The following is a 922,746-nucleotide window of genomic DNA, read 5'->3' as shown; positions in this document are numbered from 1 at the left end:
TACCGGCGTCCGTACCGAGAAACATCGTTGCGCCCAGCGTATCCATATGCATCGCCCAGGCTGTTTTGAAGTTGAGCACCAGATCCCCTTCAAATCGGATGATGGCAACGCCGAAATCTTCCACATCAAATGCACTGGCTTCTTTATGATATTTCGGATTCGTACCAAAATAATTGGAAGTGTAAGCCGATACGGTCAGCGGCTTAGGGTAGCCTAGCGCATTCAGCGCCAGATCAAGCGAGTAGCAGCCGATATCCGCCATGGCGCCTGCACCGGCAATTTCCTGGCGAACGAACGTGCCGCCCGGCATGCCGCGGCGGCGTCCGCCCCCGGTTTCCACGTAGTATACTTTTCCAAGCTCACCGTTCTGGATCAGCTGCTGGATGATGCCCATGTTCGGGTCATAGCGCGGCTGAAAACCGACGTTCAGCATTTTGCCTGTCTCTTTAGAGACCTGCACCATCTCGATCGCCTCGTCCAGCGTGACAGACATCGGCTTCTCCAGCATGACATGCTTGCCGGCAGACAGCGCATCCTTCGTTGTCGTGTAGTGAGCGACGTTCGGCGTACAGATGCTGACCCCATCCAGATCCAGTTCCAGCAGCTTGCGATGATCGTCAAAGCCTACCGTTCCTTCTAGGCCCCAGCGCTCAATGAACTGTTCCGCCCGGCCCGGCATAATATCAGCGACCCCTACAATTTCAACATCTTCAATCTTTTTGTAGTGCTTGACATGCTCTCCGGCAATACCGCCGCTTCCAATAATTCCAATACGAATTGTCTTGCCCATCTCTATGGTTTCCTCCTATGCTCTGGCATTCATTTTTCGGTAGGTGGACGGTGTGAATCCATACCGCTTGCGGAAGACCGTATGCAAATAGCTTCCACTTGAAAAGCCTTCATGCAGCGCAATCTTGTCAATCGGCCAGTTCGTCTCCACAAGTCGGCGGCATACGGCTTCAAGGCGCACATTCTCCAGCACTTCGCTGAAGGAATGGCCCCCGGCCTGTTCCTTAAATATTCGCTGCAGCTGTCTGGAGCTGATATGCAGCTTCTCTGCAACATCCTCAAGCACGACCTCGCCCGAAGAATTGGCATGGATATATTCCAACGCCAATTGATACCGGTATGCCTTCATATCCCGGGAAGGCAGCTCAGCCTCCATCGGCTCCGATGCATAGGCGCGCACAGCACGGAGCAGTATTTGAATGATGCAGTGCTTGATCGTGGTGTACAGACCAGCGAATTTATGCTGGGAGGCCTGATAGGCCTCAAGGAAATAGGGCATCGCCCGATGCGTATCCATCGTCGGCTTCAGCGGAAGCGAACCCAGCTGTTCCATGCAATCCTTCGCTTCGGATGCCTCCCACGGATCAACAAGCGGCAGCCCCTTCGCCTGATCCGTCTCCTGCTCGGCCAGATTAATAATGTCAACATGCAGACATAATTCTTCCATCGGTTCCTTCAGGTCCGCCTCCTGATAGTGCAAGACATTCGGACCGGTCAGGTAGAACATGCCTTCCCGCAGGGCATAGGGCTCATCCTCGATAATTACCGTGCCTTTGCCCCGGGGGATGAAATGAAATTCAAATTCGGCATGCTTATGAAACGATACGATCTTCCCTGGAGGAAAGGTCGTCAGATGAAACCGGAGGACACGGATTTCATATTGGCCCCAATGCACCCGCAAATCCAAACGCTCCAGCGCATCCTGACGCTCCTGCATTACCTCATAAGGAAAATTGTTCATGCAGTAACCATCCTTATCTAAATGAAAAGCTGTTAACCCTTTAGTTCATCCAGGCGGACATTCCGATGTCCGCTCGCGGAAAGGTTGGCGGCCTCCATCAGCTTGGTCAGCTCGACGGCATGCGCGATATTCTCTTCCGCTACTGTATTTTCTTGAATATGAGCGATCCATTGCTCAAATGCGCTCAGACGGTTGTCCGGAACCGGCAGCTCTACCCAGCTGCTGCTGTACTCCTCTTTCTCCGATGTGCGAATCAACAGCTTGCTGTCCGGCGTACCGTACAGGATAGTTCCCTTCGTACCATGAATCTCAATAGCGAACGGAGAGAAGTTGTTCACGAATCCCGCTTCGACAATACCTACCGCGCCGGATGCCGTAGTGAGCGTAGCAACCGCGTTGTCCTCTACTTCCTTACCGGTCACGTAACCGAAAGAAGCGTTCACCTCAACAGGGGACTCACCCAGGAACAGACGGGTCAGATACATCGGATGACAACCGAGATCGATCAGCGCGCCCCCGCCGCATTCCGCCAGTCCGAAGAAATGCTCCGGCAGCCATCCGGCTGTAGCGCCGTTGTGAGACAAGCGAGAGCGGACAAGCGTCACCTTGCCAAGCAGTCCTTCCTTCAGAATATCCTGAATGGCCAGTGTATAACCGTCGTTCAGTCTCGGCAGGGAAACCGTCAGCTTCACCTGGTTTTTCTGTACGGCTTCTATAATTTCATTAACCTCAGCCAGCGTCGGAGCGATCACTTTCTCTGTGAAAATATGTTTGCCTGCATTCGCAGCCTTCACCATCACTTCACGGTGCATCGATGTCGGCGCATCCACGATCACCCCGTCGATATCTTCACGGGCCAGCATTTCGTCTAGCGATTCAAAGAAAGGAACGCCCTGCTTATCCGCAGCTTCCTTGCCGCGCGCCGGGTTCTCATCCCATACCGCCACGATTTGCGCATCCGGATGTGCCTCCGCCTGCTTCGTATAATCCCATGCATGAACATGCCAATAACTAATCTTTCCGATTCTAATCATTACAGTCACCTCAGTATTCAATATTAAGACATCTTGCCCTTAATCTATCACACGAATAACTGATTTTACAGTATAACATTGCGACAGATTTATTAGATATGGCGACAATAGGATTCAGAACAAGCTAGAAAGCCTTATAGAATCAGGCATGTTACTTGGGCTTGCACAGGATAAACCAAGCCGGAAAACGGGCAAGTCCAGCCTCCGTTCCCCGGCCCTAGATTTCAGATTATGGCCTGATATGCAGGACAGACGAAATGGTAGATCCAGACTCTAAATGCCCAGCCGATTGCGAAGAGAAGCGATATGCGCGATATGATGATTGCCATGCCAGGCGTACGTGCCGGTTGTATAATCCAGCGTGACAGCTTGCTCTGTCTCCGGGTGATAGAAGGTTCGTTTGAAATCGTCGTCGGACATCGAGTGAAGCATCGTCACCCATCGCTGATGAATCCCTTCCATTAGCGCCAGGGACGTGCCGATCTCCCCGGTCCTGGAATCCGGAAGTTCAGCCCACTTCTGCTCCAGATACGGCTTAATGACCGGCTGATCCTCCGTCAGCGCCAATTTAAAACGAATGTACGCATTCATATGGCTGTCTGCCATATGATGGACAACCTGACGAACGGTCCAGCCGCCTTCCCGGTACGGGGTATCCAGCAGCTCCGGGCTCAAACCGGCGACAGTTGCCGCAAGCTTGGCCGGCGTATCCTCAATTTCGCGAATCCATATTTGCCTTTGGGATGCCGTAATCTCGCCATTCACCCGAAATGTACCAATCGGATATCTTACATCCATTGTGGACAGCTCCTTTGCACCTCTTGTTATCCATGATCTGGTGTACACGCTGTACTCTTATTCTATTATATCGCTCGCCCTTTTTGAACCATGTATCCGGTGCTATCCGCCCGCAGCCTCGGATTTTTTCTTGCGCTTCTGCTTTCGCAGCCGATTGTGCAGAAACAAGGCGACGAGCAAGAAAGCGATGGCGATAAAGAACGCCTTCAGATAAAATTCAATCAGATTCAATATGTACTGCCACTGCTCCCCGAAAATGTAACCGAGACCGAAAAAAAATGCGACCCATGACAGGACGCCCGCATATCCGTATAGCATAACCGTGCGGTATGGCACTCGGATGATCCCGATAAAGTAACCGATAAACTGCCTCACACCCGGGATAAAAAAACTGATAAGCAGCAGCTTGTTGCCGTACTTATCGTAGTAAAGCTGCGTCTTCTGGATAAGGGACGGCTTCAGGAACAGCCATTTGCCATAGCGCTCAATGAGCGGCATGCCCAGCTTATACCCTAACAAATAAGTGACCGTCAGCCCGGCGACTGCCCCGAACACGGCGCTGAGAAACGCGGGTGCAGGACCCATAATCCCTTTATAAGCCAAGAAACCGGTATAGGTTAACGTGCTGTTTCCCGGCGGGATAGGAAGTGCAATAAAATCTAGCGGGAGCCCGATCAAGAGCACCAGATAACCGTACTGCTCGAACAGACCTTCCACCACTTCGAACAAATTCATTCCGGATAAACCCCTTCTATTCAAGACCAGCTGTCTCTGTTAATGGTTCATATATTGGCTGGAATAAGCCTCCCTGTTTAACGCTTCATAGCTCGGCGCAACGGCTCCCGTCCATTGTGCGGACCGCCGGAAACTATGCTGGATCGCCAGCAACCGTCTCAATACGGACAGTGCGGATTCCTTATGTGTAAAGACTGCCGCTTTCCTCTCCATATCACCCAGCGCCCTCGGATTCATAATCAATCGGAGCAACTGCTGCTGCAGCTCTCCTTCCATCGCCTGCCGCGCTACGCCAATGCCGACCAAGTAATCGGCATTGTCCTGCTCCTGACCGGGCAGCGGCTTGAACAGCAGCATCGGGCGCTCCATCGTCAGCGCCTCCGACACGGTCAATCCGCCCGCCTTCGTCACGATCAGATCGGCTACGGCCATCAGCTCGTGCATGCGATCCACATAGCCCATAATCCGGGTCTGCGGATGCTCCCCAAGCTCCTCCTGGAGCAAATGATACAGCTTCACATTGCGCCCGCATATGATGATGAACCGGATATCAGGCGAATAGGCGCCTGAATTGATCAGCTCGGTAACCTCTTTATCGATCATGCCCTCGCCCCCGCCCATGATCAGAACGACCCGATGGCGGGAAGTCAGCCCATATTGACGGCGAAGCGCGTGCCGATTAACAGGCTGGCTGAATACGGGATGGACCGGTATGCCGGTCACCGATATTTTGGAAGGCGGGATGCCTTTGTTCAGCAGTGCCTTCTGCACCACCTCAGAGCCGACCATATAGTGATCGGTATGCGAATGAATCCAGTAGCTATGATCCGTATGATCCGTAATGACCGTCGCGGTCGGCACCGAGGTCAGCCCCATCGCTTTCAGCATCGCAACGGCCGCGGCGGCCGGCGGGAAAGTGCTTACGATCACCGCAGGCTTCACCTCTTCGAGCAAGTCGCTGATTTTGTGCAAATTAAAGGAAGAGAGGCGTCTCAGCAGCTGTATCAGTCCGCTGTCATCACGCGTCTTTTGAAACAAATAACCGTACACGGAAGGGAAGTGCTTCATCCATTGGACAAAAAAGTATTGGCCTGCCGTATGCAGCTTCGGGTGCGTCAGTTCCATATAATCGACGACTTTAACGCTGAGATGAGGGTAATTTCTTTTGGCTGACTCCACAATGGCCTTCGATGCCTGGTTATGTCCCTCTCCCAGACTTCCGGTCAATATTAAAATATCGTGCTCATTCATGGATTTCATAAATAACTCCTTATCCAACGTTATAATATTTCTTGAATTGCACCGAACCAAAATTCCACAAGCCGTCCTGAATGGCGCTTATCCCGGCACAATTTATTCGCCTGCCGAAACATCCGCACCTACGGCCGTTTCCTGCACACCCTTAGCTTCAGCTCCCGTACGTTTCTGTCTGTGCTTCTTCACCAGCCGCACCGCGAACCATATGCCCCCGATCAATACACCAAGCCCCAGCATAATGAAGGTCAGGACGTGATCGACCATATTCTCTGCTGCTCTTCCATATACGTAGAATAAACCGCCGACCGCATAAAACTTTGCCGCACGGCCGAGCGCCGCATAGGCAATCAGCTTCCACAGCGGGTATTTCAGACAGCCGGACAAAATGGTGAAAATTTTAAACGGGATCGGCGTAAACGCACCGACCAGGATCGCGGCCTCGCCATGCTTTGTAAACAGTGCGGTCGCAGAATCATGCCATTTCTTCTTCATCATCTTGCTCAGTACAAGCGTCCCCGACGCTCTGCCGATTCCATAGCCGATGGGCGTTCCGATAATACAGCCGATAAATCCGATGGTCGCCAGCCATATCGCCCGTTCCGGTGACAATGTGCTTAATGAAATCTGGGAGAACAAGGCCGGAATCGGGAAAATGATCGCATCGATCATCGCATGAATAAACAGTCCAATATCCCCTAAATTACGTAGAAAATCCATCGGTTGGCAACCCCTCTTTGGCAGTTCCTTCTGTCCTCTATTTGACCCATCCCCCACTGTTCCTCTCTTTTGTCCGTCATCACTAATGCAAGGATACCATGACATCAAGAGCATGGCTTCCGACTTCGGACGATAATCATCCTGGACTTAGGTCTAGCTGTCAACCCGCCTCATATGCATAAACGAGCAATAGAGCAATTAAGTTTGAAATTGGTTCTAACCAAAATACAGCTCGGTCTCATTCGCAGGACCAAGCTGTACATGCCTCATCATATAAAATTGAGAATAGCGCCAACCTCGCTTACCGATTTCACGATATGGTCAGCCTGGGACAAGTCCTGGTTGCCGGAATTCGGGTTGACGAACCCGATGCACGTCATCCCGGCAGCCTTCGCGGCAGCCACACCGTGACGTGCATCCTCCAGCACCATGCAGTGCTGAGGCTCTACCCCGAGCAGCTCCGCCGCCTTCAGATATACATCCGGCGCTGGCTTGCCCTTCTCCACCTCTTCTCCGCTGACAACGGCATCAAAATGATCCTGAAGGCCAAACTTGCGCAGCACAGCCTCAATAAATACCGGCGGTGACGATGACGCAATCGCGGCGGGAATTCCGTTTGCCTTCAGCGCATCCAGCAGCTCGCGAATCCCCTCGATCGGCTCCATCTCCTTGGAGGTAAGAATGCTAATTTTGTTTGATAATTGATATTCAATAATTTCCGATACCGATTGCGTCAACCGGTATTCATCCTTAATGGAAGCCCACATCTCGGGATTGGTCATGCCCACGTATTGCTCCAGCTTTTCGCGGGTAATGCTGGTCCCAAAATCATTCATCACCTGGATGTCCACCTCAAAATGCAGCGGTTCGCTGTCAATAATGACCCCGTCCATATCAAAAATAAAAGCTTTCAGCATAGTTAATCTCTCCCTCTCTCCTATGTCTCTACGCCCTGGAAGGGCTTGTATTGCCTTGCGAATGCGTCGCTCCCGCCAGAATCGGAACAAGCTCTTCCAGCCGCTGAATCTCATACGTTGGCTGAACGTCGGAATGATTCGGCTTGCGCCCGGGATTATACCAGCAAGTGTCGATACCGTACCGGCTGCCTCCCGCGATATCCGATGTCAAGGAGTCTCCTACGATCAACACCTCTTGCCGATCCGGAAACCCCAGCTTGTCAAAAGCAAAATCAAATATGGCCGGGTGCGGCTTCTGAGAACCCGCGTCTTCGGAGACGACAATGCATTCAAACGCATCGCACAGTTCGGATCTTCCGATACGGCTCAGCTGCACCTCCTTGATCCCGTTCGTAATGATTGCCATTCGCTGTCCGCCCGCTTGCAGCTGGCTGCACAATTCAGCCGCCCCGTCTATCAGAAAGGCGCCTTCGCCTAAATACTTGATATAGGCCTGGCTAAACGCTTCTGCATCGATAGCTTCCGACAACCGGTGCTCGGCCACCAGCCGCTCGAACCGCGCTGTTCGCAGCTGCTGCTGCGTGATGCTCCCCTGCTCGAATGCCTTCCACAGCTCCTGATTGATCCGTCTGTAGCTGTCTACAAGCAGCGGCGTGCATTCCAGCTTCATCTCCTGAAAAGCCGAAGTCAGCGCATGAGCCTCTGCTTTAGTATAATCAAACAATGTTTCGTCTGCGTCAAATAAAACTACGTTGTAACGCAAAGCTCCGCTCCCCCCTGCCAATTCGCTTCCCTAATCAGCTTACTATATTCCATGATATGAAAAAAGCCATTGCATTAGCCCAGGTAATGCAATAGCTTGTAGAAAGTCCGGAATTATCCGATACGTAGCAGTTCTTCAATATCGGCAAATTGCTCCTGATCCAACCGCTGCTTGTGAAGCCCGCGATCGTCTGAATATAAGCGATAGGCTCCGGCGTGCGGGGCGCTTCGGATCACCTTGAACTCGGTGCCGCGAACAACCAGAGCACAGTGATTATCCAGCCCGATGCCGATGGACGGTTCTCCTCCGCTCAGCATCCACTGATCAAACCGGCTGCGATATTCCTCTTCATTATAGTGAGGACAGAATGCGGCAGGGATAAGGCCAAGCCCTTGAAGGCACTGCCGCCCCTGCTGTTCTTGCGCATCTTCAAGGTTCATTTCAGAATCGTACGCTTCGCTAAACCAGCAGATCGCCCCAGCACTAAGGCCTGACAGCACAACCCCCGCTTCATACGCCTCTTTCAAAGCCTGGTCCACGCCATGTTCACGCCAGACGCTGAGCATCATCTTGGTGACGCCGCCCCCGACATAGACCAGGTCGGATGACATGATCTTGCTTTGCATCTCCGCAGGCGTTGTTGCGCCGTCCAGCAAGTACAAAATATCGGTCTGACAACCAAGCTGCTCACCGTACACCCGCTGAAATGCTTCAATATATCCCTGCGCTTCATAGCTGGCCGTCGGAATGAAGAGCGCCTTCGGCTCCTTTTTGCCCGCTGACTGGACAATATATTGGTCTATCGCCAATGTTTCAGACTTGTTCAGCTCTCCTCCGCCAATCGCAATCATTGTGCCCATCTTGATTGTCCTCACTTTCATAATGCAATATGTAATGTTCACCCGGGGACACGCCGAATCGATCCGAAACCGAACGCCCCCCCATAGCCATAGTATGTAGCCAGTCCCATCAACTGACAAGATAAAATCTGTTATACTGAGTTCGGCAACATCTAAAATCACGAACAGGCGGGGGATATTCATGAAATTGGAGCGTCTGATCTCCATCATCTACAAGCTGCTCAACCACGATGTTCTGTCTGCCTCCAAGCTGGCCGAGGAGTTCCAGGTTTCCCAGCGGACCATCTATCGCGATATCGATGCGATCTGTGCTGCGGGATTCCCGGTGGTGTCGTATCAGGGAACGAACGGCGGCTACGGCATGATCGACGGATATAAAATGGACCGGACCTTGCTCGGCTCCTACGATGTCAACACCCTGATCACTGTGCTCCAAGGCCTCTCCACCGTGTTCGAAGACGAACGGGTGAATGGAACGATTGAGCGGCTGCAGACGATCGGTCCGGAGCACCGGACAATGAATCTGTCCGTCGATTTCGAGAATCTCCAGACCGACCCGGAGGCACTCCGCCAATTGCGCGAGGCCATTACGGAGCGTCATGTCGTCCGGTTTGATTATATTAATGCGAACAATGAGCGCCTAACCCGTCACATCGAACCGCTCAGGCTCCACTTCAAACACCGGAACTGGTACGTTTACGGTTATTGCCGAGTGCGGCAGGATTACCGCGAATTTCGTCTATCCCGCATGCTGAACTTCACACGCACCCAGGACATATTCGAGCCACATCCCGAGATGCTGAATGAGGCTGCTGAGGCTGCTGTCTCTGAACAGCAACAACAAGATCAATGGAAAGAGGTTGTGCTCCAGGTCAAGCCGGATGCACTGGCAGAAGTGATGGATCAGTTTCGCCAAGGAGACAAGCAATTTCATCCCGATGGCAGCATGACCATCCGGATTCCGGTGCATGAGCCTCTGAAAGCACGCTGGCTGCGCAGCATTCTGCTCAGCTTCGGCAGCGGAGTCGAAGTGCTGGAGCCCACCGAGCTGCGCGGCGTCCTGAGAGAGGCGCTGCACAATACACTCAAACTTTATGAAGAAGTATGACGGTCCGTTGTCATACTTCTTTTTATATGATGGCATAGCAACGACCCATTTGATGGACAAAGAAAAGGAGACGATCACGATGATTAATCCATCCGCAGAAATGTTCGAGTATCACAGCTGGGCTAACCGCACCATTCTAGGCAGAATCCATGAGCTTCCCTCCACTGTGCTGCACCAAGAGGTGAACAGCTCATTCCCGACCATCGCCCACGTGCTTAGCCATATCTACGCGGTAGACACGATGTGGTATATGGTGTTAACAGGGACGGAGATGCCCGAGGCGCTGCAAGCCTGCATTCCTCTGAACAGTCAGGTTCTCGATTCTGTAGAGGAATATGGAATTGCTTATGATGCATTGACCGCCCAGTACCGGGAGTGGCTGCAAAGCGAGCCTGAATGGGAGCAGACGCTATTGCTAAACAATCCGTTCGCGGCCCCTCGGCATACCCACCTCTCGGAAATTATGCTGCATGTGGTCAATCACGGGACATATCACCGGGGCAATGTCTCTACCATGCTGCGGCAGCTCGGCCATGCTTCCATCCAGAACGATTATTCGCTATTCTGGTATCAGGAGAATACGCAAACCCTTCAACCATGATGAATGCTCATCCCCTCTTAACGGTAACAACGAGGGAAGCGCTGCGAGCATGGCTGCAGCAACATTGCAGAACGGAAACTTGCTGCTGGGTCCTGGTCAGCATGAAGCCAACACCGGATACGATCTTATACTTGGATGCGGTTGAGGAAGCGTTATGCTATGGATGGATCGATGGAACCAAGAAGAAAATCTCTGAAACAGCGCTGGCCCAAAGGCTGTCCCCGCGCAGCAAAAACAGCTCATGGACCGAGCTGAATAAAGAGCGGGTGCGGCGGCTGGAAAAGCTGGGACTGATGACAGACGCGGGCAGAGACGTTCTGCCTGATATGCGCCCCGAGGCTTTCACCATCGACGAGGATATCCAGCGAAGGCTGAAAGAGGACATGCAGGTGTATACAAACTTTATGGCATTTCCGGATCTGTACAAGCGAGTTCGAATCGATACGATTCAGAGTTATAAACACCAGCCGGAGCTATTCGAGCGCAGACTGGACAAGTTCATCACCAACACAAGAGACAACCGCATGTACGGACAGTGGCATGACGATGGACGACTGCTCGGGGATGAGGTTACATTGTCCACGCCGTAGTTGCTACCCTCTTCCAGCAAATCGCCCTTCATCCAAAGGCAAAACCAGGCCTCCTGCATCGCCCTAACTTCGCGCATGCCGGAGGCCGCTCCCGTTATCGGTGTATCACAATTATCCGCACAGTTGTCGGATGTATCACTACGATCCAGACCGTTCATCCATCCCCGTCCATCTCCTCATCCCGGGTGGATTACACCATCTTGTTACATCTGCCCTGCTTCAAGCTCAATGCCCTTCAGATCCCCAGTTTTCCTCCACTCCATATAAATACGTTCATTAAAGTCTCTCTGTTCTGCATGATCTTCCGCTCTTCGCTCGATCTCCTGAAAGCCCAGCTTTCGGTACAGCCGGATGGCCGTTTCGTTGCGGTCGGTGACTTCCAGCACATAGCGCCTGTAAGGAAGCTCTTCCATAACATAATGCATCAGGGACGTGGACACCCCTCTGCAGCGAGCCCGCTCTAATGTAGCCACACACTCAATATAACCGGTATCATCATCATAAGGCAGAGGGGAATTAAATTCGCCGCTCATCACGTTGTAAGCAAGCTCCCCTGTATTTATGCCAAAAGCCTCCTGCAAAGGCTGAAGCTCCACCGGCATCGCCCTCAACTTATTGCTCGAGCATCCCGCCATTCCCACAATCACGCCTGACTCCTCGGCCAGATAGAGCGCTTCCGGGGAGAATAAACGCTTAAAGGCCGATTTCAAGATTGAACGATCCCGGGTAAAGTACGACAATTCGTTGTAGTAACCGTCCACAAATACCTCGGCCACCTCATCCCGCACATCCCGTTCCGCGTCAGCCATGCGGATGATTCGCAGTCCTTTCATACGCTTCACATTCCTTCCTAAAGACATTCATCGCTGTTCACGCATTCGATGGTTTGCGGCGGAGTAACGTTCCTGCTCCGCTGATGCCTATCGCTTCCTCTCCATCGGCATGCTAGCTTCTCCTCCCCATCATAACGCGGATGATGGCAGTGCAAACACCTTCCGGGGATCCAGTTCGTGCTCCGCCCTGAGACTGAATTGCTGCCGTCTCGTCCGACGTCCGGGCGTTGTGACGCCGAGAATCGGTCCACCACAATATAAGATCAACGCCCCGCTCTCTCCTGCTCAAGGCAGAAAGGATCGGGGCGTTGATCGCCACATCACGTGTCAAGCAACATGATCGGTACGTATAACTGTTTTTCACACAACCGTCTGTCATAGCTTCCGCCCCATCTCGAATTTGAGCAGAATGGAGTCACACCGTTTCACTTTCACAGCTTCCATCCTCCATGGTTCATGCCGCCTACAATAGGTTTCGCTTACGGCTCAAACCCCTTCTGGCTCACCCATAATTGCGATGCCGGAAAAACCTCGCTAAACCGCTTATAGACACGCTCATATGCGGAGGGGTGATACCAGTCTTCCAGGCCAAGCTTGTCATACAGCGGCTTGATCGGCAGCTTCTGCGTACGCTTGCCGCCACTGCCGTCACCCATATAATAATCGTCAATGCACACCCGGTTGACCAAGGGGCGCAGCAGCTCCGGGAAAGCTTCCGAACTCGGCAGCACGGGGGCAATGGCTGCCTGGGTAGGCACCCCCGCTTCCTTCAACAGCTCCAGCGTCTTGATCCGTGCCTGAATCGGCGGCGCCGAAGGCGTGAAATGCTTGCGGATGTCATCGCGATCCGTCTCCACCGTCATGCTCACCCTGACGCGATCCTTCAGCGCCTTCAGCAGCTCAATGTCGCGCCGAACGAGCGGGCTTCGCGTCTGTACGAGCAGAAAGTCAGGCGGTTCCTCGACCATGACCTCCAGCAACCCGCGCGTCACACACGCCGTCGCCTCGATCGGCTGATACGGATCCGTGCTGGAAGACATGAAAATCGTGACCGGCCCTTTCGCCTTGGCTCGTTTCAATTCCTTGCGAAGCAGCGGTGCTGCTTCAAGCTTCACGTCCACCCACTGGCCCCATTCCTGCGCACGAAACAGCGAGACCGGCATTTGCCTGACATAGCAGTAGGAGCAGGCATAACTGCAGCCCGTGTAAGGATTCAAGGTGTGGCTGTAGCCGTTCAGAAATCCGGTGCCTTTATTCAGCAATGTCTTCGGCGTCTTGTATGCTGTTTCCAATTCCATGAGCCCCTCCTCCTTCCTCAGCTGTGCTGCCTATGTTCTGCTCGCGCCTGTCCATACGACACCACTGCACTGCGCATTATCCCAGCGCGGTGTTTCCCCGCATGGGTAGCGGCTGATCGACCACAGATCAGCGCGTCTCAAGCGCCAGCAGGCGCCCCTTCATCTCCAGCCCGCCGCGATACCCGGTCAGCGCGCCGTTCTTGCCGATGACCCGGTGGCAAGGAATCCGGATCAGCAGCGGGTTAGCCCCGATGGCTGCTGCCACGGCCCTTACGGCACTCGGCCTGCCGATATCATTCGCAATCTCGATATAAGTTAGCGTCCGGCCGTAAGGAATGTCGTTCAGCGCATGCCACACCTCCGTCTGAAACGGCGTGCCCTTGCAGTCCACAGCCGCCTCAAACCGAAGCCGGTTCCCTTGAAAGTATTCGATCAATTCCATCGTGTACGGTTCCAGCTTCGAATCATTTTGCTGTAATGTCCGCCCCGGGAAGCGAGCCGCCAACCATGCCCTCATTTCCTCATAGGGGCTGTCCTGGGATCCAATATAACAGAGGCCCTTGCCTGTCGCTGCGAGGTAAATCCTCCAGTCGTCATGGACCAGCCGGGTCCAGAATACATCATCATCGTTAGCAGGCATTCCAAACGCCCCCTTTTCAAGTTCCGGAATTGTCATGTAATTTGCGATAGCTGGACGGGGTCAGCCCCGTCTTCTTCTTAAACAGGGTGATGAAATAGGCCGAATTTTCAAGACCCACCTCACGTCCGATTTCCGCCACCGTTTTGCCGGAGTCTGCCAGCAGCTGCCTCGCCCTATCCATGCGGACATCCTGTATATATTCCAGCGGGGTCCGCCCTTGAATCCGTTTGAACGTCCGGTGCAAATGATACGGGCTTCCATGGCTGACAGTCGCCAGCACATCCAGGGTCAACGCCTCGTGACAATGGCGGTGAATATAATCGGTGATCCGCTGAATCCATTCCTGGTCCGGGGAATGCACATCGGCCGGCTTGCAGCGCTTGCATGGTCGGAAGTTCCCATCGATCGCTTCCGTACAAGTCGCAAAGATTCGCACATGCTCTCTTTTGGGCGGTCTGGACTTGCAGGATGGTCTGCAAAATATGCCGGTCGACTGAACCGCATAAAAAAATTGCCCGTCATAGTCCGAGTCGCATCGGATGATCGCGTTCCACTGCTCCTCTGCCGGTCTTGATCCGGTCGCCATATCGCTCACCTCCGGTACCATTATACCCGCAAGCAAGGGCTGCCGCACGGGTTTCGAAATAGAAGCGCAAGATCGCAAAATGCAATAATGGCCGAAGTTGTGATACAACCAATATAGCGGATAGTATCATAACCAGGAAAGGAGCCATCTCCCATGAAACATATGCTATCCTTTCAAATCGATGTGCCCGAGCCATTTCGCTTCTCGGAAAATTTGAACTACCTCTCCAGATCGCCCAATGAATGCCTGTACCAGATCCGGAGCGATCGAATCTATCGCGCCCTTCCTGTTCAAGGGAGCGCTGTCGTGATGGACGTCGGAGCGGATGCCGACGGGCAGGCCATCGCCGTCCGACTGCTCGGGGATCCCGATTCCCCTGTCGATCAGTTGCAGTTGCAGGCCCAGGCGGAGGCTTACGTTTGGGAATGGTTCGACCTGGATACCGACCTGGCCCCGTTTTATGAACAGGCGGAAGCTGACCCGCTGCTGGGGAAAGCCATCAAGGCGTTCTACGGATTGCGCCTGATCGGGATTCCGGATTTGTTTGAGGCGATCTCCTGGGGCATCATTGGCCAGCAAATTCATCTGGGTTATGCTTATACCCTCAAGAGACGTTTGGTGGAAGCCTACGGGCACAGTGTGGAGCATGAGGGTAACACCTATTGGCTGTTTCCGAAAGCCGAGGATATCGCCCACTTGGAGGTCCAGGATCTGCAGCCGCTTAGAATGACCGTCAAAAAATGTGAATATCTGATCCACACCGCCCGGTTGATCGCTGACGGAAGCTTAACCAAACTACAGCTTATGAATGCCGGCAGCCTGAAGCTGGCGGAGAAAAGGCTTGTCAGCATCCGGGGCATCGGACCCTGGACCGCCCATTATGTGCTGATGCGCTGCCTGCGAATGCCGGATGCGTTCCCGATTGACGATGTCGGTCTTCACAATGCGATCCGGCACCTTCAGGGGATGGACCGGAAACCGACCAAGGCAGAGATAATGGAGCTGTCCTCCCGATGGTCGGGCTGGGAAGCTTACGCCACCTTCTATCTGTGGCGCTTTCTGTATTAACACTTGTCACAGACAGCAAACAGGGAAATCCCTCGCCCCGGCGCACATCATGCGGCCAGGCAAGGGATTTCCCTGTTCGTTTTCTCTATTAAGTCAGGCCGGTCCCGGCCCGCCCAAACTACTCGATAAAGTACAATTTGCCGTCCACCTCAAGCGAGATGGCCGACTGGGCCAGGTCATCCTTGAGCTGCTTGGCATAGTCGACAACCTGGTCGATAGCCGCCTTGTCAAGCTTGTCCGTAAATGCATACACAATCGTTACGTTCTCCTTGATGAGCGTGCCTTTATCGTCCACCCATGCGCCTTCACCCGGAATCGCCGTAGCTCCGCCGAACCAGCTGGACAGCTGGGTCAAGGTCTGATCGACAAACTTCTGATGCGCTTCCTCTGTAATCGGAATATCTCCTTTTACGGTGGAAGGCACATACACCTTGACGACATGACTCAGATGGAACTGGTCCTTCAGCGCACTTTGCGTAATCGCCGCTGCAGACGAATCCCCCTCTGCACTATAGGACTGCTGTACCGGTAGAACCAGCAATGTCAGCAGTACACCGCAGGCCAGCGCAAGCGCCCATATTCTCTTTTTCATCCCCGATTTCTCCCTTATGTATGAATTTTCTCACTCATTATATAATGGAGCATTGCGAGCAGCAATGAAAACCTTGGAAATCGAGGGAGGGCAGCCTCGAATAAGAAAGCCGGCTCTCCAGAATACTCGCGGCGGAGCATCGGCGGCTCTTCTTACCGGCTACGCTTGCAATTGACCGATCCAGGTCAAGCTTTCCACCGCCTGATGATCCACACTGCCGTTCAGAATCGCCTGCACATCATTCAGCGTATCGTGAAGCGCGACACGCACCCCTTTTATCCCCGTGTATGGCTCAGCAATTACAAATGGCTGTGTAAGATAGGCTTCCAGCCGTTCTCCACGCGCATAAGCCGTAAGCTCTGCCGCCGGGATGCCCTGAACGCCCCGGACATTGACAAGGGAGCGCAGCTCGCGGTAACGCCGCAGCAGCTTCTGTGCACGCTGTTGAACGATATGATGCAGCTGATCCAGATGGCTGCCCTCCAGAACAGAGGAGGTGGAATGAAGCGGATGGACCGCCGGAAATTTATGCCTTGCTGCCAAATCGGCATCGAATACCCACAGCGTTTCAAGCGGCCCGTACGGCATGTCGTCGTCGACAACAGCTCCCTTCAGGTCGACCAGAAACGTGGTCACATTGTGAATGCCCTCCTGCTGCAGCCGCTCCTGAAGCTCATAGATTTCGCCTGTCAGCACATGCTCGCGATCGGCCGCGAACATAATCTCAGCCCCTGTTCCCATCTCCATGATCAGATTGTAGGTGTCATCGATCGAATGGGTAACATGCTGAACGTCATCCAGCATATCCTCCAGCTCCGGATACTCCCCATTGGGCTTTAACAGAATGGTGGCGTACCCGTCCTGCTTAAACCGGTGAAACAGCTCGCCGAGCAGCACCAGCTGTCCCATTCCGGGGCGGGCGACCAGACCCACAGTACCGCCTTTTGCCAAAGGGGCAAATAGATCCAGTGGTTTGATGCCCGTTTCAATCATCTCCACGCTTTCCCCGCGCAGAATCAGTTCATCCAGGCTGCATTTTGCCAGAGATGCCAATGCGGCAATGGTGCGGACTTCCGCCCGGCCAACGGGAATTTTCCCTGTGCATAAGTTGGAGACTGTGGCCGGCCGTAATCCGACAGATTTGGCTGCACTGGTCAGGTTTGGAACCCTTTGTCGTAACAGTGACACATTCAGCTTCAGATTGTCCAAGTGCTTACACCCTTTTTTAGTATAGATTCATGGTTCTTCCTAAAGGCTGGTTAGGAAAGAGTCTGCGGTGCGGACAAACAGATCCGCATCCGGTTCAAAAAGATTATGATCATGCTCCTCAAACGCCACGATTCTTGCCTGAGGCAGAACTCGCTTATATTGTTCCACTGCTTCTAATGATAACCCGGGATGTGGTTTTACGCCACGGATTATCAGGACTGGGCAAGTCAACCGAGTTAGGTCGTTCCACATGTCTGCCTTAGTCGATTCCCGTTGCAGTGCCTGTAAAGCTGATGTCTTCATACGATCAGACAGCTTCTTCCCTCTCCAAGGAGGCAGCGAGGCGAAGAAATCCACCCATCCCGCTGGCAGCTCGGTATGAACCGCGGGATAGTCTCCGATGATCAGGCCTTGAATGCGCTCCGGATTCTGAACCGCGTAGCCTAACTGATAGGACACGCCCCGGGAGTATCCCATGAGCACAAATTGCTCAAGTTCAAGATGACGAATCGCCGCATCAATGTCGCTAATATGATCCGCGAGCGTATATCCCGAAGCGGGCGAATCACTTTGGCCCCGGCCGCGAAGCGTGACCACAACGATATGCCGGGGGGACAGCTTCTCCATCATGGTGATATAGTCCTCGCCCGACTCGGACAATCCCGGGATGATGACCAGCGAGGCTTGTTTGTTCTTAAGATCCCGATGCACCTCCGTAACGTGAATATGCACCCCTTGGTTATTGACCATAGTCTCGTGTAACTGCATACCTTAGGCCTCCTTAGAACTGTTTTTTATTTTAATGAAGTATGATTTTAATAGCGTGATCTCCGTGATTTCATCCATCTGAAGCCATCCCCTTACACATTCACCTGAGCGCCCCAAAAGGTAAAAGGGCGTGTACGCCCTTAAGGGTATTGACGATCTGGGTTACCCGCAGATCCACCGTCAAGGTGGCGTAGGCATACGCCTCTGTTCTTGAAATAGAGTAAAGCTCGGTCATGAGATCTAGCATGCCGTTTAATGCCATCCACATGGCTTCCTCCAGGTCCTCATGAAACCCCAGCGTAAGCCAGCCGGCATTCGTCTTGGCTCTAGGCATCGTTATCGGCATGTCGTCTCGGACATGAAAGGTTAGACACACCTTCTCCATCGGGCATTCGAGGGCGGGACCGCTAACTTCGCCGTCCCCCTGAGCCGCATGTCCATCCCCGGTGGAGAACAGCCCGCCATCCACCGGAATCGGCAGATACAGCGTGCTGCCAGCCGTCAGCTCTTTGCAATCGAGATTTCCTCCATAGGGGCGCGGTACGAAAGTCGTATGCTGACCCCTTTCTTTCGGCGGCATGCCCATGATCCCCATGAATGGCTTCAGGCCGACGCTGTACTTGAAATTTCCGAACTGGCTCCTGCCCGTCATTGTCTGGGCATCCAACTCAAAGTCCAGCGTCACTTCTTTGGCACGGGTCATGCCCAGCTTCTCGTTCCAATCGCTCGGAAACCCTCCGGCAGAGGTCCATCCCCACGATCCGGGAACGATTTCATTAATCTGAATCTCCAATGTACGTCCGGGTTTAGCCTCCTGAATATGGACAGGCCCCAATAACGCATGCCCGAACTGCTTCTCCTGCCGCTCCGGCTTGCGCTCCGTAAACTTCGTTCTCGGCGCGTCTGGGGCGACCCGTTTCTCCAGCCCCCAAGCTGCATCTAAGGTTTGATACACGACAGTATCCCCGGACTGAATATATAGGGCCGGCTCCAGCTCCCTGCTGAAAAATCCATGAAGCGTATGAATATCCGGTTGCAGCATATGAACCTGTGACATTCCGGCTTTCTCCCTTCACAGCTAGATTCAGCGTGGTTATTCGATGATTCGAATCCACACTGTTACTTTATAGAGTATTTATAATTACTCTTAAAGTCAATTATAATTTTCTCTTAAACGTAATTATAATTACTATATAATTATTTTGTTACTTATTCCCCTTTGCACCAAAGGAGGTCGTTGCAGCACAAAAAAACCGTCCGCAAGCGCAGCTTCACTGCGTGGGACGGTTCATTACCCATGCTCCCTTATGTTCTCCGGATCCCTGGATTACAGGCTTGAGCGGTCTGCCGCCCAGGATGCTGCTCCATGCCCGGGAAGCGACACTGTCAATCCATCTGATCGGCCCGGAGTCTGTTCACAGCAACGCAATTGCTTAGAATACGCTTCGTACCAAGCCGCCGTCGATGCGCAGCGCCGAGCCGTTAATCGCCGAGGATTTAGGACTGCTGAGATACGTAACAAAATCCGCAATTTCCTCCGGCCGAATCAATCGCTGAATAATGGAAGTCGGCCGATTCTCCTTCATAAACCGCTGCTCGGCTTCTTCGATCGAAAGATCCTCATCCGGATACAGCGTATCCAGCATCTTCTCAACACCTTCCGTAAGCGTGGATCCGGGCATGACAGTATTCACGGTTACGCGGGTTCCTGTCGTCAGTTCGGCCAAGCTCCGGGAAAGAGACAGCTGCATCGTCTTGGTTGCGCTGTAATGCGCCATCTCCTGGGAAGGCATGATCGCGGCCTCACTGGCTATAAAGATGACCCGCCCTTCATTACGATGGATCATATTTTGCAGATAGTGCCTGGACAGCCGGACCCCGCTCATAATGTTGGTTTCAAAAAACTTGAACCATTCCGAATCCGGAATATCAAAAAACGCAGCAGGTTCAAAAATCCCCAGATTATTGATCAGAATATCAACGACCGGGGCGGCTTCCCTTACCTGATGACAGCCCTCCTCCGTACCGAGATCCGCCACAACATAACGAATCTCGGCATCCGGATGCACAGCGTGAATGTCATGAATGGTTTGTTTTACCTTGTCCTCATGTCTTCCATTAACAATGACGGACGCTCCCTCGGCTGCAAGCGACATCGCAACCGCTTTGCCAATGCCGGAAGTCGAGCCTGTTACCAATGCGACTTTTCCCTTCAAGTCCAAATTCATATCAAGATCTCTCCTTTCTTTTAATATAGGGGCCCCTCCCGATTTCCTTCATTACCGCCCGAGACCAGAAGAGCCACACGACGACACTTGCGTAAAGGGCAGGTGATCAAAAATCAAAGTTATCCGGGTCCGGACCGACCCGGCGGTCCTGGTTCAGACTGTCGATGCGCCGCATTTCGTCAGCGGTCAGCTCGAAGTCGAAGACTGCGCTATTCTCGATGATGCGATGTTCTCGAATCGATTTCGGAATGGTCACAACGCCGTTTTGCAGATCCCAGCGCAAAATAATTTGGGCTACCGATTTGTTGTATTTCGCCGCGAGTTCCTGAAGTTCCTCCTGTTCCAGCAAATGCCCCTGCATCAGTGGTGACCAGGCTTCCAGCTGGATTCCGTGCGCCCTGCAGAACGCATGCAGCTCCTTCTGCGTCAGTCTGGGGTGATATTCCACCTGATTGACCATCGGCTTGATGGTTGAATCTTTCATCAGTTCCTCCAGATGATGGATATGAAAATTGCTGACTCCGATCGCTCTCACCCTGCCCTGCTTATACAGCGTTTCCAGCGCGCGCCAGGCCTCCTTATATTTCCCTTCAACCGGCCAATGTATAAGGTACAGATCCAAATAACCGAGCCCGAGCTTGTCCAGGCTTTGTTCATATGCAGCCAGCGTCGCTTCATACCCGAGGTCGGAATTCCACACTTTCGAGGTGACGAATAGCTTATTCCGTTCAAGTCCCGCAGCTTCCAGTCCTTCCCGGATTCCCTGTCCTACCCCCTGTTCATTCCCATAAATCGCTGCCGTATCGATACTGCGATACCCGTTCATGATCGCCGTTCGCACGGCACCAACCACTTCGGAACCCTCCTCTACTTTAAAAACGCCAAGTCCCAGCCAGGGCATCCGAACGCCATTGGATAACGTTGTTGTATCTTTCAAGCCTTGTATATTCATTACTTAATCCCTCCATATGTGTATGGGCACGCGATGTACAGCATGCCGCCTTCTGTTAGATCCTGCTGCCTCTTGAGCTTCCACTTCAAACTTCAGCAGGCCGCGTCGCCTTTCCGGACGCGTCAAGCTGCCCGTTTATATACAGCTGTATAATGATGGGGTATGGTTTCAATCAGCATGCAAATGTTATTATGGTACCAACGGTGCGAAGTGTGAAGAACGTACTTTTTTGTAACATAGTTACCTTGAAGTATCGTAGATACTTTTTAGTGCCTATAAAGAATGGAGGAAACCGCATGCAGACGAGAAAATACAACATCGGCGTCGAAGCCGCCCTGGACGTGATCGGTGGCAAATGGAAGTGCGTCATTCTATGTTATTTGACACGCGGCCGGAAACGGACCAGTGAACTGAAGCGGCTGATGCCGCAGATCACCCAGAAAATGCTGACACAGCAGCTGCGGGAACTGGAGCAGGATGGGGTCATCAACCGCATCATTCATAACCAGGTTCCTCCCAAAGTGGAGTATGAGCTTAGTGAATACGGATGGAGTCTTCAGGGAATTCTGGACGCCTTGTGCGCTTGGGGAGAGAATCATATCGACAGAGTTTATGGTGACAAACTCACCATGTTGGAGGATAATGTTTTCACCGAGGAATTAAAGTCCCAGGACAACGGGAAGATCGCGGAGTAGAGAGGTCAACACATAGCTGCCTCCGGTAAGATTTGATATATGAAACAGGTGAAAATTAGTGACCACAACAAATCATAACCATTCTGGAGGGCGGCTGTTCACCTCCGTCGTTGGCACATGGATCAAGTGGCTGGTGCTGGGAAGCTTTGCCGGGCTGTTGACCGGGAGCGCATCGGCGCTGTTTCTGTACAGCCTCGAATATGTGACCGAGCTGCGCCTCGGCAGCCCCTGGCTGCTGTTTCTGCTGCCACTCGGCGGAGCGGCCGTCAGCTACATGTACAACAAATATGGTCTGAACAGTGCCAAGGGCAACAATCTGATCATTGAACAGATTCACGGGGGGCAAGAATCCATTCCGCTGCGCATGGCTCCGCTGGTGCTAGTCGGGACGCTGGTCACGCACCTCTTCGGCGGTTCGGCCGGCCGGGAAGGCACTGCGGTACAGATGGGCGGCAGCTTGACCGAATGGCTCGGCAAGCGATTCCGCGTGAGCAAGCTTGACCGTAAAATACTGCTGATCTGCGGCATCAGCGGCGGCTTCGGCTCCATATTCGGAACCCCGCTTGCCGGTACCCTGTTCGGCCTGGAGGTGCTGGCGATCGGGATGATCTCCCACCAGGCGCTGCTGCCAGCCTTTATATCCAGCCTGATCGGACATTTCACGGCGGAATCGCTCTGGGGCGTAATCCATGTCCACTACCCGATGGGCAGCGTTCCCGCATTCGAACCGCTTGTCTTCCTGAAGGTGCTGCTTGTCTCCATGCTGTTCGGTCTGGCCAGCAGAATGTTCAGCGAGCTGACACATGCCTTGAAGAAGGGATTCAGCTACCTATTCAGCAATCCGATGCTGCGAAGCGCAGCAGGCGGCGTGATCATCATCGGACTTGTCTATCTGGTCGGAACCCGCGATTATCTCGGGCTGGGGCTCCCCCTGATTGAAAGGGCGTTTTCCGGCGAAGCCACTCCCCTTGATTCGCTCGGCAAAATGCTGTTCACATCCCTGACGCTCGGGGCAGGCTTCCAAGGCGGTGAGGTGACCCCGCTGTTTGCCATCGGGGCTACGCTTGGCAGCTCCCTCTCAAGCTGGATTGGCTTGGCCGCCCCATTTCTGGCCGCGCTTGGCTTCATTGCGGTATTCAGCGGAGCAACGAACACACCGATCGCCTGCTTTATTATGGGCGTTGAACTGTTCGGCGCTGACGGCGCCGTCTACATGTTCATGGCCTGCATCATCAGCTACCTGTGCTCCGGCCACTCGGGAATATACACTTCCCAGCGCATCGGGGTGTCGAAGCACCCGTGGATCAGCCTTCCCGAGGGCATGACACTGGGCGGGATAAAGGCCGAACGGAACCGGACCCGGGTCCAAGACAACGCTGACCAGGACCACCATAACGAACCGTCATAACATTTCTTGATCGACAGAAAGGACGAATCCCGCTCGGCCTGAGCTTTAGGATTCGTCCTTTCTCTATCTTTCGATTCTGTTGTTGGGACAAGCTCCCCGGATTACACCGTGGACTTGCGAAGCATGAAGAGTGAGCCGATCGCCATCAGCAGCGCCCCTGGCAGACACCATAGCGACAGCTCAAACGCAGTCTTGCCGATAAACCACTCGAACACCGGCATCCACCCGTCAAAGGCTGTGACAATCACGCCGGCTGCCGACAGCAGGATGAAAATCCCTGCCAGGAATATAAAGGTTTTCAGCCCCCGGTAGCGGAGATAGAAGCTGCCTATCAGCATTCCCAGCATCGCGAACGTAATCAGCAGAATGGCAAACACGGTAAATTGAGCCAGGATCGATCCATCATTCAAGTAAGGCAGATGGAAGAAATGCATGCGTTCCCCCCAGCCATTGGTCCAGTTCTCAAGCGAAGACAGAAGCAGCAGCAGAATAGCGGTAAATATGCTGATCCCGATTATAAGGATCACCGTGCCGGTATAAAAGTCGGTTCGTCGAATGCTGAAGCCTAACGAAAATGGAAACAGTTGCACAACCCCTATAAGTGCACCGACAAACATGTAAATAAACATCGTGGCGAGCCCGCCAGTATAGAACTTCTCCCCATTGACTATGAAACCGATCAACAGATTGACGATAAAACTGAACATCATAATTGCCCACGGCAGGTAGAACCAGCCTAATTTCTGTTTCATGTGAATATGAATGACTCTGTTTACCTGGTTCATCCCCGGTTCACCGCCTTTTCAACTCTGGTTAAACTGACAATGAGATCTTGAAGGGACACAGCCGAAGTCTTCAGGCCCGCTTGCTCGGCCTCCTGCTGAATGGCGCCCCCTGTCTCTCCCATCACCGTCGCCGAGATCATGGAAGCGAACGGCTCACGTCGAATGACCTTTTTGCCCTGAACAAAAGCCTCCACCTTGTCCGCAGGACCGACCACCGTGCAGGCGCATCCACGCAGCTCCTCACTCTCTGCATCAAGAATGACTCTCCCCTGGTCGATCACAATGACGTGCTCCAGCAGGCGGCTAACCTCGTCAATCAGATGCGTGGACAATACCACCGTGCGCGGATAACGAGTGTAATCTTCAATCAGATGATCATAGAACATTTCTCTTGCAACGGCATCCAGGCCAAGATACGGCTCGTCAAAAATCGTAAGCGGCGCCCGGCTGGCAAGCCCGACCACAATTCCGACCGAGGATAGCATCCCTCGGGACAGTTTCTTCACAATCCGCTTCCGTGGCAGGCGAAATTCCTCCATCAGCTCGTTGGCATACGCTGCATCCCAGTTCGGGAATATCGTGGATGCCACATCCAGTACATCCTTGACTGTAAAGTAATCCGGATACCGCTGCCCTTCTTTAATAAAACAGATGTTCCGCAGGACCGCCTCGTTCTCGTACGGGCTCTGCCCAAACACCTTCACTTCCCCGCTCGTCGGGAATAACTGTGCAGTAATCATGTGCATGATCGTTGTTTTCCCCACGCCGTTTCGGCCAAGGAACCCATATATTCTATTCTCTTCCATCCGGAAGCTCACATCATTCACTGCTGTGACATCCGTATAAGACTTGCACAACTGCCGAACCTCGACCACCGCTTGACTCATTGTCCGCTTCCCCCTCTGCGAATCATGTCTGTTAATTGTTCAGTCGTAATTCCAAGTTTCGCCGCTTCCTTCACCGTCGTGACCACATAGTGCTCGTAAAACTCCTGCTTCCGCTTCTCAATCAGCTTCTCGCGCGCACCCGTCGCTACAAACATGCCAATCCCCCTTTTCTTATACAAAATCCCCTGATCTACCAACAGATTTACCCCCTTGGCGGCAGTAGCCGGATTGATCTGATAAAAGGCCGCAAACTGGTTCGTGGACGGAACCTGCGTTTCCTCAGGCAGTCGCTCTTCTATGATGTCATCCTCGATTTTGTCGGCAATTTGCATAAAAATAGGGCGGCTGTCATCAATCTGGAATGCCATCTTCTCACCCTTTCGTCGTTCGAGTTACCCATTACCACATTGGTTAGTTACTCATGTAATTAACCATACAAGACATGAAGTTAAAAGTCAACCTGATTTTTGCCTAAACTAACCATTTCGGAAAGCCGATATAAAAGGAATGTGCAGAGGCTATAGTTTACAATGAAAGGAAATGAACACCAGAGATGAGTAGAAGAATTACAGCGATCATGCTGTCAGCAGCATTGCTGCTGCTCGCTTGGACCACACCGGCGACAGCAAGTCAGACGCCCAAAATGATGGCGTATGTTAACCAGAACAGCCAATCGTTTATTCCTGTAGGACTGTTGAAGGAGATTGAAGGGGTTAAAGCTAATTATCAGGCTGCGGAGAAAAAGATCGAGGTTACGAGAGAGGGAACCAAACTGACCTTCTTTCTTGGACAAAAAAACGCGTTAATCAATGGCAGCAAAACACAAATTCCGGCAGCTCCTTTCATCGAAGGCAGCTCCGCCTATGTGCCGCTGCAGCCGATCAGCCGTTATCTTGGCATGCAGCTGTCCTGGGACAGAAGCAGCTCTTCCCTTGCCATTACAAGCCAGGGAGAAACCAAAGTGCTGCCTGTACTGTCCGGCTCATTCATTAACGCCGGTGCCAAGCCCGTTGTTCACAGCAAAAAAACGTTCCGGGTCGGCTCCAGATCGTTCAATACCCAGGTCGTTACCGTTTCCCTGCTGCATCCCAAAATCAAACTGGACGTTGCCTTAGCCCATAACAAGGTGGGCGCCGTTGAAGATCTTCGCAGCATCGCCAAACGCAGCGGTGCGCTGGCGGCCATCAACGGCACTTACTTTGATGCTTATACAACCGGCGCCTTCAAAGCGCCGTACGGCTATATCGCAAGCGGCGGCAGCATTCTGAAGACAGCCCCGGGAGATAACCGGAGCATCTTCATCTATGACCGCAACAACCTCGCGACCATTGTGCCTGGACTGACATTCAAGGACCGCTTTGAGGAAGGTCGGATTGAGGGCGCCATTCAAGCCGGTCCGCGGCTTCTGACTGACGGAAAGATCTCTCTTGATGTGCGCAACGAAGGCTTCAAGGATCCGAAAATTCTTAGCGGCGGCGGCGCGCGCAGTGCCATCGGCATCACGAAAGACCACAAGCTTATTCTGCTTACCACCAGCGGCGCGACCATTCCGCAGCTGGCTGAAATCATGAAGCAAGCCGGAGCTTACCAGGCGATGAATCTCGATGGCGGCGCCTCCAGCGGCCTGTACTACAACGGCTCATATTTGACCACGCCAGGCCGGCAGATCAGCAACGCCATTTTGATTCAATCGAAGTGATGAGTTCCCTATCCCCTTGAGATGGCCGGATGTCCGGCGATTCTTCAAGGGGATTTTTTACGTGCCAATCATATAAAATCCCGCTATCGCCTGCCTTGTTGTTCCAAGGCGGGACGAATAACGGGATCTGAATAGGCGGCAGCCGATCAGGTCAGATCAGGACCGGCTCCCTGGCTGGACTCGAGCTCTGCCATCGTTGTCTCGATAATAACCCGAAGCGCTGCGAGCATCGTGTCATGCGACAGTGTCGGCAGTGACGGTTTGTCTACGGCCATCTCCGTTGAAGCCGGGAAGTGGACGAAGCCGCCAATTACCGGCAAGGCATGGGACTGAATATGATACAGCAGCGAATACATCGTATTATTGCAAATATAGGTGCCGGCGGTGTTGGAGACAGAAGCCGGTATGCCCTGCTCCTTCAACTGATTGACCATCGCCCGAACGGGCAGGGACGAGAACAGGCCATCAGGCCCCCCCGGCACGATGGGCTCGTCCTGCGGCTTGGCGCCTTTGTTGTCCGTTAGGGATGCTTCTTGCGGTATATCCTTCACATTTACAGCAATTCGCTCAGGCGTTACAGCCGTTCTCCCTCCTGCCACCCCGGTTGCGATCACTGCATCCGGCTGCACCCGCTCCATCTCCCGGATCAGCAGCTCTGCGCACTCATCATAATGAACGGGAAGCAGCACCGTATGAATCTCCGCACCCGGGATCGTCTCGTTCATTATGTCCCGAATGAGCCTTTCCGTCGGATTGATGGAACTTCCTCCAAAAGGTTCAAAACCTGAAATCAGCAGCTTTTTCATCGTTGTTCATTCTCCTCATTCCCTGATAATCGTTTCTTTCATCATAGCAGATGCTCTGCTAGTTTGACCAAATCATGTGGACATGCCATGCGCCGTCCATCGGTTTAATCCAGCTCGAAAGTATAATATTATGTCATATTTGGCAAAATAAAACGTAGCTTGTGATTCAAAGGAGGTGTCCAGATGAGCACAGAAAACAACAACCAGCCGACGAAAGCGGAAGTTCAAACGACCCAATTAAACAAAATGCCGATTCCCGGAGAGAATGAAACCCATATTTCCGAGGAAGAGGTTGCCGAAGCATTCCAGCAGCAATCGACGGAGAACCGCACTTCCGGCAATCAACAATCCTAAAGCAAACTTCAACGAATCATACGTCTCACAGATGGCAGCTTCAGGGCTGAGCACTGTGAGACGTTTATATTATTCGGCGAGCCGCTAGGACCGGCTGCGGTAACGCCCCGTCCGCAATTCCTCAATATAATTGTCCAGGAACGGCATCCCGGACGAGACGGCATCCTGCACCGCCCGCTCAATATCATACGGCACCCGGACCCATTGCATGCTGAGTGCAGCGGAGGTTCTGCTGTCGTAACGGCCTTCCAGAATGACGTAGGAAGCCTGCGGCATGTCCAGCGGATTCCCCACACTGCCGGTATTAAACAGCGTCTTGCCGTCCAGATGCTGGAGATAGGCATTGTGAACATCCCCATAACCGGCAACATCCGCTTCACGGTCTGACAAACAGCAAGCCGAGCCTTCGAATAACGACAGCCGCTTCTCCAGCTCATCCCACGGCTGCACCCGCTCATAGACGCTTCTCGGCGAGGCATGGAACAGGCGAACCCATTTTCCGCTCATATAAAATTCAATGCAAAAAGGCAGCTTGGCCAGCGTATCCAGCCGCTTCTGGCCCAGCTTGCGCTGATGCCACCGAAGCGCCTCCTCCTCTGTCTTACGCACGATAAAATCATCCCAGTTCCCTCTCACTATCCGTTCGCAGTTCGCTTGGATCATATCGACCGCGATATCCCCATCCGGCCCTTTCCCGATCAGATCGCCCAGGCAATAAATCACATCCACGCCTCGGCTGCGAATATCGTCCAGCACGGCCGAAAGCGCCGGAATATTGCCGTGTATGTCAGAGATGATGGCTATTCTATCCATTGATGCTCCGCCTCCCATCAACAATGCGTTTCCATTTTACACTACGCCAACGTTGCCAAAATAACAAGCGGCCACGCAGTAGCCGTGACATTCGCGCTGTATCATTTATGGCTTTTTATCAACCCGATCCGTTGCGAAAGCGCCGATATCTCCTCGCAGGCATAAGAAAACCTAGCGGGAAACCCACCGCTAGGTCCTATGATGTGCGTCATCATCCATTTGTGCTCTGAACGAGGACTGGTATTGGCTGCAGTCACTGTTAGGCAGGGAGCCGCTTCCGGACTCCCCCACATGATGACCGAGACTTAATGCGTCGTCCGCTCGGAAATTTCACTCAAGGCATCGCCGGCTTCGTTTACAAAAATGTTCACTCTGGCCAGGTCGCCGATGGCAGCCATGCCCACCAGTTCACCATTCTCAACGATGGGAATACGGCGAATTTGGTGCTCAGCCATCATCCGGGACAATTCGTGAACATCCGTATCCGGCGTGCTCGTAATGACATCGGTTGTCATAAAGCTGCTGCATGTTTCTGCATTGACGTCTTTTCCGTCAGCGACACAGTTAATGACAATATCCCTGTCTGTAATCATGCCTACCACTCGTTTGCCTTCACACACCGGCACCGAACCACAGTTCACATCCCGCATAATTTGGGCTGCCGATACAATCGAATCCTCCGGCCGGCATACTCTCACGTTGTCCGTCATAATCTCGCGTGCTGTTGTCATGTTATCCTCCCGATACGATTACAGATTTTATTCGATCATTCTGTCATATTTTGTCCTGCCTGCCGGATATTATTCCAGGCCGCAAGCGTACGGGCTCCCTATCGAATGCCTGTATAATTTTTACTCACATGAAAGACATCCATGAATAATATTAATTAGTACCTGAGCCAAAAAGGATGGGAGGCTGATGAAACGTGAGGAAATACCGGATGATCGGCTTGTGGTTATGTGCAGTCATTCTGGTGCTTGCCGGCTGCACCGGAAGCTCGTCCAACGAAAAAACGAAAACGCTTACACTGTGGTACTGGAATCGAAGCCTCGATGACGGGCTGCTCAAGGCGGTAGAACAGCAGTTTCCAGGCATTCGGATCGATGCCCAGAAAATCGGCGGCGATTTCAAATCGAAGCTGAAAACAACGTTGGCTGCCGGCTCCGGAGGCCCGGATATCGTTGCATTTAACGATTGGGTTACCGAGCTGTTCGCCAGCTCCGACCGCTTCTACGATCTGTATGAGCTTGGGGCCGCCGAGATTGAAGATGATTTTCTCGATTGGAAGTGGCAGCTGGGCGTCACGCCCGAAGGCACCATGATCGCTTTGCCGATCGATACCGGGCCAACCGCTTTGTATTACCGGGCCGATCTGTTCGAGCAGGCCGGTCTGCCGTCTGACCCGGAAGAAGTGCACCGTATGCTGTCCACCTGGGAAGATTATTTTGAGGCTGGCGTGCAGCTGCAGCAGCATTTCGGCGGCTCGGTCAAACTGACCGACAACATCAGCAACATTTACAACCAGATTAACGCCCAATCCGAGACGATTTATTTTGACCGGGATGAAGAGTTTATCGGAGAGAGCTCTGCCTCCTCCATGCGCTCCGCATGGGACCTGGCCGTGAAGGCCTCGGAGCTGGGGCTGCTGGCCAACGCCAACACCTCCTCCTCCGAGTGGAACGCTGCGATCAACAATGGCCGCATCGCTTCGTTTGTCGGCGCGGTCTGGATGAAGGAGATTCTCCAGCAAGCCGCACCGGACACGACCGGCAACTGGAAGGTGGCCAGAGCGCCGGGCGGAGACGGCAACAATGGCGGCTCGTTCCTGGCAATTATGAAGTCGAGCGAGTATCCGCAGGAAGCCTTTGAGGTCATCAAGTGGATTCAAAGCCCGGACAATCAGATCCAGACCTTCAACAATATCAACCTGTTTCCGTCGGCCAAAGCCGCGCTGGAAGCCGAGTCCATGCATGTGGAAGAACCCTTTTTTGGAGGCCAGGCGACCGGCGAAATATTTACCGAATCAGCTCGCAATGTGAAGCCAGCCTACTTTGGAGCCAAGTATGCGAACATTAACGGCATTGTGACCCGGGAGCTATCCATGGTCGCCCTGCAAGGCAAGAACAGCGAGAAAGCCTGGGAGGATGCGCTTAACCGGGTAAAGAAAGAGCTTCTCCGCTAAGCCGAGTCAAGGCATGGAATATGCATTTGAGGCTTCAATGCAAGTATGGTATCAACCTTGAATCCCCTGGAGGTGACTGCCCATGAATCGACCTGTCGAGCCATCCCCGATGCCGCCGCATCAAGCGGAGGCCACGAATTCACGGAACAATCGGCGGCTGATGAGTACCATCTGGAAGCATCGCAAGGAATATTTGGCCATCTCGCCATTCTATATTTTGTTTGCGATATTCGGCCTGTTCCCGATTGGATTCTCCATGTTTCTTTCTTTTCAAAAATGGGACGGCATTTCGGAAATGTCCTTCAACGGGCTGAAGAACTATCAGTTTATGCTTACCGATCCGGAATTTTGGCGCGCCGTCTCCAATACGCTGCTGATCTGGATCTATTCCACGATTCCGATGCTGTTTTTTGCCTTGATCATCGCATTCCTGCTGCATGCCTCGTTCATGCGGTTTCGGACGTTCTTCCGGATCGGATACTTCCTGCCGAACGTGACCTCGCTCGTTGCGGTTGCGATCGTGTTCGGAACGGTATTCTCCAATAACTATGGACTGCTCAATTACGTGCTGTCTCTGGTCGGACTCGAGTCAGTGGAATGGCTGAACAAAACGTGGGGCATCCAGCTGGCAATTTCGGTCATGATCATCTGGCGATGGGTCGGCTATAACGCCATCATCTATCTGGCGGGCTTGCAGAGCATTCCGTCCGTCCTGTACGAAGCGGCCAAAATCGATGGCGCCTCGGGCCTGCAGGCGTTCTTCCGAATCACCATTCCTTGTCTGCGGCCGATCATACTGTTCACCGTCATTACATCGACGATCGGCGGCATGCAGATTTTCACGGAACCGCAGGTGCTGGTTGGCAATGACGGCGGTGTGAGCGGCGGCGGTCTTACGATCGTGCTGTATTTGTACCGCGAAGCGTTTGTGAACAACTATTTCGGTTACGGCGCTGCCGTTGGCTGGGGGATGTTCATTCTGATTGCCCTTTTCTCCATCCTGAACTGGAGAATGGTGCAGGGGAATTCGTCCAACCATTGATTTTACGGAGGTGAAGCTTATGTTCACTCGAAAATCGTTTGTGCTCTACCTCGGGCTTACGATCGGACTGCTGCTGTCCATATTCCCCTTCTACTGGCTTGTGGTGATGGCTACGCGGACGACCTCGGATATTTACAGCTATCCGCCCAAGCTGTGGTTCGGACCGCATCTGTTTGACAACATATCGCGCGTGATGGCCAGCATCGATTTTTTTGGAGCCTTCCTGAACACGTTGTTTGTTGCATCCGCTTGCACCATTCTTGTGCTGTTCTTTGATTCTCTGGCCGGGTTTACGTTTGCCAAATTTGATTTCCCAGGAAGAAAATGGCTGTTCATCGTCCTGCTTGCGACCATGATGGCTCCGGCCCAGCTCTCTCTCGTTCCGTCCTTTGTTATTATGGCGACATTCGGATGGGTGGGGACCTTTAAAGCGCTCATCATCCCCGGAATGGTAAACGCTTTCGGCATATTCTGGATCCGGCAGTACGCCCAGGAGTCCATTCCTTCGGAGCTGCTGGATGCCGGCAAAATCGACGGCTGCGGGTTCTTCCGTCTGTATTGGAACGTAGCGCTGCCGATTCTTCGTCCCGCCTTGTCGTTCCTGGCCGCCTTCACCTTCATCGGCGTCTGGAACGACTATCTGTGGCCGCTCATTATTCTCAATGACGAGAGCAAATTTACGCTTCAGGTAGCGCTGGCTTCCTTGAACGGCATCTATACGACCGATTATGCGATGGTGATTGCCGGAACGCTGCTGGCGGTAATCCCCCTCATTGTCCTCTTCCTGTTCGTCAGCAAGCAGTTTATCTCCGACATTGCGGCTGGCGCGATCAAGAGCTGAATCCAATCCCGTCTTCAGAAGCTGCCCGGACATCCGGGCAGCTCTGTTATATCCATGCGCACTAGCCCCCTCCTCCCGCTAAAATTCAACATCAACCGGACCATTGTGGTACTCTCTCATTTTTTTCATGTAACATACGAAACTCAACTAGTTATAAAGCCTGGTACATCTGTCCGAATCTCTCACCAAACTCTTCACAAACACGAATATCTTGTTTTCTTCGCCAAAGGTCATTAGAACGAACAAGACATTATAAAGGTAATATTTCTAAAAATTTCTAAAAAAATAGCTTGTGCATCTCATTTGATGAATTTATACTATACCATAAATTTACTGTTAGATAACATTTTTCATATTATATGTAATTTAATATAACATTTTGTAAATCTATCAACCGGATTCACTCATCCATGTCTGTTTATGTAAACATCCTTCATGGCTCCGTTATCCTATACCTTCTGCCGATTCTGCAATGACGAAGCCTGCTGATTTCCTCAGAATGCATCAACCAAACAGTCTTACGGTCTGAATGTCTCTCTCCTCTGTACGGCTATAATCCCTGTGCTATAAGCTCCAAGACCCGCATCCATCAATAAATTCACGATCCTGTAAAGGGGGTGATGATCAAATCTATCAAGTCTAGGGCGTGTTGTACCCGCGAATCGCGGCCGCTTCCTGTTTTCGTTGTTGGATAGGGAATTTTCGATGATTACTACTCAAAAAACCGGGTAAAAGGAGTGGGATACTAGTGTTTAAAGTTGGTAGATTTCGTAAGCCCCTAACGATGGGCCTGTCGCTTCTCCTTGCATTTACGATGGTACATCCGGTTTCTGCTGAAAATCCCGCATCGCAGAAGATCGACATGAAATCCGGCCTGGCCGAGATTTCGACCGCCAAAGTGAACGCCAAACTGAACCAGCAGTTTAAGGACAATGAATATGTCACATATCTTGTAAAAATGAAGGAACAGGTGGACACCACTCGCGTCTCCAAACAAGCGATCGAGAAAGCAGCCGTGGAGAAAATGACGCCGGCCGCCGCCAAGCTGTCGGTCAGAACCTCCGTTGTAAGCTCGCTTAGGGAGACCGCCTCCCGAACCCAGTACGCCCTGGAACAGTATCTTGAACAAGAAATTGACCGCGGCAAGGTCAAAGAATATAAAAGCTTCTTCATCGTCAATGCGCTTGCGGTTACCAGCACCAAAGAGGTGATGGAGAATCTGGCCCTGCAGCCTGAGGTGGAGAAAATCCTGCCGAATGAAGAACGCTTCCTTCAGGAAACGGTGATTGACAAATCCGTTCAGGCGCCGGACCACAAGCAGAATAGCGCTAAGGATGATCCGAAAGCCAGCAAGGACGCAGAGGCCGCTGCCCAGGCACCTGCTGCTGGCAGACCGGCGAACGGCAGCGGCGCCCAGACGGCCGTTGAACCGAAGGAGCCTGCAGCGGAATCCGCACTCAATAACAGCAATGTGGAATGGAATATCGATTATATTAACGCCCCTGCAGTGTGGGAGCGCGGGATTGACGGAACAGGCATCGTGGTGGCCAATCTGGACACCGGCGTGGACCACAATCATCCGGCTTTGGCCCGGAAATGGCGTGGACGGGATGCCTCCGGCAACATAGTCAATCCGGAGCTGAGCTGGTATGACCCGCACAGCCGCGCTTCACTCCCTGCCGATACCGATGGTCACGGGACGCACACGATGGGAACGATGGTCGGCTCTGAAGCGAACGGTGACAATATCATCGGGGTTGCTCCTGGAGCAACGTGGATTGCAGTCCGGATCTTCAATCCTTCGACGACCGATGTCATCATTCTGGACGGTGCCCAGTGGCTGCTCGCTCCTGTCGATGCTCAGGGCAATCTGCATCCGGAGCTTGCGCCAGATGTGGTGAACAACTCCTGGGGCGGCGGACCCGGGCTTGATGAATGGTTCCGGCCGATGGTGCAAGCGTGGCGAGACGCCCAGATATTCCCGGAATTCTCTGCGGGCAACACCACGCTGACGAACCCGGGCGGACCCGGATCGGTAGCCAATCCGGCCAACTATCCGGAAAGCTTTGCTACCGGTGCAACAGACATTAACGGCAATCTCGCTTCCTTCTCCCTTCGCGGCCCGTCTCCTTATGGCGAGATTAAGCCGGAGGTATCCGCGCCGGGCGTCAACATTCGCTCCGCAGTTCCTGGCGGCGGCTATGAGGGCGGCTGGAACGGGACCTCGATGGCCGGTCCGCATACGACTGCGCTGGCAGCGTTGCTGCTCCAGGCCAACCACTCGCTTACCGTGGATCAGCTGGAACAGATTATGACCGAAACGGCCACCCCGCGCACGGACAGCCAGTATCCGACATCCCCGAATAACGGTTACGGACACGGCATCATCAATGCACTGGATGCGGTCGGCTCTGTTCTCGAAGGGATCGGAACCGTATCCGGCAGAGTGGTGACGGCTGGCGACGATTTGGAGGAGCCTGTGCTGGAGCATACGCCGGTCAACTCCGCCTTCACCGGGATCGATGTCCCATTGACCGCTTACGTCTCAGACAATGTCGGCGTGGTCTCGGTTGAAGCCTTTGCCAAGACAACCGGAACGGATAACTATTTGTACCTGCCGATGCAGCGCATCGCCGGGGATAGCAAGGCCGGCACTTATACGACCGTCATTCCTGCTTTTCTGGTCGAGCCGCAAGGGCTGGAGTACTATATTCGAGTGAACGACTACGGCAACAACGGCTATGAAAGCAAGGTGTACAAGGTTGCCGTATCGAATGGCGTGAAGCCTGGCTACATCCAGGATTTTGAGGAAAGCGACCTCGGCTTCACCACCGGGGGAACAGGCAATACCTGGGCCTGGGGGGCACCAACAAGCGGTCCGGGCAGCGCGTACTCCGGGGACAAGCTGTTTGCGACCAATCTGGCAGGAAGCTATCAGGCGAATGCCAACGCCTTTTTGCTGGCTCCCCCGATTGATCTGACGGACAGTCCTGAAGGCGCGATCCTCTCCTTCAGGCACTGGTACGATTTCGAGAACAATTATGATTTCGGCAAGGTGTATATCGCTTCCGAGGATAGCGACTTCGTCTTTGAAGAAGCGTTCAGCTTTACCGGAAGCGATAGAAACTGGCGCCTGCAATATTTGGACCTGACCTCCTATGGCGGTCAGCGCGTGTTCGTCCAGTTCGTTCAGACGAGCGACGGCTCCGTGCAAAGAGACGGCTGGTATATCGATGACTTCTCCGTCCAGCCTCTGGATGATGTTGCACCGGGCGCACCCGCCAACCTCACCGCCGAGACGGACATCGTCGGCAATGTGATCCTGTCCTGGACCGCGCCCGAAGATGAGGATTTGAGCTCCTTCACCGTGTACCGCTCAACCACATCCGGCGCAGATTATGAGGCGATCGGCTCCGCATCGGCCACCTCCTATACGGATACAACAACCGCATCCGGCTCCACTTATTACTATGCGGTTGCAGCGGTCGATTTCAGCGGCAATGAGAGCGCCAAGTCCAATGAAGTATCGGTGTCCGTGAACGTCCCGGAAGATATCTTCATCGATACCTTTGACGGAGACAGCGACAACGGCTGGACTCACTCCGGAACGAATGATGAGTGGGAACGCGGCGTTCCGACCTCCGGACCAGGCCAGGCGGCCTCGCCTCCGAATGTATGGGCCACGGATCTGGACAGCAATTACGAGAACGGATCCAACTATTCGCTGGTTTCGCCTGTGATTGACCTGACAGAGGTATCTCAAGCTGCGTTGACCTTTAATCACTGGTATGAAATCGAAGGCGGTTATGATTTCGGTTATGTGGAAGCCTCCAAGGATGGCGGCAACACCTGGACGGAGCTGGGCCGCTTCTCCCACAACACGAACGGCAGACAGTGGGCCCCGGTATTCTACAATCTGGAGCCGCTGATCGGCCATGAGGCGCAATTCCGCTTCAGACTGACGTCCGACAACAGTGTGGTTCGACCAGGCTGGTACATCGACGATTTCCGGATCTTGGCGGTTGAGCCGGAGACAGCAACCAAGAACGACGTTCTGGAACTGTCCCGGGACAAAGAAAAGCCGGTCTACGATAACTCCTGGTATAAAGTGACCAGCACCGACAAATACGAGTTCAACCAGGCACAATCGTCTGCGCCGCAGCCCGCTGTGAAAACCGGCGAGATCGTGCCGCAAAGCCTGCCGGCCTATGCCACGGTCACCGTGATCGAAACAGGACGCTCGGTGAAAACCGACCCGGCTACCGGACGATACAGCTTCACACATGTTGCAGGTGACTACACATTAAAAGCGGAGGCGTACGGCTATTATCCGCAGACGCAATCGATCACGATTGCGGATGGCAGAGATGTCAGAGCCAACTTTAATCTGGAGGCGATCCCGCAGGGTCGAATCCAGGGTGTTGTCATCGACGAGCGCACCGGAGAACCGGTTGCCGATGCTGCCGTTCTTCTGGTGGAAGATCCGGCGGTAAGCCCGGCTCGCACCGATGAGAGCGGCAGCTTCACCCTCGAAGCGCTGGAGGGAAGCTACACGCTGTCCGTCAAGGCAGCCGATTACTACAGCACAACGGTAGAGGTTACCGTTCCGGGTAATGGCGTTGCCGAAGTTGCAATTGAACTAAAGCCGTTTATCGGATTCCCTGGAGAGATTGCATATGATGATGGAACCGCTGAAAATGCAAGAGCCTTTAACGCCGCTAATAATGCTTGGGCTGTCCGTATGACGCCAGAGTCAGATGTGGCGCAAGTTACCGGCGCCTCCTTCCGCTTCTGGAATACGGAATGGCCGACGCCGGGCGGAACGGCATTCCAATACGCGGTATATGACGCTTCCGGAGCTGGTGGTGCCCCGGGACGCCTGCTCGCTGGACCATTTGACGGCACCGCCCTTCGCAATGATCAATGGACAGTAGTGGAATTCCCTGAGCCTGTAACGGCAGAAGGCGATTTCTATATCGTGTATATCCAAACGGCTGCCAATCCGAACGCACCGGGCCTGGCAACGGACGAGAATGGCCCGAATGCCGGGCGCAGCTGGCAGCGGGTAAGCGGTGCGTGGTCCGCCTCCCCTGCAGAAGAGGGCAATTACATGATCCGCGCCATCGTGCGCTATCCGGTGAATGCACCTGTCATCACATCGCCTGAAGCGAACGCCTATACGAATCAGTCTGTCATTGCCGTGACAGGAACTTCTCCAGCCACCGGAGCGGAGATTCAGATCTACAATGATGATGAGCCCGCAGGTTCGACAACGGTGGACGAGAACGGGCAGTTCACCCTGGATGTTGAGCTGCACCCGGGAGCCAATACCCTGACAGCCGAAATTGTTGTCAACGGAAGAGCTACCGACCGCTCGCTCCCTGTAGTTGTAACACTCGACCAAACGCCGCCGGAGCTCAGCATTCTCTCTCCGGAGAATGGAAGCCAGATTAACGCCGAAGTTGTACGCATCATCGGCAGCGCACTGGATGATTTCCTGGACACGCTGTTCATCAACGGTCAGCCTGTGCAGCTTGACGAGAGCGGCGCCTTTAACCATCGCTTGCTGGTCGATGAAGGCGAGAATATCATTACCGTTACAGCAACCGACCTTGCCCGGAATGAAACGACGGTCACTCGCTCCGTCTATGTCAACACTTCGCTGCCGGAAATCCTCAACGTTTCGCCGGCTGAGGATGTTCACATCGCAGGCGGAGAGACGTTAACGGTGTCCTTCGACAGCGTGCCTGGGCTTGCGGCATCCTTCAGCATCCAGCTGCCGTTTGAGCTAAGCAGCCAGTCGCGCGGGGAAATACCGCTTCAAGAGGTGGCCCCGGGGCATTATGAAGGAACTTATACAACGCCAGCCTCGCTCGTGCTTGAAGGCGGCGTGATCGTCATCCGCGTGCAGGATGGCTACGGCAATGTTGCCGAGACGCAAGCGCCGGGACGTCTGTATGTAGCGGCCGGCAACAGCGGTGAGGAACCGGAGCCTGAACCCGAGCCTCCAATCCCTCCGGCAAATCTGGAGCCTGTTGCTTTGATCAACGCTCCTAGCACAGCGCGGAGAAACCAGAACATCAATTTTGACGCCCGCTCCTCCTATGATCAGGACGGCCGCATCGTCAGCTATCACTGGAACTTTGGCGATGGAAGCACCGCTGCCAAAGCCCAAGTCAAGCATAAATACAAATCTGCGGGAACCTACACCGTTCGCTTGACCGTGACTGATGACAAGGGAGCGCAAAGCTCGGCCGTTCACACCGTAATCGTCCGCAACTGATTGTAAGGTAACGGCGGGACCGGGCTGGCATATAGAGCAGCCAAATTCATAGCAAATTAGGCCCGGTCCACTGAATGACGCAGTGAGCATGCTCCAACCAAACCTAACACAAAGGCAGACTGCTGCGATCCCAATAAGGATCAGCGGCAATCTGCCTTTTTATCTGCCGTCCGCCGCCCATGAGGTTCGTGTGGCGCATGTTGAACGCTCTCGCAGCAGCTTACATGCCATGAGCACGGCTCCGTATGCGGCATTCTTCATCGGCAGGATTAAACGCGTGCTCGGATACGTTTCCTTCAGCTTATTGGCGAGCGCCTCCTGAACGAAGGGAGACTGTTGCAGCACACTGCCAGCCACGGCAATGGGACTATCTTGCAGCCCCAGCTTCTCGATCACGGGTACAAGCAGCTCGTGCAGACTGTCCGCACATCGCTTTGCAATCCGCAGAGCCTGTTCATCTCCCTGCTCACATGCTGTTGTCATAATTGGCGCTAAGGCAGCAATGTTCTTCTTGGTCGTTTCCTTGCTATATACGAATCCGATAATTTCCTGCACCGTGTGCAGCCCAAGCTGCTTGTAGACCATCGCCGGAATCACAGTATCGCTCAGCCTGCCATCCTCCGCCTGAACAAGCACCGACAGCAGTTGTCGGCCAATGCTGTAGCCGCTGCCCTCATCATCGATCAGATGCCCGAAGCCGCCGCTTCGATGCTTCTCTCCCTTCGCATTGACCCCAAAGCAGATGGAGCCCGTTCCCGCGATCAAAATAATCCCCTGCATCGCATTGTGCGCGCCGTACAGGGCGGTTTCCTGATCCCCTGTTATCCGGAGCGCACCCTCATAGCCTTGCCTGCGCACGCTGTGCTCGAGCTTTATGCTGACTTGCGGATTGCTGATGCCTGCTGCCCCGATCACGATTTGCTGAATCGGGCCGGACGAACCACAGCATGCCTTGATGCGGTCAAACATCTCCTGAAAGGAAGCGGCAATCGTCTCGGCATCGCCGCCATTGTAATTAATCGCGCCGACATGGAACTGCTCGATCAGCTCGCCCTGATCAGAGGCGATTGCTACCGCTGTTTTCGTGCCGCCACCATCTATACCAATGACATAGGCCATCTTAGATCCCCCTTCACTTGCGCTGTACAGCCCTTACATATAAATGTGGTATTGCTTTTTCAGTTCAGCGAACCGCCTGCTATCCTCAGCAAACTGCTCCAGCAGCTGTGATGCGGAAGCTTGCGTCTCTCGATATAAACGGTCACCGCACAGCAGATCGATAAACGGACGAGAACCCTCCTTAATCGGCGGTAGGAACGAAAACGGCTCATACATATCCCGAATGGCAAACATTAGCGTGACACCGATCTCAAGCGGCCTAATAAGCTGATCTTCTGTGACATACAGCTGGACGCCGCCGCATAACTCACCTGCATGCTTCGAGACGGTCGGCTTAAAATGCACGGGACGGAAGCGAACACCTGGCAGCTGCTTCGCGTTCATCACATCGGCCAGCTGCTGTGCTTCGATGTAAGGCGCGCCGATCATTTCAAACGGAAAGGTCGTGCCCCTTCCTTCTGAGCAGTTCGTTCCCTCGAACAAGCATGTGCCCGCATAGAGCAGCGCCGTTTCATAGCGCGGCATGCCCAGCGATGGATGCACCCAGGTCAAACCTGTCTGCGGAAAACGCATGTCGCGCGTCCATCCCGTCAGCGGCACCACATGAAGCTCGGCCTTCCAGCCCTGCTGATCATTCGCCATCATCGCCACCTCGCCCGCCGTCAATCCATAGCGGACCGCCAGCTCATAATTGCCGACGAATGACTTGAAGCCCGGCTTCAATATATTCCCCTCCACCGTTACGCCGTCCAGCGGGTTCACCCGATCAAGCACGATGAATGGTATCCCTGCCTTCGCACAATCCTCAAGCGCATACAGCATCGTATAGATAAATGTATAATAGCGCACCCCAACATCCTGAATGTCGTATACGAGCACGTCGATCTCTTCCAGCATCTGTGGCGTGAGACGCTTGGAGTCCTTGCGATACAGGCTGTGAACCTTCACCCCCGTATAAGGATCAATATACGTATCCACCAGCGCGCCTGCATCCAAATCGCCTCGAACGCCATGCTCCGGCGAGAACATCGCCGCCAAGTGAAAATGCTCATGCACGATGGATATCGTCGATCTGAAATCTGCCGTAAGGCCCGTAGGCGTTGTAATCAAACCCACTCGTTTGCCCTCCAGCAGGTGACGATAGTTCAGTAGCGAATCGACGCCGTTACGTACCATTTCATGCTGCCTCCTAATCTTTATAGCATCCGGTCCCTTGCTGCTTCCTCATGCGGTAAAGAAACGACGGTATGCTGACAAGCCAAGAAACACGCCGCTTTATCTTTTCGTACACCGCCCAGCGTCCAGCTCTCAGCGCGCGGTGAAAAAGCCTCGCCTTTATAATAAACTCGATTGTCTAATTTTCATCGTTTCAGCTGGAACCATAAAGGCTTCCGCATATGTTTGTCTTGCCTCACAGCCGCGCACAACCGCTAACGCCTTATAATAATCCAAATACCTGAATGATTTGCTGCCCGTGACGAACCAATGCTTACTAAGCGCCTCGATCCATAGATCAAACGCCGCCTGGTCGAAATCAACGTAGACGTACGGGACATAGTCCACGGCATCCTCCCAGTTCTCGGAGTAATACAGTCTGGCCGCGAAATGATGGGGCAGCTCGCGCTCAATCGTGGGCATGCTGGCATAGAAACGGGCATCATTGACAATAAGATGCGTAAGCGCATGATCCTTGTGCATGCTGTTTTTCCAGTGCGTAATGATCACGTTCGGCTTGACGCGGCGGATCACATCGCATACCTCCATCCGGACCTGCTCGGTATCGGGAAGCTCGCCATCCGGATAATCGAACACGACCGCCTCTCCGCCCAGCATCTCGGCAAATACATTTGCCTCTTGAATCTTCTGCTCGCGGTATTGCCTCATATCCTGCCCGGCCGGCACGCCGCGCTCTCCGGCTGTTAACGCCAGCGTGACGATGCGATCGCCCTTCAGACTATGACTTGCCAGCACGCCGCCCGAGGCAAGCTCTACATCGCCGACATGAGCACCAACGGCTAGGATCGTTTGCTGTTCACGCATGCTAATCGCTCCTTTCGCAATATGGAAAACTGCTTCTCGATCGTAAACCCGGCACGCTCATAAATGCGGATCGCCGGATTATTGCTGCCTGTAAACAGCGTGGAATACTCGCAACCTGCTGCCTGGAACGCCTCTACCATGCGGAAAAAGAGTACGCTGCCCAGCCCATGTCCTTCATGCTCTGGATGCACGCCGATCCCGCTAAAATAAGCGCGGCCGTTCGTCTGCCTTATGATCGGTCCGGCGAAGCCGACACATTGATGGTCCAACGCAGCGACAAGCAATGGAACTCCCGCCGCCGCGGCCTCTATAATCTCATGCTGCCACTGCGGATTGCCCAGTGCTGCAAGCAAGCCGTTAAGATCTTGATGCACGGCGGAATCAAAGCGCACTACCGTATATCCCTTCTCCGCAGCACGCTGCTCCTTCGCAATAATATCGCCGGGTACGTTAAACTGCCCCAGCTTCAAGTACATGCCGCACTGTGTCGCGCGGTCCACGTAACCACGCTGAACCAGGCACCGATACAACGGCAGATCCTTGCTTATGCCCGGCGCGTTGTTATGCTCATGCCGAGGCTCTGAAGGCATATGCCACCCCAGCTTGACCGGATTGAAGAAGAGCACCTCAGCCTGTATTTTGCCAAGCTGGACGAATCTCTGCTCCAGCCGCCCCACCAGCTGATCCACGAGCTGCGGGCCGCTGCCTTCCTTCACCCACACACAGGTGATGTACCCGGCAGCCTCGCCTAGCGGCAAATCATCCCCCGTGCAGCCTGCTGCAAACCCCACAAGCTCATCATCCTCATAAGCAACAAGCACACAGGCCGGATCGTAGTATGGCTGCTTGATAAATGTCCTGGTGAACGATTCATTTGTCAATCGCTGGTAGTGATGCTTGACCGCCTCCTGATTCCAGAGCGCTACAACTTCCGGTAAATCATCTGCTCTATAGGGTCTTATCATCGGGAATCCCTCCAGTACGGAGTGTTTTCAAAAGCCACTCGCGGTCTGTACATGACTTCTGCCTCTTATACGATCTGATCCAACCTACGATCCCATCAACGTGCAGGCCAGCTCAGCTTGCCCATCACAACCGGGCGGCTTGCTCCGGTTACGTTCGGAATGTTGTTAGGCAGCTGCTGCAGCGTGTAATAGCCCAGCAAGCCAAAGGCAATCGCTTCCTTGGCATCGCTGTTGCCGCCAATCTCCTCCTGTGTCAGTACGTCTATGCCGAGCGGCAAGAACAGCTGCTTCAAGTAACCTAGAAGCGTCGCATTATAGCTGCCGCCACCGGCGACAATCAGCTGCTGGGCCGGATGCCGCGGAGCAACATATCGGCTATAGCTGTCATAGATCGACCATGCCGCTTCGTAGGTAACCGTCGCGACAACATCCTCTGCACGCCACTGTTTCTCTCGCATCATGGTTAGAATTTGCTCCGTGTACTGCATGCCGAACCGTTCTCGCCCGGTTGACTTAGGAAGCGGCATCGCATAATAATCATCCTGCTGCATCCAGGAGAGCAATTCATCCATCACTTGCCCACGAGCGGCAATTTGACCGCCGATATCCATCGTAAGGGGTGCATACAGCTGTGCAATCAGCGCATCGATAATCATATTGCCAGGGCCGGTATCGAAGGCATACACCTCCTCCGCGGAAGCGCCTGCCGGCAGCACGGTGACATTGCCGATGCCGCCAATATTTTGCAGCAGCCTGGTATGCTTGTCACTGCGATACAGCAAGTAGTCGGTAAACGGCACGAGCGGCGCGCCTTGCCCGCCAACGGCCATATCTGCGGCACGGAAATCCGATACGCAAGGTATGCCTGTTCGATTGGCAATAACAGCACCTTCGCCAATTTGTACCGTATAACGGACCGTATGACCGTCAATCGCATGATCCCATGGCGCATGGTAGATCGTTTGTCCATGGGAGCCGATGACACTAATTTGCTCGGGCTTCAAGCCACTCTTGGCAATAACGGAATATGTGGCATTGGCATACAGCTCACCTAGCCACATATTCATCATTCCGACCTTATCCATCGTTGCCTTTGCCGGATCAAAAAGCTCGAATATTCGGTTTCTGGTCTGTTCCGGATAGGGCGTGTTTTCAAAGGCCAGCAGCTGAACGTCAAGCTCTTGCTCCCTTGCAGCATGGATCTTGATTACAGCGGCATCTATTCCGTCCACGGATGTTCCCGACATTAAGCCGACAGCGTATGCATTTGCTCTGGTTATCATCCCTTCACCGCTCCTACGGTTACCCCCTCAAGGAAGTAGCGCTGCAAGCTGAAGAACAGAATAAACATCGGCACCGCCGAGATGGTCGCACCTGCCATCATAGGGGCAAAGTATGTCGTATTGGCAAAGCGGAAGCTTTTCAAACCGACCTGAATCGTCTGCATATCCATCGTGTTCGTGACGAGGAAGGGCCAGAAGAAATCATTCCAAGCCGCCATGAACGTCAGAATCGCCAGCACGGCCATCACCGTTTTGGATAGGGGCATAATTATGTGCCAGAAAATTTTAGGCTGAGAGCAGCCCTCGATTTTAGCAGCCTCCAGAATTTCACCGGGAATCGAAGACATGAACTGCTTCACCAGGAAGATGTTGTATACGGTCACGATGCTGGGCATAATCAAGGCTTCATACGTATTTTGCAGCTCAAAAATATTCACGATCAAAATATACAGCGGCACCTGCGTTACTTGGCCCGGAATCATCATCGACCCCAGCAGGATCGCAAACAAAATGTTTTTGCCCTTGAATTTCATTTTCGCAAAGGTGTACCCTGCCAGTGTGGCAAAAAACACGTTCGAGACGGTAATGCATGCGGCTACGATGAATGAGTTCAGCAGCCAATCCCAGGTATGCGGACTGAATTGGAAGAAGAATTTATAAGACTCGAACGAAATCTTGTTCGGTATGATCGAATAGCTCATGGCCCCAGCTTCCACCGGATCTCCGAATGAGGAAATGAGCATAAAGTAGATCGGAAAAATGGTCGCCAGCGCAAACAGAATCAGGAACACAATAATCAGGCCATTGCGAGCGAACAAAGCCCATCTGCTTTTAAAATTGTTGTTATACAAAGCCATTTGTTTCGCCCCTTTTCCTAGTATTCGATATCTTTACCCATAAATTTGAACTGAGCGAAGGATATCACGGCAATGATTGCGGCCAGTACCAGCGATTGTGCTGCTGCCTTTCCAAATTCAAAATATGTGAACGCATTGTTAAAGATTAACAATCCTACCATTGTCGTTGCATGGTCTGGTCCGCCGCCTGTCATAAGGTAAGCGTTCTGGAATACCTGGAAGGAGCCGATTAGGCCTGTAACGAGTAGGAAGAGCGTTGTGGGCTTAAGGAAAGGAACGACGATATACCATAGCTTCTGCAGAAATGTCGCACCGTCAATTTCAGCAGCTTCATAGTAGCTGTTATCGATCCCGAGCAATGCAGCCAAATAAATAATGATCGCTGTACCATGGCTGGATAACCATGACATTAACACGAGGGAGAACATGGCCGTTGCACTGGAGCCAAGCCAGTTCTGATTGCTCATGCCGAAAAATGCCACGATTTGATTGGCAATGCCTGATTTGAGCGGGTCGAAAATCCATAGCCATACGACCGCAAGCGCGACGCCTGAAGCTACAGCCGGCAAGTAATAAACCGCCTTGAAGATCGTCTGTGTCCTTTTTTTGAAAGGAATGATTAAGATTGCAATTAAGAACGAAATGAATATGTTGGCAGGCACCGTTAACAGGGTGTACACCACCGTATTTTTAACGGCCTTCCAAAACAATGTGTCTGTAAAAGATTCCTTGAAGTTCTCCAACCCTACATAAGTGGACCCCAAAGGCCTGTATTCCTGCAAGCTGATCACAAATGCATTGATTACCGGATAGGCGGTGAATAAACTGAACGCAATCAGAGCTACCGCGATGAATACATATCCCCAACCTGTATCACTTTCAAGTTTTAATCTTCTTTTTCTGGTCAACATTTGATTCACTGGGCCGCACCTCTCTTCCTGGAACAGTACATACGCTAGACGAAAGCCAGAATGAAAGCTGTACGTTCAAGATACGTACAGCTTTCATCTGCTTCCCCTATCGGTTAGTCAACGACAACGCCGTCTTCACCGAAGGATTTCACCGCAGCTGCTTTAACGGCGTCATACATCTCTTGAGGTGTAATTTCATCTGCGAGCAATGCCTGAAGCTTCGGTACGATGACCTCGGTTTCAATTTTGATGGCTTCCGCAGCGAGTTCTGTAGGAATATCCGTGCGAGCCGCCACGGCTTTGTCCATCATCGCCTGGTCTGCTTTCAGGTTATCCTCGTTACGAGGGTATTCTTCAAGCACTTCCGCATTGCGAGCGGACTCTGTAATAGGAGATAAGAACAGTTCATTGCTGTAGTTCGCCGCGATCGAACCGGAAGACAAGTAGTGCATCGCTAACGCAATATTGTGGATATGCTGCTCTGTCGGCTCTTTTTTGCCACGAAGGGCGATGTAACCATCCACCACCGTTGTCGGCACATAATCCGCACCGTTGAAGGTTGGGACAGGCAAGGCGATATATTCAGCTTCGATGGAATCGGCTACGGCAGAGCCATCGTTTGCTTGAATTTTCTCATTGTTCAGACGAGCCGAGTTCTCGAAGCTTGCTAGACCTTTACCTGTAATCATCGTTTGACCTGTCAGGAACATGTTCCAGCGCTTGCCGGCATCAATCGAGCTCAGCTCTTTCGGCATCGAACCGTCATCGATCATTTCACGAATCGCTTCAAGCAGACCGAGGAAGTTTTTGCTGGTGTATGTGAATTTCAAGTTTTCATCAAAGTACTCTGGCAATCCGGCCGATTTCGCCATAATGCTCAGATAGTCCTTCGAGGTGACGCCAGCGGTTGCGAATACGAAGCCGTAACGGGTGGTTTCGCCACTTGCATCCTTGACGACGCCGGCTTTGATCGCTTCACGGAATTCTTCGTAAGTCCATCCGTTCTGCTGTACAGATCTCCAGTCGATTCCCGCTTCCTCAAGGAACTGCCGGTTCCCGCCGATCGAATGGATGGCCATGTAAGCCGGCAAGCCGTACTGCCCATCCCCCAACTGGAAGTATTGCAATGGAATTGGATCATAGTCTGCAATTACCTCGTCGGTAAGGACATCGCTCAGGTCTACAAGAACATCAAGCGCTGCATACTTGGAAATGGCTGTAGAGCCTACCCATGCGATATCCGGCGGAGATCCGGCATTAACCTGAGTATCCAGCTTTTGCGTCATATCCTCCCAGCTCGCAGGTTCAATTTTCAATGTCAAATGCGGATACAGCTCGTTGAATTCTTTTTCCATATCTGAAAATCTTGCTTGGTAATTCGCGGACACTGGCGGCAGCAATGCTGTGATTGTATCTTTTTCCAGCTCGCCACCGCCGTTGCCGCTAGATCCGCCTGTGTTCGCGGATGAATCAGAATTTGTGGAACCCGGACTGTTATTGTTGCTGCCTCCGCAAGCTGCCAATAATGACACAAGCATCATGACGGTTAACAACAGCGTGAACCTGCGCAATCCTTTTTTCATAGATACATGCCTCCCCATTAATAATTGCATCCAACCTGGTCTTCCTCACTTCACCTAACTCGACATCTGAGCATGAATGGCATGCTTTAAGCGGCCATCATGCTGAGTTAGCGCTTGTTCTGCCTCGCTGGCTTCCAGTCCTGTCTTCACCATCATAATGGCGAGTTTGCAGTTCATCGATGCCTTCTCAAGCGCAGCAGAAGCGGTAGCAGCATCTACGCCGGTTGCTCTCATAATGATGCGAACAGAGCGGTCCACAAGCTTGAGGTTGCTTGCCTTCAGGTCTACCATTAAGTTGTTGTAGGTTTTCCCCAGCTTCACCATCGTGCAGGTGGTGAGCATATTGAGCACAAGCTTCTGGGCAGTTCCTGCCTTCAAACGAGTGGAGCCGCTAATGACCTCTGGACCCACAACCGGTGTAATGGCCACATCAGCAATCGGTTCGATCTTGGAGCCCTTGTTATTGCATACCGCAATCGTCGTTACCCCTAACTCCTTCGCTCTCGTTAATGCGCCGATGACAAAGCGCGCACTGCCGCTAGCCGATATGCCGATGACCACATCTTTGTTTGTTACACCAATGCTGTCAATTAGCGACATGCCTTCTTCCAAATTATCCTCGCAACCTTCAACCGCATTTCGCAATGCCGTGTCCCCGCCCGCGATATACCCCTGTACCAAGGAAGGGTCCGTGCCAAACGTTGGCGGACATTCAGAAGCATCCAATACGCCTAATCGTCCAGATGTACCTGCTCCTATATAAAACATCTTCCCACCATGAGATAACCTTTGGTGTAGAATATCTACCGCCTTTGCAATTTGCGGAATTTCTTGTGCGACAGCTGCCGGCACCAGCGCATCCTGTTGATTCATAAGCTGCACCATCTGTTCGGTGGTACACTCATCGATCGACAAGGTATCCGGGTTAATGGCCTCCGTTGTCAATCCCGCAAGGTAGTCATTCATGGTCTCCCTCCTCGTTGTTATTCCTAACATTCTCTTTACTTTATATGTTAGTTTTTTTAACAATTCCTATATTTCTATCTTAATTTACCGCTTACACACCGTCAATACTTTTTGAAATAAAAATTCAAATAAAAATAAAATTCCGATGTTTTATTTCATTACACACAAAAAAAGACATCAATCCGCAAATGCGATTAACGTCTTCTTTCCCATAATACAGATTAATGTCGGTGCTTTTTCAATAAAATATTGTGCGTTTTCTTCAAATGGACCTTAACATGTTCATATTCCGCACTGGCTACACCCGCAAACAGGATGTCGATGATCGTCAGCATGGCAATGCGCGAACCCATTGCGCCGCTGCGAATCGTCAGCTCGGGAGTAGAGATGCTTAGCACAATATCGGCTTTTTCCGCGAGCTCACTTCGGGTGTACTTGGTGATGGCAATGCACTTCGTTTTGTTTCGTTGCGCAATATCCAGCGCGTCCAGAATTTCGACGGTTTCACCTGAGTTGGATACGAAGATAGCAACGTCCTGCTCCTCCAGCAGGGTGGCTGCCGTCAGCTGGCTATGGCCGTCTGTATAGGAATGACATATTTTGTTAATCCTCGAAAACTTCTGCTCGCCATCCATGCACACTAACCCTGAAGCGCCAATGCCAAAAAAAGCGATGCGCTTGCTGGAGCGAAGCGCTTCCACCGCTTTCGCGATCTGCTCACGATCAATGACGCTGAGCGTATCCTCGATGGACTTGCAATTGTTCAAGGAAATATTCGAGATGATCGTCGAAAGATTATCGCCAGGCTGGATGTCGGTATACTGCGCCTTCTGATCCTCATCGCGAGAGCCGAGTGACGCGGATATGCTCACAATAAAATGACGATAGCCGCTATAGCCCATCGTTTTGCAGAAGCGAAGCACGGAGGCATCGCTCGTTTTGCTCGCTTGTGCGAGCGCCTTGATGGAAAGATGAGGAATCTCCTCGGTGTTCTCCAAAATATAATCTGCCACCATGCGTTCAACCGGGGTCAGACTATCCTTCATGTCACGAATTTTAATTAACACATTGTTATTAATACTCATCATCTACCTACTCACGATTGTATTCTATCCATCTCCATCATAAGCAAGACTACAGCATCACTCGCTGAATGATATCGTTCATCTGGCAACGCCCGTGTGCGATTCACAGTTCGACTAATTTTGACTATTTCGAGGATATCATTCGCTCACGCAAAAAGTCAACAAGGTGCATCGCCCTCATCGTCTGCTGTGGCTGATGCTTCTCAATGCCAAGCTTCATCTGCAACAGGCAGCCTGGATTGCTTGTCAGCATATAGCTGGCCTGCGTGTTGTTGGCATGCTCCATCTTATGCGCAAGGATGGCTCCGGCCATCTCAGGCTGCACGACATTGTATATCCCTGCGGAGCCGCAGCAGCGATCCGCATCCACCATCTCGATGTACTCGGTATTGGCAACCTTCTTCATCAGCACACGCGGCGCATGAGCGCCTTTCATCACATTGCGTAAATGACAGGAATCCTGATAGGTGATCTTCACTTCTTCCTGCCCGGCCGTCTGCTCAGCAAATCGCAACGGGTTCCCCCTTGTTACGAGAAGCGTGCTCACATCGATGACGCGTTCTGCAAACCACTTTGCATCCTCACGATAATGATCATCCTGCATCAGCAAATGATCGTACTCCACCAGCAGCGCGCCACAGCCGCCCGCATTGGATACAATGTAATCGATATCGAGCTTCTTGAACACCTCAATATTGGTCTTGGCCAGCGCTCGTGCATCGTTGATCTCGCCGCTGTGCGCATGCAGCGCCCCGCAGCATACCTGCGCATCCGGAATATACACATCGAAGCCAGCCGCCGAAAGCAGCTCCACCGTGTTCACGTTCGTGCCTGCAAACATCACATCCATAATACAGCCGCGGAACATGGCAGCCGTGCCCACCTTCTCGCCTTGGGCCGGGTAGAAGGTGCCAAGCCGCTCAACAACGCCCTTGCTGCTTGCTGGCGGCATAATGCTCTCCATCTCAGCCAGATGCTTGGGAAACAGCCTCATCATGCCGCTGGCTCGCGCCATTTTCTTCAAGCCGGACTTTTGGTAGAGGGCAAGCGTGCCGCCCAGCAGCTTCAAGCTGCCGCGCTTAGGGAATACCTTTTTGAACAACGTATTGCGCAGTATCTTGACCGGTGCGGTATAATGCGCATGCTCCGCTATCGCTTCCTTCGTCTGTTCAATCAGCTGACCATACTTCACATCAGCCGGACAGGCCGGCTCACAGGCGCGGCAGCCCAGACAGAGGTTCATCTGATCCTTGAACTGCTGATCCGGCACCATCAGTCCGTCTACAGCCGCCTTCATCATGGCAATTCGCCCGCGCGGCGAGGCCGGCTCCATCCCGGTTTCATGAAAGGTAGGGCATGCCGGCAGGCAAAAGCCGCAGCGCATACAGTTCGTCAGCTGATCGTAATCCAGCTTCTCCAGTAAGGTCCGCGCGAGCGGATTGCTGTGCTCAATAGCCGGCTTGCCGAATTTGCCTGTCGGACTAGCCATGATGAATCACCAGCCTCTTTCTCGTTTCCTTGGCAAACATTTTGCCCGGATTCAAAATATGATGCGGATCAAACGCCGCCTTAATCCCCTTCATAACCTCGATTCCCGCTTCGCCAACCTTCCATTCCAGGTATGGCGCTTTCACACTCCCGACACCATGCTCACCTGTAATCGTTCCGCCCAGAGCAATCGCCGCTTCGAAGATTTCGGCAAAGGCCTCTTCCACGCGGTGCACTTCTTCCGAGTCCCTGGCATCGGTCGTTGCGGTCGGATGCAGGTTCCCGTCACCAGCATGACCGAAGGTGGCGATATTGACGTTGTATTTTATCGCGATAGCATTCGTTCTGAGAATCATCTCGGCAATTTTCGAGCGCGGTACCGTCGCATCCTCCAGGATCGTAGTCGGACGCAAGCGCGCCAGTGCTGTAAATGCGCTGCGGCGTGCCGTCAATAGCTTCTCTGCTTCCTCGCGCGTTTGTGCGATCTCCAAGCGATCAGCCTGCTCTTCGCGGCAAATGGTGTAGATGGCCTCGATATCCCGTTCGACCATTTCCGGCTCGCCATCCTGCTCGATAATCAAAATGGCAGCCATATCGAGCGGCAGGCCGATTTTGGCGAAGTCATCAACTACGCGGATTGTCGGATTGTCCAGTATTTCCAGCGTGGCAGGAATGATGTGCTGCTGAATAATTTTAGATACCGTACGGGCGGCACCATAAATGTCCTTATACATCGCAACCATCGTTTTTTTCGTTTTGGGCGGCGGAATGAGCTTCAGAATCGCTTCGGTAATGACAGCCAGCGTTCCTTCGGAGCCTACCAGCAGCTTCGTCAGATCATAGCCAGCCACATCCTTTGCCAGCTTGCCGCCGGTATGAATCACCGCGCCGCTCGGGAGCACGGCTGTTAGGCCTAACACGTAATCCTTCGTGGTTCCATATTTCAACCCGCGCAAGCCGCCCGAGCATTCCGCGATGTTGCCGCCAATCGTTGAAATCTTCATGCTGCTCGGATCCGGCGGATAGAACAAGCCGAGCTCCTCGATATGCTTGCTGAAATGGCCGGTAATTACTCCCGGCTGCACCGTCGCGGTCAAGTTCTCCATATCCACCTCAATAATTTGGTTCATGCGATGCATAACCATGACGATTCCGCCCTGGAGCGGGGTTGTGCCCCCGCACAGATTGGATCCCGAGCCTCTCGTTACAATCGGAATCCGGTTCGCGCTGGCGATCTTCATAATTTCGCTCACCTGCGCTGTCGTTTCGGGATAGATCACCCCGTCCGGCAGCGCCTGCAGCATAGGTGTTCCATCATAAGAATGCGTGATCAGCGCCTCCGGATCCGTTCTGAAGTACTTATCGCCCACGATGGCTTTAAGCTGTTTGCTCATCGATTCCGTGATCATAAATAGCCTCCTTAAGATTAAGTGAGCAGGTCATCTGATGACTTTATGGTTGATTATAGCGGAACAGCCATGTACAGTATAGGCATATGCTACAAATTTTTGGAGGCCGTATGCAATCCATTAAAGTTGAGACCGAAAAAGGACATGAAATTGTAAAGCGAATGATCCTCTCCCAAATCGAAGATGGAACACTGCAGCCGGGGCAGCGCCTGCCATCGGTTGTTGATCTTGCAGCTGCATATGGCGTTGGACGTTCCACGATCCGCGAAGCGCTTAGTGCGCTGAAGGCGACAGGATGGATCGACGTCAAGCATGGGGGAGGCACCTTTGTGAGCAAGTTGCTTCCGACCGTTCATAGCGATGCCAAGGATCCTTTTGCCGATGCGGATGATTTGAAGGAACTACTGGAGGTGCGCATTTATCTGGAAAGCGGTGCGGCGGCCAGCGCGGCGAAGCGCCGAACCGAGCAGGATCTTGCTGCCTTGAAGCAAATTGTTACCGTTATGGAGCTGGCGCTGGAGCAGGATGACACCGCACGGAGCGAGAAAGCGGATATCGACTTCCATCTCGCTATCGCAAGCGCGTCACACAACCAGCTGCTGAACGAGCTGATGCAATCGCTGACGAGCAAGCTGACGGAAACGATCGGCAAATCGAGACAGCTGTGGTTTTTCGAGGATAAGTCCTCTGCCAGTCAACTGCTGAAGGAGCATCAATCCATCTACGAAGCGATTGCAACCCAGGACGCTGAGCGTGCAGGCCAGCTCATATCGGCTCATCTGCACAAGGTCGATATGGTTCTGAAACGAGGCGGGCGCTACGATGGCACGGGCCGGGCTGAATGAGGCATCGCTGTGCGCATGAAGCCGACTCGCGATCCCCTTAATCTCCTGAACCGCGCGTGGTCAGATCATGAAGCGATGCCTCCACTGCCCCTCTCCTCGCTTTATGTTAGAATAGAAGGATAGTTTGAAGATGGAGGCTGTACATATGAACAATTTCGAACAGATGCTGGAAAAATACGCGGAGCTCGTCATCAAGGTTGGGGTTAACATTCAGCCCGGCCAGGTGCTAATCGTGCAAGCTCCCTTGGAAACCGTGGAATTCACGCGGCTGGTTGTAGCCAAAGCCTATGACGCAGGGGCCAAATACGTTCAGGTGGAATGGGACGATGAGCGCATCACTCGCCTCCGGTACGAGAAAGCGCCGGATGATTCCTTCGGATACTACCCGAAATGGCAGGCAGACATGATGGAGCAGCTGGCCGAAGGCGGCGGTGCCGTTCTGCATATCAAGGTGCCGGATCCGGAGCTGTTCCGCGGCATCGATTCCTGGAAAGTATCAACCGCTGTGAAAGCCGCGGCGGTGGCGCGCGAGAAATACCAGTCTTATGTCCGCAACAACCAGGTCAGCTGGTCCCTCATCAAGGCCCCAACCCGTGCCTGGGCGGACAAAGTGTTTGCGGATCTGCCGGAAGAATCGCGCATTCAGGCCATGTGGGATGCTGTCTTCCTGATGAACCGCGTCGGCAGTGACGATCCGGTCGCCGCCTGGCGTGAGCATATCGCAGAGCTGAAGACAAGACAGCAATTTATGAACACCAAGCGCTATAAAAGCCTGCATTACCGTGCGCCGGGCACCGACCTGCGCGTGGAGCTGCCCGAAGGCCATCTGTGGCTTGGCGGAGGCGACGAGAATGAGGCCGGCGTTTATTTTGTAGCCAACATGCCGACCGAGGAAATCTACACGATGCCGCTGCGCACCGGGGTGAACGGCACGGTCACCAGCACGATGCCGCTCAACTTGAACGGACGTCTCGTGGAAGGCTTGCGCTTCACTTTCAAGGACGGTAAAGTGACCGACTATGATGCGGTATCCGGCAGAGAGCATCTGACTTCCCTGCTCGAAACGGACGAAGGAGCCGCCTATTTAGGCGAGGTCGCACTGGTGCCGCATGATTCACCGATTTCCCGTCTGAACCGTATCTTCTATAATACTGGCATCGATGAGAATGCTTCCTGCCACTTTGCGCTCGGCAGCTCCTACCCGGTCAACATCGAGGGCGGAACGAAGCTGAGCAAGGATGAGCTGTTAGCCAAGGGCGCCAACGTCAGCCTGACGCATGTCGATTTCATGATCGGCTCCGCAGAGCTGGACATCGACGGCGAGCTGGCCGACGGCACGGTCGAGCCTGTATTTCGCCAGGGCCGCTGGGTCTGAGGTTTAACATAACGAAGAGCTGTGTGTGAGCTCGAGGCTCTACCGGACCTGGAGGCTATCGACCCTAGTGATCAACAGCAAAAAAAAAGACAGCCGCGGCTGTCTTTTTTTTATTCACCGATAAGCGGCGGCAGCCCTCTTCTTCATGAATGAAAACTGCCCGCCTTCTGAATCCGATCAACAATGTGCTCTGCGGTCTTCTCCCCGTTCGCAATGCAATCCGGAATGCCTACCCCATAGTAGGAGCAGCCAGCCAGAATGACATTGGGATACCGTTCTGCCACCTTATGCTCCAGCGCTTCCACCACCTGCCGATGCTTCAGGTGATAATTCGGCATATTGTTATGCCATTTCGTGACCTCGGCCGCAATCGGCTCGGCCGTAATCCCGATGCTGCGCCTTACGTCCTCCATCGCAATCTCTTTCAATTCTTCGTCCGAGCGCCCGATCAAGTCCTCATAATGCGGGTTCGAGCTTTTGTAAAACAGTCTCAGCAGCAGGTGCCGCTGACCGGACGTGTGCGCCCATTTCCGGCTTGTCCAGGTACAGGCGTCACATCGTACGTCCGAATCCTTGCCCGCTATAAATCCTGTGCCATCATAGGCTAATTGTCGATCTTCAATATCATAGCCCATATAGACGCTGATGAGCGACTTCGTGGCGAGCTGATCAAAATCGCTTAATTCCGGGTCTGTGAGCAGCTGCTTTGCCGCCTCAGCCGGCGTGCTGAGCACCACATAATCGGCTTCCAGTCGTTCACCGCTGCTAAGCGTAATCTCGTACCGCTCGCCAGCTCGGGTCAGCTTCTCGGCAGCGACGCCTTTGCGAATGTCTGTGTCGGACAAGTGCGCCTCCATCGTATCCAGCAGGACCGACATTCCGTTATGAAAGGAGATGAATTTTTTGGAGCCATTGCCCAAAAACTTCTGTTTGTTCTCCGCAAGCCCGCCCATGATGCTGCCATACGTATTTTTATAATCCAGCAGGTATGGAAATGTCGAGGCAATGGTCAGCTCATGAAGCTCCCCCGAATACACGCCGGACACAACCGGAGCAATCTGGCGCTCCACAAGCTCCTTGCCGAGAAACGCCTCCAGAAACTGCCCCAGGGAATCCCGCTCGGTAAAACGGTCGTTCGGGGTGTAGTAATCCTTGAGCGCCTCCACCTTGCCCTCGGCTGACACCAGCTCGCTCTCGGCTAGTGCTTGCAGACTTAGCGGAATGCCAAACACGCTCTCCTCCGGAATCTTCTTCAACCCGTCCCGGGTGTAGATATACGATGTTCCCGTCGCATTGTAGGCAACCTGATCCGTCAGTCCCAGTTCCTCCAGCAGCGGAGCCACATTGGACTTCCGGGCAACGATGGAATCGGCTCCCGTCTCCATAATGAATTCGCTGTCGCGCAGAGTTCGTATTTTGCCTCCGAGCGTATCGCCTGCTTCGATAAGAATGAGCCGCGTGTCCGGATGGGACGGCTTCAACGCTTTATGCAGATAATATAATGTAGAGAGGCCGGTAATGCCTCCGCCAATAATAACGATTGTCTTCACGCCATATACACCTCGATATGTAGGTTCGATCTTCCATCATACACGATACTTGTATTGTTCCCATCTTATAAGTATACCATAGGGCGCGTCTTCCCCAAGCCCGCCATTCCTTCAATTATGTGAACGCTGCCGCTGCATCGCCCTAGTCCGCATCATCGCCCAGCTGATATTCCCCAGCTGCCAGGTGGCCTGACGAATGCCTCTTTCCCGCCGTGAATAAAGAAAAGCTCTGCGAACAGGTTCGCAGAGCTTATACAGTGGGAAGCGTTGTATCCTTCGCTTGCCAACTACGCTATCGATGGTTGTCTCACGAAATAAGTCCGGCTGTCCCTTCCTTATTTCTCTCTTGATGGTCCATGGGTATCAGCATCCTTTCGGTTCCACTAACGCCAAAACGTCATTGATCCGTATTGGAGATGATGGTTTCGCTTCCCACTTGTCATATATATACCCTCACCGGTTATGATGAAACACCCTCATGCAAGATACAATCCCGCTTTAATCCCGTCCGAGCACTTCAAGCAGCGCTGGCGGGAGACTGAACTTCTGGTTGTTAATCGTAATGCTCCGCAGCTCTTCCAGCACATCTTCAGTCTCCGCATCTTTGATCGCCTGAACCTCATGGTTCAACCGCTCCATCTGCCGGTCCAGCGCATTCGCGGAATCTGCCGCCAGCTTCAGCTCTTTCAGCAGACGCTCGGGCACATCTTTATTGTATTTGTAGAAAATTTTATGCTCCAGACTTGCCCAGAAATCCATCGCAATGGTGCGGATCTGAACTTCCACACAAACCTTCTCCAGCCGATCGGAGAAAAATACCGGCACCTCCACCAGCAAATGCAGACTCTGGTACCCGTTTGGCTTCGGATTTTGAATATAATCCTTCACGTTCAGCACCGTCAAATCACTCTGGTTCTGCAGCATGTCACTGATTTTATAAATATCGGATATGAAGGAGCACGTGATGCGCATCCCTGCAATATCCTTAATGTTCTCTTCAATCGAGGTCAGGGAGATGTTGCCCCCTTTGCGGATCAGCTTCTTCATAATGCTTTCCGGCGATTTGAGCCGGGTCTTCGTATGTTCGATCGGACTGTAATCATGAAGCGCTTGAAACTCTTCCTTCAAAATTTCAACCTTCGTCTCGATTTCATCCAATGCGAATTTATATTTCATCATAAATCGCGTGATTTCATTTCGGATCATTTTGATTTGCTCGAGCTGCTGATTGGTCATCGCAAAACTTCCTTTCGATTATCGGGCTAAAATGCGATTCTAAATAAGTCCCTTCCTAATTGTAGTTGATTCCAATGGCCCATCGCAACTTTACCCAGGACGCCCGGCCCCTGGCCACAACAAAAAGCCCGCACCCTACGAATTATAGGCACAGGCTTATATGTCTGCCTTCAGTCATGCGATACATGCTTCATATCGAAGCCTTCTGCATTCGGCAACAGGCGGCAGCACTAAATATCGGAACGATCTGATCCTTCTACATACGGCTGTAGCGGCTGCGCAGCTCTGCAATCCTGGCGTGGATGCGAATCGGAATCTCTTGCCGAAGCGCATCCCATGTTGTGAAGCTGGCAGGGTCCAGTTCATAGGCCTTGAACTCATATGTCGGCGTGAAAGCACAGGACTGGAGATACGCTCGTACCCAGCCATCGATTTCATCATTCGTGGAGAAGTCCTCCGCAAACATGTCGTTGACGAGCAGCCCATCGTTGCCCGCCAGCGTGGTGCAAGCCGCGTCCGCCTGCGGCAGCAGCTCGAACAGCTCCGGAATCGGGGAGAAGGCATGTTTTCCAGGCTGTGAATACAGCTTGACCTGAGTCTCGCCGATCAGATTGCTTCGGTCTTTGCGCAGCCCCTTCAGCACGGCTCCGTGATTGCTCACCTCACAATCCAGCACGCTTCCGTCCTGGCCTACATAGACCCATACATGCTCCAGTTCATACAGATGCCCGATCTCATAGTCCCACCATATGGCATACTCCACGATGTAACCAATATCCGGCTCCCGGAAATCGAACGAGCGACGGAAGGACGGCGAAGGTCCCGGCTCGTACAGCACCGTGATGGCCACCTTGTCCGGATAAAACGGCTCCTTCAGATCAAACATGAGCAGCGGCGCGTATTTCTGCGCGATCGCCGGCACATCCTCAAGCTTCATATTCCCTACCCCATCCCTATTATCATTGATAGATGATATCCGTCCTATGCTTCCATCTTCCAGCTGCCAGCTGCCCGCACCGCGCAGGCCGCCGCATAATGAAACAGCCAGCGCCCGGAGCTTTCGCTCTACGGGACGCTGACTCGCAAGATGCTGCCATCGATTTAGCAGAAACGATCCGGAAACTAAGAAACCTTTTGCCCCGGCAGCTTGCTCTCGATCTGGTCTATGATATCGAGCAATCCCATCGGTTCATGAATGATGTAATCCGGCACCTCGGCCTCATCGGCAGGCGTCTTCGGATAACGAGGGGACCAGTCAATGAACACACTCGCGATGCCAAGCTGCTTCGCCCCCCGAACATCCCGGCTTAAATTGTTGCCCACCATCACGATGCGGCCATAGTCTTCCGGGCCAAGATCCATCGCGCCTACCGCCGCCTTGAACATGCGCGGGCTCGGTTTCTCGGCTTTAATCGTCTCGGAATAGATCAGCGCTTCGAACAGATCATATAGATCATGCTGCTGCAGCAAATTTTTAAACGACTGCGCTCTGCCGTCGGCAACAAGCGCCAGCCGATAACCTCGCTGTACCAGCGTCTTCACCATCGTATCCGCCCCGGGGATCAGTTCTCCGCGGATGACCACGCCTTCTTCATCAAAAACTTCCGTCCCCTGATCAATAAGCGTATCACCGCAATCCAAAAAAACAATCAATTCTCTCTCGCTTGTCTCCACTGGCATAAGTCCGTCCACCTTTCTGTCGATACATCATTCATTAAACCCTGTCTATGTTCGGGGAACGTTAGCTGCGCGTTAAACCTGCATGAAGATTTCCTGCACTGCCTATTCGAGCAGCGCAGCTATCGCCTTGAGTTCCCCGAGCGCCTGCCTCTCCATCTCCAACACCCGGTTTATCCTCTGCATAGCCTCAAGCGACACTTCTTCTCCATTCGGCTGACCGCCATCCGGGAAAGGAAACATCGCGTGCAGCGCATTCCACTCGACAAGCATATCGCTGTAGAGCATTCGAGCGTTTCCGAAGCGTGTAGTCAGCTCTTGATGCTGCACATCCTCCTCCGGCCATGCCGCCATAAGCTCGGCAAAAAATTCCGCCGCATAATAGCGAGCATCCCGGATAACCGCGATATTGAATGCATGGCCATTCGGCTCCACCTTACGTGCCATCAGCGATTCCGCCCAAGCCTGATAGGCATCCAGGCCTCGCACAGCCGTCGAAATCACGCTTTCCCTCCCTTCATAGAGCTCGATAGCCGTTTCTAGCGCCCGCTGAAGCTGCTGCCGCAGTGTCAGATCAGCGGAGCCTTCAATCGCCAGCACAAAAATCTCCTCCAGCACACTGCGGCCCAGATGATCGTAAGGCAGCGTATCCACCCTGCCGCACGCTTCAGCATATAACACCCTGTCTTCATCATCATAACCGAAAATGACACCGAATTCAGGAAAAAATAGGTCCCAGGCCAGCACGGGATATCCGCGATTTAACGAACTGTGAATCAGGTCCAGCGCTTGGGGCAGCGTCTGATGAATGCTGCGCTTGCTCATGGCAGACTGATCCTTCAAATCTGCAGGCATTAAATTGGTGTTCGGTCCGATCTGCTCAGACATCCCCTCCACGTACCTGGCTTGGATTCCGAGGTTGTGCAAGCCTCGCGGCAGCCCGTCGGTGAACTTATAGGCCGTCGGCCCGGCGATATGGACTTCCCCCGGAATGATATTTATCCGGAATGCATGTCCTGTAAGCCCCATCACCATCGGTAGGGATAATTTACGGTCAGTAAACTGCAGCAATTTGTAAGTTGCATCGGCAGCCGATGTCCATGTTCTCGTTTCCCGCAATGCCCCTTCATAAGGCAAAATCTTTTTAGCCATCATCCCCAAATCCCTTCTCGTTTTAATATAGGTGTCAACCGTCACGCGAAGGTTTTCCTGGACTACCTTTTTCCGCGATCTTGAAAGGATTTGATACACGTTGGATGAAGACAGATTGAACAGCCTTGCGATCTCCGCAGGGGAGAGCTGGTCGAAGAAATGCGACTCGAAGATGGCCCGCTCCCGAGGCTTCAAGCATTGGATAATATCGGTTAGCACGCGCAGCGTTTCATGCTTGATCAAGCGCTCCTCCGGCACATTTTCATGCTGAACCGCTTCATGGGCCGACCGGTTAAGCCTCCGAAGAATACCGTCTATATCCCCCGGGTCCGGAAGCGTCCCCTCTGCATGAAGGGCTCCGACTTCGGTGAACGTCTTCTCCTGTTGAAACGGCTTTGCCTTAAGCCGGGTGTAGGCCTGATTGCGAACAATGCGATGCACCCAGGGCAGAAATCGCGCGGGATCGACCAGCTTGCCCAGATGCATGAACGCCCGAATCAACGCATCCTGCACGATGTCCTCTGCCAAATAAGCCTCGCGGGTGATCGATCTGGCATAGCCGTACACCTCGGCGCGGTGGCGGCGCACAAGCTCGCCGAACGCCGCCCTTTCTCCGCGCTGTGCATGCTGAACCAGCTCATCGTCTTCCATCTCTTCCCAGCGCTCTGGGCCGTATACCATCTCTTCCAAATGTCCAAACCCTCTTTCATTTGATTGACTGTTTATAGGACTTCAGAAACGTCTGCTTTCTGACAAAAAAACGTAAAACTTATGCGACGATATTCGAAATTCATGCTTGACATGATCGCGCCTCAGAGGCGAAGAGGAAGTGAGAGGGACTGGAGAAGCAATGCGTTCACCTTTGTCCCCGGATCTCAACCGATGAAGAGTGAGTCACAAGAAATTTGGGGGCAACCGCGATCGGGAATCCCCTTATTCCCCGCGACGGCACACTTCACTAGAAGGCATGCACGGAGGTTATATTGAGTCAAATATTTCACATTTTTTTGGGGGTGATGGGTTGGACACAGCCGTTCATTAATGCGACAATATAGATTGTATGACTACATCTTAACTAGCAAGTAAAGCGCGTCCGCGTAACTGGAAAGGAACGAAAGCATGGCTCAATTATTTTACAAGTACGGAACCATGAACAGCGGCAAATCGATTGAAATTTTGAAAGTTGCCCACAACTATGAAGAGCAGAATAAACCTGTGCTGCTGTTCACTTCGGCCCTGGATGACCGGGATGCGGTCGGCTATATCTCCTCCCGCATCGGTTTTCGCAGAGAAGCAATCCCCATTTCGAATGACACGGACATTTTCTCGATCGTTAACAATCATACACCGAAAGTGTACTGCGTGCTCGTGGATGAATGCCAGTTCCTGGAGAAGGACAGCATCCTTCAACTGGTTCGGATCGTCGACGAGCTGGACATTCCGGTCATGGGTTTTGGACTGAAGAATGATTTTCGCAACGAGCTGTTTGAAGGCAGCCGCTGGATGCTCATTTATGCGGATAAAATCGAGGAAATGAAGACGATCTGCTGGTTCTGTGAGCGCAAGGCAACCATGAATCTCCGGGTGCTGGACGGTAAACCTGTCTATACCGGTGAACAAATTCTTATTGGCGGCAACGACACCTACTACCCGGTCTGCCGCAAATGCCATACCAATCCTCCTTTATAGGCAGCAGACATCATCGACACAAAAACGAAGTGCCACCCTATTCCTTCGGAAAGGAGCTGAGCAGCATATGCCCATTGTCAGGCCGCTTGTAACAGACCTGGACTTTCAAGAGGTGATGGATCGCAAGATCCCGATCCGGATTTTCCGGGACAACCATCTCATCGAAGCAGGAAGCCTGGTCATCCGGTTTACGGATGAAACGATCATTACCCAATCGGGAGTCAGCTCCCTTGGCTACTACAGCCGCGAGGAGTGCGAATTTTTTGAAATTCGAAAATGACCGCTGAACCCAAAACAAGGGCGCCTCACCATGAATGGCAGGGCACCCTTGTCTTTGCGTGTTAATGAATGCTTGATTTCTCCATACTCCCTCCCAGAACGTCCGCCACATTCTGAATGGATATAAAGGCATTTTTATCAATTTCCTGCACAACCGTCTTCAGCTTCGCCACCTCAAGCCGCGTCACCACACAATAAATGATCTGTGTCTCTTCCTGCGAATAACCTCCCTTGCCATACATCAAGGTGGTGCTTCGGCCCAGACGCTCCATGATGGCATTTGAGATTTCCTCGTATTCGCTGGATATAATCGTTACCGATTTGGACTCTTCCAAACCTTCAACCACAATATCCATCACTTTCGCAGCTATGTAATAAGCAAAAATTGAGTACATCGCCGAATCCGCGCCAAACACAAAACCGGCCGTAACAAAAATGAAGATGTTGATGAACATGATGATTTGGCCAACCGGCAACCGCAGTTTCTTGGACAGCAGAATCGCCACGATTTCCGAACCGTCAAGCGCGCCTCCATACCGGATCACAAGCCCCACACCTAACCCGAGCACAAGACCGCCGAACAGCACCGCAAGAATCTTTTCATGCGTAAACGGCTCGACATGATGCAAAAAGGCAGTTGTTACCGACAGAACCGCAATGCCATACAGCGTGGAGATGGCAAACGTTTTGCCAATCTGCTTGTACCCGATAAACAGAAACGGCAAGTTGAGCAGAAACAGGAACAGACCGAGTTTCCACGCCGTCACTTCCGAAAGAACAATGGATATGCCTGTGATGCCGCCGTCAATGATCGCGTTGGGCACGAGGAAAATTTCCAGCGCCACGGCCATCAGCACGGCTCCGATCGTAATAAAGATAAACCGTTTTAAAATTTCGCCCCAAGACATTTTTTTATGTTGTTTGACCATGCACCGAACTCCTTCTGTATCGTGTCATATAAGTATTGCTTGTCAAAGAAACATTTTATTAAACGCAAGCTGGACGTGTCAATCTTTTCATATAAAGACTGGACTATGGTCCAGTAAACTCGGCAGGGATTGAGCGGGGGCGAAGAAGCTTGGACCTATTATAAGGATCTACCATTCCAGGCATGCTATTCATATGTACGCAATCGGATGATACAGGTATTCTGACCTTTACAGCGAGGAAGGCTCCGGCTTGTACTCGATATTGGAAGAAAATATGCTATAATATGGATCAGAATAACAGACGATGTATGATGCGCCTGGAGAGACGGACAGTTACATAACCTGATTCATTGTAGAGGCTGCTCACGTGTATTGGAAGCGGCTGTTATTGTGGTGTTTGTTAGCTGGACTCGATCCTCCCCGATATATGCAGATCGTCGTATTATTAGGCTACAGGGAGAGGATCTTGATCATCATGGAATGGTTGCATAATGTATGGACCCATCTTAAAGATATCGACATGAAGCAGGTAGAAACCTGGCTTCAGCAATATTCCAGCCTCGGGCCGCTGCCCGGCATACTGCTGCCGTTCATCGAAGCGTTTCTGCCTTTCTTGCCGCTCATCGTGCTGGTCATGGGCAATTCCGCCGCCTACGGCCTCTGGTGGGGCTTCCTGCTATCCTGGATTGGCGTGTCCGCTGGCTCGATCGTTGTGTTCTGGATCGTACGCAAGCTCGGAGGCACGCTCGGACTGCTCATACAGAAGCGCATGCCGGGATCACAGCGGTTCTTTCACTGGATTGAAGAGAAAGGATTTACCCCTATCTTCATCCTGTACTGCTTTCCGTTCACGCCCTCTGCCCTCATCAACATTGCAGCAGGCATCAGCACCGTATCGGCAAGCACATTTACGATCGCCGTGCTGGCGGGCAAATCGGTGATGATCTTCATGGTGGCTTTCATCGGACACGACTGGCGCGCTTTTGTTGAACAGCCGTGGCGTCTCCTGATCGCGGCTGCCGTGCTGTGGCTGCTCTGGTATATCGGCAAAAGGTTTGAGAACCGGTATCATGATGAGGGATCTCGTGCGTGACATTTATAATCCCCTTGGCTTCCGGCAAAGTATGCCGCTGCCCTTATGATCGCTAGCATGGATGATTAGGTTGAGACCTTATAAAAAGGCTCCGCCCTTCCCTTAAAGGGATAAGCGCGGAGCCTTTCTGTTAGCCTTCCGTTTACTGTTAGCCTTCCGTTTACTGTTAGCCTTCCGCTTTCTCTTGAGCCTGTTTACGTTCACGCTCCTGCTTCAAGGCAGGTTTCAGATCATCGGCAACACTCTTCTCCCACAGGGAGACGCCCGAGCGATAGGCTGCCCGGCCGTTCAGATGTCCTGCCACCGGGGCGGTAATGAATACAAACACAATCCCGAGCAGCAGCTTCGCACTGACGTGATCCAGATAGAAGGTAAAGTACAGGAACGCTCCTGCCAGAATGAGCAGGACGCCAAGTGTAGCACTTTTGGTAGCGGCGTGCGATCGCAGATACACATCCGGCAGGCGAATGAGGCCAAATGCGCTCAACGCCCCAAGCACCGAGCCAAGCAGTACAATCAAGCCGATCAGAAATTCACCGATTTGGCTCATCGCGTTCAATGACATCACCCCTCTCTATATATCTGGCCAGCGCCGTAGTACCGATAAAGGTTAGAATCCCGATCAGCAAGATGATATCGAAATAGACCTGCGTCCGGAACAGCATGCACAGCACCGCGATCATCGACAGCAGCAAAATGCCGATCGTATCCAGCGCAATAATCCGGTCGTTCATCGACGGCCCCTTGATCAATCGGTACAGACAGCCGAGAATGGCAAGCGAGAGCACGACAAGCGATGTAATCAGAAATCCATCCATCATGACCGGGTCACCTCCTTGATCGCCCGCTCGAATGAGCCGCGAATTTGTTCTGCCAGCTCATCCTTGTCATTGATGTCCATCGCATGAATATAGAGCATATTCCCTTCGCGGGACACCTCCATCGTCAAGGTGCCCGGCGTAAGGCAGATCAGACAGGATAGAACGGTAATCTCCCAGTCTGTTTTCAGCTCTGTTCTGTAAGCGAAGATGCCCGGCCGAATGTTCAACTTCGGACGCATAATCTGTCCCAGCACTGTAAAACTCGATTTCACAAGCTCCTTCAAAAACAGCAGCAGTAGAAGAATTACAGACCACAGCTTGCGCAGATAGAAGGAATTCGGCCAGAAACGGCTCAACAATCCGATCATCAGAATCCCGACCAGATAGCCGATCACAAACTGCTGAAAAGACCAGTGATTCTTCAAGAACATCCATACCAGCGCGATGATGATATTTAATACAATTTGATGGCCCATATCCTCTACTCCTTTAATACGGCTTCAATGTATAATGATGGATCCGAGAGCACCGCACCGGCCTGAGTAGCCAAGGAATACACCCACTCCGAGCCAACTCCGACCGCAACCACCACCACAGTCAGCCCAATCGCCGCAACGTAGGCCGAACGGTGAATCGGTGCCGGTTCAGCTTGGTCCATCTCTTTGCTCTCACCCCAAAACGCGGCCATAAACACCTTGATCAGGGAATACAGCACCATCAGACTCGAGGCAAGCGCCAAAGCCGTCAGCCAGTAATGCCCTTCGTCCAGGCCGCCGCGAACCAGCAGCACTTTGCCGAGGAAGCCGCTCAGCGGCGGAATGCCGACAAGCGCCAAGGCAACGATAAAGAACATCCAGCCTACCGCCGGATAACGACGCATCAATCCGCCCATGCCGCCAAGCTTGTCGGTTCCTGCCCCGGCAATCAGCATGCCGCCGAGAACGAATAGAAGCGCTTTGGCCAGCATGTCGTGGATCAGATAGAATACCGCGCCGTCCAAGGAATCCCGTGTCGCAACGGAGATCCCGAAGGCGATAAAGCCTACGCTGATAATGATATTGTAGTTGAAGATCCGCAAAATATCTTTATAGGCTACAACACCGAAGGCTCCGAGAATCATCGTAGCCGCCGACATCCAGCCGATAATTTCATGGATGCCGCCCGTATCATGATAGAAAATGAGCGTAAACGTTCTAAGAATGGCATACAGCCCCACCTTGGTCAGCAGAGCACCGAACAGAGCGGAAACTGCGATTGGCGGCGCGCTGTAGGATCCCGGCAGCCAATAGAACAGGAACAATCCCGCCTTCAGTGCGAATACAATCAGGAACAGAATGCCGATCACCGACAGTACGCCGACCTGCTCCACCTCTGCGATGCGCTGGGACAGATGCGCCATATTCAGCGTGCCGACCGTGCCGTACAAATACGCTACACCCGCTACAAACAGCGTAGACGAAATGATGTTGATCAGCATGTACTTCAGCGTTTCTCTAAGCTGACGCTTCGTACCGCCGAGCACAATCAAGGCATAGGAAGCGATCAGCATCACTTCAAAGCAGACGAACAGGTTGAACAAATCTCCCGTCAGGAAGGAGCCGATTACGCCTGCCAGAAGAAACTGATAAAAAGTATAAAAATAATGCTTCTCTCGGTCTTCTCCAATCGTCCGGAACGAATAGAGCAAACAGCCTGCGGCTACAACCATCGTTGTGAGCACAAGCAAAGCCGCGAGCATATCGGCCACGAATACGATGCCATGCGGCGGAAGCCATCCGCCCATGTACAGCGTCTGAATACCTTCGGCATGGACCTGATATACCATAAATCCGGCAACCGCGATATTCACCAGCACGCTGATAACACTGATCCAGCGCTGGGCGGATATGTTGCGGGTCAAGAAAATAAGCACAATCGCTGTAAACAGCGGAATAATTAGCGGGAGCACCAATACATTATTCATCTTCCCGCCCCCTCAGCTCTTCCATATCGTCGGTGCCCAGGCGCTGATAAGCCTTGTACGCCAAAACAAAGAAAAAGGATGTTACACCAAAGCTGATTACGATCGAGGTCAAAATCAGCGCTTGCGGGAGCGGATCCGCATAGGCAGCCGCTTTCTCCCCGAGCAGCGGAGCTGCTCCGGTCTTCAGTCTGGACATCGTGAGCAGCAGCAGATGAACGCCGTGGGTTAACAAGGATGTGCCCAGAATGATCCGCAGCAGGCTCTTGGACAGAATCTGATACAAGCCCACGGCGAACAGAACGCCGATTGCAAGTGCCATATATAGTTCCACGGTTAGTTGTCCCTCCCAATCGAGTTGATAATCGTCATCGTGACGCCGACGACAGCCAGGTACACCCCGAGATCAAACAGAACGGCGGTGGCCAGCTCGGTCTCCCCAAGCAGCGGCAAGTCAAAATAATCAAAGGCATGGCTGAGAAACGGCGCGCCGAACAGGAAGGATCCGACCCCGGTCAGCAGAGCAATCATAAGACCGATGGCAGTCATTCTGCGGAACGACACAGGAATGATGTTTTTGGTCATATCCATGCCGTAAGCCATAGAGAGCAGCACCAATGCAGCTGTTGTCATCAAGCCGCCAATGAAGCCGCCGCCCGGCTCGTTGTGACCCGCCATGAACAGATACCAGGAGAACGCCAGTACGATAAAGATGACGACTCTGGAAATGGTGCGCAAAATGACATCATTGCTGTTTGGCAAATGAAGGTCGCTTGCAGCCTCCCTTTTTCCCAGAACGCCTTCGCCCGAATCCACCTTGATCAGGGCAAAGATGCCCAGGGCGGCGATGCCAAGCACCATGACTTCGAGCATCGTATCAAATCCCCGGAAGTCTACCAAGATGACGTTAACGATATTTTTCCCGCCCGCGAGGGTATAGCTTTCCTTCACAAAGAACTCGGAAATCGATTCAAACGCCCGGTCGCTGCTGGCTGCAAGTGCGATTAATGTGACTACGGCACCCGCGCCAGCAGAGATCAACAGATTTTTCCATTTCAAACTCATGGCGACCTTCTCCCGCTTCAGCTTCGGAAGATGATAGAAGCACAGCAGGAACAGCATCACCGATACGGTCTCGACAATCATCTGGGTGAGTGCCAGATCCGGTGCGCGGAAGAGGACAAAGAACAGCACAACCATGTACCCTATCGCACCTGTCAATATAATCGCCATCAGACGCGTGCGAACGAATGGCAGCACAATGGCCGGCACGACCAGGCCAATGACCGCTGCAGCTTCGTAGATGGACATCGGCGCAAATTCTGATATGTCAAAACGAATATGGTCCGTAAGCAGCAAGCTTCCACCCAGCACCGCGATGAAAAATACAAAGATATAGAGCACATAATGACGGAGCGAGCCTGTCATATAGCTCTTCGTTACCGATCTGCCGCCGCCTTCAAGCGAGCGAAGTCCCCAGTCATACAGATGATTCAGGGACAGCTTGCGGGTCAGCGCCGTGTTCAGCACCGCCAGCTTGCCATGGAGGAAATACAGCAGCGTACCGACAATAATAATGGCGATCGTCATGAATATCTCCGGCGTCCAGCCATGCCAGAATTCAATTTTCACATTGAAGCCACCCGGCTGGAGCAGCGACGGATGGATCGATGCCATGGCAGGCTCGATCAGCGAATAGCTGAGCAGGTTCGGGAACAGGCCGAACACAATCGCCAGGGAAGCCAGAATGACCGGAGGAATCAGCATGCCGATCGGGGCTTCGTGCGGCTGCTTCTCCAGCTTGTCGGACTGCAGGCGTCCAGTGAACGTTCTGAACACAAGAATCATGCTGTATACAAACGTGAACACACTGGCAATCCACGCCACAATAGGAATCAGCACTCCCCAGGTCTCTACATTCCAGAATTCCATGCTTGCGGCATGAAGAACTGCCGTGAAGAACATTTCCTTACTCAGGAAGCCGTTAAACGGCGGAAGCCCCGCCATCGAGAACGCCCCGATGACAGCCACCGTGAACGTGATTGGCATCAAGGTCATGAGGCCTCCGAGTCTTCGAATGTCCCGGGTTCCCGTCTCGTGATCGACAATGCCGACCACCATAAAGAGCGCGCCCTTGAATATCGCATGGTTCATCAAGTGGAACACCGCAGCTGTCGTTGCCTTAGTGTAAATGAGCGTATCTACGCTTCCCGAGAAATAAGCCGCGGCTGAACCGAGTCCGAGCAAGCTCATAATCAGTCCAAGCTGGCTGATCGTCGAGAATGCGAGCAGCGCTTTAAGATCGGTCTGCTTGATGGCACGGACCGAAGCGTAGATCAGCGTGACAAGTCCCGTTGCCGACACGAGCCAGAACCACAGGCTGTGTCCGGCAAACACCGGGCTAAGACGCGCAACAAGATAAATTCCCGCTTTAACCATCGTGGCGGAGTGCAGGTATGCACTGACCGGCGTCGGCGCCTCCATCGCATCCGGAAGCCAGATGTGAAACGGGAACTGAGCTGATTTTGTAAAGGCACCCAGCAGCACAAGAATCATCGCCGGAATGAAGAGCGCATGATCTGTGATCGTATGTAGATTAGAAATAATCTCCCGAACGCTGAATGTGCCTGCCATCACGTATAGCAGGATAAATCCTGCAAGCATGGCCAATCCGCCAAATACCGTGATCAGCATAGATTTCAGTGCGCCATAACGCGATCTGTCCCGGTGGTTCCAGAAAGCGATAAGCAGGAAGGATGATATGCTCGTCATCTCCCAGAAGCCATACAGCACCATGAGGTTATCCGACAGCACAACACCGAGCATGGCGCCCATAAACAGCAGCAGGTAGATGTAAAATCGGTGAACAGCTTCTTTGTTTTTATCCATATAAAAAATGGAGTACAGTACGACAAGCGAGCCTATCCCTGAGATAAGCAATGTGAATATGAGGCTTAACCCGTCCAGATAGACGGTAAAGTTAATGCCGAGCGAAGGGATCCACTCCAGCACCTCATGAACCGGATTCCCGGCCTGAATCGAAGGGATAAGACCAAGAAAATACACAAACAATAGAACCGGAACCGGAAGAATGAGCCAACCGGTGTGGATGCGCCTTGTGATCTTATAAATCAACAGTACCACCAAGGCTGCGATGAAAGGTGCCATAACGGCAAAATGCAGCGTTGACAATCTCTACTCCTCCTATAATCCGTTTTTTTCTCCTACACTAGTATTCCCCGATTTTTTGGCAAAAGACCCCCCAGAACGCAAAAAAAGCCCGCGTGTTGGCAGGCTCCTCCAGGTCAAACAAATATGCTGTTTATGTCACACTGAAAATCAGTATATCTTTAGTTTTACATTTTGTCAAAGGGATGCGGACGAATGAAAATGGCCCGTTCAGGAAATCACTTGAGGAAAAGGAGTGGTTTAATATGCGATCCAGAAAAATCGTCGTATCCGTACTTATCTTTGTGCTGATCCTGGCCTTCGGCGCCTGGGCAGAGTCGAGATTACAGGGGCGTTACAGCCAGCCCACCGTCATACCGGAGGGTGAATTCAATGTGCAAAATTATGAGACGGGGTACGACCCGCTATTCTCTCCGGAGTTCAGGCCGAGGGAGTATATAAAACTGATTCGTCCGCGCCAGGAGGAGCCGGCGAGACAGCCTTAATCGGGCTGGGAAAGCCGACAAGGCAGCAAACCAGAGACTTCCTCCTTATCCATCGATATGAAAATTCGGCTGACTCGATTTCTTCCGCCCTCTGCGTCTGAATAACATCACAATCAGCGCGATAACAAACAGCACCGCCAGAATGCCGAAGGCAAAATACCCGCACTGGCTAATGAATGTGCTAATATGAGCGACGACCTGATCCCCGAGAAACCGGCCGATCGAGAAATAAAGGGTCGTCCATATCAGGGAAGCAGCGTAGGAGAACAGCGCAAACCGGATATACTTCATCCCCTTCATCCCTACCGCGTAAGGGGTGACATTCCGCAGAATGGGCAGAAACGCGCTGATGCATATCGCATAGTTTCCGTATTGGCGCGTGAGCCGTTCCGAGAGCCTCAGAAAACGTCCAATCGCTTGGCGGTCCGCGTACCGTTCAAGCAGCCTGCCAGCCGTATATCTGCTTAACGTGTATCCAACGGTGGCGCCGGAGCATACTCCCAGATAGATCATGAAAAAGGATGGTGCTGTCGCCAGCAGTCCTGAAGCGGCCAGAGCTCCTCCTGTCATGGCCACCACCTCGTTCGGGACCGGAAGCCCGACAACTCCGAGGCATAGTACAAGAAATAATGCGTAGTGTCCAAATTGCTCGATAAACATCAACAATGTATCCAAGCAGGTGGCCTCCTAATCATAGCGGCTTCATATATTGTTCTAGAATATATGAAGCGTTCTCACCTAACAACAGACCATAGTTTTGGATGATAACCAGACCTTAGACCAGGGAACCGGCAGCTTGAGCAGTTTTTATAAATTTCTGAACGCTTGGATGAATGGATCCGGATCCTCCTTAACCGTGTATGCATATACGCCCTGCTGGGTGTGCAAATACAAGAATCCCTCCGTGCCTCCGCCCATCTTGCGGTAGGACAAGTCAAACACCTGCGCAATCGGGAACTCCCTGTAGGCGGTGACAACCCGGTCTTTGTACAAGTACATGGTTCGCTCCTGTTCCACGGTCCGCTGCTCAATCGCAGTCACTTCTCTTCGAATTTTGTAATACGTCTGGACGGCAATCCAGGACATCGCGCTCCCTCCAGGTGAATATTTGGGTATGTATCAAGCCTTGTCCTTCTTGCTGCGGGAACGGCTGATCCGGTCCAGTAGCTCGAGCGCCCCAATGAACAACACAAACAAAATGAATAACGCAGCAGCCTTCCACGGCTCGATGAGCCCGACTGCAGATGTTGTGATCCCTGCAGCCCCTACAATAATGATACCTAGAACAGACAGCTTCCAACCTGTAAACATCATAAATTCTCCTTGCTTGACGAGAGATAGCCAAATGGTTAACCCCTATTATACTATTACCCTGCGCCGATTTCGAATGTAACGGACATGAAAAAAAGCACTTGCCTCGTCTTCGAGGGCAAGTGCTTTGGGGTCTTATGCAAGCATAGATCAAGGCATCGTCGACGGTGCCGTCCGCGTTTGCGGCCCGATCTTCTTCAGTGGAATACGATGCATTTCCGCCCAGCGGGAGAGCTCGCCAACGCCTTCACTGTCCTTGTCCTTGAACTTGAAGCGGCAATGCATCGGGGTGACTTGCTTGCCTCTAAGGCTCAGCTCAAACGTCGCCTTGCCGCATCCTGAAATGCGAATTTCCTGAACTTGCTCAGCCGATACCGACGTTCCGTTAACAACAATTGTGTCCGCATTCGGATCGATCTCGATTTCCCGTTTGATCAGTCGCGCGTAGCTTTCAATGACCAGCCCTGCCGCAATGATCACATTGATCCCCATCTGGATATAGAACAGAACCGGATAAGCAAATGCCGTCCAGGCCGCAACCTGAAACATGGCGATGCTGACCAGCAAAGAGACAAGCAGCACATCCTTGATGCGGGTGGAATATTGAATGGCGTATTTCAATATCATCAACTCCCATTAGCCTGTAAGGGTTTTCAGGCCCTTTTCTCTTATTATATCACCATTGTACATAATTTTGACACATTTATTTCACAGTTCTGTCGAAATTATAATTTGATTTCCAGGAGACGATATGCTTGTCGGCAAAAAGAAAAAAGCCTCTCCGGGAAGAAGGCGCCGCGCTGCGGCGATATCCCGGAAAGGCTCTGTATCGGATCCATATTCGATTCTACATGAGGAGATTATCTTCTCGGGAACCCTGGCAGGTACTGCTTCGGCACATCGATTTCCTTGCGAAGCTGTGCAGCCGCCTCCAGCGTCCAGTACGGATTGCGGAGCATGCCTCTGCCGACCGCAACAAGATCGGCATCGCGGTTACCGATGACGGCGTTCGCCAGTCCCGCCTCATCCAGTCGCCCGACCGCGATGACCGGCACCTGCAGTCCTTCCTTGATCTGTCTGGCCAGAGGAACCTGGTAAGCGACATGAGTGCCCGGTTTGCCCTCCGCTGCAATCGGGCCTTCGCCTCCAGCGCTCACATGGAACATGTCGACGCCCGCTTGCTGATATTCTTTGGCCAGCGCCAGACTTTCCTTGATGCCGTAGCCGCCTACAACGTATTCCTGTGCAGAAATGCGCATAATAAGCGGCATGTCCGCAGGCATTTCTTCCTTCGCTGCCTTGATGATCTGCTTGCCGAACAGCGCAAGGTCTTGACCATATTCATCCGTGCGCTGGTTCGTGAGCGGCGAATGGAACTGGTGAATCAGGTAACCGTGGGCCCCGTGCAGTTCAATGGCGTCAAAACCCGCCTGAACAGCGCGCCGAACCGAGCGGCGGAATTTCTCAACCATTTCGCGTACCTCTTCGGTTGTGAGCGCTCTTGGCGTCTTGGAGTTCTCGTCAAAAGCAATGGCCGACGGCGCAACCGGCGTGCTGGCATCTTCCGCTTTCCGACCCGCATGCGCGATCTGGATCGCCGCTTTGGCACCGTGCGCATGAATGGAATCCACAATGCGGGCAAGCGCAGGAACCTGCTCATCAGACCACAGGCCCAGATCATAGTCGGTAATCCGGCCGTCCGGCTCTACGTCCGTCATTTCTATAATGATAAGCCCGGCTCCGCCAATGGCGCGGCTGGTGTAGTGAACATAATGCCAGTCGTTGGCGATGCCGTCCTTGTTCGTGACGGAATACTGACACATCGGTGGCATAACGACCCGGTTTTTCAGCTCCAGGCCTTTGATTGTATAGGGAGTAAACAGGTTCTCCATGGTCACATCTCCTTATTCTATATCCAAATTAGATGCATGTGCATGCATTTAAAATACCAGACCTGTTGGTTGACGTCAAGTCAAGAAAAGATCGGACAGCAGGCGTAAATCGTTCGGACAAGCGCTCTAGAGCACTTGCCGGTTGTTGTCTATGGCTGATTGTTGTTCAATCGGCTCATGACCGCCTGCAGTCCATGCATGATTTTGTCATTGCCCAGCAGTTCCCGCTCTAACACAAGGTTGACCGCTGCCGACGCTTTACTCAGCTTATCTTCTCCGATCGGGGTCAGCGAGGTGTACACGCCCCGGCGGTCATCATCGCATATTTTTCGCTCCAGTGCGCCGCAGCCCTTCTCTTCGAAGCGGCTGACCAGCCTCGACATGGCGCTCTGGCTTAATCCTACCATGCTCTGCAGCTGCTGCAGACGCAGCTTCTTCTCCGGGGCTTCGGACAGGAACAGAAGCACATAAAACTCATTCAGCGACATGTCAAACTCTCGCTGAAGCATCGTTTCCAGCTCATGATTAATTATCGTGTGAACATACGTTAAAGACAGCCAATCGGTAAGTATTCCCGGTCCCTGATGTGCTGACATCCTTGCATTCACCTGCTCTTCTGTAGTGATCAACCGCCTCGGCGTGAAGCCGGATTGCACCGTGTTGATTACTTATCATATCAAGCAGCTGTTCAAGTCGTCAAACAGGATGCCCAAGGAATGGCATGGCTGCATCCCCGTGAAGTACGCTGGCCGGTCATCAGCTTATCGGCTTTAGCTCCGGCTTCCCGTCAAGCAAGCCGAGCATTTGAAGCCCGTGCTGAATGCCATCCTCATCCACGGCCCGGGTAACATAACGTGCCGCCTTCTTCACAATATCCGGCGCATTGCCCATCGCCACCCCATGACCAACATAGCCAAGCATTTCTACATCGTTTAAATAATCGCCGAAAGCGACCACATCTTCAGCCTGGACACCAAGGGCCGTAATCAACCGTTTGATCCCCTCTGCCTTGGACCCGCCAGAAGGCAGCGCATCCGTTCCGACATCCCCCCAGCGCACAAAATCAATCTGATCCTGAAATTGCCGGATATACATTTCTTCCTCTTCCTCAGTACAGAACAGAACGACTTGATATATCGGCTCATTCAAATAGTATTCCGGATCATACGCCGGTATCGTCATCTTCAGCTCCCCCCATGTAGAGTCAATGTGAACATGCTGCGGAACGCTCATTCGCATCTGCTCGCTTCCGGCATAGATCAGCGGATGGTCATGGGAAGCGGCAAGCTCTGTGAGCTTCTGCAGCTGGTCGAGTGAAATCGGATTTTGATACACCGGTTTGCCCTTATACACAACGTATTGGCCATTCAAGCTGACATACGTATCGATATTCAGCTCCCTTCGCACATCTTCAAATCCGCTCGGAGCCCGCCCTGTCGCAATCGCCACATCATGCCCCGCCTCCTGCAGCCGCCGGATCGAATCCCGGGTGCTTGGCGGGATCTGTTTATCATGATCAAGCAAGGTTCCGTCAATATCGAAAAATATCATTCTTTTTGTCAATTCTCTCGCCTCCCAGCTAAGTGTGCCCAACGTTATTGTAAATGATGAAAAGCATTCCAGAGCAAGTGCTATTCCATGAATTCAGATCCGTGCAGGCTCTCCTTCTGTTCATCCGAAGAACAGACGTCAAAGAATATTTCCCGCAAGCCCATCTCATAATAACCCTCAGATTCATTAAAGAAGAGAGGTATTGCTGATGACTACGATGGAAACGAACCAGCCTCTTGCCGTATATGCGATTATTAACGGTGAGAAGGTGGAATCAGAACAGCAGTTCCCGCGCGAAAATCCGGCGAATCCTAACGAAATTGTATGCTATGCGCCTGTCACGACACGCGAGCAGGCTGCCCAAGCCATCGATGCCGCTTATGAAGCGTTCAAAACCTGGAAATGGACATCTGTGGACGATCGCATCACGCGGATGCGCCGAGCGATTGCCAAATTGAAGGAAGCAACTCCCGAGCTGGCCCGGCTGCTGTCGCTCGAGCATGGGAAACCGCTGTACGATTCCGAGGGTGAATTTGCCATCTCGATCATGTGGATGGAATTCGCCTGTGACAATGTCAAGGAAGCAACGCAAGAGGAATACAAGGAGCATGAAAAAGGCAAAACGATCATCACCCATGACCCGATCGGCGTCGTTTCTGCCATTTCTCCCTGGAACTATCCGATCTCTTTATCCACGATCAAGATCGCTCCAGCACTGCTGGCAGGCAACACGCTCGTGCTGAAGCCTAGCCCGTTCGCTCCGCTGGCCGTCACCAAGGTGGTCGAGATAATTGCCCATGAATTTCCGCCGGGGGTCATTAACATTGTCCACGGCGAAGCCGATGTCGGCGTGGAGCTGACGTCCAACCCGAAGGTGGCCAAAATCGCCTTTACCGGCGGCACCAATACCGCCAAGCATATTATGAAGGCTGCTTCAGAGACAATCAAAAAGATGACGCTGGAGCTGGGCGGAAACGATGCCGCCATCATTCTCCCCGGCTTCGATGTCAACAACAAGAAAGATATGCGACGGATTGTCATCTCCAACTTTTTGACAGCCGGGCAGATCTGCATGATTGCCAAACGGATGTATGTACACCGCTCGATCTATGATGATTTTGTTAAAAAATATGTTGAAGCTGCCAATCAATGGATACGGGTCGGCGGACCGTTCAATCCGAATACAACCGTCGGCCCCGTCAACAACAAAAACCAGAAGGAATATGTACAAAAACTGGTTGATGACGCAAGGAATAAAGGCGCAGAAGTTATTAAGCTCGGCGAAATTATCGATCCGGAGCTGTTCGAGCAAGGCTACTTCCTGCAGCCGACACTCGTGCTCGGATGCGATTACCGCGATCCCATCGTGGTCGAGGAGCAATTCGGCCCGACGGTGCCGTTGTTAGTTTATGATGATATCGAGCAAGTGATTGAACTGCATAATGAAAGCATCTACGGCCTTACAAGTTCCGTGTGGGGACCGGAGGAAGAAGCGATCAAGGTTGCCCGCCGCATTGAAGCAGGCACCACGATGATCAACACTGCTGCCGTTCAGGGCCTGGATGTGCGCTTCCCGTTCGGCGGTGTCAAGCAGTCCGGCGTTGGCCGCGAATACGGGATTGACGGCATTATCTCCTACACGGAGACCCATGTGATCAATTTGCCGAACGAGCTTGATCTGCCGTACATTCCGGAGTAAAGTCCAGTCAACCTGGGGGCAGGGTAACGGCTCCATTCATTACTCTTGCGCGTTTAATACGAATGGTAAAAAACAATTAAGCTTGTTTATTCACTGGGTTCCGTAAGCCGTCTGTGGTTAAATAGACTTATCCGGCCGGATAAGTTGATTCGAAAGGAGGCTGAATGCATTGATTCAGAATAACGAGGTGGTTTCCGCGTAAGCGGACGCCGCATCAAGGGGAGCCCGGTTAGGGCTCCCCTTTTGAATAACTCATTGTTCTCAGGGCGTCCAGCGTCAAGTGCGGTCAAGTGCGACTTCTCGGTGCTATAATAGACTTGCAGCCTGATAGGGTAGCTGTATGCGATGAACGGACATGGAGCCGATTTTTATAAACCGAATCACTAAGGAACCCCCGGTCTGGTAAAAAACAATTAATATTGTTTTCTCTCTTGCTTTTCCATATCATTCTATGGCTTAATATACATGTCGGGCCGACGAAATGAGCGGAAAGGAGGCTGAACGAATTGATTCAGATCCACGAGGTGGTATTCGCGTAAGCGAATACCCGTTACCAGGGAGCCCCTCGGGGCTCCCTATATATTTTTGACTGTGAACTCGAATATGACGAAGAATGCAATGAAACCCATTTAAATTTCACGAAAGGAGGAGGGAAAGCATGATCAATGCAATTGTTTTGAAACCTAACGATAACTTGCAGTTGGATACAGAAAGAGGAGGGTATCGATGGGCCAATACAAAAACGGAAGAGAAGTGCTTCCCCCCGAGCTGCTGCAGCAAATTCAACAGTATATAGACGGAGAACTTCTCTACATACCGAAACAAAGCGAGCAAAGAGCCGGCTGGGGTGAACTAAGCGGTTCCAAAGAACGCATTAAACGACGCAATTTGGAGATGTACCGCGCCTACTGTAAAGGACGGACAATCGAAGAATTGGAACGGACCTACTACCTGTCAGGGGAAAGCGTCCGCAAAATTATTAGTAAACTTAAACTTACCCGTGTGGGGAGCTAAGGCGGTGAGAGCCTGCGGCTCTACCTGCGGATTTATAAATAGGACTGTTCCCACAAGGGGCCAGTCCCTTTCAATTTTTATCCGGATTTATCCCCGTTCATCCTCGCTCAAATCCCACCGATGCCGATATTTCTCCAGCCGCGGATGCACATACTGCGGCTCCGACAACAGAATCAATCGCAGCTTCACGATCCAATCCTCGAACGAGCTGAACGACGCAAAGGCGTTGGCCATTTCCCCAGTCAACAGCACAAAATACGGCCCGTTGTACTTATCAACAAGATGGCGAAGCGCTGTATCCATCGGCGTATATTTTCTCCGTTTGGATTCAAAGGACTCCAGCACGATGCTTTGACCTTCCTTGTCCATCATCCATTCTTCCAATTCCCGCTCCCGCTTGTAAAAAGGTCTCACTTTGCCCTTGAACATCCGTTTGGCCGTCTCTTCATGCAGCGGATACAGAACCAGTCTGGAGAACGATCTTCTATGCATCAGCTTCACAGCATCCTCAAGCAGAGGTAGCTCCACAGGCTCAAACAGATCATAATAGATTAAAGTCCCCTTGCTGCCGGTTGCTGGCGGCTCATAACCATAAGGCACATATTCCAAATTGCGCGGCACTGTCTCCCCTCCTTCCTGCTGTCGTATTGTAACTTTAACCTTCCCGGCATACGTTGAAAATAAGCATCGCTCTCCCGTATGTATTCCAGGCCTAGACTTCGGCTTCTATGATAAGGGTTGTCCCTGGCACCGCCAGGGACAACTTGCTCATGCCATCAGCTAATAATCGTAATCGTAGGCGCCGAAATTGTAGGCTGGGCTGTGATCGTTGAAGAAGTGCCTGCGAAACTTCCAATCTCGATCAGAACAGGAACGCCGACTGGCACATCAATCGCATCCAGCACTAAATCGGTGGTAGATAGTGTGAAGAGTGAAGCTTGCTGCAGCATTCCATTAATATACACATTGACATAGTCTGTCGCCGCCAAAGCCGGAAATTCCGTAATGAGCGCCCCGGAATCATCAATGAAGCTCCCTGCCGGCATGGTCGTGGCATCAGCACCGATCATTTCCGCCGCTACAGCGGCAAAAAATCGCGTAACCGCAGGTGTTACTGTCGTTGTGATTTCACCCCCGGTAGCAACCGGCTCGCTGGCAATCGCCGTAATCACGGGTTTGATAACAGGCATGCGGTTTCCCCCTTCCCTATCCAGAAATATGCGTGTTCACGATCAGCAGCTTAGGATGCTGCTATCTTATTAAATGTTCGATCACCGACTTTGGATTCAGACAACAAACTAGATTCTATCATTCATTGCAAGTTTTTCGGCAATATTCCATCGGCCTATGTGGACGTCTATTCCGATAGCGGGGTCCGCGCATATGTTACCGTAAAGACAGACAGGAGGAGGTGATTTATCTGGGCCAATGCGTTAGCAAGACCGCAGCAAGATCCCTGCGCCGCTGCAAGATCAAGAAGCGTGGGCAGCGAAGCAGACGGCGCCTCTGTTCCCGAAGACGGCCCCGGCAAGGCCGTTCCCGCACAGAATGGAGAACTCTCGGATCTGCCGGGCCTCCGGGAGCCGCAGGCATGCCAGGCCTATCCGGTCCTCCCGGTCAGCCCGGTGCTCCCGGCAATCAGGGAGATGCCGGCTGGCCGGGACCACCAGGACAGCCAGGCGGACCGGGTTCTCCCGGAGCGCTGGGTCCTCCAGGACTGCCAGGCCCTCAGGGACCGCCAGGACCGCCAGGACCCCCAGGTCCGCAAGGGCCTCAGGGAATACCAGGCTCCGCCCTCATCCCTCAGATCGTTGTTTTGCCCATGCTGGAGCGGTACTTCTATACCACCGCAGCGCCGGTTCCGCTGGACCCGCCGCTCGTGATCAATGCCGATCAATTCACGGACAATAGCGGAGCGCCGGTCACCAGTATTATGGACGTGACTCCCAGCGGGTACTCGCGGTTATACATCAACGGAATCGTTCAGGAGGCGGCCATCTATTCTGTTACAAGCACCGCACTCACCATCTCCTCCCCAGGCGACCTCCTGCAAGCCGGCACCCCAGTGCTGCTGGAGGTGCTCCGGTTTGATGCAGCAGTTCTGCCATGATCGGCCCGGCTTCTATAAACAAAAACAGCAAGGGAGAACCAGATGCCGCATCCGCTTCTCCCTTGCTTCAGCCCATGTTCTACCGCGCTCAAAAATAAGGTGCATGCTTAATGATCACAGCACCGGTGGAGGCAAGCTTGCTCTGGCACCCAAGCCGGTAGCCTTCATCAATCTCCTCCGGATCAAGCCTGCGCTCCTCCGCCAGGTTCGGTTCAGATAAATGCTCGGCTCCCTCGATGACTAGACAACGGCAGCGCGCACAAGTTCCCCGCTTGCAGAAAGAATTCCAATCCACTTCATTCCTCTCTGCCAATTCCAGAATCGTCAGGCCGGTGACCGGTACAACCTTGCGCTGAACATTGCGGCCCCGCAGTTCGACGACCGCCTCGCCTACCGGCTGCGCCGTTTCCCCAGCCTCCTTAGACTCAGGTTCGCTTGTCTTCCCTGCTTCATCCCCTTTGATCCATTTCCTCCACCACTTGATCAATGCGCTCCCTCCCTGCTGTTCTTCCCAATGGTTGCTCTCCGCTTCCACTTCCTGCTTCTTATTATAACCTGTCCTCTTGATTATGAAATCTGCCAACAGGAAAGGACCGGCTAACATATCTTCGCCGGTCCTTCTATGTCACAATTCATATGTAGACGAATTAGCTTGCCACACCCACCAGCTTCGCATAACTTTCCTGATCCAGCACGCGCCGAGCCGTTACGTAGCGGGTCTGATAATAGGATTCGGTCAGTTTGCTGATTCTGACCCCTTTGCTGCTGGAAGCATGTACAAATTGTCCATCTCCGATATAAACGCCTGCATGGGAGATCCCCTTACCGCTTGTGTTGAAAAAGACAAGGTCTCCTACACGCAAATCATCTTTATCGACATGCTCGCCGACTTTGGCTTGGCCTTCAGATGTACGAGGCAAATTCAGATCGAAATTTCTAAATATGTATAATACGAATCCGGAGCAATCAAACCCTTGAGGAGTTGATCCACCCCACTTATAAGGAGTACCCACCAGCTGTTTGACCTCGCGTTGAAAGCTTGGCTGTTCATTCGCAAATGCGGTCATGGCACCAGAAGAAAAAATAATCGCAGACCCTAATAAAGAAATAACCAACTTCTTCAAAAGATACATACTCCCTTCGATGCCTACGGAGTTAGCTAAGGGTTCGGTAGAAGGCTCCCTATATTCCCTTCAATGCAAAGCATGGGAATAATTCACCCGGAATGGTTCCCCCGTTTTCTACAGACGAAATTCGGCAAAAATTCATTAACGTTTTGTAACCTTCTCTAATATAGTATACAAGCCCGCATAATGTCAATAATATCCTTGGAATTGTCCGACAATTGTTTTATCGTGTCGATTCCACTATAAACGAAGCCCATCGGCCGCCTAATACAAGGTTAAAAAACATGACAATTGTGTTACTCTATGAAACTTTCTTGTTGTTTACAAAAATTCAACTGACTTTTAACTAACCTTTTAATTTCGCCTTTCAAAGGGCCTTTAACCGGGCTAACCAATGAATCAACTTAACCCTGCTAACGATCCTTGCACAGCGCAGCGCCCCGTCCTGAATACCCATAATTCAGATTATTTGCAATGGAACAAAGGCCATTCGATACCTTCGAATGGCCTTGTTGCCGTCCTTCTTCCGGCTGCAGCGAAGTCAGATCTTCACTTCGCTGACTCGCGCAGCGGCTGCAGCGCGGCTGCAACCCGTCGCAGCTCTTCAGGGTGAATCGGCGCGAGCGCCGATTGCCCGTAACGAACCGATGTCCCGAAATGCACTTCGGATACGCCCGTCTGCTCAACAAAATCCCGGATCATCGCCCGGCTCAAGCCGCTGCCCGCCAAGATCCGGATATGGCTGTCCTGCGCCGCTTCGACCAGCTGGCGAATTCTCGGAACGGCATCACACGCTTTCGGCTTGCCGCCCGATGTCAGAATGCGCGTAACCGGAGCATACTGTTTCAGCACCTCCAGCCCCGACATCTGATCCTTCAGCTCATCGAACGCCCGATGAAAAGTAACCTGCAAGCTTCCGCTTGCAGCAAGCATCTGCTCCAGTGCGCGTTCGTCAATCATCCCGTCCTCCGTCAGCGCGCCAAGCACGATTCCGGCAGCACCTGTGCTGCGAATCGCCTTGATCTCCGCGACCATCGTCGCGATGTCCCACGCATCGTAGATGAAAGAACGGCTGTGTGGACGAACCATCACATGAACCGGAATCTGAACCGCACGAACAACCTCTTGAACCATACCGATCCCAGGAGTCAGCCCTCCTTCGGTAAAGGCGGTGATCAGCTCCAGCCGGTCTGCGCCACTATGTTCGGCGGTGATCGCGTCCTGGACACAGGTTGCAATGACTTCCAGCAGCATGCCCTTCCTCACCTCCTATCCGAAGCAGGATTCACTGGGGACGGAAACTGCTTCTGTACATAATCCGCCAGCAGCCGGGCACCATATCCGGTCGCCCCGGCCGCCGCGTGAGGATACTCCCGCTTGTACTGAACGGTTCCAGCCATATCGATATGAACCCACTGCATGTCTTCATCCACGAAATGACGGATGAACAGCGCCGCTGAAATCGCTCCGGCCAGCGGCGAGGCACCGACATTGCGCAGGTCAGCATAATCGCTCCGCAGGTCGGACACATATTCCTCCACGAGCGGCATCGGCCACAGCCGTTCCCCGTTGCGCTCCCCGATCTCAACCAGATCACGCGTGATCTCTTCATCGCCCCATATGCCGGCAAGCTCAAGTCCAAGCGCCGTGCCGATATTGCCTGTAAGCGTTGCAATGTCGATCACTTTGCGAACGCCCATTGCGGCGGCATGAAGCAGCGCATCAGCCAGGATGAGCCGCCCCTCTCCGTCCGTATTCGCCACCTGGACGGTCAGGCCGTTCGGATATCGGATGACCGAAGACGGGAGCATCGCATCCGGCCCTGGCAGATTGTCTGCCACGGCAATGAGGGCGACGGCGTTCACCCGGGCGCGGCTGGATATCAATATATCCATCGCCCCGATTACTGCCGCCGCACCCCCCATGTCCATGCGGGCATCACTGATGTCTCGCCCTGTCTTGACGTTCATGCCGCCCATGTCGAACGTAATCCCTTTGCCGACAAGGGCGATCGGCAGCTCGTCCGGATCGGGTGCATGACGGTATGTAATTTCGATTAAAGCCGGCTCATGCCTGCTGCCTGCCCCGACGGCCAGCAGGCCGTTCATCTGACGCTCTGCCAGTTCCTGGCCACGGTATACCTGGATTTGCACCGGCTGCTCCTTCCAGCGCCCGCATACCAACTCGACAAACGCTTCCGGGTTCAGCAACTCAGGCGAATCATTGACGAGATCGCGCGCGAGCCGGGTCCCCTCCGACCGAACGGCCGCCCTGTGAAGGATGTCTTGAATCTGCTCCCTTGTCAGTTCCGGCCAGTCCTGCAGCCGCAAGTTCAAGGTTGCTTCCGGCTGATACGCCTCCCGTCCGCGATGCTTCGTGAATCGATACAATCCATAGAGCCAGCCTTCCGCCCATGCCTGCAGCTCCTCTTCCGGGGACAAGCCTTTGCCTTCATGTGCCGATCCGCAGCTGGATCGGATCAACTCCGCGCCGGAACGCTGCTCCTTCATCATCGCTCTGACACAGGCAGCGCCTGTCCGGCGCACCTGTTCCCGTGTCGCACGGCTGGCTTCCCCCATGCCGACGGCCAGCCAGTCCTGCTCCCCCGGGTTACGGGCATAAATCCAGGTCAGGGTATGGGGGCGCTTGTTCAGTTCACTGAAGGGAAAAAGATGCGAATCCCCCTCGTATAATGCATAAATTGCTGTGTCCACCGTCTTTCCGGCATCGATCGTAATCCGCATTGCGTGAGCGTCCTCCTTCTCGGTGATCATTTCGCATTCCATTCATAAACAGGCCGGCGATAGCCGACAAGTGTGCCCCCATCATTATAGATCTCGTTAGGCACAACCTCGTACAGCCGGTCGATCGTCGCTTGGTTGGCATACCCGAGCCGCTCCAGAATGGAGCCGATGATACAAGGCCACACCTGCTCTGATCCATCAGACACCTTGAGCGAAATCCCGATGCGCTCACGGCGAAGACCGATGCCGTATACCCCCTTTGCGCCGCCTTTGGCCGTCAAATTCGGATCCTTAAGCAAAGCCGAGCATACGAAGCGGGTATCCGCAATCATATCTGGATACTCGTTCATCAGCCTGGCCATTTTTGCTGCCGCTGCCGCTGTCTCCGCATCCTCAATCCGGTCAGGACAAGCCAGCTTCATATAAGCATACGCAATTTTGTCGAGCGGAATCGCGAAGATCGGCAGCCCGCAGCCATCCACCCCGAGCGATATGGACGACTCGGGAACCTCGGCTATGGCCGCCAGGGTTGCCACAATTTCCTTCTGCAGCGGATGATCCGGCATGTAGTAGGTCTCTTCATCCCATCCCATGTGCTTGCACAATGCGATCAGTCCGCTGTGCTTGCCCGAGCAATTATGGAAGATGCGCCGTTTCGACTCGTGAGCCCGAAGCCGCTCGGCCCGCGCCGCCTCATTAAGCGGATATGCAGGGCCGCAGTACAGATTCTCTTCCACGATCCCCGTCTTGCGCAGAATCGACTCCAACGCTTCAATATGGAAGGTTTCACCTCGGTGGGAAGCGGCAAACAAGGCGGTCTCCTTGCCAGACAACCCGTACAATTCATCCACCCGTCTCTTCAGCACCGGGATGGCTTGAAACGGCTTCGCCGCCGATCTCAGAAATGTCTGGTGATGCGGATCGCCCGCAGCGTACAGCACCTTTCCATTCTCATCAACCACGCTGATCGCGCCATAGTGCACATTTTCCAGCGCCTCACCGCGATACTCCTCTACTAATGGAACAAATCCCATGTCGCATTCCTCCTGCTACCTGTGCTTAATTTAATTGAAAATAGACATTCTGGGCGACCAATCCCGAGCCAATCAGCACGCCATGCCGAGCAAGGTCGGAGCGCGAGATGGAAAAGGTGCCGCGAAGGGGCTCCCAGATATATTTTGTACGGCAAAGATCAACCAAAGCCTCATAAATTTCCGGATATGGATCAATCATCTCTCCGCTAACGATCACCCGATCCGGATTATACATGCTGACCACATTGTTCACCGTCATCGCCATATAAACCAGTGCCTGTTCCAGCAAAAAAGAAGCCCAGCGCTTCCCGCTCTGCCACTGCTCAAACAGCTCTCCAAATGTGTCGATCGGCTCCATCTTTCGCGCTTCCGACAGCAGCGAAGGTATGGTGATGAACGTCTGCAGGCAGCCTACATTGCCACAATCACACATCATCCCCTGCGGATTCATCATCATATGCGCGATCTCTCCCGCGCTGTTCGTGGCACCGCGATAAATTTCCCCTCGGCGAATCAAGGCCGAGCCTACGCCATGGCCAAATCCGAGCAGCACGGTCCGGCTCGATCCTTGCGCCGCGCCTCTCAGCTGCTCCGCCAGCCCCTTCAGCTTCAGCTCATTATCCACGACAACCGGAAGACCGGTTGTCTCGGTGATCATCCCGGCAAGCCCGACCTCTCTCCAGCCAAGCTGCACTGACAACCGCACCGTGCCGTCCTCCACATTGACGATGCCTGGAACCCCGATTCCGAGGCCAACGAGACGGCAGCGGTCCAAGCCGCTCGCCTCCACAAGCTCCGTCAGCTTCCCGCCGATGCGGCGGGCCGTCGTTTCGGCAGCTTCTCCCGGTTCTCTGGCAAAGCTGGTGCTTGTCATGACATTGCCCTGGACATCGACGATGCCCAGCATGCCGAATTCGCGATCAATCTGGACCCCTACCGACAGCACGGAATGTTCGCGTAGCCGGATGAGCGTGGACTTTCTTCCCCGTCCGGCCGACGCCTGCTCCTCCATATCCACCACATAGCCTTCATCGGAAAATTCCGCAATAATTCGGCTTACCGTGGTCGGGCTCATTCCTGTCTGCTTGGCGATTGCTGCTCTGGAGATCGGCTGATGCTGCTTGATGATTTGGAAAACCGTTGACCTGTTTTGCCGCTTCATATCGTCTTGATCAAGCTTCTTCATCATGACATCCCCTAATTCATTTCGTCCATAGAGCCTTACATCATCTGCACTCCCATCAAGCCATAGAAACGATCACTACTTTGGAAAAAAACATGTCGCTTTCTCTCTATTTATTCTCCAATGACATTAATACTAAGCCCCCTCCAAAAGAGTGTCAATATAGATGACACTTCACTGCAGCCTATTTTTTCAATCTGTCAAATGAAGCGCTTTAATGAAGCCCGGTTGTTTTTAAAACTGTCATTGATCGACAGATCAACTCGGAATGATGCTTTATAATTTAACATATACCTATCATCATCAATTTGAATTATTTTCACCATGTTATAAAAAGCACACACCCACCCCAGTATGGAACGCCCCCTCAAAAAAATAAAAGAATCCTCCATCATCAGACGAAGGATTCTTTCACTCATGGACATCTGTCCTCATCGTGTCTCTTTGCTCTCATTATCCTGTATCTCCGCTTTGCGGCTAACGATCGCTACTTGCTGCTGTAATAATGAACCGCCTTGTCGAAATAATGTTTCTGGTCTTCCGGCAACTCTTCATAGTAGAAAATCGCCGCAACGGGACAAGCGGCTTCACAGGCTCCACAAGATATGCAAATATCCGTATCGATATAGAACTGGTCGTCTCCTTCCTCGATACAGTCCACCGGACATACATCCACACATTCTCCTGCCTTTTCATCAATGCAGGCCGCACCGATCACATACATCTGATCACCCCTCCCTCATTCTCTCCGCTATAATTGAATGTCCAGCGGTGGTTAAACAGGTATTCCTCCAGCTTCCTCTGTCCCTGAAGCAGTTTTTATACTACAATATATAAATAGGCGCTAGATTATGACAGCTTGTCTCATCAATTCATGCAAAGTGGCAGATGGCACAGGATATTGCCTTCCCTCTACAAACAAACTTACGAACCAGTTCTTATATACGTCTATATGGATCTGTTCAGCCAGATTGAAGGTGGTGATTACATGGAACGGGAAGCAGGTTACAGCACAAGAGAATATATTATGCAAATGTTGAAGGTTGACGGCGAGCTCAGCACCAAGGATATTACAGAACGGCTGGGCATAACAGGCATGGCGGTGCGCCGGCATCTCGAGAGCCTGAAGAACGAAGGCTATATCGAAGCCCGGATCGTCAAGCAGCCGATGGGCAGACCCGTCTCCCTATACAGCCTGACACAAGCAGCGGAGGACTTCTTCCCCCGGAACTATCACGCGCTCGCCCTCGATCTTCTGACTGAACTGGAGCAGGAAGCCGGCGACGAGATGATCTCGCTGCTGTTCGATAAACGAAAGGATTCACTCCGCAAAAAATATGCCGATTCCGTCAGCAGCGAAGAGCTGGAGGAACGGGTATCCGCTCTGGCCCAAATCCAGAACGATAACGGTTATATGGTCGAGTACAAGAAATTGAGCGATGAAGAATATGTCATCGAGGAGCTCAATTGTCCGATCTCCCAAGTGGCCAACCGGTACCAGCATGCGTGCCGGTGCGAGCTGGAGCTGTTCCAGAGCCTGCTTGGCGCCGATGTTGACCGAACCGAGTGTCTGGCCAAAGGCGACAATAAATGCACATACCTCATACGCCAAAAATCCAACCAGCATGCATAACTTCAGTTATGCCACGAATAAGCCCTGCCTATACGATAGGCAGGGCTTTTCGGTATACGCCTTTTGGGCAAGGGATGGCATGCAGCCGAGCGCCGGGCGGCTCCGGACACCCCCTCCACCTTCGTTAAGGCAGAAGCAGCAATCGGTCATCCGCTTCCCCCGGCACGCCTCGACCGTCTGTATTGTTCGTTAGGACATATACACGCCCGTCCTGAACCTTCACATCCCGCAGACGGCCTTCCTGATCGAGAACGACCTCAAGCTCGCCGCCCTCCGGATCGAAGCGGTACAGCGTCTGCCCCCGCAAGCTGGCTACCAGCAAGCCTTGCTCGTCAAAAGCAGCGCCAGAGGGGGCAATCGCCGTCTCCCCGGTATGATACAGAGGCGGAATCGTTCCCTCCATCGCTTCATCACCGATCACATCCGGCCAGCCATAGTTCGCGCCAGGCATGATCTGGTTAATTTCATCATGGCCGCCAGGATTGCCGGACGGGCCATGCTCGGTGCTGAACAGTTCGCCCTCCGCATTCCAGGCTAGCCCCTGCGGGTTCCGGTGGCCTAAAGAATATACGTAAGAATCCGGCAGCGGATTATCGGCCGGGATTTCCCCGGATAATGACATGCGCAGTATTTTTCCGGCCAGATTCGCTTCATCCTGGGACAATGCGCCGTCACCGGCATCCCCTGTTGCGATGTACAGATGATTATCCGGCCCAAGCGCCATTCTTCCGCCATTGTGGATCTGCGACCCAGGAATGCGTTCAATCAATGCATCCACTTCAGCCCACTGCTCCTCCTGCTGCTCAAGCAGAATCACCCGATTCAGAATCGCGCCGTCCTGCTCATACGTGTGATAGGCGTAAGCCTGCTTCGTGTCGCCATAATCGGGTGACAGCACGAGCCCGAGAAATCCGCCTTCCCCGACCTCGGTTACAGGCAGAGCCGTCTGCACAGGCAGCCGCTTCATATTCCCGTCGTGCAGCTCCACGATATGGCCTCCCCGCTCGCTGATATAGACCGTCTCCTCATGGAAATCCATCGCCCAGGGCGTCCGCAGATTCTGTGCCAGCACGGTGTACTCCCCCGACGGCTCAGGCTGCGCCGGAGCAAGCTGCTCGGGTACCGGCTGCTCCCCGGATTCCCGCTGACCTGGCGCAGGTGAAGGACCCTCCGTACCGCAGGCGGAGATGATCAGCGCTGCAGACAGCAGGAGTCCTCCTATCATGCGGAATCGACTTGGCATTACAATGCACTCCTTTCTAATGAAAAGGTTTCTCGGATGATGACATTTCAGCCCCGCTATGGAAGCTTTGTAGTGAGTGTATCACAGCCTCCTCGTCTGTGAACACGTCCACCTCATTGCCTTTCACAAGGCTCGTCTCATGGCCTCTTCCGATAATGATGACTCTGTCGTGGTCCCCGGCCAGCTCAACCGCCCGGCGGATCGCCTCTTTACGATCTGGAATGACCTGCCAATTCTGATACGCCTGCTCGTTCAGCCCGCTCATCATCTCGGCCAAAATTCGCTCGGGATCTTCATTGTAGGCATTGTCCGAAGTGAAGATTACATAATCGGAATATGCACAGGCTATTCGGGCCATGACCGGCCGTTTCCGGCGGTCCCTCTCCCCCCGGCAACCAAGAACGCAGATCAGCTTCCCTTGGGTAATCTGCCGCGCCGACTGCAGTACGGCCTTCAGGCCGTCGGGATTATGGGCATAGTCGACCACCACCCCGAAGCTTTTGCCTGTATCCACCTCCTGAAATCGTCCCGGAACACCGGGAAATCGCTCCAGAGCCGAGTGAACCGCATCCAGCGAAACGCCGTCAGCCAGGCAGGCAGCAGCAGCGGCCATCGCATTATAGACGTTATGCTCGCCCGGAACCGGGAGCATCACCGGCCGGCTCCCCCAGGGCGTCACCAGCTTGAAGGCCATGCCTGCCGGGGTAGAGCGGATCGCTTCCGCCATGATATCAGCGCTGTTCCAAATGCCGTAAGTAATGGGCTGTGCAGAGGTGCGCTTCGCATAATAGCGGGAGGCTTCATCATCTGCATTCAGCACCGCCTTTTTCATCAGGTCGCGTTCGCTGTTTCCAAGCTGGGAGAAGAGCAGCTCTTTGGCGTTGCGGTAATTGTCCATCGTGTGGTGAAAATCGAGGTGATCATGCGACAGATTCGTAAACACGACCGTCTGGAAGTCGCAGCCTCTTACCCGCCCCATATCAAGACCGTGGGAGGAAACCTCCAGCACGACGCACTCGCCGCCCTTCTCGGCAACGGAGTGCATATAGCGCTGGAGCTGGATCACATCCGGTGTCGTGTTGACGGTCTTCTCCATTTCATCACCAAACCTCATATACAGCGTGCCGACCATCCCTGTACGAACGCCAGACTCATTCAGGATATGTTCAACCATATGCGCCGTTGTTGTCTTGCCGTTCGTCCCCGTAATGCCGATCAGACGCAGTTTGCCAGACGGATTGCCGTAAAAGGCATTGGCCAAAATAGGCAGCACCCGCCGCGTATCCGGCACGAGGATGACCGTAACTCCCGGATGAACAGCTATCGGCCGCTGGGCCACGATGGCTGCCGCTCCGTTATGTATAGCGTTCTCGGCATAATCATGCCCGTCCACCTGATACCCGGGGATGCAGATGAAGAGCCCGCCAGGGCGAATATTGCGGGAATCCGTATCCAGATTCGTAATTTCCCGTGATACCGGTCCGTATACCGTTTTCAGAAGCAGCCGATCCGTCAATAGCTTCAGATTCATTGTGGGCCCCTCTCTCCTGCTGTAATTAAACAATCATTAGGGATATAGGTTGTAGCGTTTACGAGTCGGTTCCGTTTTAAACAAACTTTACTAAAACCCTAACCGGAAGCACCGTCCTTGAAACAACCCTCAAACTATAGGGTGACTGGAATATCAATCCATGTTAATCTAAAAAAAGTAAACGCTTGCATGTTTTGCGCGAAAGAAGACGAAGGATCAGAAGCTTGACCGTTCATATTAACGTATGGGAGAGGATGGACAATGATACCTTTCAGCGAGGATTTGCTGCAGGACAAAAGCATTCTGATCACCGGCGGGGCTACCGGGCTCGGCCGGGCGATGGGGGAACGATTTGCCCAGCTTGGCGCAAGACTGGCCATATGCGGCCGGCGCAAGGAGGTGCTGGCCGAAACTGCAGATGCGCTGCGGGCGCAAGGCTGCGAGGTGTTCTACGATATATGCGACGTCCGTGACCCCGCGCAAATCAGCGAGCTCGTTGAAGCTGCAGAGCAGCATTACGGCGGGATCGATGTGCTGGTCAACAATGCAGCCGGCAATTTCATCAGCCCGACGGAGCGCCTGTCCCCGCGCGCAGTAGATGCTGTGCTGAACATCGTGCTGCACGGCACCTTCTATGCGACGCTGGAGGTTGGGAAACGATGGATCGAGCAAGGGCGCGGCGGGACGATGCTGAACATCGTGACCACCTATGCCTCCACCGGTTCCGCTTATGTCGTGCCTTCCGCTGCAGCCAAGGCTGGAGTGGTGGCATTGACCCGTTCGCTGGCCGTCGAATGGGCCCGCTATGGCATTCGCCAGGTCGCCATTGCTCCCGGCTCTTTCCCGACGGAAGGGGCAGCCTCCCGCCTGACACCGACAGCTGAGCTGGTGGAGAGCATGGTGAAGCATATCCCGCTCGGGCGCTTTGGTAATCAGGAGGAGCTCGCCAATCTGGCCGCCTATCTCATCTCCGATTATGCCGCGTATATCAATGGTGAAGTGATCACGATCGATGGCGGGGAATGGCTCCAGGGAGCCGGGCAATTCAACGAGCTGTCCGAGCTTTCCTCTGAGCAGTGGGACCGGCTAGCGGAAGGGCGAAAGCCTAAATCGAAGCCTTGATGAAGTATACCTGCTGAAAGCGTAAGAAGGCCCGAAGGGGAATCCCCTTCGGGCTGTCAATGCTCTATCGTATCCACCAGTATGGCATATACAATGCCCGGTCCATGAACGCCGATGGTAAGATCATTCTCGATATCGGCAGAGCGGCTCGGGCCGGAGATGAAATGTACGCCGGCGGGCAGCTGCTCCCGCCCCGCTTTATCCAGCCGGACCAGCACCTCTCCCAGGCGCGTTCGCAGACGCTCGACCGGAATGACAGCCATCAGCACAGCCGGGAGCAGGCTGACGGCTCTGCCCTTATGCTCCGACGACATCACCACCAAGGAGCCCGTGTAAGCCACCGCATGGTCGGCGATTACAATCCCGATATCCGCCCTGGCAGCGATGGCTCGCCAATTCATCTCTTCATGCGCATTCCAAACATGAATCTCCGAATCAGGCAGAAGCCGTTCCAGGCCCAGCTGCTCCAGCGCCGGTTCATGCTGCCTAAGCAGCGTCTTGGCGCTCATTTCCGCACACTTGTCGGCCATAAATCTTGCTGCCTGCTCCATATTGACAAGATGAACGACATGGCCTCCTGCCATCTCGAAATTGGCGGTGAACTGGCGGATGCGCTCCTCCCCGGACCATTCGAAGCGCCTCCATTCCTCCGGTGCGCCCCGGTACGGATGCTCCGGCCGCTGACGAATCCGCTCCCTGCCCAGCCGGTCAGCGATGCCGTTCATGAATTTCTCCTGCTTCCGGCGCGATGCGGCTTCCAGCTCTGCCAGCTGATCCGCCCATTGCGCCGCAGCTGCAATAGGGTTCCCGCCCGGTTTAGCCGTCATACTCATCCCCTCCGTTCCTGCGCTGCCTGATCAAGGCTTGCAGCTTCGCTTCCGTCTCAGGCGCCATTTCCTTCACATCGCGGCGAAGCTCCGCCTCCACCGTTCCCCACCGGTCACGGAAGCTTTGCTTCGGCAGTGCCGGCGTCACCCGGTATTTGTTCCAGCCCTTTAACGGGCCGATTCTGGTACGAATCTCTCCATTTCGGACCACCAGCCGCTGCCCAAGCTTCAGGGCCGACACCGCACTGCGGTACCTGCCGCTGCTGCCCATCACAGCCGCAAATCCTTTCATCCCGGCCGTCTCCAGCTTGTCGCCTCTGCCTGCCTCATTCTTTCTTCGCCGCAGGTAGACCAGCATATCATGCAGGGGGATCTTGACCGGACAGGCTTCATAGCAGGCCCCGCAAAGGCTGGAGGCATTCGCAATGTCATCCCATTCGGCTACGTTGCCCTTCAAGGCCGGGGTCAGCACGGCTCCGATCGGGCCGCTGTAGGTTCCGCCATAAGCGTGGCCGCCGATATGGCGGTACACAGGGCATGCGTTCAGGCATGCGCCGCAGCGTATGCAGTTCAGCAGCTCCTGGAATTCGGGATCGCCAAGCTGCAGCGAACGGCCGTTGTCGATAATGATGATATGCTGTTCGTCCGGCCCGTCTGCATCTTCGCTCCGGCGCGGTCCGGTAATTCCGGACATGTAGACGGTCAGCTTCTGGCCTGTTGCCGACCGGGGCAGAAGCGTTGCCATCACCTCCAGATCCGCCCAGGATGGAATCAGCCGCTCCATCCCCATCAGCGTAATCTGCGTCTTCGGGACGGTCGTAACCATTCGCGCGTTCCCTTCGTTCTCGAACAGCACCATCGATCCCGTCTCCGCAATGCCAAAGTTGCAGCCGGTCATGCCGATATCCGCCTCCAGAAACTTCTCGCGCAGCTTCATCCGGACGAATCCGGCCAGAATCGCGGTATCGGGCGGCAGCGTCTCCCCTGCCTTCTTGGATAGCAGCTCGGCAATCTGAAACCGGTTCTTGTGAATCGCCGGAATAATGATATGCGAAGGCGTCTCCTTCGCAAGCTGAATAATATATTCACCAAGATCCGTCTCCACGGCCTCCACCCCAATGGCTTCAAGCGCCTGATTGAGATGAAGCTCCTCGGACACCATCGACTTGGATTTGACGACCGAAGAGGCAGCCTTATGCTTGGCAATGGTCAGCGCGATGTCTACCGCCTCCGCCGCTGTCTCGGCAAAATGCACAAACGCCCCGTTCGCTCTTGCATTCTCGGCAAACGCGTTCAAATAATAATCCAGATGTGCGATCGTATGCAGCCGGATTTGCCGCCCGCGCTCCCGCCAGTCATCCCAGTTGCCATGCTCCGCCGTTGCCGCCTGTTTGCCGTTTCGAAGCCGCTCGGTCGTGAAGCGGACCGCACTGCGCAGAAACTCGTTGTTCAGCGCCAGCCCGGCTCGCTCCTTGACCGTTTGAGCTCCTGCATCCGCTCTGCTCATGTATGGCTCACCCCCTCATACAGCAGCTCTGCCAGGTGCATGACCCGCACCTGTTCCCCTCTGTGGCGCAGATTGCCGGCGATGTTCATCAGGCATGCCATGTCGAGCCCCACGAGCACCTCCGCCTCCGTCTCCAGCACATGATCGCTTTTTTCCGTCACCATGGCTCCGGATATATCGGCCATTTTGATAGCAAATGTCCCGCCGAAGCCGCAGCAATCTTCCGCATACGGCAGCGGCACCAGCTCAAGCCCCCTCACACTGCCGAGAAGCGCCATCGGCTCTTCCTTTACACCGAGCAGGCGGCTGCCGTGGCAGGAAGGGTGATACGTCACTTTATGAGGAAATTGAGCGCCGAGATCCGTGACGCCCAGCACCTGGACCATAAACTGTGTGAATTCATAGGTTTTATGATGAAGCGCTTTCGCTTTGGCCCAATAGACGGGGTCCTCACGAAACAAGCCGGGATACTGGTGGATCATATGTGTACATGACCCGGACGGAGCGATCACAAAATCACTGTCCTCGAAGGCGTCCAGGATCGTGCGAGCGCTCTGGCGGGACTCTTCCCAATAGCCGCTGTTGTAGGCCGGCTGCCCGCAGCAGGTTTGGACCTCCGGAAACTCCAGCTTCACACCGTGCCTGGCCAGCAATCTGGCCATCGCTTCCGCCACCTGCGGAAACAAAACATCGCTTAGACAAGTGACGAACAGGGATATTTTCACTGCAGATCCCCCCGTTTCAGAATTGGAATGTTGGTATTCATCTTGAACTTGGAATAGATCTTGGAAGAGATAATGAAAGCCCCCGGATCAATGCCGGGGGATCGCTAGTTATACGGACTGAACGATAATGCCGAGCTCTCGGTATGAATCGGCCTCCGCTTCAGCCAGTCTCCGGTCTGTAATGATTCGGTGCACCTGCGACAGATCTGCGACCTGGGTGAACGCCTGCAGCCCGAATTTGCTGGCATCGGCCAGCACAATCACCTCGTCAGCCATGCCGATCATCCGCTGCTTGATTCTGGCCTGAAGTTCATTGGATTCGCTAAGTCCGCGCTCGATATGCACGCCCTTGGACGAGATAAACGCCTTGTCTACGTAATAAGCATCCAGCGAGCGCTCGGCCAGCGGCCCTACAAAGGACATGGAGCGACCAGCAAGAATGCCGCCGGTGGAAATGACCTGTATCTTCTCCTTCGGACCAAGCTCCGCTGCCACCTTGATCGAATTCGTCAGCACCGTTAATGGCACATCGGGAATGATCCGGGCCATATACCAGGCCGTGGAGCTTGCATCCAGCAATATGCGCTCACTCGGCTGAATCAGCTTCACAGCCTCCTCCGCAATTCGCCGCTTCTCCTCAGCGTTCATAATCTCGCGTTCCGCATACGGGATTTCCGGCTGGGACCGCTGAGCCGCCGGCTGATCCTTCACGCTGACCGCCCCGCCGTGGGAGCGGCGAAGCCTTCCGGCCTCCTCCAGCCGATCGAGATCGCGGCGAATCGTCTCCTCGGTCACGCCGCAGATGTGGCTTAGCTCCGAGACGCGAATGCTTCCTCTCTCGTTGACTAACTGCACTATTTTTTCATATCGTTCCGCAACCAGCATGATACCGCCTCATCCTTCTTACTTTATATATAGGTTGTCGATTTCGTGATTTGGCAAAATCGTCCGAATGCGTTCTCCCATGCTTCCCTGTCGGCAGGCTCGTATATGGTGACAGGAAAAGAATCGCGTATAAGCGCCCTCGCTTCCCATATGTCCGACAGCTCGCCGCTTGCGATCCACTGAACCGCCATATTGCCGATCGCGCTGCCCTCAGCCGGACCGGCCCATACCGGCTTGCCGATTGCACTCGCCGTCCACTGACACAGCGTCTCGTTATGAATGCCGCCGCCTACCATGTGCAGACCGCTGAAGCGCTGATTCGACAGCTCCTCGGTACATTCCAGCACATGCCGATACTGCAGCGCAAGGCTTTCCATAATGCAGCGCACGATCGCGCCAGGGCTTTGCGGCACCTGCTGCCCGGTCCGGCGGGCATAAGCTGCAATGCGCTGCGGCATATCGCCGGCAGGCAGAAACAGCGGATCATCCGGGTTGATGAAACAGGAGAACGCCGGTTCCGCTTCCGACATCATAACCAATTCCGGATACGAATACAATAATCCCTGACGCTGCCACGTCCGCTGGCATTCCTGCAAAATCCACAGCCCCATAATGTTCTTGAGCAGCCTGTACGTGCCGTATGCCCCGCCTTCGTTCGTAAAATTCAGCTCGCGTGCACGATCATGAATGACCGGCTGCGCCACCTCCGTACCCATCAGCGACCAGGTTCCGCAGCTCAGATAAGCAAAGGACCGCTCCAGGGCCGGCACCGCCACAACAGCGGAAGCGGTATCATGTTCGGCAACGGTATATACCTTCATCTTCGGCAGGCCAAGCTCCCCAGTGATGGCAGCTCTTAATGCGCCCGTCTCCGTGCCTGGATGGACAACCTGCTCGAACAGGTGAGACGGGAGATGCAGGCTGTTGAGCAGCTCCGGGTCCCAGCGCTGCAGCGAAGGATTGAACAGCTGGGTCGTGGTTGCATTCGTAAACTCATTGGCCATCTCGCCAGTCAGCCAGTAACGCAGCAGATCAGGAATCATGAGCAGGCGGCTGGCCTCCTGCAACAGATAAGGTCTGGATTGGCGGATCGCCGCAAGCTGGTAAATCGTATTGAACGACAGAAATTGAATGCCCGTCTTGGCAAAAATCGCTTGCGCCGGCACAGTCTCAAACACCTTTTCCATCACACCGTCGGTATGCGAATCACGATAATGAAACGGATTGGCCATCAGCTCGCCCCGCTGGTCGAGCAGACCGAAATCGACAGCCCAAGAGTCGATCCCCAGGCTTTCCACCTGTATGCCCGAAGCTTTGGTCCGGAGCAGTCCCTGCTTCAGCTCATGGAATAAACGCAGGATGTCCCAGTGCAGCCTGCCGCCAATCTGCACCGGCTCGTTCGGAAATCGGTGAATCTCCTCCACCCGGATCGTTCGGTCTTTCAACTGGCCGATCAGCGCTCTACCGCTGCTGGCCCCGAGATCAAATGCAAGCACGCTCAAGTGCAGACAACCTCCTTCCATTTCATGAGTCGATCTTGGATCTCAAGTCACCTTATTGGCCAACATTCAGGCCGAAAGCCGAAGGCTCAGCTTCAAGATGTCCGCGCTGAACCAGCACCTGCTGCTCATAAGCCTTCACTTCCTCCAGCCACTGCTCCCTGACCGGCACGCCCATCTTCACACAGTAGTAATCCCATACCGCTCCGAACGGATAGGACTTGAATTCCTCCAGCAGCGCCAGGCGCGTTGTATAATCGCCCTTGCGCTCGGCCTGTCTGAGCGCCTCAGTCGGCTCCAGCATCGCCCGCAGCAGCGCCTTGATTGTGTTGCGCGTCCCGATGACCCAGGCGGCGACCCGATTGATGCTGCCATCAAAGAAATCAAGACCGATGAACGTTTTCTCCAGCAGCCCATTTCGCACCAGCTCCCGGCCGATCTCGATCAGCTCATCATCCATCGTCACAACATGGTCGCTATCCCAGCGCATCGGTCTGCTCACATGAAGAAGAATGCCTTCCGTGAACAGCGACAGGGCCGATAGCTTGCCTGCGATGCCTTCCGTCGGGTGAAAATGTCCGGCATCCAGACAGATCAGCTTGTTGTTCTGTATCCCGTAGCCCATGTAAAATTCATGGGAACCGACGACATACGCCTCCGATCCGATGCCAAACAGCTTGCTCTCGACCGCATCCAGATGGATTGCCGAATCGAGCGGTTCGGAGAATATGTCATCCAGCGCTTCCTTCAGCCGCTGTCTTGGCGCCAGCCGGTCTACCGGCACATCCTTGTAGCCGTCCGGAATCCAGATGTTGGTGACGCACGTCTGTCCCAGCTGTTCTCCAAAATAAGCGCCGATCTTGCGCGCTGCTTTGCAGTGGTCAATCCAGAAGCGGCGTATGTCGGGATCCGGGTGGCTGAGCGTGAAGCCGTCCTTGGACTTGTCATGGGAGAAGCAGGTCGGATTGAAATCAAGCCCGATCCCCTGCTGCTTCGCCCAGTCCACCCAGGTCTGAAAGTGCCTCGGCGCAAGCTCATCCAGATCAACCTTCTCCTCCGTGTCGGCATAGATCGCATGCAAATTCACTTTATGCTTGCCCGGAATGAGCGACAGCGCCTTCTCCAGGTCCTGACGTAGCTCCGCCGGCGTCCGTGCGGCGCCGGGGTATTCCCCGGTCACCGAAATGCCGCCGGACAGCTCCTGATCTTGAAACAGGAAGCCCCGCACATCGTCCCCTTGCCAGCAATGGATGGAGATTTTAATCTGTTCCAGCGCTTGCAGAGCCTGATCTACATCGATGTCATACTTGCCGTACAGCTCCTTGGCGGCTTCATAATTGCGTACAATATCCTCACGCATTCCCCTTTGCCTCCTTGCCATATAATGACATGTATTAAACTCGCGGCGAGGCCGAGTATTCCTGCTGCTGCCGCTGGCCCGCCTTTACCTTGTAAACGCGGCTGGAACCCCGCCGTCAATCGTCAGCAGGCAGCCCGTCGTTTTGGCAGACCTGGACGATGCAAAAAACGCAATCCCTTCAGCGATATCATGCGGATAAATGTTGACCTGAAGCGTTGTCCGCTTGCGGTAATATTCCTCCAGCTCATCCGGCTCAATGCCGTATGCGGCGGCTCTTTCATTGCGCCAGCCGGAATTCCAGATCGCCGATCCTTGAAGAATCGCATCAGGCAGCACCGTGTTCACCCGGATGCCGTATTCCCCGCCTTCGGCAGCGATGCAGCGGGCCAGATGGGCCTCCAGCGCCTTGGCCGAGCTGTACGCCGCTGCGTTCTTCCCTGCATACACGGAGTTTTTCGAGCCGACAAACACCATGCATCCGCCGATATCCTGCTGCTTCATCAGTTTGAACGCCTCTCTGGCCACCAGGAAATAGCCGGTGCCAAGCACGTTCATATTCAAATTCCATTCCTCAAGCGACGTTTCATCAAACGGACTGGAGGTCGCAAGCCCGGCATTGTTCACCACGATATCAATGCCGCCGTAGGCAAGAACGCTGTCGCGGTATGCCGCCTGCACCGCTTCCTCAGCGGTGACATCCATGGGAACGGCAAGCGCACGGTTCTCCCCGAACTGCTCGTTAATCTCCTCGGCGACCTTTCGGGCCCCTTCCGCGTTCAGATCAGCGAGCACGACATGGGCGCCCTCCGCCACCAGCCGGCGGGCGGTAGCGCTGCCAATCCCCCCTGCGCCGCCTGTAATGAAGGCAACCTGCCGCGAGAATTCCGCTTCGGCCGGAGCCAGCGTCAGCTTATACAGCTCAAGCGGCCAGTATTCCACATTGTAGGATTCGTTCTCGCTGAGCGAGACAAACTGCCCGAGTGCCGTCGCTCCCCGCATCACAGCAATTGCCCGATGATAGAGCGCCCCGCTGACTTTGGACATCGCCCAGCTCTTCCCGGTGTTGACCATCCCGATACCAGGAATAAGAATGACGCGCGGAGCGGCTTCAAACATGACGTCGCCTTCATGCCGGTTGCGCTGGAAGTAGGCTTCGTAGTTGCTTTTGTAATTCTGTATGCCTTCGATCAGCTTCTGGCGAAGTCCTGCCTTATCCTCCGGATCCGGTGTCCACTCAATGAAAAGCGGTGTCATCTTCGTATGTACCAGGTGATCCGGGCAAGCTGCGCCAACCTGGGATAGCTGTGCAGCGTCGCGGCCGCATACAAATTCCAGCACATCCGCCTCATCGTCAAATGACAGAATCATGCGTTTGCTGTCGCTAACCGCGCCGCGGATGATCGGCATGATCTCGGCTGCGAGCGACCTGCGGATCTCTGCCGGCAGCGCCTCGACCACCCGTCCGCCGAACGGCTCCTTGCCCTCGCTTCTGGCGGCGATAAAGCTTTCGGCTTCATTAATGATATCAATCGTCTTGGCATAACATGCTTCCGAGGTGTCCCCCCAGGTGACCAGCCCGTGCTTCTCCATGAGCACAAGCTCCGCCTTCGGATGGTTTCTGACGCCTTCCGCAATCATCTTCGATAGCGTAAACCCGGGGCGAACATAAGGGACCCAGACAAACCGGTCGCCGAAAATTTCCGCAGCCAGCTCCTGCCCGTTATGAGCACAGCAGAGGCTGATGATCGCATCGGGATGGGTGTGATCCACATGCGGGAACGGCAGAAAAGCATGCAGCAGCGTCTCGATCGATGCCCGCGGATGCTTCGCATCCACCATGCAGTGTCCCAAATAAGCAACCATCTCTTCATCTGTCATCGATTCGCGCTCCAGCAATGGCCGGATGTCCTCGAGCCGGAGCGCCGTGAAGTTGGCCGCCTTCATCGATGCCAGATCCGAGCCGCTGCCCTTCACATACATCACTTCAACCTCTCTGCCGCGAAAATCCTTGATCGTCGTTTTGCTGGACGTGTTGCCCCCGCCCCAGTTGCACACCCGCCGGTCGGCGCCGATCAGATTGGACCGGTAGACAAGTTGCTCAAGTGTTCCGCTGGCCAGTGCCGCCTTCGATTGTTTCCATAAATTCTGAACCATGTTTGTCTCTCCCTCCGCATCAAAACATCGTATTTGTTTTATTTGTTTGTATCTTATCACGCCCGTTTATTTTTGAATAGGTGTATTTTTAAAGAATTACAAAACTTAATAAGCAGTTGTTAGCGATTTCAAAACTTCCGTTTTTGTTTGTTTGAATAAACCTGGACTGGGATCGGGGTAGCTGCTCCGTCTCTGGAATGAGCTCAAATCCTTCTTTAGCGCCTTCGATATTCATTCCTCAGACCGTTCAGCCCTGCGCTTGCCGACGCTAAAGTGAAGTTATCAAATCAGGCGAAGGGTGAGAGGAAGAACATGCGATTCCATGTATTGAAGCAGGAACAATGGCTGATCTATACCGGACTGCTCGGCATGCTGCTGGCGGGAATATGTGCGGTGTGGGTCCTTGTTAACGGGGCGGCCGTCGCCCCTGACGGCGATGTGGGCAAAGCCTTCTCGTTCAATGCGGCTTTAGGCATTTTTTTGCTGTCCACAGCGATGATTATGCCGTATTCGGGAATGAGTTCACGAAAGAAAATGGTGTTCACATCCGTCTATATTATGCTGTCGCTCTTTAGCTATTTCGTGGAGACCGTACAGCATTTCCGGGGCGTAAATCCCCGCTTTCCGCAAGGCGGCGGCGTTTTTGACCTCACGATGGCGGCGGTTTTTGCTGTTGTAGCTATTCTGCTCATCCTGTTCTACCTCTGGGCTGCGGTTCAATACTTCAAGCGCAGCGTGTATGAAGCGAATCCCGAATTGGCCATCGCGATTCGGTATGCCATGGCTGCCATCACCTTGTCGTTTGCTGCGGGTATAGCGATTGTGATGAATCAAGGACGTGAAATCGGGACGGGCGGCAATATGATCTGGCTGCACGGAATTGGATTCCACGCGCTGCAGTTCATGCCTTTGGTCTCATGGCTATCCGTGAGAAAAGCGGCAGATGATCGACGGTTAAGACATCGTATGCTTCATCTGTCAGGCATCTCGTTCCTGCTTGGGCTGGCCGCAATGGGCTGGCAGACGCTGCTCGGATTGTCCATATTCGAGTGGGCCATTCTGCCATTAACCGCGGTTTTATGCTTCCTGGTGGCGCTTATTCCTGTTGCGCTTTTCATGCGGCGCACCTATACCTCGAATACAACCTATTCAGGCTGACGGACTTCTTGTGATTCCTTTCATGATGCTGGCAGATCTCTTTAGTCAATCAAAAAACAGGGCAGCCGGAGAACCCTCCGGATGCCCTGCTTGCTTCGCACCTTTGGCTTAGATGAACAGAAACGGAATAAGGAACAATAAGGCAATGGCTTCCCAGGCCAAGAAGTTGCCGCCACCCCAGTATGGCGAGTAACCTCCGTAACCATATCCATATCCCGGACCGAAGGCCGAGGTTGCTGCTTTGCTGCCTTTGGATGATTTGGATTTTTTAGAAGGGCCGCCCTGTTTGCCTTTGGCAGACAATACCGAGGCTGTCGGATTCACAAATTCGATCTCCAGGCCTTTGTCATGTACGCCGCGCAACGTGCCCACGACTTCTGTTCCGTCTTGGAGCACTGCGCATACATGTTTGCCGACATACCCTCTGCATGAATCTGCCGAAAGCGGAATTTGCTGCACGATGATTCCTCCTCCCCCAGAGTTTATGTATTATATTCCCCTAGAAGAGAAGGCGGCATAGCTATTTGACCAGCCGATGAAAAATCCGCAGTGCTTCCATTCGATAAAACCCGCTCCTTCCGGAAAGCCGGCTTTCAAACTGCTGTAGATTGGTTTTTTAAATTTGGGGCCAGCTGAGTGCATATTCGAGGTGCGTCTCGCCCCCGATGACAATCTCCTTCTGCTTCGTCACTTCCCCGCCCATCGCACGGTAAAATTGAATCGCCGGGTTGCCATCCAGCACCCAGACGAGCAGCGTCGAGAAACCTTTCGCCTTTAAAATATCAACCATGCGCTTGAACAGCTGTCTTCCCCAGCCTTGCCCCTGGATTTCCTCCAGTAAATAGACGGCATACAGCTCACCGTCCTCAGCCTGTTTGTTATCCCGCTCCATGCCGAAACTCATAAAACCATAGATCTTCCCATGCTCGTCCGCAATGACCAGCACATCCTCATCCTCACGCAGATTGGCCATCATGCGCCGCCAGCCCTCCACCCGCTTCTCCGCTGATAAGGACTGAAGATACTCGTCAGACACAATTCCTTTATAGGTCGTTCTCCAGCTCTCTACATGAACCACGGCGATGCCTTCGGCATCACGGATATCCGCTTGTCTGATCTCCATCCTCATCCCCGCCTAATCTATATTTCACAATAGTTTACCATATTAATGAAGGCTTAGCTTCGGCAAATCTGCTCATATCAAACGTCCGTGCTTGGCCTCCAGCAAAGCATGCCGCTCCCGGGGAATGAGCGAACTTCCGATCGCGCTTGCCCCTATGATTTTTGGGAAATCAACATAGTAAAAAATCCGCCCCGGAACTTCGGGGCGGATGGATGTGCTGCACATGCGTATTGCTATTCTTCGATAAGCTGTCCCAGAGGCAGTATCGGTATGTTCGTCGACATGCTGAATATAGACAGGGACCCCGCTCAGCGTTACATTGTGCATAATCGGGGATGCGGCGATTTCCTGGGCACGTTGCTTGTTCATCCTTGTCTCTACCTCCATCAGGTCTGATCAAGGTTAGTATGGTTATTACGACCCGGAATATACCGCTAAAGAGCTTCCTGCGAATCGATCAATTACGTTTCCTTTCGATTCAGCTCGGTCACCGGCCATGCAGTGCAGCAGCCGACAGCCTTCTGATCCCGGTTTATGAATCCAGCGTATACGCCGGCAAGTCCAGAGGCAACGGACGCGGGGCGTCGCTTGTGCTGCGCATCTGATAGAACTTGCCCTCGTCTGATGAATCGTGGAAGGCCCACATCGCTTCCAGTACGTGGTAGGCGAGCTCGCCGCTGGCACGGTGCGCACGTCCGCTTCGAATCGCATACGCCATGTCGGCCGGGCCGATTCCTCTTGTGTTCTCGCTATATCCTGGCAGCAGCGGCTCCTCGGTCCATTCCGACTCCCCGGTCAACCGGTATAACACCGGGCCGCCGAAGGTGTTCGGATCGGGAACGGACAATATGCCCTGCGTGCCGTAAATTTCGATCCGGGGAAGATCGCTGTCACCGAAAATATCGAAGCTCGTAATGATGGTGCCAATCGCACCTTCCTGGAATTGCAGCAGCCCGGCCACGTGAGTTGGAATGTCTACCGGCACCTTCTGCCCGTATTTCTTCTCGCTTGTGATGGTGCGTTCAGCAAGGGCAGCCCCTGTCATGCCGGCAACACTCCGGATGGGACCCAGCAGCTGAACAAGCGCGGTAAGATAGTATGGCCCCATATCAAACATCGGCCCCCCGCCAGCGGCATAATAGAATTCCGGATCCGGATGCCAATGCTCATGCCCGCGGCTCATCATGAAGGCGGTAGCGGCAACCGGCTTGCCGATCCGCCCTTCTCTGACCAGCTTCAATGCCGTCTGAATGCCTGCGCCGAGAAAGGTTTCCGGTGCGCATCCGACAAGCAGCCCTTTCGCCTTGGCCGTCTCCAGCACCTTAAGCCCTTCTTCCCGGGTGACAGCGAGCGGCTTCTCCACATACACATGCTTGCCCGCCTCAAGCGCAGCCAGATTAATCGCGGCATGCTGGGCTGGTATAGTCAGATTGATCACTAGCTCGATCTCCGGATCAGCCAGCAGTTCCTCCGTCGTATAGACGTTCGGAATTTGGTACTTGGCAGCCTGCTCTTCCGCACGGGCGCGGTCGATATCGGCGCATGCCCACAGCTCCAGAATGTCGAACTTATGGCAGTTCTCCATATAGATGCCGCTGATTTTACCGCAGCCGATGATGCCTACTTTTACTTTTTTCATCTTGGTTTCGTCTCCTTCTGCCGTCGATTACTGGCTGTCTCCCATTCCGGTATATCCTTCACCATGCGTGAACAGGGACACATCGCGGCCAGCGGCGAGCGCTTTGCCTTCGGCAGCCCACAGCAGCCCCCGGCGCATCAGCTCCTTCACCTGCGGCATATCCACGATATCAGCATGATGCCCGAGCGAGTTGTAATAGACTCGTCCGAAGCCCCAGCGCTTCGTCCAGACAACCGGCATATCCACCGATTTATTCAGCATATGCGGTCCGGGCGCTACCGGAAATCTTGTCGTCGCCAGCACCTCAACCGCCGGATCGACATGAAGATAATACTGCTCGGAAACGACGTTGAAATCCTCCATGCCATCCACCAGCGGACTAGAGCTTTGCTTGATTTCGACCTTGTATGTGACACCGTCATTGCCCGGATGCGCTACCCATTGCCCCCCGGTCATGAACTGCCAGTCCACATTGTTCCGGAAGGCATCGCACATGCCGCCATGGCAGCCGGCCAGTCCGGTTCCGCGCTGCACGGCGTTCGACACGTTGTTCACTTGATCCTGGCTGATCTCGCCCATCGTCCATACCGGTACAATCAGATCCAGTCCGAGCAGCTTCTCCCCGTCATTGAATGCATCCAGCGTATCCGATACCTCAACCTCAAATTGTTCCTCACGCAGCAGCGATGCAAAAATGTCCGCTACTTGCCGGGGCTCATGTCCGTCCCAGCCTCCCCATACGATCAGCGCTTTTTTCATTGGTCAGCTCTCCTTTGTTATTGTTCTCTCCAGCGTGTAGTCTCTCCTCATCCCGTTACATTTCGGACAGCGGAACCCACCGCCGCTCCTCAATCGATTTATCCACCGCTTCAAGCACCGCCTGGCACTTGACGCCGTCGCGGAAATTCGGCTCGGGCTGGCGCCCCTCGGCGACAGCATTCGCCAGTTCAAGCACCTCATGCGTGAACGTGTGCTCAAAGCCGATCGTATGGCCCGGCGGCCACCAGGCATCCATGTAATCATGGGCCGGGTCCGTAGCCAGAACGCGTCTGAAGCCCTGGACATCCTCATCATCGTTGGTAAAATACACCTGCAGCTCGTTCATGCGCTCAAAGTCGAACTTGATGCTGCCGAGACTGCCGTTAATTTCGAAGGAGTTCGTACAGCGGTGACCAGCCGCAAAGCGGGTCGCCTCGAAGCTTCCAAGCGCACCATTCTCGAAGCGGGCCAGAAACAAGGTGGCATCATCAACGGTAACCTGACCTTTCGGACCGTCAGCGCTGCCTGTGGCGCTCAGGCCCGTCATCTCGCTGGCCAGCGGCCGCTCCTTGATGAAGGTTTCGCTCATGCCGATCACCTCCGCGATATCGCCGACCAGATAATGGGCCATATCAATGATGTGAGCCCCCAGATCGCCGTGAGAGCCGGAGCCGGCAATATCCTTCTGAAGCCGCCATACGAGCGGGAACTGCGGGTCCAGAATCCAGTCCTGCAAAAACCAGCCGCGGAAATGATAGATCTTGCCGAGCCTGCCGCTCTCGATAAGCTTTTTGGCCAGTTTTACGGCCGGGGAAAATCTATAGTTAAAGCCAACCATATGCACGATGCCGGCTTCCTCAGCTGCCTGGAGCATTTCCCGGGCATCCGACAGCGTGAGTGCCAGCGGCTTCTCACAGAAGATATGCTTTCCAGCCTTGGCTGCAGCAATTGCGATTTCCTTATGCGCATCGCTTGGCGCGTTGATATCGATCAGGTCGATGTCATCACGAGCGATCAGCGCTTTCCAATCGGTAACGCTTTCATTCCAGCCCAACTGGGTGGCCGCTTCCTGCACCGCCGCTTCGTTACGGCCGCAGATGGCCACCATCTCCGGCTTCAGTGCATCCGGAAAAAACATAGGCACACTGCGGTAAGCGTTACTGTGCGCCTTGCCCATAAATTTATAGCCGATCATTCCAACTCGCAATTGTTTCATGAGAATATCCTCCTTTACATTGTACGATTCAGGGAAGAAGCACGGACAACCAGTTCGGTCGGCAGCTGCAAGTGCATCCGCTCCCGGCGATCTGCCGGACCGCCTTGCTCCTCAAGCAAACGAAGCACATGCGATGCCGCAAGCTCGCCAAGCTGATAGAATGGAACCCGCACGCTGGTCAGCGGAGGATCGGACATCTCCGCCGAATCGGAATCATCATAGCCGACCAGGGCTGGCATATGCTCCGGCTTGACGCCTCGGGCGCGCAATCCTTGCGACAGACCGATAGCCATCCGGTCATTCGCCGCGAACACCGCGTCGATTCCCGGGAGAAGCGGAGCGATAAACTCTGCCGCAGCGTGGCCGCTCTTCCGGCTGAAATTGCCTTCGAACAGCAGCGACTCATCCGGCGTAATGCCGGCTTCATCCAGCGCCCGTCGGTATCCGGCCAGTCGGTCACGGCTGTTGGAATATACGTCCGGTCCGTTCAGGAAGGCAATTCGGCGATATCCGGCCTGCAGCAGATGGCGAACGGCACGGTAGCCTCCTTCGGCATGATCGGCGTCCACCACGTGGAAGTTCTCGCCGTCAAAGCGCTGATTGATCAGACAGTACGGATGTCCCCCCTGATCCAGCTCGCGTATCGCTTCCCGCTCGCCCAGCTCGTCCTTCGCGCCGAGAATAATGCATGCATCCACCTTCCGGGACCGGAACAAGTTCATATAGTCCATCGTCCCGCCCGGCTCCCGAAACAGCATCAGGAGATCATACTTGTTCGCCTGGGCACGGCTTCCGATTCCGCTTAGAATTTCGGAGAAATAATAGGCGGAGAACAGTCTGGCCTTCGGAACGTACGGCATGACAACACCGAGATGGCCGCTTCGGCGCGTAGCAAAGCTCCGGGCGATGGCATTCGGCGTATAGCCAACCTGCCGCGCTGCAGCTAGCACCCGCTGCCTCGTCTCTTCCTTCATCGGGCCCACCCCGTTCAGTACACGTGAGACGGTAGCTTCCGATACGCCGGCGATCTGTGCAACTTCTTTACGGCTAGCAATAATTCATCATTCCTTCAGCAAATAATGTACGCGCGTACATTTTCTCATGCGCCCCTTGTTAAGTCAACTGCTTTTCCGAAAAAAACAGAGGTGTTTCCACAAAAAAATTTAGATTGCTAAAGTGCAAACAGATGTGGTAATCTGCTACAGATACTTACTAAACACGTTTAATAAGTCGTGTATATACCACCGGATAGGAGAACGAAACCGCGATGATCACCGAGCAGCAAACGAACCGCCCTGCGGGGCGCAAGCGGAACAGGACCTACAACCTGCATCTGGCTACGATTTTTCTGGGATTTATTATTTTTGGCATCTCCGAGAACATCAAGGGGCCGGCCATTCCACGCATCCAGCTCGATTTCAATCTGAATGAAATGCAGATCGGCACCTTGCTGTCGCTCAATGCGCTCGGATACCTGATCGCCTGCTCGTTCACGGCCATTTTGACGCGCAAGATCGGGATTAAATGGGTGAGCATGCTCGCTTTTGGCACGATGGCGATATCCGGGATATTTATTTTTTGGGCCCATAGTTATTCCTGGTTTTCAGCTTCCTATTTCCTGATGTATATCGGCAACGGGATGCTTGAAATCGGCCTCGCTATTCTGTCAGCACGCATCTTTGTCAGAAATACCGGCACGATGATGAATTTATCCCACTTCTTCTACGGCATCAGCTCTACGGTCGCCCCGATGATTGCAACGGGACTGATGACCGTTACGATAGCTGGTCATACACTGGACTGGCGAGGGATGTATTTTGCCATGCTGATGCTCTCGGTGCTTCCGATGATTCCGGCTGCCATGAGCAAGTTTCCAAGCGATGCCCCGGATGATGCAACAGGCCTGCAGCGAATTCCGCTGAAACAGCTGGTCAAGGACCGGGCGCTGTGGCTGATTGTCCTTATTCTGTCCTTTGGCGTCGTATCCGAGATGGCCGTTGGAGGCTGGCTCGTCAATTATCTTGAAAAATCCTACCGCTGGGAGCCTTCGGCCGCAGCCGGCATGCTGTCCGCGTTCTTCCTGTGCTTCTCCGCCGCGAGGCTGCTGCTCGGCCCGATCACAGACCGGATCGGCTTTACTCTGTCGATCATCATCTTGTCCGGTCTAACGGGGGTATGCACCTTTGCCGCCATCTTCGGAGGCGAAAGCTATGCCTTTCTGTTTGCGGCAGCAGGGATCGGGATTGCCCCGATCTATCCGACGGTGATGGCGCTGATTGCCAGACGCTATCCTAGAGAGAGCGACACCGCCATCACCTTCGTGGTGACGATGATGGGCATCGGCAGCGTCATCGGCAACTATCTGATCGGGGCGATTACGAATGGCTTTAAGCAGCTGTTCGGGCAGGATACCGAGCTGGGCCTGCTGCGGGGCCTTCAGGCCGGCTACGGCTTCATCGGACTGTGCGCGCTGCTTTGCTCTGTTTTTGGCATGGTGCTGTACCGTTATCTGAAAGCACGCAAACAGCTGATATGATTCATCACATAAAGACATAAGGAAAGCCTGCCCCCATTATCTGGGAGGCAGGCTTTCGATCTGCTAGACGGCGGCTGTCGCTGCAGCCCACCGGTCCTGACCGGGATACGGGCAACGCTTCTCAATCAGCTTCGCTGTAATCTGCACGATGCAGCCGCACAGGGTGCAGGTGGTCCCGCTTTGAAGCTTCGGGCACGAGGAGCAGGCGTTTAGACGCGCCTCGTATTGATCGTTCGGCACACAGCGCTCTTCGCTGAACATCGGGGAGGACAGCACACGCTGGATCTGTTCCTCCGTTACCTTGTACTCTTCCCTGCAGCCCTTGCAGCCGGATTCCTGCTGCCGCATGCTTCCCCCTCCTTTACCCGGCGCTCAACTCCAGCACCGTGACCGACATCGGGGCCAGCTTGGCGCGAAGCGTCTGATCTTCAACCTCGAAGTCGGTGAAGGCTGCCGGCTTGACGTTGTCTGCCGCCTCAAACGTATTGTGAGCATCCGGCGCTCCCGCTGTCAGCTGACGACCGCTCACTTTGGACAGCGATCCCTTCAAGCCTCGCAGAGCCACTGACACTTCCGCCTTCGACGCGTGGCTCAAGTTGCACAAGCTGACGTTGATTTTGCCGTCTACGGTTCTGGACGCCGACACCGATACATGCGGAATCGACTCTCCGTCCATCTCATAGGCACCGCCGCTGTAGTGTGTGTCAAGACGCTCGGCATCCTGGTGCACTTTATACATTTCAAACACATGATAGGTTGGGGTCAGCAGCATCTTCTCCCCTTCCGTCAAGATAACCGATTGAAGCACGTTCACAATCTGGGCGATATTGGCCATGACCACCCGGTCATTATGCTCGTGGAAGATGTTGAGCGTAAGTCCGGCCACCAGCGCATCGCGAATCGTATTTTGCTGATACAGAAATCCAGGGTTCGTTCCCGGCTCCACATTATACCAGGTGCCCCATTCATCCACGATCAACCCGACCCGCTTGTCCGGATCATACTGATCCATAATGGCGGAGTGTCTTGTGATCAGCTCGTCCATATACAGCGCCTTCTTGAGCGTCTGGAACCATTCCTGAACCGGGAATCCGGTCGCCGCCCCCTTATCCGACCATTCTCTAGGCACGGTATAGTAATGCAGACTGATCGCATCCATAAAGCGATGCGCCTCTCTCATGACCACTTCCATCCAGCGGTAATCGTCAACGTTCGGGCCGCAGGCAATTTTATAAATGGTATTATCGCCATAATTCCGCACGTAGGTCTGAAATTGTCTGTACAGATCCGCATAATACTCTGGCCGCATGTTGCCCCCGCAGCCCCAGTTCTCGTTGCCGACCCCGAAATATTTCAGCTTCCACGGCTGCTCCCGGCCGTTCTCCTTGCGCCAGTCCGCCATCGGAGACACCCCATCAAAGGTCATGTACTCCACCCATTCGGACATCTCCTGAACCGTACCGCTTCCCACGTTGCCGGATATGTAAGGCTCGCATTCCAGCAACTCGCACAGGCGAAGGAATTCATGCGTGCCGAAATGGTTGTTCTCCACCACGCCGCCCCAGTGGGTATTGATCATCGATTTGCGCTGCGACCTCGGTCCCACGCCATCCTTCCAGTGATACTCGTCGGCAAAACAGCCGCCCGGCCAGCGCAATACGGGGATATTTAAATTCTTAAGCGCTTCCACAACGTCGTTGCGGATCCCTTCGGTATTCGGAATCGGCGAATCCTCTCCGACCCAGATTCCTTCATAGATGCAGCGTCCCAAATGCTCCGAGAAATGGCCATAAATATTGCGGTTAATCTTCCCTCTCGTTACATCCGTATTAATCGTGATTTCATGACTCATCGCTTCTTCTCTCCTCACGTTTTCTTTTTTACACATTTAATTAAAACAATTCATCATTTACTTAAACAAATAATAACGCCGACATGATGCATTCGTCAACCGAAAATATTAAACGTTTTCAACCCGGCCACATGGATGACAACTCGGCAAATCGGGATCCATTTTATGTATTTTTCTCCAGGGATACGGTTATTTTAAAAGATGAACTTGGCATACTGGACAACCATGGGCTAATCCAAAGCCCATCATCAAGAAAGGTGGTTACACATATGAACAGAAACAATCTGAAACTGGCAGCGCTGCTGCCTTTGCTGTTAATCCTTGCCCTCGGATGCTGTCTTCCTGCATTTGCAGAAGCGCTGTCTGCGCAGAATCCGAAAGAGACAATGCCGTCAGTCCGGTCACAGCAGCCGGGGGGCCATCCGCATGCAGAAGGGAAGCATGGCAAATGGTTCCGGGCCTTGGCTGACTATGTGAAGCTGGAACCGCAGGTGCTGAAAGAAAAGCTGAAAACTTCTTCACTGGCTGAAATCGCCAAGCAACAGGGCATTCCCCGTGAGCAAATCAAGGAAAAAGTGATGGAAATCATGAAGGATCGCGCCGCTTCCCATCCATCCACATCCGGAAAAACGGTGGATTACTCCGCCGCAGCCGATCGGCTGCTTGATTCAAAAGGTGGATGGCATGCGCGGGCGTACCACTACGGCAAAGCGATGGCCGACAGCAACGAGCTTGCCAGGCTGTTAAAGATGACACCGGAGCAGCTGAGACAACAGCTTCAGGCAGGCAAAAGCCTTGCCGAGATTGCCAAAGCGCAGGGCGTGCCGGTACAGGACGTGATCGATTTCCAGGTCAAATCCATTACGCAGCGCCTGGACCAGAAGCTGAAAGACGGAAAGATCACCAAGGAAAAATATGACGAGCGTATCGCCAAGCTGAACCAGTTTGTGACCGAATTTGTACATGGCAAGCTGATGTACCCGAAGCAGCCCCCGGCCGGCCATCACAGCTGATGCCGGAGGCATGGCGCTACGGTTCGCGCTGAGGCGAAGGTGAAAACCACAGTGCCTGATTGCACCGCGGAATACGTACAAGCCGCGACCATTAGAAAAAGCTGCCCGCGAAATCCGGAGAACCTCCTCCCTGTCCTTCAGACAGTGGCCGGTCCCGGTCGCGGGCAGCTTTCTGTTATGCTGATCGTTATGGCGTGTCAGATTATTTTATGGAATGTACTGCTGGATCACTTTGACAACCACACCGTCCTTGACGGTGATGTGATACGGAAACCACTTCATATCTACAAGCTCATCGTTGGCGAACAGCTCCCCAAAGCGTGACAGGGCTACTTTCTCATTCCAGACGATTTGCACATCTTCCCACTGGCCTGTGCGATCATAAATTTGTAGCAGAATCTCCGCATGCTCATCCACTGGCAGTGTTATATGCTCCTCGGTATCGTTCACGATATAATAACCGTCCGGCGCTTCTGTCATCTCAGGATCCTGTACCCGCTCGCGGAACACCTTGTCCGCTTCCTCTCCTTCATACCAGGTGATCGGATCCACATCCAGGTACAGCTGACCATCCCGGATGTCGAGGGAGTGAATGTACACCGCCTGCTGGTTGGAAGCTTCCGGAACAGGCTCATAGCTATTGCTTGACGCCATTCCTGAGGTGGTTGTCATCATGAGCACAATGATAGTGAACAACACCATTCTCCATGCTGATTTTTTCATTTTCCCGTCGTCGCTCCTTCACGTTGGGATGTGATTGATAGATCTAATATGGGCAGGCTTTGCCTTCAGAAAAAATTACCCGGAGGCTGGCCGTCTCAAACGCGCCTTTTATAAGTATATGCATCCTTATTATAGGATCTGATTTCCGGAATAAAGGTTTCAGATTGTTATAATTTACATGACAATATTTCAATCTTCGTCCAGGAGCAGCCGTACTGGGGGCGGGGGATTGTATATTGAAACACAAAAAAGACCGGCCTCTGTGCAAGAGGCCGGTCAGCTCGCAAGCGATTAGCTTGTGAAAGCTTGCGTAAGTACAGGGACGATCTGGGATTTCCGGGAAACGACACCTTTCAGAAGCGCCTTGTTATCAGACAACGTGACATTGTAGGCCTTCTCAACCGCCTGTGACCCTTTTCCAAGCGCGAGCGCAACCGAATCATTGTTCAGGATGTCGGTTACTACAAACACAAACAGATCGAGATTTTTGTCAGCGATGATTGCGTGGATTGCATCTTCCAGCTCAGCTTGGCGGGACAGCACATCGTTGGTATCCACCGTGTTCACCTGGGCGATCTCCACTTTCGCTTCTCCCATCTGGAATTCTTTTGCATCCAGCGACAGCAGCTGGGCGATCGTTTTGTCGCTGACATCCGCACCGGCCTTGAGCATGCTCAGGCCATAGCTTTCCGCATCCACGCCTGCGATTTCGGCAAGCTCGCGCGCAGCGGCAACGTCTTCCTCCGTGCAGGTCGGGGATTTGAACAGCAGCGAGTCCGAGATAATGGCGGATAGCATAAGTCCGGCGATCTCCTTGCGAATGGCCACGCCTTTCTCCTTGTACAGCTTGTTCAGAATCGTCGCTGTGCAGCCGACAGGCTCGGCACGATAGTACAGCGGCTGGCTTGTTTCAAAATTGGCGATCCGGTGATGGTCAATAACCTCCACCACGCGCACTTTATCGATATCGCTAGCGCTTTGCTGGCGCTCGTTATGATCGACCAGGATGACTTCCTCCGCCTCATTCGCTACCGTTTCAACCAGACGCGGCGCTTCCACCTTGAAATAATCCAGTGCGTAACGCGTCTCTCCATTCACTTCGCCTAGACGTACAGGCTCGGCGGACAGACCCAGTTGATTTTTCAGATCCGCATAAGCAATCGCAGAACAAATCGTATCCGTATCCGGATTTTTGTGACCAAAGATCAGTGTTTTTGCCATGTATACTGCTCCTTTCATTCTATTCATATTCCTCTTCCACCTCGATAAAAGAGGCTCACCTATCTGATTATAGCGTTAAAATCTACTTATTCCAATTCCTTTACAGAGAATTTTTGTCCTTCTCTTCAACCAGCACAATTTCCGGCTCCGGAACAAAGCCGAATTCCTTATGGACAGCCTCGGTAATGAGATTAATCAGATAGATGACATCCGCGGCGGTCGCCTGATTGTAATTCAAAATCATGTTGCCATGATGCGGCGAGATGATCGCTCCCCCATGCTCCGTCCCTTTCAGGTTCAGCTTGTCAACCAGGAAGCCTGTCGCAACACCGTAATCATAATTGTTCTTAAACACCGAGCCGCATGATGGATAATCGAAGTGCTTCTTGCCTGTACGGTAGCGGATAATATCGAGCATCGTTTGCGGTGTCTGAATGCCCCGTCCGGCCAAAGAATGGATCTCTCCGAGGAAGAATGAAAAGAAGCTCGGCAACGAAGACGGGTGACTCCCCCGGGCCTTCCACTCTGCCAGCAGTACAGCGGCGGTTCTCACCTGTTCCTCGGAGCTGACGCAAAGCTTCAGATCCGCTCCGAGCACGATCCATGGATGCTGCTGAAAGATCGATTGCTTGTAAGCAAACCGGCAGTCCTCGGCAGAAATGGAACGCACCTGAAGCGAAGGGTCCTCGGTATCGATATAATAGACAACATCCACGATGTCGCAAATTTGCTGTGCATTGTATTTGGCATTCATATAAATGCCAGCTCCCAGGCATCCCGGCAGCAGGAATGTGAAATCCAGCATATCGGTTCCGCCAACGAGTCCGAGCAGCGATAACAGCGACATCGGCGTGCCCGCAGATACATACCACCGATCTTCGTTCGCCTTGATCTCCGCCATATTTTTCAAGGTGATAAACACCGTGTCCCTTCCCGGTTCGTCCGGAAAAAGAATGTTGGAGCCCATGCCAAAAATAAACCAGGGCATTCCGCGCCGCTTGCAGTCCTGCAGCAGCTCGGCCAGTTCCTCGCTCGTCTCGGGCATAGCCAGATAGTTGGCGTTACCGCCGATGCCATATGTTGAAAATTTCGCCAAAGGGACATTGCGCCTGCACAGTCGCTCTACAGCGGAATTATGTACATTCATATTGTCTGTCACTCCCTCTACCGCCCGCTTGTTGGGACAGTTTCTAATCCATTGCGGGATGCTACATCATTATGATGCAACTCCTTGACCGGTGTCAATCTGAGCCGTCACAAGCGACAGATTAAACAAAAATCCCTTGAAACGGCAGCGGGCTGCCCGTCTCAAGGGGTCTGCAGAACATCGTATGCTTAAAGCATCATATCGTACCGAATTATTCCAGAAAGTCCTTCAGCCGCTTGCTCCGGCTCGGATGACGCAGCTTGCGCAGTGCCTTGGCTTCAATCTGGCGAATCCGTTCCCGGGTAACGCCGAATACCTGACCGACTTCCTCCAGGGTACGGGTTCTTCCGTCCTCGAGCCCGAAGCGGAGGCGAAGCACATTCTCTTCACGCTCGGTGAGCGTATCCAGCACTTCCTCCAGCTGTTCCCGCAGCAGCTCGAACGCTGCCGCGTCTGCCGGAGCAAGCGCGTCCTGGTCCTCGATAAAATCGCCAAGATTCGAATCGCTCTCTTCCCCGACCGGGGTTTCCAGCGATACAGGCTCTTGGGATACCTTCTGTATCTCTCTGACCTTCTCCGGACTGATGTCCATCTCTTTAGCAATTTCCTCCGGCGTCGGTTCGCGCCCCAGCTCCTGCAGGAGCTGTCTTGACACTCTGACCAGCTTGTTGATCGTTTCGACCATGTGAACCGGAATCCGGATGGTTCTGGCCTGATCCGCAATAGAACGCGTGATTGCCTGACGAATCCACCAGGTTGCGTATGTGCTGAATTTGAACCCTTTGGAGTAGTCGAATTTCTCAACTGCCTTGATCAGACCCATGTTGCCTTCCTGGATCAAGTCAAGAAACTGCATGCCTCGGCCTGCATAGCGTCTGGCAATGCTGACGACGAGACGAAGATTGGCTTCCGCAAGCCGGCGTTTGGCGTCCTCGTCCCCCTGCTCTATTCGTTTCGATAATTCCACTTCCTCATCTGCCGAGAGAAGGGGAACACGACCGATTTCTTTCAGGTACATACGAACTGGATCGCTGATCTTGATGCCTGGCGGAAGCGATAGATCATCATGAACGGAAAAATCTTCTGCTGGAGAAGCTGCCGTTTTTTCCGCCTCTTCCATCTCACGTTCCAATGCAAAATCCGCACTCTGACGGTTTTCCATTCTATGCCCCCCTGTTGACATTCCCAATATTTTGTGCTAATCTAATATTAGATTATTATGACAAATGCCCAATAATTATTTACCCCTCATTCTATCATGTTTTCGATTTTTTTTCAACATTTTAGTATAATTAATGAACCATCATAACCCGATCTCTTCCTGAGATCGGGTTTTATCATGTTATAGGAAGCGCCAGGCCTGCCTGAGCCCGGACCTATTTAATGGCCTTGCGCACCGCTTCCGCCTCGCTGTTCAGCCTGTTGATATCCGGGATCGGCACTTCCTCGTGATCCAGATTGTACTTCTGCTTCAGCGCCAGAGTGGCTAGAACCCTGTCATCGAGCATCTGCTCGGATATGCGCCCCGATTCAACCGCCTGCTGCAGCGCCTTGATGACAGCCTCCTCCTGGGCATAATCATGCCCGACCATGACGATATTGCTTCCGGCTTCTATCGAGGCCACAGCCGCCTCGCCGATGTCCGCGGTGGCGGCAACAGCGCCCATCGTCAGATCGTCCGTGATGACAACGCCGGTAAAGCCAAGCTCCTCGCGCAGCAAACCGGTAATGACCGGCTTGGAGTAGGATGCAGGCGTATCCGGATCGATGCTTTCCATCAGCAGATGGGCCACCATGACCACATCGGCTCCTTGCTCGATCGCCTGCTGAAACGGCACCAGTTCGATCTGGTGCAGACGTTCGAGACTATGCTTTACAACAGGCAATCCGATGTGGGAATCAACCGCGGTATCGCCATGGCCGGGAAAATGTTTCACCACAGGCACGACGCCTTCGCGCTGGATGCCTTTCATCGATGCGATGCCGTGCTTGGCCACTCTATCCGGCGTCGTACCGAAGGAACGGTCGCCGATGACCGGATTGTCCGGATTGCTATCCACATCCAGCACCGGTGCATAGACCATGTTCAGCCCCAGCGAGGCCACCCTTGCCCCTATGAGCGAACCGACGGTTTCGGTAAGCTCGCGATCCCCCTTGCCGCCGACGTCGCGGCTTGACGGCAGTTTCACATACGACTCGGGGAAGCGGGTGACACGCCCGCCTTCCTCATCGATACTGAGCCACAGCGGAACCGGATTGTCGGCATTTTCCCTCTTCAACTCATTGATGAGCCCTACCGCCTGTTCCATGCTATCGATGTTATCCCTGAACAAGATAATGCCGCCGATATGATCGTCTCGGATCAGGCGGCGGGTGGTCTCATCCATCTTCGTCCCGTCGATGCCTACCATGACGAGCTGGCCGATCTTCTCATCAAGCTCAAGGCGGCTCAGTTCGGCTGCAGCCTGGAGCATAGCATCGGAGTCCGGGCCTGAACCGTTGTCTTCCCCTTCATCCTCAACAGGTGCCAAGTCATCGCTGCCGTTCCCCGCATCCTGCTCACCGGGCTCTTCCGGCGAAGGGGACTCCTGCCCTGACGTATCTCCGCCGGCCCCAGACTCAGACGCCTCGTGCGGGGCATCTGTCGCTCCCGTGCCTGAGCTAGCGCCCCCAGCGCAGCTGACGAGCGGCACCAGGAGGACAACAAGCAGCAGCCAGGACGCTATCGACCATTTCCTGAACATCTTGTCCCCGCCCCCTCTCGCACGCAAATTGAGATGCTAATGTGCTGCTTCTTACCTCGTATGATTGCGAATCCATGACATGGCGATCGTTCCTTCACCGGCATGAATGCCGACCACAGGAATAAAGGTCATAATCTCCGTCTGCAAGGATGGATGGGAACTGGTGATCTCCTGCTCCATCTGCTTGGCCTCTTCCTCATTGTTGGCATGCATAATACATACTTTGCGGATTTTCTTAATATCCTCCTTCAGCACGTCCATCATACGCTGGCGGGCTTTTTTGAACGTCCGAATCTTCTCTGCAACAACGATCTTCCCTTGATCGAAGCGAAGCAGCAGATGGATGCGCAGCAGCTGGCTGACCGCAAGCTGTGTGCCGGATACACGGCCGCTGCTGTGCAGCCGGTGCAGGCTCGCCGGAATCAGATAGAACCGCAAATTTTGCACCATGTTCTGGATCTTCTCCTTAATAACCCCTACCGTATCTCCCTGCTTGTACCATTCGATGCCGGATTCAATCATTTCACGCAGCGGGAATGCGCCTGCTTGGGAATCAATCCCGACGACATTCACTTCAGCGATCTCTGCTGCCTGCAAGGACGCATGGAGAGTACCGCTAAGCTCCGATGAACAATGGATGGCAATAACATCATCGTACTTGTCCTTCAATTGCTCGTACAGCTCGATAAATTCGCCGACTGGCGGCTGCGAGCTGCTGATTTTGCTTTCGTTCTTCATTTTTTCATAGAAGTCTTCTGCTGAAATGTCAATGCTCTCTCTGTACACTTCCTCCCCCACGATCAATCGTAACGGGACGATATACACGTGGTTATCCCTGGCAAAAAAAGGATCAATGGTGCAAGTGCTGTCGGTCACCCATGCAATGGATCTCATAATTGCTGCTCACGTCTCGCTTTCATTATTCATCTACGGCATCTGAAATGATACCGCTTTAAACAACAATGATAGACTACCCGGGCCAAGCATGCAAATGGAAAACATTAAGCCGCCTCGAAGCCTCGGGCTAAAGAGGGGCTGGTCGGGCGATGATAACTCGTCACGCCTCTTACCAGCAGTGTTGCATTTTTCCTTTCCCCTCCATACAGAAACTGTTAAAATATAAAGGTTGCTGCAAACAGGAGGCATTCATCATTATGAAACTATTACATCAGTCAGCGAAAGATTTGAAACAATGGCCCCGAAATATCAAGCTGTTTTTCCTGGCCAACGTGCTTTACCAGATCGGAACCGGCATGTTCAGCGTGCTCTACAATCTGTACATACAAAACCTGGGGTATGATGACTCCATGAACGGTACGGTCGTCAGTGTTCAGTCGCTGGCAACGGCCCTTATGTTTATTCCTATCGGATTCATGGGAGACCGGACAAGCCGCAAAAACATTCTGGTGCTCGGCGCACTGCTTAGCGGTGCCGGACTCATTGTCCGCTCATTTCTCGAAAGCGAATGGAGCTTGCTCGGACTTGCGATTTATACCGGACTGTTCTCTTCCTTCTTCCAGGTGCTTGCCATTCCGTTCCTGGCGGAAAACACAACCAAAGCGGACCGGATGCGCATCTTCAGCATTCACGCCTCGCTTGTGCTGGCATCTCAGGTGCTGGGCAGCATGGGCGGCGGATTTCTGGCCGACTTCCTGCAAGTGCTCGGATTAAACCGAATCGACAGTCTGAAAATCTCGCTCTTTATCGGCGGAACGGCCACCTTTCTGGCTTTTATTCCATTGTTGTTCACAACCGAGATGAAGAAGAGCGAACAGCGAAAATCCGAACCGCCTAAAGCTGCGGCAGACGCTGCCCCCAATCCGCAGCTACAGCTGCAGGATCGGCGCGGCGAGTTCAAAATCATCGGTCAATTCGCTGCCACCCAGCTGCTTATCGGGCTAGGCTCAGGCCTCGTCGTGCCTTACCTGAATCTATATTTTACGAACCGGTTCTCCGTCTCCTTGTCGGCTGTCGGCATCCTGATCTCACTCGGACAGGTAATGACCATTGTGTCCATGATGATCGGACCGACACTGGTGAACCGCATCGGAGCGATCAAAGCGGTCGTCTTCTTCCAGGTGCTGTCACTGCCATTCTTGCTGCTGACCGGCTTCACCAACATATTGTTAGTGGCGTCGCTCGGATTCCTGTTCCGGCAGGCCTTGATGAATGCAGCCAATCCGATTCAGGCGTCCATTCTGATCGACCGGGTGCCTGACCACCGCAGAGGCATTGCCAACTCCATCACCCAAACGGCGTTCATGCTCGGCTGGGCGACGATGGGGCCTGTTCAATCCTCGCTGGTGACAACGTACGGCAGTTATTGGGGCTATGCCATTACCTTCTGCATTACGGGCGTGCTGTATGTCGTATCATCCATCCTTTATTACCGGTTGTTTCGCGAGCGGAAGGACCCCTCCGTCTCCACGACCGCCGCACTCTAGCGGCGCTTCACGCGCGGCTTTCGTTACTGCTGGGGAGCATGTCTTCGAATGTAATAGCTCTCCAGCTTGCGGCTGAGCACCAGCGACACGATAATGAAGGCCAGCACGCCTACCAGCTTGAACGGCTGGGACAGCAGATCCGACACATTCGCTCCAATATAGGATACGCAGAACACCATAATCCCTTTCCCAAGCGTAACAGCCAGCAAGTAGGACATGATGTTCATCCGGGCCAGACCGGCAGCAATGTTGACGGCAACGAACGGCCCGACTGGCAATATGCCTAGCAGAAATACATAACTGAATCCGTTCTCCTGAATCCAGAGCCGGCCTCTTTGCACCTTCGGCTTCGCTGCCCAGCGCTCAATGAACGCCGAGGAGGACACCTTCCGGACGATGAGAAACGTCGTCAGACAGCCTGCAACCATCCCGATCCAGGAATATAGAAATCCCGGCCACATGCCATATACAGCAGCATTGACCCCGACGATGACAATCGTGGGCAGCGGCGGGATGAAGGACTTGAGAAAGGTAAGCAAAATGCCCGGCAGCGGGCCAAGGGAACGGAAATTTTCCAGCCATAGCTCCAGGTTGCTTTCTGTGAAATAAGACATGATATCCATATTACCCAACGATATATACAATGAATCCACCCATTTCTCTGGACAATTTCTTCTAGTATAAAGGAAAAAGATCCCCGGGTCCTACAAAAAAATCACGTTCGTATTAGGGTGCGCATTCAGTCACCAACAACAACAGCGCCCGAAGGGCTGCCACAAGCCGTGGCCGTTCTTCGGGCGCTGTTCCCTGGTTCCAGTGACTTCGTTATTGGTTTTCCTTACCTTTCACTTCGCAGGTTTCATCCGTGCATACTCCGCCATCCCCGTCCTCATTGACGATGACGAGCGGATTCGACTCCGCATAAGCCCGCTGAAGGGCATCTGTGAACACTTCCAGCGGCTGGGCGCCGGACACGGCATACCGGCCGCCGAGCACAAAGAAGGGCACGCCCCGTACGCCCAGCTTGGCCGCCGCCTCTTCGTCAGCACGAACCTCGGTGCTGAACGCCTCGCTATCCAGCACAGCGGCCGCTTCATCCCGGGACAAGCCGACTTCGGCGGCAAGATCGGCAAGGACCGCCCGGTCCTGCAGGTTTTGCCCTTCCGTAAAATAAGCCTTGAACAAGCGCTCCGTCATTTCCTTCATCACACCGTGCTGGGACGCATAATGCGCGAGCCGGTGCGCATCGAAGGAATTTGCCGGCACGGCTTGATCCATGCGGTATTCGAGACCGACGCTTGCTGCCTGCCGGGTCACATTCTCATTCGCTGCTTTCGCTTGTTCGATGGACATGCCGTACTTGCCGCTCAGCAGTTCATCCAGCGTCAAGCCCGGCTTATAATTGGCGTTCGGATCAAGCTCGAAGCTGCGATAAACGACCTGAACCTGATCCCGATGAGGAAATTGCTCCAGCGCCTGCTCAAAACGGCGCTTGCCAATATAACAAAACGGACACCCATAATCCGACCAAATCTCCACTTGCATCCCGAAGGCCCCCTCTTTTTTCACATAAAATTCAAAACGATCCGCTTACTAATTGTAACCTTCTATCCGTCCTACTGCAATGGCTTCCGGCTATCCTTCACATCTGGTCTGCTTCGAGCCGAAAGCAGGTGATGTAACCAGGGGCATCTGCCTGGTGACTGATGAAGCCAAATCATGACCACCCGTCCAACGGGTGGTTTGCTCTTGGGGTATAACCCCTTGTTGCCAAACTGCGCCTAAAGACGCTGGCCTGACACAAAACTGTTCAGGCTCATTGTTATTTGTCACTTTCACTTACCCGTTAAACGGGTTTACTTCTTTTTGCTACTGTTTCTGCTAAATGGATCTTCATACTCTTTCACACTCAATTTATCTATTGCTTGGTCATGTGCTTCTTGTTCACGGATATATTTTGCGACGGTTGCCTCATTCAATCCCACTGTACTGACGTAGTATCCCTCCGCCCAAAATTTTCGATTGCCATACTTATACTTCAAGTTGGCATGCTTCTCGAATATCATAAGTGAGCTTTTTCCCTTCAGATATCCCATGAACGATGATACTGATATCTTTGGGGGAATGGCTACCAGCATATGTACATGATCTGGCATCATGTGGCCTTCTATGATCTCTACTCCCTTGTATTTACACAATCGTTTGAAAATTTCGATTAAATCTTTTCTCACTTGATTATAGATCTCTTTCCGTCTATACTTCGGGGTGAACACAATGTGGTACTTGCACATCCACTTCGTGTGAGCTAGACTATAGCTCTTGTTTGCCATCTAAGACCATTCCTTTCATTTTATTGAGCCTGAACATCTCAATTTTATCGGAATGGTCTGGATGGTCAAACCCTCGATCCCTCCACCCGCATAGCGGGTGGTTTTTTGTTTCGCACGCTTCGCGAGCTCAACTGGCTAAAGCCATAAATAAAACAGACAGCCATAGGCTGCCTGTTATTTATATTTGCGCCAATCCATTTCGCTATGCTCGAGCAAATATTCGAAATCATTGTCACGGCGCTTCTGCTCGGCCTTCCGCTCCGCTTCCCGCTGCTGGCGCTCCTTCTCCAGACGCTCGGACTCGCTGGCCTTCAGCGCTTCGGTTGTCGCCTTCAGCTGCTCCAGCACCTGCGGATTCAGCATATCCTTTAGCGTTGCGGGCTTGTCGGATGGCTCCGGTCTCGGCGTATGCATATTACGCTTTTTCTTCGCCAATTCTGCTCACCTCGGTTTCCCCCTTATTATAGCATCTCCGGGCCGCTTTATCAGCCGCCTGACAGAAAGCCGTCAGACAAAGAATTAGCTGATGTAGACCATGATCAGCAGACCCGCGATGAAGGAGTACGTAGAAGGGCGCTCATACCCGTGGCCGTGGCTTTCCGGAATCAATTCCTTGTAGACGATAAACATCATCGCCCCTGCCGCAAACGCCAGACCGTAACCGATCATCCACTCGATATAACTGGCGGCGAAATAGCCTATAACGGCCGAGATCATCTCCATCAAACCGGTCAAAAATACGACAAGAAACGACTTCGCCTTGCTCACCCGGGAATTGATCAGGAACACGGCCAGCACCAGCCCCTCCGGCATGTTCTGCGCCCCGATCGAGATCGCCACCATCGGTCCCAGCCCCTCGTTCTGGCTGGCATAACTGAAGCCGGTGCTCAAGCCCTCGGGAATATTATGAATGCACAGCGCAATGATGACCAGCAGAGAAGAGGTATCAAACGAACTGATGCCTGCCCGGTTCTCTACATCGATATGAGGAATATTCCTTTCGATCAAATCCAGAACGAGGATGCCGACGAGCAGCCCGATCGTCAGCGGAATCATCCCCGATTCCTCCAGCGCCTGCGGCATCAGCCCGAATGTAGACGCAGACACCATGATGCCCGCTGTAAAAGCGATCAGAATGTCCTTCCATTTTTCCGACAACGTCTTGACGAACAGCAGCGGAACAGCGCCTAGCACCGTCGCCATCGCAGATATGAGACTTCCCAGCAATGCAGATTCCATACTTTATGTAGTCCCCTTTTCGCAAGTAATACCGAGCAACCCAACATCAATATCATACTCGGAAGCTAGCGCAGCGTAAATGACGGATATAAAAATACCGGCTTCATCAACCTCATCTGTGCAAGCCGATGGGCCCGCCTTCTCATTATATTGTCGTTCTTGACCGGATGATAACCGAAAAAGGCCGAAGATTCGGCTCAGTGTAGCGCCGTCTTCGACCTTTTCTACGTAAATGAATGAATAGCTTGGACTTCCTTGGCAAATCATTCTGCCATCAGGCATCCCTTGTAAGGGCGATCGATGGGACTTGAACCCACGAATGCCGGAGCCACAATCCGGTGCGTTAACCCCTTCGCCACGACCGCCATATGTTGAACGCATCAAGTGCGTCCAGAACAATAATGTAGCAGAAATCACCCCAAAAGGCAAATGGTAATTGTTCACATTCCAAAGTTCGATGCCGACCGGCATTTGCTCTCCCGACTGCAACGGTCTATACTGGTGGAGCATTCACCTCGCGCGGGCAGATGCCCGATTATGGCGAGGCTTGTTCAATCACTGGAGGAATCAACCCATGATTTATCAGATCGACTACATATCCGATCAGCTGCGGGTGAAGGGGTATCTCGGATTTCCACCCGACACCGCGATCGATACAATCAAAGCGATGCTTCAGCACATTCAGCGCATGGATCAGGTCTGTGTCATGAACACTTTGGCCTGTTCCCTTCATCACCGCCCCGCGAGCGGGGATCTTCATAAAGACACAGCTTCACTTCCAAACAGCGATGCAGGGGCCTGCCCTGTTCAGGCCTCTGACCTTGACACGCGTCATGACGCACCGCGCACGCTTGATCTCCAGTCAGCCGAAGGGCTGGCGTATGGACATCATGATCAGGCGGGAACGAACCATGGCGAGAACATCCCGGATACGGGGCAGCCTGGCGTAGCCGGCCTTATAGCTGACACTTCTTTAGCTGGCTCTCAGGTTGTCTCCTCCCCAGGCAAAGTCAAATTCCCGCTCATCATCTATTGCCGGGGCGGCATCGGAAGAGTCGGCGCAGTGAAGCTCAAGTGGATCGAAGAGTTTGCCGCCCAGGGCTATATCGTATTCGCGCCTGCCTATCGCGGCAACGAGGGAAGTCAAGGCCGGGATGAGTTCGGCGGCTCGGATACCCATGATGTATTGACCGCTATCCACTGGCTGTCACAGCTGCCCTGGATCGATTCGGCACGGATGCATATGCTCGGCTTTTCCCGAGGCGCAATTAATGCGGCACAGGCAGCTGTAAGGTGCAGCCATATCTCACGCCTGATCCTGTGGAGCGGCGTGTCCGATCTGACCCAAACCTATGAAGAACGGATCGATTTGCGGCGGATGATGAAGAGAGTGATCGGCGGCACGCCCAACAAAGTGCCGGATAAGTACAGACAGCGCTCTCCGCTCCATTTGGCGGAGCAGCTACGCTGCCCGGTTCTGCTTGTGCATGGCACCAGCGATGAGCTGGTGGCAATTGAGCATAGCCACCGGATGCTCCACAGGCTGAAGGAGCTGCGTTACCACGTGGACGCGCATTTTTACCTGGGGCTGCGGCATCACTTCCCTGCCCTGCAGCATGCGGCTGCCATTGAGCGGATGTTCGACTGGCTGAAAAGCCCTGTCCCATATCCGTAAATCATCAGGCTCGAGCCTGTAGTGATTTAGCCAAACATGAAAAAGCACCGGCTCGCCGGTGCTTTTCTGCTCTGTTCAGGGCTGAACGCGTACCTACAGCTTGAACCGATAATCCGTAAATTGCAGTGCATTCGAGATGGCTGGCCACACATCCGCTGTCTCTCCGCCCATGTACCAGTAAGCATACCCCGCTAGACCGCGGCTCGCGCCAATCGCATGCTTGAGCGACAAGGAACGCGCATCCTCGGTCCAAATGCGATGCGCATTCCCGCTGAGCGTATAGGAAGCCGTGTATTGCCCCATCACCTCATCCCAGGCCAGCTGAGCCCGGCGCTGGCGGATCCGGTTGCCCTGCTCCACCAGGCTGATGTCCTGGGAGGTCACCGCCGGCCCGAGCTGCCAGTCCCGCGTATACAGCGGGGCGGCGAGGATGCTTTTGCTGGCCGGCACCTGGGTGAGCAGCTTGTTCACCGCACCGGATAGCCAGGGCTGGGAAGAGACGGATCCGGCTTTCGGCGATCCAGACCAATGCTGATCATATCCCATCAGCACGATATAATCGGCATAATGGCCAAGCGCCGCGTAATCAAAGGCGGCCGTCCAATCCGTGTTCAAGTCGGGCGATACATCGACAGATAAGACCGCATTCGCTTTATGCATCTCTGTCGACAAAGAGGCAACAAACGCAGTAAGCCCCGCACGATCTTCGGGCCGCACATTTTCAAAATCCAGATTGATGCCGTCCAGATCGTACTTGTTCACATAACCGCGCAATGCGCTGATGAACGCCTTCTGTTTGTCGGCACTGCTCAGCAGCTGATGCGTGGATTCGGCATTGCCTCTGTTCCCGACCATCGCCCATACCTTCGTGCCGCTTGACCTCGACCATTGAAGCAGCCGGTCATCCGTATGGTCGGTCAATGCTCCGGATGGCTCAAGAAAGTACCAGCGCGGAACAAGCACATCCAGCTCAGCTCGCTTGGCGTAGGCGATGTACTGTGACGCTGTTCCGTTGTAGAGCCAGCCCATCCGAATTGTGGCATCACTCGCCTTCCTCCCCGCTTCCACCGCCGCCGACACATCGCCTGCCGTCAGTGCGCGGTCCAGCAGTGCCGCCGCCTCTTCCCTCGTCATCAGGTCAAGCGGTCGGAACTTCCCCCGGTCGCCTGTCAGCAGCCCGGCATCCGTTGAGCGGGCTATAGCAGAGCGGGCCCATGATGCGATCTGCCATGCATCGCCATAAACGCCTTCCAAATGGCCGGTGTAACCGTCTGTTTGCTTCAGCGCCCGCATCACCATCACGGCAGCCTCCTGACGGTTGATCATGCGATTCGGTTCAAAGAGATAACCATTGCCCTCTACGAGCGAAAGATTGACCCATGCATGAATGTAGCCATAGTACCAGGCTGATTCATCGACATCCCGAAAAGCTTGCAGATCATTATGTACCGGCTGGAGCTCCAGCATTCGCAGCAGCATGGCCGTAAATTCGGCCCGCGTGACCGGATCCTTCGGTAAAAAAGCCCCTTGTTCATCTCCGTTCACGATGCCTTTGCCCGCCAGGCGAACGACCGCTTCCTGGGCGAAGCTTCCGGATACGTCATGAAACGAAGGGGGACTCGGAGCTTTAGCATAAGCCAATGCATGATTACAACTTGCTGCAGCCATTAAGGACAGCAGCGTGAAAGACAACATCCATTTTTTCACCAGTTACGCCTCGATTCTATCTGTTCAGATATGTTCAACCATATCAGAAGTTGATAGAAGGAAGCATGCATCACTTTCTGGTAATTTTACCTGTCACAGCCGAGAATGACCATTCCGATGCCTCGAACCGTCAAGGTATCGCTCGTCTGATGTTCGATATGGGCAGCACCAAACACCGGCTCCCAGCTTCCCAGCGGTGGAAGGGCAAGTCTGGTCACCCCGGACCTGGTGTGATACAGCACATACAGGTGGCGGTAACGTTCCCCGTTGGCGTGATCTCGCAGCGTGTAGGCGACCGTGTGCGCCGGTCCCTCTTCAAACCGCAAATGCTTCCGGATCTGTTCCGCGCTTCGCATGCGAAAGGCCGGGTGGCGGCGCCGAAGCTCAATAAGCTCCCGAACCGCGCGCACGTCAGCCTGATGGGCAGCCGCCGCCTCCCAGTCGATCCGATTCACCTCGTCGCCTGCATTAAAGCTGTTGTCCACGCCGTGCTTGGTGCGGTAAAACTCCTGGCCGGCATGCAGAAACGGAATCCCCTGGCAGGTCAGAACGATAGCGGTAGCCAGCCTGTGCATGGCCCGCCGCTCCTCCTCCGGAGCATCCTTTGCCGACAGGCTCAGCTTGTCCCACATCGTATGATTGTCATGACACTCGGCATAATTGACACACTGATCAGGCTCGGCGGCAAAGGAGCGCAGCTGCTCCGAATACGTGATCGCCCCGGCAACCGCCTGTTTCACACGCGTCTCGAACCCGGTCCCTCCATTCACGAAGCCGGGCTTGGCCTCATCAAACACTTCCCCTTTCACCGCATCCCGAAGGTCCCCGTTAAAATGAGCCACTCTCGCCATCCGGGGTGCATGCGACTGATTCGCCCGCTCGTTGTCAGGCAGCTCGGTGTCCATGACCCAGCCTTCCCCCAGCATCAGAATCGATGGGTCGATCTGATCCAGCCTGCGCCGAAGCTCATTCATCGTATCCACATCGATCAGTCCCATGAGGTCAAAGCGGAAGCCGTCAATATGGTATTCACGTGCCCAGTGCAGAACCGAATCCACAATATACTTCCGCATCATCGGGCGCTCTGTCGCGCAGTCATTCCCGCACCCCGACCCGTTGGACATCGAGCCATCCGGCTTGTACCGCAAATAATAGCCGGGCACCAGCTTCGTAAAATGGATAACATAACCGTCGTACACATGGTTGTACACCACGTCCATAATGACCCTAAGACCGTGATCGTGCAGCGTCTGGATCAGCGTTTTCAACTCGCGAATCCGCACTTCCGGCTTATACGGATCGGTCGCATAGGAGCCTTCAGGCACATTGTAATTTTTCGGATCATATCCCCAGTTATACTGCGGCTCATGAAGCCGGGTCTCATCCACGCTTTCAGTCGCGTAATCAAACACCGGCATCAGCTGAACATGCGTCACGCCCAGCTGGGTCAGATGGTCCAGACCGGTTGCAATCTGTGCAGGCCCCTTCGTGCCAGGCTCGGTCAGACCGAGATAGCGTCCTTTCTGGCGCACGCCGCTGCCGGGATGAATGGTGTAATCCCGAATGTGAAGCTCATAGATGATGGCATCGACCGGATGGGCTAATGGCGGGCGCTCCGCCTTCCACCGCTTCGGATTTGTTGTCTGAAGATCCACAATCGCCGCCCGGTCTCCATTGACCCCCACCGCAGTCGCATATGGATCGCAAGCTTCATTCCACTGCTCCCCGACCTGAACCAGATAGGTGTAGTATCGTCCGGCCAGATCCTCGTCCACTTGCAGCACCCACGTCCCCTTCACATCGCGCCGCATAGGATGACGCTCCGGCGTCTCGGAATGCCAATCGCTGTACAGCAGCACATACGCCTTGCTCGCTGTCGGTGCCCACAAGCGGAAGCTGGAATGTGCGGGGGTATACGTCAGTCCCAGGTCAGCGCCATCATAGACATACAACTCGTCGAACTGCTGTGATAGAACAGATACTCCCTTGGTCACTTCCGGATCCCCGTAATCGATCCGGATATTCCTATCCTTCTGCACCGCCATTCGGATCACTCCTTATGTCTCTTGCTTGCTTTCAGCACGCGCTGCACCTCTTCATCCGACGGCGCTCTGCCGCCATACCTGGCCACTTCATATAATTCAATCAATTCAGGGGGCAGCTCCGATTCGGCCTCGCCGCCCGTTCCTTTCCAGTGGTCCAGATCACGTCCGGTTTCTCTCGGGGTTAACGCCGCATTCCAGTGATAGCCTTCCCTGATCTTGCGTGACAATATCCGCCGGTACGTCTGACGCACGGCCGCCGCGTTGTCTGCCGCCGGCTCATCCCTCTGGACGGCAAACCGCCGCCGCAGGCCTTGCAGCAGCTTACGTCCGGCAGGCTCATGCTCGATCTGCTCGATTTCGTCCTCATAGCCAAGCATCTCCTGACCTTCCCGGTGTGAGAAGCGGCGATTCATCCACGCCGAAAGCTTGCGCAGCAGCCGCGGAAGATGCTTGCCCAGCCGGTACAAGGCGAATACCAACGCCGCGATCAGCAGCGCGTATACCAGATAGATCACGATTTGCTCCAGCAACGCCAGCCACGGGGATGGCGAGGGTGTCTCATCGCCAAAAGGCAGCTCCGGCGTCGGCGGAATCACCTCAGGCTCGGGCGGAGGCACCTCGGAAGGCGTAGACTGAAACCATTGAGCGATCCAGGCAGCGAACTTGCGGATCATGTCCCCTACGAACTGCTGCAGTCGCGGAAGAACAACAACGGCCGCTGTAATAAGAAGCAGGATGACAATGAGCGCCCGGTTATGCCGAAGGACGCGGCGCTCCAGCACCGGCGCCCCCTTCCCCGGCAGGGTCTGCTCCAGCACCATTCTCTGATTGAGCACCAGCAGCGTAGCGATCAGCGCCAGCGCGCCGGTCCAGGCCAGCATCGTCCGCAGATCATGCACGGACTCCTGGAAGCTTAGCACGAAGCTTGAACCGCCATGCATCAGCAGACCGGCCAGATAATAGGGACCGGGAAACAATGCATCCCAGCCGTTATGAGCCATCCGGATTCCCCGGTAGCCGGCTGCAAACATCATCGGCCATGTGAACAGCAGCGCCGGACCGATCCCTGTCATGGCGATCGCCAGCACGGATGCCGTAATGCAAGCCCAGAGCCCGGCAGATGCCAGTCGACTGAGCTTCCACACTCGGGTTCCGGAATATCCCAGCACGTAACCTGCGAGAATGAGCGCAGGCCACCCCCAGAGGCGCTCGGCGGATAGCAAATAGTAAGCCGGAATATAGATAAGCGGAAACAACAACAGGATTTCAACCACGGCCTGAAGCAGTACAACAGGATATCCGATGCCTGAACGATTTATTTTCATGCGGATTCCTCCTGGTCCCCGTCAGCCTGCTGATCCAGTATATGAATCGTTACCGTATGGCCCCGGCTCACAAATCGGCTAAGCATCTCTTCCAGTCGCGGGCTGATATACGTGGACAGAATCAGAATGTCCCGCGCCTCTTCCAACCGTTCCAGCTCCGCTGCCAGATAGTCATGAAATGACATTCTGCGCGTTAATTCCAGCCTTGCCAGGGTGCTCAAAATCTGCTCCTGATGATTCTTCCCCCCGGTTACGGGTATCGAAACATGGGTTTCCGGCTCCTCTTCAAGCGTCCCGTTCGTGCCAAAACCCGCTTCCATCCCTTGTGACAGCAGATGTACGACGATCCCGGCGGTTAGCCGAATGCCATATTCAATCGGCTCCGGCTTCGTCGCATGCGTCCACATCTGCTCGTGATCCTCCACATTCAAATAGATTAGGACGCGGCCGTCCGCAGTCGTATCTCGCTGATGCACCTGCAGGCTGCCTGCCTTGGCACTGGCCTTCCAGTGAATATCCTTGAGCGGATCTCCCGAACGGTACGCCCGAACGCCAGACTGCAGGAACGGATCTTCCATAATCCAGCGGCGGACGACAAGATCGCCAATCCAGCTGCGTACAGGCAGCTCCATATTGTGCATATCAATCGGGTTCGGGTATACGGTAAGTTCACCTTCGAGCGCCTGACTCCGCACCATCGATGACAGTCCGAGCAGGTCGCCGGAGGTCATCGTGACCGTGCCGAGCTTGTACATCCCTCTGCGGACAGCGGTAATCTGGTGGCGGCGGACGATTTTGGTCCAGGGCATCAGGCTGAAGAAGCTTTTGTGATTTTGACTGTGCTGGCCTTCGCTAATATCGAGATTCAGCTGGCTTCCAAACAGCAGCCCGGTCCGGAACCGGGACTCCACTCGAAGCCATGGCACCGGAAGCGCCTTTCGATTCTCAATCGTTTCCATCAGCTCGATTTTGTCGCCTTCGTAACAGGAAGAAACCTGAAAGGAGCGGCTGTAACTCAGCTTGCGAAATGCCGTTTTCCGAAATATAAAGCTTTGGAATCCAATGACAAGCGCTGCGAGCAGCAGCATCCAATATGCATCCATCAGAATCCCTCCTAGGACGATACACCCTCTTCAGCCGGCACCGGAACCTCGCTCAGCATACGGCGAATGATCTCCTCCGCCTTCACACCGCCTCCGCGATTCATCCCGAGCCCTTTAAGCTGAAGACGGTGGGCCCATACAGGCTCCGCAAGCTCCTTAACATCATCAGGGACAACAAAGCTTCTGCCATGCAGCACAGCCTGTACCTGCGCCGCCTTCAGCATCGCCTGGCAACCCCTCGGGCTGACTCCGATCGCAACAGACGCCTCCTGGCGGCTGTATTCCGCCAAAGCGACGATATAAGACAGCATCTCATCGCTGACATGCACGCTGCTGACGATTTCCCTCGCCTTGATGATACTGTCAGAAGACGCCACCGCCTGAAGCTCCTCCAGCGGCTGCCTGTCCTTAAAGCGCTTTAAAATTTGAACGCTTTCCGCGGAAGAAGGATAGCCCATGCTCAGCTTGAACAAAAAGCGGTCCATCTGGGCTTCCGGCAGCGGAAACGTTCCCTGCTGCTCCAGCGGGTTCTGCGTTGCAATGACGAGGAACGGCTCGGCAAGACGATGAGTGACGCCATCGATGCTGATCTGCCGCTCCTCCATGCATTCCAGCAGGCTGGACTGCGTACGGGGCGTTGCCCGGTTGATCTCGTCGGCCAGCAAAATGTTGGTGAACAGCGGGCCGGCGCGGAATTCGAATTCCGATATTTTCTGATTATAAAAATAAATGCCGCTCAAATCCGACGGCAGCAGATCCGGTGTGAACTGCACCCGCGTAAACTGACAGTTCACCGATTTGGCGGCCGCTTTAGCCAGCAGCGTTTTCCCCGTGCCCGGCACATCCTCCAGCAGTACATGCCCTGCGGTGACCATTGCGATAAATAACTTGTCAATCATAGACTCTTTCCCTACGATGACCGTCGATACATTGCTTCGTATTTGTTCGGCTAGCTGACGAACATGATCCAGATTCTCGATCGTAATCCCTCCTCATCCTTTATCATCGGGTTACATCAAAATTCGTCACGCCTCCCCTTAATTCCTGTTTAAGCGCGCAAAAATCAACCGCTTGCAGCTCTGGCACACGAGCCCAGCGAGTAATCTATCGGGATTCCGGCCGGCGCGTGATATCGAAGAAATCGCCCGCAGCTCTCCTACGGGCTCTCCTCCCGAGAGGATGCGTGCAGCTCTTCACTCCCCTCGTCCTCCTGCTCTCTTCCGGTCGCGCGAATATCAACATAGTGCCGCATCTCCGGCGCCTGGCTGTAGAAGGGCTCAAGCATTGACAGCCATTCCGCATAATCGGGGTGGCCTCGAAAGCCGATCAGATGATCCTTGATGCCGGTCCAGCGTACAAAAAACAAATACTCGTCCCTGTTTTCCACACATTTATGCAGTTCATGATCTATGTATCCTTTTTTGGTGATCAGTTTGCCTGAAGCAGCCCGAAAGGCGCTCTCGAATTCACTGGCAAGACCCGGTTTAATATGCAATGTGGCGGTTTGCAGAATCATGATCCATCTCCCCCTGCTTCAGCAGCTGACAGCGCTCGGACTGTACGACTGCCGGTATTTGAATTGATTAGGTCATCCCAGTATATGCTGGTATAATACCTATGAATACCTCAGGTAAGGATGATGACTCAGACATGGCCTTCGGCATATCCAAACAGGAACTGCAGCAGTGGAAGGAGATTGTGGGCCGGGGCGGGATCGCTTTGTTGACTCACTATTGGTTTGATCCGCGCTTTCCGCAATACACCACCGTCACCAAAGTCGGCTGCTCGGATCTGAATCTGCTCACACGCTGGTGTAAAGAGAACGGGCTGGATCCGCGATACATTCACAACAGACAGCCCTACCCGCATTTTGACCTGATCGGTCCGAGACAGGCTGAGCTGCTGCAAAAGTATGCGAACGACCAGCATATCCCGCGCTTCGGACTGACAGAAGTATAATCGATCAACGACCGGACCTCATAAGCGCCCGATCCGCCCTTGAATAATGGCTGGGGCATCCAGCCATACAGCGACGTCCGGAGCGGAGCCGGTGGCCATTCTCGGGGACCGGCTCCATGATGGACGGGCACATCGCTCTCGTTACGCTCTAGCCTTTATGATTCATTTTGTTCAGCGCTTTATGAATCCAGATGGCAGCAATCGCTCCGTCGCCCATCGCTGCCGTCGACAGCTCTGAGTGTACCGCCAGATCCCCTGCGACCCACAGATTGTTCACACTGGTCTGTTTCGAGCGCGGATCCGCCTTCACATGACGGTTGTGCTCCAGCTCCGCCCCAAGCTTGGCCGCAAGATCCGAATGAATTGTATTCCCGCCAAAAGCGATGAACCCCCGCTCCGCAGATAGGACCTGCTGATCACTCAGCAGCAGGCCCGATATGATTCCATCTTCGCTGCACTGCACCTCAGCTATCGGCTTCTCGATATAGGGGATGCCAAGCTCGGACAGCTTTGTCATCGTTTCCGGCTCTGGCTGAACGCCCTCGTGATTCACGTACATGATGTCCTGTGTCCGCTCATGCAGCAACACCGCCATGGAAGCGCCCGGCTCCCCTGAGCCGATCACAACCGTTTTGCGATTCTGAATCTCATAGCCGTCACAGTCCGGGCACACATATACAGAACGTCCGAGGGTTGGCACTAGACCCGGCAGCTCCGGATAACGATCTGTGACCCCCGTTGCCATCAACAAGGTTTTGGCCTCATAACGGTTCCCGCTTGCGCCTCGAAGCCGGAATCCGCTCTCCATCTTCTCTGCATCCTCAATCGTATCTTGGACGAACTGAACGCCATAGGAGGCCGCATGATCTCGGCCAAGGCGCCGCAGCGTCTCTCCCGACACCCCGTCAGGCCAGCCCAAAATGTTATGATAGCCTTGGCATAGCGTCGATCTCCCCGTTCCTTTGTCGATCACCAGTACCCGATGCACTGAATAGCGGCCTAATTGAATGGCGGCCTGCAAACCGGCGATCCCGCCGCCGATGATGATGCAATCTTCCATGGCTGTTCCCTCCTGGCTTTGGTTTGTGCTGGCTTGCTGCTCCGGATACCGGCAGCGCCGCTGCCATTTTACGCATTCCGTATCTGCAATACCAGGCTGCTCTTATGCAAGTGTCCCATTTAATATTTAACCAATCGGCGGGAATTACTCGGTTATAAATCCCGAATTATGATCCATTCATGAAAGAATCGCCCGATATGACAGCACAAAAAAAAACGGCCCAGGAGATAACTCCTGAACCGTTTGGAAAGCAGCAACATCCCCCGCTTTCCTCATTCCATTCGTTACAGCAGCAGCTGACCGGCCACTGCCCCTGCCAATACGACCAGCCACGGCGGGCACTTCCAGAACACCAGCATCCCGAACAGCCCTGCCCCAATGACAAATTCAACCGGAGAATGAATCGAGGACGTCCAGATCGGGTGATACAGCGCAGCGAACAGAATGCCGACCACCGCCGCATTCATCCCTGTCAGCATCCCTTGAAGCTTGGCGTTCCGGCGCATGCCGTTCCAGAATGGCAGGGCGCCCACGATCAGCAGAAAACCGGGGAGGAAGATGGCAAGTGTCGCCACAATCCCGCCGGCAATGCCGTTGATCATCATGCCGAGATAGGCCGCAAAGGTGAAGAGCGGCCCAGGTACGGCCTGTGTCGCCCCGTATCCGGTCAGAAACTCCTCCCGGCTCAGCCAGCCGTTCGCCAGCGTTTCGCTTTCCAGCAGAGGCAGAACGACGTGTCCACCCCCGAATACGAGGGAGCCTGCCCGGTAGAAGCTGTCCACAATGGCAATCCATTCATTATTTGTCATGCCGCTTACAATCGGCAGTCCAACCAGCAACACAGCGAATAGCCCGAGGCAGAAGATGGCGGTCCTGCGGCTAATAATGGCAGGCAGGTCAGGTTTCCCCTCTTTCGCCTGCTCTTTTCTGAACAGCCACAGTCCGGCCAAACCTGCGGCCGCAATTGTAATCACTTGAGCAAGCGGACTTTGCCACAGCAGAACAATCGCCATGACGAGAAAGGCAATCCCCGCCCTGACAGGCCCTGTTGCAAGCTTGCCTGCCATGCCGAGCACAGCCTGGGCCACAACGGCCACAGCAACAATCTTCAAGCCTTGAATCCAGCCGGCTGCTCCCGGATCAAACGTATGCATCAGTCCTGCAAAAATCATCAGCACAACGACGGAAGGCAGCGTGAACCCTAGCCAGGCCGCAATGGCTCCCCACATCCCTGCTCTCGTCAGACCTACCCCAATGCCGACCTGACTGCTTGCCGGACCCGGAAGAAACTGAGATAAGGCCACCAGATCGGCATAACTCTCTTCGTCCATCCAGCGTTTTTTCTTGACATAAGTTTGGTGAAAATAACCCAAATGCGCAATCGGTCCACCGAAAGAAGTCAATCCGAGCTTGAGCGCGGTCCAGCCCGCCTCAAATACCGCTCTTCCTTTGCTGATTCGCTCCCCTTGTTCCATTCCTTGCCCGTTGTAATTCGACATCAGCGTAACGCTCCTTTTTCTCTTTTGACAATATACTAGTCCATGAAATCCTCCATTTAGCATATTATAAACAGAAACAACCCATCTACATATTTTTGTTAACGCTATGTAAAATAAATTAGTGCTTTTTATTAACAAACGCCCAGAAGGATGGATCACGCTCTTAACCTACAAAAGACTGCACCTTGCGTTAATCCGCGCGGGTGCAGTCTTCCTCGTAGTGTGGCTGTTAACCACCATTCATCCTTTCATCCTGTTCGGCGGGGATCCATATTAATTGTCGCTGACGTAGCCGGGCTTGGCAGCGCCCAGACCGACAACGAGAGACAAGCTCGTGACCGCCATCAGCATCATCAACGGCAGGCTCCATCCGGACGTCATATCATGCAGCAGTCCGATCAGCATCGGTCCGACAGCGGCTAACAGATAACCTATGGACTGTGCCATGCCTGACATCGCTGCAGCGCCCTGGGCAGTGCGGGTCCGCAGCGTGAAGAAGATCAGGGACAGGCTGAAGTTGGCGCCGCCTGCAATCCCGACCAGAATCACCCAGAACCAGGTAAGCGAAGTCCATCCGATCAGCAGGCCGCCATACCCGATAAACATCGACACAAGGGACACGGCGAGCAATGTCCGCTGATCCGGGTTTCGCCCGGCCAGAATCGGAATGATGAAGGAGAACGGAATGCTGACAAATTGCATGATCGACAGCATCCAGCCAGCAGTCACCGCCGGAATGCCCTGACTTTGCAAAATTTCCGGCAGCCACGATATGTTGACATAGAACGTAAATGACTGCATGCCCATGAACAGCGTAATACACCAGGCCGTCTTTGAACGAAAAAGCGCTTGCTTGCCGGGGGCATTAGCGACGCTCACCGCTTTGGTTGCTGGCCGATTTCGCCACTGCTGGAACCATAGAACGGCCGCACCAACCGATAGCAGCGACCATATCCCCAGCGAGCCTTGCCATCCGAATCCAAGCTGCACGGCAATCGGGATGCTGACTCCTGATGCCACTGCAGCCATCAGATTAATGGAGGCCGAATAAGCGCCTGTCATCAGGCCGATGCGATGCGGGAAAACCCGCTTCACCAGACTGGGGAGCAGCACATTGCCTGCAGCGATTGCGGAGCCGAGCAGCGCTGTGCCAAGCAGCAGCGTTATCGGGGATGCAATCGATCGCATCCCGATACCGAGTGTCAATACGACCAGGCTGAGGAGCAGTGTAGCCTCCAGGCCCAGCTTGCGCCCAATGGATGGAATGATCGGGGATAATAACGCAAAGGCCAGCAACGGGATGGTCGTCAGCATGCCGGCCATGGTATTGGATATGCCAACCCCTTCGCGGATCATGCCGATCAGCGGTCCGACCGACGTTATCGCGGCTCTTAAGTTAATCGCAACGAGAATCATTCCTGCAAACAACAATCCGGTGCTGACCGTATTCGATGATCTTGGGTTGGATTCTCTTGTTGAAGATGAAACCATTTTTGCAAACTCCTCACCAAAAAAATATGTAAAAATTAACTCATCAGATTTTAACATATGACATTAAAAAGGACTACCCCCGCTTTTCGAATCTCAGGAGAGCGTCAGGGAAGAGGGTACACCTATTGTACCCAAACGGGGGATGCCGAACCCTATAATAATCGATGGAATCAAAAAGGAGGCAAACCTCCGGGCTAAAGTAAAGCCCAAATGTTCGCCTCCTATAATGACTTCAGTAAGGATACGGCTCCATCTCGCATCGTGTCCAGCGTTATCCCAGCACCATACGATCATCGGAGAGCTTCTGACCGCTGATTTGTTCAAATTCACCCAGCAGCTGCTCCACCGTCAATGTCTGCTTCCGCTCCTCGTTCACATCCAGAATGATACGGCCTTTATCCATCATGATCAGACGGTTTCCTAGACGGATCGCCTGCTCCATGTTGTGGGTAACCATTAAAGTTGTCAGCTTCATATCACGGACAATTTCCTCCGTAATCCGGGTGATCAAATCCGCCCGGGCCGGATCAAGCGCCGCCGTATGTTCATCCAGCAGCAAAATTTGCGGCTTGGTGAACGTCGCCATCAGCAGGCTGAGCGCCTGCCGCTCTCCGCCTGACAGCATGCCAACCTTCGCCCGCAGACGATTTTCCAGCCCGATGCCAAGCCGCTCCAACTGCTCCCGGAAATGCTTCCGCTTCGCAGCGGTGACGCCGATGCTCAAGCCTCGGGATTGTCCCCGCCGGTAAGCCATTGCTAAATTTTCCTCAATCGTCATTTGCGGTGCTGTTCCAGCCATCGGGTCCTGGAAGACCCGGCCGATCCAGCGGCTGCGGCGAAACTCCGGCAGATGGCCCACCGGGCTGCCGTCAATCCGCACCTCGCCGGCATCCGGCTTCATAACGCCGGAAATGATGTTCATCAATGTCGATTTGCCCGCCCCGTTGCTGCCGATCACTGTAACAAAGTCACCTGGCTTCAGATGAAGGTTAATGTTCATGAGCGCAACCTTCTCATCGACCGTTCCGGGGTTAAACAGCTTGGACACCTGTTTCAGTTCCAGCATTATCGCGTCCCCCCTTCTGTCGTTTGCCCGTGCGTGGCGTTTGTCAGTTCGATCGTTCGTCTTCTCGCTTGTGAGCGCTGCTTAAACGCTCTCCGGATCGTAGGGACCACTAGGGCAATGATGACGATAACGGCAGTGATCAGCTTAAGGTCCGATGCTTCCAGCCATGGAATCTCATATGCTGCCGCAACAACGATCCGGTAAATGATCGAACCGCAAATAACGGCCAGCGTTGTCCGAAATACCGAGCCTGTTCCAAGAATCGCTTCCCCGATAATGACCGATGCCAGGCCGATTACGATCATCCCGATACCGGACCCAATGTCGGCAAAGCTGGATTGCTGGGCCACTACAGCCCCGGAGAGCGCCACCAGGCCATTGGAGATACAGAGTCCGAGAATCGTCGTATTGTCCGTGTTCGCCCCGAAGCTGCGAATCATCCGTTTGTTATCTCCTGTAGCCCGAAGAGACAGCCCAAGATCGGTCCGGAAGAAAGCATCCAGCAGCAGCTTGCCGATGATGACAATGATCAGCATGACATAGAGCGGGTCCATCGACCCGAAAATTTTGTCCTGCTGACTGAGTGAAATGTTCGGCTTGCCCATGATTCTCATATTGATGGAATACAGGGCAATCATCATGATGATCCCGGACAGGAGGCCGTTGATCTTCCCTTTCGTATGCAACAGGCCTGTACAGATCCCGGCAAGCGCCCCTCCGGCAAACGCACACAAGGTGGCCAGCCACGGATTGATCCCGCTAGTGATCATGACTGCGGCAATCGCGCCGCCTGTGGTAAAGCTCCCATCGACCGTCAAGTCAGGGAAATCCAAAATTCGAAATGTAATATATACTCCTAACGCCATTAAAGCGTATAACAGTCCCAATTCAATCGGACCATCCAGCCGGCTCAGAAAATCCAGCATGTATTGACCTCCTTCAGCATTAAGCAAGGCGCGGGCTGTTCACTCCGCGCCTTGGCGTTACTCGATGATGTTGTTTTCCGGATCTTTAACTTCCTCTTTCATGGCATCGGTCACTTCAATGCCATAATCAGCCGCAGCCCCAAGGTTCAGGATCAGATCCAGCTTATCCGGTACGGTAATTTCCATCTCGCCCGGATTTTTGCCATCCTTCAAAATTTCAACCGCCATCTGGCCTACTTGATAACCATGATCGTAGTATTTGAAGCCGACAGTCGCGAAGGCTCCCTTCTCCACCGTGTCACGGTCACTGGAGAAGAACGGGATCTGGTTGGCTTTGGCTGTTTCGATAATCGTATCCACACCACTGACAACATTGTTATCAAGGGTAATAAAGAACGCATCAACCTTGCCAACGAGCGATTCAGCGGCCTGCTTTACTTCCGACGTATTCGTGACCGCGGCTTTCACCATTTCAATCCCATGCTCGCTGAGCGCCTCTTCAGCCGTTCTTGCCATCACGACTGCATTCGGTTCGCCTTCGTTAATGATCAGACCCACGGTCTTCACATCCGGGAAATGGGTGCTCACAAAGCCCATCAGCTGCTTCGTAGCTTCAGGGTTCGTGTCCGAAGCTCCGGAAATATTGCCGCCAGGCTGCTTCAGGTCATTGACCAGCTTGGAATCAAGCGGATCGGTAACGGCTGCAAACAGAATCGGCTTCTCCTTCACGTTCTCGGCCACAGCTTGCGCGGAAGGCGTTGCAATCGCAATGACGAGATCCGCTTTCGTATTTCTGAGCTTCTGGCCGATGGACAAGTTGTTGCCCGGATCGCCTTGTGCATTGTTATAGTCAATGCTCAATGTGTTGTCTTCTTCGGAAATACCAGCTTCCTTCAGCGCCGCCAGAATCCCCTCTCTTGTCGCGTCTAGCGACGGATGCTCTACATACTGGGAAAAGGCAATGCTGTAGGATGTTGTCTCCGCCTGTTCACCGGAACCGGTGCCCGGCGTTTCGCTCGGCTCTGTATTATTGCTATTGTTGCCGCAGCCTGCCGCGACCAGCAGCAATGCGGACAAGGCCATGGACAGCCACATTTTTCTCTTCAAAAGAATAACCCCTCTCTCTACTTGATAAACCGTTCGTTTCGACTAAAAGCGACAACGCTTCCCCGCTTTTACCGGAAAAAGCATTAAAGTAAAAATAAATATTGTTCCAACTGAACAATTTGAACAACGGTCTATTATGAATATATTATATGCTGCTCCCCCGTTTCGTCAATCCGGATTTCCGGCAAATGATGACAAACTTTCTATACATTTAAATTGACTAAGTGGGCTCAATTCACTACAATTCTATAAGTATACCTAATTTTCAATCCAATGAGTAATTTCCAATATAGAATAGGTGGTAAAAACCATGGCTGAACAATCGTACCAAATTCTTCTGTACTATAAATTCGTGCACATCCCCGATCCGGAAGCGTTCAAGGATGAGCATCTTCAATACTGCAAGGAACTCGGGCTTAAAGGCCGTATTCTCGTCGCCTCCGAGGGCATTAACGGCACCGTGTCCGGCACCATCGAGCAGACCGAGCAGTATATGCGCGACATGAAAGCAAACCCGCTGTTTGCTGACATGGTATTTAAAGTCGATCCTTCGGAAGGCCACGCTTTCCGCAAAATGTTCGTCCGTCACCGTCAGGAGCTGGTCACATTCCGTGTCGAGGACGAGCTCGATCCGAACGAAATCAGCGGCAAGCGCTTGGCGCCGAAGGAGTTCTACGAATATTTGCAGCGCGATGACGTCATCGTGCTTGACGGCCGCAATGACTATGAGTATGATATCGGACACTTCCGCAATGCGATTCGTCCGGATGTACAGTCGTTCCGCGAGTTTCCGGAGTGGATTCGGGAAAACCTGAGCGAACACAAGGACAAAACGATCCTCACCTACTGCACGGGCGGCATTCGCTGCGAGAAGCTGACCGGCTTCATGATCAAGGAAGGCTTTCAGGACGTGGCCCAGCTTGACGGGGGCATCGTCACCTACGGCAAGGACCCTGAGGTGCAGGGACGCCTGTTCGACGGGAAATGCTATGTGTTCGACGAGCGGATCTCGGTTCCGATCAACCAGACTGACGAGGATGTCATTGTAGGCAAATGCCATCACTGTGGCAAACCGGAAGACCGCTACATCAACTGTGACAACGATGCCTGCCACCTTCAGCACATCTGCTGCGAGGAGTGCGAAGAGCTGCATCATGCCTGCTGCTCCAAGGAATGCGAGGAGATTGTGCTGGCAGGCCACAACGCCTCGTGATCGGCAGAAGCTAACCGGTAACGCCAATAATAGTATGCGAGATACGGACGATCGTTCCGTGTTCTCGCATTTTTTTACTTTATTGGCCATGTGCATAAGAAAAGAAGCCGCAAGCGTCATTAGCTTGACGCACACGGCCCCTCTTCCTCATCTATGACACATCCCTTCCGGAATGCTTACATACCGTAGACCGCCAGCTCTTCTTCAATCGCTGCCTTGATCTTCTCGATGCATTCTTCGGTCGATTTACCAAATACACGCTTCCCGTTGACGAGCGCGTAGGGACGCAGCTTGCACAGGCCGCACAGATTCATGCAATCCGCGCGCAGGACTGCGATTTCGGGATACAAGTCCTCCAAATGCTCCAGCTCCAAAGCACTCATCAAGTTGCTGTCGCAGATCTCGACCACGACAATGCCCATCCTGATCACCACAATCCTCTATATAAAAATATGAATTCATTATGGGGAACTTGCGGTGATTTGTCAAATCCGGAAGCCTCGCAGTCCGACTAATGGATCAGCGATTCAGCGCCATCCACATAGATTTCCGAGCCGGTTATATGATCGGAATCATCCGAAGCCAGGAACAGCACCAGTTTCGCGACTTGGGACGGCTGTCCCGGACCGTGGGCGAGCGGCTGATCGCCTTCGGGATACTCAATCGGAACCCGGATCTCCTTCACCTCCGGTTTGATCATCGTATTGGCGCTAATGTTCGTGCTGATGGCGCCCGGACAGATCGCGTTGACACGAATTTTGTAACGGGCGAGCTCCAGCGCAGCCATCTTCATGAAAGCAACCTGCCCCGCCTTGGTTGTGCTGTAGGCAGAGAAGCCAAAGTTGGTGAACACGCGGTTGCCGTTGATCGAGCTGGTGATGATGATGCTCCCGCCTCTTGATTTCAAGTGAGGAATCGCATGCTTGATAGTAAGAAAGGTGCCCCGCAGATTCGTGTTCATGGTGGCATCCCATTCTTCGTCCTCCATTGTCTCGATCGGCGCGATCACGCCGTTGATCCCTGCATTGGCAAACACAATATCGATGACGCCCCATTCTCTGGCAGCCAGTTGCAAGCATTCAGACACCGCGGCTCCATCGGAAATATCGCATTGACCCGTCAGCGCCTCGCCGCCCGCCTCCTCGATCAGGCTGCGGACCTTCTGAATGCCTTCGGTTTCCTTGTCGATCAGCAGCACCTTGGCTCCATGCTCTGCCATCAGAAGGGCTGCGGCACGACCGATCCCGGACCCGGCTCCTGTAATGACTGCGACTTTACCATTCAATCGTTTGTGCATCAAGTGCCACCCCCTTCTAAAGTTCGCTTGCTCTGTTTATAACATAACCCGTTCGCTTCCGCTCTGAATCGTGTTCCTGTTGCGATAAGCGAGGAAAAAGAAGCTGCTCTGCAAGTACAGCATGCAGAACAGCTCCTGATGAAGAACACATCATTCGGTTGGTTAAAATACGACCGGCTTCACACATACCGGCTTATCCCGGGTAACCGTATGCCCGCTCGGAGCAAGCAATCCGTCATCCGGATTAACAGTGAACAGCACCAGATTGTTGCCATCACGGTTCGCAGCCACCAGAAATTTGCCGCCAGGCATCAAACTGAAATGCCTTGGATGCCCTCCCCCGGTCGGCATATATTGCAGCGGAGTCAGCTTGCCTGTGTTCTGGTCAACCCGATACACAACGATGCTGTCATGTCCCCGATTGGAGCCATACAGCGTCTTCCCGTCCGTTGATATAGCAATCTCGGCACAGTAGCTCTCGCCTTTATAATCGGGCGGCAATGTGGATACCGTCTCCACCGTTTCCAGACTTCCCTGATCACGGTTGTATCGCAGCACCGTTACGGTAGAGTCAAGCTCATTGATGACATAAGCATAGACCCCGCGCGGATGAAAGGTCAAATGCCGTGGTCCGGCCCCCTGTGCCAGCTGGGTTTCTCCGTGGAAGCTCAGCTTCTTTGCATCGGCATCCACCGTATAAGCCATAATTTTGTCCAAACCGAGGTCCTGCACAAACAGGTACTGCTCATCCGGACTGTAAAAGGCGGAATGTGCCCGCGGCTGTTGTCCGTCCGCGACCTGCACAAGCTCCGCATGACGCTTCTCATCCAGAAGCGGCCCCGGAGTGCCGTCATCCTGGATGGCATGAAGCCCGATCAAGCCGCCATGATAACTCGATACAATTAGAAATTTGCTCTCTGCATCCCGCTGGATATGGCAGGTTGAACTGCCGACACTTTGTACCCGGCTGAGCTCCTGCAGCTTCCCAAGCTCCGGATCGACCGCAAACGTTACAATTTCAGCTGCCTTCTGACCCTGTACCGAAATTTCGCCAATGGCATACAATCGGCGCGCAGAAATATCCACATTCAGAAAAGTCGGATTTTTAATGCCCGATGCCTCGTCCAGCAGCTTTAATTCCCCGCGCTCCTGGTGGAACTGATACACCCCGATCCCCGGGCTGTCCTTCTCGGCATAGGATCCGGTAAACAATAAGGTTTGATGTGAATTTGAAATCGTCATTATGTATCTCCTTTCTCATCCATCCGTGCAATGAGATATGTTAAACCTTTAAATTCCATGTTAACGATAACCCCATCGAAAATCAAATGCTAAGCTGCCTTGCTCCCGTTTATTTTTCGTGGAACCGGGTATGTATACTCTACATCATCCTGAAGGAGGTATGTATCATGAAGCAACCAAGCAGTGATGAAGCCAGAAATCGTCAATATACGGATAATGATTCGCAGGAGCAGCGGGATAAGGTAAATAAGCATCAGGACGTGGAGCCCCAGGCGGAGAACTGGAATCCTCGCGACCTCGAGCCGCAGAAGACCAAGAGTAAAGAAAAGTCCCGCTAAGCTCCCGGCCGACCTCTCTGCTAACCCCTCCCCATTTTAGGGGAGATGCAAATACGCATAGGAGAAACAACCGGAGCTGGCTGGAGTGCAGCACAAAAAAGGCAGGTGCTATGGAAATCCATAGACCTGCCTTTGTTATGTTCGCACAAGTTCGATCCTTGCTTACCCTTCCAGCAGCAGCGATTCCGGATCTTCCAGAAGCTGTTTGACGGTGACAAGGAAGCTTACAGCCTCAGCACCATCTACAATCCGGTGGTCATAAGACAAGGCAATGTACATCATCGGACGGTTTTCCATCCGCTCCTCGTCAATGGCAACCGGACGCAGCTGGATTTTGTGCATCCCGAGAATACCGACCTGCGGGGTATTCAGAATTGGTGTCGAGAGCAGCGATCCGAACACGCCGCCGTTCGTAATCGTGAACGTGCCGCCTTGAAGCTCGGACAGCGACAGCGAGTTGTTGCGGGCTTTGCCTGCCAGATTCACGATCTCTTTCTCAATCTCTGCAAAGCCAAGGCGATCCGCATCACGCACGACCGGCACCACAAGACCTTCCTTCGCCGAGACGGCAATACCGATATCATAGAACTTCTTCACAATAATATCTTCGCCGTCGATTTCCGCGTTCAACAGCGGGAATTTCTTCAGCGCGCCCACTACCGCTTTAGTGAAGAAGGACATAAAGCCGAGGTTGACTTCAAACTTCTCTTTGAACGAATCCTTTCTCCGTTTGCGGAGATCCAGAATGGCGCTCATGTCAACTTCGTTAAAGGTAGTAAGCATCGCTGCCGTATGCTGGGCCTCGACCAGACGATTGGCAATCGTCTGACGGCGGCGCGACATTCTGACACGCTCAACAGGCTTGGTGAATTCGGCAGGAGCAGCAGGAGCTGGGGCTGCCGCAGCCGGGGAAGCCGGCTTCGATGCGCTGGCTGCACCCGCTTGATGGTTCTTCACGTCATCATGATAGATGCGACCGATCGGGTCGCGGCCCTGTACCTGTTCCAGATCAATCCCGCGCTCGCGTGCAAGCTTGCGTGCCGAAGGCGAAGCGGTTGTGCCTGAAGCATCTCCGCTGTCCACCGGTGCCGGCGCTGGTGGTTTCACAGCTTCCGCTGCCGGAGCAGCCTCTGACTTCGCCGGAGCTGGCTCCTCTGCCTTCGGAGCCGGAGCCGACTTCGTTACGCCTTCTTGCGCAGCGATTTGTCCAATCACTTCGCCAATGGTGACATTCTCACCTTCCTGACGAAGGATTTTCTCCACAACCCCTTCCGCTTCCGCGCTGATTTCCAGATTGACCTTATCCGTTTCTAACTCGAGCAGCACATCACCGACACTTACAGCATCTCCTTCTTTGACATGCCATTTAAATATCGTTCCTTCGGTGATGGACTCGCCCATAGCTGGTACAGTAATTTCGCTCACAGCCGCTACCTCCCCAATGAGATCTGTTGATTAATGGTTTTTCGATTAAGGGCAAAAGAAATGATCGTCTGTTGCTCGTATGCATGCACATCCTGATAGCCGCTCGCAGGACTGGAGCGCTCCGGACGTCCGTTATAGCGGACTTCGACTCCCTGAGGCGCAATTTCGCGAATTCTCGGCTCCATGAAGAACCATGAACCCATATTCTGAGGCTCTTCCTGAACCCACAGAATTTCCTTCAGATTCGGGAACTTCTGCAGCACGCGGGAAATCTCCTCTTTCGGGAACGGATACAGCTGCTCTACCCGCAGAATATGAAGCCAGGACTGATCTTCATCCTTCTGTTTATCCAGCGCATCCTCCAGATCGATTGCCACTTTCCCGGAGCACAGAATCAGACGCTCTACCTTTTTCGGATTATTGCCAAGTCCCGGCTGCTCCAACACCTTCTGGAAGCCGCCTTCACTGAAGGCATGGACCGGCGATGCCACCCGCGGGTTGCGGATCAAACTTTTCGGTGCCATCAGCACAAGCGGACGAGCGTCCTCTGTATTCGTGATGGCAGCCTGACGGCGAAGCAGGTGGAAATATTGAGCCGCGCTCGACAAATTCGCAACAACCCAGTTATCCTCGCCGCTCAGCTGCAGGAAACGCTCCAATCTCGCACTGGAGTGCTCCGGGCCATTACCTTCATAGCCGTGAGGGAGCAGCATGACCAGGCTCGATTTCTGTCTCCACTTCGAACGTCCCGCAGAGATGAACTGGTCAATGATAACCTGGGCGCAGTTGACGAAGTCGCCGTACTGGGCTTCCCAAATGACCAAGGTCTCCGGTGAGTACACATTGTAGCCATACTCGAATCCGAGAACCGCCTCTTCCGTCAGCGGGCTGTTGTGAATGGCAAACGATGCCTTCGCCTGCGGCAGACGGTGCAGCGGGCAGAAGGTGCTGCCGTTCACCGAATCATGAAGCACCAGATTCCGGTGCGCGAAGGTCGCGCGCTCCGCGTCCTGGCCCGTAATCCGGATCGGCTTGCCGTCGGACAGGATGGTGGCGAAAGCCAGCGTTTCCGCATGCCCCCAGTCCACCTTCTCGCCTTCATTCAGGGCGCCGCTGCGCCGTTCCAGAATCCGCTTCAGCTTCGGATACACCGTGAAGCCTTCCGGCCATTTCAGCAGCTCACGGTTGATTCCGCGCAAGCTTTCAGCCGAGATGTTCGTGGCTGGCTCCGGACGGCTCTTGCCGTCGCTGGCGTTCAGTTCGAGCAGAGCGGAATCCGAGAGCTCCTTCGACTTCACATTGTCGTATGCATCCTTCAGCACTTGAACAACCTGGTCCTTTAGCTGATCCACTTCTTCCTGGCTCAGCGCCTGCTCATTCACCAGTTTCTTCATATAAATGGTGCTGACCGTCGGATGAGTTTTCACTTTCTGATAGATCAGCGGCTGTGTCGTTTCCGGATCATCGGTTTCGTTGTGACCGTACTTGCGGTAGCCGACGAGATCGATCAGAATGCTCTTCTTGAATTTATTGCGATATTCACTTGCCAGTCGCGCAACGGCAATGCAAGCCTCCGGATCATCCGCATTCACATGAATGATCGGAATCTCGTACCCTTTAGCCAAGTCGCTGGCATAGTGGGTAGAACGGGAATCCTTGCCTTCCGTTGTAAATCCGATCCGGTTATTCACGATGATGTGAATTGCTCCCCCGGTCCGGTAGCCTGGCAGCTTGTTAAAGTTCAACGTCTCGGCAACAACGCCTTCGCCAGGGAAGGCCGAATCGCCGTGAATCTGGATGCTTGCCGCCTTGTTGACATCCTGCTTCGGATATCCCGGCTGGCTCCGATCCTCTTGCGCCGCCCGGGCGAAGCCTTCTACGACCGGATTAACATATTCCAGGTGGCTCGGGTTGTTCGCAAGCGTAATGCGGACATCATGCCCTTCGCCCTTCTTCAGGAAACGGTCTGCGCCAAGATGGTATTTCACATCGCCGGTCCAGCCATAGTTGATGCCCATCGAGCCTTCCGACGGCACCAGATGTTTATTCGGCGAATGCATGAATTCGGAGAAAATTTTGCGGTAGTCCTTGCCCAGCACGTGAGCCAGCACATTCAGACGTCCGCGGTGAGCCATGCCGATCAAGATCGAATCCACATCCACCTCGGCCAGTTCACGCACAATCTCATCCAGCAACGGAACAAGCGCTTCATTCCCCTCGACGGAGAAACGCTTGGCCCCTACGAAGGTCCGGTGCAAAAATTCTTCAAACTGCTCGGCTTCAAGCAGCTTCTTCAGCAGATCCCTGCGCTCTTCCGCAGACAGACTGACCGGGAACCGCCCGGACTCCACCTGATGGTTAAGCCAGTTTCTCTCTTCTTCATCATGGATATGACTGAATTCATATGCGATGGTGCCCGTATATAATTTCAGCAGCCGCTGAACAGCTTCCCAGCCGTTCTTCACATCCCCAGGCGCATTCTCCCACACAATCTCCGCGGGCAGAGCAGCCAAGTCTGCTTGGCTGAGCTGATAAGTTTCCGGTTGAAGCAATCGGGTGTCGGCTTCTTCGCCGATGCCGATCGGATCGATATCCGCGGCAAGATGGCCGTAGGTTCTAATATTCCATACCAGTTTTCCTGCATCCACACTCTTCTTCAGCAAGTTGCGGTCAAGAGGGGCTACTTGTCCCTGCGAATCCGCTTTCTTTTCATTGTTTTCCAAAAATGGAGGCGGTCCCCAGCTAGCAAACAGCTCGCGGTATCCAGGCTCCACTTCATCAGGGTTCTGTAAATATTTCTCGTATTGGTCTTGAATGTACCCCAAGTTCGGACCGTGATATTTCTGCCAGGGCCCTTCTGCCATTCTGTCAAGGGTCTTCATCGCTGACTCCCTCCGTCAGATTATTTTGATAGTACTTGGACGGAATTTCTTTATTAAAATTTAAACGTTTTCTTTACACTCCCATTATAATACACAACCGCATCAGACCGAAAATAACCTTTTTATATAATATTGATCTCGGAAACAGATGGATTTGCGACAAAATATTGACGATTTCGCCTTTCTTCAACATAACTTTTGTATGAGTTTCCATTTCATTCTATTTCCTGAGAAATACCGGGTAATTCAAACCAGTCCAATTGCCTGAGCGGCTCGGGACCGCTGTCCATGCCGAGCAGCTGCAGCAGCTGTTTCGCATTGTCGGAGGCATCGCCGCCGGAATTGTTGTTGAAAATCATCCAGCACTGCCGCACATGCTTAAGCAGCTTGAGCACGTGATCCCGCCACTCTCTAAGCTCTTCATCATTGTAGCGGTACAGGTACCGCACCTCGCGCCAGTTCTCCTGCCCGCCGGAATTCCACCCGTTCATATTGCGGCCGTGTAAACGAATCATCACCGCATCCTCACGGGTCGGCTCAAGGACAGTCGGCACGGAGCCGGCTCCTGCCTGCGGCTCGTCCACGATGCTGTGAATCCAGCCCTCGTCCTGCATGAATGCCAGCGTCTTCTCGCGCATCCCCGGCTCAAACCAGCTTTGATGCCGGAATTCAAGCGCCAGCGGAGCGTCGCCCATCCATTCCCGGGTCCGCTTCAATATTTCAACATGCTTGCGCTCGCATTGAAACCATGGCGGATACTGGAAAAGGACCGCTCGCAGCTTCCCCTTCTCCCTCAGCACCTCCACCGATTGCTTAAACGCATCAAACATCGCCTTTGTGTTCGGGTAATAACTTTTCCCCTTGCCCCGGTCATGTCCGGTCATCCCTTGAAAAGCCTTCACAATAAATCCGAAGCCTTCCGGCGTCTGATCACACCATTTGCCCATCTGCTCCGGAGAGGGAATAGCGTAGAACGAATTGTCCATCTCCACTACCGGAAAATGCCGCGCGTACATCCCCAGCCTATCACCGGCCTTCGCGCCTTCATCGTAAAGCTTGTCATGATCGCCCCAGCCGGACAACCCGATATGTACACGCTGCGCAAGTCCTTCACTCGACATAAGCACTCACTCCATCTGTTCCATAACGGCCAGCGTTTCTATAGAGACGCTACCTCATACTTACCCTGATGTCCCAACTTCAATCTATATCCTACCAGACTTTGAAGCCCAAATAAAACCGCGCCTCAACGGCGCGGTTATTCAGCGGCAATCCATCAATTATTTCGTTCATGGTGTCATAAATAGGACATGCCCCTGAATACAATGGGAACAAACAGTGATCGTACAAGCCTTCGCAGTCTTCGTAATAATAAATGATACGGCAGGTGGATAACGATGAGTTTATTTTTAAGCTACATGCTTCTTGGACTGTCCCTCTCGGCCCCAATCGGCCCGATTAATGCGGCTCAGCTCGACAAAGGAATCAAACGCGGCTTCTGGCATGCGTGGATGTTCGGTATCGGTGCGGTGACGGCGGACATCCTGTACATGGCCATGGTGTATCTCGGCGTTGTCCATTTTCTTGAGACACCGTTCATGCAGACGTTTCTGTGGCTCTTTGGCGCATTTGTACTCATCTATACAGGCATAGAGAGCATCCTGAACTCCAAGACCGTCTCCATCAGCGAGGCCAAGGGGGAAGAGTCGCTGTGGAAATCGGCTGTATCCGGCTTCCTCATGTCCATCTCTAATCCGATGACGATTCTGTTCTGGCTTGGCATTTATGGTTCTGTCCTGGTCAAAACCGCTGCCGACCACGGAACGGGCGATCTGATGCTCTACAGCCTGGCGGTCATTCTCGGCGTCATTGTTTGGGACTTCTTCATGGCAACGCTGTCCAGCACCTTCCGCAAGTTTCTGAGCGACGGCGCGCTTGCCCTGATCTCCATTCTGTCCGGACTATCCCTCGTCGGCTTCGGCATCTACTTTGGAATTCGGGCTGTGTTTGCCCTGTTTGGATAACCCGCTTCATGGCGCTCATCTGACCGGCTTCGGCCGCAGCCTGGAGTCATTGCCATGCTCCTTCTGGCGCTTCTCGGCTTTCCGCCAGATGTACTGCATGATGAGCACCACGATCAAGATGACTGCAGCAAATGCCAGACTGATCCAGAGCCCCGGCCGGCTGGTGTGATGGAAGGCGGTGCCTGCAACGGCCAGCACGATGAGCAGCATTCCTGTATAGCGTTTGATCTGACCCCAGACAGACAGCTTCAGTATTCTTCCGGCGGAGATCAGAATAAACAACCAGTTGTACAGCAGCATCAGTCCTGCGCCTGTCGTCAAAAACTCATAGATTTTCCCCGGCATAATGAGCGACAGAACAATCGATACGATCAGTCCTCCAGCGGTCAATCCAAGCGCGAACACCGGAGTTTTGCGTTTGAATTTCTTTTTGGCGAACAGCTTCGGCGCATCCTTGTCCTCGGACAGCGTCACGAGCATGGTCGTCACCGCATACAACGACGCTACCATGGTGGAGAAGCCGGCCACGATGAGCACCGCATTAAAGATATGAGGGATGAACGGAAGATCGTACGAGCTTAACGCGACCACAAACGGACTTTTCTCCGGTGAAAATTGACGCCATGACACCATCATCAGCGACAGTCCAAGCGAGATCACATACACAATCGAGAGCAGCAGTATCATGACCCGGCCCGATTTCGGCGCTTCCTTCGGATCTTTAAGCCGGATGGCCATCACCCCCATCACCTCGATGCCGCCAAAAGCATAGAAAGCAAAGATGAGGGAGGACCACAGGCCCAGCGCGCCCGTCGGAAACCATTCTCCTGCCGTCGCAGGCACCTTCGGCTGTGTGCCGCCGCTTAGCCAGCCCATCAGAGCCGCAGCGGCAATGACGAGGAACATCACAATCGCCGCCACCTTAATGACAGCAAGCACGTTCTCCAGCCGGTCGAAGCCCTTGTTCCCGATCCAAATGACCAACAATCCGAGGACGGCATAGCCGGCCGCAAATATCCACATCGGAACAGCAGGAAACCAGAAGCGCGAGAAGATCGCGAGCGCCGTCATCTGGCTGCCCATAATAAGCACTTCCGAGCACCAGTACATCCAGCCCGACGAGAAGCCTGCCCAGCGGCCGTAGGCTTTTTTGGCATAGGAACGAAACGATCCTTCACGCGGATCTTCGGCTGTCATGCGTGCCAGCACGTCAAAAACAATGAACGTAGCGATTGCCGCAAGCACAAACGAGATCAGAACGGCCGGTCCGCCCAGCCGAATCCCCAGGCTGGAGCCGAGAAAATAACCGGTTCCAATCGTCGAGGCGACCCCCAGCAGCGCCAGCTGCCACCAGGTCAGCGTATTTTCAGTTCGTTTACGATGTTTAGTATGTTCCACGTTCTGTCCTCCCTACCCGATTCACACACAGAGCGATTTTGTGCACAGTTGAATCTAGTATGAAGGGTTTGCTTCGACATTATGTACACAACGGCCAATTAATAAATGAACCCGCTGTCTTTCTCTTGTATGTATATATAAAAAGCAGGGCGGAGACTATCGTCTCCGGCCCTGCCGGTTCATGTGTTGCCCTACAGCATTTTTTTGATCTCGTCCTTGATCGACTCGGATTGCGGACCGAACACAACCTGGACTGCGCCTTTGCCTAGTCTCATGACCCCTGATGCGCCAAGCTGCTTCAGCGCTGCATCATTGACAACCTGATCGTCCTTGACAACGAGGCGAAGGCGGGTAATGCACGCATCCACAGATTCGATGTTGTCAGCGCCCCCGATGTGAGTCAAAATTTTGGCTGCCCTGCTGTCTGTCGAGGCGGTGGCGGTTGAACCAGCTTCCCCGGCATCGCTGTCCATCTCAAATTCATTCGGGTCGTCAGATCGGCCCGGTGTTTTCAGATTGAACATTTGGATAATGAACCGGAACAGGAAGTAGTATACGAGGAAGAAGACAAGACCGACCGGAATGAGAAGCCAGGCATTCGTCGAAAGCTTCATATTGACCAGATAGTCAATCAAGCCTGCCGAAAATGCGAAGCCGAGCTTCACATCCAAGGCGTACATAATGTAACCCGCTACCCCTGTCAAGATTGCATGCACCAGATATAGGATCGGCGCTACGAACATAAAAGTGAACTCCAGCGGTTCGGTGATGCCTGTCAGGAACGCGGCCAGCGCCGAACCCATAAAGATGGAGGCAACAATTTTCTTTTTCCCCGGTTTTGCGGTATGGACAAATGCCAAAGCTGCCCCTGGCAAGGCAAACATCATGATAGGGAAGAAGCCCGTCATGAACATGCCGGCCGATTTGTCTCCGGCGAAGAAGCGGTGCAAGTCACCGTGCACAACTTCACCGGCCGCATTCGTAAAGTCGCCGATTTGAAACCAGGCGATTGCATTGATAACATGATGCAGCCCGATCGGGATCAGCAGGCGGTTGGCAACGCCAAACACAAATGAGCCAATGCCGCCAAGGCCGACCACCCACATGCCGAATGAGCTGATCACTTCCTGGATCGGACTCCAGATCATGCCGATCAATACGGCCAGCACCATCGTGCTCGCCGCTGTAATGATCGGAACAAAACGTTTACCTGCGAAGAAGCCAAGCCAATCAGGAAGTTTGATATTATGGAATTTCTTGTACAGGTACGCTGACCATATCCCCGCTATAATACCGCCAAGAATCCCCATATTTAGACTGGTATCATCCGGAATCCAACCGAAAGCAGCCGGAGCTGCATCCATCACATTGATCAATACTTGATAAGCAATAAGAGCTGACAGCGCCGCTACGGCATCCCCTGCAAATCCTATCGCTACCCCAATTGCAAAAATAAGCGCCAAATTCCCAAATATCGCTCCTGCCCCTGCATTCAAGAAGGGAGCAAAATACGTGTTCAAGAATCCACCGACTGCTGCCCCGAGATGAAGGTCATTCTCATAATCGATGAGGCCAAAACCTTGCAAAATCCCGGCTGCCGGTAATGTCGCCACAGGAAGCATCAGCGATTTCCCCAGCCTTTGTAACTTGGCTAACATTCAAATCATCCTTTCTCTGATCTAAAATGGTTTATTGTAAAACCGTCTTCAAAATGACGCGTCTGCCTGCCGTCGCAGGCCTGCTGCTCAACTTCAAGCTGATCGTCAGCGGTTTATTACCTGATTACTGCCCGGCTAGTTGCGGACAAAATTCATAATTATTCCGGCGGTTACGATTATCATCCGGCAAGTGAGCAGGAACTATTCTGCCATGCGAGAAGTGATCCGGAAGAAAAATAGCAGCAAAAAAAGAGCCAAGAAAAGAAACCTGCGTCATCAGGTTCACTTTCCTTGGCTCATGCCCACAACTGGTAACACGCCAATGAATGATATAATGCTGTGTTCAAGCTTAATTCAGCATGTCAGTGCTGTCAATACTTATTATAGACTCCTAGTTTTTTACGGTCTTGCTCATACCAGCGCAGCCTATATAGCATATTCTATGCTTTAAGCTCCACATTCAGGACAACATCCTGACCGGCAGCAACATGTCCCGTCTGGCCTTCCACCTTGGAAGCCAGTTCATCCGCATTGGTGACGATGATCGGAGTAATGAGCGGATAGCCCGCATTTCGGATCGCCTCCATATCAAACTCGATCAGCACCTGACCAGCTTTCACCTGATCGCCTGTGTTGACATGGCTTGTATAGCCCTCGCCTTTCAGACCGACGGTGTTGATGCCGATGTGGAACAAATACTGCAGTCCCGTTTGTGCATCTTCGAGCATGACAGCATGCTTGGATTTGATTACATGCGCGACTGTCCCGTCAAAAGGAGCCACCAACCGGCCTTCGGCCGGCTCAATCGCAATGCCCTGTCCCATATGTCCTGCGGCAAAAGCCTCATCAGGCACCTCGGACAGCGGCACCGCCTTTCCTGTCAGCGGAGCTTTGATCTCGATAGGTGAAGCTGCTTTTTTCTTCTTCCATTTTCCAAACATGATGGTTTCCTCCCTTAATGTGGTTTCTTGGGGTCATCTTTAGAGGCTTTCCTTCCCTGAAACAAGCGATACAGATGCATCGCCAGAAAGCAGATCTCTGATTCCGGAACTTCCCGGTTCAAGTCTTGCTTCATATAAGTACCCAGACGCTTGGCCAGTGCATATTCCCTCTTAAATCTGCTGCGAATCTGATCGGCAAACGGATTGTCAACATCCATTGTCTGGTTCATGATCCGGTCCACCGAGAAACGCAAATGCGTCAGCAGCCGGACATAATCCATACTGCTCCGGTTGAACTCGATCTTCCGCTCCTGCTCAATCGTATCGACGAGGCGGCTGACAAGGTTTGAGGCTTTGACAAGCTGTCCGACCGGCACATGGCTGACAGCCGAATAGACATGGTAGGTCAAAAAACCGACTTCATCCTCCGGAACCTCGATGTGAAACGCTTCTTCGATCATTGCGGCCGCTCTGGCGGCAATGTCGTACTCCTTGGGGAAGCTGATTCGGGTTTCCTCAAGAAAAGGATTGATAATGTCCATGCCTTTGCGAATACGAAATACAGTAAACTGGATATGGCTTGGAAGGGCCAGATACACCTTGTTATTTAGCGTGCCCGGAAATTCCTGAGAAATGCTGTTAATGATGCTGTCCGCAACCTCCATGACCAGGGGGTCGAACTCCTCAAGCAGATCATGGAACTGATTCAATTGGTCCCGATCCTCCAGCTTGAAAAGCTTCTCTACGCGGGAGTCATCCAAAGACACCTCATCGCCGATTTTTGTTCCAAAGCCGATGCCCTTGCCAAGTATGACATACTCCGAAGCTTTCGCTCCGCCGTGCACCATCACCACATTATTGCCTATGATCCGTACTACTGTATATGTCTCGTCTCCGCGCATGTTCTTCCCCCTTTCCTGTATAGTATGCCTGGATGATGCCATAACCTTATGGACAAGGATCATTTCAGGGAATCCACAACAAAAAGCCAAGAATAAGACACCCGCTAACGGGAATCTCTTCTTGGCTCATGCCCTGTAAAGGTAACACGCCATATAAATAGATATTGCCATCATAAACAATTGCACGGATTTCGTCAATGTTCGATCTTTTTTCCCGTGCCCGTCCATTACATCTATCCGGACATGCACCTTCTTGCGATGCTTCCTATCGTCAACAACCCGGCCTGTAATATGGGCTCAAAGCGATTCTACCTGGAGCGGACCTGGAATAAGATAGAATAATCCCTCTTCATCTATTTTTGGCAAAGAAGGAGTCCTGGATAACGATGACAAGACATCGCTATGATCTACGAAGCCAGGCCAGCAGCCTTCGGGGCAGAGGCTATGCCCATCTCTCCTCGGGGCAGCTTCCGCATATGGAATCGATATGTGTGAGCGAGGTTCATCTGGAGCCCGGCGGTCATCTTCCACCCCATAGCCACCCGGATGCCGGGGAGCTATGCTACCTTTTATCCGGAGAAATAAGCTACGCGCTTGCCGATCCTTCCGCGCAGAACCCGCATATCTACCTGCTGCAGCCGGGTCAAGCCGCGTATGCGCCACCGGGATGGTACCACTGGCTGACACCGCTAACCCCGAGCACGAAACTCCTTCTGATCTACAATCAGGACAGGCCTCATCAACAAGAGCTGCTGCCGTGGCGTTCAGGTGAAATTTATCCGGTGATGGAACAGGCGGCGAATCAGACAACTCAGCTAAAATCCGGGCAGAACGCTGTCTCCCCATCCCCGCCGTGGCTGGCCAACCAACGAAAAACCACGATCAACCGTTAAACGCGTTGCATCGTGGTTTTTGTTCTGCAGCATCAAATCTATGTAGTTCACTCGATAAAGAACTTCTCTTCCGGGCGAATCTGCTTCTTCAAAATCTTCAGGTCCGCTTCAAGTCTGGCCACCGTCTCCTCCAGCTTGAGCGGGTCCAGGGTCGGCCGTTCAGGCTCAGGCTTGATGCCGGCCTTCAAATCCCGGATGATGATCTGCTGCTCCTGCCATTTATCCATCAAGTCGGAAATTGTGGCGTAAAAACGCTCGTAATCTTTTATCACATCGTCCAGAAAGGTATCGACCTCTTCCTGATCGTAGCCGCGAAGCTTGGTTGAAAATTCCTTCTCATGGATTGACAAAGCATCCAATTGAATACCCAGCTGCCGAAAAAGTTTCTTCTGCTTGTCTAATCGGCGTTTCATATGCTCATCCATTGCGATTTACCTCCATCCGTTGATGCAGCCAGTAACTTGCTACCTTTTTTATATCATATCCGGGTCTTAGAATAAAACCACCCCGGGGCTTTTTTAGAGAAAGTTCCAAAAACACCTCCCTGTCCTTCCGAAAGTCTGATTGCCGTCCCGTCCATGCGGGTAATGCAAAACATAGAACGACTCGAAAGGAGAGACTCACGATGAGTGCGTTGACACAACCGCAATTGAACGAACTTGAACAGCGTCTGCTTCAGGACAAAGCAAGGCTGGAACAGCTGATCGGGTCTCCGGAGCAATCCGGCGAGGATTCTCTTCGCGATTCGACCGGGGAACTGAGCGCAGCCGATAATCACCCTGCTGACCTGGCCACCGAGGAGTTCGAACGCAGTCGCGATCTCGCCATACATGACAAGCAGGCACAAGAGCTGGATCGGATTGATACCGCCCTCCAACGAATGGACGAAGGCAGCTACGGCACCTGTGCCGTGTGCGGCCGGGACATTCCCTATGAACGGCTGGAGGCGCTGCCGAGCACGATTCACTGCATCGAGCATGCATCCAGCCACAGCTCCGAGGACTCACGCCCTGTAGAAGAACAGGTCATGACGCCTCCACCTTCGGGCGCAGGGGTTAATCGTCAGCGGAATGCCGGCCAATTCGACGATGCTGGCGCATGGGAAGCCGTCCAGGATTACGGAACGTCCACCTCGCCTGCACTGTCGCCACAGCCGGGGACCGATGATTACAAGGATTAAGGTCGCCTCCGTCCCATATTGAAGCTTGTCCCTCTCTATACATGAATATGAAAGATTCGCAGAAAATAGAATGGAAAGCTGGCTCCCGGTCGGGGCCAGCTTTCTGCCTGCAATGACGCTATTTCCTTTTGTTCTGAACCATCGTGGTAAAGAACTCATATTCATGAACGTCTTCTTCATCGCGCTTCCTCTTGTATTTCTCAATCAGCTGATCCAGCTCCAGCACGAATTGCTTGTTCTCTTCCTCCGTCATGTAGAGCGTGCTCGTTATCATATTTCCAGCCGACGGTTCGGACTGCTCCATCTGCTTGAAGAAATGCTCCTTGTTCTGATTAAAAATCGTGGACAGCAGCTTGTTCGTCTCCGAGCGAATCAGTTCCTTGATCATCGGCTCTTCGCCATGGCCTTCCTTGGTGGCATGCTTAATCTGCACCATTCCGGCAAACGGCTCGTAATATTTCGCAATAATACCGTTAATCTCCTTGGTGGACACCATGGACACCATGCCGATCCGCTCCAGCTTCTTCATATGATAATGCACTTTGGCCGGCGCATCCCCGATCTCGTCGGCAATCTCCTTCACCGTAGCCGGACGGTTCATTTTGTGCATCAATTGCAAAATTTGGAGACGATATGGATCCGAATATATTTTAACTTCCTCCAGCGTTCTCAGCTCTTTCGTTTCCACATCGAACACCCCAGTTCCGGATTGAGAATAGTTACCGTCTCTTATTATAGGGTGTGGATGGGGAAATATCAAAGTGTCCCCATACTAGATTTCCCGAAAACTCTTCCGCCTGCCCAGAACGATCACCGGCAGCAACATGAACAGCCCCATGATCATATACAGCGTTTGCGGTGTCTGATATTGTGCGACCACCCCTGTAAGAAAGCCTCCCAGCGGGATGGCCAACGTGCTGAGCACGCCCAGCAACGAGCCGATGCGGCCGAGCATATGTCGGGGCGTGACCTCCATCAGGTAGGTGGAAATCGGAGTATTCAGGATGCTGACGGAAGCCCCGAGCAAGAACATGAACACCGCCGCGGTCTCCAGGCGATAGGCGGGCAGCATTACCGGAATGCTGAGCGCAGCATAGCATGCGCCAAGCAGGACACAGCCGGTAAAGATCAGCGTGCTCTTTTTATAACGTTTGCCGTATTGTCCGACCCCGAGACTGCCGGCAATCATGCCGAGCAGCAGCGCCGTCCCGAGCACGCTCATCCCCGCGCTGCCCGCTCCGAGCGACTCTCTTACATAGACGGGCTGAAGCACATTAAGCGGCGCCACACAGAAATTAATGACGACAGCCAGCGCCGTGGTGCCAAGGAGCAAGGAATGGGATTTCACAAAGGCAAGCGCCTCTTTAATATCCGCGATCATGGTCCTGCTCTTCTGCACCGCCCCGCCTGCCTTCTCCTCTTCATCAGCTGCCGGATCCTGGGCGTCCAGCCCCCTCAACGTCAGCACGGTCACCGCTGCAGCAGTGAAAGTGACGCTGACCACCAGAATTGTGCCCGATATTCCGATGAAAGCGATCAGCGCCCCGGCAGCCGATAAGCCAACAAGCTCCGCCGTTCGATTCAAGGAACTGAAGATTGAATTGCCGGCCAGCAGCTGCTCCTTCGGCAGCAGCCTAGGCACAACCGACATCTCGGCCGGCTTGGAGAAGCACTCCAGCGTGGAGATGATAAAGGTGATCGCAAATAAATGCCATACTTCAAGCCATCCCAAGGCATACAGCGCTGCGGTCACAGCCACCATCCCGCCCCGCCCGATATATACCGCAGCCAGCACCTTCCTTTTCGACCAACGATCGACGAGCGTTCCTGTAAACAGACTGAATAACAGATTAGGCACAAAATTGAAAGCAAACAAGGATCCCATCAGCAGCTCCGAACCAGTCAGAATGTAGACAAGCCAGCTGTAAGCAATCGAATCCACGGAATCCCCGAATCTCGTCATCGTCTGAGCGGCGACATACACCATGAACGAGCGAATCTTCATCAGCTCGCGCAGCCCTTGCTTCTGTTCCAATACGGCGGTCCTCTCCACTTTTCCATCTTCCTCTCGTTAAAATTATACAAACGTTCATATTTTTATAACGTTAAAATAATTTTAACGTTAATTTTATTTTAACGATGTGGAGGAAAATTGCAACAAAAAAAATAAACCGCCCTGATCAGGACGATTTACGTTGAAATGCGGTATGCCTTCTTATTCTGTGAGAACCTGCACGCGCGATGAGGAATGTGCCGCAGTCAGGCATGCTTCAAGCGCGCTCATATTGCGAATGGCATCCTCCGGACCGTAAGGAAGCGGGGCTCCATCGAACACCGCAGCAGCCAGCGCATCGGCCTGGAGTGCAAAGTGATTGTAGATGCCGACTTTCTCCTCCCGCGTTCCTTTCGGCGTATGAACCAGAATCTGGCTCATATGCTCCATCCGCTCCCAGCCAAAGGCTGACGGCAGTTCAATTCTTCCCTCTGTCCCGGCGATTTCCAGCGAGCAGCGAGCATAGGTCCACATGCCGCATTCAAATGTCAGGCCAAGACCGCCCTCGAACTCCATCATGCCATGCACCATCATATCGACACCGCCATGCTCCTCGGAGAACAGCGCATGGGCCGTCACAGCGAGCGGCTCGCGGCCATAGATCATCCGCGCAGCCGAGATCGGATAACAGCCCAGATCATAGATGGAACCGCCGCCCATCTCCTTGCTGTAGCGGACATTGCTTTTATCATCCGCATTGTTGCAGGTGAACGAGCCGTGTATGCCGCGCAGCTCCCCGATCTCCCCGCTCTCGATAATTTCGCGCACCCGCGCATGCTTCGGATGATAACGGTACATGAAGGCTTCCGCGAAGAGCACGCCGTTCTTCCGGGCTGCCTCGGCCATCTCGCGCACATCGGCTACGGTCAGCGCTGCCGGCTTTTCACACAGCACATGCTTTCCCGCTTCCGCGGCTTTGATGGTCCACGATTTATGAAGGTGATTCGGCAGCGGAATGTAGACTGCATCAATCTCAGGGTCCGCCAACAGTTCATCGTAGGAGCCGTAGGACTTGCCAATTTGATAACGATCCGCCAAATCCTTGGCCTTGGCCGCATCGCGGCTGGCCACCGCCCCCACCTCGCAGCGTTCAGACTTCAATATCCCGGGTATCATTGAATTTTTAGCAATCCGAGCCGTGCTCATAATCCCAAAGCGCAGTTTTTTCCCCATAGGGTCATTCCTCCTTTGGTTGCGATGGATGTTCAGGTCATCCGTAGTTGTCATTCACCGCTTTATGAAGAATGCCCAGACAGCGATCCAGATCCTGCTTCACCTGCTGTTTGTACAGCTTAGCCTTTTCCGCACCGTCCGCCGTAAAATGGTACAGCACGATTTCCTGGAAATCGACACGGGGGTCGTTTCCCTTCAGCTGCTTGGTCCGGTACAGCACTCCCTCCTGCACCAACTCATGCAGCGCACGATAGATTTCGCTCTGCGGCGGCGCATAGCCATGACTCTTGAACTGCTGCCTGAGCTCCTCCAGCATCTGATAGCCGTACCCGCGATGCTGTTCCACCATCGTGATCAGATACAGTTTAATAAACGCTCTTTGCGCAATCATAAATGCCATCCGTCCCGTCTCCTTTCCCGCAGCTTGTCCGTTTGTAACCATTATAAACCAACATTTCCCTTGGTGCATAACGGAAGCCCGCTTTTATAACGGCATGGGAGAAGGAAGCTGGAGCACGAAAAGTAGCTAAGTGGACGAAGGAGCAGGGGATACGGCATACCCGTCATTTTATTTCTGTGAATTTTTCATATAGTGAAATTACAGAATATTGATCAGCCAAGCCGCCTGCCCCTCGTCCCGATCAACATCATGCGCTTATCGCAGCGGAAGCAGGCTGCTTGCTCTCATCAATATGTAACCATTACCCTCATCTGCCAGCGGCAAAACACGCCTGTCCTCCCCGGGATTATGACTTGGGCCGGACGCGGCTCGTCGGCTGGGCCTTTAACGGATCATCCGGCCAGTAATGCTTCGGATATCTCCCTTTCAAATCTTTCTTCACTTCAAAATATCCATGAGCCCAAAAGCTTGCCAGATCCGAAGTCACCTGAACCGGCCGCTGGGCGGGCGACAGCAGGTGAATCGTCAGCGCCGCCTTCCCGCCTGCAATTCGCGGCGTCTCGCTTAATCCGAACATTTCCTGGAGCCGCACGGCGAGGGCCGGCCGCTGCGGATCGCTGTAATCGACCGGAATCTTCGAGCCGCTCGGCACCTGGATATGCGTCGGCGCCTCGGACTGAAGCAGGCGGCGCTGATCCCAGGTCAGCAGCTGCTCCAGCATCGCTGATGGCTTCAGCCGCTGCAAATCGCGCCGGGATTCCACCCGATCCAGGAAGGGAAGCAGCCAGTCCTCCATGCGGTCAAGCAGCGCTTCATCCGATACGTCCGGCCAATCGGGATTATGGGCATGCATGAAGGCCATTCTCTCCCGGTACTGAAGGTCAGCCTTACCCCATTGCAGCAGTCCCAGACCTTCGGATCGCATACCGTCCAGCACGGCTGCTGCGATCTCTTCCGCTGCCGGATTCGGGTCCGGCGTCTCCTTGAGCACAATCGCATCCAGCTTCCAGCTCTTTCTCGCCCTGACCGCCCCCGCGCCTGCGTCCCATCTGACCTCCTTATGAACAAGGATGGATTCCGGATGATGGCGTTCGATTATCGCCGCATCCAGTTCAGCCGCAAGCTGGATATGCCCGTCGGTTCCCTTGTCGTCAATAGCGGCTGCAACTAGGTATGAAGCGCGGCTCAGAGGCTGCAGCTCGGCCAGCCTGGCCCCCCTGCCGTTAGCCAGAAGGAAGGATCCATCCCCCCGGTTCTTGCCGATGCGGTCCGGATAGGCAAAGGATAACAGCAGGCCGCACAGCTCCGGCTCCACCCGTTCTCCTTCGTCAATCTGAAGCTGCCGGACCAGTCGTTTGACCTCCCGCATCATGGCCGGCAGCTGCTCCTCGTCCGCTTGCGAGAGCCGTCCGGCGCTCTCATAAGTCAGCAGCTGCGCAAGCCGCGTCCTCATGTCGCAGTCTCTGGCAGCCTCGCTTCCGCGCAGCAGATCCCGCTCCTGCAGGAGCACGGCGAGTCGGCAAGCGAGCGCGGCAGCTCCGAGCGCCTTCGCTTTCACAAGCATATGCCCCAGGCGCGGATGCAGGCCAAGGGTGGCCAGCTCCCGTCCGTGATCGGTAATCGCGCCGCGCTCATCCAGGGCTCCGAGTCGCCGGAGCAGACGCTGCCCCGACCCGAGCGCGGCGGCCGGAGGCGGGTCCAGCCATGCGAGCTGCTCCGGGTCGCGCGTTCCCCAGGCAGCCAGCTCCAGCGCCAGCGGAGCCAGATCTGACTGCCGGATTGCCGGCACCTCCATGTCCGGCAACCTGGCATGCTCCTCCGGGCTCCACAGCCGGTAGCATACCCCGGGCATCAGACGTCCGGCTCTGCCGCGGCGCTGATCGGCCGAGGCTTTGGACACCCGTCTGGTGACGAGCTGCGGCAGGCCAGTGCGCGGAGATACAAGCTCTGTCCGGACGTAACCGCTGTCCACCACCACACGCACGCCTTCAATCGTTAAACTGCTCTCCGCAATCGAGGTGGCGAGCACGATTCTGCGCCGGCCCTCCGCATCCGGCCGAATCGCCAGATCCTGCTCGCGAAACGGCAGCGCGCTGTACAGCGGCCGAATGACGACACCGGTGCCCGTGAGGCCGGCCGAAATCGCTGCCGCCGTCCTCCGGATCTCTCCTGCGCCGGGGAGAAACACCAGCATGTCCCCCTCCTGCTCGTGCAGCGCCTGGAGAACCGCTCGGGCAACCGAGTGAGGCAGATCTTTCCCGGCTGCGCTGAACTGCGGCCAGTAGACCGTTTCCACCGGGTAGCTTCGACCCTCGCTCCGAATGACGGGAGCCCCGCCCAGCAGACGGGCGACAGGCTCCGCATCAAGCGTGGCGGACATCACCAGCAGCTTGAGATCCTCCCGCAGCACAGCGCGGGATTCAAGCGCAAACGCAAGCCCCGTGTCAGCCGGAAGGCTTCGCTCGTGAAACTCGTCAAAGATGATCATCCCGACGTCCGGGAGCGAAGGATCACTTTGCAACATCCGGGTCAAAATGCCCTCGGTCACCACCTCGATTCTGGTAGACGGGCCGACAACGCTTTCCGAACGCACACGGTAGCCGACCGTCTCCCCGGTCTGCTCGCCCATGGCAGAAGCCATGAAACGGGCGGCCGTGCGCGCAGCAAGGCGCCTCGGCTCCAGCATGATGATCTTCTTATCTCCAAGCCATGGCTCTTTAAGCAGAGCCAGCGGAACTTGTGTCGTTTTGCCTGCGCCAGGCTCCGCAATGAGCACAGCGACCGACCCTTCGGATAAAGCGGCTTGTAGTCTGGGCAGCACTTGATGTATCGGTAACAAGGAATTATTCATATGAACCTCACGTCATCCTATCCTATTTTTCTGAAGTACTTTTTATTATAATAGAGAGTTGAACCGCAAACCAAGCTACAGGAAGTGAGAATCCGGCTAAGTGCCGCTCAAGCTTTCCTGCTCGCGTAAGGTTAACGATAGCATGAATCGTACTGAGGTCGGATAAGTCGGAAGGTGAAAATGATGATGCAGCACAACATGCCACGCGGGCGCTTCGCCCCGACCCCATCGGGGAAGATGCATATCGGCAATGCGTTGATCGCCTTGCTGAGCTGGCTGCAGATGAGAAGCGCGGACGGTCAATTCGTTCTGCGTATCGAGGATATTGATGTGAACCGCTCCAGAGAGGACCTGGCCGAAGCGCTGGTGAACGATCTGAAGTGGCTGGGCCTGGACTGGGATGAAGGCCCTGACCGGGGAGGTCCGTGCGGACCGTATCGCCAGTCTTTGCGGCAAGAGCTGTACGAGCACGAGCTTCAGAAGCTGCATGAACAAGGGCTGCTGTATCCGTGCTACTGCAGCCGTGCCGACATCGCTGCCGCGGCCAGCGCCCCGCACGGACTGGCTTCCGAGGGCAAGCGTTACCCCGGCACTTGCCGACGGCTTAGCCCCGAGGAAGCCCAGGCGAAGGCCGTGCGCAAGCAGCCCTCCTTGAGGATCATCACGCCTGAAGATCCTCTCTTGTTTCAAGACGGCATTGCCGGGGTGAATGAATGCCGCCTGTCCGATGGCGGCGATTTCGTTGTGAAGCGGGCGGACGGGATCATTTCCTACCAGCTCGCCGTCGTTGTGGACGATGCGCTGATGGGCATCACGCATGTATTAAGAGGGGCTGATCTGCTGGATTCGACGCCAAGGCAGCTCCTCCTGTACCAGAAGCTGGGCTATGACGCGCCAAGCTTCGCCCACGCGCCGCTGATCGTGGATGCGGAAGGCCGACGGCTGGCCAAGCGAAGCCGCGGGCTCAGCCTGTCATTTCTGCGGGCCCAGGGCATCCGCCCCCAACATGTGGTCGGATGGCTCGCCTGGTCGGCAGGCCTGCTTGACCGCCCGGAAGATGTTTCCCCGAGCGAACTAGTGGGCGGATTCGACCTCTCAAAGGTCCGCAGCGAGCCGATCCGGCTGACCGACGAAGCGTTCCGGCTCCTGTTCCCGCTACACCCTTGAACTGCAAAGCGCCAGCGACTCCCGGATATCCAGGGAAATCGCTGGCGCTTTGTCGGTGATCGAATACAAGCAGTTGATAACGCAAACAGTCTTACTCCTGCTCCGCCTTACCGCTGCCGGTCAGCTGATCTCTCACCTTGTCCTCATACTGGAAAAAGGCGCTGCTTCCGCTAAGCCCCCGCTCTTCCAGCAGCATCCGGAGCCGCAGCTCCTTCTCACTCAGCTTGCGCTTCAGCTCCGCCTGCTCTCCTTCATTGCGGCAAGCCGTGAGCAGGTCATGAAGGCGGACGCATTCCTTCCGCAAACTGACCTCTTCCGGCACATAACCGGCATTTTTCAGCATGCGGTATGACATGCGCAAATCTTCAGGGATATGAGCAAGATCATCGATCGGGAGTTTCTTTCCGGCATATGCCAGATTGTCCAGCTCCCCGCTGCGCACAGCCTCTTCGATCCGCTCCTCGGCCAATCGGGAAAAGATGCCCATTTTCTGCATCCTCCTTCGGTTTCACTTTACCTCTATCTTATCCGAAAGCCGGTCATAATCCAAGCAAGGGGGCCTGTTGGGCGCTTACAGCAGCGACTCGGCTCCGTCGATGAAGATTTGGGCGCCTGTAATATGACGCGATTCCTCCGAGGCGAGGAAAGCGACAAGATCGGCCACCTCCTCCGGTTTGCCCGGTCCATTCTTCAGCGGCTGGCTGCCTTCCGGGTACTCTACCGGAATGACGATCTCCTCCAGCTCCTCGCTCTTTTTCGTGCTCTGGTCAATGTTGGTGGAAATTGCGCCGGGACAGATGACATTCACCCGGATTTTGTACCGGGCCAGCTCCAGTGCGGCCATTTTGGCAAACGCGACCTGCCCGGCCTTGGTCGTGCTGTATGCGCCCATGCCAAAGCCCGAGAACGTGCGCGTGCCGTTGACCGAGCTGGTGACAATAATGCTGCCGGCTCCGCGCTGCTTCAGATGAGGGATGCAGTATTTCACGGTCAGAAATGTTCCGTTCAAGTTAACCTGAAGCGTCTTCTCCCAGTCCTTCAGCTCCATCTCCTCAATCGGAGCCAGCACGCCGTTAATGCCCGCATTGGCAAACACGATGTCTACGCCGCCGAAGATTTGAACCGTTTCCAGAACCGCCTTCTCAACACGGGCAGGATCGCTCGTATCGACATCAAACGCTCTGGCCGCCCCGTTCCGAATGGCATTGATCTCGGCTTCCGTCTCGTTCGTGCGATCATCCAACAAATCGAACAACGCCACATTCGCGCCCTCCGCAGCCAGTTTCAGCGCTGCTGCCTTGCCGATGCCCGATCCTGCACCGGTAATGATAGCCGTCTTCCCATGAAATCGTTCCTTTGCTTGGTTCATCCAGATCCACGCTCCTTTTCTAGTAACAGCTTAGGTTCACCTGTCACAAGATTACCCAATTGCAACAGATTTATAATCGCTTTCGCAAAAAATCCCATCACAAAAAAAGCCGAGCCTAACGAGACCTCGGCCATATCGTCCTCCGATATGTCAGTCTATCGTTCGCTCAGCTTCTTATCATCCTTATGCCATTCTCGCGGACTACCATACAATTTCCAGAAAGGAAGCGTCATCCTCAAGCCCGTCAGTGTGACGCGCATTAAACAGCACCTGCACCTGCTCGTCAGGGATCAGCTCCGTTAACGGATCAAGATCATTCAAGCCATCGCTGTACAGCTGCAGCCGATAGCCTGCTCCTTGATCGAGCCTGCATTCATACTCATGAGGCTTGCCGCCGATCGGACCTGTACGTGTGGACCAGCGCTCTGTCGTCCGGAATCGGTCGCCAAGCTCGGCGGTAACTTCCTGGTGATGCCGCCACAGGCGCACTCTGGAATCGCCCTGCCAGGCGAGCCACAGCCTGCCCTTGCGCTGGAAACGGCCAGGCAGCTCGATGCGGCCGCATATATACATCGACTCGCTGCCCATGCGCTGCTTCTCCCGCAGCACGTCACGGAGCAGCTCGGGGGTGCCGTCATCGACCTCCAGCCGATTGATCTCCCCCTCCGCTTCCGCCGTCAGCTCCTTCAGCCTTTTCTCCAGTGCGGCGCCGGAGGGCTGGTCGGCTGCTGTCAGCCAGGACATCAGACGCTGTCCCAGAAAGCGTGCAGCCACATCGCCGCGATAGCTCAGACCGACCCCGTCGCACAGCACAAAGCAGCAGGTCTGGTCATTCATACTGAATGCCATAAAGTCCTGCCCCTGCTCGGACAGCTTCACCGTCTCCGCAGCTCTGCCGTATGCGTATCGGCACGTAAAACGCCCCTCTACCCTTGTCAGCGGCTGCTCCCCGGTCTGCTTGCTCTCGTAACGATAACGGGTATCCGTAAAGGAATAGGATGACATCGCCTCTGCTCTTGCATTCGACCGTCTCATGAGGCTCACCTCACCGGTGTCGCTGCCGACATCTGGAACCCGATCGACACGAGCTCCTGGCAAGTGCCAGGAAGCATCATCAAGGCGCCCGGGCTCAATTGATAGTCGGCTTCCACCAGCATCTCCCTGTAGCTTTCCGGAAGCACCGAGGACATGTTCATCAGCTTCCGGGCGTGTTCATCCTTCAGATCGGTATCGGGCAGAATGCCCTTCCATCGCCGCGGCTCGGCAATCGGCTGATCCAGCAGATGGTCAGAGATGAATATATTCTCGACCAGCACATTGCCATCCGGCACGCTCATGCTCATAATTCGGCGTGCAATCGGCTCTGGATCATCGCCTGTTGCCACACCATCTGTCATATGGCAGACGAGCGGCGCAGGGCAATCCTGCATATTCGGAATTTCGGCCTGAAGAATCCGTTCGGCCTGCAGAAACGCCTTCGCCGAATCGGAGAAACGCTTCGGCGTCAAATCAGGCAGAGAGCCGATCGCTGCAATTTCGTCGATCCCTTTGATTCCGTTCAGCAAGTCATACACATCGTCGCTATAGGCCAGAATCGCAATCCGGTAGCGCGGTGTAAGGCGGTTGCCTTTGGTCGAACGGAACACCATCTGCCGGATGGCAAGGGACAAGGCATCGTAGACGATATCGATCCGTCTGCGATCCTCCATGAGCATGTTCATCGAAGCGCTGATGTCAATAAGGTATATGATAAGCGCTGGCGTGCGCTGCGATGCTTGAATGGTATAGTTCATCGTGAGTTACGTTCACCCCTGTTACAGACTTGGCATCCAGTGACTTTCGTCTTCTATAAACTTCACGGCATTGTTGTAGCGGCTTCTCATATTCGTCACCGTTCGGTAATAGGCCGCATCCGAATCATAGATTTTGACAAATTCACGGGCAAAATTTTTCGCGCGATCCTTGTTCCCTGCCTTCTGGGCGTTAAAAGCGGCTTTATATAGCGCGGTCAGCTCGGTAACGTTCTCCTCCCGCTGCTTCCTCAAGCGCTCGGCTGCTTCTTTCTCCTTGCGCGCAGCCTCTGCTCTGGCAGCCGCCTCCCGCTCCGCCTTGGCTCTGGCTTCCGCTTCGGTCTTTGCCGCCTGCGCGGCTGCGAGCTGGGCCTCTTGCTCCCGCTGCTTCTTCTTCTCTTCCTGCTGGGCCAGATACGCCTCGTACTTGGCTTGGCGGTCATACTTCTCCTGAAGCTCCTGCCGCTTCTTCTTCTCCTCCAGCTGAGCCAGATAGGCCTCATATCTGGCCTGACGCTCATACTTCTCCTGAAGCGCTGCCCGTTCCTCTTCCTTGCGGGCCAGCTCGGCCTCCTCCGCCTTCTTCGCCTCTTCAGCCAGCCGCGCTTCCTCGGCTTTCCGGGCTTCCTCAGCCTGCCGCGCCTCCTCTTCCTGCTTGCGCGCTTCCTCCTGCAATCTTGCTTCTTCTTGGAGACGAGCTTCCTCTTCAAGCCGGCGCTGCTCTTCCTGCTGCTGCTTGCTGACCGCTTTGTCGGCCAGGATCTGATTCACCGTAAAGGCTGAGCCAGTCAAAATGACGAGTGCTGCCGCCGAGGAAATCATAAACTTCCGGGAAGTTAGAAGCGCCTTAAATCCTTTCGCTTTATCCGACTCCGGCGGATAAAGCTGCTCCTCCAAACCGCGAATCGCCGCTGCCAGCTCAACCTCCAGCGGGCTCCCCTTCTTCACAAAATGATAGGCGGAACGGAATATTTCGAGCGCTCCTGACAGATCCCCCTCGTTCTCCAGATCGCGGGCCTGATGAAACAGACGCTCAATGACCTGTTCATTCACTTCCCGCGTCCCGGCCGGCAAATGAATTGCCGCCAGCACTTCGTCCGGAATGTCGGCCGCTTCCGCAGTTGAAGCTGCGGCTGATACAGGCGCAGGCGAGGCCGTCTCCTGGACCGGCTCCGGCTCCGGTTCGGGCTCCGCCGGCAAGAGTGCAGACAGCGTAATCAACCACTCGCCGAACGTAGGACAGCTTCGCACATCCTGACTGTCCCAGGTGCGTGTGAACAGCTCGGCAACCGCAGGGTCCCAGCGGTTCTCCAGCGACTTTTTCAGCAGAAAGTACCGCTCGCAAGCGGTCTGCATTTCATGCTGATCGAAGTAGCTCTCCCCCCATGCCTTGCTGACCACCGCCGGATCGCTCCAGCCTAGCATTTCGGCAATGATGACCGCGCCAGCGAAGCGGTCGGCGTACGCACTCCATAAACCGCTGTGCACGGTACGGTGAGCCGCATATCCCGGCGAGCCGGCAAGGAGCACATCCGGCCGGTCCATCTTCGGACTATACATCTGCTCAACGTCGACCAGTTCGACAGCCGATTGTTCCTCCGGTAACTTTACTTCCGAAAAAAACGGAAGCATGACGTTGGGAGCGGACAAATCGCAATGCGCGAGTCCCCGCTGCTCCATTTTCGAGCCGATCGCAGCAAGCGACTTGGCCAGCATCAGGCTCTCGGAGCGATTCAGCGAGCGCTGCTCGCTGATGACATCAAACCAGGTGACCCCATGAATCCACGGCATCACGACGGCATAGAGCAGATCCGGATATGCCGCTATCAAGTCTCCGTTTTTTTCGGGAGTAAGCACCTCTCGACTGCATACGGCCAGCCCCGGCACTTCGCTGTATGGGCTCATATGCTCCGATTGATACACCATCGCCGGAATCCGGAATTTAGGGAAGAACACCTTCAAGGCCCTCGCCTCAGAAATTTCACCATGTTCCGGAATCAGCTGGTACACGATACCTTGTCTTCCGGCCTGGGCATAAGCTAAGCCTGGAGCCGCCGGATGCTGTCCAACAATATACGTTGTTTCATTAATCGTAATCCGATCGCCCGGGTTGGGCTGAAAAGCCATGAACATCACCTCACGTAGCGCTTCATTCAATTTACATAGACGGCCCGCACCCACAATAACTTCTGGATGGCAAGAAAACCGGGCTGAAGAAGCAGACCCGGTTTTCTGTGTCTATGCAGCTATTATATAGTAAAAGGAACCATGATGACTGATTTTCCGAATTAACGGGATTCGTCTGCAGTGCGGAACTTTTGAGAGATTGCTCTCAGCTCAGTGCTGATGCTTTCCAGCGTTTGAACAAAAGAGTTCATCAGACGGCTGGCTTCTTGAAACTCCTGGAAGAAGCGCTGCTTCGTCATACCATCCCATTGACCTTCCATCCCGTTGATGGATTGAGTCAGGCTGGTGACGATCTGCTGGCTTTGATCACCACTTTGTTTAAATTGATTCGCTACCTGGTCGATTTGTTCGGGTGTAATTAAAATGCGTCCTGCCATGTATGTAACCTCCTTGATCAACTTTTCTGATTTTTGTGACACTTGAAATCTTAGCCTATGGGTCTTTGATTATCAAAATGTCATCGGACCTAATTTCCAATTACCCTGAACGTCCCGGTTTGAATCATTTTCCAGTCTTTATCCCTAAAAATGGCAGTCCGATCAGTTAGCAATACCTAGAGAAGGATCGGTAAACGTCCATCCCTGTCCTTCCAGAGCCGCCTGTTTCACCGTGCTGCCACTCTCCGAACTGCTTACGCCGACCACCGCGGCAACTGAGCTCGGATTTGAAATCACTGTTGAGTAGTTCCCATATTCGGGCAATATCGACGTGCGCCCTTCCAATTTGGAAGCGGCAAACAATGCAGCCGCGGACACCGCCCCTGCCGGGACATGCTCCAGAATCGTTCGATACTCGTGATCGGTTTCCTGGAACTGATCCGCTTTGCTCTGAAGATATTGGCTCATCTGCCCAAGCAGAGTCCCCAGATGCTCTCCAAGACGCTTGGCTGTCTGCCACTCATCCATCACTGCGGTGCTGTGAGAGCTCTCCCAGACTAACGAGGTTATCGCCTCGTTCAGCGCTCTCGTAATCGCCAGATATTCATCGCCACTTTGCTTAAGCTGGCGGCTTAACGTCCGGAGAGATTCCGGCTCAACAGAAATACGCATAGGTCCTCACCTTTCATACGGTCATACAGGCATCTTACTGTTTCAGCCACATGAGAAGCATATGACGAAACTGCTCTTTTGTAGCTGGCGCCGCGGTGAGCCAGTCCTGGTCCCCCTCCAGGCTCATACGCAGCAGCCAATTCATGGACTCATTCACAACAAATGCAGCATTTTGACTTTCCCAATTCAATCCGTTCCATATGGACAGCTGAAGCTCCCCTGAGGAAACCTTGTTTTTCAAACATTTTGCAAGCGCGATGGAACCTTCCTCATCATCGGTTAATCTGGCCAACCGATCGCTGATTTCGTCCGATGTCAATTCAGAGGCGGAGGTGTAGATGTCCCCGAATTCTTTTCGGCTGAGCAGCAAGGCGGGAATATCCCCCCAATTTTGATCGCTGAGCGCCAAATCCTCCACCAGTTGATCGCAGGTTTGCTCGATGGAACCGAGTTCACTCAACATGTAATATCGGTTTTTTTCGCCGCTTCTGCATACCTGAATGACACGTTCATCGGTCACATGCAAATATCCTTCAAATTCCCTATCCTGATTTTCGTATTTCAACCAGCATGCGCGGTCCGAAAGACCTGCAATCGCCACCCGGGAGAACACTTCAGGCGGGATAGACAATTCCCCGCTCTCTTTCAGGAGCAAATACTGCTTGCTGAGCAGCGACTCCTTCGTTCTTTCCCATTCCTCGGCAATTTCCTCGGCCAGATACCCGCTAAACGGGTCCTCCACGCCAAGCAACCGGTCCGAACCGATGATTCCGGCCAAGAAGAAAAATTCCTTCTCGCTCAGTGCAATCGTATCCTGTTTGGAAGCACGAATCGTCAACATTATGAGCCACCTCCTCTCAAACTACAACATGCCATATGTCGCGAATTTCTGAGACCCATTTCTGGGCGTTCCACTGGTCATCGAACGGAACGGCACTTTTTATCCGGAAATACTTACGTTTGACATAGTACCCTTGTCCCGGCGGAAGGATCTTTAGCCCTCCAGGACTATTCGTAGACTCTGAAAAAGGAATTCTAAAGAACGATAAATCGTTCGTATCCAATGTTCCAAATAAAAATCCGTTCTGAGCTGCTTTTACATCCGTTACCCAGTCCACCCCGAAGGTCGGGAAGTCTGCCGGCACGCCGGCAAGCACGACATGAACCCCGCGGTCCCGACCCTGACGCACAATCGCGGTCAGCTGATCCTTGACCGTAAAGTCGGCCAGCTGTTTGCTGAGCACATCGGCATCGTCGATAAACAGCACGATCGCCGGATCATCCCCGTCCTTCGTACGAGTTTGGATTTTGTGATACAGCTCCTCAATAATCGGACGCAGCTCCTCTTCATTTGTTGCATGGCCTTTAATATGCGGCAGGTCGCGCAGGCTGCTCAAGCCGCTGCTCCCATACCTCGTATCCACAGTATAAATCTCCAGGTTCTCCGGCGCTGTACAGTAGGAAAGAGATAAAATCCAACTAAGCAGGAACGTCGACTTTCCTCCCTCCATCGGGCTGGCAACGATGAAATGCGGGCCGTCCTGAAGATTGATTCGAAACGGCGATAAATCATCGGTGGTCAGGCCGACAGGCACCTCGTACCGGGCCAATCGGTCCGTTGCCGGCCCGCTGCCGATCCGCTCAAGCAGCGGGTGAAGCATAATCTTCTCCGGCAGCGATTCGATGCGCGGTGCGGCATCGCCCTGCCACGCTTGCTTGAGCCCCTGGATCGTTGCCCGCAATGCGCCGGAACGCGCGCCTTCATCCTGACCGGCTGCAGGCAGCGCAATCTGGAATTCCAGCGGCGGAACCTGTCCTTTCACCAGTCCTCTTCCCGGAGGAAGCTGGCTTGGCGCTCTGGACGGACGCCCGACAGCATAGTAGTAGTCCGCCGGGTCGGCAAGCTCAAAGGTTGCGGCGTTGGCAATGTTGCTGCGAACCTTCTCGAACATGTCGGATATCCGGTTCGCCGTTATAATGAACGTCATGCCCAGGCTGCCGCCTTCCCGGAGCAAATACTCGATCATCTCGTTCTCTTCCGGATAGCTGTTCCGGAAGTTCAAATAGCCGTCGATGATGACCACAATCTGCGGCACTTGCTCCCCTGTCGTCCGGCGGTAGGAGGCAATCGTCTTGACACCGGCCTCCGCGATCAGATCCTTGCGCTGATTGGCCGTCTTCGACAAATAGCGGAACAAGCGCTGAATCCGGTCATCCTCTTCCGCATTCATAACGCCGCCGATATGCGGCAATCCGCTGAAATCGCGCAGCATTCTCCCCATATCCACAATGTAGCCATGCCACTGGTCAGGGGTAAAACGTCTGGCGATCGACATCAGGATCGTCTGTACAAATGTCGTTTTGCCTAGTCCCGGCATTCCGTAGATAGCCCAGTGGCCCTGCTCCAGATTTAACACGAATGGCCGTTGGCACTGATTCGGCAAATCATCCAGCATTCCGACATAAGCTGCCAGCGCCTCGCCCTGGATTTCGGCAGCATCGCTGCCTGGCACCTCGTCAAGGTCCATATGCTCCGGCAGCGGAGGAAGCCAAGGCCCCTGCAGCTTCCGAATGCCTTCTTCCTTGGCCAGCTCGGCCAAATGGTCGATGAACACCTGAAGCTGCTTCGGAACTTCCTCTTGGGCGCTGCCTCTCGGATCGACGCTTAGCATCGGCTCCTTCTTGCCGTTAATGCGGACCTCCTTGACCACAATCGTTCCCTCTTGTTTGGTATCTTCAATATAAGGAGCACCGCTCCAGGCAAACTGGAGCTCCTCAAACACTTCGTCGCTGCCCACCTGAAAGTAACCTCTGCCCGGCTTGTTGATCCAGGCCGCATTCGGGATTTTCAGCATGTCCCGGCTGTCACCTTCGCTCTGTACGCGAAGACAAATTCGGAAACGCGAGTTGCTCCATATTTTGTCGTCCACGACGCCTGCCGGTTTCTGCGTGGCAAGAATCAGATGCACGCCGAGCGTACGTCCGATCGCGGCGATGCTGATCAGCTCGTCCATAAACTCAGGCTGATCCTTCTTCAACTGCGCAAACTCGTCAATGATGATGACAAGATGCGGAAGAGGCTCGCCATGCCGGCTCCGCAGCAGCTTGTAGTATTCATCGATATGCTGCAGGTTGCCGGCATCGTTCAATATTTTTTGGCGTCTGACAAGCTCGGCCTTCAGCGACACTTTGGCCCGCTCGATCAGATTGTTGTCCAGGTTGGTGATCGTGCCCACCACATGCGGCAGATTGATGAACGTATTGGACATCCCGCCGCCCTTGTAGTCGATCAGCATGAACGCCAGATCATGGGGATGAAACTCGGCGGCAAGCGAAGCGACGATCGACTGAATGACTTCACTTTTACCGGAGCCGGTTGTGCCCGCAATCAGCCCGTGGGGCCCATGACCCTGACGTTCGATTTTGTCATGAAGATTCAGGTTAATCTTCTTGCCCCCGGCTCTTACGCCCATCGGTACCGGCAATGTGTCCGGATAACGATTCTGTCTCCAGCGCCGCAGCACCTCAAGCTCGGGCACTTTCTGGACATCCATCATTTCAAACAGTGTCAGAACACTCGGGATATCCGAGGCGGACGATCGCTTCAGCCGAATCGGCGCCATATAGCGGGCCATCGCTTCCGACTGCTCACGGCTGATCGTATGCGGAACATAGCTCTGCAAGGAGACGGTTGCATCCGGCTTCTTCATGGTTGAAACCGCCCGTCCACGCTCTACGTCCACAATGAGCTGGCATTGCATCGGCAGGCTTTCCTTGCGGTCCGACAGTATAATCGTCACCGCATCGACCTTCTCCGCATCTTCCAGCAGCAGCGGCAACAGCGGCTCCTCCTCAATCAGGCGGGTGTCAGACAGCACAACGACGTACACCGGGGTTTCAATCGTCTTCTTGTTATACTCGGTCTGGTTGCTCTTGCGGCGTTGAAGCTGGGTAAACAGCTGGTCCGCCAGCTGATGCGCAACGCTTCTCCGGTCGGCCATGTAGCGCAGCGAACGATCATCATCCCATATATGCGGCAGCCAGCGCTGCCATTCCCACTCGGCCGCCTCTTTCTCCTCGTAGAAGGAAGCCAGCTTCACTTCATCCGGCGAATGTCTTACCGTAATTTGGGCCATCATGACCCGCAGCGCGCTGAGCACCTGCTCCCTCGCGCCTACAATGCCTATAACTTTGGACTGGAACAAAGGCAGACATATCGACGCGTTCTCAACGGTCTGAAATTCCGCCGCAAGCTCCTCTGCCGCAGCAATGAGCGGTTCCTTATCATACCCGTCAGCTCTTGGAGGCTTCACCTCGATATGAAAAGGGACCTCCCCTTGCCCTACGCACACCTCAAGAAAATCCGAATCCTCCGGCGAACGCTCCCACAGGCTGCTGTTCCGATTCTTCACGATCTGATAGCAAACCTCCGGATCGCCATGAATATCAAACAGCACCTGAACCTGTTCCTGCTGCCGCTCCTTCAGCTGTTCACGGTGAATGTCCAGCTGAGCACGGTATTTCTCACTCCGTTCCTCCAATTTCTTCTGATACGTCTTCTTGTTGCTCAAGTACACAAAAAACGGAAGCGTATAAGATGTCATCATCATAAAAACCATCATTAACTGAATCATCATCAGATTGCTGTTGCCCATTCTTCCGCTCATGTACATGTACACATACATCCCGACGGTAGCCGCGGTCATAACAATCGGTATAATAATCGAAATGATCGAGAATGACGGTTTGCTCGGCTCTGACGGAGGCCTTAAAATCTCTAGTTCTTCTTTACTCAAAGCCGGCTTAATGCGCGGCGAACGCTGATACAGCAAGTTCATATTCTCATTTCCCCCTAATCCAGAGCATCTGAAATATGCAGGCGATCGATTCAATGGAAATCAAAGGGTTATATACCCAAACTCAAGTTTCCTGAAACAGCGATCTTCTGCCGTAGATCGGCGCTTCCTCTTCCGTTGTGGAGAACGCCCGCTGTAACCGGATACAGGTGCCTTCCCTCAGTCCTGCTTCCGCGAGGCTCGCCCCCTCCTCGACCTTAAACCACAGACCTTCCGGAAATTTCCCTTCTAATATATATTGAATTCCTTCTTGAGATGCACTTTGATAGAGCCGCAATCCCAGCAATTCGATCAATTCTCCGACCTGGCAATGGTCAGGCACTTCAATATCAAACCAATCTCGTTCATTACGTCCGCTGATCACGGTGAGTATCATCGTGAGCTCGCCCTCCTGAAATCATCGTAATCATAGTTTATTCCATTACGAAAGTCCAAACATATGTCCAAAGTCTTAATTCGGCAATTTTTATGGGATTTTCCGGAAAATTTCGTCGTTTCTATCCCTACTAGCTCTTGTTCATTAAGGAAGAAACTTTCCCTCCATTTATCCTTTTCAAAAAGTTACATTATTGTAACTATATCATTCCAGATCTGACCCTGTCAATTTGTGTCATATTTCCTATGTACTATCACTCCATATGAAAGATATGATACTTGAGTCTCAATTGCAAGATTCAAGAGCAAGCCATCTTCCATCGAATCGAGCTGAATCCCGGTGCCTGCCTGCGTTCACAAATCTGTCAATCTTGCAAAATAGCTGCTGATTAATATTCTGAATTTAAGGTTATTTTAAGATTGGCCCTTTATAATGCAAATATCATGAAATAACTTTCGTGAGGTGATTATAATGAGAACGTTGATCATGTTTCAAAACAAGCCGGTCCCTGTCTATTTTACGACAGATAGCAAGCAACCGGTACAAAAGGTGTTAAAATTGTTGAGCAGCGCACTTGATCATAAAATTCACAATGGTAAAAAAGCGCTGAAAAAATGCCTCAACTCCCTGATCAGCATTGAAATCGAGGGCTCCGAGGCTATTCTCCACAGCAAAAGTGAAAATGATTCCCTTGCGCTATCCCTCTTCTAAAGAGGGATAGCCCTTTTTTTGGGCTCATACCCGAACCCGTGCTTCGCTTCAAGCAAAGTACCGCTACGGGAAATGAGCGGACCATTGATATAATCGTACCACTGTCATTTAACCTTTCCGGCTCCTCTCCTCCGCCTCCCATACTTTGGCAATCCGAATCTGCAGCAATTTGACGAGATTACTCCTTGTCGTTAACTCCCGGCATGTTTCCAGTTTCCTGACGATAAACCGATCGATCGACATGCTGCCCATCCTTTCATTGGGAATTGGAAAATGAACCCTGTTCACGAATGTTCTGTAAATTCTATTAACCTCGTATTGACGCGTTCAAACGCCGAAATGATGCGGCACGTCTCCATTCTGAATCGTTTTTATAACTAGTACATTGCATTATTCAGTACTGAATGATATATTTATTGTCAGCTACTGATTATTAATTACTACCAATGAGTTGAAAAGGGGCCATGACCCATGGATGTCAATATTCAATTTAAAAAAGGCGTTCTGGAGCTGTGCGTTCTCGTATTGATTCACCGCAAGGATCAATATGGTTACGAATTGGCCCAGTCCGTGTCCAGGCATATCGAGGTGGCCGAAGGCGCCCTGTACCCCCTTCTGCGCAGGCTGGTCAAGGAGGGCTACTGCACAACCTATTTACGCGAGTCCACGGAGGGGCCGCCACGCAAGTATTATCGGCTAACCGAAAGCGGGATCATTTACATGCAGGAGATGGTGAAGGAATGGTCGGCATTCGTACGCAATGTCACCAATTTGATAGAGGAAGGAAATTAATATGACAAAAAAACAGTTTATCTCCATTTTGGAATCAAGGCTTGCCATTCTACCCGCGGATGAACGGCGAGAGTTCATTCAGGATATGGAAGCCCATTTTGCCTTCGGGCTTCAGAACGGCCGTACGGAGAAGGAGATTGCCGAGGAGCTTGGGGACCCATTCGTAATCGCGCGCGAGGCGCTTGGAGATCTACACCCGCTTCAGGCACCGCCTGCCAACGAACGGAACACCGTGGCTAAAGCATTCATTGCAACCGGCCTGGCCTTGTTCGGGCTGATAGCCTATCCGCTCCTGGCCGCTCTGTGGATCACCGGCGGAGGCGTCGCTTTAAGCGCAGCCGCCGCTGTCATAAGCCCTGCCCTGGTCGTCGTGGATTATATACTTCAAGACAGCTTCTATCCCGCCAAGCTGTTTCTGAGCATCGCGCTCGTCGGATTCGGCCTATTTCTGTGGCAGGCATCGCGGCTCATCTTTTCCGCGCTGACCAAGCTTACCCGCGGCTATTCAAACTGGAATACGCGCGTGATGAAAGGGAGAACACACCAATGAACAAAAAGATGAAGATCCTGGCAGTCCTACTTATCGCTGTCGGTTTCGCGGGCATGGCAGTTAACAAGTTCAAGTTCGGCCCGGAATATATGAACTATACCCGCGAGTGGGAACTGAAGGAAGATCAGTTAGTATCACTCGATATTAAAAGCGGCATCAACATGAACATTTCCGTCCGTGCCGGTGAAAGCAGCAGCGGCTATATCCGGTTCGAAGGACTCATTCCTCCCGAGCTGGTTGAGGCGCTCGAAGGGTTGGAGCTTTCAGGCTCCGTATTGGAAATGGACATTATGTCTCCGATGAGACCACAAATTATGGCTGCCGATATCCGTACGCCCAAGGGCACAATTGACGTCGTGCTCCCGGACCAGAGCCGTCTTGAGGAATTTACGATCTCCTCTCATGCCAATAATATCAAATTAAATAACGCCGCATCCAAGCTCATTGACATCTCTGTCGGATCCGGCAATATTACACTGACCAACATAACAGCAGATCAGCTCCACATGGATCTATCCTCCGGCAACATTGTAGCTTCCGACATCGAGGCTCCCATCGATCTGCTGAGCCGCTCCGGAAATGTGAAGCTTGATCAAGTCAGCGGTCCGGTAAACATTGAATCGTATTCCGGCTCCATCAATCTGGTCATGCGCGACAACTTCCCCGTCAACATTCAGGGAAGATCAGGCAATATTTCGGTACAACCGGCTTCCACCTTCCGAGGGTTCTATGATCTAAAAACTGACTCCGGCAACGTAAAGGCACCTGATTCACCGAAGGAAACGACCGATACGATTACAGTGGAAACCTACTCCGGCAATATTACGATTGTACAATGATGCGGTTGACAAACGGGAGAAAGGATATATACTATACTTTGTAAAGTTAATCACAATACTTCTTAAGGAGAGTTACCTATTTATGTCTAACGTACTATTCATCAAAGCCAACAACCGCAGCATTGATCAATCGGTCAGTGTGAAAATGTATCATGAGTTTGTAGAAACTTACAAGCAGAACCATCCGCAAGACAGCATTACGGAGCTGGACCTGTTCGCGGAGAATCTTCCTTACTATGACAACAATGCAATTGTCGGCCTTTATAAAGCGGCTAACGGCATTGCGTTGACTGCGGAAGAGCAAGCGGCTGCAGACACTGTAAATAAATATCTGGACCAATTCCTGGCTGCCGATAAAGTCGTATTTGCTTTCCCGCTGTGGAACATGACTGTTCCTGCCGTCCTTCATACCTATGTGGATTACCTGAACCAAGCAGGCAGAACGTTCAAGTATACAGCTGAGGGCCCTGTCGGTCTCGTAACGGACAAAAAGGTCGTTCTCCTGAACGCCCGCGGCGGCGTATATTCCGAAGGCCCAATGGCTGCAGCGGAAATGGCTGTTAACTTCATCACCAACTCCCTTCGTTTCTGGGGCGTGCAAGACATCGAGACCATCGTCATCGAAGGTCACAACCAGCTTCCTGCTGAAGCAGAGAACATTGTCCAATCCGGTCTTGAGCTTGTAAGAAAAACAGCTGCAGGCTTCTAATATAAGCTCCCGGCTTGTGAATAAGCACAGACTCCGATGTAAACCCAAACCGCCTGACGGTCTTGACCGCAGGCGGTTTTCTCATTCGCTTAATGCACTTCTTCCCATTTCGTCCACATCTCGCGCGGGTTCCGCACATAAATGCCGTTCTCCCTGTACATATACTCATGCATAATAAATTCACGGCGGATCGTAGCATAATCCTCATGGAATTGCTTAATAAATTCATTGATTTCCTTCTCGCTGTATGGTTGCCCCGGAGACAACTGTTCCACCATAAATTCAAGCACCACCAGCTTCTTCTTATATTGGGCCGGAATCGAGCGAAGCCTGCCATCCTTGCCAAAGAAATTTTTCAGCACCGACGCCTTAAACGTCTCATTCGTGGCCACTGACATAGACGACTCACCTCCTTTGTTAAAAATAAACGACAGCGACGCATCAAACACTTCCTTTATATACTCGGGCTGGAGCGAAAAATAAACATGGTTCTTGTCCCTCCGCTCCCGGACAAGCCCCGCCTCCCTCAACTTGGAAGCGTGGAAGGTCACTGTCGGCTGCGACAGATGCAGGCGCTGCGCCAGCATCTGTCCGTTCATCTCCCCTCCGCTGAGCATCATCAATATCCGCATCCGGTTCGGATCTCCAAGCACTTTATGTACATTTACGATTTTATCCAGCTGCATCTCCTTGCTCCTTCTGCCCAGAATGACCAGAATGATATGGAAAGGATAACGGCACAATAAGGCAGGATGGAGAGGACACTCCGATCGCTCTGCCCCGGATTTCTTCATTCACCGTCTCTGGCGGTTGATATCCGGGGACAAGAGGCGTGCGCTCTGCTTCTCCCGTCTCCGCATCTCCTTCGTTTCTCACCTGTTATTAGGCCTATCATTTAATACCAATCTAATTATATAATCATCTAATTAGATATTAATCTAATTATTGAACCAAAGTCAACACCCCCTCCTACAAGACCTATGAAAAATCCGGCCTCATTCTGGATTTATGCCGTCAATTGCTGTAGGATGAATATGCTGATTGATCTCGCCTAAGCTATTTACATAAGGAGGTTCACCCATGTTAGATGTACTCATCATCGGCGCAGGACCGTGCGGGCTTGCGGCGGCCATCGAATGCGGCCGGCGCGGTCTTGACGTGGAGCTGATCGACAAGCATAATGTCGTTCATTCCATCTACCTGTATCCTACACATATGCAATTTTTCAGTACGGCAGAAATGCTCGAGATCGGAGATATTCCTTTTGCCATATCCAATGACAAACCGTATCGGCATGAAGCACTGGCCTATTACCGCCGGGTCGCGGCTCATTATAATCTCAGAATCTCGGCTTATGAAGAGGCGCTAGCGGTTGAGAAGCAGCCGGACGGCAGCTTCCAAGTGAAGACACGCAAACGCAGCGGGGAGGAATCCGTCCGCCAAGCGAAGCATGTCGTCATTGCCACCGGCTATTTTGATCATCCGAATTATATTGGCATTCCGGGCGAGGATTTGGACAAGGTTACGCATTATTTCCGCGAAGCGCATCCGTATGCAGGAATGAGAACAGCCATTGTCGGCGGCAGCAACTCCGCGGTAGACGCTGCCATGGAGCTGATTCGTGTCGGGGCAGACATTACGATGGTGTACCGCGGCAGCGCCGTATCAGACAACATCAAGCCGTGGGTGCGCCCGCTGTTTGAAAGCATGGTGCAAAAAGGGCGCATCCAGCTTCATTTGGAATCCCGGGTAACCCAGATCGAGCAGAACACCATTACGATCACCTCTGCCAGCGGAGAAACGAAGAAGATCGACAATGACTTCGTGCTGGCATTAACCGGCTTCCGCCCGGACCGGCAGCTGCTGACAGCCTCCGGGGTTGAACTGGACGACAGTATGGACAAGCCTCGCTTGAACCCTGAGACGATGGAAACCAATGTGGACGGACTGTACGTGGCCGGCGTGATCGCATCCGGCCGCAACGCCAACGAAGTGTTCATCGAGACCGGCCGCTTCCACGGCCGACTTATCGCCGAGGATATTATCGCCTCCAGGCGCTGATCGGAACTGCGGTCATTTCAATTCTCTCAGGCATGGATGAGCTTGAGGTAGAGACCACCTCATTCGAAAGGAGGATGATACAAATGGATGTTATCGCATTGGTCCTGCTCGGACTGGCCGCACTTGGCATCATCAGCAGCAACTCTCCGGTTGCCATCGCCATGATTGTGCTGCTGCTCGTCCGGGTAACCGGTCTTCACCAAGCCTTTCCCTGGCTGGAGCGGCATGGACTGAATATCGGAATCATCATCCTGACGATTGGGGTGATGGCTCCGCTGGCGAGCGGCAAGATGAGCCTGGCCACCATCGGGGAATCATTTCTGAACTGGAAGTCGCTGCTTGCGATTGCCGTCGGCATGCTCGTTGCCTATCTTGGCGGGCGCGGCGCCTCCCTCATGGGCAGCAACCCGACCGTCGTCGCCGGCCTTCTGGTCGGCACGGTGCTTGGCGTCGCCCTGCTGCGCGGCGTACCGGTCGGCCCGCTCATTGCGGCAGGGCTGCTGTCGCTGCTGATTGGCAAGTCGTAATCCGGCCACTTGCGCTTCCTGCGCACCCTATGGTCGGGTTATTGCAGCGAATAGAGCTGCAAAATTGCCCCGCACCGGTATAGAAAAGGCGGTTCCCGTGACACTGGGAACCGCCTTTTTTATATATCATGATGCTGTATTCGCCTGCCTACGCCTCCAAATGCTGCACATTGTACAGTCTCGCGTAGCTGCCTTCCCGGTCCATCAGTTGCTGATGTGTGCCCTGCTCGGTGATCTGGCCATTCTCCAGCACCACGATCTGGTCGGCATGGGTAATGGTGGACAGACGATGGGCTACGATCAGCGTGGTCCGGTTGCTGGACAGCGACTGCAGCGCCTGCTGAATCAAATGTTCAGATTCCAGATCAAGCGCAGATGTCGCTTCATCCAGCACCAGAATATCCGGATCCTTCAGGAACACCCGGGCAATCGCCAGCCGCTGCTTCTGCCCGCCGGACAGCTTGACCCCCCGCTCGCCCACCTCGGTGTCGTAGCCTTGCGGCAGCTGCATAATAAAGTCATGCGCATTCGCTGCTTTCGCAGCCGCGATGATCTCCTCCTCCGGGGCCTCCGGATTGCCGAACATAATATTTTCGCGTACGGAACCGCTGAACAGAAAATTGTCCTGCAGCACCATCCCGACCGAGCCGCGCAAACTTTCCAGCGTCAGCTCCTTGACGTCTTGCCCGTTAATTCTGACCGCCCCTTGCTGCACATCGTAGAACCTCGGGATCAGTCCGATCAAGGAGGACTTACCGCCGCCGCTCATGCCGACAAAGGCCACGGTCTGCCCCTGCTCAATGGTCAGGTTAATATCCTTCAGCACCCATCCATTCTCATCGTTATACCGGAACCATACCCGGTCGAACTGGATTTGTCCCGCCTTATCCAGGTTTCTCGCATTCGGTGCATCCGCAATATCATAGGGCTCGTCCAGCAGCTCCTGCACCCGCTCCAGCGACGCTGACGCCTGGGTCAGCACCGTGGACGAATTGATCAGCCGCCGCAGCGGAGCATACATCCGCTCCAGGTACCCGAAGAAGGCGACAAACGTCCCGAGCGTCAGGTCCCCCTGAATGACCCGGTAGCCCCCATAGCCAATGACCAGAATCGGGGCGATATCTGTCAATGTGTTAATGACGGAGAACGTAAGGGCATTCCATTTCGTCTGCGCCATCGCCTTGTTCAGGAAATTGCCGTTAATGCCTTCGAATTTGTTGCGATCATAACGCTCTAGTGTGAAGCTGCGAATCACGGAAATGCCTTGAATCCGCTCATGCAGATAAGCCTGGATGCCCGCCAGCGCCTGGGAGCGATCCTTCGTCAGCTTTTTGAGCCGCTTATACAGCAGATTGACAGCCAACGCATATAAAGGCAGCACCGCTATGGACACGAGCGTAAGCATCGGGTTCATGAAGAACATAATTATTAAAACAAACAGCAAAGTAAACATATCCAGCCAAATATTCATCATGCCGACTTCAACCAGATTTTTGGATTGCTCGACATCATTGATGAATCGGGATATCCCCTCGCCGACCTTGGTGTTCTGATAATACCGGAGCGACAGGCGCTGAAGATGGGCGTACAGCCGATTGCGCATATCGAACAGAATGCGGCTTGTTATAAACTGGGCAAAATACTGCCGTAAATATTCAACAGGACCGCGGACAATCACAAACAGCACCAGCGTCCCGGCGAGCACCATCATCAGATCATAAATCTTCTGCTGATTGGTCAGTTCCGGATTGATCAGGAGCGAATCCACCACATATTTCATAATCATCGGCAGCAATAGAGGAATCGAGAACTTGATCATGCCAATGATCAGCGTGAGGATAATCCACTTCATGTAAGGTTTGACGAATGGGTAGTACAATTTCCAGGACTTCAACGGTGAATAACAGCTCCTTTCTTAGTTGCAGCAAGCCCGCTGTTTCGAGAGCAAGTTGACATTTACGCGCTTCAATGATTTATTAGTTCTAAACTGATTTTTTCAGGATTGTTGCCGAATCCCTATTCAGGATTACGCAAAATTCGATCACGTATTAACGCCCCTGCAGGGAGGATCTTATTCATGACCAGAGTTTTTGTAACGGAAGCCGTTATGCTTGCCATCTATGGGCAACTCGTGGTTCCGCCCAAGCCCGTAGAATTTATTATTCCTTATACCACGATTATGGAGCTTTATGAATTGCAGCCGAGCCCCGAGCCGCTTATGACCAACACTGCCGATGATCAGCATGTCAGGGATAAAATCGGTGAGTTGATTCAATATTTTGAGGAGCCGCTGAACAAGAAGAAAATCGATCGCGCGCTTCAAGTGCCGTGGGCGAAGAGCCCCAGCATTCCGATAGGTGACAGAACGATCGTCACCGTTATCAATGCGATGGATACCGCCACGTACGGAGATATTTTTGATCCCGTGGAGACCGAACTGCTGCTTACAGCCGGACGGACGGAAGCGCCGATCATCACCGACCAGTACGAGCTGATCGAACGCATTATCGAGAACGCACTCCCGGTTCAGGTATACGACATTGATGATTTTGATTTTGCATTGGAGCTGCCATTTCCGGAGCAGGCGGAATAGCCTGTTCCTATTTACTTACCCATCCGCGTATGTATCAGAAAAAAAATTCCCCTTGCGGGGAATCGCATACGATCGGCCACAGGCCTGCTGCTATCGACTCATGACTGCCCTATGTGATCCAACAGGCGAACGGCAAGAGGATCGAGCTTCGGCAGCTCGTCAAAGCCGAAATACTTTAAGGATACTTCGCTATCTTTGCCCTGCGGCATATTGATGGCACTGCGTACTCCGTCGGCCCCGTACAACCCGATCACATAATACTCCTCATCCCCGCCGGGATGCTTTTTGACATATCGTGGTCCCGAGAAGAGATCAAGCAGGCGCAAACGATCGGCCACCAGGCCGCTCTCTTCCCACAGCTCTCTTGCAGCTGTATCCTCCAGCGCTTCCCCCGGCTTCAAATTGCCTGATGGAAGCCCCCATTCGCCGCTGCGCGGCCTCTTCAGAAGCAGCACCTCTCCGTTATCATTCAGCACCAGCACCGCCGCCTTGACCTGAATGCTCGATCTTCTGCCAATATAAGGCCTGATATCGCGTTGAAATACGCTCATCCAAGGAGCCTCCTTTCCCTAAGGCAGCGCTGCAGACTTACAACCGAGGTTAATTAACTGCGCCCTCTTTTTCATAAATATACGAAATATCATCCTGTGATTCCACATATTTCACGCTTAGCTTATAGCCTTCCAGATACCATAAATCGTGTTCTTCCATAAAAAAAAGCAGATCCTCGGCCTGTTCCGTCAATCCCGGCGACACCGGTTCTTCCACGGAAATACCGAGAGAAAATCCGGGATGCAGTCCTCCGCCAGAGCTGTATCTCGGGAAAAAGCGAATGGCCTTACCTCTCTCCAGCTCAAGCTCCTTCTTGTACCAGCGGGCAGCCTCATTGGTGACTTCGATTTGCATGCTCTATACACTCCCCTTTTCATGAGGTTCTCTAACGTATGTTTACCCTGAACTTGAAAACCATGTCTAAAACTTGTCATATGCAGGGTGTATTAGTATCATAACGCAAACCGGCTCAGGGATACAAACTTTTTCAGCCGTAATCCCCCCGCCTGTTTCGCAAAAATAATGAAGATTTTCTGAAATTTTGTTTGACACATTCCGCTACCCGATGATAGAATTCAATCCATACGAGCGCGATTTCAATTTATTGTAAAATGAAAGGAAGGGTGAGACTCATGTTCAATCAAGTACATTTTATGCTCCATGATATGGATGGACAATGCTTGCAATTGAATATTGATCGACTCCCTGCCGGTGCACATCTTACCGAGGATTGATGGATTCCGCTCATTGCTGGGTAACTCCATTGTGGTCCTTGACCCTTATGCACGCACAGTCGTATCCCCGTGCGTAAGATACGTTGAATGATAAGGAAGCATATCGTCCGTCTTTCGCGGATGATGTGCTTTTTTTAGTTTAACCCGGAGCTTAGACTGCACCTCCCACACGAAAGGAAGGGTTTCTAGTGTTTGCTGTACTTAAAAATTTAGGGTGGTTCTTTAAACAAGAGAAAAAACGTTACCTTGTCGGCCTGTTCCTGCTCATTATTTGCGGTGTGATCGAACTGCTCCCGCCGCTTCTGCTTGGCAACGCGATTGACGACATCGTCACCAGCACGATCACATGGGCTTCGCTGACACGCTACCTGCTGCTCATACTGGGCATCGTGGCTGTCGTCTACGCGGCCACCTATGTCTGGATGCACCGCCTGTTCGGCGGGGCCAACCTGGTGGAGCGGCTGCTGCGCACCCGGTACATGAATCATCTGCTCGGCATGCTGCCACCGTTCTTCGAGCGCAACCGGACGGGTGATCTGATGGCCAAAGCGACGAATGACCTGCGTTCTGTCGCGGCTACCGCCGGCTTTGGCATGCTCGTGCTGACAGACTCCTCCGTCTTTTTGTTCACCGTGCTGTTTGCGATGGGCTTTCTGGTCAGCTGGAAGCTGACGCTGGCAGCCATTCTGCCGATGCCCATCATCGCGATCGGGATGGTCATTTACGGGCGGGCCATTCACAAGCGCTATACGCTCGCCCAGGACGCTTTCGGTGTCATGAACGACCAGGTGCTTGAATCCGTGGCCGGCGTGCGCGTTGTCCGCGCATACGTCCAGGAGCGGGCGGACCAGAAGCGGTTCCAGGACATCACGGATGATGTATACCGCAAAAATCTGGCAGTAGCCAAAGTAGATGCCTTGTTCGAGCCAACGATCAATTTCTCCATCGGCCTCAGCTATGTGATCGGTCTGTCGTACGGGGTGTACCTCGTCTTCCAGAACGAGATTACGCTTGGCAATCTGGTTGCCTTCAACATGTACCTCGGGATGATGATCTGGCCAATGTTCGCCATCGGCGAACTGATTAACATTATGCAGCGCGGCGGCGCCTCCCTGGACCGCGTCAACGAGACGCTGAAAACACCGCCTGACGTCACAGACCCGGAACAGCCGGAAACTCCGGCAGTGCCGAACTCCATCGTATTCAGCAACGTCACGTTCCGATATCCGAGCTCTTCGGCAGATAACCTGAAGGACATCAGTTTCACGCTGAATAAAGGCCAGACACTCGGCGTCGTCGGACGCACAGGCAGCGGGAAGTCGACGCTGCTGAAGCAGCTGCTTCATGAATATCCGACCGGCTCGGGCGAAATTCGCTTTGACGGTGTGCCGATTGAACAGCTGACGCTTGATCATCTGTACAGCTGGATCGGCTATGTGCCGCAGGAGCAAATTCTGTTCTCGAAGACCGTTAGGGAAAACATCCAGTTCGGTAAAAAGGATGCCTCCGACGCGTTGATTATGGAAGCGATCGCCACTGCGGCATTTGACCAGGACTTGTCCACTCTGTCCGACGGGCTCGATACCCTTGTCGGCGAGAAGGGCGTAGCCCTCTCGGGCGGGCAGAAGCAGCGCGTCTCCCTCGCTCGCGCCTTCATCAGCGATCCGGAAATTCTGATTCTGGACGACGCCTTATCGGCGGTCGATGCCCGAACCGAGGCGCGCATTATTGACAACATCCGCACTAAACGTGCAGGCAAGACCACGCTGATCGCTACACACCGGCTGTCTGCCGTCCAGCATGCGGACTGGATTATCGTCCTTGAAGAAGGACGCATCGTCGAGCAGGGCAGACATGAGGAACTGCTGGCGATGAACGGCTGGTACCGTGAGCAATACGACCGCCAGCAGCTTGAGAACAAACTAACCTCTGAGGAGGTGTCCTAATTGACGCCCAATGAACCGACATTCAAACATCAATCCGGGATCGGAAAGCGGCTGTTCCGCTATGCGCTCACAGCCAAAGGAACGTTTATTGCCGCTCTGATCCTGCTGGCGATCGGGGTTGCTGCCGAGCTGGCCGGTCCGTTCATCGCCAAGACGATGATCGACGATCACATTCTGGGCATTGAGAAGCCTTATTATGAAACGACCCAGGCGGATGGCGCCGCAAGATATCAGGATCAATATTACAAGCGAGAAGACCGATTTGGCGAGAACGAAAGCCGGGGGCAGGAGGTGCGCATTCTCCAGGTCGGGCGAAGCTTCTACTTCATTCCCGAAGCGGTGGCGCGCAGCGATGGCGAGCGCTCCTTCCAGGACGGCATGCTGAGCCTGTCCTATAACGGGGAGCTGCATCAGTATCCGGCCGTCCAGCTGTCTCGCGAGGAGCTGTTTGAATTTTACAAGCCGGAGCTGCCAAGCATCTACAAGCTGGTAGGACTGTTCCTCGTCTGCCTGTTTATCTCGATGGTTACCGTATTCGGAAGAACCTACTGGCTGCAATCAGCGGCGAATCGGGTAATCCAGAAGCTCAGAACCGATGTATACGCGCATATTCAGCGCCTGCCGGTTCACTTTTTTGACAATTTGCCAGCAGGCAAGGTTGTATCCCGCGTTACTAACGATACCGAAGCGGTTAAAGATCTGTTCGTTGCGGTACTGTCCAATTTCAGCTCCGGTATTGTATACATTACCGGGATTTATATCGCGCTGTTCCTGCTGGATGTCAGATTGGGGCTTATCAGTCTGTTTGTCATCCCGATGCTGGTCATATGGACGATTCTGTACCGGAAATTCGCCACCCGATACAACACCGTCATCCGTTCGCGTTTAAGCGAGATTAATGCCATCATTAATGAATCGATCCAGGGCATGGAGATCATCCGCGTATTCCGCAGACAGAAGGCAACCCAGAAAGAATTCGAGGATCTGAACGCGGACTACCTTGCCCATCAGAACAAAATGCTGAACCTGAATTCCCTGACAACCCACAACCTGGTCAACATTCTTCGGAACGTCTCCCTGGTGGTTGTACTGTGGTATTTCGGGTCAGGATCGCTGAACGGGGCCGGGATTGTGTCCATCGGTGTGTTGTATGCATTCGTCGATTTGCTCGGCCGCATGTTCCAGCCGATTACCGGCATGGTCAATCAGCTTGCCGCACTGGATACGTCCATCGTCTCCGCAAAGCGGGTGTTTGAGCTGATGGATGAACCTGGCGAGCGGGTAAACGACGGTTCCATGCCGCGCTATAAAGGCGATGTGGAATTTAAGGATGTGTCGTTTGCCTATAAGAAAGATTATGTGCTGAAGAACATCGCCTTTGAAGCCAAGCAAGGCCAGACCGTCGCTCTTGTCGGTCACACCGGATCCGGCAAAAGCTCCATCATCAATTTATTGTTCCGCTTCTACGATCCGCAGCAAGGCACCATCACCATTGACGGTGTTCCCGTTACGGAAATACCGAAACAGCATCTGCGGAAGCATATGGGCATCGTGCTTCAGGACCCGTACCTGTTCACAGGCACCATCGCTTCGAACGTGAGCTTGGGCGATCCGGATATTCCCCGGGAGAGAATTGAGCAGGCGCTGCGGGATGTCGGTGCCGACCGGTTGCTCCTCCATCTTCCGCAGGGCTTCGATGAGCCTGTCATTGAGAAGGGCAGCACGCTGTCAGCCGGCGAGCGGCAGCTGATCTCCTTCGCCCGGGCGCTCGCCTTCAATCCGGCTATTCTCATTCTGGATGAAGCGACCGCCAATATCGACACGGAGACCGAGGCGCTGATCCAGGATGCGCTCGAGGTCGTAAAACGGGGCCGCACCACCTTCATTATCGCCCATCGCCTGTCTACCATTCGCAATGCGGATCAGATTCTGGTGCTGCATCGCGGAGAAATTGTAGAGCGCGGCACCCATGAGGAGTTGATGAAGATGGGCGGGCGGTACTACAAAATGGTTCAGCTTCAGCAGGGCGGCCCAGAGCCAGCCTCCACCGAGGCGCCCGAGGCTGTCGGCGCTTCAGCCGGCCAGCTTGCCGGAGGCCAGGCGTAAGCGCCGAAGCTGCGGTCTTCGTCAGCAGGCATAAGCTGAGGCCTGAAAGCCTGGACCATCGTTTGAAGCTCGAATACCGCGCTAGAGGCATGCGTCTTGAGGCCGAACCATCGTTTATAACCCAAGCGTCAAGCGAGATTCTGTAACATTTAGCACATGCAAAAAGGCTGCAGCGCCCTTGCGAACCGTAAAGTTCGCGGGCGATGCAGCCTTTTCTTACTGGCAGGATCGCTACAGCCGTCTCTTAAGCGGCTGAAGAAATCTGAATCCGATTATGGCAGCAGTTCCAGCTTGTCTGCAAGCTTGGTTGTAATGTTGGTGTACTTAGCCGGCACCAGCACTTCATCAGAACCTGCTGTAATGACCTGAGGGTACATTTTGTCAGGATCAGGCTCGACCACCGTGTAGTATACGACAGCCTCGTCTTCACCTACATAATCCACGGACGTAATCTTAATTGCATATCCCGGATTTGGCAGATCCTCTTTAGTCACGATAACCTTGTTCTCGTTCGCATCCACTTTGACAACTTCGGTCGTAACCGCTGGGTCGTCCTGCTCCGGCTTGTCAGGAATCGCGTTCTCCTGATGCATCTCTAAGAACTGAACCGCACGGTAAGCGAGCTCAGCCGCTTCCAGCCGTGTCAGCGTGTCTGTCGGACGGAAGTTCCCTTGCTCATCCAGCTCGGCAATTTTCGTTAACAGCAGAAACTGAACCGCACCAAGGCTGTCCTGCTTCATCAAATCCGCATCCGCCACGTTAATGTACATCTTGATGACCGGATACGGGCCGGTTACTTCAACCGCTTCATACAGCAATTGCGCGAACGCCTCGCGCGTGATCGCTTCGTTCCATTTCATGTTCTCGGATACGGACAGTCCATGCTCAGCAGCAATTTGAACGGCATCCGCATACCAGGCGTTCTCAGGCACATTCACACGAGCGTCGCCCGTACCAGCTATAGACTCCAGCTGAGCGGCATTCACAATCATTTGCACAGCCTGTGCTGTCGTGATTGTCTTGGACGGTGCGAATTTGTCGGCGCTTACGCCTTGAATAATTCCTTTCGCTTGAAGCTCCTTCACCATTTGCAGTGGCTGCTCCCCTTGGATATCCGTAAAAGCGGAAGCGGCACCCGCACCAAGAAGCGACGAAGTCACAAGAATGGAAGTTATCAGTTTTGTAGTTTTGTTCATTATTTCCACCTCCTATTCCTTCTGACGTGGAGGTATGGCAAAATGTTTCAGCAATGTCCTATTTTCTACTAAACGTTCTGTTCATTGTGCAAGCCGAGCTTCACATACATCTCACGAGAGTAGCCCTGCAGCTTCTGCTCCAGCGCTTGCGCCTGGTCCTTGAAGGCGGACAGCTCCCGGATCATTCTCGTTCGACCGGCAGGCGTGAAGGTTTCATGGATCCGTTCCTTAAAATAATCATGAACGATATAATTCCGCTGTTTCCACACTTCCTTCAGCTGCTGCGTCTCTTCCTCGGAGAACGGAAAGTAATGCTGGATCTCATGCACCAGCTGGCCTAAAGAACTGCTGAGCTTGCGCTGATACAACTGTGTAAAATCCTCCTCCGAAGGCACGCTCCCCTGGGAGAGCTTGATTAACATCAGCAGATTCGCAAGCTGCTGTTCCAGCGCTTGGGAGTAGTATACCGCCAACCCGAAATAGGCAAACAGTTCTCTGGAATGTTCGCTGTCCAGCAGTAAGGATTTTTTCATAACGTCCTCCTGTCTTGACTATTTACCATCTGCTATATCTATTATTCTTAATGGTATAGGAAGAAGGCCGGTTGTTCAACCGCCTTTTTGAGCCGGAACGGCCGCATCCCGGCGAAGGGCGCACCACACATATACGGCAAGAAGAACCAGGCTGTACAGCCAGGCATACAGGATCGCGAGGATCTGAACCGCCTGCCCGCGCACCGGCGCATTGACCATCATATCCATGACCAGCCACACCGGCGGCAATAGATAACGAACAAGGGATGCCGCTTCCGGCAGCTGGTTCCCGACACTCTGCCCGGCTAATGAAACAATCATCACCAGCAGCAGCAAACCTGCCGCTCTTCCCTGGTTCTCCATCCATCCCGATTGAAAATACATCGACAGCGATGCGCCCAGCATGGATAATACTGCATGTGCTGAATATCCGATCACCAGCTCGGACATCGTTATCGGCTTGTCAAACATATTGGCAGCGATCGGGTAGCCGACCGCGAACAGACTAAACATCATTACAATCAGGATAATGGCCAGATATTGACCTATGTAATAGCGCCCCGCGCTCCCGCTCTGAACAATGAGCAGCACAGCCTGTCTGCCCTGATCATGATTCAGGAAATTCATCCCGAGCCAGGCCGAGCCTATAAATAACAAAGCGGCCGTAACCGCATAGCTGTCCATAATCGGATTGGGCCGATAAGCATATATGAAGACCACCGAGATGAGCATAAAAGCCACCGGTGCAAAATAACGATAGGAACGCGTGTAATTCGCAATCATATAGCGGATCAGAGGCATCATCAAGCGAGCGCCCCCTTCCTTGCTGATTGGGCCGGCACTCCCGCGGCGCCTGAACGCTCATGCAGCCGCTGCACGCCGAGGATGGACCCGCCTGACTGCAAAATATGCAGCATTACGTCATCAGCAATACTGGCGCGAACAATGACCGCTCCAGTCTTGCCTTTCGTTTCCCAGCGGAGGAAGCCGCTGGCTTCCTCCAGCTCCGACAACAGATGTGCCGCCACATTCGCGAACTCCAGCCTCATCTCATCTTCTTCCCGGCTGATGCGAATCTCCGGCGGTCCTTCATGCACGATCCGTCCCCTGCTCAGCCGGGTCACCCGGTCAGCGACCGAAGAAATGAGCAGCGGCTCATGCACAGACATGACGATGGCCGTGCCCAGCCGCTTCGTCTCATTCAAGATGCCGACCATTTCAGCCTGGCTTGCCTCATCGAGTCCAGACAGCGGCTCATCAAGAAGGAGAAGATCCGGCTGGCGAAGCAGCGCCTGCATCAGATTTACCTTTTGCAGCATCCCCTTCGAGCTTCGCATCATACTGGTGTCTGGAAGCTGGAACACCGCCATCATCGCATCGATGCGTCTTGCCGCCTCCGATTTGGCAAGCCCTTGGATCGCCGCCACATGACGCAAATATTCCGTCGGACGGAAGCGGGTCGCCGGAAATCGCTCAGGGACGTAGCCGATCCGCAGCGGGTCTATATGTGCAATCCGCGATCCGCCGGATGGCCGGATAAGGCCGGCAAGGATGTGGAGCAGCGTGCTTTTCCCGGCTCCGTTTCCCCCGACAATCGCAGCGCACTCCCCCTGCTTCAGGCTCCATGTTATATTCGTCAAGGCAGCATATTGGCCGAAGCGTTTATCCACCTTGATGAGTTCGAGTACCTTCTCCAAAGCGACTCACCTACAATCCCATTCATTGGATACATCATCGTTCCATAGTCGTAATTATAGAGGTTCTCCGTGACGTTATCAACGTGTGCCAGCCTCACCCTAGGAACGCCATAACTTAAAACATGCCGTCACTCAAAAAAAGCCCGGATCCATTACGAAGCCGGACTTCCTCATATAGCAAACACTCAGGCTTAAAGATGGCTCAGCATTTCCCGGCAAGCCTCGGCGCATTGTCTGCAGGCTTCTGCGCATTGCTTGCAGTGGTCGTGGTCATGCTTGCCGCATTCCTCGGCACATGCCGTCGTAATCTTGATGCATAGCTCGACTATTTCTTTGACAAAAGGGCTGTTGCGTGACATTGCCTGGGCAGCATAAGCGCAAATATCTGCGCACTCCCGGTCGATCGCAATGCAGTCCAGCAGCTTGGCCAGCTCATATTCCTTCAGACACGAAACGTAGCACACATTGCAAGCGTTCATACATCGAATACAAGCTTCAATACATTGTTCGTACTTAGGCTCAGTCAACATCGATCAGATCCTCCTTGCTGTCTTGAAAACGCTATGTCAATCTATTAAACACGAACCGGTCGGCTGAACCAACCTGACGAGCAATACGGGGAAACGGGGCCTTAAGTGCACAGATTAGAGAACAGAGCAGATTAGATTAGATGTTTAACCGTGCTCCTCATTTTCAAGCGCTTGAAGCTGCTGCTCGAGCCCCAATTTATGGAAGTGCTCTCCGATAAACACAACCACATCGGGCAGTTCCCCCTGCGGCGTAATTTTCGTAAAGTCTGTTTCCCGATAAGCATACTGGAACAGAAAGCGGCTGTTCGTATCGCTGAACGTCAATATTCCTTTGGCCCGATACACATCCCGCGGCAGCTCGGATATGAATCGCTCAAACGCCTCGCTGTTGACCGGTCGGGAGAAATAATAGGTGTAGGACATGACATGATCGTGAGAGTCGTGATGGTGATGCTGGTGATCATGAGAGTCATGGTCATGATGGTGATGCTCATGGTCCTGTTGGTGATCATTATGAGGGTCATGACCGCCCTGGCCGTGATGATCAGCGTCTGAATTCCATTGGCTGCCGGCCGCAGTTGCGGTTCGGCTTCGTGCTGCGGAATGGGACGCAGCCGCGGGAGAGCCAGCTGACAGTACGGAAGATTGCGCAACGCCGCTGCCGCTGCCCTGGCCTGTAGCGTCCACCACATCGGCTGTCCGGCCAACGAGCAGCGCTTCAACATCCACCTCGCAATGCGATGCCGGCACAATCGGCGCATACGGATTCCAGCGCGTGAGCAGCTGACGGATCTCCGCCTGCTCATGGTCCTGAATGCGGTCGATTTTATTCAAAATGAGCAAGGTCGCTGCCCGAATCTGCTCCTGCATGAGACGGTAGGTTTTGCCCTTCTGCTCTCGGTGCAGCTCCAGCAGATGACCTGCATCCACCACGGTGATCAGCTGTTTCAGATCCACCTTCATATACAATGAAGCCTCGGCAATCGCATCCAGAATCTCCACCGGATTCGCGACCCCCGTAGCTTCAATGGCAATGACATCCGGCTGTTCCCGCTGGATCAGCAGCGCCAGCTCCGAAGACAGGTCAGAGCGGATGGAGCAGCAGATGCAGCCGCTGAGCATTTCGGCTGTGGGAACATCTTGCCCGGCGATATAACCGTCAATGTTCACCTCGCCGATCTCGTTCATCACGATGGCAGGCTTCAGTCCCTGCTGCTTCCAGTGACTGATGAAGCGGGTGAGCAGCGTTGTTTTTCCACTCCCAAGAAAACCTGATAAAATATAGATGGGCGTTACACGATGATCCATAAAGTACTCCTTTAACTACCGTTAGTGTATTATGCTAGCGAGTGTACTACAAATGAACGCAGGACTGCAACAGATGCCGCAATAACGAGACAGGAGATGTGATTTGATGATGAATTCAGTGGAAGAACATAGACAAGAAGCGCCTCAGACCGTAAACTGCATGATTGTGACCGTATCTGACACAAGAACAGAAGAGAATGACCGCAGCGGCCATCTGATGCGCGAGATGCTTGAAGAAGCGGGATATCGTGTAGTCAAAAAAATGATAGTGAAGGATGACTACGACACGATTCGGGAATTGATCCATGAAGCCGCCGGTGATCCCGAGGTCGAGGCCGTGCTGCTGACGGGTGGAACCGGGATATCCAGACGGGATACGACGTACGAGGCGGTTGCTTCCTTGCTCGATAAGGAGCTGCCCGGTTTCGGCGAAATTTTTCGCTACCTCAGCTTTGCAGAAGATATCGGGCCAGCCGCTATCTTAAGCCGGGCGATCGGCGGAACCGTCGGCAATACCGCCGTATTCTCGATGCCGGGCTCGACCGGCGCCGTCAAGCTGGCGCTCAGCCGCATCCTCGTGCCGGAGCTCCGTCACGTGAAGCGGGAGCTGGACAAGCAGGGCTAGGAAATCGTGGCGTCACGCAGCAGCTGCGTTTCCGAAAAACCCGCTTAGCTGAGACAATAATAAAACAGCGGCGCTAACGCGCCGCTGTTTTGGTTCATTATGGGCTTGACCGCCGTGGTGACTCTGCCAGTATCGTTTCGGCGATGCTTTTTACCTGCTCGGTATACTGATCCGTTTTATCTCCGGTCGAGGTGTATACGATCGCAGCATCCCGGTCGCTGATGACCAGATTGTGCATTCCGGCGTTTTGATGATCTCCTTCGCCGCCGTACAGCTCCTCGATTCCACGTTCACGAGACGCTTCATCCTGGTACACATGCACGGTGATCAACTGGCTGGAATCGTTATTGATGCGGTATTGGTACGTCATATTTCCCACTTCATCTTCCACATAGTTCTCGTTGGTCAAGCGCATGTTCTGTTCACGGAAGGCCATCTGCAAGTCTTCCAGAAAACGGCCATTGAGGCCGCGTCCGGTCATTTGGGACTCGCGGGTCCCCTCTTCATACGCCTGCATATTGTATTTTCGCGCCTCTTCTTTGGCTACCTGCTTAGTACAGCCGATCATTGCGGAAGCCATGACCACGCTGATCAGAACGATCAGCATACGCCGATAGATCATCATAAGTCCCCCTTCCTGTACACGTGCTCCTTGTCTTAGGATGGCTGCGGAGGAAGAACATTATGCGAATGCCTTCTATTTTTCGACAACAATGACACTGCGGCCGATGGCCTTGCCTTGAAGAATATTATGCAGCAGCTCGGGCAGCTGATCAAGGTTGTACTCGGCGATCCCGTGAGCAAGCACCTGCTCCGGCTTCCATTCATTGGCGAGCCGTGACCAGATCGCTGTGCGCCGCTCCATCGGGCAATATACCGAATCGATGCCAAACAGCGATGCTCCCCTCAGGATGAACGGATAGACCGAGGACTCGAACGAGCGCCCTCCCGTCATCCCCGACACGGCGACAGCGCCGCCGTATTTCACATGTTTAAGGATTTCCCCGAGCTGAGCGCCTCCTACCGGGTCTACGGCCGCAGCCCATCTCTGATCGGACAGCGCGCCTTTCCCGCTTCCGGCCGCCTCGTCTCTGCTCACCACTTCGCTGGCCCCGACGGATCGCAGCCAATCTGCCACGTCCGGCTTGCCAGTCGCAGCTGTGACATGATAGCCGAGGCGACTTAATATGGAGACGGCAAAAGAGCCCACACCACCGGTAGCGCCCGTGACCAGCACCGGGCCCTGATCCGGACGGAGACCGCTGCGAAGCAGCGCGTCCACGGATAGCGCCGCTGTGAAGCCGGCTGTTCCGATCGCCATCGCTTCCCGGACGAGCAAGCCGCTCGGCAGCGGCACCAACCAGTCGCCCCGGACTCTGGCATATTCGCTGTATCCGCCATCATGGGATACCCCGACCTCATATCCGGTGCACAATACCTTATCTCCCGGCTGAAAGTCGGGATGGGATGAAGTCATCACCGTCCCGGCCAGATCAATCCCCGGAATAAACGGGTATTTGCGAACGATTTTTCCTTCCCGTATACTGGCAAGACCATCTTTATAATTGACGCCGCTATAGGAGACCTTGACTGTCACATCCCCTTCCGGCAGCTGATCCAGCGTCCATGGCTCGATCCCGCCCCGGACACCGCCGTCCTTCTCCTCTCGCAGCACAAATGCCTGAAATGGTGTATCCGCGCGCATGACAACCACCCTTTCCCTTATTGTTTAACCTGCATCTCGGACATTTAAGCAGACGGGGGCTGCTGCCCTGCTGTCTGTCGAAGCCGCTGCAGGGGGCGCACAATTTGGCGCTTCCTGCGCTTTCCCGAGAAATAATTTCCTATTGGTTATTTCCGTATCTGCTGCCTACTACAGTACCATCTGTTCAGCTTGGATGTCAGTGACCGATGATACGCCTTGCCTAGCCCAGCATTGCCCAGCCCTGCCCTTCATTCGTCTGCAAGATGCCGGTCAATCACTCCAGGAGACCCGCTGCTTGTGCCAAACCGCCTGTCGGTTGATGTAAACCAAACGCCCCGGCGCAGCATGAGAACATCTGCACAGGAGCGTTAGGTATCGCTGCCTTAGATATGATGATGTTTAATCTTCACTATGTTCCATCAGTTCAGCCATCATTCGCTGCTTGACCTCCCATACCTCTTCGCTCAAGTTCACCCGGTAAATCTCCGGGTTCAGCTTGCGCAAATATTCCGGCCAGAATTGATCCAGCTGGGTGTCATGGTAGGCCCGAATCTCCTCCAGCTGCGGAAGCTCATACACAAGCTCTCCCTGAATAAAGATCGGCGTCAGCATCGGAACAGCTTCAAAGTTCTTCACATTCTTGCGCATGTATGGATGCAGCGGGTTAAACAGCTTGAGCTTGCCGTTCTCCGGCGGCATCTCTTCATGCGGGAAGCAGATATAATCGGCGATGGCTTTCCCGCTGCCATTGGAGATGATGCGATACACCTCTTTTTTTCCCGGTGTCGATACTTTCTCCGGATTGGCCGATATTTTGATGGTCGGTACCATCTTGCCGTCCACCTCGCGCTCCACCAGCTTGTAAACCCCGCCCAGCGCCGGCTGGTCCGCTGCCGTAATCAGCTGGGTGCCCACGCCCCAGGTGTCGATCTTGGCGCCCTGCGCCTTCAGATCAAGAATCGTTCCCTCATCAAGATCGTTGGAGGCGACAATGCGGACATAATCAAGACCGGCGTCATCAAGCATTCTGCGCGCCTGAATCGAGAGATAAGCCAGATCGCCGCTGTCAAGACGGATCGCATTCATCCGCTTGCCCTGCGCCTCCAGCTTTTTCGCGGTGTTGATAGCATTCGGTATTCCGCTCTTCAGCGTATCAAACGTATCCACCAGCAGCGTGACCTGATCCGGCATCACCTGGGCAAAGATATCAAATGCTTCCTGCTCGCTTCGGAACGTCTGCACCCAGGAATGGGCGTGTGTCCCTTTCGTCGGAATCCCGAACTTCTCTCCGGCCAGCATGTTGGATGTCGCGTGAAAACCGGCGATGTAAGCGGCTCTGGCTCCCCATACGGCCGCGTCTGCCTCCTGGGCACGGCGGGTCCCGAACTCCAGCAGCGTGTCATCCCCGGCCACCTGACGAATTCTGGACGCCTTCGTTGCGATCAGCGTCTGGAAGTTCATAAAGTTCAGAATGGCGGTTTCGACCAGCTGCGTTTCGAAGATCGTTCCTTCCACCCGAATGAGCGGCTCGTTCGGAAATACAAGCGCGCCCTCCTTCATGGCGTGGATGCTGCCCTTGAAGCGAAAGCGTCGCAGCTCCTCCAGAAATTCCGGCTTGTACTGCTCCTCCTGCTTCGCTAAATAGGCGATATCATCATCCGAGAAGGAGAGGGACTGAATGTAATTCACGATTCTCTCCAGTCCGGCGAATACGGCATAGCCGTTGCCAAACGGAAGCTTTCGGAAATAGGCTTCAAACACCGCCTTCGTGTTATGAGAGCCGTTAATCCAATGAGCGTACATCATGTTAATCTGATATTTATCCGTATGCAGGGCCAATCCCGCTGTCATCATCACGATCATCCTCCAGTTGCCCGGTCCATATATGTCTCTCCGGGAGGTTCGTACAAGTTGAACATCAATGAACGGTTTAAAGTCAACCGGGTATAAGGGCTTCCGATCGCTCTGGCGTTCTCTTGTCTAGTTCTTCGTTCAACTTATACAGCTGTCAATTTAAACGCTGCGAACGACGCTGGCGCCAAGGCTGCCGCTGAAATGACCCAAGGCCCACTTGTGGCCCTCCGGGTTAAAGCTTGCGACCGCATCCTCATACACGGTAATATGATACCCTCGATTGTACGCATCCACCGCAGTGTGAAGCACACAAATGTCGGTGCAGACGCCGATCAGATGAACCTCGGTAATACCGCGCTCCCGCAGCTTCTGATCCAGATCGGTTCCGCAAAAAGCACTGTAGCGTGTTTTGTCCATCCAATAGATCTGCTCTTTGCGCGCCTCGTACACATCCTTCAAAGCGCCGTACAGGTCGCGGCCACTGGTTCCCCGGATATTATGCGGAGGAAACAGTTTCGTCTCCGGATGATAGGAATCATCGCGCTCATGAAGATCCACCGCCATCACCACATAATCCCCTTGATCACAGAACGATTCTGTCAGCCTGGCGATCGTAGGCTCAATCTCGATTGCCGGCTTGCCGACCGGAAGATTCCCGTCCACGAAATCATTCGTGAAATCAATCACGATTAAAGCTTTCATCCATCAACACTCCTTTGTCATCGATTGGAATGCAACTTGTTCCTTACACTTAACGACATGCTGACTTGGAGTCCGGCTGCAGCTGAAACTTTACGTATAAATGGACAGCAGCGGCGAATGGTCCGTGAACCGGTACAGCTGCGCCGGCCGCTGGGAATACTGATTCGAGCTGAGCGGATTGCCTTCCTCGTCCCGAACCTCCTCCAGAATTCCTTTTCTGCTGCGGGTGGAGGTGATCTTGCGGATAAAGTTCGGCTCATTAAATTCAGGCACAACCGTTTGAATGACCTGATACAGCTCGCTTAATGTAAAATGCTCCGGCAGAAATTGTCTGGCAATGGTCGTCTGCAGCATCTGCAGCTGAATTTTCCGATAAGCATCCATAATGATCTTGCGGTGGTCAAACGCCAGCTCCAGTTCTTCCAGCGCCTCTTCCATCGTGAACAGGCCGACTTCCTCAGCATCATCCGCCGCCTGTCGATGCTCCAGCATCCATTCCTCCACCAGGGCAAAAAAAGCATGGCTGATGATCCAGCCCCGAGGATCGCGCCCCGGCGCGCTGTATACCCCCAAATATTCGAGATGACCGCCATCCACGCCGGTCTCCTCCTTCAGCTCACGCTTGGCCGCATCGTAGATGGACTCACTCTCGCGGCAAAATCCGCCCGGCAGTGCCCACATGCCTGCAAATGGCCAGGAGCGGCGCCGAATGAGCATGACCTTCAGCTCCCGAATCGGCAGCGTCTTGGTCACCGTCTTCCGTTCCCGCTTCGTGAGCGTAAACATGACTATATCAGCAGGAACCCCGTCCGGTGTTCGATATTTCTTACCGCTGCTCTTCGGCTTCTGTTCATGATCCGTCATTTCCATCACCATAACTATTATTTTGATAATTTCATTATGACATATTTGTTTGCATTGTCAAGATATATTGACTATATTTTAACAGGATTATGCAGAAGTTCACCTTTAACTTGCCCTGCTGCTCTCTGTTTTACCGCATCATTTATGTAGGAAGGCATATAAAGCGAAAAAAGGCGCGGAACCAGTCCGCACCTTCTCCTTACCCGCAGCTGCTCGGCGGCATGTCTTTCCCGGTTTCCACATTGACCTTCTCCGAAACGGTGTCATGGATGACCGAAACGACAAGTTGTAGCAAATAGTTGATGTCGCTTTGGGTTTGCTGGAATTCCACCACAAGTGGAATGCTGTCGATCTCGTCCTGCAGCTCTTCGATTTCCCGTTCAATCTTCGCCACCATCTCCTGGTTCTTGAAGGTTTCGAAAGCGACGATTTCTTTCTGCTTTTTCTTAATCTGCTTAATCAAATCCTGCACGCGCTCATGATTGCGGATTTTTTCCTCCGCCTGCTTGAACATTTTGACTTCTTCACTGGATGAAATCAGCTCGGCCAGCTCTTCCGCCTTGGCCATAATATCGTCGCGAATAATCAATTCTCTTGTATTGTAGCTTGTCATTCCGTACGCGTTCACACGACCATGCTCTTGTGCCACATTCATCGCTCCAATTCTATCCTCAATTCGGTTATTGTTATTCCTGAATCCGTTGGATTGCTACGTTATACCGCATCCGGCGTACTGACCGGCTCCGGTACCATTTCCCCTTTAATATACCATGTTTTTGGATCGGTAATTTGTACATGGACAAAGCTTCCGATCAGATCCGCCGTCCCTTCAAAATGAACCAGCTTGTTCGTGCGGGTGCGGCCGGACAGCATCGATTCGTTGTTCTTGCTGACGCCTTCAACAAGCACTTCCACCGTCTGGCCCATCAGTCGGTCATTGCTCTTGCGGCTGAACTCGTTAATCGCTGCGTTAAGACGCTGCAGACGCTCGCTCTTGACCTCCATCGGAACATTGTCCTCCATCACGGCGGCCGGTGTCCCTTCACGAGGCGAATAGATGAACGTAAAGGCGGAGTCGTATCCGACCTCCCGCACCAGCGAGAGCGTCTCTTCAAACTGCTCATCCGTCTCTCCCGGGAAGCCAACGATGATGTCGGTGGTAAGCACCACGTCCGGAATTGCCGCCTTGATCTTGCGGACCAGCTCCAGATACGATTCGCGGGTGTACTTGCGGCTCATTTTCTTCAAGATTTGCGAGCTGCCGGACTGCACCGGCAGGTGAATATGCTCCACCAGATTGCCGCCTTTGGCAAGCACCTCAATCAGATGGTCATCAAAATCCCGCGGATGAGAGGTTGTAAACCGCACGCGCGGAATATCGATCTTATGAATCTCATCCATCAGATCGGCAAATGTATAGTTGATATCGGTAAAATCTTTTCCGTAAGCATTGACATTCTGACCCAGCAGCGTAATTTCCTTATAGCCCTGACGCGCCAGTTCACGCACTTCGGCGATAACATCCTCCGGTCGGCGGCTCCGCTCCTTGCCCCGCGTATAAGGGACGATGCAGTACGTGCAGAACTTGTCGCAGCCATACATGATGTTCACCCAGCCGCGAAGCCCTTCCCGCTTCTTCGGCAGGTTCTCCACGATGTCGCCTTCCTTGGACCATACCTCAACCACCATCTCCTTGCTGAACAGCGCCTCCTGGATGAGATGAGGCAGACGGTGAATGTTGTGTGTGCCAAAGATCAGATCAACGAAGCCGTGCTTTTGCAGAATACGTTTCACCACCGCTTCCTCCTGCGACATGCAGCCGCAGACGCCCAGCAGCAGATCCGGCTTCTCGGTCTTCAGATGCTTGAGATGCCCCAGCTCGCCAAACACTTTGTCCTCGGCATTCTCTCGAATGGCACAGGTGTTCAGCAGAATGATGTCCGCCTCTTTGCGGTCCTCCGTAGGCTGATAGCCCATCTGCTCGAGCAGACCCTTGATCGTCTCGGAGTCATGCTCATTCATCTGGCACCCGTACGTATACACCAGATAGTGCTTGCCCGAGCCGATGCCCTTCAGCTCACTAGGAACCGCGGTATCGTACAGCACCTCGACGCTCTGTTTGCCACGCTGCTTCTCTTGTCTATGGTTAGGCTCCGATAGAATATTGATTTCCCTGCCGTTAATGCGGATTCGCTTTCCGTTCTCGTCCTCGGAGAGAATCTTCGCACTGGAAAAATCAAAATACTTGGAGTAGTCCTTCGTTTCTTTGGACATGCAACAGGTCACTCCTTATGCTCCGTTAAATCTCTTGTAATCCGATTGTACAATTTTGTTATGAAAAACGGCCAGATAGGCACTGTTTTTAATTATATCATGATCTTGAGGGCTAAGCTACCATACCGGGGCGATGATTTGCCCGGCATACAGCAAAAAGAGCCGTCGGATCAAATGGCATAATCCCGGCTCTTCAAGCGAGGCGGCCCTGGACGACATATACAGCCGTTTTCGTCAGCTCCAAGGTGCACCTTATTCGATTCTCAGTATGTGTTAGTCCACGATTTCCGCAGTGTCCCCGGTTCTTGCGCCGGCTGCATTCGCTTCGTCGGTATCGATATGCATATCGAGGGCGAAGCTGTCGGATACACGAGCAATGACGTTCTCGAACACAACGCCGCGCTCACCGCCCAAACGGACTTTCAGCAGATCTTTATCTTTAATGCCCCATTTCTCGGCATCGGATGTATGGAAATGAATATGACGGGCAGCGATGATGACCCCTTGGTCAATCGTAACTTCGCCAGCCGGCCCTTTAATCGTAATACCTGGCGTTCCCTCAATGTTGCCGGATTCGCGTACAGGTGCCTTCACACCAAGCGCGAAGGAATCCGTAAGGGAGATCTCCAGCTGGGTTGCAGGACGTGCAGGTCCCAAAATTCTCACTTTATCAAATTGCCCCTTCGTGCCGATTACCGCCACCGTTTCGTTAGCAGCGAATTGTCCAGGCTGGGACAATGGCTTGAATTCCGTCAATTGATATCCTGGTCCGAACAATGTCTCAATATGTTCTTGTGTCAAATGGATATGGCGGGCAGATACACCCACCGGTACAGTTTTGCTCACCTGACTCACTCCTTGTTTTTCTCTATATGCTGTACATGCCACCACCTATTATACTCTCTATTACCCAAAAATAAAAAGGCAGACCGATGACATCGTTCTGCCTTTTGCCCGATTTCGTGACTATTTATTGAAAATGAAGCGGCTAACACCGAATTCCGGTGCTCGCTGCGCGCGTCATGATTTTTCACTATTCATCGCCGGCAGGTTCGCTTCCAGAAACCGAAGGGCATTGCCGGACATCCAGCCCTCGACTTGGGACGCCGAATAATGCTTCAGCAGCAGCTCTGCCAGATCCGGATAAGCGCCGGGATGCTCCAGCCCCCTGACCCACTCGTCAATCCCGTCAAAATCGGAGCCGAACATCAGGTGCGCTTCGCCGCCCAGCTCGCAAATCTTCTCAATATGAGGCAGCACATCCTCCATCTTTACCAGGCCTGTACCGTTCTTGATGAACCAGGGGACAAACGTAACGCCAACAAGCCCGTTTAGCGCGATCACCGCCCGAATCTGATCATCGGCCAGGTTCCGGGGATGGGGACATACCGAATCGGCATTGGAATGGGAAGCGATGATGGGCGCATGCGTCAGCTCGGTCAACTCCCAGAACGATGCCCGTGACAGATGGGATACATCCAGCAGCATGCCGATTTCGTTGCACCGCTTCACCAGTTCACGACCGCGCCTGGTAAGCCCGCCATTTCGCTTCTCCATCGCCCCGTCCGCCGCCCAGTTAGCATAATTCCAGGTGACGCCGAGAAAGCGAACGCCAAGCTTGTATAATACGTCGACATAAAACAACTGCCCTTCCAGTCCATCGGCCCCCTCCAGAGACAGCAGCCCCCATTGCTTCCCTCCCTGCCGGATGTTATACACCTGCTCTTTCCACTGCAGCCACTCCAGATGTCCGGCACGATAGATCCGATCGCGGAATACCTCAATCTGGGCAAGGATTCGCTCCATCGAAGGCTTTCCGTACTGCTCGGACAAGAACACGGCAAACACCTGAAGGTCGAGGGAGCCTTCCTCCATTCGCTTTAACGTGACGTCCATATCCGGAGCATCAACAAACGAAGCCTGCGGATTTTGCCACATTTTGCTGAGTGCATCACAATGAAAATCGACCACCCGCATCCCAAAGGTCCCCCTTCATCAAGGAATATATCGATTCACAGCAAAAAGCCTGTTTACATCCAGGTGCAGCCCCCGCAGGTAAACAGGCCAAACGTCACTTCCAACATTATCTAGGTTCTACGATCAATTTAATCGCCGTCCGGTCCTCGCCATCAATCACAATATCCGTAAAAGCAGGAATACAGATCAAGTCCACCCCGCTCGGTGCTACAAATCCCCGGGCAATTGCTACCGCTTTAATAGCCTGGTTCAGTGCTCCCGCCCCAATCGCTTGCAGCTCCGCTCCGCCGCGTTCACGTAGAACCCCAGCCAGCGCTCCTGCCACTGAATTCGGATTGGATTTGGCTGAAACTTTTAATACTTCCATGGTAAGTACCTCCCCTGGGAATGTTGAGTGATCGTTTGCTTCTGCTTAGTAGATGTTATTCGTGAGAGGAGAAAAAATTCCTTCTTTTTGTTGGTGTCCTACATTATTAACCGTTTATAGCGCCCTTCAATCCATCCTCCATTCGTCCTCGTAAAGGCGAATTTTTTCAATTTTGCGAGCTTTGCCTGTCGCTTCATCAATATCTGCATAGACGGCATGAAAATGCCATTTCCCCTCATCCACCTGGAACCGGGCCGGAAGCTGGGTTTTGAACTTGTACAGCACCGCTTCGCGCTGCATGCCAAGCACACCTTCCTTCGAGCCTACCATGCCCGTGTCGGTCAGATAGGCCGTTCCGCCCGGGAGAATCGTGTCGTCATTGCTCTGAACATGGGTATGCGTGCCGACCACCATCGACACCCGTCCGTCGAGATGCCAGCCCATGGCGATTTTCTCCGATGTCGCCTCAGCATGGAAATCAACCAGAATGGACTTCGTTTCCGCTCGCAGCTCATCCACGATGTCATCTGCCGCACGGAATGGACAATCGATCGCCGGCAGAAACGTTCTTCCTTGCAGATTCACAATCGCCAGCTGCTTGCCGTTGCCCTTAACGATTGTATATCCTCTTCCCGGTGTTCCCGGCGGGAAATTGGCCGGCCGAACCATTCTCGGCTCATCGTCGATGAATTCGAATATGTCCCGGTTGTCCCATGTATGGTTGCCCATCGTAATTCCGTGAACGCCCAGATTAAAAAACTCATTGGCAATGGCAGACGTAATGCCCCGTCCAGATGCCGCATTCTCCCCGTTGGCAATGATGATATGCGGATTATATTTGCTTTTCAGTTCCGGCAGACAGGCCTTCAATGCCTTGCGCCCCGTGCTGCCGACGATATCTCCGATGAATAAAACGTTGATGTCAATCACGCTCCTTAGAATACGCTGTGTGTTCCTTCTGCGTCTTAATGAAAAAAGTGGCCGGGTTGCGGCCACTTTCGGACTTTAAGCTTATTTCGCATAATCGACTGCCCGGGTTTCCCGAATGACAGTGACTTTGATATGACCTGGGTAGTCAAGCTCATTCTCAATGGTCTTCGTAATATCACGAGCCAATCGGAAAGCTTCCGCATCATCGATTTTATCAGGCTGTACCATTACGCGAACCTCACGTCCGGCTTGAATGGCATAGGATTTCTCCACGCCTTCGAACGATTCCGAGATCGCCTCCAGTTTCTCCAGACGTTTGATATACGTCTCAAGCGTCTCTCTTCTGGCACCCGGTCTTGCTGCCGACAGTGCATCAGCCGCTCCAACGAGCATGGCAATAACCGAAGTTGCTTCACAATCACCGTGGTGAGAAGCAATACTGTTGATAACCACCGGATGTTCCTTGTACTTCTTCGCCAGCTCCACGCCGATTTCAACGTGCGAACCTTCCACTTCATGATCCAGCGCTTTACCGATGTCATGCAACAGCCCGGCACGTTTCGCCAATACAATGTCTTCCCCGAGCTCTCCTGCCATCAGACCGGCAAGATAAGCGACTTCCATCGAGTGCTTCAGCACATTTTGACCATAGCTTGTACGGAATTTCAAACGGCCCAGGATCTTGATAAGATCCGGATGCAGTCCGTGCACGCCAACCTCGAAGGTGGCCTGTTCTCCATACTCGCGAATGCGTTCGTCCACTTCCTTGCGGGATTTCTCCACCATTTCTTCAATACGCGCCGGGTGAATCCGACCATCAGCCACCAATTTCTCCAAGGCTGTACGGGCAATTTCGCGGCGGATTGGATCGAAACCGGACAGAATCACCGCTTCCGGTGTATCATCGATGATAAGATCAATCCCGGTCAAGGTTTCCAGAGCACGGATATTGCGGCCTTCACGACCGATAATGCGCCCTTTCATTTCTTCATTCGGCAGTGTAACTACCGACACCGTAGTCTCTGCTACGTGATCGGCAGCGCAACGCTGAATGGCAAGCGTAATGATCTCGCGCGATTTCTTGTCGGCTTCTTCCTTCGCTTGCTGCTCGATCTCTTTGATCATCTGAGCCGTCTCGTGGCGAACTTCCTGCTCAACATTGCTTAAAATAATGCTGCGTGCATCTTCCATGGTGAGGTTGGAAATACGCTCCAGCTCGGTCACCTGTTTTTTGTAGATCAAATCAATCTGCTGCTGGGTTTCTTCAATTCGTTTCTCTTTGTTCGCCACTTGTTCTTCTTTACGTTCCAAAGATTCTATTTTTTTATCCAGCGATTCTTCCTTTTGCAACAATCTGCGTTCCTGCCGTTGAATTTCATTCCGGCGCTCGCGAGTGTCTTTTTCAGCCTCGGCCCGAATTCTAAAGACTTCGTCTTTCGCTTCGAGGACCGTTTCTTTCTTCAGCGCTTCAGCTTCCTTCTTTGCATTCTCAACGATCTGCAAAGCGGCTTCCTCCGCACTGGAAATTTTAGCTTCTGCAAGGGATTTGCGAATAAAATAACCGAACCCAAAGAATATAGCGGCTACAACGAGAACGACTATGATCCAGATCCATGTCTCAATCATCTGATCACCTCCTCGTTGGTTCCTCCAAGGCATTCCTTGGGAATGTGCAATTGTCAGGTTACTCATTCATTCATACATAAAATTCCGGCAGATGAAACTGCCTCCCCACACGTGTTTGTCCACACGTAAAGCCCGCCTCTACAGCGGCTCACATTTCGTTATGATGAATTGGCGAATCAAGAATCTTTCACAAAACAGTCGCTTTTTTGGAAGGAAAAAGGCTACTATTTCATGTTACAGATTCATGTTTATTTTAGTATTGATGAAAAGATATTGTCAAGGGAAAGCGCTGGGGGAAACAGCAGCCATCCACCAACGCTTCCAATTCTGGCAGCGGAAGACGAGTTCAATTACACGAAATCGTCTTCCAAGGCATCCTCATCCACTTCCTCAAACTCTTCGTCAATCAGCCGTTTCAGCACCTGGCGCACCTGTTCTCCGCCGAATCCTCTGCGCATGAGGAACGCCCCTGTCTTGCGCTTTCTGTCGAGCGACTCCCCCTTCGTCTGCTGCCACTTCTTGCGGCCTATGACCAGCGCGCTCTCCAGCTCTTCCTCCGGGCTGACCTCGCCGAGCGCCTCCGCAATCATGCCGGACTCAATCCCTTTCTGTCTCAGCTCCTGCTTCACCCACAGCCGGCCTTTCTTGTGGCTGGTCATGCGCTGCTGAGCCCACATCCTGGCGTATAGGCCATCATCGACCAGCTTTTCCCGCTCCAATCGCTCCAGCGTGTGGTCGATGCTTCCCTGCTCCCAGCCTTTCTGCTGCAGCCGCTGCGCAATTTCCTTCGACGTTCTCGGCTTCCGCTCCAGATACCGCAGCGCCTCTACATAGGCGCGATGCCTTTCATCCGCGGCCACAATTTCCTCCAGCGCATCCTTCCGGAAGACAGCCCCCTTGATCATCCGGTATTTAATCATGACATCCTCATGAACGGATAACGTATAGGGGCCAAATGAGATGAGGTAGCGATAGCGCTGCTTCTTCATCAGCTCGACCGCAGTGATAACCAGATCTTCATCTTCCGGAAAAGCGGCCAGTCCCTCAGCCTCGGCCTCCGTCTGCTCCTGCTCTCTATAGCTGTCGTTCTTCATCAAGCTCTCCTTCCTCGTCCTGAATAAAGAAGACCGCCCGGTGCGTGCACACTGGGCGGTCCCGCTTATGTGGTGAAGACGTTAGACTTTAGGCATTGTCCACTTCAAATAACGCTTGCTCCTCTTGCTCCTCTTGCTTCTTCTCGCTCTCGGAAACCTCTGGAACAATGGTTGTCAGATTGCTTGCTTCCCGAATCTTCTGCTCAATCACTTCGGCAATTTGCGGGTTCTCTTTCAGGAACTGCTTCGCATTTTCGCGGCCTTGTCCCAGACGATCGCCTGCATAGGAGTACCAGGCACCGCTCTTATCCACGATATCCAACTCTGTGCCGATATCGATAAGGCTGCCTTCTCTGGAAATTCCTTCACCGTACATAATGTCCAGCTCAGCCTGCTTGAAAGGCGGAGCTACCTTATTCTTCACAACCTTGATGCGCGTGCGGTTACCCACAACGTCGTTGCCCATCTTAATGCTTTCCACACGGCGCACGTCGAGACGAACGGTGGAATAGAACTTCAACGCACGGCCGCCAGGAGTCGTTTCCGGGTTGCCGAACATCACGCCGACCTTCTCGCGAAGCTGGTTGATGAAGATCGCGATCGTTTTCGATTTGTTAATCGCACCGGACAATTTACGCAACGCTTGCGACATCAGACGCGCCTGCAAGCCGACATGAGAATCCCCCATGTCCCCTTCAATTTCCGCCTTCGGCACGAGAGCGGCAACCGAGTCGATCACGATGATATCCACCGCGCCGCTGCGCACGAGCGCCTCAGCGATTTCGAGCGCCTGCTCCCCTGTGTCAGGCTGGGACAGCAAGAGCTCGTCAATGTTGACGCCCAGCTTGCTGGCATACGACGGATCAAGGGCATGCTCGGCGTCAATAAACGCAGCTTGTCCACCGGTCTTCTGTACCTCGGCAATCGCATGCAGCGCTACCGTCGTTTTACCGGAAGATTCCGGTCCATATACTTCAATAATCCGGCCTCTAGGCAAACCGCCGGTTCCTAATGCTATATCCAATGCCAGCGAGCCGCTTGGCACAATCTCCACTTGCATGTGGGTGGATTCACCCAGCTTCATGATCGAACCTTTTCCGAACTGTTTCTCTATCTGACGAAGCGCCATCTCCAGCGCAGCACGACGATCTGACAATTCTTCCACAACCCTTCACTCTTGATATTATTATCATACCTTGTTTTGACACGTTTGCCAAGCTTTTTTTCGAACATACATTCGTCTTTTTTTCGCGCGATCGCCTCCTGATGCGCTGCTGCCGCTCTCGTCCGCAATGACAAAAAACCGCGGCAACATCGTTTGATATGCCACGGTTCTTCCGTACTTCTACTATACTTGGTTCCGCTTGGGAATTCAAGCAGCCTTGCCAGCGCGAAGCGCGAGGATTGCGAATCCGCAAGCCGCCGCGCCAGGCCCTGATCCATACATTTACATCCAACGCTTGAGGATATCTGCAAAAGCGGCAGCCGGATCAGCTCTCGCCGCGAGCAGCCATCAGTCGCCGCCACAGCCGGTAGAGCAGCGCTTTGGTCGCCCGGATTCGAATCGTCTCCCGGTTGCCCTGCAGATGAAGCTCATGCACCTCTGTCTCTTTGCCACGCTCGGCCAGCCCGATGTAGACGAGGCCCACCGGCTTGCGCTCGGCATAACCGGGACCGGCCACTCCGGTAACCGACAAGCCGAAATCGCTGTCCGTAATCATGCGCACATGCTCGGCCAGCACCTCGGCCACCTCCCGGCTGACCGCTCCGGGCGCTCCCTCGCCTTCCAGCAGCCCGTGCGGGACATGGACGAGCTTCTCTTTCATCTCGTTCGTATAACATACGACCCCGCCGCGAAACATCGTTGCACTGCCGGGTACGGAGGTGAGGCTTTCCATCACCAGCCCGCCCGTACAGCTCTCCGCCGCGCTCAGCGTCCAGCCCCGATCCGCCATCAGATCCACGATCACCTTCTCGATCGGCACATCTTCGCTCGCATACATAAACGCCGAGGCGCGCTCCCGAATCTTCGCTTCCAGCCCGTCAAGCTTGTCCATCGCCTCTGATTCGCTTGGCGCTTTGGTTGAGGTCCGTACCGTGACCTCGCCTTCCTTGGCGTATAATGCGATGGTCGGGTCCGTCTGGGCCGTGATCAGATCCTGAAGACGCTCGTCCAGGGAAGACTCGCCGATGCCGGCGAACTTCAGCATTTTCGAGTAGATCGGCTGCTCATGGGTAAGCACATGCTGCATCAGCCACGGCTTCGCCTGCTGTTCGAACATCGGCATCAGCTCTTTCGGCGGGCCCGGGAGCACTATATAATGCACATCGTCAGAGCTTACGGCGTTGCCAACGGCAAGTCCGGTCTCGTTGGGCAGCGGTGTGCCTCCTTCAATAGCGAGCGCCTGCCGCCGGTTGTTTTCCGTCATCGGAGTGCCCCGCTCCCTGAAGAAGCGCTCGATGGCGTCCATCGCCATCCGGTCGATGTGCAGTGTGCGTCCGAGGAATGCCGCCAGCGCATCCTTCGTCAGATCATCCTGGGTCGGGCCAAGCCCCCCGGACAGCAGAACGATATCCGCCCGGCTGCTCGACAGGCGCAGCGCATCCTGAATACGCTCCAGGTTATCCCCAACCACCGTCTGATAATATACGTCAATCCCCAGAGCGGCCAGCTCTCGGGAGAGATACTGCGCATTCGTATTCACAATTTGCCCCAGCAGGAGCTCTGTTCCCACCGCAATAATTTCCGCTTTCATAACGACCATCCTCCTGTGCAATCACCTATATGCATGTTATTCACCCCAAAGATGCCCGGATGAAAACCGGTTATCCTTCCCTCAATTCCCTTAGTCTGGGCCAATATGCAAAGCCAAATGCCAACCTGCAGCCATAGGAAAACCGGCAACCCTAACAGCCTTGGTGTCTCTTCTGCCATCTTCCTCGGGGGGAGCCTCTGCCTCTTCACCAACATGGCTCCCGGCACGTTGGTGCTAATACACCTCGACCATCGCACCTGGTTGGAAAAGGACCTCAGCTTCACTGGACAGTGAAATGAGGTCCTTTCCTTAGCAAGCCGGATGTGTCCCCGTCATCCTAGGCACGATATGAGCGCAGCCTTTCATTATGCTTCCTTGAGCAAATGCCGGTTTTTGACAAAGTATTCCACGCCTGAGTAGATCGTAATCAAGGCCGCGGCCCAGATCGCGATATCCCCGAACGGAATATGCAAAAAGACAAACGGAAAGTCATTGATCAGCAGCGCCACAATGGCTACAATCTGAATCGTCGTTTTAATTTTGCCCGACTGTCCGGCCGCCATGACGGCACCGTCGAGCAGTGCAATCTGGCGCAGTCCCGTCACCGCAAATTCGCGGCTGATAATAACGATCGCAATCCAGGCATCGCATTTGCCCATCGCGACAAGGGAGATCAGAACGGCCGCCACCAGCAACTTATCCGCAAGCGGATCCAGCAGTTTGCCGAGGTTCGTGACCATGTTGTTCTTGCGTGCCAAATAGCCGTCAATGCCATCCGTGCTGGCAGCCACAATGAAGATAAACGCTGCGATGAGCTGATTGAAGGGCAGCTCGTAGTTATACCACACCAGCGGAGCCGGGTAGAAGCCAAAGTCAACGAGCAAAAAAACCATCATCAGCGGAATGAGACATATTCTCGCAATCGTTATTCGGTTGGGTAAATTCATGAAGCAACCTCCCTCACCTGGGGTTGTCTCGAGAACTCAGCCAATCTGCCGACCACTCGGGCAAGCATAACCATCATGTTCATGTATCGAAGAGGCTGTAATAAGCGTTCGTCGCTTTCCGTCATATTCATCCCCCAATAAGCTATGTATAAGTAATTACTGATATATCGTTTTTTAGTATAATGCTTTGCCTGTTGCGATGTCAAAAAGCGCCGTTACCCTTGACACCGCGCCCGCAGGAGGGGGATTACCGGGCGCTGCTTATTTCAAATTGGTGAATTGCAGATCCAGCGGCAGATCCGCTTTGAGCAGCAACTGCATGACAGCCTGAAGATCATCCCGGCTTTTGCCTGTAACACGAATCTGATCGCCTTGAATCTGGCTTTTCACCTTCAGCTTCGAGTCGCGGATCAGAATGTTGATTTTCTTGGCATTCTCCTGATCAACGCCCTGCTTGAGCGACAGGCGCTGACGAACCGTCCCCATGGCCGCAGGCTCCACCTTGCCGTAATCTACATTTTTAAGCGATAGACCGCGCTTCACCATCTTCGTCTGCAAAATATCGATCACCGCATTCAGCTTATATTCATCGTCCGACGTAATGACCAGCACATCTTTCTCCAGGCTCAGGCTGCTCTTGCTGCCTTTAAAATCAAACCGGTTGCTGATCTCCCGTTCCGTCTGGGTAACCGCGTTGTTCAATTCCTGCATATCCATCTTGGATACAATATCAAATGAATGTTCCGAAGCCATACCATAACCCTTCCTTTCCTATCATTGTGTTCTTCTATTATAGGTAAAACCAAGGGTCAAGTCTAATTAACCTGTCACCTGACACATAATCTTCGCAAGCTTGACCACAGCCTAAAAAGACCCCGTTTCCAGCTGGCACGCCGAAAACGAGGTCCTGTCACAATTACGTCTGCTCCTTCGGCTCCTGCCGCAGTATTTTGCCGCGGAACATGCTCAGAATGCCAAGCACCACATGAGCCAGCCCGAAACCAAAAATACCATATCCCCATGCGTTCGGGATCAGATAATAGCCAAGAAGACTGACGATAATCCCTAAACTAACCACAATCCAGTTCACTGACATTTACATTCGCCCCACTTTACGGAAATGGATAACAGCACACACGATGCTATTTAATATTTCCCAAGCGGAAGCAAATTATTCGCCGTTCGTGTCCGTTTCTGTCGAAGCATCTGCCGCCTCCAGCACGATCCGTGAGGTCGTTTTTCCGTCCGTAACCTCATGCCCGCCTACCGTGATGGTGGTGGCTGCAGAATAACCCGATTTAATGTACATACCTTGGCCGTCCAGATCATAGCTTACCGAAGCGCCATTTTCGAGATTGTCAAAATAAAGCCGCTCCCCTTGGGAGTTGGTGCCGCGATATACTTCAACCCAGCTCTTGCCATCGCTCGAAGCGGAGATCTCGACCTTCACGCCGGCTCCCGCTACCTTGAAGAAGGTGCGGTTGCCCTCGGTCCGATCCTGCGTTACCGTAGCTTGACCGACAGGCTCCTCCGGCTCATCCACCGATTCAGTCTCGCCGCCAGCCGCATCCGTTCCCGGTTCTTCCCCGCCTGCGCCGCCGCCTTCCTGATCGCCAGGTGTTTCGCCATCCGGATTGTTCTCGCCTTGGTCTGCCGGTTCTTCCTGCGTCACCGGCGGATTCGTGGCCGGCGGCGGGTCCGTCTTCGGATTGTTCGCCCCTGATGCATACCAGTAAATAACCGCAATAATCAGAATCGGAAAGGTCCACATGAGGAGCGTCGGCAGCCAACTCATGCTCCGGGACGATTCGGATCTGCTGGCCCGCTTCTGAATGACCGGCTCCATCGTCGATTCCGGTTCATTCCGCGGCACATCCTGCTTGTGCCCCTCCAGCAGTTCATCCGGATTTATCCCAACCGCCTCGGCATAGGTTTTAATAAAGGCACGCACGTAAAAACTGCCGGGCAGCACTTTGTAATCTCCCGCCTCGATGGCTTCCAAATATCGCTTTCGTATCTTTGTTATTTCCTGCACGTCATCCAGGCTCATTCCCTTCTGCAGACGCGCCTCTCTTAGTTGCTGTCCCAGTTCGGACATGCCATCACCTCCTATGAAAAATCATGAATATCTCTTAATTACAAATCATCATTATAAGAACCGGTGAACGTATCATAAACGATTTCTTCATCCGGATTGTTTCGCAATTCAATTAAAATATCAAAGTCATCATAAGAATATTCAGACTCACGCACAAAAATATCAGGATGCTCAATAACTTTTGTGCTTTCCATCTGCATCAGATCCTGCAGCAATTGATAATGCTTTTCGTTCGAGCGGATCGTGCTGACAATGCCGTCCACGATAAAAATGTTGTTCGGGCTCATCTCCTCTTCGGACAGCTGGCTGCGAATCGTCTGGCGCAGCAGCGTCGAGGAAACAAACGTCCAGCGCTTCATCGCGCACACGCTGCCCGCAATGATCGACTCCGTTTTGCCGACACGCGGCATTCCGCGCAGTCCGATCACCTGATTGCCTTCCCTCTTGAACAATTCACCCAAAAAGTCAACAAGTAAACCGAGCTCATCACGCGTAAAACGGAACGTTTTACGATCATCCGAGTCCCGGTCGATATATCGTCCATGCCGCACAGCAAGAATGTCCACCAGTTTCGGCGGTCTCAAAGCCGTGACGGTTATATTCTCCACTTTATTTAACATTCTGCCCATGAGCACAATTTTTTCTTCATCATCGGTCTCAATCAGCATGCCTCTCGTTTGCCCTTCGACACCGTTAATGGTCAATATGTTGACCTCCAGCATCCCCAGCACCGAAGCGATGTCACCGAGCAGACCCGGGCGATTCTTATGTATTTTATATTCCATGTACCATTGGTTCGATTTCAACGACAGACACCTTCTTCGGACTTCTATTCCATCATCTTTCGACATAATCAGCTCCTAAACAACCGCTCAGAAAGTCGAAATATAAAATGGGTCACGTTAATGATATATAAAATAAAATTGAAAGGCAAGTACAAAGGGATAACATGAACTTAACGATCTTGTTACTTGACAAAAAACCCCCGAATCGGGGGCTTTTCAATGACTCGTTACGCGTTGTTTTTGGCGAGTTTCACCATCAGGCGGGCGATCACGTGACGCTCTTCATCGTTGCCGACATCCCACAGTTCCTTCAGCGCACGGTTGGAAGCGTTTTGCGGGTCGACCTTCTCGTCAAGGAAGTCGCCGATCTCATAAGCAAGCTGAGCGATCATATCCTCGCTCATCCCTGATTTTTCAGCCTGAACGACACGCTCGCCAAGAAACTTCTTCCAGGAATCAAAGTTCTTGATTACGGATGACATGGTTTAAATCCTCCTTTTGCATTGTGGCGATAAAGTCACAATACTAATATGTCCCCATGCCAGAGCCGTTATGAGTGGTGAAATGCACCACCCGCTCATTCCCTTCAGGTTACCCAGCCGCCGTTCGGGCTGATGATTTGTCCCGTAATATATCCGGATTCAGGCAGCGCCAGAAAATACACCAGCGACGAAATTTCATCCGGCTGTGCCAGTCTCCCTGCCGGAATCTCCTCCTGCAGCAGCCGGATATCCTCCGGCTCCAGATGGTCCAGCATCGATGTATCCACCGCGCCGGGCGCCACCGCGTTGACGGTCACGCCCGACGGAGCCAGCTCCTTGGCGAGCGCCTTCGTGAAGGCGTTCACCCCGCCCTTGCTCGTTGAATACAGCACTTCGCAGGAAGCGCCGGACATGCCCCATACGGACGAGACGTTGATAATTCGGCCAAAGCGCTGGGAAACCATTCGGCCCATAAAAGTCTGGGTACACATAAACAGCCCTTTCAGGTTGATGGACATCAGTGAATCCCATTCTTCCTCCGTCACGTCCGATAACAATCCGTAATGCGATACCCCGGCGTTATTCACCAGAATATCCGGCTCCATGCCGTGGGCCTCCAGCTTCTCCCTCATGCGCACAATCTGCTCCTTGTCACTCAGGTCCGCGGAGACCGTCATCACCTTCGCCCCATGTGCCATGCAGCGCCGAGCGACTTCGTTGGCCGCCTCATGGGAATTGCGGTAATGCAGGACAACATTCATGCGAACCGAGGCAAAGCGCTCGGCAATCGCTGCGCCGATCCCTCTGCTCGCTCCCGTCACCAGGACGGTCATTTCCCCGATCGGTTTCAGATCCTCTCCCATCATTTCACTCATGCGGGGCTCATTACGACAGAGACGGCCATCTGCTCCCAGTCCACATGTTCGGCCAGCCGCTGGTTGACATCCTCAAGCGTAATGGATTCATAGACCGGCAGCACCTTGAACAAGTCAGCGCCTCTGAATTGATAGCGGGTAAATTCATGGGCGATATTTTCCGGGGAATTGAGCATGCGCAAATATCCGCCCATCTTTTTCTTGCGGGCCCGCTCGAAGTCCGCCGCCTGGAAGCCGGCAGACTTCAGTCTGTCCACTTCCTCACGAATGCGCGAAAGCAGCAGATCCGGGTCCTTCGTATCTCCGCCTACCGCAGAAAAAGCATACTGCGGCGAGCTGTTATATTCATGGCCGAAGCTGTCGGAGATCAGATCCTCATCGTAGAGCTTCTGATACAGCTCGGTGCTGGAGCCAAACAGCAGATCAAGCATGAGCTTGGTCGTCAAATCCCGCTTCAGCTGCTCCTCGCCCGTCAACCCGACCTGCTTCTCCTTGAAGCCGAACAAGCATTTCGGCAAGGATACGGCAAGGCGGCTCTCCTTGCGTTTCTGGGCAACCTCCTGCGGCTCCGGTTCGAACAGCCGTTCAATGCTTCCCTGCTTCTCATAGGATTTACGCGCCTGGTTGCTGCGAACCCATTCCATCGTTTCCTCCGGATCCACCCCGCCGACAACAAACAGCAGCATGTTGCTCGGATGGTAGAAAGCGTTGTAGCAGGTGTACAGATCCTCCTTCGTGATCGTGCCGATCGACTCCACGGTGCCGGCGATATCGATGCGAACCGGATGTTCCTTATACAAGGCCTCTATCAGGCCGAAGTAGGCGCGCCAGTCCGGATTGTCCTGATACATGTTGATTTCCTGGCCGATGATGCCCTTTTCCTTCTCCACATTTTGATCGGTAAAATACGGGTTCTGGACAAAATCAATCAGCGTCTCCAGGTTGTCTTTAATGTTCTCCGTTGCGGAGAATAGATACACCGTCTGGTCAAAGCTCGTAAACGCATTGGCCGATGCGCCGCTCGAGGCAAACTTGGCAAAAATGTCGCCCTCCGGCTCCTCAAACATTTTATGCTCCAGAAAATGGGCAATGCCGTCAGGCACCCGCACCTCATTCTGGCCTTCTACGCGGAAGTGGTTGTCAACCGATCCGTACTTCGTGGCAAAGGTGGCATAGGTTTTCTGGAAGCCAGGCTTCGGCAGCACATATACATGCAGTCCGTTGTCCATCGCTTCATAATACAGCGTTTCCTGCAGATTGTCATAATGAATGCTTTGCACCGGCTATTCCTCCTTTTGGCCTTTCAAGAAGTAGATCGTATCCAGCGTAAACGCTTCGGCCGCCTTCTTCACATCATCCACGGATACCTCCGCGACCTGGGCCAGCATATCATCCGGCGAGCGCTCGCGTCCCGACAGCTGACGGTTGAAATCGTAAGCGATAATCTCAAATGCCGAATCCTGCATCTCCTTGATCACATTCCGGATCATCGCCTTCGTCTGCGACAGCTCCAGATCGGTGATCGCACCCGCTGCCATATCATCCAGCTGCTTGCGGATAATATCGACCGCCTGATCAAAATTTTGCACCTCGATCCCCGATTGGATCGTAGCAATCCCCTTGTGTCCGTCGTAACGGGAGGAAGCGTAATAAGCGAGGCTCGCCTTCTCGCGCACGTTCACGAACAGCTTGGAATGCGGATAACCGCCAAGGATGCCGTTATACATCAGGGCAGAAACGTAGTCATCATCGCCATACGTGATCGACCCGCGAAGACCCATGTTCAGCTTGCCCTGGTTAATGTCGAGCTGCTCGATCACGGTCTCGGCCTCGCCGGCTGCCTGCCGAATGACAGAAGGCGCGTACTCGACCTCAGCGGTCCGATTCAGCTTGAAATGCTGCTCAACAAGCGCCTTGACCTCCTCAAGCGATGTATCGCCCACTACGTACAGATCCAGAGAAGATTGCTGCAGCCAGGCCTGATACGCCTCATACAGTCCCTCCGGCGTAATTCCGTCCAGGTCTTTGCGCTCCCCGAGCGGGTGCAGGCGGTACGGCTCGTTTTTGCACATGACTTCAATACAGCGCTCTGCCGCATACCGGATTTTGTCATTGACGATGGATTCCAGCTTCTTGCGCACCGTATCCCGTTCCGTCATCACATAGGATTTCCGAAATGCGCCGTTCTCCAGCACCGGCTGCGTGAACGCTTCTCCCAGGAAGGAAAAGGACGAAGCCAATAAACTTTCCGGACTTTGTACAAAAGAATCATTGATCGTATCCATCCGGAAATGGACGATCTGGTAATCACCGCGTTTGTACACATCAAATCCGAAGCCCGCGCCATACAGCTGCTCCAGCCGTTCACGGAAAGCCCGCGTCTCCGGATAGGAGACGGTCCCTCTCCGCAATACAAACGGTGTGAGCGCCGTGGAGGTGACGGTATCTTCAGCCAGCGGCGTTCCGGCATACAATGAAATCGCAAATGTTTTAAAACGGCGCGTTGGCAGCACATGAATACGGATGCCTCCGGCGACGCCGTGTTCAAATTCCGCTTTTGTCAAGGTTCATAACTCCCTTAGCTCAAGGATTGGTTTTGCCATCAAATTCCCTCATTCGTTAACTTTCATTCTAACCTAAGCCAAAGTGAAGAAGCAACCGAAGACAAGCCTCGGTTGCTCCTGATACGGCTACATACAGAAGATGTGCTGGCCTATCGTTTTAACCTGAGGCCGTGACCAGATCCACTTGGACGTGGCTGTTCTTGGGTTGAAGTAATAGAGGCAGCCACCCGATGGGTCCCAGCCGTCGATCGCCTGCATAACCGCTTTGCGCGCCTGTTCGTTCGGCTCCAGCCAGATCTGTCCGTCCGCCACGGCCGTAAACGCTAGCGGCTGGAAGATCACGCCGTGAATCGTGTTCGGGAATTCCGGGGATCTAACCCGGTTCAGAATGACCGCAGCGACGGCAACCTGTCCTTCAAACGGCTCTCCGCGGGCTTCGCCGTATACGGCGTTAGCCATGATCTTCAGGTCATTCTCCGATAGCCCCATCGTATTGGCAGAGCCCAGATTGCTGTTGATGTTGTCAGCGGCCTGCTCGCCGCCTCCTCCGCCACCACCACCGCCGCCGCCTTCATGTTGCTTAGGCTCGGTCGGCTTCCAATCCTTCGTGGCATTGTACAGCCGCAGTTTCACCTTAGGACCGACAATCCCGTCAACTTTCATTCCGAACTCGGACTGAAACCATTTCACAGCTCCTTGTGTTTTGGAGCCGAACACGCTGTCGATCTTCCCATGATAGAAGCCCAAATATTTCAGACGCCCCTGCAGCTCGTAAACATCCTCACCGTAAGAACCGAATTGCAAAATGGCATCGCTGAAGCTCGGCAACGCTTCCTGGGCGGGATACTCGCTGTCTGCCATCTTGAACCTGCCCGGAATCACCAAAGTCGCCGACACTAAAATCGCGATGGCCATCAGAAGCCAAATTTTCGAGTTTTTCATGCTGCGCTCTACCTTTCTCTTGTGGTTTAACAGGATTGCTAAGGTTATTATGACAACACTGCCAGTTTCCTATGCACTCCATGCCTTCACCCCGTCGCATTCATGAATGCCAACAATTGACCTCCGATTTTATAGAATAAAAAAAGCCGCTCCACAAGGGAGCGGCAGCGCTTACAACAACCTTTCGCCCGCGGCCGAGAAAAAGTCCGTCCGCCTCTTCACAGGCTCCATGCAGCCATGACTGTCAGCCACATGGACCGCAACGTCGCATCCACCGTATAAACAGATACACCTATAACCAGGCCACTTCTATTCGAACTACCTGGCCTAGCTCTCGCTGCGTCCGATCTCGACACAGGCCATGACAAAGGCGCCGACACCGTGCAAATCATTCTCGCTGCGCGGCCGTTCTACATAGTGCTTATAATCTCCTACGCCTGTTCCTATACAAATCTCCGGCAGGACCAGGAGGCCTTTGTCATTGTTATAGACAGTCCGAAGCAGACCTTCAAAGCCTTGATTGGCCGCTTCCTTGAAGGAAGCATCGAGGCAGGACAGCCGCGCTCCCTTAGCCAGGGCATACACAAACAGGCTGGTGCAGGACGTTTCGAGCCAGTTGTCGGGCCGGTCGCCTTTGTCCAGCACCTGATACCACAGCCCGCTCTCAGGGTCCTGGTAACGCACCAGCGAACCGGCAAGATCGCGCAGCGCCTCCTCCAGCACACCGCGGCCTTCATGGCCAGCTGGAAGCATATCTAGAAACTCCACAAGCGACAGCGCATACCATCCAAGCGCCCTGCCCCAGAATTCCGGCGAGCGGCCGGTATCCGGATCGGCCCACGGCATCTTCTTGCTCTCATCCCAGGCATGATGGTACAGCCCCGTCTTCTCATCCCGGGTATGGGTCCGCATCAGCTTCTCCTGATACAGCACCTGCTCAAACAGCTCCGGTCGGTCATAACGCAGGCCATACTGCATCGTGTACACTCCGCCCATGTAGAGCCCATCCAGCCACATTTGGTACGGATATTTGTCCTTGTGCCAATAGCCTCCCTCGGTCGTCCGGTTCATCGTGGACAACAGATGCAGCAGCTTATCGGCAGCCTTTCGGTATCTGCTGTCCCCGAACGCCTCATCCAGCTCGAGCAGCAGGAGACCGGCCTGCACCGAGTCCAGCTCGCCCCGATCGAGCAGCAAATTGCCGTGCTCGTCCACGAGATGATTCACATAGCCTTTGATATAATCCAGATATTGGTTATCACCCGCAACCTTCCACAGCTGGAACATGCCGACGAGAAATACCCCCTGATGATAATGCCAGCGTCCAGCGGGCGGCAGCTCCTCCGGAGTGTACGTTTCCATAATGGCGCGGCAAGCTTCGGCGGCCGCCGTTAACGGCGATAATTGGACCTCTTTCTGCGCTTGATTGGACATCCCTTATCTCCCCTTTTCCATTGGTTCAGGATTTTCGCTTCTTCGCTTCTTCGTATGATGCAGGACCTTCATTGATGCATGGTGCCCGCTGCTGATGATTCAGTGATAGTACACATAACGAGGGTACACATAACCACAAACCAGTATTTACCTTCCTACATGAACGCTACAGAATGACACCATCCTTGAAGATCGATATTTCCCGGAACTCATGCTTCTCGTTATTCGTTCTGCGGCTTCCCGAGGCCAGGTCAATGATATAATCGAGCAGTTCCTCCTGCACCTGGTCCATCGAGCTCCCCTCCAGCAGCACGCCGGCATTAAAGTCGATCCAATGCGATTTCCGCGCGGCAAGCTGCGAATTGGTGGAGATTTTCACGGTCGGCACCGGACCGCCGAATGGGGTGCCTCTGCCTGTCGTAAACAGCACCAGATGCGCGCCAGCGGCAGACAGCGCGGTTACCGATACGAGGTCGTTCCCCGGCGCTTCGATCAGATTGAGACCGGTTTTCACGGATCTTTCCCCATATTTGAGCACGTCGGTGACGATGGCACGACCGCCTTTTTGTGTGCAGCCGAGCGATTTTTCCTCCAATGTTGTAATGCCGCCATCCTTGTTCCCCGGTGACGGATTCTCATACACTTCCTGCCCATGACGGATAAAATACTCCTTGAACCCGTTAATAAGCTGCGTAATATCCTCGAATACCTGACGGTCAGCCGCCCGCTCCATCAGAATTGTCTCCGCGCCGAACATTTCCGGCACCTCGGTTAACAGGGCGGTCCCGCCTTGCGCGGTGACGGCGTCAGCAATTCGCCCGGCAAGCGGGTTCGCTGTAATGCCTGACAGCCCATCCGAGCCGCCGCATTTAAGCCCGACCCTCAGCTTCGACAGCGGCACCTCAGTCCGTTTGAACTGCTCAGCATAGTCGACCAGTTCTTCAATAAGCTCCAGACCCGCTTCCAGCTCATCCTCGATCTCCTGCGTTCTGAGATACTTCACCCGTCCCGGAGGAACCGGGCCGATCAGCGCCTTCATCTCGTCAATCTGGTTGTTCTCACATCCGAGACCGATGATCAGCACGCCAGCCGCATTGCCATGCTTCGCCAAGGAAGCCAGCAGCTGCTGCGTATGCTGCAGATCATCCCCAAGCTGGGAGCAGCCATACGGATGCGGGAAGTGATACACCCCGTCAATGCCGCGGTCTTTAAACTGCTGATTGGCCATTCGCGCCAGCAGTTCACAGGTTTTGTTGATGCAGCCCACCGTATTTATAATCCAGATTTCGTTGCGGATGCCCGCCTCGCCATCTTCCCGAATATAGCCTTGAAAGGTCCGCCGCTCCCCAAGGGCCGGTTGCACGGTCTGCGAAGAGGAGGGACGGTATTCATAGTCCAGCTTGCCGGACAGGCCCGATTTCAAGTTGTGGGTATGAATCCAGCTGCCGGGTTCAATCGCCGCCGTTGCCACACCGATCGAATAGCCGAATTTGATGACATGGCTGCCCTTCTCGATCGGACGCAGCGCCAGCTTGTGCCCTTTCGGGATGTCTTCCCGCGCCTCAAAGGCATGCTCCTTGCCATCGATGACGCAGCGCGCATGCTCGCCCGCAGCCAGAGGCTTAAGCGCAATACCAACATCATCTTTCGGATGAAGCACGATCATATCGTTCATCGTTCCACCAGCTCCATTTCCTGAAGATAGCCGCACACCGCTTCATGCAGTCCGGTTATGGCGTTCAGATTCTCATCCCACAGCTTCTCCGACCCGAGCAGATCGCTGGCCAGGCCGGACAGCTCCAGCTCTCCGCTGCGATAACGAGCCCAGGCGCCCTCGAACAGGGCCAGTGCTTCCTCATCATCCTTCACAGGCACGCGCTGGCCGTCCAGCCGTTGACCGAGCCACTCACCATCCGTCCGGATGACGTCGTACAAGCGGATCAATGCGGCCAGCCCTTCCGCGATGGTCGGCGGGATCACGCCATGCAGCTGAACATAACCCTTCAGGCTGGGAAGCAGACGGACTTTGAACTTGGACATGCTGTTCATGGAAATGTCGGCCAGCTTATGGCGAATGAATGGATTCCGGAACCGTTCCCATACGGACTCGGCATAGCCGAGCGCTTCCTCTCTTGAAATCGGCACGGAAGGGACTAGCTCCTGCTCCATGGCGGCCTTCAGCTTCGGGCCCCATACCGGATGCTCCGTCACCTGCTTCACCTCGTCCACGCCGTGGATCCGTCCAATCGCGGCCATGAGTGTGTGGGTACCATTGAGCAGACGGACTTTACGCGTCTGAAACGGTGTCAGATCATCCACCCATTGCACATTCAGGCCAGCCTTATGAAAAGGCAGTCTTTCCCCCAGCGCCGGCTCCCCTTCAATCGCCCAGAAATGATAAGGCTCCGTCGCATTCAGCATCCGGTCCTCATATCCCCACCTGTCATAATAAGCCTCCGCCTGCTCCGGAAATCCGGTCACGATCCGATCCACCAAGCTGTTCAAGAACCGGTTGTGATTCCTCACCCAGCTCGAAAACGGCGCGGGCAGCTTCCAATCCTCGGCATGCTGAAGAACGATGCGCAGCAGCTCATCGCCATTGCGCTCCAGCAGCTCGCACGGCAGGATCAGCAAGCCCTTGGCGGGATCTCCCTTATAATGCTCATATCGCCGGTACAGCAGCAGCGCCAGCTTGCCCGGAAACGAAGCGATCGGTTCCTCCGGCTTCCAGGCAACCTGTTCATAGCGGATCCCCGCCTCCGTTGTATTGGATACAACGATCTCCAGGTCGGGACTTTCGGCAAGTCCGAGAAACTCCGCCCATGCTGAATAAGGATCGATCATCCGTGAGAAGACGGTGATTAGTCGCTCTTCCTCGATGCGCTTCCCGCCAAGCAGGCCTCGGGTCAGCAGCGTATAGATCCCGTCCTGGGATGCCAACTGTTCAAGCTTGGCCTTTCCGGAAGGCCTTGGCTGCGTAACGGCAATCCCTCCCCGAAACAGCCCTTTCCGATTGCACTCATCCACCATCCAGTCCACAAATCCCCGCAAAAAATTGCCTTCTCCGATCTGAAGCACCTTCACCGGGTATGTCTTCAGCTCATCATATTGGCGGGCAGCGTCCGTTCCTTCAAGCGCATGACGGCCAAGCTGACTTCTTCCTGCGTCTGTCTTCATCAGGACTCACCAGCCTCATCGGATGCTCCGAACCGGAAGTAGGCTTCTGCATTGTTGTAGCAGATCGCCTGGACCATCTCACCCAGCCACGCCGGATCATGCGGTGCCTCGCCGCGCTCCACCCAGTCGCCGAGCAGATTGCACACGATTCTGCGGAAATATTCATGGCGGGTGTAGGACAAGAAGCTGCGGGAATCGGTCAGCATGCCGACAAAACGGCTGAGCAGCCCCATATTCCCCAGCTTGCTCATCTGGTCGATCATGCCGTCCTTTGTGTCATTGAACCACCAGGCCGAACCGAACTGGATTTTGCCCGGGATGCCGTCACCCTGGAAGCTGCCAATGAGCGCGGCGAGAATGTCGTTGTCTCTTGGATTGAGAGAATACAGAATCGTCCGGGGCAGAGCCTGGTCCTGATCCAGACGGTCCAGCAGCCGAACAAGCGGCGTTGCGAGCGGCGCGTCACCGATGGAATCATATCCTGTATCCGGGCCGAGCGTCTGGAACATGCGGGTATTGTTATTCCGCTGTGCATTGATATGGTACTGCATCGCCCAGCCAAGCCGGGCATAGATTTTGCCTAGATGGAGCAGCGTGAATGTCTTGTACTTCACTTCTTCCTCCCGGCTAACCCCGGAACCTTGAAGCGCTTTCAGAAAAATAGCGCCCGCTTCTTCCTGCGTCGTCTCGGCATAAGGCACATAATCCAGCGCATGGTCGGATACCCGTCCGCCAACGGAGTGGAAAAATTGTGCCCGGCTCTCAAGGGCCTTCAGAAACGAATCATAGTCCGAAATCGTGATGCCGCTAGCTTCCGCCAATTTAGCCACCCAAGGCACAAACGTATCCCGGTTGATTTCGAGCCCCTTATCCGGACGGAATGACGGCAGCATCCGAAAGCCCGGCGCATCCTCCTTGGACAACTTGATATGGTACTCCAACGTGTCGGTTGGATCGTCTGTTGTACACACCACCTGCACATTGCTGGACTTGATCAGCCCTCGGGTCGTCATATCGGCTTCGGCCAATCGCGCGTTGGCCTGCTCCCAGATGTGCGGCGCTGTCTTTTCACTGATGATATCGTCAATGCCAAAAATGCGGCGAAGCTCCAGATGCGACCAATGGAACAGCGGATTGCCCAGCGTCATCGGTACCGTCTTGGCCCAGGCGAGAAAGCGGTCATAATCGCTTGCTCCACCGCCGCCCGTAATCAGCTCTTCCCTTACCCCGTTGGCCCGCATCGCGCGCCACTTATAATGATCACCGTCGATCCACGCTTCGGTTAGGTTGCGGAACCTGTGGTTCTCGTATATCAACTGCGGGCTTAAATGACAGTGATAGTCTATAATCGGCATCTTCTTAGCATGCTCATGGTACAGCGTCTGGGCCGTGCGGCTGTGTAACATAAAATCCTCATCCATAAATGGTTTCATCGGTTCACCACCCCTATAAAGTTACCTCCATCATATAGCATCATCAGTTGTAAAACTTCACTTTTTTTGCTCATATCAGCTGTAATTCAACATATCCTGCTTTCCTATAATTTGGTACACTAGAGTTGTTCAGGCACGTCTTCACGTAAGGAAAGGAGCAGCGCCGATGAAATCAGGAATGATGGGAAAGATGCCTCATATGGAAGCAAACGCAATGACATTTGGCGAAGAAGAAGGCGAGTTTTATTACGATCGCGTACACCGAATCGAACCTTTCGAACGAAACAACCATTATCACGGAACGTATGAAGTGTTTTATTTGGTGTCGGGAGAGCGGCATTATTTTATCAAGGAGAAATTGTATGCCATTCAAGCCGGGGATCTGGTATTCATCAACAAGTTTGATGTGCATAAAACATCGGGGCTCGGGGACCCGGAGCATGAGCGGATCGTCATCAACTTTTCCGACAACTTCGTCAGCGCCAGCCAGCCGCTTCAGCCGCCGGGCCTGCTCAGCCTGTTCAAGCTTGACCGCCCGCTGCTTCGCCTCAGTCCCGACGAGCAGCAGATCATGCGGTCGCTATTTCACAAGATGGAGCAGGAAATTGCAGAACAGGCACCGGCGTATGAGCACATGCTTCGCATTCTGCTGACAGAACTGCTGATCCGAGCAGGCCGCATGCTGGATTCGGCGCCAGCCCCGGCACCGGTTTCCAACAATCCGCTGCACCAGAAAATAACCGACATCGTCAAGCACATCCATACGTTTTATTCGTCCAAAATTACGCTCGACGCCTTGTCATCGACATTCTATATAAGTCCATACTATTTAAGCCGCATCTTTAAAGAAATTACCGGGTTCACGATCATCAACTACGTCAATCTGACCCGCATCCGGGTAGCCCAGCAGCTGCTGAATGATACGGACATGAAAATTGTGGACATTGCGGAAGCGGTGGGTTTTGAAAGCCTCACGCACTTTGACCGCACCTTCAAGAAAATGATGGGCATGACCGCCAGCAAGTACCGCAAAGGAAGCGGCGCCGGCTAAACTGAAAAGCCCCCGGCTGCCGCATCCCATCGATCTATCCATGGCAGCTCTGCCGAGGGAAACATGCATCGGGTCATACATATGAAAAAACCGCCCCTTGGGGAGGGACACGTCGGTGTCCACTCCCGCAAAGAGCGGTTACTTTCAAGATTCAGATCAACTGATTCGGTTTTGCTGGTATTGCTCCAGTGACATCAGCACCTCGCGCGGCTTGCTGCCTTCATACGGACCGATGATTCCTCGCGCCTCCATGGAATCGATCAGTCTGGCGGCACGGGTGTAACCCACCCGCATCCGCCGCTGAAGCAGCGATACCGAAGCCTGCTTGGCCTCAAGCACAATCGTCACCGCCTGATCATACAGCTCATCCAGCTCTTCATCTTCGGCCGATGCGCTGTCATCAATCTCCGGCACGATCGATTCATCGTACTCCGCCTGTCCTTGATCACGGACGAAGTTGACGATGTTCTCCACCTCATAATCGCTCATGAATGCCCCTTGCACGCGGATCGGCTTGGATGAGCCCATCGGCATGAACAGCATGTCCCCCCGGCCAAGCAGTTTCTCGGCCCCGGCCATATCCAGAATGGTCCGGGAATCGACCTGGGAAGATACGCCGAAGGCAATCCGGGAAGGTATGTTGGCTTTGATCACGCCAGTAATGACGTCAACCGACGGCCGCTGGGTTGCAATGATCAGGTGGATGCCCGCTGCCCGGGCCATTTGGGCCAGGCGGGTAATCGCGTCCTCCACATCGTTGGCCGCCACCATCATCAAATCAGCAAGCTCGTCCACGATCACTACGATGTAAGGCAGAACAGCTGCCGGATTATCCTTCATCAATGCATTATAGCCTTCAATGTTACGCGTCCCGGATTTGGAGAACAGTTCATAACGCTTCTCCATTTCAACGACGATCTTCTTTAGTGCCAATGAAGCCCGCTTCGGATCGGTCACCACCGGAGCCATCAGATGTGGAATCCCGTTATATACGTTGAGCTCGACCATCTTCGGGTCAACCATCAGAAATTTCACTTCGTCCGGCTTGGCCTTGTACAGAATGCTGGTAATAATGCCGTTGATGCACACCGATTTGCCCGAGCCGGTTGCCCCGGCGACAAGCAAGTGTGGCATTCGGGCTAGGTTGCCGACAATCGTCTGCCCCGAGATGTCCCGCCCGAAGGCAATCGACAGCTTCGATTCCGCTTCCTGGAACACCGGCGTCTCCATCACCTCTCGCATGGTTACAATGGACACCTCATGGTTCGGCACCTCAATTCCGATCGCCGATTTGCCCGGGATCGGCGCTTCCATCCGGATATCCTTAGCCGCGAGCGCGAGCGCAATATCATCGGTCAGATTGACGATGCGGCTCACCTTCACCCCGATATCCGGCTGAATTTCATAACGGGTAACGGACGGCCCGCGGACAACCTCCAGCACCTTGGCCCTTACGCCGAAGCTTTCCAGCGTCGCCTCCAGCTTGCGGGCTGTCTGCATATAGTCGCTCTGGTCGCCCGCCTTGCCGCCATTTTTAGGCTTGGATAACAGGCGGAACGGCGGCAGCTTGTATGGCTTCGGCGGCGGCACCGGCGCAGCTGCGGCTGCCTGGCCGCTCTCTTCCCCACTGCCGCCGGCAGCGGCTGCCTCCGCCTGCTGCCCGGCCTCATGATGACCGGCCTCATCATCTGCTGGCAGCTCTTCATAAGCCACCTCATCCACTCCGATGTCTCCCGGTATTTCCGCAGCCGGGCTCTCGGAGGAGAGGGGTGGCAGCTCCAGGTCATCGACTTCCTCTTCCTCGCCTTTCCCTTCCTGCTTCACATGCTCGAAGAAGTCGCGAATGATCGGTGAAGAAGGCGAAGCCGTGCCCATATCAGGAGTGGCCGTTTCCGGCTCAGTCTGGCTGAACACAACCGCATCCGCGGCTCCAGGCGCGCCGACCTCGCCTCCGGTCGTGTAAACCGGCGGCCCGCCCTCCAGCTCGTCCTCCTCGGGAGCATAAGCAGAAGCAGGCCGCTTCTCTTTGCTGAAGATGTGGAAGATCGGGAATGTCCCCTTTCGCTTCGGAAGCTTCAGCTGCTCCAGATCTTCGAGATCATCCGCTTCGTCATCGTCATAATCCTCCGGCAGCTTGATATTCTGTTTCGCAGATGTTTTCGCTGCTGCCTTGCTCCGCGTTTGATGCGCGTTCAGCTGCTTCTGGATTCGCTGTCCCGCCTTCGCCACCCGGACGCGGAACATCCGCATCAGATCGACGTAGGACAGATTTGTAATTAGCATAAAGCTGATAAACAGCATCACAATCATAATCAGTCTTGCCCCTATGCTGCCAAACAGCGTCAGCAGTAACGCAAATTGCAAAGCGCCGACATATCCGCCGCTGATGTCTTTACCCATAACAGGATGAGATCCGTCTGCCGGCTTGCCGCCAATAAGCTCACCCTGCAAATCACTATGTATCTGGCTCAGCACATTGGAACCGGTCAGCTGACCAATCGGAGCCAGCTTGGATTCAAGTCCCGATATGCTGCTCATCAACGTCAGCGACAGAACAAGAATAAGAACACCCGTCTTCCTGCTGTTCCAGCGGCGCGGCCATTTTCGATGAATCATCACCATCAATCCGTAGTAAATGGCAATCAGGGGGATGATGAAATAATACTTGCCGAGCAAGTAAGCCGACATCTTCGAGAGCGAACGCCCGACAGGAGCTTCTCCCGACAGCGCGATCACCGCCAAGGTCATCAGAACGATGCCATATATTTCATATTTCAGTACAGCTGCAAATATCGGCTTCTTTTTTCTCCTACGTTTTGCCAAAAGAGTCACCCCCGAATCCATATTATATCATATATTCGGTGGCGTACCTATGTTCTGTTTTCAGCCTTTCGAATCATTTTCCAATGTCGGAATATACCGAATCATGCGCCCCGGCGCATAATCCGGATTCAAGTAATGGTGAAGCTCGCAATCCAGCAGCCGCACGATTCGCGCCTGCTCCTCACCCAGCAGCTCGACCTCCATCAGCACGCCTCCCAGCCGGATTTCCTTCAGTGGCATCGGCTCGGCTGGAGGCGCAAATTGCCACAGCATCTCCTCAGGTACAATGCTATACCAGATCATTGGGTAATGCCTCCCGCCTGCGCCGATTTGCGTTCCGTAATCATGCTGTTCAGCCGGTTCAGCGCCTGCCCGATGCCGCCTACTTCATCCATCAATCCAAACTTAACCGCATCCGCTCCCGATACAGCCGTCCCGATATCCCGGTTTAATTCGCCGGTTTTGAACATCAAATCCTTGAACTGATCCTCCGTTATTTTCGAATGACTTGTGACAAAACGGACGACGCGCTCCTGCATCTTCTCCATATATTCGAACGTCTGCGGAACACCGATCACTAAGCCGCTCATCCGGATTGGGTGAATCGTCATCGTTGCGCTTTCCGCGATATACGAATAGTCAGCCGCTACCGCAATCGGCACGCCGATGCTATGGCCGCCGCCAATGACTACCGTCACCGTCGGCTTATTAAGAGAAGCAATCATCTCCGCAATGGCCAGGCCAGCCTCTACATCCCCGCCTACCGTATTAAGAATGATCAGCAATCCTTCAATCCGCGAATTTTGCTCGGCGGCCACCAGCTGAGGGATCATATGCTCATACTTGGTCGATTTGTTCTGAGGGGGAAGCACAATATGCCCTTCGATTTGACCGATAATCGTCATGCAAAATATGTTGGAATCCGCGCTGCCAGGCACCGCCGTCTGTCCCAGCTGCTGAATAGCTTCAGCCACGGTTGCCTTCTTCCCTTCCTCTGTTCCCACAGGCGGATTGCCTGGCGCTCCATTCATCCCGATGTTGCGATCTGTTTGCGTCCGCTCTTTGTCCATGTGCTGATCCCTACCTTGTCTTTATATAGTCAGGGCCGTTCATCACGGCTACGTCTTAGTATGGCAAATGGCCATACCGTTTTATGCCTGGGACAGCACGGGAACATGAATTCCTCCGCAAAATTCCATCACACAACAAATAAGCCTCCTCTCGCAGGAACCGTCCATATTACCTGCGAGAAGAGGCGACTGTGTGCCTAGTTATACAATTGTGCTCATTAGCTGCAGACGAATGAAGCTTAATGTCAATTAAACTTCCATGATGATCGGCAGGATCATCGGTCTGCGGCGAGTTTGTTCATACAGGAAGCGGCCCAAAGCGTCTTTCACGCTTGTCTTCAGAGACGCCCACTCGTTCACATTCTCGCTCATCAGCTTCTGAAGCGTGCTGGATACGATGCGGTTCGCCTCGTCCAGAAGCCCTTCGGATTCCCGTACGTATACAAAACCGCGGGAAATGATGTCAGGGCCGGATACGATCGCTCCGCTCTGCTTGCTTAACGTTACCACGACAACCAGAATGCCGTCCTGGGACAACAGCTTGCGATCGCGAAGCACGATATTGCCCACATCACCTACACCCAGTCCGTCAATAAGAACGTTACCGGCGGTAACCTTGCCTGCTTTTCTGGCTGATCCGTTCTGAATCTCGACAATTTCACCGATGTCGGTAATGAAGATATTGTCCGGATCCACTCCAACGGATTCCGCCAGCAGTGCGTGACGCCGCTGCATTCTGTATTCACCGTGAATCGGAATAAAGAACTGCGGTTTCATCAGGTTGAGCATCAGCTTCAGCTCTTCCTGGCTGCCGTGTCCGGATACGTGAACGCCGGAATTGGAGCCGCTGTAGATGACATCAGCACCAAGACGGAACAATTCGTCAATCGTCCGGCCCACATATTTCTCATTGCCCGGAACCGGAGTTGCCGCTATGATGACGGTGTCGCCTGGCAGTATATCCACCTTGCGATGCGTCGAGCGGGCCATGCGGGTCAGCGCCGACATCGGCTCGCCCTGACTGCCTGTGCAAAGCACGACCACCCGGTCAGCAGCCATCTTGTTCACTTCTTCCGGCTCGATAAGCATGCCGTCAGGGATGTGCAGATACCCCAGCTCTGCTGCGATCGAGACGACATTCACCATGCTTCGTCCAATGACGGTTACTTTGCGGCCCGACGACTCCGCTGCATTAATGACCTGCTGAATCCGATGAACGTTCGAAGCGAAGGTCGCGATAACGACACGCTGCTCGGCTTTGCGGAAAATGTCTTCCAGAACGATGCCCACACTTCGCTCCGAAGGTGTGAACCCGGGTTTTTCCGCGTTCGTGCTGTCGGACAGGAGTGCAAGCACGCCCTTGCTTCCGATTTCAGCCATACGCTGAAGGTCGGCATATTGATCATTCACCGGGGTATGGTCAAACTTGAAGTCCCCCGTATGAACGACATTGCCTTCCGGTGTTTCGATGCAGATTCCGACGGAATCCGGGATGCTGTGGTTCGTTCTGAAGAACGTAGCCTTCATCGTGCTGCCAAGCTCAACTTCGGAATCGGCATGAATCAGAATCCGCTTCGTCTCTCCCAGCAAATTGGCTTCTCTTAGCTTGTTCTCAACCAAGCCAAGCGTCAGCTTCGTCCCGTACACAGGTACATTCAAATGTTTCAATACGTAAGGCAGTCCGCCGATATGGTCTTCATGACCGTGGGTAAGCAAAATGCCTCTCACTTTGTCACGATTCTCCGTTAAATAGCTGATATCAGGAATAACAATATCAATGCCCAGCATATCCTCCTCAGGAAATTTCAATCCCGCGTCCACGACAACGATGTCGTTGGCATATTGGACAACATACATGTTCTTCCCGATCTCACCGACGCCGCCCAAGGCAAAAATCGATAGTTTATCGCTGCTAATTTTCTTTGACAAAAGTTCTAACCCTCCTAAAGTTTTTGGACGTCGTTCTAATCGTTATATTAAATTTCAAAAAAATACCGCACCCAGTCACTTGAACTCATTATACATGAAGAAAAAGTGAAAACACAAGTCAGCCGATCCCGTGTGCTTTAGGATGCCCTTGTACAGCTCTTTTAAATCATGACCACCCGTCCAACGGGTGGTTTGCTCTTGGGGTATAACCCCTTGTTGCCAAACTGCGCCTAAAGACGCTAGCCTGACAATAAAATTGTTCAGGCTCAGTGTAATTTGTCACTTTCACTTACCCGTTAAACGGGTTTACTTCTTTTTGCTACTGTTTCTGCTAAATGGATCTTCATACTCTTTCACACTCAATTTATCTATTGCTTGGTCATGTGCTTCTTGTTCACGGATATATTTTGCGACGGTTGCCTCATTCAATCCTACTGTACTGACGTAGTATCCCTCCGCCCAAAATTTTCGATTGCCATACTTATACTTCAAGTTGGCATGCTTCTCGAATATCATAAGTGAGCTTTTTCCCTTCAGATATCCCATGAACGATGATACTGATATCTTTGGGGGAATGGCTACCAGCATATGTACATGATCTGGCATCATGTGGCCTTCTATGATCTCTACTCCCTTGTATTTACACAATCGTTTGAAGATTTCGATTAAATCTTTTCTCACTTGATTATAGATCTCTTTCCGTCTATACTTCGGGGTGAACACAATGTGGTACTTGCACATCCACTTCGTGTGAGCTAGACTATAGCTCTTGTTTGCCATCTAAGACCATTCCTTTCATTTTATTGAGCCTGAACATCTCAATTTTATCGGAATGGTCTGGATGGTCAAACCCTCGATCCCTCCACCCGCATAGCGGGTGGTTTTTTGTTTCGCACGCTTCGCGAGCTCAACTGGCTAAAGCCATAAACGAAAAAGCCACCCGTCCAAACAGACGAGCGGCTTCCTATCTCCATATGCAATTACAGATTGGACAACAAGTGGTTAATAAAGGCTGCCTCGCGTTCAGTTGGCGCTACAAGCGGCAGGCGAACGTCTCCGACCTGGTACCCTCTTTGCACAAGCGCGTACTTAACGGCCGCCGGGTTCGGGAGCGGCTCCGGGCATTCGAACAGCCCTTTAAAGAGCGGGAATAGCTGCTGGTGAAGCCGAGCGGCTTCCTTTACCTGTCCATCGACATAAGCTTGAATCATCGCTTTCATCTGTGCGCCGGCCACGTGGCTGGCGACACTGACGATGCCATAAGCACCGACCGCAAGCGCCGGCAGCGCTGCTGAATCATCGCCGGAATAGACGATAAAGCCTTCCGGAGCCCCGGCAACAATCACCGTTACCTGATCGATCGAGGCACATTCCTTCGTGGCTACCACATTCGGAATCTGGGCCAGACGCAGCGTCGTTGCTGCGCTCAAGCTGATGCCTGTGCGTCCAGGCACATTGTACAGCATCACAGGCAGCGTGGTCGCAGCGGCGACCGCTTCAAAATGTCTGTACAGCCCTTCCTGATTCGGCTTGTTGTAATAAGGCGTTACGAGCAGAATGCCATCCACGCCGCACTGCTCCGCTTTTTTGGTTAGTTCAATGGAATGGACCGTGTTGTTGCTGCCCGTGCCGGCGATGATTTTGCTTCTTCCGGCAGCGTGTTTGACCGCAAAGCGGAACAGCTCCAGCTTCTCCTCTTCTGTCAGCGTCGGCGATTCGCCTGTCGTACCTGCAATGACCAGCGCATCCGACTTCTGGTCCTCAATCAGATGATCGATAAGCCTAGCCGTCTCGTCCCAATGAATGGAGCCATCCCCGCGAAAAGGCGTGACCATGGCCGTAATTAATCTTCCGAAATCCACCTTGATTCCCCCTTGAAAACGGTTGTTGCCGGTAAATCGATTCCCTACCGGTGAAGTTCAAATTTACTATGCAGTGCACGGAGGGCCTGAGCCATGTCCTCTTTCTTTACGAGTACCCAAATCGTTGTATTGGAATCTGCCGATTGGAGTATCGGAATGTCGTGCTCGCTAAGCGACTCCACGATTTTGGCCATGATGCCGGGAACCCCGTTGATGCCGCCGCCGATGACGGACACCTTGGCGCATCCGGACAGACTTTTTGGCTTCAGATTTTGCTTTTGGAGCACCTCGATCGCTTTTTCAGAATCGCTGTCAAACACGGTATAAAGTACCCCGGTAGGGGTAACATTAATAAAATCAACGCTGATGGAATGTTCAGCCATCGCTTTGAACACCTTCAGCTGGAGTCCTTCCGAAGGATCACCTTCCACCGAAATTTGCGTAATATTGCTTACATAAGCGATCCCAGTCACATACCGGTCCACGATGCCGGTCTGCACGTCCCTGAAGCCTTCGGGCTGGGTCACCAGCGTCCCTTCACTATCTGTGAATGTTGAGCGAACCCGGACCGGAATTTGGGACTGCATCGCAATTTCCACTGCCCGGGGATGGATGACCTTGGCTCCCTGATGGGCCATATTGCATATTTCCGTATAACTGACATAGCTTAATGGTTTGGCATCCTCCACGATTCGAGGATCCGCTGTGAGAATGCCATTGACATCGGTATAAATATCAACCATCTCGGCCCGCAGGGCGGCTCCGAGTGCCGTAGCGGACGTATCGCTTCCTCCGCGGCCGAGGGTGGTGAAATCCCCCGTTTCGGTCTGCCCCTGAAACCCGGTCACAATCACTACCTGATACCGCTCCAGTTCCTTGATGACTCTCTCGGGCCGCACGTCCACAATACGCGCATTGCCATGCTGACTGTCTGTTGTAAATCCGGCCTGCGCTCCGGTAAGCACCGTCGCCGTAATGCCTTCACTGTATAGCAGGCTGCACAGGGTAGATGCCGATATGATCTCCCCGCAGCATAGCAGCATATCCTTCTCACGCGAAGGAAGCGCGTTGCCGTTCTGCTCGATCCAGTTAAGCAGCGTATCTGTCGCGTAAGGCTCACCGCGGCGTCCCATGGCTGATACAACGACGACCAGCCTGTACGCATTGGCAAGTTCGCGCTGGATATGACCGATGACGCGCGATCTCGCTTGCGGTGTGGACAAGGAAGTGCCGCCGAATTTTTGTACTAAGATACGCATAAATATTCCTCCGTTTATAGGTGCCCAAAAGACGAAAAAAGGCGGGCCGACCGAATTGAAACGGCCGGCTGCTTGAGCCTGACCGTTTCATGTATCTATAATCTATAGTTTGCCGCTCTATGACGAAACCTCACCCTCATGAACGGAACACGCAGTTATCATTTTACCCCATTGTCGAACGATAGGGAATTATGCCGACTGAAATTTCTCAATCAAAAGCGGCTGAAGCTGTTTTCCTTCAAGCGCCGCGTAGCATGTTTCCGGTACAAGCTCCATTTTCGCCACGAGCGAATTCGGCTTTTTCACAGGATCATCCTGGCCGAACGGAACAAAATAAATGTTCTTCGTAACGAGCAGCTTCGCAATGTTCGCCGCATTCAATCCGAGCCCGTCATTGGTCGAAATGGCCAGCACCAGCGGTCTGCCGTTCCGCATCTGGGCCTTGGCCGCCATCAGCACCGGGCTGTCGGTCATCGCATTGGCCAGCTTGCTGGTCGTGTTGCCCGTGCATGGCGCGATTACCATCACATCCAGCAGCTTGGATGGGCCAAGCGGCTCGGCGTCGACAATTGTAGAAATAATATCATTCCCGGTTATATCTTTCAACTGTTTCTGCCAGCTGAGCGAAGTGCCGAACCTCGTGTCTGTTGTCATGATTGTGCTGGATACGATCGGAACCACATTCGCCCCGCCGTCCTTGAACCGCTGAATCTGCGGCATAACCTCTTCCAGCGTACAGTGCGAACCTGTCAGCGCATAACCTACCGTCTTGCCGTTCCAATCCATTACGCTTCCCCCCGAATCTTGATTTCTTCAGAAATCAGCTCCACCAGCGCGTTTGCCAGAATGATTCCAGCCGTCTTGGGAGCCACGATTCCGGGTAATCCGGGTGCCAGCATTGCTTTGATTCCCCGTTTCTCGGCATAGCGAAAATCGCAGCCGCCGGGTGCGGAGGCAAGGTCAATAATGACAGCCTCCCGAGGCATTTTCGAGATGATTTGTGCTGTGACTATCATAGTTGGAATCGTGTTAAAAAGCAAGTCAACATCGACCACTTCGCTCCCCAAATCCTTGATCATAAAAGGCTTCCAGCCCATCTCCTCGGCTCTGGCAAAGTGCTCTGATTTCCGTACTCCCATCTTGACTGTGGCACCCAGTCCCTGAAGGCTGCGCGCCATCGTAAATCCCGTCCGGCCCATACCGAGAACCATGCTGGTTGAACCATGAATCGTAAAATCCGTATTCTGGATGGCCATCATGAGGGCTCCTTCCGCCGTCGGAATCGAGTTGTAGATGGCAACATCATCACGTTCCAAAATTTCCACCAGCTTAATTCGGTATTTGTTGCACAATGTGCGCAAATAATGTTTGGCCATGCCCGTGTATACCACACCGTTTTTAGGCATAGCTGCAATATGTTCTTCCTGCAGTTTTAAAGGACCTTCCGAAAATAACGCGCTGACACGTCCTTCATCATCACATCCCACGACAGGCAGCACCAGGGCATCCGCTTCTGCCAGCAACTCCGGCGTCAGCGGCTCCCTCGTGACTCCCTGAAATGGCTCCTGCAGTTTCTCAAAACCGGCTATCTTGACGGAGGCATCCATATCCGCACATTTACGTATAACCTCGATCTGCCTGGCGTCTCCTCCTACAAAGACGGTCCGGATTCCAGTCAGCATGGAAGGCGTCGCTCCTTTCTTCAACCATCGTATAAACCATCTTATGCCGAAGCCTAAGAGGTGGTGAGGAAAGATGAGTGTGATATTGGTTGAATTTGGAAGCGTTCGATAACAGCTGCGCCAATATAAAAACGGCGCTCACGGTTGAAGCGACAACCGCGAGCGCCGTAAATTCATTATATAAACTCTAACCCATGAGTGCATTCGACACGCAGGCATACGTTTTATGACCTTATAACGATCCGCCTTATTTGCCGGTATGTCCGAATCCGCCCGCTCCGCGCACGGTATCGGACAGTTCATCCACCTCCACAAACTCGACGGCAGGCACCGTCTTGAACACCATCTGGGCAATCCGTTCGTTGCGTTCGATAGTGAATGGCTCCTGCCCCAGATTGATGAGCAGCACCTTGACTTCCCCGCGATAGTCCGCATCAATCGTTCCCGGCGCGTTCAAGCATGTAATGCCATGCTTGTATGCAAGCCCGCTTCGCGGACGGATCTGCGCCTCCAGCTCCCCCGGCATCGCGATGGCGAACCCGGTCGGGATCAGCTTGCGCTCTCCTGGCGCGAGCACAACCGGTTCCTCGACGGCGGCGTGCAGATCAAAGCCTGCCGCAAGCTCTGACATTTTGACAGGCAGCTTGATATCCTCGTTTCCGGGCAATCGGTTAATTTGAACGTAGTGCAACAAATTCATTCCTCCTAAGTGTGTTTAATGCCTTGTCTGTCGTTCCGACCATGGCCAGCGCATATGGCGTTCCGAACATCCGGTCAAGCACCGCATCAATGTCGTCCATGCTGACCTTTTCGATCCGCTCGATCACTTGATCAAGGCTGTAGTGACGGCCGAGCATCAGCTCATTTTTGCCCAGACGGTTCATGCGGCTCCCGGTGCTCTCCAGGCTCAGAATCAGGCTGCCCTTCAGCTGTTCCTTGCCTTTGCGCAGCTCCTCCTCCTGCATCCCGTTCGTTGCCAGATCAAACAGCATTTCCTTGGTCAGTTCGAGGACGTCCTTCGTCTGCTTCGGCGCCGTTCCGGCGTAAATGGTAAACATGCCGCTGTCCGCATGGGAACTGTGGTAAGAGTAGACCGAATAGGCCAGTCCGCGCTTCTCCCGAATTTCCTGGAACAGGCGCGAGCTCATGCCACCGCCGATGGCATTGTTGAGCAGCACCATGGCATACTGAAGATCATCTCCGATGGCCAGGCCCGGAAATGACATGCAAATATGATTTTGCTCGGTTTTTTTCTTCCGGAACTCGATTCCGTCCTGAAATACAGGAACTTCCAGCGGCCCGCTCGTCCCGCGGTTGGAGAACTGGCCAAAATGCCGCTCCAGCAGCTCCACTACGCTCTCATCAATATTGCCTGCCAGGGAGATGACGGTGTTGTCAATTGTATAATGGCTTGTCATGTAGGCTTTAAGCGCCTCAGAGTCCATCGCCTCCAGCCGATCCTTCGTGCCGAGAATTGGATAGGCCAGCGGATGGCCGCCGTAGACGGACAGCGACATCAGATCATGCACCAGATCATCCGGTGTATCCTCATACATCGCAATCTCTTCCAGGATGACGTTCTTCTCTTTGGCAAGCTCTTCCGAATCCAGCTTCGAATGAAAGAACATATCGGACAATACATCCACCGCAATCGGCAGATGCTCATCCAGCACTTTGGCGTAGTAGCAAGTATATTCCTTGGCCGTAAATGCGTTCACATTCCCGCCAATGGCGTCAAACTGCTCCGCAATGGCACGCGCGTCGAAGCGTTCGGTGCCTTTGAACATCATATGCTCTATAAAATGCGTAATCCCGTTGATCTCGGGGGTTTCATTCCTCGATCCGGTCTTGACCCAGATGCCGAATGAGACCGAGCGGCTTGTCGGGATTTGCTCCATAACAACTCTCAGGCCGTTAGACAGCTGTATTTTTTTCATGATAGGCCCCCCTAATTGTTCCGCCAAGGTTCACTTCCAATGGCTCGATTTACCTAATGCCATCCATACATTTTATCAAACTTGCCTCTGCCGCTCAACCGCTAGGGCATGATCCGCTCCGGGGACAGCGTCTGGCTGACCGTGCCGATGTGAAGCCCTTTGGCGCGGATGCCTTGAATCATGGCTTTAAGTGCTTTAGAGGACGACTCTGTCGGATGCATCAGAATGAGAAATCCCGGCTCGGCCTTGGTTGTGATTTTATGAACGACCGATTCCGGAGACGGCTTTTTCCAATCGACCGTATCCAGCGTCCACAGCACCGTTTTCAGTCCACGGGCGTGGGCAATTTCGACCGTCTGCTGGTTGAAATCGCCGGAAGGCGGAGCGAACCACTTGTTCTCTACACCAAGGCTGTCCTTTAGCAGCTGCTGCGTTTTGGCGATCTCGAGCTCGGCGCGAGCGCGGCTCAAGGAGCTCATATTCGGATGCGAGTAAGCATGATTCTCGACCTCATGACCGCGTTTGACGATTTCCGCTGCCAGCTCCGGGTTCTTTTTGAGCCAGCTGCCGTCCAGGAAAAAGGTCGTCTTTACGTTCTCCTCATCCAGCGTATTGAGCATCGGGACCAAATACTCATTGCCCCAGGCCACATTGATCATCAAGGAAACCATCGGCTTGTTCGGATTGCCGCGGTAGATCGGATGGACGCCCAGATCGTCTAGCTTCACTTTGGCAGGGATCTGGCGATATATGTAGGTAATCGGACTTCCGGGCTTATACTGCTGCACAGCCTGCTCATAGGTCGCCTCCACATCAACTTCAAGGCCGTTATAGCCGGGGATCGCCTTCCATACGCTGTCCACTCTAGCATCCTGCGGCTCTACCCTCACCTTGGCAGCCTCCGCTTCAATCGTATTTAACAGCTCCAGATGGACTTCGCTCTTCCGCTCTGGTTTGGCGGTGATCCCACTGGCTGGATAGGCGCTGATTCCCTGTACATAATCCCAGGCTCCGCTGAACACAGCAAGAGCCGATACCATTGCGGCACCAGACAGGAGCACCGTTATTTTTTTCCGATTCATGGGCTTGATCCCCTCTCTTTGAGAAGCTTTGTCCCATTTTATGAAAAAATCGGTCATTAAATACGTCCTTAAACGCAAAAAAAGAGCCAGAAATCAGTTCTGTCTCTTTTCTACGCTGGTACAAGCTTGATGCGGTTGATCCGAATTCAGCAGGCCTCAGCTTTTGCTCGCTTCGGCTGTCAGCACGGCTTTGCGCGACAGGTTGATGCGGCCTTGCTGATCGATCTCGGTTACTTTTACCGTCACAACATCGCCGATAGACACCACATCCTCCACTTTCGCCACCCGTTCGGTGGACAGCTGGGAAATGTGAATCAGCCCATCTTTATTCGGAAGAATTTCTACGAACGCGCCGAATTTCTCGATCCGTTTTACCGTTCCGGTATAGATTTCACCTACGGCAACTTCGCGGACGATACCTTCGATAATCGACAGCGCCTTCCGGTTCATCTCTTCGTTGGAAGAGGCGATGAATACGCGGCCATCCTGCTCAATGTCGATTTTTACGCCGGTTTCTTCAATAATTTTGTTGATGATTTTACCGCCAGCACCGATAACGTCACGGATTTTATCCGGGTTAATCTGCATGGTGATGATTTTAGGCGCATATTGGGAAAGCGTCTCTCTCGGCTTCTGGATCACTTCCATCATTTTGCCAAGGATGAACATGCGGCCTTCCTTCGCCTGCTCCAGCGCTTCCTCAAGAATCGCGCGGTCGATGCCGTCGATTTTGATATCCATCTGAATCGCCGTAACCCCATCCGGCGTACCTGCCACCTTGAAGTCCATGTCGCCCAGATGATCTTCCATGCCTTGAATGTCTGTCAGAATGGACACATGATCTCCGTCTTTGATGAGACCCATCGCTACCCCGGCAACCGGCGCTTTAATCGGAACGCCTGCGTCCATCATCGCCAGCGTGCTGGCACAGATGCTCGCCTGCGAAGTCGAACCGTTAGACTCCAGCACTTCGGATACGAGACGGATCGTGTAAGGGAAATCCACCTCGGAAGGAATCACCTTGGACAAGGCGCGCTCGCCCAATGCGCCATGACCGATTTCGCGTCGTCCCGGTGCACGAAGCGGACGAGCTTCGCCGACACTGAACGGCGGGAAGTTGTAATGGTGCATGAAGCGTTTCGTTTCTTCCAGATCGATGCCATCGAGGATCTGCACGTCGCCAAGCGCGCCAAGCGTACATATGCTGAGCGCCTGAGTTTGACCGCGCGTGAACAGCCCTGAACCGTGCGTACGCGGCAGCAGGCCGGTATCGCATTCGATCGGCCGGATTTCGGACAGACCGCGTCCGTCCGGACGAACTTTGTCATGGGTAATAAGACGGCGAACTTCTTCCTTCACAATATCGTGAAGAACCTCTTTCACGTCTTTCAGCAGCTCTGGTGTTTCGATATATTTCTCTTCAAAATGGGCATACGCCTCTTCGTTGATGGCATCAATCGCTTCCTGACGCGCATGCTTCTCGGCAATGCGGACTGCCTCAACCAGACGAGCGCCCGCAAATTCGCGCACCTCGCGATTCACCGTTTCGTCAACGGCATGAAGCTTGACTTCCATCTTCTCTTTGCCGGCAACAGCCACCAATTCCTCGATTTTCGCCACGATGTTCTTGATCTCGTCATGCCCGAACATAATCGCTTCCAGCATCACTTCTTCAGGAACCTCGTTCGCTTCAGCCTCAACCATCATGATGGCGTCCTTCGTACCCGCAACGACGAGATAAATGTCGCTTGCCTCCTGCTCCGCAATCGTCGGGTTCACAACAAAGTTTCCGTTCACCCGGCCCACGGCCACGCCGCCGATCGGTCCGTTAAACGGCACGTCCGAGATGCTCAGCGCCGCCGAAGTTCCGATCATCGCTGCAATTTCCGGTTCACAATCCTGATCGACACTCATGACCAGGTTCAGCACCTGCACATCGTTCCGGAAGCCTTCCGGGAACAATGGACGAATCGGACGGTCTGTCAGACGGCTGGCAAGAATCGCTTTCTCGCTCGGTCTTCCTTCACGTTTGATGAATCCGCCCGGAATTTTGCCGACAGCGTACAGTCTTTCCTCATAGTTAACAGTCAACGGGAAAAAATCCAGATCTTTGGGCTCGCTGGAAGCCGTCACCGTACACAGTACAGCCGTTTCGCCGTAGCGCACCATGACCGCCGCATTCGCCTGTTTGGCCAGACGTCCGGTTTCAAGAACCAGCGGTCTTCCACCGAGCTGCATTTCAACACGGGTTTCCATATAATCCCTCCTCGTGGGGACAGTATTTTTTGTTCCTTCAAGTGTTAAGTATTGCCTTTATTATGAATGTTCATAAAATAGGATTGTTCGTTGCAGCCGAAACGATAGCGATTCTGGTTCTCATATGTAAAATACAGCACACAAAACGTTTCATCAACCAGCAGATTCAGCCGACATAACAACTCCTATCAACAGGCAAAACCAAAAAATTTAGAAAAGAGCCCGGCTGCGCCGCTGTCGTTCCAGGAAGGACAGTGGACAACCAGGCTGCTTTTACGCACATCGTATGGATGATTAGCGACGCAATCCAAGCTTTTCGATCAAAGCGCTGTAACGGGTAACATCCTTGTTTTTCAAGTATGCAAGCAATTTACGGCGTTGACCGACCATTTTCAGCAATCCGCGGCGGGAGTGATGATCCTTCTTGTGAGTACGCAAGTGGTCAGTCAGGTTCGTAATATTTTCCGTTAGGATAGCGATTTGCACCTCTGGAGATCCTGTATCGGACTCGTGAGTTTTGTGCTCGTCAATCAGTTGTTGTTTACGTTCTTGAGTCAATGCCATCCTGTTCACCTCCTTCATCATAATCGCCATTGGCCGAGTATACCGACGGTGAGATCAAGCATCCAAGCCAAGGTTATAATTGCCGTGTTTTCCGGCAACCTCTACGAGTATAGCATACTTTGCCCAAAAAAGAAAATCAAAACGAAAGAAAAACATGCTTCATCCGCCGCACGAGGAAAACAATTATTCGGACTCGCTTAAAATTGTGCGGGCTTCCGCTGCATCGCGGTTAATCCACTCCACCAGCTCGTCCACCGATTCGAATTTATGCTCCTTGCGAATGTAGGACACCAGATCGACGGTCAGCATTTGGCCGTACAGATCTGCTTCATAATCGAACAGATGCACTTCAAAAACCGGCTTCGTTATCCCTTCGTGGAAAGTTGGCTTGACGCCGACATTCATCACGCCCGGAATGCGGCGGTTCTCGCCGGGAATCTGTGCAAATACGGCATATACGCCGAGCGCAGGCACGACATAGGACTCAGCCAGCTCCAGATTCGCCGTCGGAAAGCCGATCAGCCTGCCCCGCTTCTCCCCGTGAATAACACTGCCGCGGATGCGGTAATGGCGGCCGAGCCACCGGTTGGCATCCGACAGCTGTCCCGTCTTCAGCGCTGTTCGGATGGAGGAGCTCCCCACCTTCTCTCCGCTCATCAAAAACGGCGGAATCGTAATGACTTTCATCGCACCCTTGCCCAGCTCTGCCAGCATGTCGGCGTCACCCTGGCCCTTGTGACCGAAGCGGAAATCAAATCCGACCACGGCCGTTTTCAGTTCAAGCGGAAGCAGCACATCCGTAAAAAATGCTTCCGGACTTACCTTGGACAGCGCTTCGTTGAATTCAACCACATAGAGGATGTCGATGCCCATATCGGCCAGCAGTGCTTCCTTGTCCGGCTGGGGCGTCAGATAGCCCTCATAGCTCCCTTTGCGAATCACATCCTTCGGATGCGGGTAAAAGGTAATGAGCGCGGCCGGAACGCCTTCTTCCCGGGCCAGACGAACCGCTGTGGACAGCACGCTCGCATGTCCCAGATGCAGCCCGTCAAACTGGCCGATCGCCGCAATTTGCGGCTGACCGAGCTGCTGTTTCAATTCCGATGAAATCGGATAGGATAGGGAAACCACTTTCACGAATTTCTCACCACCAGTCCATATACTATATATCTCTAGGAAAACACTTTTACAGGCGCAATCGCCCCGGATTCTTCCTGCTTCTGAAAGATTCCCAAAAACTTGCCGCTGCCATCATACAAGCGAACAGGACGCTCATCCTGGACCGGGGGAGTAACCACTCTGGCGGACAGCCGCTGCCCTCGAAGCGCCGCTTCCGCCTTCTCCTCTCCGACACGATGAGCCGGGAGATGAGAAATCGCCTCATCCACCGGAATCAAATAAGCGTCCAGCGTGCCTTCGGACATCAACCGTTCGATGTCTTCAATCGACAGGCACTGCTCGGCCGTAACGCCAGCGGATCGGGTTCGCTCAAGCTGGACCATAACCGATGGAAGGCCAAGCGCCTTCCCGATATCCACGCAGAGCGTGCGGATATAGGTTCCTTTCGAGCAGAGCACCCGAAACGAGATATCGGTGCCGGCATCCCCAGCTTCAAAGCCGGTCATCTCGATTTCATGGATGAACACATTCCTGCTTTTGCGCTCAACCACTTTCCCTTCCCTTGCAAGCTCGTACAGCCGCTTCCCGTCTACCTTGACGGCCGAATACATCGGAGGCACCTGGGAAATCTCCCCGACAAAAGAACGCAGCGCTTCCTCCGCCTCTTCTCTTGTCACATGAACCTCATCTACCGATTCCAGCACATTTCCGGTAACATCCTCCGTATCCGTAGCATAACCAAGCCGCATGACCGCCTTGTATTCCTTGGGCAGCTCCTGCAAATATTCCAGCACCCGGGTGGCTCGCCCTAGACACAGCGGAAGCACGCCCGTTACCTGGGGGTCAAGGGTGCCGGCATGGCCGATCCGTTTCATCTTCACGATCCGGCGTACCTTGGCTACCACATCATGCGAGGTCCAGCCAGCCGGCTTGTTCACTGCCAGTATTCCTTCCAGCGTACTCATAAGGCGAGTCTCACCCGCTCAACAATCCGGGTTATGACTTCCTCCAGATTCCCTTCCATTCTGCAGCCTGCCGCGCGTACATGTCCGCCGCCGCCGAAGCTTTGAGCCAGTGCAGCCACGTCCACCTTGCCGGCGGAGCGCAGACTGACCTTAACGCCTCCGTTCTCCAGCTGCTTGAACAAAATGCCGACTTCCACCCCTTGAATGTTGCGTGGATAATTGACGATGCCTTCGAGATCTTCATTGATCGCGCCGCACAGCTTCATATGCTCCGGCGTCACATAGACCCAGGCGATCTTGCCATCCTCGCTCAGACTGAGTGTATTCAGCGCCTGCACAAGCACCTGCATCTGCGGCAGCGTCATCTCCTCCAGCAGCGATTCAGCTAGCTCCGGACCGTTCACACCATAAGACAGCAGTTCCGAAGCGATCCCCATCACCTTCGGGGAAGTATTCGAGTACCGGAAGCCCCCGGTATCCGTCAGCAATCCCGTATAGAGTGCAGTTGCAATATCGGCATCCCAGCGGATATCAAACAACTGTAACAGATCATACAAGATTTCCGCCGTAGCTGCTGCATCAGATCTCACAGCGTTGACGGCGCCGTATCGGTTATTGGTCGGATGATGGTCGATGTTGACGATCAGCGCATCCTCCGCAAACCATTCCTTGGTGCGCCCAACTCGGTCAAAATCCGCACAATCGACGCAAATGACAAATTTGAAGTTCCGCCCCGGCTGCTGCTCGGACAGATTGATCAGCTCGTCCGCATGCCACAGCCCGCTCATCCGCTTCGGAATCGGCCCTTCGTTCATCATTGCGAATTTTTTGCCCAGACATGAGAGAAGCCAGCCCACCGCTAGGGTGGAACTGACTGCGTCTCCATCGGGCTGAACATGCGACACTACCAAGTAATCATCATGCTCCAGCAGGAATGACTTCACCTGCTGCAGCTCCTGTTCATAGGTCTGCATTCGCCCTCTCCTTTATACAACAAACTACCTGATTACTTCTCTTCGTTCTCGCCGATCTCATTCAGCAGCTTTTCAATCCGGCTGCCGTACGCAATCGAATCATCGAACTTGAAAAGCAGTTCCGGAACATGGCGAAGGCGGATTCGCTTGCCCAGCTCCGAGCGCAGGAAACCGCTGGCTTTCTCCAGCCCTTTCAAGGAAGCGGCTTTCTGCTCGTCATCCCCGAGAACGCTCAAGTACACCTTCGCCTGGGACAGATCATTGGTTACATCCACGCCCGTCACCGTAATGAACCCGATTCTCGGATCCTTGATCTCCGTCTGGATCAGCTGGCTAAGCTCCTTCTTGATCTGTTCTCCTACGCGTCCTGTTCTTATTTTCGCCATTTAGATCACCTCTTTGATTAGCGCTCCACCGTTTCCATGATAAAGGCTTCAATGACGTCGCCTTCTTTGACGTCGCTATAGTTTTCCAAGGTAATCCCACATTCATAACCTTGAGCAACTTCTTTTGCATCATCTTTGAAACGCTTGAGGGAATCGATCTTGCCTTCGTGAACGACAATGCCGTCGCGAATTAGGCGGACTTCAGCATTTCTCGCAATCTTACCGGAAGTGACCATGCAGCCGGCAATCGTTCCGACCTTGCTCACTTTAAAGGTGTTCCGCACCTCGGCGTGGCCGATAACCGTTTCCTTGTACTCCGGATCCAGCATGCCCTTCATCGCCTGCTCGATTTCCTCGATTACCTTATAAATTACCCGGTGGAGACGAATGTCTACCTTCTCTTGCTCTGCCGTCTGTTTCGCCTGAACGTCAGGACGGACGTTAAAGCCGATCACAATCGCATTGGAAGCTGCGGCCAAAATAATATCGGATTCCGTAATGGCACCGACACCGCTGTGAATGATTTTCACGCGCACGCCTTCCACTTCGATTTTGTTCAGCGAGCCTTTGAGCGCCTCGACAGAACCTTGAACGTCCCCTTTGATGATGACATTCAAATCTTTAATCTCGCCATCTTTAATGTGCTTGAACAGATCGTCAAGCGTCACTCTTGTGTTGGTGTTCAGCTCGGATTGACGCTGTGTTACCGCCCGTTTCTCGGCAATGGAACGCGCTTTGCGCTCATCTTCAAACACCATGAATGGATCGCCGGCGCCCGGCACTTCGGTCAGACCCGTAATCTCTACCGGCGTCGAAGGTCCGGCTTCTTTCAGACGGCGGCCTTTATCGTTCACCATCGCACGAATCCGTCCGAAGCAGTTGCCCGCCACGAAGGCATCGCCGACTTTGAGCGTTCCGTGTTGAACGAGAATCCGCGCTACCGGACCGCGGCCTTTATCCAGCTCGGCCTCGATGACCGTACCGCGGGCGCGCTTATTCGGATTGGCTTTGTACTCGTTCACTTCGGCAACGAGCAGAATCATCTCCAGCAGATCTTCAAGGCCCATGCGCTGTTTCGCCGAGACATTGACAAAGATCGTGTCGCCGCCCCACTCTTCAGGCACAAGCTCATATTCGGTCAGTTCCTGTTTGACTTTATCCGGGTTGGCATCCGGTTTATCGATTTTGTTGACAGCTACGATGATCGGCAGTCCCGCTGCCTTCGCATGGTTGATCGCCTCAACCGTCTGCGGCATCACGCCGTCATCCGCAGCCACAACGATAATCGTAATATCCGTCACCTGCGCACCGCGCGCACGCATCGCCGTAAACGCTTCGTGGCCCGGGGTATCGAGGAAGGTGATCTTCTTGTTGTTGATCTCGACTTGGTAAGCCCCGATATGCTGCGTAATGCCTCCGGCTTCGCCCCCGGTAACATTGGTGGAGCGGATTGCGTCAAGCAGCGTCGTTTTACCATGGTCAACGTGTCCCATAATGGTGACGACTGGCGGACGCTCAAGCAGATCCTCTGGCGCATCGTTCTCCTCAACCGTCTCGAACCGATCTTCTTCCACCGGAATCTTCACTTCTACCTCAACCCCGAACTCTCCTGCAAGCAGCTGGATCGTCTCGATGTCGAGCTCCTGATTGATCGTGGCCATCACGCCGAGGAAAATCAGCTTCTTGATGACTTCGGAAGCGTCCTTATGAAGCAGCTTTGCCGTCTCACCGACGGTCATGTTGCCGCGGACGATAATTTTCTTCGGCGTGTTGTCGATTTTCTCGCGAGGCGGCTGGTTGTTCTGATTCCGCCCGCGGTTGTTTCTGCCGCCGCGGTTGTTGTTCCGGAAACCTCCCTGGCGGTTGTCATCAAAGCGCTTGCCGCCGCCCGAACGGTTCTGGTTGCCGCCGGTTTTGTTGCGGTTCTGATCGCCGCTTCGATTTGGAGTCCCGCTATTGTTTCCGCCGCCCTGTGGACGGGAACCGCTTGGCTGCCCATTGCTCTGCGGACGCGCTGTCGTTTGTACCGCTGCGCCTGGTCTTTGTCCGTTGTTCCGATTGTTGTTCTGCCCCTGTGGGGAGCCTGGCTGACTTTTTCTTCCGTTTTGGGTGCTGGAAGAGTTCTGGTTATTTTGATGATTTCTATTATTCATACCTACCTGCTTTTCCTGTTGTTTTTTTGGCTGCTGTCCTTGTCCTCGGCTCTGGGAGCGCTGGCTGCCATTGCCATCTCCACTGCGCACAGTGGTCGCTCCGCCCTGTCCGCCTCCGGTCGTTGCCTGGCTGCTCGCGACCGATGCCGACTTACGGCTGTCTCCGCGAGAAGCTTCTGCAGTATCGCGTTTGGCGGCTGCACTAGACTTGATGTCCTTAAAGAACTGCTCCACCTTGGATACCGTATCATTTTCCATAACACTCATGTGGTTATTGACCGGAATATCCAGACGCTTGAGAATCGTAATGATCTCTTTACTGCTCATATTCAATGATTTCGCGTATTCGTACACACGAAGTTTATTATCCTTGTTTTCCTGTTTACTCAATATACTCCACCTCCGACATTGTCTCCATACCTTTGGAGATCAGTTCTGCGAATCCTTGATCCGTAATGGCCAGCACAACCCTTTCGGGTTTTCCTACACTTGTGCCGAGACTGTCCCGGTCAAATCCGATTACCAGAGGGATGTTGTAAGAACCGCATTTGTCGCGGAACTTTTTTTTCGTAAGATCTGAGGCGTCACCCGCCAGAATAACCAATTTTGCTTCGGAAGACCGGATTGCTTTCAGCACAACCTCATCTCCGGTAACCACCTTGCCTGCGCGCATGGCCAGGCCCAGACGAGAAAGCGTTCTATTCATCATCGGCACGGTCCTTTGCCGCAAGAAATTCATCCTCAACCTTGATGAAGTCCTGGGCCAGCTGCTCGTAAATTTCCGGCTTAACATTATGCTTCAGGGCGCGGTCAAGCGCCTTGTTTTTATGTGCCAGCTTGAAGCAGGAAACGTTGCCGCACAGATACGCCCCTCGGCCCGATTTTTTGCCGGTCAGATCGATGAGTACCTCCTCCTCGGGGGTTCTTACGATCCGGATCAGCTCTTTCTTCGGTTTCATTTCCTGACAAGCCACGCATTTGCGCAGCGGTACTTTTCTTTGTTTCAACACGATAACCCCCCGTCACGCTATGATTTTAGTCGACGGAGACGGAATCCTGATGCATTTCTCCCGCTTGGGATCTCGGTCTGCCAAATTCCTGTTCCGCCTGGCTTTCGCTTTTAATATCGATTTTCCAGCCTGTCAGCTTCGCCGCAAGACGAGCGTTCTGGCCTTTGATTCCGATCGCAAGCGACAGCTGATAGTCCGGAACGATCACCCGCGCCATCTTCTCGTCCTCAAATACTTGAACCTCAAGCACTTTGGACGGGCTGAGCGCATTGGCTACATATTCCTCGACATTATCCGAATAGCGGACGATATCAATCTTCTCTCCGCGCAGCTCGTTGACAATCGTCTGTACGCGCATCCCCTTAGGTCCGACGCAGGAGCCAACCGGATCGACTTCCTCGTTCCGCGAATAGACCGCAATTTTGGAGCGGAAGCCCGCTTCGCGCGCAACCGAACGAATCTCCACCACGCCGTCGAAAATTTCGGGCACCTCAAGCTCGAACAGACGCTTAAGCAGTCCTGGATGTGTGCGGGACAGCATAATTTGAGGTCCCTTGGTCGTATTTTCAACCTTAGTAATATACGCCTTAATCCGGTCTCCGTGCTTGAACTTCTCGTTTGGCATCAGCTCAGTCAGCGGCAGCGCAGCCTCGATCTTGCCCAGATCGATATAAATGTTGCGCAAATCCTGGCGCTGCAGCGTCCCGGTTACGATATCGTCTTCCTTATCGATAAAGGCGCTGTAGATCAGTCCACGCTCAGCTTCCCGGATGCGCTGGGTTACGACCTGCTTCGCCGTCTGCGCAGCAATGCGCCCGAAGTCGCGCGGCGTAACCTCGATTTCCGCGACATCCTCCAGCTGAAAATGAGGATTGATTTCGCGGGCCGCATGCAGAGAAATTTCCGTGCGCGGATCCAGAACCTCTTCCACGATCAGCTTGCGGGCGAACACCTTGATTACCCCGGTGTTGCGGTTCATGTCAACCCGCACGTTTTGCGCGGTGTTAAAATTCCGCTTGTAGCTCGAGATCAGCGCTGCTTCTATCGCTTCAAACAGCACGTCCTTGCTTATGCCCTTCTCTCTCTCCAACTCGTTCATTGCCTCAATAAAATCCATACTCATTGAAAATCGGTTCCCCCTTTCAAAACTTCCGTTTAAAAAATGATGGCCAATCTGGCGCTGGCTACTTTAGCATATGGAATAGCGTGTTTTTTTCTGGCCGTCTGAACAACAAGCTCCTCATTCTCAAAGGACTCCAGCTTGCCTTCAAATTCCTTCAGCCCATCGATCGGCTCGTACAGCGTGACGAACACGTTCTTGCCGACCGCCTTCACAATGTCCTCCTTCTTCTTGAGCGGACGCTCTGCGCCTGGAGAAGAAACCTCAAGAAAATAAGCTGTCGGGATCGGATCGTTCTCATCCAGCTTCTGGCTCAAATATTCGCTGATCAAGCCGCAATCCTCAATATCGATACCGCCTTCTTTGTCCACAAACACACGCAGAAACCAGCTGCTGCCTTCTTTCACATATTCCACATCTACCAATTCAAAGCCGTGTTCGTCCAAGTATGGCTGCACCATTTCTTCCACAGTCGTTTTAATCTTCGGTGTGCTCAAAGAACATAACCTCCAACTTTCTTTTCCTATATACCAAAGAGTAAAGAGTGGGTCGCCCCACTCTTTACACAACGGTTTTATCTCCATGATTACCAAAAAAATTATAACATAGTCTGGTAATAGTGACAAGTATGACTCCTTGACTGTCAAGCCGCTCCGAAAAGCAGGAAGCGGCGGCTTACGCCTCGTTCATTAAAACAGCGACAGCTGGTTGCTTTCCGGCAATCCGCGGAAGCAGCCCATCTGCGATAAAAGCTCCACGGCGGTTTTACTCGCCTTCGCCTTTTGCTGGAAATCTTCAACGGACAGGAATTCCCCGTACTCGCGAGCGGCAGCGATGTTGCGGGCCGCGTTCTCCCCGATGCCTTGCAGCGCGGAGAATGGCGGGATGAGCGAGTCGCCGTCCACAATGAATTTGACTGCGTCGGACCGATACAGGTCGATGGACTTGAACGAGAAACCGCGTGCCGTCATCTCAAGGGCCATCTCCAGAATCGGCAGCATCCCCTTTTCCTTGGCGCTGGCCGAGAAGCCCATCTGCTCGATCTCCTCGATCCGGCGATATATCGCATCATAACCTTGGCAGCACAGCTCGATATCGAAGTCCTCAGCCCGAACCGAGAAGTAGGTCGCATAGTATTCAATCGGATGGTACAGCTTGAAATAGGCTGTCCGTACCGCCGAAATAACGTAGGCCGCGGCGTGCGCCTTCGGGAACATGTACTGGATCTTGAGACAGGAATCGATATACCACTGCGGAACTTTGCAGCGTTTCATCTCCTCGATCCATTCCGGGGTAAGCCCCTTGCCTTTACGCACGCTCTCGGTAATTTTAAACGCCAGGCTTGCGTCCATCCCGGCTTTATAAATCAGGAACAGCATGATGTCGTCGCGGCAACCGATCACGGTCTTGATGTTGCAGGTGCCGTTCTTGATCAGTTCCTGCGCATTGCCAAGCCATACGCCGGTTCCGTGAGACAGACCGGATATTTGCAGCAAGTCCGCAAAGCTGGACGGCTGCGATTCCACCAGCATCTGGCGCACGAACTTCGTGCCCATCTCCGGCACGCCGTAGGTGGCAACCGGGGAACGAATCTGCTCCGGCGTGACGCCGAGCGCCTCGGTCGAGTTGAACATGCTCATGACTTTCGGATCATTCATCGGGATCGTAGTCGGATCAACTCCGGTCAGGTCCTGCAGCATCCGCATCATCGTCGGATCATCGTGCCCCAGAATATCCAGCTTGAGCAAGTTCGCATCAAACGCGTGGTAATCAAAATGCGTGGTCTTCCATTCCGCATTCACATCATCGGCCGGATACTGCACAGGGGTAATATCCTCGACCTCGATGTAATCCGGCACGACGACAATACCGCCCGGATGCTGACCGGTGCTCCGCTTGACGCCGGTACAGCCGGCAGCCAGGCGGCTCAGCTCCGCCCCGCGCCAGCGCTTGTGATGATCTTCCTCATACTTTTTGGCAAAGCCGAACGCCGTCTTTTCCGCAACCGTACCGATCGTTCCCGCCCGGAACACGTTTTTCTCCCCGAACATTTCTTTCGTGAAATTGTGCGCGTGCGGCTGATATTCCCCGGAGAAGTTCAGATCGATATCCGGAACCTTGTCCCCCTTGAAGCCAAGGAACGTTTCGAACGGAATATCCTGGCCTTCCCCCTTCATCATCTGTCCGCAGTCCGGACACGACTTGTCGGGAAGGTCAAATCCGCTCGGCACACTGCCGTCAAGGAACCACTCGCTGTGCTTGCACTCCGGATTGAGGCATATGTAGTGCGCAGGCAGCGGGTTGACCTCGGAGATGCCGAGGAACGTTGCGACGACAGAGGAGCCAACAGACCCCCGTGACCCTACCAGATACCCGTCCCGGTTCGATTTTTTAACCAGACGCTCGGAGATCAGATAGTTGGCCGAGAAGCCGTATTTGATAATCGGCTCCAGCTCTTTTTCCAGCCGGGCGACCACCACTTCAGGCAGCGGCTCGCCATAGATGGATTTTGCCGTCTCATAACAGGTGTTGCGGATCTCTTCATCCGCTCCGTCAAGAATCGGCGTGAACAGTTTATCCGGGAACAGCTCCAGCTCCTCGAAGCGGTCGGCCAGTTCGCTCGTGTTCTTCACGACGACCTCGTAGCATTTGTCCTCGCCCAGAAATTCGAACTCGGCCAGCATTTCCTCTGTCGTGCGAAAGTGGGCATCCGGCTTGCGAATATCCTTAAGCGGGCTAAAGCCGGTTATCCCGTGAATCGTAATATCCCGGAACAGCTTGTCCCGCGGCTCCAGATAATGCACATTGCCTGTCGCGATGACCGGCTTGTCCAGCTTCTCGCCGATGCGGACAACTTTGTGAAGGGCCGTTTTGATTTCCTCCGGACTGCCGACAAGGCCTTTGTCTACCAGATGCATGTACATCGTCAGCGGCTGTATTTCAAGCACATCATAGAACTGGGCGACCTCTTCGGCCTCCTCCTCCGTCTTGTTGAGCACCGTTTCGAAGAACTCGCCTTTCTCGCAGCCGGACAGAATGAGCAGCCCCTCGCGCATCTCCTGCAGCCTCGATTTCGGAATGCAAGGCACGCGCCTGAAATATTCCGTATGGGACATGGACACCAGCTTGTACAAGTTCTTCTTGCCCGTCATATTCAAGGCGTAAATGCCGCAATGGAACGGACGTGCATTGGACAGATCTGTACCGACATAGTCGTTCAGCCGGTCCAGCATTTTGATCCCTTTCATCTTCTCGGCATCAGCCAGCAACCCGTTCAGAATGCCGGCCAAGGCAACGGTATCGTCAATCGCCCGGTGATGGCTTTCCAGTGCAACCTTGTATTTGTCTGCCAGCGTGTTCAACCGGTGGTTTTTCATGCCTGGATGCAGGAGGCGAGCCAGCTCCACCGTATCGAGATACGGGTTGTCGAGCGTCTCCATGCCCAGATTTTTCAGCGACGCCTGAATGAAGCCAACGTCGAACCGGGCATTGTGGGCAACAAGCACCGCATCGCCGACGAATGCTACAAACTCCTTCATCACATCTTCCAGCTCCGGTGCATCCTTCACCATCTCATCGTTAATGTTCGTGAGCTGCTGAATATGGTACGGAATTCGTTCATGCGGGTTGACAAAGGTCGCGTACCGGTCGATCTCCTTACCCTCCTGCATTTTGACAGCGGCGATCTCGATAATTTTGTTCGCTGTGATCGACAGACCCGTCGTCTCGATATCAAAAACAACAAACGTCGCGCTGCTCAGTTCCAGCGGCTTGGCATTCTCGACTATGTTGACCGCATCGTTAACCACGTTGGCCTCAAGACCATACATCATCTTGATGCCGTTCTTCTTCGCGTGTTTGGCCGCATCCGGGTAGGACTGCACGCCCCCGTGATCGCTGACGGCGATCGCTTTGTGCCCCCAGCTTGCAGCTGTTTTGATGTACCGGTCAATCGGGGTTACGGCATCCATCGTGCTCATCGTTGTATGGAGATGGAATTCCACCCGTTTCTCAGGGGCGTTGTCTTTGCGGGAAGGCGGAGCCTGAACTTCAACCAGATCGGAAGGGATCATCACCAGCTCAGGCACCTGCATAAAGCGGTCATACTCCACTCGTCCGCGCGCTTTGACCCATTTGCCATTCGCCAGCTGGCCAAGCACCTTCAGATCATCCTTCGTCTTGGCAAACATCTTCATCTGCAGCGAATCGGTGAAATCCGTCAAGTTAAACATAAACAGTGTGCTTCCGTTCCGGAGTTCCTTCTGATCCAGCCCGAATATCGTGCCTTGAATCGTAATTTTCTTCTCTTCATCCTGAATTTCCTGAATCGGTACAGGCTGCTCCTTGATCTCATAACCGACCTGCAGGCGGACCTCGCCCTCTTCCTGCTCTTCGGCCAAGCTCTCGGCCTCCAGGCTGCTCATGAGCGCCTCAATCACTTCCCGCTCTTCCTGGCGTTTGCGCTGCTCAAACTCTTCCATGGCAGCCACATCACTTACGCCAACCTGCATCTTCACCCTGAGATCCAGCTCGAAGTACTTGCCAAAAAAGCGTGTGATCGCCTGATCGATCTGCTTCTTGCGGGCAAGCTCAAGCGACATGCCATCCGACATCGTCAGCGTCAACAGCCCTTCATGGACCTCATATCGCGCTCTGGCCATCCAGCCGTTGACCGATGGGATCTCGCGGTGAACCCATTCAAGAAACAATCCCCAATATTCTTGAACGATGTCGGCCTCATGAACTTGGCCTCCATATTTGAACACAAAGCTGATCTTGGCAATGTGGTTCATCTTCTCCTGAATTCTCAGACAGAAGGTCCGGTAGACTTCACCCGGAACCAGCTTTTCCTTATGAATCGTGATCTTCCAATCCTTGCTGGCGCGGCTGATTTCCACCTTCTCAATCCAGCCGTCCAGGAAATAGGGTTCCACCAGACTGGCCGGGACTTCTCCCTGCTTCATCAGCAGTTCAAATCGCTTCCTTTTCTCTTCCTGTGTGCCCATGGCTTCCTCCCCCCGCATAACCTAAAACTTCAAACGAAAGATATGAATGAAAAAGGCTTCCGTCGGCAGCCGCCTATTACTCCTGTTGCCACAGAGCGTAAAGTCATACTGCCATCCGGAAGCCAGCTCCGAATGCTAGTCTTCTTAAAGATTCAATGATTGAACCCGTGTGATCGGGACGAACAAGATCAATGAATCCATACACTGATCCTTAGTACGCTCTTGCAAACAATACGGTATGCTTCGCTGCATCGCCGCACACGAGACATGTTGTTTTCTTCTCGCCTGGTTCAAACGGAATGTTTCGGCTCGTCGCACCGGTCTCCTGCTTGACCGTGTCCTCGCAAGCCTCGGAGCCGCACCAGCCAGCCAGCGTAAATCCGCGCTGCTCTTCCATGCTTGCCTTCATCTCATCCAGCGTATTTACGGAATAGAAGTGATCTTCCATGAACTGCTTCGCACGGTCGTACATCTCCTGATGCACCTGCTCAAGCATCGCCTGAACCTCTTCCACCAGGTTCGCCTGCTGAACGATCTTCTTCTCTCCGGTGATCCGGGATACCAGAACGCATACGCCGTTCTCCATATCGCGCGGACCAATCTCCAGACGAACCGGCACGCCCCGCATTTCATATTCATTGAACTTCCAGCCCGGACGAACGTCCGGATTGTCGTCAACACGCACCCGGATTCCGGCCGATTTCAGCTCACGGAACAGCTCGTCCGTACGCCCGACAACGGCATCACGCGTCTTCGGCGGGCCGATCGGAATCATGATCACCTGCGTTGGAGCGACCTTCGGCGGCAATACGAGCCCGCGATCATCCCCGTGAACCATAATCAGGGAGCCGATGAGGCGTGTGCTGACCCCCCATGAAGTGGTGTGTGCAAATTCGAGCGTGTTATCACGGCTTAAATACTGGATTTCAAAAGCCTCGGCGAAATTCGTGCCCATATAATGGGACGTTCCTGCCTGAACGGCTCGTCCATCCTTCATCATCGCTTCGATGGAATAGGTATCCACCGCACCCGCAAACTTCTCGGAAGGCGTCTTCTGCCCTTTAATGATCGGAATCGCCAGATAGTTCTCTACAAAGTCAGCGTAGATGTCCAGCATTTGCATCGTTTCCGCTCTCGCTTCTGTTTCGGTCTCGTGAGCGGTATGCCCTTCCTGCCATAGAAACTCGCTTGTGCGCAGGAATGGCAGCGTACGCTTCTCCCAGCGCACCACATTTGCCCACTGGTTAATGAGAACCGGGAGATCACGATAGGATTGGATCCATTTCGAATACATATGACCAATCATCGTTTCCGAGGTTGGGCGGATCGCCAGGCGCTCCTCCAGCTTCTCCCCTGCTGCCTCGGTTACCCACGGAAGCTCAGGATTAAAGCCCTCGACATGCTCTTTCTCTTTCTGGAAGAAGCTTTCCGGAATGAACAGCGGGAAATACGCGTTGCGATGACCGGTTTCCTTGAAACGGCGGTCAAGCTCCTGCTGGATATGCTCCCATATTTCGTAACCGTCCGGCTTGAATACCATGCAGCCCCGAACCGGAGAGTAGTCCATCAGATCGGCTTTCTTAATAACGTCGATATACCAGCGGGAGAAATCCTCCCCTTGCGGCGTTATCTCAGTCACAAATTGTTTGTTGTTGGCATCCTTCGACATATCAATCGTGTTCCTCCCATAAATAAAACGTCGATGCCCCGCAGCGCTCCCGCGACCATCGCGTTATCGGCATAAGTAAAATACAGCTGCAGGTAAAATGTACAGCAAAAGGCACGGCTCGTAAAGCGGCTGGCGCCTCCAAGCCGTACCGGTGTGTCCTTCTTACCCGTTAATCAGACGCAATATATCATTGTAGGTGACGGCTATCATTAACAGGAACAGCATCGCAAAACCTATGAAGTGGACCATCCCTTCACGGTTGGGATCAATCGGCTTGCCGCGCACGGCTTCCACGCCAAGAAATACAAGGCGGCTTCCGTCCAGAGCCGGAATTGGCAGCAGATTGAAAATGCCTAAGTACAAACTCAATATCGCAGCCCAATAGGTGAGCTGTTCAATCCCTTGTCTTGCAATTTGACCGGTAACCTCAAACGTCCGCACAGGACCGCCAAGATCATCCATGGAGAAGCGCTCGATCAACTGCCTGAATCCCTGGAAGATGATCCCGGTTGTATCCACCATCGCGGTACCGGCCCCCGTCACGGTCTCGATCGGACCCGCTTGCCGGGTCGGCAGCTCCGGTACAATGCCCACCTTGCCGCCTTCCTGTCCTTCCATCGCCCGAGGCGTCAAGGACAAGTCAAAGGTTTCCTCACCGCGCTGTATCGTCCAATCCATCGGCTTGTCCGTCGACGCCGAGATCAGCTCGATCATCTTCCGGTAATCAGCACCGATCGCTGTTCCATTAATGCTGACAATAATATCGCCAACCTGCAAGTTCGCTTCATCCGCCGGCGCGCCTTTCGTAATTTCGCCGATTTTGACATAAGTCGGATTGTCGACAGGAAGCCCTGCCATCTGAATATGAAGCGCGAACAGTATAAAGGCCAAAATAAAGTTCATCAATGGCCCGGCAAAAATAGCAAGTGCCCGCTGTCCGACCGTCTTGCTGTTAAACTGGCGGTCTCTCGGGGCGATCTGCGTTTCGATTCCCTTCGCAACCGTCATCGCCTGCGGGTGAATCTCGTACTGTTGAAATTCGCCATCCACATCCAGGCGAACGGACAGTCGATCCACCATATCAATAAACTGAACTTCCCCGCGGATCACATTCTTCCGGTTATCCAGCTGATCCAGGTAAATCTTCTTCACCTGATTCTCTTGATTGAGGCGGACCGCGATCGTCTGTCCGGCATGAATCTCTACCAGTTCCGGGTCTTCTCCAGCCATGCGGGCATAACCGCCAAACGGCAGCAGCCTTAGTGTAAACTGGGTTTCATTTCGCTTATATGAGAACAGCTTAGGGCCAAACCCGATCGCGAACTCCCGAACCAGAATCCCGGCACGCCGGGCAAAATAGTAGTGCCCCCATTCATGTACGGTCACAATGACAAAAAACATGAGCACTGTCAGAAAGACGATCCGCACCATTTCCAATTGATTACATCCCCCTTTTCCCGCTGAGAACGCAGTATGTCCTTATAGATTATCATTATTCTCCTATCGTCCACAAGAGAATCACAAGCTGACAGCTTTTTTCAAGGGAGATTGCAGGCCAGCTGAATTTCACAGCCTTGATGCCAGTTCACGGGCGGACTGATCAGCCTCTTCAATCGTCTCGAGCGCCGGGTTCGCAATCGTCTCATGACGATCCGTCACCTCTTGAATGATCTCTTCAATCTGAAGGAACGAAATTTCTTTCCGCAAAAAACGGGCAACCGCAACTTCGTTTGCCGCATTAAACACGGTTGGAGCCGTCCCCCCCATTTTACCACATTCATAAGCCAGTCTTAAACACGGAAACCGCTCCATGTCCATTTCACGGAAATTCAGCTTGCCTGCCTCCGCCAATGACAGCCGCGTCGCCGGAGATTCCCAGCGTTCCGGATAGGTCAGGGCGTACTGGATCGGCACGCGCATATCCGGGTTGCCCAGCTGTGCAATAATGCTCGAATCTCTGAATTCAACGAAGGAATGAATGATACTCTCAGGATGCAGAAGCACCGATATCCGGTCATACGGAATCCGGTACAGCCAATGCGCCTCCATCACCTCAAGCCCTTTGTTAACCATCGTCGCCGAGTCGATTGTAATCTTCGCGCCCATCGACCAGTTCGGGTGCTTCAGCGCATCCTCCACCGTCACATTCACCAGCTGTTCACGGGTATAGTCACGAAAGGAGCCGCCCGAGGCCGTCAATGTAATCCGTTCGATGTCCTCATGCCGCTCCCCGTTCAGGCACTGAAAGATCGCCGAATGCTCGCTGTCGATCGGCAGCAGCTTCACACCCTTCTCTTCAGCCAACGCTGTGACCAGATGACCTGCTGTCACTAACGTTTCCTTGTTGGCCAAGCCAATCGTTTTGCCTTCGCGAATAGCCGCCAGTGTTGACGGAAGCCCCATGCTCCCCATCACGGCTGTCACGACAAGCTCTGCCTCCGTACCCGCGGCAATCTCGACAAGCCCCTCCGAACCGTAATACAGCTGCGTACCAGACGGAAGCTCATGCTTGATGCGCTCGGCCAGATCCCTGGAAGCAACGGAGACTTTACTTGGCGCAAATTCGTGAACCTGCGCAAGCAAAAGCTCCGTATTGCCTCCCGCCGCCAACCCTTCAATTTGAAACCGTTCCCGGTGCTTCCTGACCACATCCAGCGTTTGCGTTCCAATGGAGCCGGTCGAACCGAGCACACTGATTTTTTTCATGCTTCTCTTTCCTTTCATCAGTAAGGCAGAAGATTAATGATATGTACAAACGGAAAAACGATGATCCAGCTGTCACAGCGATCCAGAATCCCGCCATGCCCGGGCAGAAGCTGGCCGGAATCCTTAACGTCGTACACTCGTTTGTAGGCGGACTGAACGAGATCCCCCAACTGGCCGATTACGGCACAAGAGAGGCCAATCAGCGCTGCTTGTCCCGCAGGAAGAAGCCCGCTGGAGAGAAAAGCGAATACCAGCGATGTAAATACCGCGATTATGACACCGCCAACAGCGCCTTCGATCGTTTTGTTCGGGCTGATCGCCGGCCACAGTTTATGCTTTCCGATCCATTTGCCAACGAAATATGCGCCTGCATCACTTGCCCAAATCGACACCAGAAGCAGAAACGTCCAGAACAAACCGTTGCCGTCCGGTGCGCTGCGGGATTCAGCGATATAAGAGAAGCCGATCCCGATATATACCGCACCGAGAAGAAGCAGCGATACCCGGCGAATATCAACACTGTTCTTAGTCGTTACCGTTACGAGCAGCAGCAAAAACAGCAGCAGCCAGATGACCTGCTCCCATGGAAGGGTAAAGGCGATACCGAAACCTTCCCATGGGAACACAAGTGCAGCCACCCCTGCATAACCCAGTGCAGCCGCTCCTCCAAATGGTGCCGTACCTGTCATTCGGGCAAACTCATAGAAGCCGACCAAAGCCATGGCCACAATGAGAAAGTGATACCATAACCCGCCTATGAAACATAATCCCAAAAAGACCGCTCCCGCAATGAATCCGGTAATCAATCGCTGTTTCAATATGCTCCATCCTCCATATTCTACGACAATCCGCCGTAACGACGTGTTCTGTGCTGATACTCCGCAACGGCCTCGATCAAGTGTTCCTTGGTAAATTCCGGCCAGTAGATATCCGTAAACCATAATTCACTGTAAGCCAGCTGCCAGAGCATAAAATTGCTGAGGCGGAGCTCACCGCTGGTACGGATGAGTAAATCCGGATCAGGTAGATCGCCTGAGAGAAGCCGTTCACCTACCATTTCCTCGGTAATATCCTCAGGCAGTAGGGTTCCCTCGCGGATGTCTTTTCCAAGCGCCCTGATGCTTTCCGTTATTTCCTTGCGGCTGCCATAATTAAGCGCAAAATTTAGGACAAGTCCGGTATTGCTTGCTGTTCGGGCAACCGCTTCTTCCATCGCATCCCGCGTATGCTGCGGCAGATCCTCAGGATGTCCCATCATCCTCACCTGGACATTCTTCTGAATCAGCTCTTCCAGCTCAATCGCCAGAAATTCCTGCGGAAGCTTCATCAGGAAATCAACCTCATCTTTGGGGCGTTTCCAGTTCTCCGTCGAAAAAGCGTACATCGTCAAAATTTTGATGCCTAAATCATCGGCTGCGATAGCCGCTCTTTTCACGGCCTTCATTCCGTTCTGATGTCCAACGATCCGCGGCATACCGCGCCGTTTCGCCCAGCGACCGTTGCCATCCATAATGATGGCGACATGGTGAGGGATATTGTCCGGAGAGATCCGGTGCGCCTGCTGACTGTCCTCCTGATTCAACCACGATCGAACCCGTTTGATCATTCCATTTCCTCCAGGCATCTTTCTGCAAAAAAAGAGACAAACCCCACCATAACCGGAGGGGCCGCAAGTCTCTTATACTTCCATAATCTCTTTTTCTTTAGCAACGAGGACTTTGTCGACTTCCGCGATAAACTTATCCGTCGTCTTCTGGATATCTTCCTGATGTCTCCGGGACTCGTCCTCGGAAATATCCGTTTTCTCCATTTTTTTGATGTCATCATTGGCATCGCGGCGAATGTTGCGGATGGCCACTTTCGCTTCCTCGCCGAATTTCTTTGTCATTTTGACAAGCTCGGTTCTGCGTTCCTCCGTCAGTGGCGGAATCGACAGACGAATCTGATTGCCGTCATTGGCCGGCGTCAGACCGATATCTGACTTCATGATCGCTTTCTCGATATCAGCCAAAGAGGATTTATCCCACGGCTGAATCATGAGTGTACGGCTGTCCGGAATGCTGATATTGGCAAGCTGATTAACCGGAGTCGGAGCCCCGTAGTAATCCACCTGGATTCGGTCGAGCAGCGCCGTGTTCGCTCGTCCGGCACGCAGGGTAGCCAGATCACGTTTTAAAGCTTGGATTGCTTTTTCCATACGTTCCTCAGCATTTTTCTTGACCGATTGAGGCATTAGTCTACACTCCCTTTAACAATCGTTCCTATTTTCTCACCCAGAACGACGCGTTTGATATTGCCTTGCTCCGTAATGGCGAATACGATCAGCGGAATGTTGTTGTCCATACATAACGATGAAGCTGTTGAGTCCATAACACCCAGGTTCTTGTTCAACACATCGAGGTAAGTAAGCTGCTCGTATTTCTCGGCAGTTTCATCCTTAAATGGATCCGCGGAGTACACTCCATCCACCTTGTTCTTCGCCATGAGAATAACTTCTGCTTCGATTTCCGCTGCGCGAAGTGCTGCGGTCGTATCGGTGGAGAAGTACGGGTTGCCCGTTCCTGCGGCAAAAATGACGACACGGCCCTTTTCCAGATGACGAATGGCTCTGCGGCGAATATACGGCTCGGCGATTTGCTGCATGGAAATGGAGGTCTGCACACGCGTAGGAACTCCGATCTGCTCCAGGGCATCCTGCAAAGCAAGGGAGTTCATCACTGTGGCAAGCATTCCCATGTAATCGGCGGTTGCCCGATCGATTCCGTTGGCACTGCCGGCGATGCCGCGCCAGATGTTTCCGCCGCCGCACACAATCGCAACCTCGACACCAAGCTCGACAACATCCCGAACTTGCTGCGCAATCGATCCGATTGTGTCAGCATCAATTCCGTAACCATTCTGTCCTGCCAGGGATTCCCCGCTGACCTTCAATATCACACGTTTAAATACAGGCTGTTCCAAATGATAACCCTCCACTTTAAGAGGCGCCGGTTTATTACAGCGCCCGTTTGAAAAACGACATGCAGACGCATTCGTGCTGCTAAAGGCATGTTTACTTATGTTCATTTTTAAAAAAGAAGGAACACCGGTGTGTTCCACTCTTTTTCAATAACGTATTAGCCAATCAGGCTTATTTATTCACTTGAGCCATAACTTCTTCTACGAAGTTGTCTTGTTTTTTCTCCAGGCCTTCACCCAGTTCATAGCGAACAAAGCGACGGATAGAGATGTTTTCTCCGATCGTGCTGATTTTTTCGTTCAGCAGTGTGTTGATCGTTTTGTCTGGATCTTTAACGAATGCTTGCTCAAGCAGGCAATGCTCTTCGTAGTACTTGTTGATGCGGCCTTCGACCATTTTTTCTACGATTTTTTCCGGTTTGCCTTCGTTTAGAGCTTGATTGCGCAAAATTTCCTTTTCTTTCTCAAGCTCTTCAGTAGGAACTTCTTCACGACGAACAAATTTAGGGTTCGCTGCAGCGATATGCATCGCGATATCACGTGCAAACTCTTTGAATTGATCCGTCTTGCCTACGAAGTCTGTTTCACAGTTGATTTCAACGAGAACGCCGATGCGTCCGCCGCCGTGAATATAGGATTCTACAACGCCCTCAGTTGCCACACGTCCCGCTTTGTTTGCAGCTGCAGCCAATCCTTTTTCACGAAGAAGCGCGATCGCTTTATCGATATCACCGTTTGTTTCGTCGAGCGCTTTTTTGCAATCCAGCATGCCCGCGCCTGTTCTTTCGCGGAGTTCTTTTACCGCACTAGCCGTTACTGCCATTAGAATTCCCTCCAAATAGTTAGATTAGAAAAGGTCTTGCTTTGCAGCCTTAAAAAAAGGGCGGCGAGAGGTTATCCACCTACCAACCACCCTTTTCATTTAATTCAAAGTTTATACATTTCACTTTGAGGATTAAGCTGTAGTTTCTTCACCTTGGTGAGCTTCCACAACGGCATCCGCCATTTTACCAGTCAACAATTTAACTGCGCGAATCGCATCATCGTTACCTGGAATTACATAGTCGATTTCGTCCGGATCACAGTTCGTGTCCACGATACCAACGATTGGGATACCCAGTTTGCGAGCTTCCGCTACAGCGATGCGCTCTTTACGAGGATCGATAACAAACAGGGCGCTTGGAAGACCCTTCATGTTCTTGATACCGCCCAGGAATTTCTCAAGACGATCTTTCTCCTTGCGAAGAAGGATAACTTCTTTCTTAGGCAGCACTTGGAACGTACCGTCTTCTTCCCATCTTTCCAGTTCTTTCAGACGGTTGATCCGCTTCTGGATCGTTTCGAAGTTGGTCAGCGTTCCGCCGAGCCAGCGCTGGTTGATGTAGAACATACCGCAACGCTCTGCTTCTTCCTTAACGGAATCTTGAGCTTGTTTTTTAGTACCGACAAACAGAATTGTTCCGTTCTCGGCAGCGATGCTCTTAACGAAGTTAAAAGCCTCTTCTACTTTTTTGACCGTTTTTTGCAGGTCAATGATGTAAATACCGTTTCTTTCAGTGAAGATATATTTATCCATTTTCGGGTTCCAGCGACGAGTCTGGTGACCGAAGTGAACGCCAGCTTCAAGAAGCTGTTTCATGGAAATAACTGCCATCTTCACACACCTCCTAAATTTGGTTTTTGTGTGTCCCTCCGCCAAGGTCATTTTTCGTCAAGACTCCCCATGAAGGAAGCACCCTTAACGAAATCACTCCAGCGTGTGTTTTAACACCGTCAATTACTATATCATACTCGGAGACAGCTTGCAATGTCTTTTGTAGCGAGGCCGCACATCGAAATAGGGACAATCAGCCGAATGCAACAGGAAAAACCATCCACGCCGGCTTACAGCCTAGTTGGACGGTTTTGTCAGTTCACTAATGATGGTGTCGAAATCTTCTCCTGCCTTGAAGGAGTAGGTTCCTGTCTGCACCCTCCTGTTGATGTTACGCGAGGAAGCTCTTGCAATAAACGCTTGCTTATCCTCAATAATTCCCGCCTGGAGCAAATCCTCTGCCACATCCGCAAGCATGCTGCCTCGAACCACCACCAGTTTGATCGGCTCTTCAGCAGGCGGCTTCGGCTCAGATGGCGGCGATACCTCACCGCCAGCCTGGGTCGAGGCGCTCTGCGCTTCATCTGGCTGTTCCGGATGCTGTGGTGCCTCCGGCTCTTCCGGAGCAGGCGGATTGACAGGAGCTTCAGCTTCGGCCTCTCCCTGACCCTCTTCCTCCGACGTGCCGAATGCAGCGTCCGCTTCTTCCCCGGCTCCTTCTTCGTCCTCGGAGCGCTCCACGACCTGCAAATTCATCGCTTCGGCAGCAGCGATCAGCTGTTCTCTCGTCAAATTGGCAGCCGCATCTTCCTGCGTCTGCTTTCCTTCCCCGATGATCATCAGCTGCAGCAGTATGGCGCCAAGAACAAGTCCGATGCCCAGACCCATCATAAATGTACGGTTTCTGATCATGCGGACTCCTCCTGTTTCGCCAGCTGGATAATCACTTGAACCTCTCCGCGCTGAAGTCCCAAGGATTTTGCAATGCTGTCAATCGACTTGCCCTGATCATATAAATCAAACAATTCCGCATACCTTTGTTTAATGGAAGGAACGGGAGGCGGGCTTGTCTCTTCTGCCAACACTTCGGGACCTTCGACTGCCTCCCGCTCTTCTTCTAAAGCCCTGTAGTTTGCTGCCGCAGCAGAAACCGCTGCTTCTGCGGTCTGGAGGCGCGCCTCCGACTCGGATAAACGCCTCTCCATATCGATCATGCTCGCCCGAAGCTCCTTGATCTGTTCCTGTTGACTCAGCAGTTTGACCTTATGATCTTCCTTCATCTGGCCGACCAGTTCGACAAGCTGCTCATTCTCATTCTGAATCTCCAGCATATACGTCTCGAGCGTGCTCTCCACTTCCTTCACGATGCCCTGCTCCGCTCCGGAGCCATCCTGCCGCTTGGGAAGTAACCAGGCATAGAGCAGCGCTGCGACACCAAGAAGCACAATATATATCCAAGGGTACAAAACAATTAACTCCTTTATGCCGATAAATTAGTTTATAGCGTGACGTCAAAATTTCTCCCTTTATAAGGATGCTCCGCCGGCTTCTCCTGCTGCTCGCTGGAATCAGAAGCGTGCCGCTCCTGCTGCTCGCTGGACTGCCGGTTTCCGTCATCTCTTATCGCCGCTTCAGCGGATTCTGACACTTCTGTACTGCGCTGAGACTGGATGCGACTGTTTTTGATCTGCTCTCCGGCAAGCAGGCTCTGGTCGTTGTAGGGACGCTGCTGCAATTCATTGTGCATTTTACCCGCTTCATGGGTACGCGGTACTGCAATTTGCATTTCAACTGATTTCAAGCTCACAGGGAATCACCTCGTATCCTTGGAATAAGTTGCATCAGCATATGCCTGAACACATGGCACGATTGCTTAACAGCATTATATCAAAGGTACCATTGTAATATCACCTTCATTATAATAAAACGAAACACGTTGCGTCGGATCCTTAATAAATCGGGTATAACGTCCGATAACAATTTTAGAGCCGCTGTAGATCGTCTTGATCACATTCACTCTGGCCTTGCTCGTATCCTCAAGCATCTTTTCAATCTCAAGCATCCGATCCTTGATGCTCTCCTGCTCGGTGAGCGCGCTTTTGCGAGTCGCATTCAGCTTGATGCGCATCGCAAGCTTGTCCGGCGGAAGCTGCCCGGTCGAGGCCATCTGATTCAATAAATAAAGCGCTTTATCCGTTTTGTCCATGTTTTCCGTGATCTGCTTAAGCTGGCTTCTCAGCTCGGTAAGCTCATTTCGAAGATCAGGCAGTACCCCAACCTCGATGACGGTAGCCGTAGACATGCTGTTCCCGATCGTGCGCGCAATGACTTTCTCGCCGGCCTGCAGGACACCGCCCACAACCAGCCCTTTCGTCCCGACACATTCGATGTTCTCGGCTGCGCGAATATTCGAGTGCATAATGCTCTGGGATACCAATACATTAGCGCCCGCGATCACGTTCCCATCCTGAATGAAAGAGCTCTTCACATCCCGCCCCGCTTTAACGAAGCCTTTATTGTAGCCGATGATTCCGCCCGAAATGTCGATGGAACCGTCCGCTTCAAGCTCAGCGCCCTCCACAAAACCCGTGACGCGTATATCGCCTGCTGCCTTGATCCGAAAACCGGTTAATACGTTCCCGCGAATGACGACCGTACCAACAAAGTCAATATTTCCGATGCTGTAATCTACGTCACCGTTAATTTCATACACAGGAAACACATTGATTTTGCCGTTGCTCGTTTTGGTCACCAACCCGTCCAGCCCTGCGTACATCGCGCTGTTCTCCCCGTTGACAACCACGTTCTTGCCCACTCGGAAATGCGCCTCTTTGCCAGGCTTGCACGGAATCTCCTCGCCGGTGACGGCCGTGCCGGGTGTTCCGCTGGTCGGCGGAATTCGGGTTGCCAGAAGCTGTCCTTTCTTGACGTTGTTCAAGCGGATCACATCTTTATAGTCCACCTTGCCGTCTTCGCTTTCGCGCGGTTTGAGATGTTCTCCCTCTCCCAGATCCACCCTGTAATCGATCCTGCCATGCTCGCCGTTCTCCGGCTCCTTCCCAATGGCTACAGCTACTTTGGTGTACTGAAATTGCTCCCCATCGGTGGCGATCAAGCGCAGCGCCTCAGGCTGAAGCCCATACCGAATCTGATGACTGGCCAAAAATTGCTCCAATGCCTGTACAGAGCAGGTGAAGCTCTCTTCCCAATTTTTGAACTGCACATAAGCAGTCAGCTTGTCATCAGAGACCGTAACGCTTAAATAATGATCCAAATCATGCCCTGCAGACATCCAGGAACCCCCTTCATCAATGACGCGTTCAATCGGCTTGCATGAGCAAATCCCGATCCTTCTCAAGCGCGCCACGAAGTCTTAAAATCGCCTTGGAATGCAGCTGTGAAATTCGTGATGGAGATAAAGACATCACTTCAGCAATTTCACTGAGTGATAGATCTTCATAATATAACAAAGAAACGACAGTCCGCTCTTTCGGCGTCAGCTTGCCGATTCCTTTGATGAGCGCTTCACGCAAATAAAACTCATGTACTTTATGGTCCGGATTCTTGGCCTTCTCATCGACCAGAAGCGACATGCGCGTCTCTGACTCTTCCTCTCTGATCGGATCTTCAAGGGAAGTCAGCGTCATGACAGCCACCTCCTGCAGCATATGGCGGAACTCCTTCTCCGACACTTCCAAGTACTCGCTCATCTCCGAATCGCTGACACTGCGCAAATACTTCTGCTCCAGCTGCTGGTATGCCGTCTCTATTTTTTTTGCTTTTTCGCGTACAGAACGCGGGACCCAGTCCCCTTGGCGAAGCGAATCCAGAATCGCGCCCCGCACTCGCCAGGAGGCATAGGTTTCAAATTGCAATCCCCGTTTATAATCGAACTTTTCGATGGCATCAATCAAACCCATAACGCCATTGCTGGCCAAATCCCCCTTGGAGACATTTTTCGGAAGGCTGACGGCCAAACGGCTGGAAACATAGTCGACAATGTGCAGATGATATTCGATTAGTTTCTTTTTCGCTTCCTGATCCCCATTTTCCTTCCATGCAGCCCATAAATCTGCATGACTCAGATTCGAAGCTTTACGTTCGTCCAATTGCCTTCACCCTCCTTATTTTTCCGTCAGGGAACGAACAGCCTTTGCCAACTCCTCCGGATCTTTGGTGGAAACCAACTTCGGAGGGTCCAGCGGCTTAAATCCTTCTTGCCCCTTTCCGGATTCGGGTTTGAGAAGATCCATCAGCTCTTTGTCCTCCTCCGGTGTAGAAACATCGTACAAGTTCCCCCGGGCCTCATTCGTATCCGTCCCAGGCGCCGCGCTGCGCTGGTGTGCACCGCCAGGGTCGGGGTTCATAATAAATGAGAATACCCATCTTAGAACAAATGCCGCCAGAAACCATATTACAAATGCAAGCAACGCGCGATTCAAACTAGTGATCCACAGATTGTTCCGAGCAGAAAACATAAATGTCAACATAATGCCGGCAATGCCTAGCCATAGGTTCAATCGAAATTTTTGCATCATGTCACAGTTCCTTTATTCCCATTTGTACACTCCGTATCATAAACTTCCCTGTTGTACAATCCAGTTCAACCGTTCTTCCGTAATTCCCCCCCGTATCCTCCGCTACGATTGGAATACCCAGCATGGCGAGTCCTTCACGGCATGATTCTACATTCCGAGGACCGATCCGCATGCTGTCTCCCGCGCCGGCAAACGCAAACATCTGCGCGCCTCCGGCCATCTTGGCGATCATTCGCTGGGGTGATGCCCCCAGCTCTCTCATCTTGTTCAGCAGTATCGGAAGCGCCGTATCTGCATACTTGGCCAGGTTCAACTGCCCCTCTTTGGCGATGGCCGAGCTGGGCAGCATTACATGTGCCAATCCCCCGATTTTGGTCACCGGGTCATACAAAGTCAGCCCGACGCATGAGCCGAGTCCCATTGTTCTTAGAACACCATCCGGACCTGCGACGTTCAGATCCGCCATCCCCACATGTACAATGGTTTTCTGATCACTCATTCTCCAAAGGCACTCCCAGAGCTTCAAAGATTTTCGTAAATGAATCTGGATCAGGGATCAGAAAGAATTGCCCTTCTACCTCGTTATGTCCTTCAAGAAACGTCGTATTGATTAAGAGGGCATCGTCTCCCATTTCACCAAACTGAATCAATCCGTAGCTCAGAATCGCCCCTGCCATATCCATGGCCAGTCCGGGCACCGTCGGGGTCATCACAAGATTGGTGAAGTCTGCAAGGGACGACAGGTATGACCCAGCCAAAATATTGCCGATTTCACACAGTGCAGACTGCTCCATCTCGGAGAACATCCCGCCTTCTTCAACTTCAATGCCTGCAAGACGCTGCAGCAGGTTTTTTCCCGCCTCTGGGCTCATAATAAAAAACAGATTGCCCGGTGCCTCTCCCTCCACTCTTAAAAAAACTGCCAGCACCAGTTGTTCGGCCCCGCCGACACATTCGGCAATTCTCTCGAACGGGAGAAGCTGAACCATCGGCACAGCCATATCGATCGGCTTGTTAAGGAGATGAGACAGAGCCGTCGCTGCGTGACCTGCGCCGATGTTTCCTACTTCCTTCAGGACGTCCATCTTGACGTCCTTTCCATGTTTAAAGAGCTCCATCGCTATTCTTCCAAGCCTTCAAGCTGAATGATTTCGCTCTTGTTCAGAACCTCGGAGAGGTTCAACATGACCAGAAGGCGCTCCTCTCCTACCTTCGCCACACCTTGAAGGTATTTCGCTTTAATGCCGCCGACCACCTCTGGCGGGGAATCGATCTGGTCGGAGTTAATATCGATAACGTCGCTGGCCGAATCAACGATAAAGCCTACCTGCATCTCATTTACAGCAACAATGATAATTCGGGTCTGATCGGTTTCTTCAATCTCAGGCAGTCCAAAACGACCGCGCAGGTCGATAACCGGAATGACAACACCCCGAAGATTGATTACACCTTTTACAAATGAATAGGTTTTCGGAACCCGTGTAATAGGCATCATCCGCTCGATCGTCTGAACCTTGTCCACCTCGATGCCATATTCCTCGCTGCCAAGTCTAAAGACAATTACCTTGATTTCTTCTCCCATGATTGAAAACCTCCCCTAAAAATGTTTGCCTGTTGGTCCGCCGCTAGCTGCCGGCAGCCGTATGTTTCGGGACTTTACAACGTCCTCATTTTATAAACGCGTTCGCGTCTATAATCAGAGCCACTTGTCCGTCGCCAAGGATGGTCGCGCCGGATACGCCTTGAATGGCCGGCAAGTATTTGCCGAGGTTTTTGATCACGATCTCGCTTTGGCCGATGAAATCGTCCACGGTCAGGGCGGCAAGGCGATCTCCCTTGCGAATGATCAGAATTTCCGTTTCTTCTTCTTGCTCCTCGTCGAAATCAGGAACTTCGAACACCTGGCTTAGTGAAATAATCGGTATGAGCGACTCGCGGAAGTGAATCATCCGGCTTCCGTGTACATTCTTGATCTGATTGCGCTTGATCGCGGAGGTTTCCACGATGGAAGACAGCGGGATTGCATATTTCTCCGAGCCCATCTTGATCAGCATGGCACCGATGATCGACAGCGTAAGCGGCAGCTGAACCGAGAAGTTCGTGCCTTTACCCGGCGTGGAGTAGATGGTGACATTGCCTCCGAGAGAGACGATCTTCGATTTAACAACATCCAGTCCTACGCCGCGGCCGGATACGTCCGATATTTTCTCTGCAGTACTGAAGCCTGGCGCGAACAGGAGCTGATGCACCTCTTCATCCGACATCGCATCGGCTTCGGCCTGAGTGACAATGCCTTTCTTAAGTGCATTGCCCAGTACCTTTTCCCGGATGATGCCTCTTCCGTCATCTTCGATTTCAATGAACACGTTATTGCCGCTGTGGAAGGCACGAAGCTGAACGGTTCCCGTTTCCGGCTTGCCAGCAGCGATCCGATCTGCCACCGGCTCAACCCCATGATCGGCAGAGTTCCGGAGCAGATGGACGAGCGGATCTCCAATCTCATCGATCACCGTGCGATCAAGCTCCGTATCAGCGCCCGTGATGACAAGATCGATCTTCTTGTCGAGCGTCTTGGCCAAATCACGCACCATTCTCGGGAAGCGGTTGAACACGGTGTCCACCGGCACCATCCGCAGCTTCAGTACGATGTTCTGCAGATCACTGCTGACCCGGCTCATATGTTCGACCGTATCGGTCAAGGCTTGATTGTTGGTCTCGCTGGCAAGCTGCTCGAGCCGGACGCGGTCGATCAGCAGCTCGCTGAACAGATTCATCAGCACATCCAGCCGTTCGATATCCACCCGGATCGTCCGGGACGGATTAGCAGCGGCGCCTCCGCTTCGGGCCGGCGCTTTGGCTGCAGATGCTGCCGTATCGCCGCTCTTGCCGGATGACGGGGCTGCGGCCGGTGCGCTTGGCGTACTGCTTGGGGCCGGTGCAGCAGTCGGCGCAGCTGTGGCAGCCGTTTCCGCAACAGAAGCGCTTGCCTGTGCCATCTGCTGCAACGATTCATGATCCAGCGCGGTTACCGTCACGCTCTCGATTTCGGACACACCCTGGATTTGTCCTTCGATATCCTGCGCGTCTTTTTGTGTTATGTAATATAAGGAGAAAATACGTTCAAAATCGCCTTGCTCGATCTCCTGAACCGCCGGATGGGACTTCACAACCTCGCCGGACCGCTCCAACAGCTCGAACACCATGTAGGCGCGAACGGCTTTCAGCTGACAGTCCTCTCGAAGCGTTACCTGTATGTAGAGGACCTTGTGTCCCTCCGAGATCGACTGATCCAGAACCGAGTATTGAAACTCATCCAGTTCAATGCCGGCATGAACGGCCGATCCGCCCGAAGCCCCTGCGGCAACTTCAGCTTGTGCAGAAGCCGCTGCCGGCCCTTCCCCGCGCACGATTGCCTGCAGGGAAGCGACGATGGAACTGACATCCGCCTTGCCTTCTCCTCCCTGCATAATATCCTGCACCATGGATTCAAGTGCGTCCAAGCTTTTGAAGAGTGTGTCGAAGATAAAATCCTGCATTTTCAGTTTCTCGTTGCGAACCAAATCCAGCACGTTTTCCATCTGGTGGGTCAGCGAGGCCAGGTCTTCAAAGCCCATCGTTGCTGCCATCCCTTTTAACGTGTGCGCCGACCGGAAAATAATTTGCACAATGCCCAGGTCGTCCGGATTGCTTTCCAATTGAAGCATGTTTTCATTTAATGATTGCAGATGATCATTTGACTCATCAATAAACATCGTCAAGTATTGATTCATGTCCATTGAGAGACACCTCCTCCGTAAGTTCACTTTCCGTTATTTACTGCTTGAACCAGCCTTGGTGCAATTTCATGCAGCGGAAGAATGTGAGTCACACATCCCAGCTCAACGGCCGAGCGCGGCATTCCGTATACGACACAGGTCTCCTCGCTCTCCGCAAAGGTTGAAGTAACCCCAGCGTCATACAGTTTTTTCATCATCTTCGCCCCGTCGCTCCCCATGCCGGTCATCAGGACCAGATGTCGCTTCAGGGAAGTTAACGGCATCAGCGATTCGAACATGACATCGACCGACGGACGGTGTCCGCTTCGCGGCGCATCATCCGTTGTCTTGATTCCCAGCTGACCGCTTGGCAGCTGTTCCACCAGGATGTGGCTTCCGCCCGGGGCGATATAGGCATGTCCTGCCTGAAGCGGCATGCCATACTCTGCCTCCACCACCTGCACGCTGCTGAATGAATTCAGGCGCTGGGCAAGCGATCTGGTGAATTTGGGCGGCATATGTTGAACGATGACAATCGGTGCAGGAAAGTCACCGGGAATTTTCTCCAGGAACGTCTTCAAGGCCCGAGGACCTCCTGTCGAGCAGCCGATGGCAACCAGGCTGGAGAAATCCGAAGCCGCTGCCGCAGCAGAAGCCGGCTTCTGCATGTCCGGGCGTCCGGCATCCGGAATGCCGCGCTGCTCTTGAACTGCAGGCTTGCTGCTCTCAAGAGTCCTTCTGACTTCAATCGGCTGGGATGCCGGAAGTTTTTGCACCCGCTTTTTGAACTCTTTCGGCTCCGGCAGCTTTTTCTCAGCCCTTTCAGGCTTCCCAGACCTTTCAGGCTTTGCCGCGCTGCTCGCTTTCGGCTTCGCCTGCTTCATACCGGATTGGCCTCCTGATGACAGATCAGAAGGCTTGGTCAATGGGAATGTCGTCTTAGCAGCAGGCGGTGCATGTTTAGCTTCCTTCGCGTCCGCACGGCCAGCCTCGGCCCGCAAACGCTCCTCTTCCTCCCACTGCGCTCTCCTTGCCTTCGCCTGCATGGCAACATGCAGCTGTTTCATCAGTTCCTGGCGAACCTGTTCAATATCCATCGCATTGGTGATCGAAGGCTTGCGTATAAAATCAAAAGCTCCGGATTCCAGAGCAAGAATCGTTTCCTTCATCCCCTGCTCGTTAATGCCGGATAACATAATGACCGGGCGCGGCCCTTCCTGCATCATGATCTTCAGCGCGTCCAGACCGTTCATCACCGGCATCTCGACGTCCAGCGTAATCACGTCGGGGTCCAATTCTTTCATTTGTTCAATAGCGTCTCGACCGTTAGTCGCTGTTCCGACCACCGTAAAGAGCTCATCCCGCTCGATAAGATCGGAAATAATCTTCCGCATAAATGCTGAATCATCTACAACAAGCACGCGAAAAGGGGTCATAAAGTCCTCCAGCTCCTGTCCTTCCAAATAAGAATCATTTTGAGCGCCTTAACCAACGGTGCATGAAACCTTTGATTCCCTTCGGAATCGCTGCCTCCTGTGGAGCGGGTGCGGCAATGTAGCGAAGAGCGATTCGCTGAATGTCGCGGGAAGCCTCACAACGGGGATGAGCGACGATAAATGGAACCTGTCGTTTGACCGATTGGACAACATGGGGATCATCCGTAACCTTGCCCAGCAGCTTAATATCCAGCTCCAGAAAGCGCTGTGCGGTTAGAATGATTTTATCAGAGGCTTCCTTCGCCTCGCCGTCATCTCCCGCACGATTAATGATCAGGCTGAACGGTACCGATGGTTCCGTCACATGCACAACCTTGATCAAGGCATAGGCATCGGTGATCGAGGTCGGCTCGGGCGTCGTCACTACGATGCATTGATCCGCAGAGGTGATAAATTTCATCGTCTCCTTGGACAGCCCTGCCCCGGTGTCAAAAATAATGTAGTCCATCCCGTCAGACACCGTCTCGATCTGAGTCATGAAATAGTGCAGCTCTTCCTCCGACAGCGAGAACATATTCGACATCCCCGATCCGCCGGCAATGAACGGCAGCTGCTGCGGTCCATATTGAATAATTTCCTCCATCCGCTTCTCCCTTTGGAGCAGATGATGAAGGTTGTAGGGAGAGGACACTCCCATCAGAACATCGATATTTGCCATGCCGATATCAGCGTCAAACACAAGAACTTTTTTTCCCAGAGCTTGAAGCGCAAGTGCAAAATTCAATGTGAAATTCGATTTGCCAACCCCGCCCTTGCCGCTGGTGACGGTAATGATCTTGGCCGTTCTTGCCGATGGATCCTGCAGCTCTTCTGTCCGCTGGGCGGAAACCAGCTGTCTCAGCGACTGAGCCTGATCCGTCATGACGCCATCTCTCCCAGCAGCAGCCTGCACAACAGTTCGCCATCCGGGATGATCAGATCGTCAGGCACGTTTTGACCATTGGTCATATAGGATAGGCTGAGATCGTACGAATCCAGCACGTTAAACAAAGATCCGTAGCTTCCGGTTTCATCCATTTTCGTGAAAATGACTTTGTCCAGCGCATACTTGGCGAAATGATCCGTGATCTCGATCATGTCCGAGCTTTTGGAGGTGAGACTGAGCACCAGATAGGTTTCGCTTTGAGCGGAGTGGGACAACAGGCTCTGGAGCTCGGACACCAGCAGCTCGTTGCGATAATTCCGGCCAGCGGTGTCCATCAGTATCAGATCGCAATCCTCCAGCCGCTGCATCGCCCGCTGCATTTCCCCCGGTGACTGCACAACCTCCATCGGCACATTCAGGATCGACGCGTAAGTACGCAGCTGTTCCACTGCGGATATCCGATACGTATCCGAGGTGATGAATCCTACCTTGCGATGAAACTTGAACAGCTGCTCGGCCGCAATTTTGGCAATCGTTGTCGTTTTCCCGACACCGGTAGGTCCCGCAATGTACACGATGCGCGTATCCTTCCGCACACCTCCCCCGAACCGGTCAGCGAGGAACGATGCCGCCTGCTGGCGTATAATGTCTTGCAGCTGCTGGTCGTCCAGATTTTTGCCGCTGGCATTCCAGGCATCGATCGCTGCATCCATCCATCTTTCCGCCAGCTTGGCGGATACCTCCTGCTTCAGCAGCTGATCGCGGATTCGCTGCATTGGCTCGGGCAGCTGTTGTGCCTCCAGGTTCTGCCGCGACAACTTGGCCATCCATTCTTTCATCTCACGCAGTTCCGCCAGCAAATTTTGTTCAGTGATGCTCAACTCGGAAGCTGCGCTCGGGCGCTTGTCATCCCTTGCTTCGGGAACCTTTCTCTCCTTGCCAATCCTAGAAGGCCCCGCTTCTTCAGCTACCCGCTGCCTCTCCTCCACAGAGGACGGATCCGGCTCCAGCTGGGCTGCCGCCGCTTGGTGGAGAGCCGACGCGAACCGTTCATACTCTTCATCACGCTTCGGAAGGCTCTCTTCCGGCGGCGCGGTGGCGATGGCTGCGCCTCCCTGCTGCTGTCCGGCATTTAAGCTGGCTGCCTTCTTATAAGCCTGGGGAACAGCCCCTCCAGCGACTGCGGACGCCGCCGGCCTCGGCTTGGAGGAGGAAACGGTTTTCTTCTTCTCCTCTTGTTCAGCCGCCGCAATGACCTCAATCTTTCGCCGGCTAAACATGCCGAGAAAACCGCCGACTTTGATATCCTTGGTGCTGAGAATTACCGCATCCGCCCCCAGATCGGTGCGGATATGCTGCATCGCTTCAGGCATCGTGTCCACGATATACCTTTTCACTCTCATAAGTTCACCACCCCGACGCTTTGAATTTCGACATTAGGCTCCAGTTCACTGTAGGACAAGACCGGGATATCCTGCATACCGCGCTCAATCACCTGCCGCAAATACATTCGGATCGCAGGAGATGCCAGGAGAATCGGCTGCTGTCCCATCTGTACAATTTTGTTCACCTGCTCGCCGAGCTTCTGGAAGATCGTCTGTGTCGATGACGGGTCCATGGCCAGATACGTTCCTTGATCGCTCTGCTGTACGCTCTCGGCAATCTTCTTCTCAAGCGCAGGCCCAACGGTAATGACCCGCATAACCTCGCCGTCCTGAGCATATTGCTGGGTGATCTGCCTTGACAAGGCCTGACGCACGTACTCGGTCAACACCTCCGGGTCTTTCGAATAGTGCCCGTAATCGGCCAGTGTCTCCAGAATCGTCACCATATCCCGGATCGATATTTTCTCGCGAAGCAGTTTAGCCAGCACCTTCTGAACATCGCCAATCGTCAGCACCGACGGGATCAGTTCGTCCACAAGCACCGGGTAGCTCTCCCTGATATTGTCGATAAGCGTCTTCGTTTCCTGCCGCCCGAGCAGCTCATGCGCATGCCGCTTGATCAGCTCGGTGAGATGGGTGGCAACGACAGACGGCGGATCTACAACCGTATAACCGGCCAAATCAGCCCGTTCCTTCATCGCTTCGTCAATCCATAGCGCCGGAAGGCCAAAGGCCGGCTCAGTCGTGTCGATGCCGGTCACGGAGTCATCATCATAACCGGGGCTCATCGCCAGATAATGATTCAGCAGCAGCTCGCCGCCGCCGACCGCATTGCCTTTGATTTTGATGACATATTCATTCGGCTTCAATTGGATGTTGTCGCGAATGCGTATGACCGGAACGACCAGGCCGAGTTCAAGTGCGCACTGCCTGCGGATCATGATGATCCGATCAAGCAAATCTCCACCCTGCTGGGCATCTGCCAGAGGAATGAGCCCGTAACCGAATTCGAACTCGATCGGGTCAACCTGCAGCAAATTGATGACACTTTCCGGACTGCGAACCTCCTCGATCTGCTGCTCTTCCTCCAACTGCTCCACCTCGACCTGCTTGCGTTCCAGTGAGTTCTGCATCGTTCGTGCCGCAATGAATAGAACGATGGCAATCGGCACTGTCGTCAACGGGCCAATCGGCGTGAACAGTCCCAGCAGCAGCACCGTGCCCCCAACGATGTAGAGCAGCTTAGGGTAAGATAAGAGCTGGCTGCTGAGATCCTCCGCCAGATTCCCGTCCGATGCCGCTCTTGTCACTATCAGACCCGCAGCAGTCGAGATCAGAAGGGCCGGAATCTGGCTGACCAGACCGTCCCCGATCGTCAGGATGGAATAGGTGCTCATCGCTTCAGCAAAGCTCATGCCGTGGATGGACATCCCGATAATAAAACCGCCGATCAGGTTGATCAGGAGGATGACAATCGAGGCGATCGCATCCCCTTTAACGAATTTGCTCGCACCGTCCATCGCCCCGTAGAAGTCGGCCTCGCGCTCGATTTTGCGCCGGCGCTCCCTCGCCTGCTGCTCGTTGATCAAACCTGCATTCAGGTCAGCGTCGATACTCATCTGTTTCCCTGGCATCGCATCGAGCGTAAATCTCGCTGCAACTTCAGCCACGCGCTCGGAGCCCTTCGTGATAACGATAAACTGCACGACAACCAGAATGAGGAAGACCACGAAACCGACGGCTATTTCTCCGTTGGCTATCCAGCTGCCGAAGGTAGCTACAACCTCGCCCGCTTTAGCCTCAGATAAAATCAGCTTGGTGGTCGAGATGTTAAGTGCCAGCCGGAACAGGGTTGTAATGAGCAGGAGCGATGGAAATATCGAGAAGTCCAGCGCTTCTTTTGTATTCATGGCTACCAGCAAAATGATCAGCGCCAGTGAGATGTTGATGATGAGCAGCACGTCCAGCAGCCATATCGGGATCGGGAGAATCATCATCATCACGATGCCAATGATACCCGCAAGGACAGATATATCTTTAATTTTCACTGCACTCGGCCTCCGGTCCCCTAGTTATTTCGCTTTACCTTTAAGTTTATATACATAGGCCAGCACTTCCGCTACGGCCTGGAACAGATCTCCGGGAATGGCTTCCCCAATTTCCGACCGCCCGTACAACGCTCGTGCCAGCGGCTTGTTTTCGATCGTCATGATGCCATGTTCCTTGGCAATTTCTTTAATTCGCAGAGCCATGTAGTCCTGGCCCTTGGCAATAATTTCTGGAGCTTCCATCGTGGCCCCATCGTATTTCAGAGCGACGGCAAAATGCGTCGGGTTCGTAATGACCACATCCGCATTCGGAACCTCTTGCATCATCCGCTGCAGAGCCATCCTCCGCTGGCGCTCCCTGATTTTGCTTTTAATTAACGGATCGCCTTCCATCTTCTTGTATTCATCTTTAATGTCTTGCTTGGACATTCGTATGTTTTTTTCGTAGTCATATCTCTGATACATATAATCCAGGAAAGCGAGCACGATCAGACCGACCGCAATTTTCAATCCCAGGTTTGTAGTTACACTAGCGGTAAAATGAAAAATTGTATCGGGGCTCATATTCGACAGCGCGGAGAGCTCCCCGCGAGCCGCCCATATCGTGCTGTACACCATGAAACCGATAATCGCGAGTTTGGTGATAGACTTCAGAAACTCCACCAGAGAACGCATGGAAAATATATTTTTAAAACCTTTGATCGGGTCCAGCTTGCTGAACTTCATTTTCAGCGGTTCGCCCGTCACGAGAACCCCGACCTGCAAATAGTTGACGAGCAGCGCAATAACAAAAACAGCTACAAAAATAGGAGCAAGAAGCAGCAAAATCTGAATCCCGTACTCCCCGAACATCGACATCACATTTTCAGGCGTTACGTTCATGGACAGCCGATTGATAAAAATGTCTGTAAAGAGCCGGACGGTCCGATCCTTCATGTATCCGCCAAAAACGAGCAAACAGAACATTCCGGCTAGCAGGACCGATGATCCGGACAGCTCCATACTTTTGGCTACCTGTCCTTTTTTCCGGGTATCCTGACGTTTTTTCGGCGTTGCTTTTTCGGTTTTCTCCCCGGCGAACAGCTGTAAATCCACCTGATATCTGTACTGGCTGGCCATCCGTTACACCTCCAACGTTAAGCCGTTTATGTCCGATCACCTAAGGTGTCAAGCAGATGCCTTAGCGACTCGAACAATTTACCGAAGAGAAAATCAAACAGGGCGGTTAATCCAGGCATCAGCAGCATAAGCAGAATTAATCCTACGATAATTTTCAACGCGATGCCGATCACAAACACGTTAAACTGCGGTGCCGTTTTGGCCAGAAAGCCAAGCCCGACGTCCGTCAGAAACAGCGCGGCCACCAGCGGTGCAGCCATCTGCAGCGCCAGGACGAAGGAGTATGCAAACGTGCGTATCAAAAATTCGGCCACACTGCCATCATGGATTTTGCTGAAAATCTCTCCTGTTACAGGGATCCAGTCATAGCTGTACATGATGGCGTCCAACAGATAGTGATGACCGTTCATGCTCAAGAAGACCAACAGCGCCAGCATGTACTTGAAATGGCCAATCAGCGGCGTAGACGCTCCTGTAAAAGGGTCGATCACATTCGCCATGCTGAAGCCGATCTGGATATCGATCAGCGCACCTGCGGTCTGAACTGCAGCCATCATCAGGTAAGTCGTAAATCCAAGCAGCAGCCCCACCAGCACTTCCTGCATAATGAGTATGACATATCCCATATCCTGCGGCACAACCGCGCCGATGCCAAAACTCAAATATACAATCAGCGAGATAATAGAGGACAAGCCGATCTTGTAGGAGGCCGGCACGCTAAGCGTAGAAAACACGGGCACAACTACAAAAAATGCAGTAATTCGACAAAAAATAAGCATAAATACAGGTACTACCTGCTGCAACCATTCCATGGACACTCAGCCTATCCGATATATTTGTGGAGATTGTCCAAAATGCCGTACGTAAAATCGACCATCGTAGTTAGGATCCAAGGACCGAACAGCAGCAGCGCCACAAGCACGACGATGATTTTCGGCACGAAGGCCAGCGTCTGTTCCTGAATCTGTGTTGTCGCTTGGAAAATACTGATCAACAGACCTGCTAACAGTGCCAGAACCAGCATCGGCGCACTTACTTGAAGAACGATATAAACAGCCTGACCTGCCAGACCGATAATAAATTCAGCACTCACGGCGAGTCCTCCTGTTCTGAAATACTTGCCGCTTGAATCTTTACGGGTTAAAACTCATCAGCATCGATTTGACGACAAGATACCATCCATCCACCAGTACAAAAAGCAAAATTTTAAACGGCAGTGATATCATGATCGGCGGCAGCATCATCATCCCCATCGCCATCAGAACGCTCGCTACGACGATGTCGATCACGAGGAACGGGATGAAGATCATGAAGCCCATCTGAAAGCCTGTCTTGAGCTCGCTGATTGCAAATGCCGGAATCAGCACATGCAGCGGCAGATCCTCGTACGTTTCCGGCTTCTCCGCCCCGGTATAGTTTATAAAGAGCAGCAGATCCTTCTCCCTCGTATGGGAGAACATGAATCTTTTGATCGGGTCCTGCGCCCTTTCCAATGCCTCGGTTTGCGTAATTTCCCCGCGCACATAGGGTTGAAGCGCCACTTCGTTCATCGAGGACAGCGTTGGCGCCATGACGAACAAGGTCAGAAACAGCGCCAGACCGATCAGCACCTGGTTAGGCGGCGTTTGCTGCGTTCCCAGTGAAGTCCGGACGAATCCAAGCACAATGACAATCCGGGTGAAGCTTGTCATCAATACAAGGATGGCCGGGGCAATGCTGAGTATCGTGATTAAGAGAATCAAGGATAACGCGCTTGTCCCCGGACTTTCCCCTTCATTGCCGATCTGAATGTCGATATTCGGAATCGGACTAGCCGAAGCCGCCTGAGTAAAGAGCAGGCCGATCAGCATAAAAACCGAGATAAGGTAAATGATCTTTTTATTCATGAATCCTTATGATCCTCCCGCAGCAATTCTTCGACCTTTTGCTTCCGGTTCGGGACGCTGCGCAGCTTGGACTCAAACACCTCATGAAACGAGGATGTCTGCTCCACATCATGATGCTCCTGCGGTTGCTCCTTGCGGAGCCTCGCCGCCAGTTTAGTAACAAATGGCGGCAGCACCCCTGCATGCAATCCGGAATCCTGCTCGAAGGCCGCCCGGATCCGCTCCACTTCATCGGGATCGGAGATCTTGTCCAGCAAGCTTACATCTTCTCCGACACCGACCAGATAGATGGTGCCGCTGATCTCAATCAGCTGGAGGGATTTGCCCGGGCCGAGTCCAACTGCACCGAGGGTACGAATGGAGCGGCCCTGCATCCAGCTCTGATTCTTCCGGTTCAGAAAGCGAATCAATATTACGATCAAAACGATGATGACGGCGAGCACAATAAAGACGTAAAACAACTGTAAATAATATTCGGCAGTGCTGCCTGTTCCTATTTCCTTCGAAGCTGCCATCATCTTAGCTACCCTTATACGCCAAGCGTTTTGTTGATAGCTTCAATGACGCGGTCCGATTGGAACGGTTTGACGATAAAGTCTTTAGCGCCCGCCTGGATTGCGTCGATAACCATCGCCTGCTGTCCCATCGCAGAACACATGATGACTTTTGCGTTCGGATCCGTCTTTTTAATTTCCTTCAATGCAGCGATACCGTCCATCTCAGGCATCGTTATATCCATCGTGATCAGATCGGGACGAAGCTCCTTGAATTTCTCGACAGCTTGCGCACCATCCTGAGCCTCACCTACTACTTCAAAGCCGTTTTTAACCAGAATGTCGCGAATCATCATTCGCATAAATGCAGCATCGTCCACAATCAGAATTCGGTTAGCCATTGATAATAATCCTCCCTAATATATAGTGCTATTGTAATTTTTGAATCCGGTCCCATTGGCTTACGATATCCGTGACCCGAACCCCAAAGTTTTCGTCAATGACCACGACTTCTCCCTTGGCGATCAACTTGTTGTTGACGAGTATGTCTACAGGCTCACCTGCAAGCTTGTCCAACTCAATGATAGAGCCTTGCGTCATTTCCAAGATATCCTTAATTTGCTTCTGGGTCCTTCCTAATTCTACGGTGACTTTAAGAGGAATGTCCATCAGTAAGTTAAGATTGTTTTCATCTACTTGCGCGTACGGTGGAGCTTGCAGATTAGAGAACTGCACCGGTTGCACATTTACATTCCGGTTAGGCATTCCGCCATATTGTTGGGGCTGATGGGGCATCCCATATGGCATGGAAGGCGGTACCTGTCCTCCTTGCATCGGCTGACTGTAATCTGGGCCTGGAGTCTGCATTGGCGCAGCTCCCGCTGGAGGCTGTTGGGTATTTGGTACTGCATGATGATCGACCGCAGGTTGGCTCTCCACAACCGGAGGCGCCTCTGTCGTCACAGCTGCTTCAACAGCAGACTCCTCTGCTCCGCCAATCAGCGTGCGAACCATGTCTTTTGCAAATTCCACCGGCAGCAGCTGCATGATGGTTGAGTCAATCAAATCACCGATAATCAATCGGAAAGAGATTTTGATCAGCGTTTCATCCGGAGGGAGATTGCTTACCCCCGTTCCGCTCTCTACATTCAAAATATCAATCCCGGGTGGCGAAATGTTGACAAAACGGTTGAAGATGGTGGACATGCTCGTTGCCGAGGAACCCATCATCTGGTTCATCGCTTCCTGCACAGCGCTGATATGTATTTCATTCAGCTCTTCATCCGCCGGATTGCCTTCTCCGCCCAGCATCAGATCCGCAATGACCTGGGCATCTCTCGATTTAATGACAAGGGAGTTGATGCCTTCAAAGCCGTCCACATAGGTTACGTGAACCGCAACGTGAGGCTTCGGGAACTCCGCTTCAAACTGGCTTCTGGTAATGATCGAAACTCTTGGCGTTGTAATATCAACCTTTTTGCCCAGCAGTGTCGATAGAGCCGTTGCCGCACTGCCAAAAGTGATATTCCCAATCTCGCCAAGCGCATCTTGCTCGAGAGGCGTTAGCACGTCGTCTACGGTTGCCGCCGAAGAAGGGGCCGGAGCCATTTCCGACTGCTTTAACAAGGCGTCGATTTCTTCCTGGGATAAATAATCTTTACTCGTCAAGTTCTTCAGCTCCTTCGATGACAATTTCATCGATTTGTACAGCAACCCGATCCTTCACCGTGCCGGGACTGCCAATAAACTTCAATCTGTCGCCGACCTTAATGGCTAGCCCATCGTGGACCGGCTTATTCAGGCTGATGACATCCCCGACCCCCAAGCCGAGGAATTCTGCAACCGTCAGCTGTGAAACACCCAGCTCTGCTACAACCGGCAGCTTCGCTTTGCTGACCCGCTGCTTCAGGGCGTCCACCTCTTCCGGAACCCGCGATTTTTTCTCGGAAACGAACCACTGGTGTGCCGAAAGCTTGGACATGATCGGTTCCAGAACAACGTGCGGGATACAGAGGTTAATCATCCCTGTCGTATCACCGATTTTTGTGCTGAGCGATATCAGTGCAATCGTTTCGTTGGGGGAGACGATTTGCATAAACTGCGGATTCGTCTCGAGTGCCTCCAGGCGCGGCGAAATATCAATCACCGTTTTCCAAGCTTCCTGGAGACTTTCAAATGCACGGCTGAAGATTTTTTCCATGATGATCGTTTCGATTTCGGTCATGGCGCCGATCGTGCTTGGCGCTGTCCCGGTCCCGCCCAGCATTCGGTCAAGCATCGCATAGGCGATGTTGGGATGGACCTCCATTACCATACGGCCTTTCAGCGGTTCTGCCTCAAAGATGTTAAGCACCGTCATTTTAGGTATGGAACGGATAAACTCATCATAAGGAAGCTGTTCAACCTGAACGACACTGATATGCACAAACGTGCGCAGCTGGGCTGAAAAATAAGTGGTCAGGTATCTTGCAAAGTTCTCGTGAATCCGGGTTAAGCTTCGAATATGATCCTTCGAGAAACGAACCGCTCTTTTAAAGTCATAGGAACGGATCTTCTTTTGCGTTTCTTCTTTCTTCAATTCCTCAGCGTCCATTTCTCCGGAAGAGAGCGCGGCCAGCAGGGCATCGATCTCATTCTGCGATAAAACATCAACCATCTACTCACCCCCTTACAGGTCACCCGACGAACAGGCCTATATTCCAGCTACGAGAACGTCAGCAATATCAATTTGGACGACTTTCCCTGTTGTAATGGATTCGTTCACCAGGTCCATCAGCTTGCTTGTAAACTGCTCACGGCCTTTGGAACCGTTGAGTGTATCCGGGTTCGTATCAGCCAGCGTTTTGATGATGATCGGTTTAATCTTAATGTCCTTGATTTTATCGAACTCTTCCTTCGCTTTTTTATCGCTAAGCTGGATGGAAAATGCGACGGAAATGATGTAATCAGGATCAGCCAGATTCGTTTTGATGCCGGTGATTTCCGATGTTACTTCAACAATCTCGTCAGCTGACATGTGCGGTTTGACTTTCACTGTCGCCGCCGTTTGGGCATCGTTCTTGCCGTTTGAGTTGGACAACACGAACACGGCAAGCACAATTAGCGTGATCGATAGCATAATTGTGATGATCCACGGAAACATCTTTTTCATGAAGGTTCCTCCATTTGCTGCACTTTAATAGTTGCTTGATGCACACCGACTTCGCGATGATACGCCTTGACCGCCTCGATGACTTCATCTGCGCTCTCGAGCACAATCATGCGCTTGCCGTTGATTAAAGTGATGTAAGTGTCAGGAGTCTCTTCAACCATTTCAATCAAGAGAGCATTAAGCCACATGGGTGAACCGTTAATCCTCGTTACCGATATCATGGACAGACCTCCTTTATTATGAGGGAGGGAATTCACCCCTCCCGTCATTCACCTTAACGCTTCAGATTGACCACTTCCTGCAGAACCTCATCGGAGGTCGTAATAATCCGGGAGTTGGACTGGAAGCCGCGCTGGGCCACAATCATTTCGGTAAATTCGCCTGTCAGGTCCACGTTGGACATTTCAAGCTGACCGGTGATGATGGCTCCGGTGCCGAGCTCTGGGTCATTGCCGGTTGAGATGTAATCCTCAAGTTCACCATCAGGCACAGCATTCAGCGTCACGCGATACAAATTGCCGCCGATTTTTTCCAAGCCTTCAGGATTGGGAACTACGGCAATGCCGATGGTCGCGCCTTCCTCAGTCGTTCCATCCTCCATTCTCTGAATGATGGTTCCATTCTGAGAAATGGTGAAAGCTGTGACTCCTTCTTCAAGAGCGATAGGCTCACCCTCTGCATCAAGCACCAAAAATCCATCGGAGGTTACAAGGTTGCGAGCCACATCAATATGGAAATCACCCGCACGGGTCAAGAACGGCACCTCTTGTTCTTCGCCCAGGGAAACCATGAAGAAGCCGTCCCCGTCAATACGCATATCCGTTGGATAGTTGGTCAGCATCGCACTTCCCGGCGTGTGCAGCGTATCAATCGAACCCAGTGACACGCCAAGTCCAACCTGCTTGGCATTAATCCCGCCGGTTGGGTCCTCCGTTCCTGGGGTAACCCCGGACAAGGTCTGGCTCATAATATCCTTGAACATGACCCTGCTGGCCTTGAATCCTACCGTGTTCACATTGGCAATATTGTTGCCGATCACGTCAAGCTTCGTCTGAAATCCTCTCATGCCGGATACACCGGAGTACATGGATCTTAGCATCGTTTATCCCCTTTCTTAATGGACCGCATCTGTCGATCAGCGGCCGCCTGGCTTCCTAGTCGGGCCAGCCAGTTTATGAAATGATAATTGCACTATCGATCTGGGTGAATACATTGTCAACCATTGCTTTGCCATTCATGGCGGTTACAACCGTGCGATTCGGCACGTTCACAATGAGCGCCATATCCTTCATCAGTATCAGGGATTCTTTACTTCCTTTTGCAGCCGCCTTCTCAATCGCGCTGTGAATTTGGACCAACTGATCCGCTTCCAGCTCGATGCCGCGCTGCTCAAGCCGCTTGGCGGCATGATTGCTGATCTTCAGCAAATTTTCATTCAGGAGCTTACGGAACTCACCGGACCCTGGTGTACTATGGGATGGTGAATGTGCCTGTGAGCGATCCCGATGAATCGCTGCCGGGTGAAGCGTGCCGGAATACAGCTGACCAATCGTCATTCGTTCACTCATGGTCCTGTTCCTCCGGCCGGTTCATCGCCGCTGCTCTCCCCGGCCCCATCTGCGCCTGTATCCGGCTCGCTAGCTCCGCTATCTGGTGCAGGTGGCGTCTGCGGCATCTCAGGCGTCTCTGGCACAGCCGCATTTTCAATCTTCACAATCTCGTTAAGCGGTACTTCGTTCACCCCGACTTTGGCATATGTGAGGCCGTCCCGGACGATAATGGACTCCACCAGACCGCTCTCCATCTGATATTGCGTACCGCCCTCCGGGAGAACCATCCAGCTGATCTGTTTGCCGATCAAGCTTGATGCCGCGCCAAGCGACTGGCTCAACTGGTTCAGCTGGGAGTTGATATTCATCAATTGCTCCAGTGAAGTAAATTGAGCCATCTGCGATATAAATTCCCGGTCCTGCATCGGCTGGAGCGGATCCTGATAACGAAGCTGAGCCACGAGAATTTTCAAAAACTCGTCCTTGCCGAGCTCGCCGCCAGGCACCGTCTTGTCCTTCGAATTCGAACGGGTATGGCCAGGCTCTACATTGCTAAAGCCAACATTACTGACATTTTCCGCCATGATTACTCACCTCCCCGCGATTAGGCTTCTGCTGTAAATGTGCCTCCATGCTCTTCCTCTTCAGCTTGAACGGATGCGAGCCAGTCGTTCCATTCCTCTGTCAGATCCGCAGCAATAACGGCATCATCATTCGGTCTGTCCTTCTCTTGGGATCGGTGCTGCTGCGACTGCTGCTGTCCGGAGCCGGACTGACGGCCATCCTGGTACAGATATGCGGTCGAAGAGGAGCTGCTTTGCGTCACCTCGATCTTCTCCACCTGCAGGCCCTGTGCCGCGAGCGCCGCTCTTAACTGAGCCATCTGCTGATCAATCAGCTCCCGCGCTTCGGCCGTTCGCGTCATGAATTGAGCGATCAACTGACCATTTTGCATCGTCAGCTTGATGTCAACCTGCCCCAAATGCTCCGGGTTCAAGGAAATTCTCGCTTCCGTTGCCCCGTGCATCTTGACGATCTCCAGCTTGTTGATAATGAAGTTGGTCATCTCATTGGCGAAATTCTCCACCGGCACTGGTGGTGCTGCTGGCTTAATCGCTACCTGCGTTCCAGAGCGAAGCGCCAGCTGTCCGGCCGTAACCGTTCCCTGTTCCAGCAAAGATTCGCCTTCCGGGAAGAGCGACTCAAACTTCAGAGCCTCGCCTTCCACACGAATGGTCGGCGCTGGGTTCGGATTCGATCCGGTTGCTGTGCCAGAATTCCCATTGGACATTCCAGCCTGCTCACTAACCTTTGCATGAGCCGTGTTCGTTGGTGCAGCTTGTCCGGCCTGATCGTTCAGCATGCGGCCAAACGCGGTGGACGTCTGATCTGTGTGCCGTATTTCACCCATCAAACCTTGGAATGCCTGAACGAGCTGTTTCATCGGTGCCTCAAGATGCTGTGCCTGTGAGCCGAGCAATTTCACCTTCTCGATCAGCTGGGCCACCGTATCCTGTACCGCAAATCGGACGGTGTCGCTATGCATCGCCAAAGGAGGCAACAAAGCCTCTCCATCGCCAGCCTCTGCCGTCTTCCCCGCTGCCGTCTGCTTGTCTCCTTGAATCAAAAGATTCGCTTGAGCCAGCCAAGCCTGCAGCTGCTGTAACAGCGACGGATCTTCTGCCAATGCTTCATCCAGCAGATCCAGATCATCCAGCAGTTGCGTGAGCAATTCTACTAGCCCGTCCACCGCCTCATCCGATTCGGCAGGCAGAACCGGCAGCGCCACTGCCGCTGCAGTTTCGCTTTCCGATGCCCCCTGGCCTGACAATTGGGATACCAGCACGGCTTCAAATGCAGTGCCTCCTGCTGTGCCCGCCTTGCTTGTGCTCCCGACCGTCGATGCAGAAGAGATCGAAGGAACTGCGCCTTGAATTAATGTCATCTTTCTCACCTCCTTTCCAAGCGATTACGCTTTTAGTTGGAGCCCATGAGTCGATTCAACACCCTTGCCGCAACTTCGGCATCCTTCTGGGACATCGCGTCAAGAATTCGGGAACGCGTAGCGTCATTGACAGAATTCAAAATCGTGATGGCCTTGCCAGGACTAATCTTGTAAATCTGCATCAGAAGATCTGCTGCATTCGCCGGCGTCATTCCTGCAAATGTCTGATTCAGCTGGCTCTGATCGAGGTTGGCTGATGTACTCTGCGTCGACTGCGACTCATTCCGGTCCAGCCGCGACTGAAGCGCTGCTATTGCCAAGTCTTCGGATGGCTTCGCGTCCTTCAGCATCATCGTGGCATCAGCGGCCACCTTCGGGTCCATACGCTGCAGTATCGCCGAGCGGTCGGCGCTCTTCATTTCACTGAGCATGAGCACCATTTCTTCCAGTGTCAGATTTTGCATAATCGGCGCTGCCTTGCTCGGGCTCATCCCCGCATACAGCTTGGCCAACTCGCGAATCTGCTTCGTATATTCATCGTCTTCTTCAACCGGCTCGACTGCAGTTGCCTGATTCTCCATTGTTTCGATCCGAGACTCTAGCTGCTGAACTTTGCTGGCTTCTGCTTCCTTTTCCTCAGCCAACTGAGCGATTTCCTCTTCCCGTTCTGCAAGCTGCTTCTTGAGCTCCGCGATGGTCGCCTCGGCGCTTTCCTCCTGCTCCTTGGCCTCCTTAAGCTTCTGCTCCTCCGGCGACAGCACCGGATCGGGAACCCAGTCTTTCACAATCGGAATTTTGTTTGCAAAATCAAGTACACCGTCCCGGACATCAGACCTGAAAAAAACGGCCAGCGCGCCTAACAGAACGATGGTGAAGATAGCCGGAATGAGGATTAACAGAATTCGCTCGAATCCTCCGCTTGACTCTTCTTTGTCTATTGGCATATCGTCGTTTCTAGCCACTCTTATCCCTCCTTCGCCTTAACCCGGCGGTATGGCGATGACCGTTAACGAGCCTTAATCGCAAAACGCACCGTTGCCATTTCATCCAGCTCGTTTTGTTCCCGAAGGAGACTTGCATGCCGGAACCTTTCCTTGGATTTTTCCCTGGCTTTGAGCCATACCTTTTCATCCATCATCTTCTCGGTTAGAAACTTCTGATTCTTCTCAACATTGACATGAGCCCGGCGAATGTCGTCACGCTTGCGATGAATGCACTGTTCCAAATACTCAGCGTACTGCTGGATATTCCTCACTTCAGCCACTGGCGCTCTTTTCGCTACGGCTTCTTCCTGGGCACGGTACATCTCGTCTCTAAGCTCATACAGCTCATGCAGGCTTTTCTCTTCCGCCTGAAGTTTCCCGATGGCACTGGAGAGCATCCATTCTGCCTGGTGTTTTTCATTCGTTTTCAGATCCACGATTTTCTGGAATGCGTAATGAAATTTCATTCGTCACAGTCATCTCCTTGAGAACTCGGAAATCAGTCGTTCCTGAACCTCACTCAATGTCGTCTTTTCATTTACCTTCTGTCTCGTGAAATCCCATATCCGTTGAATATGCTCGATGGATTCGTCGATGTCTGCGTTTGAACCTTGCTGATAGGCTCCGATATTGATCAGATCCTCGGAGTCCCGATAAACGGCGAGCAGTCTTTTCACATTGTCCGCTGCATCGATCTGCTCTTCCGGCGCGATGTCTTTCATGACACGGCTGATGCTGGACAGTACGTCAATGGCCGGAAAATGTCCCTTATTGGCAATTCCCCGGTTTAGCACAATGTGTCCATCAAGAATTCCCCGGACCGTATCCGCAATCGGTTCGTTCATATCATCGCCATCCACCAGAACCGTATAAAATGCGGTGATCGAGCCTGTCGGCCCGGTGCCCGCTCTCTCCAGCAGCTTGGGCAGACTGGCGAAAACGGAAGGGGTGTAACCCCGCATCGCCGGTGGTTCGCCAACTGCCAATCCAACCTCACGCTGAGCCATGGCGTAACGGGTGACCGAATCCATCATCAGCATGACGTTGAGTCCCCGATCGCGGAAGTACTCTGCTATCGTCGTCGCGATGAGCGCCCCCTTAATCCGAATCAGCGCCGGCTGGTCCGAGGTCGCCACTATGACGACCGAGCGCTTCAGGCCTTCCGGGCCCAAGTCGCGCTCAATGAAATCCAGCACCTCACGACCGCGCTCACCAATCAGGGCAATAACATTGACATCCGCTGACGTGTTTCTTGCAATCATGCCCATCAGCGTGCTTTTCCCGACACCGGAACCGGCGAAGATGCCGACACGCTGCCCCTTGCCGATCGTCAACAATCCGTCAATCGCCCGAACGCCAATGCTGATCGGCTCTTGGACGCGTGGCCGATTAAGCGGATTCTGCGGCGTGTTGTTGGTGTTATAGTGCGGCATCCGCGCCGGAATGATCGAGCCGTCAAGCGGCTGCCCCAAACCGTCAAGCACCTTGCCCAGCAGTTCAGACCCAACCTGTACGCTAAGCGGTTTCCCCGTACCGACCACATCGCATCCCGGTCCGATGGAATGAAGCTCGCCAAGCGGCATCAGCAGCACCTTGTTGTCCCTGAACCCGACAACCTCGGCCTTCAAGGGCTTGGACTGCTTGGTCGGATAGATGTAGCACACATCCCCGATGCTCGCGTCAGGCCCTTCGGACTCTACCATCAACCCGATCACCTGCGTCACTTTTCCGTTAATTCGAACCGGATCCAAATGCCGAAGCTGGTCAATATAACGCGTGCTGTCAAGCGTCCTCATCCTGATTTCTTCGCTCCTCATCCTCCAGAGCTATTCGAACCAGCTCTTTCTTGATCTCTTCCAGCTGAGTATCAATTCGCGCATCCACACTACCGAAGGAGGAGCGGATGACGCATCCTCGATCCTGAACCGTCGCGTCAGGCAGTATCTGCAGCTCTGCCTGTGAATCGATCACTAGCCCCAATTCTTCGCGGGCCGCGTATATAAATTCAAAATGCTCGGGTGCGACGCAAAGCGAGATCACGCCTTTTTCTCGTTTGCGGGACAAGTTCTTGCGTATTAGCTCCACCATCAATTCAGGCTCGACGGTCAATTGCCGTTCGATGACCTTCTCGGCAATCGCACAGCTCAGTTCCACAAGAAAGGGCTCCGCTTCCTGTATCAGTTCTTCCTTGGCCCGGTAAGCCTGCTGGAGCAGCTCCTGCGCTTCATGAGTAGCCTTATCCAGCAGCTCCCTCATTTCCTGCTCGGCTTTTGCCGCGCCTTCTTCATAGCCTTGCCGGTAACCTTCCGACTTCAAAGCTTCGGATAAATCGTTGTCCTGGAGTCTTCGTTCCTCCCACCAGGCGTCAATCTGCTCTTTCGCTTCAGCCAGCATCCGCTCCGCTTCCTCCGAAGCTTCCCTCAGCTGTCTTTCCGCGAATTCCTGGGAATCCTTGAGCATCTCATCCTTCATTCGTTCAGCCTCGGCCAGCGTTACCGCTACCGCGGGATCAACACCTTTCGGAACCTCTTCTTCAGACTGCTCCTCAACCGGCACATGATAATGCCGGGCAAGATCCAGTGCAGCCGGTTCGTTCATGGGCTTATAATGGGACGATTTGATCAAATTAGACAATGATGTCATCCCCTCCACCACGAGCAATAATGACTTCGCCCGCTTCTTCGAGTCTGCGGATCGTGCTTACAATCCGGCTCTGTGCTTCCTCAACATCACGCAGCCGAACCGGTCCCATGTATTCCATCTCTTCCCGGAAGGACTCGGCCATGCGTTTGGACATATTGCGGAATATAACGTCCCGCACCTCTTCGCTTGCCACCTTGAGCGCAAGCTGCAAGTCGGCATTCTCGACATCGCGGATAATTCGCTGTATGGAACGGTTGTCCACATTGACGATATCTTCAAATACAAACATCCGTTTCTTGATCTCTTCGGCAAGTTCCGGATCTTGGATCTCAAGCGAGTCGAGTATCGTGCGCTCGGTTCCGCGGTCTACACCGTTCAGAATCTGAACGATGGATTCGATTCCTCCCGCGCTTGTGTAATCCTGGGTGACTGTCGCGGACAGCTTCTGCTCAAGCACTCGCTCCACTTGGGCGATGACTTCCGGCGAAGTGCTGTCCATCACAGCGACCCGGCGTGCAACCTCAGCCTGTTTCTCCTGCGGCAGAGAGGAAAGAATGACAGATGCCTGCTCGAACTGAAGATAAGACAATACGAGCGCAATGGTCTGTGCATTTTCATTCTGAATAAAGTTCAGAATTTGTGCCGGATCCGCCTTGCGTGCAAAGTCAAACGGCCGAACTTGAAGCGTAGCGGTCAGTCTGTTAATAACTTCACGAGCCTTTTCTTGACCGAGCGCCTTCTCCAAAATTTCCTTCGCGTAATTAATGCCGCCCTGTGATATGTATTCCTGAGCCAGGCATATCTGGTGAAACTCCTGCAGGATGGTGTCTTTCTCATCGCTTTCCACTTTTCTCACATTCGCGATTTCAAGTGTCAGCTGTTCAATCTCTTCTTCTCTTAAATGTTTAAATATTTGGGCGGACACTTCAGGTCCGAGCGTAATTAACAATATTGCGGCTTTCTGACGACCGCTCAATTCCGTGCTGTTTCCCTTGGCCAACGCTACCACCTCTATTCCTCAGCAAGCCATGTGCGAAGTAAATTGACAAACTCATCCGGCTTCTTCTTGGCCAGTGTCTCAAGCTGCTTGCGAACCTGACTCTCGTTCGTGACACTTTCCAGATTGACCGATGGAAACTCCGTAGCAGGAGGAAGCGGAACATCATCTTCCAGCATTTCTTCCTGCTGTCTGCGTCTGCGAATGAAGAAGTATGCGCCTCCGGCAATGAGAGCCAGTGCAGCGATACCAATCCCCCACAGCAGCGGCTGGGACAGAAGAGTTTGCGGCGTATCCGGATTAGTATTAATTACCTGCGAAACAACCGAAACTTTTTGTGCCAATTGTGCGTCTGTATAGTTAGAGCCGGAATCTGAAAGTGAAGCTCTAACAATGTTGACCAGAATGTTCTCAATCGCCATTCTTGTCGTGTCATCCAAAATTTCTTGTCCCGAAGGTGGTTCAACCGAGACATTTATGGTTAAATCTTTAACAACATATGGACTGGCAATGATATCTCTCGTAATCCGGTTAACCTCGTAGTTCACAATTCTTGATTCTTCTTCTGAGGTTGTTTGTCCACTGGACGCATCGCCTGGATAGCCTGCGATTTCTTCTTCACCGACTCCAGCTACACCACCCGTTGGACTACCTGTTCCGGAATAGTTCTTCTGAATTTCCTGGACGCTGAGCTCGATGCCCCTCATCTCTTCTTCATCCACAGGGGTCACCAGGTTTTCTTTGCTCTGCACCTGATCGAAATTCAGTTTGGATGCAACCAGAACATTGACTTTGTTGGAGCCCATATACTTGGACAGAAATTGCTGTACGTTCTGCCTAACATCGTTCTCGAATTTCTTCTGAAGAGCGAAGTTCTCTTCAACTTTGCCCATGAGACCGCCTTGTCCGCCTTTGGCAGTGGCAAGCAGCTCCACCTCATCGTTGGTGATGGTGATATTCTCAATCGGCAGATTCGGAATCGCTGTTTTGACAAGGTTGTAATACCCGTCAATCGCTTCCTGATGCGGACGGAAGCCCGGTTTGAACTGAAGCACTACCGAAGCACTGGCCTTATCTTCATTGCCGGTGGAAGCAAACACGCTTTCCTTTGGCAGATTGAGAAGCACGGTAGCGTCTTGGATGCCCTGCATTTTTTCAAGCAGTCGCTCCACTTCGCCGTTCAGCGCGTTTACATATTTCACTTCAAATTCATTTTCAGTCATGCCGATTGCCGAGGAATTCTGTTCAAACGTTTCAAAGCCGATCGTCCCGTTCTGGACTAGGCCTTGAGACCCAACATCAACCATTACCCGGGCAGCCTGGGTGCTCGGCACTGAAATGCTTTGCCCATCGGGGCTCAATTGGTAGCCAATCCCCTGGGATTCGAGATAGCTGATAATGCCAGCGGCATCGCTTGAATTCAGGTCTCGGAACGCTACCTCATACTTGGTCTTGGAAAATTGGACCGTTAGAACTATCAGCGCGATGAGCAGAATCGCAATCGTTGCAATCAGCATTATTTTTTGTTTTTGGCTAAACTGGCTCCAATATTGGGTCGCTTTATCCCGATATTGGGAAATTCTCTCGTTCACATCGTCACCCCATCCGAAACTTTGCTAGAAACTTTTAGATTTGCGTACGCATGATCTCCTGATAGGCTTCTACCACCTTGTTTCGGACCTGTGTGGTAAGCTGTATGCTTAACAATGCTTGCTGGCCTGCTATCATCACCTGATCCACGTTAACTTCGCCGAGCATCAATTTGTCACTCATGACGTGGGCCGTTTTTTCCTGGGAAGCTACCGCATTCAGCGCTTCGCCCAAGTATGAGCTGAACTCTCGGATGGTCTCGGTCGGCGCCGCTTTCGCCGCAACGCTGTTCTGCAATTGAAGAGGCTGTACCTGCGCGGTACTGAACATTGTATTTTGAATCATGAAATTCTTCCCTCCAGCAATGGTTATGTATTTAGAGCAATTATTTATCTACCGATTTCCAGAGCCTTCATAATCATAGCTTTGGAGGCATTGATCGCTGTAACGTTCGCTTCATAGGAGCGAGAGGCTGAAATCATGTCCACCATCTCTTTGGTGATGTCCACATTAGGCATATAAACATAACCTTCGGCGTTAGCATCCGGATGGTTCGGATTATAGACCAGCTTCAGAGGAGATTGGTCCTCTTGAACCTTGCCTACCTTTACCCCTTGAAACGCCTGTCCGCCCGACATCTCCGCCCTTAGCATCTGCTCAAACGAAGCCTGCCCAGGCTCAAGAACAACCGTTTTCCGCCTATACGGAACCGCTTCTCCATTGACGATGCGGGCTCTTGTTGTCTCCGCATTCGCAATATTGGAAGAGATGACGTCCATCCGTAGACGCTGTGCCGTAAGCGCCGATGCGCTGATTGCGAAGCTGTTGCTGATGTTCATGTCATGTTATCTCCCTTCGATCGCTGTCCGCATGATTCGAATTTGCTCGTTAACAACCTGTACGTAGGAATTGTAGCGGAGCTGGTTTTCCGCGAGCAGTGACATTTCTCGATCCACATCGACATTGTTCTGATTGTTGTTCATGGAGCTTGTTTCGTCCGTTAGAACTACAGCATCAGGAATCCGATTGGAACGTCCGATTTCAAAATGTCTGGGATCTGTCCTTCTGCCGGAGAGGGATAATTGGGTCCCTCCCATTTCTTTCTTCAAAAGACTTTCGAATGTAACCGCAGATCTCTTGAAATGGGGAGTGTCCACATTCGCGATATTGTTCGACAGAACCGTGTTTCTGAGGTTCGCTGCGTCCAATCCGCTTTGAAGCCGTTGAAAGCTACTGTTATTCAATAGATTCACTAGCTCATTCCTCCTATTTGGATTGCTGAAAGGCACTGCGCACTTCCTAACTTAATCCTTTTTTCGACAATTAATCTAATCCGTACGCACTAACCTAGGTCTTAAGTAGAAAAAGACAACATGATGTCATATAAACTAAGTTTCTTAAAGATTGGGACTTTTTACAATAAGAAAAAAGCCCTATCTTTCGACGAAAAGAAGGGCTTTTTAATCATTTTTTATTGTTTTTTTCCTAAAAAATTGAAAAACGACACCTGATTCTGTAAATTTTTCTCGTATTTTCACACCACTGGGTCCTGTTTTTCTCCCTATCATTTCCAGAAAAACCACGAAAACCGTCCTGCCAGCTTCCAACTTGCGAAAGTCATTCGACAATATCCCGAGTTTGGGATCGACAGCCTTGTCGCATCCCGCTGTAGAATTGACGGGGTTATAAGATATACTGGCTCAGATCCCGATCCTGGGCAATGCCCGCCAGTTTCTCGCGCACATACTGCGGCGTGATCACAAGCCGATCCAGGGTCAGCTCAGGCGCTTCAAACGACAGATCCTCCAGCAGCTTTTCCAATATCGTATGGAGCCTCCGCGCCCCGATGTTCTCGGTATTCTGGTTGACCGAAGCAGCAATTTGCGCAATTTCCCTGATCGCATCAGGTGAGAACTCAACCTCCAAATTCTCGGTTCGAAGCAAATGAATGTACTGTTTGGTCAAAGCATTTTTCGGCTCGGTCAGAATGGATACAAAATCATCCAGGGACAAACTGTCCAGCTCTACGCGAATCGGAAAACGTCCCTGCAGCTCAGGAATCAGGTCCGACGGTTTTGCAATGTGGAAAGCACCCGCTGCGATAAACAAAATAAAGTCTGTTTTCACCGGCCCATACTTTGTCATCACCGTGGAGCCCTCTACGATAGGCAAAATATCGCGCTGGACCCCTTCCCGGGATACATCAGGTCCCGACTGCCGGCCTTGGCTCGCCACTTTGTCTATCTCATCTATGAAGATGATGCCGGACTGCTCCGCACGGCGAATCGACTCCTGGATGACATCGTCCATGTCGATCAGCTTGGCCGCTTCCTCCTGGGTCAGCACCTTTCTCGCTTCTTTAATGCTGAGCTTGCGTTTCTTGGTGCGCTTGGGCATCAGACTGCCGAGCATCTCCTGCATGTTCATCCCCATCTGATCATTGCCCTGACCGGCAAACATGTCAAACATGTTCGGAGAGGTGTCCTCCACGTCAATCTCGATGATGTCATCCTCCAGCTTCCCTGACAACAAATTAAACCTGACCTGTCTCCGCTGCTCCTTCAGGCTCACATCCTTGTCTTCAGGCTCCTCCTGCTCCGTCTGACCGGCATTTCCCCCGCCGAACAGCATCTCAAACGGGTTGCGCTGATTTTTCTGACTCGATCTCGATGGAACCAAGATTTGCACGATACGCTCATTAGCCATCTCTTCCGCCTTGTCGCGAACCTTCTCGGTACGCTCCAGCTTCACCATCCGAATCGCCGTTTCCACCAGGTCCCGAACCATCGATTCCACATCACGTCCGACATATCCGACCTCGGTAAATTTGGTGGCTTCTACTTTGACGAATGGAGCGTTCACCAGCTTGGCAAGCCTGCGGGCAATCTCTGTCTTGCCGACACCGGTCGGACCGATCATCAGAATATTTTTGGGCACGATTTCATCCCGCTCGCTGTCGCTCAGCAGGCTGCGCCGATATCGGTTGCGGAGCGCAACCGCCACCGATTTCTTGGCTTCCTTCTGTCCAACGATATACTTATCCAGTTCGGCAACAATTTGCCTAGGGGTCATCGCTTCATTCTTCATCGCTCTACCTCCGCCCTGTATAAACTTCGATCACAGCTCTTCCACAATGATATTACCATTGGTGTACACACACACTTCAGAGGCAATCTGGAGCGCCTCGCGGGCGATGTCCTTCGCCTCCAAATGCTGGGCATGGCGCTTCAATGCACGGCCGGCGGAGAGCGCAAAATTGCCGCCAGAGCCGATCGCCAGCACATCATCATCCGGCTCGATAATCTCCCCGTTCCCGGAAATGAGCAGCATCCCCGTTTTGTCCATCACGATCATGAGCGCTTCAAGCTTCCGCAAAATCCGGTCCTGTCTCCAGTCTTTGGCCAGCTCCACAGCCGCGCGCTGCAGATTGCCATGATGCTCCTCCAGCTTGGCTTCAAACTTCTCAAACAGCGTGATTGCATCCGCCACAGAACCGGCAAAACCGGCGACAACTTGTCCCCGGTAAAGACGGCGTACCTTTTTGGCGGTCTGCTTCATGATGACGTTCTGCCCGAAGGTTACCTGGCCGTCGCCGGCAATGGCTGCAGTGCCGTTATGCCGCACGGCGCAGATCGTAGTCGCATGAAAAGTCATATCCATGATGGCCGACCTCCCTAATGGTTATAAAATCTTATTCAGTCCATGGTCATTAATAAAGTAACGGATCTGGTCCAGCGCCCGGTTGGCCAAAGCTTCATTCTTCTCCTTCTTGTTGCGAATGCGCTTCTCAAGCTGAGGCAGCAGTCCGAAATTGGCATTCATCGGCTGGAAGTTGTCCGGATCGGCATGGGTAATATAATATGCCATACTGCCGATCGTTGATTCTTGCGGGAATACAATTCCTTCCTTGCCCTGCGCTGCCAGCGCTGCATTGATGCCTGCAATCAAGCCGGAAGCAGCCGATTCCACATATCCTTCCACACCGGTCATTTGCCCGGCGAGATATAGGTTCGGACGGTTTTTCACCTGATAGGTCTGTTCAAGCAGCTTCGGCGAATTGACAAACGTATTGCGGTGCATGACACCGTAGCGTACAATTTCCGCGTTCTCTAGGCCTGGGATCATCGAGATGATCCGCTTCTGCTCTCCCCATTTCAAATGGGTCTGGAATCCTACAAGGTTGTACAGCGTGCCCGCCGCATTGTCCTGACGAAGCTGGACAACGGCATAAGGCAGCTCTCCCGTATGCGGATTGACGAGGCCCACCGGCTTCATCGGACCAAACAGCGCCGTCTGTTTTCCCCGCTTCATCATCACTTCGATCGGCATGCAGCCTTCAAAATAGATCTCCTTCTCGAACTCCTTGAGCTCGGCCACCTCTGCGTTCACGACCGCCTCGTAGAAGGCGTTGAACTCCTCTTCGGTCATCGGGCAGTTCAAGTAGGCGGCTTCTCCCTTATCGTATCGGGAGGCCAGGTAAACCTTGCTCATATCAATCGAGTCTTTCTCGATAATCGGCGCAGCCGCATCGTAGAAGTAGAAATAATCCTGGCCCATCAGCTCGCGAATTTCGGCCGACAGTGCCGGCGATGTCAGCGGACCTGTAGCAATGACGACGATGCCTTCTTCAGGTATATGCTGGATTTCCTCGTTTACGACTTCAATTAACGGGTGATTATGCAGCGTGTGCGTAATCTCTCCGGAAAAGCCGTCCCGGTCTACCGCCAGCGCACCGCCGGCGGGTACCGAGTTGCGGTCTGCCGAGCCGATAACGAGTGAATTCAACATCCGCATCTCTTCCTTCAGAACGCCCACGGCATTCGTCAAACCGTTCGCGCGAAGGGAGTTGCTGCAGACAAGCTCAGCGAACTTGTCCGTATGATGCGCCGGCGTCTTGACCACCGGACGCATCTCATATAAGGTGACGGGGACCCCCCGGCTGGCAATTTGCCAAGCGGCCTCGCTCCCTGCAAGACCGGCTCCGATGACGGTCACCCTTTGTGCTTCAGTCAACTTCATTACCTCCTGTATGCCTTACAATTCTGCTGCTTCGTCCTGTTCTTCCATCATTTCAGAATAGTCACAGGCTGTACATTGAAGCTTGATGCCCTGCTTGCTCTTCTTCTCGATCATCTGTCCGCTGCAGTTCGGACAAGGCTTCGGAGACGGTTTATCCCAGGATACATAATCGCATTCCGGATAACGGTCGCATCCGTAGAAAATGCGCCCCTTTTTACTGCGGCGTTCCACCACATGCCCCTCCTTGCACTTCGGACAAGCAACGCCAATATTCTTGATGATCGGCTTCGTGTTGCGACAATCCGGGAAGCCCGAGCATGCCAGGAATTTTCCGAATCGTCCCAGCTTGTATACGAGCGGCTTGCCGCATTTCTCACATATTTCATCGGAAACCTCATCTTCGATTTCGATTTCCTTCATCTCTTCTTCCGCAACCTCAAGCCGCTTTTCGAAGGATTCATAGAATTCGGACAAAATTTTGACCCAATCCTCCGTTCCATCCTCCACATGGTCAAGGTCTTCTTCCATGTTCGCCGTAAATTCCACGTTCAGAATTTCCGGGAAAAACTGCTCCATCTGCTCGATCACAAGCTCGCCAAGTTCTGTCGGAACGAATTTCTTTTCTTCGATCGCGACATAACCCCGCTTCTGGATCGTCTCCAGCGTCGGCGCATACGTACTCGGACGTCCTATGCCAAGTTCCTCCAGCGTCCGGACAAGACGCGCTTCCGTATAGCGTGGAGGCGGCTGGGTAAAGTGCTGCTTCGGTTCAATGTTCTGTTTCTCCAGTTGATCGCCCTTGTGAAGCGCTGGCAAATATTTGTCTTCCTCGGTGGTGCCATCATCATTGCCCTCAACATACACCTTCATGAATCCAGGGAAACGAACCTTGGAGCCCGTTGCCCGGAAGACCGTGCGTCCGGCGGCGATGTCTACGGAAAGCGTATCCAGTACAGCCGATGACATCTGGCTGGCGACAAAGCGCTCCCAGATCAGTTTATACAGCCGAAGCTGATCACGGCTCATGTAAGGCTTGACGGATTCCGGATCACGCAGGACCGATGTCGGACGAATCGCTTCGTGCGCATCCTGGGCGTTTGCGCCTTTCTTCGAATATTGCCTTGGGCTTTCCGGCACGAAAGGATCTCCGTACTTGTTTTGAATGTAATCCTTGGCCTCGCCTTGCGCCGTTTCCGAGATCCGTGTGGAGTCCGTGCGCATGTAGGTAATCAGACCGACGGTTCCCTCTTTGCCGAGTTCCACACCTTCATACAGCTGCTGGGCAACCGACATCGTTTTCGCAGCTCTGAAGCCGAGCTTACGCGCTGCCTCCTGCTGCAAGGAGCTTGTCGTAAACGGTGGCGATGGATGACGCTGACGCTCGCGTTCCTTCACGTCGGTTACCTCGAAGGAGGCATCCTGAATCGCGGCCAGAATTTCGTTTACATCCTGCTCGCTCCCGAGTTCCTTCTTCGCGCCGTCGAGTTGAACAAACTTCGCTTCGAAAGAAGCGCCCTTCACCGCCAGCTTCGCGGTAATCGTCCAGTATTCCTCGGGAACAAACGCATTGATTTCATTCTCCCGATCCAGAATGATCTTGACGGCTACGGATTGCACGCGGCCGGCCGACAGCCCCTTCTTCACTTTCTTCCACAGCAGCGGGCTGATCTTGTAACCTACCAGACGGTCAAGAATTCGTCTCGCCTGCTGTGCGTTCACCAGGTCCATGTTGATTTTGCGCGGTGTTTTGAAAGCGTCCTTGACGGCTGTTTTCGTAATTTCGTTAAAGACGACACGAAGGCTCTGGGATTCATCCAGCTCCAGCGCATGCGCCAGATGCCACGCGATCGCCTCACCTTCACGATCGGGGTCAGCCGCGAGATACACTTTTTTCACTTTTTTGCTTGCATCCTTAAGTTCCTTTAAGACAGAACCTTTTCCGCGGATCGTAATGTATTTCGGGTTGAAGCCATTTTCTACCTCAACGCCGATTTGGCTTTTCGGCAGATCGCGAACATGCCCCATTGAAGCTTTCACGATGTACTTGCTGCCGAGATATTTGCCAATGGTTTTCGCCTTGGCAGGCGACTCTACGATGACGAGAGAATCCGCCACAGGTTCATCCTCCTCTCCAACATCAAACTTCCCATTTAAATGATCTTATATATAGCACCGGGTAATTGGGTTATCTGCTTTTTTATGATTAAAGATAACAGAACTGAATGCAAATGTCCAAAATCCCATCGGGTTTGCTCCAGCAAATCGTCGAGCGAGCCCGGCCCTTGTTCGAGCCTATGGTATATTTCCAGTTCATCATTTGTCAACCCGGCGTTTTCTCCAGCAGCAAAATGATCCTCCTGCCGCTCCTTATTGTATGAATCCTTTATGCCTTTTGGCAACCAAATTTCATATTCTTCTATAATATCCGCACCGCATGTCACCATCTTGGCTCCCTGCTTGATCAAATCCAGCGTCCCCCTGCTCTTCGGAGATGTCACTTGTCCAGGAACCGAGAAAACATCCCTTCCCGCCTCCAGCGCCATATCCGCCGTAATGAGCGAGCCGCTGCGGGCATCGGCCTCGACCACCACCGTCCCGAGCGCAAGCGCTGCAATAATCCGGTTCCGACGCGGAAAGAAGCCCGGGCGCACCTTGGTTCCCGGCGGATATTCAGAGAGGATCAGCCCCTTGTCTGCAATATCCTCATAGAGCGAGCGATTCTCCGGCGGGTAAACGACATCGATCCCTCCTCCGAGCACAGCGATCGTCCGGCCGTCACGGGCCAGAACCGCATCGTGCACCACACTGTCGATGCCTCTTGCCATGCCGCTGACGACGGCAAATCCCGCCTCCGCCAGCTCCTCCGCCAGCACGGCCGCTACCTTCTTGCCATATGCCGTGGGCAGGCGGGTGCCTACCATGGCAATGCTTGGCATCTCCATAAGCTGGAGATCGCCAATTGCGTACAACACCCACGGTGGCTGGGAGGACGAATGCAGGCGCTGTGGATACAACGTATCGAGGGCTGTAATAATACGTATTTTTTGATCATTTGTCAAATTTGATGCGGAGCTGCATTGTTGTCGAGGCTCGTTCGTGTCATCGTCCGACATCCGGTTCGTCACCGATTCGACAGTAAGCATGAAGTTATGTTCGAGATGATGCGCCGTTTCGACACCCACACCGCAAGCCTCCCAATCCGTTGCTCTATAATGAAGCATTTCGCTGCGTATGCCACCGTTATGCATGATGCGCTCGATCGTTTTCCAGCCGATCCCTTCGCTTTCATGCAGTGCCGCCAATACGATATTGCTTATATCCATATAACGCTGCTCCCTTCGGTTCAGTTAATGACGATAGATTTATCCTTAAAAACACGAAAAGCAACCCTCTATCTCCCATCGGGAAATAAAAGGTTGCTTACCTTGAATCAAACTACTATGAAACTATGAATTTCAGTAGCGCTCCGTTAATTAGTGCGTTGTGCACTTCGCCAGAATGCCTTGTTCTTCCAGAACACTAACGAGTGTCGAGCCCATCTCGGAAGGGGTTGGCGCAACTTTGACACCACAAGCTTCAAGTACCGAAATCTTCTCCTTGGCTGTACCTTTACCGCCGGAAATAATGGCGCCGGCATGACCCATCCGCTTCCCTGGAGGCGCTGTAGCGCCACCGATAAAGCCGACAACAGGCTTAGTCATGTTGGCTTTGATCCACTCGGCAGCCTCTTCTTCGGCCGTACCGCCAATTTCACCAATCATAATAACCGCATAGGTGTCCGGGTCTTCATTGAACAGCTTCAGCACATCAATGAATTCGGTTCCCTTCACCGGGTCGCCGCCGATGCCAACCGCGGTGGATTGTCCGATGCCGCGAGCCGTCAGCTGGTGAACCGCCTCATACGTCAGCGTACCGCTGCGGGATACAACGCCGACATGGCCCGGAGTATGGATGTAGCCTGGCATAATGCCGATTTTGCACTGACCTGGCGTAATGACACCCGGACAGTTCGGACCGATCAGGCGTGTCTTCTTGCCTTCCATGTAACGCGCTACCTTCACCATATCAAGGACCGGAATCCCCTCGGTAATACAGATAACCAGCTCCATTTCAGCATCGACAGCTTCCATGATGGAATCTGCGGCAAATGCAGGCGGAACATAGATAACACTGGCCGTAGCACCGGTCTTCGCTTTGGCTTCTTCAACCGTATTAAACACCGGGAGGCTGACGTTTGTTCCATTCTCCAGCGTAATTTCGACTTGGGTTCCACCTTTGCCTGGAGATGTACCGCCCACCATTTGCGTGCCGTAATCCAGAGCGCCCTTGGCATGGAACAGAGCCGTTTTCCCTGTAATCCCTTGCGTTATTACTTTTGTATGTTTATCGATCAAAATACTCACGATTGATTCACATCCCCTATTGTAATTTCAGGACTTTGCAAAATTCCTCATTTGAATAATGAAAGCAACCGCACGGCAGGAGCGGAATTCTCCTTCATGTGCCATGCCTGTTCAGGAATGAATAATTACTGAACGAGGGAGACGATCTTCTGCGCTCCGTCGGCCATGGAATCGGCAGGTACGATGTTCAGTCCGGATTCCGCCAGAATCTGCTTGCCAAGTTCTACGTTTGTCCCTTCCAGACGCACGACAAGCGGACGGCTAAGCCCGATCTGCTTCGCGGCTTCCACAACACCGTTGGCGATCACATCACAGCGCATAATGCCGCCAAAGATGTTCACGAAGATGCCTTTTACCTGCGGGTCGGACAGAATGATCTTGAAGGCTTCCGTAACCTTCTCCGTCGTCGCACCGCCCCCTACATCAAGGAAGTTGGCCGGCTCGCCGCCGTAGTATTTGATGATGTCCATCGTTGCCATCGCAAGACCGGCACCATTCACCATACAGCCAATGTTGCCGTCAAGCGCTATGTAGCTCAGGTCAAATTTGGATGCCTCGATCTCCTTCTCGTCCTCTTCATCCAAATCACGCAGCTCCTGGATGTCCTTATGACGGAACAGCGCATTGGAGTCAAAGTTGAGCTTCGCATCCAGTGCCATCACATTGCCGTCACCTGTAACGACAAGCGGGTTAATCTCGGCAATCGAGCAGTCCTTCTCCACAAAGGCTTTATACAAAGCCATCATGAATTGGGCTGCCTTGCCTACCAGTTCGTTCGGAATATTAATGGAATATGCCAGTTTGCGAGCCTGGAACATTTGCAGTCCAACCGCTGGATCAACGACCTCTTTAAAAATCTTCTCCGGCGAAGCTGCTGCAACCTCTTCAATCTCCGTTCCGCCTTCTTCGGAGGCCATCATAACGACGCGTCCGGTTCCACGGTCCACCACAACGCCGACATAATATTCTTTGCGAATGTCGCAGCCTTCCTCAATAAGCAAGCGCTTAACTTCTTTGCCTTCCGGTCCGGTCTGGTGAGTGACCAGCACCTTGCCCAAAATCTCTTCGGCATAGGCACGAACCTCATCGAGGTTCTTCGCAACTTTCACGCCGCCGGCCTTACCGCGGCCACCTGCATGAATTTGCGCCTTCACAACCGTCACCGGGCTGCCCAAAGATTTGGCCGCTTCGACAGCTTCTTCAACCGTAAACGCAACCTTGCCGTTCGGAACGGCTACTCCGTATTGCTTCAGTACTTGTTTTCCTTGATATTCATGGATATTCATTCTGGAATCCTCCTATCAACATGACTGGAACAAGGCGGGTCGGCTGGGAAAGCTATCTATGTTAGCGGTTCCCATGACAACCTTTTATATAATGAACCCAAGTTATTGTAACATGTTTTTAAAACGCTTACCTTAAAAAAATGGCCTATGATCCACTCTATTTTGATATGGAATTGATCCCGTCAAGAGAATATTTGGAATATAATGGAATTCGGGAGATGAGTTTCTCTAACTATAATCGTAAAAAAATAGAGCGTCTACCACCCATCAACATGGGTCAACAGCCGCTCAGAAATATAAGGAAGTCCTGTCAGGTGCCCTCCTAATCATCGCTGCCAACGCAGCGCTGCCCGCTCATTCTCGCCGTCTATTCGATGACTCCGCCAGCCACGATTCGGTACGTCCCCGAGCCAAGCTCGAACACCGCGCAAGCTTCGTACTCTCGGGCGGAAAGCACGCCCTCAGCCTGCTCTGCTCGCTTGTTGTTGACCAAGACACCCGCCAGTTGCCCGTGCGGAATGCGAGCCTCTGCCGTCGTATTCGGAGGCAGTTCAAACTCATAGATGACGGAGCCGCTCTCGTCTATGCGCCATCCACTCCGAATCACTCCATACCCCGACTCATACGAGGCTCTGGCATAGGCCATACCAGAGTCCGGCCGTGGCCGGAACAGAATGCGTTTATATCCCGGCTGCGACTCGTCGAGGTCAAGCCCGGCCACGACCCGGTACAGCCAGTCGCCGATGGAGCCGTAAGCATAATGGTTAAAGGAGTTCATGTCCTTGCTCCAGAACGTCCCATCCGGCTTGATCCCGTCCCAATGCTCCCATATAGTTGTCGCCCCCTGGTGGATCGAGTACAGCCAGGATGGATAGTCCTCCTGCTGTACAAGCTTTACGGCCAATTCATGATACCCGTTCTCGGACAGCACATGGCACAGGTACGGGGTTCCTACAAAGCCGGTTGTCAGATGACCGTTCTGCTCCTGCACGTCATCCGCCAGCGTCCGTGCCAGTCGCTCGCGCACCGGCCCGTCGACGAGCCCGAACATCAGCGGCAGCACATGTGCCGTCTGGGTATGGGCAGCAAGCCTGCCGCTTCCCGTCACAAACTCCCGGTTGAATGCCGCCACAATGCTTTCATACAATTCGCCATACTTTCGAGCGTCCTCCTTATAGCCTAGCACCTGCGCCGTTCTCACAAACAACCCGGTCGAATAGGCATAGAAGCAGGTGGCGATCAAATCCTTCGGCGTAGCTCCTACATAACTGCCTTCCTTAGCATCAAGGCCGAGCCAGTCGCCAAAGTGAAATCCGGTATTCCATAAAAACTCGTTATCCCCTTGGGAGCGGATATACTCAATCCATGCCTTCATGCTGTCATATTGCTCTGCCAGCACACGCTTGTCGCCATAACAGACATACAGCGTCCATGGGCATATAACCGCTGCATCTCCCCAGGCCGAAGAGGAGTGTGACTTCTCATCCAGCACATCCGGAATGACAAACGGCACGCCGCCATCTTCACGTTGATCAGCCTTCAAATCGCGCAGCCACTTCGCAAAAAACGACGCGACTCCGTAGTTGAAAGCCGCGGTCCGAATGAACACCTGGGCATCCCCGGTCCAGCCAAGCCGCTCATCCCGCTGCGGGCAATCGGTAGGAACATCCACAAAATTGCCTCGCTGCCCCCATCGGATATTACGCTGGAGTTGGTTCAGCAACGGATGAGCGCATTCAAAGTCACCGGTTCTCTCCATATCGGTATGAATGACATGCCCGGTGATCCGCTCCAGTTCCAGCGGAGCCTCTGCCGGCCAGCCCTCCACCTTGACATAACGGAAGCCCTGAAATGTGAATCGCGGCTCATACGTTTCCCCGCCGCCCTTGCAGGTGTACCGCACCGTTTGTCTGGCAGACCGGAGATTCGCGGTGTAAAAATGGCCGTCTTGATCAAGCACCTCCCCGTGCTGGAGCGTAATCGAAGTGCCTGACGGCAGATCCAGCCGGAGATGAAGGCGGCCGACCATATTCTGGCCCATATCAATGACCGTTTCACCCGACGGGGTCCGCAGCAAGGCCACGGGCTTGATCCGCTCTGTCACGCGTGCAGGCTCATTCTCCTGCATCACAAGCACATCTCTCGAATCGGCCAACTCCCTGACCTCTGCCCATTCGGAATCATCATAGGCCGCAGTAGACCATCCGGTTTTCTCCAGGCGAGCATCATAGGTTTCGCCATGATAAAGCTCAGACATGAGAATCGCCCCTGTGGAAGCCCGCCAAGACCTGTCGCTGACCAATACATCTGTCGTCCCATCCTCGTAGTCCATATGCAGCTGCAGCAAAAGTGCCCGCGTATCGCCATATTTACCAGATTGACTGTCCCAGCCCAGAACCCCTTTGTACCATCCATTGGCCAGGAAAGCGCCGATGGCGTTGCGCTCGCCCTCCTGAATCTGATCGGTGACATCATAAGCCTGTACCTGCAGCCTGCTGTCATAACTGGTCCAGCCCGGGGCATACTGCTCGTCCCCGACACGCCGGCCGTTCAGCTCCAGCTCATACATCCCTCGCGAGGTGACGTATACGGTAGCCCGGCTAACCCCCTTCCGGACAGTGAAGGTAGTTCTCAGCTGGAACACTTCCTCTGCCAGCGGATCAATCGCCTTGTCATCCGGCGTGATCCAGCGTGCAGACCAGTCCGAAGGGTGCAATAACCCCATCTCAAAACAGGCCGACGGGCTCCAGTCCGACTCGCCTCCGCGTTGATCCCATACTTTGACTCGATAGTAGTACCGTTGCCGGGACTGTAACGCCTCTCCGCCGTATTCGACGAGCAAGGAATTGTCCGATGTTTGTTTTCCCGTATCCCATACCAGCCGCTGCTCATCAAACCCCTGCCCGCCGCTGGACACCTGAATCCGGTAAGCATGCTGCATCACATGCATGCGATCCGACGCCAGCTGCCAGCTGAATCTGGGCAGCTTTACTCCCAGTCCAATCGGATTGTGGCGATATTCGCAGCTCAGACGGGTCACTTCCAGTGCTTGCATACGTGTTCCTCCTTTTCATCGAGCATTTGCCGCCATGCGAGCAGCATCTCACCTCTATTGTAGGGGGCGCTGCTCTCTTGTTCAGGGGAGGCATGCGACATTTTTATAGGTCGATCTGGACATTTTACAACCGGTTTCGTAAGATGAAGCCAAACAAGGCAGTCTGAATAAGGGGCGGTAGACGTGAGCATGACACGGAGTACTTTTGTAATGCCAGGGGAGCATTTTTTTGAACCGGGAATTCCGATCTATGTAAACCGGGCTTGCGAAACGTTTGAGATGGCCGAGCATTCCCATGAATTTATTGAAATCACTTATGTGAGCGAAGGCTCCGGGGTCCATTACATTGCTGGTGATGCCGTTCCGGTGGAGCACGGGACACTGTTCTTCATTCCGATCGGGCGCAGCCATGTGTTTCGTCCGAGAACGATGCGCAAGGACCGGCCGCTGATCGTATACAACTGTCTGTTTCCAGCCCGGTATTTAGTGGAGCTGCGGGACGCCTTTCCCCATGCTTCAGAGTTATGCGAACCGTTTATCGAGCAGCGGGTGCACTGGTTCTCGATGCGGGATGATGCCGGAGAATACCATGCCCTATTCCGCGAGATGCATCGCGAGTTTTCCGCCAGACCGCCAGGATATTTGGGGGTGCTCGCTGCGCTGGTCGTTCGAATATTAGCCGGCTTGTACAGACATCAGCTTCAGCTCGGATCGCCTGAGCGGGACAGACCGCAGTGGTTGTCCATCGATGAAGCTGTCGCCTATATTGACCGCCATTATGCCAGCAGCCTCAGACTCGGTGATTTTGCCGCCAAGGCCAATCTCAGTGAACGGCAGTTCAGTCGCCTGTTCCGGAAGCAGACTGGAATGAGCTTCACCGAATATGTGCAGGGCATCCGAATGGATGCCGCCTGCCGCCAGCTTGCGGCCAGCCATCAAAGCGTGGCAGAAATAGCATCCGAGGTGGGATACAGCGACCTGAAATTTTTCCATCAACTGTTCAAGACAAAAATCGGGGTGACCCCAAGGCAATATCGCCAGCAGGCAAGATCGACCTCATAGGGCGATCACAACGATAAACCTCCCTTTAGTCATGTTTAAGGGAGGTTTATAACAGGTGTTATGCTGTTGTGTTAGCTGTTGCGTTACCCGTTGGGTTACAGTGCTACTCGCTATTATTGCAAGCATTACTCGTTTATTGTGGTTTGGTGACGGTCGCGGTTTTCGTCTGATTGTCCCACGCCACACGATCTCCGCTTGCTTCTGCCAATGCTCTTAAAGGAACATACACCGTATTATTAATGATGAGGCCATTCTGAATTTCCTTACCGTAGGCGATAACGTTAGCCTTGTCCATTTGAGGAGTCCCCCCTTTTCGTGTCAGGCCCAAGTGTCTGGCAATTCCGTTCACATGACCGTTTACCAGTGCGTTAATGACGTCGGGGTTCTTCAGCTTGTTCGCATCCGACGCTACATCAATAAACAGATTTTCCGTTAAAACGGCCGGCATTCTGCTCTCCCGCAGCATGTGCAGGTTCTGGGATTTCACACCCCGGTCTATAACGTTAAATGGCGCCAGTGCTTTCATAATCTCAGCATGCAGCGCATCGTGCAGGTTCACGGTAGTGGATGATACCGAGGTGTAACGAAACGACTCAAACCCTCCATTGCCGCCGCCGGCATTACAGTGAATGGATACAAGGATATCGGCACCGGACCGATTCGCTGCGTTCGTGCGCTCCGAGAGTTCCAGGAACACGTCCCTGTCCCGGGACATCAGCACCTGAACCCCGTCATACTCGGCCTCCAGCTTTCGCTTGATCGCTACCGAGAGCGCCAGCACCACATCTTTCTCCAGCAATCCGTTGCCGGTTGCGCCCGAATCCCTTCCACCATGTCCAGGATCTATCCACACTATCGGCATGCTCTTACCTCCTTGATCTCCTGATCTAACACCCATTGCGATTGTCTTAGCATGTACTTTATTCTATGGTTCCGTCTGCAAATGGTAACGGCGGGCTGTCCCCCAACTAGATGGGATGCAGGTTGGCAGCAATAATCGATTCGCATACGCTATGGGGAGTCGTGCATATGGGCATGGACGAGGCTTGGTTAGAGAGTTTTACTAATGGAGTTATTTATCCAATTAATGTAATTTAAAATATTATAATACATTTTCCAAAGGTAGTCAGGAGGGATTTTCTCTACTTTAGTCGTCCTGCTAGCTTCAAGCAGCCATGCATTATAGATTCACTCTCGATTTTCGCCAGCTTTGTACGCTTATTCCCTTTAGTCAGGTAGAACATTGAATCCGACTTTGAACCGTAAGCTTGTTTATTTCCTATACGTATCCCTCTTGACGTGAGCCGTTGTTGCATCCAGTCTAGCATCTACTCCTGCATCCACACTTTTGTTCCACTCCACGATTCATGAACCTTTCCCACCGCTCTTCGAATCCTGAACGAAAGGGATAATCATGCAAAGGCAGAGGAAAGGGATACCCAAGACTCGTTATTGACAGTAACTGATGAATAATTTTACAATTACTTATATATTAACGAAAATGAGGAAGCACCCTTTTTCGGATTGTCGGCCGGACTCAACATAGTAGAGCCACCAGAGCCGAATATCGAAAGAGAGGTGCTTTTTAATATGTACGGTAAGCTATACAGCGCTTGCCTTCACGGAATCGACGGAGTCACGATTCAGGTTGAAGTTGATCTGTCGAATGGTCTGCCTCAAACCTCCATCATCGGACTACCGGATTCCTCGATCCGGGAATCGGTCGAGCGGGTGCGGGCCGCGGTCAAAAATTGCGGTTTCACCTATCCGATGAAAAGGGTCACCATTAATCTGGCGCCAGCCGATCTGCGCAAGGAAGGATCGTCCTTTGATCTTGCCATTGCGTTAGGCATTTTGGTAACGAGTGAGCAAATTGATTTTTCACCTGAATCGCTCCTCATTCTCGGTGAATTGGCGCTGGACGGATCACTCCGTCCCATTAACGGGGTGCTGCCTATGGTGGAGAAGGCCAAACGGGACGGGTTAAAGGGCGTGCTGCTCCCTTACGAGAACGCCCCGGAGGCTGCGCTAATCGGCGGGATGAACGTATACGGGCTGCGTCATATTAAGGAGCTCACAGGCAGCCAGGCGGACGGGTTAATTGAACCGGACAGGCCTCAAAGTGAAACGCACTCGCCGGGGAGATCCGCGCCTTTCAGAGTCCATCTGTCCAAACTGCTTTATACCAAGTCCGATATTGAAAACCATGGATCCGTGAACACCCCGGATGATGTCGTTGAGGATTATAGCGACGTCATCGGACAACCGCATGTCAAGCGCGCGCTGACGATTGCCGCAGCAGGCATGCACAATATCATCCTCATCGGCCCTCCCGGTACCGGAAAAACGATGCTGATGAAGCGGCTTCCTACCATTCTGCCTCCGTTAAGTGAACAAGAGTCGTTAACGACAACGAAAATATACAGCGCAGCCGGAAAGCTTAAGCATACCGGAAGTTTGATGACCAGACGTCCTTTCAGATCCCCTCATCATACCATTTCATCCGGCGGGCTGATCGGGGGCGGCACCATTCCAAGGCCCGGCGAGGTCAGCCTCGCACACAAGGGCATACTTTTTCTCGATGAGCTTCCGGAGTTCTCCCGGCATGTGCTTGAGGTGCTGCGCCAGCCGCTGGAGGATCGTGAGGTTACGATCAGCAGGGCGAGAGCTGTTCTCACCTTCCCTGCACATTTCATGCTCGCTGCATCGATGAATCCTTGTCCGTGCGGATTCTGGGGAAACGATCATCCGCAGCAGCGATGCACCTGCAGCCCGCGACGGATCGGACAATATCGTGCTAAAATATCCGGCCCTCTGCTTGATCGCATCGATCTGCAGGTTGAGGTTCCGCGTCCGAAAGACCGTTATGACACCGCGCATCAGCTCTCATCCCGGGAAATGCGGGAGCAGGTTATGGCAGCACAGCTCCTTCAATCCACGCGATACCGACATCTGCCATTCAGCTGGAACAGCGAATTGTTTGGCAGTCATTTGCGTCGTTATGCTGCGCTCGACAGCGCCTCGGCCAGCCTGCTCCAGACCACGATCGATACGCTTGGGCTCAGCATGCGCGCCTATGATAAAATATTAAAGCTTGCCAGAACGATCGCGGATCTGGACCAAGCAGAGTGCATCGGCAGCCACCACGTCGCCGAGGCGATCCAATATCGGCAGCTGGACCAGCTGCCGGTGTATGTCTGAAGAAATCATCACAAGGAGCATGTCTATGAATATTCGACTTATGGAAGAACGTGAGCAGGATTCAATGATTGAACTATGGCTGAGAGGGTCGGAACAGGCCCACCATTTTATTCCGATGGAATACTGGTCATCAAAGCAGAGCGAGATGAAAAATGTGTATTTGCCGATGTCGGAATCCTATGTCCTGGAGATAGACGGACATATTCGAGGGTTCATTTCGATGGTCGGTTCGTATTTGGCCGCGCTGTTCATTGACCCTGAGTATCAGTCTCGCGGATATGGTCGGAAGCTGCTCGATCATATCAAAAGCCGACAGGAGCGGTTGGAGCTCAAGGTATACAAGGCAAATGAACAGGCCGTTCAGTTTTATTCCCGACACGGGTTTAAGGTGCAACAAGAAATGCTGGACCCGGACACCCGGCAGCCGGAGTATTTGATGGAGTGGACCAAAAGTAAGTAACGCATGAAACACAATAGAGCAGAGAAATGCTGATGCCTATTAATCATAGAAAAACGCATGCCGAGGAATAGAAATCCGTCTGTTGCGGCATGCGTTTTTTGATGTATGATCTATAATCCGTGAGCAGTGTAGTGTTCCCCGCTCATCCGTGTTGTTAAAAAGCGTTGACGATATGATCCATGGAGGCGGCTGTCATGTCATCCTGAAGAATGATCGAAATGACGTCAAACCGAACAGGCTTGTCGTAATAGCGTTTATAGTGAATGTACTGCTCCGCCGTGTTTCTGACCTGCATCATTTTTCTTGCATTGACGGATTCAGACGGCGTACCGTAGCTTGCGGTGGCGGTTCGGCTCCGCACTTCGATAAATACCAGCACGCCTTCCGTCTCTGCGATAATGTCCAGCTCGCCATAACGGCTGCGCCAGTTGCGCTCCAGAATGCGGTATCCTTTCCGGCGCAGCATCTCAGCTGCCGCCATCTCGGCCGCGTCTCCCTTCTGCTTGCGGTTATCCGCTTTGCCTGTTGAGGACATTATTTCATCATGCCCCCTCTTTCTGCCTGACGGTCAGCCTGATACACATAAGTTAGCACTTCGGCCACCAGCTGATAAAGCTCGGGAGGGATTTGCTGGTCTAGATCCAGCTTGGAGAGCACCTCCACCAAAGCCGCATCCTCCTGTACCGGCACGCCATGCTCCATCGCTTTCTGCAGGATCGTCTCCGCCAGTTCTCCCGAACCCTTTGCTACGACGACAGGAGCTTCATGGTCGCCAGGAGCGTACTTGAGGGCGACTGCTTTTTTGACCGCAGCATTGGCTTCAGTATCTGGCTGCTTCATATCCTCATATCCACCCCTTTGTATGATTGAGGCGTATACTCCGAGGCCGTGCCTCTTGAAGGAAGCTCGGACGCCATGTCTTGTGCCTCAGGCAGCGGTTCAACCTTCAGGCTGAGCAGCTGATAGCCGACAGACTCCACCCCTGTGGCAAGGTCTTCCCTCCGCTGTTCAAACAGCTCTGAAGCCCACACCTGATCATTTCGGATGTTCACACTGACAATCCGGTCGACAATCTGCACATCAATCAGCGTCAGACCGAGCGCTTTCATATCGAGGTCAAACAGCAGTCGGCAGTTCGTGCTGTCGAGTTCGCCTTTAGGTCCTCTTCGCGACTGAATGTGGATCGAAGCGGTCTGCTGACCGTCCGCACCATGAAGAGGAATAAACATCGTCACCTGGGCAAAAGGTGCGGTCCGGTCGGTATTAAGAAGCAGCTGCTGGCCTGTCAGATGCTGTACAAGCTGCTGGGCTGCCTCCTTAAGCGCAGGCGGCGTATCATTCCCCGACACCAGTTGAAGCAGCAGCCCTTTGATGGTGTCCTGCTGCGCGGCTACCGAACCGGCCTGCGGGGCGACGGCCCCGGGCAGGTTCGGTGTTCCTTGCGCAGCTCCAGCCTGGGCAGCTTGCGGCACAGCCGCCGCTGCCCCTGCGCCTGGCGCTGCGGAGCCGCCAGGCTGGCTTGGGGCTTGGCCAGCTGCCACTGCCGCAGGCTGGGCAGCCTGGCCCCCCGCGGCAGCTACGCTAGCCGCGGCCTGGCCAGCGGCGGCAGGCGCCGGCGCATTCGCGCCCCCGGCGCCCGCCGCTCCGGCCGCGCCTTGGGCGGAACCGCCCGCGGCCGGCCCGCCCCCGGGCAGCGCTTGCGCGTGCTGCCCGGGTTGCGCGGCGCTGCCTGCGGCTCGCGCCGCGTCCCCTGCGGGGCGGCTGGCAGCCGCCCCGCGCAGGGCCTGCTGCTCGTGCTCCGCACCGAGCAGCTTCAGCAGCCGCCCTACCCACGGCTCGTCAGAGCCGCGGACAGGCGGCTGCTGAGGCGAAGGGCCTGCGGCCCCTTCGCCCCCTGTGGCGCCTCTGCAGCTGGCGGCGCGCCCGCGGCCGCGGCCGCCGGCCCTGCGGGCAGCCCGGCGGCCTGGCCCTGGGCGGCAGCAGCCGAGCCTTGCGCCGGCTGCTGGCCGCTCCAGGGCTGCTGGGCCAGCTCGGTGCGCAGCTGGTGAAGCAAGCCTTGCAGCTTCACCAGCACCGCCTGCTGGCCCCCGCCCGCCGCCTGGGCAGCGCCGGCTTGGCCTGCGGCTGCGCCCTGCGGCTGCGGAGCCGCATCAGCGGCCGCCCCCGGGCCCGGAGCCGCCTGAGCGGTCCGGGATGCTCCGGCCGCCTCCCCAGGGCTGCCGGGACTGCTCTGCCCGGTCAGCGCAGCGATCAGCTGCTGCTCCAGAGATTGCAGCAGCTGATGGAGCGGCGGGCCGAATACGGCCTGATGCAGCCCCCGCACACTCTCCGGTGTGATAGGCAGCCCGCGATGAAACGCGATCGCTGCCGATTCCAGCCACTCTGCCGCCGGCACCTGCGGCGGCCTGGCTCCCATCATCCCTTGAAACTGGCTTATATTTTCTCGAGTCAAAGGAACGCCCGCAAGCTGCATCGCCCGAATCATTTCCCGGTTTTCCTTCGTATCCGGCAATCCTGCATACTCAAGCACCTCAGCCATCGAGGAAGGAGACAGCGGCAGTGCCTGCGATTGACTCAGCGGTTTCAGGACCGCGGTCGCACTTTCTCCGGGCGGCTGAACCTGAAGCAATGCCGTTTCCCCCGCCCGCAGCGGGGTTTCCAGCTTCGCCTTAACCTGTACGCCCTGAATCTGGACAACCGCCTCCTGACCGTTCTCCGTTACATTCATTACTACACCGCGGACGACTTGGCCGGGCTTCAATTCCAATGTCTTCGCATCCCCCGGCTTCTGCTCTCCCAACAGTCCTCGAATCAACGATCCGATGTTCACCTTATTTGTCCCCCTAATTGTTCCTTTCCCTTATATATCGGCAGCAGCCCGCCTTTTCGCGAGGGCGGGCTGCAACGAACCTTAGAAGAGCGACAATTGCTCGACTTCCATATTTTTCAAAAAACTTCGCCGATGAAGCGACGTGGGGCCATGCAAGCTCAGCTTCTCCCGATGCAGTTTGGTGGCATAGCCTTTATGTATTGCAATCCCGTAATCCGGAAACCGGGCTTCCCACACTTCTTCACATAACCGATCCCGGGTAACCTTGGCTACAATGGAGGCGGCAGCGATTGATTGACTGTTCGCATCCCCTTTAATGATCGCCCGCTGCGGCAGATCACAATCCACCTTCTCCGCATCAACCAGAAGAAAATCCGGTCTGGTCGACAGCTGCTCTAGCGCAAGCTTCATCGCAAGCCGGGCCGCCTGCTTGATATTGATTCTGTCAATCGTCTCCGCATCCACTTGGCCTACCCCAACTGCCAGCGCCTGATCCATGATCTGCTCGTACAAGGCATCCCGCTTCTTCGCGCTCAGTTTCTTGGAATCGTTGATTCCTTCTATCTCCAGCCCCTGCGGCAAAATAACCGCAGCGGCGACCACGTCGCCGAACAGACAGCCCCGTCCCACCTCGTCAATGCCAGCGATATGCACGTAACGCTCCCATAATTCCCGCTCATACATCAATAAATCCGTCATCGATTCTCTCCCTGTCCTTCGCTATGCCGGATTGATCATCTCACGAACTTATATCCTTCATGACAACAAACCGCACCAGATGATATGATTCTATAAAATAGAAAACCCCTCTTGTCCCGTAATGGATTGAACAAAGTAGCTTCAACTTACATGGAGTTTCATATAATATAGATTATCATATCTTATTCCCGATCGTCACGCTAAGATCATTAGGAGAGTCCCCGTCCGAATCACTGTATGGCTATGTAAATCTCAACTCCTCCACGGGAATCATATTTCTCATAATCGTAGGTATACGCTCTATTCAAGGTGCCTGAATCCTCACGTTCCCATATCTTTTTCCAGGTGTTTATAACCCCTTGTTCTTCTGATGGGTCCACGTTAAAGATTTCATATGCTGCGTTATCCGGTATTTCCAGTGCAGGTTCGCTGTTGCTATCTTCTATAGCAATGCTTAATGTATAGTCACCTTTATAGTCGCTCTCGTAATCGTGATAGACGCCATAGATGATCGTCTCTGGATCCGTCAGACGATTAGAAGCCTCCTTCCACAGCTCCGTAATCTTCGGTATCAAATCAGGATCATTGAAATTATTTGTTCGCACACGATTGATAATGGCCAGTTTCATATATTTCCTTCCCTCCAAAACCAAATGTATTCAAAAGACTTCACCGCAAGCTTGCGAATGTTTGTTCGCATATATTATATCAGGAATTTTAAAGTATATCAATTTGGGCTCAGGACCAAAATCTGTGCTTGACTAAATAAATGATGACTGAGATGAGTGTTTGTTGTCTCTCCATACACTTTTCACGGGTGATCCCTTTAGTTCAGGAAGCTACCTGATCAAACGGGATCATCATACAAAGCCTCCGGACAGCTAGTTCGTACTCCAGGCCATGATCGGTTGCAGGCTTGACTGTCAAGCACCGATGATTAGGCCCGAGCCTCGATTTTGAATCTATTCAACAACAAAAAAGACCGCCGAGTGAATTCTGCGGTCTTGTCAAACCAATCCTTAACCAATCCCATCTCTTACGTCATATCCTTGAAGCATACAATAAGAAGTTTAACTTATTCCATAAGCTGAAGATCAACCCCGGGCGTCAGTCTCCAGGATTGACGCGGCTGATCGGGCGATGGCTCTCCCAGCTGAAGCTTTATCCCGTCCTCGGATATCTCCAGCACCCTGTCGTTGTGTGCCGAGACAATGGTTACGGTCCCGTCTCCCCTGTCCTCCAGCCGCCAACGTTGATTGTCATAGCCAAGATAATCGTACAGCTGCAGCCGATCTTGTCCCGTATCCAGATCCAGCGCCTTGCCTTCCTTCGTCCGGATCGAATACATTCCTTTCCCGTCAGGAACAAGCACCCATCGCTGTCTGATAGAACCGTCCGGGTCTTGGATCGTCACCAGATCCCCGTTTCGTGATGACTCGGCATGAAGAGCTTTGTCTATGCCCGCGTTCACGAACTGGGTTTCCATCAGATTCGCATCCGAAATGTCACGAACATAAGCGTTTTGGAACAATGCCTGCCCCCCGAACACATGGAGCCCAAAGCTACCTTCGGCAAATGTACCGTCCATCAGATCCACGACCTTCTCTCCGTTAACATCAATCCTAAGATGCGGCCCACGAGCTTCAATTTTGATACGATATTCCGTTTCCGCATTGAGGAAGCGCGGCATTCGGGCCAATACCTGACGCTCCTCAAACCGGCCGTCCACTTTATAGAAGAGGCGAAAGGCGTTCATGTTCGGGTCCAGATTGAAGTAGTATCCGCTTCTCCCGTCAGGGCTGGCACGAAACAAAATCGATCCGGCGCCGCCCTGTCTCCCCAGCCTCATATCAGTCTCATAGATGAAGTCCCCCGCCTTTTCATCGGCCATATAGACGGTATCTGCCGTGTGACTGCCTCGTAGACCAAGCGGCGTAACCATCCACCTTGCAGACGAGCGGTCCGGCCTCCACCCGCTCAGATTCGTCTCAAACACGCCATCAGCCACGCTTATCGGCATGCTTGAAGATGCCTTCCCGCTTGGAGTGGCGGCTGTGATGAGCGCTTCCCCCGCTTCCTCGGCCCTCACTATTGCACGTCCGCCATTGACGGACATAATCTTGACGATGTCCGGACGGCTGGATGTCCAAACCATCGGCTTCTCTCCGCGGCCGGGACCGTGTACATAAACGGCTCCAAGCTCAGTCGTCTGCCCCTTTGACAGTTCCAGTTCCTTGTGGTCCATGATCATATAGGCTGAAGAAGCCCGGTCACACGCTCTCCATACGGAGGCTAGCTCATACACTTTTAAAGACACGATCTTGACACGGCCTTCCCGGACATAAAAGCTCATCCCTCGTTGGGACGGTTCTGGGAAAATCACGTTGGAAAATACGACCCTGCCGTCATTGCCAAAGGCTTCAACTGAACCCTCATCCACAAATATCCGCAGACGAACTCGGTTATTCTCTGGATAAAGCCTGGTTTCGTGAACCGTAGTGAATCGGTCTGAGAAATCCGTCACCCCGGAAGCGGATCGATCCATAAACATCTGTTGCGCGTCTGCGCTGTAGCCGACAACCGTTCTTCTGCCGCCCCCCTCACGCAGACCAAAGCCGAATTCCGATGCTCCGCCATTTGCCGGAAGCTCTATCTCAGCTTCAATTTCATATGCGCCGGATCCGAGTCCTTTCAAGATATTCTCACTGGACTCCGTAATCCCGCGATTTGCCGCTTCCAGCACGGGAATGCGCAGTGAGGCCAACTCGGCGATTGGCGCTTGATACATTCGAATCCCTTCATCCGTCAGACGCAGCGACACTTCCCGCGGGATCGACAGCTGTCCTGACCAGCCTGCAGTCGGAAAGCTGAAGGGATAATCCCAGTTGGTCATCCACGCCAGCATAATTCGGCGCCCGTCCGGCATGTCGGAAAAGGACATGGAGGCGTAAAACTCTTTGCCCCAGTCCGTCTTCAGCACATGTCCGGGCGGATGATCGTTGATGAATTTGCCGTCCGCGGTCAGTTCACCGATAAAATATTCCGCATCCGAGCCGTCTGTTTTCGGGTGGGCGCCCGTGCTGATCATCAGCACCCACTTGTGCTCCTCTGTACCTTCCACCGGCAGCTGGAACAGGTCCGGGCACTCCCATACGCCGCCGCGAATATAGTTGCCATAACCGAATTGATCGGTCAGCGTCCAATCCAGTAAATTTTCCGAAGTAAAAAAGCGAATGTGATCTCCCCCGGATACCACCATGACCCACCGTTTGTTCGCCTCATCCCTGACCACCTTCGGATCCCGGAAATCCCAGCCTCCCGGTTCTTCGTCGCTGCGCCCCGGGTTTTCGATGAGGACGGGACGCTCTGTGGAATACTCCCAGGTTCGGCCCCGGTCGAGACTATAAGCCAGACCGATTTTCTGGTTGCCGCCCGGAAGATCCAGGTTGTAGGAAGTATAGTACGCAATCAGTCCCTTGCCGCCGACATCGCCGAATAGGCCGGACGCATTCGTTGTATCGGCCACAGCCGATCCGGACCACACATGTCCGAGATCATTCCACGGCAGGGCGATCGGAAGCTGCTTCCAGTGCACCAGGTCACGGCTGACAGCGTGAGCCCACTGTCCCCCATCCTGATGAAAAAGATGGTACTCCCCTTCGAAATAAACCAGGCCGTTCGGATCGCTGGCAGAACCTCGAATCGGGCTGTAATGATACTGCGGCCTGTATTTTTCCGTATAGTAGTCCTCCATATCCACGGTGTACACGTCCTGGAAATAAGCAGTGCCGGCATATACTTTCAGTCCATGATATCCGCTTGTGAAAGTCCCGTCCTCCACATCTATGGCTGCCGGGGCATAGCCGTCCAGTAAGACTTGAATTCGCTGGCCCTCCGCCCTGACTTCAAGATGATGCTTGCTTGTTGGCAAGCTGGGATAGCTAGGCTCGGAGACAGCAAGAATCGAACCGTCGGATTTCCGCAGCTCTACGCGCACCCTGCCGTCCTCCTTCGTAAGCAGCACCTCATATCCCGCCTCGGCCCGTTCATTCATCCGAAATATTAAACCGGCTTTGGACATCTCCTCCAGTATTACATTCCCTTCATATATAACATTTGATGAATGGTTTTCATAAAGCTTCAGCGCAGGTTTACCGTCGCCGGAGGCTGATCCTTTAAGTCCTTTTAGATCGGGCTGCCAGCTTCCTTCAGCAACGAGTTCTACCTCTACATTCCCCAACAGGTCGCTGACTCTTATATTCTGAAACAGCGCTGACCCGTTCCCTGTGCGAAGACCGAGGCGGCCAGTCGCAAATGAGGCATCATGAACTTCAAGCACAGGCTCATAGGCCGTACCCCAATACACCTTAAGGTCAGCGCCCTCAGCCTTTACTTTCAGATGGTAAATCCCCCCTTCCTTGAACTCAACCCGCTTCTCGGACAGCACCTGATCGCTGCCGCTTCGGGAAGTCATCAATTGCAGCAAGCTATCCCTGGAAGATAACTGCAGGATATAGGAAAGCTCCGTCTCTTCAACAGATCGAAAGATCAGTGCGGCATCTGTGTGTCGGTCCTTGATCTGTACGTCCGCTTCATAAATAAAATCGCTGGACTCGGTGTCGGATAGCACTCGAACCTGCTGTCCAGGCTCGGCGGTGACCCGCAGTCCTTGCTCCGTTTCCTCCATCCTTCCCTGGCCCCGGAGCTGCCATCCGGATAAATTGGTATGGACTGGGCTTCCCATTTTAGATACCTCCTCCTTCTTTCCCTCCGCCGCCGCTTGAGGCACGTTCTGCTTGTCCCCTGTCAGATGATGAACGGGGAAACCGTTTAGCAATACGGAAATGCAAATCAAGGTATACACCAGCCCTAAACCTATTTTGACTCGGCCGTTTTTCAACCTTCTCACGCTCCAATCCGAGATATCATCGTAACCGCTTTCAAGTTTCGTTCCACAGTTCCGCTTTCGGGACTCCTGCCCTATATCCCGCACCGAACAGCCGAGCCGCTTAAGCGGCCGGCTATCGGCACTATCTCCTTCCCGGTTTACATTTCAGGGGAGCGCCTTCGACTTCTTCCAAGCTTCAAGGCCAAGCGCCAGCGCTCCGTACAACCCTGCTTCGGCTCCAAGAGCTGGAGGAACGATGTAGTTATCCATATCCTCAAGCAGCGCTTCAGCCTGGACATATCCGTTCAAGTAACGACAAACTTCCTTGCGGACCATGGGGAATAACTGGGATTGCTGCATCACGCCGCCCCCAAGAATGACTTTTTGGGGCGACAGCATCAGAATTGTTCCGCTTACCGCCTGGGCAATGTAGTGGGCCTCCATCGCCCAGGCCGGATGATCTGCGGGAAGCTCGCTTCCTTTCCTCTTCCATCTAGCTTCAATAGCCGGCCCGGACGCCATTCCCTCCAGGCATTCTTGGTGAAACGGGCATACACCTGAAAAATCGTCTTCCGGCAAACGCCGAATCGGCACATGACCTCCTTCAGGATGAACCATGCCGTGAATGAGCCGCCCTTCGGCATAAACACCTGCTCCGACCCCGGTTCCAACGGTATAGTATACACAGCTGTCCAAGCCTTTTGCCGCTCCCCAGGCCGCTTCCCCGAACGCCGCCGCGTTCACATCCGTATCCCAGCCGTAGGGAACTTCGTAATGGCTCCTCAGCGTATCGAGGAACGGATACTGGGCCCAGCCAGCCTTCGGAGTCGTTGTGATATATCCATACGTCGAACTGTCAGGTCTGAGATCGAGAGGGCCGAATGCCCCGATTCCGATGGCATCCACCTGGTGCGACTCAAAATAGGAGATGACCCGAAACATGGTTTGCTCAGGCAGTTCGGTGGGAAAATGGATGCGGTCCTCTATCACCCCATGCTCATTTCCGATTCCACACACGAATTTGGTGCCACCCGCTTCAATTGCTCCAATACGCATATCTCTGCCCCTTCCTTACCTGCAAGTCATACGGATAACTCATACACTTCCAGGGAATCGATAATCATCCGGTCATCTGCGGCAAATACCGTCAGCCCTGTCGAGGCCGGAGCCGGATAGATCAAATCGGTAAGGACCGCCTGTCCACCACCCGCAAACACCTCCACCGAGGCTTGATCGACGAATATCCGCAGTTCAAGTGTCCCCTCCTGCTCCGGGATCATCGCTGTGTGTCTGCCCGGGAAATCCGGATGAAAATCAGTAACGCCGGACTGTGTCCGATCAATAAAGACCTCTGACGCGCTCCCGTTATAACCGATCACCGTTTTTTCCTTGGATCCGACTCTGACATGGATATCGAGCGAATTCGCCGCATCCAGAACAACCCGAATTTCATAGTTTGAAAGCTGCAAATCCTCTAAGACCGCCGCCGCTGCCTTCGCCGTGATCCTGCTGTTATTGATCCGCGGCCTGCGGTAAGCAAGAAGCTCCCTCGCCGGTTGCTGGGTAAGCCATGTTTCATTATTTCTGAGCTGCAGCCCAATCTCCCTAGGTATCGTCATAGCCCCTCTCCAGCCAGCCGTAGGCGTCAAATTTGCATATTTCCAATTGCTCATCCATCCGATAAACAAGCGTCGGCCATCCTCAGCCGGTATATCGGACCAACTGACGCCGGCATAATTATCCCTGCCGCTGTCCAGCCAGCGGATGGTTTCCCTCGATACCCGATCCGGTTTAAATCGTTCACCATCAAAGTCCCCAGTGAAGTATTGTGTTCTCGATCCCTCAGCAAAAGCCGGGTCATCCCCGATGCTGACAAGCAGCACCCATTTCGTGCCGCTATCGTTGCCGTCAACCTGAAGCGGAAACAGGTCGGGGCATTCCCAGACGCCGTTATGAAAGCCAACGTCCTTGCCAAATTCGCTGGCAAATGTCCAGCTCTTCAAATCGGGAGAGCGATACAGACAAACGGTCTGACCGCAGGCAAGCACCATCACCCATAGCTGGGAGGGCTCGTGCCAGAACACCTTGGGGTCGCGGAAATCAACATATGACTCATGCCGCAGAACCGGATTGTGCTCATATTTCACCCAGGTTCTGCCGTTATCCCTGCTGTAAGCCAGGCTCTGGCATTGAACCGCTGGCTTATTGTCCGCCGCTTCGGCATGGTGGGTAAAGATCGCGACCAACCCCGGCTCCCCGTCAAAAAAGCCTGTTGTATTATTCCAGTCAACCACCGCACTTCCGGAAAAGATCATCCCGTGCTCGTCAGGTCCTAAGGCAATAGGAAGCTCCTCCCATACGACCAAATCCTTGCTTACGGCATGCCCCCAGTGCATTGGCCCCCAGGTTGTACCGTAGGGATGATGCTGAAAAAACAGATGATACTCCCCCTGAAAATAGACCATTCCGTTCGGATCGTTCATCCAGTTTTCTTTTGGCGAAAAGTGATAGGTACCCCGGTGGTGTTGTTTCTCAATCGTTGACATATATATGCTCCTTCATCCTTGTGATCATGGTGCACAACCTTGCGACTTCACTTCAACTTATTTTACGTTGCGGTCATATCCCGCCTGCTTGATCGACAACCACTCCTGCAGCCCCAATCGATCCAGCTCTTGCAAATAATCTCCCCATTGCTCTTCAACCTTTCCGTTCTGGTACCATTCTGTACGCATGCGCTCAAGGTAAGCAAACAGGTCGGTTTCAATTGCGGACAGCCGATCCAACTCTTCAATGGAGAAGAATACTTTCGGGTACGTATTCTCCGCCTTCATATGAGGCACCATGACGTCCTCCATCAGCTCAAGCCGCCAGGCCGCATCATCCGGCATGGTAGTATACTTGCCGTAATACTCATCCAGAATCGCCAGCGGTCCGGCAACGCTGGTTTTCTGTCTCAGCTCAACCGGCGCAGTGCCTTCCAAAGGCAGATGCCTCAGCATCCCCTTCTCCTCATCCAATTCGAATATATTCTGCTGTGTATCATCCCCGTAAGTCCCCCAGTTGTTTTGGACCGACTGCAGGGGTTCATAGAGGGCGTCCACCCATTTGGCGGTTTCCTCGGGGTGTTTATTGCTGCTCGTAATCACCATTCTTCCGCGATCCAGCCCGATGCCATTGGTCCTGGTTACATTAATCTCTCCGCTTGGGCCAGCTAGAGGCGGCATGAGCTCATAAGTATCGTTCATGCCGGTAATGTTCGCCTTATCCCAGGTAAAGTACAGCCCATAACGGTGGTCTTTGCCCTTGGCGAGATAGGTGTTCCAATCCTGCTGAGTAGCTTCGATATCAACAAGCCCTTCCTTATACAGTTCATGAATAAACTTCACCGCCTCCTTGTAGCCTTCGTCTGCCGCGGTGAACACGACCTTGCCGTCATTGGTAACCACCGTATGATCCCAGTTCTCGCCAAGGCCAAACGATGCAAACAGGAAGGTCAAATCCTCGCCGCCAGGCTTATTAATGAAGGAGAGCGGGATTTCATCCGCCTTCCCGTTCCCGTTCGGATCCTGCGTTTTAAAAGCGATCAACACTTCCTTAAGCTCATCCGTTGTAGTAGGCATGTCGAGCCCCAGCTTATCCAGCCACTCGACATTGATCCACGGAAAATTATCTACCGACTGAATCCGCCCTTTATCGGATCCAAGCTCTTCGATCCATGGGAAGGAGTAGATATGACCGTCCGGAGCGGTGATCATGCTTCTGTACTCCGGTGCTTGATCCAATACCTTTTTGAAGTTCGGCATATGAGAGTCAATTAAGTCCTCCAGCGGAATAATCACGCCGTCTTTGGCCAGCTTCAGCAGATCGTAATCGCCGTAACCGGCATCGAATATCGCATCGGGAAGATCGCCGCTGGCTACGGCTAAATTCCGTTTCTCAGCAAACACATCATTGGTGTAGTTTTTCCACTGGATATGAATGCCGGTTTTCTCCTCCAGACGCTTGAAGATCAGCTTGTCATTCGGATCGGCCGGAGCCAGCGGTGAGCTCTGGGTCAGAAAATTAAGCGTTAATTTACCGTCCTGTGAATCGGCAGGTTCGTCGCTGCCCCCGCATCCTGACAGAAGCAGCAAGGTTGCCAGCCCGGAGATGGCAAGGCTCTTTCCCAGCTTCTTTCTTTTCAATTTCTTCATGTTCATGACCTCCAAACTAATGTAATCATTGCTTGTATGCTTTGGCGTGTCCTATTTCAGGGATCCCACCATAACACCCTTTTCAAAGTACTTTTGGAAAAATGGATACATAACCAACAGCGGAAGACTCGATATTACAATTGCAGAATATTTAATCATTTCCGAGAGGCGCTTCAATTCGTTCATGGCCAGCTGATCATGAATCATCCCTGGCGCGGCCTGGTTCTGGATCAATATCGACCGGAGCACGAGCTGCAGCGGATGCAACTTGGAATCCTCCAGATAAATCATCGCATCAAAAAATGCGTTCCATTGCCCTACGAATGCATAAAGTGCCAGGACAAACACAATCGGTTTGGACAGCGGAAGGACGATCTGGAAGAAGATTTTCATATCCGATGCACCGTCAACATTGGCGGCTTCCTTCAGCTCGTTAGGCACGCCCTTGAAAAACGTCCTAGACAGGATGATATTCCACACGTTTACTGCTCCCGGAATAATGACAGCCCACACGGTGTTAAGCATTCCGAGTTCCCTGACCAGAAGGTAGGTAGGGATTAAACCGCCTCCAAAGAACATGGTGAATACAAACAGGGTCATAAAAATATGTCGCCCAGCCAGTCTGTTTTCAGAGAGGGCATAGCCCGCACAGATGGATATGGAAACGGTAACAAACGCAAAAGCGGTTGAGTACAGCACAGAATTCGCAAAACCGCGGAGCATTGCCGGATTGGATAATATTTTTTGATATCCTTCCAGACTCCAATCCGACACCCGAAACGAAAGCCCCTGATTCAACAAAACAGTGGGATCCATGAAAGAGGCAACAACAATGTAAACCAAAGGCACGACCACAACCAGAACAGCCAAGATCAGAAATATGGCATTTAGGGTCAGCAAAAACCGGTCGAAGCGTGAATGTTTGACCGCCATAAGATTTAACTCCTTCCTAGTAGAGACCTTCGCCCTCATTCAGTTTCTTTACGATAAAATTCACTGTAACCAGCAGAATCACGTTGATGATGGAATTGAACAGCCCTACAGCTGCGGAATAAGCATAGTCGCCTGATTGCAGCCCCACCTTGTAAACATAGGTTGCTATTATTTCCGAGGCTGGCAGATTCATCGACGTTTGCATTAGATACGCCTTCTCAAATCCGATGGACATGATCCCCCCTGCAGCCAGAATAAACACGATGGCCATGATGGGTTTGATGGTCGGGAGATCGATATTGCGAATGCGCTGAAGCAGATTGGCTCCGTCAAGGCTAGCCGCATTGTGCAGTTCCGGATCCACATTAGCCAAAGCTGCTACATAGATAATGGAAGCCCAACCGGCACTCTGCCATATGTCCGATAGGATATAAATAAATCTGAAATATTCCGGCTGCGACATAAACATCACCGGTTTTCCCGTCAACCAGATCACCAGCTGATTAATTGGGCCTGTCGGGGAAAGAAAAATGAACAGCATTCCGACAATGACAACAACCGAAATGAAGTTTGGGGCGTATAAAAACAGCTGGATGTTTTTTTTCACCGCCGCCTTGCGCAGCTGATTCAGCATAAGCGCCAGCAGGATCGGAACCGGGAAGCTGAATATCAGACCGAAAAAGCTGAGCTTCAGCGTATTCATGAATATCACATCAAAATTCGGGGAGGACAGAAACTTTTCAAAATGTTTCAGGCCTACCCATTCACTGCCCAGAATCCCTTTGATCGGGCTGAAATCTTTAAAGGCAATGATGGCCCCATACATAGGCACGTATTTAAAAATAATCGTCAATAGAAGCGCCGGAGCGAGCAAAACGTAAAGAAAATAATTTTTCTTAATAAACTCAATCCAGCGCCCTGTTGAGTTCCTTCGCCTCAGCACCGCATCCTGTTGACTAGGTTCCACCGTGTTTTCCAAAGCTTTACCTCCGTTCTCTTGCTGCAAGCTTACACAGAACTTACAGTAAGGGTTTTCATTTTGGTGTTTATCCCCTTGTTATATTTACCTTTACAATTTATCAGACAATGTAACTCCAGTCAATGCATTTTGTAAAAATAATATTGTGCATTTGTTATTTAAAATTGTTCATTTTAGTAAAACCAAGGTGGAATTCGCACTTGTATCGGCATAAAAATGCCTATTCAGCATAGTAACGTCTATAGAAAAATATGATTATGAAATCAAATGAGTGATTAAATTTGTGCATTTGTAAAATACATATTGCTATTTGATCCAATCTAGTATACATTTGACATAAGAGATTAACTTTCAGATAGAACATCGTATAAGATCGAACAAATATCTGTATCAGGATTTTGCATAGTCCTCTTATAAATACAGTAACGTTGGGGTGAAATCATATTCATGGCAAAGGAAAAAGTCACGATCCAGGATATTGCCGATGCGCTTGGCATTTCCAGAAATACAGCTTCTAAGGCGCTGAACGGAAGCGACAGCGTCCCGGACGAAACCCGGAACAAGGTGATCAAGAAGGCAATCGAACTTAAATATAAACAATTTGCTTATATGGAAACGGAGAATTTGCTTCCGAAAATCCCGGGAAACATCGCGCTGCTGACAGCCAATCTTCCAAATACCTCGCACTTTGGCTCCCGTCTGATCAGCGGTCTTGAGAAGAGAATCAGTGCTGAAGGCTATAATCTTTCCATCCATATCGTACGGGACATTGATCGCAGTTCGCTTCATCTGCCCAATAACTTCGAAACATCCAAGGTGGATGGGATTATATGTATTGAACTGTTTGATATGGCGTACAGTAAGCTGATTACTGACCTAGGGCTCCCGACTATCTTTATCGATTGCGCGGCCGATATGTTCTACCCTGGTCTGGAAGCTGATCTGCTTCTGATGGAGAACGAGCACAGCACCTTTACGCTGACCAAGCAATTAATCCTGAGCGGATATACCTCTCTCGGATTTATAGGTGACTATAATCACTGCAAAAGTTTTCACGAGCGGTGGATCGGCTTCAATAATGCGCTAACCGACAGCGGCATCCAACTTAACCTTGAACAATGCATCCTGAACCCGGATCGGGAATTTTTCTCCGAGTCTGATTGGATGGACAAACAACTGGAGGCGATGAACCATCTGCCTTCCGCCTTCGTGTGCGCCAATGATTTTATCGCCGTCAATGTCATGAAAGCTCTGAAGAATAAAGATATGGCGATTCCAGATGATATTGTGGTGGCAGGCTTTGACAATGCACCTGAGTCTCGCATTGTGGAACCTCATCTTACAACGGTTCATATCTTCAGCGATGAAATGGGAATCGCCGCAGCCAACATGCTGCTCTCCAGAATCAAGGAGCCTTCACAGCCTTATCAGGTCACGCATATTCAGACCAAACCCATCTTCAGAAGCTCGACAAAGCATTCTCAATAAAATGTGTAAGAGCAAAGATAACATAGGCTCAGAACAACAAATGGCGATGCAGGGGCAGTTCCCCTTGCATCGCCATTCTGTTCATCTCTTCTAATACGGAGCCTCGAGCGAGAAACGGCCCATTTTGCCGGCTCTTAGCTCTCTCAGGAAGATGCTTGACGCCTTCTCCAGATCGACCCGGCCGCCGCTCATCATACAACCGCGCTTGCGGCCGATGGCCTCCATCAGCGCCACGATTTCATCCGGATTGTCGAAATCCGTCGGCTGCTCCTTGAGTTCAAAGCGCTCGCTCATATCTTTCCAGTAATAACGTGAGAAATACTTGATTGCAAAAAAAGCAATGTCCTCCACATTCAAAATCTCTTCACGAATCGCTCCAGTCACCGCTAGGCGATACCCGACATTCTGGTCCTCAAACTTCGGCCACAAAATCCCCGGTGTATCGAGCAGCTCCATATCGCCGCCGGACACCTTAATCCATTGCTGGCCCTTGGTTACGCCGGGTCTGTCCCCTGTCGCAGCGATGCTGCGTCCAGCCAGACGGTTAATGAGCGTGGACTTGCCCACATTTGGAATACCGACAATGAGCACCCGAACCGGCCTCGGCTTCATCCCTTTCGCAATCTGCTTGTCAATCTTGTCCTTCAGCAGCAGGCGAACCTGGTTCGGAATTTCCTTGAGCCCAGTCCCCGTAGAAGCATCCACCGGAAAGGACGTATGCCCTTCTTCCTTGAAATAAGACAGCCATTGTCTTGTCACTTCAGGATCGGCCAGGTCGGCCTTGTTTAATATAATGAGGCGAGGCTTGCCCTGCAATATCTCATCGATCATCGGATTGCGGCTGGAGAGCGGAAGTCTGGCATCCGTTAATTCGATAACCGCATCGATCAGCTTCAGCTTCTCCTGAATTTGGCGGCGCGCTTTTGTCATATGTCCTGGAAACCATTGTATCGTCAACGTCGTCACCTCACTTTCAACTTGCCATGCTTGCTTGATTCATTAATGATTCACCAGCCCGATGTCCCGGATCGGCCAGAAGATGACATCCGCACGACCGATAATATCCCCATAAGGCACATATCCTATCATCCGGCTGTCCGTGCTGTTGGAGCGATTGTCCCCCATCACAAACAGATGCCCTTCAGGCACTACGCCCTCTGTCACAAACGAATTCGGAAAGTCGGTATTGTTATACAGCCTGTTCTCCGCATGTGCCTGATCGATCGCTTCCTGTATGTATGCCTCGTTCACAGGCTCGCCATTGACCAATACCTTGTCGCCTTCGACCTTGACGGTATCTCCTTCGACTGCAATCACCCGTTTAATGAAATCCCGTCCTTCCGCCGGCACATGGAATACAATAACCTCTCCACGTTCAGGCTTCCGTATGTCATACAAAACCTGGTTCACGATCAGCTTCTGCCCGGATATGAAGTTCGGTTCCATAGACGGTCCCTGGACGATAAATGGTTTAAAGAGCAACCAGCGTATGAGTACGACAAGTATCAGGGCAATGAGCAAAGCCTTCAGCCATTCCACAAGCTCATTCTTCTGCTTCTTGGCTGGCTGCTGCGATGTCGCTTCCTTCATTGCGTCCTGCTGTTGATCCTGCTGCATAATCCACCGTCCTCTCTACATTTATTGTGGGTCAAGGCTTTTTTGCATATACAAAAGGGGCTTGTAAAGATTCACAAGCCCCTTTTACCGCCTTGTTATTAACGACGAATTTCTTTAATTCTCGCTGCTTTACCGCGAAGTTCACGAAGATAATAAAGCTTCGCACGACGCACTTTACCACGGCGAGCCACTTCGATTTTATCGATTTTCGGCGAGTTGATCGGGAAAGTTCTTTCCACACCAACACCGTAAGAAATTTTACGAACTGTAAAAGTCTCACTGATTCCGCCACCGCGACGTTTAATGACAACACCTTCAAACAGCTGGATACGCTCGCGAGATCCCTCGATAACCTTAACGTACACTTTCAAAGTGTCGCCAGGACGAAAGCTCGGAATATCCTTGCGAAGCTGCTCTTGAGTAATCGCTTGAACGATATTCATCTATGACTCCCTCCTCTCACACAGGCGTTCTTGCCTCTTCCGGAAAACCCTCTGTTCTCCATCATTATCCGCAGCGGACCACCGTATTCACAACAAAAGATATACTATCATATTTATGGGCTTGAATCAAGTATTTTTACTTTACACGATTATATAACCATTTTCAAATTTCACCGAAAATCCCAGTGAAATTCCCGATCCGCACAATTAATAACCATTTCCGGTCCAGGCGACCAGAAATGGTTTCCTGAGAGCAACGCCATAGCTCTACTGGCCTTGTTCTTCTGACGGCTGCTCCTTCACACGATGCTGCGCATTGTAGTATTCCAAAATATCGTCGACAGTCCGAAACTGCACATCCGCGATGCTTCGTTCCTGAAGCTGTTCCGTTTCCGCTAGGTGCTCTTTCATAGCTGGATGCCTCCCTTAAGATGTAAGTCATGCTATATCCAGATACTTATTACCCGGCAAACACCGGTTTGCACCATAGCGGCCCTGATGTCGAACATGCAGCATGTGGTCGGCTGACCGCCGCCATGTTAGCAAAGCACACTTGCTGGGGGCTGCGCCGTGAATAACCAAGACATGCGGAGCCATCGTACTTGAGCGCTCCTAGCTGTCTTGGGAGGAGTGCGAGGCAGTCCTCAGCTTGTCCAGATAAGCCTTGTCCTGCTTGGTCAGCTCAAGCTTGTCCAGCAGATCTGGCCGGCGCTCCCACGTCCGTTTCAGCGCCTGCTCCCTCCGCCAGGTCTCGATATTGGCATGATGGCCGCTCAGCAAAATATCCGGCACCTTCCAGCCGCGAAATTCGGGCGGACGGGTATAGTGCGGATATTCCAGCAATCCGGTGCTGAACGAATCGGTGACGGCCGAAGTTTCATTGCCAAGCACCCCGGGCAGCAGCCGGACGATCGAATCAATGACAACCATGGCCGGCAGCTCGCCGCCTGTCAGCACATAATCGCCGATCGACAGCTCATCGGTCACCAGATGCTCCCGGATGCGCTCGTCATATCCCTCATAATGCCCGCAGACGAACACAAGATGCTCTTCCCGGGACAGCTCCTCCGCCTTCTGCTGCGTAAACGTCTCTCCTTGAGGGCACATCAGAATGATGCGCGGGCTGCGTCTCACGGCCGGCTCAGCGCCCGGATCGGCACCCGTTGCCCAGTCTGATCCCTGCTGCACTTGAGCTGCCGGATGATCGATCCCTGGCGCATGCTCAGGCTCCGCCTGAGAAGAAGCCTCAGCAGCCGCCCCTGATACCTCTTCCGGGGCGTGCCCTTCCTTCCGATCCGTCTGGCTCCCGCCGCCCGATCCGCCTTGCAGCAGGTCCTCGACCGCCGCAAAGATCGGATCCGGCTTCAGCACCATGCCGCCCCCGCCGCCATATGGCGTATCGTCCACCGTTCCATGCTTGTTTCCCGCATATTGCCGGAAGTTAACGGCGCTGAGCTGCACGATGCCTTTTTCCTGCGCCTTGCCCAAAATGCTCGAATGAAAAACGCCGTCAAACATTTCGGGAAAGAGTGTCAGCACATCGACCTTCATGATTATAACAACCCTTCCATAAGATGGACTCGCACGAGTTTGTTATGTTTGTCCACATCCAGAATAACGTCCGGAATAGCTGGTAGAAGGATTTCTTTTCCCTCCGCTGTTCTGACAACCCACACATCATTGGCACCCGGCGTCAAAATCTCGGAAATCGTTCCCAGCTCCTCTGCAGGCTCATCATCGGTGATCACCCGGCAACCGATAATTTCATGAAAGTAAAACTCGTCGTCCGGAAGCTCCTCCTGCATATCCGCCGTAATTTTCAGAAGCGTGCCTTTGTACTTCTCAACTTCATTAATGCCATGCAGCTCCTTGAACTTGATGATGTACATGTTTTTATGATAACGGGAAGTTTCCACCGTAACCTGGGTGGCACCGGCATTCCCGGTCTCGGGTACGATGTAGAGCGTGCTGTTCTTCGCAAAGCGCTGGTCAGCAAAATCCGTATACGGCATTACCTTCACTTCGCCGCGAATACCGTGTGTGTTTACGATTTTACCTACCGTATAAAGCTTTTCAGACATGATCTTCCTCCTGCTACCTGTTATGAAAACCCGCTTGTCAGACGGTGAGTCTCGATTTCTTCAGCATGTACGAAAAAGGGCTAGGACAAACATCCTAACCCCCTTTCGTATATTTTAAGAAATGATATCAACGGTGACCCGTTTATCCATCTTAACTGCCGCTGATGTGACCACGGTGCGCAGTGATTTGGCGATTCGACCCTGCTTGCCGATAACCTTTCCGACATCATCAGGATGCACGTAAAGCTCATATACAATCAGGTTCTCCTTCTCCACTGTCTTCACGGTCACATCTTCTGGATGATCCACCAAAGCCTTAGCAATAACGCGAACTAATTCTTCCATAGATAACCCTCGCGATCAGTTTTATTTCTGATGCTTAAGCTCATGAAACTTCTTCATCACGCCCGCTTTGCTAAGCAAGTTGCGAACCGTATCGGATGCTTGCGCACCATTTTGAAGCCATTTCAGCGCTTTTTCTTCATCAATCTTCACTTCAGCCGGTTGAGCAACCGGGTTATAATAACCGATTTCCTCGATAAAGCGGCCGTCACGCGGGGAACGGGAATCGGATACCACCACGCGGTAGAAAGGAGCCTTGTGAGCACCCATGCGTTTCAGACGAATACGTACTGCCATTTGAACATTCACCTCCTTCAAAAGATATCAAGCTATCTATACAAGCAATTAACGGAACGGGAATTTCATTCCTTTGCCAGTCAGACCCTTCAACTGCTTCAAGGCTTTGTTCTTGCCGCCTTTCGGGCCCATCATGTCCGAGAACTGCTTCATCACCCGCCGCATTTCATCAAATTGCTTGATGAGACGGTTGACCTCAGCCAGCGAAGTCCCGCTGCCTGCTGCAATCCGCTTGCGCCGGTTATGATTGATAATATCCGGATGCTGCTTCTCTTCGGTCGTCATGGAGTGCACGATCGCCTCAATCCGGCCCATCTGCTTCTCATCGACCTTCAAATCCTTGGCCTGCTTCATCTTGCCCATGCCAGGAATCATATCCATCAGCTGGTCCAGCGGTCCAAGCTTCTTCACCTGATCCATCTGCTCCAGGAAATCCTCGAACGTAAATTCCGCATTGCGCATCTTCCGTTCCATTTCCTTCGCTTTCTCGGCATCGATGTTCGACTGGGCTTTCTCGATCAGAGAGAGCATGTCGCCCATGCCAAGAATCCGCGAAGCCATCCGCTCCGGATGGAAAGGCTCCAGCGCGTCGATCTTCTCGCCGAGCGCGGCGAACTTGATCGGGCAGCCTGTTACAGCTTTAACCGAGAGTGCCGCACCGCCGCGGGTATCCCCGTCCAGCTTCGTCAGCACGACCCCGCTCAGCTCCAGCTGCTGGTTGAAGCTGTCTGCCACGTTGACGGCGTCCTGACCGGTCATCGCATCGACCACCAGCAGCACTTCGTCCGGGTTCACTTCGCTGTGAATCTGCTTCAGCTCTTCCATCAGCTCTTCGTCCACATGAAGGCGGCCGGCTGTATCGATAATGACATAGTCGTTGCCGTTGTCCTTGGCATGCTGCAAGCCTTGCTTCGCAATTTCGACAGGACTTGTCTTGTCCCCGAGCGCGAAGACCGGAACGTTAATCTGGTCGCCAAGCACCTGCAGCTGCTTGATCGCCGCCGGACGATAAATGTCCGCCGCAACCAGGAGCGGCCTGCTGTTCTGCTTCTGAAGCAGCTTGGCCAGCTTGCCGGATGTCGTTGTCTTACCGGCACCTTGCAGGCCCGCCATCATGATGACGGTTGGAGGCTTGTTGCTCTTGGCCAGCTTGGCCTGACTTCCGCCCATCAGCTCCGTCAGTTCCTTGTTCACGATGTCGATAATGACCATGCCCGGCGTAAAGCTGTCCATAACTTCCTTGCCGACGGCCTTCTCCTTCACCTTGGAGACAAAATCCTTAACGACCTTGAAGTTGACGTCGGCTTCCAGAAGCGCCAGACGCACCTCACGCATGGCGGTGGTTACGTCCTCTTCTGACACCTTGCCTTTACCGCGGAGCTTGCTGAACACATTCTGCAGTCTGCTGGTTAGTCCTTCAAACGCCATAACAGCCACCTCCGTTCAATCTTTAATCCCATATCTTTAATCGGTCGACCATATCGGTCATCAATTTCTTGTCGTGATCATTCAATTCGCTGTCTCTGACAAGCTCCATGAGCTTATCCAGCTCGCGGACGCGGGCATCATGCTTGCTCAGCAGCCCGAGCTTCTCCTCATAGGATTCCAGCACCTGCTCCGCCCGTTTAATATGTTCATATACGGCCTGACGACTGATCTCAAATTCGCTTGCGATCTCTCCCAATGAGAAATCATCATGAAAGTAATATTTCAAAAACGTCTGCTGTTTCTCTGTCAGCAGCTGCTCATAGAAATCGAACAGCAAATTGATCCGGTTCGTCTTCTCAAGCCGGTTCTCCTGACTCATATAGGGCACCCCCCTCGTCAAGGAAAAACACTTTACAGTTCACTTAACGAACCCTATCATACATAAAACAAAGAAGGATGTCAAGCCGTTTCCCTTGTCATCCTTCATGATCTTTAAGTCAAGCTGATTTCTCCTCTATGCCCCGTCAGACGCCAATCGGAAGCAGGTAGAACAATATCGCAAAAAAGTGGAGCACGGTTCCCGCGAGCACAAACAGATGCCAGATCGCATGGTGGTACGGAAAGCCCCGCCACACATAAAAGACAGTGCCGAGCGTATACAACAACCCGCCCTCGACGAGAAGCCGGATCCCTTGCGGATCGATCGCCGCCGTCAGCGGCTTCCATATAACGACGATCAGCCAGCCCATCGCGATGTAAAACACGGTGGACATGAACAAAAACTTTTTGACATAAAACGCTTTGAACACGCAGCCCAGCAGCGCGACACCCCAGACGATACCAAACAGGGTCCAGCCGAGCGGACCGCGTACAGCGACCAGCAAAAACGGCGTATACGTCCCCGCGATAAAGAGATAGATGGAGGAGTGGTCCAGAAACTCGAAAAAGTCCTTGGCCTTGCCCTCTCTCAAACTGTGAACGAGCGTGGAGTTGAAATATAACAACAGCATCGTTGTTCCGTATATCGTGAAGCTCACGACATGCCAGGCTGTCCCTTTAAGGCTCGAGAATACAATCAGCAGCACGAGCGCAGCGACGCTAAGGGCAGCCCCTATGCCATGGGTGATGGCATTGGCAATTTCCTCCTTGCGGGGATATATGTGAGTATTGGCCATATCATTTTCCTTTCACTAAGAAATTCTCTACTTCTTATTATAATCGCTGGGCCGATGCAATGCCAGCAAGCGGTCCGGCCCCTGAATGCCGTAAGTTCGGCTGACGTAACCCCGGCTCCACTTCGTCTCCCTGGAGTATGTCACTGGACCGGGGATGGCAGTACCGTATGTTATTCCCGGGAGATTGACCATTTTTCATAAAAAGGTGTATCCATCCAATTCTATAAAGCTAGCAGCGCATATACTGCCTCAGAACCACGAAAGGAGGCAATCTGCTTGGCTGTCATCATCTACCCGAAAACGATGAACTGGTCTTATATGAAACAAAGACCGCAGCAGCTCATGACTCAGCTAGGCTCCCTCGGGCATCAGGTCTACTTTGAGAATCTGGCCCCCATGGATCGGGAGTTTCAGGAAGTCGAACCGAATGTTTATCTGTTCACAGATACAAAGGCCTTTTTGCACCGCAAGCTCCCGGAGCTTCGTAAGCAGCACCCTGTCGTCGTCTGGACGACATGGTCGAAGCTCAGAACCCGCATTGCGACCGTGTTCAATCCGGATGTGACCATCTATGACTGCTGTGACGAGTTTCCGCAGTGGGCCAAATACGAGCATAAAATGGTCCAAGCTGCCGACCATGTCGTGTGCACCGCCGAGACCATTCATGCCCGGCTGTCTCTGGCCTATCCGGAGAAGCCAATTACGCTCATTCCGAACGGAGCGGACGACGCTTTTTTCCGCATTCCCGACGGCGAGCGTCCTGGTGATCTGCCACCCGGACCTGTCGTAGCTTATATAGGCGCATGGGCTTATTGGGTGGACCATGCGCTGTTTGCGAAGCTGGCTGCCCGCTTTCCCGGCGTCCAGTTCATATCGATCGGCGCCCCGTACGGGACAGCCGCCGATTATTCACAGCTGCCGAATGTATTTATTCTTGGCGAGAAGCCCCATCACGAGCTGAAGCGCTATCTGCCGCATATCGACGTTGCGCTTATTCCATTCCAGTACCATCCGATCACCCTTGCCACCAACCCGGTGAAAGCCTATGAATATCTTGCTGCCGGCGTCAGAGTGCTGTCGACGGCTCTGCCCGAATGCATTCTGATGGAACCCCATGTGACAACGGCAACGACCCATGAAGATTATATCGCTAAGCTCGCCGCCATGCTGAGCGAGCAGGATTCCGCGGAACGCAGGCAGGCGCGGATTGCCTATGCCCGCCAGCATCGCTGGGTTGAGCGCGGCATTGCCGCCGACCAGGTGATCCGCCAGGCGCTGGAAGCCAGGGGCAGCCGCTTCCCATGATGAACAGCTGCGGCAGGCTGATTAGCAGACCGGGCGGCTTCACGCCTCAGGATACGGCTGCTTACCGGCAACGGCTGCTCGAAGAAGCGCTGCACAGCCGCAGTGAATGGCTGCGCTGGGATAATGGCAGCGTACTCCTGGACCGCCATGCCGAAGTCCACTTTCCTGGGGAACTCCCCGGCCCGGCGGAAGCGGTCTGTATAACCCTGAATAAGACGCCGCTCTACTGGCGTAGGTGCTGGCTGATTGAGCGCCTTCGATTGTGGAACAGCCGGCTTCCTGCTGCAAGATTTCTGCCCTTTGATCTTATGCCTGCGGACAATCAGGCTATGCTGGAGCTGGGCGCTCCCCCACCGGCCGGAATGAACGAGGAGGGCGTGACATCGCGGCGGAGAGGCCACGACCACAGGAAGCACTCTGCCTTTCTGCCAGCAGGCGGACACCCGCAAGAGCTTGGCCATATCCTGCCTGTGCTGCAGGCAGCTTCCGCATTCAATGCCCAATCCATCGGGACGGCGGATAAGGCTGGACGCCCCCCTTCCGTCTCGGTGCTGATGAGCGTTCACAATATGCAAGATACCCTTGGCTGGAGCATCCGATCCGTTCTCGCCCAGACGATGCCCGACTGGGAGCTGCTAGTGGGGGACGATGGATCCACCGATGGCAGCAGTCTGGAGGCGATGTTCTATGACGACAGCCGCATCCGCTGCTTCTCCTATACGAGAAACCGCGGCAAGGCCACGGTCATGAGAGGTCTGCTCCAGGAGGCAAGGGGGCGCTATATAGTGGAGCTTGACGGAGATGACTGGCTGTCTCCTGAGGCGCTCCTCCAGCTGAAGACAGCGCTGGACGAGAATCATGCCGCCGGGATGGCCACCGCTTGCTGCGGGCTGTGGATGCGCAGCCGGTCGTTTGGCCCGCTATGGAAGGGCACGGTAGATTCATCCCGGTGGCTTCATCCGGATGGCAAGCTCCAATCCGCAGACAGCGGTGCGCCTCCGCTGGTGCCGCGCATGTACCGCAAAACAGCGCTGGAAGCGGTTGGGGGCTGGTATGCGCGCGAGGATCTTTTGGGCCGGATTTTTGAAGATATCGATCTGACCCATCGGCTGCTGCGCCAATCCCCCCTCGCTTGGACGCCCGGCGTTCTGTATCACCGTGTCCTTCACGGCAGGAGCATCAGCCAGCAGCATCGCGACCTCTTCCCTCTGTGGAGAAAGTTTCACTCGTAACCGGACATGAAGCTAGAAGCACCGCCTATAACGAATGACCCCAAGGAGGTGAGACGTTATGCACATTGCAGCCAGCGGATATTATGGCATGGGGAATTTCGGCGATGACCTGTTCCTGCATACGTTTCGGCAGCTTTTCCATGGGCATCATGTATACCCGTGGCAAGCCAAGCTGGACCCGGACCAAGCCGACGCGGTCATTATCGGTGGCGGCGATTTGATCACGCCGTATTCCTTTAACCGCTACTACTTCCCGTCCCCCCTGCAAGGACGGCCGACGTGGGTGTACGGCGTTGGCATCGTCGACGCTTATCCCGAGCATACCTGGCCCGAGCGTGAGGTGGCCGCTTACCGGGAATATATATCCAAGGCTAAACGAGCCGTCTTCCGGGATTCACAGTCAGCCGATATCGCCGCCAGGGCGAAGCTGCACCTCCAGCCGGAGGTAGCCCCCGATATTGTGTTCGGTTATCGCGAACCGCAAATTCCGGTAAGACGCTTCTCCCATCGGCCCACGATCGGCATGGTCGTGTTCTCGTATGATTCCTTTCCGATGGACAATATGACCCAGCTGCTCGCCCATCTATCAGCTCAAGGCTATCATGTGGTGCTCATCCCGGTTATCCACCACCCCGGCAATGCTTTTGCCGATTACAGCACCTGTCTTCAGCTTCAGCAAAATGTCAAAAAATATGCGCCTGCTGCCTCCATCGAGACACTCCCGAATCTTGCGGATACCGAGCTGACCTATTGTATGATCCAATCGGTAGATTACTTGATATCCTTCAAGCTCCACCCTTCCCTGGCCGCCCTTCGGGCAGGCGTTCCGGTACTGGCTCTAAGCACGATGGGAAAGGTGCGGAACCTGCTCGGTTCGCTTGAACTCGGCTCTTATTTCACCCCTTATGATCTCCCGCTGGAAGTGCTGATAGAGAAAGCCGAGCACTTTCTGAAAGCTGCCCCGGCCGATGTGGAGCGGGCGCTGCCGTTAATCCGGGCAGCAGAGAACCGCAGCCGGGAAGCGCTGCAGATGCTGAGAGAGCAGATGGAAGGCAGCTTTGGTTGATAATGACAGCGATTAGCCAGAAAGGAGTATGATTATGTGCTTTCTTTTTCATGGACGACTTCTGTCCCGCATCAAATCTCTATCAAGACAGGTGGAGCTGCTTAGCAGCCAGACCGGTGATTTGACGCAGCGGGTGGAGCAGCTTGAGAGCCAGCTGCGCACAGGACTGATTCTGAATCCGGAACTGACCCGTTTTTTTGAAGTCAGAACCGGCCAGCAAGTAAGGGTGAATACGACCTTTGTCACACTGGAAGGCATCGTGCTCGCAACGGCGGAGGACGGCGTTCAGCTTCGCGAATCGTCAGGCGATATCGTGCTGATTCCGTTTGCCAGCATCACGTCGGTCCAGTGACAGGGTTAAGCGGTGCGTAACCCAACGAATCCGAACGTAATCGTTTCATAAAAGGAGGCAAAATCAGTATGAGTTACACAGATTGGCTTCGGGGCTTTGTCGGTTCCGAAACAGAGGTAGCTGTATCCGGGGACGTGATCATCGGCACGCTGACCGAAGTAAACGACACCACGATCATCCTGAATGTGCCGCCGGTCATTTACGGCCCGCCTACGGACACAGCTGTCATCCCGCTGCAGGCCATTGAATTCGTACGGATCGTGTCCTCATAATATCGGGATCCTATCCTGTTTAAAGCAAAAGCGCAAGCCAGGGGCTGTCTATCGCCCGCTGCTTGCGCTTTTTGTATATCGTGTAATGGGGTTGAAGACCGGGGCTGCCTATGCCTCGGCATTCGTTTCTTCTTCCTTGATCAAGCCGGCAAACAAAGCATGAACGAACTGCTCCGAATCAAACGGCTGCAGATCCTCCTTCTTCTCTCCGAGCCCCACCAGCTTCACCGGGAGATCCAGCTCCTGACGAATCGCGATCACGATGCCGCCCTTGGCTGTACCGTCCAGCTTGGTCAGCACGAGTCCGGTGACTCCGCTCTTCTCCCCGAACAATTTGGCCTGGCTCAGCGCATTTTGCCCTGTCGTTGCATCCAGCACCATCAACACCTCATGCGGCGCACTCGGAATTTCACGCTGGATGACCCGGAAAATTTTGTTGAGCTCCTCCATCAGATTCGTTTTGTTCTGGAGGCGTCCAGCCGTATCGCACAGCAGCACATCGACCTGACGCTGCTTCGCCGCCTGCACCGCATCAAACATGACAGCCGCCGGATCGGAGCCAGGCTGCTGCTTGATCACTTCCACACCTACGCGCTCGCCCCAAACCTCAAGCTGTTCAATCGCGCCCGCGCGGAAGGTATCCCCTGCCGCCAGCAGCACTTTCTTGCCTTCCTGCTTGTAACGGTGAGCCAATTTCCCGATCGTTGTCGTTTTGCCGACACCGTTAACGCCGACGAACAGAATGACAGTAATGCCATCCGGATTGCTGCGCAGCTCGCTGCTGCTGTCATCCCGGAGCAGATCCATCAGCTTCTCGGACAGCACGGGCTGAAGATCAGCAGCGTCCTCGATCCGGCGCTTTCTCACTTCATCGCGCAGCTCGTCCATCAGATTCATCACGGTGTTGACGCCCACATCCGCCCCGATCAGAATTTCCTCCAGCTCCTCGTAGAACTCCTCATCAATCTTCTTGCGGCGAATTACGAGGTCGGACACCTTCTCGATGAAACCTTTGCGTGTCTTCTCCAGTCCGTCGCGGAACTGTTTTGTGACGGTTTCCGTTTTGCTAGAAATGCTTTCTTTTAACTTTTTGAAAAAGCTCATAGGCTCCCTCCATGTTCCTCTATATTTATATCACGCCGTCAGGCGATCTCTGCTTCTTCATTCTCCAGTTTAACCGATACGAGCTTGGATACGCCGCCTTCCTCCATCGTGACCCCATACAGGACATCGGCTTCTTCCATCGTGCCTTTGCGGTGGGTGACCACGATAAATTGTGTTTGCTCCGAGAATTCGCGTAAATACTGGGCGAAACGGACGACGTTCGCCTCGTCCAGCGCCGCCTCCACCTCATCGAGCACGCAGAACGGCACCGGCTTGACCTGCAGGATTGAGAACAGCAGCGCCATCGCCGTCAACGCCCGCTCACCGCCGGACAGCAGCTGCAGATTCTGCAGCTTCTTCCCTGGCGGCTGAGCAACGATATCGATGCCTGTCTCCAGCAGATGATCCGGATCATTCAGGATCAGATCCGCCCGTCCGCCGCCGAACAGCTTGCTGAACACCGTTCCGAATTCATGGCGGATCGCATCAAAGGTTCCTTTAAAGCGCTTGGACATTTCGTCATCCATTTCCTTGATCACCTGGTACAGCGTCGTTTTTGCCTCCACCAGGTCGGCCTTCTGCTCGCTCAGGAACTGATAGCGCTCGTTCACCCGCTGGTATTCCTCAATCGCCCCCAGATTGACTTCGCCCAGGGAGGAAATGGAACGCTTAAGGTCCCGCACCTCATTCTGCGCCGCCGGCACATCCTCCGGCACCGGATAGCGCTGTTTCGCCAGCTCATAGCTCAGCTCGTATTCCTCGCTCAGCTTTCTCAGGATGTTCTCAAGCTCAACATCAAGCCGGTTTACGCTAATTTCGGTTTGCCGGAGCTGGTCGTCCACCGCTCTCAGCTGGGTGCGCTGCTCCTTCGTCTCGCTCTCCGCCAGCTCCAGCTTGCGGCTGAGGGACGCCCGGGATGCCCGCTTGAATTCCAGCTGCTGCGCAGCCTCTTCCTTCCGCAGCTTGTAGGTGTTCAGCTCCTCAATCTGCTTGACGCTCTCCGCCTCGTTCTGCTCCAAATCAGCCTGAACGGAAGCGAGCAGCGTCCGATTCTGCTGCTGCTCCTTCTCATGATTGTTCACATCGGAGCGCAGCCGCTTCAGCTGGTCTTCCAGCGAGAACTTCTCCTGGTCCAGCTTGCCCTCGCGAACCTTCAGCTGGGTCAGCTGGCCCTGCAGCTCTTCCTTCGCCGATTCATTGGCTTTGCGGGCAAACTCGGCAGCCTGAATCGCCTGCTGGGTCGACTTCTCTTCCTCCTCCAGCTTCAGCAGCTGCTCCTCTGCTTTGACGCGGCTTTCCTGAATTTCCTTGGCCTCCAGCTCGAAGCTGCTCTTCTCGGCCCCGGCCAGTTCCGCCTGCTCTGTAACATGGCGCAGTTCATGCTCCAGCTGCTTGAGATCGCCAGCTGCCTGCTGCTCTTCCAGCCGCTTGTCATCCCCAGCCTTGCGAAGCTCGTCCAGCTTGTCCTGCGACGCGGTCATCTGCGAACGCACCTGCTCAATTCCTTTGCGAAGCTTATCCAGCTGCTTCTCGGTTTCTTGGATCTCCTGATCGAGCTGGTCCAGCTGGCGTTTACGCCCGAGCAGATTGTTGTTTTTCTTATGCTGGCTGCCCCCGGTCATGGAACCGCCTGCATTAACCACATCTCCCTCGAGCGTAACGACGCGGAAGCGGTAGGAGAAGCGCGCTGCAATCCGGTTCGCCTGCTCCAGCGTCTCGGCAATGACCACATTGCCGAGCAGGCTGCCTACAATGTTGCTATATTTCGGATCATACTGCACCAATTCCGAACCAAATCCGATGAATCCAGCTTCCCCTTCGGCAAGCGAACGGTCGGAAGCCGATACGGTCCGCGGCCGGATCACATCCAGCGGCAGGAACGTGGCACGGCCCAGCTGACGCTGCTTCAGGAAAGAGATCGCCTGGCGCGATACAGCCTCGTTATCCATAACGATATGCTGAACGGAAGCGCCAAGCGCGGTTTCCATCGCAAGCTCCAGCTTCTCGGGAACGCGAATCAGCTCCGCCACCGCGCCGTGGACACCATGGAGTACCGATTTGCGCGCGGCCTTGAGCACTTCCTTGACGCCCAGCATAAACCCGTCAAAGTCGTCCTGCAGCTCCTTCATCGTATCGCGGCGGGAAATCTGCGCCTCCCGCTTCTGCTCCCATTTGCGCAGCGTTCCCTGTGTCTCCTCCAGCAGCTTCTGCAAGGACTGATAACGCTCGCTCTCGGTAATGTAGGCGCCGCGAAGCTCCGCAATCTCCTTGCCGAAGCGCTCCACACGGCGAACAATATCCTCCTTGCGGCGCAGCAGTTCCTCCTTCTGGCTTTCCCATTTCCCGGATTCCTCCTGGGCCCGGTTCATCCGCCGCTCCAGCGCCTCCTGCTGCTGATCCGCATATCGTATTTCGTTGCGAGCTTGAGCCATCCGGTTCATCAGCTCAAGCAGATTGCCCTTCAGGCTCTCTTCCTGCTGCTGGCTGATGCCCCCGGTTACACCGACCAGCTTCGCTTCCTCGGCCGAGAGCTGATCTCTCACCTGGGCCAGCTCCTGCTGCAGCTCCTGCAGCTTGCTTTCCATCGCCGACAGCTCCTGCTGACGCTCGGTCAGGCGGGAATCGCCGGTGTTCAAGCTCTGCTCCAGCTGCTCTTTCGTGCGCTCCAGATTCCGGCGCCGCTCCTTCAGCACCTCGCCATAGCCCTCGCTCTTCTCGAAAAGCTCGCTGTACTGCAGCAGCTCGTTCTGAATCTGTTCAATCTCCGTCTCCAGCTGCCGCAGCGCTGAGCGGTCGCTCTCCAGCTTCGCGTCATGCGCCGACACGACGGTTGAGAGCGCCAGCTGTTCCTCTTTCAGCTTCTCCAGCTTCGCACTCTCTTCGCTCCAGGAGGAGTGAATCTGTTCGATCTGGTGCACATACAAGGAGATTTCCTTGTGCTTCAGCTGTTCCCGAAGCTCCTTGTAGCGAATCGCCTTCTCGGACTGATCCTTCAGCGGTCCGATCTGGTCCTCAAGCTCCGTGACCAGGTCATGAATCCGCAGCAGATTCTGCTCGGTCTCCTCCAGCTTGCGGACCGACTCCTTCTTGCGTGATTTATATTTAACTATGCCGGAGGCTTCCTCGAAGATGCCGCGGCGATCCTCCGAACGGGTGCTTAAAATCTCTTCAATCCGGCCTTGTCCAATGATGGAATATGCCTCTTTGCCTATCCCGGTGTCCATGAACAGCTCGGTAATGTCCTTCAGCCTGCAGGACTGCTTGTTAATAAAATATTCGCTGTCGCCGCTGCGATGGACGCGTCTTGTCACTGTCACTTCATTGAAATCAAGCGGCAGCGCATGATCCTCGTTGTCCAGCGTCAGCGACACCTCGCCGTAATTGACCGCCTTGCGGGCGTCACTGCCGGCGAAGATGATGTCCTCCATCTTGCCTCCGCGGAGGGACTTGGCGCTCTGCTCCCCCAGCACCCAGCGGATGCCGTCGGAGATATTGCTCTTGCCGCTGCCGTTCGGGCCAACCACGGCCGTGATTCCCCGAACAAACTCCATCTCGGTTTTGTCGGCAAACGATTTAAATCCCGCTAATTCGATCCGTTTCAAAAACATATTCCAGCACTCACCTCTTCCGATATTGTACCACAAGTAGAAGCGGCTTCACTTCCTAGTTCCTATATCGTTCATCTAACCCGAACCTATGAATTTAGCCATACGCTTCCTTCATATCCAGCTTCATCTGAACCGCCGGCCCAATATCGGTTTCATCTATTTTCTATTTATCGCCAGACAACGAAAAGAGCAAAAAACAGTCACTCTCAAGGTCCGGTAATCCGCCTGACTGCTCTTTGCTCTTTGTTTGTCCTTCACCATAGCGAAGCTTAGGCATCCGCACGTTTCAGCCGCTTCAGCGCTAACGCCGCTGCCTGCTGCTCGGCTTCTTTCTTGGACCTGCCGCTGCCGCGTCCAAGGCAATCGCTTCCCATGTAAACCTCCGAGACAAACTCCCGCTCATGTGCCGGTCCTCGCTCCTCGACAATACGATACTCCAGTGCGCCCATGCCGTGATGCTGCGTTAATTCCTGAAGCTCGGTCTTGTAATCGCTCATCTGCGGCCGACCGTTGACGGTCACCGAAGGAAAGACGTGTTCGCTCAGAAACTGACGAACCGCATCCAACCCCTGATCCAGATATAGCGCACCCACAAAGGATTCAAATACATCGGCCAGAAGGGCCGGGCGGGTTCTGCCGCCCGTCATCTCCTCGCCCTTGCCAAGAAGAACATATCGACCAAAGTCCAGACCGACGGCAAACTGAACCAGTGAAGGCTCGCATACGATAGCAGCTCTCAGCTTCGTTAATTCGCCCTCCGGCCGATCCGGATAAAGGTTGTACAAAAATTCGCTGACCGTCAGCTCAAGCACGGCGTCGCCAAGAAATTCGAGACGCTCGTTATCCTGATTCTGACTATAGCGATGTTCATTGACATACGATGCGTGGGTAAAGGCCTGCTTCAGCAGCATTGCATTGCGAAACCGGATTTGAAGTTTGTGCTGTAACTGCTTCAGATCTCCACTCAACACACTTTCCCCTTACTCAGCGTATTTTTTTAGAATAATCGTTGCATTGTGACCGCCAAAGCCAAATGAATTGGACATCGTAATGTTCAGCTCGGCTTTCCGCGGCTTGTTCGGAACATAATCCAGATCACATTCCGGATCCTGATTCTCCAGGTTGATCGTCGGTGCAATCATCTGATGCTTCAAGCTGAGTCCACAAATGACCGCTTCCACACCGCCGGCTGCGCCGAGCAAGTGCCCGGTCATCGACTTGGTCGAGCTGACCGCTACCTTGTAGGCATGATCCCCGAGCGCCGTCTTGATAGCACGGGTCTCGGAACGGTCACCGACCGGCGTTGACGTGCCGTGAGCGTTAATATAGTTCACTTCCTCCGGCGCGATGCCGGCATCGCGAATTGCCATCTTCATGCAGCGCGCTGCTCCGTCCGGATCAGGCTCTGTAATATGATAAGCATCTGCGCTCAGTCCATAGCCTGCAACCTCGGCGTAGATGGTCGCTCCCCGCTTCAATGCATGCTCCAGCGATTCTAGCACGAGCACGCCCGCTCCTTCACCCATGACGAACCCGTCGCGACCGGTGTCAAACGGCCGACTCGCTTTCTCCGGCTCATCGTTGCGGGTCGACATGGCCCGCATGGCGCAGAAGCCAGCCATACCCGTCGGACGGATGGTCGCCTCCGCTCCTCCGCAAATCATGACATCGGCATCTCCGCGCTGAATAAGGCGGAATGAATCCCCGATGGAATGCGTGCCTGTCGCACAAGCCGTCACTTGTGTCGTGTTCGGGCCTTTGGCTCCCAGGTTAATCGACATCTGGCCGGAAGCCATATTCGCAATCATCATCGGGATGAAGAAAGGGCTTACCCGTTTCGGGCCTTTCTCCAGCAAAATGTTATGCTGATCCTCCCAGGTTCCGAGTCCTCCGATCCCTGATCCGATCGATACGCCCACGCGCTCGGCATCGGCATTCTCACCGATCTTCAGCCCGCTGTCCTCCAGCGCCTTCACACCGGCAGCCACCGCCAGCTGGACGAACCGGTCCATCTTGCGTGCTTCCTTACGATCCATATATTCTTCAGGATTGAAATCCTTCATTTCTGCAGCGATCTGGGTCGTATATTCGCTGACATCAAACGATTCAATGCGCGATACGCCCGACTTGCCTTCCATCAAATGATTCCAAAAGGTATCCAGGTCCTGACCTAAGGAGGTCATGACCCCCATTCCTGTTATGACCACTCGTTGCTTCAAATCAAGCTCACCTCTATGTGGACTGTCTATGATCTGCGGCTGAATAGCCGCAGATAAAGACAGCAATAATCTATCATTTGCTGCAATTGGATATGCAGTTGAAATGTGGAGAAGTCCCGCCTTGCTAAAGAACGGGACTTACTGTTAAGACTTAGGTATGAGATTGTATGTAGTTTACAACTTCACCTACGGTCGTAATTTTCTCCGCATCTTCATCAGAGATCTCCATATCAAACTCATCTTCCAATTCCATTACCAATTCAACTACGTCGAGAGAATCAGCTCCAAGGTCATCTTTGAAAGATGCTTCTAGTGTTACGTCGGCTTCGTCAACACCCAGGCGGTCGACAACGATGCGTTTCACGCGTTCCAGTACATCGGACATCCGGCTCACCTCCTCTTGGTAATTATACGAGATATGATTTCAAAATGCCATAGAATGCATTTGAAATCGATTGTACAGCTTTCGCCATGTATAAGTCTTCCTAGATTACATATACATGCCGCCGTCTACATGAAGAACTTGCCCTGTCATGTAGGCTGCTCCGGAGGATGCAAGAAATGCGACTACCTTGGCCACTTCCTCAGGCTCGCCCAGGCGGGTGAGCGGGATGCCGCCAAGCAGTTGCTCTCTCATCTCCTCCGGGAGCTCGCGGGTCATATCGGTGTCGATAAAGCCCGGAGCTACGGCGTTCACCGTAATCCCCCGGGACGCCAGCTCTCTGGCAGCCGACTTCGTCAGGCCAATGACGCCGGCCTTGGCAGCGACATAGTTCGCCTGGCCGGGATTTCCGAGCGCCCCGACGACGGAGGAAATGTTGATGATACGGCCGTAACGCTGCTTCATCATCGGACGGGTTACCGCCTTGAGACAATTAAACACGCCCTTGAGATTCGTCTCGATCACCTGATCGAATTCCTCTTCCTTCATGCGCATGATTAAATTGTCCCGGGTAATCCCCGCATTATTCACCAGAATATCAATTCGACCAAAAGCGTCCAATACCTGCTTGATCAATTCATCCGCTTTCACAGTCTGGCCGACGTTCGCTTTCAGGGCGACGGCCTCGACGCCCTTGGCGCGGATCTCCTCAACCACCCGAGCTGCAGCCGCTTCGCTTCCGGCGTAATTCACCGCCACATTCGCTCCAAGATCGGCCAGCGCCAGCGCGATGCTCCGCCCGATGCCGCGTGAAGCTCCTGTCACGAGTGCAGTTTGTCCTTTCAACTCGTTCATGCTGCTCCTCCTCTCCGGCGTTTGTTATTTCATCCAGTCTGTCCATTTTTAAGCAAGTGATGCCAACTTGTCAATGCCCTCAAGACTATTTATTTGAATCGTGCTGACCGACTTGTCGATTTTCTTGATCAGTCCGCCAAGCACATTGCCTGGGCCAATCTCAACAAACGTGTCCACGCCCTGGCTGATCATCCACTCCACGCTGTCCTGCCACAGCACAGGGGAATACACCTGCTCGACCAGCAGATCGCGAATCGCACCTGCCTCGGTAACCGGACGTGCAGTCACGTTGGCCACAACCGGTACAGCCGCTTCTTGGAAGGAGGCTTCCTTCAGCTTATGTGCCAGCCGGTCCGCCGCTTCCTTCATAAGCGACGAATGGAACGGCCCGCTGACTTCAAGCGGGATCGCCCGCTTGCCGCCCGCTTCCTTCACTCGTTCCGAAGCCGCTGCCACCCCTTCGGCTGTCCCGGAAATGACGATTTGCCCCGGGCAGTTCATATTGGCAAGCTCCACCAGCTGTCCGGCATCCGATATGCTGCGGCACAGGCCCGCCAGCGCTTCCCGGTCTGCACCGAGAACCGCCGCCATCGCGCCGCGGCCGCCTGGAACGGCAGCTTCCATATATTCTCCTCTTGCTCTGACAATCGCTACAGCTTCCTCAAAAGTCAGCACACCTGCACAGACGAGAGCGCTGTATTCGCCCAGGCTGTGTCCGGCTACATAATCGGGGTTCAGCCCCTTGGCACGGAAAGCCTCCAGATAAGCGATGCTGGTCGTTAACAATGCAGGCTGGGTATTGGCGGTCTGCTTCAGATCCTGCTCCGGCCCCTCGAAAATGATCGAGCTGAGCGAGAAGCCAAGCTTCTCATCCGCCGTTTCAAAAATGTGACGGGAAGAGGGAACCGCATCAAATGCGTCCTTCCCCATTCCAACAGACTGCGCGCCCTGCCCCGGAAAAATAAAAGCTGTTTTCCCCAAGTGTACAGCCCCTCTCTTCACCATTATCGTTATGATTTACCAAACTAATACCGATGCGCCCCAAGTCAAGCCACCGCCGAAGCCGACCATCAGCACGGTGTCGCCTTCTTTAATGCGACCGGTCTCCTGGGCTTCCACAAGCGCAAGCGGAACCGACGCGGCCGAGGTGTTGGCGTATCTGTCCACATTGATGACCACCTTGTCCTCCGGCAGCTCCAGGCGCTCCATGGCGGAATTAATAATCCGAATATTTGCCTGATGCGGTATGAACAGGTCGATATCCTTTTTATCCACGCCTGCCTTCGACAGCACCTTCTCCGTCGCGGTGCCCATCACACGGACGGCAAACTTGAACACTTCGCGGCCATTCATGTAGATGTAATGCTTCTTGCTTTCCAGCGTCTCCACAGACGCCGGCAGCCTGGAGCCGCCCGCTTCGATATACAGATGGGCCCCGCCGGCGCCCTCAGCTCCAAGATCAAACGCTTTGAAGCCGCGTCCTTCTGGCACCTCGCCCACAATCACCGCTCCAGCACCGTCACCAAACAGCACGCAGGTGTTGCGGTCCGTATAATCGGTAATGCGGGACAAGCAATCCGCACCGATCACTAGCGCATTGTTATACATTCCCGTCTGCACAAAATTCGTTGCTGTCGCAAGGCCGTACACAAAGCCCGAGCATGCGGCCGAAAGATCAAAGGCCGCCGCCTTTTTCGCGCCCAGACGGTCCTGAATCAGACAGGCAGTGGAAGGGAAAGCCATATCCGGCGTGATCGTCGCTACGATAATCAGGTCCAGATCCTCCGCAGACATGCCGGCCGACTCCAGCGCATTCAGCGCTGCTTTGTAAGCCAGGTCGGAGGTCGCTTCATCCGGCGCGGCAATGTGCCGCTCGCGGATCCCCGTCCGGGATACGATCCATTCGTCGCTCGTATCTACAATCTTCTCCAGATCCTGATTGGTCAAAATTTTCTCAGGTACATATTTGCCGGTGCCGATAATGCCAACCGAACGCAATTTGTTCATTTCCTCACTCACTTCCCGCTGATTTCATTCGATATGCTCTCCACAAGCTTGCTTGACACTGCGATTCTCGCTTGCCGCACCGCGTTCTTGATGGCGCCGGCGTCCGAAGAGCCGTGACCCTTCACAACCAGGCCCGAGAGCCCAAGCAGCGGCGCGCCGCCATGCTCCTTATAATCAAGCGTGGACTTCAGGCTGCGAAGCTCGGGCATCATAAGCGCCGCAGCCAGCTTCGTTTTGAGCGACTGGGAGAACTGCTCCTTCAGCAGGGAGAACAGCGCTCCTGCCGTGCCCTCGATCGCCTTAAGCAAGATGTTGCCCGCAAACCCGTCGCATACGAGCACATCGCATACGCCGTCCATCACATCCCGCGCCTCCACATTTCCGACGAAATGAATCGGCAGCTGTTCAAGCAGCGGATACGCCTGCTTGGTCAGCTCATTGCCTTTGCCTGGCTCGGTTCCGACATTCAGCAGCCCTACCCGGGGCTTCGCGATGCCGTGCACCTTCTCCCGATACAGGCTTCCCATAAGCGCAAATTGCTGCAGATGCTCCGGCTTGGAATCCATGTTCGCACCCAGATCAAGCGCCAGCACGCCCTTGCCGTCAAGCGTTGGGATGATCGGAGCCAGCGCAGGCCGCTCGATCCCCTTCATCCGCCCGACAACGAGCAGCCCGGTCGTCATCAGCGCGCCCGTATTGCCAGCCGAAATCATGGCGCTGGCCTCTCCGTCACGAACCATCCTGCCGGCCACGACCATCGAGGAATCCTTCTTTCTGCGAACAGCCTTTACCGGCTCGTCCTCCGCCTCAATGACCTCGCTGGCATGGACTACGGACAGATTCGACGGACGATCCGTCAGCAAAGCCTCGATCTGCTGCTGGTCTCCTACAAGCACAATCTCGATATCCTGCCATTCCCGGGCAGCCGACAAAGCACCCTCCACATTGCTGCGGGGAGCGTTGTCACCGCCCATAGCGTCAATGACTATCTTCATTGCCGTCTTCCTCCTTCATTGATGTCAGTGCCTTCCGATCGATAAATGATGAAGTTCCCCTGGAACACCATTTCATCGGCGACATAAGTGAACACCTCGACCTTGGCCTTCCCCTTCAGTTCCGGACTGGAACGAACATAAGCCTTGGCAATGCACTTCTCTCCGAGATGAACCTGTCTCAAAAACCGGATATCCGCCGAGGAGGTCAGGGCGATTTCATCATTAATGACGGCAACAGCCAAGGAATTAGCCTGTGCAAAAACATAATGTCCGCGCGCGATCCGGGTTTTGCTGAACACATGCTCTTCACGAATCTCGAATATGGATATACCGCTCTTGTCCAATTGCAAATCGACGACATCTCCGATCACTTCCTCCAGCGACAGGGAGCGAACCTGATCGAAGGAATGTTCGGCCATCTGCTTCATCCGTTCACGAAGCTCGGGAATGCCAAGCTCCATCCGGTCAAGGCGGATCGTCTGTATGCTAACTTTAAGCTGGCGAGTCAACTCACGGTCTGTTACAAAGGGATTCTCGTCGATCAGCTGGAGCAGCCGCTGGTGACGGTCTTTTTTCGATAAACGGTCGATGACGAAACAACTCCTTCTAGCCGTAATATAATCGCCGTGCTTATGATTTATGTATGATTAGGCGCAAATATTAGAACCTGGTACTAAAATATAAGTATAAAGGATATCCCGTCAAAAAGAAAGTAGAGCTGCAAAAAAAATAGCACCTCACCAAAGATGAAGTACTACTTATAAAAATTATTGTTTGATAATCTCTCTTGCTTTATACGTTCCGCACACTTTGCATACGCGGTGAGCAAGCTTCAATTCTCCGCACTGCTCGCATTTCACCATTCCTGGCACCGCCAGTTTAAAGTGAGTACGACGTTTGTCACGACGTGTTTTGGACGTTCTGCGTTGAGGTACTGCCATGTTCCCACCTCCTTAATCAGGTCAACCCGCATTCACGGGGCTGTTACTCCATTATCATTTAAAAAAGTCCTTCAGCCCAGCCAGCCTCGGGTCGATCACTTCCGTATCGCAATTGCAGGAGCCTTCGTTCAGGTCTTTGCCACAGCTTGGACAAAGCCCCTTGCAGTCCTCGCTGCAAACCGGAGCTAGCGGTAGATGGAGAAGGAACGCTTCCTCTACATACGGGGTGAGATCCACACTCTCGCCTGTCACATATATAGTATCATCGTCATCAGCCTGAACAGCTTCAGGGTCCTCCACCGGCTGGAATACTTCATGAAAAGGGATGTCCAGATGTTCGCTGACCGGCTTCAAGCAACGGGAGCATTTCAGCTCCAGGCCGCCATGCAATCGTCCGCGAACCTCCACCGAGCCTGCGACGGATGGCTTCGCCATCAGCTCAACCTCAAGCGGCTGAACGGACGCGATATCCTTCCGGCCTTTGACGGCACGGCTTACATCCACGGTTTGATGGAACTGTAACGGGTGATCGCTGGTTGTCAATTTTCGAAATTGAATAAGCATATCCATCACTCCAAACAAACAAAAATTATTATACCGATTCCGTCAGACTTTTGTCAACACCGATCGGTGGTTGTCGCAACGTTATTTTTGCAGTAACCCCTGCAATTTATGATATATTTTTAGCAAGGAGTTGTCGTCTATGAAAACCGTTGGCATTGTTGTTGAATATAATCCGCTGCATAACGGGCATGTCCTGCATTATGAACGATCCAAAGCGCTTACCGGCGCGGACGCCGTTGTAGCCGTCATGAGCGGCCCGTTCCTGCAGCGGGGCGAGCCCGCCATCGCCAGCAAGCGGGCCCGAGCTGAAATGGCGCTCCGCATGGGAGCCGATCTCGTCATCGAGCTCCCCGTTGCCTATGCGGTGCAGCCTGCGGAATGGTTCGCCCACGGGGCCGTTGCTTTGCTTGCTGGCACCGGCGTCGTGGACAGCCTCTGCTTCGGCTCCGAAAGCGGCACGCTGGAGCAGCTGCTTCCGCTCGCCAGGCTGCTGGCCCGCGAGACGGAACAGCTGCAGGCCGAAATGGCGAACAGGCTGCAGCAGGGAGACAATTTCCCTGCCGCATATGCCGCGGCCGCGGCGGCTGTGTTCGCTCAAGGCGAACATGATGCCGAATCACTCAGGCAGATGCTCGCCAGGCCGAACAACTCGCTTGGGCTGCATTACCTGATCGCCTTGGAGCGTCTTAAGGCAAGCATCAAGCCCTACACCATCCCGAGGGAGAGTGCCCAGTATCACGATCAGGTACCCGGGTCAGCTTCCATCGCCAGCGCAACGGCGATCCGCAGGCTGATTCTGACCGAAGGCCTCCAGGCCGTTTCTCCTTATATACCCGAATATACCCTCGATATTCTCGAACGGGAGATGGAGAACGGACAAGCGCCTATGCACTGGGAGCGATTCCGTCAGCCGCTGCTGCAAACCTTGCTCACCCGCGGTCCGCAGCAGCTGGAGACGCTGCATGAAGTAACCGAGGGCCTGGAATTCCGCATTCGGCGCCAGCTGCCCCGTCTGGCCGAGCCGACCGTTGAGGCACTGCTGGACGCCCTGAAAACGAAGCGCTACACGCGCACCAAGCTTCAGCGCATGCTCGTCCATGTCATGCTGAATCATGGCAAAGCCCGGATGAGCCGTTCCGCTCTAGCCGAGGGCCCCGGCTATCTTCGCATCCTCGGCTTCTCTTCCACTGGCAGAGCGCTGCTGAAGCGAATGAAAAAGACGGCCTCACTTCCGGTTGTCATGAAGCCGTCCGCTTTCGAGCATCCTCAGCTTGATCTGGATCTGCGCGCCGCCGCCGTGTATGCGGCAGGCTGCCCGCAGCCCCTGCTGGAACAGCTGTACAGCGATTACCTGCTGCCGCCGGTTACGATTTAGGCGGCAGCCCCTCCAGGTAATCGACCGCCTCCTGCAGCCGGTCCACAGGGACCAGTTCCATCGTGGTGCCGATCCGGTCAGCTCGCTGCTTCGCCTCATCATAATTTTTGCTCGGGACGAGGAAGATATCCGCCCCGCGCCGGTCTGCAGCCACGACTTTATGCTTCACGCCTCCGATAGGTCCCACATTCCCGTCTTTGTCAATCGTGCCCGTGCCGGCCACGAGATAGCCCTTGGTCAAGTCACCTTGAGTCAGCTGGTTGTAAATCTCCAGCGTAAAGATCAGACCCGCTGACGGACCGCCGATATTCGTGTCGGCAAAGTGCACGATATACTCGGGGCTTTCCGGTTCCACCTTCTGCATCGTGGCGATCATCACCCCAAGACCCGGACGCTCCGCTCCCGTGTTGCTGTCCTGAATCGCCACAAGGGGAACCTCGCCGCTTACCTTTTTCCCCTTGCGCTCCAGTTCAACCTGAACCCGGTCGCCAACCTTCTTCCCCTTCAACAGCGCCATCAGCCGTTCATTATCGGTTGCCGGATCGCCGTCCACAGACAGCAGCTTATCACCCGGCCGAAAGAAATCCTTGTTCTCCGCATGATCCGGGATCGACAGCACAAACACATACTCAGGCTCGATCGTGTAATCGATGTCCGCCTCGCCGTATGCCGCCTCCATCGCGGCCGACTGGGATGAGTTCATATAGTATACCTGGGTCGCCGTATATTCTTCCCTGCTCTGGTCCCCCATTCGCTCCGCTTTCTGGACAACCTCGGCGTTAGGGTTGAATGCGGACATCATCAGCAGCCAAATATTCGCATAAGTCGCTGACACCGTGGTCATCATGAAGGTTCCCTCTTCTTCAGGATCGCCCTGCTCCACGCTGATCATGGGGCGAACCTCCTGCGCGCTTCCCGGCTGATAGATAAGATACGGCGTCGGCATATAAACGACAACATAGAGCATAATTCCGACCACCAGCAGGTATAAAACAACTTTTAAACCACTTGTTTTTACTGTCTTATTCATGATCCATTCTTCCCTTTCGCCTTAAATCGCTCCGGTTCCATCGAGGATGGTCTGATGATTGTCCCCTTCGCATAAAGTTGTACTAGCTATGTTTACGTGGAAAGGAGAACCCTTATGAATAAAGCCGACGCTGCCGCGCCCGCATCCAGAATGCGAAACACCGTATTGCTCGGAGCCGCTGCCTTCCTCCTGATCCTGGCCGTGGTCAGCGATCCGGAGTCCGCCTTCCAGGCTTCCATGCAAGGATTGAAGCTGTGGTGGAATATCGTATTCCCGGCCCTGCTGCCCTTTCTTGTCCTGGTCGAAATCCTGACCGCTTACGGCTGGGCTCATGGCATCGGCGTGCTGATGGAACCGGTGATGAAAAAAGTGTTCAAGCTCCCGGCTTCTGGCGGCTGGGCGCTGATCACCGGCATGACAGCCGGGTACCCTGCCGGGGCTCACACCGCCGCCAGAATGCATGCGCAAGGGGAGATCGGACTGAGGGAAGCCGGTCACCTCGCCTCATTGTCGCATTTCTGCAATCCGGTTACGATTGTTATCGTGATCGGCACCGGACTGCTGCACCAGCCGTCCGCAGGCTATGTGCTGCTGATCGTTCACTGGCTAGCCGGAGGGCTGGCCGCCTGGACGCTCGGCTTGTTCCGGCGTGAAGACGCCGGCCCGGCCCGGCCCGGCGATGATCAACGCAGCCGCCTTATGAGAGCCGCAGCCAAGGATAGCGCCCAACCTGCGAGGCCGCTGCTGAAGCGAGCCGCTGCCGCAGCAGTTGCGGCCCGGGAGCGCGATGGGCGCAGCTTCGGTCGGCTGCTCGGCGATTCGGTCACCGCATCCGTTCAGACACTGATGATGATCGGCGGCTATATTCTCATATTCGCCGTGCTTGCCCATGTTCTGGGCCGCTATCTGCTGCCTTATTTGCCGGACTATGCCGCTTCCGGCCTGCTTGAAATGCATCTTGGCGCCAACGATATCCGCTTATCGACGGGGGCATCCGGGACGCTTCAGCTTGCCCTGCTATCGGCCATCCTGGGCTGGAGCGGCATCAGTGCCCATCTGCAAAGCCTCTCCCTTCTAAAGGGATCAGGAGGGCTGTGGAAGCGTTTTGTCCTGCAGCGGCTTGTCCATTCCCTGTATGCCTTCATGCTCATGCTTGCCTTTGCCATTCCCGTCGGCAAATTCATCTCGCCGATCTGGCCCGCCTTCCGGACCGAGCCATACGATGCTGGGCCCGAGTTTGTATTCTCCTTGTGGAAGGATTGGCCCGGCCTGCTGCAGGCCCAAGCCGCCATGGTCGTCACCCTCGTCATTCTGTTCGGGGTGATCTCCCGCTTTATTTCCCGTCGCCGCTGAATTTGCGCCGCAGCGCGGCATCCACCTCAGGGCTGACAAGGTCGGTCGTGTCGCCGTTGAAATGCGCGATTTCCTTCACCAGGCTTGAGCTGAGGAACGAATACTTCGGATGGGTCATCATGAAGATCGTTTCCGCCTCCGGATTCAGCTTGTGATTGGTGGAAGCCAGCTGCAGCTCATACTCGAAGTCGGTTACCGTACGAATGCCCCGGACGATCACCTGGGCATTCTTCTGTCTTATGTAATTCGCAAGCAAATCGCGGAAGCTGTCGATTTCGACATTCGGAAGATGCTCGGTCGCCTGACGCAACAGCTCTGTGCGTTCCTCCACCGTAAACAGCGGATTTTTGCTCAAATTGTTAAGCACGGCCACAATCAACAGATCAAACTGCTTCGAGGCGCGAGTAATAATATCCATATGCCCCATCGTTACAGGGTCGAAGCTGCCGGGATACACGGCAACACGGTATGCTTTCTGCGGTTCTGCCATCTCTAGTTATCCTCCTCAACAGGGTCCGAATGTTCTTCCTGGTTCTCTTTGTATCGGTAAATGGACACTGCGGTATCTCCATACTCTGCTTTTCGAAGACAGCGAAATGTTTCGAAATCTCCGGGATACGTATGCGATGATTCATATTCCAGCACAACCAGCGCCTCATCTCGCAGCAGGCCTCGCGCCGCCATATCCAGCATCAGCTCGTCCCCGTTCTTCATCCGGTACGGCGGGTCCAGAAACACCAGATCAAAGCTGGCGCTGCGTTTGGCTAATGCTTTCAGCGCCCGTCCCGCATCATTGCGATATACTTCTGCGCTGTCCTCGAGCCGGCAGGCCTTCAGGTTCTCCTTCACCGTCTCGATGCTCTTTGACTCGGAATCAATAAAAACAGCACGATCCATCCCCCGGCTCAGCGCCTCGATTCCGAGCCCGCCCGTACCGGCGAACAGATCGAGCACGGTGCCACCCTCGAAGTAGGGGCCGATCATACTGAATATCGCTTCCTTCACTTTATCCGTCGTCGGACGGGTGCTCATGCCTGGAACGCTTTTGAGCGGCCGGCCTTTGGCACTACCCGATATTACTCTCACAACTGCACTCACCCGTTTCATCTTCTTTAGGCTGCATGTCAATTAAGACATGGGTCGTGATTATCGTATCACAATCCCACCTTATATGAAAAACGAAACCTGGTTCAACCCATTTTTTTATATGCTGGACGTATATTTCCTTGCCGGACGGGCATCCTTGAAGTATCGACATCAATGAATGTCGTAGACAACCGCGGAGAAGACTTACGTTTCCCCATAAGCTCTTCGTCCGGTTTCTCCTCTCCCATGATGGGCGTCCCGCGAGGGGCGCCCGGACAAAAGCCCTTGTAGACAGCAGTGTCTACGAGGGCTTTTGTTTTTATGGCAGTAAAAAAGACCCTGCCCTTCACAGGGCAAGGTCATCTACATGTCATTGGTCACATGCGTAATGGTATTTGTTATTTGTTATTCAAGAAAGAATGGATTAGATAAAGGCGCGAGTAATTATCACCAACAAGATAAACAATACCAGGATGCCACCAATGCCGTAACCAAAACCGCCGCCGTAACCATAACCTCCAGCTACTCCGCTCACATAAATCCCTCCTTTTCTGAACATACCACATACTATGTCGTTTCTGTCAGGAAGGACTAGGCCAATGCCTTTTCTTTCGCGATTTGATGAATTAGCCCCTTCATGCGCGACGGAGGAGAAAGGCGCTCGGCGGATCTGAAGCCGTTACGCCTCCTCTGGAGTATCCTCGTCATTCATCTCTATGCCGGCCGACTCGGTGCTTCGTCTGCGGCGATCAATCAAGCCTTCCTCGCCGTGTTCGCGATATTTCCTCATCCACACCTTCAAGCGTCCGATATCCGAAATTTGCAAGGCGGAAGCTACCTCTTTCTTGGTCATGCCCTCCAGACGCATGGCGACTGCCTTTTTCTTTGTTTCGAAGCTGTAATAATGAAAAATCTGCCCTTTTTTCGCCATGAATATCACCTCTTAGTAACTATATCGGCAACGATCAGCGGCTTTTCAAGACCTGATGCACGAGCCGTCTGCACAGCGGGCAATGGGGGAGATGTGACCCGAACCGGACAAACATTCTTTCGCTTTACGCCCAGAATATGGTATCCTATACTGTGGCTTTATAAGATCATTGATTTGAAAATGGGGGATAGCATTGGGGAAATTTATAGGCTTGGTTATATTATGGCAAATTTTAGGAAATCCCATTGCAGCGATCTTGGTGCTGCTTGTTATTTTGTATCTGCTTGACCGGCGCTTTATCGGCTTGTCACCGAGCATCACCCGTCCAATAAAGCGGCTGCGCAACATATCCAATCTCCGAAAGGTCATTGCGGCAAGCCCGAGCGACGTATCCTCAAGACATGAGCTTGCACGCCTCCTTCTCGAACGGAAGAAGTATGGTGAAGCGCTGCAGCTGCTTGAATCGATTAAGGACAGCAGCGAGGAATCAGCTGAATACTGGGACGATCTCGGAACGGCGCGTCTATTCACCGGCGATATCCCAAATGGCGAACAGGATATTCTGCGCGGGCTTAGCCTGAATTCACGCGTTAAATACGGACGGCCCTATCTGAGACTGGCCGAAGCATACCGCACACGAGATAAGGACAAGGCGCTCCACTATCTGGAACAGTTCCACGACATTCACTCTTCCTCCAGCGAAGCTTACTACCTGCTCGGTTCCATGTACCGGACGCTTGGAAGAGAGGATGACGCCAAAAAATCATTCAAGGAATCGCTGCAGATTTACCGGGCGCTTCCCAAATATAAAAGACGCCAGGAACGCAGATGGGCGTTAAAGAGCTACTTCCGCTCCATCGCTTAACGGCGGCCGCATCCGGCAGCAGCCGCCTCGCTTGCTCCAAGAGACTTTTACATTCACAAATCGAAGGGTGCCCGAAAGGTCCAGGACCTGAATCGGACACCCTTTTGTATAGAACATTTTTTGTATGAACATAGCAACATGTTAGCTTCTCTCCTAATCCCCGTCACTAACCGAAAGGCTTGTACCCGAGCCGGTCCAGCTGCAGGGCAATGACGCGATAACCGCTCCCGTTCGGATGAATGCCGTCGATGGACAGCAGCTCCCGCTCCCTGCCTGCAAACAGAGAATATACGTCAGCCACCCGGAAATAATCATGCTCCATCGCGAACAGAAACCGATTGAACCTGACCACATATTCGACAGCCTCAGACCAAGCGGGATAAGGGTTGTACAAGCCTATGACCCGCATATAATACGGCTTGCCTTCGGCAGACTTGAGCCGCTGAATTTTCCCGATGATCTCCGCGACGTGATGCTGGCAGCGATACAAGGCCGCATCCAGCACCTCCCTTGTCGGGCGGCCGCCGCTCGACTTGACCGCCCGGATCAGATCATTGCCGCCGATGGAGAGCGTAATGATCTGCGCCTGCTGCAGGTGATAGCGAAAAGCGGCAGCTTGCATGAGCCGCTCATTCAGCTCCTTCGCGGTCAATCCGTTGATGCCCAGGTTTTCATGTGCGACAAACCGCTTCAGCTTCACCTCGGCCATGCGGCGGTATAACGAAACAAAACCGCTGCCGGGCATTGCACCAAACCCAAAGGTTAGGGAATCACCGACAGCGGTATAATGGTACACCACAAACTTCACCCCCGTTCCACTCGGTAGTAACATCTTATGTAGATGCCCCCCGATCGGAAACCGAGCTTCGTCTATCCGCATATTGCCACAACAGGCAGTTATGATATGGAAGCGAAAAGTGTAGCCGAGATTAGCAGCGATTCATTCACTCCCCGGGCTCCTCGACATCATAGACGCATCGGAACCGTTCTACACCGGGATACGTTTCGCCAAGGCTGTATACTTCAAAACCGAGGCTGCGATAAAAACCGAGCGCCTCTTCATCTGTTTCAGCCACGACCTGCTCGGCCTGATGATGCAGCAGCAGCTCCAGGATCATGCCCCGGCCATAATCTTTGCCCCGATTCTCCGGAATCACCGCGATATGATGAATCGTCAGCACCTTCTCCTTCAGACTGCAGCCGATCACGCCTATGATCAGCCCTTCCTCTTCATATCCATACAGCTTGTTCTTCTCCGAGTTCCGGTAGAAGTCCACAGCCTGGTCGACCGCGTCCGGGTCGGATAAAACCGCATAGCCGAGCAGCTCGCGAATCTCAAGCTGGTTCACTCGGGAAGTTATATCTTTCAGCATTGTTCCAGTCTCCTATCTTTCAATTCCTGTTACAGCAGGTCCTGCGCACTGCGCCCCAGCTTGCGAAGCAAGTGGGCAGCCTGGGCCTTCTCCTCGTCGGTCAAGCCGCTGACCGCCCGGGCCATCCGTTCTTTATGTTCTGGGAATATGCGTTCAAACAGCTCCCGTCCCTCCGCCGTCAGCTCTGCATAAATTACACGGCGGTCCTCTTCGGACGAGCGGCGCACGAGCAGATTTTTCTTCTGCAGCTTGTCTACGACATATGTAATATTCCCGCTGGAGATCAGCACCTTCTCGCCGATCTTCTGCAGCGGCTGTGGTCCTTTATGATACAGCACATCCAGCACGCCAAACTCGGTGGAGTTCAGTCCATGACTGTTAATACTCCGATTGGAATGCGTCATGACGGCGTTAAAGGATCTGGCCAGAACGACCAGTAAGTATAAAGGCAAATCTTCATGCTCTCGAGTATCTGACATACTTCACCCTCCGAAAGATATCAATGTATTTAGGTTAATGAACGCAGGTTGAACTGTCAAATCCATTCTATAATGGCAATCTGTGCTCCTCGTCCATAATCGCTTCAGGAGGAGCGCGTCAGGGTTTGAATGGCGCCGTCGCCGCAGCCGATAACCGCCATGTCCGCCATGCTGATAAACAAGCCATGCTCCACGACGCCCGGAATGCGCTGCAGCTCATGCGCCAGCTCTTCCGGTGCATCGATTACACCGAAGCTGCAGTCGGCAATATAATTGCCGTTATCCGTTCTGTACAGGTCGCCTTGACCATCCAGGCGCAGCTTCACATCGGCGCCCAGAGCCTCCAGCGAGCGGACCGTCCATTCCTTGGCAAACGTCACCACTTCAACCGGAAGTGGAAATCCACCCAGCCGGGGCACCCGTTTAGACTCATCCGCGATAATGATGAGCCGTTTGCTGTTGTATGCGGTCATTTTCTCTCGCAGAAGGGCCCCGCCGCCCCCTTTGATCAACCGCAGCCGATCATCCAGTTCATCGGCACCGTCTATGGTGATATCAAGCTGCCGAGCCTGTTCAATCGGCACCAGCGGAATGCCAAGCTCACGCGCCAGCTGTTCCGACGCTTGCGACGTGGCGACCGCCTCGATCGACAGACCGGATCTTACTCTCTCGCCGATGGTGACAATGGCATAGTACGCGGTCGAGCCGGTGCCAAGACCGACCTTCATCCCGTTCTGTATGAATCCGGCGGCATGCTCTGCTGCGATTCGCTTCATATTCATACTGTCCATCATAAGCGGACATCTCCTTTATGTCGCCCGTGAACCGGGAGCTGCCGCTTACGCTGCAGCTCCCGGTTCACCGAATCGAATCATTATCATATCTGTGTATTAACTGGCCCGCTCTTCAGCATAACGCTGGAGCCACTCGACATACAATTGTTCATTCTCCGGGGAAAAACATACGAAATCAATGCGCTCCAGCCGGAGATCCGGTCGCTCCTCTTCAAGCCAGGTTGTGACCGCCTTCAAGGCGACGTCGCAGGCAGGGCCTTTCGGATAGCCATAGATCCCGGTGCTGATATTCGGAAAAGCAATGCTTCTTGCCTCGACCTCAACGGCCAGCTGCAAGCTGTTTCTATAGCAATCCGCCAAAGTTTCTTCCTCCCGGCGACCGCCGCCTTCCCAAATTGGGCCAACGGTATGGATGACATGCTTGGCCCGGAGCTTGCCAGCGCAAGTAATGACAGCATGACCCGGAGGGCATCCGCCTTTGCTCTTGCGGATCTCCATGCACTCTTCCATGATGGATGGGCCGCCAGCTTGATGAATAGCTCCATCCACCCCTTCTCCGCCCAAGAGACCTGAATTGGCTGCGTTGACAATAATGTCGCCCGCCCACGTCGTAATATCGCCGATAAAGACGGAGACCGATGTCCTTCCGATCCTAAACGTGTTCATTCGGAATTTCTCCTTTCGGTCTTTTATTGTTTATTACCCCGGAAGAAGCCTCCTTGACCCTATCGCTATAATATCGGCTTAGCCATGCATTTCTTTCCCGCGCGATGCAGCGGACAGCCGTTCAGTAATGCGCTGCTCCTCCTCGTCCCGCAGCGATCCGGGTTCTGTTCGGAAAGACAGGAAGCTCCCGTTCTTCAGCGAGGCCTCAAGATGGCGCTTAAAAACATCGGCGGCTTCGCTCAGCTTCAGCTCCGGCTCACCGCTATGTATTCGGCACAGGCAGACCTGCATGGAAGCGCCGCCCTCCCGGTATTCCATCACCGCCACTGGCGCCAAGTTCCGCGCGTCTTCTCCCGTGAATGACCGCGTCATATACACCGTATAGGACGCCGCCTGTACCGGCTCGCTTCTAAATTTCTTCTCGCCAATGAGCCTTGAATTCAGGTATACGATATACCCTGCTGTGCCCATCAATAATAGGAATGCGGCCAATGCTACATACAGCATCTGACGATCGCTCCTTCATCGTTGTATTTTTTTGAAACTGACATGGTGTCTGTTATATGAGCTGCATCGTATGCATTCCCTCACATGATGTATCTTGCCAGGGCGATGAGCACCAGATGCAGCGGGTAGAAGGAACGCCAGACCCAGCGGCTGACCTGCATTGACTCCAGTCGCTTCCAGAACTCCGGACCGTAGGCGATCACAACGGTGGGCAGCACACTCCACATCTGCATCTCCCAATTGTTCAGCAGCCAGAACAACAGGTTGAGCATAATATGACACGGCACGAGCCAGACTGATGAGGCATATCGGAAAATAAGAATCAACAGCAAGCCATATGCGCCATAGTCAAAAGGAAGATCATTCATCACCACACAGGCAGCAATAACGAGGATGACCGACAGGATCGCCGACTCCGACCGATCAAGCAAATACAAGATGACCGCCCCGACAAACAAGGTAACCACCACATTTAACCCATATGGATCAAGCGCCAGCTGGTACGGAATTTGCGAAATTACCGCGATCACCGCTAGGCGCATCATATAACGCGGTCTTGATGAAGTATGAAAGTGCCCCTGCACCAGTGCATAGACATAGATCGGAAAAGCGATGCGACCGATCACTCTCCACATCTCCTGATCCGGAAAAAACACAAGACCGATGTGATCAATCAGCATCGTAATCATCGCGATCCACTGCATACGCTTCCCTCCTCTCTTTATGTACTCCGCCCTTATTCCTGAAGGAAGGAATTTCGTCGCTATTCTCATTATCCGGCGCTTTTACATGATGTGCAAGTTTTAAGGCAAAAAGACATGGGGGCAACGCTTTAGCATGATGACAAGCAGTCGCACCGCTCGTTTCTCTCCCCCTCCTCTCGCAGACAACAAAAAAAGCCGAAGACAGCGAGCCCATGTCGGGGCTGTCTTCGACCATGACGCGGATATAAATGGACTGGAATCCCTCCTCCGAGTCTAGGAGAGCTGGGCAGAACTATCGTGCTGAAGGTCCGTCGCGCCTGTCTCGGTATGCCGGATCATCATCATGCAGATGAGCGCCAGCAGCATGCTGCCGGCCGCCGAGTAGAACAGGACGGAGTAGCCCGCGCTGTCAATCAGCCAGCCCAACAGCGGCGGAGAGGAAATTGCCGCCAGCGAGGAGACCAGGTAATACAGACCGGTTCGGGTTCCGATGCTTTCCTCCGAGCCTGTAGACACAACAAAAGGATAGGAGTTAATGTTGATGCAGGCCCAGAATATGCCTCCGATCGCCAAGGTTGCCCGCAGCACAATCAGGGACTCGACCATTGGCACAAGCGAGAAGACGATCAGAAGGCCGCAAATGCCGGTCAGAATCATCCGTTTTTTGCCCAGCTTGGCGCCAAGCCAGCCGCTTGGAATGGCAAACAGCACAAAGGCCAGCGAGAAGAAGGTCAAGGAGAATGAAGCCTCGGCTTCGGTCAGACCCATCTCGTTTTTGCCATACAATGTGAACAGGGTCTCTACACCCTGATAAGCTACAAACCAGAAAAAGATCGCGGCCAGCAGCAACACCGTGGTACGGTTCAGCTGGCTTCTGAACGAAGTGGCGGATGGAGACGGCTCTTCAACATAGGTGTGTGCGTCCCGCTTCTCCTGAATAAACTTCAACAGAATAAACAGGGAGATCAGGGTAACGGCCGCAGCGGCGATAAACGGCAGCGACTCATGGGTGTTGTACAGCATGGAGCCTGCAGCAAACGCCAGAATCGCCCCTACCCCGCCCATAAAATTAATGATGCCGTTCGCCCGCGTGCGGCGACGTTCCTCGGTAATGTCCGGCATCAGCGATATCGTTGGCGAGCGATACAAGCTCATGGACAGATTCATCATCACCATGAAAATCAGCAGGGTGGCCAAGCTGGTGTGAAACGGAAGAATAGCGGTAAACAGCGCGCCCAGCGGCATGCCGATCAACAGATACGGCATTCTTCTGCCGAGCCGCGTGCGCGTTCTGTCGCTCCGACGACCGATCCATGGCTGCAGGAACAAGGCAAAATAATTGTCAATCGTCATGAAAAATCCGATCCAGGCCACACTGGATATGTACTTTTCCAAAAAAAACGGAACGAATGCATTGTATAGCGCCCAAGTGATGCTAATGCTAAAAAAGCCAAATCCCAGCAGCCAGGTCTTCTTCACATGCTCACACTCCCTTGGCCTGCAGCAATCCCGCCAGGACATCCGGATGATCCGTGATAATGCCTGCAACACCGGCATCAATCAGCGCTTTCATCTCTTCCTCGCTGTTCACTGTGAACGGATGGTAGACGATGCCATGCGCCCGCGCCTCAGCCACCCATTCCGGACGAACAGCCAGACGATAGGCATGCAGCGCATCCGCCTTGACCGTTTGTGCATAGTCCCACGGATTATACAGCCCTTCCATATAGAGAATCCCGGTGCGAATCTCAGCGTCAATCTGCTTGCAGGCTGCCAGCGAGAAATGATTGAAGCTGGAGATGACCACTTGCCCGGACATCTTGAAGCGATGCACCGTCTCGATAACCTGCTGTTCGAGTCCGGCATATGGAATCACGCCATTCTTCAGCTCAATGTTCACCACAGTCCCTGTGCTGCTGGTCAGTTCGAGCAGCTCATCCAGCAAGGGCAGCTTCTCGCCGCGAAATGCCTCTCCGAACCATGAGCCTGCATCGAGTCCGGACAGTTCCGCATACGTATAATCCTTTACCAGTCCCTCGGCACCGGTCGTCCGCTTCAGCGTCTCGTCATGGATCAGGACGAGCTTTCCGTCCTTCGTCATTTGCACATCGGTTTCGATTCCCGTTGCTCCAAGCGCCAGCGCCTTCTCAAAAGCCGCCATTGTATTTTCCGGACAAGCGGCAGAAGCGCCGCGATGAGCGAAATTAATAATAGGTGTCATGAGCTTTTTCCTCCCGATCTTTAATATTCTTCTCTACTATATCTTCCATTTGTTAAGGCTATGTTATCGCTACGGAACCTATTCGACATTCCGCTGTTCTTTCGCCTCTATTTATGTGAGCGTTACCTTTACAGTGCAGCAGGCCGAAGGCAGCCCTCTGCATTCAGAGCCCGGACAAGCATAAATCGTCTCTTTGGAGGACACAGTAAATATATTCCGTTTCAAAACGCTCGCTTTGGGACAATAGAAAAAAGATAGCTAACTGTCTTCAGCTGCTTGCTGAAGACTTTTGCTCTTTACCGTCTTAAAACAGCTCAAGACACATAGAAGGGAATTATGGAGGGGTGTTCATGATCAAATTTGAGAACGTCAGCAAAACCTATCCGGATGGGTTCAATGCTGTCAAAGAGCTGAATTTTGAAATTCAGTCAGGGGAGTTTCTGGTTCTTATCGGCCCGAGCGGCTGCGGCAAAACGACCACAATGAAAATGATCAACCGGCTTGTTTCTCATACCGGCGGGACCATTACGATCCACGGTAAGGACATTCGCAAAACCGACCCGGTGGAGCTGCGCAGAAGCATCGGCTATGTCATTCAGCAGACCGGACTTTTCCCGCACTATACGCTGGAGCAAAATGTCGGGCTGGTGCCGGATCTGAAAGGCTGGGATAAGCAGAAACGAAAACGGCGGGTCTATGAGCTGCTCGATATGGTCGGGCTTGACCCGGACATCTATGCTTCCCGCTATCCGAAAGAGCTGTCTGGCGGCCAGCAGCAGCGCGTCGGTGTGGCCAGGGCGCTCGCGGCCGATCCGGAAATTATACTGATGGATGAGCCGTTTGGCGCGCTGGACCCGATCACGAGGGAGCAGCTTCAGGACGAGGTGCTCCGGCTGCAGCAGGAGATGAAGAAAACGATCGTGTTTGTCACGCATGATATGGATGAAGCGCTCAAGATGGGCGACCGGATCGGTGTGATGAAATCAGGCACGATGCTGCAGCTGGATTCGCCGGAGAAGCTGCTGCGCGAGCCTGGACACGGGTTCGTGGAAGAATTTATCGGGAAAAATCGGGTCTACCAGAACCCGACCTTCATTCCTGTAAAAGAAGTGATGCGCACCAACCCGGCAACCGTGGCCATCACCCGCTCGCCGCTGCGTGCGATCACCTTTATGCGCCAGCGAAAAACGGACACGCTGCTGGTCGTCGATGAACACGGCGTTCTGCAAGGACTGGTATCCGCCTATGATCTGCAGGCCAACATCGATACCGCTTCAACCGTCGAAGAAATCATGAAGCCTGTGCAGATTACGCTCCCTGACACCGCAACAGCCAAGGACGCGCTCATTTCGGTTACGGATGCGCCCTTCGGCATCATTCCGGTCGTGGACAGCCGCGGCAGGGTCGTTGGTGTCGTCACAAGAGGAACACTGATTTCCACCTTTGCAAGTCACTGGGCAGGAGGAGGCGAAGAAGCATGATGACATTATCGATCTGGGAACAATTCGGCAGACAGTTCAGCCTGCGCTGGGGAGAGCTGCTTGTGTCGATCGGAGAACATATCCAGCTGGTGCTGCTCTCCATGATCATTGCGATATTGATCGGTGTGCCAGCTGGCATATTGGTTACCCGTTTCTCCGCACTGCGGTCGTGGATCATCGGCGGGGCAAGCGTTCTTCAAACGATTCCCAGTCTGGCACTGCTCGGGTTCATGATTCCGATTCTCGGCATCGGGACAAAAACGGCGGTGGCCGCACTGTTCCTGTACTCCCTGCTGCCCATTATTCGCAATACGTACACCGGCATCAAGGATGTTGACCCTTCGGTCATCGAAGCGGCCAGAGGGATGGGACTAACCGGAAGACAGGTGCTGTTCCGGGTGCAGCTTCCGCTGGCCATGTCCGTGATCCTCGCCGGCATTCGCACGGCCACGGTAATCAACGTCGGTACGGCAACGCTGGCCGCCTTTATCGGCGCCGGGGGATTGGGTAATTTTATATTCCTTGGCATCACGCGCAACATCGATGCCTTGATCCTGCTCGGCGCGCTTCCGGCTGCTGTGCTGGCGCTGCTGCTTGACTATCTGCTGGGTCTGCTTGAACGGTGGACAACCCCGCGGGGACTGAAGGTATGAGGAGGCTGACTGTGATGGGAAAACGGAATTTCGCGCTGGCCTTCATGCTGGCGCTTCCCCTCCTGCTGAGCAGCTGCACGAATCCGCAAGCGCAGACGGGGAATACCGGGCCCGCCGACCTGGTGATCGGCTCCAAAAACTTTACCGAAAACATTATTCTGGCGCACATGATGGCCGATCTGATCGAGGACCGAACCGGACTAACGGTCAGACGGACCGTGAATCTGGGCGGCTCCAGCGTCACCTGGAAGGCGCTCCTGAACAACGACATCCAGCTCTATCCGGAGTATACCGGAACCATTGTGGCCAACTACTATCTCGAAGAGACAGGCACCGCCGAAGAAACGCTTGAGCGGACCAAAACGTTGCTGGCTCAGGACAATCTCGAATTTCTGGAGCCCCTTGGCTTCAACAACTCCTACGCGCTGGCTGTGACGCCGGAGACCGCCGAGCAATACAATCTGAGAACGTTCAGCGATCTGGCAAAGGTATCCGCTGAGCTTGAGCTCGGGGCGGAATTCGAGTTCACGGACCGGCCGGATACCTATCCCGGTCTAAGAGATCTGTACAATATGCACTTTAAGCGGGTCAAGGGCATGGACCAAGGCATTAAATATCGCCTCATTGCCCAGAACGATCTGGATGTGGCCAGCGCCTATACAACAGACGGCCAGATCAAAGTGATCAATCTGGTTATTCTGGAGGATGACAAAGGATTCTTCCCTCCTTATCATGCCGGCCCTGTCGTGCGCGACGATCTTCTGGCCAGGTACCCGGAAATCCGCGATGCGCTCAATGAGCTGGGCGGAAAGATCAGCGAGGAAGACATGCAGGAACTGAACGCCCGGGTGGATGAGGGCTATCGCGAGGATATCGTGGCCCGGGACTTCTTGATTGAAATCGGCCTCCTCCAGAAATGAGGAGGCTGTTTTTCTTGTGTGGGTGGACGTCTTGAGCGCAGCAGTTACACCTTGTGCTGCTGGCGGATGCGCTCGCGGTACTCTTTTGGCGTTACGCCCGTTTCATTTTTAAATACGCGGTTGAAGTGACGGATGTTGGAGAAGCCTGTAGACTCGGCAATGCTTGCGATCTTCTCGTCCGTGGAAGCCAGCCGTTTCTTGGCGTCCTCGATTCGCAGCTCTGTCATATGCTCGATAAAGGTCTTCCCGACCCGCTGCTTAAAAAGCGTGCTGAAATAGGCAGGGTTCAAATATACCCGGTCTGCAATCTCGGTCAACGTGACCGGCTCGCTGTAATGGCGCCTCATGTAGCGCAGCGCCAGCGAAATCGGATCGCTCTCCAGCTGCTTGCTCCCCGCAGCGATGACGGCCGCCAGATTGCCAAACAGCTGTCGGCACTGCTCCATTAGCTCTGTCCGAGAGCTGATCGAGCAAATCTCGATCAACAGGGCGCGAATATCCCGCCCGCCGAGCCAGGCCTTGGCGATGCCCAAATCCTCGGACAATTCGTAATAATGGATCAGCAGCTTGCAGATTTGCTGATGCACAAGCTCCGGAGTCGGGGCCTGCTCGCACAGCTCAAGCACAACCGAGTCAACCAGTTCGTGGATGCCATGCAGCCTGCCTTCATTGATCGCCTGCTCAAGCGCTTCCCAGGACCACTTCCGCCGCTCGGATCTAAGAAATTGCTGCTGCACCGCCTGCTCATACACAAGCACCTTGTCACCACCTACGACCAGCCGGTACAGAAGGGCGACCTGCGCCTCCCGAAACGTGGACAGCATCGATTCAAACCCTTTCACCGGGCGCCCGATCCCGATTGTCACCGTCAGGTTGGACAGTGACTTGATCTGCCGGCGCACGGATTCCGCCATGTCCAGCAAGCGTTTCTCCCCGCCCTCGCCATAGGGCAAGTTAATGAGGGCTGCCACCTCGGAGTCGGAGAACACAAAGCTGAACCCCTTCATCCGCAGATCGATCATTTCCTGTACAAACTGCTGAATATACAGCTGGAACAGGGACGGATCCGTCTTGCGATAACGATCATCATCCACGGAGTCCTTATCTAGCTTAATGACCATGCAATTGAAGAATGGCTCATTCAACTCGATCCCGATCTGGCTTAGCAGATCCAGATGAGCCTGCTGGACACTGCCTCGCATAATCCCCGCCACTAAATAGGCCGCCGCCTTCTGGCGCAGCTCCTGCCCTTCGAACGGCAGTTCCTGCTGCTGTTCACTCTGCCTCGATTGCCAGTCCCGCTTCAATCCGTCCAGCACCCGCAGCAGCTCCTCGCGCTCCACCGGCTTCATCAAATAATCGCGCGCCCCGCTGCGCATCGATTGCCGGGCGTAGGAGAAATCCTCATATCCGCTGATGACAACCACCTGCAGCTCAGGGAAACGCTCGCGTGCAATGTGCTGCAGCTGCAGCCCATCCATGCGCGGCATGCGAATGTCCGTCAACACCACGTCCGGACGATGTTTCTCCAGCAGCTCTAACGCTTCATAGCCGTCGCGGGCATCGGCCACGATGTCCCAATCCCCGCCGGAATCGGCGATCATCGCTCTGAGCCCCCTCCGAAAAATAGCTTCGTCATCCACAATCATGATCGTTGGCATTGGGCTGACCTTCCTTCCCTCAAATGAAATCTGGCAGATAGAATGGAATCGCTTGTGCAGCGGGGCGGCGTGCGGCGTACGGCTAGTTAGTGAACGATCACTCCGTATGTCGCTGTGCCGGCAATGTGATGATCACCTTCACTCCCTGGTACGGCATGCTCTCCAGCGTCAGGCCGTAAGCTTCCCCATAGTGCAGCACAATCCGGCGATGCACATTCAGCAATCCGTTGCCTGACTGTCCGCCCAGCTCCTTGGAATGCAGCATCCGTTCCCGGAGCGAATCAAGCTCCTCCTTAGTCAAACCAATGCCGTCGTCCTCAACGATAATGGTGAGCGTATTCGCATCGACCACGGCCCGAAGCTCGATACGCCCGCTGCCAATGCCCTTATCGATGCCGTGATTGATCGCGTTCTCCACAATCGGCTGAATCATCAGCGGGATGACCAGCAGATCCAGGGACTCGTCCGGCACTTGCTGCGTGTAGTGAATCCGCTCCTCGTAGCGGATTTTCTGAATGCTCATATAACCGCCGACATGAATCAGTTCATCGCGCAAGGTTACCCGCTCTTTGCGGTTGCTCAGACTGTAGCGGAGCAGCCGCCCCAAATTGTTGGACATCGTCACAATCTCGCGATTGCCCGCCACTTCAGCCAGCATGCTGATCGAGCCCAGCGTGTTGTAGAGGAAATGCGGATTAATCTGGCTCTGGAGGGCGGCAATTTGCGCATCCTTCTCCCGTATCTCCGTCTCATAGAGCAAATATCCAAGCTTGCTCAGCTTCGACACCATCATATTAAAGGCATGGCCGAGGCGGCCCACCTCATCCTCGGAATGCACGGGAAACTGGACGAGCAGCTCTCCCTGCTCCACCTTGCGCATGAGCCGGCTAAGCTTGCGCAGCGGCCGCGTGATGCGGTATGCAACGATAACTGAAACCGCTATCGCCAGCCCGATGCATACCAGCATCGCCAAAGCGATGGAATTGCGCACAATGAGGCTGTCCTTCATCAGCTCTTTGATGGGCACAGCACTAATCGTGGTCCATCCTGTCACCTCGGAGGTAACATAAGCGACAAGCCGCTTCTCACTTCCTTTCCCGCTGCCCTGAAGCACGCCTTGCCCGCTTAGTGCGCCGAGCTCCAGCACAGGCTGCGAGTCATCGCGCCGGATGACAGCCTGACCCTGGCCGTCCACGATATACATCATTTCGTGAGCGCTCGTCTCCGCCTGCTGCAGCAGCTTGCGCACACTGACAGGATCAATGTCAATGACGATGTACCCTAACGTGCGCCCGGTGTCAAAGCTGCGCAGCTCGCGGGCGATGGAAAATACCTGATAGGGCGTGCCGCTCGTAGAGACAACCTCATGCGTCGTTATGAAGGTAGGCTGACCGAAGCGGCTGCGCGCCTGCTTCAGCCAATCGGCGCTTTCGTCCAGCCTGTACGTGGTGATGTATTGGCTCTCGGGCAGGACCACATAGGAAGCGCCCTTCTCGCCGTACAGCGATACGCCCATAATATCCAGGCGGCCATTGATGAATATGGAGGAGACAAAGCGATTCAGACTTTCGATTTCCTCCAGCGACAACGGCTGTCCGGGCTCACGGGGAGATGAAATAAAGTCCATAATTTCCTTGTACGAATACGGGGTCAGCGTGAGCCGGTCAAGCTCGTTCATATAGGTGTCGATATTCAGCGAGACTTGCCTGAGTGTCTGCAATTGATAGCTCCCGACATTCTTCTCCATGGCATGCTGGAAGCTGGCGAAGGTGTAGACGCTGGAATCGGGAAATTCGCGCTCAGAAATTCACCTGGAATGCTGACAACACGCCGAATTTAGGCGTGCCGGTCCCGCCCAATACGCCGATACCGGTTCCATCGGGCGAGTCTCAGCGCGTTCGCTATGAAGCGGAGGAAGGCACATTCGGAGGTGCAGCCTATGCCTCCCCAGGTCCGGGCAGCTCCGGAGGCATGAAGGCCGGACATATCGATACCGCGGACAGTTTTGTCGAGTTTTCGGTATACGCAGCAGCGGCTGGTGATTACATCTTGTCCGCTCGCACGGCAAACGGAACGTCTGGCGGAGGCTGGTCCAATTTGAACATTACCATCAACGGCCGAACATCGCCGTTTCATGTCACGAACAAAGGATGGGATAACTGGGGATTGTCCACGATCCGCACCCATCTGAACGCAAGCTGGAATACAGTCCGCTTCACCAAAGGGAACGGCTATGCGGAAATCGACTTTTTTGATCTGACACCGGCGGAGCCTGCAGCATGGACCGGCTCCATCTACAAACTCATCAATCCAAACAGCGGCAAAGGGCTGGATGTCGCGGGAGGCGAGCGGGGCAACGGCACCAATGTGCAGATATGGGAGGATAATAACACCTCCGCCCAAGAATGGCGCGTGACCAGCCTTGGCGATGGCGCGTATACCCTGATCAATCCGAACAGCGGCCGGGCGCTGGATGTTGCCGGAACAGGCACGGCCGACGGCACCAATGTTCATATTTGGGATGACTTTGGCGGAAATCCGGCCCAGCGCTGGGCAATCATCCGCAGCAACAACGGCTACAAGCTCATCAACCCGAACAGCGGCAAGGCGCTTGACGTCGCCGGAGGCGGGACAGCAAACGGCACCAATGTGCAGATTTGGAGCGATTATGGCAATGCTGCGCAAACGTGGCAGCTGTACAGAAAATAACAATTCGTCATAGCATAAAAACAAGGGGATCACCCGTCACTGCAACATGACAGCGTGATCCCTATCTTATGTCGAAGTCAACGCAAAGCCGAGAGCCGCTTGTGGGTCAGTTCCTTTTTGCCCATGCCGCCCGGCTTTTTAAAATCCATCCGATACGTGCCTTCACCCGAGCCCCCCTTGGACTCCGGCTTAACCGCAAACAGACTCAACAGGCCGCCCAGCAGAGATACGCCCGCCAGCGTGCCGAACAACGCCCAGCGGTTGCCTCCCATCAGAAGGGACACGGCCGGCGGGCCGAGCGACACCCCGATGAAACGCATGCTGCTGTATAGCGACGTAATCGTGCCACGCTGCTCCTTCTCGATGCCTTCGGTAAGCAGCGTATCCATGCAGGGCAGCACCATCCCGATCCCGATGCTTCCGAAACTCATCAGGCCTAATACATATATGATTTGGCTCGTGAAGCCGACAGCGATCAATGAAACGGTTAACAAACTCATTCCGGCAAATCCGGTCCACTTCATGGCCGCCTTGTTTTTGCCCGTAAATTTGCCTGCAAGATACGAGGCAAGACATAAAAAAGCGAGGGGGATCGCAAGCACCAGACCTTTAATGACGCCGTGAAGATGATGCTTGCTTTCAAGCGTCTCTGACAAATAAAAAAGCAGACCAAACACGCCAAACATCGCGATGCCCCCGATCGCAAAAATGGCGTAAACCCATCTTCCCTTCTCCCGGAGCACTTTTTTTGTCGTTCTCAGAAATTCCCCAATCGACTGCTCGTTCTTCTCATTCTTAGGCACCTTGACCAGAAAGATCACAAGCACCAACGAAATGAGACTGATAATCGGAATAGCCACAAAAGGAAGAAACCAGATAAAACTCCCAAGCAGCGCGCCGAGAATCGGGCTTAGCACCTTCCCGAAGGTGTTGGAGGTCTCAATAATGCCGAGGCTCTTGGCCACTTTTTCCTCGTTGTCGAACATGTCGCCGACAAGCGGGATCACGATCGGGAAAGCGCCTGCCGCACCAATCCCTTGTAGAAACCTGCCCGCAAGGATGACCGTATAGGCTGTCCCGCCTTCCATCATCCATGCCGCAGCAGCTGACACCGCCCCGCCAGCCGCTGTAATAATCAAACTGGGAATGATGATCTTCTTGCGGCCAAACCGATCGGACAAGTAACCTGCGATCGGAATCAGCAGGATGGCAACGACAGCATAAACGGTGATGATCATGCTGACTCGAAAGGAGCCGATCCCAAGTGCCCTGGAGATTTGCGGCAAAACAGGTATAAGCATTGAATTGCCCAGGGTCATAATGAGAGGTATGGAAGCAAGGGCAACCAAGTCCCATTTCTTTTTTTCCATGAGAAGACCACCTTTATGCTTTCTGCATCCATATTGTAGGTTAAATGGCCTTTAATATGCATGCGTAAAGGTGGTCGTTTTTTCCCATATTAACGTTATGAGCCGAACTATACTTTAAAACCGGACATCAGCTGGCGAAGTCTGCCTGACATTTCGTTCAGTTCTTCTACCGACATCGAGATTTCCTCCATGGAGGCAAGCTGTTCTTCGGTTGCTGCGCTGACGCTTTGCGTGCCGCCTGCTGTCGTTTCCGTGACTTCCTGAATTCTGCGGATGGCTTGAACGAGTTCTTCCACGCCGTAATTCATTTCATCCGTTGCAGCCGTCACCCCGTAAATTTGTTCATTGAGCTGCACGATGGACTGCTCGATATCTTTGAACGCCCGCTCTGCTCCCTGGGCGACGCTCATGCCCTCGGTAACTTTGTGGGTTCCGTTCTCCATCACATTCGCCAGCTCATAAATGTCCTGCTGCAGCTCCTGTACAAATTGCTTGATTTCAATCGAGGAGTTGGAAGCCTGCTCAGCCAGCTTGCGTACTTCGGAAGCAACAACCGCAAAGCCCCGTCCGTGCTCGCCGGCACGCGCCGCCTCAATCGAGGCGTTCATGGCAAGCAGAGACGTCTGTTCGGCAATTTCAATGATGATCTGACCGATGGAGCTGATGTTTGTTGCCTTCTCACCGAGGGAGCGCACCGACTGCGCGGATTCATCCACACTGCTGCGAATGTCGTCCATCTGGTTCAAGGTTTGCAGGATAGCCTGCTCGCCGTCGGAAGCCAGCTGATTGGTCCTCGAAGCCAGGCTGGATACATCCTTGGCCGTTTCGGCGATATGCTTCATGCCTTCCGACATATCCGTCGCCGTTGTCGTTGTTTGCTCAGTATCGGCAAGCTGGTTCTCTACACCGGCCGCCAGTTCTTCCATAATGCCGGCCGTTTGCTGGGAAGCCTGCCGGATTTCGACCGTGCTCGATTTCAGTTGTGCCGCGGATTCGCCGACTTTTTCTGCCGTTTGCTGAACCTGCATGACAATATTTCTGAACCCTTCTACCAATTTATTATACGCATCCGCAATATCTCTAATCTCGTCCTTGGTTGTAATGTTCAATCTCGTTACCAAGTCGCCTCCGCCTTCAGCAATCTTCAACAATTGGTCCTTCATTGTATTCAGCGGCCGAATGGAACGAATCAGCAGGTAAGCCTGAACAATATAGTAGCCAACGGCAATCACCCCGAATAACAGCATCGCGCTTCGATTCCATGAGCTGCTGCTCATTGTTTGATTAATCCGCTCATTAAGCTCCTGATTCTTCTCTTCCGTAAAGTTCGCGATCAGGCTTGCAAATGCAGAGCGAATGCTTTGCTCCTGTTTATACGATTCCTCGTAAACCCGGAACGGAACCGCTTTGTAGAAGCCGGTGTCGTAACCAAGCTTATTCAATACGGTCATGACAGCCTGCTCATATTCTTCGAAACCGGACTCGATTTCGGACAGCATCTCCAAATCAGACTCTTCGCTCATAAGCTCTCTTGTGCTTGTCAGAAGACTGTTAATCTCACTTCGCTTGACGTTCAAATCTTCTGTATAAGCAAAATCCCCGGTCAACAAAAACCCGCGTTCATTATTAGCAATTCCTTCCAGATTCTTCTCAATCTGAGTCAGGTTATAAATAATCTGCTCGTCTACATCGATAATCTCATTAAAATTCTGTTCGGTTGAATAGGATGATACAAATGCGATGAAGACAATAACAGCCGTTGCAAGCGTTAATAAAGAAGACGAAATGACCATTTTTGTTCTTATTTTCATTCCAAAGCACCGACCTTCTCTTATTTGAAATAAAACCCCCTAGTATTTTTTCGGACGTTTGAATAGGAAAGTGAATAGATCGCTTTTGTGCGGAATCGCTTACATTTATATTTTTTTGTCCATTGGTCAAAATTTTTTCGTCAGCGGCGATTTCCCCATCAAAAAAGGCTGCAGAGATGACTCTCTTGGCAGCCTTTTTATGCAATTCATATTATGGATTCGGCAGAAACCGGCTCTTCTCTCCGATATGATACACATGCAGCACATGCATGGCCCGCGTACATGCGGTGTAAAACAGCTTTCGCTCGCTTTCCCGGCGATACACATCGGCAGAGCCGTTATAGATAATAACAGCATCAAACTCCACACCCTTGGCCAAATAAGCGGGAACGACAAGCGTCCCTTTCTCGAAAGAAGGCGTCGTTTTGGTGACGAGACGGGTCTGAAGCGTTGCCGACAGACGCTCATGGACCTGCCGGCTTTCTTCGGCCGTTTTGCAAATGACAGCCACATAATTGTAGCCCTGCTCATGCAGCTCGCGGAGATCGCGAATCACCGCCTCATCCAGCGACTTCTCGTCCGCCTGCTGGATGACCCGGGGCGCCTCGCCTGGCCGGTTAAATGGAACGATCCGCTCTCCGCCCGGTATCATTTGACGAGTAAACTCTACAATTTCATAGGTTGAGCGGTAGCTCCGCGTAAGCGATATGACCTCCGTATCCTCTGCCCCATACAGGCCCACGAGGTTCTCCAGGCTTCCAAGCGCCTCGCCATGGGCGTAGATCGCCTGATTCAGATCGCCAAGAACCGTCATTTTAGCCCTTGGGAACAACCGCTTCAGAAACTCAAGCTGAAATGCGGAGTAATCCTGCACCTCATCCACAATGACATGACGGATGGCGGTGTTGGTTCTGAAGCCTTGAAGCAGCTCCTTCAAATACAGAAACGGCGTTGCGTCCTCATACAGCAATCTTTTATCCCGCAAAGCCTGCAAGGTCAGGCTGCAAATCTCCTCCCAATGCGCTGGGATGCTGTCCGCATCTATGGCTGCCTGCCGAAACAGCGCCTGATCGGTGAACAGTCTCCGGTACATGCCGGTAACATTGACATACCGCAGCCGCTTGATCCAGCGGCGAACCGGTTTCAGCCGATCGCTGACGACCATCCGTGCAAGCACGTCTTTCTCGACATCATGATCGTTAAAGGTCGTGTCTTTTTTGTTCTGTTTCCGGCGCATCGTTTGGAACGCCCGTTGATAGTCCTCGATATCCAGCAGCTGCATCTGTTCTTCAACCCACGGCTCCTTTTTCTCTGCCTGGGCGAAATCCGCAAGCCGCTTCAGCAGCCATTCACGCATCAAGTCAATGCGACCGGCCAGCTTCACAGCACGATCATAGCTGTAGAAATGGGCCGCCATCTCATCAGCGCTGACCACCACCTTGCCCTGGAACACAATCGGCTTGAACATCATGCCTTCCTTCTCCAGCATCTCTTTGTAGCGTCTGATCGTATCCAGGAAGGCGACCGAAGATTTGTAAGTAATGCTCTCGATGCGCGCCCGGTATTCCGGAGTATCCTCGCTGTTCAGCAGTGATTCGGTCTGTGTGAACACATCCTCCAGTTCAAACTCCTTGCCGAGACGGTGCTCCAGATAGGCCTGAAATGTCGTCTGCTGCATGTTGTCTTCCCCAAGCTCCGGCAGAACGGAAGATACATAGCTGTTAAACAGCGGATTCGGGGAAAACAGCAGCATCTGGTCGGCCCGCAACGAGCCGCGGTATTTGTAGAGCAGGTAGGCCACGCGCTGCAGCGCGGCGGAAGTCTTGCCGCTGCCTGCCGCCCCCTGTACGATCAGCATACGGGTCTTGTCATTGCGGATCACCGCATTCTGTTCCTTCTGAATCGTGGCCACAATGCTCTTCATCCGATCATCCGCACTATGGCTGAGCACCTGCTGCAGCAGTTCGTCTCCAATGGTGACCCCGGTGTCGAACATCACCTGGATCTTGCCGTCATGAATGATGAACTGGCGCTTCAGCTCCATCTCCCCGCTGACTTCACCTGAAGGAGTTTCGTACTTGGCAGGACCGGGAGCCCCGTCATAGTACAGGCTGGATATGGGCGCACGCCAGTCATACACAAGGAAGCTCTCCATATCCTCATCCAAGAATGAACCGGTCCCCAAATAAATGGACTCTGTCTCAGACGATCCATGTTCTTTGAAATCAATTCTCCCGAAATAGGGGGACTCCACCAATTTTCTATATTTTTTGAGCAGCTTGCTGGATTGCAAATGCGCCCGTTCCCGGTCAGATAACACCTGCGACTGCTGCCTGAGGTTCGTGGAGGTTTCCCCCAGATCATCCGGGTTGCTGAAGTTCACCGTAACCTCATCCCAGAAATCCTTCCGCATATCGATAACATCGCCGCGTATTTGGCCCACATCGGCCTCCAGCTGCGCGATTTTATGTTTGATTTTACCTGTGACTTCGGTAACCCGCTGCTGTTCGTCTTTCCAATCTTGCTCACTGATCGCCATTTTTCCATCCCCCCATTTTACTGGTTGACAGCTCTGAACATCTCTGTTATAATAAAATTGATGTATTCTGTCTATTATATTTCTTTTGTTGAGAAACCAGTTTCCATTGTATCAGCCTATATTATATTTATCAATAGAGTATCCAGCCCCCCGGTATATAACCGGATTTTTTTATTTATACATCGTAACTAGCAAATCAGCAGCCGGCCCGAATACTTGGACCAGCTGCTGTTCTTATATGATCTTGAGCGCACCCTACCTTCCTAGCCAGGACAGATACGCATCATCTCCATCCTTCTCGCCCAGACGGTTGATTTGTTCCGCAACCCGGTTCAGACGATCGAGTTGATATCCGTAATCATACATAGCCGCTGCGACGACGGACAGGCGCAGTCCTCCGGATTCCGAGCCATGGACTTTCATGACCCGCTCCATAAACTCCTCGTTGCACGCGGACATACTATCCGCTTCATGCTCATTGGGCTTCAGCTTTCCTTCGAATTTCCACAAAATATGTTCATGGTATTTCATCAGCCGCTCCAGGTTCTGATCAAACTCGGCATCCACCTCTTCGGTGCGTTCTGCCTGGAAGTAGTGATTCTCCACGGCATCGAGCACCTCGTACCCTTTGCGCAGCGACTGCAGCAGCTGCTTGTAGACAACCAGCTGTCTGGCCTGGCTATATTTGGCCCGTTTCAGCTTCTTCTGCTCTTCCTCGAACAAATTATATTTGTCAGACAGCGATTTAATCGCGGCTTCAAGCGCCTTCTTTTCGGCACGATAGACGGAATCTTTCATCTCATGCGAAATGGCTGTGCGCAGAAGCAGCGACATTTTCTCAAAAACGCTGTGAATCCGCTCGAAATATTGCTCTTTAGGTTTGGGCGGGAACACAAGGATATTGATAAGAAAAGCAGATATGATACCGATAATCGTTAGTATGAAGCGGTTGAGCGCAAAATCCCACTGACCCGAAGCCTCCATTACGGAGATGACCGTCACCAGCGTCAGGCCGATCGTCTCTCCCATGTTCAGCTTCATACATATCATGATGACGACGATGCAGATCAGGCCGACAGCAATCGGCTGATTGGACAGAAAGTATCCGCCCAGCATCGCGAGAACGGCCCCCAGCGTGCTTGTCTGCAATTGATCTAGGAAGTATCTCCATGACCGATAAATGGATGGCTGCATGGCGAATATGGCCGCAATCGCCGCCACAACAGGCGACTCGAACTCAAACAGCATCGTCAAATATAGCGCCAGCGTAACCGCCAGGCCGGTTTTGAACATCCTTGCACCAAATGCCACGAAAGAAGCCTCCCTTCCTGCATTCTATTACCCGCCGCTGCATTACGTTATGCAACAGGCGCTGTGATCATGAGGCACTATGAAGTTCGCCCGAACCTTCGCTCATAAAAAGCTACACACAAGGTTAGCCAAAAGGCAGCGGCGAAATACCCTCCAACAATGTCGCTCGGATAGTGAACCCCCAAATAGATTCGGCTCAGCCCAATCGCGGCCATCATCACAATCGCCGCAGCAAGCAGAATCAATTTCCCCGCGCGGCCCGGCATATATCTCCACAGCAAGTAAGCAAGAACACCGTAAAAGGAAACGGAAGACATCGCATGCCCGCTCGGATAGCTGTAGCCGGCCGCTTCCGCCAAACGGTATATCTCCGGCCGCTCCCGTTGAAACTGCCATTTAAGCAGGGAATTCAATATCGGAGAACCGGCCACTACCGCAAGCATAAGCAGCAATTCCGTCCGAAACCGGAGCCGAATATAGAACATGAAGGCCAGGATCAGACAGATGATAAACATCGGAATCACCGATCCGATATAAGATAAAACCTGTGCTGCCTGCGTGATCCGGGGGTGCTCGCCTGCTTGCACGGCATCGATAAGCGGCGGATCCAGCCAATCTGTGCGATGCTGCGCGACAAGCAGGGACATTATGATAAATCCGGCAAGGCTAACCGCTCCTAATATCCAACGAATACGCGGCCATCGCTCTGTATGTATCATTCTTATAATCATTCAGACTCCTTCCAGCAACATTATCAGCATCATCTCCAACCGAAGATAGATATATTATCACATTTTGGCGGGAAGTCCCAAGTATATTCTGCTCAAATGAAGCGGGATTAGTCTGTTAAAGACGAGTTCTCGCCTTCCGATAAGTTATTTTACCGTATTTTTTCTTCAAAAAAAGCAGGGTTATCGGACTTAAATAGGGAACACATTACGTCGGGAATAGATCGCGTCAATCTGTCCATATTACACAGAAGGGAGGTACTTGGATGAGGACCATTGTCATCAGCGATATCCACGGGTGTTATGATGAATTTAACACCATGCTGGAGAAGGTCCGTTATCGCCCGGCTGAGGATCAATTGCTGCTGCTTGGCGATTATGTGGACCGGGGCATGAAAAGCAAGGATGTGGTCGACCAGGTCATCAAGCTGCATGAGCAGGCCGGGGCCGTCGTGCTGAAAGGCAATCATGATGATATGATGCTTAAGGCGCTGCTTGAAGAAAATGCGCGGTATCAGTATCACTGGCTGAGCAACGGCGGCAGCCAAACCTTGCTCAGCTATTGCAGCGAAGTCATTACAGGCGACATTATGGAGCCCGAAGTCTTTCAGGCGGCCAAAACATACATATTAGAGCATTACCGGCATCATCTCGATTTTCTCCAGTCCCTGCCCCTCTATCATGAGGGAGAGAAGCACATCTTTGTCCACGCTGGAACCAATCCGGCCTATGCGGACTGGAAGGAGCAACCCGGCGACGATTTCATGTGGATACGGGATGCGTTCTACAACCATCCGACCGGACTTGGCAAAACCGTTGTGTTCGGGCATACGCCGACGTTCCATTTGCATCACACCGGCGAAGTCTGGTTCAGCCCGCACGGGGACAAGATCGGCATCGACGGCGCCTGCGCTTATGGCCACCGTCTTCTCTGCCTGGAAATTGGGAACGATGATGAATATAAAACATACGCCGTACCGAATGCTGCAAATGAATGGCCGGAAGATTCCCCGCTGGAAATGGAATCGACCGAACCTTAGGGCTTAAGCGCCCATCGGGTTCGGCCGATGCGATGTTACCCAGACATATGTATCATGGAATCCTGTCAGATTCGTGCATGCCAGGTTATGGATGAGGCTCTGCCCGGACTGATCAATCAACCAGCGCCCAGATCGTTATGAAGCCGATCAGCGCAATCAGATAAATGACAACCAGCTTTACGATGTTGTTCTTGGTCTTCCGCTCATATTCCGGATTCGACTTTCTGTTTTCCTGGGACAGTCCGACAAGCATCGTAGCGATGCCGCCGATTAACGCCAAGGTAATGACCATTATGTACAAAAGCAATGCGCAATCCTCCTTATGAACAGGGACATGCCGGACAGCAGCACAGCGTTCTCCAGCAGCTCAATTACGTTTATTTCCATTATATGAGATGATTAGCGTCAAGTCCATGTCACTTTATTAACAATCATATCCGCATGTGCAGAAGCTTTGCTCCGCGGCAATTTTTATTTTTTATTAAGGTAAAAAGCGCGGCAATCTGGTACAGTTAAAAAGTGGAACAAGCCATAAATACATGCCTTTGAAGGGAGTCAACATTTACATGAAAGATCAAGATCTGCAATCAACGAATCCGGGTCCGCCGGAGGATGAGCAAGGAAAAACCAATGAGAATGAACGCGAGCTTCAACCTGAGCAGGTTGCTCCTTCTGATGATCATACAGAAATGACGGCATCAGAAGATCCGCATGCACCGGAGGAAGAGTCCGCGCTGGAAATACAACCTGAGGAGTACAACGCCAACGAAGACACAACCCAAGACGAGCAGTCATCGGACCCGGTCGGTGTCATGGTTGCCGACCAGCCAGCTGGCCAGACTGAGCAGGCTGCCAGCGGCGGGGGCGGCGGCAACAAGGGCTGGATGATCACTTCACTTGTGCTTGCTGCAGCGCTTATTGTCGTCCTGATCGTGCCGCCATTCGGTAAGAGCTCCAATAACGATGCGGTTGCGCGGGTCAACAATGTCGATATTACGAAAGACAGCCTGTATGAAGAGATGGTGAAGGCTGGCGGGCCGCAAACGCTGGACGGCCTGATTACAATGGAAGTGATCCGCCAGGCGATGGAGGAGCAATCCCTCACCGTGACGGAAGAAGATCTCAACAAAGAAATTGATGCCTTGAAGGCATCGTTCCCTTCCGAGGAAGATTTCAATACGGCGCTTGGACAAGCGGGCATGACCATCGATGATTTGAAGGAGCAGGCCACAACCCAGATTCAGCTGAAAAAGCTGCTTGGCGACAAGGTTCAGCCGACCGAGGAAGAAATTGAACAAACCTACGAGCAGAACAAGGACCGATACGCCACGCCGGAACAAGTCCGAGCTTCCCACATCCTGGTAGAGACGAAGGAAGAAGCTGAGGAAATCGAGAAGCAGCTGAAGGAAGGCGCCGATTTTGCCGAGATCGCTGCCGAGAAGAATGAGGACGCCACCAAGGATCGAGGCGGTGACCTGAACTTCTTTGGACGCGGAGAGATGGACCCGGCATTTGAAGAGGCTGCCTTCAAACTGGCGGTCGGCGAAATCAGCGGTCCGGTACAAAGCTCTTTCGGCTACCATATCATTAAAGTAACCGACAAGAAGGAAGCAACCAATCCGACGTTCGAGGAGAAGAAAGAAGAAATCCGCGAGGAGCTCATTAACCAGAAGGTTTACGAGAAGGCGAACGGCTTTGTCCAGGAACTGAAAAACCAAGCTACGATTACAAACACACTGGAGGACTAAGCAGCTCCGAACCTGTGTTTAGCATTGATTTTGTTGCCCTGTGCTTGATGCGCAGGGCAATTTATTTTAAGTTTACACAAAAATCCCTTTTCAACTCATTCCGGTTCATGTTAAAATGAAAGCGTTACCAATTAGTTGGACTTTGAAATAAGGGGGAAGCACAGAATGATGAAACACGCATCGCAAAGCCGAAACGTGTACGAGGACTTCGTTGTGGAGACGGACATTCTGTTCTTTAAAACCGGTTCACATGGTTTGGTCAGCTTTCACGGCAGAAACTACAATATTACAAAGAGAATGACTGCCGAACAACTTCGCGGCCTGCTCTCGGATAAAACCTTTTACCCTGTATACTCCAATTGCTATGTGAATGTGCGGAAGATCACCGCTTTGGAGCAAGGCGTTGCCTACTTTGGCGAGATGGCCCCATCGGCCAAGCGGCTTCGCATTCCTCGCTGGAAGCAGGAGGCGATCAAACGTCTGATGGGTTCGGTTGAGCAGTTCGCCACTTAACATGACATCAACTTATCGCTCCAAGACAAAAGAAAAGCAAACGCCCCGTTTAGCTCTCGTTAAGCGGGGCGTTTTGTCATTGGTCATTGATCATAGATGATTGGTTATTAGTGATTGGGTCATTATGATTGAAAGCACCAGCTCATATTCAAAAATGCCCGTTCATGGTAAGATCATCGGTAACAGAGTCAACCCGCACGAAAGGAGCGATCCCCATCGAATCGCTATTTGATCCGGACTACCCGCAGCGGTTTGCCGCCTTTGCGGCTGACCATTGGAGCGCGATTGCTGCACTATGCCTGTCGGCCCTTCTGCTATACTGGTTTCGCAACAGGCTGGCCGGCAGCGACCGTGCTCAAAGCATCGTCAAATGGACACTGCTGACCGCCTTGCTGCTTCCTGAAGCGGCGCTTCATATCTGGTATGGCGTCAAGGGCGTCTGGAATCCTGCTACTTCCCTGCCGCTGGAGTTGTGCAGCCTGACCCTGTTTTTGTCCGCGGCATTGCTGATCACAGGCGCTGATAAATTATATCCGCTTGTGTATTTTGCCGGTATCGGCGGGGCCATGCAGGCGATATTGACACCGAGCCTGGATTACCCGTTTCCGCATTTTCGCTTCTTTCACTTCTTCATTATCCACAGTGCGATCATCCTCACCGCGCTCTATATGACATGGGTGCGGAAATACAGGCCAACCTGGCGCTCCATCGGCTGGACGATGCTGTTCCTGAACGGTGCTGCGCTGGCAGTAGGACTGATCAACATGGCGCTCGGCTCCAATTATATGTTTCTTATGCGCAAGCCCGAGACGTCCTCTCTGCTGGACCTGCTGGGCCCGCATCCGTATTACATTCTCGCGGAGGAACTGATTGCACTGATGCTATTTGTGGTCATGTACGCGCTCTTCTTCGCGCTTCCTTCCCGAGTGGCCCGCTATCGGAAGCGCGCAGCTCCGAAAGCCGGCTCCTCCTCTTCCATCGATTAACGAATCAAAAAAACGCATCCGGCATCGGCAGGAGTGCCTGCAGACGGGATGCGTTTTTGGGTGGAACGGCTGCGGTCCATTTCCTTAGCAGAAATCAGCAGAAGGAATCAGCCGTTGTTTCTAACATATAATCGAGAGGTTTCCTCCCAGATCTCTCCCGGCTCCAGACCGAACAGTCCGATTTCGTCCGCCGGAAGCTTCACATTCGGCGCATTGACCAGGTTGATTTGCGGCTCTGGACAGAAGAACTTCCCGGCAGCGCCGTTGTTCCAGATCATCCATTGCTTGTAGGAAGCTCCTACATCATATACGAGCGTCTTGCCGATATTGGAATCGGTCAGCTCCATCCGGTTTCGGCCGTTCTGGGGAACTGCGGTATAGTGGTTATCCATCGACGTGAAGAACGGGCTGACCCCTTCTCCCTGCAGCTGCTTCTCTTCCGCAGTCAGCGGCTGATATTTGCCCGTCGGCAGCATCCGTCCATCCAGTTCCCAGCGCTCGCCGATCGTAAGTTTAACCTTGCAATCCGCCTCGGTGCTGCCCGGAGCAAACGGCGCATTGACCGCCGTATGGAACGCCAACAGACAAGGCATCGACTCACGGCCTTCATTGCGAATGAAGACGTGCTGGGACAATCCGTCCTCGCTCAAAGCGTAACGCAGACGGAAGGTGAACGTGTGCGGAAGCATGCGGTATACCGGATGATTCTCGTCAATCTTCACGGATACGGTTACATAGCTCTCGGAAGCGGTGCTGCCGAACTCTTCCACACGCCATGGAATCGTATGCAAGAAACCGTGCAGGTGGTTGCCTGTGGACTCCTCGTTGACCGGGAATTGATATGTTTTTCCGTTCCAAGGAAATTTGCCGTCCTCATAACGGTTTGGCGGAAACAGCACCGGGATGCCGTGCACGCCAGGGTTGGCCTTGAACTGCTCCATCTCCGATTCGGCTGGCTCGCGCAGAAAACGGTAACCGCTTTCGGTATCGCGAAATGCAATCAGATTGCCGCCGATTTCCGGCAGCACCACGGCTTCATATGGTCCAAACTGAAGCCATACTGCCTTCTCACCCTGATAGGTTCCTTCATATGCTTTATGACTCACGCTAGATCTCTCCTCTCAACTAAGAACGCTAATAGATTACCATAGAAAGCACGGTCATTCTATCCTTTTTGGCACACTTCGAGACAGTGGACCGCAGTTTATAACTGCGGCCTTGTCTGCGGCTGTGTTGCACGCTCGATCTCCTGCTCCAGCTCGGACGCATGCTGCTCTTTCTCCTGATCACTCCAGTTCAGTACGGACGCCATGTAATCAATGACCGGCTCCATCCATTTCTGAGTCCAGCTAATATCAAACAGCAGGGAACCGGTGCGCCGAATGAAAAAGTCGGTCGGCTTGCATGCCATTTCGTGCCGGATCGCATACACAAGCGGAACGAGCACAGCATCCGGAAGGGGGGTGGCTTTATGCGGCCCTTCGCCCATGCTCTGCTCCGCGAGCTCTTGGGCGAGCTCGTACAGGATAGGCGCATTGGAGCCGTAAGTCTGTACCCACTGTTCAGCCAGCTTGCGGTCAATTCCTTGAGCTGCCGCGATCTCGGTCTGTTCCCGGACATAGTCCGCGAACCCGGCTGAACCGCCGACGTGGCCGCCCGATATCGGCATATGCCTGGTCTGGCATTCGCCAAAGGCCGGGCCTCCCGCCTCCCGGATTTTGGCAGCCACCAGATTCACGACCGTATCGGCCATCTTGCGGTATCCGGTCAGCTTACCGCCGGCAATCGTAATCATCCCGCTCGGGGACTCCCAGATTTCATCCTTGCGTGAAATTTCCGACGGGCTCTTTCCTTCTTCCAGAATGAGCGGACGGACCCCGGCCCATCCGGATTCCACATCGGCAGCCGTCAGCTTCACTTCAGGGAACATATAGTGAATGGCTCGTAGAATATAGTCCCGATCCTCCTCATGGATGTGCGGGCTGGCAGGATCATCCTTATACACCGTGTCGGTTGTGCCAACATAGGTCTTGCCGCTCCGCGGAATGGCAAACACCATCCGACCATCCGGCGTGTCGAAATAAATCGCTTGTTTCAGCGGGAACTTCGACTGGTCGATGACAAGATGCACGCCCTTCGTCAGTTGAAGCTGCTTCCCCTTTCGCGATTGATCCATCTCCCGAATCTGATCAACCCAAGGCCCGGCCGCATTGACGACCTTCAGAGCGCTGACGTCGCGCGTCTGGCCGCTGATCATATCACGGACGGTAATTCCGGCAATTCGCCCGTTCGCATCGTAGTTCAGCCGCTCGGCCTTGGCATAATTCAGCAGCACCGCGCCTCGGGCCGCTGCCTCCTTCAGCACTTCCAGCGTCAACCGGGCGTCATCGGTCCGGTATTCTACATAATACCCAGCCCCGAGCAGACCGTCCGCTTTAAGCAGCGGCTCCCTGAGCAGCGTCTGCACCGGGGACAGCATCACCCGGCGCTCGCTCCGCTTGACACCCGCCAGGAAATCATAAACCATCAGCCCGATCGAAGTGCTGAATTTGCCGAAGGTGCCCCCCTTGTGAATCGGCAGCAGCATCCATTCCGGTATCGTCACGTGAGGGCCGTTCTCATATACAACCGCACGCTCTTTGCCAACCTCGGCGACCATCCCGACTTCAAGCTGTTTCAGATAGCGAAGCCCCCCATGCACCAGCTTCGTAGAACGGCTGCTGGTGCCAGCGGCATAATCCTGCATCTCAACCAGCAGCACTTTCATTCCGCGCGTGATCGCATCCAGCGCTATCCCGGCCCCTGTAATCCCGCCGCCAATAACGATAAGATCATAAGGATGTGCTCCCAGCCCTTCAAATATCGACTGTCGCTCCAAGCTTGAGAATGACCGTACTTCGTTCATATAAGAACTCCTCCCCAATCCAATCTCCGAAATCGATCTTAGATGCTGCTCTCTGCATTTCCCCTGTATCTGTTTCCTCAATTCCCGGCAAAACCCTGGCGAGCAGACATCATCAGCCGATCACTGGAACGCCATCGCTGCATGGACGGCCTTTTTCCACCCGCCATACAGCCGCTCCCTGACCTCATCCTCCATCGCCGGGTCAAAGCGCTGCTCCAGGCTCCACTTGCTGCATATTTCGTCCTGACTCTTCCAGAAGCCGACGGCCAGGCCTCCGAGGTAAGCAGCGCCCAGCGCTGTCGTCTCGATAATGACCGGGCGCTCCACCGGCACATTCAGAATATCGCTCTGAAATTCCATCAGAAATGAGTTCGATACCGCGCCGCCGTCGACCCGCAGCGTTTCAATCTTATAGCCGGTGTCCTCCTCCATGACAGCCAGCACATCCCGCGTCTGATACGCCAGAGACTCCAGCGTTGCGCGCACAAAATGCTCCTTCGTTGTCCCGCGGGTCAGCCCGAACACGGCCCCTCGGACCTCGCTGTTCCAATAAGGGCTGCCGAGGCCGACAAACGCCGGGACTACATACACGCCCTCTGTTGAGTCGACCCTGCGCGCATATTGCTCGCTGTCCTTGGATTCACGGAACATGCGCAGGCCATCACGCAGCCATTGAACGGCTGAGCCCGCTACAAAAACACTGCCTTCCAGCGCATACTCCACCTTGCCGTTAACGCCCCAGGCGATGGTAGTGATCAGTCCGTGCTCCGATTTCACCGGCCGCTCGCCGGTATGCATCAGCATGAAGCTGCCCGTGCCATAAGTGATCTTGACCATGCCTTCCTTGAAGCAGGTCTGGCCGAACAAAGCCGCCTGCTGATCGCCCGCCGCTCCGGCAATCGGAACCTCGCGTCCAAAGAAATGATACGCCGCCGTCAACGCGTAAATTTCCGACGAAGGCCGCACCTCCGGCAGCATGCAGGCTGGAATGTCCAGCAGCTCCAATAGCTCCTCATCCCATTTCAGCTCGTGAATGTTATACAGCATCGTGCGGGAGGCATTCGAATAATCGGTCACATGCGCTTTGCCACCGGACAGCTTCCAGATAAGCCAGGTGTCGATCGTCCCGAACAACAGCTCTCCGCGCTCTGCCCTTGCACGAACGCCCTCCACATGATCCAGAATCCACCTGATCTTCGTTCCCGAAAAATAGGGATCAATAAGCAGTCCCGTCTTCTCTCTGATCAGACTGTCATAGCCCGCCGAAGCCAGCTGCTCACAAATATCGGCTGTTTGCCGGGATTGCCACACAATGGCATGGTAGACTGGCTCTCCCGTTTCCTTATCCCAGACCACCGTAGTTTCCCGCTGGTTCGTAATTCCGATGCCGGCGATCTGGTCGGTCTTCACACCGGCCTCAGACAAGCAGGTGGCGATCACCGCAAGGATCGACCCCCAAATTTCATTCGCATTCTGCTCAACCCAGCCCGGCTGTGGAAAATATTGCGGAAACTCCTTCTGGGCGGCATGCACCATTTTCCCGTCACGGTCAAACAAAATGGCTCTGGAACTTGTCGTTCCCTGATCGAGCGCCATCATGTACTGCTCCATGTTTCGTCTCCCCTTTGCGGATGCATTTACCCAAAGATTACGATGCGGTGGAAACGTTGTCAAATCGGTCACAAACCGATGTTCGCATTCAGATCAGGATTCCATCAGTGAAAACCCGAACAAATCCTGCAGCAATACCGCTGCCGCGCCGATCAGCTTATCGTCCTCCCCAAGCGAGGTGAGCCCGAACACCAGATCCTCCCTCAGGATCGGCATCGCATGCTTGTTGATATATAGGCGCACCTTCTCAAGCAATGCCTCGTTGTCCCTGCCCATTTCGCCGCCAAGGACCAGCGCTTCCGGGTTAAACATATTGATCAAATTCACGATTGCCGCCCCCAGATGGTCCGCGACTTCTTCATTAATATCTAGCGCCAGCCGATCCCCCCTGCGCAGCGCCTCCTTATACACCTCAGGCACGATGCGGGTATAATCGCCTCCCGTCAATTCGTTAATCTGTGTCGTACGCCCGGAGGTCAGTGCGGTCAGGATCCGGGAATAGACTGCCATCCAGCTGATATAGCTGTCCAGACAGCCGACGTTGCCGCATTCGCACCGGACCCCGCCCCGGTTCACGCTGGTGTGGCCAAACTCCCCGGCACCGCCATGCTTGCCGTGCAGCAGCGTTTCGTTAATAAGAATGCCGGAACCGAGACCGTCACCGATAGAAATGTAGATCAGATTCGCATAAGCATACTTGCCAAATTGCCGCTCGGCCAGCACGACGGAGTTCATGTCATTCTCAAGCCACACCTTCATTCCATATCGCGACTCCAGCATACGCTTGAGTGGGACGCGGTTCATGCCGAGCTTCGTATTATAGAGCACAATACCTTCATCACTTTGCACAATGCCTGGAACCGTAACGGAAATGCCAATGCATGTGCTCTGAACACCGTCCTCGGTCAGAAAACGATCCAGGTGCTCAACCAAAAACTCGGCCACCACCTCCCCCTTGACGCCGGATATCGGGTATTCCGCCTTCGCAAGCACCCTGGCTTCCAAATTCATGCGCGCCAGTAGCATCCTGGAATTGGTAATAGCAACAGCGATCAAATGGTGATGATCCGGGTTGAATCGAAGCAGAATGGGCTTCCTCCCCCCGCTGGAGCTTCCCGGTCCTATCTCCGACACGTAGCCTTCCTTGATCAGTTCCTGTACGGCAGAAGCCACCGTGGAGGGACTGATCCCGTTCTGTTTGGCCAACGCAATGCGTGAGATGGGACCCTCTCTGCGAATATGGTTAAGCACCTTTGATCGGTTCAGTTCCTGAATGAGTCTATGATCGCCCTTTCTCATATTGGTCAAGCAAGTCCAACCTTTCTATTCCCTATGATACACAGCATATGTGTTCGGATATTAAAATCGATGTTAACAACACTATACCATGTTTTTCGACTTTTTCCATAACTCGAAATAAGAAGTTTAACAGAAACCTGTCTGTTAAGATCATATCGTTCAATCGAACCGTCCTCTCTATCGTTTCACTTGAAATATAGGCTCAAGAATTATATAATTTTCGCAAATGAGCGATATTGACTCGTTTTATCATGTTGTGATGATCGTTACTTTTATCGAACATTGGAATAACTATGTGTCTAGGGGTCCCATTAGGCAGTAAAAAGGAGTGGTTCAACCATGTTACACGTACTGGTGATCGGTGCTGGCACAATGGGCAGTGTCCATGCCGAAGCTTACAAGAACATGCCCGGCGTTAAACTCGTTGGTATCGCTGATCTCCAAGCGGATAAAGCAGCGCTGCTCGCCGCGCATTGCGAATGCAGAGCCTTCACGAGTTATGATCAGGCCCTTGGACAGCTTGGCAGCGAGCACATCGATGTCATTGACATCTGCTTGCCAACCCCGCTTCACAAGAGCTATGTCCTCCGAGCCGCCGATGATGGCAAGGATGTCATCTGTGAAAAGCCGCTCGCAGGCAGCCTGGCCGATGCCCGTCTGATGATCGACTACTGCAAGCAAAAAGGAGTGCGCCTTTTCGTCGGTCAGGTGCTGCGCTTCTTCCCGGAGTATCAACACGCCAAAGTGCTTTTGGACAGAGGAGCGATCGGCAGTCCTGCTGTCATTCGCGCCGCGCGCGGCGGCAGCTATCCGGTCGGCTGGAACGACTGGTACAGCGATACGTCAGCCAGCGGGGGCGTCATTGTGGATGCGTTGATCCATGACTTTGATTATTTGCGCTGGTGCTTTGGCGAGGTGGAGCGCGTATTTGCCAAAAGTCTACACGGCCGCGTTCAAGCACAGCTCGATTACGCGCTGGTTACGCTCCGCTTCCAGAGCGGCGTTATCGCCCATATCGAAGGAACCTGGGCGCATGAAGGATTCTTCATGCAATTGGAAATGGCGGGAACGAGCGGAGTGATCGACTATGACAGCTCCAAGGATACACCGCTGATCATGCGGGATCGGGGGCAGAGACCCGGATCGCGTGCGGGGGTTCCTGTTCCGGAAAGTCCGCTTGAGCCTAGCCCGTATGCCCGGGAGCTTGCGCATTTTGTGTCGTGTATTCAGGACGGAAGCGAGCCGCTTGTTACAGCGGAGGATGCCTGGGAAGCCCTTCGTATCTCACTTGCCGCGCTGGAGTCGGCCCGCACCGGTCGTCCGGTTACGCTGAACGACGCCGCCCGGTCGACATCAGGTTAATAAGGAGGATATTGTAATGAAAATCGGAATCATCAGCTTCGCCCATATGCATGCTGCCGGCTATGCCTCCGCCCTGATGCAGATCGAGGGCGTCGAACTCGTCGGTATTGCCGATCCGGTTGCGGAGCGCGGCCAGAAGTACGCCGCACAGTTTGGAACATCGTATTTTCAAAGCTATGAAGATTTGTTAGCACAAGGCTTGGACGGTGTCGTCGTTACTTCTGAGAACGCTTATCATAAAGAGCATGTGCTTGCTGCCGCGAAAGCGGGTGTTCACGTGCTGTGCGAAAAGCCGCTCTCGACCAACGTCAAGGATGCTCAGGCGATGATTGAGGCTTGCCGCGCGCATGGCGTGCTGCTTCAGACCGCCTTTCCGGTTCGATTCAACTCATCGGTTCGGCGAGCTAAACAGCTGGTGGATGAAGGCAAGCTGGGACGCATCTTGGCCATGAAAGGCACGAACCGCGGGCGGAATCCGGGCGGATGGTTTGTCGAACCTTCCCTTTCCGGGGGCGGTGCCGTTATCGACCATACGGTGCATGTCGCGGACATTATGCGCTGGATGACCGGCGCCGAGGTGAAGGAAGTGTATGCCGAGGTCGATCATTTGATTGCCGAGACCCCGATTGACGATTGTGGCATGCTGAGTTTGGAGTTTGACAACGGCGTGTTCGCCACCCTAGATTGCAGTTGGTCCCGCAACAAAACGTATCCCGTCTGGGGCGATGTTACCCTGGAGATTATCGGGTCTGCCGGAACGTTGACGCTCAACGCGATCAATCAGAAGCTGAACGTGTACCGGGATGAGCAGGGTTACTCCCATCACTTCTGGGGCGATGATATGGATTTGGCGCTGGTGCGTGATTTTGTCTCTTCGATTGCATCCGGGGCGTCCGAAGCCTCTGTCACCGGAGAGGATGGCCTGCAAGCGCTGGCTGTTGCCGTCGCCGCCTATCGCTCGGATGAGCGCAAAGATACCGTTTCGATGACGGACGTGCTGGCCTAACTTTCACTCTGAATCGATCCAGCCCACAGCCGGATTCACCAGAGGGCAGTGTATAACCGTGCGTAACAGATGGTTTCAGCAGGGATTCAATCACCAAAAAAGCGCCGTTTTCGGGCGCTTTTTTGGGTTGAGTCCCTATCGAAGGCTGCTTGTTCCCACTCGCTGCTACAGCAGCACTACAGCCCGATTGAAATATATTTCGTTTCCAAATATTCCTCGATGCCGTACCGGCCGCCCTCGCGGCCAAGACCGCTTTCCTTGAACCCGCCAAAAGGGGCCTGCGCCGTCGAAGGCAGCGCGTCATTAACGCCCACGATCCCGTAATCCAGCGACTCAGCCAACCGGACTGCCTCGCCCAAATGCTCGGTATACACATAGGCGGCCAGCCCATACGGGCTGTTATTGGCCCGCTCCACTGCCTCCTCGATCTTCCGGAAGCTGGAGATCGGTGCCAGCGGCCCGAAGGTTTCCTCGACCATGCATAGCATGTCATCAGTTGCATTCAGGATCACTGTCGGTTCCATATAATGTCCCTGCAGTTCGCCCAGCACACGGCCCCCTGCCAGAATGACGCCTCCTTTGTCTACGGCATCCCGGATGTGGGCCGCTACCTTCTCCACCGCATCCCGATTGATCAGGGGACCGATATCAACGCCCTCTTCCAGACCGCTGCCAACCTTCAGCGCGCGGACCAATTCCGCGACTTTGCCGGCGAATGCTTCGGCAATCTCCTCCTGCACATATACCCGGTTGGCACACACGCAGGTTTGGCCCGCATTGCGGAATTTCGAAGCGATCAGTCCGGCAGCAGCCTTATCCAGGTCTGCCTTGGCCGTTACGATGAACGGCGCGTGTCCGCCAAGCTCCAGCGATATTTTTTTGATATTGGCCGCCGCTCCCTCCATCAGCATTCTGCCCACTTCGGTTGAACCGGTAAATGACAGCTTTCTCACTCGGGAATCCTGCTGCCACACATCCACAATGTCCGCCGACGGCCCGGTTACGATATTGATGACACCTGCTGGAAAACCGGCCGCCTCCGCCAGCTCCACCAGCTTCAAAGCGGTGAACGGCGTCTCACCCGACGGCTTGATCACCACCGTACAGCCTGCAGCCAGCGCCGGGGCTACTTTGCGCGTAATCATCGATGCGGGAAAGTTCCATGGCGTAATGGCCGCAACAACCCCGACCGGCTGTTTGGTCACGATAATGCGCTTCCCGGAGGACGAGGCCGGAATCGTATCGCCATATACCCGTTTACCTTCCTCAGCATACCAGGATACAAAACTGTTCGCATACGCAATTTCCCCGGCTGCCTCCTTCAGAGGCTTGCCCTGCTCCAAAGTCATGATCCGGGCCAATGCCTCCGTATGCTCTTCAATCAGAGCATGCCAGCGCCATAGCAGCTTGCCGCGCTCATCTGCCGTTGTGCGTGACCAGGAAGCCAGCGCCCTGGCAGCGGCGTCAACCGCCTGCTGTGCCTCCTTGCGGCCGGCCTTGGCTGACGTGCCAAGCACCTCACCGGTCGCCGGATTATAGACATCCGTCCCCTCAGGGGTCCCGATCCACTCTCCATCTATATAAATGTCATTCCGAAACATTGCAAATCCCTCCCATTAAAAATAAGGCTGCCTTCCATCTCTATATTATCACTTAACCTTCTGCCCAATTGCAAAACGGACAACGCTCTATCCTAACCAGTCAGGATGGACTCAGACATCGCGCACCGCCTTAATCCTCATCTCTGATCATAAAAGAACCTCACCTCCCACGTCTGCGTGGAAGATGAGGTCCTTGGGGTAGTAGGTGATGAAAGGACAAGCTTGGATTATTCGATAGCCGCTTCTACTTCTTTCACCATTTCCGATACGGACAGCAAGCCGCCGCCGGAGAGGTACCAATAGTTAGGGTTCAAATAAACGATATGGCCTTCTTTATAAGCATTGGTTGTTTTGACAAGCTCGTTCTCTACCGTTTGCTGTGCGCTCGACTCGCCGCTTCCTGTTGTCACAACGGCACCGCGGTCAACAACAAACAAGTAGTCCGGATTTTGCTCTACAATGTACTCATTGGAAATGTCCTTGCCGTGCGTGCTTACTTCAATGCTGCTGTCAACGGCTTCAAAGCCGAATACATCGTGCAGAATACCGAAGCGGGAACCCGGGCCGTAAGCGCTGATTTTGCCTTCGTTCGCCAGAATGATCAATGCATTTTTGCCGGAAGCTGTCGCCTTTTCATTCAGAGCCTTAATGCTCTCCTCAATGTCGGCAAGCTTTTGCTCAACCTCGGCATCTTTATCGAAGATTTGCCCCAGCGTATGCATGTTTTCTTTAAAAGAATCCATGTAACGGCTTGTATCTACCCCCAGATAAATGGTTGGGCCGATTTTTTGCAGCTCGTCATAAGCTTCCTGCTGTCTTCCGGAAATGATAATCAAATCCGGTTTGATGCTGTTGATTTTCTCGAAATCCGGCTCCTTCAGGCTGCCGACATTCTCGTACTTGGCATCCTCGAATTTGGACAGATACGGAGGAATGTTCGCCTGCGGCACACCGGCTACTTCAACGCCGAGCTCATCCAGGGAATCCAGAATCCCGAAATCAAACACAACGACCTTGGCCGGATTCTTTGTCACTTTGGTTTCACCAAGCTGATGCGTAATCGTCAATTCCTCAGCTACAGGAGCTTCAGACTCGCCACCGCCGGCACCATTCGCTCCGCCTGCAGCGCTGGAAGCTCCTTGATCCTGACCGCATGCTGCGATTACGATAGTAAATACGGTTAGGGTTAATAGAATCAGCCATTTTTTCATATGTAACACTCCTCTAAATATTATATAATTTCTTCAATTTCTTACTATATATGGATTCTTAAGACGACAGTAAGCCTGCCCTGATAAGCCAAGGCCACAAGGGCCTTGTGCTACAGATCGTAAATGCTGAGCCTACTCATGAAACATCAGGCATAATACACGCATACACGGTTGTCATTGATTTCCTCAATCTTGATATCCATATCGTAGATGTCCCGCAGCACCTGACTTTGAATAATCGAGTCTGTCTTGCCCTCGTTCTCAATCCGTCCATCCTTCAACGCCACGATGTAATCGGAGTAAAAGGAAGCAAAGTTAATGTCATGGATGACAATCACAATGGTTTTGTTCAGATCCGCAACAAGCTTTCGAAGGATCTTCATAATCTGGACCGAATGTTTCATATCCAGGTTATTCAGAGGCTCATCGAGCAGGATGTAATCGGTATCCTGGGCAATCGTCATCGCGATATACGCGCGCTGCAGCTGCCCGCCGCTCAGCTGGTGAAGATACCGGTGCTGCATTTCCTCCAGCCCCATATAGCCGATCGCTTCATCCACGAACTTCTCATCCTCTGCATTCAGCCTGCCTTGGGAATACGGAAAACGCCCGAAGGATACAAGCTCTCTCACAGTCAGCCGCAGACTGATGTGATTGGACTGCTTGAGGATGGAAATTTTCTTTGCCATATCACCGCTCTTCCACTGGCTTACCTCTTTGCCATCAACCAGAATTTGTCCGGTGTCCTTGCCAGTCAATCTGCTGATCATGGACAGCAAGGTGCTTTTTCCGGCCCCGTTGGGACCGATGAACGAGGTAATTTGCCCTGTCGGGATCGTAATCGACACATTATCAACGACTTTTTTGCCGCCATAGACCTTCGATACATTCGTTACCTGGATCATGCTTTACTCTCCTTTAATAGCAGATAGATGAAATAAACACCGCCGATGAAATTGATGATGACACTTAGCGTCGTGGAGAAAGTGAATACCCGTTCTACCACGAGCTGCCCTCCGACAAGCGCGATCACGCTAATCAGAATGGAAGCGGTAATGAGATAGGAATGCCGGTAGGTCTTCATCCATTCATAGGCCACATTAACGACCAGAAGGCCCAGGAATGTAATCGGCCCTACCAGGGCGGTCGCTGCGGAGATCAATATTGCAACGACAATCAGCAGCCGCTTCACCGCATAATCATACGGAACCCCGAGATTGATCGCCTGCTCTCTTCCGAGTGAAATCACATTCAGATATTTGGCAAACCTTGCAAAGTACAGAAGTGCTGCAGCCATTACGATGCCGGCGATGAGCAGCAGCTCGGTCTTCACATTGTTGAAGCTGGCAAACATCTTGTCAGATACGAACTGGAACTCATTCGGATCGATGAGCACCTCCATGAAAGATGTCATACTGGAGAACAGCGTCCCGAAGATCATGCCGATCAAGAGCAGGAAGAATATCGATCTGCTGCCTTCCCTGCGGAACAACATTTTGTACAGTATCCCTGAGAAAATCACCATGAGACAGACATTTATCAGAAAGTTCGCATTCGCCCCCATCTGGTACAGGGTAAAGGAGCCAAATACGAAAATGACTGTGGTCTGAATGAGCATATACAGTGAATCCAGCCCCATAACGCTTGGCGTCAATATCCGATTGTTCGTTACGGTCTGGAACACCATCGTTGACAGCGCAATGGCTCCGCCGGTCATTACGATGGCCAGCACCTTCTTGACTCTTCGCGGAAACGCATAATCCCAGCTTCCATTAAGATCAATGAGCAGGAACAACGCGATCAGAACGGTGGACACCGCAGCCAGGAGAATGATTTTGCCTTTAAGATTCATGTGCCCTTCTCCTCATCAGCAAATAGATAAATATACCGCTTCCGAGCACGCCTACAGTCAGACTGATCGGAATTTCATAAGGATAGATAATAATCCGTCCCAGAATGTCGCAAAACAGCACAAACCCTGCTCCCAGCAGCGCGGTGTGCGAGAGGCTCTTCTTCAGGTGATCCCCCTGATACAGGCTGACGATATTCGGAATAATGAGCCCGAGAAACGGAATCATCCCTACCGTCAGGACGACGGATGCCGTTACCATCGCCACGATCACAAGGCCGGTGTTCACAACACTTCGGTAATGGAGGCCCAGGTTCGTTGCGAACTCTTCCCCCATTCCGGCGACCGTGAACTTGTTGGCAAACAGATAAGCCAGAACGACAAGCGGTATGCTGATGTACATCAGCTCGTAGTTTCCTCTGAGAATCATGGAGAAGTCTCCTTGAAGCCAAGCGGACATGTTCTGAATCAGATCATATTTATAAGCGAAGAATGTCGCAATCGAACTGACGATGTTGCCAAACATCAATCCGACCAGCGGGATAAAGACCGCGTCCTTGAACTTGATCCGATCCAGTATCTTCATAAATATGAACGTACCGGCAAGAGCGAATACGAAGGCAACGAGCATTTTGACAAGCGGACCCGAAGTCGAGAAGACGAGCATTGCAACCAGAATTCCCAGCCTGGCCGAATCCATCGTTCCGGCTGTCGTTGGCGATACGAATTTGTTGCGGCTGAGCTGCTGCATAATCAAACCACAGATGCTCATGCTTACACCGGCTAATAGCAGACTCACCAGCCTCGGTATTCGGCTCGCGACCATAATATGCTGCTGCTGCTCCGTCATACGGAACAGGTCAAGAGGGGTGATGTCCTTGACCCCGATGAACAAAGAGATCATGGACAGCACGATAACGATGGCGATCAAATATCGAATCTTCATGGCACTTTCCTTTTAATGCAGTGTATCAGCAGCACAAGCGATTTTGTATGCCGACCTAATTGATAGTGATTCTCATTTTCGCTATGTTTAGCATTATAGCATTCACTTAATTTGCCATCAAGTCTAAATGAGAATAAAAATCAATTAAAATTTGATTTTTGTCATTTTCGTGGATTTGGTTCACAAGACGTCTGAATGTTTAATTTTCTTCTTGACAGCGATGACGAATTTGTAATATTATCCTTACATAAATATTATTCCTTACCATTTGTAAGTAAGTAGGGAATAATGATTAACGAGGGATTTTTCCATTGGAATTCCCTCGTGCATATTCGCCTGATTACAGGGAAATCTTAAATCAGGTTTGTATCTGAGAAGCTTGGCCATTTTTGGTACAAAAACAACGATAGCAGGAGGTTTACCCATGTCCAAAGATTTTTCTACAGCCATTAAAGAGCGCCGTTCTTACTATGCCATCACGAAAGAATCTGTCATCTCTGACGAACGGATCCAAGAAATCGTGAATGAAGCCGTGAAATACACGCCGTCTTCCTTCAACTCCCAAAGCGCACGTGTCGTTGTCCTGCTTGGTGAACAGCATGATAAACTGTGGAATATTACAGAAGGAATTCTGAAAGAAGTGGTTGGCGATGGAGATGCTTTCAAATCCACTGCCGAGAAGATGGCTTCCTTCCGTGCAGGTTACGGTACGGTATTGTTCTTTGAAGACAATGATGTCGTTGCAGACCTGCAGAAAAACTTTGCACTGTATGCAGACAATTTCCCGGTATGGTCCAATCAATCCAACGGCATGCTGCAGTTAGTCGTTTGGACAGCCCTCGAGGCAGAAGGTCTTGGCGCTTCGCTCCAGCATTACAATCCACTGATCGACGACAAGGTCAAAGCCGAGTGGAGCATCCCGGACAGCTGGAAGCTGATCGCCCAGATGCCGTTTGGCAAACCGGCAGCCGAGCCTGGAGACAAAGAATTCGCTCCTATTGAAGATCGCGTAAAAGTATACAAATAAGGAATTCAGGAGTTGGTCATCAGCACGCGAGTGCCGTCAGGCCAGCTCTTTTATTAACAAAACTCTGCTTCCCCTCATCCATGAAATGATAAAGACCCGGCCTCACGGCCGGGTCTTTATCTCGTGTATCGCGCGTTACTAGGATGCCTTGCCCATGGTGGGATTAAACCCAAGCAACTGTGATGATAACAAGCAGGATGAAGAGGACCAGAACCACACCTGTAGAAGTTCCCCAGAAACCACCGTATGCTCCGCTCATGGCAATCCCTCCCGAAAAAATAAGGTTGCGTGATGTAATCACAATATTAATCTATTAGTGATGCAGCCTCTCGGGAACGGCGATTGTCCTTCTTGTCCTCAGCCTATTCTTCGTATCCGACAAGAAGAAACCCGCCATAGGCATTCAGCGTATCGGCGCACAGATCCATCAGCTGAGCGGGCTCATCCTGATGATAGATCGCCTCCATCGCTTGCTCCAGCCGCTGCGAGAAGTCAGGATCGAAAGCGCTCAGCAGGCGAAACAGCGTCTTGCCTTCTCCTGTCCACTGATTATGAACGCGCAGGACAAACTCACATAGCAGCGTTGTAATCTTTTGCACGGTGAACCATAGCTCCGCTCCCGGCCGCACACTTCTCAGATCAGCAATGTACTCTGTGAGCATGTAACGGTATGCGTCAATATCCGATGAAACCAGGGGCAACGGTCCGTAGCGAAGATCGCTCTGCGCCTCATGCAGAACCTCGTCGCCATCCGGTGTGCGGCGAATGACTTTGCCTTCGGCAATAATCCGCTGCAGGGTCGGGTTCCCCGCCATAATTCCATGGTCAAAATAAGTACGATATACGTCTATAGGCAGCAGAAACAGCTCTACTACCCAGCCGCAAGCTTCTATGGTTCTCCGCTGGAGCTCTTCCCCGTCACGCTTGACAACCGCAATATCCAAATCGGAAAATTCGTTGAACTCGCCGCGTCCTGCGCTCCCGCCCAGCACAGCAAGCAAACAGTCCGGATACGAATCCTCAATAATTCGCTCCGCAGCCAGCATCGGCTCCATCCTCATCGTTACCTTCCCCCAATGCCTATTCCGGACACCGGAACAGCCCAGTTTCCCTTCCCGATAAAAAGGGCTCAAAATATTAAATTCAGCTTAAACGAAAGACGTACCTCCATCATATGGTAAATAAAACGAATGTGTTGGTGCTGATTATAGGGAGAAGGGATGCTTACAAACATGAACTACATTAATATGCTGTCAAAACTCGGTATGGGCAGCGCCCACCCCGGCGGATTTGAAGCGACGCTGCGGCTGCTGAAGAACTATCCGATTGAGCCGGGCAGCCGGATTCTTGAGGTTGGCTGCGGAACCGGACGAACCGCCTGCTATTTGTCCGAGCAGGGACATCATGTGACAGCCATTGACCTGAATGAGCACATGCTGAACAAAGCGCGGACTCGTGCCACAACGATGCAGGTTGAGGTCGAGTTTCTGCAAGCGGATGTCTGTGCCCTTCCGTTTCCGAATGCGCAGTTTGACATCATTATTGCAGAATCCGTGACCGTCTTCACCGATACAAGCCGTTCTCTTCCGGAATATAGCCGGGTTCTGGCTCCCGGCGGCAAGCTGTACGACCGCGAGCTCATTCTGGACAAAAACATGCCGGAGGCAAAGCTCTCGGAACTGCAAAACTTCTTCGGCATTCCGCGGCTGATGAAGCGGGAGGAATGGAAACAGGCCTTTCTTGACAGCGGCTTTGGAAGCCAGGACATCCTTGAATATCATTACTTTACCGAGCAGCTGAAAGAGGATCAGACCCGCCACCTGGACGCACTGGAGCTGCGCGACGAAGGCGCTTTGCTTGACCTGTCACTGTGGGAAACCGTGTTTCAGCATGACCGGATGATTCTCGACAACAGCGATTACTTGGCATCCGCACTGTTCCTCGCTCAAAAAGCTGAACATGCAAGCTCATAGCCTCGACCACAGCTTCAATCCATATAACAAGGGCCCCCGTCGCCTTCGCACGAGTGGCCCTTGTCTTCGTCAATGTTTGATTTCATCATGATCTGTCCAGCCGTTCCGGAGCGGCTAAACCGGCTGTTTTCTTGCTACAAACGTAATCCACTTGCTTCGGAACAACACCTCGCGACCGGCCATCTCCACCCTTAAACCGCATCTACTCTCGATTGCGGTGCCCCATCACAACGTTTGCATACCTTGACAGCCGTACCGTCAGTTTTCGTGCGGGGATAGAGAAGCTTCGTGCGAGTGCTGCCGCAGATTGGACAAGTGCCGCGTGCTCGGCTTGGCAGATGCCATAGTGATTTTCCTCTTTTTTGTTTGGCCATCGATCATTCCCCCATTCATCGCTTTCAGAACTGTACTATGACAGTGCTTAAATATATGAATGGGCTGGTTAAAAGATGACGTCCGATTCGGCTGCGAGAGTGCTCCCCGCCATGCCATCATCAATAATCTCTAGTTTAGCATGCTCTTCCAGTGTTTGACGAACATTAGCGGTAGCAAGCTTAACTGTAACAACTCCTCCTGAATGTGACTCCCCGAACTCGCTCCCTACTCCCTCACCGGAAAAGCCATAACACTCATCAGAGCATTCTCCGCCTGCGTGGAATCGAGCCGGCTGTACTGCACATATACAGGCACAGAGCTCCGCACCTCCATCGCATAGGGGACACCGGGAGGAATCCGTTCGCTGCCCGCAATTAATGAGCTCGTTCGAATATGGCGTGTTCTTCGCGCAGGCACGATGGCCTGCATATTCATCAGCGGCTCGCGGTCTTCGAAATAAGCATGAATCGTCACCTCCGCGTCCTGATCCGAGGTGTTCAGCACACAGACCGATTCATGGCTGACCAGTTCCCCGCAGCTTGACGGCGGAATGTATCCGTCCGGAATGATCCATAGCGTTTCAGCTTTCGACATCTAACATCGCTCCCTGCTCGATTGGATTCCCACTTACTTCAGATACATATGCAGCTGCTCAAGCTGCTGTTGCTTCAAACCTTGTGCAACCAATTCGGCCAGCCGGATCGCGCCCCATTCCTGAAAATGGGTATCATCACGTACCCCGTCTGGAAACCGAATAAATTCCCCCGGCGCCCCCCACATAAAAATTGATTTGGTCCCTTCCGGTCCCAGCCTGGCAAACAGCTCCGCACTCATGGCTGCCAGGTCAACCAGCGGCACCTGCTCCTCTTCCGCCAGCTGCCGCACAGCGGCGATATAATCGCCATGCGTGTCAATCAGCGTACCCTCGCTGTCAAAATGCCGGCGATGCACAGGTGTAATGAGGACAGCCGTCGCCTTCCTCTCCCGACAAGCGTCGATGTAAACCTTCAAATGCTCTTTATACGTGGTGAACGGATCGGTATGCCGGGCCTCATCCAGCTTCTGATCGTTATGGCCGAACTGGATCAGCACATAGTCATTTGGCTTCAGCCGTTTCACAATCCGGTCCAGCACCCCCTCTGTAATAAAACTGCGGGAACTGCGGCCGGACAGAGCGAAGTTACGCACGACAAGATCAGGCTTGATATACAGGGGGAGCATCTGCCCCCACCCTGCGTATGGATACATCTCGGCTGGCTGATTCGTCACCGTCGAATCCCCCGCGATATAGATCGAGCTGGACGGAACGGACCTCACCTCCAGCGCAGCGATGCGCGGAGCCCGGCCGGAGAAGGTCAGAATGATGGTGCCATCCACAGCCTGCACAGCGAAGCTGTAACGCTCGAAATGCCCCGCCGGCGTATGCAGCCGGTGCAGCAGCAGCTGCCCTTCCTCGCCTCTTACACTTGTCTCCGTCTCGAATCTCGCATCACCAATCAGCAGATCAATTCTGTAATTGCCGTCCGGTACATCGATCCGAAACGATGCATTCACCGGAATCAGCGAGGTGCAGCGTAGCCCGGTCTCCTCATCTCGCGAAATATTCGTTACGCTCCCCGCGTTCGTGAAGCCATAACCTGCCGCCTCCTCATACCTGGTGTCTGCACTTACCGGAATATAGCCTTCCGCAGCTGCTTTCACCGCTCCAAAATCAAATTGCCACACCTGCACTACAGACTCCATGCGTATCCCTCCATAACGTCTAAGATCATTATGCCTGACCCCTCCTGTCCCATGAATGGCCTAAACCGATCACCTTGTTCAAAAAACCGACGAGATGATGTCAAGCACGGTCATGAGCGGCCAAGCTTCCTTTCGCGGCACCCGGCGTCTCATCAATAACAGAAAATCCGTTCATACCGCGCTATATTGACAGCGTTTTCAAGTGAGTACATAATGTGTAAACAACATCGCATTCACCTTGCCGTCGTCTCATATTCCACTGCCACAAGGAGAGGTTGCCGTGCATCGATGGATCGCTCTCTACAAAAATATGAAAATCAAAAACAAGCTGTCGCTGCTCATCACCTTCATTGTTGTCATGGCGTTTACGTTTGCGGTCATCGTCCAGCAATATGCTTTCTCCATCTATGATGAACAGCTCTACCTCAAATCATCGCAGGTGCTCCACCTGTCTTCCTCCGCCATCGAGGCGGAGCTTGAACGCATCGAGCAAGTATCCTTCACCATCATGACCGATACCCAAATCCAGAGTCTGCTGCGCTCGATTTCCGGCAGTGAATCGGATTATGACAGGCTCATCCACAGCCAGCGGCTCGTGGACCTCCTGCTCAATTACGCCGGTTCCGAGCCGATGCTTCATTCCGTCCAGCTGGTCGACAAGCAGGGTCACACGCATGATGCCGGCAATGTCATTCCGATCGATACCGCCAAAAAGCAGCATATCGTGCAGCTCGCCGGTGATGCTCAGGGCGCCCAGGCCTGGATCTACCCGGATGACCAGGATGCCGCCCTGGTGCTGGCCAGAGAGATTCGCTCCTACTCCGGCACCCTGTTCGATCTGAATTATCTTGGAACGCTCATTATCCGCATCAATATCGATAAAATTGTTAAAAAATCAGCCTCCGAAGACGGCGATCTGATTATGATTTCGGGCTCCGACGTTATTTTTCCTGCCGTTCCGCCACTTAACCCGGACGAAATTTTGCATTCGATAACATCCGATAACGGGTACTTCACGCAAGAGCTTGAAGGACAAGCCTTTTTTGTCGCTCACAGCCGATCCGGCAATACAGGCTGGACCTATATCAGCCTCACCCCGTTTAACAAAACGTTCAGCCAGGTCATCTTCATCAAGGAGCTGGTGATCATCGTATTTATCGTCATTTTTGCGGTGGCCATCCTGCTTGGCATCCGGTTCAGCCGCGGCCTTACCCGCCCGATTGAATATTTGATCGCACGGATGAAGCTCGCGGAGAAAGGCAATTTCGCACAGGCCGGTGTTCTTCCGCCCGATGCCGCTCCGGTCGGCATGGATGAGCTCGGACTGCTGCATCGCACCTTCCGCCTTATGATTGAGCGCATCAACGGGCTGATTACGGAAAACTACGCCAACCGGCTGCTGATCAAAGAGACGGAATTCAAGGCACTGCAGGCCCAGATCAACCCGCATTTTCTGTATAACACGCTGGAGTCGATCAACTGGATTGCCAAAATGAATAAACAAACCCAAATCTCCGATATGGTCCAGGCGCTCGCCTTCCTTCTGCGTCATTCCGTCAGCCTGAAACAGCCGATGATCACGCTCGGGGAGGAGCTTGAAATCGTGAAGCATTATATCATTATTCAGAAATTCCGCTTCGAGGAGCGGCTTGAATTTTCAATGAATGTGGACACGCGATACGACCGTCGCACAATTCCGAAGCTCACGATCCAGCCGCTGCTGGAAAACGCCATACATTATGCCCTTGAGCCTGCCATGACCCCATGCCATATCTCGATCCACGCAGACGAGGACGAAGGGGCATTTCGCATCATCGTGGAGGATACCGGTCCCGGCATCCCTGCAAATATGCTGGAGCAGCTTCGCACAGGCGAAGCTGCAGCAACCGGCAACGGCATCGGATTGCTGAACATTGATGAGCGCATCAAGCTGGCCTATGGCGAGGACTATGGACTGCAGATCGATCCAGTGTCCGGGCGGGGCGCCCGCATCATCATTATACTCCCTAAGGAAACGGAGGAATGACGATTGTACAAAGTGCTTCTGGTAGATGATGAACGCATCATTCTGGATGGCATCTCCCGCATGGTGGACTGGGCGGCTTACCAAACCGTACTGATCGGCACCGCTCAGAACGGACTAGCGGCATACGACATCATCGTCAGCGAATCCCCGGATATCGTCATTTGCGATATTCGGATGCCGGGACTGGACGGGCTGGAGCTCGTAGCCAAGGCGCATGCTACCCACCCCCACATTCAATTTGTCCTGCTGTCGGGATTCGGTGAATTTGAATATGCCAACCGGGCCATGCAGTATGGCGTCAAGCATTATCTGCTGAAACCGACCGACGAGTCCAAGATCGGAGAAGCGCTGCAGGGAGTCATTGGAGAGCTGTCCCAGCGCAGGCGGACAGAATCTTTCATCCTCGATATGAAACGAAGGCTCCATAAAGTGCTCCCGCATGTAAAAGAACAGGTCCTCAAAGAGTTCGTGACCAACAAAACCTACGGACGCCATGATCTGGAGGAATACCGCGGCCTGTTCCAATACGATTTCGACCATCCTGTCAGACTGCTTCTGTTCCAGCCGGAGGGGGAAGCCGACTTCGAGCATCAGTTCGCCGTCAAGAACATTGCCGAGGATCTTCTCGACAGACCGCTGCTCAGCACAACCATCGGGCAGCATATCCTTGTTCTGACCGAAGATGCGGCGGAAGAGCCCCTGCATGACCGCATCCAGGATATCCGCTGCACCTTCCGTCAATATTACAAGCTGGACCTGACGATCGCGATCAGTGATCCGGGCCCTATCACTAGAGCGAGGAAGCTGTACCGCGACACCCTCCAGTGTCTGAACTACCGCTTCTATCTGGACGAGAGCGGCATCATTACGGCGAGGGACACGCTCGATACCGATCGCTCTGCCAGCTCGTTCAGTTTGGATGAGGAACGCTTGTGCATGCCCGTCCGATCCGGCCATCTGCAGGAGGCGCAGCAAGCGCTGGCCGATTTCATCCAGGAGCTCAAGGAAGCCCAGCTTGGCATTGAGCTGACCAAGTCCTATGCCATCCAGCAATACGTAGCGCTCATTCGGCTTGCCGACCCTGCTGAGATGAGCCAGAAGTATAAACGGATTTCCGAGCTCGCCGAAGGGAACACGCTTCAGGCCATTCAAGCGGTCCTCGATGACACCGTCAAGGAGATTGCCGGACGCAACTATGACAGGAATTCGTTCAAATATAATGCCATCGTCCGCAAGGTGCTCGATATTATCGAGGACCAGCTCGGCAACTCGGATCTGTCGCTAAATGTTGTGGCCCGCGAAATGCTATATATGAATCCCGACTATCTCGGCAAGCTGTTCAAGAAGGAAACCGGTGAGAAATTTTCCAACTATGTGATGAAACGCCGCATGGAGCAGGCCACGGTGCTGATGAAAGAGAACCCGGACATTAAAATATTTGAAATGGCAGAGCGGCTCGGCTTTGGCGACAATCCCCAGTACTTCAGCCAGGTGTTCAAGAAACAGATCGGCTGCACCCCTTCCGAATATATGAAAAAAGAGGTTTGAAATAAGGAGGAAATCTCTGCTTTTTAAACAAACAGCACGGTTTTTTTCCTTACCCTTTCCTCTTCGGCATTTAATAATTGGTAATGTAAGCACTATCAAAAAACTGTCGGTAACGTTCTAACAAGGGGAGGAAATGGAATGAAAAAAGTGCTCACCTGGATTGTGATGTTTTCTCTGATCGGAAGCCTGATCGGCTGTGCGGGTGGAGGAGCCGCCGAGCAGCCGGAAGCAACCGGCACCGATGCGGCGCCTGCCGCCGGCGCAGGAGATGCCAACACCCCCGTCAAGCTTCGCATCGCCTGGTGGGGTGGCCAATCTCGGCATGATTACACGCTAAAGGTCATTGAAATGTACGAGAAGCAGAATCCTCATGTCACGATTGAGCCTGAATACGCCCCGTTTGACGACTACTGGAAGAAGCTTGCACCGCAAGCGGTGGCCGGAGGGCTGCCGGACATTATTCAGATGGATATCTCCTATCTGAACCAATATGCGGGCCGCAACCAGTTAGCCGATCTGAAGCCCTTCATGGACAGCGGATCGCTGAATGTGGACGACATCAGCGAGAACGCCCTGAGCGGCGGCGAGGTAGACGGCAAGCTGGTCGCCATGAACCTCGGGGTTAATGCTCTTCAAACCACGTTTGACGTAGAGACGATGAAAGCAAACGGGATCGACATGCCGCCGATGGACTGGACCTGGGACGACATGGACAAATTAGGAGCCCAGGCCAAGGAGAAAGGCTATCAGATCGGCGGGTTTGCTTACCGCCATGACGTCTTCTTCCCTTACTATCTGAGAACGATTGGACAAAAAATGTACAGCGAAGACGGAAAGACAATCGGTTATCCTGATGATCAGGCCTTCATTGATTATTTCACAAGATATCAGCGCTGGTATGACAGCGGCTATATCCTTTCGCTCGATAAGGAAGCGCAGAAAAAAGGCGTAGCCGAGGAGGATGAAATCGTGCTCGGCAACTCCATCTCGGGTACCGGCTGGTCGAACCAGTTCCTTGCTGTAGCGAATCTGGTGCCTGACCGTCCGCTTGAGCTCCACCCGATGCCGGGTCCCGGCATCAAGGAAGGGCTGTTCCTCAAGCCTTCCATGTACTTCTCGGTGACGGAGTCCTCCAAGAACAAGGAGGAGGCTGCTAAATTCATCAGCTTCTTCGTCAACGACATCGAGGCCAACAAGCTGATTATGGGCGAGCGCGGCGTGCCGGTATCCTCCAAGGTCAAGGAAGAGCTGCTTCCGCTCCTGTCCGAGAATGAGGCCAAAATATTCGAGTATGTCACCTGGGCTGAAGAGAACAGCAGTCCGGGAGATCCGCCAAATCCGATCGGCGCCGTGGAAATCGAGAAGCTGCTGCGCGATTTAAGCGAGCGGATTCTGTTCAAGAAGATCTCTATCGAGGATGCGGCTGCCGAATTCCGCAGCGAGGCGAATGCTATCCTGGCAAGATCGCAGCAATAGCCATATACGTTTATCGTTGCTGAACAACGGGGCATTTCCTTGAGCTTGTTCCCAAGCCGCCGGGAATGCCCTCTTTCTTCGGCATAAGTGAGTGAGAGGCTGTCATACTTGAAACTGAGGGGTTGAAGCTTATGAAGAAGCTCAGGGAGAACGAGCACATCACCGGGTACGTATTCTCCGCTCCGTTTATACTCGGCTTTTTGATTTTTACACTGTATCCCATTCTTTCGTCACTGTACTACTCCTTCACCAACTATAACCTGATGGAAGCGCCGCGATGGCTCGGCCTCGCCAACTATGAACGGATGTTCATGGAAGATGCGAAGATCGCCAAGTCATTTCAGGTGACTTTCACTTATGTCTTCGCCAGCGTTCCGCTCCGGCTCATCTTCGCCCTGTTCGTTGCGATGATTCTCAACGCCTCCACTCGGGCGGTGGGCCTCTATCGCTCCGCCTTCTATCTTCCGTCCCTGATCGGGGGAAGCGTGGCGGTGGCGATTATGTGGCAGCAGATTTTTGGAGACAAGGGTCTGGTCAACTCGTTCCTGTCGCTGATCGGCATCCCATCCTCCACCTCTTGGATCGGCAATCCGAGCACGGCACTGTGGACGCTGGTCGCCCTGTCGATATGGCAGTTCGGTTCCTCGATGATTATTTTTCTGGCCGGTCTGAAAAATATCCCCAGGGACTATTACGAGGCCGCCAGCGTGGACGGCGCCAATGCGGTTTCGCGGTTTTTCAAAATTACGATCCCGCTGCTGAGCCCGATCATTCTGTTTAACCTGACGCTGCAGACGATTTCGGCATTTCTGACCTTTACGCCAGCGTACATCATTTCCCGCGGGGAAGGCGGCCCGCTGGATCAGACCTTGCTGTACTCGCTGTATCTGTACCGCAAGGCGTTCTCGCACTTCGAGATGGGATATGCCTCCGCGATGGCATGGATCATGCTGCTGATTGTCGGGATTTTCACCGCACTGATCTTCAAATCCTCCACCGCCTGGGTTCATTACGAATCGAAAGGAGACTGACCGATGACCAAGTCCGGACGCTTCACGTACCACATATTGGTCGGATTGCTGGCCCTCGGCATGACCTATCCGATCCTGTGGCTGGTTGCCAGCTCCCTGAAGCCCAACAACGAAATTTTCGCCACGGCCTACAGCCTCATTCCAAGCCGGCTGGAGTTCGCAAACTATGTCACCGGTTGGCAGGGGTTTGCCGGCACGACGTTTGCTACCTTTTTCAAAAACTCGTTCATTATCGTGATCATCTCCACCATCGGTGCCGTGATCTCTTCCGCGCTCGTCGCTTACGGGCTGGCGAGAACCCGGTTCTTCGGCCAGAAATTCTGGTTCGCCTGCATGATGGTCACGATGATGCTGCCGCATGATGTCATTATCGTGCCGCAGTACGTCATGTTTGCCAAATTCGGCTGGCTGTCGACCTTTAAGCCGTTGATCGTTCCGCATTTCTTCGGAGCGCCGTTCTTTATCTTTCTCATGATGCAGTTTATCCGCACCATTCCGAGGGAGCTCGACGAAGCCGCCAAGATTGACGGGTGCAGCAAGTACGGCATCTTCTTCCGGATCGTCGTTCCGCTGATCGTACCGGCGCTGATCACCTGCTCGATCTTCTCCTTCTACTGGAGATGGGACGACTTCATCAATCCGCTGATCTATCTGAACAATCCGGAGAAATATCCGGTGTCGCTTGCGCTCAAGCTGTTCCTGGACGGCGAATCGCTGAACAACTGGGGCGGGATGTTTGCGATGGCGACGTTGTCGCTGCTGCCGGTTGTGATTGTGTTTTTTATCTTTCAAAAATATATCGTGGAAGGCATCAGCACCACCGGTTTGAAAGGATAATACTTGCTATGGCTACAATTCAGCTACAGTACACATGGAGTTCGTTATCATGAAAGGAGAATTTTCCATGCCCGCACTTGTATATGATGAAGATCGGATTCGTCAGACGATTCATCAGATTGTCGATCGGACGTTTCGGATGGATTTCAGTTGGGATTGGCCAGGGGGCGTCGCCTTCTACGGTGTCTGCCAAGCTTATGAGGCTACCGGCAATATGGAATATATGGAGAAGCTCAAAGCGTGGGTAGATGACAATATGGAGGACGGGCTGCCGAAGCTGTCGGTCAACGGCGTTTCTATTGGTCATTCGCTCTTGACGCTGTATGAGGTGTATGAGGATGCGCGCTATATCGAAACCGCGAAAGCGATGGCCGAATATTTAAAGCATGACGCCGTCCGTTTCGGAAACGGAATTTTCCAGCATACCGTCAATTCGGAGACATACAACTTCCCGGAGCAGGCATGGGTGGATACGATGTTCATGGCCGGCTATTTCCTGCTCCGCATCGGCTCGCTGCTGAACGAGGAGGATTATTTGGAGGACGGCCTGCGCCAATACCATGGACATGAAGACTGTCTCCAGGATGCGGTCACCGACCTGTACTATCACGGCTGGGACAATATAGCCGGCAATCACATGTCCGGCGTATTCTGGTGCCGCGGCAACGCCTGGGCGGCGGTCACGATGGCCCGGGCGCTGGAGCTGGTGCCGGTCACACATCCTTCCTTCATGATCATCGAAGGATCGCTCCGGGACCAGCTAAGCGCCCTTGTCAGACTGCAGCATGAATCCGGGCTGTGGCACACCATTGTCAACGATCCGGACTCCCCGCTGGAAACATCGGGCTCGGCCGGCATCGCCACCGCCCTGCTTACGAAAGGGCGCATCTACCATAAATATACGCAAAGATCCATCGACGGCATCCTCGCCCGCATTACCGAGGATGGTGCGGTTACCGGCGTGTCGGCCGGAACGGCTGTTATGAAGGATGCCGAAGGATATAAAGGCGTTCCCGACAAACGGATACAAGGCTGGGGCCAGGGGCTTGCCCTCGCCTTCCTGTCGGAAGTGCTCAAGGTAAAGCAGAATCCTTACTAAAACTATAATCAGAGTTCAGGCATCGGCAGCAAGCGTGTTGCCTTGCCGCACCGGTACGAAACATTCCTGATATGAAAAACAAGGGGCACCCTCTGCAAGTGCCCCTTGTCCCACGTTCTTTCGTTATATCTTCACTCTTCCTCTGTCTTCGTCTTCGGATGCGGTGTTCCGTCCAGGCCATAGACTTCGTCGTAAGCATCAAAAATCGCTCTGGCAACCGGCGCCGCACTCTGGGAGCCGAAGCCGCCCTCCGGGATCACCACAGCCACCGCAAGCTTCGGGTTCTCTCGCGGCGCATAGGCGATGAAGATGCCGTTATCCTTGATGATGCCCTTGCTTGTTTCCTGCTCGGAGGTGCCGGTTTTGCGGGCAAAGTCATACTGGAAGCCCTCGAAGCCGGCAAGTCCCTGCGTGTTCATGCCGCGCTTGATGACCGCCCAGTGCTCCTTGGAGAACTCCACCTCATTCAGCACTTCACGTTCAAACGCCTGGACCACATTCCCGTTCTGATCCGTAATTTTGCTGACCAGGTTCGGCTTGATCCGCTTGCCCTCATTCGCCAGCATCACCGTATACTGCGCCAGCTGAAGTGTGCTGTATCTGCCCTGCTGTCCGAAGGAAGCGTACACGAGCGAGGACAGATTGCTTCCGGTCGCGGCCGTCTTGTCATAGTTGATCACGCCATGATGCTCACCGGGAAGACCGCTTTCGGTCGATACCCCAAGTCCGAACTCCTTCATGTACTGATCCCAGACGCTGACACCCTTCTCGCCGCCATACTTGGCATACAGTTTCTTTCCGACCCAATCGATCATGAACGCGTTGGATGATTTCTCAATCGCTTCATGCGGCTTGATATATCCGAGTCTGTGCCCGCCGGAATTGCTGACATACGACTCGCTGCCTGCGCGGCCGAAATAAGCTCCCCCCTGATCCAAATAAGCATCATTCGGCCCGAAGAACCCTTCATTCAGCCCGATAAGTACGGAAAGCGGCTTGATCGTGGAGCCGAGCAGCAGAATTGAATCAAAGCCGCTGCCCGATCTGCCCGAGTTGTACGGCGAGATCGTTCCGTTGCCCATAGCGTTCACCGCAGACTCCGGAATCGGCCCGCCATTCACCCACACATTGGGATCGTAATCCTGTATGCTCCCCATCGCTACGACATTTCCCGTCTCGACCTCCATCGCCACAGCGTAGCCGTTCAGCGCATCACGATGGAGCTTGCCGGACACCGGATGGGTGTGAAGCCAGTCCAGACGGTCCTTAATCGCCTTCTCGGCCGCAAGCTGAATGTCCCGGTGGATGGTGGTGTGGATATCGTATCCTTTTTGAGGCGGCACCATCACCGGATTTCCGTCAATCATATTACGGGGATTAATCGGAATGCTGATATACCCGCTCTTTCCTCGCAGCTCCTTCTGGAACATGCGCTCCAGACCGTCGTAACCGACATATTCCTTCTCCGAATAGATCAGTCCCGGGTCGCTTTCCTCCTTGTTAGCTGCATCCTGGGCTTCATATTCCTTCAGAGACTTGGCGCCCTCAAACCGCTTCAAATATCCGATCGTCTGCACGGCAACCGTATCGGGATCATAATGCCTGTCGCTTTCCTCCACGATTTGAATGCCGGGAAATTGACCTCGATGCTCCAGGAAGAACGCAATCTCCTCATGCGACAGATTCGACTTCACCAGCCTCGGCTCATAGCCAAGCTGCTTTCGGTATTCGAGATCAAGCGCAGTGATCACATCGTCCAGCGTCATGACCGGTGCCTTCGGATCACCGTATTGTTGAAAAGCCTCCGCCATCTCCCCGGCGATGCGGAGTATTTCCGGGCGATTCTCCATCCCGCTCTCGGTATTATTGCTGTAATCCTTCATCAATGTCATATATAGCGAACTCGACGAGGTCGAGTAGGCCAGCGGGGTCCCGGATGCATCCCAGATGCTGCCGCGCATCGGCTGAAGCGGAAAGGTGCGGACCTGCCCCCCGCCTTCTTGGGCCGCAGTCTCCGGCCCGTGCACGAATTGCAGCACAGCCAGCCGGATAATAAAAAAGAGCAGGTTCACCCTCGTTTTGAATCTTCGGTCATCCTGCTGTTCTTGTTCACGGATAGATGGTTTAAATGCCTTCACAACACATCAAGTCCTTCTCCTATGGATTACATTAATCAAACCAGACCGGCAGCTCAGGGTTCTTCGCATATTCAAACAACCGGGCAATCTGCGCCTTCGTGTTACGTTCCTCCGACAAGGGCGGCAGTTCGTCCATCTTGAAAAATCCAACCTCCGACGTCTCTACGCCGGTCTTTGCACCGCCGCCAACGATGCTGCAATGAATAAACATTTTGTAAACATGATGCGGCGAAGGCGGATGTGCATGGAACTTCTTGTCCAGCACAGCGAGCAACCGGACAGCCTGAACTTCATATCCCGACTCCTCCCGGACCTCCTTCACAGCCACCTCAGCCGGAGACAGCCCGATATCCGCCCATCCTCCCGGCAGCGCCCAGGCACCGTCAGCCTTCTCCTTGACCAGCAATACGCTGTCCTCTTGAAAAATTACGCCCCGAATGTCCACCTTCGGCGTCGGATATCCGCGCTCATCTGCAAACAACTCCCGGATCTTATCGCTGCCCGCATCGGTATACTCCTGCATAATCGCTATGCTTAAATTCCGCAGCTGCTCAAACCGCTCCTCATCATATACATCCTTCGTATAGGCAAGTCCCGCCTGCGCAATCGCCTGCATTTCCTTCGCCCAATCCAGCCACTTTAATGACATGTTTCCACCTCCACCTTATATTCCATCATGCCAACAATAATAACATATATTGGATCAGGACAAGGTTACAGCTCATTAACCGGGTGCGAACGCACGGATAGCTGCCGCTAACCAGACGCGAACGCACGGATGACTGCCGCTACAGCTGCAGCAAATCCCGGATATCCTCTTCCGTCAATGTTGCCAGCCTATCCTCACCGGATTGAATCACCTCGTCAATGAGATGCTGCTTCCGCTGCTGCAGCTCCAGCATTTTGTCTTCGAGCGTGCCCCGGGCGACCATCCGTATGACCTGGACCACCTTCGTCTGTCCGATCCGGTGGGCCCGGTCCATCGCTTGCTGCTCCACGGCCGGATTCCACCACAGATCATATAGAATAACAGTATCGGCGCCGGTCAGATTCAGCCCGGTTCCCCCAGCCTTCAGCGAGATGAGGAAGATGTCGCCCTCCCCTTCATTAAAGCGGGTGCTCAGCTTCATTCGCTCTGCCGCTTCGGTTTCGCCATCCAGATAGAAATATGGATATCTCCTGTCGCCAAGCTCCTGTCCGATGAGCTTCAGCATTTGCGTAAACTGCGAAAATACGAGCACTCTGCGGCTGGCGCTGCGGCACTCCTCCAGCGTTTCCATCAGCTGCTCAAGCTTCGCCGAGCCGCCACGATATCCTTCCACGAACAAAGCCGGGTGGCAGCACAGCTGACGAAGCCGGGTCAGCCCGGCCAGAATTCGTATCCGGCTCTTGCCATAGCCGTCCGAATCCAGATGCTTCAATGTCTCCTGGCGCAGCCTGGCCAGATAAGCAGCATACAGCTTTTTCTGCTCCGGCATCAGTTCCGACGTCTGGGTCATTTCAATTTTGTCGGGAAGCTCTTTTAGCACATCGCTTTTAAGCCTGCGCAGCACAAACGGTCGCACACGTCTGGCCACTTCATCCGGCGAAAGCTCCTGAAACGCCTTCCTGCCGCCGAACAGCTCCGGAAACACCGCATCCATAATGGACCACAGCTCCTCCAGCCGATTCTCCATCGGCGTTCCGGTCAAGGCAAAGCGGTTACGGGCCTGGAGGGATTTGACGGCCTGGGCAGTTTGCGTCGTGTAATTTTTGAACGCCTGCGCTTCGTCCAGGATGAGGGTATGGAAGGAAAGTCCGGCATAGCGGGACAGATCCCTGCGCAGCAGCGGATACGAAGTAATCAGCACATCAGCCTTCATCGGCCCGCTCAAAGCGCTCCGCCGCTCCTTCAACGCGCCGTCGACCACAACCGCCCTCATATCCGGTGCGAACTTCTGAAACTCATGGAGCCAGTTATACAGCAGGGAAGACGGGGCTACGACTAACGCGGGCTGTCCGGATTCCCGAATGTCCGGCAACACCGATTGCAGATAGGCGATGCTCTGCAGCGTCTTGCCAAGCCCCATATCATCAGCCAGAATGCCGCCGAACCGATATGCAGCCAGCGTCTTCATCCATTGGAATCCGTATTGCTGATATTCGCGAAGCACACCCTCCAGCGCAGGCGGCAGCGCAAAGTCAAGATGGTCAGGATTCCGGATGTTCGCCAGCAGCTTGCGAAGCGATTTGCCAAGCTGTACGGACGAAGAACGATCCTGCATATCCATCAGCTGCATGCCGCGGACCGCAGGCAGCCGCAAGCGATCCCCCTGCACTTCAGCTCCCCATGCGCCAAGGCGGTTCATCGCATCGACCAATGCCTTGAATTCTCCGCCGGTCAGAGGCATGAAGGCGCCGCTTGGCATCCGGTAGTACCTCCGCTTCTCTTCCAGCGCCTTTATCACCTTGCGAATTTCCGATTCGGAGATGCCGTCCATTTCGAACCGCAGCTCCAGCCAGTCTGTTCGCTCATCCACATCAATACTCACCTTCGGCACAGCATGCTCCGGGAGGATCCGCTCCTTCACCGCCGAGGTGGCGTACACGACCAGCAGCCTTTCCAGCTGAGGCACAATTTCATACAGAAATTCAAACTCGCTGTCCTCGTCCTCCATGAAATATCCGCTCTCGGTCTGGGCGAAGCCCGCGCCCTCCATCAGCTCCAGAATCCGCTGCTCCCGCGCTCCGTCCCGAACAAGGATGGAGCCGGGATGCCGCTTCACTCGATGCCCATCCAGCGGATTAATGACGATGTGGCCGTATTGAAATTCAAGTCCGGCAAGGAGCTTGCCCCGGACTCTGTCCAGGTACAGTCTGGCAGACAGCTCCGTCTTGATCACCCGATCCGCAATCGCTTGTCCTACCTTCACCTGTCCGATTTTCATCAATCCCGGGATCACGTTCTCCATAAAAGGCTCGACCTGCTCAGGCGCAATAGATAGCCGGCTTCCCTCCGCAGATTCAAGCATTGCCTTCAGCGCAGACAACCGGCGGCAGGATTCCGTTTCTATCGAAATCAGCTTGCCCCCGGACAGAGCCATGCCGTAGCTGTCCATGACAATCAGCCTGTCCAGCCCTTCCGCCCTTAAGGCATATCGCTCATCCCCTTCCTCGTCGAGCGCAAATCGGACCGGCAATGCCTCACGGCTGAACTGAAGCGGCTCGGAGAGAAGCCCATTGTCTGTGAATGACGCAGCGGGCACTTCTGCAAGCAGCGGTTGTATAAGCGGCCATACCATCGGTGTGACAAGCAGCATTCGGTCAAGCCCGCTCGCTTTCTTGCGGGCCGCGGCCGAGCCGCGAATAACCTCCATCACCATGCTGTCATTGCGATGAATGCGGATCATTTCCTGAATCAGCTTGTCATCCTCCGCTTTGAAACTATGCTGTTCCGGATCATATGTAAAATGCCTTGTCACTTCATATGGCTCTCCCAGCTCCACACTGACCAGAAATTCGCGCAGCCGCTGCACCGTATAGAGCCGCTTCAATCCGACGCGCATCTCCAGCCCCAGCATCGCCCGCTGATCGTCCCCGTGAAATAGCCTGCACACAAACTCGACCTCAATCACCTTGCGCATGTCAAAGCGGGTCGCCGCCGCTATACGCGGCCTGGCAGACGGACTGAACAGCTCCAGCATGCTGTCAGCAGCCGGATCATGACCACCGCTCATGTCCATCCTCCGTTCATTGATTCTTTTCTTCGACTCATTCGCTGCACCCACATGCCCTCTGTCCTTCCTTATGTCGTATCCAGATCAGTATACCATCCCTCGAAGGCTTAACTGAAACCTGCACATGGGCTTGCCGCTCTATAGAATGCCAAGGCCGGGATTGCCGCCGCCATATCAAGTTCAACTCGATCCGCTTCAGGTCCCGCACCAGAACAGCCTAATTCGAAGTATCCTTCTTCGCCTTCCCGTGCTTGATCAGATTATCGTATTTCATGTTGTTTCCCTTCCACGAACTGGCGGAAATCAAGAAGCCATACAACAGAAATAACACAAAATAGATATAATATCTGTCCATAAAATGTTCCGGTGAAAACCGCTCCCGATCCCAAAACCAGGTGACGGCTGCCCACACCAGATAGATGAGAAGCCCCCGGAGCAGCCCTCTTGTCACAATATATCGTGCCTTGCCCTTGCTTCGTATTCGTGGCCATGTTTCCAGCCATTTCTCCTCGTTTCGCATCAGCATCGCGGTTTCCTCTTCTCTTCGTTATCCTATAAAAATTATACCTTCTGGTAAATTTTTGACAAGCAGCAGCACTCCTATATGTAATAGGGGGAGCGCCCTCGCCTAGCTGAAAACATCAGCCAGTGAAGCCGCCCCCCTCCCGCCTCGGTTCCACTAGGCGGTAAAAAAAACACCCAGTTCCCGCCGCTTTCCTGTCCCTTCCGTGACCGCCAGCTTTTCATATCGGTTAAAATGCGTTCCGTTCAGCAGCACCGATCTCTCCATGTCGGGCGCTCCGCCGGATTCCCAGAACAACAAGCCATGCACCGTTTGGTTGATTTGACGCAGGAAGGCTTCCCGGACATGGTCGATGTTCATGATGTGGTAGAACACGGTCAGCAGCAGCCCGATGTCATAGCTCTCCGGCAGATGGGCCGATTCAAACCGCTCCAGCCGCAGATCAAACGGGACCCGCTCCAGCTTATTGAGCGCTTGGGCCAGCTCATAATGTTCCGGCATCGGATCGATTCCGGTTACCATCGCGCCTTCCCTGCTGAAGTAACGGGCATAGTAGCCGATGTTGCAGCCGATATCAATCACCCTTTTTCCGGGCAAGGGCAGCGTTTGCAAGCAATCCAGTATTTTATCCAATCTTGTCGGATACTTAGAATCACGCTCGCTGCGCATGTTCATATAAGACGGATGCAGGATCGGCGTATAGATCAGGCTCCGATGATATCGTTTGAACACCTCGGCGACGGCCCCAAGCTCGCGTTCATTCATCCAGTCCGCATAATCTTCGCGGGTCATTCGGACCGGAATATGGCGAATGCCGTGGCAATACAGAAAGACGATCCGATGATGTCCGTCCGCAATGTTGAAATAACCGCGATCCCGGTTATATCTTACGAGCGCAGGGAATTGTTCGAATCGGGCCGGAGAGTCCTTCAGCATGGCCAGCATATGATCGTATACCGCTCGCCGCTCCTGAAGAAGCGCTGCATCCGTCAGCGGCGGCTGAAGCTGCCGGGTCGTATGAATCATGCGATACCATTCCAGATACAGTGCCGGGCTCTGCTCCTGACCCATGAAATAGCGGAACAGCTGAATATGCGGGGTCAAGCGGGCGATGGATCGGCTGGCATATCGCTTGTGGTAGTCATACCAGGCTTCCGTGAAATGGTCAATGACCGAGCGTCTCTCCTCCGGTATAAATTCAGTAAACAGCAGCTCCACAGGTACCCTCGTATGGATGTAAGCAGCGTTCATTGGGCTCAGCACCTCCCCATTTTTTCGGATCAACCGGTCTTCATGGATGCAGCAAACAGATACGTTGAGAAATCGCGCTGGATATAATCCTTGAAATGCTGCTTCGCAGCTACCGGATACTGATCCAGCTCCTCGCGCGTCCAGGTGCTGCGATGGGTCTCATACGCATTGCCATACGTTGTGCCCTGCGGCCAATTCGTACCGATCGGTACGTTCAGCATCACATAACGCGATTTTCCGATACACGCCTGCAGCAGGGGAACAGCCGCTTCCTTAGTAAAATGCTCCAGCACATCCCCGAGGATAATCATATCGAACTGTCCGGGCTGTACAGCGGTATGAATGAATGCAGCCGCCTCGGCAATATGAATCTGATTGTAAAAGTAAGCATGATAGGCGTCGATATTCTTCGGAAACACTTCAATCCCTTCAATCCTGGTCGTCCACTGTTCGCGGAATACACGCCCTTCCCATACGTCCAGAAACTCGCGGCACAGCACGCCCCAGCGGCCGAAGCCGACGCCGACGTCCAGCACCGATTTCGGTGCGGTTTGACGGAGCAGCTCCACGCAGAACGATATATTTTGCCAATTCGATGTTCCCATCCCTACCCCAGCCTTTCCCCACATATTCAGTCACATATGCTTCAAGTGATTAATAATTCTATAATCGGGAATAAAATAACCCTTCGGCAAATTCGCCTTCACTCGCTCCCATATCGCCTTGTCAACGAGCAGAAAGGGATGTGACGCCGGAGCCAGAAAAAGATCATTATACTGATCGCCGCTTACCAGCTCTGTACCCATACGATTCCCTCCCCATACAACGTTAGGCTTGCTTTCGCTTGAGCTCCCGGCGGTAGACCTGAAGCAAGCGTTTGATCATCGTCTCCAGATCCCGATGGACGAGCGCCCATTTCCTGGCCCGTTTCCCCAGCCGGTTCCGATACGTTTCATCTGCAAGCAGCAGCGCCAGTGACTCGGCAAGCTTGCCTGCATCCCCTGCCGGAAACAGCAGCCCGTTATCCTCATGCCTCACCGCTTCCTTCAGCCCCCCGGCATCGGAGGAGACAATCGGCAGCCCGGCCAGCTGCGCTTCCATGACGGAATAGGACAAGGTCTCCATCATGCTTGGCATAACAAATATGTCTGCCAGTGTCAGCAAACTCGGGACATCCTCCCTCGTCCCCCAGAAATGAACGGAGGACTGAATCCCCAGCTTGTGAACGAGCTGCTCATACTCCGGCCGCTTGTCTCCATCGCCAACGAGCCAGCATTCCCAATCCTGCCGCTGCTTGTGCAGTTGTCCGAGCGCTTCAATCAGCACATGAACCCCCTTTTCCGGACTGAGCCGCGACGTGCTGATCAGAACCTTGCGGTCTGTCGGCCGCTGCAGCCTATGCTCGGCGTTCAGCCTGTGCTCAAAAGCGGGAATATCCATCGCATACGGAATGAGACTGATGCCGTTGCCCGGGATATCAAACTGTTGGACCATCACGTCCCGCAGCCAGCGTGAGGCCAGCAGCACATGGTCACTGGCGTTGCCACCGATATATTCAATCGTTTTGTAATACTTCCATACGAGGGAATTCAGCGGGTCGGCATACTTCGGATCCGCCTGCAGCACATCCCGAATCGTGAGGGCAACCGATGCATGGATGCTTGTCACGAGCGGCGTCTGCGCCGGCTTGACGCGGCTTACGGCCGAAGCAGCCAGCACGTCCTGGGCATGTATGATGTCGTACTGCTCCAGTCCGAGATAGGATAAAGACAGCTCCAGCGTCAGACGCTCCACTTCCGCATCTCTGACCCAAGGATCGGAGGTGATCGGCGAAGCGCTCGCAGGGTTCAGCTTGTGCTGCAGCATCGGTCTGAAATGACTTTTGAGCACCTTCCGGTGTTCACCGCCCCCGTATACATAAAAGCCATCAATTCCGTCCCCGATCATGTCCACTTCGTGTCCGTCAGCCTCCAGCCCTTGCTTGACCTGCTGCATATATTTCCATACGCCACCGACATACGGGATTAAAAAAATGGTGACCAGCAACACCTTCAACGGGTTTCCCCCTTCCTCGTTAGCCGAAACTACGCGCCCTAGAACGTCAGGCAGACAACGTCGACCGGAAGTCAGCAATCGGCTCGCCAATCGGGCTGTTGGCAAACTCCTCGCCCGTGAGATAAATCAATTGCCCGACATCCCAACGAAAATATGAGAACAGCGACGGCACTTCCAGTTTTCTCAGCTTGCGCTGTTCACCATAATATATAAATCCGTCCGGCCCGGAATACAGCCTGCCGTCGATTGCAGAATGAGACAGAAAGAACGAATCATCAATGAGCTCTCCGCGTGGCAAAGAGGCAATAAGCGAATCCGGCAAATTGACAAGCTGATGGGCCTGGTAACATAGCCTGCGAAACATGCCGCTGGTCGCAATCGGAAACAGCCGCCCTCCCATCCACACATAAACCGCCGAATCACCGCCTCTCACCAGCAGGGTGGAGGGACTATGTCTGACATAATCCCCGCACCGCCTAATCATCTCTCCGTTGACCATTTCGTTCAGAAAGCCATCCTCGATCCTAATCATGTGCTTGAGGCTGAGCTTGTAATGATAGAGCGACTCCGGGTCGGCGATCGGGCGCTTGGTTCCCCGCTCTATTAAATAGACGGAAGAATCGCTTCCCCGAACCAGAATTCCGTCTGGCAATGCGGAGCTCATGTTGACCTTGGCCATAATCTCCCCGCCTTTCCAACTAACCTAGTCCCAGTATATTCGTTGCCTGCACAGGGGGACACGTCAGGTAACTATATCGATGGCCCCTTTGGAGAATCAACGCAGCTGCCTTTCCGGTCGGCATAGTAAAAAAGCCCTTCTCCGGTTCAACCGGAGAAGGGCTTCTAATGTCTATGATCCTATTTGACAGTCACCGTAATCGTCACTGTTTTGGTATCGAATTTTGCTTTAATTCTGGCTGTGCCTTTGCCAACAACTTCAATCTTTCCGTTCGTTACCTTCGCAACGCTTGCCTTGCTCGTCGTCCACTCCGCACTGCTCGTTACATTCGTCTGCAGACCGGTATCATAGAGCGCAGTCAGCGTAACGGTTTTAATATCACCTGGCTTCAAGCTCAGCTTCTTCTCGCTAGCGGTCAGCTTGCTCAGCTTCGGCACCACCTTGACATCCACCTTCAGCTCTTTGCCCTGATAGGAGCCCGTCAGCGTCGCTGTTCCTTCGCCCACAGCCCTGACAGACGATCTTGACACTGTTGCAACCGAAGTATCTGACGATACCCAGTTCATCTTCGTGGACAGGGTAACGGTGCTGCCATTGCTGTAATAGCCTGTTACCTTGATCGATTTGGATTTCTTGATGTTCAGCTCAATGTTCTGAGGCTCCACTACAAATTTGACGACTTCCTGCTCCACCGAGACAGGAATTTTCAACGACTCGTTCAGGTACTCCCCACGCAGGGTGGCCGATCCCTTCACCAGACCTTTGATCGTGTTGTCCTTAATGACTGCCTGGGAGCCGGACAAGGACCATTTCACCAGTGAGGTCACATCCTTCTCCTCGCCGTCTTCAAATACAGCGGTGACGCTTGGCAGCTCGGTTGTTTTGCCGATAACCAGCTGATAGGATTCAACTTCCGGCAGCAGAACGAGTACCTTTTCGCTTACCGTTACCCGTATATTCGCCACTTCCCGTGTTCCGATCTTCCCGGTAATAACGGCTTCCCCGGATTCGAGCCCTTTGATCTTGCCGTCCTCAGTCGAAACAATCGTATCGTCGCTGGAGGTCCATGTGACCGACTTGGTGAAATCCTGCTTCTCTTCGCTCAGCAAAGTGCCTGTTACTTTCGGATAAGACTGGGACTGGGACTTCAGCAGCTCAAGCTCTGTCTCCTCCGTTTCGAAGCTGGTCACGGTAGGAAGCACCGTAACCGTAAATTCGCGGCTGATGCCCATGTAGCTGACCTTGACCGTGGACGTTCCTGTGCCTCTAGCTGTCACGACACCGTTATTGACCGTAACCGCAAGCGGATTGGAAGACGTCCACTCGCCATTGACCTCGATCGATTGTGTCGCTGCGTTTCTCACTTTCGTCTTGATCGCAACCGACTCATTCATGAATAGAATCGGGTTCTTGATGAAGTCGGTCTGATCCAGAATAATCGCTTCGTACGGATTGCGAACATATACGTCAATTTGGGCATGGCTGCCCAAATGGCTTACGCTGATCGTTGCTTTTCCTAGAGCCACCGGCTTCAGTTTGTTGCCGTCCTCAATGACCGCAACCGAGCTGTTCGACGATACGAGCTTAACCTCATCCGTCACATCCGTTCCCAGCCCGCTGTCCGCTTCAGATTGCTTCGCATACACCTTCAGCTCCACCGGCGCATCGCCAACCAGAAGCTCCTGGTCATCTCCAGGGATGATCGCAAGCTTCTTGAACGGAGCAACAACCTTAACGGTAACAGAAGCGCTGAGCCCTTTGTACTCTGCTTTAATCGTTGCTGTACCCAGACCTTCCAGCGTCAGGCTTCCTTTGTCAACCTTGACAACGCTGCTGTCCGAGCTTGTCCATCTTGCTTCGCTGGTCACATCATTCGTGCCGTCCGCCAGCGCTTTGACAGACAAGCCTTCGGTTCCCAGCTTGTATTCCACTTTATCCGGCAGGTCCAGCTTCAGCTCGTCATACAGGTAGCTGACATTAACGTCAATGGTGCTGACAGCGCCCTTGTATCTTGCTGTAATCGTGGCCGTACCTTTGTTCAGCGGGGTCAACAAACCGCTTTCCACCCGGACGATGCTCGTATTGGACGACGTCCAGGTCGAGTCATTGGTCACATCCTTCTTGGTGGCGGAGCCTTCGATGTTGGCCAATACGCGCAACTGCTTTGTGTTCTCGTTTACTATGAGTTGAATCGTGCTTTCTTTCGTGTCAAATTCGATGGAAGTTACATCGCCGGCAGCGGCGAATACGCTGGTAGGGAATACCATCGCCAACATCATCACAACGATAAGGAACAACTTCGTTGTCTTTCTGTTTACGCTCATGTATTTCTCTCCTTTGTACTACGGTCTCAGTCGTTTTTTTTACAGTCTTGATGTTTATATCGGCACATGGCTGCCAATTCGTTAACGATCTCTCTAAATTGAGTACAAAGTAGGATAATATTTCTAGCACGCCAAGGTTGAACCATCCGTAGATTAAAGAATGCCTCAACAACTGCCATCTGAGTGGGCTGAAACCTAAGAAACCCGTTCACCGATAACGGGAACGAGTCTCGTGGATCATGCAATATTAAAGCTCCTATGCCTCCTGATCATAGAAGATCATATGGTCCTTCTCGGCACGATAATAGGCCATCCGATCGGCCAAGGTTCCTGTGTGGAACTCAAACCTGTGACCATCGGGATCAAGAAAATAGATGGACTTCCTGTCCTGTTCCGACCGGCTGCGCCCGGGCAGCACCTGAACGTTCAGCTTATTCAGCCGCTCGAGAACCGTCTCATATGAAGCCTCCTCCATTGTAAAGGCAATATGCGTGTAGCTTCCTGCCTCGCCGCTGCGGTCCACATCCTCCTCATTCAGGGCAATCCACAAGCCTTGCAGATCGAAATAAGCAAGCTTTCTTCCCTTCACGAGCAGCTTCGCCTCAAATACATCCCGATAAAAAGCAATCGACCGTTCGAGATTGGAGACGGAAAAACAGAGATGATTGATCGGATGGGGAATCAATACGGAACAGCCTCCTCTCACATACCGATTTCAAGCGCCTTGTCCCGATACTTCCTTCGGGTGCTGTCCAGCACGAGATCCGCTTCACGATCCCATACATCGCTGTGCTCGAACGTTCCTTCTTCAAAGAACAGCGGAAACCGCTCCCTGAACCAATCCTGCATAGGCAGCTTAAGCGCGTCCTGGATATCTACCCACAAAAGCTCGCCCTCGGGCGGGTCCTGCAGCAGTTCTCCCTCCCACGATGTGGCCAAATAATTAAACACCATGTAGCGCAGCCCGGTGCTCGGCTCGCACCATTCCTGCAGCCCCTTATAAATAATATCGTTCACCACCAGGCCGGTCTCTTCCCGCACCTCCCGGATCGCGCCGTTGACAATGCTTTCAGGAAACTCGACTTTGCCGCCAGGTGCAATATAGCCCGGGAACCCCTTGCTGTCGGGCCTGTTCATCAGCAGCACCTTCGAGCCGTTCTGCACCATGCACATCGTATAGATTTTATATGTAATATTCTGGCTCATGACAACCACTCCTTCCCAGCCTGCTGAAGATGCTTATATTATATAATGATCAGGCTTCGGCGGAATAGAGCCGGTTCCAGGCCAGTTATCGTCAAGCTGCCATAACGATGCCCATGCACGACACGGCAAAGCTCCCTTCAAGCGTGCCCCCATAGCCGGATTTGATGCGGTGCTGCGGCAGCAGCATCCCCACCGCCATGATCGACTCTCGCGGCTGTCCGCTCGTCTGAATCAGTCTTACTACCTCGTCCACGTCGCCTGCCAGATAGGCGGTTGCCAGCGCTTGTAATAGTTGGCCGTCCACCTCCTCAACCTCTGCCTCCGTCATGGCGGTCCACGCGCCGTCCTCTTCCAGCTCAGCTGCTTCAAGCGCCTTGCGCGCGCGGTGCAGTGCCGCTTTGACAGCCCCTTGCGTGGTGTCCAGAAGCGAGGCCGCCTCGGCGACTGAGAACTGCCATCCTTCCCTTAGTACAAATACCGCAAACTGCGCCCGGGACAAATGCTGCAGCAGCAATTGAAAGACAGCCTCGGTCTGAAGCTTTCTGTCCAGTTGTTCCGTCTGCATCTCATCTCCCTGGACCAGCCACTCGTTCACGATGCGCCGATACACGCGGTTTCTGCGAACCCGATCGATCCATGTATTTTTAGCCGTGCGCAGCAGAAGAGCCTCGGGATTGCTGTGCGTTCGCTTCTGAAATTTGTCCAGCACCTTGAGCCACGTATCCTGAACCAGATCCTCCGTGTCCCAAGGGCAGCCCGTCAAGGACAGGCAGTATCGGTGCAGCAGGGCGTGAAGCTCCTCCACACGCTGCTGCGAAAGCATGGGGATATGTGATTCCGGTTGAATGATCGTCATGTTGGCCAGCTCCTTTCTTCGCTTGATCCCGTCTTTCTTATATTTGATCCGCAGAACCTTTATTCCGGATAATTTGAAACAGCTATATGAAGTAAACGATTGTAGGTCCGGAACGGTTACGCCCTGCCATTGCCATTATTTCGGGACCTGCTTCGCGTATCCTTTCACGCTATCGCTTCGTTTACCCGGTGAAATCCAAAATAAGCACGCAGGAGGTATCGCGATGAATTACATTCCTTATGTCGTGGAGCAGACGCAGCGGGGGGAACGCTCCTATGATATTTATTCCCGATTGCTGAAGGATCGGATCGTGTTTGTCGGCACGCAGATTGACGACACGTCCGCAGGCAGCATCATTGCCCAGCTGCTGTTCCTGGCAGCCGAGGATCCTGACAAGGATATTCATATGTACATCAACAGTCCGGGAGGCTCCACCTCCGCCGGATTTGGCATCTACGATACGATGCAGATCATCAAGCCGCAAGTGAACACAATCTGCACCGGAATGGCCGCTTCCTTCGCCGCTGTACTGCTGCTGGCTGGCGCCAAGGGCAAGCGCATGGCGCTGCCCAACAGCGAGGTTATGATTCACCAGCCGCTGGGCGGGGTTCAGGGCCAGGCCAGTGACATCGCCATTACCGCCAAACGCATTCTCCGGACGCGGGAGAAGCTGGTGCAGATTACAGCCGAGCGGACCGGGCAGTCGCCGGAGCGCATTGAGAAGGACATGGACCGGGATTATTTCATGACCGCCGAGGAAGCGCTGGCGTATGGAATCATCGACGAGATTATTACGTCGATGTGAGCAGCTAACAAGCTAGGCAAGATCGATAAAGGAGCGTGGTTTACGATGCTGAAGGGGCTGGAGAAACAGGCGGTTACAATTTATTTTCTCGACGGAAGCTGTGTTCGCGGAGGAACGCTGGAAGAGGTGAACGAGGCCTATGTGAAATACAAGGACGAATTCGAAATGCTGTACGTCCCGATTTCATCCATCCGTGCCGTCGCCGCTGACAGGAAGGTGCGCGAGCAGCCGAAAATCGGCTTTTCCGCACAATAAGAGGGTTCGTCACAGCCGCAGTCGGCCATGATCCACTGGCTTGCCCTCCTGCTGCTATGAGCAGCACATAGGAGAGAACATGGCCGTTATACTGGAAGGACCGGGCAAGGATATCCTTGCCCGGTCCTTTTTCGATGATGACTTCCCCTTAACTCTCAGGCTCCCACAGCATCAATACCTGCTCCATCGATCCTGTAAATCCGATTTCTTGCAGGATATGAACCAATTCCTCCTGTGTGGCACGAATGTTGAAGGCGGTCCGTCTGCAGCGATCCTTCGGCTGGAGTATTGCATACAGCGCCGCTCGGATCACATCGCCGGCATCCCTTCGTCCAGGTGCGGCCTCACAGCGAAACAGCGTAATGCCTGCCAGTACTCCCTTATCATCGAAGGTTCGCTTGAACAGTCCGTAACCGACCTGTTCGTCCCCGTCATATACCTTCACACACTCCGCATCCTTCAGATTAGGAACATCCGACTGCCATACCACACCCGAGCTATAGTACGGAATCGCCAGCACTTCCGCCGCATGCCCCCGCACGACCGAGTAAGCGGACCGTCCGCTGCCACCATCGTCCAGGCGCAGCTGCTCGCATGTCATAATAAGCAAGCGATCCACGATGCTGTATCCGACACTTTCGTACAGACGAATGGCCGGCGCATTCGTGCTGATCGCCTCCAGATAAGCCCGTTTGACCTGCTCTTCCTTATACAGGGCCAAATTGTATTCCATCATCGTCTTGCCAAGGCCTTTGCCGCGATGATCAGGACCAATCGCCGTGCCCCCGTTGCGCGCAATCGTTATTCCTTCCAGCTCACGGAAGCTGTTCAGGATAATGCCGGCCGGTTGTCCATCGACATAACAAGCCAGAGAACGCTTTAGGCATAACTCATCATTCGTCACCCGGGCGAGGAAGCGCTCCAGCGGCATCGAGGCATTCACCATATACCCTTCGAAAGAAGCGTTCCACAAGTCTGAGACCACCGTCACCGGCAGCTCGCTTAATCGTTTATATAAGATATCCATCCATTATCCCTCATAATATAAAAATAGCAGGAAGAGCCCCGGGCTCATCACAAGCCTTCGTTCTCTTCCTGCTGTTACAGCATCTACTGTATCCGAGAACGGATTACAGCGCCTTATCGTCCACGCTGTCCAGCCAGCTCTCAATGCTACCGATCACCGAGGTTACACAGCCGTCCTCGAATGGTGAGATCAGCCCGGCTTCTTTCACCAGCTCGGTAAAGGACTTGCTTCCGCCTAGGCGGCACAGGTGCAAATAATCGGCCCAGGCCGCTTCACGGTCCTCATGCATTCTCTTCCAGAATTGGAAGGCACAGATTTGCGCCAGCGTGTAATCGATATAATAGAAAGGCGAATTAAAAATATGCCCTTGTCTATGCCAGAAACCGCCGTTATCCAAGTACGCATTGTCCTCATAATTGCGATGCGGCAAATACTTCTTCTCGATTTCACGCCAAGCCTGTTTGCGCTCCGCAGGCGTTGCATCCGGATTCTCATACACAAAGTGCTGGAACTCGTCTACCGTTACCCCGTACGGAATAAAGATGAGCGAGCTTGCCAAATGCTCAAAGCGGTATTTATCCACTTCATCCTGGAAGAAGTGCTCCATCCAAGGCCATGTGAAAAATTCCATGCTCATGGAGTGAATTTCAGCCGCCTCCATCGTCGGGAAGCTGTACTCCGGCACTGTCAGGCTTCGGCTCTCATACACCTGGAAGGCGTGACCGGCTTCATGCGTCAGCACATCGATGTCATGAGACGTGCCGTTAAAGTTGGAGAAAATAAACGGTGCTCCGTAATCGCTAATATACGTGCAGTAACCGCCGCTCATTTTGCCCTTCTTGGCGACGAGGTCCATCAGTCCGTTGTCCAGCATGAAGCTGAAGAATTCATGTGTCTCCGGGGACAGCTCCTCATACATCTTCTTGCCGTTGTTCACGATCCACTCCGGATCACCCTTCGGCGTGGCATTGCCGGACTTGAAGGCAAAATTCTCATCATAATAGAGCAGCTGATCCACGTCGATCCGGTTCTTCTGGCGCTCCTTCAGCTTGCTAGCCACTGGAACGATATAATCCAGCACCTGCTTGCGGAAATTAGCCACCATCTCGGCATTGTAATCTGTGCGCGCCATCCGGGCGTAAGCGAGCTCTACAAAATTGTTGAAGCCAAGCTTCTTGGCAATTTTCGTTCTGATCTTTACCAAGTCATCATAAATCCGGTCGAACTGCTCTTCATTCGCGGCCATGAAGCCGCTGGAAGCTTCCGCCGCCCGCTTCCGCATCGCGCGATCGGTTGACTGCTGGAACGGAACGAGCTGGGACAAGGTGCGCTCTTCCCCTTCGAACGGGATTTTCGCCGAAGCGATCAGCTTCGAGTATTCGGTTGTCAATTTGTTCTCTTGCTGTAAATCCTCAATCACCTCAGGACTGAATGTTTTCAAGGACAGTTCTGCAAGCTGGAACAGCTGACGGCCCCACTTGTCCTCAAGCTGTTCTCTGAATTTCGAATCCACCAGCGCCCGATAATACTCGGTTATGTATTCTTGCACCACAGGACCATTCTCATCATAAAAATCCTGCTCAGCCTTATACAATTCATCGTTGGTGTCAATCGAGTGGCGCACGTATGCGATTTGCTGCATCGTTTCAAACGTGCTGCGAAGTTTGTTAATTTCTGTCATTGCCTGATCCTGCTCATCATAGCTTCCAGCTGACGTGAAAGATTGAAGCAGCTCCTTGAACTTATGCTCGAATGCTTTGACATCCGGGCGCTCGTAGCGGTATTCATTAAATTTCATTGCGCATCTGTCCTTTCCATAATAAATCATGGTAAACCGTCAATTGTTCGACCTATGGTTAATTCGATATCCTATTGCATTTCTCCTGCCCCGATTGGGAAATTCCTTAAATTAAAACTAATTCCGATCCGTTCCCCAGCTAAGCTAGAAGAGAATTTACCCCTAATCCCCTTGATCGCCCTGATCCGGAATGGATAACCAGGCCCGTTCCTGCTGCCAGGCAACCTCAACCGGCGTTTCGAAAAATTCGCTTAAATTGTTGCTGGTGAGCATGTCCCGGGAACGGCCTTGACCGAATATGCTTCCGCGCCGAATAAGCAGCGAATGTGAAAATACCGGCAGTATCTCTTCAATGTGATGGGTGACAAACAGCAGTGTAGGCGCATCGGGTCTTGTTGCCAGCGCCGTAATGCTGGACAGCAGCGCTTCCCTCGACAGAAAGTCGAGCCCGTTGCAGGCTTCATCCAGAATCAGCAGCCGCGGTGACGCCATCAAGGCGCGGGCGATCAGCAGCTTCTGCTTCTCCCCCTGCGAGCAGGTCTCATACGTGCGTCCAAGCAGATGATGGCAATTGAATTCCTTCATCAGCTGCTCGGCCTTCTCGCGGTCGGACTCCTCCACTTTCTGGTATAGGCCGATCGAGGCGTGCTTGCCGCTAATCACAACATCCAGCGTAGATTCATTCGGGCGGATCCGCTCCTGAAGCGAGGAGCTGACCCATCCGATCGATTTGCGCAGCTCGCGCAAATCCACCGTCCCGAAGCGGTGACCCAGGACAGAGACCATGCCGCTCGTAGGCCAGATATACCCGTTAATCATATTCAGAATCGTCGTTTTCCCCGACCCGTTCAGGCCTAGAACCGCCCAGTGTTCTCCATTCCTGACCGTCCAGTTCACATCCGTCAGCACCGTCTTCTGCTCTCTTCGCCAAGTCACATTATGCAGTTCTATCGTTGTCTGCTCCATTGTCTGCTCCTTTCCTGCTCGACATTTCATTGTCGCACGAGACGACACAGCCAGTGCAGATTGCCGTTATCGCCAGACTCCCGTGTCGGTTGAGAAACCGTGCTCCATAGACACGATATCTCGTTGTATAATTCTCATTTTTGCGAAGCTTCCGATAGGATTAGAAGGTATTATATCAGATTTTACATAAAGTTTGGGGCTCATCTTAGAAATCAACGCTGACTTCACATCCAGCAAAGCATGCCGCTCCCTGGAAATCAGGGGGGCTTACGCCACGGCTCTCCCCTGATTTCTGCATTCAACCGTTACAGCGATGGAATCCGGAGGCAAAGACAAGCATATTCCTTCTCCAGCGTCCCTCTTGCCTCCCTCTGCCCCGTATGATGATAATGTAAGGACAGATGCTTGGGTTGTGCACGCCCTGACCCGCAAACCTGATTAACCTTGCACTCTGATTGCCCAGGAAATAAATCATTTCACTCCGCTTTCAGATTGTCGAACAACAGCTTGTAATATTCCTCAGAATTGGGTGTCACCTGATGCAGGCCGATCCTTCTTCGTTCCCGTATCAGCCCTTCTCCCTGAAGATCGGTCACCACACCGTCCACCCAGCATTCCTCCGTCTGTCCGAGCACAAGCTCCCGGAACTCGTCGCAACCAACCGTAAACAACCCTGTAATCTCTTCCTTCTGAAATGAATACTCATCGACTGGCCGGCTGCTCTCGTATAGAAAAACATGATTAAACTCCCTGTCGATCAGATCGCTGGAGATGATGCTTTCTTGAGGGACCATCCCGCAGTAGGTCAACTCATCAAAGGCAGCCACGATGCCTAGCTCTTCTGCAAGCTCGCGCACCCCCTCCTCCACCGTTTCCCCGGCCAGAAGATGACCTGCACAGGAGATGTCGAGCAAACCGGGATACGTGTCCTTGTCCGGATGGCGAAGCTGAAGCAGCAACCGGTCCTCTCCGCTGGAGCGATCGACGATCCAGCAGTGAAATGTATGATGCCACAGTCCCTTGGCATGAACATTCTCCCTGCTGTCCACACCGATATGAATATTAGACGCATTATATATATCAAATAGTTCCGTACTCGACATCCATTCCACCTCCTACCAAGACCTAGACACCGGAAACGGCGATATTGTCCAGCTCTTGAGCCAGTAGAAACGCCCCCTCGGTCTGATTGCTGAGCACGTGGGAGCGGATCCCTGTTCCGGCATATATGAACGAAATAAGACTGACTCCGGGATCGCAGCCCATAATGTAATGTCTGAAGATCTCATTGTCGCGGATGTCAATCCAAATCCCGTATCCGTAACTGTCATCGTCATCTGGCTCAACCTGTGGCGTGAGCATAAGCGCTGCGGTTTCCTCGGAAACTAGCTTGCCTTTCAGGAAATGCTGCCAGAACAGATCAAGATCGTACAGCGTTGTATATGCACCGCCATCCGGCTGCCCAATGAGGGGCACCGAGTAAATATTGGTTCTCCACTGGCCTCCCCCCTCGTCAATATATCCGAGGGCGGTCTGCTTCGGCAGCCGATCCATGCGGTAATAGCCGGTAGATTCCATGCCGCAAGCCTGAAAAATGTGCTTCTCGATGTAGGTTCGGAAGGATTCACCCGTCACGCGTTCAATCAGAAGTCCGAGCAGCACGTAGCCGGAGTTGGAATAGGAAAAACGCTCGCCGGGCTTGAATTTCATCGGCTGGTCTTGAAATAAAGCCAGCACATCCTCCGGTTCCCTAACATGATACATCGGTGTCGTCAGCCAAAGCTGCTCGAAATCATCCATCACCTCTTCATCAAAATAGTCTGCAACTCCCGAGGTATGGGTAAGCAAATGATGCACCGTCACATCGCCGAAACCTTCAATTTCTGGCAGCTCGAGCCATTCTTGCAACCTCGTGTTATAGGTGATATGCCCCCGTTCGACAAGCTGACATACAGCAACCGCTGTAAACAGCTTGCTGCCGGAAGCCATGGCAAACCGGGTATGGGGATGGTTCGGCATCTCTTCGCTGCGGTTGGCAAAACCATACGCTTGTTCATAACGCGTTTCTTCATTCTGCCGAATAAGGACCGCCCCTGAAAATTGCGCCGTTTGGATCGTCTGATTAAGTGTTGCCAGCAGAGTTGACATCGTCATCATCCTTTCAATATCCACATGGTTAGAACAAGCAGCAGCCTGATCTTCCCTGTGTTTTTCTCATTCTAGAGAGGTGTCCGGCACGGCATTTCTCATGCGTATCATGGAATAATGCAGCGTAGAGGCCAGCACCTGTTCCTTGAGCCGCATCAAGGACGGCATCACGCGCAGCTCAATATCGGCGCCGACAATGGCGCCGATCAGATCATCCATGGGCTCCACAGCAATCGGCGTCACCGGATGGGGAGAAACGTAGTATCCCGCATTGCTGTCCAGCAGCTCAAAGCCTTCCGGATGGAAAACATACCGGTACAGCTTCCCGTCCCGGATACGTGAGTCCCACCCCGCTTCGACTGCGATCATTCTCCGCACGCCAGACAAACCAAAAAACTTCTCCACATCCGATTCAGCCGTCTCCCTTCCTGCTTCTACGCAGATGCGAGGACAATCTCTCGGAACATAGTAGTGCGGAGCATGATGAGCATCGATTGCCCATACGACCGCCCGCTCATCATCCCGACCCGCAGGATGTCTCGGTGCGAATATATGAATCTCCGGATTCTCGCTGAAATGATACAGCACTGCGCTCCCTCCTAATCGTTCTAACGCGATATGCTTTCATGCTCTACGCTCTTATGTCCGCTTACATCCCGCCCCATAGGCACCAATCCCGCCCAGACCGAATATAGTGAAAGTAACGAGGGAGGGGCACAGCATGAAATTAAACACGGCTCAAACGCAGAGAGCCATCTTTCTGGCTGCTGTCTGCGGCCAAACTTATATGCAGTTCTCCAATCAAGACGGCCGCTTTGTTCTTCCAGCCAACTACACCCTCTTTGATACGATTGAAGCCCAGTCTCTCATCGGCATATGGGAGCGGTTCGGGTATATTATTCAGTCCGATCAAGAGATCATTATTGCCTTTCGAGGGACCAGCTCGGCCCCCAATTGGATTGCTGATGTGATCGCTTCCCAGCGCAAATTCAAGTATGTACAAGAAAATGTGCTCACACATGCCGGGTTTACCGGCATCTATAACTCTGCGCGCAAACAGATCAAGTCCGCTTTAAGGCGGCTGTCCAAGGATAAGGCGCTGTTCATTACTGGTCACAGTCTCGGCGCTGCACTAGCGGTGCTGTGCGCCGTGGATGTGGCAGCGAACACGGCTCGGGTGCCTGTGCTGTTTACTTATGGTTCCCCGCGTATCGGGGATCCCGCATTCGCCCAAGCCTTCAAACGCTATGTTCCGAACAGCTACCGAATTGCAAGCACATTTGATCCGGTAACGTACGCGCCGCCGAGCATCTATAAGCTGCCAAAACGCGACAAGGCCTACTACTACAGCCATGTTCCCACGCTCATTCCGTTGGATTTCCTGAAAGGATCGATATCAGGCAATCATGTCATCGGCAGCTATTATGCCGAGCTCGCCAAGCTCGACCCTCAATTCAGCGAGAAGCTGCGTGAAGCCAACCCTGGCCTATGCCCTGTAGAGTAAGAACCGCTTCGATTCAAAACCCAAGCAGCTCTTCCAGTCGTTCATCCGCAACGATATACATGATGGATAGGTCGTTGACCGTTTTGATTTGAACGAAATGATGGGCAAGCGAATCCTTTCGGGTGCCGGCGATATGGATTTTACCTGTGCTCACCGGATCTTTCGGAGTATAAATGAAACTTACTTCGTAATCAGCGTAACCGCCGGCATAACCATAGGTATACGCATATTCGCTCGTATCATCCTGAAAGTTCTTGATAAAAAACTGCCCTTCCGCTCCCTCGGCCTGAGCGTCGGCAAGCCATTGAGTGACCTCCTCCACATGCTCCGGCTCAATCTCATTCAATGAATAGGAGTATACGTGCTGCATCGCCGATTCAAGACTCACGGGCGGCTTCTTGGCCCCTTCAGCGGTGCATCCGGTCAGACATAAACCAAGGCATAGACCAACTGTCAGCCAGCGTGCTCTCATCCTCTTCCCCCCGCACAAATGGTTGATTATAAACTTTCGCCTATTATCTCATACAATGGTAGTCGAATACAGCTATGCGTCAGGTATAGAATGAATATAAAAAAGGTCTGCATTCACCGCTTCAGCGGTTGACTCCTAGGACAAGACGAGGCTCCTTGGTTTCTTGATTTCCTCGCTTCTCAGTCCCCCTTCCTCTTCCTTTCTGAAACGTTCATGATGGCAACCTCGGAGGTTGGGCTTCAGCCTAAACAAGACTCTTGCATGAGCAAGAGTCAGATTGTCGAGAAACCCTGCACTTTTTTCAAAGTACAGGGTTTCTCCCTTTTTAAGTGGTCACTTCAAGAGGGGAAATGGGGGGATTACCCCCTGTTTTCCAGGCGATCCAAGTGGATCGCCATCTTCTTCATATTCTGCACGGTTGCTGTCATCAGAGCTTGTTCCCTGACGTTTTGCAACCCGCGCAACCGGCAATAGCGAAACCCATGGAGCTCTTTGGCATCCGCGAAGCTTCGCTCAATCGTTTCTTTTCGTTTTCGGTATAAATACTTACCGGATCGACTGAGCCGGTTGTTTCGTACCCATTCCTTGCTGTCTTCCCAGACATGGCGCGTGACGACCTTGCGGTGATTCCGTGAACGGGTACATTGCTCCAGCATCGGGCAAGTCTTGCAGTGCTTCGGGTCGGAGGCATATTGCCGGTATCCTTCTCGATTCGTGGTGCGATACAACAATTCATGCTGGAGCGGACAAATATAACGGTTACGCTCGGCATCATAGGTAAACTTCCACTTCGGAAACAAGCCTTGGGTCGGATGAAATCTCCGGTGAGCAATCACGCCAAAGATCCCCCGTTCCTGCAATCCTTTGCAGATGGGGGTTGTTAAATAACCTGAATCCAGGGCAACGGCTTCAACTTCAAAACCAAATCGCTCTCGTTGGCGATCCAAACGCGACAAATACGGTACAGAATCATGAACGTTTCCCGGCGTGACGTGGACATCGGTAATCAGATTGTATTTTAGATCAACGGTCCGGTGATCTAAATAAAAGAATCCTTCCGGTTTGCCATCGCGAATCATATAACCGCTATCCGGGTCGGTTTTGCTCACCTTGATTTCTTTCTTCTCGACCACATCCTCTCTGGGTTTTAAAGCTTTTTTCCATGCGCCTTCCGGTCGGCTTCTACTGCGCCATTGAGTTCGTCCATGTAATCTCGTGTGTTTTGTAGAACCTGCTGTTTGGTGTACTGGTGTTTGTTCGCATTGGCCTTCACATGCGTGGAATCCGAAACCAGGACTCGTCCGCCGACCATGCGATGCTCGATTGCCTGCAGCACAATCTCATCGAAGATATCTTGAAAGATAGTAGTGTCTTTGAAACGAGTCCGTCGGTTCCAGCTAATGGTGGTATGGTCCGGAACTTTGTCTGTCAATCCCAAACCAAGAAACCAACGGTATGCCAGATTTGTCTGAATCTCGCGTTCCAGTTGACGTTCTGAACGGATGCCGTAAAAATAACCGAGGAAAATCATCTTAAATAACACGACAGGATCGATGGCTGGTCGCCCATTATCAGCACAGTAAAGCGGACGGACCTTTTCGTCGATGAAAGAGAAATCGATATACTTGTCCACTTTACGAAGCAGATGATCGTGGGGAACCAATTCTTCAATCGAAACAAACTCGTAAGCCTGCTGTTTTTCTCGGTTAGAACGCAACATATTTAACACCCTTCCGAACAGTTTATTTACTAAATATTATACAATATTAACGCGGTGTCGTGTTGAACTAAATACACAAAAAAATAGCTGTCGAGACTTTCTCGACAGCCTGACTCTTGCATGAGCAAGAGTCTGAATGCATTAAGGCATATGCCAGTTGATGCAACCTATGATGGAACGGAATCGATATCTATAGGCTATCCTTATTTAAAAAGTGCTGTTTCTCCCTAGGATCCCCTCAATTTCTTCATACCGCGCGAGCATTGCCTGAATAATCGGACGGTCGGGCGGATTGATCGCCTCCGGCAGCTGCTCCAGGCCAAAAAACTTCAGCTCCGACACTTCTTCCGTATCCGGCGCCGCAGTTCCTTCCACCTGAGCGGATACATAGACCGTCACAACATTATATACTTCATCACCATTCGGGTATTTGTAGTACAGCTCCGGGCCGGAAAATACATCAAACAGCTTCAGCGGCCCTGCCGTGAACCCCGTTTCTTCATAAAGTTCCCTTGCAGCGGCCTGTTCCAGCCGCTCTCCCGGCTCCATGGACCCGCCTGGAAGGCCCCATGCGCCATTGTCTGTCCGTTTGACTAACAGCATGGAATCGTCAGCCAATACCAGCACACATGCCCCGGTCATAATTAACGGCCGGGTTCCGACTTGTTTGCGAAGCTCCATTATATAACCCATAGAACATCCTTTCCTGTTCATGATGGCTAACGCTTAAAATCTCTTTGATGAACCTATTATATGCGGTACGAAGACTGCCGCTCTTCCACATGACCTGGTGAAACATAAAAGGTTAACCGAACAAACGGTTTGCTCGGTTAACCCTAATCGATGTAGATTTAGTCTTCTTCTGTAATCTGGATATTCACCTTGTCAATATTGGAGGCAGAGGACAGAGAAACGGAGAAGTTTCGCACATGCTCACCAACGACAAATCCACTCGAACCTTTCGTTTCTACCGCTTTGCCGTTTTTGTCATATCCGGTGACGACGATGCCAAGTGTTTTCCCTTTCTCATAGCCATTCTCCAGCACCGCTTCCACGACAAGCTTGCCATTATCAACACGGCTTGCTTCTGACAGCACCTGAACAGCATCCGCGAACCCCGTTGCTTTCACTTCGATGCGTGCAATCTGTGAAGCCGCGTTCAGGCTGACCTTGAAATTGCGGACATGCTCACCAACAACAAAGCCGCTCGTGCCTTTAGTTTCAATAGCTTTTCCATTCTTATCATAGGCTGTTACCACGATTCCGGTCGTAGCGCCCTTCTCATTGCCGTTCTCCACGACGCCGGTAACTTCAAGCTTGCCTTGATGAAGACGATCAGCATAAGAAATGAGTTCGACCTGTTGACGATGGCCTGTCAGCTCGACCTTGACAGAATCAATGACATCCACAGCATTCAGCGAAACATTGAAATTACGGACATGGCCTCCCACCACAAAACCGCTTGTGCCTTGGGTTTCAACCGCTTTCCCGTTCTTATCATAACCGGTGGCTACGATGCCGACGGTTTTCCCTGAGCTTGCCGTATTCTGAACCGAGGCGGTTACCTCGAGTTTCCCATTCTCGGCCTTATCACTCCAGGATACGAGTTTCACCGTATCGTCTGGCACCGCAGGGCTTGGTTGCGGCTGTGCCGGCGGTGTTATTGGTTGTGCTGGTTGTGCCGGTGTTGAAGGATTTCCCGTTTGAGATCCCTCCCCAATGACAACCTCTTTACGTTGGGCATTATAAGACACATCTACATCCAACAATTGGGAGACCGCTCTGACCGGAAGATATGTAGTTCCCTGATATGAAATAGGGAGAACGCTTTTACCATTGGCGTCCTTCAATTGAACGATTTGTCCATCCATTCTGATTTTCAGTTCCCCATTGAGATAAGCTTTTATTTCCTGCAATTGTGTGTTCGCCCATGCACTGATGCTCATGCCAAACATCATGAATGCGAAGCATAGAGCAGCCGTGATCCATTTCTTTTTCATTCCGTTACGCCTCCCCTTTCATTGCTTTACAGAATTTAACTGGCAACCTTTTCGATCCTATCATCGGGAAGAAAAATTTGTCAAACCCGCAGTTACAAGCGCTCAGCCCTTTCCAGCCTTGATCTTATCTCGATTCACCCAACAAATATAGGCTTAAATTCCTTCCCCATAATTTAAAATCGCGAAATTAGTCCCGGATCGTGCCAGCGACTATCGTCCGTTATGGGCACGCAGGCAAGTACAGATAAAAAAATTCACCCGGACACCCGGAGACTACAGAGGTTTAATTGCTGATATGTTGCGAAGGTCTGCTTCAACAAGAACCTACTCTAGTTGAAAATTTCCCCATACGATAAGTCTAATAGTACGACTTTAGTCGTGATTCAATACTTTCCGATTATATATAGGTCTATATGCACATTTTTTTAAAAAGAGTCCCTTCCAGCGTTAAGTGTTCCGGCAGCACAAATTCAAAAAGGAGGATGCCTAAACTAAAAAAGCTCGTACCACTAAGGTACGAGCTGACGTTGAAGAAGAAGATACTATGCTGCGCCAGGGATTCACACCGGGTTCGGTACGAATTCTCCGCCGCGGCACCGCTTCAAGTAATGAAGTGCATGCACTTGTCCCGTCATTTCCAGATCCCCTTTATACACAGGGTCATGCCATCCTTCAATATCGATTGTTCCCTGATAATTCGCCTGACGCAAAATCGTGATGATGTCGGTCCAGTTCGTGTCACCAAAACCTGGCGTACGGTGCCATACAAACGGCTTCGGCCCGTGGATGCCGTATTCCCTCACCACGTCCCAAGCAATCGTCGCATCCTTGCCATGAACGTGGAATACCTTATCTACCCACTTGCGCAGCTGCGGAATCGGGTCAATCAAGGACACCATCTGATGGCAGGGCTCCCACTGCAGCCCGATATGATCTGACGGAATCGCGTTGAACATCATCTCCCATGCCGTCGGGTTATGAGCGATGTTCCAGTCCCCTGTCGCCCATGTTCCGCCCATGTCGCAGTTCTCGAACGCAATTCGGACGCCCTTGTCCGCCGCTCTTTTGGACAGCTCGCCGAACACCTTCGCATATTGAGGAATAGAGGCGTCGATGGATTCCCCTGTCAGCCGCCCCGTAAATCCGGATACGATGTCAGTGCCGAACAGATGAGCATGATCGATCAGACGCTCCCAGCTTGCCAGAGTATCTGCGCTATCGCCTGCTCCCGTCAGCGGATTGCCAAAGATGCCGAGCGTCGACACGATGAAACCGTGTTCAGCCTGAAGCTCACGAACCCGCTTGGCCGTCTCCGCAAGATCGGTCTCGCCTGTCGTTTGCCAGAAGGTGAGACTGAACGATTCAAATCCGTGCGGCGCAATCTGGGGGATGACGCGGACGGCGTCCCCTCCGCCGACCAGCGTTCCGATACGCAATGAATTCGTCATATGTTTACCACTCCTATATTGACGTTTAATATGCCGAAGCAACCTCAGTATAGCCGGATTTCTCCGCTTTTTCTCATCCTATCTTGTGCATTACTAGCTTGATTTTGCGGGAGTTACCAGGCTTAACTACGCCAGCTAACCGGGAGCTTCGGCATATTGTTCGATCGACGCTTCGCCATGTGTGGCATGAAGCAACCTCGAAGAAGTGGCTCACTTAACGATCTATAACCGCCTTGTTGCCAAACGTATAGGAGCGTCCGGCCTCGCCCTCAAACGATAGGTGATCAAGACCGGGAGCTTCCAGTCGGAAAGGACCGGAAACTGTGCAATTCACAACCGCTTCCGTTACCTGTCCCCGCGCCCAGACGAAATCTAGCGTATAACCGCCGCGGGCCCGAAGCCCCTTGACGCTTCCATCCCTCCATCTATCAGGCAGTGCGGGCAGCAGCCGAATCACTCCATCGTGGCTTTGGATCAGCATCTCGGCAATTCCCGCCGTACCGCCGAAGTTGCCGTCGATTTGAAACGGCGGATGATCATCGAACAAGTTCGGCAGTGTGGAATGAGCCAGGAGCGCTCTGACGTTGTCGTAAGCTTTGGCCCCGTCCTGCAGGCGGGCCCAGAAGTTAATGATCCACGCCCGGCTCCAGCCGGTGTGTCCCCCGCCTTTAGCCAGCCGGCGTTCCAATGTCGTCTTGGCAGCCTCAGCCAGCTCCGGTGTGCGCTCCACACTAAAGCTTTCACCAGGATAAAGGGCAAACAGGTGGGAGATATGTCGGTGCCCCGGCTCCACCTCTTCATAATCTTCCATCCACTCCTGAATTTGGCCGTATTTTCCGACTTGCGGCTTGGGCAGCCGCTTCAGCGCGTCCCTGAGCTCCTCACGGAACGCCTCATCTCGCCCGATCATTTCCGCACTCTGCATACAGGCATTGAACAGCGCTTCAATGATCTGGAAATCCATCGTGGCCCCGACGCACAGTACCCCCGTCTCTCCGTTTGGCAGCTTATACCGGTTCTCCGGAGAAACGGAAGGGCAAGTGACGAGTCTCCCTTCATCATCCTCGATCAGATAATCGAGCAGGAACAGCGCTGCCTCCTTCATCGTTTCGTAAGACCGTGCCAGAAAATATCGGTCTTGACCGAACCGGTAATGCTCCCACAGATGCAGGCATAGCCAGGCGGCGCCCATCGGCCAGAAGGAGGCCGGAAGATACGTATCCTGCGGCGCCGTATCCGCCCATATATCCGTATTATGATGCGCCGTGAAGCCACGGCAGCCGTACATGACGCTGGCAGTGACGCGACCGGGCTCGCGCATTCTTTCGATTAGCTCAAACAACGGCTCGTGGCATTCGGCCAAATTGCAATTTTCCGCATGCCAATAATTCATCTGTGCGTTGATATTGATCGTGTATTTACTGTCCCACGGCGGAGTGAAGCTGTCGTTCCAGATGCCCTGAAGATTCGCGGGCAAAGAGCCTGGCCGGCTGGAGGCCATAAGCAGATAACGTCCGAAATGAAAATAGGTCGCGATCAGGCCGTGGTCTTCTTCGCCCTGTTGGAATCGCCGCAACCGTTCGTCGGTCGGGAGCGCGGCTTTGTCCGGATTCGCGGGCAGTCTCAGTTCGACCCGTCCGTACAACTCGCGGTAATCGGCGACATGACGGGCTAATAGCTCGGCATACGGAACCCGGCTTAGCTTATCCAGTCGCCGTTTGCCGTCAATCTCCGGATCGGGATGACGGAACGTCGTTCCGGCGGTGAGCAGCAATGTGACTGTGCTGGCTCCTTCCACCAGCAAATACTCTCCCAGCGTGCGGCAAACGCCGCCCTCCGGAACCGCCTTCAAGACGGCACTGAAGGAGCTGCCTCCTTCTCCGCCGCAGTGCCCACGCATGAGCAGTCCGCTTGTCCCCCATTTGTCTGTCTTCTCCAGGTATCGCCAGTTCTGGCGGTTGAACCGGGCTTTTAACGAGATTGCCTCCTGCTTGTCGGCGGTTATCCGAATGACAATCGCCTGATCCGGATAACTGGCAAACAGCTCGCGCGTATACCGGATCTCGCCGATGCGATAGCTGACCCGGGATACACCCTTCTCCAAATCAAGCTCACGCACGTAATCATTGACAGGCTGACTGTGCTGTCCGAAGGACAGCAGCAGATCGCCGAGCGGCATATAGTGTCGCTGCGCTTCCGGCTGCCCCGCCATCGACATCGCCGCCAGCTCCTCCGCTTCCCGCAGCCTTCCTTCCATAATCAGCTTGCGAATCTCAGGCAAATGAGGCAGCGCATCTTCGTTGTTGCGGTCACGCGGACCGCCGTACCATACCGAATCCTCATTAAGCTGCAGCTTCTCCTCAGCCGTGCCCCCGAAGATCATTGCGCCGAGACGTCCGTTTCCGATCGGCAGTGCCTCATTCCATTCGCTAGCCGGTTTGCCGTACCATAATCGAGACCCTTGCTCCATGTCAGTCCAACTAGTCATGCTTCTCCTCCAATCCGTTATTTATCGAACCCGCCTAGCTTCACCATCGCCTTGATCACCTTCGATTCCGGCAGAAGCCAGCTGTCGAAACGGTCGATCATATCCTCAAGTGCACAGCGGTGGGTAATGTAAGCGCCAATGTCCACGTAGCCGCCGTTTATAGCTGCAATTACCCGCTCGAAGTCCTCCCGCGTTGCGTTTCGGCTGCCCTGCACGGTCATTTCGCGCGCGTGAAATTCGGGATCGTTAAAGGTGATCGTGCTTTTGACCAACCCTACAAACGTCAAGGAACCGCCGTGGCCGACGAGCCCAAAGGCGCTTTCCATCGACGAAGCGTTGCCAGTGGCGTCGATCACGCATGCCGGAAAGCTGCCGCCCGTCAGCTCAGCCAGCTGTTCCCTCGGCTCCCGGAGCGCGTTTACCGTATGTTCAACCGCTGCCCAGGACCTGCAAAAGGCAAGCCGCTCGTCGTTCACGTCCATCGCAATCACCTTCGCGCCGGCGTAGCGGGCCATTGCCATTACACCCAGCCCGATCGGTCCGGCACCGATGACCAGCACCTGCTCCCCATCGCCCATCCCTGAACGACGGACGGCGTGTGCGCCGATGGCCAGCGGCTCCAGCATCGCCGCCTGATCGAGGGTAAGCCCCTCCGGCTTGATGAGATTGCGGATAGGCACGGCAATCCGCTCCCGCAATCCGCCGTCTACATGGACGCCAAGCACCTTCATGTTCTGGCAGCAATTCGTTTTTCCCTGGCGGCAAGGCCGGCAATGACCACAGTGGAGGTACGGAATCACGCTGACCAGATCTCCCGCCTGAAGCCCCTCCCGGTTGTCGCCGATCTGCTCAATCGTCCCGGAAAGCTCATGGCCAAGCACGCGCGGGTACGTAAAATAAGGCTGATTGCCCTGGTATGCATGCAGATCGGTCCCGCAAATACCGATGCGCCGAACCTTTATGATCGCCTCGTCCTCCCGCATGCACGGCTCCGGCAAATCCTCCCGAACGACGAACCGCCCCACATTCTCGCAGATGACCCCCTTCATCAGGATCGCTCCCCGCGCTGCAAGGTCAGTTCCCCGCCCCACTCGGGACGTCCGCTCGGCCAAGTTGCGCCATCGATTGGCTTCAGAATCTCCAGCACTTCTTGCAGCAGCTGTTCGTCCATCGCTTCTTCCGTCCACAACACGTTGCGCTGGATATTGTCCGGATTCGCCGTGCTGACAAGCGTCGTTGGAATTCGTTCATCGGCCGTCGAGAACTGGACCGCAAGCTTCGAGATATCCGCCCCCCGGCTCCGGGTATGTTCCGCGGCACGCCGGCAGGCGGCCTTGATGTCTTCCCCAGCGGGATGCCACTCCGGCACGTCCCGGTTGCTCAGCAGACCCATGGACAGCGGTGACGCATTGATCAGTCCGGTTCCGTTACGCTCAAGCAGCGGCAGCAGTTGCAGCAGCGAGGTATCGTTCAGGGAATAATGGCAATAGGATAAAACGACATCCGGAGCGCTATGGGACAGCACCGCCTCAAAGACATTGAGCGGCAAGCCGGATACGCCGAAGAAGCGAACTTTGCCCGATGACTTCAACTGCTCCAGCGCTGGAAGTCCTTCCTCCAGCACCTGAGCCGGCGAACCGAACTCAATGTCATGCAGCAGCAAAATGTCGAGATAATCGGTTCCCAGTCGCCGCATGCTCTCTTCCGCACTGCGGATCAGCCGCTCCTTCGAAAAATCAAACTCGTCCTGTCCGTAACGCCCCCCTTTTGTGCACAAAATATACCGGTCCCTCGGAATCGTCCCTAGCGCCTCGCCCAGCACCGTTTCCGCTTTCGTCAAGCCATAGTAGGGCGAAACGTCAATCAGATTGATGCCCATGTCGATGGCGGTATGAACCGTACGGATCCCTTCCTCCTTCCGAACGTCCCGGAAAACGCCGCCCAGTGAAGATGCTCCAAAGCTTAACACCGATACGTCCAGCCCCGTGTTCCCCAACTTTCTGTATTTCATCACCTGGTTCCTCCATTATTCATGTTCATTCAACTTATAAAATTTGGCGGCGTTCTCGCCGAAAACAGCTTCAATCGCTGCCGGTGGCAGCTGACGATCCCGAAGGGCATGCTGCAGCACATCAACGACATCGTCATAGGTGGCTGCCAGAAGACAGACAGGCCAATCGCTGCCGAACATCACCCTTTCGGGTCCGAACAGGTCAAGCGCTTCATGGACATATGCGGCAAAATCGTCCTTGCGCCAGCCCTGACGGTCGGCCTCCGTTACCATCCCCGACAGCTTGCAGAAGATGTTCGGATATTGGGCGATTTCCGCCATATGGCTTCTCCAAGGTTCCATGATCCCAGATGCGATCGGCGGCTTCGCCAAATGGTCGACAACGCCTCGAAGCCGAGGCACCCGCTCTAGCAATTGGGCCAGCTGTGGCAGTTGGTCAGCCAGTACCAGCAAATCGACCGGAACGTCCTGTTCCGCAAAGTATGAAAGCGCTTCTATCCAAGTGGGCGACAAAATGACGTTCGGGTCCGCCATATCCTGGATCATGACACGAAACCCGATAAATTTCGGATGCCTGTTAAACCGGCGGAACTGTTCCATAAACGCAGGGTTCTCCAGATCCAGCCAGCCGACCACGCCGGCGACGAAATCGGCCGTTTCGCTTAATTTCAGAATATATTCGGTCTCCTCGATCGTCGGCGCCGCTTGGACCAGAATCGTTTGGCCGATGCCATGCCTCTGCAAATGCGGCCTGAGGTCAGAGGGCAGATAGTCGCGGTAAAGCACCGGAATTTCAGGCGTAATCCAACCGTAATCGTTGCGTTCGATCTTCCAGAAATGCTGATGGGCGTCAATGCGCATCGAACACCACCTCCATTCCTCCTTGTTATAACATCTCACAGTAAGAATAACCATGACCAAATACCGCATAATGGAACCAAGAGCCCCCGCATGCTGAGCGAAGACTCCTGTCCCCATGAACCCAAGCTTATCCTGCTACAACCATTTACTTCGATATGGTTGATGAATCGTAGGCAGCCTGCATGATTTCAATATAACGCTGCATGTTGAGACCTTCCAGCCCTTTCACATAATCATCCCAATCCTTATCCAGACTTTTAGCGCCGGTGATGAACAGCAAAGCGTTCTGGTCAACATAGTCCTTGATGTTCGTCTGCATCATGCTGGCTTCGTCGGCTACCAGCGGGTCGACCCATAGCGCCCAGTGCGGGAAGATTTCCTGCGGCTCCTTGCCTTCCATCAATAGCGTTGCCTCGTAAAGACGGCGTTCGTAGCCGTCATCAGCGAAAATATCCGTGCCTTGGACTTCAGCATCACGATAATCCCGATGGTGGTTATATTGAGTCAGTGCGCCCCAATTGTCATTGCGAGGCTGCTCCCCGGATTCAAGCGGAATCGATTTATAGAGCGGCTCTACTTTTTCGTTCAGTGCGATTTCTCCATCCTGAGGCTTGCGCCAGCTTACGCCCTCTTCACCAAGATAGGAAAGCATCGCGCCTTCTTGCGTATAGAAATAGTCCAGCATTCGAATGGCGGCGATTTGCGTCTCTTGGCTAGCTTTATTCGTCAGGACGAAGGATGCGCCCGGATCAATCGGATAGTTGAATGTTGCATAATTGGCATGCGGTCCTTGCAGGGGCGGAAGCGGATTGTAATCCCTGCTGTACGGCGCGTCTTCTCCCGTAGTCATAAACAAGGCGGGATGCATGCCTGCCCCGGCACCCAGCAGCTGTGCGTCCGCGTTATCCCCGATTTTTTTATATGCGCCTGCATTTTGTGTAAAAGCCCCTGGGTCAATAAGCCCTCCATCATAGAGCGATTTGATGTAGGCCAGTGCTTCCCGCCACTCAGGTTTGTTGGCAGCGGTGTCCACCTGGCCATCCTTCATGATTAGGTATGTTCTGTCGTCGTTGTATATAAAGCCGTTCATGAGATACGGGATCACGTGAACTCCGAAATTCTCGACAGATCCGCTGAGCGGCACTTCATCCGCCTTGCCGTTGCCGTTCGGATCCTGCGTCTTGAAGGCCTCGAGAACCGCTTTGAATTCTTCCGGCGTCTTCGGCTGCTCAAGCCCGAGCTGATCCAGCCACTTCGTATTGATCCACATTTTATTCGGATAGGAGCAGTGGAAGCATTCGTTTAAGCCGGTCAATCCGTAAATGTTGCCGTCCGGCGCGGTGTTCATCGCCTTGTAATATTCGTTGTTCTCCAGCACTTCCTTAATGTGTGGAGCATGCTCGTCGATAAGGTCGTTCAGCGGAATGATTACCCCCTGCTGTCCGAACTTCAGCAAGTCCGTCTGCGAGAAGCGGTCTACCCATGGAATGAGCAAGTACAGATCCGGATAATCGCCGGACGCAAGCGAGATTTGCCGTTTTTCGGCCGCGCCGTCGAATGGAACGGTTGTCCAGTTGAATTTGATGTTAAACTGCTCTTCCATTTTTTTCGTAAACTTGTTGGTCCCTAGGTCCACATCCGATGCTTGATGGGCAAATACGTTAATTGTTACCTTCTGTCCGGCATCCGGCATGCCGCCTTCTTCGCTCCCTGCACGGTCATTTCCGCCGGAGCATCCGGCAAGCACGAAACTAAGCGTCAGAATGAGAACAAGCAGACGAGTTCCTGTTTTTCTCAAATCAATCTCCCCCTCATGAATGGATAATGAAATGTAACGGGCTCTGCCCTCGATTTAGCCCTTTACAGAGCCAATCAGCATGCCTTGCACGAAATAGCGCTGCACGAACGGATAGATCACCAGTACCGGAAGACTGGCCACCACAATGAGCGAGTATTTCATCAGCTCGGCCATTTGCTGCTGCCTCACCATCTCCCCGGCATCTATATTGCTTGTTCCGCTGCCCAGGATGAGAATGCTGCGGAGAATGAGCTGAAGCGGATAGAGCGATTGCGATTTCAAGTAGATCAAGGCGTCGAAATACGCATTCCACTGCCCCACCGCATACATGAGCGAAAGCACGGCGATGATCGGTTTGGCAAGGGGAAGAACGACGCTGAAAATGTAGCGGATGTCGCTGCACCCGTCGATATCCGCCGCCTCAGACAGCTCATCCGGGATCGAGGTCTGGAAGAAGGTTCTGGCGATAATGACCTGCCATACCCAAACAGCATTCGGGATGAGCAGTGCCCAGCGGGTATCGATCAGGCCCATTGATTTAACAACCAGATAGGTCGGAATCAAGCCGCCGGAGAACAGCATGGTAAAGGTGATGAAAATCATAAGCGGCGTGCGGCCGAAGAAGGACTTCTTCGACAGCGGGTAGGCGACCATAATCGTCAGGGATACGCTAATTAACGTACCGGCCACGGTATAAAACAATGAATTGGCATAACCGGTCAGCACCTGGCCGTTCCGGAACACCGCCTCATACCCTGCCAGCGTCATGTCGACCGGCCATAGCCACACCTTGCCCGCAGAGACGGCGCTTGGACTGCTCAGGGAAGAGCTTACGATGTAAATAAGCGGATACAAGACAGCGATTAATACCAAGGTCAGCATGATGTAGGTCACAGTCAGAAAGATGCGGTCCCCTAGCGACTCCTTGATCCTTGTGCGCTGCCGGCTTCCAGAGTGGGTTTGCCATGTTTTCATGTCACTCAACCCCTTTCACAAAATTTACCAGAGACTGGTATTGGAAGCCCGCCTGGCAATCGTGTTGACGACCAGGAGCAGAACCAGGTTGATTAAGGAATTGAACAGTCCGACCGCCGTGGCGAAACTATAGTTCGCGTTTAGCAATCCGATTTTGTACACATAGGTGGAGATGATTTCCGACGTGGACAAGTTCAGCGGATTTTGTAATAAGTACATTTTCTCGAAGCCGAGCGCCATGATGTTGCCTACGCTAAGAATCAGGATGATGACCGCTGCCGGCATAATGCCGGGGAGATCGACGTTCAGAATCTTCTGGAACCGATTGGCGCCGTCCACCTTCGCCGCTTCATATAATGACGGGTCAACCCCTGCCAGCGCAGCAAGATAAATGACGGCGGAATAGCCCATCGTTTGCCACACGTCGGACAGCACGTAAATCGTGCGGAACATGCCGGGCTCTCCAAGATAATTGATCGCTTCGAAGCCTAGCGCACCCGCGATCGTGTTCACGATCCCGAGTCGTGGGGACAGGAACAGCATGATGATGGACACCATGACGACCGTGGATATGAAATATGGCGCATAGGTGACCATCTGCACGGTTTTTTTATACCTTGCACTTTTCACCTCATTCAAAGCCAGCGCCAGCAGAATGGGGACCGGAAACCCGACGATCAACTGATAGAACGAAATGTACAGCGTGTTCTTGATCAGTGTCGCAAACGCCGGATTGCGAAAAAACATCTCGAAATACTGCGTGCCGACCCATGGGCTCCCCCAAATCCCTTTCACCACGTTATAGTTCTTGAAAGCAAGCACGGCGTTTGCCATCGGCAAGTACTTGAAGATGATGAAGTACAACACCGGCGGAATAATCAGCAGATACAGCTGCCAATGTCTTCTGAAGCTTCGGTAAGCGACTCTCCTGATTTCCGAGCGTTTGCTGCTCGGAGTTCCGGCTGTTTTGGACTTGGAAAATAGGGTACTCAGTTCCATCCCTCCCTCGATGTAATTGCTGCCGTTAAAGTGAGAACACTTTTTGACAGCGCTTTCTTGTGCGTAATCATAAAATTGCACGCTAGACTTCGTAAAGGCACACTTACTTCCACAGCGTACAATTCCGGATATGGATGCCCTCAAACCCTTGATTTCACTCGTTTTTTCACTTACCGAATTCTATAAAAAACATCCGCCAACACGTCGATCCGGTGGTCAGAGCAAGGACTGCCTCCTAGGCTGGCGTAACCGTCGTCTCCCTATTCGGCCATTTGCCGGAATGCGCTCGGAGACACGCCGCGAACCCGCTTGAAGGCTCTCCGAAATGAATGGGCGCTGTTATACCCCACTTGTGCAGCAATTTCGTCAATCGTCAAATGGTTCTGCTGCAGCAGTTCAACTGCCTTGCCGATCCTCACCAGTTCAACATAGTCCGAAGGATTCTTTCCCGTATGTTCCTTGAACAATTGGGAGATATACTTTTCGGGCTTACCGATATGCTCCGCGAGCCGGTAAAGCGTCAACTCCGCATCGGAATAGCGCTCATGGATGTAACGGATGATCTCGCCCACGGTCTCGGCAGACATGTCCTTTCTTTTCTTACGAATGTCTGTACAAATATCATGAACCAGCCTTCCGAACCTGTCCCTGAGTTGACTGACCCCATCTGTCGTTGAAACGGCTGTAATCTGGTGCTTGATATGATCGGTCAGCGACTCGTCATGGAATATCTTCTGTTCCGCCAGCTTCAAAAAGGTGCCCCTGAGCTCCATGACAAACTGCTGTGTCATTTCGTACGACAGCTCCCTTTCTTCAAAATTCCGGCTAAACAGCTGGTCAAGAAGGCGGCTTGCCTCCTCAAGTTCACCTGCCTTCAGCATGTTGAGCATCCGTTGTTCGGATTCAATCGGATAGTAGTACAGCTCCGTCGCTTTCATCATATCCTCGAACCGGATCATGCCGAACGCTCCGGTATGGATGGCGTATTCCAGCGCTTGCTGCGCTTCATTAAACGAGTCAGCCACGTCATTCCACGCATCGTACGGTGAACCGAGCCCGATCGTGATCGACAATCGATGTTGCCGATATACGGAGTCCATTAATTCAAGCAAAGCGGCTTCCATATGATCATTCATGTCGTCTATCGGCTCTTCGCCCAAAGGATGCACGAATGCGATCTGGTCTGAGCCCCAATCCGTAACCAGCACGTCGTGATCCAGCCGGCTAAAGGCCTGACGAACGATCAGCCGCGCCACGCTGAGTTCCTGGATGATTTCCTCACTGTCAGCGCTTCCATATCCGGACACTTTAAGAATACCTGCACGGCCGCGCTCGCCGCGGAGCGGGACACCCGTTTGGCCGGAAGCCGCCTCAAGCTCACGCATCGTATAGAAGTCGCCTGTCAACAGCCGTTTGATAAACGCGTCCCTAAGCAGCGGAAGCTGATCGTTCAGGGAGGACTCCAGCAATTTGTTGTTTGCAATCAGAGCTGCGATGTTGCCGGCCAGAAAATCATACTCGTTGTTGATCTTCTCCCGGGAGGCGTGGTTTTGTTCGCGAAACACGGACAGAAGTGAATGGATGGGAGCACTGTGCCGATAAGCAAGCAGCAGTCCGATCAGCAAGCCGATGACCAGCGCGGCCAGCGTAAACGTGATCGTCACCTGCTTGATTCTATCGGCCTTTGTCATCAGCGCCTGCTCGGGTATTCCAGCCATATAGGTCCACCCGTTCAGGTCAGACCGGATCGACATCAACAGCCGGCCATCTTCTGTGGGGCTGACTTCGCCATTCTCGCCTGCCGGGGCCCCTATATAGCGTCTGGCCTCACTTTCGTCGATTCCCCGTGATAAGATCAGGCTGCCTTCCCGGTCCGCAACCAGCGCCCAACCGCCGTATTGGTCTACGATATTTTGCAGCAGGCTGCCCATATGATCTTCATCGATCAGAACGCCGATCATCGCCTGCGGATTGTTGAAGCTGTTGAGTGGAATGGACTGGAGAAACGTAATGGCTGGCGTCTCGACAAACACCGAATCACGGATTTCCCTCCTATATTTCTTGAGCGGCATCAGCTCATTCAGATGCGGTTTCTTCAATACGGCCTCTTCCCACTCCTCGAATGTCCATCCTTCAAGCCGATTCTCAGCGTAATAATGCTCGGGCCGATAATAGACGGTGTTCGGCGTAATAATGGCATTGTAATTGCGGATGTAGATAAAGAAATTGGACAGGTAGTCGTTTGTACTGCTGTACATGGACAAGCTGCGCTGCATGCGCCCCAAGCCGTAAACGTTGTTGCTGTCGAGCGGCTTCGGATCAGCGATTAGCCGGTACAAATCCTGGTTGATCGCCAGCTGCTTCGTGAAGGCTTCCACCTCCACCAGATGGCGCTCGATGATTTCTTTTCCCAAATTCAAGGAACTTAAACTGTTTTCAATGGAGCTTGATTTCGCGACTTCAATCGAGGCCTTGTAGGATGCATAACCAGCGACTTGCGGGATCAGCAACACAATCAGGTAAGAAATCAGAAATCTTCGGAACACAGGGGAGAACTTGGACCATAAACGCTGCATATGTACCCTCCTCAAAAAAAGAAAGCGTTTGCAAATATAAGTAATTTGATGATACACTTCACTATTCGCAAGGGAAAGGTACAATCCCTGCCTCGGGGTACAATTCCTTACGGATGAGGAAACGAAGCGCCGAGCCGGACAGAATCTGAACAGTCCATTGCATCAAATATCATTTCAGCACGGTAGAGCCGGGATCGCCAACAGATATCATCGTCACAAGCGGCATGATTGAAAAGCGACAATAATAAAAAAAAGAGGGACGATGAAACAGCCCCTCTTCGTTTAAAACCCGAATGTCATTCACTTGGTTCACTTAGTCATTCACTTAGTCGCTTTACTTATAACTATCTTCATGCATCTTCTCTTTACTTCTGAAAATCTACGTAAACATTCTGACACCTCACAGCAGCCTCGAACAGGCTCGGATGCGGTTGTCCTTACGAGCACTTGCTGTATCCGCAATTGCTGCAGGTTTTGCAGCCCTCGATGTTGATCAAGGAGGCGCCGCCACAGGATGGGCACAGGTCAAGCGACATGGAACTGCCGGACGGATATCCGCCGCTGTAGCCTGCTCCGGACGATGCTGCTGCACCCCCAGCCAAGCTCTCTTCGCTGTCCGTCCCTGGAGCGCTCTCGGTGGTTGCTGCTACCGGAGCAGGGTCATGCCCGGTATCCGCTCCGGCTGCAACATGGGTCTCCAGCGCCTTCGCCACGGCGTCAGCGATCGATTCCACACGATTCGCACCAAAACCGATCGCGCCCGTACCGCCAATGCCCTTCAAGTGCTTGATGAGCAGCTCAACCTTGTTGCCATGTTCACCATAGCGGAGGAACAGCGAGCAGACGCGGCCCAAAGCTTCGGCCATCGCAAACACATCCGAGCCCGCCTTGCCCACATTCAGGAAGATTTCACCCGGTGTGCCGTTCAAATCGTTGATCGTAATATAAGCCATGCCAAACGGCGTATTCATCTTGTAAGTCGCCCCGCGCAGCACTTGCGGACGCTTCTGGTAGTTTCTGTCGAGACCGCTCTTGCCCGGAGCTTGATCTGAAGCTGACGACGAAGCGAGGAATGCGGTCTGCGCTGCCTCTGATCCCGCGGAGGCTTCGTCTGCTGATTCCGCCGCTGAACCCGGTTCCGGCGTGGCCGCTGCCGCAGGCTTCACCCCGCCGGCCTCTTCGCTGCCCTGACCTACGGCTCCTTGCTCCAGCGCTGTTTCCGGAGAAGCTGCCGTTATCGTTGCTGCGCCCTTGTCATCCTTCTTCTCTGTCTGAAGCACCTGAACATCCCGGCTGCCGTCGCGGTAGATCGTAACCCCTTTACAGCCGAGATCAAAGGCAAGCTCATACAGCCGCTTCGTATCTTCAATCGTAAAGTCAGCCGGACAGTTGGCCGTCTTCGAGATGGAACTGTCCACCCAGCGCTGGATAGCCGCCTGCGCCCGGATATGATCCTCCGCAGAAAGATCCATCGCCGTTACGAAATAGTCCGGCAGCTGCTCCCCAGGGTGGCTGTCCAGCCACTCCTGTGCGATCGGCACAAACTGCTCGTCAAAGCCAAGCCGGCTTTGGCGGTAATATTTGAAGGCAAAGTAAGGCTCGATGCCCGTTGACGTGCCCACCATCGTTCCTGTGCTGCCTGTCGGCGCCTGGGTAATGACGGTGACGTTGCGAATACCTTTTTCCCTGATAGCATCCGCAACCTCCGGGTACACCTCCGTCATATTCTTCATGAAGCCGCTCTGCAAGTACAGCTCGGCATCAAACGCCTTAAACGAACCTTTCTCTGCCGCAATATCGGCCGAGGACAGATATGCCTCTCTGGCAATAAAGCCATACAGCTTATCAAGAAACTCCAGCGATTCCGGACTGCCGTAACGGATCTTCAGCTTGATCATCAGCTCGGCCAATCCCATCGAGCCCAGTCCGACGCGGCGCTCTTTTTTCTGATTCTGTTCGTTTTCTTCAAAATGGTACGGTGTCCGGTCGATCACATTATCGAGGAAACGCACCGCATAACGGGTCGTCGTGGCCAGCTCATCCCAGGCCACATCATGCTTGTCTTCGTCATAGAACTTCGACAGGTTGATGGCCGACAGGTTGCAGACGCCCCAAGCCGGAAGCCCCTGTTCGCCGCATGGATTGGTACAAATAATCGGATTGAAATACCAGCTGTTGGACATCTGATTGTAATATTCCATGAATACAACGCCAGGCTCAGCGGACTTCCAGGCCGACTCAATGATCGTATGCCAGATGTCGCGTGCTTTCACCGTTTGATACGAAATGACGGGACGTCCGGCTTTTCTCCATTTGTCCAGGTCTCCGTCCCACACCTCATCGTAATCCGGAGAAGTCGTGTCCGGGAACACAAGCTCCCAGTCCAGATCCTCCTTGACCGCCTTCATGAAGTCATTGCTGACGCACACGGACAGGTTGGCGTTTGTCACCTGCCCCATCGTCTGTTTGACTGTAATAAAATCCAGAATATCCGGATGCCAGTCATTCATCATCAGCATCAATGCGCCCCTGCGGCTGCCGCCCTGTTCAATTAGCCCGGTTGTGTAGCTGAACAGTCCGCCCCAGGATACGGCGCCGCTGGATGAACCGTTAACCCCTTTTACAATGGCCCGCCGAGGGCGCAAGGACGACAGGTTAATGCCAACCCCGCCACCGCGTGCCATAATTTCCGTCATCTCGGTCAGCGTCTCCATAATGCCGCCGCGGCTATCCTTCGGTGACGGGATGACGTAGCAGTTAAACAGGGTCAGCTCATCGCTCGCACCCGCTCCGGCCGCAATCCGGCCGCCCGGCACAAGCTTCCAGTCATCCAGAACATGACGGAACTTCTGACGCCACTCCTCCTGAAGCTCCGGTGTGGCCTCCACCGATGCCATCGCCGATGCCAGCCGGTCCCACATCTCTTCCGGCGTCTTCTCAATCGTTAGTGTCAGTTTCTCGACATCCGATTCCACCAGCTCGCCCTTCCGCGTCTTGACGGTGACGGAGCGCCCCTCCCGCTTCACAATCTCTCCGACTTCCTTCGTCGGAAATTTCGGATCATCCTTTGTCAGCACCAGCACGACATCGCCGACTTTGGCATGGCTAGTATCCGCATCCTTCCACGCATATCGATCCAAAAAGATTTTCTCGCTAAGTCCTTCAAGCCGATTATTCTGTAAAGTACCCAAGAGCTACGACCTCCCATGACTACATTAGTATGATCTAAATCCGGTTATCCTGATTCGAATACAACTTACCCTAGTATGTATACGGCTAAACGTAAATCTGCGGCCGTACACACCATATATTGTAGGTATGAATCATTATACTACACTATATATGGTCAGGCTATGCCGAAGTTGTGAACTTTGGGCCCCTCCCTTCTGCCAAAAAGGCGCCACAGTTATGAACCCTTCTGTTTTCGTCCATACTAGGGGTACTGCTGTCTTGGAAACTTTCATCATGAGGAGGAGAATCCTATGAATAACCGCCCTGCCGAACCTGTCGGCAGCCATCCGGACAATCGCCTTCCGGTTCCCATACACCGTGACCGGTCGTGGCTGGAGGATCTGGAGAGCCGCCTCGACAAGGGAGGCCCCTGGGGCGACTGGCGTCTATCCAAGCTGGCCGTCGAGGGAGAGAAATCGCGTCTCGTTACAAGCTTTGAAGAGCTGCAATGCTTGAAACATATCGGCGATCTGTCTCCGCTCCCGCACCAGACGGATACTGCCAGACGCGTCCTGTTCGAAATGTCTGGAAGGGCGATTCTGGCCGATGAAGTAGGACTTGGGAAAACGATTGAAGCCGGTCTTATTTTAAAAGAATATATGGTCCGCGGGCTCGTATCCAAAGTGCTGATCCTCGTTCCCGCCTCCCTCGTGCTGCAATGGGTCCGTGAGCTGAACTCCAAATTCGGCATTCCGGCCGTGGCCCAGAAGAAAATGTACTCCTGGGAAAACGACATTGTGGTCGCTTCCATGGACACTGCCAAGCGCGATCCGCATTCGGAAATTTTGCTCAATCGGGAATACGACATGCTCATCATCGATGAGGCGCATAAACTGAAGAACAAAAAAACGTCCAACTATAAATTCATCGAAAAGCTGCGCAAAAAATATTGCCTGCTGCTCACGGCGACACCTGTACAAAACGATCTCAGCGAGCTGTTTAATCTCATCACTCTGCTCAAGCCCGGCCAGCTCGGCGGGCAGGGTCAGTTCGCCGCCAACTTCGTCGTCGACAAGCGCAAGCCGAAGAACCAGGATCAGCTCAAGGACGAGCTGTCCAAAGTGATGATCCGCAACCGCCGCGGGGAGAGCGACGTAGCGTTCACGAAACGCACTGTCCGCAACGTCGGACTTAATCTTTCCCCTGACGAACAGGCGCTGTATGACGGCGTCACCTCTTTTGTTAAAGATCAGTATCAGGCAGCTGGCGGCAATCTGAGCAGCATGCTGTCGCTTGTCACCTTGCAGCGGGAGGTGTGCAGCAGCAGGGATGCCGTGTTTGTCACGCTGGTGAACCTGTCGAAGAAGCTGCCCGAGGACTCACCGCTCCGCGATAAGATCTGGGAGCTTGTCTACCTGATCAAGAACATTAAAGCCAACACCAAAGCGGAAAAAACGATTGAGCTGATCCGCGAGATGAACGAAAAGGTGATCGTATTCACCGAGTACCGGGCCACTCAGGAATATCTGCTTAATTATTTCCGGGATCACGGACTGATATCCGTGCCTTATCGCGGCGGGATGAACCGGGGCAAAAAAGACTGGATGATGGACCTGTTCCGCGGACGCGCACAGGTGATGATTGCCACGGAAGCGGGCGGCGAAGGCATCAACCTGCAATTTTGCCACCATATGATCAATTTCGATCTGCCCTGGAATCCGATGCGCGTAGAGCAGCGGATCGGGCGGGTGCATCGTCTCGGCCAGACGAATGATGTCAAAATATTCAACCTTTCAACCTCTGGGACGATTGAGGAGCATATTCTGAACCTGCTCCACGAGAAGATCAACATGTTCGAGATGGTGATCGGCGGCCTGGATGTCATTCTGGAGCGGTATGAGAAGAAGGAATCGATTGAGAAAAGCCTCTACAAAATTATGCTGGAGTCCGGCAACGACGACGAGATCCGGCAGCGCCTTCACAGCCTCGGCGACTCGCTGGAGCACATCCGCAGAGATCTGGAGCAGCAAAACATATCGGAGCCATTACGAGAGGAGGAAGCCTAAAGATGACCATGACGCCGCAGGAGGTTCAGGAACACTTCATGACGTATCTGGAGGCCACCGAGTGCAGCGTGATCGAGAAATCGTCTGAGCATGTCACCGTCAAGCTGTCTCCCCAGGCCGACAAAATGCTGACCAATCGCCCGTATTACTGGGGCTTCGTGGAACGTACCGGCGCTCCGGCGGAGACGCTGTCCTTTACCTTTGTATTCGATCCGACCAAGTATGACGAAGCGCTGGCCAAGCAGCAGAAGAACAGCGCTTCGCCCGCCGGGCAAGGCCAGGACCCGGTGCTGTCACGGTACTATGGCACAGCGCCTCTCCTTCCTGTGCTTGGCCCGGGACGAATCCAGCGCGAGGATGTCACTTACGGAAGCAGCAGACTGGCGCAAATATGGAACGCGGCCCGCGAGGAAGGAAAGTGCGTCTATCTGTTCCAGCAGCCATCAGCCCCGGCGGCACAGAGAGGACGCTCGACCGCCTATGAGCAGTGGCTGGGCGTCTGCTTCAAGGTGGAATTCAGCTGTGACTTGAAGCGGGAGGAGCTGCATTTTCTCGGCATTTCTATGTCGAGCCGGGCGATTATTGAGCATTTTCCGGCCGTGCTTGAGGGCCGGGAGCTGCATCCCAGATTGCCGGAGCGTGTCCATGTCAAGCCAGCCGTCCTGACGCTGACGGAAGCTGCTGCGCTGCTTGAAGACTACCTGATTGAGAAATTAAGCAGGCTCGACTATGGATGGGCCGCTCAGGCGCGCGAGCGGCTTAAGCAGGAATTGGCCGTCATTGACGGTTATTATGAAGACCTGCTCAAGGAAGAAGATGAGGAGAAAAAAGCCTTGATTGCCGAGCAGTATGAGAACCGCAAATCGGAGATGCAGTGGCAGTACGAGCCTAAAGTGAGCTTATCCGCCATAACCAGCGGGCTGTTTCATCTGTGTTCGCCCGTGAGCGCCTCTTCCTGACCACGCTCTACAAATCAAGGCAAATTTAGAACCTCATATTGAGACGGTACCCCGACAGCTTGTAACAGCCTTTGCACAGCTTGTCCGATATACTGGGCGTATATAGAGGGGTTCATCATCTAACTCCATCCTAAGGTACGCAACATCCAATTGTTGACGACAAAAGGAGGCAACCGACTTCCATGATGCTGTCTCGAACGCTTAAATCCTATTTCGGGCGGATGCTGCTATGCGCTGTCACCCTCGCGCCCGCCTTGCTGGCATCCCCGATCGCAGGCGAGGTGTCGGCAGCGACAGGCACAGGCGCTGCCCAAGGGCACGCCGCAGGCGGCACCTCATCGACCGGGCAAGTCATTCCTGCGGATAACCCGGTATTTTCACTCTGGACTGCTCACCAAGCGACTGCCAATATCCGAACCCCTGATCGCCAGACTGTCGAGCCACGATCCGCTGACTTGCGATCCATTGACTTGCGATCCGCTGACCTTCGATCCGTTGACTTTCGATCCGTTGACCTCCGGATCGCTGACCTCCCGATCGCTGACAAGTCCGGACTCGATTTAGCTGCGGCAGTGCCGGACAGCCTTGTTGCCTTCGCTGAACAGACCGTTGACCATTTATCCGGCCATGCTCCATTCACAGCCTGGTCTGAAGCCGAGCTTGAATTTACCCCGCTCGGTCCGGGAACGCATGGCTGGTTGGTGACGCTATCCGAAGGCGGGCTTCCGCAAGGCTATCTAATTATTACCGCTGTGGAAGACGGCGGCTACAGTCTGACTGAATACGGAATCGGCTCTACGCTTCCGTTCAGTCAGGCACCGTTATATGAGCGTCTCGCAGCCGAAGGGCTGCTCAAAGGCAGCGCGGGATTGCCCGAAGGAAGCGTCATCGAACGAGGGTACAGCGGTGTCTTACCGGTGTGGGATATCAGGCTGCCGGACAAGAAGGTGCTTCATATCAGCGCTTTTACCGGGCAAGCGTTGCCGGTCGAACCCGATGATAGTCTAAGCAAAGGCCAAGCCGCTTCGACTTCGCACGAATCTGCCCTTCCCCCTGCCCAAGCAAAAGTAAAATTCAATCCACGGCAGGTCTGGCTCCCGGAGACACCTTCGCTGGCCAATCAGGCGAGCGATTCATACAGCAATTTGCTGTGGGTGACCACGCCCGGCCTGCAGGCCCGAAGCAGCAGTGAGCTTCGGAAGCTTCTCCAGGCCCACTCATCGCTAGTATTCTCAGCCGGCTCTCGGAACGCAGCCTATGAAGCTCCCTTCGCCTTGAACGGCTGGCAGCGATGGCATGATGCAGACAATGGAGCCGCTGTGATTTATACTGCAGTCACGCTGGAAGGAGCAGATACCATGCGCTTTCTTCCAGCCTCAAGCCTTGCCGGACATGGGGTGTTTCACGCGCTTCCACGGCATTGAGTAACGTTCGGAATTCGGAATGATCTTTATTTTCACCATAAAAGGGCGCTGACTTTGTACTGCAGTCAGCGCCCTTTTTTTAAAATCCACGACTCCCACAAGCTTACAGAACCGCCAATTTACATCTATGGCGAATCAGCCCCACGGTGGTATCAACCACATGCCGGATATCGCCACACACGGGGTATTATCGTTCAACGCCCCTCCCGATCATGAACATAACGAGTAATGGTTATCATCTCATCCTTGAGACTGTTTATGTTTTTTGCCACTTCGTCTGGTTTTGATGTCATCCTTCCATAAAGAGACCGAAAATGGTATCATTCCGAACCATTTTTTCGTCCAGGGTTCCTTTACCTTCCCTTTTTCCTGCCGGCGTACCTCCCGGGGCGTATCCATATAGGTGACAAAACGCTCCGTAATGTATTTAATCAACTCATCACCGCTGGCCATCGTCTTCAACTCCTTGTTGGTTTTTCCGCATCCCTAATATCAGTTTGCGCAGTTTCAAGCGCTTTTAGACGGACTTGACCCACTCGGCATGTTTTTCCCGAAAGTGTACATTCTAAGAGCGTAAGGCGGATCTTCGCCCATCGTGACAGATATTGAATCGAAGGAAGGAATCGATCTTGATTAAAGCCATCCTAACCATGCTTGCGTGGACCATTGCAGCAGTCCCGCTGCTGGATATTGCCTCGGTCGCTACCCAGCAGTTCCCATTAACCATACACCAGATATCTGACAGGCCATCAAGGCTAAAGTCAGCCCATTTGAAGCTGCGGCTGGCTGAAAATTCGAGAAGCTCTGCCTACACGCCTCCACGCATTCAGCCCGGGACAAGCAAGGATACCGTTTCTTCTCCCTATCCCGCCTCCGCATCGGAAGCAAACAAAAGGGAGGATGCGTATCCGCTCCATGGTCTGCATCCCTTTCCGTATGATGTCATTTTGATTGATGTAGGACATGGCGGAATTGACGGAGGAACATCGCATGGCGACATTTTGGAAAAAGACATCAACCTGGAAGTCTCCAGAAGGTTATTCATGCTGCTTCGCAAAGAAGGCTTCCACGCCGTACTGAATCGGGATGGAGATTACGCGCTCAGTGACGACAATCGCTGGCATCGCAGCAGGTCCAGGCATCAGCGCGATCTGGCTCAGCGTAAACAGCTCAGCAAGGAAATCCCGACAGAGGTCATTGTCAGCATTCACGTCAACTGGAGTAAAAATACGAGAAGCCGAGGCGGAATTGTGCTGCATCAGGCCGAAGGCAGAAGCTCACTGCTCGCTGAATCGATCCAGCGCGAGTTGAATCAGCTATACAGCCGAACCAACCGAGTGACGGTTGGCAAGCCCTTCTATCTGCTTAACACAACCGATGTCCCTGCTGTAATTGTAGAAACCGGATTTATGAGCAATCCGGAAGACCGGCTGATGTTGACCACCCGTAAAGGACAAGCAGCGATTGCCGAGGCAGTAGCGAACGGTATTATCAGTTATTTTGCTGCCCTGTGACAAAGGCAGGCCTGTTTACTGTATACGCATAATGCAGGAGCTACTAAGACAAAAAGAACCTCCCTCATGTCACAAGGACAGCCGAGAGAGGTTCTGTGTTTTGTCTTAGAAAATAGGGACGGTACCAGGTCTCCAGCTGGAACGTTCCATCGCCAATTCGCCGATGCCAACGAATTCCACCTGTCCTTTCATCTGCTCAACCGAAAGCTTCAGCGCTTCAGCTGTCCGTCCCCCAAACTTCCCCACATGGCCGATCGCAATGCAGGTGTCCTTCCTGATCGCATGTTCAGCAGCGGTTTTCAGCTGCTTCTGCACATGGGGCACCGTATGCACATCGTCAAGGAAAAGATCATTCGCGAGGGCAGGAACCCCTTTGGTTTGCGCCAGCTTCAAGGCAATGCTGTGGTAATTTGTCTTGCTGTCGATGAAGAACAAGCCTCGCTCCTTGCATACATCAAGAACAATCGACATGACCCGCTCGTCGCCGGTCACTTTAGAGCCCATGTGGTTGTTAATACCGATGGCGTGGGGGATCGAATCAATAGCAGCCTCCAGGCGCTGGCGAATTTCTTCATCCGTAAGCGAGGTCGTAATCGCTCCGGGCCCCAGCCAACTGGCTTGTCCCTGCTTTGGCTCCATCGGCATATGGATGATGACATCATGCCCTTGCTGATGAGCCTTCTCTGCATCCTCACGGCTGGTGGCCAGAAATGGCATTACCGCTACCGTAATTTTCACAGGCAGGTTCAGCATCTCGGCTGTCCCTTTTTGCCCATTGCCAAAATCGTCGATAATGATAGCCAGCTTGCGGTTCTTGCTTTGCGGCACCCCCGCATTTCGATCCTCGGCATCCGGATAGCGTTCCCCTGCTTTTACCGGTGGTGTTCTGCGCCCCCTAGACTCGGTGGTCGGCATACGCTGTGGGTCTTTGGCCACATGGAGGCCAGTTGACAGACCAATTACCGGTACTTCAGATCTGGCCGACAACCGACCAGCCCAGGCACCAGCTTCAGCCTCATCCAGGCAGCCCGCTGACAGCAGCGCAGCACAGAACATGAGCCCCGTCTTGACATAACGGCTCCGAATCATCGCTTGCAGCCCCTTTCCATTCTGAAAACTACCTTCCGTTCACCTATATTGTTTGAACTATGGGCATCATTTATGTAGGGGATGGATACAACCGAGCCGGGTTTCAGTTTGCAGTGCGGCTAATTTTAGCAGTGGTCATAACCGCCAGCTTCTTATTATGATTCCAGTCGACCTTAATATCGTATATCTGGCACACCTCCCGCAGCGGGACAAGCGAATCCTCCGGGCTTACGCCCTGAAGCAGCTTGGAAAATTGTACGGTTGTGCCGCTGATGCGAAGCTGTGCTCCATCTCCATTCACAAGCAGACGCTGGCTCGGATCCTGACCCTTTAATTTGGCCAGAACTATCTCTGGACGTTGATCAGACCGCCCGGCATTGATGCGGTATCCGTTTCGGTCCTCCCGCTCATTGATGCCCTCCTTCACCGTGAAGGAAGCCTCAATACCCACGGAATCGAGAATCTCTAGCAGCTTGTCGTTAAAGGCCCCGTATGGGAGCGCCATTACGCTCCGGTTGTTGCCCAGCTCTTCCTTAAGCCTTTGTTCAGCGTGGATAAGGTCGTCCACCATTCGTTTCTCGTACTCTTCGTCCGTCTCGATGCGTTTCTCATCTGCAAGGTATAAATTCCGGGTGGTTACCGGCTTCTGTGTACCCTTGGCGTCGATGCTCCCGTAACGGTGCATGTCATAGGTATGACTATAGAATCCGATCCGATGTTCCTGCATTTCTCTCATCTGCTCCCAGGTTAACTTCGGTCTGCCTTCACCGCTTGGTGAATCCACTGCCGATACGATGACAAAGTTCACGGCCGGATAATTATATTCCTTCAGAATGGGGAAAGCGTATTTGTAAAAGCTCTCATACCCATCGTCAAACGTAATCAAAACTGCATTGTCCGGCACCTCGCTTCCCTTGCCGATGTAATCTAAATATAAGTCCATACTGATTGGTACGAACCCTTCTTCCCGAAGCAGCTCCATCTGTCCCCTGAATTGATCCACGGACAGGATGTCTCCGCGATCCGGGTTCTCCATCAGGTCATGATACATCAACACGCCGACTTTGCCGGAATAGTGTACAATTGGCTCTGAAATCGAAGTGGCCTTTGCACTAAGATCGCTCCACTCCACCTCTTTGCCAAGCACGTCTTTAATGAAGGATCCTGGAACCATCAACTGCCCTTCGTGAATTTCGGCCAATGGTTCCTTGAATTCTTTGCCATCCAGGGACAGAGTCACTTCATCAGGAACCTTGTTGCCGCCGCATCCTGTAACCATGACAACCAAGGCGAGGAGAAGCACCACCCCTCTTAGTTGGACTTGAAGCCTGCCCAGGTTTGATTTTTGTGTTGTACATTGTGCTTTCATGTTTGTTTGCCTCCTTGTTTGCTTGCTGCTGCAAGTATAAGGAAGACATCTTAACGCTAACGTCTTTAAATGCTTAGCAAACACTTAAATGAAACTGAAAAAACGATGCTCTAGTCAGAAAGATTGATTTGAACAGGAACACACGAGCACTTAGAAAAAAACGCCCCCTGATCAGGGAGCGTTTCAGCATGATTCGATTATGATTTGTTTGGCAACGGCATAAATAGCATATTGACGGGAAGATTGCTGCCCGAAGCAGGCACAAACACAAATGTCACGCTTTCCTCGGCACTCCCTGTTCGGTACAGGACACCGGCCTCGCTTTGATTTCTTAAGATGCTGCCATCGGTCATTTGCACCACCTTGCCGTTAACGAGCAGCGCGCCCGCATAGTGGCCTCCCCGGGCATTAAGAGCTACTAACGTGTTTGGCGCAATTCGCAGTTTCATCGAATAAAACACGCCTGTATTTCCAATATTAGTCTCTTCCTCCCCTGTCACACCGTCGACGCCCTTCAGGAATGCATCCTGTTTGGAATCCCCCAGCACCAGACGCTGCGGTTCTAGCCCAAGCTGGCCGCTATCGACAACGACTTCCCGGTTCGCGCCTGGGAACGTCCCCCGCACATGCTTGCCGTCCCGAGGGAGCACGGGCAGTTCCTCCAGCGCTTCCAGCGGGTCGCGCGAAGGATCAGCCACGACCACGGAGAGTTTGACTTCCTGATCGGTATGCAGATCGGTATACATCGTTCGCACCATACCCGGTTTAAGCGGAATGCCGCTCATATCAGGCAGCAGAACAGCCGATTCCCCTGCCGGGATGGTAACAATCTCCGGTGCCTCCTTTTTGCTGAACGCCTCCAGGTAACGAGTGATCGCCGCCTTGCCGCTGGTGGACACATATTTCGCAGGTCCCCCGATTCCGGTCGCACCAAGCCGGATGGACAGCGGCGTGCTTCCCGGATTCGTAGCGATCAGATGAACAGACAGGTCCTTGCTCGCACGGCTCTGATTGTGAATATTGATTCGCACATCACCTGAAATCGTATCTTGATATGCAATCCCTTCCTCAGTCAGATGTTCGGGGCTGTTACTGCGAATGAATGTCTGCCCGTCTTGAGGCACGATTGTAAAAGGAAGGGTATTCATAAGCAATGCAGAAGAGGCGTCAAGGTCAAACTTTTGACCAATTGGGGTAAATAATCGATCAAACTCTTCCTTCGTATACAGCGATTCATCAAGCACCTTGATCACTTTGCGGACAGAGCTCTTGACTCCCTCACTGTTGACCACCTCCAGCATGATCTCATGCTCTCCGGGCTCAAAGAAGGCGGATTCGTTCCCCTCCCATGTTTCCTTCACGATTTTGGAGCCGGGGGCGTGACTCAGATTTTCGTATTTGACCGGCTCCCCGAGCCGATACTCCGCCTTATCCGTGGTAAAATCGGCGACAGGAGCAAAGCCCTCCGGATGCTCCTGGTTTCCCCAGGATAATGTGAGCTGTTTGTTTTCCCATGCCAGCCTGCTTTCCGTAAGTTTTGCCCATTCGCGAACGGGAACCATCATACTTCCGCGGTGTGTGATTGCGGGGAGTTCCATTGAGTAAGTCGCTCCACTCCCCTTAACGATGCGGCTGCCAGGCTTGAAAACATACTCCTCGCCGCCGCCCTTTATTCTAGCCTCTTTGGTCGTTGCATCATAAGCGAGGCTGAATCCTTGCAGTTTCGCCATCGTGCTGACCGGCACATAATTATAGCCGCCACGGTTAATCATCGGCTGAGCTGCACTTATTTCTGCGTCATTGAGTATATACACTGCTTTCGTTGATGAGAAAATCAGTTTATGTGCCCCTTCTTTCGGGACTGATTCATTCATCTGAAAGGTGTCTGCATGTTCCGCATGGATTATGTTTACTCCGGAAGTTGGAATAAGGACAGTCAGCGCTGATATGGCGCAAACCGCAACCGCTATTTGTTTTTTCAACACCGAAGCACGTTTATTCCTCATCTTTTCATCCCCTATTCAAGTCTTGTCCTGCCTTTTGAAAACGCGTTTCAAAAGTCGTGCTTTGTCGGTCGCTTCGGACCGAAATAACCCCTCCTTGCACCTCGACGATGCTCTTTGTAATGGCAAGTCCGAGTCCAGTTCCGCCTGTCTCCTTGGAACGCGAGCCCTCCACCCGATAGAACCGGTCGAAGATAAATGGCAAATCTCGCTCCGGTATGGGCTCTCCATAATTCGTGAAACGGACAACCGCCTGATCGCCTTCACTTCGGACTGCAATATCTATTTTTCCGCCTGACGCTCCGTACCGGATGGCATTGGACATTAAATTTTCATAAGCCCTGACGAGCTGGCCGCCATCAGCCACAATCGCTAGCCCCTCCTCGGCCTCCAATTCAACTTCAACCCCTGACTTTTCCATAGCCGGCACCGATTCCTCGATCAGTTGCTTTATAAAACGGGTCATGTCGATTTCCCGGATTTCCAGCGGAAGACCGTTGTTGATTCTTGTATATTCAAACAAATCATCAATCAGCTTCTTCAGATTTTGCGCCTTCTCATAGGCGATATTAATGAAATACCGAAGTTCCACTTCATCCTGATACCGATCCTCCTCAATAACCTCTAGAAACCCGAGAATTGATGTCAGCGGGGTACGCAGATCATGAGAGACACCGGTAATTAGATCGTTCTTGGTCTTCTCTGCGTTGCGTTCCTCCAGAATGGACTGGTGAAGCTGCCGGCTCATCTGGTTGATACTGTCAGCAACCTCGCCAAGTTGACTATCCTGGCGGACGGGAATTTCCGTATCAAAATTGCCCTTGGCAATTTCCCGCAGCCCATGCGTGATTTCCTCTAGATATTGCTTCAACTGCTCGGTCATATGGTTAATGCCCGAGGCTAGACGCCCCAGCTCATCCTGCGAATGCAGCTCGATCTTGTAATCGAAGTGTCCGTCAGTCACCTCGCGGACCCCCGCTTCAATGGATTCCAAATCGCGAATGAACCACCTTGTCCCTAAGTAATACATCACAAAGAAGAGGGGCACGCCAACGACATACATGACAGGCTTGGAACCGATGTTGTTGACGATCCAGGCTAGCGGAGAATTAATATATGGAATACTTAGGATCAGAATGCATAACGCATAGAGAACTATAACCAGAGCAACGGTAATGCCGATACTGGCTACCAGCATAATCAGCATTTTCATTCGAATGTTGTTAAACTGTATTCGTCTCAAGTTAGGACACCTCTGCCTTCGTTTACTCTATCTTGTATCCGATCCCCCACACGGTTTTGATAATCTCCGGCTGTTGCGGATTTTTCTCGAGCTTCTCCCGAAGCTTGCGGATATGTACCATGACCGTATTCTTGGATTCCATAAACGGCTCGTTCCATACCTCCGTGTAAATTTTATCCATACTGAGCACCAGACCTCGATTGACTGCCAGCATATGCAGCAATGCGAACTCCCTTGGTGTCAGTTTAATCTCCTCGCCAGCCAGCATTACCCGATGAGAGGCTACGTTGATCGACAACTCGTCGATCAGGATTTCATTCTCGTTTTGATCCCGGCTGCTGTTCAGATGCTTATATCGGCGAAGCTGAGATTTGATGCGTGCAATCAGCTCAAGCGGGCTGAAGGGCTTGGTCACATAATCGTCTGCCCCGATGCTGAGACCGGCGATCTTATCGATTTCCTGGCTTTTGGCTGACAGCATAATGATCGGTGTATTGTTCTCCTCCCTGATCTTCATACAGGCCTCGATACCGTCCATTTGGGGCATCATCACATCCAATATGATGAGATCCACCGGATGAGATTTCAGTATTTCAAGCGCCTCCAAACCATTGGAAGCCGTCAATAGCGTATACCCTTCGTTTTTTACGTAAATTTCCATCAATTTAATAATTTCTGTCTCATCGTCTACCATCAGTATTGTTACTCCAGACATGACTCCTCCTTGTACTCTACTGCTATATGTTATGGCGGAAGGCCTCTTAAGTCTGACCGTTGCTTCCTGGCTATGGTTATGATGTCCGGGAGCTGGATCTTATAACCTGTTCTCAACAACACGGTATACACCTGGTCTTCGAATTCAGGTTCTAAGACTGCGGCTCGCCGCTATGTCCTGTTGTTGTCCGGTACTCTTCGACTTTGGAACACGGCCAAAGATCACCCATGATCCCGGGAGCCAGCGTACCGTTATCTCCACCACTATCCATGAGCACATCAGCGCAACGGCAAAGCCCCCGGCATACCAAAGATGCATCATTAGTGAACTCCCTGTCTCAGGTGGAAACTGTCGATAAACCAGCAAAAAGAACGGGTGTATTAAATAAATCCCAAATGACACCGCACCTAAACGCATCAAGCCATCGGTAACCCTTGGTTTCGCCCCCCGATAAACGAGCGATGCCAACTGCAACAAAACGATTACTCCCAGATAAGTATGCAGATTCCACATCAGCTCATATAAGGTCGAATTATATGCGGTTCCATATAATCGGCTGTTGTAATAGACATACACATGACCAAGCCCTGCCGCAATCCATCCAAGCCACAGTATGATCCACAGGGCCGTCCGCAATGGCGTTGCATGGGTCCGGCAGATCGTAAGCCAAGCTTTTAATTTCGGGTAATAGATGCCAACAAAAGCGCCAAGCATGAAGTAGGCTATGTAGGACAATGCCCAGCTTCCTTTATTCGGCACTTGCCAATAATACTTGTTTAAAAGTATAAAGGTCCACTGGATTCCTAGTCCAATCGGAACTGCCCAGCGAGCGAGACGGGGCATCTTTTTGAGCAGCCACAGTATAAGCGGGAACAGCAGGTAAAATTGAATGCTGATGAACACAAAATAAAGATGGGTGTATGCTTTGCCTGTTAGCAGCTTCGTAAAGAAGCTCTCCATCGTTTCCCCGAGCGGCCTGCCCTGGTAATGCAAGTAATGTAGCAGTCCGAAGTAGAATACCGAAAACACCGTATACGGGACGATGATATATAACAGTCTCTTTTTATAGAAGCCGCTAATCCGCTTCAAAGTAATAGGCTCGCTGTAATAATTGTAGAACAAGACCAAACTGCTTAAGAAAATAAAGGTCGGCGTTCCGAATTTCATAAAAATATTCAGAAAGTTGTACGTCCAAAAATATTGGGAGCTTGTCATTGCAGATACCGCAAAGGACGTGGAGTGTACCGACAGGACGCCGATAATCGCACATGCGCGAACCAGCTGTAATTCTGGAAGTCTCTCTCTTCGAAGCCCTAATGCTTGTGAATTGTTCATAGTATTGCCCTCTCATCCTGTTTGAATCGCCTCGGTGGTCCGAAACGGATTTCAACAGTATAGCGGACAGTTCTTAACGCTAAGCTATTAAGTTCTTAACGCCAGACTATTAAGTTCTTAACAAAAGCTTAAGATTTGCTTTCGGGACAACTTAGATAACAAATATAAAAGGCACGGATCCGGGTTCATACCGGGAATCCATGCCTGGATGTTTAATAAGGCGACCTGCTATTTTCATTTAGTTAAAATTTGTGCAACCGTGCTCGGTTTCCTATTCACAGCGGCTTGGGATCGTGGGAGCTCGCAACCCCCATCACTTTCCAGAACGAGTCCTTCGGCTCATGCCTCTCATCAAACAGGAACGGCCAATTTCTGCGCCCTCTCACCGGGAAATCATGCAGCCAGGTATAGTCATCAGCCGCTCCCCAAAAGGTAACCGATCCGATTACATCCTGATATTCCTTAAACAGCCCAAAAAACTGCTCATAACGCGCTGCTTGAAGCTCCAGCATGTCCGCTGTCGGAGATGTCAAGTCGGTTCGGCGGTCCTCGAACTCAAACATCGATACATCCAGCTCCGTAATATGAAGCACAACGCCGAGACTCGCATAGGTTTCAATCGCTACACGGATTTCATCCAGCGCGGGGCTAACCAGGTTCCAGTGCGCCTGCATGCCAATGCCGTGGATTGGAACGTCCCGCTCCTTCAAGGACTTGACCAGGGAATAGATTTTATCCCGTTTGGCTGGAAACGACTCGTTATAATCATTGTAAAATAACAAAGCATCCGGATCGGCGTCATGCGCGTATTCAAACGCTTTTGCGATAAATTCCTCACCAGCAATATCAAGCCATTTGGAAGAGCGAAGGAGTTCATTACCACTGTCGGAGACTGCCTCATTCACGACATCCCAAGCATAAATACGACCCTTGTAGCGGCCGGCCACAGTATCAATATGTTCCTTCATCCGTGCCAGCAGAACTTCGCGGCCAATGACGTTTCCTGAACGATCCTGAAACACCCAATCCGGCGTCTGATTGTGCCATACTAGCGTATGGCCTCTGACGGCCATGTCGTTCGCTCTCGCGAAGTCCATGAGTCTGTCCGCCTCTGAAAAAGTGTATTCTCCCTCCTCGGGGTGAAGCCTTTCGAATTTCATTTCATTCTCCGCAGTGACACTGTTGAAATGCTGTACGAGCAGCTCTTTTTGGGCATCCAAGGTTAACGGATTCACGGCCGCCCCGATCAAAAAGCGATCCTGAAAAGTTTCGGCTAGACTCATTGCGGCAATCCCATGCTTCTTGTCCATCCTTCATCCCCCTCACGTTATCTCATATCCCCAACATAGCATAAGGATACGAGTCATTGAATGAGCATTGTAAACATGGCATATCAGAAATTATATATGTTAAAAAAACGGCCTCCGACTACTGACCCTCTTCCTCACCTCTATGCCTATGACCTCGTCTCTATGCCTTTGACCTCGCCTCTATGCCCTTGAGCTCCTCCTTCCTCTCCCCCTCCCCTTTAATCATTATCCCTTTCGTTCAGGGTGTAGGGAGTCTGAAACATAGAAACAAGCGAATGACCGTCAGTCATGATCGGCTTAACAGTTGAAAAAGAGAGTGCATTATGCGCACAAACAAGTGTTGATGAGTGAGAATCAGGAAACGTGAATCGAAATAATAAGACATTTTTTTCACGTTTTCGATTGAAAGAGGAACATACGTTTGCTATAATGAAATAAAAGGAACGAGTGTTCGTCATTTTCTTTAATCGGGAATTTATGCAAGTAAACTTTTATTCGGGGTGAGCGGATATGATGAGCCATACGGGGACGGAGCTTCAATCTTTCCATAACCGTTATCAGAGCGAGCAAGACTGCATGGAGGCGCTGATTGCCATGAAATGGCCAAGCGGTTTTATTTGCCCGCGCTGTAATCACACAGGGTGCAGCCGTCTGAGCTCCCGGCGTATTCCCTTGTTCGAGTGTGGACGATGCAAGCATCAGACATCGGCTTTGGTGGGCACCATTTTTGAAGGAACCCGGCTTCCCTTGCTCAAGTGGTTCATTGCCCTGGATTTGTTCCTGCTCCCGGACGGCATCTCGGCCACACGGCTGTGTCAAGTGATTGACGTCACTTACAAGACCGCGTGGTTAATGCTGCACAAAATTCGCCATGCTGCCCTGTATTTCGATGCCCGGGAGCTGCTCTACGGCGATGTGAAGGTAAACAGTGATCAATATGGACGCAATCCCTCCCGATGTACGGTTTCGCATCCACATGCCTCGGCAGTCGTTGCTGGCTGCACGGTCGATGAGGCCGGTGAACCGCAGCAAGTCATAATTCGCCTGGTACCGCAGAGCCGAGGAACCGATAAAAAGGCAGCGCGTCGCGATCTTACCGCGTTCATTGATGAGCATGTGGATCACCTGTCATCGGACGTCGGTCTGTTCCCTCAAGCGTTTCGATTGTATACGCCTTTGCGGAACGTCGTCAGAGAGGCTTGGAAGTCGCTAACAAGCACTTATGGTGCGCTGGAGCTGAAGCATCTCCAGGCCTATTTGAGTGAGTATACAGGACGCCGCTGGTTGCGCTTGTCCGAGACGGAGGAATCGATGGGTCAGAAGTTGCTGAAGATGTGTGTGACCGTGCCGCGGATTTCCTACAGGCAGTTGATCGCCCGCCAATGTAATCCCTCCCTTGCCGCTGTTGCATGATCAGTATGTTGGAAACCATATGAAATCACAGCATCTCTGAACATATTGTATTTGGATGGCCACAAGGGGCGCCTAGCCAGTCTGTTCTGTTTGTTTGCTGTCCTGATTAAACGGGATAACTGCGCAAGGGTTCTGGGAAAGCGAATTATCAATAAAAACTCACACGCGATCTCCATCCAGCGCTGTCTCGATCAAACCAAGGGCGTTTCCCGGATGCCACACAGGGAACCACCCGCGCAGGACCGCTCCTCCTTCCGGATGATTGGCCGCAATTAGGTCACCGCCATGTCGCCGGATAATTCGCTGCGAAATGGTGAGCCCGAGACCGCTTCCACCCGTCGCACGGCTTCGGGAAGTTTCCCCCCGGTAAAGAGGTTCAAATGCCCGCTCCAGGTCTTCTGTCGAGAATCCTGAACCGGCATCCCGAATCTCGAAAACCACGCGATCGTCATCCTGGCTACAGCGAACTTCAATTGCACCGCCTGACGGTGTATGTCTGACCGCATTGTCTAGCAGATTGTTCATGGCCCTCTCCAGCAGATGGGCATCGCCGCTAATCATGCACGGCCCAGCCAGTTGACTGTTGATCACCATCTGATTGTGCTCCGCCAACGGTCGTAGACTGTCTACCGCCCGCTCCATCACCAGCTTCACATCCACCTCTTCCATGCTTAGCTTGGCCTCCAGATAGTCCAGCTTTGTAAAAGTAAACAGATCCTCTACGAGCAGACCCAGCTGTTCGGACTTCTGTTTGCATACCGCCACATATTTCGATATTTGTTCAGGCGACCGGGCGATTCCCTGCTCTAGGCCGTCCAAATAACCACGCAAAGCAAACAGCGGCGTACGCAAATCGTGGGCAACGGCGCTGATGACAAATCGGCGCTCCTTCTCCAATTGTGCCTGCTTTTGAAAGGAGTTCTGCAGTCCCTTCACCATCACGGCAAATCCGTCACGCACTTCGGAAATCTCGGTAATCCCCGATCGAGGCAGTTCCACGTCCCAATCTCCTTCCGCGATCTGCCTTGCCGCCACACTCATCTTCTCCAGCGGCTTTAAGAGCAGCCTGCGCATCGCTGCCCCCATGACAAAGAATGCCAGAATCAGCCCGGCAAATATGGAAAGGATCAGCGACATGTTCGACGAAGGCAGATAGATGATAGCTTTCCCATGCAGCTCTCCATTCACAATAATCGAGAACCGCTCGGTTGACGATGAAGTGCCCCGGCGATCCGGATCGGAACGAAACAGTTCCTCTCCTGAAGCAGACAGAAGTACCGCATCCATTTCCACTGCCTGCAGCTTGTCCTTCAATTCCCGCTGCCACGCCGGGTCGATCCAGCTTTCCGTTCCCGCTTCAATCCTGCCGATCATTTCGTCCAGCTGCTGCTGGACCTTCTGCTCATGCGACCGGGATTCAGATAAGCGGAATGTCCGATTCTCCATATAGTGAGATGCCACAAAAAACGTCCATGGCAATATAAACATCAATAGTAAACAGATGATGGTAAACGTACGAATTCGCACAGTTTTCATATTATTCTCCCTCATCAAAACGATAGCCTACGCCCCATACATTGATCAGGTGCTTCGGCTGATTCGGGTCTTGTTCGATCTTCTCACGCAGCCGCCCCAGATGCACACGCACGGTGTGCCTGTCGCCGATGCCTTCCCAGAACTTCCCCAGCAGCTGCTCATATGTGAACACTTGCCTCGGATGCTCCGCGAACAACCGCAGCAATTCATACTCCTTAGGGGTCAGCACCACCTTCTCCCCGTCTACAAACACTTCCCTTGCCGACAAATTAAGCTTAATGCGTCCGTATTCAAGTGTCCGCTCCACTGGACGCTGCGGCGAAGCCGAACGCCTCAGTACCGCACGGATACGGGCGATGATTTCACCGGGAGAAGCTGTTTTAACAATATAATCATCCCCTCCGAGCGTCAGTCCACGAATTTTGTCAACGTCGTCACTGCGGGCGCTCAGGAACAGGATCGGCACCTCGCTCTCCGCCCGAATCCGGCGGCACAGCTCGTAGCCGCTCTGTCCCGGCATCATGACATCAAGCACGATGCAATGAACCGCGTGCTTCGTAAAGAGAGACCACGCCGCTTGCGCATCATACGCGGTCAACACATGAAATTGTTCAAACTCTAAAAAATCCCGCAGCAGTTCCACGATGCTGGCATCGTCATCCACCACAAGTATCGTTGTCTTTTCACTCACAAATATCCCACCTTTGGAACCAGTTTATCATTTATTTCATAGGAAGCTAACGCACACTCCTGATTTGTGATACATTGTTATTGTTTTGTGACTTTTTGGACGCCTTGTTTGAGATATTCGTTTGTTACGATTCTTCTATGAACATTCCTTTAACGGAAGACGAGAAGGAGGATCAACATCATAAAAATTCAAATTGTACTGTTTGACGGTTTTGATCTAATGGATGCCATAGCTCCTTATGAAGTCTTTTGCGCCGCTGCCATGATCGCAGGCGGTACGCTCCATGTAGAACTGGTTACTGCCGAGGGGCCCCGATCCGTTCCGAGCGGCATGGGCGGCTTAAAGATTGAAGCCAGCGGCAAGCTGAACCCACAGCAAGCTGGCATTATCCTTGTCCCCGGCGCGGCCGGGGAGGTGGAGGGCGATGGCCCCGATTCTATCCCAGCCATTCTCGGCAGAGCCGCGCAAACGGAGCTGGGCAGTTTGATGCGCCAGGTGTTTGAACGGCCAGCGGTTGGTCAGCAGATAGACGAGCGACAGGCGCTTGAACGACAGGCAATCGAGGAGCAGAAAGATGAGCGACAGGCGCTCCAGCAGGACATCATCGTCGCTACTGTATGTGGCGGGTCGCTGCTGCTTGCGATGAACGGCCTGCTGGAGGGAAGGCATGCGGTTACCCACCATATGGGTATGGAGGTGCTGGCCGCCGCTGGAGCGATCCCGGTTGCAGCACGCGTTGTGGATGATGGCAATCTCGTCTCCGGCGGCGGCGTTACTTCTGGGCTCGATGTAGCACTATATCTGGTGGAACGCGAGCTCGGACCCAAAATAGCGCATGCGGTTGAGCAGCTGTTCGAATTCGAACGAAGAGGTACTGTCTGGAGAAATACCGGAATGGATCCGGGACAAGCCGCACGGAAGGACGGCGGAGCACGATCCGAGATGGAGCATGCCAAGACGGGACACTCCGTTACGGATCATGCCAGGACGGATGACATCGAGACAGGGTATTCCGAGGCGGATCACCTAAAGGAAGATCATTCCGAGCTAGTTGGAAGCATGCCCTACCTGAAGGATACCGCCTTACCGGCCTCTGCCTTCGATGGAGACTGGGATATTGCCATCGCTACGCCAATCGGAAATATGCAGGTCATGCTGTCGATATCCTCTGTAGATGGACAGATTCAGGGTCAGGCAACTCAGGCAAACGAGACGGTGCCTTTCCTGAATCCTGTGCTAAAGGATGGCAAGCTGATCTGGTCGCTGCGCGTCACGAAGCCAATGCGATTGAACCTGAAATTTGAAGTGGCCGTCGAGACTGATCGCATGACCGGTGTTGCCAAAGCCGGCATGCTGCCTGCCTCGAAATTGACAGGCACGCGAAGATCCTGACCGTCCTGATCCGAACTGAAATTTGGGAGCGAGAGACGTTCATCGCTCTCCCATCTCTGGAGGTTTACGAATCCATGAATCGACGCAAAACTTTATTCCGGCTCCTCGCTGGGATCACCATCATTTTCATCTTCTACTCACTGGTCAAAAATTATGTCATTGATCCAAGTGCCGCCGGATTTATAGGCCATAAAACAGGACTACGGCGGACGCTCAACCTCCCGGTCTGGTTAAACGTGATGTACGTTCATGTTGCATTCGCATGTGTTGCTATGGCTTCCGGGCTGCTTAATTTCTCCAATCGTCTTTTGGAAAAAAGCCGCCGGTTCCATCGCATCAACGGCTACCTCTATATCGTGTCCGTACTCATCGTCGTACTAACCTCCGGATATATGGCTCCTTACGCTACAGGGGGCAGGGTCAGCAGCATCGGATTCAACTTACTGAATATGATCTGGCCGTTTATCACCATCATGGCGCTCGTGCAAATCAAAAAGAAGCGAATGATCCGGCACCGCAACTGGATGATCCGCAGCTACGCTTTTTGTTTCACCAATATGCTGATTCATCTCATTACCACGCTCTTGCATTACGGGATCGGTCTGGATTACCCGTTAAGCTACACCATTAGCGTATACAGCTCCATCGCGTTGCTGCTGATCATTCCTGAATTTGTGATCCGCACGATATTCCGTAACCCGCGAGAACACGCGATCCACAGCTGAATTATCCAAGCGCTGCACGCTTCGCCACGCACCTGCGGCGCGGAGCGGCCAGGGAACGCTGCACGCCTCGCCATGCACCTGCGGGGTGGAGCAGCCAGGGACCGCTGCACGCTTCGCCACACACCTGCGAGGTGGAGCAGCCAGGGACCGCTGCACGCTTCGCCACGCACCTGCGGGGCGGAGCGGGACCCCTTGGTCAAAACAAAACACCGGATCAGGCAAGGAGCTGCACTCCTGCTTGAACCGGTGTTTTCATGTGTGTCTGCTTACTCTTTGACACCGCCGACATTCAGACCGACAACAAAATACTTTTGCACAAATGGATAAACCAGAAGAATCGGCACGGATGCCACGACCGTTACGGCAGCGCGAATCGAAATCGGCGTTACCATGTTCACAGCAGCGTCCTGCGTCATCCCGGCTCCGGCAGCCACTGCCGGATTGCTGTTCGCGTTCATACTGGATGACAGCAGCTTCATCAGCTCATACTGCAAAGTGCTCAGCTCTTGGCGGGAGGAGGTATAGATGAATGCATCGAACCAGGAGTTCCAAGCTCCCACGGCCACGAAAAGCGCAATAGTTGCCAGCACCGGCTTACACAGCGGGAAGATGATCCGGACGAAGATTTTAAAATCCCCGGCTCCGTCAATTCTTGCCGATTCGACCAAGCTTTCCGAAATCGTTCCGATATACGTCCGGATAACGATCATATTGAATGCGCTGATCATCGACGGGATTACATATACCCAGAATGAATTCAGCAGGTGCAAGTCCTTCATCAGAAAATATCCAGGAATCAAACCGGCGTTAAAGTACATCGTCAGAATAAAGATCAATGTAATCGGCTTGCGGAACACATACTCCCGACGACTCAGCGTATATGCCAGCATCGTGGTCAAGACCAGATTCAGCAGCGTTGAAAGCACCGTTCGTGCCACGGAAACCCAGAACGCATCATATATCGTTCCCGAAGCAAATACCGCCTTGTAATTCTGCCAAGTAAATTCCCTCGGCCAGAGATAGATTCCGCCCCGGATCGTATCATTCCCCGCATTCAGGGAAACGACGATCGTGTTCAGGAACGGATATAATGTGACAATGACAAGACCTATCATGAACAAGGTATTGAACGTATTAAAAAGGATCGGCTCTACTCTTTTTTTTCTGACGGATTTAGGCGCTGCGGCAGCAGTTGCTGGCCCAGGGCTGGTTGGTTGATTTGCCATTATAGCAGCCTCTCTTCCCCTAGCCGTTTCGCGACTCCGTTTGCAATCAATAACAGCGTCACACTAACGACCGTTTTAAATATACCGGCAGCCGTTGCTAATGAGTAATTTCCTTGGGCAAGCCCGTACTTCAGCACGAAAATGTCAATCGTTTGCGACCAGTCGACAACAAGGCCGTTGCCCAGCAAGTATTGAACCTCGAATCCTGCTTCCAGAATGTGACCGACCTGCATGATCAACAGAATGATGATCGTTGGCTTAATGCCCGGCAAAGTGACATGGAACATTTTCCGATAGCGGCTTGCCCCGTCCATATCGGCAGCCTCATAAAGCGCCGGGTCGATGGATGCCATCGCAGCCAAATATATAATCGTATTCCAGCCGACTTCTTTCCAAACATGCGACGCCCCGACGATTCCCCAGAAGTATTTGCCTTCACTGAGCCATTGGATCGGCTCCTTGATGAGATGCAGCTTCATAAGGATATCATTGATGATTCCGTCCGAAGCCAAGCTCGTCGCCACAATCCCGGTTACGATGATCCAGGATAGAAAGTGCGGAAGATAGGAGATCGTCTGTACGGTTCTTTTCCAAACCACTTTCTTGATTTCATTCAGTAACAATGCAAGGATAATTGCAGTCGTAAAGCCGAGAATCATATTGATAACACTCATTGCGAGCGTATTGCGAAGCACTTGCAGGAAACTTTCATCCTTAAAAAGAAATTCAAAATGTTTAAATCCTACCCACGTCTGTTCACTAAAGTCTCTAGCCGGCTTGTAGTCCTGGAAAGCCATGGTCCATCCCCAAATAGGAACGTAGGCAAACAAGATGATGTAAGCCATCAGAGGCACCGACATATAGATCAACTGTCTCTGTTCTTTGAGTACGGCCCAGGTGATTTTCTTGTTTGTCTTAGGCTTCCGGACGGCAGAGTCTTTGACAAAGGTCTCTTCCATAAGTTTGTTCTCCCCAAAACCCCATATTTCGTAAACAAGGAAGGCATGAAGCCTTCCCGTTTCCGATTCATCTACCTTCCGTTGCCTTACTTAACAGACCAAGTGTCTCTTCTCCATTGCAGCACTTCATTAATCCGATCTTCATAAGCCTTGATGTTGAGCTTGCGGATTTCAGAGACGTACTCATCCCAGACGCTGTCGAATTCTTCAGGTTTAGCAAGAATGGCTTTCGGTAAGAACTTCGTGGACAACTCATTTTGCTTCGTATTCACGATTTTCGCTTCAGATCCGTCTACCAGGTCGACAGACCATGCCGGGTAAGCGATGTCGTTCTCGGGAGCCGGGCTGAAGAAGTCAACATAGCTGTTGAAACCGTATTGGGCAAGGAAGTTCTTGTCATACTCCCTCAAAGCGGCTACCATTTCTTCAGGCTGGGCAGCGGCATCTGTAGCGTTGCCGTCCGAGAATAAACCTTCCATTTTTGGTGCTTGACCGTGGAAAGAATCGGCTTTGTTCGCGAGCTTCCAGGTTGCATCGGTAAACTGATCGCGCTGCTCCTGCGTTTTCATGAAGCGGCCGTCCTTGACAATGTAATCTTCCCCTTCAATCCCCCAGGACAAGATTTTTTGCCAATCTTCTTGAATCAGCGTATCCAACAATTTGATAATTCGAATCGCCTGCTCTTCGGATGCGTTGACCGTGATCCCGAAACCGTTATTGAGGTTCAAAGCCGGACGATCTTTGTAATGATCCCGGATGCCTTCATCAAATACAAGCGGAAGACCGACATACGTTCTTTCATCTTTCTTCTGAGTAATCAGCGCGTCCTCTGCACTTTGGAAGTTCCAGTGCTGGTCAAACATGCCAAGAACTGCACCGCTGGAGATTTTCGCCATATACTGGTCAAAGTTCTGGGTGAACGCTTCTTTATCGATGATACCCAGGGCATTCATTTCGTTCAGCTTTTGATAATAACGTTTGGCATAGTCCTTGTCGGCAAAAATTTCCGCCTTGCCGTCTTTAACGACCACACCGCCATCGTTCGGATGACCAATCAAATGCTGAGGAGCATTGAACAGCCCCCAGTTCTTCCAGTCATAGTTCAGAATTTCAAAGCCGATCGTCGGCGTACCGTCGATGGTCGGATACTTTTCCTTGTATTGTTTAATCAAGTCAAAATATTGATCCAAGGTTTTAACCTCTGGATATCCCGCCTCTGCCAACACGTCCTTCTGAATCCAGAAAGCCGGGCCCGAATACCAAGACGAGGTAACGTCCGCATTCGTTACACCGTAGTTTGGAAGATTGTAAATATGACCGTCATTCGGGTCTTTCATCATGTTCCAGTACTTCTCATAATGCTTCTTCAAGTTTGGCGCATGTTCTTCAATCAAATCCTCGAGCGGGATAAAGGCACCGGCAGCTGTCAGCTTTTGATTCGCTGTCATCATGTCCGGATAATCGCCGCCTGCAATCATAACGCCGAGCTTCTGGTCAATATCGCCTGCCAGGAACTCGAATTTGAAGGATGCTCCTGTCTTTTCCCTGATTAATTTATAAATCTTGTTGTCAGGTGTTGGTTGCTGGTCGGGCTGACCGATGAAAACCGAAATTTCAAACGGCTCGACTCCATTCGCGACATTATCCCCGGCTGCCTGTCCGTTATTATCGTTCTTGGCAGCTCCCTGGTTGTTACCGCCGCTGCAAGCCGATAGTACGAGACCAAGCGAAAGCAGCAGCATCATGCTGAACCGGAGTACCGACTTATTCTTTCCCCCCATATAAAGCACCTCCGAAATGATATGGTTATTCCAGGGACTGAAAACCCTTTCAATAACTTATCCTTATTGTAAAAGCGCTGCCAAGCGCGAAACTATAACACAATTAAAGCATTACCCCTAAAAACTTTAGTTCCTGTTTTTGTATTCATTAGGGGACATTCCCAATCGTTTCTCGAATTGTTTCAGGAACTGGCTGTAATTCACATAGCCTACCTGTTCCGCGATTTCGCTGTTTTTATACTGGTTAAGCCGAAGCAGCCGGGTGGCCTCCTCAATCCGGAGGTTATGCACCCACTCGTTAAATCCGACACCATTCTTCTTCATGAGCAATTGCCCCAGATACACCGGGTGCAGGTAAAAGATCTCCGCCAGCTTCTTAATGGTCAAGCCTTCGCGGTAATGGGCCCGGATATATTGGTTGATGTCGTGAATGATTCCTTGGGAGACACGAATGTTCTCCTCAAGCAGCAGATCGATGCATTCAAATCCGAATGCACGCAGCTGATCGATCAAATCATCCATCATTACCGCCTGGCCCGGGATGCGGGACGGATTGTATTTCTCCAGAAGACGTTCAGCTGCGTCCGGCATCTCTTTAACCAGCTCACTGATCTGGAAAAACAAATGGGCCACAAAATGGATGACAATCTCGGGCGCAACCCATTCATCGCGGAAATGCCGCGCCGCAGCCCACACCGCTTCCTCGAAGCCGGATTTATCGAGCAGCTGAAGCGCGGTGATGATGCGGTCCGCCTGACTGACCTGGTCGTAGCGATAGTTGAAGGCTCGCAGCTGTACAGCGCTGCGCCGCTTGATTCCGGTATGCACGTATTCATAAAACTGAAGCTGCAGCAACTCCTTCGCCTCGCGGTAGCTGGCTTCAATCCCGCGCAGGGAAGGCGTGCCCCTTCCTAATCCGATGAATTCCCGCGAGCTGCCGGCCACACTCGCCAGTCGCTGAATGCGGCCTATGCCGTCCGGCCCGTCTTCATTCGGGGCATACCCGAACACAAGAGCCGATCCGGTGTTATCCAGATCAATCCAGTACGATGCCCTCGGATCATGGGGAGCGAACAGCAGACGCTCCTTGAGCTCCATTCGTCTCTGTGCATCCGCCTGGATCAGACACACATTCCATGCCTCACACAGCTCGGAGAGGCGATCAATGACTCTCTGCTTCTCCGCAGACGCATACTGGGGATAGAGCAGGCTCTCAATCGCGGTCACCGCTTCTTCATAGGAGGCGATGCGGTGGATGCGCTGACGTTCCTGTTCGCCCAGCAGTTCCTTGTAAATCCCTCTCAGCTCCTCCGACACACTTTCCTCATCAATCGGCTTGAGAAAGTAGTGGGAGACGCCAAAGCGTAACGCCTTCTGCGCGTATTGAAATTCGCTGTACCCGCTGACGATGGCAAACCGGACCGGCCAGCCCCCTCGTTGCCTCCACGCCTCGATCAGCTCTAGTCCGTCCATCAAGGGCATACGGACATCCGTAATGACGAGTTCGGGCCGCAGCTGCTCCATCAGCTTGAGACCTTCCACACCATTTTCGCAGCTACCGCATACTTCATACCCGAGCTTTGCCCAATCAATCCACAGCTGCATCCCTTCCAGTGCTCCGGGCTCATCGTCAATCAACAGCACTTTGAACACCGTGTTTCCCATTAGAGTTCCCCCTGATTCGAATCCGGATTGTCCAGCAGCTGAAGCGGAATGTCGAAGGAGACATGGGTTCCTTCATTCAGACTGCTTCGAATGTCAAAACGAACCTGATCGTTATAATACAGCTCAAGTCTGCGGTACACATTGCGAATGCCAACGCTGTTGCCATGCGCATTTTCACTGCGCATCGATATCAGCATCTCCCGCAGCTTCTCCGGCTCAATGCCTTTGCCGTTATCAGAGATGACGATGCGCAGCATGGCATCCGCCACCGAAGCTGTAACCCTGATCAGTCCCATCGACTTGACCGTTTGAATCCCGTGCTTGCAGGCGTTCTCCACCAGCGGCTGGATGCTCATCTTCGGAATTTTGTAGCCCAGCGCCTTCTCGTCGATGTCGAACTCGTACTCAAATTTGTCCCGGAAACGGAACTTCTCGATTTTCAAATACATTTCGATGAACATCATCTCTTCCTCAAGCGTGACCAGATCCTCCTTCCACTGCAGCAAACGGCGCAGCAGCTTGGACAGACTCTTAATGATATCCGTCACTTCCGTATATTGATGCTTCGTGCAGACCACCAGAATGGCATTCAGCGTGTTGAACAGAAAATGCGGATTCATCTGGCTTTGCAGAAAGTTCAGCTCTGCCCGCACCCGCTCCATCTCCAGGCTTTTCTTCTGGATCTCCAGTTTGTATACATTGTTGATGAGCGAGTTGATCCTCGTGGTCATCCGGTTGAAATTGCGGATCACCCCGCCGATCTCATCACGTCCCTCATCGATCTCGATCAGGTCGAACTTCTCATTGGTCACCTTGTGCATATGTCGGGACAATCGCTTCACCCGGTAGTGGTACGATCGGAGGAGCACATAGATAAAAATCGATGCAATCAGCGTCACCGCAATGGCCAGCAGACCGACATACAGCCGCATTTCGAACATCGCATTAGCCACCCTTGCTCCTTGCGGAATTCCGATCAGACGCCAGCCTTTGACGTATCGGGCGCTGCCAATCGACACGATCTCGGCCCCCTGCTGCAGATGGTCCTCTGTAAATTCAAATTTGGGATACCCTTCCGCTCCTGCCTTGCGGTAGCCTGCTACGGACATAATGATTTCATCCTGCTCGTTGATCAAATATAAATCCAAATAATTTCGCTCACGGGCAATGACTTCATAGATGATGCCAAGATCAATATCAATCCGCAGCACCTTGTTGTATCTGCTATAGGAATCATAATAGTCCATCTGCTCAATCACACTTAGGAACGGCACCGTCTGTGTTCGGTCGTTCGTCTGCGCTGCCTGGTATGAAGCGACCGTGACCGGATGCTCCGATGCTCTCCACAGCCGGTACCACTCGCTGTTCTTCACCTCGTCATCAATGACATAGTAGTTTCCGCCCGGCACAATGGTCGGATTGTCGGTAAAGATTCCGATTCTTAAAATTTGGCGATTCACCGGGATGTAGCTTGCTACCCGATTCCGAAGCTTCTCGTCAAACGTGTCGTAAAAATCGATCGGGCCAGTGTAGGTTCGGTCCAGCATCTCATATAGTGCCTTATCCGTGTTGAGCGCATGGCTGACGGCCACGCCGCCCTCGATAAAATCGTAAATATCCTTTCGAGCCCGCTCCATCGAAATATCCAGGTTCTGCTGCTCCCGCTCCATGATGAAACCGGACATCCGGTCCATCAGCAGAATATGAATCACCAGAATCGGCAGCAGTACCCCGACCAGGAAAACGAGCAAAAACTTGTACCTTAACGGAATATCATTAATCCATCCCCGCAGCCTGAATCTTCTGCGCATCTGTACACCGCCCCCGCTATGGCTCAATCCGCCGGTTTGCCCGTCCCGTCATGCTGCTTGTATACCGAGGGCAGCACGCCGGTAGCCTGTTTGAACTTGCTTATAAAATAATCGGTGTTGGAATATCCAACCTGACGGGCGACATCGGATATTTTCAACTGCGATCGCTTTAGCAGCCGCTTCGCTTCCTCCACCCGCTTGGTGTTAATGTAGTCGTTGAAAGGCATCCCGGTCTGCTTCTTGAACGCTTGCCCCAAATAAGCCGGGTTCATATGGAACCTGTCAGCCAGACCGCGCAGCTTCAGCTTCGAGCGAAACTGTTCATCCACATACTGAATCACCTGCCGTATCGTGTTCTGCTCATGCTCGTGCTGCAATCGGACGAACAGGTCGGCCGCTTCCGCACACAGCCGGAGCATATACGCCTTGAGAGCTGCATAGTCCTCCAGTTCCGCCAATGCTCCGCCTCCCTCCCGCATCTGCTGCATGAACAGATCCGCATCGCCGCCGGAGCGAACGATGTAACGGCACAGCTCCAGCTCCAGATTGGCAATGAACGCGATAACCGCCGGAATTCCCGACCTGCTCCGCGCAAGCGCTGCAAAGATCTCTTCCGCCGCAGCCTTCATACCATCCGATTGTCCTGCCGCGATCTGAGTCAACAGCTGCTTCACCCCGTATTTCGCTCCGCCTTCCGTTCCGTCGCTGACACTGCGGGCACAGTGCCAATATACCCCCGATTTCCCTTCACTTTGTTTGGCTGTGCAAATGTCCAGCGCCTGTCTGTACAGCTTTCGGATAGAACGCAAGCCGTGCGCCCGCTCGCTCACCGCCAGCACCACCTGCTGTTCAGGAGTGGAATACTCCTGGCATATCTGCTCCAGCAGCTCCTCCAGTTGCGATTTTGCCATGTCAGCCGCACTTACAACGATGCCAATCCGGTTTCTGCTATCCTGAAAAGTTCGCCCCGCAGACGACAGGCTCCTTTGTATGGCCGGCAGCAGGCTGTGCAAATGCGGACTGGCCTCCACCAACACACATCGCACCTCGGTGTCCTCCTGCCATTTAAGAAGTGCTGCCGCTTCCTTCTCCAGCCCTTCATCGCTCTCGCCCTGAACCAGCCGGTTCAGCATATGGTTGATCACAAGCGATTGCTGATGAGACCAGAGCTGTGCGGTGATGCGGTCCTCGGTTATTCGCTGGCTGATGCGGGCCAGCACAAGCTCAATCTCCTCTTCATCAATCGGCTTGAGCAAATAATCAGCCACCCGGTTTCGCATCGCGATCTTGGCATACTCAAAATCATCATACCCGCTCAAAATGATAAATTGGGGAGGCTTGGCAATCGTACGCCGGGCCTGCTCAATCATCTCCAATCCGCTGACAGCCGGCATGCGAATATCCGTCAGCACCAGATCCGGCCGCAGCTTGGTTATCATCATCATCGCACTGGAGCCGTCCATCGCCTCCGCGCATACCTCGAATCCGTGTCTTTGCCAGTTCACCATGGACCGCAGCCCTTCAAGCACCCACGGCTCATCATCCACCAGAAGCACCTGCAGCATTGCTGCACCCCTCCTTTTTAACATGCCTGAACTGATATACCAATGACCCTTTTCTCGTCCTCCATATTGCCTTCTCGTCACCAATGTAAGCGTAATCATAATATTATGCTAGCATATCGGATTACGCTAGTGTTATATAAAATCAATAAAAAAAGCCGATCCCTTCTTCAGGAATCGGCCCTACGAGTTACTTACGTATTCAAAATTTCACGAGCTCTGGCTCTGATATAAGCTAACTCAGCTTCGCTCAAATTGCAGTACTCACTGTTTTCTTCTGTGGTATTGGCATCCTGGACATACATCATGATTGCATCTTTCTCCATGATCGTATAGAACCAGATGTCCTGAGGCACATTATACACTTTGCCTGCTTCCATTCTGATCAGTTCGATATCGAATTGATTATCCTTACGATCTGCAACAATGAGGATCGCTTGGCCATGAACCAAGATGAATTGCTCATCAGTTTCACGGTGAACTTCCAAGCGGTACAGCCCGTTGATATCGTTGTCCGGTTTCCAGTTCTTAATGCATACCAGCCACTTCTCGTTTCTATAAACGCACTGAATCCCTTGTCCTTCATGTGCATAGATGTCCGCTTTCATTGGTGCCTCACTCCTTCTCCTAATGTTCTCCTAAGCGCTCCGCGAACCAGGCTCGCGCGTCCCTCATCGCTATTTCCGGCTCCAAAATATATCTTCGGTCCAGCAGTTCCAACCCCAGGTATCCCTTATAGTCGATTTCATTAAGCGCCTTCAACACTTCATCCATGTCTAACTTGCCTTCACCAGGCACAAGATGCCCTCCGGGATTGCCGTCAACAAAATGTACATGGCTTAAATCATCGCCCAGTTCCCTGATGAAATCGTGGATAGTATCCTTGCCCGTGGTCGCCATCACATCCGTATCCGCAAGCCCTTTCAAATTCGGGCTGCCAACCTCGCGTATCATCTTAGCAATGTGCGCTGCTCGGTTGAACACGTGCGTGGAATAGAAAGTGAATGCTTCCATAGGAAGAAGGACTCCCTCCTTCTCAGCGGTTTTGCAAATCTCGCTCAGAGATTCCTGACACCATTTCCAGGCTTCATTCTCGTCGGCATCCAAATAAGCGATTCCGGTTGTCACCAGGACTTTGTCACATTCCAGAAGTGCAGCAGCTTCAATATGTCTCTGGAAAAACGCCACGCTTCTTTTGCGGTATTCCGGATCCGGATGACTGATACTTACCGGATATACATGCTGTTCAGGCGTTAAACAGATGACCTTTAGCCCTCTCTCTTTGATTTTATGCTGAAGCGCCTTTACGTCTTGTGGTGTAAAATAGTCCAGATGAAAATGCGGCCCAGATGCCCATAATTCAATATTAAGAAATCCGAGCCGCGTGACGGAGTCCAAAAAGTAGTCCAGGGAGTATCGTTTGTAGTGATAATTCGCAGCTGCGACCTGTGATAACTGAATCATGCGGGAGCTCTCCTTTCCTCGCCTCTCATATTAAAGCGCTTCCAATCAAAGTAGCCACGGTCACGGATATGAGTGTATTAATCAGTCCAGGAATCATAAAGCTGTGATTGAGCACAAAGCGTCCAATTTTCGTCGTGCCCGCCGTGTCGAAGGAAATAGCAGCTAGACACTGGGATGCAACCGGCAGGAAGTAGTTGGCATTCACCGCCATCCAAGCCCCGATAATAATGTACGGAGGCAGGTCCAATGCGATCGCAATCGGCACCATAATTAACGTTGTGGCTCCTTGACTTGTCGTTAAAGCGGCCACGATAAACATGATCACGGCCAGCGTCCACGGGTGTCCGTGTACAATGGAGGTTACATGCTCCTGGATGAAATCGGTTTGTCCATTGATGAAGGTGCTGCTCATCCAAGCCAGTCCAAAGGCACATACCATCGCCAACGCCCCAGCCCTGAATATCGGTCCGTTCAGAATCGTTTCAATCACCGGACGTCCAAAGATAATAATTAATGTGGCGCATACCAGCATGATCATTTCGATCGTGTATGGCATCGATAAAATGACGGTTTCTTCGCCCTGCCCCCAGGATGGACGCAGCTCTGTAAACATGCCCATGATCACAATCAAAAGAACTCCCAGTAAGAATATTGCAACCGAAGACTTCGCTCCTTTGGAAGCTTTCTTACTCTCGGCTTGTTGCGTTTCCGGTTTTACGATTAATCCCTCCGCCAATCTCCGCAAATACTCAGGGTCATCCGCCAGTTCTTTCCCTTTTCGGATTGTGAGTATCGCACTGGTCAATACACCCAACAGCGTGGCGGGGATTGCAATCGCCAGAATCGTGCCGAGACCAACGCCAAGCGGAGCCATAAAACCGATCATCGCTGCGGTTGCTGCGGAAACCGGCGAGCATGTAATGGCCTGCTGGGAAGCAATGATGCTGTTTGAAATCGGCCGCTCCGGTCTGATTTTGTTATCAATGGCGAGCTCATTCATAATCGGCAGTAAACTGTAGACAACATGTCCCGTTCCCGACAAAAAAGTAAACAACCAGGATATGACAGGCGCTATAATGGTGATATTTTTAGGGGATTTCTTCAGCATTTTCTCCGCTATATGAACGAGGAATTGAAGGCCTCCGGAGGATTGCAGTGCGGAAGCCGCCAGCACCACCGCTAGAATGATCAGCATGACATCAATGGGAGGCGCAGATGGCTGGACATTAAAGATGAAGACAAACATCGCCACCCCAACTCCGCCAAGCAGCCCCATAAACACATCGCCTTTTCTAGCGCCGAAGTATATCAGGATCATAATAATGAGCAGTTGAAACCAAAACACGAGTATTCCACCTCCTATTGAATGCGCTTACACGCAGCCGATGCAACATTATATCATTGGGGTTCCATAGCCGAAGGCGCCATGAACCCGGCATATCTTCGCAGCAAATATGGAGCCCTTCTCCATGCTTGCTTTGATCTTGTCCAGCATCTCATCGTCCTGGCCGGAGAGAATCTGTCCGTCCCGTGAGGCTCTGATCATCTCTACAATAAATGCAGTTAAATAGGAATCCCCTGCTCCCATCGTATCCACCGTATCCGTCAGCACTGCCGGCTGGTAGATCCAGTGATCCTTATAAAGGGCGTAGGAGCCGTTTTCTCCAACCGTTCCAATCACCATTGTCGAGCCAAGCTGCTGTGCCTTCCTCATCTCCTGTTCCCGTTCCTTCTCGGACAAATGGCTGCAGGATAGAAATGAAATATCCACATAAGGGCATACTTGCTGCAAATAATCATCATTCCAGCGGACCGAAAAGTCATAGGAAATAGGGATTTGACACTTCCTTAGAATCGCCAGATCCTGCTCGATATAGCTGTTTAGACTGGTATGGATCACAGAAAATTGTCGAATATATTCCAGATCCTCTTCTGAGAAGTCCCATGCTCTCTCCTTGGCAATCCCGCCTTTGTTCGAGCCGAGAAACACGCGGTCTCCCTCTTCCAGCGTGACCCGCGCATATCCGTTCTCTCCTTCAAAGATCCGGCTTCGGGAATGTTCGATCTCCAATTCATCCAACACCTGCTGAATGTATTGAGCGACTCGATCGTTTCCGAATTTGCCCAAATACGCTGACTCCATCTCGTTCATTCGGGCATACGCGCTAAAATTCAGAGCATTTCCACCAGGGTACATCATTCCCTGGTGGACATATTTATCTACGACATTGTCGCCAATGCCGATAACCTTGTATTGTGTCATAAGATATCCCCTCTTTAATACTCAACCTTCCACATATATCTGCGTGTCGTAAGCGGGTGCTCTCTTTCAATGGCCAGTGCTTGGTTGTATACCGGATATACATTGTTGAACAAGGAATGGTTGAAATAATCGACCACAGAGCTATCAATGGTAGATAAACCCAGATCCTTCGCGTCCAATATTTCCACTCGCTTGGCATAGCGGTTCAGGAAACGAAGCGCCCGTTCATCCAGAGCTCTGGTGCTGCCTTCGGAAATTTGAAGGACAAACGGTATTTCGGCGTCCGTAATTTCAAACGGTCCGTGGAAAAATTCACCCGAATGAATGCTGGCCGAGTTAATCCACTGCATTTCCATGAAGATGCAAATGCTCTCCATATAAGCCGCTCCAAAGCCTGCACCGCTTCCCATCGTATAAATCACTTTATCATCCTTGTGATTTTTCGCGAACGTAAGCGCGCGTTTTTCAACATGCTTGCAAGCGTTTTTAACGATGTGGTCGATTTTGGCTACGCCATCCATGAATGTATCATAATGAGTGTATCCTTCAGTTTGATTCAGAATCTCGACCGCAGTCAACAGGGCTTTAATGGTTTTCTCTCCAGCGATATCCTTGCCCTCGCCAAAGGTATACTTAACGACATAATCCGCATGCTCTGCAATCGGGGAATCGGTGATCCAAGTTAGCGCAATAACTGGAACTCCCGCTTTTTTGCCAATCTCCGCTGCTTTAACCGTTTCGGGTGTATTCCCCTTGTGCGATGCGACAACGAGCACCGAATTCTCTCCGAAGGCTCTAGGCGTGTTATGCACAAACTCATTGCTGTTGTACAGCCCTACTTTAATCTCAGTTGCTTCGGTCTCAAGAAACGTCTTTGCAGGATAAAACGCGCCGTAAGAACCTCCACAAGCTGCGTAGTATACTTGTTTAATACCGCCCACATCTTTTTTATCCGATACAATTTTTTCGATAATTTCTTTTATTTCCATATTCTTCTCCTTTGTATGATACATATGTTGTATCCAACAAAATCACCGGTGATTTGTATTGGAATGTTTCGTACAAAGAATAACACAAAGTAATACATGAAGCAATAGCGTTTTTTTCTTTTTTTGATGGAGATGATCGCGAAAGCTCGATGCGACCGCAGTATGTGCTGTTCACATATTGTACATTTTGTTATAAAATAGAAACATCAAAATAAAACAATATAATACATGACATTGTTCGGAGGTAATACTGATGGTCGATCATTCTGAATCCGCCCCTTTATATAAACAGCTTCAAGATAAAATTTTGGAATCCATTCATTCGGGTGTCCTGAAGCCGGGAGACAAACTCCCGACGGAGCTCGAGTTAAGCGAGAGCAATAACGTAAGCCGCGTCACGGTCCGGGCTGCCTTGGATTCGCTGACTTCTGAAGGTTACCTGGTTCGTATTCCAGGGAAAGGTACATTCATTACGAAGGACAGAATCAAGAAAAATGTAGCGGAGACCATTGGTTTTAGCGATACCTGCAGACTGCAAAATAAGAAGCCTGGCGCTAAAGTGATTAAATCGGTCATTGAAGATGCAACGATAGCAGATCAAGAACATCTGGGGTTACAACCTGGGGATAAAATCATCAATATTGAAAGAATCCGATATGCGGACGATGTCCCGGTATCCGTCGAGTATACACGCCTGCCTTCGTCTTATTCCTTCTTGCTGCAGGAGGATTTGAATCACAAATCTCTGTACGAAATTCTAAGAGATAAATACAAAATTGCCTTTGGCATATCGCGAAAATATATCGTGATGGAATACGCTTCGTTTGATGTAGCGACTTACTTGAATATTGAAGAGGGTCACCCGCTCCTCTGCATACGAAGCACCGTCTCCAGTCCGGACGGCAAGAAAATTCATCGCTCGAAGCAATTGATATTAGGGGATCGGTTTGAGCTGATTGTATGAGGCCCTTAGGGTTATACCTTGGGACAAGCGGGCCCTTAAAGGATGGATTTGTTCTAAGGAGGAAATGACTGGGGCCTTCCATGATTTCCGTGTATGTTCCTTCGCGCTTTTTGTGTACTGCACAAAGGACTCTGCCAATATAATCGGTATGACTATAACTTCTCTAAATATCAAGGGAGGAAAATAAGGCCATGCCGATACGACCGCCAATGTTACAGCCCGGAGACACGATAGGAATCGTCACCCTGGGCAGTCCGCTTGATGCAAGCACGATTGATGCACGGATCGAAAATGTGAGGGCGATGGGGTTCAACGTGGTGCTCGGGCAATATGTATATGCGCAAAACGGGTTTCTTGCCGGTACCGATCAGCAGCGGGCCTCTGACCTGATGATGATGTTTCAGGACGAGCGGGTGAACATGATTCTGCCCACGCGAGGCGGAACAGGTGTAGCCGGCATTCTCCCGTATCTCGATTTTCAAGTGATCCGACAATCCCCGAAAATCGTGACCGGCTACAGTGATATTACGGTGCTGTTAAACGCGCTCCATCAATATGCCGATTTAGTCACATTCCACAGTCTCCTGCTGATTGATTTCAAGCCGGAAACGCCGGCTTACAATTTTGATCAGTTTTTTGCCGCGACTTCCCTCTACACCATGACGAGAATGATCGAGAACCCGCCGGGGATGCCGCTGATTAGCCGGGTGGCAGGCAATGTGACCGGTCCGCTGGTGGGCGGTAATCTGACCTCCTTTGTCGATACGCTCGGCACTCCTTATGAGATCGATACCCGCGGGAAAATCCTGGTGCTTGAAGACACTCATGAGCCGACCAATACGGTCTACAGATACTTGAATGATCTGAAGCTTGCCGGGAAGTTCGAGGACTGCATCGGCATTATGATGGGTGAATGCACGGGCTGCCTGGCCGCTTACGGCACTTCGTATGAAGATGTCATCAATGAGTTCCTCGTTCCTCTCGGCAAGCCGCTGATGACGAACCTGGCCACCGGACACGGCTTGTATAAAGCTGCATTGCCGATTGGGGCAACCGTTAATCTCGATACCATCAACAATACGATTACCATCGTCGAGCCTACCGTCAGTGCAACAACTTGAGGACAATTTGCCGCTGCGATATCACCGCCTGATTCCTGTAGCTAATCCATCCGCTTCGCAAATGCGCGATCCGCTATATAGAGAAGCAGCATATGATAGGCAGCCCCGATGCCAAACGTCACCGCTGCCAACCCCGACTCCCCGGAGGCTGCCTGCAGATAGCTCTCCGATGGCCAGTACGTCGGGAGGATGATGCCAACCGCCTGCCAGGGGCCCGGTACGAAGAAGACCAGGACAGGTCCAACAAACAGCAGTCCGCACAGCTTGGACAGCGCAAGTCCCTCCACCTTATTCGCAGCGAACGCGGCCAGAAACAAAGCGATGCAAGGTGCCTCAGCTGATGTCAACAGCAGAGGATACAGCATCTCAACACGCACATCGGCGATGCCGCCAAAGAACAAATACACCGCCGACATCAGACATGCGAGCCCACTCGGCAGGAGCAGCCGATAACGGTAATATCCTTTGCGCGTTAGCGGTGTTACTGCGAAATAAGCAATCAGATTCTCATCGCGTTCATCCAGCATCAACAGTCCGGTCATCACACCGGCCAGCAGCGGAATGACCGTCAGCAACAACATCGCGGCGAATTCGGCATGCGACATTAGATCGAAGGCATAGCGTCCTTCTACCCATACGGAAAGCGGTCGAAATAGATAGCGTACAAAAACAAACACAGCCAGCGGTCCAATTACACTGGCCAGCAGCATCGGATCTTTCAACATTTGCCGAATATCGTTTCTCAACAGCGCCCGGGCGTTCATCATGTTAGGTCCGCTCCTTTTCCAATCCGCGCCAATACCCGCCGTTCAAACGACCGGTATGCCCAGCCATACGCTGCGGCGACGCCCATCGATAATACAACCAGCGCATACAGATATTCCTCGATCATTACCTGTTCATGAGCCGCACCCAGCAGCACAAGTGAGCCTTGCGTAGGAAAAATCCGGTATAGCGAAGAAGATCCAATCTGGAACAGGCCGAGCAGCGGTACGGCCAGCGGCAGCGAGTACAGCTGTGACAGCCAGATAAACCCGTTCATGCTGCGCGCTCGCGCCACGATCCCAATGGACAACAGCGTAAACAATGCAGACGTCAGCAGCACGCCTAATGTGAATGGAACGGGAGCTGCTGGCAGGCCGATGGCACACACTTGAATCCCCCATGCTGAGACCGTCGAAATCGCTGCGATGGACAAAGCCTTGGCAAGCAAATATTCATGTAATCGCAGGGGCGTCACAAATAGGCTATCATGCACGCCTTGATCCTTCTCAAGCAGCACGATTCCGCCGGCAAGAATCAAGCCAATTGCCCCAGGATCGGAAAAAGCAGTGCTGTCCTCTCCTTATAATCGGGCGATACATAATAAAGCAGCAGCACATATAAAGCGCTCACCAGCACATACACGGCATAAAAACCATGCCGGAACTGAAAGCGGATATCGTAGATCAATGCGTTCATCGCTCTCATGTCAGGCTTCTCCCCGTTGTGTCCATAAAAATCTGCTCCAGCGTCGCTTCCTGAGAGTGCATCGTCTCCACCGGGTAGCGGTTGATCAGCTGCAAAAAGGCAGCGTTGCCCCCGATGCCATCAAGCTCGAATTCTTCAGCTGCGAGCTCCTCACCCTTGCGGTACTCGACGCGGACCGTCTTACTCCCTTGCCTGAGCATCAGCTGACGCGGGGAATCGATCAGCTTGATCTGTCCGTCCACGATAAAAGCCACCCGGTCGCAAAGCTCTTCGGCGGCCTGCATATGATGCGTGGTGATCAGCACCGTCGTCCCTTGTGCCTTCATCTCCAGAATCAAGTCCTTCATGAGCCTGGCATTCACAGGATCAAGTCCGCTCGTCGGCTCATCCAGAAACAGCACTTGCGGGCGATGCAGGATGGCCCGGCAAAAATTAAGCCGCATTTTCATGCCTTTCGACAGCTGGGACACTTTGAAGTTGGCGGCGTCCCCAAGTCCTACCCGTTCCAGAAGACGACCCGGATCCTCGGTGGGAACGGAATAGAGCGACCGGAACAGATTGAGATTCTCCATGACAGTGAACTTGGCATAGAAGTTAGGAAACTCAAACCCGACACCAATACGTTCATAATAATCAGGGCTTATGCGGCGAAGCTCCTGTCCTAACACCTGCACGCTTCCGGCATATCCTTTGAGAACACCGATCAGAATCTTCTGTGTTGTGCTTTTGCCGGAACCTGACGGACCGAGGAACCCGAATATTTCTCCACGACCGATGTGAAAATCAAGACCGTGGAGCGTCTTTCTCGCCGCCCCCGGATATGCGTACTCCAGCCCCTTCACTTCAATCATGGCTCAGCCCCTCTTCTTCCCGGCTCGCATACATCCCGTCCACAATTAATCGCACAAGCAGCTCCGTCGTCTCGTCGTAGATCATTTCTCCAATCTCCTGCTTGTGCAGGGACAGCAGCACCAGCGAACGGAACATGCTGACGATCAGCTCCGGCCTTTCTTTGCGTAAAATCCCGGCCGCCTGCCATTTACGGACGACATGCTGAAGCGCGTCCTGATCCTCCGCGAAGTTCTGTTCCAATTTCTCCGGCGGGAGTTTTCGAACAAGTCGCTGCAGCTCGCCCTGGAAATACATCGTCCGAATGAGGGCGTTCTCTGACATCAGTCTGAACGATTCGCTAATAAATCGCCGAATGCTCGCCTTCGTGACGTCCCCAGCCTCGGCCCATTCCAGCAGCTGCTCGCGAATCAGCGCCTCCTCCGCCAGCAGCAGCTCATAGAACAGCTCTTCCTTGGAAGCGAAAAACAGATAGAAAGCCCCTTGGGAGATGCCCGTCGCTTTGGTCAGATCCTCCACACTCGTTTTCCGGAGTCCTCGAGCCTCGAAGCTGCGTTTGCCCTCCTCCATCAACTTTTGCCGAATCCATTGCTTCTCCTGCTCATTAAATTTTCTGGGCATACCCGACCTCTTCTCAAAAAAATGATTATGTGAATAAATTTATTATATATTCACAGATTAAACCAGTATGATTACATCGTCAACCATAATGCGCCAAAAGGTGATTCTTTTTGGCCAAGAATCCCAGCCAGAAATCCCAACCAGAACCCCCACCAACACCAACACCAACACCAACACCAACCCCTAACCATAAACCTTCACCAGTCCCAAAAAGCCACCCTCGAAGCCAAACGGACACCCGATGATCCAATACCATGTTCTGTTCAGCACAAAAAAGAGCACGCGATTCACCTTATCCTTGCAAAGTGACAATCGCGTGCTCTGCTATTGCGTTTAGGCTTGCTTGGTCTTCAATTCCAGGGCATAGACCGAGGTCGGACGAAGCGGATACCCTTGCTGCCATGCCTCTGCCGGGAGTACACGTTTCCGGCAGGTAATCCGTTCCGGCTCAAATACGGAGTTGATCTCTTCGAAAGAATCTCCCGTAATTTCATACAACAGCGCATCCCCAAGCGGCTCGGCACCCTCCAGCTTCAGCTCGACCTTCACTTCCTCGAGGCTGCGGTTGACCATAAATACGGTGATGACGCTGCCGTCCTCATTGGTGCACGCCGTGACGTCCAGATCCGGCAATGCATCCAGATTGAAAGGGGCCGGCTTGTTCGAGCGGACAGAGAATGTCCCGCACTTGACCTCGGCCGGAAGCGTCCGCCGGATCTCCCGGTTCGCGTACAGCTTCAATACTTCGTAGGTCGGCGTTCCGTATATCGTAAGGGCACGGCCGCTCCATCCCGGCACTTTGCCGCAATATTGATCGGCATAGTAATCGCCCACGCGGATGCAGCCCCCGAGCCAGCCGTTCACCAGGTCGGAGTAGCTCCCGATATGCACGGTATCGCTGGCCCGCAGCATTTCGTTCAGGTTGGCCGCGTTGGCTACCGCTGCTCCCAAGGTGTGTTCATCCGGGAGCCCCTTGCGCACGGTGTTCGGGTAGAACATCGTATTGTACTCGGTAATGGCCAGCTTCACATGGCGATGCTTCTCATTCGCCTGAATGCGTTCGACCGTCTGCCGAATATCCTCCCGGGTCCATTCGGAGTAAGAGACGATCGCCTTGTACCGCTCTTCGGCCGGCGTTCTCCGATCCATGCCGAATCGGCCAAATCCGTGGTACAAATGCAGCGTCAAGTAATCGATGGACTCCCCTGCAATGTCAAGCACCGCCCGGTTCCAGTCCTGATCGGTATGCCCGCAGGCCAGTATAACCACTGACGGATCGGCCTCCTTCATCGCCTTGGCGAAGGAAGCACAGCGCTCGGCGAACCGATCCGCAGAGCAGGTGCCAACCTGCCAGTCCCCCCACACCTCGTTGCCGATTTCCCAATAACGGACATGGTAAGGTTCCGGATGGCCGCTTGCCGCCCGCTTGGCGCCCATCGGGGTATCGATCCCCCCGTTGCAGTATTCCACCCATCTCGCCGCTTCCTCCGGCGTGCCCGAGCCGTCGTTCACGCAGATCATCGGCTCTACCCCGAGCTCGCGGCAGAAGCGGATGAACTCGTCTGTACCGAAATATTTGTTCGTCCATCCTCCCCACGCTTCATTGTACATAACCGGCCGTTCCAGCACCGGGCCGATTCCATGCTCGAAGTGGTAAGCGCTGATATAGTTGCCTGCCAGCCGCATCATTCCGGCATTCAGATCTCTGGTCATATCCATCACTTCACGCTTGACATAGCCGATGCTGTCTGCGGGCAGCAAGGATACATGATCCAGCCACAGCATCCCGGTGGACACATGATCATGCCACCTCGGGTGATCGGCCGGGACATACACCCGGATTTCCGCATCCGCGCAGGCGCGCGATACGTTCAGTGTGGCTTCGTACTCCTGCCAGTCATGGCTAACGAGGTCGATGCGTTCAAGCCCTAGCCGCTCCTCCGTTTTCCGGTCCGCTGCCTCCACAATAACATACTTCAGCTCGATCGATGCCCGTGCAACCAGCTTGACCGTGTACTCCATCGGCCCCTTGAGCGCTGCCTTCTGGGCGATCCCTGCATAAGCCTCATCATCACTTGAAATCCGGACGCGCACCGCCCGACCCGAATGCCTCGGAGCCGGCGCCTCCTGCGCATATTTCGTATTCCGTCCGTTCGTGTAAACGTTCCAACTTCCGGACACCGCTGTCCTTCCGTCCGCATCGCTTTCGAAATCCATATCCTTGAGCGGGAAGGCCAGCATCGCGTCCATATGGTCGCGGATATCCTCTACGAAATGCCCGAACAAGTATGGATGAATCGTATGCTTGCTGGGCTGTCTACCGTCGATCGTTATCGTTGCGTTTGCGTTCAAGCGAATCCCTCCTGGCCGTTTAACCTTTAATGGAACCAATCATAACCCCTTTAACAAAATGCCGCTGCACAAACGGATACATGATGAGCACCGGCAGGCTTGAGACGATGATGACCGCATACTTGATGCTCTCGGCGAGCAGCACCCGATCCTCCAGCCCGACACTGCCATCGACGGCGTCCGATTGGCTGATCAGCAATATTTCCCTCAGCACCAGCTGCAGCGGATACAATTCTTCGCGCCGGATATAAATGAGCGCATTAAAGAACGAATTCCAGTGACCTACCGCGTAGAACAGAACCATTACCGCCAGAATCGGCTTCGATAGCGGCAGAATGATGCTGATGAGCAGCCGCCAATTGGAGCAGCCGTCGATATGAGCTGCCTCCTGCAGCTCCCACGGAATGCTGGACTGGAAGTAAGTGCGCATCACGATCAGGTTGTATGTCGATACAGCACCTGGAATAATGAGCGCCCACATCGAATCCACCATCCCGAGGTCCTTGACCAGCAGGTAAGTCGGAATCAGGCCGCCGCTGAAGAACATGGTCAGCGTAATAATCAGCATCATCCCTTTGCGCAAAGGGAGATCCGGACGCGAGAGCGGGTACGCCGCCAGCAGCGTCATCAAGATGTTGATCACCGTTCCGACGGTGGTGTACAGAATCGAATTGGCATACCCCCGCCAGATTTTGTCGTTGTGCAAGATGTTGGTGTAAGCATCAAACGTCACGTCTTTGGGCAGCAGCCACACTTCTCCGCCGAGCACCTTGGCCGGATCACTAAACGAGGCGCTGACCACAAACAGCAGCGGATACAGCACAATCACCATAATGACTGCGGCGATGCCATAGACAACGATATCAAACCACCGTTCGTCAGACATGGCGACTTTCGGTTTCTTAACCGCATTTCGCTGAGACATGGAGCTCCTCCCCCTTTACCATAGACTCGTCTCCGACGTTTTGCGCGCGAAGCGGTTCACCATCAGCAGCAGCGTCAGGTTAATGACAGAGTTGAACAGCCCGATGGCCGCCGTATAGCTGTATTCCCCTTTTAATATCCCGGTTGTGTACACAAATGTGGAGATCACATCGCTGGATTCAAGGTTGAGGTTGTTTTGCATCAGCAAAATTTTCTCAAACCCGATATTCATGAACTGCCCTACGTCCAGGATGAGCAGAATGACAATGACCGGCACGATGCCAGGCAAGGAAACATGCCAGATGCGCCGCAGACGGGAAGCTCCATCCATTTTGGCCGCTTCATACAGCTGCGGATTGATGCCGCTAAGAGCAGCGATGTAGATGATCGATTGCCAACCCATGTTCTGCCATATATTCGAGCCGATAAAAATCGTCTTGAACCAGCCAGCCGACTCCATGAACCGGATCGGATCGCCGCCGAGCGCCTGGATCAGCATGTTGATCGGTCCGTTTGCCGACAGCATGACAGTCAGGATCCCTACGATAACAACCACGGATATAAAATGCGGGATATACGTCACATTTTGCAGCCACTTGCTGAAGGTTTTGCTGCGAATTTCGTTCACCAGCAGCGCCAGCATAATCGGAATCGGGAATGCCAGCAGCAAGGAGAATAGATTGATCGTCAGCGTATTGCGAAGCAGCCGCCAAAAATAGTAAGAATCGAAAAAGCGCGTAAAATGTTCGAAGCCCACCCACTCGCTGCCGGTAATCCCTTTGGCCGGGTTGAAGTTCTTAAATGCAATCTGCAGCCCGTACAGCGGGCCATAGTGAAAAATCAAATACCAAACCATCGGCACCAGCAGCATCAGATACAGATCATATCGTTTGGCCATCTGCACGAGCAGACGGCTGCCGCGCTTGGGACGGCTGGTAGACAGATCGGCCCCCGCAGGGGCCTCCTTGATGTTCATGAGCATCCACTCCTTACCAACGATGAACTCGCTTATTTCTCCATCTTGTCGTAGGCGTCCTGATACAGCTGCTGAAGCTCATCGATCTTCATCTTCTTCAACGTCTCCTGGAACTCTCCCCATTTGTCAAAGCTGAGGGCGCCGGCGATAAACTTCGTGCTTTGCTCCTCATAGTACTTGTCGATGTCATTGCGGAGAATGTTGACCTGCTGCGCGGTCTGCTCATCAAACATCGGTGCCGCGTAGCGGACCTCCGGCATGAACGGATCCAGCTTCTTCTGGGCTTCCTGCACCTGCGGCGGGTTGATGTACGAAGCAACCTGCTCGCTGATCAGATGCGGCGCGCCACCACCGGCGTATGGGGTGATCTTCGGCTGTGTCTCCGAAGTGGAGTACGCTTCCTTGTAGTACGGAATGCCATCCTTCAGCTCATAGTGCTCGCCTTCGCGGCCAAACCGCAGCAGCGTCGAGCCTTCGTCGCTATAGAAATAGTCGATCCAGCGCATCGTCACTTCCGGGTAGTTGTTCACCGAGGTGATGGCAAAAGCGCCAAAGTCGCGCGGCACTGGCGACGCCTGAGCCTGCATCCGGTCTCCGTGAGGGCCGGCCGGCGGCGACATGCCTTCATACTGATCGGCAATCGGCAGGAAATTGTTGTTCGTCTGATCGAAGAACACCCCGGTCTGGCCCGAGCCTTGTTTCGCCAGATATTGCGCTTCTGTATGCGAGAACACTTCCGGATCCAGCAGCTTCTCGGTATACAGCTTGTTGAGATACATCAGCATCTCTTTGTTGCGCTCGCTGCCCATCCAGATTTCCACCTTGTCATCCTCGATGTTGATGTTATAGCCAAGCTGCTGATCCAGGCCGAACGACCCGCTCATCATCGTGACGATATGCAGCCCGAGGCGGGCGGTCATCGGAATTTCATCCTTTTGTCCATTGCCATTAGGGTCTTGATCGCGGAAAGCAACCAGCACATCGTACAGCTCATCGGTCGTCTCAGGCATATCCAGATTCAGCTTCTCCAGCCATGCCGTGTTAATCCACTTCTTGTCCGTCCGTGCCGAGCCGAGTGTCACGATCCCCGGGATCGCGTATATATGCCCTTCCGGCGTCGTAATTGCCGCGCGGATCTCCGGGTACTCCTCCATCAATTGCGTAAGGTTCGGCGCATATTCCTCAATCAGACCCTCCAGCGGAATAAGCTGGCCGCCAGCTCCGTAGCGAACCGCTTCCAGCGGTGACAGCGAAGAGCGGTACAGCGCGTCAGGAAGCTCGTTGGAGGCGAACAGCAGGTTTTTCTTCTCCTGGAAGCCGTCTGTCGGCGCCTCGATAAATTCCACCTTCACATTGCTCATCTGCTCGTAATCCTGAAATACCGGCATTTCCTTGAACGTCCCGTTCACCGGCGCGATCCGGGTAAACATTTTGAGCTGAACCGGCGCCTCGACAATCGGGAATCCTTCTTTCTTCACCTCAGTGGCCGCTGACCCTTCCGGTGCAGCCTCCTTGCTGCCTGACCCTGAACTGCAGCCTCCCAGCACCAGCCCGGCTATGAGCATCAGGCTGACCGCCGATTTCCCCCACTGTTTTCGTACCATGTAGTGACCTCCTTTTTTCTATGAGTGCGAATGATTTGTAAGCGTTTTCTGTGTTGGTGTAATCATTATAGTGCAGCCATTTCGGCAGCAAATTATAAAAATATGACTATTTACTCCACATATTTGATTTGACGGTCATTTTCTCCCGAGCCGGTTCACATACGCGTGCGGCGTCATGCCGGTCATTTCCTTGAACACCTTGAAGAAATAGTTGTACGTGCCGAAGCCGACCTGACTGCTGATCTGTTTCACGGAATATTGCCCGCTCTCCAGCAGCTTGCGGCTCGCCTCAATCCGCACCCGATTGACGTATTCGGAGAAGGTGGACCTCGTTTCCTCTTTAAAAATCCGGCTCAAATACGAGGGGCTTAGACCGATCGCTTTCGCCGCCAGCTCCAGTGTGATGTAGCTTGGATATTGCTCCAAAATGAGCAGGATCGCCTGCGATACATGGCTTGAATAGGGACCGCCGGCGCGCTGACGCCCGAGCGTCTGAAGCAGCGCTTCATAGTAGCTTTGCAGCCATTGCTCCAGTTCGTCCATGCTGTCAATCCTCCCTAATGCTTCACGCACAGGCATGCTGCCTGCTGACATGTCTTCATCGTGCAGCAGCCCTTTTTCCAGCGCCTTCTCACCGATCGACAGCAGTTCGCTGACCATCATTTGCACTGGCTGGGAATGGACCGGTTGTCCGCGAATGGACGAGAAGATCGAGGCAAGCAGCTGCTGCGCCCTTTCCTTGTCCAGATTCTCAATGGCAAGCAGCAGCCGTTTGTGCTCCTCAATCGTCAGCGAGATTCGCTCACTGCCGCGCCAGGGCTTCTCTGAAGGCGAGCCGGCATCCAGCAGGCGCTCGGCCGATCTGTAGCTCGCCTCGATATTGCGGAGATGACCGCACACATGCCCGATGGCATACGTGCATTTCAGGTTGAGGAACAGCTCCAGCGAATGCCGGAGCTTGCTCATCAACCGGGCAGCTTCGCTTGCCGCCGCCTGTTCGCTGCGATCCCGGAACGCAAAGATCGCTGCAAGGCGGCCGTTCTCAACATAGGCCGCCATCCGATCCGGCGGGTCCCCGAGGCTTTGCTGCATCAGGTCTACCACCTGCTGAACCAGGCGGTTCGTCTGGACGTCGCTGCGGGATTCTGTCAGCAGCCGGAACGAGACGATTTGGACCGCCGCTGTCACATAACTGACCGTATCCGTAAACACTCCGATCTCACGCGTATAATGCTCCAGTGCCTGAATGGCCCCCTCTTTTCCCTGCATCAAGTCCGACAGCGACTCCCGCAGACGCAGCAGATAGCTGCTTCCCTCCGGCGCCTGAGAGACGCCCCGGGTGCCTGGGCCGGAAGAAGGCTGTACCTCCAGCGCCGCTTTGTGCAGGACGGTCATCAGCATCTGTTCATCCAGCCGATGCTTGAGCAAATAATCGACCGCTCCGTTCTTTAAACATTCGCGCACATAATCATAATCGTCATAACTGCTAAGCATGATGGTCCGGACATGCGGATACTGCAACCGGATCGCCCGCTGCAGCTCAACCCCGTTCATCCCCTGCATATTGACATCGATGATGGCAATATGCGGCCGGGTCCGCTCAATCAGCTGCAGCGCCATCTCGCCGTTATATGCTTCGCCCGACAGCTCGAATCCATTGCTCTGCCAGTCGCCCAAGGACCATACATGCTGATGCACCAGCGGTTCATCATCTACCAACAACACTCGATACATCCTATCCTACCTCCTTCGTCTCAGGACCCGATGAACTCATCCGGGGAATGCGGATTTCAACCTTCGTGTACAGCCCTTGCTCGCTGTACAGTTTAATTCCGTACATCTCGCCATACATGCGTACAATCCGCTCATGCACGTTGCGAACCCCCATGCTGCTGAACCGGGAGGGAGGAACGTCTCCCTGACCGGCCAGCAGACCGTCCATCTGCTCCCGGGTCATCCCCTTCCCGTTGTCCATAATGTCGATGTTCAAATCCCCGTTCTCGCCGTATACACGAATGAGCACAAATCCGCCGGAGTTCGATGTACCGAGCCCGTGCATAAGCGCGTTCTCGACGATCGGCTGCAGCGTCAGCTTCGGCATCATGCATTCAAGCAGCGTATCATCCTCCACCTGGATATGCACCGGCACCGGCTCCATAAACCGGTATTTGACAACCGCGACATAGCAGGATACGTAATCAAGCTCCTCCCGCACCGTCAGATATTCATTCGCGTTGCCAAGCACTCCGCGCATCAGCTCAACAAGCGAGCCGGATACCTCTTCGATATTGGGCACCCCGTTCAGCTTGGCCAGATATTTGATCGTGTTCAGGGAGTTGTAGAGAAAATGCGGGCGAATCTGCGCTTGAAGCGCGGTCAGCTCCGCCTCCCGCTTCTCCTGTTCGCTAATGCGTATCCCCTCCATCAGCCGCTTCAGCTCATCCACCATGCCGGTGAAGACGCTGTACAGCTCGCCGATTTCATCCTTCGTATCAATTTCGGTTCTCGGAAAGTCCAGATTCCCGTCCTTCACCCGCATCATCATCGTCTTCAGACGGCGAATGTTGAGTGTCGTGCGCGAGGACATTTGCAGCGCTCCGATCAGCACCACAAGCATCACGATCGCCGACACTTCAATCATCAGATTGCGAACTCTGACGGATTCGCTCAGCAGTGAATCAAGCGGCACCAGCGCCCGCGTGGTCCAGCCTGTATAGTCGGAATGGCGAGTGACCACGATATAAGATTTGCCGTTGATGCTCTGCTCCGTCGCTTCTTCCTGCCCCATCGCCTCTGGCTGCGAGTAGATCAGCTCTGTCATGGACGGGGACAGCTCGGAAGGGGCCGATTCCGACTGATAGACCAGTTCCATCTGCTCGTCTAGCACATACAGCGTGCTGTCAGCGGTCGGCTTCACGCCGTAAGTATTTCGAATGAACTCGTAATTCAGGTCCACCATGACGACGCCAATCGTTTCGCGATTATAGCGAATAACCCGCCCGACAGAGATGGCATCCTTCGTGCCCGAACGCTTGAAATAGGCGTGGCGCTCTCCGTTGCGCAGCATGTAATCCATCGCCTGGGTATCCAGAAACGTGCGGTCGATCCACGGGCTGCCCGAGAAGAATACTTTACCGTTCAGCCCGATAACGGCAATCCTTGAAATGTAAGGCTTGTAGTCGATCAGTCCTGACAAAAACTCCGTAATCCGCTTCTGCTCCTGAAACCATTCGTAACTGATCTCCTCGTTCGGGCTTAGAATGGTGTCAATCACCGTGTTTTCATTGGTGACTGCTACGGTATTCAAACGATCGATCTCCCGCAGCATCACATTCAGGGATTCATCAGCCTGCCGGATGCTGTCCGACACCGAGGTGATCGCATTCTGCTTGATCGTCTCCCTCATGTTCATATAGACCAGGCTCGTTACCGACACGATCGACAGAAGCGTCAGCAGCCCGAAGGCGATAAAGATCTTTCCTTGAATGCTCAGTCGCGGCGAAATCCACTTTCGCAGCGTAGCCATCATATGCCCCACCTCCCGCGCATGGATGATACCGCTTACAATATTGGCAAAGCTGCCGCTTCACTTATTTCCGGCAGCTCGCATGACCAGCGGCGGAACTTGATAATAAATTTTGAACGCCCGGGTAAATGTGTACAGATTCGGATACCCCAAAGACAGCGCGATCTCCGTCACGCTTGCATCCGTTTCGATAAGCAGCCGTTTGGCCTTCTCCATGCGAATGGATTGCAAATATTTCTGGGGCGGCACGCCAACCTGACTCGTAAACACATTGGAAAAATATGAGCGATGCACACCCGCAAACGAAGCGACTTGCTGCACGGAAATGCCTTCGGTCGCATGCAAATCCATAAAGGCCATGCACTCGCGAATCCAGCTGGAAGGCTCATCGGCATGTACAGGCGCCGTATCCGGAATGATCCCCGCAAGAAGCTCGCACAGGAGCCCTTGCAGCTCGAGCGATACGGACGGGTTCCAGCGCTCCACACGCGACAGCGCCCCAACGATCCGATCCATCGCGCTCCGGACGCGGGGGGTGACAAGCTTCTCGCCATAAGGTCTGTCCGGCTTCACGCCAGCCAGCTCCAGCAGCGGCTTCACCCGGCTGCCATCGATCGCGAGCCAGCTCATTTGCAGCAACGGATCTGAAGGCAGAACATAGTAATCATAGGTACGGCCTGGGAACAAGCAGAACAGATCACCACGCTGCAGTACGGTCTTGTTCCCCTCATATTCCAGGCACAGCTTCCCCTCAAGCACAACATGGATGCTGTAGCACTCGATTCGCTTCGGCCCGACTTTATAGTTCGGCTTCGCCACACTGCGCCCGGCCCGGACTGGCCACAGCTGCGCTTCTTTATCCAGATATCCGGGCGTGTAATAGATAAACTCGGCATACTCCTGCTCATATTCCTGCCACATTCCGCCCACCCTTCCTTCGCACTATTTGATAAAAAGATAACAAAATGACAAACAAGATGTAACAGAACGCCATTTAAAAAATACGGTTTATTAAATAACATCATAATAGGAGGGGATGAATTTTGTCTAGTAAACCTAACATTTTACTAATTACCAGCGATCAGCAGCATTGGAACACCATCGGTGCATTTCAACCCGAAATTTCCACGCCGAATCTGGATCGGCTGGTGCGGGAAGGCACGACGTTCGGACGGGCCTATTGCCCCAACCCGACCTGCACCCCGAGCCGTTCCTCCATCATCACAGGCATGTATCCTAGTCAGCACGGGGCATGGACGCTCGGCACGAAATTGCTGGAGGACCGCCATACGGTAGGAGAGGATTTCAAGGAAGCGGGTTATGAGACTTCATTAATCGGCAAGGCGCATTTCCAGCCGCTAGCCGGGACGCCGGAATACGAATCGAAGGAAGCCTATCCGCTGCTGCAGGATCTGGACTATTGGAAAGGATTTCACGGGCCATTTTACGGCTTCGATCATGTGGAACTGGCGCGAAACCATACGAATGAGGCTCATGTCGGGCAGCACTACGCCTTATGGCTGGAAGAGCAGGGCTGCACGAATTGGCGGGACTATTTTCTGCCGCCGACCGGCACGATGGACCCCGATCAGACCTACAAATGGCCGATACCGGAGAAATATCATTACAACACCTGGATTGCGGAGCGCACGAACGCCCGTCTGGAGGAGCATAAGAAGTCAGAAACGCCGTTTTTCCTGTGGGCCAGCTTCTTTGACCCGCACCCGGAATATTTGGCCCCTGAGCCATGGGATACGATGTATGATCCGGACAAGCTGACGATCCCTTCGCTCGTACCGGGCGAGCATGACCGAAATCCCCCGCATTTTCAACTGACACAGGAGGAAGAGCCGGACTTCTCCCACCTGATGGAGACGGGCTTCGGCATCCACGGCTACCGCTCCCACCTTGACTACGAATACGGAGCGAAGAAGAGGCTGACGGAATACGACAAGAAGAAGCTGGTTGCCGTCTACTACGGCATGATCAGCCTGATGGACAAATATATCGGGCGCATACTCGATAAGCTTGATGAGCTCGGTTTGGCGGATAACACACTAGTTGTGTTTACGACGGATCATGGTCATTTCTTCGGGCAGCATGGCCTGCAGGCCAAGGGCGGTTTTCATTACGAGGATTTGATCAAACTTCCGTTTATCGTCAGGTACCCCGGCCATGTGCCGGCAGGAAGACGCTCGGATGCTATTCAGTCGCTGGTAGATCTCGCGCCAACCTTCCTGTCGTTCTGCGGGCTGCCGATTCCGGGCTCGATGTCGGGTGTCGACCAGAAGAAGGTGTGGCTCGGTGTCAAGGAACGGGCGCGGGATCATGCCATCTGTGAATTCCGTCATGAACCGACGACCATTCACCAGAAGACGTATGTCGATGCAAGATATAAAATCACGGTCTATTACAATCAGACGTACGGGGAAATTTTCGATCTTCAGGAGGACCCGGGCGAGCTGCATAATCTGTGGGACGAACCGGGCTACGAAGGGCTGAAGGCGGAGCTGTTGCTTAAGTATGCCTGGGCCGAGCTCGGCAAGGAGCCAATGCCGATGCCGAGGATTCACCATGCTTAGCAGAACTTTAAAAAGGCGGGAGCCCTCAGGGGCCTTTCGCCTCTTCTTCTCTGTAGTTCTATTCCGGCACTAGAACAGGACAATGCCGGCAGCCGCCGACAGCACAATGACGGCAAATGGATGCAGCTTGTATTTGATCACCAAAGCGAGACAGCCTGCTGTAATCAGCAGCGTCCCCGCAGTGGACCAGCTGATCCAGGGCTCGCTGCGCCCGCCCAGTCCAAAGTGAATCGCAGCGTAAATGATGAGCCCCGTGACGATCGGACGCAAGCCGTAAAATGACGACTTAAACCATTCATTGCCGTTCAGTCTGAAAAAGAAAGCTGTCACAGCAACAACGATGACTAAGGATGGCAATATGATGCCGATTGTCGCAAGAACAGCGCCCGCTATTCCCGCTTCCGCATACCCGATCAGCGTGGCGGCATTCGTTGCAATGGAGCCCGGAGCCATGCCGGCGAGCGCCACGATCTCCTGGAATTCCGACGGGCTTGCCCAGCCTCTTGCCTCCACCTCCCGCTGAATGAGCGTTAACACGGCGTAACCGCCGCCAAAGGAGATGCTTCCGATTTTGACAAAAACCCAAAACAGCTGCCACAGCATGGATGATCACCCTTCAGATGTAATATTCGGGGAAATGAAGTTCCCGCTTCTCTTCGGCCTGCTGCTTCTCGGTCCGAACTTTCATGCCGGCTCTTCGTTTCAGCTGCACTACGGCAATGCCGGCGATGGGTCCGCCCAGTATCAAATAAAACGAATGGATCGGGGTAAATAAGAGCAGCGCTACCGTGCCTGCTGCAATCAGAAGTGTAGGCGTATCGAGAATCGACGATTTCCACATTTTGAACGCGGCTACGATAATCAGAGCGATGACCGCAGCGTGTACCCCTTTAAGTGCCGCAATCACTTTTACATGGTCTTTGAACACCATGCTGAGCAGGCTAAGGAGGGAAACGATAATAAAAGTAGGCAGAGTGATCGCCGCTACTGCTACTACAGCTCCTGCTATGCCACCGAGGCGATAGCCGATGAAGGCCGCCGCATTGACGGCTACGCCCCCGGGAGCAGAGCCCGAAACGGAGATCATGTCCGCCATCTGCCTCTCGTCCATCCAGCCTCGTTTCTGCACAATCTCCCTCTCCAGTGTTGCGATCATCGCATAACCGCCGCCAAAGGTAGAGGGCCCTATTTTAAAAAATGCGCAGCCAAGCTGGCCAAGCCGTTGGATGCGCTGGACCCACGCCTCGTGTGCCATCATCAGAGCCTCCCCCTTTCCTCCATTTTCATCCTGACTTCTATCCGTTCTTATAGAGAAGCTTCTTCAATTATAGCACATTAATTTCATTTTGGAATAAAGTTATTGCCCAAAATGCTCAATCACACCAAAAAATTGGCAGTCCCATCATAAAAAGCGTAATATGGAGATGAAGTAAATTTAAATTTGGAATTAAGTTGATTATTCTGATAATCTTAGCTGGAAATCACTTGATATAATCGCTATACTGGTTTTATCCCGACTAAAACACTTGGAAATGGAGCGCGCGTTTATGATTACTCATTCCAATCGTTCGATAAAAAAGCAGGTCTTTGATCGTATTTCCTATCTCGGGACTGTTTCCAAAGCGGATTTATTACAATACTTTTCCATAACGAGCAGCAGTATGACACGTCTTCTGGAGGAAATGACCGCCCAAGGGATCATCGTTGTCTCAGGTCTCGGAAGCTCCACGGGCGGAAGAAAGCCGATCCTGTTCCAGACCAATCCGAGTTATCGCTATTTGCTCGGGCTGGACATTTCCCGGATTCATTCCGTCCTGGGACTCTATGATATGCATCTCAATCCCCTCTCCCTGACGCGCTGGAAGATGGACGACGCGATGTCGCCGGAGCGGCTGGTCGATGAGGTTGCCGATGCCGTTCACCGCTTTCTGACCGAGCACGGCATTTCAAGCAGCGACGTTCTTGGCATGGGGATTGGCGCAGTCGGACCGCTTGATCAGCAGGCAGGCATCATTATGGAGCCGGAGTTCTTTCCGGCTCCCTCCTGGAAGAATGTACCGATCTGCCAGCTGCTATCAGAGCGGCTTGACATGACGGTGAAGCTGGACAATGGAGCGAATACCGCTCTGATGGGCGAGCACTGGGCGCTGAGAAACGAGCGCATCCAGCATGCTCTCTATGTTCACGCCGGGGTGAATATCCGGTCAGCCGCCATGTCCGGCGGTCAGATATTGCGCGGTGCCGTGGATACCGAGGGCGCCATTGGGCAGATGATCATCCAGGCGAATGGGCCAAGACTGCGGGATAACAGCAATTATGGCGCACTGGAAGCTTTTGTATCGGTGCCGGCCCTCGAGGAACGAATCCGCACCCAGTTGAAGATCGGTCGCAAGAGCGTGCTCTCCGGCATATCCCCGGATCACGTCAACTTCGCCACGCTCGTGGATGCACTTGACCAGGATGATCCGCTCGTGAAAGAGCAATTTACGGAAACCGCCGCCTATCTTGGCATCGGACTCGCCAATCTGATCAATGCGCTCCATCCCGAATACGTAATTCTTGGCGGCCCGCTTGTCGGGGCTCACCCGCTCGTGCTGGACACCGCCCTGGAAATTGCCAAGAAGAACACCTATCATTATCCGGAATACAGCCCGGTGTTTACCCAAAGTCTCCTGCTGGACGAGGCGGTCGCCACTGGAGCTGCCGTCATGATGATGCAGGCATGGGATGGGGAATAAAAGAATAATCGTTTATTTCATTTCGGATTAAAGTCTAGCATACATCTCCCTAATTTTTAGCCAGGGTTGGAGATGAAGCGCTTTAATCCGAATCTTTTTGTGCTTTTGACATTATTGGGGACCGGTGATATCTTGGGGATACATACAATAGGTCGAGGGGCAGGGGGATGATCATGTCAGGAGGCTGCAGGACAAGCGTTCAATCCCACATCAACGTGATGTGGAAAACGGTATCGGAGGATTGCAATCTTGCTTGTGATTATTGCTATTACAGCACCTGCGGCGGCAAGCCGGGACCCGAGATAAACCGGATTGATTCCGCGATTCTGGATACATTCATCAAGGATTACATGCAGCGTAGCCGAGGCGCAGCCAGCTTTGCCTGGCAGGGCGGGGAGCCGCTGCTAGCCGGTCTGGCGTTCTTTGAAGAAGTTGTATACCGGCAGGCGCTGCACGCTCCGCCGCACACCACGATCAGCAATTCCCTGCAAACCAATGGCACATTGATTCATGATCGCTGGGCTTCATTTTTTAAGACCTATCACTTTCTGATCGGCGTGAGCCTCGACGGCCCGAAGGAAATTCATGATGCCCGCCGGGTGAACGCCGCCGGCCGTGGCAGCTTTGACCGCGTGATGGCAGGCATCGGGCATTTGCGGAAGCATCAAGTGGATTTTAATATATTGACGGTCATCCATAAGGGAAATGTAGGCCACGCCAAGGAACTGTTGGCGTTTTATCGCGAGCACGATTTCAATTTCGTCCAATTCATCCCCTGCATGGATTTTCGCTCTCAGCAAGTGGACCGCCCGGGCGTTTATGAAATTACGCCGCGGGAGTACGGCGATTTTCTGTGCGATGTGTTTGACGTGTGGTATAACGACGGACATCCGAACGTATCCATCCGTTTTTTTGATAATATGCTCAGTGTTTATGTGAACCGGGAAGCGGAGCTCTGCGTCCATCGTGCGGCGTGCCCGACAAGCCTGGTCCTGGAGCAGAACGGGGATGCGTATCCTTGCGATTTCTTCATCAACGACGCCTGGAAGCTCGGCAACGCGGGGAGCGATTCCATCGCCGACATGCTGGCCCATCCGAACTATGCACGGTTTCACCGAATGAAGCCTGCTCTTCCGGACAAATGCCGCTCCTGTACATGGCAGAAGCTCTGCCACGGCGGATGTCCGAGAAACCGGCAATGGAACCCGGAAGGAACAACGTCCGATCCGGATTTCTTCTGCCAGAGCTATGTCCAGATTTATGCGTACGCCCATGACCGAATGACTGAGCTCGGAGACCGGCTGCGCCGGGAGCTGTATTCCAGCGGTGTGAAGCGCGATTATGCCGGCAGAACGCCTGGCCGCAATGAGCCGTGCCCGTGCGGCAGCGGCAAGAAACATAAAGCCTGCTGCGCTTCAGCCTGACACAAGGCTATCATTCGGCCAGTGTTTGGCATAGCCAGTCGAAACTCCGTCTGCCGCTAATTTCATGCCGGCCCGGAAACAGATCGGTGTGAAGCGCATGTTCCGCACCGCCCCGCTTATAGATGTCACGCAGTTGCCTGGCGGCTTCCTCGAAGCCCGCCTGCGGAAAGATCGGATCGTCCGCGCCGGATTCGAGGAACAATGGGCGCGGTGACAACAAGCCAATCCATTCGGGCAGCTCGGCATACTGCAGCATCTGCGGCGTGAAATTGCACAGACAATGCCGCACCGCCATGATGCTGTCTTTAAAAGTATTGGTATACCCTGCTACAACCACAGCGCGGATTCGTTCCTCCAGCACGGCGCAGGTATAGGCGAGCAAGCCGCCGCCGGAGAATCCCATCATGCCGATCCGACGCTCATCAGCGTCCGTTCGGGACACTGTATATTCCACAGCGCGGCGTATTTCGGCCACTCTCAGGCCCGTTAACGTCTTTCCGTACATCAGCAATTGGGTCGCCATGCTGTAGCAGGAATTCGGCGCGTGCGGATCCTTCGCCAGATCCGATGCCAGCCGCCGTTCGCCGAATCCGGCAATGTCAGGTGCAATTACCATGACGCCGCGTTTGACAAGCTCCACGGCAAATTGACCGTGGATCCCCGTCTTATCCGGATCCGACGGAGATCCGTCAGCCTGCAATCCGACAATCTCCCGGCTCCCGTAACCGTGGCCGTGAATGGCAACAACCGCAGGCAAAGGACGCCTCCCTCCTTCCGGAATCAACACGTAGGCTCCGAAAGACAATCCCGGAACCGCCGACAGCTCTACCCTTTCCCGAATGTATCCTTCGCATTGCACACGCTCCAGCATCCTCGGCTGATGTTCACCGTCCGCGACCGTCTCGAAGTCGCCGAGCAGCCGCTGCAGCTTCTGTTTCAAATCTTCCTTTCGCATTGCCACATCGCTTGAATCCGCTTTCAATTGAATCCGTCTCCATGACGCGTGATATAAGTTTTCCAGATATGAATCTGCCGCCCACATAGGAAAGCCCCTTTCATCGGTGGAATGTCCCTTTTCACCATCTTACATCAAGATGGACATTCTGGCGACTAAGCTTTCCCGAGGAACATCCAAGCCTCTATCGCCGGGTAACGAGCCGCTTGGGGGCTGCAGCGGCTGCGCAGTTAGCTGCCAGCGAGAAGCTGGACCCTTGAGTAATTAATGGACATAAGCATCGATCCCACTGTCGTGAGGCGCACGGTTCCCGCCGTGAACAATCTCGACATAGACCCGGTTCGGTACACAAATAATCACCTCATTCGGACGGCTAATAAAGCCCATTTGCATGGAGATTTTTTTCGGGCAATCCGCTGCGACCATCTGAATCCCGTGATTAAATACCTTCAGAACGTTATGGCCATACTCCGTATCAAGCTCAATGGTCTGCTCCCCGCCATCCAGCGACACACTTTGGTACAGCGCTCCGTTGACGTTAATGTTGGCACGGAGCGTGGCAGGATCATAGGACTGCCGACTTCCCTGTATCTGATGATATATCAGCCAGGCCGAGCCGAGCAGCACCAGCAACGCAATCAGCAGCACATCGCCGCGTTTGAACTTCAGCATGTCTCTCATCCCATTTCGAATTGATCTGATCTATCTGTAACAATTGTAACAAAGAAAGGAGCCCCCTTATGTGACTCCCGTTACAGTTAACGCTTCATTTATACGTAGATAGCCACCAGCATAATAACGACCGAAGAAACAAGGGATGTGATCATCTGCTTGCCTGCCAGAGCAGCCGCAAAGGACCAGCCCATCTCCTTCCTGACGGTCCATAAGGTCACCAGGCAAGCCGTAAACGTGGATGCAAGATAGACAAGAAGAAAAATCTGTCCCGCCTGCATCGATTGCAGCAGCTCACCTTCTCCTTGGTTTAACACCAGCAATCCATCTTTTCTGATGATCGAAAATATAATGCCGCTTGCAGCTTCAGAGGGAAGATGCAGCAGCTGAAGCAGCGGTCTCGCCGCAGCGGAAAGCCAGGACATCAGGCCGGTTAGCTGCAGTCCGGCAGCGACCAAACAGATCACAATAAATATCGGCATCGCCTGAAGCAAGAACTGTTTGATTACGGTTCGAAGGCGCCAGCTAACGGCGCGCATGGTCGGCTTTTGCAAATAAGACAGCGACTGATAATAGGTCTGAACATCGAGCCGGTCCTGCGCTCGATTCCAAACCTTGGTATGCAAGGCCCCTACCAGCCCTATAACGAAGATGTATGGTAAAAACAGGCCAGGATGCCCTGCCGATCCGAACACGGACAAGGCAGCCCCGATCTGATAGCTGCATGCGGACCCGAACGCGATCAGCGAAACGCAGGACTTGCGTGTGCACTGGCTGCAAGCGCGGCTCTGAAAAACCGCAACCACGTTGCAGCCAAATCCGGACAGCACCGGGATAAGGTCCCGCCCGCTTAGGCCGATGGCCCGCATCGGTCTGTCAAGCGAATCGGTTATCCGATCCTTCAGACCGCTCTCCTCCACCAACGCCACGCTGATGCCTAGCAGCAGGACAACCGGAAATGCCCATAGGAATGAATATAATCCAAGGGTAAGCACACCGTAGTCGCCAACTAGAAAAGAATGCAGGAGCACAGGCGATCCCTCAAACACCTCTTTAAGCGGACCTATCACGCCTTGATCCACCAGAGGCTGCAGCCAGGACGACAGCATATAGGCCAGATAAACCGGGACCGCGAAAAGCAGAATCATCAGCATCAGGGACAACGCTCGTCCCCATATCGGATGCTCAAGCCAGGTGGTCTGAGGCCCAATAGCAGGAATGGGAATATTCAGCTGTTCTCCGGTCTCCGTTCCGACCGTGCCAGCCATTGTCAACAGGCTGAGCAGCTCAGATCTATCCAGCAACGTAATCCTGCGCGCATCAACGGCAAGAAAGGGGATGCTCAGTCGATTCGCCAAGTATTGCTCAAGTTCCGCCGAATCGGCCGCGATTTTATCGGTGAAGGTCAGAACCAGCAATACGCGCTTGTCCGTCAGATCCACCGATTTCAGAAGCAATGGAAGCTCCCTCGCCACATGAGTCGCTCGCACAACCAGTATCACAATATCCGCATCCATGACAGCTTCCAACGCTGTTCTTGTCGTTCGGCTGTCATCACTGCTTCGGATACCGGGGAGATCAACCAAATCGATGGCGCTCGTCAAACGACCTCTGCGCGCCATCAGGGTGGAACCGCGGAAATTTGCCTCTTCTCCCGTATCGTCGCCGGTAAGCCCGCGAAATAGCGCCGATTTCCCCGAGGATTCAAAACCGATCATAATGACGCTTTGCCGGCGGGATGAAGCATGCTTGAGCCGGGCCGGCTCAAAATCTGCTTGCGGCGGCGCTGGCTCCGTCTGCAGCGGGTCTGGCTGTGCCTCGGACAGCACTGCCTGTGACCGCTGTGGAGTACGGGGCTGCGCCTGTGTCAGCATTGGCAATCTTCTCCGCAGCAGCTAAGATCCTCCAGCAGCATTCCCTGCTGTCGATACGCTTCCAGCACACTCGTATCCAATCCCAACCGCTCGGCAATCGCTCCGGCCACAACGCCAAATCGCTGCCTGAATTTATAAATGAAGCAGAAGATGAGCTGCTCGTGCCTGACGCTCGGACCAGCAACGAAAAGCCCCGGTGTCACTGTAGATTCATCATACTCGTTCAACAGCGCCGCCCCGTGCTCATCACACTCGAATAAATGCTCGATGAGGCTCAAGCTCCCTCTGAACCCTGTTGCCAGAATCGGAGGTGATGTAGTCTTAACAAAGCGGCTGTCACCGGATGCGCTACCTTCGCAATAAACAAGGTATCCCCCATCATCGGCCGGCTCGATCCATTTGGCCTCGTATCCGGCCATCAAATCAACGAGCCCGCCCTCGACTTCCCTTAATCGGTCCTTCGTATAGGGAGATATCTCCATGCTCGGATCGCTGCTGCCCTTCAACGTCCAACGCGGGCTCCGATCGATCACCGTTACCTTTTTACCCAGTCTCGCCAAATGAATCGCTGCATCTGCTCCGCTCTCGTACCCGCCAATAATGATATGCTCATCGCCTTGGAACTCCTTCCAAGACTTGACCAGACTGCTGTGAATGCCGTACTCCGAACCTGGCAAACCGCCGAGTGCCGGGTATTGAAATTCACCGGCCGCCCAGATCACATAGTTGCAGCGCATAATACCTGCGGACGTGTCCAGTTCGAAGCCTCTATCCGGTTGTGGGCGTATTCCGGTGACATCCACACCGGTTTGGATCGGCAGCTCTTTATAATCCGCTACGGCTTGCAAATAGTCCGCATACTGCTCTCCGGAAGGGTGCTCCGTCCCCAGTGTATAGGCAGGGGATGTTTTCAAAGTGACGGAGTTGAGGTCGAGCATACCGTATGCATTGCCTGTAAATGACGGAGTAATCATTCGCATTTCCTTAGGCCACATTCGAAATGAAGCCCCTACGCTTCCTCGTTCGAGAATGCTAAAGTTTGTCACCCCCAGCTCTTGAAGCAGGCTGCCCAAACCTACTCCCGCCGCTCCTCCACCCACAATGATGCAATCCAAAATCTCCATCATTCGACACCCCTTACTTTATTGTAAATTTTACGATCATAGGGCGAAATTGTTTATTGTACGTTCGGTTTGTATTCCGAGTATGCCTCTTCGATAAAAGTGAACCTCAGCGGACGATGCTCAATGATCGCCTTACGCTTGGCCTTCAGGATAATCTGTTCCATATCCGCGAAGCTGCAGCCCTCCAGCAGCTCCGATGCAGCCTGATGAACAGGCTCATCCTGCTCAAAACCATCCAGGTGCAGATGAATAAACTGCTCCCGATCCTTGTCGCCTGGCATCCCGTAAGTCATCTTCGTATCAAAACGGCGCCATATCGCATGGTCCAGCTCCGCTTCCAGGTTCGTAGCGGCGACAAAGATGCTGTCTCCCTCGAACTCATCCAAGCATTGCAGGAGTGTATTCACCACACGTGCCATTTCTTTAGCTTCATCAAAATGATCCCGCGTTCGTCCAATCGCATCGAACTCATCCAGAAACAAGACACACGGCGTCGCCTTGGCATAATCAAAGATTTTCCGAATGTTGCTGCCTGTCTCCCCGAGATGACTGTGAATCAATGCATCCAGTCTGACCACAATTAAAGGAAGCTTCAGACGAGCGGCAATATAGAATGCGGTTAGCGTTTTTCCCGTGCCAGGCGGCCCGAACATAACAATTTTATTCGGGATTGGAACCTCATACGGCTCGAATCTTTCCTTCATTCCGATAATCGTAATAAACTCCTCCACGATCTGTTGGTTGGTCTGGCCAAGCACGATTCGCTTGACCTTCTTCTCACATTCTTCAGGTGTATAACATGTTCCCATATCGATGCCCTTCGAACGGGGGAGACGGGAATTGGTTTTATGCTTACTCATGTATTGAAATACTCCCTTTCACTTGTAATCGTAATAATTACGATATAGACAGTATAATAATCTGCCCTTTTCATTGTCAACAACCTCTACCTTCATAATCGTAATTATTTTGATTAATTGCATACAAGGCGTCATGATTCCATCTTCCGGGCATAGAATGAGTATCAATACAACTCTATCACGGGAGGCTATGGATGAAAGTTTCAATGTTATATAAGACGCTGCCCCTATTCTTTGCGATCATTTTTCTCGTTCCAGCCTTGCTGGTGGTTTCGCATCATCATCAAACAAGCCTCTTCTCCCATCCGCAACTACAGCAAATCAAAGTCCTGTTTATCGGAATTTTTCTGGAGGCGCTGCCTTTTGTATTGCTTGGGGTGCTGCTCTCGTCCCTGCTTCAAATCTTCATTAAGGATGCGTGGATTCGCCGCTTCAGTCCTAAACATCCAGTCATCGGCGTCCTTTTTGGCTCCATGCTCGGGTTTGTGCTGCCTATATGCGAATGTGGAATGATCCCCGTGGTCCGCAGATTGATGTTAAAAGGGATGCCTGTCTACATTGCTGTCACCTTCATCCTCAGCGGACCCATCCTGAACCCGGTTGTATTGTCTGCCACCACGGTCGCCTTCGATGCATACCCTGAAGTCATATGGAGCCGAATGGGACTAGCCCTTGCGGTAGCAGCGGCCATAGGCTTCATCATATATGTCCGGTCCCCGAAGAATCCGCTAAAGCTGTCTTTGGACAAGGTTCAGATGCAGTCAGATGCACTCCCTTTCCACCAGCATACGAAAACTTGGTCGAGCTTCTTCGTCCATGCAGGAAATGAATTGATCGACATGAGCAAATATTTGGTGCTGGGCGCCTTTATAACGGCCTGCATTCAATCCTTTATCCCGCGCGAGCAACTGTTGGCGCTCGGTGACGGATCCCTTTCTTCCTACTTGTTCATGATGGGATTTGCGTTTGTATTATCCCTGTGCTCCACCTCCGACGCATTCGTAGCCTCCGCCTTCACGCATGCTTTCTCGATCGGACCGCTCCTCTCTTTTCTGGTGATGGGACCGATGCTGGATTTCAAAGGCTTGCTCATGCTGCTTGCCACGTTCAGGATTAAATTTGTAATAGGGCTCTGCCTGCTGGTGATTGTACTGGTGCTGATCGGCTCTGTTGCCATCGATTTTCTCTATTAAAGATGGGGTTGTTACAGAAAGGAGTGTTCCCTTAAATGACATTAACGGCGTCCATCCGCTGCCATTATCTCTTGCGTGCGCTATTGCTCGCTTCCCTATCCTTTTATCTCATCCATCTGAACGAGACAGACCTGCTTCATTATTATCTGGCTCCCCATATGCAGAAGCTGCTGCTGCTCTGCCCGGTGCCTCTTCTGTTTATCTCGTTCGGTCTCGTGTGGCATTGTATAACAGGCAGCTCGGAACAAATATGCGACTGCGAGCATCCGCTGCCGGAGAGCTTCTTCAAGAACATATCCGTCTACGGCCTCGTCGCCGTACCGCTATTATTCGGGCTGCTCGTGCCCAGTCAAGCGCTTGGAAGCGATATGATCACAAAGAAGGGAATGGTCTACTCCGTCCCGGCTCCAGAAATTCGGCGCAAATCGGATGCTATGGACGCTGCCGGGGATTCTCAGATCACGGATTCAGCCGCACAAAAGAATCTGAGCCTGGATGAGCTGTTCATCGCAAGGGATAAATATACCGTAGAGTTCGCCGAATTGGCCAAACGCCTGTACACGCAGTCTGTCATCGAGGTGGATTCGTCTATTTTTTCGGAAACCATCGGTGCCATCGATATGTACAGACAAGTGTTCCAGGGTAAACACATCACACTTCAGGGCTTCGTTTATCGAGAAGGGGATATGAAGGACAATGCGTTCGCCTTAAGCCGTTTCCTGATGATGTGCTGCCCCGCTGATGCGGTTCCATTTGGTGTGCTCATTCAAGATGACAACGCATTGGCATTCACCAATGATACGTGGGTCGAGATTGATGGGGTAGTTCGAAGCGCCACCATTAACGGAGAAGAGGTGCTGCAAATTGAAGCCACACAGATTACAATCATCGAACAGCCCGTCTCCCCCTATATTTTCACGAATCCCGACTCCGTAGCCGAGTTCGATAAGTTGCAATCCAATTCGTGATCGCAGGAAGGGGGTGTCACCTCGCATCTTCAGGTTTAGAGGGTGTTCAATCTGTACCACATCGACCGCAGATTCCGTACACTTCGAATTTGTGCGAAAGAATGCGAAACGCTTCCGGCGTGGTCTCCACGTTCTCCATGGGACAATAATCCAGCGGATACGTCTGTTCGCACTTGATGCATATAAAATGATGATGATGACTGTCCGGACCGCATCTCAGCTTGAACCGCACGCCTCCTGCAAAATCAAACTGTTCAAGGATGCCGATGTCTGTCAGCAGTCTGAGATTGCGGTACACCGTGTCATAGCTGACTCCGGGAATGCGCTCTGATATATAATGATGGACCTGCTTGGGCAATACAAAACCGGTCGAGTCGGAAAACACCTCCGCGATCCATCTGCGCTGTGAGGTCATGCGAAGCCCCTTAGATACCATCGTCTCCACCAACAGCTCCAGCTTGTTCTCCATCATTCATCTCCCCCGGTTAAGATTTAAGTCGCAGGCTTCCATAAGCCGGCCCCCCGATCCGGGGGCCCGGTTCAACCAGGTTAGCCCTGCATCATTCTTCAGTAATCCAAGGCAGCGGATTATTGAACACGCTCCAATCCTGCTTCATTTCCTCTTCGCTTAACAAGCAACGTGAAAGCCTGTTTTCAATATCCGTCCGGTCCATATCCATACCGATGAAGACCAGCTCGGTCATTCGGTCACCCCATGTTTCATCCCAGCGCTCCTTAACATCCGGCTCGCTATCCAATATTTCGCGCTGCTGATCCTCCGGTAATGCCGCAACCCAATACCCTGCAGGGCCAAACTGGATCGAGGGTCCTGCTTGGCTTAGCGAAGCGGCCATATCGTCGCGTACTGCCATCCATACCAATCCCTTGGCGCGAACGACTTCCTCAGGCCAGTTGCTCAGGAAATAACTGAGGCGCTGCGGATGAAACGGAACTCTGCTGCGGTACACAAAGGACCCGATGCCGTATTCCTCGGTTTCCGGTGTATGTTCATCCTTCTCCAGCTCTGCCAACCACCCCGAGGACGTGCTTGTTTTATCGAAATCAAACAAACCGGTGTTGAGGATTTCCTTCGGATCTACAACGCCATTCACGGTGCGAATGATGTTTGCCGTTGGCTGAAGCTTTCTAAGAACCGCCTCCAGCTTCACCAGTTCCTTCTCCTCTACAAGATCGCATTTGTTTAGCAGCAATACATCACAGGTTTCAATCTGGTCGATCAGAAGATCTACAATATCGCGGTAGTCCGTCTCACCGACAGCCTGATTGCGGTCAAGCAAGCTTTCCCCGGAAGCAAAATCATGCCAGAAACGGTTGGCGTCAACGACAGTAACCAACGTATCCAGCCGCGCCAGAGCGGTTAAATCGATGTCCAGCTCGGGATTGGCATACGTAAATGTCTGCGCCACTGGAATCGGCTCGCTGATCCCTGATGATTCGATCAGAATGTAATCAAAGCGTCCCTCGCTTGCCAGCTTCTGAACCTCCTGCAGCAGGTCATCCCGCAGGGTACAGCAAATGCAGCCATTGGACATTTCGACCAGCTTTTCTTCGGTTCTCGACAATGTATTTCCCGATTTCACCAGGTTTGCATCGACATTAACCTCGCTCATGTCATTGACAATGACCGCCACCTTCAGACCGTCCCTGTTATGCAAAATATGATTCAGCAGGGATGTTTTCCCAGAGCCCAGATACCCGCTCAAGACGGTAACAGGTATTTTCTTATTCGATTGTTCAGTTAACATGTATATTTCCCCTCTCATCATTAACGGCGTTTATATGGGAGTGTAATAGAATCAACTTGTCTGTTCTTTCTATACGCGTGCCCAGACTCCAATATCATGCCAATTTATTAACAGTAATTATTACGATTAACAATTTGATTGTAATAATTACGATCATTAGTTGTCAATCATTAATTTGTTTACCAGAGGTTGTTCTGTGAACCGTTCCCTTCGGACCGATCAGAATTCATAAACAAAAGAGGCTGTCCAGAAAGTCAGTGAAACCTGACTACTGGCAGCCTCTTTTTTTGTAAAACGCTAAAAATATGCGCAAAAAAACCGTCTTTTCCTGTAAAATGAAAGTTACCACACAACCATTTCAGAAAGGGACGGTTTTTATGCGTAATCAAATGACTACTACTAAACATTATAACATGCAACTCACATTTCCTCTAGAAAATATAGAAGGAAACATAGATTCTAAACGAAAGCTCACACCTGCTTTTAAAGCTTATGATAACAAGCAGATGCATATGATCTTGGATCTAGAATCACTAATCCCTTCCCACCATGTCGCTCGTATCATTGATGAAATGATTGAATCTATTCCTGACGAGCTGTTGTTTGCTCATTATGTTGGCGGTGGCCGTAGTTCCTACCATCCTAAAATGATGCTCAAAGTGATTCTTTATGGCTACTCTCAAAAAGTCTATTCCTGCCGTGGCATTGAAAAACTATTACAAGAAAACCTACCGGCGATGTGGCTAGCTGCGATGCAACAGCCGGACTTCCGCACCCTGAATGACTTCCGTGGTGTGCGAATGAAGAGCCTTATGGATGAGCTCTTTCAAACGATGATTAAAAAGCTCATCAACGACAATTTTATTACCATGGAGAACTACTTCTTGGATGGCACAAAGATTGAAGCTAATGCCAACAAGTATTCTTTTGTGTGGAAAAAATCTACGTTACGCTTTGAAGAGAAACTCAAAGAAAAGGTGCAGGCAACCCTTGCGCATATTCATACGCTCACGCAGCAAGAAGCTAGTGAAATGGTAGCTACCGATCCAGATGAGCTTCCTGTACAGCTTGAAGAAACAGCTGTTATTCTAGAAGAACAAGTAGAGCGCTTAACTGAACAGATCGCTCAAACCAATGACAGTGAAGCGAGAAAAGCCTTACGAAAAGAGCGTAGTGCCTGGAAACAGCCTCTGAAAAAGATTCGTCAAGACTTTCTTCCACGTCTGGCCAAGTATGATCAGCAGAAAGCTTGCTTTGGTGATCGCAATAGCTACTCCAAGACCGATCCAGACGCTACGTTTATGCGAATGAAAGAAGATCACATGAAAAATGGTCAACTTAAACCAGGTTACAATGTACAGATGGCAACGGAAAACCAATTTATTTTGTTTTATAGTCTTCACCAACGACCAACGGACACACGCTGCTTCATTCCGCATATGGAGCAACTTGCTGCGTCTTCTTTACCCATGCCTAAAACCGTGATTGCTGACGCTGGTTATGGTAGTGAGGAAAACTATTTGTACGCGTTAGGCGAAGAAAAAGAGACGCGATTTGATTTTCTTATTCCATATGGCAGCTATATGCACGAACAAACCAGACGCTACAAAAAGAACATGAAGCATGCAAGCAATTGGACGTATGAAGAGTTAGACGATCGCTTTATTTGCCCGAATGGTCGATACGTTTCGTTTAAGAAGTACCAGACGAAGAAGACACGCTCCGGCCTAGAGCAAAGCTTTAAGATTTACGAATGTGAGGATTGTAGCGATTGCCCATTAAAGGCAGCATGTACGAAAGCAAAGGGAAATCGTCAAGTACACTGGAACACGGTATGGGAAGAATTAAAGGCAAAGGCAAAAACAGCCCTTGAGGATGACGAGAAATCCGCGATCTATGCTCGACGTAAAGTCGAGGTTGAGAGTGTATTCGGTCACATCAAGGGCAATCGGTCGTTCCGCAGATTTTCCTTGCGGGGTCTAGAAAAAGTTCATACAGAGTTTGGGATTGTGGCCTTGGCCCACAATCTACTGAAAGTAGCAGGCATTCGCCTCGCTACATTCTTTCAAACGCAGGGACGTAAAAAGGTTGGACGGAGAAATGGTTCTCTTCTCGTCCAACCTTTTTACTTTAGGGACTTATTGGACAGCCCCCTTATTCTTCCCCCCACTAATCCTTGATCATCCAACATGGCTCAGGTCATTTCATATGGCGCCGAGCCAAGTAAATGAAAAAAGGCGCGCCCATAAATGCCGTAACAGCGCCAACCGGCAGTGACGCCGGACGACCTCCTTCAAACAGCGGGATGGACAAGCCCTGGGATAGAATATCTGAGCCGACGAGCAGCCAGGCTGTCACTAGTGCGCTAAATGGAAAGAGTCTTCTAGCATCCTGGCCGACAATGCGCCTCGCAATGTGAGGGCCTATCAATCCGATGAAACCGACAGCGCCAACGATAGAAACTGCTCCCGCAGTTAAAAGCGCGGCGATAAGCAGCAATCCTGCTCTTACAGGTCCGACCGGCACCCCAATCCCTCTTGCGACGCCATCGCCCAGTTGTAACGCATTAGCCGCTCCAGCACTGATTAATCCGATCGGCACCATAATTAGAAACCATGGCCATAGGATATTCCAATGAATCCATACCCGCCCGTTCAGCGATCCAACAGTCCATAACAGTATGCTGCCGATCGCCTCCGAATGACGGAGCAGCACCAGTGAGGTGCATGCCGACAGAAAAGCCGATATTAACAAGCCGATCACCGTAAAGCGCAGCGCATCTCCCCTGCGGGACCAACCCAGCAGATAAATCGCCGAGACCGTTATGATCCCCCCCACTAGACCAAATAACGGAATCTGCAGGGTAAGACTCGCAGATCCTCCTAAGTAGGTCATGTAGAGCACAAGCATCAGCACACTGCCTGCGGATACGCCCAGCAGCCCGGGTTCGGCCAGCGGGTTGCGTGTAACCGACTGCAGGATGGCCCCAGCAAGTCCGAGCATGGCGCCTGCGGCAAGTGCAATCAGAGTCCGAGGCAGCCTCAGTTCCCATACAATTTGCCGATGGAACAGGTCCTCTTGGTTATTGAGCAAGGCCAGCATCACTTCACGCGGCGTTAGGGCCACTTGTCCGAGCGCGATATGTAAAATAAAAAAAACGGCCAGACCCAATAAAAAAAACAGCCCCCAAGTCCAAAACTTCCGCTTATAGAATGATCCGTCAGCTGAGTTGCGATTGATCAATTGCGCCGTCGCCCCCTCATCACAAGCATCAAAATGAGAACCGGTACACCGACCATCGTCGTCCATAAGCCGACCGGAACTTCCCTGGGAATAAATACTGTTTTGGCAAATAGGTCCGCCGTCACGAGCAGCACGGCCCCTACCGCTGCGGAACAAGGGAGTATCCATCTGGCATCTTCCGTTCCCAGAATGGCCCTTGTCAAGTATGGACCAAGCAGCGCAATATAACCGATCGGTCCGCACTGCGCCACAACGGCTGATACCATCACACCACTGGCAACCAGCAATAAGAGACGCAGCCTGGCCACCTTCTGTCCCAGCGCTTCGGCCTGCTCATCTCCCAGACGAAGCAAGTTCAATGGCTTGATAAACAGCATGGCAGCCGGAATACCGATCACAGCCCATGGAAGCAAGTACTGAACGTGGTTCCAATGACGTCCTGATAAACTTCCCATCAAGTACGTATACAGCAGATTGATATCATTCTGGGTGCCCATTGTAATCAGCCACACAATCATTCCATTCAGCATCGCGGTCACGGCTGTTCCCATGAGGATGATGCTCGTGCTATCCGTTCGTCCATATACAGAAGCAATGACGATGAGACCTCCGGTAAACCCTCCAACCAGCCCAAACAAGGGATATAGGCTAAAAGCAACAGGCAGGTGTAACACCGTAATCACCGCAATGATCAATGAGCTTCCTGCCGATACGCCAATCAGATCGGGACTTGCGAGCGGATTGCGAAGACCGGTCTGCATCAGCACCCCCGAGATGGCAAGCATTGCCCCAGACAAGAAGCCAAGCACAATGCGCGGCAAGCGCAGCTCGAGAATAGAGGTCACGGCCAGATCAGAGCCTTCGCGATTTAGCAAAACACGCCAAAGTTCCTTCCAGCTAACGGCCGGATATCCGGATTTTAATGCCCAGAGAGCCGAAGCTGTGCCGGTAATAACAAGGAGCAATATCAGGACGAGCGCCCGGCTCGTCCTGATTGTTCCCCGACTAGAGTGAACAACCTCTCCCACTACTGGTCAGACCCTTTGAACGTATCAGGATATAATGTGCTCATCGCCTCATCCATCACGATCCCGAGCGAGCGCGTGCCTCTTCCGTTGGCCCAAATCGCCGTTCTGACTTCCGTAAACTGATTGTTCTTTACCGCCTTCAGTTTGCTCCATATCGGATTGGCGGCAAATTGCTCGGACAACGGCTGGGAATCCGGACCAAAGCTGAATGTCTCGATAAATATATGATCGGGATCCGTCTCAAGCACCTTCTCCAGCGAGTAGGCCATCCCGCCTGCCTGATGCCCTCCATCTTCAACAGGTGCTGGCCACGGGTATGGAGTAAGCTCAGAGAGCAAGGAGCCTACCAAGGACCCTGCCGTATCGATGCCAAAGTTGACGTCAGCACCATACATAATCAAGGCACTCCGGGTATTTGGAGTCTGTTGTTTATAATCGTTCATCTTATCAAGGAATTTATCCTTCGCGGCAGCAGCTTCAGACTCCCTGCCTGTCCAGGTTCCCATCATTTCAAGAAAAGAGATGGAGTCCTCATAGGTTTTCACCTCGACGATATATAGCGGAGCGATGTTGCCCAGCCCGTCTCTCAGCATATCATGAGTGCCTTTAAGCCCGATGACCACATCCGGCTGACTCTTGGCGATATCCTCCAGACTTGGCTCCATAAACCCGCCCCCGATCTGTATAAAGGAAGAAGCCTGATCTCCGAAAAACTCCGGCTGAAAGGCGATGCTGTCCGGGACAACTGCAACCGGCTCGAGCCCCAGTTCAGCCAGGCTGTCCACGCATATTTCGGTTAAGCAAGCTACTCGTTCTACGTTCCCCGGCAGCTCAATCGAGGCTCCGGTGCTGTCCGTTATCGTCGTGTTAGCCTCTTCTGGACTTGGGGTGGATGGATCGCCCTCGGCATCCGTCCCCGATGCGGACGCTTCATCAGATGGAGCAGTCTCTCCAGAAGAAGCTGCATCTGTCGGAGCTGGATTTGCACCCTCATCGCCGGCTTGTCCGCACCCTGCTAGCAACAATAGCATGATTAGCACGGCTCCAATCCATTTGAAACCGGCATTTAACTTCGCATTCAACATATTTTACCTCCAATGGAATATGATATCGATCCTATTATATTCGTAATAATTACGCTTTTAAAGTGTAATTATTACAATTTAACAAAAAAATAAATTGGCTTTTGTTCTAGCTGCAAATTTGACTTTCCAGAAAATAGGATATAAAATCGATATCACTAATGGTAATTATTACGATTATTGGTGAATTTGACAAGTCTTTTTTGAGGAGGGGAATTGTGAATATCTCGTTCATGACCATCCCGGCGAGCGACGGAGTTCAACTGTCCAGCCTGATCGTGCTGCCGGCTGAAGACGGCCCATTTCCCGTGATCATCACCCGAACGCCATATGACAAAATGCAGTTTGTCGAAGCTGCCAAGGGCTGGGCATCCGCAGGGTTCGCCTTTGTGGCTCAGGATGTTCGCGGGCGCCATGGATCCGGTGGTCGGTGGATTCCCTACGATCATGAAGAGGCTGATGGGCTGAGCACGCTGCGATGGGTCCTTGCCCAAGACTGGTGCAACGGTCAGATCGCATTGGAAGGAAGCTCGTATGGCGCTTTTGCCGCTTATGCAGCGGCGCAAGGAGACGGTAGCGCCCTGGCGTCCTCCCTGATTACGCTTGTGCCGGCTATGGGGCTGCACGAAACCGCCTTTCACCCATCCGGCGCTTTTCATCTGCTGGATCGACTATGGTGGGAGGCCAGCTTTGGCAGCTCTAAGGTTAACGAGCAGGATCGTTTCTGGAACATGTATGAGCGCTGCCCGGATGCCATATGGCATCTACCTGTCAGAGACCTGCCCCTTGCATTCCCGATGGAGCTCCCTCATTGGCAGCGGGCGACCGAGCCTGAAGCTGAGCAAGAGACGATTCGACTGGCCGATATTCGCAGTCCCGTAATGCACATCGGCGGGTGGCATGACGCTTTTACCGGTGCCTTGCTGCGAAATTATCGCATATTATCCGAGCGCGCGGATCCCCGGCCGCAAAGTCTGATCATCGGGCCGTGGACGCATGAGGTGAACCAACCCCCCCGCTATCCGGCACGCAGCTATGGGTCGAATACCCGTTTGCCGTTAGCTCGGATGGAAATGAATTGGCTGAGGCACACGCTTCAGGGCGAAGCCTTGCGTTATCCGTCCGTGCTGATTTATGCGATGGGTGCCAACCGCTGGATCGCGCCGCCGGCGTGGCCGCTGCCCGGGACGATAACCAAGGTCTTCTATTTGGCCGGAACAGGAATGCGGCTTCAGGAACAGACACCGAAACAGGAGCAGCCAAGCCATTATCGGTATGATCCTGCAAACCCTCTTCCCGCACGGGAGTACCCCAGCTTTCGGCAGGATCTCGATGCCCGTAGCGATGTGTTGTGCTACACATCCGATGCGCTAAACGAGGACCTGCTTGTGGCCGGTACGGCCTATGTGCACCTATGGGTCAGCTCGTCGTCGAGCCAAACCGACTTCTATGCCTGCTTGTCAGAGGTTGATCCTTCAGGCAACGTCATCTATATTACGAGCGGCTTAGCCCGCAGTACAAGCGCAGCTGCTCCGGAACCCATTAATGAGCAATCGATCGAGATTCCGCTGAAGCCGGTATGTCAGTTGCTGCCGCGCGGGAGCCGAATTCGGATATCGATAAGCAGCAGCTGTTTTCCCGAATATGACCGTTCATTGAACACGATAGGGGATTCGCTCCGACAGTCGGCCTTTGTCCAGGCAGATCAAACGATCTGGCACGACGCTGCACGCCCCTCCCAATTCATACTGCCCTGTCACGATGATGCTTTGGAAAGGTGGTACTATGATAACCAAACCTCTCTATGAACAACTTATTGATAGACGTACTGGCTTTATTACGCGGTTGACGCCTGCGCCGATTCATCCGAACCTCCCCCGTCAAATCTTTTCATGGCGTGCACAAATGGCAGACGGCTTTATATTGGCAGGCATCCCTTCCGACCGAATCGCCGGGGGGACGGCTTTTAATGATGACAAGGCTCGTCTGGCCGCCATCGGCGAAGCAGTCGAACGCTATTGCGGAAATTACATCGGCGCTCCTCTGCTTAAGGGCTCCTACAGAACGTTGACGGCCAAGGGGTACAAGCTGCTCGATCCGTTAAAGGTTCCCCTCTATTCCCGCCAGCAATATACAGCCAAGGGATTTCCGTTTGTACCGATGGATCGGGATCTTGTTATGAATTGGATCGAGGGCGAATCCCTGACAGGGGGCTACCGGATCTGGATTCCCGCTTCTCTTGTCTACATTAACTATCACCAAGAAGCATTTCGCGGGGAACCACAGACTCATTTTGTTCAGTATGCCGGCATCGCTTGCGGCGCAACGCGGAATAGCGCCATCATCTCCGGACTTCTGGAGCTTATCGAGCGAGATGCGGTAGCCATCTGGTGGGGAGCTGATGTACCGCTTCCCGCGTTGAATGTCCGTCGGTATCCCCGTCTTCGGTCTTATGTGGAGCCCATTCAGGCGGACAGTCCCGTAAGCTTCAAATGGTTTCCGATTCCAAATGATTCAGGCATTCCCGTCATCGGCTCTTTGCTGCATGATTCACGGCAGCATATCGTATGCATGGGGTTTGCCGCACGCTTCTCGGCCGAAGAGGCCGCGCTTAAAGCAGCCGCTGAAGCGGCTCAATCCTATCATATCGCGCTGGACTTGCTTGATCCTGACAGCCCGACCTGGAATGCCATACAGCAAGGTATCCTGAACGACAAAGCGCTTAAGCCGTATCGTGCAGATCGCAGCTACCGATCAGCCTTCCGGGACGATTACCGGGATATGGTCGATCTCTACTTGAATTCTCAATACTACATGGATCCCGCCACCCATACTGAAATCTCAAGCTTGCTGAATGCTGAAGAGACCGCCATGCTCCCTGCCGATGCAGCAATCCCGGCAACGATGGAAGCATTGGTGCATCAACTGTCCTCGCTTGATCTGGAAGCTTTCTACGCGGATGTGACAACGCCGGATATTCAAGATATAGGACTGTGTGTGACCAGAGCGATCGTACCGGGTCTTGTCCCCAATGCGCCAACTGCCTTTCCCTATCTGGGACCAGAAAGGCTATATACCATTCCCTGCAGGCTTGGCTGGACAACGGGCCCGCTTACGGAACATCAAATCAATCGCCGTCCGCTGCCTCACAGCTAATGAAAGGGGTGGATTCATGCTCCTCCAGGCCAGGTTCAATCAAATTATTTTGATGGAGCAACACAAGGTCTACGAGATCGAAAAAGGGCTCGCCTTCATATGGAGCGTGCGTTCCGACGGCCAACAATCGCTTACCGACATCCTTCATCACGGAATGGCCGCCGAATTTCCCGACACGCCGGACACCATATACGAATTCCGGACCCAGGCTGCATCCCGTATTCGCGTCCATCCATTGGAGCCAGCTTCTTTGCCGCCAGAGCAGCTGGTGCATCTCCTGACCAAGCTAAGAGCCCATTCCTGGCGCTCCCTGCAGCTTGCGACGATCTGTCGGCAAAAATATATACGCGAACGTTTGGACATGTTTCTGTCCTTCCTTAATCAGCAATTCGGCGTTCAATTCAAAAACACGCAGCGTCTTGTTCCTTTTGTCCTAACCCATGAACATATTGCAAATGCTATTAATTCGACCCGTTCCACCGTCACTCGAATGATGAATGAGCTTGAGCAGGAAGGTCAAATCTCTCATGTGCAGCTGGGCAAAAACCGGCTGATTGTGTTCCCCTCGGCCCAATCGTCGGAAGTGGGCAGGTTGGTTTAACCGACCATCGGCATTTTCTTTCATCGAAGCCGTTCAGCAAGCCGTTTCCGAATCCGACTTTCCTCTAACAAAAAGGGGCTGTCTCAAAAGTCATCGTAGATGACTGAGGGACAGCTCCTTCTTTAATTTGTAAAACAAAAAGAAACCTCTCTTTGGTAAAATGAAGGTACCACCCAAACATTTCCCTAAAGGAGAGGTTTCTTTGTACATTCAATATACCATGGACCAACTGTTTCTGCCAATGGACCTTGAGGAAGATATTCCACAAAATCACGTCGTTCGCATCATCAACGATGCCGTCAACCGAATCGACGACAAGATCTTCGAGGCCGCCTACTCTGGAGGCGGTCGTCCTAGCTTCCACCCCAAACTCATGACGAAGATCATCATTTACGCCTACAGCCAACGGATCTATTCATCCCGTCAAATTGCGAAGGCTGTGAGGGAGAACATCCCCTTCATGTGGCTTGCCGCCCGGCAGCGCCCGGACTTCCGCACCATAAACCGATTCCGCTCAGAGCGGATGAAAGACGTTCTCGAAAAAGTATTCACGGCTGTGTTGGAACTGCTTGTGGAAGAGGGCTACATTAAGCTAGAGCATTACTTCGTCGACGGTACCAAGATCGAGGCGAATGCCAACCGCTATACGTTTGTCTGGGGGAAATCCGTTGTCAAGCAACAGGCGAAACTTGAGGAGAAAGTAAAATCGCTCTTCACCGAGATTGAGGAGCAGGAACTGCTGGAAGAAGCGGCTCATGCGGGCGAGGACCTGGCTGAACTGGGCGAGTCCAACGAACTGACCAGCGCTAAGCTGGAGAAGGCCGTTGCGAAATTGGAGCAAAAGCTACAACATGAACCGAAAAACAAACCAGTGAAGAAAGCCGTCCGCCTTCTGCGCAAGGATCTACTTCCCCGCAAGCATAAGTATGAGCTTCAACGGAAACTGCTGGGCGACCGTAACAGCTACAGTAAGACTGACCCGGATGCAACCTTCATGCGAATGAAAGAAGACCATATGCGAAACGGCCAACTTAAGCCAGGATACAATGTTCAGATCGGTACGGAAAACCAATTTATCGTCGGCTACTCCTTGCACCAACGACCGACGGACACGCGCTGCCTCATTCCCCATCTAGAGAAAGTAAAAGAAATGTTGGGTAAGTTGCCGAAGACCATCATTGCGGACGCTGGTTACGGCAGCGAAGAAAATTACGCGCGCTTGGAGCAGGAAGATTGCGAGGCGCTTGTCAAATATAACACCTTTCATAAAGAAAATTCGAAGAAGTGGAAGCAAGACATCAGCAAGATCGACAACTGGACTTACCAGCAGGAGTCCGATACTTGGTTGTGTCCGAATGGCCGCACGCTCCACTTCCTGCGAGAGCGCAAGAAAAAGAACGAAAGCGGATATGAGCAACAGGTACGCCATTATCGGAGTGCTGACTGTGAGGGCTGTCCATTCAGAGAAAGATGCAGTAAAACAAACAGGAACCGAGAGATCGAGGTGAGCATGACCTTTCTTCGCTACAAGGCAGAAGCAAGAAAGAAGCTTCGGAGCGAGGAAGGACGAGAGTTATCCATCCGGCGCATGATTGAGGTTGAGAGTGTGTTCGGACAAATGAAAAACAACCGAGGATTCCGGCGATTCCTGCTTCGAGGCTTGCCGAAAGTAAGCACGGAGGTAGGGTGGCTTTCGCTTGCCCACAATCTGCTCAAGCGAGCGACATTGAGTCAAAAAATTGAAAACGGCCGGTCAGGAATAGACTCCTGACCGGCCGTTTTTCAATGTCTAAAGCAGGGATTACTGATTCGTACGTTCTTTAACCCCCCTTTTGAGACAGCTCCTTTTTTCATTCCCTGGCTATACCTTGCGGCTTACTCTTGATCTTCCCAAACAAAAGGATTATGAACAAGAGCATGATGATGCGGGTCTACCTGTACCGGGGCCGCATTCACTTGATCCAGAACTTCAAAAATGCTCTGCTCTTCGGCTTGCAAAAGCTCCTTTTTCATTCGTTATCCCTCCTTTGATCGTCTTGTCAGGCGATGAATCGATCACCCGCTTCTTAAGTTTACCTTTCCCGATAAGTCCGCTCGGTCTGGTGCAGCACACATCTTTGGTGTCGGCGAACACATCATCCTCTTGAAATTGCCCTCAAAATATAGATTGATGATAGCTTTTCATATTAATAGAAGATCAGGTGATCCTATGCCCAAGTACGATATTCCCCAGGGTTGTATACCATTCACAGGTCAGGACGGACGAAGCTACTATATGAACGAGCAAGGTCAGCTCGTACGTGTTAATTTTAAAGAAGCCCGCTCGATGAAGAGCTGGACTGCACTTCGAGCCGGGCAAAGCCGTGAATGGCAGGAAGAAGAGCTGACAGATGAACTTCGGCTAGCCCTGTCCAAGCTCAAGGGTGAAGAGCTAACTTCCCTGCAATCGCAGCCGATCCGCACCTCCATTATGGCCCATACTGATCTAGCCGCCGTCCTGAAAGTTCTCTTAACGCTATCCGGCATACACTGCGATACCATAGAGGAGCCCCAGCTGCTTGACCCGGCTACAGATTACTTGCTAGTGGCAGCCGGTATCTTTCGTTGCAATATGTTCAAGCAAGCAGAAGAAGCTTTCCTCACGACGGGGATTCCTTGGATCCCTCTTTATCTGGAAGGAAAGCTTGTCCGATTCGGTCCGCTCATGGGACCTTATTTACAGCTAAAGGACTTGACGACTCGGCTCTTGTCCGCAAGTCCCTCCCCTGATGTTCTTCAGGATTTTTGGGCCTATGCCGAAACGATCCGTGATCCCGGCCTTCCCTTTTCCCGTTCTGAACAGCAATGGCTCGTAGCCACCATTTCCCTTCTGCTTGAGGAATGGCATAGCGGACGCAGCCGAAAGCGCGGATTCCCGCCCGAACGGTATCAGCTGACGTTGATTCCGACGACAAGAGAGATTATCTACCACCCCGTATTGAGATTGCCGTCCTCGGCAAGTGCAGAAAGGATGAAAAGCCTATGACACCACCGATTCATGTCCTTGGCTTGCTCGGAAGCCTGCGCCAGAATTCACGCACCGAGCTGGCCCTGAACCGCTGTTTGGAGGCAGCACAGCAGGAAGGGGCGGAGACGAGCATTTTTGATGCACGCAGGTCTCCCCTGCCCTTTTGCGATGGACGCGATGATCAGTCGCTGTACCCGGAGGCGGTACATGAGCTGCGCCGACAGGTTGCGCAGACTGATGCCCTGGTGTTTGCTTCTCCGGAGTACATTGGAAGTTATTCTGCCGCCATCAAGAACATGCTCGACTTCCTTGGCCCCGATCATTTGCGCGGCAAAATCGCCGGAGTGATCGGAGTTGCGGCAGATCATTCCGCCTCGAATACCGTCTACCACCTGTCGAACATTCTGCTGCGCTGCGGCTGCTGGGTCGTACCGATCCATGCCCAAATCCCGGCCAGCGAAATTATTTTTCAACAGCCTGACTCTGCCTCGGCACAGAAACTGTTGTCCATTCTGGATGCATTAGGCCGGGACATCGTAGTGACGGTGCATAGGCACCATTCTAGCAAGTCGAAAGCATAAAGTCAGTCATGTTAGCTGACGGAGCACCCTTGCCCCCTGCCGATGACAAATCGTTCGCGTATTAGCCGCGTTTCTCTTCTTGCACGGACTCACGGTTATCACTTGCAATCGCGTAAGGCAAAAAAACAGGGCTGCCGCTTTCCGGATCTTGGATGACGTTCGCATGAATGCCAAATGCCTGCCTTAAAGTTTCAATTGTCAACACCTCGTCCGGCTCTCCATCCGCTACAATGCGGCCTTTTTGCAGCACGATCATGCGATCCGCATATTTGGCGGCCTGATTCAAATCATGCAGCACCACGACAATTGTCATGCCTCTTTCCTGATTCAAACGGCGGACCAGCTCCAGTATTTCGAGTTGGTGCCGAACATCCAGAAAGGTGGTCGGTTCATCCAGCATGAGAATTGGCGTTGATTGCGCCAAGGCCAGGGCAATCCAGGCCCGCTGGCGCTCGCCTCCGGATAACGTATCGAGCATGCGATGCTGAAAGCTCGTCATCCCCGTCAGATGGAGCGCCTCATCAATAGCCGCATGGTCCTGTCTTCTCAACATTCGCAGCGGACCGGCATGCGGGTAGCGCCCCTGCTCTACCAATTCCCTGACCGTCAAGCTTGCCGGAACTTCGGGCGATTGCGGCAAGACGGCAAGCTGGCGGGCCACAGCAGCCGAGGATAAGGTCGAAATTGCGACCCCATCCAAATAAACGGTTCCCTGGTGAGGCTTCAGCAGCCTGGCCAGGGCCTTCAGCAGCGTCGACTTGCCGGAGCCGTTTGTCCCGGTTAGCGCTGTAACCTTCCCTGGCGCTATCGACAAGCTCAGTTGCGTCACAATGGTGTTGTCCGCATAGCGCACATCCAAATGCTCTGCAGCCAGCACCGAGACTTTACTTCTAGTGTTCATTTGCATCCCCGTTTCACCTCCTGGAAGTTATTGCACCTGTCTCGCTCATATCGTGTACCTCAGTTGTTAATCGTAATTAATACGATTATACACGCAAATGGCAGCCAGTTCAATTCATTTCACTTTGGTGCCATTGATCCACTGTATCCCATTCCGGATTTGACTTTAATACCATCCACTTCTATAATTTAATTGTAAAAATTACGATTAACGAAGATTTAAGTATGAAGGAGTGAATAAAAAATGACCACCACAACATCCCATGATCCCCGTATTCCCGTTACTGTCTTGACCGGTTTTCTTGGTGCCGGGAAAACAACGCTGCTCAATCATGTATTAACTGCGGAACACGGTCAGAAGATCGCCGTCATCGTCAACGAATTTGGAGAGGTCGGCATCGATAACCAGCTTGTCGTCGGCGCAGATGAAGAAATCTTTGAAATGAACAACGGCTGCATATGCTGTACCGTTCGGGGAGATCTCATCCGCATTCTTGCTGATTTGAAGGATGCCAAGCTCGGGCAGGGCGGACGTCGCAAAGCCGATTTCGACCGCGTCCTGATTGAGACCACCGGCCTTGCCGATCCGGCTCCGGTGGCGCAAACGTTCTTTGTAGACGAGGAAATCTCCGAATTTTATAAACTGGATGCCATCGTCACCGTGGTGGACGCCAGACATGCCGGTCAGCATCTGGACGAAGGCCATGAAGCGCAGGAACAGGTCGCTTTCGCAGATGTCATGCTGCTTAACAAGACAGATCTGGTCTCCGAAGAAGACCTCGGACAGCTGGAGCAGCGTCTTCGCTCGATGAACCAGGCCGCCAAAATATATCGCACGCAGCAATCCCGGATCGAAATCGATCGCATTCTCGGTATCGGCGCATTCGATTTGGAGAAAAAGCTGGAGCTTGAGCCTGGATTCCTGGAAGAAGATCACCATGATCACGATGATGAGGTTTTCTCCATCTTCTTCCGCGAGTCCCGCCCGCTCGACCTGAATAAGGTAGAAAGATTCATCAACAAATGGCTGGTGGATCATGGAACAGACACCTTCCGCTACAAGGGCGTCCTGAATATCAAAGGCACCAACAAAAGGGTCGTCTTCCAAGGCATCCACATGCTGTTCGGCGCTTACCCGGACCGGGATTGGAAACCAGGAGAGACGCGAACGAGCGAATTTGTCGTGATCGGCCGCAACCTCGACGAGGAATGGTTCCGCAAGCAATTTGCAGCCTGCGTGGCCGACTGAAGCAGATGAAGGAGCAAGAAGCGCGCACCATCAATGTGCCGCTTCTTTTTATTTCCTCTCCCGGCTTAGAAGGTATCGTTCAAGCCATCTCCTCCAGCTTGCTGAGCAGACTCTGTTTGGAAAAATGCTCCCCGATAAACACGGCCACATCCTGAAGCTGACCCTGGGGCCGGATCGGAATCAGCTCCAACTGTTTGTATGCATATTGAAACAGCATGCGCTCCCCGGTGCTTGCTGTATATACCCCTTTTGCCCGATATATGCCATCCGGCAGCTCGTTCATCACCTGTTCCCACCGATGGTTATCCACGGGCTGCGAAAAATAATGTGTACAAACCATCACATGATCATAGGAATGATGATGGTCGTGACCGGCAGGATCGTGATCGCCGTGATCGTTCCGGGAGTCCAGCCCGCCGTTGTGAGCATGATGATGATCTCCACGAACGTCAACAGCAGAGCGCGCCTTAGCGTTAGACCGACTGAACGCTCCTGAGCCCGAAGCCTCCGGTTCAAGCATAAGATTCCACAAGCATTCATCCAATTCACAGTGAATGGCAGGCTGAATCGAAGCAACCGGATTCAATGCGGCCATTAGCTGCGTGACCTCCTCTAATTCTTTCTCGCCTACCAGATCGCGTTTGTTCAGGACCAGCATTGATGCGCAGCGGATCTGATCCTCCATTAACCGGTAAGTCCTTCCCCTTGTGCCGCAAGACAGCTGAAGAAAATGGGAAGCATCCACGATTGTCACCACGGCCCGGATATCGATAGGCGTTAACAAAGCCGTTTCCGTTACCGTATCCAAAATTTCGATCGGGTTAGCAACCCCTGTCGCCTCAATGAGTATGAGATCCGGAGTCTCTTGTTCAATCAGCCCCTTGATCTCCATGGATAAATCGCCGCGAATCGTGCAGCAGATGCAGCCGCTGAGCATTTCTCGCATCGCTACCTCTTCATCCACCAGCTGACCGTCCAGATTAACATCACCTACCTCGTTCATAATGACCGCAGGTTTGATGCTCTTATTCACGCATTCACCTAATAGGCGAGTCAGGAGAGTGGTCTTGCCGCTTCCCAGGAACCCCGACAGTATGAGGATCGGGATCATTGTCATGATGTGTAGCCCTCTTTTCTCTCCTCCTCGGCAGCACGGGATGGCTTCTCTAGTCCTGTCACTGAAAGTCCGGTAGCTACAAAACGCTGGTCAAAAGAATAAACGATTCTCTCCTCCAGACGTCCTCCCGCCGCATGCCGACGAACCAATTCCCTGCCCAGCTCCGGGCTGATATCCTTGTACCAGACCCCTTCCGGATAAGCGACCACGACACAGGCATCGGCGCATCTACCGTTGCAGCGCGTACGCGTCGTATGGATTTGCCGATCCGCGTCAAGCAAAGCGATTTCGTCCCTGATCGCCAGCGTCACTTCATCCGCCTGCTTCTTCATGCAGCTGCCGCCGTTGCATATCAGGAAATGGCAGGCTGTCTCCTGCAAATTCCAAGTTGTCATATCTTGTTCCTCCTTAACTTTGTACGGGGCTCGTATTCGTGTGTTATGGACTTACTTTGTCAGGGTAGAGTCCGGCAGCAAGTGTTCTGAGGGCAATCGGCGCTCGAATTCCCTCGGCAGCTGCCGAAAGCGGCAGCACGATAAACCGCTCATTGCGGACCGCCTCGATATGGACGAGCGAAGCCATGCTCAGCAAGCGGTCTTTCTTCTGCTCCGCGGACTCGTCCCCGTAGTCTACGATTACGATGACATCCGGATTGCGGTCCACGACCTCTTCCCAGCTCACTTCCGCCCAGCCTTTATCGATATCATCGAAAATATTTGTTCCGCCCACCTGATTGATCAAGCTCGTTAAATACGTATTGGCGGCTGTAAGCGCCTTGTCGCTTCCACTGTCATATACAAAAATCTTTAGCGGCTGATCTACGGGTCCAATCCACGTCTGAATGTCTTCCAGCTCGCTGCGAATTTCGTTCACCAACGCCTCAGCCCGTTCTTCTACGCGAAAGATTATTCCGATATTAAGAATATCCTCATACACATCCTCAAGCGTCGGCTTCGGTCTGTTGGAGGATTCATGTACATAAGTCATCACGCCTTGCGCCGCCAAATCTTCTCGTGAACCGAGCGTTTCCTCAGTAAAAGCACTCTGCCATCCCGCATAAGCAAAATCAGGCTCAGCCGCGAGGAATACCTCCTTGGATGGATATTTATCCGATAGGACCGGGATCTGCACATACGCCTCCTGAAAATCAGACAGAATGCTGTCATCCAAATAAGCGGTTCCCACCATGGAAGATTCCAGTCCAAGGGCCAGCATCACCTCAGTGGCATGCTGATTAAGCGTTACCGCTCTTTTCGGGGCTTCGGGGAAGGAGATCTTCTCCCCCATGTTCTCCAGCTCGACCGAGGTGTCCTCGGCAGTAGCAGGTGCTGAATTCGATGCATCCGACAACGCAGTTGCCTGCGTGCTTTGGCCTCCTCCGCAAGCGGTCAGCTGCACCAATAACAGAGTAAGCAGGATAATCAACGGGATATTTTTTCTTTTCATTTATGTTTCTCCTCCATCCTAAGTGCGTGTTGCCTTGCGGGCAATTAGTGTCACGGTAGCCGGAGCTTCTGGCGGCTCGACCGGCATCGCACCGGCAAATGGGTCTCCTCCATACCCCCACTGATCAGGGATGTAGGGTGTGACATTTTTCCCTGTCATCATGGCTTCCTTTATGGTTTCAGTGGCCCCAAGTGCCTCCTCCTTCCCGTATGTCCCCGGCGGAAGCGCCGTCAACCAAGGCTCGGTCAGACCAAAATTACAAACGATTCGCGATACTTCGAAGCCAGCCGCTGATAGCAGCAAAGCGGTCTCCTTCGGCGTCATTAACGCGAACTCACGTTCAACCCGATACTTTGAAGTCATCGTGCCTTCCCTGTAGGTTTCATAATCGATCATGCACCGGAACACTTGTCTTAAGAGCGATGTCTCTCCTTCCAGTTGACGGGAAATCCATTTGTTCGGGAGCAGCTGCTTCCTCTGCTGCATCTTCCAGCCGATCCCGCTCGGCGGCAGATGCACATCCACCGCAATCCAGCCGCCATCCTCCATGCACCGATGCAAGCCGCCCAGCAAAGCAACATGCTCATCCATCAGCGTAAAGTGCTGCAGAAATCCGTCAGGACATAAGACATGGGTGAACTGCGTCTCGGGATGATATTTCAGAGCATCCTGCTCCACCAGCTGCCATCGTTCTTCCGCCGTGTCCTTAAAGATTCGTTTACGTTTCGCTTCCGCCGCCTTCAGCATGCGCGGGCTCCAATCTACGCCACAGTACTGTTCTGTTAACGGAGCGAGCTCCGTGGCCAAACGGCCTGTCCCGACCCCAAGCTCCAGCGCTTTCACCGGCTTTAGGGACGCTTTTATCCAGGATTTGTAAAACTTGACTCCTGCTTTGCCAGCAAATTGGTCATAATATTCCGCTTCATCGCCTTCATACTTCGGACTCTGCTGACGCTCATGGCGGACACCCTGGATGCCGCAGCGCGAACATACGGTTCCCGCCAACTTCGTAATCGGTATTCCTGGCGGCACGCCGTTTCGCGAGTCCCCATTCCATTCGTCATACATATATCCGCAATAACTGCACCGAGTTAACGCCACGAATTTCTCCTCCTCAAAGTTTTGTGAGCATGGCTTCATGGGTCAGCTTCGTACAAAATTCACTTCGGAAGCATAAACAGCTCAGTTCACAAGCATCTCCGGCAGGAAGGTAATCGCCGGCTTGCCCGTAGAAGGATGACGAGAAATTTGCGTTTTCACTCCGAACACACGGAGCAGCAGCTCCTTCTGCATCACCTCTTCGGGGCGGCCGGCGGCCACGATTCTGCCATCGTTCAGTACATATATTCGATCACAATAACAGGCCGCTATATTCAAATCATGGAGCGCGGCGAATGAAGTCAATTTCAACGCTTTAACCAAATCCATCATCTGCAGCTGATATCGAATATCCAGATGGTTGGTAGGTTCGTCCAGGATCAAGAAGCCTGCCTCTTGTGCCAATGCTCTTGCTATCAGTACACGCTGTTTCTCCCCGCCGGATAAGGTTGCGAAGCTGCTCGAAGCCACATGCTGCATGCCCACCCGCGCCAAAGCCCGCTCTGCGATCTCCTGATCTCTGGCCGTGTCTGACTCCAAGAGGCGCTTATGGGGAGCACGCCCCATCATGACGATATCCATGACGGCAAAATCAAAGGCCATGTTTGCTTCCTGGCTGACCACCGCCATACTGCGGGCCGTTTCCTTCTGCGTCATCTGCGACAAATCCTTCCCGTTCAGGTAAACCCCGCCTCGATCAGGCTTAAGCACACGGTATATATTTTTGAGCAATGTCGATTTCCCACTGCCGTTCGGGCCGATCAATCCGATAAACTCGCCTTCGATTATTTCCAAGGAAATAGACTCGATCAAGCGCTTGTCGCGGACGCTGTAAGAGATCTCTTCAACCTTCATGTTCATTCCTGTCCACCTCCGAATGAATATGAGCTTCGGCGCAGAAGCCAGATAAAGAAAGGGCCGCCGCATAGAGCAGTCACAATACCGATTGGCAATTCCTCCGGCGCCAATGCCATTCTGGCTAGCACATCAGCCCACACGATGAATATCGCACCCAGAAACAAACTGACAGGGAGCACGCGGCGGTGATCGGAACCGATCAACAGTCGTACAATATGAGGAATCATCAGACCCACGAAGCCAATGGATCCGCTGATTGACACCAGCGTGCCCGTCAGCAGTGCCAGGGTCAGAATCAAGACGATACGAAAATGCTGGATGTTCACGCCGAGGGTAACCGCCGTATCGTCTCCCATGAGCAGCGCATTCAGTGATCGATACTGCAGCAAGAACAGCAGGGTGCCTGCCAGAACGATCAGAACAGGGAACGTCATATAAGACCATTTGGCTCCCGCGAGGCTCCCCATCATCCAATACATCGCTGTGCGAATGCCCTCCTCGCGCGGCGCCATCGTGACTATAAAATTCGTTGCCGCCGACATCATCATGGAGATCGCAATGCCTGATAACAGAAGTCTGGTTGTGGAGATGCGACCCGCTACGCGAGCAAGCAGAAATACAAGCCCCATCGCTACGAGTGCACCCATAAACGCCGCGAGAGACAGCGCATATTGACCGAAATAGGAGAACGCACCGAGCAGAATGACCAGCGTTGCTCCTACAGAAGCACCGGAAGAAACGCCGAGAATATACGGATCAGCCAGGGAATTGCGCATCAATGCTTGTGCGGCTACACCGGCCACGGATAGCCCTGCCCCAACAACGGCGCCGAGCAGCACTCGGGGGAAGCGAATGTCCCAGATAATGTGGCTTTGTCCTTGGCTCCATGTCTGGTCCACCTTTCCGGCAAATCCAGGCAGATTGGACAGCGCGATTTTCCATACCGTCCCCGGATCTATAGCCACCGGACCGAGCATCACCGCAGCCGTGATCGATACCAACAGCATCGCAGCCAGCAAAACTAGAATTCCCGCAAACCAAACACGGTGATGGGGTCCCTCACGTGGTGTCCTGCTGCCCATTAAACCCGATGCCCCACGATCAGCATTCGCGGAGAATATCGCTCGTGATAGGCGTCTCCATCATAACTTCCGTAAACTTCATCGATGACGAGACCCGCATCGATCAGCATGCTCCCCATCGCCTTCAGAGCATACAGTTTAACGCGCTCCGTATAGCTGCGTGGTTCCTTGTCCCCATCCTCAATCATGATCCGCTTAGTTACAAAGCCGCTGTGAATCTGACGTCTCTCGGAGATGATGACACCGCTCTCCTCCCGCCTGGAAAATGGGACAAGATGGTCTTGGATATATCCGGCGTTCAGCACATCCATCACAAAGCGCCCGCCTGGCTTAAGGGCTCTTCGTATTTGCCTCAGCACATCCAGCTGTTCTCGGTCGGCTCCGAAGTAGCCGAAGGATGTGAACAGATTGACAACAGCATCGAAGTTTTCGATAAAGTGGTCATCGGCTGGCAATGCACGCATATCGGCCTCCACCCATCTCACGCGTTTCTCCGAATCCAATTCCCTCGCCCTTCGCAGCAGCACGGAGGATAGATCCACACCGGTGACACGATAGCCTGCATTAGCCAGTGCTAAGGCGTGCCTGCCCGCTCCACAGCACAGATCAAGGACCTGACTGCCTGAAGGCAGCTTCAACCATTCCAAGACTTGCTGAACGACCTGATCGGCCTCCTGTTGATTCCGGTGCCTGTAGACAAGCAGATAGTCCTCTCCGAAGCTTTTTTCATACCATGGTACCGTTTCACTTATACTCATCTGTTCCTCCATTTTTCGCATTCTATTTAATCGTAATTTTTACGATTTATAGACGTGGCCATTCCACATTACTCCAATGCTGCACCTCCTCATGCATCATTTCACCTTTTCTATATTAATCGTAATTTTTACGATTATCAACCTTGAATTTGCTACCCGACAAAAAAACACACGCTCCTTGAAGAGGAGCGCGTGCTCAACAAAAAACTCGGCATGCCGCCTTTGGATGATTCTACTCCACTGGTTCTTCATTCTGCTGCCGCTGGCATGTTTCACAAATTCCGTATACCTCAAAGCGATGCCGCAGCACCTTATAGTTGCCAGGCAGCTCTAGCCCCTGATCCATCGGGCAATAATCAAAGGGAAGCGTCTTCTCGCAGTTGACACAGATCAAGTGATGGTGATGATGCGCTGTACAATTCTCCTTGAATTTCAATCCGCCGTCCATAAAATAGAAATGCTCTAATACCCCCATCTCGCTTAACATCCGGAGATTGCGGTACACGGTGTCCAGACTCATGCTCGGATAACGGATTGACATTTGATCATAGACATCCTTGGGCGACAAGTAGCCTTCATGATCCGCAAAAATCTGCGCGAGCGTTCTTCGCTGCTCGGTCACTCTCCATCCGTTCCTTGCCATCGTCTCCAGCATTTCTCTTACCTTGGATTGGTTTTCTCTCATGCTCGGCACGTTCCTTCCTCGGCATACAAAGCTTGTTCTGTCCGAATCCATACTGTCTTTGTATTTTAACAAGAAAGGGCGAATTTGTCATATCACGTGCCAAGACACAGCTTCATTTCTCTGTCTTCACGGCGAATCGGGTCCGTGCCCGCTTCGTTGCCTCCACCATATTCCGCAGAGCTCCGACCGTCTCCTCCTGCCTGCGTGTCTTCAGGCCACAATCCGGGTTAATCCAGAATTGGCTCGGTTCAAGCACGCGCAATGCCCGCTCGATCATGGCGTCGATTTCTTCGACCGAAGGCACGCGCGGACTGTGGATATCATACACGCCTAAACCGATCTCTTTATCATAGCTGTAGTGCTCGAAGCTCTCGATCAGTTCCCCATGGCTGCGGGATGTCTCAATCGAAATGACATCGGCATCCAGCTCGTTGATCGTATCAATGATGTCATGGAACTCGGAGTAGCACATATGCGTATGAATCAGCGTTTCGTTTCGAACGGTCGAGGTGGACAGGCGGAACGCCCGTACCGTCCATTCCAGATAATGCGGCCAATGTTCCCGCTTGAGCGGCAGCCCCTCGCGCAGCGCCGGCTCATCCACCTGGATCATGCCGATGCCTGCCGCTTCCAGCGCCTCGACCTCCTCACGAAGCGCCAAGGCAATTTGATAGGCTACTTCCTCCCGGGGCTTGTCGTCCCGCACAAACGACCAGTTCAGAATGGTCACCGGTCCGGTCAGCATGCCCTTCACCGGCTTGCTGGTCAGCGACTGCGCATAGACCGTCTCCTCGACGGTCATTGGCCCTGTCCAATCGACATCTCCATAGATGACCGGCGGTTTAACGCAGCGCGAGCCGTAGGACTGCACCCATCCATTCGAAGTAAATGCAAACCCCGCCAATTTCTCCCCAAAAAACTCGACCATATCGTTTCGCTCGAACTCGCCGTGCACAAGCACATCCAGCTCCAGCTCTTCCTGAATCCTGATCCATGCTCCGATCTGCTCCTGGATAAATGCTTCATAACGCTCGTTACTCCACTCGCCCTTGCGCCAGCTTCTCCGGGCGCTGCGAATTTCCGGTGTTTGCGGAAAGCTGCCGATGGTCGTTGTCGGCAGCAGCGGCAGATTCCACCGCTTCTGCTGCCCCTGCTTCCGCACTCCGTAGCTGTCCGGACGGGAAGTTGGCTGCGAGCTCAGATCGGCCATTCGCTGCTGCACCCGCTGACTGTTCCGGGCCGCAGACTGCTGCAGCACTTGGCGCGCACGTTCCGCTGCTTCCACTTCAGCACGAACAGCCTCATAGCCGAGTCTAACAGACTTTACCAGCACGTTGATCTCGTCCAGCTTCTCCTCCGCAAACGCGAGCGCCCCCTGCAGGGCTGCATCCAGCGCGGATTCCTCCGCTGCACGGATCGGCACATGCAGCAGACTGCAGGACGGCTGCAGCACGATACGATTTAGAGATACGTGATCGGACAACGCCTGCAGCGACTCCAGCTTGTTTATCAAGTCGGCTCTCCATATCCCGCGTCCGTCGATCAGGCCAGCGCCCAGCAGCTTGTCTTCAGGAAATCCGGATTCCTCGATCGCCTGCAGATTTCGTCCATGGTCATGCACGAAATCCAGGCCGATGCCATGAACGGGCAGCGAGACAATCGCTTTATAATGATCCACCGCGTCAAAATACGTCTGAAGCATCAGCTGGATGCCTGGCGCTTCTGTGACCAGCCGGTCATAAATCCGAGCGATACGCTGCAGATCCGCCTCCGCCAAGGTCGTGCACAGTATCGGCTCGTCAACCTGAACCCATTCCACGCCTTCTGCCGCCAGCTCCCTCAGCACTTGGCCATATAGGGGAAGCAGCTGGTCAATCCAGCTGTCCAGCTGACCTGCATCATACCCTTTAGACAGCTTTAGGAACGTATACGGTCCAATGATCACCGGTCTTCCCTTGATGCCAAGCTCCGTCTTGGCCTCACGGTATGCTTCCAGCGGACGATTGCGGGTCAGCTTAGGGCTGACGCTCTGCAGTTCGGGCACGATATAATGGTAGTTCGTATTAAACCATTTTGTCATCTCGCAAGCAGCAGCCTCGCGGCTCCCTCGAGCCATGGCGTAATACACGGACAGGTCCGGATCGGCGCCTTCCCAACCGAACCTTGGTGGAATCAGCCCGAACATGACGGCCGTATCCAATACATGATCATAATAAGTGAAGTCCCCAACAGGAATGACATCGATCCCTTTCTTCTGCTGAAGCTCCAGATGGCGCAGGCGTATGCTTTTTAATTGCTCATGAAAATCCGCCTCCGCCAGGTTGCCGGACCAATAGGCCTCCAGGGCCTTTTTCCACTCTCTGTTCAGTCCGATGCGGGGGTATCCCAAATTTGCGCTCTTCATAAACGTATCCCTCCTCCTCGTATCTCCATCTCTCGATTGGTTAGGAATAAAATAGCATACTTTATCATCCATAGAGTAAATCTAATAATCTATTGCCTGCTATAGCCAAAAGCTATACCAAAGCCCATGAATCCCTTTCAGGGCTATGTCTACCCGGGAAAACACCAGTTAGCACAGCATGCTTGCCGTTCCATTTTCATCACCCCACTGTTTACCGGCTCCGAGTTTTATAGTACACTCCATAATAGTAATAATTACGAACATTGAACATCAATGCATCGCTTATTGCATGATTCGCGGTTAGCAGAACGGACAGCGACGAGTCACTGGAATAGCTTTGCAGCGGATGACTAGGAGTGTAGATGCCATGAAATCCATCCATGCCAATAACATGCTGCCCCCAAAACCGGAGCGCCACCGTCTATTCGGTTCCACCGATCCGATTCCCGGGAGCAAACCAACGGTGAAAGAGCAGATGACCGATTTGCAGAACCACCATGCAGACTACCTGTTTCCTATTCAGCATGTCGGTGTGTCCAACGTCCGGCACCCGATACAGGTTCATTCGGATATCGAGCCTAAGCGCCAGACCAGCATTGCAACGATGACCTTAACAACGAGTTTGCCCCAAGCCTCGAAAGGCATTAATATGAGCCGACTGACCGAGCAGCTGGAAATGTATCGTCAGAAGGGCCTGAGCAGCGAGCTGGCTGATATGTGCGATTTTGTCCATGAGCTTGCAGAACGAATGGGGCAGGACAAGGCCGAAATCACGATCTCCTTTCCTTGGTTTTATGAACGCACCGCCCCGGTAACCGGGTTCGCCGGGCTGAATCATGCGGAAGCTACGATTCAGACTACCTATGAGAAAGGACAGCCTTACCGAACCATCGTAAGCCTAAATGCAGCTGTAACCACCTTGTGCCCGTGCTCCAAGGAGATTAGCGAATATAGCGCGCATAACCAGCGGGGGAGGGTGACGATGACGGTCGAGATCGACCCGGCTTCGCCACCGGCGCATGACTGGAAAGCGATGCTGCTCGCGGCTGCCGAGTCCAATGCCAGCAGCGCGCTCCACCCGGTTCTGAAACGTCCCGACGAGAAAAGAGTCACCGAACAGGCTTATGAGAATCCTCGTTTCGTGGAAGATATGGTGCGTCTGGTTGCTGCAGATTTGTATGAAATGGATGACGTGCTGGCCTTCAAAGTGGAATGCCGAAATGAAGAGTCCATTCATCTTCACGATGCGTATGCCATCATTGATTTCGATAAAAGAAAAGAAGGAGCGGCACGATAGTGTGCGGCTCCTTCTTTTTTGCTCTACACGCCTGACCCGATAATCCGTTCATCTGGGAACAGCCCTTGTGATAAGCGCCATATGGCGATCGAAGCTGACCAGCTGCAGCTGTCAGCCATGATGTTCAAGCCGGGCAAACGCCTCGGCGCAGGCGCCCAGCAGCAAACAATACGACCGATTATGCCCGATAAAAAAAGACGACAGATCGTATCGTTTCCCCGATGGTTCATACGTTACGAGCAGACGATGCTTCATCCGCTCCATAGCAAACTGCACGAACCGGTCGGTTTTCTCGGAGGCAGGCATCGTTATATAGGCGTAGAGTGAATGATCTTCCGGCTCGTCCAAGGGACTGACGCCCGCACAGGAGAACTCGGTCGGGATATTCATTCGCTTCAAGCATGCAAGCGCATCAAACATCTCCACATCCACCTCGATGTCACCGAGCCATACGACTTGTTTGGCCCTCAATCTCCGTTTCGGACGCTGCAGCCAGCCTGCGAGCTCCGATCTCCTCCGGTGCCACCGTTCTACGGAATGAGTACTGATCACCTGTTCCTCTTCAGGCTTGGGGCTAATCACTGACACATAACTCCCTCCGATCTGTGAGTACATACATGGCTGAGCTACCGATCAGGATTCGCTCACAACAACGGCACTTCGCTGGGCATAATGCGGCACTCTGCTGGCAACTTTATCTCAGTTGTTGGAAATCGCGCCTTTTTATAATCGTAATAATTACTATTTATAACAGTGTAATCATCCGCATTCTTTTTGTCAACGCCTATAACTCATACGAAAATAATAAGCCGTCGCATGGCATGTATTCCGCTCTTCATTCATATACTCTTAATCACCTAAGAGATGTCACTGGCACGGATTAAAGCATGATCTAATATCGTAATTTTTACATACGAACAAGGGGGATTACATATGAAGCCAACACCCGTTATCATAATCAGCGGTTTTTTAGGCAGTGGTAAAACGACGCTGCTTCTCGAGCTGATCAAAGACCTGAATGCCCGAAACCTCAAGCCGGCAATCCTGATGAACGAATTGGGCAAAGCCGACGTAGATGGTTCGATTTTGGCGGAATCCGCCCAGGGGCTGCCTGTGGAAAAGCGGTTTGACGGCTGCATCTGCTGCAGCAAGAAAAGCGAAATTTCCGGAGCGCTCCAAAGCCTGCTGGATCTGGCTCCCGATGTCATCCTTGTTGAGCTCACCGGCGTAGCCAACCCGGAAGAGGTCGTGGATGCGATGGCCGAACCCGAGCTGATCGACAAGGTGATGCTGCACAACATCGTTACGGTGGTCGACGCGGAACATGTGCTGGAGTATAACAGCATATTCTCAGCTGATAAACAGCTTGTTTACACGCTGCGCAGGCAGCTGGAAGTGGCCGACGTGATCCTGGTCAACAAGCAGGACCTTGTCCCATACCCCCATCTGTCCAAAGTTCATCATCTCATCAAGAAATATAATGATACGGCGCAGATCTTCAACACAACCCTGGGCAAATTCAATCAAGAAGCCGTGATCGGAGCACTGAGACCCTTGCATCACCAGGCGAAAACAACGGTTCGATTCAACATCGTTTCTGCCCATTCCCATACGCATCATCCACACCACGGCTCTGCATCGTCGAGCAGGTCAGAGCAGCCGGGGCACGCTTCCTTCTCCCGCATCCAGACCATTATGATCCCCATCAGCAGGCAGACGGCGCTTTCTTTGCCAAGGCTGACAAAGTGGCTGAAAACAACGGGGCAGCATGTGCTCCGCGCGAAAGGGTATGTTGCCCTGAAAGGCTCCTCCACACCATCCCTGATTCAGTTTTCAGGAAAGCAGCTTCGTTCGGAAAGCACCGCCTATACAGGCGCTTATTATCTGGTCATGATCGGATATGAGCTGGATGAACGTGCTTTGCTGCAGGAATGGCAAGCCAACGTCATCGCCTGACCTCTTACTCTTACTCATTTTTACGGTTTTTATATTTCCCTGAATTGATAATGACCACATCGATATCGATCTTGCCCAGCTGCATCGTCGTTTCGGGCGGCTTGCCTTTAAGGTATGTTTGCCAAGTCTTGTGATCGTAACGATATACGGTATCATTTAAATTATACACGTCAGCCGAGATTTCAAGCCCTTTATCAAAGGTGCTTTGAATCTCTTTCTTCATTTTCTTGATAATCTCGTTCTTTATGAATGAATGGGTGACGTTTTCTCCCATTTCATCAATGAGCCCCTTAACGGTAAGCTTCAGATCATAGATGACGTTCCCATTCTTGACGGTATGGTTGACCTTGTAGTCCTGGACGTGCAGAACCAGCGTCATCACCGGCTCCTGACCTTGATAGATCGTGAGCGGGACCCGATTCATTTTTTTATCCAGATACCGCTTTCCGCAGCCTTCCTCATACCCAAGCTTTCCTTTATACTGGCTCTCATGAAAAAAATATTCTCCCCCAAGCATCATCTGTGTCGATTCTTTTCCGCCTTCCATCCAGGTTGTTCGGTTCGTCGTCAGCTGAGGGAGCCCGGCCGTCCTGCCCGGCTCCAAATAATTCGCTATAAATCGAAACATATAGATCGGCCTGATATCGGAATATTGCCTGTACGTGTCCAGAGGGCTCATAAGGATAGACTCGAAGGGAGACATCCCGAAAAAGGGGCTGAGGTTGAACAGTTCCTCGATCGAGCTCTCGGTGCCGTAGGCCCACACATTATATCGGATCGCATAATAGCGGCTGAGCGAGTCGGATAATTCCAGGAAGTTCACCCGCTGCAGCGCCTCCTTCGTGAACACAACCGACGTGACATGCCCCCAGAATACCGGAAACTGCTCGGATCGATACAGCATAAATACCGCATCAGTCAGCGTTTTTCCGCGCGCCGTTCCGATCACAATCGGCTTTTTCTCCAGGGACTGCCCCTCCAGCTTGCCTATATTGCCGAAATTCAGCATTTGCGCATACAGGATGTACTCATCCTCCTTGTAATCGATGCCGATGGATGTAGCATACTTGGAGAACGTAATTTCCCGGTGGTCCCAACACCCCGCTAACAGAAGCAGCAGGAAAATCGCCAGCTGCAGCTTGACATATATCTTCCATACTTTCATCTGTTCCCTCCTACTTATGCTTCAAATGTTTCGGTTTGCCTCCGATCCATTTTTGCGGAACCTGCAGGACCGCGCGAACAACGTCTTTAAAGTTAATCGGAGACAGCGGCGCGAGATAAGCCACGCCATAGGATGTCAGTGTAGAAAGATAGACGACGACAAAGATGATCGAAAGCATAAAGCCGAACATGCCCAGAATGGAGGCCAGCAATACCGTAACGATGCGCAGCACACTGACCGTTCCCGACAGTGCTTGGCTCACCAGCGTCGAGCCTGCCACTACAGAGATAGCAACAATGACAACCATCGTCGGCGAGGTCAACCCTGCTCGGATTGCCGCATCCCCGATAATCAGACCGCCGACAACCGTAATCGACTGGCCCAGCGGCGTCGGGAGGCGAAATCCGGCTTCCCTGAATATTTCAATCAGACCCAGCATGAGCAGCACTTCCATCGGAATGCTAAACGGGATCCCCAGCCGGGATAATCCGATCGTTGCCAGCATAGGAAACGGGATCTGGTCTTGGTGAAACCCGGTCAGCGCTACGTAGAAGCTCGGCAGAAAAATAGCGACAGCCAAGCTGATATATCTGAGAATCCTTCCAAATGACGAAGAGATGTAGTTAAAATGAGAATCCTCCGCCGTTTTAAGCAGCACCGATAACGTTGCTGGCGCAATAAGAGCGCCTGGCACACCATCGATTAGAATGGCAAACCTGCCCTTAAGGAGACATGACGTGATGAAGTCAGGTCGGCCTGTATAAATGCTTAAAGGAAAGACGGAATATGGATTGTCCGAGATGATTTCCTCCAGCTGATTGGCGCTGACCAATTCTTCAATGCTGTTTTGAACCCTGTTAAGCTTGGTTTGTACATTCTTCAGCGTCGCCTCGGAGATCATCTCGGTGTCATACAGCAGGCCGACCTTGGTTTTCGTTTTGTTGCCAATCGTAAAAGATTGATAAGCCAAGGTTACAGCCGGAAATCTCTTGCGAATCAAACCGATATTCGTATCGATATTTTCGACGAGGCCATCCCTCGGCCCCCGGATCGACACCTCGATGCCGCTTTCCTCCGTCTGGCGGTCATTGGTCTGTTTCGCCGGGAGATAATAGCAGTCATTCAGAGCATCAGCCCAAATCACCACCTCTCCGCCAAAAATCTTGCCCGCTATCTTCTCCAGAGTAGCTTCCTGCAAGAGCGTCACCTTTAATGAAGTATGATTCTCCAATCCTTGCCGGATCATGGATGAAGGCATATTCATCACCCGGCTGATCTCTGAAAACACATACTCGTTCAGAAACTTCTCATCGCACAGCGTCTCGCAATATATAAACACAACCTCCTCTCCCGTTTCGAACTGACGATATTCATGCACAACATCATGGCATGCTGCAAAATACTTTTTCAGTTCATCCAGCTTGAGCGTCACGCCTGCACCTCCTTCAGCGGTTTAGCAAATCGGACCAGGACGAAGATGACCAGAGTCAGAAGCAGCAGCACAGAAAACAGGACCGGGTAGTAATAACTTTTCAGCACGTTAAAAAAGACAATATCGCCGACCGGATAAATCACCGCTGCGGCGCAAATCGCAGCGATGGCCGTAAGAAACCATCGTTTTCCCTTCGAAGGAAGCAGCTCCATCATGATATAGAGCGAGAAAGCCACTCGAATGAAAGCGCCGCTGATCCATTGAAAGATAGACAAGAAATCCACATGCTCGATATAGCTGCCAATCCGGACCAGACGCCACTGCTCAAAGGCTGGATTACGCTGCAACGCGGATTCCACCGGACCGAAAGCCGCAATCGCCCCCATGGTAGGTCCTAGCGCAAGACCGGCTAGCACAAGTCCTAGAATAATCATGTACCTTTTCTTCACGCTGCCCGAAATAAATTGCTGGATATACACGAAAAAGATCAACTCCAGCAATCCTGCCCCGATATAGATCACCCCTCTCCAAGCAGGGCCGGATCCGTGCTCGAATACCGGTAACAGCAGGGTATAATCCTTGTTCGAAAAATTGGCTAGCATGACAAACTCGCCGAGCAAGATAACGACCGGCAGCAGAATGCCTGAAGTAATCACAACCGTTTTTAGTCCGCTTAGCGCAGAATAGAGCGCCAACGCTAAGAACAGAACTATGAGGACCCAAGGAGGCGTCTCCGGCAAATAGGAGGAGTTAGTCCAGATCACCATATCTTTCGATTCCACCACAATGATGCTGAGGAGCGTCAAGCCGGTCAGGACCGAGATCGGAACGGCAATCCATTTCCCGTAATGCTCAAGCAACCAGTCATGCATCCCGGTGTGCCGTGTCTTTTTTACGATATATCCGATAATGATAAAGACCGGAAGAAACACAACGCATGCGAGGAGAACGGTTATCCATGAGTCGCGGCCGGATACCTCCATCAGCTGGGGAATAAGAAGCACGTGGTTCACCATGCCGACGGACAGAATGAAGGTTAGCGATATTTGCAAGAAAGAGAACTGCCTTGTCGTCATCCAGTTGTCCCTCCTTGTCACAAGCATATTGAACTATATTTTTTCGCAGAAGTTCAGGTTTATGCATCCTGCAACTTGGCGCCTGCAAGATTTGAGAATAAGAAAAAGGCAGACCCGGAGAATTCTCCGGAATCTGCCTTGCATGTACTTAACGGAAACATTAACCAATACTAGAACTGTAAACAGACGCTCACACTCAATTGAACTCCCACAAGCTATTCCCGGCTGCTCCTCCAGTCGGGATAGCAGGAGACCGGTTAGAGGGAAAGCTGCATAGCTACTTAGCAGATAGACGCTTCAGCAGCTTCGTAATTTAGAAGCCTTAGGCAGCATCAACAGCTTACCTGCCGGGCTCCTGCTCCTCAGAACGGTTATGCTCATCAATTTTGCCCAACCATTGAGAGAGGCTCTCATTCTTCATCGGTCTCCCATAGAAATAGCCCTGCATGACATAACAGCCCAGCTCAGTTAGAAAGTCAATATGCTCCTGCTTCTCAACGCCTTCAGCAATCACATCCAGCTGCAAACTCTCTGCCATCAGCACAATCGCGTGGATGACCGCACGTTTGCTGGGTGAATCCAGATCGTTGGTGAACAAGCGATCCAATTTGAGAGCATCAATGGGCAGCCGATCCAGCAAGCCGATGGAAGAATAACCTGTCCCGAAATCATCGATCGATACCCGGACACCCATTCTTCGCAGGTCTTGCAGCTGCCGAATAATATCATGCACATCATGAAAGACCATCGACTCGGTAATTTCAAGCTCCAGATACTGCGCTTCGAGATCGGCCAGCTCCAGCACAGCCGGGATCAAATCCGTCAAAGTGTCAGTGTAGAAAAGCCTAACGGACAAATTAACAGAAACCGGTTGATAGATGCCCTGGTCTTGCCATGCTTTCGCCTGCAGGCACGCTTGCTCCAGCGTCCAGCTCGTCATCGGCACGATCAGTCCGGTCTCCTCTGCGATCGGGATGAACTCTCCTGGCGGGATAACCCCGAGTCTCGGGTGCTGCCATCTGATGAGCGCCTCGAACCCGTATAAGCGATCTGTTTTTACATTCCACTTCGGTTGATAAACGATGAAGAACTGTTTCTCCACCAGTGCGCGCTGCAAATCCTTCTCAAGCTCCATCTTCCGCACTTCGGTGATGCCCATCTCCTCGGTATATACACAGTGCCTGTTCTTTCCGAGCTTCTTCGCTTTATACATCGCCGTGTCGGCCGTTTTAAGCAAAACCGTACGGTTGGACTGCTGCAAAGTACCGATGCTGATACCGATGCTTGCCGTAATGTACAGCTCATTGCCGTCGATCCGGTAAACCTGCTTAATCGTATGTAAGATCTGCTTGGCCAAACATTCAGCCTGCTCCTGAGTACACTGCTCGGCAATAATCAAAAACTCATCGCCGCCGATTCGGTAAGCCTGCCGCTTCTCGTCGACAAACTGACGAAGCCTGAAGCCTGCCTGCTGAACAAGCAAATCGCCGACATCATGGCCAAGCGTATCATTAATCGCCTTGAACTGATCAAGATCAAGAAAGAGAACCGCTACCTGTTTTCCCACATTCCGTTCGAAGTATCGGTTCATTTCATTGCGATTGGGCAATTGTGTAATCGAATCCTGATAGGCCATCTTCTCCAGTACATGCCGGTCAAAAAACATCGCTCCCCATGACACCAGCAATATAATGAAAATGGTCACACTTACGCCGTACAGCAAAAACATATCCACACTGTCTGTTGATTCAACCATCATGCCGGCGTGATGATGGAAGCTGGCAGCTTTCATGCCTGTATAATGCATGCCGCAAATTGCAATGGCCATCACGACCGCCGAGACCCATTTCAGCCAGCTGGCCGATGGTTGATTCCGGAAACGCAAAAACAAGAACAAAGCAGCGTAAGAAGCGGCAAAGGCGATAAGGGCCGATAACACCCATAACCCCGTGTGATAAGTAATGTCTGCATGCATCACCATCGCTTCCATCCCGACATAATGCATCGCCACAATACCGCTGCCCATCACAAGGCCGCCGATCGCGATTTTATACCAGTTGATATTTTTCGGTATGGTAATATAAAAGGCAATAAAAGAAGAAACGACACTTGCCACCATGGACAGCAAGGTCAGCCATATATCATAAGCTACCGGAATGTGCAGGTGAAAGGCTAGCATCCCGACAAAGTGCATGGACCAGATCCCGCTTCCCATGACCAGGGCGCCGGCTAATAACCAGAAGAGCCTGCTTTTTCCCTTCGCGTACGAAATCTTTGATGTAATGTTTAGCGCGAAATACGATGCCACAATCGCGATGATGGCTGAAAGAGCGACAATATATAGGTTATAACTGCCGTTCACCTCCACTGATCTCATCCCCAATCTATTAACGGCTAGAAGTGACGTACCAGTAACTTGCTAGCTATGGCCGCCAATACGTCCATCATATCATTAAACCGTTACCCGTCAATGGACTTCAATGTTAGATAACGGAAAAATATAGTCGATTGATGACAATACACATCAACCCATGCCAACTCCTCTGCTTTCTTGTCGAACGGCTAAACGGTCGATCGAATACCCTTTAGACTATCCCGTCCTGTCATCTGCAATTCCGCTCAGCAACTATCTATGCATCTGCATCTTTTTTAGGCCCCGCGAAGGGCCTCTCCTACGTTCGCTTCTTACGTAGATCCCGCGTTGATCTCTGCGTTGATCCCTGCGTCGATCCCTACGTTGAGTCCTACTTGGAGCCTTGCATTGAGCCTTGCATTGAGCCTTGCATTGAGTCCTACTCTGATCCCTGCGTTAATCCCTGCAATTGTTCCCGTGACAGCCCTGCCTCAGCCACCGCCCCCTTCGCCGCCACCTATCCTCTCCCCCACCCCTTTAACCATTATCCCTTTCGCTCAGGGAAGCAAGCAGCAGGAAATGTAAAAGCAAGTAACGGTCAGCTTCTAAGCTATTCAGCTAATCTGATATTCTCAAATTCAACTATTCTGATATTCAACTATTCAGCTATTCAACTTTTCAATTTGCCCTCTATTCATTTAGTCGAAAGTGGTTTGACAAAAATCAAACGAAATAAGACGTTTTAATTAATCTTTTTCGGTTGATTAAGGAACATATGTTTGGTATAATGAAATAAATGGAACACAAGTTCGGTTGTCACTATTATCTTTAGATTAGGAGCCTATGTACGTAAATTTAAATTCGGGGTGAGGGGATATGATGATCCACATTGCAACGGAGCTTCCATCTTTCCATAGCCGTTATCAGAGCGAGCAGGACTGCATCGAGGCGGTGATTGCCATGAAGTGGCCAAACGGGTTTATTTGTCCGCGCTGTGATCATACCAAGTGCTGCCGTCTGAGTTCCCGGCGTATCCCCTTATTTGAGTGTGGACGTTGCAAGCATCAAACGTCGCCTTTCGTCGGCACGATCTTTGAAGGCACTCGTCTGCCGCTGCTCAAGTGGTTCATCACCCTGGAATTGTTCCTGCTTCCTGACGGCATCTCGGCGACACGGCTGAGTCAGGTGATTGGGGTTACCTACAAGACCGCGTGGTTAATGCTTCACAAAATACGCCATGCTCTCGGGGAATTTGATGCCCGCGAACTGCTCTACGGCGACGTGAAGGTCAACAGCGATCAGTACGGGCGTAATCCTGACCGCTGTACAGTTTCGCATCCGCATGCCTCGGCTGTCGTCGCTGGCTGCACGGTTGACGAGACCGGTGAACCGCAGCAGGTCAAACTTCGCCTGGTGCAGCAGCAGCGAGGAAGCGATAGATGGGCAGCACGCCGCGATCTAACCGCCTTCATTGATGAGCACGTGGACAGCCTCACATCCGACGTCAGACTGTTCCCTCAAGCTTTTCGGTTGTATTCCCCCTTGCGGAACATCGTCAGAGAAGCGTGGAAATCACTAAAAAGCACCTATGGAGCATTGGAATCGAAACATCTGCAGGCGTACCTGAACGAGTTCACAGGACGCCGCTGGCTCCGTTTGTCCGAAGCGGAAGTAACGATAGGACAGCGGTTGCTGCAAATGTGTGTGGCTGTCCCCGGCATTTCCTACAACCAGTTGATCGCCCGCCAAACGAATCAGCCCTTTGCAGCAGTAGCCTGAATGAGATGTCGGATTCTATCTGAAATCATCGTTACTTTGATGATGGTAGCTCTCGTGGTAGCTCTCGTGGTAGCTCTCATGCTAGCTCCCACCATTAATGTATTGTCCAAAGCGTCACGCTGATCATCGTGCAGCAGTTCTTGACTCACACAAATCATCTGATTCGTCCCACTTCACCTCATTGGGGGCACATTACCTGTCTGGCTAACTTTCACCTAATCCCTTAAATCCGTCCTTGATCCGTAAGTCACTTTTCTTTAATCCTGGCATCTTGTCCTCAGGCCGTCTTAAGATCTCAATACAATCTGCCCACTTCCTACTTCCTATTTCCTACTTCCATCGCCAACAGTATGTTCTTCCTCCAAATTAGCTGTTCCTGATTACCTGATCAAACGGGATAATGGTGAAAAGCTCTCCAAACATAGGGGGCGTGGAGGGGCGTGGAGTATGCTTCGAGGAGCCAGCAGTGAGCAACCAGGAGAGCAACCAGGAGAGAGCAACCAACAGAGCAGAGAGGATTTCGCGGCGAAAGTTATGTATATAAAAACTAAAAAACTCTTCTATCCTAGATAGAAGAGTTTAAGGGTTGAAGATGAAAATGCGGTCGAGAGGACTCGAACCTCCACGGGGGGTTAGCCCACACGGACCTGAACCGTGCGCGTCTGCCAATTCCGCCACGACCGCATAATATGTTGTCCATCGCAATGGTATCTTCAGTAGTTACTTATCGCGGCGACAAGATATATAGTATCACGGCTTAACAATCGAGTCAACACTTTTTTAAAAACTTGATTATTTTCGATACTTTCGGTTAAAATAAGAACATAAGTTCTCATTAAATAAACATTTTCTATATAAAGGGTGGTGGACATAATGGCCATACCGGCTGTTACCTCGGAAGAACGCGCGCTGATCAAAAGCTATCTGCTGCTGACCTTCATTCACAAAGTATTTGAGCGGGACTGCCGGGTTATTCAGGAAAGCGGCGTATTCAAGACCCCGCAGCTCTATGTGGAAGTTGTCGGCAACGGCGCCAAGCAGGCGGCGATCCTGCTTCGCGAAGTGAAGCAGGAATTCAGCAGGCGCACCATCAAGGTGTATGACATCCGCAAGGGGAACGACGGTATTGAAGCCCGTTATGCGTGCCGAGGTTATGTCGGGTCCATAACAATCCTGTGGCCGTCCTTCCGCAAGGAGATGATGGAGCGGATGCGGGCTTACCTCGGGCTACATGCAAGCGATCCTGGTCCCGGTCAGCCGCACGCTGCTGCTGCCTCACACTGAATCAGGCCATCCTTGCCCCATACTCATGCTGAGCAGCGACAATGGCTACTTTATTATGGCAGTTCCTTCTATCGCTAAATTTATCGATAACTTTAACGATAACTTTAACGATAACTTTAACGATAACTTTAACGATAACTTTAACGATAACTTTAGCGATAACTTTAGCGATAACTTTAGCGATAGCTTTCCGAGTCTGCCTTATCCCATCGAAAAAGCCGCTCTCCCCACCGGAAAGCGGCTAATTCTTTGCTATCATCTTGATCTTGGATGCAGCGCCTCGTGCTACCTAATGCAAATTGGGCTGCACGCGCATAAGTCCCTGTGCCATGGCATGTCCAGCACTCGCTGCTGAAGCGACCGCTACTGCCTCCATGATCGCCTGCTCTGAAGCCCCCTTGGAGCGGGCCTCCTGCATATGGTACAACGTGCACAGCTCATTGTTGGCAAACAGGCTGATGCCAAGCGCAATCAGCTGCTTTGTCTTTTCGTCCAGCTCGCCTTCACGAAAGCAGACGCCTGTGAATTGATGATATGCCTCCGTCATTTCAGGCATGGACTGCTTCATATTGGTGATTTCGTTTTTATAAGCCGACACTTTATCCTGTGACAATTCCATCGCTTGTGTGCACCTCTCTCCTAATGGTCTGTTTCCCAGTATAAGATATCCGTCCATTAGCTGATCTATTCGCACAGGGGCACCGGATTCACAGTTGTACTGGGTCAGTTCTCAGACTCTCGGAAAGGTCGCTTAATTGTCCTCCAGGCGACTTTGGCGCGGCTCGCTGTACAGCTGGTAGCTGTAATTCCGGTCTAATTTCACAACGCGCCGGTTTCTGCGGCGAATAATCACATGGGTCGGGTCCCAGGCCACAACGATGCCAATCACATCGTTGCTCTCCAGTTCATCACGCACCACGCGAACCCGCTCACCTGACAGCCGAAGCTCGTCCAAACGTTCATCACTGATCATACTCATATCTTCAGCCTCCCTCACTCGTATTTCGTTTTGGTCTTAAAAAAAGACCTAAATGAGGTCATTTAGGTCTTTCGGGTATTCGGTTTCGAGCCTTTAGCGCTGGGCCGGCTCAATGCTGTCATTCTTCTCGTACCAGAAATCCAGAACCGTTGAAGACATGACACGTTTCTCTATATACTCCACCTGCTGAGGAGTGAACTGTTCTCTCCAATCGAAGGAAAGCTCCTCACACAGACCGGCAATCGTCAGCAATTCCGACCAGGCAACATAACGCTTATACCAGAAAAACTGAGGATGTTCAATCATATAGGGATAAAGATCATCGAACTCCGTATGCTTACAATCCAGAGCGCGTTCGAAATGAATTTTCGCTTCATTCAGCTTCTCAATCAGGAACGGCTCGGTTACAGGTTGTTTCCCCATGGTGCTGCCTCCTCTCTATTGCCTACTCCTTTATTATACGGCAAAATGGCCCTAGCGAAAAGTCGTTGCTTGAATTTTTAGGCTGGAATAACGCAACATGTCATGATTTTATTTACCAAAATGAACCTGTCCATTCTCCAAAGATGTGATGTCGACCAGCGATTCGACCCGAACATCCTGCTCTCTGAGCGTACGCGCTCCGGCCTGAAAACTCTTCTCGATCACCACACCGAGCCCGACCAGCCTCGCTCCGGCTCGATGTATGATCTTGATCAGCCCCCGGGCAGCATCGCCGTTGGCAATGATATCATCGATGAACAGCACCCGGTCATTCTCAGTAATAAACTGGCGAGATACCATAATGTCCGTTACGATCCCTTTCGTAAAAGACGGCACGCGTTCGCTTAATGCATCAGGATCGGCCAACAGCGTTTTTTTGCGCCGGGCAAATACCATTGGCACACCGAGATGATGTGCGGTTGCAAAGGCAACCGAGATGCCGGATGACTCCAGCGTCACGACCTTGGTCACTTCTTGCTCCTTGAATCTTTCGGCAAATTCACGGCCCATCTCCATGATCAGTGCCGGGTCCACCTGATGCGTCAACAGCGCATCCAGCTTCAGCACCTGATCCGAGAGCACAACACCCTCACGCATAATTCGTTCCTTTAACCACTCCATACGTTGACCTCCCACCCAATCCTTTGACGTAAAAGTAACATAAATCATCGGTGCCCGGCAAGTATAAACGACGTTCCCTCTCTCCTCTTCTAACCTGGCAGGGAACATTATCTTACATTAACATCTTTATACCACCCAGCGGGCCCAGTGTATATGACATATCACTCACACTGAAATAGGGACAGGTCGGAGTCATGTCCCAGCCCAGACAGGCATACCTTGTACTATAGGAACAGATGAGAGAAGCAGATACGGGGGAGGCTGGGGACGCTTGCGAAACCATTTTCGGGTATTTCAAATCGCATTTACATACATCGGAACGATCGTGGGTGCCGGCTTTGCTACCGGACGCGAAATCATGGAGTTTTTTACCCAATACGGGTATTGGGCTACCATCACGATCGTGCTCGCCACAGGGCTGTTCATTTGGCTCGGAACTAAAATCATGATTATATCCAGGCGCATTCAGGCCAAATCATTCGAAGACTTGAACAAACATCTCTTCGGCGAACGATCGGGCGGATGGATCAGCCTGTTCATGTTTGTTATTTTGCTGGGCGTCAACAGCATTATGCTGGCCGGAGCCGGCTCGGTATTTATGGAGCATCTGAACCTTAGCTACCAGACGGGGCTATTCGTGACCATGATCGGCACCTATTTTATTCTGCGCAAAGGCATTCGCTCCATCATGACGATGAACAGCTTTGTCGTTCCCATGATGCTCACGCTGTCGCTTGTCATTATATCGCAAACGATTCATTCCCCGGGCTCCTCCCGGTTCCTGACACTGACATCCGACCATCCCTTGTCCTATGCCTGGATAGCCCCGCTGCTCTACACCGCCTTCAACCTGGTGATGGCCATGCCGGTCCTCGTTCCGCTTGGCAGTCAAACCGACAGTCACCGCGCGGTAAAATGGGGAGGAATTATCGGCGGCACAGGCGTCGGATTCATGCTGATGGCAGCCCATTTCGCGATGTCAGCCCAAATGCCCGGCATATCTCAGTATGAAATTCCGATGGGCAGCATCGCCAACCAGCTTGGCCTGGTGGTGCAAATCATCTATCTGATGCTGATCTTCCTGGAAATTTTCAGCACCTTTGTAGCCAATATTTACGGCATTACCCTGTTGGTCCAGCAGCGGACCACGCTGTCGCCACGCATCATCACACTTGGCATCATGCTCTTCTGCTATATATTCAGCCAGTTCGGCTTCAGTTCGCTGTTGTCGCTGCTGTATCCAATGTTCGGAGCGCTCTGTCTGCTATGGGTGCTGCGGCTCACCTTGTTCGGCAAGCCTGCACTTCGGGAATAAAGCGATAGCTCGCTGCTGTTCCCTTCTGACACAACGGTTCTTTTTACCGAGGGCGAAACTGCAAATACATTTTCTTCAGCTCATTGACTGAACGAGACAAGGAATATTGATTCTTCGCCTTGTCCCAGGCGGTTCGCGCAAGCTCGTAGCGATACAGCGGATCGCCGATCACCTTCTCCAAAGCGTCTGCCAGTGCCATCGGGTCCTCCGGCGGCACCAGCAGGCCGTTAACCCCATCCTCAATCTGCTCCGCTATACCGCCAACATTCGTTCCCACCAGCGCCAGACAGCTCAGCGCAGCCTCTGCGAACACCGATCCGAACGCCTCGGCTCTGGACGGCAGTACAAAAATATCGAAGAACGGCATAAACTCCTCCGGATGAAGGGTATATCCGTAAAAAATCGTCTCCTGGTATATACCAAGCTCCTTCGCCATTTCCTCCAGCTCCTGCCGGGAAGGACCGTCCCCGATAATATGCAGCACATAATCATGACCCCGCTCCTTCAGCTCGGCGCATGCTTTAAGCAGAACGTCCAGCCCTTTGGCTGGGACGAGCCGGCACACCGTAATCAGCTGGGGCACGACATTTTCATGAGGGACAGGCTTGAATCTTTTCTCATCAAAGCCGTTCGGAATCACGCCGATGTCTTCAGGGCGTTCTACGTAAGGCGTCATATAATGTTTGAATGAGTTCGATACGGTCATCAGCCGATCGCTGATAAACTCCAGCTCTTTATATAAGGAAACGAGAAAGCGGTGCTCAAGCCCGTTCTCCTTGATTCTTCCGTTCAGAATAAGCTCTCTTTCGTAACTGGAGTGCACGGTCTGAATCAGGGGCGTATCCGGGAAGACCGCCTTCATGGCCATGCCTGGAATCGGATGATGGCTATGGATAAGATCATATGGCTTTTGGATGCGAAGACGGGTCCACCACAGGTAATCGCGGTAAGTCTGAATATACTTGGCGACGACAGGGCTGGATTCGAACTCTCTCCAATCAAAGGTATGGAATATCGGCTCCTCCTGGCCCTTGTTGCGGATCCGTTTCGGAAGCCAGAACAGCTCCATTTCCCAGCGAGGGGAATGAAACCGTTCCTGAAGATATGGAATCATGGAAGAGACGCCGCCAGGCTGTTCCGGAGGAAAAAATAAGGCTTGAAGTAGTTTCATGGGGAATCCCCCTTTCTCTAATCTCTTTTCAGATACTTTTTCGTTATGATATATTAGAACATATGTTTCATGCAAAGGAAACCTATCCCTATCAGGAGTGAGTCCATTTGTCTTATCAAGCGGCCTCTTGGCCCTCTTTGTTGCCGTTGATCGCGGCCGTCTGCAGCTTGTGTATCGCCTTGATGATGTTGATGATGTGTCTGTTTATGTACACCAAGCAGCGCAAGAAGGCCTATATTTATATGGCGGCAGCGTTCTTCTTTATTATGACATACGAAGGACTGAACATCCATTCGGCTTTGGGGACAGCGCCTGCACTCGGGGCGACTTCCGCAACCCCGCAAGCCCTCCAGCTATTCTCCTTCGCTCTGTTAAACACCGCGGTCCTGCTATTATATCGGAGAATGAAGAAGCGCCATTTCTGGATGCCGCTTCTGTTCACACTGGCGATTCTCGCTCTGCTGATTCTGCCTGCCGTACTTCCTTTTCCGGTGGATCCGCTATGGCAGAAGGTCAGCTTCGATCTGATGCACGGGGCCGTCATTGTGCTGTGCCTGCTCCGAATCCCTAAAAAAATCGGACAGCCGGTCAAATACACGATCGGACTTCTCACCTATGCGGTTTGGGCAGCAATGAAAACAGCATCCGGCTACGGTCTGACGATGCCGCCGGCACTGAACAACACGGTGCCATTTCTGCCGGTTGTCTTTTATGCTATTGTGTTTTTTGTCCTGTTCCGGCGCATTGTCGAGCTGATGCAGTCGATTTACCGTTCCTCGATCACCGATGGCCTGACCGGGCTGTATAATCGCAAGCATTTCACGAAGCATCTGGAGCAGTATGTGGAGCAGCAGCTGAAGATCGCGGTTATCTTCTGCGACATCGACAATTTCAAGAAGCTGAACGACACGCAAGGTCATGCCAAGGCGGACGAAGTGCTGCAGCAAGTCGCTGCGATCATGCAGGAGGAGCTGGATGGACTCGGCCTAACTGGACGCTATGGCGGTGAAGAGCTGGTGGCCCTCGTCGTTGACCGCAAGGTCAAGCCTGCCCAGGTAGCCGAGAGCATTCGTGCCAGAGTCGCAAGCGAAACGATCGTCACCATCAGCGTTGGCTTCAGTGTACTGCGCCAGGGCGTGCAGGGCGACGAGCTGATGAAGCAAGCCGATCAGGCGATGTATCGCTCCAAAACGACTGGCAAAAATAAAGTCACCGATTACCGCTCCATGAAGGAGGCATCCCCTAAATCCAAGGAAGCGGCTGCCGGAAGTCCGGCTTAGCTTAACGCGACCTTGTAGTGACCGTCTAAGCTGACATCACAGATTACGCACCATTTTTCTTACATAAAAGGAGCTGTACCGATGGGAGAGGAAAAACTGCCAGCGGCGTTTGTTTCCGGGATGAAGGAACTTGCGGGTGAAACGCTGGATGAATTTCTGGATAGTTACAACGCACCGCGCACCCACGGCCTTCGGCTGAACCGGCTGAAGTCGGATGGAGCCGATCAAGCCGTTCGCGCCCTGATTTCCATGTTTGAGCTGACCCCGGTTCCATGGTGTGCGGATGGGTATTATTATGAGGAGACCATGCGGCCAGGCCGTCATCCGTACCACGCTGCCGGACTATATTATATTCAGGAGCCCTCGGCCATGTCAGCCGTGGAAATGCTGAATCCGCAACCCGGCGAAACCGTTCTTGATCTCGCCGCGGCCCCCGGGGGAAAGACATCGCACATCGCCTCCAAAATGACAGGAAAGGGCCTGCTCGTGTCCAATGAAATTCACCCCGAACGGGCTCGGATTCTTGCAGAGAACGTAGAACGAATGGGAATTGATAATGCGGTTGTCACCTGCGCCGCTCCGGATGAGCTGGCCCGGAGATTCCCGGCAAGCTTCGACCGAATCATGCTGGATGCGCCCTGCTCGGGCGAAGGCATGTTCCGGAAAGATCCCGGCGCCATCGAGGAATGGTCGCCTGCGCTCGTAGAGCTGTGTGCAGCCCGCCAATGGGACATCATCCAGGAGGCTTACGTCATGCTGAAGCCTGGCGGCACGCTTGCTTACTCCACCTGTACGTTCAACAAGGCCGAGAATGAAGAGATGGTGGAGCGAATGCTCGCTCAATATCCGGACCTGGAGCTGCTCAAGATGGAGCGATTCTGGCCGCATTTGCAGCGCGGGGAAGGACATTTCGTAGCCGTAGTAAGGAAGAGGGGTGGCGCTTCCGATGAGCTCGAAGGGGGCGTTCAAGATACGAGGCCTGCTGGCAAAGGCGGAAAGCGTGCCAAGCAGGCCCCGGAACAAGCAGCCTACCAGGCTTTTCTGGAATGGGCCAGAGAGGATCTCCCCGGCTTCGTACCGACATCCGGCCGTCCGTTATTGTTCGGGGACGAGCTGTACTGGCTGCCGGAGAACGCGTCTTGGACCTGGACCGAGCGACAGCTTCGGGGCCTCAAAATCCCCCGTGCCGGCCTTCATCTCGCGCATCTGAAGAAGAACCGGATTGAACCCGCTCACGCCCTCGCGATGGCTTCCCGTCCCGAGCAGGCCGCAAGAAGCTGGAATCTGTCCGCCGATTCGCCGGAAATCGCCGCGTTTCTGCGCGGCGAGACGCTGCCGGTCGACCCTGACTACCGCGGCTGGACGCTTGTGACGACAGACGGACTGCCTGTCGGCTGGGGCAAAGCCAGCAGCGGCCAGCTGAAGAACCATCTGCCTAAAGGGCTTCGCTCACTGCGCTAGCCGGACCATTATTACAAACACAAAAGGACCAAACGGAAGAGCAGCCTGTAGCGCTTCTATCGCAAACAGATCGATTACAAGCTAATCTGTCGCGAACTCGGCGCACGCCGCTTCCGTCAGGTCCTTTTTCTTCATATCCCGGCCCTTACATTCAAGACAAGCAGTACTTCACCAGCGCTTCATGCACGCCATCCTCATTGTTGGAGGCCGTAATCGCGTCGGCTGCCGCCTTGACCTCCACCGGGGAATTGTCCATCGCTATGCCCATACCGGCATAGGTGAGCATCGTAATATCATTGTAGTAATTGCCAATCGCCAGCACCTCTTCCGGCTTGTAGCCCCGCTTCGCCGCCAGTTGTGCGAGCGCGTTGCCCTTGGAGGCCTCCTGATGCATCAGATCGATGAAATACTCGCCGCTGCGCAGCATATTGAACGGGAGCGTCCACTTGCTCCACGCTTCAAACACGCGGTCCAGATCAGCCGATTCCCCGAAGGCCGTGAATTTCACAACCGGGTCCGCAAGCGCCTCCCAGGCTGGCAGATTGCTCGGCATCATCAGGAAGTTTTCATACATGTAGCGCACCGGACCGGCAAGCGCCTCCACATGATCCACATACATCTCAAAGGCCGTGTTAATGTCAAAATGAATCCCTTGCTCGCGGCAATACTCCATGAACGGTGTCAGTCCCCCACGGTCCATCTCGAATTGATGCACAATTGTACGAGTAGCCACCTCCACCGTAGCAGCGCCGTTATGGCTGATCACATAGCCCTCCAGCCCCATGCTCTCCATGAACGGAATGGAGTTCTGTGGACCACGGCCCGTGCACAGCACGATTTCAATTCCCTGCCTGGCCGCCTCCATCACCGTATTTTTGGTGCGCTCCGTCATTTCATGTTCATCGTTCAGCAGTGTCCCGTCCACATCCAAAGCTACCAGTTTGTACGTCATTTCTCCACCCATCCTTTGACCATGATATATATATATTCAAACATGCAAGACGCCACAAGCGAAGCGACCTGCAAGCTGAACCTTGCCATACACGATTCGAGTTTGGCCGGGCAAGGACCAATTTACCTTCCGATCGCAGCCAGCTCTTCCGCCGTCAGCTCCCGGTAAGCGCCCAGCGGCAGTGATTCATCCAGCCGGAGATCGCCCATGCGCACCCGCTTCAGATAGACTACCTTCTTCCCTACCGCCTGGAACATCCGCTTCACCTGATGAAACTTCCCTTCCTGAATGATCAGCGAAATTCGTGAAATAAAGCTGCCCTCCGCCTGTTCCTCACAGGATTGAATCGTCAGCTCTGCCGGCATCGTGACGTAACCATCATCCAGGGTGACGCCCCGGGCAAACTGAACAATATCCTGTTCATCGACCCGGCCTTCCACGATGGCTTCATATGTTTTCGGCACATGCTTCTTGGGAGACAGCAGCTCATGAGCAAGCTTGCCATCGTTGGTCAGCAGCAGCAGCCCCTCCGTATCCTTGTCCAGTCTACCTACCGGAAACGGTTCAAAAGCGCGGTACGGCGGGTCCAGAAGATCCAGCACCGTCCGTTCTCTCATATCCTCTGTCGCCGATATAACCCCCTGAGGCTTGTGCAGCATAATGTACACAAACTCCCGGTACAGCACAGGCTCCCCATCGAACACAATCGTGTCCGAGGCGGGGTCCACATGTTTGCCCGGATCCTTGATGGTCTCTCCGTTCACTGTAATCCATCCGGCCTTGGCCAGCTTCTTCAGCTCCGCTCTCGTGCCAAACCCCATATTGCCAAGCAGCTTGTCCAGCCGCATCGTCGTTCTTCCCTTTGAACTCATACCGAGGTCCACCTCCAGCCGACAGGGTACTCATTCTTCAACATTCCGGCCTGCCACTTGCCCCAGCCGGCCGAATATCCGTCTATACAGACTAACACATATCCCTTCGTTTCGATACCCGGATGACAGATGATCCTCTCCTCGTCCACGGTCAGCGTCTCTCCCTTCAAATACCGGACAGCCTCACCGTCCGCCGAGGACAGGTTGACATGCCTGGCCGCTTCCTCCGCCTTCAAGGCAACGGCCAGCGGATGGCCGGGAACGAAACGGCCGGACTTCAGCTGACCGGCATACCAGCCGGGCCTTACTGTTTTGAGCTGGCTCAAACGCTCCTTCTCCGGCAGCGCTGAAATATAAATCTGACTGCCATGTACCACGACATGCCCTTGCAGATCGACGCGCAGCCGTTCATGGATGAACTCCATAAACGGGCCCAAATCCCCCGCGAACGCCTGCGCACCTTTGCCGCTGCCTCGGCTCCCGGCCGCTTCCTTCCTGTTTCTGTCCTTGTGGCCGTGACGAGCCGCCTTCAGCTCTGCCTTGCTCTTCCGGGAGTTGTTGCCCTCCTGGCGGGAGGTTGCGGCCAGCGCAGCTTCGCCACCAGTCATCTGCCCATTCACATGCGGAAGAGACCGCGGCTCCTCATCGCGATTAACCTCGCCCTCTTTTGCTAGGACGGCAACAAAGTGCCCTTCCCCCCGAACCTTGTGAGGCCAGAGCCTGCCGGTTCCCGCAATCTGTTCACGAAGCGCCTCGCTCATCGCCAGACCATGGCGCTGCAGCCACGCCGTTTCTCCGGAGGCGAAGCCAAAGGAAGCGTCAATCGGAATTACGGAGAACTCTGGATGCTCCTCCAGAAACGCGGCGATCATGCCTTCATTCTCCTCCGGCGAGAAGGTGCAGGTTGAATAGACCATCGTTCCTCCCGGCGCCAGCATGTTCACTGCGGACCGCAGAATGTCCCGCTGCATCTCTGCAAACACGAGCGGCGAGGACGCCTCCCAGTATTTCAGCATCGACTCGTCCTTACGAAACATGCCTTCCCCCGAGCAGGGGGCATCGACCAATATTTTATCAAAATAGGCAGGGAACGCCTCGGCAATCCGATCCGGCTGTTCATTCAGCACGATGGCGTTTCTTACTCCGCACATCTCCAGATTTTTCGCAAGCGCCTTGGTCCGGTCCGGGTTCAGGTCGTTGCTGATCAGCACGCCTTGCCCGCCCAGCTTGGCTGCAATTTGAGTCGACTTCCCTCCCGGCGCCGCACACAGATCCAGCACCCGGTCTCCCGGCTGAACATCCAGCAGCTCCACCGGCGACATGGCGCTTGGCTCCTGTATGTAGTACAGCCCTGCATGATAATATGGGTGCCGTCCCGGGCGGGCGCCGTCCTCGACATAGTAGCCGGTAGGGCACCACGGTACGGGTTCAAGTGCAAACGGTGAAATTTTCCGGAACTGTTCATTGGATATTTTGAGGGTGTTCACCCGAATCCCGGCATGCGGGCTCTCGTGATAGGAATTCATAAAATCGTCAAAGTTGCTTCCTAATAGTGATTTCATCTTCGCCTGGAACGGCGAAGGCAGATGTAAAGCCATATTCGTACCTGCCTGTTCTGTATAGTTTGATGTTGTATCGGTAATTTGAAGATTCGATGAGGACTTTCGAATGTTCCGCTGTGACTTTTTATATTGTATAATATAGCCTGTTACAAAGGACAAGTTCCTAACTTTTATTATTGATGATAAGGGGGTGGGTCAATGGGCCGCGGCAAGAAAAAAAGCTACACCGGTTTATATGTGTTCGGCGGCATTTTCCTCATCTTGATCGGCGCGCTTATCTTCCTGAATACCCAAGGGGAGAAAAGCGAGCTGTACGGCGGGAAAAAGGTGTCCGAACTGAATCCGGCGACTCGGGAAATTCTGGATGACCCGAACTACCAGCAGATTATTCTGCCTGATCAACTGGAGCAGAAGGTGCAGGACCAAGAAAGCTTCTTCGTGTATTTCTTTGCGTCCGACTGTCCGCACTGCCGCGTGACAACACCGGAGCTGATGCCTCTGGCAGACGAGTCCGGAGTGACCCTTCACCAGTATAACCTCCGCGAATTCCAGGAGGGCTGGAGATCCTACAATATCGAATTCACACCAACTCTCGTCTATTTCGAGAACGGTGTAGAGAAAGAACGCATCGTGGGCGGCCTGGCTTCCCCAGGAGCGGAAAACGGATTCGATGTCGACGATTTCAGAGCATTCTTTGACAAGTATAAGGAGGGGAGCACATCATGAACCGTGCCCGCGCTGTCCTGCTGACGCTGGCCATCACCGGCATGCTGCTGGCTGCCTGCGGCGGTAAGCCGTCCGCCCTGGAGCATAATCACGGCGCCGAGTCCGAACGGTACGAGACGACGGCCAGCCTTACGGAAATGCCGACATTTTTGTCGAGCTATACAGACAATACGCAAGCAACCTATGCTGCAGTCGGCGAGCTTGAAGCTATTCTGAAGGAGATTAAATGCTACTGCGGCTGTATGGACGAGCAGCACGGCTATCATGATTCCCTCTATCGCTGCTTTATCGCGGAGACCGCGGACGGCGAAGTGACCTGGACCGACCACGGCGCCCAGTGCGGCATCTGCCTCACGGAGCTTCAGGACGCCAAACGCCTGAACGAGGAAGGCAAATCCCTCGACGAAATCAAACAGTTTATCGACGACAAATACAAAGGCGCTGAATCCTGATCCGCTCTAATCCGCTGATCGGCTGAGCATCGCCTCGACTACCGTCATCATCTTTATAAGCCGTATACGGCAGGTTCCATGAACAGAAGCAAGAAGCAAGGGCTGCCCACCCCGTAGATTCTATGATCTACCTGCGTGGAGCAGCCCTTCTTTCTATTTCGTCTCGTTGTTCTTGCCCCGGGTTGGCTTGCGCCGCTGCGGAATATTCGGCTTTATCTCTGCTCCAGCCTGTTCAACTGCACGCCGCAGCTTCGGGTCCCAGATCTCAATCGTCAGATCGGCATAAGGAAACGGATGGGCTTCATAATTAGCCAGCCTTCCGGCGTAATCTTGGACCTGCCCAACAAGCTTGCCGAGCCGGATCCCTAGCTCATCCTCAGCATAAGGCTTAAGCCTTTCAGCTGCGCTGGACAGCATCTTGTATCCGCCGCGAATGTTGCCGTTGCGAAAGTGATACAGCCCGACAGCGACCTGCAGCAGCCCTTTATACCTCGGATCCCGGTCCTTCTTCAGCCACAATTCCTCCAGCACCTCATGGCATTCGAAATAATCCTGGTCGCGGTTGAAATATACGAGGAAAGCTACATATAACGGCTCATAGTTCATAATCGGAAACTTTCTTCTTGGCTTCGGCCAGCATCTGCTTCACTTCATCCAGCATATCCTTGATCGCATCCATATCATGCGCCTGCCACAACACATTAAAGCGCTCCTGGAAGGAAATGGCCTCGTTCACCAGATGGAAAAAATAGAGCTGATGGATCGCATGCAGCACCTGTGCCGTAATGTTGGAATTGTCCTCAAACTGCTTTTGCGCCTCCAAAATCTCCTCGCGGATGCTCGACATCTCGTTATCCAGCGTATTGGCGGCTTCCCCGGCCTTTTTCAGCCGCATCTTGATCTCTTCGGGGAGGCTCTCCCTGTATTTATAGCTGAGCGAATGCTCAATCGTCGCCCAGAAATTCATTGCCAATGTACGGATTTGAATCTCCGCCAGCACCTTCTTCTGTCCAAGCGCGGTCTGTACCGGATATTCGATAATCATATGGAAGCTGCGATAGCCGCTTTCCTTAAAATTCGTAATATAATCCTTCTCGTACAGCACCGTCAAATCCTTGCGGGCGCGAATATATTCCGCAACCCGCCGGATGTCCTCCACGAACTGGCACATGATGCGAATGCCGGCAATATCCTCAATGCCGGTCTCCAGCTGATCCATCGGCACTTGCAATCGTTTTGCCTTGTCCAGGATGCTGGAGATTCGCTTTACCCGTCCGGTTACGAATTCAATGGGCGCATATTCTTCCCGCTTTTTGAGCTCCGCGCGCATCGTCTTGAATTTAACCTTCAATTCTTCAACAGTCTGCTCATAAGGAAGCAAAAATGTCCCCCAGTCTCTAACGTCCATTGCTCCTGCCTCCTGTCCATTACCCCTTAACGATGGTCAGCCCCGACCGCCTCGGATATGTGGCTGTAGCCATCGCGGCGCAGCAGCTCCCTCAGGCCAGAGTGGAGCTTGCGATTCACCTCGGGTCCTTCGTATATCAATGACGTATAAATTTCAACCAGACTGGCTCCCGCCCGGATTTTGCGGTAGGCGTCCTCGGCAGTGAAGATGCCGCCAGAGCCGATAATCGGCAGCGAGCCGCCGGTCTGCTTATAAATTCGGGCTACGATGTCAGTGGAACGGTCGCGCAGCGGCTTGCCGCTGAGTCCGCCCGTCTCCTTCGCATGCCCATGCGTTAACCCCTCGCGCGACAGCGTCGTATTGGTCGCTATAATGCCGGATACGCCGCTTGCGCTGATCGTATTCACCATAAATTCCAATTCTTCATCGCTCACATCCGGAGCGATCTTCACCAGCACGGCCTTCGACTGCCCGTGCTTCTCGGCCTGCCGCTCCATCTCCGCCATCACGGCCTGCAGCAGGGAAGCCAGCTCGCTGCCATGCTGCAAGCTGCGCAGGTCCGGCGTATTCGGTGAGCTGATGTTCACCACGAAGAAATCGCCATATGGATACAGGGTGCGAATACAGGCCTCATAATCGGCGTTCGCTTCCTCGTTTGGCGTCGTTTTGTTCTTGCCGATGTTCACGGCAATCGGAATCGGGCGCCGCTTGAATGCCGACAGCCTGCGTGCCATCGCCTCTGCGCCTTCGTTGTTAAAGCCCATCCGGTTGATGAGCGCCTCATCCGGCGGCAGGCGAAACAGCCTTGGCTGCTCGTTCCCCGGCTGCCCCTTCGGCGTCACGGTCCCCACTTCCATAAAGCCAAAGCCGATGGACGAGAAGCCCTTGACCGCCTGCGCGTTTTTATCCAGACCGGCAGCCAGTCCGACCGGGGTCGGAAAATGCATGCCGAACAGATCTACAGCCAGATCCGGGGTTTCCTTGACGCCGTACATGCTGCGCAGGACGGTTTCTCCGCCCGGCAGTCCGGCGGTGCGGCCAAGCCCTCCAATTACAAGATGATGGGCTTTCTCCGGATCCATTTTGAAAAAGATAGGTTTGCCTATTTGGCGATATAACACATCATTACTTCCTCTCATCCAGTTAATTTCTCTACCCTTCAGTTTATCCTTTTCCATCAAAAAAAGAAAGTTATAACGTTCCATTCGGCCCCGCAAGAGAGAATCGTGATCATAGCAATTTCGGGACAAACCTTATAAAATGTAAGGGGTATCATAAATCCTTAAGAAAGAGGGGAAGCATCTTGGCATCCAAACGAAAACCGCCAGTATTACAGCAGAAAAAAGAAGAGGTCAACAAGAAAGCCCTGTGGTGGATCGGCTCAAGCATCGCTCTTCTTATTCTTCTGATCATCATTCTCATTATTCTGGCCCAGCCTTAATCCAGCCAGTGGTACTCCTCGCTTGGGTTCTGCTGCCCCTTGGCCAGCTTGAGCTTGAAGCGCTCTTTCGGGACAAGCGGCTCGCCCGGGAGTCCCCCATCCTGTATCTTCACCGGCGTGCCCATCGGCACCAGATCAAACAGCTCCTCGACATCGGCGATGCTCATGCGAATGCAGCCTTCCGACTCGTTCGCGCCAATGCTGTCCAGGTCATAGGTGCCGTGAATCGCATAATCGGTATCTGACAGCTGCATCCCCCGTGTGCCGTAGGGGCCTTTGGTCGTTCCGTTGGGATTGACCACCTTCACATCGATTTGAAACTGGCCGAGCGGCGTTTTGGCACCGCCCAGGCCAACCTCGTAATTCCGGATGAGGATCGAGCCGCTTACGACCGCCAGCCGGTGATGCTTGCGGTCGATAATGACTTCAAGCGGCTCGGTGAAGTACGGAAGCCCGTCCGGGGAAGTGCCCCACTGCCCGAGCGGCGCTTCGACGCCGTCCTCTTCCGGACGCCCTGCAAGGCCGGCCAGATGCTCCATCAGCGGATCGAACATCGCTTCCATCGCAGGGGATCTGCCGGCCAGCCAATTGTCCGGGAACGGCTGCGTCAGCTCGTCCAGGCTGTGCGGCAGCCGGCCATGCCGCGCCCGAAATTGGCTTGCGGCCTCGCTCAGCACAGCCGTCTCCAGCTGCAGGTCCGCCCACTTCGCGGCTGCCTGCTTCAGGGACGAGCTGTCGGCCGGCTCGCATACGCATTCCGCCGCCGCTCCTTCATACGGCTCGATGGCGATCGCCCCGGACGAAGCCCGGTGCACGCCATACAGCCGCGGCATATCCCGGCTCCAGCGCAGCCAGTCCCCGGAGCGCTCCATGCCGAGCGCGACCGACCACGGCGGCAGCTGGTCCGGGCTGGACAGCAGCGCCGGCAGCGGACCCGTGCTTTCGGGACCGCCGCCAGCGCCCGCCGCCTGCGCCTTCGCAGCTACGGCGGTAAACAGCGGCCCCCGCCGCGAAGGGGACGCCGCTTCGCGGTCTGCACCCGGATCGGCCAGCTCAAGGCTGTTGATCGAGGCGAGAATTTCCTCGGGCGAGCTCGGGACGCCGGGCGCCTTGACCGCAGGGATGAAGGCCAGGAGAAGCAGCATGAGCGCCAGCAGCATGCGTCTCATTCTGCGGCGGCGCTTCTCTCTCTCCTTCTCCATCTGCAGCAGTCTAGCCTCGTAATTTTTCCATATATCAGAAGGCACCTTGCTCAGCTCAAAAGCCTCATATACTTCCTCAGCCCGGTTGTAACAGTAGTTGGCTTTGCCCTGCTCCCCGGCCTGCTCGTATTCTTTCCCCAGCAAGTACCATGCCATCTTGTTATCCGGATGCATTTCCACATATCGTTTGAGGTACAGCGAGTTCTTCACATCCAGAACCTCCACTTCTCATTCATCTATACCTGTATATCGGCAGCTTGCCGCATAATATGTATGAACCCGCATATCCTCCATAATAAACACCCCTCTTAAGTTGTGAGAAGCGTTTACGGACAGCCCGTTACTCATAACCTTTTCCCTTTCGTGACTTGCAGGTCGAGCCGATGAGATGACATTCAACATAATAAAAAAACGTCCCCGCTAGCAGGAGACGTCTTATATGAGTGCCGGTGGTATAAACTTGATGCCTTGGTCGAAAGCCGAATGCCGTAATAGCCGTCGCTTATTCTTCGTTAAACGGCTCGTCAGCTACGCGAATGGAGTCGGTTGGACATCCGTCGCACGCATCCTGCATATCGTCGTACATATCCTCAGGAATCTCTGTGATTCCGCGGTTGTTGTCGCCGTTATAAATGACCTCTGCAAGGCCTTCATCATCGTAATCGTAAATATCGGGTGCCGTTGCGCCGCAAGCGCCGCAAGCGATGCAGGTGTCTTTATCTACCCAAGTGTACTTCGCCATATCTCTCGTCCTCCTGTATATCTATAGCATCACATCATCCTGTCCAGATGATTGTGAGTCCCATCACTTCTACATATATTAATACAATTTTTCTGTGAATACAAATGAAATTCTGTTGAATATATTGATTTTAGCATTTGGCAAATCCCGATTTCAGCCGCCTGCAGCTACCATATATGGACGCGGCCGATTCCCGAAGCGGCATGCTAACTCCCGTCATCATCGTCCAGCTTTCGCTCTCTGGCAAAATCCATCTGCAGGGACGTTCCCCTCCGCTTGTGATTGCGAATCAGCGCCGAGGGATCATCGCTAAGCATGCCGGCGGTCAGCACGGCGCTTTCCCCGAATTTGTTGCGCAGCTCGTCCATCACCTTGGTCAGCGACTCCTTGCGCGGTTGCTTCTCATATTCGAACAAGTCGAGCTGGATCGCCGACGCCTCCTTCGGCGTCAGCTGCTGCAGCGTGACGCCAAGCAGGCGCAGCGGCTTCTCTTCCCGCCAATGATGCTCGTACAATAGACAGGCTTCCCTGTAGATGTCCTCCATATTCTCGGTCGGAGTTGGCAGCTGCTTGGAACGGGTAATCGTCTTCATATCGGGCGTGCGCAGCGTAATCTGGACGCCTGATGCCATCAGACCCTGTCGGCGAAGCCGCCGTGCCACCTGATCGCTCAAGTTGAGGAACACACGCTTCGCATCTTCAAGCCTTGTAATATCATGCGGCAGCGTCGTTGTATGCCCGATGGACTTGCTCTGCTCGCGCTCCGCGACAACCGGCGCATGATCGATGCCGTTAGCCGCCCTCTTCATCCAGGAGCCGGTCACGCCGAAGGTGTGGATAAGCAAGCTCTCGTCGGCTGCAGCCAGCTGACCGATTGTGTAAATATTCAGCTTCTTCAGCTTCTCTGCGGTTTTGGCCCCGATGCCAAACAGCTCGATGCACGGCTTGTGCCACAGCAGCTTCGGCACATCGCGGATGCGCAGCACAGACAGACCCCGCGGCTTCTTCATATCGGACGCCATCTTCGCCAGCAGCTTGTTCGGAGCGATGCCAATCGAGCACGGCAGGGACAGTTCTTCTCCGATGCGCTCCTGGATTTCCCGGGCGATATCAAGCGGGGTTCCGAACTGCTTCGAGCCGGTAATGTCCAGGTAGCACTCGTCAATCGACGTCGCTTCCAGCAGCGGGCTATAGGAATAAGCAATATTCATAAACGCTTGGGAATATTTGCGATACAGATGGAAATCCGGCGCAATGATGATCAGGTCCGGATACAGACGAAGCGCCTGCCTTACGTTCATCCCGGTGCGGATTCCCTTGGCCCGGGCAGCGTAGGAGCATGTGACGATCACGCCTTTGCGAAGCTCGGTGCTCCCCGCGACCGCAGTCGGCTTGCCAAGATACTTCTCCGGCTCCTCCGCTTCATGCACGGAACAATAAAAGGCATTCATGTCTACATGAAGAATGACGCGGCCATTCGCCGGATAATGTTCATCAATATGTCCCATGAAACAAACCCTCTTTAATCATGATATCGTTACGGCTGATTTCAGCATACCCCTGCCTCTGGCAAGGGTCAAGAAAACAAAGCGCTTTAAAAGTTTCACATACTCTGTTACTTTCCCGCAAAGAAATGCTATAATACATCATTATATCACTACCGTGGTCCATCCCGGATATCCAAAAGGAGGACATTATGTCTAAGTCCATATCCATCTTTGATACGACACTTCGCGACGGTACACAGGGCGAAGGAATCAGCTTGTCAGCGGACGATAAAGTCAAAATTGCCTTGAAGCTGAATGCGCTTGGAGTTCATTATATTGAAGGCGGTATTCCGGGAAGCAACAGCAAGGACATCGAATTTTTCAAAAGAGTGAAGGAGCTTGGCCTGACCTCGAAGGTGACTGCGTTCGGAAGCACCCGGCGCAAGGGCTCAGTGGCCGATCAGGATGCCAATCTGCAGCGGATGGTGGAGTCCGGCGTCAGCGCAGCGACACTGGTCGGGAAATCATGGGATTTCCATGTGCATACGGCGCTTCAAACCACGCTCGAAGAGAACCTGGCCATGATCTATGATTCCATCGCTTTCCTGAAACAAAAAGGACTTGAGGTCATCTTCGATGCCGAGCATTTCTTCGACGGCTTCAAGAACAATCCGGATTACGCCGCACAAGTCATGACCAAAGCGTACGAAGCCGGGGCGGACTGGCTCGTCATGTGCGACACGAACGGGGGCAGCATGCCGAACGAAATTTCGGACATCGTCACCTCCTTGACGTCGATTTTGCCGGATGCCAATCTTGGCATCCACACCCACAATGATTGCGAGCTGGCTGTGGCCAACACATTAAGCGCCGTCCAGGCCGGTGTACGTCAGGTGCAGGGCACGATGAACGGCTACGGCGAACGCTGCGGCAACGCGAATCTGTGCTCCATCATCCCGAACCTGCAGCTCAAGCTCGGTTATGACTGCATCGGGGAGAACAACCTTCGCAATCTGACCAGCACGGCCCGCTATGTCAGCGAGATCGCCAATGTGAACATGCCGGTCAACCAGCCTTATGTCGGCAATGCGGCATTCGCCCATAAAGGCGGCATTCACGTATCGGCCATCTTGCGCGATTCGAGAACGTACGAGCATATCGAGCCGGAGAAGGTCGGCAACAAGCAGCGCGTGCTCGTATCGGAGCTTGCCGGACAGAGCAACATCGTATCCAAGGCGCATGACATGGGGATTGAATTTGATCCAAGCAGCGAGAAAGCCAAGGAAATTATCGGCAAGATCAAGGAGCTTGAGCATCAAGGCTACCAATTCGAAGGCGCCGATGCATCCTTGGAGCTGCTGCTGCGTGAAGCGGACGGCCAGTTGCAGGAGCTGTTCACCTTCGAATCGTTCAAGATGCTGGTGGAGAAAGTGGCCGGTCAACCGGTTGTCTCTGAAGCTTTTGTCAAAATCAAAGTGGCTGGGGAGAGCATCTACACCGCCGCGGAAGGAAACGGTCCGGTCAATGCGCTGGACAACGCGCTGCGCAAAGCGCTCGTACAGTATTTCCCAACGCTCAAGGAAATGCATCTGGCGGATTACAAAGTGCGCGTGCTGGATGACAAAGATGCTACCGCCGCGAAGGTTCGGGTGCTGATCGAATCGAAGAACATCGAGAGTTCCTGGAACACCGTCGGCGTATCCAGCAACGTCCTTGAAGCGAGCTGGGAAGCGCTGGTGGACAGTATGCGCTACGCCCTGCTCGGACAGATCACGCCAGAGCATGTATCGGAAACGCAAATTCCGCAAGGGCTTGTGAACCACTAAGATTGATCCGGACATGAATGAGTGCGATGAGTCATGCATAACCGTAAAAAAAAGCAGGTCCTCCAACATCCAGAGGAGCCTGCTTTTTTCTCCATGCGAAAGGCACGTAAAGGGATAAAAATACAACGAGCGATTAACGAATAAGTCTGGCTACCTTCTTCTCCAGGTCCTGCGGCCGCGGAGCTCCGAGAATGATCTCCTGAATGACGCCGTTTTTGTCAATCAGCACATTGGTCGGGAATACCTTGCCTTTGTACAGCTGCTCGTACACCTCACCATCCGGGTCAAACAGAATCGGATAGGTCAATCCGTAGTCTTCCACAAAAGCGCGTGCGTTCTTTTCATTATCATACTTGGTCACATTGACCCCATAAACGTCCAAATCCTGCTCATACTTCGCCGCCAGCTTCATCAGCTCCGGCGCTTCTTCCTTGCAGGGATCGCACCAGGAAGCCCAGAAGTTCACGATGATCGCTTTGTCTCGCTGCCCGCCGGCACTGTAGGTCGCATCATCCATGCCTTTCAGCGTGAACGACGGTGCCAGCAGCCCGTCCCTGGCTCCCACTTCGGTAGGAAGGGGTTCCTCCATGAAGACGGCCTTGATTTCCGGCCCGGCCTGATTATATATGACCGCCCCTGCAGCCAGCAGGAGCACCGCCAGAATGATCAGATTACGTTTCATAGGTAGAGTATCCTTTGCGTTAGGTTATTAGGTTATCACTTGTCACATCCTATCCTATATTGTACCCTGAAAGCCATCATTTTTAAAACAAGATCATTTCGAAAATGGAGGAGACTATGAGCAACCCGTCCGGCAGCATCCATAGAATTGAATTCCCGTGCTCCGTTCTGAAGCGGATCGAAGATCATGTGAGGACCTGCTATCCTGAGGAAGCCTGCGGCGTGCTGCTCGGGTACGATGCGAACGGCGGCCTCATCACCGTCACCGAATTTCTCCCCATAAAAAATACAGCGGATCAACCGCTGCATGCATTTACTCTCCATCCCGCCGAGTGGACATCCGTCGTCCTGACGAGACCGGATCTGGTCGGATTGTTTCACAGCCATCCGCATACTCCGCCCGAGCCATCCGCCAAGGACTTGGCCGAGCTAGAGGCATTCGGGAGCCTGCTCCGGATTTACGCCATCGGGACCCCCTTCCGAGTCTCCGACGGCTTCCGGCTCAAGCTTGCAACCTACGAAGTGACGCTGCCTGATCATTCAGGCAGCATCGGCCATCTGAATGACAACGCCGGGCCAGCGGCCCCTTCCCCTGCGCATTGCAGGGCGCAGCGATATCATCTCCAGCCTGTGCCTTATGCTTCGCTTAGATAAACATACATATCTCCCAGCGTTTCCGCATAGCCGCGGTGCTGAATCTCTCTAATATAATTCGCCCACAGCCGGGCGGTCATGCTGGCATCGGAGAGGGCGTGATGACGCCCTTCCACTGGGATGCCCTTGTGCCGCAGCAGCTCATCCAGGCTGAAATCCCTCAGCTCCGGATACAGCCGCTGGGCAAGCATCATCGTATCCAGCAATCGGTGGGTCAATCGTACCTTGGATGTTTTCCACAGAGCCGCATTCAAGAAGCCGCGGTCATGCGCTGCCGCATGCGCGACAAGAACCCTGCCCCCGACAAAAGCCATGAAATCATGCAGCCCCTCCATTAAAGGCGGCGCATCATCCACCATCTTCTGTGAAATCCCGGTCAATTCCGTGATGACCGGAGGCACCCTCACGCCGCTGTTGACTATCATATGGAACGTTTCCGATTCAAGCACGTGGTTGCCGACGACCTTGATTGCACCGAAGGACAGAATTTCGTCCCCGTGCTGATGGTTGAACCCCGTCGTTTCAAGATCGAACACGATAACCTCAAGCTCATCCAGCGGCGTTCCAAGCTCCTCCGGCCTGCGGTTATCTTTCATTTGGGAACGGATGAAGGCCATCTGCTGTGCCGTCTGGGCTCCGCGCATCGACGACAGAGCCGAGTTGAAGCCGCCGGAGCGAAGCGAGCGCCAGAAGCCCCCTCCAGAGCGTACCGGATCGGTCATAGGTGCCTCCTTTCCGCTCTTTCCGCTAAGCGGTGCTCACGCTGAAGTGAGCGGTGTATGCGGCGGACAACCCCGAGGGTGTCGCGAAGCTCGTACTGCACATTTTTAAGTTTCAACTGCTCCGGCGGCAAGTATCCGCTGCTGACAACCAGACCGTCCTCCTCGGCATGAGGCGTATCGTTCCGATACCGCAAAGCCGTCACGAAAGCACGCTGCACACTCTCAAGGAGCAGGTTCCCGCCTTCGAGCAGAATGACCTTCTCCATCCTTTTCAAGGTCGAGGTCTCGACGATTCCACGCTGCAAAGCCATCGTCCGGATGCTGTTCACCAGCGGAATGTACATGCCGTACTTGACGTCAAACTCACCCGCGTGTTCGCCAAAGCGCTCGGTGACGATTCGGCCCATCACGTTCAGGGTTGCCTTATGCTTGACGGTGTTGCGAAGAACGGCATTGGCGATGTCCGGCCGCTGCTCAACGATGGCCCTGTACGCCTCCATCCACGCCTCTGTCAGCCCTGGATCCCCAGCGATAAACCGCAGATCGGAGGCGATGATGAAATTGCGCACCGGCTCCCATTCCAACTGATCCGTCCATTGCCTCAGCTGCTCCGTCCATTCCGCAAGCCGCTTGCTCCATAACGGCTCCGAGCACATCACCTTTCCCGAGCACTTGGGATAGCCCACAAGCTCCAATATGCCGGACAGCCGCCGGCCAAACTCACGGAAGAACGGCAGCTCATCCTCCTTCAACTCATCGCCCAGAATCATACCGTTATCCTGATCGCTCCACAGCGTCGCTTCCTGACGGCCACCGCTGCCAAATGCAACAAAAGCATAACGTGCAGGAGGCCGGCCAAAGCCAGCCTCCCACATGTCGTGCTCACAGATCGCTGCAGCGCGCTGTCCGATGAGATCATGCATCAGATTGACCGATGCAACCCATGCTTTAAGCTCCATGGAACTGCGCATATCCAGCAGCTTGTTTTGACAGATGATCCGCATTTCACGCAATTGCCGGGCCGTTGCTGCTGTCTGCAATTCCGAAAGTTCCGGAAACAGCTGGACGGAATTGTGTCGTTTCATGCCACGGCCTCCTTTATCTAAGAACTATGTCCCAATTACGCATTTATCCGCATGCGGATCAAGCTTTAGCTGATTTGCCTTCCGACTCTGTCAGCAGTTTCATTTGCTCCGGATAACCATACGTGCCATGCTCGCTGATATCCAGACCCATCAATTCCTCTTCTTCCGTTACACGGATGCCCATCGTAATCTTCATCAGATACAGGATAATGAACGAAATCACGAGTACGAATGCAAACGCACCAACCAGACCCAGAATCTGTACGCCGAGCTGACCAAAGCCGCCGCCGTAGAACAGACCTGCCTTGCCGACTTCTGTAATCTCGACCAGGCGAGGAGAAGCGAACAACCCTGTGGATACCGCGCCCCACATACCGGCTACACCGTGTACAGAGAAAGCGTAGATCGGATCGTCAATACCTTTGCGGTCGAACCATTGAGCCGTAAAGAAGGTGATAATCCCGGCTACCGCACCAATCACGATCGCAGCCCAAGGCTCAACGAAAGCACAAGCGCCTGTGATGGCAACGAAGGCGGCCAGAATACCGTTCAGCATGCTAGGAATATCCGCCTTGCCAAGAACCGCCCAGGACACCAGCAGCGCTGCAACCGCACCTGCGGCAGCCGCAATGTTCGTATTCATCGCCACGAAGCCGAAGAACCCGTCCATCAATGCGGACAACGTGCTGCCCGGGTTAAATCCGAACCAGCCAATCCAGATAATGAATACACCGAGAATCGAGAAGACTTGGTTGTGACCAGGAATGCTGTTAGGCTTGCCGTCTTTGTTGTACTTGCCAAGACGCGGCTTGAGCAGAATGGTAGCCACCAGAGCCGCTGTCGCACCGGTAAGGTGAACAACCGTCGAGCCGGCAAAATCCTGCATGCCCATCGCGTGGAGCCAGCCTCCGCCCCATACCCAGTGAGCGACAACCGGATAAATAATAATCGTGAAGAGCAATCCGAAGACGATATATACGCTCAGCTTCGCACGCTCAGCCATACCGCCACTGGCAATCGCCAGCGATACTGCCGCAAAGGACAGGTGGAACAGGAACATAATCGTCAGCGGCACATCACCCGCTACGGAATCGAACGAGCCGACCATGCTGTCACCGCTCAGGAAGAAGCCCTCGGTTCCGAAGAAGCTGTTACCATTACCAAATCCGAGACCAAATCCGAATGTCCAGAATGCAAGGATGGCAATCCCGAATGTCAGGAACGTTTTGCCTGCCACGTGACCGGCATTTTTCATGCGGACCGAACCTGCCTCCAGCAATGCAAAGCCTGCTTGCATGAAAAACACCAGCAATGCCGCCAAGAAGACGAACAATGCGTTCAAACCGCCTGTCAGTTCCAGAGTTGAAGCCCCCGCATCCGACGCGAAAGCACTGGCCGGGAACGCTACTAAAGCTAGCGATCCGATCATTAAGCTTAGCCATTTTTTCTTCATGGTTTACACTCCCCTTTGTGTTAACTTACTTAACATCTCCTTGATTTCATATTGTCATTATAGGGGCGACATTTCAAAATGGCAACGATTTTTTTTGAAAAAAAGTCCGAAAAGCGTCTTTTATGTAATGAAATATAACATTAAGCGTTTACAGTGCAAATCAAGTTCATAAAAAGTACATATCGTACAACTTCTCATTGGCCGTGATTCCAGCTATATTAAAGGTAGAAGCATGACGTTTGACTGTATGGTTCCGAATCATGTATCTTTAATGATAGGGAAACTGCAGTTTTCATTCATGACAATTACTCAAGGCCTGTGAGGTGAGAAGAAATGGGGACTATGAGTGCAAGCACCAATCTTTTTCGGATTGGCGAACTTGCGAAGGCTGCCGGAATCAGTGAAAGAACCATCGATTATTATACGAAGCTCGGTCTGATTGCACCGGAGAAGCGAACCATGAAGAACTACCGGCTGTATAGCACTGAAACGTTAGATACGCTCAAACGTATTAATCAATTGAAGCAGGAGAAATATACATTAGATGAGATCAAGGAGAGGCTAGAGCAGTGGCGATCACTCGGCGGAGATCAGGATATGACCGACAAGCTCACTCAGCTTGAAATTCATCTAAAGCAGCTCGAACGCGAAGTGAAGGAGCTAAGCCCGATCCTGCGTGAAATGAAGCCTAGTCAGAAGCGTCAGGCACTGGCCAGCATTCTTCCCAAAGGGGCTGCTTGCATCCAATCTTTGCAGATCCTGATCAATCAGTTCACGTCCATGTCATGAAATGCCAGTCTCACAATATACTGAATATGGGGGTATGATAAATGTACTTTGACGGCATGTTCGTTTTGATTATTATCGCTTTTATCTTCTCGATGTGGGCTCAATTCCGCGTCAAGGGAACCTTTAAGAAATGGGCTGAAGTCGGAACAAGCACCGGGATGACAGGCTACGACGCCGCCAGACGTTTGCTGGACGCCAACGGCCTGCATGATGTTCCTGTCGAGCCGGTTCCTGGCACGCTGTCTGACCACTATGATCCGATCAACCGGGTTGTCCGCCTGTCTGAACCGGTATACTACGAGCGCTCCATCTCCGCCGTAGCGGTTGCCTGTCACGAGGTTGGCCATGCCATCCAGCACCAGGAACATTACCCGATGCTGGTTGCCCGCCACAAAATGTTCCCGGTCGTGAACATTGCCTCTGGTATTGCACCGTTCCTGCTCATTGCTGGCTTCCTGTTTGGCGCCATGAATCTCGTCGGCCTCGGGATCATCTTCTTCTCCGCTGCCGTGGCTTTCCAGCTCGTGACACTGCCGGTCGAATTTAACGCCAGCAACCGTGCTCGCCAGTTGATGATCCAAGAAGGATACATCGCCAATGACGAAGAGCGCGGCGTAGCGAAAGTGCTGAACGCAGCTGCCCTGACGTATGTGGCTGCCGCGCTGATCTCCTTGCTTGAGCTGATTCGTTACATTATGATCTTCACCAGCAATCGCGAATAAGGATCTAACTGCAACAATGATTCCGGTCATTGCATATACGAAAGAGGGAAGCGATTCTCGCAGCGCAAGCTGCAGGATCGCTTCCCTTCTTTTTTCATGCATCTATGATGGACTTTTCGGTTTTTTCTGAGTCTCCTTGGAAGTCGCATCCAGGCCAAAGTATTGAAGCAGAAACTTCCGAAATGCCTGGGCTACGGGAGGGAGCTTTTCATCAGCCCGGTGAATAAGACCGATTGAGCGCGTCACCTTCGGCTCCGAGATGCGAACCCTCGCAGGCTGGAGCGGGTTCGTCTGAAAGAGCGCCATCTCCGGCAGCAGGCTTACACCCATGCCCGCCGCAACCAGCCCGCGTATCGTATCGGTTTCCTCGCCTTCAAAGGCGATTTTCGGCGTGAATCCCGCTTCAAGGCAGGCATGCCATACAATCGGCCGCAACGAATAGCCCTTGCTGAAGAGCACAAAGCGCTCTTCCTTCAATTGCTCCAGCTTGATCGACTCCTCACCCGCAAGCGGATGGTTGGGCGGCAGAATCGCGAACAACTCCTCTGTCAGCACCACATCCCCATCCACCTGATCATGGCGGTCCGGAAATGGCGATACGAAAGCAAGATCCACCTCAGCCGAGATGACATCGCGTATCAATGTTGGAAACATCCCCTGCTTGAACCGAAATTTCACATTCGGGTACTTCTTCCGAAATTCGGCTACGATGGACGGTATAAGATGAATGCCCAGACTGTGGGGAAATCCAATCCGAACCTCCCCTTGTTCAGGGTCCAGAAACTCATGAATTTCCATCACAGCCCGGTCCAGATCCTTCATGATGCCTTCCACCCGTTTGCAAAACAGCTGGCCTACCGGAGTTAACTGCAAGTTCCGCCCCTTCTGCATGAACAGATTCACACCCAGCTCTTCTTCCAGCTGATGAATCTGCCTGCTGACTGCCGACTGGGCCACATGCAGCTCCTCTGCCGCTTGGGTAACGTGTTCCTTTTGCGCAACCTTTACAAAGTATTGCAACTGTCTTAATTCCACGATCTTGATCGCTCCATTCTCATTTCCCTAGAAAACTTAATATATCCTGCAACTTTCCCAACCAATTGCGGCACTACGGCATATCTGAAGTTCGCGTCTTGAACAGACGAATCATCAGCCCGTATATAAAGAATCCGCCGATCAATCCACCGATATGACCTGCCATGCTGATTCCCGGGGCAAAAGAGAAAACAACCCCGATAATAAGCAGCGTGTACAGCATTTTGCGCGACGCCTCATCCATCACATGACGCTGGAACAGCGCGATATACAGATAGGCGCCATATACGCCATAGATCGCGCCTGAGGCCCCGACGAGGAAGGTGTAGTGGTCCAGCTGCCGGGTGTAGTAAGCAAGCCCGATCGCATTGCCCAGCACGCCGCTCGCCAGGTAAAGCAATACGTATTTCCAGCTGCCCATGATCCGCTCCAGAGGCGGTGCGAATACGAGCAGTGCAAAACTGTTGAACAGCAGATGGTCAAATCCGTTATGGAGGAACATCGCGGTGAATAAGCGCCACAGCTCCCCGCTAACCTGCGGCAAATCCGATGCGGCGCCATACTTCAGCAGCGTTACATAATTTCTTGATCCGCCATCAAAAGACGTAATGATGAACATGACGAGATTGGCAATTAGCAGAAGAACGGTTACCGGATAGTAACGCAGATAGCTCTTCCAATTTTCATAACGAATAAATATCATAGCATCCTCCCATCCAAGCCGGCCTTGGATCATCCTTGTGGACATTCCCTTTTTAAAAAGATTATAATGTACCATGAACCCAATTACCAAATTTCAAAGAAACAAGGAGGAGATATTCATGGCTCAAGAACGTTCGGGAGCTGCCACATTCAAAGGTAATCCCATCACACTGATCGGCCCGGAGCTTAAGGTCGGTGATACAGCACCTGATTTTACGGTGAGCAAAAATCTGCTGGAGGACGCATCCCTGAAAGATTTTGCCGGAAAAATCAAACTGATCAGCGTTGTGCCTTCTCTGGATACCGGCGTTTGTGATGCGCAAACACGCCGATTCAACGAAGAAGCTGCCGGACTTGGAGATGATGTCGTTGTCATTACCATCAGCGTTGATCTTCCATTCGCCCAAGCACGCTGGTGCGGTGCGGCCGGCATTGATCGTGTCGTAACGCTGTCCGATTACAAGAACCGTTCCTTCGGAGAAGCGTACGGCGTCCTGATCAAGGAATTCCAGCTCGACATGCGCTCGATCTTTGTTCTGGATCAGAACGACAAAATCGCTTATGTGGAATACCTGAGCGAAATGACCGAGCATCCGAATTATGAAGCTGCAGTGGAAGCCGTGAAGGCGCTTCGTTAAGCCGCTGGCGGTTTACATAAATACGTGCACTTGATTAAAAAGCGGGAGAAGCTCTCCCGCTTTTTAATCTTTATACCGAAAGCAGCCTGTTGCCCGATTGATGTATATATACTCAGCTACGCTTCCACTTTATACTTGCTCAGCTTTTTATCCAGAACGGAGAACAGATTTAAAATTACACGGTAGTTCGCTCCGAGATCCCCCAGGGAACCGCGGGAAGCCGAATACATATCCACCGCACTGCGCACCGGATTGATCCCAAGCACAGAGACCGTGATATCCAGCGTACGGCCAAACGACGTTTTTTTCTCTAGTGTAATTTCTCCGACCGACTTGACTTCATGGAGCACTTTGTAGCCTGGAATTTTTTTAAGGGTCGAGGAAACCTCTTCAAAACACTTTTCTTTTGAAAGATTGTAATACCGCGTTTTCAGCTTTGGATCTTTAGCACGGTCGCTTGTGCCGTCATAGCTGCGCACGATACCGATTAGAACTCGTTTTAATGACAAAGACCGTTCCTCCTTTATAAATGACCGTTCCTTTCCATACTCTAGTTTAACATTGTTTATGCTTTCAGCAAACCTTTATATACAGCAAAAAGGCACCTCTTTATTTCGAAATTCCGAAATAAGAGATGCCCATTCATTCGTTGTACGAAACCCGCCTATGCCGTCCGGTATCATTGTCTTCGAACCTGCTATAGCAGGTGGGTGACCGCAGAAACGCTTATGAATTCCCCTTGTCATAAGTGACAGGGCTGTTCAGCCACGATTCAATATGAGTCTCCCTAGACATCGTCATTGGTTCAAAACAACGGAAAACCGAAACGAACATCGCAGGATGTAGTCTTATTATAGGGGGTTTTTTAGAAAAAGTAAACTAAGTGTTCTAGGATTTCGACTCTTTCCGGTCTTTCTTGACGGAATCTGCGCTGTCCAGCAGCTCCTGCTCCGTCTCAGTGTTCTCTTCTTCTGCGAGTCTCATCTTCTCCTGCTGCTCCTGCATTTTCATAAATGTGGCATAGAAGTTAAAGAAGGCGAGCAGTGCGATCAGACAGAACAGGAAGAACATAAAGAGCACCGGCATCTGAAAACCTATATAGATCAGAACCGCACTTCCCGCCAGCGTCGAGAACACCCGAAACGGACGAATCAGTGTCAGCAAAATCGAATTTTTCAGAATCTGTGTAATCTTCATCTCATAATGAACCGTCATCGAGAAGAAATTAAACAGCGATACAAACACCACCAGAAGCAGCACGAGCATCACGATGCCGACAAGCTGGAAGCCTTCCAGCTGGGTCATGTAGACGGTATAGTCAACATACATAATAACGAATAGAAGCGTATACACAATACCGCCAATCATACTGTGCTTGTAGTTCTCTTTGTACCCTTTAAAGAACGTTTTGAATACGGATACATCCGGATTGCCCATAACCCACTTGCGGACAACCGTAAACAGGGCCGCGGTGGCAGGAAACAGTACAAAAGGCGACAAAATGGCCAAAATCCAGTTCGATAGAAGCTGCTCATTATGGGCTTCCGGCGTCTGAACCGCCATCAAGTACTTGGTCAATAGAATAAACAGGAAAGGCGATGTGCAAAGAACCCACAGCACATTTGAAAAAGCGATACGGGTAATCCATTCGGTGAGCCTGTATAAGCCACCCATGGCTCCTTTCATTTCCAAGTCTTTTTCCTCCTCACTAAACATGCATGTATCTATAAATATACCTTATTTGCCCTGCCCGTGACCAGTGCCTAATTTATAGCGTCTGGGTACACGTCCAAACCGGATTCCGCAGCTTCTCATAATATGAACCATAACCAAGCAGTAATCCTTAAAGATGAAGGAGGAGTTTCAATGTCTTGTGTTGGTGGATATGGAGCAGGAGCTGGACTGTATGGAACGACTGGCATCGTTCTTGTTCTCTTCATTCTTCTGGTTATCATTCTGCGTGCTTTCTGGGTATAACGAATCCTATCAATTATAAACGTTACTAGGGTTTGGATATATGATTTCAAGGGCAAGCATGTGGCGAAGACGGTCTTGACGGACCGGGCTTCGTCTTTTTTCTGCGTTCGTGCCATTGGCGGCTGACGAACAAGCCTTGCAGCAACCGGTTAGACTATATCTATGTAAAAAAAGGCGCCGAAGCCATCGCTCTGTTGCAGAGCCTGACTTCGGCGCCTCTCGTGTTCATGCGCCTTCTACTGATTCGTTCAGCGCGGCTTATTCGTCTCCGCTGCGGTTGCTGCTGCGGCGATCTCCACCGCTATAGCTGCGCTCTCTGCGGTCGCTGCTGTTGCGGTTGCCGTCGCGGCTGCCGTAGCTGCGGTTGCCATCACGGTTGTAACCGCCCTTGGAGTATCCTCCGCGGTTGCCGCCGCCTTCGCGGTTCTGGCGATATCCGCCGCTGTTGCTGCGTCCGCCATATCCGCCGCTCGGCTTGCGTCCGCTGCGAATGTCCGGCTTGCGGCGCTTCGCGCGAATCGGATCTTCCGGTGTCAGATGGATATCCACCGATTCCTTCTTGTCACCGGTGAGCAGTTTCATCGCAGCTGCCAGCAGCTGTACGGAATCATACTGCTCAAGCAGTTGAATCGCAAGACCTTTGTATTCGGTCAATTCTCCCTGCTCGATAATTTCAAGCACACGCTCGGCGATGACGCGCTGCTTGCCTTCAATCGCTTCAGCCATCGTAGGCAGCGGCTTGCGCGGAATGCGCTGACGCGTCACGCGCTCGATGAAATACAGATGATCCATCTCGCGTGGTGTAACAAACGACCAGGCCGTTCCTTCCTTGCCCGCGCGCCCTGTACGGCCGATACGGTGTACATAGCTTTCCGGATCCTGCGGAAGGTCGAAGTTCACAACATGGGTTACGCCGGATACATCAAGTCCGCGCGCAGCTACGTCGGTTGCAACCAGAACGTCAATGCTGCCGTCACGGAACTTGCGCATTACGGTATCCCGCTGATGCTGGGACAGGTCACCGTGAAGTCCGTCTGCAGAATAACCGCGCTTCTGGAGCGCTTCTGCCAGCTCATCCACCCGGCGCTTGGTACGGCCAAATACGATCGCGAGCTCCGGAGACTCCATATCCAGCAGCCGGCTCAGCGCCTCGAATTTCTGGCGTTCAGGAACCTCGATATAAGCCTGATCAATCAGCGGCGCGCTAACATGCTTCGGAATCACCGATACATGCTCCGGATCCTTCAGAAACTGGGAAGCGAGCTTCTGAATGTTCGCCGGCATCGTGGCCGAGAAGAGCAGTGTTTGACGTTCCTCCGGCACGAGCTTGAGGATCGACTGGATGTCGTCCATGAAGCCCATATCCAGCATTTCATCCGCTTCATCCAGAACAACCGTCTGCACGTCGTCAAGACGAATCGTTTTTCTGTTGATATGGTCAAGTAAACGACCCGGCGTGCCGATAATAATTTGAGGCTTCTTTTTCAAAGCCCGGATCTGACGGCCGATATCCTGACCGCCATAAATTGCTAATGAACGAATGCCTTTGAAACGGGACAGTTTGCCGATTTCTTCCGCAACCTGAATGGCAAGCTCACGGGTTGGGGTCATAACGAGAGCGACGATTCGCTCTTCTTCCTTGGCAATCTTGTGGATCAGCGGCAGGCCGAATGCGGCCGTTTTACCGGTCCCCGTCTGTGCTTGTCCAATCATGTCCTTCCCTGTCAGGGCAATAGGAATCGATTGCGCCTGAATCGGCGTGGCTTCTTCAAAGCCAAGCTCGGTAATCGCTTGGAGCACGCGTGGCTCCAAACCAAAATCTGCGAAGTTTTTCAATAGGTTCATACTCCTTCTATCTGTGGGCATCCCACTTTCTTATCTGTATTCTCAAGTAGCGGTAACGTTTATAGGCTTTCCCGGCCAGCAGGATTTTCTGCATGGTGCAACCAAGTATATCTCTCATACGCCTGGTAAATGGCAGGCAATAATGTATAATCATCCTGATACCTTGCAAAGTTTTCATTGTAACGAACTACTCAAGAATATCCAATACATTATATCACAAAACGAAACCGGAATACCATCAAGCTTAAGAAAGTCATAATAACCGGGAGGTGATTCCTATGTTGAAGCGTCTATGGACCTATGCTGCAATCCTGTTTGGAGGAATTGTGATCGCGGCCGGATTCAATCTTTTTCTAATCCCCCACCACCTTCTCAGCGGGGGCGTATCCGGTATCGCGCTGCTCATTTCTTATTTTTCACCACTCAGCGTCAGCCTCATGTATTTTGTTCTGAACATCCCGATTCTGGTGACCGGCTGGTTTCAGCTCGGGAAACGATTTGTCGTGCTGAGTATCTTTTCTGTTATTGTCACCACCCTGTTCCTGGAGTTGATTCCGGTACAGGCTGTAGCTACGGACATGCTGCTCTCCTCCGTCTTCGGGGGCGTCCTGGTCGGATTTGGCACCGGGTTGTCATTCCGCGTGGGCGGCTCGACAGGCGGTTTTGATATTATCGGCTCGCTCGTGACCAAGTACCGGGATTTCCCGGTCGGAAGCGTGCTTGTTACCTTGAATGCGATCGTCATCCTGGCTGTCGCTTACCTGGACCAGGATTGGAATCTGGCGCTGGCCTCGATGGTCTCCATCTATGTCAGCGGAAAAATGATTGATTTGCTGCATATCAGCCATATCAAAGTGACGGTATTTATCGTCACCAACCAGACCGAAGCACTGCTGAGCAAGCTGCTGCAGCGGCCTAGAGGCGTCACGAAGATTAAAACCGAGGGCGCGTTTACCCATCGGGAAAAAGATATGCTGATGACCGTTACGACCCGCTATGAGCTGGCTGAGCTGCGGCGAATCATTACTGAGACAGACCCCGAGGCGTTTGTGAATGTCGTCGAAACCGTTGCTGTGATGGGACAATTTAGGCGCAACTGATCCCCTCAGGGATGAGCAATTGTTAATTTTGTGGTATAATATTGGTGCGGTGTTCCTACAATAGTCTTAAGAAAGCTTGAGCCAGGCACCATCCCCAGGCCCATTTTTATCTGTTTTTCCGTTTTACTGAAGACGTCCTGCCTAACCTAACATTCAAGGAAGGAAAGGGTGATTTTGATGGAAATGGAAACGGTAAGATTGTCACAGATCGTTATGAAGTGGTTCCCGGAGATGATCCCATTCTTCAGACAAAACGAACTCAACTCCATGATTGTTCTGAGGGACGGGCTGAATATCCTCGAACAGGAGGATGCGCTGGAGATCATTCAGTACAGCCTTTGTGAGCACCAGAGCCAAGCTCCGCTTCACTAATTTTTACACGTACAATTGCATGATTGCATTACAAAATGCCGTTATTCGTCCGGATGTTCCCGGCGGTAGCGGCATTTTTTGTTGCCTCTATATTTCCCTGCCACGCGGGGGTTTTTTTCTTCCTCCAGATGGCTCACCCGCCCCGGCTGACGTTTGAACCACCATTTCCCCGTTTAAAGACAAAGTACATACGGCACAGTATACAGTACAATGTAACAATCCTGTTCTTTTTCGTTTCTTCCATTCCATTATAATTTGATTGAACGTACACAAGGGAGAGGGAATAATATGAACATCATCTTGGCCTTCATCATCCTGGCCTCATCGGGTTTTGGCTTAACGGGGACAGATCAGCGTGAGGACACGCTTTCCACCATCATGCAATCATCCATTACCTCCGCCGTCATCCAAAGCAAGCAGCAGGTTCCAGGAAAGCCTGGCGTCAAGCAGAACACGACCGAAATCGATCCGCAGGCAGATGCCCCCAAAGTGAAGGGCGTTTACGTAACCGCCTACAGCGCAGGCGGCTCCAGAATGGATCAGCTCATCAACCTGATCGACGACACCGAGCTGAATGCGATGGTGATCGACATCAAGGATGACGAGGGCTACATAACGTACAAAACCGACAATCCGAAGCTGCTTGAGCTTGGGGATTCACAGCCCTTCATCAAAGACATCCATCAGCTGATGGACCGGCTTGAGAAGCATGATATTTATCCGATCGCCAGAGTCGTTGTGTTCAAGGATACGATATTGGCAAAGAAAAATCCCGAGCTCTCCTTCCGGAAGAGCGACGGCACCGTATGGAAAAATGGCGGTGGTGACAGCTTTGTCAATCCATACGAGCGCGAAGTATGGGAATACAACCTCGAAATCGCCAAAGAAGCGGCCAAGCTGGGATTTAAAGAGATCCAGTTCGATTATGTCCGTTTCCCCGAGGGATTTGAGAAAAGAGCCGATTCCCTCAAGTACACCAAAACCGAACAGTCCCGGGTCGATGTCGTAGCGGATTTTGTGCAGTACGCGCGCGAGGAGCTGGCCCCGATGGGCATCCGGGTGTCTGTCGACATCTTCGGTTATGCCGCCTCGGTTCCGGCAGCGGAAGGCATCGGTCAGGATTTTGTCAAAATATCCAAAAATGTCGACGTCATCAGCCCGATGGTGTATCCAAGCCATTATTCAGCCGGCTGGTACGGATCGCAAACGCCGGACAAGGCGCCGTATCAGGTCATCAAAGGCTCGATGGAGGATACGCACAAGAAGCTGGATGAGCTTGGCGAGAAAAAGCCGATCATCAGGCCCTGGATTCAGGATTTCACAGCCAGCTGGCTCGGCAGCGGGAATTATACGAAGTATGGGAAATTTGAAATCGAAGAGCAGATCCGGGCACTGAAGGATACCAATGTGGACGAATATCTGCTCTGGAACGCCTCCAACCGTTATACGGAAGGCGTTGACCACTAAGAAGCGATGACAGGTTCGGCTGCCTTGGGCGGCCGGGCTTTTTTTTTCGTAGGCGTGCTCGCGCCTCTCCCTGTTCACGATTTTAACAATAATCAGGTAGATAGCTGACAATGAATGTGATATGATGATTGCTGGCTGCATACGAAACGATGAACACACCTTGCATGGATATATGGATATGATGTCCGTGAATAGAGGCTCGGCGATAACCGGCATATACGTTCAGACCCAAGCGCTCCTTACAGCTCATCTCCCATGATGACTGCAGGGAGTGTGATTTTTTTGTGCAGCACATTTCGTTCATCATCATCCTACATCAAAGGCAGGCTATTTCTAATGTTGCAAACCACGACTATGCGCGGCAAGATGAAGCAGTTTGCGATTATCTTGATTCCGATCTTGATCACTCAGCTGGCTTTGTCAGCCATCAGTTTTTTTGATACCAACATGTCCGGACGATTCAGCTCGGTTGATTTGGCCGGCGTCGCCATCGCCACCAGCCTCTGGCTTCCGGTCCAGACCGGTCTCAGCGGCATTCTGATCGGCATCACCCCGATCGTGTCTCAGCTTATGGGCAGGCGCGAGGAAGCGGAAGTGCCCTATCAGGTGAATCAGGCGCTCTGGCTCTCGGCTGCGCTGGCTCTGATCGTCATTGGCGCAGGCTATGCGATTGTTCCTTCCATTCTGAACAGCATGCGTCTCGAGCCCGAGGTGCACCGCGTGGTAATCGAATATTTAACGGCCATTTCCTTCGGGATCATCCCGCTGTTTGCCTATACCGTACTGCGCAGCTTTATTGATGCGCTCGGGCAGACGCGCACATCCATGATCATTACGCTGATCTCGCTGCCGGTGAACGTGGTGCTGAACGCCATGTTCATTTACGGTTTGTGGTTCTTTCCGAGACTCGGCGGTGTAGGCGCGGGTGTCGCCTCGGCGATCACCTACTGGATCGTTCTGATGATTACCATTCTGATCGTCCATAGAGTTCATCCGTTCTCCGATTTCGGCATGTTCCGCAAGCTTAGCAAGGCATCGCTCAGCGCGTGGAAAGGCATTATGAAAATCGGGGTGCCCATCGGCTTCTCGATCTTCTTCGAGACCGCCGTATTCGCTGCGGTGACGCTGCTCATGAGCAGCTTTAACACGATGACGATCGCGGCACACCAAGCGGCGATGAACTTTGCCTCCACGCTCTATATGCTGCCGCTCAGCATCTGCATGAGCTTGACGATTGTAGTCGGGTTCGAAGCAGGCTCCGGGCGTATGAAGGATGCCCGGCAGTATGCCAAGCTCGGCATCGGCCTTGCTGTCCTGCTCTCGCTGGCAACCGCGATCATTCTGCTCGTCGCCGGGCGTCAGGTTGCCGGGCTGTATTCGAGCGAGCCGGAGGTTATCGCGCTTATTCAGCAGTTCCTGCTGTTCGCGATTTTCTTCCAGATTTCAGATGCCATCGCAACCCCGACACAGGGTGCGCTCCGCGGCTACAAGGATGTAAATGTGGCCTTTGTGCTCGCGTTTCTGTCCTATTGGGTGATCGGACTGCCCGTTGGGTACGTGCTGGCGAACTTCACAGAACTAGAGGCCTTCGGCTACTGGATCGGACTCATTACCGGCCTTGCCGTCGGGGCCACGCTGATGCTGCTGCGGCTGGTGAAAGTTCAGCGAAAGTTCGAGCGCGAGGCCAGCGGCACGAACACAAGCCAAGGTTGATCTCATTCGCACAGTCCGCGCCGATCGTCGGTTGTCATCGGCGCTTCGCTGCACGGCGCGGCTAACAAACCAACAAACAACAAGGTCGAGGATCGGGCTGATCAGCCCCTGTCCTCGACCTTGTTGTTTCGTTATTGGCGTATGTTTCAATTTCGAGCGTATAACCCACGCTTGCTGCTGTCCCTGATTATTGGGACAGACGCAGCGCCAGGTTGTACATCTCCATGTCAAACTGCTTCTTCGTGTTGACAACCTTGTCGATGTCGGTGAGCACCAGCTCTCCTTTAATAATACCGCAGCCTTTATCCGACTCGCCGTTAATCAAGCTGCGAACCGCGAAATCACCGAGACGGCTCGCCAGGTTCCGGTCAAACGGAGTCGGTGCGCCGCCGCGCTGGATATGTCCAAGCACCGTTACACGCGCATCGATGGACGCATGGCGTTCCTTCAATCCTTTGACGATATCTTCCCCGCGGCCTACACCTTCAGCAACGATGATAATGCTGTGGCGTTTGCCATTTGCGAAGTTCTCTCTCATCCGGTCAGCCACTTCATCCAGGTTGAACTCCACTTCAGGCACCAGAATCGTCTCCGCACCGGAGGCAAGACCGGAATGCAGGGCGATGTCACCGCAATGACGGCCCATAACCTCTACCACAGACGAACGGGCATGGGAAGACATCGTATCCCGAAGCTTGTTCACCGCATCCACCACAACGCTCACCGCTGTGTCAAACCCGATCGTATAGTCCGTATATGAAATATCATTGTCGATCGTGCCAGGCAGTCCCATCGTCTTGATGCCGAGCTTGCTCAGCTTGTTGGCACCTTGATAAGAACCGTCGCCGCCGATAACAACAAGACCGTCAATTCCGTTCTGTCTCAAAATGTCCGCGCCCTTCTGCTGTCCCTCGGCCGTCTTGAACTCTTCACAGCGAGCCGACTGCAGAATGGTTCCGCCCCGCTGGATAATGTCTCCGACGCTGCGCAGATCCATTTTGAAAATATCATTATTCAAAAGTCCCTGATACCCACGCTGAACCCCATACACTTCCAGCCCATGGTACAAGCCGCTGCGAACGACAGCACGAACGGCTGCGTTCATCCCCTGGGAGTCGCCCCCACTGGTAAGAACTGCGATTTTTTTAATTTCTGACATGATTCTTATTCCTCCTTAAGTGACTCATACTTTATGCTTGCGAATCCATCGGCTGTTGACAAAGAAAAATAACCGGGTCATCGGGCTTCTCTTCATCAGGCGCCTGGATACGGAGCGTACCAGCTGCTGCTCGCTGACTTTGGGGTCGGATAAATATAGGGCAAGTAGCCCCTCTATGATCATGCGATGAAAAGGGGTCGAGGGGATCGCCGTGACATCCTTCCGTGCCCACTCAACGATAGAAGCAATACGGTTTAGCATCGTATCCGCATCTTCGTAGTAATTGCAAAAGTTCAAATCGCCGCCCAGCCTGTCTTCGTCCTGATCAATCAGGTAATCCAGCATAATATGGAGACTGCATACGTTAGGAAAATAAGACCCATGAATGGTCGACGCATCCTCGTCATCCAGAAAGGGGTCGGTGGCGGCCAGAAACAGCATGAACACGCCGAGCGTCGAGCCCGTTGCCGCTGCAAACTCATTCCAGCGCAAATGCGGCGTCCGGTGCGCATGGCGGGACCACCATTCCAGCAATGCGGATTCTCTCTCTTGCGGATGGATGTGCTTGTACACTTGCAGATCGGTGTACAGCTCAGCCAGATCCCTTATGTAGGGCTGTGCCGCCTCATATCCAGGAAGCTCTGCAATCCGGTTCCGGCAGGTCTCTACAAGACGGGTCAGATATCCCCCATCCTCCTTCTCTGTCCGGAGCGAATAATAATCAGCCAGCTCGCTTCCCGGGGTGACGGCATCCAGCATCGATTGATGAAGCTGCCTGAAATCCGCGGGATCCAAAGAAGTGCTGCGGTCGCATAAATTATCCAGATAATCACTGATCGTCTGGTATGCCACAATGAGCGGAATAAGGATATGTTTGTCCGGGAGACTTGCCGCAGCATAGACCGCTCCCCCTTGACAGTGGAAGCGCTTGGTGTCGATGCTGGCCAGCGCCTGCCTCCGCAGCTCCTCATCCGGTATTCGTTCGGCTTCCTGACGCCACTTATCCAGTTCAATCCGCACTTCCGGCAATATGAATTTGTATACCCGGTTCATCAGCCCAAACGGGCTGCGCGGTACCTTACGGCTCAGCTCCTGATCATTCAATGAACTCTGCCTCCACACGGTTGTCTTTTATACCTATCCAAACCACACTTAATTATAATATGATCGTACATTTTGCACAAATAACAACCTTCATTGACTTTGGAATTTCGCCGGCGATATCGTGAATACAGGCATATATTCATCTATCTCCATTACGCAATATGTTATATACTTAGCGGAGTTGTCATTTGAAATAAAGATATGGAGAAGCTTTCGTTTATGAACAAGAAAACGATGCCCGCCGCGTCAGACCAGAACTGGCTGCGCGCGTTTATGTTTACGATATTCGGCTCCACCGCCCTGGTCATCTCATACTTTCCTTTGTATTACAAAAGCATCGGGTTCAGCAGCGCCCAGATCGGCTATCTGTATGCTATCGGTCCGCTGATCTCGATGTTCTCGAACATGATCTGGAGCTACGCCAGCGACAAATACCGTACGATCAAGCGCATTCTGACATTGCTGCTGATCGGCCAGCTTGTGCTGCTGCTTCTGCTCTGGCAGGTGTCAGGCTTCGCGCTGGTGTTCACCGTGATCAGCCTGTTCTATTTCTTCTATTATCCGGTCTATCCGCTGGCGGACACGATGGCCATCCAGACCGCGCAGCGCTACGGGCGCAGCTTCACGGTGATTCGCGTGTTCGGATCGCTCGGCTACGCTTTTTTTGCACTCGCGATCGGGTATGTCATCGGCGCTCAAGGGGTGTCCTGGACGCTGGCCATCGGCATTGCGCTCAGCGTATTTACGCTGCTGTTCTCCCTTCAGCTGAAAGACGGGGTCATGAACAAGGTCGAAGGCATGAATGCGGCGAACCTGCTGAGACTTTTGCGCTCCAGGGAGCTCTTGTGGTTCTTCGGGTGCACGCTCTGCCTGGCGCTCGCCCACCGCATGAACGAGGCCTTCTTCACGGTAACCCTGTCCCAGCTCGGGGCGGGAGAAGGACTGATTGGCTGGGCGCTCATGATTGCGGCTGTGAGCGAAATTCCGATTTTCTTTCTGCTGAGCAAATACGGCGACAACATCAAGGAACTTCCGCTGCTCGCTTTTGCCAGCCTCATGTTTGGACTGCGCTTTCTACTGATGGCGCTCGCGGCCGATCCAATCGTCGTGCTTGCCGTGCAGTGCCTGCACAGCATCACCTTCGGCGTCTTCTATGTAACGGCCGTCCGGTATATTACGCGGATGATGCCGCTCCAATTCAGGGCGACCGGCATGGCGTTGTTCACCATCTTCTGGTCCAGCGCTTCGGGGCTGATCAGCGGCGCCTTTGGCGGCATCCTGTTTGAACATGCCGGACGCCCCTTCTTCTACATGTTGGCGGCGATGTTGTCCGTGCTGGCTTTTGCCGGCTTCCTCGGCCGCCATCTGCTGGCGAAGCCTGGGCAGGTCTATGATGAAGGAATCGGGGGCTGACCTCCCCCCGGTTATAGGCTTGCCCCAAGCTTGGACCCGCACCGGGCCCCTGCACGCAAAAAAACACAGTTCCATGTAGGAACTGTGCTTCCATGCCTAGGTAATTCTATAAGATCTCCGCTTCGGAGTTGACTTACAGTTTTGTTACGTTGGCTGCTTGAGGACCGCGGTTGCCTTCTGTAATCTCGAACTCTACCGCTTGGCCTTCTTCCAAAGTTTTGAAGCCTTCTTCTTGGATTGCGGAGAAATGTACGAATACATCCTCGCCACCTTCAACGGAAATGAAGCCGTAACCTTTTTCTGCGTTAAACCATTTAACTGTACCTTTCAAATGAACAACCTCCTAAAAATACCGCCATCTATGGCGAATACCCATATTATATCCCATGTTTTCCTACATTGCAATCCGTCATTTTCCTATGCCGGGTTTTTTAGCATTTTTTAACGGAAGATCATTTGCTTTTCAACCCGCCATTGCGTTATCATTGACCCAAAAGCCTAAGTCGCAGACGGAGAAGGAATTGCCACATGATCAAAAAACATGAGATATACAAAAAAGACAAATGGAACATGATGACTGTTGAGGTCCAGGGACGCTACATTGTACTTCGGGAAATTTCCGATCAGTGGGGCGAGGATACACAAACCTTTATGAGCCGTCCGGCACTCATGCAGTGGGTGCAGCAACGCTTTCCTAAAGAGGAATTCGAAGGACGGGAAGAGGAATGGCAGCAAATCATGGACCGTTTCAAGCAGGTGTAAATGATGGATTACACAAATGCCGTTATTTTCATCATATTGGCCTTTAGCCTCGGGTTCATCATGATTATGAACAGGGATCGGATTCCGACCCAGTTAAGACGGGGAATGGCCCTCATTGCAGCTGTCATGGTCCTGTTTGCCTTTTACCTCATTGTATACAGTTTCTTAAGTTCGGGTTCCTCTTAAATAAGAATAAAGGATGAAACAGCGGATATCGCGGCATACTATGGCTCGATTGCTACTTTTTAGGAGGATGCCATATGAGATGTTTTAAGGTGCTGTGCGTTGCCGCAGCGCTGACGCTAATCCCTTGTACCGCTGTCTCATCCGCTGTTCCGAGAGCGGAAGCCGCCCGAACTTCATTTCATACCTATCATCTAAGGAGGATTCCTATGGAAAAATTATTGAAGCGCTCTGAAGTTCCCGCTGAGCATAAATGGAAGCTGGAGGATTTGTTTGCCGATCAGAAAGCATGGGATGAGAGCTACGCGAATGTCCGCGAACTGCTGAAGCGCACCCATGAATTTCACGGAAAACTGAACAGCGCCGAAGCGATCAAATCCTGCTTCGAGCTCGAAGACGAAATTTCCTACCATACCGAGCGGCTATACGTGTACGCCCATCTGCATCATGATGAGGATACGGCCAACCCTACATACCAAGCTCTTTCTTCGAAAGCCAAGAAACTCAATGTCGAAGTCGGCGAAGCGCTCTCCTTCATTACGCCGGAGATTCTTGCATTGTCCGACGCCGAGCTCGACAAGCTGATTGCCGATCCGAGCCTTCAGGATTACCGTTTTACCCTGACGGAGATGAAGCGTGAGAAAGCGCATGTCCTGTCCAAAACCGAGGAGGCGCTGCTGGCCCAGGTCGGCAACCTGTCTACTGCCCCGCAGACGATCTTCGGCATGATGAACAATGCGGACATGAAATTTCCGAAGATCATGAACGAAGAAGGCAAGGAAGTCGAGCTGACACACGGAAACTACATCCAGTTCCTCGAGAATCCGAACCGTGAAGTGCGCGAGCGTGCATTCAAAGCGGTGTATGAAACATATGGCAAGCAGAAGAACACGCTTGCGGCGACCTTGAATGCTAATGTGAACAAGAACATGTTCTACTCCCGGGTTCGCAAATACCCTTCCGTGCTGGAAATGTCCCTGTATGGCGACAACATTCCGAAGGAAGTGTACACGAATCTGATCGACACCATCCATGAGAGCCTTCCGCTGCTTCACCGTTACATGGAGCTGCGCAAGAAGCTGCTCGGCGTGGATGAACTGCATATGTATGACCTGTTCGCACCGCTGGTGGAAGAATACAAATGGGATATTACCTACGACGAGGCCAAGCAGATGACCATCGAGGGTCTGGCTCCGCTCGGCGAAGATTATTTGAACAACCTGAAGGCCGGTTATGACAATGGCTGGATCGACGTGTACGAGAACGAGAACAAACGGACCGGCGCATACAGCTGGGGCGCATACGGTACCCACCCATATGTGCTTCTGAACCACAAGGACAATCTGAACAGCATGTTCACCCTTGCCCATGAAATGGGTCACGCGCTCCACTCGTTCTACTCGGACACGAACCTGAAATACCGGGACGCGCAGTACACGATCTTCCTCGCGGAAGTGGCCTCGACAACCAATGAGGCGCTGCTTATGGATTACCTGCTGAAAAACGCAACCGATCCGAAGCAAAAAATGTACCTGCTCACCTACTATGCCGATCAGTTCCGTACAACCGTGTTCCGTCAAACGATGTTTGCCGAATTCGAGAAGCTTGTGCATGACCGGGCCGAAAGCGGCGAATCGCTGACAGCTCAGGATCTGTCTGACATTTACTATGATCTGAACGTGAAGTACCACGGCAAAGGCATGGCGGTCGATAAAGAAATCGCGATGGAATGGGCGCGTATCCCGCATTTCTACACCAGCTTCTACGTGTACAAATATGCTACCGGATTCTCGGCAGCGACCAGCTTCTCCAAGCAAATTCTTGAAGAAGGCCAGCCTGCTGTGGACCGCTACCTTGGCTTCCTGAAGAGCGGGGGCAGCGATTATTCCATCAACATTCTGAAAAAAGCCGGTGTTGACATGTCTTCGCCGGAACCGATTCGCGAAGCGATGAGCGTGTTCGAAGACATTATCCGTCAGATGGAAGAGCTGACCCGATAATTCGTACCTGCCAGGCGGCCGGTACGACATGCTCCATAAAATCCCTTGCCCCATGGCGGCAAGGGATTTTATACTGTTGTGGAAGGAGGTGTCCATATGAAAATGCAATGGTCACTGATCGCAGGGCTAATATTCGCACTGCTGACGGCCATTTTTGCCGTGATCAATGTGGATCCGGTGCAAGTCAATCTGCTGTTCGCCAAGGTTTCGATCCCGCTGATTCTGCTCATTATCGGCTGCACATTGATCGGGGGGATCATCGTCGGCTCTTACGGGATATACCGCCAATATCAGATGCAGAAGGAGATCAAATCCCTGGCCGGACAGCTCATACATATTCAGGAGGTCACAGGATATACACCTGAAATTCCGCAAAGGGAGACCGAGGCCGAGTCACAGGACAGTGAATCAGACCGCGCACCGGAAGAAAGCAAGTAGCAGACCTAAACAAAAAACACGAATTGAATTAAAGGAGTTTTCTCTATGTCTATCCAGCCGAATGAAGATTATATTTTGAGTTTGCTGACCGAGCTTCTGGACACCCCGAGCCCGACCGGTTATACCGCCCATATTATGAAACGCATTGAGCAAGAGGCAGCAAAGCTCGGCATCGATTTTCAATATAACGAGAAAGGCGGTGCTATTCTAAGCGTCCCTGGCACCGACGGCAGCCGAACCATTGGTCTCAGCGGCCATGTGGACACGCTAGGCGCGATGGTTCGCTCGATCAACACCGACGGCACGCTCCGCCTGACCCGCGTCGGCGGCTTCATGATGAACAGCATCGAGAACGAATATTGCCAAATCCACACCCGCGCCGGCAAGGTATACACCGGAACGATTATGACAACGAAGCCGTCTGTCCACGTCTTCAACGATGCCCGCACATTTGAACGTGAGGAAAGCCATATGCAGGTCCGAATAGACGAGCAGGTTGAGAACGCTGATGATGTGAAGAAGCTTGGCATCGGCGTCGGTGACTTTATCTCCTTCGATGCCCGGCCGGTCATCACGCCAAGCGGCTACATCAAATCCCGGCATCTGGATGACAAGGCAAGCGTAGCTGCCCTCTTCGGTCTGCTGGAATCGATGAAGCGGGACAACTGGAGCCCGCGCCATCACGTGAAAATTCTCATTTCCAACTACGAGGAAGTTGGGCACGGCGCGGCCTATATTCCATCCGATATCAGCGAGATGATTGCGGTGGATATGGGATGCATCGGCGATGATCTCAGCTGCAAGGAGACCGATGTATCGATCTGTGCCAAGGATTCCTCAGGCCCTTATGATTATGAAATGACTTCTCGCCTGATCCGTCTGGCAGAGCAAGAAGGCATACCGTACGCGGTCGACATCTACCCGAACTACGGCTCCGATGCCTCAGCAGCCCTCTCCGCCGGAAGCAATATCCGGGCCGCGCTGATCGGTCCGGGCGTGCACGCATCGCACGCGATGGAGCGAACGCACAAGCAGGCTGTGCTGAACACGACCCGCTTGCTCGCCGCGTATGTAGCTGAATAGCAGGCCGCATCCCTGAGCCCTGAGCTCGATACTATGAAAGTACCCGATGGACCGAGATATGAATGAAATCTTCTGACAACCTATAGACCAGAGATTGACATGGGCTCGGACGTTGGAGACGCTGTCCAGCAATTGGACAAAAAGGCGGTTCTCGAAATTATTCTCGAGAACCGCCTTTTTCTTATTCTATAACAGGAATGGTCATTTCCAATTCCTTGATGTACGTTTTGTCGCCATAGCTATCTTTACCTTGGCCGACAACGCTCCAATCCTTTTTGTTTACTGTAAGTGTAAACGGCTTAATGGTAAGTTGCTTCGGCGTCCCTTTAACCGGACTGTACAGCTGATCAACATGGTATTCCGTTTTTGGCTCACTGTTGAAATATCCGAACTTATCGTGGGTTAACAGATTGCCTTCCTCATCTACAATATCGTAATACATCATGCTGGCGATCAAATCGCCGGTTTGTTCCGCGGATCTTGGCACCATCCCAGTGCTGTCAATGACCAGCTGGGTCGTTACCGGCGTGAGGGAAATCTGTTTGACTGTGTAACTGAAACCATCATAACTTTGGGTAGCGTTCGGCTTGAGCAACACGGCATCGTTCTCGATTTTCACCGGAACCTTGAATTCGAAGGCTTCATCAACGCCCGTCACTTCGACCCGAATCGTCAGCTCAAATTCATTGCCCCAAGCTGCTTTGTCGTTTAACTGCCACTCTGCGCGGAAAGCATTATCTCGAAGAGGGTAATCTCCAAAGCTGCCTGTACTGGCTCCCCCTTCACTGAACTTGAATTCTTTGCCGTCGATAAGTATCGTCGTTCCTGCCGATTTAATATACCCTTTTGGCATTTCGTCTTCAGGCTTTTCCCTTTCGCTTAAAGGTGCGACCGTTCCCTCAAGGTCCACCCCTTCCCGGTCCAGCACAAAGGACAATCTCGTTCCGTCATACAGCAGATCGCTCAATTTCAGCGTTACGCCATCCTGCGTTACACTCATATTCGGATCACTGACGATTCCTTGATCCAAAGCGGCTTTCACGCTTTCCTCTGAGGTGCCTTTAAAGAGCGTACCGAACACCGGAACCTGCTTAAGAGCATCTGCCATCACCGGGGACACGAAGCCGGAACCGATAATCCCTCCTCCGAGAACTGCGGCTGCCGAAGCGGCCACGATTGTGCGTTTCCACATTTTCCCTTGTCTTGAAGCCTTGTTACTTGTTCTGCTCATTTCCATCTCTCCTATTCGATTCATAATTTTTGAACTCATGCTTTCTCTTGGCATCGACGAATGGCGGATCATCCGCTCGATGTCCTCCATTTCAGCGGATTCCATGCGATTCGGCAAATGTACCATGGGCCAACACTCCTTTTTCTTTTGCTTTTGCCATCAACTTTTTGCGTATTCGCTCATACTTCTTGCGCAAGGTCGCGGGCTTGATCCCCATTACTTCTGCAATCTCCTCAAAATGGTATTCCTCTACCGATTTGAGCAGTAGAATATGACGCTCCTCTGCTGTGAGATACGTTAATAGTTCCTCAACCGCCGACTGATGCGGGGAAATATCCTGTACCATATGCTGTTCTTGGCAGCGCTCAATCAGTTTTACGATTCGGCCCTGTTTCTTCTTTATATTGATCAGATGATGGTAGGCTACCTTGTATAACCAGGCAGAAAAGGATACTTGATTGCTGTACTGATGAAGATTAGTATAGGCCCTGATAAAAATTTCCTGAACCGCATCCTCCGTCTCTTCGTGATTTCGCAGAATATAATAACAATACGTGTACATCTGCCGTTCAAACTGGCGAATAATTGGAGCATAGGCCTCCTTGTCTCCAGCCTTAACCCGCTCTATAAGCCATTCGATTTTTTGGTTCTTGCCCATAGCTTCCCCGGGGATTACAGGATGCAAGAAGCTCACCTCCTTTGCTGTTTACATTTATATAACAACTTGAATTCGCTGTTTTGTGACAAGCCCATCAAATTTGCATGGTCATTGATCCGGTCATAAGTCACCCAAGAAAAAGAGAATGGCGCTATTTCTTCGCCAGACATGAATCAAATCTGCCGGAAATAGCGCCAAAATTCCTTTATTATATTTCGGGAGTCCTTAGACTCCGGAATTGTCCATGGTGGGTGCTTTACCGGTAGAGATAAAGCTTCCAGATTTACGTATTTCGCTGGGCTTCAATTTTCTCTGCCAGTTCATTCAGATACGTCCAGCGCTCCATCAGATGCTCCAGCTCGGCCTCCGTCTCCTGCTGCGCCTGCATCAGCTCCTGAAGGCGGGCTGCGTCGCTGACTGCCTGTTCCATCTCCTGCAGGATGTCCTGCAGCTTGCGCTCGGTCTGCTCTATTCTGTCGTCGATCTGTTCATATTCACGCTGCTCATTGTAACTGAATTTCAATCGCTCCCTGGCTCCTTGCCCGGATGGACCCGGCCGGTCATGCTGTCCCGGCTCCGAGGCTTCCGATTCGCGGGCCGAACCGGCTGCGCCCGCAACGTGACGGGTCCCCTTCGCCTGATCTTCCGCCGAGCCGCCAAACTTTGCGATCCATTCCGCATATTCGGTGTAAGCTCCGACATGGACCCTAACCTTCCCGTCGCCTTCGAAGGCCCAGATTTTGTCCGCGGTACGATCCAGGAAGAAGCGGTCATGGGAAACGACGATGACCACGCCCGGGAACTCGTCCAGATACTGCTCCAGCACCGACAGCGTCTGGATATCCAGATCGTTGGTCGGCTCATCGAGCAGCAGCACGTTCGGTGCGCTCATCAGCACGCGCAGCAAGTATAGCCTGCGCTTCTCTCCTCCCGACAGCTTGGCAATCGGCGTCCACTGCATCGTCGGGGAGAACAGGAAGCGCTCAAGCATCTGCGCAGCCGTAATCGGCGTTCCGTCCGCCGTCCGGACCACCTCCGCCTCGTCCTTGATATACTCAATAACGCGCTGGGTGTCGTCCATCTCCTGATGCTCCTGTGTAAAATAGCCCAGCTTCACCGTTGGCCCCAGCGTAACCGTGCCGCTATCGGGCTGCAGCTTCCCGGCAATCATGTTCAGAAGCGTCGATTTTCCGCTTCCGTTCGGGCCGACGATGCCAATCCGGTCCCCCGGAACGGCGATATAGGAAAAGTCCTGAATCAGCACCTTCTCATCCGTCTGCTTATGCAGATGCTCCAGCTCCACAATTTTGCGTCCCAAGCGCGAGGATGCCACGGACACATCCAGTTCCCCGGACTGGTGAACCAGCTCCTGATCCTTGAGCTTCTCGAAGCGTTCGATTCTGGCCTTTTGCTTCGTCGTGCGGGCTTTGGCCCCTCGCCGTATCCAGGCCAGCTCGCTTCGGAGCAGATTTTGCCGCTTCTGCTCAGCCGCTGCCTCGCGCTCCTCCCGCTCGGCCTTCAGCTCAAGGAATCGGCTGTAGTTCGCTTCATATCGAAACAGCCGTCCGTGATCCAGCTCCAGCATGACGTTGGCTACCCGATCCAGGAAATAGCGGTCATGCGTAATCATAAGCAGCGCTCCCCGCCGCTTCTGCAAATACTGCTCCAGCCAAGCCACCGATTCGTTGTCGATATGGTTGGTTGGCTCATCAAGAATAAGCAGATCGGATGGCTGAATGAGTGCGGCAGCCAGTGCAACCCGCTTGCGTTGTCCGCCGGAGAGCGCTCCCATTTTGGCATCATAAGACCGGATTCCCAGCTTGGACAGGATGCTCTTGGCATCACTTTCAAACTGCCATGTCTGCAGCTCGTCCATCTTCGCATTAAGCGCAAGCAGCTTCTCTTGAAGCTCGGCATTGCCGGGATTCAGCTCCAGCAGTTCCATCGTCTCCGTGTAATCGCGGACGAGCTTCATCTCCGGAAGATCACCGTCGAATACTTGCTGAAGCACCGTTTTGTCCGGGTCGAAGTCCGGATTCTGCGCTAGATATTGCACGCGAATCCGGTTTCCGATCGTAATCTTGCCGGCATCGGCCGGCTCCAGGCCGGCAATCACCTTGAGAAAGGTTGATTTGCCCGTTCCGTTCACCCCGATAACTCCAATTTTATCCTGATCCTCCATGCCAAAGGAGGCGTCCTGAAACAGAATTTTGTCTCCATAGCTTTTGCTTAACTGCTGAACGGTCATAATATTCATGTAACTGATCCCTACTTACGTATTAGTTTTCCGAGCATCGATCACAGCACACAGATTGGCCTGCCTGGTGGGTATCGCGCCGCACTAGTCCACTTGATATTGCACCATACATACCACCATGGCCGGTGAGTACCCACCGTGCACGCCTCCACAGCCCAGTGACCTAGTGAATACGCACCGCAACCCACTTACCCCGCGATCAGCAAGCCGACTGCCCAAGCGGCAGCACCGCCAAGCAGCGAGCTGATCATATTGACGGCATCGTTATTCATCGCTGACCATCCTCTTGCACGCACCGTCGCCGCGCCGCAGTGATTCGGCACCTCCACTTCCTTCCCGCAGACCTGACAGCGGTACATGAGCTGCACCGTCGCGCCCAGGTACGAGTCGGTGAAAGCCCCGACAAGCCCGCCCGCCAGTCCGGCCAGACTGTACGCGGCCAGATGCGGGGCCATCCCGGCGACTGCCGCAAATGCATAGGCGCCGAGGCCGATAATGAGACCGCCGAGCGCCGCAGCTGCTGATCCGAGCCAGGATACGCCGCCTGACGTCCCCGCCGGCAGCACCTTGCCGCTGAGAATCGAGCGCGGCGGCTTTCGGCTCAGACTGCCAACTTCCGTTGCCCAGGTATCCGCCGTCACCGCTGCCATCACGCCGATGAACAGCCATATCCATACCTCGCCCGGGCTCCAGTAATGGATGAGACACAGCAGCATGCCGATACCGCCGTTCGCCAGCACCTGGCCGGCATCCCTGCGGCCCGTCTTCGCGTATGATTTCTCAAGGTCGGCCTTTCGGGCCGAGCGAAACCGCGACAGCAGCGTCGAGGTAATGAAAAAAAGAAGCAGGATCCCAAACCACAGCATGTTCCCTGCTCCGTAATAGATGGTTCCCATCACCAGCGCTGCGATCGCTCCGGATTTCGACAGCGATTCTTTCCAATAAGCGGCTCCAGCGACTGCCGCGGCACCTGCGGCCCCGATCAACCAGTCCACGGCTCATCCTCCCATCTGATTCCTCTTCTCGATATGCGGTGTCTATCCGATCTGGCAGCGTCCCAGCCTGTGCTCTCCCCAGAACAGCTCAAACACATCGTTGCTCTCTACAGGACCGACACCGGCAGGCGTACCGGTAAAGATCAGATCCCCTTCGCCAATGCCATAGAATGCCCCGATATGATCAATGATCGTCTGCAGCGAGAAAATCATATCCTTCGCATTGCCTCTCTGTACCTCTTGCCCGTTCTTCATAACGGTAAAATCCGTTTCATTCAGCTTATCCACACCCGGGAACGGCACGAAATCCGTCAGAGGCGCAGACGATTTGAACGCCTTCGCCGCCGTCCATGGATGCCCCTTCTTCTTCAGCACATCCTGGACGTCGCGCAGCGTAAAGTCAATGCCAAGCGCCATGCTCTCCACCAGTTCCTCAACCTTCATTCCCGGCTTATACTCGCGTTCGGCACGAATGACCAATTCGCCTTCAAAATGCAGGCTGCCCCGGTTTAGCGGCAGATCCAGCACCGCTCCATCCAGCGGAACCACCGCATGCGTCGGCTTCATAAAGATCATCGGCGACTCCGGTACGGCATTGCCTAGCTCTTCGGCATGGAGACGATAATTTCGCCCCACACAATACACGTTTCTGATGAATGTACTCATTCTTTACGCCCATCCTCTCCATATTCTTCGCCAGAACGAAATCTTCTGCCCAAGTTTGCTCATAAATATTTGGCCCCACGTATCGGGGCGGTTCGTACAGATCATAATTTCCGGGTTCATGCGGGCCAAGGATCTCATCACTTTCGGATCATCCACGGTCCAGGCCATCGGCGTAATGCCGTTCTTCACCAGATCGGCTGCAAAGGCAGCGTCCAGATGCGAGTAACCGATGGACAGAAACGTGCATTTCATCCGCTTGAGCCGCGACAACAGATTGCGCGGGTGGCTGTCGATAATGAGGCCGGTCCGCACCTTCGGCTCTAGCTCCTTCGCCGTGACCAAAGCCTTCGGCTCAAACGAGGTCAGCACAATGTCAGACAGCATGTCATGCGTTTCAACACACGCGAGCACCTTCTCCTCCAGCCCGGGATACATATTCCCGCTCGTCTTCAGCTCAATGTTCACCTTCAGACGCCCTTTGACCAGCTGCAGCACCTCATCCAGGGAGGGGATCTGCTCTCCAGCGAATTGCCGCCCCTTCCAAATCCCGGCGTCCATCTTCCGTATTTCCTGCCAGGTCAGATCCTTCACTTTCCCCCGCCCGGTCGTGGTGCGGTCTACACTGAAATCATGAATGACAACAGGCACACCGTCTCGGGTCATCTGCACATCAATCTCCAGCCATTCCACAAACGGCTCATCCATCGCCATTTGAATCGCCGCCCGCGTATTCTCAGGCGCTTTGCCCGAGAAACCCCGGTGAGCCACACATAAATTATTCATGGGGGACCTCCCTGCATACTTCGAAATATGTTTACGGGCCTGGAACAGCCTCACCACTTGGCTTGATCTGAATCCCGCCGATCGAGCGTTCCTGAACCTCTTGCAGCAGCGCAAGCGCCTCATCGCCCTCAAGCGGAATCACTTGCCCCACCTCTGTCCGGTACGGGATCAGCTTCATGTCGCAATCGCCCTTGTCCGTGCAGGTAGCCTGGAACACCGCGGTCTTCCAAGTATCCGGGTTCGTTGATTTCGTAAAAATAAAATTACCAGTGCTGTAAGCAATCCATTTCCCGTTATAGCGTTCCAGCCCCTGCAGCACATGCGGATGCCCGCCGATACACAGATCGGCTCCCGCATCAATGAAGGCGCGCGCCAGCATCAGCTGGTTATCGTTCGGACGGAATTTCAGCTCCTCGCCCCAATGCGCCATCACCACCACCAGATCGGCACGCTCCCGCGCTTCCCCAATGGCTTCAACCACTTGAGGCAGCACATGATCATAGGCCCCGGCTACGCCGGGCCTGTCATCCAGAGCGTACCAGCTCGTTTCCGGGAGCACCCTGCTGAATCCAAGCAGCGCCACGGTCATCCCGTTCAATTCGAAATAACGGGCACTGTAAGCTTCCTGTGCATTCTTCCCGGCGCCGACATAATCAATGCCATACTCCTGCAAATGCTGCAGCGTATCCAGCAAGCCGTCCACGCCCTGGTCCAGAATATGATTGTTGGCCAGGTTAACCGCATCAACGCCTGCCTCCCGCATAGGGCCCAGCGCTTCCGGGGAGGACTTGAACACATAGCGCTTGTTGGCCGGAACACCTCTTACCGTCACCGGTGTCTCCAAATTCAGAACCGTCAGATCATCATCAAGAAATGTCGTTCCCAGATAGCGATAAGGATAATCATAACCGTGCTCCTGGAGCATCCCTTCCACCTTGCCGGAAAATAGGGTGTCTCCAGCAAAACTCATGACCACCGATCTCGGCGAATCCGGCTCTTCTATGTTCTCATTTCCTTCAGAAGAAGCGTCCGGTTCATCCGTCAGCGGCGGATTTCCTTCACCTTCCGGCGGCAGCTCCGGCGGAGGCTCCTCGTCACTTGACGCTTCATGGCTGCTCGCTCCGTGGTCGTCGGCTCCGTCCTCCGTCATGCCGGTTGCCGGATACGCAGGTCCCTCTTCCGCCTGCGGCTCCTGCAGCACAAAATAATATACAAGCAAGGCAGCGATCAGTATGATCAACAATAAGTTCAAAAACATCCATACCCTGCCGCCTCGCTCACGATGGGCCTTCTTCTCGGCCTTGCTCTTCTCCGTACGCGACAGTTGCATCGTTCACTCCTTGAAAATATTCATTTTTTTCACATCATTTTCGTAACGCCTTTTCCATTATACCAGCTTCTCTTCAAAGAGTAGAACCCCCCGTCATCGCCGGGGAGTTCTTTATTGGCAAACCTATTTAAATATTGGGCTTATCAAATATTACTGCTCCTGCGTCTCAGCCAGCAGCGTAATGACCGAATCGCTTAACGCCTCCATATACAGCGGATCGCTGTTCAGCGAGTCAATGCGCATAAGCCGCATGTCCATCTCTTTAGCCACGCTCTTCGCTTCAATGTCCAGGTCATACAGCACTTCGAGATGGTCTGACACGAATCCGACCGGTGCGACGAGCACATCCTCCACCTGCTCCTTGTTGAGATTTTGCAGCGTGTCCAGAATATCCGGACCGAGCCACGGCTCGGCGGTGCGGCCTGCGCTCTGCCATGTGAACTGCCACTGCTTGACTCCCGCTTGGTCGGCAACGGCTTTGGACGTTTCGAGCAGCTGATCCTGGTATGGGTCGCCCATCGACAAGATCCGCTCCGGCAAACTGTGGGCGCTGAACAGCACTCTGACACTGTCACGGTCTGCGCCCGCCTCCTCGAACTGGTTCAGCTTGGCCGATACCCGGTCGGCGAACGCCTCGATCAGCTTCGGATGCAGATGATAGCTCTCCACAAACGAAATCTCAAGTCCAAGTTCATCCGCTTTCGCCTGCGCTCGTTTTATATAAGATCCGATGCTCATGATCGAGTAATGAGGGGCCAGCACAATGCCAACCGCCTTCGTGATCCCGTCTCGCACCATGCTTTCCACGCCGTCCTCGATGTACGGGGACGCATGCTTCAAGCCTTGATAGCATACAAACTCCGTATCAACCGCCCGCGGATCAACGTTCAGCGTCTCCTGCAGCGTTTGAACCTGACGGTCGGTATTTTCCCGAAGCGGGAATACCCCTCCGACAATGGCCTCATAACGCTCGGTCAGCTCCTTTAGCTGCTCCTCCGAAGGCTTGTTTCCTCTGCGAATATGGGTGTAGTAGCTTTCGATTCCTTCCATGCTTTCCGGTGTACCGTATGACATGACCAATACGCCGATTCTGGATTTCATATTCCATTCACCTCTTCTGCTGATTTAGATGATGCTCGCGTCAAGAACCGATTAGGAACGCAGCTCGTGTGCGCCAGCCTTCAGCGCCGTTTCCGAATATTCATGAATAAAGCCCGTCAGCTCACGCAGCTTGTCCAGCGAGGCTTCCGGAAACAATCCATGTCCCAGATTAAACACAAATCCAGGCTCCAGGATTCCCTGATCGATGATGTCCTTGGCATACTGCTGGATCACCGGCATCGGGGCGGTCAGCACCGTCGGATCGAGATTGCCCTGAACCGCGTACTGATGATTCAAGCGACGGCGGCCCTCCGTGATGGACACCCTCCAGTCCAGACCGATTACATCGGCTTGAAGCTGGGTAAGTGTAGGCAGAAGCTCGCCAGAACTTACACCCGGAAAATAAATCTTCGGCACATTCAATTCCTGAAGTTCGGCAAAAATACGTTCTATCGTAGGCAATACGTACGTTTGGAAATCCTGCGGAGAGAGCGCTCCCACCCAGCTGTCAAACAGTTGGAACGCTTTGCCTCCGTTTGCGATATGCGCCTTCAAATAAGTAATAACCATATCGCCGAGCTTCTCCATCAAGGAAAACCATACTTTCGGCTCGCTGTACATCATCTCTTTGGTGCGGAGATAGTTTCTCGACGGTCGGCCTTCGATCAGATAACTCGCGATCGTAAACGGTGCACCGGCAAACGTAATTAGTGGCACCTCAAGCTCCTTGTCGAGGATGCGGATCGTTTCCAGCACATGGCCCAGGTCGCCTTCCACATCAATCGGCCGCAGCTTCTCGACATCGGCCGCCGTGCGGATCGGATTGTCGATGACAGGGCCGATATTCTTGACGATATCAAAATCGATCCCGATGGAAGCCACCGGATTCATAATGTCGGAATACAGTATCGCAGCGTCGACACCCAGCTTCCGAACCGGCATCATGGTCACTTCTGCCGCTAGCTCGGGTTGGCTGCAAATTTCAAGCAAGGAGTATTTCTCTTTGATTTTTCGATATTCCGGGTCATAGCGGCCGGCTTGCCGCATGTACCAAACGGGAATACGGTCCACCTGCTGCTTGCGGCAGGCTCGAATAAACTGGTCGTTATAGGTCATCATTAGGCCCCCATCATTGTGTATAAAAGTTCCTTTCATCATTATGCCCTTTTTAAAAGTAGGTAACAACCGTCTAACATGGATATCCTATGAAAATCGCATGACAATCTTATGACATTGTCATCATATGTATTTGTTGAAATATGTTATACTGGAGGAACGGCGTTTTTCGTGTTCTCTCGAAATGTCTATCGCTTGGTGTTCGGAGAAGACATCTGAGAAAGGAGTGTGAGGAGAACATTGAGCAGTTGGAAAGTAAATCTTATCGTGCTGTGGTTCGGACAGTTCCTGGTCAATTCCGGCATGACGATGATTACTCCGTTCCTAACCTTGTATCTGGCACAGGACCTGAATGTGACCGGCGATCGGACCATCGGGGTATGGGCGGGGTTAATCTTTGCGGCCAACTTTTTAACATCGTTCATTTTCCAGCCGATATGGGGCAAGGTCGCCGATAAGTATGGACGTAAAATCATGCTGCTGCGCTCCGGGTTCGGAATGGCCATTGTCATTGGCTGTATGGGATTTGCCACACACCCGTGGCATCTGCTGGCACTGCGGCTGCTGAACGGAACGATCTCGGGCTTCAATCCGGCAGCGATCTCGCTCGTATCGGGCACCACCCCGAAAAACCGCATGGGCTTCGCCATGGGCATCATGCAGTCGGGTCAAGTAGCCGGAACGATTCTCGGCCCGCTCATCGGCGGTCTGATGGCAGGCTGGGTCGGATATCGGCCTATTTTTTTCATTACGGGAGGACTGATCTTCCTTGCTTCCCTGCTTGCCCTGTTCATGGTTAGAGAAAATTTCGACCGGGAAGAGGCTGCCCACACACCGCAAACCTCGGTGCTTGCCGGGCTTAGAGAACTCAGTCATATTCCGCAGCTTCCGGCCTTGTTCGCCGTTACGTTTCTGCTGCAGTTTGCCATGATCAGCCCGATGTCGCTCCTGCCGCTGTATGTCCAGAAGCTGCACGGCACCGCAGAGGGCATCGCATTATGGGCCGGCTTCGTTGTGGCCGTCACGGGTTTGTCCAATATGATCGCTTCACCGATCCTGGGCCGATTGAGCGACAAGCTCGGTGCGCATCGCATTCTCACCTATTCCTTGATCGGTGCCGGACTGACACTCATCCCGCAGGCGTTCGTGCAGGAGGTATGGCAGCTGATCGTTGTCCGGTTTATGATGGGGGTATTCATGGGCGGATTGCTGCCGAGCGTAAACGCGCTGATTCGTTCCTACACGCCCGATGGCATGGAAAGCCGCTCCTTCGGGTTCAACACAAGCGCGCTGGCGCTGGGCAATATGCTTGGGGCGGTCATCGGCGGATTCCTATCCGGATTCATCGGCATTGAGGGCCTGTTCCTCATCTCGGGCAGTCTGCTCATTCTGAATATGATCTGGGTGAAAATCAAGCTGTTCGCGCATAAGCCGGCACCGAAGTTCCGGTAATCCGCGAACTATAATGAAATGGCAAAAAAGCGATGCATCCTGAACCGAGGGTGCATCGCTTTTTCAATTATAGGACCATCAGCCGTGCATTCCACCCGGGCTGTTCACTTCACGCGCGCAAGAATGAGCCCGTCGTAGGCGGGAAGCAGCGTGCTCACCAGCCTCGGATCTGTCGCGATCCGCTCGTTGAAGTGGCGTACTGCCTGCACTGAGGGACCATTCTTATCCGGATTGAGGGTTCTGCCGCGCAGGAAGCAGTTATCTCCTGCAATCAGCGCTCCCGGATTCGCCAGCTCAATCGCATAATCCAGGTATAGCGGGTAGTTCTCCTTATCCGCATCGATGAAGAAAAAATCAAAGGTCCGTCCCTCGCGCTTCAGTCCGGCTAAAGATTCCGCAGCAGGGCCAATCCGATATTCCACCCGGTCTTTGAAGCCAGCCTTCTCCAGATGGCTGCCAGCCAGGGCGGCGTACTCCTCCTTCAGCTCAAGCGAAGTCAGCCTTCCTCCTTCGGGAAGACCCCGGCACAGACAGATGCCGCTGTAACCGCCCAGCGCCCCGATCTCCAGCACGCTTCGTGCCCCCGCCAGCTGGACAAGCAGGGTGAGCAGCCTCCCGTAGGCAGGCGCTACAGACACCTCCGGCATGCCGTGTTCTTTGATGGCCTCCAGAACCTGCAGCAATTCCTCATCTTCCGGGTATAATTGGTTAACATAATCATGGGCTTCGATCAACAAAGGGAAACCCTCCTTCTAATCTAATATTACCGCGCCGAATGCGTCGTCCAAGCCGTTCACTCGTGGTCTATCATATGACAATTGTCTTGAATAATGCAATCGCCTATACTATAGAGATTGAACCGGCGACCTTACCGCCGTAATTATGTTAATGGAGTTGACTTCATCAATGCCACAATTACAATTAATCGCCACAGCCCCAATGGGATTGGAAGCTGTCGTAGCGCGCGAGCTGAAAGAGCTCGGATACACCGATATGGAAGTGGAGAACGGGAGAGTCACCTTTTCCGGAGATCTGATCGATATTTGCCGCTGCAACCTGTGGCTTCGCACCTCGGACCGCATCCTGGTCAAGATGGGAGAATTCAACGCCGTCACCTTTGATGAGCTGTTCGAGGGAACGAAGGCGCTCCCGTGGGAGCAGTGGATCCCGGCAGACGGAGAGTTTCCCGTGGAAGGCAGATCGCATAAGTCCCAGCTCAGCAGCGTTCCTGCATGTCAGGGCATCGTCAAAAAAGCAATCGTAGAGAAACTGAAGCAGTCCTATCACACGGAATGGTTTCCCGAGGACGGTCCCCGCTACCTGATCGAAATTTCGCTGCTCAAGGATCGCGCATTGCTGACGCTGGATACGACGGGCCCCGCTCTGCATAAGCGCGGATACCGGAAGCTGGTGACCGAAGCGCCGCTGAAAGAGACGATGGCTTCGGCCATGCTTCAGCTGAGCCGCTGGGGCCCGCATCGTCCGCTGTATGATCCGTGCTGCGGATCAGGCACGATTCTGATCGAGGCGGCTCTGATGGCATGGAACATTGCGCCTGGACTTCGCCGCTCCTTCCCCTCCGAGCACTGGGGTATGATCGGGGACAAGCTGTGGGAGGAGGCCCGCGAAGAGGCGTTCGATGCGGTAAAGGACGACATTCCGCTGCTCATCGCCGGAAGCGACATCGATCCGAAGGCGATTGAAGTCGCCAAGGCCGCTGCCAAAAGCGCCGGTCTGGCCGGCGAGATCGATTTCAAGGTTCTCCCGGCGTCCAAAGCGGTGCCGGAAGGCGAATATGGCTGCCTGATTACCAATCCTCCGTATGGAGAGCGGCTGAGCGAGAAAACCGAGGTCGAACGCCTGATCCGGCAGCTCGGCATGACGCTGCAGCAGCTGCCGACCTGGTCCTTTTTTGCCCTGAGCCCAACGAAGCAGTTCGAGCATTATTTCGGACGCAAGGCCGACAAGCGGCGGAAGCTGTTCAACGGCCGGATTGAATGCCAATACTATCAATATCTTGGACCGCTCCCTCCTCGATAAGTCGAATGCACATAACGCTGGGAACCGATAGTTGCATAAGGGAGGTTTGATCGCAATGCCAGTGCGAATATCAAGCGGAGGCCCAGCTCGCTCCGTGGGCTGGCTGCATTACCGGTATACCTGGTATATCCTGTTTCTTGTGCTGATGCTGTACAAGCTGGTGTGGATGCATACCAATCTGCAGCTCGCTAATATGAACATGGACAGGGCCGACTATATCATCGCTGTCGGCTCGCTGCTGCTCGTCTCATTCTGGACACTATGGCTGCCGCCAAAAGGAAGGCTTGCTGCACTGACCCTGCTGAATCTGGCTCTGACCGGGCTGATCTACGCCGACCTTGTGTTTTACCGGTATTTCGATGATTTCATTACCGTACCGGTGCTGATGCAGGCAGGACAAGTCAGCTCGCTTGGCGGGAGCATCGGGACGCTGCTGGAACCGGGGGATATCCTCTTCTTCCTGGACTGGATTCTCGTGATCCCTGTCGCGATCATGATTCTGTTCCGCAGGAAGAAGAATCCCCAACTCAGTGTGGGCTACGATTCCCCTGTCGACCGCCGCCGCAGAAGAAACCGCAGACTTGCTCGCGCCGCAGCAGGAACCGCCGTGCTGATTCTGGGCGGATGCATGACCTTCTTCCCGATCCAAAAAGCCTCCGACACCTGGGCCAAAGGGCTGTTCGCCGGCAATTGGTGGAACGTCACCTTGTACAATGTTACCGGACTCATCGCCTTTCATGGCTATGACATGTACCGCTACAGCCGGGATCATCTGGTAGGCCAACCGGGCTTGTCGGAAGAACAGATCGCAGAGGTGAAGCAGTGGCTGGATGGCCGCCGTTCGAACCGGGCACAGCTGAACGACCTGTTCGGCAAATATAGGGGCAGCAACGTCATGATGATACAGACCGAGGCCTTGATGAATGCGGTCATCGGGCAAAGCGTGAACGGACAGGAAATTACGCCAAATCTGAACAAGCTGATGGAAGAAAGTCTGTACTACAGCCAGTTCTATCACCAGACGGCGCTCGGGCGCACATCGGATGCGGATTTTGTGACCCAGAGCTCGCTGCTGCCGTTGTCCGCCGGCTCTGTATTTACACGGTATCCGGATCGAGGCTACGATGTTCTGCCGAAAATTCTGAAGGAACACGGCTACGCCGCCAATGTGTTTCATGCCTATGAGAGCAGCTTCTGGAATCGGCAGACCGTGTATGCCGCCATGGATTATGATCGCTTTTTCAGCAAGAAGGATTACGAGTTAACCGAAACGTTGGGCTGGTCGCTGAGTGACAAAGCTTTTTTCTCCCAATCCCTTGAGATGATGTCGGGGATTCAGCAGCCCTTTTACTCTTTTCTCATTACATTGACCAGCCATCACCCATACAGGCTTCCCGAGCCTCATCGCAAGCTGGATACCGGGGAACTTGAAGGCACGATGCTTGGCGATTATTTGAACTCGATTCATTATGTCGATGAAGCCTTCGGCGAACTGATCGAGCAGATGAAGCAGCAGGGATTGTGGGATAACACCATTCTCATCATCTATGGCGACCATGACAACTCCATTAAAGATCAGAGCGCTTATGAGCAGTGGTTAGGACGCGAGCTGTCCGAGCTGGATATGGAGCAGATGATGAACCAGGTTCCGCTTCTCATTCGTCTGCCTGACGGGGCACATGGCGGCACGATCGACCCCGAGGCGGCCGGAATGATGAATGTTGCACCTTCCATTCTGCATCTGCTCGGTATCTCTTCCGAGCCTTATTACTGGATCGGCACCAGCCTGTTCGATGAGCGTGATCGGCTGATCCCGCTCCGCAGCGGCGCTTTTTCCTCGAAGGATGTATATTATCTTCCATCAGAGAGCCGCGCATTCGAGGAAGGAACCTGCTACAGCCTGGAATCGCGTCAACCAACAGCGGTCGCGGCCTGCCGTGAAGGATACGATGAGGCGCAGACGATGCTGGAGGTTTCCGACAACGTCATTCTGTATCATCTGCTGCCGCAATTCCGATCTAACGGTCAGCCAAGCGATCAAGGTCATGCAGCGAAATAAACATAAAACCTCCAAGCGGCTTTTCTGCTCGCTTGGAGGTTTTTTAGTGCATCATCCCGCTGGCGGCCTAGGAAGAAGGCTGGTTCACCCGCATTAGATTTTGCAAATCATGCCCGGTCGGGTTCTGGAACAACCGTAATCCGAACTCCGGTGCAATCGCAAAAATATGATCGAAGATATCCGACTGAACACCCTCGTAATTCACCCAGTTCGTATCGTTGGAAAAAGCGTAGATCTCCAGCGGCAGCCCATGCTCTCCGGGCTCGAGCTGTCTGACCATCAAGCTCATCCCTTTATGAATTTTAGGATGCTGCTTTAAATAGTTCTCAATGTAGATCCGAAACACGCCGATATTCGTCATCGCCCTGCCGTTGACCCGGTTCGATGTATCGATCTGTCGTTCCTCATTGTAAGCCCGGATCTCCTCTTCCTTCGCGGAAATGTAATCGGCCAGGTAATGAATCGACTTGAACTTCTCAATCATCTCGTCGGTGCAGAACTTGATGCTGCTTGTATCAATGTAGACCGGACGCTTGATTCTCCGCCCGCCGGAAGCCTGCATCCCGCGCCAGTTTCTGAATGAATCCGAGATGAGAGCATAGCTTGGAATGGTCGTAATTGTCTTGTCAAAATTCATCACCTTGACCGTATTCAAGGAAATGTCGATGACATCACCATCCGCGCCGTATTTCGGCATCTCGATCCAGTCACCTACACGCACCATATCATTGGTTGTCAACTGGACGCCTGCCACCAACCCCAGCAGTGAATCCCGGAACACAAGCATCAGCACCGCGGACAGCGCACCGATTCCGCTGAGAAGAATGAGCGGACTTTGGCCGATCAGGTTGGCGATGATCAGAATGCCGCCGATAATAAAGATGAAAATTTTGACAACCTGCAAATATCCTTTAATCGGCTTGATCTTGGACACTTCAAATGTCTGGTAGATGGCATTGACCGCATTCAAGAATGAATCCAGAACCAGAATCATGACCACCATAATGTATACAACGGCGGCTTTCTCAATCCAGATTTGATAGCTTGGAAAAACCGAGGCAAAATAATAAATGATCAGGGCGGGCACGATGTGCGAGAGCTTCTGAAATACCTTTTTCTCCAATATGATATTGTCCCATGTGTATCGGTTATTGTTAATGTAGTGGGTAATGATCCTTAGTACGATTTTTTTCGTAATAAAGTTAGCCACCATGCTGAGTCCGGTAATGAGCAGAATCATGATGACATTGGCAAGATAACCCGCCGTGCGGGTCTCCAGGCCGTAATCGACCAGCAGCTTCGTGATGTACTCCATAGTTCCTCCTGAATTCGCAACATTTTTGCAGGCAAGATAACCTGGCTTAGTCTACTATTATAGCAAAAGAAGTGCGAACTTCGCACATATTCGGCCTATCCATGTTATACAGCCAGGGTGTTGGATATACTTACGTTAAACTTGGAAGTATGCGTAGCCGTATCTCGTTTAGCAGTCACATCTCAGCCTTGTTCCGAAACAATAATCGATAGATGAAGGGATGGAGGGGCGTATATGTCCGATAATCAGTGGAATTTAAAAATGATAAACCACATCAAAGAAACGGACCGCAAGGAGCTGCAAGCCATATTGGACGAGCTTCATCCTTATGATATCGCCAGGATCTACAAGGAACTGTCCCGCAAAAAACGCTTTAAATTTCTGCTCCTTCTTACGGTTGAACAACTAGCCAGTCTGATTGCAGAGCTGGACACGACCGATCAGATCGAAGTATTGAACCAGCTTGGCGTGGAGAAAACATTGCAAGCCATGAACCTGATGGACCATGACGATTTGGCTCAACTCCTGGACGTGCTGGATGCGGATAATCTTGAGCATTTTCTATCTGAAATGAAGGAAGAGGAATCGCAGGCGCTAGTAAGCCTGATGCACTACCCGCAGGAAACAGCGGGAAGAATGATGACCAACCGTTATGTGTGGGTTCCTGTTTATTATACGGTACAGGATGTCGTGCAAAAATTACGCACATTCGCCGAAATTTCCGAGACTATCAATTACGTGTATGTTGTGGACGAAGACAAACGCATCCTCGGCGTGGTCTCTTATCGGGATCTTCTACTCGCACATGCCGAGGACCCGGTGGCGGATTTTATGAATGCACGGGTGATCTCCGTCCCGGTCACGATGGACCAAGAGGAAGTGGCCCGGGTGATCGAGCGGTATGACCTTCTGGCTGTGCCCGTCGTTGAAGCAAGCAACGTCCTGGTAGGCATTATTACCGTCGATGACATCGTGGACGTTGTCATCTCTGAGGCTAATGAAGACATTGAGAAGTTGTCTGCCGGGGGCAAAGCGATCAATTTCGATACCCAAGCCTGGACGGCAGCTCTTCGCCGCTTGCCGTGGCTGATCCTGCTGCTGTTGATTGGCCTTCTATCGGGCAGCATCATCAGCGGGTTTGAAGAGACGCTGGCCCAGGTCGTTGCTCTGGCATTCTTCATGCCGATGATCGCCGGAATGACCGGGAATACTGGCACCCAGTCGCTCGCTGTTGTCGTGCGAGGATTGATCACGCGTGAGCTTGATAAGCGGACGGTCTTTCGTCTGATCAGCAGAGAGCTTGGGGTTGGAGTGATCATAGGGGTGACATGCGGAGCTCTTATCGCCATCATTGCGTTCGTCTGGCAAGGCAATGCTGTCCTTGGGCTTGTAGTGGGCAGCTCCCTGTTGGTCACATTAATCATTGGCACATTGGCCGGGACCATTATCCCTCTGATCTTGTATAAATTTAATGTCGACCCGGCCATCGCTTCGGGCCCGTTAATTACAACGATTAATGATATTCTATCCCTCTCGATTTATTTTGGAATTGCCTCGATTTTTATCGCTTATCTGGTGTGACTTGCTTGATTATCCCTTTCGTTCAGGAAGCTTGGAGGCAAAGGGCTGGTCGCTAAGGTAAGGAGGCTGGATAAGAAGAGGGAGTTGTATGGCACCAGGCCCAAACCCGTAACTTGACGATGGATGATGTGGCCAGCGCGTACAGCTATGGGAGGCCAGGTCGCACGGTCATTCATACAGGAAACGGTCTTTAGTCCTTTCGGTATTTCGGTATTTCGGTATTTCGGTCCTTCAGTCTTTAGCAGCCCTAAGACGAGCTTGTTTGCCTCTAAGCTTACCTGACCAAAAGGGATGATGGAGCAAGCGCTCGGAAAACGAGTGCGTGAATCTGAGCCCAAAAAAATCCCGCGAGAGCATCACACTCTCGCGGGATTTCTACCAGCTAACAGGAATAAGCTGTACGCTTACCTTTTGGAATGAAGCTCGGACAGACGCTCCTTCTCTTCCCCAAGCAATTCTTCCGCCAGCTCGACAGAGTTCGGATTGCCTTCATCTGTTAGCTGGGCGACGGCACGCTCTGCGTGAGACAGGGAGTTCTCCGCCTGCTGGATCAGCTGCTCTGTCGGATGGGACATGGCCGAGGATACCGCCCGATGCAGTTTCTCTACCGAATCCAGCGCACTGTTGGCCGGATTGTTGCGTTGAAGACTGGAATCGTGACTGTTCATATCGCTGCTCCCTTCAAAAGTCATAGTTCCTGCTGCCCTCTTAGCATGGATGGTTCAGACAGGAACTATACCTCTTGGGAAGCGGTCTAAAGTGCTGCTGTAGTGATGTTCGCACTAGGATGGCTGTTTGACAAAAGCCTGAGCCTTCTCCAGCACTTCATCTTCGGTAGGGGCGCTGACATAACGGCCGTTAATATAGATGAACGCACGTTTGCCACACGGTCCGCAATACGATTTGCAGCCGACCTTGATTTCAGCATCCGGAGCCATCTTTTTGATTTTCGGAATGATCGTCTTCAGGCGCGTATGCTTGCATTTTTCGCAGACACGAATATCATTTGCCATAACCATTACCTCTTTTGCTCCCGGCAACCTTAGTGGTCGCCATGATTCCCTTGGGATGGATTCGTAATGACAAAGCCTTCCTGCGGAAAGTACAGATAGTCGATTTTGACACCGTCCAGGAAAGGTTGTCCAGTCTCCAGAATGACATCAATATCTTTGTCTGTCGACACGACGATATCATTCTCTTTCGGCGTGTCCAGATCCAAACCATAGTGGGCATGATCGCCATGAGCATGGGTTACGACAACACGGAGTTTTTTATCCTTGTTCTCTTCCTTTTCCAGCTCTCTCTTTATGACTTTTGCCGCGTTGCGGGTAATTTTACATTTCACTTTTGTTCATCTCCTCATGGACGATTCCTTCAGTATGTTATTGTAGCCCCAGGCGACGTTTTTCGCAAGGCCAATAGCGGGACACCCGCGGTTAGATGAAGCGCCGTTACCTCGCGGCAAGGATTCAGACGTCGATTACACGCCTATTTCTGTTCAATGCCAGGGTACTTGCGCTCGATTCGGGATACGAACCAGTTCATCATCAGCATGGTCACCCCGATATCATCGATCGGCACCAGGGGCATCACATCCGGCAGCACCCAGTATAAGGCCACCGGGATAAAGAACAGCAGCTTGTCCACTATCGTAATCTGAGGCGATGCCAAATATCGGAATATCCGCTGAAAGACATGCGCCCAGCGCCGCAATGAGAACAGTCTTCTCCATTTCATCTACCGTTCCTCCGTTCCAAGTCCATTCTTTGCGTTATCTTTACCCATTCGACGTTCCCTCAATCAATAGCACTCTTGACCGAGCTAAAGGAAGACCGCTCGTGCGTCGTCAAGACACGAACCATCTTCCCCTCATCAGCTCCTGTCGGAATCGGCAGTACGAAATGCGAATGCCGGAATGCTCATTCCAGCGCCATAAACGCCGCCAGGATGGCCCCTGTCTCGACACATAAGTCTTCAAAATCCTCCAGCGGCAGCGGATTCACCCCGTATCCGATCTCAATCGTAAATCCCGGCCGTCTGAAGTGCTGGATGAACCAGTCCTTGTAGCCGGCATCGCTCCCCGTCAGCTTCACCGGACGGTAACCGCCCGCCTGCCCCAAGCGGGTAGCCCAGGCTTCGCTCTCCGGCGGCTCGGCATCCCGGTAGTTCCAGTAAATCTCCCTTCCCTGGCTGTGCAGGGAAATGGCCCGGACAGGGGAAATGGCCAGCGTGTGCTGGTAGAGCGCCTGCGCCTCCGGCTCGGACAGCGGGGAAGGGCCGCCATAATCTTGCGGAGCCGGTTCCTGTCGGCCGCGACGCTTCACTTCCTCCTCCCAATACGCCGGGAATTGATCTCCAAGATCGACACCGTTCACATTCGCCTTCCAGCGGCGAAAATCTTGGCGTCCCCCGTTCCAGACAAGCAGCTGCTCATGCAGCGGATGCTCAGGCCCGGCCCCCTCCTGCACCAGCTCAACCCCGTCGGGATTCGCCATCGGCACGAGCCACAGCGTATATTCGCTGTACCACGCTCCTGTGTTATGGCCATAGAGGCCTGATCCCTCGTGAAGCGATCTTGCGTAATCCTCGGCAAAGCGAAGCAGGCACGGAGCCGTTATCCATTCATTGGCATGCAGAGCCGCATTGATATGCAAATGCCGGTCTCCCTTTCCGATTTTCGCAGCATAGATCGCTTTGCCTAAGACGCTCGTGCCAATCTCGCTCCATTCGATAAACGGATACAGCGTTGACAAGCGTTCCATGTCTTGCACCAGCTGGGCTGGTCCGTATTCACCGGCTAGTGTAATGGTATGAGAAACATCCGATGACGGCAGGACGATCACCTTCCCTTCCCGCAGTCCCTGATCGGACAATCCCGGATTTAATTCCTTGAGCGCTTCTTTGCTGAATCGAAACGTCTCCGCAATGCTCTCAAGGCTGTCCCCCTGCTGGATGACATATCTGCGGCGAAGGGATGCCGGGAGATACAGCATTTGCCCCCGGTGCAAATAAGGCTGGCGCGCTGCCCAAGGGTTGGCGATGAGCAGTTGTTCCTCTGCCAGTCCGAAGCGTGCGGCTATTCGTGTAAGCGTATCGCCTTTCTGTACGATATACTGCTGCATGACTACGTCCTTTCTGCGGATGAACCGCGATCGTAATGCCAGTATTCAAAAAAAGGGTACGCCAAATTATATGTAGGGCAAGTCGTCCGACATGAATGTGAAAGGCAAGTTTATGCCGCCGCTGCAAAAGACGTCCAGCCTCGGGCATCTTCTTCTGGGAGCGCCACATGCAAATGGCGGCCAAAAAGGAGATTCCCCTTCGCCGCCACTGCTTGTGAATCATAGAAAGACCATCCCTCCGGAGAGCCAACCGATCTCTGCTGCTAGATTCGGCAATGCCATGTCTGTTAATGCCGAACAACACAAAAAAGCTGGACTCCATAGCACAGTCTGCTGTCATAAAATCATCCTATCCGAATGCGGGTCTTCCTTGGCTACAGCTTCGTGATCTGCCACACGACCGGGGTGCGGGTAATGTGGTCACCCAGCCATTCGGTCGCAATCCGCTGGAACATGATCGGGTCCCCTGTGCAGAAGAACTGGTGTACCGGGCTCTCATCATTGCTGGCCAGCTGCTCTTTGTCATACAATATCGTGCTGACTTCCCGCGCCGTCTCATCGGCAGAGCTGATCAGCTTCACGCCAGGACCCATCACCTGTTGAATTGGCTCCATCAGAAACGGGTAATGCGTGCAACCGAGAATCAGGCAGTCGATGGGCGAGTCTTTAATTCCGTTCAACGATTCCTCAACGACCTTGAGCGACTGGCTGGAACGATACAGGCCGTGTTCTACCAGCTGAACAAGCTGAGGACAAGCCTGGCTCCGCACTTCCACATAAGGCGATAGCTGCTTCAGAGCCGCCGTATAGGCCCCGCTGCTTATGGTGCCAACCGTTCCGATGACACCTACATGGCCGGATTTCGTTGCGCTGATGGCTGCCCGGGCTCCGGGATGAATGACGCCGATCACCGGTACCGACACTTTGGAGGAAATATAATCAAGTGCTGCCGCCGTCGCGGTGTTACAGGCGATAACTACCATTTTCGGATCATACTGAATCAAATAGTCTACAATTTGCTCCGTAAAAACACGGACTTCTTCCGGGGTACGGGGTCCGTAGGGTGCGCGTGCCGTATCGCCAAAGTAAATAATCTTCTCCCTAGGGAGCTGTCTCATCACTTCCTTGGCTACCGTTAATCCGCCTACACCCGAGTCTAGTATTGCGATTGCTTGCTGCACGAACCCACCGCTTCCTTCTCATCAAATTCATGGCTTACGTGATACCATATGTCGTTTCAGAATGAAACGTACCTAAATCTTACTGCAATTCCCCCCGTTCTTCAACACAGGACCATTCGCGGAGGACCATCAGTCGACTTTGTTCAACAAATTGTAGGACTCATGCTCCATATCCGCCACGCTTACCAGGTATACTAGTTGTACCGCATACAGGAAGCAACCACATTCATAGACCGCCTGAGGCTCTGCGGACGAGCGAAGCAAAGGAGCGTTGGAACGTGAAAGGAACTGATCCATCTATTCATCAGCGCATGGAGCTGACAGAAGCAGCCGCTCATTTCATCCATGCCTGTTACCATGAACTCGGCCTGGGCGAGCAAGAAGCCGATAGACGCGTCAAGGAGATTGAACGCGAGATTGAGCGTACCGGCACCTATGAGCATACTCGGGAAGAGCTGGTTCATGGAGCCAAAATGGCCTGGCGAAACAGCAACCGCTGCATCGGCCGCTTGTTCTGGGACAAGCTCCGGGTGCAGGACGCCAGAGATGCAACGAATCCTGACGATATATTAGCCCGGCTCATCGCGCATATCGATACGGCCACGAACGGCGGCAAAATTATTCCGACAATCACCGTGTTCAAGGCAGCTGCGCCAAATGAAGCCCCGCTGATGATCCGCAATCATCAGCTGATCCGGTATGCCGGCTACGACACCCCGGCCGGCATTATCGGCGATCCGGCTTCCATCGCCTTCACCCGGGAATGCCTTGCCCTCGGCTGGGAAGGGAACGGCACCGATTATGATCTGCTGCCCCTCGTCATCCAGCAAGGCGAGGAACCTCCGCACTGGTGTCCGGTCCCCGAAGCCTCCGTGCTGGAGGTTCCCATCGAGCATCCGGATATCCCGGCCATCAGCGAGCTCGGGCTGCGCTGGTATTCCACGCCGATCATCGCCGACATGATGCTGGAGATTGGCGGTATTATCTATACGGCCGCCCCCTTTAACGGCTGGTATATGGGGACGGAGATCGGGGCGCGCAATCTGGCGGACGAGCAGCGATACAACAAGCTGCCGGCGGTCGCACAAGCGATGGGCCTCGATACCCGGAGTGAAGCTACGCTGTGGCGGGACCGCGTGCTGGTCGAGCTGAATTATGCCGTGCTTCACTCCTTCAAGAAGGCGGGGGTCAGCATTGTCGATCATCATACCGCCGCCCATCAGTTCCATCTGTTCGAGCAGCGCGAAGCACAGGCCGGAAGGGACGTTACCGGGGATTGGACTTGGCTGATTCCGCCGATGTCGCCCGCTACAACTCACATTTTCCATAAGAAGTACAGCAACCAAATCAAATCGCCAAACTTTCTTTACCGCAACAAAAAACAGTGAGCGAATATCCGCTTCCACCGTCAACAAGGACGGCTGGCCCTTCGGGACCAGCCGTCCTTCACTTCTGATGTATTGGGAGGTCTTGCTTACTTGATTCGTAGAATCAACAGGCGCCAAGCAGATCGTTATTAAATATGCTCACCGAGCTGAACGGAAGATACTTGAACCACTTTTTCCTTGTCCGCAACCTGGTCCTCTTCCGCGTCATTCCACAGCTCCTTGCCGCTTCTCCAGGATTGGATGTCCGAGATGACATGCTCTGCCCGGTCGGTCATCAGACCGATCAGCTGCACCCCTTGCTCGCCCACTTTCCCGGCAACTTCCTGCACTTTGCTGCCCAAGTTCCGGGTTCCTTCAGCGATATCGCCGCGCAGCTCCTTGCCTGATTTCGGAGCAAACAGAAGCGCAGCCGCGGAGCCGGCAACACTGCCGATCAGAACTCCCCATAACAGACCTTTCGTTTTGTCCTTCATAAGACCCATCTCCTTCTATTTGGCCTGCCCTTCGTCGGACTTGGAGGCATGGCGGTTCCATGAGTGCCATACGGTCACTCCGGCATCGATCCACCGGAAAATCTCACCGATGTGCCGTTCGTTGTCCAGGCGCGCACGCTCAATATGCTCGATGGCCGATACCGATGCTCTTTTTCCGATGGCACGAATGTTTTCAGCCGTTTCAGCTACCGCTGCAGCGGCCTCGGACATGGACGAGGCAAAAGCTTCACCGGCTGCCAGTTGATGCTGCACACTCGTTAAAGCCGCATTCGCCTGCTCCAATACCTGTGATGCTTCCTCCGACAAATGTGCGCTGTCCGCTTCAAGCCTGCTCAGCACCGCTTCGGTCCGCTGTAACACTTTTCGGAACGAGACAGCCATGACCACTGCTGCAGCTGCCATCAGCATAATGCCGATCCCCGCCGCAAGAGCACTCCACTCCGCCATAGGAACCCCTCCTTTCAATCCGACCGGGCGAATGCCTAGTCGCTTGATGCATTATAAGCAGGTTGGGCTTGTTTTGACACAGCTTTCTGCTTTTTTTCGCTGAATCTATAATCCGTGGCGCCTTGCGGCGTCCCCTTACTCATCAGATCCATTCAGGCCGCATCATAAAAAGGCCGAAGACCCGGGCTCTTGTGCAAGCCCTCGGTCTTCGGCCTTGATTGGCGGCCTCATGCCGCCGCACTATAATTCTTTTGCCAAATAGTCGCGCACAGACACAGCGAACTGCTCCAGCGTCTCCGGCAGAACCCGGGATAGCGGGTGAAGCGCATGTCTGTCCCATTCATAATATTCCTGTACTAGCGGCTTGCGAAGCTTGACCAGTTCCATCAGCACTTCGTGGATCTCTTTCGAGAAGACGTTCTCCTGATGCACGATGTCGATGATATCCTCGTAACTGCTCGCATCCCGCATAATAAATCCGTCAATCAAATAGCTGCCGACATCAGTCACAATTTCAATGGCCAGATGAAGGGCACGCTCCTGAACCATACCGGCTATCAGGCCTTTATCCCAGGAAGCCTGCACCGTTCTTAATCCTTCTGCCACTTCCGGAATCGCATTCAATCTGCGTTCTATCTGTTCTTGGTTTACATAATACATCGCATGTCCCTCCAAGGGATATTCTTATCGTTCATCATTCGTTCTTCATTCGTTCATAACAGTCTTCACATATCATTTAAACCGGTTTCAAAACCTCCGGCCGCTTATATTTCAAAATCAACGGCGAGCGTATGATCCTTCACGGTATTAATATAACGGATCACTTCCTGATGAACAGGATGTACGGCATAAGCCTCCAGATCCTCCAGCGAATCCACTTCAATAATTAAAGCCAGGTCATAAGAACGCTCGGAACGGACGATATCCGCACCAACCTGCAGGGAACGCAGCTGTGGAATTTTCCCATCCATATCCCGAAGCACCTTCACGGTCTGTTCAATGTTCTCGGCAGTAGGCTCTTTTAATTTGAAAAATACGATATGCTTAATCATTGCCCTTCCCCCATCTTCTAGAATGTATGTACCTCTCTTTATCATACCCCGTCCAGAACGAAAAAGAAATCGTGCACACCCTGTGGGTCGGCCGATTAATTGATCAGATTCTGCTCGATTTCGCGGGTTCATGACCTATAAGAAGCCGTTGGAAACAAATGTATCGTTGTTACCTGTTGAAATGAATATGTCGAATAATGTAGAATTATGTTAAAAAAATCGGAGGAATTATGCCTACACAACTTCAACAAGAAAAACACTCCATTGAGGCGTGGTCCCTGATCAATCGTAAATATTTGGGGAAGGGCGTGCGAGTGAAGCGATTTCGCAGACCTACTCGCTGCCAGATTCGAAACCGCGTCCTGCTAGCCGTCCTGATGGCCAAAGATATTAAGTTGTCTCAGCTGGCCGAAGAACTTGGCGTGTCCTCACGCAGTGTCAGCGCTTGGGTATACGAGGGACGAATCCCAGGAAAAAACAACCTGGAGAAAGCTTGCAGCTACCTCGGTTACCCCCGTCATATTCTGTTCCGCGAAGAACTGCTTGAGCAGTCGCCGCTGATTTGCCAGCCGGCTCCATCGCGATTTATGAAGCGCACGCTTACGCGTTCACCGGTCAGCAACCAGATCCTCACCGGCTTGTGCATGGTTCATGACTTGTCCGTGAGCGATGTCAGTCACTGGATCGGCATTCATCCGGGAACGTTCCGGAAGTGGCTGCATCAAGGCACGCTGCCGTCTGCAGCATTTCAAGAGAAAGCGGAACAATTCTTCCGCATCCCGAAGACGGTTCTGTTCGCAGATTGTGTATTGAGTCAACATGATGCGTCCCGCTAATCGGCCTCGCTTGCAGATCGTACCGACAACTTAGCTCAACCGCCCGCATGGCTCGGGGACGGTTGAGCGTTTTTATTGAACCCCACACGGCCAGCAGGGATATTTCCCCCCGGTCGTGGACATACATAGAGCAGAAAGTTATGGATCTCCCCTGGAGGTGATGTTCGTGAAATCGCAAAAAGAGCTGGGGGCGTCGCTCGGGCTTCTCGCAGGAACGACGCTTGGCAGCGGCATCGGCTTTCTGTTCGGCTGGCATTCCGTCAACTTGATCGTCCTGGTAAGCACGTTCGGGTTGCTGGGCGTCGCCATAGGCTGCTGGCTCGGTTCACGCCGATTGTTCAAGGAAATTCCGTGAACGATTGAAAGGGCGGACGCTCAAAATCCCAATGGATTTTAGGAGTCCGCCCTTTCTGTGCATCCCTACCGAGTGCCCTGCCCGGCATTATGCTGTATTCGCATCATGACGGCCGCCGCTTCCGCCCGGGTAGCGAGCGCACCCGGGACAAAGCCGCCCTCCCCTCGGCCAAGAAGGATTCCGTGTTTGGGGTGAAGCAAATATTCTACGGAAGAAGAAGCTCATAGGTTAGCTCGACATGATCCACACCCCAAGCGCGATTGTGATGTTCGGCGACTTGGCGGAAGCCTTCCTTCTCGTACATGGCAATCGCCGTCTTCTGATCTTCCGTCGTTTCCAGAAATACACGCCGGTAGCCTTTCTCTTTACAGTACTGCACAGACTGCCGAAGCAAGGTTTTTCCCAGCCCGATGCCTCTATATTCCGGGTGCAGAATGAACCATCTCAGCTGCCCGGTATGCTCGGAATGACCGACAATCGCAATTGCGCCAACGATCTGCTCCCCGTCCTCCGCGATCCAAAAGCGGTCCTTCTCCGGGTTATAACCGTTGAAGAAATCAGCAAACGTCTGGCATACATAACCTTCAAATACATGATTGTACCCGCATTCCTGGGCGTAAATCCATCCGTGAAGATGAATCAGGCTCCCTACATCCCCGGGCCTCAAGTCTGTACGAATGCGAACCTCCGGTGCTGCTGTGTCATTAAGTGATAGAACACGCTCAATGGATGCCATATGATGTGCAATCCTGCTGCGCTCGTTTTCCGGCAGCGGGTTGATCAAACGGCGGATTTGTTCATCGGACAGCGCGTTCAGTCTGGACAATATCTCCCTGCCCCGATCCGTCAAACTGAGATGATACAATCTTCCGTCCTCCTCCGAGCGTACTCGACAGATCAGTTCCTGCTTCTCAAACCGTTTCAATATCCGGCTTAAATAGCCGGCATCCAGGCGCAGCTTGTCAATAAGCATGGTTGCTGTACAATTCTCGTCATGTCCGATTTCGAACAAAACCCGGGCCTCCGACAAGGAATAATCGCTTTGCAGCAAATGCTGATCAAGCAGTCCGAGAATGTTGGTATAGAACCGATTGAATTTTCGAATTGCATGTACGACCGAGTTCATATTATCCTCCTTGCAAAATTTCAAATAGTCAACGCAATGTTTTAATTGACTATGTCAACTATATATTCAGTTATATCCTCCATTAGTTGATTAAGTCAACTAATAATTTAGGCACCCTTACTTCCGCTTCGGAAAAGCACCGTTATATGCACGCAACAAGGCGGCAAGTTAGCTCTTAAACGGCCAGCCCCAGTCAACCAGTTGCAGGATATTCAACTATATATCAATAGGGATTCCTTTAATTTCCATTAGTGTTGTATAATTAAACATACACAGAATCGGTATGGACGCTGAATTGGACATCGATAATGGATCCGGAGGAATCTATGGAACAATGGTTTTATCTCCTGCAAAGTCCGCTTGATGAGCTGGACACCAAGATTCAGGAGCTGGTGTTTCGCTCCTTCTATCAGTTTGTATATCGGGACATCTTGTTTATGGTGCGTGACCATTCGCTTGCCGAGGATATTATTCAGGAGGCCTTCATCAAAGCGATTACCAAGGGACCGCAGATGAGATCATGCGCGAACATCCCGGCGTGGATCAAGCAGGTGACCCGCAATACCGCCCTGGATCATCTAAGGAAATTGAAACGGGACCGTCAGATCCTTGTCGAATCTTTCGTTCATAGAGGTGATACGGCATTCGAGGAGATCAGTGTGACCAGCGAGGTGGAGGTCCGTGAAAGGGACAAGCTGCTGTATCAAGCAATGGCCGAACTGAAATCGGATTATCGGCAGGTGCTGCTCCTGTTCTACATCGAGGGAAGGCCGTATCGCGACATTTGCAAGGAGCTGGGCATGTCCGAGCCTGTACTGACACAGCGTTTGGCCAGGGCACGCAAGAAATTGCTTCAACATTTTTTGAGAAAATGGGCGGATAACCATGAATGAACAAAACGAACAGGATCGCGTGATCCGAAAATGGCTGCAGGATGAGTATAATAGCATCGAAATTCCAGACCCCTCGCCCGCATGGGATAAGGTTCGCATTCAATTGGAGCGGCGGCGCCGGCATAAGAAACTGCGTTCACGAATGGCGATTCTTGCTGCCGTTGTTGCAGCTGCACTCATGATCAACGCTGCCGCCACCATCAGCATTTCGAAAACCTATGCGCAGATGTCCTCCCTGCTCCAGGAGGTAAGGGATTATCTCGTCGAAATTTTCTTTACGAAGGAGGCGTTTGATCATTCGGCAGCCGTCACCGCGCCTCCAGCCCCTGACGAAGCTGAGCATGCTGCCCTTCCGGAAGAGGTATCGCTTGAAGCCGCTCAGGCGAAACTGGGCTTTTCACTCCTCGTGCCAGCCGCTATGCCGGATCGCTATTCCCTGGACAGGGTGCGTATTTTCCAGGAGGAGGATGGCGAATATCGCAATGCCTATTTGGAGTATGCCAGCAGTGACCAGCATATTGTGAAAATCAGCCAGCATGTCATATCGCCTGGGTCGACACGAGTGAAAAGCGATATTTCGGCTAGTGCCGGAGATATACAGCAGGTTTGGATCGGCGGCAGTCAGGGCGTCCTGATTATTGTGCCTGAAGGTTATGCAACACTCGAGTGGCTGACAGAGGATGGGATCAAAATATCGATCTCCGGCAAGCTGAACGTGCAAGAATTGATGCGTGTAGCTGAATCTTTGCACTAAAGCAATAGAGAAGCCTTCAAACCCACTTTAGCAGTGGTTTCGAAGGCTTTCTTATTCCACATATAGGACTGAATGATTCCCAGGTTCCTTAGGGGTTAACCCGCCGTGGGATCTTTCCCTGTGTGCCTCAATTAAACTTGTCTTTGATCTCCAGCAATGCTTCAACGCTGAGTGTTAAATCATTGTCCGGACTGGCGCTTTTCAGCACAGCCTGCTCCATCAGTTTCGGATCCGCCTCATCCTTGTCCACCGGATCATAGATGTACAGGCTTTGGACCGGATTCAATAGACTGGCAGGCGAATCAGCATACGTCGCTAGGAAAAATACGTACTGATGATCGCTCGAAATAGAGACAGCATCCTCGGACACAAACGTGATGTCTCCGATCTGCCCGCCCAGCTCTTTGAACTCTAGTTTGTCCCCTGGCTTGTAATTGCCTTTGAACGATTCCTCAACGGCAATCGTATAAATGGTGTAGATGTTCTTCTCTACATATAACTCCCCGCCGGGATTCAGCTCTTCATCCGCCGAATCGGTATGGATCATATCGTCAATCTCCTCTACTCGAGTATCAACGATCTTGCCGCTAATAACGGTATCCGCCTTGTCGGACAAACCGTTAATGCTGGTGTAGTGCGGGAAGTCCTCGCTAACGACCACGGTCACCGGTTCCTCATGGCTCGCCTGATTTCCGGCAGCACAAGCCGTCAACATCAGCAGCGCCGCTGCGCTTATGATAAAGAAACGAAGTTTTCTCATCCCATGCCCTCCTCGAATATTGATTATTGATGGATTTCGATTAATATTTAGCCTTTACGTTATTGATATCGTAAGTCTGAGGTTTCGTCATCGTGTTGCGGTTGCGGGTGTATTTCATAATGGAGGAACTGCTTGTGTTCGGATTGTCAGACAGCCAAATGGAGTGGCCCAGTTCGTGGACAAAGACGCTCTGTACAAAATTGCTGAACTTTCCGTCCTGCCGGTCTCTCGAGATCGTTCTCGCATTCATCTCGATCCGGAACTTGGTGAGCTTGCTGCCCGAATAGGTCGCATAGTTTCTGCCATAGGCTTCCCAGCTGTATTGTGCTGCCGAGATGGTGTTCGAGGAGGAGCTGTTCTTGGAGAATTTCACTTTCGCACCGGCATTGTTCCAATTGGACAGGGACTGATCCATCGGCGCTTGCCATGTGCTGTTGAAGCTGTACGATTTGACCGGAATGGTGGAGCTTGGCCATCCGTAATTCAGATACTTGGCATACACCGCCGTGCTGCTCAGCAGAATCAATCCGCTCAGCAGGACGACACTTACATAAAATTTCTTTTTCATTTCACAGCCTCCTAATATTTATTCAAAACTCTTTTATTGCTAGAAATGTTATTTGGTTCCACCTCCTTCTATAGATATAACGAAGCTGCCGGTTCATTTCTAACGATGATAGATAAAAAAAAAAAGCGAATGGGCTTCCCCACTCGCACTTCATGCTCATTACGGGATCAGATGCGATGGCGAATAGCGGTAACCCGATTCCACCGTTGACCCCTTTTTGATCCAATGATAGGATTTCGTCCGGTAATAATAACCGCTTAACACTGAGATATTGCTGATGGACGAGTACACATAGGCTGCGTTCTGTTCTTTGCTATTGGGACCGAGGTAGACGTCGATCCAGGCCGACCCGGTCCATCGCTGCAGGGTGAGCTGAACGCCGATTTCATCCACCCTTACGGTGCCATAGCTTTCACCCCAAATATTGACTCTTTGTTTCCCCTGATTGGTTAGATAACCCTGCCCTTTCTCCAAATAATCGAACTTCGGATCAAATACCGTGTTCGGAGCTAGGTCCTCGCGCGGTGGCAAAGTATGGGCCTCGGCGCTTGCCGCCGGCTCGTAAGCCGATGCCGGAAGGGGCAGCAGAAGCAGCAGCGACACGCCCAGAACTAACTGTACATATCGGATGATCCGGATGTTCCTCTTGGTTACGATCAATGGGTTCGCCTCCTTAACTTCATGTTAACTTCTATGTATATAACGCAGGGCGCGGGCTTTTCCTGACGCTCGTCTCATCAAAAAGCGGCGCAAGGGCTTCTCCCCCTGCACCGCAGTCGGCTTGCATAGCGAGGTTTCCCGCCTCGCTTCGCTTATTTCTTGCTTATTTAATCCACTTTACAACATCCTCATACGGTCTGCGTTTCTTCGGTCTCGGCTCTTCCTTCCGATAGCCGAAGGCAACCATCACGGAAGCCGTAAAGCGTCCGCCCTCCAGCAGCCCTTCCTCCTCCAGCAGCTGATCCATCGTCTCCATATTAAAACCTTCAATCGGACAGGAATCGATGCCGATTTGAGCCGCAGCTGTCATCATGTTGGCTAGCGCGATATACGTCTGCTTCATTGCCCAATCGTTAAGGAAGCGCTCGTTATCGAGCAGCTTAAAATCCTGTCTCTGAAACTCCTCAACCATCCCCAAGAACTTGGCCAAATGTTCTTCCGGAATGTCTTTGAACTGCTCCTTTAAATAGGCAGAGTCATATCTTGTATCCTGATGCGTCCGCGCGAGGATGATGACAAAGTGGCTTGCCTCCGGCAGCTTGCCGGCCGCTCCCCACGAGGCGTTTTTAATCTTGGTTCGAAGCTCTTCATTCTGAATGACGAGAAAACGCCATGGCTCTGTGCCAAACGAGCTCGGCGACAAGCGGCCGGTCTCCAAAATAAATTCAAAATCGTCATCGGAGATCGTTTTGCTCGGGTCGAATGCTTTTGTTGCATGCCGGAAATGGTACGCAGCCAAAATTTCTTCTTTCGTTATGGTCATATTCACTCTCTCCTTCGGTATCAAGTAGGGCGCCGTGACACGCAGCGGCCGGTGAACCGTTCATGATTCCTAGAGAACTGCATCGCCTATCCTGCCCTTTTTCCAAGTACAACAATAACAAAAATAACCTCAAAAGAAAACTTCACGCCACAGATTCAAGACAACCGATGCATGCCTTTCATCCATGTTGCTTTCACTTCCCCGGATCTTCTTTCAGCCTGCGTATCGTGCCAGCACCCGGTCGACAGCGGGGCCATAGGATTCGCCAAAATGATTCAGGTGAACGAGCAGGTAGTATAACTGATAGAGCGGCCGCCGCTCGGCATAGCGCTGCTGATCGAAGGGCCGGACTTCCCGGTAGGCTTCATAGAAGCGTTCCGGGAAGCCGCTGAACAGTTCAGTGAAGGCCAGTTCCATCTCGGCATCTCCGTAATAAACGGCCGGATCAATCAAATACGGCTGACCGCCCGGGCCAACAATCCAGTTGCCGCGCCACAAATCGCCGTGCAGCAAAGATGGCGACGGATGGGTCGGTATCCACTGGTCGAGCCGGTCAAGCAGCCGCTCCATGCGCTCCCGCCGCTCACCCGTCATATGGCCTCCCGCGATAGCAAGCTCTAGCTGATGCCCGAGCCGATGCGTGCGCAGGAACGCTACCCAATTGTCTGTCCAAGCATTCGGCTGGGACAGGCGGCCAATATAATTGTCGGCGCCATAGCCAAATCGTCCAGTCGTCCGGGCATGCAGCCCCGCTACACCGCGTCCCAGTCTCTCTGCCGTATTCGGCGCCTCGCTTCCTTGCACGTACGACATCACGATATACGCTAGCGATTCCGCCTTCTCCTCGCCGATCGTCCCACTACCGTAAATATGCGGAACCGGAATCGCCTCCGCTGAAGCAATGGCTTGCAAACCCTCTGCTTCCTTCTCCAGCATGGCCGGAACCTCGCCGATTTTCACAAGATAATCTCCCTCTGTTGTACCTGCCTTCCACACCGGGCTGATGCTTCCGCCGGACAACGGGGTCAGCGTGACCTCCTTGGCATCGATGCCATGCCTCGTTAATATTTGCATCAGTGGTGTGTTCCACTGCTCTGTACTCATTGATCGCTTCACTCCTCTTGATTCCCTTCAAACCGTATCTTATTGCTGCAATAACAAGAGGCGATCCATTCTTCACGATTCGATCACCAATTTACCATAGTCCATATCTTAGGGGAACTTGGCTGCATATGCAATGTCAGTTTGATTTGATGGAAATGCGCTAAAAAGGACTTGTCACGATATTTCTTAACTGCACCAATAGAAAATCAATGATTTTGGCCGGAGAGGTCATTGTAGGGAACATAATGTACATGGTGGCGATCCCCCACCCCATGACTGTCAGGGCTGCAAAGGCGGCTTTTTCTCTCCTCTCGCCTGATTGTATTCTCGGCCATTGATAGATGAACATCAACAGGACGAGGAATGTAATACCGACGATATACACCACTTTCATGCTTTCACCTCTTTGCTTGAGAAACGTCCACTTTCAACTCTTTTTGCACGACTTCAAGTGTAGCTGATAAGCGCTCTTCGATCTTGCGAGCCAAGGCATCCTCCAGCTTTCGGATGCTATCCACTTCCTTTAGATCCCACTCTGTTTGGTTCTGAATGACATCGTCTACAGTCTCGATCCTTAACGTCATTTTTAATTGCTGTCCGTTTATTTCCGGAATTAAATCAGCCTCTCCCTTAATTAAGTTCATCGATACATACCCTTAAAATATACCATTACAGGGAATAATCATTAGCCGAATACAAAAAGGCGCTTGGATCTCCATTGAGGAGCGCAAGCGCCTTCATTATTACGGCATGCTGGTTATAAATCACTATGATCTATCCACTTTAATTTATCCTAAAGCGACGGAATGCAATTCAATTCTGCCGCCATCCACTCTAACTTCAATCGAGGAAGCGTCCGCAGGTGCAAGTGTAGCACTAACGCGGCATAGGTCGCTGCCCGGAGACAATGACGTGACCGTCTTCTCGGCTCCGTCCTGCCGGACGGTAACAGTGGCCGCCTCCCTGCAAACCAGCTCAAGCGTTACCGAATTTCCCGCCTCGATGCCGCGGAAGGAGTAGGCAGCAAATTCGCCCTCTGTCAGCTCCAGGGCGAGATTCATCCAGCCGCTGTCGAACACAAACGCCTTCGTCTGGGGCTCATCAGAAATCGGAACGAATTTCATGCCCGTTTTGTCCCGATACTTATAAATATTTCCTTCCGTGCGAAGTCCGCTAAAGGATACGCCCTTTCCCGGAAACTCGTCAAAATCAGTTCCCCGCACCCGGCAGCCCGGCGTTCGGAATACAGATGCCGTCACCTCCGGATGAGCGGTGCAATTCTCTACTTTAATATTATTCAGATACTCGTCCAATATCTGCTTTGTACGATCATAACTCGGCCGCGCCCCGCCTTCGGTGTAGGCCAGAAACTCATCCCAGCCCTCAGGCTTATTCACGGTATAAGGTGAATTTGCACGCCCCATCTTTTTCCACGGCCATAAGTTGTAGCCAATCCCCAGCGACACCGCCAGCGGATACATCGCGGCAAACCACTCCAGTTCGTTCTCCCCTGTCTCGCCCAGCCATAACGGCTGATCCAATGCCTTGGAGAGCGCCAAATATTCATCGTATACCTCTTTGCCAGGCTTGCAGGCATACCGGTGGAAATGAATGACCATGTTCGGGTCGTACCGTTTATAGAATACCGCTGTGTTCGTTGCCCAGTGATGGCCTTCCACCGACAGCAGATGCCGATCATCAATTTCCCGGATCGCGGCGATGGCCTCCTCGTAGAACTTCACCAGGCGGCGCACAAGATAATCTTCATGCTTCCCTTCCATCAGTCCCGGCCGAACCGGCTCATTCAGCAAGTCGTAACCGCCTACAATCCAGCGGTCGCGGTACCGGCGGGCCAATTCCCGCCATAGCTCGATCCCCTTGTTCCAGCTGTCTTCATCCGTGAACAGACGCGGAAAGTCATCCACCGAATCATCGATGTTGGCCCCCGTCTGCCCGCCGGGCGCCCCATGCAAATCCAGGAAGGCGTAGAGGCCGAACTCTTCGCACCAGTCCAGACAGCGGTCGATCAGCGCAAAACCGTCTTCCTTCCAGCGGATCCCCGGCTCGTCCTCCATCAGCACTCTCCATCCGAATGGAATGCGAACCGAGTTGTAGCCCTGTTCGGCCATAAGCCGGATATCTTCACGAGTCACATAATTATCACGGAAACGCTTCCAGAATTGTTCGGCATACGGCTTGCCCGCCACTTCCTCAATCACCGCTTCGATCCGCCGTGGACGGTCGAACCGCGTGTTGTGGGACAGCCACATGTACCCTTCACAGAGCAGCCAATTCCCGAGGCCCCATCCTGTCAGAATGATTTCCTCGCCATCGCCGTTGACTATGCTTGTCCCTCTGGCCTGCAGAAAGCCCTTCACGCGCGAACGATCTGTTTTCTCATGCATCGTTTCATCCTCCCGGTGCTATTCTTCGATTTAACGCAATCATTATAGCACCCTGTCCTGGCCCATCATAGCCGTCCCGATATTTGCGACCCTAACCCGAAAATTATGGCCTTGGCTCCTGTTTAGATGATCGGCCGGTATGACCGTCCCACGATTCGGGATAGAGATTTCGACGGATATACAAAAAAGCCCCGGAATCTTCATGAAAGAAGACTCCGGAGCTTTCTCGTTCTTACCGGATGCGGTCGAGAGGACTCGAACCTCCACGGGGGGTTAGCCCACACGGACCTGAACCGTGCGCGTCTGCCAATTCCGCCACGACCGCATATTATGTAGTGGTGTTTGTCATCTGTGTTTCAATCACCGTAATTAAGAGTATATCCCGCTCATCAATAAAATGCAAGACCTTTTTTTGATTTTTTTGATTATTTTCGAGATGATACATACTCTTCATTTTTTACATAATACGCGATGTCAGTATTCCCCGCAACTTCCCCGCTCTGGTTCTTGTTCTAGTCCTTGTCTCTCCAGTTCATCCGCACCTGCTTGATGCCTTCCACCTTCCACAGCTGCTCCAGCAGTTCATCCACGCCTTTCCCGTTAAAAGAATACACCCGGAATTCCATCGTCACCCTGGTCGATTCCCCGTCTGCCCCTTCATTGTTAACCGTCATATCTTCCAGACTGACATTGGCTTTATGCAGCAGCGACGTGATCGCGCTGACTTCAACCGGCTGGTCTTCAGATTCCACGGTAATTTTTAAGCGTCCGGATTTTTTGATAAACAAGAAGCGTGCCTCAAACCGATTCAGCACCAATGTGCTAAGCAGCACAATGATCGTTGTCACGACGGCCGGCAAATAGTACCCGGACCCGACACTTAATCCGATGGCAGCCGCCACCCATAATGTGGCCGCTGTCGTCAAGCCGGAGATAATGTTATTGGAGCGCCGTAATATTGCCCCAGCCCCCAAAAATCCGATCCCGCTGACCACCTGGGCTGACAATCGCGCCGGGTCGAACCTGGCATTAGGGTGATTGATCAGCGTGCTGTCAAATCCGTAGATGGAGGTCAGCATAATCAGGGTGGAGCCGACCGCCACCAGCAGATGGGTTTTGAGTCCAGCCTGCTTGTTCCTTCGCTCCCGCTCCCAACCGATGAGACCGCCGAGCAGCGCAGCCAGCAGCAGCCGCATCAGCATAATTTCACTTTCCAGATAAATGGTCATGATCCATATGTCACTCCTCTCCTCGGCTGCCAAATCTTTATCAGATGGACATGTTCCGTTAAATAATACCCTCTCAACCTCATATGTATAACACGGAAGGCTCAAGTCCATAAGAAGATCCCGGTTGACCAACGCCAATATGTGTATGAGTGTCCTCGCGCGTTTAGTCCTCATTCGTGTAAAACGGCTCCTAATCCCGCTGCCCCTGGCATCGTGCATAACAAAAAGCCCTCCCACTCCAAGCGTGCTGTCCCGATAACGATCGGGCAAGCAGCCTGGAATGAAAGAGCTTATCTCATTGCCGGTCTTTTCTTCCTCACGGCGGAAGGGGCAACCTGTTTAACCTTCTTGAAGGTGCGGCTGAAGTAATAGATGTCGTTGAAACCTGTCGCGGTTGCAATCTCGGAAATTGTCAGCGGGCTTTCGCGCAGCAGATAATCCGCCTTGTTCAGCCTCGTTTCATTGACATATTCGGTTACCGTTCTGCCGCTGATCTCCTTGAACAACCTGCTGAAATGATAGCGGCTCAGCCCGGCCATGCCGGACAGCAGCTCAACGGTCAGATTCTCTTTGTAATGATCCTCGATATATTTAAAAATCGGTGCGAAGCGCTCGACGTTCTTCATTCGTTCCACATACTCTTCCTGTGTCAGCACCGTGGAAACATAGCCGCGCAGCAGCAGCGTCAGCAACCGGTAGAGCTCGGATTTGATCGCCAGCTCATAACCGAACTCGCGCTCTTCCAGCTCTTTAATGATGGACAGCATAGAGGCAATCGCATCATCCCCTCCGATCCGGTTGTTGAACAGCAGCCGGTTCTGGGCAATCGGTGTGATGAACTTCATCTCGGGCGCATCCATGGAATGACTCTGAAGCAGAGAGAAATCTGCGATCAAGGCATAATAGAACAAATGAGGGGTCCGGCTGACACCATAATGAAGCTCGTTTCGGTTGACCGCAATGAAATCCCCCTCCTTCACCTGCAGCGTGGAGGACCCCAGCTCAAGCGTAGCCTCACCTTCGACAAAATACAGGAATTCAAGTTGTTCGTGCCAGTGATGCGGAAACAGCACCTGTCCGATTCCTTCCTTGATACAGCGGTGAACCTTGATCGGAAAATGCGGATCAGGCATCGTCATGGGCTCCTGCAGCGACTTGTCCAATGCTAAAAACTCCTTCCAGTGAAGTCAGCACAAATGTACAAACAAACAGCACGGTTCATCATGGCTTCATGCGTTATTAGCATTATAATACAAAAGTAGCAAGCCAGTAAATCAGAGGAGTTGACATGATGAAAACCTTTAATGTTGGTGTCATTGGAACTGGATCGATTTCATCCATGCATTTGCAATCTTATATGAAGCATCCGGAGGTGAATCTGGTTGCGGTGTGCGATCTGAACGAGGAAAGAGCACGCCAAGCTGCTGACAAATACGGTGCAACCAAAGTATTTACCGATTACAACGAGCTGCTCGCCGATCCGGAGATTGATGCAGTCAGCATCTGTACCTGGAATAACACCCATGCCGAGATCAGCATCGCTGCCCTTCATGCCGGCAAGCATGTGCTTGTCGAGAAGCCGCTGTGCCGCACGGTTGAAGAAGCGCTCCGCGTTCAGGAAGCGGTTAAAACATCCGGCAAGCTGCTTCAGGTCGGTTTCGTCAGACGTTACGATCCGAACGCACAGATGCTTCGTCAGTTCGCGGATCAAGGCGAATTCGGCGAATTGTATTTTGCCAAGGCGTCCGCCATTCGCAGACTGGGCAATCCGGGCGGCTGGTTCTCCGACATCGAACGCTCCGGCGGCGGCCCGCTGATCGACATCGGCGTGCATGTCATCGATCTGTGCTGGTACATGATGGGACGTCCAAAACCGGTGTCTGTCAGCGCTAACACATACAAGAAGCTGGGCAACCGCTCCAACGTCCGCAATCTGTCCTTCTACAAAGCAGCGGATTACGATGCCGAGAAGAACACCGTGGAGGATATGGCCAACGCCCTGATCCGTTTCGAAAACGGCGCTTCCCTGATGATCGATGTCAGCTTCACCCTCCATGCGAAGGAGAACGACACGTCCATCAAGCTGTACGGTGACAAAGGCGGCTTCGAGGTGGATCCGGAGGTTGTCGTTGTATCCGAGAAGCATGATACGATCGTGAACATTTACCCGCAAACAGATAACAAAGGCTTTGACTTCAACTCGGCTTTCCAGAGCGAGGTTGATCATTTTATTGATAGCATTAAGAACGGAACCACCCCGATCAGCCCGGTGGAAGACGGCGTGGAAATTATGAAAATTCTGTGCGGCATTTACGAGTCTGCGGAAAAAGGAGCTGAAGTGAAGCTATGAAGTTTGGCGTAAGCTCATACAGCCTCTTCCAAGCCTTGAATAAAGGCGAGATGACCATCACCGACGTAATTGACTATATCGCTGACATCGGCGGCGAGCATATCGAGATCGTTCCGCTCGGCTTCAACCTGAAGGAGAACCCGGAGCTGATCGAGACGATCAAGACACATGCCGCAGCCAAAGGGCTGGACATTTCCAACTATGCCATCGGCGCAAACTTCGCTGAACTGGACGATGCCGCTTACGAGGCCGAAATCGAAAGAGTGAAAAGCGAAGTGGACATCGCTTCCGCCCTTGGCGTCAAGCTGATGCGGCATGACGTCGCCTCCTCCCAGGACCTGTCGATGAAGCACTTCCTGGAAGAGCTTCCTCGCCTCGCGAATGCCTGCCGCATCATCGCGGATTATGCCGCAGAGCGCGGGATTACAACCAGCGTGGAGAACCACGGGTACTTCATCCAGCATAGTGACCGTGTCCAGGCGCTGGTGCAAACCGTGAACCATCCGAATTTCAAAACAACGCTTGATGTCGGCAACTTCCTCTGTGCGGATGAACCGTCAACCGTTGCCGTAGCCAACAATATTGGACTGGCCTCTATGGTCCACTTCAAGGATTTCTACTATCGCTCCAAGGAGCTCGCGCCAGGTCCAGGCTGGTTTAACACCTCCAGCGGCAACTGGCTGCGCGGGGCGATTGTCGGTCATGGCGATATTCCGATGCGCGATGTCATCCGCATCGTGAAGGAATCCGGATATGATGGCTACATTTCCATTGAGTTTGAAGGCATGGAAGACTGCCGGACAGGCACGAAGCTTGGACTGGAATATTTGCGTAAAACATGGAATGAAGTATAAAGAGCGAAAGCATTCAATAAGAATGGAGGATTACGCATGACAAAGCCTATTATGCCGAACAAAATCGGTGTCATTGTGGACAGCTTTCGGGTTGGCGTGAGAGAAGGTCTGCAAAAAGCGAAAAAGGTCGGCGCGGACGGCGTCCAGATCTATGCCGTACATGGCGAGATGGATCCAGCTAATCTATCAGCATCCGCCCGCAAGGAGCTGAAGGATTACATTGCCTCGCTTGGGCTGGAAATCTCCGCCCTGGTCGGCGATCTTGGCGGTCACGGCTTCCAGGACCCTGCTGAAAATCCAGCCAAAATCGAAAAATCCAAACGGATTATGGAGCTTGCGCTCGATCTCGGCACCAACATCGTGACTACCCATATCGGCATCGTGCCACAAGACAAGAACGGCCCGGTGTATGGAACGATGCACAAGGCCTGCTCCGAGCTCAGCTCGTTTGCGAAATCGATGGGCGCCTATTTCGCGATTGAGACAGGTCCGGAGCCCTCGGCCCATCTGAAATCGTTCCTGGACAGCCTCGGCTCCAACGGCGTCTCCGTTAACTTCGACCCGGCCAATATGGTAATGGTCACCGGTGATGACCCTGTGCAAGGCGTATACACGCTGAAGGATTACATCGTGCATACCCACGCGAAGGATGGCATCAAGCTGGCTGACTTCATCGATCCGCGCGATGTGTATGGCGATTTCGGGTATGAAGCACCTGCGCTCGACCATGACAAAATGGCCGATATGGCCGAATCCGGTGAGAAATTCCGCGAAGTGCCGCTCGGGGAAGGCGGCGTGGATTGGCCGGCTTACCTACAGGCATTGAAGGATATCGGATACACCGGCTACTTGACGATTGAGCGCGAAGTAAAAACGAATCCGGAAGAGGATATTCAGCTTGCTGTGAATTTCCTGAAAGGATTCCGAGCTTAATAGACAGGCAAATGAGAACAGGCCGTTCAAGGTTGGAGTTGCTCCTTGACACGGCCTGTTTCTTATTGCATTTCCCTTATGCATTTAGGGCTACAACATTTGGGTTACAACATAGGGTTACAACATTTTTAGGACTATATCAGCTTGGGTCTAAATCATTTGCAGCCTAAAGGATTTGGATCGCTTCGGTACGCCTTGCACGATTATCCCGTTCGATCCGGTAACTCCTTCTTCCCCCATTGTCCCTGACCCCGCTACCTGAAAGAAAGGGATAATGGTGCAAAGGCAGCAACAGACACATGACCTGATCCCTGATACCACAGCCCGGATGGCGGTTTACCCGGTTATATTCAAGACTTGGTGTACCGATTATTTGCAACCGTCACTGCCCGGCCGTTCTCCTTGGCTGAACGAATCTCCGCCTCGATTATTTCCAATGATCCTACCGCGCTGTCCGGCGTACATACTGTCGTGCTTTCCCCATTCGCCACACAGTTGAGGAAATACTTGATCTCACGGTAATATCCCGCATCCGTTGACAAATCAGGCTGGAAGCGAGGAGCTTCTGCTGGATACACCGTAAGCACGTTCTGATCGAACACGAGCGTCGCCCGCTCAAAGTTCACCCGGTATCCCATGAAGAAACCATGCTCTCCTTGGAGCGTCCAATCCGCATGCCCGTGTATGACCTTGCCATCCGGATAGCTGTAATGGGTCGACACAATATCGTATCCGCTCCCCGGAATCACATTCAGTGCCTGTGTTGTCACCGCATCGGGCTTTCCGAAGAGCCAGTGAATCATATCCGCATCATGAATGTGCATATCCAGTATGCAGCCCCCGCTAAGATCCCCATCGAGAAACCAGCCAGTCGGCGACTCCGAGCCTCGATAGAATTGTCCCGCCAGCGCCTTCCCGTACCGTCCATCCTCTACACATGCTTTCAGGTATTCGTACTCCGGCCAGAAGCGAAGACATTGCCCGATCATCAGCTGCTTTCCGGAACGCTTAGCAGCCTGCACCATGCGCCAGCCCTCATCGGAAGAGCCCGCCACCGGCTTCTCGCACAGGACATGATAGCCTTTCTCCAGCAGCATACAAGTAAGATCGGCATGCAGATACGTCTGCAGGCACACATCCACAATGTCCAGCTGCTCCTGCTCCAGCATGTCCTCCAGACGGCTATACAGACGGTAATCCGACAGGTCGTACACCTCTTTCTCTGTCGCCATGTTCCCGCTTGCCTTGGCATTCTTGAGTTCATCCATGCGAACATCACAAATGGCTTGAAGCTGAACGCCCGCCCCCTCTTCCATCAGACGGACGTAATTGTCAAAATGCATGCGTCCCATAAAGCCAAATCCCAGCAATCCCACCTTCAACATCCAGAAGCCCTCCTTTTTAAAGTCATCTGTCAATGTCATCTGTCAATGTCATCTGCCATCGTAAAACCTTACGCCTTAACCTTGAGCTCGGCCCAGAATAACATCCATCGCCAAGGACGTGTTCACAATGATTTGCTCAGCATAATGCGTGTACCCTGGAATCATTTCGGCCGTTACGTAGTTGTCATAACCGATGGAACGGAGCGCACTCACGACCTCCGGATAGTTGACATCGCCAGCAAGCAAATCAACAAAGCCGTGCAGTCCGCCCGCCTGTCTACGGTAATCTTTGAAATGCACCTTTTTAATCCGCTTGCCCAGAATTCGAATCCACTGCTCTGGATAACCGCTGTGCACAACATTGCCTACATCAAAATAGGAGCCGACCAGTTCGGAGCCGATTTCATCGATGAATCTGCGAAGCTCCAGCGGGGATAACAGAAACTTGTTCCATACATTTTCGATAGCTAGGGATACCCCTGCACTCTTGGCAAAAGGTACAAGTCCCGCGATCGCCTCCTGAGCCCGTTCATACGCATATTCATAGTCCACGACCGCCGCACCCGGAATAAAATCTACTCCCACTGCGCCGGGAATAACCAGAATCGCATCCACGCCAAATGCAGAAGCAAGCTCCAGCTGTTTCTTGCATACATCCACCGCCTTCTCCCGCATTGCCGGATCGTCGCTCGTCATGGAGTAATCCCAGTACAGCCCGGTCGCAAGCCCAGCAATGTCCAGCTCTGCTTCCCTGAGCGCGGATTGAATAACCGCAACTTCCTTGTCGGTTGCCTCAAGTCCAAGCTCCCCTGTCTTGTTCAGCGACAATTCAATCCCCTCAAAGCCCGCATTCTTGGCCAGTGAAATGCATTCGGCAATGGACGCATGCTCGGGAAACGACCATATATTAATCCCTTTTCTCATGTGAAGCCCTCCTTTATTTTCATGATAAAGACAGACTCAGCAGCCTCCGTTTTGTCCATATCCGTTGAGATATGAAGTCCTTGGAGTTGCAATAATTACTTATATATTAAATAATTAATTCAATAATTGATTTAGATAGAAAAGCGAATATTTGGATAATTCCGTGATTTTAATATGACTTGAGACATACAGAAAGGAGGGAGATGCGTGTACCCACCACAGGAGCAGGATTACCCTAGGAAAAGACAGGCTCCCGCGAAGGCATGGTCACCGAGCATTCATTATGCGCAGTTTCAGCGGATGCCGACCGGCGCTTTGCCTGCGCGGAGGTTGTATGATTTTGAGCTGTTGTATGTATGTCAGGGAGAAGCCGTAACGACGATGTACGGTCAGCGTCATCCCATTGAGGCGGGGCAGCTTATCTTCCTGCCATCCGGGGTGTATCATCAGAATGAGGTCGTATCACGGCCGGATGCGAAGTTTCTTGGCATTCATTTTGACTTTTTCGATGAGCTGAACATTCAGACAGAAGCGGATATGATTGTGAATGAAGCGAGGCTTGCACCTGAGAAGTTCGCCAGCGAGGGAGTCTTGGACCATCTTCCGCCGCTCTCATCCCGCACCATCTACACCCCCCCGGTTCCCTGCGTACAGATGATGGAGCGCGTTGTAGATGAATTCACGCTGCGTCCTGCCGGCTATGAGCTGGTATGCAAAGGCCTGATGCTGGACATTCTTATTCAGCTGCTTCGCTCTCGTCCCGCACGCACACTCGCAGATTCATCGCCGCACGACGCCAAACTATATGAATTGATAGCCCAAATGGAACAAGCTCCAGCCGAAGACTGGAGCAATAAAGTGATTGCGGAACGACTCATGCTGAGCCTTGATCATGCAGCCAAGCTGTTTAAGCAGTTGACGGGGATGCCGCCGAGCGAATATGTCCAGTCCATCCGCCACCGGGAAGCCAGAAGGCTGCTGCGGGAATCCGATCTGTCAATCGAGATGGTAGGTGCCCATGTCGGCTACGCCGATATCCATTATTTCAGCCGTATCTTTCGCAGGCTCGAGGGCATTACCGCTACGGAATACCGCAAGCTGTCACGAATTTTGTAGACCAGACCCGTCTGCTTCAGCCAGCGATCTATTCGCTCTACGGCCTCGGCCAGTTGTACGCTTGAAGCCGCGTAGGAGCAGCGGATGAAGCCTTCTCCACCGGCACCGAACACATGCCCTGGCACGACCGCAACTTTCGCTTCCACAAGCAAACGCTCGGCGAACACCTGGGAGCTCAGCCCGGTTCCTGCTATGGAAGGAAACAGATAGAAGGCGCCCTGCGGCTGGCGGCACGACAGGCCGATGTCGTTAAGCGCCGCTGCAAACATCCGTCTTCGCTCATTGAATGCCCGTTTCATCTCCTCTTTGTCTGCCTGCCCGCTGCGAAGGCATTCCAGCGCGGCCGCTTGCCCCACGCGGGGGGCGCAGAGGGCGGTATATTGATGAATCTTCGTCATGGCCGCGATAAGCGCCCTGTCCCCGCAGACGTATCCGACCCGCCAGCCGGTCATGGCATAGGCTTTCGAGAAGCCGCTGATCACGACGGTTCGCTCCCGCATGCCTGGCAGTGAAGCAATGCTGACATGCTTGCCTTCGTACGTCAGCTCCGCATAGATTTCGTCCGATAGAATGATCAGATTATGCTGTACAGCAAGACGAGCAATCGGGAGCCAATCCTCATGCGTCATAATTGCTCCGGTCGGATTACTCGGATAATTAACCATGATCGCTTTTGTCTGCGGTGTAATAGCCTGCCTGAGCGCTTCTGCCGTCAGCTTGAACTGATCCTTCTCTGCCAGCTCAAGCTCGACCGGGGTGCCGCCATTTAAGCGGATCAAGGGAGCGTATGCGATATACCCCGGCACCGGTACGATCACCTCATCACCCGGTGACAAGATCGCTCGCAGCGCAAGATCAATCGCCTCGCTGCCTCCTACCGTCACCAGCACCTCCCGTGACGGTTCATAGCGTATTCCGAAGCTGGCATGCATGTACTCGGCGATCGCCTCCCGCAGGTCTGACATGCCTTCGTTTGGCGTGTACATCGTCTGCCCCTGCTCCAGGCTGCGTTTCACCGCATCGATTGCACACTTCGGCGTTGAGAAGTCCGGCTCTCCTACCCCAAGGGAGATGATGTCCTTGTCACCCTCCACCACATTGAAGAACTGCCTGATCCCCGATGGCGGAATCGACTGCACAACGGGTGATATCCGGCTGCTGATGGGATTCATATCCATGGCCCCTTGCCTTCTTCCCCTAGCCGCTCGCGAAGCGAAGATTCGATGATGATGTCGAGCAGCCTGCTAAAGGATATGCCTGCTGCCGCTGCGCTTTTGGGAAGCAGGCTGTTCTTGGTCAGTCCGGGAAGGGTGTTGACCTCCAGAATATAGAGGTTATCATCCTTCAGCATCATGTCTACCCTGGCATACACACTGCATTTTAAAGCATGATAGCACTGCAGAGCAGCCGCTTCGACCTGCTCCCGCACTGGCGCCGGAAGTACAGCCACCGTTTCCTCGGCCTCGCCTTCTTCATATTTGGACTTGTAATCAAAAAAATCAGCATGCGGCTTGATGGACAGCACCGGAAGCAGCTCGCCGTTCAGAATCGAACAGGTGATTTCCTGACCGTCGATATACCGCTCCAACATGATCGTGCGGTCCCACTCTAGCGCTTCTTTCACAGCAGAAGTCAGGTCGTCGGCCGAATGCACGATCCGGATCCCGATGCTGGAACCGCCCCGATTCGGTTTGACTACAATCGGAAATCCGAGCCGCTGCACGTCTGCTCCTTCCAAATCTGCCAGGCCGGATACCGTCACCCAGTCCGGTGTCGGCAATTCTTCACTGCGAATCAGCCTTTTGCTGACATCCTTATCCATACATATGCTGCTGGCCAGAACACCGCTGCCCGTGTACGGAATGCCCATCGTCTCCAGCGTCCCCTGTACCGTTCCATCCTCGCCGTAACTGCCATGAAGCGCAAGCAGCGCCATATCGATCTCCGCCGCCTTCTCGATCAGATCGCGTTTATGGCTGATTTCAATCGCGCGCACCTCGTACCGGCCAGGATCCAGATGTGCCATCATCTCCTTGCCGGTGAGCAGGGATACCTCTCGCTCGGAGGATACGCCTCCCATCACAACACCAACCTTCATCATGCCTTCTCCCTCCTACAGATCTTCTTCGATGTTTCTGTGATGCGCTATCCAGAACCTACGGTTGCTGCAGCATGCCTTTTGCGGCCTCGCCAATGATGCGAATGCCTTTGACAATATCGTCTTCGCTTACCCGCGAGAAGCCAAGCCGCAGCGTATGGTGGCCGCCTCCGTCCGTGAAGAAGATGTCACCCGGCGTGAAAACAACCCCTTGGGCGGAGCAGACCTCTAGCAGTTCCCGTGTCCGAAATCCCGGATCAAATTCTACAAACAGATGCAGTCCGCCGTCCCCCGACAAGCGCTTCATCGGAATCGATGCTTCGCAGCATTGGGTGGCCAGCTCGTATTTCCGCTTATATACCGCCTTCACGCGCTTTAAATATTTTTCGAAATTGCCATTGTACAAATATTGATACAGCAGCGATTGATCCAGCGTCGAGGTATGGATGCTGCGCGCCCGCTTCACGCTCTCCAGAACGTCGATCAGCGTCCGGTCTGCAAGCACCCACCCCACCCGGATTCCGGGAAATAAAATCTTCGAGAAACTGCCTAAATAAATCAGGCTGTTATTACCCTCTCCCACACAAGCGGCCAGCGGAGCAATATGCGCCCCCGAGTATCGCAGTTCCTCGTTAAATCCGTCTTCAATGACCGGAATTTGAGCCTTGCCAAGCAGGCGCAGCGCCTCCAGCCTCTTCTGCTGGGACATGACGATTCCGGTCGGATTGTGATAGGAAGGCACGAGATAGGCTGCATCGTAGCTCCCTTGCGACAACGCAAGCTCCAGCTTCTCCAGGCTGATGCCATCGGGCTCCATATCTACGCCGGCAATGTCATAGCCGTGCATTTTGAAATTTTTAATCGCCGTATGATGGGTCGGATTTTCACACAGAATACGCCCGGATTCCTTGTTCAGAACAGATAAGACCAGGTTCAATCCTTCGGTAAAACCGCTCGTAATGAGCAGATCCTTCCCCTCCATGTCAACGCCCTTATTCTCCATGTAAGCAGCAAGATATTCGATGAGCGGCTTGTAGCCCTTGGCATAGCCATAATTGAGCAGAACCTCGCCCTCCATCGCCATCCGGTCCAGAAACGCGCGTCTCACATTCGGCAGATCAAACAGCTTCTCGTCAGGCGCGATGCTTGTGAACACTATGGCGCCTTTAGGTGCTCGTATGCCGTGCTTCATCAGGTCATGGGCCTCCGCAAGTCTGGCGTAATCATTCAGCCTGGCTCCCCAATCCAGCTGCCCGCCTTGCGGCTTCGCCTCACTGTCCCTGGAGGACGGAACCGCAAAATGCCCTCGGCCCTTGACCGCATAAATATACCCTTCATCCTCCAGATCAGCGTAGGCGCTCAGTACCGTATTGCGGCTCACATGCAACAGCGCGCTCAACTCGCGCGTGGACGGCAACTTCTGGTCACCTTGAATGGCTCCGGTCATCATCAGCCGCTTCATATAATCCTTGACCTGTATATATGCCGGGCGATCAGACGCCAGCTTGAAATCGGAATACATCCCATAACCCCCTTGATTACTATGATGGCACAAAATGAACTGAACCACTAGAACCACAGCACGCCGGTTTCAGAAGGGGCGTGGTTGGTCTTGTTCAGAGGGAGCAGAAATAACATAAGGTGATAGGGATGAATTGTCGTACAACTATCGGCAAATAAAAAAAGGCTGTCTCTTCGTCATCTACGATGACTGTTGAGACAACCTCTCTTGAAAGCCCACTATCCCCGTGCTGCGGCATCCGCATAAAAAATAATGGTGTAAAACTTGGCCGTATCCGTCCCGGGGTTGCGGTAGCGATGCGGCCGGTTCGCCGAGAAATGCAGGGAGCTTCCCGCTGGCACCCGGTAGCTCTCATCGTCACACCACAGTTCCAATTCGCCTTCATGGACAAAAATATATTCCTCGACCCCGTCATTATGCGCCTCAGAGCCATAGTCGCAGCCCGGGTCCATCACAACCATGTAGGATTCGAATTTGGTGCGCAAATTGTAGGAGAACAGAGGATGCACCCGGTATGCGCCATCAGCCTCCATGAAAGGCTCCGATTCATCCGGCGATACGACCGTAACCTCCGGCTTCACCTCTTCAATCAGCGTCGTAAAGGATATGCTCAGTCCGTTCACAATGCGCCACAGGACGGAAATGGTCGGGTTCGAGTCCCCACGTTCAATCTGACCGAGCATCGCCTTGCTTACCCCTGTCAGTTCAGCCACATTATCCAGGCTCAGCCCCCGTGATTTCCGAATCGCCTGCAGATTTCTGCCTACCTTCTTATGAATTGCTTCCAATCGAATTATTGCCCTCCTTCAATGACATCCGGCGAATCAGCCAATCTTGGCGCGGTCTTCCCGGAGCTTCTGTGTCAATTTGGATATCATATCGTCCGTCATACGATCCAAATCATATTGTACATCAAAGCCCCATTCTTCGCGCGCCGAAGACGTGTCAATCGAGTCCGGCCATTCCTCGGCGATCCGTTGCCGCACCGGATCAATCTCATATCGCAGCACAAACTCCGGCACATGCCTGCGAATGCTTGCCGCAATCGCCTCTGGATCAACGCTCATCGCGGTCACGTTAAAAGCGTTGCGATGCTTCAGCTTCGAGCCGTCGGCCTCCATCAGCTGAATAATCGCCCGGATCGCATCCGGCATATACATCATATCGAGGTATGTTCCCTGCGCAATATAACTTGCGTAACTTCCACTATGAACCGCAGACCAATACATGTCGACCGCATAATCGGTCGTTCCTCCCCCAGGCGGCGCCGAATGAGAGATCAAGCCCGGAAAACGCAGACCGCGGGTGTCCACCCCGTATTTATGAAAATAATAGTCGCACAGCAGCTCCCCCGACACCTTGCTCACGCCGTATATCGTTGCTGGTCGCTGAAGTGTGTCCTGCGGCGTACCCTGTCGCGGCGTGGTCGCGCCGAATGCAGCGATGGAGCTTGGCGTGAAGAACTGGCTGGCCAGCGTACGCGCCGTCTCCAGTCCGTTCAGCAATCCGCCCATATTGAGCTGCCAAGCCAGAATCGGATCCGCCTCCGCTTTCGCGGACAGCAGTGCAGCCAAATGGATGATCGCATCGGCGCGAAAATCGTGTGCCGTCTGGTAGAACGCAGCCCCGTCAGTCACGTCCAGCACCTGAAACGGGCCGGACTTGGCCACCTCATGATCTGTCAGCCGAATATCGGTGGCCAGCACCGCGTCCGTACCATAGCTTTGCCGGAGGACGGTTACCAGGTCAGATCCAATCTGGCCCAGCGCCCCGGTGACCATAATTCTTTTCATCCCCGATAACCTCCTTTAATGAATCAATCCGAGCTCGCGCCCGATTCGCTCATAGGCATCCAGCGCCTGATCCAGCATGTCACGGGTATGGATGGCGGTCGGCATGTTGCGAACGCGTCCAGTCCCCTTTGGAACGGTCGGGAACACAATCGCTTTAGCATACACGCCCTCTTCATACAGCCGTTGGCTGAATGTTTGCGTAGCCGCTTCGTCGCCGATCATGCATGGCGTAATCGGCGTCTCGGTAGCACCGACTGAGAATCCGAGCTTCTTAAGTCCCTCCTGCAAGTAGCGGGCATTGTCCCACAGCTTGGATTGCAGTTCTTGACTGCTGTGCAAAATGTCGATGGCCGCAATGCAAGCCGCTACCGCTCCCGGTGGAAGCGCTGTCGAGAACAGGAACGGTCTGCTCCGCACCTTTAACCAGTCAATCAGCTCCCGGGAACCGGCTACATAACCGCCAACGACGCCCACCGCCTTGGACAAGGTGCCGATCTGAAAATCGATTTTGTGTGACAGGCCAAAATGCTTCACCGTGCCTGCCCCGCCTCCCAGCACGCCGGAGCCATGCGCGTCATCCACGTAAGTTATGAGATCGAATTGTTCCGCAATATCGACGATTTCCGGCAGCTTGGCAATATCGCCATCCATGGAGAATACCCCGTCGGTAATCACCATTATTTTGTCATACTGACCGGAAGCTCTAGCTTCCTTCGCTTTATTCCGCAAATCCTCCATATCCGAGTGGCTGTAACGGATGACTTTGGCTCTCGACAGACGGCAGCCATCGATAATCGAAGCATGGTTAAGCTCATCGGACAAAATCGCATCCTGCGGCCCCATCACCGCCGATATGGCAGCCATGTTGCAGTTAAACCCCGATTGATACGAAAGCACGGCCTCCGTGCCTTTAAATTTCGCCAGCTTCTCCTCCAGCTCCACATGCAGCAGAAGCGTACCATTGATAGTGCGAACCGCACCGCTGCCGGCTCCGTACTGCTCGGTGGCGCGAATTGCCGCCTGCTTCAGCCGGTCATCGTTCGCCAATCCGAGATAGTTGTTGGATGATAGATTGACCAACTCCCGCCCATCAATCGTGATCACCGGCCCGTTCGGCCCCTCTAATGATTGAATCGTATTGTACAGCCCGTTTGCCTTGAGCGCCTCCAGATTTTCTGTTAAAAAAGAAGCCAATGACCTGCTTGTCATCCCCATTCCCTCCCGCACATGGAAATTCAAAGTATGATTTCACCCCTATTGTATGCAATCCTACCCCTTTGTGCAATATATTAAACAAAAATATGTTATAGCAAATTCCTCAGTGTCTTGGTGTCTTGGTGTCTTGATATCTTTATTCATTGCTTTAGCATGATTATCCCTATAAGTCAGGACAGAGGAGAGAACAAGGAACAGGCAAGATGAAAGAGTAAACAAATAGAGGTGGGGATCCATGGATCATTCAAATGATATTTTCGACTTGATAAGAGAACATTAGTTCGGTATAATACAGATAATAGAACGTATGTACGTATTTTGCTGTTTGGGGGGGACGAGTGGAAATGGATGTTCATCTGGAAGCAGCGCTTCAATCCTTCAATAGTCGTTATTCTAGCGAGCAAGCTTGCATGGAAACACTGATCGCTATGAAGTGGCCGAGCGGCTTCATCTGCCCGCGTTGTGAACACACCCGCTGTAGCCGTCTGACCTCACGGCGCATCCCCTTGTTTGAGTGCGGACATTGCAAGCATCAAACGTCGGCTCTGGTCGGCACGATGTTTGAAGGAACTCGTCTGCCTCTGCTCAAGTGGTTCATGGCCCTGGAATTGTTTCTGCTCCCTGATGGCATCTCGGCGATGCGGCTGAGTCAGGTAATTGGGGTTACTTACAAGACTGCGTGGCTCATGCTGCACAAAATACGCCATGCCGCCCTGGAATTCGATGCCCGGGAACTGCTCTACGGAGAGGTAAAGGTGAACTCCGATCAGTATGGACGTAATCCCTCCCGGTGTTCAGTTTCGCATCCGTATGCCACGGCGGTCACCGCCGCCTGCTCGGTAGCGGAGTCCGGCGAGCTGCAGCAGGTGAAAATACGCCTGGTGCCACATAAGCGAGGAGGCGATGAAAGGGCAACCCGTCGCGATTTAACCGCATTCATTGACGAGCATGTGGATGCCGGTACATCAGCGGTTCAATTGTTTCCTCAAGCCTTTCGGTTGTATGCTCCTTTGCGGAAAGTGGTTAGAGAGGCGTGGCAATCGCTGAAGAGTACGTATGGAGCTCTGGGAGTTAAGCATCTGCAGGCATACCTGAATGAATACACCAGACGCCGCTGGCTACGCCTGTCCGGAACTGTTGAAACGATGCGGCATAAGCTGCTGCAGATCTGTATGGCGATCCCCGCGCTTCCCTACCGCCAGCTGATCGAAGTCCAACGGAAACAGCCTTTCGCGGCTGTTTCCTGACGTGAGGATGGAAAGGTGATGGGCACTCTGTTTCATTTTGCCTGGGCTTTATCTTCTGCTCCGCCCTTTTCACTTCGCCTAAACCTGGAACTATTGTCGGGTCTGTTTCATCTTGTCAAATTCAGGATTTACTGCCTAGTTTGGTTCATCTCGTCTAAATGTAGAACCTTTGTCTGGCTCGGTTCATCTCATCTAAATTCAGGATCTGCTGCCTGGCTTGGTTCACTTCACTTAAACTTCGACCTTCGCCTGAGACAAGCTCATGATCTGCAATTGCCTTTACCAAAATATATCTTCTTCTGAGCATGTAAATTTATCGCTCTTCCTGGTTGGCTGTTTCTGTGCTGCCTGATCTCTGTACTACCTGATCTCTGTACTACCTGATCTCTGTGCGACCTGATCAAAAGGGATAATGATGCAAAGTTCCTGGATAGCGAGTGTTAATCCGCTACTCCGCAGTTACTCCACAGCTGTGCCGCAGTTTCTCTGCCTCTATTTTGCATCTATGTTACATCTACGTTGCATCTATCCTTGCATCTATCCTTGCATCTATCCTTGCATCTATTTTGCATCTACTCCGCAATCGCCCGGTGCAGTGCCTCCACATAGGCCTCGGCAAGCTTGGACAGCGACACGTTCTTATGATTGATCCAGCCTACGTTGATCGTCTCGTCACAGTCCAGCGGCACCGGAATAATTTCATTGCCGTTCAGATCCGCGCTCAGCACGCCGGTGGAGATCGTATACCCATTCAGACCGATCAACAAATTAAACAATGTAGCCCGGTCGTTGACACGAATGCTTTTCTTGTGAGACAGCGTGCTCAGAATTTCCTCAGAGAAGTGGAAGGAGTTGTACTCCCCCTGCTCAAAGGACAGGTACGGATAATTTTGCAGCTCCTCAATGGTCACTATCGACTGCTTCGCAAGCGGATTTTTAATGCTGATGAATATATGCGGCCGTGCTGTAAACAAGCTTGTAAACTGCAAGCCCGCATCCTTCAACAGCTTGTTAATCACCTTGGAGTTGAATTCGTTGAGATACAGAATGCCTATTTCGCTCCGCAGCGTCTTGACGTCTTGGATGATCTCGTAGGTCTTCGTTTCACGCAGCGCCAGCTCGTATTCGTCCTGCCCGTATTGCTGCACCAAATAGACAAAAGCATTCACAGCAAACGCATAGTGCTGCGTCGAGACGGAAAAATGCTGCGGTGAAGGCTTAGCGTTCAAATATCTGCTCTCCAGAAGCTCAGCCTGCTCCACCACCTGACGCGCATATCCGAGAAACTCGGCTCCCTCTTTGGACAAGATGATCCCTTTGTTCGTCCGTTCGAAGATTGTAATGCCAAGCTCCTCTTCCAGATCCTTGATCGCACTGGAGAGACTGGGCTGCGAAATGAACAGCCTCCTGGCCGCCTCGTTCATCGAGCCGCGGTTGGCAACCTCAATGACGTATCTTAACTGCTGCAAAGTCATAGAAAGCCTCCCCCTTTTTTTTATATTTACATTGATCATATCAAATTTCGGGCCGACAAACCGATGAAATATTATATCCGTATATCCATAAGACCGGTAGTCGATTACAGAAAAAAGGGACTCCGTTAAGCTATACTTAGCCCCGGAGTCCAGTGTTTGTTATAGGAAGCGACTTCAGGCCGTTGATAGGCCTGAGCTCCCCTGACTTTTCTTGATGAGACGACAACTTCACACTTCTGCGTCATTCCCGATATGAAACTGCTTCTTGGCCCACTCCGCATAGGACGGATGGCTAAGCAGCAGCTCCTCATGCTTGCCGCTGCCCGTAATGCGACCGTTCTCCAGCACGACAATCTGGTCGGCTTCCACGACCGTGGACAGTCGATGCGCGATGACCACCGTTGTCCGCTCCTCCATCAGATTGTTGAGCGCCTTCTGCACTTCATGCTCGGAGTCGCTGTCCAGGCTGGCCGTCGCTTCATCCAGCAGCAGGATATCCGGCTTCCTGAGCAAGGCTCTGGCGATGGCCACCCGCTGCCGCTGACCGCCAGACAGCTGAATGCCTCTCTCGCCAACCTCCGTATCATAGCCTCTTGGCAGCGATTGAATAAAACCTTCCGCATAAGCCAACCTTGCCACCTCAGCGATCTCCTCCTCGGTCACAGGCTCCTCCCGGCCGTAGATAATGTTGTCGCGGATCGTCCCGGTCATGAGCGGGCTGTCCTGGGAGACGTAGCCGAGCTTTCTGCGCCAGGAGTCCAGGCTGTAATCCCGGATTGGCACCTCCCCAAACTCGATCGAGCCGCTGCTTGGCGTATAGAAACGCTCGATCAAAGAGAACACCGTTGTTTTGCCGCTTCCGCTCGGTCCGACAAGCGCCGTCACTTTTTTGGCCGGAATGGTGAAGCTTACCTCTGACAGAATCGTCTCCCCTTCATGATAAGCAAAGGTTACCTCGCGGAATGCCAAGTCCTGATGTCCCTGCGGAGCCTGCAGCGCTGCGCGTTCTTCCGTCTCCGGCTCGTATTCAAGAATCAGTCTCAAGCGCTCTGTCGCCGCCATAACCTTCTGGAGCTGCGTGTAGAACGTGGCAAACTGACTGAAGGGGAACATAATCTGGAACAGCAGCAGGATGAAGGAAACCAGCTCGCCTGCGCTCAGCGCACCCGAGGATACCCGGACACCGCCGTAACCGATAATGACGACCAGCAGCACCACCATCACCATCGACATGAGCGGAATGAGCACCGCATTGATCTTCGCTTCCTTCATGCCGAAGCGGTACAGATCATCCATCTGGTCATAGCCGCTCTTCTCCTCACGCCGCTCGGCGTTGGAGGCTTTAACTAGGCGGATTTCGCCGATCACCTGGGTCAGCATGGCCGACAATTGGGCAAGTTTGCCGTACTGGCTCATGGATACCTTGTACATTTTACCGCCGATTGGCATCAGAATGCCGAAACCGACCGGCACAGCAATCAGAATAATCAGCGTCATCTGCCAATCCAGGTAGAACAGAATCGCCACCGCCCCAGCAACGGTAAGCAAATTGGAGAAAAATGAGATGAGGTGGTCGGTGATGAGTGTCTTCACCTCATTCGTATCATTCGTGACCCGGCTCATTGTCTCAGCCGAGCGATGACGGTCAAAAAACGGGACTGGCAGTGCCAATACCTTGTTCCAGAGTCGCTTTCGGATTTTATTCACCGTCTGGTTCCCGACATAAGCGAGCATATAGTACGAGAACCCGCTGGATACCGCTTCAAGCAGGAACATCGCAATCAGAATGCCAATCGTCTCCATCCGCAGCATATCGGCCGAGAAGCTGTCGATCAGCTGCCCGGTGATCAGCGGAACGATGAGCCCTGTGACCGCTCCGATCAAGCTCAGCACTACTGCAAAGGCAAGCACCAGCTTGGGAATGCCTGCCGATCCCAGCAGCCGGATCAGGTAACGGACGGTCGTCCGTGTGACCGCCCCTTTCTCTTCTTCCATCTTTACATTCTCTGTCGTTTGATCCACCAAGCCTCACTCCTCTTTCCTATCCATATCTTAATTCCTTGAGGAATCGCCCGGTATGCGACTTCTCCACTTGTGCGACCGCTTCGGGGGTCCCCTCGGCCACAACCGCTCCGCCGGCGGCCCCTCCACCCGGACCGATATCAACAATCCAGTCCGAGGCAGCAATTAGATCCATATGATGTTCAACCAGAATAACCGTGTTGCCTGCATCGACCAACCGGTCTAGCAGATGCAGCAGCTGTCTGACGTCGGCGGGATGAAGTCCGGTTGAAGGCTCGTCCAGAAGGTACAGCGTATGCTTCTTCGTCTTCTTGCTTAGCTCCTTCGCCAGCTTAATCCGCTGACCCTCACCGCCGGACAAAGTGCGCACAGACTGTCCCCATTTCAAATAACCAAGTCCAACTTCGCAGAGCAGGCGAGTCAGCTCAAGAACTTTCGGCTGGCCCTCCAGCACCGGTAGACTTTCCTCCACCGTCATATCAAGCATATCGGAGATAGAATACCCTTGATACGTCACCTCGAGCACCTCCGGCTTGAAACGTTTGCCTCGGCATGCCGGACAACGAATTTCGATCTCGGGCAGAAAGTGCATGTGCATCGGTACGACACCAAGCCCCTGACAGGTTTCACAGCGTCCTCCCGGCGTGTTAAAGGAAAAATGCTTGGCAGTCAGCCGGTTTCGTCTGGCTTCAGGCAAGCTCGCGAACACGCTTCGAATATGGGTATACACATCCGTGTATGTGGCTACGTTCGAACGCTGCATGCGAGATACCGGGGACTGATCCACCGTAACAAGCTGGCCAATCGAATCCCAGCCGGTAATGTCCTTGCAGCCGGGAGGCGTCTTGCTCCCGCTGCCTGATTCGGCCAGCAGATCGAATAACAGCGTTGATTTGCCGGAACCGGACACACCCGTTACCGAGACCAGACAACCGAGCGGGAAGGAAACCGTAATTTGCTTCAAATTCCGAAGGGAGGCTTCATGAATCGTTAGTTTGTTGCCGTTGCCCGGCCTTGGCTGCCTTCCCGGCCAATGCCCTCCATACTCCCTAAAATAAGCACCCGTCACGGAAGAAGGCTGTTGCAACAGCTGCTCGAATGTTCCTTGGCCTACGACCGTACCGCCCTTCGAGCCTGCTCCCGGGCCGATGTCGATAATATGATCGGCAGCCTGCATCACTTCCTCGTCATGCTCAATGACAAGCACGGTGTTCCCCAGATCACGAAGCTGCTTCAGCACCTGGATCAATCCTCTTGTATCTTTCGGGTGCAGACCGGTAGTCGGCTCATCCAAAATGTACAGCACACCGGTGAGTCCTGAGCCAAGAATTGAAGCGAGCCGCAGTCGCTGGGCTTCACCTCCGGACATCGTGACGACCTGCCGCTCCAGCGACATATAGCCTAGCCCGACGTCCATAATGCGTTTCAGTCTTATTACGCAGTCATGAATGATCGGTTCCACGATATGCAGGTGATCTTCCGAAAGCTTGCCGCCAAGCCTTTCCAGCCAGGTTAATGCATCGCCGATCGCCCAGGCATTGACTTCGCTGATGGATACACCGTCCACCCGGACCTCGCGGCTGCTTTTCTTCAGCTTGGAGCCTTGGCAATCGGTGCATGTGAACTCGTGGAACAGGGAAGCCTCGGAGGATTCGCTTCCTTTCTCCAGATATCTTCGGCGGATCCCAGTCACCACCCCTTCGAATTTGCCTTGACTCACCGTCTTGGGCGGTTTCATGTCTGGGAAATGGCGGGCAAATGGCTCGCTTTCCACACCGTAATAGAGCAAATCGCGCTGGATTTCCGAATAATCCTGCAAAGGCAGATGCTCATCAAACGAAAAGCCGTAATACTTCGCGGCCGCCTTTAATATATTCGTGCTGTAATCCACAATCGCGCTGTACCATGTCGTGACAGCCCCGTCTTTCAAGCTCAGCTCCGGTCTGAACACCGCCTCCATGTTCAGTTCGACTGTATGGCCAAGACCGCTGCAAGTCTCACAAGCCCCTTCTGGCTTGTTGAACGAGAAATGCGACATGGTCAGCTTCTCCAGTGAATGACCGCATCGCCTGCAACGAACCGTCTCAAATGCATCGTAGGGCTCGGAGTCATCCGCAGAGATCTGGGCAGGCACGCCATCGACCGGCGGGGCAACCGTCTCACCGCAAGCAGGGCACGGCCGCTCCCCGAGCTTGGCAAACAATATACGAAGCAGGGTATAGATATCGGTAACCGTCCCGATCGTCGATCTCGGATTGCGATTGGTCACATGCTGGCCAACGCTGATGGAAGGAGATAATCCCTCGATGGAATCGACCTTGGGCTTGCTGACCGAATCGGATACCATGCCCATGGACTCCATATATTGCCTCTGGCATTCCCGCTGGAGTGTGTCCATGGCTAAGGTTGATTTCCCCGAACCGGAAGGACCTGTAACGACGATCAGCTTGTGTTTGGGGATTTCAAGGGAGATGTTCTTGAGATTGTTCTCCCTCGCCCCGCGGATTTTGATGGTTGGGTGCATGATTTAACCTCCTAAAAGTTTTGTGGAGCAGATGCTTCATTGGGGGGTCTTCGCAACAAAACTGACTTCGGAAGCATTATTAACGCTATCTCCGGCAGTGCATTCCTATCTTACAACATTGATGCAAGTACAAAATTTGATGACTCCGAACCTTGATGCAGTCCGCTTTTCCGAAGCTGATACCGTCATGGTGCTTGAAGGTTTATATTTAATGTTACAATCTGTATAAAGCTAGGCTTGCGAAATGAGCGAAAGCCCCCCATGTCCGACAAGGCGTCATCTTGACTTCAATATTCTGCTGCTATATAGTTCTATAATAAAACTATTTCATAATCGAACTATTTGAAGGAGGAACAATCTGTTGGACGATAAAATAAAGGAGTGGATCGACCGGTATGTGAATGCTCACTCATTTGTTGTACGTCGAATCAATGCCCGTATTCGGGAGGAGCTTGGCGAAACGCTGACCGATGATCAATATCAGATCATGCTGCTGATTAACGATATCCCGCAATGCACGCCTTCCCAGCTAGCGGAGATGTTCTCCGTCGGCAAAAGCTCCATTACGGCGATAGTCAATCGTCTGGTGCAGGCCGGAATGGTTGAGCGAACGCGGGATGAAGCTGACCGCCGCATCATCTATCTATCGATTACCGATCACGGACGCTCCATTTTCGATTCGTGCCGCAAGCAAATCAGGGAACTCATTTCACCTTATTTGCAGCATTTTGAGGAGGAAGAAATCGAATCCTTCATTTCTAATTTTGAAAAGTTGGGGCAGTTAATGCAGGAAGGCGGGAGAAAGAATTGAAAACCATACTGAGAGCAAGATGGTTCATCATGATCCTATGGATTGCTGTAGCCGCTGGCTTGTTTCTAACGGCGCCATCCATGGCGGATCTTGTAAGAGAGAAGGGACAGCTCTCCGTTCCGGATGGCTACTCCTCCTCGAGAGCTTCTCAAATACTAAGGGAAGCCTCCGACAGTGAGGACGGCCGTTCGCTGAGTCAGGTGGCGCTTGTCTTCAACAAGCCTGACGGATTAAGCGAGGCGGATCAAGACAGTATACGCCAGGGCGTGGAGCGTCTGAGCGAGAATAGAGATAAGCTCAGCATCACCTCCATTAACGATCCGTTCACACAGTCGGAGCTGGCGGATACGCTGATCGCGGCAGACGGCAACACCATTATGGTTGCGCTCCAGGTCAGCGGAGGCCAGGAAGCAGTCAAGCAGTTGCCGGGGCAGGTGAAAGAGCTGCTGGCAGACGTAACAGCAGACCATTATCTGACCAGTGAAGGCCTCATCAATGAGGATACCATCGTCAGCTCCGAGGAAGGGCTGAAGAAAACGGAATATATTACTGTCGTTTTCATTCTCGTCATTCTATTCATTGTGTTCCGTTCCTTTGTTGCTCCGTTTGTGCCACTGCTGACCGTGGGCTTGAGCTACATTGTGTCTCAATCGGTGGTCTCCTTTCTAGTCGACCGATTCGATTTCCCGATTTCGACCTTTACCCAGGTATTCATGGTCGCTGTCATGTTCGGGATCGGCACCGATTACTGCATTTTGCTGATCAGCCGCTTTAAGGAGGAATTGGCAGCCGCTGAGGATACCAAAACAGCGGTTATCGAAACTTACCGCAAAGCCGGCGGTACAGTCATATACTCCGGCCTCGCGGTATTTGTTGGCTTTATTGCCATCGGCCTGTCTGAATTCATTCTGTACAAATCCGCAGTTGCCGTAGCCGTCGGTATTGCGATCATGCTAATTGCATTGCTGACCGTGGTGCCCTTCTTCATGGCACTGCTGGGCAAGGCGCTCTTCTGGCCTTCCCGCGGCAGTCTGGAGCACTCGGAGAACAAGCTGTGGGGAGTCGCCGGGGCATTCTCGCTCAAGCGTCCCCTGGCGTCGCTGCTCGTTGTTGCAGTCATCGTAGCACCGTTCCTTCTCACCTATAGCGGCAAGCTGTCCTTTAACAGTCTGGAGGAGATCGGGCCGCAATACGAGTCGGTCAAAGGATTTAATATCATCTCTGAGAGCTTCGGACCTGGTGAATCCATGCCTTCTACCGTTGTCATCCGAAACGATGACCTGATGGATACGGCCGAATATGTCGGTCTGGCAGAGAAAATCAGCCGAGAGATCGAAAAGGTTGACGGCGTTTCTGCAGTTCGCAGCCTCTCGCGCCCGACCGGGGAACAAATTCATGACTTCCTGATCCCGACACAGGTTCAGACTTTAAATGAGGGCCTGGATCAGACTCAAGGCGGGCTAAATGAAATTGAAAATGGCCTGTCCGAGGCCGGCAAACAGCTGAGTGAAAATGCGCCCAAGCTGAGCGAAGCCGCTGCCGGCGCCATGGAGCTGACCCAGGGGACAGCGGATCTGAAGCAGGGCATTGGCGAGCTTGGTCAGGCCTTGAGCGCGATCCAGCAAGGGATTGCGAGCGGCTCCGCCGGCGCCGGCGAATTGAAAGCCGGCTTGCAGCAAGCGGCCGACAGCGCCAAGGAGCTGGCGGATGCGCACGCCCAGCTGCTGGAAGGCTACAAGCAGCTTGGCAGCGGATTATCCGCGCTTGACGGCGGCGTTGCCGGCATCAGAGAGCAGCTGGATGGTGTTGCAGCTGCCCTGAGCAGTCTGGATGCCTCCTTCTCCGGATTGGAGAGCAGCCACCCGGATCTGCTGCAAAATCCGGATTACCTGACCATTAAAGGAACCGTAACCCAAGCCGGATCCGGCGCAGCCCAGTTGGCAGCCGGGCTGGGACAAATATCAGAGCAGATAAAAGGCGCTGCTGCCGGCGTTGAAGAAGCGAATGCCGGATATGCACAGGCAGCCGCTGGGCAGGACGCGCTTGCCGAGGGGCTGAAGCAGATTGTGGCCGGCATTGGTGAACTGCAAGCCGGACTGTCGCAGGCCGCAGATGGACAGCAGCAAATCGTCGGGCAGATTCCGTCCATCACCGATGGGCTGGGACAGCTGGAAGGCGGACAGAAGCAGCTGGCAGACGGCTTCAGCGAACTAACCGGCCAAATCGGTGAGCTGACCGAAGGGCTGACTGCAAGCGCCGACGGGCTGCGGCAAATCTCGGATGGCCTGGGTTCCGCCCAAGGATACCTAGAACAGCTTCAAAGCATCCAGGATGAGGAACTGAGCGGATTCTTCATTCCGCAAGAAGCGCTGGAGAACAGCGATTTCCAGACCGTCTTCGACACTTACCTGTCCGATAACCGCAAGGTGATGAAGCTGGATGTCGTGCTGTCAGCCAATCCGTACAGCGAGGAAGCGATGGACAGTCTTGAGCAGATCCTGTCCGCTGTAGAACGCGCGGTGGCTCATACGAAGCTGGAAAATGCCGAAGTGGCCATCAGCGGAATTACGAGCACCAACCATGATCTGCAAACGATCTCAAATGATGATTACAGCCGAACTGTTATTTTAATGCTCACCGGCATCTTCATAATCCTGATCGTGCTTCTCCGTTCCATCGTGATGCCGATCTATCTGATTATCTCTCTGGTCATTACGTACTTCACCTCTGTCGGCGTGACCGAACTGATCTTCGTGAACGGGCTCGGCTATTCCGGAATTACATGGGCGACACCGTTCTTCAGCTTCGTCATGCTGATTGCGCTCGGCGTCGATTACAGCATCTTCCTGATGGCCCGGTTTAACGAGAACAAAACCTGGGACGTTAAAGACGCCATCCTTCACGCGATGCGAAATATGGGAACCGTCATCCTGTCTGCGGTGGTCATCCTTGGCGGCACCTTCGCAGCCATGTATCCGTCCGGTGTGCTGTCGATGATGCAGATTGCCACGGTTGTACTCGTCGGTCTTGTACTGTACGCCCTCGTGTTCCTTCCGTTCTTCGTCCCTGTGATGGTGCGTTTGTTCGGACGTGCGAACTGGTGGCCGTTCACACCGAAAGAGTCGCCTAAGGATGCGGTCAGCACCAACCGAGATATTCATATGTAATTATTGATTCGTTATAGCCTCATAACCGGGACAGTTCCATTCACTTTACTCGCCTTATTCCATTTCAGGAGTAAGGCGAGTTTTTATAGGTCTTTAGAATCAAGGTCTTATGACTCATATAGAGAAATATTAAGCCATTGTCCTGACTTTCTTCTGTACGCGCCGGGATTTTTTTCGTATGATAATGAAACTACATGCTAAAGCGGACGGTGCCATAATGCCTGATAAAATCATCAGAAAATCCATACTAAAAAACTTCTTGATTGTCATTATATTTCTGGCTGTGCTTCTGGGCATGCGGCTGATTTGGCTGCAGGCATACTCCTTGCCGCCTCATCCCTCAGCTGAGCATGGGGTTCTGGATCTGCGCGATTATCAGCTTAATCCGTTGCCGGCAATCCCGATCGACGGAGAATGGGAATTTTATCCTGGCGTGCTTATCGGAAGGGCAGAGCTACAGCAACAAGCGCTGAAGCCTCACTATATTCAGGTGCCCCAGAGCTGGCGGGACGTCAGCTCAGAGTTTGCTGAAACTGCCTTCGGTGTGGGGACTTACAGACTCCGAATTATGCTGGACGAGCCTTTAGGAACGCCGATATCGCTGTGGCTGTCGGAGATCCGGCTATCCGCCGAAGTCGAGATCAACGGAACTACCCTGCTGCAAATCGGCCAAATAGGAACGAATGCAGATTCCTATGTGCCGGTCCGAAACTCATTGGTCGTTGACTATGACGGTGCTCGCGATGCTGAAGAAATTGAGCTTTTTATTCGCGTGGCTAATTTTGACGAACCGTTCGTCGGCGGAATTGCAAGATCCGTTATGCTGGGCTCTGAGGAAGAGATCGACCGCACCTACGGCGTGTCGGTTGATCTTCAGCTCATCACCTTTGTCATTTTGCTGCTGCATGCGCTTTATGCATGTATCTTGTATTTCTTAAACCCACGGGAGTTCATGCTGCTTGATTTTCTTCTGATGATGCTCATTACGGCTATTACGGTCGCCATCAGTACAGACTCAATTCTGCTGCAATGGGTGCCGCTCAACTATGAATGGACGCTGAAAATCAGACTCCTTTCGTACATGTGGATGGTCTTCTTCTTCGTCAAGTTAAGCAGCAGATTTTATGGCAAGCCTACAAAAGGCACCTGGTTTTACATTTATTCCGCCCTGCTGCTGCTATATTCGGTGTTTGTGCTGTTTGCTCCGCCATCTTGGGTGTCAGTTACCTATCACTACCGGGTGTTCTCGGCATTTTATCTGCTTCCGATGCCGGTATTCCTGTACCGATTTGTGCGCATGGTCATGGAAAGCCGCAAGCACGCCATCTATTTGTTGCTGTCATCGAGCGGGATCTTCTGCGGGGTGGCATGGTCCATCAGTGAAATATTTATAGAACTGCCTGTTGTCTATTATCCTTTTGATATTCTGGCTGCCGTCGTCGGATTTTCGTCCTACTGGTTCAGCCGCTATTACCACAATACCCAGCAAATCAGCCAGCTGAACGAAGAGCTGAAAGCTGCGGACAAGATGAAAGACCGGTTCCTTGCCAACACTTCGCATGAGCTGAGAACGCCGCTGCACGGCATCATCAATATCGCGCAAAGCGTCGCCGACAGGGAACAGGCCGGCATGACATACCGAAGCGTGGAGGATCTGAAGCTGCTTGTCACCCTCGGTCATCAGATGTCTCATCTGCTGAATGATTTGCTGGACGCCGTCCGTCTGCGAGAGAAGCGAATCATGCTCAAGCCAAAGCCGATGTCACTGCAATCGGTCGTTCATGGCGTATTCGATATTCTGAAATTTACGCCTAAGGCAGCGGATGTAGAGATGCGGATGGATATCCCGGAGCAGCTTCCTTACATTTTGGCTGATGAAAAACGGCTGCTGCAGATTTTGCTGAATCTGCTTCATAACGCACTTAAATTTACCGAAGCCGGAACGATCACCGTAAGTGCCAAGGTGGTGAACGATCACGTCCTGATCGAAGTCACCGATACCGGTGTGGGCATGGATGAGGAGACGCGCCAGCGCGTATTCCTTCCTTATGAACAGGGGCATCCCGGCTTTAACGATGCCAAGGGAATCGGGCTTGGGCTCAGCATCAGCAAAGAGCTGGTGGAGCTACATGGCGGGACGCTGAGCGTTACGTCGGAGCTTGGACAAGGCTCCACCTTTGCGTTCATGCTCCCTGTCGCGGAAGCGACAGGCGACGAGGCGGCAGCTGAGCTGGCCGCGGGCCAAGAGTCATTCAGCTATATCGTGGAGGGCAGCCAGCTCGATCAACTGAGCCTGCTTCCACCGGAGGCTGATACCGTCACGGCCAAGCATCCGTTCAACGTGCTCGCCGTAGATGACGACAGGGTCAATCTGAGAGTGCTAGGAGGAATCCTGTTTCAGGAGCCTTACCATATTACGTTTGCTTCGTCAGGCAGCGAAGCGCTGGAGCTGCTTGGCACCAAGTCCTGGGATCTTGTCATCACGGATGTCATGATGCCCCAAATGTCGGGGTATGAGCTGACGCGCCGAATCCGGGAGCGCTTTAGCCCATCCGAGCTCCCTGTGCTGCTGCTGACCGCACGCAGCGAGGCGGCAGACATCTATACAGGGTTTCAAGCCGGCGCCAATGACTATGTGACCAAGCCGGTGGATTCGCTGGAACTGAAATACCGCATTCGCTCCTTAACCGCGATGAAGCGCTCGATTGATGAGCGGCTCCGCATGGAGGCTGCGTATTTACAGGCGCAAATTCACCCGCACTTTCTGTTTAATACCTTGAACTCAATTATGGCCCTCAGCGAGATTGACCTTGACCGGATGCGCAGCCTGAGCGAAGCGTTCAGCTCTTATCTGCAGATCAGCTTCCATTATCAGAATTCGGATCAGTTCGTTTCGCTTTCGCAGGAGCTTGAACTGGTACGCGCCTATCTCTATGTCGAACAAGAGCGCCACAGCAACCGAATGACGATTGCATGGGACGTTGATCCGGAGATCGATATGGTTCTGCCTCCGCTCACCATTCAGCCCCTGGTTGAAAATGCCGTTCGGCATGGCATTCTGCAGAAAGCCAAGGGCGGTACAATCCGCATCCGGATTGTGCGGCAGGAGCAGCATATCCTCGTGGAAGTCAAGGACAACGGCAAAGGAATGGAGCCGGAGAAAGTGCTTCATCTGCTGGATGAGCCCGGTCCGGCGAAGCGCGGCATCGGCATGTACAATACGCATCGCCGGCTTGTCCAGACCTATGGGACGGGGCTGGTCGTTCGAAGCGTGCCGAACGAGGGAACCAGCATCTCTTTTGTCATTCCGGAAATGAATTCTCGGCAGGTTAAACGCGAAAGGTAATCATGCAGACAGCCGCCCCACAAGCCATTGGCTGTCTTGCGGTACTGCCTGCAGCTTATTGAGTCATCATTCATGAAGTGCTGTATAAGCTCATAACGACGCCTCGAGGCACCTGCACAACGCAGGGGCGCCCGAGGCGTTTTTCAGGTTACTTAACCTTTGATCGACCCGATCATGACCCCCTTTTCAAAATACTTTTGAATAAACGGATAGATCATGAGAATCGGCAGGGTCGATACAATAATGACACCGTACTTGATCTGATCGGCATATCGCTGGGCATAACCTCCGGCGTCTCCACCTGTTCCCGCCCCTCCGGCAAACACCTGATTGGAGAGCAAAATATCCCGCAGCACGATCTGCAGCGGCTGCAGATGGTTATCCCGAATGTAGATCAGGGCGGTGAAAAAATCATTCCAGTGTCCGACCAAATAATAGAGACCGATAACGGATATGAGCGCCTTCGACAGCGGCAGAGCCACTTTAACAAAGAAGGTGAAGTGAGAGCAGCCGTCCATTACAGCCGCCTCATGCAGCTCCTGCGGCAGCGAGTTTTCAAAAAACGTACGGGCGATAATCAAATAAAACACATTCACGGAAAACGGAATGATGAACACCCATATCGTGTTGGTCAAATGCAAATCCTTCATCAGCAAATAGGTTGGGATCAACCCCCCGTTAAAAAACATCGTGACGACAAAAAAGAACATGATGACCCGTCTCGGCCGAAACTCCCGCCTGGACAGCACGTAAGCAGCCGGCAGCGTAAACAGCATATTGACCAGGGTGCCAAACAGGGTGTAAAACACCGTATTGCGATACCCCGTCCAAATCCTCGCGTCCTGAAAAATTTCCCGATATCCAAACATACTGATGTTTTTCGGAAAGAACAGCACCTTCCCTGTTGATACCAGGGTTGAATCGCTAAAGGATGCAATAACGATAAAATAGAGCGGGTAAGCGATCAACAGAAAGATGATCGTGCACACAAACGCCAGCATCATCTTAAATGTGATCTCTTTTCCGCTAACGCGCCATCCGGTATGCCCCATCTTGGTCCCTCCTTCCTCTCTTCGTTAGAATAGGCTTTGATTGGATGCTTTCTTGGAGATCATATTCATCGCAAACAGAAACACAAAGTTGATGAGTGTATTAAACAGTCCAATGGCCGAGGCCAGGCTGAACTGGCTGGATACGATCCCGATTTTATATACATAAGTGGCTATCACTTCAGATACCGGCAAATTAAGCGAATTTTGCATCAGAAATATCTTTTCAAAGCCAGTGCTGAGGATGTTGCCCATACTGAGAATAAACAGAATAATGATGGTTGGCACAAGGGCCGGAAAATCAATATAACGGATCGTCTGCCACCGGCTTGCCCCGTCGATCTTGGCCGCGTCATACAGCTGGGGGTCCACCGAGGACAAGGCAGCAAGATAAATGATGCTGTTCCAGCCGCAGTGCTGCCAAATGTCGGAGAGCACGTATACCGGTATAAAGGTCGACGTGGATGCCAGCAGCTGGATATGTCCGAGTCCTATGGATTTCATGAAATGTCCGACCACCCCGGTCTCCGAGGACAGCAGCACATTCAGCATGCCAACAAGCACGATAATCGAAATAAAATGCGGCAAATAGACGGTGGTTTGCATCAGCTGCTTCATCTTTTTTCGCCGGATCTGATTCAGAATCAACGCTAGAATGATCGGGGCCGGAAAGCCCAGCACAATGCTGGACAAACTAATCAGAAAGGTATTCCGCATGAGGTCGGTGAACAGATAGCTATCGATGAATTGCTGGAAATACGCCAGCCCGCGCCATTCCCCTCCGGTGAGGCCCTTGCTGAAATCGTAATCCCGGAAAGCGAGCTGAATACCGTACATCGGTATATAATTAAAGATCAATATGACGAGAATCGCTGGCATAATCATCAGCCATAGCTGATAGTCTCGTATTATGGACGATATTCCTTTGTGGATCCGCATCCTATCCCCCCTCAGCTTAACGGAAATGCCCGTTCAGGCGTTGATACGGCCTATACGGCCGCTAGACTAGACATGGCATCATTCCATGTTGATCAGACATCAATGATTGCTTCTGTACTCGTCGTAGTACTTCTGCATAATCTCCAGGTTCTGGGTGATGCCGGCCTTCTGGGCTTCTCTGACATACGCGTCCCACTCGGCCTCTATACCGCCCTTGGTCACCCACTTGGCAAAGCTCGACTCTGCCAGATTCATGATATTGGTATTGTTCAAACTCATCGTGTTGTTGTCCATCATCGAATATTTAATAAACATTGCCGGAAACACATCCTTGTCCAGATCCACCTGCAGCGCCTCCTGCAAGGGTTCCGACTGCTCGATGACCTCCTGCATGTCTTTGCCAAGCGTAAGCTGGAGCGAATCCGGTATATAGAAAGCGCCGTGGTCGGCCATCGTGGATGTCCATTTCCATGTCCCCGGGTCCATCTCTGGATTTCCAGGAGGAAGAATGGTGTAGCTCCCGTCCCCGTTATCCTGAATATTCGGGCCGATGGAGCCAAACAGCACCTGCATACCCACTTCCGGATCATACAGTTCGTTGATCAAGCGCATGGCCGCCTCCTTGTTTTTCGTTCTTGCAGACATCACGATATGGTTCACCCCGTAGTTCAGGGAGTTGTAGTCATAACTCCAGGACAGCTTGCCCGTATAATCATCCGATACTTTAAGCGGCGGCAAGGATACGTACTGCGAGGCTACCCGTTCCCCGAACCGGTCTGAAGCGACCCAGCCCCAGGTGAACCCGACTTTGGCGGTGTCCCCATCGCCCCTGGCGATCGATTGGTATTTAGTGTAATCATGCGTGAATACCTCGGGGTTGATCAGCCCGGCCTTATACAGCTTGTTCAGAAATATCACCATCGTTTTATAGCGTTCGTCAATCAGGAAGTTCTTTACCTGACCATCCTCTACAAAATAGCCTTGGCTGCTTCCCTCCGACAACGTAATGCCCATGCTGCCCAGCAGCAGTGCAGCGTTAAAGTTTCCGCCGATGCCGCCAGGCCAATCCATCGGAATTTCGTCGTTCATATCGCCGTTGCCGTTGGCATCGCGCTCTTTGAAGGCGAGCAGCACCTCATATAACTCATCCCACGTCGTCGGCATCTCAAGCCCCAGCTCATCCAGCCATTGCTGATTGATGTACTGTCTGGAGGCCGTGTCCGGCCAGAAACGCTGGTACTTGGGCAGCCCGTATATTTTCCCGTCAGCCTGGGTTGCAATCTGCTGTGTCTCAGGACGTTCATTGAACATCGTCTGTACATTGGGAGCCAGATCCAGCATCTCGGTCAGGTCCTGAAACAGCCCTTGGAACTGGGCAAAATCCGCGTCTGTAATCACATTGGGCCCGATAAACAGATCCGGGATGTCTCCGCTGGCGAGCATCGTTCCTTTTTTCTGGCCCCAATCGGCGGTAATCTCCTGCCATTCAATATCCACGCCAGCGGCGTCCTCCACCTTCTGAAGCCACTCCATGTCGGCAAGCGGCTTCGTTAACGGATGCTTGATCATAATCGCCGTCAGCTTTACCTTCTCTCCTGAGGTACGATCAGGGGATTCCGCCGATTCGCTCCGACTCCCTCCCGAGCTGCACCCTGCCAGGAGCAAGGCCGTGATCAAGACGATAGAAGTGAAAACGTTTACTCTTTTTCGCATTCCATAACCTCCAACCTTTGGATTTTTTTTGATGAGGTTAGCTGCCTCAGCCCTGCTGTACAGGGCACCTTAGACTCTAATCGGAGGTATAATGCGGCGTAAACGGGCAGTTTTTTGCCGATTTACATTTTTTGAAAACGAAGGCTGACAAACAGGAAGCGCTCTTCAGATCCCCTGATATCAAAGCGCTTTCAAAAATTGTGGACATTCAAAAACTGTCTTAGCCCTTGCAGGCACTCCGGTACTGCCCCGGGGTAACCCCTACGATTTTTTTAAAGGTGCGGATAAAGCTTGAAGTGTTGTTGTATCCCGCTTGCATCGCAATCGCGTCCAGCGTCTCCTCCGTTTCAAGGAGCAGGCGAATGGCGTGCTGAATCCGCAGACGGTCAATGTATTCCTTGAAATTTTGTCCGATTGTCTTTTTGAAATGGTGGCTGAAATTGGATACGGACATCCCGAAGTGGTCGGCCATGAGCTGCAGCGAACAGTTGGGATCCATCGCCTTAGCTTCCACTACTGCCAGAATATCCTCACGTCCCGCCGATCTCGAGGGCGGCAGCGTTTCGCGGATCATCTCACACAGCTTGGCGCTGCTATCCCGGATAATGCTGGACATCTGCGCCGGCGTGTATCGGGTGGAGAAAGCGGCTTCCGTCAGCCGCAGCAGAGACTGATCATCATGCCGAAACCGCAGCAGCCCATTGAAAATTACGCTTGCCGTATTCAGGTAGATGCTGCGGATCATATGCGGAGGCATACCGTCGCTGCCAAGATGCCCGATAAGTCGCTCGATGATTGATTCGACCATAGCGGCCTCATTTTTCAGAATTGACAGTTCCAGAGACTGCAGCATATCGGCAAAGTAGGAAACCGCCACGGCCTGGGACTCCTCCATCTCATCAAAGACGAGGATGGAATGGGATTGGCCCAGCCGCAAGTGCTCGGCTGTACGCAGTGCCTGCAGATAAGAGATGTGCACCGCTTGCGGACATAGGCTGTCCACCGTCTTGCCAATGCCAAATCGTGTTATCAGCCCGGCTTCCTCCTTTATCCGCTGCTGCAGCTGAGCCAGAACCTTTTTTAACGGAAAATCGTGCTCATGTGAGCAAAGCATCACGAACTCGTGATCATAAATGCTGTTGAAGAGATAGGCTTGAACGCCTGGCGGCAGGAAATGCCCCCACTCCCTGAAGTGCTCAAGAGCAGCGGCTTCATACCCTGAAGATTCGCTTGATATGACAATAACGGAAATCTCCGGGCCGTGAAGACTGACGCCTACCCTCTCACCCTCACGGACAAATTCCTCCCACGAGAGAAATTGCCCATTCACCAGCTGCTGCAGCAGATTGTCCCGCATGATGGGCAGCGTTCCCTTTACCTTCTCATCAAGCCGGGTGTTGGCGGCAGAAAGACCGCTTAACGTGTATCGTATGGTGTCAATTTCATTCATCGATTGGCTTCCCTGAGGTGCGAAGAGATGGATTGCAAAATCGACCAAACGTTTGATCGGATGATAGTTTTTGCGGATCGAAAGATAGATCACCACGACTTCAATCAGCAATATGCCGCCAACCAGCATCACGGTATTTAGCTGAATGGTGCGGATTCCCTGGAGTGAATCCGTCATCGGGAGCAGACTGACATAGCGCCATCCATTCTTATCGGATACGGTATGGGAGACAAGGTAGGAGCTGCCGTTAATCGTATGGATGCCAGAAGATAGCGATGTCTTGTCGTCCATTCCGCGTACGAGCTGTGACACATCATCTGACGTTTGGTAGAGCGATTCATTGGAAGCAACAAGCGGTTTTCCCTGGGCATCAAAAATGAAAAAGTCCCCTTTATAAATTTCAGATACCGATCGCATCATGCGGATGATCGTATCTTCTTTCACCATAATGAGGACGGTGCCGGGGGAATTGACGCCTCCGACCGGAAGCGGCTGCAGGAATGTCAGCATACGGACCCGGTTATGGCCGGGAATCATGACATCTTCCACAGGCCGAACGATGGGGGCTTCTAAAGTATTCAGCGTGTTAACTACATCCGCATAAGGCCACCTCTCGTAATAAAAGCCCACGCCGGGCGTTCTCATATCCTCCAAACTGTATGCGCTTCCAGTTTTGGAGAACAAATAACCGGTGTTTTTTACATACAACAGGGTGTTGTATATAAAAGCATCGGTCGCATTGTATTTTTTCATTTCTTTTGCAATAAGCACTCTCTGATAATCATTGTCCTCCGTTTGATACATCTTGAACTCCTGGTTCTGAACGAGCTCAAACGGCAAATTGTAAACATAGCGCGTGAAGGCATCCATTGAGGTCATAAACTGCTCGGTAATATGGGCGTTCCACTCCATTTCCTTCTCCTTCAACACATCAGCAGAGTAAGGATAATAGTAGAACAAAATGATGGTTACAGGAAACAACAGCACAAGCAGATAGGAAACCAAGAGCTTTGTTAACAGGTTGATTTTATTTTTTCCCAATCCGTTCTCACCGTCCCCTTATATCTCTTTTCTGGAATGAAAAGTTATCTATAAGGATACGAAATTTTCATAGAAAAGAAAGGATCTTCTTGAAATTATTCCTTTTTAAACAGTCTGTATAAGTAGGTAATCAGCGCAATGAAAGCAATCCCCGAAGACAGAAAATAGAGAACAGCATTCGCTTTTTTAGGTTTCGGCAGTTCACCTATTGCTCCGGTCGCCGGATAAGGCGGGTATAAATTCCAAAAGCCTAATCTTAAACTCAAGACGGCCACGATCAATGTTATAACAATGATGATGATGAATTTAACTTTATTCATAGTTCCTCCGGCAGCTTGGTTATCTGGGTTCCCCCCACATACTTAATGAACGTATCTAGCCTCCATGAAGTTTGATTTTTAATGTAGTCAAGAAATCAACAAGGCTTCGGCTCACCTGCAAAAGCGCCTAAAAATAGGCGCACGTACAGACTTCCTGCGGAATACGGTATTCCATAGGCTAATGCCTGCAGCAAAACCCCAAGAGGAGGCAAACGAAAATGGCCGTTTCCTATATGGATTTCACCTCACCCAACGTTCAATTTTCATTCGATCTAAACCAGAGCACCTTTATCAAGAAAGACAATCGGAACTATATCAACCTGCTTTCCGTAAACGAGCTGAATACCCTCGGCAATGCTTCTCTGCTGGATATTTTTCTGAGCAGAGGTAACGTTATCGAACCGCATACCCACCAGAATGCTTCGGAAATCGTATATTGCATCTCCGGAGCTGCGGACGTTTCGCTGATCAATCCGTTTACCAAAAAGCTGCTTCAGTACTCCATCAAGCCGGGTCAGGTTGTCAATGTGCCTCAAGGCTGGTGGCACTATGAGATGGCCACGGTGGACAACACGCATCTTCTGGCTGTATTTGATGCGCCGATCCCGCAATTTATCGGAGCCTCCGATATGTTAAGACTGACGCCACCCGGAGTATTCGCCCATACTTATTGCCTTGATAAAGCCAAAGTCCAAGAGGCGCTGGCTCCAATCAAAGGCTCCGTCGTCATCGGCCCGCCGGCAAATTGCAGCCGGCAGGAGGCAGCTCCGCCGTCCGCCGCATCGGCTTACAGCCAGCCGACTGCCGAGGTATCCTACCCGGATGAGCAGGAGCACATCCAGCCGTTTGACTGGCACCAGCTGATGCTGGAGCAGCAGAAGCGCCTTATGCAGCAGCAGCAAGAGATGTTTGAGCACAAACAGGCTCAAGCAACCTCGTACTTCGATGCCGATGCCTCCCCACAGCTGGAAGAAGCGCGGCATGGCAGCCCAGCACGCCCTCCCGTCATCGGGAACGGATGGGATTTTTTTGGAAACCCATTTTAGCCGTTTGCCCCTATACCAACAAGAAAAGGACCTCATCCCCTCCAAGCGGGAAATGAGGTCCTTGCTCGTGTAGCTCTAATATAGACGGACTTGGCTGAAGACGATAAGTCGCCTTTGCACTCATCAGCTGATTCTTCTGCGCAGGATGTCCTTCTCTGCCGACACATGAATCGCATACTGCCAGCCTGACGTAAGATCCACCAGACTCAAATAATGCCCATGACCGGCACCAGTGTCGATGCCCAGCTTGCCCTCTCCACGCCACAGCTGTCCGTAATCGGCGCCAAGCCGCCAGGTGGAAGTATGTCCGAACACGATCGTATGACCTCCTATGGCAGGCGCATGGAAGAAGGGCTCGCGAATCGTCGTCAAATCTTCCGGGGTTTGACAGGAGAGCGGAATGCCGGGGCGAAGCCCCGCATGGACAAATACGTATTCGCCATCCTGCGCCCACAGCGGCATGCTGTCGATCCACTTGAGGTACTTCTCCGCCCGCGATACGTCGGTCACCGCATGCTCCGGCATCCGGAGAAGCCATTTGCGCTCGTTGTTCCCTTGCAATGCAACGGCACCGGAGGCGCATAGCGCAGCAACCAGTTCCAGGGTACCGCCCGAGTCCGGCCCCTTGTTTACGTAATCGCCCAATAGAAACAGACGGTCTGCGGCCGGATCGTACTTCACATGCTCCAGCAGGGCTTCCAGCAAATTTCCGTATCCGTGCACATCTGATACTGCAAGCAGCCTGCCCATCCGATTACAATCCCTCCCCCGCATACACCATCGTTTGTTCCGGCGGCAGCTCGATCCATACCTCGCTGCCGGGTTCAACTCCCTGATGATGAAACAGATGGATCGCCTGATGATCAGCGGTATGCACGATCACTCGCCACCGGGTTCCCTCATAAATGGACTGCGCCACAAGGACCGGGAGAAGATTCCCCTCGGCATCTTCCTTCTCGTGCAGCCGGATGCCCTCCGGATGGACCATGATGACCGCGGGCCCATCCTGCACAGACGTTATCATCCGCTGTCCCTGAATCGGGCGGTCCGCTATCCGCGCATGCGCCTTTGCCCCGGGGTCAATCCGGGCATTCAGCCGGTTATGGTAGCCCATGAGCTGGGCGACCCACGGGCTGGCCGGTCGCTCGAACAGCTCCTGCGGCTTCCCGATCTGGTCGATTCGCCCCTCGCGAAGCACGAGAATCCGGTGGGCGACCGTGAAAGCCTCCATCCGGTCATGGGTGACATACAGGGAGGCGATCGCCAAATCTTCGAGCAGACGTGCCAGTTCACCCCGCATGTCGGTTCTGAGCTTGACGTCCAGATTGGACAGCGGCTCATCCATCAGTAGCAGCTTGGGCTCGGTTGCCAGCGCACGGGCAATGCCCACCCGCTGCTGCTGCCCCCCGGACAGCTGGGCCGGCAGCCGATCCAGCAGGCCATCCAGTTTGAGCAGCGATTGCAGCCGCTGCAGCGTCCGTTCCCGGTGCTGACCGTTCATTTTCCGCCGCTTCATACCATACTCGATGTTCTGGCGAACCGTCATATGCGGCCACAGGGCATAATCCTGAAACACCATGTTGATCGGGCGGGATTCCGGAGGAATGTAGAGTAGCCCGCGTTCCACGGCCCGGCCGTCCATCTCGATCTCCCCTTCATCGATTCGTAGCAATCCGGCCACCATCTGCAGCAGGGTGGATTTTCCGCACCCGGAGGGGCCCAGAATGCAGATCCGTTCCCCTTCCGCGACTTCAAACGCAATCGGCTTCAGCACCTGCTGCTCGCCAAATGATTTGGAAACACCCTTCACTTTCAATATCATCGGTCTCTTCATCCTTCCTGTTGCCTCTGTCGGTCCAGCCGCCCGAATACCCAGCGGCCTGCGGCCTGAACGACCATAATGATCAGCACTACACTGGCGCAGCTCACTACGGTAGCTGCGGTTGCGTAGCCATAATTCGAAAATTCAAAAGCCTTGTCAATGACGAGCGGCATCAAAGAGAAATTCGGCGGCTTCAGCATCGAGGCCATGGCCAGATCGAATACGCTCGTGCCAAACGACGTCAAACCCGCAATCAGCAGAGACTGGCGCACGAGCGGAAGCACAATGTCCCGCATCCGGTCGAATACGCTCGCCCCCTGAATCGCGGCTGCCTTCAGAATTGTTCCTGACAGATTTCCGAAGGCGCCAAGCTGTACCCGAACCGCATAAGGAATCGCCCCGGCAATGCCTGCAATAACAAGCAGCGAAGGCTTGCCGTACAGATGAAGCCCGAGCGGCTCCAGCCACTTCTGATTCCAGATGAAAATATACCCGATCCCGAGCACCACCCCGGGCACAGCCAGCGAAATAATCGAGAACAGCTGCAGCATCGGCCTCATCCTCGACTGGGTAAAGGCGAGCACATACGCCACCACGAAGCCGATCACCATGCTCAGCACGGCCGCTACAGCAGCAACGAGCAGGGAATGGTACATCCCTTCAAGAAATGCCAGCAGGCGATGATCCCCTGCCGTATATGAGAATAACTGGCGATAATGATCCAGCGTAAAATTCTCCACGCGCAAGCCGCCCCCGGCATGTCTCATAAAGGATACGATCGCACTCGTTCCAATCGGAACCCCGAGGCTAAGACAAACAAACAGCGCAATCGCCACATTGTAGATCCAGGCATGCTTCGGTTGCTCCTTAACCGTCTTGACCGCTCTCGCATTCAAAAAGTCGTACTTCGAGCGGCGCATCGTCAGCATCAGCAGCGCCATGGCAAGCGCCAGGATGAGCACGAGATAGAAGGCGAGCACGCCCGCCATATCAAACCGGACCGGCGATTGGTAGATGGCGGAATATATCGAGTACGTCAAGGTCGGAAACCTGTAGACGGTTGCCAGCGCGGCTGGCAGCCCGAAGTCGCCGACGGTATCCATAAAGACGAGTGTCCAGCCAGCCACGAAAGAAGGCATCGCCAGCGGCAGCTCCACCGTGCGCCATACGGTGAATGGCCCCGCCCCGTTCAATCTGGCAGCATAACCGAACTGGCGAATGTTCCACTCGGTTGCTGCCAGTATCGCCAGATAGGCGAGCGGAAATTTGCTGAGAGCCATCACAAATACGAGCCCTGTCGGCTGAAAAATAAACGAGGTGACCCATGTCCAGCCGAGCCAGCTGTGAACCAGCCCATCGGCGCTTGCAAACAGCACCCATCCCTGGGCAATCATGAAGGACGGTGCAATGAGCAGCACCCAGGCTGTAATGTCCAATAGCCGGGCGGCTCCGAAGCTCCATCTGGACCGGATCGTCGCCAGCGCCCCACCAATGATCGTGCCGAGCGTTGCCGCCCCAAGCGCAAGCGTGACCGAATTGAGCAAGGATTGCCGCCATAACGGCCGATGGAAGATTTCCCCGATCAGACCGATGCCGCCCCACTCGACATTTCCGAAGAACAGCCCCGGAAATATTACATTGACAAGCACTGCCAGCAGCGGCAGGAAAATAAATAAAAAGAGGAGGAGGGCTACCCCGCCTCCATAGTGAGCTTCCGAAGCTTTCATCGCTGTTGTCCCGCCTTTACTTCACGCTTTGATCTGCAAACCATGTTTTGATCTCAACCTCATGCTCGGAAGCCCATGCGGCTGAAGGGAGCAGAAATTTTCCGCTTGGCTCGCGCTCGCTTCGAGGAGACACCCCTTCTACCAGCGGTGTGAAGAAGCTGTCTGTCGAATCGAGCGAAGCCAGCATCTGCTGTGTCTCCGGCTTCAGCATGAACTCCACAAAGGCTTTGGCCGCTTCCGGGTTGCGTGTATGCTGGCTGATTGCCACCACGCGCAAACTTCCCGGCGCGCCTTCCTCAGGCCAAATGACCTCCACCGGTTCCCCGGCCAACTTCAGCTCGTAAGCGTTATGCTCCTGCAGTGCCGCAACTTCGATCTCTCCGCTTAACAGCGCTTTGCCCACCGGGCCGTTCTTCGGATATACCTTCATGCCTTGGCTGAACCGATTTTCATACAGCTTCTCCGCCTCGGCCACCCCCCATTTCTCGAAGAAGGCGGACACCAGCGGATATGCAGGCGCTGCAACCGCCGGATCTGCATGCCCTACCGGCCCCTCATAGGCGAAGAACTCCTCCCATGTTTGTGGCGCTTCTTCAGCCGTTACGAGGTTGGTATTATACGCAATAAGCCCGGCTGCGTGAATACCGACCGGATAATAGGCAAGGTCCTCGGGCACATAGGCCGCCCCTTGCTCGGACAGATTCGCCAGATTTTCCGGCTGCCAGCCTGTCATCAGAAAGTCCCGGTCCCCCAGATTGCGGATCGAACCATGACCGTCCATCATCAGCACGTCCCACTGCGGATTGCCCTGCTCGGCTTCAATCTTCGCCAGCGCCTCGCCGCCGCCGTAATGTACGGCTTCCATCTTATAACCGGTCTCTTCCATAAACTTCGGAGCAATGACATCTACGAAATCATTGCCGTACAAATAAATCGTTTCTCCCGGACCGTCAGCACCTGCCGGTTCCTCCGCTTCGACCTGCGGTGCTTCCGCTTCATTCTGACTGCCAAGTGCCTGGCTTGCTTCCCCGGAGCCGGTGCCGCCACTTTGTCCGCATGCGGACACAATGAGCATCAATGCTATAAGCATCATCGTGCTGATATAACGAAATACCGATTTCTTGTTCATGTCGCCCTCCCATTATTCCTATCACATTTCGAATGCTATTTAAGCTTAACCCTTCAATTTCTTGAAAAAATTATCGCTGCGTTAACAAACAATTAAATTTCATCTATCAAATGAAATGTAAGATTGATCGTATCAATGTTGATGATGAAAGGAGAGCAGACTCTTGAACCTGCAACAGTTGAAAGTGTTTGTGCTGACCGTACAATTGAAAAAGCTCTATCTTGTAGCACAGCAGCTCGAGATTACCCAGCCTACGGTGACGTTTCATTTGAACAAGCTCCAGGAGGAGCTTGGCATCGCTCTGTTCCATACGAAGTCCTATCATGTCATCAAGCTGACCGAGGCAGGCCAGGCCTTCTACCATTACGCCTCTCAGATCCACTCCCTGTCATCGGAGGCCGAAGCGACGATGGACGTGTACCGGGGAACAGCGGCTGGTGTCCTGGCCGTAGGCAGCACCCATACGCCGGCAACCTACCTGCTGCCTCCGCTGCTCAAGCAGCTGAAAGCCAGCAATCCCCGGTTAACCGTAATGCTCGACGTGCGCCCTGCCCCCTTTATTCTGGATAAACTGAAACGGTACGAACTGGATATCGGAATCATCTCCAACACTCGTGTAGACGATCCGGAACTGGTGTCCAAGCCTTTGCTCAAGGATGATCTTGTGCTCATATTTCCCCCGGATCATGCGCTGGCCTCCGCTGGGGAACTGCAGCCCGGCGATCTCGCTGAGCATCCGTTTGTATCGCATGAACCCGGATCGATCAGCAGGCAGCTGATTGATCGATGGGCGGACAGCAACGACGTTAAGTTTCAGATTTCCCTCGAGGTGTCCGGAACCGAGGCGCTGAAGGCAGCGGTCAAGCATGGCCTGGGCTATGGCATGATTGCAGAGGCCGCCGTGCAGGAGGAGCAGCTGGAAGGCAAGCTGTGTACACGCGCGATTCCGAAGTGGGTGCCCGAGCGCCAGATCTATGCAGTCCGGCACCGGAACAAGCTGATAACACCGGCGCTGCAGATGTTCTGGAAGAGCCTGGCCGAAGCATTTTCCGAGCAGCGGAAATAATCGATCGACATTCAGCTTATTTCGCAATGATGGAAAAAGGGGTAGAATAGGAAGGAACGGCATGTGTATTGCCTGACCTATTACCATCATTTCAAGGAGGATCTATTCCAAATGAGCGTTGATTATAAAGCGTATTTCGAGCAGCATCGCGAAGCCCATCTGAACGAGTTGAAAGAGTGGCTTGCGATCCCGAGCATCTCTGCACTGTCCGAGCATAAGGGCGATGTCGCCCGTGCAGCAGAATGGATTGCCTCCAAGCTGAAAGAAGCCGGGCTTGAGCATGTGGAAATTCATCAGACCGAAGGGCACCCGATTGTGACCGCTGACTATCTGCATGCTGAAGGCAAACCGACCCTTCTCATCTACGGCCACTATGACGTGCAGCCGGTTGATCCGCTTCACCTGTGGCAGACGCCGCCTTTTGAACCGGACATCCGGGACGGCAAGCTGTACGCGCGCGGAGCTACTGATGATAAAGGACAGCTGTTCCTGCATGTAAAAGCTGTGGAAGCGATATTGAAAGAGGAAGGCGAACTTCCGGTCAATATCAAGTTCTGCATCGAAGGCGAAGAGGAAGTGTCCAGCCCGAATCTGCCGCGGTATGTGGATGCCAACAAGGACAAACTGACCGCCGATGCGGTTCTGATCTCGGACACCTCCCTGCTCGCACCAGGCAAGCCGGCCATCTCGACAGGACTGCGCGGCCTTTGCTCGATGGAGCTGACCCTGCACACAGCCAACAGCGATCTTCATTCCGGTACATATGGCGGCGGCGTGCCCAACGCCCTGCATGCAATGGTGTCCCTGCTCGCTTCCCTGCATGACGACAAGGGCCGGGTCAGCGTTAAAGGCTTCTATGACGGTGTGCTGGAGCTGTCCCCGGAAATGCGGGAAGAGTTCGCCAAGCAGCAGTTTGACGAAGAGAAGCTGAAGAAGGATCTGGAGCTTGACGCACTGTTCGGCGAGGAAGGCTACTCCTTCGTGGAACGCGTTGGCGCACGTCCTACACTGGAACTGAACGGCGTATACGGCGGATTCCAAGGGGAAGGCAGCAAGACGGTGATCCCGAGAGAAGCCCATGCCAAAATCACCTGCCGCCTCGTCGCTGACCAGGACCCGCAGGCCGTGCTTGATGCGATTGAGGCCCACCTGAAGGCTCATACTCCTGTGGGTGCGAAGCTTACGTTCAAGCCGAAGGAAAAGGCGTTTGCATTCAACATCGATCCATCTCATCCAATGCTGCAAAAAGCGGCGGACGCGTTCGAGAACGTGTACGGTACACGGGCGCTGTTCACAAAAGACGGCGGCTCAATTCCGATTGTCGAGCGTCTGTCCAGCACGCTGAATGCCCCGGCTGTCATGATGGGCTTCGGTCTGCCGGATGAGAACTTGCATGCACCGAACGAACACTTCAACCTTGAGAATTTCGACAAGGGATTGCTGACCATCGTAGAATATTTGAAGCTGGTATAAGGTGAACCAGCGGCGGGGCCTGCCTCGTGATTCCAAGCCTATAAATTAAAGAAGAATGCCCTTGAGCCAATCACTTCCCTGGCTATTAGGGCATTCTTTTTTTGGGGGCTTGGAAGTTCCTGCCTGGGACCTTTGCATGATTATCCCTTTCGTTCAGGTTGCTGCCAATCTATCTCGGTGTTTTCGTTTTCTGTGTCTGCTCTTGGCCTCGCTCCGCGACCTTGATCTGCCGTCTGCCGTTGATATTCGTCTGCGCTTGATCTCTATCTGTGTTTGATCTCTATCTGTGTTTGATCTCTATCTGTGTTTGATCTCTATCTTGTGCTGATTTCCAACTGTCCTTCATCTCCATCTATGCTTGTTCTCCATATTGAGATTGATCCCCATATGGAGCTTGATCTCCGTCTTATCCATGATCTCTTCGTCTTGAGATCGACACCCTACCGTAAAAGTCTAGTGTTCTTCCTTCGATCTTCTGTTCCCCGTTCACTGTTCTCGGTTCTCAGTTCACTGTTCTCGGTTCTCAGTTCGCTGTTCACTGTTCCCCGTTCTCTGTTCACTGTTCTCGATTCTCGGTCCCCTGATCAAACGGGATAATCGTGCTAAGCAACCAGCAACAAGGTGTTTATTTGACGCAACCCGTCATATTCAACTCCAAAAAGGGCACATTAACGTATAGCGCATATAAGGAGGGAATGCATTGAAAGCCGTCACTTTTCAAGGCAAAAAGGATATTCAGGTCAAACAGGTGAACGACCCAATGCTGAAAAAAAAGGACGACATCATCATCCGGGTGACGTCGACATCCATCTGCGGTTCGGATCTGCATATATATCAAGGGGTCATGCCTACCGAGCGAGGATACGTTATCGGTCACGAGCCGATGGGGATTGTAGAGGAGGTCGGTCCTGAAGTTACCCTTGTCAAAAAAGGCGATCGGGTCGTCATTCCATTCACCGTATCCTGCGGACAATGCTATTATTGCCAGCATGACCTGGAGAGCATGTGTGATGTCACAAACGACAAAGGCATCGTGGACGGCGGCGGCTATTTGGGACTCGCGAGAAGATATGGAGAGTACCCCGGCGGACAAGCCGAATATCTCCACGTCCCGTACGGGAACTTCATGCCCTTTGTCATTCCTGAATCGTGCGAACTGGAGGATGAGGCGCTTCTGTTATTGTCGGACGTGCTGCCGACAGCGTACTGGAGCGTGGAGCATGCCGGCGTGAAGCCCGGCGATACGGTCGCTGTACTCGGCTCCGGTCCGATCGGGTTGATGACCCAGAAGTTTGCGTGGATGATGGGGGCCAGCCGGGTGATTGCCATTGATCGCGTCCCCTACCGCCTCGCGAAAGCCAAAAGCATGAATCAGGCGGAAGTTTACAATTTCGAAGATTATGACGATATGGGCATGTATATCCGCGAGATCACCAAAGGGGGCGTCGATATTGTCATAGACTGCGTCGGCATGGACGGCAAAAAATCCATGATTGAGAACATCGGTCAGAAATTGATGATTCAAAGCGGGACCATGAGTGCGATCCGGATGGCCATCAAAGCGGTCCGAAAAGGCGGCACCATAATGCTGGCCGGTGTATACGGCGGCGTCTACAACCTGTTCCCGCTGGGCAACCTGTATGAACGAAACATCACGTTAAAGATGGGACTAACCCCAGTCATTCATTACATGCCCGAATTGTATAACCTAATCAACAGCGGACAGATTGACCCGACCGAAATTGTGACACACCGAATGCCCTTGGAACGAGCGGGTGAAGCGTACGAAATGTTTAACAATCGGGAAGAAGGATGCATCAAGGTTGTATTGAAACCATAACGAGATCTTCTCAACCTAACCTGCAACTCGCACACGATCACGCAGCTGCTGTACGGCTCTCCAATCTCACAACCATATTCCGCTCATCACATGTTCGCCCGGTATTCAGAGGGACTGTATCCGACCCTCTGGCGAAAGGTTTTGGAGAAGTAGTTGGCGGATTCGAAGCCTGTTGCGTCCGCAATCTCTTTGATGCTCAGCGTCGATGTTCTCAGCAATATTTTGGCCTGTTCCATCCGTTTGATACTCAGATATTTCTGCGGTGTTGTACCAAAATGACGTTTGAAGTATTTGATAAAATAATTCGGGTGAAGATGAATGGTGGCAGCCATCTGCTCAAGCGTAATTTCCTCGTGCAGATGGTCCTGGATGTATTGCTGCACAATAGCAAGACGCTGCATCTCCCACGTTTTGTCTGGATGAATCGCAGGCGTCGTCCTATCCAAAATACGGGACAAAATATCCAGAACGGCAGACTTCTCCTTCAGCCTGGAGGAGACCGTCTTCTGATGCCTTGCCTGAACCAGTTCGCAGAATACCCCGGTCATGAGCTCAGGATCAAGCCCGTCATACACAAGCGGGACATCCAGCCAGGAGAACACTTCCGAATCTCCCACCGTGGCTGTAAAATGGCACCAATACTTCAGGAACGGCCGATCGCTGATCGTGGAATATGACTGCTTCGTACCCGCCGGCATCAGAATCAGCTGGCCCGGCCTCGGATACAGCTCCTTATCGCCGATCTTGAGCCACCCCTCCCCATCCACAATCCAGTAGAGTTTATTGTAGTCTATCGTATAATCGAATTCTTTCCATTCCGGCCAGCACTGTGTATACTCCGCTTCCAGCACCTGAACCTGCATATGAAGCAGCATCTGCTGAATCGCTTCCTGTTCGTTCTGCGCTCTCTTCTTCATCTTCGATAATCCTCTAAAGTTATTATAATACCCTTATTAGTTAAGTAATTGTCTATTCATACTACCACATAATTGCTACAATCATGGTCGATAAACCAGGAACAGGGGGACTGATCCCATGACGAATCATACCAATCCCATTATCCAGGAGCGCAAGGAACGTGTACAGTGGTTTGAGCAAGACCGCTTCGGTATGTTTATCCACTGGGGGCTCTATGCCATTCCTGCCCGAGGAGAATGGATTCGCAGCACGGAGAAAATGAGCATCCAGCAGTATCAGACCTATTACGACGAATTCAATCCTGTCCATTACAATCCGCGGGAATGGGCCAAGGCGGCCAAGGAAGCCGGCATGAAATACGCCGTGTTGACAGCCAAGCATCATGATGGCTTCTGCCTGTTTGACAGCAAGCTTACGGACTACAAATCTACCAACACCCAGGCTGGCCGCGATCTGGTCAGAGAATTTCTGGAGGCCTTCCGAGAGGAAGGGCTGAAGGTTGGACTCTATTACTCGCTGATCGACTGGCACCATGAAGACTATCCTGCCTACGGCGACCGCATCCATCCGATGCGGGAGAACGAAGCGTTCAAGCGCGACCCGAACACCTTCGGCCGCTACCTGGACTACATGCACGGCCAGGTTCGGGAACTGCTGACAGACTACGGCAAGCTCGATCTTATGTGGTTTGACTTCTCCTATGATGAGATGACCGGAGAGAAATGGCGTGCAACCGAGCTGGTTCAGATGATCCGTGAGCTTCAGCCGCATATCCTTATCGACAACCGGCTAGAAGGCAGCGGCGAGCAGGGCGGAAGCATCTATACTGCCAATCCTTCAACATACAGCGGGGATTTCGCTTCACCGGAGCAGATTATTCCTCCCCGCGGTCTCGTCAATGAACAGGGTGACCCGATTCCGTGGGAAGCCTGCATTACGCTGAACAACAACTGGGGGTACGCCGCAGCGGACCGAAACTACAAATCGGCTACAACAATCATCCGCAAGCTGGTGGAATGCGTAAGCAAGAACGGGAATATGCTGCTCAACGTCGGGCCTGATGCGAAAGGCGCCATCCCTCAGGAAAGCCTGGACATTCTGAAGGAGATCGGGGACTGGATGAAGAAGAACGGGGACAGCATTCACGGCTGCCGGGCCGCCGACTTTCCGAAGCCGGAGTGGGGACGTTATACGCAAAAAGGCAACAAGCTGTACGCCCATCTGTTCGAGGAATCGATCGGACCGATCAGCCTGCCCGGATTGGCAGACAAGATCAAGAGCGCCCGCCTGCTTGCTGACGGCTCCGAAGTGTTCGTTGGCAGACCGTGGAGTGCCGCAGAATTCATAGAGGATGCGTTTATAAGCTTTGCCCGTCCCGAGCATTTCACCTATCCGCTCCCTGATAAGCGCAACACGGTCATCGAGCTGGAGCTGATCATCTGATCAGGTCTGATCAAGTCTGATCAGGTCTGATCGTCAGGATCAGGATTAAGCATAGCTCCAAATCACGTGGATTGTATGAAAGACCGACGATAGCACTATGATAGAAGGCCATCATCAAAGTGAGCATTTGATGCTGGCCTTAAACGTCTAGTATGCGGATCCTTCTCCGTGATCAATCAGAACAGGCATTGTTGGTTCAATAACGTTTCCAGTCTTCAGCATTTTCCCGCGACCCTTATCCCTTGCTTCCGCCTTGCAGACCGAAGCCGCGGGACATAAATCGCTGGGACAGCACATACATCACGATGGCCGGAACGGCATAGAGGACGGAAAATGCCGCCAGACTGCCGTAATCCACCATCCCGTATTGTCCGAAGAACTGGTACAGCTTCAGCGCAGCCGGGAACTTCTCCGGGGATTGCAGCAGAATGTAAGGGACAAAGAAATTGCCCCAGCTGCCGGAGAAGGTAAAGATCGCCACCGTGCAGATTCCGGGCACCATGAGCGGAGCTACTACCCTTCGGATACCGGTCAGCAGCGAAGCCCCGTCCACCCAGGCAGCTTCCTCCATATCCCGCGGTACGGAATCCATAAAATTTTTCATCATCCAAATGCCATAGGGCATCGACGATGCCACATAGAACAGAATGACGCCGCCAATGCTGTCATACAGCTTCAATCCAAGAAACAGCTGATAGACCGGCACCATGACCGCGGTAATCGGAAGCGATGTCATGAACAGAATTGTAAGCATAAACGGTTTCTTGTATTTCATCTGATACCGGGACAGCGGATAAGCGGCCAGCAGCGCCAGCAGCACGACAAGCACGGCTTGGCCAAGCGAAATGACCAGACCGATCAGATATGCCCGCTGATTCTCAGGACTCGTGATAACCTCAACATAATTTCCCATCGTCAGCTGGCTGGGGAGCTTGAGGGACTGCATGGCATTGGGATCAACGGAAGCCACGAGCACCCACAGCAGCGGCAGCAGAAAACAGAGCCCGATTCCGGTCAGTATCGTGTAAGGCAGTATTCGGTAGATGAGCTTTCGTTGCCTGGCATTCATACGAACTCCCCCCCTGATTACTCTTTCATCGATCGGATATAGAGCAGACTCAGCACGATGCCGATAAGCAGCAAGAGCAACGAGATGGCTGTTCCGTAGCCGAGCTGATAATTGACAAACGCCTGGTTGTACATAAAGATCGGCAGCGTCATCGTTGAATTGCCCGGCCCGCCGCCGGTCATCGCATAGATAAGGCCAAATACCCCGAGCGTCTGCAGCGTGACCAGCATCGCATTGGTTGTAATGGAGCCTTTAATGTAAGGGATGATGATCGAGGTGAAAATTTTCCACTTGGACGCCCCGTCGACGACGGCAGCCTCCTCAATCTCGCTCGGAACATCGTCCAGCGCTGCCTGAAACACCATCATCGAGAATGCCGTGCCATGCCATATATTCGCCAATATGACCGTCAACATCGGAACGGTAAACAGCCAGGTCACTTCCGAGAATCCAAACGACGTAATGATGGCATTAAGCGTCCCGTCATCCCCGAAAAAGCTGTACAGACACAATGCGCATACAATTTCGGGCGTAACCCAGCCTGCAAGCACGATCGTCCCGATGACACGCCGGAACGTCCGGTTTCGCTGCTTCATCAGCAGCGCAATGAGAAAACCGAGCACCTGCTGCCCGATCACCGCTGATCCGATCAGAAATACGAGCGTGTTCCAGATGCTTACTTTCACCGTAGGATCCTGGAACATGCGGGCATAGTTGTCCAGCCCGACAAATTTCAGCTCCCTGGCCGCTTCCCCTGTCAACGCGAGGTTCGTAAACGAATAGAAGAACGTGAGCAGGATCGGATAGATGAAGAACACCAGCATAATCGCTACGGACGGAAGCAGAAAAAACAGCCAGGTGTAGGTGTTTCTTTTCGGTTTCTGTGAGCCTATCGTCAAGCTGCTCATGAACCTAGCTCCTTTCATGCAGGGAATCGAAATACCGCCTGCTCAGGCGGGTCGCGCTTGAGCAGGCTTCGTTCTCGTCACTATTTCTCTACAACATTGTCGGCGCCTACGATTCGGGTAACATCCTGGGCATACTTGTTCATCGCATCCTGAGGTGAGGTTCCGGTAGCCACCGCTTCAACCATCGTCTGGATTTGCGTGGATACCTCCGGATACTTCTCCTGCGACGGTCTGAAATCGGCATTTTGCAAATAAGCGGTCGCAATTTCATTGAACGGCATCTGGGTATACCCCGGGTCTTTGGCAACATCGGTACGCACCGTAATATTTCCGGAGCTGGTCACCAGCTTCTGGGTGTTGTCCTTGTTCAATGCATATTTGATGAATTCCCAAGCTTCGTCCTTGTTCTTGGAATTGCTCGGAATCGACAATGCCCAGCCTCCGGCCAGCGTAATTGATCCGGGCGGCTGTCCCTCGCTGGTCGGCATCGGGGCAAATCCGAGCACATCTTTATATTCCGGCCAAGGCGCCGCCCCCGTCTCCAGATAATTGCCGGTAATCCAGGAGCCGTCGAGCGAGATCGCCAGCTTTCCTTGCGGCAGATATTCCCGGGAGGCCGTATTGCCGGCCTGACCGTTCAGCACTTTGGACAGCGGCGGACCCAGTCCTTCCTTGTTCACGGTTTCCACGAAGCCCAGCGCGTCAAGGATGCCCTGGCTTTTGATAATCCATTTGCCGCTGGCATCATCATACAGGCGCTCCCCGGTGCCATAGAGCAGCATCTCGTACGTCTGCATGGAGGTCGCCTCCCCGGTAGCCTTGCCCATATTCATCCAGATTGGCACGATATCCGGTGCCTGTTCCTTGATCGTTCTGGCTGCGTTAAGCACTTCCTCCCACGACTTCGGCTGCCAATCCTCAGGAAGTCCTACCTGCTTGAAAATTTCCTTGTTATACCAGAGTCCACGGGAATCCGTGTTGTACGGCACACCGTACACTTTGCCATCGCTGGCAGTCACCCCTTTTTTCATCGCTTCAATAAAGGAACCGTTATTCCAGTCCTCCCAGTCCTGCAAGCGGTCATCCAGCGGCTCCAGATATCCGGCGCTTGCGTCCGAATTCAGGATGAACGTATCCTCGGTGACGATATCAGGTGCGGTCTCCGTGGATTTCAGAGCCAATGCAACCTTGGCAAAATAGTCGCCCTCGGATGCCTGGATCGGCGTCGGCTTGATCTCCACATCCGGGTTCGGGTAACTTGCGGATACCTCCTTCAACCATTTATAGAAGGCCCCATTCTCTCCGATCCCGTCATCGCGGAAGGTTACCGAGATGACCGTTTTTGCATTTTCTCCCGCCTCCCCCGTTTCCGGCGAACCGGGTTCAGACGACTGTCCCCCGCCCGCGCATCCAAACAACAGTGACAAACTGAGTGCCGATGATATCAGCATCAGTCCCCTTTTGCCGCCTTTCATTCTGTTCCCTCCTTTAGTCCATTGACCGTCACTTCTTTGGCATTTTGTTGTATCCGCTTACAGAAAGCGTCTACTAAAATATATTGATGGGATTGTGAAGATATTCGGAACTTTTTAGGGGAACGGATAGGAAGATGGCTGTCATGCATCAGCAGAGCAGTGCTCCGAACAACAGAAAAAAGCCGCAACACTGCGGCTTTCCAAGCTTTCGCATCATCACATTGGCACCAACAATTCCGTTGCTGGATAGGGCGATGGCTTTCTTACAATCAGGTATATTATGGTTTAAATTGTAATAGATGTTATATATTCTTTTAGTAGGGAATCACGTTCTGCCTCGCTTCCGTCTGGCATGAAGTCTTTCACTCCTGCGGCACCTGGTTCACATCTGTACACAGCACATTCCAGCGGTGGCCATCCGGATCGGCAAATCCGGCTCCGTACATCCAGCCCTGGGCCTGAGGCTCGCTGAAGATCGTCCCCCCGGCTTTTACCGCCTGGCCGATAACTTCGTGAACGCGCTCCCGGCTGCCTACATCGATAGATAACAACGCTTCCACACCTGTGCCGCTCACTTCCGCCGGGGCATGACCGGTGAAGGTTGAGAATGCCGCCTCAGGAAGAAGCATCACCAGCACTTGGTTATCGCCCAGCAGCAGAGCTGCCGTATCGTCCCGGTCAACATACTCGGGATGGAACGTAAATCCGATCTCCTTATAAAACTGTCTTGACCGATCCAGGTTCTCCACAGGCAGGTTAACCCAAAATTCATTTGGCATGAGTTATTCTCCTTCTTGATATAAGATGGCATGTTCAGCTTCACGATGTCTCTATCATTTTTACCCGGCTGCAACCATTACATAACAAACGAAAAAATAATAGAAACGATGACCATACCATTCCCCGCCTGCTTACATCTAATATACTGTGGACAATGCTGGGATGCTTCATAATCCAGCATGCCCCAAATCGATCAAGGTGGTGGATATATGAGCACAATCAGCAAGCTTCCAGCTTACGGTACCTGCTGCCTCGTTCCTCGTCCAGGCAAGAGCAGCGCGTCTCTTCCCTACTCCAGCAACTGGAGCGGATATGTCCTCACAGGCAGAAAAGGGAAGTACAGCTGCATCTCCGGAGAATGGACAGTTCCTTTCGTTCTGCCTACTTCACGATCTTCCTACTCTTCGGCCTGGGTCGGAATTGACGGCTACAACAACAGCAGCCTGATCCAGACCGGTACCGCGCATCACTTCGTAAACGGCACCGCGCAGTATTATGCCTGGTGGGAGATTCTCCCCAGCTACGAAACCCGTATCTCCTTGCCGGTGAGACCGGGCGATGTTATGCGCGCTTATATTGCCAAATTAAAAGGCAGCAAGTGGCTGATCCGCCTGCAAAACCTGAGCCGGGGCTGGACCTTCAAAACGGTGCAGAGTTATCATGGTCCGCAAACTTCGGCTGAATGGATTGTGGAGGCGCCCACCGTGAACGGGAGCCAGTCCAGCCTTGCTCGACTTTCCCCTGTCGCTTTCGTCCGCAGCCGTGTGAATGGCTGCAACCCGAAGTTCACCCCTTCGCAGAGGATCGGGATGCTGCAACATCATCGCATCGTATCCCTCCCATGCAAACCGTCATCTTCGGGAAGCTCTTTTGTCGTGAAAAACCAGGTCCGCGCATAACTTGCCCTGGACAAGACAAACGCCGCATCATCAGAGATGATCGCGGCGTACATAGCGCTATATCGCCGGCCCGGCACCTTCGGATGCCAGGGCCGGACCTCTAATGCCAGGGGGCTGAATTACGCCCCGCCCGCTTTACAGCAAACCGGATTGTTTGACTGTCGCCAGGAACTCCTGAAACTCCGGAATGTTCAGCTGCTGGGCAGCATCGGACAGTGCGGTCGCCGGATTCGGATGCACCTCCACCATAATGCCGTCCGCACCTGCAGCCAGCCCGGCTTTCGCACATGGAGCCAGAATATCCTTCCGGCCTGTGGAATGCGTCACATCGACCAGCACCGGCAGATGCGTCTCCTGCTTCAGAATCGGCACAGCCGAGATGTCCAGCGTGTTGCGCGTGGCCTTCTCATAAGTTCGAATGCCGCGTTCAATCAGCATGACCTGCGTGTTGCCGCGGGACACGATATATTCGGCCGCATGGACGAACTCATCAATCGTCGCCGCAAGACCGCGCTTCAGCAGAATCGGGGTCTTGACGTCGCCCGCTGCCTTCAGGAGCTCGAAGTTCTGCATGTTTCTAGCCCCGATCTGAATGACATCGATATATTCACAGGCCAGCTCAACATGCGCCGGATCCACAATTTCACTGATCGTTTTCAGCCCGAATTCGGAGGCAACCTCCTTCAGAATTTTCAGACCTTCAATACCCAGCCCCTGAAAATCGTACGGCGATGTTCTCGGCTTGAAGGCTCCGCCGCGCATCACGGTAATGCCAGCCTCCTTGAGCGCTGCAGCCACCTGGCGCACCTGCTCATAGCTTTCCACAGAGCACGGTCCAGCGATCATAACCGGCTGTCCGCCACCAATGGCGGTCTCGCCCAACTGGATCACCGTATCCTCCTGCTTCTTCTTGCGGCTGACCAGCAGATGCTTCTTATGCTCGACCTGCTGCAGCTTGAGCGAAGCCTGGAAAATCTGCTTGAACAGATGGCGGACCGTTTCATTATCGAACGGCCCTCTATTGTTCTCCACCAAGCTATCCAGCATTTTCTTCTCACGGACCGGATCATAGTCAGGCACGCCCTGCTTCTGCTTCTCTTCCCCAATCTCCTGAACCAGCTGTGCCCGCTCCGACAGCAGTGCAAGCAGCTGCAAATTGACGGAATCGAGCTGGGAGCGCAGCTCCTCCAAACGACCTTCATTAATATTCATAACGGTTTCTCTCCTTCACTCATTATTATTTATCTGAAAATCAAAAAGACTCCTGTCCGTCAAGGGACGAGGAGTCGTGGTACCACCCTTATTAGATATGTGCGTCCATCGTATTCACCGCAGCATATCTCACTTGAGCCTCTTAACGCGAGGTGGACGGATATCCCTACCGCAGCGCAATCGCACCGCTATCAGGATACCAGCTCAGGAATGAACTTCGGCAGCAGACGCTTCGCCCGGGCGCTCTCAGTCGGTGGCAGCCCTTTCCTGTCGGGAAGTTCCGGTGCTTACTCTTTCCTTCATTGCTTGTATAACATATCATGTCATGAATTTATAATGCATTGTAATACACTCGGAATGGTATTGCAAGGGTTTCTTGAAAAATGGTTTCAAGCCCGGTTCGCTCGGCTGCTGTCCTTGTCGCTAGCGATGCTAGCCTGATGTGACACTGCTCCCTTCCTCACCGGTTTCCCCCAATAAGTAAACAAGCGCCACACATATTCTAACGGGCCGATCGGGAAGAGGCGCAGCCATAGCATGCTGAAGATCACCTGCGCGGCATAGACCGCCAGGGCAATAAGCATCTGGATTCCAACGTCCACGGTGCCGTACAGCGCCAAGCCGTAGCTATAAAAGATAAAGCCACAAATAACCGATTGCATGAGATAGTTGGTGAAGGCCATTTTACCCGGATAGGAAAAGACCCGCAGCACCTTCTGGCACCGCTTGTTCTGGTACAACAGCGCAAATAGCGAAATATAGGCCAGTGACATCAGGGGCGCGCCAACGAACAGCATAACGGCCTCCATGGCAAACGACAGCTCCGTCCATGCCATCGCCAGCTGCGCGGCAAGTCCCAAGACGCCTCCGATCCAAGCCAATCTAACGAACAGCGCCCGGTGCCCGGCAACGTCATGCAGAAACCTGCGCTTGCCGAAATACATGCCTAACAGAAACAAACCCAGCACTTGGGGATAAAACAGAATCATGTTAAAAATCGAGGCGATGAAGTCGTTCAGCCTTTGCCCCAAAATCTGCCCCGCATCTCCAGCGCCATAGATCGCCGCATCCTTCGCTTGATAATAGAGTGCCGTCTGCTGCATTTCTTCCCCGCTCAATGTGGTGAATTGCGGATCGCCAGATGAAGCCAGGCTGCTGATCACGACCAGCACCGGAACGATCAGCTGCAAAATGAGCGACCAGATAAGCAGCGTTTTCGGCTTGCGCTTGATAAACAGCAGCAGCAGGAAGCCGAGAATCGCATAATGCGTCAAAACGTCGCCATACCATATCAGCATGCCGTGAATCAGACCGATCACCAGCAAGGCCGTCAGTCTCCGGGCATAAACACGACGGAAGCTCAGCCCCTTCGCCTCGCAGCTGTTCTGGAGCAGTACCGCCCCCAAACCGAACAGAAACGAGAAGATCAGAATAAATTTGCTGTTGATGAAAATGTCCTTCAGCATGCCAAGCGCTTCATTGTACCCGCCAGTCCACAGGTCCACGCCAAACGAAATCGTCTGGAGCGATGTCGTGAAAAAAAGAATGTTTACCAGAAATATGCCCAATAAAGCAAATCCCCTCAAGCTGTCTATGAGTGTAATTCTTTGCTGCCGTACGTCTGTCATGTCGATCATCCTTCCACAATGTTGGTCCATGCAAGGTTAATCCATAAGCATAAAGAATTTATAAAGCTGCATGTATGCGCTCCTGAATCGCTGTGATAGCTCTTATATGGGGTTAGCTCCGGGCCCTTTCTTTATCGCTTCTTTAGAAAATCCATGTATACTAGGATGAAGTTAACCGATCTCATAGACTGACGGAGGATCTGTATGACTCAAGAACGTATATTGCTAGTGGACGACGAAGAGGAAATTATCGCTTTTATGAAAGACGCATTGGAGCGGGAGGGATATCAGGTATTCACCGCCGCAAACGGCCGGGAGGCGCTGGAATTAAGTCAGCTTCAGCCTGAGCTGATCCTGCTAGACGTGATGATGCCCGAGCTGGATGGCTTTGAGACATGCCGGCGGCTCCGGGAATTTACGCAGTGTCCGATCGTGTTCCTGAGCGCTTGCCAGAGTGAAACCGATCGCATTCAGGGGCTGGCGGCGGGCGGCGATGATTATCTGTTAAAGCCGTTCAGCCTGGCGGAGCTGAAAGCCCGAATTCACGCTCACCTGCGCCGGGAGAAGCGGGGACTCACGCCCCAGGACCAAAGCGTTCTCCGCTTCCATTCCTTAACCATTGACTGCAAAGGCTATACGGTAAACGGGAATGGTCAGGATATCTCACTAACCAACAAGGAATTTAAAATTGTAGAGCTGCTGGCCATGCATCCGGGGCAGGTGTTTACGCGGGAGCAAATCTACGAGAAATTGTGGGGTTGGGACGCTGAAGGCGACGATGCAACTGTCACCGAGCATATCAAGAAAATCCGGGCCAAATTCGCGGCCTGCATCCCGGATCGCACTTATATACAGACCGTATGGGGCATCGGATATAAATGGGAGGTCAAATGAGCAGACAGCGGCCGGTCAAAAGTATATTCATCCGCAGCTTTCTGTCGGTGCTGTCGCTCAGCCTGATCGCAACACTTCTTACCTGGGGGCTGCTGGCTGCTCTGGTCAGCTTTCTGTTTCAGCATGAGGTGCTGCGTCCAGCCAATTATTACGAGAAGCAGATTCCGGCTATCGAGCATTTTGCCAATTCGAAAGGAGCGCTCCTGCTGAGCCTGGAATCACAGGCCGAGCTGGAACAGCTGATTCCTTCTTCCGGGATATCCTATGGCGTTGTGGCTAGCAAAGGGCAATTTCTCTACGGAGACCCCGCGATCACCAAGCGATGGAATCAGGATGCAGCAGCCGTTCAAGTGACTCCGGCGAATTGGATCGGGGGAAATATTACGAGGTCTGTGCCGATTCATGACCATAACGGGGAACAGGTAGGTACGCTATTGCTGGAATATTCGCTCAGGATGACCGCTGTCAATCCTGGTCTTAGTCCCTGGATTAACAGTGGCGTTCTGTTCTTGTTCCTGACTCCCTTTCTTTACATCGCGCTGTTCACCTATCTGTTCGGCAAACAAATCAGCCGAATGATCAGCCGGCCGCTGCAGCAGCTGCTGGATGGAGCTGGCCGGATCAAGGAGCGGAACCTTCATTTTTCGATGAGCGAGAGCTCCCCGGTTACCGAGATGAATGAGCTGACGGTTGCTTTTGAGGAGATGCGAAAGGAGCTGGCGCAATCCTTGGAGAGGGAATGGAAGCAAGAGCAGGAGCGCAAGACGATGTTCGCTGCACTTGCCCATGATTTGCGCACCCCGCTTACGATTATCCAGGGCCATGTCGAAGGGCTAGAGGAAATGAATAGAGGCAGCAAGGAATCTCCAGTCTCCCAATACTTGAACGTGATTAAGAGGAACACCGCCAATGCTGCCCATTTACTGAAGGATATGAACACCATCGCTGAGCTTGAACATATGTCCTTTCATCTTCAGCCGATCCCGATGGATATAGAGGAATTTATAGAGGAGAAAACCATCGAGTACAAAGCGCTGTGCGCTGATAAGAACATCACGTTTACAGCAGCATGCCAGGATGAACGGACGTCTGTTCAGCCCATTCTGTTCGATCCATACCGGATCGCACAAATTCTGGACAACCTCGTGGCCAACAGCATCCGTCATACACCGGCAGCCGGGACCATCACCTGGAGCATCGAGATGAACGAGCATCAAGTGAAGATGGCGATCTCTGACACAGGTAACGGATTTGACAGCCAGGAGCTGAAGCAAGTGTTTGAACGATTCTATCAAGGGCAAGGACGTGCCCCAAGGCAGAAAGGACATGCCGGCCTCGGCCTCTATATCGCCAAATTGCTCGTCTCCCATCACGGCGGTCAGATTACCGCAGCGAATCATCCGGAAGGCGGAGCGATGGTCTCCTTCTCATTTCCGCTGCGGACCGATTCTTCCTCTATCTTAAGCCGATAGAGCGCCTTGTTCTCAAGTCCGCGAATCATCGGCGTCCACGGTTCGGATGGCGCGGTCGTATCGAGGGCGTCCTCCACCATCTGAAGCTTGGCGTCCATCATATCGATATAGTGCAGCGCCACCGCTTCCGCCGTTTGAGGCTGAACAGGGCTGCCCCATTCGCCGAGATTGTGATGGGACAGCACCAGATGCTGCAGCCCGAGCACCAGCTCGGAATCCAGCGAAATGCCGTGATGGATGGCCGCCTCGACGATCCAGCCGGATGCAAGCGCAATATGCCCGATCAGCTTGCCCTGATTGCTGTAATCCGTCACGATGCCCATCTGGGCGATCATTTCCTCCGGCTTGGCAATATCGTGCAGAATGATGCCGGCCTTGATCAGATCCGGATTGAGGAACGGGCGCTGCTTGCAGATGAAATCGCCGATCTCAAGCATGCGGACAATATGATAGGCGAGCCCGGCGAAATAAGCATGATGATAGGACTTCGCAGCCGGATAATGCATCAGCTTGTCCTCCACCTTATCAGCGCAATACGTCACAATCATGCGAATCTCCTCATGCGCAATGCTCTTGATCGCCAGTTTGATCGTATGGAGCAGATCGACAGGGCGAAGCGGAGCGGCCTTCACATAATCGGTGATCGACACTCCGTCATCGTCTGTTGCCCTGCGTATGCGGCTTATTTTGACTTGAGGCTGATCCCGGTAGCTTTGCACCGTTCCCTGTATTTTGACCAGCTGCATTGGAAAAAACGTCTCTTTATCCTGGATCGTCACGTCCCAGTATTTCGCAGAAATTTGCCCGGTCGCATCCGACAGCACAATATCAAAATAATCCTTCGGCGGTGTACCGCTCGTTTGTCTTAGGTTCAGTTCTTTCAACAAATAAAAGCCCACGAATTCATCCTGAATGCGGAGTTGATTAATCGGTTTCATAGGTCCCCTCCCATGCTGTTACAGGGGGCTTCAGTTGTGCCATGCCTCCCCGAACAGCCTGCAGCGAAGCTAACAGGCCTACACCCTATTATAACGGCAGATCCGCATTTCGGCATCCGCCGTCTGCATCCAGGAAGAGACAGCCCGCAAACGGCATGCTCCGCACTGATCTCCGTGCTGAAGTTAACGCCTGCCCAGCAGCTTCTTCCGAATGACGCCGATCAGTAGGACAAGTAGCGGAATGGCTATCAAATGGAGCATGGCATATCCGACCCACACATTCTGGATAATATCGGAGACATACACGGTGTTGGTGTACGTGTTCCAGGAGACGATGATAAAGATGACGGCTAGCGGATAAATCAACGATTGCTGTTGCTTCAAGCCGAACACGCTCTGCAAGCCTTTAAGAATGGACAGGAACAAGAGTGAGATTTTAATAAAGAAAGTCAGTACCCATATCGTAATCAAAATTCCTTCCACCCGCTGAAAAAAATTGCCGACGTTGATCGTTTTGGCCAGAGCGAATGCCGGGAATGTGCTGTTCTCCGTCTGCTCGATGCCCATCACAAGCACGCTCAGTGTCATGATGATCGCAAGGACGACTTCTCCGCTCAATGAGCCGAGCACAAAGGCGCGCTCCCCGTCTTTTCTCTTGTTGACCAGCGAAAAGAATACCAGCATTACAATCAATTCCTGAAACATCGAGGAATGGAGCCCCGCTGTCAATACCGGCCCCCAGCCCTCCTCAAGCACCGGTTTAATATAATCCCATTCAATCTGCGGAATGAGCCCCAGCACAAGAACCAGAAACAGAAATACGATCCAGGGAAAGGCAAGCTCACCGAGCCTGGCCAGTATAATCGGCCCCATCCGGGCACAGATAACCGCCGAGAGCAAGAACAACAGCTGAATCACTTCCGTTGGCGTCTCCGGCATAATCTCGCTCGTCAGAAAAAAGCCCAGGTTCCCGAGCAGCGTGCCCGTCAGAATTAAAAAGTAGAACAGGTACAACAGGTTGAGCGCCTTCCCCAGCACTTTGCCGAGAACGCGCTCATGGATCTCGAAAATCGTCTTTCCCGGATAAAGACGAACGATTCCGATATACATCAGAACCATCAGCAGATTGATAAGCAGGCTGAATATCGAGGCGATCCAGGCGTCCTCTCGCGCAGTATGTACCTGTCCTGACGGGGTGACGAGAATCGAGGTTCCGACCGTCAGGCCAAAGGTCAAAACAAAAAATTGTCTGGAGGAAATCGTCTTCTGTCTGGCCATAAGTCACCCTCTCCTTACAATTATGGCATCCAGGCGCTGATAGGCTGCATAACCGCTTTGATCCAGTCCAGCGGCCTCATGCCTGGCATCTCCAGTGCATCTCCAAGCATCGTTATGACCGCCAGCCCCCAAATCGTTAAAAAGACGAGCATATCCCGCATCGCGTGGAGTTTCCGTATGCGCCTAATGCCGTTCACGAGCGAGACGAGCAGTACAATCGAGAGCAGCATGTGCCAATTCATGGTTCATCGACCTCCTCATTGATCGGCTGTACAATCGACCCGATCCGCCGGATTGCCACATTGGCATTCACTTGAATCTGAACGGTTCTGAAACGTTCATCCCAGTTATCCCGATACTTCTTCCACACCTTCGGGAGTTGACGATGAAGCGCCTCGCCGAAGCCGAATACGTCGGCGCCGTATTCTGACTGTATATACCGTATATGCTTGGCAATGTTCGTGTTGAATCTGTTCTCGATTCGCTTCTCTAAGTCTGTAATAGCATCCGGAGAATCCAGCTTCATCGTGCATTCAACTGCACTGAGATCGGCCTCAATCTCCATCTCAACTCGAAACTCGGGTTCTCCTTTCTCATTCAGGTGAACATGAGTGGTGCTATCCGTGCGGTGAATCAGGTATGCAGCAACCCCCCCGCCTGCACATTCAATATCTCCGACAGTGGTTTCGACACGATTAAGGATATAATTCACCCCTTTACTGGGGGATTCATCCAGCCATCCGACAAGCCGGTCCCGCTTGAATACGCCCAATCCTGCATGCTGTATCATCGTATCCGGATGGATTTTCTTTACATTTTCCACGTTCTGGCCTTGTTCCACACTCCCTCTCAACTGCACGCCGGACAGCACCGGGTCCGACCCGCCCCGCTTCAGTTCGGTGATGAACTTCTGCAGGGTGATTTTGCCGGTGGCTGCCCATCTTTTCTGGGAGATCATAATAGACGAATAGAGCGAGTTGGCCGGAATATATTCGAACGGGGTTACAATCTCCAGAATGTCCGAGGCGCGCCCTCCCTTCGCCACCAGCATAAAGAAATCGGTCCGCAGCTCATGATTCCGCGATATGAAGTCCATCGCGTTTCCAACGCCCTGTCTCGCCAGTTCCTCCCCGAAAATCAGCACTCTAAGATGGGAGAGATACAAGGCACGCGGCGCCATGCTCAGCATGCGCTGAAGCGCGTCAGGGATGGTCTTCCCAACCGACGTGTACGTAATGACAGGCAGGCTCCCCATGGAACTGTTCTGCTTGGCCCCGGTCTCGCTGGCGTTGAGCACCTGGGCCGACACCGCATAGCCATCCTCGTGGGTATCGATTCCCAAGGCCATGACCACGGCAAGCTCATTCAGCTCTTTGCGGCTCCAGCATCCGGAGGTGATGGCTACACTGACGAGCATGATGATCACTAGTATCCGTTTTCCAATCATATCGATGTCCTTCTCCTGTTGAAATGTGCGGTCGAGGCCTAGGTATCCTGTATCAGGATTTGAGCTTGCGCAAATACTTTTTCTTGGTCCGTTGAGACAACCGGAGCAGCGCATCCTTCTGGCCTCTCCAGCTGAACGGGGCAAACGTGGACATGTATGGAACGCCCATCGATTCGAGACTGCTCAGATGCAGCCCCAGTATAATCATTCCGATAATCATGCCGTACAAGCCAAACGATGCCGCAATGCCCATCATGACAAAGCGCAGCATCCGGGCCGAGATGCCCACGTTAAAGGCTGGCAGCGCAAAGTTGGCAATCGCCGTAATCGAAACCACGATCACCATTGCGGCCGATACGAGACCTGCCTCCACCGCCGCCTGGCCGATTACCAGCGTGCCTACGATGGAGACGGATTGACCGATCGATTTGGGCAGGCGGATGCCCGCCTCGCGCAGTATCTCGAAGGTGATCTCCATAATGAGCGCCTCAACAAAGGCCGGAAACGGCACGCCCTCCCGCTGCCCAATCAGGCTTGTCAGCAGATTGGTCGGCAGCATCTCCTGATGAAATGTCGTGATCGCAATATAGAACGAAGGTGTCAACAGCGCGATCCCGAAGCACAGATACCGCAGCAGTCGAAGCAGGCTTGAGAAATCACCCCGCTGGTAATAGTCCTCGCTGGACTGGAAAAATTGGGCGAACAGCGCCGGAACGATAAGCACGAACGGTGTGCCGTCCACGAAGATGGCAATCCGGCCTTCCAGCAAGGCCGATGCCACCACATCCGGGCGCTCGGAATTGTATACGGTCGGAAACGGGCTATACTTCTGATCCTGGATCATTTCTTCGATATAGTTGCTCTCCAGGACACTGTCCAGTTCGATAGCATCCATTCGCCTGCGCAGCTCCTCAAGCACATCGACATGGCACAGCCCTTCGATATACATGATGGCCACCTGCGTGTTGGTCTGCTCGCCGATCTTCCGCTGCTCTAGCCGAAGGTTCGGATTCTGGATGCGGCGCCTGACGAGCGCTGTATTTTCGCGCAGGGCTTCGGTGAAGCCTTCACGCGGCCCCCGGACCACCGATTGCGAGGTCGCTTCCTCGACCCCGCGCTGCTTCAGCGACTCTGTCCCTGCGTACAGCACCGAGCCTACACCATCCACAAACAGGATCGAGTTGCCGCTCAGCAGCTTCTCCATCATGTCGGAGAACGTGGCCGCCTCCCCAACCTTGCCCATCGTGATGGTCCGTTCCTTAAGCACTCGGTAGCGGTCGCCCGGCGTCTGCTCACCCTCCCCTTCGAAGAACAGCCAGTCCTGATGAATGGCTTCGAGCAGATCAATCGGGTCTCCGAGCCCATCCATATACAAAATAACCGCCGGAGCAGAGCCCAATGCGATCTCACGCCAAACGATATCCGGACTCTCTCCTAAGCGGTTGTTGACTTCCTTCATGAACTGGGGAAGGGAATCCGGCAAGTGGTCCAGCTTCTTTCCTGCCTCGTCGGTTTGCCTCATATCGATGGCCCCCTTGTACGGTCATTTGCAATATGGGAGTATCGCTTTCTTACCATCCCCTCATTTGGAAAATAGTATGCGGTTTTTCGTTTCATAACGGGTGCGATACTGTCTTGGCGTCATGCCGGTCCACCGTTTAAACGCGTTCTGAAAAGCGCTGGGCTCCGAGAAATGAAGCGCGTAAGCAATCTCTCCGATCGAGAACTCCTCCCGTTTCAAATAGCTGACCGCAAGCTCTTGCCGGACACGAACCGACAACTCGTTGAAGGTGGTCCCTTCCTCCTTCAATTTAATCTGCAGGCTTCTGGCGCTCATCCCGAGTGCACGGGCCGTTTCCTGCAATGTCGGAAGCCCGGTTAACAGACTCTTTTTCAACCAGCGGATCACTTGCTCTGTCAGCACCCCGTCCGCCGTTAATTCCGATCTCGTCTCCTGTGCCAGCTGCTCGAACACCTGCAGTATTCTCGGGTCTGAATAGAGCACCGGATAATCCAGCACTTCGGCGTGAATCCTCAGCGCGTTGCCGGCCCGCCCGAATTTCGGCATCAGTCCGAACATGTCCACATACGGCTTCGTATTCTCGGTGGCATCATGCATGAATTCCACCCCGATGAGCGGAATCGGACGGTTGCTGAGACGTCTCATCAGCTCATACACCGAACTGGCCATATCCTCCACACACTGGCGGGACGAGACTCCCGCTTCGTTCAGACAGAGATGAAGCACACATTCCCGGTCTCGAAGCTCCCATTCCAGCTCAAAACTGCTGCTCAGAATGACATAGAATCTCTGGTAAGCCGCGAGGGCGTCCGCAATCGTCGTCGAATGCATCATCACATAGCCGAGCACCCCCAGATCCGCTAGCTCCAGCAGTCGGCCCTGATGCAGTCCGAAATGCTCATCCTTCGTATAATCAGCGGCTGCCTTCATCAGACGCTCCAGTTCCGCATCCGGAATACGGGCCTCCACATCCTGAAGCAGCCCCGAATCGAAAGAAGCATATTCGCAAAACCGCTCGGCGTCAAAGCCTCTTCGAACCATCGATTTCATAATGGGATATACCATAGAGATAGCCACGTCCCGACTCGCCACACCGCTTCCCCCTTTGCGCCATTTTGCAATTTTAATGCGCGATTGATCATTTCGCCGACGATCATTTCACTTTATTCTCATTATAGATGATACAGCGCCTCATAACCTAACACCTGGAGGGCAAGAGCTGTTATAGGAGGAGAAGACGATGAGTGGACCTAAAAATATAGTCATCATTAACGGACACCCCGATCCGGAGAGCTTCTGTCTGGCATTGGCGGATGCTTATTCGGAGGGAGCGGCCCATATAGACGGCACCGAGGTGCGCCGCATCGACTTGAGTCAAGCTGACTTCAACCCGAACCTGAAGTACGGCTACCGCAAACGAACCGAGCTGGAGGATGAACTGCGCGAGGCTCAGGCCTTGATCCGCTGGGCAGACCATCTCGTCTTCGTATACCCGACCTGGTGGGGGGCGCCGCCCGCGATATTGAAAGGGTTCATCGACCGGGTATTCCTGCCGGGGTTTGCATTCAAGTACCGCGACAATTCTCCGTTATGGGATAAGCTGCTCACCGGCAAATCCGCACGCCTGATCGTGACGATGGATACCCCTTCGTGGTATAACCGCCTCATCTATTGGCGTGCGGGACATCTGGTCATGAAGCGAAATGTGTTGAAGTTTTGCGGGATCAAGCCGGTGCGCGTGACCGAGGTTGCGCCTGTCAAGCCGTCTACCACGCAGCAGCGCGCCAAGTGGCTGGAGCAGGTAAAGCAGCTTGGGGCCCGGCGCAAGTAGGCGAGGCGATGGATGAACGTCTGGATGGACCACTATTCTCATTAACGGACGATCCCCTCAATGTACAAAGAGGTCTGCCCCACGTAAAACCTGGGCAGACCTCTTTCCTGCAAGCAGACGGAACTCGGAGCTTTATTCTCCCGCGTCCGCTAGACGCTTTCTGTTATCCTAAGCTCAGCATGGGAGAGATCCTGCGAGCTGCCGCCAATCCCGATCCTGACCGCACAGGGCTCGGCCGTAAACTTCATCGCCCGGTTCCAGAAGGCCAGCTCCTCCATGCCGAGGTGAAAGGTAACCTCACGCTCTTCGCCAGGAGCAAGCTCCAGCTTCCGGAAGCCTTTCAGCTCGGCCAGACGGCGTGTGATGCCTGACTCGCGGGCCGAAATGTACAGCTGGACGGTTTCCGCTCCGGTGCATTCACCTGTGTTCTTCAATCGAACCGCCGCCGTAATCTGTCCGCCCTTCGCTAGCTCGGCGACTGAAATCTTCCGCTGGGATAGCCGGATCTCCCCGTACTCAAATGCTGTGTAGCTAAGCCCATAGCCGAAAGGATACAGCGGCGCAGACGGCATATCCACATAAACTCTTGGCCGACCGGGATCCTTCTGGTTGTAGTATACAGGCAATTGTGCCGCCGAGCGCGGGATAGATACCGGCAGCTTGCCGCTCGGATTCGCCTGTCCGAACAGCAGCTGCCCCACAGCTGCCCCTCCCTCAGGGCCGGGATACCATGCGCACAACACCGCTCCACAATGCTGAGCGACCTCGGTTATCGCATGCGGACGGCCTTGAATCAGCACAGCGACAACCGGCGTCCCCGTAGCCGAAACCTCTTGGACGAGCCGCTGCTGAAGGCCGCCCAGGGACAGATCGGCCAGATCCACGCCTTCTCCGCAGTCCATCTCGGACGGATTGCCGGCATCGCCTTCAGGAACGATGGCTTCGCCGTTGCTCTCGAACGCGCCGTCAAAGCGGCGGGCGCTGCTGCCTCCAAGCACCAATACGCAGAGGTCGGCGCTCTTCGCCGCCTCAACAGCCTCGGCCAATCCCTCCTCGGACCGATCACGGATACCGCAGCCTTTGGCATACACGATGTCCGTCTCTGCAGGTGCGGCCATACGAATGCCTGCAAGCACGGTCGTACCGCTGCCTTCCCGCTGGACGCTCGTGTAATCGCCAAGCTGATTGTACAGCTGATCGGCATTCGGGCCGATCACCGCGATGCGGCGGTGCTTCTTGCGGATCGGCAGCAGACCGCCCTCGTTCTTAAGCAGAACCGCAGATTCGAGCGCCACCTGCCGGTTCACCTCCCGGAACTCGGGACGCCCGACAACGGCGATCGGACCGTTCTCGTTCACGTAGGGACGGTCGAACAGGCCGAGCCGGAACTTCAGACGCAGCACCCGCTCTACCGCCCGGTCGATGTCAGGCTCCGGGACCAGCGCTTGATAAACGGCTTCCTCCAGCGTCGTGAACGCCTTGTCCCACAGGCTGAGATCAACGCCGGACGCCAAGGCGAGCGCAGCGGCCGATTCATGGCTGCCCGTCAGTGCCAGCAGCCGGTCAATCGCGCAGCCATCGGCCATAACGACGCCGTCAAAGCCCCATTCCTCGCGCAGAATGCCCGTCAGCAGCTGCTCATTCGCGTGGCAAGGCACACCGTCGATCTCGTTGTACGCCGCCATGAATGCGGCGGCGCCCGCCTCCTTCCCGGCCTTGGCGGCGGGAAGATGGATCTCGCGCAGCTCGCGCTCCCCGATCGGAGCCGGCCCTGCATTGCGGCCGCCCTGTGCGGTGCCTTGGGCACACAGATGCTTGAGCACGACCGCGACCTTGTCAGTCTCAGCCAGCTGCTCAAGCCTCTCGCCCTGCATCCCCCGCACGACAGCCTCCGTGAACCGGGCCGCAAGATATGGGTCCTCGCTGTAACATTCCTCGGACCGCCCCCAGCGCGGATCATGCAAAATATCCAGCGCAGACACCAAACCCACATGCGCGCCGCGGCTGCGAATTTCGGCGGCCGCAAAGCCGTAGGCCTGCGCCAGCAGCGCCGGATTCCAGGTCGCGCCCGCGGCCAGGTTGACCGGCAGCAGAGTGCCGTCCAGCGCCTGATGGCCGTGCGGACATTCCTCTGTAAGCAGCACCGGGATGCCAAGCCGGGAATGCTCCATCACATACCGCTGCACCTGATTGGCCACTTTGGCGCTTTCCGCCGCTGTAATGCCGTTGCCGTAGTGGACGCCAGACCACGGATCGCTGCGGAACAAGCCGTAGAGCGCGCCCATTCCGCTGCCCCAGGCCACCTCCGCTTTGAATTCTTCCGTCAGCTCGAAGCGGTCTCCCTGTTTAACGTAAGCGTTCCATCCATACATACGCTGGTTCAGCTGTCCTACCTTCTCCTTCAGCGTCATTCTTCCAAGCAGATCCCGAACCCGTTCTTCGATCGGCGCTTGGGCAGACTTATATATTTCCATGATGCGTTCCCCCGCTTCATCGCTTTGTCGTGGAATCCTTGGCATTCAGGACATCCGCATCCCGGGCCGCACTGAGCCCGCGGTACTCCTTTGGTGTCATGCCTGTGTACGTTTTGAACACCGATACAAAATACTTGTACTCCTTATAACCGACCTTGTCCGCAATCTCAAACACTTTGTCATGCGTGGTTGCCAGCAGCTCTTTCGCCTGCTCCATACGCATTTCGTTCATATACTCCGTGAAGCCTTTTCCGGTGCTCTGCTTAAAAATATAACTGAAGTAGCTCGGCGTAATCTTGAGCCAGGCCGCCACCTCCGAGGCTTTCAAATCGGAACGATAATGCTCGTTCATATACTTCTTCGCTTTTTCAACGATCCAGTAGGATTTATCCATCCCTTGCCGCTCGACGAGCTTCAGCCACTCCCGCAGCCGCTCCTTCACAAGTCCCTCCAGCGCGTCATAGGAGTTATATAGGTACATATCCGGGCCAGTTTTATGCACAGTCTCCAGCTCGGTCATGCCGCTCTTCCGCATCCGCTGCCTGATCAGGGCGGCCAGTTCCTCATAGGTGCTCCACAGGTTGTCTGGCAAATAACGCTGCTCCCGGAAGAAGGAAAACATGTCCGCTACAAGGCCATCCACTTCGTTAAGGTCCTGTTTCAGCATGGCCGCCACAAGTTTACTTGCAGCATTCGCTGCATCAAATGCAGGAATGCCGGCGTCCTTCAGGGTGATGTCCCGGTATTTCGGGAACAGCACATTCCTGTTCTCCAGCAGATGATAGGGAAGAAGCGCTTTGGCCTCCGCACATCGCTCCACGGTATCCGCCAGATCGCTGTAGATTCCGGAAGCGCCGCACAGGATGCCGGCTCTTCGAAGCGTCGGCTCCACCGCTTCCAGCAGCTGATCCCATGCTTGCCCATCCATTCGGATATCGGAGATGAGCAGTGTAATCAGCATATTTTCGTGATCAAACACGGACACGAGTCGAAGGTCGGGGCGCTGCAGCTCCGCATGCAGCAAGTTCACCCAGTCGTCCTGGATTCTGTCATAATGCGGCGGGGGCTCCTTCCCGAACCGTTCGATAAACCGGTCCATCTGCGTTGCCAGAATACGAAATCCCGATCCTCGAAGGGATGCCGGCGGCTCCTTCCCGCTTGCGATGCCTTGCCGCACGATATTCGACAACCACAGCTTCGCTTCCTGAACGTCTTCGTCCCGACGCTGTCCATGAATGTCGCCAACAATGTTCTTGACCACTTCCGTCAGCTCGTCAATCTCGACCGGCTTGAGCAGATAATCGCTGACGCCAAGACGAATCGCCTGACGCGCATATTCAAAATCCTCGTAACCGCTGATCATGACAACACGCACATCCGGGAACCGTTCCTTCAAGCACTCGGCCAACCGGAGGCCGTCCATCCCATCCATGCGGATGTCAGTCAACACGATCTGAACGTCCAGCTCCTCTATCCGCCGCAGCGCTTCCATACCGTCATAGGCCACACCGACGGCACGGACGCCAAGCTGCTCCCAATCGATCGTGTGCCGCAGCCCTTCGCAGATGACGGGTTCGTCATCCACGATCAGCATATGGATCCGCTTGCTGTCCTTCGCCGATTTACTGTCCATGCTTATCACCACCCTGATCCTGGCTTTCTCTCACCGGAAGTCTTAACCTGATCCAAGTGCCTTCCCGTGAGGTGCTGATAATTTCAAGTCCGTAGTCCGGCCCGAAGAAGATCGTCAGCCGTTCATGGATATTGGACATGGCTCCCTGCCGGATTCCTTCCTTGGCCCTTCCTTGAAGCGAGGATGCGACTTCCTGAAGCCGTGCAGGGGTCATTCCTTTGCCATTGTCGATGACATCAATAACCATCTCATCTCCGAATCGGAAAGCATTTACCGTGATTTCATTGATCGGCTTGCTCCGGTCATACCCATGCTTGATCACATTTTCGACCAGCGGCTGGATCGTTGCCTTCAGCATCAACATATCCTCCAGCCCGCTTTCCGTGGACAACGTATACTTCAGCTTATCGCCCAGGCGGCGCTGCTGCAGATACAGATAGGTCTGCACGAATTCCATCTCCCGCCGCAGCGTCGTTTGATAGCTGCCGTTATTTACACTCGCGCGGAAGAACTTCGACAGCATCTCAATCAGCTGGCTTGATTTATCGGCATGCTCCAGCCTCGCCGTCCAGCGAATCATATCGAGCGTATTGTAGAGAAAATGCGGGTCCATCTGGTTCTGCATCAGCTTCAGTTCGGATTCGCGCTCCCTCAGCTCCAGCTTATATTTGTGCTCGATCAGCTCCTGAATGGTCGAGACCATCTCATTAAACGTTCGATTCAGCTCCGCGATTTCATCCCTGGATTTGATCGGCACCCGGGCGCTGAAATCACCGTAAGCCACGCGGCTCGTTTCCTTTTTCAACCGCAATATCGGAGTGATGATCGTGTAATGGAAGCCGATCAATGCGGTGAGGCCCAGCAGCAGGATGGAGGAGAGGATGACCAGCATCAGGATTTTCACGCCTCGAAATTCCTCTGCCACGGTTGCCTCCGGAATCATGGAAACCACGTTCCAGCCTGTGTTTTCAACTTTCTTATAGAGCGTTAGATAGCGCTGTCCCTCAAGCGGATAATGGAAGAAGCCTTCCCGCCCAGAGGCCAGCTTGTTCAAGAGCGCCTCATCGGGTTGAAACAGGCCGCTCAGACCGCCCCCGGAGCCGAGCACGATCTGGCCCTGCTCTCCCACGATAAACACGCTGCCCTGCCCCTCCTCGAAAATCCCCTTCTCCAGCAGATTGACGATGCTGGCTTCATCCATGCGGATCGTTAACCTGCCGAGCGGCTTGGTGATGGCATTGTACGAGTTCAAGATTCTAAACATCGACAGGAGGCGAGTCTGCCCGTACCAGTCGCTGTTCAAGGCGTAGCCCTCCGTCCAGACAATCCCGCCCTTTTGCGCTTCGGCCTGGCGAATCCACATCGATTCATCCCCGCTGAACGGTTCTCCCATCTCAATGAAGCTGCCGTTGTAGCCGGACACCTCAATGGAACGGATATAGCTGCGGGACATGAGCTGGAAGGTAAGAAACTCCTCGATGTTCCGCTTCAGATTGTCGCGCTGACCGCTGCTCAGAGGAGGCGAGGCTCTAAGGAACGACCTCATATCCGGACTCAAGATCAAGTAGTTGGCGATATCCTCCACCATTTTGGTCTGCTCCCCGAGCTGATTGGTAACGTTATCCAAATTCCGCTTGGTGGAGTTAACGAATTGGTCCATAAGGACCTGATTGAATTTATATTGGGCGACCACACCGACGCCGAATGTAGGCAGAATGACGAAGAGGAGAAAAATGACGAGCGCTTTCCGCTTCAAACCGAAATTTCCGAGGTGTTTGCTGTAACGGTTCTTCATGCTGCTTCTCCCCTTCCATTCGCCTTATCTGTCCTTCAGTCCCGCCTTATCCTTTGACCGCACCAGCCGTCATTCCGTTCACAAGCTGCTTCTGCAGCAGCAGATAGAAGATCAGAATCGGAATCAGCGCAATCGTGAGCGCCGCCATCTGCAGCGTTAGGCTTGCCGTCTCGATGCCGGCAAAATTAGCCAGGCCAAGCGGCAGCGTTTTGAGTTCGGTGGACGTGATCAGAACCAGCGCAAACAGGTATTCATTCCAGTTATAAATAAAGTTCAGGATAATGACCGTTGCCAGGGCGGGTCTTGTGATCGGCAAAATAATCGACCAGAAAATGCGATACACGCCGGCGCCGTCCATCACGCCCGATTCTTCCAAATCCTTAGGGAATCCGCGCATAAAACCTTCGAGTATAAATACGGTCAAAGACAGGTGAAAGGCTGTATATGGCAAGATAAGTGACCAGTACGTATCCAGCAGGTACAGCTTCTGCATGATCAAAAATATCGGAATCAAGGTTGCGTGGATCGGCACCAGCATCCCCAGCAAAAACAAACCGTAGGTGAAGCCCCGCAGCTTGAACTGAAAGCGGGAAAGGAAATAGGCCGCAATCGCTCCGAGCAGAACCGTAATGATCAAGGAAGCAAACGTAATGATAATGCTATTCAAAAAGTAAGTATCCATGTTCGCAACTTCCCACGCTCTTGCGTAGTTCGAAAACTGCAGCGTGTCGGGAAGCGAAAACGGGGAGATGGCGTATTCCTGCTCCTGCTTGAAGGAGTTCACCACCATCCAAAAGGGTGGAACTATATTCATAATAGCGAACAAGCCCAAAAATGTGTATGCGAATAACTGGAACAAGCCCGACTTTCTCTTCATGGCGTTTTCCTCCTTTCGTTAAGCGTCCTTCTCCCGGCCAACCCGGTTGATCAGTGTAATGACGATCAGGCTGAACAACAGGACCAGAATGGACACCGCGCTGCCGTAACCGTAACGCATGTTGAGAAATGCGCTGTTGTACATATAGATGGTCATGACTTCTGTCTGATGCGCCGGTCCGCCGCCGGTCAAAATCTGAATCAGGTCAAAGACGCGGAATGAGTTGCTGATGCTGTAGACCACGCCTACCATAATCGTCCCGCGGATCATCGGAATTGTAATCCTCATCGTCCGCTTCAGGCCTGTGGCTCCGTCCAGCTCGGCCGCTTCATTGACCTCATCCGGAATGTTCTGCAGGGCGGCCAGGAAGATGACCATATAGAGTCCGCAGTTCTGCCAAATATAGGCGATGCTGATCGACAGCATCGACCAAGTTGAATCTCCGAGCCAGTTCTGCTTCCAGCTGTCCAGTCCGACCATGCCGAGCAGGTTGTTCAGCATGCCGTACTCGGTGTTGTACACCATGCCCCAGATCAGGGACACCATAACCGACGAAATGACGACCGGCATAAACCCGATGGTGCGGAACAGCCCGGAGCCTCTCAGCCCCCGGTTCAGCAGCAGCGCCAGCAGCAATCCCAGCGGAATCTGCCCGATCAGCCCGGTCACCATAATGATGATGTTGTTCTTTACCGACAGCCAGAACGTGCTGTCACCCAAAATTTTCACATAGTTATCCAGCCCGGCAAAGGTCATCGAGCCGATCCCGTTCCAGTTCATCAGGGAGTAGTACAAGGACAACCCGATCGGAACGATGGCAATGCCCAGATAGATGATCAGCGCCGGCAGCAAGCCGAGGAATATCGCAAGCTTGGTTCCTCTCAGCGTTTGCATCAGGGTTCCCTCCTTAGTGTGTGCCCTCCAGTCCCGAAGAAAGAAGAAAACCCGCTTCATCTCGGGTTTTCTTACATCATCTCCGGTTTGGGATAGCAGAATGATCGTGAATCTTATGAATCGTTTATCGTTGATCCGCTTTTAATTCATGTCGTCAAAAGCTTTCTGCACTTCCTCCGCAATGTCCTCCGGCGTTCCATGGCCAATCGTCAGCGCCTGCAGACCGTTCTGCAGCACGTCAACCACCTGTGTCGGAATAACGCTGTCAAATACCGGGGCGGTACCGCCATCTGTAAGCTCCAGCATCTCCTTCAGATACTTGCTTGCATCTTCAGGCACTTCTACTTTCGCTGGAACGACAACACCGTTGCGAATCAGCTCTTTATACAGATCCTCGTTCACGAAGAACTTAAGAAATTCTTCCGCGGCTTCCCGCTTCTTCTCATCCAGCCCGCTCTTCATGGCAATGCCATACTGCACGACGCCTGCGCTTTTTGTCGGGTCGCCTTTACCGCCTTCCACACTCGGGAACAGGGCGATGCCGAACTTGTCACCTTCTTCGTTATTGATCCGCACCCGGCCGTCAACCGTAGCCGAGGAGATGTGCATCGCCGCCTTGCCCTGGATGAAATAATCCTGCGCCTGTACCGAATCCATATTGTTGGCGTCGGTATTGAATGCGCCAAGCTGAGTCAGCTCCTCAATGACAGCCAGCGCCTTCACGAATTCAGGATCGGTGAACTTGGCCTTCTTCTCCAGCACGTTCGTCAGGAAGTCGCTTCCCGTGAAACGGTCGCCAATAATCGAGATATAGGAGGATTGCAGCGGCCATTGTTCCTTGTTGCCAAGCGAAATCGGGGTAATGCCCGCTTCCTTCAACTTCGTCACCGCATCGATAAATTTGTCGTAGGTGTCAGGGAACTCATCATAACCAACCTGTGCAAACATCTCCTTGTTGTAATAAATAATATCTACGAAGTTCTGCTTGGTCGGTATGGCGTATTGCTGCCCGTCCACGTTGAAGCCCTCGAGTGCGCCTTCAGGCAAAATGGAGGACCAGTTATCCATCAGTTCATTGATCGGCTGCAGCAAATCTCCCGCTACAAGCGGATCAAGGTCTGCTCCCGGCCATACGACGTTAATGTCCGGAAGATTGTTGCCGGCTGCCAGCGTGCGCAGCTTGGTCTTGTATTGCGCCGCAGGCACGCCGTCCTGCTTGATCACAATGTTCGGGTGCTGTTTTTCGAATTCGTCGATGCGCGCCTTGTATACTTCATTGTCCACATTCGGCGATGTCCACGGGTGCATCATATTGATCGTAATCTGATCGCCATCGGCTCCGCCGCTGGCCCCCGTGTCTTTGCCGCAAGCCGTAACCAGTGTAAGCATGGCTGCCAATCCGAGAAGCAGTACTTTTTTGCCTTTGTTTCGTTTGTTCATAACCAACCCTCTTTTCGTAATTGTTTAACAAGGATTAAATCTAACAGGCAATGACGTGTTTATTTCCTTATTCACGTTATATTAGACATTATAAAGCGGAGCATTCATCATCTATATCCCACAAACCTTCGATTACATCCAAAATATTGCGATGATTTAGTTATTCGTGAGAATCCGGTTTGAAATTAGGTTATATTTCATAACATTATTTGTTAGTTATTAAATAAATTGTATGCGGTTTCATTTGAGCTTCAAGGGGAGCCGCATCATCGCGGCATCCTTCTCTTGTTGTTTAGTTTTGCGGTTCGTTCAGAATATAATCCACCAGCTCGTCCAGCGGCACGGTCGCAAGCGCAATCGCCGTATCGGTTACTCCGTAGTAGATATAGAGCAGACCGTCCTTGACCACATTTCCCGTCGGGAATATGACGTTCGGAAGCTGGTATCCGAATTTTTCATAATACGTCTCCGGTTCCATGATGAAATTCCGTGTCCGGGCAATCACCTTCTCCGGATTGTCGAGATCGAGCAGCATGGCCCCGACGCGATAGACGACATTGTCGTCGACGCCGTGATACAGGACAAGCCATCCTTTGTCCGTCTTGATTGGAGGTGTGGACCCGCCGATTTTCCGCGATTCCCATGATGGATTCTCGCCTTTCGCGAGCAGCTTCGGCTCTTCCCAATGAATCAGATCATCGGAATAGGTGATCCACATCGCCGCTTTCTCCGTGCCGTATTCCTCGCCCACGTATTCTTCCGGACGCCGGAGCAGCACATATTTGCCATTGATTTTCTCAGGAAACAGAATGTTGTCCCGATCGTTGATGTCCAGTGGCGTCGTATCGGTCAGAAACTCCCAATCGATCAGGTTCTTGGAGGTCAGAATCGAAGAACGAGTGAGCCAGTGGCCCTCCTCTTCGCCCCAGCCATCCGGATATTTCGGAATCGAGCGCTCAGGCACGCCTCTTCCGGTCGGATAGTAGCTCATCGCACACGGTCTCAGCGCATAGTTCATATAAAAGGTGTCGTCAATTTTGACCACGCGCGGATCCTGTACACTTCCGTACGGGAAGCCCAATTGATCCGGCGTCACGATCGGCTCATCCTTCACATGGGTGAAATGAACGCCATCCTCGCTTTCCAGCAATCCGAGGTAGTTTTTACAAGGCGTGAGCGAACCTGCTGTCCGCTCGATCATATAAAACTTGCCGTCTTCGATAATAACCGCCGGATTAAATACGGTCACCATTCTCCATTCATAGCCTCCTGGCACTACGATCGGATTCTCCGGATGTCTCTCAATCTTCATCTGTTGGCCCTCCTCATGTAAACCTCTAAATGTTGGCAGCCCTCTTCCGCAGCGTCTCCTGTAAGCGGCTCAGGTCTTACGTCAGCCCCGACAAATGTTTGTCAGGCATGTTCGTGAATCCGCTTTATTTTTACTGGGTGAAGTCCCCCTTTGCCTATCATGCAACTGCTTATAGGCCTATTATAGGTCCCATTCGTCTGGCATAATATCCTGTGAACTTTCGAAAACATCCAAATTATCGGGGGCATTTTCACAAGAGAGGAGAATCCGGATGGAGGGACTGCCAGGGCGCTTCAAGCAAAAAAACCGGCAAAAGCAACAGCGCTTCTGCCGGTTTCTATATTGTGATCAAGCCTGCCTTGCCTGAGTTTCCCTATCGCCCTGGACCACGGCAGGCAGAGCTATATATTGGCCCTTATCCCGCCATAAGCCTGTACAAAGTGCATGACACCGTGGAAGATCAAGACAATCATGAGCGGGGTAACAGACCCTGTGAAACCGGACAGGACAAGGATCAGGATCGTAAAGGCATGGAAACTGATCGTCACTGCTCTTTGCCGCGTCGTATCGAGACGAAAAACAGCGTATTCTTTTTTCGCATAAAATAGTAAGCAACGATGGCGCAATAGATCGCGAATTTGATCAGAAATGCAACGGTGGAAAACGTATGTCTGATTTCATTTCCGTACGAATCGGTGATTTTCACGATATATTTGGAGTTCTCTAAAGACGGAAAGCGCCGAGAATCCTCCGAAAAAAAGCACAGCAAAACACCGTTGTCCCCACGACGGATTTCACACTTGACCAATCCTTCTTGGGCTTGGATGATCGCCCTCGGCCCTTCGATCGGTTCACCACCAGCGCATAGATAAGAATATACGGCACGTAGATGCCAAGCAGAATGTTCATGCAGAGTATGGCCAGATACGTCACTTCGATCCCCTCCGGCTCCCCATCATAGTGGACGGAGCGATCCTCTGTCAACCTCTGGAAAGGAAACGATGAGCGACGAAACCTGCACCCTACACACCCTGCTTCATATTCACCAATATGCCGGCTTTCATCTGCTGAATCTGCTGCTCCCGCTGAATGTAAAGCTTCTCGGCCTCGTTGACCGTGATTTCACGAAAACGAAGACGTCTGCCCGGCTTGATCTGGGCAACTACCGGAATATCCACGACCGCCACCTGGGCAATTCTCGGATATCCGCCCGCCGTCTGCCGGTCTGCCATCAGAATGATCGGGTTGCCGTCCGGCGGCACCTGGACCGTTCCCGGAATGACCGCCTCCGAGATCATCTCCAGCGGCTCTGCCAGCGTCAGCTCCGGTCCGGTTAAACGGTAGCCCATTCGATCCGATTGCGTGGATACCTGAAAGGATTTCTCATAGAACTGCTGCCGGCTGCCTGGCGCAAAATATTCAAACTGGCTGCCCCGGGTGACGCGAATGACTGCATCTCCCCCCTCGTGCGGATGAAACCCTCTGCCGGTATGCCAATCCGTGGATATATAATCGGATGAGACGCCCTCCAGCTTCCGCGCCCATTGCTCTCTATATTCAGCGGCCCGCCCAGCTGAGGCCTTCCATGCAATGACGTCTCCCTCCGCCAGCGCCCTGCCCTGATAACCGCCGATGCCGGCCCGGAGATAGGTGCTTTTGCTGCCCATCACCACAGGCACATCATACCCTCCGGCCACCGCTACATAAGCACGGCTGCCAGCCTTGCATGCCCCGAACTGCAGATGGCTGCCCTTCCTGACATACACCGGCCGCCACATCGGCAGCGGCTGCCCGTTTACCTTTGGCGACATATCGCCTCCGGTTACGGCAAGCAGTGCGTCCTGCTCCACGATGAGCGATGGGCCTACCAGGGTAAGCTCCAGTGCCGCTTCATCCTCGTCGTTTCCGACCAGCAGATTGGCCAGTCTCAGGGAGACCGGGTCCATGGCACCGCTGACGATTACGCCATATTTCTGATAACCGTACCTCCCCAGATCCTGAAGGCTGGTCAGCAGTCCCGGCTTGACGACCTTGAAACTCATATCCTTCCCCCTCTGAACTCCTCATATTGTGCTGGTGTAATCGCCCGGAACTTAACCACGTCCCCTGCCTGAAGAAGGCTTGGCGGATGATGCTCCGGCCGGAACAGGGCGAGCGGGGTGCTTCCAATCAGCTGCCAGCCGCCCGGGGTGACAATCGGGTATACACCCGTCTGCTTCCCGGCGATGCCTACCGATCCTGCGGGAATTGACAGACGGGGAGACGAGCGCCTCGGGGTAGCGATTCGCTCCGACATGCCGCCGAGAAAAGGAAATCCCGGGGCAAACCCGATCATATACACCAGATATTCGCCGCTCGTATGAATGTCGATGACCTCGCTCGGAGTCAGCTTGTTATGCTCTGCGACATACGCCAGATCAGGCCCGAATGATCCTCCATAGCATACCGGGATCTCCACCGTTCTCGCTTGGCCGGAAGCCTCGGTCGCCATCCCGGCCGCCCGTTCGCGCACAAGGTCAGAAACGATTTCATATGCGGATTGGCTCTCCGATAACGGTGATGCCATATTTCTTACCGCCAGCAGATCGTAGAAGACGGTTACGCTCGTAAAGGCGGATACGCATTCGATCATTCCGGGAAATGGTTCTGACTCCAGACTCGCCGTCAGCGCTCTTACTTTGCGATTGATTTCGGGGTCAATCCCCTTGCCAAATTCAATCCGTACGGCCGATTCCCCATACGGGTATATCTCGATTTGATCACGGCCCTTTAATTCGGCCTCTCTCATGCTTCGGTCACCTCTTTCACCAGGTCATGCCCTGAATAAAGTATACATGAATAGGATGATTCCTCTGCTCGCTCTGACGATGATCCGATAGAAAAAGGCCGAGACAAGAGAACCTTGCCTCAGCCATACAGCCTTCATCTCTTCGAACCACTGCCTCACATTGCACCGTCATCTCTATCGCGGATGCTGGCTGTCAGCGGGCGTTCATCGGCAGGAAATGTGGCAGCTAGACTTACTGGAACAGCTTCGGCAATTCATTAACCAGCGTGTAGCCGCCCATTGCCGCCATCATCACAACGACCAGCCCGCCGAACAAAGTCATCCATAGCGGATGCTTGTAATCTCCAACGATCTTCTTCTTGTATGCTGCCACTAGAAGCACGCCAAGCGCGATAGGCAGAATGAGCCCGTTCAGTGCGCCGACCAGCACCAGAATTTTCACCGGTCTGCCTACAAGCACAAATACGAGTGTCGACAACAAAATAAATCCGATCGTAATCCGGTGATGATGCTTCTCCAGCGCCGGGCTGAAGGTGCGGATGAACGACACCGACGTATAAGCAGCCCCGATGACCGAGGTAATCGCAGCCGCCCACATGACGATGCCGAATATTCTGTACCCGATGTTGCCGGCTGCCAGCTGAAAGACAGACGCCGGCGGGTTCGACGGATCGATGGCCAAGCCCTTGGCGACGACACCGAGCGCTGCCAGGAACAAGATCACACGCATGACAGCCGTCACCAGGATGCCTGTTACCGAGCTTCGCGTCACTTGGGGCAAAGCGCTCTGGCCGCGAACCCCGGCATCGAGCAGACGGTGACCGCCCGCGAATGTAATATATCCGCCAACCGTTCCGCCGACCAGTGTAACGATCGCCAGAATGTCAATCTGATCCGGGACAAACGTTTTAACGACCGCTTCGCCTACCGGCGGTGCGGAAGTGATCGCAACATAAATCGTCAGCGCGATCATGACAAAACCGGCAATTTGCGTAATCCGGTCCATCGCTTTTCCGGCTTCCTTGATCATAAATACCGCAATCGCAATAGCGCCGCTGATCATCGCACCCGTAGTCGGTGATATGCCGAGCACCACATTGATGCCAAGACCCGCCCCGGCGATATTGCCGATGTTAAAGGCGATGCCCCCCAGCACAATGAGGAAGGCCACGAAGTAGCCAAGCCCCGGAAGCACCATGTTTGCGATGTCCTGTCCTCTTTTTTCCGAAACGGCGATAATTCGCCATACATTCATCTGTGCTCCGATATCCAAAATGATAGACATTAAAATAACAAAGCCAAAGCTGGCCGCAAGCTGCTGCGTAAAGACCGTGGTCTGCGTTAAAAATCCAGGTCCGATGGCTGAAGTCGCCATCAAAAAGGCTGCGCCCAGCAGTAAGCTCCAGCTAGATTTCGGTCCGCCGGACGCTTGATTCTCCAGCTCCAATGATTTTTTATCGGATTTCAAACGCATATCCTCCTTGTTCCACTTTATTCAGATCCAGCCGCCTGGATCAAGATGCCCGAAGATTCGCACGCCTCCCGGATTCGCTTCGCGAATACCGCAGCATGTGCCCCGTCCCCGTGAATGCACACCGTATCTGCCGAGATCGCAATGTCGCTTCCCTGCAGCGTCAGCACCTTGCCTTCCTTCACCATGCGGATAACTTGCGATACAGACTGGTCATCGTCTGTAATCAATGCATCCGGCTGATTTCGGGGGGTCAAGCTTCCGTCCTGCTGATACGTTCTGTCTGAGAATACTTCATTGGCTGTCTTCAGGCCGATTCGCTCTCCAGCCCGAACCAGCTCGCTGCCGGAAAGCCCGAACAATATCAGCTCCGGATCAACCTTATATACCGCCTCAGCAATCGCCTCAGACAGCTCCTTGCTCTTCGCGGCCATATTATACAGCGCACCGTGCGGCTTCACATGCTGCATGCGTCCACCCTCGGATTGTACAAATGCGGCCAGGGCACCGATCTGATAGACAACCATGTCGTACGCTTCCCGCGGCGAAATATCCATATTGCGCCGGCCAAAACCGATGAGATCCGGAAGGCCCGGATGCGCTCCAACTGCGACACCGTGCTTCAGGGCCATCTGTACGGTGCGGCGCATAACGCCCGGATCCCCGGCATGGAAACCACAGGCTACATTCGCCGATGTAATCCGTCCGAGCATCTCCTCGTCCACACCCAGCTTGTACGCACCATAGCTCTCTCCAAGATCACAATTCAAATCGATCCGATACATTTCCTCACCCCACCCATCTTCGTTCCATTATTCGGAATATAGATTCCGAAATTTTTAATTATATTGGATTATAGCTAATGCTTCGTGTTTACGCAATATGTACTTCATCATTTTCTCGTGTGTGGCGTTATGTTATGTAACTCCCCGTGTTAGATGTTGAGAAGGAGGAGGTATGGTTAATGGGGAGCGTCCCGTCTGTCAACAATAAAAAACTCATCTCCCATATTGTGAGCAACAGGGTAGATGAGTATGTACATTATAATGGAATTCTGCTCGAAGGTTCCCAGCCCAGCTTGCGGGAAATTTCCTCTGCCGCACGGACCACCTTCACGCTCAGTTCAGGCAGCCGTTCGTCCTGAAACCGGTCATCCGGCCCTGCCACACTGAGGCCGGCATACACTCGTCCGCGATGATCAAAAATCGGTGCCGCCAGGGCAGCTGTATCGTTCTCCAGCTCAGAGCGGCTGATCGCGTAACCGTCTTCCCTGGACTTCTGCAATATTCGGCGTAGCTTGTCTTTATCGGTAATCGTTCCGAGCCCTCTCGGCATTAGCTCCGTTTCACGCAAATACTGCTCCCTCTCCTGATCCGGCAAAAACGCGAGAATGATGCGGGAATCGCCCGCATATAGCGGCGATCTGCGGCCGATCTTCGTATACAGCCTCACCGGATGATTCGTATCGACCTTCTCAACGTAGATGGCTTCCCTTCCATCTTTCATGATGAGGTTCACGGCCTCGCCTACATCATCCCGAAGCTCCTGCATGATCGGCAATGCGACCTGCCGAATGTCCAGCCGATCCGCCACAAGTTGACCGAACTGGAGAAATGACAAGCCCAGCGAATACTGGCCATCCTCATGCCTTGCCAGGAAGCCCATCTCTTCAAGCGACATCAGCATCCGGTGAACGGATGTTTTCGGCATGCCAGATAGCTTGACCATATCGTTCAGACTTAATGCCGGATGCGTAATAAATAGCTGAAGGAGATCCATCGATTTCACAAGCGTTTTGTTTTTGTTCTGCATCTGGTAGGTTACCTCCTTGCTGAAGGGGAGCTCCGGCAATGCGCCATTTGCTGCAATGCTTCATTGTAGCCATCCCGCCTGTCCATATGCCTAACCATTATACATAGGGGAGATGGGGAATTCAATGCATGCAGGCTACATAAGGGACAGACGTTGGCTCATATCTATACATTATAGTTGAAGTGCAGTTCGAAAGGAGATCATCGTACATGAAGGATGGAATGCCTGATAACGGCAAGAAGTGGGTTGTCCCCCAACCGATTCGCAAGGACGGGGCCGGCGCTCCCGACCTCGGGCCGCGTGATGTGCTTCGTGATCTGCAGAACCCGGATATGCTTGTCCCTCCCACAACCGACGCCGGACTCCTTCCTAACCTCCGCATGTCCTTCTCGGACACGCATATGCAGTTAAACCACGGCGGATGGTCGCGAGAGATTACGGTTCGAGATTTGCCGATTGCAACGACGCTCGCCGGCGTGAATATGAGCCTGACGCCTGGGGGAGTCCGCGAACTGCACTGGCATCAGCAGGCGGAGTGGGCCTATATGATATGGGGCACCGCCCGGGTGACGGCTGTGGACCAGAACGGGCGCAATTTCATCGCCGATGTAGGACCGGGCGACCTGTGGTTCTTTCCGAAGGGGATTCCGCACTCGATTCAGGGGCTGGAGCATGGGTGCGAATTTCTGCTCGTCTTTGACGACGGCTCCTTCTCAGACTTGAACACCTTGTCCATCTCGGACTGGTTCGCGCATACCCCAGCCGAGGTGCTGGCCGCCAATTTTGGCGTTCCTGAATCAGCCTTTGCCTCCAGACCGTCCAAGCAAGTCTATATATTTCAGGACACGGTCCCGGGTCCGATCGGCAGTCAGGCTGTCCCCTCTCCCTATGGAACGGTACCGCGCTCCTTCACGTACCGCCTGCACGCGCAGGAACCGATTGTGACGCCAGGCGGAAGCGTCCGGATCGTAGACTCCACCAACTTCCCGGCATCCACCACCGTCGCGGCGGCGCTCGTGGAGATCCACCCAGGCGCGATGCGGGAGCTGCACTGGCATCCGAACGCGGATGAATGGCAGTACTACCTGACCGGGCAAGGGCGGATGACGGTGTTCGGCGGAAACGGCATCGCCCGCACCTTCGATGTCCGCGCAGGCGATGTGGGCTATGTGCCTGTTGCCATGGGCCATTATGTACAGAACACCGGAGACGAGACGCTCTGGTTCCTCGAAATTTTTCGCAGTGACCGCTTTGAAGATATCTCGCTGAATCAGTGGATGGCACTGACACCTAAACAGCTTGTTCAGGATAACCTTTGCGCGCCGCCGGAACTGATGAACGCCCTCCGCAAGGAGAAATGGCCTGTCGTGAAATATCCCGGTCTCTGATCGAGCAGGGATCTTGAATTGAAAAGGAAAATAATGTTTATCATTCTTCTCACTCAGGTTCATACATTTCACAGCCTGCCCGACTCGGGACAGGCGTGCTGTATTTCGTTGAGCTGTAAGAAAGGTAACTTTCTTGCAGCTCTTTTTGTTTTGTTAGTCAGAGCGAACGCTAGGGGCGAAATAGCGCAGCCATCGGCGGAACTTGAGAACTTTGGCGGACCGGCCGCAATTGACGGATTCGGTTCATTATACAAATACACGGTTGCCGGAGCTTTATCCATCTATTGACAGGTGCATCTAGCCCGCCTGCAGCTTGTTAAACTTCATGAATTGTCCGGATTCATGCATTGGAGTAATATAGTAGCGAGGTGATTGATGATGAACACATTGCTCGCCCTCGGCGGCATCATGATGTTTCTTGCTGTGGCGCTCGGCGCATTCGGTGCGCATGCGCTGAAAAACAAATTGACCGGTGACAAGTCGAAAACGTATCAGACGGGCATCCAGTATCACCTGGCTCACAGTCTCGGCCTGCTGCTGCTCGGCGTGCTTTCGGCCCAGCTCGGCAACGGTTCGCTGATCGTGACCGCAGGCTGGTTGCTGTTTGCCGGCATCCTCCTGTTCTCCGGAAGCTTGTATGCACTCAGCTTGACCGGCATCCGTAAGCTGGGCGCGATTACGCCGCTTGGCGGCCTCTGTTTTCTCGCGGGCTGGCTCCTGGTGATTATTGAAGCGTTTCGGGGATAGGCATCCTGCCGGCCGGAAGGAAGCCGGATTTCTAGCTTTGCTTTCATCCTGCACAGAACAAACAATCCCCCTCACTCCACACATACGAAGGAGAAGGGGGATTGCTCTATCATCTGCGGCGGCTAGCAAGCGTACTTTTGTATCTTCATGCTGAGCAGCACACCCGTTTTCGGTTAAGCCATTACCGTATCGATTGGATCAAATCGATGCCGAACACCGACAGAAGCGTAATGATCACCGTCCAAATCACCAGGCTGACTGTCATCCACAGCAAGGTCACATGTTTTTTGGCCCCGAATACAAGGCCGATAAAAACAGCGATATGCGAACCGATCAACAGCGGGCCCAGCAAAGAAAGACCCGGAAGTCCATATTTGTTCCAGATGTTGATCGCGCGGGTTTGACGCTTCGATTTCTGCTCCTGGCCGTTCTTCCTGCGGCTGCGCCACTGCTGGAATTTATCAAAGAAAATCACGAGCAAGTAAACGGTGGACAGATTTCCGAGAAACGCCATCAGCGCTACGAAAAAAGGGTTGAGACCTGCCACAATGCTTATCGGGATTACCGCGGCAATTTCAATCCACGGCACCGATCCCATCAGAAATACGAGAATATACTGCCAAACTTCCATCAACACATTCATTTACGTTTCATCCTCCCCTATGTTTGCCTTCCGGATGACCGACCAATACATACAGTACTGCGAAACCGCGAGCGCTCCGATCAATAGAACGGGAAGCGAGCGGTGCTCCGGAAACAGAAATAATACCAGCAGAATGAGCGGCAAGGCGACGTAGAACATAATATATACCTTCCGGCAAGCCATATACGTCAGCCATCGCATCCCCTCATCCTCTTCCCGAAATTCAACGGGATAGAAAAGATGCCATTTCACCTTCTGCTTCGGATGCCTGCGGTTATGAATCAGCACAGCAACCAGCCAGCTAAGGATGAATATGAAGCAAACGGCCAATGCAGCGTAAGACAACGTATACAACCAGGTCGGCAGACGCTGTGCCTCGATTTTGATTATCATAAACAACGTTATTATCACCATCGACAGCACCGACCAGAACGGGGACCGCAGCAGCTTATTCATTTACTCTTCCTCCTCCAGCCAGAAGACTTCTTCTACTGTGCATTCAAATTCCTTGGTAATCTTCAGCGCAAGAGTGACCGATGGTGCAAATTCACCCTTCTCAATAAAAGCGATCGTCTGACGCGTAACGCCGACCCTCTTGGCGAGTTCCCCTTGGGTAAACTGAAAACGGGCTCTCAGCTCGCGAACTCGATTTTTGAGCATAGAAACATCTCCTACTCGATCGTCTCTGACCCATTGTATATTATCCTTAACATAATGTAAATTTTAATTAACATTTTGTTTGGCATACTTAACCCGAAATGAGAATGGGAATGAGTATGATCTAAACAACAAGAGGCCGGTCCGTCAGGACCAGCCTCTGCTGATAAGGAGCTTCGAACGCTTGAATGGTGGCAAAATCACCTCGTCAGCGCCTCTTCCAAGCCGCCAGATTCATCTCATTGTTCATCGCTGCAGCAGCAAATGCGCCCATAGCAGCCGCAGCAATAAGCTGATAATACTGCGAAGCGGCATCACCGGCGCTGTACACGCCCGGAATGCTCGTTTTGCCGAATGGGTCCACCGCTACACTGCCCGTTTCCGTCAGTTCACAGCCCAGAGATCTCGGCAAATCCGATCCGATCCGAAGAGTCGGCTTGAAGAAAATCCCTTCACACGGCACCGCCGTCCCGTCTGTCAGAACGACCTGCCTCACCATGCCCTCGGCCGAGTCAATCGATTGAATCGGGGTGTCATACAGCGGGATGCCGTGCTGGCGCAGCTCCTCGCGCTGCTCCTCTGTCAACCCGTCGGGCCCGTTTGTGCAGATCGTAAAACGATCTGTCCAGCCCGAGATCAGCGGCGCGAAATGCATCAGCTCCGCTCCGCTGTTCAGAATGACCAACGGCTTATCGCGAAGTTCCCAGCCATCGCAATAAGGGCATACAAACGCGCTTTTTCCATAAACCTCGGCCAGTCCCGGAACATCCAGCGGCTGATCCTTCATTCCAACGGCAAACAGCAGCTTCTGGCTATGATAAGATCGGCCCTGGGCGGTTTCGATCTGAAAATGCCCATCAGACCCCGAAGCCGACACTGCCTCATCCTCCACGATCGTGATGGATGGATAGTTAAGGAGATCCGCTCTGGCCTGTTTGCGAAATTCAGCCGGGCTGATTCCGTCGCGGGTCAGAAATCCGTGAGATTCACGTGTCACCGCGTTGCGGGGACGCCCTTCATCGATGACGACCACCTTTTTCCTCGCCCGCCCCAGCACCAGGGCTGCGTTCAGCCCGGCCGGTCCTCCGCCGATGATAACGACATCTGTTGTTTCCATTTTCGAATTCATAACATCCTCCTATATAGATCTATAATATCTATAATTAAAATACAAGAAGCGTATCACTTCTTGCTTGTGAAACCATGCTGCCGGTTTAACGCCTGATCCACCACAGCCTGAATCGTATGCTGCCGCAAATATTGATGCAGCTGTTCCTCGGCGCCGTCCATCACCTTTTTCACCAGACACTCGCTGCCGCGATGCTTAGGAAGGTGCCCTTCCGCCATCTCCTCGCTCAGCAGCTGATGCTGCTGGGAATGAAGATTGGAGCACTCGAACAGCTGCTCCCGGCCTTCGATCACCTGGATGACCTCCAGAAACGTAATCTCATCCGCCGGACGCGCAAGCTCGTAGCCGCCATTTACACCGGGAACCGCGCGGACAATGCCATCCTGTCTCAGCTTGGACATGATTTTGGACAGGTAACTTACCGAAACGCCAAGCGTGTGAGCAAGCTCCTTAATCCCAATATGCCCGTCCTTCTCTGAAAGCGTCAGATGAATCAAGGCATGCAGCGCATAATCCGTGCTTTTGGAAAACTGCAACCCATTCCCTCCTTCCGAAGCTTACATTGTAGATACTTGATATCCATAATAGACAATTCAGTCTCCATATGCAACCCTTTGCCGAAAAAAATACACGCACACCGGTCAAGTGTACGTGTACCCTCTAACTCCAAACGAACTCAGCTAAAGCCACAGATCCATCGATAAACTTCACATATTGCAGCATTCGTCTCATCATCACTGCGCTTGGGGCACAGCTGGCCGGCTCCTCGGGGAACACGTCGTCTCATTCATGCCCTCTGGCATTCCTGGGAGACTATAGTTCCCCCTGCGATTGTCTGGCCCACATCATCGAACGCGACATGGTCAGGCCGCAGTATGACTATCTCTTCTCAGGCCGGATACGCGATGCTCGTCCCTTATTTTCCAGCCAGGAACTCGTCCAGCTGACGCTGGATCTCAGCCACGTACTCATCAATTCCCGCCGCCTTAAGCTTCTCAATCGCCACCGGATAGGCCGTTTCATAATCGACAAAGCCGGAGCGGATCGCAGCCAGGTCTTTCCCTGCTACTTCCTTCAGAGCCGTCTCGATCATTTTCACATTCTCGTTGTTGAAACGGAAGCCTAAAGAGGCCGAGCGCAGCGCCTGATCATCCCAGCTGTTATATTGATCAATCAATGCTTGCGGCACATCGGGACCAAACAATTGATAATTCTGATTCCTGAACATCCACTCATAGAAAAATTCAGTAGGCGTCAGCTTGTGAATCCGGCCGTCCACAATCTCGTAATCTTTGCCTTCTACGCCATAGAGCGCGAACAGGTAGTTATCCTGTGACTTGTAAATCCAATTGATCAACTTCATGGCGCCTTCCGGATTCGGGGCGTTAACCGGTATGCCCAGAACTTCCCCGCCTGCGGCCGTTATATAGCGCGGCTTCTCCTCTGCCAGCAGATAAGTCTTAATGTCCGCACCCGGCGCGTTAGCTCTGACACCATCGATAATTTCCATCTCCTTGCCCAAGGATCCTTCTACCCATAAGTAAAGCCCGGTCTGCATTCGAGAATCCCTTTCATTATATTTAATGGTCAGATCCTCGGTATAGATTCCCGCTTCATACATGCTGCGGTTGAACTTGGCTACCTCCTGGAAAGCCTCTGTTTCATAATAGCTGTACGCTTTTTTGCTGTCTTCCCCGAATACCACCAGATCCTCAGCAGCAATCCAGTTGTATTGTTCATCGGCATAATACCGTGTCAACGGTTTAAAGATAATGTCGGCAGGCCCTTTCATCTCAGGAAACTGCGCTTTCGCCCTTGCCGCAAACTCCTTCAGATCTTCCGGCGTCTTTACATCCGTCATCCCCACGGCTTCAAGAATGTCTTGGCGAACGGCGACCAGCTGGTACATCGCAGAGGACGGCGCATAAGCGGATGGGATGCCATATATTTTACCGTCAATCGTTGCCCCCTGAAGCTGCTCCATCGGAAGCACATTAAGCATATCCTGACCATGCTCCTCAATTAACGCATCAAGCGCCATCGCTTGCCTCTTGTTCACAATCGTGGACAAGTCCGGCAGGCCGTCCCAATACAGATCAACCGGCTCATTGGCGGCTAACATAATGTCCTTCTGCTCCCAGTATTGAGCCCAAGGCACGAATACAACCTCCACCTTCAGACCAAGGTCTGCGGCCATCTTCTCGGCAAATTCGTTCTGCAGGAACTCATTCATCCGGTCGCTTCGCTCCCCCGGGTACAGAATCGTAACCGTTTCCAGCTCGGCCGCTCCTTCCTTGCTCCCGCTGCATCCCGCCATGATGGAGACGGATACCATCAACAGCGCCAATAATACCAACCATTTCCTTGTTTTCATGAAAGACCCTCCCTCATAAAAATGCTTATTCTTATGTTAAAAGCCGTGATCGGCCAGTAACCAAGCGGACAACTACTCCTTGACCGCGCCGGCCATAATCCCATGCACGAAGTATTTTTGAATGTAAGGGTACAGGAAGATGATCGGTCCGATCGTTATTACCGTAATCGCCATCTTCACGGTTTCCGCAGGCAGCGTGATGTTGCCCGAGGCCCCTGACGGAATGCGCCCGGAGCTGATTGCATTGACATTGGATAGAATATTGTAGAGGTAATATTGCAGCGGATATAAATCTTGGTCCTGAATGAAGATCAGCGCATGCCACCAGTCATTCCAGTATTGCAGCGCATACATCAATCCGACCGTTAGCAGCGCGGTTTTGCTTAATGGAAGGGCGATCGTCATGTAAATCCTGAAATAATTGGCCCCGTCCATCTCGGCCGCTTCATAGAGCGAGGTCGAGATGCTCCCGAAATACGTGCGCATCAGAAACATGCTCCACACATTAAAAATCGAAGGAAGAATCAGAGCAAGAATGCTGTCTTTCAATCCGTAATAGTTAACGCTGACCATGTACCACGGGATCAGTCCGGCCGAGAATATGATGGTGAAATTGCAGATAAACGCGAGCACGTTGCGGTACTTCAACTTTTTGATCGATAGGGAAAAGGCAATCAGGCTCGTGATCAGCAAAGCGCCTATCGTGCCTACAGCGGTTACGAAGATAGTGACGCCGTAGGATTTCAGTATTTTCATCCCGCTGTTTACAAAAATATATTTATACGTATCCAGGGTCGGGCTCAGAGGGACAATCGAATACCCGTTTCTTGCAATCGCCTGCTCCGAGGAGAAGGATACACTTAGAGTCAGCACCAGCGGATATAGACAAGCAAGGGCAAATAAGCCGATAAAACCATAAGCAACAACATGGACCAGTTTATCGCCGAGCAACCCGTTCTTTCCCATCATCTAAAATAGACCCTCTCCGTCATTTATTTTCTTGGCCGCCTTGTTAGCTGCCGTGATCAGAATCAATCCCATCAAAGACTGGAACAGCCCGATTGCCGTCGAATAGGAGAAACCGAGCGTGCGCATCGATTGATAGACATAGGTGTCGATAACGGTTACCTCTTCCGCCAGAACCGGATTGTTGCCAACAATGCCGTAAACCATCCCGAAGTCGCCGTAGAAGATCCTACCGACGCTAAGCAAACTGAGCACGATGATGGTCGGCTTCAGCATCGGTACGGTCAAATGCAGGATCCGCTGCAGCTTGCTTGCGCCATCGACCTTTGCCGCCTCATATAAACTCCCGTCAAAATTGGACATCGCCGCCAAATAGATAATGGAACTGTATCCGCTCCATTTCCAGACGCTCGACAGAATAATAATCCATTTCCAATACTTCGGCTCCGAGTACCACCGGATCGGCTCAAGCCCGAAGAAGTTCAGGATATTGTTGGCAATTCCCACATCGGTGGAGAAGATGCCGTACAGAATCGCCCCAACGACGACCCACGAGATGAAATACGGAAAGAACATCATGCTCTGGGCCAGCTTTTTATAGGTTTTGTGCCGGATTTCATGGATCAGGACAGCGATGCTGACCGGGACAATGATCCCTAATATGAGTCCAAAAAAGTTAATATACAGCGTGTTATAAGTCACCTTCCAGCCCATGCTGTGCTTTGAGAAAAAGTACTGGAAATTGTCCAGACCGACAAACTTGCTGCCGAAGATCCCGTCAACAACATTAAAATCGGTGAATGCCATCCATACACCGGCAAAAGGAATGTAAGAGAACATCATCAGTACGATCAGAGCCGGCACGCACATCAGATACAGAATTCTATGTTTTTTGATTTCATATAAAAATCCCTTGCTCATTCCATCACGACCTTTGCTTTGCATTGTGATTTAACGATTAGGCTGTGGCATTATGCTTTAGTCTCTCCCTGAGCTCGTCCATATCAATGATGGTCCCGGTCATTCTCGCCTCTTCCGCCGCATAAGCCATCATATGGCTTTCGACGGACCTGTCGATCGAGGATCGGCTGTTGAAATCAGGATTCTGTAAATTGTTCAGAAAATCATTCATCAGCCCCGTATCTCCACCGTTATGCCCGCCGCTCATCACGGCCGGCCGAATGACCGTTTGCTTGCCGGCCTCCACCATGTTGGAGTTGAACCGGGTAACCTCGATCACATTCAAGCTGTCATCTCCCCGGATCTCCCCGTGTTCGCACATAATTTTAAGGGTTCGGTACATTTTGTTCGTAAATCCGCTTAAATTGAAGGTGGCCGTGACCCCGTTCTTGAACTCGATCAACGTGACCTGATGATCACACACATCATTGTCGAGCTTATACACGCAGCGTCCGTAAGGCCCGGTCTCTAGCGCCTTAAGCAGCCCTTCTTCCGATTGATCCGCCGCAACCGCGGCTGCCGGCCATTGTCCTCGCACCGGCAGATAAGCCTTTCTGGCATCAAACCTGCAATCTGCGGCGACCTTGCAGTCCAGGCAGCGTTCGGCGCTGCCGGCCGGAGCATTCTCCTCCTTAAAGTAGGCAAGACCGCCGTAGGATGAGATACGTTTGGCTCCGCTGTCCACCAGCCAGGATAGAATATCCATATCGTGACATGACTTCTGCATGATGATCGGGCTGGCCAGATCGCTTCTTCTCCAATTTCCTCTGACGAAAGAGTGCGCCATATGGAAATTGCCAATATTTTCGTTATGCTGGATGGTGATGACTTTACCGAGTTGCTGACTGTCGATGATTTTCTTGATCTCTGCAAAAAAATTCGTATACCTGAGCACATGGCAGACAATCACCTTGCGGCCTTTTTCATCCGCCTTCTCTTGAATCTTGAGGCACTCTTCAGGGCTTGGCGATATGGGCTTCTCCAGCAAAATGTCATAGCCTAGCTCAAGCGCGGCCATCGTCTGCTTATAGTGATCCCGGTCCATGGATGAAATGATAACCGCATCGCATATTTTGCCTAAGGCATAGAACGCTTCAACAGTGACAAATTGTCTCTCCGGCGGGATATGGAACTCATCCGCTGCCGCCTTCCTTCTGATATCGTCCGGCTCTACAACCGCCACAATATCCGCGCTTTGGTACGCATGTCTTGAGTAGATCATGCCTCGCTGTCCTGCCCCGATTAACGCTAGTTTCAAATCAATGACCTCCTGTATGTAAATGACTGTCCACGGTTTTAAGGAACAACTCGATGTCCGCTTCCGTGATGTACGGCATGGCGCCAATCCGTTCGATGTCTTCCTTGAGCACAATCATGCTTAGTGTGTTGAAGCGGGCCCCGCGAACCATGTACGCTGCGGCTGCTTGTTGCAGCGAGGTTGCATATTCGCCGGGATTGCGATCCGGATCTGCCGTCCGGTCTCCGAAGAGTTCGTAGCGCAGCATGCCGTCGCCTTCAAATGTGGGATAATTGTACAGCTGGCGTTGAACCAGAACGATGTTGCTATGTTTGCTGTCCAGAAAGAGCGACAGGCGGGTATCATACAGCCAGCTTGCGCTCCAGAACCCTGTGATCGGCAGCTCGGGGAAATACTTGCCATAAAATTCGATGGCCTGCCGCATGGAGTTCCTCAGCCGCTCCGGCGTATATCCGGGCCCGGAGGGGATGTGAAGGGCAAGCAGCGTATCGCCTTGCCGTAGCGCCGACGCCCATTCCTTCTTGAAGATCGTTGTCGTATCTCGTTCGACGAACCCCATCGGGTTGATTCGGTTGGCCATGATAAACTCGGCGTTCTCGTGCCATTCCGTTATGAAGCTGCCCTTCTGGTCAAACACATCATTAATTCCGTTCCTTTGCCCGTCGCTTCGGAACTCTTCTCCCGCATGCCTGAGCGCAATGACTTCTCCTGTTTCCTTATGGCGAAACATCGTAAACGGATCTCCGAATCGGTAGGGAATGAAGTAGAATCGGTCAAACAGAAAGATTGAGCAGGTATAGAAATTCATAACCCATGGAAAATCATGAACCGAAGGATCACCGTGAAGCGCCATTTTGTCCAACTGCGGTTGTAGAAACGTATGCGGAATCGCTGCATAATGCTCTTCGGGGATGGACCGCTGCCGCAGCCGATTCATGGAAGGAACCACACAGGCGAGGAGCAGCAGAAATGAATACAAAGCTCCATGCCGCTGCATACATCCCGGCTTCATATTCGTATAGTGCGTTTCATCACAGCGCTCGCGGGCAGAACATAAATCCTTCACCAAAAATTTAGTGAAATGCAGCAAAACCGGATCCTGTTCAATCTCCTCGATCCCCTCCACAATCCGTTGCCGGGTCTCCCCGGGAACCTGATAGCGATCAAAGGTTTCAGACAGAAATGCCTGTGAAATGAGATCGACGCCGCTGTCATCAGGTGCATAGCTGTCATACTTCGCCTCCAGCCCTTCAGGCAGGTTATCAAACTTGCAGTGGGACACACATTGATGAAAATTCCACTGGCTTGCCATTGCATTTCTCACCTCGCCCAATGTTTTTGTTACATCCTTTGTTTCGTTAATTATTGCGTAAACAATATTTTTGTTTAGTGACTTCATGTTATCCCACTCCCCCTTGTTCTGGCAATAGAAAAATTAAAACAATGTAAAATTAATCGTGACAACCAGTGTCAAAAGCATGTTATAGTTGATTTAGTTTGTAAATACTGGTAAACTATATTACGCAACAATATAACGAAACAAAAGCGAAACATCGACGAAACAATAGCGAAAGTGGGATCTATCATTGTTAATGATGAATCATTCCTATACACTCTAAAATGGGTTCATTAGTAGCTGAGAAAAGGAGAATGTGCGATTGATGAGTACGATTCGGGATGTTGCCAAGTTAGCGAATGTATCCACTGCGACTGTATCCAGAGTGTTGAACAATGATACCAAATATAAAATCACGGAAGAAACCAAGGAGAGAGTCTGGCAGGCTGTTACGCAGCTTAACTATAAGATCAGCTCCAAGCCAAAGCGGAAAGCTTCCGCCAAGGAACCGGCCGAGGCCAAATCACAGATCAAAATCGGCTGCGTGTTAAGCGTCACCAAAGACAAATATAACGATCCTTATTTCATGTCGATTCTTTCCGGTGTGGAGGAGCGGCTGCTTAGCAGAGGGTACAGCATCGCTTTTATTCGAACGGGGATCGAACTGAATGATCACCAGATTCTCTCCAGCACGTTCAATGAGCCGATCACCGGTCTGATCCTTATGGAATCCTTGAACCGCGAGACCTATGAGTACATACGCAAGCAGGTTCCATATATCGTGGGGATTGATACTGAACGCGGGGATATCGATAATGTCGGCTATGATCATTACAATGTGGCTTCCGTTGCGGTAAACCACCTCATTGAGAAGGGCCATACCCAGATCGGGTATATAGGGGGGAGTGGATTGACCGGCAATCTGAAGGACAGCCGCCGCTACCGGGGGTATTATGCCAGCATGCATGCAGCCGGATTGTCCGTGAATCCCGATTGGGTGATCGATTGCATGTGGGATGAAGCGGTCTGCACCGAGAACATCAATCGGTTGTGCACATCCGGCAATGTCCCGACTGCTTTTTTTGCCGGAAGTGATTTAATGGCCATGGCCGCTCTGAACGCGCTATACAGCAGCGGCATTTCCGTTCCGAATGACGTGGCGGTTATCGGGCTCTCCAATATCGAAGTATCCAAGTATTCCAATCCGCCGCTATCTACGATTGATGTTCCTACCAAAGAAATTGGCATGGTTGCTGTCGATAATCTGTTAGACCGGATCAACGGAAACCAATTGCTGCCGAAGAAGGTAATATTGCCGACACGCCTGGTCGTGCGCAGTTCCACTTAGCAGGCATAACTCCAGGACAACCGACGGCATATCGAAGCCTGGTAACCCGAAGAAGCACCTGATCCGGTGCTCCTTTTAATGAAAGGAGGTGAACATTCGGATTCATTCTGCTGTACATCATCTTTCTATTGAGGAGGTTTGACATGATCGCACAGAGGAAATCTATGAAAATGTCGCTGTTGGTTGTCATGATACTGGCACTTCTGTTCCCGTTCTTCCCTTCGTCTCTATTGACGTCCACCGCAGCGGCGGCCCCGATCATCGTAGACGGAAACCCGGCGGATTGGGAGGAGGTGCCAGCCATTGCGGTCAACTCCGGAAATGCAAGGGGATTAAAGGCAACGCATGATGACACGAATCTGTATTTACTTGTCGAAGGGAGCAACCTGAGCACGGTGATGGGCAGCTTCTGGCTGAACACGGACAGGGATGCTTCGACCGGATATCAAGCATTCGGATGGGGAGCAACCGGCATCGAATGGCTTCTGGAGAACAACTCCCTGTACCGCTATGCCGGCAATGGAAGCAGCTGGGAGTGGACGCTGGAATTATCCCTCCCCTCTTCCGCTATCGCTCGTACTTCATCCGTGATTGAGGCAGCCATTCCACTGTCTACGCTTGGGCTGACCGCTGGCAGCAGCGTGAGCATAGGGTACCTGGACAACAATTCGGATATTCATCGCTTGCCGGCCCAGAGCCAGCCGCTGCCATCCTATACCCTAAATGAAGGGGGGACAGGAGCTCCAATGATTGAATTCTACCCGACCGAGCTCGACGATCCGCTTAACAATCCGTATAAGGGCTGGGCACCATCCGCCAAATTCAGGAACTATCCTCAGGATCACCGTCTCGTTTATGCCGGTGTCACCTGGAAAGAGCTTGAACCCGTGAAGGGCCAATATGATTTTAATGCCATCGAGGCGGCCAATAATTTCGACTATTGGCACAGCCAGGGAGTTAAAGTCGTCCTGCGCTTTATTATGGACAGCCCTTCCGGAGTGCCGCACCAGGATATTCCCGACTGGCTCTATAATGATATGATCCGTCTAGGACAATCACCGGGCACGGCCTATCACGATGAGACCGGAGGAATGGGAGCCGGCAACAATATGGGATTCTCCCCGAACTACAGCTCTGACTATTTGATTGCAAGGCACAAGCTTGCGATTGAGGCGATTGCGGAGCATTATAACCGACCTGACAGCCCGATCGCGTTTGTCCAGATCGGTTCGCTCGGTCATTGGGCGGAATTCCACACATGGCCGTACGTCGGACCGAATGGTGAGCGCAATTATACAGGCGTATTTCCGCCGAACGAAATTTCCAATCAGTACATCCAGCATTACATTGATGCTTTTGCCGACCAGGAGTCACATACGCAGGTGTTGATCAGAAGAAGTGTGGAGCTGGCCAAGAACAACAACAAAGGGTTGATTCTCGGCATGTTCAATGATGTGTTCGGAGATCAGCCGAGCTTCGACTCGGAATGGGGATGGTATACGGGCACCCAGAACGGTTACTGGGATGATATCGGCCAGCGGCAGCCGGATCATGCGAACTTCTGGGACATCCGCATTTCCGCAGGCGAATTTTACGGCGGCGCCTATGGGATGAACGCTGCGCTTACCTCGGGCAGCGGCTTTAGCGAGACCCTTCGCCAGACCGAGCTGAGCAAGCCGAGCTGGCTGGGGCCGAATTCTCCGGCTTCCCTGGCGCTCGGAAATCCGCTGCAGGACAACATTGATCAGCTCAAGAAGCGGATGGGCTACCACTTTGTGCTGAACAAGGCCTCATATCCGCAGCAGAGTAACGGAAGCTCACTGGACGTATCGGTCGTTGTAGAGAATAAGGGCGTACAGCACTTCCCGTTCAACTGGCCTGTCGAAATTCAGCTGCGCAGCGGCAACGCCATTGTGGCCCGCCAGACCGTATCAGCCGATTTAACGACTTGGAGAACCGGACTGCATACGATCACCGGCTCCCTCTCAACCGCTGCGCTGCCAAGCGGCACTTATGATTTGGCCATCGCCATTATTGATCCGACAACGAATCAGCCCGGTGTTGATTTCGCCAATACGAACCGGCTTTCAGATGGCACTTACAAGCTGGGTACATGGACCAAGCCATAATTAACAACAATCAAGAAATATACCGATACTTATGCGTTCAACGAGCGGCATTCGGGCGGGGGAACATCCTCCCCCGCTTCGGCCCGCTGGTATTGCTGGCTCCGAAGCCGTCCCGAAAGCCTCCCGTGAATGGCCAAATTCATTTCGAGATATTCCCCAGCTTGCGCAGCACGTTAAAGAATAGGTAATTCATCGCCTTCGTGCGGTACGTCGTCTGATTGAAGGTACCAGCAAGATAAACGTCCATAGCTGGCACGTACAGCATAAAAGCCCCACTGGCGCCGAGGCCCCCCCACACCGTGTATTTGGACGTGAACGGAAGGAAGCGCAGCTGCATGAGGCCGTAGCCGTACCGAAGCCCCATCTGAAGCGGTCGCCATGTCTGCATCACGCGCAGGCTTTCCTTTCTCACCAATTGACCTTTAACGAGCGCTTTCATGAAAATCAGTAAATCCGCTAAGGTGCACACGGTTTGGCCACCGGAATAAAAGCTGCTGAGACTGCGATATTGATCCACCTCGATCTTGATATGGTCCAGGTACAAATGCGCTGTCGGGGCTGCGCTTTGCAATGCAGGGAGAGAGAATTGGGACAGGTAGGAGTGATTCATCTGAAGCGGCCTGAAAATGCGCTCATGCAGCACCTCCTCATAAGAGGACCCGGTGATGGACTCAATGACCATCCCCAGCAGATTGTAGCCCGTGTCGGTATAGTACACTTTTTTGCCGGGTGGAAAATGAGGCCGAAGATGCTCCTTGGACCATTCCACCGTATCCCGGGGCGTCCAGAACCGCTGCGGATCGTCCAGCACCTCCTGTAACATGGAAGGTCGATGCTTCGGCTTTTCCTCGAAAAAATCCGGCAGTCCCGAAGTGTTGCTCAATAAGTGCTTGATCTGAATATCCTGTGAATAGTCTTTGCCTTTGTAAATATGCATGCCTTGAATCAGTTCCGGTGGCAAATACTTCGCAATCGGATCGTCAAACCGGGCTAGCCCGCTCTCGACCAGCTGGGTCAGAATGACCGAAGTGAAGGTTTTGCCTACGCTTGCGGTGTGGAATGGCTGATCGGGCGTGGCCGCCACCCCGTCCGTGCTCCCTGCTGCCATCGGCCAATGAATGTTCAGCCGCTCCGAATGGACCAGCAGATAGACATTATGCAGACTGGGATCCGAGTTCACTTTATTGATGAGCTGCTGCTCCACCTCTTGCTTCAATGCTTCATATGCCACTTTCAAATTCCCCCTTATCATTCCCGGCTCCCGTCCCGCTGTAAGCGGCCTGTCTTACGCCGGATTACGCTTATCAGTCTTCTCAGTTGCTTCCCTTGCTTTTGCGCCATCGTGCAGCCAGCACGACATCCTCAGCGGCATCGTCAAGAAGCGCCTTCAAATGATCCAGATCCATCTCGGCCGGCAGCTGCCCATTCACAGCCATGATCGACAGACCCGCCTGGAACACCCTCATTTTGAACAAAATCAGCCGCAGCTCCTCTTCGTCAAACTCTGCAAGGTCCGGATCCTGCTTCATATGGCTGACCAGCGCATCGCCCATATCCTGATCATAATTTTGCATATAATCGTTGGGCTTCATGGCCAAATCCCTGAACAATATCGGATATTCCTTGGCAAACTGGAGGCTTGCCGCCCCGATATCACCGAACGGGCTGCCCGTATCCTGCTCTAGCACCATCTGTTTCCCGAGCTCATGCACTCTCTGCACCACGGCACGCTTCAGCTCCTCCACATCCTCAAAATTGACATAGATCGGCGCAATCGAGCTTCCCATCTGCTCGGCCACCTTTCGGATCGTTATGCTGTCCATCCCTTCCGTTTTGGCAATATGGAATGCCGTTTCTACAATTTGCTCTGCGGTAAATTTTTTCTTTGGCGGCATGACTGACACTCCTGTCACAATCATTATATATCACATGTTATATATCTTATGATATTTTATTTTTGGTATGTTGTAAACCCTGGAATTAGACTTTAAAGAGCTGACTTTGGCGTGAGCATCATATTCACGTCCAAACGAAGGTTGCCGGTCATTTTATGCAGAAGCTTGTTCCCTATGGCATAAGGACCGCTGTGTTCATTCCTACAGAGATATGTAACAAGGCGCCGGTGAACATGCTCACCAGCGCCTTGATTCGTATGACTTATTTAGAAGATTCCGCCCGAATATAATTCAATATCATCTGGGCTGTTTCCGCGCGGCTGGCTGGTTCGGCCGGTGCAAAATGATTGCCCCGTCCTTGAACCAATCCGATTGCCGCCGCCTCCCTCACATTGAGCAGTGCCCAAGGCGCAACGCTTGCTTCATCGGCAAAAACACTCGCAGACGGCTCGATCGGCTGATGAACCTCAGGTCTTCCATTTCGCTGTTAACGTAACATCTTCCTTGACCGTGTCTGAAGCAAAATCCCACTTTACTCCATTGGCAGTATACCAACCGTCAAACACATAACCGGCTCTGCTGACCGCCGCTGGTTCGGTAATTGGGGCATGAAAAGCAGCTTCCATATTCGGAACAGCAGGCACCCCGCCGTTGGTATCAAACGTTACGATATAACGCGCTTTGCCTTTCAGATACACCGGTTCCGATCTGTTGCCTGCATAGTCCTCCATGACCACATATACGTTCTGGGCAGTCGAAGTGAATTTCAAGCTGGCCTTGGTCGTTCTCCCGCGAATGATGTGGTCTTTATTGCCCACATTATAAGTTGTCGGGAATTCTCTAAGCTTCCCATCCTCGTAGACATACATATACCGCCAATCCCTTGTGTTCGGCATCGGCAAATTCAGCGTATTGCCATCCCAGGACCAATCCTCGGCATATGGCTCAGCCACCTTGTCAATGAAATTGCCGCTGACCGATACAGGCGTTATATTCGCGGCGGATAACGTCACGATATAGTCGTCACCGTTTATCGGCATGCCTTGGAACATAACAGAGGTCTCCCCTGCCGGTACCGTTATGCGCTCAGATACTGGGGCAGGTGTCGTAATCCAGTTCCGGGATTTCACGCTGACCGTCATATTTCCTGCTGTATTCTGCGGGTTCGTCCAGCTTACCAGGAAGTCGCCGTTCTCGCGGGAATCGACGATGATATCCGATGGAGATTCGGTTAAATCGAAGCGAACTGTCGCAGCCTCACCTTCCCGTCCGTCCGCGCCGACGGCGGCAACCTTAACGACGCCTGAACGTGCTGGCAAGTTTTTGATATAAAAGATGTCATCATACTTCCCGCCCACATATACATCATTCACATAGATGTTGTACTGCTTGACCTTGGAATAATCCGGATCCATGTTCCATGTGATGACCATTTCCCCGCTATCCGTATAGGCTTCAGCGATCGTCAGTCCCGTCGGCGCTGCCTGCTGGGCGATTGAACCGTCATAAATCCGCAGCTGACCGATGTTCATCTGATAATCGGCTACGCTTCCCGCACCCGGATCAAACACAAGCCCGAGGGTGGCAATCGATTTTCCGGCATAGGGACTTAAATCAAGTTCAGTGGTAACCCATCCATTGGTTTTCCTACCGCTGTCCGGAACAGGAATGTGAATCACCGTGCTCGGATCGTCCTTCATGATCAAACCGATGCTCATCGTGGAAGCATCATCACCCGCGGTTTTGTTATATGTAACCGACAGCTTGGAATCCGCTCCCACGCTCAAATCCGTCTTATACAGTCTCAAGAGATTTTCAGCATCTAATTGGCCGCTTACGACCAGAGAGCTTCCGCCTTCATAAGCCCCGATTTGCTCATAGTCGAACCGGGATGTATCCGCAATGTTATATTCCGGCCCATAATCAAAGTCGACCTGCAGCTTGTCTCCTGCCGTCTCCTGCCACCACTGCCAAGTGACTGGAATGTCCTGGAGGCTCATGTTGGACCATTCCTCCGTATTCGAGACCGCACCGTTAACATAATAGGACAGACCATGTCCTGTATTAAAATTTGTGTAAAAATGCGTATCGCCAATGACTGAGCGTTCAGCAATCACAGATGCCATCCCCGGCCAATAGCGGTTATCCGCATGCACGTCGGAGGCTGTATTGCTGGTTGATACCGCCGTGTGGGTCGGATCGATATTCGGTCCGGACCACCATAATTGCTCACGAACCTTCGTCATCCATTGGTAATCATTCTCCGCCCGGCGATTTACGGGCCATGGCTGCCCCATATCCTCGTCGAGCCCCGCATGTACAAAATCAGCTCCCAGCGTCGAGATACTCAGTCTTGGCAGACCATTGCTATCCAGCTTGTTTCTCAAAGCCGAGCCTTGAACGCTCTTGAACCGGTCCCTTCCGGCTTCAAGTCCGGCGTAGCCCACATCATAAATGTTGAAGCGCTCTCCGTACGTTTGATTAAGCGTGCTGAGATAATTCTCGGCTGCATTGATTTGGTTATTTCCCATTCCGTAATCAAAGAAAAAGGACTGCGAAACCTGCTCCCCCGTATCTTTGTCATACAAAAATGAAATGTTGTTATCATTAAATGTTCGCGCAAACATGTTTTGACCCGTGGAGGTATTCAGCGAATCATACCACTGTACATATAGCCCTCCCTTTTGCAGCGCTTTCATAAATCCAATGTAATCGGGGATATCCTCAATCGCTACGTTCGGATTTTGCTCCTCCTGGTTAACAAAATACCCGTCATAGCCAAAATAATGTGCCATCTCAATTAACTTCTCTGCTACCGGGTAATTACCGGCCTCATCCTTAACGATCATTTGTTTATAGGTCTGCTGACCGCGATCATTATTGGAGAAGAAGATGCCTGCGAGAGAAAGAACGCCGTTCTTGTGCGCCGCATCGGTATAGGTGGGGTTCGGAATGTTCAGCATGCCGAATTCAAACCATTTTTGCTGCCAATCCCGCTGTGCCAGGTCGTCATAGTACTCCGGAGGCGTATACGCGGTTGCAGTTCCATGCCAGTAAGAGTAAAAATCGATATATTGCCAGAAATTAAAATGATATTGCGCAAATTTATTCGTATATGGCGCGTTCTCTATGAATGCGTTACCATAATCGCCCGCAACATTCATCATCTTTACATCAGGACTCAGGTTTGGATTGGCCTGCGTAGCCGCAAAAGGATCGATCCGCTTCTGCAGCGGTACTCGTGATCTGAGCAGCTCCGCATCGGGATCGGTTTCCGGGCTCCAGTTCATAACATGGCTGCTGGTGTATCCGTGCACGCTAGGCTGGTTGGTTCCATGGGCGCTTGCCCCCTGAAAAGGCCACGTATCGCCCGCTTCCGCAATCAGCGGAAAAGTCGATAGCAACATCGCGGTTGCCAGTACGACTGACGTGATTTTTTGAAATCCTTTTTTCTTCCCTCGATCATTCATTAACTGTTCCCTCCTGCAATCATGATCATCTGCCGTCTCTCATCAACGACAGGCTTCTTTCCACTCCCTTCCATATGGGTTTATAACCCAATTTATATGATGAAAGCCTTTTCAAGTAGAGGTCAAATTAAAGATATACTAGACAAATTAAAGAGCTTTCCCGTTGAAGTTCACAAATTTATACCTTGTGAATGCCACATATATTCATAGGAATACATAATTATGGTTTTCTTATAAATTATGGTTAATATTGATGGAGACAGTTCAGCTATGTTGTTTATATGCCCACAAAAAATCTGCCTCAAGAATCGGATACCCAATTCCGAGGCAGATAATTTCACTTGCTTATTATACGGTCATTCTTTCGTCTACAGACGAAGAAATCCATCGAGCAGCTCTTGTTCGTTCACAGCAACCGGATCTATCGCTGCTTCTTCCATCGCACATACCGCCATCACATAATTAGGCGGCAGGCGGGTGGCCGTCAAATGGTATGGCTCTGCGGCAGGAGTCTCCAGAGTGAAGCGGTCATCACCGTTCTCATGCCGAAATGAGAAGGAGTCCAGCGGGATGGACAAGCCTTGCCCCACCGCTTTAATATAGCTTTCTTTCAACGTCCACAATTGATAAAACTGCTCCAGCCGCTGGGCCTCATCCGCCTCCATCAGCCTGTTGTACTCGGCGGTCGTAAAGAAATTTTTGGCGATATCCAGTTCGATCGGTTTGATCTGCTCAATATCAATGCCAACCGGCTGTTGATCAACCGCACACACCACCCACTCGCCCGAATGAGAGAGATTATAATGAAAATGGGGGCTGGATACGAGATAAGGCTTGTTATAAGAGTTCTCACCAAAAACAATATCTTCATTCCGCACCCCCAGCTGATCCATTGCCAGCCTCCTAACCAGCAGCTCTGCCGTAATGGAACGCCTTGCATCCATATAATTTCTGAATTTCTCAACCCGGCTTTGCCTTTCTGCTGACAAATGACGAACCACCTGATCGGTGAGAGACCGGCCAATGCGCGGGTCCAACTGAACCATGTACACCTCTGGCATTATAAGTCCTCCTGAAACATTCCTTCCAAAAAGCGGTCCAAATGCGCCCTCAACGCTTCTTCCTCCCCTTTCGGACAGAACGAGCTGAATTGCAGCCGGTTACCAGACACATACACGTTCGTGGACTTGCCCTCATATGCAGCCCCTTTCCCCTCCTGATTCCCGGACACGTTCATTGGCGGTAAATCAGCACTCTGATCTTGACCATACAGGGCCCTCCGTGTACTTATCCTCCTCATGGTAGGAGCCAAATAATTCGCAGGTCCGGCTGATGATGTAATCCTTCTCGGCCCTATCCCCGGCCCGGTCTTGCCGCGCCGTAATTCAGAGCCCCTGCCCCTGCAAAAAAGTCTAGGTAAGCGCGCCCGGATTCGCCGAAAATGACATCGTTCTTTGCTCCGGTAAACACATCGTTAAACCAGCGGCAATACGAACGGACATTGGATTCATGCATTTCAAACGTTATCAACGTCTACCACCCTCTCGTGATTCGATTACGGTTGCTTCCTGGCAAAGCAATTGATTGATCACTTGTACGATGTCGGCTGTTCGCTCATTCACAAAAAAATGCGTTCCGCGGAATGAATAGTAGCCGCACGGCCTCCGGGAATACCGATTCCACTCGAGCTTGTGTTCGCGGCGAATGTCGGTCTCGCTGTTAAACAGGCTGACATCGCAGCTGAAGACAGGCAATTCTCCTTTCCAGCTGTACAGCTCTACAGCACGAAGGTCGTTTCGAAGAAGCCGGAACAAGGTCGCAGCAAAATCATCCTCGTTCACCAGCAGTGACGGGATGCCGCCCATTTCGAGCATTTTCGTTCTGAAGCTGGCTTCGTCCAGCAAGTGATGGTTCTTGTTCTCATACAAATGCGGCGGCTTCATGCCGGACAGAATTAGATGCTGCGGCAACGGCAGCCCCCTCGCTTCAAGCGCCCGGTATACCTCCAGCACCACGTAGGCGCCCATGCTGTGACCGAACAAAGTATAGGGCTCCTGATCCGCTTCGATGTGGCGAAGGCAATGTACCGCCATCTCCTCGATGGTCGAGCACAGCCTGTCTCTTGAGGCATCGCTTCGCCCGGGGAGCTCGATAGGATGAAGCTTGATTCCCTGGGCAAGCAGCGGCTTCCATTTCAGGTAAGTAAACGAGTAGCCGCCAGCATACGGCACGGTGTACAGCCTCATGCGCTTACCTCTGCAAGCTGTGACAGGGATGAGGCCAAGCGATTGCGGTCTGCGGCCGTTTCGTAGTTATAGATTTCGATCGACTTGCTATGCTGTCTCAGAAGCCGGGATAGAATTTGCCCGCTTCCAAGCTCGATAAACGTATGAATGTGTTGTCTCTGAATATAGTCGATGGTGTGATGCCATTTAACGGAGTGTTGTAATTGCAGCAGCAGGTTGTCGATGATGGAAAATGCAGTGTAAGGCCTGATCGAAATATCCTGCAGGCTCCCGTGATGACCTTCCAAGCAAATTCTCGCGATATCAAGCCCGACGGCATCCGAAGCTTCTTCGAAAGTGTGCCTGACCCGTTCGCTTTCCCTATACAGATCTGTCAGCATACCAATTCTCTGAGATGACTGTCCCGGAAAAACAAAAGCTGTTTTCTTCAAGCTCGCTCACCTCTCCACAGAATCACTAGTGCTATTCAACTACAAAACTATGAAACCTAAGACTTTTCAACCATGTTGTTTATACTATTCCATAATATACCATTCGTCAACATACGTATCATTCTCACATTTTATGATTTTATAATCAATCGTTTTGTGTAAAAAGAACGTAAAAATGTTTTATGCTTGAAGTATTTTTATCCCTTTGCCATAATTTAGATATCGTATTTCTCGATAAAAAAAACTTACAGCATGGGAGAATGGTAATGTCTCGACGAAAAAAGATTCTCATCATCGAAGACGAAAAGGATATCTCTCGAATTCTGGCAGATTACCTGATAAAAAATAACTACGAGGCTGCTGTTGCCGGAAACGGTCAGGCTGGGCTTACCATCCTAGACATGCTGGAACCGGACTATATCATCCTGGATATTATGCTCCCGGACATGGACGGCGTCGATCTGTGCCGCAAGATCCGGGAGAAGAACAATGTGCCGATCATGATCCTAAGCGCCAGAGGAAGCGACACGGATAAAGTGCTCGGTTTCGGCTTCGGGGCGGATGACTATATGACCAAGCCCTTTTCCATCACGGAGCTGCTGGCGCGCATCAATGCTTATTTCCGCAGATATGAAAGCGTCAGTACCGTCCATCAGGACCCGGATATTTTGCGTTTCGGGCATCTTGAAATCAACAAAAAAGCGTATATCGCCGCCGTAAACGGAGCTGAAGTGTCGCTGTCTGCCAAGGAATTTGAGCTGCTCTATCATTTAGCCTCCCACAAGAACCAGGTCTTCTCCAAATCCCAACTGCTGGATGCGGTATGGGGATATGACAACTACGGGGATGAGAATACCGTGACCGTGTATATCCGTCGGCTGCGGGAGAAGCTTGAAGCTGACCCGTCCAATCCCGTCTACCTCAAAACCGTATGGGGCGTAGGCTATAAATTCAGTGCAGACTAACCAACAGGAGGCAAGGCGACATGACATTAAAGGGCTGGACGAATAAAACGCTGACCATCGCATGGCTGCTGCTTGCAGCTCTGCTCGGTGGCAGCTTCTATCTGCTTTCCTATGCTCTATCAGACAGCAGGGACGCGGCTCCCCAAAGCGTCATTCATCAAGTGCGCCTGGCCGTCAATCCACTGATGCTCTATTTGGAGCAGCATCATGAACATATCGGGACGCTTGAAGTGCAGACCGAATTAAACCGTCTGGCGACCCAGCGTGAGATCGGGCTGGCTTATGTCGAATTGGACGGGTCTGTATCGTTCAGCTCAAACGCTCTTCCGCCCCTCCCGCAAGATAACATCAACCGTTTTCTGCGCTATGATATGTACTCCGGCCTGCACAACAACGGGCTGTTCCAGATCGCATTTCCTGTCATTGACGAAGGCTCCCTGCGTCAGGTGGGAAATGCCGTGTACTTCCTTCCGGAAGCCCAGGTGTTTCCCGCGCAGTCAGACTATCGGCCCATTGTTGCTTTTGCCGCTATCATGCTCGTGACCCTCTGCCTTATCTTGCTGCTCATCGTGATGAAACGGACCATTCACACCCACTTCATATCGCCAATTCTTGAGCTCAGGCTTCACGTTGAAGCCATCTTGAAGGGCAATTATGAACAACAGCCCAGCTATGCCAGCTTGAATGAAATGGGCGCATTGTATTCGATGTTTGACCAGATGCGAACTGAAATCATGTATTTAAGCATGCAAAGAATCCAGCAGGAAAAAGCACAGAAGGAACTCATCACCAACATTTCACATGAAATCAAAACACCAATTACCACGATCAAGGCCTACATTGACTCCATCCTGGAAGGCGTCTGTTCCGATACGGAAACGATGCTCGAGTATGTCGAAATTATGCGGACGCATACGGATAAAATGGCCAGGCTCGTCGAGGATCTCCTTCTTCAGACCCTGCAGGATCTGGGTCAAATTACCGTCGAACCCCGCGAGCAATACAGCCGGGAGGTTCTCCATAAGATTCTGAAGCCGATTGGCCACTATGTCCGCACGAACGAGCTGACCTACATCGGGCCTCAGGAAATCCCCAATGTATTGATCTATATTGATGCCATTCGGATTGAACAGGTCATATCCAACCTGGTGTCCAACGCGCTGAAACATACCCCGCCGAGCGGCTCGATCCGAATTGATGTTCAGCTTGAAGCCGGCATGCTGAAAGTGATCATCGCCGATACAGGCAGCGGAATTCGTCCGCAGGATATGCCTTTTGTTTTTGAGCGATATTTCCGGGGGAACCCGGGTTCTGCCCCGCAGCGCGGCACCGGCCTAGGACTGTCGATATGCAAAACCATTATCGAGGCACATGGCGGAACGATTTCTTTCACAAGCAAACACGGCGAAGGAACTACCTTCTATTTCACCCTGCCCCTATGTTAATTCCGCCTGTAATACTTTATTAATAACTTAATAAGCCTTCTGCAACATTCTGAAGGTAAAGTGGAGGAAAATAAAATAGGGGTGAGGGTATGGCCAAGACAGCGATTATAACGGCTAAAAATCTCAGTAAAACTTACAACAGCGGCAGCGAACAATATCACGCCATCCGTAATTTGGATCTGGAAATATATGAAGGAGATTTTACTGTCATTATGGGAAATTCCGGCTCCGGGAAGTCCACCCTGCTGTACATGCTCAGCGGGCTGGATAACGTAACGGCCGGCGAGGTTTATTTCCAGAATCAGCGCATCGACAATTTCACCGAGCAGGAGCTGTCTGATTTTCGCTCGAGAAGAATCGGCTACATCTATCAGAGCATCAATCTCGTTCCGGACCTGTCCATTCTGGATAACATTACTTTGCCTGGTTATATCGCCGGACAGAAGAAATCGAATATTAAGAAAAAAGCTGAAAGCCTCATGAAAGCGATGGGAATCGCAGGGCAAGGCAGCCGTCTGCCTGCTCAAACCTCCGGCGGGCAGCAGCAGCGTGCCGCCATTGCGAGAGCCTTGATTAACTCCCCGGATATCGTGTTTGCGGACGAACCGACGGGAAGCCTGAATTTTGAACACGGCCATGCGGTTCTTGACATCCTAACCGACATCAATCGCAACGGTCAATCCGTCGTTATGGTCACTCACGACATGAAAGCCGCTTGCCGGGCAGACCGGCTCATTTATATCCGCGACGGCAAAATTGGCGGCGTCCTGGAGTTTGATAAATACGATGCCCATGATACGCATGATCGGGAAGCGATGATTTTTGCGTTTGTAACAGGGAAGGAGTGATCGCATGGCCGCCATCTGGACGCTTTGCTGGTCACATATCCGGAAGAACAAAATTCAGAATCTGTTCATCCTTCTGCTCATTTTGCTGTCTACGTTGCTGGTGACAACGGCAACGATCATCATTGCCAATACAGGCAATATGTTCTTTGATATGCACAAGAAAACGAACGGCTCACATCAGATCATCATGCAGGAAAAGGGGCTCCATGATCCGCAGCTCGTCCATCAATGGTGGGAAGCCCAAGAAGGCGTATCCGTCTCCAAGCTGCTGCCATACCGGACCTTATCGGGCATCACCTACGATAACCAGAACATTCCGAACGCCTATCTGCATATGATGCAGACGCCGGAGCGCCCGTTTGTGGTGGATGATTTGGTTTTTGCAGAAGGAACAGAAAGTGCTTCGCCGGCCAAAGGCACCGTCTGGGTTCCTACCTCCATGGCCAATGCTTACGGAATGTCTGTCGGGGACACCGTCAGCTTTCATATCGGGTCCGGACAGCTGCCGCTCAGCATATCCGCAGTTGTCGTTGACGTTCCATTCGGCGCACCGTTCACCAATACATCCCGCATCTGGATGAACACGGACGATTATCAGGAGCAGATCGCTCCGCTGCCTGGACAGGATGCTTACATGACGGGGTTGCGGTTTGACGACTATGACAGAAATGCAGCCTATTGGTCGGACTTTGAAGCCGCGCTCGGCGGGCCGTTCCTTGAGACCAAAATGGAGTTTGAGGCGATCTCCTCCTTCTACCTGATCATCGGCCAGATTGTCGGTTTCATCATGATTTTCCTCGGCCTGGTCATGATGCTGATTGCCTTGATTACTATCGGGTTCACCATTTCGGATGCCGTTCTTGCCAATTACAAAACGATCGGCATTCTCAAGTCGCTGGGCATGACCTCCAGCAATACGATTGGAACCTATATGATGCAGTACGGCTTGCTGGCTTTCATCGCCGTCATCCCTGGACTTGCGCTCAGCCGCATGCTGTCCAAAATTGTGATCGGCATGTCGGTCTCCTCTTTGAGCACCAGCAATACGCAGATGGAGATTCGGGGATTGGATGCCGCCGTGCTTGTCGGTGTGTTCTTATTCGCGGTGGTCATCCTGTTTGTGGCGTTGTACGCACGAAAGGCCCGCCACGTCCAGCCTGTACAAGCGATACGCTTTGGCATGTCCGAGGCGAAGAGCAGCAAGTTCGCCCAAAGAATGAATGCCGATGGCACCAGCAAAATCGGGTTTGGCAACCTGCCTGTAATGGCTGTCCTCGGCATCAGAAATCTGATCAAGAACAGAAAAGGCTCTGTTCTGATGCTGATTCTAACGACGCTGGCTTCCTCTGTACTGGTGCTTGGGTTCATCGTTCTCAACAGCATTTTCGGCATTCAGCAAACCGCCGCCAAGTGGGGATATGATTCAGCCAACATCTCCGCCTTGGTCATTAATAAAATGACCTTCCCTCGCGAGCAATTTGAGCAGGCTGTTGCAAACGATCCAAGAATCAAGGATATCGGGTGGCAGGGCAATACAACGGCGATGATCGCCGATGAATCGGCCTCTGGATCCGCAGAGGGCAGCAGCCCGCTAAGCATCTATTTAAGCGTGCTGGACGGCAGCTACGAGCAGATGGGCTTTGACACCGTATCCGGATATAATCCGCACTACAAGAACGAAATTGCCCTCGGCGTCAACGTAGCACGAACGTTAAACAAAACGATCGGCGATACGGTCGATGTCTATATTGAAGGAAACAAGCAGACGCTGCTCATTACCGGCATCTATCAGGCGATCTCGAATTCTTCGTATTCCGCGCGCGTCACCATCGATGCTGCCAGAGCCGCCAATCCGTCCTTTGACCTGCTGGATGTTGCGTTTATAAATCTTCATGACGTGACCGAGGCGGATGGCGTTGTCAGCGATCTTAATGAGGCGTTTCAAGATTCGGCGTCTATCGTAACGCAGCAAACACTGCTCGACTCCGTCTTTACGGAAGCGGCCAACATTATGATCTACCCGATGAGCTTCATCGGATTGTTGTTTACCATCGTCACCTTCATCATTATCTATAGCACATGCCGGATCAATATCCGCAAGGAAAGCCGGAATTACGGCATCTATAAGTCACTTGGAATGACCTCCCGGCAGATACGGACGTCCATTACGCTCGGCATTGCCGCGCTTTCCATACTCGGCGCGCTGCTGGGGATCGTGATCGGCATCTATGGTCTTCCGAACCTGCTGCAGAGTATCCTCGTCGGCTACGGCATTGTGGAGCTACCTATGATCCTCCATTCTGGAGGAGTCGCTGCAATTGCATCCGTGAGTATTATCGCAGCAGCGCTTGGTGCGTGGGGAGCTTCCAAAGTGGTTCAGAAATCCTCTCCGCGCATCCTGGTGGTAGAATAACGGCTGCCTAGCCGTAAATAACAAGGAGCTGATGATCATGAATAAAAATATACAGAAGTTGCTGCTCGCCGCACTTGGTTCCATGCTTGTCCTTTCCGGCTGCGACAGTTCCCAAGGCGAAAGCAGCACAGCCGATGAAACGTCAAGCTCGGCTGCTAAGTGGTATGATCAGATGCTCAGCAACAGCGTGAGAGAAGATCTGAGTGTCATCATGGAGGATGGCATCACGGAAGCTGTGAAGATCGAAAATTCCGTAGGCAACATTGAGGTATCCGCAAGTCCGGATGATACGCTGAGTGTGAAGGCATCACTTCAAACCTCGAATAACCACCGGTACAAGACGATGATGGAAGAAATCGTCAAGGAAGCGGGCATTTCGGTACGGGTAGAAGGTGATCAGATGGTTGTTGTCGCCCACCCCCAGGGAGATCCGGAAACAGACTTATGGACTTGGGCCGAGCGAAAATTTGGAGACTCCAAATTCGGGATTAACTATGAAGTGCAGCTGCCTGCCAAAGTCACTCATTTCGATATTTCGACAGATGTCGGCGAAATCGGATTAAGTGGATTGGATGGCGAATACAACGTATTCAACAGCGTCGGTGTGATTCGCATCAACGAAGCGAACCTGAAGGGCAAATCCAGTGTGCAATCCGAGCTTGGCAACCTGCGTATTCAGCTCGACGGAATCGAGAGCGGAAGCGCCTTGAAAGCCACCACCGATGTCGGCACGATTACCGCCAAGCTTCCCCCGGATGCTTCATACAGCTTAAGAATTACAACGGATCTAGGGCGCGTCAGCGGAGCAAGCAAAGGAAAAAGCGATGTGAATGGCGGCGGTCCACTGATTACGCTGACCTCCTCCGTCGGCTCGATTACGGTAGAATAATCAGGATTACAGAAGCCGCTCCTACCATCGGAGCGGCTTTTGGTTACTTCCACTCCTTGTCAGTCCTTCTCTTTTACATCGACCAACTTCCACTTTTTCGAGCCCTTGCATGATTATCCCGTTTGGTCAGGCAGCAGAAACAGACAAGGTTGGTAAGAAGAAACAACCTATGGAGCTTGAGCCATGTAGGGATGCCCAATTTTTCAAATCGAATCAAGCAGATCGTTAGTAATCTCCATCCGCTGCTATTTACTTCATTTTTCTTTGTTCCTCCCTCTTGCTTCTGCTCCCTTCCCCGCTCCTATGCTCCCTGAATGAAAGGGATACTGATGCAAAGGCTGCATCATGACACTTTAATAGAGCACTTATGCTTGCCGTTTAGATTGTTCCCCGGTGGACTGGATTTATGGTACAGTAAACTAAAATGAACTGAGTCAGCGAAAGGAGCAGGACCGTGAAGGAACGGATTCCTGACATTCTTGCGTATATGCAAGCATCTGTCACACAAGATATCACCGTGGAACAAGTCGCCAACCATTTCGGTTACAGCAAGTATCATTTCAGCCGAGAATTCAAGCGTTTGACAGGATTTTCAGCAGCGGATTATTTGTCTTCATTAAAAGTCGAGTTCGCCAAACAGGCCCTGCTCCGGCATGAACATTCTGTGACTCATTCCGGATATGATGCAGGTTATTCCAGCATCGGCACGTTCTCTACCACATTCACAAGAAAAACCGGACTCTCTCCCCGCGAGTATAAGCAGCAAGTCGAAGCGCTTTACAGCGTGGCCAAGAAATGTGAAGAAACGGATGCAACGGTTATTGGCCATCACGAGGCCCCGCTTGCATCGGAAACAAGTCGATGTCTTGTGTCCGTCCGTTATCCCGAAGGCTACCAAGCCGGAGTTACGTTTGTAGGATTATTCCACAGCCCCATCCCCAATCACCGGCCGGTGGTCGGAGTCGCACTCACCAAGAAGCACACGCATCTTTTTGAACATATTCCGAACGGGACCTACTATCTCCTTGCATGTTCGATTGAGAAAACCTTCAATCCGATGCGTTACTTCGTACTGGATGATTGCTTGCGCGGCCGTGTGCAGCACCAAGTGCGTTTCCCCCAGGATCACAACCAAGCCTTTACAATCACGCTGCGTGAAGCCCTCCCGGAAGACCCGCCCATCGTGGTCAATGTCCTGAAGCTGCTCGCAGACTCATTAAAAAACCGCAATGCATGAGAAGTTATTCGCTCGTTTTTCTGTCAGTATGAACTTGTACTTCTATTTACAACAGAAAGGAATGGGATAACGATGGATATCGTCATTACGCCATATCTGATGCTGGACGGCAGGGCCCAGGAAGCCATTCAATTTTACCAGGAGCTCTTCGGTGCGGAAATCATTGGACAAGAGTATTTAAGGGACTGGCCTGGAGAAATGGGGATTGAGGTTACACCGGAGAATGAAGGACGCGTGATGCACGCTCACCTGAAAATCGGAAATTCCGAGATCATGCTGGCCGATTACCTTCCCGGCCAAACTCCGCAGCCCGGCTCTTCCATCAACTTAATGATCGTTGTTAAAGATGCCGAAACCGCGAGAAAACTCTTTTCCCTTTTGCAAAACGGTGGGAAGGAAATCATGCCGCTCCAGGAAACGGGATTCAGCCCGGCCACAGGTCAAGTCATCGATAAATTCGGGATTGAATGGCAGATTGTGACCGATCAACCCTCATGAGGAATTAACGATGTAGCGTACATGTCCACAAGCCCGTCTGCAATGGAGTCTTATCCCCTGTTTAACTAGGTGCAGACGATCTATCTTTTAATGGATGCATGATAAAAAGCCTTCAAACAACAGTCGAGCAATTTCTGTGTTTGAAGGCTTATATAATTATGGAGCCTAAAGGTAAACCGCCTGAAATATAATGCGTCTGAGCATCGAAGGGCAGCTGACTAATTTGCAGCCAGAACAAAGAGCTGACCTTCCAAGTCGTCCTGTACGATCTGAAGACAGAGCCCTTTGTCTTGTACTTTGATTCCTTTGCATTATCGGTATGTTACCGCCCGAGTTCACCCACAAAAGTTGTAACGCTTTGCGCGGGAAGATGAGCCCAGAAATTGCGCCCTGTTACATTGAGAGATGTTCCTGGCTGGAGATTGCTATTGCTGCTCGTGATCCACCTTGATACCTGCGAAACCGATCCGTTTTGCAGGACAAAGTTCTGATTGACCCCAACGCTGCTCCGGTTAATCGCAACGATAACGATTTTGTTGTCACCTTTATAAGCTGATACGTAAACGTTGGATTCAGGATTTTTCGTGGCATCCACCCTGACATAGCCGGGGCGGACAAACTTGGAGAAATGAGCCATATTGTAGCCGCGTTTGCTGATCGTGCCATCCTCCTTCATCGGGCCGTAAGATCTGCGGATATACCACCATACGTAAGCTTGAAAATCGCCCTCTACCATCGCGTTGTGGATATGGTAAGACACATCCAGGGCTTCGGGCCAGCGATCCGCCGAGTTGTTGTCGCTGTTCGGATAGTATACCTCCGTCATCCAGAGATCTTTTCCCGCTCCTTTTTGTTTGAATAGCGGATAAGCGAAATTGCTGATCGGGGTCCCGTACAGATGAGCGCCGAGAATATCCATATTGGCAAGCGCCTGGGGATCATTCAAAATCGGATCCGACATATTTTTCAGATACTGGAACGATTCCGGCGCGATGACTCTCGTGTTGATCGATCCGGCATTTTCTTTCATAAACCGAAGCATTTCCTGCGGTGTCCACCATGTCCAGTCATGTGCATAATCGGGCTCGTTTTGGACGGATATCGCATACAGATCGACGCCATTGTTTCTCATGTACGTGACGAAATCGTTAAGATGCTGGGCATACGCGGCATATTTGTCGTATCGAAGTCGTTTTGCGGACACGCCGTTACGGTTGAAGGTCTCAATCATGTCGGCGGGCGGATTCCATGGCGAAGCAAAGACAATAGCTCCAAGAGCAATGGCTCGTTTGGCCGTCTCCAGCTCGCGGTACCATTGATTTCGGTCTTCATGAACGTAGATTCTTAGTATCGAGAAGCCTAACTGATTCGGCCCGTTCCCGAAAGCGGTCTCTCTCTGTGCTGCCGTCAAATCGCCGATCCATGCCGGGTGGTTAATGCCTCCGAAACCGCGAATCACTTGTTTCTCCGACGATACATTCACGACGGCGTCACTAGCTGCGGAAACATCACCAGGTACCGCCATAAGAGACAATGCAATGACAAGAGACAAACATGTACATAATGCTTTTTTAATCCATGAATTCATGAAAATGCTCCTCCCTAATAATTTTTGGTTTCGTGAATCAGAGCGTACTCGGTTGAATACCTATCCAGCTTGTCAATTCCACTCCATCGCTTGCTCCGCTAACAATCGGTTAATCGCCTTAGCTAAACAAACAGCACGCCGAGCGTCTTCCGTTCCCTTCTCGCATTTGACAATTTCGATAATCACAAGCGGAGATTCCATGCTGATTCCATGTTAAATACAATCCAATCACAGGTTGTAAATGATCCTTGGGACATTACAATTTGTTTTAAAAGGAGGCGATCTTCGCTTGGAGCTTGAATATCACCCTCATCTCGTACCGAATGTTTTTCTGTTCGTGGACCGCAAATGTTATCCGGATTGGAGAATTCAGAAGGCCCGCATCGGGTTTCACGATTTGACGTTCGTCGTTAATGGCCGGGCAAACTACTACATTGACGGCAAAAAATTTGCAGTTGAGGCGGGCGATCTGGTGTACGTTCCCAGAGGAAGCGTACGGGAAGCCCATACCTTCAAGGAATCTCCCATGCATGCGTATCCTTTCAATTTTTTCTGGGCCGAGCCGCACAATCATATCCGGCTTCCGTTTGGCGTCGTTACGAAGAAATTGATCACCAAGGAGATTCTTGCCTACATCCGGGAGTTCAACCACGTGTGGATGAATAAACAACCGTTTTATATGATTCATGCCCGTGCATTGTTCGAACTCATTCTCCATCGGCTCCTTCACGGCATGCATCGCCAAACGATCATGCCTATCGATCCGCGGATCAAGAAGCTGACTTCCTTCATCGAAGAACACTATGCGGAAGACTTGTCGTTAAACGACTTTGCCGAGCAGTTCAACCTCCATCCCGTTTATTTAGGGAAACTATTCAAAAAGAATACCGGTTCGACCTACAAGGAATACCTGCAGCGAGTACGTGTCAATAATGCTGAAATCATGCTGATGGCCGGCGGCGTTACCGTGACGGAAGCCGCTGAATCCTGCGGCTTTCAAGATCTTTCCTATTTCAGCAAAGTGTTCAAGGAAGCGAAAGGCTATCCACCGTCTGCCGTTAAAAGGCATTGATCTAAAGTCGCTTCCATCTGTAACGCTGTACCTGACTCTTCCCTTCAATACGCCGGGAGGACTGGCCTAGATTCCTTTTGAGACCATGATTACTTTTTCCAAACCGCATCAATCGCCGCCTGGAACGGCCCTTTATATTTCTCGACGACCGTCGATACCGGGATGCCTTCCATGATTTCCCCTATAAATTCGTAATATGGCATGGATGGGTATCCGCTCTCGGTATCAATCACTTTAATGCTCTCACCGGCCAGCTTGGCATTCTGAATATCGTCCTCGTTGCTGAATAAAGTCTCCAGCGTAGATTGTTTCGGATAGTCGTAGATCGAGTTGATATCGTTGATTTTCTCGTAGATATACACCAGACGTTCGGGATGCTCTACGGCGCTTGGAATCGTCAGGTAATTCGGGATCGTATTATGCGAATGATAGCTTGATGCGCTTGGCCCTCTCGGAAATGGGAGAAATCCGATATCGTAATCCGGCATGTCCTGCTTGAAGTTTTCCATTTCATAATCGCTGCCTGCAACCATCAATGTGTTGCCTTGGCGAAAAAATAGGCCCGGCTCGGTCCAGTCTCCCCCTTCCGTTGGCCTCCCCACCGACTCGGTTGCGAGACGTGACAAGAAGTTCAGCACTTCCAAGGTTTTGGGATCCTCGAGTCCTTGTTGATCGAGAATGACCAGATTCGCTTCGTTCGAGGCCATGGCAGGAACCAGCAAGGAAGCCGATGCAAGACCCCAAATATCTAACTTGCCGTCGTTATTGGAATCTTTGTTTGCTTCTTTCGCGACCTGAATGAACGTCCCCCAGTTCCAGTTGTCTTCGTTGACGTAGTCCTGCAGTGGCTTCATGCCCAATTGATTCATTAACGTGCGGTTATAGAAAATGCCGGATGACGCGCCGTTGATGCCGGTCCTGAACCCGTAGCCCCTTCCTTCGTATTGGGAGTACTCGTTCGTGTACTGCTGGATGAATACCTTCTCATTCTTCGTGTATTCATCCACCGGCGCGAACAATCCTTGATTGACCAGCGTCGGAATCATCCATGGCCGCGCTACCCGGATGATGTCGCCGATCGGTTCGCCCGCCACCAGCGAGGCTGTCACCTTATCCTGGTACTCGCCGAAATCCACGACTACGTATTCCATTTTGAAATTATGTTTTTTCATCAGCTCTTCCAAGTTATGTTTCCGTTCAATGTTGTCAGGGTTGTCTTCCTGGATGGACTCGTCATACCAGGACACCCATTTGATGGTGCGGCCGCCCATATCAAAATCCATTTCAGGCGTACCGGTTAATACTCCCTGGCTGCTTGAATCGTTTGTCGGCTGCTCGTTTGTCGCTTCCGCAGGCGCGTTGACGGCCTCTTCCGCTTTGTCGGGGTCGACTGTCTTCGCATCACCTCCCAGGCTGCTGCTGCATGCCGTCATGATCACCAGAATCAGACTGCATAACAGCAGACTGATTTTACGCATCCACATGCGCTATTCCCCCCCTTAATGGCTGCATGAATATGCAGCGCTTTCATTTTGATGCTCACCAAGATCATATAACTGCTTACGAAAACGAACCATAGAGAAACTAAACATGATTTGTAAATACTAAAAAGCGCGTTACCAGTTAAACTGGATACTAATTCTCCTTCTCCACGTATAAAAACCCACTGATCTTTTTATACACAGCGGGTTAAAAAACCGAGAAACTAATCGGAAACCAAAAAATCGTACATGAAGGGCGTGCCCTTTATGTACGATTTGGAAGCAAAATCTACTGTCCTTTGTATCACAAGTACCGAACGATAAAGCTTATCCCTTGGATGCCTGATCCATTCCTTGTGTGTCTTTCATCACAGATTCGCCTTCTACATCAATGTTGGGCAAGATACGATCCAACCATTTTGGCAAATACCAGGAACTCTTCCCAAAGATCGTCATGATCGCCGGAACAAGGGTCATACGTACGATAAAGGCATCAACCAGAATTCCAAAGGAAAGTGCCAGTCCCATGGACTTGATGATTGGATCCTCGGCCAAAATAAAGCTGGCAAATACGGCAATCATGATCAGCCCTGCTGCTGTAACCACCGGACCGCTATGTGTGATTCCGTTTTTTACGGATTGGCGTGCATCGCCCGTATTTGTGTACTCTTCACGCATCCTACTCACAAGGAATACTTCATAATCCATAGCAAGACCAAACAGAATGCCTGTTACAAGGATCGGCATAAAGCTTAGTACAGGGCCAGGTTCGGGAATGCCGAACAGGCTCGCAAGATAACCGTCTTGTATAACCCATACAATAAAGCCCAGAGTAGCTCCTAGCGTAAACAAGAACCCAATTACGGCTTTTATCGGTACAAGCACGGAACGAAATACGAGCATGAGAAGCACGAAGGCAAGACCAACGATCAGCAGCGCAAACTTAGGCAACGCTTCAGCAAGCTTTTCGGAAATATCGATGTTAACCGCTGTTCCGCCTGTGACCATGATTTCTAAATGGCTGTCCTTATTGATCTGGTCTGCCTTGTCCCGAATTGTCTTTACAAGCTCGGTCGTACGAATATCATGTGGACCCGTCTCCGGCAGCAAATTGATGATAGCCGTCTCCCCCGAAGGACTTGGAATGGCTGGCGATACACTTGCTACATTTGGCAGTTCTTTTATATATGCCGTTGCCTTTTCAATATCCGTTTGAGCATCTGCACTCCCTTTAGCTCTTGCCACAATTACAAGAGGTCCATTAAATCCTTCTCCGAATCCCTCGGCTAGCAGATCATAGCCGCGGCGCTCCGTCGTATCGGTAGACTTCAAGCCATTGTCTGGCAACCCAAGCTCCATGTGGAGAAACGGTACGGTGCATGTGATCAGAATGGCAATGCATAGAATGGATGTAAGCCAAGGCTTTCTCGTGACGACCTTGCCCCAACGACTACCGCCGACCTTCTCCTTTTTACTCCCTGACCATCTCCGAAGCCATTTATTCTCACGTGAAGGACTGATCCGCTCCCCTGCAGCTCCCAATACGGCCGGTACAAATATAACGGCGATCAATACTGCGAATAGTACACTAACCGCTGCGGCGAGACCCATCATGGTAATAAACGGAATCTGTACAACGGACAAACCCACCAGAGCTATGATAACGGTTAATCCCGCAAATACAACCGAACTTCCGGCCGTAGCATTGGCCTGCGCAATTGCCGTATGACGGTCGTATCCTTCTGCCAGTTGCTGGCGATACCTGGAAACGATAAACAAAGCGTAATCGATGCCTACGGCCAAAGTGAGCATGACGGCAAGCGTAATCGAGAAAGATGACATCGATATAAAGTTGGAGCCGATAATGATGGTCATTAATCCAATGCCAAGACCGATGACGGCCGTCAAAATCGGAAGACCAGCAACAAGGAACGATGTAAAGGTGAATGCCAGAATCATAAAGGCAATCAGGATTCCGATTACTTCAGAGATTGCACCGATTTCAATTTCCGAGAATGCCACGCTGCCTGCGAGCTCTGTCTGAATCCCTTTCCCGCGTAAGGATTCCACAATTCCCAGAACATGCTCTTTTGAGTGCTCTCCAACCTCGTTTGCCGGCTGAACATACGTTATATCGGCATATCCGATCTTTTTGTCTGGGCTTATCGTCATTGCGTCGTATGGACTCAACACGGATTTTACGAACGAATCCTTTTGGACGTCCTCCAAAGCCTGAAGAATCCATTTCTTACTGATGTCTGATTCAAGGGTGCCATCATCGGCTTTAAAAACCAACCTTATCTGACCACCGTCATCGGACGACGGAAATTCTTCTTTTAAAATGTCAGCGGCCTGGTCTGATTTGGTGCCAGGTATGGTCATCTCCCCCGTAAAGGAAGTTCCCAGGCTAAGCCCCAAGGTCGCGAGCAATATAAGCAGTGCGAATCCTCCAATAATTACCGATTTCCTTTTCCTCGCAGACCATGCACCGAGGCGATATAACCATTTTGCCATAACTCTATTTCTTCCCCTTTCATCAAGCAGTAATCGAGAGGAATTGCCTGCAGGACAACCTCTTTACCCGATCATATCGAATAACGGATCAAAAAAAATCGTACAAAAGGGCATGCCCTACATGTACGATCGGGAAGAAAAAATATGGACTGGTGGTCATCATACATCCAATTCGGAAACTTCCTTGTCATATTCTCGTTCCGTTTCTTCATAATGAAACAAAGGATTCCACACTTGTGCAAAGAAGGGATCTACGACACAATAAAAAAATCGTACGATAGGGTCTCCTATGGTACGACCAGGCAGATAGAGAAGTATGGGCAGACCAAGGCTAAGTGCGATGTCTTACAATTGAAGAATTCCTTTTTCGATTGATACAGCTACCGCCTCCGACCGCGAGTCGACTCCCAGTTTGTTATAAATATTGGTTAGATGAGCTTTCACCGTTCTTTCCGATATTCCCAAGTCCGAGGCGATTTCCTTATTTCGCGCCCCTCTTGCTATCGCTTGTAAAATGATTCGCTCTTTCGGAGTGACCTGGTAAGATGATTCGGGCACTGATGAGGATTTCCGATCCTGGCGGAATGCAAACACTCTTGACGTAATTTCAGGTTGCAGCAGCGTCTCGCCACGCAAGGCAGACTGGAGCGTTCGAAACAAGTTATCTCTGCTTGTATCCTTCAGCAGATATCCTTTGGCGCCTAGGGCTAGAGCATTCATCATCAGCTCGTCCTCATTATAAGTCGTCAAGATGATCACCGGTATTTCCAATTGGAGCTCTTTCATCTTTTCCAGCGTGCCCAGACCGTCCAATCCACCAGGCATATTCAGGTCTAACAAAATGATGTCCGGCTCGGCTTCCTTGATCAGGCCTATCGCCGACTCTCCCTCTTCGGCTTCGCCGATGACTTCATACTGCTCATCCGTTTCCAGAATCATTTTCAATCCTTCCCGTACCACCCAATGGTCGTCCACAATCAGTATCTTATGTTTCATGATCTTATCCGCCTTCCGATTCCTTTTTCTGTAATAAAATCTGAATACAAGTACCTGTTCCCGTATTCAGAATGTTTACATGCCCGCCAATCAACCGAACACGCTCCTTTATGCCGATAAGCCCATAGTGTCCCGCTTGGTTACCGATGATGTCCGGATTAAATCCGATACCGTTATCCCGAATCGTCATACGGAAGTTCCCATCGGTAGTGTCTTCCATTTGAACGATAACATCGGTTGCCTCGGCATGCTTTGCGATATTCGTTAATGCTTCTCGTAGTACATAGAGAAGATGCTCCATTGTCTTCCCGGACAAGCGCATCTTAACGGCATTATTTAGCTTTACTGGAGTGCCTGTTGCAGAGGAAAATCGATGAATCTCACTCTTCACTGCATCCTGCCAATCAAGTTCAGGCAGCGTCCGAGCACGCAAATCATCAATGGCATTCCTTGCATCAGCCAACGTTCGTCTGGCCTGACTCATCGATTTATTAACTATTTCCTTGGCACGCTCCAAGTTCCCTCTATTCAGATGCGCTTCAGTCGCTTCAAGTTGCATAATGAGCCCCGCCAGCCCCTGTGCAAGCGTGTCATGAAGATCTCTTGCCATTCGTTGCCTTTCGTTGGCGATAGTAAGTTGTTCGACTTGATCATGAGCTTGCTTTAAGTCCTTCAGAAAAAATTCTGTCCGCATCCGAGATTCAACTTGCCTGTAAAATAATATTGCATACGATATGATGATAATGGTCATAAAGATCATCAACGCAATGAATAACAATATATCATTGGACCACTGCGTATTTAAAGTAAATATGCAAAAACAAGCGTACAGAATCCCGAAAATCATGGATACAATGATTAACCTACGATAGATAGCCAAGCACTGACCAATTAATACGGGTAGCAGCCCGATCAACAGCGCTGGCATACCATCAGGCATCAAAAGGGCTGTACTGAAAATTAAAACGCCCTGGACGGTGACGTAAAGTAATCGAGAGACGGATACGACGACCTTCACATGCCAGTACAACAACACATGGACGGCAATCATAACAAGGAAATAAATGGTCGGAACAATGACAGGATTGACGATCGTCTGCAACGTTATGGTTGCTGTGGTTACGAGAAGAACCCACAATACGATAGGGATCCTTGCGGCCGTTAAGGTAGTTTCTTTTCCAATCCAATTAGCGTTTAACTCCATTCTCTTCTCCTATCTTCATGATGTATATCTGCAAGTTCTTAATGTCAGTCTTTTCTATGATAGGGACAATCCTTCCACACGAACATGAACCTCAGCAACCGTAAGACCGCTTAATTGTTCGATAGCTTCGCGGACGTTACGCTGTAAACCATGGCATACCTCGTGGATCTTCAACCCGTGTTGAACAATAATTCTCAGTTCAACTGAAACCATTGCATCTGAGATTTTTACTTGAATTCCCTTCATCATCCTTTTGCCGCTTAAATGCTTAACTGCCCCGTCCACAAGGCCAGCGGTCATCGATACAATACCATCTGTTGCTTTCGCTGCTGTTCCGGCAATCTTCGAAATAACCTGATCCGTTATGTTTATTCTCCCTATGGATGTGTGCAATGTCATATGAGTACCCCCATCTGAATATGGATTGCAAATTAATCGGTTGTGCCATTCACTGTGATAACCTTCTTTATTATTCATTATACATGATCGATTCGGACTAGATATCGTACATAAGGGCAGATTACGTCGTACCATAGGGCAATAGTAAACGAGATACGAGTGAAAAGGAGTGTCGCATCTGAACACGCCTTCGGGATTCTATGCGCGCGCCGAGGCTACACTTGCCAAATTTCTTTTGCAAGCCCGACAACAGTCTGAATCATTATGCCTACGGTGCGGTGGTCAGTTGGCTATTCGAAACCGTGGCTGTCATAACCGTCCTCCCAAAAGAAAACCGGTTCATACTTAAACCACAGCAGCGGAATTGAAATTGCAGAACGATTCCAGAATACTGCAGCCGGGAAGGCACGAGATCCTAGCGGCAGTAAATTAAGAGGTACTCGCCACTGCGAACAAAATGAATAGCTGTCATAGAAAACATACAAAACGACTCGATATTTTCATTCGAGTCGTTGTTTAGGCTTACAGCAAAAGCCCACATTCATTCAATTGATTTCGCTGCCACGCCTTGCACCGACCTGCCTAAACTTGCGGCGATACCACCTCGGACGATCCGCTCTTGCCGGACATGCTGCGCTGGGCGGCGATCAGCTTATAATAGATGCCCCGCTTCTCCATCAATTCGCGATGCGTGCCGATTTCCGCGATCCGCCCCTTGTCGAGAACGACAAGTCGATCAGCATTTCGCAGCGTGGATAGACGATGCGCGATAGCGATCGTTGTGCGATTCTTCGTCACCCGCTTCAGTGCCTCCTGGATGGCCGCTTCCGTCTCGATATCTAGCGAGGCCGTCGCCTCGTCCAGAATGAGGATCCGCGGATCGTTAAGCACGGCGCGGGCGATCGCTATGCGTTGTCGCTCGCCTCCCGACAAATTGTTCCCGTTCTCTTCGAGCCTTGTGTCGTAGCCGTCGGGCAAGTTGATAATAAAATCATGCGCGTTGGCGATTTTGGCCGCCTCGATTACTTCTTCCGGTTTCGCGCCCGGCTTCGAGTACTGAATGTTCTCCGCAATCGTCCCGCTGAACAGGAAGGTCTCCTGCAACACCACGCCGATCTGCGAGCGCAAATCCTCCTGCCGGATCATCCGGATATCGATGCCATCGATCCGTATCTCCCCTTCATTGACATCATAAAAACGGGAAATCAGGTTGATCGTCGTCGATTTGCCCGAACCGGAATGACCGACAAGACCGATCATTTCCCCCGGCTTCACGGTGAGATTGATCTCCTTCAGAACAGGCTCATACGATCGGTAACCAAAAAAAACGCCCGAGAACTCGATAGAGCCCCGAATCCGGTGCCCCACTGCGTCCTTTGCATCGATGACTTCCGGCTGTTCGTCGATCACCGAGAATACGCGATGCATCGAAATGACGGCATTCGCAATCCAGCGCGGCATGAACATCAACCAGGAGATCGGCCCGAATATCATTGCCGCATAGGCACTGAACTGGATCAGCTCGCCTACGTTCATTTCCCGGCCGATAATCATGTAACAGCCGATCATGAGAACGAGATATTGCCCGATCTGAATCAAATAATTTGAGATGGGCGATAAAATGCTGTACAACTTCTCGCTCTTGATCGCGGCAGCGGCGAATTCACCGTTGTATTCCCGAAATCTGCGGATCTCCCGCTCTTCCTGGCCGAACGCCTTGACGACCCGAATGCCGCTCAGGACATCATGAAGGAACGAGTTCGCCTTGTCGGAGATGCGCCACTGCTTGTGAAACAGCTTGTGCAGCACGTGTCTCCAAATATAGTAGTGCAAATAAGCAACGAATGGCGCCGGAAGCAGCACGATCAGCGCCAGCCGCCAATCCGCCGAAAAGAGCAGCGTCGCTGAAGCGATCAGGATGATCAGTTGGTAGATGGCCGTCGTGCACATCTCCTGAATCAAATGACGGATGCGGTCCGTATCGGCCGTCACCCTGTTCATCAGGTCTCCCGCCCGCTGCGACGTCAAAAATCCGAGCGACATACTCTGAATCCGATCGAATACCGTTTTGCGCAAATCGGCCGCAATGCCCGAACTGACGCTGGCCATGATCCGATTTCTGGCGATGCCGAGCAGCTCGCCGAAGGCCAGGGTGAACAGCATCCCCGCAAGCGCAAGGATGAACACTCTAACGCTCGCTTCTCGCCCGGCAGGGGGCACCAGCGCAGCGTTGACGAGCAGCTTCTGGAAATACGGTCCCGCCAGCGCCAGCGCCGAAGCGGCGATCAGGACGCCAAGCCCGAGCATCAAGCTACGCCAGTGACTTCTCGATACAAGAAGCAGTCGTTTGAAAGCGGCTGCCTTGCTCATACAGCGGGGACATACCCGCGTACCCGGGATGAGCGATCGCCCGCATGCCGCACAAACCGGGTCCGCTTCGTCATGATAAATCCGGACGGGGCGACTGGCGGCCATGTCGTTCAAGATTTGGGCGATATAGCCGTACCTTGCCGCATGCTGCATCGTCACCCTGACGATGATTCGCTTCGTCTCGTTCTCCGTGGCTTCGAGCACCGCATTGCCAACAAACGGCACCAGCTTGTAATCGCTGGCCTCCGCGATGTCCCCGTGATCCCGCACCTGGCCGTCTTGCACATACGCCCACCTGCCGCCGCCGATCGCCAGATAGCCCTCCACCCGCCGTCCTTCCAGCGACAGGTCGGCCGGGACGCAATAAGCGATCTCCCCTCCGACGATTTGGCGTACCGCCGCTAGATCCTGATCTGAGAGCGTGAAATTCAAATTCATCGATATTCCTCCGTTGCCGTCGTTTACATTCTCATTTCGATCATTCGGTATTCCTTGTCGCTCAACTGATCCACCTGCGGGATGACGAAGCGGTTTCCGTCGACGTCGGTGATCAGCAGGCGGTTCTCCGCCGCGAACTTGACGTTGCCGCTGCCGTTTCGCACCGTAAACCGGCACAGCCCGGCCGTCGTTGCTACTTCCCAATAGGAATAGCCGAACTCCTCGCTTACGGCAATGACCTTCGTAATTTCCGGCGTAAAATAACGGATCTTCATCTGCCTTTCGATCAGGGAAGCCGTCCCCTGTGGAAAATCGTCAAGATGGCGGATCATGCCGATCTCCTTGTTGTCCGCCGTTCGAATCGACAAGAATGAGCGCTGGTTCGTATGCGGGAAGGAGCAATGCACGTATACCGGCGAATGCATCTCACCTCCGGTCCGGACCGACAGCATGCGGCCGCTTGTCTCCATAAACTCCGAATTGCCCGGCGTTAAATATCGGATGCCCGCCGCATCCGCCAGCTCCGTTCCCCGATGTTCTTCCATCCTCATGCGATGATTTCCCCCTTCATTCTGAGCGCTTCATCATGTTTGCGGACGAGTTCCCGATAGACGCCCTCCATCGCCATCAGCTCTTCGTGCGTACCGGCTTCGACGACAACGCCTTTATCCATCACGACCAAATAGTCGGCTTGCCTTAGCGTGGACAGCCGGTGTGCAATCGCGATCGTCGTCCGTCCTTTGACAAGCGAATCGAGCGCCTGCTGGATATACAGCTCCGTCTCCGTATCGAGCGATGCGGTAGCCTCGTCGAGAATGAGCACCTTCGGGTTGTGCAGCACGGCTCTGGCGATCGACAGCCGCTGCTTCTCCCCGCCGGACAAGCTATAGCCGCCCGTACCGACCTCCGTATCGTAGCCGTCGGGCAGCTTCTCGATGAAATCATGCGCGTTCGCGATCTTGGCTGCATGCAGAATGTCCTCAACCGAGCAATCGGGATCAGCGTATGCGATATTTTCGGCGATGCTGCCCGAGAACACATAAACATCCTGAGAGACGATCCCGATATGACACCGCAATGAAGCTGTCGAAAGATCCTTGACATTGACGCCGTCAATCCGGATTTCTCCCTCGGTTACGTCGTACAATCGCGACACCAGATTGACGAGCGTCGATTTCCCCGCACCCGAATGGCCGACGATGCCGATCATCTGCCCCGGCCTCGCGCGCAAGGACACTTGTTTCAAAATCGGTTTGTTCGGCTCGTAGCCGAACGTGACGTTATCGACTTCAATATCGCCTTTCATCGCCGGCAACGTAACGGCGCCAGGACGCTCTGCTACATCCGGCACGGCGTCCTGGATCTCGAAGATACGCTGCGCCGCCGCCATGCAATTGGACCACCAGCCGACGATATTGTTCATGAACTGAATCGGCCCGTACAGCATCATCATATAGTTGACGAACGTCAGCACAGTGCCAAACGACATCCGGCCTTGCATCACGTACCAACCGCCGAACGCCCAAATCAATATCCCGCCCGCTTGGGTCAGAAAATTGAGAATCGGGAACACCGTACCGCTCAATTTGTTGAAACGCTGTTCCGCCACGGAAAATGCATTATTCGACCGCTGAAAGCGGCTGATCTCCACCTTTTCTTTACCGAATGCCTTGACGACCCGCGAGCCGCGAACCGAATCGCTGATGATTGAATTCAGAGCGCTTACCTTGCGGTGTCTCCGCCAGGACAAGCGCCACAGCTTCGGAAACGCGCTCCGGACAAGCCATAGTACCAGCGGCATCGGCAGCAGGCAAATCAGCGTAAGCCGCCAATCCATCCACAGAAGCACGGCGGTGATGCCGATGATGTTCATCGCGTTCACGATGAAATAAGAAAGACCGTCGACGAAAAAATATTGCAATTCCTGAGCGTCGTTGTTCACTCTGGTCATCAGATGGCCGGTCTGCCTGCGCATGAAAAAATCGAGCGATAACCGCTGCAACGCGGTAAATACAGCCGTTTTCAAATCGAAGGCGACCTTGGCCGCCAGCTTTGCGATGATGGTGCCGAACAAGATTCCGAATAACAGCGATAGCGTACGGAATGCCAGAATGATCACAATGACGAGGCCGATCCGCCCCGCGAAAGCCCCATTGCCGGCAAGCGCCTGATCAAATAACACCGTGCCTTGAAAATAAGGAATGACGAGACCGGTCACCGAGTTCAACAGCATAAACAACACGATAAAAAAGATGGACAGCTTGTACTTGCCTGCAAATGACAGCAAACGTGCGAAGACGGCATGTCTTTTCATGCATTTCGGGCAGAACGGCCTGCCTTCTTCAGGGTAGATCAATCCGCATGTCGGGCAGGAAGCCCCATGCGATTCCTCATCCTGTTCGAAGGCCTCAGAGGGCTCGTTCTTCTTCATTTTGTCGAAGGCTTGCGCAAATCGGACAGCCTGTTTCATATGACCGCTTGTGAATGCGCCGATCACTCGCTCCTCCTGCTCCTTGGCGACGACCATGCCGGAAGCGACCAGATTGACGATGGTCAAGGCTTCAAGTCGTTCAAGGGGAATGCGCTCCCATGCCCAATCGACGGAACCGTCTTGCACCAGCTTGCCAGTGTCCTTATGCCGGCCGGCTGCATATCCCGAAAACGTCTTCTCCTTCGAAATGCCGCTGCTACGGAAGATGTGGAGTGATTCCCGGGACAAGATGAGATAGCTGTCCGCAAAGCCGCCGTCCGGCCACCGGTCGCACTCCATCCAGTACACCAGATCAGCGGCTTTTGTACCGTTTCTGTCCAGCATGGACATGATTTCCTTCGGCAATATCGTCATGTTTTTACCCTTTCGTTCATGGCTGAAAGTAAAAAGCCCGGCCAATAAGGCGCAAGGCTTCCTTCTTACATTAGTTATCTTTAAATAGGAGCTGCGAAAAATGATACAAATCGTTCTTCCATACGGGCCAATCATGTCCGCCGCTTTCCTCATACCACACATGAGGAACGCGATGCTCCGATAAATACGCATGTGTCCGATCGCTAATCGGCTTAAGATTGTCTTCATCGCCGCATGACAGCCAGAGCAATTTGAGTAATGCCGACGCTTCTTCCGGATCCGGGACGAGCTGTTCCGGTGATTTCGTGTTGGGAGCCGGGGAAAAAGCGCCGATCCATGCGAAACGGTCGAGATGCTTCAAGCCGATATTTAACGATTGCCCCCCGCCCATAGACAACCCCGCAATCGCACGGTTTTCCCGGCCTGTCGATACCGAATATCGTGACTCGACGAAGGGAATCAGATCATCAAGCAAATCGTATTCGAACGTCTCGAACGCTTTCACTTTGTCCGGATCAAACAGGTCCCCTTCCGCCCGATCGTTCGGCATCGCACGGCCATTCGGAAACACGACGATCATGGGCGCAAGTTTCCCTTCCGCATATAGATTATCTAGGATCGTCTGCGGATCGGCATGACGGTACCATTCGGTTTCATCACCTCCGATGCCATGCAGCAAATAAAGAACGCTGTATACGTTGTCTTCCGCGTACCCCGGAGGCGTGTAGATCATCGCCTTACGATCATTGCCTACCGTTTCGGATGCATATTCCACCGTTTCGATTTTCCCCCTGGCGATATGTTCCCGATGCCGGTCGTATCCGGCCGGAGCCTTCTCCCTCATGTTCCTCTCCCCTTCAGTACATTGGTTTGGCACCGGGCGATATCCAATCAAACACACCGCCCGGCAAACTATGTCCTAATGCTATCACTCAAATGTAGTCACTTTTATGCAATCATGCTGTTTAATTCACCTTGACCAGCTGCCATTGCTGATGCAAATCCCCTCGATAAGGATTCTGCTGGAGCTTGGCTCCGTCTGCGGACGAACCACCCGCCACTTCGACGGCTTTATTGCTGTTGGCGTTAAGGATGCTCCAGTATCCGTTGCTGAGCTTGATCAGACGGAATCGCTGCGCTTGATTCCCATAATCCTGCATGAGCTGTATTGCTTCCCCGTTGTTTGAAGAACCGTTTCTAACATCCATCACCTTGCCGTCGCTCGAACTGACGCTGCGAAGCCGGTATACATTGTTGTATGCTCCCATATCGTCCGCAACCCATCGCTGCGCCGTGGCGTTATTGTCCGGCCATTGCTGCAGCTGCAGCGAATTGCTGTTTTGTCCGCCCGGGACGTCGATCACCTTCCCTGAGGCACGGTTCACGATTTTATAGGTTTCTCCCGATATAATACCATTCCATATGCCGTTCCATGGATGAAGCTGCGCACGTTCGTAATACCATTCGAAGATAAAGCGGGCCATGCCGTCCCGTGCCGGATCGCCGTCGAAGAGCAGACCTGACGTCGGATCGGCAAACGTGCTTCTTGGCCCCGGCTGCAGAAGAAAACCGTTCATGTGGACCGCGATGCTGACGTTCCCGGCTGTCGTAAATATCGCTTTGGTGTTTTTGCCGAAGCCTTCGTTCGAGCCGTTGAACAGCTCCCAGTACTCCGAGTCTCCCGGCAACCGTTTGAACCAGGTCGTTTCCGTAATATTGATCGGATAGTTGTCCGCGCAAGGCTTAATGTTGGTATCCCACTGCTGCTGGAGTATCGAACCGTTATCCTTTGCTCCGTAGCCCGGGTACCAATGCACGGCATATCCGATGTTGTTCAGCGGATCGGTTAGCGGACGCGTGGCGCATAACTGATAATATTGATCCCATCCAAGGCCGGCAGCCCATATCACGTTATCTGCCCCTTGACTGCGGATCGTGGAAATGATGGAATTTTGAAAATTGCGAAGCGAGTCCCAAAACGCCGGAAAATCGGGATCAGACGGGTGTCCTCCCCAGCGTCCATTCGCATAGGACAGCACCGGCTCATTGATAATCTCGAACATGACGTTGTCCGCGCTTTTGATCGCAGGTTGTGCCGCAAGATATCCCCAGATTTGATTGAATTTCTCGAGATTGGCTTGCGTCGTTGCCTGATTATCCTGGAGCGTGAAGTCGAGGCCTAGCGTAACGTAGATTCCCTTGCTCTTAGCATACTGGATATAAGGCACGACAACATTCTGCGTAAAGGACTGCACGCCCGCAAAATTATACGTTCCGGCCGCCACGTCGCCCATGTCTTCGCGGTCGATAAAGAGCCTGACCTGATTCATATACCAGCCGTGATTGTTGCCGTACTTCGGAGACGTATCGGAGAATGTGTCGGTAATATCCTTTAGATATTCCAAAATGGCAGCATGGCGATTTCCTCCATTCCGGTTCAGGTAGTAGTTGCTTCCCTGATACGTCCAGTACGAGCCCCCAGGCTGGTGCCATCCGCTGAGGACAACGGGCTGCCCCTCGCTGTTTACCAGCTGATTGCCGCTGACGCGAAGCTTGGACATCGGCATGCCCGACCATGCGTCAGCAGCACCGTTAGGGTGCCCCAGCGTTATCGGCAGCAGGAGCAGCACAGCCAATAACAACTTAAGCGTCCATCCAGTTCTTTTCATACATCGATCAACTCCTCTTCATTTTGTTTACGTGCTCTACCGCTCGGCTTTTTCGTAACGAAAATAATCGAAGTCGGCATGGCCGCCGGTTTGCCTGGTCGCATAATAATAAAGCCCGATGCGATAACCCATAAAGTGATCCAAGGTATACCGCATGTTCAGCTCACCGCCGATCGGCATCCAATCAGCCCCGTCGACAGAATAATGAAAGGAGGCCACATCCTTGCTATTCTCAAAATCAAAATCAATTCTCAAATGTACTTCCCTGCCGCGGTACCGAACCGTTTCCAGCTCCTTCTCCCTGCCGTCCCCATCGTTCACGCTCATCGCTATGAACTTGTCGCCGTTCTCCGCGACCTTGACGCCGACGGTGCCGAAATGGCTTTGCAGGGCAACAAGCCCTGCATGATCACCGGGCTTCATACGCCCCGTGTCCAATAAGACAGTCCCCGTGCATGCCGGCCCTTCCGTGCGCTGCGTCAGCGTATTCCGGGCCTGCAGCACGCCCGCCGGTGCCAGGCTCCCTGTTGTCAGCCTTAGGAAACCGGGACGTTCGGTCACGGACCATAACCGATGATCCGGGTTGTGGTTCCATTGCCAATTCAGAGCCAGCTTATTCGATTCGTATTCGAATTCATCGCTAATCACGAGCGGCTTCGCAACGGCTTGCGGCAAGTCGACCTCAAACCGTTCCGGCACCTTGCCTTCGATACCGAACACGGGCCAATCCTCCTCCCAGGTTACCGGGACCAGACAAGGGATTCTTCCGACAGCATCATGATCTTGAAACAGCATCGCGTACCACTTGCCATTCGGCGTATCGAACATCCCCCCTTGGGCGATTCCCTTGTTATGGTAGCCGAGATCGTCATCCAATACGATTTTTCGTTCATAAGGGCCCAGCAATTCCCGTGACCGGTAACAGATTTGTCTGCGCCGGCCACTGCCGACCCCTGCCTTCGGCCATTCAATGAACAGTAAATAATAGTAACCGTTGATGTGGTAGGCATGGCAGCCTTCGCAGCGCAAGCCGATGCCCTCCGTTTCCGTTTCAAAGAGCCGTTGGTGAATTCCGTCCGGCATAAGGGCGTCTGCATCGGCGGTCAGCTCGGTGATGTAAATATCCCCGTTGCCGTAGATCACGAATACCCGGTCATCCTCAAAAAGCAGGCCCGGATCATGCCGCAGTCCATCAATGACGGATCGTTGCCACGGCCCCTGAATGACATCGTCCGTGCGGTACACATAAAACCGTCCGGTATCGTTGCTGGAGAAGCAAACATAGAATGTCCCCCGGTGATGGCGCAGGCTTGCCGCCCAAGAGCCTTGCCCGTAGATATTCTTGCCGCCTTCCAAACGATGGGCCTCGTTGTCTTCGAGCGTATCGTATACGTAACTGACGATCTCCCAATGCATCAAATCCTCGGACCTCATGATCGGACAGCCCGGCATGGAATGCATGCTGGTGCTGACCATATAATAGACGTCCCCTACCCGGATGGCATCCACATCCGGCACGTCCGCCCATATGACCGGATTCATGATCTGCGTTTTGTTCATCTGATGCATTCTCCTTTCAACCAATCGCGACAGCCGAAATACGACTTACGATCGTACATCTTGAAATGTTCTTACAGGATTGGCCTCCTTCAACAGGTTCCAATAGGATTCCTTTGGTTCATGGTTCTCGTCGAAGACGAACGGCCAATTTTTACGGCCCCTTACCGGAAAATGATCCAGCCAGGTATAATCGTCCGCCGCTCCCCAGAAGGTTACGGAAGCGATGCTGCCACTGTACTCCTTAAGCAGCCGGAACAATTGCCCGTAACGCTCCGCCTGGCGCTCAAGCATTTCTGCCGTCGGCGCTGCCAGATCGGTCCGCTTATCCTCATGTGCAAAAACGGATACGTCAAGCTCCGTTACATGCAGCAACATGCCAAGGCTTGCATATCTCTCGATGGCCCTGCGGATATCGTCAAGAGACGGAAACTCCAAATTCCAGTGGGCCTGAAGCCCGACGCCGTGAATCGGCACATCCTGCTCCTTTAACGATTTAAGGAGCGTGTAAATCTTCTCCCGCTTCTCGGGTACGGATTCGTTGTAATCGTTATAAAACAGCAGCGCTTGCGGGTCTGCCTCGTGCGCGTATTCGAAAGCCTTTGCGATAAAATCCTCCCCGATTGAAGCAAGCCACGGAGAAGAACGAAGAAGTTCGCCTCCGCCGTCAGCAACGGCTTCGTTCACGACATCCCAGGCATGGATGTCTCCACGGTAACGGCCAACCACCTCATGGATATGCGCTTTCATCCGCGCCAGCAGCAGCTCGCGGTCGGCCTTGCCGCCGGAGCTGTCTTGAAATACCCATTCCGGCGTCTGATTATGCCATACGAGGGTGTGTCCTCTCACCGACATTCCGTTTGATTTGGCAAACGATACGATCTCGTCGGCTTGCTCGAATGTGTACACCTCTTCCGATGGGTGCAATCGCTCGAACTTCATTTCATTTTCCGCCGTCACGCTGTTGAAATGGTGTGCCAATAAATCCTTTTGGGTCACCATCGTGATCGGATTCACGGCAGCGCCGATCTTGAAGCTATTGCCGTAAGCTTCATGGAGCTTGGGCAGCCTTTCCATGCTTCTGCTCATCACTCGTCTCTCCTTATCAACGTTATTTCGTAAGCGACATAAAGCTATAGACATTAAATCCATAAATGTTAGCCCGGCTATACGGAAACGTCCGCTTATCACTCAGATCTTGCCGCCTTAACAACGGCCCAAAACGCCGGTTTAGGCTGATGCTGTCTGTCGAATAGCAAAGGCGCATTGGTACGTGCGACCGGAAAACCATGAAGCCAGGTATGGTCGTCGGCGATACCCCAAAACACGACGCCGCTGAGAATGTCCTTATTTTGACGGAATGCCTTGAATAACTCGCCATAACGATCAGCTTGCAGGTTCAGGATATCCTGCGGGAGATCTTGGCCGTAATCACTGCGGTCATTCCATGCATAAATGCTCATATCGAGCTCAGTGACAAGATTGTCGAGGCCCAGCTCCGCGAATTTTCGCATCGAGGTGATGATGGAATCCACCGATGGGCCATAGATGTCAATATGCGTCTGATGTCCGACCCCGTCGATCGGAACACCTTGCTCCAGCAAATTTTTCACAAGCTGAAACAAAAGGTCCCTTTTCACAGGGTTATCCGTGCCGTAATCGTTAATATAAAGCTTCGCTTCGGGTCCTCCGGCTTCCCGCGCCGCTCGGAATGCCGTTGCGATGTAATCAGTACCGGCTATTTTATACCATTCGCTCGCGCGCATTCCGTCCGGATCCCCCGGTTCAATGACTTCATTCACCACATCCCAAGACGTAATCTCGTCCTTATATCGGCCGACGATCGTCCTTACATGGGTATCCAAGCGTTTCAGCAGCAATTTTTTGTTCGCTTCCTGGCGCTTGGGGTCTGTCTCATCCACCATCGGCTTGCCTTCCTCATCTTGGAAAAACCATGCCCCGACTTGGGTATGCCAGACCAACGTATGAAAACGGACCTGCATGTTGTTCTCCTTGGCAAATTCCACGATCCGGTCGGCATTTGTCCATATAAATTGACCTTCCGACGGCTGGATTGCATCCGGCTTCATGACATTCTCCGCCACCAGCCAGCGGACATGCTTCTTCAGCAATTCCGATGATGGACCGCTCGTCTGGTTCGGTTCGATCGCGGCGCCGATTGGAAAATCCTCCTCGAAGAGTTCATGCAGCGAGGGAATATCTTGCGATGCGGACGGCTGTGCCTGCGGCTCAGTTGACGCAGTTTGATTAGTGCCGGCAGGGGGTTCGGCATTCAGTTTTCCGTTCGACGCATCCGAATCCCCTGTTAGCTCCACTGCTCCTTCCCCCGGTTTTCCTGGGGCCTGACTTTCGGCGGGGGGCTTGTCACGGCTGCCCACTTGGGACAGGATTAACAGGACAACGACGGACGCTGCTACCGCAGCTGCCACTGCCGTGGCCGCCCATCGGCCGCGTTTAGGCATGCGATGCAAAGCATGACCTCCTTTCCACTTCGAGCAAGTGATAGGGATCCGGTGTCGGACCCGGCCCGAATAAATACAACTTCATATTAGCGCTTACAAATTATTGAAACAACCTGCCAAATTTGGGATCGTTCACCCGTCCAATCTCCGGTTGCCAATGTTCCTTGCTCATAGACAGGCCCCGTATTTTTCAGTAAGAAGTAAATATCGGTTAGAAATATAAAAATCGGCACATTGTGATCCGGCTTTCCGTTCCCCATAATGTTATCAAACCGTATGAAAGCGTTATTACAACGAAGTTGGGGGGAAGCTTTGTGCACGATGTCCTGTTTGTTGATCTGCAATCCCATGATGAAGCAACACCGGGAATCCCGCCGGATTGGAATGCGTTGAGATGCTCGCGGCGCCGCTGCGTCAGGTCCGCCTCGTCCGCCATGCAATTCATTGCTTTGGAGCCTTACACCTTGGTGATTATCCATGCGCTTGGCTCAGATTCCGAAGGTATGGAGTTATGCGCAAACATCCGGTGCGTAAGCCAGGTTCCCATCATTATTACCGGAGGCAGCACGGAGTTTTATTGGACCCGGAGAGCCTTGCAGCTGCAAGTTAACGATTATCTGCCTGCACCGTTCACGGTCGAAGAGCTCAACACTTGCTTGCGGATGATTTCGCCGGCACCCCCTTCTGGTGACGGGCATCCGGATAATAGATGGTCCCATGTCCATACGGAAAAGGAGGATCAGGTCATTCAAGAGGTCAAGGCATATTTGAAGGATTCGATGTATCAAAACATCACCTTAAAAGAAATTGCCGAACGTATGCATTTCAACTATTCCTACTTGGTGCAGAAATTCAAGTTCCACGAGAAGATGACGTTTAACGAATATCTGCTGCAGCAGCGAATGGAGAAAGCGAAATTCTTGCTGACGCATACCGACATGAAAATATACGAAATCGCTGACGCAGTGGGGTACAACGATATGGATTGGTTCTATAAAAAATTCAAGTCTTATGCTGGTATAAGCGCTAACAATTATAGAAAATTACATGGCTCCCGTACGGTTCCGGTTCCCGTTGCCTCTGGCCAGCACTAACTTGTACGTACATTTTTACCTGAAGCACTTATAAAAGGCGCCGCTTGACTCGCGAGCGCCTTAGCTTGCTATCATCACGTTATGAATGGACGGGCTGTATATATGCAGTCACAGCTCAAATTGCCATGCTTCGAAGTCAAATAACTTCTGATCCTGCTTTCCGGTAAATACGAAGTATAGATGATGAATGCCGGATGCGCCTGAAACTTCAATGGATATTTCCTGACGCTGTTTCGCACCGGATGCTGGCGGTACGTTCACTGTGCCGATCCGTTCTCCTTCCGGATGGTCCAGCCGAAGCTCCATGCTTCCTCCTCCTTCCACCCCCGAGACCCAAGCCGTAAACGCGGATGCTCCTTTTCCGAAATCAACATTGGCCACAGCGATCCAATCCCGGTCGTGGATGTCCGTGACCGCCAATATCGGGCTGTCCTGCGAGTCCTCAGCGGCAGTAGACGGATTGACTTGAATTCCGGCATTCCACGCCATCGTTACTGCCTCCGTTCGCTGGAAGGGATTGTGCGGCTGGACCCCCTCCACACCTTTCATGTCAGCATCTATCTCTCGGATGGTACCGTCCGTCTCGAAATAAACGCGGTTCAGATGGGTGGAACGATAGCCTTTCGGAATCCCCATGGACTTTGACAACGTTTGGGCGTGATAGGCAATATACCAGTTTTGTTGGAACTGAAAGATGGCGTGATGATTATTTCCTCCGACCCCGAAGAAATGCCCGGGATTTTTCAATATGGTCCCTTGATACGTCCATGGGCCCATCGGATGCTCACTGACCATATAGGCGATTTCGCCGGGAGGGGGACTGTTCTCCGGCCGCGTTCCTTCCGAGAAATTGGAGCAGTACGTATAGTAATACTTTCCGTCAAATTTGTTAATCCCTGAATCCTCGAACATATAAGGAGCCGGAATCGTGACGGCTTCGCCAAGCACGCTGATCATATCGTCGCCAAGCTGCATGACGCGAGCCGTATTCGGCATTTCGGCTTCGCCTTCCGGAATGCCGCCGCCAAAGTAGATATAGGCTTTCCCGTCATCGTCAACGAGCACGGCGGGATCAAATAGCCATGTGACACCTTCCACGCCCGGCGTGTTTCTTGTGATCAGCGGCTTTCCGATCGGATCCGTCCACGGGCCAACAGGGCTGTCGCTCGTCAGCACGCCGATGCCGCTGGCATTGTTGGCAAAATACAGGAAGAAGCGGTCCTCGCCGTCAATCACCTTGTGAGCGGCCGCTGGCGCCCACGATTGCGTTGCCCATGCGGCAGCGCCGGCCGGACCTGCGACCTGGATTGCTCCGTGATCGGTCCAGTTGACCAGGTCCAAGGAAGAAATGACGGACAGCTTGTTGATCGTGCTGTAGCTGTTGTCCTTGACATTCCCTTCACCGTCATATTCCAATGTGTCGTACGTGTTATATAAATAAACACGTCCGTCAACTGCCAGTGCATAGGGATCCGCACCGAATTTATGGGAGACGACCGGATTCCCGTTCGGAGGAATCTTGCCGATCGCGGCCGCATACGCCTCCCTGCGGGTGCTGTCCGCATCCCGGCTCACAACATTGCCTCCTTGATCCATCATTTCAGTTCCTGTTTGGCCGGCTTTAATTTCATCACTCATCTTGTCACTCAGCTCCTGATTAAACATTTTGGGATCGTCTTGGCCACGACTCGCCAGGCTTGCAACAACAACGATAATGCAAGCGAAAGCAAATACGGCAGATATGACCAGTAACGTCTTTCCGGGCTTCATCCTGAATACGCCCTCCTCCATCGTTACTTGGTGACCTGTCATTCCGATCTGTTCGGTCCCATCACGGTCGACATGAACGAAATTGTTTTGTAAAAAGTGTACCTTGGGGTAAGCGGGGCAACAACCGGACATTCCATCTGAAAACACCGGGCAAATGATAGGTTGCCTGCCTATTTTGCGAGATGGTCCCGGTACTCCTGTGGCGTTAAACCCGTCGCCTTTTTGAAGAAGCGAGTAAAGGAATGGGCGGCATCGTATCCGACTAAGGGCGCCACGTCCCTTACCTTCAAATCCCCTTCCTTAAGCAGCTCCTTTGCTCGCCGTATTCGGCACTTTTCGATATATTCCGAAAGATTGATTCCCCGTTCCTGCTTGAACAAACGCGAGAGATAGGAGGGATTAAAAAAATAGCGTTCGGCCAGATGCACAAGGGTGATGTCCTGATCCAGATGCTCCTCGATATACTGGCATACCCGATCAATGACATGCGCCGTTTTGCCTCGTTCATCCAGGCGCTTGAAATCGAAGATATCTTCGGCCGTTCGCCTCAAATACCGAAAAGCTTCCTTCATGGAATCATGACTTTCCAAATCCAGCAGTTTCCCCCGTTCACCGGTAGGGTCCTGAAGCTCAAGCCGGGTCAGCTTGGCATACAGCACAAGAGCGATAGAGTAATAGGCTTGTGCAGCATGCTGATGATGATCTTCTCCGTTCAGCACGAATTCCGACAACTGCTCCAATTCCTTCATGAATTCGTTCTCCCTTCCGGCCTCCAAATGGGCTTCCAAGATGCCCGCCTTATGGCTCGTCTCCACTCCTTCTTTGCAGTGAGGCGCCTGGGAAGAGTCGACTTGATCCTTCAAGATCATTGGGATCCCGTTGCCCATCTTTAACTGCTGGAGCTTTCGCAGTCGTTCATACTGCGGTGTTACGTCCTCCCACCGGCAGGGGTAGCCGCTTATGGTAAACGAAATGACAAGTCCTAGAGAATCCAGACAGGCTTCCTGGATCAGTTCTAGCGTCCCTTCCGAATAAATAACAAGACGATCGACGGATGGATTCTCGGACCGCGGCTGGAGCATCCATAATAAATCCCCATGTTTGTCCAGGACACCGATGCTTCGGACATGCTCATCCATAAAAGAATTCCAAATCAGTCTCACCGAGCGATGGTCGTTTTTCTTTTCTACATACGCTTTTCCTGCTGAATAAGCTACACGGCCAAGAGCCAGCAACACAGGGAGCTCCGGATCCAATCCGATGTTCAAGGCCCGGAAATCGCTCCGCATGGCTTCCTTGTCCTGTCCAAGCAGGCTGCTGTCCGCGACGAATTGCCGGAAGTATTCTCCCTGCTCCATCCATTCCAGCGCTTCGGTCTGCACGCGGGATTGCATGAGCCATTCATTCATCCGGTGGCCGCTCTCGATTTCATGAATGACTTCCTTCACGACCTCCATGACCTTATCGAAGCCTTCCGTCTTCAACAAATAGCGGACATTCGGCATCTGAATCGCTTGATAGGCGTAATCGAAATCGCTGTAACCGGTCAGAAAGATAATTCTGCACCTTGGCCAGAGCGCCCGGATGCTCTCCGTCAATTCCAATCCGCTCATGCCCGGCATGCGTATGTCCGTCAGGACGATGTCGATTCGCGTGCGCGACATCCAATTCAGCGCTTCCTTGCCGGAGTATGCCCGGCAAACGTCAAGGTTCCCGGGCATCCACTGATGAAATACTTCGTACAAACTGTTCGTAATAATCTCTTCATCGTCGACGACCAGCAGTCTATACATGTTCATTCCCCTCCGTCAGCCTGATTCGAATTTGGACCCGCAGTCCGTTCAATGGACTCCTTGATAAGACTAATCCGCTGCTTTCCCCATACGTCAGGGCAATTCGCCGATGGATGTTGATAAGTCCCGTCACTTCAGGAGATTCGGCAGATTCAGCTGTGCGTTCAAGCCGCTTATTTATCATGTCGATATCGTTATCCGTCAGCCCGTTCCCGTTCTCTTCAATCACGATGGAAGCTTCTTGGCCATCCAGATGAAACGACACACGCAGGAAGCCTTCTTCCTGCATCTTTTCGAGGCTGTGCTCATAGGCGTTTTCGATAATCGGCTGAATGATCAGTCGCGGCACCTTGATGGCCTCCATTTCCTTCGGCAGCTCGCCGAATTCTACGCGGATTCGCCTTGAGAATCTGAGCTTTTGAATCTCGGTATAAATGCGGGAATGCCTCGTCTCTTCCAGCAATGGAACGTTGTCCGCATCATTGCGGGTAATGAATCGAAAATATTCTCCCAGCATGTTCGTGAACAGCTCGATTTGCGTGACATCCCCCGTTTTGGCCAGGGAGCTCAGGATGAAGAAGCTGTTATATAAAAAGTGGGGATTGATCTGGGATTGGAGCTGTTTCAGCTCCGCCCTTTGCATCATGAGCTTGTGCCTGAAATTCTGGTCAATCAGATGCTGCAGCTTGATGAGCATCTGATTGAATCGATCGTACAAATAGCCGAACTCGTCCCTTTGTCCGTGCCTGATCCGGATATTAAACATGCCATCCTCCATTTTTCTGAAGCTCTGGACAAGCAGAAGCAGTGGTTTATGAACCAATTTGTACGTCGATACGGCATAGATGGCGATGGCTAAGAAGGTCGTGCCCGCAAACAGCCAAGCCCACACATAAAATTTACTTAACGGCCGCTTCACCGCCTCAGTGGGCAAGTACGTGAACACGGATAGATCCAGCTTGTCGGAATACGCCTTGTCGATCAGATACCTGCCTGTGCCGATATTCAGAATTTGACCATTCGCATGTTGGATGGCCTGCATGGCCTCTTTCATTAAACGATCCGCCTCTTCATGGCTGGCCAGGGCAAAGCCGGACGGCTCGGAGACGATAAAAGCCCCGCTTTCCGGATATACGCTGATTTGCATCAGGGATTCCCTGAGTTTGCTCGCATCCAGTTCGATCTGAACGATCAGAAGCGGCTCTTCCCCTTTTCGAGCCCCGTATTTGGCCGCCACAAGATGGAACGTATCGTCGATCTGCAGCAGTCTTTGATTGCCGCTCGCCTCACCTGCATAAACATCGTTATACCGTCTCGAGTCGAATGTATTCATCGCGGTCATGGCCGAAATCGTTTTATCCATACTGCGGATATGAATGAAAACATCTTTGATGTAGACACTGCTGTTTTTGATGGAGACCAGCCGCGGCAGCAAATAATGCAGACTTGCTTTTCTTTCGACCGTGCTCATCATATCCCATGTCAGCACCATTTTGTTCAGTTCACCATCCTGCAAAATATCGTATTGCTGAATTTCCAGCCATTCGATTTCCCGGTTCAACCCGTCCAGGTAGGCCGAAAGCTGCGCTTGCGTATTTTTGGATACTTCCTGGCTAGCGTATTGGTAACTCCAGTTATACAGATAAACGCCGAGTATGATAAGCGGAAGAATGACGAAGAGATAGGTAGCGACCAGCCGAATAAAGATGCTATTACGAATGGAATTAACAGGTAACTTAAGCAATTAAACTCCTCCGATGTGTGTGAATATGCATGTTAATTGGCCGCCTGTCAGCCTCTAAGGCCAACCGTGCGGGTGTGGCTCATTTGTTATGGACGGCTTTTTTTGTCCTCATGCCATTGATTCACTTCAGCCGTAATGTCAGCACCGCCAAGCCGATACCATTCCTCCACGAACCGGTCGAATTGTTCTACGGGCTCGCCGAGTATGATATTGACGAAATAATCATGCTGAAGATTGTCCAGAATCGTTTGTTTTTCAATCATCGTTTCAGTCGGCGCGCCGGCAAAAGCATCGAACAACAACTGATGGTTATCCTCGTATTGGTCGAGAATACTCATCGCACCGGACGGCCCGTAGATCTTCTCCCAACCCCAGCCGGATTCGCCGTCTTCTTTCTTATCCAAATATCGATCGATTCGACCTTGTATGAATCCGGGCTCGCCCTGTAACTGAGACGTCGTGCCCTGACGACGCGCTTCGGCGATTTGCCGGTATGCCTTGAGATTTTTATCAGCAGGGAAAGGAGTCACGGGAGATAGGCCCCACACGGGCGAGGAATTGTTGTAGTAAGTCCCGTAATCGGCTGTTTTGCCCCAATTTTTTTCAAGATGCAAATTGAACATTTTGAGAATCGCCTCTGGGTGAGCGAAATCCTTCCTTACGGCGTAAAAATAACTTGTCGTAAATTTAAGAGGAACCCTCCTTGCCTTGCCAGAGTCAGTAACAATGGGAAAGGCCTGCCACTCCGCATCCGGATCGCCGCTGCGGCTGGACTGAAGCATGAATGCTCCCCATTGCTCGCCATAGACCATGCCGATCTTCCCATCAGCAACGAGCTGTTTAGCTTTGCTTCCGTTTTTAAAAATGAATTCACTGTCGATTTCATGATTGCGATACATATCCTGAAGCGCCTTGAGCGCCTGTTTCACTTCAGGCTGAATGCCTCCGTATACGAGCTTGCCACTCTCGTCTTCAAGCCATATGTTCGGGTAAGCTCCATAACCGGCCATGAATCCGGTTAAGCCCATGATAGGATCCCACAAATAGTGGGTAGCTGCTATTCCATAGGTGTCTTGTTGGCCATTTCCGTCGGGATCCCCTTCTGTAAACGCTTTCGAAATTGCCAGGACGTCATCCATTGTTTTCGGTGGCAACAGCTCCAATCGGTCCAGCCAATCCGTTCGAATCCACAGAAACATCGCCTTTTCAATGGAGGAATCGGTCTCCGGGATGCCCATCAGCTTGCCGTCGATCATGCCGGATTCCAAGGTACCGCTCCCTTCTTGACGGTGAACTTGCTGTGTTAACGGCGAAGCATATTCCTTGTAAACCTGCGTCAGATCCTGAATCAGACCGGCATGGCTCAATTGCCTTAGCTGCTGGGCATTCACCTTAACGATATCGGGAATGTCTCCTGAAGCCAGCATAATATCCAGCTTCTTGTGGTATTGTTCGCTTCTCACAGCCCATTCGTATTTGATTTGAATGCCCAGAACTTGTTCGTACAACTGACTCCATCGATTGTCCTCCAGCGTTTCATCCGGCAATGCCTTCAGCATATCTTCCAAACCGTCACCGATTTCTCTCACCAGCGTGACTTCGATCGGCGGATGATAGGCGCTTAATGACTTATCGCTGTATACGCCCTCTCCCGGTGTTCTCCTATCCGGATTGGGGTCGATACCGCCGTTTTGGTGACAAGACGCCAGTGTGGAACCAAACAGTAAAGCACTTAGCACGACTTTGGAGAAGTTCTTTACGATGATCAGCAACAGAAAACACCCTTTCCTATCGATTAATTGTATTATTATACTTTAAAGGCCAAGGCCCACAATAATCATTTTTTTACTTTCTATCCCAATATTGACTTGTTGTTTCGTTCAAATCCCAATATATTCCACCCTCTTAAACCAACCCTTTGATTGTTCGATAAATTCGATCGAGCCCTAAAAGATAAGATATCTGCAAATAAACAACAGCCAACCCCAAGGACAGATGGGGCTGGCTGCGATTTTCATATATTAAGCGCAAGGAACTCTTTTACTTGAGTGTTGGCTTCGGTATTTGGGCTAACGATACGTAATAGATTGGGGAGGGATGACGATCAACAGCATAGCAACGAACAACAGCCAATTTTATTGCCAAGCCGTATAATCATCCGTGATTTAACCCACGATGCCCGTACGCTCGATACTTTCCACGAAATAGCGCTGAACGAACAAATAGATGACGATCAAGGGAAGGATGGCCAGCAAAATGCCGGTATCCTGCACCATACTCAAATAAAAAGGGTCCGCCTTTGACGGATCGCTGCCCAGCATAATGGACAGATTGTACGGCAGCGATGACAGCTGGGTGGACATGACTTTGCTTGAAGTCAGATACGTCGTCGTGTAGAAGCTGTCGTTCCACTGCCAGACGAAGGAGAACAACGTCGTGGTAATGATGGCAGGAATCGCGTTCGGCATCATGATGCGGGTAAAGGTGGTTCCGACGCCCGCGCCGTCAATATAAGCCGCCTCCTCCACCTCCTTCGGAATGCCGCGGAAGAATTGCCGGAAAATAAAAATGTACAAGCCGGCTTTAAGCGAATTGGCGGTCAGCGAAGTCAGAATGAACGGCCAATAGCTGTTCAACAGGTTGACGGACTTGCCGGTGAGGAGCGGAATCAGGCCCATCAGCGTAAAATCCTTCAGATTCAAATAAATCGGGATGAGAATCGTGGTTGGGGGCACCAGAATCGTCAGGACAACACAGGCGAACAAAAGCTGGCTGCCCTTGAATTTCAAACGGGCAAAGCCGTAACCCGCCAGTGCGCAAGAAGCGGCCGTCAAGACCGTCGTCGTCGTCGACAGCGCAAACGTGTTGAACAGCGTTTCCCAGTAATCCATAATGCGGATCGCATCAAGGAAATTGCTCATTGTGAAATTTTCCGGAATCCATACGACGACCGGTGAATAAAGATCGGCCTTGTCTTTGATGGCCGTCGAGATTTTTTGCAGAATCGGATACAGAATGACAAAGGACAAGCCAGCGATCAATGTTAAACGTATGAAAGACCAGAGCCATCGTTTCCAGCTTTCGAGCGATAGCCACCGAGAAACCGACATTGCATTCACCTTCTTCTATTCATGGTAAAAGACCTTCCTGGATACAAAGTACGTGCTGATCAACAGGATGATGGAGATGGCCAGGAAGTAAATCCAAGCCATGGCTGAGCTAAGTCCGAAATCGAATTGGACGAAGCCCGTGGTCTTGATCAAGTCTGTCAGCTCATTTCGGGAGAACGAGTCGATAATCGTATAGATCATGTTGACCAGAATCAGCGGGCTGACCATCGGAAACGTGATTTTCCAGAAGGCTTCATAACCCGTAGCTCCTTCCATCTTGGACGCTTCGTACAGCTGGGGGGATATCGTCTGTATGCCTGCCAGGAATATAAGGATCTGCACGCCGGATTGGCTTACGATCTCATAAATACGATCCACGGCTCCCGTTAAATAGTTTACGATCGTCTCGCTTACGCCGGCCTGAAGCATCAATCGTTCGAGTTCAAAGCTTCCCAGTGCATTAATCAGCCCGCCGGAACCGGCATTCTGATCATTGATCGCCTGAACGAGGCTGCTGCTTTCCAGGGTCAGAATGACCCCGGAAGCAAGAATGACGGGCAGGAAGAATATCGATCTGGCAAAGGAACGACCAAGGAACTTCTGATTCAGGACGACGGCCAGAAAGAGACTGAAAATAACGATCAGGGGCACGTTCACCGCCATGTTCACGATCGCCTCGGTCAGCATCCGGTTAAAGCTGGTGTTGACCGTAAAGGCAGTCACGTAATTTTTCATCCCCATAAACGTAATGCCGATGCCTTCGGAATTTGCCGTAACGGTGCTAAAACTGTAGATCAGGGAAGTCAGCAAAGGGATCAGGAAGAAAAAGATAAAGCCGAGCAGCCAAGGCATCACATAAACAATGCCCCATAATGCCTTCTGTTTCCCATAGCTTCGCTGCTTTTGCCCAAATCGCTGGGTTATGGATTTCATGGCGCTTCACCACCCGTCACATAGCTTTCGGCTTCAATGGTTACGCCATCTATCGTCACCGGTGCACGATTGTAATTCACGATGACGTACACGCCGCTCTCGTATGTCGTCTTGAACACGCCGTCAGCCAATTCGTCATGCCCGACGATCCGCTCATGGCGAACCTTTTTCAGAAATGCATTGACTTCCTCGTAGATGCGGGCGGCCTCGTCGATCCATAACGCGTAATTGGCAGAGAACAGTTCGTTATGCTCTGTGTCCTTTATTTTATGATTAGGTTCATAGAACCATTGAAAATACACGCCAGCACCATACTCCAAACACTTCAAAATATATGGCTTGGCATCGGTATATGCGGACAGGTTGTAAGGCGCTCCCGTGTAATCGATATGCCCGCGGACAACCATTTGATAGAAGGGGATTTCCGCGTCTTCGATTTTAAAGCGGCTGCTAGACATGGGCGCATGGGTGATATCGGTTAAGAAAGGCAGCGCATAAGCATTTCCTCCGTCAGCCATGACCTGAAGATTGGCATCTGAAATCTTGTTCAGCGCATCCAGAGACAACTGCTCGGACTCCGTACGGTCAATTTGACGATGCTTGCGAAAATCGCTGTCCAGCTCGGCGGCAAGATCACTCAGCGACACGCCAATAGCGCCGTATTTTCCATAATCCTTTAAGAAAGCTTCCGTGTAGCTACCTATGAACCGCGGTGAAACTACATAAGCCGGCGAACCGGTCCGATCCCGCCGATTCAGCGCCGGATTGAAGGAATAGATCTCTGCGGGGATGCCTCGCAGCGTTCTGGACGCCTCCTTCGCCTCGTTGAACCCGGAACCGGACAGCGCGGTAAGGATGGCGACATCCGGATACAGCGTTACCCCATTCTCGTTCGCATAGGATAACAGACGCCGGAGTCCCTTCTCTCCCCCTACCTGTTGATCAACGGAGACGCTGTCTGGAACCTCATGAGCCAGCCCCTTGTTGAACCAGCCGCTATACTTCAATTTGATGTCATGGATGCCTCGCTTGCCCATCTCTGTCAGAATGCTTTGCGCTTGTTCGAACGTCGTGAGCGGCTCCAGCGCCCGATACGGAATTCCTGCAAAATGCTTTTTCTTATAAATGCTTCCTACAAGCTGCATATAGAACGGCATATTCTCTTCATTTCTCTCGGCAATTGCCGGGAGGCCTCCCTGTTGCTCCAAGTAATTCCTGTAATAGGCGGCGAGTCCCGGATAGGAAGCCGACTGCTTGCCTACAAACGCATACCGGACCGAAAAATCGCTTCGCATCGGATCCTCCTGGAACTTCGGGAGCGAGCGCTGCTGGCCGTTCGCATCCAGGCTTAAGTCGCCTTTGTTGATTACCGTGAACGCCGGGTATACGTAGTTATAGCTGTTCAGTCTGCCGCTGACGTCGGCATGGATCGTCGCGGCCGGAGCCCCTTCCTCGATGATGCCGATAAATGCCCCGCCTTCACGGATGATACCGAACACCGGCAGTCTGACATCCTGGCTGCTATCCGCCGTTTCAATCCCGCTCATCGTTCGGTCCATTCCGTACACGCTCTGCTGGTAGGAAGGGTACCGCGTCTTGCCGTTATTAAAATGGATCAGTGCCCCAGATCCGTCTGGAACAAGGATTGAGCCCTTATCCTCCGCCCCCCCTGCACCGAAGAAGCTAAGGAACGAGACCGTATTCACTGGATATTCAGCCGGGAAATCGATGCTGGAAACCGGAAGCTTGGCGATCAGACTGTCGCCGTCCAGCGTATATTCGATCGAGGCATGAAATACCCGCGGTTCAGGCTTGGTCTGATCCAAATGGTTCTCCTCGATGTCCACCAGCAAATCGTCCTCGGTATATCCGGCATCCTCAAAGGCTTTAAGCGCACGTTCCAGCTGAAGACCTTTGAGCGCGCCGTCGGACCGGACATACACCCCTTGCTCGGCATCTTCCGTGTACGCGATTTTCAGCGTTCGCTGGCCGGCGCTGTCCAGCTTGCTTAACAGGTTCTGTTCAAAACGGGTCTTGCTGATCTTCTTGGGCATGTCGTCCATCGTTTTTTTGTCCGTGCCGAACCGGTAGTTAACGCGAACGCCGTTTGGGATTTCCTCCATGCCGATTTGCTTGTAAGCCGCGCTGTCGGCGTGCGAATTGACCGAATTTATCTGTCCGAAGCTGTTATAAAAGTCAAGCTTCAACTGAGAGGACAACAAGCTTTTGTTCACGCCCGCGGCCAGCGGATCCGACTCATGGCCAGGGGGATTGCTGTGCCAAATTTCGCCGCTTGCCTTATGCACGACGGCGATCGCCCCCGTCTGATCGTCCGTTAGCAGCTGGAGCTGATCGTTCTCGGCAATACCTTTCATGCCTTTGACGCTCGGATTGACGAACGATGACTTAAGGGCTGCTCCCGGCGTGAAGCTGTTGGCGGGCCCATTGCCTTCATCGCCAGCTGCCTTTTCCGGTCCTTTATCCGTACAACCGGCCATCATCAGTGCTGTCAGCACACTGGCAGCAAGCAGCATATATTTAGCGAAATTGCCCATCCTTCCTCCTCCTTAAGTTCTCATGACCAATTCTTGATAGATGACGGAAATAAAGGCCACGATCTGTTGGACCAAGCTGAAAAACAGCAAACTGATAAAAGCCATAAACCCCATGGCAACCAGGGTCAGCAGCATAATTCCGATCGTTTTGGACGGAGAAAACTGATGCACCGTCATATTGCCGACAAACAGCAGATAAACGAACCAGAGCACCGCAACGGAGTTGGAAAAATAATAGAATGCGGTCTCTTCCAGAGAAACGAGATTGCTGAGCCAAATCCATGGAAACTGTATGATCACGAGCGGCAGGAGCGCGAAGCAGGTCGACGTAAAAATTTCGACGAATTTGCCCTCCCCATCCATCAAGGTCGTAAGCGACCAGTTGGCCACGCACCAGAACAAGAGCGGCACGATCACGTATACAATTTCCATGACACTGTTCATGCTCTCAGGATTGTACACATGGACTAGAAAACCGCTGTACTGGCTCCTCAAAATGTTCGTAACGGCAACCAGGAACAATACGCTAAATGAAATGATTAACGTGAAATTTCGGCTGCGATCATATTTCAGGTCCCAATAGCCCTCAAAGGGATGAACCATGAGACTTAGGGGAAATCGAATCCATTCCCTGCTCATGCGGAAGCCCCCTTTCTTCGTTCCTTCACATTCCGAATCCTGGACACGGCAAATATCCCGGTTCCAGCCAAGAACAGCATGGTCATGATCAACGGAAAATGTTCCCTCATGACCTCTTTGCGGTATAGCAGGAATGCTTTCGAATAGTTTTTCTGATCCAAGCTGCGTTTGAAATGCACCATGGCACCCTTATAATCGCCTTGACGAAGCAAGGCTTTGCCGATCCCCGCATAGGCGAATTCCAGATTAGCATTCATGGCGATCGTTCGATTAAACAACGCAAAAGCGGTCTCTTCCTCGCCACGATAATAGCTTTTGACGGCTTCGTTCAGCGTTCGACCGTATTCAGTCGTTCGGAAGACGGTAATTTCGCCAAGCGCCTTATCCAGCACAAGAAAATCCTCGCCGATTCGGTCAATGGCCACCGGTGTATGAAATTGACCCAATTGATTCCCCAACCCGCCAAATACATACATCAGATGTCCGTCCCCGTTGTAAGTGAACACCCGTCCCCGCTTGCCATCGAGCACGGAGTAAATCTCGCTGTCGGCAACATCGATGTCGATAAGCCTAGAAGGACCTTCGCTGCTGACGTAAAGAATGTCGCCCTGCGGGTCGGAATACCCCGTTCTTCTTAAAATATCGCTGCCTTGCGCATTAAGCTTCTTAATGTTATTCCCCCACTGGTCCCCGTTCGTGGCATAGATGAACCCTTCCGAGTCAATATCCAGATTCGTAAACTCCGTAGGCGTAAACATGACCATCTGGCTGCGCTGCGCCTTGGTCGAGATTTGCTTCCAGAAATACTCGATCGGATCGATATAAACGCGATTCGCGCCAATGAAGGAAGTAAACGCCCCTTCGGCGTCGAATTCCATGAACCCGTCAAACACGCCGGCAGCCATGACATAAATTCGCTGCGCATGGTCCATGACGATCCGCACAGGTTCGAACCTAAACGAATCCTGGAGTAGCTCCGACTCCGGCGAATCGATAATCTTGATCAGTTCAAAATCCGAATCCAAGTGAACCACCCTTTTGTTACCGGTGTCCGCTACGAGCACCTCGCCGTCATCGGTCACAAAGATTCCCTGCGGTTGCAGGAATGCATCCGGCTCGCCCTCTCTTGTGAAGGAATCCACAGCCGTTACCAGCTTTAGATCATGGTCCAGCACAACGATCCGATTGTTGCCGGAATCCAGTACGTATACGCGATGATCGGCGGTGACGTGGAGATCGCTCGGCTCTTGAAAAGCTCCCGTCCCCAGGTCGGAGCCGCTGATCCATTCAGTCGCTACATAAGCGGCCGGCGCTGCCGCAGCATCGCCCCAATAGGAATAAATATAGGAGTCCGAGGCGCGCTTGGCGCTTACGTTCCCCGCTCCTGCCCCAACCCCCAATAAACAGCAGATCATGATGAGGAGAGGCGTCTTCAGTTTGCGTTTCATCAATCTGACATGCCTCCTTTCTAGTCCTTCATCCCTGAAGTGGCCATCGTTTGCATGACACTGCTCTGGGATATGATAAAGAGCGTGATGGGAACGATCATCAGGAGCAGTGCAACGGCCGCAGCAACCCCGGCTCTAGCGATTCCGCCTTCCGTAATCTGTCCGAGCGCGAAATGTAACGTCTTCAGATGCTCGCTGTAAATGAAGCTGCCCCCATCGCTGCCCCAAAGTGCCGGAAATTGTAAAATCATTAGTGTCAGCCAGGCAGGCTTCACGTTTGGCATCACAATGGACCAGTAGATCCGATATTCGCTGGCCCCGTCGATTTTGGATGCCTCAAGCAGGGCATCGGGAATCTGCTCCATGAATTGCTTCATCAGAAACAGCCCGAGCGGAAATGCCAAGGAAGGCACGATAATGGAAGCATGCGTATTGATCCAACCCAGCCAAGACATGACCATATAGTTGGGAATCGCCGTAACATGAGGCGAAAACATCAAGGCAAGCACCACTATGGAAAACAGCGCCCTTGAGCCGGGAAAGCGGTATTTGGCCAGCGGATAGGCTGCTGCAGACGCCAGCAGGATATGTCCGGCCGTGCCAATGATGGTGATCAACAGCGTATTTGCGAAATAACGCGATAAGGGGACCCACGAATTCCCCATTAACACCATCAAATCCAGGAAATTATCCATCGTCGGATTGTTTACGAAGAACCGTGGGGGGAATATGAACAATTCGTCCAACGGCTTGAATGCGTTGTTCACCGCGTAAATCAAGGGCAATGCCATGAAGGCTCCGAACAAGGCGAGCAGCGAAAACAGCAAAATGCTAACGGGCAAAGAGCGGTTCAGCGTTCTCGGCAGCCGGAAATATCGAATCATTTTCGCAGCCAACGTTACTCACCTATCTTTCTCAACATTTTTTGCGTTAATTTGTTGGTCCCGACCATCAGCAAGAACAGGAACGTCGCAATGGCCGAGGCGTAGCCCAGTTCGAAGCGGATCGTGCCGAAATCCATCAGATGGGTAACAATGGTATGCGCCGCATAGTTAACGCTCGGAAACCCGGCTAGCGCGATGGAGATATCTGCGACGGCAAATGCGGTTGTGATCTGCATGACAGCCCCGAACATCAGCTGCGGCCTCATGGACGGCAGCGTAATATACCAGAGCTCCTGCCAGCGATTTTTGATGCCGTCCATCGCCCCGGCTTCGATCAGCGACTTGTCGATCGTTTGCAGTCCGGCGATAAACGCCAAGAAACTGGTGCCCAGGCTGAGCCAAAGCTGTACGATAATCACGATCCATAGAATATAGTTTTCATTCAGGAGCCATTGAATCGGTTCCAGGATAAAGCCGGCCTTCATCAGAAACCCGTTTAAATACCCGTAGCTGTCACCGGAGAAGATGATGAGCCAAATGAAATAAACGTTGCCCGATATCGAAGGCGCGTAAAAGACCAATGTCATGAACGCCCGCACTTTGGGCGACAATTCATTAATGATCCATGCGAATACAAAACAGGCGATATAACTGACGGGACCGGTGATGACGGCAAACATCAGCGTATTTTTCAAGGCGATCATAAAGATATCATCATTCAGAAACAGCCTCGAATAATTTTGCCAACCGACGAACCTCGGAAATTCCAGCATGTTAAAATAGAAGAAACTTAGGGCAAAGGAAAAGACCACCGGAATGACCGTAAACAGAAAGAAAATAATCATATACGGACTCATCAGCAAATAATAGTGCTTGCTGCGCTTCAACTCTTTTGTGAAAGAGACCCAACGGCTGTTCTGCTGCATATTCGCTTTGGGGCTCTTTACGGTTTGAATTCCTGGTTCAACTTGCATCGACTACCGCACCTCCCCTGTTAATATGGCAAATTGAACTCCTTCCGCTTGATCTCAATTTCATCGTTAATGTACAGAATATAATCAGATAGGGCTTCGCGAGGATTTTCGCTGGCATTGACCACTTTCCTGAAGGCATTGTCCAAATGCCGGCCCGTGAAATATCCCCCTGGCACTTGCGGAATGCCTCGTACCCACCGCCACTGGTTATCCAGATTCCGATAATCCTTCACCGGCCATGGCAGTTCCTCCAGCGCTTCGATGTTGGCCGTTGGATAGCGGGCAGCCTCTCCCATCAAGCCTTCCATCTCTCGGCCATACGCAATTTGCGTCTCCTTGTCGGTCCACCACTTCAGAAATTGCCAAGAAGCCTCTTTGCTCTTTGAATTTTGAAGCAGCATGACGGCGGTCGTATGGCTGGCAACTTCGTGGTTTACGGTGCCGTCTTCGCGTTCAGTGCCCGGCACGATCGTGAAATCCCACAGCCCCTTTATCTCGGGGGCCATCACCGTCAGCATGTTGTACGTCGTGTAATCCGCAATCCCGATCGGCATCTCTCCGGTGCGGAAACGGTTCGGGAAATCCGCTTGCAGCGGGAACTTGTAGCTGGTATAGAACTGCGTCCACTTCTTGAAGGCTTCCATGGAGATGTCGGAGTCGAGCGCGCTCCTCGTATCGTTATCGCGATAGAACTGCCCACCGTTCTGATACAGCAGCATCGCAAACGTCGCATTCGGGACTAGACTCGCATTGGCGGCTTCAAGCGGTAAATAAAATTCCATGTTGTGCTTCTGAAGCACGGAAATCATGTCATAGATTTCTTGCCAGGTCGCGGGCGGCTTCAAGCCAAGTTCCTCCAAAATATCCTTGCGATAGAACAACATCGGGAAGGTCTGCTGCTCAGGCAAGGCGTACACTCCACCGTTATATCTATAAGGCTCAAGCCCGCTATCGCGGAATCGGGTGACCACCTCTTCGAAATCATCGAATTTCGTTAAATCAGCTGCAGCGCCCCTCATCGCGTAATTGACCGGCACGTCCTCGCCGATTTGCATGGCGACATCCGGACCTTCTCCGGCAAGCGTGGCTGGCAGAAGGATATTTCCCGGAACAAGCCGGAGATGCACCGGAATGTCCGATTCAGGCGTAAACGTGTCGTCGATCAATGCTTTCAGTACTTGCGCCTGATCACGTCCTGTCGTCACCCAAACGGTGATGGCTTCTTCTTCATCGCCGGCGTTGCCGATCGTGTCATAGTCTTCCGTGTACGAAGCCACGTAAGCGCCTAGCTCATGGCCCGCAACCTCGAGTAACGACGCGTCCGCTTTGGGCAGATCACGATCCGGCGAGTGAATGATCAGATAATCGAGCGAGATGGGCTGCTCTTTAATCTGCAGCATCCAGGTTCCCAGACCGCCTACGTTCACTTTATACGTATCCAAGCGCTTGGCGACGGTTTCGGGATTTTCGGCAAGCTCGTTCAGCTGGTGCACCATCGAATGCAGGACGGCTACCTTGTCACTTCGCTCGCCCGTTGCTTCTTCCAGATAATCGGCAACGCTCTGAATGATTTCGGCCTGCTCGGTGAACACCTCCACCATATCCGGAATCCGCTTCTCCAATTGATAATCGCGGAACGGATCCGGCGTATTGGAGGTGATCATTAATATTTTGCGGTACATTTCGTTCAGCTCCAGCACGCTGGATTCAATCGTCTGCAAGAGCGGCGCGATCTCGCCGAGAGACACCATCATTCGAATTTGATGCGTCCCTTTAGTGAAATGGAATAAATAAGGTTCTTCCTCGCCCAGTACGTTCATTTGCCAATCGCGATCATAATGAAAGCGGATTCGTTTCATTTCCTCAAAGGGAAACTCCCCGTTGATCATAAGACTTCGGGTGGCAAATACGCCCCGGAGCTGATCCTGCTTTTGCTTCAAGGCGATTTGGTACAAACCGTCTTCTTCCACCTCGAACTCCCATTCGATCCATTGCCCCGGCAGCTTCCAGTTGACGCCTCCGATGCTGTTGATTCTGATTTTGGAAACGTCATACGGCACAACGGTCGGGCTGGATCTGTCGGATGTAGGATACAAGGTCGGCGACGATTTCCGCTTGGCATCCTCCGCCTGAATCAGAATGTACTGACCCCGGGTCGGTTCCAAGCCCTCAGACTCATATTCATTCGCCAGCTCCTCGTATGTTTTCAAGGCATGCTCCTGGTACAGCTCGATATAATCAATGGCCATCGGCTCCCGCAAGGACGTTAGCGTAAGCTTCTGCTTGCCCTTGTCAAAATAAAAGGAATATGGTTCATCATAGTAGCCGTACCGATCGGAGAGCGGCGCAAGCTGCCAGGAAGGCTGCTCGATCTGCCTTGGCCGCAGATCGTTTCCGCGGTTATCCTGCCTGATTTCCTCGTCCCGGTTTCCCCATACCCTGTCGAATAGTAGGATATCTGCTCCCTTGAAAGGCACCTCGTCATTGATAGAGAATTGCCTTTCGATTGCCGAACTCTTCCCCTCTATTGGATAGAATCGGATCCGGACATGGTATAAGCCCGGTTCTTCCACGTTTACGTCCCATGAGATGGAGCCAACCTCTGGCGTGATCACGGACTTCCCTTCGGAGCCGTGTAATTTCTCCGCGATCTCGAATCCTTCCCCAGAGGTTGATACAAAGGACTCGCCTTCGATGCGGACGATGCGGTCCGGACGGCTCGCCGATACATGGGCCTCTAAATACTGGCTGTACCCGTTCTGCCCTTCCGTTTTTATGACCGCTTCAAAGTCGGAGGTCGCTTGAACGAAGCCTTGGTTTGTCGATTTCGAAGGGTAGAAGGCCCATAGAGATAAAAAAAATAGGACGATGACAAGTATGGCGCTGCCGAAACGCTTGTTCCTGGTGTTCAATTTCTCTCCCTCCCATACGGTTAATCCATCCAATGACAGTCCCTGCCGCAGCAATGCGCTGCGCAGGGACGTTCACCTCTCGGGTAATGTTCAATGTCAAGGACCATATACTTCGTCAATGGCCGCTTGGAAGGTTGACTTGTACTTCTCAACCACGGTAGAAACAGATATCCCTTCATTCAGCTCGCCGACGAAATCGTAGTACTTCAAATTCGGGAATGTATTGTGGTCAAGAATAATCATGTTTGGCGCCACCATTTTGGCGTTATTTAAATCGTCTTCGCTCGAGAATAACGTTTCGTAAGAGGCTTGGTCCGGATAGTCGTATACGGATTCAATGTCGTTGATTTTCTCCCAGATATAAAGCAGCTGTTCCGGATTTTCGACTGCTTTCGGAATGGTGAGCGCCTGGAAGAGTGCTTCGGCAGAGTGGTACTCCGTTGCGTTCGGCCCTTTCGGAAAAGGTACGAAACCGATGTCGTAATCCGGCATATCCGTCTGCATGCCGCTCAACTCGTGGAGGGCACCGGCGTACATTAATGTATTGCCTTGACGGAAAAATTGGCCTGGCTCCGTCCAGTCGCCGCCCTCGGTTGGTCTTGCTAGTTTCTCGGTAGCAATACGAGAAATGAAATGAAGAGCATCCAGTGTTGCAGGATCTTCTAGATTTTGCTTATCTTCTTTGGTCAGACCCGTGTTGTTGGAATATAAGGCATGATCCATAAGCGAGGAGTTTGCTAGCCCCCAAGTGTCCAGCTTGCCATCGTTGTTCGTATCTTTGTTGGCTTCTTTAGCTACTTTTATGAATGTTTCCCAATTCCAGTTATCTTCGTTCACGTACTCTTGAAGCGGCTTTAAGCCAAGCTGGTTCATAAGTGTACGATTGTAAAAGATGCCCTGAACCAGATTTGCTTGATTTTCGGTGAATCCGTACCCCCTGTCTTCATACGTGTAGTATTCGTTCGTAACCTTTTGATTAAAGGCGACGGGGTTTTTGGTGTATTCATCGATCGGCCAGAGCAGATCCTGTTTAACCAAGGTAGGCACCGTGTAGGTTTTGCCAAGGCGAACGATATCACCGACCGGTTCACCAGCGAGCAAGGAAGCAGTAACTTTCTCTTGGTACTCGCCGTAGTCGATGGCCACGTACTCCACTTTAAAATTATGCTTTTGCATCAGGTCTTCAAGATTCTTCTTGCGCTGGATATTGTCCGGGGTATCCTCCGGAATCGTCATATCCCACCAAGAGACGATTTTGATCGTCTTACCGCCTAAATCGAAATCCATTTCCGGCGTTCTGTAGACTTCATCCCCGCCGCTGTTTTCCGTCTCGTCCGTTACCTTCGACGTCTCATTTTCAGTGCTGCTATTCGTCCCCGATTCCACGGCTTCTTGAGTGCCGCTGCTCGGGTTGTCCGAGCCACCGCTGCAGGCTGCAAGCAGCAGAACCAGTCCCAATAACAGAACCATTAATTTGCGAACACGCATCTTTAATCCCCCTCAACGTTTGATGTTTGGTCCAGATTCACCCAAAGTTTAGCGCTTACATTTCCATGCAACAACCTGGGGAAATCGAGATATTCTACCCCTGAAACGCTAGAAGACCGTCTCCTGCAACGGCTTGTCCGCCAATCTATTTCAACCCAGCTTTGCAAGAAGTAAAGAACGGTTAGGAATGCAAAGAAAAGCACATTGTGGAAAAGGGGGGCCGGACAACATAATGTAAGCGTAAACATTTTGATGGATATTCTGCTTATCGCATTATCTGGGGAGGGAGTCATTATGTCTAAGTTACTGTATATCAATCTGGGCTGCTGCTCCGATGACATGCTTCGCCTGCAGGATTGGCGCAAATGTGGGATGAACATGGAAATCTGCGATGATGATTCTGAGGCATCGCTGCGCCAGATTGAGGAGAATGGCTATTCACTGGCGGTTATCAACATGACCGGCAGCCCCAAGAAAGGGTTGGAGCTGTGCGGTCGAATCCGGAGGATCAGCCGATTGCCCATCATTGTTGTTGAGGATACCATGGAATTTGCCTTCATCCGCAAAGCGCTGCAGCTGCAGGTAAGCGATTACGTACCGAGCACGTTGCCGGCTGAGGAACTGGTGAAGAGCGTAGCTGCTGTTTACGCAAACCAACGCCGCACTGAGGATGACGTGATTCACAGAGTCAAGGAATATGTGGGGAAGAAGCTTCACGAGAATATTACGCTTAAAGACATTTCAAGCAAATTCCATTTCAACCGCTCCTATCTTGGCCAAAAGTTCAAAAACCATGAAAATATGAGTTTTAACCAATATTTGTTCATTCAACGTATGGAAAGAGCGAAAATGCTGCTGGAGCAAACAGATCTGAAGATTTACGAAATTGCGAACGAGGTGGGATATACTGAAATCGACTGGTTTTATAAACGATTTAAATCCTATACCGGCGTAAGTGCCAACGAATATCGTAAGATGGTCGCCTCCTAATCTGCCAAGCCAATGCAAATTAGTCCTTGAGTTATCCAAGGACTGCTGTCTGACCATACGCCTGGTCGCAATTATTGTGCTCCATCCCGGCTTAGCCTGAAGGTTCGGTATTCCTGCGACGTCAGGCCGAATGAACCGATCTCACCGATTTCCCACTGATTGATGTAAGACACTCTTAAGAAACCAAGTTCTTATTAAATTTGGCAAGCAAAAAACCCTTGAACATCAAGGGTTTTCTTCTTATGGAGCCTAGGGGGATCGAACCCCTGACCTCATCGCTGCCAGCGATGCGCTCTCCCAGCTGAGCTAAGGCCCCGTATGTTATTCATTTGCGAATTCAACGATACCCGTTTTCTTCCCGCCTGAATAATATACCATATAGCATCCTGGACATGCAATAGTTTTTTTCAAAAAAACCAGCAGCCAACGGGAGCTGAATCGCGGACGAGCTTAAGCTTAACACGGCGGCTCCGGGCAGTTCTCGGCATGAAGCAATTCCGCCTGCCTAAGACTGCCCTGATTCTCTGCTGCCGCATATTCAGGCAGCTTACGCACCTCGGTTCCTCTTCTTCTATACCTCGGTTTCGTCCGTTCCCTTGGACAGCAGGCTCTTCAGTTCCTTCATAAACATGTTGATATCTTTAAACTGACGATACACCGAAGCAAAGCGGACATACGCCACCTCATCCACAGGATATAGCCGCTCCATCAGCAGCTCGCCAATCTGGCGGCTCTCGACCTCTGCAGCCGCAGTATTGCGAAGCGCCTGCTCCACGTCGGATACAATTTTATCAAGTTGATCCACCGACACCGGCCGCTTCTCACAAGCACGGATCAGACCGCGCAGCACCTTCTCCCTGCTGAATTCCTCACGGCTCCCATCCTTCTTCACGACAATGAGCGGCGTCTCTTCCACCATCTCAAAGGTCGTAAACCTCCTGCTGCACTGCTCGCACTCTCTGCGGCGGCGGATCGACTTGTTCTCATTCGCCGGACGGGAGTCCAGCACCTTGGTCCCTGCATGACTGCAATACGGACACTTCATACGCTACACCACTTCCTTATATAAAAATTACCAATAAATGAAAAGTCATTTTAGGTTATGAAAATCCGAAACCCGAGACATAATACTTGTACCAACCCAAGGAGGTGAACTAACAATGGCACAAAGCAACAGCTCCAACAACCTGGTTGTTCCTCGCGCAAACGCTGCTCTTGAGCAGTTGAAGTACGAGGTGGCTCAAGAACTTGGTATCTCCATCCCACAAGACGGCTACCAAGGTAACATGACTTCCTACGAAAACGGTTCGATCGGGGGATACATCACCAAGCGTCTGGTAACCCTGGCCGAGCAACAATTGGCTGGTCAATTCTCCGGTCAATAATCGATTCTTCCTTTGACAAAGTGAGTGTTGGGAAGGCTTGAGCATTCAAGCCTTTCCAGCGCTCTTTTTCATTCAGAACTCATCGTATATGCTCGTATACTGATTATAATAATAAATGACTCGCTGTACATAATGCCGGGTCTCGCCAAAAGGAATGCTCTTCACATTCTCATAGCTGCCGTCCCAGGTGCCTTTACTGAGCCAGTTCTTGACGTTCCCTGGCCCGGCATTGTATGCCGCAATCGCCGCTATCGGATTGCCGTCCATTTGCTGGTACAGGTTTCTGATGTACCAGGTGCCGAGCTGGATGTTGACGTCCACCTCATGCTTGACGTTGTCCAGCGAGCTGGCCGGCAGCTTGGCCATTTCCATAGCCCAGTTGGCCGTATCCGGCATCAGCTGCATAATGCCGAGCGCGCCTTTCTTGGACTCCTTGCCCGGCTTGAAATTGGTCTCCACGCGGATAATCGAAGCAACAAGGAAAGGATCGACATCATAATAGGACGCATGTTTCCGAATCTCATCCTTGTAATGGATAGGATACAAGAGCGACATCCAGTTGGACGTCAGAAACAGCAGGGATAAAAAAGAAATCAACAGCAGAAGCAGCACTCTCTTTTTCCGGAGCCACCTCATGCCTCTCTAACCATCCTCTGCCATAGCTTGTCCACCTGCTGCTCGGTATCCGCCAATGTCCCGCTGTTGTCGATCACGATGTCAGCCAACTGCTTCTTCTGCTCAATGTCGAGTTGGCTGCTTAATCTGGCCTCTGCCTGTTCCTTCGATATTCCGTCACGTTCCATAAGACGCTGAAGCTGCACTTCCTGCGGCACATATACGACCACAATCGTATTCAGGTACGGGTACTCCTCCCTCGCTTCCAGCAGCAGTGGAATGTCCACCACCACAGGCTGACCGGGATGCTCCCGCTCATAGGCTTGTACCTGCCTGCGGATTTCCTGGCGGATGGCCGGATGGGTAATGTCATTCAGCGCCTGCCGCTCGCTCGGATTGTGAAAAATAATCTCGCCCAGTCTTTTCCGATTTAGGCTTCCGTCCGCCAGCAATATCTCTTGTCCAAAATGAGCAGTCACCGCAAGCAGAACCGGATGGCCCGGGAGCATCACTTCCCGGGCGATAACATCGGCATCAACGAGAAGCGCTCCCTTTTCGACCAGCATCGAGGACACTGTGCTTTTTCCTGTTGCGATTCCCCCGGTTAAACCGATATTCATGACTTCACCTCATAACAGCTTCATTATACCCATGATGATTAATAAAAAAGCAGGCAGATAGGAGATATACTTCATACTCCTGCTCGAAGCGAACCGCAGCCCGATCTTCATCCCCAGCAAGAGAAAGGTGCCGCTGAAAATAGCCACGATCACCGCTGTCCCAAGCGGAGAGAAACCAAGCATCGCCGCGCCAAGCCCTGCGCCAAACGCATCCAGTGACAATGCGATGCCGAGCCACATCGCTTCCCATGGCGATATGCTTCCCGAGTCATCCATATCCGCTCGCGCCGGGCTGCGCAAAATCTGAATGACGATGCCCAGCTTCCGGATCTCAAGCGAGAAGACCGCCTTCTGACCGTCTCCCGGCTCACTCCGCTTCGCGGGTATGCCCGCTGCTGTTGCTGGAAGCTCACCGGAAACGGATGCTTCACTGCGCTCCTCCACTTCCTTATGAAGCACCAGCGGCGGCTCGGACTCGGAATCGCCTGCTCGTTTGATCTGCTGCCACAACGACCAGCAGCCTAACAGAATGAGGATCACAGCCCCGATGACGGAGGCTGCAAACGGGGAAAAGAACCGTTGTAACAAAGCGCCTGCCTGCATGGAAATGCCGAGCACAAGTCCCGAGCATAGCGAAATGATCAGTACGGATAGCAGCGGGATTCTCGTTTTGCGTAGACCATATGTAACCCCGGCCCCGAATCCGTCCAGGCTAAGTGCAAAGGCAAGCAGTACAGGTGAGAAAATAAGACTGAGCACCCTCTTCCCTCCCTTGAAGGCCGCGGCATCAAGATCAAGCCGCCTCTGTGATGAACAGCGGACATCCTCACGCCTTCGGCATATGTTCATCACAGTATATGGCTTTCGGAAAAGATAGGTGCATGCCTATATTTTATCTTAGCGTTTGCGCTTCATCTTGCCAGCTGAAACAGCTACAGTCCCCAGCGGCTGGCAACTCGGACAATAATGCGTGCCCCGGCCGCCGACCACCGTTTTGTGGACCGGTTTCCCGCATGAATGACAGGGCTCATCCTTTCGCCCATAAATCTTCAGACGTTGCTGGAACATCCCCATTTCCCCTTGACCGTTCACATAGGACTTGATGGAAGAGCCGCCGGCTTCCACCGCTTCAGTCAGTGTGTCCACAATGGCCTGGTGCAGGCGGTCCAGCTCAGCCTCGCTCAAAGTGTGGGCAATGCGCTCCGGATGGAGGCCTGCCCTGAACAGAGCCTCATCCACATAGATATTTCCGATCCCGACGATGTATGCCTGGTTCAGCAGCACCGCCTTGATTTTGGTTTTCTTCGTGCGGATGATGGCTTTGAACTTGTCAGCGGTAAAGGCCGGGTCCAGCGGCTCAAAGCCCAGCTTGGCGAGAGGAGGATGCTGAAACTCCTCCCCCGTCGCAAACAGATGCATCGTGCCGAACTGGCGCACATCCTTATACCGCAGCTCCGTTCCGTCTGTAAAATGAAAGATCACATGGGTATGCTTCTCCACAGGCTCCTCGGCCCGGTATACCCCATAGCGTCCTTCCATCCGCAGATGGGAGACCAGCACAAGCCCGTCCAGCAAGATCCGCAGAAACTTCCCGCGCCGCTCCACTCCCTGGATCGTATGCTGCTCTAGCATGAACGCAAACTGCTGAATGTCGTCAGGACGCTGAATAATGCGCGGCAAATTCACGGTTACGCGTTCTATATGTTTTCCAACGATAAGTTGATTTAATGTTCGTTTGACTGTTTCGACTTCCGGTAGTTCCGGCATGATGACTTCACCTCATTCTCCATTATACCGGATGCGAACCTCTAGCGGGGCAGCGGTTTTTGGAAAAACCAATCACAAGCCTACAGCGTGAACGGCCCTGAACCAAGCTTCCTCCTGCCGGCGTCAATCTTACTTGGCCTCGTACCAGTTGCTGCCGTAGCTGACATCCGATTTCAGCGGAACCGACAGCTTGAGCGCGTGGCTCATGACTTCCGGCACCAGCTTTTTCATGACTTCAAGCTCATCCTCCGGCACCTCAAATACCAATTCGTCATGCACCTGAAGCAGCATGCGGCTCTTCAGCTTCTTCTCCTGCAGTGCCTTGTCCATCTGCACCATCGCCAGCTTAATGATATCGGCCGCTGTGCCCTGGATCGGCGTATTCATCGCCGTCCGCTCGGCAAAGGAGCGAAGGTTGAAGTTGCTCGCATTGATTTCCGGCAGATAGCGTCTGCGTTCGAGCAATGTTTTCACATAACCTTCCTGCTTCGCCTGCTTCACGATCTCATCCATGTAACGCCGAACACCCTGGAACACTTCAAAATACTGATCGATGAAAGCGGCCGCTTCCTTCCGGGTAATGTTCAGGTTCTGGGACAGGCCGTAATCGCTGATCCCGTACACAATACCGAAGTTGACCGCTTTGGCCGAGCGGCGCATGTTCGCGTCCACCTGATCCTCACTTACACCGAACACGTCCATCGCTGTTTTCGTATGAATGTCCATATCATGAATGAAGGCTTCCTTCAGCCGCTCATCATCCGATATATGTGCCAGCACCCGCAGCTCAATCTGGGAATAGTCTGCTGCCAGAATGCTCCAGCCGGGCTCGGATGGAACAAATACCTTTCTCAGCTTCCGTCCTTCCTCTAAGCGGATCGGAATGTTCTGCAGGTTCGGATATTGGCTGCTGAGCCGCCCGGTCGCAGCAATGGTCTGGCGATAATACGTATGCACCTTGCCGGTGCGATCCGAAATCTCCTTAAGCAGCCCTTCCACATACGTTGATTGCAGCTTGGCTATCGTCCGGTACTGCAAAATTAACCGCACGATATCATGATACGGAGCCAGCTTCTCCAGCACCTCGGCATCGGTCGAGAAGCCGGTCTTGGTCTTCTTGATCACCGGCAGCTGCAGCTTGACGAACAGGATCTCCCCCAGCTGCTTCGGCGAGTTCAGATTGAACTCGGTTCCGGCAATTTCATAGATTTGCTGAACCAGCTTCTCGATCTGCGATTCGAACTCACGGCCAAGCTCTTTCAAATCCTCCACATTGACGGCAATGCCCTGCTTCTCCATGTCCGCAAGAATCCGGGACAGCGGCATCTCCAGCTCATGGAACAGCGGCAGCATCCCGTTAGCCTCCAGTTCTTTCTCCTGGATCGGAACCAGTTCGGAGACGGCCAGGCACTTTCTGGCCAGATTCTCGCTCAGCACCGCTTCATCCGGCACTTTGTACTTCGCTCCTTTTCCGAACACCTCTTCATCCGCCTGTAAATAGGACAGCCCGTATTTACCAGCAAGCCCGCTCAGGCTTTGATTCGATTCGGTCGGATCGAGCAAATAGGCAGCCAGATGTACGTCAAATGCGGCCCCGGCAAAAGCAATGCCCTGCCAGTGAAGCGCCAGATCAAGCCGGTGCAGGTCATATCCCCGCTTCGGAATTTCACTGTCAGCGAGCCAAGCACGGAGCGGTTCCGCTTCTTCGGACTTCAATACCTCAAAGGGAATGTAGAACTGCCGCTGCTCCGTCGCCAGTGCCAGTCCGATCACTTCGGCATGATGAGGATTGTCGCCATGGGTTTCCACATGCAGCACCTGGACCGAATCCAGTGCCTCTTTAACTTCAGCCAGCTCCCCAGCATGAACTACGGTGACGTTCACCTGTGCCTGCTTGGCGGCTCCTTCTGCTGCATCTGCGCCAGCATGCGTGCTGAGATCCAGACGTTCGATCAAGGACTTGAATTCAAGCTTCGCCAGAGCCGGCCCCGCCGTCTCCTGATTCAAGCCGTCAAATTTCATGTCGTCCAGAGACAGCTCCAGCGGAACCTCGCGATAGATGGTCGCCAGCTTCTTGCTCAGCACAGCGGAATCCGCATGCTCTTCGATCTTCTCCTTCATCTTGCCTTTCAGTTCATCCGTCCGCGATATGACCTGCTCTACCGTGCCGAACTGATGCAGCAGCTTCAGCGCCGTCTTCTCCCCGACGCCCGGAATCCCGGGAATGTTGTCCGAGGCATCGCCCATCAGCCCCTTAAGATCAATAATCTGCTCCGGTGTGAGGTCATAACGCTCCTTGATCTGCTCCGGACCAAAATATTCGATTTCCGTCACGCCCTTGCGTACGACAGCGATCGTGGTATTACCGGAAGCCAGCTGGAGCATGTCCTTGTCCCCGGACACAACCATGACCTGGCGGCCGGCCTCATCGGCCTGACGGGTAATTGTACCGATAATATCATCCGCTTCATAACCGCTGATCTCAAATTGGGATACGCCGAGCCCCTTCAACAGCTCCTTCAGCAGCGGAAACTGACCGGACAGCTCCGGCGGGGTCTTCTGGCGTCCGCCTTTGTAGTCCTGGTAATCCGCGTGGCGGAACGTTTCCTTGCCCGCATCAAAAGCGACCATCATATGCGACGGTTTATGCTCTTCGATAAGCCTCAGCAGCATCGTAGTAAAGCCGTAAACCGCGTTCGTCTGCTGACCGCTGGCGTTAGTCAACGGCGGCATGGCAAAAAACGCTCTGTAAATGATATTATTTCCATCAATCAAGATCAGCTTCTCCATATTACACCTCGCACCAATATAACTTCCTCCACCCATCATAACATAGGTTTGCCATATTTCCGAACGATCAGGACCAGATCGAAGCCCGCGTCGTGATGGATACGTTAATAAGCCCTCTTAACAAAAAAAGAAGCTGCCCACCCTTGATCTTATGATCGGTGATGGCAGCCTCTATAAGTTCATTTACACACAGCTACTGGTTCAAGTCCGGACGATGCCCGGTGACCAGATATACCGTGCTCTCGCCGATGTTAGTGGCATGGTCAGCAATCCGTTCGATGTAGCGACCTACCATAATCAACAGCATCGCCTGATTCGCATGATCCGGATCGGATGACAGATGCGAATACAGCTCCTTCAGAATCTTGCTGTACAAATGGTCAACCTCGTCGTCATCCTCCGCCATTTTATAAGCAAGGTCCGTATTCTCGGTCAGATAGGATTCGATGGATTCCGATACCATCGCCCGTACCTTATCCGACATCTGGGGCAGATCAACCAGCGGCTTGATCAGCTTCTCGCCTTGAAGACGAATGGTTACCTTGGCCACGTCACGCGCCAGATCCCCCATACGTTCCAGATCGCTCGCGATGCGGAATGCAACAAGAATTCGACGAAGGTCTTTAGCTACCGGCTGTTGAGTCACAATAAGACGAGTTCCGATATCCATAATCTGCTCTTCCATCGCATTCAGCCGCACGTCATTGTGAATGACATGCTGCGCTTTCTCTGCATCCAGACTCTTCAGAGACTCAACAGCAGCAGCTAGCGCTTCTTCCATATGCCTGCCCATATCCCGCAGTGTGGTTTTCAGCTCTTCGAGCTGCTGATCAAACTCAATTCTCCGGATCATGTGTGCTCCTCCCAACTGTCACTATAATAATTGATTAGCCGAATCGGCCCGAAATGTAGTCCTCTGTACGAGGGTCCGAAGGCGTGGAGAACAGCACGTCCGTATTGGCGGATTCCACCACTTCACCGTTCAGGAAAAATACCGTTTGACCCGATACGCGGGCAGCTTGGTGCATGTTGTGTGTGACCATAACGATGGTGTATTTGCTCTTCAATTCCTGCACCAGCTCTTCGATTTTCAGCGTCGAGATCGGATCAAGCGCCGATGTCGCTTCGTCCATCAGCAGAATATCAGGCTGAACAGCCAGCGCGCGGGCAATACACAGGCGCTGCTGCTGACCGCCCGAAAGACTGAGCGCCGAACGCTTCAAGTAATCCTTCACTTCGTCCCACAGCGCCGCTTGCTTCAAACTCTGCTCCACGATGCCGTCCAGCTCAGACTTGCTCTTAATCCCGTGCAGACGCGGACCGTAAGCGATGTTGTCATAAATTGATTTCGGGAACGGGTTCGGTTGTTGAAACACCATGCCTACCTGCTTGCGCAGTGCCTCGACATGTACCTCATCACTATATATTTCAGTGCCTCCGATTTTAATACTCCCCTCGATCCGCGTCCCGGGAATCATATCATTCATTCGGTTTAGGGTACGCAGCAGCGTAGATTTACCACATCCGGAAGGTCCGATAAACGCTGTAACTGTTTTTTCGGGCAAATCCAGATCGACGTTTTTCAGCGCATGATACGTGTCGTAGTACAAATTCAATTTATTTATCTGAATGATGGCTTCCATATCTTGTTCATGTCTCCTTTTTTACTATTAGGATACGCCCATCGGTTTACAGGTTCTTCGAATACTTGTTCCGAATCCACACCGCAGTAATGTTCATAATGAACAGCATGATGAGCAGCAGAATAATACCCGACGCAGCCAGCTCATGGAATGCCTGGCTTGGCCTTGAAATCCAGTTGAAGATCTGGATCGGCATGACGGAGAAGGAATCCATCAGATTCTCCGGCAAGAAAGCCACATACGTCAATGCGCCAATCATGATCAGCGGTGCGGTCTCCCCGATCGCACGGGACAAGGCCAGGATAACCCCGGTCATAATGCCCGGCATCGCCGATGGAAGAACCGATCTTGATACGGTTTGCCATTTTGTTGCTCCCAGTGCAAACGAAGCATCACGGCGATTTTTCGGAACAGCCCGGATCGCCTCCTGAGATGCAACAATGATAATAGGTAGAACAAGCAATGTCATCGTCAGGACACCGGACAGCAAGCTTCGGCCCAGACCCATGCCTCGGACGAAAATCGCCAGACCGAGAATCCCGTATATAATGGAAGGAACGCCCGCAAGCGTACTGATGTTCAGCTGTATCAACCGAATCCAGCGGCCGCGTCCCGCATATTCCTCCAGAAAAATCGCCGCGCCGACACCAAGAATGAAGGAGATCGGCGTCATAAGCAGCAGCAAATAAATCGTACCGACAATCGGTGACTTCATACCTGCTCTGTCAGCAGAACGGGACGGGTAGTTGGTGAACAAATCAGGGGAAAGCCTGTGTACCCCGTCCATTATGATGGTGACAAGCAGCGCCATCAGTACGATAATACCGACGCTAGTGCATGCCAGGAAGAGCAGATGCAGCGCTTGGTCACTTCGGCGTCTCCGGGTAATTCCCTTGCTGTCGCCCAGATTCAATTGTTCCATCCTAGTACTCCTCCCTGAAGCGGCGAGCGACCCACTGCGCCAAAATGTTGAGCAAGAAGGTAATGACAAACAAAGTCAGACCTACTGCAAAAATCGTTCCATATTCGATCGTTCCGCGCGGAACGTCACCCATGCTGACCTGGACGATATAAGCGGTCATCGTTTGGATGCTATCCAGCGGGTTCATGGTCAGCTGCGGCGTAGCGCCCGCTGCAACGGTAACGATCATCGTCTCGCCAATCGCACGGGAGAACGCCAATACGAAGGACGATACAACACCGGAAAGTGCAGCTGGCAGCACAATTTTAAGCGCAACCTCAAATCGTGTGGCACCAAGTGCATACGCACCATTGCGCAACGTCTTCGGAACCGCGCGCATCGCGTCCTCACTGAGAGACGAGATCATTGGAAGCACCATAATGCCGACCACGATTCCCGCACTCAGTGCGTTGAATATACCCATACTCGGGAAAAATTTTTGAAGGAATGGCGTTACTGTTTCAAGTGCAAAATAACCATAAACAATCGTTGGAATACCAGCTAGTACTTCCAAGATTGGCTTAATAACCTCCCGAACCCGGGCAGGAGCGTATTCATTCAAATAAATCGCGCATGCCAAGCCGATAGGCACTGCGAAAACGATCGCAATGCCTGTAATCAGCAATGTGCCGCCCAATAAGGGCAGCACGCCGAATTCTTTAGGAGGGAGAATCGGACTCCATTTCGTTCCTGTCAGGAAGGACCATACCGGCACTTCTCTGAAGAACACAATGGCTTCCTGAAGAAGCGTATATACGATACCGATGGTAGTGACAACCGAGAGCAGGGCACAGATCCCTAGAATAAACGGAATGATTTTGTCAGAGATCCGTGTCTTGCTTCGGCGAAAGGTCATGTTCTTTGTCGCTACTACCTCGGTCGATGTTTTGTTCATTCTCCTCTTCCCTTTCTATTCCCCGCTTTTAAATGCCTTCAACCTTATTGCTCAAGCTTGGCCAGTTCAGCTGTGTACTCATCATCTTGCAGAGATACGAAGCCTGTTTCTCCAGCCAGTTGACCTGCATTTTCAAGGTAGAAGGTTACGAAAGTTTTCACTTCAGGACGCTCAAGTTCCTTCTTGCTTACGTAAATGTAAAGCGGACGAGACAGCGGTGAGTAGCTGTTGTCTTTAATTGTTTCTGTGCTTGGTGCAACTGTTGCAGTACCGTTGTCGATTGGAACCAGCTTCAGGTTGTCTTGGTTCTCTTCATAGAAAGAGTAGCCGAAGTAACCTACGGAGAACTTGTCACCAGCAACACCTTGTACTACAGCGTTTGTATCCGCACTGAATGTGATTTGGCTATCGTTTCTGCTCACTTGAGCTTCGCCGTTGATTGCTTCAGTGAAGTAGTCGAATGTACCATGATCTGTACCTGGGGAGTAGATTTTGATTTCCTCTGCCGGCCAGCCTTCACGTACGTCAGCCCAAGTTTTCACTGTGCTATCTGGCTCATAAATCTTTTTAAGCTCATCTACAGACAGCTTGTCTACGAAATCATTGTCTTTGTTTACAACGACAGACAGTCCGTCGTAAGCAACCAGGACTTCCAGATATTCAACGCCGTTTGCTTTCAGATCTTCAGCTTCGCTGTCTTTGATTGGACGGGAAGCATTAGAGATTGCGATCTCACCAGCTGCAAAACGTTTGAATCCAGCACCTGTACCGCCTGTTCCGATTGGAACGCGTACGTCAGGGTGTACTGCACCGAACTCTTCAGCGATAGCTTCAGTCAATGGATGAACCGTACTTGAACCGTCAATTTCAATTGTTCCGGACAAAGCTTCTACTTTAGTTTCTTCGCTTTGCTGCGAACCATTGTTTGCATTATTCTCTTCAGTTCCGCTGCCCGCAGTAGAACCACCGTTGCTGCCGCCTCCGCATGCTGCGAGAATTGTGCTCAGTAGCAGCACCAGAACCAGAATACCTGCAGGTTTACGACCCCTTTTTCTAAACAAACCAATCCACTCCTTAAAAAATGATTGTAATCATTTCCTTCGACTTACATATTAGATCATAATGCAGGTTTGTAATTGCAGTTTTTCAGAAATGTAAACTCTGTGTAAAATATTAAACTTTCATAGCTTGTAAGTTTTAACTCTACCGGATTGGCGCTTACTCTACGTGTCCGCCTATCTCGAGCAGCTCCTGCTTCACACTCGATATGCGTGACGTCGTTTCTGCTGCCAGCCTATGTACGCGTTCCCCGGACTCCTCCACCGTGCGTGCAGCTTGTCTAAGCTCGTAGAACATCTGACTCCCCTCGGCCACGTAAGTCTCGCAAGCATTCAGCTCCTGAAGCGCGCTGGCAATGGCCTGCGCGGTGTCCGCTGCCAGCAGCTGAATATCGCCCAGCAGATCGGCAATATCTCCCGACAGCTTGCGCGTCTCCTTGGCAAGCACCTGCACCTCGCTGGCTACAACTTGAAATCCTCTCCCGTGTTCTCCGGCATGCGCCGCTTCAATCGAAGCATTCATTGCCAGCAAGCTGCTGTGGCTGGCCACTTCAGCGATCCGGGCGGTAATGGAAGAAATGCTGTTCGCCTTCTCTGCCAGTTCGGCCACCTGTTGTTCTCGTTGGGCCATGTCACTGACGAGCTGCTGATATGTCGTTCTTACTTGTTCCAGTTTCTCCGTGCCGGAAAGGGACCATGATTTCATTTGCACGGTTTCCTCTTTCGTGAGTGCAGCGGCCTCCGACACTTTTTCAAGCGATTCTTCCATATTGCTCGTATGGCGGAAGCTCTCCTGCAAAATCCATTTGCGCTTTCGCTCCGCATCCGTCTGAAGTTCGCTCGATAGAATCATTAAGTCACGGACTGTGAGCACCCCAACCAGTCGACGCTCTTCGGTAACAATGACACAATCATAGAACTTGGCATCCGGACGCTCGAGCGACAGCTTCAGCAGCTTGTCCACTGGATCATTCAGCTCAGCCATAGCGGGGCTGAGATCCGCGAACGTGCAGGCAGGGCGCGAATAGAAAAGATCCGCCGCGAATCTGCCCATCATCCGCTGGTAAAACGCATCTCTCATAATAAGACCTGCGGGCTCTCCGTTTGTCTCGTAAACAACACACGGTATCGCCTTGTCCCTGGCAAACACTCTCAGCACCTCTTGGCAAGTCTCGGTCTCGCTGATCACAGGAACACTCCGGCAGTATGGAAGAACGGACAATGACTGCACCTCTTCTTGTTGTATAACTAATACATGAGTCTCATCAATCGGGTCTTTGGTTGGAAGCAGCGTCATGCAGCTCCACTCCTTTCACTAGTCCTCAAGACGCATCTTAACGGAGGAATGTTAAAAGAATATGCATGGTAAGATAACGTATTGTAAACCAGCCCGGATCTGGCCAATAAAAAAAGCCCCACATCATTTAAATAGAATGATGGGAGCCTTTTTTCGGATTAACTACTAATTTATAGCCCACTCCGCGAATGGAGTCGATGTGCACAGATTCAGGGTCTAGCTCCAACTTTTTGCGAAGCGAGCTGACATGTACGTCCACCGTACGCTGGCCGCCGATATAATCGAAGCCCCATACGACGTTCATCAGATCATCCCGAGTCAATACAACCCCCGGCTTCTTCGCCAAATATAGCAGAACCTCGAATTCCTTCGGACGCAGGTTGATGCTCTGTCCGCCAAGTCTCACTTCATACTTGTCCGGAAAGATTTCAAGCTGTCCGAGTGAAATCACGTTGCTCTGATCCTCTTTAATCTTCACCTCTTCAGGTTGACCGGACGCTCTGCGCATCACCGCCGACACTCGTGCGAGCAGTTCGGATACGCCAAACGGCTTCGTAATGTAATCGTCTGCCCCCATCTTCAGCCCCTGTACCACCTCTTCTTCGGCATTTTTGGCCGTTAGAATGATGATCGGCGTGGTAATTCCCTTACTGCGCAACTTTTCCAGAATTTGAAAGCCATTCATCCCCGGAAGCATAACATCCAGAAGGATGAGATCGAAGCTTTCCTGTGATGCTCGTTCAAACCCAACCGTTCCGTGCTCTTCCACTACGACATCAAAACCTTCTTGAGTCAAGTTGTAAGATAACAGACGCGACAATGTGGGCTCATCTTCAATAACAAGCAAACGTTGAGTCAAAGTTACCCCCGCCTATTCTATAAATTTATCATTCACATGTTGAAGTATATCAACGGAATGTTAAGCCAGTGTTAAACGTTCACATCTCGTTCATTTCTTGCAGAATCGGAAGCTCGATCATAAAGGAACTGCCCACCCCGACTTCGCTGTCCACACTGATTCTGCCATGATGCTGCTCTACCAAATGTTTCACAATGGACAAGCCCAGCCCCGTTCCGCCTGATCCGCGTGAACGCGCCTTATCCACCCGGTAGAAGCGCTCGAAAATGCGCGGCAGGTCTTTTTTCGGGATCCCGATTCCCGAGTCCTTCACCACAATCTCGATCATATCATCCTGGTTGTCTCCCCCCGGGATCTCGCGAGCCGTCACCTCGACTTTCCCGCCCTCCTGGGTATAATTAACAGAATTAGAAATCAAATTGACGAAAATTTGACGAAGCTTGTCCTCGTCCCCTTCAAGGAACAACTCTTCGGATACATCCACATCCAGCGTAATCCGTTTCTTCTCGGCTACCGCGCGCATCATTTCCGTAATCGTATCAAAGAAACTGGACAGATGAATCGGAGAATAGTCCATCTGGATTCGTTTGGATTCAATTTTGGACAACTCTAGAATATCACCGATCAGCCTGTTCAGCCGCTCGGACTCATCATAAATAATTTGCAGGAACGAACGGGCGGTCTTCTCGTCGCTCACACCACCGACCAGAAGCGTCTCCGTAAATCCCTTCACGGCAGCGAGCGGCGTCTTCAGCTCATGGGACACATTCGCCACGAATTCGCTGCGCATGCGCTCCAGTCTGCGAATGTCCGTCACATCCTGGAGGTGGAACAGCATGCCGCGGTAGGAGCCGTCCTCCTGCACCATCGTCACCCCGTCCATACGGATAATCGATTCTGCAGGATACAACGTCCGCTCTTCCCGGAAGCTGCTTCTGCTTGCCATCCCATCCTCAATGAGCTTGGTCAATTCATAATGCTGGCGCAGCTCGCGATACGATTTCCCGGTTACAACCTTCGCCTGAACGCCCAGCATCTCCTCGGCAGCGCGGTTGATGAGCACAATGATGCCTGCCTGGTTAACCATAATGATGCCGCCGGTCATATTGTTCAATACACTTTGCAGCAAATCCTCGTTGTCGCGGATCGTGCGCAGCTGGGTCTGAAGGCTATCCGCCATTCCGTTAATGGCCGAGGCGAGATGCCCGATTTCATCCTTGCGCTGGATATCCACCCTTGCATCGTATTCCAATCTGGATATGCGCCTTGCCACTTTCGTAATTTTCTCCAACGGGGACGTAATCTCCCTCGACACCCGATAGCTGACAACCGCTGCGATGACAAACAGTACAAACAGTCCGGCCCCCATCATCATCCAGCCTTGCCGAATGCCCGAATCGACCGCCTGCAGCGTAACCGATAACCGGATGTACCCGTCATACGCCGTACCCGCCTGGACCGGCAAAACGACATATAGCATATCCTCATTCAACGTGCTGCTGTAACGGACTGCACTTCCCTGGCCTTCCTCCACAGCTCTCAGCATCTCTTCACGGTCTGCATGATTGTCCATCGTCCGCGGGTCCATTTCTGAATCTCCGATGACGGTCCCGTCATTTTTGATAAACGTTACCCGGACCTCGGAAATTTCCCGCAACCGGAGAGCGAGATCCGTATAATAGTCGATGGCCGTGTCGCTGTTCATATCGGCAAATTCCATCGTTGCCTGCAGCAATTTTATTTCCCGGGTCATATTTTGCTCCAGCATTCGAATATGGGAATCCTTGAATACCTTCACCATAGCCAGTCCAGCTCCCACCATGGACAGACCGATTAACGTTAGTATGATTAATGTCAGCCGGTTTCGATACTGCTTCATTGCCCACTCCTCTTTCTCTCGTTAGTGTTCTGTCATCGGGATGCAGCTTTCCTTCATCAGCCATTGGCCTAGGAACTAATTCGCCGCTTCCAGGCGCCTTCCTGCTCGGCTCGACCTCCCTTGTTCCTTCGTCTGCTCCACCAGGCATGAATCAGCGTAGCTGCCGGCTGCTGGAACATGATCCCGAGTACAACTGGAATGGAAGCTTGCGGAGAAAAATAAGCGGTTGCCAGCACCATGCCAAGTGATATGTTCCGCATGCCGGAAGCATAGGTTACCGTAATCTGCAGCTCCCGGCTCGGTTTCCGCACAGCATATGCGCCAAAGTAACCAAGAGCATAACAGATCATGATCAGCAAGATCACAGCCGGAATGACAATCATCATTTCCTGTTTCATCCCGGCCGCATGCGGGGCGATCGAGGCCGCATTCAGCAGCACAACCAGCATAAAGAACACCTTCGATATCGGCTGGGCCACCGGCGCTGACCACGCTTTAATTTTCCCTTTCGAGCATTCATATAACAGCACGCCGACCAAGGTAGGCAGAACGACCATCTGCAGCAAATCCACCATCAGCCCCTTCGCATCCCAATCCATCGCAGCATTGCTAAAAAAAGCTCCCATCAACGTCGGCACAACGATAGGACTCAGCATCGTATCCAGGACGACCAGCGCCAATATGAACGGCACGCTTCCGCCGGAGGTTCCTACCCACATCACTGAGGAAATACCGAGCGGAATAATCGCAAACAGCAGCAATCCGATGGTGTAATCCGACTGCGGCCCGAACACGGCAGCTCCCAGGCCATATGCAAGCAGCGGTGCCGCAGCGTGGGCGATGAGCAATGTCAGAATGACGGCCAACGGCCGCTTCATCACGTCCCGCAAGTGCCTGACGCCACATCCAAGTGCCATCACAAGCGTAATGTAGCCGAACAGATACGGGATCCAGCCGACATAAGCGATCAGATGATCCGACAAAAGCCAGCCGAGCACCAATGAGCCGGGAATGAGGATGAACGTATATTTTTCAAACCAAGCAGCAAAAGTTAGTCCGTATTTCCTCACGTGTTCCTCCTCGCCACCTGCCGGTGTGCGAAACTCTTTCATTCGTATTTGTTTCTCATCATACCTCCTTCGCCGGCCTAACCGCAACGAAAGATTTAAACGCCTTGACCACAAACTTGATATCGTCTTGGAAAAACACTCGGGCATCGTTAATTCCTTGGCAACACCATATCCTGACCTTCGAAAAAAAGACTTAATAAAAAAAACACCGATCGCCTACTGACAGCAATCGGTGTTCGTGGTTATAAATCCAAGCGCGTGGCTATTCACGCATCGTTGATTCAGCTATCTCCTAATTAAAGGAATACCGGCTCTTTAAACATCTCCAGCTTGGCGGCCGAGTCTTTGTTCACATCAGCGTGCAGGCTGTTGCCGTGAGAGTCCATCGTCACGATGGCTGCAAATCCGTCAACCTCCAGATGCCACATCGCCTCCGGAATACCAAACTCCATGAAATCGACGCCGTTCACCTTGCGGATACATTTGGCATAATATTGCGCCGCTCCGCCAATGGCGTTAAGGTATACCGCGCCATGCTCCTGCAAGGCCTGAAGCGTCTTCGGCCCCATTCCGCCTTTGCCAATGACCGCACGAATGCCAAATTTCTTCAAAATATCGCCTTGATAAGGCTCCTCCCGAATGCTCGTTGTCGGACCGGCGGCCTTGACATGCCAGCCATCCTCATCCTTCAGCATCACTGGTCCACAGTGATAAATAACCGCACCGTTCAGATCAATCGGCGCATCATGGTCCATCAAATATTTGTGCAGCGCATCGCGGCCAGTATGCATTTCCCCGCGGATAATGACCACATCGCCGACCTTGAGACTGCGAATCTGCTCCTCGCTGATCGGCGTCTGAAGCACGATTTCACGTCCGCTGGATGCTGTGCCAGCTGCATCTGTCGCAGCCAGCTCTTTCTCCGTCTCCGGATTCATGCCTACTTCATGCCCGGACTCATACAGCCAGTCGGTAATCTCGCCACTGTCTGGCTGGATCAGGACGCCCTGACGGCGGAAGGCCCAGCAGTTATAGGCAACCGAGACGAAAAAGCTCGCCGGCAGCCGGTTCATCGCGCCGATTTTGCAGCCAAGCAGCGTGACTTCACCGCCAAAGCCCATCGTACCGATGCCCAGCTTGTTGGCATTGTCCAGAACATACTCTTCAAGCTTTCGCAGATCCTCATTCGGATTGACATCATCGACATTCCGGAACAGCTGCTGCTTCGCCAGCTCATATCCGGTTGTCCGGTCCCCGCCAATGCCAACGCCGATAAAGCCGGCGCTGCACCCTTGACCCTGGGCCTGATAAACCGCATGCATGATGCATTTGCGAATGCCGTCCAGATCCCGTCCCGCTTTGCCCAATCCTTCGAGCTCTGTCGGTAGGCTGTACTGGATGTTTTTATTCTCGCAGCCGCCGCCCTTCAGAATCAGGCGCACCTCGACCGCATCCTTCTCCCACTGCTCAAAATGAATGACCGGGGTGCCCGGGCCGAGATTATCTCCACTGTTGGCCCCGGTTAGGGAGTCGACAGAGTTCGGACGCAGCTTGCCATCCTTGGTCGCTCTCACAACGGCGGCGCGGATTGCCTTCTTCATTTCGATTTGATTCGCCCCGACAGGCGTATGTACGATAAAGGTAGGCATGCCGGTATCTTGGCAGATCGGAGATACTTCCTGCTCCGCCATTTCAATATTTTGCGTAATGGTGGCAAGCGCCAAACCGGCGCGCGTTGCGGCATCCTCTGCGGCTTTTCCGCGAAGAACCGCTCTTCGCACATCACCCGGAAGGTTCGTGGAGGTTTCTACGATCAATTGGTACATGCTCTCTTCAAACTGCCTAATCACTTTAGACTAACTCCTCTCTCATGACCAGAACCTGGTGGCTGTGATAATAATCATACTTATTCTAGTTCTATCATATCATATCCCTTCTGTCATGAAAGGGTTTACTTAAAAATTGATTATCCGAACATGCCGCTTGCCGCCGAGTGGTATAATCGCTTGAATCCGACCAGAAAAACAGCGGGCATTCGCATGCCCTAATGCATGCCGCCCGCTGTTATGTCCCGTGTTATAATCCCGGTTCGTGTCCCTCAGATCCTCGTCAGGAAACGATTCCGCTGCTTCGCTAATCTTTACTGTGAATCTTTACCGTGAATCTTGACCGCTAATCTTTACTGCTAATCTTGACTAATCCTAACCGTTCGTCTTACCCGTTGATCACTTCGCCGCCGTTGACATGAATGACCTGTCCGCTAACGTAAGAGGAATCGCTTGATGCCAAGTATACGTAAGCAGGTGCTAGCTCTTCCGGCTGGCCCGGTCTCTTCATCGGCTGCGTTCCGCCGAACTCGCTCACCTGATCCGCCGGGAAAGTGGACGGAATGAGCGGCGTCCAGATCGGCCCCGGAGCTACGGCATTGACACGGATGCCCTTCTCTACAAGGTTCATGGACAGGGAACGCGTGAACGCAACAATCGCCCCTTTCGTCGACGAATAGTCGAGCAGCTGCGGGCTGCCTCGGTATGCGGTAATCGAGGTTGTGTTGATAATGGTACTCCCTTTGCCCAGATGCGGCATGGCCGCCTGAGTCAGATAGAACATCGAGAAGATATTCGTCTGGAACGTGCGCTCAAGCTGCTCCTTCGAAATATCTTCAATCTTCTGCTGCGGATGCTGCTCAGCTGCGTTGTTGACTAGAATGTCCAGCTTTCCGAGCTCCTCCACCGTGCGCTTCACGGCATCGCGGCAAAATCCGTCATCGCCCACATCACCAGCAATCAAAATGCATTTACGCCCTTCCTGCTCGACCTGGCGCTTCGTCTCCTCCGCATCCTGATGCTCGTTCAAATATACAATCGCTACGTCAGCGCCTTCCTTGGCATAGTGGACCGCCACCGCGCGGCCAATGCCGCTGTCTCCTCCGGTAATGAGCGCCACCTTGCCCTCCAGCTTGCCAGCAGCTTTATATTCACTCGTCTCAAATACAGGCTGTGGATTCATTTCCGTCTCAACGCCTGGCCGGCGATCCTGATGCTGCGGCGGCAGCGTTTGCTTCCCGTTGTTCTGTGACATTTGCTTATCTCTCCTTTCAGGTCAGTATCGGCCTTTCATAGGATGTGTCTGTTTTGGCTCTTTATTCTTGCCGGAGCCTTACGATATGATAATTACCACAGTTTCCGCTTGATCAAACGCCATCGCCCGGAAGGCTTGGCCCTGGCTTATCCCGCTTAACCCGCTCATCCCATTCGTCCGAACCCAATGTTCCCACTACCAGCTCTATTGCGAACATTATATATGGCGGTCCAATATAAAAAACCGGACCAGCAAGGGAAATCCCCTTAGCCTGGTCCGGTTATCGTCTGAAGAACACGGCCTGTCTATCTAACCTGCAGATAAACAGCAGATCAGCCGCGCTTCTCACGCTTCATGCGCGCTCTTAAATAATGTTGTCAAATACCATGAAGAAAATCATAACGAGCAGCAGCAGCGACAGCACCGCACTGAATGTGCCGAGCTTGCCGATGTCGGCTTTCACATCACGCTTCTCCCGAATTCCTGCGAGCGCGTTCTTAAGCGGCTTGCTCATGATGCCCCCAACCGCGAACATCGCAAGCAGCAGAACCGTTACTACCGCCATCCACACGTAGGTGTAGTTGCCCTGGGACATCATGTATCCCCCAGTCAACAGCTGAAGCACCAAACCATACTGTGCAACCCGATTCGCTACATGAATAGTGCTAATTGCCCCTTCTTGTGCACCTGAGGACAGCTTCTGAATACCGCCGACAACCAATGGCAGAATCAAATAAAATCCAAGCGCTGCCGTTCCGACCATATGCAGAAAAAATGTCACATTCCACATGAATAAATTCCTCCAACATCGTTAGTGTAATTCATGTCACTTTCTTGTCATTATCGCCTTATATTATACTGGACAATCTCTCCAAAGAAAAGCAATCCCGCCCCGAAACATCGGGACGGGATTGGATTCTAGGCAATTTTGTGAAATCGCATTCGTTATAACGTCACTACAGAAGTTACACTTCTCACCGATTCGGCCGATTTGTCGAGCGCTGCCTTCTCTTCCGGCGTCAATTCCAGCTCGAACACTTTCTCGATCCCATCTCCGCCGAGAATAACAGGCACGCCCATAAACAGATCCTGGTAGCCGTACTCTCCCTCGAGCAGCGCGATGACCGGCAGAATCCGCTTCTTGTCCTTCAGAATCGCCTCGGTCATCTGGACGAGAGAGGCAGCCGGCGCGTAATAGGCACTGCCGTTGCCCAGCAGGTTCACGATCTCGCCGCCGCCTACCCGCGTGCGCTGCACGATCGCCTCAATGCGATCCTTCGGAATCAGCGTGTCGATCGGAATGCCGCCAACGCTGGAATAGCGGACAAGCGGCACCATGTCATCCCCGTGGCCGCCGAGCACGAATCCGCGCACATCCTCAACGGATACATTAAGCTCCTGGGCAATAAACGTACAGTAACGAGCAGTGTCCAGAACGCCGGATTGTCCGATCACCCGGTTTTTCGGGAACCCAAGACTATGGTAAGCCACATAGGTCATAGCATCCACCGGGTTGCTCAAAATGATGACCGTGGAATTCGGCGCATGCGTCTTCACGCTCTCGCATACCGACTTCACGATGCCGGCATTCGTGTTGACCAGATCATCCCGGCTCATGCCCGGCTTGCGGGCTACGCCAGCCGTAATGATGACGATGTCGGAATCCTTGGCATCCTCATAGCTGGATGTTCCGACAATATGGCTGTCAAAGCCTTGCACCGGGCTGGCCTCGAGCATATCGAGCGCCTTCCCTTTCGTCGGATTCTCCAGTTGGGGAATATCAAGCAGCACGACGTCGCCCAGTTCCTTCTGAGCCAGCATCAAAGCCGTTGTTGCTCCCGTAAATCCAGCACCCACTACCGTTATTTTCTTACGAGTAATTGCCACGAAGCTCTCCCCCTTACAGGTTATTAATGATCTCGTTTGCAAACTCGGAGCATTTCACTTCCGTTGCACCTTCCATCAGACGTGCGAAGTCATACGTAACGGTTTTGTTGTTGATCGCTGTTTCCATGCCCTTGTAGATCAGGTCAGCCGCTTCCTGCCATCCGAGGTGCTCAAGCAGCATTACGCCGGACAGGATAACAGAACCCGGGTTCACCACGTCCTTGTCGGCATACTTAGGAGCCGTGCCGTGAGTCGCTTCGAAAATAGCATGTCCTGTCACGTAGTTGATGTTCGCGCCTGGAGCGATACCGATCCCGCCGACTTGAGCAGCAAGTGCATCGGACAGGTAGTCACCGTTCAGGTTCAGCGTTGCAATGACATCGAAGTCTGTCGGACGCGTCAGAACTTGCTGCAATGCGATGTCTGCGATCGCATCCTTCACGATGATCTTGCCAGCCTCTTCCGCTGCCTTCTGGGCTGCGTTCGCTGCATCTGTGCCTTCTTTTTCCTTGATGATGTCATATTGTGCCCAAGTGAACACTTTATCTCCGAATTCAGCCTCAGCCACTTCATAGCCCCAGTTCTTGAAGGCACCTTCGGTGAATTTCATGATGTTGCCTTTATGAACGAGCGTGACGCTCTTGCGGTTATGCTTGATTGCATATTCTACCGCAGCGCGCACAAGGCGCTTGGAGCCTTCGGAGGATACTGGCTTGATCCCGATACCGGACGTTTCAGGGAAGCGGATTTTGTGAACACCCATCTCGTCCTGGAGGAACTTGATGACCTTCTTCACTTCTTCCGTGCCTTCCTTGTACTCGATGCCTGCATAGATATCCTCTGTATTCTCACGGAAAATAACCATATCAACCAGTTCCGGACGTTTAACAGGGGAAGGTACACCCTTGAAATAACGTACCGGACGCAAGCAGGTATACAGGTCAAGCTCTTGACGAAGAGCAACGTTCAGGGAACGGATGCCGCCGCCGATCGGAGTAGTCAGTGGGCCCTTGATAGCCACGATATATTCACGGATCGCTTCCAGTGTATCGTTAGGCAGCCACTCTCCGTATGTATTGTATGCTTTCTCTCCGGCAAACACTTCATACCATGCCAGCTTTCTGGAACCCCCGTAAGCCTTCTCAACCGCTGCATCCAGCACGCGCTTGGAAGCTTTCCAAATGTCACGACCGGTTCCATCGCCTTCGATGAAAGGAATGATCGGGTTGTTAGGCACCTGCAGCTTGCCGTTATCAATTGTAATTTTCTCGCCTTCGGTTGGTAATGCGAATTTCTCCAGTTTCATGAGTATGAGTTCCTCCTTCGAATATGTTGATTCAGAAGCATGAAAGGACATAGAGAAAGCCGCCGTCGCGGTTTCACCGGCGTTCGAGCGGTCTTCTCCTGTCTATTGTACATGAAAACAGCGAATTAGCGAAGTTCTACCGGCACATACTTCTGATCCGTCAGACCCGTGTATTCTGCACGAGGACGGATAATGCGGTTGCCGTCGTATTGCTCCAGGATATGGGCGGTCCATCCGGACACGCGGCTGATTGCAAAAATCGGTGTGAACAGCTCTTGCTCAATGCCAAGCTGTGTATAAACGGATGCGGAGTAGAAATCAACATTCGGTTTCAGCCCTTTCTGCTTCGTCACCGTCTCCTCCACCAGCACCGACATTTCATACAGCGTCAGATCGCCCTTCATCTGACCCAGCTCGCGGGACATCTTCTGAAGATGCTTCGCGCGAGGATCGCCATTCTTGTATACCCGGTGACCGAAGCCCATGATCTTCTCACGGTTGTTCAGCTTCTCCATAATATACGATTCTGCACGATCAAGCGAACCGATCTCATTGAGCATCTTCATAACCGCCTCATTGGCCCCACCATGGAGAGGCCCCTTCAAGGCGCCAATAGCTGAGGTTACGCCCGAGTAGATGTCCGACAGCGTCGCTACCGTTACCCGAGATGCAAACGTCGATGCGTTCAGCTCATGATCCGCATGCAGCACCAGCGCCTGATCCAGCGCCTTCACGGAAGTCTCCTCCGGATCTTCGCCCCGCAGCATATACAGGAAATTCTCGGCGACAGAAACCCCGGCTTTCGGAGCCACAGGCTCCTTACCCTGCCGAATGCGGGCGATTGCAGCCACGATCGTTGGCAGCTGAGCCTGAAGTTTAACCGCTTTCTTCTCGTTCGCTTCACGACTCATGTCGTCGCTTGTTTCATCATACAATGCCAGCGCCGATACCGCCGAGCGAAGGGCCGCCATTGTGTTGGCATCCTTCGGATACAGCTTCAGCTGCTGAATGAGCTCATCCGGAATGGCAGCGTAGTCGCTCAGATCCTGCTTGAGCGCTTTGAGCTCTTCGGCATTCGGCAGCTTGCCGAACCATAGTAAATAAGCCACTTCTTCAAACGTTGCGTGCTCTGCGAGATCATCAATATTATATCCCCGATAAGTCAGAACGCCATCAACGATCGAACTAATCGAAGAAGTGGTAGCTACAATGCCTTCCAAACCCTTGGTAGCTGTCATGTTTCATCTCTCCTTTTATCGTTAGATAAACTGATTGGTGACGTCAATGAAAACATTTTCATGAAGTCGGATGAAAAAAAGCAAAAAAATAGTGCCTATGCTCACTTCCTGAAGCTGACTGTAAAACCTTCTCATATCATACTGGATTTTGTCTGATAAGTGAACATAAGATGGAACATTCATCACATCAAAATTGTTTATCGTATTCATAAACATTTTTTTGAAATCACTTACAATTCCATTATAACTGTGACATTTGTCCTTGTCGAATCTTGAAAAAAGATTGTTTTAATCTATTAGCCTTATGGATGGATAAGCTGCATACGTATATAGAAGTCGACCTGTTTCCACTTGTCCTGATGAACACACAAGGAGCGTGATCTCTTGGAACGATTGCTGCTTAAACGCATCGGCAGAGGGCTCTGGGTCATCTCCTCTATTACCCTTGCTGTGTACGCCATCTATATGCTGCTGCCGCTGCTGTACCCCTTTCTTCTTGCCTGGCTTGTCGCTTATGCCATGAACCCGTTTGTAGGCCTGCTCCAGCGCAGGCTGAAGCTCCCTCGCTGGCTTGCAGTCACGCTGTCGCTGATCGTCTACGTCGGAAGCGCCCTGCTTATCCTGACTGCGGCGGTGACGAGGCTGGTCAAGGAGCTGATCGCCTTGACGCAATCGCTGAATCTGCATATGGATTCCTGGATTCAATGGGTTACGGCCTGGACCCAGAATGAGAGCTTTCAGAGCATTGTGAATGAAATCAGCCGTTTCTATCAGAACAACCCTAATTATCACGATACAATCAACCAAAATATCAGCAAAACGACCGAGACGCTCGGCACAGCGGTTACCGAGCTGATATCCGGCATTTTTAACGGCATCCTGCAAGTGATCTATTCCTTGCCGAATCTCGGCACCATTCTGATCGTGGTGCTGTTGTCCGCCTTCTTCCTGAGCAACAGCTGGGAGCGGCATAACCGCACCTTGCTTAAGGCCGTGCCCGACATGGTCCGCAAGCCGATGTCCACCATTGTATCCGACCTGAAAAAAGCGCTGTTCGGATTCGCTAAAGCCCAGCTGATTCTCATCTCCATCACCGGGGTTATCGTCGTCATCGCCCTGTATGCGCTCGGCGTTAAATCCGCGCTTGCGATCGGGCTATTGATCGGGCTGGTCGATCTTCTGCCCTATTTGGGTGTCGGAATCGTCCTCGTCCCCTGGTCCGTCTACTGCTTCATGACCGGCAATCTCCCTTTGGCCATCGGCCTGACCGTCCTGTACAGCGTCATTCTGATCGTCAGACAGATTATGGAGCCGAAGGTGCTGGCCAGCAGTGTCGGACTGGACCCGCTGGCTGCGCTGTTCGGCATGTTTGTCGGCCTCAAACTGTTCGGGTTTCTGGGACTCATTATAGGCCCGGTGTCCCTTGTCATTCTCGATGCCTTTCGAAGGGCCAATGTCTTCCGGGACCTGCGAAACTACATTATTGGCGGAAGGGTGCGCTAATGGGTGCATATCCCAACAAAACAAGCCAGCCAGAGCATGCGAACATGCTCGGCTGGCCTTGCTATTCTATCCCTTGACGGGGAAACCATGATTCTTGTGATCCAGCAGATTCATCCGCTAGCCGCTGTATCCCGCCATAGCGATGCAGCTTCACAGCCCGGCCTATGCGATTATCTGCGGAAAATCGTAATTTTGCCGTCTTTTATATTTTTCATCAGCCATTTGAGCAGCAATAGTTTGTACAGAGGACGGGTCAGCGGAAATACCATCGTGAAGCCGATAATATCCGTTACGAATCCAGGCAGAATCAGCAGCATACCGCCGAGAAATATACAGAGCCCATCCGCCATCGATGATCCCGGCACCATCCCCGAGTTCATTCTCAGCTTGGCATCCTCCATTGCTTTGCGGCCCTCGAACCGCATCATGGCTACACCGATGGCAGAGGTCAGGAGCGTAAGAAGCAACGTGTTCATTCCCCCAACCTGCTCGGCGACATACTGAAAACCGAATATTTCAATGGCAGGCAGGAAAATGATAGCCGCCAATATCCATTTCCACATAAGTGTTTACTCCTTCCTCCCCAAAAGGGTGTTCCTTAATGCATCATACAGCTTTGGCGAGCTTTTATCCAGTCTGGCCGCTTTCCACTCCTGATTCAGCCATACATGCCGGGTCGCCCCGGAAGCCAGCAGCTCCCCTGGAAGCTGTGCCGCACCCTCTTCAAGGAGCGATTGCACCTGAGCGAGTTCCGCCTCGTTTAAGTTGCGGACTTCGTACTCATAGTTTATTCGCAATGGAGAAAATGAACTCATGCGCGTGAACACCGTAACGACATCGTCATATTTGGCGGGCTTCCGATAACGGACATCCAGATCGACCACCGGCAGCAGCAACCCTTCTTCTTCCATATCTCGGTACGAATAGCCCAGCTCCCTGATCATTGCCGTTCTTCCGATCTCAAACCAGTTCAGGTAGTTGGCGTGGTATACAACGCCCATCTGATCCGTTTCTTGATAACGCACCCGAATAGAGATGCTGAACCAGCGGCTCAGCTGTAGTTCCGATGAAGCTCCCACGAGATGAAGCCCCCTTATCTATGCAAAAAGCAATGGCCCGATACTCGTCCATTGCTTGTTTGCTCTATATGCAAAATCTAAATTGTAATCATCGATTGCGGTTCTATTATTGTGCAGGAACCTGTTCAACCTTCAGCAGGTTCGTCGAGCCGGAACGACCGAGCGGAACGCCAGCCGTGATAACAACCAGGTCGCCTTCCTTCACAAGACCGGATTTGATGCCGCCTTTAAGGGCATATTCGAACATTTCGTCCGTGGAAGTAGCGGTTTCGCCTTTGACCGGGGTTACGCCCCAAGTCAGGGCAAGACGTCTCAGCGTTCTCTCCTGCGTAGTTACAGCGATAATTGGTGCTTGAGGACGATATTTGGACACCATCCGTGCCGTGTGGCCGGACTCTGTGGACGAAATAATCGCTTTGGCATTAAGATCCAGCGCCGAGATGGCCACCGATTGGCTGATCGCCTCGGTTACGCTCGTTTCCTGAGCAATGCGCTGCTTCAGGAACATCTCACGATAGCTCAGTGCGGACTCCGCTTTTTCAGCGATACGGGACATGGTGAGCACCGATTCCACCGGATATTTACCAGCAGCCGTTTCGCCAGACAGCATGATCGCATCGGTTCCGTCGAAGATAGCGTTGGCCACGTCACTCGCTTCAGCGCGTGTAGGACGCGGGTTGCGCTGCATGGAATCCAGCATTTGTGTAGCTGTAATGACAGGCTTGCCGGCGAGGTTACATTTCTCGATCATGCGCTTTTGTACAAGCGGCACTTCTTCTGCAGGAATCTCAACGCCCAGGTCCCCGCGGGCAACCATCAGGCCGTCGGACACCTCAAGAATCTCATCGAGATTGTCCACGCCTTCCTGATTTTCAATTTTGGAAATGATTTGGATATGCTCTGCGTTGTGCTTTTTCAGCAGCTCGCGAATTTCAAGCACGTCGCTTGCTTTACGAACGAAGGAAGCCGCGATAAAATCGATGCCCTGCTCGATCCCGAAAATGATATCGTTGGCGTCCTTGTCGGTAATGCCCGGAAGCGAGATGGACACGCCAGGAACGTTCACGCCTTTTTTGCTCTTAATGGTTCCGCCGTTAACAATGCGGCATCTGATTTCCGTGCCTTGAACCTCCACTACGGTTAAACCGATCAGACCGTCATCGATCAGAATCGTAGATCCAACTTGAACATCATTTGGCAGATCCTTGTACGTGATGGAAAGCCGGTTTTTGTCTCCGAGAATTTCTTCGGTTGTCAAGGTTACATACTCGTCCTGCACAAGCTCAATCGGCTCTACCGCAAGCTTGCCGGTACGAATTTCCGGTCCCTTCGTGTCAAGCAGGATTGCTACCGTTTTGTTCAATTCTTCGCAAGCCTTGCGGATCGTTTTGATCCGGTTGCCATGCTCCTCGAAGTCACCGTGGGAGAAGTTCAGACGAGCCACGTTCATGCCAGCCATAATGAGCTTCTTGGTGTTTTCCAACGATTCACTGGAAGGACCGATGGTACATACAATTTTCGTTTTGCGCATTTGGGTTTCCTCCGTTTTTTTCAAGGGTCTCTATATCTCTTTTTCCAACAACTAAATTTACTACAAAATGACTCGTTTGTATAGGAACTTTGTCATATCATCCGAATATCTTCATCTTTATGCTGAATAAAAAAGCAGCTACAGCACGGCATCCTGCTCGTCCTGCTGCTCGATCGGCTCGCTTGCCGCCACCTCAAATTCGCCGATCTTGCGGAATTTGCGGTACCGGTCTTCCTTCAGCTCGCAGGCATCCATGCCCGACAGCTCGGACAAATGGCGCAGAAGCGCACTGCGAATGGACTCGGCCGTTTCTTCATAATTCTTATGGGCTCCGCCTTTGGGCTCCGGAATAATCTCCTCGATCACTTCCATCTTCAACAGATCCTGTGCGGTAATTTTCATCGCTTCCGCAGCCTGGTCTGCCTTTGAGGCGTCCTTCCACAGAATCGATGCAGCCCCGTTCGGGGAAATGACCGAGTAGATCGCATGCTCCAGCATCAGCACACGGTTGCCTACTGCCATCGCAAGAGCACCGCCGCTTCCACCTTCGCCGATGACCACACAAACAACAGGCACCCCGAGCGATGACATTTCCCGCAGATTGCGGGCGATCGCCTCGGACTGACCTCTCTCTTCAGCTGTATTGCCAGGGTATGCGCCCTTCGTATCAATAAACGTAATGATCGGGCGACGGAATTTGTCCGCCTGCTGCATCAGGCGAAGCGCTTTGCGGAATCCTTCGGGATGCGCGCTTCCGAAGAAGCGGGCAATGTTATCCTTCGTATCCTTGCCCCGCTGCTGGCCAAGCACAGTCACGGGCACACCGTTCAGCTTGGCAAGCCCGCCGACAACCGCCAGGTCATCCCCGTACAGACGGTCTCCATGCAGCTCGATAAAATCGGTAAAGATCAGTTGAATCAAATCCAGCGACGTCGGCCGCTGCTGATGACGGGCCAAATGCATCTTCTGCGAAGGCGAAATGTTGGAGTAAATCTCCTCTTCCAACCGCTTGTAACGTTCTTCAAGACGGGCGATTTCATCCGTGAAATCGATCCCTTTCTCCTGACCGAACTGTTCCAGCTCTTCGATCTTCTTGCGCATCTCTGCCAGAGGCATTTCAAAAGGCAGTTCGCCTGACATCAAAATCCCCCTTTCACGGCATGCATATCCAGCAATTTACCGAGCGTGGAACGCATGTCTTTTCGATGAACAACCATGTCAAGCTGACCATGCGCAAGGTTGAACTCCGCCGTCTGGAAATCATCCGGCAGCTTCTGGCGAATGGTCTGTTCAATCACGATCCGGCCGGCAAAGCCGAATACTGCGCCCGGCTCGGCGATGTTGATGTCGCCAAGCGTCGCAAAGCTCGCCGATACACCGCCGGTGGTCGGATCGGTAATAACCGAAATATAAAGCCCGCCCAGTTCATTGAATCTGGCCAGGGCGGCGCTGGTTTTGGCCATCTGCATCAGACTGAGGATGCTCTCCTGCATCCGGGCTCCGCCCGATGTGGAGAAAATAATAAGCGGCAAGCGCTTTTCCGTTGCCGTTTCAATGGCGCGTGTTATTTTCTCACCGACAACCGACCCCATGCTGCCCGTGAAGAAATCAAAGCTCATCACCGCAACGACGACAGGCTGTCCAAGAATCGAGCCTTGTCCGGTAATGACCGCTTCCCGAAGTCCCGATTTCATCTTCTGCTGCTCCAGCTTGACGGCATAGCCAGGGAACTGGAGAGGGTCCACGGAGATCATATCGGCGTCAAACTCCTCGAAGCCTGTCTCATCCAGCGTCATTTGAATCCGTTCCAAAGCGTTCAAACGCATATGATGGCCGCATTCCTGACATACCTTCAGATTTTTTTCAAGTTCCTTGCTGTATTGAATTGTGCCGCATTTGACACATTTGTTCATCAAACCTTCTGGTATTTCGCGCTTTGGGCGTTCGCCTTCCTGCTGCCCTGCCGTCCCCAGTCGTTCTGATGGGATGGTTGCGTATTTCCTTTTTTTCTGAAACAGATCTTTAAACACAACTACACCTCTTCAGCCGTAGATTTGAATGGCCGCCCGCGCTAGCGATTCGCTGACCCGAATTGTTGCTTCGCTATGTAACCCTTTCAAAAAACTAGGGGTGCAATATCGAATTTAATACTTCCTGTACTTCCTCAAGCTCACCGGAGGGTACCAAAATCTCAAACTGCTGTTTGGAAAGATTCACAGGACGGCTCTTAACCAAAAAACCTTCTTCCGTCAGTCTGGTTTTAATCATTTCCGCCATCTTAGCCGTCGGCGCAATATAGATAACCGTCCACATGCCTTTCAGATCCCCCTAATCTCGCTTTCACAGGCATATCCTGAGCCGATATAATGGATAATGATAACATACTTCAGTTTTTAGCTCAACAAAGAGAGAAGGGGGCTGAAGGGCTCTTCTTCTTCCAACGGAACGGGATAAGACCGTTCTCTCGTTAATCCGTATACTTCACAGCATCCGGGTTGCGGTGGGCGATTCTTGACGATGCGGCGGCTGCGATGCCTGCGATCAGATCGTCCAGAAACACATGAATGCCGTCCTTTCTGGAGTTCAATATTTCGATTACGCCAATTTTTTCCTTGTCCAAATATCCGAAGCTGGTCAGCCCGATCATGCCGTAGATGCTTGTCACCCCGAGAGCCATCGTTTCATCTACGCCATACAGCGGCTCATCCTGCTCCATAATCGACTGCAGGGGCTCGGGCAACAGCTTCTTCTCCGCCAGTTCATCAAGAGCAATCCCGGTATACAGCGTATACTGAACCTCTCTTTTTCCCAGAACGGCCCGCACGCTCTCTTCGCATTGCGCCATCGTCAATGCCGGGTGGTACCGCTGCTGCAGTGTAAACACGATGTCGGCGATCGAACTGACTGTCACTCCCCGGCGACGCAGCATTTGTTCTGCCATCTCTGCTGACATTCCTTAAATCCCCCTCAACACACTTGGGCAAGCAGGACAGCGCCCGGGTCTGCCGGACGTTCTGGGCCGCTCGGCCAAGTTATCCGTAGTGTCCTAATTGTATGCGTGAGGGGGACAAAACGTTCATCCCAATTTTAGATCAGATGACCGCTAGGCTGATTCATCGCACCTTGACGGTATCGGCGCCGAACATGCGCTCGATATGGCCGAACAGCTCCGGCGAAGGCTTGATGCGGTACGCCTCGCTTAAAGCTAACACCTTCTGGCTTCGCTCATAGAAGAGCACGGTCGCGACAGGACCCGGATGCTCCTGGAGCAGACGCTTCAGCTGTGTCAGCAGCTCGGGCTTTTCCGCATCCGCCGTGATCTTGACGAACACGCGCTGCTCCGTCCGCGCCCGGCCCGCCGCTCCAGCGGCGCTGCCCTCTGCCGCGCGCGGCGCGGCGCTGCCCGGCGCAGGCCCCGGCCCCGCTCCTGCCGCCGCCGCACGCTCCGGCCCGGCGGCGCGCTCCGCCGGGAGCACCCGGGCCGCCGACGCCGCGGCAGCCCCGCTGCCTGCGGCCGGCGGCTTCGCCGCAGCGCCGGTGCGGCGAGTCTTGCCGCGGCGGGCCAGCTGCTGCAGCGACTCGGGGCTCAGCTGCGCCACTTCCTCGGCCAGCAGCTTGAAGCCCTCGTCCTGGTGCTGAAGCTTGGCCCGAATGGCAAGCAGCGCCCCCTTCTCGATCAGGTGCGCGCTTCGCTTCCACACCTCCGGGAACAGCACCACTTCGCTGCGCTCGATCTGGTCTTCGCACTGCATGAAGGCCATCGCTTTGCCTTGCTTGGTCGTAATCGTTTTGAGGGAAACGACCATGGCGGCTACCGTCACAAGCGACTCGTCCTCCCCTTCATGGAGATCCATCAGCCGGTCCGCACCCGTCTGCTCGAGGACTTCCTCATAGCCGTCCAGCGGATGGCCCGACAAATACATGCCGAGCAGCTCGCGTTCGAACTCCAGCTGCTGCCCGGCAGAGTACGGCGGAATATCAGGATATTCGATCTCCCAATTCGGCGTCTCCACAAAGTCAAACAGCTGAATCTGCAGATCATCCCGCTCCTTCTTCCACTTCAGAGCGGCCTCCACCGTTTCATCGAGCATCGCCACAAGCTGCGCGCGATGTCCCGGCAGCGTGTCAAAGGCTCCAGCCTGAATAAGCGATTCAATGACCCGCTTATTGCATACCCGCAGGTCGACCCGGCGGCAGAAATCGACAAGACTCTCATACGGCTTGTCCTTCCGGGTCTCCACAATCGTCTCGACCGCCTGCGTGCCGACGTTCTTGATCGCCGCCAGACCGAAACGGATACCAGCGGGGCGGCCAGCACCCTCCGCCTCCGAACGTTCAAGCGATACCGGGGTGAAATAAGCCCCGCTCTCATTGACATCCGGCGGCATCACGTCAATGTTCATCCGCCGCGCCTCAACGACATATTCCGCCACCTTTCGGTGGCTGCCCATGACGGCGGTCAGCATCGATGCCATGAACGGCACCGGATAATGCGCCTTCAGATATGCGGTCTGAAAGGCCAGCACGCCGTATGCAGCCGCGTGCGCGCGCGGGAACCCGTAATCGGCGAAGCGCACAATCATATCATAGACGCGGTTCGCTTCCTCTTCGGTATATCCCAGTCCAGCGCTTCCGGACACAAAATGGCTGCGCTCGCGGTCCAGCACCTCCCGCTTCTTCTTGGAAACTGCCCGGCGCAGCAAATCCGCTTCGCCCAGCGAAAATCCGGCCATCTTCGAAGCGATCTGCATAATCTGCTCCTGGTAGACGATGATGCCGTACGTATCGGCCAGAATCGGAATCAGATCCTCATGTGGATATTCCGGCTCAATCAGGCCATGCTTCGCCTGAATGAACTTCGGAATGAACTCCATCGGACCCGGCCGGTACAGGGCGTTCACGGAGACGATATCCTCGAAGGAGGACGGCTTCAGCTCCTTCAGCACCCGCCGCATGCCCGGGGATTCCAGCTGAAATACGCCCGTCGTCTCTCCGCGTCCCAGCATTTCATAGGTGCGGCTGTCGTCATCCGGCACCGTGCCGAAATCGGGAGCCGCTCCTGTCAGCTCGGCGATCCATCGCATCGTTCGTTCGATAATCGACAATGTCCGCAGGCCGAGAAAATCCATCTTGAGCAGCCCGATGGCCTCAAGATGCTCCATCGAGTACTGCGTCAGCGCGGTCGTCTCGCTGCCTTCCTGCAGCGGCACCGCATCAGTCAGCGGATCGCGCGATATGACAACGCCGGCCGCATGCGTCGAAGCATGGCGAGGCATGCCTTCCACCTTCATCGCCATGTCGATTAACTCGCGAATCCGCCGGTTCGTGTCATACTGCTCCTTCAGCTGCGGACTCTCCTCAAGCGCCCTGGCGATGCTGATCCCGAGATGTCCGGGAATCAGCTTCGCCGTCTTGTCAACGTCGCCAAACGGCACGTTCAGCGCCCGGCCCACATCCCGGACGGCGGCCCGGGCAGCCATCGTGCCAAACGTAATGATTTGGGCGACATGCTCCCTGCCGTATTTCTGGACGACATAGTCAATCACCTCGTCCCGGCGCTCGTCGCTGAAGTCAATATCGATATCCGGCATGGTCACCCGCTCCGGATTCAGGAAGCGCTCGAAGAGCAGCCGGTATTTCATCGGGTCCACATTCGTAATGCGCAAGGTGTAAGCAACCAGGCTGCCCGCCGACGAGCCCCGGCCCGGACCGACGGCAATATGATGCCGGTGCGCATAGGCGATGAAATCCCATACGATCAGGAAATAGTCGCTGAAACCCATGCTGTCGATAACGCCCAGCTCGTACGCAAGCCGCTGCTCAAGCTCACTGCGCAGCTCCTCGGACGCCCAGCGCTCACTGCCCTCATAGCGCTCCTTCAGCCCCGCATAACACAGCTCGCGGAGATAGTCGGATGCGCTCTTTCCTTCAGGCAGCGGCCGGTATTCGGGCAAAATCGACTGCCCGAACTTAAGCTCCACGTTGCACTGCTCCGCGATCAGAAGCGTGTTCTCCATCGCTTCCGGGACATGGGGAAACAGGCGGCCCATCTCCTCCGCGCTCTTCAGATACAGCTGATTGGTCGTCATCTGCAGCCGGTCCTCGTCCTGCACCGTTTTGCCGGTTCCGATACAGATGAGCATGTCCTGGACCTCCGCATCGGCAGCGGTCAGGTAATGAACATCGTTGGTTGCCACGAGAGCAATGCCCGTCTCGCGGGCAAGCGCGATCAGCTGCGGATTGACCCGCTTCTGCTCCGGCATCCCGTGATCCTGAAGCTCCAGATAGAAATCGGAGCCGAAGATCGCCTGGTAACGAAGCGCAGCCGCCTTCGCCTCCGCTTCCCGGCCATGCAGCAGGTGCTGCGGCACCTCCCCGCCAAGGCAGGCGCTCAGGCATACAATCCCCTCGCTGTGAGCCGCCAACGCCTCCATATCGATTCGCGGCTTGTAATGAAAGCCCTCCAGATGGCCGATCGAGATCAGCTTCATCAGGTTGCGATAACCGGTATTGTTCTTCGCCAGCAGAATCAAATGATAGATCGGCTGATCCTTGCGGCTTCCCCGCTCCTTGCGCGATCCGGCCGTTATATAGGCCTCGCAGCCGATGATCGGCTTGATGCCATGTTCAAGACATGCTTTATAAAACGGAACGGCGCCGTACATGACCCCGTGGTCGGTCAGGGCAAGCGACTTCATCCCAAGCGCTGCCGCTTCACGCACCAGGTCGCCAATACGCGCCGCCCCATCGAGCAAGCTGTATTCGCTATGCACATGCAAATGCACGAAAGAGCTCATCCTTAACGCCTTCCTTTCGCGATGAAATAACTCACGTTATACGTCCCTCGACGTGTATTCGTACATTCTAAAAATCAACTTCTATCATTTTATCATAATCCGGCAGGACCCGCCCATAGAATGAAGACAAGGATGCTAATCGGACAGGCGGTTGGCACCCTCTGTAAGGGAGCAGAAAGGAGACGACGTCCATGAGCGCATTTTTGTCAAAAGCGATTCTCGACTTTTTCATAGCCTTCGGCATCGTGCTTGGCGGCGCCATGATCGGAGGAGTCGGTGCCGTATTATCCATGCAGCCCCCGACCACAACGATGCTGGAAATTGCCGATCGCATCAAAATTTGGGCGCTGGCAGCAGCGATCGGCGGCACGATCGATCCGATGCGCGTCATCGAAAGCAACATGCTGGGCGGCAACATATCTCCGGCGGTCAAGCAGATCCTGTATCTCGGCTTTGCATTTCTAGGCGCACATATGGGCAGCGAGCTGGTCAAATGGGTGTGCTCGGGCAGGAACTAGGTCATGAGAGTGCCGCCTTTTGAACGTTTCCGCCCCTTCTATCAGGCCACCTCCATCTTCCTGCTCGGCATGATCGTCGGCAGCGTCTTCTATAACTCGCTCTATCATGCCAGCTACAATAAGCTGTGGCACACCAATCATGAGCAGCAGGTGGAGATCCAGCAGCTGAAGGATGATATTACCTCCTTGAAGAAATACAGCACGCAGACGACTGTCATTCGCGAAATCAAAATCCGGGCCGAGGACAATGGAAAAGCCCCTCTGGATGCGCTGATCGAGAGGGAGATCATCAAATTGATGGGGGAGGATCTGGCCCCGCTTCGCGGCCGCAACGTGTTTGACATCGATACCGACAGCAGGCTGACCCGCTCCCTGCTGGACGACAAAATATACACCGTAAGGGAGAAGGATTACCGCATCCGGATCAGGACGATGCTGGTTATGGAGGGCGTGCTGCAGATCTGGATCACCATCAGCCAGATGGATGCAAACGCGGGCTGAGCATGATACAATACCAGTATCTTCAATAGACCGATACGGACCTTGCTTCCCGGCGCTTCGCCGTCAGGAGCAGGTGCTTGGATGACAAAGGAGCTTACTCATGCTAGCAATCATTCGATACGCTTTATTTATTATACTCGTTCTATCCTGCATCTCGGCTGCCCTGTACAGCATCCGGGCCCGCCGCATGCCGGATCCTGCGGACCGCGGCATCAACCTTGCCATGATGAACATCTGCATGGGCATCATGCTCGCATCCCTGTCGCTCGTCTGCATGTTTCTGTTCAGCGGTTCAACGCTAGCTGTCATTGTGGAAGCCGCCTTTCTGGTGCTGGGCGCCTTCAACCTGTTTGCCGGCTTGCGCAGCCGGGATTACTATAAGAAACTCAAGAACTCTCCATCCTCCAGTTAGCAACAAGCATGACAAGGACAAGGGCTTCCCGCCGCGGTCAATCGCCACCGCCGGGAAGCCCTTTAATGAATGTGCGCAAGAAGAGGCTGTTCCCTGCGCATTATCCGTGATCAATCGCCTGCATCGTCATGACTGACTTGGCCACCAGGCTCGACTGATGCTGAATTTCAATCTCCATCTTGCATGTCCGCCGGCTCAGCTCAAGCAGCTTCGGCAGCACGACAATGGAATCCTCGATCTGTACCGGGCGAATGAAATAGGTGGACAGATTGTCCATTACATAATCCCAGCCGCTCATTTCCTTCGCGGCTTTAAATGCGGCCTGACTCATCACCGTGGTGAGCACACCCTGGGAGATGGTGCCCAGTTCCGTAGCCATCTGGGGCGTAATAAACCCGTGAAAGAACAGCCGTCCCTCATCATCGCGGTCCTCGGCCATTCCGTTCCAGATCAGCTGGTCAAACGTCTCCCCAAGCTGCGGCTGATTCCGGGCATCCCGCAGGGCGGTCAACACCTCTTTGCGGGTTACGGTCGCAATGAGCTTCCGGTTGCGGTCAACGATCGGAAGAAAGTCGATGCCTTCCCACATCATCGTCTGTGCCGCCGAAGCGAGCGACGTCTTCATCCCGGCCGTCACCGGATTGCGGGTCATCGCCTTCTCAATCAACTGCGAATCGGCCAGCCCGTCCACATCCCGGATTCCGACTATGCCGATAACGCGGTTCCACTCATCGGTGACCGGGAAGCGCTGTTCACCGGTTTCCGCGGCAATTTGCTTGAAATCGCGGACCGTCACCGAGTTTTTCACATAATTCCGCGGCTTGTCGAGAGCGATATCCTCCACCAGCATAATTTTCTTCTTAATGAGACGGTCAAAAATGGCGCGGTTGATCATGGAGGCTACGGTGAACGTATCATGCCTGGAGGAGATGATCGGCAGATTCAGCTGATCTGCCAGCTGCTTGACCTCACGGCTGGTGCCGAAGCCGCCGGTAATCAGCACGCCGGCCCCCGTCTCCAGCGCAAGCGAATGCGCATCCTCCCGGTTGCCGACAATCAACAGGTCGCCCGGGTCGATATACCGGATCATCGCCTCGACCTTCATTGCACCGATGACGTATTTATGCAGCGTTTTGTTCAAGCCCTCCGCCCCGCCGAGAACATGGCCCTCTACAATTTCGACAACATCGGCAAATGTAAGCTGCTCGGATATATTTCTCGGTTTGCGCTCAACCCGCACGGTTCCGATCCGTTCCTTCGTTACGACAATCCCGAGACTCTCCGCTTCCTTGACCGCCCGGTATGCGGTCCCCTCGCTCACCCCCATCTCCCTTGCGAGACGGCGGACCGATATTTTGCTGCCTACCTTCAAACTTTCGATATGCTGTACGAGCTGCTCGTGCTTCGTAATCGTATCATCACGTACGTCCAACTGTTACACCCCCGGCACTCAAACTGTACTATACTGTATTCATTTATTATAACACGTTTTGTCAGGAGGCATACTGTGGGGTTTGTCCCATATGCCGATAACAGCAAGCCGTCGCCAGCATAGCAAAGCAAAAAGCCTCCCCTGAAAGACCGCCCGCCTATCATCGGCTTGCTGTCGTTCAGAGGAGGCCGCCCTTTCCCTTACCCCTGCATGCCCTGGCCGCCCGCTTCTTTGCCCTGATGATCATCCGGCCATTTCAGCTGCCACTGGCGCATCTTCTCCTTGCGAATCGCCTCCAGCTGCTTCTCCTTCGCTTCATCGACACCGATTAAAATGTACATGTGCGACGCAATGACCAGCAGCGCAAATCCGGCCCATACCGCTCCGAACATCGACACCCAGGAGAATCCATCTGCAAATGAAATGCTTGGCAACGCATAGATCAGCATGCCGAGCGCAATCAGCAAATACAGCGTATGCTTGAGTTTGTTCTTCTTCCTTTTCATCGTTATGCAGCTCCTCTACTCTTTTGAAATCTATATTTCTACTCTATGAGCGAGGTTGGCATTTTATGAGACAAGTTTTCGCCTCAGCTGATGAAATTGAGTCCACCCTCGGCCATGCCAAAAAAAGCGAACCGCCGGAAACCCTCCGTCGGTTCGCTTTCATACATGGATGAACGGATTACAGACCGCTTGGACCGTACAGATCCTGCAGGCTGTCCGAGATGATTTTGTTCACATCTTCGATGATGACACTGAGGCGGCGCTCAGCATCAAACAGGCGGCGGATATTCAGGTTCAGACTGAGCAGCTCGAATTGCTTCTCTACCGTTTCCATCTCTTCCTGGGAAGGCATGTCCCCTGACATCATTCTTTGCTGAATCTCCATCTGCTTGCGGCGGAAGTCCTCCAGCATGCGCTTGCTGTCCGGATCGACATCCACCAGCTTCATCGCAGCCTGGATCTCTTGAACTTCCTCGCTTTCCTTCATCGCCTTCGCCAGATCGTGAGCCTTATCGTAAATGTTCATATTCGTATCCTCCTATCGGCAGATGCTGCCGTTATTCATTCGTATCTGTGCTGTTCATGTCTGTTCTGCTATTGATCACGCTCGCCTGTCTTCGCCCTGCCTATCTCCACATCAAGGTCATGAAGGACTGGAACAGACCGATGACGGCGCCAAGCCCGACGCCAAGCCATGTAATCGCCCGGAACTCCCGGCCGGATACACTGAGAATGACTTCCTCGAGCCGTTCCACAGGGAATTTCTCCACCTGCTCCCGCACAAGCTGCGGAAGGTTGACCGCCTTCATGGCGACCGGAACGCCGCGTTCCAGCATCGCCAGTCCTTTCTCGAGGAATCCGGGAAGCACGGACATCAGCCATGGCATTCTCGGGCCCAATATTTCCTTCAGCTGCAGCGCCTCCAGCCGCTCGATCCAGTCCATCCACGGAATCGCCTCCTCAAGCTTGCCGATAAGCAGCTCCGGCCCCGATTCCCCGGACATCGCCTCAAGCAGAGAACCGATCGGCATCTCGCCGTATTCCTCCAACTTGCCTGCTACGATCCCTTTGACGGTCTCTCTGACCTTCTCGCTTGACAGCTGACCGACAAGCATCGGCGTCAGCTTCGTGACCAGCTTATCCTCATCCACAAAGATGGCCGCCATTGCCCCAAGGAAGCCCCCGGCCCGGTCCACCATCGTCACCGCCATATTACGCAGAAGCCGCTGTCCTTCGGCAGACAGGAGCGTATCACTCAGCTCCTTCAGCACCGTATCCGCGGCAGCGCCGCTCCATTTATCGATCGTGGTCTCCGACCATCCCGGCACCAGCACCTTCAGCGGCTTGTTCTCCAGCTCGTACTCGCGCCAGATCGCATGGACACCGCCAGCGGTCAGCCGCCTCGCCGATTCCTGGGCCAGCTGCTTCAGGCGATCCCATTGCTCCGGTCCCCAGAGCGAATGCGCGAGCTGGCCAACGGTCTGCTCAGACTCGCTCCATTCCTTCAGCTTCTGGACGGCGGTGTCCTCTATTTTGTTCCGGAATGCCGGCTTGCGGATTAATTCCTGAATGCCTTCGCTTGTCACAAGATAGTCGGAAACTACATTGCCGAGCGATACGGCAATCTCCTGCTTCCGTTTCGGGATAAGCCCCGGTGTAAAGGGCAGGCGTCGGCCAAAAAGCACGATCTTCTCCCGCGGATGAAACAGCATTTTTATCGCTAAATGGTTCGTGACACCGCCGACAAACGCAGCGACGACCATATTGACCAAAACAAAGAGCCAGTCTGGCAATTTCAGCACCTCCTTTTTCACCAGCGGTACAATCACCAAGGGATATATGTCCTCATATGATGCATTACATGCAATGATCAGATGAAGTCCAATCTGTTCACCAGACATCCAGTTGTAGTCGGAAGGAGATCCATGATGTCCAAATCCAAGATCACGGTTCAGCTTATGAGCTCAGCCCTTCTCCCGAATGACAATATCAAGCTGGGCGACCGACTCATCAAGCAGTTGCGTATTCCTACAGACCGGTCGATATGGCTAGCTTACGGGTCCTTCAAGCAGGAGGTGCGCGTCTACTCGGGAGGAAAAACGGCCACGCTTCGACTTCACCCTTCTTTATTCAGCAGATCCGGACTTCTTCCTCGCACCGTATTAAACGTCAAGTACAACGCATTAGAGGGGACGCTGAGGCTCGGTCCGCTCATCGGCGTGATGGTCAGCCGCTACGATTCCCGTGATCACGGCAAACCGTTCGGATCGATCTCATCGTTCTGCTTGGAAATGGTCAAGGCCTGCAAAACCCAGGGTGCATATGTATACTTCTTTACCCCTGACATGATAGGTTCTAACCTGTCATCGCTTGAAGCGGTTCACTATGACGCAGGATGGAAAAAAGCGACCTTTCCGGCTCCCGACGTCATCAATAACCGGCTGTTTACGCGCAAGCTGGAGAACAGTCCTAGCGTACAGCATTTTATGAAAGAAGTAAAATCTCGGTTTGGAACTCATGTGTTCAACGAAAAATTCCTGGACAAATCGGAAGTGTTTGAGGCGCTTGGCTCCAATGAAAAGCTTCAGCCGTATTTGCCGGAATCCTATTTGCTGAGGAACTTCAATACGCTCAAGGCGATGTGCAGGACCCATTCCACGGTGTTCCTCAAGCCGGTGCGCGGAAGCCTCGGCACAGGCATCATCCGGATTACCCGCCAGGGAGACGGCACTTACCAGACGATGACCACCTCGCTTGCAGGTACCAAGAAGAAGACATACCCATCGCTTTTGAAGCTGTTCAGCACCATTTCCTTGAAAATGAGAAAAACCAGGTACCAGATTCAGCAGGGACTCGATTTGATTCGCATCCAGGGCCGGAATGTCGACTTTCGCGCACTCGTCCACAAGAACAAGAGTGGTGACTGGTCGGTGACTTCCATCGTGGCCCGGATCGCGGGCGACAATCACTTTGTATCGAATCTGGCACGAGGAGGCAGCCTGTCGACGGTGAAGGATGCGCTTGCCTCAAGCGGAGTTCCGCTGACGGCCAGACAGACCGCGCTTCCCCGGATGAAGCAGGCGGCGCTTGAAATCGCAAGCGGGCTGGAGAAAGCAATCCCGCTGCATTTCGGTGAGCTGGGCATCGATTTGGCCGTGGACACGACGGGGCATATCTGGCTGCTGGAGGTCAATTCCAAGCCGTCCAAAAGCGAGAATGCTCCCCTTAATTCAGCCAAGATCAGACCTTCGGCGGTACGGCTGGTTCAATACTGCCGCTATCTGTCCGGCTTTTGAAGAAGGAGGTCCTTATGTCCTCTACGACAATAGGTTCACTCGGTGTCATGGTATGCCGAAGATCGGGCTTTCCTCCCTTTGCCGAGAAACATTATCTCCAGGAATTAAGCGAGGTCGGCGAGAGGCTCGGTGTTTCGGTATTTGTGTTTTGCCCTGAGGAAGCGCCGCGCTACGCGGTTTCTCTTCCTTCCGAAAATCCCTCGGCCCACATTCGCGGTTATCGGTATGCATCCGGTCAAGGGTGGATATCCTGCAGTTTTCCCATACCGGGTGTCATCTATGATCGCTGTCTGTACAGAAGCGCCCGGGAAAGCGCTGCGGTGGCCGCCTTTTTGGGGGGACTGCCGAAAGCCGGATGGAGGTTATGGTCCCGGGGGCTTCCCGGCAAGCTCAGTGTTTACAACACGCTAAGCCGCTCTCCCGACGTCATCGATTTTCTTCCCCCTACCCTCAGCTACACCGGTTCGAAATCACTTTCCCGGGCGCTTGCCACCTTTCACGGGGAAGTGTTCATGAAGCCGAGCGGGGGATCACAAGGGCGACGTACATTATATATCTCGCTTCGGGATCAAGGAAGCGTCCGTCTGCAGGGGAGAGACCGGAGCAATGACATCTTCAGCCGGCTCATCGCTCTTCCAGAGCTGCCGGAATGGGTGAGCCGCTTTACCGCAAAACGGAGATTTCTGATGCAGCCGTTTCTGCACCTATATTCGCGAAGCGGAAATCCTTTTGACGTCCGGACACTCGTTCAGAAGAACGCCAAAGGATTATGGTCCTTAACCGGCGTCGCGGTTCGCGAAGGCGCGGGGCTGGGGCTAACCTCAAACCTTCACGGGGGCGGGACCGCCTTGTTAGCCCAGCCCTATCTTGCAGCGGAGTTCGGAGCCGAGACGGCTGCCTCCGTACTGGCCACGATTCGCCGGTTATCCCGGCTCGTGCCTCCCCTGCTTGAGAGCAGCTTCGGTCGGCTGGGCGAGCTAGGCATCGACTTTGGCATCGACAGAGAAGGAAAGGTGTGGCTCCTTGAAGTCAACTCCAAGCCTGGCCGAGAAGCATTCAAGCAGACAGGAGAGCAGCCTGCGGCAACAAAGGCCATCGAAAATCCGCTGCATTACACGCGTTATTTATTGCTTCGACAACTTAGGAGGGTAAATACATGAGTTTGAATTACGGTAATATTCATTTCTCTCAGCAGCCCGAAAAAGTCGTCCTTGTGTCCGGTTCGCTAATGAGAAGCCTGGGTCTTTCCGGCAAAAAAAACGTCCTGCTTCGGATCGGCACGAGCGCGGTTACGGCAGCTGTGAAGCCCATAGAACGATCGGGGAAGCAGCTTTATCTCAGCAGCGGGGTGCGCAATGCCGTCCATGTCCCAAGACCAGGTCCTGCTTACATCTATTCACCAAGGGAAGGCGAGATTCGGCTTGGGCCTGTCGTCGGTGTACTGTCCGACGGCCCTCGCAATCCGGCCACCCCCTTCGGTTCCCGCACAGGGTATATACGCCAGTTGCTTCGGGACGGCAATAAACGAATGTTCGTCTATGCCTTCGCGCCCCGGGACATCAACTGGCAGAGAGAGACGGTCCATGGCTTCCTGCTCAGTTCAAATGGCGGCTTCGTCCGCAGAACGGTCCCGCTGCCCGATGTCATTTATAACCGTCTGCCCAGCCGGAAAACCGACTTCTCTCCATTCACTAACCAGCTGAGACAACGGTTCACGAAGCGCAACATTCCATTTTTCAATTGGGCCTTCTTTAACAAGTCCGATATTTTCAATCGTTTGGAGGGAGACGTTCAAGCAAGCCGCTTCTTGCCGGAAACGTATTCGAACCCGAGCCCCGAGCGAATCAAGGATATGCTCGATCGTCACAGCTTCGTATATTACAAACCTTCGGCTGGAAGCCTCGGACTCGGCATATACCGGCTGACCTATCATCCCAAGAAAGGGTATTTCGCCCGCTATCACGGCAATGGCGGCAACACGCTGCTCAAATTCCCGAGCTTCAACAGCCTGATGCGAATGCTGCAGGCCAGACACGGCTCGAAGCTCCACAACTATGTCATCCAGCAGGGCATCCGCCTGATCGAAATTGACGGCTGCCCGATCGATTTCCGCTTCCATATGCATAAGAACGGCAGAAACCGCTGGAGTGTCGTGGGCATCGGTGCCAAAAAAGCCGGACGGGGCAGCGTCACAACCCACATCAAGAACGGAGGTTCCTTGCTGACGCCAGAGAGCGCTCTTTCCCGGGCTTTCGGCGCAAGAGCCAAGGATGTGCTGGAACGTGCCAAAGAGGCGGCCATCATCCTCTCTGAGTCGATTGAGAATCATCACACTCACCTGCTTGGGGAAATCGGATTTGATATCGGCATCGATCAGAACGAAAAAATCTGGATGTTTGAGGCCAACTCCAAACCGGGGCGTTCCATCTTCCATCACCCATCTCTGAGAGGCGAAGGCAAGGCATCCGTAGAGCACATCTTTGATCACAGCTTGTATCTGAGCGGCTTCAGCAGGGGGAATGACACGTGAACAGACGATACGAGAGCGATAGAAGAGCTGTAGTAGCGATCCTGACCATGCATGATCCCGACTATATGTTTCGGGGCAATCGGCAAAATTTCCAGGAGATCCTTAAAGCCGGAAAGGACATGGGCTATCAGGTCTATGTCGTTACGGCGCGGGATTTGAAGCTGAAACAGGACACCGTGAAAGGCTACTATGTCGGAAGCAATCACAAGTGGGAGCAGAGGCAGTATCCTCTGCCCCAAATCATATATAATCGGATTCCAAGCCGTGAGGACGAAGCCATCCCCTGGGTCCGCCAAAAAATAAACCAATGCCTCAAGCATCCCGATATGATGATTTACAACCCGTTCTTTTTCAACAAACGCGAATTGTTCAAGTGGCTGAGCAAGTCACGATATACGAAAAAATGGGCACCGCCTACCCGAAAGCTGCGAGGAATCGCAACGCTGCAGCAAATGATAAAACGCATGCCTTATTTGTACCTAAAGCCGGAAAACGGCAAAGCAGGCCGCGGCATCATGAGGGTGAAATATCAGAAGAACAAGTCGCTGCCTTACCGGATTCAAATTCAGAGCGACAAAAACAGCACGACGTATAAAGCCGCCACCTTGAACCGGTTATGGAACCGTGTCAACAAGGAAACCCAGGGCAAATCCTATCTCGTGCAGCAGGGCATCGAGCTGGTCTCCGTCCACGGTCGCGCCTTCGATCTCCGCATTCTGGTGCAGAAGACGGAGACCGGCCAATGGGCGGTAACCGGTATCGGTGCGCGCATGGCTGGAGCCAAGAGCATCACGACGCATGTGCCGCGCGGCGGCTCGATCGAGGACCCGGAGAAGCTGCTGCCGATTGTATTCGGCCCGGAACGAACAGCCGTTATTCTGAACGAGGTGGAGAAAGCCGCCGTATCCATTGCCAGACAGATTGAGAAGGGCTCTGGTTACATGCTTGGCGAAATGTCGATGGATCTTGGCGTCGACGCGGATGGCGCACTCTGGTTCTTCGAGGCCAACTCCCGGCCTATGAAATTTGATGAACCGGCCATTCGCAAAAAATCGCTGGAGCGGATCTTCCAGTACTGTGGCTATTTGTTGGATAACAAATTAATGGTTTGAATCTGTACTCATAAAGGAGGGTTACTATGGAAATCGCACGTCTCCATCTGCATGATCCAGCCGATTGGCCTCATCTACGCCGGGAGTGCCTCGAATTTTTCAGCCGATGCGGGGGCAGGCGCTTGAAGGCCGGGCCTATCGGGCATCTGGCTTCCCTGAGCTATGAAGCGCTCCATCAGCCAGGCACCTCCATTGTGGCAGCCACCGTTCGCGGGGAGCTTGGCAGCATGCCGGTCGGGATCAGCTATGCCGCAGATTATGGAAAGGAGGCCTGCATGACCGCGGTACACCCTCTTTACCGCAACCGCCGGATCGGGTCCTCCTTGCTGCGCCTGCAGATCAGCGAGCTCGGCCAGCTGCATTGCACTGTCGCGACCGGCCATACGGCCGCGTTAAAAATGTGCTTTCTTGCCGGCATGCATGCCGAAGGCCTCGAAATGGACGCTGCCGGCAGGCCGGTACTGAATTTGAAAGGGGTAGACATCCGGCCTGCGGCTGTAAAAGGGGCCAGCCCCGACTCTAATCAAGAAGGTGAACTTCTATGTCTCAGCCTGTTCTAGGCATCCTAACGCTCTACTTAAATGATCGCAAGGTTCTGGAAGAAAGGCATATCTATGAGCGGATGATTACGGAGGGCCGGAAGCTCGGCCTGGACGTCTATGTGTTCACCCCCGCCGATGTTCATGCGCGAAATGGCATGATCCATGCACTCCATTACAGTCCGGAGCAGCGGAAATGGTTCAGAAGGTGGCGCTCCTTTCCGAACATCATCTTCGACCGGTGCCGCATCCAGAAAAGCGCGCGTTTCCGTCAGCTCGTCAGCTTCCGCTCACGCTACAGAAAGCTGCTGTTTCTGAACAGGCCGCTGCGCAATAAATGGACGATTCATAAAGTGCTTCATGACAGGAGAGAGTTTCGCCAGCATCTGCCGGAAACCCAGCTCATTCACAGCCTTCAGGACGTGCAGCGGATGCTTGCCAGACACCAGACGGTCTATCTGAAGCCGATCAACGGCACCGGAGGCCGCGGCATTCTGCGCGTAAGCAAACGGCAGCTGCTGCCCGGCATCTATGAAATTCAAGGCCGAAACCAAAGCCGGAGCATCATCAAGCCGAGACGAGTCACCCTCTCGCAGATCGGAGGGTATCTCTCCAGTTGGAACATGCGGGGCAACTATGTTGTGCAAGAGGGGATTCAAATCGAGCTGCCGACCGGCCGGGTTCATGATTACCGGATGCTGGTTCAGAAGAACGGCTTTGGCGAGTGGGAGGTGACCGGATGTGTCGGACGCATGGGGCCGATGCACAGCGTGACCTCCAATCTGCATGGCGGAGGCCGGGCCATCCCGATGGACCGGCTGCTGGATAAGTGGATTCCCGAGGTGCAGAAGCGGGAGGAGGTCATGCAGGAGGCTTACCGTCTAGGCGTGGAGATTCCCCGTTTCCTGGAATCGCAATACGAGGCGCTGTGCGAGCTTGCGCTTGATCTTGCCATTGACAGAAACGGCCGCATTCTTCTGCTTGAGGTGAATCCCAAGCCGTCCCGAGAAGTCTTCTCCCAGATTGGAGATCACGTCTCCTACCGGAAGTCCATCGTCAGGCCGCTTGAGTATGCCCTGTGGCTGTACAAACAAAAAAAGGAATCCCGGCTCGATTCCACAGACAGCGCGGCCCTATAGTTCTTGTAAACAGGTCATGAAAGCCGGCTTCTGAACATATCAACGAAACAGGGGAAGCTCTTGCCGGACTTGTGGCCGGAGAGTTCCCCTGTTCATGCTCGATATTTAAAGCGGATTACGCTTCCTTCGCCTGATCATAAAGGGTGAGCAGCTGTTCGAATGCGTCGATGATCACATCAGACCCCTTCAGCTCCTCCGTGCCACCGAACCCTGCATAACGGCAGCCGATGACCGTCTGCCCATTCCCTTTGCCTGCCTCGACGTCCGAAGAGCGATCGCCCACCATCCAGGCGGTCTTCACGCCGTGCGTGTCCAGCAGCAGCCGGACCAGATCCACCTTCGTGGCTGTCCCATGCTCCCCGGCGCTGTACACCCCTTCGAACAGCGGCATGATGCCGCGGGCTTCCGCAATCCCTTTGACGTATTGCTCCAGACCGTTGCTTGCCACAAACAGCCTCACTCCCCGGCGATGAAGCTCTTCCAGCGTCTCCTTCACCTTCGGGTACAGGACGGCCTCTTCGTTCTCAAGACCTTCAAGCTCCAGCTGCAGCAGCAGTTCATTCGCCCGCGCGTGAGCCTCAGGCGTTCCGTCAGGAATGACCTTCTTCCAAATGTCAGGCAGCAGCATCCCCAGGCAGCTCAGGACGAGCTCCTCGTCCGGCGTTTCCCCTTCGTAATGCCCTTCCTCCCGCAAAATATCAAACAGCTTGTTATGAGCAGGCAGCAGCAGTGTTTCCGTTTGAAACAACGTCCCATCCATATCAAAAATCATAGCTTCCGGTTTGACAAGTCTCACAGTATTATCCAATTCGGTCCTTCCCTTCCTCCCATTTGATCATCATCTTCTGTAATATCTCTTCTCATCATAATGGAACGGGAACCCCCCTGCAAACCTTCTGCTTCTTTTTTAACACTTAATTAACACACGGGATCAGGCTCCATGACGACAAGGCGGTTAGGCTCCCGCGCCCTCGTATGGGCCTACCTCTTTAGCGGCTCGCCAAACACCACATGGAAATGCAGATGCTTCGAATCCTGATAATTGCCGAGATTGGTATTCACTCTGGCAGCGCCGTGCTCGGCAACGACCTGATTGGCCACCTGCTTGATGATGTCCATCATCTCGATCAGCAGGGGATTGTCCGCTTCCTCCAACGTGACAAGAGATGCAATATGTCTCTTCGGTATGACCACAATATGCACCGGGTAATAGGGACGGGTATGATGAAAAGCAAGCACCCTTTCCGTTTCGAACACCTTCTGTACAGCCGTTCGCCCGTTTAACACTTCGTCGCAATAAAAATCATCCGTCATCTTCGCTCCTCCAGTACCCGATTATTTTTTCACAAAACTAGTAAAAAAAGAATGTCCGAAAATAATGCTAGAAACCATAGTAATATCATGATGCTCCAGAATATATTCATATAGAGACTCGTAAAAGTCAAACACGCCAAAATGGGCCAACAGAGGACTTATCGTCACGAGGAGCGACGGCAGGGCCAGAAGCAGCAGCTTGGATTTGTTCAGACCAATTCTTCCCCCGCGCGAACGCTTGAGCCCGCTTAGACCGAGCACGACGCCGATACCTCCGAAACACAGAATCAGAACTGCAGTTTCATAGTACAAGTTGTGCTCGAATCTGGTTCGAGCCTCGGCCCTGTACTCAGTCAACATGTCCGATCCGATCGCAAACAGAACGATTATCAGCACCAGATATACGAAATGCAGAAATATATTTTTTTGAGCTTTATTCATAACGCAGAGGCCTCTCTTTCTATAAAAAGATTGTCCTTACTTTATCATCAAAAGGATAATTAATCCAGATCGATGGCCAGCGTTGATCAGCCGGCTGTCCGCACGTCAAAAAGCCAGGCCGTGAACAAACGCTCCCTTCACCTGGCGGTCATGCCGTATCCTCGATAACACATGGGCACGTTATGTGTTCCATGTCTCATGGTTCATTCCTATCAACTTGATTCACTACTTTGCTGTCCATCACCAGACTGCTGTTTCTCGCAGATCAGGTAGACGCCCTCCTGCTGGCCGAGTTTTCCTATATAATCGGTAAGATGATTTCAAAACAATTTCCAGCCCGATCTATTTACAAAATATTGATTTTAATTTAAAAAACTGTAAGTCAACGAAGATTAAAAAATACAGGTCAGTCACGGTGGTATCTGACCATAACGACCTGTTCAACATAACGCTATTAAGGTATATTATTGTAGCTTTTATGTGTTCATCTCAATTCATGACAACTTCCTACAGGTCCCCCCCGTAACCTAACTCTCCCACTGTATCCCGATTTCTTCAAACGAAGTACTACTTTCACTCAATCCCTCATGATCATCCGTTCCAATCATTTTAATTTCTCTTTTAGTTAGTATGATCTTTGCTTCTGGTTTTTTAATTTTTCTAGTATATATGGACTCTAACAGATCGACTTGTACATTGGTCATCTCATAATAATCTCGCCAAGACTCAACCGCAGAGTCATATTCCATTAGCTGTCTCTCTAAAAGATAACCACCATTTTGAATCAATCTTACGATATTATCATTAGAAAAAATTCTGTCGTCATCAGCCCAAAATGCTGTTGTAATGTAAGGTCTTGACATACCATCGTCTCCTTCCTCGAGAAGATACTCTAAAGTCTCATTTTTTGATAACTCAAGGACTTCTGGTGGTGCGCCTTTATAAAAGTCAATAGCTGAAGAAAATTCTGTACGGGTGACGTTATCATTACGAAACGCCCCAACACAATATTTATCTTTAAATGTAATTGTTCCTCTTCCTCCTGAACCATCAACTACGCTATAGTTTATTCCGTCCCATGAATGTTCATATGATAACTCAGGATAGTGAGCAACCATAATTCCATGTGCAATTGATGCAAGTATGCAACCGTTCCACAGACTCTTTTTATTCAAACCATCATTCAAAATAATTGGTTTCATTTCTTCCTCCTTGTCGGCTTAGAAGGTGGCTTATTTTTATTTGGTTCATTTGAGTCAGAAGGTAATTTATTTGACTTATCTCTATTTTCCTTACGAGTAAGCACTTGAGCATTACTATAACTGTTAGTTCCACCTTTATCTTTAGGAATGATGTGATCAATTTGCCACTCATTTGGATCTGGTGTAACGCCTTTTTGCTCTTTTGTGGCTTAGTAGCGACTTTACCTGACGAATCAGATTTAACTAGCCCACCATTTTTCTTCATGTTCTCTTCTATTATCTTTTTCTTTTGAGCCGCAGTAAAGTCCTTTCCAGGTCCTACAAACTTTGAATCTTGAATATGCGAATATGGACCATTTCCAGTTTGGGTATTACTTTTCTTTTCAGGAGTATGTTTTTGAGGTTTAACTTCACCCTTACCCCCAGCATTCCCCCTCTGTCCATCTCGCTGCCTTCCTGGCCCACCATCACTACTTCCCCTGCGGTTGCCACTGCCTCCACCTGCTGTAACTCCCAAGCTGCTGCTTCTGTTCCCGCCGAACCTTCTGCCGGCCACACTGGACAGCATTCCCAATGCGGTCAAGCCTTCCTGCGACACCCAGCCCTGCTCCACCGCTTTGTTCATGGCCATGCCCTGGACTTCGATCATGCCATAATTGGCTGCCGTCTGGCCCGCCATGCTCATCGCCATGGCCATCCGCGGATGGCCCATCTGAAAGCGCTGCATCCCTTTCTGCATCTTCTGCAGAACATCCAGCTGGTTCAGGTTGCTGCCTAGTCGCCTTGCTCCCGTTACCACTTTGCCCAGCGCGCCCGGCCCTATCGCCACTAAGCCTGACGCCACTTCCTTTGCCGTTTGCACAAGCGATCCGGCTTTGCCTGACACTTTCTGTGCCGCGCTCGCCAGCTTGCCCAGCTTGGCGGCATTCCGTCCGATCTTCGCTCCGCTTGCCACCCAGCCTGCGAACGGGACCGCTGCGGCCACGGACAATCCGGCTCCTACATAGTCCCCTCGGGCGAGAGAGATCCCTGCATTCGCCAGACTCGCTACGGTTCCAACACCCGGAATACAGCTGGCTACGTCCAGCACGACCTGCGTCACATCCAGCACCTTGCTCCAGAAGCCCTTCTTCTCTTCTGGCGGCTCCACTTCCGTCACAAACGGCGCTTCCGGCTGCGGCTCCAGATCCTCTACCGTAACCGGGGTTTTGATCAGGCCTTCCAGCTCCAGCCCGATATCTTTTCACAATATTGCGCTTAATTTAAAAAATGCAAGTCAACGAAGATAAAAAAACAGATCGATCATGGTGGTATCTGACCATAATCGACCTATCCAACGTAACCGAATAACATTATTTAGGGTATAAAATTCAAACATTGATGTGTGCGTACAAACTAAATGACACATCTACATGGGTTATATGTGTTATTGGTAGAACGATGGGTATATTCGGCACTGGGTAGCCCACAAATACTCAAAGTGCCACATCTTGGTATCCCACCCTAGCTACTTCTTCATTAATTAGACGTATACCAACCCCATTTTCTTCATCCCATGTACAGTCAAATGTTAGTCCAATATATCTGCCTTCAAATCGTCTTGCAGATGGAACATAAATCCCAACTAGCTTGATATTTTCAAGAAGTTTATCATTTGTTTCAATTAAAGGGTAATTTTCATCATATGAAACATCATACCCAAGTCCAGATCGCTTCTGTTTGTAATAGTCTAAAATTGGTGTCAAAATACTTTGCTGAATATCCCCCCAATTTTCTATTAAAGCAGTATATGAAGCATACTGTTTTCCACTAAATTCGCCATCTTCTTCACCATCTACCATCAAAGCAATATTGACTCTTTTTCCGAAAAACTCAATTGTAATATCCTTGCTCCACACATAATCGTATTCAAGTTCACCGAAAACTGCATCATTAATTTTCACTTTGAGAAATCTCCCTTCTAATTATTAGCAAATCCGCCCGGTTCAAACGCTCCTGCGTTTATCTCTCCTACGCCACCTAGATGTCCGAATTTGCTGTTAATTTCAGATGGCACAAGTTGAATTGTTTTACCATCATTTAATTCATGCCAAGTTAGCTTTAATTCTTCGCGAATATCTGCAATGTCCCCCGACTTAATTTTTCCTGGGGTTAACCCAAATTGACTAGCCAACTCAGGTGAGTTATTAAGTTGCTCTGCCAATTTTATATCTGCCTGTTTAAAATTCGCAGTTCTAGCTTTAGTTCCATTACTACCAACTCCGCCCACCATATGGTCAATTTCAAGTTCTGCTTTTGCTACAGGCGAAAAATCAGGTACTCCGTTCTTATAATTTATCCCATCAATACCTGCTTCGTCTAATATCTTCTTCAATTCAGGGTCTGGTGGTGGTTTTAAAATACATTTTGATTCGCCCCTTTGCCCCTCAAAACCAACCGTTTTATTATTAGGTGATGGCGTTTGACTAAGTCTCGCTTTATAAGAACTAGCAAATTCAGTCTGTTTAAAGGCAGAAGGAGTATTAACTTCACCCTTACCCCCAGCATTCCCCCTCTGTCCATCTCGCTGCCTTCCTGGCCCACCATCACTACTTCCCCTGCGGTTGCCACTGCCTCCACCAGCTGTAACTCCTAGGCTGCTGTTTCTGTACCCACCGGCTCTTCTGCCGGCCACACTGGACAGCATTCCCAATGCGGTCAAGCCTTCCTGCGACACCAGCCCTGCTCCACCGCTTTGTTCATGGCCATGCCCTGGACTTCGAACATGCCATAATTGGCTGCCGTCTGGCCCGCCATGCTCATCGCCATGGCCATCCGCGGATGCCCATCTGGAAGCGCTGCATCCCTTTCTGCATCTTCTGCAGAACATCCAGCTGGTTCAGGTTGCTTCCTAGTCGCCTTGCTCCCGTTACCACTTTGCCAAGCGCGCCCGGCCCTATCGCCACTAAGCCTGCCGCTACTTCCTTTGCCGTTTGCACAAGCGATCCGGCTTTGCCTGCCACTTTCTTTGCCGCGCTCGCCAGCTTGCCCAGCTTGGCGGCATTCCGTCCGATCTTCGCTCCGCTTGCCACCCAGCCTGCGAACGGGACCGCTGCTACCAGGGACAACCCCGCTCCTACATAGTCCCCTCGGGCGAGAGAGATCCCTGCATTCGCGAGACTCGCTACGGTTCCAACACCCGGAATACAGCTGGCTACATCCAGCACGACCTGCGTCACATCCAGCACCTTGCTCCAGAAGCCCTTCTTCTCTTCCGGCGGCTCCACTTCCGTCACAAACGGTGAAACTCAGAGGATGTCTAGCACAGAATAGACAGCAGGAATCGGATAGACGAATCAGTAATCAATGAGTCATGAATAGATATGTAGATGATTACAATTGTAATGCCTCCAATTTCCCCTCGTCCCATTTTAATATCCCAATTAAACGGCTAAAAGAACCCCCGCACAATGGCGGGGGAAAGGTTAACTAAACAACGACAAATATTTACGATAATAACCGATATGACGCCAATCATACTGATTTAGGAATCCAACAACTTTTGCTAGGACTTGATTTCGATGAACGACGTCATTGTTTTAGACTTAATAAGGTAATGTGTAAGGCTTAACTTGACTTGCTCCCGTGACATCAGACCTTTGACATGTTTGACGAAGATGTCGACAACCTCATCTAGATCATCGGAACAATGTAGTCGCACGTTCTCCCGTCGCCGCAGGGCTAGGGCTGTATCTAACGGTATTCGTTTCATCGATTTCCCCTCCCCCTGTGGCGCCGGGGTCATTATTCTCATTACTTTCCGTTTTCCTCTACTAGAGATACTTACACTTCTTTAATAAATTGCTATATATTTCCTCGCTTTTCATGTGATACTCCGATTCGGTTTAATCTTCTCAGGATATGAATCATTGAAAATGCTTGACTTCGTTAACTTAATGGACCGTGCATAATACGTAGTTACATCAACATGTCTCAGCTTATTCACTTAATCAAGCGCTACAGAGAAAGCAGACTCCAGCATAGTATTAAAGTCACTAAAAGTTTCCATAAGCTCACCTGAAGGTTTATCGAGTTCAACAAAACTATTTTTAGTAGCATTATAACAGTACCAAGCAATATCTGAGTCTCCGAAGAAAATTAACTCATCTTCGTCTTTAATTGACTCCCATGTTTCATTGGCATCAAAAAAACTATCCACCTGATTTATTGGCTTAGAGTCTAAATAAACTAGGTCGACTCCATAAACTCTAAGTCCATTAAATTCAATCCCGTTAACTGTTTGCAAAAATTCATAGTATTGCTGTGGCAGCACATCTTTACCAAATTTCTCTACTACAGATTTACGAAATCTTGATAACTCATTTTCATTAACAGGTAAATTTAGTTTTCGATCCCTTTTTCCCCTTATCTTAGAAATGATATCAATTTGCTCTCTCCACATATTATCACCTTCTTAATTATTTATTCCTTTTTAGGAGGATAAATGTCTCCTTCTGGAATAGGAAATTCTACTGATTTACTATCTCCAGGTTTCATACCCTTCGTTAATGAATTCTGTTCATTTGTAATAACCTTGTGATAGGGGTGGTTTTTTATTAGAACTAAGTTTTCCACATCATTAGTACCGCCCTGATCCAGAGGGGTTTTATGATGGACTTGCCAACCGTCAGGCACAAGACCAAATTCTTTCATATCTTCAATGTCACTATCTGAAATTCCAGCTTTTTTTAATGCCTTTGTTTTTTAGGATCATTAGCCATAGATTGCATCAAATCTTTTCTGACCTTTTTAAAATCCTTTCGTAATTGAGCTGTGTCCTCCGGGCTTCTCTTATTAAACGTAACCTGTTTTGTTTTTACGTTCGGAAGTGTAACTTCCTCACCCTTTAATTTTCCGACAAAATCAGTTCGACTATCCGTCTTGATGACTTCACCCTTACCCCCAGCATTCCCCCTCTGTCCATCTCGCTGCCTTCCTGGCCCACCATCACTACTTCCCCTGCGGTTGCCACTACCTCCACCAGCTGTAACTCCTAGGCTGCTGTTTCTGTTCCCGCCGAACCTTCTGCCGGCCACACTGGACAGCATTCCCAATGCGGTCAAGCCTTCCTGCGACACCCAGCCCTGCTCCACCGCTTTGTTCATGGCCATGCCTTGGACTTCGATCATGCCATAATTGGCTGCCGTCTGGCCCGCCATGCTCATCGCCATGGCCATCCGTGGATGGCCCATCTGGAAGCGCTGCATCCCTTTCTGCATCTTCTGCAGAACATCCAGCTGGTTCAGGTTGCTGCCTAGTCGCCTTGCTCCCGTTACCACTTTGCCCAGCGCGCCCGGCCCTATCGCCACTAAGCCTGACGCCACTTCCTTTGCCGTTTGCACAAGCGATCCGGCTTTGCCTGACACTTTCTGTGCCGCGCTCGCCAGCTTGCCCAGCTTGGCGGCATTCCGTCCGATCTTCGCTCCGCTTGCCACCCAGCCTGCGAACGGGACCGCTGCGGCCACGGACAATCCGGCTCCTACATAGTCCCCTCGGGCGAGAGAGATCCCTGCATTCGCCAGACTCGCTACGGTTCCAACACCCGGGATACAGCTGGCTACGTCCAGCACGACCTGCGTCACATGCAGCACCTTGCTCCAGAAGCCCTTCTTCTCTTCCGGTGGCTCCACTTCCGTCACAAACGGCGCTTCCGGCTGCGGCTCCAGATCCTCTACCGTGACCGGGGCCTTGATCAGGCCTTCCAGCTCCACCTCGAAATCTTTTCACAAAATTGCGCTTAATATAAAAAATGAAAATCACGAAGATAAAAAATACAGGTCAGTCATGGTGGTATCTGACCATAATCGACCTGTTGCATAATATAGTAGCGTTCATCTTATATATTTCGGTGAGTATACACAAAACTGTTGACAGACCCTACTTATCATCTTAAGACTTAACTTTTAAAACATTTAAGATACTTGATGTCCTCATCCTCGAAACATCGGCCTTCCGATTTTTTGTTAGCAATGCTAAAAAACTCTTTTGCCAACTCTAAATCACCCAATTCAAAAGCAACTTTCCCTGACATAAATTCCTTTTTACCAGTATCTTTCCGCGCAAATCCTGTTAAATAAATTTTTTCCGACCATACTTTTGCCTTTTTGAAATCTTTTATAACAAAACAAGTGTCAATAATATCTTTCACTAGATGAAAGCTTTCTTCACTATAAATACCTTTTGGTTCAGGCAATAACCCCCATGCTTCTTCGAGAGTTATAATAGATTCATGATATTTACCAATTTCGAATTGTTCATTACTCTTATTAATAAGGGATTCAAACTTCTCTTTTATAGGTGATTGTAGAGTAGCCAAATTTATCCTCCTCAAATAATATCTTTAATTGATTTAAAATACTTATCATCTTCCTCGTCAAATATCTTATAACCTTCCAACATGTAAGCCTTTAACAGGTACTCCTTTGCTTGATTCAACTCCCCACACTCAAATTGACTCTCTCCAAGTCTCAAGAGAATCAATGGATTTGAAATGCCATCTGGACAATTAAGGGCATTATAAAAATTAGTCTTTGCCATTTCATAATCATCATTGATAAAATAAGCATCACCTAATGCTGTGTAAATCCAAGTACTTGCCTCCCAGTCAATCTTCGGAGATGGCACTAATTCTAAGGCCGTGGAATACTTCTCTATCGCTTTATTAAATTCTTCTTCTTCAATTAGTGAATCTCCCTCTTCACATAACTCTATAATTTGAGCATGAATTTTGTCATCTAGTTCCAAAAATTTCACCTCCATTTTTATTTGGTCGGTGGCAAATAGTTTTCACCTAATTTTGCACCTGCTGAGCGGTTCAGCCTATAGTGATCTAATACATAATTATCGGAGTTTAACATCCATTCCCTTACTTCCTTTGACTTCGCACCATAATGTCTTCCTTCTTTGTTCCACCATGAGACAGCATCGGTTATATGAGCCATATCTGCCTCGCTAAGATCATGCCATTCTCCTTCACTATCCATAAACTCTGTTTTACCACTACGTGTTGTCCTAATCCTGGGAGGAGTTTCATTCTTCATTCTTTCTATCACTTCACGTCCAGTACGTGATTTTTTCCCTGGTGTTCTTCCTAAATATTGTTCCCTTAACTTCTTAGCTTTTTTAGCTTTTGGTTTCTTTGAGGCATTCTCAGGGACTTCACCCTTACCCCCAGCATTCCCCCTCTGTCCATCTCGCTGCCTTCCTGGCCCACCATCACTACTTCCCCTGCGGTTGCCACTGCCTCCACCAGCTGTAACTCCTAGGCTGCTGTTTCTGTTCCCGCCGAACCTTCTGCCGGCCACACTGGACAGCATTCCCAATGCGGTCAAGCCTTCCTGGGACACCCAGCCCTGCTCCACCGCTTTGTTCATGGCCATGCCCTGGACTTCGAACATGCCATAATTGGCTGCCGTCTGGCCCGCCATGCTCATCGCCATGGCCATCCGTGGATGGCCCATCTGGAAGCGCTGCATCCCTTTCTGCATCTTCTGCAGAACATCCAGCTGGTTCAGGTTGCTGCCTAGTCGCCTTGCTCCCGTTACCACTTTGCCCAGCGCGCCCGGCCCTATCGCCACTAAGCCTGACGCCACTTCCTTTGCCGTTTGCACAAGCGATCCGGCTTTGCCTGACACTTTCTGTGCCGCGCTCGCCAGCTTGCCCAGCTTGGCGGCATTCCGTCCGATCTTCGCTCCGCTTGCCACCCAGCCTGCGAACGGGACCGCTGCGGCCACGGACAATCCGGCTCCTACATAGTCCCCTCGGGCGAGCGAAATCCCTGCATTCGCCAGACTCGCTACGGTTCCAACACCCGGAATACAGCTGGCTACGTCCAGCACGACCTGCGTCACATCCAGCACCTTGCTCCAGAAGCCCTTCTTCTCTTCCGGCGGCTCCACTTCCGTCACAAACGGCGCTTCCGGCTGCGGCTCCAGATCCTCTACCGTGACCGGGGCCTTGATCAGGCCTTCCAGCTCTAGTCCAATATCTTTTCACAATATTGCGCTTAATTTAAAAAATGAAAGTCAACGAAGATAAAAAAATACATGTCAGTCATGGTGGTATCTGACCATAACGACCTGTTGCATAATATAGTAGCGTTCATCTTATATATTTCGGTGAGTATACACAAAACTATTGACAGACCCCCGGATCGGGTCAGCAACTACTTACGTTAGAAACGCCAGAATCCCCCCTCGGGGGGATTGCTTGAAATGGGTTTACACAAAAAGATTGACAGACCCGAACTGGGTAGCCCCACCGATTCTCTTTTACTCTTCATCTTCTTCTACTAAAATGTCATCCATTCTTTCTCTATCTTCTGCAATTTGTCTTGACATTTCAAAGCTATTCATGAAGTGGTCAAGAGGTAGTTCCTCTTTGTAGTCGCCATCCTGTTCGAACAGTTGGAAACTCGCATCATTATCAATTAAATCTTCCACTAAATCTTTCATTTTTTCCATCTCTTCATTATTCACATAATCAACTTCCATAAGAGGAGTATTATTATCAGTACGAGTTTTAATATCTGACAGACCTAAACCTGTGTGTTTCTTAATGGTCATTAACAATTTACTTGATGTTTCGGATTGTAGAGTCACAGAGATTCTTGTCACTGGCAATACCTCCTTCTAAAACCAAATTAAAATTCCTCCGGAAACGAAGGGTTATACGGTTTTCCAGGTAAACTCCTTTTATATGACCCACCATGCCAACGAGTAATGTGTTCTCTTACAGTAGCAGGATAAATTATCTCTCCTCTATTTGCAAGGTGAGGGTACTTTGAAACACTGTAGGCATGATGTCCAGTTATTGCTTTTCCATTATAAGTAGGAACTTTATTACTTAGTATCGCTTCTTTTTGTTCCTGAGACCAATTTCTCGTTGCCGGCTCTCCGTTTTTTATCCTTCTCTTCTCTTGTTGCCAAAACTCTTTGACCCCTGCATCTCTTCGACTTGCAAGCCGCTTATTCCATTCAAGCCTCTTCCACTCTTCTTTTGTTATTGTTCGGTTATTTACTTTATCCTCCAACTTCTTTTTTGTCTTATTTCCTAGTTGTTTATACGGGCTAGGCTTAGGTGATAAGTCAAGTCCTGCATTCTTTGCTCTTTGGTCAATAACATCACCCGTCCCCCCACCATTCCCCCTCTGTCCATCTCGCTGCCTTCCTGGCCCACCATCACTGCCACTACTTCCCCTGCGGTTGCCACTGCCTCCACCAGCTGTAACTCCCAAGCTGCTGTTTCTGTACCCACCGGCTCTTCTGCCGGCCACACTGGACAGCATTCCCAATGCGGTCAAGCCTTCCTGCGACACCCAGCCCTGCTCCACCGCTTTGTTCATGGCCATGCCCTGGACTTCGATCATGCCATAATTGGCTGCCGTCTGGCCCGCCATGCTCATCGCCATGGCCATCCGCGGATGGCCCATCTGAAAGCGCTGCATCCCTTTCTGCATCTTCTGCAGAACATCCAGCTGGTTCAGGTTGCTGCCTAGTCGCCTTGCTCCCGTTACCACTTTGCCCAGCGCGCCCGGCCCTATCGCCACTAAGCCTGACGCCACTTCCTTTGCCGTTTGCACAAGCGATCCGGCTTTGCCTGACACTTTCTGTGCCGCGCTCGCCAGCTTGCCCAGCTTGGCGGCATTCCGTCCGATCTTCGCTCCGCTTGCCACCCAGCCTGCGAACGGGACCGCTGCGGCCACGGACAATCCGGCTCCTACATAGTCCCCTCGGGCAAGCGAAATCCCTGCATTCGCCAGACTCGCTACGGTTCCAACACCCGGGATACAGCTGGCTACATCCAGCACGACCTGCGTCACATCCAGCACCTTGCTCCAGAAGCCCTTCTTCTCTTCCGGCGGCTCCACTTCCGTCACAAACGGCGCTTCCGGCTGCGGCTCCAGATCCTCTACCGTGACCGGGGCCTTGATCAGGCCTTCCAACTCCACCTCTTCGCCACGGGCATCGGTGTTACCGTCCATCACCAGACTGCTGTTTCCGCTGATCAGGTAGATACCCTCCTGCGCGGTTATCTCTATCTTCTTCTCCGAAGTCCATTCCAAATCCTTCTCTGCCGACAACACAATTCCGGTATCACTCTGGATCGTGATGCCGTCGCTGTCTTCCAGCGAGATGAACAGACTGCCTTCGGTTGCTGTCAGGCTCATCTCGTTCGTACCGAATTTCAGCTCTTTGCCGAAATTGGTTCCCCAGTATTTCGTATTCGGATCCTCCAGCTTGGGGGAGGGCTGTCCGCCCTTGCGCACCGAGCCGCGCACGATCGCTTCTTCTTCCCTCGCGCTCTGAAAATACACCTGCACCGCATCCCCCACCTGAGGCATGACATACAGGCCGCTGCTGCCTTCTGCGGTATAGGGCGACTCGAACGGCAGCCAGACTGCCAGGCTCTTGTCCTGGAGTTCATCGATGTCCAGGTGCACGCGCACCCGATCTTTTTGGACATCCATAATTTTGCCGTCCAGGGATACCCCGGTAATCCGGTCGTTCAGGTAGAACGGCTGGCGGATCCCCGATTCCAGGCGAAGTGTGTAAGTATGTATTAGGGTGCCGTCCTGCAGAACGGACACCGCTCCGGCCACGGCCAGCTCCTGATCCCGGAATTTCACCCTGTCGCCAAGGCCGAGCCATCGCTCGGTTTCGACTTCATAATAGGTGAAGTCTGCCGGGCTTGCTTGAAGACCAGCCGCCTGCACCTGTGCGTAGGCGGCCAGATCACGGCCAACGGTGAAAGCCGTCTCTGACGGCAGCTGAGCCAAAGCACCATCCGGTAAGCCAATCCACAGTTTGGGTGAAGCGGCGGATGATTCCGGGATGATGACTGCACCGCTGCTGGAAGCCAGCCGTTTGATAAACTCCCAGTCCGTCTCCCGGTACTGAAGCACCAGCGAGTCCAGCCGATCCGCACCGTTCGTGGTGTCGATCAGATCCGCTCCGTCGTAAGCCATGACGACTCGTTCAATCAGCTCGGATGTGCTTTGATTCCCCAGCTGATAGGAACGGCTTTGCACCTTCCGGTCCAGCAGGGCAGAGTGGGAGACAGCTTCCAGCCTCAGCTGGTACACCCCGCGCACTGTCGTGATTTCTAGCTGCTCGACCCGGCCGTGGAACAGAACGCGCACCAGGGCGCCATCTGCATCCGTTTCCTGTATTTGGATCATTTCTTCCCTGACCTTCAACTGCACACTCTGGTCCTTCTGCTCTTCCGGAAGCACGGCGGTCAGGAACAACCTCGCGTGCTCCCCCACATGTCGTCTGATCTCAAGTGTGCCGAGGCTTTGAATTTCATAAGGAGACACGAGCCGAATCTGCCCGTATCCCTTCCAAGTATGTATCGCTGCCATCATAAATTCCCCCTCTCCCTGCACGGCCATCCACAGTTTTATCCGATCAATCCATTCCGCCGCTCGCGCTGCCTACGGATACCCCTCCCAGATTCTGGCCGTCATCCTCGATCACGATCAGACTGCCCGCGTAGATGCAGGTATTGGTGCACGTGCTAAGCAGTGCAGGGCTGCCTTCAATCAGGACGTCACTCTTTCCGTTGATCCAGGGGCCTGTAATGACCGGCACACAGGGCGCCTTCTGAACCCCTTCTGTATCGAACTGTCCGTTCTGCACAGCCGGATTGAGCTGGTTCGTACAGTTGCCGAAGTTGATAATATTCACGTTAGGCACATAATCGTCGATATTCATCTGGGGTTTCTCTTTCACGTAGACCCCGTGGCTGTATGGCAGCTTCAGTCTTGTCAGTTGTGTTCCACAGCTGCAGCTGAGAATGGCTCCGGCAACGACATATGACGCTTCAGCTTCCCCGCCGATCGAAGGCTGGATCTGTGGCATACTCTTACTGGACATCATGATTCCTCCTACGAATCCGCTCTGATCAGGCGAATCCCATTGTAGTCTCTTCGCAGCAGCGCTTCTGCCAGTGCCAGATGCATCAGCAGAATTCGCTCCCGCACACCCCCGACCTGCAGGAGCATCTTCCCTCCCGTGTGGGCACGATCCACGACTAGCCGTTGCAGTGACCCATCGGGTGCAAAATCGCTCTTAACCGACAGACAATCGATACGGAGAGGTACGATCAGCCAATACACCTCTTGATGTCTGCGTGTTAGATCTGTAAAGGCTCCGGGTACGAACAGGGTGTCTGGAGCGAACTTCTCCACGATTCGCTTCAGCCTGTCCGAGACGAATGGAGCGGGCTGCTCGATATAATCCACATAATCGATCTGACCTGCTTCGGCTACCGTGAAATGCAGATTTGTGGCTGCAAGCTCCTGGGCATGGTCCGTTGACAGGAGCTCTGGCTTAACAACTTCCGATACGCCGAGCGGCTTGACCGCATTCACGAACCGATGATCCTGACTCAGAATGAAATAGCTCATCTTCCCGCCTCCCTCAGAAGGACGTTCCAGGGGCCTTCTGGAAGACTTGCTCCGGCCAAATTAGCCGCCTCCAGCACCGCGCCGGTAAGATTGGCTCCTGCAAAATTAGCTCCACGCAGGTCAGCCCCTGTAAAATCCGCGTCTCTCAGATTCGCTGCTGTAAAATCCGCGCCCCTTAGATCAGCATGGCGGAAGTCCGCTCTGTGCAGATCGGTCTCCGCAAAACAGACGCCAGCCAATCCCGGCATGATCCATTCGGTCTGTTCCTCTGTCGGCCATCCTGCGCTGATCCCGGTACATATGGCCTGCGGCAAGCGGCATCCTCTGAAATCGGCCCCCTGAAGCGCACTGAAGCTGAGATCAGTCTCCTCCAGCAGACACCCTCTCCAGTGAGTTCCAACCATCATGGAGAACGAAAGCTTGGCTGTTGATAGATTGCAGGCCCGAAAGGCCGTATACCGAAAATCCAAGCCGGGATTTATAATCCCGGACAAGTCCACTTCTTCAATCGCCTGATAAGCGTATTCGCCCTCCATCTTGGCATCCAGCCATTCCCGGATCACACGGCTGCTCAAACCCCTTCGATCCTCTTTGTACACGGTGATGCTGTGATCCATGTATTCTCCGACCCTTACCTCGAATACACTGGTTCTTGCCAATGCCTGATATTCTGGCAGCAGAACAGCTTGCGGCATTGCATACCGGATCAGCTCGGATACATAACTGTGGAAATGAATCGCCTCTTCCAGCCTCAGTCTCTCAAGCAGCGGACGGGGAATTTTGCCTGCATACTTTCTTGCGTCAGGCTCCCAGCGTGACTCCAGTCCTTCCAGTGATTGAAATGCCCACTGTGGATCATATTCTTCCTGAACAGGCTGGCGGTCGAAGAACCAGCGCTCATCGAATGCCTCGGCTAGATAGGCTGGATGACCGTCTGTCAGCCCTGTCCGCAGCAAGGAATAGGTGATATAGCCGATTGCCTCCTTGTCTTTGGCTTGTTGGCGATCCAGTATCTTGCGGCAGAACTGCTGAAAATGTTCGATGAAGTCAGCCGCCCACTGCTCCCGCTTCGCTCGATATTCCCGATCCATGCTCAGAAGCGACGCATGGTGCCAAGGGGTCACCACGGTCTGTCTAAACTGTTCTAGCGCCTGTTCGCTGTACATCTATGCTCCTCCCCTCCGCTTCCCAGTGCCCTGCACCCGGCCGCTAGTTGGTATTCAGCTCTGTACCGATAAGCTTGGTCTGACCGTTCATCAGCAGGCTGCTCTCCTTACAGGTCAGGCTGATTTCGTCTTTGGCCGAAATGGCCACATTCTGTCCTGCCTCGATCATGATGTCTTCTGTGGCAATCAGCTTGATCATCTGACTGCTGGAAATTTCGATGCCGCCGCTCTCATTCAGCCGGATGAAGATTTCCCCATCCTTGCCGGTAATGACGATCTCCTCCGGCCCCATCAGCAGCTCCTTGCCTGCCGCCGTGCGGAAATATTTCATATCCGGGTTGCCCAGCTTGTTGCTCTCCCCTTCATCCGAGTTCTGCCGGACTGAACTGCTGGCCACCCCTTCCTCTTCCTTGCTGCTTGGAAAATACACCCGCACATGGTCGCCGACCTCAGGCATGCAGTACCAGCCGCTGTTGCCCTCCGCCGTATACATGGAGGCATACGGGAAGTAGTGCGCGCTATCCTTGCTCTGCGACTCGTCCATATAGAGATGAATCTGCACGGTGTCCTTCTTGACCCCGATGACCGTACCTTGTATAGAAGCCCCGATAATGCGCTCGTTGTACAGCTTGCGCTGGCGTAATCCCCGGCGTGTACACAGCACGTATCTGTGGACCAGAAGACCATCTCTCATCTCGGAGCAAGAGCTGCGGACATAGAGCAGACGGCCTTTGAATTCGATGGCATTCCCGAGATCCAGCACCCGGCTTGTCTCCACCTCGTAGAACATGAAGTCATTCTCGTCCAGGTGTGCTCCATCATTGGCAGAGTGGTACAGGAAATCCGATACGTTCTTGCCAACCTGGTAATGGAAGTTGTCCAGCTTGCCTTGCGAAGGAGTATCATAGATGCCGAAGTAGAATTTGGGATAGCTGAAGGTGGAAGCAGGCATGAGGGAAGTGTGGAAGCGGGAAGCAAGACGTTTGAGGAATTCCCAGTCTGTCTCCTGATACTGCATCGTAAAGTTACCGATGGAAGCGCCGCCTGTCGCTTCATCCATGACGTCAAAGCCTGTATAATCGGCGGCAACCAGGTCGAGAAGTTCGCCATAGGTCATATTGTGATTCTGAAAAGAGCGGTTCTTCCGCTTGACATCAAGCAGGTACGTATGGGAAATCGCCTCAACCTCGAGATGGTATACTCCCCTTACCACCTTCACCCCGACGTTCAGCACAATGCCGTGGAACAGGGGCACACTGCCGCCTTGTTCATCCACCTGGCTGACCTCAATGGTGGTATCGGCTTCTGTCATCAGCACGTAGCTCTCCTTCTTGTCTTCCGGAACAATCCCGGTCATCTTCAGGCGGGCATGATCATTGATCGCTTTGGTGATGGTGAGCTGCTGAAGACTGACAAGCTCGTAAGGGGTTATCTTCAAATTACCGTATGTAACAGCTAACGTGCTCATTGCGCCCCTCCTCCTTCGGCAGTTTCATGAACACGGAGAGAATCCAGCATGGCCAGGGCAACCGGACGCCACGCCTTCTTGTCCTCTTCAATGCAATTGAACGTGCAGATCAGAAAGCGCTTGTCCAGGGAAGCAAAAATCATCAAGTTATAAATATTGGTGTTCAGTGCGGGAGACATAAACTCACAATAGCCAAACGTCTTCTCTTCCGCTTGCTGCACGCCGTCCCCGATCCACTCGCGGATTGGCTGGGTAGAACGGGTAATCTGCACCATGGCATCCTTGAACTCCTCCACATCGGCTTCATCCAGCACATTGGCGGTGTGATTAAATGTCAGATTTATACTCAGATCATCATTGGTGAAGATAATTGCCGGACGGCGCTCGGAAGGATATTTCACCAGCGCTTCCTGTCTGGTCATGGGCCTTAACGAGCGGGGCATGGTGATCCTGACCCGTCCGTCGAGCAGTTCCTGCTCGTGGAACATCACCTTCTCCCCCTCAATCTCCACCAGCAGTTTCGACAGATCTGCACGGTCCGTCTGCCCTGTCCCGGCACTGGAAGAAGCTGCGGGATTACGCTTTGCTTCCGCCTCAATCAGCATGGATATTACTTTCTCGTCCATATGCTTCATTCAATTCCCCTCCTTGTCACAGTAATAATCCCCTAATCTACCATCATCCGCTGCGGACCGTTTCGCCTATAGCCTGTTAGCGGACGCTGTCCGCCATTCTCCTCCAGAATCCGCACCAGTGTCCGGTGGAGGCTCGTGCGATCCTGGGCCAAATGCCTGATATCCTGCAGACTGCTTCCCGTCCGCACCGCCACATAATGCAGCAGCGCCTCCATCTCGATGTACTCCTGATTCAGGCACAGCAGGGAGAATGACAGATCCGCCGGATCGGCGCTTCCCCTGCCCAGCAGTTCTCTCGCATAACACCTCAGAATCATCGGGGCGAGGGTGTCTTCTCCCCTGCCCGCACGCCGGACGTGAAGGACATTGAGTGTATTGTATTCGGTAGCCAGATCCGCAAAGTCTATGTAATTGGAGCGCAGCACGGCTCCTTCCTTCAGCTTGAATCGGCACAGCTCCAGCTCGTCAGGGCCGGGTGCATGCTCCTGAATGACGAGTCTTCCGGCATAGCTGTCGAAATCGGCAGACGACTCTACTGCTGCAAAACGCACGGCCAGCACCGCCTCCCTGCCGGTTGCAGTGTAAGGCACCTCCTGCTCCTCAGCCATCTGATAGATGATACCGGCATGCTTAACCAGTCCCGGCGTCACCGTCAGCGCATGCGGACCGACGTTGATATCGGCACCGGTCAGGATGCCGTCTGAATAGTCGCGGTACCGAATATCCAGATAGGAGCGCGGATAATCTCTCAAGCTCTCCAGCATGGAAGTCTTCAGGATTCGCCCCTTCTCGAACCGGGGCATCGTATGGATGAACATCAGCTGTCGCCTCCTCTCCCTTCGCTATTTCGTCCCGTCGAAGAAGTCCAGCTCGGACAGATCGTCCTCAAACGCGAAGAAGTGCTTTTCTCCAAGCTGCAGCATCTCATCCTGTCTTGCGACCGGAACGACATGGAATCCCCAGTGGCTGCCGCCTGTGAATACAAAATAGCGGGTCTCGCCGTTGCTAATCGAGTCGGTGTCATCCTGGAGGATGTCCTTCCCGTACTGCTGCGCGATCTCTTCGTAGGTTACCGGGCGGTATAGACCCGGCCGATTATGGTACACTTGGCGCCGGGGCGACGCCCCGCTTGCAGAGAGGAAGAATTCCACCTCCGCGGTGTGGGAGGGACGCGAGATATACCGCGCGGCCCCAAGCGGCGCCAGACTTTCAATCAGCACCTTCTCCACTCCGGTGTGCGTATACGCGCTGACCGCATAAGGAATGGCCGGCACATCGCTGGACAGGACCGGCTCGATCCGGCCCATCTTCTTCGAGTTCAGGTACCGGATCGCCCCTCGCACACATGCCAGCTTTAGTTCAGATACCCGGTCCTGATCCCCCGGCTTCTGCCGGAATTCAATGCTGCGACCCGGCACGAACTCCTTGAGTGCTTCGCGGAATACGTCAATCCGGCAGCTCTGGCCTGTCAGCTTGATGATCGAATAGTCCTGAAGGCGTCCATCCTGGTACAGATCCTCCAGAAACCTGCGCACGATGCCGTATATATCCGCCTTAAGCAGCTGCTCGATCTCCCGGATATTGAAGATGACATCAGGCAGCCTGTATTCTTCTCTGAACCGGCCATTCTCCAGGACCGAGACCATCCAGCGGTTCATGACCGCAATATTCAGATCCGTGTCGGCAGGAATGACATTCTCTGTCTCGAACCGGCTGCGCAAAATCCCCGTACGCCGGAAGAATTCGCGCTTCATATTCTCGGCCGCATCCCAGAGCAGGTGGAAATTACCGAGCACCCGCTCATATTCTTCACGGTTCGCGTGCTCGTAACGTCTGTATGCGGTTGGAAGGATCGCCTCCGCTTCCCTGTAGCGCCGCTCAAGCTCGGCATACAGGGCATCCACGCCGTGTTCATCCACATACCGGTAGATATCGCCGGGCGATTCACGGATCAGAGCTTGAATCTCCGTGTCCGGCAGCCGCTCCTCAGCCGCATAGTAACCAGCGAACACAATCTTCATGTACTGCATGATCCGGTAGGTCAGATTGTTGCCTCCGAAGTTGGTATCACCGTTCTCGTAAGTGGTATGAATGTCCAGCTTATAGGCGATGCGCCCGTCTTCAATCCGGAATCGGCAGGAGGAGAGATCCGTCGTTCCTCCCCCGCAGTCAATGACCAGCGCCTGATACTCTCTGCCGTCGGTGAACGTTCTTCTCTCCATCTGGTCTGCCAGCGTGTTGTACAGCACAGCTACCCCTTCGTCCAGCGCATCAGCGGCTTCAATCCGGTATTCCGGCACAATCTCGGTAAACATCTCGATGAACTGCGTCTTCAGCTTCACTGGAGCCGAGATATGCAGGTGGTGGAACCGGCATTTGAACTGCTGCTCCGCCATGCCCACGACGTAGCGGATGAATGCGCCCAATATCTCGCTGCGCGGAACCCGGGCCGTGCGGCCCTCGGGGTCTATCAGCTCCTCGGCGCGCTTGTAATCATTCACCCAGCGCTTGATTCCCCGCAGCACGGTAGCCTGCTTGCCGATCGCTCCCTCTCCCCGTAGCGCGGCCTCTCCGAATGCATAGACAATCTGCTTCGGATTGGAGCAATCCTCCACCGCAACGGCAGTCGGCAGCACTTCAAGCCACTCTCCGTCCGGGCCGGACGGTCCGGGGAATTGAACGTAATTGATGTCGTTCAACCGGATTCGCCCCGCTCCTCCGTGGTCTGGCATCGATACGTATCCGCTGTCCAGATAAGCACCGGCCGTTGTATTGGACGTGCCGAAGTCGATGGCCAGCACCGCATCGGTCCGCTCCGGCTGACGGATGACCAGCTCTGCAACCGGAACTCGAACCGCATGCAGACTGGTTGGCACGAGCGGTTTGTCGCCGTAATAAGCTTCATAGAGATAATCCGATTCCCGGCGCCTGAAGAACAGCAGGCTGTAGTGCTGATTGACGGTTCTTCGCAGCTCGGCCATACTGTCACGGCACAGATAATAGTCCTTTCCCTGCTCTCCACTCCTGACCAGATTCAGAACACCGCATAGTTCATCCTCCCTGTTCACGATCAGCACATTACCCTCATCCAGCCATGGCAGCTCTGCCTCCACCCTGTAACCGTCTGTACGATCCAGCATAATGTCTTCGTACAGTACGATCTTGGCTGGCACTCTCATCCGTCCGGAATCCTTGCGGTCCGTCCCCAGATATCGGCGAATCGCCTGCTCCAGACGCTCAAATCCGCCCTTATTCGGAACGGTGATCAATTTGCGGCTGTCAGCTCCCCGGTATCGCAGAATAAGCTGAATGAGCTTGTCCCGATCCAGCGGATTGGCGAGACCTTCTACCAGCCGTTCTTTTGTGCATATGCTGCGAAGCTGAAACGTCGTCATCTGCTCCAGCTCAGCTCTTGTATATTTCGCTGTGAACCGGACCCCTTCGGACGTCGTGGAGTCGTTGTACAGCCGGTATGTATATGGTCCGCTCATCCTTCATATGTCCTTTCTTATGGCCTCAAGGCCGCTGCTCTTTACAGACGGCACCTGGAAGACCAGGTTATGTAGGGTCAATACAGAGCTATTTCGTCCATCCGCATGGTGCTGTCCTGGTCCATAATTCCGAAATGTCTACTCCAATAGATCTCTGTATGCAAGCGCGCGGGAAGGAACAGATCCATAATGAGTCCGACACGCAGGCGGGATCCTTCACTCTCTTCCCGGCCCACATAGATCAGCAGTTCATCCTTCTCCTCGCAATTCGCATAGATGATCGAATGGGGAAATAACTGGCGCATCGTCTTGCGGAACAAGTGGACCGCTTCCCCCGTTTCATAGAGACTGAGTAAATTCTCTGCCACGTAGTCCTGTTCGGTGAGTTCAAGCCTGGCAAAACGCATCCCATTCTGTACCCCGAAGATGCCTTCGGCAAGATCCCGCTTCATGAAACCGATATAGTACTCCCGCCGGTTCATCCCCTGATACAGATCAGCCTCAGCCAGGAAGTGGATCAAGAGATCGAACAACGTCTCCCTGAGCTCCGCATGCTCTTCCACCCCGGGTCCGAACAAATCCCGGAAGATGGAGTAGAAGCGGTAATAAGGATTCACCTCTACGGTCTGCTCCGGTTTTGTAGCGTTCAGATCGGACAGGCTCAGCTCCATATAAGGGGAATAGGTGGTCGCCGGGACAAAACGGATGTCCTTGTCCGCAAGCTTCAAGCTTCGGGCCCGCATAAGCACATCCCAGACGTAATTCATACCCAGACCCCCACACACCGGTATTCGGGAAAATACATCTGTACTTCCGAGACGAGAAAGCTAATCAGATCCCCGTCAATAAAAGACGGGCCGGCTCCCCTCTGCTCTGTCCGGCGGAACCCCAGCCGCATGACCAGCTTGTCTTCTTCCCTGCGCACATGATCACTAACGAACGAGTTCAGCGGATAGGTGAAGCCAGCAGCTGCTTGAGAAGCTGGCACAATATCTACCGTCTCGAGTTCAAGGCCCTCTCCCGCTTCCATGGTAGACACAATCCGGGCAATTTCCGCTTTGGCCCGAACCGCCATTCCCTGCTTATGGGCATATCGCCCGGCGAAGCTGTCCCGTCTCGTGTTGGACACGAGCTTGTACATCTGCCTGCCAAGCCGGAGCTCCATCGGCCGCGTAACTTTCAGCACTTCCCAGACCGCCGCCTTCTCGCGCGGTGTCACAATGGTCAGCTCCTGTTCAGAACGCTTGATGTACCGGATTTCCATTTCTTCGCCAGGACGTACAAGATAGCCGTGCTCTGCGCCAGTTTTGCGCAGTGACAGCACATGCTCATAATTGATTCTGTCAATCGCCGGAACCGGGAACCCGCTGTTCTTCAGCGACAATCGCTCGATATTCCAGAGCGGGATCAGGTCCTGTCTCCTCACCGATTCATATTCTTCCAGCGACACTGTAATCTCCCGAATTTCCTCATGGGGCTGAGGGTCTTCCTCACCTCCCGTAAGGACGCAATCGACGAACTTCCGGATATACGGATGGTTAACCGTTCTCCAAGGAACCCCGTTGTCCAGAAAGACATGGTAGAGCTTCTCGATCTCCTTAATATAAGTGTCGCTTGCTCTCAGCGTGACATCGATCCGGTAACTCCCCGCATCCGTCACGAGCTGGCCGTGAAATTTCCTGCCGCTCGCTGCAAGCTTCAGGATGTCAGCGGTGTCCATCTCCAGAAACAATCCGAACAGCTTCATCTCTCCGCCTTCGCGGATCACTTCCGCCACCTGGCTCATATCCACCATGGACCTGTTCACATCAGACGGAAGCATCGGGAACAAGTACTCATGAATCGGATCGTAATCTTCAAGGGAGCAGACAGCCCCGTAAATGTCATACCGGGAACCGGGGTCCTCCAGCTCATCGAACACGCGCTGCTCCAGCTTGCGAATCATCTCCTCCTGGTAGTCCACCAGATTGAGGAATACACCGGTCATCAGATTCTTCAGCAGCTGGCGCTGCTCAAGATCATTCATCTTCCCAAGCCGTTCCTGTACAAGTTCCTTCACATCTGCTCCCCCTTCCCCTATTCCTGACTTTCCGAATCTGAAGCCTCGGCTTCATTGCCATCTGAATTGTCTTCGCTTCCGTTCTCTGCTGGCTCTTTAGTCTGCTTCTTCTGCTCGGTCTGTTCGGTCTGCTTATTCTGTTCCGTCTGTTTGGTCTGCTCCCGGATAGCGGCTTCAGCTGCCATCCGGGCTGCCTGTTCAATGGCCGCTTGCTGTGCCGCAGCTTGATCGGCCGCAGCCTGCTGAGACCCGGCTTGACCGGCTGGCCCTTGTTGGATTGCTCCCAGATCACTGGCTTCCTGCTGCTGAGCCAGCGCAGCTCTCTCTTCATCCTGCTTCGAACGCTGCTTGTCCTCCACCTTGGTGATGGCGCGCTCCATAGACAGGACACTCTCCAGCTTGCCGATCTCCTGATAGATCTGCTGCGCCTCAGCATAGGCGTCGATGGCGCCGCTGTATTCTTCGGACTGCAGCAGCCGCTCGCCGCGAGCTGCCAGCTTGCCGGCCCGGATTCCCTGCAATTCATGCTCAATCGCGGTTAATTTGTCCTGGGTATCGCTTTGCTTTCCACTGATCTCCTGGATAACGCGATCATATCCACCCTCTGTCGCCTTCTTGTACGCCTGCTCATACAGCTTCAAGGCATCCGTGTAATCTCCCGCCCGGAACTTCACGTCTGCTTCGGTAATCTGCTTGCGGATCGCCTCATAACCGTCCAGATCCTGGATCCTCTTCTCAATGGTATCGACACTGGAAGAGAGGTAGGTCTTGGCGAGGCTCAGCGCCTTCTCGTAGCTAATCTTCGCATTCTCGAAATCCCCTTCATCCACGTAACCATCCCCATCGACAATCGCTTGTGACAAGGCCTGCTTGTTCAAATACAGTTTTCGGTTGACCAGATCCTTGATGCGAGTCGCGGCATTTTTGGCCTCACTGTAAGGAGAGATCGCCTTCTGGAAATCCCCGAGTCTCGCGTATTCGTCTCCGAGGCTCCCTGATTCCATGATCTCTTGCACCGCTTGGGCCTTCTTTTCAGCCGATCTTGCCAGGGTAATCCAGGTTCCGCCCCCGATCAGAAGCATGACAATAAGCGCGATAAGAATTCGCTTGATGAGCTTGGCACGGTTCTTTGGCTTCTCCTGATAGATCTTCTTGACACTTATGGCTGCCGCCGTGTAATTCGGTATAATTCGGCGCTGCCGGCTGAGCAGCACCTCTTCCAGCGTGTCTGTCAGTATGACCGGATCTTTCGACTCTTCGAGCGCACCCAACATCTCGGCCAGTTCGACCTCTTCCCACATGCCAGGTGTAACCATCAGCAGCACATCTCCGTCAGCAAGCATCGTCTTCTTGGAAACATAAGCTTGAAGCTTGCCCGGTTTGCCCAGATACTCAAGCAAGTTGCCGCGTTCCTCATGAAGGTGTGCAGCATCCTCCGGAATACGTCCGTCGTCTACGAGCGATTGGGCCAGACTGTGGTCCCTGCTGCGGAAATTCAGTCTTCCACCGCGGAAATGATACAGGCGGACATTGCCGACAGAAGCGTATACCATACGCGTGTAATCCGTGACAATCACCAGGAGACTAGCCTTCAGCCGGACCCGCCGACTCTCGAACTGCAGCCATTCATGAGCGTCACGCAGGCCGCGCATAAGCCGCCTTCTGGACATCGACGGCTTCTCCATGAAGTTCTCCAGCACGGCCTTCACCGCCATCTCGGCGCTGTTCATATCTGTCACCGTATCAAGCCCGTCGGCAAGCACATAACAGGCCAGATCCTCGGTCTCTATGTAGGCAAAATAATCCCGGTTGTCGATGAATGAGCCTGCTTCCGATACAAAGCCTGTCTCGAACTCGCTGTTTTCCTTGCGCATGTATACCTCCGTCATTCCCTTCTCTGCCTGTAAGCCTGCTGCTTCGGTTGTTACTGCATCTCCTGCAGGATCACCACAGTGGCATTATCCTGATTCCGCAGCCCTTTGGCCCCGATTTTCTCAATCATTGCATCTGCCATATCCTGCGGATGGTCATGCTTCTTTAAGATACTCTCCAGCTCGATCTCGGTCAGCGCTTCATAGATGCCATCACTACACAGCAGTACAAGATCACCTGGATAAAGTCTGTATGGAGCATCTGCAATCTCCATCTGTTCAAAGCCTTCATAACCCAAATAATTGGTCAACTGATGACGGACTGGACTGGCTGCCGCCTCCTGCATGGTCATCTCCCCGGCAAGCACCTTCTCCTCAAGCAGCGTCTCTGCCGTATGCTTGGAATTGACCGCTATGAATTCCCCCTTGCGGAAGATCGTAATCAGGGTGTCTCCAACAGCCCCGTAGTACATGTATCCTTCAGACAGTACAACTGCAGCCAGCGTAGTTCCGCCTCCCTGTCCATTCAGATGCTGCAGAATGAGACGGTTGCTCTTGACCGCTGTCTCGGCAAAATATTCGGCAATCTCATCCTGCCTGTCCAGTTTGCCGAACTCCTGTACGAAGGTGTTGACCGCCATCATGCTGGACATTCGTCCGTTGCGCAGTCCGCTGATCCCGTCCGCAACAACAGACAATGTGCCCAAGGACGTCGTAACACTAGCGAAGTAATCATCCTGCTCGTCCCGGGTTCCGATCGTCTGACCATTGCCGACTTGAACGCGCTCTTCCGGAATATTGATCTTGCGGACCTTCGCCGTCCTCATCAATCTGATGCGGATGATGAACAGCAGGGTAACCAAGCAGACCCCCGTGATGAATACATAATGGGGCTGAATTGCACTTGCTTCGGGCACTTCTCTTCACCTCTACCCAGCCTGAATCGACTAATTGTTGTTATCCCATTCGAAATGCGGTCCGCACAAAGGAATGAATATGAATTTGCTTCGCCCGAGCTGAATCATATCGTAGGCGTTCAGCTCAACCGGTGAATATACCGCCTCATTGTTGTGATATGCAAGACCGGATGCGTCCCCTGGCAGCAGGAAGAAGTTCCGCTTCTTCGGGTCGTACACCACAACTGCGTGATTTCTGCGGGATACGGTGTTATCCCCGAGAATCCGAATCTGCATCTCCTCCGCCCGGCCAATGAAGTTCTTCTCTGCCATAATCCGGTAATCCTGGCCTACCTGCGCACCTTCAATGCATACCAGCCAGCCGGTAACCGGATGTATTCCTGTCGTCTCGCCCAGATACGGCATCGTCTTGTCGTCTTCTGTCTGCTGCTGTACAGCCGGACGGCCTGATGGTGTCTCCGTATGTACCGCTGAGTTGCAATATGGACAGGTATTGCCGTGCTTACGTGTACTGAACATGTGACCGTTCGGACATCTTGTCAAACTCATCGTCTGTTTCCTTCCCCCGTCTTCTTGATATCAGTTCTTATTTGACCAGCAATCTGGTGTTGGCTATGTACAGCAAATCCCCCGAGTTAATCCTGCAGGGCTCACCGCTCTGCAGCTTCATTGCCGTGCTTCTGCTTGCGGCTCTGACACCTGTGCCGCTTGCGGAATCATTGTCCTCAATGAACCATTCCTGATTCACTCGATTTAGGACCGCGTGCACACTGCTGATCAAGGAAGCGTATTCGCTATCAGCCAGGTCAATCTCGACCTCCTGCATCGGATTACTCTTCCCGATCAGAAGTGATGTCTGTCCCATGATGTACCATTCCTTCACCGGTTCACCGTCTTCATCGATCTGGACCAGCTTGACAATATCGCGCGGCTCTGCGGGTTTTCTGAATCCGGCATTTGCCTGCACTCTTGTCGAAGAACCGCCATTGCCCCCCAATGCCAGATGCACCAGCGCGCATATGACCACACTTCCAGCGGCCGCTATCTGCCAGTGGATATCCTCGGATAACAGAAGCACATACGCTACGGCGGTAATCATAATGACCCAGATGGACAGATCCACGGCGAACAGCCATGCAACTTTAACCGGTTTTCCCACGCCCAGCTCCCCTTTGCGTTAATGTTTCTGGCGCCTATTTCCGGATACCGAAGAAATTGCTGAACAGATTGTCGGCATCAAGAGGGCCTTCGGGCTTCTTGCCCGGCTTCTTCTGTGCTTTCTTGCCCGTTCTCGGAGCGTAACCGAAGAATCGCTCGAACTCAGCTGCCACACTTGCCGCATCCGGCGGCGTATAAGCTCCGGTTCCGGTCGCGTGCGCCTGTCGATCCGCTTGCGGGCCACCCTTCTGTGCAGCCTGACTGCCCGTTCTCTGCTCTTGCTTCAGCCTGTCATCGTATGCCTGCCGCGAGGCTTCGCTACGCAACGTGTCATAGGCTTCATGGATCAGCTTGAACTTGTGCGCGGCATCCTCACTTCCTTGGTTCACATCTGGATGATAACGTTTAGCGAGCTTGCGGTATGCCTGTCTAATCTCCTCTGCCGAAGCATCGCGGCTGACATCGAGCAGCTTGTAATAATCGGTCATTGCCCTCTTCCTTTCGGTTCGATTCCCGGATGAGATAAGGATATGAAGAGGCATGAATGCCTCTTCATATCCTTCGTGTTACAGACCTGATGTGTAACCCGAAGCGGGTTATACAGCGTACCCGCCGTCGATCTTCGCGAGCTCCGTCTTATCCTTCTTCTGCTTGACGAACAAGGTGAATGAACCGACGCCTTCGGTATCGCCGAAGCTCTCGGTATAATCGACAACGAATGCATTAGGGAAGTGAATCTTGCGAACGACCTGGTCTGCCGCAATGACCTCAAGTGTTAGCTTACGGTAGCAGTCCGCCTTCTCTGCCGGAACGAGCGACCAGAGCGCCAGCTTCATCGTGTCGTCTGCACTGTCGCCATCTGTAGCTGTAATGATCTTGCCCTTGATGAGCAGTGTGGAACCGACATCCGTGGAGCGGGCATTGGAATCGTTAGGAGTATCCGTGTCGTATACAACCGTTTGGATGTTGTCCATCCCGAGTTCAATCGTTTCTTGTCCTTCTACCAGCAATCTGAATCCCATGTGTGTTGCCTCCTTGAAATAAAATGTAATAGCCTCCGGGGAGCTTTCGCCGCCCCGGAATTTATGTATAAAGGCGAATCTGTGAGATAACGCCCTTAACACCTTCTTGAATAATTCCATTACGCCTTAACCGGGCTGGTGCCCTTCGTAATCATGACTTCCAGGTTCTTCACATTGCCGTTAAAGACCAGATCGATATGGCACATATTGCTCTTCTCATCAATCACATAGCTCATATCGTCTCCGTCTTGAATAATGGAGTTGACATAGCCGCGGCTTCCGAGCCATTTGCTCTTCTGGCTGCTCGGATTGTTGCTGAAGAAGCGCACGATATTCTCATGCTTGAAGTCTCCGGTCTGGTAACGCAGAATGCGCTCGATATACGTACTGACCAGCGTTTTGTAGATGGAATCGAACCCGTCTTCCGACAGCGCCATGCTCCGGGCTTTGTATACCGTAATCCGGCGGATATCCTTCTCCTGCAGCTGGGCGTTCTCTGAGGAGAACACGAACCCGAAGTTCTTGCTGTTGATGGAATCCTTGATCTTGTTCGTGAAGCCTGTAATCTCCTTCGCCATCGTGGTCACCGTACGCAGACTGTTATCACCAGCTTCAATATCGAAGCGAACGCCCGGATAATCCTTGTTCACAGTCTTGAACGCCTCACGAAGGTACTCCGGACACTGATAGGCAGCTACCAGACCGGCCGCCACATAAGCTGCTCCGACATACACACCCTCGATCCACAGCTTCAGAATATCTTCCTTCTCCTTGGACAATTCGACGCCGTGCTCGGTCTGCAGCATTTTGCTGTCGATAATGACGCCCGATTTCTCCTTCGGAATGATCGTAAAGTTCGGCACACATGGAACAGCGAATTCACTGTATTCCCTCCGTACCAGCGGTGTACATTTGTCGATATATTTCTCGATGCCAGAGGTAGCCATGCTGTTGAAGGTCGTGTCTTCTCCTGATTCGAAGTTGAAGAACACCTGGATCTTGTAATCCTTGACCACCTGCAGCAGCATCGAGAGCGACTCCATCGAGTATCCTTCCTGCTTCACAATCTTCTCGTTGCCTTTGAAGCGCTGACGGGATACTCGAACATTGCCGGCTGTCTCCAGCTCGACTGAAGGTACGATGCCGAACCAGATCGTATCTGTGAAATCATTCTTCGAGTTTACCGTGTTCAGGAAGGTTTCCAGGCGAGGAATGTTGCTGCTCTTCACGAGCATGTCCAGCTTGGCATTAGCCACCAGCATCGTCGGCAGCATGCCTTTGTTCTTGGTCGCATACTGGTCGAAGAACATTTTGACCCCGAGAATTTTCTCCACCAGAGGCTTAACCGTTTTGACAAAATCATCCTTCGCGTTCTTGTAGAACTCCAGATAGGTGTTATAATTCTGAACCTCCTGCTCCACATTCACCTCAGTCTGAACCGCTGGCAGTGGCACGAAAGTGCGGACGACTAAGTCTCTCACATAACCCGAAGGGCTCTCACTGATCGAGTCGTAGTCCTCCTCGAAGACGGTCGTGAGTCCGGTCGAACTGTTCTCATCCAGCAGCATCAATTCCTTGGTTTCGCTCTTGGGAGCTTCGATAATCTTGAGTTCGCCGCTCTCACCAATGGTGAGCATGCCGATCTGAACAGCCTCTCCTTCGTTCTCCTCCTTGGTTCCCCCAAGAAGAAGACGGGTCTTGATATCCTCGATCGCCAGCGGCAGCATCGCCATTACATTGTTGTAGTTCTGGCTTGCCTCTTCGAACATCGCATTCAGCTTGTCGCCCATGTCCAGCTTCTTCGGATCATCATCGTCCAGCTTCTCATACTGGCTGTACATGTAATGAATCTCCTTGCGCACCTGACGAATATCGTCCATCACCTTCTTCGGTGAGATCATATCGAGCAGATTCTCGAACTTAAAATCCACATTCGTAATGCCCTGGCTCCGTTTTGTGTCGATCAGGGTGAAGAGCATCTTCAGAAAGTCGTTATGCTGGTTCACCTTGATCTCGGAGATCATGTCATCCGGTATGCCTTCAGGCTTCTTGAGCGTGTACATCACCCGCTGGTTGGCCGCGTTGAAAAAGGAATAGACCGTAGGTGAGAATTTGTCCAGGAACTCATCGAAGCTGCGCACCAGGAGGTGCTCGTTAATCTCCTTGATCTTCTCATCACTCAGGCTGTCAATTCCTTTGACATCGCCAACGATTGTGACCAGATCAAGCTTCTCGGGATTGATCTCCTCGAAAAGCATCGTACGGTTGGTTTGATTGATAATCTCCATTGCGGTCGGCAAGCAATTCGCGCACTTTGTCTGTCGCTTGCGAGCAAACGACGAACAGTTTATCCGCTTGCCTCCTCCTCCCTCTGGGTTTTGTATTGGATCGGCGGTAAGCCCCGGCTCATCATCTGCCCGGTACTTCATCCGTTTCCTACTTCCTGTTGTAAATTGGCTAAAGCATTAACTGCAGAGACGCACGGATCTCCTTTCTTTTACTTTAAATTCCAATTTCATTCATATCCTGACCCTGAGCAGTTCGAGTTTCTGCAGCAATATGTGAGTGATCATACTGTAAGGCTTTAAATTATGTCAATTTGTGGGGTTTTTCGCGAAAATCACACATTTCAGGTGTAATTACGAAATACAAAATGTACATAAACGAAATTAATGCGAAGAGAAATATGCATAATTATGATTCTTCTGATTCAATTCCATTATTTTCTATTTAATTGGAGAGGGGTGCGGTCGATACAAATGTATTGAGTTAAAAATTAGGGGATATCTGGAAGTATAGGATCTAATTTAAAGTTGTTCGAAATTATCCCTACCCCATTTATTTGCAGATATTTCAAGGCCTCATTGAGATTAACGACAAGCTAAAATCTACAAAAACGGAGGAAAATCATGAATCAATCAGCAGGCACTAAGACCATACTCCTTATGACTTTTTTCCTGTTTTTCTATTCCACGCACAATTTTTGGTTACCGCTATCCGCACAGGCGTACGCAGATGGGAAGAAGCCCGGCTATGACGCGGTGTTTGTGCTGGATACGAGCTATTCCATGACGGACTCGGATCCGGAAGGCATTGCGGCAGAGGTCATCAATATGTTCATGGACATGAGCGAGGCGAGCCAGACCCGAGTCGGGTTCGCAGCCTACTCCCATCGGATTGTGGCCTTAAGGCCCCTGACCTCTGTCTCCGTCTCCTCTCATAAGCAGCAAATTCAACAGGAGATCCGGCAGCTTAGACCTTCTGGCTATACGGATATCGGCCTAGGGCTCAAACAAGGGGCTAAGCTGTTGTCCGATGGAACTCAGGAGGACAGACAGCCATTCTTGATCCTGCTCTCTGACGGAGAGACGGACCTTGGCCCTTCCTCTGCGGGCCGCACCAAGACCGACTCCGAGGATGATGTCGCCGAGGTTATTCAGCTGGCTCAGGAAGAGGGGTTCCCGATCCATACGATTGGGCTGAATCATGACGGAACGGTTAACCGGGAGCAGCTTGAGCATATTGCGGCCGAGACGGGAGGCAGCTCGTACATTACGAGCAGCGCCGACGATCTTCCTGAAATCTTCAATCGGATATTCGCCAATCAGATCCGCTCCAAGCTGATGCCCTCCGCAGCGATTACCGCTACCGGAGAATTGCAGGAAGCAGTGGTGAACATACCGGATTCCACTATGGAGGAAGCCAATCTGATTCTGCTGTCCGAGCATAAGCTCAAGGAAGCTCAGATCTATTATGACTCGCAGAATATTCGAAGATATGAATCTAATAAGTACACCATTCTGAAGATCGGCCAGCCTGATGCCGGCGAAGTTAAACTGAAACTAAAGGGAAGGCCGGGAGACCTGATCAAGATCAGTCTGCTTGGGAGCTATGCAATTGATCTTCAGTCAACCTTGACGCCGGGCGCTGCCAACGCTGAGGGGGGAAGCTCGTCTGACAGTAACGGCAATTCAACGAGCGAGGTGCTGAAAGGGCAGAAGAATCTGTTCGAAGCGAGGCTTATCGGACAGGAAGGCGAACCGGTGAAGGACGAGGCGCTGTACAAGCCGCTCACAGCGGAGCTTGTCATCAATCCTGAGGAACCGGATAGAACAGAGCGTATCGGAATGACTTATACAGATGGGGTGTTCCGGGCTGAATACAGCTTCCCTGAGACTGGTATCTACGCTTGGCAAATCCTGCTTGATGGACCAGGGTTCTACCGAATTGGCAGTATTCACTCTGTTCAGGCCACGAACATTGCACCTGTCGCCTCAGGTGACTGGAATCTGTCCGCCGTTCGGGAGGATGGGGACATTACGCTGAATCTGAACGAGTATTTTCAGGATATGAACGGAGATCCGCTTGTCTATACCCTGTCTGATCAACAGGAGAGCTTTCCGTTAGCCGCTACGCAGATCACAGAAGACGGGCAGCTGATTCTACACGCACCTAAGACGGGAAAGGGCGAGCTGATTGTTACGGCTACAGATCCATCCGGTGAATCCGCAAGTTCAGCACTGCTAGTAACGATAAGCTCCAAATACACCGTACTGAAGTGGACAGCTGCCGGGGGCGCTTGCGCATTAGCTGCTGCAGCTCTGCTGTATCTGCTGCTGCGTCCGAAGCCTCAGTTCACCGGCAGACTGGAGGGCCTGTTCTTGGCCACTGCCAGCGGAGAAGACATTCCGGTCAAATCATGGCCGCTGACTTCATTTGGAGGAGGCACTGTAACCCTCGCGGAGCTGTTCCGTACCCTTCAAGTGCAGGAGTCGCTCCCGGAAGCAGCCAGAATCGTGTTCAGTGCAGGCAAACAGGGTAAGCTCTATGTCAAGCATAGTACACGATGCGCGGTTCAAATCGGCAAAATGCCTGTTCCAGCGGGCAAGAAGGCTGCCCTCGACTTCAACGAGAAGTTATATGTCACCTTCGAGGACGGTATAACCGAGATCGAGCTGCGGTATAAGGCTATTAAACCCAATACCAATATCTATACCGACCACCTGACTGTGAAAATATCCTCGTAATCGGCATTATCTGCTTCTGATAACAAAAGGAAGCTTTGGCGGATAGCGCTAACGCGCCGAACTTCGCCGAAGCTTCCTTTTGTTCATTAAATACTCCGTCCGCAGTGCCGCTTTGAGCCACCCGAGCGATATTCTGCGCTGTTGGGGACGGAGAGCCAAGCCACGACGAATCGCGGTTGATAGCAGCGCTGAAACCCCGTGACCCACGGGTTCAAAACGCAGACGGTCTTCAAACAGCCTTTGTCTTACATCCGGTGGCGTCTCGCCGGTACAGCAGCGGTACATCACCGCTGCCAGACTGTATATATCCGACGCGGGTCCCTGCTGTGACTTCTTCGAATAGAATTCCAAGGGGGAATAACCGGATGTGGTAAAGATCGGGTACTCCTCCTGTGTATACTGTACAGCAGATCCGAAGTCAATCAGCTTCACTTCCCCCTGGGAGCTAATCATCATGTTGGAGGGCTTGATATCCCTATGGATGATGCCGTGTGCATGAAGATATGCCAGCGCATTCATGACCGGCAGAAGCGTATCATACATCAGCTGCAGATCTGCTTCCCGCTGTTCCAGAATTTGCGCCAGCGTGGTTCCTTCGCAGAACTCCATGACGAGATAGGCCGTGCCTCGCTCCTCGAAATGGTCAAGGTATCGAACGATCCCCGGATGATCCAGCCCCTCCAGAATGAAGGCTTCCTGCAGGAACTGCTCCCTGAATTCATCGAGCTTGTGCGCAAGCGTCCGCTGACGGCAGACAACTGTTTTTCGGTCTTGTCCTCGTGCAGCCAGGGAAGTCGGGAATAGCTCTTTCACGATCACTTTCTCCCGGGTGTCGATCTTACGTGCCAAATATACGGCAGAGAGCGCACTGCTGGACAGAACCGTTCGGATCTGATAGGTGTTATGTAATTTGGTGCCTCTGGGTAGAGTTTCTTCCCTACTCCTGTATGTTCGATATTCGCTGATCAACCGTCTATCCTCCTGCATGGGAATTTAGCTGCTTAGCTGCATGGCTGTTCTTCATGAAGAGGTTGTCTTTACAATATATCGGTTCACCATTTCTTCAAGTTTAGTGGTTTAGAAAATACACTCCCTTCCGTTTACGCAAAACGGGAACAGGGCGCCTCAAAGGTCATTAACCTGACCAAATAGGCAGCCCTGCTTGTGCTCGGCACAGGACCCTTTAAGGAGAGATAACCGCTATGCCATTCATCCATGTGATTAGAATATTTTCTTATGCTCCCGATCCTCTTTAATGATCTCCACCGCTTCCCGGAAGCGGATCGAGTGAATGATTTCACGCTCGCGTAAAAATTTCAAACTATCCTGCAGGTCCACATCATCGGTCATGTCGATCAGCCATTGATATGTAGCCCGCGCCTTCTCTTCCGCGGCAATGTCCTCATACAGATCGGCGATCGGATCGCCCTTGGCCTGAATATAGGCTGCCGTCCACGGCACACCTGAAGCGTTCTCGTAGAACAATGCGTTGTCATGGTTCGCATAATGGGCGCCAAGGCCGGCTGCTTCCAGCTCCTCGACACTTGCATCCTTCGTAAGCTTGAACACCATGGCGGCAATCATCTCAAGATGGGCAAATTCCTCGGTGCCGATATCATTGAGGAGACCGATCACCTTGTCAGGAATCGTATATCTCTGATTCAGATAACGGAGAGCGGCTGCCAGCTCCCCATCCGCACCGCCATATTGCTCGATCAGAAACTTTGCCATTCGGGGATCACACTTGCTAACTCGCACCGGATATTGCAGTTTTTTCTCATAGACCCACATCGGATTGTACCGCCTCCTTTATAAATTCCCCGCTTCCTTGGCCTGTTCGGGGGCCGCCAGGGCTTCTCCGGCTCGGCCCGGGGGCCCGAACTGTGCTCACACTTGCCATGGCCAAGGGCCTTGTGACCATTCAAACGGATATTTCGAATAGGCGCGGCCAAAGTTTTGCAGCGGGCCGTACATTTCCTGAAACTGCTTGGCAAGAATCGTCCGCTCCTGCGTGACCTTGTTAAACTGTTCAATGCTTTTCAAATCATCCGGATGGGTATCGAGATAGAGATTCAGTTCCACCAGTACAAAATCGAGGGCCTGCAGCTGCTCCAGCAGCTCATAGTATTGGCGGTCGCCCACCTTAGGCGCTGCATCCGTCATGGACGATCACTCCCCTTTGAATTTTCTGGACGTGTACGGACTGTATAAGGACGGCCACAGTGTCCCGTGCTTCAAGGCTTCCGCGGGGCTGAACTGCGGCAAACCAGCGGGCTGGAACACCACATACTGGTTTACGGGCACAACATATGTTTTATAATGCTTCGGAGGGCAGGGATCGAACGGTGAGTGAAACAACGGGTACGCCCGCTCCTCTGGATTCTGCTTCAAGAGAGATTCCTCCTTTATCGGTTTATCATTCGCTAGGGAACCTGATCCTTTCGACTCTTCGTAATTAACATATGTCGTTCGCCCAGAAAATGAACTGGAAATTGACAAAAAAAACCTCTTCTCCGGCGTTTCGCCGGGAAGAGGCTTGGCACTTTCGTCCTAAAATTTGATTTTGATCTGGAACAGGCCCGCCTTACGCATGGCGGAATAAATAATGATAACCACCGGTCCGACAAAAAATCCGATCACCCCGATCAGCTTGAAGCCGACATACATGCTGATCAGTGCAGGAAGGGCCCCGATGCCCACCGCATCGCCGATCACCTTCGGCTCCAGCACGCGTCGTATAATTGTGATCACAATAAACAGCATAATCAATCCGACCCCGGTAAACACATCGCCCGCAAACAGCAGATAGATCGCCCACGGCACCAGTACCGAACCTACGCCCAGAATCGGGAGTATATCAACGACCGTCACAAGCAGCGCAATGGCCATCGGATAGTTGACGCCGAGAATGAGGAGTCCAAGCAGTGTCACGACATAGGTGAACATGCTCAGAATCAGCTGGGCACGGAGAAAGCCAAAGATCGACTTTTTCAGGCTGCCCAGCACTTCGGTTACCTGCGACTGCGATGATTCGTCAAACAGGGACAAGACGCTTTCCTGCATCGTATTCATACTGAATCCGAACAGGTACACCGCTACAAAAAATACGATCGAGCTGACAAACAGATTCGGCAGCGTCTTGGCAAACGAGAGCACAGCCGAGGATACGGAATTGACAATGGACTGAATGTAGGAAGAGATATTCGACATAAACTCGGTCAGGCTGTCCGCCAGTCCGGGAGAAATGCCGTTTAGCACGTCCTGCGCCTGCAGAATGGTTTCCTGCAAAATTTCATTCGCGCCTTCGAAATAAATCGGCGCACGGCTCCAGTACTCGACAAGCTGGCTGAACACCTGCAGGCCGATCACATAGACCAGGAGCAGCAATAGCAGCAGGAAAAGGGTGCTGGTGATCGTCACCGCACCGATCCGGTTGATCTTCATGTTCCGGATCATGAGCCGATTCAAAGGCTCCAGCGATATGGCAATGACAATCGCCAGCAGAAACGGGGCTCCTACCGTAAACATCATGTATAACAAAAAGAGACCCAGGCCGATAAAAATCAGCTGTTTAATGGACATAGCGCTACTCCCCACCTCATCGTGTGTTCCGGTTCATATCCTACTCCAAGCTTTCTTGCGGCTTACGGTGAATCATGACGCGGATTACCCTAAGGTCTGTAGCTTCCTCAACCTCAAAAGTCGTTCCGTTATAGGTGAGCTGTCTTCCGATAACCGGCTTGCCTTCAAGCTCTCTGAACAGCCATCCTCCGATGGAGTCCACGGTCTCTTCCTCGATGACCACACCGGTCAAATCGTTCACTTCTTCAATCAGCATCCGGCCGTTGACAGAATAATAGTCGTCATAGATTTCGATCTCTGGCCGTTCGTCTTCAAACTCATCATGAAGATCCCCGACAATCTCCTCAACGATCTTCTCGACGGTCAGAATGCCTGCGGTTCCTCCGTATTCGTCCACCACAAGGGCCATCTGTTCATGCCGGTCCTGCATCAACCGAAGCACCTGGCTGATCTCCATCGTCCCCGGCACGTCCAGAATCGGCCTGACAATCGAGGCTAGATCCCCTTGCTTCTCTGGCGAAGCAAGCAGGAAATCAGTGATGTGCACAAATCCGATAATCCGGTCCTTATTGTCCGTAGCAACGGGATAACGGGAATGCTTCGTCTTGCTGATGATGCGTAGATTCTCCTCCACGGAATCATTCGTGAACAGACAGTCTACATCCGTCCGGGGAAGCATAATCTCCCTTGCGCGCAGATCGGCAAAATCAAACAGGTTGTCCATCAGCTTCATTTCGTTCTGATCAATCACCCCGCTCTTCGCGCTCTCGCTCATCAAGATTCGGATTTCTTCCTCGGAATGCGCACCCTCGGCTTCCGATACCGGCCTTACGCGCAGCAGTCGCAGCACCCCGTTGGCCGATACGTTGAGCAGCCAGATGACCGGAAGAAACAAACGATAGAACCATAGGAGCGGAGCCGACAGCAGAAGGGCTGTTCGCTCCGTTCTCTGAATGGCCAGCGACTTGGGAGCAAGCTCTCCTAACACAATATGCAGGAAGGTAATGATACAGAAGCCGACCACAACGGAAATCGTTGTAATGAGCCGCCCGTCAGTGTAACCCATGCTGTGCATGAGCGGTGCGATCAGCAGTCGGGAAATCGCCGGCTCCCCGATCCAGCCAAGCCCGAGCGAGGTGAGCGTAATCCCGAGCTGCGTTGCCGACAAATAGGCATCCAGCTTGCGGTTCACTTTAAGAGCGAAGCCCGCCAGCAGGTTGCCCTCGCTCACAAGCTGGGTCAATCGGGATTGACGCAGCTTGACCAGCGAAAACTCAGCAGCCACAAATACGCCATTCAACAGGACAAGCATAAATACCAAGAATAAATTCAAAATCAGTTTCCCGACCTCAAATTCCATGGTGGTACGCCTTCTTTCCGGATTCTAGTTCGTCATCGCTGTCCTCGATTTAAAGTCTACGCCCTGATAATACATATCCGCTACCAGCAGATTAGGTCCGCAGCAATTCGCCGCATCGCAATGGCAGTTGACCGTCTGGTTCAGCGGATGGCCGGTTAACCACGAGGCAAAGATGTCATCCAGCCTCTGTTCTTTAATATTACCAAATGGAGGAATGTCTGCAAAATCCGTCACATACACGTCCCCGGAGAACAGATTCACATTGACCCGGTTGCGGCCGTCAGGATCGTTACGGACGGTCACATTGGGCTCTTTCCACAAGCGGCGGATCAGATCCAGGTCGCTGTCATCCGAGCTGCAGGCAAAGAACGGGAGCGTGCCGAACAGCATCCATATGTCCGGATTGCGGGCATCCAGCAAACGATGGATCGCCGCTTTCATATCAGCCAGCGGCAGCACCGGCAGCGTGGATGCAAAGTTCGAAGCATACATCGGATGCACCTCATGGCGCTTGCAGCCCATTTGGTGGATGAGGCGGTGGATGCCATCCAGCTTCGTATGGGTGCGGTAATTGATCATGGATTCGGCGGAAATAAACATCCCGGCCGCACTCAGTTGTTCCGCATTGCGGATCATCGTCTCATACAGACGGTAGGCTGCCTCTTTCGGAACGGGGTGCGGGCTGTTCTTGAAGCCCACTTCATAGAAATCGTCCCCGTTTAAATAGTTGAATGATATATGCATCACATCAAGATAGGGCAGCATCTTCTCGTATCTTCCCAGATCGAGCGTCAGATTGGAGTTGATCTGGGTCCGGATCCCACGCTCCCGGGCATATTTAAGCAGGGGCACGATGACGTTGTCCACCGTTTTTCCCAGAAACGCTGGTTCCCCGCCGGTCAGACTGATCGTCTGCAAATGCTCCACTTCATCCAGCCGCTTCAGCATCATATCCAGCGGAAGCATCGGCGCCTCCTTCATGACGAGCATATCGCCCACCGCACAATGCTCGCAGCGCATATTGCACAGATGGGTCACCGTCATCTCCACGCTTGTCAGCACATGTCTGCCATGCTCGCGCAGTGAAGTGATTGGATCCCAGGGATCGTAGCTCGGAGAGAGCGGGATGAGGCTGGGCTGTACAGGACGTGCCGTATAACTCATGTATTTTCACCTTATTTCTTTGAATTACCGATTTCAATCAGCACAAATGATATTTGCGCCTACGGTTTGATCATATCCATCGTATGATTATAACATACCCGGTTGAAGCCGTACTGCCACTTCGATCATGTTTTTCGATCCAGATCCCGGCTGTCTTGGTCCGGCATCGATGGGCCGAGCGATGACTTCGCTCGCTTCCGGGAAGCAAACATCCATCCGGGGCTCCACCAGTTGGCCCGGCCCAACAGCTTCATAAAGGCCGGAACGAGCAAAATCCGAATCAAAGTAGCGTCGAGCAGGACAGCGGCCGTCAAGCCGAGTCCGATCGCTTTCATGACCTCGTTGTCTGTGAACAGGAAGGCGCCGACGACCACGGACAGAATGAGCGCTGCTCCCGTAATCAACCCGCCGGTGTTCTCCAGGCCTTCAATCGTGCTCCGGTCATTGTCCCCGGTCCGCTCATAGCTTTCCATGATCCGCGACAGCAGCATCACCTCATAATCCATCGAGATCCCGAATACCACGCAGAAGATAAGAATCGGCAGCAGCGCAAACAGCGATCCGGTATACGTTACCCCCAGCCACTCAGCGCCAACGCCCTCCTGAAATACCCAGGCGACCACGCCCAGGCCTGCGCCCAGACTAAGCACGTTCATCAAGCTCGCTTTGAGCGGAAGGAGAATGGACCGGAAAGCAACACACAATATGATATAGGTAGCCAGAAACACGAATACCAGCACGGCTAGCGAATCACGGCTGATCGTTTGTATGATATCGTATTTATAAGCGGGATTACCGGTAACGTAGGTGGACAAGCCGTCCATCTCGATCCCCCGAAGGGCTTCAACCAGCTCTGTCGTTGACGGGTGCAGCTCTCCATGCTCCGGAACGACCGCCACAATGGCCATATTGCCGCGCACCACCCGGTACTGCTCCAGCTGCTCCCGGATATCCGCCTGCGCAAGGAGACGCATGACTTCATCCATCGACCCGCGCCCGATGCTGAGATAGCTTTCGACACGTCTTGCGTCAGGGAGCTGTCTCACTTCATCCATATAGGTCTTCAGCAGCTCGATGCTGCTGGGATCATCATAGGGTGCGGGCAGCTCGACAGCAATCATGATCGGACCGAGCTCGCGGCTGTTATAGGCCTGCATCAGCAGCTCTTGCCCGTAACGGGATTCATAAGCCGGTGGCAGCACCTCGGCATCGGGAATCGTCAAGCTCAAATTTTTCAATGGCAGCATGGCCCCCAGCAGCACCAGGATGACGGCAATCGATACACTTACAGGACGCGCCATCACAAAGCCGGCGATTGTATTCCACAGGCCGGACGAAGCGCCCGCTCCGCGCTTGCGTGCAGGCAGGACGGGCAGCGCATGGATTCGCCTGCCCAGCATGCCGAGCAGCCCCAGCAGAAGCGTATTCGCAGCCAGCACCGACACCAGTACAACGGTAATGCCTCCGATGCTGAAGGAACGAAAGATCGGCAGGTCGATAAAACCCATGGCCACAAATCCGATCAGCACGGCCGTTCCGGAAAATATGACCGCTTTTCCCGCAGTGGCACAGACGATCCCGACGGCGTGAGCCGGGTCAGCTCCGCGGTCGATCTCTTCCCGGAACCGGCTGACGACCAGCAGCGCATAATCAATGCCGACAGCAAGCCCGAGCATGGTGACAACATTCGGCAGGAAATTGCTGATGGTGCCATCCACCAGGGCCGGGAAATAAAGGGCGCCCATTGTCACAATCACGCTCGTCACGCCGACGATGAGCGGCAAGAGTGCGGCGGTCACATTCCGGAACACCAGCAGCAGGATGATAAGCGCTGCCGGGATGCCGATCAGTTCGGCGCGGATAATATCACTCTTGATCGCCTCGTTCATATCCGCAAACACCGCGGTGCTGCCTGTCACATAGACATCGGCGCCCGGAATGTCCGGAATCGCACTGCGGATCGTCTCGTACTGGGCAAGCGCCTCCGATGCTTCCATATCCAAATATACTTTCGCTGAAACGATATGATTCTCTCCGGCATCATGCGTCGCCAAATTCCAGTACATGGATCTGACATAGGAGCTGGACGCAAACGGCGCAAGCTCGTCCATCAGCCGCCGCTGGGCCGTCCCTGTCGTCAAATTGTCGCCATTGTTGCTGACAATGACGATATCGAGAATGGCCGAGGATAGGTCCAGGCCCTCCTCAAGCTTCGTAATGGCGATCTGGGAAGGGGAACTTTCGGAGGTAAAACCGTTGTGCTGCAGCAATGCAGGCAGCTTGAACGCGAGCGGAAGCAGCGCCAGAAACAGAATCAGCCATACCGCAGCAATGGCTCGGCGAAAGCGGAACACCATTCGCCCCCATACGTAGAGCTTTGAGTCACGGCCATTATGCTTCACGGTCTAACCTCCTTGCAGTTATATCGATTGCGTCTGGTTGTCTCCAATACCGGCGATCATCTTCGTCAGACTTTCCGACAAGTCCAGCTCATATGGCGGAGTCACCGGCTGTCCTTCAGAATCCGTCAAAATTCGCACCACAGGCCGATGAGGAACATGAGGATGAATCCGGGATACCACCCCGGTCTCCCCTGTGTGAAGCCTCACCGTCAGGCCGACAGGATAGATCGCCACCCTGTCCCGAAACAAGGCAAGAAACGGCTGCTCGTAGAGCGTGCCTGAACCGGTATACATGACCTCCACCGCTTCATGTGGAAGCATCGCCGGCTTATATACCCGCCTGGATACCATGGCATCATAGGAATCGACGATGCCGATCCACTTGGCATAATCATGGATATCGTCACCCTTCAGCCCCCGCGGGTACCCGCTGCCATCCAGCCGCTCATGATGCTGCAGGGCGCAATGGGCCGACAGGAGAGGAATGTTCGGTTCATCCTTCAATATTTTAAAGCCGATCTCGGTATGCCGCTGGATCTCGCGGAACTCTTCCTTGCTTAAAGCGCCGGGGCGGTTAAGCAGCTCAGGCGGCGTTCTCGTCTTGCCGATGTCATGCAGCAGCGCCCCCAGCCCCAGCACCTTCAATTCATCCTTGCTGTAACCATACGAGATGCCGAGCACCATCGTATATAGGCACACATTCAAGGAGTGGCGGTACAAATTGTAATCATTCGTATGCATGTCGGTCAGCAGCACCATCGATTCTTGATGGCTTGCGATTTCATCCATAATCGAATCCATCAGTCCGCCAAAGGTTTTTCCCAAATGAAGAAAGCTCCCTTTCAAATGGCTCTGACTCTCCAGATTTCTGAAGCTGGACTGGATCGAGCGGATCGCTTTGAGCCGCGTCTCTTCCGAGACCAGCTCAGGGATGACGATATCCTCCGTCAGCTTGTCCTTGATGTATACGTATCCGAGGTCCATCCCTTGCAGGCGGCGAATCATTCCCTCCGACAGCTTTACACCCTCCGCAAGCAGCACCAAACCGTCACTGTTGTATATATTTCTCGCAAGAATCATTCCCGGGCTCAGTAATTTAACAGGTATAAGACGCAAACCGTCACTTCCTCTGCAGTCATTCAATGAATGGGAGCCTAAACCATTTATCCAAATGGAAGAAGCATTCCGTAAGGTAAAACTCATCCTGCTGCCTGTGAAGGAGAACAGGATTTAATGCATAATAAAGAGCCAGAACAGTGCGGCAAGAACAAATCGGTAAATCGCAAAATGAGTTAACCGGATCCTTTGAATCAGTCTCATAAAGACAAGCACTACGAAATAGGCCACAACAAAAGAAACGATAAACCCGACCGCAAACACGCCCAGCACATCGGAACTTAAATACCTGTATGAATCCAAAAGCTCATATCCTGATGCCGCGCACATGATCGGAATTGCGATCAGGAACGAAAAGTCCGCGGATGCCCGGTAGCTGACCCCGCTCAGCATCCCTCCGGCAATCGTGGAACCGGAACGGGAGAACCCGGGCCAAAACACCGATATAATCTGATAAAGACCGATCATCAAGGCCTGCTTGTAGCTGAGATCATCCAGCTCATGCGCCGTGATCTGCGCTTTATGTTTATTGTACCATTCGGAAAATATCATAAAAATGCCTCCGGCCACAAGCGCATATAATACGGTCTGGACGTGAAACAGGCTTTTGATGAAATCTCTCGCAAAAAATGCTACAACAAGCGCGGGTGCAATGCCGAGAAAGACATGCAGCAGATCCAGTCTTTTCTTCTTCGGCGAGCGCTTGGACAGCGGCTCAACCCGCGTCCAGCCGAGCAGATCCAGAATCCGGCGCCAATAGACGAGCGCAATGGCAAGAATGGCTCCTAGCTGTATCACGACCTCGAACGTTTTCATGACCGGTGTCTGATCGTCATATCCGAGCAGCTTCGTTGTCAATATCATGTGTCCTGTCGAGGACACCGGAATAAACTCCGTTAATCCCTCTACGATCCCTAGAATGATGGAGGTTATAAAATCCATATCGATCCCCTTCCTTCACCTTTGTCCTCCTATATGTATGCTTGGACAATGGAAGTTAGTCTTGGGATCGGATAGGCTCATCTGCCACTTCAGGATCAATCAAGCCAGCGCGGAATCAGCGTTTGCTCCAGTGCGCCGGGACGGGACAGCTCATCGCGCAGCAGGTCCCTGATGAACTCCGGCAGCATGTATACCGTATCCTGGCCATGAGAAAGCGACTCATAGCCGACCTTAAACGTGAACATATCCAGAGTGCCTACCGTGTATTCCCTGCTCCGGTCGAGCGGCTCGCCCTGGACGGTGATTTTCGAGATTTTGCGATAAGGCTCGGCGCTGGCATCATACCGGATCTCCATGCCGTCAACGGCCAATGCACCCAAAATGTAGCCGCGGAATCCGAATCCGAAAATCTTCTTCCCGCTGAATTCCTCCAGCAAGCTCTCCTCCAGCGCCTGCACGAGATCGGAGCCTGACAATTTAATGATGCACGGGTTAATGGGAGACGGGCACAGCGCATGCAGCATGCCCGTGCTGATCTCCCCTCCGGGCAAGGGACCGAGCAATTGACCGGAATTGACAACCGACAGCTGAGCCCCCGTATGGCGGCGTACCGCCTGAGCCAGCAGGTTCGCAAACGGAGATTCCCGCTCATAATGGATCGGAAGATCACGGGCTGTGACAGCGATCGTCTCGGACAGCGTCTCCTCAGCCCGCTGGCGATGGCGGATAATGGCATGTTCGACCTCCGGCTCCAGCAGCTCGTGGGTCACCGACAGCAGACGGCCTTCCTTACAGCCAAACGGTTCAGAGCGTGTCTTCCGCTCGAGGACAATTTTCCCGACATAGGCTCCGAATTTTCCAGCGGCGCAGACGGCCGTACGCTCGATGATCAGCGGCTCTTCCAGCACATGATGGGTATGACCGCCGAGAATTACATCGATGCCGTCCACATTCTCCGCAAGGCGCTTATCTATGGTTAATCCCAAATGAGATAATACGATAATGAGATCTGTCTTGTCCCTCAGCTCCCTGACCTGTTCAGCGATGGCCTGCTCTGGCTCCAAGGCATCCCAGCCAAGCAGCTGGTAAAAGCCGGAGAAAGCGGCGGTGGCGCCAATGATGCCGATCGTTATTCCGCCTTTCTCAAGGAGAATATACGGTTTCATCCAAGGTGGAGGGGTCCCTGTCCCCGTTTCGAGAATATTGCAGCATACAACAGGGCATTGAAGCCCGGCATAAATGGTGCCGAGCGTTTCCGGAGGAATGGTCAGACCTTCGTTGTTGCCGATGGTGATGGCATCGTATCCCGTCAGGTTAAGCACATCCACATTGGCCTGCCCCATCGTGCCCTCCGTTTCCGCAGCTGCACGATCCATATGATCGCCAACATCGAGGACGAGAACATGCTCCTGTCCGGCTGCCTCTTTTTCCCGGGAAATGATCGCCGCCACACTGCTCATCGTTTCAAAGTGACTGTGGATATCGTTCGTATGCAGAATCGTAAGCTTCTGTCTGCCGCTTTCCGCTTGCAAGATGACGGCCCCCTCTCTATCGTCGTTCAGCGTTTTTTCGTCCTTTTAGCATAACATTTTAACGGAGATTATGGTATATTGAGCCCATAAGAAATCAGAGGTGAAACAACAATGACAACTCCCTTGCATGTATTCCTATTCGCAGGACTGGCCGATCGCATCGGTTCCTCCTCGATCACAATGAACATCCCGCAATTGCCCGTGTCCGCCGGTGAGCTGAAGCAGCTGCTGAGCGAGGCATATCCTGACGCCGCCTCCCTGATTGCCGCCTCTTTTGTCGCTGTCAATCAAGAATATGCCCCGGCGGACCTTCTGATCCATGAAGGGGATGAAGTCGCGCTGATTCCGCCGGTATCCGGCGGGGATGGCCTTGGAGATCGCGCTGGTGCAAGCACGATGGCGACTGAGGATGGCATGTGCTTGATTACCAGCGAAAGTCTCTCCGTAGAAGACACACTTTCCAAGGTGCTGCATCCCGACCATGGCGCTTCCTTGTCTTTTGTAGGCACGACTCGAGAATTAACAGGAGAGAGAAGAACGGTGACGCTGGAATACGACGCCTATATTCCGATGGCTCTTAAGGAACTCGACAAAATACGTCAAAATATTGCAATGAAGTGGCCACCAAGCTTATGTGCCATTTCGCACCGGATCGGAACGGTTGGCATCGGCGAAATCAGCGTAGTTATCGCGGTTTCTTCGCCACATCGGGCCGATTGCTATGAGGCCAGCCGCTACGCTATTGAGGAACTGAAACGCACGGTTCCGATATGGAAACGTGAGATCTGGGACGACGGTTCGGAGTGGAAAGGTGCGCAAACAGGGACTTGGGACCCATCAAATTAGATAATTGGTTACGTTTTACGTTGAAAATCCATCTTTTACTTGCTAATATGAGTTTAATTACATTGATTTAACAATTAATTTAATGAGGTAAGAGGTGCTGTCATTTTGAAAGTTCATGTCTCGGATCTGATACCAGGCGATCAAATAGAGCAGGATGCTTTCAACAGTCATGGTGTACATATTCTACGAAAAGGAACCGCCCTTCGTACACAAGATATAGCGAAGCTGCTACAGCATAATATCGATTTCATTGAAATTGCACCGCGGGAGGAACAATCCAGCATCGCTTATGAAGCTCCATCAGAGTCTCAGGATCTGGTCGACAAGGTGACATCTCAATATGAATTGGCATTCGAGGGATGCGAAGCATTGTTCTCAGAGGCTCTGCAGACTGGCAGCTTTGATGAAGTCGTGGCTGAGGAATCCTTCCGGCCTCTGGCTCATACCATTAGCAAGCATAAAGATGCCGTCTCTCTTCTGCTGATGTTTAATAGCGATGATGATTATACCTACAGACATTCCATCCAGGTTGGCATGCTCTCCTATTATATTGCCACCTGGCTCGGCTACTCCGAAGAGGAAGCCTATGACATCGGCAAAGCCGGTTATCTTCACGATATCGGCAAATGCAAAATTCCGAAAGAAATCTTGGAGAAGCCCGGCAAGCTGACAAAGGAAGAATTCGAAACGGTGAAGCTTCATACGGTCTACGGCTATGAGTTGATCAGAGAATCGACCGATAACGAAGCCATTGCGCTCGCTGCGCTCCAGCATCATGAGCGCATGGACGGCTCGGGGTATCCCCAGCGCCTGTACGAAGATGAGATCCACCCTTACTCGCAAATTTGTGCCGTTGCCGACGTGTACAGCGCTATGACGACCACACGGGTCTATCAGTCAAGACAGTCCATGCTTACCGCGCTGCGTGAATTACACCGCCTAAGCTTCGGAAAGCTTAGTGCCAAGCCGACTCATGCGTTTATTGAGCAGATGCTGCCGAATTTCATTGGCAAAAAGGTGCTGCTCACAACAGGCGAACAGGGAACGATTGTGATGAATAATCCGTCCAACTATTTCCGCCCGCTGGTTCAGGTTGGATCGCGATTCATTGATTTATCCAGGGAGTCCGAAGACGAAACCGCTATCAGGGACATTTTGCAAATTTAAGGTTAGGCTGATCTGCGGTGACTTCATTTCGTGCTGGCTATTATCCGTTTCTTATATCATCCGGCCCCCAGGCTAAAGCATCCCGTACATGCATGATGTGACGGGATGCTTTTTTATATCGTATAAGCCACTCATCCGGAGTCATCATCCCCTTTCATCCCCCACGTATCCCTCATAGGAAATCTACGGCACGCGAGGACCAGCTATGTATGTATAATGCAGTGCTTACTTAGTTACACTTTAGGAAAATATCGCAGAAACTGTATCCGCACAGGTGGTGGAATAAAAAAAGAAGGCGAACTGTGAAGTTCGCCTTCTATCATTTAACATCGGTTGGCACCAGCAGAACTTATCCGATACTGCCTTCCATCTCGAATTTGATGAGACGGTTCATCTCAACCGCATATTCCATCGGCAGTTCTTTCGTGAACGGCTCGATGAAGCCCATGACGATCATTTGCGTCGCTTCTGCTTCGCTCAGACCACGGCTCATGAGATAGAACAATTGATCCTCCGACACCTTGGATACGGTGGCCTCATGCTCAAGCGTAATGTTGTCATTCTTGATCTCGTTGTACGGAATGGTATCCGAGGTCGACTCGTTATCCAGAATCAACGTGTCACACTTGATGTTCGCTTTCGCGCCTTCCGCATTGCGTCCGAAGGAAGCAAGTCCGCGATAAGTTACTTTACCGCCATGCTTACTGATCGATTTCGATACGATCGTAGACGTTGTGTCCGGAGCCAGGTGAATCATTTTCGCCCCTGCATCCTGATGCTGGCCTTTGCCCGCAACAGCGATGGACAGTACGCTTCCTTTCGCCCCGCGGCCCTTCAGTACTACCGCAGGATATTTCATCGTTAGCTTCGAACCGATGTTGCCATCGACCCATTCCATCGTTGCATTCTCTTCAGCAACTGCGCGCTTGGTTACCAGGTTGTAAATGTTTGGCGCCCAGTTCTGGATGGTGGTGTAACGAACGCGGGCATTTTTCTTACAGATAATCTCAACGACCGCGCTGTGAAGCGAGTTCGTGCTGTAGATTGGAGCGGTACAGCCCTCTACATAGTGCACAAAGCTGTCTTCGTCAGCGATGATCAGGGTACGCTCGAATTGTCCCATGTTCTCGGAGTTAATGCGGAAATACGCCTGAAGCGGAATTTCACATTTCACACCTTTAGGAACATAGATGAAGCTGCCGCCGGACCATACTGCACTGTTCAGTGCCGCAAACTTGTTGTCTGCTGGCGGTACCACAGTTGCGAAGTACTCTCTGAAGATTTCAGGATGCTCTTTCAGCGCGGTGTCGGTATCCATGAAGATAACGCCCTGATCCTCAAGATCCTTCTGCATGTTGTGGTAAACAACCTCGGATTCATACTGCGCGGATACACCCGCCAGGAACTTCTGCTCGGCTTCAGGAATCCCCAGTTTATCAAAGGTTTCCTTAATTTCGGCAGGCACTTCCTCCCAAGTCTTTCCTTGCTTCTCAGAAGGTCTTACATAATACTGGATGTCATTGAAGTCCAGCTCGTCGAGATCGCCGCCCCAACGCGGAACCGCCATTTTCTCAAACTGTTCAAGCGACTTCAGACGGAAGTCCAGCATCCATTCAGGTTCTCCCTTAATGCGGGAAATTTCAGTGACAACTTCCCGTGTCAAGCCTTTGCCGGTCTGGAACACAGCCTTATGCTCGTCACGGAAACCATATTTATACTCTTCCAATTCAGGTGCTTTTTTAGCCACTAATCTTACCTCCCTATCGTAATATTACTGCTCTGATTCAATTCCTTTTCGCAGTGCGTTCCACGCCAGTGTTGCACACTTGATGCGCGCAGGAAACTTATTTACACCGGATAGGGCTTCAATATCCTCATATTCTTCAAACTCCACAGGTTCCCCCTGCATCAGAGCAGAGAATCGGGATGCAAGCTCAAGCGCTTCTCCGAGAGATTTGCCTTTGACGGCGTCTGTCATCATCGAAGCCGACGACATGCTGATGGAGCATCCTTCGCCTGTGTACATGGCATCGCTCACCACGCCATGATCAATCTTCAGCTGCAAGGAGATCCGGTCGCCGCAGGTCGGATTGTTCAGATCCACCGTAACGGCATCGTCTTCAAATTTCCCGCGATTTCGCGGATTTTTATAATGATCCATTATGACACGTCTATATAAATCGTCAAGTTGCATCGCCAAAATACTCCTTTGTCTGGATTAAGGCGCTCACTAATCGATCGATGTCCTCTTCTGTATTATACAGATAAAAGCTGGCCCGTGCTGTAGAACTTTCCTTGAGCCAGCGCATCAGCGGCTGACAGCAGTGGTGTCCTGCCCGAATAGCGATACCTTGCGCATCCAGTACCGTAGCGACATCATGCGGATGAACATCTCCGAGGTTAAAAGTAACGAGACCCACCTTCCGCTCGCGCGGGCCGTGCAGCCGAATCCCTTCGATTTCGGACAAGCGGTTCATCGCATATGCCGCCAGCTTCGTCTCATGCTGTTCGATCGCATCCAGACCGATCTCTTCAAGGAAATCAATGGCAGCTCCCAGGCCAACAGCACCTGCGATAATCGGCGTGCCTCCCTCAAACTTCCAAGGGAGCTCCTTCCAATTGGACTCATACAAACCGACATCGTTAATCATCTCGCCGCCGAATTCAATCGGCTCCATGCGATTCAGCAGCTCCTTCTTCCCGTACAGTGCACCGATGCCGGTTGGAGCACACATCTTATGCCCGGAAAAGGCATAAAAATCAATTCCAAGCTCCTGCACATCCACCTTCATATGCGGAGTGCTCTGCGCTCCGTCAACCACGATCACCGCTCCATGACGATGCGCAATCTCGGCAATCTGCTTCACGGGATGAACAACGCCCATCACATTGGACACATAGGCGATCGCCACGAGCTTCGTCCGGTCAGTAACCGTCTGTTCCACATCTTCTACCCGGATCGTTCCGTCCGGTTGAAGCGGGATATATTTCAGTGTGGCGCCAGTCGCGAGCGCGGCCTGCTGCCACGGAATGAGATTGCTGTGATGCTCCATTTCGGTCAAGACGATTTCATCGCCTGGACCACAAACCGAGCGTGCGTAGGACGAGGCGACCAAATTCAAGCCAACCGTAGTCCCTCGATTGAAAATAATCTGCTCAGCGCTTTCGGCATTAATAAAACGGGCGACCTTCTCCCGGGCCCCTTCATAGGCATCCGTTGCACGGCTGCCCAGCGTGTGTACGCCGCGGTGCACATTCGAGTTCTCCCACTCATAATAGCGCTTGACCGCATCGATAACCTGCCGCGGCTTCTGGGAAGTCGCGGCGTTATCGAGATACACCAGCGGATGTCCGTTGATCTCCTGATGAAGGATCGGGAACCATTCACGGACGGATGAAGGTATCATTGTCCCAGCTTCCTTTCAACAAGCCCTTGAAGCTGGTCACGGAGACCTTCAAGCGGAATTTCGCTGACAACCGGAGCCAGGAAGCCGTAGATGATCAGCGATTCTGCAACACGGCGGGAAATGCCGCGCGACATCAGGTAGTGGATTTGCTCCTGGTTAACCTGACCGACAGAAGCCGCGTGTCCTGCCGTCACATCATCCTCATCAATGAGCAGGATCGGGTTGGCGTCACCGCGCGCTTTCGGGCTCAGCATGAGCACGCGTTCGGTCTGCTGACCGTCAGCTTTCGTAGCGCCCTTCTCGATTTTGGTGATCCCGTTAATGATCGCCTGGGCTTCTTCCCTCATGACGGCACGGGTAATCATCTGAGAAGCGGAGCTTTTTCCGAAATGCTTCGCCTGTGTTGTATAGTTAATCTTCTGAGAACCGGAACCTACTGCGATGACTTTGGCATCCGAAGTGGAGCCGTTCCCTTTCAGAATGCTCATCGTATCGCTCGCGGTATCGCCGTCGTTCATCTCGCCAACGATCCATTCGATGGAGGCGTCGTTGTCGATCACAGCGCGACGGAATGTCACATCAGTTGCACCTTCAGCCAGCTGGTGAACGGTCGCGTAACGGACCTTCGCTCCGTTCTTGACAAATACCTCAACCGCTCCGTTGTGTGTGATAGGCGCAGACAGCGAATCCGAAACATAGTTGTCCACGTACGTAACCTGGCTGTTCGCTTCGGCTACAACGAGCACATGCGGCGCAAACGTTGCTTCCGCATCATCAACGAGGAAGATGGCCTGAAGCGGTGCATCCACCTCGACATTTTTAGGCACATACAGAAACACTCCGCCGTTCCAGAGCGCGGCATGCAGTGCAGCCATGCTGTGCTCGTCACGCTTCACAGCTTGATGCAGATACGGTTTCACCAGATCAGCATGCTCTCTGACCGCCGTCTGAAGATCTGTGAAAATGACGCCTTTCGCGGCCAGCTCTGGCGAGAGGCTCGCATGAACCGCACCCGAGTTGCGCTGAATGACCAGGCCGCCTTCTCTGGAGCCTGCCACCAGCTTAGCAACATGCTCCGGCAGATCGTCAAGCGAAGCAAGTGAAGCGCCCTCCTTGAATTGACCGTAGCTGTTAATCGCCCATTTCTCGATGCGTTGCTTCTCCAGCTTCGGCAGCTCAAGCTGTCCGGCCAGCTCAAGCGATTCCAGTCTGCTCTCAGTAAGCCATGCTGGCTCCTGCTTGCTTGCGGACAAAGCTTTCAAAGCTTCAGCGTTGACCGGAAGAATGGTTTGTGTAGTCATATCGTTTCCTCCTCCCGTCTATTTACGCTTCTTGTCCTACAGTTTCGTCTGTAATGCCCAGCTCTTCCTTGATCCAGTCGTATCCGTCCGCTTCCAGACGCTCAGCCAGCTCAGGACCGCCGGACTTCACGATGCGTCCTTGCATCATGACGTGCACATAATCTGGTGTAATATAGTTAAGCAACCGCTGATAGTGGGTAATAATCAGAAAACCGCGTTCTTCGGATTTCATCGCATTCACACCGTTAGCTACGATTCTCAGTGCGTCGATATCCAGACCGGAGTCGATTTCGTCCAGTACGACAATTTTCGGATCCAGCATCAGCATTTGCAGAATTTCGTTCCGCTTCTTCTCACCGCCGGAGAAGCCTTCATTAAGGTAACGGTGAGCGAACTCCGGGTTCATCTCCAGTTCCTTCATCTTGGTCTCCATCTGGCGGATAAACTTAATGAGGGAAATTTCGTTGCCTTCGCCGCGGCGTGCGTTGATTGCACTGCGCAGGAAGTCGGAATTTGTCACACCGGCGATCTCGCTCGGATATTGCATTGCCAGGAACAGGCCAGCGCGAGCGCGCTCATCCACTTCCATGTCGAGTACGTCTTCGCCATTCAGCGTTACACTGCCGTCAGTTACTTCATATTTTGGATGTCCCATAAGCGCGGATGCCAGCGTACTTTTACCAGTACCGTTCGGTCCCATAACCGCATGAACTTCTCCGCCTTTAATCTCCAGGTCGATTCCTTTCAAAATCTCTTTCCCTTCGATTGTTGCTTTCAATCCTTCAATGACAAACTTTGTTGACATGTTCGATTCCCTCCGTCGAATAGTTAGTATAGTGTGTCCTCAATTATGATAACAGGATTGGACGCCCTGATTTCATCCATATAGAACAATTACTTGTTTGTAATAATTATTCTAAACTGATTCTCACTGATTCTCAAGCCATTTTATAATAAAAAGTGACGTATTTCAACCGGACAAGCCGCTAACAGGGCAGGCGGCGGACTTTGCGAAATAAGAGAAACAGACCTGACCGTCCCCGGCCAGGCCTGTGATCAGGCAGCAGGATTGCTCTCCCTTGGAGCTTACCCCAAGAATGAACGAAGCATCCACATATGCTTTTCAAAGTCTGCTTTAAATCCTGTTAACATATCTGCAGTCGGAGCATCTCCGGCTTCTTCCGCCATATCGATGCCTTCCTGCAGCTCTTCCGCCACCGTAGCAAAGTCCTCGATCAGCGTTTGCACCATTTTGCGGGCATCCTCTTTGCCGGACGCTTCCTGAACGGTCGCAAGGTCCAGATAGTCCTTCATCGTGGAAGCCGGTTTGGCTTTCAGGGCCAGCATGCGCTCAGCAACCTCGTCCATTTTCAGCGTGACCTCATTATACAATTCCTCAAATTTCTCATGCAAAGCATAGAACTGCTCACCGGTTACGTACCAGTGGTAATGATGGAGCTTCACATACAGCACGTTCAAGTTAGCCACCTGCTGATTCAGCAGCTGTTCAATTCCCGAGCTTTTGGTTTTGCCTGCCGATTTGTTCGAAGAAGCTTTCGCCATGGTTTATCCCTTCCTTTTTATAAAGTGGTACATCCCTACTCGCAGAATGAAGGTTCAGCGGGCCAGGGATTGCTCACGATATTCTTCCCGGCGCCCGAAGTCTATTTCCTGATCGTTCCTTACATGCCGAGAGTCTAATTATAGCATACCCGTTCGCCAATGTTTCGAATCAAAGCGCATCCATTCGCCAATATCCAAAAAAATATACAAAAACCGCGAAAAAACGTTATACTACTAATACCAAGCACATAAGTTGGCTTTAATTTCTTCTATCATATTTGGGGGTGACAGTTTATGTCTGCATATCATCCGCTCACCGCGGAAGAAGCTATACAGCTGGCCAAAAGTTTACCGGGCCGTTTCCCGGATCAAGCCGAACTTGAATGCCGGGAAATCGGCGATGGAAATTTGAATCTGGTGTTTCATGTCACCGCCAAGCATTCGGATCACAGCCTCATTATCAAACAGGCGGTTCCTTATGCCAAAGTCGTCGGTGAATCCTGGCCGCTATCGCTTGACCGGGCTCGCATCGAACGCGAGGCGCTCGAAATGGAGCATTCACTCTGCCCGGCTCTCGTTCCCGAAGTGTACGGTTATTCGGACGAGATGGCATACACGATCATGGAGGATCTGAGCGAATATACGATTATGCGCAAAGGTCTGATTGAAGGAAACAGCTATCCGAAGTTTGCGAAGCATATCGGCGAATTCCTTGCCAGAACCTTGTTCTATACTTCCGATCTCGGCATGAACCAGCAGAAGAAGAAGGAGCTTGCCGGACGCTTCATAAATCCGGATCTGTGCAAGATTACAGAGGATCTGATCTTCGAGGATCCTTACCGGGATTCTCCGAACAACAGCTACCCGGACAGCATCGCAGATGAAGCCGAGGCGCTGCGCAGCGATACCGAATTGCATTTTGAAGTGACGCTGCTGCGGCACAAGTTCCTCACGCAAGGACAAGCCCTTCTCCATGGGGATCTCCATACCGGAAGCATCTTCGTAAGGGCAGAGTCCACCAAGGTGATCGATCCGGAGTTTGCCTTCTTCGGCCCGATGGGCTTCGATATCGGGGCAGTTATCGGCAATCTGCTATTGAACTACGCCGCCACACCGGGCTGGGCTGCCGATCCGAAAGCGCAGCAGCTCCGGGAGCAGCGGCTTGTGCAGATGTCGCAGGATGTATGGAACCATTATGAGCGGAACTTCCGGCAGCTATGGAATGCAGACCTGCTGGATGAAATGTCCCGCACGCCGGGGTATCAGGATCATTACGTCCTGCAGGTGCTGCAGGATGCCGCAGGCTATGCAGGCTGCAAAATGATCCGCCGTATCGTCGGTTTGTCCCACGTTATCGATATTGATACCATTGCAGACGCTACCGCCAGGGAAGCGGCACAGCGCAAGGCGCTGGCCATCGGTAAAAATCTCGTTCGTCATCATCGCAGCATCAAGTCCATCGATGATGTGATTGAACTCGTTAAACAAGCATCAGGAAATGAGGTTTCGATATGAGCTATACATCTGCAGGCCAGACCCACACCTATGAACCTTTAAGCTCCGTCTCCTGGGGCGGCGACCATCTGATTCTGCTGGATCAGCGCCTGCTGCCTGAGGACATCGTTTATCTCAAGCTGTACACCCCCGAGGAAGTATGGGAAGGCATCCATTCCATGAAGGTCAGGGGAGCTCCTGCAATCGGGATAGCCGCTGCCTTCGGCGTCGTGCTCGGAGGCCTTCAATATGCCGGAGACCAGCCTGGCGAATGGCTGCAGCAGGTGCGGACCACATGCGATTACCTTGCTACATCGCGACCGACAGCCGTTAATCTGTTCTGGGCTCTGGACCGCATAAAGCTGACTGCCGAGAAGCTGGCCGAGACCCTATCGGACCGCACCGCCTTGAATGCTGCACTTCTGGCAGAGGCTGAAGCGATTCGCGCGGAAGACGAAGACGTCTGCCGCCGCATCGGAGAGAACGCTCTGCCGCTGTTCAAGGATGGCATGGGCATCCTTACGCACTGCAATGCGGGCGGTCTGGCTACGGCCAAGTACGGCACCGCGCTTGCACCGATGTACCTTGCCCACGAGCAGGGCATGAACATCAAGGTGTTCGCCGATGAGACAAGACCCGTGCTCCAGGGCGCCCGCCTGACGGCATTCGAGCTTCAGCAGGCCGGCATTGACGTCACCCTGCTCGCCGACAATATGGCAGCCATGGTCATGTCCAAGGGCTGGGTGCAGGCTGTCATCGTCGGCACGGATCGCGTAGCGGCCAACGGCGATGTCGCGAACAAGATCGGCACCTACGGCCTGGCCGTGCTGGCCAAGGCTCACGGCATCCCGTTCTATGTGGCCTGCCCGCTGTCTACCATCGATCTGAACACCAAGACCGGTGCGGAGATTCCGATCGAAGAACGCCCGGCTGAAGAGATTACCGAAGGTTTTGGCAAGCGGACTGCACCTCATGGCGTCAAGGTCTACAACCCGGCCTTTGATGTAACGCCTAATGAATATGTAACGGCAATCATTACCGAAAAAGGCATGGTGCAGGCTCCATACAGCGAGAATCTCAAGAAGCTGTTCGAGTAGCGCCATTGCTGACCATTTCAGCGGCCAGCCGCTGCCGCGCACCGGCTGGCTGCCAAGGATTGAAGCGTCATCTTGAACGCAGAATGATACCGTTTAAATAAAGAAGCCCTCCTTTGCTTAATCGCGGGTTATCCCGGCCATTAATAAAGGAGTGGCTTTTTTTTGCGTATGCAGAACATAAAGCATTTCTTGACACAAGCCCCCGCAGCATTCTGCCACGTTGTATGGTTAGCTGCTGCGATGGCTGTTTCATTAATTCAGCTCCTGGATCTCTTCCAGCTTCAGCGCCAGCTGAAGCATCAGCTTCGTCTCCGGATCATCCAGCCTCAGTCCAAGCTCGCTGCGGATCCGTTCGAGTCGGTAGTTGACCGTGTTGTAATGCACGAACATCCGCTCCGCCGTTTCCTTCGCATTGCAGTTGCACTGGAAGTATGTCCGCAGCGTAGACAGCAGCGCTCCGCTCTGCCGCGTGTCCAGCTCCAGCAGCGGCTGCAGATACATCCGCTTGTATACCTCAAGCTCATCGCTTCCCTGAAGCCGGTAGAGCAGCAGGTAGAGGCCCAGATCGCCGAAGCGGACCACCGTATCGCTTAGGCGGCAGACGCTGCGAACTTCGGCTGCGCGTCTGGCATCCTTGTAACTGTTAGGCACAGCCCCGGTACCAACAGCTTCCCGGCCCAGGCACAGCGCCTCAGCTTCTCCGGGCAGCGCTGCCTGCAGCATATCCCATGCTTGGCGGATGAGCCGCTCCGGCACCCCGGCTTCGCCTTGCTCGTGACGAAAGGTAAGGAGAACGACAAGCGCCCCTTCCAGCACCGTCCATTTCACCGCATTTTTGTACAGAGCACTCTCATCATTTAGCCGTTTGGCGATGGCTTGCAGCTTCTTGACATCCGCTTTGACGCTTCGCATCGCCGCGACACCAATCACATAGGCAGCCCCGCGCTCCAGCGGCCATCCACAGGCCTCTGCGCGCAGCCGCAGATCAACAGAGGAGACCACCCTTCCGCTGATCCAGTCCTGAAGAAACTGGTCGAAATATTTGGCTTCAATCGTCTTTCTTGCCTGCATATTGCTGATCTCGAAGCCAAGCAGACGCCCGGCCCAGGTTACAGTGAGCGCATCCACCGGCCCATAGTTGCTGCCATCCTCGATGATAAGCAGCAGGAAGGATCTTGGGCCATCATCGGATACCGCAGTCACATGAACGCGGAGCTGGCGCTCTCCCATGCGCAGAAACTGCGTCTCTGCCATCGGCTCTCCCCTCAAACCGCTCCATGCCTCGTCATTAATCTGAACACACCAGTCCTCGGCGGCAGGGGAAGCCGTCCAGCGGTTCTCGGGGTCCAGCAGGGCGACCGGATGCTTGATCATGAGCTGTAGATGATTCAGAAATGCAGGAAGCCCATCCCCGTGCAGCAGCACGTGGGACAGGCGTTGAACGCGGCCCTGAAGAATCGATAAATCTCTCGATTCCGCAACAAGCACGCGCTCCATCACTTCACGAACAACATCGGAAAAGGTCGTAGCCGGGGGGAGTTCAATGAGCGGAATACCGTACTGATCAGCTGCCCGAATCGCCGCCTCGGGTACGGCATCCAGAAACCGCTTCGTCTTAATGCCAAGCGCAACCACACCCTTCTGCTTCAGCTGGGCAATCAGCGTAACCAGGGCGTTCGGATCCTCCTTGAACGGATATCCGGTCGTCATCAGGAATTCACCCGGTCTGACCCAATCGACCACGTCCGGCACTTCCATCACGTTGACACGGCTGATCGGCACGTCCAGCCCGGCATCTCCGCCAAGCAGCGCTGCATCTTCAAAATGCGGCACACCGAATAAATCCCTGACCGTAAATGCATCACGCATACCGTATTCCATATCATCCTCTCCCCTTCCAAGCTTCGCTAAGTTGTCATCTTAATGCGTGCGGCATCCACCTTTTCTAATCCATGCTCCCTGCCTCGTTCAACTGATCGCGGACATGAACGCAGCGCTGGCTGCCGTCCAGCCGAATATGCCGCCTTGCTGCCTGACCATATGAAGAGCTGCCTCATGATCGGCCGGATCAAAAGCCGCCGTCGCATCCTCCAGCACCAGACACCGGTATCCCCGGTCATTGGCTTCCCGCAGCGTTGTATGCACACAGACATGGGTTGTCACGCCGCACAGCACCAGATACTCGATCCGCCTTGCCTCCAGGAGATCCTGCAAATTCGTGGCATAGAAGGCGCCCTTCCCCGGCTTGTCTATCACGGGCTCACCTTCGGCCGGATACAGCTCCGGAATAATGTCATGCCCATGCTCACCCCGGACAAGAATACGTCCCATCGGACCGGGGTCACCGATGCCCGCGCCTTGCTTTCGGCTTCGCTCAAGCTTGGCGGGCGGACAATCGGATAGGTCCGGAAGATGCCCCTCGCGGGTATGCATGACCGTCAGCCCCGCTGCCCGGGCTGCCGCAAGCACAGCCTGGACCGCCGGGATGATGCGCCGGGCCGGTGTGACGTCATTGCCAAGGCGTTCGCCGAAACCACCGGGTGCGCAAAAATCATTTTGCATATCAATGATGATGACTGCCGTACGCGCCGGGTCGAATGGAAAAGCATACGGCAGAGCGGTTTCGATCACCTTTTCCGTTATCAAGCCTGTCACTTCCGTCCCCACCCCTCCGGTGCGCTTCATCGTCTCAAAACCTCGGCAAGATCCGCCGGAACCAGCGTCGTGCCGAAGAACCGATTCGGGGGCACTTCCGCTTCTGCCGGAACGAAGATGCTGATTTGCTCGGAAGGCTCGTCGCCGTCATTGGCCACAGAATGGACAACCCCTGCCGGCACATGGAACGTATCTCCGGCCCGGTAACATTGCCACTCCCCATTGCAGAGCAAGCGCACCTTCCCGGCTGTGATATGAATAATCTCGGCAACATCATGATAGTGAGGGAGAACGGCGCCCCCGACGCCGATCTTCTCCCATAGCACCGAATTCATTCGTATACCGAGCTCATCTGCTTCCTTGGCAGACACAATCTCGCGATGATACAACGCTACGTGATCCGGCATGAGCGCCCAAGGCATCTCTTCCGCTGTTCGCACTTCTGTCTTCCTGCTCTTCTCCATAGAAATCACGTCCTTGTCGCTTATTTCGGAATGCTGCCGATGACGCCTTCAACCAAATAATCCGTCGCTTCCAATTCCTCTGCATCCGGCTCCGCTCCCTCTTCGATCTTCACGTTTCCTTCCTGATCCTTCACCGGTCCGGCGAACGGATGCAGCGTCCCGTCAATGATTGCCTGCTTCTGCTCCAGCACGTAGGTCCGAACGTCCTCCGGCACGCTCGCTCCGAAATCTGTCAGCTGCACAACATCATCCTTCAGCATCCCGCGATATTTGCCATCATAGATACTGCCCTTGAAGCTGCCGTCAATCGCGGTCCGGGTCATATCCACAAACAGGTCCGACCAGTTCCAGACAGATCCCGTCAGCCATCCTTCCGGCGCCAGTGCCGAGGCGTCCGTATGGTAGCCGACCGACATCACCCCGCGGCGCTCGGCCGTTTCGATCACGGTCTTCGTGCAGTCCTGATGCTGGCCAAGCACGTCAGCGCCTGCATCGATCAACGAGTTGGCCGCATTCGCCTGCTGACCCGGGTCGCACCAGCTGCCGGTAAATACGACAGAGGTCGTTGCATCCGGATTGACCGACTGCGCTCCAAGCTGGAATGCATTCACATTCAGCAGTACCTGCGGAATCGGCACGGAGACGATGAAACCAAGCTTCCCGGTTTTGGACATTTGCGCTGCCGTTACACCTGCCAAATAATTCGGTTCCCATATCGTGCCGAAGTAAGTGCCGAGATTATCGGCCGTCTTCAGCCCGCCCTGGTGAAAGAACGCAACGTCCGGGTGGCGCTTGGCCACGTTCAGACTTGGCTCCAGATGACCGTACGAGGTCGGGAAAATGATCTTTGCCCCGTTCTTGATCATCTGCTCCATCACCCGCTCGGCTTCAGCCGTTTCCGGCACGTTCTCCGAGCGGAGCACCTTCATGTCAGGGAAGGCCTGCTCCACAGCTTCGCTGCCGATATACGCCGCCTGATTGTAGCCATGATCATCCTTCGTTCCTACAAAAATAAATCCGATCGCGGAACCTCCGGTTCCCGGAGCAGCCGCTTCGCCACCCTCTGCAGCCCCGCTTGGGCTCGGCGCAGCTCCCGGCTGGCTGCATGCGCTCACCAGCATGGACAAGGCCAGGACACCTAACATCAAGGTTGTACGGAAAGCTTTTCGTGTATGGTTCATTGTTCTGTTTCCCCCTTAAAATATCGAAATGGATAAGTAGCTTCCTGCGCCAATAACTAGCGGATAGCGCTAGCGAGCGCCGTCCCCGGCAAAAACCTTGCCCAGTGATTCCGGCATCAAGCTTCGCTGCTTGCGCTCCACAATCAGCAGTGCTGCCAATGTGAGCAGGTAAGGCACCATGAACAGGAAGAACGGCGAGATCGGCAGGCCTTGCTGCTGCACCGTCAGCTGAAGCGCCTGGGCCGCCCCGAACAGATACGCGCCGAGCATCGCTCTGGCCGGCATCCATGAAGCGAAGATCACCAGCGCCACCGCTACGACGCCGCGTCCCTGTGTCATATTCTCCACCCAGCTATGGGTAAAGGCGACGGACAGCTGGACACCTCCCACGCCTGCCAGAAAACCTCCGGCCAGCACCGCCAGGTAACGAACCAGCTTCGGATTAATCCCGCTGGCAAACAACACCTCCTGACGCTCTCCGGTCGCTCTCAGCACGATGCCAAGCCGCGTCCGGAATAGCACGTACCACAGACATGGGACGAACAGGATCGCCAGATAGGTCAGCGGATCATGATTGAACAATATGCCGCCGATGAACGGAATGTCCGACAGAAACGGAATGGGGACGGGATTGAAGCCCACGATCTGCTCGCTGACGAAACCCCGGCCCAGAAACGAGGTCACCCCCATGCCGAAGAACATAATCGTCAAGCCTGTTGCCAGCTGGTTCGCTCCGCAAGCGAGAACCAGGAAGGCATGAATCGCGGATATGAGCATGCCCGCAATGCCGCCCGCCAGCACGCCAAGCCAAGGATTGCCGGTCCAGACCGTGACGGCGAATCCGCCGAGCGCGCCGCACAGCATCGAGCCCTCGGTCCCCAGGTTGATCACACCCGCCCGCTCGGATATCAGCTCCCCCTGCGAGGCCAGCATAACCGATGTTCCCGAGCGGATCGCCCCTGTTAAAATATCTGCAATCATCGTGAAGACCTCCTTCCGCTGCCGAGTATGAAGAACAGTACGAGCCCCATCAAAATATGGACAGACGATGCGGGCAAGCCGGAAGCAATCTCCAGTGTGTTGCCCGCCACGCTGATCATCCCGAGAATAAATCCGGTCAGAACGATCCGAAGCGGATGGTTCCAGGCCATCATCGCCGCCAAAAATCCAAGATAACCATAGTTGACGCCAGTGGAAGCCCGCAGCCGGCCTTCGATGCCGGCGATTTCGATCATCCCGGCAATGCCGGCAAGCATCCCGCCTGCGACGAGCACCCAGAAGTAGGTGCGGTTAATGCGGAAGCCCGCTCGTTCGGCTGCAAACCGGTTGCTGCCGATAACGCGAATGCGAAATCCAAGTCTTGTTCGCGCAAGCACATACCAGGTGACCGCCGCTAGCACCAGCGCAAGGAGGATGCCGACATGGAGCCTCGTGCCGTTGACGACCGGCAGCCGCAGCGATGATGCGATCTCCGGCGAGAAGGGCCAGTTGAACGAGTTCGGATCCTTGAGCAGCCCATGCACGAAAAAGCCAACGGTAAACGCCGCAACATAATTGAGAAGCAGGCTCGTAATCGTCTCATTCAGCCCGCCCTTCACTTTGAGCAGGGCCGTAACGGCGGCCCATAAGCCCCCGCCAAGCGCGCCTGCAAGCAGCATCAGCGGAATGCCGAGCGCGGCCGGCATCGCATCAAGGTAGAATACGGCAAACCAGGTTGAGAACAGCGCGCCGATGGCCAGCTGACCTTCACCGCCCACATTCACCAATCCCGCCTTAGCCGGAAGCGCAGCCGCCAGGCCCGTCAGAATAAATGGCGTCGCCTTCAGCAGCACCTCGCCAAAACCATACAGGTCACCGAACGTGGATTGAATCATCGAAATATAGAGTGTGACAGGGTTGACGTTGTGAAATAACAGGAAGAGTCCAAACACAACGAATGGTGCCAGCATCAGCGCTGTCTTCAGGGCGGCCGGCTTCCAACGGTTTCCGCGGGTCATCCCATTCGCCGGGGACAGAGCCGCGGCTCCAGCTTGTTGTTTCATGCGGATTCTCCTTTCAGCATGCGTTCTCCGATCCTCGATACGTCGGTCTCATGCGTATCGTACGGGCCCAGCAGCTTCTTGCCGCTAAGTACCACCAAGCGGTCCGACAGCTTGAACAGCTCATCCAGATCTTCGGAGAACAGCAGCACCGCCGTCCCCTGCTTAGCCAGCTCAATTAGCTGCTGCTGGATCGTACGAGTTGTACCGATGTCCAGCCCGCGGCTGGGGTAGCTAATAATCAAAATGTCCGGCTTGCGGATCAACGCCCGGGAAAGCACCATTCGCTGCACATTGCCTCCAGACAGCTGATCCGCCCTTCTGCTCCCGTCGGCAAGTGCAAGCGCCCTGGCTTCCTCGCTGTCTTCCAGCAGTTTTTGCGCGCGGGCCCAGTCGATATTGGCCCCTTTGACAGGCGCCTCAATGCCATCGAGTATCATATGCTCCAGAATAGAGAAGCCAGGGATGACGGATTCCTTGATAGGATCCTCGGATACGAAGGTCACTCCGGCTTCCATGAATTCCTTCGTTGACGCATCGTTCATCACAGCCGAAGCGATGGTCAGCTCACCGGTGCCCAGCTTCCTGAGTCCAAACAGCACTTCTGCCAGTTCCCGCTGGCCGTTGCCTGAAATCCCTGCTACACCGGTAATCTCGCTCTTCCGAAGCGTCAGGTGAACGCCCTCCAGCACCGGCTCCCCATGATCTCCTCGAATTGTGCCGTCCTTAAGCTGTAATATAGGCTCGCGTTCTTCCCCGTGCATCCCTTGCTTCGTCACCGGGTTTAACGTTTTCTCCCCCATCATGGCGGAGATCAGTTTATCGCCGTCCCCGCTGTCCACCTGATCAGACTGGTATACCATCCGGCCGGCCCGCAGAACAGACACCTGATCGGCGCAGGCCAGCACCTCGTTGATCTTGTGGGTGATGAGCAGGATGCCGTAACGGTCCTTGCGGAGTTTATCCAGCATATCCAGAAACTTCTCCACTTCCTGAGGCACAAGCACGCTGGTCGGTTCGTCAAAAATGATGACCCTCGTTCCCGGCGCCAGCAGCACTTTCACAATTTCCAGACGCTGTCGCTGCCCGAGGTCCAGCTGCCAGACATAGGCGTCAGGGTCCACCGCCAGTCCGTATTTGCGCGATACTTCAAGAATCCGGGCCCGGAGCTGCTTTCGCCGCAATGCAAAACCTGATTCTACCGCGAGCGCAATCGACTCCAGTACGGTCATAGCCGGAATCAGGCGAAAATCCTGAAACACCATACCGATCCCTTTCGCTCTCGCCCGGCTTGGCGGATATAGTACGGCCGGCTCCCCATCCATCAGAACGGTTCCTTCGTCCGGTTCGTATACGCCATACAACATTTTCATGAGCGTGCTCTTGCCCGCGCCGTTCTCACCAAGGATGGCATGAATTTGACCAGGCCGGACTTCCAGATCAATTCCCTCGTTGGCTGTCAGAGAACCGAAACGTTTCGTAAGACCGGCGGCTCGGAGCAAATAGGCAGGTTTCACGGGATGATCAGTTTTCATTCGAACCGCCTCCTTTTATATGTCATATTAACTAACACTTATAATCACTTATCTTCACTTCCTCAAGTATAATACAGCTTTCTATCAATTTCTTTAGCAAATATTTATATAAATCCGACTACTATTTTGTTTTTTGTACACATAAGTACCTCGTATGTTACATATTATGTTATATATTACGAATAAAAAGGCTCCTCTCACTTGAGCATGAGAAGAGCCTATTCAGTCGTTCAACTCGATCCCTCTGTCTCCGGAGGTCCAACACAGCCCTTATAAATAATCCACAGCTTAAAGGACTTACAGCCAGCTACCGGCCAGTTTTCGCCCACCTCCGTCAGACGGCGCTTCCCGCTTCAGGCCGTACCGCCGCACGCCATCCCCCTAAAGACGTGATGTCCTCCGCCCCCTCGGATGAAGCCGCAAACGCTTCGCAAATAAACCCGGTCACTTCCGTTCCGTCCTCAAGCTCGACTCTGCCAATGCCGAGTGGTGAAGGGACGGTGGCTACCAGCTCGCCAAGGGATTTAACGGGCATCTCCCAAATTTCCAGGTCGATGCACGCCCCTCCAGCCTCCTTCCTGATCAGCCCCGGACGAGGCGGTTCCATTGCCAGCTTCACCAGCTGATATGCGGGCGATGTTCTGGCTTCCCGCAGAAAGGATGCCCCCAGCCGTTCCATCTGAGCCGCCAGCGGATATCCCCTCATATGAAGTCCGCAGACCGCCACCTGGACGGAGGCCGCGTCTTCTCCCGCAGCAGGGCGGGAACGATTCATCGCTTCCAGGAACGCTTCCGCCGCTGCCACTTCCGCGCCATCGTGCTCCGCCATCGCAAAGAACGTAATCCCAAACGGCAGCCCTTGCTCCGCATCTTCTCCCGGCACTGCGACCGCACTCATATCCAGCAAGTTGCAGTGGTTCGTGTATTGTCCGAGATCCTGATTGCGCCTGATCGGCTGCTCGTGAATATCAGCCCTGCTCCAGGTTCCTCCAGTCGTCGGCAGCACCAGAACACCATCGCCAAGCAGTCGGCGGGCCGCCAGCTTCAGCGACTGCAGCCGATGCATTGCCCGGAACACCGATGCGCCATCATATCCGGCGTCCGCCCCTGAACGAAGCACTGTTTCCGTTTCCGGCATCAGACTGCCTGGATTAGCCTCGACGAATCCCCCGAGTCCTGCCCGACGTTCTTCCACGAACGGTCCGCCATAGAGCAGGGCAGCGGCTTGCTCGAACACGTCTGTATCCACATAACGGATGTTTACATATATGTTCTGCAACCGGCGAACCGTCTTCTCCCAGGCGGATCGGTAAGCTTCCGCATACGGACCGAAGAAGGACAGCTCTCCCTTCGGCAAACATACCTGTTTCGGCATCCGGGCAACTGCCGGCCCAATCTCTCTTGACCACGGATCGTCTGCGTCGTATCCTCGGACAACGCCGTCCACAACCCGTGCATCCGCCAGCTGCCACGTAAACACACTGACACAGTCCAGGCTTGCACATGCCGGTACGACCCCAGAGGTTGACCAGGCTCCAAGCGGCGGCTTATATCCGACCAGCCTGTTGAGCGCAGCAGGAACCCGGCCTGACCCTGCCGTATCTGTGCCTAGGGCGAAGGCAGCCTGTCCCCTCGCAACGGCAACCGACGAGCCTGAGCTTGAGCCTCCGCTGATCAGCTCGGGGCGCAGCGCATTATGCGTCTCCCCATATGGGCTTCGCGTCCCGACCAATCCTGTCGCAAATTGATCCAGATTCGTCTTGCCAACAGGAATCGCTCCGGCTTCGATCAATTTGGCGACAACGGCGGCATGCTGCTGAGGGATAAACTGATAATCCGGACATCCCGCCGTAGTCGGAATGCCGGCGACATCAATATTATCCTTCACGGCAAACGGCACGCCCCATAGCGGCGATGTTCTCGGATCTAACGTATCCAGGCGTTCCAGATAAGGCCGTATCCGCTCCATCCGGGGTGGCGTGATCCATATGTTCATCTCCCGATCGGCTTCCGCCCGTTCGATCATGACCCGAATCACCTCCTCCGGCGTTACAAGCTGGCGACTATAGACTTCTCTGAGCCACTCAATCGTCATCATTTCAGGTACTACACAGCTCATCTTGCCCCTCCTTTCGCTAACAGCTGAAGCAAATATATATACCGGTATCTATGCATGGGCAGCCGCCAATGCCTTGAGCGCAGCGATCACGCGGCTAGAATCCGAGACACTGCCAAAAACGCCGCCCTGCATCGTCACCATCTTGAGTGCAGCCAGATGATTGTCATAATCGGTCGCCCCGGTGCAGTCCTCCAGGATCAGACATTCATAGCCGCGGTCGTTAGCCTCCCGCATCGTCGTGTGAACACAGACATCGGTCGTGATGCCCGTGAGAATGAGGTTCCGGATTCCGCGATTGCGCAAAATCAGATCCAGATCGGTTGCGTAGAAGCTTCCCTTTCCCGGTTTATCAATGATGATTTCTCCAGGAAGCGGAGCCAGTTCGTCAATGATGTTCCAGCCGGCCTCGCCGCGCACAAGGATTTTGCCAGCAGGCCCCTCAGACCCGATCTCGGCTCCGATCTGCCGGCTGCGCCACCGCTTGTTGTCCGGCAAATCCGACAGATCCGGCTTATGCCCTTCACGCGTATGAATAATCGTGAAGCCTTCCAATGCCCGAGCCGTTTCCAGAAGACGCTGGATAGGCTCAATAGCTCGCCGGGTAAGCGAAAGATCATACCCCATTCGGTCCACATAACCGCCCGGCCCGCAGAAATCGGTCTGCATATCGATAATAATCAACGCCGTGTTATCACAACGTAAATCCCCGTCGTAGGGGAAGGAATATGGGTTTGCTTCAATCATCAGTTACCCCTCACTTTTCATGTTATATTCGCGTTATATCCAACTTATTGTTTGTAACATTATATAACATCAAGGATAACGAGTCATTGTAGACTGCCTACAAAAAAATCCGGAACCTCTTGTGTTCGGATGATAAAGCAGGAGTTTACGTAAATGCGAAACACAAAAAAGCCGCCCGTAAGGGCAGCCCGAAACCTGCAACCAATCAACCTGTATGTCGGCCATCTCACAGCATACGAAGCAGCGCTTCCTTTCCGGTAAGCCCGGGATGAATCCCCATCTTCTCGGCCTCCAGCGTTACCGATTCCAATGGGGCTTCCATCAGCTGTTCCAATGTCCTTACACCAACGGCTCTCCCTGCTATAATATGCCTGTCGGCAAGCTTTTCATTAAGAAGACCAACATCAAGGGCTCCGCACATGATATATCCAAGGGATGTGTAGACGGCCAGCAAGGTCGTTTTGGGCAGCTTCACCTCCACACCCATCACCGTATGCCCTTCCACCTCCATTGGCAGCAGAGTAACCATGTCCTTGTACCTCCCCTCATACGCCTTTAGATATATGTATTCCTAGATTATTCGTTTGGTTCCGAAGTCCGAAATTAGGTACCAGTATAATAGTCTCTGTCACAGAGACATTAGGACTATGAAAATTTTTGAAATATGGTATATTGTAGACACTAGGAATAATGTGAAAGCTGGTGAAGGTTAAAAGCTATGAGAAAGAACACAGACACCGACGACAGGGGCCATTTATTTAACGTTGATATATTGGTCAAAAGTCCCTCCAACGCACTGGCTTTGCAATATTTGCTGGAACTGCTTAACAGCAAGAAAGAGGTCGTCGATTTTCAAATCAAATCCGGCATAAAGCTTGGAAAATTGATCGACGTGATGGTTCAAACGACTAAAGAATCCCCAGAACCACTCCCTCTAGACCTCGAATCTGGTGATGTAGACTCCCAGGAGGTTGCGGTGACCACGGCATTATCAGAGAAATCAGAGACAACGGAGTCAGCTGAGATCACAGACACCACCAGTAAGAACGTAGAGAACATCACCGCTGGCAACGATCCGTTTGAATGGATCAAACAGTACAGCAGAGATAATCGGCTCGTTCGCTTGACCACCAATCAAAGAGGGAAGCAAATCAGCTTGCCTTGCCGCATTCTTAATTTTGACGAGGTCAACGCTTTGGTGAATGTGTATCATGTTGATGAAAAGCAAGTATACACGTTCAAAGTCAATGAGATAGACGAATTTAGTGTGAGCTCATAGGTCCGCAACTTAAAAATGGCTTCTCCCAGCTGCTGGGAGAAGCCATTTTTAATGTTCATCGCGATTGTCGCCGACCTGACAGGGCCGAGACCATTAGCGCAATCCACCCCGCAATAAAAGCGGTGCCACCGATTGGCGTAATCGCCCCCAGCCACTTGATGCCGCTTATGCTGAGCACATACAAACTGCCGGAAAAAATAATCGTCCCGACAATAAACAGCGTGCCGGCCCAGAACAATCCTCTTGAATTCCCGGAAACCCCGGCCAACAGTCCTGTAATCAAAATGGCAATTCCATGAATCATATGATAATGAACGCCCGTTTCATAAACGGCCAACGCATCCGCACCAATGCGATCCTCAAGCATATGCGCACCGAACGCCCCAATCGCTACCGACAGCGCCATCAGAGCCGCGCCCCAGGCAATAAACATACGCTGCATTTCATTCAACTCCTTTACAACATATCACAGCATCCTTAGCCATCCTCATATGTACAGCCTTTAGTTTAACGGATTACCCCTTTCTTTGCCACCTTTCTGAATACCGCCCAGACTTGATTTCAAGGCCATTTTGTGAAACATTATTAGGGAGCTACTACATTAGAAGGAGCGAATATATTATGGAACCAACATCTTCCTCACCCGAGCAGCACGATGTCCCGGGCAACGACAACCATTCCTTTGCCCCGCCTGAAGACCGGAAGCATTCAAGACTTGGCATTGCTTCCTTCATTCTGTCTGTGATCACGTTGGTCGGATACATACTTCTCGGCGCGATGGGCAACACCATGATCGAACCGTTCATAACGCCAGACGGCACCGTACTTGAACCTACCCAGGAAACACTCGAAGCCATGACAACCCTTGCCGCCATCTTCATGATCATTATCTTCATCAATCTGGTCGGGTTGATTCTCGGTCTGGCCGGTGCCTTCACCAAGCAGCGCAAGCGCGTGTTCGGTGTTGTCGGCTCCATCATCAACGGTGTCATTATGCTTACGATCGGCTCTCTGTTTTTTATGGTTTTAACCGGTTAAGCCCCTTATTGCTCCTATCGACCGGCTCTCTTTCCTGCACTTTATCGGAAGAGAGTCTTTTTTTTCGCCATTTCACACTCACATATCGCTCTTTCTCCCGAATATAATGAGATACTACAGCGCATTAACTCAGATGAATCCTGCACAAGGTCAAGACTACACTTGGGAGGTGACTGCCGCTTGCAGAACAAGGACGCCTTTTCGTTTATCGTATCCCGGGAAGACTGGTCTCTCCATCGCAAAGGGTACCAGGATCAGGTCCGTCATCAGCATAAAATCCGTGAGGTCATCAAAAGCAACCTGCCCGATCTTATTACGGAAGAGAATATTATTCTGTCCGATGGCAAACAGATCATCAAAGTGCCGATCCGCAGTCTTGACGAGTATCGCTTCATCTATAATTATCAAAAGCAAAAGCATGTCGGTCAGGGTGACGGTGACAGCCAGGTCGGCGATGTGCTTGGCCGCGACCCTGCCTCGGCCCAGCCCGGAAAGGGAGAATCTGCCGGGGACCAGGCCGGATACGACATCGTGGAAACCGAAGTCAGCATTGATGAGCTGGAGAACATGCTGTTTGAGGAGCTCGAGCTTCCGCTGCTGCAGCCCAAGGATAAGGAGCAGATTGAAACCGAGTCCATCGTCTTCAACGACATTCGCAAAAAAGGCATTATGTCCAACATCGACAAAAAGCGGACCATTCTCGAAAATTTGCGGCGCAATGCGCGAGACGGCAATCCCGGCATCCACGGAATCAGCCCGGACGATCTCCGGTATAAGACATGGGATGATACCGTCATTCCCGAGTCGAATGCCGTCATTATCGCGATGATGGACACCTCGGGGTCTATGGGATCTTTTGAGAAATACTGCGCGCGCAGCTTCTTCTTCTGGATGACCCGCTTCCTCCGCAAACAATATGAAAAAGTCGACATCGTTTTCATCGCGCACCATACGGAAGCCAAAGAAGTGACCGAGGAGGAGTTCTTCACCCGGGGCGAAAGCGGTGGAACGATATGCTCTTCTGCCTACCAGAAAGCGCTGGACATCATTAACCGCAGGTATCCTCCGGCCAAATACAACATCTATCCGTTTCATTTCTCCGACGGCGACAACCTGACCTCGGATAATGAGCGCTGCGTCAAGCTGATCGGCGAGCTGCTTAAAGTGAGCAACATGTTCGGATACGGAGAAGTTAATCAGTACAACCGCAACAGCACGCTGATGTCCGCCTACAAAAATATAAAGCTGGACCAATTCATGCATTACGTCATCAAAGATAAATCCGAGGTGTACGAGGCGCTGAAGGCCTTCTTCCGCAAACGCGAAGGGGCTGCCCTGTAACCTGCGTCCTTGTTAAATAACTCCTGCTACCGATAATCCGGAATACATCCGTGACTGCGAAGTCTGCCTCTATAAGCTCATCCCCTAAAGGAGGGAACCCGAAAGGTTCGCCTCCTTTTTTCTTGTCATTGTCCAGTGAAATTTCTGTCTTTTTATTGACATCATAATGTATCCACGAATTCATGTTTTTGTCACCTTCTGGCATTTCAGCCATGATAAGATGATGAAGTGATATCGATTCTCAGGGATATGGCTCTCGCTTGACAACACATCGGAAGAATGTGATATCCCCAGCTTAGAAAGGGAAGGTTAACATGCTTCATAGGGCACCTACATACGACCAGCACAAGAACAAGTCACCCGTAAAAGAAAACATACATCCGCCAGACCGTCCTTTGACCCGATACATGCCCGGACTCGACGGTCTTCGTGCGCTTGCCCTGCTCGCAGTGATGGCCTATCACTGGCAGTTTGGCTTCGCCTCCGGCGGCTTCCTCGGAGTGAGCCTCTTCTTTGTACTCTCCGGCTATTTGATTACCGATATACTGGCTGCCCAGTGGCATCACAGCCGTACATTGAATCTTAAAGATTTCTGGATGCGCAGAATAAGAAGGCTGATGCCTGCCATGCTGTTCACGTTGTTCATGACTGTGGTATGGGTGACGCTGTTCGATCCCGCCAGATTACCGGAGCTTCGAAACGATGTGCTCGGAGCTGTGACATACATAAGCAATTGGCAATTCATTTGGGAACAAAAATCCTATTTCGAATCATTCGGGCCTCCATCCCCGCTCGGTCACTTCTGGTCACTGGCGGTGGAGGAGCAATTCTATCTGCTATGGCCGATTCTGATGGTCATCGGTCTGCGATTCTTTCCCCGAAGGGGGCAGCTGTTCACCTTCATTATGACCGGGGCGGCGCTGTCGGCATTTGCCATGGCTGCATTATACGTACCCGGAACGGATCCAAGCCGGGTCTACTTCGGAACGGATACCCGTGCATTCGGCCTGCTGATCGGCGCAGCACTTGCCTTGGTCTGGCCAAGTTCAAAGCTCTCATCCGTCTCATCGACCAGAAGGACCAGACACAGCCTCAACCTCGTGGGCGGGCTTGCGCTGTTCATCGTCCTGTTCATGCTGTGGAAGACGGATCGCTATGATCCGCTCGTCTATCAAGGCGGCATGCTCGGCTTCTCTGTCGCCGCTGCGGTGCTGGTAGCCGCGCTCGCACATCCTGCATCGATGTGGAGCAGGCTGCTAAGCTGGAAGCCGCTGCGATGGATCGGCGTTCGTTCCTACGGCATTTATCTGTGGCATTATCCGGTCATGATTCTGACTTCGCCTCCAGCGGGGCCTGGGCAGCTGTCCGCCGCGGAGATCAGCCTGCAGATTATCGCCAGCATCGTGCTAGCAGCCTTAACTTATACCTATGTAGAGGAGCCGATTCGTAGAGGCCGTCTGCAGTCGCTGTGGAACAACGTCCGGCAGCGTAAGCCGCGCTCGATCTTTCTGACATTGCGAGGATCGATGGCTTCATTAGGTTTGATAGGACTGCTCGCTATTTTTTGCTTCGGCATTATGACCAGCGCCCACACTGTAAAAACGGGCGGCGATATGGCCGCTTGGCTTGAAATGACGAATCCGGAAGGAAGCCAGCCGGCGGGTGCC

846 protein-coding genes, 4 tRNA genes, 1 other RNA gene, 2 pseudogenes and 1 riboswitch (2 of these 854 cut by a window edge) are annotated in these 922,746 nt (G+C 52.8%); of the genes and pseudogenes, 189 read left to right on the top strand and 664 right to left on the bottom strand.

The genetic code is table 11. The features are described from left to right. From MKX64_RS20790 to MKX64_RS20745, 10 genes are all read right to left on the bottom strand, one after another. Positions 1-790, bottom strand: the 5' portion of a protein-coding gene (locus MKX64_RS20790; protein ID WP_095397341.1) for a Gfo/Idh/MocA family protein. The gene continues 296 nt to the left of window position 1, outside the view; only the first 790 of its 1,086 coding nucleotides appear in the window; the start codon lies at positions 788-790; the stop codon falls past the left edge of the window. A gap of 15 nt (positions 791-805) precedes the next feature. Continuing rightward, the gene (locus MKX64_RS20785) at positions 806-1,750 is read right to left on the bottom strand and encodes an AraC family transcriptional regulator (protein ID WP_095397342.1); all 945 of its coding nucleotides are present in this window, start codon (positions 1,748-1,750) and stop codon (positions 806-808) included. A gap of 32 nt (positions 1,751-1,782) precedes the next feature. After that, a complete protein-coding gene (locus tag MKX64_RS20780) occupies positions 1,783-2,784 on the bottom strand; it encodes a Gfo/Idh/MocA family protein (protein ID WP_155618429.1) in 1,002 nt (333 codons plus the stop codon). A 273-nt stretch (positions 2,785-3,057) separates the two neighbouring features. Next, a complete protein-coding gene (locus tag MKX64_RS20775; protein WP_341037226.1) occupies positions 3,058-3,582 on the bottom strand; it encodes a YfiT family bacillithiol transferase in 525 nt (174 codons plus the stop codon). Positions 3,583-3,684: 102 nt separating this feature from the next. Next, a complete protein-coding gene (locus MKX64_RS20770; RefSeq protein ID WP_095265379.1) occupies positions 3,685-4,317 on the bottom strand; it encodes a DedA family protein in 633 nt (210 codons plus the stop codon). A 39-nt stretch (positions 4,318-4,356) separates the two neighbouring features. Next, on the bottom strand, positions 4,357-5,577 hold the full coding sequence (locus MKX64_RS20765; protein ID WP_155618430.1) for an MGDG synthase family glycosyltransferase: 1,221 nt from the start codon (positions 5,575-5,577) through the stop codon (positions 4,357-4,359). Between the two features lie 93 nt (positions 5,578-5,670). Beyond that, complete coding sequence (locus MKX64_RS20760) at positions 5,671-6,291, bottom strand: YqaA family protein (RefSeq protein ID WP_341037220.1); 621 nt, start codon at positions 6,289-6,291, stop codon at positions 5,671-5,673. Between the two features lie 269 nt (positions 6,292-6,560). Then, complete coding sequence (locus tag MKX64_RS20755; protein WP_095265382.1) at positions 6,561-7,208, bottom strand: HAD family hydrolase; 648 nt, start codon at positions 7,206-7,208, stop codon at positions 6,561-6,563. Positions 7,209-7,236: 28 nt separating this feature from the next. After that, positions 7,237-7,971: a YjjG family noncanonical pyrimidine nucleotidase gene (locus MKX64_RS20750; RefSeq protein ID WP_095265383.1), complete on the bottom strand. Its 735-nt coding sequence runs from the start codon at positions 7,969-7,971 to the stop codon at positions 7,237-7,239. A gap of 113 nt (positions 7,972-8,084) precedes the next feature. After that, positions 8,085-8,831: a Type 1 glutamine amidotransferase-like domain-containing protein gene (locus MKX64_RS20745; protein ID WP_176475433.1), complete on the bottom strand. Its 747-nt coding sequence runs from the start codon at positions 8,829-8,831 to the stop codon at positions 8,085-8,087. A gap of 181 nt (positions 8,832-9,012) precedes the next feature. Between MKX64_RS20745 and MKX64_RS20740 the strand changes: the two genes are divergently transcribed. From MKX64_RS20740 to MKX64_RS20730, 3 genes are all read left to right on the top strand, one after another. Then, positions 9,013-9,939 (top strand): helix-turn-helix transcriptional regulator, encoded by a 927-nt coding sequence (locus MKX64_RS20740; protein WP_095265385.1) that lies wholly within the window; start codon positions 9,013-9,015, stop codon positions 9,937-9,939. Between the two features lie 82 nt (positions 9,940-10,021). Further along, complete coding sequence (locus tag MKX64_RS20735) at positions 10,022-10,540, top strand: DinB family protein (protein WP_341037812.1); 519 nt, start codon at positions 10,022-10,024, stop codon at positions 10,538-10,540. Continuing rightward, positions 10,540-11,130, top strand: a complete 591-nt coding sequence (locus MKX64_RS20730; protein ID WP_095265424.1) for a YdeI/OmpD-associated family protein — start codon at positions 10,540-10,542, stop codon at positions 11,128-11,130. The genes MKX64_RS20735 and MKX64_RS20730 overlap by 1 nt, the downstream gene beginning before the upstream one ends. A 203-nt stretch (positions 11,131-11,333) precedes the next feature. Here the strand turns inward: MKX64_RS20730 and MKX64_RS20725 are convergent, their stop codons facing one another. The 4 genes from MKX64_RS20725 to MKX64_RS20710 form a co-directional block, all read right to left on the bottom strand. Next, entirely contained in the window at positions 11,334-11,963 is a 630-nt protein-coding gene (locus MKX64_RS20725; RefSeq protein WP_095265386.1) for a GNAT family N-acetyltransferase, read from the bottom strand. A gap of 479 nt (positions 11,964-12,442) precedes the next feature. Next, a complete protein-coding gene (locus MKX64_RS20720; protein ID WP_095265387.1) occupies positions 12,443-13,261 on the bottom strand; it encodes an SPL family radical SAM protein in 819 nt (272 codons plus the stop codon). A gap of 127 nt (positions 13,262-13,388) precedes the next feature. Beyond that, positions 13,389-13,901 (bottom strand): methylated-DNA--[protein]-cysteine S-methyltransferase, encoded by a 513-nt coding sequence (locus MKX64_RS20715; RefSeq protein ID WP_095265388.1) that lies wholly within the window; start codon positions 13,899-13,901, stop codon positions 13,389-13,391. A gap of 16 nt (positions 13,902-13,917) precedes the next feature. After that, complete coding sequence (locus MKX64_RS20710) at positions 13,918-14,487, bottom strand: bifunctional transcriptional activator/DNA repair enzyme AdaA (RefSeq protein ID WP_095265389.1); 570 nt, start codon at positions 14,485-14,487, stop codon at positions 13,918-13,920. Positions 14,488-14,640: 153 nt separating this feature from the next. On the opposite strand from MKX64_RS20710, the gene MKX64_RS20705 reads away from it, so the two are divergent. Next, the gene (locus MKX64_RS20705) at positions 14,641-15,555 is read left to right on the top strand and encodes a DNA-3-methyladenine glycosylase family protein (RefSeq protein WP_095265390.1); all 915 of its coding nucleotides are present in this window, start codon (positions 14,641-14,643) and stop codon (positions 15,553-15,555) included. A 118-nt stretch (positions 15,556-15,673) separates the two neighbouring features. Here MKX64_RS20705 and MKX64_RS20700 read toward each other — a convergent pair whose 3' ends face one another. The 6 genes from MKX64_RS20700 to MKX64_RS20675 form a co-directional block, all read right to left on the bottom strand. Next, on the bottom strand, positions 15,674-16,147 hold the full coding sequence (locus tag MKX64_RS20700) for a DUF3574 domain-containing protein (protein ID WP_095265391.1): 474 nt from the start codon (positions 16,145-16,147) through the stop codon (positions 15,674-15,676). 159 nt (positions 16,148-16,306) lie between these two features. Beyond that, a complete protein-coding gene (locus MKX64_RS20695) occupies positions 16,307-17,356 on the bottom strand; it encodes a hypothetical protein (RefSeq protein ID WP_341037211.1) in 1,050 nt (349 codons plus the stop codon). Between the two features lie 39 nt (positions 17,357-17,395). Then, positions 17,396-18,124, bottom strand: coding sequence for an alpha/beta fold hydrolase (locus MKX64_RS20690; RefSeq protein WP_144029259.1), 729 nt, complete (start codon positions 18,122-18,124; stop codon positions 17,396-17,398). 100 nt (positions 18,125-18,224) lie between these two features. After that, a complete protein-coding gene (locus tag MKX64_RS20685; protein WP_155618438.1) occupies positions 18,225-19,181 on the bottom strand; it encodes an acetamidase/formamidase family protein in 957 nt (318 codons plus the stop codon). Between the two features lie 376 nt (positions 19,182-19,557). Continuing rightward, a complete protein-coding gene (locus tag MKX64_RS20680; RefSeq protein ID WP_341037209.1) occupies positions 19,558-20,352 on the bottom strand; it encodes an SDR family NAD(P)-dependent oxidoreductase in 795 nt (264 codons plus the stop codon). Positions 20,353-20,458: 106 nt separating this feature from the next. Continuing rightward, positions 20,459-21,304, bottom strand: a complete 846-nt coding sequence (locus MKX64_RS20675; protein WP_341037208.1) for an aldo/keto reductase — start codon at positions 21,302-21,304, stop codon at positions 20,459-20,461. Between the two features lie 296 nt (positions 21,305-21,600). Here MKX64_RS20675 and MKX64_RS20670 point away from each other — a divergent pair, with 296 nt between their 5' ends. Then, positions 21,601-21,999: a winged helix-turn-helix transcriptional regulator gene (locus MKX64_RS20670; RefSeq protein ID WP_095265396.1), complete on the top strand. Its 399-nt coding sequence runs from the start codon at positions 21,601-21,603 to the stop codon at positions 21,997-21,999. A 58-nt stretch (positions 22,000-22,057) separates the two neighbouring features. After that, the gene (locus tag MKX64_RS20665) at positions 22,058-23,407 is read left to right on the top strand and encodes a voltage-gated chloride channel family protein (RefSeq protein WP_095265397.1); all 1,350 of its coding nucleotides are present in this window, start codon (positions 22,058-22,060) and stop codon (positions 23,405-23,407) included. 101 nt (positions 23,408-23,508) lie between these two features. Here MKX64_RS20665 and MKX64_RS20660 read toward each other — a convergent pair whose 3' ends face one another. The 3 genes from MKX64_RS20660 to MKX64_RS20650 are packed head-to-tail and all read right to left on the bottom strand — an operon-like array spanning position 23,509 to position 25,447. Then, positions 23,509-24,192 (bottom strand): hypothetical protein, encoded by a 684-nt coding sequence (locus tag MKX64_RS20660; protein ID WP_095265398.1) that lies wholly within the window; start codon positions 24,190-24,192, stop codon positions 23,509-23,511. Next, positions 24,189-25,079, bottom strand: a complete 891-nt coding sequence (locus MKX64_RS20655; RefSeq protein WP_095265399.1) for an ABC transporter ATP-binding protein — start codon at positions 25,077-25,079, stop codon at positions 24,189-24,191. Before MKX64_RS20655 ends, MKX64_RS20660 begins: the two co-directional genes overlap by 4 nt. Then, positions 25,076-25,447: a GntR family transcriptional regulator gene (locus tag MKX64_RS20650; protein WP_095265400.1), complete on the bottom strand. Its 372-nt coding sequence runs from the start codon at positions 25,445-25,447 to the stop codon at positions 25,076-25,078. The genes MKX64_RS20655 and MKX64_RS20650 overlap by 4 nt, the downstream gene beginning before the upstream one ends. A gap of 185 nt (positions 25,448-25,632) precedes the next feature. Here MKX64_RS20650 and MKX64_RS20645 point away from each other — a divergent pair, with 185 nt between their 5' ends. Then, positions 25,633-26,778, top strand: a complete 1,146-nt coding sequence (locus tag MKX64_RS20645) for a phosphodiester glycosidase family protein (protein WP_341037206.1) — start codon at positions 25,633-25,635, stop codon at positions 26,776-26,778. A gap of 146 nt (positions 26,779-26,924) precedes the next feature. On the opposite strand, the gene pcp is transcribed toward MKX64_RS20645, so the two are convergent. After that, a complete protein-coding gene (gene pcp, locus MKX64_RS20640; RefSeq protein ID WP_095397353.1) occupies positions 26,925-27,584 on the bottom strand; it encodes a pyroglutamyl-peptidase I in 660 nt (219 codons plus the stop codon). A 183-nt stretch (positions 27,585-27,767) separates the two neighbouring features. On the opposite strand from pcp, the gene MKX64_RS20635 reads away from it, so the two are divergent. Continuing rightward, on the top strand, positions 27,768-27,938 hold the full coding sequence (locus tag MKX64_RS20635) for a hypothetical protein (RefSeq protein WP_176475434.1): 171 nt from the start codon (positions 27,768-27,770) through the stop codon (positions 27,936-27,938). A gap of 84 nt (positions 27,939-28,022) precedes the next feature. Here MKX64_RS20635 and MKX64_RS20630 read toward each other — a convergent pair whose 3' ends face one another. Next, positions 28,023-28,751 (bottom strand): metallophosphoesterase family protein, encoded by a 729-nt coding sequence (locus MKX64_RS20630; protein ID WP_095265403.1) that lies wholly within the window; start codon positions 28,749-28,751, stop codon positions 28,023-28,025. Between the two features lie 305 nt (positions 28,752-29,056). Beyond that, the gene (locus tag MKX64_RS20625) at positions 29,057-29,482 is read right to left on the bottom strand and encodes a CBS domain-containing protein (protein ID WP_095265404.1); all 426 of its coding nucleotides are present in this window, start codon (positions 29,480-29,482) and stop codon (positions 29,057-29,059) included. Between the two features lie 194 nt (positions 29,483-29,676). Between MKX64_RS20625 and MKX64_RS20620 the strand changes: the two genes are divergently transcribed. The 4 genes from MKX64_RS20620 (at position 29,677) to MKX64_RS20605 (ending at position 39,099) form a co-directional block, all read left to right on the top strand. Next, a complete protein-coding gene (locus MKX64_RS20620; RefSeq protein WP_244908171.1) occupies positions 29,677-30,933 on the top strand; it encodes an ABC transporter substrate-binding protein in 1,257 nt (418 codons plus the stop codon). Positions 30,934-31,042: 109 nt separating this feature from the next. Beyond that, positions 31,043-31,975, top strand: a complete 933-nt coding sequence (locus tag MKX64_RS20615) for a carbohydrate ABC transporter permease (protein ID WP_176475438.1) — start codon at positions 31,043-31,045, stop codon at positions 31,973-31,975. A 19-nt stretch (positions 31,976-31,994) separates the two neighbouring features. Further along, entirely contained in the window at positions 31,995-32,816 is an 822-nt protein-coding gene (locus MKX64_RS20610; protein WP_095265407.1) for a carbohydrate ABC transporter permease, read from the top strand. Between the two features lie 748 nt (positions 32,817-33,564). Next, complete coding sequence (locus MKX64_RS20605) at positions 33,565-39,099, top strand: S8 family serine peptidase (protein ID WP_341037203.1); 5,535 nt, start codon at positions 33,565-33,567, stop codon at positions 39,097-39,099. A 159-nt stretch (positions 39,100-39,258) separates the two neighbouring features. On the opposite strand, the gene MKX64_RS20600 is transcribed toward MKX64_RS20605, so the two are convergent. From MKX64_RS20600 to MKX64_RS20545, 12 genes are all read right to left on the bottom strand, one after another. Further along, a complete protein-coding gene (locus tag MKX64_RS20600; protein WP_155618447.1) occupies positions 39,259-40,218 on the bottom strand; it encodes an N-acetylglucosamine kinase in 960 nt (319 codons plus the stop codon). Positions 40,219-40,251: 33 nt separating this feature from the next. Then, positions 40,252-41,394: an exo-beta-N-acetylmuramidase NamZ family protein gene (locus MKX64_RS20595; protein WP_341037202.1), complete on the bottom strand. Its 1,143-nt coding sequence runs from the start codon at positions 41,392-41,394 to the stop codon at positions 40,252-40,254. A 159-nt stretch (positions 41,395-41,553) separates the two neighbouring features. Then, entirely contained in the window at positions 41,554-42,258 is a 705-nt protein-coding gene (locus tag MKX64_RS20590) for a PIG-L deacetylase family protein (RefSeq protein WP_095265411.1), read from the bottom strand. Beyond that, a complete protein-coding gene (locus MKX64_RS20585) occupies positions 42,234-43,223 on the bottom strand; it encodes a GNAT family N-acetyltransferase (RefSeq protein ID WP_095265412.1) in 990 nt (329 codons plus the stop codon). The genes MKX64_RS20590 and MKX64_RS20585 overlap by 25 nt, the downstream gene beginning before the upstream one ends. 95 nt (positions 43,224-43,318) lie before the next feature. After that, positions 43,319-44,506, bottom strand: coding sequence for an anhydro-N-acetylmuramic acid kinase (locus MKX64_RS20580; protein WP_095397361.1), 1,188 nt, complete (start codon positions 44,504-44,506; stop codon positions 43,319-43,321). Continuing rightward, positions 44,503-45,363, bottom strand: a complete 861-nt coding sequence (locus MKX64_RS20575) for a carbohydrate ABC transporter permease (protein WP_095265414.1) — start codon at positions 45,361-45,363, stop codon at positions 44,503-44,505. The genes MKX64_RS20580 and MKX64_RS20575 overlap by 4 nt, the downstream gene beginning before the upstream one ends. A gap of 17 nt (positions 45,364-45,380) precedes the next feature. Next, positions 45,381-46,274 carry a carbohydrate ABC transporter permease gene (locus MKX64_RS20570; protein ID WP_095265415.1) on the bottom strand — a complete coding sequence of 298 codons (894 nt, stop codon included), beginning with the start codon at positions 46,272-46,274 and terminating at the stop codon, positions 45,381-45,383. A 113-nt stretch (positions 46,275-46,387) separates the two neighbouring features. Next, positions 46,388-47,857: an ABC transporter substrate-binding protein gene (locus tag MKX64_RS20565; protein ID WP_155618448.1), complete on the bottom strand. Its 1,470-nt coding sequence runs from the start codon at positions 47,855-47,857 to the stop codon at positions 46,388-46,390. Between the two features lie 54 nt (positions 47,858-47,911). Next, positions 47,912-48,823: an N-acetylmuramic acid 6-phosphate etherase gene (gene murQ, locus MKX64_RS20560; protein WP_155618449.1), complete on the bottom strand. Its 912-nt coding sequence runs from the start codon at positions 48,821-48,823 to the stop codon at positions 47,912-47,914. 221 nt (positions 48,824-49,044) lie between these two features. Next, entirely contained in the window at positions 49,045-49,908 is an 864-nt protein-coding gene (locus tag MKX64_RS20555) for a MurR/RpiR family transcriptional regulator (protein ID WP_095265425.1), read from the bottom strand. A 124-nt stretch (positions 49,909-50,032) separates the two neighbouring features. Next, positions 50,033-51,397, bottom strand: coding sequence for a (Fe-S)-binding protein (locus MKX64_RS20550; RefSeq protein WP_341037198.1), 1,365 nt, complete (start codon positions 51,395-51,397; stop codon positions 50,033-50,035). After that, the gene (locus tag MKX64_RS20545; protein WP_095397364.1) at positions 51,390-52,805 is read right to left on the bottom strand and encodes an FAD-binding oxidoreductase; all 1,416 of its coding nucleotides are present in this window, start codon (positions 52,803-52,805) and stop codon (positions 51,390-51,392) included. The genes MKX64_RS20550 and MKX64_RS20545 overlap by 8 nt, the downstream gene beginning before the upstream one ends. 110 nt (positions 52,806-52,915) lie before the next feature. On the opposite strand from MKX64_RS20545, the gene MKX64_RS20540 reads away from it, so the two are divergent. Together MKX64_RS20540 and MKX64_RS20535 are read left to right on the top strand one after the other, a co-directional pair. Further along, positions 52,916-53,650, top strand: a complete 735-nt coding sequence (locus tag MKX64_RS20540) for a FadR/GntR family transcriptional regulator (RefSeq protein ID WP_341037196.1) — start codon at positions 52,916-52,918, stop codon at positions 53,648-53,650. Between the two features lie 145 nt (positions 53,651-53,795). After that, entirely contained in the window at positions 53,796-55,025 is a 1,230-nt protein-coding gene (locus MKX64_RS20535) for an aminopeptidase (RefSeq protein WP_095265420.1), read from the top strand. Positions 55,026-55,168: 143 nt separating this feature from the next. Here MKX64_RS20535 and MKX64_RS20530 read toward each other — a convergent pair whose 3' ends face one another. The 5 genes from MKX64_RS20530 to MKX64_RS20510 all read right to left on the bottom strand — a co-directional run bounded on the left by MKX64_RS20530 (position 55,169) and on the right by MKX64_RS20510 (position 61,321). After that, on the bottom strand, positions 55,169-56,575 hold the full coding sequence (locus MKX64_RS20530) for a protoporphyrinogen oxidase (protein WP_095398845.1): 1,407 nt from the start codon (positions 56,573-56,575) through the stop codon (positions 55,169-55,171). A gap of 498 nt (positions 56,576-57,073) precedes the next feature. Beyond that, the gene (locus tag MKX64_RS20525) at positions 57,074-57,811 is read right to left on the bottom strand and encodes a GTP pyrophosphokinase (RefSeq protein WP_095266310.1); all 738 of its coding nucleotides are present in this window, start codon (positions 57,809-57,811) and stop codon (positions 57,074-57,076) included. Between the two features lie 256 nt (positions 57,812-58,067). Continuing rightward, positions 58,068-58,748 (bottom strand): hypothetical protein, encoded by a 681-nt coding sequence (locus MKX64_RS20520; protein WP_341037194.1) that lies wholly within the window; start codon positions 58,746-58,748, stop codon positions 58,068-58,070. A 185-nt stretch (positions 58,749-58,933) separates the two neighbouring features. After that, positions 58,934-59,491 carry an HAD family hydrolase gene (locus tag MKX64_RS20515; protein ID WP_095266308.1) on the bottom strand — a complete coding sequence of 186 codons (558 nt, stop codon included), beginning with the start codon at positions 59,489-59,491 and terminating at the stop codon, positions 58,934-58,936. Between the two features lie 102 nt (positions 59,492-59,593). Continuing rightward, positions 59,594-61,321 carry an RNA polymerase sigma factor gene (locus MKX64_RS20510; protein WP_095266316.1) on the bottom strand — a complete coding sequence of 576 codons (1,728 nt, stop codon included), beginning with the start codon at positions 61,319-61,321 and terminating at the stop codon, positions 59,594-59,596. A 438-nt stretch (positions 61,322-61,759) separates the two neighbouring features. On the opposite strand from MKX64_RS20510, the gene MKX64_RS20505 reads away from it, so the two are divergent. Both MKX64_RS20505 and MKX64_RS20500 read left to right on the top strand, forming a co-directional pair. Continuing rightward, entirely contained in the window at positions 61,760-62,329 is a 570-nt protein-coding gene (locus MKX64_RS20505; protein ID WP_095266307.1) for a thymidine kinase, read from the top strand. 67 nt (positions 62,330-62,396) lie between these two features. After that, complete coding sequence (locus tag MKX64_RS20500) at positions 62,397-62,609, top strand: hypothetical protein (RefSeq protein ID WP_095266306.1); 213 nt, start codon at positions 62,397-62,399, stop codon at positions 62,607-62,609. A 61-nt stretch (positions 62,610-62,670) separates the two neighbouring features. Here MKX64_RS20500 and MKX64_RS20495 read toward each other — a convergent pair whose 3' ends face one another. Next, entirely contained in the window at positions 62,671-63,537 is an 867-nt protein-coding gene (locus MKX64_RS20495; RefSeq protein WP_095398844.1) for a YitT family protein, read from the bottom strand. Positions 63,538-64,009: 472 nt separating this feature from the next. Here MKX64_RS20495 and MKX64_RS20490 point away from each other — a divergent pair, with 472 nt between their 5' ends. Continuing rightward, a complete protein-coding gene (locus tag MKX64_RS20490; RefSeq protein WP_095266315.1) occupies positions 64,010-64,630 on the top strand; it encodes a TVP38/TMEM64 family protein in 621 nt (206 codons plus the stop codon). A gap of 166 nt (positions 64,631-64,796) precedes the next feature. Here MKX64_RS20490 and mnhG read toward each other — a convergent pair whose 3' ends face one another. The 6 genes from mnhG to MKX64_RS20460 are packed head-to-tail and all read right to left on the bottom strand — an operon-like array spanning position 64,797 to position 70,603. Beyond that, entirely contained in the window at positions 64,797-65,180 is a 384-nt protein-coding gene (gene mnhG / locus MKX64_RS20485; RefSeq protein ID WP_095266304.1) for a monovalent cation/H(+) antiporter subunit G, read from the bottom strand. Next, the gene (locus MKX64_RS20480; RefSeq protein WP_095266303.1) at positions 65,164-65,451 is read right to left on the bottom strand and encodes a Na(+)/H(+) antiporter subunit F1; all 288 of its coding nucleotides are present in this window, start codon (positions 65,449-65,451) and stop codon (positions 65,164-65,166) included. Before MKX64_RS20480 ends, mnhG begins: the two co-directional genes overlap by 17 nt. Further along, entirely contained in the window at positions 65,448-65,927 is a 480-nt protein-coding gene (locus MKX64_RS20475) for a Na+/H+ antiporter subunit E (RefSeq protein ID WP_095266302.1), read from the bottom strand. Before MKX64_RS20475 ends, MKX64_RS20480 begins: the two co-directional genes overlap by 4 nt. A 5-nt stretch (positions 65,928-65,932) precedes the next feature. After that, the gene (locus tag MKX64_RS20470; RefSeq protein WP_155618454.1) at positions 65,933-67,414 is read right to left on the bottom strand and encodes a Na+/H+ antiporter subunit D; all 1,482 of its coding nucleotides are present in this window, start codon (positions 67,412-67,414) and stop codon (positions 65,933-65,935) included. Beyond that, positions 67,407-67,745 (bottom strand): Na(+)/H(+) antiporter subunit C, encoded by a 339-nt coding sequence (locus tag MKX64_RS20465; RefSeq protein WP_095266300.1) that lies wholly within the window; start codon positions 67,743-67,745, stop codon positions 67,407-67,409. The genes MKX64_RS20470 and MKX64_RS20465 overlap by 8 nt, the downstream gene beginning before the upstream one ends. Before the next feature lie 2 nt (positions 67,746-67,747). Further along, positions 67,748-70,603: a Na+/H+ antiporter subunit A gene (locus tag MKX64_RS20460; RefSeq protein ID WP_095266299.1), complete on the bottom strand. Its 2,856-nt coding sequence runs from the start codon at positions 70,601-70,603 to the stop codon at positions 67,748-67,750. Between the two features lie 242 nt (positions 70,604-70,845). Here MKX64_RS20460 and MKX64_RS20455 point away from each other — a divergent pair, with 242 nt between their 5' ends. Next, positions 70,846-71,085, top strand: a complete 240-nt coding sequence (locus MKX64_RS20455) for a hypothetical protein (RefSeq protein WP_095398842.1) — start codon at positions 70,846-70,848, stop codon at positions 71,083-71,085. A gap of 45 nt (positions 71,086-71,130) precedes the next feature. Here the strand turns inward: MKX64_RS20455 and MKX64_RS20450 are convergent, their stop codons facing one another. From MKX64_RS20450 to MKX64_RS20420, 7 genes are all read right to left on the bottom strand, one after another. Continuing rightward, positions 71,131-71,760: a DedA family protein gene (locus MKX64_RS20450; protein WP_095398841.1), complete on the bottom strand. Its 630-nt coding sequence runs from the start codon at positions 71,758-71,760 to the stop codon at positions 71,131-71,133. 132 nt (positions 71,761-71,892) lie between these two features. Continuing rightward, entirely contained in the window at positions 71,893-72,171 is a 279-nt protein-coding gene (locus tag MKX64_RS20445) for a hypothetical protein (protein WP_095266296.1), read from the bottom strand. A 33-nt stretch (positions 72,172-72,204) separates the two neighbouring features. After that, positions 72,205-72,399 (bottom strand): hypothetical protein, encoded by a 195-nt coding sequence (locus tag MKX64_RS20440; protein WP_230875757.1) that lies wholly within the window; start codon positions 72,397-72,399, stop codon positions 72,205-72,207. A 147-nt stretch (positions 72,400-72,546) separates the two neighbouring features. Next, entirely contained in the window at positions 72,547-73,023 is a 477-nt protein-coding gene (locus MKX64_RS20435; RefSeq protein WP_244908225.1) for a hypothetical protein, read from the bottom strand. Positions 73,024-73,256: 233 nt separating this feature from the next. Further along, positions 73,257-74,288 carry an NADH:flavin oxidoreductase/NADH oxidase gene (locus tag MKX64_RS20430; RefSeq protein WP_341037187.1) on the bottom strand — a complete coding sequence of 344 codons (1,032 nt, stop codon included), beginning with the start codon at positions 74,286-74,288 and terminating at the stop codon, positions 73,257-73,259. 149 nt (positions 74,289-74,437) lie between these two features. Next, complete coding sequence (locus MKX64_RS20425; RefSeq protein ID WP_095266292.1) at positions 74,438-74,884, bottom strand: MarR family winged helix-turn-helix transcriptional regulator; 447 nt, start codon at positions 74,882-74,884, stop codon at positions 74,438-74,440. A gap of 160 nt (positions 74,885-75,044) precedes the next feature. Then, positions 75,045-75,851, bottom strand: coding sequence for a Cof-type HAD-IIB family hydrolase (locus MKX64_RS20420; protein WP_155618456.1), 807 nt, complete (start codon positions 75,849-75,851; stop codon positions 75,045-75,047). Positions 75,852-76,047: 196 nt separating this feature from the next. Between MKX64_RS20420 and MKX64_RS20415 the strand changes: the two genes are divergently transcribed. Beyond that, positions 76,048-77,538, top strand: a complete 1,491-nt coding sequence (locus tag MKX64_RS20415; protein ID WP_095266314.1) for an aldehyde dehydrogenase family protein — start codon at positions 76,048-76,050, stop codon at positions 77,536-77,538. A 726-nt stretch (positions 77,539-78,264) separates the two neighbouring features. Beyond that, positions 78,265-78,552 (top strand): CD3324 family protein, encoded by a 288-nt coding sequence (locus MKX64_RS20410; protein WP_095266290.1) that lies wholly within the window; start codon positions 78,265-78,267, stop codon positions 78,550-78,552. A gap of 87 nt (positions 78,553-78,639) precedes the next feature. Here MKX64_RS20410 and MKX64_RS20405 read toward each other — a convergent pair whose 3' ends face one another. Further along, a complete protein-coding gene (locus MKX64_RS20405) occupies positions 78,640-79,173 on the bottom strand; it encodes a hypothetical protein (RefSeq protein ID WP_095266289.1) in 534 nt (177 codons plus the stop codon). A 155-nt stretch (positions 79,174-79,328) separates the two neighbouring features. Continuing rightward, entirely contained in the window at positions 79,329-79,742 is a 414-nt protein-coding gene (locus tag MKX64_RS20400) for a DUF4183 domain-containing protein (RefSeq protein ID WP_095266288.1), read from the bottom strand. Between the two features lie 401 nt (positions 79,743-80,143). Here MKX64_RS20400 and MKX64_RS20395 point away from each other — a divergent pair, with 401 nt between their 5' ends. Beyond that, the gene (locus tag MKX64_RS20395; protein ID WP_155618458.1) at positions 80,144-80,662 is read left to right on the top strand and encodes a DUF4183 domain-containing protein; all 519 of its coding nucleotides are present in this window, start codon (positions 80,144-80,146) and stop codon (positions 80,660-80,662) included. Positions 80,663-80,750: 88 nt separating this feature from the next. On the opposite strand, the gene MKX64_RS20390 is transcribed toward MKX64_RS20395, so the two are convergent. From MKX64_RS20390 to MKX64_RS20360, 7 genes are all read right to left on the bottom strand, one after another. Then, positions 80,751-81,266 (bottom strand): 2Fe-2S iron-sulfur cluster-binding protein, encoded by a 516-nt coding sequence (locus MKX64_RS20390; RefSeq protein ID WP_176475609.1) that lies wholly within the window; start codon positions 81,264-81,266, stop codon positions 80,751-80,753. Between the two features lie 43 nt (positions 81,267-81,309). After that, positions 81,310-81,786: a C40 family peptidase gene (locus tag MKX64_RS20385; RefSeq protein ID WP_095266286.1), complete on the bottom strand. Its 477-nt coding sequence runs from the start codon at positions 81,784-81,786 to the stop codon at positions 81,310-81,312. A gap of 5 nt (positions 81,787-81,791) precedes the next feature. After that, positions 81,792-81,932, bottom strand: a riboswitch (cyclic di-AMP (ydaO/yuaA leader). Between the two features lie 406 nt (positions 81,933-82,338). After that, positions 82,339-83,043, bottom strand: coding sequence for a copper homeostasis protein CutC (locus tag MKX64_RS20380; RefSeq protein WP_341037181.1), 705 nt, complete (start codon positions 83,041-83,043; stop codon positions 82,339-82,341). An 8-nt stretch (positions 83,044-83,051) separates the two neighbouring features. Further along, the gene (locus MKX64_RS20375; RefSeq protein ID WP_341037179.1) at positions 83,052-84,533 is read right to left on the bottom strand and encodes a M17 family metallopeptidase; all 1,482 of its coding nucleotides are present in this window, start codon (positions 84,531-84,533) and stop codon (positions 83,052-83,054) included. A 26-nt stretch (positions 84,534-84,559) separates the two neighbouring features. After that, positions 84,560-85,567: an asparaginase gene (locus MKX64_RS20370; RefSeq protein ID WP_095266283.1), complete on the bottom strand. Its 1,008-nt coding sequence runs from the start codon at positions 85,565-85,567 to the stop codon at positions 84,560-84,562. Positions 85,568-85,592: 25 nt separating this feature from the next. After that, positions 85,593-86,756 (bottom strand): ROK family transcriptional regulator, encoded by a 1,164-nt coding sequence (locus tag MKX64_RS20365; protein ID WP_230875758.1) that lies wholly within the window; start codon positions 86,754-86,756, stop codon positions 85,593-85,595. 481 nt (positions 86,757-87,237) lie between these two features. Beyond that, the gene (locus tag MKX64_RS20360) at positions 87,238-87,474 is read right to left on the bottom strand and encodes an indolepyruvate ferredoxin oxidoreductase subunit alpha (RefSeq protein ID WP_095266280.1); all 237 of its coding nucleotides are present in this window, start codon (positions 87,472-87,474) and stop codon (positions 87,238-87,240) included. Between the two features lie 264 nt (positions 87,475-87,738). Here MKX64_RS20360 and MKX64_RS20355 point away from each other — a divergent pair, with 264 nt between their 5' ends. Next, a complete protein-coding gene (locus MKX64_RS20355; protein ID WP_095266312.1) occupies positions 87,739-88,383 on the top strand; it encodes a helix-turn-helix transcriptional regulator in 645 nt (214 codons plus the stop codon). A gap of 124 nt (positions 88,384-88,507) precedes the next feature. On the opposite strand, the gene MKX64_RS20350 is transcribed toward MKX64_RS20355, so the two are convergent. Next, positions 88,508-89,626, bottom strand: coding sequence for a PQQ-dependent sugar dehydrogenase (locus tag MKX64_RS20350; RefSeq protein WP_341037177.1), 1,119 nt, complete (start codon positions 89,624-89,626; stop codon positions 88,508-88,510). 16 nt (positions 89,627-89,642) lie between these two features. After that, the gene (locus MKX64_RS20345; protein WP_341037175.1) at positions 89,643-91,157 is read right to left on the bottom strand and encodes a UDP-N-acetylmuramoyl-L-alanyl-D-glutamate--2,6-diaminopimelate ligase; all 1,515 of its coding nucleotides are present in this window, start codon (positions 91,155-91,157) and stop codon (positions 89,643-89,645) included. A 261-nt stretch (positions 91,158-91,418) separates the two neighbouring features. Between MKX64_RS20345 and MKX64_RS20340 the strand changes: the two genes are divergently transcribed. Continuing rightward, positions 91,419-92,279: an SDR family oxidoreductase gene (locus tag MKX64_RS20340; protein ID WP_341037173.1), complete on the top strand. Its 861-nt coding sequence runs from the start codon at positions 91,419-91,421 to the stop codon at positions 92,277-92,279. Positions 92,280-92,335: 56 nt separating this feature from the next. Here the strand turns inward: MKX64_RS20340 and MKX64_RS20335 are convergent, their stop codons facing one another. From MKX64_RS20335 to MKX64_RS20305, 7 genes are all read right to left on the bottom strand, one after another. Then, the gene (locus MKX64_RS20335) at positions 92,336-93,106 is read right to left on the bottom strand and encodes a LutC/YkgG family protein (protein WP_341037172.1); all 771 of its coding nucleotides are present in this window, start codon (positions 93,104-93,106) and stop codon (positions 92,336-92,338) included. Further along, positions 93,096-94,613 (bottom strand): LutB/LldF family L-lactate oxidation iron-sulfur protein, encoded by a 1,518-nt coding sequence (locus MKX64_RS20330; protein ID WP_341037170.1) that lies wholly within the window; start codon positions 94,611-94,613, stop codon positions 93,096-93,098. The genes MKX64_RS20335 and MKX64_RS20330 overlap by 11 nt, the downstream gene beginning before the upstream one ends. Then, a complete protein-coding gene (locus MKX64_RS20325; protein WP_330164015.1) occupies positions 94,610-95,338 on the bottom strand; it encodes a (Fe-S)-binding protein in 729 nt (242 codons plus the stop codon). The genes MKX64_RS20330 and MKX64_RS20325 overlap by 4 nt, the downstream gene beginning before the upstream one ends. Positions 95,339-95,446: 108 nt before the next feature. Then, entirely contained in the window at positions 95,447-96,223 is a 777-nt protein-coding gene (locus MKX64_RS20320) for a DeoR/GlpR family DNA-binding transcription regulator (protein WP_095266268.1), read from the bottom strand. 23 nt (positions 96,224-96,246) lie between these two features. Next, entirely contained in the window at positions 96,247-97,725 is a 1,479-nt protein-coding gene (locus tag MKX64_RS20315; RefSeq protein ID WP_155618466.1) for a rhamnulokinase, read from the bottom strand. 52 nt (positions 97,726-97,777) lie between these two features. Beyond that, positions 97,778-99,082, bottom strand: a complete 1,305-nt coding sequence (rhaA, locus tag MKX64_RS20310) for an L-rhamnose isomerase (protein WP_341037169.1) — start codon at positions 99,080-99,082, stop codon at positions 97,778-97,780. An 84-nt stretch (positions 99,083-99,166) separates the two neighbouring features. Continuing rightward, positions 99,167-101,236, bottom strand: a complete 2,070-nt coding sequence (locus MKX64_RS20305; RefSeq protein ID WP_341037167.1) for a bifunctional aldolase/short-chain dehydrogenase — start codon at positions 101,234-101,236, stop codon at positions 99,167-99,169. A 312-nt stretch (positions 101,237-101,548) separates the two neighbouring features. Between MKX64_RS20305 and MKX64_RS20300 the strand changes: the two genes are divergently transcribed. After that, positions 101,549-102,394, top strand: a complete 846-nt coding sequence (locus MKX64_RS20300) for a hypothetical protein (protein ID WP_341037165.1) — start codon at positions 101,549-101,551, stop codon at positions 102,392-102,394. A 108-nt stretch (positions 102,395-102,502) separates the two neighbouring features. Here MKX64_RS20300 and MKX64_RS20295 read toward each other — a convergent pair whose 3' ends face one another. The 7 genes and pseudogenes from MKX64_RS20295 to MKX64_RS20265 form a co-directional block, all read right to left on the bottom strand. Further along, on the bottom strand, positions 102,503-102,853 hold the full coding sequence (locus MKX64_RS20295; protein WP_095266263.1) for a hypothetical protein: 351 nt from the start codon (positions 102,851-102,853) through the stop codon (positions 102,503-102,505). Between the two features lie 157 nt (positions 102,854-103,010). Then, positions 103,011-103,517 carry a GNAT family N-acetyltransferase gene (locus MKX64_RS20290; RefSeq protein ID WP_095398826.1) on the bottom strand — a complete coding sequence of 169 codons (507 nt, stop codon included), beginning with the start codon at positions 103,515-103,517 and terminating at the stop codon, positions 103,011-103,013. A 258-nt stretch (positions 103,518-103,775) separates the two neighbouring features. Beyond that, positions 103,776-103,886: pseudogene (locus tag MKX64_RS20285) on the bottom strand (H-type small acid-soluble spore protein); the annotation flags it as partial. A 163-nt stretch (positions 103,887-104,049) separates the two neighbouring features. Beyond that, positions 104,050-105,156: a Gfo/Idh/MocA family protein gene (locus MKX64_RS20280; RefSeq protein ID WP_095266260.1), complete on the bottom strand. Its 1,107-nt coding sequence runs from the start codon at positions 105,154-105,156 to the stop codon at positions 104,050-104,052. 27 nt (positions 105,157-105,183) lie between these two features. Next, on the bottom strand, positions 105,184-105,915 hold the full coding sequence (locus tag MKX64_RS20275; protein ID WP_095266259.1) for a ThuA domain-containing protein: 732 nt from the start codon (positions 105,913-105,915) through the stop codon (positions 105,184-105,186). A 55-nt stretch (positions 105,916-105,970) separates the two neighbouring features. Then, positions 105,971-107,131: a Gfo/Idh/MocA family protein gene (locus MKX64_RS20270; protein ID WP_095266258.1), complete on the bottom strand. Its 1,161-nt coding sequence runs from the start codon at positions 107,129-107,131 to the stop codon at positions 105,971-105,973. Between the two features lie 14 nt (positions 107,132-107,145). Beyond that, complete coding sequence (locus MKX64_RS20265) at positions 107,146-108,186, bottom strand: LacI family DNA-binding transcriptional regulator (RefSeq protein ID WP_095266257.1); 1,041 nt, start codon at positions 108,184-108,186, stop codon at positions 107,146-107,148. Between the two features lie 212 nt (positions 108,187-108,398). Between MKX64_RS20265 and MKX64_RS20260 the strand changes: the two genes are divergently transcribed. Beyond that, positions 108,399-109,667, top strand: coding sequence for an MFS transporter (locus tag MKX64_RS20260; protein ID WP_341037163.1), 1,269 nt, complete (start codon positions 108,399-108,401; stop codon positions 109,665-109,667). Between the two features lie 63 nt (positions 109,668-109,730). Here the strand turns inward: MKX64_RS20260 and MKX64_RS20255 are convergent, their stop codons facing one another. After that, positions 109,731-110,015, bottom strand: a complete 285-nt coding sequence (locus MKX64_RS20255; RefSeq protein WP_095266255.1) for a DUF6171 family protein — start codon at positions 110,013-110,015, stop codon at positions 109,731-109,733. 13 nt (positions 110,016-110,028) lie between these two features. Beyond that, the gene (locus MKX64_RS20250; protein WP_155618471.1) at positions 110,029-111,519 is read right to left on the bottom strand and encodes an alpha-N-arabinofuranosidase; all 1,491 of its coding nucleotides are present in this window, start codon (positions 111,517-111,519) and stop codon (positions 110,029-110,031) included. A gap of 269 nt (positions 111,520-111,788) precedes the next feature. Between MKX64_RS20250 and MKX64_RS20245 the strand changes: the two genes are divergently transcribed. Then, positions 111,789-112,532 carry a hypothetical protein gene (locus MKX64_RS20245; RefSeq protein WP_095398823.1) on the top strand — a complete coding sequence of 248 codons (744 nt, stop codon included), beginning with the start codon at positions 111,789-111,791 and terminating at the stop codon, positions 112,530-112,532. A 207-nt stretch (positions 112,533-112,739) separates the two neighbouring features. Here the strand turns inward: MKX64_RS20245 and MKX64_RS20240 are convergent, their stop codons facing one another. From MKX64_RS20240 to MKX64_RS20215, 6 genes are all read right to left on the bottom strand, one after another. Continuing rightward, positions 112,740-113,255, bottom strand: coding sequence for a hypothetical protein (locus MKX64_RS20240; RefSeq protein ID WP_095398822.1), 516 nt, complete (start codon positions 113,253-113,255; stop codon positions 112,740-112,742). A gap of 291 nt (positions 113,256-113,546) precedes the next feature. Continuing rightward, complete coding sequence (locus MKX64_RS20235; RefSeq protein WP_095266251.1) at positions 113,547-114,476, bottom strand: manganese-dependent inorganic pyrophosphatase; 930 nt, start codon at positions 114,474-114,476, stop codon at positions 113,547-113,549. A gap of 100 nt (positions 114,477-114,576) precedes the next feature. Beyond that, positions 114,577-115,623 carry a UDP-N-acetylmuramate dehydrogenase gene (locus tag MKX64_RS20230; RefSeq protein ID WP_095266250.1) on the bottom strand — a complete coding sequence of 349 codons (1,047 nt, stop codon included), beginning with the start codon at positions 115,621-115,623 and terminating at the stop codon, positions 114,577-114,579. A 211-nt stretch (positions 115,624-115,834) separates the two neighbouring features. Further along, positions 115,835-116,743, bottom strand: a complete 909-nt coding sequence (gene rpoD / locus MKX64_RS20225) for an RNA polymerase sigma factor RpoD (protein ID WP_230875876.1) — start codon at positions 116,741-116,743, stop codon at positions 115,835-115,837. A 256-nt stretch (positions 116,744-116,999) separates the two neighbouring features. Then, the gene (nagZ, locus tag MKX64_RS20220) at positions 117,000-118,367 is read right to left on the bottom strand and encodes a beta-N-acetylhexosaminidase (RefSeq protein WP_341037161.1); all 1,368 of its coding nucleotides are present in this window, start codon (positions 118,365-118,367) and stop codon (positions 117,000-117,002) included. Between the two features lie 51 nt (positions 118,368-118,418). Next, entirely contained in the window at positions 118,419-119,261 is an 843-nt protein-coding gene (locus tag MKX64_RS20215) for a DegV family protein (protein WP_095266247.1), read from the bottom strand. Positions 119,262-119,521: 260 nt separating this feature from the next. On the opposite strand from MKX64_RS20215, the gene MKX64_RS20210 reads away from it, so the two are divergent. Continuing rightward, positions 119,522-120,811, top strand: a complete 1,290-nt coding sequence (locus tag MKX64_RS20210) for an MFS transporter (protein ID WP_095266246.1) — start codon at positions 119,522-119,524, stop codon at positions 120,809-120,811. A gap of 23 nt (positions 120,812-120,834) precedes the next feature. On the opposite strand, the gene MKX64_RS20205 is transcribed toward MKX64_RS20210, so the two are convergent. The 6 genes from MKX64_RS20205 to MKX64_RS20180 form a co-directional block, all read right to left on the bottom strand. Beyond that, entirely contained in the window at positions 120,835-121,425 is a 591-nt protein-coding gene (locus MKX64_RS20205) for a TVP38/TMEM64 family protein (RefSeq protein WP_095266277.1), read from the bottom strand. Between the two features lie 211 nt (positions 121,426-121,636). Next, entirely contained in the window at positions 121,637-122,356 is a 720-nt protein-coding gene (locus MKX64_RS20200; RefSeq protein WP_095266245.1) for a DsbA family oxidoreductase, read from the bottom strand. Positions 122,357-122,667: 311 nt separating this feature from the next. After that, positions 122,668-123,141, bottom strand: a complete 474-nt coding sequence (gene tnpA, locus MKX64_RS20195; RefSeq protein ID WP_341035207.1) for an IS200/IS605 family transposase — start codon at positions 123,139-123,141, stop codon at positions 122,668-122,670. Between the two features lie 174 nt (positions 123,142-123,315). Continuing rightward, positions 123,316-123,576, bottom strand: coding sequence for a YqkE family protein (locus MKX64_RS20190; RefSeq protein WP_095266244.1), 261 nt, complete (start codon positions 123,574-123,576; stop codon positions 123,316-123,318). 84 nt (positions 123,577-123,660) lie between these two features. Next, a complete protein-coding gene (locus MKX64_RS20185) occupies positions 123,661-124,380 on the bottom strand; it encodes a ZIP family metal transporter (RefSeq protein ID WP_341037159.1) in 720 nt (239 codons plus the stop codon). A gap of 292 nt (positions 124,381-124,672) precedes the next feature. Continuing rightward, positions 124,673-124,745: transfer RNA gene (locus MKX64_RS20180), tRNA-His, on the bottom strand. A gap of 209 nt (positions 124,746-124,954) precedes the next feature. Here MKX64_RS20180 and MKX64_RS20175 point away from each other — a divergent pair. Continuing rightward, positions 124,955-126,055, top strand: coding sequence for an alpha/beta hydrolase family protein (locus tag MKX64_RS20175; RefSeq protein WP_341037158.1), 1,101 nt, complete (start codon positions 124,955-124,957; stop codon positions 126,053-126,055). 93 nt (positions 126,056-126,148) lie between these two features. On the opposite strand, the gene MKX64_RS20170 is transcribed toward MKX64_RS20175, so the two are convergent. The 6 genes from MKX64_RS20170 to MKX64_RS20145 all read right to left on the bottom strand — a co-directional run bounded on the left by MKX64_RS20170 (position 126,149) and on the right by MKX64_RS20145 (position 133,751). Beyond that, on the bottom strand, positions 126,149-127,762 hold the full coding sequence (locus MKX64_RS20170) for an S-layer homology domain-containing protein (protein ID WP_341037156.1): 1,614 nt from the start codon (positions 127,760-127,762) through the stop codon (positions 126,149-126,151). An 86-nt stretch (positions 127,763-127,848) separates the two neighbouring features. Further along, positions 127,849-129,807: a type I pullulanase gene (gene pulA / locus MKX64_RS20165; RefSeq protein WP_341037155.1), complete on the bottom strand. Its 1,959-nt coding sequence runs from the start codon at positions 129,805-129,807 to the stop codon at positions 127,849-127,851. A 5-nt stretch (positions 129,808-129,812) separates the two neighbouring features. Next, the gene (locus MKX64_RS20160) at positions 129,813-131,132 is read right to left on the bottom strand and encodes a DUF4129 domain-containing protein (protein WP_341037153.1); all 1,320 of its coding nucleotides are present in this window, start codon (positions 131,130-131,132) and stop codon (positions 129,813-129,815) included. Next, on the bottom strand, positions 131,129-132,235 hold the full coding sequence (locus MKX64_RS20155; RefSeq protein ID WP_155618084.1) for a DUF58 domain-containing protein: 1,107 nt from the start codon (positions 132,233-132,235) through the stop codon (positions 131,129-131,131). Before MKX64_RS20155 ends, MKX64_RS20160 begins: the two co-directional genes overlap by 4 nt. Positions 132,236-132,246: 11 nt before the next feature. Beyond that, positions 132,247-133,215 carry an AAA family ATPase gene (locus MKX64_RS20150; protein WP_425320448.1) on the bottom strand — a complete coding sequence of 323 codons (969 nt, stop codon included), beginning with the start codon at positions 133,213-133,215 and terminating at the stop codon, positions 132,247-132,249. A 176-nt stretch (positions 133,216-133,391) separates the two neighbouring features. Further along, a complete protein-coding gene (locus tag MKX64_RS20145) occupies positions 133,392-133,751 on the bottom strand; it encodes an antibiotic biosynthesis monooxygenase family protein (protein WP_095266231.1) in 360 nt (119 codons plus the stop codon). A 134-nt stretch (positions 133,752-133,885) separates the two neighbouring features. On the opposite strand from MKX64_RS20145, the gene MKX64_RS20140 reads away from it, so the two are divergent. Next, positions 133,886-134,194 carry a hypothetical protein gene (locus MKX64_RS20140; RefSeq protein ID WP_095266230.1) on the top strand — a complete coding sequence of 103 codons (309 nt, stop codon included), beginning with the start codon at positions 133,886-133,888 and terminating at the stop codon, positions 134,192-134,194. 148 nt (positions 134,195-134,342) lie between these two features. Here the strand turns inward: MKX64_RS20140 and MKX64_RS20135 are convergent, their stop codons facing one another. The 6 genes from MKX64_RS20135 to MKX64_RS20110 all read right to left on the bottom strand — a co-directional run bounded on the left by MKX64_RS20135 (position 134,343) and on the right by MKX64_RS20110 (position 141,343). Next, the gene (locus MKX64_RS20135) at positions 134,343-135,254 is read right to left on the bottom strand and encodes an NAD(P)/FAD-dependent oxidoreductase (RefSeq protein WP_155618087.1); all 912 of its coding nucleotides are present in this window, start codon (positions 135,252-135,254) and stop codon (positions 134,343-134,345) included. 284 nt (positions 135,255-135,538) lie between these two features. Continuing rightward, on the bottom strand, positions 135,539-136,753 hold the full coding sequence (locus MKX64_RS20130; RefSeq protein WP_445670847.1) for a chromate transporter: 1,215 nt from the start codon (positions 136,751-136,753) through the stop codon (positions 135,539-135,541). A gap of 273 nt (positions 136,754-137,026) precedes the next feature. After that, positions 137,027-138,244, bottom strand: coding sequence for a CynX/NimT family MFS transporter (locus tag MKX64_RS20125; protein ID WP_341037152.1), 1,218 nt, complete (start codon positions 138,242-138,244; stop codon positions 137,027-137,029). A gap of 271 nt (positions 138,245-138,515) precedes the next feature. Then, the gene (locus MKX64_RS20120) at positions 138,516-139,310 is read right to left on the bottom strand and encodes an ABC transporter ATP-binding protein (protein ID WP_095266226.1); all 795 of its coding nucleotides are present in this window, start codon (positions 139,308-139,310) and stop codon (positions 138,516-138,518) included. Beyond that, positions 139,310-140,236, bottom strand: a complete 927-nt coding sequence (locus tag MKX64_RS20115; RefSeq protein WP_155618090.1) for an ABC transporter permease — start codon at positions 140,234-140,236, stop codon at positions 139,310-139,312. Before MKX64_RS20115 ends, MKX64_RS20120 begins: the two co-directional genes overlap by 1 nt. A gap of 57 nt (positions 140,237-140,293) precedes the next feature. Next, the gene (locus tag MKX64_RS20110) at positions 140,294-141,343 is read right to left on the bottom strand and encodes an ABC transporter substrate-binding protein (protein WP_155618091.1); all 1,050 of its coding nucleotides are present in this window, start codon (positions 141,341-141,343) and stop codon (positions 140,294-140,296) included. A 310-nt stretch (positions 141,344-141,653) separates the two neighbouring features. Here MKX64_RS20110 and trhO point away from each other — a divergent pair, with 310 nt between their 5' ends. Continuing rightward, the gene (trhO, locus tag MKX64_RS20105; RefSeq protein ID WP_155618092.1) at positions 141,654-142,556 is read left to right on the top strand and encodes an oxygen-dependent tRNA uridine(34) hydroxylase TrhO; all 903 of its coding nucleotides are present in this window, start codon (positions 141,654-141,656) and stop codon (positions 142,554-142,556) included. 176 nt (positions 142,557-142,732) lie between these two features. Here trhO and MKX64_RS20100 read toward each other — a convergent pair whose 3' ends face one another. The 3 genes from MKX64_RS20100 to MKX64_RS20090 all read right to left on the bottom strand — a co-directional run bounded on the left by MKX64_RS20100 (position 142,733) and on the right by MKX64_RS20090 (position 145,095). Further along, positions 142,733-142,978: a DUF1450 domain-containing protein gene (locus MKX64_RS20100; RefSeq protein ID WP_095266222.1), complete on the bottom strand. Its 246-nt coding sequence runs from the start codon at positions 142,976-142,978 to the stop codon at positions 142,733-142,735. Positions 142,979-143,067: 89 nt separating this feature from the next. Then, positions 143,068-143,853, bottom strand: coding sequence for an SDR family oxidoreductase (locus tag MKX64_RS20095; RefSeq protein WP_095398808.1), 786 nt, complete (start codon positions 143,851-143,853; stop codon positions 143,068-143,070). 162 nt (positions 143,854-144,015) lie between these two features. Continuing rightward, entirely contained in the window at positions 144,016-145,095 is a 1,080-nt protein-coding gene (locus MKX64_RS20090; protein WP_155618094.1) for a lactonase family protein, read from the bottom strand. Between the two features lie 167 nt (positions 145,096-145,262). On the opposite strand from MKX64_RS20090, the gene MKX64_RS20085 reads away from it, so the two are divergent. Then, the gene (locus tag MKX64_RS20085; RefSeq protein ID WP_176475608.1) at positions 145,263-145,433 is read left to right on the top strand and encodes a hypothetical protein; all 171 of its coding nucleotides are present in this window, start codon (positions 145,263-145,265) and stop codon (positions 145,431-145,433) included. 162 nt (positions 145,434-145,595) lie between these two features. Here MKX64_RS20085 and odhB read toward each other — a convergent pair whose 3' ends face one another. The 3 genes from odhB to MKX64_RS20070 all read right to left on the bottom strand — a co-directional run bounded on the left by odhB (position 145,596) and on the right by MKX64_RS20070 (position 150,861). Continuing rightward, a complete protein-coding gene (gene odhB / locus MKX64_RS20080; RefSeq protein WP_095398806.1) occupies positions 145,596-146,858 on the bottom strand; it encodes a 2-oxoglutarate dehydrogenase complex dihydrolipoyllysine-residue succinyltransferase in 1,263 nt (420 codons plus the stop codon). A gap of 5 nt (positions 146,859-146,863) precedes the next feature. Continuing rightward, positions 146,864-149,740 (bottom strand): 2-oxoglutarate dehydrogenase E1 component, encoded by a 2,877-nt coding sequence (locus MKX64_RS20075; RefSeq protein ID WP_095398805.1) that lies wholly within the window; start codon positions 149,738-149,740, stop codon positions 146,864-146,866. A gap of 215 nt (positions 149,741-149,955) precedes the next feature. Further along, positions 149,956-150,861 (bottom strand): DUF72 domain-containing protein, encoded by a 906-nt coding sequence (locus MKX64_RS20070; protein WP_095398804.1) that lies wholly within the window; start codon positions 150,859-150,861, stop codon positions 149,956-149,958. Positions 150,862-151,137: 276 nt separating this feature from the next. Here MKX64_RS20070 and MKX64_RS20065 point away from each other — a divergent pair, with 276 nt between their 5' ends. Next, positions 151,138-151,764 carry a LysE family transporter gene (locus MKX64_RS20065; RefSeq protein WP_155618095.1) on the top strand — a complete coding sequence of 209 codons (627 nt, stop codon included), beginning with the start codon at positions 151,138-151,140 and terminating at the stop codon, positions 151,762-151,764. A gap of 15 nt (positions 151,765-151,779) precedes the next feature. On the opposite strand, the gene MKX64_RS20060 is transcribed toward MKX64_RS20065, so the two are convergent. From MKX64_RS20060 to MKX64_RS20045, 4 genes are all read right to left on the bottom strand, one after another. Then, complete coding sequence (locus MKX64_RS20060; RefSeq protein ID WP_095266215.1) at positions 151,780-153,162, bottom strand: amino acid permease; 1,383 nt, start codon at positions 153,160-153,162, stop codon at positions 151,780-151,782. Between the two features lie 191 nt (positions 153,163-153,353). Further along, a complete protein-coding gene (gene nagE / locus MKX64_RS20055; RefSeq protein ID WP_095266214.1) occupies positions 153,354-154,820 on the bottom strand; it encodes an N-acetylglucosamine-specific PTS transporter subunit IIBC in 1,467 nt (488 codons plus the stop codon). 440 nt (positions 154,821-155,260) lie between these two features. Beyond that, on the bottom strand, positions 155,261-155,761 hold the full coding sequence (locus MKX64_RS20050) for a PTS sugar transporter subunit IIA (RefSeq protein ID WP_095266212.1): 501 nt from the start codon (positions 155,759-155,761) through the stop codon (positions 155,261-155,263). 14 nt (positions 155,762-155,775) lie between these two features. Beyond that, on the bottom strand, positions 155,776-156,663 hold the full coding sequence (locus MKX64_RS20045) for a BglG family transcription antiterminator (protein ID WP_155618096.1): 888 nt from the start codon (positions 156,661-156,663) through the stop codon (positions 155,776-155,778). Positions 156,664-157,049: 386 nt separating this feature from the next. Here MKX64_RS20045 and MKX64_RS20040 point away from each other — a divergent pair, with 386 nt between their 5' ends. Further along, positions 157,050-157,556 (top strand): cupin domain-containing protein, encoded by a 507-nt coding sequence (locus tag MKX64_RS20040; protein ID WP_155618097.1) that lies wholly within the window; start codon positions 157,050-157,052, stop codon positions 157,554-157,556. Between the two features lie 47 nt (positions 157,557-157,603). Here the strand turns inward: MKX64_RS20040 and MKX64_RS20035 are convergent, their stop codons facing one another. After that, positions 157,604-157,981: a DivIVA domain-containing protein gene (locus MKX64_RS20035; RefSeq protein ID WP_095398799.1), complete on the bottom strand. Its 378-nt coding sequence runs from the start codon at positions 157,979-157,981 to the stop codon at positions 157,604-157,606. Positions 157,982-158,181: 200 nt separating this feature from the next. On the opposite strand from MKX64_RS20035, the gene MKX64_RS20030 reads away from it, so the two are divergent. Continuing rightward, positions 158,182-158,736, top strand: a complete 555-nt coding sequence (locus MKX64_RS20030; RefSeq protein ID WP_155618098.1) for a TraR/DksA C4-type zinc finger protein — start codon at positions 158,182-158,184, stop codon at positions 158,734-158,736. 118 nt (positions 158,737-158,854) lie between these two features. Here the strand turns inward: MKX64_RS20030 and MKX64_RS20025 are convergent, their stop codons facing one another. The 5 genes from MKX64_RS20025 to hrpB form a co-directional block, all read right to left on the bottom strand. Next, a complete protein-coding gene (locus MKX64_RS20025) occupies positions 158,855-159,424 on the bottom strand; it encodes a winged helix-turn-helix domain-containing protein (protein ID WP_095266274.1) in 570 nt (189 codons plus the stop codon). Between the two features lie 84 nt (positions 159,425-159,508). Then, on the bottom strand, positions 159,509-160,789 hold the full coding sequence (locus tag MKX64_RS20020) for an MFS transporter (RefSeq protein WP_095398797.1): 1,281 nt from the start codon (positions 160,787-160,789) through the stop codon (positions 159,509-159,511). 162 nt (positions 160,790-160,951) lie between these two features. After that, the gene (locus MKX64_RS20015) at positions 160,952-161,962 is read right to left on the bottom strand and encodes a Gfo/Idh/MocA family protein (protein WP_095266206.1); all 1,011 of its coding nucleotides are present in this window, start codon (positions 161,960-161,962) and stop codon (positions 160,952-160,954) included. A 37-nt stretch (positions 161,963-161,999) separates the two neighbouring features. Beyond that, a complete protein-coding gene (locus MKX64_RS20010) occupies positions 162,000-162,362 on the bottom strand; it encodes a helix-turn-helix transcriptional regulator (RefSeq protein ID WP_095266205.1) in 363 nt (120 codons plus the stop codon). Between the two features lie 346 nt (positions 162,363-162,708). Further along, the gene (gene hrpB / locus MKX64_RS20005; RefSeq protein ID WP_155618099.1) at positions 162,709-165,213 is read right to left on the bottom strand and encodes an ATP-dependent helicase HrpB; all 2,505 of its coding nucleotides are present in this window, start codon (positions 165,211-165,213) and stop codon (positions 162,709-162,711) included. A gap of 183 nt (positions 165,214-165,396) precedes the next feature. On the opposite strand from hrpB, the gene gluQRS reads away from it, so the two are divergent. After that, a complete protein-coding gene (gene gluQRS / locus MKX64_RS20000) occupies positions 165,397-166,380 on the top strand; it encodes a tRNA glutamyl-Q(34) synthetase GluQRS (protein ID WP_413773610.1) in 984 nt (327 codons plus the stop codon). 91 nt (positions 166,381-166,471) lie between these two features. On the opposite strand, the gene MKX64_RS19995 is transcribed toward gluQRS, so the two are convergent. From MKX64_RS19995 to MKX64_RS19950, 10 genes are all read right to left on the bottom strand, one after another. After that, the gene (locus tag MKX64_RS19995) at positions 166,472-166,867 is read right to left on the bottom strand and encodes a DnaJ family domain-containing protein (RefSeq protein WP_095266203.1); all 396 of its coding nucleotides are present in this window, start codon (positions 166,865-166,867) and stop codon (positions 166,472-166,474) included. Between the two features lie 84 nt (positions 166,868-166,951). Next, the gene (locus MKX64_RS19990; RefSeq protein ID WP_095266202.1) at positions 166,952-167,749 is read right to left on the bottom strand and encodes an SDR family oxidoreductase; all 798 of its coding nucleotides are present in this window, start codon (positions 167,747-167,749) and stop codon (positions 166,952-166,954) included. 201 nt (positions 167,750-167,950) lie between these two features. Further along, a complete protein-coding gene (locus MKX64_RS19985; RefSeq protein ID WP_095266201.1) occupies positions 167,951-168,784 on the bottom strand; it encodes a hypothetical protein in 834 nt (277 codons plus the stop codon). Between the two features lie 5 nt (positions 168,785-168,789). Next, a complete protein-coding gene (locus tag MKX64_RS19980) occupies positions 168,790-169,542 on the bottom strand; it encodes a vWA domain-containing protein (protein WP_095266200.1) in 753 nt (250 codons plus the stop codon). Between the two features lie 21 nt (positions 169,543-169,563). Continuing rightward, positions 169,564-171,666: a serine/threonine protein kinase gene (locus MKX64_RS19975; protein ID WP_095266199.1), complete on the bottom strand. Its 2,103-nt coding sequence runs from the start codon at positions 171,664-171,666 to the stop codon at positions 169,564-169,566. A 161-nt stretch (positions 171,667-171,827) separates the two neighbouring features. Then, positions 171,828-172,103, bottom strand: coding sequence for a WXG100 family type VII secretion target (locus MKX64_RS19970; protein WP_095266198.1), 276 nt, complete (start codon positions 172,101-172,103; stop codon positions 171,828-171,830). Between the two features lie 162 nt (positions 172,104-172,265). After that, complete coding sequence (locus tag MKX64_RS19965) at positions 172,266-172,775, bottom strand: WXG100 family type VII secretion target (protein WP_095266197.1); 510 nt, start codon at positions 172,773-172,775, stop codon at positions 172,266-172,268. A gap of 34 nt (positions 172,776-172,809) precedes the next feature. After that, entirely contained in the window at positions 172,810-173,616 is an 807-nt protein-coding gene (locus MKX64_RS19960; protein WP_095266196.1) for a hypothetical protein, read from the bottom strand. Positions 173,617-173,632: 16 nt separating this feature from the next. After that, positions 173,633-177,613: a type VII secretion protein EssC gene (gene essC / locus MKX64_RS19955; protein WP_155618101.1), complete on the bottom strand. Its 3,981-nt coding sequence runs from the start codon at positions 177,611-177,613 to the stop codon at positions 173,633-173,635. An 82-nt stretch (positions 177,614-177,695) separates the two neighbouring features. Beyond that, positions 177,696-178,007: a hypothetical protein gene (locus MKX64_RS19950; protein ID WP_095266194.1), complete on the bottom strand. Its 312-nt coding sequence runs from the start codon at positions 178,005-178,007 to the stop codon at positions 177,696-177,698. A gap of 471 nt (positions 178,008-178,478) precedes the next feature. Here MKX64_RS19950 and MKX64_RS19945 point away from each other — a divergent pair, with 471 nt between their 5' ends. After that, positions 178,479-178,718, top strand: a complete 240-nt coding sequence (locus MKX64_RS19945) for a hypothetical protein (protein ID WP_095266193.1) — start codon at positions 178,479-178,481, stop codon at positions 178,716-178,718. A 108-nt stretch (positions 178,719-178,826) separates the two neighbouring features. Here MKX64_RS19945 and MKX64_RS19940 read toward each other — a convergent pair whose 3' ends face one another. Beyond that, positions 178,827-178,961 (bottom strand): hypothetical protein, encoded by a 135-nt coding sequence (locus tag MKX64_RS19940; protein ID WP_255223059.1) that lies wholly within the window; start codon positions 178,959-178,961, stop codon positions 178,827-178,829. A 228-nt stretch (positions 178,962-179,189) separates the two neighbouring features. On the opposite strand from MKX64_RS19940, the gene MKX64_RS19935 reads away from it, so the two are divergent. The 4 genes from MKX64_RS19935 (at position 179,190) to MKX64_RS19920 (ending at position 181,608) form a co-directional block, all read left to right on the top strand. After that, entirely contained in the window at positions 179,190-179,510 is a 321-nt protein-coding gene (locus MKX64_RS19935) for a PadR family transcriptional regulator (RefSeq protein WP_095266192.1), read from the top strand. Position 179,511: 1 nt separating this feature from the next. Beyond that, positions 179,512-180,060, top strand: coding sequence for a DUF1700 domain-containing protein (locus tag MKX64_RS19930; protein ID WP_095266191.1), 549 nt, complete (start codon positions 179,512-179,514; stop codon positions 180,058-180,060). Next, positions 180,057-180,899: a DUF4097 family beta strand repeat-containing protein gene (locus MKX64_RS19925; protein ID WP_341037139.1), complete on the top strand. Its 843-nt coding sequence runs from the start codon at positions 180,057-180,059 to the stop codon at positions 180,897-180,899. The genes MKX64_RS19930 and MKX64_RS19925 overlap by 4 nt, the downstream gene beginning before the upstream one ends. Positions 180,900-180,981: 82 nt before the next feature. Continuing rightward, on the top strand, positions 180,982-181,608 hold the full coding sequence (locus tag MKX64_RS19920; protein WP_095266189.1) for an FMN-dependent NADH-azoreductase: 627 nt from the start codon (positions 180,982-180,984) through the stop codon (positions 181,606-181,608). Between the two features lie 89 nt (positions 181,609-181,697). Here the strand turns inward: MKX64_RS19920 and MKX64_RS19915 are convergent, their stop codons facing one another. Continuing rightward, positions 181,698-182,294, bottom strand: coding sequence for a DUF2087 domain-containing protein (locus tag MKX64_RS19915; protein WP_095266272.1), 597 nt, complete (start codon positions 182,292-182,294; stop codon positions 181,698-181,700). Between the two features lie 394 nt (positions 182,295-182,688). Between MKX64_RS19915 and MKX64_RS19910 the strand changes: the two genes are divergently transcribed. Together MKX64_RS19910 and MKX64_RS19905 are read left to right on the top strand one after the other, a co-directional pair. Continuing rightward, a complete protein-coding gene (locus MKX64_RS19910; RefSeq protein ID WP_341037136.1) occupies positions 182,689-183,669 on the top strand; it encodes a YpdA family putative bacillithiol disulfide reductase in 981 nt (326 codons plus the stop codon). Between the two features lie 83 nt (positions 183,670-183,752). After that, positions 183,753-184,196 carry a DUF441 domain-containing protein gene (locus tag MKX64_RS19905; protein ID WP_095398789.1) on the top strand — a complete coding sequence of 148 codons (444 nt, stop codon included), beginning with the start codon at positions 183,753-183,755 and terminating at the stop codon, positions 184,194-184,196. 148 nt (positions 184,197-184,344) lie between these two features. Here the strand turns inward: MKX64_RS19905 and MKX64_RS19900 are convergent, their stop codons facing one another. After that, positions 184,345-186,090 (bottom strand): ABC transporter ATP-binding protein, encoded by a 1,746-nt coding sequence (locus MKX64_RS19900; protein WP_341037135.1) that lies wholly within the window; start codon positions 186,088-186,090, stop codon positions 184,345-184,347. A 183-nt stretch (positions 186,091-186,273) separates the two neighbouring features. Between MKX64_RS19900 and MKX64_RS19895 the strand changes: the two genes are divergently transcribed. Next, positions 186,274-186,789: an ADP-heptose synthase gene (locus MKX64_RS19895; RefSeq protein ID WP_095398787.1), complete on the top strand. Its 516-nt coding sequence runs from the start codon at positions 186,274-186,276 to the stop codon at positions 186,787-186,789. Between the two features lie 98 nt (positions 186,790-186,887). Here the strand turns inward: MKX64_RS19895 and MKX64_RS19890 are convergent, their stop codons facing one another. Together MKX64_RS19890 and MKX64_RS19885 are read right to left on the bottom strand one after the other, a co-directional pair. After that, the gene (locus MKX64_RS19890; protein WP_095265647.1) at positions 186,888-187,340 is read right to left on the bottom strand and encodes an NUDIX domain-containing protein; all 453 of its coding nucleotides are present in this window, start codon (positions 187,338-187,340) and stop codon (positions 186,888-186,890) included. A gap of 49 nt (positions 187,341-187,389) precedes the next feature. Beyond that, complete coding sequence (locus MKX64_RS19885) at positions 187,390-187,695, bottom strand: HesB/YadR/YfhF family protein (RefSeq protein WP_095265648.1); 306 nt, start codon at positions 187,693-187,695, stop codon at positions 187,390-187,392. A gap of 568 nt (positions 187,696-188,263) precedes the next feature. On the opposite strand from MKX64_RS19885, the gene MKX64_RS19880 reads away from it, so the two are divergent. Continuing rightward, positions 188,264-190,021: an ABC transporter ATP-binding protein gene (locus MKX64_RS19880; protein WP_341037134.1), complete on the top strand. Its 1,758-nt coding sequence runs from the start codon at positions 188,264-188,266 to the stop codon at positions 190,019-190,021. Further along, complete coding sequence (locus tag MKX64_RS19875) at positions 190,022-192,127, top strand: ABC transporter ATP-binding protein (protein WP_095265650.1); 2,106 nt, start codon at positions 190,022-190,024, stop codon at positions 192,125-192,127. A gap of 272 nt (positions 192,128-192,399) precedes the next feature. Here the strand turns inward: MKX64_RS19875 and MKX64_RS19870 are convergent, their stop codons facing one another. The 6 genes from MKX64_RS19870 to MKX64_RS19845 all read right to left on the bottom strand — a co-directional run bounded on the left by MKX64_RS19870 (position 192,400) and on the right by MKX64_RS19845 (position 197,391). Beyond that, positions 192,400-193,323: an S-layer homology domain-containing protein gene (locus MKX64_RS19870; RefSeq protein ID WP_095265651.1), complete on the bottom strand. Its 924-nt coding sequence runs from the start codon at positions 193,321-193,323 to the stop codon at positions 192,400-192,402. 68 nt (positions 193,324-193,391) lie between these two features. Continuing rightward, positions 193,392-193,856: a hypothetical protein gene (locus MKX64_RS19865; protein ID WP_095265652.1), complete on the bottom strand. Its 465-nt coding sequence runs from the start codon at positions 193,854-193,856 to the stop codon at positions 193,392-193,394. 75 nt (positions 193,857-193,931) lie between these two features. Beyond that, the gene (locus MKX64_RS19860; protein WP_244908193.1) at positions 193,932-194,660 is read right to left on the bottom strand and encodes a hypothetical protein; all 729 of its coding nucleotides are present in this window, start codon (positions 194,658-194,660) and stop codon (positions 193,932-193,934) included. Beyond that, complete coding sequence (locus tag MKX64_RS19855) at positions 194,660-195,553, bottom strand: ATP-binding cassette domain-containing protein (protein WP_095265654.1); 894 nt, start codon at positions 195,551-195,553, stop codon at positions 194,660-194,662. Before MKX64_RS19855 ends, MKX64_RS19860 begins: the two co-directional genes overlap by 1 nt. A 191-nt stretch (positions 195,554-195,744) precedes the next feature. Next, on the bottom strand, positions 195,745-196,083 hold the full coding sequence (locus MKX64_RS19850) for a four-helix bundle copper-binding protein (RefSeq protein ID WP_095265655.1): 339 nt from the start codon (positions 196,081-196,083) through the stop codon (positions 195,745-195,747). Positions 196,084-196,227: 144 nt separating this feature from the next. Beyond that, complete coding sequence (locus MKX64_RS19845; RefSeq protein WP_341037132.1) at positions 196,228-197,391, bottom strand: CobW family GTP-binding protein; 1,164 nt, start codon at positions 197,389-197,391, stop codon at positions 196,228-196,230. A gap of 109 nt (positions 197,392-197,500) precedes the next feature. On the opposite strand from MKX64_RS19845, the gene MKX64_RS19840 reads away from it, so the two are divergent. Further along, positions 197,501-198,016 carry a MogA/MoaB family molybdenum cofactor biosynthesis protein gene (locus tag MKX64_RS19840; protein ID WP_095265750.1) on the top strand — a complete coding sequence of 172 codons (516 nt, stop codon included), beginning with the start codon at positions 197,501-197,503 and terminating at the stop codon, positions 198,014-198,016. Between the two features lie 97 nt (positions 198,017-198,113). Here the strand turns inward: MKX64_RS19840 and MKX64_RS19835 are convergent, their stop codons facing one another. The 29 genes from MKX64_RS19835 to uxaC all read right to left on the bottom strand — a co-directional run bounded on the left by MKX64_RS19835 (position 198,114) and on the right by uxaC (position 228,902). Beyond that, positions 198,114-198,641 (bottom strand): hypothetical protein, encoded by a 528-nt coding sequence (locus tag MKX64_RS19835; RefSeq protein ID WP_230875698.1) that lies wholly within the window; start codon positions 198,639-198,641, stop codon positions 198,114-198,116. 72 nt (positions 198,642-198,713) lie between these two features. After that, positions 198,714-199,721 (bottom strand): acrylyl-CoA reductase family protein, encoded by a 1,008-nt coding sequence (locus MKX64_RS19830; RefSeq protein WP_341037130.1) that lies wholly within the window; start codon positions 199,719-199,721, stop codon positions 198,714-198,716. 399 nt (positions 199,722-200,120) lie between these two features. Next, entirely contained in the window at positions 200,121-201,575 is a 1,455-nt protein-coding gene (locus tag MKX64_RS19825) for a nicotinate phosphoribosyltransferase (protein ID WP_095265658.1), read from the bottom strand. Positions 201,576-201,734: 159 nt separating this feature from the next. Continuing rightward, positions 201,735-202,277, bottom strand: a complete 543-nt coding sequence (locus MKX64_RS19820; RefSeq protein ID WP_095397872.1) for a cysteine hydrolase family protein — start codon at positions 202,275-202,277, stop codon at positions 201,735-201,737. Between the two features lie 90 nt (positions 202,278-202,367). Beyond that, entirely contained in the window at positions 202,368-203,153 is a 786-nt protein-coding gene (locus MKX64_RS19815; RefSeq protein ID WP_095265660.1) for an NUDIX domain-containing protein, read from the bottom strand. Between the two features lie 187 nt (positions 203,154-203,340). Next, positions 203,341-203,790 carry a RicAFT regulatory complex protein RicA family protein gene (locus MKX64_RS19810; RefSeq protein WP_095265752.1) on the bottom strand — a complete coding sequence of 150 codons (450 nt, stop codon included), beginning with the start codon at positions 203,788-203,790 and terminating at the stop codon, positions 203,341-203,343. A 65-nt stretch (positions 203,791-203,855) separates the two neighbouring features. Continuing rightward, positions 203,856-205,415 carry a tRNA (N6-isopentenyl adenosine(37)-C2)-methylthiotransferase MiaB gene (gene miaB, locus MKX64_RS19805; RefSeq protein WP_341037128.1) on the bottom strand — a complete coding sequence of 520 codons (1,560 nt, stop codon included), beginning with the start codon at positions 205,413-205,415 and terminating at the stop codon, positions 203,856-203,858. Between the two features lie 273 nt (positions 205,416-205,688). Further along, entirely contained in the window at positions 205,689-206,261 is a 573-nt protein-coding gene (gene pduL / locus MKX64_RS19800) for a phosphate propanoyltransferase (RefSeq protein WP_095265662.1), read from the bottom strand. A gap of 174 nt (positions 206,262-206,435) precedes the next feature. Further along, on the bottom strand, positions 206,436-207,392 hold the full coding sequence (locus tag MKX64_RS19795) for a dipeptidase (protein ID WP_341037126.1): 957 nt from the start codon (positions 207,390-207,392) through the stop codon (positions 206,436-206,438). A gap of 106 nt (positions 207,393-207,498) precedes the next feature. Continuing rightward, positions 207,499-207,759, bottom strand: a complete 261-nt coding sequence (locus tag MKX64_RS19790) for a stage V sporulation protein S (protein ID WP_006211249.1) — start codon at positions 207,757-207,759, stop codon at positions 207,499-207,501. A 126-nt stretch (positions 207,760-207,885) separates the two neighbouring features. Continuing rightward, positions 207,886-208,680: a TIGR00282 family metallophosphoesterase gene (locus MKX64_RS19785; RefSeq protein ID WP_176475495.1), complete on the bottom strand. Its 795-nt coding sequence runs from the start codon at positions 208,678-208,680 to the stop codon at positions 207,886-207,888. 90 nt (positions 208,681-208,770) lie between these two features. Further along, the gene (gene rny / locus MKX64_RS19780; RefSeq protein ID WP_176475494.1) at positions 208,771-210,312 is read right to left on the bottom strand and encodes a ribonuclease Y; all 1,542 of its coding nucleotides are present in this window, start codon (positions 210,310-210,312) and stop codon (positions 208,771-208,773) included. Between the two features lie 353 nt (positions 210,313-210,665). Further along, positions 210,666-211,409 carry a regulatory protein RecX gene (locus MKX64_RS19775; protein WP_095397868.1) on the bottom strand — a complete coding sequence of 248 codons (744 nt, stop codon included), beginning with the start codon at positions 211,407-211,409 and terminating at the stop codon, positions 210,666-210,668. An 88-nt stretch (positions 211,410-211,497) separates the two neighbouring features. Continuing rightward, positions 211,498-212,565, bottom strand: a complete 1,068-nt coding sequence (gene recA, locus MKX64_RS19770; protein ID WP_095265753.1) for a recombinase RecA — start codon at positions 212,563-212,565, stop codon at positions 211,498-211,500. Between the two features lie 334 nt (positions 212,566-212,899). After that, entirely contained in the window at positions 212,900-214,165 is a 1,266-nt protein-coding gene (locus tag MKX64_RS19765; RefSeq protein WP_095397867.1) for a competence/damage-inducible protein A, read from the bottom strand. 365 nt (positions 214,166-214,530) lie between these two features. Then, positions 214,531-215,112, bottom strand: a complete 582-nt coding sequence (gene pgsA / locus MKX64_RS19760) for a CDP-diacylglycerol--glycerol-3-phosphate 3-phosphatidyltransferase (RefSeq protein ID WP_095265668.1) — start codon at positions 215,110-215,112, stop codon at positions 214,531-214,533. Between the two features lie 261 nt (positions 215,113-215,373). Continuing rightward, on the bottom strand, positions 215,374-215,865 hold the full coding sequence (locus MKX64_RS19755) for a YajQ family cyclic di-GMP-binding protein (RefSeq protein WP_095265669.1): 492 nt from the start codon (positions 215,863-215,865) through the stop codon (positions 215,374-215,376). A 163-nt stretch (positions 215,866-216,028) separates the two neighbouring features. Next, positions 216,029-216,208 (bottom strand): hypothetical protein, encoded by a 180-nt coding sequence (locus MKX64_RS19750; protein ID WP_095265670.1) that lies wholly within the window; start codon positions 216,206-216,208, stop codon positions 216,029-216,031. 75 nt (positions 216,209-216,283) lie between these two features. Further along, positions 216,284-217,210 carry a helix-turn-helix domain-containing protein gene (locus MKX64_RS19745; RefSeq protein WP_095265671.1) on the bottom strand — a complete coding sequence of 309 codons (927 nt, stop codon included), beginning with the start codon at positions 217,208-217,210 and terminating at the stop codon, positions 216,284-216,286. A gap of 38 nt (positions 217,211-217,248) precedes the next feature. Next, a complete protein-coding gene (locus MKX64_RS19740; RefSeq protein WP_095265672.1) occupies positions 217,249-218,016 on the bottom strand; it encodes a DUF3388 domain-containing protein in 768 nt (255 codons plus the stop codon). A 206-nt stretch (positions 218,017-218,222) separates the two neighbouring features. Then, positions 218,223-218,477 carry a DUF3243 domain-containing protein gene (locus tag MKX64_RS19735; protein WP_095265673.1) on the bottom strand — a complete coding sequence of 85 codons (255 nt, stop codon included), beginning with the start codon at positions 218,475-218,477 and terminating at the stop codon, positions 218,223-218,225. 104 nt (positions 218,478-218,581) lie between these two features. Continuing rightward, positions 218,582-219,352 carry an elongation factor P 5-aminopentanone reductase gene (gene ymfI, locus MKX64_RS19730; RefSeq protein ID WP_095265674.1) on the bottom strand — a complete coding sequence of 257 codons (771 nt, stop codon included), beginning with the start codon at positions 219,350-219,352 and terminating at the stop codon, positions 218,582-218,584. After that, positions 219,349-220,632 (bottom strand): EF-P 5-aminopentanol modification-associated protein YfmH, encoded by a 1,284-nt coding sequence (gene yfmH, locus MKX64_RS19725; protein WP_341037122.1) that lies wholly within the window; start codon positions 220,630-220,632, stop codon positions 219,349-219,351. The genes ymfI and yfmH overlap by 4 nt, the downstream gene beginning before the upstream one ends. A gap of 3 nt (positions 220,633-220,635) precedes the next feature. Next, entirely contained in the window at positions 220,636-221,916 is a 1,281-nt protein-coding gene (yfmF, locus tag MKX64_RS19720) for an EF-P 5-aminopentanol modification-associated protein YfmF (protein WP_095265676.1), read from the bottom strand. 126 nt (positions 221,917-222,042) lie between these two features. Then, on the bottom strand, positions 222,043-222,858 hold the full coding sequence (gene sleB, locus MKX64_RS19715; RefSeq protein WP_341037120.1) for a spore cortex-lytic enzyme: 816 nt from the start codon (positions 222,856-222,858) through the stop codon (positions 222,043-222,045). A 327-nt stretch (positions 222,859-223,185) separates the two neighbouring features. Beyond that, entirely contained in the window at positions 223,186-224,292 is a 1,107-nt protein-coding gene (locus MKX64_RS19710) for a glycoside hydrolase family 88/105 protein (RefSeq protein WP_341037119.1), read from the bottom strand. Between the two features lie 166 nt (positions 224,293-224,458). Further along, positions 224,459-225,967, bottom strand: a complete 1,509-nt coding sequence (locus MKX64_RS19705) for a UxaA family hydrolase (RefSeq protein ID WP_341037118.1) — start codon at positions 225,965-225,967, stop codon at positions 224,459-224,461. Further along, positions 225,964-227,469, bottom strand: a complete 1,506-nt coding sequence (locus MKX64_RS19700; protein ID WP_341037116.1) for a tagaturonate reductase — start codon at positions 227,467-227,469, stop codon at positions 225,964-225,966. The genes MKX64_RS19705 and MKX64_RS19700 overlap by 4 nt, the downstream gene beginning before the upstream one ends. After that, a complete protein-coding gene (uxaC, locus tag MKX64_RS19695; protein ID WP_341037115.1) occupies positions 227,469-228,902 on the bottom strand; it encodes a glucuronate isomerase in 1,434 nt (477 codons plus the stop codon). The genes MKX64_RS19700 and uxaC overlap by 1 nt, the downstream gene beginning before the upstream one ends. Positions 228,903-229,068: 166 nt before the next feature. Here uxaC and MKX64_RS19690 point away from each other — a divergent pair, with 166 nt between their 5' ends. After that, a complete protein-coding gene (locus MKX64_RS19690; RefSeq protein WP_341037114.1) occupies positions 229,069-229,953 on the top strand; it encodes a helix-turn-helix transcriptional regulator in 885 nt (294 codons plus the stop codon). Between the two features lie 156 nt (positions 229,954-230,109). On the opposite strand, the gene MKX64_RS19685 is transcribed toward MKX64_RS19690, so the two are convergent. From MKX64_RS19685 to MKX64_RS19300, 78 genes are all read right to left on the bottom strand, one after another. Beyond that, positions 230,110-232,776: a DNA translocase FtsK 4TM domain-containing protein gene (locus tag MKX64_RS19685; RefSeq protein ID WP_445670846.1), complete on the bottom strand. Its 2,667-nt coding sequence runs from the start codon at positions 232,774-232,776 to the stop codon at positions 230,110-230,112. 60 nt (positions 232,777-232,836) lie between these two features. Next, on the bottom strand, positions 232,837-233,079 hold the full coding sequence (locus MKX64_RS19680; protein WP_095397859.1) for a YlzJ-like family protein: 243 nt from the start codon (positions 233,077-233,079) through the stop codon (positions 232,837-232,839). Continuing rightward, the gene (locus MKX64_RS19675) at positions 233,076-233,846 is read right to left on the bottom strand and encodes a ClpP family protease (RefSeq protein ID WP_341037108.1); all 771 of its coding nucleotides are present in this window, start codon (positions 233,844-233,846) and stop codon (positions 233,076-233,078) included. The genes MKX64_RS19680 and MKX64_RS19675 overlap by 4 nt, the downstream gene beginning before the upstream one ends. Before the next feature lie 249 nt (positions 233,847-234,095). Next, positions 234,096-235,775 carry a ribonuclease J gene (locus MKX64_RS19670; RefSeq protein WP_095265685.1) on the bottom strand — a complete coding sequence of 560 codons (1,680 nt, stop codon included), beginning with the start codon at positions 235,773-235,775 and terminating at the stop codon, positions 234,096-234,098. Between the two features lie 306 nt (positions 235,776-236,081). Next, a complete protein-coding gene (gene tnpA / locus MKX64_RS19665) occupies positions 236,082-236,555 on the bottom strand; it encodes an IS200/IS605 family transposase (protein ID WP_341035207.1) in 474 nt (157 codons plus the stop codon). Between the two features lie 200 nt (positions 236,556-236,755). Next, complete coding sequence (gene dapA, locus MKX64_RS19660) at positions 236,756-237,637, bottom strand: 4-hydroxy-tetrahydrodipicolinate synthase (protein ID WP_341037106.1); 882 nt, start codon at positions 237,635-237,637, stop codon at positions 236,756-236,758. 44 nt (positions 237,638-237,681) lie between these two features. Further along, positions 237,682-238,896, bottom strand: coding sequence for an aspartate kinase (gene dapG, locus MKX64_RS19655; RefSeq protein ID WP_095265687.1), 1,215 nt, complete (start codon positions 238,894-238,896; stop codon positions 237,682-237,684). Positions 238,897-239,085: 189 nt separating this feature from the next. After that, positions 239,086-239,682 carry a dipicolinate synthase subunit B gene (locus tag MKX64_RS19650; protein WP_095397856.1) on the bottom strand — a complete coding sequence of 199 codons (597 nt, stop codon included), beginning with the start codon at positions 239,680-239,682 and terminating at the stop codon, positions 239,086-239,088. Beyond that, positions 239,682-240,578 carry a dipicolinate synthase subunit DpsA gene (gene dpsA / locus MKX64_RS19645; RefSeq protein ID WP_095265689.1) on the bottom strand — a complete coding sequence of 299 codons (897 nt, stop codon included), beginning with the start codon at positions 240,576-240,578 and terminating at the stop codon, positions 239,682-239,684. The genes MKX64_RS19650 and dpsA overlap by 1 nt, the downstream gene beginning before the upstream one ends. Positions 240,579-240,825: 247 nt before the next feature. After that, on the bottom strand, positions 240,826-241,272 hold the full coding sequence (gene dut, locus MKX64_RS19640; protein WP_176475488.1) for a dUTP diphosphatase: 447 nt from the start codon (positions 241,270-241,272) through the stop codon (positions 240,826-240,828). Next, positions 241,250-242,515 carry a M16 family metallopeptidase gene (locus tag MKX64_RS19635; RefSeq protein WP_095265690.1) on the bottom strand — a complete coding sequence of 422 codons (1,266 nt, stop codon included), beginning with the start codon at positions 242,513-242,515 and terminating at the stop codon, positions 241,250-241,252. Before MKX64_RS19635 ends, dut begins: the two co-directional genes overlap by 23 nt. A 101-nt stretch (positions 242,516-242,616) precedes the next feature. Further along, entirely contained in the window at positions 242,617-243,597 is a 981-nt protein-coding gene (locus MKX64_RS19630; RefSeq protein ID WP_095397855.1) for a polysaccharide deacetylase family protein, read from the bottom strand. A gap of 156 nt (positions 243,598-243,753) precedes the next feature. After that, positions 243,754-245,853 carry a polyribonucleotide nucleotidyltransferase gene (gene pnp, locus MKX64_RS19625; RefSeq protein WP_095265692.1) on the bottom strand — a complete coding sequence of 700 codons (2,100 nt, stop codon included), beginning with the start codon at positions 245,851-245,853 and terminating at the stop codon, positions 243,754-243,756. Positions 245,854-246,147: 294 nt separating this feature from the next. Next, positions 246,148-246,417, bottom strand: coding sequence for a 30S ribosomal protein S15 (gene rpsO, locus MKX64_RS19620; RefSeq protein WP_095265693.1), 270 nt, complete (start codon positions 246,415-246,417; stop codon positions 246,148-246,150). A 183-nt stretch (positions 246,418-246,600) separates the two neighbouring features. After that, on the bottom strand, positions 246,601-247,554 hold the full coding sequence (locus tag MKX64_RS19615; RefSeq protein WP_095397854.1) for a bifunctional riboflavin kinase/FAD synthetase: 954 nt from the start codon (positions 247,552-247,554) through the stop codon (positions 246,601-246,603). A 35-nt stretch (positions 247,555-247,589) separates the two neighbouring features. After that, the gene (truB, locus tag MKX64_RS19610) at positions 247,590-248,501 is read right to left on the bottom strand and encodes a tRNA pseudouridine(55) synthase TruB (protein WP_095265695.1); all 912 of its coding nucleotides are present in this window, start codon (positions 248,499-248,501) and stop codon (positions 247,590-247,592) included. After that, positions 248,498-249,475, bottom strand: a complete 978-nt coding sequence (locus tag MKX64_RS19605; RefSeq protein WP_095397852.1) for a DHH family phosphoesterase — start codon at positions 249,473-249,475, stop codon at positions 248,498-248,500. Before MKX64_RS19605 ends, truB begins: the two co-directional genes overlap by 4 nt. 32 nt (positions 249,476-249,507) lie before the next feature. Next, the gene (gene rbfA, locus MKX64_RS19600) at positions 249,508-249,861 is read right to left on the bottom strand and encodes a 30S ribosome-binding factor RbfA (RefSeq protein WP_095265697.1); all 354 of its coding nucleotides are present in this window, start codon (positions 249,859-249,861) and stop codon (positions 249,508-249,510) included. A 17-nt stretch (positions 249,862-249,878) separates the two neighbouring features. Continuing rightward, positions 249,879-252,404 (bottom strand): translation initiation factor IF-2, encoded by a 2,526-nt coding sequence (infB, locus tag MKX64_RS19595; RefSeq protein WP_095265698.1) that lies wholly within the window; start codon positions 252,402-252,404, stop codon positions 249,879-249,881. Beyond that, the gene (locus MKX64_RS19590) at positions 252,397-252,720 is read right to left on the bottom strand and encodes a L7Ae/L30e/S12e/Gadd45 family ribosomal protein (RefSeq protein WP_179292127.1); all 324 of its coding nucleotides are present in this window, start codon (positions 252,718-252,720) and stop codon (positions 252,397-252,399) included. The genes infB and MKX64_RS19590 overlap by 8 nt, the downstream gene beginning before the upstream one ends. Then, the gene (gene rnpM / locus MKX64_RS19585) at positions 252,713-253,021 is read right to left on the bottom strand and encodes an RNase P modulator RnpM (protein ID WP_095265700.1); all 309 of its coding nucleotides are present in this window, start codon (positions 253,019-253,021) and stop codon (positions 252,713-252,715) included. The genes MKX64_RS19590 and rnpM overlap by 8 nt, the downstream gene beginning before the upstream one ends. 28 nt (positions 253,022-253,049) lie before the next feature. Continuing rightward, positions 253,050-254,147 (bottom strand): transcription termination factor NusA, encoded by a 1,098-nt coding sequence (nusA, locus tag MKX64_RS19580; protein ID WP_095265701.1) that lies wholly within the window; start codon positions 254,145-254,147, stop codon positions 253,050-253,052. Between the two features lie 32 nt (positions 254,148-254,179). Then, positions 254,180-254,641, bottom strand: a complete 462-nt coding sequence (gene rimP, locus MKX64_RS19575; protein ID WP_095265702.1) for a ribosome maturation factor RimP — start codon at positions 254,639-254,641, stop codon at positions 254,180-254,182. Positions 254,642-254,833: 192 nt separating this feature from the next. After that, the gene (locus MKX64_RS19570) at positions 254,834-259,150 is read right to left on the bottom strand and encodes a PolC-type DNA polymerase III (RefSeq protein WP_095265703.1); all 4,317 of its coding nucleotides are present in this window, start codon (positions 259,148-259,150) and stop codon (positions 254,834-254,836) included. Positions 259,151-259,361: 211 nt separating this feature from the next. Next, a complete protein-coding gene (proS, locus tag MKX64_RS19565; protein WP_095265704.1) occupies positions 259,362-260,819 on the bottom strand; it encodes a proline--tRNA ligase in 1,458 nt (485 codons plus the stop codon). Positions 260,820-260,981: 162 nt separating this feature from the next. Beyond that, the gene (gene rseP / locus MKX64_RS19560) at positions 260,982-262,256 is read right to left on the bottom strand and encodes an RIP metalloprotease RseP (protein ID WP_095265705.1); all 1,275 of its coding nucleotides are present in this window, start codon (positions 262,254-262,256) and stop codon (positions 260,982-260,984) included. Positions 262,257-262,385: 129 nt separating this feature from the next. After that, positions 262,386-263,525 carry a 1-deoxy-D-xylulose-5-phosphate reductoisomerase gene (locus MKX64_RS19555; protein ID WP_095397849.1) on the bottom strand — a complete coding sequence of 380 codons (1,140 nt, stop codon included), beginning with the start codon at positions 263,523-263,525 and terminating at the stop codon, positions 262,386-262,388. Positions 263,526-263,542: 17 nt separating this feature from the next. After that, positions 263,543-264,343 (bottom strand): phosphatidate cytidylyltransferase, encoded by an 801-nt coding sequence (locus tag MKX64_RS19550; RefSeq protein WP_095397848.1) that lies wholly within the window; start codon positions 264,341-264,343, stop codon positions 263,543-263,545. Between the two features lie 20 nt (positions 264,344-264,363). Further along, a complete protein-coding gene (locus MKX64_RS19545; RefSeq protein WP_095397847.1) occupies positions 264,364-265,131 on the bottom strand; it encodes an isoprenyl transferase in 768 nt (255 codons plus the stop codon). A 72-nt stretch (positions 265,132-265,203) separates the two neighbouring features. Next, a complete protein-coding gene (gene frr, locus MKX64_RS19540; protein ID WP_095265709.1) occupies positions 265,204-265,758 on the bottom strand; it encodes a ribosome recycling factor in 555 nt (184 codons plus the stop codon). Further along, on the bottom strand, positions 265,758-266,486 hold the full coding sequence (gene pyrH, locus MKX64_RS19535; protein WP_095265710.1) for a UMP kinase: 729 nt from the start codon (positions 266,484-266,486) through the stop codon (positions 265,758-265,760). Before pyrH ends, frr begins: the two co-directional genes overlap by 1 nt. A gap of 169 nt (positions 266,487-266,655) precedes the next feature. Further along, positions 266,656-267,306 carry a translation elongation factor Ts gene (gene tsf / locus MKX64_RS19530; protein WP_095265711.1) on the bottom strand — a complete coding sequence of 217 codons (651 nt, stop codon included), beginning with the start codon at positions 267,304-267,306 and terminating at the stop codon, positions 266,656-266,658. Positions 267,307-267,438: 132 nt separating this feature from the next. Further along, the gene (gene rpsB, locus MKX64_RS19525) at positions 267,439-268,137 is read right to left on the bottom strand and encodes a 30S ribosomal protein S2 (protein ID WP_095265712.1); all 699 of its coding nucleotides are present in this window, start codon (positions 268,135-268,137) and stop codon (positions 267,439-267,441) included. 237 nt (positions 268,138-268,374) lie between these two features. Beyond that, a complete protein-coding gene (locus MKX64_RS19520) occupies positions 268,375-268,989 on the bottom strand; it encodes an endolytic transglycosylase MltG (RefSeq protein WP_095397846.1) in 615 nt (204 codons plus the stop codon). After that, positions 268,986-269,543 carry a DUF6115 domain-containing protein gene (locus MKX64_RS19515; protein WP_095397845.1) on the bottom strand — a complete coding sequence of 186 codons (558 nt, stop codon included), beginning with the start codon at positions 269,541-269,543 and terminating at the stop codon, positions 268,986-268,988. Before MKX64_RS19515 ends, MKX64_RS19520 begins: the two co-directional genes overlap by 4 nt. 32 nt (positions 269,544-269,575) lie before the next feature. Further along, positions 269,576-269,884, bottom strand: a complete 309-nt coding sequence (locus MKX64_RS19510; RefSeq protein ID WP_095265715.1) for a hypothetical protein — start codon at positions 269,882-269,884, stop codon at positions 269,576-269,578. A 75-nt stretch (positions 269,885-269,959) separates the two neighbouring features. Continuing rightward, the gene (locus tag MKX64_RS19505; RefSeq protein WP_095265716.1) at positions 269,960-271,369 is read right to left on the bottom strand and encodes a DUF342 domain-containing protein; all 1,410 of its coding nucleotides are present in this window, start codon (positions 271,367-271,369) and stop codon (positions 269,960-269,962) included. Between the two features lie 28 nt (positions 271,370-271,397). Then, complete coding sequence (locus MKX64_RS19500; protein WP_095265717.1) at positions 271,398-272,186, bottom strand: FliA/WhiG family RNA polymerase sigma factor; 789 nt, start codon at positions 272,184-272,186, stop codon at positions 271,398-271,400. Positions 272,187-272,201: 15 nt separating this feature from the next. After that, the gene (locus MKX64_RS19495; protein WP_341037093.1) at positions 272,202-272,615 is read right to left on the bottom strand and encodes a hypothetical protein; all 414 of its coding nucleotides are present in this window, start codon (positions 272,613-272,615) and stop codon (positions 272,202-272,204) included. 1 nt (position 272,616) lies between these two features. After that, the gene (locus MKX64_RS19490; protein WP_095397844.1) at positions 272,617-273,114 is read right to left on the bottom strand and encodes a chemotaxis protein CheD; all 498 of its coding nucleotides are present in this window, start codon (positions 273,112-273,114) and stop codon (positions 272,617-272,619) included. Further along, complete coding sequence (locus MKX64_RS19485; protein WP_095265720.1) at positions 273,107-273,733, bottom strand: chemotaxis protein CheC; 627 nt, start codon at positions 273,731-273,733, stop codon at positions 273,107-273,109. Before MKX64_RS19485 ends, MKX64_RS19490 begins: the two co-directional genes overlap by 8 nt. Positions 273,734-273,735: 2 nt before the next feature. Further along, positions 273,736-274,197, bottom strand: a complete 462-nt coding sequence (locus MKX64_RS19480) for a chemotaxis protein CheW (RefSeq protein ID WP_095265721.1) — start codon at positions 274,195-274,197, stop codon at positions 273,736-273,738. An 85-nt stretch (positions 274,198-274,282) separates the two neighbouring features. After that, positions 274,283-276,391: a chemotaxis protein CheA gene (locus MKX64_RS19475; protein ID WP_095265722.1), complete on the bottom strand. Its 2,109-nt coding sequence runs from the start codon at positions 276,389-276,391 to the stop codon at positions 274,283-274,285. A gap of 23 nt (positions 276,392-276,414) precedes the next feature. Continuing rightward, positions 276,415-277,806: a protein-glutamate methylesterase/protein-glutamine glutaminase gene (gene cheB / locus MKX64_RS19470; RefSeq protein ID WP_341037091.1), complete on the bottom strand. Its 1,392-nt coding sequence runs from the start codon at positions 277,804-277,806 to the stop codon at positions 276,415-276,417. A gap of 34 nt (positions 277,807-277,840) precedes the next feature. After that, positions 277,841-278,728 carry a MinD/ParA family protein gene (locus MKX64_RS19465; RefSeq protein WP_095265724.1) on the bottom strand — a complete coding sequence of 296 codons (888 nt, stop codon included), beginning with the start codon at positions 278,726-278,728 and terminating at the stop codon, positions 277,841-277,843. After that, on the bottom strand, positions 278,725-280,134 hold the full coding sequence (flhF, locus tag MKX64_RS19460; RefSeq protein WP_095265725.1) for a flagellar biosynthesis protein FlhF: 1,410 nt from the start codon (positions 280,132-280,134) through the stop codon (positions 278,725-278,727). Before flhF ends, MKX64_RS19465 begins: the two co-directional genes overlap by 4 nt. After that, positions 280,131-282,164, bottom strand: a complete 2,034-nt coding sequence (flhA, locus tag MKX64_RS19455; RefSeq protein ID WP_095265726.1) for a flagellar biosynthesis protein FlhA — start codon at positions 282,162-282,164, stop codon at positions 280,131-280,133. Before flhA ends, flhF begins: the two co-directional genes overlap by 4 nt. A gap of 24 nt (positions 282,165-282,188) precedes the next feature. Beyond that, complete coding sequence (flhB, locus tag MKX64_RS19450; RefSeq protein ID WP_095265727.1) at positions 282,189-283,283, bottom strand: flagellar biosynthesis protein FlhB; 1,095 nt, start codon at positions 283,281-283,283, stop codon at positions 282,189-282,191. A 26-nt stretch (positions 283,284-283,309) separates the two neighbouring features. Further along, entirely contained in the window at positions 283,310-284,095 is a 786-nt protein-coding gene (fliR, locus tag MKX64_RS19445; protein ID WP_155618124.1) for a flagellar biosynthetic protein FliR, read from the bottom strand. An 11-nt stretch (positions 284,096-284,106) separates the two neighbouring features. Beyond that, a complete protein-coding gene (fliQ, locus tag MKX64_RS19440) occupies positions 284,107-284,376 on the bottom strand; it encodes a flagellar biosynthesis protein FliQ (protein ID WP_095265729.1) in 270 nt (89 codons plus the stop codon). A gap of 40 nt (positions 284,377-284,416) precedes the next feature. After that, complete coding sequence (fliP, locus tag MKX64_RS19435; RefSeq protein ID WP_095265730.1) at positions 284,417-285,169, bottom strand: flagellar type III secretion system pore protein FliP; 753 nt, start codon at positions 285,167-285,169, stop codon at positions 284,417-284,419. After that, positions 285,166-285,687 (bottom strand): flagellar biosynthetic protein FliO, encoded by a 522-nt coding sequence (locus MKX64_RS19430; RefSeq protein ID WP_095265731.1) that lies wholly within the window; start codon positions 285,685-285,687, stop codon positions 285,166-285,168. Before MKX64_RS19430 ends, fliP begins: the two co-directional genes overlap by 4 nt. 11 nt (positions 285,688-285,698) lie before the next feature. After that, positions 285,699-286,064, bottom strand: coding sequence for a response regulator (locus MKX64_RS19425; RefSeq protein ID WP_095265732.1), 366 nt, complete (start codon positions 286,062-286,064; stop codon positions 285,699-285,701). 28 nt (positions 286,065-286,092) lie between these two features. Continuing rightward, complete coding sequence (gene fliY / locus MKX64_RS19420; RefSeq protein WP_095265733.1) at positions 286,093-287,331, bottom strand: flagellar motor switch phosphatase FliY; 1,239 nt, start codon at positions 287,329-287,331, stop codon at positions 286,093-286,095. Next, complete coding sequence (gene fliM, locus MKX64_RS19415) at positions 287,321-288,319, bottom strand: flagellar motor switch protein FliM (protein ID WP_095265734.1); 999 nt, start codon at positions 288,317-288,319, stop codon at positions 287,321-287,323. Before fliM ends, fliY begins: the two co-directional genes overlap by 11 nt. A 36-nt stretch (positions 288,320-288,355) precedes the next feature. Continuing rightward, positions 288,356-288,814, bottom strand: a complete 459-nt coding sequence (locus MKX64_RS19410; protein ID WP_095265735.1) for a flagellar basal body-associated FliL family protein — start codon at positions 288,812-288,814, stop codon at positions 288,356-288,358. Then, positions 288,811-289,035 (bottom strand): flagellar FlbD family protein, encoded by a 225-nt coding sequence (locus MKX64_RS19405; protein ID WP_095265736.1) that lies wholly within the window; start codon positions 289,033-289,035, stop codon positions 288,811-288,813. Before MKX64_RS19405 ends, MKX64_RS19410 begins: the two co-directional genes overlap by 4 nt. Positions 289,036-289,088: 53 nt before the next feature. Then, positions 289,089-289,913 carry a flagellar hook-basal body complex protein gene (locus tag MKX64_RS19400; RefSeq protein WP_095265737.1) on the bottom strand — a complete coding sequence of 275 codons (825 nt, stop codon included), beginning with the start codon at positions 289,911-289,913 and terminating at the stop codon, positions 289,089-289,091. Positions 289,914-289,986: 73 nt separating this feature from the next. Beyond that, positions 289,987-290,382, bottom strand: coding sequence for a TIGR02530 family flagellar biosynthesis protein (locus MKX64_RS19395; protein WP_095265738.1), 396 nt, complete (start codon positions 290,380-290,382; stop codon positions 289,987-289,989). Next, a complete protein-coding gene (locus MKX64_RS19390; RefSeq protein WP_095265739.1) occupies positions 290,379-290,948 on the bottom strand; it encodes a flagellar hook capping FlgD N-terminal domain-containing protein in 570 nt (189 codons plus the stop codon). The genes MKX64_RS19395 and MKX64_RS19390 overlap by 4 nt, the downstream gene beginning before the upstream one ends. 20 nt (positions 290,949-290,968) lie before the next feature. Next, positions 290,969-292,309: a flagellar hook-length control protein FliK gene (locus tag MKX64_RS19385; protein ID WP_095265740.1), complete on the bottom strand. Its 1,341-nt coding sequence runs from the start codon at positions 292,307-292,309 to the stop codon at positions 290,969-290,971. A 32-nt stretch (positions 292,310-292,341) separates the two neighbouring features. Next, the gene (locus tag MKX64_RS19380; protein WP_095265741.1) at positions 292,342-293,271 is read right to left on the bottom strand and encodes a MotE family protein; all 930 of its coding nucleotides are present in this window, start codon (positions 293,269-293,271) and stop codon (positions 292,342-292,344) included. Positions 293,272-293,315: 44 nt separating this feature from the next. After that, positions 293,316-293,759, bottom strand: a complete 444-nt coding sequence (fliJ, locus tag MKX64_RS19375; RefSeq protein WP_095265742.1) for a flagellar export protein FliJ — start codon at positions 293,757-293,759, stop codon at positions 293,316-293,318. Positions 293,760-293,768: 9 nt separating this feature from the next. Then, positions 293,769-295,088, bottom strand: coding sequence for a flagellar protein export ATPase FliI (gene fliI / locus MKX64_RS19370; RefSeq protein WP_095265743.1), 1,320 nt, complete (start codon positions 295,086-295,088; stop codon positions 293,769-293,771). After that, complete coding sequence (locus MKX64_RS19365; RefSeq protein ID WP_095265744.1) at positions 295,075-295,926, bottom strand: FliH/SctL family protein; 852 nt, start codon at positions 295,924-295,926, stop codon at positions 295,075-295,077. The genes fliI and MKX64_RS19365 overlap by 14 nt, the downstream gene beginning before the upstream one ends. Beyond that, the gene (fliG, locus tag MKX64_RS19360) at positions 295,919-296,935 is read right to left on the bottom strand and encodes a flagellar motor switch protein FliG (protein WP_095265745.1); all 1,017 of its coding nucleotides are present in this window, start codon (positions 296,933-296,935) and stop codon (positions 295,919-295,921) included. The genes MKX64_RS19365 and fliG overlap by 8 nt, the downstream gene beginning before the upstream one ends. 11 nt (positions 296,936-296,946) lie before the next feature. Beyond that, complete coding sequence (gene fliF, locus MKX64_RS19355; protein WP_095265746.1) at positions 296,947-298,524, bottom strand: flagellar basal-body MS-ring/collar protein FliF; 1,578 nt, start codon at positions 298,522-298,524, stop codon at positions 296,947-296,949. 34 nt (positions 298,525-298,558) lie between these two features. Further along, complete coding sequence (gene fliE / locus MKX64_RS19350; RefSeq protein ID WP_095265747.1) at positions 298,559-298,867, bottom strand: flagellar hook-basal body complex protein FliE; 309 nt, start codon at positions 298,865-298,867, stop codon at positions 298,559-298,561. 44 nt (positions 298,868-298,911) lie between these two features. Further along, positions 298,912-299,361, bottom strand: a complete 450-nt coding sequence (gene flgC / locus MKX64_RS19345; protein WP_095265748.1) for a flagellar basal body rod protein FlgC — start codon at positions 299,359-299,361, stop codon at positions 298,912-298,914. A gap of 6 nt (positions 299,362-299,367) precedes the next feature. Further along, positions 299,368-299,775, bottom strand: a complete 408-nt coding sequence (flgB, locus tag MKX64_RS19340) for a flagellar basal body rod protein FlgB (RefSeq protein ID WP_095397835.1) — start codon at positions 299,773-299,775, stop codon at positions 299,368-299,370. A 430-nt stretch (positions 299,776-300,205) separates the two neighbouring features. After that, a complete protein-coding gene (gene hslU, locus MKX64_RS19335) occupies positions 300,206-301,609 on the bottom strand; it encodes an ATP-dependent protease ATPase subunit HslU (protein ID WP_095265756.1) in 1,404 nt (467 codons plus the stop codon). A gap of 30 nt (positions 301,610-301,639) precedes the next feature. Further along, positions 301,640-302,182 carry an ATP-dependent protease subunit HslV gene (gene hslV / locus MKX64_RS19330; RefSeq protein WP_095265757.1) on the bottom strand — a complete coding sequence of 181 codons (543 nt, stop codon included), beginning with the start codon at positions 302,180-302,182 and terminating at the stop codon, positions 301,640-301,642. Between the two features lie 21 nt (positions 302,183-302,203). Continuing rightward, positions 302,204-303,535 (bottom strand): FADH(2)-oxidizing methylenetetrahydrofolate--tRNA-(uracil(54)-C(5))-methyltransferase TrmFO, encoded by a 1,332-nt coding sequence (gene trmFO, locus MKX64_RS19325; RefSeq protein WP_095265758.1) that lies wholly within the window; start codon positions 303,533-303,535, stop codon positions 302,204-302,206. 21 nt (positions 303,536-303,556) lie between these two features. Beyond that, entirely contained in the window at positions 303,557-305,656 is a 2,100-nt protein-coding gene (topA, locus tag MKX64_RS19320) for a type I DNA topoisomerase (RefSeq protein WP_095265759.1), read from the bottom strand. Between the two features lie 35 nt (positions 305,657-305,691). Further along, positions 305,692-306,864, bottom strand: coding sequence for a DNA-processing protein DprA (gene dprA, locus MKX64_RS19315; RefSeq protein WP_095265760.1), 1,173 nt, complete (start codon positions 306,862-306,864; stop codon positions 305,692-305,694). A 150-nt stretch (positions 306,865-307,014) separates the two neighbouring features. Beyond that, positions 307,015-307,944 (bottom strand): succinate--CoA ligase subunit alpha, encoded by a 930-nt coding sequence (gene sucD / locus MKX64_RS19310; RefSeq protein ID WP_095265761.1) that lies wholly within the window; start codon positions 307,942-307,944, stop codon positions 307,015-307,017. A 125-nt stretch (positions 307,945-308,069) separates the two neighbouring features. Then, positions 308,070-309,230 (bottom strand): ADP-forming succinate--CoA ligase subunit beta, encoded by a 1,161-nt coding sequence (gene sucC / locus MKX64_RS19305; protein ID WP_341037081.1) that lies wholly within the window; start codon positions 309,228-309,230, stop codon positions 308,070-308,072. Between the two features lie 367 nt (positions 309,231-309,597). Beyond that, the gene (locus tag MKX64_RS19300; protein WP_341037079.1) at positions 309,598-312,285 is read right to left on the bottom strand and encodes an alpha-L-rhamnosidase; all 2,688 of its coding nucleotides are present in this window, start codon (positions 312,283-312,285) and stop codon (positions 309,598-309,600) included. A gap of 189 nt (positions 312,286-312,474) precedes the next feature. On the opposite strand from MKX64_RS19300, the gene MKX64_RS19295 reads away from it, so the two are divergent. After that, the gene (locus MKX64_RS19295) at positions 312,475-313,347 is read left to right on the top strand and encodes an AraC family transcriptional regulator (protein ID WP_341037800.1); all 873 of its coding nucleotides are present in this window, start codon (positions 312,475-312,477) and stop codon (positions 313,345-313,347) included. 133 nt (positions 313,348-313,480) lie between these two features. Here MKX64_RS19295 and MKX64_RS19290 read toward each other — a convergent pair whose 3' ends face one another. Then, positions 313,481-314,209 (bottom strand): N-acetylmuramoyl-L-alanine amidase, encoded by a 729-nt coding sequence (locus MKX64_RS19290; RefSeq protein WP_095265765.1) that lies wholly within the window; start codon positions 314,207-314,209, stop codon positions 313,481-313,483. A gap of 728 nt (positions 314,210-314,937) precedes the next feature. Here MKX64_RS19290 and MKX64_RS19285 point away from each other — a divergent pair. Further along, positions 314,938-316,548 carry a YifB family Mg chelatase-like AAA ATPase gene (locus tag MKX64_RS19285; RefSeq protein WP_341037077.1) on the top strand — a complete coding sequence of 537 codons (1,611 nt, stop codon included), beginning with the start codon at positions 314,938-314,940 and terminating at the stop codon, positions 316,546-316,548. Positions 316,549-316,573: 25 nt separating this feature from the next. Further along, positions 316,574-317,008, top strand: a complete 435-nt coding sequence (locus MKX64_RS19280) for an N-acetyltransferase (RefSeq protein WP_341037075.1) — start codon at positions 316,574-316,576, stop codon at positions 317,006-317,008. Between the two features lie 154 nt (positions 317,009-317,162). Here MKX64_RS19280 and MKX64_RS19275 read toward each other — a convergent pair whose 3' ends face one another. The 12 genes from MKX64_RS19275 to MKX64_RS19220 form a co-directional block, all read right to left on the bottom strand. Then, a complete protein-coding gene (locus MKX64_RS19275) occupies positions 317,163-317,543 on the bottom strand; it encodes a YraN family protein (RefSeq protein ID WP_176475486.1) in 381 nt (126 codons plus the stop codon). After that, a complete protein-coding gene (locus tag MKX64_RS19270) occupies positions 317,543-317,848 on the bottom strand; it encodes an EscU/YscU/HrcU family type III secretion system export apparatus switch protein (protein WP_095397827.1) in 306 nt (101 codons plus the stop codon). Before MKX64_RS19270 ends, MKX64_RS19275 begins: the two co-directional genes overlap by 1 nt. Then, positions 317,845-318,549 carry a hypothetical protein gene (locus tag MKX64_RS19265; protein ID WP_341037072.1) on the bottom strand — a complete coding sequence of 235 codons (705 nt, stop codon included), beginning with the start codon at positions 318,547-318,549 and terminating at the stop codon, positions 317,845-317,847. The genes MKX64_RS19270 and MKX64_RS19265 overlap by 4 nt, the downstream gene beginning before the upstream one ends. 284 nt (positions 318,550-318,833) lie before the next feature. Next, on the bottom strand, positions 318,834-319,838 hold the full coding sequence (locus tag MKX64_RS19260) for a hypothetical protein (RefSeq protein WP_341037070.1): 1,005 nt from the start codon (positions 319,836-319,838) through the stop codon (positions 318,834-318,836). An 81-nt stretch (positions 319,839-319,919) separates the two neighbouring features. After that, positions 319,920-320,537 carry a ribonuclease HII gene (locus MKX64_RS19255; protein ID WP_095265771.1) on the bottom strand — a complete coding sequence of 206 codons (618 nt, stop codon included), beginning with the start codon at positions 320,535-320,537 and terminating at the stop codon, positions 319,920-319,922. Positions 320,538-320,767: 230 nt separating this feature from the next. Then, positions 320,768-321,166, bottom strand: a complete 399-nt coding sequence (locus MKX64_RS19250) for a GyrI-like domain-containing protein (RefSeq protein ID WP_095265772.1) — start codon at positions 321,164-321,166, stop codon at positions 320,768-320,770. Between the two features lie 446 nt (positions 321,167-321,612). Then, positions 321,613-325,281, bottom strand: coding sequence for a GH32 C-terminal domain-containing protein (locus MKX64_RS19245; protein WP_341037066.1), 3,669 nt, complete (start codon positions 325,279-325,281; stop codon positions 321,613-321,615). A gap of 309 nt (positions 325,282-325,590) precedes the next feature. Next, entirely contained in the window at positions 325,591-326,481 is an 891-nt protein-coding gene (locus tag MKX64_RS19240) for an ROK family protein (RefSeq protein ID WP_095265774.1), read from the bottom strand. Between the two features lie 26 nt (positions 326,482-326,507). After that, entirely contained in the window at positions 326,508-327,971 is a 1,464-nt protein-coding gene (locus MKX64_RS19235) for a glycoside hydrolase family 32 protein (protein WP_095265775.1), read from the bottom strand. A 57-nt stretch (positions 327,972-328,028) separates the two neighbouring features. Beyond that, entirely contained in the window at positions 328,029-329,621 is a 1,593-nt protein-coding gene (locus tag MKX64_RS19230) for an ABC transporter substrate-binding protein (protein ID WP_413773603.1), read from the bottom strand. Between the two features lie 51 nt (positions 329,622-329,672). Beyond that, positions 329,673-330,554, bottom strand: coding sequence for a carbohydrate ABC transporter permease (locus tag MKX64_RS19225; protein ID WP_095265777.1), 882 nt, complete (start codon positions 330,552-330,554; stop codon positions 329,673-329,675). 16 nt (positions 330,555-330,570) lie between these two features. Further along, positions 330,571-331,497 (bottom strand): ABC transporter permease, encoded by a 927-nt coding sequence (locus tag MKX64_RS19220; protein ID WP_244908202.1) that lies wholly within the window; start codon positions 331,495-331,497, stop codon positions 330,571-330,573. Between the two features lie 483 nt (positions 331,498-331,980). Between MKX64_RS19220 and MKX64_RS19215 the strand changes: the two genes are divergently transcribed. Continuing rightward, on the top strand, positions 331,981-333,021 hold the full coding sequence (locus tag MKX64_RS19215) for a LacI family DNA-binding transcriptional regulator (protein ID WP_095265779.1): 1,041 nt from the start codon (positions 331,981-331,983) through the stop codon (positions 333,019-333,021). Positions 333,022-333,111: 90 nt separating this feature from the next. On the opposite strand, the gene ylqF is transcribed toward MKX64_RS19215, so the two are convergent. From ylqF to trhA, 11 genes are all read right to left on the bottom strand, one after another. Beyond that, positions 333,112-333,978 (bottom strand): ribosome biogenesis GTPase YlqF, encoded by an 867-nt coding sequence (gene ylqF, locus MKX64_RS19210; protein WP_155617925.1) that lies wholly within the window; start codon positions 333,976-333,978, stop codon positions 333,112-333,114. 42 nt (positions 333,979-334,020) lie between these two features. Further along, positions 334,021-334,638, bottom strand: a complete 618-nt coding sequence (lepB, locus tag MKX64_RS19205; RefSeq protein WP_095265781.1) for a signal peptidase I — start codon at positions 334,636-334,638, stop codon at positions 334,021-334,023. 98 nt (positions 334,639-334,736) lie between these two features. Continuing rightward, on the bottom strand, positions 334,737-335,081 hold the full coding sequence (gene rplS / locus MKX64_RS19200) for a 50S ribosomal protein L19 (RefSeq protein ID WP_095265782.1): 345 nt from the start codon (positions 335,079-335,081) through the stop codon (positions 334,737-334,739). A gap of 267 nt (positions 335,082-335,348) precedes the next feature. Further along, positions 335,349-335,492 carry a hypothetical protein gene (locus MKX64_RS19195; protein WP_176475485.1) on the bottom strand — a complete coding sequence of 48 codons (144 nt, stop codon included), beginning with the start codon at positions 335,490-335,492 and terminating at the stop codon, positions 335,349-335,351. A gap of 201 nt (positions 335,493-335,693) precedes the next feature. Next, positions 335,694-336,632 (bottom strand): tRNA (guanosine(37)-N1)-methyltransferase TrmD, encoded by a 939-nt coding sequence (gene trmD / locus MKX64_RS19190; protein WP_155617926.1) that lies wholly within the window; start codon positions 336,630-336,632, stop codon positions 335,694-335,696. A 2-nt stretch (positions 336,633-336,634) separates the two neighbouring features. Beyond that, the gene (gene rimM / locus MKX64_RS19185; RefSeq protein WP_095265784.1) at positions 336,635-337,162 is read right to left on the bottom strand and encodes a ribosome maturation factor RimM; all 528 of its coding nucleotides are present in this window, start codon (positions 337,160-337,162) and stop codon (positions 336,635-336,637) included. A gap of 114 nt (positions 337,163-337,276) precedes the next feature. Beyond that, complete coding sequence (locus MKX64_RS19180) at positions 337,277-337,507, bottom strand: KH domain-containing protein (protein WP_095265785.1); 231 nt, start codon at positions 337,505-337,507, stop codon at positions 337,277-337,279. 21 nt (positions 337,508-337,528) lie between these two features. Further along, complete coding sequence (gene rpsP / locus MKX64_RS19175; RefSeq protein WP_054957805.1) at positions 337,529-337,801, bottom strand: 30S ribosomal protein S16; 273 nt, start codon at positions 337,799-337,801, stop codon at positions 337,529-337,531. A 48-nt stretch (positions 337,802-337,849) separates the two neighbouring features. Beyond that, positions 337,850-339,229, bottom strand: a complete 1,380-nt coding sequence (gene ffh / locus MKX64_RS19170; RefSeq protein ID WP_155617927.1) for a signal recognition particle protein — start codon at positions 339,227-339,229, stop codon at positions 337,850-337,852. 22 nt (positions 339,230-339,251) lie between these two features. Beyond that, positions 339,252-339,608: a putative DNA-binding protein gene (locus MKX64_RS19165; protein ID WP_095265787.1), complete on the bottom strand. Its 357-nt coding sequence runs from the start codon at positions 339,606-339,608 to the stop codon at positions 339,252-339,254. A 145-nt stretch (positions 339,609-339,753) separates the two neighbouring features. Beyond that, on the bottom strand, positions 339,754-340,404 hold the full coding sequence (gene trhA, locus MKX64_RS19160) for a PAQR family membrane homeostasis protein TrhA (RefSeq protein ID WP_095265788.1): 651 nt from the start codon (positions 340,402-340,404) through the stop codon (positions 339,754-339,756). A gap of 276 nt (positions 340,405-340,680) precedes the next feature. Between trhA and MKX64_RS19155 the strand changes: the two genes are divergently transcribed. The 5 genes from MKX64_RS19155 (at position 340,681) to MKX64_RS19135 (ending at position 344,631) form a co-directional block, all read left to right on the top strand. Then, the gene (locus MKX64_RS19155; RefSeq protein WP_155617928.1) at positions 340,681-341,709 is read left to right on the top strand and encodes a glycosyl transferase family 1; all 1,029 of its coding nucleotides are present in this window, start codon (positions 340,681-340,683) and stop codon (positions 341,707-341,709) included. Further along, positions 341,706-342,941: a glycosyltransferase family 2 protein gene (locus MKX64_RS19150; protein ID WP_341037053.1), complete on the top strand. Its 1,236-nt coding sequence runs from the start codon at positions 341,706-341,708 to the stop codon at positions 342,939-342,941. Before MKX64_RS19155 ends, MKX64_RS19150 begins: the two co-directional genes overlap by 4 nt. Before the next feature lie 58 nt (positions 342,942-342,999). Further along, on the top strand, positions 343,000-344,007 hold the full coding sequence (locus MKX64_RS19145; RefSeq protein ID WP_341037052.1) for a polysaccharide pyruvyl transferase family protein: 1,008 nt from the start codon (positions 343,000-343,002) through the stop codon (positions 344,005-344,007). A gap of 34 nt (positions 344,008-344,041) precedes the next feature. After that, positions 344,042-344,359: a hypothetical protein gene (locus MKX64_RS19140; protein ID WP_230875665.1), complete on the top strand. Its 318-nt coding sequence runs from the start codon at positions 344,042-344,044 to the stop codon at positions 344,357-344,359. 68 nt (positions 344,360-344,427) lie between these two features. After that, on the top strand, positions 344,428-344,631 hold the full coding sequence (locus MKX64_RS19135; RefSeq protein WP_095265791.1) for a hypothetical protein: 204 nt from the start codon (positions 344,428-344,430) through the stop codon (positions 344,629-344,631). Positions 344,632-344,739: 108 nt separating this feature from the next. On the opposite strand, the gene ftsY is transcribed toward MKX64_RS19135, so the two are convergent. The 12 genes from ftsY to MKX64_RS19075 all read right to left on the bottom strand — a co-directional run bounded on the left by ftsY (position 344,740) and on the right by MKX64_RS19075 (position 357,306). After that, a complete protein-coding gene (gene ftsY, locus MKX64_RS19130; RefSeq protein ID WP_095265792.1) occupies positions 344,740-345,735 on the bottom strand; it encodes a signal recognition particle-docking protein FtsY in 996 nt (331 codons plus the stop codon). Positions 345,736-345,773: 38 nt separating this feature from the next. Then, positions 345,774-349,343 carry a chromosome segregation protein SMC gene (gene smc / locus MKX64_RS19125; RefSeq protein WP_341037050.1) on the bottom strand — a complete coding sequence of 1,190 codons (3,570 nt, stop codon included), beginning with the start codon at positions 349,341-349,343 and terminating at the stop codon, positions 345,774-345,776. A 269-nt stretch (positions 349,344-349,612) separates the two neighbouring features. After that, entirely contained in the window at positions 349,613-350,311 is a 699-nt protein-coding gene (rnc, locus tag MKX64_RS19120) for a ribonuclease III (RefSeq protein WP_095265794.1), read from the bottom strand. A gap of 12 nt (positions 350,312-350,323) precedes the next feature. Beyond that, the gene (fabF, locus tag MKX64_RS19115; RefSeq protein WP_095265795.1) at positions 350,324-351,562 is read right to left on the bottom strand and encodes a beta-ketoacyl-ACP synthase II; all 1,239 of its coding nucleotides are present in this window, start codon (positions 351,560-351,562) and stop codon (positions 350,324-350,326) included. Between the two features lie 151 nt (positions 351,563-351,713). After that, complete coding sequence (gene acpP / locus MKX64_RS19110) at positions 351,714-351,947, bottom strand: acyl carrier protein (RefSeq protein ID WP_007132116.1); 234 nt, start codon at positions 351,945-351,947, stop codon at positions 351,714-351,716. Between the two features lie 105 nt (positions 351,948-352,052). Beyond that, the gene (fabG, locus tag MKX64_RS19105; RefSeq protein ID WP_155617931.1) at positions 352,053-352,799 is read right to left on the bottom strand and encodes a 3-oxoacyl-[acyl-carrier-protein] reductase; all 747 of its coding nucleotides are present in this window, start codon (positions 352,797-352,799) and stop codon (positions 352,053-352,055) included. A 48-nt stretch (positions 352,800-352,847) separates the two neighbouring features. Next, positions 352,848-353,780 (bottom strand): ACP S-malonyltransferase, encoded by a 933-nt coding sequence (gene fabD / locus MKX64_RS19100; protein WP_095265797.1) that lies wholly within the window; start codon positions 353,778-353,780, stop codon positions 352,848-352,850. 36 nt (positions 353,781-353,816) lie between these two features. Then, on the bottom strand, positions 353,817-354,806 hold the full coding sequence (locus MKX64_RS19095) for a beta-ketoacyl-ACP synthase III (RefSeq protein ID WP_095265798.1): 990 nt from the start codon (positions 354,804-354,806) through the stop codon (positions 353,817-353,819). A gap of 8 nt (positions 354,807-354,814) precedes the next feature. Further along, positions 354,815-355,801, bottom strand: coding sequence for a phosphate acyltransferase PlsX (gene plsX / locus MKX64_RS19090; protein WP_095265799.1), 987 nt, complete (start codon positions 355,799-355,801; stop codon positions 354,815-354,817). After that, positions 355,798-356,391: a transcription factor FapR gene (fapR, locus tag MKX64_RS19085; RefSeq protein ID WP_095265800.1), complete on the bottom strand. Its 594-nt coding sequence runs from the start codon at positions 356,389-356,391 to the stop codon at positions 355,798-355,800. The genes plsX and fapR overlap by 4 nt, the downstream gene beginning before the upstream one ends. A gap of 177 nt (positions 356,392-356,568) precedes the next feature. After that, the gene (gene rpmF, locus MKX64_RS19080; RefSeq protein ID WP_006211382.1) at positions 356,569-356,742 is read right to left on the bottom strand and encodes a 50S ribosomal protein L32; all 174 of its coding nucleotides are present in this window, start codon (positions 356,740-356,742) and stop codon (positions 356,569-356,571) included. A gap of 54 nt (positions 356,743-356,796) precedes the next feature. Beyond that, entirely contained in the window at positions 356,797-357,306 is a 510-nt protein-coding gene (locus MKX64_RS19075; protein ID WP_341037047.1) for a YceD family protein, read from the bottom strand. Positions 357,307-357,445: 139 nt separating this feature from the next. Here MKX64_RS19075 and MKX64_RS19070 point away from each other — a divergent pair, with 139 nt between their 5' ends. Further along, positions 357,446-358,681: a nucleotidyltransferase gene (locus MKX64_RS19070; protein WP_341037045.1), complete on the top strand. Its 1,236-nt coding sequence runs from the start codon at positions 357,446-357,448 to the stop codon at positions 358,679-358,681. On the opposite strand, the gene MKX64_RS19065 is transcribed toward MKX64_RS19070, so the two are convergent. Further along, on the bottom strand, positions 358,671-359,711 hold the full coding sequence (locus MKX64_RS19065) for a SepM family pheromone-processing serine protease (RefSeq protein ID WP_095397818.1): 1,041 nt from the start codon (positions 359,709-359,711) through the stop codon (positions 358,671-358,673). The two genes, MKX64_RS19070 and MKX64_RS19065, sit on opposite strands and share 11 nt — an antisense overlap. Positions 359,712-359,825: 114 nt before the next feature. Here MKX64_RS19065 and MKX64_RS19060 point away from each other — a divergent pair, with 114 nt between their 5' ends. Then, positions 359,826-361,064: a nucleoside recognition domain-containing protein gene (locus MKX64_RS19060; protein WP_155617937.1), complete on the top strand. Its 1,239-nt coding sequence runs from the start codon at positions 359,826-359,828 to the stop codon at positions 361,062-361,064. On the opposite strand, the gene coaD is transcribed toward MKX64_RS19060, so the two are convergent. From coaD to MKX64_RS19040, 4 genes are all read right to left on the bottom strand, one after another. Then, a complete protein-coding gene (gene coaD / locus MKX64_RS19055) occupies positions 361,045-361,554 on the bottom strand; it encodes a pantetheine-phosphate adenylyltransferase (RefSeq protein WP_095265805.1) in 510 nt (169 codons plus the stop codon). The genes MKX64_RS19060 and coaD overlap by 20 nt on opposite strands. 2 nt (positions 361,555-361,556) lie before the next feature. Further along, positions 361,557-362,150, bottom strand: coding sequence for a 16S rRNA (guanine(966)-N(2))-methyltransferase RsmD (gene rsmD, locus MKX64_RS19050; RefSeq protein WP_430094125.1), 594 nt, complete (start codon positions 362,148-362,150; stop codon positions 361,557-361,559). A 424-nt stretch (positions 362,151-362,574) separates the two neighbouring features. After that, positions 362,575-362,685 carry a YjcZ family sporulation protein gene (locus MKX64_RS19045; RefSeq protein ID WP_280523039.1) on the bottom strand — a complete coding sequence of 37 codons (111 nt, stop codon included), beginning with the start codon at positions 362,683-362,685 and terminating at the stop codon, positions 362,575-362,577. Between the two features lie 144 nt (positions 362,686-362,829). Beyond that, positions 362,830-363,081: a helix-turn-helix domain-containing protein gene (locus tag MKX64_RS19040; protein ID WP_095265808.1), complete on the bottom strand. Its 252-nt coding sequence runs from the start codon at positions 363,079-363,081 to the stop codon at positions 362,830-362,832. 211 nt (positions 363,082-363,292) lie between these two features. On the opposite strand from MKX64_RS19040, the gene MKX64_RS19035 reads away from it, so the two are divergent. Beyond that, a complete protein-coding gene (locus MKX64_RS19035; protein ID WP_230875666.1) occupies positions 363,293-363,946 on the top strand; it encodes a tetratricopeptide repeat protein in 654 nt (217 codons plus the stop codon). Between the two features lie 166 nt (positions 363,947-364,112). Here the strand turns inward: MKX64_RS19035 and MKX64_RS19030 are convergent, their stop codons facing one another. The 9 genes from MKX64_RS19030 to MKX64_RS18990 all read right to left on the bottom strand — a co-directional run bounded on the left by MKX64_RS19030 (position 364,113) and on the right by MKX64_RS18990 (position 370,690). Next, positions 364,113-364,778 carry a GDSL-type esterase/lipase family protein gene (locus MKX64_RS19030; protein WP_095265810.1) on the bottom strand — a complete coding sequence of 222 codons (666 nt, stop codon included), beginning with the start codon at positions 364,776-364,778 and terminating at the stop codon, positions 364,113-364,115. A 112-nt stretch (positions 364,779-364,890) separates the two neighbouring features. Then, entirely contained in the window at positions 364,891-365,319 is a 429-nt protein-coding gene (locus MKX64_RS19025; RefSeq protein ID WP_095265811.1) for a GNAT family N-acetyltransferase, read from the bottom strand. Positions 365,320-365,348: 29 nt separating this feature from the next. Further along, positions 365,349-365,798 (bottom strand): MarR family winged helix-turn-helix transcriptional regulator, encoded by a 450-nt coding sequence (locus tag MKX64_RS19020; RefSeq protein WP_095265812.1) that lies wholly within the window; start codon positions 365,796-365,798, stop codon positions 365,349-365,351. A gap of 104 nt (positions 365,799-365,902) precedes the next feature. Continuing rightward, positions 365,903-366,580 carry a ribose-5-phosphate isomerase RpiA gene (gene rpiA / locus MKX64_RS19015; protein ID WP_341037797.1) on the bottom strand — a complete coding sequence of 226 codons (678 nt, stop codon included), beginning with the start codon at positions 366,578-366,580 and terminating at the stop codon, positions 365,903-365,905. Positions 366,581-366,688: 108 nt separating this feature from the next. Next, positions 366,689-367,258, bottom strand: coding sequence for an O-acetyl-ADP-ribose deacetylase (locus MKX64_RS19010; protein ID WP_095265814.1), 570 nt, complete (start codon positions 367,256-367,258; stop codon positions 366,689-366,691). Between the two features lie 78 nt (positions 367,259-367,336). Further along, positions 367,337-367,765, bottom strand: coding sequence for a hypothetical protein (locus MKX64_RS19005; RefSeq protein WP_341037038.1), 429 nt, complete (start codon positions 367,763-367,765; stop codon positions 367,337-367,339). Between the two features lie 80 nt (positions 367,766-367,845). Next, on the bottom strand, positions 367,846-368,469 hold the full coding sequence (locus tag MKX64_RS19000; protein WP_095265816.1) for a TraX family protein: 624 nt from the start codon (positions 368,467-368,469) through the stop codon (positions 367,846-367,848). A 273-nt stretch (positions 368,470-368,742) separates the two neighbouring features. Further along, a complete protein-coding gene (locus MKX64_RS18995) occupies positions 368,743-369,948 on the bottom strand; it encodes an SLC45 family MFS transporter (RefSeq protein ID WP_095265818.1) in 1,206 nt (401 codons plus the stop codon). Between the two features lie 4 nt (positions 369,949-369,952). Beyond that, the gene (locus MKX64_RS18990; RefSeq protein WP_095265819.1) at positions 369,953-370,690 is read right to left on the bottom strand and encodes a glycerophosphodiester phosphodiesterase; all 738 of its coding nucleotides are present in this window, start codon (positions 370,688-370,690) and stop codon (positions 369,953-369,955) included. Positions 370,691-371,040: 350 nt separating this feature from the next. Here MKX64_RS18990 and MKX64_RS18985 point away from each other — a divergent pair, with 350 nt between their 5' ends. Genes MKX64_RS18985 through MKX64_RS18975 form a run of 3 tightly spaced genes read left to right on the top strand, consistent with a single transcriptional unit; the run spans position 371,041 to position 373,744 of the window. After that, the gene (locus tag MKX64_RS18985; protein WP_095265820.1) at positions 371,041-372,171 is read left to right on the top strand and encodes an ABC transporter ATP-binding protein; all 1,131 of its coding nucleotides are present in this window, start codon (positions 371,041-371,043) and stop codon (positions 372,169-372,171) included. Beyond that, a complete protein-coding gene (locus MKX64_RS18980) occupies positions 372,168-372,824 on the top strand; it encodes an ABC transporter permease (RefSeq protein ID WP_095265821.1) in 657 nt (218 codons plus the stop codon). The genes MKX64_RS18985 and MKX64_RS18980 overlap by 4 nt, the downstream gene beginning before the upstream one ends. 14 nt (positions 372,825-372,838) lie before the next feature. After that, entirely contained in the window at positions 372,839-373,744 is a 906-nt protein-coding gene (locus MKX64_RS18975; protein ID WP_095265822.1) for a glycine betaine ABC transporter substrate-binding protein, read from the top strand. A 44-nt stretch (positions 373,745-373,788) separates the two neighbouring features. On the opposite strand, the gene MKX64_RS18970 is transcribed toward MKX64_RS18975, so the two are convergent. Together MKX64_RS18970 and MKX64_RS18965 are read right to left on the bottom strand one after the other, a co-directional pair. Beyond that, positions 373,789-375,405 (bottom strand): response regulator, encoded by a 1,617-nt coding sequence (locus MKX64_RS18970; protein WP_095397809.1) that lies wholly within the window; start codon positions 375,403-375,405, stop codon positions 373,789-373,791. A 97-nt stretch (positions 375,406-375,502) separates the two neighbouring features. Beyond that, complete coding sequence (locus MKX64_RS18965; RefSeq protein WP_341037035.1) at positions 375,503-377,125, bottom strand: cache domain-containing sensor histidine kinase; 1,623 nt, start codon at positions 377,123-377,125, stop codon at positions 375,503-375,505. Here MKX64_RS18965 and MKX64_RS18960 point away from each other — a divergent pair. Further along, positions 377,116-378,114, top strand: a complete 999-nt coding sequence (locus MKX64_RS18960) for an RICIN domain-containing protein (protein WP_341037033.1) — start codon at positions 377,116-377,118, stop codon at positions 378,112-378,114. The two genes, MKX64_RS18965 and MKX64_RS18960, sit on opposite strands and share 10 nt — an antisense overlap. Positions 378,115-378,191: 77 nt before the next feature. Here the strand turns inward: MKX64_RS18960 and MKX64_RS18955 are convergent, their stop codons facing one another. The 5 genes from MKX64_RS18955 to MKX64_RS18935 all read right to left on the bottom strand — a co-directional run bounded on the left by MKX64_RS18955 (position 378,192) and on the right by MKX64_RS18935 (position 385,876). Then, on the bottom strand, positions 378,192-379,484 hold the full coding sequence (locus tag MKX64_RS18955) for an MFS transporter (RefSeq protein ID WP_095265829.1): 1,293 nt from the start codon (positions 379,482-379,484) through the stop codon (positions 378,192-378,194). A 107-nt stretch (positions 379,485-379,591) separates the two neighbouring features. Further along, the gene (locus tag MKX64_RS18950; RefSeq protein WP_095265830.1) at positions 379,592-381,295 is read right to left on the bottom strand and encodes a methyl-accepting chemotaxis protein; all 1,704 of its coding nucleotides are present in this window, start codon (positions 381,293-381,295) and stop codon (positions 379,592-379,594) included. A 211-nt stretch (positions 381,296-381,506) separates the two neighbouring features. Then, positions 381,507-383,834, bottom strand: coding sequence for an RNA polymerase recycling motor HelD (gene helD / locus MKX64_RS18945; RefSeq protein ID WP_341037030.1), 2,328 nt, complete (start codon positions 383,832-383,834; stop codon positions 381,507-381,509). Positions 383,835-384,089: 255 nt separating this feature from the next. Beyond that, positions 384,090-385,145: an FUSC family protein gene (locus MKX64_RS18940; protein WP_095265832.1), complete on the bottom strand. Its 1,056-nt coding sequence runs from the start codon at positions 385,143-385,145 to the stop codon at positions 384,090-384,092. 77 nt (positions 385,146-385,222) lie between these two features. Further along, entirely contained in the window at positions 385,223-385,876 is a 654-nt protein-coding gene (locus MKX64_RS18935) for a phosphatase PAP2 family protein (RefSeq protein WP_341037029.1), read from the bottom strand. Positions 385,877-386,139: 263 nt separating this feature from the next. On the opposite strand from MKX64_RS18935, the gene MKX64_RS18930 reads away from it, so the two are divergent. Continuing rightward, complete coding sequence (locus MKX64_RS18930) at positions 386,140-386,913, top strand: metallophosphoesterase family protein (protein ID WP_095265834.1); 774 nt, start codon at positions 386,140-386,142, stop codon at positions 386,911-386,913. A gap of 112 nt (positions 386,914-387,025) precedes the next feature. Here MKX64_RS18930 and MKX64_RS18925 read toward each other — a convergent pair whose 3' ends face one another. Then, on the bottom strand, positions 387,026-387,220 hold the full coding sequence (locus MKX64_RS18925; RefSeq protein ID WP_095265835.1) for a hypothetical protein: 195 nt from the start codon (positions 387,218-387,220) through the stop codon (positions 387,026-387,028). 259 nt (positions 387,221-387,479) lie between these two features. Here MKX64_RS18925 and MKX64_RS18920 point away from each other — a divergent pair, with 259 nt between their 5' ends. The 3 genes from MKX64_RS18920 (at position 387,480) to MKX64_RS18910 (ending at position 390,160) form a co-directional block, all read left to right on the top strand. Further along, on the top strand, positions 387,480-388,661 hold the full coding sequence (locus MKX64_RS18920; RefSeq protein WP_341037027.1) for a peptidylprolyl isomerase: 1,182 nt from the start codon (positions 387,480-387,482) through the stop codon (positions 388,659-388,661). A 165-nt stretch (positions 388,662-388,826) separates the two neighbouring features. Then, positions 388,827-389,174 carry a hypothetical protein gene (locus tag MKX64_RS18915; RefSeq protein WP_095265837.1) on the top strand — a complete coding sequence of 116 codons (348 nt, stop codon included), beginning with the start codon at positions 388,827-388,829 and terminating at the stop codon, positions 389,172-389,174. Positions 389,175-389,338: 164 nt separating this feature from the next. After that, positions 389,339-390,160: a YwaF family protein gene (locus MKX64_RS18910; protein ID WP_095265838.1), complete on the top strand. Its 822-nt coding sequence runs from the start codon at positions 389,339-389,341 to the stop codon at positions 390,158-390,160. 107 nt (positions 390,161-390,267) lie between these two features. Here the strand turns inward: MKX64_RS18910 and MKX64_RS18905 are convergent, their stop codons facing one another. From MKX64_RS18905 to MKX64_RS18890, 4 genes are all read right to left on the bottom strand, one after another. Then, positions 390,268-391,266 carry an aldose 1-epimerase gene (locus tag MKX64_RS18905; protein WP_095397798.1) on the bottom strand — a complete coding sequence of 333 codons (999 nt, stop codon included), beginning with the start codon at positions 391,264-391,266 and terminating at the stop codon, positions 390,268-390,270. Positions 391,267-391,364: 98 nt separating this feature from the next. Next, the gene (locus MKX64_RS18900; RefSeq protein WP_341037024.1) at positions 391,365-393,065 is read right to left on the bottom strand and encodes a glycerol-3-phosphate dehydrogenase/oxidase; all 1,701 of its coding nucleotides are present in this window, start codon (positions 393,063-393,065) and stop codon (positions 391,365-391,367) included. A gap of 120 nt (positions 393,066-393,185) precedes the next feature. Beyond that, positions 393,186-394,676, bottom strand: coding sequence for a glycerol kinase GlpK (gene glpK, locus MKX64_RS18895; RefSeq protein ID WP_095265841.1), 1,491 nt, complete (start codon positions 394,674-394,676; stop codon positions 393,186-393,188). A 93-nt stretch (positions 394,677-394,769) separates the two neighbouring features. Continuing rightward, complete coding sequence (locus tag MKX64_RS18890; RefSeq protein WP_341037796.1) at positions 394,770-395,975, bottom strand: ROK family transcriptional regulator; 1,206 nt, start codon at positions 395,973-395,975, stop codon at positions 394,770-394,772. A 339-nt stretch (positions 395,976-396,314) separates the two neighbouring features. On the opposite strand from MKX64_RS18890, the gene MKX64_RS18885 reads away from it, so the two are divergent. Both MKX64_RS18885 and MKX64_RS18880 read left to right on the top strand, forming a co-directional pair. Further along, complete coding sequence (locus MKX64_RS18885; protein WP_341037020.1) at positions 396,315-397,337, top strand: Gfo/Idh/MocA family protein; 1,023 nt, start codon at positions 396,315-396,317, stop codon at positions 397,335-397,337. Positions 397,338-397,353: 16 nt separating this feature from the next. Beyond that, on the top strand, positions 397,354-398,343 hold the full coding sequence (locus tag MKX64_RS18880; RefSeq protein ID WP_095265844.1) for a Gfo/Idh/MocA family protein: 990 nt from the start codon (positions 397,354-397,356) through the stop codon (positions 398,341-398,343). Between the two features lie 176 nt (positions 398,344-398,519). Here the strand turns inward: MKX64_RS18880 and MKX64_RS18875 are convergent, their stop codons facing one another. From MKX64_RS18875 to MKX64_RS18855, 5 genes are all read right to left on the bottom strand, one after another. Continuing rightward, entirely contained in the window at positions 398,520-399,944 is a 1,425-nt protein-coding gene (locus tag MKX64_RS18875) for an NAD-dependent succinate-semialdehyde dehydrogenase (protein ID WP_155617949.1), read from the bottom strand. 227 nt (positions 399,945-400,171) lie between these two features. After that, a complete protein-coding gene (locus tag MKX64_RS18870; protein ID WP_155617950.1) occupies positions 400,172-401,155 on the bottom strand; it encodes a siderophore ABC transporter substrate-binding protein in 984 nt (327 codons plus the stop codon). A 146-nt stretch (positions 401,156-401,301) separates the two neighbouring features. Then, positions 401,302-402,060 carry an iron ABC transporter ATP-binding protein gene (locus MKX64_RS18865; protein ID WP_341037016.1) on the bottom strand — a complete coding sequence of 253 codons (759 nt, stop codon included), beginning with the start codon at positions 402,058-402,060 and terminating at the stop codon, positions 401,302-401,304. Then, positions 402,057-403,007: an iron chelate uptake ABC transporter family permease subunit gene (locus tag MKX64_RS18860; RefSeq protein ID WP_095265848.1), complete on the bottom strand. Its 951-nt coding sequence runs from the start codon at positions 403,005-403,007 to the stop codon at positions 402,057-402,059. Before MKX64_RS18860 ends, MKX64_RS18865 begins: the two co-directional genes overlap by 4 nt. Beyond that, positions 402,997-403,950, bottom strand: a complete 954-nt coding sequence (locus tag MKX64_RS18855; protein WP_095265849.1) for an ABC transporter permease — start codon at positions 403,948-403,950, stop codon at positions 402,997-402,999. The genes MKX64_RS18860 and MKX64_RS18855 overlap by 11 nt, the downstream gene beginning before the upstream one ends. Before the next feature lie 424 nt (positions 403,951-404,374). Here MKX64_RS18855 and MKX64_RS18850 point away from each other — a divergent pair, with 424 nt between their 5' ends. Then, a complete protein-coding gene (locus MKX64_RS18850; RefSeq protein ID WP_095265850.1) occupies positions 404,375-404,977 on the top strand; it encodes a nitroreductase family protein in 603 nt (200 codons plus the stop codon). A 163-nt stretch (positions 404,978-405,140) separates the two neighbouring features. Here MKX64_RS18850 and MKX64_RS18845 read toward each other — a convergent pair whose 3' ends face one another. Together MKX64_RS18845 and MKX64_RS18840 are read right to left on the bottom strand one after the other, a co-directional pair. Next, the gene (locus MKX64_RS18845; RefSeq protein WP_095265851.1) at positions 405,141-405,236 is read right to left on the bottom strand and encodes a sporulation protein YjcZ; all 96 of its coding nucleotides are present in this window, start codon (positions 405,234-405,236) and stop codon (positions 405,141-405,143) included. Between the two features lie 103 nt (positions 405,237-405,339). Beyond that, entirely contained in the window at positions 405,340-406,038 is a 699-nt protein-coding gene (locus MKX64_RS18840; RefSeq protein WP_095397791.1) for a nucleotidyltransferase domain-containing protein, read from the bottom strand. Between the two features lie 171 nt (positions 406,039-406,209). Between MKX64_RS18840 and MKX64_RS18835 the strand changes: the two genes are divergently transcribed. Continuing rightward, positions 406,210-406,950 carry a class I SAM-dependent methyltransferase gene (locus MKX64_RS18835; protein ID WP_095397790.1) on the top strand — a complete coding sequence of 247 codons (741 nt, stop codon included), beginning with the start codon at positions 406,210-406,212 and terminating at the stop codon, positions 406,948-406,950. A gap of 191 nt (positions 406,951-407,141) precedes the next feature. Here MKX64_RS18835 and MKX64_RS18830 read toward each other — a convergent pair whose 3' ends face one another. The 3 genes from MKX64_RS18830 to MKX64_RS18820 form a co-directional block, all read right to left on the bottom strand. Next, positions 407,142-407,324 carry a hypothetical protein gene (locus MKX64_RS18830; RefSeq protein ID WP_095265854.1) on the bottom strand — a complete coding sequence of 61 codons (183 nt, stop codon included), beginning with the start codon at positions 407,322-407,324 and terminating at the stop codon, positions 407,142-407,144. Positions 407,325-407,550: 226 nt separating this feature from the next. Further along, on the bottom strand, positions 407,551-407,919 hold the full coding sequence (locus tag MKX64_RS18825; protein WP_095265855.1) for a sensory rhodopsin transducer: 369 nt from the start codon (positions 407,917-407,919) through the stop codon (positions 407,551-407,553). 33 nt (positions 407,920-407,952) lie between these two features. Next, positions 407,953-409,068 carry a rhamnogalacturonan acetylesterase gene (locus MKX64_RS18820; protein WP_095397789.1) on the bottom strand — a complete coding sequence of 372 codons (1,116 nt, stop codon included), beginning with the start codon at positions 409,066-409,068 and terminating at the stop codon, positions 407,953-407,955. 280 nt (positions 409,069-409,348) lie between these two features. Between MKX64_RS18820 and MKX64_RS18815 the strand changes: the two genes are divergently transcribed. The 6 genes from MKX64_RS18815 to MKX64_RS18790 all read left to right on the top strand — a co-directional run bounded on the left by MKX64_RS18815 (position 409,349) and on the right by MKX64_RS18790 (position 417,085). Further along, a complete protein-coding gene (locus MKX64_RS18815; protein ID WP_095397788.1) occupies positions 409,349-411,094 on the top strand; it encodes a cache domain-containing sensor histidine kinase in 1,746 nt (581 codons plus the stop codon). Between the two features lie 3 nt (positions 411,095-411,097). Continuing rightward, entirely contained in the window at positions 411,098-412,642 is a 1,545-nt protein-coding gene (locus MKX64_RS18810; RefSeq protein ID WP_095265858.1) for a response regulator transcription factor, read from the top strand. 138 nt (positions 412,643-412,780) lie between these two features. Then, on the top strand, positions 412,781-414,118 hold the full coding sequence (locus tag MKX64_RS18805; protein ID WP_095265859.1) for an ABC transporter substrate-binding protein: 1,338 nt from the start codon (positions 412,781-412,783) through the stop codon (positions 414,116-414,118). 131 nt (positions 414,119-414,249) lie between these two features. Then, positions 414,250-415,149, top strand: a complete 900-nt coding sequence (locus MKX64_RS18800) for a carbohydrate ABC transporter permease (protein WP_095265860.1) — start codon at positions 414,250-414,252, stop codon at positions 415,147-415,149. Positions 415,150-415,209: 60 nt separating this feature from the next. Further along, entirely contained in the window at positions 415,210-415,986 is a 777-nt protein-coding gene (locus MKX64_RS18795; RefSeq protein WP_425320444.1) for a carbohydrate ABC transporter permease, read from the top strand. A gap of 67 nt (positions 415,987-416,053) precedes the next feature. Next, a complete protein-coding gene (locus MKX64_RS18790) occupies positions 416,054-417,085 on the top strand; it encodes a glycoside hydrolase family 88/105 protein (protein ID WP_095397786.1) in 1,032 nt (343 codons plus the stop codon). Between the two features lie 131 nt (positions 417,086-417,216). Here MKX64_RS18790 and MKX64_RS18785 read toward each other — a convergent pair whose 3' ends face one another. The 13 genes from MKX64_RS18785 to MKX64_RS18725 form a co-directional block, all read right to left on the bottom strand. Continuing rightward, on the bottom strand, positions 417,217-419,223 hold the full coding sequence (locus MKX64_RS18785) for a peptidoglycan D,D-transpeptidase FtsI family protein (protein ID WP_341037004.1): 2,007 nt from the start codon (positions 419,221-419,223) through the stop codon (positions 417,217-417,219). 31 nt (positions 419,224-419,254) lie between these two features. Continuing rightward, positions 419,255-419,872 carry an NUDIX hydrolase gene (locus MKX64_RS18780; protein ID WP_341037002.1) on the bottom strand — a complete coding sequence of 206 codons (618 nt, stop codon included), beginning with the start codon at positions 419,870-419,872 and terminating at the stop codon, positions 419,255-419,257. Between the two features lie 139 nt (positions 419,873-420,011). Further along, positions 420,012-422,939: a DEAD/DEAH box helicase gene (locus tag MKX64_RS18775; RefSeq protein WP_230875669.1), complete on the bottom strand. Its 2,928-nt coding sequence runs from the start codon at positions 422,937-422,939 to the stop codon at positions 420,012-420,014. A gap of 217 nt (positions 422,940-423,156) precedes the next feature. Beyond that, positions 423,157-423,465: a hypothetical protein gene (locus MKX64_RS18770; protein WP_095397783.1), complete on the bottom strand. Its 309-nt coding sequence runs from the start codon at positions 423,463-423,465 to the stop codon at positions 423,157-423,159. A gap of 153 nt (positions 423,466-423,618) precedes the next feature. Further along, on the bottom strand, positions 423,619-424,713 hold the full coding sequence (locus MKX64_RS18765; RefSeq protein ID WP_095265866.1) for a class I SAM-dependent methyltransferase: 1,095 nt from the start codon (positions 424,711-424,713) through the stop codon (positions 423,619-423,621). 29 nt (positions 424,714-424,742) lie between these two features. Next, entirely contained in the window at positions 424,743-425,318 is a 576-nt protein-coding gene (locus tag MKX64_RS18760; RefSeq protein WP_095397782.1) for a methyltransferase domain-containing protein, read from the bottom strand. Positions 425,319-425,348: 30 nt separating this feature from the next. Then, positions 425,349-425,519 carry a hypothetical protein gene (locus tag MKX64_RS18755; protein ID WP_155617955.1) on the bottom strand — a complete coding sequence of 57 codons (171 nt, stop codon included), beginning with the start codon at positions 425,517-425,519 and terminating at the stop codon, positions 425,349-425,351. 22 nt (positions 425,520-425,541) lie between these two features. After that, entirely contained in the window at positions 425,542-426,762 is a 1,221-nt protein-coding gene (locus tag MKX64_RS18750; protein ID WP_330163972.1) for a glycosyltransferase family 4 protein, read from the bottom strand. Between the two features lie 52 nt (positions 426,763-426,814). Then, positions 426,815-427,447 (bottom strand): hypothetical protein, encoded by a 633-nt coding sequence (locus MKX64_RS18745; protein WP_341036997.1) that lies wholly within the window; start codon positions 427,445-427,447, stop codon positions 426,815-426,817. Positions 427,448-427,626: 179 nt separating this feature from the next. Then, on the bottom strand, positions 427,627-429,771 hold the full coding sequence (locus MKX64_RS18740; RefSeq protein WP_095265870.1) for a hypothetical protein: 2,145 nt from the start codon (positions 429,769-429,771) through the stop codon (positions 427,627-427,629). 256 nt (positions 429,772-430,027) lie between these two features. Further along, on the bottom strand, positions 430,028-430,453 hold the full coding sequence (gene fosB / locus MKX64_RS18735; protein WP_413773606.1) for a metallothiol transferase FosB: 426 nt from the start codon (positions 430,451-430,453) through the stop codon (positions 430,028-430,030). 20 nt (positions 430,454-430,473) lie between these two features. Beyond that, positions 430,474-430,977: an 8-oxo-dGTP diphosphatase gene (locus MKX64_RS18730; RefSeq protein ID WP_095265872.1), complete on the bottom strand. Its 504-nt coding sequence runs from the start codon at positions 430,975-430,977 to the stop codon at positions 430,474-430,476. A gap of 91 nt (positions 430,978-431,068) precedes the next feature. After that, on the bottom strand, positions 431,069-431,833 hold the full coding sequence (locus MKX64_RS18725) for an RNA polymerase sigma factor (protein WP_341036995.1): 765 nt from the start codon (positions 431,831-431,833) through the stop codon (positions 431,069-431,071). Positions 431,834-432,056: 223 nt separating this feature from the next. Between MKX64_RS18725 and clpP the strand changes: the two genes are divergently transcribed. Beyond that, entirely contained in the window at positions 432,057-432,638 is a 582-nt protein-coding gene (clpP, locus tag MKX64_RS18720) for an ATP-dependent Clp endopeptidase proteolytic subunit ClpP (protein ID WP_095265874.1), read from the top strand. Positions 432,639-432,683: 45 nt separating this feature from the next. Next, the gene (locus MKX64_RS18715; RefSeq protein ID WP_095397776.1) at positions 432,684-432,893 is read left to right on the top strand and encodes a hypothetical protein; all 210 of its coding nucleotides are present in this window, start codon (positions 432,684-432,686) and stop codon (positions 432,891-432,893) included. 148 nt (positions 432,894-433,041) lie between these two features. On the opposite strand, the gene MKX64_RS18710 is transcribed toward MKX64_RS18715, so the two are convergent. From MKX64_RS18710 to MKX64_RS18685, 6 genes are all read right to left on the bottom strand, one after another. Further along, positions 433,042-433,920 carry a GNAT family N-acetyltransferase gene (locus tag MKX64_RS18710; protein WP_155617961.1) on the bottom strand — a complete coding sequence of 293 codons (879 nt, stop codon included), beginning with the start codon at positions 433,918-433,920 and terminating at the stop codon, positions 433,042-433,044. A gap of 103 nt (positions 433,921-434,023) precedes the next feature. Beyond that, positions 434,024-435,718, bottom strand: a complete 1,695-nt coding sequence (locus MKX64_RS18705) for a M3 family oligoendopeptidase (RefSeq protein WP_095397774.1) — start codon at positions 435,716-435,718, stop codon at positions 434,024-434,026. A gap of 162 nt (positions 435,719-435,880) precedes the next feature. Beyond that, entirely contained in the window at positions 435,881-436,684 is an 804-nt protein-coding gene (locus MKX64_RS18700; RefSeq protein WP_095397773.1) for an ABC transporter ATP-binding protein, read from the bottom strand. A 476-nt stretch (positions 436,685-437,160) separates the two neighbouring features. Further along, positions 437,161-437,787 (bottom strand): NUDIX hydrolase, encoded by a 627-nt coding sequence (locus tag MKX64_RS18695; RefSeq protein WP_095397772.1) that lies wholly within the window; start codon positions 437,785-437,787, stop codon positions 437,161-437,163. A gap of 22 nt (positions 437,788-437,809) precedes the next feature. Then, positions 437,810-438,832, bottom strand: a complete 1,023-nt coding sequence (locus MKX64_RS18690) for a serine hydrolase domain-containing protein (protein ID WP_255222980.1) — start codon at positions 438,830-438,832, stop codon at positions 437,810-437,812. A gap of 66 nt (positions 438,833-438,898) precedes the next feature. Continuing rightward, positions 438,899-439,420 (bottom strand): DUF6886 family protein, encoded by a 522-nt coding sequence (locus tag MKX64_RS18685; RefSeq protein WP_095397770.1) that lies wholly within the window; start codon positions 439,418-439,420, stop codon positions 438,899-438,901. 133 nt (positions 439,421-439,553) lie between these two features. Here MKX64_RS18685 and MKX64_RS18680 point away from each other — a divergent pair, with 133 nt between their 5' ends. Then, a complete protein-coding gene (locus MKX64_RS18680; protein WP_095265882.1) occupies positions 439,554-440,336 on the top strand; it encodes a lipase family protein in 783 nt (260 codons plus the stop codon). A 13-nt stretch (positions 440,337-440,349) separates the two neighbouring features. Here MKX64_RS18680 and MKX64_RS18675 read toward each other — a convergent pair whose 3' ends face one another. The 14 genes from MKX64_RS18675 to MKX64_RS18610 all read right to left on the bottom strand — a co-directional run bounded on the left by MKX64_RS18675 (position 440,350) and on the right by MKX64_RS18610 (position 460,875). Further along, the gene (locus MKX64_RS18675) at positions 440,350-440,808 is read right to left on the bottom strand and encodes a hypothetical protein (RefSeq protein WP_095397768.1); all 459 of its coding nucleotides are present in this window, start codon (positions 440,806-440,808) and stop codon (positions 440,350-440,352) included. Positions 440,809-441,167: 359 nt separating this feature from the next. Further along, a protein-coding gene (locus MKX64_RS18670; protein ID WP_095268202.1) for an IS1182 family transposase occupies positions 441,168-442,528 on the bottom strand; the annotation gives its coding sequence in 2 pieces (ribosomal slippage) (positions 441,168-441,961 and positions 441,961-442,528; 1,362 coding nt in all). A 207-nt stretch (positions 442,529-442,735) separates the two neighbouring features. Beyond that, on the bottom strand, positions 442,736-443,221 hold the full coding sequence (locus tag MKX64_RS18665) for an NUDIX hydrolase (RefSeq protein ID WP_095397767.1): 486 nt from the start codon (positions 443,219-443,221) through the stop codon (positions 442,736-442,738). Between the two features lie 158 nt (positions 443,222-443,379). Next, the gene (locus MKX64_RS18660; RefSeq protein WP_095397766.1) at positions 443,380-444,528 is read right to left on the bottom strand and encodes a stalk domain-containing protein; all 1,149 of its coding nucleotides are present in this window, start codon (positions 444,526-444,528) and stop codon (positions 443,380-443,382) included. 560 nt (positions 444,529-445,088) lie between these two features. Then, entirely contained in the window at positions 445,089-445,976 is an 888-nt protein-coding gene (locus tag MKX64_RS18655; RefSeq protein WP_095397765.1) for a sugar phosphate isomerase/epimerase family protein, read from the bottom strand. Between the two features lie 214 nt (positions 445,977-446,190). Beyond that, the gene (locus MKX64_RS18650; protein WP_341036986.1) at positions 446,191-448,464 is read right to left on the bottom strand and encodes a glycoside hydrolase family 95 protein; all 2,274 of its coding nucleotides are present in this window, start codon (positions 448,462-448,464) and stop codon (positions 446,191-446,193) included. 17 nt (positions 448,465-448,481) lie between these two features. Continuing rightward, complete coding sequence (locus tag MKX64_RS18645; RefSeq protein ID WP_341036984.1) at positions 448,482-449,513, bottom strand: zinc-binding alcohol dehydrogenase family protein; 1,032 nt, start codon at positions 449,511-449,513, stop codon at positions 448,482-448,484. After that, a complete protein-coding gene (locus tag MKX64_RS18640) occupies positions 449,513-450,475 on the bottom strand; it encodes an aldo/keto reductase (RefSeq protein WP_155617970.1) in 963 nt (320 codons plus the stop codon). The genes MKX64_RS18645 and MKX64_RS18640 overlap by 1 nt, the downstream gene beginning before the upstream one ends. Before the next feature lie 15 nt (positions 450,476-450,490). Continuing rightward, positions 450,491-451,336 carry an amidohydrolase family protein gene (locus tag MKX64_RS18635; RefSeq protein ID WP_341036982.1) on the bottom strand — a complete coding sequence of 282 codons (846 nt, stop codon included), beginning with the start codon at positions 451,334-451,336 and terminating at the stop codon, positions 450,491-450,493. Between the two features lie 145 nt (positions 451,337-451,481). Further along, positions 451,482-453,134 carry an ABC transporter substrate-binding protein gene (locus MKX64_RS18630; protein WP_341036980.1) on the bottom strand — a complete coding sequence of 551 codons (1,653 nt, stop codon included), beginning with the start codon at positions 453,132-453,134 and terminating at the stop codon, positions 451,482-451,484. A 54-nt stretch (positions 453,135-453,188) separates the two neighbouring features. Next, on the bottom strand, positions 453,189-454,109 hold the full coding sequence (locus tag MKX64_RS18625) for a carbohydrate ABC transporter permease (protein ID WP_095264201.1): 921 nt from the start codon (positions 454,107-454,109) through the stop codon (positions 453,189-453,191). A 24-nt stretch (positions 454,110-454,133) separates the two neighbouring features. Next, a complete protein-coding gene (locus MKX64_RS18620; protein WP_341037793.1) occupies positions 454,134-454,988 on the bottom strand; it encodes an ABC transporter permease in 855 nt (284 codons plus the stop codon). 380 nt (positions 454,989-455,368) lie between these two features. Then, positions 455,369-457,684 carry a helix-turn-helix domain-containing protein gene (locus tag MKX64_RS18615; protein WP_095397759.1) on the bottom strand — a complete coding sequence of 772 codons (2,316 nt, stop codon included), beginning with the start codon at positions 457,682-457,684 and terminating at the stop codon, positions 455,369-455,371. A 437-nt stretch (positions 457,685-458,121) separates the two neighbouring features. Further along, a complete protein-coding gene (locus MKX64_RS18610; protein WP_341036977.1) occupies positions 458,122-460,875 on the bottom strand; it encodes an adenosylcobalamin-dependent ribonucleoside-diphosphate reductase in 2,754 nt (917 codons plus the stop codon). A gap of 291 nt (positions 460,876-461,166) precedes the next feature. Between MKX64_RS18610 and MKX64_RS18605 the strand changes: the two genes are divergently transcribed. From MKX64_RS18605 to MKX64_RS18595, 3 genes are all read left to right on the top strand, one after another. Next, positions 461,167-462,921 carry a DEAD/DEAH box helicase gene (locus tag MKX64_RS18605; RefSeq protein ID WP_341036976.1) on the top strand — a complete coding sequence of 585 codons (1,755 nt, stop codon included), beginning with the start codon at positions 461,167-461,169 and terminating at the stop codon, positions 462,919-462,921. Positions 462,922-462,923: 2 nt separating this feature from the next. Next, on the top strand, positions 462,924-463,880 hold the full coding sequence (locus MKX64_RS18600) for a YqhG family protein (RefSeq protein WP_095264197.1): 957 nt from the start codon (positions 462,924-462,926) through the stop codon (positions 463,878-463,880). A 182-nt stretch (positions 463,881-464,062) separates the two neighbouring features. Further along, on the top strand, positions 464,063-465,304 hold the full coding sequence (locus MKX64_RS18595) for a hypothetical protein (protein WP_341036974.1): 1,242 nt from the start codon (positions 464,063-464,065) through the stop codon (positions 465,302-465,304). Between the two features lie 240 nt (positions 465,305-465,544). Here the strand turns inward: MKX64_RS18595 and MKX64_RS18590 are convergent, their stop codons facing one another. Next, complete coding sequence (locus tag MKX64_RS18590; RefSeq protein ID WP_095264210.1) at positions 465,545-465,757, bottom strand: YqzE family protein; 213 nt, start codon at positions 465,755-465,757, stop codon at positions 465,545-465,547. Between the two features lie 176 nt (positions 465,758-465,933). Here MKX64_RS18590 and MKX64_RS18585 point away from each other — a divergent pair, with 176 nt between their 5' ends. Next, complete coding sequence (locus MKX64_RS18585) at positions 465,934-466,818, top strand: N-acetylmuramoyl-L-alanine amidase (RefSeq protein ID WP_341036973.1); 885 nt, start codon at positions 465,934-465,936, stop codon at positions 466,816-466,818. Positions 466,819-466,923: 105 nt separating this feature from the next. Here the strand turns inward: MKX64_RS18585 and MKX64_RS18580 are convergent, their stop codons facing one another. From MKX64_RS18580 to MKX64_RS18550, 7 genes are all read right to left on the bottom strand, one after another. Then, the gene (locus MKX64_RS18580) at positions 466,924-467,907 is read right to left on the bottom strand and encodes a divergent polysaccharide deacetylase family protein (RefSeq protein WP_341036972.1); all 984 of its coding nucleotides are present in this window, start codon (positions 467,905-467,907) and stop codon (positions 466,924-466,926) included. Between the two features lie 103 nt (positions 467,908-468,010). Continuing rightward, the gene (locus tag MKX64_RS18575) at positions 468,011-469,276 is read right to left on the bottom strand and encodes a polysaccharide deacetylase family protein (RefSeq protein ID WP_155617973.1); all 1,266 of its coding nucleotides are present in this window, start codon (positions 469,274-469,276) and stop codon (positions 468,011-468,013) included. Positions 469,277-469,473: 197 nt separating this feature from the next. Continuing rightward, the gene (locus MKX64_RS18570) at positions 469,474-471,150 is read right to left on the bottom strand and encodes a stalk domain-containing protein (RefSeq protein ID WP_445670845.1); all 1,677 of its coding nucleotides are present in this window, start codon (positions 471,148-471,150) and stop codon (positions 469,474-469,476) included. Between the two features lie 136 nt (positions 471,151-471,286). Next, positions 471,287-472,522 carry a sensor histidine kinase gene (locus MKX64_RS18565; RefSeq protein ID WP_095397753.1) on the bottom strand — a complete coding sequence of 412 codons (1,236 nt, stop codon included), beginning with the start codon at positions 472,520-472,522 and terminating at the stop codon, positions 471,287-471,289. Between the two features lie 22 nt (positions 472,523-472,544). Next, on the bottom strand, positions 472,545-473,237 hold the full coding sequence (locus MKX64_RS18560; RefSeq protein WP_095397752.1) for a response regulator transcription factor: 693 nt from the start codon (positions 473,235-473,237) through the stop codon (positions 472,545-472,547). 144 nt (positions 473,238-473,381) lie between these two features. Then, positions 473,382-474,572, bottom strand: a complete 1,191-nt coding sequence (locus tag MKX64_RS18555; protein WP_095397751.1) for an acyltransferase — start codon at positions 474,570-474,572, stop codon at positions 473,382-473,384. Between the two features lie 275 nt (positions 474,573-474,847). Beyond that, positions 474,848-475,882, bottom strand: a complete 1,035-nt coding sequence (locus MKX64_RS18550) for an endo-1,4-beta-xylanase (protein ID WP_095397750.1) — start codon at positions 475,880-475,882, stop codon at positions 474,848-474,850. Positions 475,883-476,392: 510 nt separating this feature from the next. Between MKX64_RS18550 and MKX64_RS18545 the strand changes: the two genes are divergently transcribed. After that, entirely contained in the window at positions 476,393-477,295 is a 903-nt protein-coding gene (locus MKX64_RS18545; RefSeq protein WP_095397749.1) for a transposase, read from the top strand. Positions 477,296-477,454: 159 nt separating this feature from the next. Here the strand turns inward: MKX64_RS18545 and MKX64_RS18540 are convergent, their stop codons facing one another. Further along, complete coding sequence (locus MKX64_RS18540) at positions 477,455-478,831, bottom strand: sensor histidine kinase (protein WP_095397748.1); 1,377 nt, start codon at positions 478,829-478,831, stop codon at positions 477,455-477,457. 1 nt (position 478,832) lies between these two features. Next, positions 478,833-479,522, bottom strand: a complete 690-nt coding sequence (locus tag MKX64_RS18535; protein WP_095264178.1) for a response regulator transcription factor — start codon at positions 479,520-479,522, stop codon at positions 478,833-478,835. A 177-nt stretch (positions 479,523-479,699) separates the two neighbouring features. Between MKX64_RS18535 and MKX64_RS18530 the strand changes: the two genes are divergently transcribed. Next, entirely contained in the window at positions 479,700-480,914 is a 1,215-nt protein-coding gene (locus MKX64_RS18530) for a DJ-1/PfpI family protein (RefSeq protein WP_095397747.1), read from the top strand. Between the two features lie 74 nt (positions 480,915-480,988). Then, on the top strand, positions 480,989-481,639 hold the full coding sequence (locus MKX64_RS18525; protein ID WP_095397746.1) for a DUF2306 domain-containing protein: 651 nt from the start codon (positions 480,989-480,991) through the stop codon (positions 481,637-481,639). A 266-nt stretch (positions 481,640-481,905) separates the two neighbouring features. On the opposite strand, the gene MKX64_RS18520 is transcribed toward MKX64_RS18525, so the two are convergent. The 11 genes from MKX64_RS18520 to MKX64_RS18470 all read right to left on the bottom strand — a co-directional run bounded on the left by MKX64_RS18520 (position 481,906) and on the right by MKX64_RS18470 (position 495,359). After that, positions 481,906-482,865, bottom strand: a complete 960-nt coding sequence (locus tag MKX64_RS18520; protein ID WP_095264168.1) for a carbohydrate ABC transporter permease — start codon at positions 482,863-482,865, stop codon at positions 481,906-481,908. Further along, positions 482,865-483,824 (bottom strand): ABC transporter permease, encoded by a 960-nt coding sequence (locus MKX64_RS18515; protein ID WP_095264165.1) that lies wholly within the window; start codon positions 483,822-483,824, stop codon positions 482,865-482,867. Before MKX64_RS18515 ends, MKX64_RS18520 begins: the two co-directional genes overlap by 1 nt. 86 nt (positions 483,825-483,910) lie before the next feature. Next, positions 483,911-485,605 carry a sugar ABC transporter substrate-binding protein gene (locus MKX64_RS18510; protein WP_095264163.1) on the bottom strand — a complete coding sequence of 565 codons (1,695 nt, stop codon included), beginning with the start codon at positions 485,603-485,605 and terminating at the stop codon, positions 483,911-483,913. A 126-nt stretch (positions 485,606-485,731) separates the two neighbouring features. After that, positions 485,732-487,270 (bottom strand): response regulator transcription factor, encoded by a 1,539-nt coding sequence (locus tag MKX64_RS18505; protein WP_341036964.1) that lies wholly within the window; start codon positions 487,268-487,270, stop codon positions 485,732-485,734. Then, complete coding sequence (locus MKX64_RS18500) at positions 487,270-489,081, bottom strand: sensor histidine kinase (protein WP_341036961.1); 1,812 nt, start codon at positions 489,079-489,081, stop codon at positions 487,270-487,272. Before MKX64_RS18500 ends, MKX64_RS18505 begins: the two co-directional genes overlap by 1 nt. 23 nt (positions 489,082-489,104) lie before the next feature. Continuing rightward, positions 489,105-490,646 carry a response regulator gene (locus MKX64_RS18495; protein ID WP_341036959.1) on the bottom strand — a complete coding sequence of 514 codons (1,542 nt, stop codon included), beginning with the start codon at positions 490,644-490,646 and terminating at the stop codon, positions 489,105-489,107. A gap of 191 nt (positions 490,647-490,837) precedes the next feature. Then, on the bottom strand, positions 490,838-491,251 hold the full coding sequence (locus tag MKX64_RS18490) for a cupin (RefSeq protein ID WP_341036958.1): 414 nt from the start codon (positions 491,249-491,251) through the stop codon (positions 490,838-490,840). A 19-nt stretch (positions 491,252-491,270) separates the two neighbouring features. After that, a complete protein-coding gene (locus MKX64_RS18485; RefSeq protein ID WP_341036955.1) occupies positions 491,271-492,107 on the bottom strand; it encodes a sugar phosphate isomerase/epimerase family protein in 837 nt (278 codons plus the stop codon). A gap of 25 nt (positions 492,108-492,132) precedes the next feature. After that, positions 492,133-493,452 carry an anaerobic C4-dicarboxylate transporter gene (locus MKX64_RS18480; RefSeq protein WP_341036953.1) on the bottom strand — a complete coding sequence of 440 codons (1,320 nt, stop codon included), beginning with the start codon at positions 493,450-493,452 and terminating at the stop codon, positions 492,133-492,135. A gap of 48 nt (positions 493,453-493,500) precedes the next feature. Further along, complete coding sequence (locus MKX64_RS18475) at positions 493,501-494,370, bottom strand: fructoselysine 6-kinase (protein WP_095264148.1); 870 nt, start codon at positions 494,368-494,370, stop codon at positions 493,501-493,503. 14 nt (positions 494,371-494,384) lie between these two features. After that, a complete protein-coding gene (locus MKX64_RS18470) occupies positions 494,385-495,359 on the bottom strand; it encodes an SIS domain-containing protein (protein WP_095264146.1) in 975 nt (324 codons plus the stop codon). Positions 495,360-495,612: 253 nt separating this feature from the next. Between MKX64_RS18470 and MKX64_RS18465 the strand changes: the two genes are divergently transcribed. Both MKX64_RS18465 and MKX64_RS18460 read left to right on the top strand, forming a co-directional pair. Next, on the top strand, positions 495,613-496,323 hold the full coding sequence (locus MKX64_RS18465; RefSeq protein ID WP_095264144.1) for a GntR family transcriptional regulator: 711 nt from the start codon (positions 495,613-495,615) through the stop codon (positions 496,321-496,323). A 191-nt stretch (positions 496,324-496,514) separates the two neighbouring features. After that, positions 496,515-497,444: a S66 peptidase family protein gene (locus MKX64_RS18460; RefSeq protein WP_095264143.1), complete on the top strand. Its 930-nt coding sequence runs from the start codon at positions 496,515-496,517 to the stop codon at positions 497,442-497,444. Positions 497,445-497,485: 41 nt separating this feature from the next. Here the strand turns inward: MKX64_RS18460 and MKX64_RS18455 are convergent, their stop codons facing one another. The 12 genes from MKX64_RS18455 to MKX64_RS18400 form a co-directional block, all read right to left on the bottom strand. Beyond that, on the bottom strand, positions 497,486-498,211 hold the full coding sequence (locus tag MKX64_RS18455; RefSeq protein ID WP_341036950.1) for a hypothetical protein: 726 nt from the start codon (positions 498,209-498,211) through the stop codon (positions 497,486-497,488). Beyond that, positions 498,208-498,747, bottom strand: coding sequence for a fluoroquinolone export ABC transporter permease subunit (locus MKX64_RS18450; protein ID WP_341036948.1), 540 nt, complete (start codon positions 498,745-498,747; stop codon positions 498,208-498,210). The genes MKX64_RS18455 and MKX64_RS18450 overlap by 4 nt, the downstream gene beginning before the upstream one ends. Further along, positions 498,744-498,914 carry a hypothetical protein gene (locus MKX64_RS18445; RefSeq protein WP_341036947.1) on the bottom strand — a complete coding sequence of 57 codons (171 nt, stop codon included), beginning with the start codon at positions 498,912-498,914 and terminating at the stop codon, positions 498,744-498,746. The genes MKX64_RS18450 and MKX64_RS18445 overlap by 4 nt, the downstream gene beginning before the upstream one ends. Continuing rightward, positions 498,911-499,765 (bottom strand): ABC transporter ATP-binding protein, encoded by an 855-nt coding sequence (locus MKX64_RS18440; RefSeq protein ID WP_341036946.1) that lies wholly within the window; start codon positions 499,763-499,765, stop codon positions 498,911-498,913. The genes MKX64_RS18445 and MKX64_RS18440 overlap by 4 nt, the downstream gene beginning before the upstream one ends. After that, positions 499,758-500,384 carry a TetR/AcrR family transcriptional regulator gene (locus MKX64_RS18435; protein ID WP_341036945.1) on the bottom strand — a complete coding sequence of 209 codons (627 nt, stop codon included), beginning with the start codon at positions 500,382-500,384 and terminating at the stop codon, positions 499,758-499,760. Before MKX64_RS18435 ends, MKX64_RS18440 begins: the two co-directional genes overlap by 8 nt. 333 nt (positions 500,385-500,717) lie before the next feature. Further along, positions 500,718-502,736, bottom strand: a complete 2,019-nt coding sequence (locus tag MKX64_RS18430) for an alpha-L-arabinofuranosidase C-terminal domain-containing protein (RefSeq protein ID WP_341036944.1) — start codon at positions 502,734-502,736, stop codon at positions 500,718-500,720. Positions 502,737-502,755: 19 nt separating this feature from the next. Continuing rightward, entirely contained in the window at positions 502,756-503,661 is a 906-nt protein-coding gene (locus MKX64_RS18425) for a carbohydrate ABC transporter permease (protein ID WP_341036943.1), read from the bottom strand. A gap of 15 nt (positions 503,662-503,676) precedes the next feature. Next, positions 503,677-504,636 carry an ABC transporter permease gene (locus tag MKX64_RS18420; RefSeq protein WP_095264130.1) on the bottom strand — a complete coding sequence of 320 codons (960 nt, stop codon included), beginning with the start codon at positions 504,634-504,636 and terminating at the stop codon, positions 503,677-503,679. 32 nt (positions 504,637-504,668) lie between these two features. After that, positions 504,669-506,240, bottom strand: a complete 1,572-nt coding sequence (locus tag MKX64_RS18415; protein ID WP_341036941.1) for an extracellular solute-binding protein — start codon at positions 506,238-506,240, stop codon at positions 504,669-504,671. Between the two features lie 135 nt (positions 506,241-506,375). Beyond that, positions 506,376-507,974, bottom strand: coding sequence for a helix-turn-helix domain-containing protein (locus MKX64_RS18410; RefSeq protein ID WP_341036939.1), 1,599 nt, complete (start codon positions 507,972-507,974; stop codon positions 506,376-506,378). Position 507,975: 1 nt separating this feature from the next. Continuing rightward, complete coding sequence (locus tag MKX64_RS18405) at positions 507,976-509,769, bottom strand: sensor histidine kinase (protein ID WP_341036936.1); 1,794 nt, start codon at positions 509,767-509,769, stop codon at positions 507,976-507,978. Positions 509,770-509,826: 57 nt separating this feature from the next. After that, the gene (locus tag MKX64_RS18400; RefSeq protein ID WP_341036935.1) at positions 509,827-510,687 is read right to left on the bottom strand and encodes an AraC family transcriptional regulator; all 861 of its coding nucleotides are present in this window, start codon (positions 510,685-510,687) and stop codon (positions 509,827-509,829) included. A gap of 122 nt (positions 510,688-510,809) precedes the next feature. On the opposite strand from MKX64_RS18400, the gene MKX64_RS18395 reads away from it, so the two are divergent. Beyond that, positions 510,810-512,348 carry a sulfatase family protein gene (locus MKX64_RS18395; protein WP_341036933.1) on the top strand — a complete coding sequence of 513 codons (1,539 nt, stop codon included), beginning with the start codon at positions 510,810-510,812 and terminating at the stop codon, positions 512,346-512,348. Between the two features lie 69 nt (positions 512,349-512,417). Here MKX64_RS18395 and MKX64_RS18390 read toward each other — a convergent pair whose 3' ends face one another. Both MKX64_RS18390 and MKX64_RS18385 read right to left on the bottom strand, forming a co-directional pair. After that, entirely contained in the window at positions 512,418-512,951 is a 534-nt protein-coding gene (locus tag MKX64_RS18390; protein ID WP_095397732.1) for a chromate transporter, read from the bottom strand. A 13-nt stretch (positions 512,952-512,964) separates the two neighbouring features. Continuing rightward, positions 512,965-513,606, bottom strand: a complete 642-nt coding sequence (locus MKX64_RS18385) for a chromate transporter (protein ID WP_230875676.1) — start codon at positions 513,604-513,606, stop codon at positions 512,965-512,967. A gap of 289 nt (positions 513,607-513,895) precedes the next feature. On the opposite strand from MKX64_RS18385, the gene MKX64_RS18380 reads away from it, so the two are divergent. Continuing rightward, positions 513,896-515,086, top strand: a complete 1,191-nt coding sequence (locus MKX64_RS18380; protein ID WP_095397731.1) for an ROK family protein — start codon at positions 513,896-513,898, stop codon at positions 515,084-515,086. A gap of 173 nt (positions 515,087-515,259) precedes the next feature. After that, positions 515,260-516,510, top strand: coding sequence for an anaerobic sulfatase maturase (locus MKX64_RS18375; protein ID WP_095264123.1), 1,251 nt, complete (start codon positions 515,260-515,262; stop codon positions 516,508-516,510). 10 nt (positions 516,511-516,520) lie between these two features. On the opposite strand, the gene MKX64_RS18370 is transcribed toward MKX64_RS18375, so the two are convergent. The 5 genes from MKX64_RS18370 to MKX64_RS18350 form a co-directional block, all read right to left on the bottom strand. Continuing rightward, complete coding sequence (locus MKX64_RS18370) at positions 516,521-517,492, bottom strand: dienelactone hydrolase family protein (RefSeq protein ID WP_341036932.1); 972 nt, start codon at positions 517,490-517,492, stop codon at positions 516,521-516,523. A 237-nt stretch (positions 517,493-517,729) separates the two neighbouring features. Further along, positions 517,730-518,137, bottom strand: coding sequence for a NusG domain II-containing protein (locus MKX64_RS18365; protein WP_095397729.1), 408 nt, complete (start codon positions 518,135-518,137; stop codon positions 517,730-517,732). A 98-nt stretch (positions 518,138-518,235) separates the two neighbouring features. Next, positions 518,236-520,011, bottom strand: a complete 1,776-nt coding sequence (locus MKX64_RS18360) for a nucleoside recognition domain-containing protein (RefSeq protein ID WP_095264112.1) — start codon at positions 520,009-520,011, stop codon at positions 518,236-518,238. Next, a complete protein-coding gene (locus tag MKX64_RS18355) occupies positions 520,005-521,138 on the bottom strand; it encodes an NAD(P)/FAD-dependent oxidoreductase (RefSeq protein WP_341036928.1) in 1,134 nt (377 codons plus the stop codon). The genes MKX64_RS18360 and MKX64_RS18355 overlap by 7 nt, the downstream gene beginning before the upstream one ends. Before the next feature lie 50 nt (positions 521,139-521,188). Beyond that, on the bottom strand, positions 521,189-521,995 hold the full coding sequence (locus tag MKX64_RS18350; protein ID WP_341036927.1) for an AAA family ATPase: 807 nt from the start codon (positions 521,993-521,995) through the stop codon (positions 521,189-521,191). A 194-nt stretch (positions 521,996-522,189) separates the two neighbouring features. Here MKX64_RS18350 and MKX64_RS18345 point away from each other — a divergent pair, with 194 nt between their 5' ends. Continuing rightward, positions 522,190-523,188: a permease gene (locus tag MKX64_RS18345; protein ID WP_095264110.1), complete on the top strand. Its 999-nt coding sequence runs from the start codon at positions 522,190-522,192 to the stop codon at positions 523,186-523,188. A gap of 35 nt (positions 523,189-523,223) precedes the next feature. Continuing rightward, positions 523,224-524,156, top strand: coding sequence for a TIGR03943 family putative permease subunit (locus MKX64_RS18340; RefSeq protein WP_341036925.1), 933 nt, complete (start codon positions 523,224-523,226; stop codon positions 524,154-524,156). A 46-nt stretch (positions 524,157-524,202) separates the two neighbouring features. Here the strand turns inward: MKX64_RS18340 and MKX64_RS18335 are convergent, their stop codons facing one another. Together MKX64_RS18335 and MKX64_RS18330 are read right to left on the bottom strand one after the other, a co-directional pair. Beyond that, a complete protein-coding gene (locus MKX64_RS18335) occupies positions 524,203-524,628 on the bottom strand; it encodes a Fur family transcriptional regulator (protein ID WP_230875678.1) in 426 nt (141 codons plus the stop codon). An 88-nt stretch (positions 524,629-524,716) separates the two neighbouring features. Then, a complete protein-coding gene (locus tag MKX64_RS18330; protein WP_341036923.1) occupies positions 524,717-525,922 on the bottom strand; it encodes a GTP-binding protein in 1,206 nt (401 codons plus the stop codon). Between the two features lie 377 nt (positions 525,923-526,299). Here MKX64_RS18330 and MKX64_RS18325 point away from each other — a divergent pair, with 377 nt between their 5' ends. Continuing rightward, a complete protein-coding gene (locus tag MKX64_RS18325; protein WP_341036921.1) occupies positions 526,300-528,102 on the top strand; it encodes an IS1182 family transposase in 1,803 nt (600 codons plus the stop codon). 19 nt (positions 528,103-528,121) lie between these two features. On the opposite strand, the gene MKX64_RS18320 is transcribed toward MKX64_RS18325, so the two are convergent. Genes MKX64_RS18320 through MKX64_RS18310 form a run of 3 tightly spaced genes read right to left on the bottom strand, consistent with a single transcriptional unit; the run spans position 528,122 to position 531,278 of the window. After that, complete coding sequence (locus MKX64_RS18320; protein ID WP_155617659.1) at positions 528,122-529,165, bottom strand: FecCD family ABC transporter permease; 1,044 nt, start codon at positions 529,163-529,165, stop codon at positions 528,122-528,124. Further along, positions 529,162-530,193, bottom strand: a complete 1,032-nt coding sequence (locus MKX64_RS18315; protein ID WP_095264103.1) for a FecCD family ABC transporter permease — start codon at positions 530,191-530,193, stop codon at positions 529,162-529,164. Before MKX64_RS18315 ends, MKX64_RS18320 begins: the two co-directional genes overlap by 4 nt. Further along, a complete protein-coding gene (locus tag MKX64_RS18310) occupies positions 530,193-531,278 on the bottom strand; it encodes an ABC transporter substrate-binding protein (RefSeq protein ID WP_095264101.1) in 1,086 nt (361 codons plus the stop codon). Before MKX64_RS18310 ends, MKX64_RS18315 begins: the two co-directional genes overlap by 1 nt. A gap of 215 nt (positions 531,279-531,493) precedes the next feature. On the opposite strand from MKX64_RS18310, the gene MKX64_RS18305 reads away from it, so the two are divergent. From MKX64_RS18305 to MKX64_RS18290, 4 genes are all read left to right on the top strand, one after another. After that, the gene (locus tag MKX64_RS18305) at positions 531,494-533,083 is read left to right on the top strand and encodes a CocE/NonD family hydrolase (protein WP_341036919.1); all 1,590 of its coding nucleotides are present in this window, start codon (positions 531,494-531,496) and stop codon (positions 533,081-533,083) included. Continuing rightward, the gene (locus MKX64_RS18300; RefSeq protein ID WP_176475505.1) at positions 533,061-534,431 is read left to right on the top strand and encodes a YcaO-like family protein; all 1,371 of its coding nucleotides are present in this window, start codon (positions 533,061-533,063) and stop codon (positions 534,429-534,431) included. The genes MKX64_RS18305 and MKX64_RS18300 overlap by 23 nt, the downstream gene beginning before the upstream one ends. Positions 534,432-534,447: 16 nt before the next feature. Then, entirely contained in the window at positions 534,448-535,032 is a 585-nt protein-coding gene (locus MKX64_RS18295) for a Crp/Fnr family transcriptional regulator (protein ID WP_095264091.1), read from the top strand. Between the two features lie 202 nt (positions 535,033-535,234). Then, positions 535,235-536,803, top strand: coding sequence for an IS1182 family transposase (locus tag MKX64_RS18290; RefSeq protein ID WP_155619198.1), 1,569 nt, complete (start codon positions 535,235-535,237; stop codon positions 536,801-536,803). A 104-nt stretch (positions 536,804-536,907) separates the two neighbouring features. Here MKX64_RS18290 and MKX64_RS18285 read toward each other — a convergent pair whose 3' ends face one another. Beyond that, positions 536,908-537,045: a hypothetical protein gene (locus MKX64_RS18285; RefSeq protein ID WP_155617660.1), complete on the bottom strand. Its 138-nt coding sequence runs from the start codon at positions 537,043-537,045 to the stop codon at positions 536,908-536,910. Positions 537,046-537,241: 196 nt separating this feature from the next. On the opposite strand from MKX64_RS18285, the gene MKX64_RS18280 reads away from it, so the two are divergent. Together MKX64_RS18280 and MKX64_RS18275 are read left to right on the top strand one after the other, a co-directional pair. Continuing rightward, positions 537,242-538,057: a hypothetical protein gene (locus MKX64_RS18280; protein ID WP_095264089.1), complete on the top strand. Its 816-nt coding sequence runs from the start codon at positions 537,242-537,244 to the stop codon at positions 538,055-538,057. Next, entirely contained in the window at positions 538,054-538,620 is a 567-nt protein-coding gene (locus tag MKX64_RS18275) for an NADPH-dependent FMN reductase (RefSeq protein WP_095264087.1), read from the top strand. Before MKX64_RS18280 ends, MKX64_RS18275 begins: the two co-directional genes overlap by 4 nt. A 61-nt stretch (positions 538,621-538,681) precedes the next feature. Here MKX64_RS18275 and MKX64_RS18270 read toward each other — a convergent pair whose 3' ends face one another. Beyond that, a complete protein-coding gene (locus MKX64_RS18270; RefSeq protein WP_095264085.1) occupies positions 538,682-539,527 on the bottom strand; it encodes a heme ABC transporter ATP-binding protein in 846 nt (281 codons plus the stop codon). 237 nt (positions 539,528-539,764) lie between these two features. Here MKX64_RS18270 and MKX64_RS18265 point away from each other — a divergent pair, with 237 nt between their 5' ends. Further along, positions 539,765-540,769: a CobW family GTP-binding protein gene (locus MKX64_RS18265; protein WP_095397990.1), complete on the top strand. Its 1,005-nt coding sequence runs from the start codon at positions 539,765-539,767 to the stop codon at positions 540,767-540,769. Between the two features lie 79 nt (positions 540,770-540,848). On the opposite strand, the gene MKX64_RS18260 is transcribed toward MKX64_RS18265, so the two are convergent. The 9 genes from MKX64_RS18260 to metE form a co-directional block, all read right to left on the bottom strand. Continuing rightward, positions 540,849-541,886 carry a CobW family GTP-binding protein gene (locus MKX64_RS18260; RefSeq protein WP_095397989.1) on the bottom strand — a complete coding sequence of 346 codons (1,038 nt, stop codon included), beginning with the start codon at positions 541,884-541,886 and terminating at the stop codon, positions 540,849-540,851. Then, complete coding sequence (locus MKX64_RS18255) at positions 541,883-542,281, bottom strand: (2Fe-2S) ferredoxin domain-containing protein (protein WP_095397988.1); 399 nt, start codon at positions 542,279-542,281, stop codon at positions 541,883-541,885. The genes MKX64_RS18260 and MKX64_RS18255 overlap by 4 nt, the downstream gene beginning before the upstream one ends. 43 nt (positions 542,282-542,324) lie before the next feature. Beyond that, positions 542,325-543,332 (bottom strand): ABC transporter substrate-binding protein, encoded by a 1,008-nt coding sequence (locus tag MKX64_RS18250; protein ID WP_155617663.1) that lies wholly within the window; start codon positions 543,330-543,332, stop codon positions 542,325-542,327. 18 nt (positions 543,333-543,350) lie between these two features. Then, positions 543,351-544,433: a methyltransferase gene (locus tag MKX64_RS18245; RefSeq protein ID WP_330163940.1), complete on the bottom strand. Its 1,083-nt coding sequence runs from the start codon at positions 544,431-544,433 to the stop codon at positions 543,351-543,353. An 81-nt stretch (positions 544,434-544,514) separates the two neighbouring features. Further along, positions 544,515-545,291, bottom strand: coding sequence for a heme ABC transporter ATP-binding protein (locus tag MKX64_RS18240; RefSeq protein ID WP_341036912.1), 777 nt, complete (start codon positions 545,289-545,291; stop codon positions 544,515-544,517). Beyond that, on the bottom strand, positions 545,288-546,370 hold the full coding sequence (locus MKX64_RS18235) for a FecCD family ABC transporter permease (RefSeq protein WP_095264069.1): 1,083 nt from the start codon (positions 546,368-546,370) through the stop codon (positions 545,288-545,290). The genes MKX64_RS18240 and MKX64_RS18235 overlap by 4 nt, the downstream gene beginning before the upstream one ends. After that, complete coding sequence (locus tag MKX64_RS18230) at positions 546,370-547,128, bottom strand: class I SAM-dependent methyltransferase (protein ID WP_095264066.1); 759 nt, start codon at positions 547,126-547,128, stop codon at positions 546,370-546,372. Before MKX64_RS18230 ends, MKX64_RS18235 begins: the two co-directional genes overlap by 1 nt. A 232-nt stretch (positions 547,129-547,360) precedes the next feature. Further along, positions 547,361-547,813, bottom strand: coding sequence for a Fur family transcriptional regulator (locus MKX64_RS18225; RefSeq protein WP_095264064.1), 453 nt, complete (start codon positions 547,811-547,813; stop codon positions 547,361-547,363). Between the two features lie 112 nt (positions 547,814-547,925). Continuing rightward, positions 547,926-550,217: a 5-methyltetrahydropteroyltriglutamate--homocysteine S-methyltransferase gene (gene metE, locus MKX64_RS18220; RefSeq protein ID WP_341036910.1), complete on the bottom strand. Its 2,292-nt coding sequence runs from the start codon at positions 550,215-550,217 to the stop codon at positions 547,926-547,928. Positions 550,218-550,584: 367 nt separating this feature from the next. Here metE and folE2 point away from each other — a divergent pair, with 367 nt between their 5' ends. Beyond that, positions 550,585-551,514 carry a GTP cyclohydrolase FolE2 gene (gene folE2 / locus MKX64_RS18215; protein WP_095397984.1) on the top strand — a complete coding sequence of 310 codons (930 nt, stop codon included), beginning with the start codon at positions 550,585-550,587 and terminating at the stop codon, positions 551,512-551,514. Positions 551,515-551,625: 111 nt separating this feature from the next. On the opposite strand, the gene MKX64_RS18210 is transcribed toward folE2, so the two are convergent. Then, positions 551,626-552,102, bottom strand: coding sequence for a hypothetical protein (locus tag MKX64_RS18210; protein WP_330163941.1), 477 nt, complete (start codon positions 552,100-552,102; stop codon positions 551,626-551,628). Positions 552,103-552,447: 345 nt separating this feature from the next. Between MKX64_RS18210 and MKX64_RS18205 the strand changes: the two genes are divergently transcribed. Next, on the top strand, positions 552,448-553,470 hold the full coding sequence (locus tag MKX64_RS18205; RefSeq protein WP_095264057.1) for a CobW family GTP-binding protein: 1,023 nt from the start codon (positions 552,448-552,450) through the stop codon (positions 553,468-553,470). Positions 553,471-553,480: 10 nt separating this feature from the next. Here MKX64_RS18205 and MKX64_RS18200 read toward each other — a convergent pair whose 3' ends face one another. From MKX64_RS18200 to MKX64_RS18185, 4 genes are all read right to left on the bottom strand, one after another. Then, on the bottom strand, positions 553,481-554,635 hold the full coding sequence (locus MKX64_RS18200; RefSeq protein WP_155617667.1) for a Ger(x)C family spore germination protein: 1,155 nt from the start codon (positions 554,633-554,635) through the stop codon (positions 553,481-553,483). A gap of 10 nt (positions 554,636-554,645) precedes the next feature. Beyond that, positions 554,646-556,067, bottom strand: coding sequence for a spore germination protein (locus tag MKX64_RS18195; protein ID WP_095264053.1), 1,422 nt, complete (start codon positions 556,065-556,067; stop codon positions 554,646-554,648). Beyond that, the gene (locus MKX64_RS18190) at positions 556,064-557,143 is read right to left on the bottom strand and encodes a GerAB/ArcD/ProY family transporter (RefSeq protein ID WP_176475502.1); all 1,080 of its coding nucleotides are present in this window, start codon (positions 557,141-557,143) and stop codon (positions 556,064-556,066) included. The genes MKX64_RS18195 and MKX64_RS18190 overlap by 4 nt, the downstream gene beginning before the upstream one ends. Before the next feature lie 340 nt (positions 557,144-557,483). Further along, complete coding sequence (locus MKX64_RS18185; protein ID WP_155617668.1) at positions 557,484-559,520, bottom strand: bifunctional diguanylate cyclase/phosphodiesterase; 2,037 nt, start codon at positions 559,518-559,520, stop codon at positions 557,484-557,486. An 852-nt stretch (positions 559,521-560,372) separates the two neighbouring features. Between MKX64_RS18185 and MKX64_RS18180 the strand changes: the two genes are divergently transcribed. After that, positions 560,373-561,275, top strand: coding sequence for a transposase (locus MKX64_RS18180; RefSeq protein WP_095397981.1), 903 nt, complete (start codon positions 560,373-560,375; stop codon positions 561,273-561,275). Positions 561,276-561,874: 599 nt separating this feature from the next. Here MKX64_RS18180 and MKX64_RS18175 read toward each other — a convergent pair. Then, positions 561,875-561,959 (bottom strand) — tRNA-Leu (locus tag MKX64_RS18175). A gap of 189 nt (positions 561,960-562,148) precedes the next feature. On the opposite strand from MKX64_RS18175, the gene MKX64_RS18170 reads away from it, so the two are divergent. Next, positions 562,149-562,559 (top strand): hypothetical protein, encoded by a 411-nt coding sequence (locus MKX64_RS18170; RefSeq protein WP_095264040.1) that lies wholly within the window; start codon positions 562,149-562,151, stop codon positions 562,557-562,559. Positions 562,560-562,848: 289 nt separating this feature from the next. Here the strand turns inward: MKX64_RS18170 and MKX64_RS18165 are convergent, their stop codons facing one another. The 4 genes from MKX64_RS18165 to MKX64_RS18150 all read right to left on the bottom strand — a co-directional run bounded on the left by MKX64_RS18165 (position 562,849) and on the right by MKX64_RS18150 (position 564,642). Beyond that, a complete protein-coding gene (locus MKX64_RS18165) occupies positions 562,849-563,178 on the bottom strand; it encodes a carboxymuconolactone decarboxylase family protein (protein ID WP_095264038.1) in 330 nt (109 codons plus the stop codon). A gap of 132 nt (positions 563,179-563,310) precedes the next feature. Continuing rightward, positions 563,311-563,532, bottom strand: a complete 222-nt coding sequence (locus MKX64_RS18160) for a hypothetical protein (protein ID WP_095264049.1) — start codon at positions 563,530-563,532, stop codon at positions 563,311-563,313. Between the two features lie 99 nt (positions 563,533-563,631). Continuing rightward, complete coding sequence (locus tag MKX64_RS18155) at positions 563,632-563,961, bottom strand: hypothetical protein (protein ID WP_095264036.1); 330 nt, start codon at positions 563,959-563,961, stop codon at positions 563,632-563,634. Between the two features lie 108 nt (positions 563,962-564,069). Continuing rightward, positions 564,070-564,642, bottom strand: a complete 573-nt coding sequence (locus tag MKX64_RS18150) for a xanthine phosphoribosyltransferase (RefSeq protein ID WP_095264034.1) — start codon at positions 564,640-564,642, stop codon at positions 564,070-564,072. A 271-nt stretch (positions 564,643-564,913) separates the two neighbouring features. Between MKX64_RS18150 and MKX64_RS18145 the strand changes: the two genes are divergently transcribed. Continuing rightward, positions 564,914-565,957: a YkvI family membrane protein gene (locus MKX64_RS18145; protein WP_095264033.1), complete on the top strand. Its 1,044-nt coding sequence runs from the start codon at positions 564,914-564,916 to the stop codon at positions 565,955-565,957. Between the two features lie 43 nt (positions 565,958-566,000). Here MKX64_RS18145 and MKX64_RS18140 read toward each other — a convergent pair whose 3' ends face one another. Beyond that, positions 566,001-567,128 carry a glycosyltransferase family 4 protein gene (locus MKX64_RS18140; protein WP_095264031.1) on the bottom strand — a complete coding sequence of 376 codons (1,128 nt, stop codon included), beginning with the start codon at positions 567,126-567,128 and terminating at the stop codon, positions 566,001-566,003. Positions 567,129-567,235: 107 nt separating this feature from the next. On the opposite strand from MKX64_RS18140, the gene MKX64_RS18135 reads away from it, so the two are divergent. Further along, complete coding sequence (locus MKX64_RS18135) at positions 567,236-568,408, top strand: GGDEF domain-containing protein (protein ID WP_155617670.1); 1,173 nt, start codon at positions 567,236-567,238, stop codon at positions 568,406-568,408. Between the two features lie 81 nt (positions 568,409-568,489). Beyond that, positions 568,490-569,869, top strand: a complete 1,380-nt coding sequence (locus MKX64_RS18130; protein ID WP_155617671.1) for an RsmB/NOP family class I SAM-dependent RNA methyltransferase — start codon at positions 568,490-568,492, stop codon at positions 569,867-569,869. Positions 569,870-570,020: 151 nt separating this feature from the next. On the opposite strand, the gene MKX64_RS18125 is transcribed toward MKX64_RS18130, so the two are convergent. From MKX64_RS18125 to MKX64_RS18115, 3 genes are all read right to left on the bottom strand, one after another. Continuing rightward, a complete protein-coding gene (locus tag MKX64_RS18125; protein WP_155617672.1) occupies positions 570,021-570,821 on the bottom strand; it encodes a Cof-type HAD-IIB family hydrolase in 801 nt (266 codons plus the stop codon). A gap of 122 nt (positions 570,822-570,943) precedes the next feature. After that, entirely contained in the window at positions 570,944-571,693 is a 750-nt protein-coding gene (locus MKX64_RS18120) for a pseudouridine synthase (RefSeq protein WP_095397979.1), read from the bottom strand. After that, entirely contained in the window at positions 571,690-573,291 is a 1,602-nt protein-coding gene (locus tag MKX64_RS18115) for an RsmB/NOP family class I SAM-dependent RNA methyltransferase (protein WP_341036897.1), read from the bottom strand. The genes MKX64_RS18120 and MKX64_RS18115 overlap by 4 nt, the downstream gene beginning before the upstream one ends. Before the next feature lie 162 nt (positions 573,292-573,453). Here MKX64_RS18115 and MKX64_RS18110 point away from each other — a divergent pair, with 162 nt between their 5' ends. Continuing rightward, positions 573,454-573,981, top strand: coding sequence for a thioredoxin family protein (locus MKX64_RS18110; RefSeq protein WP_341036895.1), 528 nt, complete (start codon positions 573,454-573,456; stop codon positions 573,979-573,981). Continuing rightward, a complete protein-coding gene (locus MKX64_RS18105) occupies positions 573,978-574,433 on the top strand; it encodes a PCYCGC motif-containing (lipo)protein (protein ID WP_095397976.1) in 456 nt (151 codons plus the stop codon). Before MKX64_RS18110 ends, MKX64_RS18105 begins: the two co-directional genes overlap by 4 nt. A gap of 153 nt (positions 574,434-574,586) precedes the next feature. On the opposite strand, the gene MKX64_RS18100 is transcribed toward MKX64_RS18105, so the two are convergent. From MKX64_RS18100 to MKX64_RS18090, 3 genes are read right to left on the bottom strand one after another with little or no spacing between them, the layout of a single operon-like run. Next, positions 574,587-575,039 (bottom strand): DUF309 domain-containing protein, encoded by a 453-nt coding sequence (locus MKX64_RS18100; RefSeq protein WP_179292062.1) that lies wholly within the window; start codon positions 575,037-575,039, stop codon positions 574,587-574,589. Continuing rightward, a complete protein-coding gene (locus MKX64_RS18095; protein ID WP_095264017.1) occupies positions 575,029-575,841 on the bottom strand; it encodes a GTP pyrophosphokinase in 813 nt (270 codons plus the stop codon). The genes MKX64_RS18100 and MKX64_RS18095 overlap by 11 nt, the downstream gene beginning before the upstream one ends. Positions 575,842-575,867: 26 nt before the next feature. Continuing rightward, on the bottom strand, positions 575,868-576,962 hold the full coding sequence (locus MKX64_RS18090; RefSeq protein ID WP_176475508.1) for a quinone-dependent dihydroorotate dehydrogenase: 1,095 nt from the start codon (positions 576,960-576,962) through the stop codon (positions 575,868-575,870). A gap of 182 nt (positions 576,963-577,144) precedes the next feature. Here MKX64_RS18090 and MKX64_RS18085 point away from each other — a divergent pair, with 182 nt between their 5' ends. Beyond that, a complete protein-coding gene (locus MKX64_RS18085; RefSeq protein ID WP_176475501.1) occupies positions 577,145-577,282 on the top strand; it encodes a hypothetical protein in 138 nt (45 codons plus the stop codon). On the opposite strand, the gene MKX64_RS18080 is transcribed toward MKX64_RS18085, so the two are convergent. The 3 genes from MKX64_RS18080 to MKX64_RS18070 form a co-directional block, all read right to left on the bottom strand. After that, entirely contained in the window at positions 577,279-578,694 is a 1,416-nt protein-coding gene (locus tag MKX64_RS18080; RefSeq protein WP_341036890.1) for a L,D-transpeptidase, read from the bottom strand. The genes MKX64_RS18085 and MKX64_RS18080 overlap by 4 nt on opposite strands. A gap of 292 nt (positions 578,695-578,986) precedes the next feature. Continuing rightward, the gene (locus tag MKX64_RS18075; RefSeq protein ID WP_095264012.1) at positions 578,987-579,226 is read right to left on the bottom strand and encodes a ferredoxin; all 240 of its coding nucleotides are present in this window, start codon (positions 579,224-579,226) and stop codon (positions 578,987-578,989) included. 206 nt (positions 579,227-579,432) lie between these two features. Further along, the gene (locus MKX64_RS18070; protein ID WP_095397973.1) at positions 579,433-580,734 is read right to left on the bottom strand and encodes a DNA polymerase IV; all 1,302 of its coding nucleotides are present in this window, start codon (positions 580,732-580,734) and stop codon (positions 579,433-579,435) included. Positions 580,735-580,922: 188 nt separating this feature from the next. Between MKX64_RS18070 and cimA the strand changes: the two genes are divergently transcribed. After that, entirely contained in the window at positions 580,923-582,539 is a 1,617-nt protein-coding gene (cimA, locus tag MKX64_RS18065; RefSeq protein WP_095397972.1) for a citramalate synthase, read from the top strand. A gap of 133 nt (positions 582,540-582,672) precedes the next feature. Here the strand turns inward: cimA and MKX64_RS18060 are convergent, their stop codons facing one another. Further along, complete coding sequence (locus tag MKX64_RS18060) at positions 582,673-583,221, bottom strand: TlpA family protein disulfide reductase (protein ID WP_095397971.1); 549 nt, start codon at positions 583,219-583,221, stop codon at positions 582,673-582,675. 116 nt (positions 583,222-583,337) lie between these two features. Here MKX64_RS18060 and MKX64_RS18055 point away from each other — a divergent pair, with 116 nt between their 5' ends. Then, positions 583,338-583,874, top strand: coding sequence for a M67 family metallopeptidase (locus MKX64_RS18055; protein ID WP_341036885.1), 537 nt, complete (start codon positions 583,338-583,340; stop codon positions 583,872-583,874). Here MKX64_RS18055 and MKX64_RS18050 read toward each other — a convergent pair. From MKX64_RS18050 to MKX64_RS18040, 3 genes are read right to left on the bottom strand one after another with little or no spacing between them, the layout of a single operon-like run. Next, on the bottom strand, positions 583,856-584,596 hold the full coding sequence (locus MKX64_RS18050) for a 3'-5' exonuclease (protein WP_095397969.1): 741 nt from the start codon (positions 584,594-584,596) through the stop codon (positions 583,856-583,858). The genes MKX64_RS18055 and MKX64_RS18050 overlap by 19 nt on opposite strands. Next, complete coding sequence (locus MKX64_RS18045) at positions 584,593-585,681, bottom strand: DUF294 nucleotidyltransferase-like domain-containing protein (protein ID WP_095397968.1); 1,089 nt, start codon at positions 585,679-585,681, stop codon at positions 584,593-584,595. Before MKX64_RS18045 ends, MKX64_RS18050 begins: the two co-directional genes overlap by 4 nt. Positions 585,682-585,739: 58 nt before the next feature. Then, complete coding sequence (locus MKX64_RS18040; RefSeq protein WP_095264002.1) at positions 585,740-587,134, bottom strand: ammonium transporter; 1,395 nt, start codon at positions 587,132-587,134, stop codon at positions 585,740-585,742. Positions 587,135-587,467: 333 nt separating this feature from the next. Between MKX64_RS18040 and MKX64_RS18035 the strand changes: the two genes are divergently transcribed. Both MKX64_RS18035 and MKX64_RS18030 read left to right on the top strand, forming a co-directional pair. After that, positions 587,468-587,923 (top strand): MerR family transcriptional regulator, encoded by a 456-nt coding sequence (locus MKX64_RS18035; protein ID WP_230875621.1) that lies wholly within the window; start codon positions 587,468-587,470, stop codon positions 587,921-587,923. A 41-nt stretch (positions 587,924-587,964) separates the two neighbouring features. Further along, positions 587,965-588,645 (top strand): zinc metallopeptidase, encoded by a 681-nt coding sequence (locus tag MKX64_RS18030; protein ID WP_341036881.1) that lies wholly within the window; start codon positions 587,965-587,967, stop codon positions 588,643-588,645. A 102-nt stretch (positions 588,646-588,747) separates the two neighbouring features. Here MKX64_RS18030 and MKX64_RS18025 read toward each other — a convergent pair whose 3' ends face one another. Together MKX64_RS18025 and MKX64_RS18020 are read right to left on the bottom strand one after the other, a co-directional pair. Then, the gene (locus MKX64_RS18025; RefSeq protein ID WP_095263998.1) at positions 588,748-589,680 is read right to left on the bottom strand and encodes a LysR family transcriptional regulator; all 933 of its coding nucleotides are present in this window, start codon (positions 589,678-589,680) and stop codon (positions 588,748-588,750) included. 73 nt (positions 589,681-589,753) lie between these two features. Continuing rightward, entirely contained in the window at positions 589,754-590,383 is a 630-nt protein-coding gene (locus MKX64_RS18020) for a rhomboid family intramembrane serine protease (protein ID WP_095398000.1), read from the bottom strand. Positions 590,384-590,501: 118 nt separating this feature from the next. Here MKX64_RS18020 and tpx point away from each other — a divergent pair, with 118 nt between their 5' ends. After that, positions 590,502-591,020, top strand: coding sequence for a thiol peroxidase (tpx, locus tag MKX64_RS18015; RefSeq protein WP_095397967.1), 519 nt, complete (start codon positions 590,502-590,504; stop codon positions 591,018-591,020). A 116-nt stretch (positions 591,021-591,136) separates the two neighbouring features. On the opposite strand, the gene MKX64_RS18010 is transcribed toward tpx, so the two are convergent. The 3 genes from MKX64_RS18010 to MKX64_RS18000 form a co-directional block, all read right to left on the bottom strand. After that, positions 591,137-591,529 carry a DUF1499 domain-containing protein gene (locus tag MKX64_RS18010; protein WP_095263995.1) on the bottom strand — a complete coding sequence of 131 codons (393 nt, stop codon included), beginning with the start codon at positions 591,527-591,529 and terminating at the stop codon, positions 591,137-591,139. A gap of 144 nt (positions 591,530-591,673) precedes the next feature. Next, positions 591,674-591,865, bottom strand: a non-coding RNA gene (ssrS, locus tag MKX64_RS18005) — 6S RNA. Positions 591,866-591,908: 43 nt separating this feature from the next. Next, positions 591,909-592,712 (bottom strand): YesL family protein, encoded by an 804-nt coding sequence (locus MKX64_RS18000; RefSeq protein ID WP_095263994.1) that lies wholly within the window; start codon positions 592,710-592,712, stop codon positions 591,909-591,911. A 174-nt stretch (positions 592,713-592,886) separates the two neighbouring features. On the opposite strand from MKX64_RS18000, the gene MKX64_RS17995 reads away from it, so the two are divergent. Continuing rightward, a complete protein-coding gene (locus tag MKX64_RS17995; RefSeq protein WP_196426406.1) occupies positions 592,887-592,997 on the top strand; it encodes a sporulation protein YjcZ in 111 nt (36 codons plus the stop codon). A 258-nt stretch (positions 592,998-593,255) separates the two neighbouring features. Here MKX64_RS17995 and MKX64_RS17990 read toward each other — a convergent pair whose 3' ends face one another. Continuing rightward, on the bottom strand, positions 593,256-594,833 hold the full coding sequence (locus MKX64_RS17990) for a DEAD/DEAH box helicase (protein WP_095263993.1): 1,578 nt from the start codon (positions 594,831-594,833) through the stop codon (positions 593,256-593,258). 287 nt (positions 594,834-595,120) lie between these two features. On the opposite strand from MKX64_RS17990, the gene MKX64_RS17985 reads away from it, so the two are divergent. The 4 genes from MKX64_RS17985 (at position 595,121) to MKX64_RS17970 (ending at position 599,494) form a co-directional block, all read left to right on the top strand. Continuing rightward, positions 595,121-595,942, top strand: a complete 822-nt coding sequence (locus MKX64_RS17985; protein WP_095397966.1) for a YitT family protein — start codon at positions 595,121-595,123, stop codon at positions 595,940-595,942. Positions 595,943-596,119: 177 nt separating this feature from the next. Next, positions 596,120-596,314 carry a hypothetical protein gene (locus tag MKX64_RS17980; protein ID WP_095264046.1) on the top strand — a complete coding sequence of 65 codons (195 nt, stop codon included), beginning with the start codon at positions 596,120-596,122 and terminating at the stop codon, positions 596,312-596,314. Between the two features lie 288 nt (positions 596,315-596,602). Next, the gene (locus MKX64_RS17975) at positions 596,603-597,781 is read left to right on the top strand and encodes a putative glycoside hydrolase (RefSeq protein WP_155617677.1); all 1,179 of its coding nucleotides are present in this window, start codon (positions 596,603-596,605) and stop codon (positions 597,779-597,781) included. Positions 597,782-598,117: 336 nt separating this feature from the next. Then, on the top strand, positions 598,118-599,494 hold the full coding sequence (locus MKX64_RS17970) for an MATE family efflux transporter (RefSeq protein WP_155617678.1): 1,377 nt from the start codon (positions 598,118-598,120) through the stop codon (positions 599,492-599,494). Positions 599,495-599,681: 187 nt separating this feature from the next. Here MKX64_RS17970 and pfkA read toward each other — a convergent pair whose 3' ends face one another. Next, positions 599,682-600,653: a 6-phosphofructokinase gene (gene pfkA / locus MKX64_RS17965; RefSeq protein WP_095263988.1), complete on the bottom strand. Its 972-nt coding sequence runs from the start codon at positions 600,651-600,653 to the stop codon at positions 599,682-599,684. 24 nt (positions 600,654-600,677) lie between these two features. Continuing rightward, the gene (locus MKX64_RS17960; RefSeq protein ID WP_095263987.1) at positions 600,678-601,757 is read right to left on the bottom strand and encodes a tetraprenyl-beta-curcumene synthase family protein; all 1,080 of its coding nucleotides are present in this window, start codon (positions 601,755-601,757) and stop codon (positions 600,678-600,680) included. 219 nt (positions 601,758-601,976) lie between these two features. Between MKX64_RS17960 and MKX64_RS17955 the strand changes: the two genes are divergently transcribed. Then, positions 601,977-603,170 (top strand): MFS transporter, encoded by a 1,194-nt coding sequence (locus MKX64_RS17955; protein WP_230875623.1) that lies wholly within the window; start codon positions 601,977-601,979, stop codon positions 603,168-603,170. A 133-nt stretch (positions 603,171-603,303) separates the two neighbouring features. Here the strand turns inward: MKX64_RS17955 and MKX64_RS17950 are convergent, their stop codons facing one another. Then, a complete protein-coding gene (locus tag MKX64_RS17950) occupies positions 603,304-603,501 on the bottom strand; it encodes a cold-shock protein (protein ID WP_028405178.1) in 198 nt (65 codons plus the stop codon). A gap of 197 nt (positions 603,502-603,698) precedes the next feature. Between MKX64_RS17950 and MKX64_RS17945 the strand changes: the two genes are divergently transcribed. The 5 genes from MKX64_RS17945 to MKX64_RS17925 all read left to right on the top strand — a co-directional run bounded on the left by MKX64_RS17945 (position 603,699) and on the right by MKX64_RS17925 (position 607,636). Continuing rightward, positions 603,699-603,932, top strand: coding sequence for a hypothetical protein (locus MKX64_RS17945; RefSeq protein WP_095263986.1), 234 nt, complete (start codon positions 603,699-603,701; stop codon positions 603,930-603,932). A 3-nt stretch (positions 603,933-603,935) separates the two neighbouring features. Then, a complete protein-coding gene (locus MKX64_RS17940) occupies positions 603,936-604,118 on the top strand; it encodes a hypothetical protein (protein WP_095264044.1) in 183 nt (60 codons plus the stop codon). 206 nt (positions 604,119-604,324) lie between these two features. Continuing rightward, positions 604,325-606,115: an oligoendopeptidase F gene (pepF, locus tag MKX64_RS17935; RefSeq protein WP_095263985.1), complete on the top strand. Its 1,791-nt coding sequence runs from the start codon at positions 604,325-604,327 to the stop codon at positions 606,113-606,115. A 96-nt stretch (positions 606,116-606,211) separates the two neighbouring features. Further along, the gene (locus MKX64_RS17930; protein ID WP_095263984.1) at positions 606,212-606,553 is read left to right on the top strand and encodes a LapA family protein; all 342 of its coding nucleotides are present in this window, start codon (positions 606,212-606,214) and stop codon (positions 606,551-606,553) included. A gap of 45 nt (positions 606,554-606,598) precedes the next feature. Continuing rightward, positions 606,599-607,636, top strand: coding sequence for a M42 family metallopeptidase (locus tag MKX64_RS17925; RefSeq protein ID WP_341036869.1), 1,038 nt, complete (start codon positions 606,599-606,601; stop codon positions 607,634-607,636). A 181-nt stretch (positions 607,637-607,817) separates the two neighbouring features. Here the strand turns inward: MKX64_RS17925 and MKX64_RS17920 are convergent, their stop codons facing one another. The 9 genes from MKX64_RS17920 to hemE all read right to left on the bottom strand — a co-directional run bounded on the left by MKX64_RS17920 (position 607,818) and on the right by hemE (position 617,773). Further along, on the bottom strand, positions 607,818-608,867 hold the full coding sequence (locus MKX64_RS17920) for a DUF4179 domain-containing protein (protein WP_341036867.1): 1,050 nt from the start codon (positions 608,865-608,867) through the stop codon (positions 607,818-607,820). Positions 608,868-608,958: 91 nt separating this feature from the next. Beyond that, positions 608,959-609,552, bottom strand: coding sequence for an RNA polymerase sigma factor (locus MKX64_RS17915; protein ID WP_341036866.1), 594 nt, complete (start codon positions 609,550-609,552; stop codon positions 608,959-608,961). Between the two features lie 256 nt (positions 609,553-609,808). Further along, the gene (locus MKX64_RS17910) at positions 609,809-611,782 is read right to left on the bottom strand and encodes an ABC-F family ATP-binding cassette domain-containing protein (RefSeq protein ID WP_341036864.1); all 1,974 of its coding nucleotides are present in this window, start codon (positions 611,780-611,782) and stop codon (positions 609,809-609,811) included. A 188-nt stretch (positions 611,783-611,970) separates the two neighbouring features. Beyond that, the gene (locus tag MKX64_RS17905) at positions 611,971-612,777 is read right to left on the bottom strand and encodes a DUF92 domain-containing protein (protein ID WP_341036862.1); all 807 of its coding nucleotides are present in this window, start codon (positions 612,775-612,777) and stop codon (positions 611,971-611,973) included. A 42-nt stretch (positions 612,778-612,819) separates the two neighbouring features. Then, positions 612,820-613,443 carry a fumarylacetoacetate hydrolase family protein gene (locus tag MKX64_RS17900; RefSeq protein WP_095263978.1) on the bottom strand — a complete coding sequence of 208 codons (624 nt, stop codon included), beginning with the start codon at positions 613,441-613,443 and terminating at the stop codon, positions 612,820-612,822. Positions 613,444-613,446: 3 nt separating this feature from the next. Further along, a complete protein-coding gene (locus MKX64_RS17895) occupies positions 613,447-614,226 on the bottom strand; it encodes a glycerophosphodiester phosphodiesterase (protein ID WP_095263977.1) in 780 nt (259 codons plus the stop codon). 31 nt (positions 614,227-614,257) lie between these two features. Then, positions 614,258-615,556: a CapA family protein gene (locus MKX64_RS17890; protein ID WP_095263976.1), complete on the bottom strand. Its 1,299-nt coding sequence runs from the start codon at positions 615,554-615,556 to the stop codon at positions 614,258-614,260. Positions 615,557-615,706: 150 nt separating this feature from the next. Beyond that, positions 615,707-616,657 (bottom strand): ferrochelatase, encoded by a 951-nt coding sequence (gene hemH / locus MKX64_RS17885; protein WP_095263975.1) that lies wholly within the window; start codon positions 616,655-616,657, stop codon positions 615,707-615,709. 51 nt (positions 616,658-616,708) lie between these two features. Continuing rightward, on the bottom strand, positions 616,709-617,773 hold the full coding sequence (gene hemE, locus MKX64_RS17880) for a uroporphyrinogen decarboxylase (RefSeq protein WP_095397959.1): 1,065 nt from the start codon (positions 617,771-617,773) through the stop codon (positions 616,709-616,711). 240 nt (positions 617,774-618,013) lie between these two features. On the opposite strand from hemE, the gene MKX64_RS17875 reads away from it, so the two are divergent. After that, positions 618,014-619,225, top strand: coding sequence for an MFS transporter (locus MKX64_RS17875; protein ID WP_095263973.1), 1,212 nt, complete (start codon positions 618,014-618,016; stop codon positions 619,223-619,225). Positions 619,226-619,329: 104 nt separating this feature from the next. On the opposite strand, the gene MKX64_RS17870 is transcribed toward MKX64_RS17875, so the two are convergent. Next, positions 619,330-619,962, bottom strand: coding sequence for an O-methyltransferase (locus MKX64_RS17870; RefSeq protein ID WP_095263972.1), 633 nt, complete (start codon positions 619,960-619,962; stop codon positions 619,330-619,332). A gap of 169 nt (positions 619,963-620,131) precedes the next feature. On the opposite strand from MKX64_RS17870, the gene MKX64_RS17865 reads away from it, so the two are divergent. Continuing rightward, positions 620,132-621,265, top strand: a complete 1,134-nt coding sequence (locus MKX64_RS17865; RefSeq protein ID WP_095263971.1) for a THUMP domain-containing class I SAM-dependent RNA methyltransferase — start codon at positions 620,132-620,134, stop codon at positions 621,263-621,265. A gap of 55 nt (positions 621,266-621,320) precedes the next feature. Then, complete coding sequence (locus tag MKX64_RS17860; RefSeq protein WP_095263970.1) at positions 621,321-623,324, top strand: LTA synthase family protein; 2,004 nt, start codon at positions 621,321-621,323, stop codon at positions 623,322-623,324. A gap of 67 nt (positions 623,325-623,391) precedes the next feature. Here MKX64_RS17860 and MKX64_RS17855 read toward each other — a convergent pair whose 3' ends face one another. Beyond that, positions 623,392-624,639, bottom strand: a complete 1,248-nt coding sequence (locus tag MKX64_RS17855; RefSeq protein ID WP_095263969.1) for a mechanosensitive ion channel family protein — start codon at positions 624,637-624,639, stop codon at positions 623,392-623,394. Positions 624,640-624,873: 234 nt separating this feature from the next. Between MKX64_RS17855 and mgtE the strand changes: the two genes are divergently transcribed. Then, positions 624,874-626,220, top strand: a complete 1,347-nt coding sequence (gene mgtE, locus MKX64_RS17850; RefSeq protein WP_095263968.1) for a magnesium transporter — start codon at positions 624,874-624,876, stop codon at positions 626,218-626,220. Positions 626,221-626,624: 404 nt separating this feature from the next. Here the strand turns inward: mgtE and MKX64_RS17845 are convergent, their stop codons facing one another. From MKX64_RS17845 to racE, 6 genes are all read right to left on the bottom strand, one after another. Then, positions 626,625-626,888 carry a hypothetical protein gene (locus MKX64_RS17845; RefSeq protein ID WP_095264043.1) on the bottom strand — a complete coding sequence of 88 codons (264 nt, stop codon included), beginning with the start codon at positions 626,886-626,888 and terminating at the stop codon, positions 626,625-626,627. Positions 626,889-627,002: 114 nt separating this feature from the next. Beyond that, the gene (locus tag MKX64_RS17840) at positions 627,003-627,233 is read right to left on the bottom strand and encodes a DUF1450 domain-containing protein (protein ID WP_095263967.1); all 231 of its coding nucleotides are present in this window, start codon (positions 627,231-627,233) and stop codon (positions 627,003-627,005) included. Positions 627,234-627,262: 29 nt separating this feature from the next. Then, on the bottom strand, positions 627,263-627,565 hold the full coding sequence (locus tag MKX64_RS17835) for a HesB/IscA family protein (protein ID WP_095263966.1): 303 nt from the start codon (positions 627,563-627,565) through the stop codon (positions 627,263-627,265). Between the two features lie 143 nt (positions 627,566-627,708). Further along, positions 627,709-627,957, bottom strand: coding sequence for a hypothetical protein (locus MKX64_RS17830; RefSeq protein WP_095263965.1), 249 nt, complete (start codon positions 627,955-627,957; stop codon positions 627,709-627,711). A gap of 182 nt (positions 627,958-628,139) precedes the next feature. After that, positions 628,140-629,342, bottom strand: coding sequence for a M14 family metallopeptidase (locus MKX64_RS17825; protein WP_095263964.1), 1,203 nt, complete (start codon positions 629,340-629,342; stop codon positions 628,140-628,142). Between the two features lie 374 nt (positions 629,343-629,716). Then, complete coding sequence (gene racE, locus MKX64_RS17820; protein ID WP_095263963.1) at positions 629,717-630,523, bottom strand: glutamate racemase; 807 nt, start codon at positions 630,521-630,523, stop codon at positions 629,717-629,719. Between the two features lie 299 nt (positions 630,524-630,822). Between racE and MKX64_RS17815 the strand changes: the two genes are divergently transcribed. After that, a complete protein-coding gene (locus MKX64_RS17815) occupies positions 630,823-631,911 on the top strand; it encodes a nitric oxide synthase oxygenase (protein WP_425320431.1) in 1,089 nt (362 codons plus the stop codon). A 128-nt stretch (positions 631,912-632,039) separates the two neighbouring features. Here MKX64_RS17815 and MKX64_RS17810 read toward each other — a convergent pair whose 3' ends face one another. The 4 genes from MKX64_RS17810 to MKX64_RS17795 all read right to left on the bottom strand — a co-directional run bounded on the left by MKX64_RS17810 (position 632,040) and on the right by MKX64_RS17795 (position 633,904). Then, a complete protein-coding gene (locus MKX64_RS17810) occupies positions 632,040-632,384 on the bottom strand; it encodes a YtxH domain-containing protein (protein ID WP_095263962.1) in 345 nt (114 codons plus the stop codon). Positions 632,385-632,399: 15 nt separating this feature from the next. Beyond that, complete coding sequence (locus tag MKX64_RS17805; protein WP_095263961.1) at positions 632,400-632,852, bottom strand: hypothetical protein; 453 nt, start codon at positions 632,850-632,852, stop codon at positions 632,400-632,402. A 240-nt stretch (positions 632,853-633,092) separates the two neighbouring features. After that, positions 633,093-633,512, bottom strand: coding sequence for a DUF86 domain-containing protein (locus MKX64_RS17800; RefSeq protein WP_095263960.1), 420 nt, complete (start codon positions 633,510-633,512; stop codon positions 633,093-633,095). A 104-nt stretch (positions 633,513-633,616) separates the two neighbouring features. Further along, a complete protein-coding gene (locus MKX64_RS17795; protein ID WP_095263959.1) occupies positions 633,617-633,904 on the bottom strand; it encodes a Dabb family protein in 288 nt (95 codons plus the stop codon). A 230-nt stretch (positions 633,905-634,134) separates the two neighbouring features. Here MKX64_RS17795 and MKX64_RS17790 point away from each other — a divergent pair, with 230 nt between their 5' ends. Continuing rightward, the gene (locus MKX64_RS17790; RefSeq protein WP_095263958.1) at positions 634,135-634,740 is read left to right on the top strand and encodes a helix-turn-helix domain-containing protein; all 606 of its coding nucleotides are present in this window, start codon (positions 634,135-634,137) and stop codon (positions 634,738-634,740) included. Between the two features lie 166 nt (positions 634,741-634,906). Next, positions 634,907-635,095, top strand: a complete 189-nt coding sequence (locus MKX64_RS17785) for a hypothetical protein (RefSeq protein ID WP_095263957.1) — start codon at positions 634,907-634,909, stop codon at positions 635,093-635,095. Between the two features lie 205 nt (positions 635,096-635,300). Here MKX64_RS17785 and MKX64_RS17780 read toward each other — a convergent pair whose 3' ends face one another. Then, complete coding sequence (locus MKX64_RS17780; RefSeq protein WP_095263956.1) at positions 635,301-636,221, bottom strand: bifunctional helix-turn-helix transcriptional regulator/GNAT family N-acetyltransferase; 921 nt, start codon at positions 636,219-636,221, stop codon at positions 635,301-635,303. A gap of 326 nt (positions 636,222-636,547) precedes the next feature. Here MKX64_RS17780 and MKX64_RS17775 point away from each other — a divergent pair, with 326 nt between their 5' ends. Both MKX64_RS17775 and MKX64_RS17770 read left to right on the top strand, forming a co-directional pair. Continuing rightward, positions 636,548-637,114, top strand: a complete 567-nt coding sequence (locus MKX64_RS17775) for an RNA polymerase sigma factor (protein WP_095263955.1) — start codon at positions 636,548-636,550, stop codon at positions 637,112-637,114. After that, positions 637,107-637,868 (top strand): DUF4367 domain-containing protein, encoded by a 762-nt coding sequence (locus MKX64_RS17770; protein WP_095263954.1) that lies wholly within the window; start codon positions 637,107-637,109, stop codon positions 637,866-637,868. The genes MKX64_RS17775 and MKX64_RS17770 overlap by 8 nt, the downstream gene beginning before the upstream one ends. 127 nt (positions 637,869-637,995) lie before the next feature. Here the strand turns inward: MKX64_RS17770 and MKX64_RS17765 are convergent, their stop codons facing one another. From MKX64_RS17765 to MKX64_RS17715, 11 genes are all read right to left on the bottom strand, one after another. Continuing rightward, positions 637,996-638,628, bottom strand: a complete 633-nt coding sequence (locus MKX64_RS17765; protein ID WP_095263953.1) for a hypothetical protein — start codon at positions 638,626-638,628, stop codon at positions 637,996-637,998. A gap of 40 nt (positions 638,629-638,668) precedes the next feature. Then, positions 638,669-639,196 (bottom strand): hypothetical protein, encoded by a 528-nt coding sequence (locus MKX64_RS17760; RefSeq protein WP_095263952.1) that lies wholly within the window; start codon positions 639,194-639,196, stop codon positions 638,669-638,671. A gap of 159 nt (positions 639,197-639,355) precedes the next feature. Next, complete coding sequence (locus MKX64_RS17755) at positions 639,356-639,856, bottom strand: hypothetical protein (RefSeq protein WP_095263951.1); 501 nt, start codon at positions 639,854-639,856, stop codon at positions 639,356-639,358. 163 nt (positions 639,857-640,019) lie between these two features. After that, positions 640,020-640,679, bottom strand: a complete 660-nt coding sequence (locus MKX64_RS17750; RefSeq protein ID WP_095263950.1) for an NAD(P)H-dependent oxidoreductase — start codon at positions 640,677-640,679, stop codon at positions 640,020-640,022. Positions 640,680-640,892: 213 nt separating this feature from the next. Then, entirely contained in the window at positions 640,893-641,783 is an 891-nt protein-coding gene (locus MKX64_RS17745) for a fructosamine kinase family protein (RefSeq protein ID WP_244908092.1), read from the bottom strand. Between the two features lie 160 nt (positions 641,784-641,943). Next, positions 641,944-642,177 carry a hypothetical protein gene (locus tag MKX64_RS17740; RefSeq protein WP_095263949.1) on the bottom strand — a complete coding sequence of 78 codons (234 nt, stop codon included), beginning with the start codon at positions 642,175-642,177 and terminating at the stop codon, positions 641,944-641,946. Positions 642,178-642,181: 4 nt separating this feature from the next. Next, entirely contained in the window at positions 642,182-642,427 is a 246-nt protein-coding gene (locus tag MKX64_RS17735) for a Ger(x)C family spore germination C-terminal domain-containing protein (protein WP_095263948.1), read from the bottom strand. Positions 642,428-642,571: 144 nt separating this feature from the next. Beyond that, positions 642,572-644,188, bottom strand: coding sequence for a glycoside hydrolase family 5 protein (locus MKX64_RS17730; RefSeq protein ID WP_341036843.1), 1,617 nt, complete (start codon positions 644,186-644,188; stop codon positions 642,572-642,574). A gap of 240 nt (positions 644,189-644,428) precedes the next feature. Continuing rightward, a tRNA-Leu gene (locus MKX64_RS17725) sits at positions 644,429-644,513 on the bottom strand. Positions 644,514-644,700: 187 nt separating this feature from the next. Continuing rightward, positions 644,701-645,417, bottom strand: a complete 717-nt coding sequence (locus tag MKX64_RS17720) for an MgtC/SapB family protein (protein ID WP_095263940.1) — start codon at positions 645,415-645,417, stop codon at positions 644,701-644,703. Between the two features lie 290 nt (positions 645,418-645,707). Next, the gene (locus tag MKX64_RS17715; RefSeq protein ID WP_095263939.1) at positions 645,708-646,580 is read right to left on the bottom strand and encodes a helix-turn-helix domain-containing protein; all 873 of its coding nucleotides are present in this window, start codon (positions 646,578-646,580) and stop codon (positions 645,708-645,710) included. A 128-nt stretch (positions 646,581-646,708) separates the two neighbouring features. Here MKX64_RS17715 and MKX64_RS17710 point away from each other — a divergent pair, with 128 nt between their 5' ends. Genes MKX64_RS17710 through MKX64_RS17700 form a run of 3 tightly spaced genes read left to right on the top strand, consistent with a single transcriptional unit; the run spans position 646,709 to position 649,554 of the window. Then, on the top strand, positions 646,709-647,767 hold the full coding sequence (locus MKX64_RS17710; protein ID WP_095263938.1) for a Gfo/Idh/MocA family protein: 1,059 nt from the start codon (positions 646,709-646,711) through the stop codon (positions 647,765-647,767). Next, positions 647,764-648,621, top strand: coding sequence for a sugar phosphate isomerase/epimerase family protein (locus MKX64_RS17705; RefSeq protein ID WP_095263937.1), 858 nt, complete (start codon positions 647,764-647,766; stop codon positions 648,619-648,621). The genes MKX64_RS17710 and MKX64_RS17705 overlap by 4 nt, the downstream gene beginning before the upstream one ends. A 36-nt stretch (positions 648,622-648,657) precedes the next feature. Further along, positions 648,658-649,554, top strand: coding sequence for a sugar phosphate isomerase/epimerase family protein (locus MKX64_RS17700; RefSeq protein ID WP_095263936.1), 897 nt, complete (start codon positions 648,658-648,660; stop codon positions 649,552-649,554). A 350-nt stretch (positions 649,555-649,904) separates the two neighbouring features. Here MKX64_RS17700 and MKX64_RS17695 read toward each other — a convergent pair whose 3' ends face one another. Continuing rightward, on the bottom strand, positions 649,905-650,939 hold the full coding sequence (locus MKX64_RS17695) for a Gfo/Idh/MocA family protein (RefSeq protein ID WP_095263935.1): 1,035 nt from the start codon (positions 650,937-650,939) through the stop codon (positions 649,905-649,907). A gap of 75 nt (positions 650,940-651,014) precedes the next feature. After that, positions 651,015-651,863 (bottom strand): sugar phosphate isomerase/epimerase family protein, encoded by an 849-nt coding sequence (locus MKX64_RS17690; RefSeq protein WP_095263934.1) that lies wholly within the window; start codon positions 651,861-651,863, stop codon positions 651,015-651,017. A gap of 207 nt (positions 651,864-652,070) precedes the next feature. On the opposite strand from MKX64_RS17690, the gene MKX64_RS17685 reads away from it, so the two are divergent. Continuing rightward, positions 652,071-652,979, top strand: coding sequence for a helix-turn-helix domain-containing protein (locus MKX64_RS17685; RefSeq protein ID WP_244908090.1), 909 nt, complete (start codon positions 652,071-652,073; stop codon positions 652,977-652,979). On the opposite strand, the gene MKX64_RS17680 is transcribed toward MKX64_RS17685, so the two are convergent. The 6 genes from MKX64_RS17680 to MKX64_RS17655 all read right to left on the bottom strand — a co-directional run bounded on the left by MKX64_RS17680 (position 652,904) and on the right by MKX64_RS17655 (position 659,601). Further along, a complete protein-coding gene (locus MKX64_RS17680) occupies positions 652,904-654,151 on the bottom strand; it encodes a pyridoxal phosphate-dependent aminotransferase (RefSeq protein ID WP_095263945.1) in 1,248 nt (415 codons plus the stop codon). The two genes, MKX64_RS17685 and MKX64_RS17680, sit on opposite strands and share 76 nt — an antisense overlap. Then, positions 654,148-655,077, bottom strand: a complete 930-nt coding sequence (locus tag MKX64_RS17675; protein WP_155617761.1) for a D-alanine--D-alanine ligase — start codon at positions 655,075-655,077, stop codon at positions 654,148-654,150. The genes MKX64_RS17680 and MKX64_RS17675 overlap by 4 nt, the downstream gene beginning before the upstream one ends. Positions 655,078-655,135: 58 nt before the next feature. Continuing rightward, positions 655,136-656,599, bottom strand: coding sequence for an aminotransferase-like domain-containing protein (locus MKX64_RS17670; protein WP_095397949.1), 1,464 nt, complete (start codon positions 656,597-656,599; stop codon positions 655,136-655,138). A 218-nt stretch (positions 656,600-656,817) separates the two neighbouring features. Then, positions 656,818-657,387: a helix-turn-helix domain-containing protein gene (locus tag MKX64_RS17665; RefSeq protein ID WP_095397948.1), complete on the bottom strand. Its 570-nt coding sequence runs from the start codon at positions 657,385-657,387 to the stop codon at positions 656,818-656,820. 36 nt (positions 657,388-657,423) lie between these two features. Continuing rightward, positions 657,424-658,392 (bottom strand): NAD-dependent epimerase/dehydratase family protein, encoded by a 969-nt coding sequence (locus tag MKX64_RS17660; protein ID WP_095397947.1) that lies wholly within the window; start codon positions 658,390-658,392, stop codon positions 657,424-657,426. Between the two features lie 15 nt (positions 658,393-658,407). Next, positions 658,408-659,601 (bottom strand): glycine C-acetyltransferase, encoded by a 1,194-nt coding sequence (locus MKX64_RS17655; protein WP_341036834.1) that lies wholly within the window; start codon positions 659,599-659,601, stop codon positions 658,408-658,410. A gap of 350 nt (positions 659,602-659,951) precedes the next feature. Between MKX64_RS17655 and MKX64_RS17650 the strand changes: the two genes are divergently transcribed. Further along, the gene (locus MKX64_RS17650) at positions 659,952-660,854 is read left to right on the top strand and encodes a transposase (protein WP_095263929.1); all 903 of its coding nucleotides are present in this window, start codon (positions 659,952-659,954) and stop codon (positions 660,852-660,854) included. A 572-nt stretch (positions 660,855-661,426) separates the two neighbouring features. Here the strand turns inward: MKX64_RS17650 and MKX64_RS17645 are convergent. The 3 genes from MKX64_RS17645 to uvrA all read right to left on the bottom strand — a co-directional run bounded on the left by MKX64_RS17645 (position 661,427) and on the right by uvrA (position 666,875). Then, a complete protein-coding gene (locus MKX64_RS17645) occupies positions 661,427-662,329 on the bottom strand; it encodes a LysR family transcriptional regulator (protein ID WP_095263928.1) in 903 nt (300 codons plus the stop codon). Between the two features lie 228 nt (positions 662,330-662,557). Continuing rightward, positions 662,558-664,324 carry an ABC transporter ATP-binding protein gene (locus MKX64_RS17640; protein WP_095263943.1) on the bottom strand — a complete coding sequence of 589 codons (1,767 nt, stop codon included), beginning with the start codon at positions 664,322-664,324 and terminating at the stop codon, positions 662,558-662,560. A 46-nt stretch (positions 664,325-664,370) separates the two neighbouring features. After that, positions 664,371-666,875, bottom strand: coding sequence for an excinuclease ABC subunit UvrA (gene uvrA / locus MKX64_RS17635; RefSeq protein WP_095263927.1), 2,505 nt, complete (start codon positions 666,873-666,875; stop codon positions 664,371-664,373). Positions 666,876-667,236: 361 nt separating this feature from the next. Here uvrA and MKX64_RS17630 point away from each other — a divergent pair, with 361 nt between their 5' ends. The 3 genes from MKX64_RS17630 to MKX64_RS17620 all read left to right on the top strand — a co-directional run bounded on the left by MKX64_RS17630 (position 667,237) and on the right by MKX64_RS17620 (position 674,199). Next, a complete protein-coding gene (locus tag MKX64_RS17630; protein ID WP_095263926.1) occupies positions 667,237-667,686 on the top strand; it encodes a MarR family winged helix-turn-helix transcriptional regulator in 450 nt (149 codons plus the stop codon). Beyond that, positions 667,683-670,853 carry an MMPL family transporter gene (locus tag MKX64_RS17625; protein WP_155617687.1) on the top strand — a complete coding sequence of 1,057 codons (3,171 nt, stop codon included), beginning with the start codon at positions 667,683-667,685 and terminating at the stop codon, positions 670,851-670,853. The genes MKX64_RS17630 and MKX64_RS17625 overlap by 4 nt, the downstream gene beginning before the upstream one ends. 217 nt (positions 670,854-671,070) lie before the next feature. Continuing rightward, entirely contained in the window at positions 671,071-674,199 is a 3,129-nt protein-coding gene (locus MKX64_RS17620) for a sensor histidine kinase (RefSeq protein ID WP_155617688.1), read from the top strand. Positions 674,200-674,351: 152 nt separating this feature from the next. Here MKX64_RS17620 and MKX64_RS17615 read toward each other — a convergent pair whose 3' ends face one another. From MKX64_RS17615 to MKX64_RS17595, 5 genes are all read right to left on the bottom strand, one after another. After that, positions 674,352-675,251, bottom strand: coding sequence for a carbohydrate ABC transporter permease (locus MKX64_RS17615; protein WP_155617689.1), 900 nt, complete (start codon positions 675,249-675,251; stop codon positions 674,352-674,354). Between the two features lie 24 nt (positions 675,252-675,275). Further along, entirely contained in the window at positions 675,276-676,187 is a 912-nt protein-coding gene (locus MKX64_RS17610) for an ABC transporter permease (protein WP_095263922.1), read from the bottom strand. 99 nt (positions 676,188-676,286) lie between these two features. Further along, on the bottom strand, positions 676,287-677,900 hold the full coding sequence (locus MKX64_RS17605; RefSeq protein WP_095263921.1) for an ABC transporter substrate-binding protein: 1,614 nt from the start codon (positions 677,898-677,900) through the stop codon (positions 676,287-676,289). A gap of 220 nt (positions 677,901-678,120) precedes the next feature. Then, complete coding sequence (locus tag MKX64_RS17600) at positions 678,121-680,391, bottom strand: helix-turn-helix domain-containing protein (protein WP_341036829.1); 2,271 nt, start codon at positions 680,389-680,391, stop codon at positions 678,121-678,123. Positions 680,392-680,486: 95 nt separating this feature from the next. Beyond that, a complete protein-coding gene (locus MKX64_RS17595; RefSeq protein ID WP_095263919.1) occupies positions 680,487-680,711 on the bottom strand; it encodes a hypothetical protein in 225 nt (74 codons plus the stop codon). Between the two features lie 218 nt (positions 680,712-680,929). Here MKX64_RS17595 and MKX64_RS17590 point away from each other — a divergent pair, with 218 nt between their 5' ends. Continuing rightward, positions 680,930-681,757, top strand: coding sequence for a cupin domain-containing protein (locus MKX64_RS17590; protein ID WP_155617691.1), 828 nt, complete (start codon positions 680,930-680,932; stop codon positions 681,755-681,757). 123 nt (positions 681,758-681,880) lie between these two features. On the opposite strand, the gene MKX64_RS17585 is transcribed toward MKX64_RS17590, so the two are convergent. The 4 genes from MKX64_RS17585 to MKX64_RS17570 are packed head-to-tail and all read right to left on the bottom strand — an operon-like array spanning position 681,881 to position 686,435. Then, complete coding sequence (locus tag MKX64_RS17585) at positions 681,881-682,507, bottom strand: metallophosphoesterase (protein ID WP_341036828.1); 627 nt, start codon at positions 682,505-682,507, stop codon at positions 681,881-681,883. Between the two features lie 4 nt (positions 682,508-682,511). Next, positions 682,512-683,579 carry an ABC transporter ATP-binding protein gene (locus tag MKX64_RS17580; protein ID WP_341036826.1) on the bottom strand — a complete coding sequence of 356 codons (1,068 nt, stop codon included), beginning with the start codon at positions 683,577-683,579 and terminating at the stop codon, positions 682,512-682,514. An 8-nt stretch (positions 683,580-683,587) separates the two neighbouring features. After that, positions 683,588-685,306 (bottom strand): ABC transporter permease, encoded by a 1,719-nt coding sequence (locus MKX64_RS17575; protein WP_155617694.1) that lies wholly within the window; start codon positions 685,304-685,306, stop codon positions 683,588-683,590. Positions 685,307-685,322: 16 nt separating this feature from the next. Continuing rightward, positions 685,323-686,435, bottom strand: a complete 1,113-nt coding sequence (locus MKX64_RS17570) for an extracellular solute-binding protein (protein ID WP_155617695.1) — start codon at positions 686,433-686,435, stop codon at positions 685,323-685,325. 163 nt (positions 686,436-686,598) lie between these two features. On the opposite strand from MKX64_RS17570, the gene MKX64_RS17565 reads away from it, so the two are divergent. The 3 genes from MKX64_RS17565 (at position 686,599) to MKX64_RS17555 (ending at position 690,814) form a co-directional block, all read left to right on the top strand. Beyond that, positions 686,599-687,501, top strand: a complete 903-nt coding sequence (locus tag MKX64_RS17565) for a LysR family transcriptional regulator (RefSeq protein ID WP_155617696.1) — start codon at positions 686,599-686,601, stop codon at positions 687,499-687,501. Between the two features lie 111 nt (positions 687,502-687,612). Next, entirely contained in the window at positions 687,613-688,974 is a 1,362-nt protein-coding gene (locus tag MKX64_RS17560) for a dipeptidase (protein ID WP_341036823.1), read from the top strand. 700 nt (positions 688,975-689,674) lie between these two features. After that, a complete protein-coding gene (locus MKX64_RS17555; RefSeq protein ID WP_155617698.1) occupies positions 689,675-690,814 on the top strand; it encodes a zinc-dependent alcohol dehydrogenase in 1,140 nt (379 codons plus the stop codon). Between the two features lie 86 nt (positions 690,815-690,900). Here the strand turns inward: MKX64_RS17555 and MKX64_RS17550 are convergent, their stop codons facing one another. Next, on the bottom strand, positions 690,901-691,731 hold the full coding sequence (locus tag MKX64_RS17550) for an AraC family transcriptional regulator (RefSeq protein ID WP_341036819.1): 831 nt from the start codon (positions 691,729-691,731) through the stop codon (positions 690,901-690,903). A gap of 118 nt (positions 691,732-691,849) precedes the next feature. Here MKX64_RS17550 and MKX64_RS17545 point away from each other — a divergent pair, with 118 nt between their 5' ends. Beyond that, a complete protein-coding gene (locus MKX64_RS17545; protein ID WP_341036816.1) occupies positions 691,850-693,175 on the top strand; it encodes an alpha-L-fucosidase in 1,326 nt (441 codons plus the stop codon). A 235-nt stretch (positions 693,176-693,410) separates the two neighbouring features. Here the strand turns inward: MKX64_RS17545 and MKX64_RS17540 are convergent, their stop codons facing one another. The 4 genes from MKX64_RS17540 to MKX64_RS17525 all read right to left on the bottom strand — a co-directional run bounded on the left by MKX64_RS17540 (position 693,411) and on the right by MKX64_RS17525 (position 697,406). Beyond that, a complete protein-coding gene (locus MKX64_RS17540; RefSeq protein ID WP_095397931.1) occupies positions 693,411-694,244 on the bottom strand; it encodes a carbohydrate ABC transporter permease in 834 nt (277 codons plus the stop codon). 17 nt (positions 694,245-694,261) lie between these two features. Beyond that, on the bottom strand, positions 694,262-695,152 hold the full coding sequence (locus tag MKX64_RS17535; RefSeq protein ID WP_155617700.1) for a carbohydrate ABC transporter permease: 891 nt from the start codon (positions 695,150-695,152) through the stop codon (positions 694,262-694,264). 80 nt (positions 695,153-695,232) lie between these two features. Then, a complete protein-coding gene (locus tag MKX64_RS17530; protein ID WP_095263906.1) occupies positions 695,233-696,627 on the bottom strand; it encodes an ABC transporter substrate-binding protein in 1,395 nt (464 codons plus the stop codon). Positions 696,628-696,989: 362 nt separating this feature from the next. Next, positions 696,990-697,406, bottom strand: coding sequence for a VOC family protein (locus MKX64_RS17525; protein WP_095263905.1), 417 nt, complete (start codon positions 697,404-697,406; stop codon positions 696,990-696,992). A 210-nt stretch (positions 697,407-697,616) separates the two neighbouring features. On the opposite strand from MKX64_RS17525, the gene MKX64_RS17520 reads away from it, so the two are divergent. After that, positions 697,617-698,306, top strand: coding sequence for a G1 family glutamic endopeptidase (locus tag MKX64_RS17520; protein ID WP_179292060.1), 690 nt, complete (start codon positions 697,617-697,619; stop codon positions 698,304-698,306). A gap of 135 nt (positions 698,307-698,441) precedes the next feature. Here MKX64_RS17520 and MKX64_RS17515 read toward each other — a convergent pair whose 3' ends face one another. Then, entirely contained in the window at positions 698,442-699,518 is a 1,077-nt protein-coding gene (locus tag MKX64_RS17515) for a bifunctional 3-deoxy-7-phosphoheptulonate synthase/chorismate mutase (RefSeq protein ID WP_155617701.1), read from the bottom strand. 389 nt (positions 699,519-699,907) lie between these two features. Further along, positions 699,908-701,146 carry a DUF418 domain-containing protein gene (locus MKX64_RS17510; RefSeq protein WP_095263903.1) on the bottom strand — a complete coding sequence of 413 codons (1,239 nt, stop codon included), beginning with the start codon at positions 701,144-701,146 and terminating at the stop codon, positions 699,908-699,910. A 204-nt stretch (positions 701,147-701,350) separates the two neighbouring features. On the opposite strand from MKX64_RS17510, the gene MKX64_RS17505 reads away from it, so the two are divergent. Further along, positions 701,351-702,040 carry a response regulator transcription factor gene (locus tag MKX64_RS17505; RefSeq protein ID WP_095263902.1) on the top strand — a complete coding sequence of 230 codons (690 nt, stop codon included), beginning with the start codon at positions 701,351-701,353 and terminating at the stop codon, positions 702,038-702,040. Further along, positions 702,037-703,512, top strand: a complete 1,476-nt coding sequence (locus MKX64_RS17500; protein ID WP_095263901.1) for a HAMP domain-containing sensor histidine kinase — start codon at positions 702,037-702,039, stop codon at positions 703,510-703,512. Before MKX64_RS17505 ends, MKX64_RS17500 begins: the two co-directional genes overlap by 4 nt. On the opposite strand, the gene MKX64_RS17495 is transcribed toward MKX64_RS17500, so the two are convergent. The 6 genes from MKX64_RS17495 to MKX64_RS17470 all read right to left on the bottom strand — a co-directional run bounded on the left by MKX64_RS17495 (position 703,437) and on the right by MKX64_RS17470 (position 709,789). Beyond that, positions 703,437-704,450 carry a 3'-5' exoribonuclease YhaM family protein gene (locus tag MKX64_RS17495; protein WP_155617709.1) on the bottom strand — a complete coding sequence of 338 codons (1,014 nt, stop codon included), beginning with the start codon at positions 704,448-704,450 and terminating at the stop codon, positions 703,437-703,439. The genes MKX64_RS17500 and MKX64_RS17495 overlap by 76 nt on opposite strands. A gap of 183 nt (positions 704,451-704,633) precedes the next feature. Next, positions 704,634-705,728: a GerAB/ArcD/ProY family transporter gene (locus MKX64_RS17490; RefSeq protein WP_155617710.1), complete on the bottom strand. Its 1,095-nt coding sequence runs from the start codon at positions 705,726-705,728 to the stop codon at positions 704,634-704,636. 20 nt (positions 705,729-705,748) lie between these two features. Beyond that, positions 705,749-705,970: a hypothetical protein gene (locus MKX64_RS17485; RefSeq protein ID WP_155617711.1), complete on the bottom strand. Its 222-nt coding sequence runs from the start codon at positions 705,968-705,970 to the stop codon at positions 705,749-705,751. Further along, entirely contained in the window at positions 705,967-707,175 is a 1,209-nt protein-coding gene (locus MKX64_RS17480) for a Ger(x)C family spore germination protein (RefSeq protein WP_155617712.1), read from the bottom strand. The genes MKX64_RS17485 and MKX64_RS17480 overlap by 4 nt, the downstream gene beginning before the upstream one ends. A 52-nt stretch (positions 707,176-707,227) precedes the next feature. Further along, entirely contained in the window at positions 707,228-708,697 is a 1,470-nt protein-coding gene (locus MKX64_RS17475) for a spore germination protein (protein WP_155617713.1), read from the bottom strand. A gap of 60 nt (positions 708,698-708,757) precedes the next feature. After that, positions 708,758-709,789, bottom strand: coding sequence for an AraC family transcriptional regulator (locus MKX64_RS17470; RefSeq protein WP_341036803.1), 1,032 nt, complete (start codon positions 709,787-709,789; stop codon positions 708,758-708,760). Positions 709,790-709,937: 148 nt separating this feature from the next. Between MKX64_RS17470 and MKX64_RS17465 the strand changes: the two genes are divergently transcribed. After that, the gene (locus tag MKX64_RS17465; protein WP_341036801.1) at positions 709,938-710,528 is read left to right on the top strand and encodes an NAD(P)H-dependent oxidoreductase; all 591 of its coding nucleotides are present in this window, start codon (positions 709,938-709,940) and stop codon (positions 710,526-710,528) included. Between the two features lie 149 nt (positions 710,529-710,677). On the opposite strand, the gene MKX64_RS17460 is transcribed toward MKX64_RS17465, so the two are convergent. From MKX64_RS17460 to MKX64_RS17430, 7 genes are all read right to left on the bottom strand, one after another. After that, the gene (locus MKX64_RS17460; RefSeq protein WP_341036799.1) at positions 710,678-713,002 is read right to left on the bottom strand and encodes a glycoside hydrolase family 3 N-terminal domain-containing protein; all 2,325 of its coding nucleotides are present in this window, start codon (positions 713,000-713,002) and stop codon (positions 710,678-710,680) included. A gap of 16 nt (positions 713,003-713,018) precedes the next feature. Next, the gene (locus tag MKX64_RS17455; RefSeq protein ID WP_095263887.1) at positions 713,019-714,635 is read right to left on the bottom strand and encodes a response regulator transcription factor; all 1,617 of its coding nucleotides are present in this window, start codon (positions 714,633-714,635) and stop codon (positions 713,019-713,021) included. Further along, the gene (locus MKX64_RS17450; RefSeq protein WP_155617715.1) at positions 714,625-716,430 is read right to left on the bottom strand and encodes a sensor histidine kinase; all 1,806 of its coding nucleotides are present in this window, start codon (positions 716,428-716,430) and stop codon (positions 714,625-714,627) included. The genes MKX64_RS17455 and MKX64_RS17450 overlap by 11 nt, the downstream gene beginning before the upstream one ends. A 46-nt stretch (positions 716,431-716,476) precedes the next feature. Then, positions 716,477-717,307, bottom strand: coding sequence for a carbohydrate ABC transporter permease (locus MKX64_RS17445; RefSeq protein ID WP_341036796.1), 831 nt, complete (start codon positions 717,305-717,307; stop codon positions 716,477-716,479). A gap of 18 nt (positions 717,308-717,325) precedes the next feature. Beyond that, positions 717,326-718,201 (bottom strand): carbohydrate ABC transporter permease, encoded by an 876-nt coding sequence (locus MKX64_RS17440; protein WP_095263884.1) that lies wholly within the window; start codon positions 718,199-718,201, stop codon positions 717,326-717,328. A gap of 141 nt (positions 718,202-718,342) precedes the next feature. Beyond that, positions 718,343-719,641, bottom strand: coding sequence for an extracellular solute-binding protein (locus MKX64_RS17435; protein ID WP_341036795.1), 1,299 nt, complete (start codon positions 719,639-719,641; stop codon positions 718,343-718,345). 292 nt (positions 719,642-719,933) lie between these two features. Further along, positions 719,934-720,953: a glycoside hydrolase family 130 protein gene (locus MKX64_RS17430; RefSeq protein WP_095263882.1), complete on the bottom strand. Its 1,020-nt coding sequence runs from the start codon at positions 720,951-720,953 to the stop codon at positions 719,934-719,936. Positions 720,954-721,165: 212 nt separating this feature from the next. Here MKX64_RS17430 and MKX64_RS17425 point away from each other — a divergent pair, with 212 nt between their 5' ends. Then, on the top strand, positions 721,166-721,561 hold the full coding sequence (locus tag MKX64_RS17425; protein WP_341036793.1) for a hypothetical protein: 396 nt from the start codon (positions 721,166-721,168) through the stop codon (positions 721,559-721,561). A 115-nt stretch (positions 721,562-721,676) separates the two neighbouring features. Here the strand turns inward: MKX64_RS17425 and MKX64_RS17420 are convergent, their stop codons facing one another. The 6 genes from MKX64_RS17420 to MKX64_RS17395 all read right to left on the bottom strand — a co-directional run bounded on the left by MKX64_RS17420 (position 721,677) and on the right by MKX64_RS17395 (position 727,024). Further along, positions 721,677-721,937, bottom strand: coding sequence for a hypothetical protein (locus MKX64_RS17420; protein WP_341036792.1), 261 nt, complete (start codon positions 721,935-721,937; stop codon positions 721,677-721,679). A 38-nt stretch (positions 721,938-721,975) separates the two neighbouring features. After that, positions 721,976-722,995 carry a 5-oxoprolinase subunit C family protein gene (locus MKX64_RS17415; protein WP_341036789.1) on the bottom strand — a complete coding sequence of 340 codons (1,020 nt, stop codon included), beginning with the start codon at positions 722,993-722,995 and terminating at the stop codon, positions 721,976-721,978. After that, positions 722,992-723,741 carry a 5-oxoprolinase subunit PxpB gene (gene pxpB / locus MKX64_RS17410; protein ID WP_155617718.1) on the bottom strand — a complete coding sequence of 250 codons (750 nt, stop codon included), beginning with the start codon at positions 723,739-723,741 and terminating at the stop codon, positions 722,992-722,994. Before pxpB ends, MKX64_RS17415 begins: the two co-directional genes overlap by 4 nt. A gap of 232 nt (positions 723,742-723,973) precedes the next feature. Further along, positions 723,974-725,116, bottom strand: a complete 1,143-nt coding sequence (locus MKX64_RS17405; RefSeq protein WP_230875632.1) for an NRAMP family divalent metal transporter — start codon at positions 725,114-725,116, stop codon at positions 723,974-723,976. Between the two features lie 116 nt (positions 725,117-725,232). Beyond that, complete coding sequence (locus tag MKX64_RS17400) at positions 725,233-725,997, bottom strand: LamB/YcsF family protein (RefSeq protein WP_155617719.1); 765 nt, start codon at positions 725,995-725,997, stop codon at positions 725,233-725,235. Between the two features lie 256 nt (positions 725,998-726,253). Further along, positions 726,254-727,024, bottom strand: coding sequence for an IclR family transcriptional regulator (locus tag MKX64_RS17395; RefSeq protein ID WP_341036785.1), 771 nt, complete (start codon positions 727,022-727,024; stop codon positions 726,254-726,256). 209 nt (positions 727,025-727,233) lie between these two features. On the opposite strand from MKX64_RS17395, the gene MKX64_RS17390 reads away from it, so the two are divergent. Further along, a complete protein-coding gene (locus tag MKX64_RS17390; protein ID WP_341036783.1) occupies positions 727,234-728,412 on the top strand; it encodes an oxalate decarboxylase family bicupin in 1,179 nt (392 codons plus the stop codon). Positions 728,413-728,790: 378 nt separating this feature from the next. Beyond that, positions 728,791-729,159: a DUF423 domain-containing protein gene (locus tag MKX64_RS17385; RefSeq protein ID WP_095397923.1), complete on the top strand. Its 369-nt coding sequence runs from the start codon at positions 728,791-728,793 to the stop codon at positions 729,157-729,159. Between the two features lie 181 nt (positions 729,160-729,340). On the opposite strand, the gene MKX64_RS17380 is transcribed toward MKX64_RS17385, so the two are convergent. The 10 genes from MKX64_RS17380 to MKX64_RS17335 form a co-directional block, all read right to left on the bottom strand. Beyond that, positions 729,341-729,802 (bottom strand): small multi-drug export protein, encoded by a 462-nt coding sequence (locus MKX64_RS17380; RefSeq protein WP_155617721.1) that lies wholly within the window; start codon positions 729,800-729,802, stop codon positions 729,341-729,343. Beyond that, positions 729,803-730,258: a hypothetical protein gene (locus MKX64_RS17375; RefSeq protein WP_095263871.1), complete on the bottom strand. Its 456-nt coding sequence runs from the start codon at positions 730,256-730,258 to the stop codon at positions 729,803-729,805. Continuing rightward, on the bottom strand, positions 730,259-730,462 hold the full coding sequence (locus tag MKX64_RS17370; RefSeq protein WP_095263870.1) for a helix-turn-helix transcriptional regulator: 204 nt from the start codon (positions 730,460-730,462) through the stop codon (positions 730,259-730,261). It abuts the gene before it with no gap. 205 nt (positions 730,463-730,667) lie between these two features. Next, the gene (locus MKX64_RS17365) at positions 730,668-731,588 is read right to left on the bottom strand and encodes an NAD(P)/FAD-dependent oxidoreductase (protein ID WP_095397920.1); all 921 of its coding nucleotides are present in this window, start codon (positions 731,586-731,588) and stop codon (positions 730,668-730,670) included. Between the two features lie 53 nt (positions 731,589-731,641). Beyond that, entirely contained in the window at positions 731,642-732,124 is a 483-nt protein-coding gene (locus MKX64_RS17360) for an RrF2 family transcriptional regulator (protein WP_095397919.1), read from the bottom strand. Positions 732,125-732,504: 380 nt separating this feature from the next. Then, positions 732,505-733,962 carry an ABC transporter substrate-binding protein gene (locus MKX64_RS17355; RefSeq protein WP_095397918.1) on the bottom strand — a complete coding sequence of 486 codons (1,458 nt, stop codon included), beginning with the start codon at positions 733,960-733,962 and terminating at the stop codon, positions 732,505-732,507. Between the two features lie 72 nt (positions 733,963-734,034). After that, positions 734,035-734,931: a carbohydrate ABC transporter permease gene (locus tag MKX64_RS17350; RefSeq protein ID WP_095397917.1), complete on the bottom strand. Its 897-nt coding sequence runs from the start codon at positions 734,929-734,931 to the stop codon at positions 734,035-734,037. After that, positions 734,932-735,849 carry an ABC transporter permease gene (locus MKX64_RS17345; RefSeq protein WP_095397916.1) on the bottom strand — a complete coding sequence of 306 codons (918 nt, stop codon included), beginning with the start codon at positions 735,847-735,849 and terminating at the stop codon, positions 734,932-734,934. A gap of 37 nt (positions 735,850-735,886) precedes the next feature. Then, positions 735,887-737,146 (bottom strand): Gfo/Idh/MocA family protein, encoded by a 1,260-nt coding sequence (locus MKX64_RS17340; protein WP_095263864.1) that lies wholly within the window; start codon positions 737,144-737,146, stop codon positions 735,887-735,889. Between the two features lies 1 nt (position 737,147). Continuing rightward, positions 737,148-738,458, bottom strand: coding sequence for an acyltransferase domain-containing protein (locus tag MKX64_RS17335; RefSeq protein ID WP_341036779.1), 1,311 nt, complete (start codon positions 738,456-738,458; stop codon positions 737,148-737,150). 349 nt (positions 738,459-738,807) lie between these two features. On the opposite strand from MKX64_RS17335, the gene MKX64_RS17330 reads away from it, so the two are divergent. Both MKX64_RS17330 and MKX64_RS17325 read left to right on the top strand, forming a co-directional pair. Further along, the gene (locus tag MKX64_RS17330; RefSeq protein WP_095263862.1) at positions 738,808-739,830 is read left to right on the top strand and encodes a LacI family DNA-binding transcriptional regulator; all 1,023 of its coding nucleotides are present in this window, start codon (positions 738,808-738,810) and stop codon (positions 739,828-739,830) included. Between the two features lie 143 nt (positions 739,831-739,973). Further along, positions 739,974-741,959: a DUF4832 domain-containing protein gene (locus MKX64_RS17325; protein ID WP_095397915.1), complete on the top strand. Its 1,986-nt coding sequence runs from the start codon at positions 739,974-739,976 to the stop codon at positions 741,957-741,959. Between the two features lie 139 nt (positions 741,960-742,098). Here the strand turns inward: MKX64_RS17325 and MKX64_RS17320 are convergent, their stop codons facing one another. The 8 genes and pseudogenes from MKX64_RS17320 to MKX64_RS17290 all read right to left on the bottom strand — a co-directional run bounded on the left by MKX64_RS17320 (position 742,099) and on the right by MKX64_RS17290 (position 750,001). Continuing rightward, positions 742,099-743,190 carry a serine hydrolase domain-containing protein gene (locus MKX64_RS17320; RefSeq protein ID WP_330163946.1) on the bottom strand — a complete coding sequence of 364 codons (1,092 nt, stop codon included), beginning with the start codon at positions 743,188-743,190 and terminating at the stop codon, positions 742,099-742,101. Positions 743,191-743,272: 82 nt separating this feature from the next. Next, entirely contained in the window at positions 743,273-743,854 is a 582-nt protein-coding gene (locus MKX64_RS17315) for a TetR/AcrR family transcriptional regulator (protein ID WP_095263859.1), read from the bottom strand. A gap of 262 nt (positions 743,855-744,116) precedes the next feature. Continuing rightward, positions 744,117-744,308 (bottom strand): S-layer homology domain-containing protein, encoded by a 192-nt coding sequence (locus MKX64_RS24325; protein ID WP_430093477.1) that lies wholly within the window; start codon positions 744,306-744,308, stop codon positions 744,117-744,119. Between the two features lie 13 nt (positions 744,309-744,321). Then, positions 744,322-747,324, bottom strand: coding sequence for an endo-beta-N-acetylglucosaminidase (locus MKX64_RS17310; protein WP_341036775.1), 3,003 nt, complete (start codon positions 747,322-747,324; stop codon positions 744,322-744,324). 368 nt (positions 747,325-747,692) lie between these two features. After that, positions 747,693-748,385: a 4'-phosphopantetheinyl transferase family protein gene (locus MKX64_RS17305; RefSeq protein ID WP_341036772.1), complete on the bottom strand. Its 693-nt coding sequence runs from the start codon at positions 748,383-748,385 to the stop codon at positions 747,693-747,695. A 316-nt stretch (positions 748,386-748,701) separates the two neighbouring features. Beyond that, positions 748,702-748,854, bottom strand: a pseudogene (locus MKX64_RS17300) (diaminobutyrate--2-oxoglutarate transaminase); the annotation flags it as partial. Further along, a complete protein-coding gene (locus MKX64_RS17295; RefSeq protein WP_095263856.1) occupies positions 748,851-749,570 on the bottom strand; it encodes a thioesterase II family protein in 720 nt (239 codons plus the stop codon). The pseudogene MKX64_RS17300 and the gene MKX64_RS17295, both read right to left, overlap by 4 nt. Further along, the gene (locus MKX64_RS17290; protein WP_095263855.1) at positions 749,567-750,001 is read right to left on the bottom strand and encodes a hypothetical protein; all 435 of its coding nucleotides are present in this window, start codon (positions 749,999-750,001) and stop codon (positions 749,567-749,569) included. Before MKX64_RS17290 ends, MKX64_RS17295 begins: the two co-directional genes overlap by 4 nt. 266 nt (positions 750,002-750,267) lie before the next feature. Here MKX64_RS17290 and MKX64_RS17285 point away from each other — a divergent pair, with 266 nt between their 5' ends. From MKX64_RS17285 to MKX64_RS17255, 7 genes are all read left to right on the top strand, one after another. Beyond that, positions 750,268-750,966 carry a response regulator transcription factor gene (locus MKX64_RS17285; RefSeq protein WP_341036768.1) on the top strand — a complete coding sequence of 233 codons (699 nt, stop codon included), beginning with the start codon at positions 750,268-750,270 and terminating at the stop codon, positions 750,964-750,966. Between the two features lie 20 nt (positions 750,967-750,986). Next, positions 750,987-752,411: a HAMP domain-containing sensor histidine kinase gene (locus MKX64_RS17280; protein ID WP_095397909.1), complete on the top strand. Its 1,425-nt coding sequence runs from the start codon at positions 750,987-750,989 to the stop codon at positions 752,409-752,411. Positions 752,412-752,500: 89 nt separating this feature from the next. Beyond that, on the top strand, positions 752,501-753,259 hold the full coding sequence (locus MKX64_RS17275) for an ABC transporter ATP-binding protein (RefSeq protein WP_095397908.1): 759 nt from the start codon (positions 752,501-752,503) through the stop codon (positions 753,257-753,259). Positions 753,260-753,263: 4 nt separating this feature from the next. After that, positions 753,264-755,672 (top strand): ABC transporter permease, encoded by a 2,409-nt coding sequence (locus MKX64_RS17270; protein WP_095263851.1) that lies wholly within the window; start codon positions 753,264-753,266, stop codon positions 755,670-755,672. Between the two features lie 37 nt (positions 755,673-755,709). Then, positions 755,710-756,561: a hypothetical protein gene (locus tag MKX64_RS17265; protein ID WP_095263850.1), complete on the top strand. Its 852-nt coding sequence runs from the start codon at positions 755,710-755,712 to the stop codon at positions 756,559-756,561. Positions 756,562-757,015: 454 nt separating this feature from the next. Then, positions 757,016-757,798, top strand: a complete 783-nt coding sequence (locus MKX64_RS17260; RefSeq protein ID WP_095263849.1) for a helix-turn-helix transcriptional regulator — start codon at positions 757,016-757,018, stop codon at positions 757,796-757,798. Between the two features lie 72 nt (positions 757,799-757,870). After that, positions 757,871-758,296 carry a VOC family protein gene (locus MKX64_RS17255; RefSeq protein WP_095263848.1) on the top strand — a complete coding sequence of 142 codons (426 nt, stop codon included), beginning with the start codon at positions 757,871-757,873 and terminating at the stop codon, positions 758,294-758,296. Positions 758,297-758,618: 322 nt separating this feature from the next. Here the strand turns inward: MKX64_RS17255 and MKX64_RS17250 are convergent, their stop codons facing one another. Then, positions 758,619-759,884, bottom strand: a complete 1,266-nt coding sequence (locus MKX64_RS17250) for a glycoside hydrolase family 30 beta sandwich domain-containing protein (protein ID WP_095263847.1) — start codon at positions 759,882-759,884, stop codon at positions 758,619-758,621. Between the two features lie 289 nt (positions 759,885-760,173). Here MKX64_RS17250 and MKX64_RS17245 point away from each other — a divergent pair, with 289 nt between their 5' ends. Continuing rightward, complete coding sequence (locus MKX64_RS17245; RefSeq protein ID WP_095263846.1) at positions 760,174-760,956, top strand: helix-turn-helix transcriptional regulator; 783 nt, start codon at positions 760,174-760,176, stop codon at positions 760,954-760,956. An 89-nt stretch (positions 760,957-761,045) separates the two neighbouring features. Here the strand turns inward: MKX64_RS17245 and MKX64_RS17240 are convergent, their stop codons facing one another. The 13 genes from MKX64_RS17240 to MKX64_RS17180 all read right to left on the bottom strand — a co-directional run bounded on the left by MKX64_RS17240 (position 761,046) and on the right by MKX64_RS17180 (position 779,921). After that, positions 761,046-762,440, bottom strand: a complete 1,395-nt coding sequence (locus MKX64_RS17240; protein WP_341036765.1) for an ABC transporter substrate-binding protein — start codon at positions 762,438-762,440, stop codon at positions 761,046-761,048. Positions 762,441-762,764: 324 nt separating this feature from the next. After that, positions 762,765-764,951, bottom strand: coding sequence for an MMPL family transporter (locus tag MKX64_RS17235; protein WP_155617732.1), 2,187 nt, complete (start codon positions 764,949-764,951; stop codon positions 762,765-762,767). Positions 764,952-765,296: 345 nt separating this feature from the next. Further along, the gene (locus tag MKX64_RS17230; protein ID WP_155617733.1) at positions 765,297-765,947 is read right to left on the bottom strand and encodes a response regulator; all 651 of its coding nucleotides are present in this window, start codon (positions 765,945-765,947) and stop codon (positions 765,297-765,299) included. A gap of 4 nt (positions 765,948-765,951) precedes the next feature. Next, positions 765,952-767,151, bottom strand: coding sequence for a sensor histidine kinase (locus tag MKX64_RS17225; RefSeq protein WP_095263841.1), 1,200 nt, complete (start codon positions 767,149-767,151; stop codon positions 765,952-765,954). Between the two features lie 54 nt (positions 767,152-767,205). Beyond that, positions 767,206-767,550 carry an Asp23/Gls24 family envelope stress response protein gene (locus tag MKX64_RS17220; protein ID WP_155617734.1) on the bottom strand — a complete coding sequence of 115 codons (345 nt, stop codon included), beginning with the start codon at positions 767,548-767,550 and terminating at the stop codon, positions 767,206-767,208. Positions 767,551-768,132: 582 nt separating this feature from the next. After that, complete coding sequence (locus MKX64_RS17215) at positions 768,133-770,358, bottom strand: ABC transporter ATP-binding protein (protein ID WP_155617735.1); 2,226 nt, start codon at positions 770,356-770,358, stop codon at positions 768,133-768,135. Between the two features lie 23 nt (positions 770,359-770,381). Further along, positions 770,382-770,909 (bottom strand): DUF1854 domain-containing protein, encoded by a 528-nt coding sequence (locus MKX64_RS17210; protein ID WP_155617736.1) that lies wholly within the window; start codon positions 770,907-770,909, stop codon positions 770,382-770,384. Then, a complete protein-coding gene (locus tag MKX64_RS17205) occupies positions 770,906-773,203 on the bottom strand; it encodes an ABC transporter ATP-binding protein (RefSeq protein ID WP_341036759.1) in 2,298 nt (765 codons plus the stop codon). The genes MKX64_RS17210 and MKX64_RS17205 overlap by 4 nt, the downstream gene beginning before the upstream one ends. 70 nt (positions 773,204-773,273) lie before the next feature. Then, positions 773,274-774,047, bottom strand: a complete 774-nt coding sequence (locus MKX64_RS17200) for an alpha/beta hydrolase (protein WP_155617738.1) — start codon at positions 774,045-774,047, stop codon at positions 773,274-773,276. A gap of 121 nt (positions 774,048-774,168) precedes the next feature. After that, the gene (locus tag MKX64_RS17195; RefSeq protein ID WP_155617739.1) at positions 774,169-775,872 is read right to left on the bottom strand and encodes an RICIN domain-containing protein; all 1,704 of its coding nucleotides are present in this window, start codon (positions 775,870-775,872) and stop codon (positions 774,169-774,171) included. Between the two features lie 36 nt (positions 775,873-775,908). Continuing rightward, a complete protein-coding gene (locus MKX64_RS17190) occupies positions 775,909-777,432 on the bottom strand; it encodes a glycoside hydrolase family 43 protein (protein WP_341036754.1) in 1,524 nt (507 codons plus the stop codon). A gap of 45 nt (positions 777,433-777,477) precedes the next feature. After that, complete coding sequence (locus tag MKX64_RS17185) at positions 777,478-778,518, bottom strand: endo-1,4-beta-xylanase (RefSeq protein WP_341036753.1); 1,041 nt, start codon at positions 778,516-778,518, stop codon at positions 777,478-777,480. A 98-nt stretch (positions 778,519-778,616) separates the two neighbouring features. Next, positions 778,617-779,921 carry an endo-1,4-beta-xylanase gene (locus MKX64_RS17180; RefSeq protein WP_445670844.1) on the bottom strand — a complete coding sequence of 435 codons (1,305 nt, stop codon included), beginning with the start codon at positions 779,919-779,921 and terminating at the stop codon, positions 778,617-778,619. Between the two features lie 305 nt (positions 779,922-780,226). On the opposite strand from MKX64_RS17180, the gene MKX64_RS17175 reads away from it, so the two are divergent. Further along, positions 780,227-781,006, top strand: a complete 780-nt coding sequence (locus MKX64_RS17175; protein WP_330163948.1) for a helix-turn-helix domain-containing protein — start codon at positions 780,227-780,229, stop codon at positions 781,004-781,006. Between the two features lie 108 nt (positions 781,007-781,114). Here MKX64_RS17175 and MKX64_RS17170 read toward each other — a convergent pair whose 3' ends face one another. The 13 genes from MKX64_RS17170 to MKX64_RS17110 form a co-directional block, all read right to left on the bottom strand. Continuing rightward, positions 781,115-782,776 carry a glycoside hydrolase family 43 protein gene (locus MKX64_RS17170; RefSeq protein WP_341036751.1) on the bottom strand — a complete coding sequence of 554 codons (1,662 nt, stop codon included), beginning with the start codon at positions 782,774-782,776 and terminating at the stop codon, positions 781,115-781,117. A 170-nt stretch (positions 782,777-782,946) separates the two neighbouring features. After that, positions 782,947-784,569, bottom strand: coding sequence for a response regulator (locus tag MKX64_RS17165; protein ID WP_155617744.1), 1,623 nt, complete (start codon positions 784,567-784,569; stop codon positions 782,947-782,949). Continuing rightward, a complete protein-coding gene (locus MKX64_RS17160) occupies positions 784,562-786,313 on the bottom strand; it encodes a sensor histidine kinase (protein WP_095263830.1) in 1,752 nt (583 codons plus the stop codon). The genes MKX64_RS17165 and MKX64_RS17160 overlap by 8 nt, the downstream gene beginning before the upstream one ends. A gap of 86 nt (positions 786,314-786,399) precedes the next feature. Beyond that, a complete protein-coding gene (locus MKX64_RS17155) occupies positions 786,400-788,085 on the bottom strand; it encodes an extracellular solute-binding protein (protein ID WP_095397905.1) in 1,686 nt (561 codons plus the stop codon). A gap of 393 nt (positions 788,086-788,478) precedes the next feature. Continuing rightward, positions 788,479-789,423: a carbohydrate ABC transporter permease gene (locus tag MKX64_RS17150; RefSeq protein WP_095263828.1), complete on the bottom strand. Its 945-nt coding sequence runs from the start codon at positions 789,421-789,423 to the stop codon at positions 788,479-788,481. Positions 789,424-789,438: 15 nt separating this feature from the next. Continuing rightward, a complete protein-coding gene (locus MKX64_RS17145; protein WP_095263827.1) occupies positions 789,439-790,356 on the bottom strand; it encodes a carbohydrate ABC transporter permease in 918 nt (305 codons plus the stop codon). Beyond that, entirely contained in the window at positions 790,353-792,911 is a 2,559-nt protein-coding gene (locus tag MKX64_RS17140) for a DUF5696 domain-containing protein (RefSeq protein ID WP_095397903.1), read from the bottom strand. Before MKX64_RS17140 ends, MKX64_RS17145 begins: the two co-directional genes overlap by 4 nt. Positions 792,912-792,923: 12 nt before the next feature. Beyond that, positions 792,924-793,550 (bottom strand): YIP1 family protein, encoded by a 627-nt coding sequence (locus MKX64_RS17135; protein WP_095263825.1) that lies wholly within the window; start codon positions 793,548-793,550, stop codon positions 792,924-792,926. Further along, positions 793,547-794,998 carry an NHL repeat-containing protein gene (locus MKX64_RS17130; RefSeq protein ID WP_095263824.1) on the bottom strand — a complete coding sequence of 484 codons (1,452 nt, stop codon included), beginning with the start codon at positions 794,996-794,998 and terminating at the stop codon, positions 793,547-793,549. The genes MKX64_RS17135 and MKX64_RS17130 overlap by 4 nt, the downstream gene beginning before the upstream one ends. A 20-nt stretch (positions 794,999-795,018) precedes the next feature. Further along, positions 795,019-795,882, bottom strand: coding sequence for a carbohydrate ABC transporter permease (locus MKX64_RS17125; protein WP_176475499.1), 864 nt, complete (start codon positions 795,880-795,882; stop codon positions 795,019-795,021). 14 nt (positions 795,883-795,896) lie between these two features. Beyond that, complete coding sequence (locus tag MKX64_RS17120; RefSeq protein WP_230875634.1) at positions 795,897-796,808, bottom strand: carbohydrate ABC transporter permease; 912 nt, start codon at positions 796,806-796,808, stop codon at positions 795,897-795,899. Positions 796,809-796,876: 68 nt separating this feature from the next. Beyond that, entirely contained in the window at positions 796,877-799,768 is a 2,892-nt protein-coding gene (locus MKX64_RS17115; RefSeq protein WP_341036745.1) for an extracellular solute-binding protein, read from the bottom strand. A gap of 96 nt (positions 799,769-799,864) precedes the next feature. Beyond that, positions 799,865-801,256, bottom strand: coding sequence for an ABC transporter substrate-binding protein (locus tag MKX64_RS17110; protein ID WP_341036743.1), 1,392 nt, complete (start codon positions 801,254-801,256; stop codon positions 799,865-799,867). Positions 801,257-801,550: 294 nt separating this feature from the next. On the opposite strand from MKX64_RS17110, the gene MKX64_RS17105 reads away from it, so the two are divergent. Beyond that, the gene (locus MKX64_RS17105) at positions 801,551-802,246 is read left to right on the top strand and encodes a response regulator transcription factor (RefSeq protein WP_095263819.1); all 696 of its coding nucleotides are present in this window, start codon (positions 801,551-801,553) and stop codon (positions 802,244-802,246) included. 243 nt (positions 802,247-802,489) lie between these two features. On the opposite strand, the gene MKX64_RS17100 is transcribed toward MKX64_RS17105, so the two are convergent. Both MKX64_RS17100 and nrdR read right to left on the bottom strand, forming a co-directional pair. Further along, a tRNA-Ala gene (locus tag MKX64_RS17100) sits at positions 802,490-802,562 on the bottom strand. Between the two features lie 255 nt (positions 802,563-802,817). Then, entirely contained in the window at positions 802,818-803,291 is a 474-nt protein-coding gene (gene nrdR, locus MKX64_RS17095) for a transcriptional regulator NrdR (protein ID WP_095263818.1), read from the bottom strand. A 115-nt stretch (positions 803,292-803,406) separates the two neighbouring features. Here nrdR and MKX64_RS17090 point away from each other — a divergent pair, with 115 nt between their 5' ends. After that, positions 803,407-803,631 carry an alpha/beta-type small acid-soluble spore protein gene (locus MKX64_RS17090; RefSeq protein ID WP_095263817.1) on the top strand — a complete coding sequence of 75 codons (225 nt, stop codon included), beginning with the start codon at positions 803,407-803,409 and terminating at the stop codon, positions 803,629-803,631. A 72-nt stretch (positions 803,632-803,703) separates the two neighbouring features. On the opposite strand, the gene MKX64_RS17085 is transcribed toward MKX64_RS17090, so the two are convergent. The 20 genes from MKX64_RS17085 to citZ form a co-directional block, all read right to left on the bottom strand. After that, positions 803,704-804,267, bottom strand: a complete 564-nt coding sequence (locus MKX64_RS17085; RefSeq protein WP_095263816.1) for a lytic transglycosylase domain-containing protein — start codon at positions 804,265-804,267, stop codon at positions 803,704-803,706. After that, a complete protein-coding gene (gene coaE / locus MKX64_RS17080; protein WP_095263815.1) occupies positions 804,264-804,866 on the bottom strand; it encodes a dephospho-CoA kinase in 603 nt (200 codons plus the stop codon). The genes MKX64_RS17085 and coaE overlap by 4 nt, the downstream gene beginning before the upstream one ends. A 9-nt stretch (positions 804,867-804,875) precedes the next feature. Then, on the bottom strand, positions 804,876-805,625 hold the full coding sequence (locus MKX64_RS17075) for an MntP/YtaF family protein (protein WP_095397901.1): 750 nt from the start codon (positions 805,623-805,625) through the stop codon (positions 804,876-804,878). Positions 805,626-805,763: 138 nt separating this feature from the next. Continuing rightward, positions 805,764-806,633 (bottom strand): DNA-formamidopyrimidine glycosylase, encoded by an 870-nt coding sequence (gene mutM, locus MKX64_RS17070; protein ID WP_155617750.1) that lies wholly within the window; start codon positions 806,631-806,633, stop codon positions 805,764-805,766. Positions 806,634-806,762: 129 nt separating this feature from the next. Then, entirely contained in the window at positions 806,763-809,423 is a 2,661-nt protein-coding gene (gene polA, locus MKX64_RS17065) for a DNA polymerase I (RefSeq protein WP_095263812.1), read from the bottom strand. Positions 809,424-809,616: 193 nt separating this feature from the next. After that, positions 809,617-810,276, bottom strand: coding sequence for a phosphate signaling complex protein PhoU (gene phoU, locus MKX64_RS17060; protein ID WP_095263811.1), 660 nt, complete (start codon positions 810,274-810,276; stop codon positions 809,617-809,619). A gap of 34 nt (positions 810,277-810,310) precedes the next feature. Next, on the bottom strand, positions 810,311-811,066 hold the full coding sequence (gene pstB / locus MKX64_RS17055) for a phosphate ABC transporter ATP-binding protein PstB (protein ID WP_095263810.1): 756 nt from the start codon (positions 811,064-811,066) through the stop codon (positions 810,311-810,313). 46 nt (positions 811,067-811,112) lie between these two features. Continuing rightward, entirely contained in the window at positions 811,113-811,988 is an 876-nt protein-coding gene (pstA, locus tag MKX64_RS17050; RefSeq protein WP_095263809.1) for a phosphate ABC transporter permease PstA, read from the bottom strand. Between the two features lies 1 nt (position 811,989). Further along, on the bottom strand, positions 811,990-812,922 hold the full coding sequence (gene pstC, locus MKX64_RS17045) for a phosphate ABC transporter permease subunit PstC (RefSeq protein ID WP_155617751.1): 933 nt from the start codon (positions 812,920-812,922) through the stop codon (positions 811,990-811,992). Positions 812,923-812,966: 44 nt separating this feature from the next. Then, positions 812,967-813,983, bottom strand: a complete 1,017-nt coding sequence (locus tag MKX64_RS17040; protein ID WP_095263807.1) for a PstS family phosphate ABC transporter substrate-binding protein — start codon at positions 813,981-813,983, stop codon at positions 812,967-812,969. 157 nt (positions 813,984-814,140) lie between these two features. Further along, positions 814,141-815,277 carry a methyl-accepting chemotaxis protein gene (locus tag MKX64_RS17035; protein ID WP_341036733.1) on the bottom strand — a complete coding sequence of 379 codons (1,137 nt, stop codon included), beginning with the start codon at positions 815,275-815,277 and terminating at the stop codon, positions 814,141-814,143. 127 nt (positions 815,278-815,404) lie between these two features. Beyond that, positions 815,405-816,136, bottom strand: a complete 732-nt coding sequence (locus tag MKX64_RS17030) for a response regulator transcription factor (RefSeq protein ID WP_095263805.1) — start codon at positions 816,134-816,136, stop codon at positions 815,405-815,407. Positions 816,137-816,215: 79 nt separating this feature from the next. Next, positions 816,216-818,015 (bottom strand): two-component system histidine kinase PnpS, encoded by a 1,800-nt coding sequence (gene pnpS / locus MKX64_RS17025; protein WP_095263804.1) that lies wholly within the window; start codon positions 818,013-818,015, stop codon positions 816,216-816,218. A gap of 68 nt (positions 818,016-818,083) precedes the next feature. After that, complete coding sequence (locus tag MKX64_RS17020; RefSeq protein ID WP_095263897.1) at positions 818,084-819,085, bottom strand: bile acid:sodium symporter family protein; 1,002 nt, start codon at positions 819,083-819,085, stop codon at positions 818,084-818,086. Positions 819,086-819,381: 296 nt separating this feature from the next. Next, positions 819,382-820,932 carry a fumarate hydratase gene (locus tag MKX64_RS17015; protein ID WP_095263896.1) on the bottom strand — a complete coding sequence of 517 codons (1,551 nt, stop codon included), beginning with the start codon at positions 820,930-820,932 and terminating at the stop codon, positions 819,382-819,384. A gap of 367 nt (positions 820,933-821,299) precedes the next feature. Further along, positions 821,300-822,166 (bottom strand): SDR family oxidoreductase, encoded by an 867-nt coding sequence (locus MKX64_RS17010; RefSeq protein ID WP_095263803.1) that lies wholly within the window; start codon positions 822,164-822,166, stop codon positions 821,300-821,302. 364 nt (positions 822,167-822,530) lie between these two features. Continuing rightward, positions 822,531-822,956 carry a hypothetical protein gene (locus tag MKX64_RS17005; RefSeq protein WP_095263802.1) on the bottom strand — a complete coding sequence of 142 codons (426 nt, stop codon included), beginning with the start codon at positions 822,954-822,956 and terminating at the stop codon, positions 822,531-822,533. A gap of 155 nt (positions 822,957-823,111) precedes the next feature. Further along, positions 823,112-824,053: a malate dehydrogenase gene (gene mdh, locus MKX64_RS17000; protein WP_095263801.1), complete on the bottom strand. Its 942-nt coding sequence runs from the start codon at positions 824,051-824,053 to the stop codon at positions 823,112-823,114. A 13-nt stretch (positions 824,054-824,066) separates the two neighbouring features. Continuing rightward, entirely contained in the window at positions 824,067-825,359 is a 1,293-nt protein-coding gene (gene icd, locus MKX64_RS16995; RefSeq protein ID WP_095263800.1) for an NADP-dependent isocitrate dehydrogenase, read from the bottom strand. A 125-nt stretch (positions 825,360-825,484) separates the two neighbouring features. After that, positions 825,485-826,597, bottom strand: a complete 1,113-nt coding sequence (gene citZ, locus MKX64_RS16990; RefSeq protein ID WP_095263799.1) for a citrate synthase — start codon at positions 826,595-826,597, stop codon at positions 825,485-825,487. 384 nt (positions 826,598-826,981) lie between these two features. On the opposite strand from citZ, the gene ytvI (MKX64_RS16985) reads away from it, so the two are divergent. After that, positions 826,982-828,100 carry a sporulation integral membrane protein YtvI gene (gene ytvI, locus MKX64_RS16985; RefSeq protein WP_095263797.1) on the top strand — a complete coding sequence of 373 codons (1,119 nt, stop codon included), beginning with the start codon at positions 826,982-826,984 and terminating at the stop codon, positions 828,098-828,100. Between the two features lie 170 nt (positions 828,101-828,270). Here ytvI (MKX64_RS16985) and MKX64_RS16980 read toward each other — a convergent pair whose 3' ends face one another. From MKX64_RS16980 to MKX64_RS16945, 8 genes are all read right to left on the bottom strand, one after another. After that, on the bottom strand, positions 828,271-828,663 hold the full coding sequence (locus MKX64_RS16980; RefSeq protein ID WP_095263796.1) for an FxsA family protein: 393 nt from the start codon (positions 828,661-828,663) through the stop codon (positions 828,271-828,273). A 6-nt stretch (positions 828,664-828,669) separates the two neighbouring features. Beyond that, a complete protein-coding gene (locus MKX64_RS16975; protein ID WP_095263895.1) occupies positions 828,670-829,101 on the bottom strand; it encodes an acyl-CoA thioesterase in 432 nt (143 codons plus the stop codon). Positions 829,102-829,285: 184 nt separating this feature from the next. After that, positions 829,286-830,710: a pyruvate kinase gene (gene pyk / locus MKX64_RS16970; protein WP_095263795.1), complete on the bottom strand. Its 1,425-nt coding sequence runs from the start codon at positions 830,708-830,710 to the stop codon at positions 829,286-829,288. A gap of 138 nt (positions 830,711-830,848) precedes the next feature. Next, positions 830,849-831,850, bottom strand: coding sequence for an acetyl-CoA carboxylase carboxyltransferase subunit alpha (locus MKX64_RS16965; RefSeq protein WP_095263794.1), 1,002 nt, complete (start codon positions 831,848-831,850; stop codon positions 830,849-830,851). Next, positions 831,850-832,740, bottom strand: a complete 891-nt coding sequence (accD, locus tag MKX64_RS16960; protein ID WP_095263793.1) for an acetyl-CoA carboxylase, carboxyltransferase subunit beta — start codon at positions 832,738-832,740, stop codon at positions 831,850-831,852. The genes MKX64_RS16965 and accD overlap by 1 nt, the downstream gene beginning before the upstream one ends. A 94-nt stretch (positions 832,741-832,834) precedes the next feature. Beyond that, complete coding sequence (locus MKX64_RS16955) at positions 832,835-833,023, bottom strand: glutamate decarboxylase (protein WP_095263792.1); 189 nt, start codon at positions 833,021-833,023, stop codon at positions 832,835-832,837. Between the two features lie 154 nt (positions 833,024-833,177). Further along, complete coding sequence (locus MKX64_RS16950; RefSeq protein WP_095263791.1) at positions 833,178-833,663, bottom strand: phosphatidylglycerophosphatase A family protein; 486 nt, start codon at positions 833,661-833,663, stop codon at positions 833,178-833,180. A 160-nt stretch (positions 833,664-833,823) separates the two neighbouring features. Next, the gene (locus MKX64_RS16945) at positions 833,824-837,507 is read right to left on the bottom strand and encodes a DNA polymerase III subunit alpha (protein WP_095263790.1); all 3,684 of its coding nucleotides are present in this window, start codon (positions 837,505-837,507) and stop codon (positions 833,824-833,826) included. 191 nt (positions 837,508-837,698) lie between these two features. Here MKX64_RS16945 and MKX64_RS16940 point away from each other — a divergent pair, with 191 nt between their 5' ends. The 3 genes from MKX64_RS16940 to MKX64_RS16930 all read left to right on the top strand — a co-directional run bounded on the left by MKX64_RS16940 (position 837,699) and on the right by MKX64_RS16930 (position 838,938). Beyond that, complete coding sequence (locus tag MKX64_RS16940) at positions 837,699-838,025, top strand: YtrH family sporulation protein (RefSeq protein WP_095263789.1); 327 nt, start codon at positions 837,699-837,701, stop codon at positions 838,023-838,025. Between the two features lie 3 nt (positions 838,026-838,028). Continuing rightward, entirely contained in the window at positions 838,029-838,526 is a 498-nt protein-coding gene (locus tag MKX64_RS16935) for a hypothetical protein (protein ID WP_095263788.1), read from the top strand. Positions 838,527-838,626: 100 nt separating this feature from the next. Next, the gene (locus tag MKX64_RS16930; RefSeq protein ID WP_095263787.1) at positions 838,627-838,938 is read left to right on the top strand and encodes a YtpI family protein; all 312 of its coding nucleotides are present in this window, start codon (positions 838,627-838,629) and stop codon (positions 838,936-838,938) included. Positions 838,939-839,038: 100 nt separating this feature from the next. On the opposite strand, the gene MKX64_RS16925 is transcribed toward MKX64_RS16930, so the two are convergent. The 4 genes from MKX64_RS16925 to MKX64_RS16910 all read right to left on the bottom strand — a co-directional run bounded on the left by MKX64_RS16925 (position 839,039) and on the right by MKX64_RS16910 (position 842,669). Beyond that, entirely contained in the window at positions 839,039-840,370 is a 1,332-nt protein-coding gene (locus MKX64_RS16925; protein WP_095263786.1) for a DRTGG domain-containing protein, read from the bottom strand. Positions 840,371-840,570: 200 nt separating this feature from the next. Further along, positions 840,571-840,876: a hypothetical protein gene (locus MKX64_RS16920; protein WP_095263785.1), complete on the bottom strand. Its 306-nt coding sequence runs from the start codon at positions 840,874-840,876 to the stop codon at positions 840,571-840,573. A 178-nt stretch (positions 840,877-841,054) separates the two neighbouring features. Beyond that, entirely contained in the window at positions 841,055-841,402 is a 348-nt protein-coding gene (locus MKX64_RS16915) for a YlbF family regulator (RefSeq protein WP_095263784.1), read from the bottom strand. Between the two features lie 100 nt (positions 841,403-841,502). Further along, the gene (locus MKX64_RS16910) at positions 841,503-842,669 is read right to left on the bottom strand and encodes a DUF445 family protein (RefSeq protein ID WP_095263894.1); all 1,167 of its coding nucleotides are present in this window, start codon (positions 842,667-842,669) and stop codon (positions 841,503-841,505) included. 135 nt (positions 842,670-842,804) lie between these two features. Here MKX64_RS16910 and MKX64_RS16905 point away from each other — a divergent pair, with 135 nt between their 5' ends. Genes MKX64_RS16905 through MKX64_RS16880 form a run of 6 tightly spaced genes read left to right on the top strand, consistent with a single transcriptional unit; the run spans position 842,805 to position 849,492 of the window. After that, positions 842,805-844,172, top strand: coding sequence for a YheC/YheD family endospore coat-associated protein (locus MKX64_RS16905; RefSeq protein WP_095263783.1), 1,368 nt, complete (start codon positions 842,805-842,807; stop codon positions 844,170-844,172). A gap of 14 nt (positions 844,173-844,186) precedes the next feature. Next, positions 844,187-845,332, top strand: coding sequence for a YheC/YheD family endospore coat-associated protein (locus tag MKX64_RS16900; RefSeq protein WP_095263782.1), 1,146 nt, complete (start codon positions 844,187-844,189; stop codon positions 845,330-845,332). Next, positions 845,329-846,702 (top strand): YheC/YheD family endospore coat-associated protein, encoded by a 1,374-nt coding sequence (locus tag MKX64_RS16895; RefSeq protein ID WP_095263781.1) that lies wholly within the window; start codon positions 845,329-845,331, stop codon positions 846,700-846,702. The genes MKX64_RS16900 and MKX64_RS16895 overlap by 4 nt, the downstream gene beginning before the upstream one ends. Then, on the top strand, positions 846,699-847,814 hold the full coding sequence (locus MKX64_RS16890; protein WP_095263780.1) for a YheC/YheD family endospore coat-associated protein: 1,116 nt from the start codon (positions 846,699-846,701) through the stop codon (positions 847,812-847,814). Before MKX64_RS16895 ends, MKX64_RS16890 begins: the two co-directional genes overlap by 4 nt. Before the next feature lie 26 nt (positions 847,815-847,840). Beyond that, positions 847,841-848,374, top strand: coding sequence for an N-acetyltransferase (locus MKX64_RS16885; RefSeq protein ID WP_095263779.1), 534 nt, complete (start codon positions 847,841-847,843; stop codon positions 848,372-848,374). Continuing rightward, positions 848,356-849,492: a YheC/YheD family endospore coat-associated protein gene (locus tag MKX64_RS16880; protein ID WP_095263778.1), complete on the top strand. Its 1,137-nt coding sequence runs from the start codon at positions 848,356-848,358 to the stop codon at positions 849,490-849,492. Before MKX64_RS16885 ends, MKX64_RS16880 begins: the two co-directional genes overlap by 19 nt. Before the next feature lie 115 nt (positions 849,493-849,607). On the opposite strand, the gene MKX64_RS16875 is transcribed toward MKX64_RS16880, so the two are convergent. From MKX64_RS16875 to MKX64_RS16720, 32 genes are all read right to left on the bottom strand, one after another. Then, complete coding sequence (locus MKX64_RS16875) at positions 849,608-850,264, bottom strand: HAD family hydrolase (protein WP_413773647.1); 657 nt, start codon at positions 850,262-850,264, stop codon at positions 849,608-849,610. 209 nt (positions 850,265-850,473) lie between these two features. After that, the gene (locus MKX64_RS16870; RefSeq protein ID WP_095263776.1) at positions 850,474-850,806 is read right to left on the bottom strand and encodes an HIT family protein; all 333 of its coding nucleotides are present in this window, start codon (positions 850,804-850,806) and stop codon (positions 850,474-850,476) included. A 21-nt stretch (positions 850,807-850,827) separates the two neighbouring features. Next, complete coding sequence (locus MKX64_RS16865; RefSeq protein WP_095263775.1) at positions 850,828-851,247, bottom strand: hypothetical protein; 420 nt, start codon at positions 851,245-851,247, stop codon at positions 850,828-850,830. Between the two features lie 527 nt (positions 851,248-851,774). After that, the gene (locus MKX64_RS16860; RefSeq protein WP_095263774.1) at positions 851,775-852,449 is read right to left on the bottom strand and encodes a hypothetical protein; all 675 of its coding nucleotides are present in this window, start codon (positions 852,447-852,449) and stop codon (positions 851,775-851,777) included. Beyond that, positions 852,446-852,598, bottom strand: coding sequence for a hypothetical protein (locus tag MKX64_RS24320; RefSeq protein WP_369680147.1), 153 nt, complete (start codon positions 852,596-852,598; stop codon positions 852,446-852,448). Before MKX64_RS24320 ends, MKX64_RS16860 begins: the two co-directional genes overlap by 4 nt. 1,326 nt (positions 852,599-853,924) lie before the next feature. Then, complete coding sequence (locus MKX64_RS16850; RefSeq protein WP_095268207.1) at positions 853,925-854,392, bottom strand: DUF6985 domain-containing protein; 468 nt, start codon at positions 854,390-854,392, stop codon at positions 853,925-853,927. A gap of 17 nt (positions 854,393-854,409) precedes the next feature. Next, positions 854,410-855,135, bottom strand: a complete 726-nt coding sequence (locus MKX64_RS16845) for an HNH endonuclease (protein ID WP_155619189.1) — start codon at positions 855,133-855,135, stop codon at positions 854,410-854,412. A gap of 112 nt (positions 855,136-855,247) precedes the next feature. Beyond that, positions 855,248-855,724 carry a hypothetical protein gene (locus MKX64_RS16840; RefSeq protein ID WP_155619188.1) on the bottom strand — a complete coding sequence of 159 codons (477 nt, stop codon included), beginning with the start codon at positions 855,722-855,724 and terminating at the stop codon, positions 855,248-855,250. A gap of 710 nt (positions 855,725-856,434) precedes the next feature. Then, complete coding sequence (locus MKX64_RS16835; protein ID WP_095268201.1) at positions 856,435-856,890, bottom strand: YrhA family protein; 456 nt, start codon at positions 856,888-856,890, stop codon at positions 856,435-856,437. 20 nt (positions 856,891-856,910) lie between these two features. Then, positions 856,911-857,141, bottom strand: a complete 231-nt coding sequence (locus MKX64_RS16830; RefSeq protein WP_230875883.1) for an HNH endonuclease — start codon at positions 857,139-857,141, stop codon at positions 856,911-856,913. Between the two features lie 35 nt (positions 857,142-857,176). Further along, a complete protein-coding gene (locus tag MKX64_RS16825; protein WP_341036710.1) occupies positions 857,177-858,199 on the bottom strand; it encodes a hypothetical protein in 1,023 nt (340 codons plus the stop codon). 185 nt (positions 858,200-858,384) lie between these two features. Next, positions 858,385-858,804 (bottom strand): hypothetical protein, encoded by a 420-nt coding sequence (locus MKX64_RS16820; RefSeq protein WP_095268203.1) that lies wholly within the window; start codon positions 858,802-858,804, stop codon positions 858,385-858,387. 11 nt (positions 858,805-858,815) lie between these two features. Then, positions 858,816-859,247, bottom strand: a complete 432-nt coding sequence (locus MKX64_RS16815) for a tetratricopeptide repeat protein (protein ID WP_445670843.1) — start codon at positions 859,245-859,247, stop codon at positions 858,816-858,818. A gap of 2 nt (positions 859,248-859,249) precedes the next feature. Continuing rightward, positions 859,250-860,395 (bottom strand): GH-E family nuclease, encoded by a 1,146-nt coding sequence (locus MKX64_RS16810; RefSeq protein ID WP_341036705.1) that lies wholly within the window; start codon positions 860,393-860,395, stop codon positions 859,250-859,252. Between the two features lie 363 nt (positions 860,396-860,758). Continuing rightward, the gene (locus tag MKX64_RS16805) at positions 860,759-861,103 is read right to left on the bottom strand and encodes a hypothetical protein (protein ID WP_341036703.1); all 345 of its coding nucleotides are present in this window, start codon (positions 861,101-861,103) and stop codon (positions 860,759-860,761) included. 26 nt (positions 861,104-861,129) lie between these two features. Next, on the bottom strand, positions 861,130-863,853 hold the full coding sequence (locus tag MKX64_RS16800; RefSeq protein ID WP_341036701.1) for a contractile injection system protein, VgrG/Pvc8 family: 2,724 nt from the start codon (positions 863,851-863,853) through the stop codon (positions 861,130-861,132). Between the two features lie 43 nt (positions 863,854-863,896). Beyond that, positions 863,897-864,364, bottom strand: a complete 468-nt coding sequence (locus tag MKX64_RS16795) for a DUF4280 domain-containing protein (RefSeq protein WP_413773645.1) — start codon at positions 864,362-864,364, stop codon at positions 863,897-863,899. 11 nt (positions 864,365-864,375) lie between these two features. Continuing rightward, positions 864,376-864,897: a serine protease gene (locus MKX64_RS16790; RefSeq protein ID WP_095267266.1), complete on the bottom strand. Its 522-nt coding sequence runs from the start codon at positions 864,895-864,897 to the stop codon at positions 864,376-864,378. Next, positions 864,894-866,063 carry a pentapeptide repeat-containing protein gene (locus tag MKX64_RS16785; protein ID WP_155619106.1) on the bottom strand — a complete coding sequence of 390 codons (1,170 nt, stop codon included), beginning with the start codon at positions 866,061-866,063 and terminating at the stop codon, positions 864,894-864,896. Before MKX64_RS16785 ends, MKX64_RS16790 begins: the two co-directional genes overlap by 4 nt. Before the next feature lie 43 nt (positions 866,064-866,106). Next, on the bottom strand, positions 866,107-867,531 hold the full coding sequence (locus MKX64_RS16780) for a contractile injection system protein, VgrG/Pvc8 family (RefSeq protein ID WP_341036696.1): 1,425 nt from the start codon (positions 867,529-867,531) through the stop codon (positions 866,107-866,109). Then, the gene (locus MKX64_RS16775) at positions 867,528-868,166 is read right to left on the bottom strand and encodes a hypothetical protein (RefSeq protein ID WP_155619104.1); all 639 of its coding nucleotides are present in this window, start codon (positions 868,164-868,166) and stop codon (positions 867,528-867,530) included. Before MKX64_RS16775 ends, MKX64_RS16780 begins: the two co-directional genes overlap by 4 nt. Positions 868,167-868,198: 32 nt before the next feature. Continuing rightward, positions 868,199-868,984, bottom strand: coding sequence for a DNA and RNA helicase (locus MKX64_RS16770; protein ID WP_095267262.1), 786 nt, complete (start codon positions 868,982-868,984; stop codon positions 868,199-868,201). A 24-nt stretch (positions 868,985-869,008) separates the two neighbouring features. After that, a complete protein-coding gene (locus MKX64_RS16765) occupies positions 869,009-871,657 on the bottom strand; it encodes a molecular chaperone (RefSeq protein ID WP_155619103.1) in 2,649 nt (882 codons plus the stop codon). Between the two features lie 77 nt (positions 871,658-871,734). Next, positions 871,735-872,424 carry an iron-dependent peroxidase gene (locus MKX64_RS16760; RefSeq protein WP_155619102.1) on the bottom strand — a complete coding sequence of 230 codons (690 nt, stop codon included), beginning with the start codon at positions 872,422-872,424 and terminating at the stop codon, positions 871,735-871,737. Continuing rightward, on the bottom strand, positions 872,421-873,716 hold the full coding sequence (locus tag MKX64_RS16755) for a normocyte-binding protein (protein WP_095267259.1): 1,296 nt from the start codon (positions 873,714-873,716) through the stop codon (positions 872,421-872,423). The genes MKX64_RS16760 and MKX64_RS16755 overlap by 4 nt, the downstream gene beginning before the upstream one ends. Before the next feature lie 17 nt (positions 873,717-873,733). Beyond that, on the bottom strand, positions 873,734-875,590 hold the full coding sequence (locus tag MKX64_RS16750; protein ID WP_141235871.1) for a PP2C family protein-serine/threonine phosphatase: 1,857 nt from the start codon (positions 875,588-875,590) through the stop codon (positions 873,734-873,736). A gap of 50 nt (positions 875,591-875,640) precedes the next feature. Further along, positions 875,641-876,486, bottom strand: coding sequence for a PP2C family protein-serine/threonine phosphatase (locus tag MKX64_RS16745; RefSeq protein WP_341037773.1), 846 nt, complete (start codon positions 876,484-876,486; stop codon positions 875,641-875,643). Positions 876,487-876,534: 48 nt separating this feature from the next. Then, entirely contained in the window at positions 876,535-877,053 is a 519-nt protein-coding gene (locus MKX64_RS16740; RefSeq protein ID WP_095267257.1) for an FHA domain-containing protein, read from the bottom strand. Positions 877,054-877,090: 37 nt separating this feature from the next. Then, positions 877,091-877,663 (bottom strand): FHA domain-containing protein, encoded by a 573-nt coding sequence (locus MKX64_RS16735; protein ID WP_255223092.1) that lies wholly within the window; start codon positions 877,661-877,663, stop codon positions 877,091-877,093. 34 nt (positions 877,664-877,697) lie between these two features. Then, entirely contained in the window at positions 877,698-878,150 is a 453-nt protein-coding gene (locus tag MKX64_RS16730; RefSeq protein WP_341036694.1) for a J domain-containing protein, read from the bottom strand. A gap of 108 nt (positions 878,151-878,258) precedes the next feature. Further along, positions 878,259-878,684 (bottom strand): membrane-associated protease 1, encoded by a 426-nt coding sequence (locus MKX64_RS16725; protein WP_095267255.1) that lies wholly within the window; start codon positions 878,682-878,684, stop codon positions 878,259-878,261. A 119-nt stretch (positions 878,685-878,803) separates the two neighbouring features. Next, positions 878,804-880,972, bottom strand: a complete 2,169-nt coding sequence (locus MKX64_RS16720) for a transcriptional regulator (protein ID WP_095267271.1) — start codon at positions 880,970-880,972, stop codon at positions 878,804-878,806. A 621-nt stretch (positions 880,973-881,593) separates the two neighbouring features. Here MKX64_RS16720 and MKX64_RS16715 point away from each other — a divergent pair. Then, positions 881,594-883,711 (top strand): vWA domain-containing protein, encoded by a 2,118-nt coding sequence (locus MKX64_RS16715; protein WP_230875864.1) that lies wholly within the window; start codon positions 881,594-881,596, stop codon positions 883,709-883,711. Positions 883,712-883,759: 48 nt separating this feature from the next. Here MKX64_RS16715 and MKX64_RS16710 read toward each other — a convergent pair whose 3' ends face one another. The 11 genes from MKX64_RS16710 to MKX64_RS16660 form a co-directional block, all read right to left on the bottom strand. Next, on the bottom strand, positions 883,760-884,680 hold the full coding sequence (locus tag MKX64_RS16710; RefSeq protein ID WP_341036692.1) for a serine/threonine protein kinase: 921 nt from the start codon (positions 884,678-884,680) through the stop codon (positions 883,760-883,762). 252 nt (positions 884,681-884,932) lie between these two features. Next, positions 884,933-885,502, bottom strand: coding sequence for a manganese catalase family protein (locus MKX64_RS16705; RefSeq protein ID WP_095267253.1), 570 nt, complete (start codon positions 885,500-885,502; stop codon positions 884,933-884,935). A 96-nt stretch (positions 885,503-885,598) separates the two neighbouring features. Next, entirely contained in the window at positions 885,599-885,874 is a 276-nt protein-coding gene (locus MKX64_RS16700; protein WP_095267252.1) for a spore coat protein CotJB, read from the bottom strand. A 6-nt stretch (positions 885,875-885,880) separates the two neighbouring features. After that, positions 885,881-886,102 (bottom strand): spore coat associated protein CotJA, encoded by a 222-nt coding sequence (locus MKX64_RS16695; protein ID WP_095267251.1) that lies wholly within the window; start codon positions 886,100-886,102, stop codon positions 885,881-885,883. A 159-nt stretch (positions 886,103-886,261) separates the two neighbouring features. Next, complete coding sequence (ytvI, locus tag MKX64_RS16690) at positions 886,262-887,293, bottom strand: sporulation integral membrane protein YtvI (RefSeq protein ID WP_095267250.1); 1,032 nt, start codon at positions 887,291-887,293, stop codon at positions 886,262-886,264. A 40-nt stretch (positions 887,294-887,333) separates the two neighbouring features. Beyond that, positions 887,334-888,653, bottom strand: a complete 1,320-nt coding sequence (locus tag MKX64_RS16685) for a hemolysin family protein (protein WP_341036687.1) — start codon at positions 888,651-888,653, stop codon at positions 887,334-887,336. A gap of 24 nt (positions 888,654-888,677) precedes the next feature. Continuing rightward, positions 888,678-889,817, bottom strand: coding sequence for a radical SAM/CxCxxxxC motif protein YfkAB (yfkAB, locus tag MKX64_RS16680; protein ID WP_341036685.1), 1,140 nt, complete (start codon positions 889,815-889,817; stop codon positions 888,678-888,680). 125 nt (positions 889,818-889,942) lie between these two features. Then, positions 889,943-892,219 carry an MMPL family transporter gene (locus MKX64_RS16675; RefSeq protein ID WP_341036684.1) on the bottom strand — a complete coding sequence of 759 codons (2,277 nt, stop codon included), beginning with the start codon at positions 892,217-892,219 and terminating at the stop codon, positions 889,943-889,945. Between the two features lie 18 nt (positions 892,220-892,237). Then, complete coding sequence (locus tag MKX64_RS16670; RefSeq protein WP_095267246.1) at positions 892,238-893,335, bottom strand: HD-GYP domain-containing protein; 1,098 nt, start codon at positions 893,333-893,335, stop codon at positions 892,238-892,240. 114 nt (positions 893,336-893,449) lie between these two features. Further along, the gene (locus tag MKX64_RS16665) at positions 893,450-894,277 is read right to left on the bottom strand and encodes an undecaprenyl-diphosphate phosphatase (protein WP_095267245.1); all 828 of its coding nucleotides are present in this window, start codon (positions 894,275-894,277) and stop codon (positions 893,450-893,452) included. Between the two features lie 95 nt (positions 894,278-894,372). Then, positions 894,373-895,809 (bottom strand): bifunctional metallophosphatase/5'-nucleotidase, encoded by a 1,437-nt coding sequence (locus tag MKX64_RS16660; RefSeq protein WP_341036683.1) that lies wholly within the window; start codon positions 895,807-895,809, stop codon positions 894,373-894,375. 111 nt (positions 895,810-895,920) lie between these two features. Here MKX64_RS16660 and moaD point away from each other — a divergent pair, with 111 nt between their 5' ends. Both moaD and MKX64_RS16650 read left to right on the top strand, forming a co-directional pair. Beyond that, positions 895,921-896,655: a molybdopterin converting factor subunit 1 gene (gene moaD, locus MKX64_RS16655; RefSeq protein WP_095267243.1), complete on the top strand. Its 735-nt coding sequence runs from the start codon at positions 895,921-895,923 to the stop codon at positions 896,653-896,655. 105 nt (positions 896,656-896,760) lie between these two features. After that, positions 896,761-897,822, top strand: a complete 1,062-nt coding sequence (locus tag MKX64_RS16650) for an HD-GYP domain-containing protein (protein WP_095267242.1) — start codon at positions 896,761-896,763, stop codon at positions 897,820-897,822. Between the two features lie 349 nt (positions 897,823-898,171). Here the strand turns inward: MKX64_RS16650 and sufB are convergent, their stop codons facing one another. The 6 genes from sufB to MKX64_RS16620 all read right to left on the bottom strand — a co-directional run bounded on the left by sufB (position 898,172) and on the right by MKX64_RS16620 (position 904,093). Further along, positions 898,172-899,569: a Fe-S cluster assembly protein SufB gene (gene sufB / locus MKX64_RS16645; RefSeq protein WP_095267241.1), complete on the bottom strand. Its 1,398-nt coding sequence runs from the start codon at positions 899,567-899,569 to the stop codon at positions 898,172-898,174. Between the two features lie 24 nt (positions 899,570-899,593). Next, entirely contained in the window at positions 899,594-900,016 is a 423-nt protein-coding gene (gene sufU, locus MKX64_RS16640; RefSeq protein WP_095267240.1) for a Fe-S cluster assembly sulfur transfer protein SufU, read from the bottom strand. Next, entirely contained in the window at positions 900,006-901,229 is a 1,224-nt protein-coding gene (locus tag MKX64_RS16635) for a cysteine desulfurase (RefSeq protein WP_141235872.1), read from the bottom strand. The genes sufU and MKX64_RS16635 overlap by 11 nt, the downstream gene beginning before the upstream one ends. Further along, positions 901,226-902,530, bottom strand: coding sequence for a Fe-S cluster assembly protein SufD (gene sufD / locus MKX64_RS16630; RefSeq protein WP_095267239.1), 1,305 nt, complete (start codon positions 902,528-902,530; stop codon positions 901,226-901,228). The genes MKX64_RS16635 and sufD overlap by 4 nt, the downstream gene beginning before the upstream one ends. 22 nt (positions 902,531-902,552) lie before the next feature. Continuing rightward, a complete protein-coding gene (gene sufC, locus MKX64_RS16625; protein WP_095267238.1) occupies positions 902,553-903,335 on the bottom strand; it encodes a Fe-S cluster assembly ATPase SufC in 783 nt (260 codons plus the stop codon). 281 nt (positions 903,336-903,616) lie between these two features. Next, positions 903,617-904,093 (bottom strand): Dps family protein, encoded by a 477-nt coding sequence (locus tag MKX64_RS16620; protein WP_095267237.1) that lies wholly within the window; start codon positions 904,091-904,093, stop codon positions 903,617-903,619. A 294-nt stretch (positions 904,094-904,387) separates the two neighbouring features. Between MKX64_RS16620 and mtnK the strand changes: the two genes are divergently transcribed. Next, positions 904,388-905,608, top strand: a complete 1,221-nt coding sequence (mtnK, locus tag MKX64_RS16615) for an S-methyl-5-thioribose kinase (RefSeq protein WP_341036680.1) — start codon at positions 904,388-904,390, stop codon at positions 905,606-905,608. Further along, the gene (mtnA, locus tag MKX64_RS16610; protein WP_095267235.1) at positions 905,605-906,684 is read left to right on the top strand and encodes an S-methyl-5-thioribose-1-phosphate isomerase; all 1,080 of its coding nucleotides are present in this window, start codon (positions 905,605-905,607) and stop codon (positions 906,682-906,684) included. The genes mtnK and mtnA overlap by 4 nt, the downstream gene beginning before the upstream one ends. A gap of 252 nt (positions 906,685-906,936) precedes the next feature. Here mtnA and MKX64_RS16605 read toward each other — a convergent pair whose 3' ends face one another. The 10 genes from MKX64_RS16605 to MKX64_RS16560 form a co-directional block, all read right to left on the bottom strand. Then, positions 906,937-908,565 (bottom strand): PucR family transcriptional regulator, encoded by a 1,629-nt coding sequence (locus MKX64_RS16605; protein WP_341036679.1) that lies wholly within the window; start codon positions 908,563-908,565, stop codon positions 906,937-906,939. Positions 908,566-908,652: 87 nt separating this feature from the next. Next, positions 908,653-909,369 (bottom strand): cysteine hydrolase family protein, encoded by a 717-nt coding sequence (locus tag MKX64_RS16600; protein ID WP_341036677.1) that lies wholly within the window; start codon positions 909,367-909,369, stop codon positions 908,653-908,655. Beyond that, positions 909,366-909,803: a cupin domain-containing protein gene (locus tag MKX64_RS16595; RefSeq protein WP_095267232.1), complete on the bottom strand. Its 438-nt coding sequence runs from the start codon at positions 909,801-909,803 to the stop codon at positions 909,366-909,368. Before MKX64_RS16595 ends, MKX64_RS16600 begins: the two co-directional genes overlap by 4 nt. A gap of 20 nt (positions 909,804-909,823) precedes the next feature. Further along, positions 909,824-910,984: a BMP family ABC transporter substrate-binding protein gene (locus MKX64_RS16590; protein WP_230875657.1), complete on the bottom strand. Its 1,161-nt coding sequence runs from the start codon at positions 910,982-910,984 to the stop codon at positions 909,824-909,826. 69 nt (positions 910,985-911,053) lie between these two features. Beyond that, positions 911,054-911,965 carry an ABC transporter permease gene (locus tag MKX64_RS16585; protein ID WP_095267231.1) on the bottom strand — a complete coding sequence of 304 codons (912 nt, stop codon included), beginning with the start codon at positions 911,963-911,965 and terminating at the stop codon, positions 911,054-911,056. Continuing rightward, positions 911,962-913,026, bottom strand: coding sequence for an ABC transporter permease (locus MKX64_RS16580; protein ID WP_155617914.1), 1,065 nt, complete (start codon positions 913,024-913,026; stop codon positions 911,962-911,964). The genes MKX64_RS16585 and MKX64_RS16580 overlap by 4 nt, the downstream gene beginning before the upstream one ends. Then, positions 913,023-914,558 carry an ABC transporter ATP-binding protein gene (locus MKX64_RS16575; protein ID WP_095267229.1) on the bottom strand — a complete coding sequence of 512 codons (1,536 nt, stop codon included), beginning with the start codon at positions 914,556-914,558 and terminating at the stop codon, positions 913,023-913,025. The genes MKX64_RS16580 and MKX64_RS16575 overlap by 4 nt, the downstream gene beginning before the upstream one ends. 334 nt (positions 914,559-914,892) lie before the next feature. Beyond that, on the bottom strand, positions 914,893-916,677 hold the full coding sequence (gene atzF, locus MKX64_RS16570; RefSeq protein ID WP_095399091.1) for an allophanate hydrolase: 1,785 nt from the start codon (positions 916,675-916,677) through the stop codon (positions 914,893-914,895). A 48-nt stretch (positions 916,678-916,725) separates the two neighbouring features. Further along, positions 916,726-917,421 carry a biuret amidohydrolase gene (gene biuH, locus MKX64_RS16565; protein ID WP_341036674.1) on the bottom strand — a complete coding sequence of 232 codons (696 nt, stop codon included), beginning with the start codon at positions 917,419-917,421 and terminating at the stop codon, positions 916,726-916,728. Positions 917,422-917,647: 226 nt separating this feature from the next. After that, complete coding sequence (locus tag MKX64_RS16560) at positions 917,648-917,950, bottom strand: YunC family protein (RefSeq protein WP_341036672.1); 303 nt, start codon at positions 917,948-917,950, stop codon at positions 917,648-917,650. 189 nt (positions 917,951-918,139) lie between these two features. Between MKX64_RS16560 and MKX64_RS16555 the strand changes: the two genes are divergently transcribed. After that, entirely contained in the window at positions 918,140-918,700 is a 561-nt protein-coding gene (locus tag MKX64_RS16555) for a hypothetical protein (RefSeq protein WP_341036671.1), read from the top strand. 55 nt (positions 918,701-918,755) lie between these two features. Here MKX64_RS16555 and MKX64_RS16550 read toward each other — a convergent pair whose 3' ends face one another. Next, positions 918,756-919,142, bottom strand: a complete 387-nt coding sequence (locus tag MKX64_RS16550) for a DUF423 domain-containing protein (RefSeq protein WP_341036669.1) — start codon at positions 919,140-919,142, stop codon at positions 918,756-918,758. A gap of 179 nt (positions 919,143-919,321) precedes the next feature. Between MKX64_RS16550 and MKX64_RS16545 the strand changes: the two genes are divergently transcribed. From MKX64_RS16545 to MKX64_RS16535, 3 genes are all read left to right on the top strand, one after another. Next, positions 919,322-919,738 (top strand): hypothetical protein, encoded by a 417-nt coding sequence (locus MKX64_RS16545; protein WP_095267223.1) that lies wholly within the window; start codon positions 919,322-919,324, stop codon positions 919,736-919,738. Between the two features lie 180 nt (positions 919,739-919,918). Then, a complete protein-coding gene (gene yhbH / locus MKX64_RS16540) occupies positions 919,919-921,079 on the top strand; it encodes a sporulation protein YhbH (protein WP_095399094.1) in 1,161 nt (386 codons plus the stop codon). Positions 921,080-921,393: 314 nt separating this feature from the next. After that, positions 921,394-922,746, top strand: partial view of an acyltransferase family protein gene (locus MKX64_RS16535; RefSeq protein WP_341036667.1) — the 5' portion only. Its footprint extends 939 nt past the window's final position; only the first 1,353 of its 2,292 coding nucleotides appear in the window; the start codon lies at positions 921,394-921,396; its stop codon lies off the right edge, out of view.

The organism is Paenibacillus sp. FSL M8-0334, assembly GCF_038000405.1.
In the GTDB taxonomy this organism is placed as follows: Bacteria; Bacillota; Bacilli; order Paenibacillales; family Paenibacillaceae; genus Paenibacillus_AQ; species Paenibacillus_AQ campinasensis.
This window is presented reverse-complemented; position numbering and strand designations above follow the sequence as displayed.

Excerpts from the sequence above, each read along its gene's own strand:
- MKX64_RS20785 (WP_095397342.1), bottom strand. The coding sequence starts at position 1,750 with ATGAACAATTTTCCTTATGAGGTAATGCAGGAGCGTCAGGATGCGCTG.
- MKX64_RS20780 (WP_155618429.1), bottom strand. The coding sequence starts at position 2,784 with ATGATTAGAATCGGAAAGATTAGTTATTGGCATGTTCATGCATGGGAT.
- MKX64_RS20775 (WP_341037226.1), bottom strand. The coding sequence starts at position 3,582 with ATGGATGTAAGATATCCGATTGGTACATTTCGGGTGAATGGCGAGATT.
- MKX64_RS20770 (WP_095265379.1), bottom strand. The coding sequence starts at position 4,317 with ATGAATTTGTTCGAAGTGGTGGAAGGTCTGTTCGAGCAGTACGGTTAT.
- MKX64_RS20765 (WP_155618430.1), bottom strand. The coding sequence starts at position 5,577 with ATGAAATCCATGAATGAGCACGATATTTTAATATTGACCGGAAGTCTG.
- MKX64_RS20760 (WP_341037220.1), bottom strand. The coding sequence starts at position 6,291 with ATGGATTTTCTACGTAATTTAGGGGATATTGGACTGTTTATTCATGCG.
- MKX64_RS20755 (WP_095265382.1), bottom strand. The coding sequence starts at position 7,208 with ATGCTGAAAGCTTTTATTTTTGATATGGACGGGGTCATTATTGACAGC.
- MKX64_RS20745 (WP_176475433.1), bottom strand. The coding sequence starts at position 8,831 with ATGGGCACAATGATTGCGATTGGCGGAGGAGAGCTGAACAAGTCTGAA.
- MKX64_RS20740 (WP_095265385.1), top strand. The coding sequence starts at position 9,013 with ATGAAATTGGAGCGTCTGATCTCCATCATCTACAAGCTGCTCAACCAC.
- MKX64_RS20730 (WP_095265424.1), top strand. The coding sequence starts at position 10,540 with ATGAATGCTCATCCCCTCTTAACGGTAACAACGAGGGAAGCGCTGCGA.
- MKX64_RS20725 (WP_095265386.1), bottom strand. The coding sequence starts at position 11,963 with ATGAAAGGACTGCGAATCATCCGCATGGCTGACGCGGAACGGGATGTG.
- MKX64_RS20720 (WP_095265387.1), bottom strand. The coding sequence starts at position 13,261 with ATGGAATTGGAAACAGCATACAAGACGCCGAAGACATTGCTGAATAAA.
- MKX64_RS20715 (WP_095265388.1), bottom strand. The coding sequence starts at position 13,901 with ATGCCTGCTAACGATGATGATGTATTCTGGACCCGGCTGGTCCATGAC.
- MKX64_RS20710 (WP_095265389.1), bottom strand. The coding sequence starts at position 14,487 with ATGGCGACCGGATCAAGACCGGCAGAGGAGCAGTGGAACGCGATCATC.
- MKX64_RS20705 (WP_095265390.1), top strand. The coding sequence starts at position 14,641 with ATGAAACATATGCTATCCTTTCAAATCGATGTGCCCGAGCCATTTCGC.
- MKX64_RS20700 (WP_095265391.1), bottom strand. The coding sequence starts at position 16,147 with ATGAAAAAGAGAATATGGGCGCTTGCGCTGGCCTGCGGTGTACTGCTG.
- MKX64_RS20690 (WP_144029259.1), bottom strand. The coding sequence starts at position 18,124 with ATGCAGTTACACGAGACTATGGTCAATAACCAAGGGGTGCATATTCAC.
- MKX64_RS20685 (WP_155618438.1), bottom strand. The coding sequence starts at position 19,181 with ATGTCACAGGTTCATATGCTGCAACCGGATATTCATACGCTTCATGGA.
- MKX64_RS20680 (WP_341037209.1), bottom strand. The coding sequence starts at position 20,352 with ATGAATTTGGACTTGAAGGGAAAAGTCGCATTGGTAACAGGCTCGACT.
- MKX64_RS20675 (WP_341037208.1), bottom strand. The coding sequence starts at position 21,304 with ATGAATATACAAGGCTTGAAAGATACAACAACGTTATCCAATGGCGTT.
- MKX64_RS20670 (WP_095265396.1), top strand. The coding sequence starts at position 21,601 with ATGCAGACGAGAAAATACAACATCGGCGTCGAAGCCGCCCTGGACGTG.
- MKX64_RS20660 (WP_095265398.1), bottom strand. The coding sequence starts at position 24,192 with ATGAACCAGGTAAACAGAGTCATTCATATTCACATGAAACAGAAATTA.
- MKX64_RS20655 (WP_095265399.1), bottom strand. The coding sequence starts at position 25,079 with ATGAGTCAAGCGGTGGTCGAGGTTCGGCAGTTGTGCAAGTCTTATACG.
- MKX64_RS20650 (WP_095265400.1), bottom strand. The coding sequence starts at position 25,447 with ATGGCATTCCAGATTGATGACAGCCGCCCTATTTTTATGCAAATTGCC.
- MKX64_RS20645 (WP_341037206.1), top strand. The coding sequence starts at position 25,633 with ATGAGTAGAAGAATTACAGCGATCATGCTGTCAGCAGCATTGCTGCTG.
- pcp (WP_095397353.1), bottom strand. The coding sequence starts at position 27,584 with ATGAAAAAGCTGCTGATTTCAGGTTTTGAACCTTTTGGAGGAAGTTCC.
- MKX64_RS20635 (WP_176475434.1), top strand. The coding sequence starts at position 27,768 with ATGAGCACAGAAAACAACAACCAGCCGACGAAAGCGGAAGTTCAAACG.
- MKX64_RS20630 (WP_095265403.1), bottom strand. The coding sequence starts at position 28,751 with ATGGATAGAATAGCCATCATCTCTGACATACACGGCAATATTCCGGCG.
- MKX64_RS20625 (WP_095265404.1), bottom strand. The coding sequence starts at position 29,482 with ATGACAACAGCACGCGAGATTATGACGGACAACGTGAGAGTATGCCGG.
- MKX64_RS20615 (WP_176475438.1), top strand. The coding sequence starts at position 31,043 with ATGCCGCCGCATCAAGCGGAGGCCACGAATTCACGGAACAATCGGCGG.
- MKX64_RS20610 (WP_095265407.1), top strand. The coding sequence starts at position 31,995 with ATGTTCACTCGAAAATCGTTTGTGCTCTACCTCGGGCTTACGATCGGA.
- MKX64_RS20600 (WP_155618447.1), bottom strand. The coding sequence starts at position 40,218 with ATGGCCTATGTCATTGGTATAGATGGTGGCGGCACGAAAACAGCGGTA.
- MKX64_RS20595 (WP_341037202.1), bottom strand. The coding sequence starts at position 41,394 with ATGGTACGTAACGGCGTCGATTCGCTACTGAACTATCGTCACCTGCTG.
- MKX64_RS20590 (WP_095265411.1), bottom strand. The coding sequence starts at position 42,258 with ATGCGTGAACAGCAAACGATCCTAGCCGTTGGTGCTCATGTCGGCGAT.
- MKX64_RS20585 (WP_095265412.1), bottom strand. The coding sequence starts at position 43,223 with ATGATAAGACCCTATAGAGCAGATGATTTACCGGAAGTTGTAGCGCTC.
- MKX64_RS20580 (WP_095397361.1), bottom strand. The coding sequence starts at position 44,506 with ATGATAACCAGAGCAAATGCATACGCTGTCGGCTTAATGTCGGGAACA.
- MKX64_RS20575 (WP_095265414.1), bottom strand. The coding sequence starts at position 45,363 with ATGGCTTTGTATAACAACAATTTTAAAAGCAGATGGGCTTTGTTCGCT.
- MKX64_RS20570 (WP_095265415.1), bottom strand. The coding sequence starts at position 46,274 with ATGTTGACCAGAAAAAGAAGATTAAAACTTGAAAGTGATACAGGTTGG.
- MKX64_RS20565 (WP_155618448.1), bottom strand. The coding sequence starts at position 47,857 with ATGAAAAAAGGATTGCGCAGGTTCACGCTGTTGTTAACCGTCATGATG.
- murQ (WP_155618449.1), bottom strand. The coding sequence starts at position 48,823 with ATGAATGACTACCTTGCGGGATTGACAACGGAGGCCATTAACCCGGAT.
- MKX64_RS20555 (WP_095265425.1), bottom strand. The coding sequence starts at position 49,908 with ATGAGTATTAATAACAATGTGTTAATTAAAATTCGTGACATGAAGGAT.
- MKX64_RS20550 (WP_341037198.1), bottom strand. The coding sequence starts at position 51,397 with ATGGCTAGTCCGACAGGCAAATTCGGCAAGCCGGCTATTGAGCACAGC.
- MKX64_RS20545 (WP_095397364.1), bottom strand. The coding sequence starts at position 52,805 with ATGATCACGGAATCGATGAGCAAACAGCTTAAAGCCATCGTGGGCGAT.
- MKX64_RS20540 (WP_341037196.1), top strand. The coding sequence starts at position 52,916 with ATGCAATCCATTAAAGTTGAGACCGAAAAAGGACATGAAATTGTAAAG.
- MKX64_RS20535 (WP_095265420.1), top strand. The coding sequence starts at position 53,796 with ATGAACAATTTCGAACAGATGCTGGAAAAATACGCGGAGCTCGTCATC.
- MKX64_RS20525 (WP_095266310.1), bottom strand. The coding sequence starts at position 57,811 with ATGACCAATCAGCAGCTCGAGCAAATCAAAATGATCCGAAATGAAATC.
- MKX64_RS20520 (WP_341037194.1), bottom strand. The coding sequence starts at position 58,748 with ATGAAGCTTGAGGATGTGCCGGCGATCGCGCAGAAATACGCGCCGCTG.
- MKX64_RS20515 (WP_095266308.1), bottom strand. The coding sequence starts at position 59,491 with ATGCCAGTGGAGACAAGCGAGAGAGAATTGATTGTTTTTTTGGATTGC.
- MKX64_RS20510 (WP_095266316.1), bottom strand. The coding sequence starts at position 61,321 with ATGGTATACGGCCCAGAGCGCTGGGAAGAGATGGAAGACGATGAGCTG.
- MKX64_RS20505 (WP_095266307.1), top strand. The coding sequence starts at position 61,760 with ATGGCTCAATTATTTTACAAGTACGGAACCATGAACAGCGGCAAATCG.
- MKX64_RS20500 (WP_095266306.1), top strand. The coding sequence starts at position 62,397 with ATGCCCATTGTCAGGCCGCTTGTAACAGACCTGGACTTTCAAGAGGTG.
- MKX64_RS20495 (WP_095398844.1), bottom strand. The coding sequence starts at position 63,537 with ATGGTCAAACAACATAAAAAAATGTCTTGGGGCGAAATTTTAAAACGG.
- mnhG (WP_095266304.1), bottom strand. The coding sequence starts at position 65,180 with ATGAGCCAAATCGGTGAATTTCTGATCGGCTTGATTGTACTGCTTGGC.
- MKX64_RS20480 (WP_095266303.1), bottom strand. The coding sequence starts at position 65,451 with ATGATGGATGGATTTCTGATTACATCGCTTGTCGTGCTCTCGCTTGCC.
- MKX64_RS20475 (WP_095266302.1), bottom strand. The coding sequence starts at position 65,927 with ATGGGCCATCAAATTGTATTAAATATCATCATCGCGCTGGTATGGATG.
- MKX64_RS20470 (WP_155618454.1), bottom strand. The coding sequence starts at position 67,414 with ATGAATAATGTATTGGTGCTCCCGCTAATTATTCCGCTGTTTACAGCG.
- MKX64_RS20455 (WP_095398842.1), top strand. The coding sequence starts at position 70,846 with ATGCGATCCAGAAAAATCGTCGTATCCGTACTTATCTTTGTGCTGATC.
- MKX64_RS20445 (WP_095266296.1), bottom strand. The coding sequence starts at position 72,171 with ATGTCCTGGATTGCCGTCCAGACGTATTACAAAATTCGAAGAGAAGTG.
- MKX64_RS20440 (WP_230875757.1), bottom strand. The coding sequence starts at position 72,399 with ATGATGTTTACAGGTTGGAAGCTGTCTGTTCTAGGTATCATTATTGTA.
- MKX64_RS20435 (WP_244908225.1), bottom strand. The coding sequence starts at position 73,023 with ATGATATTGAAATACGCCATTCAATATTCCACCCGCATCAAGGATGTG.
- MKX64_RS20430 (WP_341037187.1), bottom strand. The coding sequence starts at position 74,288 with ATGGAGAACCTGTTTACTCCCTATACAATCAAAGGCCTGGAGCTGAAA.
- MKX64_RS20425 (WP_095266292.1), bottom strand. The coding sequence starts at position 74,884 with ATGTCAGCACATCAGGGACCGGGAATACTTACCGATTGGCTGTCTTTA.
- MKX64_RS20415 (WP_095266314.1), top strand. The coding sequence starts at position 76,048 with ATGACTACGATGGAAACGAACCAGCCTCTTGCCGTATATGCGATTATT.
- MKX64_RS20410 (WP_095266290.1), top strand. The coding sequence starts at position 78,265 with ATGGGCCAATACAAAAACGGAAGAGAAGTGCTTCCCCCCGAGCTGCTG.
- MKX64_RS20400 (WP_095266288.1), bottom strand. The coding sequence starts at position 79,742 with ATGCCTGTTATCAAACCCGTGATTACGGCGATTGCCAGCGAGCCGGTT.
- MKX64_RS20395 (WP_155618458.1), top strand. The coding sequence starts at position 80,144 with ATGCCAGGCCTATCCGGTCCTCCCGGTCAGCCCGGTGCTCCCGGCAAT.
- MKX64_RS20390 (WP_176475609.1), bottom strand. The coding sequence starts at position 81,266 with ATGTTAGCCGGTCCTTTCCTGTTGGCAGATTTCATAATCAAGAGGACA.
- MKX64_RS20380 (WP_341037181.1), bottom strand. The coding sequence starts at position 83,043 with ATGCTGCTGGAAGTCATTGCAACCTGTGTCCAGGACGCGATCACCGCC.
- MKX64_RS20375 (WP_341037179.1), bottom strand. The coding sequence starts at position 84,533 with ATGCGGATTACGATCGATGCCGGAAAGACGGTGGACACAGCAATTTAT.
- MKX64_RS20370 (WP_095266283.1), bottom strand. The coding sequence starts at position 85,567 with ATGGGATTTGTTCCATTAGTAGAGGAGTATCGCGGTGAGGCGCTGGAA.
- MKX64_RS20365 (WP_230875758.1), bottom strand. The coding sequence starts at position 86,756 with ATGATGAAGAAGCTTGATCAAGACGATATGAAGCGGCAAAACAGGTCA.
- MKX64_RS20360 (WP_095266280.1), bottom strand. The coding sequence starts at position 87,474 with ATGTATGTGATCGGTGCGGCCTGCATTGATGAAAAGGCAGGAGAATGT.
- MKX64_RS20355 (WP_095266312.1), top strand. The coding sequence starts at position 87,739 with ATGGAACGGGAAGCAGGTTACAGCACAAGAGAATATATTATGCAAATG.
- MKX64_RS20350 (WP_341037177.1), bottom strand. The coding sequence starts at position 89,626 with ATGCCAAGTCGATTCCGCATGATAGGAGGACTCCTGCTGTCTGCAGCG.
- MKX64_RS20345 (WP_341037175.1), bottom strand. The coding sequence starts at position 91,157 with ATGAATCTGAAGCTATTGACGGATCGGCTGCTTCTGAAAACGGTATAC.
- MKX64_RS20340 (WP_341037173.1), top strand. The coding sequence starts at position 91,419 with ATGATACCTTTCAGCGAGGATTTGCTGCAGGACAAAAGCATTCTGATC.
- MKX64_RS20335 (WP_341037172.1), bottom strand. The coding sequence starts at position 93,106 with ATGACGGCTAAACCGGGCGGGAACCCTATTGCAGCTGCGGCGCAATGG.
- MKX64_RS20330 (WP_341037170.1), bottom strand. The coding sequence starts at position 94,613 with ATGAGCAGAGCGGATGCAGGAGCTCAAACGGTCAAGGAGCGAGCCGGG.
- MKX64_RS20320 (WP_095266268.1), bottom strand. The coding sequence starts at position 96,223 with ATGCTGGTTGCGGAACGATATGAAAAAATAGTGCAGTTAGTCAACGAG.
- rhaA (WP_341037169.1), bottom strand. The coding sequence starts at position 99,082 with ATGCGTGAGGATATTGTACGCAATTATGAAGCCGCCAAGGAGCTGTAC.
- MKX64_RS20305 (WP_341037167.1), bottom strand. The coding sequence starts at position 101,236 with ATGGTTCAGAATTTATGGAAACAATCGAAGGCGGCACTGGCCAGCGGA.
- MKX64_RS20300 (WP_341037165.1), top strand. The coding sequence starts at position 101,549 with ATGCGATTCCATGTATTGAAGCAGGAACAATGGCTGATCTATACCGGA.
- MKX64_RS20290 (WP_095398826.1), bottom strand. The coding sequence starts at position 103,517 with ATGGAGATCAGACAAGCGGATATCCGTGATGCCGAAGGCATCGCCGTG.
- MKX64_RS20280 (WP_095266260.1), bottom strand. The coding sequence starts at position 105,156 with ATGAAAAAAGTAAAAGTAGGCATCATCGGCTGCGGTAAAATCAGCGGC.
- MKX64_RS20275 (WP_095266259.1), bottom strand. The coding sequence starts at position 105,915 with ATGAAAAAAGCGCTGATCGTATGGGGAGGCTGGGACGGACATGAGCCC.
- MKX64_RS20270 (WP_095266258.1), bottom strand. The coding sequence starts at position 107,131 with ATGAAACAATTGCGAGTTGGAATGATCGGCTATAAATTTATGGGCAAG.
- MKX64_RS20260 (WP_341037163.1), top strand. The coding sequence starts at position 108,399 with ATGATCACCGAGCAGCAAACGAACCGCCCTGCGGGGCGCAAGCGGAAC.
- MKX64_RS20255 (WP_095266255.1), bottom strand. The coding sequence starts at position 110,015 with ATGCGGCAGCAGGAATCCGGCTGCAAGGGCTGCAGGGAAGAGTACAAG.
- MKX64_RS20250 (WP_155618471.1), bottom strand. The coding sequence starts at position 111,519 with ATGAGTCATGAAATCACGATTAATACGGATGTAACGAGAGGGAAGATT.
- MKX64_RS20245 (WP_095398823.1), top strand. The coding sequence starts at position 111,789 with ATGAACAGAAACAATCTGAAACTGGCAGCGCTGCTGCCTTTGCTGTTA.
- MKX64_RS20240 (WP_095398822.1), bottom strand. The coding sequence starts at position 113,255 with ATGAAAAAATCAGCATGGAGAATGGTGTTGTTCACTATCATTGTGCTC.
- MKX64_RS20235 (WP_095266251.1), bottom strand. The coding sequence starts at position 114,476 with ATGGCAAAAACACTGATCTTTGGTCACAAAAATCCGGATACGGATACG.
- MKX64_RS20230 (WP_095266250.1), bottom strand. The coding sequence starts at position 115,623 with ATGAATGTACATAATTCCGCTGTAGAGCGACTGTGCAGGCGCAATGTC.
- rpoD (WP_230875876.1), bottom strand. The coding sequence starts at position 116,743 with ATGGAAGAGGCGGAAAAAACGGCAGCTTCTCCAGCAGAAGATTTTTCC.
- nagZ (WP_341037161.1), bottom strand. The coding sequence starts at position 118,367 with ATGTTCAGGAAATGGTCGATAGCGTCCTGGCTGCTGCTTGTTGTCCTC.
- MKX64_RS20215 (WP_095266247.1), bottom strand. The coding sequence starts at position 119,261 with ATGAGATCCATTGCATGGGTGACCGACAGCACTTGCACCATTGATCCT.
- MKX64_RS20210 (WP_095266246.1), top strand. The coding sequence starts at position 119,522 with ATGAAACTATTACATCAGTCAGCGAAAGATTTGAAACAATGGCCCCGA.
- MKX64_RS20205 (WP_095266277.1), bottom strand. The coding sequence starts at position 121,425 with ATGTCTTATTTCACAGAAAGCAACCTGGAGCTATGGCTGGAAAATTTC.
- MKX64_RS20200 (WP_095266245.1), bottom strand. The coding sequence starts at position 122,356 with ATGCAAGTGGAGATTTGGTCGGATTATGGGTGTCCGTTTTGTTATATT.
- tnpA (WP_341035207.1), bottom strand. The coding sequence starts at position 123,141 with ATGGCAAACAAGAGCTATAGTCTAGCTCACACGAAGTGGATGTGCAAG.
- MKX64_RS20185 (WP_341037159.1), bottom strand. The coding sequence starts at position 124,380 with ATGGAATCTGCATTGCTGGGAAGTCTCATATCTGCGATGGCGACGGTG.
- MKX64_RS20175 (WP_341037158.1), top strand. The coding sequence starts at position 124,955 with ATGATTTATCAGATCGACTACATATCCGATCAGCTGCGGGTGAAGGGG.
- pulA (WP_341037155.1), bottom strand. The coding sequence starts at position 129,807 with ATGGCGGTGCAGAAGGATAGGAATATCCGGATCGATTACGGGGATCCG.
- MKX64_RS20160 (WP_341037153.1), bottom strand. The coding sequence starts at position 131,132 with ATGAAAATAAATCGTTCAGGCATCGGATATCCTGTTGTACTGCTTCAG.
- MKX64_RS20155 (WP_155618084.1), bottom strand. The coding sequence starts at position 132,235 with ATGGATGCATATTGGATGCTGCTGCTCGCAGCGCTTGTCATTGGATTC.
- MKX64_RS20145 (WP_095266231.1), bottom strand. The coding sequence starts at position 133,751 with ATGATTCTGCAAACCGCCACATTGCATATTAAACCGGGTCTTGCCAGT.
- MKX64_RS20140 (WP_095266230.1), top strand. The coding sequence starts at position 133,886 with ATGGCCTTCGGCATATCCAAACAGGAACTGCAGCAGTGGAAGGAGATT.
- MKX64_RS20135 (WP_155618087.1), bottom strand. The coding sequence starts at position 135,254 with ATGGAAGATTGCATCATCATCGGCGGCGGGATCGCCGGTTTGCAGGCC.
- MKX64_RS20130 (WP_445670847.1), bottom strand. The coding sequence starts at position 136,753 with ATGTCGAATTACAACGGGCAAGGAATGGAACAAGGGGAGCGAATCAGC.
- MKX64_RS20125 (WP_341037152.1), bottom strand. The coding sequence starts at position 138,244 with ATGGTTTCATCTTCAACAAGAGAATCCAACCCAAGATCATCGAATACG.
- MKX64_RS20120 (WP_095266226.1), bottom strand. The coding sequence starts at position 139,310 with ATGCTGGAACTGAAACAGGTGTCCAAGCTGTTTAACCCCGGAACGGTC.
- MKX64_RS20115 (WP_155618090.1), bottom strand. The coding sequence starts at position 140,236 with ATGCTGGATTTTCTGAGCCGGCTGGATGGTCCGATTGAATTGGGACTG.
- trhO (WP_155618092.1), top strand. The coding sequence starts at position 141,654 with ATGGCTGAACAATCGTACCAAATTCTTCTGTACTATAAATTCGTGCAC.
- MKX64_RS20100 (WP_095266222.1), bottom strand. The coding sequence starts at position 142,978 with ATGGGCATTGTCGTGGTCGAGATCTGCGACAGCAACTTGATGAGTGCT.
- MKX64_RS20095 (WP_095398808.1), bottom strand. The coding sequence starts at position 143,853 with ATGCACAAACGATTGAATGGTAAAGTCGCAGTCATTACAGGAGCCGGG.
- MKX64_RS20090 (WP_155618094.1), bottom strand. The coding sequence starts at position 145,095 with ATGACGATTTCAAATTCACATCAAACCTTATTGTTTACCGGATCCTAT.
- MKX64_RS20085 (WP_176475608.1), top strand. The coding sequence starts at position 145,263 with ATGAAGCAACCAAGCAGTGATGAAGCCAGAAATCGTCAATATACGGAT.
- MKX64_RS20075 (WP_095398805.1), bottom strand. The coding sequence starts at position 149,740 with ATGAAGACCCTTGACAGAATGGCAGAAGGGCCCTGGCAGAAATATCAC.
- MKX64_RS20070 (WP_095398804.1), bottom strand. The coding sequence starts at position 150,861 with ATGTCGAGTGAAGGACTTGCGCAGCGTGTACATATCGGGTTGTCCGGC.
- MKX64_RS20065 (WP_155618095.1), top strand. The coding sequence starts at position 151,138 with ATGAGTTTATTTTTAAGCTACATGCTTCTTGGACTGTCCCTCTCGGCC.
- nagE (WP_095266214.1), bottom strand. The coding sequence starts at position 154,820 with ATGTTAGCCAAGTTACAAAGGCTGGGGAAATCGCTGATGCTTCCTGTG.
- MKX64_RS20050 (WP_095266212.1), bottom strand. The coding sequence starts at position 155,761 with ATGTTTGGAAAATGGAAGAAGAAAAAAGCAGCTTCACCTATCGAGATC.
- MKX64_RS20045 (WP_155618096.1), bottom strand. The coding sequence starts at position 156,663 with ATGCGCGGAGACGAGACATATACAGTAGTACGGATCATAGGCAATAAT.
- MKX64_RS20040 (WP_155618097.1), top strand. The coding sequence starts at position 157,050 with ATGACAAGACATCGCTATGATCTACGAAGCCAGGCCAGCAGCCTTCGG.
- MKX64_RS20035 (WP_095398799.1), bottom strand. The coding sequence starts at position 157,981 with ATGGATGAGCATATGAAACGCCGATTAGACAAGCAGAAGAAACTTTTT.
- MKX64_RS20030 (WP_155618098.1), top strand. The coding sequence starts at position 158,182 with ATGAGTGCGTTGACACAACCGCAATTGAACGAACTTGAACAGCGTCTG.
- MKX64_RS20015 (WP_095266206.1), bottom strand. The coding sequence starts at position 161,962 with ATGGGGAAAAAACTGCGCTTTGGGATTATGAGCACGGCTCGGATTGCT.
- MKX64_RS20010 (WP_095266205.1), bottom strand. The coding sequence starts at position 162,362 with ATGGCATTTATGATTGCGCAAAGAGCGTTTATTAAACTGTATCTGATC.
- hrpB (WP_155618099.1), bottom strand. The coding sequence starts at position 165,213 with ATGAATAATTCCTTGTTACCGATACATCAAGTGCTGCCCAGACTACAA.
- gluQRS (WP_413773610.1), top strand. The coding sequence starts at position 165,397 with ATGATGCAGCACAACATGCCACGCGGGCGCTTCGCCCCGACCCCATCG.
- MKX64_RS19995 (WP_095266203.1), bottom strand. The coding sequence starts at position 166,867 with ATGGGCATCTTTTCCCGATTGGCCGAGGAGCGGATCGAAGAGGCTGTG.
- MKX64_RS19990 (WP_095266202.1), bottom strand. The coding sequence starts at position 167,749 with ATGAACCAAGCAAAGGAACGATTTCATGGGAAGACGGCTATCATTACC.
- MKX64_RS19985 (WP_095266201.1), bottom strand. The coding sequence starts at position 168,784 with ATGAGACGGTCGAATGCAAGAGCAGAGGCGATGTCATCCTATTCCTTT.
- MKX64_RS19980 (WP_095266200.1), bottom strand. The coding sequence starts at position 169,542 with ATGAACTATACCATTCAAGCATCGCAGCGCACGCCAGCGCTTATCATA.
- MKX64_RS19975 (WP_095266199.1), bottom strand. The coding sequence starts at position 171,666 with ATGGCTTTTCAGCCCAACCCGGGCGATCGGATTACGATTAATGAAACA.
- MKX64_RS19970 (WP_095266198.1), bottom strand. The coding sequence starts at position 172,103 with ATGGCAGGACGCATTTTAATTACACCCGAACAAATCGACCAGGTAGCG.
- MKX64_RS19965 (WP_095266197.1), bottom strand. The coding sequence starts at position 172,775 with ATGCGTATTTCTGTTGAGCCGGAATCTCTCCGGACGTTAAGCCGCCAG.
- MKX64_RS19960 (WP_095266196.1), bottom strand. The coding sequence starts at position 173,616 with ATGTTGACGATTCGTGCTTCCAAACAGGATACGATTGCACTGAGCGAG.
- essC (WP_155618101.1), bottom strand. The coding sequence starts at position 177,613 with ATGAACTTGCTGTATCAGCGTTCGCCGCGCATTAAGCCGGCTTTGAGT.
- MKX64_RS19950 (WP_095266194.1), bottom strand. The coding sequence starts at position 178,007 with ATGATACTCACCGTGATCAGCGGACGTAATGAACGAGATTGGTTTGAT.
- MKX64_RS19945 (WP_095266193.1), top strand. The coding sequence starts at position 178,479 with ATGAGAACGTTGATCATGTTTCAAAACAAGCCGGTCCCTGTCTATTTT.
- MKX64_RS19940 (WP_255223059.1), bottom strand. The coding sequence starts at position 178,961 with ATGTCGATCGATCGGTTTATCGTCAGGAAACTGGAAACATGCCGGGAG.
- MKX64_RS19935 (WP_095266192.1), top strand. The coding sequence starts at position 179,190 with ATGGATGTCAATATTCAATTTAAAAAAGGCGTTCTGGAGCTGTGCGTT.
- MKX64_RS19930 (WP_095266191.1), top strand. The coding sequence starts at position 179,512 with ATGACAAAAAAACAGTTTATCTCCATTTTGGAATCAAGGCTTGCCATT.
- MKX64_RS19925 (WP_341037139.1), top strand. The coding sequence starts at position 180,057 with ATGAACAAAAAGATGAAGATCCTGGCAGTCCTACTTATCGCTGTCGGT.
- MKX64_RS19920 (WP_095266189.1), top strand. The coding sequence starts at position 180,982 with ATGTCTAACGTACTATTCATCAAAGCCAACAACCGCAGCATTGATCAA.
- MKX64_RS19915 (WP_095266272.1), bottom strand. The coding sequence starts at position 182,294 with ATGCAGCTGGATAAAATCGTAAATGTACATAAAGTGCTTGGAGATCCG.
- MKX64_RS19910 (WP_341037136.1), top strand. The coding sequence starts at position 182,689 with ATGTTAGATGTACTCATCATCGGCGCAGGACCGTGCGGGCTTGCGGCG.
- MKX64_RS19905 (WP_095398789.1), top strand. The coding sequence starts at position 183,753 with ATGGATGTTATCGCATTGGTCCTGCTCGGACTGGCCGCACTTGGCATC.
- MKX64_RS19895 (WP_095398787.1), top strand. The coding sequence starts at position 186,274 with ATGACCAGAGTTTTTGTAACGGAAGCCGTTATGCTTGCCATCTATGGG.
- MKX64_RS19890 (WP_095265647.1), bottom strand. The coding sequence starts at position 187,340 with ATGAGCGTATTTCAACGCGATATCAGGCCTTATATTGGCAGAAGATCG.
- MKX64_RS19885 (WP_095265648.1), bottom strand. The coding sequence starts at position 187,695 with ATGCAAATCGAAGTCACCAATGAGGCTGCCCGCTGGTACAAGAAGGAG.
- MKX64_RS19870 (WP_095265651.1), bottom strand. The coding sequence starts at position 193,323 with ATGAACAAAACTACAAAACTGATAACTTCCATTCTTGTGACTTCGTCG.
- MKX64_RS19865 (WP_095265652.1), bottom strand. The coding sequence starts at position 193,856 with ATGAAAAAATCCTTACTGCTGGACAGCGAACATTCCAGAGAACTGTTT.
- MKX64_RS19860 (WP_244908193.1), bottom strand. The coding sequence starts at position 194,660 with ATGATGCCTCTGATCCGCTATATGATTGCGAATTACACGCGTTCCTAT.
- MKX64_RS19850 (WP_095265655.1), bottom strand. The coding sequence starts at position 196,083 with ATGTTGACTGAGCCTAAGTACGAACAATGTATTGAAGCTTGTATTCGA.
- MKX64_RS19845 (WP_341037132.1), bottom strand. The coding sequence starts at position 197,391 with ATGGATCATCGTGTAACGCCCATCTATATTTTATCAGGTTTTCTTGGG.
- MKX64_RS19840 (WP_095265750.1), top strand. The coding sequence starts at position 197,501 with ATGAATTCAGTGGAAGAACATAGACAAGAAGCGCCTCAGACCGTAAAC.
- MKX64_RS19835 (WP_230875698.1), bottom strand. The coding sequence starts at position 198,641 with ATGATGATCTATCGGCGTATGCTGATCGTTCTGATCAGCGTGGTCATG.
- MKX64_RS19830 (WP_341037130.1), bottom strand. The coding sequence starts at position 199,721 with ATGCGCGCGGATACACCATTTCAGGCATTTGTGCTGCGAGAGGAGAAG.
- MKX64_RS19825 (WP_095265658.1), bottom strand. The coding sequence starts at position 201,575 with ATGATGACAGCGGGATTGGCCCTGCATACGGATAAATATCAGATTAAC.
- MKX64_RS19820 (WP_095397872.1), bottom strand. The coding sequence starts at position 202,277 with ATGAAAGCTTTAATCGTGATTGATTTCACGAATGATTTCGTGGACGGG.
- MKX64_RS19815 (WP_095265660.1), bottom strand. The coding sequence starts at position 203,153 with ATGGTGATGGAAATGACGGATCATGAACAGAAGCCGAAGAGCAGCGGT.
- miaB (WP_341037128.1), bottom strand. The coding sequence starts at position 205,415 with ATGTCCAAAGAAACGAAGGACTACTCCAAGTATTTTGATTTTTCCAGT.
- MKX64_RS19795 (WP_341037126.1), bottom strand. The coding sequence starts at position 207,392 with ATGCGGGTGGTCGATTTTCATTGTGATGCACTCAGCAAAATGTGGCAA.
- MKX64_RS19790 (WP_006211249.1), bottom strand. The coding sequence starts at position 207,759 with ATGGAAGTATTAAAAGTTTCAGCCAAATCCAATCCGAATTCAGTGGCA.
- MKX64_RS19775 (WP_095397868.1), bottom strand. The coding sequence starts at position 211,409 with ATGAAGAACGACAGCTATAGAGAGCAGGAGCAGACGGAGGCCGAGGCT.
- MKX64_RS19765 (WP_095397867.1), bottom strand. The coding sequence starts at position 214,165 with ATGAAAGCGGAAATTATTGCGGTGGGAACAGAGCTCCTGCTGGGGCAA.
- pgsA (WP_095265668.1), bottom strand. The coding sequence starts at position 215,112 with ATGAATTTACCCAACCGAATAACGATTGCGAGAATATGTCTCATTCCG.
- MKX64_RS19755 (WP_095265669.1), bottom strand. The coding sequence starts at position 215,865 with ATGGCTTCGGAACATTCATTTGATATTGTATCCAAGATGGATATGCAG.
- MKX64_RS19750 (WP_095265670.1), bottom strand. The coding sequence starts at position 216,208 with ATGTCAGTGAACTGGATTGTGGTTAGTTTAGGGATTATCGTCAGTCTT.
- MKX64_RS19745 (WP_095265671.1), bottom strand. The coding sequence starts at position 217,210 with ATGTCCGAACTGGGACAGCAACTAAGAGAGGCGCGTCTGCAGAAGGGA.
- MKX64_RS19735 (WP_095265673.1), bottom strand. The coding sequence starts at position 218,477 with ATGTCATCCGTAATCAAGAACTTTGATTCCTGGAAGAAGTTTCTTGGC.
- ymfI (WP_095265674.1), bottom strand. The coding sequence starts at position 219,352 with ATGAGTGAAATGATGGGAGAGGATCTGAAACCGATCGGGGAAATGACC.
- sleB (WP_341037120.1), bottom strand. The coding sequence starts at position 222,858 with ATGAAAAACTCGAAAATTTGGCTTCTGATGGCCATCGCGATTTTAGTG.
- MKX64_RS19710 (WP_341037119.1), bottom strand. The coding sequence starts at position 224,292 with ATGTCCAATCAAGCGCAGAAAGAGGTCCAATTATCGCCGTTAACGGCG.
- MKX64_RS19705 (WP_341037118.1), bottom strand. The coding sequence starts at position 225,967 with ATGAACGATATGATCGTGCTTCATCCGAAAGATGATGTTGGTATTGCG.
- MKX64_RS19700 (WP_341037116.1), bottom strand. The coding sequence starts at position 227,469 with ATGAAGACAGACGCAGGAAGAAGTCAGCTTGGCCGTCATGCGCTTGAA.
- uxaC (WP_341037115.1), bottom strand. The coding sequence starts at position 228,902 with ATGAAACCATTTATGGATGAGGATTTTATGTTACACAGCCGCACGGCC.
- MKX64_RS19690 (WP_341037114.1), top strand. The coding sequence starts at position 229,069 with ATGAAATCAGGAATGATGGGAAAGATGCCTCATATGGAAGCAAACGCA.
- MKX64_RS19680 (WP_095397859.1), bottom strand. The coding sequence starts at position 233,079 with ATGATCTGGTATAGCATTGTACCTGAGGAGATGCTGTGGCAATTTGCG.
- MKX64_RS19675 (WP_341037108.1), bottom strand. The coding sequence starts at position 233,846 with ATGGACAAAGAGCGGACGCAAACAGATCGCAACATCGGGATGAATGGA.
- tnpA (WP_341035207.1), bottom strand. The coding sequence starts at position 236,555 with ATGGCAAACAAGAGCTATAGTCTAGCTCACACGAAGTGGATGTGCAAG.
- dapG (WP_095265687.1), bottom strand. The coding sequence starts at position 238,896 with ATGCGTATCTTAGTACAAAAATTCGGCGGCACTTCCTTGTCCACACCG.
- MKX64_RS19650 (WP_095397856.1), bottom strand. The coding sequence starts at position 239,682 with ATGGATTGGAACGGCAAGACGGTAGGTTATGCGCTGACAGGTTCGCAC.
- dpsA (WP_095265689.1), bottom strand. The coding sequence starts at position 240,578 with ATGCTGACTGGAATCCGGACCGTCTTTGTAGGAGGAGACGCCAGGCAG.
- MKX64_RS19635 (WP_095265690.1), bottom strand. The coding sequence starts at position 242,515 with ATGAAAAAAATACAGCTGTCTAACGGCCTGAGAGTTGTTATGGAGCAA.
- MKX64_RS19630 (WP_095397855.1), bottom strand. The coding sequence starts at position 243,597 with ATGAATCGGAAAAAAATAACGGTGCTCCTGTCTGGTGCCGCAATGGTA.
- pnp (WP_095265692.1), bottom strand. The coding sequence starts at position 245,853 with ATGGAAACCCGTGTTGAAATGCAGCTCGGTGGAAGACCGCTGGTTCTT.
- rpsO (WP_095265693.1), bottom strand. The coding sequence starts at position 246,417 with ATGGCATTGACTCAAGAACGTAAACAACAACTGATTGACGAGCACAAA.
- truB (WP_095265695.1), bottom strand. The coding sequence starts at position 248,501 with ATGAGTACGCTGGAAGGAATACTGGCAGTGAACAAGCCGGCTGGCTGG.
- MKX64_RS19605 (WP_095397852.1), bottom strand. The coding sequence starts at position 249,475 with ATGCAGACCTATGAACAGGAGCTGCAGCAGGTGAAGTCATTCCTGCTG.
- rbfA (WP_095265697.1), bottom strand. The coding sequence starts at position 249,861 with ATGGCGAAAATAAGAACAGGACGCGTAGGAGAACAGATCAAGAAGGAG.
- MKX64_RS19590 (WP_179292127.1), bottom strand. The coding sequence starts at position 252,720 with ATGAATAGAACGCTTTCTCGTCTGGGCCTGGCCATGCGCGCAGGCAAG.
- nusA (WP_095265701.1), bottom strand. The coding sequence starts at position 254,147 with ATGAGTATGGATTTTATTGAGGCAATGAACGAGTTGGAGAGAGAGAAG.
- MKX64_RS19570 (WP_095265703.1), bottom strand. The coding sequence starts at position 259,150 with ATGGGCACACAGGAAGAGAAAAGGAAGCGATTTGAACTGCTGATGAAG.
- proS (WP_095265704.1), bottom strand. The coding sequence starts at position 260,819 with ATGTCGAAGGATGCCAACAACAAACAATTTGTGACTGAGATAACGCCG.
- MKX64_RS19555 (WP_095397849.1), bottom strand. The coding sequence starts at position 263,525 with ATGAAAAAAATCAGTGTGCTCGGTTCGACCGGCTCCATTGGAACGCAA.
- MKX64_RS19545 (WP_095397847.1), bottom strand. The coding sequence starts at position 265,131 with ATGATCAAACGGGTTCGATCGTGGTTGAATCAGGAGGACAGTCAGCAG.
- frr (WP_095265709.1), bottom strand. The coding sequence starts at position 265,758 with ATGCCTCAATCGGTCAAGAAAAATGCTGAGGAACGTATGGAAAAAGCA.
- tsf (WP_095265711.1), bottom strand. The coding sequence starts at position 267,306 with ATGGCAGTAACGGCTAGTGCGGTAAAAGAACTCCGCGAAAGAACAGGC.
- rpsB (WP_095265712.1), bottom strand. The coding sequence starts at position 268,137 with ATGGCAGTTATTTCCATGAAACAGCTTCTTGAAGCTGGCGTTCACTTC.
- MKX64_RS19520 (WP_095397846.1), bottom strand. The coding sequence starts at position 268,989 with ATGATCAGAAACCGTACATTTATGATGGGTCTGGGCATCGGACTTGTT.
- MKX64_RS19505 (WP_095265716.1), bottom strand. The coding sequence starts at position 271,369 with ATGTCTGCAGGGCATGATTTGGATCATTATTTAAGCGTTACGGTCTCT.
- MKX64_RS19495 (WP_341037093.1), bottom strand. The coding sequence starts at position 272,615 with ATGATGCAAAAATTTCGATTGAACCTATGGCTAGGCATTGCCGGCATT.
- MKX64_RS19490 (WP_095397844.1), bottom strand. The coding sequence starts at position 273,114 with ATGAGTGATCAGAAAACCATTGTACATGTGGGGATGGCGGATCTGAAC.
- MKX64_RS19485 (WP_095265720.1), bottom strand. The coding sequence starts at position 273,733 with ATGGAGCTCTTTAAACATGGAAAGGACGTCAAGATGGACGTCCTGAAG.
- MKX64_RS19480 (WP_095265721.1), bottom strand. The coding sequence starts at position 274,197 with ATGGGAGAAGAAATCAAGGTAATTGTCTTTAGACTTGGCAGCGAGGAA.
- MKX64_RS19475 (WP_095265722.1), bottom strand. The coding sequence starts at position 276,391 with ATGGACATGAATCAATACTTGACGATGTTTATTGATGAGTCAAATGAT.
- cheB (WP_341037091.1), bottom strand. The coding sequence starts at position 277,806 with ATGACCCCTTTTCGCGTGCTTGTTGTAGATGATTCAGCATTTATGCGG.
- MKX64_RS19465 (WP_095265724.1), bottom strand. The coding sequence starts at position 278,728 with ATGACGGATCAGGCTCAGTCGCTGAGACAGCTGGTTTCCGCCCAGCGG.
- flhF (WP_095265725.1), bottom strand. The coding sequence starts at position 280,134 with ATGAGAGTGAAAAGGTATATCGTGGACACGATGCCTGAAGCGATGCAG.
- flhB (WP_095265727.1), bottom strand. The coding sequence starts at position 283,283 with ATGGCCAGCCAGTACAGATATCAGGTGGATTTACAGCTGTTCGCCGGG.
- fliR (WP_155618124.1), bottom strand. The coding sequence starts at position 284,095 with ATGGAATGGTTGCAGCAGGTAGTACCTGTATTTATGCTTATTTTTTGT.
- fliP (WP_095265730.1), bottom strand. The coding sequence starts at position 285,169 with ATGAATAAAAAGATCATTTACCTTATCTCGGTTTTTATGCTGATCGGC.
- MKX64_RS19430 (WP_095265731.1), bottom strand. The coding sequence starts at position 285,687 with ATGATGGCAGCTTCGAAGGAAATAGGAACAGGCAGCACTGCCGAATAT.
- MKX64_RS19425 (WP_095265732.1), bottom strand. The coding sequence starts at position 286,064 with ATGGCTAACCGAATTCTGATTGTGGACGATGCTGCATTTATGCGAATG.
- fliM (WP_095265734.1), bottom strand. The coding sequence starts at position 288,319 with ATGGTTGATGTTTTATCGCAGAATGAGATCGATGCCCTGCTGGCCGCG.
- MKX64_RS19410 (WP_095265735.1), bottom strand. The coding sequence starts at position 288,814 with ATGAAAAAGATGTTTCCGTGGATCATCACAATTATGCTATCGATCACG.
- MKX64_RS19405 (WP_095265736.1), bottom strand. The coding sequence starts at position 289,035 with ATGATATCGGTAACGAGGATTAACGGTTCACCCATGTGGCTTAATGCT.
- MKX64_RS19400 (WP_095265737.1), bottom strand. The coding sequence starts at position 289,913 with ATGCTAAGATCCATGTACTCCGGTGTATCCGGCATGAGAGGATTTCAG.
- MKX64_RS19395 (WP_095265738.1), bottom strand. The coding sequence starts at position 290,382 with ATGAGTGAACGAATGACGATTGGTCAGCTGTATTCCGGCACGCTTCAC.
- MKX64_RS19390 (WP_095265739.1), bottom strand. The coding sequence starts at position 290,948 with ATGGCGGAAAATGTCAGTAATGTTGGCTTTAGCAATGTAGAGCCTGGC.
- MKX64_RS19385 (WP_095265740.1), bottom strand. The coding sequence starts at position 292,309 with ATGACATTAATTCAAGGCGCAGTTCCTTCGATCTCTTCTGCATCGACG.
- fliJ (WP_095265742.1), bottom strand. The coding sequence starts at position 293,759 with ATGAAATTTCATTACGCATTCCAGAAAATCGTGGATCTGAAAACGAAT.
- fliI (WP_095265743.1), bottom strand. The coding sequence starts at position 295,088 with ATGAGGACGCTTGACAGCACGCGTTATATTGACCAGCTTCGGCATTTG.
- fliE (WP_095265747.1), bottom strand. The coding sequence starts at position 298,867 with ATGATTCAAAATACAATGTTCAGTACCGCGCAGGTACAGCCTCTTCAA.
- flgC (WP_095265748.1), bottom strand. The coding sequence starts at position 299,361 with ATGAACATCAGCAACAGCTTCGCAATCAGCGCATCGGCGCTTACGGCA.
- hslU (WP_095265756.1), bottom strand. The coding sequence starts at position 301,609 with ATGAAGAATGAAGCGATGACCCCTAGGCAAATTGTTGCCGAACTGGAT.
- hslV (WP_095265757.1), bottom strand. The coding sequence starts at position 302,182 with ATGGATATGACTTTTCATGCGACTACGATCTGCGCCGTGCGGCATAAC.
- dprA (WP_095265760.1), bottom strand. The coding sequence starts at position 306,864 with ATGGATATAAGCAATATCGTATTGGCGGCACTGCATGAAAGCGAAGGG.
- sucC (WP_341037081.1), bottom strand. The coding sequence starts at position 309,230 with ATGAATATCCATGAATATCAAGGAAAACAAGTACTGAAGCAATACGGA.
- MKX64_RS19300 (WP_341037079.1), bottom strand. The coding sequence starts at position 312,285 with ATGCAAGCACTGGAAGTGACCCGTCTGAGCTGCGAATATCGCCACAAT.
- MKX64_RS19295 (WP_341037800.1), top strand. The coding sequence starts at position 312,475 with ATGACACGGAGTACTTTTGTAATGCCAGGGGAGCATTTTTTTGAACCG.
- MKX64_RS19290 (WP_095265765.1), bottom strand. The coding sequence starts at position 314,209 with ATGCCGATAGTGTGGATAGATCCTGGACATGGTGGAAGGGATTCGGGC.
- MKX64_RS19285 (WP_341037077.1), top strand. The coding sequence starts at position 314,938 with ATGTACGGTAAGCTATACAGCGCTTGCCTTCACGGAATCGACGGAGTC.
- MKX64_RS19280 (WP_341037075.1), top strand. The coding sequence starts at position 316,574 with ATGAATATTCGACTTATGGAAGAACGTGAGCAGGATTCAATGATTGAA.
- MKX64_RS19275 (WP_176475486.1), bottom strand. The coding sequence starts at position 317,543 with ATGTCCTCAACAGGCAAAGCGGATAACCGCAAGCAGAAGGGAGACGCG.
- MKX64_RS19270 (WP_095397827.1), bottom strand. The coding sequence starts at position 317,848 with ATGAAGCAGCCAGATACTGAAGCCAATGCTGCGGTCAAAAAAGCAGTC.
- MKX64_RS19255 (WP_095265771.1), bottom strand. The coding sequence starts at position 320,537 with ATGACGGATTTATTGATGTATGAGCGGGAATTATGGGAGCGTTACGTG.
- MKX64_RS19250 (WP_095265772.1), bottom strand. The coding sequence starts at position 321,166 with ATGAAACTGGCCATTATCAATCGTGTGCGAACAAATAATTTCAATGAT.
- MKX64_RS19245 (WP_341037066.1), bottom strand. The coding sequence starts at position 325,281 with ATGGGAAGCCCAGTCCATACCAATTTATCCGGATGGCAGCTCCGGGGC.
- MKX64_RS19240 (WP_095265774.1), bottom strand. The coding sequence starts at position 326,481 with ATGCGTATTGGAGCAATTGAAGCGGGTGGCACCAAATTCGTGTGTGGA.
- MKX64_RS19235 (WP_095265775.1), bottom strand. The coding sequence starts at position 327,971 with ATGTCAACGATTGAGAAACAACACCACCGGGGTACCTATCACTTTTCG.
- MKX64_RS19230 (WP_413773603.1), bottom strand. The coding sequence starts at position 329,621 with ATGAAGAAATTGAAAAGAAAGAAGCTGGGAAAGAGCCTTGCCATCTCC.
- MKX64_RS19225 (WP_095265777.1), bottom strand. The coding sequence starts at position 330,554 with ATGGCGGTCAAACATTCACGCTTCGACCGGTTTTTGCTGACCCTAAAT.
- MKX64_RS19215 (WP_095265779.1), top strand. The coding sequence starts at position 331,981 with ATGGCAAAGGAAAAAGTCACGATCCAGGATATTGCCGATGCGCTTGGC.
- lepB (WP_095265781.1), bottom strand. The coding sequence starts at position 334,638 with ATGCAGCAGGATCAACAGCAGGACGCAATGAAGGAAGCGACATCGCAG.
- rplS (WP_095265782.1), bottom strand. The coding sequence starts at position 335,081 with ATGAATATCGTTCAAGCGATTACTCAAGAGCAGCTTCGCAAGGATATT.
- MKX64_RS19195 (WP_176475485.1), bottom strand. The coding sequence starts at position 335,492 with ATGAAAGAGCACCTAGCGGAAACGGAACAGCTTCAGGAACGAAGCATC.
- trmD (WP_155617926.1), bottom strand. The coding sequence starts at position 336,632 with ATGAAGGTCGATGTGCTGACACTCTTTCCCGAAATGTTTGACGGCGTT.
- rimM (WP_095265784.1), bottom strand. The coding sequence starts at position 337,162 with ATGTCTGAAAAGCTTTATACGGTAGGTAAAATCGTAAACACACACGGT.
- MKX64_RS19180 (WP_095265785.1), bottom strand. The coding sequence starts at position 337,507 with ATGGAAGAATTAGTTCGCGTTATTGCTAAGGCTTTGGTGGATCATCCA.
- rpsP (WP_054957805.1), bottom strand. The coding sequence starts at position 337,801 with ATGGCAGTACGTATTCGTCTGAAACGCATGGGTGCTCACAAGGCTCCT.
- ffh (WP_155617927.1), bottom strand. The coding sequence starts at position 339,229 with ATGGCGTTTGAAGGACTAACCAGCAGACTGCAGAATGTGTTCAGCAAG.
- MKX64_RS19165 (WP_095265787.1), bottom strand. The coding sequence starts at position 339,608 with ATGAGTCAGGAGAACCGGCTTGAGAAGACGAACCGGATCAATTTGCTG.
- trhA (WP_095265788.1), bottom strand. The coding sequence starts at position 340,404 with ATGGCCAATACTCACATATATCCCCGCAAGGAGGAAATTGCCAATGCC.
- MKX64_RS19150 (WP_341037053.1), top strand. The coding sequence starts at position 341,706 with ATGATGAACAGCTGCGGCAGGCTGATTAGCAGACCGGGCGGCTTCACG.
- MKX64_RS19145 (WP_341037052.1), top strand. The coding sequence starts at position 343,000 with ATGCACATTGCAGCCAGCGGATATTATGGCATGGGGAATTTCGGCGAT.
- MKX64_RS19140 (WP_230875665.1), top strand. The coding sequence starts at position 344,042 with ATGTGCTTTCTTTTTCATGGACGACTTCTGTCCCGCATCAAATCTCTA.
- MKX64_RS19135 (WP_095265791.1), top strand. The coding sequence starts at position 344,428 with ATGAGTTACACAGATTGGCTTCGGGGCTTTGTCGGTTCCGAAACAGAG.
- ftsY (WP_095265792.1), bottom strand. The coding sequence starts at position 345,735 with ATGAGCTTTTTCAAAAAGTTAAAAGAAAGCATTTCTAGCAAAACGGAA.
- smc (WP_341037050.1), bottom strand. The coding sequence starts at position 349,343 with ATGTTTTTGAAACGGATCGAATTAGCGGGATTTAAATCGTTTGCCGAC.
- acpP (WP_007132116.1), bottom strand. The coding sequence starts at position 351,947 with ATGTCCGATGTACTGGAACGCGTGAAACGCATCGTTGTCGACCGCCTG.
- fabG (WP_155617931.1), bottom strand. The coding sequence starts at position 352,799 with ATGAACGAGTTGAAAGGACAAACTGCACTCGTGACAGGAGCTTCACGC.
- MKX64_RS19095 (WP_095265798.1), bottom strand. The coding sequence starts at position 354,806 with ATGAACAAATTGCGTTCGGTTGGCATTATCGGCACCGGCAAATATGTA.
- plsX (WP_095265799.1), bottom strand. The coding sequence starts at position 355,801 with ATGAAGATAGTCATTGACGCTATGGGCGGTGACAACGCTCCCCGCAGC.
- rpmF (WP_006211382.1), bottom strand. The coding sequence starts at position 356,742 with ATGGCAGTACCTCAACGCAGAACGTCCAAAACACGTCGTGACAAACGT.
- MKX64_RS19075 (WP_341037047.1), bottom strand. The coding sequence starts at position 357,306 with ATGCTTATTCAATTTCGAAAATTGACAACCAGCGATCACCCGTTACAG.
- MKX64_RS19070 (WP_341037045.1), top strand. The coding sequence starts at position 357,446 with ATGAAAACCGTTGGCATTGTTGTTGAATATAATCCGCTGCATAACGGG.
- MKX64_RS19065 (WP_095397818.1), bottom strand. The coding sequence starts at position 359,711 with ATGAATAAGACAGTAAAAACAAGTGGTTTAAAAGTTGTTTTATACCTG.
- MKX64_RS19060 (WP_155617937.1), top strand. The coding sequence starts at position 359,826 with ATGAATAAAGCCGACGCTGCCGCGCCCGCATCCAGAATGCGAAACACC.
- coaD (WP_095265805.1), bottom strand. The coding sequence starts at position 361,554 with ATGGCAGAACCGCAGAAAGCATACCGTGTTGCCGTGTATCCCGGCAGC.
- MKX64_RS19040 (WP_095265808.1), bottom strand. The coding sequence starts at position 363,081 with ATGGCGAAAAAAGGGCAGATTTTTCATTATTACAGCTTCGAAACAAAG.
- MKX64_RS19030 (WP_095265810.1), bottom strand. The coding sequence starts at position 364,778 with ATGTTACTACCGAGTGGAACGGGGGTGAAGTTTGTGGTGTACCATTAT.
- MKX64_RS19025 (WP_095265811.1), bottom strand. The coding sequence starts at position 365,319 with ATGCTGAAAGATATAACTTCCCGAGTGAACCAGCTTGAGATTCGCGAG.
- MKX64_RS19020 (WP_095265812.1), bottom strand. The coding sequence starts at position 365,798 with ATGTCAGATACTCGAGAGCATGAAGATTTGCCTTTATACTTACTGGTC.
- rpiA (WP_341037797.1), bottom strand. The coding sequence starts at position 366,580 with ATGAATATGAAGCGAATCGCAGCAGAGCATGCCGCCGGATTCATACAG.
- MKX64_RS19010 (WP_095265814.1), bottom strand. The coding sequence starts at position 367,258 with ATGAACACGTTTAGGATCGGAAGGACATCGGTCTCCGTCTTTATCGGC.
- MKX64_RS19005 (WP_341037038.1), bottom strand. The coding sequence starts at position 367,765 with ATGCTGTATGTAGCATTGGCCGCATTCCTATTATTGATGGGCACAGCA.
- MKX64_RS19000 (WP_095265816.1), bottom strand. The coding sequence starts at position 368,469 with ATGCAGTGGATCGCGATGATTACGATGCTGATTGATCACATCGGTCTT.
- MKX64_RS18990 (WP_095265819.1), bottom strand. The coding sequence starts at position 370,690 with ATGACACCTATTATTAATTTCGCTCATCGCGGCGCTTCTGCCGCTTGT.
- MKX64_RS18985 (WP_095265820.1), top strand. The coding sequence starts at position 371,041 with ATGATCAAATTTGAGAACGTCAGCAAAACCTATCCGGATGGGTTCAAT.
- MKX64_RS18980 (WP_095265821.1), top strand. The coding sequence starts at position 372,168 with ATGATGACATTATCGATCTGGGAACAATTCGGCAGACAGTTCAGCCTG.
- MKX64_RS18975 (WP_095265822.1), top strand. The coding sequence starts at position 372,839 with ATGGGAAAACGGAATTTCGCGCTGGCCTTCATGCTGGCGCTTCCCCTC.
- MKX64_RS18970 (WP_095397809.1), bottom strand. The coding sequence starts at position 375,405 with ATGCCAACGATCATGATTGTGGATGACGAAGCTATTTTTCGGAGGGGG.
- MKX64_RS18955 (WP_095265829.1), bottom strand. The coding sequence starts at position 379,484 with ATGGAAAAAAAGAAATGGGACTTGGTTGCCCTTGCTTCCATACCTCTC.
- MKX64_RS18950 (WP_095265830.1), bottom strand. The coding sequence starts at position 381,295 with ATGAAAATAAGAACAAAAATGGTCATTTCGTCTTCTTTATTAACGCTT.
- helD (WP_341037030.1), bottom strand. The coding sequence starts at position 383,834 with ATGGCGATCAGTGAGCAAGATTGGAAAGACGAACAGCAGCGGGTTACC.
- MKX64_RS18935 (WP_341037029.1), bottom strand. The coding sequence starts at position 385,876 with ATGATTATAAGAATGATACATACAGAGCGATGGCCGCGTATTCGTTGG.
- MKX64_RS18930 (WP_095265834.1), top strand. The coding sequence starts at position 386,140 with ATGAGGACCATTGTCATCAGCGATATCCACGGGTGTTATGATGAATTT.
- MKX64_RS18920 (WP_341037027.1), top strand. The coding sequence starts at position 387,480 with ATGAAAGATCAAGATCTGCAATCAACGAATCCGGGTCCGCCGGAGGAT.
- MKX64_RS18915 (WP_095265837.1), top strand. The coding sequence starts at position 388,827 with ATGATGAAACACGCATCGCAAAGCCGAAACGTGTACGAGGACTTCGTT.
- MKX64_RS18910 (WP_095265838.1), top strand. The coding sequence starts at position 389,339 with ATGGTAAGATCATCGGTAACAGAGTCAACCCGCACGAAAGGAGCGATC.
- MKX64_RS18900 (WP_341037024.1), bottom strand. The coding sequence starts at position 393,065 with ATGAACGAAGTACGGTCATTCTCAAGCTTGGAGCGACAGTCGATATTT.
- glpK (WP_095265841.1), bottom strand. The coding sequence starts at position 394,676 with ATGGAGCAGTACATGATGGCGCTCGATCAGGGAACGACAAGTTCCAGA.
- MKX64_RS18890 (WP_341037796.1), bottom strand. The coding sequence starts at position 395,975 with ATGAGAAAGGGCGATCATAGACTCATTCAGGAACTGAACCGATCAAAG.
- MKX64_RS18885 (WP_341037020.1), top strand. The coding sequence starts at position 396,315 with ATGTTACACGTACTGGTGATCGGTGCTGGCACAATGGGCAGTGTCCAT.
- MKX64_RS18880 (WP_095265844.1), top strand. The coding sequence starts at position 397,354 with ATGAAAATCGGAATCATCAGCTTCGCCCATATGCATGCTGCCGGCTAT.
- MKX64_RS18875 (WP_155617949.1), bottom strand. The coding sequence starts at position 399,944 with ATGTTTCGGAATGACATTTATATAGATGGAGAGTGGATCGGGACCCCT.
- MKX64_RS18870 (WP_155617950.1), bottom strand. The coding sequence starts at position 401,155 with ATGAAAAAATGGCTGATTCTATTAACCCTAACCGTATTTACTATCGTA.
- MKX64_RS18865 (WP_341037016.1), bottom strand. The coding sequence starts at position 402,060 with ATGATCCAGGTAACGAATGTATCGAAGGTCTATGGCGGCAAAAAAGTC.
- MKX64_RS18860 (WP_095265848.1), bottom strand. The coding sequence starts at position 403,007 with ATGAATCTTAAAGGCAAAATCATTCTCCTGGCTGCGGTGTCCACCGTT.
- MKX64_RS18855 (WP_095265849.1), bottom strand. The coding sequence starts at position 403,950 with ATGAAGATTCGATATTTGATCGCCATCGTTATCGTGCTGTCCATGATC.
- MKX64_RS18850 (WP_095265850.1), top strand. The coding sequence starts at position 404,375 with ATGTCCAAAGATTTTTCTACAGCCATTAAAGAGCGCCGTTCTTACTAT.
- MKX64_RS18845 (WP_095265851.1), bottom strand. The coding sequence starts at position 405,236 with ATGAGCGGAGCATACGGTGGTTTCTGGGGAACTTCTACAGGTGTGGTT.
- MKX64_RS18840 (WP_095397791.1), bottom strand. The coding sequence starts at position 406,038 with ATGAGGATGGAGCCGATGCTGGCTGCGGAGCGAATTATTGAGGATTCG.
- MKX64_RS18835 (WP_095397790.1), top strand. The coding sequence starts at position 406,210 with ATGAACTACATTAATATGCTGTCAAAACTCGGTATGGGCAGCGCCCAC.
- MKX64_RS18830 (WP_095265854.1), bottom strand. The coding sequence starts at position 407,324 with ATGGCCAAACAAAAAAGAGGAAAATCACTATGGCATCTGCCAAGCCGA.
- MKX64_RS18825 (WP_095265855.1), bottom strand. The coding sequence starts at position 407,919 with ATGTCGAAAGCTGAAACGCTATGGATCATTCCGGACGGATACATTCCG.
- MKX64_RS18820 (WP_095397789.1), bottom strand. The coding sequence starts at position 409,068 with ATGGAGTCTGTAGTGCAGGTGTGGCAATTTGATTTTGGAGCGGTGAAA.
- MKX64_RS18805 (WP_095265859.1), top strand. The coding sequence starts at position 412,781 with ATGAAAAAAGTGCTCACCTGGATTGTGATGTTTTCTCTGATCGGAAGC.
- MKX64_RS18800 (WP_095265860.1), top strand. The coding sequence starts at position 414,250 with ATGAAGAAGCTCAGGGAGAACGAGCACATCACCGGGTACGTATTCTCC.
- MKX64_RS18795 (WP_425320444.1), top strand. The coding sequence starts at position 415,210 with ATGACCTATCCGATCCTGTGGCTGGTTGCCAGCTCCCTGAAGCCCAAC.
- MKX64_RS18790 (WP_095397786.1), top strand. The coding sequence starts at position 416,054 with ATGCCCGCACTTGTATATGATGAAGATCGGATTCGTCAGACGATTCAT.
- MKX64_RS18780 (WP_341037002.1), bottom strand. The coding sequence starts at position 419,872 with ATGTCATTAAAGTGGCTGGATTGGGCGAAGGAAATGCAGGCGATTGCG.
- MKX64_RS18775 (WP_230875669.1), bottom strand. The coding sequence starts at position 422,939 with ATGAGCGGTGGTCATGATCCGGCTGCTGACAGCATGCTGGAGCTGTTC.
- MKX64_RS18770 (WP_095397783.1), bottom strand. The coding sequence starts at position 423,465 with ATGCTGATGCGAAACGAGGAGAAATGGCTGGAAACATGGCCACGAATA.
- MKX64_RS18765 (WP_095265866.1), bottom strand. The coding sequence starts at position 424,713 with ATGAACGCTGCTTACATCCATACGAGGGTACCTGTGGAGCTGCTGTTT.
- MKX64_RS18760 (WP_095397782.1), bottom strand. The coding sequence starts at position 425,318 with ATGGGAACATCGAATTGGCAAAATATATCGTTCTGCGTGGAGCTGCTC.
- MKX64_RS18755 (WP_155617955.1), bottom strand. The coding sequence starts at position 425,519 with ATGGGTACAGAGCTGGTAAGCGGCGATCAGTATAATGATCTTTTTCTG.
- MKX64_RS18745 (WP_341036997.1), bottom strand. The coding sequence starts at position 427,447 with ATGGCCAAGGTCAACATGAGCTCCGCATTGCCAGACGGAATTCTGGTT.
- MKX64_RS18740 (WP_095265870.1), bottom strand. The coding sequence starts at position 429,771 with ATGAGCGTAAACAGAAAGACAACGAAGTTGTTCCTTATCGTTGTGATG.
- MKX64_RS18730 (WP_095265872.1), bottom strand. The coding sequence starts at position 430,977 with ATGAGCCAGAATATTACATATAAAATCTATACGATGTGCATGGTGCAG.
- MKX64_RS18725 (WP_341036995.1), bottom strand. The coding sequence starts at position 431,833 with ATGACGATCATTCAACCGGAATCACATATCCCCATGCTTTCGCAGCAG.
- clpP (WP_095265874.1), top strand. The coding sequence starts at position 432,057 with ATGAATTACATTCCTTATGTCGTGGAGCAGACGCAGCGGGGGGAACGC.
- MKX64_RS18715 (WP_095397776.1), top strand. The coding sequence starts at position 432,684 with ATGCTGAAGGGGCTGGAGAAACAGGCGGTTACAATTTATTTTCTCGAC.
- MKX64_RS18710 (WP_155617961.1), bottom strand. The coding sequence starts at position 433,920 with ATGGATATCTTATATAAACGATTAAGCGAGCTGCCGGTGACGGTGGTC.
- MKX64_RS18705 (WP_095397774.1), bottom strand. The coding sequence starts at position 435,718 with ATGAAATTTAATGAATACCGCTACGAGCGCCCGGATGTCAAAGCATTC.
- MKX64_RS18700 (WP_095397773.1), bottom strand. The coding sequence starts at position 436,684 with ATGGAGCAGACAACGATAGAACTGCATAATGTGACTTGGCGAAGAGAG.
- MKX64_RS18695 (WP_095397772.1), bottom strand. The coding sequence starts at position 437,787 with ATGTCGAGTACGGAACTATTTGATATATATAATGCGTCTAATATTCAT.
- MKX64_RS18690 (WP_255222980.1), bottom strand. The coding sequence starts at position 438,832 with ATGTCAACTCTGCTGGCAACACTTAATCAGACGATCCAAACGGCGCAA.
- MKX64_RS18680 (WP_095265882.1), top strand. The coding sequence starts at position 439,554 with ATGAAATTAAACACGGCTCAAACGCAGAGAGCCATCTTTCTGGCTGCT.
- MKX64_RS18675 (WP_095397768.1), bottom strand. The coding sequence starts at position 440,808 with ATGAGAGCACGCTGGCTGACAGTTGGTCTATGCCTTGGTTTATGTCTG.
- MKX64_RS18665 (WP_095397767.1), bottom strand. The coding sequence starts at position 443,221 with ATGGGTTATATAATGGAGCTTCGCAAACAAGTCGGAACCCGGCCGTTA.
- MKX64_RS18660 (WP_095397766.1), bottom strand. The coding sequence starts at position 444,528 with ATGAAAAAGAAATGGATCACGGCTGCTCTATGCTTCGCATTCATGATG.
- MKX64_RS18655 (WP_095397765.1), bottom strand. The coding sequence starts at position 445,976 with ATGACGAATTCATTGCGTATCGGAACGCTGGTCGGCGGAGGGGACGCC.
- MKX64_RS18650 (WP_341036986.1), bottom strand. The coding sequence starts at position 448,464 with ATGACTAGTTGGACTGACATGGAGCAAGGGTCTCGATTATGGTACGGC.
- MKX64_RS18645 (WP_341036984.1), bottom strand. The coding sequence starts at position 449,513 with ATGAAGGGGGTCATCTGCGAGAATGTGGGGCGGTTCGTCGTTCGGGAG.
- MKX64_RS18640 (WP_155617970.1), bottom strand. The coding sequence starts at position 450,475 with ATGAAATACAGAAAGTTGGGGAACACGGGGCTGGACGTATCGGTGTTA.
- MKX64_RS18635 (WP_341036982.1), bottom strand. The coding sequence starts at position 451,336 with ATGCGCATTGACGCCCATCAGCATTTCTGGAAGATCGAACGCAACGAT.
- MKX64_RS18625 (WP_095264201.1), bottom strand. The coding sequence starts at position 454,109 with ATGAAAACATGGCAAACCCACTCTGGAAGCCGGCAGCGCACAAGGATC.
- MKX64_RS18615 (WP_095397759.1), bottom strand. The coding sequence starts at position 457,684 with ATGCAGCGTTTATGGTCCAAGTTCTCCCCTGTGTTCCGAAGATTTCTG.
- MKX64_RS18605 (WP_341036976.1), top strand. The coding sequence starts at position 461,167 with ATGAATAACCGCCCTGCCGAACCTGTCGGCAGCCATCCGGACAATCGC.
- MKX64_RS18600 (WP_095264197.1), top strand. The coding sequence starts at position 462,924 with ATGACCATGACGCCGCAGGAGGTTCAGGAACACTTCATGACGTATCTG.
- MKX64_RS18595 (WP_341036974.1), top strand. The coding sequence starts at position 464,063 with ATGATGCTGTCTCGAACGCTTAAATCCTATTTCGGGCGGATGCTGCTA.
- MKX64_RS18590 (WP_095264210.1), bottom strand. The coding sequence starts at position 465,757 with ATGGCCAGCGGTGATGAGTTGATTAAATACATTACGGAGCGTTTTGTC.
- MKX64_RS18580 (WP_341036972.1), bottom strand. The coding sequence starts at position 467,907 with ATGATTCGGAGCCGTTATGTCAAGACGGGGCTCATGTTCTGTGCTGCG.
- MKX64_RS18575 (WP_155617973.1), bottom strand. The coding sequence starts at position 469,276 with ATGAAAGCACAATGTACAACACAAAAATCAAACCTGGGCAGGCTTCAA.
- MKX64_RS18570 (WP_445670845.1), bottom strand. The coding sequence starts at position 471,150 with ATGAATGAATCAGTCCCGAAAGAAGGGGCACATAAACTGATTTTCTCA.
- MKX64_RS18560 (WP_095397752.1), bottom strand. The coding sequence starts at position 473,237 with ATGTCTGGAGTAACAATACTGATGGTAGACGATGAGACAGAAATTATT.
- MKX64_RS18555 (WP_095397751.1), bottom strand. The coding sequence starts at position 474,572 with ATGAACAATTCACAAGCATTAGGGCTTCGAAGAGAGAGACTTCCAGAA.
- MKX64_RS18550 (WP_095397750.1), bottom strand. The coding sequence starts at position 475,882 with ATGGACAAGAAGCATGGGATTGCCGCAATGAGTCTAGCCGAAACTTTT.
- MKX64_RS18545 (WP_095397749.1), top strand. The coding sequence starts at position 476,393 with ATGATGAGCCATACGGGGACGGAGCTTCAATCTTTCCATAACCGTTAT.
- MKX64_RS18540 (WP_095397748.1), bottom strand. The coding sequence starts at position 478,831 with ATGAAAACTGTGCGAATTCGTACGTTTACCATCATCTGTTTACTATTG.
- MKX64_RS18525 (WP_095397746.1), top strand. The coding sequence starts at position 480,989 with ATGAATCGACGCAAAACTTTATTCCGGCTCCTCGCTGGGATCACCATC.
- MKX64_RS18520 (WP_095264168.1), bottom strand. The coding sequence starts at position 482,865 with ATGGCAAATCAACCAACCAGCCCTGGGCCAGCAACTGCTGCCGCAGCG.
- MKX64_RS18515 (WP_095264165.1), bottom strand. The coding sequence starts at position 483,824 with ATGGAAGAGACCTTTGTCAAAGACTCTGCCGTCCGGAAGCCTAAGACA.
- MKX64_RS18510 (WP_095264163.1), bottom strand. The coding sequence starts at position 485,605 with ATGGGGGGAAAGAATAAGTCGGTACTCCGGTTCAGCATGATGCTGCTG.
- MKX64_RS18505 (WP_341036964.1), bottom strand. The coding sequence starts at position 487,270 with ATGGGAAACACGGTGTTCAAAGTGCTGTTGATTGACGATGAGCCCGGA.
- MKX64_RS18500 (WP_341036961.1), bottom strand. The coding sequence starts at position 489,081 with ATGCGCAGAAGATTCAGGCTGCGGGGATGGATTAATGATATTCCGTTA.
- MKX64_RS18495 (WP_341036959.1), bottom strand. The coding sequence starts at position 490,646 with ATGCTGCAGGTGCTTCTGGTGGATGATGAGCCGTGGGTGCTTGAAGGG.
- MKX64_RS18490 (WP_341036958.1), bottom strand. The coding sequence starts at position 491,251 with ATGAAAGCGGACATCTATGCACATGAAGGACAAGGGATTCAGTGCGTT.
- MKX64_RS18485 (WP_341036955.1), bottom strand. The coding sequence starts at position 492,107 with ATGATTCAGTTATCACAGGTCGCAGCTGCGAATTATCACTACAAACGA.
- MKX64_RS18475 (WP_095264148.1), bottom strand. The coding sequence starts at position 494,370 with ATGACACAATACAAGGTTATCGGCATTGGCGACAATGTCGTAGATAAA.
- MKX64_RS18470 (WP_095264146.1), bottom strand. The coding sequence starts at position 495,359 with ATGGAAATAAAAGAAATTATCGAAAAAATTGTATCGGATAAAAAAGAT.
- MKX64_RS18465 (WP_095264144.1), top strand. The coding sequence starts at position 495,613 with ATGGTCGATCATTCTGAATCCGCCCCTTTATATAAACAGCTTCAAGAT.
- MKX64_RS18460 (WP_095264143.1), top strand. The coding sequence starts at position 496,515 with ATGCCGATACGACCGCCAATGTTACAGCCCGGAGACACGATAGGAATC.
- MKX64_RS18455 (WP_341036950.1), bottom strand. The coding sequence starts at position 498,211 with ATGATGAACGCCCGGGCGCTGTTGAGAAACGATATTCGGCAAATGTTG.
- MKX64_RS18445 (WP_341036947.1), bottom strand. The coding sequence starts at position 498,914 with ATGAGAGCGATGAACGCATTGATCTACGATATCCGCTTTCAGTTCCGG.
- MKX64_RS18440 (WP_341036946.1), bottom strand. The coding sequence starts at position 499,765 with ATGATTGAAGTGAAGGGGCTGGAGTACGCATATCCGGGGGCGGCGAGA.
- MKX64_RS18435 (WP_341036945.1), bottom strand. The coding sequence starts at position 500,384 with ATGCCCAGAAAATTTAATGAGCAGGAGAAGCAATGGATTCGGCAAAAG.
- MKX64_RS18425 (WP_341036943.1), bottom strand. The coding sequence starts at position 503,661 with ATGTCTCAGCGAAATGCGGTTAAGAAACCGAAAGTCGCCATGTCTGAC.
- MKX64_RS18420 (WP_095264130.1), bottom strand. The coding sequence starts at position 504,636 with ATGAACATCAAGGAGGCCCCTGCGGGGGCCGATCTGTCTACCAGCCGT.
- MKX64_RS18415 (WP_341036941.1), bottom strand. The coding sequence starts at position 506,240 with ATGGTACGAAAACAGTGGGGGAAATCGGCGGTCAGCCTGATGCTCATA.
- MKX64_RS18410 (WP_341036939.1), bottom strand. The coding sequence starts at position 507,974 with ATGTATCGAGTGTTGTTGGTAGATGATGAACCGCTGGTGCATCAGCAT.
- MKX64_RS18405 (WP_341036936.1), bottom strand. The coding sequence starts at position 509,769 with ATGATGGCTACGCTGCGAAAGTGGATTTCGCCGCGACTGAGCATTCAA.
- MKX64_RS18400 (WP_341036935.1), bottom strand. The coding sequence starts at position 510,687 with ATGTGGCAGGAATATGAGCAGGAGTATGCCGAGTTTATCTATTACACG.
- MKX64_RS18390 (WP_095397732.1), bottom strand. The coding sequence starts at position 512,951 with ATGCTGTGGCAGCTGTTTTGGGTTTTTGTCAAAATCGGAAGCATCTCC.
- MKX64_RS18385 (WP_230875676.1), bottom strand. The coding sequence starts at position 513,606 with ATGATGGCACACGAGGCGTGGGTCCAGCGCATCCAACGGCTTGGCCAG.
- MKX64_RS18380 (WP_095397731.1), top strand. The coding sequence starts at position 513,896 with ATGATTACTCATTCCAATCGTTCGATAAAAAAGCAGGTCTTTGATCGT.
- MKX64_RS18375 (WP_095264123.1), top strand. The coding sequence starts at position 515,260 with ATGTCAGGAGGCTGCAGGACAAGCGTTCAATCCCACATCAACGTGATG.
- MKX64_RS18365 (WP_095397729.1), bottom strand. The coding sequence starts at position 518,137 with ATGCTGAAGTTCAAACGCGGCGATGTGCTGCTGATTGCGTTGCTGGTG.
- MKX64_RS18360 (WP_095264112.1), bottom strand. The coding sequence starts at position 520,011 with ATGCTGACACAGGCGCAGCCCCGTACTCCACAGCGGTCACAGGCAGTG.
- MKX64_RS18355 (WP_341036928.1), bottom strand. The coding sequence starts at position 521,138 with ATGATGGAGATTTTGGATTGCATCATTGTGGGTGGAGGAGCGGCGGGA.
- MKX64_RS18350 (WP_341036927.1), bottom strand. The coding sequence starts at position 521,995 with ATGAGTAAGCATAAAACCAATTCCCGTCTCCCCCGTTCGAAGGGCATC.
- MKX64_RS18345 (WP_095264110.1), top strand. The coding sequence starts at position 522,190 with ATGAAAGTTTCAATGTTATATAAGACGCTGCCCCTATTCTTTGCGATC.
- MKX64_RS18340 (WP_341036925.1), top strand. The coding sequence starts at position 523,224 with ATGACATTAACGGCGTCCATCCGCTGCCATTATCTCTTGCGTGCGCTA.
- MKX64_RS18335 (WP_230875678.1), bottom strand. The coding sequence starts at position 524,628 with ATGATGGAGAACAAGCTGGAGCTGTTGGTGGAGACGATGGTATCTAAG.
- MKX64_RS18330 (WP_341036923.1), bottom strand. The coding sequence starts at position 525,922 with ATGTTAACTGAACAATCGAATAAGAAAATACCTGTTACCGTCTTGAGC.
- MKX64_RS18325 (WP_341036921.1), top strand. The coding sequence starts at position 526,300 with ATGCGTAATCAAATGACTACTACTAAACATTATAACATGCAACTCACA.
- MKX64_RS18310 (WP_095264101.1), bottom strand. The coding sequence starts at position 531,278 with ATGTTGAATGCGAAGTTAAATGCCGGTTTCAAATGGATTGGAGCCGTG.
- MKX64_RS18300 (WP_176475505.1), top strand. The coding sequence starts at position 533,061 with ATGATAACCAAACCTCTCTATGAACAACTTATTGATAGACGTACTGGC.
- MKX64_RS18295 (WP_095264091.1), top strand. The coding sequence starts at position 534,448 with ATGCTCCTCCAGGCCAGGTTCAATCAAATTATTTTGATGGAGCAACAC.
- MKX64_RS18285 (WP_155617660.1), bottom strand. The coding sequence starts at position 537,045 with ATGAAAAAGGAGCTTTTGCAAGCCGAAGAGCAGAGCATTTTTGAAGTT.
- MKX64_RS18280 (WP_095264089.1), top strand. The coding sequence starts at position 537,242 with ATGCCCAAGTACGATATTCCCCAGGGTTGTATACCATTCACAGGTCAG.
- MKX64_RS18275 (WP_095264087.1), top strand. The coding sequence starts at position 538,054 with ATGACACCACCGATTCATGTCCTTGGCTTGCTCGGAAGCCTGCGCCAG.
- MKX64_RS18270 (WP_095264085.1), bottom strand. The coding sequence starts at position 539,527 with ATGCAAATGAACACTAGAAGTAAAGTCTCGGTGCTGGCTGCAGAGCAT.
- MKX64_RS18265 (WP_095397990.1), top strand. The coding sequence starts at position 539,765 with ATGACCACCACAACATCCCATGATCCCCGTATTCCCGTTACTGTCTTG.
- MKX64_RS18260 (WP_095397989.1), bottom strand. The coding sequence starts at position 541,886 with ATGACAATGATCCCGATCCTCATACTGTCGGGGTTCCTGGGAAGCGGC.
- MKX64_RS18255 (WP_095397988.1), bottom strand. The coding sequence starts at position 542,281 with ATGACAACTTGGAATTTGCAGGAGACAGCCTGCCATTTCCTGATATGC.
- MKX64_RS18250 (WP_155617663.1), bottom strand. The coding sequence starts at position 543,332 with ATGAAAAGAAAAAATATCCCGTTGATTATCCTGCTTACTCTGTTATTG.
- MKX64_RS18240 (WP_341036912.1), bottom strand. The coding sequence starts at position 545,291 with ATGAACATGAAGGTTGAAGAGATCTCTTACAGCGTCCGCGACAAGCGC.
- MKX64_RS18235 (WP_095264069.1), bottom strand. The coding sequence starts at position 546,370 with ATGGGCAGCAGGACACCACGTGAGGGACCCCATCACCGTGTTTGGTTT.
- MKX64_RS18230 (WP_095264066.1), bottom strand. The coding sequence starts at position 547,128 with ATGAGTATAAGTGAAACGGTACCATGGTATGAAAAAAGCTTCGGAGAG.
- MKX64_RS18225 (WP_095264064.1), bottom strand. The coding sequence starts at position 547,813 with ATGAGAGAAAACCAATCCAAGGTAAGAGAAATGCTGGAGACGATGGCA.
- metE (WP_341036910.1), bottom strand. The coding sequence starts at position 550,217 with ATGAAGAGCGCAAATTTGGGATACCCCCGCATCGGACTGAACAGAGAG.
- folE2 (WP_095397984.1), top strand. The coding sequence starts at position 550,585 with ATGAAATCCATCCATGCCAATAACATGCTGCCCCCAAAACCGGAGCGC.
- MKX64_RS18205 (WP_095264057.1), top strand. The coding sequence starts at position 552,448 with ATGAAGCCAACACCCGTTATCATAATCAGCGGTTTTTTAGGCAGTGGT.
- MKX64_RS18200 (WP_155617667.1), bottom strand. The coding sequence starts at position 554,635 with ATGAAAGTATGGAAGATATATGTCAAGCTGCAGCTGGCGATTTTCCTG.
- MKX64_RS18190 (WP_176475502.1), bottom strand. The coding sequence starts at position 557,143 with ATGACGACAAGGCAGTTCTCTTTCTTGCAAATATCGCTAACCTTCATT.
- MKX64_RS18185 (WP_155617668.1), bottom strand. The coding sequence starts at position 559,520 with ATGAGATCAGTGGAGGTGAACGGCAGTTATAACCTATATATTGTCGCT.
- MKX64_RS18180 (WP_095397981.1), top strand. The coding sequence starts at position 560,373 with ATGATGATCCACATTGCAACGGAGCTTCCATCTTTCCATAGCCGTTAT.
- MKX64_RS18170 (WP_095264040.1), top strand. The coding sequence starts at position 562,149 with ATGGCCATACCGGCTGTTACCTCGGAAGAACGCGCGCTGATCAAAAGC.
- MKX64_RS18165 (WP_095264038.1), bottom strand. The coding sequence starts at position 563,178 with ATGGAATTGTCACAGGATAAAGTGTCGGCTTATAAAAACGAAATCACC.
- MKX64_RS18160 (WP_095264049.1), bottom strand. The coding sequence starts at position 563,532 with ATGATCAGTGATGAACGTTTGGACGAGCTTCGGCTGTCAGGTGAGCGG.
- MKX64_RS18155 (WP_095264036.1), bottom strand. The coding sequence starts at position 563,961 with ATGGGGAAACAACCTGTAACCGAGCCGTTCCTGATTGAGAAGCTGAAT.
- MKX64_RS18150 (WP_095264034.1), bottom strand. The coding sequence starts at position 564,642 with ATGGAGTGGTTAAAGGAACGAATTATGCGTGAGGGTGTTGTGCTCTCG.
- MKX64_RS18140 (WP_095264031.1), bottom strand. The coding sequence starts at position 567,128 with ATGAAACTACTTCAAGCCTTATTTTTTCCTCCGGAACAGCCTGGCGGC.
- MKX64_RS18130 (WP_155617671.1), top strand. The coding sequence starts at position 568,490 with ATGGGAGAGGAAAAACTGCCAGCGGCGTTTGTTTCCGGGATGAAGGAA.
- MKX64_RS18125 (WP_155617672.1), bottom strand. The coding sequence starts at position 570,821 with ATGACGTACAAACTGGTAGCTTTGGATGTGGACGGGACACTGCTGAAC.
- MKX64_RS18120 (WP_095397979.1), bottom strand. The coding sequence starts at position 571,693 with ATGAGTTCAAAGGGAAGAACGACGATGCGGCTGGACAAGCTGCTTGGC.
- MKX64_RS18115 (WP_341036897.1), bottom strand. The coding sequence starts at position 573,291 with ATGGCTTTACATCTGCCTTCGCCGTTCCAGGCGAAGATGAAATCACTA.
- MKX64_RS18110 (WP_341036895.1), top strand. The coding sequence starts at position 573,454 with ATGGGCCGCGGCAAGAAAAAAAGCTACACCGGTTTATATGTGTTCGGC.
- MKX64_RS18105 (WP_095397976.1), top strand. The coding sequence starts at position 573,978 with ATGAACCGTGCCCGCGCTGTCCTGCTGACGCTGGCCATCACCGGCATG.
- MKX64_RS18100 (WP_179292062.1), bottom strand. The coding sequence starts at position 575,039 with ATGAACTATGAGCCGTTATATGTAGCTTTCCTCGTATATTTCAACCGC.
- MKX64_RS18095 (WP_095264017.1), bottom strand. The coding sequence starts at position 575,841 with ATGGACGTTAGAGACTGGGGGACATTTTTGCTTCCTTATGAGCAGACT.
- MKX64_RS18075 (WP_095264012.1), bottom strand. The coding sequence starts at position 579,226 with ATGGCGAAGTACACTTGGGTAGATAAAGACACCTGCATCGCTTGCGGC.
- MKX64_RS18070 (WP_095397973.1), bottom strand. The coding sequence starts at position 580,734 with ATGGGACATATTGATGAACATTATCCGGCGAATGGCCGCGTCATTCTT.
- cimA (WP_095397972.1), top strand. The coding sequence starts at position 580,923 with ATGTCTAAGTCCATATCCATCTTTGATACGACACTTCGCGACGGTACA.
- MKX64_RS18060 (WP_095397971.1), bottom strand. The coding sequence starts at position 583,221 with ATGAAACGTAATCTGATCATTCTGGCGGTGCTCCTGCTGGCTGCAGGG.
- MKX64_RS18055 (WP_341036885.1), top strand. The coding sequence starts at position 583,338 with ATGAGCAACCCGTCCGGCAGCATCCATAGAATTGAATTCCCGTGCTCC.
- MKX64_RS18050 (WP_095397969.1), bottom strand. The coding sequence starts at position 584,596 with ATGACCGATCCGGTACGCTCTGGAGGGGGCTTCTGGCGCTCGCTTCGC.
- MKX64_RS18045 (WP_095397968.1), bottom strand. The coding sequence starts at position 585,681 with ATGAAACGACACAATTCCGTCCAGCTGTTTCCGGAACTTTCGGAATTG.
- MKX64_RS18040 (WP_095264002.1), bottom strand. The coding sequence starts at position 587,134 with ATGAAGAAAAAATGGCTAAGCTTAATGATCGGATCGCTAGCTTTAGTA.
- MKX64_RS18035 (WP_230875621.1), top strand. The coding sequence starts at position 587,468 with ATGGGGACTATGAGTGCAAGCACCAATCTTTTTCGGATTGGCGAACTT.
- MKX64_RS18030 (WP_341036881.1), top strand. The coding sequence starts at position 587,965 with ATGTACTTTGACGGCATGTTCGTTTTGATTATTATCGCTTTTATCTTC.
- MKX64_RS18020 (WP_095398000.1), bottom strand. The coding sequence starts at position 590,383 with ATGATATTTATTCGTTATGAAAATTGGAAGAGCTATCTGCGTTACTAT.
- tpx (WP_095397967.1), top strand. The coding sequence starts at position 590,502 with ATGGCTCAAGAACGTTCGGGAGCTGCCACATTCAAAGGTAATCCCATC.
- MKX64_RS17995 (WP_196426406.1), top strand. The coding sequence starts at position 592,887 with ATGTCTTGTGTTGGTGGATATGGAGCAGGAGCTGGACTGTATGGAACG.
- MKX64_RS17985 (WP_095397966.1), top strand. The coding sequence starts at position 595,121 with ATGTTGAAGCGTCTATGGACCTATGCTGCAATCCTGTTTGGAGGAATT.
- MKX64_RS17980 (WP_095264046.1), top strand. The coding sequence starts at position 596,120 with ATGGAAATGGAAACGGTAAGATTGTCACAGATCGTTATGAAGTGGTTC.
- MKX64_RS17975 (WP_155617677.1), top strand. The coding sequence starts at position 596,603 with ATGAACATCATCTTGGCCTTCATCATCCTGGCCTCATCGGGTTTTGGC.
- MKX64_RS17970 (WP_155617678.1), top strand. The coding sequence starts at position 598,118 with ATGTTGCAAACCACGACTATGCGCGGCAAGATGAAGCAGTTTGCGATT.
- pfkA (WP_095263988.1), bottom strand. The coding sequence starts at position 600,653 with ATGTCAGAAATTAAAAAAATCGCAGTTCTTACCAGTGGGGGCGACTCC.
- MKX64_RS17955 (WP_230875623.1), top strand. The coding sequence starts at position 601,977 with ATGAACAAGAAAACGATGCCCGCCGCGTCAGACCAGAACTGGCTGCGC.
- MKX64_RS17945 (WP_095263986.1), top strand. The coding sequence starts at position 603,699 with ATGATCAAAAAACATGAGATATACAAAAAAGACAAATGGAACATGATG.
- MKX64_RS17940 (WP_095264044.1), top strand. The coding sequence starts at position 603,936 with ATGGATTACACAAATGCCGTTATTTTCATCATATTGGCCTTTAGCCTC.
- pepF (WP_095263985.1), top strand. The coding sequence starts at position 604,325 with ATGGAAAAATTATTGAAGCGCTCTGAAGTTCCCGCTGAGCATAAATGG.
- MKX64_RS17930 (WP_095263984.1), top strand. The coding sequence starts at position 606,212 with ATGAAAATGCAATGGTCACTGATCGCAGGGCTAATATTCGCACTGCTG.
- MKX64_RS17925 (WP_341036869.1), top strand. The coding sequence starts at position 606,599 with ATGTCTATCCAGCCGAATGAAGATTATATTTTGAGTTTGCTGACCGAG.
- MKX64_RS17920 (WP_341036867.1), bottom strand. The coding sequence starts at position 608,867 with ATGAGCAGAACAAGTAACAAGGCTTCAAGACAAGGGAAAATGTGGAAA.
- MKX64_RS17910 (WP_341036864.1), bottom strand. The coding sequence starts at position 611,782 with ATGAATATTATGACCGTTCAGCAGTTAAGCAAAAGCTATGGAGACAAA.
- MKX64_RS17900 (WP_095263978.1), bottom strand. The coding sequence starts at position 613,443 with ATGAGTACATTCATCAGAAACGTGTATTGTGTGGGGCGAAATTATCGT.
- MKX64_RS17895 (WP_095263977.1), bottom strand. The coding sequence starts at position 614,226 with ATGAATAATTTATGTGTGGCTCACCGGGGTTTCTCGGGCAAAGCGCCT.
- MKX64_RS17890 (WP_095263976.1), bottom strand. The coding sequence starts at position 615,556 with ATGCAACTGTCGCGTACGGAGAAGAGCAAGGCCGAGAAGAAGGCCCAT.
- hemH (WP_095263975.1), bottom strand. The coding sequence starts at position 616,657 with ATGAAATCCAGAATCGGCGTATTGGTCATGTCATACGGTACACCGGAA.
- hemE (WP_095397959.1), bottom strand. The coding sequence starts at position 617,773 with ATGACCTATAACGACCAGTTTATTCGAGCCTGCCGCAAGCAGCAGGTG.
- MKX64_RS17865 (WP_095263971.1), top strand. The coding sequence starts at position 620,132 with ATGCCACAATTACAATTAATCGCCACAGCCCCAATGGGATTGGAAGCT.
- MKX64_RS17860 (WP_095263970.1), top strand. The coding sequence starts at position 621,321 with ATGCCAGTGCGAATATCAAGCGGAGGCCCAGCTCGCTCCGTGGGCTGG.
- MKX64_RS17855 (WP_095263969.1), bottom strand. The coding sequence starts at position 624,639 with ATGGAGTACATCACGAAGCTGCTGGTCGATTACGGCCTGGAGACCCGC.
- mgtE (WP_095263968.1), top strand. The coding sequence starts at position 624,874 with ATGTCCGATAATCAGTGGAATTTAAAAATGATAAACCACATCAAAGAA.
- MKX64_RS17845 (WP_095264043.1), bottom strand. The coding sequence starts at position 626,888 with ATGAACAGTCACGATTCCAGTCTTCAACGCAACAATCCGGCCAACAGT.
- MKX64_RS17840 (WP_095263967.1), bottom strand. The coding sequence starts at position 627,233 with ATGGCAAATGATATTCGTGTCTGCGAAAAATGCAAGCATACGCGCCTG.
- MKX64_RS17830 (WP_095263965.1), bottom strand. The coding sequence starts at position 627,957 with ATGAAATGGAGAAGACTGTTCTCATTGCGGCGCTGGGCGCATGTCTTT.
- MKX64_RS17825 (WP_095263964.1), bottom strand. The coding sequence starts at position 629,342 with ATGCAGCAGTATATCGTACAGAAAGGCGATACGCTTACACGAATAGCC.
- MKX64_RS17810 (WP_095263962.1), bottom strand. The coding sequence starts at position 632,384 with ATGAAGGACAAAACGAAAGGTCTGTTATGGGGAGTTCTGATCGGCAGT.
- MKX64_RS17805 (WP_095263961.1), bottom strand. The coding sequence starts at position 632,852 with ATGGCGGAGTGGAGTGCTCTTGCGGCGGGGATCGGCATTATGCTGATG.
- MKX64_RS17800 (WP_095263960.1), bottom strand. The coding sequence starts at position 633,512 with ATGTATTATGTAAACCAAGAACAGATAGAACGCAGATTGAATGCGATT.
- MKX64_RS17795 (WP_095263959.1), bottom strand. The coding sequence starts at position 633,904 with ATGATTAAGCATATCGTATTTTTCAAATTAAAAGAGCCTACTGCCGAG.
- MKX64_RS17790 (WP_095263958.1), top strand. The coding sequence starts at position 634,135 with ATGCCTACACAACTTCAACAAGAAAAACACTCCATTGAGGCGTGGTCC.
- MKX64_RS17780 (WP_095263956.1), bottom strand. The coding sequence starts at position 636,221 with ATGAACTCGGTCGTACATGCAATTCGAAAATTCAATCGGTTCTATACC.
- MKX64_RS17775 (WP_095263955.1), top strand. The coding sequence starts at position 636,548 with ATGGAACAATGGTTTTATCTCCTGCAAAGTCCGCTTGATGAGCTGGAC.
- MKX64_RS17770 (WP_095263954.1), top strand. The coding sequence starts at position 637,107 with ATGAATGAACAAAACGAACAGGATCGCGTGATCCGAAAATGGCTGCAG.
- MKX64_RS17765 (WP_095263953.1), bottom strand. The coding sequence starts at position 638,628 with ATGAGAAAACTTCGTTTCTTTATCATAAGCGCAGCGGCGCTGCTGATG.
- MKX64_RS17760 (WP_095263952.1), bottom strand. The coding sequence starts at position 639,196 with ATGAAAAAGAAATTTTATGTAAGTGTCGTCCTGCTGAGCGGATTGATT.
- MKX64_RS17750 (WP_095263950.1), bottom strand. The coding sequence starts at position 640,679 with ATGACCATAACGAAAGAAGAAATTTTGGCTGCGTACCATTTCCGGCAT.
- MKX64_RS17745 (WP_244908092.1), bottom strand. The coding sequence starts at position 641,783 with ATGAGTACAGAGCAGTGGAACACACCACTGATGCAAATATTAACGAGG.
- MKX64_RS17740 (WP_095263949.1), bottom strand. The coding sequence starts at position 642,177 with ATGAAAGTGGTGTATATCGTCGGTATTACATTCCTCGTCCTGTTGATG.
- MKX64_RS17735 (WP_095263948.1), bottom strand. The coding sequence starts at position 642,427 with ATGAACTTAATTAAGGGAGAGGCTGATTTAATTCCGGAAATAAACGGA.
- MKX64_RS17730 (WP_341036843.1), bottom strand. The coding sequence starts at position 644,188 with ATGCATGAGAAAACAGATCGTTCGCGCGTGAAGGGCTTTCTGCAGGCC.
- MKX64_RS17720 (WP_095263940.1), bottom strand. The coding sequence starts at position 645,417 with ATGACCATTTATCTGGAAAGTGAAATTATGCTGATGCGGCTGCTGCTG.
- MKX64_RS17710 (WP_095263938.1), top strand. The coding sequence starts at position 646,709 with ATGAAAACCTTTAATGTTGGTGTCATTGGAACTGGATCGATTTCATCC.
- MKX64_RS17705 (WP_095263937.1), top strand. The coding sequence starts at position 647,764 with ATGAAGTTTGGCGTAAGCTCATACAGCCTCTTCCAAGCCTTGAATAAA.
- MKX64_RS17700 (WP_095263936.1), top strand. The coding sequence starts at position 648,658 with ATGACAAAGCCTATTATGCCGAACAAAATCGGTGTCATTGTGGACAGC.
- MKX64_RS17695 (WP_095263935.1), bottom strand. The coding sequence starts at position 650,939 with ATGTTGAAGGTGGGATTGCTGGGATTTGGCTTTATGGGACGCATGCAT.
- MKX64_RS17690 (WP_095263934.1), bottom strand. The coding sequence starts at position 651,863 with ATGAGAAAAGGGATTAATATATGGTCGTTTCCCGAGCATGCGTCCATT.
- MKX64_RS17680 (WP_095263945.1), bottom strand. The coding sequence starts at position 654,151 with ATGAATCCCATCAGCAGCCGGATATCACCCGTTGTGCAGTCGATTCCG.
- MKX64_RS17675 (WP_155617761.1), bottom strand. The coding sequence starts at position 655,077 with ATGAAGGTTGGTGTTGTGATGGGAGGCGTATCCTCCGAGCGAGAGGTA.
- MKX64_RS17670 (WP_095397949.1), bottom strand. The coding sequence starts at position 656,599 with ATGTATTCCGATTTCAAGCTGGCGTCTGATCGCCCGGCATATATACAG.
- MKX64_RS17660 (WP_095397947.1), bottom strand. The coding sequence starts at position 658,392 with ATGAAAAGAATTATGGTCACCGGGGCGCTGGGCCAGATTGGATCTGAC.
- MKX64_RS17655 (WP_341036834.1), bottom strand. The coding sequence starts at position 659,601 with ATGACAAGCAGGTCATTGGCTTCTTTTTTAACAGAAAATCTGGAGGCG.
- MKX64_RS17650 (WP_095263929.1), top strand. The coding sequence starts at position 659,952 with ATGGATGTTCATCTGGAAGCAGCGCTTCAATCCTTCAATAGTCGTTAT.
- MKX64_RS17645 (WP_095263928.1), bottom strand. The coding sequence starts at position 662,329 with ATGACTTTGCAGCAGTTAAGATACGTCATTGAGGTTGCCAACCGCGGC.
- MKX64_RS17640 (WP_095263943.1), bottom strand. The coding sequence starts at position 664,324 with ATGGAAGAAGAGAAAGGGGCGGTCACACGGACGACCGTCCGTTACCTG.
- uvrA (WP_095263927.1), bottom strand. The coding sequence starts at position 666,875 with ATGCACCCAACCATCAAAATCCGCGGGGCGAGGGAGAACAATCTCAAG.
- MKX64_RS17620 (WP_155617688.1), top strand. The coding sequence starts at position 671,071 with ATGCCTGATAAAATCATCAGAAAATCCATACTAAAAAACTTCTTGATT.
- MKX64_RS17615 (WP_155617689.1), bottom strand. The coding sequence starts at position 675,251 with ATGGGGCATACCGGATGGCGCGTTAGCGGAAAAGAGATCACATTTAAG.
- MKX64_RS17610 (WP_095263922.1), bottom strand. The coding sequence starts at position 676,187 with ATGCGGATCCACAAAGGAATATCGTCCATAATACGAGACTATCAGCTA.
- MKX64_RS17605 (WP_095263921.1), bottom strand. The coding sequence starts at position 677,900 with ATGCGAAAAAGAGTAAACGTTTTCACTTCTATCGTCTTGATCACGGCC.
- MKX64_RS17595 (WP_095263919.1), bottom strand. The coding sequence starts at position 680,711 with ATGAATAAAGTTAAATTCATCATCATCATTGTTATAACATTGATCGTG.
- MKX64_RS17590 (WP_155617691.1), top strand. The coding sequence starts at position 680,930 with ATGGCCGTTTCCTATATGGATTTCACCTCACCCAACGTTCAATTTTCA.
- MKX64_RS17585 (WP_341036828.1), bottom strand. The coding sequence starts at position 682,507 with ATGGGCAGGCTGCTTGCAGTATCAGATGTGCACGGATACGGAAATTTG.
- MKX64_RS17580 (WP_341036826.1), bottom strand. The coding sequence starts at position 683,579 with ATGATATTGAAAGTGAAGGGTGTTTCCAAATCATTTGGCGAGCAGCAG.
- MKX64_RS17575 (WP_155617694.1), bottom strand. The coding sequence starts at position 685,306 with ATGAAAGCTTCGGAAGCTCACTATGGAGGCGGGGTAGCCCTCCTCCTC.
- MKX64_RS17570 (WP_155617695.1), bottom strand. The coding sequence starts at position 686,435 with ATGAACAAGAAATCGGTATTTCGTTATATCAGCACGATGATGCTTATA.
- MKX64_RS17560 (WP_341036823.1), top strand. The coding sequence starts at position 687,613 with ATGAGCGTTGATTATAAAGCGTATTTCGAGCAGCATCGCGAAGCCCAT.
- MKX64_RS17550 (WP_341036819.1), bottom strand. The coding sequence starts at position 691,731 with ATGAAGAAGAGAGCGCAGAACGAACAGGAAGCGATTCAGCAGATGCTG.
- MKX64_RS17545 (WP_341036816.1), top strand. The coding sequence starts at position 691,850 with ATGACGAATCATACCAATCCCATTATCCAGGAGCGCAAGGAACGTGTA.
- MKX64_RS17540 (WP_095397931.1), bottom strand. The coding sequence starts at position 694,244 with ATGAATGCCAGGCAACGAAAGCTCATCTACCGAATACTGCCTTACACG.
- MKX64_RS17535 (WP_155617700.1), bottom strand. The coding sequence starts at position 695,152 with ATGAGCAGCTTGACGATAGGCTCACAGAAACCGAAAAGAAACACCTAC.
- MKX64_RS17530 (WP_095263906.1), bottom strand. The coding sequence starts at position 696,627 with ATGAAAGGCGGCAAAAGGGGACTGATGCTGATATCATCGGCACTCAGT.
- MKX64_RS17525 (WP_095263905.1), bottom strand. The coding sequence starts at position 697,406 with ATGCCAAATGAATTTTGGGTTAACCTGCCTGTGGAGAACCTGGATCGG.
- MKX64_RS17520 (WP_179292060.1), top strand. The coding sequence starts at position 697,617 with ATGAGCACAATCAGCAAGCTTCCAGCTTACGGTACCTGCTGCCTCGTT.
- MKX64_RS17515 (WP_155617701.1), bottom strand. The coding sequence starts at position 699,518 with ATGAATATTAATGAAGGTCGTTTGGAGGAGCTGCGCTCCCAGCTCGAT.
- MKX64_RS17510 (WP_095263903.1), bottom strand. The coding sequence starts at position 701,146 with ATGACAGACGTACGGCAGCAAAGAATTACACTCATAGACAGCTTGAGG.
- MKX64_RS17505 (WP_095263902.1), top strand. The coding sequence starts at position 701,351 with ATGACTCAAGAACGTATATTGCTAGTGGACGACGAAGAGGAAATTATC.
- MKX64_RS17500 (WP_095263901.1), top strand. The coding sequence starts at position 702,037 with ATGAGCAGACAGCGGCCGGTCAAAAGTATATTCATCCGCAGCTTTCTG.
- MKX64_RS17495 (WP_155617709.1), bottom strand. The coding sequence starts at position 704,450 with ATGAAACCGATTAATCAACTCCGCATTCAGGATGAATTCGTGGGCTTT.
- MKX64_RS17490 (WP_155617710.1), bottom strand. The coding sequence starts at position 705,728 with ATGGCCAGACAGAAGACGATTTCCTCCAGACAATTTTTTGTTTTGACC.
- MKX64_RS17485 (WP_155617711.1), bottom strand. The coding sequence starts at position 705,970 with ATGAATTGGCACATGCTGCTCTCGATTGTACTGCTCGTCTCGCTCGTG.
- MKX64_RS17480 (WP_155617712.1), bottom strand. The coding sequence starts at position 707,175 with ATGATTGGAAAACGGATACTAGTGATCATCATGCTCGTCAGTGTAGCC.
- MKX64_RS17475 (WP_155617713.1), bottom strand. The coding sequence starts at position 708,697 with ATGAGGCAAACCGACGAGGCAGGAAAGAAGCTGGACCACTTGCCGGAT.
- MKX64_RS17465 (WP_341036801.1), top strand. The coding sequence starts at position 709,938 with ATGAGTGGACCTAAAAATATAGTCATCATTAACGGACACCCCGATCCG.
- MKX64_RS17460 (WP_341036799.1), bottom strand. The coding sequence starts at position 713,002 with ATGGAAATATATAAGTCTGCCCAAGCGCCGATCGAAGAACGGGTTCGG.
- MKX64_RS17455 (WP_095263887.1), bottom strand. The coding sequence starts at position 714,635 with ATGGACAGTAAATCGGCGAAGGACAGCAAGCGGATCCATATGCTGATC.
- MKX64_RS17450 (WP_155617715.1), bottom strand. The coding sequence starts at position 716,430 with ATGAAGAACCGTTACAGCAAACACCTCGGAAATTTCGGTTTGAAGCGG.
- MKX64_RS17445 (WP_341036796.1), bottom strand. The coding sequence starts at position 717,307 with ATGAAGAGAAAGTCGGGCTTGTTCCAGTTATTCGCATACACATTTTTG.
- MKX64_RS17440 (WP_095263884.1), bottom strand. The coding sequence starts at position 718,201 with ATGCAAACGCTGAGAGGAACCAAGCTTGCGATATTCCTCGGCTTGCTG.
- MKX64_RS17435 (WP_341036795.1), bottom strand. The coding sequence starts at position 719,641 with ATGAACAAACGAAACAAAGGCAAAAAAGTACTGCTTCTCGGATTGGCA.
- MKX64_RS17430 (WP_095263882.1), bottom strand. The coding sequence starts at position 720,953 with ATGAAGATTGAGAGACATCCGGAGAATCCGATCGTAGTGCCAGGAGGC.
- MKX64_RS17415 (WP_341036789.1), bottom strand. The coding sequence starts at position 722,995 with ATGAGTTTCAAGGTCGTCAAGCCGGGACTGCTGACCAGCCTTCAGGAT.
- pxpB (WP_155617718.1), bottom strand. The coding sequence starts at position 723,741 with ATGAGAGAGGCCGAATTAAAGGGCCGTGATCAAATCGAGATATACCCG.
- MKX64_RS17405 (WP_230875632.1), bottom strand. The coding sequence starts at position 725,116 with ATGGCGACTTCAGCCATCGGACCTGGATTTTTAACGCAGACCACGGTC.
- MKX64_RS17400 (WP_155617719.1), bottom strand. The coding sequence starts at position 725,997 with ATGTATCGGATCGATTTGAATTGTGATCTTGGAGAGAGCTATGGTGCG.
- MKX64_RS17395 (WP_341036785.1), bottom strand. The coding sequence starts at position 727,024 with ATGCAGAACAAAAACAAAACGCTTGTGAAATCGATGGATCTCCTTCAG.
- MKX64_RS17390 (WP_341036783.1), top strand. The coding sequence starts at position 727,234 with ATGAAGGATGGAATGCCTGATAACGGCAAGAAGTGGGTTGTCCCCCAA.
- MKX64_RS17385 (WP_095397923.1), top strand. The coding sequence starts at position 728,791 with ATGAACACATTGCTCGCCCTCGGCGGCATCATGATGTTTCTTGCTGTG.
- MKX64_RS17380 (WP_155617721.1), bottom strand. The coding sequence starts at position 729,802 with ATGAATGTGTTGATGGAAGTTTGGCAGTATATTCTCGTATTTCTGATG.
- MKX64_RS17375 (WP_095263871.1), bottom strand. The coding sequence starts at position 730,258 with ATGAATAAGCTGCTGCGGTCCCCGTTCTGGTCGGTGCTGTCGATGGTG.
- MKX64_RS17370 (WP_095263870.1), bottom strand. The coding sequence starts at position 730,462 with ATGCTCAAAAATCGAGTTCGCGAGCTGAGAGCCCGTTTTCAGTTTACC.
- MKX64_RS17365 (WP_095397920.1), bottom strand. The coding sequence starts at position 731,588 with ATGAATTCGAAAATGGAAACAACAGATGTCGTTATCATCGGCGGAGGA.
- MKX64_RS17355 (WP_095397918.1), bottom strand. The coding sequence starts at position 733,962 with ATGAAAACAAGGAAATGGTTGGTATTATTGGCGCTGTTGATGGTATCC.
- MKX64_RS17350 (WP_095397917.1), bottom strand. The coding sequence starts at position 734,931 with ATGATGGGAAAGAACGGGTTGCTCGGCGATAAACTGGTCCATGTTGTT.
- MKX64_RS17345 (WP_095397916.1), bottom strand. The coding sequence starts at position 735,849 with ATGAGCAAGGGATTTTTATATGAAATCAAAAAACATAGAATTCTGTAT.
- MKX64_RS17335 (WP_341036779.1), bottom strand. The coding sequence starts at position 738,458 with ATGGCAAGCCAGTGGAATTTTCATCAATGTGTGTCCCACTGCAAGTTT.
- MKX64_RS17330 (WP_095263862.1), top strand. The coding sequence starts at position 738,808 with ATGAGTACGATTCGGGATGTTGCCAAGTTAGCGAATGTATCCACTGCG.
- MKX64_RS17325 (WP_095397915.1), top strand. The coding sequence starts at position 739,974 with ATGATCGCACAGAGGAAATCTATGAAAATGTCGCTGTTGGTTGTCATG.
- MKX64_RS17315 (WP_095263859.1), bottom strand. The coding sequence starts at position 743,854 with ATGCCGCCAAAGAAAAAATTTACCGCAGAGCAAATTGTAGAAACGGCA.
- MKX64_RS17310 (WP_341036775.1), bottom strand. The coding sequence starts at position 747,324 with ATGAATGATCGAGGGAAGAAAAAAGGATTTCAAAAAATCACGTCAGTC.
- MKX64_RS17305 (WP_341036772.1), bottom strand. The coding sequence starts at position 748,385 with ATGCCAGAGGTGTACATGGTTCAGTTGGACCCGCGCATTGGCCGGTCT.
- MKX64_RS17295 (WP_095263856.1), bottom strand. The coding sequence starts at position 749,570 with ATGAGGCTGTACACCGTGCCGTATGCTGGCGGCTACTCGTTTACTTAC.
- MKX64_RS17285 (WP_341036768.1), top strand. The coding sequence starts at position 750,268 with ATGTCTCGACGAAAAAAGATTCTCATCATCGAAGACGAAAAGGATATC.
- MKX64_RS17280 (WP_095397909.1), top strand. The coding sequence starts at position 750,987 with ATGACATTAAAGGGCTGGACGAATAAAACGCTGACCATCGCATGGCTG.
- MKX64_RS17275 (WP_095397908.1), top strand. The coding sequence starts at position 752,501 with ATGGCCAAGACAGCGATTATAACGGCTAAAAATCTCAGTAAAACTTAC.
- MKX64_RS17270 (WP_095263851.1), top strand. The coding sequence starts at position 753,264 with ATGGCCGCCATCTGGACGCTTTGCTGGTCACATATCCGGAAGAACAAA.
- MKX64_RS17265 (WP_095263850.1), top strand. The coding sequence starts at position 755,710 with ATGAATAAAAATATACAGAAGTTGCTGCTCGCCGCACTTGGTTCCATG.
- MKX64_RS17255 (WP_095263848.1), top strand. The coding sequence starts at position 757,871 with ATGGATATCGTCATTACGCCATATCTGATGCTGGACGGCAGGGCCCAG.
- MKX64_RS17250 (WP_095263847.1), bottom strand. The coding sequence starts at position 759,884 with ATGAATTCATGGATTAAAAAAGCATTATGTACATGTTTGTCTCTTGTC.
- MKX64_RS17240 (WP_341036765.1), bottom strand. The coding sequence starts at position 762,440 with ATGTGGATGCGTAAAATCAGTCTGCTGTTATGCAGTCTGATTCTGGTG.
- MKX64_RS17235 (WP_155617732.1), bottom strand. The coding sequence starts at position 764,951 with ATGGCAAAATGGTTATATCGCCTCGGTGCATGGTCTGCGAGGAAAAGG.
- MKX64_RS17230 (WP_155617733.1), bottom strand. The coding sequence starts at position 765,947 with ATGAAACATAAGATACTGATTGTGGACGACCATTGGGTGGTACGGGAA.
- MKX64_RS17225 (WP_095263841.1), bottom strand. The coding sequence starts at position 767,151 with ATGGAGTTAAACGCTAATTGGATTGGAAAAGAAACTACCTTAACGGCC.
- MKX64_RS17220 (WP_155617734.1), bottom strand. The coding sequence starts at position 767,550 with ATGACATTGCACACATCCATAGGGAGAATAAACATAACGGATCAGGTT.
- MKX64_RS17215 (WP_155617735.1), bottom strand. The coding sequence starts at position 770,358 with ATGAATTTGAATTTCACGCTCTCAGATCAGGATCTAGCGGCGGTACGC.
- MKX64_RS17210 (WP_155617736.1), bottom strand. The coding sequence starts at position 770,909 with ATGAGGATGGAAGAACATCGGGGAACGGAGCTGGCGGATGCGGCGGGC.
- MKX64_RS17205 (WP_341036759.1), bottom strand. The coding sequence starts at position 773,203 with ATGACGATATTGCCGAAGGAAATCATGTCCATGCTGGACAGAAACGGT.
- MKX64_RS17200 (WP_155617738.1), bottom strand. The coding sequence starts at position 774,047 with ATGAGGGAGAAGGCTCCGGCCGGATACGACCGGCATCGGGAACATATC.
- MKX64_RS17195 (WP_155617739.1), bottom strand. The coding sequence starts at position 775,872 with ATGAAAAGAACTGGATGGACGCTTAAGTTGTTATTGGCTGTGCTGCTC.
- MKX64_RS17190 (WP_341036754.1), bottom strand. The coding sequence starts at position 777,432 with ATGAACAAAACGCAGATCATGAATCCGGTCATATGGGCGGACGTGCCG.
- MKX64_RS17185 (WP_341036753.1), bottom strand. The coding sequence starts at position 778,518 with ATGAGCAGAAGCATGGAAAGGCTGCCCAAGCTCCATGAAGCTTACGGC.
- MKX64_RS17170 (WP_341036751.1), bottom strand. The coding sequence starts at position 782,776 with ATGAAGCCCGGAAAGACGTTACTGGTCATATCTGCCGTATTTGCTTTC.
- MKX64_RS17165 (WP_155617744.1), bottom strand. The coding sequence starts at position 784,569 with ATGTATAGACTGCTGGTCGTCGACGATGAAGAGATTATTACGAACAGT.
- MKX64_RS17150 (WP_095263828.1), bottom strand. The coding sequence starts at position 789,423 with ATGTCGGTTTCTCGGTGGCTATCGCTCGAAAGCTGGAAACGATGGCTC.
- MKX64_RS17145 (WP_095263827.1), bottom strand. The coding sequence starts at position 790,356 with ATGAAATCCATAACCCAGCGATTTGGGCAAAAGCAGCGAAGCTATGGG.
- MKX64_RS17140 (WP_095397903.1), bottom strand. The coding sequence starts at position 792,911 with ATGGGCAATTTCGCTAAATATATGCTGCTTGCTGCCAGTGTGCTGACA.
- MKX64_RS17135 (WP_095263825.1), bottom strand. The coding sequence starts at position 793,550 with ATGAGCAGGGAATGGATTCGATTTCCCCTAAGTCTCATGGTTCATCCC.
- MKX64_RS17130 (WP_095263824.1), bottom strand. The coding sequence starts at position 794,998 with ATGAAACGCAAACTGAAGACGCCTCTCCTCATCATGATCTGCTGTTTA.
- MKX64_RS17125 (WP_176475499.1), bottom strand. The coding sequence starts at position 795,882 with ATGATTCGATATTTCCGGCTGCCGAGAACGCTGAACCGCTCTTTGCCC.
- MKX64_RS17120 (WP_230875634.1), bottom strand. The coding sequence starts at position 796,808 with ATGCAGCAGAACAGCCGTTGGGTCTCTTTCACAAAAGAGTTGAAGCGC.
- MKX64_RS17110 (WP_341036743.1), bottom strand. The coding sequence starts at position 801,256 with ATGCGTGTTCGCAAATTAATGGTTCTGTTATTGGGACTGGTTCTGCTG.
- MKX64_RS17105 (WP_095263819.1), top strand. The coding sequence starts at position 801,551 with ATGTCTAAGTTACTGTATATCAATCTGGGCTGCTGCTCCGATGACATG.
- nrdR (WP_095263818.1), bottom strand. The coding sequence starts at position 803,291 with ATGAAGTGTCCGTATTGCAGTCATGCAGGGACCAAGGTGCTGGACTCC.
- MKX64_RS17090 (WP_095263817.1), top strand. The coding sequence starts at position 803,407 with ATGGCACAAAGCAACAGCTCCAACAACCTGGTTGTTCCTCGCGCAAAC.
- MKX64_RS17085 (WP_095263816.1), bottom strand. The coding sequence starts at position 804,267 with ATGAGGTGGCTCCGGAAAAAGAGAGTGCTGCTTCTGCTGTTGATTTCT.
- coaE (WP_095263815.1), bottom strand. The coding sequence starts at position 804,866 with ATGAATATCGGTTTAACCGGGGGAATCGCAACAGGAAAAAGCACAGTG.
- mutM (WP_155617750.1), bottom strand. The coding sequence starts at position 806,633 with ATGCCGGAACTACCGGAAGTCGAAACAGTCAAACGAACATTAAATCAA.
- polA (WP_095263812.1), bottom strand. The coding sequence starts at position 809,423 with ATGGAGAAGCTGATCTTGATTGATGGAAATAATATCATTTACAGAGCG.
- phoU (WP_095263811.1), bottom strand. The coding sequence starts at position 810,276 with ATGATCCGGAGAATTGAGTTTGATCAGCAGCTCGAAGAGCTGAAAACC.
- pstB (WP_095263810.1), bottom strand. The coding sequence starts at position 811,066 with ATGGAAGCCATCATTCAGATAAATAAATTGAATTTGTACTACGACACG.
- pstA (WP_095263809.1), bottom strand. The coding sequence starts at position 811,988 with ATGGAACAATTGAATCTGGGCGACAGCAAGGGAATTACCCGGAGACGC.
- pstC (WP_155617751.1), bottom strand. The coding sequence starts at position 812,922 with ATGAACAAAACATCGACCGAGGTAGTAGCGACAAAGAACATGACCTTT.
- MKX64_RS17035 (WP_341036733.1), bottom strand. The coding sequence starts at position 815,277 with ATGACGCTGCTTCCAACCAAAGACCCGATTGATGAGACTCATGTATTA.
- pnpS (WP_095263804.1), bottom strand. The coding sequence starts at position 818,015 with ATGAAGCAGTATCGAAACCGGCTGACATTAATCATACTAACGTTAATC.
- MKX64_RS17010 (WP_095263803.1), bottom strand. The coding sequence starts at position 822,166 with ATGTCACAGAACAACGGGAAGCAAACGCTGCCGCCGCAGCATCAGGAT.
- MKX64_RS17005 (WP_095263802.1), bottom strand. The coding sequence starts at position 822,956 with ATGTGGAATGTGACATTTTTTCTGCATATGGTCGGAACGGCAGCGCTT.
- icd (WP_095263800.1), bottom strand. The coding sequence starts at position 825,359 with ATGAAACTGGAGAAATTCGCATTACCAACCGAAGGCGAGAAAATTACA.
- citZ (WP_095263799.1), bottom strand. The coding sequence starts at position 826,597 with ATGACAGCTACCAAGGGTTTGGAAGGCATTGTAGCTACCACTTCTTCG.
- MKX64_RS16980 (WP_095263796.1), bottom strand. The coding sequence starts at position 828,663 with ATGTGGAAATGGATATTGGCGGCTATCATTTTCCTGCCTGCCATTGAA.
- MKX64_RS16975 (WP_095263895.1), bottom strand. The coding sequence starts at position 829,101 with ATGGGCGTTGTATACCACGCCAACTACCTGAACTGGTTTGAGATCGGA.
- pyk (WP_095263795.1), bottom strand. The coding sequence starts at position 830,710 with ATGCGCAAAACGAAAATTGTATGTACCATCGGTCCTTCCAGTGAATCG.
- MKX64_RS16965 (WP_095263794.1), bottom strand. The coding sequence starts at position 831,850 with ATGTCAGGCGAACTGCCTTTTGAAATGCCTCTGGCAGAGATGCGCAAG.
- MKX64_RS16955 (WP_095263792.1), bottom strand. The coding sequence starts at position 833,023 with ATGTGGACGGTTATCTATATTGCGCCGACGGCTAAGATGGCGGAAATG.
- MKX64_RS16950 (WP_095263791.1), bottom strand. The coding sequence starts at position 833,663 with ATGTCAGCAGAGATGGCAGAACAAATGCTGCGTCGCCGGGGAGTGACA.
- MKX64_RS16945 (WP_095263790.1), bottom strand. The coding sequence starts at position 837,507 with ATGAGCTCTTTCGTGCATTTGCATGTGCATAGCGAATACAGCTTGCTC.
- MKX64_RS16940 (WP_095263789.1), top strand. The coding sequence starts at position 837,699 with ATGAGCGCATTTTTGTCAAAAGCGATTCTCGACTTTTTCATAGCCTTC.
- MKX64_RS16935 (WP_095263788.1), top strand. The coding sequence starts at position 838,029 with ATGAGAGTGCCGCCTTTTGAACGTTTCCGCCCCTTCTATCAGGCCACC.
- MKX64_RS16930 (WP_095263787.1), top strand. The coding sequence starts at position 838,627 with ATGCTAGCAATCATTCGATACGCTTTATTTATTATACTCGTTCTATCC.
- MKX64_RS16920 (WP_095263785.1), bottom strand. The coding sequence starts at position 840,876 with ATGAAAAGGAAGAAGAACAAACTCAAGCATACGCTGTATTTGCTGATT.
- MKX64_RS16915 (WP_095263784.1), bottom strand. The coding sequence starts at position 841,402 with ATGAACATTTACGATAAGGCTCACGATCTGGCGAAGGCGATGAAGGAA.
- MKX64_RS16905 (WP_095263783.1), top strand. The coding sequence starts at position 842,805 with ATGTCCAAATCCAAGATCACGGTTCAGCTTATGAGCTCAGCCCTTCTC.
- MKX64_RS16900 (WP_095263782.1), top strand. The coding sequence starts at position 844,187 with ATGTCCTCTACGACAATAGGTTCACTCGGTGTCATGGTATGCCGAAGA.
- MKX64_RS16895 (WP_095263781.1), top strand. The coding sequence starts at position 845,329 with ATGAGTTTGAATTACGGTAATATTCATTTCTCTCAGCAGCCCGAAAAA.
- MKX64_RS16885 (WP_095263779.1), top strand. The coding sequence starts at position 847,841 with ATGGAAATCGCACGTCTCCATCTGCATGATCCAGCCGATTGGCCTCAT.
- MKX64_RS16880 (WP_095263778.1), top strand. The coding sequence starts at position 848,356 with ATGTCTCAGCCTGTTCTAGGCATCCTAACGCTCTACTTAAATGATCGC.
- MKX64_RS16875 (WP_413773647.1), bottom strand. The coding sequence starts at position 850,264 with ATGATTTTTGATATGGATGGGACGTTGTTTCAAACGGAAACACTGCTG.
- MKX64_RS16870 (WP_095263776.1), bottom strand. The coding sequence starts at position 850,806 with ATGACGGATGATTTTTATTGCGACGAAGTGTTAAACGGGCGAACGGCT.
- MKX64_RS16865 (WP_095263775.1), bottom strand. The coding sequence starts at position 851,247 with ATGAATAAAGCTCAAAAAAATATATTTCTGCATTTCGTATATCTGGTG.
- MKX64_RS16860 (WP_095263774.1), bottom strand. The coding sequence starts at position 852,449 with ATGAAACCAATTATTTTGAATGATGGTTTGAATAAAAAGAGTCTGTGG.
- MKX64_RS16845 (WP_155619189.1), bottom strand. The coding sequence starts at position 855,135 with ATGCTGTCCAGTGTGGCCGGCAGAAGAGCCGGTGGGTACAGAAACAGC.
- MKX64_RS16835 (WP_095268201.1), bottom strand. The coding sequence starts at position 856,890 with ATGTGGAGAGAGCAAATTGATATCATTTCTAAGATAAGGGGAAAAAGG.
- MKX64_RS16830 (WP_230875883.1), bottom strand. The coding sequence starts at position 857,141 with ATGAAAGAATTTGGTCTTGTGCCTGACGGTTGGCAAGTCCATCATAAA.
- MKX64_RS16815 (WP_445670843.1), bottom strand. The coding sequence starts at position 859,247 with ATGGAGGTGAAATTTTTGGAACTAGATGACAAAATTCATGCTCAAATT.
- MKX64_RS16800 (WP_341036701.1), bottom strand. The coding sequence starts at position 863,853 with ATGATGGCAGCGATACATACTTGGAAGGGATACGGGCAGATTCGGCTC.
- MKX64_RS16795 (WP_413773645.1), bottom strand. The coding sequence starts at position 864,364 with ATGTCCAGTAAGAGTATGCCACAGATCCAGCCTTCGATCGGCGGGGAA.
- MKX64_RS16790 (WP_095267266.1), bottom strand. The coding sequence starts at position 864,897 with ATGAGCTATTTCATTCTGAGTCAGGATCATCGGTTCGTGAATGCGGTC.
- MKX64_RS16785 (WP_155619106.1), bottom strand. The coding sequence starts at position 866,063 with ATGTACAGCGAACAGGCGCTAGAACAGTTTAGACAGACCGTGGTGACC.
- MKX64_RS16780 (WP_341036696.1), bottom strand. The coding sequence starts at position 867,531 with ATGAGCACGTTAGCTGTTACATACGGTAATTTGAAGATAACCCCTTAC.
- MKX64_RS16775 (WP_155619104.1), bottom strand. The coding sequence starts at position 868,166 with ATGAAGCATATGGACGAGAAAGTAATATCCATGCTGATTGAGGCGGAA.
- MKX64_RS16770 (WP_095267262.1), bottom strand. The coding sequence starts at position 868,984 with ATGTTCATCCATACGATGCCCCGGTTCGAGAAGGGGCGAATCCTGAAG.
- MKX64_RS16765 (WP_155619103.1), bottom strand. The coding sequence starts at position 871,657 with ATGAGCGGACCATATACATACCGGCTGTACAACGACTCCACGACGTCC.
- MKX64_RS16760 (WP_155619102.1), bottom strand. The coding sequence starts at position 872,424 with ATGAATTACGTCTGGGATGTGCTTATGCGGGCCCGAAGCTTGAAGCTT.
- MKX64_RS16750 (WP_141235871.1), bottom strand. The coding sequence starts at position 875,590 with ATGCGCAAGGAAAACAGCGAGTTCGAGACAGGCTTTGTATCGGAAGCA.
- MKX64_RS16740 (WP_095267257.1), bottom strand. The coding sequence starts at position 877,053 with ATGAGTTTGACAAGATGTCCGAACGGTCACATGTTCAGTACACGTAAG.
- MKX64_RS16730 (WP_341036694.1), bottom strand. The coding sequence starts at position 878,150 with ATGACCGATTATTACAAGCTGCTCGATGTCAGCCGCGATGCTTCGGCA.
- MKX64_RS16725 (WP_095267255.1), bottom strand. The coding sequence starts at position 878,684 with ATGGGATTCAGATTGCTGGTAGAAGGACAAGAAACGATTGAACTCGGG.
- MKX64_RS16720 (WP_095267271.1), bottom strand. The coding sequence starts at position 880,972 with ATGGAGATTATCAATCAAACCAACCGTACGATGCTTTTCGAGGAGATC.
- MKX64_RS16715 (WP_230875864.1), top strand. The coding sequence starts at position 881,594 with ATGAATCAATCAGCAGGCACTAAGACCATACTCCTTATGACTTTTTTC.
- MKX64_RS16705 (WP_095267253.1), bottom strand. The coding sequence starts at position 885,502 with ATGTGGGTCTATGAGAAAAAACTGCAATATCCGGTGCGAGTTAGCAAG.
- MKX64_RS16700 (WP_095267252.1), bottom strand. The coding sequence starts at position 885,874 with ATGACGGATGCAGCGCCTAAGGTGGGCGACCGCCAATACTATGAGCTG.
- ytvI (WP_095267250.1), bottom strand. The coding sequence starts at position 887,293 with ATGTCCATTAAACAGCTGATTTTTATCGGCCTGGGTCTCTTTTTGTTA.
- MKX64_RS16685 (WP_341036687.1), bottom strand. The coding sequence starts at position 888,653 with ATGGAATTTGAGGTCGGGAAACTGATTTTGAATTTATTCTTGGTATTT.
- yfkAB (WP_341036685.1), bottom strand. The coding sequence starts at position 889,817 with ATGAGTTATACGGCACGTCCTGTACAGCCCAGCCTCATCCCGCTCTCT.
- MKX64_RS16665 (WP_095267245.1), bottom strand. The coding sequence starts at position 894,277 with ATGGATTTTATAACCTCCATCATTCTAGGGATCGTAGAGGGATTAACG.
- moaD (WP_095267243.1), top strand. The coding sequence starts at position 895,921 with ATGACAACTCCCTTGCATGTATTCCTATTCGCAGGACTGGCCGATCGC.
- sufU (WP_095267240.1), bottom strand. The coding sequence starts at position 900,016 with ATGCAACTTGACGATTTATATAGACGTGTCATAATGGATCATTATAAA.
- MKX64_RS16635 (WP_141235872.1), bottom strand. The coding sequence starts at position 901,229 with ATGATACCTTCATCCGTCCGTGAATGGTTCCCGATCCTTCATCAGGAG.
- sufD (WP_095267239.1), bottom strand. The coding sequence starts at position 902,530 with ATGACTACACAAACCATTCTTCCGGTCAACGCTGAAGCTTTGAAAGCT.
- sufC (WP_095267238.1), bottom strand. The coding sequence starts at position 903,335 with ATGTCAACAAAGTTTGTCATTGAAGGATTGAAAGCAACAATCGAAGGG.
- MKX64_RS16620 (WP_095267237.1), bottom strand. The coding sequence starts at position 904,093 with ATGGCGAAAGCTTCTTCGAACAAATCGGCAGGCAAAACCAAAAGCTCG.
- mtnK (WP_341036680.1), top strand. The coding sequence starts at position 904,388 with ATGTCTGCATATCATCCGCTCACCGCGGAAGAAGCTATACAGCTGGCC.
- mtnA (WP_095267235.1), top strand. The coding sequence starts at position 905,605 with ATGAGCTATACATCTGCAGGCCAGACCCACACCTATGAACCTTTAAGC.
- MKX64_RS16605 (WP_341036679.1), bottom strand. The coding sequence starts at position 908,565 with ATGGAATACGGTATGCGTGATGCATTTACGGTCAGGGATTTATTCGGT.
- MKX64_RS16600 (WP_341036677.1), bottom strand. The coding sequence starts at position 909,369 with ATGAAGCGCACCGGAGGGGTGGGGACGGAAGTGACAGGCTTGATAACG.
- MKX64_RS16595 (WP_095267232.1), bottom strand. The coding sequence starts at position 909,803 with ATGGAGAAGAGCAGGAAGACAGAAGTGCGAACAGCGGAAGAGATGCCT.
- MKX64_RS16590 (WP_230875657.1), bottom strand. The coding sequence starts at position 910,984 with ATGAACCATACACGAAAAGCTTTCCGTACAACCTTGATGTTAGGTGTC.
- MKX64_RS16585 (WP_095267231.1), bottom strand. The coding sequence starts at position 911,965 with ATGATTGCAGATATTTTAACAGGGGCGATCCGCTCGGGAACATCGGTT.
- MKX64_RS16580 (WP_155617914.1), bottom strand. The coding sequence starts at position 913,026 with ATGAAACAACAAGCTGGAGCCGCGGCTCTGTCCCCGGCGAATGGGATG.
- MKX64_RS16575 (WP_095267229.1), bottom strand. The coding sequence starts at position 914,558 with ATGAAAACTGATCATCCCGTGAAACCTGCCTATTTGCTCCGAGCCGCC.
- atzF (WP_095399091.1), bottom strand. The coding sequence starts at position 916,677 with ATGAGCTGTGTAGTACCTGAAATGATGACGATTGAGTGGCTCAGAGAA.
- biuH (WP_341036674.1), bottom strand. The coding sequence starts at position 917,421 with ATGATTGAAGCAAACCCATATTCCTTCCCCTACGACGGGGATTTACGT.
- MKX64_RS16560 (WP_341036672.1), bottom strand. The coding sequence starts at position 917,950 with ATGGTTACTCTGCTGCCAATGGAGGTGGAAGGGCATACGGTGATGGGT.
- MKX64_RS16555 (WP_341036671.1), top strand. The coding sequence starts at position 918,140 with ATGAGAAAGAACACAGACACCGACGACAGGGGCCATTTATTTAACGTT.
- MKX64_RS16550 (WP_341036669.1), bottom strand. The coding sequence starts at position 919,142 with ATGCAGCGTATGTTTATTGCCTGGGGCGCGGCTCTGATGGCGCTGTCG.
- MKX64_RS16545 (WP_095267223.1), top strand. The coding sequence starts at position 919,322 with ATGGAACCAACATCTTCCTCACCCGAGCAGCACGATGTCCCGGGCAAC.